Source organism: Rosistilla ulvae, from assembly GCF_007741475.1.
GTDB lineage: Bacteria > Planctomycetota > Planctomycetia > Pirellulales > Pirellulaceae > Rosistilla > Rosistilla ulvae.
The window spans coordinates 5,479,316-6,402,061 of record NZ_CP036261.1 but is presented as its reverse complement, the minus strand read 5'-3'; the positions used below and the strand labels follow the sequence as shown (position 1 = coordinate 6,402,061).

Annotated in this window: 665 protein-coding genes, 12 tRNA genes and 2 pseudogenes (2 of these 679 only partly in view); 366 read left to right on the top strand and 313 right to left on the bottom strand. The window is 58.3% G+C overall.

Going from position 1 to position 922,746, the window contains the following annotated elements:
- Both EC9_RS22725 and EC9_RS22720 read right to left on the bottom strand, forming a co-directional pair.
- Positions 1-2,400: the start of a DUF1549 domain-containing protein gene (locus EC9_RS22725; RefSeq protein ID WP_218934363.1), read on the bottom strand. The gene continues 2,730 nt to the left of window position 1, outside the view; only the first 2,400 of its 5,130 coding nucleotides appear in the window; its start codon is at positions 2,398-2,400; its stop codon lies beyond the left edge, outside the window.
- 294 nt (positions 2,401-2,694) lie between these two features.
- Positions 2,695-4,230 (bottom strand): helix-turn-helix domain-containing protein, encoded by a 1,536-nt coding sequence (locus EC9_RS22720; protein WP_145348341.1) that lies wholly within the window; start codon positions 4,228-4,230, stop codon positions 2,695-2,697.
- Positions 4,231-4,615: 385 nt separating this feature from the next.
- Here EC9_RS22720 and EC9_RS22715 point away from each other — a divergent pair, with 385 nt between their 5' ends.
- Together EC9_RS22715 and EC9_RS22710 are read left to right on the top strand one after the other, a co-directional pair.
- A complete protein-coding gene (locus EC9_RS22715) occupies positions 4,616-5,278 on the top strand; it encodes a hypothetical protein (RefSeq protein WP_145348340.1) in 663 nt (220 codons plus the stop codon).
- A 169-nt stretch (positions 5,279-5,447) separates the two neighbouring features.
- Positions 5,448-6,266: a hypothetical protein gene (locus tag EC9_RS22710; protein ID WP_145348339.1), complete on the top strand. Its 819-nt coding sequence runs from the start codon at positions 5,448-5,450 to the stop codon at positions 6,264-6,266.
- 78 nt (positions 6,267-6,344) lie between these two features.
- Here the strand turns inward: EC9_RS22710 and EC9_RS22705 are convergent, their stop codons facing one another.
- Positions 6,345-9,704 carry a DEAD/DEAH box helicase gene (locus EC9_RS22705; RefSeq protein WP_145348338.1) on the bottom strand — a complete coding sequence of 1,120 codons (3,360 nt, stop codon included), beginning with the start codon at positions 9,702-9,704 and terminating at the stop codon, positions 6,345-6,347.
- Between the two features lie 98 nt (positions 9,705-9,802).
- Here EC9_RS22705 and hrpA point away from each other — a divergent pair, with 98 nt between their 5' ends.
- Positions 9,803-13,897, top strand: a complete 4,095-nt coding sequence (gene hrpA, locus EC9_RS22700; RefSeq protein WP_145348337.1) for an ATP-dependent RNA helicase HrpA — start codon at positions 9,803-9,805, stop codon at positions 13,895-13,897.
- A 115-nt stretch (positions 13,898-14,012) separates the two neighbouring features.
- Here the strand turns inward: hrpA and EC9_RS22695 are convergent, their stop codons facing one another.
- Positions 14,013-15,800 carry an ABC transporter permease gene (locus EC9_RS22695; protein WP_145348336.1) on the bottom strand — a complete coding sequence of 596 codons (1,788 nt, stop codon included), beginning with the start codon at positions 15,798-15,800 and terminating at the stop codon, positions 14,013-14,015.
- A gap of 273 nt (positions 15,801-16,073) precedes the next feature.
- Positions 16,074-16,475 (bottom strand): thioredoxin family protein, encoded by a 402-nt coding sequence (locus EC9_RS22690; RefSeq protein WP_145348335.1) that lies wholly within the window; start codon positions 16,473-16,475, stop codon positions 16,074-16,076.
- A 709-nt stretch (positions 16,476-17,184) separates the two neighbouring features.
- Between EC9_RS22690 and EC9_RS22685 the strand changes: the two genes are divergently transcribed.
- The 3 genes from EC9_RS22685 (at position 17,185) to EC9_RS22675 (ending at position 19,995) form a co-directional block, all read left to right on the top strand.
- Positions 17,185-18,216 carry a Gfo/Idh/MocA family protein gene (locus EC9_RS22685; RefSeq protein WP_145348334.1) on the top strand — a complete coding sequence of 344 codons (1,032 nt, stop codon included), beginning with the start codon at positions 17,185-17,187 and terminating at the stop codon, positions 18,214-18,216.
- A gap of 36 nt (positions 18,217-18,252) precedes the next feature.
- Positions 18,253-19,194, top strand: coding sequence for a sugar phosphate isomerase/epimerase family protein (locus EC9_RS22680; RefSeq protein WP_145348333.1), 942 nt, complete (start codon positions 18,253-18,255; stop codon positions 19,192-19,194).
- Between the two features lie 99 nt (positions 19,195-19,293).
- Positions 19,294-19,995, top strand: a complete 702-nt coding sequence (locus EC9_RS22675; RefSeq protein WP_145348332.1) for an AIM24 family protein — start codon at positions 19,294-19,296, stop codon at positions 19,993-19,995.
- A gap of 63 nt (positions 19,996-20,058) precedes the next feature.
- On the opposite strand, the gene EC9_RS22670 is transcribed toward EC9_RS22675, so the two are convergent.
- The 4 genes from EC9_RS22670 to EC9_RS22655 all read right to left on the bottom strand — a co-directional run bounded on the left by EC9_RS22670 (position 20,059) and on the right by EC9_RS22655 (position 28,607).
- The gene (locus EC9_RS22670) at positions 20,059-23,907 is read right to left on the bottom strand and encodes a hypothetical protein (protein ID WP_218934362.1); all 3,849 of its coding nucleotides are present in this window, start codon (positions 23,905-23,907) and stop codon (positions 20,059-20,061) included.
- Positions 23,908-24,084: 177 nt separating this feature from the next.
- Entirely contained in the window at positions 24,085-25,071 is a 987-nt protein-coding gene (locus EC9_RS22665; protein WP_145348330.1) for a serine/threonine protein kinase, read from the bottom strand.
- Between the two features lie 88 nt (positions 25,072-25,159).
- Positions 25,160-26,185, bottom strand: coding sequence for a glutamine synthetase beta-grasp domain-containing protein (locus tag EC9_RS22660; RefSeq protein ID WP_145348329.1), 1,026 nt, complete (start codon positions 26,183-26,185; stop codon positions 25,160-25,162).
- Positions 26,186-26,576: 391 nt separating this feature from the next.
- The gene (locus tag EC9_RS22655) at positions 26,577-28,607 is read right to left on the bottom strand and encodes a S46 family peptidase (RefSeq protein ID WP_145348328.1); all 2,031 of its coding nucleotides are present in this window, start codon (positions 28,605-28,607) and stop codon (positions 26,577-26,579) included.
- A gap of 242 nt (positions 28,608-28,849) precedes the next feature.
- Here EC9_RS22655 and EC9_RS22650 point away from each other — a divergent pair, with 242 nt between their 5' ends.
- From EC9_RS22650 to EC9_RS22635, 4 genes are all read left to right on the top strand, one after another.
- Positions 28,850-30,913 (top strand): AAA family ATPase, encoded by a 2,064-nt coding sequence (locus EC9_RS22650; protein WP_145348327.1) that lies wholly within the window; start codon positions 28,850-28,852, stop codon positions 30,911-30,913.
- A 268-nt stretch (positions 30,914-31,181) separates the two neighbouring features.
- Positions 31,182-32,159 carry a DoxX family protein gene (locus EC9_RS22645; RefSeq protein ID WP_145348326.1) on the top strand — a complete coding sequence of 326 codons (978 nt, stop codon included), beginning with the start codon at positions 31,182-31,184 and terminating at the stop codon, positions 32,157-32,159.
- Positions 32,160-32,164: 5 nt separating this feature from the next.
- Complete coding sequence (locus tag EC9_RS22640) at positions 32,165-33,991, top strand: Gfo/Idh/MocA family protein (RefSeq protein ID WP_145348325.1); 1,827 nt, start codon at positions 32,165-32,167, stop codon at positions 33,989-33,991.
- 129 nt (positions 33,992-34,120) lie between these two features.
- Positions 34,121-36,406, top strand: coding sequence for a glutamine amidotransferase (locus EC9_RS22635; protein ID WP_145348324.1), 2,286 nt, complete (start codon positions 34,121-34,123; stop codon positions 36,404-36,406).
- A gap of 74 nt (positions 36,407-36,480) precedes the next feature.
- Here EC9_RS22635 and EC9_RS22630 read toward each other — a convergent pair whose 3' ends face one another.
- Entirely contained in the window at positions 36,481-37,146 is a 666-nt protein-coding gene (locus tag EC9_RS22630) for a carbonic anhydrase (protein WP_145286753.1), read from the bottom strand.
- Between the two features lie 1,553 nt (positions 37,147-38,699).
- Between EC9_RS22630 and EC9_RS22625 the strand changes: the two genes are divergently transcribed.
- The 12 genes from EC9_RS22625 to rplL all read left to right on the top strand — a co-directional run bounded on the left by EC9_RS22625 (position 38,700) and on the right by rplL (position 44,947).
- A tRNA-Thr gene (locus EC9_RS22625) sits at positions 38,700-38,772 on the top strand.
- Between the two features lie 85 nt (positions 38,773-38,857).
- A tRNA-Tyr gene (locus EC9_RS22620) sits at positions 38,858-38,939 on the top strand.
- A 121-nt stretch (positions 38,940-39,060) separates the two neighbouring features.
- Positions 39,061-39,131: transfer RNA gene (locus tag EC9_RS22615), tRNA-Gly, on the top strand.
- Between the two features lie 10 nt (positions 39,132-39,141).
- Positions 39,142-39,213, top strand: a tRNA-Thr gene (locus tag EC9_RS22610).
- Between the two features lie 136 nt (positions 39,214-39,349).
- The gene (gene tuf, locus EC9_RS22605) at positions 39,350-40,546 is read left to right on the top strand and encodes an elongation factor Tu (protein WP_145348323.1); all 1,197 of its coding nucleotides are present in this window, start codon (positions 39,350-39,352) and stop codon (positions 40,544-40,546) included.
- Positions 40,547-40,691: 145 nt separating this feature from the next.
- A tRNA-Trp gene (locus EC9_RS22600) sits at positions 40,692-40,765 on the top strand.
- A gap of 187 nt (positions 40,766-40,952) precedes the next feature.
- Positions 40,953-41,399: a preprotein translocase subunit SecE gene (secE, locus tag EC9_RS22595; protein WP_145348322.1), complete on the top strand. Its 447-nt coding sequence runs from the start codon at positions 40,953-40,955 to the stop codon at positions 41,397-41,399.
- A gap of 68 nt (positions 41,400-41,467) precedes the next feature.
- The gene (gene nusG / locus EC9_RS22590) at positions 41,468-42,274 is read left to right on the top strand and encodes a transcription termination/antitermination protein NusG (RefSeq protein ID WP_145348321.1); all 807 of its coding nucleotides are present in this window, start codon (positions 41,468-41,470) and stop codon (positions 42,272-42,274) included.
- Positions 42,275-42,443: 169 nt separating this feature from the next.
- Positions 42,444-42,869: a 50S ribosomal protein L11 gene (gene rplK, locus EC9_RS22585; RefSeq protein WP_145348320.1), complete on the top strand. Its 426-nt coding sequence runs from the start codon at positions 42,444-42,446 to the stop codon at positions 42,867-42,869.
- Positions 42,870-42,987: 118 nt separating this feature from the next.
- On the top strand, positions 42,988-43,665 hold the full coding sequence (rplA, locus tag EC9_RS22580) for a 50S ribosomal protein L1 (protein WP_145348319.1): 678 nt from the start codon (positions 42,988-42,990) through the stop codon (positions 43,663-43,665).
- A 122-nt stretch (positions 43,666-43,787) separates the two neighbouring features.
- Complete coding sequence (rplJ, locus tag EC9_RS22575; RefSeq protein WP_145348318.1) at positions 43,788-44,312, top strand: 50S ribosomal protein L10; 525 nt, start codon at positions 43,788-43,790, stop codon at positions 44,310-44,312.
- Positions 44,313-44,539: 227 nt separating this feature from the next.
- Entirely contained in the window at positions 44,540-44,947 is a 408-nt protein-coding gene (gene rplL / locus EC9_RS22570; protein ID WP_145123157.1) for a 50S ribosomal protein L7/L12, read from the top strand.
- A gap of 439 nt (positions 44,948-45,386) precedes the next feature.
- On the opposite strand, the gene pgsW is transcribed toward rplL, so the two are convergent.
- From pgsW to EC9_RS22535, 7 genes are all read right to left on the bottom strand, one after another.
- Positions 45,387-46,604 (bottom strand): poly-gamma-glutamate system protein, encoded by a 1,218-nt coding sequence (gene pgsW / locus EC9_RS22565; protein WP_145348317.1) that lies wholly within the window; start codon positions 46,602-46,604, stop codon positions 45,387-45,389.
- On the bottom strand, positions 46,601-47,065 hold the full coding sequence (gene pgsC / locus EC9_RS22560) for a poly-gamma-glutamate biosynthesis protein PgsC (protein ID WP_145348316.1): 465 nt from the start codon (positions 47,063-47,065) through the stop codon (positions 46,601-46,603). The genes pgsW and pgsC overlap by 4 nt, the downstream gene beginning before the upstream one ends.
- Positions 47,065-48,297 (bottom strand): poly-gamma-glutamate synthase PgsB, encoded by a 1,233-nt coding sequence (gene pgsB / locus EC9_RS22555; protein WP_145348315.1) that lies wholly within the window; start codon positions 48,295-48,297, stop codon positions 47,065-47,067. The genes pgsC and pgsB overlap by 1 nt, the downstream gene beginning before the upstream one ends.
- 538 nt (positions 48,298-48,835) lie before the next feature.
- Complete coding sequence (locus EC9_RS22550; RefSeq protein WP_145348314.1) at positions 48,836-50,128, bottom strand: DUF1501 domain-containing protein; 1,293 nt, start codon at positions 50,126-50,128, stop codon at positions 48,836-48,838.
- Between the two features lie 13 nt (positions 50,129-50,141).
- Positions 50,142-53,834: a DUF1553 domain-containing protein gene (locus EC9_RS22545; protein ID WP_145348313.1), complete on the bottom strand. Its 3,693-nt coding sequence runs from the start codon at positions 53,832-53,834 to the stop codon at positions 50,142-50,144.
- Between the two features lie 68 nt (positions 53,835-53,902).
- Entirely contained in the window at positions 53,903-55,627 is a 1,725-nt protein-coding gene (locus EC9_RS22540; RefSeq protein ID WP_218934361.1) for a FecR domain-containing protein, read from the bottom strand.
- Positions 55,624-56,220 (bottom strand): sigma-70 family RNA polymerase sigma factor, encoded by a 597-nt coding sequence (locus tag EC9_RS22535; RefSeq protein ID WP_145348311.1) that lies wholly within the window; start codon positions 56,218-56,220, stop codon positions 55,624-55,626. The genes EC9_RS22540 and EC9_RS22535 overlap by 4 nt, the downstream gene beginning before the upstream one ends.
- Positions 56,221-56,398: 178 nt before the next feature.
- Here EC9_RS22535 and EC9_RS22530 point away from each other — a divergent pair, with 178 nt between their 5' ends.
- The 8 genes from EC9_RS22530 (at position 56,399) to EC9_RS22495 (ending at position 65,428) form a co-directional block, all read left to right on the top strand.
- Positions 56,399-57,481 carry a formylglycine-generating enzyme family protein gene (locus EC9_RS22530; protein ID WP_145348310.1) on the top strand — a complete coding sequence of 361 codons (1,083 nt, stop codon included), beginning with the start codon at positions 56,399-56,401 and terminating at the stop codon, positions 57,479-57,481.
- A 173-nt stretch (positions 57,482-57,654) separates the two neighbouring features.
- Positions 57,655-58,326, top strand: a complete 672-nt coding sequence (locus EC9_RS22525) for a hypothetical protein (RefSeq protein ID WP_145348309.1) — start codon at positions 57,655-57,657, stop codon at positions 58,324-58,326.
- Between the two features lie 659 nt (positions 58,327-58,985).
- Positions 58,986-60,536 carry an Hsp70 family protein gene (locus tag EC9_RS22520; RefSeq protein ID WP_218934360.1) on the top strand — a complete coding sequence of 517 codons (1,551 nt, stop codon included), beginning with the start codon at positions 58,986-58,988 and terminating at the stop codon, positions 60,534-60,536.
- Between the two features lie 7 nt (positions 60,537-60,543).
- Positions 60,544-61,320, top strand: a complete 777-nt coding sequence (locus tag EC9_RS22515; protein ID WP_145348307.1) for an FHA domain-containing protein — start codon at positions 60,544-60,546, stop codon at positions 61,318-61,320.
- Between the two features lie 86 nt (positions 61,321-61,406).
- Complete coding sequence (locus tag EC9_RS22510; RefSeq protein WP_246105831.1) at positions 61,407-62,171, top strand: NIPSNAP family protein; 765 nt, start codon at positions 61,407-61,409, stop codon at positions 62,169-62,171.
- 6 nt (positions 62,172-62,177) lie between these two features.
- Positions 62,178-63,530 (top strand): hypothetical protein, encoded by a 1,353-nt coding sequence (locus tag EC9_RS22505; protein WP_145348306.1) that lies wholly within the window; start codon positions 62,178-62,180, stop codon positions 63,528-63,530.
- A gap of 63 nt (positions 63,531-63,593) precedes the next feature.
- A complete protein-coding gene (nadA, locus tag EC9_RS22500) occupies positions 63,594-64,733 on the top strand; it encodes a quinolinate synthase NadA (RefSeq protein WP_218934359.1) in 1,140 nt (379 codons plus the stop codon).
- A gap of 14 nt (positions 64,734-64,747) precedes the next feature.
- Complete coding sequence (locus EC9_RS22495; RefSeq protein ID WP_218934358.1) at positions 64,748-65,428, top strand: NAD(P)H-hydrate epimerase; 681 nt, start codon at positions 64,748-64,750, stop codon at positions 65,426-65,428.
- Here EC9_RS22495 and EC9_RS22490 read toward each other — a convergent pair.
- Positions 65,425-66,360, bottom strand: a complete 936-nt coding sequence (locus tag EC9_RS22490; RefSeq protein ID WP_145348303.1) for a dihydrodipicolinate synthase family protein — start codon at positions 66,358-66,360, stop codon at positions 65,425-65,427. The two genes, EC9_RS22495 and EC9_RS22490, sit on opposite strands and share 4 nt — an antisense overlap.
- A gap of 395 nt (positions 66,361-66,755) precedes the next feature.
- On the opposite strand from EC9_RS22490, the gene EC9_RS22485 reads away from it, so the two are divergent.
- From EC9_RS22485 to EC9_RS22470, 4 genes are all read left to right on the top strand, one after another.
- Positions 66,756-67,409, top strand: a complete 654-nt coding sequence (locus tag EC9_RS22485) for a DUF6677 family protein (protein ID WP_145348302.1) — start codon at positions 66,756-66,758, stop codon at positions 67,407-67,409.
- On the top strand, positions 67,409-67,600 hold the full coding sequence (locus tag EC9_RS22480) for a hypothetical protein (RefSeq protein ID WP_145348301.1): 192 nt from the start codon (positions 67,409-67,411) through the stop codon (positions 67,598-67,600). Before EC9_RS22485 ends, EC9_RS22480 begins: the two co-directional genes overlap by 1 nt.
- Before the next feature lie 394 nt (positions 67,601-67,994).
- Positions 67,995-69,095 carry a DUF1559 family PulG-like putative transporter gene (locus EC9_RS22475; RefSeq protein WP_145348300.1) on the top strand — a complete coding sequence of 367 codons (1,101 nt, stop codon included), beginning with the start codon at positions 67,995-67,997 and terminating at the stop codon, positions 69,093-69,095.
- 129 nt (positions 69,096-69,224) lie between these two features.
- Positions 69,225-70,670 (top strand): sulfatase-like hydrolase/transferase, encoded by a 1,446-nt coding sequence (locus EC9_RS22470; protein ID WP_145348299.1) that lies wholly within the window; start codon positions 69,225-69,227, stop codon positions 70,668-70,670.
- A 30-nt stretch (positions 70,671-70,700) separates the two neighbouring features.
- On the opposite strand, the gene EC9_RS22465 is transcribed toward EC9_RS22470, so the two are convergent.
- A complete protein-coding gene (locus tag EC9_RS22465) occupies positions 70,701-71,924 on the bottom strand; it encodes a DUF4013 domain-containing protein (protein ID WP_145348298.1) in 1,224 nt (407 codons plus the stop codon).
- 376 nt (positions 71,925-72,300) lie between these two features.
- Between EC9_RS22465 and EC9_RS22460 the strand changes: the two genes are divergently transcribed.
- The 13 genes from EC9_RS22460 to EC9_RS22400 all read left to right on the top strand — a co-directional run bounded on the left by EC9_RS22460 (position 72,301) and on the right by EC9_RS22400 (position 86,744).
- Complete coding sequence (locus EC9_RS22460; RefSeq protein WP_145348297.1) at positions 72,301-72,690, top strand: hypothetical protein; 390 nt, start codon at positions 72,301-72,303, stop codon at positions 72,688-72,690.
- 221 nt (positions 72,691-72,911) lie between these two features.
- A complete protein-coding gene (locus tag EC9_RS22455) occupies positions 72,912-74,285 on the top strand; it encodes a trypsin-like peptidase domain-containing protein (RefSeq protein WP_218934357.1) in 1,374 nt (457 codons plus the stop codon).
- Positions 74,286-74,433: 148 nt separating this feature from the next.
- A tRNA-Ile gene (locus tag EC9_RS22450) sits at positions 74,434-74,507 on the top strand.
- A 363-nt stretch (positions 74,508-74,870) separates the two neighbouring features.
- On the top strand, positions 74,871-75,878 hold the full coding sequence (locus EC9_RS22445) for a DUF1559 domain-containing protein (protein ID WP_145348295.1): 1,008 nt from the start codon (positions 74,871-74,873) through the stop codon (positions 75,876-75,878).
- 181 nt (positions 75,879-76,059) lie between these two features.
- Positions 76,060-76,434 (top strand): hypothetical protein, encoded by a 375-nt coding sequence (locus EC9_RS22440; RefSeq protein WP_145348294.1) that lies wholly within the window; start codon positions 76,060-76,062, stop codon positions 76,432-76,434.
- A 606-nt stretch (positions 76,435-77,040) separates the two neighbouring features.
- Entirely contained in the window at positions 77,041-78,045 is a 1,005-nt protein-coding gene (locus tag EC9_RS22435; RefSeq protein ID WP_145348293.1) for a DUF1559 domain-containing protein, read from the top strand.
- Positions 78,046-78,170: 125 nt separating this feature from the next.
- Positions 78,171-78,602: a hypothetical protein gene (locus EC9_RS22430; protein ID WP_145348292.1), complete on the top strand. Its 432-nt coding sequence runs from the start codon at positions 78,171-78,173 to the stop codon at positions 78,600-78,602.
- 313 nt (positions 78,603-78,915) lie between these two features.
- Complete coding sequence (locus EC9_RS22425) at positions 78,916-79,272, top strand: tellurite resistance TerB family protein (RefSeq protein WP_145348291.1); 357 nt, start codon at positions 78,916-78,918, stop codon at positions 79,270-79,272.
- Between the two features lie 18 nt (positions 79,273-79,290).
- Positions 79,291-80,004 carry a YggS family pyridoxal phosphate-dependent enzyme gene (locus EC9_RS22420; RefSeq protein WP_145348290.1) on the top strand — a complete coding sequence of 238 codons (714 nt, stop codon included), beginning with the start codon at positions 79,291-79,293 and terminating at the stop codon, positions 80,002-80,004.
- A gap of 263 nt (positions 80,005-80,267) precedes the next feature.
- Positions 80,268-82,091 (top strand): HlyD family efflux transporter periplasmic adaptor subunit, encoded by a 1,824-nt coding sequence (locus EC9_RS22415; protein ID WP_145348289.1) that lies wholly within the window; start codon positions 80,268-80,270, stop codon positions 82,089-82,091.
- Positions 82,092-82,095: 4 nt separating this feature from the next.
- The gene (locus tag EC9_RS22410) at positions 82,096-82,848 is read left to right on the top strand and encodes an ABC transporter ATP-binding protein (protein WP_145348288.1); all 753 of its coding nucleotides are present in this window, start codon (positions 82,096-82,098) and stop codon (positions 82,846-82,848) included.
- A gap of 74 nt (positions 82,849-82,922) precedes the next feature.
- Positions 82,923-84,266, top strand: a complete 1,344-nt coding sequence (locus tag EC9_RS22405; RefSeq protein WP_145348287.1) for an ABC transporter permease — start codon at positions 82,923-82,925, stop codon at positions 84,264-84,266.
- Between the two features lie 816 nt (positions 84,267-85,082).
- Positions 85,083-86,744 carry a sigma-70 family RNA polymerase sigma factor gene (locus EC9_RS22400; protein ID WP_145348286.1) on the top strand — a complete coding sequence of 554 codons (1,662 nt, stop codon included), beginning with the start codon at positions 85,083-85,085 and terminating at the stop codon, positions 86,742-86,744.
- Positions 86,745-87,039: 295 nt separating this feature from the next.
- Here the strand turns inward: EC9_RS22400 and EC9_RS22395 are convergent, their stop codons facing one another.
- Positions 87,040-87,594 carry a hypothetical protein gene (locus EC9_RS22395; RefSeq protein WP_145348285.1) on the bottom strand — a complete coding sequence of 185 codons (555 nt, stop codon included), beginning with the start codon at positions 87,592-87,594 and terminating at the stop codon, positions 87,040-87,042.
- 578 nt (positions 87,595-88,172) lie between these two features.
- Between EC9_RS22395 and EC9_RS22390 the strand changes: the two genes are divergently transcribed.
- Together EC9_RS22390 and EC9_RS22385 are read left to right on the top strand one after the other, a co-directional pair.
- Positions 88,173-99,413, top strand: coding sequence for a beta strand repeat-containing protein (locus EC9_RS22390; protein WP_218934356.1), 11,241 nt, complete (start codon positions 88,173-88,175; stop codon positions 99,411-99,413).
- An 85-nt stretch (positions 99,414-99,498) separates the two neighbouring features.
- Positions 99,499-105,084 (top strand): protein kinase domain-containing protein, encoded by a 5,586-nt coding sequence (locus tag EC9_RS22385; RefSeq protein ID WP_145348283.1) that lies wholly within the window; start codon positions 99,499-99,501, stop codon positions 105,082-105,084.
- Here EC9_RS22385 and EC9_RS22380 read toward each other — a convergent pair.
- A complete protein-coding gene (locus tag EC9_RS22380; protein ID WP_145348282.1) occupies positions 105,063-105,923 on the bottom strand; it encodes a hypothetical protein in 861 nt (286 codons plus the stop codon). The two genes, EC9_RS22385 and EC9_RS22380, sit on opposite strands and share 22 nt — an antisense overlap.
- A 138-nt stretch (positions 105,924-106,061) precedes the next feature.
- Here EC9_RS22380 and EC9_RS22375 point away from each other — a divergent pair, with 138 nt between their 5' ends.
- The 4 genes from EC9_RS22375 to EC9_RS22360 all read left to right on the top strand — a co-directional run bounded on the left by EC9_RS22375 (position 106,062) and on the right by EC9_RS22360 (position 110,523).
- Positions 106,062-107,546 carry an outer membrane protein assembly factor BamB family protein gene (locus EC9_RS22375; RefSeq protein ID WP_145348281.1) on the top strand — a complete coding sequence of 495 codons (1,485 nt, stop codon included), beginning with the start codon at positions 106,062-106,064 and terminating at the stop codon, positions 107,544-107,546.
- Between the two features lie 308 nt (positions 107,547-107,854).
- Complete coding sequence (locus EC9_RS22370; RefSeq protein WP_145348280.1) at positions 107,855-109,069, top strand: endonuclease/exonuclease/phosphatase family protein; 1,215 nt, start codon at positions 107,855-107,857, stop codon at positions 109,067-109,069.
- Positions 109,070-109,179: 110 nt separating this feature from the next.
- On the top strand, positions 109,180-110,085 hold the full coding sequence (locus EC9_RS22365) for an Rpn family recombination-promoting nuclease/putative transposase (RefSeq protein WP_218934355.1): 906 nt from the start codon (positions 109,180-109,182) through the stop codon (positions 110,083-110,085).
- Positions 110,086-110,223: 138 nt separating this feature from the next.
- A complete protein-coding gene (locus EC9_RS22360; RefSeq protein ID WP_145348278.1) occupies positions 110,224-110,523 on the top strand; it encodes a hypothetical protein in 300 nt (99 codons plus the stop codon).
- A 29-nt stretch (positions 110,524-110,552) separates the two neighbouring features.
- Here the strand turns inward: EC9_RS22360 and EC9_RS22355 are convergent, their stop codons facing one another.
- The 3 genes from EC9_RS22355 to EC9_RS22345 all read right to left on the bottom strand — a co-directional run bounded on the left by EC9_RS22355 (position 110,553) and on the right by EC9_RS22345 (position 115,257).
- Positions 110,553-112,136 (bottom strand): GntP family permease, encoded by a 1,584-nt coding sequence (locus EC9_RS22355; protein WP_145348277.1) that lies wholly within the window; start codon positions 112,134-112,136, stop codon positions 110,553-110,555.
- A gap of 106 nt (positions 112,137-112,242) precedes the next feature.
- On the bottom strand, positions 112,243-113,544 hold the full coding sequence (locus tag EC9_RS22350; protein ID WP_145348276.1) for a prolipoprotein diacylglyceryl transferase: 1,302 nt from the start codon (positions 113,542-113,544) through the stop codon (positions 112,243-112,245).
- Positions 113,545-113,946: 402 nt separating this feature from the next.
- Positions 113,947-115,257, bottom strand: coding sequence for an outer membrane protein assembly factor BamB family protein (locus EC9_RS22345; RefSeq protein ID WP_218934354.1), 1,311 nt, complete (start codon positions 115,255-115,257; stop codon positions 113,947-113,949).
- A 129-nt stretch (positions 115,258-115,386) separates the two neighbouring features.
- Here EC9_RS22345 and EC9_RS22340 point away from each other — a divergent pair, with 129 nt between their 5' ends.
- The 4 genes from EC9_RS22340 (at position 115,387) to EC9_RS22325 (ending at position 118,145) form a co-directional block, all read left to right on the top strand.
- Positions 115,387-116,430 carry a hypothetical protein gene (locus tag EC9_RS22340; protein ID WP_145348274.1) on the top strand — a complete coding sequence of 348 codons (1,044 nt, stop codon included), beginning with the start codon at positions 115,387-115,389 and terminating at the stop codon, positions 116,428-116,430.
- A complete protein-coding gene (locus tag EC9_RS22335; protein ID WP_145123200.1) occupies positions 116,427-116,804 on the top strand; it encodes a hypothetical protein in 378 nt (125 codons plus the stop codon). Before EC9_RS22340 ends, EC9_RS22335 begins: the two co-directional genes overlap by 4 nt.
- Positions 116,743-117,435: a hypothetical protein gene (locus EC9_RS22330; protein WP_218934353.1), complete on the top strand. Its 693-nt coding sequence runs from the start codon at positions 116,743-116,745 to the stop codon at positions 117,433-117,435. The genes EC9_RS22335 and EC9_RS22330 overlap by 62 nt, the downstream gene beginning before the upstream one ends.
- A gap of 83 nt (positions 117,436-117,518) precedes the next feature.
- Positions 117,519-118,145 carry a hypothetical protein gene (locus tag EC9_RS22325; protein ID WP_145348272.1) on the top strand — a complete coding sequence of 209 codons (627 nt, stop codon included), beginning with the start codon at positions 117,519-117,521 and terminating at the stop codon, positions 118,143-118,145.
- Positions 118,146-118,166: 21 nt separating this feature from the next.
- Here the strand turns inward: EC9_RS22325 and EC9_RS22320 are convergent, their stop codons facing one another.
- Together EC9_RS22320 and EC9_RS22315 are read right to left on the bottom strand one after the other, a co-directional pair.
- A complete protein-coding gene (locus tag EC9_RS22320) occupies positions 118,167-119,858 on the bottom strand; it encodes an acetate--CoA ligase family protein (RefSeq protein ID WP_145348271.1) in 1,692 nt (563 codons plus the stop codon).
- A 270-nt stretch (positions 119,859-120,128) separates the two neighbouring features.
- On the bottom strand, positions 120,129-121,499 hold the full coding sequence (locus EC9_RS22315) for a hypothetical protein (protein ID WP_145348270.1): 1,371 nt from the start codon (positions 121,497-121,499) through the stop codon (positions 120,129-120,131).
- Positions 121,500-121,758: 259 nt separating this feature from the next.
- Between EC9_RS22315 and surE the strand changes: the two genes are divergently transcribed.
- The 5 genes from surE to EC9_RS22290 all read left to right on the top strand — a co-directional run bounded on the left by surE (position 121,759) and on the right by EC9_RS22290 (position 126,580).
- Positions 121,759-122,511: a 5'/3'-nucleotidase SurE gene (gene surE, locus EC9_RS22310; protein ID WP_145348269.1), complete on the top strand. Its 753-nt coding sequence runs from the start codon at positions 121,759-121,761 to the stop codon at positions 122,509-122,511.
- Between the two features lie 5 nt (positions 122,512-122,516).
- Positions 122,517-123,122, top strand: coding sequence for a hypothetical protein (locus tag EC9_RS22305; protein ID WP_145348268.1), 606 nt, complete (start codon positions 122,517-122,519; stop codon positions 123,120-123,122).
- Positions 123,122-124,504 carry a vacuolar protein sorting-associated family 26 protein gene (locus EC9_RS22300; protein ID WP_145348267.1) on the top strand — a complete coding sequence of 461 codons (1,383 nt, stop codon included), beginning with the start codon at positions 123,122-123,124 and terminating at the stop codon, positions 124,502-124,504. Before EC9_RS22305 ends, EC9_RS22300 begins: the two co-directional genes overlap by 1 nt.
- A gap of 65 nt (positions 124,505-124,569) precedes the next feature.
- On the top strand, positions 124,570-126,030 hold the full coding sequence (locus EC9_RS22295; protein ID WP_145348266.1) for a TMEM43 family protein: 1,461 nt from the start codon (positions 124,570-124,572) through the stop codon (positions 126,028-126,030).
- Positions 126,031-126,040: 10 nt separating this feature from the next.
- Positions 126,041-126,580, top strand: a complete 540-nt coding sequence (locus EC9_RS22290; protein ID WP_246105830.1) for a shikimate kinase — start codon at positions 126,041-126,043, stop codon at positions 126,578-126,580.
- Between the two features lie 211 nt (positions 126,581-126,791).
- Here the strand turns inward: EC9_RS22290 and EC9_RS22285 are convergent, their stop codons facing one another.
- Complete coding sequence (locus EC9_RS22285; protein WP_218934352.1) at positions 126,792-128,516, bottom strand: FMN-binding protein; 1,725 nt, start codon at positions 128,514-128,516, stop codon at positions 126,792-126,794.
- 249 nt (positions 128,517-128,765) lie between these two features.
- Between EC9_RS22285 and EC9_RS22280 the strand changes: the two genes are divergently transcribed.
- From EC9_RS22280 to hemC, 5 genes are all read left to right on the top strand, one after another.
- Entirely contained in the window at positions 128,766-132,164 is a 3,399-nt protein-coding gene (locus EC9_RS22280; RefSeq protein WP_145348264.1) for an FAD-dependent oxidoreductase, read from the top strand.
- Between the two features lie 36 nt (positions 132,165-132,200).
- Positions 132,201-132,614: a phosphoribosyl-AMP cyclohydrolase gene (gene hisI / locus EC9_RS22275; protein ID WP_145348263.1), complete on the top strand. Its 414-nt coding sequence runs from the start codon at positions 132,201-132,203 to the stop codon at positions 132,612-132,614.
- Positions 132,577-133,053: a hypothetical protein gene (locus EC9_RS22270; RefSeq protein WP_145348262.1), complete on the top strand. Its 477-nt coding sequence runs from the start codon at positions 132,577-132,579 to the stop codon at positions 133,051-133,053. The genes hisI and EC9_RS22270 overlap by 38 nt, the downstream gene beginning before the upstream one ends.
- Before the next feature lie 139 nt (positions 133,054-133,192).
- The gene (locus EC9_RS22265; protein WP_145348261.1) at positions 133,193-133,657 is read left to right on the top strand and encodes a RidA family protein; all 465 of its coding nucleotides are present in this window, start codon (positions 133,193-133,195) and stop codon (positions 133,655-133,657) included.
- A gap of 11 nt (positions 133,658-133,668) precedes the next feature.
- Positions 133,669-134,595 (top strand): hydroxymethylbilane synthase, encoded by a 927-nt coding sequence (gene hemC, locus EC9_RS22260; RefSeq protein ID WP_145348260.1) that lies wholly within the window; start codon positions 133,669-133,671, stop codon positions 134,593-134,595.
- A 57-nt stretch (positions 134,596-134,652) separates the two neighbouring features.
- Here hemC and EC9_RS22255 read toward each other — a convergent pair whose 3' ends face one another.
- The 4 genes from EC9_RS22255 to rpsR all read right to left on the bottom strand — a co-directional run bounded on the left by EC9_RS22255 (position 134,653) and on the right by rpsR (position 138,291).
- Positions 134,653-135,456: an SDR family NAD(P)-dependent oxidoreductase gene (locus EC9_RS22255; RefSeq protein ID WP_145348259.1), complete on the bottom strand. Its 804-nt coding sequence runs from the start codon at positions 135,454-135,456 to the stop codon at positions 134,653-134,655.
- A gap of 104 nt (positions 135,457-135,560) precedes the next feature.
- Complete coding sequence (locus EC9_RS22250) at positions 135,561-137,393, bottom strand: UbiD family decarboxylase (protein WP_145348258.1); 1,833 nt, start codon at positions 137,391-137,393, stop codon at positions 135,561-135,563.
- A 91-nt stretch (positions 137,394-137,484) separates the two neighbouring features.
- A complete protein-coding gene (locus tag EC9_RS22245) occupies positions 137,485-137,904 on the bottom strand; it encodes an acyl-CoA thioesterase (protein WP_145285784.1) in 420 nt (139 codons plus the stop codon).
- 123 nt (positions 137,905-138,027) lie between these two features.
- Positions 138,028-138,291, bottom strand: coding sequence for a 30S ribosomal protein S18 (gene rpsR / locus EC9_RS27075; protein ID WP_145100815.1), 264 nt, complete (start codon positions 138,289-138,291; stop codon positions 138,028-138,030).
- A gap of 288 nt (positions 138,292-138,579) precedes the next feature.
- On the opposite strand from rpsR, the gene EC9_RS22235 reads away from it, so the two are divergent.
- The 3 genes from EC9_RS22235 to EC9_RS22225 all read left to right on the top strand — a co-directional run bounded on the left by EC9_RS22235 (position 138,580) and on the right by EC9_RS22225 (position 144,756).
- Positions 138,580-140,172 carry a sulfatase family protein gene (locus EC9_RS22235; protein ID WP_145348257.1) on the top strand — a complete coding sequence of 531 codons (1,593 nt, stop codon included), beginning with the start codon at positions 138,580-138,582 and terminating at the stop codon, positions 140,170-140,172.
- A gap of 1,058 nt (positions 140,173-141,230) precedes the next feature.
- The gene (locus EC9_RS22230; RefSeq protein ID WP_218934351.1) at positions 141,231-142,277 is read left to right on the top strand and encodes an AAA family ATPase; all 1,047 of its coding nucleotides are present in this window, start codon (positions 141,231-141,233) and stop codon (positions 142,275-142,277) included.
- Positions 142,234-144,756 (top strand): S8 family peptidase, encoded by a 2,523-nt coding sequence (locus EC9_RS22225; protein WP_145348255.1) that lies wholly within the window; start codon positions 142,234-142,236, stop codon positions 144,754-144,756. The genes EC9_RS22230 and EC9_RS22225 overlap by 44 nt, the downstream gene beginning before the upstream one ends.
- A 618-nt stretch (positions 144,757-145,374) precedes the next feature.
- On the opposite strand, the gene EC9_RS22220 is transcribed toward EC9_RS22225, so the two are convergent.
- The 3 genes from EC9_RS22220 to EC9_RS22210 form a co-directional block, all read right to left on the bottom strand.
- Positions 145,375-146,805, bottom strand: a complete 1,431-nt coding sequence (locus tag EC9_RS22220; RefSeq protein WP_145348254.1) for a hypothetical protein — start codon at positions 146,803-146,805, stop codon at positions 145,375-145,377.
- Positions 146,806-146,886: 81 nt separating this feature from the next.
- A complete protein-coding gene (locus EC9_RS22215) occupies positions 146,887-147,912 on the bottom strand; it encodes a uracil-DNA glycosylase (protein WP_145348253.1) in 1,026 nt (341 codons plus the stop codon).
- Positions 147,909-148,835: a dihydroorotate dehydrogenase gene (locus EC9_RS22210; RefSeq protein WP_145348252.1), complete on the bottom strand. Its 927-nt coding sequence runs from the start codon at positions 148,833-148,835 to the stop codon at positions 147,909-147,911. The genes EC9_RS22215 and EC9_RS22210 overlap by 4 nt, the downstream gene beginning before the upstream one ends.
- 766 nt (positions 148,836-149,601) lie before the next feature.
- On the opposite strand from EC9_RS22210, the gene rpe reads away from it, so the two are divergent.
- On the top strand, positions 149,602-150,300 hold the full coding sequence (rpe, locus tag EC9_RS22205; protein ID WP_145348251.1) for a ribulose-phosphate 3-epimerase: 699 nt from the start codon (positions 149,602-149,604) through the stop codon (positions 150,298-150,300).
- Positions 150,301-150,309: 9 nt separating this feature from the next.
- Positions 150,310-150,897: a histidine phosphatase family protein gene (locus tag EC9_RS22200; RefSeq protein WP_145348250.1), complete on the top strand. Its 588-nt coding sequence runs from the start codon at positions 150,310-150,312 to the stop codon at positions 150,895-150,897.
- 32 nt (positions 150,898-150,929) lie between these two features.
- On the opposite strand, the gene EC9_RS22195 is transcribed toward EC9_RS22200, so the two are convergent.
- Positions 150,930-154,187, bottom strand: coding sequence for a response regulator (locus tag EC9_RS22195; protein WP_145348249.1), 3,258 nt, complete (start codon positions 154,185-154,187; stop codon positions 150,930-150,932).
- A gap of 555 nt (positions 154,188-154,742) precedes the next feature.
- Between EC9_RS22195 and EC9_RS22190 the strand changes: the two genes are divergently transcribed.
- Positions 154,743-155,633, top strand: a complete 891-nt coding sequence (locus tag EC9_RS22190) for a GDSL-type esterase/lipase family protein (protein WP_145348248.1) — start codon at positions 154,743-154,745, stop codon at positions 155,631-155,633.
- A 102-nt stretch (positions 155,634-155,735) separates the two neighbouring features.
- A complete protein-coding gene (locus EC9_RS22185; RefSeq protein ID WP_145348247.1) occupies positions 155,736-158,810 on the top strand; it encodes a M28 family peptidase in 3,075 nt (1,024 codons plus the stop codon).
- Positions 158,811-158,881: 71 nt separating this feature from the next.
- On the opposite strand, the gene EC9_RS22180 is transcribed toward EC9_RS22185, so the two are convergent.
- Positions 158,882-159,607 (bottom strand): YceH family protein, encoded by a 726-nt coding sequence (locus EC9_RS22180; protein ID WP_145348246.1) that lies wholly within the window; start codon positions 159,605-159,607, stop codon positions 158,882-158,884.
- 35 nt (positions 159,608-159,642) lie between these two features.
- Entirely contained in the window at positions 159,643-159,780 is a 138-nt protein-coding gene (locus EC9_RS26715) for a hypothetical protein (protein ID WP_218934350.1), read from the bottom strand.
- Positions 159,781-159,962: 182 nt separating this feature from the next.
- On the opposite strand from EC9_RS26715, the gene EC9_RS22175 reads away from it, so the two are divergent.
- The 5 genes from EC9_RS22175 (at position 159,963) to EC9_RS22155 (ending at position 163,362) form a co-directional block, all read left to right on the top strand.
- Entirely contained in the window at positions 159,963-160,472 is a 510-nt protein-coding gene (locus EC9_RS22175) for a hypothetical protein (protein ID WP_218934349.1), read from the top strand.
- A gap of 15 nt (positions 160,473-160,487) precedes the next feature.
- Positions 160,488-160,904, top strand: a complete 417-nt coding sequence (locus EC9_RS22170) for a TadE/TadG family type IV pilus assembly protein (protein WP_145348245.1) — start codon at positions 160,488-160,490, stop codon at positions 160,902-160,904.
- A gap of 44 nt (positions 160,905-160,948) precedes the next feature.
- Entirely contained in the window at positions 160,949-162,001 is a 1,053-nt protein-coding gene (locus EC9_RS22165; protein WP_246105829.1) for a VWA domain-containing protein, read from the top strand.
- A 2-nt stretch (positions 162,002-162,003) separates the two neighbouring features.
- Complete coding sequence (locus EC9_RS22160; protein ID WP_145348244.1) at positions 162,004-162,438, top strand: TadE/TadG family type IV pilus assembly protein; 435 nt, start codon at positions 162,004-162,006, stop codon at positions 162,436-162,438.
- A 396-nt stretch (positions 162,439-162,834) separates the two neighbouring features.
- A complete protein-coding gene (locus EC9_RS22155) occupies positions 162,835-163,362 on the top strand; it encodes a hypothetical protein (RefSeq protein ID WP_145348243.1) in 528 nt (175 codons plus the stop codon).
- Between the two features lie 49 nt (positions 163,363-163,411).
- On the opposite strand, the gene EC9_RS22150 is transcribed toward EC9_RS22155, so the two are convergent.
- The gene (locus tag EC9_RS22150; protein WP_145348242.1) at positions 163,412-163,864 is read right to left on the bottom strand and encodes a hypothetical protein; all 453 of its coding nucleotides are present in this window, start codon (positions 163,862-163,864) and stop codon (positions 163,412-163,414) included.
- A gap of 347 nt (positions 163,865-164,211) precedes the next feature.
- Between EC9_RS22150 and EC9_RS22145 the strand changes: the two genes are divergently transcribed.
- The gene (locus EC9_RS22145) at positions 164,212-164,988 is read left to right on the top strand and encodes a DUF6690 family protein (protein ID WP_145348241.1); all 777 of its coding nucleotides are present in this window, start codon (positions 164,212-164,214) and stop codon (positions 164,986-164,988) included.
- 297 nt (positions 164,989-165,285) lie between these two features.
- Entirely contained in the window at positions 165,286-166,770 is a 1,485-nt protein-coding gene (locus EC9_RS22140; RefSeq protein ID WP_145348240.1) for a hypothetical protein, read from the top strand.
- A gap of 93 nt (positions 166,771-166,863) precedes the next feature.
- On the opposite strand, the gene EC9_RS22135 is transcribed toward EC9_RS22140, so the two are convergent.
- The 3 genes from EC9_RS22135 to EC9_RS22125 form a co-directional block, all read right to left on the bottom strand.
- Positions 166,864-167,862 (bottom strand): ABC transporter permease, encoded by a 999-nt coding sequence (locus EC9_RS22135; protein ID WP_145100890.1) that lies wholly within the window; start codon positions 167,860-167,862, stop codon positions 166,864-166,866.
- 17 nt (positions 167,863-167,879) lie between these two features.
- Positions 167,880-169,409 carry a sugar ABC transporter ATP-binding protein gene (locus tag EC9_RS22130; protein WP_145348239.1) on the bottom strand — a complete coding sequence of 510 codons (1,530 nt, stop codon included), beginning with the start codon at positions 169,407-169,409 and terminating at the stop codon, positions 167,880-167,882.
- Between the two features lie 68 nt (positions 169,410-169,477).
- Positions 169,478-170,527, bottom strand: coding sequence for a sugar-binding protein (locus EC9_RS22125; RefSeq protein WP_145348238.1), 1,050 nt, complete (start codon positions 170,525-170,527; stop codon positions 169,478-169,480).
- Between the two features lie 197 nt (positions 170,528-170,724).
- On the opposite strand from EC9_RS22125, the gene EC9_RS22120 reads away from it, so the two are divergent.
- Complete coding sequence (locus EC9_RS22120; RefSeq protein WP_145348237.1) at positions 170,725-172,632, top strand: hypothetical protein; 1,908 nt, start codon at positions 170,725-170,727, stop codon at positions 172,630-172,632.
- A 41-nt stretch (positions 172,633-172,673) separates the two neighbouring features.
- Here the strand turns inward: EC9_RS22120 and dprA are convergent, their stop codons facing one another.
- The 7 genes from dprA to EC9_RS22085 form a co-directional block, all read right to left on the bottom strand.
- On the bottom strand, positions 172,674-173,810 hold the full coding sequence (dprA, locus tag EC9_RS22115; RefSeq protein ID WP_246105828.1) for a DNA-processing protein DprA: 1,137 nt from the start codon (positions 173,808-173,810) through the stop codon (positions 172,674-172,676).
- A 75-nt stretch (positions 173,811-173,885) separates the two neighbouring features.
- Positions 173,886-174,449, bottom strand: coding sequence for a dual specificity protein phosphatase family protein (locus tag EC9_RS22110; protein ID WP_246105827.1), 564 nt, complete (start codon positions 174,447-174,449; stop codon positions 173,886-173,888).
- 83 nt (positions 174,450-174,532) lie between these two features.
- Positions 174,533-175,414, bottom strand: a complete 882-nt coding sequence (locus tag EC9_RS22105; protein WP_145348236.1) for a hypothetical protein — start codon at positions 175,412-175,414, stop codon at positions 174,533-174,535.
- A gap of 50 nt (positions 175,415-175,464) precedes the next feature.
- Positions 175,465-175,893, bottom strand: coding sequence for a chorismate mutase (gene aroH / locus EC9_RS22100; RefSeq protein WP_145123608.1), 429 nt, complete (start codon positions 175,891-175,893; stop codon positions 175,465-175,467).
- A 248-nt stretch (positions 175,894-176,141) separates the two neighbouring features.
- The gene (locus EC9_RS22095; protein WP_246105826.1) at positions 176,142-176,621 is read right to left on the bottom strand and encodes a response regulator; all 480 of its coding nucleotides are present in this window, start codon (positions 176,619-176,621) and stop codon (positions 176,142-176,144) included.
- A 65-nt stretch (positions 176,622-176,686) separates the two neighbouring features.
- Positions 176,687-177,160: a hypothetical protein gene (locus EC9_RS22090; RefSeq protein WP_145348235.1), complete on the bottom strand. Its 474-nt coding sequence runs from the start codon at positions 177,158-177,160 to the stop codon at positions 176,687-176,689.
- A 193-nt stretch (positions 177,161-177,353) separates the two neighbouring features.
- Positions 177,354-178,256, bottom strand: a complete 903-nt coding sequence (locus EC9_RS22085) for a glycosyltransferase family 2 protein (protein ID WP_145348234.1) — start codon at positions 178,254-178,256, stop codon at positions 177,354-177,356.
- 811 nt (positions 178,257-179,067) lie between these two features.
- Here EC9_RS22085 and folK point away from each other — a divergent pair.
- The 5 genes from folK to EC9_RS22060 all read left to right on the top strand — a co-directional run bounded on the left by folK (position 179,068) and on the right by EC9_RS22060 (position 184,133).
- The gene (folK, locus tag EC9_RS22080; protein WP_145348233.1) at positions 179,068-180,027 is read left to right on the top strand and encodes a 2-amino-4-hydroxy-6-hydroxymethyldihydropteridine diphosphokinase; all 960 of its coding nucleotides are present in this window, start codon (positions 179,068-179,070) and stop codon (positions 180,025-180,027) included.
- A 21-nt stretch (positions 180,028-180,048) separates the two neighbouring features.
- Positions 180,049-180,900, top strand: coding sequence for a pantoate--beta-alanine ligase (gene panC / locus EC9_RS22075; RefSeq protein WP_145348232.1), 852 nt, complete (start codon positions 180,049-180,051; stop codon positions 180,898-180,900).
- 805 nt (positions 180,901-181,705) lie between these two features.
- Entirely contained in the window at positions 181,706-183,136 is a 1,431-nt protein-coding gene (gene leuC, locus EC9_RS22070; protein ID WP_145348231.1) for a 3-isopropylmalate dehydratase large subunit, read from the top strand.
- Between the two features lie 100 nt (positions 183,137-183,236).
- Positions 183,237-183,821 carry a 3-isopropylmalate dehydratase small subunit gene (gene leuD, locus EC9_RS22065; RefSeq protein ID WP_145348230.1) on the top strand — a complete coding sequence of 195 codons (585 nt, stop codon included), beginning with the start codon at positions 183,237-183,239 and terminating at the stop codon, positions 183,819-183,821.
- A gap of 9 nt (positions 183,822-183,830) precedes the next feature.
- Complete coding sequence (locus EC9_RS22060; RefSeq protein ID WP_145348229.1) at positions 183,831-184,133, top strand: DUF167 domain-containing protein; 303 nt, start codon at positions 183,831-183,833, stop codon at positions 184,131-184,133.
- 103 nt (positions 184,134-184,236) lie between these two features.
- On the opposite strand, the gene EC9_RS22055 is transcribed toward EC9_RS22060, so the two are convergent.
- Together EC9_RS22055 and EC9_RS22050 are read right to left on the bottom strand one after the other, a co-directional pair.
- Positions 184,237-185,421, bottom strand: coding sequence for an amino acid aminotransferase (locus EC9_RS22055; RefSeq protein ID WP_145348228.1), 1,185 nt, complete (start codon positions 185,419-185,421; stop codon positions 184,237-184,239).
- Positions 185,422-185,540: 119 nt separating this feature from the next.
- The gene (locus EC9_RS22050; RefSeq protein ID WP_145348227.1) at positions 185,541-186,206 is read right to left on the bottom strand and encodes an NUDIX hydrolase; all 666 of its coding nucleotides are present in this window, start codon (positions 186,204-186,206) and stop codon (positions 185,541-185,543) included.
- A 29-nt stretch (positions 186,207-186,235) separates the two neighbouring features.
- Between EC9_RS22050 and EC9_RS22045 the strand changes: the two genes are divergently transcribed.
- The 7 genes from EC9_RS22045 (at position 186,236) to EC9_RS22015 (ending at position 197,595) form a co-directional block, all read left to right on the top strand.
- Positions 186,236-189,964, top strand: a complete 3,729-nt coding sequence (locus EC9_RS22045) for a proline dehydrogenase family protein (RefSeq protein WP_246105825.1) — start codon at positions 186,236-186,238, stop codon at positions 189,962-189,964.
- A gap of 405 nt (positions 189,965-190,369) precedes the next feature.
- The gene (locus tag EC9_RS22040) at positions 190,370-190,768 is read left to right on the top strand and encodes a nuclear transport factor 2-like protein (protein WP_145348225.1); all 399 of its coding nucleotides are present in this window, start codon (positions 190,370-190,372) and stop codon (positions 190,766-190,768) included.
- 132 nt (positions 190,769-190,900) lie between these two features.
- Positions 190,901-191,371 (top strand): dihydrofolate reductase, encoded by a 471-nt coding sequence (locus EC9_RS22035; protein ID WP_145348224.1) that lies wholly within the window; start codon positions 190,901-190,903, stop codon positions 191,369-191,371.
- A gap of 76 nt (positions 191,372-191,447) precedes the next feature.
- Positions 191,448-191,897 carry a hypothetical protein gene (locus EC9_RS22030; RefSeq protein WP_145348223.1) on the top strand — a complete coding sequence of 150 codons (450 nt, stop codon included), beginning with the start codon at positions 191,448-191,450 and terminating at the stop codon, positions 191,895-191,897.
- A 158-nt stretch (positions 191,898-192,055) separates the two neighbouring features.
- Positions 192,056-193,498 carry an efflux RND transporter periplasmic adaptor subunit gene (locus tag EC9_RS22025; RefSeq protein WP_145348222.1) on the top strand — a complete coding sequence of 481 codons (1,443 nt, stop codon included), beginning with the start codon at positions 192,056-192,058 and terminating at the stop codon, positions 193,496-193,498.
- Between the two features lie 11 nt (positions 193,499-193,509).
- Positions 193,510-196,998: an efflux RND transporter permease subunit gene (locus EC9_RS22020; RefSeq protein WP_145348221.1), complete on the top strand. Its 3,489-nt coding sequence runs from the start codon at positions 193,510-193,512 to the stop codon at positions 196,996-196,998.
- 69 nt (positions 196,999-197,067) lie between these two features.
- Positions 197,068-197,595 (top strand): hypothetical protein, encoded by a 528-nt coding sequence (locus tag EC9_RS22015; RefSeq protein ID WP_246105824.1) that lies wholly within the window; start codon positions 197,068-197,070, stop codon positions 197,593-197,595.
- A 91-nt stretch (positions 197,596-197,686) separates the two neighbouring features.
- Here EC9_RS22015 and EC9_RS22010 read toward each other — a convergent pair whose 3' ends face one another.
- Positions 197,687-199,072, bottom strand: a complete 1,386-nt coding sequence (locus tag EC9_RS22010; RefSeq protein ID WP_145348220.1) for a transposase — start codon at positions 199,070-199,072, stop codon at positions 197,687-197,689.
- Positions 199,073-199,131: 59 nt separating this feature from the next.
- Here EC9_RS22010 and EC9_RS27390 point away from each other — a divergent pair, with 59 nt between their 5' ends.
- Entirely contained in the window at positions 199,132-199,476 is a 345-nt protein-coding gene (locus tag EC9_RS27390) for an integrase core domain-containing protein (protein ID WP_145348219.1), read from the top strand.
- A gap of 1,208 nt (positions 199,477-200,684) precedes the next feature.
- Here the strand turns inward: EC9_RS27390 and EC9_RS22000 are convergent.
- The gene (locus EC9_RS22000) at positions 200,685-201,086 is read right to left on the bottom strand and encodes an anti-sigma factor (protein ID WP_145348218.1); all 402 of its coding nucleotides are present in this window, start codon (positions 201,084-201,086) and stop codon (positions 200,685-200,687) included.
- 302 nt (positions 201,087-201,388) lie between these two features.
- Here EC9_RS22000 and EC9_RS21995 point away from each other — a divergent pair, with 302 nt between their 5' ends.
- Complete coding sequence (locus EC9_RS21995) at positions 201,389-202,813, top strand: class II fumarate hydratase (RefSeq protein ID WP_145285966.1); 1,425 nt, start codon at positions 201,389-201,391, stop codon at positions 202,811-202,813.
- An 81-nt stretch (positions 202,814-202,894) separates the two neighbouring features.
- Here EC9_RS21995 and EC9_RS21990 read toward each other — a convergent pair whose 3' ends face one another.
- The gene (locus tag EC9_RS21990; RefSeq protein ID WP_218934346.1) at positions 202,895-204,424 is read right to left on the bottom strand and encodes an NfeD family protein; all 1,530 of its coding nucleotides are present in this window, start codon (positions 204,422-204,424) and stop codon (positions 202,895-202,897) included.
- Positions 204,425-204,755: 331 nt separating this feature from the next.
- On the opposite strand from EC9_RS21990, the gene EC9_RS21985 reads away from it, so the two are divergent.
- The 3 genes from EC9_RS21985 (at position 204,756) to EC9_RS21975 (ending at position 208,905) form a co-directional block, all read left to right on the top strand.
- The gene (locus EC9_RS21985; RefSeq protein WP_246105823.1) at positions 204,756-205,868 is read left to right on the top strand and encodes an alpha/beta hydrolase; all 1,113 of its coding nucleotides are present in this window, start codon (positions 204,756-204,758) and stop codon (positions 205,866-205,868) included.
- A gap of 327 nt (positions 205,869-206,195) precedes the next feature.
- On the top strand, positions 206,196-207,998 hold the full coding sequence (locus tag EC9_RS21980) for an Hsp70 family protein (protein ID WP_145348216.1): 1,803 nt from the start codon (positions 206,196-206,198) through the stop codon (positions 207,996-207,998).
- Between the two features lie 13 nt (positions 207,999-208,011).
- The gene (locus tag EC9_RS21975; RefSeq protein ID WP_145348215.1) at positions 208,012-208,905 is read left to right on the top strand and encodes an RAD55 family ATPase; all 894 of its coding nucleotides are present in this window, start codon (positions 208,012-208,014) and stop codon (positions 208,903-208,905) included.
- Positions 208,906-209,164: 259 nt separating this feature from the next.
- Here EC9_RS21975 and EC9_RS21970 read toward each other — a convergent pair whose 3' ends face one another.
- The 3 genes from EC9_RS21970 to trkA all read right to left on the bottom strand — a co-directional run bounded on the left by EC9_RS21970 (position 209,165) and on the right by trkA (position 213,146).
- Positions 209,165-209,920, bottom strand: a complete 756-nt coding sequence (locus EC9_RS21970) for a polyprenol monophosphomannose synthase (RefSeq protein ID WP_246105822.1) — start codon at positions 209,918-209,920, stop codon at positions 209,165-209,167.
- An 18-nt stretch (positions 209,921-209,938) separates the two neighbouring features.
- The gene (locus EC9_RS21965; RefSeq protein ID WP_145348214.1) at positions 209,939-211,717 is read right to left on the bottom strand and encodes an SMP-30/gluconolactonase/LRE family protein; all 1,779 of its coding nucleotides are present in this window, start codon (positions 211,715-211,717) and stop codon (positions 209,939-209,941) included.
- A gap of 82 nt (positions 211,718-211,799) precedes the next feature.
- Positions 211,800-213,146, bottom strand: a complete 1,347-nt coding sequence (gene trkA / locus EC9_RS21960) for a Trk system potassium transporter TrkA (protein ID WP_145348213.1) — start codon at positions 213,144-213,146, stop codon at positions 211,800-211,802.
- A gap of 459 nt (positions 213,147-213,605) precedes the next feature.
- Between trkA and EC9_RS21955 the strand changes: the two genes are divergently transcribed.
- Positions 213,606-213,827: a hypothetical protein gene (locus EC9_RS21955; protein WP_145348212.1), complete on the top strand. Its 222-nt coding sequence runs from the start codon at positions 213,606-213,608 to the stop codon at positions 213,825-213,827.
- A gap of 96 nt (positions 213,828-213,923) precedes the next feature.
- The gene (locus EC9_RS21950; protein ID WP_145348211.1) at positions 213,924-215,693 is read left to right on the top strand and encodes a hypothetical protein; all 1,770 of its coding nucleotides are present in this window, start codon (positions 213,924-213,926) and stop codon (positions 215,691-215,693) included.
- A 119-nt stretch (positions 215,694-215,812) separates the two neighbouring features.
- Here the strand turns inward: EC9_RS21950 and EC9_RS21945 are convergent, their stop codons facing one another.
- Positions 215,813-217,552, bottom strand: a complete 1,740-nt coding sequence (locus EC9_RS21945; protein ID WP_145348210.1) for a ferredoxin — start codon at positions 217,550-217,552, stop codon at positions 215,813-215,815.
- A 391-nt stretch (positions 217,553-217,943) separates the two neighbouring features.
- Here EC9_RS21945 and EC9_RS21940 point away from each other — a divergent pair, with 391 nt between their 5' ends.
- Positions 217,944-219,266 (top strand): tetratricopeptide repeat protein, encoded by a 1,323-nt coding sequence (locus EC9_RS21940; protein ID WP_145348209.1) that lies wholly within the window; start codon positions 217,944-217,946, stop codon positions 219,264-219,266.
- A gap of 167 nt (positions 219,267-219,433) precedes the next feature.
- Here the strand turns inward: EC9_RS21940 and EC9_RS21935 are convergent, their stop codons facing one another.
- Together EC9_RS21935 and EC9_RS21930 are read right to left on the bottom strand one after the other, a co-directional pair.
- Positions 219,434-219,808: a hypothetical protein gene (locus EC9_RS21935; RefSeq protein WP_145348208.1), complete on the bottom strand. Its 375-nt coding sequence runs from the start codon at positions 219,806-219,808 to the stop codon at positions 219,434-219,436.
- A 101-nt stretch (positions 219,809-219,909) separates the two neighbouring features.
- Entirely contained in the window at positions 219,910-220,500 is a 591-nt protein-coding gene (locus tag EC9_RS21930) for a hypothetical protein (RefSeq protein WP_145348207.1), read from the bottom strand.
- Between the two features lie 457 nt (positions 220,501-220,957).
- Here EC9_RS21930 and EC9_RS21925 point away from each other — a divergent pair, with 457 nt between their 5' ends.
- Both EC9_RS21925 and EC9_RS21920 read left to right on the top strand, forming a co-directional pair.
- On the top strand, positions 220,958-223,036 hold the full coding sequence (locus EC9_RS21925) for a DNA topoisomerase VI subunit B (RefSeq protein WP_145348206.1): 2,079 nt from the start codon (positions 220,958-220,960) through the stop codon (positions 223,034-223,036).
- Positions 223,037-223,182: 146 nt separating this feature from the next.
- Positions 223,183-224,340, top strand: a complete 1,158-nt coding sequence (locus EC9_RS21920) for a DNA topoisomerase IV subunit A (RefSeq protein WP_145348205.1) — start codon at positions 223,183-223,185, stop codon at positions 224,338-224,340.
- 153 nt (positions 224,341-224,493) lie between these two features.
- Here the strand turns inward: EC9_RS21920 and EC9_RS21915 are convergent, their stop codons facing one another.
- From EC9_RS21915 to EC9_RS21905, 3 genes are all read right to left on the bottom strand, one after another.
- Positions 224,494-224,787 (bottom strand): hypothetical protein, encoded by a 294-nt coding sequence (locus EC9_RS21915; RefSeq protein ID WP_145348204.1) that lies wholly within the window; start codon positions 224,785-224,787, stop codon positions 224,494-224,496.
- Between the two features lie 287 nt (positions 224,788-225,074).
- Positions 225,075-225,575: a chemotaxis protein CheX gene (locus tag EC9_RS21910; RefSeq protein WP_145348203.1), complete on the bottom strand. Its 501-nt coding sequence runs from the start codon at positions 225,573-225,575 to the stop codon at positions 225,075-225,077.
- An 86-nt stretch (positions 225,576-225,661) separates the two neighbouring features.
- On the bottom strand, positions 225,662-226,036 hold the full coding sequence (locus EC9_RS21905; protein ID WP_145348202.1) for a response regulator: 375 nt from the start codon (positions 226,034-226,036) through the stop codon (positions 225,662-225,664).
- A 459-nt stretch (positions 226,037-226,495) separates the two neighbouring features.
- On the opposite strand from EC9_RS21905, the gene EC9_RS21900 reads away from it, so the two are divergent.
- From EC9_RS21900 to EC9_RS21870, 7 genes are all read left to right on the top strand, one after another.
- Positions 226,496-229,297, top strand: a complete 2,802-nt coding sequence (locus EC9_RS21900) for a hybrid sensor histidine kinase/response regulator (protein ID WP_145348201.1) — start codon at positions 226,496-226,498, stop codon at positions 229,295-229,297.
- A complete protein-coding gene (locus tag EC9_RS21895) occupies positions 229,294-229,749 on the top strand; it encodes a chemotaxis protein CheW (RefSeq protein ID WP_145348200.1) in 456 nt (151 codons plus the stop codon). The genes EC9_RS21900 and EC9_RS21895 overlap by 4 nt, the downstream gene beginning before the upstream one ends.
- Positions 229,750-229,964: 215 nt before the next feature.
- On the top strand, positions 229,965-232,274 hold the full coding sequence (locus EC9_RS21890; RefSeq protein WP_218934345.1) for a methyl-accepting chemotaxis protein: 2,310 nt from the start codon (positions 229,965-229,967) through the stop codon (positions 232,272-232,274).
- Between the two features lie 37 nt (positions 232,275-232,311).
- Positions 232,312-233,439: a protein-glutamate methylesterase/protein-glutamine glutaminase gene (locus EC9_RS21885; RefSeq protein WP_218934344.1), complete on the top strand. Its 1,128-nt coding sequence runs from the start codon at positions 232,312-232,314 to the stop codon at positions 233,437-233,439.
- A complete protein-coding gene (locus EC9_RS21880) occupies positions 233,436-234,293 on the top strand; it encodes a CheR family methyltransferase (RefSeq protein ID WP_145348197.1) in 858 nt (285 codons plus the stop codon). The genes EC9_RS21885 and EC9_RS21880 overlap by 4 nt, the downstream gene beginning before the upstream one ends.
- Positions 234,294-234,311: 18 nt before the next feature.
- Complete coding sequence (locus EC9_RS21875) at positions 234,312-235,283, top strand: hypothetical protein (protein WP_145348196.1); 972 nt, start codon at positions 234,312-234,314, stop codon at positions 235,281-235,283.
- 52 nt (positions 235,284-235,335) lie between these two features.
- The gene (locus EC9_RS21870; RefSeq protein ID WP_145348195.1) at positions 235,336-237,285 is read left to right on the top strand and encodes a DUF4838 domain-containing protein; all 1,950 of its coding nucleotides are present in this window, start codon (positions 235,336-235,338) and stop codon (positions 237,283-237,285) included.
- A gap of 534 nt (positions 237,286-237,819) precedes the next feature.
- On the opposite strand, the gene EC9_RS27065 is transcribed toward EC9_RS21870, so the two are convergent.
- From EC9_RS27065 to EC9_RS21850, 3 genes are all read right to left on the bottom strand, one after another.
- Positions 237,820-238,677, bottom strand: coding sequence for a hypothetical protein (locus tag EC9_RS27065; protein WP_246105821.1), 858 nt, complete (start codon positions 238,675-238,677; stop codon positions 237,820-237,822).
- Positions 238,678-239,021: 344 nt separating this feature from the next.
- The gene (locus EC9_RS21855) at positions 239,022-241,484 is read right to left on the bottom strand and encodes a c-type cytochrome (protein WP_218934343.1); all 2,463 of its coding nucleotides are present in this window, start codon (positions 241,482-241,484) and stop codon (positions 239,022-239,024) included.
- 331 nt (positions 241,485-241,815) lie between these two features.
- Positions 241,816-242,853, bottom strand: coding sequence for an NHL repeat-containing protein (locus EC9_RS21850; protein WP_145348192.1), 1,038 nt, complete (start codon positions 242,851-242,853; stop codon positions 241,816-241,818).
- 185 nt (positions 242,854-243,038) lie between these two features.
- Between EC9_RS21850 and EC9_RS21845 the strand changes: the two genes are divergently transcribed.
- Positions 243,039-244,223: a Sua5/YciO/YrdC/YwlC family protein gene (locus tag EC9_RS21845; protein WP_145348191.1), complete on the top strand. Its 1,185-nt coding sequence runs from the start codon at positions 243,039-243,041 to the stop codon at positions 244,221-244,223.
- Complete coding sequence (gene rpiB / locus EC9_RS21840) at positions 244,220-244,669, top strand: ribose 5-phosphate isomerase B (protein WP_145348190.1); 450 nt, start codon at positions 244,220-244,222, stop codon at positions 244,667-244,669. Before EC9_RS21845 ends, rpiB begins: the two co-directional genes overlap by 4 nt.
- Positions 244,670-244,682: 13 nt before the next feature.
- Here the strand turns inward: rpiB and EC9_RS21835 are convergent, their stop codons facing one another.
- Entirely contained in the window at positions 244,683-244,877 is a 195-nt protein-coding gene (locus tag EC9_RS21835; protein ID WP_145348189.1) for a putative motility protein, read from the bottom strand.
- Between the two features lie 392 nt (positions 244,878-245,269).
- Here EC9_RS21835 and EC9_RS21830 point away from each other — a divergent pair, with 392 nt between their 5' ends.
- The 4 genes from EC9_RS21830 to EC9_RS21815 all read left to right on the top strand — a co-directional run bounded on the left by EC9_RS21830 (position 245,270) and on the right by EC9_RS21815 (position 248,779).
- The gene (locus EC9_RS21830) at positions 245,270-245,524 is read left to right on the top strand and encodes a hypothetical protein (protein ID WP_145348188.1); all 255 of its coding nucleotides are present in this window, start codon (positions 245,270-245,272) and stop codon (positions 245,522-245,524) included.
- A 3-nt stretch (positions 245,525-245,527) separates the two neighbouring features.
- Positions 245,528-246,361 carry a TatD family hydrolase gene (locus EC9_RS21825; protein WP_145348187.1) on the top strand — a complete coding sequence of 278 codons (834 nt, stop codon included), beginning with the start codon at positions 245,528-245,530 and terminating at the stop codon, positions 246,359-246,361.
- Positions 246,358-247,356: a 4-hydroxythreonine-4-phosphate dehydrogenase PdxA gene (gene pdxA, locus EC9_RS21820; RefSeq protein WP_145348186.1), complete on the top strand. Its 999-nt coding sequence runs from the start codon at positions 246,358-246,360 to the stop codon at positions 247,354-247,356. The genes EC9_RS21825 and pdxA overlap by 4 nt, the downstream gene beginning before the upstream one ends.
- 214 nt (positions 247,357-247,570) lie before the next feature.
- Positions 247,571-248,779 (top strand): HD-GYP domain-containing protein, encoded by a 1,209-nt coding sequence (locus tag EC9_RS21815; RefSeq protein ID WP_145348185.1) that lies wholly within the window; start codon positions 247,571-247,573, stop codon positions 248,777-248,779.
- Between the two features lie 33 nt (positions 248,780-248,812).
- Here the strand turns inward: EC9_RS21815 and EC9_RS21810 are convergent, their stop codons facing one another.
- Together EC9_RS21810 and EC9_RS21805 are read right to left on the bottom strand one after the other, a co-directional pair.
- Positions 248,813-249,733 carry a WecB/TagA/CpsF family glycosyltransferase gene (locus tag EC9_RS21810; RefSeq protein WP_145348184.1) on the bottom strand — a complete coding sequence of 307 codons (921 nt, stop codon included), beginning with the start codon at positions 249,731-249,733 and terminating at the stop codon, positions 248,813-248,815.
- A gap of 3 nt (positions 249,734-249,736) precedes the next feature.
- The gene (locus tag EC9_RS21805) at positions 249,737-250,291 is read right to left on the bottom strand and encodes a hypothetical protein (protein WP_145348183.1); all 555 of its coding nucleotides are present in this window, start codon (positions 250,289-250,291) and stop codon (positions 249,737-249,739) included.
- Between the two features lie 705 nt (positions 250,292-250,996).
- Between EC9_RS21805 and fusA (EC9_RS21800) the strand changes: the two genes are divergently transcribed.
- Entirely contained in the window at positions 250,997-253,096 is a 2,100-nt protein-coding gene (fusA, locus tag EC9_RS21800; RefSeq protein WP_145348182.1) for an elongation factor G, read from the top strand.
- Between the two features lie 126 nt (positions 253,097-253,222).
- On the opposite strand, the gene EC9_RS21795 is transcribed toward fusA (EC9_RS21800), so the two are convergent.
- Together EC9_RS21795 and EC9_RS21790 are read right to left on the bottom strand one after the other, a co-directional pair.
- Complete coding sequence (locus tag EC9_RS21795) at positions 253,223-254,845, bottom strand: UTP--glucose-1-phosphate uridylyltransferase (RefSeq protein WP_218934342.1); 1,623 nt, start codon at positions 254,843-254,845, stop codon at positions 253,223-253,225.
- 50 nt (positions 254,846-254,895) lie between these two features.
- Positions 254,896-255,621, bottom strand: a complete 726-nt coding sequence (locus tag EC9_RS21790; RefSeq protein WP_145348181.1) for a lipoate--protein ligase family protein — start codon at positions 255,619-255,621, stop codon at positions 254,896-254,898.
- A gap of 424 nt (positions 255,622-256,045) precedes the next feature.
- On the opposite strand from EC9_RS21790, the gene EC9_RS21785 reads away from it, so the two are divergent.
- The 3 genes from EC9_RS21785 to EC9_RS21775 all read left to right on the top strand — a co-directional run bounded on the left by EC9_RS21785 (position 256,046) and on the right by EC9_RS21775 (position 260,922).
- Positions 256,046-257,491, top strand: coding sequence for a hypothetical protein (locus tag EC9_RS21785; RefSeq protein ID WP_145348180.1), 1,446 nt, complete (start codon positions 256,046-256,048; stop codon positions 257,489-257,491).
- 144 nt (positions 257,492-257,635) lie between these two features.
- Positions 257,636-258,325, top strand: coding sequence for a hypothetical protein (locus EC9_RS21780; RefSeq protein ID WP_145348179.1), 690 nt, complete (start codon positions 257,636-257,638; stop codon positions 258,323-258,325).
- A 542-nt stretch (positions 258,326-258,867) separates the two neighbouring features.
- The gene (locus EC9_RS21775) at positions 258,868-260,922 is read left to right on the top strand and encodes a serine/threonine-protein kinase (protein ID WP_218934341.1); all 2,055 of its coding nucleotides are present in this window, start codon (positions 258,868-258,870) and stop codon (positions 260,920-260,922) included.
- A 13-nt stretch (positions 260,923-260,935) separates the two neighbouring features.
- Here the strand turns inward: EC9_RS21775 and EC9_RS21770 are convergent, their stop codons facing one another.
- Entirely contained in the window at positions 260,936-262,114 is a 1,179-nt protein-coding gene (locus EC9_RS21770; RefSeq protein WP_145348177.1) for a hypothetical protein, read from the bottom strand.
- A 233-nt stretch (positions 262,115-262,347) separates the two neighbouring features.
- Here EC9_RS21770 and EC9_RS21765 point away from each other — a divergent pair, with 233 nt between their 5' ends.
- The gene (locus EC9_RS21765; RefSeq protein WP_145348176.1) at positions 262,348-263,595 is read left to right on the top strand and encodes a putative sugar nucleotidyl transferase; all 1,248 of its coding nucleotides are present in this window, start codon (positions 262,348-262,350) and stop codon (positions 263,593-263,595) included.
- 47 nt (positions 263,596-263,642) lie between these two features.
- On the opposite strand, the gene EC9_RS21760 is transcribed toward EC9_RS21765, so the two are convergent.
- The 11 genes from EC9_RS21760 to EC9_RS21705 form a co-directional block, all read right to left on the bottom strand.
- On the bottom strand, positions 263,643-267,068 hold the full coding sequence (locus tag EC9_RS21760) for an efflux RND transporter permease subunit (RefSeq protein WP_145348175.1): 3,426 nt from the start codon (positions 267,066-267,068) through the stop codon (positions 263,643-263,645).
- 138 nt (positions 267,069-267,206) lie between these two features.
- Positions 267,207-268,820, bottom strand: coding sequence for an efflux RND transporter periplasmic adaptor subunit (locus EC9_RS21755; protein ID WP_145348174.1), 1,614 nt, complete (start codon positions 268,818-268,820; stop codon positions 267,207-267,209).
- A gap of 33 nt (positions 268,821-268,853) precedes the next feature.
- Positions 268,854-269,486, bottom strand: a complete 633-nt coding sequence (locus EC9_RS21750) for a CerR family C-terminal domain-containing protein (RefSeq protein WP_145123551.1) — start codon at positions 269,484-269,486, stop codon at positions 268,854-268,856.
- A 244-nt stretch (positions 269,487-269,730) separates the two neighbouring features.
- A complete protein-coding gene (locus tag EC9_RS21745) occupies positions 269,731-270,171 on the bottom strand; it encodes an acetyltransferase (protein WP_145348173.1) in 441 nt (146 codons plus the stop codon).
- Positions 270,172-270,299: 128 nt separating this feature from the next.
- Positions 270,300-271,259, bottom strand: a complete 960-nt coding sequence (locus EC9_RS21740) for a dihydrodipicolinate synthase family protein (RefSeq protein ID WP_145348172.1) — start codon at positions 271,257-271,259, stop codon at positions 270,300-270,302.
- An 819-nt stretch (positions 271,260-272,078) separates the two neighbouring features.
- On the bottom strand, positions 272,079-272,447 hold the full coding sequence (locus EC9_RS21735; protein WP_145348171.1) for a type II toxin-antitoxin system RelE/ParE family toxin: 369 nt from the start codon (positions 272,445-272,447) through the stop codon (positions 272,079-272,081).
- Positions 272,356-272,598, bottom strand: a complete 243-nt coding sequence (locus EC9_RS27385; RefSeq protein ID WP_145348170.1) for an addiction module protein — start codon at positions 272,596-272,598, stop codon at positions 272,356-272,358. Before EC9_RS27385 ends, EC9_RS21735 begins: the two co-directional genes overlap by 92 nt.
- 170 nt (positions 272,599-272,768) lie before the next feature.
- Entirely contained in the window at positions 272,769-273,092 is a 324-nt protein-coding gene (locus tag EC9_RS21725) for a zinc-ribbon domain containing protein (RefSeq protein ID WP_145349289.1), read from the bottom strand.
- A gap of 455 nt (positions 273,093-273,547) precedes the next feature.
- Positions 273,548-274,450, bottom strand: coding sequence for a DMT family transporter (locus tag EC9_RS21720; RefSeq protein WP_261342892.1), 903 nt, complete (start codon positions 274,448-274,450; stop codon positions 273,548-273,550).
- A 260-nt stretch (positions 274,451-274,710) separates the two neighbouring features.
- Positions 274,711-275,016, bottom strand: coding sequence for a hypothetical protein (locus EC9_RS21715; RefSeq protein WP_145348168.1), 306 nt, complete (start codon positions 275,014-275,016; stop codon positions 274,711-274,713).
- Positions 275,017-275,531: 515 nt separating this feature from the next.
- Positions 275,532-275,942, bottom strand: coding sequence for a hypothetical protein (locus tag EC9_RS21705; protein ID WP_145348166.1), 411 nt, complete (start codon positions 275,940-275,942; stop codon positions 275,532-275,534).
- A gap of 289 nt (positions 275,943-276,231) precedes the next feature.
- Between EC9_RS21705 and EC9_RS27195 the strand changes: the two genes are divergently transcribed.
- Entirely contained in the window at positions 276,232-276,363 is a 132-nt protein-coding gene (locus tag EC9_RS27195; RefSeq protein WP_261342891.1) for a hypothetical protein, read from the top strand.
- 7 nt (positions 276,364-276,370) lie between these two features.
- On the opposite strand, the gene EC9_RS21700 is transcribed toward EC9_RS27195, so the two are convergent.
- From EC9_RS21700 to EC9_RS21680, 5 genes are all read right to left on the bottom strand, one after another.
- Positions 276,371-277,654 carry a hypothetical protein gene (locus EC9_RS21700; protein ID WP_145348165.1) on the bottom strand — a complete coding sequence of 428 codons (1,284 nt, stop codon included), beginning with the start codon at positions 277,652-277,654 and terminating at the stop codon, positions 276,371-276,373.
- Entirely contained in the window at positions 277,651-278,760 is a 1,110-nt protein-coding gene (locus tag EC9_RS21695; RefSeq protein WP_145348164.1) for an MlaD family protein, read from the bottom strand. Before EC9_RS21695 ends, EC9_RS21700 begins: the two co-directional genes overlap by 4 nt.
- Positions 278,761-278,770: 10 nt before the next feature.
- Entirely contained in the window at positions 278,771-279,502 is a 732-nt protein-coding gene (locus tag EC9_RS21690; RefSeq protein ID WP_145348163.1) for an ATP-binding cassette domain-containing protein, read from the bottom strand.
- A 9-nt stretch (positions 279,503-279,511) separates the two neighbouring features.
- The gene (locus EC9_RS21685) at positions 279,512-280,417 is read right to left on the bottom strand and encodes an ABC transporter permease (RefSeq protein ID WP_145348162.1); all 906 of its coding nucleotides are present in this window, start codon (positions 280,415-280,417) and stop codon (positions 279,512-279,514) included.
- Between the two features lie 267 nt (positions 280,418-280,684).
- A complete protein-coding gene (locus EC9_RS21680) occupies positions 280,685-281,986 on the bottom strand; it encodes a TMEM143 family protein (RefSeq protein ID WP_145348161.1) in 1,302 nt (433 codons plus the stop codon).
- Between EC9_RS21680 and EC9_RS21675 the strand changes: the two genes are divergently transcribed.
- Positions 281,985-282,674: an HAD family hydrolase gene (locus EC9_RS21675; protein ID WP_145348160.1), complete on the top strand. Its 690-nt coding sequence runs from the start codon at positions 281,985-281,987 to the stop codon at positions 282,672-282,674. The genes EC9_RS21680 and EC9_RS21675 overlap by 2 nt on opposite strands.
- Positions 282,675-282,680: 6 nt before the next feature.
- Here the strand turns inward: EC9_RS21675 and EC9_RS26705 are convergent, their stop codons facing one another.
- From EC9_RS26705 to gcvP, 4 genes are all read right to left on the bottom strand, one after another.
- Positions 282,681-283,199, bottom strand: coding sequence for a response regulator transcription factor (locus tag EC9_RS26705; protein WP_218934338.1), 519 nt, complete (start codon positions 283,197-283,199; stop codon positions 282,681-282,683).
- Positions 283,200-283,579: 380 nt separating this feature from the next.
- Entirely contained in the window at positions 283,580-287,122 is a 3,543-nt protein-coding gene (locus tag EC9_RS21665; RefSeq protein ID WP_145348158.1) for an FtsX-like permease family protein, read from the bottom strand.
- 141 nt (positions 287,123-287,263) lie between these two features.
- The gene (locus EC9_RS21660; protein WP_246105819.1) at positions 287,264-288,667 is read right to left on the bottom strand and encodes a chromosome condensation protein; all 1,404 of its coding nucleotides are present in this window, start codon (positions 288,665-288,667) and stop codon (positions 287,264-287,266) included.
- Between the two features lie 298 nt (positions 288,668-288,965).
- Positions 288,966-291,914, bottom strand: coding sequence for an aminomethyl-transferring glycine dehydrogenase (gene gcvP, locus EC9_RS21655; RefSeq protein ID WP_218934337.1), 2,949 nt, complete (start codon positions 291,912-291,914; stop codon positions 288,966-288,968).
- 232 nt (positions 291,915-292,146) lie between these two features.
- Here gcvP and EC9_RS21650 point away from each other — a divergent pair, with 232 nt between their 5' ends.
- Together EC9_RS21650 and EC9_RS21645 are read left to right on the top strand one after the other, a co-directional pair.
- Positions 292,147-294,534, top strand: a complete 2,388-nt coding sequence (locus EC9_RS21650) for a DUF5682 family protein (RefSeq protein ID WP_145348156.1) — start codon at positions 292,147-292,149, stop codon at positions 294,532-294,534.
- A 137-nt stretch (positions 294,535-294,671) separates the two neighbouring features.
- Positions 294,672-295,670 carry an NADPH:quinone reductase gene (locus EC9_RS21645; protein WP_145348155.1) on the top strand — a complete coding sequence of 333 codons (999 nt, stop codon included), beginning with the start codon at positions 294,672-294,674 and terminating at the stop codon, positions 295,668-295,670.
- A 716-nt stretch (positions 295,671-296,386) separates the two neighbouring features.
- Here EC9_RS21645 and EC9_RS21640 read toward each other — a convergent pair.
- Positions 296,387-296,998 carry a thioredoxin family protein gene (locus tag EC9_RS21640; RefSeq protein ID WP_145348154.1) on the bottom strand — a complete coding sequence of 204 codons (612 nt, stop codon included), beginning with the start codon at positions 296,996-296,998 and terminating at the stop codon, positions 296,387-296,389.
- Positions 296,999-297,290: 292 nt separating this feature from the next.
- On the opposite strand from EC9_RS21640, the gene EC9_RS21635 reads away from it, so the two are divergent.
- The 4 genes from EC9_RS21635 to EC9_RS21620 all read left to right on the top strand — a co-directional run bounded on the left by EC9_RS21635 (position 297,291) and on the right by EC9_RS21620 (position 300,952).
- A complete protein-coding gene (locus tag EC9_RS21635; protein ID WP_246105818.1) occupies positions 297,291-297,755 on the top strand; it encodes a DUF1569 domain-containing protein in 465 nt (154 codons plus the stop codon).
- 288 nt (positions 297,756-298,043) lie between these two features.
- Positions 298,044-298,115: transfer RNA gene (locus tag EC9_RS21630), tRNA-Val, on the top strand.
- Between the two features lie 598 nt (positions 298,116-298,713).
- Positions 298,714-299,775: a hypothetical protein gene (locus EC9_RS21625; RefSeq protein ID WP_145348153.1), complete on the top strand. Its 1,062-nt coding sequence runs from the start codon at positions 298,714-298,716 to the stop codon at positions 299,773-299,775.
- Positions 299,776-299,878: 103 nt separating this feature from the next.
- Entirely contained in the window at positions 299,879-300,952 is a 1,074-nt protein-coding gene (locus EC9_RS21620) for a hypothetical protein (RefSeq protein WP_145348152.1), read from the top strand.
- 566 nt (positions 300,953-301,518) lie between these two features.
- Here EC9_RS21620 and ppk2 read toward each other — a convergent pair.
- The 4 genes from ppk2 to EC9_RS21600 form a co-directional block, all read right to left on the bottom strand.
- Positions 301,519-302,433, bottom strand: coding sequence for a polyphosphate kinase 2 (gene ppk2, locus EC9_RS21615; protein ID WP_145348151.1), 915 nt, complete (start codon positions 302,431-302,433; stop codon positions 301,519-301,521).
- A 101-nt stretch (positions 302,434-302,534) separates the two neighbouring features.
- Positions 302,535-303,677 (bottom strand): 5-(carboxyamino)imidazole ribonucleotide synthase, encoded by a 1,143-nt coding sequence (locus tag EC9_RS21610; protein ID WP_145348150.1) that lies wholly within the window; start codon positions 303,675-303,677, stop codon positions 302,535-302,537.
- Positions 303,674-304,195, bottom strand: a complete 522-nt coding sequence (gene purE, locus EC9_RS21605) for a 5-(carboxyamino)imidazole ribonucleotide mutase (protein WP_145348149.1) — start codon at positions 304,193-304,195, stop codon at positions 303,674-303,676. Before purE ends, EC9_RS21610 begins: the two co-directional genes overlap by 4 nt.
- Positions 304,196-304,397: 202 nt before the next feature.
- A complete protein-coding gene (locus EC9_RS21600) occupies positions 304,398-305,657 on the bottom strand; it encodes an LL-diaminopimelate aminotransferase (RefSeq protein WP_145348148.1) in 1,260 nt (419 codons plus the stop codon).
- Between the two features lie 326 nt (positions 305,658-305,983).
- Between EC9_RS21600 and EC9_RS21595 the strand changes: the two genes are divergently transcribed.
- Complete coding sequence (locus tag EC9_RS21595) at positions 305,984-306,907, top strand: sugar phosphate isomerase/epimerase family protein (RefSeq protein WP_246105817.1); 924 nt, start codon at positions 305,984-305,986, stop codon at positions 306,905-306,907.
- A 163-nt stretch (positions 306,908-307,070) separates the two neighbouring features.
- Here EC9_RS21595 and EC9_RS21590 read toward each other — a convergent pair whose 3' ends face one another.
- Positions 307,071-307,985 carry a sigma-70 family RNA polymerase sigma factor gene (locus tag EC9_RS21590; protein WP_145348147.1) on the bottom strand — a complete coding sequence of 305 codons (915 nt, stop codon included), beginning with the start codon at positions 307,983-307,985 and terminating at the stop codon, positions 307,071-307,073.
- A 278-nt stretch (positions 307,986-308,263) separates the two neighbouring features.
- Complete coding sequence (locus tag EC9_RS21585; RefSeq protein ID WP_145348146.1) at positions 308,264-311,023, bottom strand: hypothetical protein; 2,760 nt, start codon at positions 311,021-311,023, stop codon at positions 308,264-308,266.
- Between the two features lie 270 nt (positions 311,024-311,293).
- Between EC9_RS21585 and EC9_RS21580 the strand changes: the two genes are divergently transcribed.
- Together EC9_RS21580 and EC9_RS21575 are read left to right on the top strand one after the other, a co-directional pair.
- The gene (locus EC9_RS21580; protein WP_145123119.1) at positions 311,294-311,584 is read left to right on the top strand and encodes a transcriptional regulator; all 291 of its coding nucleotides are present in this window, start codon (positions 311,294-311,296) and stop codon (positions 311,582-311,584) included.
- Between the two features lie 104 nt (positions 311,585-311,688).
- On the top strand, positions 311,689-313,179 hold the full coding sequence (locus EC9_RS21575) for a serine/threonine-protein kinase (RefSeq protein WP_145348145.1): 1,491 nt from the start codon (positions 311,689-311,691) through the stop codon (positions 313,177-313,179).
- A gap of 79 nt (positions 313,180-313,258) precedes the next feature.
- Here the strand turns inward: EC9_RS21575 and EC9_RS21570 are convergent, their stop codons facing one another.
- On the bottom strand, positions 313,259-314,458 hold the full coding sequence (locus tag EC9_RS21570) for a hypothetical protein (RefSeq protein WP_145348144.1): 1,200 nt from the start codon (positions 314,456-314,458) through the stop codon (positions 313,259-313,261).
- A 151-nt stretch (positions 314,459-314,609) separates the two neighbouring features.
- Between EC9_RS21570 and EC9_RS21565 the strand changes: the two genes are divergently transcribed.
- From EC9_RS21565 to EC9_RS21550, 4 genes are all read left to right on the top strand, one after another.
- On the top strand, positions 314,610-315,653 hold the full coding sequence (locus EC9_RS21565; protein WP_218934336.1) for a hypothetical protein: 1,044 nt from the start codon (positions 314,610-314,612) through the stop codon (positions 315,651-315,653).
- Between the two features lie 692 nt (positions 315,654-316,345).
- On the top strand, positions 316,346-317,380 hold the full coding sequence (locus EC9_RS21560) for a DUF1559 domain-containing protein (RefSeq protein ID WP_145348142.1): 1,035 nt from the start codon (positions 316,346-316,348) through the stop codon (positions 317,378-317,380).
- A 55-nt stretch (positions 317,381-317,435) separates the two neighbouring features.
- Positions 317,436-317,747, top strand: a complete 312-nt coding sequence (locus EC9_RS21555) for a hypothetical protein (protein ID WP_145348141.1) — start codon at positions 317,436-317,438, stop codon at positions 317,745-317,747.
- Between the two features lie 730 nt (positions 317,748-318,477).
- Positions 318,478-320,556, top strand: a complete 2,079-nt coding sequence (locus EC9_RS21550) for an FAD-dependent oxidoreductase (RefSeq protein WP_145348140.1) — start codon at positions 318,478-318,480, stop codon at positions 320,554-320,556.
- Positions 320,557-320,595: 39 nt separating this feature from the next.
- Here EC9_RS21550 and EC9_RS21545 read toward each other — a convergent pair whose 3' ends face one another.
- Positions 320,596-321,789 (bottom strand): AraC family transcriptional regulator, encoded by a 1,194-nt coding sequence (locus tag EC9_RS21545; protein ID WP_145348139.1) that lies wholly within the window; start codon positions 321,787-321,789, stop codon positions 320,596-320,598.
- A gap of 244 nt (positions 321,790-322,033) precedes the next feature.
- On the opposite strand from EC9_RS21545, the gene EC9_RS21540 reads away from it, so the two are divergent.
- Positions 322,034-323,131 carry a DUF1611 domain-containing protein gene (locus EC9_RS21540; protein ID WP_145348138.1) on the top strand — a complete coding sequence of 366 codons (1,098 nt, stop codon included), beginning with the start codon at positions 322,034-322,036 and terminating at the stop codon, positions 323,129-323,131.
- Positions 323,128-324,159 carry a dipeptide epimerase gene (locus EC9_RS21535; protein WP_145348137.1) on the top strand — a complete coding sequence of 344 codons (1,032 nt, stop codon included), beginning with the start codon at positions 323,128-323,130 and terminating at the stop codon, positions 324,157-324,159. The genes EC9_RS21540 and EC9_RS21535 overlap by 4 nt, the downstream gene beginning before the upstream one ends.
- Before the next feature lie 25 nt (positions 324,160-324,184).
- Here the strand turns inward: EC9_RS21535 and EC9_RS21530 are convergent, their stop codons facing one another.
- A complete protein-coding gene (locus EC9_RS21530) occupies positions 324,185-326,848 on the bottom strand; it encodes a DUF11 domain-containing protein (RefSeq protein ID WP_145348136.1) in 2,664 nt (887 codons plus the stop codon).
- Between the two features lie 262 nt (positions 326,849-327,110).
- The gene (locus EC9_RS21525) at positions 327,111-328,019 is read right to left on the bottom strand and encodes a lipase family protein (RefSeq protein WP_145348135.1); all 909 of its coding nucleotides are present in this window, start codon (positions 328,017-328,019) and stop codon (positions 327,111-327,113) included.
- 299 nt (positions 328,020-328,318) lie between these two features.
- Here EC9_RS21525 and EC9_RS21520 point away from each other — a divergent pair, with 299 nt between their 5' ends.
- Positions 328,319-330,781, top strand: coding sequence for a DUF1592 domain-containing protein (locus EC9_RS21520; RefSeq protein WP_145348134.1), 2,463 nt, complete (start codon positions 328,319-328,321; stop codon positions 330,779-330,781).
- On the top strand, positions 330,771-332,111 hold the full coding sequence (locus EC9_RS21515) for a DUF1552 domain-containing protein (RefSeq protein WP_145348133.1): 1,341 nt from the start codon (positions 330,771-330,773) through the stop codon (positions 332,109-332,111). Before EC9_RS21520 ends, EC9_RS21515 begins: the two co-directional genes overlap by 11 nt.
- 209 nt (positions 332,112-332,320) lie before the next feature.
- Here EC9_RS21515 and EC9_RS21510 read toward each other — a convergent pair whose 3' ends face one another.
- Positions 332,321-334,489 (bottom strand): tetratricopeptide repeat protein, encoded by a 2,169-nt coding sequence (locus EC9_RS21510; protein ID WP_145348132.1) that lies wholly within the window; start codon positions 334,487-334,489, stop codon positions 332,321-332,323.
- Positions 334,486-335,502, bottom strand: a complete 1,017-nt coding sequence (locus EC9_RS21505; RefSeq protein WP_197452688.1) for an AAA family ATPase — start codon at positions 335,500-335,502, stop codon at positions 334,486-334,488. Before EC9_RS21505 ends, EC9_RS21510 begins: the two co-directional genes overlap by 4 nt.
- 283 nt (positions 335,503-335,785) lie before the next feature.
- Between EC9_RS21505 and EC9_RS21500 the strand changes: the two genes are divergently transcribed.
- Together EC9_RS21500 and EC9_RS21495 are read left to right on the top strand one after the other, a co-directional pair.
- On the top strand, positions 335,786-337,039 hold the full coding sequence (locus EC9_RS21500; RefSeq protein WP_218934334.1) for a DUF58 domain-containing protein: 1,254 nt from the start codon (positions 335,786-335,788) through the stop codon (positions 337,037-337,039).
- Positions 337,036-339,375, top strand: coding sequence for a transglutaminase domain-containing protein (locus tag EC9_RS21495; RefSeq protein ID WP_145348130.1), 2,340 nt, complete (start codon positions 337,036-337,038; stop codon positions 339,373-339,375). The genes EC9_RS21500 and EC9_RS21495 overlap by 4 nt, the downstream gene beginning before the upstream one ends.
- 50 nt (positions 339,376-339,425) lie before the next feature.
- On the opposite strand, the gene ribH is transcribed toward EC9_RS21495, so the two are convergent.
- From ribH to coaE, 3 genes are all read right to left on the bottom strand, one after another.
- Positions 339,426-339,929, bottom strand: coding sequence for a 6,7-dimethyl-8-ribityllumazine synthase (gene ribH / locus EC9_RS21490; protein ID WP_145348129.1), 504 nt, complete (start codon positions 339,927-339,929; stop codon positions 339,426-339,428).
- 2 nt (positions 339,930-339,931) lie between these two features.
- Positions 339,932-341,431: a transcription termination factor Rho gene (rho, locus tag EC9_RS21485; protein ID WP_145348128.1), complete on the bottom strand. Its 1,500-nt coding sequence runs from the start codon at positions 341,429-341,431 to the stop codon at positions 339,932-339,934.
- Between the two features lie 214 nt (positions 341,432-341,645).
- Positions 341,646-342,245 (bottom strand): dephospho-CoA kinase, encoded by a 600-nt coding sequence (coaE, locus tag EC9_RS21480; protein WP_218934333.1) that lies wholly within the window; start codon positions 342,243-342,245, stop codon positions 341,646-341,648.
- 256 nt (positions 342,246-342,501) lie between these two features.
- On the opposite strand from coaE, the gene EC9_RS21475 reads away from it, so the two are divergent.
- Together EC9_RS21475 and EC9_RS21470 are read left to right on the top strand one after the other, a co-directional pair.
- The gene (locus EC9_RS21475; RefSeq protein WP_145348126.1) at positions 342,502-343,362 is read left to right on the top strand and encodes an OmpA family protein; all 861 of its coding nucleotides are present in this window, start codon (positions 342,502-342,504) and stop codon (positions 343,360-343,362) included.
- A gap of 120 nt (positions 343,363-343,482) precedes the next feature.
- Positions 343,483-343,944: a YHS domain-containing protein gene (locus tag EC9_RS21470; RefSeq protein WP_145348125.1), complete on the top strand. Its 462-nt coding sequence runs from the start codon at positions 343,483-343,485 to the stop codon at positions 343,942-343,944.
- A gap of 87 nt (positions 343,945-344,031) precedes the next feature.
- On the opposite strand, the gene EC9_RS21465 is transcribed toward EC9_RS21470, so the two are convergent.
- Positions 344,032-345,279 (bottom strand): hypothetical protein, encoded by a 1,248-nt coding sequence (locus EC9_RS21465; protein WP_145348124.1) that lies wholly within the window; start codon positions 345,277-345,279, stop codon positions 344,032-344,034.
- A gap of 361 nt (positions 345,280-345,640) precedes the next feature.
- Positions 345,641-347,377 carry a methionine-R-sulfoxide reductase gene (locus EC9_RS21455; RefSeq protein ID WP_246105816.1) on the bottom strand — a complete coding sequence of 579 codons (1,737 nt, stop codon included), beginning with the start codon at positions 347,375-347,377 and terminating at the stop codon, positions 345,641-345,643.
- 427 nt (positions 347,378-347,804) lie between these two features.
- Here EC9_RS21455 and EC9_RS21450 point away from each other — a divergent pair, with 427 nt between their 5' ends.
- Positions 347,805-348,398 carry a peroxiredoxin gene (locus tag EC9_RS21450; protein WP_145100429.1) on the top strand — a complete coding sequence of 198 codons (594 nt, stop codon included), beginning with the start codon at positions 347,805-347,807 and terminating at the stop codon, positions 348,396-348,398.
- A 103-nt stretch (positions 348,399-348,501) separates the two neighbouring features.
- Here EC9_RS21450 and EC9_RS21445 read toward each other — a convergent pair whose 3' ends face one another.
- Together EC9_RS21445 and EC9_RS21440 are read right to left on the bottom strand one after the other, a co-directional pair.
- Positions 348,502-349,221 carry a hypothetical protein gene (locus tag EC9_RS21445; protein ID WP_145348123.1) on the bottom strand — a complete coding sequence of 240 codons (720 nt, stop codon included), beginning with the start codon at positions 349,219-349,221 and terminating at the stop codon, positions 348,502-348,504.
- 288 nt (positions 349,222-349,509) lie between these two features.
- Positions 349,510-349,926, bottom strand: a complete 417-nt coding sequence (locus EC9_RS21440) for a response regulator (protein ID WP_145123096.1) — start codon at positions 349,924-349,926, stop codon at positions 349,510-349,512.
- Positions 349,927-350,330: 404 nt separating this feature from the next.
- Between EC9_RS21440 and EC9_RS21435 the strand changes: the two genes are divergently transcribed.
- The 4 genes from EC9_RS21435 (at position 350,331) to EC9_RS21420 (ending at position 355,214) form a co-directional block, all read left to right on the top strand.
- Positions 350,331-351,224, top strand: coding sequence for a succinate dehydrogenase cytochrome b558 subunit (locus EC9_RS21435; protein ID WP_145348122.1), 894 nt, complete (start codon positions 350,331-350,333; stop codon positions 351,222-351,224).
- A gap of 69 nt (positions 351,225-351,293) precedes the next feature.
- Positions 351,294-353,267 (top strand): succinate dehydrogenase flavoprotein subunit, encoded by a 1,974-nt coding sequence (gene sdhA / locus EC9_RS21430; protein ID WP_145123095.1) that lies wholly within the window; start codon positions 351,294-351,296, stop codon positions 353,265-353,267.
- Between the two features lie 39 nt (positions 353,268-353,306).
- Complete coding sequence (gene sdhB / locus EC9_RS21425; protein WP_145100442.1) at positions 353,307-354,152, top strand: succinate dehydrogenase iron-sulfur subunit; 846 nt, start codon at positions 353,307-353,309, stop codon at positions 354,150-354,152.
- A gap of 21 nt (positions 354,153-354,173) precedes the next feature.
- Positions 354,174-355,214 carry an aldo/keto reductase gene (locus EC9_RS21420; RefSeq protein WP_145348121.1) on the top strand — a complete coding sequence of 347 codons (1,041 nt, stop codon included), beginning with the start codon at positions 354,174-354,176 and terminating at the stop codon, positions 355,212-355,214.
- Between the two features lie 40 nt (positions 355,215-355,254).
- Here the strand turns inward: EC9_RS21420 and EC9_RS21415 are convergent, their stop codons facing one another.
- Together EC9_RS21415 and EC9_RS21410 are read right to left on the bottom strand one after the other, a co-directional pair.
- Entirely contained in the window at positions 355,255-356,268 is a 1,014-nt protein-coding gene (locus tag EC9_RS21415) for a DUF6807 domain-containing protein (RefSeq protein ID WP_145348120.1), read from the bottom strand.
- A gap of 79 nt (positions 356,269-356,347) precedes the next feature.
- A pseudogene (locus EC9_RS21410) lies at positions 356,348-356,989 on the bottom strand (NADPH-dependent F420 reductase); the annotation flags it as partial.
- Positions 356,990-357,084: 95 nt separating this feature from the next.
- On the opposite strand from EC9_RS21410, the gene EC9_RS21405 reads away from it, so the two are divergent.
- The 7 genes from EC9_RS21405 to EC9_RS21375 all read left to right on the top strand — a co-directional run bounded on the left by EC9_RS21405 (position 357,085) and on the right by EC9_RS21375 (position 364,466).
- Positions 357,085-358,086, top strand: coding sequence for an LOG family protein (locus EC9_RS21405; RefSeq protein ID WP_145348119.1), 1,002 nt, complete (start codon positions 357,085-357,087; stop codon positions 358,084-358,086).
- A 478-nt stretch (positions 358,087-358,564) separates the two neighbouring features.
- Positions 358,565-360,007 carry a PP2C family protein-serine/threonine phosphatase gene (locus EC9_RS21400; protein WP_145348118.1) on the top strand — a complete coding sequence of 481 codons (1,443 nt, stop codon included), beginning with the start codon at positions 358,565-358,567 and terminating at the stop codon, positions 360,005-360,007.
- A 772-nt stretch (positions 360,008-360,779) separates the two neighbouring features.
- The gene (gene rpsM / locus EC9_RS21395) at positions 360,780-361,151 is read left to right on the top strand and encodes a 30S ribosomal protein S13 (protein ID WP_145349285.1); all 372 of its coding nucleotides are present in this window, start codon (positions 360,780-360,782) and stop codon (positions 361,149-361,151) included.
- Positions 361,152-361,340: 189 nt separating this feature from the next.
- Positions 361,341-361,724 (top strand): 30S ribosomal protein S11, encoded by a 384-nt coding sequence (gene rpsK, locus EC9_RS21390; RefSeq protein ID WP_145123089.1) that lies wholly within the window; start codon positions 361,341-361,343, stop codon positions 361,722-361,724.
- Positions 361,725-361,824: 100 nt separating this feature from the next.
- On the top strand, positions 361,825-362,814 hold the full coding sequence (locus tag EC9_RS21385; RefSeq protein ID WP_145348117.1) for a DNA-directed RNA polymerase subunit alpha: 990 nt from the start codon (positions 361,825-361,827) through the stop codon (positions 362,812-362,814).
- A 93-nt stretch (positions 362,815-362,907) separates the two neighbouring features.
- Positions 362,908-363,531, top strand: a complete 624-nt coding sequence (locus tag EC9_RS21380) for a bL17 family ribosomal protein (RefSeq protein ID WP_145348116.1) — start codon at positions 362,908-362,910, stop codon at positions 363,529-363,531.
- A 158-nt stretch (positions 363,532-363,689) separates the two neighbouring features.
- Positions 363,690-364,466, top strand: coding sequence for a class I SAM-dependent methyltransferase (locus EC9_RS21375; protein WP_145348115.1), 777 nt, complete (start codon positions 363,690-363,692; stop codon positions 364,464-364,466).
- 52 nt (positions 364,467-364,518) lie between these two features.
- Here EC9_RS21375 and EC9_RS21370 read toward each other — a convergent pair whose 3' ends face one another.
- From EC9_RS21370 to EC9_RS21330, 8 genes are all read right to left on the bottom strand, one after another.
- Positions 364,519-365,586 (bottom strand): potassium channel family protein, encoded by a 1,068-nt coding sequence (locus EC9_RS21370; RefSeq protein WP_145348114.1) that lies wholly within the window; start codon positions 365,584-365,586, stop codon positions 364,519-364,521.
- A 40-nt stretch (positions 365,587-365,626) separates the two neighbouring features.
- Positions 365,627-367,051 (bottom strand): TonB-dependent receptor, encoded by a 1,425-nt coding sequence (locus tag EC9_RS21365; RefSeq protein WP_145123083.1) that lies wholly within the window; start codon positions 367,049-367,051, stop codon positions 365,627-365,629.
- A 395-nt stretch (positions 367,052-367,446) separates the two neighbouring features.
- Positions 367,447-367,926, bottom strand: coding sequence for a dihydrofolate reductase (locus EC9_RS21360; protein WP_246105815.1), 480 nt, complete (start codon positions 367,924-367,926; stop codon positions 367,447-367,449).
- A gap of 142 nt (positions 367,927-368,068) precedes the next feature.
- On the bottom strand, positions 368,069-371,122 hold the full coding sequence (locus EC9_RS21355; protein WP_145348112.1) for a vitamin B12-dependent ribonucleotide reductase: 3,054 nt from the start codon (positions 371,120-371,122) through the stop codon (positions 368,069-368,071).
- Between the two features lie 824 nt (positions 371,123-371,946).
- Entirely contained in the window at positions 371,947-372,390 is a 444-nt protein-coding gene (locus tag EC9_RS21345) for a zf-HC2 domain-containing protein (protein ID WP_145348111.1), read from the bottom strand.
- Positions 372,391-372,409: 19 nt separating this feature from the next.
- Positions 372,410-372,901, bottom strand: a complete 492-nt coding sequence (locus tag EC9_RS21340; protein WP_218934331.1) for a thioredoxin family protein — start codon at positions 372,899-372,901, stop codon at positions 372,410-372,412.
- A gap of 169 nt (positions 372,902-373,070) precedes the next feature.
- Positions 373,071-373,805, bottom strand: coding sequence for an arginyltransferase (locus tag EC9_RS21335; RefSeq protein ID WP_218934330.1), 735 nt, complete (start codon positions 373,803-373,805; stop codon positions 373,071-373,073).
- A gap of 244 nt (positions 373,806-374,049) precedes the next feature.
- Complete coding sequence (locus EC9_RS21330; RefSeq protein WP_145348108.1) at positions 374,050-375,858, bottom strand: ATP-binding cassette domain-containing protein; 1,809 nt, start codon at positions 375,856-375,858, stop codon at positions 374,050-374,052.
- Positions 375,859-376,096: 238 nt separating this feature from the next.
- On the opposite strand from EC9_RS21330, the gene EC9_RS21325 reads away from it, so the two are divergent.
- Complete coding sequence (locus EC9_RS21325) at positions 376,097-377,233, top strand: hypothetical protein (protein WP_145348107.1); 1,137 nt, start codon at positions 376,097-376,099, stop codon at positions 377,231-377,233.
- A gap of 46 nt (positions 377,234-377,279) precedes the next feature.
- On the opposite strand, the gene ppnP is transcribed toward EC9_RS21325, so the two are convergent.
- Positions 377,280-377,573: a pyrimidine/purine nucleoside phosphorylase gene (gene ppnP, locus EC9_RS21320; protein WP_145348106.1), complete on the bottom strand. Its 294-nt coding sequence runs from the start codon at positions 377,571-377,573 to the stop codon at positions 377,280-377,282.
- 322 nt (positions 377,574-377,895) lie between these two features.
- On the opposite strand from ppnP, the gene EC9_RS21315 reads away from it, so the two are divergent.
- From EC9_RS21315 to EC9_RS26700, 5 genes are all read left to right on the top strand, one after another.
- Positions 377,896-378,687, top strand: coding sequence for a (Fe-S)-binding protein (locus EC9_RS21315; protein ID WP_145348105.1), 792 nt, complete (start codon positions 377,896-377,898; stop codon positions 378,685-378,687).
- Between the two features lie 81 nt (positions 378,688-378,768).
- On the top strand, positions 378,769-380,193 hold the full coding sequence (locus tag EC9_RS21310) for a lactate utilization protein B (protein ID WP_145348104.1): 1,425 nt from the start codon (positions 378,769-378,771) through the stop codon (positions 380,191-380,193).
- Positions 380,183-380,815 (top strand): LutC/YkgG family protein, encoded by a 633-nt coding sequence (locus EC9_RS21305; RefSeq protein ID WP_145348103.1) that lies wholly within the window; start codon positions 380,183-380,185, stop codon positions 380,813-380,815. Before EC9_RS21310 ends, EC9_RS21305 begins: the two co-directional genes overlap by 11 nt.
- Before the next feature lie 445 nt (positions 380,816-381,260).
- Entirely contained in the window at positions 381,261-382,118 is an 858-nt protein-coding gene (locus EC9_RS21300) for an HNH endonuclease (RefSeq protein WP_145348102.1), read from the top strand.
- Between the two features lie 157 nt (positions 382,119-382,275).
- Positions 382,276-382,503, top strand: coding sequence for an addiction module protein (locus tag EC9_RS26700; protein ID WP_218934329.1), 228 nt, complete (start codon positions 382,276-382,278; stop codon positions 382,501-382,503).
- A 385-nt stretch (positions 382,504-382,888) separates the two neighbouring features.
- Here the strand turns inward: EC9_RS26700 and EC9_RS21290 are convergent, their stop codons facing one another.
- The gene (locus EC9_RS21290; protein ID WP_145348100.1) at positions 382,889-383,350 is read right to left on the bottom strand and encodes a carboxypeptidase-like regulatory domain-containing protein; all 462 of its coding nucleotides are present in this window, start codon (positions 383,348-383,350) and stop codon (positions 382,889-382,891) included.
- Positions 383,351-383,519: 169 nt separating this feature from the next.
- On the bottom strand, positions 383,520-384,575 hold the full coding sequence (locus EC9_RS21285; RefSeq protein WP_145349284.1) for a DUF1559 domain-containing protein: 1,056 nt from the start codon (positions 384,573-384,575) through the stop codon (positions 383,520-383,522).
- 367 nt (positions 384,576-384,942) lie between these two features.
- Here EC9_RS21285 and EC9_RS21280 point away from each other — a divergent pair, with 367 nt between their 5' ends.
- A complete protein-coding gene (locus tag EC9_RS21280; protein WP_246105814.1) occupies positions 384,943-386,892 on the top strand; it encodes a redoxin domain-containing protein in 1,950 nt (649 codons plus the stop codon).
- 216 nt (positions 386,893-387,108) lie between these two features.
- Positions 387,109-388,305: an LptF/LptG family permease gene (locus EC9_RS21275; protein WP_145348099.1), complete on the top strand. Its 1,197-nt coding sequence runs from the start codon at positions 387,109-387,111 to the stop codon at positions 388,303-388,305.
- 14 nt (positions 388,306-388,319) lie between these two features.
- Here the strand turns inward: EC9_RS21275 and EC9_RS21270 are convergent, their stop codons facing one another.
- Positions 388,320-389,591 (bottom strand): 3-keto-disaccharide hydrolase, encoded by a 1,272-nt coding sequence (locus EC9_RS21270; RefSeq protein WP_145348098.1) that lies wholly within the window; start codon positions 389,589-389,591, stop codon positions 388,320-388,322.
- A 136-nt stretch (positions 389,592-389,727) separates the two neighbouring features.
- On the opposite strand from EC9_RS21270, the gene EC9_RS21265 reads away from it, so the two are divergent.
- Both EC9_RS21265 and galE read left to right on the top strand, forming a co-directional pair.
- Positions 389,728-391,278, top strand: coding sequence for an adenylate/guanylate cyclase domain-containing protein (locus tag EC9_RS21265; protein WP_145348097.1), 1,551 nt, complete (start codon positions 389,728-389,730; stop codon positions 391,276-391,278).
- A 367-nt stretch (positions 391,279-391,645) separates the two neighbouring features.
- Complete coding sequence (gene galE, locus EC9_RS21260; RefSeq protein ID WP_145348096.1) at positions 391,646-392,668, top strand: UDP-glucose 4-epimerase GalE; 1,023 nt, start codon at positions 391,646-391,648, stop codon at positions 392,666-392,668.
- Between the two features lie 58 nt (positions 392,669-392,726).
- Here galE and EC9_RS21255 read toward each other — a convergent pair whose 3' ends face one another.
- Together EC9_RS21255 and EC9_RS21250 are read right to left on the bottom strand one after the other, a co-directional pair.
- Positions 392,727-393,173, bottom strand: a complete 447-nt coding sequence (locus EC9_RS21255) for a Dabb family protein (RefSeq protein WP_246105812.1) — start codon at positions 393,171-393,173, stop codon at positions 392,727-392,729.
- A gap of 105 nt (positions 393,174-393,278) precedes the next feature.
- Positions 393,279-394,769 carry a sulfatase-like hydrolase/transferase gene (locus EC9_RS21250; RefSeq protein WP_246106156.1) on the bottom strand — a complete coding sequence of 497 codons (1,491 nt, stop codon included), beginning with the start codon at positions 394,767-394,769 and terminating at the stop codon, positions 393,279-393,281.
- 269 nt (positions 394,770-395,038) lie between these two features.
- On the opposite strand from EC9_RS21250, the gene EC9_RS21245 reads away from it, so the two are divergent.
- From EC9_RS21245 to EC9_RS21235, 3 genes are all read left to right on the top strand, one after another.
- Positions 395,039-395,893, top strand: coding sequence for a class I SAM-dependent methyltransferase (locus tag EC9_RS21245; RefSeq protein ID WP_246105811.1), 855 nt, complete (start codon positions 395,039-395,041; stop codon positions 395,891-395,893).
- 191 nt (positions 395,894-396,084) lie between these two features.
- Positions 396,085-397,908: a c-type cytochrome gene (locus EC9_RS21240; RefSeq protein WP_145348094.1), complete on the top strand. Its 1,824-nt coding sequence runs from the start codon at positions 396,085-396,087 to the stop codon at positions 397,906-397,908.
- 20 nt (positions 397,909-397,928) lie between these two features.
- On the top strand, positions 397,929-398,450 hold the full coding sequence (locus tag EC9_RS21235; protein ID WP_246105810.1) for an ATP-dependent metallopeptidase FtsH/Yme1/Tma family protein: 522 nt from the start codon (positions 397,929-397,931) through the stop codon (positions 398,448-398,450).
- A 710-nt stretch (positions 398,451-399,160) separates the two neighbouring features.
- On the opposite strand, the gene EC9_RS21230 is transcribed toward EC9_RS21235, so the two are convergent.
- From EC9_RS21230 to EC9_RS21220, 3 genes are all read right to left on the bottom strand, one after another.
- A complete protein-coding gene (locus tag EC9_RS21230; RefSeq protein ID WP_145123062.1) occupies positions 399,161-399,469 on the bottom strand; it encodes a zinc ribbon domain-containing protein in 309 nt (102 codons plus the stop codon).
- Between the two features lie 93 nt (positions 399,470-399,562).
- On the bottom strand, positions 399,563-400,345 hold the full coding sequence (locus tag EC9_RS21225; protein WP_145348091.1) for a class I SAM-dependent methyltransferase: 783 nt from the start codon (positions 400,343-400,345) through the stop codon (positions 399,563-399,565).
- A 54-nt stretch (positions 400,346-400,399) separates the two neighbouring features.
- Complete coding sequence (locus tag EC9_RS21220; protein WP_145348090.1) at positions 400,400-401,353, bottom strand: GGDEF domain-containing protein; 954 nt, start codon at positions 401,351-401,353, stop codon at positions 400,400-400,402.
- Positions 401,354-401,858: 505 nt separating this feature from the next.
- Here EC9_RS21220 and EC9_RS21215 point away from each other — a divergent pair.
- Positions 401,859-402,209, top strand: a complete 351-nt coding sequence (locus tag EC9_RS21215; protein WP_145348089.1) for a hypothetical protein — start codon at positions 401,859-401,861, stop codon at positions 402,207-402,209.
- Positions 402,210-402,232: 23 nt separating this feature from the next.
- Here the strand turns inward: EC9_RS21215 and cls are convergent, their stop codons facing one another.
- Both cls and EC9_RS21205 read right to left on the bottom strand, forming a co-directional pair.
- Positions 402,233-403,696, bottom strand: coding sequence for a cardiolipin synthase (gene cls / locus EC9_RS21210; protein WP_145348088.1), 1,464 nt, complete (start codon positions 403,694-403,696; stop codon positions 402,233-402,235).
- A gap of 33 nt (positions 403,697-403,729) precedes the next feature.
- A complete protein-coding gene (locus tag EC9_RS21205) occupies positions 403,730-404,329 on the bottom strand; it encodes a hypothetical protein (protein ID WP_246105809.1) in 600 nt (199 codons plus the stop codon).
- A gap of 112 nt (positions 404,330-404,441) precedes the next feature.
- On the opposite strand from EC9_RS21205, the gene EC9_RS21200 reads away from it, so the two are divergent.
- Both EC9_RS21200 and EC9_RS21195 read left to right on the top strand, forming a co-directional pair.
- Positions 404,442-404,822: an amidohydrolase gene (locus EC9_RS21200; protein WP_145348087.1), complete on the top strand. Its 381-nt coding sequence runs from the start codon at positions 404,442-404,444 to the stop codon at positions 404,820-404,822.
- Positions 404,823-404,997: 175 nt separating this feature from the next.
- Positions 404,998-405,522 (top strand): hypothetical protein, encoded by a 525-nt coding sequence (locus tag EC9_RS21195; RefSeq protein WP_145348086.1) that lies wholly within the window; start codon positions 404,998-405,000, stop codon positions 405,520-405,522.
- 22 nt (positions 405,523-405,544) lie between these two features.
- Here the strand turns inward: EC9_RS21195 and EC9_RS21190 are convergent, their stop codons facing one another.
- From EC9_RS21190 to EC9_RS21180, 3 genes are all read right to left on the bottom strand, one after another.
- Positions 405,545-406,663, bottom strand: coding sequence for a carboxylate-amine ligase (locus tag EC9_RS21190; protein WP_145348085.1), 1,119 nt, complete (start codon positions 406,661-406,663; stop codon positions 405,545-405,547).
- Between the two features lie 658 nt (positions 406,664-407,321).
- Positions 407,322-408,560 carry an amidohydrolase gene (locus tag EC9_RS21185; protein WP_145348084.1) on the bottom strand — a complete coding sequence of 413 codons (1,239 nt, stop codon included), beginning with the start codon at positions 408,558-408,560 and terminating at the stop codon, positions 407,322-407,324.
- A gap of 16 nt (positions 408,561-408,576) precedes the next feature.
- Positions 408,577-409,485, bottom strand: coding sequence for a sugar phosphate isomerase/epimerase family protein (locus EC9_RS21180; protein WP_145348083.1), 909 nt, complete (start codon positions 409,483-409,485; stop codon positions 408,577-408,579).
- A 263-nt stretch (positions 409,486-409,748) separates the two neighbouring features.
- Between EC9_RS21180 and EC9_RS21175 the strand changes: the two genes are divergently transcribed.
- Positions 409,749-410,555 (top strand): MBL fold metallo-hydrolase, encoded by an 807-nt coding sequence (locus EC9_RS21175; protein WP_246105808.1) that lies wholly within the window; start codon positions 409,749-409,751, stop codon positions 410,553-410,555.
- 40 nt (positions 410,556-410,595) lie between these two features.
- Here EC9_RS21175 and EC9_RS21170 read toward each other — a convergent pair whose 3' ends face one another.
- Positions 410,596-412,362 (bottom strand): arylsulfatase, encoded by a 1,767-nt coding sequence (locus tag EC9_RS21170; protein ID WP_246105807.1) that lies wholly within the window; start codon positions 412,360-412,362, stop codon positions 410,596-410,598.
- A 593-nt stretch (positions 412,363-412,955) separates the two neighbouring features.
- The gene (locus tag EC9_RS21165; protein ID WP_145348082.1) at positions 412,956-413,513 is read right to left on the bottom strand and encodes a hypothetical protein; all 558 of its coding nucleotides are present in this window, start codon (positions 413,511-413,513) and stop codon (positions 412,956-412,958) included.
- Between the two features lie 604 nt (positions 413,514-414,117).
- Between EC9_RS21165 and EC9_RS21160 the strand changes: the two genes are divergently transcribed.
- Together EC9_RS21160 and EC9_RS21155 are read left to right on the top strand one after the other, a co-directional pair.
- Positions 414,118-414,855 (top strand): hypothetical protein, encoded by a 738-nt coding sequence (locus tag EC9_RS21160; protein WP_145348081.1) that lies wholly within the window; start codon positions 414,118-414,120, stop codon positions 414,853-414,855.
- 976 nt (positions 414,856-415,831) lie between these two features.
- On the top strand, positions 415,832-416,788 hold the full coding sequence (locus tag EC9_RS21155) for a nitrilase family protein (RefSeq protein ID WP_145348080.1): 957 nt from the start codon (positions 415,832-415,834) through the stop codon (positions 416,786-416,788).
- Between the two features lie 29 nt (positions 416,789-416,817).
- Here EC9_RS21155 and EC9_RS21150 read toward each other — a convergent pair whose 3' ends face one another.
- The 3 genes from EC9_RS21150 to EC9_RS21140 form a co-directional block, all read right to left on the bottom strand.
- Positions 416,818-417,357, bottom strand: coding sequence for a DUF2179 domain-containing protein (locus tag EC9_RS21150; RefSeq protein ID WP_145348079.1), 540 nt, complete (start codon positions 417,355-417,357; stop codon positions 416,818-416,820).
- 586 nt (positions 417,358-417,943) lie between these two features.
- The gene (locus tag EC9_RS21145) at positions 417,944-419,197 is read right to left on the bottom strand and encodes an outer membrane protein assembly factor BamB family protein (protein WP_145348078.1); all 1,254 of its coding nucleotides are present in this window, start codon (positions 419,195-419,197) and stop codon (positions 417,944-417,946) included.
- A 301-nt stretch (positions 419,198-419,498) separates the two neighbouring features.
- Positions 419,499-420,074 (bottom strand): helix-turn-helix domain-containing protein, encoded by a 576-nt coding sequence (locus tag EC9_RS21140; RefSeq protein WP_145348077.1) that lies wholly within the window; start codon positions 420,072-420,074, stop codon positions 419,499-419,501.
- Positions 420,075-420,831: 757 nt separating this feature from the next.
- On the opposite strand from EC9_RS21140, the gene EC9_RS21135 reads away from it, so the two are divergent.
- The 4 genes from EC9_RS21135 (at position 420,832) to EC9_RS26695 (ending at position 427,655) form a co-directional block, all read left to right on the top strand.
- Entirely contained in the window at positions 420,832-421,992 is a 1,161-nt protein-coding gene (locus tag EC9_RS21135; RefSeq protein ID WP_145348076.1) for a phosphonoacetaldehyde reductase, read from the top strand.
- A 40-nt stretch (positions 421,993-422,032) separates the two neighbouring features.
- Positions 422,033-422,875, top strand: coding sequence for a phosphonoacetaldehyde hydrolase (gene phnX, locus EC9_RS21130; protein WP_145348075.1), 843 nt, complete (start codon positions 422,033-422,035; stop codon positions 422,873-422,875).
- Positions 422,876-422,927: 52 nt separating this feature from the next.
- A complete protein-coding gene (locus EC9_RS21125; protein WP_145348074.1) occupies positions 422,928-425,069 on the top strand; it encodes a LamG-like jellyroll fold domain-containing protein in 2,142 nt (713 codons plus the stop codon).
- A 471-nt stretch (positions 425,070-425,540) separates the two neighbouring features.
- Positions 425,541-427,655: a 3-keto-disaccharide hydrolase gene (locus EC9_RS26695; protein ID WP_218934327.1), complete on the top strand. Its 2,115-nt coding sequence runs from the start codon at positions 425,541-425,543 to the stop codon at positions 427,653-427,655.
- 405 nt (positions 427,656-428,060) lie between these two features.
- Here the strand turns inward: EC9_RS26695 and EC9_RS21115 are convergent, their stop codons facing one another.
- Positions 428,061-429,503: a DUF1501 domain-containing protein gene (locus tag EC9_RS21115; RefSeq protein ID WP_218934326.1), complete on the bottom strand. Its 1,443-nt coding sequence runs from the start codon at positions 429,501-429,503 to the stop codon at positions 428,061-428,063.
- Positions 429,504-429,516: 13 nt separating this feature from the next.
- Positions 429,517-432,693 carry a PSD1 and planctomycete cytochrome C domain-containing protein gene (locus tag EC9_RS21110; RefSeq protein ID WP_145348073.1) on the bottom strand — a complete coding sequence of 1,059 codons (3,177 nt, stop codon included), beginning with the start codon at positions 432,691-432,693 and terminating at the stop codon, positions 429,517-429,519.
- Positions 432,694-432,929: 236 nt separating this feature from the next.
- Here EC9_RS21110 and EC9_RS21105 point away from each other — a divergent pair, with 236 nt between their 5' ends.
- Together EC9_RS21105 and EC9_RS21100 are read left to right on the top strand one after the other, a co-directional pair.
- On the top strand, positions 432,930-433,181 hold the full coding sequence (locus tag EC9_RS21105) for a hypothetical protein (protein WP_145348072.1): 252 nt from the start codon (positions 432,930-432,932) through the stop codon (positions 433,179-433,181).
- On the top strand, positions 433,178-433,570 hold the full coding sequence (locus tag EC9_RS21100) for a clan AA aspartic protease (protein WP_145348071.1): 393 nt from the start codon (positions 433,178-433,180) through the stop codon (positions 433,568-433,570). Before EC9_RS21105 ends, EC9_RS21100 begins: the two co-directional genes overlap by 4 nt.
- An 81-nt stretch (positions 433,571-433,651) precedes the next feature.
- On the opposite strand, the gene EC9_RS21095 is transcribed toward EC9_RS21100, so the two are convergent.
- The 12 genes from EC9_RS21095 to EC9_RS21045 all read right to left on the bottom strand — a co-directional run bounded on the left by EC9_RS21095 (position 433,652) and on the right by EC9_RS21045 (position 450,398).
- On the bottom strand, positions 433,652-435,523 hold the full coding sequence (locus EC9_RS21095; RefSeq protein WP_145348070.1) for a CocE/NonD family hydrolase: 1,872 nt from the start codon (positions 435,521-435,523) through the stop codon (positions 433,652-433,654).
- Positions 435,524-435,677: 154 nt separating this feature from the next.
- Positions 435,678-436,925, bottom strand: coding sequence for a hypothetical protein (locus EC9_RS21090; protein WP_218934325.1), 1,248 nt, complete (start codon positions 436,923-436,925; stop codon positions 435,678-435,680).
- A gap of 30 nt (positions 436,926-436,955) precedes the next feature.
- Positions 436,956-439,910 carry a PQQ-dependent sugar dehydrogenase gene (locus EC9_RS21085; RefSeq protein WP_145348069.1) on the bottom strand — a complete coding sequence of 985 codons (2,955 nt, stop codon included), beginning with the start codon at positions 439,908-439,910 and terminating at the stop codon, positions 436,956-436,958.
- A 382-nt stretch (positions 439,911-440,292) separates the two neighbouring features.
- Positions 440,293-441,171, bottom strand: coding sequence for a DUF1207 domain-containing protein (locus EC9_RS21080; protein WP_218934324.1), 879 nt, complete (start codon positions 441,169-441,171; stop codon positions 440,293-440,295).
- A gap of 98 nt (positions 441,172-441,269) precedes the next feature.
- Positions 441,270-443,768: a hypothetical protein gene (locus EC9_RS21075; protein WP_145348067.1), complete on the bottom strand. Its 2,499-nt coding sequence runs from the start codon at positions 443,766-443,768 to the stop codon at positions 441,270-441,272.
- Between the two features lie 1,088 nt (positions 443,769-444,856).
- Entirely contained in the window at positions 444,857-446,143 is a 1,287-nt protein-coding gene (gene nhaA / locus EC9_RS21070; protein ID WP_261342964.1) for a Na+/H+ antiporter NhaA, read from the bottom strand.
- A 77-nt stretch (positions 446,144-446,220) separates the two neighbouring features.
- Entirely contained in the window at positions 446,221-446,655 is a 435-nt protein-coding gene (rnk, locus tag EC9_RS21065; protein ID WP_145348066.1) for a nucleoside diphosphate kinase regulator, read from the bottom strand.
- A gap of 233 nt (positions 446,656-446,888) precedes the next feature.
- Positions 446,889-447,224 (bottom strand): hypothetical protein, encoded by a 336-nt coding sequence (locus EC9_RS21060; protein WP_145348065.1) that lies wholly within the window; start codon positions 447,222-447,224, stop codon positions 446,889-446,891.
- Positions 447,225-447,432: 208 nt separating this feature from the next.
- Positions 447,433-447,579, bottom strand: coding sequence for a hypothetical protein (locus EC9_RS26690; RefSeq protein WP_218934323.1), 147 nt, complete (start codon positions 447,577-447,579; stop codon positions 447,433-447,435).
- Positions 447,580-447,998: 419 nt separating this feature from the next.
- Entirely contained in the window at positions 447,999-448,481 is a 483-nt protein-coding gene (locus tag EC9_RS21055; protein WP_145348064.1) for a DUF4198 domain-containing protein, read from the bottom strand.
- A 53-nt stretch (positions 448,482-448,534) separates the two neighbouring features.
- Positions 448,535-449,557 carry a DUF1559 domain-containing protein gene (locus tag EC9_RS21050; protein WP_145348063.1) on the bottom strand — a complete coding sequence of 341 codons (1,023 nt, stop codon included), beginning with the start codon at positions 449,555-449,557 and terminating at the stop codon, positions 448,535-448,537.
- Between the two features lie 502 nt (positions 449,558-450,059).
- Complete coding sequence (locus tag EC9_RS21045; RefSeq protein ID WP_145348062.1) at positions 450,060-450,398, bottom strand: cupin domain-containing protein; 339 nt, start codon at positions 450,396-450,398, stop codon at positions 450,060-450,062.
- Between the two features lie 354 nt (positions 450,399-450,752).
- On the opposite strand from EC9_RS21045, the gene EC9_RS21040 reads away from it, so the two are divergent.
- Both EC9_RS21040 and EC9_RS21035 read left to right on the top strand, forming a co-directional pair.
- Positions 450,753-451,664, top strand: a complete 912-nt coding sequence (locus EC9_RS21040; RefSeq protein WP_145348061.1) for a sugar phosphate isomerase/epimerase family protein — start codon at positions 450,753-450,755, stop codon at positions 451,662-451,664.
- 30 nt (positions 451,665-451,694) lie between these two features.
- Positions 451,695-454,400, top strand: a complete 2,706-nt coding sequence (locus EC9_RS21035; RefSeq protein WP_145348060.1) for a bifunctional acetate--CoA ligase family protein/GNAT family N-acetyltransferase — start codon at positions 451,695-451,697, stop codon at positions 454,398-454,400.
- Between the two features lie 32 nt (positions 454,401-454,432).
- Here the strand turns inward: EC9_RS21035 and EC9_RS21030 are convergent, their stop codons facing one another.
- Positions 454,433-455,365: a histone deacetylase family protein gene (locus tag EC9_RS21030; RefSeq protein WP_145348059.1), complete on the bottom strand. Its 933-nt coding sequence runs from the start codon at positions 455,363-455,365 to the stop codon at positions 454,433-454,435.
- Between the two features lie 140 nt (positions 455,366-455,505).
- Between EC9_RS21030 and EC9_RS27190 the strand changes: the two genes are divergently transcribed.
- The 3 genes from EC9_RS27190 to sugE are packed head-to-tail and all read left to right on the top strand — an operon-like array spanning position 455,506 to position 456,263.
- On the top strand, positions 455,506-455,631 hold the full coding sequence (locus EC9_RS27190; protein WP_261342889.1) for a hypothetical protein: 126 nt from the start codon (positions 455,506-455,508) through the stop codon (positions 455,629-455,631).
- A gap of 35 nt (positions 455,632-455,666) precedes the next feature.
- A complete protein-coding gene (locus EC9_RS21025) occupies positions 455,667-455,903 on the top strand; it encodes a DUF3565 domain-containing protein (protein ID WP_246105806.1) in 237 nt (78 codons plus the stop codon).
- A gap of 45 nt (positions 455,904-455,948) precedes the next feature.
- Positions 455,949-456,263, top strand: a complete 315-nt coding sequence (sugE, locus tag EC9_RS21020) for a quaternary ammonium compound efflux SMR transporter SugE (RefSeq protein ID WP_145123031.1) — start codon at positions 455,949-455,951, stop codon at positions 456,261-456,263.
- A 21-nt stretch (positions 456,264-456,284) separates the two neighbouring features.
- Here the strand turns inward: sugE and EC9_RS21015 are convergent, their stop codons facing one another.
- The 3 genes from EC9_RS21015 to EC9_RS21005 form a co-directional block, all read right to left on the bottom strand.
- Positions 456,285-457,139, bottom strand: coding sequence for a YitT family protein (locus tag EC9_RS21015; RefSeq protein ID WP_145123030.1), 855 nt, complete (start codon positions 457,137-457,139; stop codon positions 456,285-456,287).
- Between the two features lie 171 nt (positions 457,140-457,310).
- Complete coding sequence (locus tag EC9_RS21010) at positions 457,311-457,871, bottom strand: ECF-type sigma factor (RefSeq protein ID WP_145349275.1); 561 nt, start codon at positions 457,869-457,871, stop codon at positions 457,311-457,313.
- Positions 457,872-458,039: 168 nt separating this feature from the next.
- The gene (locus EC9_RS21005; RefSeq protein WP_145348058.1) at positions 458,040-458,630 is read right to left on the bottom strand and encodes a hypothetical protein; all 591 of its coding nucleotides are present in this window, start codon (positions 458,628-458,630) and stop codon (positions 458,040-458,042) included.
- A 257-nt stretch (positions 458,631-458,887) separates the two neighbouring features.
- On the opposite strand from EC9_RS21005, the gene EC9_RS21000 reads away from it, so the two are divergent.
- From EC9_RS21000 to EC9_RS26685, 5 genes are all read left to right on the top strand, one after another.
- Positions 458,888-459,430, top strand: a complete 543-nt coding sequence (locus tag EC9_RS21000; RefSeq protein ID WP_145348057.1) for an EF-hand domain-containing protein — start codon at positions 458,888-458,890, stop codon at positions 459,428-459,430.
- 359 nt (positions 459,431-459,789) lie between these two features.
- Positions 459,790-462,009, top strand: coding sequence for a serine/threonine protein kinase (locus EC9_RS20995; protein WP_145348056.1), 2,220 nt, complete (start codon positions 459,790-459,792; stop codon positions 462,007-462,009).
- 50 nt (positions 462,010-462,059) lie between these two features.
- Positions 462,060-463,319, top strand: a complete 1,260-nt coding sequence (locus EC9_RS20990) for an outer membrane protein assembly factor BamB family protein (RefSeq protein ID WP_145348055.1) — start codon at positions 462,060-462,062, stop codon at positions 463,317-463,319.
- Positions 463,320-463,663: 344 nt separating this feature from the next.
- Complete coding sequence (locus EC9_RS20985; protein WP_145348054.1) at positions 463,664-465,253, top strand: arylsulfatase; 1,590 nt, start codon at positions 463,664-463,666, stop codon at positions 465,251-465,253.
- Between the two features lie 706 nt (positions 465,254-465,959).
- A complete protein-coding gene (locus EC9_RS26685) occupies positions 465,960-466,781 on the top strand; it encodes a hypothetical protein (protein WP_218934322.1) in 822 nt (273 codons plus the stop codon).
- A gap of 479 nt (positions 466,782-467,260) precedes the next feature.
- Here the strand turns inward: EC9_RS26685 and EC9_RS20975 are convergent, their stop codons facing one another.
- The 19 genes from EC9_RS20975 to EC9_RS20885 all read right to left on the bottom strand — a co-directional run bounded on the left by EC9_RS20975 (position 467,261) and on the right by EC9_RS20885 (position 495,085).
- Positions 467,261-467,608, bottom strand: coding sequence for a cytochrome C oxidase subunit IV family protein (locus EC9_RS20975; RefSeq protein ID WP_145123024.1), 348 nt, complete (start codon positions 467,606-467,608; stop codon positions 467,261-467,263).
- 71 nt (positions 467,609-467,679) lie between these two features.
- Positions 467,680-468,837, bottom strand: coding sequence for a cytochrome c oxidase subunit 3 (locus EC9_RS20970; protein WP_145123023.1), 1,158 nt, complete (start codon positions 468,835-468,837; stop codon positions 467,680-467,682).
- A gap of 120 nt (positions 468,838-468,957) precedes the next feature.
- Entirely contained in the window at positions 468,958-470,670 is a 1,713-nt protein-coding gene (locus EC9_RS20965; protein WP_145123022.1) for a cytochrome c oxidase subunit I, read from the bottom strand.
- Positions 470,671-470,775: 105 nt separating this feature from the next.
- Positions 470,776-471,831, bottom strand: coding sequence for a cytochrome c oxidase subunit II (locus EC9_RS20960; protein ID WP_145287055.1), 1,056 nt, complete (start codon positions 471,829-471,831; stop codon positions 470,776-470,778).
- A gap of 12 nt (positions 471,832-471,843) precedes the next feature.
- Positions 471,844-472,755: an SCO family protein gene (locus tag EC9_RS20955; protein ID WP_145348053.1), complete on the bottom strand. Its 912-nt coding sequence runs from the start codon at positions 472,753-472,755 to the stop codon at positions 471,844-471,846.
- Positions 472,730-473,044 (bottom strand): hypothetical protein, encoded by a 315-nt coding sequence (locus tag EC9_RS20950; RefSeq protein WP_145123019.1) that lies wholly within the window; start codon positions 473,042-473,044, stop codon positions 472,730-472,732. The genes EC9_RS20955 and EC9_RS20950 overlap by 26 nt, the downstream gene beginning before the upstream one ends.
- 125 nt (positions 473,045-473,169) lie before the next feature.
- The gene (locus EC9_RS20945) at positions 473,170-474,414 is read right to left on the bottom strand and encodes a hypothetical protein (protein WP_145123018.1); all 1,245 of its coding nucleotides are present in this window, start codon (positions 474,412-474,414) and stop codon (positions 473,170-473,172) included.
- Positions 474,415-474,535: 121 nt separating this feature from the next.
- Positions 474,536-476,236, bottom strand: coding sequence for a quinol:electron acceptor oxidoreductase subunit ActD (locus EC9_RS20940; protein ID WP_218934321.1), 1,701 nt, complete (start codon positions 476,234-476,236; stop codon positions 474,536-474,538).
- 139 nt (positions 476,237-476,375) lie between these two features.
- Positions 476,376-477,794 (bottom strand): NrfD/PsrC family molybdoenzyme membrane anchor subunit, encoded by a 1,419-nt coding sequence (gene nrfD, locus EC9_RS20935; RefSeq protein WP_145123016.1) that lies wholly within the window; start codon positions 477,792-477,794, stop codon positions 476,376-476,378.
- Between the two features lie 110 nt (positions 477,795-477,904).
- Complete coding sequence (locus EC9_RS20930; protein WP_218934320.1) at positions 477,905-481,252, bottom strand: TAT-variant-translocated molybdopterin oxidoreductase; 3,348 nt, start codon at positions 481,250-481,252, stop codon at positions 477,905-477,907.
- On the bottom strand, positions 481,249-481,935 hold the full coding sequence (locus EC9_RS20925; protein WP_145123014.1) for a cytochrome c3 family protein: 687 nt from the start codon (positions 481,933-481,935) through the stop codon (positions 481,249-481,251). The genes EC9_RS20930 and EC9_RS20925 overlap by 4 nt, the downstream gene beginning before the upstream one ends.
- A gap of 149 nt (positions 481,936-482,084) precedes the next feature.
- A complete protein-coding gene (locus EC9_RS20920) occupies positions 482,085-483,368 on the bottom strand; it encodes a prepilin peptidase (RefSeq protein ID WP_145348051.1) in 1,284 nt (427 codons plus the stop codon).
- Between the two features lie 162 nt (positions 483,369-483,530).
- On the bottom strand, positions 483,531-486,749 hold the full coding sequence (locus tag EC9_RS20915) for an efflux RND transporter permease subunit (RefSeq protein WP_145348050.1): 3,219 nt from the start codon (positions 486,747-486,749) through the stop codon (positions 483,531-483,533).
- A 40-nt stretch (positions 486,750-486,789) separates the two neighbouring features.
- Positions 486,790-488,157 (bottom strand): efflux RND transporter periplasmic adaptor subunit, encoded by a 1,368-nt coding sequence (locus tag EC9_RS20910; protein ID WP_145348049.1) that lies wholly within the window; start codon positions 488,155-488,157, stop codon positions 486,790-486,792.
- Positions 488,154-488,891, bottom strand: coding sequence for a TetR/AcrR family transcriptional regulator (locus tag EC9_RS20905; RefSeq protein ID WP_145348048.1), 738 nt, complete (start codon positions 488,889-488,891; stop codon positions 488,154-488,156). Before EC9_RS20905 ends, EC9_RS20910 begins: the two co-directional genes overlap by 4 nt.
- 165 nt (positions 488,892-489,056) lie before the next feature.
- Positions 489,057-491,009, bottom strand: coding sequence for a MutS family DNA mismatch repair protein (locus EC9_RS20900; RefSeq protein WP_145348047.1), 1,953 nt, complete (start codon positions 491,007-491,009; stop codon positions 489,057-489,059).
- A complete protein-coding gene (locus EC9_RS20895) occupies positions 490,954-492,381 on the bottom strand; it encodes a glycosyltransferase family protein (RefSeq protein WP_145348046.1) in 1,428 nt (475 codons plus the stop codon). Before EC9_RS20895 ends, EC9_RS20900 begins: the two co-directional genes overlap by 56 nt.
- Before the next feature lie 387 nt (positions 492,382-492,768).
- Positions 492,769-494,127: a sigma-54-dependent transcriptional regulator gene (locus EC9_RS20890; protein WP_218934319.1), complete on the bottom strand. Its 1,359-nt coding sequence runs from the start codon at positions 494,125-494,127 to the stop codon at positions 492,769-492,771.
- Between the two features lie 367 nt (positions 494,128-494,494).
- Positions 494,495-495,085 carry a pyroglutamyl-peptidase I gene (locus tag EC9_RS20885; protein WP_145348044.1) on the bottom strand — a complete coding sequence of 197 codons (591 nt, stop codon included), beginning with the start codon at positions 495,083-495,085 and terminating at the stop codon, positions 494,495-494,497.
- Between the two features lie 432 nt (positions 495,086-495,517).
- On the opposite strand from EC9_RS20885, the gene csrA reads away from it, so the two are divergent.
- Positions 495,518-495,715 (top strand): carbon storage regulator CsrA, encoded by a 198-nt coding sequence (gene csrA, locus EC9_RS20880; RefSeq protein ID WP_145123005.1) that lies wholly within the window; start codon positions 495,518-495,520, stop codon positions 495,713-495,715.
- A 266-nt stretch (positions 495,716-495,981) separates the two neighbouring features.
- Positions 495,982-496,054: transfer RNA gene (locus EC9_RS20875), tRNA-Glu, on the top strand.
- 483 nt (positions 496,055-496,537) lie between these two features.
- On the opposite strand, the gene EC9_RS20870 is transcribed toward EC9_RS20875, so the two are convergent.
- The 9 genes from EC9_RS20870 to arfB all read right to left on the bottom strand — a co-directional run bounded on the left by EC9_RS20870 (position 496,538) and on the right by arfB (position 506,925).
- A complete protein-coding gene (locus EC9_RS20870) occupies positions 496,538-497,224 on the bottom strand; it encodes a class I SAM-dependent methyltransferase (protein ID WP_218934318.1) in 687 nt (228 codons plus the stop codon).
- Positions 497,221-498,141 carry a hypothetical protein gene (locus tag EC9_RS26680; RefSeq protein WP_218934317.1) on the bottom strand — a complete coding sequence of 307 codons (921 nt, stop codon included), beginning with the start codon at positions 498,139-498,141 and terminating at the stop codon, positions 497,221-497,223. Before EC9_RS26680 ends, EC9_RS20870 begins: the two co-directional genes overlap by 4 nt.
- 87 nt (positions 498,142-498,228) lie before the next feature.
- Positions 498,229-498,786, bottom strand: coding sequence for a molybdopterin adenylyltransferase (gene mog / locus EC9_RS20865; protein WP_145348042.1), 558 nt, complete (start codon positions 498,784-498,786; stop codon positions 498,229-498,231).
- A 52-nt stretch (positions 498,787-498,838) separates the two neighbouring features.
- Positions 498,839-499,255, bottom strand: coding sequence for a secondary thiamine-phosphate synthase enzyme YjbQ (locus EC9_RS20860; RefSeq protein WP_145348041.1), 417 nt, complete (start codon positions 499,253-499,255; stop codon positions 498,839-498,841).
- Positions 499,256-499,409: 154 nt separating this feature from the next.
- Positions 499,410-500,465 carry a Gfo/Idh/MocA family protein gene (locus EC9_RS20855; protein WP_145348040.1) on the bottom strand — a complete coding sequence of 352 codons (1,056 nt, stop codon included), beginning with the start codon at positions 500,463-500,465 and terminating at the stop codon, positions 499,410-499,412.
- A gap of 498 nt (positions 500,466-500,963) precedes the next feature.
- Positions 500,964-502,844: a caspase family protein gene (locus EC9_RS20850; protein ID WP_145348039.1), complete on the bottom strand. Its 1,881-nt coding sequence runs from the start codon at positions 502,842-502,844 to the stop codon at positions 500,964-500,966.
- 115 nt (positions 502,845-502,959) lie between these two features.
- Positions 502,960-504,138, bottom strand: coding sequence for a hypothetical protein (locus EC9_RS20845; protein ID WP_145348038.1), 1,179 nt, complete (start codon positions 504,136-504,138; stop codon positions 502,960-502,962).
- A 344-nt stretch (positions 504,139-504,482) separates the two neighbouring features.
- Entirely contained in the window at positions 504,483-506,249 is a 1,767-nt protein-coding gene (locus EC9_RS20840; RefSeq protein ID WP_218934316.1) for a c-type cytochrome domain-containing protein, read from the bottom strand.
- Between the two features lie 253 nt (positions 506,250-506,502).
- On the bottom strand, positions 506,503-506,925 hold the full coding sequence (arfB, locus tag EC9_RS20835; RefSeq protein ID WP_145287105.1) for an alternative ribosome rescue aminoacyl-tRNA hydrolase ArfB: 423 nt from the start codon (positions 506,923-506,925) through the stop codon (positions 506,503-506,505).
- Between arfB and EC9_RS20830 the strand changes: the two genes are divergently transcribed.
- From EC9_RS20830 to EC9_RS20815, 4 genes are all read left to right on the top strand, one after another.
- The gene (locus EC9_RS20830) at positions 506,912-508,261 is read left to right on the top strand and encodes a PQQ-binding-like beta-propeller repeat protein (RefSeq protein WP_145348036.1); all 1,350 of its coding nucleotides are present in this window, start codon (positions 506,912-506,914) and stop codon (positions 508,259-508,261) included. The two genes, arfB and EC9_RS20830, sit on opposite strands and share 14 nt — an antisense overlap.
- A 191-nt stretch (positions 508,262-508,452) precedes the next feature.
- Positions 508,453-509,376: a hypothetical protein gene (locus tag EC9_RS20825; protein ID WP_145348035.1), complete on the top strand. Its 924-nt coding sequence runs from the start codon at positions 508,453-508,455 to the stop codon at positions 509,374-509,376.
- A 267-nt stretch (positions 509,377-509,643) separates the two neighbouring features.
- Complete coding sequence (locus EC9_RS20820; protein WP_145348034.1) at positions 509,644-512,736, top strand: coiled-coil domain-containing protein; 3,093 nt, start codon at positions 509,644-509,646, stop codon at positions 512,734-512,736.
- A 97-nt stretch (positions 512,737-512,833) separates the two neighbouring features.
- The gene (locus EC9_RS20815) at positions 512,834-513,184 is read left to right on the top strand and encodes a rhodanese-like domain-containing protein (RefSeq protein WP_145348033.1); all 351 of its coding nucleotides are present in this window, start codon (positions 512,834-512,836) and stop codon (positions 513,182-513,184) included.
- 66 nt (positions 513,185-513,250) lie between these two features.
- Here EC9_RS20815 and EC9_RS20810 read toward each other — a convergent pair whose 3' ends face one another.
- The gene (locus EC9_RS20810; protein WP_145348032.1) at positions 513,251-514,942 is read right to left on the bottom strand and encodes a DUF1598 domain-containing protein; all 1,692 of its coding nucleotides are present in this window, start codon (positions 514,940-514,942) and stop codon (positions 513,251-513,253) included.
- 267 nt (positions 514,943-515,209) lie between these two features.
- A complete protein-coding gene (locus EC9_RS20805) occupies positions 515,210-520,171 on the bottom strand; it encodes a PVC-type heme-binding CxxCH protein (protein WP_218934315.1) in 4,962 nt (1,653 codons plus the stop codon).
- 439 nt (positions 520,172-520,610) lie between these two features.
- Between EC9_RS20805 and EC9_RS20800 the strand changes: the two genes are divergently transcribed.
- Positions 520,611-521,273: a polysaccharide lyase gene (locus EC9_RS20800; RefSeq protein WP_218934314.1), complete on the top strand. Its 663-nt coding sequence runs from the start codon at positions 520,611-520,613 to the stop codon at positions 521,271-521,273.
- Between the two features lie 378 nt (positions 521,274-521,651).
- Entirely contained in the window at positions 521,652-522,518 is an 867-nt protein-coding gene (locus EC9_RS20795) for an ATP-grasp domain-containing protein (RefSeq protein ID WP_145348029.1), read from the top strand.
- Between the two features lie 124 nt (positions 522,519-522,642).
- On the opposite strand, the gene pyrH is transcribed toward EC9_RS20795, so the two are convergent.
- The 3 genes from pyrH to rpsB all read right to left on the bottom strand — a co-directional run bounded on the left by pyrH (position 522,643) and on the right by rpsB (position 525,300).
- Positions 522,643-523,392, bottom strand: a complete 750-nt coding sequence (gene pyrH, locus EC9_RS20790; RefSeq protein WP_145348028.1) for a UMP kinase — start codon at positions 523,390-523,392, stop codon at positions 522,643-522,645.
- Positions 523,393-523,522: 130 nt separating this feature from the next.
- Positions 523,523-524,356 carry a translation elongation factor Ts gene (gene tsf / locus EC9_RS20785; RefSeq protein WP_145348027.1) on the bottom strand — a complete coding sequence of 278 codons (834 nt, stop codon included), beginning with the start codon at positions 524,354-524,356 and terminating at the stop codon, positions 523,523-523,525.
- Between the two features lie 188 nt (positions 524,357-524,544).
- Complete coding sequence (gene rpsB / locus EC9_RS20780; RefSeq protein WP_145348026.1) at positions 524,545-525,300, bottom strand: 30S ribosomal protein S2; 756 nt, start codon at positions 525,298-525,300, stop codon at positions 524,545-524,547.
- Positions 525,301-525,662: 362 nt separating this feature from the next.
- Between rpsB and EC9_RS20775 the strand changes: the two genes are divergently transcribed.
- A complete protein-coding gene (locus tag EC9_RS20775) occupies positions 525,663-526,691 on the top strand; it encodes a class I SAM-dependent methyltransferase (RefSeq protein WP_145348025.1) in 1,029 nt (342 codons plus the stop codon).
- Positions 526,692-526,870: 179 nt separating this feature from the next.
- Positions 526,871-527,842 (top strand): ZIP family metal transporter, encoded by a 972-nt coding sequence (locus tag EC9_RS20770; RefSeq protein WP_145348024.1) that lies wholly within the window; start codon positions 526,871-526,873, stop codon positions 527,840-527,842.
- A 50-nt stretch (positions 527,843-527,892) separates the two neighbouring features.
- Here EC9_RS20770 and EC9_RS20765 read toward each other — a convergent pair whose 3' ends face one another.
- Genes EC9_RS20765 through EC9_RS20750 form a run of 4 tightly spaced genes read right to left on the bottom strand, consistent with a single transcriptional unit; the run spans position 527,893 to position 533,313 of the window.
- On the bottom strand, positions 527,893-528,795 hold the full coding sequence (locus EC9_RS20765; protein ID WP_145348023.1) for an efflux RND transporter periplasmic adaptor subunit: 903 nt from the start codon (positions 528,793-528,795) through the stop codon (positions 527,893-527,895).
- Positions 528,796-528,832: 37 nt separating this feature from the next.
- On the bottom strand, positions 528,833-530,974 hold the full coding sequence (locus EC9_RS20760; RefSeq protein WP_145348022.1) for an HlyD family efflux transporter periplasmic adaptor subunit: 2,142 nt from the start codon (positions 530,972-530,974) through the stop codon (positions 528,833-528,835).
- Between the two features lie 2 nt (positions 530,975-530,976).
- Positions 530,977-532,860, bottom strand: a complete 1,884-nt coding sequence (locus EC9_RS20755; protein ID WP_145348021.1) for an HlyD family efflux transporter periplasmic adaptor subunit — start codon at positions 532,858-532,860, stop codon at positions 530,977-530,979.
- Positions 532,861-532,896: 36 nt separating this feature from the next.
- Entirely contained in the window at positions 532,897-533,313 is a 417-nt protein-coding gene (locus EC9_RS20750) for a PilZ domain-containing protein (protein ID WP_145348020.1), read from the bottom strand.
- Between the two features lie 314 nt (positions 533,314-533,627).
- On the opposite strand from EC9_RS20750, the gene EC9_RS20745 reads away from it, so the two are divergent.
- Entirely contained in the window at positions 533,628-534,863 is a 1,236-nt protein-coding gene (locus EC9_RS20745; RefSeq protein WP_145348019.1) for a Glu/Leu/Phe/Val family dehydrogenase, read from the top strand.
- A 244-nt stretch (positions 534,864-535,107) separates the two neighbouring features.
- Here EC9_RS20745 and EC9_RS20740 read toward each other — a convergent pair.
- The 5 genes from EC9_RS20740 to EC9_RS20720 all read right to left on the bottom strand — a co-directional run bounded on the left by EC9_RS20740 (position 535,108) and on the right by EC9_RS20720 (position 538,295).
- Positions 535,108-535,178 (bottom strand) — tRNA-Gln (locus EC9_RS20740).
- A 109-nt stretch (positions 535,179-535,287) separates the two neighbouring features.
- The gene (gene lptE / locus EC9_RS20735; RefSeq protein WP_145348018.1) at positions 535,288-535,839 is read right to left on the bottom strand and encodes an LPS assembly lipoprotein LptE; all 552 of its coding nucleotides are present in this window, start codon (positions 535,837-535,839) and stop codon (positions 535,288-535,290) included.
- Between the two features lie 8 nt (positions 535,840-535,847).
- Positions 535,848-537,050, bottom strand: a complete 1,203-nt coding sequence (locus EC9_RS20730; RefSeq protein ID WP_218934313.1) for a tetratricopeptide repeat protein — start codon at positions 537,048-537,050, stop codon at positions 535,848-535,850.
- An 83-nt stretch (positions 537,051-537,133) separates the two neighbouring features.
- A complete protein-coding gene (gene recO / locus EC9_RS20725) occupies positions 537,134-537,910 on the bottom strand; it encodes a DNA repair protein RecO (RefSeq protein ID WP_145348016.1) in 777 nt (258 codons plus the stop codon).
- Positions 537,911-537,974: 64 nt separating this feature from the next.
- Positions 537,975-538,295, bottom strand: coding sequence for a tetratricopeptide repeat protein (locus EC9_RS20720; protein ID WP_145122930.1), 321 nt, complete (start codon positions 538,293-538,295; stop codon positions 537,975-537,977).
- A gap of 157 nt (positions 538,296-538,452) precedes the next feature.
- Between EC9_RS20720 and EC9_RS20715 the strand changes: the two genes are divergently transcribed.
- Complete coding sequence (locus tag EC9_RS20715) at positions 538,453-541,077, top strand: COG1361 family protein (RefSeq protein WP_145348015.1); 2,625 nt, start codon at positions 538,453-538,455, stop codon at positions 541,075-541,077.
- Positions 541,078-541,345: 268 nt separating this feature from the next.
- A tRNA-Leu gene (locus EC9_RS20710) sits at positions 541,346-541,428 on the top strand.
- Positions 541,429-541,854: 426 nt separating this feature from the next.
- Here the strand turns inward: EC9_RS20710 and EC9_RS20705 are convergent.
- The gene (locus tag EC9_RS20705) at positions 541,855-543,003 is read right to left on the bottom strand and encodes a fatty acid desaturase (RefSeq protein ID WP_218934312.1); all 1,149 of its coding nucleotides are present in this window, start codon (positions 543,001-543,003) and stop codon (positions 541,855-541,857) included.
- A 392-nt stretch (positions 543,004-543,395) separates the two neighbouring features.
- On the opposite strand from EC9_RS20705, the gene EC9_RS20700 reads away from it, so the two are divergent.
- The gene (locus tag EC9_RS20700; protein WP_145348014.1) at positions 543,396-545,255 is read left to right on the top strand and encodes a chloride channel protein; all 1,860 of its coding nucleotides are present in this window, start codon (positions 543,396-543,398) and stop codon (positions 545,253-545,255) included.
- Positions 545,256-545,390: 135 nt separating this feature from the next.
- Positions 545,391-546,254 (top strand): phosphatidate cytidylyltransferase, encoded by an 864-nt coding sequence (locus EC9_RS20695; protein WP_231745798.1) that lies wholly within the window; start codon positions 545,391-545,393, stop codon positions 546,252-546,254.
- A 726-nt stretch (positions 546,255-546,980) separates the two neighbouring features.
- On the opposite strand, the gene EC9_RS20690 is transcribed toward EC9_RS20695, so the two are convergent.
- Positions 546,981-547,949 (bottom strand): deoxyhypusine synthase family protein, encoded by a 969-nt coding sequence (locus tag EC9_RS20690; protein WP_145348013.1) that lies wholly within the window; start codon positions 547,947-547,949, stop codon positions 546,981-546,983.
- A 419-nt stretch (positions 547,950-548,368) separates the two neighbouring features.
- Between EC9_RS20690 and EC9_RS26675 the strand changes: the two genes are divergently transcribed.
- The 4 genes from EC9_RS26675 (at position 548,369) to EC9_RS20670 (ending at position 552,227) form a co-directional block, all read left to right on the top strand.
- A complete protein-coding gene (locus EC9_RS26675) occupies positions 548,369-548,686 on the top strand; it encodes a hypothetical protein (protein WP_218934311.1) in 318 nt (105 codons plus the stop codon).
- Between the two features lie 33 nt (positions 548,687-548,719).
- Positions 548,720-549,448 (top strand): carboxy-S-adenosyl-L-methionine synthase CmoA, encoded by a 729-nt coding sequence (cmoA, locus tag EC9_RS20680; protein ID WP_145348012.1) that lies wholly within the window; start codon positions 548,720-548,722, stop codon positions 549,446-549,448.
- Positions 549,449-549,583: 135 nt separating this feature from the next.
- Positions 549,584-550,549 (top strand): tRNA 5-methoxyuridine(34)/uridine 5-oxyacetic acid(34) synthase CmoB, encoded by a 966-nt coding sequence (gene cmoB / locus EC9_RS20675; protein WP_218934310.1) that lies wholly within the window; start codon positions 549,584-549,586, stop codon positions 550,547-550,549.
- A 454-nt stretch (positions 550,550-551,003) separates the two neighbouring features.
- The gene (locus tag EC9_RS20670; RefSeq protein WP_145348011.1) at positions 551,004-552,227 is read left to right on the top strand and encodes a Tm-1-like ATP-binding domain-containing protein; all 1,224 of its coding nucleotides are present in this window, start codon (positions 551,004-551,006) and stop codon (positions 552,225-552,227) included.
- Positions 552,228-552,231: 4 nt separating this feature from the next.
- On the opposite strand, the gene EC9_RS20665 is transcribed toward EC9_RS20670, so the two are convergent.
- Positions 552,232-553,995 carry a phosphoenolpyruvate hydrolase family protein gene (locus EC9_RS20665; protein ID WP_145348010.1) on the bottom strand — a complete coding sequence of 588 codons (1,764 nt, stop codon included), beginning with the start codon at positions 553,993-553,995 and terminating at the stop codon, positions 552,232-552,234.
- A gap of 375 nt (positions 553,996-554,370) precedes the next feature.
- On the opposite strand from EC9_RS20665, the gene EC9_RS20660 reads away from it, so the two are divergent.
- From EC9_RS20660 to EC9_RS20635, 6 genes are all read left to right on the top strand, one after another.
- A complete protein-coding gene (locus EC9_RS20660; protein ID WP_145348009.1) occupies positions 554,371-555,279 on the top strand; it encodes a phosphoenolpyruvate hydrolase family protein in 909 nt (302 codons plus the stop codon).
- Positions 555,280-555,371: 92 nt separating this feature from the next.
- Positions 555,372-556,373: a DUF1559 domain-containing protein gene (locus tag EC9_RS20655; protein WP_218934309.1), complete on the top strand. Its 1,002-nt coding sequence runs from the start codon at positions 555,372-555,374 to the stop codon at positions 556,371-556,373.
- A complete protein-coding gene (locus EC9_RS20650) occupies positions 556,370-556,777 on the top strand; it encodes a hypothetical protein (protein WP_145348007.1) in 408 nt (135 codons plus the stop codon). Before EC9_RS20655 ends, EC9_RS20650 begins: the two co-directional genes overlap by 4 nt.
- 181 nt (positions 556,778-556,958) lie before the next feature.
- Positions 556,959-560,267, top strand: a complete 3,309-nt coding sequence (locus EC9_RS20645; protein ID WP_145348006.1) for an Ig-like domain-containing protein — start codon at positions 556,959-556,961, stop codon at positions 560,265-560,267.
- Between the two features lie 88 nt (positions 560,268-560,355).
- A complete protein-coding gene (locus EC9_RS20640) occupies positions 560,356-561,291 on the top strand; it encodes a sugar phosphate isomerase/epimerase family protein (RefSeq protein ID WP_145348005.1) in 936 nt (311 codons plus the stop codon).
- A 130-nt stretch (positions 561,292-561,421) separates the two neighbouring features.
- Complete coding sequence (locus EC9_RS20635) at positions 561,422-563,509, top strand: alpha/beta hydrolase family protein (protein ID WP_145348004.1); 2,088 nt, start codon at positions 561,422-561,424, stop codon at positions 563,507-563,509.
- 220 nt (positions 563,510-563,729) lie between these two features.
- Here the strand turns inward: EC9_RS20635 and EC9_RS20630 are convergent, their stop codons facing one another.
- The 3 genes from EC9_RS20630 to EC9_RS20620 are packed head-to-tail and all read right to left on the bottom strand — an operon-like array spanning position 563,730 to position 564,979.
- Positions 563,730-564,332 carry a zeta toxin family protein gene (locus tag EC9_RS20630; protein ID WP_145348003.1) on the bottom strand — a complete coding sequence of 201 codons (603 nt, stop codon included), beginning with the start codon at positions 564,330-564,332 and terminating at the stop codon, positions 563,730-563,732.
- Positions 564,322-564,780, bottom strand: a complete 459-nt coding sequence (locus EC9_RS20625) for a hypothetical protein (protein ID WP_145348002.1) — start codon at positions 564,778-564,780, stop codon at positions 564,322-564,324. The genes EC9_RS20630 and EC9_RS20625 overlap by 11 nt, the downstream gene beginning before the upstream one ends.
- Positions 564,755-564,979 (bottom strand): hypothetical protein, encoded by a 225-nt coding sequence (locus EC9_RS20620; protein ID WP_145348001.1) that lies wholly within the window; start codon positions 564,977-564,979, stop codon positions 564,755-564,757. The genes EC9_RS20625 and EC9_RS20620 overlap by 26 nt, the downstream gene beginning before the upstream one ends.
- A 423-nt stretch (positions 564,980-565,402) precedes the next feature.
- Here EC9_RS20620 and EC9_RS20615 point away from each other — a divergent pair, with 423 nt between their 5' ends.
- Positions 565,403-565,627, top strand: coding sequence for a hypothetical protein (locus EC9_RS20615; RefSeq protein WP_218934308.1), 225 nt, complete (start codon positions 565,403-565,405; stop codon positions 565,625-565,627).
- 58 nt (positions 565,628-565,685) lie between these two features.
- Here the strand turns inward: EC9_RS20615 and EC9_RS20610 are convergent, their stop codons facing one another.
- The 3 genes from EC9_RS20610 to EC9_RS20600 form a co-directional block, all read right to left on the bottom strand.
- Entirely contained in the window at positions 565,686-567,062 is a 1,377-nt protein-coding gene (locus EC9_RS20610) for an META domain-containing protein (protein ID WP_145348000.1), read from the bottom strand.
- A gap of 51 nt (positions 567,063-567,113) precedes the next feature.
- Positions 567,114-568,889: a serine/threonine-protein kinase gene (locus EC9_RS20605; RefSeq protein WP_145347999.1), complete on the bottom strand. Its 1,776-nt coding sequence runs from the start codon at positions 568,887-568,889 to the stop codon at positions 567,114-567,116.
- Positions 568,890-568,983: 94 nt separating this feature from the next.
- Positions 568,984-569,571: a sigma-70 family RNA polymerase sigma factor gene (locus EC9_RS20600; RefSeq protein WP_246105804.1), complete on the bottom strand. Its 588-nt coding sequence runs from the start codon at positions 569,569-569,571 to the stop codon at positions 568,984-568,986.
- Positions 569,572-569,710: 139 nt separating this feature from the next.
- Between EC9_RS20600 and EC9_RS20595 the strand changes: the two genes are divergently transcribed.
- The 5 genes from EC9_RS20595 (at position 569,711) to EC9_RS20575 (ending at position 575,874) form a co-directional block, all read left to right on the top strand.
- Positions 569,711-570,286 (top strand): sigma-70 family RNA polymerase sigma factor, encoded by a 576-nt coding sequence (locus tag EC9_RS20595; RefSeq protein WP_145347998.1) that lies wholly within the window; start codon positions 569,711-569,713, stop codon positions 570,284-570,286.
- Positions 570,287-570,374: 88 nt separating this feature from the next.
- The gene (locus EC9_RS20590) at positions 570,375-571,703 is read left to right on the top strand and encodes an asparagine synthase-related protein (protein WP_145347997.1); all 1,329 of its coding nucleotides are present in this window, start codon (positions 570,375-570,377) and stop codon (positions 571,701-571,703) included.
- Positions 571,700-572,704 (top strand): radical SAM protein, encoded by a 1,005-nt coding sequence (locus EC9_RS20585; RefSeq protein ID WP_145347996.1) that lies wholly within the window; start codon positions 571,700-571,702, stop codon positions 572,702-572,704. Before EC9_RS20590 ends, EC9_RS20585 begins: the two co-directional genes overlap by 4 nt.
- Entirely contained in the window at positions 572,697-574,172 is a 1,476-nt protein-coding gene (locus EC9_RS20580) for an NAD(P)/FAD-dependent oxidoreductase (RefSeq protein ID WP_218934307.1), read from the top strand. The genes EC9_RS20585 and EC9_RS20580 overlap by 8 nt, the downstream gene beginning before the upstream one ends.
- A gap of 142 nt (positions 574,173-574,314) precedes the next feature.
- Complete coding sequence (locus EC9_RS20575; protein ID WP_145347994.1) at positions 574,315-575,874, top strand: carbon-nitrogen hydrolase family protein; 1,560 nt, start codon at positions 574,315-574,317, stop codon at positions 575,872-575,874.
- 78 nt (positions 575,875-575,952) lie between these two features.
- Here EC9_RS20575 and EC9_RS20570 read toward each other — a convergent pair whose 3' ends face one another.
- From EC9_RS20570 to EC9_RS20550, 5 genes are all read right to left on the bottom strand, one after another.
- The gene (locus EC9_RS20570) at positions 575,953-576,972 is read right to left on the bottom strand and encodes a DUF1559 domain-containing protein (protein ID WP_218934306.1); all 1,020 of its coding nucleotides are present in this window, start codon (positions 576,970-576,972) and stop codon (positions 575,953-575,955) included.
- Between the two features lie 502 nt (positions 576,973-577,474).
- On the bottom strand, positions 577,475-580,114 hold the full coding sequence (locus EC9_RS20565) for an SdrD B-like domain-containing protein (protein ID WP_145347992.1): 2,640 nt from the start codon (positions 580,112-580,114) through the stop codon (positions 577,475-577,477).
- A 116-nt stretch (positions 580,115-580,230) separates the two neighbouring features.
- Complete coding sequence (locus EC9_RS20560; protein ID WP_145347991.1) at positions 580,231-582,549, bottom strand: BatA domain-containing protein; 2,319 nt, start codon at positions 582,547-582,549, stop codon at positions 580,231-580,233.
- Positions 582,550-582,659: 110 nt separating this feature from the next.
- On the bottom strand, positions 582,660-586,280 hold the full coding sequence (gene smc, locus EC9_RS20555; protein WP_145347990.1) for a chromosome segregation protein SMC: 3,621 nt from the start codon (positions 586,278-586,280) through the stop codon (positions 582,660-582,662).
- 139 nt (positions 586,281-586,419) lie between these two features.
- A complete protein-coding gene (locus EC9_RS20550) occupies positions 586,420-588,177 on the bottom strand; it encodes a flagellar basal body P-ring protein FlgI (protein WP_218934305.1) in 1,758 nt (585 codons plus the stop codon).
- Between the two features lie 276 nt (positions 588,178-588,453).
- Here EC9_RS20550 and EC9_RS20545 point away from each other — a divergent pair, with 276 nt between their 5' ends.
- Entirely contained in the window at positions 588,454-588,963 is a 510-nt protein-coding gene (locus tag EC9_RS20545) for a DMT family transporter (RefSeq protein ID WP_218934304.1), read from the top strand.
- Between the two features lie 328 nt (positions 588,964-589,291).
- The gene (gene rimI / locus EC9_RS20540; protein WP_218934847.1) at positions 589,292-589,771 is read left to right on the top strand and encodes a ribosomal protein S18-alanine N-acetyltransferase; all 480 of its coding nucleotides are present in this window, start codon (positions 589,292-589,294) and stop codon (positions 589,769-589,771) included.
- Between the two features lie 282 nt (positions 589,772-590,053).
- On the opposite strand, the gene EC9_RS20535 is transcribed toward rimI, so the two are convergent.
- Both EC9_RS20535 and EC9_RS20530 read right to left on the bottom strand, forming a co-directional pair.
- Positions 590,054-591,424 (bottom strand): DUF1501 domain-containing protein, encoded by a 1,371-nt coding sequence (locus tag EC9_RS20535; protein ID WP_246105803.1) that lies wholly within the window; start codon positions 591,422-591,424, stop codon positions 590,054-590,056.
- The gene (locus EC9_RS20530) at positions 591,414-594,413 is read right to left on the bottom strand and encodes a DUF1553 domain-containing protein (RefSeq protein ID WP_246105802.1); all 3,000 of its coding nucleotides are present in this window, start codon (positions 594,411-594,413) and stop codon (positions 591,414-591,416) included. The genes EC9_RS20535 and EC9_RS20530 overlap by 11 nt, the downstream gene beginning before the upstream one ends.
- A 436-nt stretch (positions 594,414-594,849) precedes the next feature.
- Between EC9_RS20530 and EC9_RS26670 the strand changes: the two genes are divergently transcribed.
- Positions 594,850-595,008, top strand: coding sequence for a hypothetical protein (locus EC9_RS26670; RefSeq protein ID WP_218934303.1), 159 nt, complete (start codon positions 594,850-594,852; stop codon positions 595,006-595,008).
- Positions 595,009-595,167: 159 nt separating this feature from the next.
- Here the strand turns inward: EC9_RS26670 and fliW are convergent, their stop codons facing one another.
- Together fliW and EC9_RS20520 are read right to left on the bottom strand one after the other, a co-directional pair.
- Complete coding sequence (gene fliW, locus EC9_RS20525) at positions 595,168-595,605, bottom strand: flagellar assembly protein FliW (RefSeq protein WP_145347985.1); 438 nt, start codon at positions 595,603-595,605, stop codon at positions 595,168-595,170.
- A 209-nt stretch (positions 595,606-595,814) separates the two neighbouring features.
- Positions 595,815-597,767 carry a flagellin N-terminal helical domain-containing protein gene (locus EC9_RS20520; RefSeq protein WP_145347984.1) on the bottom strand — a complete coding sequence of 651 codons (1,953 nt, stop codon included), beginning with the start codon at positions 597,765-597,767 and terminating at the stop codon, positions 595,815-595,817.
- 401 nt (positions 597,768-598,168) lie between these two features.
- Here EC9_RS20520 and EC9_RS20515 point away from each other — a divergent pair, with 401 nt between their 5' ends.
- The 3 genes from EC9_RS20515 to EC9_RS20510 are packed head-to-tail and all read left to right on the top strand — an operon-like array spanning position 598,169 to position 601,537.
- On the top strand, positions 598,169-598,720 hold the full coding sequence (locus tag EC9_RS20515) for a hypothetical protein (protein WP_145347983.1): 552 nt from the start codon (positions 598,169-598,171) through the stop codon (positions 598,718-598,720).
- Positions 598,693-600,411, top strand: coding sequence for an HTTM domain-containing protein (locus tag EC9_RS26665; RefSeq protein WP_218934302.1), 1,719 nt, complete (start codon positions 598,693-598,695; stop codon positions 600,409-600,411). The genes EC9_RS20515 and EC9_RS26665 overlap by 28 nt, the downstream gene beginning before the upstream one ends.
- 7 nt (positions 600,412-600,418) lie before the next feature.
- Complete coding sequence (locus tag EC9_RS20510) at positions 600,419-601,537, top strand: tetratricopeptide repeat protein (RefSeq protein WP_218934301.1); 1,119 nt, start codon at positions 600,419-600,421, stop codon at positions 601,535-601,537.
- A gap of 78 nt (positions 601,538-601,615) precedes the next feature.
- Here the strand turns inward: EC9_RS20510 and EC9_RS20505 are convergent, their stop codons facing one another.
- Positions 601,616-601,957: a translation initiation factor gene (locus EC9_RS20505; RefSeq protein WP_145347981.1), complete on the bottom strand. Its 342-nt coding sequence runs from the start codon at positions 601,955-601,957 to the stop codon at positions 601,616-601,618.
- A gap of 282 nt (positions 601,958-602,239) precedes the next feature.
- On the opposite strand from EC9_RS20505, the gene EC9_RS20500 reads away from it, so the two are divergent.
- The 3 genes from EC9_RS20500 to EC9_RS20490 all read left to right on the top strand — a co-directional run bounded on the left by EC9_RS20500 (position 602,240) and on the right by EC9_RS20490 (position 605,162).
- A complete protein-coding gene (locus EC9_RS20500; RefSeq protein WP_218934300.1) occupies positions 602,240-603,058 on the top strand; it encodes a sugar phosphate isomerase/epimerase family protein in 819 nt (272 codons plus the stop codon).
- 98 nt (positions 603,059-603,156) lie between these two features.
- The gene (locus EC9_RS20495; RefSeq protein ID WP_145347979.1) at positions 603,157-604,860 is read left to right on the top strand and encodes a SpoIIE family protein phosphatase; all 1,704 of its coding nucleotides are present in this window, start codon (positions 603,157-603,159) and stop codon (positions 604,858-604,860) included.
- A 32-nt stretch (positions 604,861-604,892) separates the two neighbouring features.
- A complete protein-coding gene (locus tag EC9_RS20490; RefSeq protein WP_145347978.1) occupies positions 604,893-605,162 on the top strand; it encodes an acylphosphatase in 270 nt (89 codons plus the stop codon).
- 40 nt (positions 605,163-605,202) lie between these two features.
- On the opposite strand, the gene EC9_RS20485 is transcribed toward EC9_RS20490, so the two are convergent.
- The 6 genes from EC9_RS20485 to EC9_RS20460 form a co-directional block, all read right to left on the bottom strand.
- Positions 605,203-605,691 carry a bacterioferritin gene (locus EC9_RS20485; RefSeq protein WP_145347977.1) on the bottom strand — a complete coding sequence of 163 codons (489 nt, stop codon included), beginning with the start codon at positions 605,689-605,691 and terminating at the stop codon, positions 605,203-605,205.
- Between the two features lie 171 nt (positions 605,692-605,862).
- On the bottom strand, positions 605,863-607,014 hold the full coding sequence (locus tag EC9_RS20480) for an FAD-dependent oxidoreductase (RefSeq protein WP_246105801.1): 1,152 nt from the start codon (positions 607,012-607,014) through the stop codon (positions 605,863-605,865).
- Positions 607,011-607,532, bottom strand: coding sequence for a rhodanese-like domain-containing protein (locus EC9_RS20475; protein WP_246105800.1), 522 nt, complete (start codon positions 607,530-607,532; stop codon positions 607,011-607,013). Before EC9_RS20475 ends, EC9_RS20480 begins: the two co-directional genes overlap by 4 nt.
- Positions 607,533-607,603: 71 nt before the next feature.
- Positions 607,604-609,256 (bottom strand): FAD-dependent oxidoreductase, encoded by a 1,653-nt coding sequence (locus tag EC9_RS20470; protein WP_145347975.1) that lies wholly within the window; start codon positions 609,254-609,256, stop codon positions 607,604-607,606.
- A gap of 260 nt (positions 609,257-609,516) precedes the next feature.
- Positions 609,517-610,065: a rhodanese-like domain-containing protein gene (locus EC9_RS20465; protein ID WP_145347974.1), complete on the bottom strand. Its 549-nt coding sequence runs from the start codon at positions 610,063-610,065 to the stop codon at positions 609,517-609,519.
- 110 nt (positions 610,066-610,175) lie between these two features.
- Complete coding sequence (locus EC9_RS20460) at positions 610,176-610,493, bottom strand: ArsR/SmtB family transcription factor (protein ID WP_145122891.1); 318 nt, start codon at positions 610,491-610,493, stop codon at positions 610,176-610,178.
- Positions 610,494-610,546: 53 nt separating this feature from the next.
- On the opposite strand from EC9_RS20460, the gene EC9_RS27185 reads away from it, so the two are divergent.
- The 3 genes from EC9_RS27185 (at position 610,547) to EC9_RS20450 (ending at position 612,369) form a co-directional block, all read left to right on the top strand.
- On the top strand, positions 610,547-610,672 hold the full coding sequence (locus tag EC9_RS27185) for a hypothetical protein (RefSeq protein ID WP_261342885.1): 126 nt from the start codon (positions 610,547-610,549) through the stop codon (positions 610,670-610,672).
- An 89-nt stretch (positions 610,673-610,761) separates the two neighbouring features.
- Complete coding sequence (locus EC9_RS20455; protein ID WP_145122890.1) at positions 610,762-611,382, top strand: TlpA family protein disulfide reductase; 621 nt, start codon at positions 610,762-610,764, stop codon at positions 611,380-611,382.
- Between the two features lie 93 nt (positions 611,383-611,475).
- A complete protein-coding gene (locus EC9_RS20450) occupies positions 611,476-612,369 on the top strand; it encodes an alpha/beta hydrolase (protein ID WP_145347973.1) in 894 nt (297 codons plus the stop codon).
- Positions 612,370-612,613: 244 nt separating this feature from the next.
- Here EC9_RS20450 and EC9_RS20445 read toward each other — a convergent pair whose 3' ends face one another.
- Entirely contained in the window at positions 612,614-613,813 is a 1,200-nt protein-coding gene (locus tag EC9_RS20445) for a HEAT repeat domain-containing protein (protein ID WP_145347972.1), read from the bottom strand.
- Positions 613,814-614,337: 524 nt separating this feature from the next.
- Between EC9_RS20445 and rpsL the strand changes: the two genes are divergently transcribed.
- From rpsL to EC9_RS20415, 6 genes are all read left to right on the top strand, one after another.
- Positions 614,338-614,706 carry a 30S ribosomal protein S12 gene (gene rpsL, locus EC9_RS20440; protein ID WP_145122887.1) on the top strand — a complete coding sequence of 123 codons (369 nt, stop codon included), beginning with the start codon at positions 614,338-614,340 and terminating at the stop codon, positions 614,704-614,706.
- A 108-nt stretch (positions 614,707-614,814) separates the two neighbouring features.
- Positions 614,815-615,285 (top strand): 30S ribosomal protein S7, encoded by a 471-nt coding sequence (gene rpsG, locus EC9_RS20435; RefSeq protein ID WP_145347971.1) that lies wholly within the window; start codon positions 614,815-614,817, stop codon positions 615,283-615,285.
- 108 nt (positions 615,286-615,393) lie between these two features.
- Complete coding sequence (fusA, locus tag EC9_RS20430) at positions 615,394-617,484, top strand: elongation factor G (RefSeq protein WP_145347970.1); 2,091 nt, start codon at positions 615,394-615,396, stop codon at positions 617,482-617,484.
- Positions 617,485-618,152: 668 nt separating this feature from the next.
- Positions 618,153-619,208, top strand: coding sequence for a BPSS1187 family protein (locus EC9_RS20425; protein ID WP_246105799.1), 1,056 nt, complete (start codon positions 618,153-618,155; stop codon positions 619,206-619,208).
- 153 nt (positions 619,209-619,361) lie between these two features.
- Positions 619,362-619,958: a zeta toxin family protein gene (locus EC9_RS20420; protein ID WP_145347969.1), complete on the top strand. Its 597-nt coding sequence runs from the start codon at positions 619,362-619,364 to the stop codon at positions 619,956-619,958.
- Positions 619,955-620,155 carry a hypothetical protein gene (locus EC9_RS20415; RefSeq protein WP_145347968.1) on the top strand — a complete coding sequence of 67 codons (201 nt, stop codon included), beginning with the start codon at positions 619,955-619,957 and terminating at the stop codon, positions 620,153-620,155. The genes EC9_RS20420 and EC9_RS20415 overlap by 4 nt, the downstream gene beginning before the upstream one ends.
- A 141-nt stretch (positions 620,156-620,296) precedes the next feature.
- Here EC9_RS20415 and EC9_RS20410 read toward each other — a convergent pair whose 3' ends face one another.
- From EC9_RS20410 to EC9_RS20390, 5 genes are all read right to left on the bottom strand, one after another.
- On the bottom strand, positions 620,297-626,269 hold the full coding sequence (locus tag EC9_RS20410) for an alpha-2-macroglobulin family protein (protein WP_246105798.1): 5,973 nt from the start codon (positions 626,267-626,269) through the stop codon (positions 620,297-620,299).
- Between the two features lie 927 nt (positions 626,270-627,196).
- Positions 627,197-629,671: a DUF1553 domain-containing protein gene (locus tag EC9_RS20405; protein WP_145347967.1), complete on the bottom strand. Its 2,475-nt coding sequence runs from the start codon at positions 629,669-629,671 to the stop codon at positions 627,197-627,199.
- Between the two features lie 77 nt (positions 629,672-629,748).
- Positions 629,749-631,128, bottom strand: coding sequence for a DUF1501 domain-containing protein (locus EC9_RS20400; RefSeq protein WP_145122711.1), 1,380 nt, complete (start codon positions 631,126-631,128; stop codon positions 629,749-629,751).
- A 163-nt stretch (positions 631,129-631,291) separates the two neighbouring features.
- Complete coding sequence (gene uvrA / locus EC9_RS20395; RefSeq protein WP_145347966.1) at positions 631,292-634,126, bottom strand: excinuclease ABC subunit UvrA; 2,835 nt, start codon at positions 634,124-634,126, stop codon at positions 631,292-631,294.
- Between the two features lie 1,077 nt (positions 634,127-635,203).
- A complete protein-coding gene (locus EC9_RS20390) occupies positions 635,204-636,724 on the bottom strand; it encodes a glutamate ligase domain-containing protein (protein ID WP_145347965.1) in 1,521 nt (506 codons plus the stop codon).
- A 245-nt stretch (positions 636,725-636,969) separates the two neighbouring features.
- On the opposite strand from EC9_RS20390, the gene EC9_RS20385 reads away from it, so the two are divergent.
- Genes EC9_RS20385 through EC9_RS20375 form a run of 3 tightly spaced genes read left to right on the top strand, consistent with a single transcriptional unit; the run spans position 636,970 to position 639,151 of the window.
- Positions 636,970-637,677 carry a PTS sugar transporter subunit IIA gene (locus EC9_RS20385; RefSeq protein WP_145347964.1) on the top strand — a complete coding sequence of 236 codons (708 nt, stop codon included), beginning with the start codon at positions 636,970-636,972 and terminating at the stop codon, positions 637,675-637,677.
- Positions 637,674-638,402, top strand: a complete 729-nt coding sequence (locus EC9_RS20380; protein ID WP_145347963.1) for a hypothetical protein — start codon at positions 637,674-637,676, stop codon at positions 638,400-638,402. Before EC9_RS20385 ends, EC9_RS20380 begins: the two co-directional genes overlap by 4 nt.
- 23 nt (positions 638,403-638,425) lie before the next feature.
- Positions 638,426-639,151: a class I SAM-dependent methyltransferase gene (locus EC9_RS20375; RefSeq protein WP_246105797.1), complete on the top strand. Its 726-nt coding sequence runs from the start codon at positions 638,426-638,428 to the stop codon at positions 639,149-639,151.
- A 148-nt stretch (positions 639,152-639,299) separates the two neighbouring features.
- On the opposite strand, the gene EC9_RS20370 is transcribed toward EC9_RS20375, so the two are convergent.
- The 3 genes and pseudogenes from EC9_RS20370 to EC9_RS27380 all read right to left on the bottom strand — a co-directional run.
- Entirely contained in the window at positions 639,300-639,926 is a 627-nt protein-coding gene (locus tag EC9_RS20370) for a hypothetical protein (protein ID WP_145347962.1), read from the bottom strand.
- On the bottom strand, positions 639,923-640,666 hold the full coding sequence (locus EC9_RS20365; protein WP_246105796.1) for an AAA family ATPase: 744 nt from the start codon (positions 640,664-640,666) through the stop codon (positions 639,923-639,925). The genes EC9_RS20370 and EC9_RS20365 overlap by 4 nt, the downstream gene beginning before the upstream one ends.
- Positions 640,667-640,783: 117 nt before the next feature.
- Positions 640,784-641,056, bottom strand: a pseudogene (locus tag EC9_RS27380) (AAA family ATPase); the annotation flags it as partial.
- Between the two features lie 277 nt (positions 641,057-641,333).
- On the opposite strand from EC9_RS27380, the gene EC9_RS20360 reads away from it, so the two are divergent.
- On the top strand, positions 641,334-642,302 hold the full coding sequence (locus tag EC9_RS20360; RefSeq protein ID WP_145347960.1) for an NAD(P)-dependent alcohol dehydrogenase: 969 nt from the start codon (positions 641,334-641,336) through the stop codon (positions 642,300-642,302).
- A gap of 26 nt (positions 642,303-642,328) precedes the next feature.
- Here the strand turns inward: EC9_RS20360 and EC9_RS20355 are convergent, their stop codons facing one another.
- The 4 genes from EC9_RS20355 to EC9_RS20340 form a co-directional block, all read right to left on the bottom strand.
- Positions 642,329-642,748 carry an HNH endonuclease gene (locus tag EC9_RS20355; protein WP_145347959.1) on the bottom strand — a complete coding sequence of 140 codons (420 nt, stop codon included), beginning with the start codon at positions 642,746-642,748 and terminating at the stop codon, positions 642,329-642,331.
- Positions 642,745-643,008: a hypothetical protein gene (locus tag EC9_RS20350; RefSeq protein ID WP_145347958.1), complete on the bottom strand. Its 264-nt coding sequence runs from the start codon at positions 643,006-643,008 to the stop codon at positions 642,745-642,747. Before EC9_RS20350 ends, EC9_RS20355 begins: the two co-directional genes overlap by 4 nt.
- 151 nt (positions 643,009-643,159) lie before the next feature.
- Positions 643,160-645,847: a PVC-type heme-binding CxxCH protein gene (locus EC9_RS20345; RefSeq protein WP_145347957.1), complete on the bottom strand. Its 2,688-nt coding sequence runs from the start codon at positions 645,845-645,847 to the stop codon at positions 643,160-643,162.
- A gap of 144 nt (positions 645,848-645,991) precedes the next feature.
- The gene (locus tag EC9_RS20340; protein WP_145347956.1) at positions 645,992-646,759 is read right to left on the bottom strand and encodes a leucine-rich repeat domain-containing protein; all 768 of its coding nucleotides are present in this window, start codon (positions 646,757-646,759) and stop codon (positions 645,992-645,994) included.
- A 479-nt stretch (positions 646,760-647,238) separates the two neighbouring features.
- On the opposite strand from EC9_RS20340, the gene EC9_RS20335 reads away from it, so the two are divergent.
- Positions 647,239-648,066 (top strand): DUF4974 domain-containing protein, encoded by an 828-nt coding sequence (locus tag EC9_RS20335; protein ID WP_145347955.1) that lies wholly within the window; start codon positions 647,239-647,241, stop codon positions 648,064-648,066.
- Here the strand turns inward: EC9_RS20335 and fliG are convergent.
- The gene (fliG, locus tag EC9_RS20330) at positions 648,063-649,073 is read right to left on the bottom strand and encodes a flagellar motor switch protein FliG (RefSeq protein ID WP_246105795.1); all 1,011 of its coding nucleotides are present in this window, start codon (positions 649,071-649,073) and stop codon (positions 648,063-648,065) included. The genes EC9_RS20335 and fliG overlap by 4 nt on opposite strands.
- Positions 649,074-649,348: 275 nt before the next feature.
- Between fliG and EC9_RS20325 the strand changes: the two genes are divergently transcribed.
- The 3 genes from EC9_RS20325 (at position 649,349) to EC9_RS20315 (ending at position 652,262) form a co-directional block, all read left to right on the top strand.
- Positions 649,349-650,392: a DMT family transporter gene (locus EC9_RS20325; protein WP_145347954.1), complete on the top strand. Its 1,044-nt coding sequence runs from the start codon at positions 649,349-649,351 to the stop codon at positions 650,390-650,392.
- Positions 650,393-650,699: 307 nt separating this feature from the next.
- Entirely contained in the window at positions 650,700-651,662 is a 963-nt protein-coding gene (gene ispE, locus EC9_RS20320) for a 4-(cytidine 5'-diphospho)-2-C-methyl-D-erythritol kinase (RefSeq protein ID WP_145347953.1), read from the top strand.
- A gap of 33 nt (positions 651,663-651,695) precedes the next feature.
- A complete protein-coding gene (locus tag EC9_RS20315; RefSeq protein WP_145347952.1) occupies positions 651,696-652,262 on the top strand; it encodes a SpoVG family protein in 567 nt (188 codons plus the stop codon).
- A 183-nt stretch (positions 652,263-652,445) separates the two neighbouring features.
- Here EC9_RS20315 and EC9_RS20310 read toward each other — a convergent pair whose 3' ends face one another.
- Together EC9_RS20310 and EC9_RS20305 are read right to left on the bottom strand one after the other, a co-directional pair.
- Positions 652,446-652,670, bottom strand: coding sequence for a hypothetical protein (locus tag EC9_RS20310; protein WP_145347951.1), 225 nt, complete (start codon positions 652,668-652,670; stop codon positions 652,446-652,448).
- 96 nt (positions 652,671-652,766) lie between these two features.
- Positions 652,767-653,918, bottom strand: coding sequence for a Na/Pi symporter (locus EC9_RS20305; protein ID WP_246105794.1), 1,152 nt, complete (start codon positions 653,916-653,918; stop codon positions 652,767-652,769).
- Positions 653,919-654,409: 491 nt separating this feature from the next.
- Here EC9_RS20305 and EC9_RS20300 point away from each other — a divergent pair, with 491 nt between their 5' ends.
- Complete coding sequence (locus EC9_RS20300) at positions 654,410-655,669, top strand: metallophosphoesterase family protein (protein ID WP_145347949.1); 1,260 nt, start codon at positions 654,410-654,412, stop codon at positions 655,667-655,669.
- A gap of 49 nt (positions 655,670-655,718) precedes the next feature.
- Positions 655,719-659,594, top strand: a complete 3,876-nt coding sequence (locus EC9_RS20295) for an AAA family ATPase (protein ID WP_145347948.1) — start codon at positions 655,719-655,721, stop codon at positions 659,592-659,594.
- 203 nt (positions 659,595-659,797) lie between these two features.
- Here EC9_RS20295 and EC9_RS20290 read toward each other — a convergent pair whose 3' ends face one another.
- Entirely contained in the window at positions 659,798-661,321 is a 1,524-nt protein-coding gene (locus EC9_RS20290) for a sialate O-acetylesterase (protein WP_145347947.1), read from the bottom strand.
- Positions 661,322-661,575: 254 nt separating this feature from the next.
- Here EC9_RS20290 and EC9_RS20285 point away from each other — a divergent pair, with 254 nt between their 5' ends.
- The gene (locus EC9_RS20285; protein ID WP_145347946.1) at positions 661,576-664,092 is read left to right on the top strand and encodes a DNA internalization-related competence protein ComEC/Rec2; all 2,517 of its coding nucleotides are present in this window, start codon (positions 661,576-661,578) and stop codon (positions 664,090-664,092) included.
- Positions 664,093-664,154: 62 nt separating this feature from the next.
- Here EC9_RS20285 and EC9_RS20280 read toward each other — a convergent pair whose 3' ends face one another.
- A complete protein-coding gene (locus EC9_RS20280; RefSeq protein ID WP_145347945.1) occupies positions 664,155-664,901 on the bottom strand; it encodes a response regulator transcription factor in 747 nt (248 codons plus the stop codon).
- 77 nt (positions 664,902-664,978) lie between these two features.
- Positions 664,979-665,953 carry a sensor histidine kinase gene (locus EC9_RS20275; protein WP_246105793.1) on the bottom strand — a complete coding sequence of 325 codons (975 nt, stop codon included), beginning with the start codon at positions 665,951-665,953 and terminating at the stop codon, positions 664,979-664,981.
- 157 nt (positions 665,954-666,110) lie between these two features.
- Between EC9_RS20275 and EC9_RS20270 the strand changes: the two genes are divergently transcribed.
- The 4 genes from EC9_RS20270 to EC9_RS20255 all read left to right on the top strand — a co-directional run bounded on the left by EC9_RS20270 (position 666,111) and on the right by EC9_RS20255 (position 672,819).
- Positions 666,111-666,554: a hypothetical protein gene (locus tag EC9_RS20270; protein ID WP_246105792.1), complete on the top strand. Its 444-nt coding sequence runs from the start codon at positions 666,111-666,113 to the stop codon at positions 666,552-666,554.
- 89 nt (positions 666,555-666,643) lie between these two features.
- Entirely contained in the window at positions 666,644-667,612 is a 969-nt protein-coding gene (locus EC9_RS20265; RefSeq protein ID WP_246105791.1) for an ABC transporter ATP-binding protein, read from the top strand.
- The gene (locus EC9_RS20260) at positions 667,609-669,903 is read left to right on the top strand and encodes an ABC transporter permease (protein ID WP_218934299.1); all 2,295 of its coding nucleotides are present in this window, start codon (positions 667,609-667,611) and stop codon (positions 669,901-669,903) included. The genes EC9_RS20265 and EC9_RS20260 overlap by 4 nt, the downstream gene beginning before the upstream one ends.
- Positions 669,904-670,101: 198 nt before the next feature.
- Positions 670,102-672,819 (top strand): tetratricopeptide repeat protein, encoded by a 2,718-nt coding sequence (locus EC9_RS20255; protein WP_145347942.1) that lies wholly within the window; start codon positions 670,102-670,104, stop codon positions 672,817-672,819.
- An 894-nt stretch (positions 672,820-673,713) separates the two neighbouring features.
- Here EC9_RS20255 and hisH read toward each other — a convergent pair.
- Positions 673,714-674,334 (bottom strand): imidazole glycerol phosphate synthase subunit HisH, encoded by a 621-nt coding sequence (hisH, locus tag EC9_RS20250; RefSeq protein WP_145347941.1) that lies wholly within the window; start codon positions 674,332-674,334, stop codon positions 673,714-673,716.
- A 326-nt stretch (positions 674,335-674,660) separates the two neighbouring features.
- Here hisH and EC9_RS20245 point away from each other — a divergent pair, with 326 nt between their 5' ends.
- The 3 genes from EC9_RS20245 (at position 674,661) to EC9_RS20235 (ending at position 677,488) form a co-directional block, all read left to right on the top strand.
- On the top strand, positions 674,661-675,203 hold the full coding sequence (locus EC9_RS20245) for a c-type heme family protein (protein ID WP_145347940.1): 543 nt from the start codon (positions 674,661-674,663) through the stop codon (positions 675,201-675,203).
- A 142-nt stretch (positions 675,204-675,345) separates the two neighbouring features.
- On the top strand, positions 675,346-677,124 hold the full coding sequence (locus tag EC9_RS20240) for an NADPH-dependent assimilatory sulfite reductase hemoprotein subunit (protein WP_145347939.1): 1,779 nt from the start codon (positions 675,346-675,348) through the stop codon (positions 677,122-677,124).
- A 19-nt stretch (positions 677,125-677,143) separates the two neighbouring features.
- Positions 677,144-677,488 (top strand): PAS domain S-box protein, encoded by a 345-nt coding sequence (locus tag EC9_RS20235; RefSeq protein WP_145347938.1) that lies wholly within the window; start codon positions 677,144-677,146, stop codon positions 677,486-677,488.
- 22 nt (positions 677,489-677,510) lie between these two features.
- On the opposite strand, the gene EC9_RS20230 is transcribed toward EC9_RS20235, so the two are convergent.
- Complete coding sequence (locus EC9_RS20230; RefSeq protein ID WP_218934298.1) at positions 677,511-678,119, bottom strand: DUF309 domain-containing protein; 609 nt, start codon at positions 678,117-678,119, stop codon at positions 677,511-677,513.
- 423 nt (positions 678,120-678,542) lie between these two features.
- On the opposite strand from EC9_RS20230, the gene EC9_RS20225 reads away from it, so the two are divergent.
- Positions 678,543-679,595 carry a DUF1559 domain-containing protein gene (locus tag EC9_RS20225; protein ID WP_145347937.1) on the top strand — a complete coding sequence of 351 codons (1,053 nt, stop codon included), beginning with the start codon at positions 678,543-678,545 and terminating at the stop codon, positions 679,593-679,595.
- A gap of 134 nt (positions 679,596-679,729) precedes the next feature.
- The gene (locus tag EC9_RS20220) at positions 679,730-680,194 is read left to right on the top strand and encodes a carboxypeptidase-like regulatory domain-containing protein (protein WP_145347936.1); all 465 of its coding nucleotides are present in this window, start codon (positions 679,730-679,732) and stop codon (positions 680,192-680,194) included.
- Between the two features lie 16 nt (positions 680,195-680,210).
- Here the strand turns inward: EC9_RS20220 and EC9_RS20215 are convergent, their stop codons facing one another.
- The 4 genes from EC9_RS20215 to EC9_RS20205 form a co-directional block, all read right to left on the bottom strand.
- Positions 680,211-681,434 carry a hydrolase gene (locus EC9_RS20215; RefSeq protein WP_246106154.1) on the bottom strand — a complete coding sequence of 408 codons (1,224 nt, stop codon included), beginning with the start codon at positions 681,432-681,434 and terminating at the stop codon, positions 680,211-680,213.
- A 62-nt stretch (positions 681,435-681,496) separates the two neighbouring features.
- Positions 681,497-681,910 (bottom strand): hypothetical protein, encoded by a 414-nt coding sequence (locus EC9_RS26660; protein ID WP_218934296.1) that lies wholly within the window; start codon positions 681,908-681,910, stop codon positions 681,497-681,499.
- A gap of 49 nt (positions 681,911-681,959) precedes the next feature.
- Positions 681,960-683,312, bottom strand: coding sequence for a sigma-54-dependent transcriptional regulator (locus EC9_RS20210; RefSeq protein WP_145349262.1), 1,353 nt, complete (start codon positions 683,310-683,312; stop codon positions 681,960-681,962).
- A gap of 7 nt (positions 683,313-683,319) precedes the next feature.
- The gene (locus EC9_RS20205; RefSeq protein ID WP_145122685.1) at positions 683,320-684,954 is read right to left on the bottom strand and encodes a sensor histidine kinase; all 1,635 of its coding nucleotides are present in this window, start codon (positions 684,952-684,954) and stop codon (positions 683,320-683,322) included.
- A gap of 490 nt (positions 684,955-685,444) precedes the next feature.
- Between EC9_RS20205 and EC9_RS20200 the strand changes: the two genes are divergently transcribed.
- The 3 genes from EC9_RS20200 (at position 685,445) to EC9_RS20190 (ending at position 692,284) form a co-directional block, all read left to right on the top strand.
- Positions 685,445-688,459 carry a response regulator gene (locus EC9_RS20200; RefSeq protein ID WP_145347934.1) on the top strand — a complete coding sequence of 1,005 codons (3,015 nt, stop codon included), beginning with the start codon at positions 685,445-685,447 and terminating at the stop codon, positions 688,457-688,459.
- Between the two features lie 128 nt (positions 688,460-688,587).
- The gene (treZ, locus tag EC9_RS20195) at positions 688,588-691,224 is read left to right on the top strand and encodes a malto-oligosyltrehalose trehalohydrolase (RefSeq protein WP_145347933.1); all 2,637 of its coding nucleotides are present in this window, start codon (positions 688,588-688,590) and stop codon (positions 691,222-691,224) included.
- Between the two features lie 34 nt (positions 691,225-691,258).
- A complete protein-coding gene (locus EC9_RS20190; RefSeq protein WP_218934295.1) occupies positions 691,259-692,284 on the top strand; it encodes an ABC transporter substrate-binding protein in 1,026 nt (341 codons plus the stop codon).
- Positions 692,285-692,901: 617 nt separating this feature from the next.
- Here the strand turns inward: EC9_RS20190 and EC9_RS20185 are convergent.
- On the bottom strand, positions 692,902-693,150 hold the full coding sequence (locus EC9_RS20185; RefSeq protein ID WP_145347931.1) for a hypothetical protein: 249 nt from the start codon (positions 693,148-693,150) through the stop codon (positions 692,902-692,904).
- A 109-nt stretch (positions 693,151-693,259) separates the two neighbouring features.
- Between EC9_RS20185 and EC9_RS20180 the strand changes: the two genes are divergently transcribed.
- The 3 genes from EC9_RS20180 (at position 693,260) to EC9_RS20170 (ending at position 698,627) form a co-directional block, all read left to right on the top strand.
- Positions 693,260-696,073 carry a COG1361 family protein gene (locus EC9_RS20180; RefSeq protein ID WP_145347930.1) on the top strand — a complete coding sequence of 938 codons (2,814 nt, stop codon included), beginning with the start codon at positions 693,260-693,262 and terminating at the stop codon, positions 696,071-696,073.
- Between the two features lie 236 nt (positions 696,074-696,309).
- Positions 696,310-697,611: a Gfo/Idh/MocA family oxidoreductase gene (locus EC9_RS20175; protein WP_145349261.1), complete on the top strand. Its 1,302-nt coding sequence runs from the start codon at positions 696,310-696,312 to the stop codon at positions 697,609-697,611.
- A 167-nt stretch (positions 697,612-697,778) separates the two neighbouring features.
- The gene (locus EC9_RS20170; RefSeq protein ID WP_218934294.1) at positions 697,779-698,627 is read left to right on the top strand and encodes an SGNH/GDSL hydrolase family protein; all 849 of its coding nucleotides are present in this window, start codon (positions 697,779-697,781) and stop codon (positions 698,625-698,627) included.
- Between the two features lie 76 nt (positions 698,628-698,703).
- On the opposite strand, the gene EC9_RS20165 is transcribed toward EC9_RS20170, so the two are convergent.
- The 3 genes from EC9_RS20165 to lysS form a co-directional block, all read right to left on the bottom strand.
- Positions 698,704-699,756 (bottom strand): leucine-rich repeat domain-containing protein, encoded by a 1,053-nt coding sequence (locus EC9_RS20165; RefSeq protein ID WP_145349259.1) that lies wholly within the window; start codon positions 699,754-699,756, stop codon positions 698,704-698,706.
- Positions 699,757-699,996: 240 nt separating this feature from the next.
- Entirely contained in the window at positions 699,997-700,308 is a 312-nt protein-coding gene (locus EC9_RS20160; RefSeq protein ID WP_145347929.1) for a hypothetical protein, read from the bottom strand.
- A 62-nt stretch (positions 700,309-700,370) separates the two neighbouring features.
- Entirely contained in the window at positions 700,371-701,942 is a 1,572-nt protein-coding gene (gene lysS, locus EC9_RS20155) for a lysine--tRNA ligase (RefSeq protein WP_145347928.1), read from the bottom strand.
- Between the two features lie 325 nt (positions 701,943-702,267).
- Here lysS and EC9_RS20150 point away from each other — a divergent pair, with 325 nt between their 5' ends.
- Positions 702,268-702,735, top strand: coding sequence for a response regulator (locus EC9_RS20150; RefSeq protein ID WP_197451302.1), 468 nt, complete (start codon positions 702,268-702,270; stop codon positions 702,733-702,735).
- 10 nt (positions 702,736-702,745) lie between these two features.
- On the opposite strand, the gene EC9_RS20145 is transcribed toward EC9_RS20150, so the two are convergent.
- Together EC9_RS20145 and EC9_RS20140 are read right to left on the bottom strand one after the other, a co-directional pair.
- Positions 702,746-702,973 carry a hypothetical protein gene (locus EC9_RS20145; RefSeq protein ID WP_145347927.1) on the bottom strand — a complete coding sequence of 76 codons (228 nt, stop codon included), beginning with the start codon at positions 702,971-702,973 and terminating at the stop codon, positions 702,746-702,748.
- Positions 702,974-703,262: 289 nt separating this feature from the next.
- Positions 703,263-703,571: a four-helix bundle copper-binding protein gene (locus tag EC9_RS20140; RefSeq protein WP_145347926.1), complete on the bottom strand. Its 309-nt coding sequence runs from the start codon at positions 703,569-703,571 to the stop codon at positions 703,263-703,265.
- Between EC9_RS20140 and EC9_RS26655 the strand changes: the two genes are divergently transcribed.
- Positions 703,571-703,738, top strand: a complete 168-nt coding sequence (locus EC9_RS26655) for a hypothetical protein (RefSeq protein ID WP_218934293.1) — start codon at positions 703,571-703,573, stop codon at positions 703,736-703,738. The two genes, EC9_RS20140 and EC9_RS26655, sit on opposite strands and share 1 nt — an antisense overlap.
- A gap of 36 nt (positions 703,739-703,774) precedes the next feature.
- On the opposite strand, the gene EC9_RS20135 is transcribed toward EC9_RS26655, so the two are convergent.
- From EC9_RS20135 to EC9_RS20110, 5 genes are all read right to left on the bottom strand, one after another.
- On the bottom strand, positions 703,775-705,226 hold the full coding sequence (locus EC9_RS20135; RefSeq protein WP_218934292.1) for a cytochrome B6: 1,452 nt from the start codon (positions 705,224-705,226) through the stop codon (positions 703,775-703,777).
- 404 nt (positions 705,227-705,630) lie between these two features.
- A complete protein-coding gene (locus EC9_RS26650) occupies positions 705,631-706,110 on the bottom strand; it encodes a hypothetical protein (RefSeq protein WP_218934291.1) in 480 nt (159 codons plus the stop codon).
- Positions 706,111-706,143: 33 nt separating this feature from the next.
- A complete protein-coding gene (locus tag EC9_RS20120; RefSeq protein ID WP_145347923.1) occupies positions 706,144-706,497 on the bottom strand; it encodes a CHAD domain-containing protein in 354 nt (117 codons plus the stop codon).
- A gap of 88 nt (positions 706,498-706,585) precedes the next feature.
- Positions 706,586-707,491: a YihY/virulence factor BrkB family protein gene (locus tag EC9_RS20115; RefSeq protein WP_145347922.1), complete on the bottom strand. Its 906-nt coding sequence runs from the start codon at positions 707,489-707,491 to the stop codon at positions 706,586-706,588.
- Positions 707,492-707,764: 273 nt separating this feature from the next.
- Positions 707,765-708,667, bottom strand: a complete 903-nt coding sequence (locus EC9_RS20110; RefSeq protein WP_145347921.1) for an SDR family oxidoreductase — start codon at positions 708,665-708,667, stop codon at positions 707,765-707,767.
- Between the two features lie 779 nt (positions 708,668-709,446).
- On the opposite strand from EC9_RS20110, the gene EC9_RS20105 reads away from it, so the two are divergent.
- The 3 genes from EC9_RS20105 (at position 709,447) to EC9_RS20095 (ending at position 716,385) form a co-directional block, all read left to right on the top strand.
- Positions 709,447-714,840: a PAS domain S-box protein gene (locus EC9_RS20105; protein WP_218934290.1), complete on the top strand. Its 5,394-nt coding sequence runs from the start codon at positions 709,447-709,449 to the stop codon at positions 714,838-714,840.
- Positions 714,841-715,147: 307 nt separating this feature from the next.
- On the top strand, positions 715,148-715,660 hold the full coding sequence (locus tag EC9_RS20100; RefSeq protein WP_145347919.1) for a ferritin-like domain-containing protein: 513 nt from the start codon (positions 715,148-715,150) through the stop codon (positions 715,658-715,660).
- A gap of 161 nt (positions 715,661-715,821) precedes the next feature.
- Positions 715,822-716,385, top strand: coding sequence for a DUF421 domain-containing protein (locus tag EC9_RS20095; protein WP_145347918.1), 564 nt, complete (start codon positions 715,822-715,824; stop codon positions 716,383-716,385).
- A gap of 126 nt (positions 716,386-716,511) precedes the next feature.
- Here the strand turns inward: EC9_RS20095 and EC9_RS20090 are convergent, their stop codons facing one another.
- Positions 716,512-717,261, bottom strand: coding sequence for a 3-keto-disaccharide hydrolase (locus tag EC9_RS20090; RefSeq protein WP_218934289.1), 750 nt, complete (start codon positions 717,259-717,261; stop codon positions 716,512-716,514).
- Positions 717,262-718,351: 1,090 nt separating this feature from the next.
- Complete coding sequence (locus tag EC9_RS20085) at positions 718,352-718,606, bottom strand: hypothetical protein (protein ID WP_145122700.1); 255 nt, start codon at positions 718,604-718,606, stop codon at positions 718,352-718,354.
- Between the two features lie 380 nt (positions 718,607-718,986).
- Between EC9_RS20085 and infA the strand changes: the two genes are divergently transcribed.
- From infA to EC9_RS20070, 3 genes are all read left to right on the top strand, one after another.
- Complete coding sequence (gene infA, locus EC9_RS20080) at positions 718,987-719,208, top strand: translation initiation factor IF-1 (protein WP_145098705.1); 222 nt, start codon at positions 718,987-718,989, stop codon at positions 719,206-719,208.
- 274 nt (positions 719,209-719,482) lie between these two features.
- Positions 719,483-721,180, top strand: a complete 1,698-nt coding sequence (locus EC9_RS20075) for a hypothetical protein (protein ID WP_145347917.1) — start codon at positions 719,483-719,485, stop codon at positions 721,178-721,180.
- Between the two features lie 194 nt (positions 721,181-721,374).
- The gene (locus EC9_RS20070; RefSeq protein WP_145347916.1) at positions 721,375-722,820 is read left to right on the top strand and encodes a redoxin domain-containing protein; all 1,446 of its coding nucleotides are present in this window, start codon (positions 721,375-721,377) and stop codon (positions 722,818-722,820) included.
- Positions 722,821-722,859: 39 nt separating this feature from the next.
- Here EC9_RS20070 and EC9_RS20065 read toward each other — a convergent pair whose 3' ends face one another.
- Positions 722,860-724,212 carry a DUF1501 domain-containing protein gene (locus EC9_RS20065; protein ID WP_145347915.1) on the bottom strand — a complete coding sequence of 451 codons (1,353 nt, stop codon included), beginning with the start codon at positions 724,210-724,212 and terminating at the stop codon, positions 722,860-722,862.
- Between the two features lie 304 nt (positions 724,213-724,516).
- On the opposite strand from EC9_RS20065, the gene leuB reads away from it, so the two are divergent.
- From leuB to EC9_RS20045, 4 genes are all read left to right on the top strand, one after another.
- Positions 724,517-725,587 carry a 3-isopropylmalate dehydrogenase gene (leuB, locus tag EC9_RS20060; protein WP_145347914.1) on the top strand — a complete coding sequence of 357 codons (1,071 nt, stop codon included), beginning with the start codon at positions 724,517-724,519 and terminating at the stop codon, positions 725,585-725,587.
- A 156-nt stretch (positions 725,588-725,743) separates the two neighbouring features.
- Positions 725,744-726,283: an ATP-dependent protease subunit HslV gene (gene hslV / locus EC9_RS20055; protein ID WP_145347913.1), complete on the top strand. Its 540-nt coding sequence runs from the start codon at positions 725,744-725,746 to the stop codon at positions 726,281-726,283.
- Positions 726,283-727,674 (top strand): ATP-dependent protease ATPase subunit HslU, encoded by a 1,392-nt coding sequence (hslU, locus tag EC9_RS20050; RefSeq protein ID WP_246105790.1) that lies wholly within the window; start codon positions 726,283-726,285, stop codon positions 727,672-727,674. Before hslV ends, hslU begins: the two co-directional genes overlap by 1 nt.
- A 150-nt stretch (positions 727,675-727,824) precedes the next feature.
- Positions 727,825-728,595 carry a hypothetical protein gene (locus EC9_RS20045; protein WP_145347912.1) on the top strand — a complete coding sequence of 257 codons (771 nt, stop codon included), beginning with the start codon at positions 727,825-727,827 and terminating at the stop codon, positions 728,593-728,595.
- 18 nt (positions 728,596-728,613) lie between these two features.
- Here the strand turns inward: EC9_RS20045 and EC9_RS20040 are convergent, their stop codons facing one another.
- Positions 728,614-729,393, bottom strand: a complete 780-nt coding sequence (locus tag EC9_RS20040) for a sensor histidine kinase (RefSeq protein ID WP_391556708.1) — start codon at positions 729,391-729,393, stop codon at positions 728,614-728,616.
- Between the two features lie 165 nt (positions 729,394-729,558).
- Here EC9_RS20040 and EC9_RS20035 point away from each other — a divergent pair, with 165 nt between their 5' ends.
- Positions 729,559-729,816: a hypothetical protein gene (locus EC9_RS20035; protein WP_145347911.1), complete on the top strand. Its 258-nt coding sequence runs from the start codon at positions 729,559-729,561 to the stop codon at positions 729,814-729,816.
- 232 nt (positions 729,817-730,048) lie between these two features.
- Here the strand turns inward: EC9_RS20035 and EC9_RS20030 are convergent, their stop codons facing one another.
- From EC9_RS20030 to EC9_RS20015, 4 genes are all read right to left on the bottom strand, one after another.
- Positions 730,049-731,851 carry a sulfurtransferase gene (locus EC9_RS20030; protein WP_145347910.1) on the bottom strand — a complete coding sequence of 601 codons (1,803 nt, stop codon included), beginning with the start codon at positions 731,849-731,851 and terminating at the stop codon, positions 730,049-730,051.
- Between the two features lie 175 nt (positions 731,852-732,026).
- Positions 732,027-736,367, bottom strand: a complete 4,341-nt coding sequence (gene rpoC, locus EC9_RS20025) for a DNA-directed RNA polymerase subunit beta' (RefSeq protein ID WP_145347909.1) — start codon at positions 736,365-736,367, stop codon at positions 732,027-732,029.
- A 177-nt stretch (positions 736,368-736,544) separates the two neighbouring features.
- Positions 736,545-740,267, bottom strand: coding sequence for a DNA-directed RNA polymerase subunit beta (rpoB, locus tag EC9_RS20020; RefSeq protein WP_145347908.1), 3,723 nt, complete (start codon positions 740,265-740,267; stop codon positions 736,545-736,547).
- A gap of 422 nt (positions 740,268-740,689) precedes the next feature.
- Positions 740,690-742,159 carry an aldehyde dehydrogenase family protein gene (locus EC9_RS20015; RefSeq protein WP_145347907.1) on the bottom strand — a complete coding sequence of 490 codons (1,470 nt, stop codon included), beginning with the start codon at positions 742,157-742,159 and terminating at the stop codon, positions 740,690-740,692.
- Between the two features lie 390 nt (positions 742,160-742,549).
- Between EC9_RS20015 and EC9_RS20010 the strand changes: the two genes are divergently transcribed.
- On the top strand, positions 742,550-743,515 hold the full coding sequence (locus tag EC9_RS20010) for a universal stress protein (protein ID WP_145347906.1): 966 nt from the start codon (positions 742,550-742,552) through the stop codon (positions 743,513-743,515).
- A gap of 10 nt (positions 743,516-743,525) precedes the next feature.
- Here EC9_RS20010 and EC9_RS20005 read toward each other — a convergent pair whose 3' ends face one another.
- The gene (locus EC9_RS20005; protein WP_145347905.1) at positions 743,526-745,040 is read right to left on the bottom strand and encodes a M81 family metallopeptidase; all 1,515 of its coding nucleotides are present in this window, start codon (positions 745,038-745,040) and stop codon (positions 743,526-743,528) included.
- A 109-nt stretch (positions 745,041-745,149) separates the two neighbouring features.
- On the opposite strand from EC9_RS20005, the gene EC9_RS20000 reads away from it, so the two are divergent.
- The 11 genes from EC9_RS20000 to EC9_RS19950 all read left to right on the top strand — a co-directional run bounded on the left by EC9_RS20000 (position 745,150) and on the right by EC9_RS19950 (position 763,898).
- Positions 745,150-746,658, top strand: a complete 1,509-nt coding sequence (locus tag EC9_RS20000) for a Gfo/Idh/MocA family oxidoreductase (protein ID WP_145347904.1) — start codon at positions 745,150-745,152, stop codon at positions 746,656-746,658.
- 366 nt (positions 746,659-747,024) lie between these two features.
- Entirely contained in the window at positions 747,025-749,439 is a 2,415-nt protein-coding gene (locus EC9_RS19995) for a YidC/Oxa1 family insertase periplasmic-domain containing protein (RefSeq protein WP_145347903.1), read from the top strand.
- 292 nt (positions 749,440-749,731) lie between these two features.
- Positions 749,732-752,473 carry a pyruvate dehydrogenase (acetyl-transferring), homodimeric type gene (gene aceE, locus EC9_RS19990; RefSeq protein ID WP_145347902.1) on the top strand — a complete coding sequence of 914 codons (2,742 nt, stop codon included), beginning with the start codon at positions 749,732-749,734 and terminating at the stop codon, positions 752,471-752,473.
- Between the two features lie 115 nt (positions 752,474-752,588).
- The gene (locus tag EC9_RS19985; protein ID WP_145347901.1) at positions 752,589-753,986 is read left to right on the top strand and encodes a 2-oxo acid dehydrogenase subunit E2; all 1,398 of its coding nucleotides are present in this window, start codon (positions 752,589-752,591) and stop codon (positions 753,984-753,986) included.
- 54 nt (positions 753,987-754,040) lie between these two features.
- Positions 754,041-755,393, top strand: a complete 1,353-nt coding sequence (locus EC9_RS19980) for a glycosyltransferase family 4 protein (protein ID WP_145347900.1) — start codon at positions 754,041-754,043, stop codon at positions 755,391-755,393.
- 28 nt (positions 755,394-755,421) lie between these two features.
- Positions 755,422-755,495 (top strand) — tRNA-His (locus EC9_RS19975).
- 880 nt (positions 755,496-756,375) lie between these two features.
- Positions 756,376-757,347, top strand: a complete 972-nt coding sequence (locus tag EC9_RS19970; protein ID WP_145347899.1) for a DUF1559 domain-containing protein — start codon at positions 756,376-756,378, stop codon at positions 757,345-757,347.
- A gap of 108 nt (positions 757,348-757,455) precedes the next feature.
- Entirely contained in the window at positions 757,456-757,866 is a 411-nt protein-coding gene (locus tag EC9_RS19965) for a hypothetical protein (RefSeq protein ID WP_145347898.1), read from the top strand.
- 156 nt (positions 757,867-758,022) lie between these two features.
- Positions 758,023-761,160 carry a DUF1553 domain-containing protein gene (locus EC9_RS19960; protein ID WP_145347897.1) on the top strand — a complete coding sequence of 1,046 codons (3,138 nt, stop codon included), beginning with the start codon at positions 758,023-758,025 and terminating at the stop codon, positions 761,158-761,160.
- Positions 761,161-761,217: 57 nt separating this feature from the next.
- Positions 761,218-762,615: a DUF1501 domain-containing protein gene (locus EC9_RS19955; RefSeq protein ID WP_145347896.1), complete on the top strand. Its 1,398-nt coding sequence runs from the start codon at positions 761,218-761,220 to the stop codon at positions 762,613-762,615.
- Between the two features lie 68 nt (positions 762,616-762,683).
- The gene (locus tag EC9_RS19950; protein ID WP_145287494.1) at positions 762,684-763,898 is read left to right on the top strand and encodes a mandelate racemase/muconate lactonizing enzyme family protein; all 1,215 of its coding nucleotides are present in this window, start codon (positions 762,684-762,686) and stop codon (positions 763,896-763,898) included.
- 190 nt (positions 763,899-764,088) lie between these two features.
- Here EC9_RS19950 and EC9_RS19945 read toward each other — a convergent pair whose 3' ends face one another.
- From EC9_RS19945 to EC9_RS19935, 3 genes are all read right to left on the bottom strand, one after another.
- The gene (locus EC9_RS19945; protein WP_246105789.1) at positions 764,089-765,069 is read right to left on the bottom strand and encodes a metallophosphoesterase; all 981 of its coding nucleotides are present in this window, start codon (positions 765,067-765,069) and stop codon (positions 764,089-764,091) included.
- Positions 765,070-765,252: 183 nt separating this feature from the next.
- Positions 765,253-765,696, bottom strand: a complete 444-nt coding sequence (locus EC9_RS19940) for a hypothetical protein (protein ID WP_145347895.1) — start codon at positions 765,694-765,696, stop codon at positions 765,253-765,255.
- Entirely contained in the window at positions 765,693-766,664 is a 972-nt protein-coding gene (locus EC9_RS19935; protein ID WP_246105788.1) for a DUF1559 domain-containing protein, read from the bottom strand. Before EC9_RS19935 ends, EC9_RS19940 begins: the two co-directional genes overlap by 4 nt.
- A 904-nt stretch (positions 766,665-767,568) precedes the next feature.
- On the opposite strand from EC9_RS19935, the gene EC9_RS19930 reads away from it, so the two are divergent.
- Together EC9_RS19930 and EC9_RS19925 are read left to right on the top strand one after the other, a co-directional pair.
- The gene (locus EC9_RS19930; protein WP_145347893.1) at positions 767,569-768,417 is read left to right on the top strand and encodes a bestrophin family protein; all 849 of its coding nucleotides are present in this window, start codon (positions 767,569-767,571) and stop codon (positions 768,415-768,417) included.
- A gap of 120 nt (positions 768,418-768,537) precedes the next feature.
- The gene (locus EC9_RS19925) at positions 768,538-769,653 is read left to right on the top strand and encodes a prenyltransferase/squalene oxidase repeat-containing protein (RefSeq protein WP_246105787.1); all 1,116 of its coding nucleotides are present in this window, start codon (positions 768,538-768,540) and stop codon (positions 769,651-769,653) included.
- A gap of 156 nt (positions 769,654-769,809) precedes the next feature.
- On the opposite strand, the gene EC9_RS19920 is transcribed toward EC9_RS19925, so the two are convergent.
- The 4 genes from EC9_RS19920 to EC9_RS19905 all read right to left on the bottom strand — a co-directional run bounded on the left by EC9_RS19920 (position 769,810) and on the right by EC9_RS19905 (position 774,193).
- A complete protein-coding gene (locus EC9_RS19920) occupies positions 769,810-770,319 on the bottom strand; it encodes a carboxypeptidase-like regulatory domain-containing protein (RefSeq protein WP_145347892.1) in 510 nt (169 codons plus the stop codon).
- Between the two features lie 146 nt (positions 770,320-770,465).
- On the bottom strand, positions 770,466-771,521 hold the full coding sequence (locus tag EC9_RS19915; RefSeq protein ID WP_145347891.1) for a DUF1559 domain-containing protein: 1,056 nt from the start codon (positions 771,519-771,521) through the stop codon (positions 770,466-770,468).
- Positions 771,522-771,980: 459 nt separating this feature from the next.
- Positions 771,981-772,907 (bottom strand): DUF4405 domain-containing protein, encoded by a 927-nt coding sequence (locus EC9_RS19910; RefSeq protein WP_145347890.1) that lies wholly within the window; start codon positions 772,905-772,907, stop codon positions 771,981-771,983.
- Between the two features lie 5 nt (positions 772,908-772,912).
- On the bottom strand, positions 772,913-774,193 hold the full coding sequence (locus tag EC9_RS19905; protein WP_145347889.1) for an FAD-dependent oxidoreductase: 1,281 nt from the start codon (positions 774,191-774,193) through the stop codon (positions 772,913-772,915).
- A 587-nt stretch (positions 774,194-774,780) separates the two neighbouring features.
- Between EC9_RS19905 and EC9_RS19900 the strand changes: the two genes are divergently transcribed.
- Together EC9_RS19900 and EC9_RS19895 are read left to right on the top strand one after the other, a co-directional pair.
- A complete protein-coding gene (locus tag EC9_RS19900; RefSeq protein WP_246105786.1) occupies positions 774,781-775,107 on the top strand; it encodes a hypothetical protein in 327 nt (108 codons plus the stop codon).
- 233 nt (positions 775,108-775,340) lie between these two features.
- Entirely contained in the window at positions 775,341-777,617 is a 2,277-nt protein-coding gene (locus tag EC9_RS19895) for a SulP family inorganic anion transporter (protein ID WP_145347887.1), read from the top strand.
- Positions 777,618-777,785: 168 nt separating this feature from the next.
- On the opposite strand, the gene EC9_RS19890 is transcribed toward EC9_RS19895, so the two are convergent.
- The gene (locus tag EC9_RS19890; protein ID WP_246105784.1) at positions 777,786-778,886 is read right to left on the bottom strand and encodes a DUF1559 domain-containing protein; all 1,101 of its coding nucleotides are present in this window, start codon (positions 778,884-778,886) and stop codon (positions 777,786-777,788) included.
- Positions 778,887-779,508: 622 nt separating this feature from the next.
- Here EC9_RS19890 and EC9_RS19885 point away from each other — a divergent pair.
- A complete protein-coding gene (locus EC9_RS19885; protein ID WP_145347885.1) occupies positions 779,509-780,210 on the top strand; it encodes a methyltransferase in 702 nt (233 codons plus the stop codon).
- A 75-nt stretch (positions 780,211-780,285) separates the two neighbouring features.
- Here EC9_RS19885 and EC9_RS19880 read toward each other — a convergent pair whose 3' ends face one another.
- Positions 780,286-780,534 (bottom strand): LapA family protein, encoded by a 249-nt coding sequence (locus EC9_RS19880; RefSeq protein ID WP_197451316.1) that lies wholly within the window; start codon positions 780,532-780,534, stop codon positions 780,286-780,288.
- A 128-nt stretch (positions 780,535-780,662) separates the two neighbouring features.
- Here EC9_RS19880 and EC9_RS19875 point away from each other — a divergent pair, with 128 nt between their 5' ends.
- Together EC9_RS19875 and EC9_RS19870 are read left to right on the top strand one after the other, a co-directional pair.
- Complete coding sequence (locus tag EC9_RS19875; protein WP_145347884.1) at positions 780,663-781,601, top strand: ion transporter; 939 nt, start codon at positions 780,663-780,665, stop codon at positions 781,599-781,601.
- A gap of 4 nt (positions 781,602-781,605) precedes the next feature.
- On the top strand, positions 781,606-782,067 hold the full coding sequence (locus EC9_RS19870) for an acyl-CoA thioesterase (protein WP_218934288.1): 462 nt from the start codon (positions 781,606-781,608) through the stop codon (positions 782,065-782,067).
- Between the two features lie 21 nt (positions 782,068-782,088).
- Here the strand turns inward: EC9_RS19870 and EC9_RS19865 are convergent, their stop codons facing one another.
- The 4 genes from EC9_RS19865 to EC9_RS26645 all read right to left on the bottom strand — a co-directional run bounded on the left by EC9_RS19865 (position 782,089) and on the right by EC9_RS26645 (position 793,884).
- Positions 782,089-783,558, bottom strand: a complete 1,470-nt coding sequence (locus tag EC9_RS19865) for a DUF1501 domain-containing protein (RefSeq protein ID WP_246105783.1) — start codon at positions 783,556-783,558, stop codon at positions 782,089-782,091.
- Positions 783,559-783,563: 5 nt separating this feature from the next.
- Positions 783,564-786,782, bottom strand: a complete 3,219-nt coding sequence (locus EC9_RS19860) for a PSD1 and planctomycete cytochrome C domain-containing protein (RefSeq protein ID WP_145347882.1) — start codon at positions 786,780-786,782, stop codon at positions 783,564-783,566.
- A 215-nt stretch (positions 786,783-786,997) separates the two neighbouring features.
- Positions 786,998-793,156, bottom strand: coding sequence for an SUMF1/EgtB/PvdO family nonheme iron enzyme (locus EC9_RS19855; RefSeq protein WP_145347881.1), 6,159 nt, complete (start codon positions 793,154-793,156; stop codon positions 786,998-787,000).
- A 131-nt stretch (positions 793,157-793,287) separates the two neighbouring features.
- Complete coding sequence (locus EC9_RS26645) at positions 793,288-793,884, bottom strand: RNA polymerase sigma factor (protein ID WP_218934287.1); 597 nt, start codon at positions 793,882-793,884, stop codon at positions 793,288-793,290.
- Positions 793,885-794,138: 254 nt separating this feature from the next.
- Here EC9_RS26645 and EC9_RS19845 point away from each other — a divergent pair, with 254 nt between their 5' ends.
- The gene (locus EC9_RS19845) at positions 794,139-794,876 is read left to right on the top strand and encodes a tributyrin esterase (protein ID WP_218934286.1); all 738 of its coding nucleotides are present in this window, start codon (positions 794,139-794,141) and stop codon (positions 794,874-794,876) included.
- Between the two features lie 31 nt (positions 794,877-794,907).
- Here EC9_RS19845 and EC9_RS19840 read toward each other — a convergent pair whose 3' ends face one another.
- A complete protein-coding gene (locus EC9_RS19840; protein ID WP_145347878.1) occupies positions 794,908-796,014 on the bottom strand; it encodes a 3-keto-disaccharide hydrolase in 1,107 nt (368 codons plus the stop codon).
- Positions 796,015-796,183: 169 nt separating this feature from the next.
- On the bottom strand, positions 796,184-796,378 hold the full coding sequence (hemP, locus tag EC9_RS19835) for a hemin uptake protein HemP (RefSeq protein ID WP_145122791.1): 195 nt from the start codon (positions 796,376-796,378) through the stop codon (positions 796,184-796,186).
- Between the two features lie 265 nt (positions 796,379-796,643).
- Between hemP and EC9_RS19830 the strand changes: the two genes are divergently transcribed.
- The 7 genes from EC9_RS19830 (at position 796,644) to EC9_RS19800 (ending at position 805,003) form a co-directional block, all read left to right on the top strand.
- Positions 796,644-797,546, top strand: a complete 903-nt coding sequence (locus tag EC9_RS19830; RefSeq protein WP_246105782.1) for a DUF1559 domain-containing protein — start codon at positions 796,644-796,646, stop codon at positions 797,544-797,546.
- Positions 797,543-797,962: a carboxypeptidase regulatory-like domain-containing protein gene (locus EC9_RS19825; protein WP_145347876.1), complete on the top strand. Its 420-nt coding sequence runs from the start codon at positions 797,543-797,545 to the stop codon at positions 797,960-797,962. The genes EC9_RS19830 and EC9_RS19825 overlap by 4 nt, the downstream gene beginning before the upstream one ends.
- A gap of 103 nt (positions 797,963-798,065) precedes the next feature.
- A complete protein-coding gene (locus tag EC9_RS19820; protein WP_218934285.1) occupies positions 798,066-799,718 on the top strand; it encodes a kelch repeat-containing protein in 1,653 nt (550 codons plus the stop codon).
- Between the two features lie 332 nt (positions 799,719-800,050).
- The gene (locus EC9_RS19815) at positions 800,051-800,533 is read left to right on the top strand and encodes a hypothetical protein (RefSeq protein WP_145347874.1); all 483 of its coding nucleotides are present in this window, start codon (positions 800,051-800,053) and stop codon (positions 800,531-800,533) included.
- Between the two features lie 53 nt (positions 800,534-800,586).
- Positions 800,587-801,378 (top strand): TIGR00282 family metallophosphoesterase, encoded by a 792-nt coding sequence (locus tag EC9_RS19810; protein WP_145347873.1) that lies wholly within the window; start codon positions 800,587-800,589, stop codon positions 801,376-801,378.
- A gap of 150 nt (positions 801,379-801,528) precedes the next feature.
- A complete protein-coding gene (locus tag EC9_RS19805; RefSeq protein WP_145347872.1) occupies positions 801,529-803,085 on the top strand; it encodes an IS1182 family transposase in 1,557 nt (518 codons plus the stop codon).
- Positions 803,086-804,421: 1,336 nt separating this feature from the next.
- Positions 804,422-805,003, top strand: coding sequence for a nitroreductase family protein (locus EC9_RS19800; protein WP_145347871.1), 582 nt, complete (start codon positions 804,422-804,424; stop codon positions 805,001-805,003).
- Between the two features lie 10 nt (positions 805,004-805,013).
- Here the strand turns inward: EC9_RS19800 and EC9_RS19795 are convergent, their stop codons facing one another.
- The 4 genes from EC9_RS19795 to EC9_RS19780 form a co-directional block, all read right to left on the bottom strand.
- Positions 805,014-806,537 carry a serine/threonine-protein kinase gene (locus EC9_RS19795; RefSeq protein WP_145347870.1) on the bottom strand — a complete coding sequence of 508 codons (1,524 nt, stop codon included), beginning with the start codon at positions 806,535-806,537 and terminating at the stop codon, positions 805,014-805,016.
- Positions 806,538-806,744: 207 nt separating this feature from the next.
- Positions 806,745-807,503, bottom strand: coding sequence for an isoprenyl transferase (locus EC9_RS19790; protein WP_145347869.1), 759 nt, complete (start codon positions 807,501-807,503; stop codon positions 806,745-806,747).
- A 6-nt stretch (positions 807,504-807,509) separates the two neighbouring features.
- A complete protein-coding gene (locus EC9_RS19785) occupies positions 807,510-808,832 on the bottom strand; it encodes an adenylosuccinate synthase (protein ID WP_218934284.1) in 1,323 nt (440 codons plus the stop codon).
- 1,579 nt (positions 808,833-810,411) lie between these two features.
- Positions 810,412-810,738 carry a hypothetical protein gene (locus EC9_RS19780; RefSeq protein WP_145347868.1) on the bottom strand — a complete coding sequence of 109 codons (327 nt, stop codon included), beginning with the start codon at positions 810,736-810,738 and terminating at the stop codon, positions 810,412-810,414.
- 219 nt (positions 810,739-810,957) lie between these two features.
- Here EC9_RS19780 and EC9_RS19775 point away from each other — a divergent pair, with 219 nt between their 5' ends.
- From EC9_RS19775 to EC9_RS19755, 5 genes are all read left to right on the top strand, one after another.
- Positions 810,958-812,022 (top strand): FAD-dependent oxidoreductase, encoded by a 1,065-nt coding sequence (locus tag EC9_RS19775; RefSeq protein ID WP_246105781.1) that lies wholly within the window; start codon positions 810,958-810,960, stop codon positions 812,020-812,022.
- A gap of 648 nt (positions 812,023-812,670) precedes the next feature.
- Positions 812,671-813,735, top strand: coding sequence for a sialidase family protein (locus EC9_RS19770; RefSeq protein WP_218934283.1), 1,065 nt, complete (start codon positions 812,671-812,673; stop codon positions 813,733-813,735).
- A gap of 718 nt (positions 813,736-814,453) precedes the next feature.
- Positions 814,454-815,695: an ATP-binding protein gene (locus EC9_RS19765; RefSeq protein WP_145347865.1), complete on the top strand. Its 1,242-nt coding sequence runs from the start codon at positions 814,454-814,456 to the stop codon at positions 815,693-815,695.
- Positions 815,696-816,104: 409 nt separating this feature from the next.
- Positions 816,105-816,533 carry a DUF3592 domain-containing protein gene (locus tag EC9_RS19760; RefSeq protein WP_145347864.1) on the top strand — a complete coding sequence of 143 codons (429 nt, stop codon included), beginning with the start codon at positions 816,105-816,107 and terminating at the stop codon, positions 816,531-816,533.
- Between the two features lie 132 nt (positions 816,534-816,665).
- Positions 816,666-817,010, top strand: a complete 345-nt coding sequence (locus tag EC9_RS19755) for a hypothetical protein (protein ID WP_145347863.1) — start codon at positions 816,666-816,668, stop codon at positions 817,008-817,010.
- Between the two features lie 133 nt (positions 817,011-817,143).
- Here the strand turns inward: EC9_RS19755 and EC9_RS19750 are convergent, their stop codons facing one another.
- Entirely contained in the window at positions 817,144-818,784 is a 1,641-nt protein-coding gene (locus tag EC9_RS19750) for a di-heme oxidoredictase family protein (RefSeq protein ID WP_145347862.1), read from the bottom strand.
- Positions 818,785-819,385: 601 nt separating this feature from the next.
- On the opposite strand from EC9_RS19750, the gene EC9_RS19745 reads away from it, so the two are divergent.
- The 11 genes from EC9_RS19745 to EC9_RS19695 all read left to right on the top strand — a co-directional run bounded on the left by EC9_RS19745 (position 819,386) and on the right by EC9_RS19695 (position 834,780).
- Positions 819,386-820,201: a M48 family metallopeptidase gene (locus EC9_RS19745; RefSeq protein ID WP_145347861.1), complete on the top strand. Its 816-nt coding sequence runs from the start codon at positions 819,386-819,388 to the stop codon at positions 820,199-820,201.
- A gap of 8 nt (positions 820,202-820,209) precedes the next feature.
- A complete protein-coding gene (locus EC9_RS19740; protein WP_145347860.1) occupies positions 820,210-820,422 on the top strand; it encodes a hypothetical protein in 213 nt (70 codons plus the stop codon).
- Positions 820,419-820,835 (top strand): hypothetical protein, encoded by a 417-nt coding sequence (locus EC9_RS19735; protein ID WP_145347859.1) that lies wholly within the window; start codon positions 820,419-820,421, stop codon positions 820,833-820,835. The genes EC9_RS19740 and EC9_RS19735 overlap by 4 nt, the downstream gene beginning before the upstream one ends.
- Positions 820,836-821,001: 166 nt before the next feature.
- Positions 821,002-821,802: a TPM domain-containing protein gene (locus tag EC9_RS19730; protein ID WP_145347858.1), complete on the top strand. Its 801-nt coding sequence runs from the start codon at positions 821,002-821,004 to the stop codon at positions 821,800-821,802.
- 12 nt (positions 821,803-821,814) lie between these two features.
- Positions 821,815-822,492 carry a TPM domain-containing protein gene (locus EC9_RS19725; RefSeq protein ID WP_145347857.1) on the top strand — a complete coding sequence of 226 codons (678 nt, stop codon included), beginning with the start codon at positions 821,815-821,817 and terminating at the stop codon, positions 822,490-822,492.
- A gap of 1,502 nt (positions 822,493-823,994) precedes the next feature.
- Positions 823,995-824,522, top strand: coding sequence for a sigma-70 family RNA polymerase sigma factor (locus tag EC9_RS19720; RefSeq protein WP_145347856.1), 528 nt, complete (start codon positions 823,995-823,997; stop codon positions 824,520-824,522).
- Positions 824,519-826,243 (top strand): FecR family protein, encoded by a 1,725-nt coding sequence (locus EC9_RS19715; RefSeq protein ID WP_145347855.1) that lies wholly within the window; start codon positions 824,519-824,521, stop codon positions 826,241-826,243. The genes EC9_RS19720 and EC9_RS19715 overlap by 4 nt, the downstream gene beginning before the upstream one ends.
- 120 nt (positions 826,244-826,363) lie before the next feature.
- The gene (locus EC9_RS19710; RefSeq protein ID WP_145347854.1) at positions 826,364-830,098 is read left to right on the top strand and encodes a DUF1553 domain-containing protein; all 3,735 of its coding nucleotides are present in this window, start codon (positions 826,364-826,366) and stop codon (positions 830,096-830,098) included.
- Between the two features lie 65 nt (positions 830,099-830,163).
- Positions 830,164-831,462 (top strand): DUF1501 domain-containing protein, encoded by a 1,299-nt coding sequence (locus EC9_RS19705; RefSeq protein WP_145347853.1) that lies wholly within the window; start codon positions 830,164-830,166, stop codon positions 831,460-831,462.
- Positions 831,463-831,542: 80 nt separating this feature from the next.
- Complete coding sequence (locus tag EC9_RS19700) at positions 831,543-832,487, top strand: dihydrodipicolinate synthase family protein (protein WP_218934281.1); 945 nt, start codon at positions 831,543-831,545, stop codon at positions 832,485-832,487.
- 811 nt (positions 832,488-833,298) lie between these two features.
- Complete coding sequence (locus EC9_RS19695; protein ID WP_261342963.1) at positions 833,299-834,780, top strand: IS1182 family transposase; 1,482 nt, start codon at positions 833,299-833,301, stop codon at positions 834,778-834,780.
- Positions 834,781-834,973: 193 nt separating this feature from the next.
- Here EC9_RS19695 and EC9_RS19690 read toward each other — a convergent pair whose 3' ends face one another.
- Positions 834,974-835,429: a hypothetical protein gene (locus EC9_RS19690; protein ID WP_218934280.1), complete on the bottom strand. Its 456-nt coding sequence runs from the start codon at positions 835,427-835,429 to the stop codon at positions 834,974-834,976.
- Positions 835,430-835,789: 360 nt separating this feature from the next.
- On the opposite strand from EC9_RS19690, the gene EC9_RS19685 reads away from it, so the two are divergent.
- The 3 genes from EC9_RS19685 (at position 835,790) to EC9_RS19675 (ending at position 840,683) form a co-directional block, all read left to right on the top strand.
- Positions 835,790-836,584 carry a hypothetical protein gene (locus tag EC9_RS19685; RefSeq protein ID WP_145347850.1) on the top strand — a complete coding sequence of 265 codons (795 nt, stop codon included), beginning with the start codon at positions 835,790-835,792 and terminating at the stop codon, positions 836,582-836,584.
- Complete coding sequence (locus tag EC9_RS19680) at positions 836,581-837,651, top strand: SAM-dependent methyltransferase (RefSeq protein ID WP_246105780.1); 1,071 nt, start codon at positions 836,581-836,583, stop codon at positions 837,649-837,651. Before EC9_RS19685 ends, EC9_RS19680 begins: the two co-directional genes overlap by 4 nt.
- A gap of 104 nt (positions 837,652-837,755) precedes the next feature.
- Positions 837,756-840,683: an FAD-binding and (Fe-S)-binding domain-containing protein gene (locus EC9_RS19675; protein WP_246105779.1), complete on the top strand. Its 2,928-nt coding sequence runs from the start codon at positions 837,756-837,758 to the stop codon at positions 840,681-840,683.
- Here the strand turns inward: EC9_RS19675 and EC9_RS19670 are convergent.
- The 3 genes from EC9_RS19670 to EC9_RS19660 all read right to left on the bottom strand — a co-directional run bounded on the left by EC9_RS19670 (position 840,680) and on the right by EC9_RS19660 (position 843,142).
- Positions 840,680-841,237, bottom strand: coding sequence for a hypothetical protein (locus EC9_RS19670; RefSeq protein ID WP_145347848.1), 558 nt, complete (start codon positions 841,235-841,237; stop codon positions 840,680-840,682). The two genes, EC9_RS19675 and EC9_RS19670, sit on opposite strands and share 4 nt — an antisense overlap.
- Positions 841,238-841,264: 27 nt before the next feature.
- Positions 841,265-841,996: a zinc ribbon domain-containing protein gene (locus tag EC9_RS19665; protein ID WP_145347847.1), complete on the bottom strand. Its 732-nt coding sequence runs from the start codon at positions 841,994-841,996 to the stop codon at positions 841,265-841,267.
- Positions 841,997-842,098: 102 nt separating this feature from the next.
- Entirely contained in the window at positions 842,099-843,142 is a 1,044-nt protein-coding gene (locus EC9_RS19660) for an alpha/beta hydrolase (protein WP_218934279.1), read from the bottom strand.
- A gap of 148 nt (positions 843,143-843,290) precedes the next feature.
- Here EC9_RS19660 and EC9_RS19655 point away from each other — a divergent pair, with 148 nt between their 5' ends.
- Together EC9_RS19655 and EC9_RS19650 are read left to right on the top strand one after the other, a co-directional pair.
- A complete protein-coding gene (locus tag EC9_RS19655) occupies positions 843,291-843,671 on the top strand; it encodes a hypothetical protein (protein WP_218934278.1) in 381 nt (126 codons plus the stop codon).
- Positions 843,672-843,894: 223 nt separating this feature from the next.
- Entirely contained in the window at positions 843,895-844,944 is a 1,050-nt protein-coding gene (locus EC9_RS19650; protein WP_145347844.1) for a transglutaminase-like domain-containing protein, read from the top strand.
- A gap of 58 nt (positions 844,945-845,002) precedes the next feature.
- Here the strand turns inward: EC9_RS19650 and ftsH are convergent, their stop codons facing one another.
- Positions 845,003-847,078: an ATP-dependent zinc metalloprotease FtsH gene (gene ftsH, locus EC9_RS19645; RefSeq protein WP_145347843.1), complete on the bottom strand. Its 2,076-nt coding sequence runs from the start codon at positions 847,076-847,078 to the stop codon at positions 845,003-845,005.
- Positions 847,079-847,307: 229 nt separating this feature from the next.
- Between ftsH and dxr the strand changes: the two genes are divergently transcribed.
- The 8 genes from dxr to EC9_RS19605 all read left to right on the top strand — a co-directional run bounded on the left by dxr (position 847,308) and on the right by EC9_RS19605 (position 856,003).
- Positions 847,308-848,486, top strand: coding sequence for a 1-deoxy-D-xylulose-5-phosphate reductoisomerase (dxr, locus tag EC9_RS19640; RefSeq protein WP_145347842.1), 1,179 nt, complete (start codon positions 847,308-847,310; stop codon positions 848,484-848,486).
- 35 nt (positions 848,487-848,521) lie between these two features.
- The gene (locus tag EC9_RS19635) at positions 848,522-850,609 is read left to right on the top strand and encodes a site-2 protease family protein (protein ID WP_145347841.1); all 2,088 of its coding nucleotides are present in this window, start codon (positions 848,522-848,524) and stop codon (positions 850,607-850,609) included.
- A 313-nt stretch (positions 850,610-850,922) separates the two neighbouring features.
- Positions 850,923-851,498, top strand: a complete 576-nt coding sequence (locus EC9_RS19630) for a hypothetical protein (protein ID WP_145347840.1) — start codon at positions 850,923-850,925, stop codon at positions 851,496-851,498.
- A gap of 189 nt (positions 851,499-851,687) precedes the next feature.
- Positions 851,688-851,885: a cold-shock protein gene (locus EC9_RS19625; RefSeq protein ID WP_145347839.1), complete on the top strand. Its 198-nt coding sequence runs from the start codon at positions 851,688-851,690 to the stop codon at positions 851,883-851,885.
- A gap of 745 nt (positions 851,886-852,630) precedes the next feature.
- Complete coding sequence (locus EC9_RS19620; protein WP_145347838.1) at positions 852,631-854,151, top strand: DnaA/Hda family protein; 1,521 nt, start codon at positions 852,631-852,633, stop codon at positions 854,149-854,151.
- Between the two features lie 30 nt (positions 854,152-854,181).
- On the top strand, positions 854,182-854,907 hold the full coding sequence (locus tag EC9_RS19615) for a Crp/Fnr family transcriptional regulator (RefSeq protein WP_145347837.1): 726 nt from the start codon (positions 854,182-854,184) through the stop codon (positions 854,905-854,907).
- Entirely contained in the window at positions 854,904-855,512 is a 609-nt protein-coding gene (locus EC9_RS19610; RefSeq protein WP_145347836.1) for a hypothetical protein, read from the top strand. The genes EC9_RS19615 and EC9_RS19610 overlap by 4 nt, the downstream gene beginning before the upstream one ends.
- A gap of 113 nt (positions 855,513-855,625) precedes the next feature.
- On the top strand, positions 855,626-856,003 hold the full coding sequence (locus EC9_RS19605) for a VOC family protein (RefSeq protein ID WP_145347835.1): 378 nt from the start codon (positions 855,626-855,628) through the stop codon (positions 856,001-856,003).
- 88 nt (positions 856,004-856,091) lie between these two features.
- On the opposite strand, the gene EC9_RS19600 is transcribed toward EC9_RS19605, so the two are convergent.
- Positions 856,092-856,430, bottom strand: a complete 339-nt coding sequence (locus tag EC9_RS19600; RefSeq protein WP_145347834.1) for a hypothetical protein — start codon at positions 856,428-856,430, stop codon at positions 856,092-856,094.
- Positions 856,431-856,804: 374 nt separating this feature from the next.
- On the opposite strand from EC9_RS19600, the gene EC9_RS19595 reads away from it, so the two are divergent.
- Positions 856,805-857,680, top strand: a complete 876-nt coding sequence (locus EC9_RS19595; protein WP_145347833.1) for a DUF1571 domain-containing protein — start codon at positions 856,805-856,807, stop codon at positions 857,678-857,680.
- 226 nt (positions 857,681-857,906) lie between these two features.
- Here EC9_RS19595 and EC9_RS19590 read toward each other — a convergent pair whose 3' ends face one another.
- The 4 genes from EC9_RS19590 to EC9_RS19575 form a co-directional block, all read right to left on the bottom strand.
- Positions 857,907-858,245, bottom strand: coding sequence for a hypothetical protein (locus tag EC9_RS19590; protein WP_145347832.1), 339 nt, complete (start codon positions 858,243-858,245; stop codon positions 857,907-857,909).
- A 232-nt stretch (positions 858,246-858,477) separates the two neighbouring features.
- Positions 858,478-859,434, bottom strand: a complete 957-nt coding sequence (locus EC9_RS19585) for a DUF1559 domain-containing protein (protein WP_145347831.1) — start codon at positions 859,432-859,434, stop codon at positions 858,478-858,480.
- A gap of 79 nt (positions 859,435-859,513) precedes the next feature.
- A complete protein-coding gene (locus EC9_RS19580; protein WP_145347830.1) occupies positions 859,514-860,956 on the bottom strand; it encodes a DUF1501 domain-containing protein in 1,443 nt (480 codons plus the stop codon).
- 7 nt (positions 860,957-860,963) lie between these two features.
- On the bottom strand, positions 860,964-863,933 hold the full coding sequence (locus EC9_RS19575) for a DUF1553 domain-containing protein (RefSeq protein ID WP_246105778.1): 2,970 nt from the start codon (positions 863,931-863,933) through the stop codon (positions 860,964-860,966).
- Positions 863,934-864,169: 236 nt separating this feature from the next.
- Between EC9_RS19575 and EC9_RS19570 the strand changes: the two genes are divergently transcribed.
- Positions 864,170-864,709 carry a sigma-70 family RNA polymerase sigma factor gene (locus tag EC9_RS19570; protein ID WP_145347829.1) on the top strand — a complete coding sequence of 180 codons (540 nt, stop codon included), beginning with the start codon at positions 864,170-864,172 and terminating at the stop codon, positions 864,707-864,709.
- Between the two features lie 30 nt (positions 864,710-864,739).
- Positions 864,740-866,377 carry a LamG domain-containing protein gene (locus EC9_RS19565; RefSeq protein WP_145347828.1) on the top strand — a complete coding sequence of 546 codons (1,638 nt, stop codon included), beginning with the start codon at positions 864,740-864,742 and terminating at the stop codon, positions 866,375-866,377.
- Positions 866,378-866,485: 108 nt separating this feature from the next.
- Here the strand turns inward: EC9_RS19565 and EC9_RS19560 are convergent, their stop codons facing one another.
- A complete protein-coding gene (locus tag EC9_RS19560; protein ID WP_145347827.1) occupies positions 866,486-868,072 on the bottom strand; it encodes an ammonia-forming cytochrome c nitrite reductase subunit c552 in 1,587 nt (528 codons plus the stop codon).
- Between the two features lie 117 nt (positions 868,073-868,189).
- The gene (nrfH, locus tag EC9_RS19555; protein ID WP_145349250.1) at positions 868,190-868,642 is read right to left on the bottom strand and encodes a cytochrome c nitrite reductase small subunit; all 453 of its coding nucleotides are present in this window, start codon (positions 868,640-868,642) and stop codon (positions 868,190-868,192) included.
- 450 nt (positions 868,643-869,092) lie between these two features.
- Between nrfH and EC9_RS19550 the strand changes: the two genes are divergently transcribed.
- Positions 869,093-869,578 carry an anthrone oxygenase family protein gene (locus EC9_RS19550; protein ID WP_145347826.1) on the top strand — a complete coding sequence of 162 codons (486 nt, stop codon included), beginning with the start codon at positions 869,093-869,095 and terminating at the stop codon, positions 869,576-869,578.
- Positions 869,579-871,636: 2,058 nt separating this feature from the next.
- Here EC9_RS19550 and EC9_RS19545 read toward each other — a convergent pair.
- A tRNA-Ala gene (locus EC9_RS19545) sits at positions 871,637-871,709 on the bottom strand.
- Positions 871,710-872,047: 338 nt separating this feature from the next.
- On the opposite strand from EC9_RS19545, the gene gspG reads away from it, so the two are divergent.
- The 10 genes from gspG to EC9_RS19495 all read left to right on the top strand — a co-directional run bounded on the left by gspG (position 872,048) and on the right by EC9_RS19495 (position 882,692).
- Positions 872,048-872,467, top strand: a complete 420-nt coding sequence (gene gspG / locus EC9_RS19540; RefSeq protein ID WP_145347825.1) for a type II secretion system major pseudopilin GspG — start codon at positions 872,048-872,050, stop codon at positions 872,465-872,467.
- A 17-nt stretch (positions 872,468-872,484) separates the two neighbouring features.
- Positions 872,485-873,138, top strand: a complete 654-nt coding sequence (locus EC9_RS19535; protein WP_145347824.1) for a prepilin-type N-terminal cleavage/methylation domain-containing protein — start codon at positions 872,485-872,487, stop codon at positions 873,136-873,138.
- Complete coding sequence (locus EC9_RS19530) at positions 873,128-873,655, top strand: type II secretion system protein (protein ID WP_145347823.1); 528 nt, start codon at positions 873,128-873,130, stop codon at positions 873,653-873,655. The genes EC9_RS19535 and EC9_RS19530 overlap by 11 nt, the downstream gene beginning before the upstream one ends.
- Complete coding sequence (locus EC9_RS19525; RefSeq protein WP_145347822.1) at positions 873,652-874,680, top strand: hypothetical protein; 1,029 nt, start codon at positions 873,652-873,654, stop codon at positions 874,678-874,680. The genes EC9_RS19530 and EC9_RS19525 overlap by 4 nt, the downstream gene beginning before the upstream one ends.
- 3 nt (positions 874,681-874,683) lie before the next feature.
- A complete protein-coding gene (locus EC9_RS19520; RefSeq protein WP_145347821.1) occupies positions 874,684-876,411 on the top strand; it encodes a type II secretion system minor pseudopilin in 1,728 nt (575 codons plus the stop codon).
- A 40-nt stretch (positions 876,412-876,451) separates the two neighbouring features.
- Positions 876,452-878,185, top strand: a complete 1,734-nt coding sequence (locus tag EC9_RS19515) for a hypothetical protein (protein ID WP_145347820.1) — start codon at positions 876,452-876,454, stop codon at positions 878,183-878,185.
- On the top strand, positions 878,182-879,360 hold the full coding sequence (locus EC9_RS19510; protein ID WP_145347819.1) for a hypothetical protein: 1,179 nt from the start codon (positions 878,182-878,184) through the stop codon (positions 879,358-879,360). The genes EC9_RS19515 and EC9_RS19510 overlap by 4 nt, the downstream gene beginning before the upstream one ends.
- 94 nt (positions 879,361-879,454) lie before the next feature.
- A complete protein-coding gene (locus EC9_RS19505) occupies positions 879,455-880,531 on the top strand; it encodes a prenyltransferase/squalene oxidase repeat-containing protein (RefSeq protein WP_145347818.1) in 1,077 nt (358 codons plus the stop codon).
- A gap of 168 nt (positions 880,532-880,699) precedes the next feature.
- Positions 880,700-881,767: an S-methyl-5-thioribose-1-phosphate isomerase gene (gene mtnA / locus EC9_RS19500; protein WP_145347817.1), complete on the top strand. Its 1,068-nt coding sequence runs from the start codon at positions 880,700-880,702 to the stop codon at positions 881,765-881,767.
- Positions 881,757-882,692 (top strand): alpha/beta hydrolase, encoded by a 936-nt coding sequence (locus EC9_RS19495; protein ID WP_218934276.1) that lies wholly within the window; start codon positions 881,757-881,759, stop codon positions 882,690-882,692. Before mtnA ends, EC9_RS19495 begins: the two co-directional genes overlap by 11 nt.
- Positions 882,693-882,734: 42 nt before the next feature.
- On the opposite strand, the gene EC9_RS19490 is transcribed toward EC9_RS19495, so the two are convergent.
- Positions 882,735-883,457, bottom strand: a complete 723-nt coding sequence (locus tag EC9_RS19490) for a sugar phosphate isomerase/epimerase family protein (RefSeq protein WP_315852296.1) — start codon at positions 883,455-883,457, stop codon at positions 882,735-882,737.
- 363 nt (positions 883,458-883,820) lie between these two features.
- Between EC9_RS19490 and EC9_RS19485 the strand changes: the two genes are divergently transcribed.
- The 3 genes from EC9_RS19485 to EC9_RS19475 all read left to right on the top strand — a co-directional run bounded on the left by EC9_RS19485 (position 883,821) and on the right by EC9_RS19475 (position 889,363).
- Positions 883,821-887,567: a DUF4332 domain-containing protein gene (locus tag EC9_RS19485; protein WP_145347814.1), complete on the top strand. Its 3,747-nt coding sequence runs from the start codon at positions 883,821-883,823 to the stop codon at positions 887,565-887,567.
- 171 nt (positions 887,568-887,738) lie between these two features.
- Positions 887,739-888,464 (top strand): platelet-activating factor acetylhydrolase IB subunit, encoded by a 726-nt coding sequence (locus EC9_RS19480; protein ID WP_145347813.1) that lies wholly within the window; start codon positions 887,739-887,741, stop codon positions 888,462-888,464.
- 122 nt (positions 888,465-888,586) lie between these two features.
- Positions 888,587-889,363 carry a sirohydrochlorin chelatase gene (locus tag EC9_RS19475; protein ID WP_145347812.1) on the top strand — a complete coding sequence of 259 codons (777 nt, stop codon included), beginning with the start codon at positions 888,587-888,589 and terminating at the stop codon, positions 889,361-889,363.
- 4 nt (positions 889,364-889,367) lie between these two features.
- Here the strand turns inward: EC9_RS19475 and EC9_RS19470 are convergent, their stop codons facing one another.
- Positions 889,368-890,042: a ceramidase gene (locus EC9_RS19470; RefSeq protein WP_145347811.1), complete on the bottom strand. Its 675-nt coding sequence runs from the start codon at positions 890,040-890,042 to the stop codon at positions 889,368-889,370.
- Positions 890,026-890,886, bottom strand: coding sequence for a PfkB family carbohydrate kinase (locus EC9_RS19465; protein WP_218934275.1), 861 nt, complete (start codon positions 890,884-890,886; stop codon positions 890,026-890,028). Before EC9_RS19465 ends, EC9_RS19470 begins: the two co-directional genes overlap by 17 nt.
- 374 nt (positions 890,887-891,260) lie before the next feature.
- Here EC9_RS19465 and EC9_RS19460 point away from each other — a divergent pair, with 374 nt between their 5' ends.
- Entirely contained in the window at positions 891,261-891,629 is a 369-nt protein-coding gene (locus EC9_RS19460; protein ID WP_145347809.1) for a hypothetical protein, read from the top strand.
- On the opposite strand, the gene EC9_RS19455 is transcribed toward EC9_RS19460, so the two are convergent.
- Entirely contained in the window at positions 891,602-892,606 is a 1,005-nt protein-coding gene (locus EC9_RS19455; RefSeq protein ID WP_145099078.1) for a sugar phosphate isomerase/epimerase family protein, read from the bottom strand. The two genes, EC9_RS19460 and EC9_RS19455, sit on opposite strands and share 28 nt — an antisense overlap.
- 210 nt (positions 892,607-892,816) lie before the next feature.
- On the opposite strand from EC9_RS19455, the gene EC9_RS19450 reads away from it, so the two are divergent.
- Complete coding sequence (locus tag EC9_RS19450; protein WP_218934274.1) at positions 892,817-894,076, top strand: outer membrane protein assembly factor BamB family protein; 1,260 nt, start codon at positions 892,817-892,819, stop codon at positions 894,074-894,076.
- Between the two features lie 330 nt (positions 894,077-894,406).
- Here the strand turns inward: EC9_RS19450 and EC9_RS19445 are convergent, their stop codons facing one another.
- Positions 894,407-895,063, bottom strand: coding sequence for a DNA-3-methyladenine glycosylase (locus EC9_RS19445; RefSeq protein WP_246105777.1), 657 nt, complete (start codon positions 895,061-895,063; stop codon positions 894,407-894,409).
- Between EC9_RS19445 and EC9_RS19440 the strand changes: the two genes are divergently transcribed.
- The 3 genes from EC9_RS19440 (at position 895,057) to EC9_RS19430 (ending at position 897,792) form a co-directional block, all read left to right on the top strand.
- On the top strand, positions 895,057-896,295 hold the full coding sequence (locus EC9_RS19440; RefSeq protein ID WP_218934273.1) for an amidohydrolase family protein: 1,239 nt from the start codon (positions 895,057-895,059) through the stop codon (positions 896,293-896,295). The two genes, EC9_RS19445 and EC9_RS19440, sit on opposite strands and share 7 nt — an antisense overlap.
- Positions 896,296-896,298: 3 nt before the next feature.
- Positions 896,299-896,652 carry a DUF952 domain-containing protein gene (locus tag EC9_RS19435; RefSeq protein WP_145347805.1) on the top strand — a complete coding sequence of 118 codons (354 nt, stop codon included), beginning with the start codon at positions 896,299-896,301 and terminating at the stop codon, positions 896,650-896,652.
- Positions 896,653-896,739: 87 nt separating this feature from the next.
- Positions 896,740-897,792: a GHMP family kinase ATP-binding protein gene (locus tag EC9_RS19430; RefSeq protein WP_145347804.1), complete on the top strand. Its 1,053-nt coding sequence runs from the start codon at positions 896,740-896,742 to the stop codon at positions 897,790-897,792.
- Positions 897,793-897,796: 4 nt separating this feature from the next.
- Here the strand turns inward: EC9_RS19430 and EC9_RS19425 are convergent, their stop codons facing one another.
- From EC9_RS19425 to EC9_RS19410, 4 genes are read right to left on the bottom strand one after another with little or no spacing between them, the layout of a single operon-like run.
- Positions 897,797-899,788 carry a 3-oxoacyl-[acyl-carrier-protein] synthase III C-terminal domain-containing protein gene (locus tag EC9_RS19425; RefSeq protein ID WP_218934272.1) on the bottom strand — a complete coding sequence of 664 codons (1,992 nt, stop codon included), beginning with the start codon at positions 899,786-899,788 and terminating at the stop codon, positions 897,797-897,799.
- A gap of 7 nt (positions 899,789-899,795) precedes the next feature.
- Entirely contained in the window at positions 899,796-903,215 is a 3,420-nt protein-coding gene (locus EC9_RS19420) for a non-ribosomal peptide synthetase (protein WP_145347802.1), read from the bottom strand.
- On the bottom strand, positions 903,212-906,274 hold the full coding sequence (locus EC9_RS19415; RefSeq protein WP_145347801.1) for a beta-ketoacyl synthase N-terminal-like domain-containing protein: 3,063 nt from the start codon (positions 906,272-906,274) through the stop codon (positions 903,212-903,214). Before EC9_RS19415 ends, EC9_RS19420 begins: the two co-directional genes overlap by 4 nt.
- The gene (locus EC9_RS19410; protein WP_145347800.1) at positions 906,271-915,048 is read right to left on the bottom strand and encodes an SDR family NAD(P)-dependent oxidoreductase; all 8,778 of its coding nucleotides are present in this window, start codon (positions 915,046-915,048) and stop codon (positions 906,271-906,273) included. The genes EC9_RS19415 and EC9_RS19410 overlap by 4 nt, the downstream gene beginning before the upstream one ends.
- A 390-nt stretch (positions 915,049-915,438) precedes the next feature.
- Between EC9_RS19410 and EC9_RS19405 the strand changes: the two genes are divergently transcribed.
- From EC9_RS19405 to EC9_RS19395, 3 genes are all read left to right on the top strand, one after another.
- Positions 915,439-916,446, top strand: a complete 1,008-nt coding sequence (locus EC9_RS19405) for an NAD-dependent epimerase/dehydratase family protein (protein WP_218934271.1) — start codon at positions 915,439-915,441, stop codon at positions 916,444-916,446.
- Positions 916,447-916,592: 146 nt separating this feature from the next.
- Complete coding sequence (locus EC9_RS19400; RefSeq protein ID WP_145347798.1) at positions 916,593-917,720, top strand: ABC transporter permease; 1,128 nt, start codon at positions 916,593-916,595, stop codon at positions 917,718-917,720.
- 38 nt (positions 917,721-917,758) lie between these two features.
- A complete protein-coding gene (locus EC9_RS19395; protein ID WP_145122630.1) occupies positions 917,759-918,457 on the top strand; it encodes an ABC transporter ATP-binding protein in 699 nt (232 codons plus the stop codon).
- 226 nt (positions 918,458-918,683) lie between these two features.
- Here EC9_RS19395 and EC9_RS19390 read toward each other — a convergent pair whose 3' ends face one another.
- Positions 918,684-919,940: a DUF4912 domain-containing protein gene (locus tag EC9_RS19390; RefSeq protein ID WP_315852295.1), complete on the bottom strand. Its 1,257-nt coding sequence runs from the start codon at positions 919,938-919,940 to the stop codon at positions 918,684-918,686.
- A gap of 440 nt (positions 919,941-920,380) precedes the next feature.
- On the opposite strand from EC9_RS19390, the gene EC9_RS27375 reads away from it, so the two are divergent.
- The 5 genes from EC9_RS27375 to atpF all read left to right on the top strand — a co-directional run.
- Positions 920,381-920,605 (top strand): AtpZ/AtpI family protein, encoded by a 225-nt coding sequence (locus EC9_RS27375; RefSeq protein ID WP_391556707.1) that lies wholly within the window; start codon positions 920,381-920,383, stop codon positions 920,603-920,605.
- A gap of 63 nt (positions 920,606-920,668) precedes the next feature.
- Positions 920,669-921,091, top strand: a complete 423-nt coding sequence (locus tag EC9_RS19380; RefSeq protein WP_145347797.1) for a hypothetical protein — start codon at positions 920,669-920,671, stop codon at positions 921,089-921,091.
- Positions 921,085-922,107, top strand: a complete 1,023-nt coding sequence (gene atpB / locus EC9_RS19375) for a F0F1 ATP synthase subunit A (RefSeq protein WP_145122627.1) — start codon at positions 921,085-921,087, stop codon at positions 922,105-922,107. The genes EC9_RS19380 and atpB overlap by 7 nt, the downstream gene beginning before the upstream one ends.
- 66 nt (positions 922,108-922,173) lie before the next feature.
- Complete coding sequence (gene atpE / locus EC9_RS19370; RefSeq protein ID WP_145122626.1) at positions 922,174-922,419, top strand: ATP synthase F0 subunit C; 246 nt, start codon at positions 922,174-922,176, stop codon at positions 922,417-922,419.
- An 82-nt stretch (positions 922,420-922,501) separates the two neighbouring features.
- Positions 922,502-922,746, top strand: partial view of a F0F1 ATP synthase subunit B gene (gene atpF, locus EC9_RS19365; protein ID WP_145347796.1) — the 5' end (the start) only. It continues 412 nt past the right edge of the window; 245 of the gene's 657 nt are visible here — the first part of the coding sequence; it begins with the start codon at positions 922,502-922,504; its stop codon lies off the right edge, out of view.

The following is a 922,746-nucleotide window of genomic DNA, read 5'->3' as shown; positions in this document are numbered from 1 at the left end:
CACTGCTGTCATCAGCCCGGTGATGTCGCGCGTGGCGACTTCGGTATTGCTGCTTTCGATAAACGCTTCTTGCGTGACATCGCGAGTCACTCCGTCGGTGTAGGTCGCCACAACGCGAATCTGTTGCCGCGAACCGATCTGTTGCACGACGGGGTTTTGCGGCAGGATATCGATCTTCGCGACGCGCGCCGATTCGAGATTCAACCGCGCTCCTTCAGCGATCCACCGTCGCATGATCTCGTGATACGGTTCCCCTTCGTTGACCAAAACGCCGCCTTCGTGCGGCGCCAAGCCCAGCGTCTTCATCAGCATCAAACTGCTCTCAGGCGAAGCGATGTTCACGCGCCGCGCGGCCAGGTCGTCGGTCAACGCACGGATATCGAACAGCGGATCGTAACCACGCAGCGACAACTTAAAGCCGTTCTTGCCATCTTGGGCTCCGTGACAGGTCCCCTGATTGCAACCGAGACGCGACATCACGGGACCGACATCGCGAACGAAATCGATCGGCGCGGCGGAGTCCAAATCAGCAACCGTTACCGGAATTCTCAGCTCTTGATCCTGCAACCGCACGATCAACTCCGCTTCGCCCGCCGCGTTTCCACGCAGCAGGCCGCCGGGGGAAAGCGTCGCCAAGGGATCGGTCAACGTTAGATCGGCGATCCGCGTGACATCGACACGTTCACCGTTGGCCAGTTCGGCCTGCACCATCAATTGCACGTAGGCGAAAGGGCCGGTCAGTTGGATCTTTTCAGGCGACGCCACCAGCCCCGTTAGCTTGGCGTCGGCGGGGAGTGCTTCCGGCTTTCCGGCAGGCAGTATTTTGCTGCGAGATTCAGCCCAAGCCTTCGGACTGCCCGCGGCGAGCGCTGCGGGCGATGCCGCTTCGGAAAGGGGGACCGCCGCGAAGGTCTTGGCGATCGAGCCATCTTCGGGATTCAGCAACCGGATCAGTCCGTCGGCTCCCGCGACGGCCAATAGCCCCTGCGCGGAGAAGTCGATCGCGTAGACTGCCGTTTCCGGGATCTCGACTTGCGCAACTTGATCGATCGACGACGAAACGTAGTCTTCCAGCTTCTTCTTTTCTTCCGCGGAACGTTGCGTGGTGCGTTTGGCTTGGATCGCTTTGATGTCGGCGGGGAACTTGGCTTCGGGAACGTACTTGAAGATCCGCACCTCGCTGTGCCCATCCAGAGTCGCCGCGGCGGCTAACAAGGTTCCATCGGCACTGATATCGACGCTGAAGATTCGCCCTTTCATCGCGGGTAACTTTTTCAGCAGGTTGGCGTCATCGCCGATCTTCCGCGCGGTCTGCCGGAAGATCCGGTAGACCTTGGCAATTCCATCCGCTCCGCCAACGAAGATCTCATCGCGCGAAGGGTGCATCACCACGCTGTTGACTCCACCGCTGAGCGCTCCCGGCGTGATCGAAGTGATGTTGTCGACAAACCGCTCCGTTTCGACTTCGATCAATTTGCAGGTCATGTCGCGACCGACCGAGACCAGATGTTTGCCGTCGTTGCTGAACGCTGTCGCGCGGACCCAATCGTCGTGCGCCCCTTGAAACAATTGCTGTTCGCCCGTCTGGGCATCGATCGCGCGGACGATCGTATCGGCACCGCCAAACGCGATCAGCTTGCCATCGGGAGACCAACTGACGCCGTAGACCGTGTCGAACGTGGCGGGACGCGACAGCAGAAGCGTCCTTTTTTCGACGTCCCAAACCTGGATCTCTCCCAACCGCGATGGCAGGCCGGCGGCGACAGCCAATCGTGTTCCGTCGGGAGAGAAGCGGACCGATTCGATCCGTTCGCTGAGTCCGATCAGTCGGCCGACTTGGGTGAAGTCAGCGGTTTCCAGAAACAAGACTTCATGAAACCCGGCGATCGCCAACAGGCTGCCATCGGGAGAGAAGTCGATCGATGGGACGACGGGCGGTTTGCTGTAGACGGGGGGATTGTCGGCGGAGTACATGGGGCCGGTGGCGGGAGGCGAATCGTTGACCGCACCTTCGGCGATCCAGTTGCGGATCTTTTCGATCTCGACCTCGTGCAACGGCTTGCCACCACGAGGCATTTCGGCGACACCGTCGACCGGGGTGATCAGTTCGATCAGATAGCTCTCGTCCGATTTGCCGGGAACGATCGCCGCGGAGCCCGACTCGCCGCCAGCGAGCAGCGCCTCGAAAGCTGTCATCTCGTAATCGCCTTGCGGTTTGGCCGGTTGATGGCAGCCTTGGCACTGCGTCCGCAAGATCGGTTCGATATCGCGAACGAAGCTGGGTTGAGCGATCGGCGTTTGCGGCGGTTGTTCCGCCAGCAGAGTACTCAACAAACCAAAGGTTGCCAGCGACAGAACCATGCGTCGAATCATCCGGCGCAGCGGGGGGGCGACGAGCATCAGGCATCTCCTCCAAGAAATTCAGCAACACAATCAACCGGGGCATTTGAAAAAAGACCCGACGAACGATGGCCGATCCATCACCGCGTGAGTTGCCGGTGAGGTAGCGTGGGGCAGGAGCCCATGCAGGCAGGGGCGTCAACCTTGAGCAAACGGCGAGTGAAGCCACTTAACCCCGTGGTTAACGGGGGCTCAAGCAACCGATCCAGCGTATCACCCGGCCGGTTGCAAGTCAAGAAATTGGAGGGCACGCCGGCGATTCCAAGCTGCCAATCGCAGCGCCGCCAGCAATGGCTAAGCGTCCATCCCCATCGCTTTGAGAATCGCCGAGGTCAGCGAACTGACATCGCCGGCCTGTGTGCCGTCGGTCCAAAGATTCCGCATCAGGTCGGCGGAGATGATTCCGCCGGCGGAGAGCATCAGCAAGATGCCAGCCAACGACATCACGTTCCAAATCGAGAAGGGGATTTCATAAGCTGCGGCGCCCGCGCCTGCTTCGACGGGGGCATCGCCGGTGACGATCGCGTTTTCGTCGATCGATACCTCTTCGGCTTCCGCTGCATCGATGTCCTGGACCTCGTCGCCCAGGCTCGCGTCGGCTTGATCCCAGCCGGCTGCTTCACCGTCGCCGGAGAGCATTTCCGCACCGCCAAGCTCCATCGCGTCGCCGAACGACTGGGAGTCTTCGATCTCGATCACCTGCGACGCACTATCGTCATCGGCTTCCAGACCGATCCCGCCTGGGGAGAGTTGGAATTCTTCGTCGGCTTTAAAATCGACAAGCGAGCCGCTGCTGCCAGGGCCACGTCCCGAACCTGAACCAGAACCGAGCGCCGGGTCGGATAGCTCGCTCGACAGATCGATCGCAGAGATGCTGGAACCGCCCAGATCGACCGGTTCGCCTTCCAACGAAAGCCCGCTGTCCGAAGGGCTCATCAAATTTATCCCGCTGCCTCCCGCAACCGATACGTCGCTACCGGCACTATCCAAAACCAGATCATCGTCGTCGCTGATCACCAAATCGTCGTCATCATCGTCGCTGATCACCGATCCCGAGACGGGCGAAGCGGAGTCCGAACCGGCCAATACCGCCGAATCGCCAGCAAGATTTAGATCGCTGCCGAGGTCGCTGATCACATCGCTGCCAAGCGCTAGATCGCTGGCATCAGCCGCTGGTTCGGGCGCCGATAGATCGATGTCGCTGGGATCGCTCAACGCCTTCTCCGAAAGCGACAAATCGATATCGATCGCGTCGGAAGGATCGTCTTCGGCCAGCCCCAAGTCCAAGCTAAGATCGATGTCGCTGTCGCTTTGGCTGGCACCAATCAAATCGCCGCCAGAGTCCGCAATTTTCAGCACATCCAACTCGCTCGCCGAGTCACCGCCGAGCGACAGTTCTTCATCGCTCGGTGCCGCCGAATCGTCGCCAGCAAGAATCGGCTGCGAACCGGGAGCGTTGGTGTCGTTGGAAGGACTGTTAGGAGCGAACAGTTCCTGATCGCTGCCGCCCAGAGAGCCCACAGCTTGTTCTCCGCTGTCCGAATCTCCCAGATTGCTGAGCGCCGATAGATCGCTGCCCAGATCCAAACTGACATCGGACAACGGTTCGATCTCGATATCGCTGCCAAACAATTGTGCGGAGGAATCGTCGGCCGATTCATTCGGCTCGCGCTCGGCAAGCAAGCGATCGATCTCGGCCTGTGGAAACTTCCAGCTCGTCCCGTCCTTAAACGCACGGATCTCGCCGTCGGAACGCATCGTCACAAGCTGTTCGGTGGGAATGCCGAGTAGCTTTGCGGCTTCTTCGAGCGGAACGAATTGGTTCGCCATGGCGTTGGCTGACTCCCGGTCATTAATAAGAGTTGATTTCTAGAGCGTGCCGCCCCGACCGTTCAGCATAATCCGTGGCCACATGCGTTTCAAACAATCGCCCGCCAGGAATTTCAGGTGAATCCAATTTTCATTATTCAGCAACACCCAGCAGGCGACAGTCACCGACGAGCCGAGAACATCGATGTATCGAACGGCACGTGATGAGGTCTGCCAACAAATCGGCACGCGGCACATCGGCGCCCCGATCAATTGTCTTCCGTCGCCCTGGGGGCGTTGCCTATTTGCTCCAGGCCTTCCTGTTTGACATGGCGATGCCGCATTGATATCGTCTGCAACTGACCCGAATCGTCCTATTCTCGCTATCTATTCAGAGGCTTCACCAGTGAACATTCCGCGTCTGCATGCGTTCTTTGCCTTGGTTCTGATCTGTCCAATCTTGGCAGCCCAAGAAGAGTCGGCCCAGCCGATCAAGCGCATCGAAGGGACTCCTACCCGGGATCCTGAAGTTGCCCTGCCAACCGTTCCCGTGCAGCAACCCGAAGCCGACGAAGCAGAGTCGCCGACGGTCCAGCCGATTGCGGAACCGATGGTCGAACCGGTTGCGGAGCCGATCCCGGAACCGATCGCTGCCGATTCGGGCCTTCAGATTGTGATCGAATTGATCGACGACGATCGCGTTCTCAATGGCGAATTGCTCGATATCGGTGACCTGGAGCTGCAGACGGCGTTTGGCCCAGCTTCGATTCCCCTGGCCGAGGTGCTAGGGATTCGGCTAGCTCGCTCGGCGACCGACACCACGACCGTCGTCCTACACAATGGCGACATGGTCAGCGGACAAGTCGACATCCGCAGTCTGTTGATCCAAACCAGCTGGGGGAAATCCGAGGTCAACGGTGCCAACCTCGCTTCAATCTATTTCCGCAAGAACCTCAGCTGGAAATCGCTGGATCTGTTAGCCGGCTCGCGATGGACGTTGGTGGAAACCAAGGACGAAACGAGCAGTCGTGCCAAACCACCGCGCGCCAGTGCGCTCGCCAAACAATAGGTTCAGACGAAGTTCTCTCCCCTACCCAGAGGGGCAACCACCTCTTGGGCTCCAATTTTTCTCATGCCCGTTGCTTGCATCGGGAACAGGCCCCCCTTTACACTCTGGGGGATCCAGGGCTTTTAGAGGGTCATTCGTAGAATTTCCAGGACTTCCGAAGGAGAATCGCATGCCGATTCGATCGCTGCTGATTTTTATTGCTGCGTTAAGTGTCGTCTTTGCATGGGTTGCCGACGACGCTTCGGCTCGCGGTCGGCTGCTCAAGAAACTTATGGCCCGATGCGGTGCAAGCCGATCGGCATCGTGGGGTGGATCGTACGGCAGCTGTGGTACGCCGATCGTCCGCTGTTGCCCGACAACCTCCTGCTCCACCGTTGTCAGCAACGGCGCCTCCTTTGGCAGCACCGGTGGCAGTGGCGGGTCGTACACCAGCGCTGGATCAGCCGGTGGATGGGTGATGCCCGCGACCGAGGTGATCCATCAACCGACTTATGCGACGCCCGAGCCGATCCCCGCACCGAAAGAAGCCTTTCCTCGCGAGGTGATCGTTCCCGAATTCGGCGACGATGGCGAATCAGTTTTGGAGGGGACCCCACAGGAACATCATCACCTCCACACGCCGCCGACAACGACGCAACATTCCCCTTCTACGCCCGTCCAGTCGCGGATCGCCGCTTCGGCCCCCAAGCATGCTTTCCTGGTGCTTCGCGATGTTCCGATCGATGCGGAGATCTATCTGTTGGGGACCAAGATGACCGCTCGTGGTGCCTTGCGTCGTTATCGGATCCCCGTCGATGCGATGGACCAAGAATACGATTACCAGATCGAACTCAAGTTGCCAGGGCAGAAGCACCAGTCCGCAATCGCTGTCACCAAAGTGCGTTCGGGGGAAACGACCGAACTGCGTGTCGCCGAGTCGGGGGACCAGATGGTCTTCATCAACCAACGACACCCAAGCTCCGATTCGATCCCGCTGGCGATCCGATAACGACGGCATCTACCGACCGCATGCTTTCCCTAAGCCCGCTCGCTCGTGCGAGGGCTTCGACCGGCGACTGTGTCGCCGTTATTCGAACAGCATCTTCAGGTCGTCGAGCGACATTTGGCTGATCAGGCTGCCGTTGGCGGTCACGACAGCTTCAGCCAACTCTCGCTTGTGCTCCTGCAAGTGCACGATCTTCTCCTCCACGGTATTGCGACAGATCAACCGATACGCGAGGACCGGTTTGGTCTGTCCCATCCGGTGCGCCCGGTCGATCGCCTGGGCCTCCACCGCCGGATTCCACCACGGGTCGAGGATATAGACGTAGTCAGCGGCTGTCAGATTCAATCCGTGCCCGCCCGCTTTGAGACTGATCAAGAAGACTTGGCAGGCCGGGTCCTCCTGGAACCGCTGCACATGTTCGTTCCGGCGAGTCGTTTTGCCGTCGAGATATTCGTAAACGATCCCGTGCTTATCCAGCTCCTTGCGAACCAAGGCCAGCAGACTTGTGAACTGCGAAAAGACGAGCGCCTTGTGCCCCTCGGCCGTCACCTCATGCAACTGTTCCATCAAGCGACCGATCTTCACGCCGTGAGCCGCTTGATCGCCGTCGACCAAACGCGGATCGCAGGCCGTCTGACGCAGACGCAACAGCGCCTCGAGCACATGCATCTTCGAACGCTTCAGCCCCAACTCTTCCACCACACCCGTCAGATGCTGGCGGTAGTGCGATCGCAATTCGTCGTACAGCTTATGTTGCTTGGGCGTCATGTCGCAGTACAACGTCTGCTCGCTCTTCTCGGGCAACTCCGTCAACACCTGCTCTTTGGTCCGCCGCAAAATGAAAGGCTGCAACGCATTGGTCAGTCCCGCCAACCGCTGGCTGCCCGCTTCTTCGTTGGCGAATTGAGCGACCGACAGCTTGCCAAGCATTCCCGGATTCAGGAACTCCAGTAGCGACCAGAGGTCTCCCAAATGATTCTCCACCGGCGTACCAGTCATCGCCAAACGATGATCGGCGTCGATCAACCGCGCCGCCTTAGCCGATTGACTGTTCGGATTTTTGATCGCTTGAGCTTCGTCGAGGATCGCGTAATCGAACTGAAGCGACGTCAGTTGTTCGACGTCGCGACGCAGCGTTCCATAAGTAGTCAGCACCAGATCAGCCGATCCCAAACGATCGAGCAGCGCGGCGCGTTGGTTTCCGGTGTAGTCGATGATGTTCAGACGCGGGGCAAACTTCTTAGCTTCGGCGATCCAGTTGAAGATCAAACTCTTGGGGACAACCGCCAGCGAAGGCTTTCGCGTCTGGCCAGCTTTGGGCCGCGCCAGCCGCCGCGTCTGCAACAGCGCCAAGACCTGAATCGTTTTGCCCAACCCCATGTCGTCGGCCAAGCAACCGCCAAACTGGAAGTCGCGGAGGAAATTCAACCAACCGAGTCCGTCCTTCTGGTACTCCCGCAGTTCGCCCTGAAAACCGCGAGGTGCATCGGCCGGCTTGACCCCGGAAAACGAACGCATCCGCTTGCACCAAGCGTTGTACGAACGATCGGTCTTCACGTTCTCCTGGTCGGCTAACAACATATCCAACAACAGGGCCTGGTTGCGGCGGTAGCGAACGCTATCCCCTTCCATCCGGCCGGCCTTGGAGAGCTCCACAAATTGGTTCAGCCACTCTTCGGGCAGCACGCCGTGGCTGCCGTCGTCCAGGACGACATACGCTTGCCTCTGCTTCAGCGCCCGCAGCAGCGTTGGCAGCGTGACCGCCATGCCATCGAACTGGACGTGAGCCTTCAGATCGAACCAGTCTTCGCCGCTGGAGACCTCCATATAAAATTCGCCGGGCGATCGCATCCGTTGCCCCTCGGCAACGACCAACCAACCTCGTCCTGTCAACTTGATCACCGCGGGAGGCAGCGACCAGCGCGAAATTCGCAGCTCCGTTCCGCGGTACCGCGGGTAGTGTTCGCGAAAATTGCATTCCCTTAACGTCTGGATCGCTGCGATTTCGAGATCGGCATCGCGGGTCATCAGGACGCGCGACGCTTCATCCCAAACGACCTTCGTGTGATCGTCGACCTGAACCTCCCGATCTCCGTAGAGCATCGAAACCGCAGCCACCAAATGGTAGGTGCGATGTTCGTCGTCGGGCGGCGAAAGCGTCAGCTTCGGTTGCGGCTTCCCCTTCGCGATCGATACGTCCAACGATTCGGCGAGCTCCAACCGCGGCGGTTCGAGAGCCGAAAAGAAGGCTTCTAAAAAGGTCCCGATCTCGTCGTGGGGCAACTGCAGATCGCCGATCCGCTGCCAACCGCGAACCCACGATGCGACCTTGGGATCGATCGCGGCGATGCAATCGTCCATCAACAGGACTCCCGAATCGCAGACCGCCATCACGCGGCCAATCTCGCGATGCTCGGGCCCCTCTTCCGCGGCGCGTTCCAACCGAGGCATCACCGCCAGCATCGCCTTCGTCTTTGCTCGTCCCCGTTTTCCGTTGGGCTTTGCGGTCGCGGAGTCGGTGGGAGCCAGCGAGACGGCAAAATCCCAAGCGGCTCCCGTCCCGTGAACGATCGGCGTCCGTTCGCTTTTCTGCGACGCGACGTCGAGCGTCCAGAACAGCCGCTGCGATCCGCACAGCTCCGCCAACGTCTCTTCGACCAGATGCGGATGGATCCGAAACCGCGTCGCTCCCGCCGTGCGACGATCGGCGGCGGTGGTTTGGAAATCGGACTCCCACTGCAGCATCGCAAAGATCCGCTGCTCGTCCGCATCGCGCAAACGAACCGTCTCGGCGCGCGAGATCCGCGCCGGCTGCGGCTCGCTCCACTGCCCCCGCATGTTCTGCGTCGACCGCATCAACTGCAGATCGATGCTCGACGAATTCGCTTGGTCGGCCAGACTGATTAAAAATTCGTGACGACTCCGCTGCCCAGTCTCCACCGGTCGCGGCGGGGCCACGATCGCAGGGGCTTTGACCGACGCGATCTGCGCCGCGACATGCAATTGCTTCAGCCAAGCCGGTGCCGGTTTCCCCTGCGGCGTCATCAAAGCCGGCTGCGTCGGCTGGTAGTTCGAGACCTCCAACGGCTCCCCGATCTCGAAATCCTCCATGTCGGATTCATCGATCTCAAACGCCCCTCGGCCGCGGAGTCGAGCGTCTTGCACGCGATCGAGTTCTAAGATCGTTGCCCAGATGTGCTTGCACAGGTAACCTGAGGCGAATCTTGGGCAGGTGCATTTGACGAACAGAACGTCGTCGCCAGCCTCTTCGAGATCGATCAGAACGCCATAATCGTGTTCCGGTCCGCTGACGACCGCCCGTACCCCAAGCGTTCCCAGTTCCAGGATGTTCACCGCACCGCCGGCTTGGTATTCCTCGCCACGTTGACGGTCGCCGCGATTAAATTCCGATTGACAGCGTTGAGAAAATATTGCTTCCATGCCTTGGTCTGTATCGCAAGTGAACTTTCGAATACCCCGTCTTCTCCTATCATACCGCAGCCTGTTTCGCGACCGAAGCACACTCCCGCTAACATTCCATGCCAGCACCCGACACCTCCGCCATCGACCAACGGATCGCCCAGGCGATGCGCAGCGACCGTTTCCGCCTGCAACGCCAACTGCGGCAATTGAGCCACGTCAACGACGATCCCCAGCAAATCGAGCGGTTCCGTGAACAACTAGAGGAGTCGGTGGCGCTGGCCGAACTGCGAGCCGCTTCGATCCCTCAGATCACCTACCCCGAGGAATTGCCGGTCTCGTCGCAGCGCGACACGATCGTCGAATTGATCCGCACCCGCCCCGCCGTGATCGTCTGTGGCGAGACCGGCAGCGGCAAGAGCACCCAGTTGCCGAAGATGTGCCTGGACGCCGGACTGGGGCGCAGCGGGATGATCGGGCACACCCAACCGCGGCGGATCGCCGCCCGTTCGATCGCCAGTCGCGTCGCCGAAGAACTGGGGACGTCGGTCGGCCAATTGGTCGGGTATAAGATCCGCTTCGCCGACCAGACAGCTCCGACGTCGTTGATCAAATTGATGACCGACGGAATTCTGTTAGCCGAGACGCAAAGCGATCGCTTCCTGGATCAATACGATGCGATCATCTTGGATGAAGCCCACGAGCGATCGCTGAATATCGATTTCCTGCTGGGGATCTTCAGCCGGCTGCTGCAGAAACGTTCCGACCTGCGGCTGATCATTACAAGTGCAACCATCGACGCGGAGCGGTTCGCCAATCACTTCCGCGACGAACACGGTCCGGCACCGATCGTCAATGTCGAAGGCCGCAGCTATCCCGTCGACATCCAATACCTTCCCTCATTCCAGTCGTCCGAAAACGGCGACGATCGCGGCCAGGGGATCGCTGCGCACGTGGCGGCGGGCGTCGATGAAGCCTGGGCGCATGGCGTCGGCGACACGCTGGTCTTCCTGCCCACCGAACGGGACATCCGCGAAGTCGCTCGCCATCTTGGCGGGCACTTGCGCCGCCAAGGACTCGAAAACCGGACCGACATCCTGCCGCTATACGCTCGGCTGCCCGCCAGCGAACAGCAGAAGATCTTTCACGGTTCGAACAAACCGCGGATCGTGCTGGCGACCAACGTCGCCGAATCCTCGCTGACCGTCCCCGGAATCCGCTACGTCGTCGATACCGGAACGGCTCGGATCAGCCGCTACAGCCCACGCAGCAAGGTCCAACGGCTGCCGGTCGAAGCGGTCAGTCGAGCTAGCGCCGACCAACGCGCCGGTCGCTGTGGACGCGTCGGCCCCGGTATTTGCATCCGTCTATACGATCAATCGGATTACGAATCGCGCGAACACTTTACGACTCCGGAAATTCGCCGTACCAACCTCGCATCGGTGATCTTGCAGACGAAGATGATGCGGTTGGGATCGATCGACGAGTTCCCGTTCCTCGACGCGCCACGCCCCGAATCGATCAGCGAAGGCTTTCGCACGCTGCACGAAATCGGAGCGATCGACGAGCGGAGAGAGCTAACGAAAATGGGCCGCGTGCTGGGCAGTCTGCCGGTCGATCCACGCGTCGGACGGATGATCGTCGAAGCCGACCAAAGGGGCTGCCTGCAGGAGATGCTTGTCATCGCGGCGGCACTGGAGGTGCAAGATCCACGAATTCGGCCGCCGGAGAAGCAGCAAGCAGCCGACGCGGCGCATGCAAAGTTCGTCGATCAACGCAGCGATTTCCTGAGCTATCTGCGGATCTGGCGGTTCTACCGCGGCCTGCAGGAAGATCTCAGCCGGAACCGTTTGGCGCGAGCTTGTCAAACGAACTTCCTGGGGCTCAGCCGGATGCGAGAATGGGTCGATGTCCATCGCCAGTTGAAGGCGATGGTTCCCGATCTTCGCCGCCAGCAAGCCGACAAGCGGGGCAAGCGTCGCCGCGGCGGAAGCGAACGCGGCGATGGCGAACACGGCCTATCGAACGTCCGCGTGACGGATGCCTGCGAACCCGATCAAGCGACTGTCGACGACAACCTGTACGCATCGATCCATCAATCGCTGCTGACCGGTTTGCTGTCGGGCGTGGCGATGGCTGGCGAGAAACATCAATACATCGGGATCGGCAACCAGGAGTTTTTCCTGTGGCCGGGGTCAGGCGTTTTTGAGAGCAAACCGAAATGGATCGTCGCGGGGGAACTTGTCGAAACGTCGAAGCGATTTGTCCGCAACGTGGCTCGCATCGATCCGGGCTGGCTGGAACCGCTGGCCGAACACCTCGTCAAACGCAGCTACGCCGATCCGTTCTGGAGCCGCAAGGACCAGTCGGCGTTTTGTTATGAACGCGTCTCGTTGTTTGGGCTGCCGATCGTCGTCAAACGACGCAAAGCCCTCGCGCCGATCGATCCCGAGACAGCGCAGCGGCTGCTGATCGATGAAGGCTTGGTCGCCGGAGAGTTGGTGACGCGAGCGAAGTTCTACGCCCACAACCAACAATTGCGAGAGGTGATCGCCAAGCTGGCTCATAAAACGCGGCGGCGCGATCTGATCGTCGACGATTACATTGTCGAACACTTCTATCACGCTCAGCTGCCCAGCGACGTGGTCGATCGGTCCAGCCTGCAGAAGTTTGACGAACAGCAGCCGCGCCCCGATTGGGTCGACCTCTGCCAGAGCGAATCGGATCTTGTCGCATGGCTCGACCAACCGTTGGATACGGGCGAATCGCAATCGCTCTACATGCGTCCGGCCGACCTGTTGCCGGGGCTTGTCGAGAAGCTCGATCCGAACGCTTTTCCCGATCACTTGCAGGTCGGTCCGACCTCGCTTCCGCTGCAGTACAACTTCGATCCCTCGGCCGACAACGACGGCGTGACGGTAACGATCCCCAAGGTCCTGTTGGGACAGATCTCCGACGACCGTCTCGGCTGGCTGGTCCCTGGGCTGATCGAAACGAAGCTGATCGCGATGATCAAAGCGCTCCCCAAACGAATCCGCCGCAACCTGGTCCCCGCCGCCGACACCGCCCGACGCGTGATCGAATCGCTCGACGACCAGATGGGTCAGACCGCGTTCATGTCGACCGTTTGCCAGCGGCTGGCCGAGATCGCTGAAGTCCCGATCAGCCCGTCCGATTTCGATCCCGGCAAGCTTCCCGAATCGGTTGGATTTTACATCCGCGTCGTCGACGATGATGGCAAGCCGCTGGGAGAGGGCCGCGACCTGCAGGAGCTGCGGCAGGAGGTGATCGGCGACGACGAAGCCTCTCCCGGTTCGATGGCGAGCGTTGTCGATGTCCCCGACGACGTGTTGCAAGTCGATGGTTTAAAAGACTTTACGATCGACAACCTGCCCGAACGGGTCGAGCGAGAGCGAGGTGGCGTGCGCGTGACGCTGTTCCCGGCTCTTGTCGACCAAGGCGATTCGGTGGCGGTTCGACTTGTCGACAACGCAGCGTCGGCGGAGCACCAGATGCGGCGTGGGCTGGTCCGCCTGTTCACGCTGACCGACCGTAGCGAGATCAACAAACAGGTCCGTTGGTTGCCGGGATTCGATCAGGCCGCGGTCCAGTTGTCGCGCGTGATCCCCGGCGATTCGATCAAGCAAGGGCTGGCGGATCTGATCGCCAACATCGCCTTCGTCGATCGCCTGCCGTTGATTCGATCGCGGTCCGAATTCGAAGCGCGTCGCAAGAACCGCGGCGAGCGGATCGCGATGGCAACGCAAGACATCGCCAAGCTGCTGGGGCCGCTTGCCGAAAGTTATCACGGCGTGCGGTTGTCGATGGAAGCGTGCAAAGCGGGTCACCTGGCGTACGTCCGCGACGACATCAAGCGTCAGTTGAGCGAGCTGTTTCGCGACGACTTCTGGTTGACGACGCGAATGGAAACGCTGAAGCAATACCCACGCTACCTCAAAGCGATCAGCGTCCGGCTGGAGAAGCTCAGTTCGACCGCCAACCGCGATCGCGACGCGCACAACATCGTCGCCGCATTCCAAGACGACTACTTCCGCCGCACCGAATCGTACACGGTAGACCGCGCCGTGTTGGACGAATACCGTTGGATGATCGAAGAACTGCGAGTGAGCCTGTTCGCGCAAACGCTCGGCACCGCCATCAAAGTCTCCCCCCAACGGCTCGGAAAATTGCGAGCCAAGTTAGACAAATCGTAGAGACGGCGGTGCATGCCAACCGGCTGGGATGGCGGCGCGGGGCCGCTGAGATCGCTGCTCCCGTGACGCTGGGCCACGGGAGGCGTTTCTAGAATTGCTGCGTTTCGCTGTCGAACTACGCGAGGTCGCGGTCTTCGAACAACAGCAGCGAGACGACCAGTACGACGACCATGAAACAGGCGAGGTAGGTGAACGCACCGGCGAGATAGATCGGCGGGATCGGATTTCCGGCGTCGACCGCCGCCTGAACATTAAATGTGTTCAGGTTCGGGAAGACGACAGCAATCAACCGGCCGACAAATCTGACCAGCTCGTTATCCTCCGCCGAGGCCCTGACAATGGGCGATGTGATGTTTCCAATCACGTAGATCGTAAAACAGATCACGAAGTTGGCGATCACTGGCAATCGGGTTGCGATCGCCACGCTGATACCGGCGATCAACGTCGTCTCCATGAACAACAGGCATAGCCCCGGTGCGGTGGTCACCATTTCGAGATGGCAGGTTTGCCACGGCGGCTGCTCGGTCGTGTTCTCACGCGAATCGTAGATCGGTTTGTAGGCGGTGACGACCATCAACAGCAGCCCCAAGATCACAAACATCAACAGGATCGTCCACATGATTCCCAGGTACTTGCCGATCATGAACGATTGACGACTGACCGGCTTGCTGAGCACGGTCAACGCGGTGCGGCCTTCGATCTCTTCGGAGACGCTGGTTCCCGACGACCAAACCGCTTGGATGATGCTGAAGATCATGATCAGCGTCATCCCCGAATCTTTGAGGACTTTGATGTCTTCGCCCAAGGTGTGGAACGGAACCCAGATAAAGAGCACGATCGCGGCGAAACCGATCAGCAGCAGCGTCACGTACAGCGGCTGAGCCAATTCGCTTTTCGCCGTCGCCAGCGCGATCGCACTGACTTGCGGTGCCGCTTGGCGGATCGTGATCATCGCCGTCAGCAACAGCACGACAATAAAGGCGGTCACCCAGATCGTCAGCGCTTCGGGAGCCGCTGGTTTGGTCACGATCGCAATCTTGACCGTCGCCGGATCGACTTCGCGGTTTTGGAAGTAGACGCCATTGGTTGGATCCAACGGCAGCGGCAGGACTGAACGGATCAACGGATTCGCTTTGCCACGACGCCAGACAACGGGATCATCCGATTCGAATCGCTGGGGGCTCATCGTAAAGTTGTCGGGCGATTCGGCATCGGCGATCATGATCGTGCGGTCCGAAACGATCACCACTTCGGAAACCGCTTCTGGATTGTACTGAATCAGATCATGGCGTTGAAAAGGAGATTGATCGGCAGGCAGATCGGCGGGAGCAGGGTCGAGCGTAATCGTCGTTTCCCAGCGATCGCTCTCAAGCACCGCAGGTAGCGAACTGATGATTTTATCGCGATCGGTGACCACCATCGTCGAGGCGAGCCCCAGGATGATGAATCCGACCAGAGCCATCAGCAGATAGCCGGTGATCCCTTCGGATACGATTTGGAAAAACTCGCGAATCGTTCGCTGCCAAACGCCGAAGACCAAGCCCCAGCCGACGATCACTCCCAGCCCGACCATCGGTAGAATCAAGTAGGCGCTGTGAGCTGCGGTTGGGTTTTCATCGCCAGCGACCGTGATTTCGGGTGCATCGGCAAAGACGACCGTCTTCAGAATGCCCAGACCGGCGACAACGATCGCGATTCCCAAGGCGACAAAAGTCGCTTTCCGCGTGTCTTCGGCAAGGTTTCCCAACGCCGGGATGCGGGAGAATGCGGCCAACACCACGTAAATCGCGGCGGTCGCAAAAAGGCCTAGCAACATGCCTACGGCGAGGATCCAGATCGGCGTCAGCCACGAGGAGAGCCAGGAAAACTGTTGCAGCGGGATCAAAGCGAAAACCGAAGCCATTGGAGGAGTGGTCCGTTACGGGCAATGAAAACTTGAAAATACCGGGGATCGGTCGGCTTGTTACGCAACAACCGCCGGTTTAGTTCAATGCCGATTCGAGCCAGTTTCGACTGGCATGTCCCTATAAAAGAAAGCCGCCGCAAGTCATCCTGTACTTGCGAGCGGACCATGGGACAGAAAATGCTGCGACCAATGCTGACGATGTCATATCGATCAATAAACGCGAACCGGTTCGCAGCTCAATTCCCCAAGGAAATTATCGCTCGGGAAACCTTAGGTTCCCGAGTTGCGAACCGCTTTACGAATCAGCGACTTCAAGGAGTCTCTGGATTGAAAACCGGTCAATTGAACTCGGGTCCATGATCCTGCATCGCCTTTGGAAAAGACAATGATCTGTGGCATCATTGGGCCACGCATCAATTTGCCTGCCAGGCTGGGCTGCGCGTCACGATTGACGATCGCCATTTCAACACCTTCCAAATCGCCCGCCTGTTTCAACGAAGCAATCGTGTTTTGCTTGAGATTCACACACGCTGGGCACCAATCGGCACCCACGACTACCATCAACGGCTTTCCCGCTTCTTGAGCCGACCGATATGCGGTTGCATAGTCGGGATTGGGCGCTTGCTCGGAAGCAACCACCGAGAGTAAAGCAGTCAGTAGCACTGAAAACATTCGAATTCCCCCATGATCCTGGGTTTAAACAAGGCCGAACGCGAAGGTCGATACGTCTCAACCAGTCCGATTACACGTTCGGTATCTCCTGAAAAATCAAAGAGATCGCAAGTGTCGTCTCCCTACCGGGTGACCTCCGTGGGCCCCGTGACTTCAGTCGGTCGGGGGGGCTCTGGAAAAGAGAGGTCGTTTGGCGAACTCGCGCTGAGGGGGCGATTGTAGGCTTGAGGTCTACCTTGGCAACCACGAAACCAAACCCGTTTCGTAAAAACGAAATGGCAGCAGACGCCGAATTCGCGGTAAACTAGGCAAGCCTGCTCTCCTAATCTTCATAATCCCAAGCCTTTATCGAACCTGCGTTCTGGCCTTGTCGATCGAGAGGGCGATTTGATGTGCGACGCAGAGTCCCACCCGAGCGGTGCTGTGCCGACCAGCCCGTACGGACCAACTTCCAGCCTTTCGGGGCAGGTCACCTAATGGATCCGGAGCCTGCGCCGTGCCAACAAGGTGGACAAAACAACGCCCCGATGCCATAGGGTTCCCCGCTCCAGGCCGCCCCCGATGCCAACCGTGACACCCTCCGGCGCAGACGGTATAACTAGCAAATCGCCGGATCGGAGCTTTCCGGGCAACGTGGGAACTCAGATTCCTGTACATTGAATCGGTTTGATCCGCTTCTCATTTCTCTCCCGCATTACGCGATTGGTCTATGCGACTTCGAGTTGGCGTTATTGGTCTTGGGCCCGCGTGGCAACATCGGCATCGACCCGCATTGATGATGATGCGCGAGCGTTTTCAGGTGCGCGCCATCTATGCGCCGGTCGCCCATCTGGCAGCTCAAGCAGCAAGAGATTTCGAAGCCGAGACGATGGACGGCTACCGCGCGTTGATCCATCGTTCGGACATCGACGCGGTGATCGTATTGGACAGCAGCTGGCAGGGCTGGCTGCCGCTGGTCGCCGCCTGTGAAGCGGGCAAAGCGGTCTACTGGGCGAGCGATCTGAACATCGACGCACAGCGCGCCGTGGAACTGAAGGAACAAGTCGATAAATCGGGGATCGCCTTCATGGCTGAATTCCCCCGTCGATACGCCCCCGCGACGCTGCGATTAAAAGAACTGTTGGCTACCAAGCTCGGCAAACCTCAGCTGCTCTTTTGCCATCGCCGGCTGGGACGCCCCGAACCGACATCGAACAATCTGGTTTCGGATGTTCCGCAGCACCAAGACCGCACGACGCGCGAGCTGGTCGAGATCGTCGATTGGTGTCGGTATGTCGTCGCCGACAATCCGACCGATTTGAATTCGACAGTGTACGGCGAACGGGGCCAAGAAACCTATCGCCAATTGAGCTTGCGCTTTGGCACCGGCCCCACTGCGGTCTGCGCCCAGATTTCGGCTGGCCAATACGTCCCCTCCAGCTGGCAAGAAGCGATCGGATTTCGCCCTAGCGCCGACATGCAGATCTGTTGCGAACACGGCCTCGCCTTCATCGACTTGCCCAGCACTTTGGTCTGGTTCGACGACGCCGGTCGGCACGTTGAATCGCTGGAAACCGAACTGCCCGTTGGTGAACAGCTGTTGATCCAATTCCATCGCAGTGTCACCAGTTTGGTGCGAAAGATGGCAAACCTGCAGGACGCTCATTACGCTTTACAAGTGATTCGACTCGCTCAACAGAGTGCCGAATCAGGACAACGCATCTGTCTGAACGAATTATTCAGCCCTACTCCTCCGATTTAGCCCTCCGCGCCGCTGGCGAAAGGTAGAACTCACACCATGCAAGACTCTCACTCCTCCGCCCAGTCGCCGTTGTCTCGCCGCCAGTTGTTGACAAGCTCGTTCGCCGCCGCCTCCTTGGCCGCAATTTCGCCACAACTTGCTGGCGCTGCCGAGATGATTCCGGGACGTCATGCCCCGAAGTTCAAGTTCTCATTAGCAGCCTACAGCTACCGCTCGCTGCTGCAGGGAAAGGGAGATGTCGCACCCAAAATGGATCTGCTGGGCTTCATCGACGAATGCGCCCGGATGCAGTTGGATGGTGTGGAGCTGACCAGTTATTACATGCCCGAAGAACCGACCGACGCCTATCTGATCGGCCTGCGTTCGCACTGCTTCCGCCAGGGGCTGGCCGTTTCGGGTACCGCGATCCGCAACGATTTTGGTCACAGCGAAACCGTGGCTCGCAACCGCAACCTGGATCACGTGCGACGTTGGATCGATCACGCAGCCACTCTGCACGCGCCGATGATTCGGATCTTTGCCGGCCACGGCCAAAAAGGAAACTCTCCCGAACAGACCCATGATCTGATGGTCGACGGCATCCAGAAGTCGTGTGATTACGCGGCAAAGCACGGGATCTATTTGGCGTTGGAAAATCATGGTGGCGTGACCGCTTCGGCCGATGGGTTGTTGAAACTTGTCCGCGATGTCGATAGTCCTTGGCTGGGCGTAAACCTCGACACCGGCAACTTCCGCTTCGGCGGCGAGCCTTACGAACAGATGGAAGCTGTCGCCAAATACGCCGTCAACGTGCAGGTGAAAGTGGTTGTGAAAGACGCCGATGGTAAGCCGCAACCGATGGACTTCGCTCGGCTGAAAAAAATCCTCACCGACGCCAACTACCGCGGCTTCGTCGTGCTCGAATACGAAGAACCAGGCGATGTGCCAGCGGAGTGCCGCCGCTATGTCCAGCAGATGCGAACCGACCTCGCGCTTTAACGCGACGTTTGCACCGCGGCATCCGATCGCGACTGGTCTGAAAACAAAAGCCACCCTCCTCCACAAACGCGTCCCTAAACCGACACCGAAAGTTTCAACATGTCAGACGGTCGATACACGCTCGATGCCTTTTTGGAAAAGACCCGAGATCGCGATCTGCACCAAGGACTGTTCGAACTCGAATCGGACCGGATGCTCGACATCAACCTCAACGGCGAGGTTTGGATCAAACTGGGGGCGATGGTCGCCTACACCGGGCAGGTGAAGTTCGAGCGGGAGGGAATCCTATCGCGTGGGATCGGCAATTTGTTAAAGAAGGCGGTCTCGGGCGAAGGGACTTCGCTGACCAAAGCGACTGGCAACGGATCGGTCTTCTGCGCCGATTCGGGGAAGAAGATCACGATCCTGCAGCTGGAGAACAACGCGATCTGCGTCAACGGGAACGACCTGCTGGCCTTTGAGATGTCGCTGAAATACGACATCAAGATGATGCGGCGGATGACGTCGATGCTCGCCGGTGGCCTGTTCAACATTCGGCTCGAAGGGACCGGGATGGTGGCGATCACCAGCCACTACGATCCGATGACGCTGCCGGTCACGCCAGCTCAACCTGTCACAACCGACCCTAATGCGACGGTCCTCTGGTCGGGCAATCTCGAACCGGAACTGAAGACCGATGTCCAATTCAAGACCTTCTTCGGACGCGGATCGGGCGAATCGGTCCAGCTGCAGTTCCGCGGCAATGGGTTCGTCGTCGTGCAACCGTACGAAGAGGTCTACTTCCAACACGGCGGCAGCTGAAGCGAAACGCTGCGGCGGGTTCGATGCTGCAACATCACATGTCGCGGCAACGTTTACGACCAGTTACCGCCAGATCGGCGATGGCAGCCATTGCCGCAAGCGGTCGGCGATACTGGGAGCCGATTCGGGGAGCGGTTCGGCCTGATCTTGCGTCTCGGTGGCCACTGCGGGGTCCGCTGGTAACCCCAACACATGGCGTCCCCAATACGAGTCGAGCAAGCGGCCGCAGGCGGAAAGATCGCCATCTCGCATCCGTTCGACAGCGACAAACACTCGGCTTTGCAATTCCTTCCGTTCGTCGCTAGTCAAAAACTGATCGTACAGCATGACATCGTCGATCCAAACGGTTCCGGGACTGGCTAGGTCAAATGCGATCCGCAGTTCTTCGAGTCCTTCGACGGGCAGATCGGTGACCTCCAATCGAAACGGCATGCTCGACCAATCCGAACCGATCGCCGCACCGGGCTGTTCGCCGATCACCGTGCTGCGGCGAATCGACCGATCTCGGTAACGGCCTTCGAGCGACATCCGCAATCGAACCGTTTCGGTTTTTAGATCGCGGCGGACGCGGGCATGCACGGCCAGCCGTCCCGACGCGGGGGCATCAAAGGGATGACTTAACAACCAGGTCTTGGCGTTGGTCTGGCCGCTGTTGGTCAACTGGACCGCTTGGCTGCCCAACACGCCCGCGTCGGTAGCCAATTGGACGCTCCCCGCGGGATGTTGTGCCGAGAGCCAACCGGGAATATCGCTGCTTGCCGATCCGGGCTGTTCAAACGCTTGATTGGCCAAGCCGTCATACGGTTTGGGCTGGCCCAACGTACCAACGGTTTGCATCAGACGCTGCAATTGCAGCCCCAGGTGTTCGCGAAGTGCCGGCAAACCGGGAATCTCCACGCTCCAAACGGCGATGTCCGCTTTAGGTGCATCGATTCGATAGGCGATCAATTGCCCCGGCCGCAAGGTTTCGATCAATGTCCGCGTCGTCTGCGGCGCGCTCGAGACGCGACCGATTGCGTGCACGGTTTCGGAATTGTTCAATTCGATCTTCACTTGAACCATCCAAGGGGCGGGATTCAAAGCGTACAGATAGAAGCCCGTTGGGGTTCGCAAACGTCGGACGATCGCCAACTGAGCTGCTTCAGGATTTTCGGCTGGCACCGATTCAAATCGGCCGGGTGGCAAAGCTCGATAACATTGCAAGAACTCGCGCGACGCCGCCTCGCTGCCTCGCGGCGTTGTCCAACCGCCAACCGCCAGGACATTGGCATCCGCCGGCATCAGAATCTTCGCAATCGCGCGGCTACCATCGTCGTCCGATGGGACGCCGTGGGCAAACAGCCAGGCTTGCGTGTTCTCGGTTCCCCAAGGGCTTTGCGTTTCGAACGCGCCCAGCCGAACATCGGTCGGCGGTCGCATCAACATCGCTCCCGAAGCGGGGAGCGCAGACAAGTGATTGTCCCACAACGTGTCTTGAGCAAGCACTGCGTCGACGCTTTGTCGCGCATGGTCGGCTAGTGGTTGCGAGCGATACAACCGCATCGGGATCACTCCACTGGCACCTCCAATCGATTCCCAATCGATCCCGGCATCCAATGCGCGTCGCTGCGGATCGTGGGCCCCTTGCGTCCCATCGGACAACCAATCCGCGGTCAACAACAGAACGGGGCGATCACCGGCTGCCTTGGAAAGCCCGCCAAACAAGCCCGCCAACCGGCGGCCGCGCCAATCTTGAAACGCACTGTGCCCTTCGCCTTCGATCCAGCGGATCATTTGATTATTGGCCTGCGGCGCGTTCGATAGCGTCACGCGGAACGCGTCGAGCGTATGCTGGTCGACGCCCCAGTCGATGCCGGGCAATTGCATGAATGTCTTGCCCCCCAGGTGCACTCCCACGCCGTGCAGCGACGGGTGCTTGCCGTACCGCGTCCCCAGTTCGGCGATCACGTCCGTAATCGCTTTCTGGACGCGTTGATCCAACGGATTGTAATACGGGGCCATCCCGTGCTCCGACGGAGAGATGTCGACGTGGCGATGACCGGCGGAATTGATCGGTTCAACCCCCAACGACGTATTGGGATCGCGGAGCGAACTTTCCAACGCGGTCAGCGGTGTCGACAACTCCACGGCAGGAACAAGTTTCAGGCCGGCGCGGTCGAACATTCGCAGCAGCAATTCCAAGACATCCTTCTTGCGCGGGTCGATTCCTCGCGACGAGAAGAGGCCCATGTCATAGCGCGCCGTGGCGTTCATCGTTTCGGTCGGATAAAGGGCCGCCCCTTCGCTGTTGACCGTGACGATCGCGCCATTATATCCCGCCCACTTCACATATTGGACCAACCGCTGGCCCGCCTCCAAAAAGGTTTGCCAGTCATCGATCAACGAGACGCCATCGGGATCGAGCGATCTCGAACAGCCAAACGTATCGGCCAACAATGGCTTATCCAAATAGAGCGCCGCCAAACGGTGCGGATCCTCGCCAGCCCCGTTGCTTTCCGCCGGATCGATTTCCGCGGCGAGCGTGTCGGGCCCCGCCTCGAGACTCAAGCTGGCAAACCAGGCAGGCTTGGAGGAATCAAAATTCGTCAGCAAGACCATCGGCTGGCGGGTCTTGGGCCAGAAGACGATCCGATGTTCGTTCAGTTCTACTGGCGCGGCAATCGCTTGCGGCAGCACCGCCACCCCGGTATCGACGCCCAACGGCATTACTTTGCCACTGGCATTGGGTTCCAGCACGCTGACACCCAATCGCATCGGGCGATCGTTGGGATATCGTACAACCAACACATGCGGCTTTCCGGGATCCTTGATCTGCAATGGATACGATTGCCAACCGCCGGGCTGCAGTTCCGAAACCAGGCTATCCTGCCAGGCGATGTGAGTCAGCGGTTCGCTGCTCAACGGCTGATGGCGAACCGGCACGATCGACGGCATCGCATCGGGGACCAATTTCCCAGGCAGCAGCCGTTCAGGCATCCAGACCGGATTCCACCACTGGCGTTTGGTCGGCTCGATCCGCGCAAGCTCGATGAAGGGACGGAGGTCTTCCGCCGGCGGGGCGTCGCTGATAACGACAAACTGCACGCTCCGTTCAATGCTACCGGATCCTTGAGCCCAGGGAACTTCCAGCGACAGATAGCTTCGCTCGGAAGTCAGTCGGACCGTTATGTCATAGGCCGCTTCGGCGTCGGGAATCGTCAGAGGCCCGGCATCGATCGGCGCGACGCGACCATCGGCGTCCGTGGCGACCTGGAACTCGCGCTGCAGGATCGGCTTGTCCGACCGCGCTCGACTGAGTGTCATCATCAGCCGCAGCTTTTGATTCGGGGCCAACCCCGTCGCTTCGGGAACGATCGTCAGCGGCACGCTTTCGCCAGGTGCAAAGATCAGACTTTCGCGATCGAATTCAACGCGCAGACGGTCTCCCGGCGCACGGTCGACCACCAACTGGATTCGGCCACCGGGCAGCTCGATCGATCGAGGTTGGTCGATCAGGTCGGCCAACGCAACTTGGGACGCAGCGGGGGCTGTTCTCTTTTCATCGGCTCCCAGCTCGCTCCATGATAGGATCGCTTCGGCTGGACCGCGGGCGACAAATTCGAGCCCACCACGCAACGATGGCATCCGCGAAACGACCGAGATCTGCTTGCGATCGGTGGCCAGGTGCAGCGCGCCGGTCGAACCGGCGTCTAACGAGAGGTTTCGCAGACGATCAAGGTGGCCGTTGTCGATCTGGATCGTAAAACGGGCTTGCTCAGGCATTGCGGTTTGCCAATGCGCACGCAATCGCAGTTCGATCTCTTGCGAGTAGAGCGTAGCTGGCAGCGCATCGAGCAGCAGGGCGATCACTCCGCAAAATGCGAGCGAGCGAATTATCCAAGCGAATCGAAGCGGACGTCCTTGTCCGTGCATCGTGGGCGTCTACGAGGAGGAATGAATTAGTACGACCAAATCAATCTCCGGGCGGTTGATTTGCTGCCGTGGATAGTACGCATGCGATCGCGGCGAGGTAAATACCAGTCGCCGCTAGCGAAAACCGGTCGAGCACCGAACCGGCATGCCCCGCCATCCTGTACGCCCCGCCAGCAATCAGTCGAACTTACGATTCTCCAGCAGTTCGTGCATGTCGTCGATCATCGCCCGCATCGATTGATAGCGTGCTGACGGCTTCTTCTGAATCGCTTTCATCACGATTTCATCCGCCGCCGGTGGGATCTCTCGATCCGGAGAGCGCTCGCTCGGCTTGGGAGGATCGACGTTCTGGATGTTGTTAAACGTCTCGTTGATGTTGCGGCCGCGGAACGGTTCGCGAATTGCCAGCATTTCGTAAAGCACGATCCCCATGCTGAAGATGTCGCTCCGCTCGTCGAGATATTTGTAGCCGCGGACCTGCTCGGGAGACATATATAAGGGAGTCCCCGGACGCTGTCCCCCGCCCGTAAGGGTGCGCAGCTGCATCTCCTCGTCTTCCACGTCTTCGCGGCGGAACAAAAACGATTCCGATTCGTCGGAGTGTCCCCAGACTTTTGCGACGCCCCAGTCCAACAGGATCACCTCGCCGAAGTTACCGATCCAGATATTTTCGGGCTTCACATCGCGATGGATCACACCACGGACGTGCGCGTAGGCGAGCGCTTGCGCCGCAGAGATCGCGATCTCGATACGTCGCTGCAGCGAATAAGCTTCCGTTGTCGCTTCGTCCCCCATCGCGATCCGCTTGAGCGCCTGGAAGAAGTTTTCCCCCGAGATCCGCTTCATCGTGAAATAGATCCCAACCTCTGGATCGTGCCCGATCTCGTAGACCGGCACGGTATTGGGATGCTGCAGCATCGCGGTGATCCGCGCTTCGCGGAGGAACCGGCGGTTTTCCTTGGGATCGTGAATGAACTTCGGCTGCAAGGTTTTCATCACGACCAATCGGTTGACGACGGTGTCCCAACAGGAGCGCAGCTTACCGCTGCCTCCTTCAGCCATATCTTTGAAGTTCGTGTATTTCGCCAATCCAACAGGCATCGGATCGGGAAGCCGATGATCGGTAGCCGAGAGCACGATACCGGTCGAGGTATGATCAGCCATCTGAAATTCCGTTTCGCCCAAGAACAAAAAAAACCGACCGCCCACACTTGGGCGATCGGTTCAATTTTAACGAGTTTTGCCGGCCGCGTTATGCGTTGACAGGCAGGTTTGCGCTCTTAACGGTTGCGATAATCGCACTGGCAACCATGTAAGGATCCGCGTTCGACGCTGGGCGACGATCTTCCAACCAACCCTTCCAGCCGTGCTCGACGGTGAAGATCGGAATTCGGATCGAAGCACCACGGTCCGAAACGCCGTAGCTGAACTTGTCGATCGACTGCGTTTCGTGCAGACCGGTCAAGCGTTGATCGTTGTCAGCACCGTAGACATCGATGTGTTCTTTGATGCGTGGTTCGAACGCTTGGCAAACCGCTTCGTAAACTTCTTGGCTGCCGCAGGTACGGAGCAAGGAGTTACTGAAGTTGGCGTGCATACCGCTGCCGTTCCAATCGCCCTTGACTGGCTTGCAGTGGTAATTGATCTCAACGCCATGGCTTTCAGCGGTGCGGTCCAAGAGATAACGAGCCAACCAAATTTGGTCGCCTGCGTCCTTGGCACCCTTAGCAAAGATCTGGAATTCCCACTGTCCCAACATCACTTCGGCGTTGATGCCTTCGACGTTCAGACCAGCTTGCAGGCACAATTCCAGGTGCTCTTCGACGATGTCGCGACCAACCGCTCGGCCGCCACCAACGCTGCAGTAATAAGGACCTTGAGGTGCTGGAAAGCCTTGCTCAGGGAAGCCGACGGGCTTTTGAGTTTCCGAATCCCACAGTGTGTATTCCTGCTCGAAACCGAACCAGAAATCGCCATCGTCGTCGACGATCGTCGCGCGACCATTGGTCTTGTGCGGCGTGCCGTCGGAGTTGAGAACTTCGCACATAACCAGGAATCCAGTTCCGATCCGGCCTGGATCGGGGATCACTTTAACGGGCTTGAGCAACAGATCCGACTTGCCGCCGGTCGCTTGCTCGGTAGACGATCCGTCAAATGACCACATCTTGGCGTCTTCAACTTTGCCGCTGAAATCATCTTCGATCTTGGTCTTGCTGCGGAGCAATTGTGTTGGCTGATAACCATCGAGCCAAATGTATTCGAGTTTGCACTTGGTCATGCGGAGCTTCCCCCAAAGGAACCTAAAACAAAAGAATCGTGTAACAATTCGATCGAACCTATTCGACCGATGACAAACTTCCAATGATGAGCCGGCTGTCCGCTAGCGGAGTCCCCTCCCCATCGTTGTTCGTTCTCGCGTCCGCCTTATCAAACCGCTGAGAGTCGCACATCCTTGCGCTGTTACAGATCAATATCGAATCCAAGGGTTGCCTAGACCCAGACCGTTTCTCTGTCGAACCAATTCACCTTAATATCTTTTCGACTCGACTGAAAGTACTTCTGCGCAATATTTTGCCCTTCGCTGCCGTGCAGCTAACGCTAACGCGGCTTGGCGAGACTTCAGCGGCCAACAATACCACCCAAGCGGCAGGCTGTTGCCCGCTAAACGGTCAGCGTCCCAGCTGGTTAGCAAGAAACGGCGCACCATAAATTTTTTCCAACGCTACCCGAATTGCGGCTGCCGAAACCGAAACCGCTCGTGCCTGATCGGAGGTATAGATGTAATCGGCCGTCAAACTTTGGATGTTCCCGTCGAAGATCAGCCCGACCAGTTCGCCGGCGCGATTCACGACCGGGCTGCCGCTGTTGCCGCCGATGATGTCCGCGGTGCAAACAAAATTCATCGGGGTTCCCCGCGGGATCGCGGCGGCCGCACGCTGCCAGCTTTCGGGGAGTTCGTAGTCTTCCTGCCCCGCATGTTTCGCTGCGTAGTCGAAGATCCCTTCCATCTTCGTCCAGGCCGGAACCTCCACCCCGTTCTGCGAATATCCTTTGATCGTGCCGATCGCCAGTCGCAGCGTGAAGGTTGCGTCGGGATACTTCGACGTGCTGCCGGCGGCGAGCGAAGCTTCGGTGATCTGCGTGTAAGCCTGCTTCTCCTGTTCGTCCAGTTCGTCGCGGATCTTCCGCAATCGTTGGTATTCCCCCTGCATCGCTCGGGCCAGCAGGATCATCGGGTCTTCCGATTTGTCGATCAACGGCGCGCCGACTTCGACGAACTGCTTCCGCGTCTCGAGGTCGCCGACCTTGGTGCCGAAGACGAGTTCGGCCGCGCGGACGTCGGGTCGTTTACCGTCGAGAATCTCGACGACCAGCGGATCGTCGCCACCGCGACGCTCCGCCAAACGCATCAGTTCATCGGTCAATTTGACTTGCTCCAGATCGTTGTAGATCGGCGCAGTGCTCAGTAGATCCTGCAGCAGCGAATCGCGATTGGAGACGCGCAGCTCGGGCAATCGCTCGGAATTCGGCTTCTTATCTTCAGCAGCCATCAAGACCAGCGTCTCCGCCAGATCGTACAACCGCGACCGGAAGCCGCTGGTCTGATCGAGGATTTCGACACGTTGTTGTTGCAGTCGAGCGATGGTTTCCCAGGCCGCTGCCGCTTCGGGCTGTTTGGACCGGACCGCTTCGAGCACCCGCTGCTGACGACGGACCTTCTCCTGCATCGTCTTGGGATCTTGCAGTCCCGCCAGCATGCCACCGTACGCTTTCCGCGAGTTCTGGATGCCGAACAGTTCGTCCTGAGCCCGGCGCGATTCCTCTTTGCCACGCAGCCCAAACTGCTGCATCAGCACCTCTTTGCGCCGCAAGTAATCAAGCACATACGGGAGCCGGTGGTCGCGCAGGTACTTCAGCGCCTCGACAGTAAAGATCCGCTGCGTCCGCCCTGGATGTCCGGAGACGAAGACCAGTTCGTGCTCATCGATCTCCGTATCGCTCCACGGCAGGAAGTTCTCGATCTTGGCCGGCTTCCCCTGTTCGTAAACCCGCAGGATCGTGGCGTCCATGCAGTAGCGAGGGTATTCGAAGTTGTCGGCGTCGCCGCCGAAGAAGGCGATCTTGGTCTCGGGAGCCCAAACCAAGCGGACGTCGGTGTATTTTTTGTATCGATACAGATGGTATTGCGCACCGCCGAAGAGCGTTACGACATCCGACCGCAGCCCGGTCCGGTCGAGCGATTCCTTTTCGATCTCTGCGATCACAGCTCGCCGCGCGGTGACGGCGTGTTCGGGAGACATCGCCGGCGTGACCGCGGCGGCCACCTTTTCGCTGACATCGACGATCTCGACCAACTGGTTCAATTCGAGGTCGGGAGCTTTCAGTTCCTGCTCGTGCGATCGCGCAAGAAAGCCCTCTTCGATCAGGTTGCGATCGGCCGTGCTCAGTTTATGCAGCGTGTCCGAGGCGACGTGATGGTTCGTCAACACAAGTCCATCGCTCGACACAAACGACCCCGAGCCGCCGGAGTTCAATCGCACCGACGCCTGCATCAGTCGCTTCACCCAGGCATCATCTGCTTTGAAGCTGTAACGATCTCGCAAGTATTCATTGGGAAGGTCGTTGAACAACCACATCCCTTCGTCGGCAAAGCTGCTGCTGGATAACAAGAAAGCGAGCACTAGAGAAACCTTGTTCATCGAAGTCGTCCATGATCCGCGGGTGGAATTGTTTTTCTGGCGACGAAGATTGGTACAATCGCATCGACAGGGCGACATTCTATCGGGTCGCTGTGCGGCTGTGAATACAATCCGGCAGCGCCCCGCCCGAGGGCGATCGAGCGTTTGCTGGACCGGGCGCCAACACGTGCCACGCTGATAAAACGTCCGCTCGTGTCCCAAGAATAAAAGACTCTTCTCAATCCTCCTTGCTGGCCTGTGCTGTGGCTGTCGATTCAAAATGGTTACCGATTTCGCGAGCGGAGATCCTGCCCAAGGTGCTCGAAGGCCTGCAGCAGCGGTTCATCTACAGCGACGAAATCGGTGACGTCCTCTCGGCGGCACTCTACGAACCTTGCAATCTGCTGCTGTGGGGCCCCGGCGGGCACGGCAAGTCGGACATGGTCCTGGCCGCGCTTCGCGCGATCGGGCTGACCGACGACGAGATCTTCATCCAATCGTTCGGGGAAGGGATGAGCGAAGATCGGCTGTGGGGCGGCCCCGACATGGCGTCGCTGGACACGTGCGTGCGGTACGACACCTCGCGATCGTTCCTCGCACCTCAATACAAAGTCGTGATCTTCGAGGAATTGTTCGACGCCCCGGCGCAGGCGCTACTGCCGCTGAAGGATGTGCTCACGCGGCGGGTCTTTATGAATGGGCCCGATCGTGTCCCGATGCACGCCAAAGTCGTGATCGCTTGCACCAACAAAGATCCCCGCGATTTTGTCGAGGGAAACGACGCGGTCCAAGCTTTGATGGAACGCTTCTTGTTACAGAAGGAGGTCCGCTGGCCGCAGTACGAAGAGAAGAACTATCGCGAACTGTTCGCCAAGGTCCACCCAAACGCATCGGCCGCCGGGTATGAATTCCAGCGTTTGCTCAGCTGCGTGATCGCCGGGCTGAACGAAGAGGCGTTTACGATGTCGCCCCGGATGGCGCTGCAATCGCTGGAAGTCGTCGCCAATTGCGCGCGGATTCGAGGGGACAATCTGATCACCGCCGACGCGTTCCAGAGCATTCGTTTTGTCCAAGGGATGCAGTCGTATACGGCGGACCTGAGTCGCAAGATCGAGAAGCAGTTGCCGAGCGGGGCGATCAAATTGAAGCTGGAAGCGAGCGACCTCCGCGACGCGAGCGAAGATCCGCTGCGGACGTCGCGGGCCGAGATCCCGACCGTGATCTCCAAAAGTCTCAAGTCGCGTTACATCCACTGCGACGAGATCATCCAAGTCCTCACCCACGCCTTCTACCAACCGTGCAACGTCTTGTTGTGGGGGCCCGGCGGGCACGGCAAGTCGGACATGGTGATGACCGCGCTGCGGAAGCTGGGGTATGGCGAAGAGGAGATCTTCCTGCAGTCGTTTGGCGAAGGGATGAGCGAGGATCGGCTGTGGGGCGGCCCCGATATCTCCAAACTGGACGAGTGCCTTGAATACGATACGGATCGATCTTTCCTGCCGTATGAAATGGTGGTGTTGGAGGAGATCCTCGACGCTTCGTCGCAGGCGCTGCTACCGCTGAAAGACGTCCTGACGCGGCGGACATTCATGAACGGCAGCCGCCCGGTGCCGATGAAAAGCAAGGTGATCATCGCCTGCACCAACAAGGATCCCCGCGAATTCGCCAAAGACAGCGACGCGATCAAAGCGTTGCTCGAACGATTCCCCTTGCAACTGGAGGTCCGTTGGCCAACGTACGTGCAATCGGACTACGAAGCGCTGTTCGCCAAATCGCAGCCCGACGCAAGCAGCGACAAACGGAAGCTGCAGCGGATCTATGCGCATGTGATCGCCAGCCTGAACGACGAACGCGAGGCCGGATTTAAGGTATCGCCACGGATCGCGTTGGGCGGTTTGCGACTGGCCGTTAACAGCGTCGGGCGGCATGGGCGGAAGCGGATGATCGTCGAGGACATCCTGACGATCCGCAACGTGCAGGGGATGGAATCGTACAAGCGGGACGTGGAATCGCTGATCCGGTCGGCTCTACTGGAAGGGGGGATCGAGGTCTTGTTGAGCGATATCGACGAGCGGGCGATCAAATTGCGCGGGGAGATGGATGCGATCAACGCAAAATTTGACGCCGCTAGAACATTTGAAGGCGAAGCTCGCAGCGAGATGAACGACCTGGCGATCGAAGCGATGATCGAATTGATCAGCAGCGTCGACCGGCTGCGGATGGAGCTGGTTCAGATCGTCGTCACCGACCCCAAATTGATCCAATGGAAAAAGTTGTCGGAAAAAAATGTCGAGGAATTGGCCGACGAGATCGAAGCGGGGACGTAACACCGCCGAACAAGAGTAGGGACAGTCGCGATAAATCGGCTGGTACCGGTTTGGCGGATTTTGATTTGGATCGCTTTTCCAATTCACAGCCTCGCCGATCTGACAACGTTTAGCTATAATCCCTTGCTTAGCGGCTTTCGATGCGGTCTGGCACCGTCGTGTGGCTGGGACCGATCCGATCGGGCCCAAATCGAACGGAAGAAAGTTCGCTTTTGTGCTCGCGAGATTGCTCGCTCCCCTCCAATTGCCTCTTGCCCCAATTCAACGCATGGTGTCCGAGAAAATCCCATCCGCCGCCCCTTCGCGACTCGCTACCCTCTGCATTCCGTTGCGGCTGGCCACAGGTTGGGGGCCCTATCCCAAGAAACTGAGCCTGCTGGCAGCGTTGATGCTGATCCTGCTGCGACTCTCCATCGGCTGGCAGTTCTACAGCGAAGGGACTGACAAGATCCAAAACGGCTTCGATTCGAGCCGCTTTCTGAGCGCCGCCCGTGGCCCGTTTGCCGAACACTTCCACGCTGTCGTCTGGGACCGCGACGGCGGCCTGCGATTGGACGACGAAGCAACCGAGCGACGTTGGCAATGGTATCGCAACACCGCCGGTTCGCACTTCGGCTTCGACGATGCTCAGCAAAAGCAAGCTGATCAAGTGCTCAAGCGAACCCTGAACCAATATCAATTTGTCCTCGACAACAACGTCGACGAACTGGCCGAAATCGACTTCGGTCGGCAACGCTTGGCCGATCTGGCGGCGCGTCCGGAGCGGAACGACGTGACGAGTCTGGTCGGACAAAAAGAAACAATCGAGCGAGAATGGCGACAAAAACTGGACCCGATCTTGAACGAGGTGGATAATGCATGGGGGAACCTGGAACGCGACATGAACGCCGTTGCCAGCGACGACCAACTGCGCCGTCACGGTCACCTGGAACTGCCGCCACTTCGCAACCAACGAATCGACACCACCGTGATGGACAAGTTTGTTCCATGGTTCGATTGCACGATCGGCGTTTTGCTGATCTTGGGGCTGTTTACTCCAGTGGCTGCACTTGCCGCCGCGGGGTTCCTGTTTTCGGTTTTCCTGAGCCAGTTCCCACCGGCGACGGGACCTACATCCACGTATTATCAATTGATTGAATCGATGGCCTGCCTGGTCATCGCTTCGACCGGAGCCGGACGATTTGCCGGCCTCGATTCCATCATCCATGCTGCCTTCAACCGAGGCGGCTCCCACGAACAAGGGTGATCCCCATGGTCGATAAACTATCCGACGAAGCACGCCAAATCGGTAGTGCCAACTATTACGAAGCCGTTGGCGTCACGCGACGCGATTTCCTGCAGGGCGTTGTCGCTGCGGGAGCTGTCAGCGGTGCTGGCCTCGGCGCGATGTACTTCGGTTACGACAAGGTCACCGACCCGGTCCGCATCGGCGTGATCGGAACCGGCGATGAAGGAAGCGTTCTGATCGGCGGCTGCAACCCCGACTACGTGACCGTCAAAGCGATCTGCGACATCCGCCCCTACAACATCCACCGGGCGTTCCACGGCGATGTCAGCAGCCCCGCCGCGCAAGCCGCTCGGCCAGGCCTGATCAAGCAATACGGCTACAAGAGCGAAGCCGAAGCACGCAAGGAAGTCCAGGTTTACGACAGCAGCAACGGTGGCATCCAGGCGATCCTGGACGATCCCGATATCGAAGCGATCATCATCGCGTTGCCGTTGTTCCTGCACGCTCCAGTCGCCATCCAAGCGATGATGCGTGGCAAGCACGTGCTGACCGAAAAACTGATGGCACACAGCGTCGCGCAGTGCAAAGCGATGGCTCGCGGTGCTCAAGAAATGACCACCAAGGGAGGCGATCCGCTTCACCTGGCGACCGGTCACCAACGTCACTACAGCGTCAAATACGACAACGCGATCAACCTGATGCGTTGGGGTATGTTGGGCCAGATCCACCACATCCGCGCTCAATGGCACCGTGGCAACGTCCCGGGTGCCGACAGTTGGAAGATGCCGCTGCCAGGTGGCGAAGCGATCAACGGAACCAGCAAGCGATACGACAAGATCGCCGACCAGTTGGGCAGCATGAAGCGTAAGCTGGACGCCGAGACCGATCCCGCAACCGCGGAACTGTGGGCCAAGAAGATCGCCCAGTGGGAAGCGTGGGATGCCGACAAGGGTGTCGACGCATCGGGACACGGATACGAAGACGGTTCGATCGGCGATCGCGTTCGCCCCGCTCTGGAAGAACTTTGCCGCTGGCGTTTGTTCGACCGCACCGGTGGCGGACTGATGGCCGAACTGGGCAGCCACCAATTGGACGCTGCCACGATCTTCCTCAGCTCGCTGCGGAACGATGGCAAGAAGGCGCATCCGTTGAGCGTTTCCGCTGTCGGTGGTCGTCACATCTTCCCACACGATCGCGACGTCGACGATCACGTCTACTGCATGTTCGAATTCCCTGGTCCAGAATACGACCCGAAGTTCGGCATCAAGTACTACGATCGCGTCGAAAACTACCCGAACCCGAAGGGCGAGATCGAAGGCTACAACACCGATCCTGCCAAAAAGGTTGTCGTTACCTATTCGACGATCAACGGCAACGGTTTCGGCGGTTACGGCGAAACCGTGATGGGTACCAAGGGAACGTTGGTTCTCGAGAAAGAGAAAGACGTTTACCTGTACAAGGACAGTAACACGTCAGCCAAAGTGGGCGTCAAGAAAGATGGCGACATGGCGGCGATGGACACTCAAGCCAGCGGAAGCATGGCCGCACCGGTGGCTCAAGCTGCCGACAGCGGTCCCGTCAGCCGTGGTTACAACGAAGAGATCGAGCACTGGGCGTATTGCATCCGCAATCCGTCGCCAGAGAATCGTCCGCGTTGCTACCCCGAGGTGGCGATGGGCGATGCTGTGATCGCGTTGTCGACCAACGTTGCGATCAAGAACGCTAACCAAGGCAAGGGTGGTTACCTGCAGTTCGACCCCGAGTGGTTCGAGCGCGACAGCGACAAGACCCCCGATGGCAGCGATGTGGCTGCGGAAATGAAGGCCTTGAAGGACTGGAAGCCCGTCTAGTTCGCGGCTTGCCAGAGAGTTGAATCAACCGGATTTGATCCGGTTGCGAAGCGCCGGGGCAATCGCCCCGGCGACCGCCTGTCGATAGCGGTTTGCGGCTGAGGGATCGGTTTTGCTACGATTGGGCTGATGAGCAGTTGGACGACGCAGCCGATTTTTGATTCGCTCGGGCTGATCGGCCTGGTGGCGATCCTCTTTGTGCTCACGACACTTCTTGTCGTTCCGCAATCGACTCAGCTGACGCAACGTCGGCGACGCACCCTGATCGGGCTGCGACTGGTCGCTGCGACCGTCTTGATTTTGGCGCTACTGCGGCCGACGCACGTCGTCACGCTCCAACAACCCGCCGCCGCCACGCTCGCGATTTTGCTGGACGGTTCGCGCAGCATGACCCTTCCCGCCGGCGGCACTAAGTCGCGCTGGCAATCGCAGAACGAAGTCTGGCAGCGGATCGCGCCGATGCTCGACAGCAGCGACCCGACGCTAAAAACCGCCGTCTACGAATACTCCGGCGACCTTTCACCTCTCGATCCGGCGACCGGCGCGGTCGAGGCGTTTCTGAAATCGCAGCCCGAGGGAAAGCAGACCGATCTGGCGGCAGCCCTTCGCGACACGATCACCCGCGCCGCCGGCAGCCCGCTAGCTGGGATCGTCCTGATCGGCGACGGAACTCAAACGGCGGACATCGACATCGGCCCGCAAGCGGTGGCGCAAACGCTGGCCTCGCTGGAAGTGCCACTGTGGACCGTCCCCATCGGCCCCAGCCAAGACACGTCCGCCGCCCGCGACGTCGCGATCGACGGGATGCCCGACCAGTTCAGCGTCTTCGCCAAGAACCTGTTCCAAGTCACGGCCACGCTCTCCGCCCAGGGACTCGACAACCGCTCGATTCCGCTGCGGTTGATGCTAACCAACGCTCAAGGCGAGACAGAGGAGATCGCCCAGCGGGAGATCGTTGCTCAGGGGGGCGATGACGACCAGCGGATCGCGATCGAACTGCCCGCCCCCGCGCCGGGCAACTACCGGCTGGACCTGATCGCCGAACCGCAAGATGGCGAGATTCTGACCGACAACAATCGGCAAACCGCCTTCCTCGACGTCCGCGATGGCGGTGGCCGGGTCCTCTATCTGGAAGGGCAACCGCGGCCGGAACAGTTGTTCCTGCGACGCAGCATCGCCGCCTCGGCTGATTTCGAACTGACGTTCGAATGGATCGAGCGGATCGGGCAGGGGAAAAACTGGCCCGTCGACCTTGGGACTGCGTTTGATCCCGATCGCTACGACATCTACATCCTGGGCGATCTCGATTCCCAGGCGCTGGGCGAGAAGCAATTGCAATCGCTCCGCCAACGGATCGACGAGGGTGCGGGACTGTTGACTCTGGGCGGCTTCCACAGCTTCGACGCCGGCGGTTACGGCAGCTCTCCCCTGGCCGATGTCCTCCCCGTAAAAACCTCTCCCGATCGCCGCCAAGCGTTTGGCCAACCGCCCGACCGCAAACTGCAGATCGAAGGTTCGGTGCCGATCCAGATTACGCGTCCCCACCCAATTAATCAACTGGTCTCCGGCGGCCCACAACAGGCCGCCTGGGATCGTCTGCGCCCACTCAAGGGAGCCAACCGCTTGCTGGGCCCCAAGCCGATCCCCGGGGTCGAGGTGCTGCTGGAGTCACCCTCCGAGGAGCCTCTGTTGGTGATCGGCGATTTCGGCAACGGCCGCTGCGCCGCCTTTGCTGGCGACAGCACTTGGCAATGGTGGCGACAGGGGCAGCGCGAGGCGCACCAGCGGTTCTGGCGACAGGTCCTGCTGTGGCTGATGCGACGCGAACTCGCCTCCCCCGATCAGATCGTCTTGCAGATGGGTCGCCGTCGCTTCGCCGCCGACATCGAAGTGCAGTTCCAGGCGAGTATCGGTGGCGAGGCGGACGATTCGCCGGAGCGAAAACTGACGGTCCAAGTGATCGATGCCGACGACAAAGCGATCGACGTGCCAGCGACGCGAAGCGACGCGGAACCGGGGGCGGCAACCGTCTGGACGGGCAAGCTGCCCGAACTGGCCGACGGGATGTATCGCTTGCGAGCTGTGGACACGACCGCTGGCAGCAAGATCGAGCCCAAAGAACTCGCCTTTCAAGTCGCGTCGATCGACCGCGAACTCAGCCGCCCGGTGGCCGATATCGCTCAGATGCAGCAGCTCGCTCAGGTCACGTCGGAGATCGGTGGCCGATCGATCCCGCCCGACCAGATCGAATCGCTCCGCGAACTGATCGCCCAAAACCGCCAACGATCAGTCTCCCCCGTCGTCCAACAATGGCGACTGGGAGACGAGCCGATCAGCGGCTGGTTGACGATGCTGGTCTTCGGCGGCCTGCTGACCAGCGACTGGGTGCTTCGGAAGCGTTGGGGCATGGTCTGATCCCGACCAACGACGGCCCGCCGATTCGCCGGCACTGGCGTCACGGGGGGGCTGTTTTGCAAAGAGAGCTCGCGTTAGATCAGGTTGGTTTTGCGATGCTGCACCGCGGGTTCGACTGGCGGGTCGCAATCGGTCAGCTTCAGGAACTGCGATGACTCCACATCGTAGGCAAAAACCTGCCCCGTCTCGATTTTGTAGACCCAACCATGCAGGTGAAGGTCTCCCTTGGCAAGCCGCGCGGCGACCGAGGGAAGAGTGCGAAGGTTTTCCAGCTGGACGAGAACGTTCTCCTCGACGGTCGCGCTCAGCAACCGGTCGCCTTCCAGGTCGCTGTAGTTCTCTTTCATGATCCGCCGCGTTGAGTCAGCGTTCGACAACCAAGCGGCAACGGCAGGCATTTCGACTAGCTGATCCGGGTCGAGTATGCCCTTCATCGCACCGCAATGGGAATGGCCACAGATGATGATGTCTTTCACACCGAGCCCGGCGACCGCAAACTCGATCGTCGCCGCTTCGCCCCCACCGGCACCGTGCGGCGGAACGATATTCCCCGCGTTTCGCAGGATGAACAGATCGCCCGGCGGAGTCCGCGTCAACAGCGTCGGATCGATCCGCGAATCGGAACAGGTGATGAACAGGGTATCGGGGGACTGCCCCTTTGCCAGCTGTTCAAACAACCCCTGCAACGGCACGAAGCTCTCGCGTTGAAATTGATGGATTCCTTTGATTAACTTCTGCACGCTCGACCTCGATTCAAAACTGGCAATTTAACTTGGGGATTAACACGAATCTGATCGTCCGTGAACCTCCAGTTTTTACGCCACAGGACGCCAAGGCAAGAGCCCCAGACGCTGCCAGCACGCATTCCGCCAAATGAATTCGAAATCGGGTCGCCAGCGATCTGCTGACATCAAAAAAAGGGCGCCCAAGCATTCGCCTGGGCGACCAAAACCATGCAAAGATGGCTAGGCGCAGATGCTATTTAGTGCAGCAAGTTGCATTGCACTGATCGCTGCATTGGCAGGGACCGCCGACATCGCACGCGCACTGATTTTCATCGCAAGCACACGACTCGCACGTGCAAGCTTCGCCACAGCAGACGCAAGGCGCTGCCGCTGAGGATTGAGCGAACGGGGCGACGGCGATTCCACCGACCAAAGCGAGACCGATAAACATAAGCTTAAACATAGGTAATACTCCAAACTGAAATGTTGTTATCAAAAACAGACTAACTTCAGCGTGGAGGCCTATTTCCGCCAAACACACAACGTCGCTTGCCGCCGGTTATGACACCAGGGTAGCGGAGCAGAAGAGTGATCGAGTGCAGCGAGAGACGCATGCGGCGGCACAGTCGGAACAAAGACCGCCCAAGCGACAGGCGGAAGTTCAACCGAAGCGTTTGCTTCGCTTGGCACCGCGGGTTCGCTGGCCAATGGGGCAGAGAGATCGCAACATGAATTGCAGCCTTCGCCCATCGTGCTGTCGCAGCAAGTTCGCCCTGCGGTCGCAGGTCGCTCGCAGCAGCAAGAGCCGAGATCGGGTTGAGGTGCACAGCATTCCCCGGGCGACTGCTCAACCGCGCAACGGCAGCTGGAGATCCCAGGAACTGGAATCGCTATCGCGAGGCAAATGATTGCCACGAAGAGAGGGCGAAGTGCGATCATGCTTCAATGGTACGACCGGTCGAGACAGAATTCAACTCTTTCGCATCGCACTCCTGTGCCGATGCGAGCGCCAGTTGGCAGCTGATGCTGAAATACCATCTTCTCCGCAGCCAGTCCACGGATATTTCGGCGAAACGCTCTGCTTCTCAATGAACGCTTCGGCGCGATCCAACTAAGCCTGGATCTGCAGATCTGCACGAAACCACTCGACGGGGCGGCGTGCCAGCAAAACTGCGGCTTCAAATTCTTCGGGCTGCCCTGACAGATGGAGAAAACGCCCCCTAACATCCGCACCCCAAGGATTGATTTTCAGATACTCGCGTCCGTATCGAATCCCGGCACGCTAGGACAGACCGGTTATTTCGCCAGCCGACCGGCTCCAAAGCCCAGGCGAAACCTCTGCGCAAATTGACGCAAAAGGAGCCTAATCCGGGATTTGAAAACGCAAGCAACTAGAGAAAAACGAACTCCAGCCAGCAACACATTCAAGGTTGTGAACCTGAGAAACGATAAGAATGTCAAAGTTCGAGGGAGAAAGGCTGAAATATAGTTCCAAAACAGGGCAAATTCGCCTTGCCCTCGATTGCAAGATCGGTAAACTCTCGTCTTCTTAGCGTGAAGTCTATCCAGCCAGCGTAGCTCAGTTGGCAGAGCAGCGGTTTTGTAAACCGCCGGTCGTGGGTTCGAATCCCTCCGCTGGCTCTTCGACGACCTGGTTGAAGCGACGAATTGCTAAGAAAAGGTTGGATGTCCGAGTGCATTCAGCCGACCCAAACAGAATTGTTTTGGGGGGTTGCCCGAGTGGTTAAAGGGGGCGGACTGTAAATCCGCTAGCTTTGCTTACACAGGTTCGAATCCTGTACCCCCCATAGGCTTGCGTCGCATACATGCGTAATATAAGCGTGGTGTGCGTGCGTAGCCTTCGATGACTGCGCTGCACAAAAGCCGAACGAGGCTTTAGCAGCCGAAAAGTGGTGACGAAAGAGGTTTGCGGGTGTAGCTCAATGGTAGAGCCACAGCCTTCCAAGCTGAAGACGAGGGTTCGATTCCCTTCACCCGCTTTCGCCATCGGCTGCTGTAGCTCAGTGGTAGAGCACTTCCTTGGTAAGGAAGAGGTCATGGGTTCAAGTCCCATCAGCAGCTCTTTGCGAATTTTAACATGTATCGTTTCTGGCGGTTGACCCGAGTGTCGGGTGCAGCCAAGCGGTTGCTGGCGATTCGACGTTGTGTCGGCCATCAACTGGACTAACACATAGAATCTTGTAGGTGAAATAAAGCGATGGCCAAGGAGACTTTTGAGCGCACAAAGCCTCACGTGAACGTGGGTACTATCGGACACATTGACCATGGCAAAACCACAACCACGGGTGCTATCCTTGCAGTTCAAGCTGCAAAGGGCTTGGCGAAAGCCAAAGGCTACTCGGATATCGCCAAGGGCGGTACCGTCCGTGACTCGACCAAAACGGTAACAATCGCCGTTGCTCACGTTGAGTACGAAACTGCGGCTCGTCACTACGCCCACATCGACTGCCCGGGCCACGCTGACTTTGTTAAGAACATGATCACCGGTGCCGCCCAGATGGACGGAGCGATCTTGGTCGTTTCGGCTGCTGACGGCCCGATGCCACAGACCAAAGAGCACGTTCTTTTGGCTCGTCAGGTTGGCGTTCCTTACATCGTGGTCTTCCTGAACAAGGTCGATCTGGTCGACGATCCAGAACTGCTGGAATTGGTCGAGCTGGAAGTTCGCGAATTGCTCAGCAAGTACGACTTCCCTGGCGACGACGTACCAGTTGTCCAAGGTAGCGCTCTGCCTGCATACAACAACCCAGCAGATCCCGATGCCTCGAAGTGCATCAGCGACCTGATGGATGCGTTGGACAAATACGTTCCAGAACCATCGCGTGAAGAAGATCGCCCATTCTTGATGGCGATCGAGGACGTCTTCTCGATCGAAGGTCGTGGTACTGTTGCTACCGGTCGTATCGAACGCGGTGTGATCAACGTTGGCGAAGAAGTCGAAATCGTTGGCTTCCACGAAGACAGCAAGAAGACGATTTGCACCGGTGTGGAAATGTTCCGCAAGCAAATGGAGAAGGGTATCGCTGGCGATAACGTCGGTTGCCTGTTGCGTGGCGTGAAGCGTGAAGAAATCGAGCGTGGCCAAGTTTTGGCTAAGCCCGGCAGTATCACTCCGCACACCAAGTTCGAAGCTGAAGTTTATTGCTTGAGCAAAGATGAAGGTGGACGCCACACTCCATTCTTCAGCGGATACCGCCCTCAGTTCTACTTCCGCACCACCGACGTTACCGGAACTGCAAACCTGGTTGGCGCTGAAATGTGCATGCCTGGCGATAACGTTAAGGTCGAAGTTGAATTGCACAAGCCAATCGCGATGGACGACGGAGTTCGTTTCGCGATTCGCGAAGGTGGACGTACCGTTGGTTCGGGCGTTGTCACCAAGATTCTTGCCTAATTCGGCAAGTCGCAATCACAAAGCCAACTGGTTGACGTGTGAGCGATAAATGAAGATCATGCTAAGTGGCAATGCGATGCCAAACCATCGCCGTTGCCACTTAGTTTTATGTGGACCGCTTTTCGAAGCCCCGGTCTGCATTGCTAGGGGAGTAGCTCAATTGGTTAGAGCACTGGTTTCCAAAACCAGGGGTTGCGAGTTCAAGTCCCGCCTCCCCTGCTAGCACTTGCTTTAAAGGTGAAAGACTGCAACGCGGCCAGCGATTCGGGGCCGCCAGATGTCGCAGCGACCTTGGCTTGCAAGCTTTGCAGCTTGACTTGTCTATTGATTGGTAGCGCGGTGGCAGACGTAGTCACAGCCGAAAAGAAAAAAACATCGATACACGATTCGTCGGGAGTTCGCCCGGATGTCCACGGAAGTAGCCGGAAATTCAACCGCCCCGTTGTTGCCTGAACTGTTCAAAGGCCAGGTTTATAAACGCAATCAGGGCCGATTAGTCCGGCAGATGACCTGCCTGGCGTTCTGGGTAATCGTCGCCCTAGGCTGCAAAAGCCTCTACGATTCCCTGACTGGATTCTTCAACGAAGAGTCTGCGATGCTTGAACTTGCGATTCCAGGAGTCGCTTGCTTGCTTGGATTCTGGATCGCATTCCGCCTGGTCAACTGGCCCCGGTTTGCCGACTTCCTGATCGCTGTCGAAGCGGAAATGAATAAGGTTTCCTGGCCTAGCAAGGCGGAACTGGTTCGCGCGTCGATCGTCGTGATCTTCACGATTTTTTTCCTGGCGATGTCGCTGTTTACCTTCGACATCATCTGGCGGGCAATTTTCGAATTTATCGGCGTTGCCGCTTAACGAAATTGCAAACATAGATAGAGCTCCAGGCGAAATAGCCTGGGGCTAATAAGAAAGGCTGAACTGCGGTGGACGGCGAAGACAAACGCGAACAGGACGAACAACTCGATACCGCTGCGAACCCCGAAAACGCAGAAGGCTCAGCCGATACGCCCCGGAAATCCGAGGTCAGCGTAACGGAAGAACTCGCCTCGGGCGAAGCTGTCGATAAAACGAACGCGGCGACCGAACCGGCAGTCGATCCGATCCTGGAAGATGATTTTGAACCGCCGACGCGGCGGATCAAAAAGCCAGAGGTCGAGGTCGAAGAAGAAATTCTCGACGCTGAAGAAGCCCCCAAAGAATGGTACATCCTGAAGGTCGCCTTCAATCGCGAAGAGACCGTCCGCGACGCGATCATCAAACAGATCAACATGTCGGGCATGGAAGGCTATTTTGGCGAAGTCTTGGTGCCAACCGAAGACATCGTCGAATTCAACCGCAGCGGCAAACGCAAGATTGTCAAACGCAAGCTCTACCCGGGCTACTTGATGATCTACATGCACGTCAATGACGACACCTGGTTCTTGATTCGCGACACCACCGGCGTCAGCGATTTCACGGGAACCGCGGGCAAGCCTGCTCCGATGGACCCCGCCGAAGTCGAGCGAGTGATCACCTCGAATCAAGATGGTGAAGATGGCGAGAAGCAGCTCAAGACGTCGATACCGTTTAAAGTCGGCGAGCGGGTACGGGTCAAGGAAGGAAACTTCCAGAACCAAGAAGGCGAAGTTGAAAAACTGGATGAGGCAAACGGTCGCATCTCAGTTAATATCAATATTTTTGGCCGATCCGTGCCAGTAGAGCTTGACCATTGGCAGGTCGAACCGCTCTAGTATCCGCTCGCAGATTTGTGTACGTCGCCGATGGGAGCGTTCTCGCTCCAACGATGTTCGGTTGGCGTGGTCAGATCCCATAGAAAGACATTCCTGGCGGCAGGTTGAAGTCGGTGACGTAAACCGAGTACAGCCGCGATTGACCGCCTCGAGAAAGTAGACAATAGAAATGGCAAAGCAACTTGTTGGCCAGGCTAAATTCCAAGTGCCTGGTGGACAAGCGACTCCCGCACCTCCCGTGGGTACGTCGCTTGGTAAGTTTGGTGTAAACCTTGGGCAGTTCGTTCAAGCGTTTAATGATCGCACCAAGGAGTACGCAGGTACCCCGATCCCGGTGATCGTTTCTGTATACAACGATCGCAGCTTCGACTTTGTCACAAAGAGCCCACCCGCGGCATCTTTGTTGAAGCAGACTGCTGGAATCGCCAAAGGTTCCGGTGAGCCTCATAAAGACAAGGTCGCAACCGTCTCTCGCGCTCAATGCCAAGAGATCGCCGAAAAGAAGATGGCCGATCTCAACGCACGTGACATCGAACATGCGATCCGCATGATCGAAGGGACCGCGCGAAGCATGGGAATCGACGTCGTAGGTTAAGTCGCACCATTGTGACCCCGGCATTCAGCTTTGCGGTGTTCCGCGAAGTGCCGTCTGCCAGCGGTCGCGAATCAATCACGCGACCATGAACCATGGACACTCAAGGAATAAACCAAATATGCCACAGCAATCAAAGCGTTATCGTGCGATGGCCGCCAAAGCGTCGGCGGAACCAAAGCCACTGAGCGAGGCAGTTGTCTCGCTGAAAGAATTCAACACAACGAAGTTCGATCAGACGGTCGAAATTCACATGCGGCTCGGTATCGATCCGAACCAAGCCGATCAGATCATTCGCGGCAGCCTGGTCCTGCCTCATGGTATCGGCCGTACGCAACGCGTTGTCGTTTTCGCCAAGGGCGAAGCGGCTGAAGCTGCCAAAGCTGCCGGTGCCGATGAAGTCGGACAAGAAGACTTGGCGAAGCGAATTAAGGATGGTTGGACCGATTTCGACGTCTGCATTGCGACTCCCGACATGATGGGTGTTGTGGGACCACTGGGGCGCGTCCTCGGACCTCGCGGTTTGATGCCTGCCCCTCGCGCCGGAACCGTCACCCCCGATGCCGGGAAAGTTGTCGCCGAATACAAAGCGGGTAAGGTCGAATTCCGCAACGACAAGGGCGGCAACGTTCACGCGGTTGTTGGAAAGTTGAGCTTTGAAGCCGACAAGCTGTCCGAAAACATTCAGGCGTTCATCGATCTGGTTGTGGGTATGAAGCCACAATCGGTCAAAGGGACCTATCTGAAAGGGATTGCAATTGCCGCGACGATGAGCCCTAGCGTTCGCGTAGCCGGTTAATTCGCAATCGACACACGATTGGTCTTCCAGAGCGTAGGGCTTTGGATGCGTCAAATATAAAATTCGCAATCCGGTTTGTGATACCGCTTCGGTGGTGCCCAAGCTGCAAGTGAGACAGAAATATGAGTAAGTTCGTCAAAGAATTAGTAACTCGCGACATCAAGAATCGTCTTGATGGTGTCGAGGACGCAGTGATCGTAAGTACGGTTGGGATGGACGCCAACACGACGTGCGAGCTTCGCGCCGAACTGAGGCAGAAAGAGATCTCCATGTTGGTGATCAAAAACTCCTTGGCTCGCAAGGCTACCGAGGGCACCTCCTTGAGCCCGATGTTCGAAGGTGCGGCCGGTTCGTTGGCCGTTTGCTTCGGCGGCAGCGATTTCATCTCGCTCGTCAAAGAAGTCGTTCGGCTAGACAAAGATAGCGAGAAGTTCGGAAAGTTCGTCGCCACCGGCGGCGTGATGGACGGCGAAGCGTTGGACCCCGATGGGCTCAAAGCAGTCAGCAAGTGGCCGAGTCGCGAAGAGCAGATCTCGATGCTTGTCGGCCAAATCCTCGGCCCAGGTGCAAACCTGTCCGCCGCTTTGCTTGGCCCTGGCAAGACGCTCAACGGCCAAATCAAGAAGATTTCCGAAGAGGAAGAGTAGTCGTATTGCGACGGCCTTTGACGAGGCCTTCGCGGTTTGGTCCGGGATGCCATCAACGCGATCCCGCAGGAAAGTAACCCAGCCACCTACCGGGTGTCTGTTTTAAATAACCCTTACGTTGTGTACCTCACCCGTCGCGAGGCGGTGTTGTGGGAGGTTGAAAAGGCGGGCATTTGATGGTGCTCGTCTCACAATTCATCCGCCTTTTTGAATAGGAAAGAATACCCATGTCGGAAGACACCGCAGTAGCTGAAGTCAGCGCCGAAACTAAAGAAATGGGCGATAAGATCGCTCAACTGACCCTCAAGCAAGCCAAAGAATTGAGCGATTACCTGAAGGACGAGCACGGCATCGAGCCAGCTTCCGGTGGTGGCGCTGTCATGATGGCTGCTCCAACCGACGGTCCTGCTGCTGAAGCAGAGAAGACTGAATTCGACGTCGTTCTGACCGGATTCGGCGACAAGAAGTTGAACGTCGTTAAGGTTGTTAAGAACCTGACCGGCGCTTCGCTGATGGACGCCAAGAAGATGGTCGAGAGCTGCCCTGCAACTCTGAAAGAAGCCGTCTCGAAGGAAGATGCCGAGAAGGTCAAGGCAGAAGTCGAAGAAGCTGGCGGTAGCGTCGAATTGAAATAGTTCGCCCAACCAGCGTCGTCACAATCGCGGTTCGCCGCGTTCGTTCGACCGACATCTAATATAGAAGAGGGTGCGTTCCAGCTAATTTGGAACGCATCCTTTTTTCGCTTGATGAGTTTCGCTTCGGCGCTCTCCGCATTGGCACCGATTCGACTCAGTTCCCCGAGTTGAATCCGTCACCTGGCGCGAGCCACCCGCCTCGGTGTATTGATCGATTCTCCTGGCGTCCAACCGGTAGGCTCGCCGCGGAGGCGCCAGCCGCCCGCTTCGGTGTGGGGATTGATACTCCTAGCGCCCGGCTGGCAGTGTAGCCGCAGAGGCGGCGGCCGCATAAAGCCTGCGGCGCCAGCCGCAGGAACTTTCGAAGCGTCATCCGACGGCAGCCCCGGTAGGGGCGACAGATACCTCTACCTATCATGGTTTTCGCGGGCACTCCCCCCTACACCATCCATTCCACCTGTTTTGGCAGAGCGTTAGTCGATGCATTGGGACGGCGGACCAAGCGTCGCAGCTTGAGTACCGTCCGCAGGTACCAGCGTGGAAAGACCGTGACCGACATCCAAACCCAAGTCATGCAGATCAATGCCGCTGCCAACGGGCGGCGGTATGTCATGTGGCTGAAGAGCGAGCCCTGGCCGACGCGCGGCATCTGTGCCGGGGCGATCGCCAATCCGTAGGACTCCGCGATCTGTTTTGCATCGACGACGTTTACAATCGGGATGCCTTGGGTGAGCATTCGCGAAGCGACACAGTCGGGGACCTCTTGATCGCTTGGAGTCGATCGATGCACGCCAGCGCTGAAACAGGCGTTCCCGGCGGTGCCGCCGATCGAAGCTGATCCGCCACCAACATTGATGTAGGCGGCATACGGTTGATCGGAGCTGGCGTTTTGATAGATCTCCATCCGCTGACCAACCGAATCTTCGATGTCGGCGACGTCCAAGACGGGGATGCCGTTGCGGGTCGCAGCCAATTCCAACATCTCACGCGTTGGTTCGGTCATCCCGGCCGCGCGGTCGAACAGCCCTCCCAACGAAGCGCTCTTCGCGGCGAAGGACTCCGGAAAAATCCCGGCATCGCGGAGTTGACGTTCCATATCGATCCACATCATGTCGGGGGAGTTCGCGCCGTATTGGCTCGATGCCACCGACAGTACGATCGTCGGCTTCAGCTGCAGCGTTTCGGCAGCGGCATAAACCGCGATGTTCAGCGCCGGCCAAGATCCGCTGGCCCCGATCGCGATCGAATCCCCTGTCTCGACGCCCGCCTGCTCCAACCAGCGGACGACCACTGCCGCGAGGTTCGGGTTGATCGAAGTCTGCTTCGATTCCAAAGAACCTAGCTTACTGGTGACCATCGACATCGATGGGCCGATCAGATGCGATCCGCTCGGGTCCAGCTTGGGCAACGCCCGATGCCCCTGCGCGATCCGAAGATCCTTGATATGGCGGAGCGCTTCGTCCGCCATTTCCGCAGCGGCTGTTAATTCAGACGACGGCGCGGCGACTTGCTGAGGCCACAACTCGACAGCTAGCAAACCGGCCAGCGACGCGAGCATGCCGGCCCACAGCCACCGCCGCGAGATCTGCTTGGGACGCCAATACATCACCTGGAAGGGTTGCGTTCGATTCATCTTGAGGAACGATTGCCGATTCATGAGAAGTTCTCCACGCCGATGGTGATCAAGGTCAAACGAACCAACACCGCCGCCGACATCATCGGGGACAGCGTTTCAATAAATCCTTGGCGTTCAAACCAAAGCGCGATCAGGCCGGGGATGATGAAACCGATCATCACCACGGGGTTCAACGCCTCTTCGGCCGGCACTCCGGCCAGACTTGTCGCCAGCAAACGGAACATTGTTCCGACGACAAACCCAAACAGCATCGTCAACACGACCCGTCGGCGGCCGTACAAGATCACCCACCGGGAGACCTGGCGAATGATTCCCCAGGTCACAACCGCCGCGGCGATCGTCATCACCACGGCGACCGGATGATGCATCGACATCGCGATGTATCCGGGGACAATCATCCCGCCGACACTCAAACCGAAGACCTCGGTCACCAACAGGCTGACGACCAAACCGATAGCAATTGCAAGCAAAGTGGCATCCATTACGCGGCCTCCTGCAGTTGGGGTTCTTGGGTTTCACAGCGATTCGAATCTTGGGCCTGTTGGAAGTAATTCAACAGATCCATTCCAGGCCCGGCGATGTTCCCCATCCCCATGACCATCGAACTGCGCCCCGATTGGCCCTGCATCAATTCGACGATCCGCGCCGCGGGTTGATGTTCCGCACAGGTCAATCGATCTTTGGAGAGTCCTTTCTGGATCGCGCGGCGAGCAAACGTCTCGGTTCCCGTTCCCGAAAGGATGTAATGGTCGGCGGGTCGCCAGCGAACGCAGGCATCGGCCAACTGAATCGAGCGATCGATCCGATCCTCGCGGCAATTGAACAATGCGATCCGCCGCTCGACCTTTTCGTAGCGGTCGACCAACGTGTTCCAGCTGTGCCCGGTCGATTCGGGATCGTTCGCTGCGAATCCGTTGACAAAGACCATCTCACGCTCCGGATCGGCGATCCGATACAGTCGCATCACGCCCGGATCGGCGTCGGCAGCCCACATCCCTCGCAGCGCCGTCTGGCGGTCGACTCCCAGATCGCTGCAGATCCGCAGCGCGAGAGCCAAGTTGTCGGGGTGTTCGATATGAGAAAACCCGGCTAGTTCATCCCAAGTGACCTCGGCGACGCTGTCGTCCAGAATCGAAACCATCTTCGATCCGCGGTCCTTCGCCGCGTCGGCGATCACGTCGCGCGGCATCTGCCGCTGTTCGGCGGTATACATCGTTCCGCCGACAGGAACCGTCCCCGCCAGGGCGCGAGCGACGCCGCGAACGTCGGGCCCCATCACGTCCAAGTGATCGGCGCGGGCGTTGGTGATCACGCCGTGAGTCGATTGGATCAACTGCAATTCACACAGCGATTGCAGCTGAGGTTGCAGCGCCATGCACTCGACGACCAGCGCTTCGGCTCCCAATCGAGCGGCCGCGCGGACGACCCGTCGCTGTTCGATCACGTTGGCTCGGGAGGGACGAAAGACCGATGCTTCGCTGCCGTCGGGGAAGATCATCCGCGGCACGGTACCGGTTGTCTTGGCACACGTCCGAATTCCGCCAGCTCGCAAACCCGCGGCAATTAAGCGCGTAACACTCGACTTCCCACGCGTCCCATTAACATGAATCCGTACCGGGATCTTATGAAGGTTGTGGTTGTGCCACCAAGATTCGGCGATACCCGCAGCAGACAACGCGAGCGCACCACCAGCCATTACCAGAGTGCCGTCCATGGCCTCTCCTTTGCATCGAAGCAATTGAGTTAGAAAAGATAAGCAGAAAAGTTTTCACATCTCGGGTGGCGAACCGCTTCGTGTCCGCAACGCCGATGTAAAAATGTCGATTCGGGCGGTAAACGTTACAAACCCCGTACAGGCCTGACTACCAACCCGTTTGATTCTCCCGGCCTCTCAGCCCAGAGAATCGTTAGGAAATTAGCACCCATCCGATTTGTAAATTTTTCAAATCGGCTTGGACATTCCCCAACCGCCATCTGGAAAGAGAATAGTTGCAACCTGCGTGCCAAACGCAAAAAGAAACCAGCGACCAGCAAGCGAGCATCCGCTTCTTAGGCCGGAGGCCGACACAGGAACTGCCGGAGGCGTAAGCCTCCGGTCCACAGCAGCCCCCCAAAACAAAGGCCGGAGGCCGGCACACGCGGGCGATGGAGGTGTCGACCCAACCAGAAGTGTTATGTCCGTCTCTGAGAGAGACATCAGCCGCCGACGTTTCGTCGGCGGCAACTGAATCGGGCAGATGCAAATCGAAACGCTAGCTTTGTAGAAGCTTGGCGATCGGTTCCCCGCGATCGGTGATCGGGACCGGGCGGTCGCCGGCGTACAGGTTCTTCGTCCAATCGATCCCGACGGTGGCGCAGATCGTAGCGAAGAAGTCGGGGACGCCGACCGGGTCGGAGACGATCTTCTTAGAGAGTTCGTCGGTTTCGCCCCAGGCGCCTTGATGAGCCAAGCCGCCGCCGGCCAAGACGCACGTAAACGCACGCCCTTGGTGGCCGCGACCGCCACCGCTATCAAACTCCGGCGGCCGGCCGAATTCGCTGGTGATCACGATCAACGTTTTGTCCAACAGCTTCTTTTCTTCCAGGTCCAGGATCAGCGTCGAGACGGCGGTGTCCATCTCCTGAATCAGTTTGTGCTGTTGCAGGATCCCCGCGTTGTGCACATCCCAGCCCGCACCGTTTAAGAAGTTCAGATTGTGAGAGACTTCGATAAACCGGACGCCTCGCTCGACCAGCCGGCGACTCAGCAGACATCGCTGCCCAAACTCCCCTCCGTAACGCTGACGCAGATCGTCCGGTTCGTTATCGAGATCGAAGACGCGCGTGAATTCTGGACCGCTCAGCTTCAAGCTCTGTTGAATCGCTGCGTCGTAGTCGGTCAGTCGCTGTTCCGCCACCGCCGCACCGTTTTGTTGCAGCGTCGCCAAAAAGCGTTCGCGTCGCGATTGCCGATCCGACGTGATGCCGTCGGCACGACTCAGTCCCGCCGGTCCGCGATTGGTGTCGGTCAGATAGAGATAGCTGTCGCGGGCACCAAGAAAACCAGGACCTCGCGTGACGTTGGGATATCCGATCAGAACGTACGGCGGGGCGATGTCATTGGCCGCGCCGCGTTGGTTCGCGATGATCGATCCGATCGACGGATAGGAGATCGTACCGCTGATCGGTCGGCCGGTGTGCATCCGATTGGTCGCAGCGGCATGTTCATCGATCATTTCATGATACACGCTGCGGACCGCCGTCACGCGATCCATCAACGGAGCCATCTGCGACAGATGCTCGCAAACCTGCACGTCGTCGACGGCGGTATCGATCGAGTCGTAATAGGCGCCGGCTTTCCGGTTGGCCGGATCCCCTTTGCGTTTCGGATCGAACGTGTCGATCTGTCCCATTCCGCCACCGAGCCAGATCGAGATCACATGCTCGGCTTGGCCCATCAGCGACGGGTGAGCGGATTCGGCGGAGGCCGATCGTGGCAGGGCGATTCCGCCCGCGGCCAGCGCACCTGCACTCAACAGGTCGCGGCGAGTGATAGATGATTTCATAAGAGTCTCTCCGTTACGGAATCCAAACAAATTCACGGTGGTTTACCAGGCTCCAGACGATGTCTTCGTAGACCTCTCGCCAATCTGCTTGCAGCCGGGGGTCGGGGGTTGGGCCCGCGTTTGCGCGGCGTTCCATTTCAACTTGAATTTCATTTGCCTTTGGACGCAGATGGTTAAACCACGTCACCTGTTGCAGCCGCGGTGGCGGCTCGGGCATCACGACCTTGTCGTCCGGGACGATCCGCGCGTCGAAGCCATCGGCCAACGCCAAGGTGAACGCTTGGCGTTCGGCATCGGTTGGCGTGCGACATAAAAATCGCAGGAACAACGTCTCGACAAGCTGGTCCGGGGAATCGGCTTCGATTGCCAGTTCCGCCAAATCGCTTTGGTAGGCGGCCCGCGTTAGGTTCATCGAAAGTGTACCGTTGGCGAGGATGCCAGGCTGCAAGACGTTGGGATCGGTCTCGCGGTCGACGATCGGCATCTGCCGGGCTCCGGTCCAACCGAAGGCTTCCAGCACGTCGACGACAGCCCGCGCCTTGGGGAGCGACAAACTGGGGCGATCGCGTTCGTTCTTCAGATCGCCAAACATCCACGCACGGCTCGGGCTGCCCAGCGTTTGCCGGCTGCCCAACAGGACGCGGCCGTCGTGCACGAAGGTCAACGGCTCGACATCGATCTTGCGTCCGGTCGCTTGATGCAGCGAATCGACAACTTGCTCCGCAGTCAATCGACGTCGCTCGGTCGCATTAAAAAATCGCAACTCAGCCGACGCGTCGAGATTCTTTCCCGTCGCCGCCCGTTGGTAAGTCTCCGACGTTGCGATCAACCGCACGATGTGCCGGGTGTCGTAACCGCTGGAGACCAGTTCGCGAGCGAGCCACTGCAGCAGGTCGGGATGGCTCGCGATGCTCCCCTCCCAATCGTGGACCGGTTCGACCAAGCCGGCACCGATCAATTGCTTCCAGATCCGATTGACGATCACTTCGGTGAACCGCGTGTTTTGCGGCGTGGTGATCAGAGCGGCCAGACGTTCCCGCGTATCGGACGGCTTCATCATCAACGCATCGATCTCGGGACCATCGACGGCGCCGGTCGCCGCTGCGAAAGGCCACTCGGCAGTGACAGGTTCGTCCGGCTTCAGCGTCACTTGGATCAGCGAAACGCGATCTTTTTGGCTTTCAAAAAACGCATCCGGCACGCGACTGGTCTTCGGCACAGTGACCGATTTCCGCCCCATCATCGCGGCCAGCGAGTAGAGATCGCGTTGCGAAGTGCTGTGGTAGGGAGAATCGTGACAGCGGGCGCATTGCAGTTCGATCCCCAGGAAGGCCGATGCGATGATGTGACCTTTGGCCGCCATCGGAGCATCGTTTTCGGCGGCGATGCCAAACCCGGCACTTCCCCCTTCGGCAGCTCCGCCTCGCAGCATCAACAGCTCGGTCACCATCCGATCCAGCGGCTTGTCGTCTCGCAACGCTTCGTACACGAACCAACGAAACGGTCCGGTGCTGTTGAGCGATGCGTTCAGCAGCGACGGGTTTTCGGCGAGCGCGTCGAGCCAGAAACTCATCCAATGGTCGGCGTATCGCGGATCGTCCAGCAAGCTGTCGATCAGTCGCGTGCGCTTGTCGGGATGCGAATCGGCGAGAAACGCCTGGGCTTCAGCGAACGTCGGCGGAACGCCCACGGTATCGAGATAGATCCGCCGGAGAAACGCTTGGTCGTCGACGACCGCCGCCAACGCGACATCGGCGTCAGCCAGCGGCGGCGCGGGCCAAACCGCTCCGTCGCGAACCCATTGCTCCAGTAGTTCGATCTGTGGTTCGGAGAGTCCATCGTCGGTCGGCGGCATCGCGCCGCTGCGAATTTGCGAAATCAATTCGCTGGCATCGAGATCGCCCGGCACCACCGCGGGGATCTCCGATTCGCCCGCCTTCAACGCCGCTTCGCGCGAGTTCAGCTTCAGATCCCCTTTGCTCTTCTCGCCGTGACATCGGAAGCACTGCTCCCGCAACAGCGGCAAAACTTTGCCATGAAAATGTTCGGCTTGCTTCGGATCGGTGTCCGCCGATGCAGCGACGGCGCCTGCGATCTTTGCGGCGATAAACCTGTCGATCGGATTTTCAGCGTCGGCAGCCTGCACCGCCACATCCACGTCGGCAGGATTTTCAGCCGCCCATTGCCGAGCGATTTCGTGACGCCGATCCCAATACGGATCTTCAGACGCTGCAGCGGCACGCCGCCGCTGGTCGTCCAGTTGGACGAGTTGTTGTTCGATTCGGTCGATCGCTGGCACAACGGCCGCGTCGGTCAGTGGCAATCGTGTGTCGTCGGCACCGAGCAGGTCATACCGCTTGCCGTCGGGAGAGAGCATCGCAACGCAGATCTCTCCCGTTTCGGTCCGGCGGCCGGGACCACCGACGACCAGTTCCAAGACGACGCGGCAGCGACGCGTTTCGCTGTCCCCTTCGGTCGCGATCGTCGCTTCGCCAACAACCTCCTGCTGGCGGTAACCTGGCAGTCGATGTCCGGGCAGCGGCGGCTGAGTCAGCGGCTGCATCGGCTCTTCGCCATCGGGCGGACGCCCCGTCGACGATTTCGTCTTCGCAACCAATTGGCCGTCGACCCACAATCGCGCTTGATCGCGAACCCGCATCAAAAACTGATGCGTTCCCGCTGGCAGATCGACGTCGGCGGCCATCCGCAACAACAGCGGTGCCTTCCAGCTGGACCGGATGCCCCAGCTGTCGTATTCCATCGGAAGCCGCGACAACAGGAATTCGTCCCCGCTCCAACGCATCGATTCGGCCGGCCATTCCTCGCCTTCATACAACCACCGCTCTCGCGACGGCAAGCCGCCGGAAATTTGGAACATCACGCGGCCCTCGGGAAGACCTTGCAACTGCGGCATGACTTCGGGTTGCAGTCGGGCGATGCGAGCTTCACCAACGCGGCGGAAGCGAGCCGCCACGACTTTTTCGTCCAACACTTCGCGATGGACCGCAACCGCATCGATCAGCCCTTTAAAACCGCTGCCGATGCGGATCTCATCGTCGTCGACCACCGGCGCCAACTTGGTCGCTCCGCCCATATCCCAGCTCCCCGTCGTCGGTTCTCCATTGATGTAACCGCGGATCGAACCCGGATCGCCGAAACGATAGGAGATCGCGATGTGATACCAACCGGTGTTCGTCCGGAAACTCTGCTTCGACGTCCAACGATGCCAATGCCGCCCGCTGCCGGTCAACTTCGACGCGAACAGGAAATTGATTTTCGCCTCGTTGGCCTTGCCCGCCAAACGCAACGCCCAGTTCTGGTTGTCGCGAGCGAATTTCGGAGAACCGGTCCGCCCCTTGCCGATCACCACGTGCGGCGAACCAGTAATCCCGCCGATCGGACTGACCCAAGCTTCCAGCGTGATCGCTTCGCCGTTGGTGAAGTCGAACTCGCTGTCGGCTCCCGCGTCGGGAATGCTGAAGTAGCCCCCATCGAAACGGACCGCGGTGTTGCTGGCGTCCAAATCGGGGAACTCCGGCGGCCGCGGGCCGGCCTGGTCGCGTTGGAGATTGCCGCGAGCTTTCATCGGCGTCGCTTCTTCGCTGCCAAAGTCCCAGCGCGCGACCAGCGGAGAATCACCCGGTGAGCGACTGGCCGTTGCGATGACAAATAAGAGAGCGAGTAGGGAGGGGAGGAATCGGTGCATTGGAAAGTGAACTCCGTGCAGGCATGCACTGCGAGCAGGTAGGTTGAGCAAAGGGATAAAAGGGGAAATCATGGAGTCTCTCCTGAGAGTTTCGCCATCGCTGGCAGGCCTCCAATGAAAACGGGATCGACATGGTGGCTGTCGTCCATCGCATCTTGAATGAACAGGCCGTCGACGCGCTGACCATCGGCGTAGCCCAAATCGGACAGATCGATGCCGACGGCCAAGCCGCGGAATTTGAGCACTTTGCCATTGGGGAAGCACTCCTGCGTCTGCAGGTCTGCGATCGAATCGACCGGATTGGCGAACTGATGAATGTAGAAGGCGGTCAGATCGCGCGCGTTGGGCGATTCCATCGTCAGGTCGTAAACGCGGATCGAATGCGATCGCAGTCCCTCGCGAAATCGAAGCGGGCTGACGTGAAAGGCATCGCCGTCGGGCGGGTTGGAAAACGTTTGCAGATCGAAGAGCACGACGTCGGGGCCGGGACCGTTTTCGACCGGGCTGGCGAACTTGATCGCCATTCCAGGCGTGGCGGAGGGGCCGCTCAACACGGGATCGGTCGTCAGCGGTTCGCGGCTTCCGCCGGGATTGATCGCGCCGGTGACCAGGCTGCGATCCGAAGAGGTGACGATCCGTCCGTCGGGAAGCGTCTGGCCGGTGCTAACAAAAAGCGGCCCCGGTTCGGTCGCTTTAAACGACGCAACGCGAATCGGAATCAGATCTTCCACCGGCACGGTCACGACGCGGCCACCGCGCTGCAACGTGACGCCGGTCAGATTTTCAGCCCCTCCATCTTCGTCGGCTGTCGTTGTTTCGTAAGCGATAATGCGATCGGGCAATCGGCTGCGATAGCGACTGGCATCAAACGGAATCGCACCGCCGGCAAAGGCTTGGCCGCGGCTGAATTTTTGAGCGTCGCCGTCGGTCATGCGGATCGTCGGATCGCGATCGGGCATCGGTTCGCCATCGCCACCGATGTCGTAGATGTCCGCCGCTCCTTCGATCACTTGCACCTCGGTCTCGCTCGTCTCCGAAACGTTCACCGAGAACCGCGTCCCACGATCGACCACACGCGTCGCGGGTGTCTCCACGCGAAAGCCTTCGGCGCCGTCGGGGGCGTGGACCGAACAACTCCCCACATCCAAGGCGAGGCATTCGTCGGACATCACTCGAAAGACCGCCGGGCCCTCCAGGATTGCCGACGCGCCGGCCGGGAAGGCAACCTCGATCATTCCGCTCATCAGCACATAATCCCGCTCGCCAGCAAGCACCGCTCCCACGGGAGGCGACAGTTCACCGAAGAACTTTGCATTAGAATTGCTCGCCAAACGAACATCCGCTGCCGCCGTCGCGCTGCCGATGGACTGGCTCTCGGTTTCGTGAGCGATCTGCGGTTGAGTTGGATTTCCGAAGTAAAACGCTGCCACAGCGGCCAACATGATGGCGGCGGCGATTCCAATCGCGGCGGCTTTCGTACGAAACGCGTTTCGCTTCGGCGGCGTCGCAGACGTCGTCGGATCGGGTTCCATGTTGGACATCACGCGACGGACGAAGGCATCCTGATTGTCGGGCAGTCGCGACATCGCTTCGCGGACAAACTGATCTTGTCGCGATTTGGATTCGTCGACCGCCAACGCTAACAAACGATGCGTCTGAAACATGTCAGCCGCCAACGTCACTCGCTGCGGATCTTCCGCCATCAACTGGCGAAGCTCGGCCAGACCTTGCTCGTCGAGTTCGCCTTCGAGATAGTCGGTCCAGAGCTGGGCAAAACGATCGAAAGCGTTCATTGCAGACCTCCATCGGCCCGCGCCAGTCGCGTTTCCACGCATTGTTGGAGCGCCTGGCGAGCCTTCCAAAGTTGTTTTTTGACTGCTGCGACCGAGCGGCCGCAGCGGGCAGCCATCTCCTCGAGCGGGATTTCTTCTTCGTACCGCCAGTCGACGAAACGGCGGAGCGGTTCGCTCAGCGCATCCAGGCAAAGGTGCAAGCTATCCAAACGCGTGTCCCACCGCTGGGGAGCTTCCTCGCTGCGGCGATCCAATTCGCGTTGCAGTAGATCGGGCCCGTAACGCGAATGGTAATCGGCGATCCGCCGCAGCCGAGTGGTTTCGGTGCGAAGCTGGAATCGGGCGATTGTGAACAGCCAAGCGGCGAATTGCGTGCCGGGTTGGTAATCGGACAGCCGGCAATAGGCGGCGACAAACGTTCGCTGGGCCACTTCGTCGACATCGATACCGGGGGGCACGTGGCCAGCCAACCAACTGCGCAGCGGCTTCTCAAACCGGCGAATCACGGTTTCGAAAGCAGCCTTGTCGCCATCGCGGGTGCGGCGAAGCGCGTCTTCAAGGTGGGCGTCGTTGGAGGGGGTGGGATCGGTCATCAGTAGATTATGGCAGCACCGGCGGTGAGGTTACCCGTGACACCCGTTTTTTGGGAAAATTAGTCACCGCGATGTCGGATTGCACGTTTTACACGCCGCGGGCAAGCTCGGGGCGTTGGAATCGGCTAAACTCAGCCCTTTATTTAGATGCGTCCCCACCTCATGCGAGCCGTGAACGATGTCGGATTTCAGAAATGTTTGGGTACCCGTTGCCGCTGTTGCTCTTTTGTTGACCGGGGCGGTCAACCGAGGGCTGGCGGAAGATCCGGTGCAGGGCGCAACACGGATTGTCGATCTTGGCGACGCGGTCGATCTGGAGCTGGTGTTCATTCCCGCGGGCGAATTCAAGATGGGCAGCACGGCGGAGGAGCGAGCGTGGGCGACGGGCATCGAAGGCGGCGCGACGCCGGGAACCGAACGCGAGTCCTATGAAGGGGAGCAACCGCGGGCGATGCGAGTTGCCGACGGGTTCTGGATGGGACGGACCGAGGTCAGCGTGGGGCAGTTCCGCCGCTTCGCCGATGAATCGGGATATGTGACCGATGCGGAAAAGCCGGGAGGCCAGCCGCATTGCTTTGATCCCGAGTGGGAGATCTCCGCGATCGCCCCGCCTCATCCGTGGATCCCCAGCCCGGGGAAGAGTTGGCGCGATCCCGGTTTTGGTTTTCCGCTACGCAGCGTCTATCCCGTCGTCTGCGTCAGCTGGAACGATGGCCGCGCGTTCTGTGCTTGGTTGACCGAACGAGAACGGATGGCCGGCCGCTTGCCGAAGGGGCTCGAATACCGCCTGCCGACCGAAGCGGAATGGGCTTATGCCTGTCGCGGTGGCCGCGAAAGCACTTATTTCTGGTGGGGCAATGATTTGAAAGAAGGCGAAGGGCGGTTGAACATTTCCGCTGTCGATTTCCTGCCGGGGCGAAACAAGATCTGGCCGCTGGCGAACGCACCGTGGAGCGACGGTTTCGCGTTCGTCTCGCCGGTCGACCACTACGGCCCGCAGGGCCGCAATGGTTTCGGGCTGGCCGATATGTGTGGTGGCGTTTGGGAGATCGTCTTGGATCATTTCGATCCCCAGGGCGGGCATGAGCAGCTGTACGTGACCGATTCGAACTACCGTCCGGTCTGTCGCGGTGGCAATTATTTCGATGTCCCCGGCAACGCTCGCTGCGCCGTTCGACTGGGACTGCAAGGTCCCGCCTACGGTGACTCCCGCGACGGGTTTCGGATCTGTCTAGGCGTGCCACGCGACGTTCGCAATTAATCAGGTATGACCGCAGGAAGAGCATCGACAGGCGTTTCAGCGGGAACAACGCCGTCGCAGGCTCGCCGCGAGTCCCCACCCCTTTGACGTCTACACTTGCTGCAGGATAATCCGATTCGAGAATCGCGCATGGGTTGCGTTGGTTCGGTCGGGGGGCACATTTTACGAGAGCCATGTTCGATTCGCTGCAGACTTGGTTTGGCATTCCGCCGCAGGAACAGCCAGCCAATCACTACCGCTTGCTGGGCATCGAGCTGTTCGAATCCAGCGTCGAGACGATCGATGCTGGGTTCGAACAGCGGATGACGTATCTGCATGGCTGTTCGACGGGAGAGCACGCCGAACAAGCCGAAAAGTTGATGAACGAGGTCTCCGCGGCTCGGCTGATCCTGCTGAATCCTGAGAAGAAGGCGAGCTACGACGCTTCGTTGCGGCGATCGTTGGCTGCTCCCGTCGTCGCGGTCGCGGCGGCACCAGTCGTTCCCGCAGCCCCCGCGGCTCCAATCTCTCCTCCAGCCCGACCTGCACCGCCGCGTCAGGCTCGGCCGACGCTGGCTCCACCGGTCCGTCCGTCGGCCCCCACGAACCCGTTCGGCTCGCTGAGCCCACGCGCTGCGACGGACGCCAAGAACTTTGCGATCCAGACGCCCGCAAGCAATTCGCGCGACGCGGAGACGCCGAAGTCGAACCGCAACGCTCAGAACTGGATCATCGTCGGCTTTTCGGTGCTAGTCAGCTGCCTGCTGCTGGGGCTGGTCGCGTTGATTCTCGCCCTGGTCAATCCCTATGTCCCACCCAGCCCGGGGCAAAGCCAACCGAGCGCAGTCCGCAATTCAGCTCCTTGATCGCAGCAGCGCGAGCACGCACGTAGCGACGTATCTGTCGCCTCTGCCGAGGCTTGGAATCCTTTGCGGCAACGCGATCCTGCGGCTGGCGCCGCAGGCTTTATGCGATCGCCCCAAAACGGGGCTGAGCCGATAAATGAAGCGCGTGCGGGACAGGCATGAAGCGCATTTTCGTTTAACCGCGGCGGCAACGCCCCACGCGTTCACCGCCAGGCCTTCCCACGGCGATTGCGTCATCTAAACGCGACGTATCTGTCGCCTCTGCTGAGGCTTGGAATCGTTCGCGGTAACGCGATCCTGCGGCTGGCGCCGCAGGCTCTATGCGATCGCCCCCAACCGGGGCTGAGCCGATAAATGAAGCGCGTTCGGGACAGGCATGAAGCGCATTTTCGATTAACCGCGGCGGCAACGCCCCGCGCGTTCACCGCCAGGCCTTCCCACGGCGATTGCGTCATCTAAACGCTGCGGCAGGGAGGCGGGCAAACGAAATCAAACCGACCGACGCGCCCCGAGAAAGGATCTTCGATCGCTGAGAGCCTCTTGTTACAATAGGGCTCCAGCGGGGATTTTGCGTCGACCAGATTGACGCCTCGGGCAAACTTCAACAACGGAAACGGGCTCTTTCGGCGTTCGTTTCACTTCTTTCGAGCAGCACCTACTTGAACCAAAAAGCAGACAATATCGTCGGCATCGACCTGGGAACCACTTTCAGCGTCGTCGCCCATCTCGACGCTGCGGGGATTCCGCGGACGGTGACCAATGCCGAGGGAGACCTGACAACTCCCAGCGTGGTGCTGTTTGAAGAAAACGAGTTTGTCGTCGGCAAAGAGGCGGCCAAGGCGGCGGCGTTGTTTCCCGACAAGGTGGCGGAGTTTGCCAAGCGGGAGATGGGCAAACCGATGTTCTCCAAATCGTTTGGCGGCCAATCGTTTCCGCCGGAGGTGATCCAGTCGCTGATCCTGGAGAAGTTGAAACGCGACGCGGCCGACAAAATTGGCCCGATCACCAAAGCGGTGATCACGGTGCCGGCCTACTTCAACGAACCCAAACGCCGCGCCACTCAAGACGCCGGTCGACTGGCGGGGCTCGAAGTCTTGGCGGTGATCAACGAACCAACCGCTGCGGCGATCGCCTACGGTGTCTCCGAAGGCTTCTTAAATGCTCAAGGCGAATCGCAGCGAGCTGAAACGATCCTGGTCTACGATCTCGGCGGCGGCACGTTTGACGTGTCGGTGATGCGAATCGATGGTCAACACTACGAAGTGATCGCCACCGATGGCAACGTGATGCTGGGAGGCACCGATTGGGATCGCTGTTTGGCAAAACATCTTGTCGATCGATTCGCCGACGAACATCTTATCGATCCCTGCCAAGATCCAAGTGCGATGTCGCGGTTCATGCGCGAAGCCGAAGAGGCCAAGCGGACGCTGAGCGCTCGGTCGCAGGCCAATGTGCTGATCGAATTCGCCGGCGCGGTGATGCGGACAACTGTCACGCGGGCGGAGTTCGACGAACTGACAGCGCATCTGTTGGAACGGACACGGTTCACTGTCAACAAAGTCATCAAAGAAGCGGGACTCGGGTGGGACGAGATCACGCGGGTACTTCTGGTTGGCGGTTCGACGCGGATGCCGCAAGTTGGCCAGATGTTGAAGCAGCAGAGCGGCCGGGCGGCCGATCGATCGCTTTCGGCCGACGAAGCGGTTGCTCACGGAGCGGCTCTGTACGGCAAGATCTTGAAGTCGCGGGAAGCTGGCCAGCCGGAATCGATTCAAGTGACAAACGTCAATTCGCACGCCCTGGGTGTGCTGGGAGTTGAAACGGCGACCGGGCGACCTCGCAATCGCGTGATGATTCCCCGCAACTCGCCTCTCCCTTCATCGCATACAGCTCAATTTGAGACCCACAAATCCGGGCAGCCCAACGTCGCGGTGCAGGTGGTCGAAGGGGGCGACAGCAGCGGCCAGAATTCCACGATGATCGGCAAGTGTGTAGTTCACGATCTGCCCCCCGGCTTGCCCGCCGGAACGCCGGTCTGGGTGAAGTTCCAATACGACGCCGACGGAATGTTAGGTGTCGCCGCCAGCCTGCCGAGCGTTGGCATCACCGCTCGGTTACAGATTCGACGACAGAACGGCCTCTCCGACAGCGCGTTGACCGACTGGAACGACAAGATGAAAGAGATCTACAGCGCCCTCGATTTGGACTGATTCGATCGTGGCTGTAGAACTCTCACTCGACAATGGCCAGCGCCAAGTCTTCTCGCAAAACGAAATCACGATCGGCTGCGCCAGCCGATGCGACTTTGTCGTTCCACCGCTCGATGGAATCTACGACACGCACGCAGTGATCCGCCGCGTCGCCAACCGCTGGTTGATCGAGAGCAGTGGCCCGTGGCAGCTGTTCCCCGCCGAAGCCCATCCCGACACGCGGCACTGGCTCGTTGCGGAGACCGCGATCGACCTGGCGACGCGCGGTCCAACGCTTCACTTCCGCATCGATCCGACAGCCGTTGTGGCCGCCGATCGGCAACCGATCTCCGCTGCCCAACCTCCCAAACCAACTCCGCTCCAAGCTCCACCACAACCGATCGCAACATCGCAGCCTGTGCCGGTGCGTCCCAGCCAGCGGCCGAAATCACCGGCTGAATTCGACGACCACGCAGCGCCGCATCCCGATCAACATGGTCGCCCCTTCAACGATCCGGCAGAAGGATCACGCTCGGGGCATGCCTCCGCAATTCCGCGGCTCGGCCGCGCCGACACATTGCGTCGCCGGCGATCCCTCGGGTTCATGGGCTTTGTCGCTGAAGCGATCAAGGTCGTCCTGGGCGCCGCCGTTGGGCTCTCTTGCAGCTACTACATTATGTGTCGCTTCCTGCCCGACTCTGCGCTGCTGCAGATAATCGCTGCCGAACTGCCGGCAAACCTGCAGCCGGAGGTGATTCGGGGAGAGCAAATCGGCGGCGAACAAAACAGCGATCCGCCGCAGTGATCTTGTGTTATGATATCGGCTCCCCGGCTGCGATCTGCACGCCTCACCAACCTGATAAAATTCCAGTTATTGGAGAACCCTCCCCGATGGTCCGAACTCTCGTCTCCCTCCTGATCGCCGGTGTCATGATGACGCAATCCTTCGCTGTCGAAGGCAAACAGTATTTCGAAATCCGCCAATACAAGCTGAAAGAGAACGCCGACCCGACGCTCTTGGACGCCTATCTTTCCGACGCGTTGGCCCCCGCCCTGAACCGGATGGGAATCGAGCCCGTCGGTTTGTTCAAGACCGATTCGAGCGAAGAGCAGGAATCGCGGTTCGTCCTGATCCCGCTCGATAACGCCGGTCAAGTTGCCGAAATCCCAGCCAAGCTGGCGGCCGACAAAGCTTATGCAGAAGCGGCGACCGAATATAATCAAATTCCACCGTCGACACCGATCCTCGATCGCGTTCGCAGCGAATTGTTGATCGCATTCGACGTGCTACCCCGTTTGAATCAGCCGGAGCTTAGCAAAAACAAAGATCAACGGATCTTCGAACTGCGGACCTACGAAAGCGCCACCGAACACCGGGGCGATCTGAAAGTGGAGATGTTCAATTCGGGTGAGGTTCCGATCTTCTTGGACTGCGGAATCCAACCGATCTTCTTCGGTCAAGCGATCGTTGGCGACAAGATCCCCAACCTGACTTACATGACTGTCTATCCCAACCAAGAAGCCAAAGACGAAGGTTGGAAGAAGTTCCGCGTCCATCCCGACTGGAAGGTTTTGAGCAAGAAGGAACGTTATGCCAATACGGTTAGCACGATCCACAAATGGAACCTGTTGCCGCTACCCGCAAGCCAGTTGTAACATCCGATGAACGCAGCGGAATCCCAGCCGCTGCAACGTCTCGCCCAGGCCGATGCCCTGCATCTGCCCGGGGGACGGTTTACGCTGGGATTGCCCGACGCGATCCGCCAGACTACGGCAGACGGCACCCGCGATTCCATCTGTTGGATTCCCGACAGCATATGTTGGCGGCGTCCACTCTACGCGGTCGTCAGTTCTCGGATCGGCCGCCATCTACACCGTCGACACGATTGGTTTGCGTTGCTGCGTCAAGCGATCGCGGCGACGCGACAGGATGCGGCGACGCTGTTGATCAGCGACGGAACCGCCGCCGCCCCTTGGATCCAGCGGGCTGCCGATCGCTTTGCCTGCCCCGCGATCACGATCTGCGTGAGCCCCGAAAACGAAGACTTCGACCGCTGGATCGGCCGGATACAAAAGCATCCGCCAACCGACCGGATCGCGATCTCGCCTCCTATCGCTCCATCGACCGCGATCGCCGACGCCCCTCGCCGCGATGCAGTGACGATCTTTCTCGCCGATCGAGTCTATGCTCCGTTGGTCTCCAGCGGCGGCAATATCGATCGACTGCTCGAGCGACGCCTGTCCGATCGACGCTGGAATCCTGCAAGCGTTTGGATCGCGATCGATCCCAAGAACCGGACTGCCCAGTCGCACATCGAGCGCGGTGCCGTCGGCTGGATGCTCGCCCCGCGTCACGCTCGGGTCTCGAGCGATCCGCCCGAGGACGCTCCAACAAACCATGTAACGCTCGACGAACTGTTATCGCAACGTGGGGAATCGGATGATGCCGACCACTGGCCCTATCTGGTCCATTGCACGCGAGAGCGCGACGGGGCATGGCCCGATCAAAGCGAAGCCGACTTTCACGACGACCTGCTCTCGGGCGACTGCACTTGCGAATCGGGACCGCTGGCGACGCTGCGGCGGATCTTGCAGACGGGGCGACTGTTGGCGACCGATCGACTGACGCGCGACGGCCAGCCGGTCGTCTGCCTCTCAGCTCGCCCGCTGTCCGATCTACTGGGCAGCCGCGTTTTCCGGTCCCATCTGGGACGCTGGGACTACGAACCGTATGGGATCGCGATTCACCGCAGCCTGCTGGAAACGCAGGGCAGCCGGCCGGCGATTTACGGCGACGCAGACGATTTTGCCGCGTTGGCACCAGCCGATCAGGCTTTTTTCCAAGACCGCGGCACCACGCACGATTGGCGACTGGAAAAGGAATGGCGAATCGCAGCGGATATCGATCTGACGACGATTGCCAGCCATGAAGCGTTTGTCTTTGTCCGCTCGGTCCGCGATCTACCGCCGATCGCTCGCTACTGCCGATGGCCGATTGTCGTCGTTGGCGTATAATGCCATTTGAATCGCATGCCAACTCGCCGAACGGTTGGCTCAACATAAATAAGGGTGTATCTCGTGTCTGTATCGATCCAACCTTCGGAGGCATTGCCGCTGAAGCCCTACAAATCGCTCTCCAACACCGAACTGTCCCAACGCATCCAAACGGTGCGTCAGCAATTGGGCGATTCGCTGCTGATTCTGGGGCATCACTATCAGCAGGACGAAGTGATCGAGCACAGCGATCTGCGTGGGGACAGTTATCAGTTGAGCCAGATGGCAGCCGAGAGCGCCGCTTGCAAGACGATCGTTTTTTGTGGTGTCCACTTCATGGCGGAAACCGCCGACATCTTGGCAAACCGCCCCGAGAAACTGGAACAGCGCGATGGACAGCGCGTCCGCGTGATCCTGCCCGACATGGCGGCTGGTTGCTCGATGGCCGATATGGCCGCAATCGATCAAGTCGAAAACGCTTGGGCCGACATGGGCGAAGTGATCGACACCAAGACGGTGATCCCGGTCACCTACATCAATAGCGCGGCCAGTTTGAAAGCGTTTTGCGGGAGGAATGGCGGGATTGTCTGCACCAGCAGCAACGCCCGGGCGGTCCTGGAGTGGGCGTTTGAGCGCGGCCAACGCGTCTTCTTCTTCCCCGATCAACATCTCGGCCGCAACACCGCGCTGACGATGGACATCACCAACGACCAGATGCCTGTCTGGGATCCCTACGAAGATGAACTCGGCGGCAACGACGAACAAGCGATCCGCGACAGCCGCGTGATCTTGTGGAAAGGGCACTGCAGCGTGCACCAGATGTTCCGCCCCGAACATGTCGACGCGTTCCGCAAGAATCACCCCGGCATCAAGATCTTGGTCCACCCCGAGTGTCCGCAAGACGTCAACGACCTGGCCGATGTTTCGGGCAGCACCGGCAAGATTATCAACACAGTTAAAGAGAGCCCGGCGGGAACCAAGTGGGCGATCGGAACCGAATTGCATCTTGTGAACCGATTGAAGCAGGAGCACCCCGAACAGGAGATCCATTTCCTGTCGCCGGTGATCTGCATGTGCGCGACGATGTACCGCATCGATCTGGCGCATCTCTGCTGGTGCTTGGAAAACTTGGTCGCCAAGGAAAACGTCAACGTAATCGAAGTCGATGAAGAGACCTCGCGATGGTCGCTGGTCGCACTGGAACGCATGCTTGCGGTGAAATAACGATGACTCAACCGATGAATCCGCCCACGCCCTTGTCGCGGGAACAGGTTCGAGCGATCGACGAGATCGCGATCGGGGAATTTTCGATGCCAGGCATCTGCCTGATGGAGAACGCCGGCCGAGGCGCGGCCGAACAGATCGCTGCTTTCACTGCCGCCACGGAGATTGCGATCCTGTGCGGCGGCGGGAACAACGGCGGCGATGGGTTTGTGATCGCCCGCCATCTGCAGCTGCTGGGACGCCAGCCCCACATCTTTCTGCTGGCCGATCCCGCTCGACTCGCGGGGGACGCGCTGACCAACTGGCAGATCGCGATGGCCAGCAAGTTGCCTTGTGAAGTCGTCGACGAGCATTCGCTGCCGAGCCTACAGCGAAAACTGGGCGATGCATCGTGTATCGTCGACGCGATGTTAGGGACCGGGGCCAGCGGAGATCCTCGCGGCACGATCGCCAACGCGATCCGCGACGCCAACGCGACCAATGCCGTTCGCGTAGCGATCGATCTGCCCAGCGGACTCGATTGCGACACGGGCACCCCCGGCGATCCCTGCTTTCGCGCCGACCTGACATGCACGTTTGTCGCTGAAAAGATTGGCTTTGCCGCCCCCGGCGCGAGCGACTTCACCGGCGCGGTCCGCGTCGTTTCGATCGGCGCACCGGCGGAACTGCTGCGTCGCTACACGGTCGACGATTAGACCGACGCCAAGCCCCAGGTGGCCAATTGCGCCAGGACGCTTTCGGTCGCCTTCCACTGCTCGTTGGTCGGCGGAGCGAAGAGTTCGGTCGTATGATGCTCGCAGATCCCCAGCAAACCGAGAGCCATCTTCAGCCCAAGGATCACCGAACCGATGGTTTCAGGCTGACCGTACAATCGCCCCAACACATCGGCTTGCTTTTGCAGACGGCGCAGCGCGACAGCATCTTCCGCCACAGCGGCTTGATAGATGCGGTGAAACAGCGACGGGCAAACATTCGCGCCGCCGTTGACGCCCCCGGTGCCTCCGGCCGCAATCGCTTCGGCTAGCAGATGTTCGGGGCCGACCAAACGGCACCACTCCGGGCGACGGGCGATCGCGAGGTCGCAGTACTGGCGGAACCGCTGCATATCGCCGCCGCTGTCTTTGAAACCGGCGATGTTCGGCTCGTCGGCCAACCGTTGCAAGGTGCGGATCGAAATCGTTTGATGCACGCAAGCCGGCATGTTGTAGACGACTAAGGGGATCGGGCTGCGGCGGGCTAGCCGGACCAGATGCCCCGCTTGATGCTCTTCTGCCGTCGCGAAGTAATAAGGTAGCGTCGATACGATCGCCGACGCACCGCAATCGGCGGCGTGTTCGGCCAGCCCAACGGAATCTTCCAGCGAGGGACTGCTGACACCCACTAAGACGGGGACGCGGTTGTCGACTTGCGAACAGGCCCGTTCGATCAATTCGCATTGCAATTTGAAGGGCAACGCAGGCCCTTCGCCGCAGGTCCCCAGTAGGAACACGCCCGATACCCCGCCGGAGATCAGATGTTCGAGCAAGCTGTCGAGCCCATGATGGTGCAAGCTGTCGGGAGCCGTCAGCGGGGTCACCAGCGGTGGCACGATGCCGCTCAAAGGGGCAGGGAAACGAGACGTCTTCATGCAATGCACTCCGCTCTAGCAGACAACCTGGGGGCCCGAGGCTCGCTTCGCTTGCAGGGCACGCGAAAAATCGCGGCCCCCAACAACCCGTCGCCACCTCAACGCGTTTTGGATGCCGGAAGTATATTCGTTTGTCGTGTTCAACTGAACATTTGTGTCGCAAAATTCGCGGGCTTTCCCGAGCACTCGGCGGGTCGTTTGCGGTGGGCAAATTTTTTCGAACACGCAACTTCGCATCCCTCCGCTGGTCCGCAAATCGCGGTCGCGCGGCGCTGGGGTCCAAGGGAGCGTCGATTCGCGGGGGATGATCTGGTTCTGGGGAGCAATTTGAGGCACAATAGTCGTTCCGGCCGTTGGACGCAGTGACGTTCAGGGCGTCCCGATCAGGAACCACAATGTCCAGTTCTCGCAGCGAAAACAATCCCTCCGCGATCCATCCAGGCCCCGGCGATCGCGTCGTGGAAGTCGATGGGCAAACGGTCTACTTGCGAAAACCGGCGTTGGCAGCCGTCCTGGCGTGGTTGATCCCCGGTGCGGGGCATCTGTACCAGGGCCGCACGCGGAAGGGCTGGATGTTCATGATCTGCATCCTGGTCACCTACTTCTTCGGCTTCGCGATCGGCGGCGGACACGTCGTCTATGCCTCGTGGATCAATGGCGACAAGCGGTGGCACTACCTGTGTCAGCTGCCGGTTGGCCTTGTCGCATTACCGGCGTTGATCGAAGGGAACAACATGCGGAAGCATACGGTTCGCGGTGTCACGACCGCCGACTGGAAGCCCTATTTTGGCGAACTTATGTCGCCGCCGCGGCGTCCGTTGCAGGAGAACGATGCGGACGACTTGGCGGGCTGGTATGCCGAGCGCGGCGCCGGATACGAGATGGGAACTTGGTACACGATGATCGCCGGGCTGTTAAACGTGCTGGTCATCTTCGACGCTTTCGCCGGCCCGTTGGCGATCCCGATCAGCGGCAAGTCGGAGCGATCGCCCAAAGACGAAAAAGAGGGTGAAGCGAGCGAAGCGAAGAGCCAGGAGGGAGCTGCCTGATGTTGCCGATGACCCCCGTCTATATGCTCTACTTCATCCCGCTGCTGATCTCGATCAGTTTCGTCTACGCGGGCACGCGGCACGAAGATCCCAAACAGATCTTGATCCAAGCTTGGCACACAGCCTATTGGATCCTCGCTTTCATGGGGATGATCTTCGCCCTGCTGTGGGTCGTCGGCTGGTTTCTCTAATCGCCAGCATCTGCAACGTTTTGCGGAGCGTGGAACCTGTGCTAGCAACAGTACCGATGTGGGCAAAACAGGCAGCCTGCGCCGACGCAACATGAAGATCACATGAAGGGACGATGAGTTCTTCGTGAGGATCGCTTGCCCCTCGATTCTCCAGCCCATACCTTTCCAAAGGTGGTGCATTTTGCGTTTGCATCACCGCCAAAATCGGTTGCAGATCGATCGAACCGGGCGGGTGACAAAAGCTTCACACAAGTCGAGCCTTGGATCGCATCGGATCTTCACACGCGTTTGATCCAATAGACGCTCGGATTGGACCTCGCAGCGGCTCTCGCGAGTCGAGGTTTCCGATCGCCACGGGTCTTCGTGGAAATCATCTCTTTCAGGCAAATCTGCAATGAAACGTCGCGGTTTCACGATCATCGAAATGTTGGTGACGATCACCATTATTGGGATCCTGGTCAGTCTGTTGCTGCCAGCGATCAACATGGCTCGCGAAGCAGCTCGCCAAACCCAATGCGCGAACAATCTGCGGCAGATGGGAACGGCGTTGATCGCTCGCGCTGAACAGGACAAGGGGCGGCTGTGCAGCGGTTCGTTCGATTGGGCAAACGACGGTGCGGTGACCGACATCGGCTGGGTTGCCGATCTGGTCCGCGATGGCCTCGCGCCTAGCGAATTCCGTTGTGCTTCGAATCCTTCGCAGATCAGCGCCGCTTACCGCGATCTGATCGAGATGTCGGTTGCCGATGCCGGCAACGAAGCCTGTGCGCCGCGGTTGGGCAAGGCTCCCGTGACGCAGATCGACGGCACGATCGCCAAAAACTATGCGTTGACCATTGTCGACGAAAACCTTGCCGCTTCGGGTACCGATCGGATCGCGATGCTGACGCGCGACGTCTACGATCGCGGCTTCAACACCAACTATGCAGCTTCATGGTTCCTGGTTCGCGGCGGCGTCCGGTTGGACGACAGCGGCAACTTGAATCCCGTCGACGCAGGTTGCAGCACCGACATGAACCATCCCAACGTCACGACGGGACCGCTGACGACGAAACAGATCGACTCCGCTCGCGTCCCCGGCTACACGATCCCGCTGCTGTGCGATGCAAAATCCAACGACACCCTGACAACCGACCTGGGCGACCGGCTGGGTGGCGAACTGATGACTCGTACCGTGGTCGGTGGTGCGATCACGATCTCCGGGCTCGCAACGCCTTCGTTCGCCGCGGGGACAGCTCGCGAAGGGGCTTCGGGTTGGTGGAAGGTTTGGAACAAGGAAACGCTGCAAGATTACCGCGGCATGTTTGCACTGCACCGCGGAATTTGCAACGTCGTGATGGCCGACGGCTCGGTGAAACAATTGTTCGATGAAAACGAAGACGGCTTCATCAACAACGGCTTCCCTCAAAACAGCAACTTCCAAAGCGACGTGATCGAAGCGGGGCCGTTGAAACTGGCCAGCACCTACACGCTGACCGCCAGCGGCAACGATTGAGCCCAAGGCAAAGCTGCGGTTTCGACCGACGGTCAGTTGTCGAACTTTCGACAGCCCCTCGGGATCTGGTGTAGAATCGTCGACCGACGAACGCCTCTACCCACCTAGATCCTGCCGAAAGACTCCGCCATGCTTCGCCTCTTCCATTGGCTGGCAGCGCTGCTGCTGCTCCTTTCTAGCTCTCTCGCTGCCGCCCCGAAACCGAACATTCTGCTGATCGTCTCGGATGACCAGGGCTACAACGATCTGGGCAGCTTGGGGAACGGGATCATCACGCCGGCGCTCGATCGATTGGCTGCCGAAGGGACCCGGCTGACAAACTTCTACGTCTCGTGGCCCGCTTGCACGCCGTCGCGAGCGAGCCTGTTGACTGGCCGCTATCCACAGCGGAACGGGATCTATGACATGATCCGCAACGAGGCTCCCGATTACGGCAAACTGTATACGCCCGAAGAATACGACGTCACGTTTGAACGCGTCGGCGGAATGGACCTCCGCGAAGTCATCCTGCCGACAGCGCTGAAGCCAGCCGGTTACAAGAGCGGGATCTACGGCAAGTGGGACCTTGGGACACTGAAGCGGTTCCTGCCGACCTCCCGCGGCTTCGACGATTTCTACGGCTTCGTCAACACCGGCATCGATTACTTCACCCATCGACGATACGGCGTCCCCAGCATGTACCGCAACCTGGAGCCCACGGTCGAAGACGAGGGGACCTATTGCACGTATCTGTTCGAACGCGAGGCGCTCCGCTTCATCGACCAGCACGCCGGAGAGTCGCCGTTTTTCCTGTACGTACCTTTTAATGCACCGCACAATTCTTCGGCTCTCGAACCGGAGATCCGTTCGACGGTGCAGGCGCCGCAGAAGTACAAGGATCTCTATCCCGCGGTCGATCCGGAAACGCAGATCAATAAAAAGTATCGCTACGGTGCGCCAGCCACCGTGACGACGCGAGCCGCACGGCAGCGGGACTATCGAGCCGCCGTCACATGCATGGACGACGCGATCGGCAAAATGCTCGACCGCCTGGAAGAAAAGCAACAACTCGACAACACGATCGTGATCTTCTTCTCCGACAACGGCGGCGGTGGTGGTGCGGACAACGCACCGCTGCGCGGCCACAAGGGACAGACTTGGGAGGGAGGAATCCGCGTCCCCTGCATCGTCCGCTGGCCCGACGGCGGTGTGAAACCGATGCAGGTCAACGACGCGTTTTTAACCAGCTTGGAACTGCTGCCGAGTCTCGCCGCGGCAGCGGGTATCGCCCCGCCGAAAGATGTCGTTCTGGACGGCTTCGATTGGTGGCCGACGCTGCGTGGCGAACAGCCTTCGCCGCGGAAGGAGATGTTTTGGAAGCGACGCGACCTGATCGGCGCTCGCGTCGGCAAATGGAAATGGGTCGACATGGCCGGCAAAGCTGGAGGACTGTACGATCTCGAAGCCGATCCGGAAGAGCGAAACAACCTCGCCCAATCGCATCCGGAAGTCTTAAAGCATGTCCAGGCACGGTATGCGAACTGGATCGCCGAGATGGAAGCTGCCGAGCCGCGCGGACCGTTCCGCGATTTCTAAACGGCTTGCCTGTCGCCGACCGCGGTGCAACTAGACGCCCGCATCAAACGGAACGGGAACTAACACAGCGTGCTGCTGGACCCACGTCGCCAGCCCGTCCCAGCTGGTGAAGGCCGACAGGAAGACGATCACCAGATAGCCGAAGATGATCGGCAGGCATAACAGACGCAAACTGATCCTCAGCAGTAGGTGCCACCGCGTCGCCCCGGGCTGGCGGCGTTGCCCTCGCCCCACCGCCAACCCGGTCATCAACCGAGCGGGCAACATAAAGGCGACCATTAAAATACACGGCAACCAGACAACCTCTTGTGGTGTCGCTTCGATTTTTAGCAGATACAGCGGCACGGCAAACAGCAGCGTCAGTGTCAGGCCCAGCCAATAGAAGATCGGCGAGGCGGCGAAGCCGGCTCGGATCGGCGCCACTTCAAACATCGCTCGCCAGCGGTTCTCGGCGGCAAAGCGAGCCTGCAGGAAGGGGAGATACAGCAACACGATCGCCATCAAGATCAAACCGACCGCGCCGACGATCGCCGCCACTCCAGTCTGTCCATCGCGAGTGGTCCCGATCAAGATCGCCGCTGGGAGCAACAGCCACAGCACCGTCGCCAGCATGCCGCGCATCCCCAGCCAGAACAATTTGCCAAGCTGCATCGAAGCGACAAACTCCCACAACCGATCGCGCGCTTCGACCCAAGTCGCAGGCCGCCAGACTTGCTTAAGAAAATGAATCGGCCGCGGCCACAGATAGCTCCGCAAACGACCGCCGCGGAACCAAACCCAACCGATATGAGCCGCGATCACAAAGACCAACAAGGTGCCAACAACCCTTAGCACTCCAGCCGCGTTGCCCGCCGGATCGACTAACCGAGCCGCTTCGGCCCACGTGGCGACCGCCCGGATTGGCAGACCCATGACCAAGATCGCAACGATCGCCGCCCCGATCCGGCCGGCTTGATCCAACAGGAACAACCCGTCGCGAAGCCGACCGCTGCGAGCGACTCGGCCGCTGACTTCCAACAAATATCCGAGCGCGACCAATTGGAAAACCGGGATCGCGGCGAGGACCGCCAACAGCACGACCAGGCTGGCCGTCTGAAAAGGACGGACGATGATCCACTTTCGCGCTCCCGCAGCAACCGATCTCCAACGCCCCGCTGGCCGTTGCGACTGAAAATCCGCGCGGATGTCGCCTTCGGGAATGTCGATCACCCCCGGTGGTGCGGCTTCGGACACCAGTTCCGCATCGATCGTCATTGCAAATGATCCTGGTCTCAAGTGATTTGTCGTGTTTGCATCGCTTAGCCGACGCAGCGTGCATTTTCATGCACCGAGTCGAGGAAAGCTACATGTGCGATCGAGGGGAGCCAGCGCGCTACCACTTGTCTGGTTCGTTGGGGGAGCAGAGATCTTGGCCAGCAGGGCTTCAATCGGCACAAAAAAACGAGAAACGACGGTCGGAGAGCGGCCTGATCCGTGCGGAATTGGCCGATCAGAGCCACTCTTCTGGCATAATCCGAAAACTTCGCTCAGTTTACCTAATCCAAACCAGGCTCAAATGACGATCGAATGGGCAGGGGGATTTTTGGTGCAGCATTGCGCTCCGTCCCTCTCGAATTGCTAGCTGGCTGAGATGTTTCCAAAACCACAGCTCTCGGTTTTTCTGATCCTTGCGATACTATCCGTCGCCAGCGGATGTCATTGTTTCCCTAGCATTCGCTACCGCGATCCGCACGCTGCGGATTACGAGACCGCCTGCAGTTGCGGCAGCGGCGATTGCCTGGAGTGCCGTGACCGCGAGGAGAAGACGAAAAAGGTCCCCTGGCCCCTGTTCCACAGCGTTCCGACGCGGCCAGTCTTTGAAGGAAACCCAGCTCAGCAGATGGTTCCGTACTGCGAACCGCAGAACGACGTCCTGCTCCCCCCGCTCCGCCCCGTCCCTCCGCCGGAGACAGCGGAAGCGATCGATCCCCCTCTAGACATGCAGGAGGAAACCCCGCCGGGGATAAACTACTCAGTCTAGCCAAGCGGCCAGGTCCCCCCAGTCGAATACGTAAGCCTGTTAAACCTTGCGGCTCGACTTATGCAGGCGTCAAGCTGCTGCCAACGATGTTCCGATGCTAAGGCTCGTAAGAGTTATAATAGGGAACATGTTGAACCTCACCCCGCAGGTTTCGGTGCGTTCTCACTAGCATGCCCTATCAAGGTATCGCGTAGGGACCTATGAAACTGCGACCCGCTTCTATGACAACACTTCTACGTAGCAGTGTCATCTGCCTGACAACGTTTTGCACGCTGTTGGCGCACACTGCCCAGACGGCTTCGGGCTCAAATCGCGATACGCCGGTCGTCCGGGTCGTTCGCGAAGCGTCCCCATCGGTGGTAAACATCCACGGTCACAAGACTGTGCGTGCCGGTGGCTTGCCTGGCCAAGGCCAATCGTTTCAACAGGTCAACGGCATGGGAACGGGAGTCGTAATCGATTCCCGCGGTTATGTCGTCACCAATTTTCATGTCGTTCAAGACGTCAATGACATCCGCGTCACGTTAGCTGACGGACGCCCAGCAGTCGCCCGCGTGATCGCTCACGATCTTCGCACCGACCTGGCAGTCTTAAAGATCGACGCTCGCGAACCGCTGCCGGTGATTCGCATCGGCACCTCCGAAGACCTCTGGGTCGGCGAGACGGTGATCGCGATCGGCAACGCGTTTGGATATGAACATACAGTGACCCAGGGGATCGTCAGCGCGCTGCATCGCGACGTCCCGGTCAACGAAGAGCAGAGCTATACCGATTTGATTCAGACAAGTGCGGAGATCAACCCGGGCAATTCCGGCGGTCCGCTGCTGAATCTCGACGGCCAGATGATCGGCATCAATGTCGCCGTCCGCGTCGGAGCCCAAGGGATCGCCTTTACGATTCCCGTCGACCAGGTCTTGGACATCGTCTCGACGCTGATTCAACAGAAGACCGTCAATGAGATCGCCCACGGGATCCAGGGCGTCACGCAATGGAACGACGACGAATCGTCCTTTGTCGTTACCAGCGTCTCCAGCGGCAGCTCCGCCGAGAAAGAAGGAGTCGACAAGGGGGATCGGATCCTGCAAATCAACGGCCACAGCATTCGCAACCGCATGGATTTCGAGCTGGCGATGCTGGAGCTGACCTCGCGTGATCCTATCGAGTTCGAAATCGCCAACACCCAAGGGGATGTCTCGCTGGTCTCGCTGCGATCGCAACCCAACCCCCGATCCAATACGCCTCGAACCACTCCGGTGGCCCAGCGTATCTGGACCAGCTTCGGCATCCAGGGCGAACCGGTCGCCGAGGCGACGATGCAAGACCTGAATCGCCGCATGGAAACCGCCTACGGTGCCGGATTGAAGATCACTTCGGTCCGCCCGGGTAGCCAAGCCGATCGCCAAGGAATGCAATCGGGAGACGTTCTTCTGGGAATCCGCAACTGGCAGACTTCCAGCCTCAACGATCTCGATTACATCTTGCGAAGCGACGAGTTTCGCAGCGGCAACCAGTCGCAATTCTTCATCATCCGATCGAACAAAACGATGATCGGGTATCTGCAAGTGGCCCAGGTGAGCCGACGCACCACGCGATAAACAACCGGAGACCGAGCAGATTCCCGGCTTGAACCCATCCGCACTGGCGAAGATACTATGGTTTCGCAAGTGCGGCATCGGTTGTTGCAGCCGATGACTCCGGCCCTGTTGGGGTGGTCTTCGCCGCACTGCAGATTGGCGAACTTAAGGGGCGGTAGCTCAGTCGGTTAGAGCAGGGCACTCATAATGCCTTGGTCGCGGGTTCAAGTCCTGCCCGCCCTACTTTCGCCTTCTCGGCAATAGTGCCCATTTCTAAAGCACCCGGTCGCTGGTCAGCGAACACTTACCGGGCTTTCGCATTTTGCCACTGCACCGCCGCCAAAAAAATTGGCTTCCGGTCGTCGAATCCTTACGGTGGCGAATCGAACAACGATTGGCAGGGTGGATTCAATCCGCCCCAGTGCAACGCCATCCAAGCCGACTCGGCTTGTCTCACGGCAAACTATTTTCTTGATTCCAAGAACGATTGGCACTCAGGTTGCAAGGGGGGAGCCTTGCGAGGTTCTACCAAGCCTACCTACCCGCCTTGGATTTTCTTCCAGGCATCCCCCCCTCCTTCTGCCATCCTTTTTGGACCCTTTCCCTATGAAGTCTAAGTCCCTCCGGTCGGGATTCACCCTGGTCGAATTGTTAGTCGTCATCGCTATCATCGGTATCTTGGTCGGTCTGTTGCTTCCCGCAGTGCAAGCAGCTCGCGAAGCGGCGCGACGGATGTCATGTTCAAACAACATGAAACAGATCGGTCTGGCGCTACACAATTACCATGACGTTCACAGGACGTTTCCTGTCGGCGCGTTTTACAACAAACAAGGCAGCAATTGGCGGGCCTTGATCCTGCCGTTCATCGAAGAAACTGCAGCTCACGATCAGATCAACTTCGAAACCGGAGGCTTCTGGGCCCACGACGTGGCGACGCAATCCAACAACCCCATTTTCAGTTCGTTGCGGATCGCTGGCTATGTCTGTCCATCGAGTCCCCATGGGGTGACGAATGTTGGCGACATCCCGCTTTCCCAACATGCTTCGACGGGAAATACCAGCATGGTCATGGACTACGTTGGCGTCTCGGGAGCGACTCCCGACCTGAACGGTCGGACCTCCGCCTGTACCGCCGACAATATCGTCAGCGGAGGAACGTACTGCAACAACGGAATGATGACGGTCTACTTCAACAAGCGGTTCCGCGATTGCACCGATGGCACATCGAACACGCTGATCATCGGTGAACAATCGGGGAACGTAAATGGTAAAGAGGCCAGTGCGAATCCATTGGGCGGCTGGCACGGATGGGTGAACAACTCCGGCGAACAGATGTTGGAAAACATGAGCCTTTCATCGTTCTCTAGCTTGTCCGCTTATGCCGGCGGAATCACCACAGTTCGTTATTCGCCCAACGCGTTCTGGAAATCGGGGGCGCCGTCGAGTGCCAGCAGTCAGTACGAAGTGAACACGATCCTCAACTCGTTCCACCCGGGCGGGATCCACGGTCTGTTGACCGATGGCGCGGTTCGATTTGTTGCGGAGACGGTCGAGCTCGACACGATGATCAAGCTGAGCATTCGCGACGACGGCCAGGTGATGGGCGAGTTCTAAACCCTCGCTGCTTCGATTGCCTTACCACCGAACCAAAGTGTTCTGCGATGCCGCTCGCATTCCCACAATGCGAGCGGACCTTCCCTCCATTGCCTTCAAAATCCCTTCGCCCCCAATGTATTCAACTTTCACATCTTGCAGGACCGACACGCGTCATTTCACATTCTCCCTTCTCACGACATTGAGCCTTGTCGCTTCGATCGGTTGCGATCACGAACCGGACTACCTGCATCCTGGAGCCCCGGTTTCGATCACGATCCTATCGTCCGGCACTCCGGTCGCTGGTGGACAGCTCAACCTGTCGGGACAAGGAGGTGGCGCGTCGCTGGACGCCCAGGGGCTAGCAAATCTTGAGCATGTTCCGTACGGGACCTACAAGATTATCCTGCTTGCTCCCGAGCCCGATCCCGTTCCGCCGGAACCTGGTACCGCGGCAGCTTCCGCCGCAGCAGAGGTCTCGTTTCCGAAAGAGCTTGGCAGCGAATCGACGACGCCGCTGAGTATCACTGTCGCGGAAGGAACCGAGAACACGTTCACGCTGGACATCGCGAAATAGAACGGCCCAGGGCCAAGCAGTGTTTCAATACGAGGCACCAGTCGGCACACACTGATTCGCCAAAGTGTTAACACTCATTACCCCGCGCCCCACCAAGCTCGGGTAATCTGGACTCGATCGATTGTGATAAACCAGGTTTCCGCAGCCGTTCAGAAACGGATCGATAAAATTGTCGATCCGTTTGCATGACGGTAGCCGTTGCCAGACCGACGTTCGACCGCCAGCCCAACTTCGCCGTTTGCCTCCGCTGCCGCACGTTCTTAACGCACGTGCCTATTCTTCAAGCACGCTATCGCGGCGGGGCGAGAACGTTTCAGCCATATAAGCCTGGTTGCGATTCCGTTTTCGAGAAATTTGCGGAAGCTCGCCAATCCATTACGGCGGCGAATCGGACAGTGGCCCCCAGTTCAGGCACAGCCTACGCCAAAGGAGCTGATTGCAGCGAGCCTACGTTTACCACGCGGGTGAAATCCTAAAACCTTGCCCCCTGATTGGCACCCTGGTTGCTTGAGGTGCTGGTGGCAGTCTGCCCGCCACGTTTCTTACCCATCGCGGATGCTTCGTCCGCGCTACTGTACCTTTCCGAGATTTTCAGGGAATATCTATATGAAGCCCAAGATTCAAAGAACCGGATTCACCTTGGTTGAATTGTTAGTTGTCATTGCCATTATCGGCATTCTTGTTGGCCTGCTGCTCCCCGCAGTGCAAGCAGCTCGCGAAGCCGCACGGCGGATGTCGTGCTCGAACAATATGAAACAGATCGGCCTTGCGCTGCACAACTACCACGACGTTCACAAGACGTTTCCAGTGGGCGCGTTTTACAACAGCCGAGGCACCAATTGGCGGGCTCTGATTCTGCCGTTCATCGAGGAAACCGCAGCGCACGACCTGATCGACTTTGAAACCGGCGGCTTTTGGGCGCACAGCGGACCGTTCTCCAACAATACCATTTTGAGGACGCTACGAATCGCTGGATACGTCTGCCCTTCGAGTCCTCACGGACCGACCAATATCGCCGACCTGCCCTACACCCATTTCACGTCGAACGGCAGTATTAGCATGGTGATGGACTACGTTGGCGTCTCGGGGGCGACCCCCGACCTGAATGGCCGAACGACTTCCTGCACGGCCGACAATATCGTCAGCGGCGGCACCTACTGCAACAACGGAATGATGATGGTCTACTTCAATAAGCGGTTCCGCGATTGCACCGACGGCACATCGAACACGCTGATCATCGCCGAACAATCGGGGAACGTTAACGGCAAAGAAGCCAGTGCGAATCCATTGGGCGGATGGCATGGTTGGGTCAACAACTCGGGCGAACAGATGCTGGAGACGTCCAGCCTATCGTCGTTCACGAAACTGAACGCTTATGCCGGCGGAATCACCACAGTCCGCTATTCCCCAAATGCGTTCTTCAAATCGGGGGCTCCGTCGAGTGCCAGCAGCGCCTACGAAGTAAACACCATTCTCAACTCGTTCCACCCGGGCGGGATCCACGGTCTGTTGACCGATGGTGCGGTTCGATTTGTTGCGGAGACGGTCGAGCTCGACACGATGATCAAGCTGAGCATTCGCGACGACGGCCAGGTGATGGGCGAGTTCTAAACCTTCGCTGCTTCGATTGCCTTATCACCGAACCAAAGTGTTCTGCGATGCCGCTCGCATTCCCACAATGCGAGCGGACCTTTTCTCCATTGCCTTTAACCTCTTCCGCCCCACCAGTGCATTCAATGTCAACACTTCGCAGAACCGACACGCGTCATTTCATACTCTCCCTTCTCACGACATTCAGCCTTGTCGTTTCGATCGGTTGCGATCACGAACCGGACTACCTGCATCCTGGAGCCCCGGTTTCGATCACGATCCTATCGTCCGGCACTCCGGTCGCTGGTGGACAGCTCAACCTGTCGGGACAAGGAGGTGGCGCGTCGCTGGACGCCCAGGGGCTAGCAAATCTTGAGCATGTTCCGTACGGGACCTACAAGATTATCCTGCTTGCTCCCGAGCCCGATCCCGTTCCGCCGGAACTTGGTACCGCGGCAGCTTCCGCCGCGGCAGAGGTCTCGTTCCCAAAAGAGCTTGGCAGCGAATCGACGACGCCGCTGAGCATCACTGTCGCGGAAGGAACCGAGAACACGTTCACGCTGGACATCGCGAAGTAGAGCGGCCCAGGGCCAAACGGTGCTTGAAGTTTTAGGGTTCAGCCGGCACGCATTCGCGCGACGGCTGATATCCTATACAGGAACTCTAGTCAGCCCACGCGAAGCGATTCTGGGCAGGTTGCGAATGCCGAAGATGCCGAAGATAATGGACTGGCAAGTGGCAACCACCTTTCCCCCGGCAATCGTTGCTGCGGCGTGCCTTGTTTTTCGCTCGCGTTTGATAAGGCTCGCTGATTCGCTAGCCCTCCCGGAGCCTGGTGGATGCCAAGTCGGCTTGCGGACATATTTCGCGGATGATTTGGGAACCCTATCGATGGATCGCATCGCTTATTTGAAAAACCTTGTCGTGATGGCGATCGCCGATGGCGCATTGGCTGAACACGAGCTGTCGCTGCTGAGCCAACGCTGTGCGGAACTCGGATTCGAAGAGCAGGAATTGTGCGCTGCGGTTTCGTACGCATTGGGGGATGACGCCCAACTGGAACTGCCGACCGACGCGGCGGAACAGGAAGCTGTCTTGAGCGATTTGATCCGGATGATGGCCGCCGACGGGCAGATGTCCGAATCCGAGAAGCGTTTGTTTGCGTTGGCCGCGGCAAGGATGGACTTTTCTGGTGAGAAGCTCGAACGCCTGATCGACCGTGTCGTCCGCACCAACCACTCCGCCTGAAGCCGGATCCCAATCAACGTGACAGATCAGGTAAGCGATAGCGTTCAAGCGAGAGTCGACGCCAACTGGCGATCGGTTTGCGATCAGGTTGCCAACGCCTGCCGCGCCGCTGGCCGCAGCCCCGACGAAGTGACGATCGTTGGAGTCACGAAATACGTCGACGTGCCGCTGACCCAGGCTCTGCTGCGCGCCGGATGCCGCGACCTGGGAGAAAATCGCCCGCAAGTCCTGTGGCAAAAAGCCGAAGCGATGGCCGATCGTTCGATCCGCTGGCATCTGATCGGACACTTGCAGCGGAACAAATCGCGGCGGACGTTACCGTTGGTCTATCGGCTGCATTCGATCGACACGCTTCGCTTGGCCCAGACGGTCGCACAGCAGAGTGGCGAAGCTGGCCAAACGACATCCTGTCTGCTGGAGGTCAACGTCTCGGGAGATGAGCAAAAGCACGGTTTTCGTCCGGCGGAGATCGAAAAGATCATCGCCGACTTGATCGCTCTCCCGAACCTGAAGATTCTCGGCCTGATGGGCATGGCCTCTTTCGACCAACCCAATCACGATCCCGCCATCGATTTTGCATCGCTCCGTGCGTTGCGAGACCGCCTGACCGTCACAACCGGACTTCCGCTACCAGAACTTTCGATGGGGATGAGCGGCGATTTCCAGGCGGCGATCGCCGAGGGATCGACTTGCGTGCGGATCGGATCGCGGCTGTTCGAAGGGGTTCGCTAGAGTCCGCACCGAGAAAACGCAGCTTTTTGCGGTCTCAATTCAAGCGGCCGGGGTTTCACTGGTAATCTTCGCGGTTTCCCTAAAAGTTGCAGCCTCTTGATGCGTCGCGTGCGGCAATGTTTCAAGTTCGTTGCTACCGCCGGAAACTCAGCGGTTTATACTTACTCTTGAAGGACGCGACAACATTGCAGCTCGCGCCGCCTCTTGAATCGATCCCACCTTTCCGTTTGGCTGGCGACCTTTGTCAGCGGAGACTTTTCCCCATGAAGCCCCTCGTACAACCTGCCAAAAACCGCCGCGGCGGGATCCTCACCTACCTATTGATATTGATCGTGATTTCCGCTGTCGGGGGGGGCGCGTATTGGTACGTCAAAATTCGTCCCGCCAAAACGAAAAACACCGGCGAATTGATCACCGATGTCGTTCGCCGCGGTGCGTTTGACCACATCGTGCTCGAGCAGGGGGAGATCGAGAGCAGCAAAAACATCGAACTCGAATGCGAAGTCGAGAGCCGCGGTAGCGGTGGGACGGCGATCCTGTGGGTGATCGACGAAGGAGCCCGCGTGAAAGCGGGAGACAAGCTGGTCGAACTCGATTCGTCGCAGCTAGAACAGGACCTCAAGACACAGCGGATCGTGCTGCTGGGTGCCGAGGCGAATGTGACCAATGCAGCGGCATTGTTGAAACAGGCAGAGATCTCGCGGCAAGAGTACCTCGAGGGAACCTTCAAGACCGAAGAGAAAGCGATCCTCAGCGAATTGGCGGTCGCCGAGCAGGAGCTTCGCAAAGCGCAACTGGCGCTCGCCAGCACCCAGCGACTGGTTGCCAAAGGGCTGGTCAAATCGCTGCAAATGGAAGCCGATCAGTTTGCCGTCGCCAATACGCAAAACCAACTGGAAGCTGCCCAGGGACGACTGAAAGTTTTGCAGGAACTGACCAAACAGAAGTTCTTGGTTCAATATGACAGCGACATCGAATCGGCTCGCGCGGTCCTCGAAGCCAACAAGAGCACGCTCAGCGAAGAGCAGGACAAATACGCCGAGATGGAAGGCCAGATCAAAGCCTGTGTGATCTATGCCCCCAGCGACGGCGTTGTCGTTCACGCCAACCGCTTCAGCAGTCGCGGTGGGAACGCGGAGTTTGTCGTCGAAGCCGGCGCGACAGTTCGCGAGCGGCAAGCGATCATCCGCTTGCCCGATCCGACGCAAATGCAGGTCAAAGCCAAGATCAATGAATCTCGGATCGCCTTGGTTTCCGAAGGCATGCCGTGCAAGATCAGCGTCTCGTCGCTCAATGGCGTGGAGCTGTTGGGGCAGGTGACCAAGGTCAATCGCTACGCCGAACCGAGCAGCTTCTTCACGTCGTCGATCAAGGAATACGCCTGTTCGATCGCGATCATCGATCCGCCCGAAAGCATTCGCACCGGGATGACCGCCGAGGTGCAGATCTTTGTCCAACAGAAACCCGACGCTTTGCAGATCCCGATCCAAGGCGTTTACGAGCACAGCCAACAAACGTTTGCGTTGGTGCGCACCCCCGAGGGCCAATTCGAAACCCGGAAGATCGATGTCGACGCGACCAACGATAAACTCGCTGCGATCGCATCGGGATTGGAAGAAGGAGATGAGATCGTCCTGAACCTGCGTCAGCATTTGCATTTGTTAGACGATCTGCCATCGGGATCGACCGATACCAACACCGGATTGGCTGGCTTGATCGAAGGTAAGACCGGCGTCTCGGTCACCAATGGCGCTCCGCCCAGCACGCCCCAACCTGTCGATGGTCCCAGCGCCGCGCGAGCCTCGGCTCCGTCAGGCGGCGAGGGTCCTCGTGGTCCCGGCGGCCCTAGGGGGCCGGGTGCGGGAGGCCCACCGTCGCCAGCGGCGATCGTCAAACGAATCTTCGACGAATCGGACACCGACAAAGACGGCTCGCTTTCGGAAGCGGAGATCGGAAAGATGGAAGACCGCCGTCAATCGATGGCCAAAGCGGCCGACGCCGACAGCGACGGCAAAGTCACCCGGGCCGAATTGACCAGCGCGATGGCTGCCCGCTTCGCCGACTCCAACAACGGCGCGGGGCGATAATCCGATGGTCCGACTGGCGACTTCCATTCGCGAGCTGAAAAAGGAATACGTGCTCAAAAGCGAAACCGTCCGCGCGCTCCGCGGCGTTTCGTTCGACGTGCCCGAGGGTGACTACGTCGCCATCATGGGCCCTTCGGGCAGCGGCAAAAGCACGCTCCTGAACATGCTCGGCTGCCTCGACAAACCCTCCAGCGGACAACTGCTGTTGGGCGACGACGACATCTCGCGAATGACCGACGACAAACTTGCCGAGGTTCGCAGCCGACGGATCGGATTTGTCTTCCAATCGTACAACCTGATCCAACAATTAACAGTCGTCGAAAACATCCAAGTGCCGCTCTATTACCAGGGGCGACTGGGGCCCAAGGAGCGTCAACGGTGCGTCGAACTGGCCGGTCTTGTTGGTCTGCACGATCGATTGGACCACCGCCCTACACAGCTGTCCGGCGGTCAACAGCAACGCGTGGCGATCGCTCGCTCGCTTGTCAATGATCCCTATTTCATCCTGGCTGATGAACCGACGGGAAACCTTGATTCGCGAACGACCGCCGAGATCCTGGCGATGTTCGATCAATTGAACAACGAGGGGCGGACGATCATCCTGGTCACGCACGAAGACGAAGTGGCCGAACGAGCTCGCCGCGTCGTCCGCTTGAAGGATGGTCTGCTGTGCAGCGACGTCCAGAACAGCGAAGAGAACCGCGAGAAAGCTCGCCAAGCTTCGCTGGCTGCCGCCGAAGCGGTCCGCGACGAATAAGTGCCCCCGGCGGCGACTGTCCCTGCCGAATCACAACACGAAGCATTGCCAACACCGACGAAACCTGAACATCTATGTTGCTTCTGAGAACCTTCCGATTGGGCGTCAAAAGTTTGATGCTGCATCCGCTCCGCAGCGGTCTAACGATGCTTGGCATCTTGATCGGCGTGGCGGTGGTGATCGCGCTGACGGCGATCAGCAACGGTGCCAGTCGCGTGGTCCAGGAGCAGATCGAGAGCCTTGGTGCCGACACGATCATCGTCCGCACGGTCAAACCACCAAGCGACGTCTTCGCCGGCCGCAGCGCGGTCCCCTACGGTCTGTCGCGCGATGAACTGGATCTGTTGATCGCCACCGTGCCGACGATTCGCAGCGCCCTGCCAATTCGCGAAATCAAACGCCAGTTCATGTATCAGGACCGGTCGATCGATGGCCGCCTGGTCGGCTGCACCCCCGAATATGCCGACGTCACAAAACTGGAACTGCAGCCGGGGCCCGAGGGAGCTTCGGGGCAATTCATCACCGATCTGAACAACCTTAAACGCGATAGCGTCTGTGTGCTGGCGGCCAAGGTGGCGGAAAAGCTGTTCCCGTTTGAAAACCCGATCGGCAAGCGGATCTATCTCCCCGAGCACACCGATTTCTATCGCGTCGTCGGCGTGCTGAAGCATCGCACCGCGTCGGCGGCGATCGGCGGCTCGCTCGATTCGCAAGACTTTTCCAGCGACGTCTACATCCCGCTGAAGACGCTCGAACAACGGATCGGTGATACGATCGTGACCCGCGGCAGCGGCAGCTTCTCGATGGACATCGTCGAACTCAACCAGATCACGCTGAAGATCGACAAGGTTAGCAACGTCCGGACGACCGCCGCATTTATCGAGGATCTGCTGGGGCCGCGCCATACCGCGCTGAACGACATCTCGGTCGTCTTCCCCCTGGAGTTGTTGGAACAAGCCGAGAACATGCGGCTGATGTTTATCGGCATCGGCGTTCTGATCGCTTTCATCTCGCTGTTCGTCGGCGGCATCGGCATCATGAACATCATGTTGGCCAGCGTTACCGAGCGGACTCGAGAGATCGGGATTCGCCGCGCTCTAGGGGCCAAACGGGCCGATATCGTTTGGCAATTTCTCGTCGAAACGATCGTGCTCAGCTTCGTCGGCTCGCTGCTTGGGATCGTCCTGGGGCTGCTGAGTCCGTGGATGTACGACGGCATGCGGCTGTTGGCGACCGAATTTATCCCCGAGAAGCTCGCAGCGCTTCCCGAGGCGATCCGCGAGGCGAGGCCACAAATTGTCGAGCTTTCGATTCCGATCGCCGTCGTGATCGCGATGGGTGTCGGCATCCTCAGCGGCCTCTATCCGGCGATCCGCGCCGCTCGGATGAATCCGATCGAAGCGTTGCGCCACGAATAAACTGCTCCTCCAACCTGCCTACTTAAAGATCCTTACGGCGATCGGCTCGTGAATCACGGCTCATCCGTGTTTGTGTTTAGGCAAATTAGCCGACACGCGCGAGCGCGGCGTGGTCCAAGAGAACCGGACGCTAGGACGTCCCGGCTGATACCTCAATCTGAAACACTCAATGGCCCCGGCGCGTCAATTGCGACGGTTGCCCCTTCGATACAATATTGAGACGAAAGGAAGCGTAGGCGGCCAAACTGGCAGAACGTTGGTGCAAATTGCGACAAACTGGTGTCAAATTGATACCACTGGACAGTTTTTACATAGCTCCCGAGCAGAAAAAGAACAAGTTACAAAGCCCCAAAGGTGGGTAGCCGAAGCGAGCTGAAAAATTTAAGTCCTTTGTTTTCAGACACTTAGTCGAATTTGGACAGTAATTTGTGAACGCTTTTGCACGGTTTGGCCTCTAATTTCCTAGTAAGGACCTTTAACTCGAAGCGTCTTGTAATGTGTGACGAGCTTCACAGCGAAACACGCGTACTAATGATAGGATTCAATCTGTCAGGCGATTGCCCAAGATTGATCGAGTTTGAACGATGTACGTTGACAACGAAGTCGTTGTTTTAAAAGCAGAATCTGAACAGAACTCAGACGCTTTGCTTTTCGTAACACGACTCGACGGAAGGACAAGGAGTCCGGAAGTCGTTGTCCACGTTAACCCGCCTCGGGAAGAGGCGAATCCCGGGCCTAATTTTAGGCAGCAATGACGGAGCGACCCGCCGGGGTCGTAGGGATGCCGTCGCTGTCGGTATACGGGGAATAAGTGTGATGCACGAAGACTATCGCGATCAAGCCGTCAAAGAACTGCGCGACCACCTGCGTTTTGCTCCTCGCAGCAAAAAGCTGGAGCAAGCCGCGCGAGCAGAGAAACTGCTTTCAGAAATCGAGACAACTAAGGATTACCCCTTTGATCTCGTCTGTTTCCGCATCACCGATTATCGCCCCGAGCAACCCTCGCGTCGTTTGGTCCACGGCAAAGATATCCGGCACGACCTGCGTCTGTTCGTCGAAGATGTCTCCGACGCCGCCGATATCAATGCCGATGAAGCAGCCGAACCGGTTCATACCGTCGACGATCTGAGCAAGATGTTTAACGTCTCGACCAAGACGATCAGCCGCTGGCGCGATCAGGGTCTGGTCAGTCGTCGATTTGTCTTCGAGGGTCGCAAACGCGTTGGCTTTCTGCACAGCAGTGTCGAGCACTTCGTGGCTCGCAATAAGGACCGCGTCAAACGCGGCGAGCGGTTCAGCCAGCTGAGCGAAGACGAGAAGGGCGAGATGATCGAACGCGCTCGCCAGATGGCGACTCGCGGCACCAGTCTGTCGGAAGTCACTCGCCGCCTGTCGGCGCGGATGAGCCGCAGTGCTGAAACGATCCGCTACACCCTGAAGAACTACGATGCCGAAAATCCCCAATTGGCGATCTTCCCGAACCATCGCGGTGCATTGACCGAAGATGACAAACGGGCGATCTTCCAATTGGCCCGTCGCGGCACCACGGTCCCTCAGTTGTGCAAACGCTACGGTCGCACGCGCAGCAGCATCCAACGAATCCTTGTCGACATGCGTGCCGCTCGGATCATGGAACTGCCGCTGGACTATATGTTCAACGAGGACTTCGAAAACGCCGCCCTGGAACCGGCGATCTTGGGCGCGATGCCCGAACCGGAGAAGGCGCCGCGCAAGCTACGCGTACCCGCAGGCCTGCCACCTTACTTGGCCAGCCTGTACGACGTGCCGCTACTGGATCGCGAACAGGAATATTACCTGTTCCGCAAGATGAACTACCTCAAGCACAAAGCGAACAAGCTCCGCGAGCAACTGACTCCTGGCAACGCGAAAACGTCGCTGATGGACGAAATCGAAGCCCTTTACGAACAAGCGGTGCAGACGAAAAATAAGATCGTTCAATCGAACTTGCGGTTGGTCGTTTCGATCGCGAAACGACACGTTGGATCGACCGACGACTTCTTTGGTCTGGTCAGCGATGGCAACATGTCATTGATCCGCGCGGTCGAGAAGTTCGATTACGCCCGCGGCAACAAGTTCAGTACTTATGCCAGTTGGTCGATCATGAAGAACTTCGCCCGCACGATTCCGGACGAATTCAAGCACCGCGATCGCTTCCGCACCACCGGTGAGGAACCGTTCCTGGCCGCTCAAGATGAACGCAAAGATCCGATCGCCGAGGAATCGGCGCATCAACGTCGCCAACGTCAGGTCAATCGAATCCTGAATCGCTTGGACGACCGCGAACAACGGATCATCAGCGCTCGCTTCGGTCTGGGACGTCGCAACGAACCGCAGACTTTGAAAGAGGTCGGCGAGGAGTTGGGCGTGACGAAGGAGCGGATTCGTCAAATCGAAGCCCGCGCGTTGTCGAAGCTGCGGGAAGCAGCCAACGCGGAAAAGATCGAGATCGATATCTAAGTCGCAGCCCTTTCTGCGACCGCCGACCTGCAGCTTGCAGGTCGCGATTGGTCCGTCCCCCCAATCCAGCGGCTGTTCTCAGCAGCAGCCGTTGGCCGGCCGATCGCTCTTCAGTTTTTCTACCACGGTTCGGTGCTACGACCGTTGCCCGATGATGTCCTCTAGACGCTCCACTCGGGGCTTGGAATGTCCCGAAACGATCCGAGATCCGTGCCGGTAGATCGATTTCGTCTCATGACGACTGCCGATGGCGCGAACAGCGAATCGGCCCTCGGATAAGTTTTGGTCGCACAGATTAGAGCAGCAGGAAAACAAAACCGGCTGTGGCGAGTCCCTGCAGTGTCGCCGCGTGCAGCTTGCATTCAAACGGACGCATTCGCGACATCTCTTGGCAGCAACGGCAATCGCCGGCGGCACACTCTGTCGTGCAGGGCGGATCGGCTGCGATTTGATATGGCAGCGTCAGCGTGTTGGCCAAGAAATGGACCGCCGAAACGGCGGTGGTCGCGATACCACAACCATTGCCGCAGCGTTCTAGATCGGGTTCTTCAAAGTACAATGGATTGTGGCACGAGCAGATGGGATACCGATTCAGAGGCGAAAATGGATGGAAGTCCGCCTCAATCACTGTCACTTCACCCGACAGCAGTGCGGCCGCTTTGTCTTTGGGGGCCTTTGAACCGTCGCTGACCGGTTCCAACTTGATTCGGTCCAACGGCTTCATCAAGCTCGCTAAACGCTCGGCAATCGGATCTCGCTTGGGCGACTTGGATTTCCCCTTCGCCGACGGCTTCCCCTGATCGGGTGCCGCCGACTCACTGTCGCTTTCCGACGATGGCGGTTGGATCATCTCAACTTGGAAAACGCGGGCGACTCTATCCTCCCTGTCAAGATCGGCCGCAACGGCCTGGTGCTGGCAGAAAAAAGGAGTCACAGACACTGCTAGCAAAGCTGCGATTGTGGGAATCTGCGGTCGCATCATCGTTACTCTAGGCTGGAGAATGCCACGAAAACGGTCCACAAAACGAGGGATCGGTGGACCAGCTTTAGATGATCATCGACATCCCCACGCCTTGCCACCAGCGTTACTGTTACCGTCGACAGGTTTGATACAACCGGCAAAGCCAAGTCGAAACGGATTGCGGGTCTCCTCACACGTGGGGAAAGTTGCCTGTTTGTCTGCGGAAAACGATCTGCGGTTAGCGTGCGGCAACTACGATAAGCGGTTATTCTGAACGGTCCGGATACCCGTGCGTTCGTTAATCCCAATGGCCGCTGACCAGGTAGATCTCGTCGATGCGATTGCTACACGTCCTCCGAAGGTTGTCCCAAGCGAACGCTTGGGCACGCCAGCTGATGCGAGCGCAAAGCCCTCGGGCCGCGCGGCCGCCGCTGCCGGTGCGGTTGCGTCGCGCAGCCCCTTTAACGGTGGGACGCCTCGAAAAACGAATCGTCTTGGACGCCAGCGGCGTGCTGTCGGCGATGGGGGAATTGGTCATCACCAGCGATGCTGCCGCCGCCAACGAAACGGTGACGATCGATACCAACACCGACGGCGAACTGCAGATTACCGAGTTGGGCTCCCCGCTGGAGATTGTCGACGAACTGGGAGCACCGGTTGCGTCGCTCGCGGGTGTCACTTCGATCGATGTCTCCTTGGGGGAGGGACAAGACCTGTTGGTCGTCGATTTCAGCGCCGCCCCGCTCCCCTCATCGATCCCAAACATCAGCTATCACGGCGGGGCGGCGAGCGATCCCAGCGGAGCTCCACTGGATCGCTTGAGCGTGATCGGCAGCGGAACTCAGTCGGCGATCTACGCTCTCGACACCCTGCTGCCAGCCGATGGTTCGCTGCAAGTCGGCGATCCGTCGCTAGCATCGACAACGATCGCTTTCGATGGCCTGCAACCGATCGAAATCACCGGCATGGCTTCGACGCTGCTGCAGACCAACGACGCCTCGGGCGGCTCATCGACAATCGAGATCTCGGGTGAGTTTGACCTTGTTGGCGGCGGAAGCGATGCAGACCTGAACGTTCACGACGGCGCAGTCCTCTCGGGAACCGGAACCGTTCAAGCGGGCGACCTGACCGCCAACGTGAACCTTCAATCGGGCAGCACCCTGTCGCCAGGCAACAGCCCGGGGATCATGGCGGTTGCCGATTTGAACTTCGCCGACAACACAACGTTCGACGTCGAGATCGACGACCACGATTCCGCCGATCCGCTGATCACACCGACCGGCGGCGTCGCGGGGATCGATTACGATCAGATGCAGGTTCAAGGTTCAGTGACGATTGGCACCGGTGTTGTGCTGGATCTCGAAGACCTGGGATCGACCGAAGCGAATCCTCGCGACGTCTATACGATCATCGACAACGATGGCTCCGATGCCATCGTCGGTCGGTTTGTCGACACGTCGAACGTCGTGTTGGAAAACGGCGATACGGTGACCGCTGCGGGAGGCCTTCGGTACCGCATCGACTACAACGGTGGCGACGGCAACGATGTCGTGCTGACCGGAATTCCAGCGTCGCGGTCCGAGGTGTTTGTTTCCAACAGCTTCACTCAGACGCCGGGAACGTTGATCGCCGACGTCGACTTCAATACCGACGGCAACCAACCGGGGCTGTACGGAATCGATGCCTTCGGAACGCTTGCCGAAGCGATCGCAAATGTCGATTCGGGCGGAACGGTTTACGTCGACGCAGGGACGTTTGCCCATTCCGGAACACTGCTGATCGATCGATCGGTGACGATCGAAGGCCAAGGCATGAACCAAACGGAGATCCGCAAAGCGGTTGCTCCGGTCGGCATCGATGACGAAGCGATCCGGCTCACCGCCGATAACGTCACGCTTCGCGGCATGCAGTTGGGATGGGTCGACTTTCTATCCAACGACGGTCAAGGCAACGTGGTTGTGACGCACGCTGACCAGACGACGATCGATCGAGTTCAGTTTGGCGAAACGTTGGGTGGCGATCCTTCAAATGACGAAGGCTACCGCAGCGCGATCGTCTTCGAAAACGCAGACGATCTGGTCGTCTCCGATTCCAACTTTGCAGGGCGTTGGGCATCCGCAGCGATCCGCGACGGAAGTGGCGGCAGCGGCGAACGACTGCTGATCACGGGGAACCAATTCAGCGAAGACCATCTCCACGGCGAAGGCCCGATTTCGATCGGCTCTTCGCCGGGAGCACCCGGCGCGACCGTCAGCGGCACGATCGCGTTCAACTATTTCGCCAACGGCATCGATCCCACCGACACTCCCAGCGCGGGCGACCAGTACATCACCGTCGCGATCGCCGATCGCGTCGTCGGCACCGATGGCTTGACGATCCACAACAACACATTCCACTGGCACGACGCCAGCCTGCCCGCCGAAAGCGTTGGCGTCTCGATCGATCCGGCGATCCCTGGCGCCGACCGGATTTCGATCCAAGACAACATCTTCGACGGCTTTGCATCGGGCGATGCGGCGGCGGTCCAAAGCAGCGGCGTGATCACGCCGGTCAATGCGGTTGTGACCAACAACGTATTCTTCGGCAACGACATCGATTCGAACCAACCGCTGGACGCATCAAATCGGACGGGCGCGGATGCCGATCCGTTCTTCGACGGAGAACAGGTCGGATTTGCCGGATCGACGCTGCCCGACTTCTTCGCCCTGCGGTACGGTTCCGCCGCGGCTTACCAATCGATTTCGTTCCAAGCTGATATCGCAACCGCGACGCCACACATCGGAGCCAATCAAGGCGATCCCACGCCGGTTGGCACCGAAGACATCGTGATCGCGGGGACCGACCTGAACGACTTATTAGTGGTCACGTTCGACGGCGGCGGATCGGGAACGTTTGTCTTGACAACGGGAGTCGGCACGGCCAGCGAAACCACGCTTGGCCCCGTCGTCTTCAGCGACATCACCTCGCTGACCTTCGACAGCTACGGCGGTGACGATGTCATGAAGATCGTCCAGCCCGACGGCGGCAGCATCGACGTCGGCGGTGGGATCTTCTTTAACGCGGGTTCGCAAACGCTCGACGGCGACGCTCTGATTCTCGAATCCGGACTGGCACAGACGACGATCGACAGCGTGCACTACTTCTTCGCAGACGAAGGAATCGCAGGGCATGTCGGTTCGATCGCGATCACCGACGCCAGCCACAACGGCGGACTCGGTGGTACGACCACGATCCACTACGACGGGCTGGAACCGATCTACGACAGTCTGAACGTCGACGATCGCAGCTTCACTTTCAACTCCACTGCAGCCATCGAAACGATCACGTTGTCCAGCCCCGGCGATTCGGCAGATCCGATGCTGCCGCCGCTAGACAATAAGATCGGTTCCGAATTCGGTGGCGTTCCGCTCAGCGAAGTTGTCCATTTCAACAACCCCAACGTCTCGTTGACGATCAACGGTGGCGACGGCGACCAAACAATCAACATTGATTCGCTGGATGCCGATTACCACGCGGCACTCTCGATCAACGGCGACGATGGCGTCGCGGACGTCGTCAATTTCAATAGCTCGCTGGGCGCGTTGTTGCTGGGATCGGGAAGCGTCACCGGCACCCTGACGGTTACCGCCGAAACGATCGCCATCCACGACGGTGTCAGCATCGACACCAGCGGTGGCGACACCGATGGCGATGTCACATTCGACGCTATCGCGGGCATCACGATGCACGATACGTCGACGCTCGCTGCGGGAACTGCTGATGTTCGCATGAGCGCCCAAGGAGACATTGGGATCAGCCGAATCGTGTCGGCGGAAACCGTCGCGATCACCACCACCGACGGGCGGATCGTCGACAATCGCAGCTCCGACGAATCTGCCAACATTACAGCGACATCGGCCGCGCTGCGATCCGCAACGGGAATCGGCTCGGGAACCGCTGCCGACGACGCGGATCTCGATCTCGATGTTTCCAACCTCGCCGCGGTTACCAACGCGGGCGATATTCATCTTCAAAATGCCAAAGAGCTATCCGTCACGACGGTCGACGGATTGTCGGGGATTGCGATTATCGATCCCTTGAACAACAACGCGTTGGGAATCATCACAATCCGCACCGCTGGGGCATTTCAAGTCGCGGTGGGCAATGGGATCCTCAACAGCGATGGCGGCGATATCACTCTGGCCGCCGAAGGAAATACGGTCGACAGCGACCTCTCTATCGCTGCCGCGGTTACCGCGTCGGGCGGTTCGGGAAACATTCACCTGCTGGCTGGCGATTCGATCGCGGTGGCGGCCGTTGCGGTTACAGCGACTCAGGCCGGCGCGATCCTGTTGAGTTCGGGGACCGATTTCAATAACGGCAGCCCGCGGATCGGCAGCGCTGCGGGGCAGATCGCTTTGACCAGCGCCGCTCGCGTTCAGTCCGATGCCGGACACATCTCTCTGCTCTCCGCCGATTCGATCGGTTTGGGAAGCGACGTTCAGGTACAGACATCCGGCTCGGGAACGATCGATCTCTATTCGACCGGCGGCGCGATCGCGATGGATACGACCGCGATTCTGCAATCAACTGATGGCGACATTCGAGTTTCCGCCCACGACGACTTCACGATCGGCGATATCGTTGCCTCGGCTGCCACCGTTTCACTGACAAGCGCCACAGGATCGATCCTCGATGCCGACGCCAACGACTCGGATCTCGATGTCGTCGCGCAACGTCTGCGATTCGATGCCGCTGTCGGCTTTGGGGAACTGGGCGCATCCTCCAATGCCATCGAAACAAGTGTCGACGTCGTCAGCGGCCGATCCGCCAGCGGCGGCATTCATCTGGTTGAGAGCGATGGCGTGACGGTGGGCGATGTCGACGCGACCGTCTACCGCGTTTCGGCAACGACAGTCCCCACCGCAATCGTCGATGGCTCGCAAAGCGACCTGGTGACAATTGGCGGAAACGGCAGCGTCGTCCTGCGGTCGCTCGCCGGCGATATCACGCTGACCGATGGGACCGCAACCGCGGACGGCAATGCTGTCGTTGCCCATGGCAGCGGCAATGTCTTGATTGCAGCTGAAGGCATCGACGCCGATACCGTTGTCGACGCAGACATTCGTTCGACCTCTGGCAACCTCAGTTTAATTGCCGCCGGCGACCTAAAGCTGAACGCAGATGTCGATGTTCAAACAGGAACCGATGGCACCATCGACGTCGAAGCTTCGGCGGGATTGCTGACGATGGACGCAACCGCGACGCTGCAGTCGGTTGCTGGCGATATCCGAGGAGTGGCAAACAACGACCTTACGATCGGCGACATCTTCGCCACCAATGCCAACGTTTCACTGACCGCTCGCACCGGATCGATCCTCGACGCCGATGGCGATGACATCGACGTCACGGCACAAGGGCTTCGCCTAAACGCGGCCGAAGGAATCGGAACCTTGGGCGCCAGCAGCAACGCGATCGAAACAAGCATTGGCGTCGTCACAGCGCGCGCGGCCGTTGGCGGAATCAACCTATTGGAATCCGACGCAGTTACCGTCGGCGATGTCGCGATCACCGTCAACCGCGTTGCCTCCGACGCGTCGGTCGTCGTGGTCGAAGACGCGGCACAAAGCGACTTGGGGACGACAGCCGATAACGGCAGCATCGTCCTGCGGTCGCTCGCTGGCGACGTCACGCTAACCGACGGTCACGCCGCGACAGACGGCAATGCGGTCGTCGCCGATGGCAGCGGCAACGTCTTGATTGCAGCTGAAGGCATCGACGCCGATATCGTTGTCGACGCAGACATTCGTTCGACCTCTGGCAACCTCAGTTTAATTGCCGCCGGCGACCTAAAGCTGAACGCAGATGTCGATGTTCAAACAGGAACCGATGGCACCATCGACGTCGAAGCATCGACCGGATCGCTGGCGATGGACGCAACCGCAACGTTGCAATCGGTCGCTGGCGATATCCGAGGAGTTGCCAACAACGATTTGACGATCGGCGACATCGTCGCCACCGATGCCAACGTTTCGCTGACCGCTCGCACCGGATCGATCCTCGACGCCGATCCCGATGACGCCGACATCGACGTCACGGCACAAGGGCTTCGCCTAAACGCGGCCGAAGGAATCGGAACCTTGGGCGCCAGCAGCAACGCGATCGAAACAAGCGTCGACGTCGTCACGGCTCGCGCGGCCGCTGGCGGTATCAACTTGTTGGAATCCAACGGAATTACCGTCGGCGACGTCGCTATCACAGTCAACCGCGTCACCTCCGACGCGTCGGTTGTCGAAGTTATCGACGGGGCACAAAGCGACTTGGTGACGACATCCGATAACGGCAGCATCGTCCTGCGGTCGCTCGCTGGCGACGTCACGCTAACCGACGGTACCGCCGCGGCAGACGGCAATGCGGTCGTCGCCCATGGCAGCGGCAACGTCTTGCTGCAGACGATTGCAACGACGGCAGACATTATCATCGACGGCGATGTCCGCAGCCAAAGCGGCCACGTGAGCATCAACGCAGCGGACGACATCCATCAGAATGCCGATCTGATGACCGGCGGCGAAGGGACCATCTCCCTAACGGCCTCCAATTCAAACGATGATGGTGTCGGCAACGATGGAATCGTGATGCGTTCGGACGCGCAAACAGTTTCCGGAGGTGGAAACATCCGCTTGCAAGCCGCTGGTGAAAGCGACCTGTTCCTGGGCCTAATCGATGCCGGAACCGGAGACGTTTCGTTGCTCGCCGAACGCGACGTTCTGGATAACAATGGGGCGACGTTAGTCAATGTTCGCGGCGATGCATTGCGAATCGTTGCCGATGCAAACGGGAACCAAACGGGGACGATCGGAACCTCCGATACCGGCAACTCCATTGAAAGCAACGACCACGCGATTCAAACCGCCGTGACTACGCTAGCGGCTGTCGCTGGCGACGGGATCTACATCCTTGAATCCGACGCTATCGCGATCGATCACACGACCGACATTTCGGTCCAACAGGTGGGCGCCGACGCGACGGTGACCACGATCACCGATACCAGCCTTTCGGATCTTGAGACGACCGATGCCGGCCCCATCAAATTGAAGACGTTGGCCGGAACGATCACGATTAACGAAGGGGATGTCGACGACAACGGTGTCCGCGCCGCCGGCTTGGGCGACGTGTTGATCGCCGCCGGTGGAAACGCTTCCGATGTCGTGATCAACGCAGGCGTATCGAGCGATTTGGGCAACGTGAGCATTTCCGCTGGGGACGACATTGCGTTAGCTGCCGATCTTTCCGCGGGTGGCGAGGGGACGGTGTGGATCCAAGCGGGCAATGCGTTCGCCGAAACGCCAGCCGTCGATGGCTTCCACATGCTAGCGGGTTCAACGATAACCAGCGGTGGCGATATCGCCATCGAATCGCTGGGCGAGAGCGATCTTGTCGTCCAAGCGATCGACGCGGGAACCGACGCGGTCCGTTTGTCGGCGGCCGGGAACATCGTCGATGGCAACGGAGCCGCACTCAACATCACCGCGGGCGCGGTCATGTTGATCGCCGACGCGAACTCCGATGGCGAGGGAAGTATCGGATCGCCCGATCCATCGAGCCTGCCAAGCGACAATCTGAAAGCGATCGACATCGCGGCCCAACGCGTTGCCGCACGCAGCGCCGATGGAATCTACCTGCATCAGACCGCGGGCGATCTGATCGTCGACGCGGTCACCGTCGATGTGAATCGCGTGCATTTCAATTCGACCACATCCGAAGATTCGCAAACGCTCGCCGATCTGGAGACAACCGATTCCGGTTCGATCAAAGTTGTCGCGTCCGATGGCGATCTAACACTCGACGATGGTGACGACGACGGGGGCGCAGTGAGTGCAGCGGGGGGCGGCGACGTCCTGTTGGACGCACGCGGGTCGGGCAACCTGAACATCAATGGATCGGTCTTCAGCGGAAGCGGCCAGATCGGCTTGCAAGCTCAAGAGTCCATCGAACTGGCAAACGATGTCACAGTGCAGACCGGCGGCGACGGGACGATTGTGATCGACGCGAGCCTTTCGGCGGGAACCAGCGGCGCCATCGCGATGGCTGCCGAAGCCCGCGTGCAAACGGAAAACGGCGATATCCATATCGCTGCCGACCAAACGATTTCAGTCGGCCGCATCGAGACGCTTGCCAACGTGAGTATCACCAGCATCGCCGGATCGATCGTCGACACCGACATGGATGACGCGGCAATCGACGTCACGGCAGCGGGCTTGCGAATGAACGCCTTCGACGGCGTAGGCGTCCTCGGAGCGACGGCCAACGGACTGGAGACCCAAGTTGCGACGCTGAGTGCGCGTGCGGGAAGCGGTGGCGTCCACGTGATCGAAGCCGATGGCCTGCGTATCGATGATGTCGCGGTCCAGGTGCAGCGTCCCGAGTTCCGGTCGACGCTAACGACGGTCAACGACCTCGCGCAAAGCGACCTCCGCACGACCGATGACGGCAGTATCGTGCTGCGGTCGCTCGCCGGAGAGATCACGCTCAACGAAGGAACGGCATCTGCGGGGGATGGCGCGATCCAAGCCGATGGGATCGGGAACGTTCTGATCGCGGCCGAAGGCCTCGGTTCGCAGATCAACGCCAACGCAAATATTGTCAGCGGCGTTGGCAATATCAGTCTGATCGCCGCCGATTCGATTGCAGTCGCCGCTGGCGTGAACGTTACCACAGCGGCCAACGGCACGATCGATCTCGAAGCGACGACCGGGGCGTTGACGATGGCGGCAACTGCCACACTGCAAACCGATGCAGGCGATATCCGCGCGGCGGCGGGAGCCGATCTGACGATTGGCGATATCGTCGCGACCGACGCCGACGTCTCGCTGATCAGCACCGGCGGCTCGATTCTGGACGCGGATCCCGACGATGCGAATGTCGATGTAACAGCCATCCGCTTGCGTTTGGCTGCGGCCATTGGCGTTGGAACGGCAACCAATGCGATCGAGACCGATGTCGATACGCTCAGCGGCCGCGCGACCTCTGGCGGGAACCAGTTGCTCGAGACCGATAACATCGCGATCGACGATGTCGAGGTGACGGTCCAACGGATCGCCAACGACGCAACCTCGACGAATCTGACCGATGCGTTGCAGAGCGATCTGCGCACGACGGGCGGCAGCGGTTCGATCGCGTTACAAACGCTCGATGGCAGCATCACGCTCAACGAAGGAACCGCAGCGACCGGCGACGGCGCGATCTCGGCCAACGGATCGGGCAACGTTCAAATCAACGCAAGCGGCGTCGACAGCGATCTGATCGCTGGCGCCGACGTCGCCAGTGGCAGCGGAGCCATCGTGCTCGATGCGTCCCGCAACATTCTGCTGAACGCCGGCGTCGACGTGACAACAGCCGGTGCCGGAACGATCGCCCTGACAGCGACCACGGGCAACCTGACGATGGCTCCAACAGCAACGCTGCAATCGGTGGCCGGAAACATCACCGGGACAGCGGCACAAGACGTCACGATCGGCGACATCACATCGACGATGGCCAATGTGATCCTGACTTCACAATCATCGCAAATCATCGACGCCGATCCGGCGGGCGATTCCGACCAAGACATCGCGGCGGTCGAAGCGATCCTAACGGCTCCGCTAGGCATCGGCGTCGGAAACGCGATCGAAACCTCGGTCGACGTCTTGGAGGCCGAAGCGACGACATCCGGGACGATCGCAATCGTGGAATCCGATGCAATTGAATTGCGTCGGGTGATCACAGGAGACGGTCGCATCGCGGTCACCGCGGGTGGAACGATCACAGCGACCGAGGTGCAGTCGACCAACGCAAGCTCCTCCGATGCAGCGATTGGCCAGGCCGACAGTCGCGACATCGCGTTGGTCGCCAATGGTGCGGCGAGCAGCATTTTGGTGACGAAGATTACCGCAGCGGCGGGCGCCGATGTGCACCTGACCGCCGACAATGACATCCTAGATACCGACATCGATGATGACAATTTGATCTTCGCCGACGACCTGCATTTGATCGCGGGGAATCAGAGCGATGATGGCGACAACGCGGTTCAACTGACAACAACGATCAACGACCTGCAAGCCGAAGTCAGTGGCAGCGGCCGCGGCGATCTAGAGATCCTCGAGACCGACGCATTGAACTTGGTCACCAGCGATGAAGCAACCGACGCCGATGTATTGCGAACCAGCAACGGTGAAATTCGCGTGTCCGCTGGCGGATCGATCGTGCTGGCAGATCCCGACCTCAGCAACGACGGCGGCGACCGGACTGCCGATCCCGAAATCGTCGCCGGTGGTGACAATGGACGAATCCTGTTGCAGACCGACGGCGACCTGACGATCGACGAAGGAGTTCAAATCCACGCGGCACAATCGACAGTTGGCGCGGTCAGGATCAGCGCTGTCGGCGAGATCGTTCTAGGCGATCAGATCGAAATCAACACCGGCGCCAGCACCGGCGTCGCCCGCGTCTTTGCACCGCGCCCGGAGGAGGGCGTGACTGACACGGCGTTCTACGATTACGACACTGTCTCGACCACAATTCTCGCATCGGAACCGGGAGGTTTCGGCGGCGACCTGACGATCGACGTGGGAACAACTGGAGAACGTGGGCTGGCGATCGAAATCGACTGGGGTGCCGAAAGTGGGCGGTTTGAGGTCGTCGACGGTATCGATGGCGACTCAATGACAACGGTCCATCACATGTACACCGAAGCGGAAGTCTTAACCTCCACGCTCAACGGTCGCGTTTCCTCTACCAGTCCGATCGAAGTTCGCTTTGCGGTTCGACAACACGAATCGATCGTGATGGAAGGGGCATCGATCCAACAGGGACTCTCGGGAACCCAGATCGTCGATGGCGGATTGATTTCGTCGACCGACAATCCGATCACCACGCCACTGCTGGAGAATGGCGAGACGTCGTTTATGGTTCCCAACCTATCGATTCCGACACGGCTGTTCTTTCCACCACCGGAGTATCCCGAATTGGTGCGTCGCGTCAGCGAATCCTACATCGAGACGTCGACGCTTCTGACAACAACAACGCATTCGACGGAAACCACGACGGTCACGACAACGACGGCCCGCGACGAGTACTTTCAAATCCGTGTGATCTCGCCCGATCCGAACGTTGAATCGGAAGTCCCACCGGAACGCTTGCCCGACGACATCCTCTCGGGCGACAAATTGCAGACGTTATTCGCAAACCTGCCCGATGGCACCTACGAGGTCGAATACGTGTTGGGGGAAGGAAACGCGCGGTCGATTCTGCGAGTAGAGATTCGCCAAGGCAAGCCGATCATTCCGGGTGAGGATCTGGAAGGAGGCCTACTGAAGCTGAAGGAACTCGACTTGGATTCTTTGAAGTCGACGCCCTCGGAGCCAGCGGCAACGCCAAGCGATTTAGAAACGACTCAAGTGACACCAACGGCAGTGGAGTCGGACTTTTCGGCAGGGGAGCTAGCGGGAGCAAGTGTCATCTCTGCAGAACCGACTCCATTGGACGATCGACAAACGCCGCATGCCTGGCAACCGGAACCGCCCACATCCCGCGACGACGGCCTGGCGGATGCAACGACGGAACGCCCCAACGAATTAATTGCGACGGCGGCAGGAACATCGTTGATAGGATGGATGGCCAAGAAGCGGAATCGACATACTGGCGGCGAGTTTTCGCTGACACGTCGGATTGCACGCCGATTTGCGAAATAAAGGATGAACGTCTCTGGGGGCCGCACCGGTTTCCCACCGACAACCACCGCACTCAGAAGTATTGTTTAGTTCGGACAGTTTGACGATGACAAACAACGATCCTAAAGACCCCGGCAAACGCACCGTATCAGATGAATTGGAACAGACGTTCGAATTCTTCGAGGACGATGAGGATAGCCCCCTGCCGCTGTCCGATGCGAAGCAGTCGACCGATCCTGTCGGTGATCAAACCGTGGAGTTCGATGAACCTGTTGTCGACAAAGATGTCGACGATTCCCCACTAAGCAAGGCGTTTGGCCCGACGGGAACGATCATCGAAGGGGAACATTTCCTGGATCCTCAACAAACGTTCCTGGTGGGTGATAAGACGGTTGATCTGAACGATCAGGAATCCGACGACTCTCCGACTCTCGACGCCGACGATCTGCAGGCGTTGCAAGAAGACGACGCGGGGCGGATCGATCCCAGACAGACGGTCGACGAAGGCCTCGGCAAAACGTTTGAAACCCCAACTGTCGATCTGGGCAACCCGCAAGGCTTGGGCGATTTCCCCACGATGGAACTCGAAAGTGGGATGCTATCGGACGTTCCCGATCTAAAGGAGACGATCGATCCGGATTCGGTGCTCAACGGAAACAACATCACCCAGACGATCGATGCGCGGTCGCTTAGCGACGCGGACAAGCAGATTTGGGGGCTGACCAGCGACTTCAGTCTCTCCACCGACAATCAAGCTCCGCCAGCGGTGCCCCACGGAGCGGTCGATCGCGACGACATCACCGAGAGCAAGGTCTTGGTTCCTGGACGTCAGCTGGCTGGTATCGGTACCGATCTGAGCATCGGATCGGACTACGAATTGATCGAGGTCTTGGGCGAAGGGGGAATGGGAACGGTCTATCTGGCCCGTCAGACATCGCTGGACCGGCTGGTCGCTCTCAAGATGGTCCGCCCGTTGGCCGATGCCAAGGCGCAACAGCTCCGCGAGACCGGCCGGCTGGATGCCGCGGAAAACAATCGGCGAAATCAGTTTTTATCCGAAGCGATCGTCACGGGCGACCTCGACCATCCCAACATCGTGCCGATCCACGACCTGGCCTTGGCCGACGACAAGGCTTTGTTCTATGCGATGAAAAAGGTCGACGGGATCCCGTGGTCCAAAGCGATCATGGACAAGTCGCAGGACGAGAATCTCGAGATCTTGCTGAAAGTCTGCGATGCGATCGGATTCGCGCATGCCCGCGGCGTCGTCCATCGCGACATCAAGCCCGAAAACGTGATGCTTGGCGAGTTTGGGGTCGTGATGCTGATGGACTGGGGACTGGCGATCCCGACCTCCAAGTGCAAAAAGAAATCCTCGATTCAAAAAGCCGCCAGCTTGGGCGGATCGCCAGCCTACATGGCTCCCGAAATGGCAGCCGGACCGGTCGAGAGTATCGGACCGGCCAGCGACATCTATTTGTTGGGAGCTGTGCTGTTCGAGATCATCACGGGCCGACCGCCACACATCGGCAACAACTTAACCCAGTGTCTCAAAGCTGCGGTCACCAACCAGATCGTCGATGTCTCCAGCCGGCACGATGGCGAACTGATGCAGATCGCCCGGACCGCAATGGCGACCAAACCGTCGCGGCGCTACGCCAGCGCCGCCGATCTGCAGAAAGCGATTCGCCAGTACCGTTCGCATGCCGAGAGCATCATGATGACGGTGCGAGCGGATACCGATCTGCTGCAGGCGGAAGAATCGAACGAATACACCGATTTCGCGCGGGCCACGTTTGGATTCGAAGAGGCGTTGACGCTTTGGCCAGGCAACGAGATCGCCGAACTGGGGCTCGACAAAGCCCGCGTCGCCTATGCCACCACCGCGTTGGAAAAAGAAGACTTCGAGCTTGGGCTGTCGCTGTTGGACGATCAGCACGAGAACCATCGTCCGCTGATCGAGAAGCTTCAACACGGACAACACGACCGCGATTCGCGCCGCGGTCGACTGCGTCTCGCCAAGCAAGTCGCCGTCGGCCTAGTCGCGTTTATCCTGCTGGGGGGCAGCGGCGCGCTCTACAAGATCAGCACCGAAAAGAACCGCGCGGTCGACGCTGAACGCCAAGCTCGCACCAACGCTCGGCTGGCGGAAGCCAAGCGAGCCGAAGCGCTTGAGAACATGGAACTGGCTCGACGCAGCCAAGTCGAAGCGGAGTACCAGAAGGGGATCGCGCAAGAAGAGGCGGACGAAGCCGATCGACAGCGGGCGATCGCCACGCAAAAAGCGATCGAAGCGGAGAGCAATTTCCAATTGGCCGCGGCCAACGAACGCAAAGCGATCAAAAATGCAGAGGAGGCAGCTCGCCAAGAACAGATCGCGTTGCAGCAACGCTCGATCGCGATGAAAAATGCCGAAGAAGCGATCCGCCAACGCGAGAACGCGGTCTACGAAGCTTACGTTGCGCAGATCGGTTTAGCCAAAGCGAGGATCGATCAAAATGAATTCGATGATGCCCGCCGGATCCTGCTGGAATTGAAGGCGCAAAAGAGCGATGGGGAATCGCCCGGATGGGAATGGCAATGGCTGTGGCAGCAAGCCAACCAAGCACAAGATGACAAACCGTTGGCGGCCGCCGGACGCAATCTGGCGATCAACCGCACCGCGACTCAAGCGATTGTGACGCTCGACGACGGCACGACGCAGCGCATCGAGATCGACGACGCTGGGGAGATCACGACAGCTGAGGTCGGCCAATTGCCCAAACTGGGATCGGTTGAGGTGACGGCGATCTCTCCCGATCAACAGGCGATCGCCACGGCGGGTGCCGATGGAATCGTGCGGTTGTACGATGCCAAGACGCTCGAGTTGCAAAGCGTGTTGCGCGGTCACAGCGACGAGATCACATCGCTTGGCTTTGTCGACGAGCAGCGTTTGATCAGCGGCAGCCGCGATCGGACGCTGCGATTGTGGGATCTGAATCAACAGCGAGAACTGGCCCAGTGTTGGCACATCGCCGCGGTCAACGACCTGTCGCTGTCGCTCGCCAACGGCAGAGTCCGCGTTTTGGCGGCGGTCGCCGATGAACGCTCCGGCCGCGCCGTGGTCTGGGACCTGGTGGCGGGGCAGTTTCAACGCGTCGGCGATTTCCTGGAACACGACGCGCCACTGATGGCCGTCGCTCTCTCCGCCGATGGACTTCGCGCCGCCTCGGGAGACCGCAGCGGTCGCGTGCTCGTCTGGAAAACCAACGCGGTACGCCCTGTCGATTATGCTTCGCGGATCACGATGGCGGTTAAAGCGATCTCGGGAACCGATGCCCCGAATAAACCAGCTGCCGAATCGGAGTTGCGATCGCCGCAAGCGACGCCGTTTAGCGAACTGATCGACTCACAAAACGACAATACGCTCAAGCTGACGCCCGCCGATTCGCAGGCTTCCCCCGCAGTGGCGCACACCGATGCGATCGAATCGATCGAGTTCAACGACGACGGGACGCAATTGTTGACGACCTCCGACGACTACACGATCAAGCTCTGGGATGTCGCATCAACTCGATTGACCAAGACGCTTCGCGGGCACGGCGGCTGGGTTCGCGACGCGGTCTTCTTTCCAGGAAACGATGGCCGGATCTTGTCGACAGGAAACGATGCGGCGGTTCGCGTTTGGCAACCGGCGACTCTGCAAGAGACCGTTGCGTTCCAGTCGACCGAATCGGACGCGCCGTCGCTGCAGACGCGTCCCCATGACGATGAGATCTGGTCGGCGTCGTTTAACGCCGACGGAACGAAGATCGTCACGGCCAGCCGAGATCACACGGCTCGCGTTTTGGAGATCGACCCGAAGACGCTGGGCTTCAAAAATACTGTCGACTTGGTCGACGAGAACGGACGCTTGCAAGAGGGCTCGCCGTTTGTTGCCCTTTCGCTGGCGGTCGATCCCAGCCACAACCGGTTGTTTGTCGGCAGCGCCGATTCCACCGTCCGCGTCTGGGACATGGGAAGCGGCAGCCAGTTGTCGAGCGCCGCGGGAACTGGACTCAACACAACGCTTGCCGTCTCATCCGATGGCAGCTTGTTGGTCACCGGCAGCAGCGACGAAGATGCGAGGTTTCTTGTTTGGGAAATCGACGCGCAGGGTATGATCGCGGAAAAGCCGAAGTTTCGACTAAAACAACATCAAACCACCGTCACCGCGATTGCGATCTCACCCGACAACCGATTGATCTTCACCGGCGATCGCAACGGGTTGGGCCTGCTGTGGGATCGTGCGACGGGCAAAACCGTCGGGGCAGCGTTGAATCAACACCTCGGATTCCGGATCAATGCGGCACAGTTCACGCCCGACAGCCAGCAGTTGTTGATTGCCGCCGACGACCAAAAGGTCTCGCGAGTCGATTTGAAGACGCTGCAATTGTTGGATGTCCTTCCGCACCCAGGTTTTGTCACTCGGTTGAGTATCGCCCCCGATGGTCGCAGCGCCGCGACGTTGGCGGAATCGTCGCTCGAAGGGACGCTCACCAGCACCGTCACGCTGTGGGACCTCAGCAATGGAAAGGACCGCGTGATCGATCGCGCTGTCCGCCGCGGCGAAGCGGCTGAGGGCGACGCTGCTAAAAAACAACGCATCGTGAGCGTTCGATTTGGCGATTCGGAAACGCTTGTCACGTCGCATGATCAAACCTCCGGCGACTTTGTCAAAATCTGGAGACTCGGCGACGCAAAGGCCGCCGTTGACCAAGTCTTGCAAATGCCGAAGAAACTGGCGACGTTAGCCGATGCGGTGCCGATGGGATCCGACCGTCTGCTCTCGCTGGCCGGCGACGCCGCCTTCTTGTGGGACTTAAAAAGCCTGAATCACATCCGCAGCTATCGATCGCATGGAGGCGTGACCGAAGCCGATTTCTCGTTCGACGGAAAGTATGTCGTCACGGGAAGTCGATCGATCCGAATCTGGGACGTCGCCTCGGGGCGGTCGCTGCAGAAGATGGAGGTCCCGCACGATGGAGCAGTCCGCACCGTACAATTTTCGCCCATCGAATCCGACTACACGTTTGCCAGCGGTGGCGAGGACGGTGTCTGCCGTCTGTGGCGTTGGGATCCGCAGCAGCAAGCGATCACGTTGATCAAAGAATTGCAGGTCGCGGGAACCGAGAAAGCGACGATTCATCAAGTCCGGTTTTCCCCCGACGGGAACTATTTGTTGAGCGTTGGGGACGATGCGGTCGCTCGCGTCTGGAGCGTCGACCAAGATCAACCGCCACGCCTGTTCAAAGACAAGGAATCCGATGCACCTTTCTTGTGCGGAGCGTTCTCCGACGATGGGCAATGGATCGCCGTAGGGTCTGAAGACCGGCAGGCGCGCGTCTGGCAATTGACCGACGACGGCGAAGGGGCCGACACACCGCGAAGCGTCTTGCAGGGACACGCCGATCAGATCGAAGCGATCGGATTTCTGGGGAGCGATCCGCGACAGCGTCGCATCATGACCGCCAGCCGCGATAAATCGGCGCGGCTGTGGGACCCACGGCTGTCCGATCGGTCGGGGAAGGGACGCGAGATCCTCGCTCTCCGCAAGCACTCCCTGGGGCTGACTGCCGTCGACGCCACGCGCGATGGCAGCCTGATGATGACCGCCAGCCGCGATGGCACGATCATCTTGTGGCCTGCCGGCTATGCGACGCCAACGATGTAGCTGATCCAACTAGGGTGACTCGGCGCGTTGATGCCGCGACGCCACTCCCCGGCGTCTTTGCCCGCATCCTCTTCCTGTTCCCAATAGACGTGACTCTCGCGGAAGCCCGCCTCGGCTAACAGCTCGCGGACCTCGGGGATCGTCCAGAAACGCCAGTGATACTCAAAGGCGTTTTTCATTTTGCTGCCATCGGCAAACTTGAAATCGATGCGGAAGTGAGCGTCCGCGTTGACCGGGTTGAAGCTGACTTGTTGCCAATGGTATTCGAAGCCGTGCTTCCCCTTTTTGATCGTCCGCTTGTCGACGTTCTGTTCCTCGTAACACGCTCCGCCTCCCATCATATCGATCACCATGATCCCTTCGCTGTTCAAGTTCGCTCGCGCGGCCTTGAAGTATTCGAGCACTTCGGGACGCGTCTTGAAGATCCAGAACGAAAAGTTCTGCGCCGCCAAGACGTCGACCGTGGGAACGCTGGGAATTCGAACGTCTTCCTGCAGCAGCGTCACGCGCGACTGTTGCTTTTCGGTCAGCTTGGACAGGTTGTGATCGCGGCCCCACTGCAGCGTCTGATCGCACAGATCGACACCGATCGCCGTCCGCCGCTTGTTCGAAACGACCCAATCGCAACAGACGGCAAAGGTGCCGCAAAAGTCCTCGCGAAGCGTATAGGGTTTGCGGCGAAAGGCATCGCGAAACGCTTGCTCAAAAAACTCGACCTCATGGCTGGGCGATTGCACCGACTTCTGGTAGCAGAGGAACTTGTCGGCGGTTTCGGCCATCGTCGGCGTCTTGGATTTGCGAGCTGTTTTTGGAGCGGCCTTGGTTTTCGTCTTGGTCATCGTTTTGCTGGGGTGATCGGTAACGCAGTGGCTCGGAAACCGGCGACGGCATCGCGGGTGCCCTATTGAACCGCTTGCGCAATGGGCTGACTAGGTGTTGTCTGCAATCCAACGCGGCAACGCGGTGGATGTTCGCCGATGCAGAAACCGGCTGAGAAGTCGACGCCGTCGCGATCGCGGTGCCGGTTCCCGTTTGCCGAATCGACGTCCGACTTGATTCTCGCGATGGCGGGGGATTATCCTATGATGATCGTTGCCTTCCTAGAGTTTGCTTCCTACCAAAACCGAAAGACGATCCCCATGCGTTCCGCTTCTATCGCTCGATTCCTTGGATGCGCAGGACTGATCCTGTGCGGAAGCTTTGCCACAGCGGAAAACTGGCCTCAGTTCCGTGGTCCGCATTTTAATGGCTCGTCGACCGAGACGAATCTGCCGACCGAGTTTTCGCGCACTGAAAACGTCCGCTGGTCAGCCGATCTGCCTGGGCCAAGCGCTGCGACGCCAGCGATCTGGGGCGATCATATCTTCGTCTCCAGCACCTCGCCCGGAAACGATGAACTGCTGGCACTCTGCTTCGACCGCAAGACGGGCAAGCAGTTGTGGAAACATGAGATCGCCAAGGGAACACGGCAAGACACGCGAAGCACCTTTGCCGCGCCATCGCCTGTGACCGACGGAAAGGTGGCGATCTTCTTCTTCGGCAACGGCGAACTGGTCGCCTACGACTTCGATGGCAAACAACAGTGGAAGCGCAACCTGCAAAGCGAATACGGATCTTTTGCTTTTCAGTGGACCTTCTCGACAAGCCCGCTGATCTATCAGAACCGCTTGATCATGCAAGTCTTGCAGCGCGACACGCCCGTCAACGGACGCGGCTTGGCGGACAAGGTAAACGAATCATATTTGATGGCGATCGATCCTCAGACGGGCGAAAACCTTTGGCGGATCATTCGCCCCAGCAAGGCCCAGGCGGAATCGCGAGAAGCCTTTACAACTCCGATCCCCTACCAGCACGACGGCCGGGAAGAACTGTTAGTGATCGGCGGCGACGCAATCACAGGCCACGATCCAGCGACCGGGAATGAACTGTGGCGTTGGGGGACTTGGAATCCCCAACGGATCGGGCACTGGCGTCACGTTCCCTCTCCCGTTGTTGGCGATGAAACGATCCTGATCTGCGCTCCGAAGAAGGATCCGATCTACGCGGTTGCCGTCGGCGGCAAGGGAGTATTGGACGATTCGTCGATTCGTTGGATCAGCACCGACGATCGCAACCTGACATCGGACGTTCCGACCCCCGCGTTCTACGATGGCGACTTCTTTGTCCTCAGCGATCTACGGAAGATGCTGATGCGAGTCGAACCGAAGACCGGAAAGGTTAAATGGGAAGTCAAAACGCCTGGACTGAAGAAATATGAAGCTTCGCCAACCGTTGCCGATGGCAAGATCTACGTTGTCAACTTTGCTGGCGATGTTGTCATCTTCGATGCCGAGACGGGCGAGATCATCAACAACGTCTCGATGGATGATCCAAGCGAAAATAACGTCCGGTCGAGCGTTGTCGTCTCCGGCGGTAATCTGTTCATCCGCGTGAACCACAAGCTGTATTGCATCGGCAAATAGTCCGAGTATTGGTAAACGCAAAGCACGGCTTGGGCGATGCACTATTCCGCTCAAGCCGTCGCGGGCCCGCAAGGTCCACCAATTTCTGGCCGCATTTGCTGCGGCATCGCTCCTCGCCGTAGCGAACTGAGTCTCTAAACTGGTTCGCGTTTCTTGCGAGTTGGAAATCGCCCCCGCACTGATATTGCCTTGGCAAGCGGTCAGCCACTATAGAGAGTGGTGAATTCGATTGCGCAACGCGAAGTGGGTCCGACGACCGGTTTCGGCTCTCGAAACGTCTCAGCACAACGCAGGCAGGGAGGCCTGACGTGGCACGCAGAAAGTCGCGTAAAAGCCCTCGATTAACAACGGTCATCTGGACGTTGGTCGCCACCGTTTCCAGCGGCGGGATCGGCGGCTATTTGAAGTCGGACCTGCCCGTCCTTGGACCGCTCGTGCAGCGGTTCATCAGTGATGAGGAGGAAAAACTTGCTGGCGCGTTCCCAGCTCCCAGCGCGAACGGCTACCCGGCGGCGACTGCAACAAACAATCCCGGCTACGCCCAGGGATATCCTCCGCCGGGAATCGATCCTCGAGCGATTCCAACCTCCGCAAATCCAGCACGCCGATACCCGCCAGCCAATCCGCAGGCGGGGACGAACTACGTGCAGCCCACATCGGCGGCGATGCGACCTGCCCCGGTGCAGCAGGCTGCCTCGCGGAAGCCGAGCGATCGACTGCTGATCGCAACTTTTAACATCCAGGTTTTCGGAGAGAGCAAGCTTGGCAAACCGGAGGTCGTCGAGGTTTTGGCGGCGGTCGTTCGCCAGTTTGATATCGTCGCGATTCAAGAAGTCCGCGCCAAAGCGGACAACATCCTGCCCGACTTTGTCAGTGCGATCAACGCCGATGGCAGCCGATACAGCTTCTTGATTGGTCCTCGCTTGGGACGTTCCAACAGCAAAGAACAATACGCCTACATCTTTGATACCAACCGCATCGAGCACGACCCTCAAGCCGTCGGCACGATGCAAGATCCCAACGACCTGCTGCACCGAGAACCTTTTGTTGCACGGTTCCGCGCCCGCACGGCGTCGCCGCAGCATGCGTTTACGTTTTGGTTAGTCGATACGCACACCGACCCCGACGAAGTTCCCGAAGAGGTCGCAGCCTTGGCCGACGTGTTTCGCGTGATGCAAACGGCGAGAGCCGATGAAGACGACGTGATCTTGCTGGGAGATCTAAATGCCAGCGAGAAGCAACTCGGTTCACTGGGACAGATTCCGGGAATCACTTGGGTCGTTCGCAATGCGATGACCAACACGCGACAGAACAAAGCTTACGACAACATCCTGTTCCATGCCCAAGCGACGCAGGAGTTTACCGGGCGATGGGGCGTGTTCGATCTCGAACGTGCCTTTGGTTTGTCGCGTGAACAGGCACTGGATGTCTCCGATCATCTGCCAGTGTGGGCGGAGTTTCAAATCTGGGAAGCCCCACACCAAGCTCGCGTCGCCGAAGCGGCTCCGGCGATGCAACGCTAGACTCCGCAAGCTGAGCTAGCAATCGCGTTCTCCATTTCTCGCCAGACACACCGGCCTATGCTATGCTTAAGTAGGTCTCATTGCAGTCTGTCGATTTGATGGAGCTTGCTATGCCGCTGGGCATCCGTCCGCTCGTCGATTTCGCCTTCAAGAAGATTTTCGGGAGTCCCGAGAACACTTCGGCGTTGATCGGTCTGTTGAATGCAGTGTTGAAGCTGCAGTCGCCGATTCGGGAAGTCACGATCCTGAATCCGTTCAGCTACCAAGAGTTTGAAGACGCCAAGCAGATCGTGCTGGACGTCCGCGCCCGCGATCAGAGCGACCGCTGGCTGAACATCGAGATGCAAGTTTCCATCGCAAGCGGTCTGCTGAAACGCTTGACTTATTACGCCTGTTCGATGTACGTCGATCAATTGCAATCCGGCGACAATTATTCAAATCTGAACCCAGCGATCTCCATCTGTTTGCTGAACAAGAACCTGTTTACCGATTCGCCTCAGCCACACCATCGGTTTCAGATGCTCGATCGCTCCAGCGGTCGCCAGCTGACCGATGCGATCGAAGTACACACTGTTGAACTTCTGAAGTACAATTTAGAGGAAGCTTCGATAGCGACGGCGAGCCGCATCGAGCAATGGGTTTTCTTTTTGCTGAGGGCTCACGAGTTCGACGAAAAACGTTTGCGTGAACTGTTACCAGCGATCGAGTTCCAGCAGGCGATCGCAACCGTGGCAACTATCTCTGAAAAGACCGAGGACCGATCGATGTACGATCAACGTGAAAAAGCGCTCCGCGATCACGAATGGCGACTAGCCGCCGCGCGTGAGGAAGGCGAGAAAATCGGCGAAGCGAGAGGAGAGGCCCGCGGCGTGGTTTTGGGCCGGATTCAGATTTTGCAAGGCATCCTGTCGATGACGGTTTCCAGCGAAGCAGCGTTGCGCGACGCGATGACCGAAGAATTGATCGAGATCGAAGCCGACCTGCAGCGAATCGCCCGCGCACGCGGCCAAGCATAAGCCTGCCCGCGACGCGACCTGCCATGACAAGTCTGCAGCGAGCAATGGGTTTTCTTTTTACTGAGGGCTCACGAGTTCGACGAAAAACGTTTGCGCGAACTGTTACTAGCGACCGAGTTCCAGCAAGCGATCGCTACCGTGGCAACTATCTCTGAAAAGACCGAGGACCGATCGATGTACGATCAACGTGAAAAAGCGCTCCGCGATCACGAATGGCGACTAGCCGCCGCGCGTGAGGAAGGCGAGAAAATCGGCGAAGCGAGAGGAGAGGCAAAAGGCGAAGCTCGTGGTGTGGTTTTGGGCCGGATTCAGATTTTGCAGAGCATTCTGTCGATGACGGTTTCCAGCGAAGCAGCGTTGCGCGACGCGACGACCGAACAATTGATCGAGATCGAAGCCGACCTACAGCGAATCGCCCGCGCACGCGGCCAAGCATAAGCCTGCCCGCGACGCGACATCCCACCACGCTACGGCATGATTCGCGAAAGGACCAGCGTCGCAGCCATGCCGACGATTCCCAGCACCGCCAACAACGGAGTCCAGGTTTTCAGGGCTTCCCCTTCGGTCAAGCCGCCCATCTTGGCAAAGATCCAAAAACCGCTGTCGTTCATCCAAGATCCGACCAGCGAACCCGCACCGATCGCGGTTGCGATATAAACGGTACCATAAGGCAGCTCGGTCCCATCGATGATCCCCGCCATCATCCCCGAGACGATGATCATCGCCGCGGTGCTGGAACCTTGAGCGATCTTCAGCAGCGACGCCAAACCGAAGCCCAGGAACAGCATCACCGTGCCGGGGCTCGTGTCGCCAAAGGTGTTTTCGGCGATCTGTCGAATCGAATCGCCAACACCTCCCTGCTTCAACATCGCTCCAAACGCAGAGCCTGCCGCCGTGATCAAGATGATCACCCCGCCGCTCATCAACGACAGCTCCACCATCTTGGCAACATCCTGCCTGCTGGGCGTCCGCTGCCGGATATAAACTCCCATCGCGATGATCGTAGAAATCAGCAGCGCGAAGGCTGGATTACCAACCACGTTGGTCACACGACTTGCGTTGGTGAAGAACCCGGGCGCTCCGTACTCGGCCAAGGTTTCGGCTTTGACCTGCTTCAGAACCTCATCCTTCGATACATTCTTTCCGGCCAGTTCCGCTTCCGCCTGGATCGCTGCGACCTGAGCATCCAAGGTAGTCCCTTGAGCAACAGCTTCGACCTCGGCTTTGGTGAGCAATTCTCGCGATGAAAGGGTGCTGGCAACGGTATGCAGCGCGATCATCACCACCGGCAACAGCACGGGCAACAGCGACGCGAACAAGCTTGGCAATTGGTCGTCGGCCAGCGGCTCGGGCTCTTCATGACCAGCGACCTCCCGCATTGGGATATCGAACATGCGGTCCAACAGCCCCGCGACCAAGATGCCTGCAATCGCTGCGGGCAAGGCAACCATCGCACCGATCAAAATCATCGTCCCCATATCGATGCCCAGATTCGCAGCCATCGTCAACGGACCGGGAGTCGGCGGGACCAACGTATGCGTGATCGCTCCGCCGGCACTGATCGCCAAAATGCACTTCAGATAGGCTCCGCCAGTTCGTCGATAAAACGATCGCGCCAGTGGCACCAGCAGATAGAAAACCGTATCGAAGAAGACCGGTATCGCCAACACATAACCGCTGCCCATCAACGCCCACGGAGCTCGCTTTTCCCCAAGCATCGACATGAACGCGCGAACAATCCTGTCCGCCGCACCGCTGTCCATCATGCAGGTTCCGATCACCGCCGCCAATGCGATCACGATCGCGATGTTGCCACATGTTTCACCAAAGGCAGCTGTCACCCGCGACATCGCATCGCCAGCCAATCGATATCCGACGCTCTGCGATGTCGAATCACCAGCCCCGGTGGGCTGCGGCACCGGTTCCAGCGTCAACAAACTGACACTGATCGCAGCGATCAACAACGCGATAAACGCATTGACGCGCAGCCACATGATCAAACCAATGACCAGCGCAATGCCGATCGCCATCACAATCAACGGATGAATCATATCTCAAAATCTTGCGGATATAGTGCTTATGGAAAAGCAAGAGAATGGCACAAGCCGGCCGCAGATTCAAGCGTTAACGCTACCTTTCGAGGCACAAAGACCAACTTTACGGCGAAGCGGTGACCGTCGCGGGGTCAGCCGTTTTCAGCGGTCGTCGGTATAGATAAATCAACAGCCCGATCGACCCCACGAAAACGAAGATGCTGACCCACTGCGAGATCGTCAGCCCCGTTCCAAACTGGCCCGGTTCATCCGACCGGATCGATTCGAGCCCAAAGCGGACGACGGCATACCCGGCGAAACCGATCCCCATCAACGCCCCTTCGCGCCGAATCCAAGGTGAGATCACCATCAACATCACCGCCATCGCCAGCCCAAGCACACTGCTGTACAGCTGAGCCGGAGCGACGCTGTTCGCACGCTGCGGCAATTGGTCAGCCTTCCATCGATAGGTTTTGCCATCGACAAACATCGCGATCCCAAGGCCGCTTGTATCGTCGATCGGCAGTGTCAGATCGGTATCCTCGGGAGCGGGGCGTTCCAATTGAATCCGCACCTCACCGCCCGGTTCCACTCCCGCTTCCGCAGCCAGCGACGCCGGCACAACTTCGACGATCTTCCCGAGCCGCGCGGAATCCGATTTGTCGCTATCTCCCCAATCGACGACCAGCCCCAACAGATCGCCCGAGCGCGCCTGATCCTCGTAGACAGGACTCCCCTTGGGGAACTGCATCGAATAAGCACTTGGTTCGCAGCGTCCGCCATAACAACACCCATTCATGACACATCCCATGCGGCCGAAGAACAGACCGATAAAGACGCACGGAATGATGATGTCGGCCATCCGAAAGAACGGCAGACTATGGCGACGACAAAACAGGACCAGCCCAACAAACCCGCCGATCAAGGAACCGTAAACCACGATCCCACCGCGCGTGAAATCGACGATCGATCGCAACATCTGCAGCACGCTCTCGTGCTCGAACCGGTCGCGATACTCGATGACATAAAACGCACGTGCTCCCAAGATTCCCAACACAAACAACCACGGCGCGGCCGCCATAATCGTCTCGGATCCTAAACCGTATTTGCGGGCGCGAACGATCGCCAAACCGACCGCCGCACTAACGCCCAACAGCATCATCACCCCATATCCGCGGATCGCCATCCCCATCGGTTCGCCCGCCTGGTTGCGGATCTCGACATTGGGAAAGACCACCGCGACGACAACCGCCGCGATCGCGCACATCCCCAACGTGCTGAACAGTTCCGAACGACGGTTCGGATCGCGGCTGGAAAAGATGGTGATTGCGATCGCATACAACACGATCGCTCCCAACAACCAGCCAAAGCCAAACAGTGGAATGCCAGCAAATTCGTGAGGGATGAAAAAGAGCGTACGATACATAAATGAAAGTAAAAGCTAAGGGAATCGTCCCGCCACAGGACGGTTGCCCGAGAGGCGGCAGGGGGAGTAACACGCCCCTCCAGTGGAGCGGCGGCAGGCGTTCGATCCTGCTGACAATACCATCAAGGGTCGCCGTTGTGCGAGATGCGTTTCCGGGACTTCCTCATAATTATAGATAGCAGAACCGCAAAACGGCCTGTCGATTTAATCAGCCGTTTGGGCGTTAGCCCCGGTTCAAGCACCGCTAAACCGGGGCTAACGCCCAAACGGCTAATTCAAGGAAACTCGTTGTGACTAAACCGACAAGCCGAAAAGAACGTCTGCCGAGGGACCGCCGCAAACGTCTCGAACGCACTCTGTGAGCCCGACGCTTCGCCGACGATAACGACGGCACGCCCGCTTTTATTTCTGATCGGCCCCTGCGGCAGTCAGATCGACAGCAAGTAACTTGCTCTGCTCGCCATCGCTCATCCGGCAGACCAACTTGCCGCCCGACAGTGCCGGCAAGGCACGGTAGGTTCCCGGCGGCAGTTCCATCTTTCCGAGCGATTGGAACTTCGACCGATCCGCGGCAAACAACTCCAGCGTCCCGTCGGTCCGCTGCGCGATCAACCGATCGCCAACGCCGATCAAATGCGCCACGCCATAATCCTCCTCGGACCACTGGACCTTGCCGGTCGCCAGTTCGATGCACCGCAACGTCGCCGCCCCCATATCCTCGCGTCCATGGATTCCGTAGACGTAGCCGTCGCGGACGATTCCCGAATTGTATTGGCTGCTGAGAATATCATCGCCGCTCCACACGATCTCCGGCGGCCGTTTCGACAGATCGACCAATTCCGCTCCGATCCGATAACTGGCACTCAACAGCAACCGCTCCCCCACCCGAGTTGGCGTCGCACCAATCACGTTCAGACCGCGCTGACCAAACGGAATCTCAAAAACGATCTCGCCATCGGCCGCGTTCAGCACCACGGTTTGGAAACGCATCGGCACGATCACTGTCGTTGCGTCGAAAGCGATCGGCGAGGCGTAGTCGGCTGTCAGATCGGTTGCCGCCCAAACGGTTTTGCCCGAATTGCGATTCAAGCCCACAATTCCATGGCCATCATCGCCACCAACCGCCACGACAACCGTATCGCCGCTGACAATCGGCGTGCTGCCGGCGCCAAAGTAGCCGTCTTCGGCGGCATAGTCGTGTCGCAGCGCTCGCGACCAGATCGGCTTGCCATCCGATGCGGCGACGGCGTGCAGATCTCCCGCTGCACCGTAGACATACACAGTTCCGCGATCGACCACCGGCACGCATCGCGGGCCGCGATCGTTGTTAAATCCACCGCCGTAGGTTGCCGGAAACTCCGCCTGCCACAGCTGCTGGCCGTCGCTCAATCGACAACAATCGAGTCGCTCTTGGTCATCGACTCGGTGCCACAAATAAACCTTCCCATCGACAACCGCCACTCCGGAATATCCCGATCCACACGGAATCTGCCAGGCGACCCGAGGCGTCTGTTGCCACAATCCCTCCCCCGCATCGCTGGCGATCCCATTGCGTTCGGGACCAAGAATCTGCGGCCAATCGCCGGCGCGAAGCGACGGTGTGAAGGCGAGGACCAAGACGATAGCCATCCACGCCGAGGCCGGCCAAGTTTTGATACCTCGCGGCGGCCGAGGACTGGCGGCTTCGATCGAAAGGGATTGTTGAATGCACATTTTGTGTCGAGGGGTTCGAGACGGTGGGGAAAGTATTGATATGATACAGCAGACCGAACCATTCGAGGCGGCCAGCGACCGATGTTCCGCCCTGCCGCACTCCCTCTCCATCACCCCGACGACACACCGATGATCCGCAGGCCTCGCCTTCTTAATAAAAAACGTGGCAGCCGACGTTCGGGATGGCAAATCTGGGGAACCGTTGGCGAAACGCTCTTTTTTGCCGCCCTATTCCTGCTGGGATCCTTTGGGTTTGGACTGATCATCGCGATCGTCACCTTCGCCACCGACCAAGCTCCCGTCACGCCCGGCTTCGGATTTTGGACCCTCCTGATCGCCTCGATCTCGCTGATTTTTCTAGGAACCAGCGGCGTGACCTATCGAATTTTGGGCGTGGGAGCCAGCCATGAGCGCCGCAGTGCGCTAGCCAAACGCGCCGCAGAAATCGAACTGGTGCCGCGTGGCAAACTGGGCAAAAACGACCTCCCCAACGTCCCTCAGCTGAAGCGAATTACCGAAAGCCCCGGCACGCAGCTCGCGTTCCGCTTGCCGACGATCGCGTCGCCGATCTGGAATCTCGCCGCGTCCGCCGCGTTAGCCTTCATGTGGACCGGATGTGCGCTGTCGTTGCTGGGCGTATCGATCGTGTCGATCGTCGAAGGCCAGCCGCGGGTGCTGCTGACCATACTGATCGTGCCGATCAGTGCGGCGGGGATCTGGACCTTCCGCCGCTTCATCATCCAACTGAAAAAGTCGGCTGGGATCGGGCTGTCGATCGTCGAGATCAGCAACCATCCGCTACAACCCGGACAGACCTGCGAAGTCTATGTGGCGCAGTACGGTCGTGCTGCCCTCAAATCTTTCCAGGCTAAGCTAGTCTGTGAGGAGCTATCCACATTCCGCCAAGGAACCGACGTCAGGACTGAAAAACATGCTGTTTTTGAAGAAATAGTGCTTGCTATCAGCGGAATAACCATTGACCCCAACCAGCCTTGGGAGCGAAAATTTACGTTAGCAGTTCCACCAAGTGCGATGCATTCGTTTCAAAGCCCGCACAATTCAATTAGTTGGTGGATTGTAATCCACGGAGAGGGTTCCCCTTGGCCATCGTACTTCCGAAGATTCCCGGTCGTAGTGCTACCACACGGCGCAACAACCGCAACCAACCTATGATCAGCATCCAGCTGGATCGCGAGGAAGGTGTTTACTCACCTGGCGATCTGCTCGAATGCAACTGGCGAATCGGTCGGATTGGTCTCGATGGCATTCAGAGCGTCGAAGCGTCCGTGTTATGGTACACCGAAGGCAAGGGTGACGAAGACTTTTCCGTCCACCACTTTGTCCGCGTCTCGGGCGAACAATTGCGTAAATTGGGCGACAGCTACCAACACTCGCTAGTCACCGCTTTGCCGATGAGCCCGCTGACCTACGACGGGCAACTGCTGCGAATCCGTTGGTGCGTCCGACTGCGAATCTTCCTACCCAATGAAAACGATACGGTTTGGCAACAGCCGTTTTTCCTTGGTTATGCCGACAGCGACGCCTAGTCCGCACGATCGGCAAGCCGCTTGGCGTCAACCGACCAATCCGTTTGCCACCCGCTGCGTACGCCCCGCCGCGCTTCGCTTTCGCTTCGATCAAACCAGCGTCGACATCGAATCGCTCGCCGGCAAACTGCGTTCTCAATCAGCCGTCGGATCGGTGATCGTCGGCCCTCACGGCTCGGGCAAATCGACTCTTGTAGCGCATCTGAGCGGCAAACTTCAGGACGACTTCAGCTCGGTCCAAACCAAGACTCTTCGCATCGGTGATCCGACGCGAGGCTTCATCCGCTGGGCGATTCGCCAGCCGGCCGGATCGCTGCTGATCGTCGACGGGCTGGAACAATTGGACAGCTTCCGCCGCCGGGCGTTACTGTTCGTCTGCCGCCTGCGCCGCATCCGTTGCCTGGCGACCGCACACGCCCCGCTTCCCGGGTTTTGCGAATTGCATCGGACCGCCGCAACGATCGACTTGGCCAAACAACTGGCCAGCGAACTACTGAGCCAAGATAAACTCCGAATCGCTGCGGCCCATGATTTCATCGACCAAATCTGGGATGATCTCGACGGCAACCTCCGCGAGCTGTGGTTCGCCATGTATGATTGGTATCAAGCCGAGGCGCTCGCGTCTCGCTAGCCTGCCGCGCAATGCCTACGGTTGCCGCGCGACCTTTCGTGCACAGACCCCTCGAGTTTTCTCGCCCCGCGAATAGTACAGTAATGCCTATTGTTATGCCCGTCGTCGTCAGCCAAGCCGCTGGCGCAAACCAAGCTCATCGCGATTTGGAAGAGAAACTCGTCACGCGGCTAATGCTCGACGAAGCAGCCGACGTGCGGCTGATCGGACCAATGCAGCAGCTGCAAGGCAATTCGACCGACCAAGTCATGCTCGAACGCATAACCAGCGATTTCATCCTGCTCGGCTGGCACGCCCCCGAGGAGAGCTTGCGAAATTTGCAGGCGCTCGGCATCGCCGCTCGTCGCGCCGCCCATGCCGGCGACCGGAACCCGCCTTTGAGATCCTGCCGCGGCGTCTACTTTATCGACCTCACGAAACTGAAATCGATCGACGACGCGATCGCGCAGATCAAAGCCTGCTCGGCGAACCGAGCGAACAAAACGATCCAGATTGGCTTGTCGGCACCCAGTCCCAAAAAGACGGCTTCGCCGGTGACACCCTCTTCGCCACCGCCGACATCCCAGCCCGCTCCGCCTGCTGCGGAGAGTCCATCGACCGCCGAGCGATATGTCGCTCTCGGTTGGAACGATCATCGCGACGAACCGCACGACGCAGTGGACGATGCGATGGAATCGCTGATCGATGAACTGGACCAGATGGATCTTTGATCGTTTGATTTGCGGTGCATCTTAGGCAACGCGGCGGACATGAATCCGCGCGTCCAACGCGACGGCGCCGTGTGGCGAGACGAGCAAAGGGTTCATCGTCAGCTGTCGAATTTCCGGGCAATCGGTGAGCATCTGCGCCGTCCGCAACATCACGTCGACAAGCGAATCGACATCGATCGCCGCGCGATTGCGAACGCCTTGCATCAACGGCCAGATCTTCAACGAGCGAATCATCCCGCGGGCGACCGGAGTGTTCCACGGCGGCAACTCAAAGACCGTATCGTGCAATGCTTCGCCAGCGATCCCGCCGGTCGCCAACATCAACATCGGTCCCATTGCCGGATCGCGGAAGCCGCCCACAATCAATTCAAACGCATCGCGTGAATCGATCATCGGCTGGACCGTCACGCCCGGCACGATCGCATCGGGAGCGTGTTGCCGCGCCGAACGCATTAATCCGCAAAACGCAGCTCGGACTTCCGATGCGTCATGCAGATGCAATGCCACGCCACCGACATCGGTCTTGTGTGCGATCTGCTGCGAGACGATCTTCAACACCACCGGATAACGGAGCACTTCGGCACAAGCGACTGCTTCATCGATACTCCCCGCCCGCAGCGATTCAGCGACCGGAATGCCGTAAGCGCTCAGCACCCGCTTCGATGCATCTTCGGCCATCGTTTCGATCGAATCTCGGACCGCGTCGGATAGCGTTTGTTGCACGATCAACGGACTGCAATCGCTACGCAGCTGATAGCTGCGGGCCGGTTGATCCAAATACTCGCGGTGGCCTCGCTGTTGCAATAGATAATCGAGTGCCATGATCGCTTGTTGCGGCGATCGAAAGCTTGCGATGCCCGCAGCTTGCAACAACGGCTCAACCGCCGTCGCCCCAGCCTCTCCCATCACCACCGCCAACACCAGCTTCGTCGAATCGCGGCAACGATCGATCCAAAGCGTCGCCGCTTCGCGAAGTTCAGTTGACGCCGGCGGACTCCAGAGCACAAGCACCACATCCGCGTTGCCGTCTTCCAAGACGCAACCGACGGCATCGGCAAACCGTTGCGAGGCGGAACAGCCAGTGCCATCGAACGGGCTTGCGATCTCGCCGTGCTCGGGCAGCAAACGTTTTAGCGATTCGATGGTGCACGGCTCCAATTCCGCCAACACGCTGCGGCGATCTTGCATCGCTTCGACAGCAACCCGACCGATCCCGCTGGCATTGGCAATGATCGCAACGCGAGCCCCTGACACGCGTGGCTTTCGCGATAGAAAGGCAGCGGCATCAACAACATCGTCCGGCGCCGCAACTCGTACCATGCCACACTTGCGGAAGAGAGCGTCATCCATGCGGTCGCGATCCAACCAGCCGCCTTCACGCAGAATGTTGCGTGCCGACGATTCAAAGGTTCTCGGCGTGTAGATCACGATCGGCTTGCGACCACAACATTCACCGGCCGCTTCGATCAACGCCTCGACATCGTCGATCGAATCGACGCAGATCCCAATCGCATCGGTCTCTGGATCCGCTGCGATGCGGAGGAGAAAATCGGCAAGCGTCGCCCCCAACACTTTGTCGACCGACACGACGTGCGACAGACCGACCGATCGCTGCCTGGCCCGATCGACCAAGCTATCGCACAAAACAGCGGACTCCGAGATCAACGCGATCTGTTTCGCGACCGGCACTCTCTCTGCACAACGAATACTCATCCGAGCGTCCTCCGTAAAGTTGGGCCGACGGTTGATTCGCGGTTCGCATCGGACAAACGCCAGATGCGACCAAAGCACACATCAGTATAGGCGAATCGGAAACGGAGCGTTCCTGCCCGCCAAATGATTCAGTTAACACGAGTCCCGCGAGGCAGTGTGTCCCAACTTTCGATGGCGTTGGACCGTCGATGAAGATCTAGCGAATCACCGCTCCGGCAGGGACACTTCGCGAGAAGCAACCCCACGTCGAAGACCCACGCGTCCTGTGGATTAGCGACGTTGCCGCGCATGCAACGTGTTTTGCAAGTGTTGCGATAGCAAAACAATGATCGCTCCCGGAACAAAAACCGTCGCTGCGTCGACAAATCGGCCCAACGGAGCGGAGGTGAGGATCACTGGAAGCATTGCCAAAACCGCGTAGAGCAATGCCAGTGATGTCAACAACACGTTTGCCCGCGTGCCATTGGGCAACACGGATTCTCCCGAACTCGATAGCCTGTCACTGATAGGCCACAAGGGCAACAAGATCAATGCCGCCACCGCGCACAACATCAAGAGAAAAAAGGGAGGATGCATGCCGATGTCGGCCAGCGTGATCCGAACTGTCTGCCTGATCGCTTTGGCAATCCAGATCGCATAGGCCAGTGGCTTTCGGAGCATGATCTCGCGATTCAAGCTCGAGATCTCCGCGTGTTGTCGCAGTACGCTGTCACCGAATTCGCGGCTGGCCGTTGGGACGACCACTTCGTAGATCATCGCATTCCAACGATCCTCCATCGTTTGGTACCCCATCCCTTCGGACAACGCGGGATGCTCCGCATACCAATCGATGCGAGAATCGAGCACATGTTGTGCGAACGCCTGCTGATCCGCTGGCAGCTGCTTGACGACCTCTTGATCCAGGAACTGGACCGTGACGCCAGCGAGGTTCTGGCTGCCAAACGCGACAACACCAAACTGCCCCACGACGACTAACCGGATCAACGAATAGAGGACCACTGGGGCCAGACTCGCAACAATCAACACGCCGCACCGACGCATCGTTGGCATCCAAGCGAGCCCCTCGTCCCGCCAGATCAACGCCGCCGCAGCTGGCAAAAAGCCGACCAGGAATAGATACGCCGGACGGCACAGGATGGTTAGGATCGACATCAGGCTGATCGCAAGCAGCAGCCAACGCGATCGCGTGTTGCAGTACATCAGCAGTAGACTGCAGGTGATCAGACTCATCGAAACAGCCAGCGAATCGGTCGAGATCAGGTTGACATTAAACCATAGGGTGATACTCAACAGCGACGCTACGGCCATCAGAAACGTCTGCCAACGAGGGATCCCGATTTTGGAGAACCCAAGGGCCAACATCGCGCAAGCGATCAGATGCACCAGCAACTGAAAGTGAGGAAGCAACGACATCGCCCCCGTCAACTCAAACAGCTCAAGAATCGCGGGGTAGACCGGCGTGCGAATGCTCTTCAATGCAGCCGCAAACGAATCAAAAGGGAACTCGAGATAACTCGGCGAGTCGGGAACCTGCTGCGGGTGCAAGCGACCAGTGACCTGCAACGCCACGACCAAACATCCCGCCAGCGCGATCCAGATCCCTACCAGCCAATTGCGCGACGAAAAATTGGGTGTGCTCACGACGAGAAACCTTGGGGCGATGAAATGTCGGACGCCGCCAACCGACGGGTCGCAAAAGGCCCGGAGCCAAGGTAGTTTTGGATCGGCGAGCGTCGTCGCAGCCAGCAGCCACGAATCGTATTAAAGATTACCGATTGCCCGGGATCATGACAAGCAAAGCGGTAAGGGACCAGGAGACGCAGCTCGCTCGCGGCGCCCTGTTCAAAATCGAGAACATTGATGCTACGTTGCTCTGCATAACACAAGGAGCTGATCAACGATGCGTATTATGTTAACAAACGATGATGGAATCTTCGCGCCGGGGCTGGAGGCGATGGAACGAGAGTTCACGCCGCTGGGCGATGTCCAAACCTGCGCCCCGACAACCGAGCAGAGCGGCGTCGGGCATTCGATCACCTACCTGACTCCGCTGACCTATAAAGAAGTCTTCCGCGAAAACGATCGACTGGCATTTGCTGTCGACGGATCGCCAGCGGATTGCGTCAAACTGGGTATTTCCGAACTCTGCGAACATCGCCCCGACGTGGTGATCAGCGGCATCAACAGCGGGCTGAACGCTGGCATCAACGTCCTCTATTCGGGAACGGTTGCCGCCGCGATCGAAGCTGCTTTTTTTGGCGTCACCAGCTTCGCCGTTTCGCTCGAATACGATCCCCACGCCGATTATCGCCGAGCCGCCGAGATCGCTCGCGAGATCGTGATGAAGATCATCGCCCGCGACGAAGCGAAAGCGGGCCTGTTCAACATCAACATCCCGACCGCCGCGACGCGTCAGCCGGCGGAAGTGCGTGTCGTCCCGATGGGCATCGGACACTACGGCAGCCAGTACATCAAACGCCAGGATCCCAACAACCGAGACTACTACTGGGCGACTGTCGATCCAGCTCCCGCGCCGACCGACCACAACACCGACCTCAACGCGTTGGCGGAAGGTTTTGTTACGGTCTCTCCGCTAAAGTTCGACCTGACGCGTCAGGAACTGCTGTCGCCAATGAAGACATGGGAACTGTAGGGCGGATGGACTGGCAACCCTTTGCGGCGATGAACCTGCTCCGCAATCCGTTTGGCGAACTGACGCGGGACGACCGTGTGCGAGCTGCCGTGGTCGATGTCGCCCACTGCATCGATCGCCTGCAGCAACCGCAAACCGCATTGCAGTTCATCGCCGACTGTGGTCGCGGCAAGACAACGCATCTATTGTCGATCGCGGCTCAGGCCCCCGAGGCAGCATACGTCTATCTGCCCGAAGACGAGCGATGTCCGCCGATTCCGCACGGCCAACCGCTGCTGATCGACGAAGCGCAGCGTTTGCCTTGGCTCGTACGACGGCGAGCGTTCGCCCGCGGCGGCGCTTTGGTGCTGGGGACGCATGTCGATTTAACCGGCCCACTACGGCGTGCAGGCTACCGCGTCTGGACGTATCATGTGGGGCAAGATCTCACGGCAGAACGACTAGCCCAAATGCTCAACCGACGAATTCAGCTGGCCCAACTTCGCAGCGGAACGATTCCGCAAATCAGCGAAGCCGAGGCAGCCGATTGGATGGCACGCCATGGCAGCGATATCCGCGCGATCGAATTCGATTTATACGAACGCTTTCAACAGCAGATTGGAGTCGGCTGATGGCAAAATGCAGCTTGGCAATCGAACTCGACGAACCCGACCGCCTCTACACATCTAACGACCGAATTCGCGGCAGCGTCGTCGTTCGCGCCGATGACGATGTCCAATGCAAAGCGCTCCAGGTTCGCAGCGGCTGGGCGACCCACGGCCGAGGCAACATCGATTCGCACGATCTACACTCCGAGGTGCTGTTCCAAGGGCAATGGCGCAGCGGCGAAGAACATCGCTACCGCTTCGACCTGCCCGTCTCGGCATGGCCACCAACCTATCACGGCAGGTTTCTGAGCGTCGACCACTACGTCCACGCAACCGCCGATATCCCTTGGGCATTCGACCCAAAGGAATCGCGGCCGTATCAAGTCGTCAGCTCCAAAGCCCCCGAGGCGGGAGTTGCGGAAAAGGCGACAGCCAGCCCGCTCGTTGGGGGGGTCGTGAAATTCGTTTTCATCGGCGTCGCGTTGTTCATGCTGCTCAACCCAATGCTCTGGATCTTTGGAATCCCCATTGCAATCGGCTACGGCATCTGGTGGTTCCTTAAAAAGTACCTGCCAAAAAAACTATTGGGACAAGTCGAATACACGCTCAATCAGGAAAGCTTTCAGCCTGGGGAAACGCTTCGAGCGACGCTTCGCGTTCATCCCACGAAAGACATCGCGATCAATTCGGTGATCTGGTCGGTGACCGGTACCGAGGTCTGCGTCTCGGGCTCGGGAAGCAATCGGCGGACGCATCGCCACGAACTATTCCGCGGCGGAAAGTTTGTCGACGAGCTTCGCATCCTGCCCGGGAACAAGGAAACGCTGATCCCGCTGGAGCTTCAACTGCCCGATAAGCCTTGTTTTACGATGAGTCTCGGCTCGAATCAGATTCTTTGGGAAACGAAGATTCGCATCGATATCCCGCGTTGGCCCGACTGGAACCATTCGCTGGCGATGCAACTGGCGCCGTCGAAAGAAATTGTTGAAGCAGCTACCGTCGAAACGATCGCTAGCGGCCGGGGCGTCTCGAAACCGCCGACCCCGGCGGCTGGCGAAGAACCCGACGTGACCTTCGCAGCAACGCTGGAGATGATTCAATCGGTGATCGGCGACGATAGGCAAGTCGACCGAATCGTCGATGCCGTTCGCGAATTGCCGATGCAGTTGAACCTGATTCCGCAACGTCGGGAACTCTACAGCAGTAGCAGCAAAGATCACGCCTACTCCGATGGACACGTTGTGATCGGGCAAACGATCGACCCCGTGATGCCGGTCACGATGTTCATCCCGCGTTCCTTGGCGGATGAATTCGACCAAGCGACCGATCGCCCGTGGAGCGGGGAAGGAAGTATTGTCGGATACGATCATCGGCAAAACCGCTTGCAATTGCGTATTGAACCCTAGTGACGCGTTGCGTCCAATAGCCGCTCGCCGGCGTCAACTTCCCGATTGATTTGACAGGTGCCTCGATGGCTCGAAAAGAAAAAAGCCGCTGGGGCGGGATTGTGATTGGTCCCGTCGTGATGCTCGCTGCAATGGCGGCACTCTGGTGCAACGAGACAAGATACGACTACTACAAAGCAGCCGCGAAGACCACCGAAGTTGCAGTTCCCGACGATGCGAAACCGGGAGCAAACTTCTCGCTGACGGGATCGATGGATGCTGGATTAACGTACCCCGGAAAATACGTCGATTCGTTCACCGGCTACCTGACCGTCGCGCGAAGCGCTGAAATCTATTGCTGGGACCACGACAAAGACGATGATCACGACCGCTGGTCGATGAAATGGAAGAGTAGCGTCGAGAGCAATTCGCGAAACAGCGGCGTTCATCAGCAATGCTCTTCGACTTCACTGCACCCGCCGGAATATCGAGTTGGTGAGTTGCCAGTCGACAGCCAATTGATCGAATTCGTCGACGGCTACGATCCGATTCGCCCCAACGCCCTTACCCTTTCCCCGGCCGGCACCGCTTTGCGTCTGCAGCCACAAGGCGAATACTTCTACCTGTCGAAGAATCGGTCGGGCAACCTCGGCGATGAACGCGTCCGCTACACGGGAATTCCAGTCCCCGCATTGGCGACCTATTTTGGAAAGTCCGCATCGGGGCGGGGCGTCGCCGACCAATCACACCAACGCACGGGATTTATCAATCAAATCATCCAAGATTCGGGCAACCTCCATTACATCGTGGCGGGGGACCGCCCGACGGCCTTGGCGTCGATGAAGTCCCATATCCAACGGTTGAAATGGATCGTCCGCGGGATCGGTACCGCTGCGGTCGTGATCGGGATGATGATCCTCTGCTCGACTTTCGTCGGCTTCCTGTTCCACATTCCGGTGATCGGTTCGATCGCCGAAACGGGAACGTTCCTGATCTCCCTGCTGATCGGCCTTCCGCTGGCACTGCTTACGATCGCCAGCGGTTACCTTGCATCTCATCCTTTCATATTGGCAGCGATCGCGATCGGAATCGTGGCGATCATCTATTGGATTCGCCAACGAGGCCAAGCCTCACAACAAATCCTCAAGCAGGACCTGGACCAACAATACGGCCATCAGCTTGGGTATGAAGAGATGAAAGATCTGGAGTTTTTGGAACTGGCGCAGCTGGCATTTTCGGACGCCAAGCTCGACGCCGGCGAAGCAAAAGTGCTATCGCAGTGGGCTCGCAAACAGGGCTGGGACAAAGCGAAATGCGATGCGATGATTAAGCGTGCCAAGGAGAATCGAGCGACCGAAGCGGCGGCCGAATCGAACGACGATCACTTGCAAAACCTGATTCGCTTGGCAATGGCCGACGGCTCGCTCTCCAACTATGAAATTCGCACGATCCGGAAGGTCAGCAAACAGATCGGTTACGACGATCAGACGATTCGCGAAATGATCGACCGCGTCCGACGCGGGATCGCCACACCAACACCTGCCTGAAAGCACACGCTTGTTGAATTCGAAACATCTCTATTTGATAGGTTATCGCGGGTCGGGAAAGTCGTCGGTCGCACGGGTTCTCGCCGCGCGAATTGGTTGTACTTGGATCGATTCGGACGATGAGATCGAACGCCGCGCGGGAGTCTCGATCGCCAAGATCTTTGCAGCCCACGGCGAGCCGGGATTCCGCGATCTCGAAACCGCAGCGATCGAAGCGCTCAGCAAGACGCCGCGGCAAGTGATCGCGTTAGGCGGCGGAGCGATCCTGCGACCGGAGAACCGCAACATGATCGCCCAGACCGGCCAAGCGATCTGGCTCGACGGGCGACCCGAAGTGCTGGTCGAGCGGATCGAAGCCGATGCAACCAGCGCCAGCCGCCGGCCTAGCTTGACCGAACATCCGATGCTGCAAGAGGTGCGTCAGTTGATGGCGGCGCGCGAACCGCTTTATCGCGAAGTCGGCAATCTACGGATCGATGTCAGCGACCAAACACCCGACCAGATCGTCGAACAAATAACCAAGTTCCTCTCCGACCAAGCCGCCAGCTAATCGCCATCACGATCGTTTAACCGCGTGCCCAACGGGCCGCGCTCAACCGGTTGCAACACAGAGCGCGCGGGGCGTTGCCCGCGCGGTTAAACGAAGAACTTAGCAATCCGCGCGCGTTTAACCGCGTGCCCAGCGGGCCGCGTGTGCCGAGTTGAAGCCCCGACGCGCGGGGCGTTGCCCGCGCGGTTAAACGATCGGCCTCCAACGGCGATCAACTCAGATAGATCCCGATCGCTGCGGCAGCCAGCGCGGTGACAAACAGATCGCCGCGTGTAAAACGTCCGCTGCCGCCGTGCCATCTCAAAAAGCGAAGCATCGCTCCGGTCGGGCAACCGTAATGGCAATAAGCCATAGGAACGAAAGCCGATACGACAAGGCCAACCGCCGCGACACTCAGCGTCGCCCAGCCGGCGATCCGGATTACAAACGCATCAAACGGCTCGATCCCGACCAGGCTAACCGGCAGATGCAACATCGCCACCACCACGACAAAGACCAACAGGATCGCGGGGAGCAGACGCAGCGAGCGGTCGATCCATCGCGGAAACTTCGCTCGCAACGGAACGCGGCGCAGCCAATCTTGGGCCGCTCCGAAGGGACACAGATGCGTGCAATAAACTTGGCGACCGGTGAAGATCGGACAGGCCAATGCCGCTGCGGTCAGCAGAACCAAGCCGGGGGCGACCTGCCAGGCGACGCCGTTCTGTGCCCAGCCGACCAACAAAGCTTGCGAGACCATGTCGGCGTTGATAAATCCCAAATAGACGATCAGCACGATCTGAAATCCTATCCGCAACCAACGCTTGCCTCGCAGATGAGTCAACGCCAACAGCAGAGCCAGCACGACAACGATCGCCGTACCGTAATCGCGCGGCGAAAAATCGTACCAACGCGGCGGTTCAGCCACCACGATCGGATGTTCCGCCTGCACTTCCGACGCCGTGTGGATTAACGCTTCGGCGACTCGAGTGCTCGTTTTGGTAGCTCCCGAAACCCCTTCGATCCCCGCGTCGACAACATCCAGCTCCGCGATATCGGCTAGCGAAAACCCTTTGAAGATGTTGAAGAAGTACTCGTCTTCTTTGACATAACGCACGTACGGTTCGTTGTCGAAACTGTGTCGGATCGCCGCCCCGACGATCCGGTGCTCGGGGTCCAATGCGACCAAGGTATCGGTGGGGCCCTGGTATCCGATCATGTTATCGGCATGGGGTGAAGTCCGCAGCACTTTTCCCAACTCAGCCCCTTCGGCGTCGCACACGATCTGCAAGCTTGGTTTCTGCGGATCGTCGGTCAAACTTGCCGCTTCGGGAAAGAAGGCCTTCGCCTCTTCGAGCGTGATCGCCTCGGGGAACCGCGAGGAAGGATTCGCGCCACCCAGCCGCCGCGCGATCCCGTCGATGATCGCCAGGCTCGTCAACGTCGCTCCGGAAACCGCGTCGATCTGCGGCTGGCTGGCCGCTTGCCAATTCAGTCCATTCAGACTGGTCATAAACGTTTCGTTTTCGATCACGTCGCGCGTGTGCTCGCGCGTGTCGCCGCTGTGCAAAACCGACATCCCCAGAATTCGCTTGTCCGGGCCAAAGCCGAGCAGCGTGTTGGTGGGTCCCGAGAATCCGATCACCCTGTCCGCTTCGGGAAACGTCTGGACCACAAAGCCCAACTCTTTTTCGTCGGCATCCAACACCGTCTGGCCGCCATGATCGGGATCCCACGGCCCCAGCGATTTGGCGTCGGGGAACAATTCCGCCACCTGATCGACGACCAACGCCTGCACTCGATCGCCGCGTTGTTGCGCGACATACCAACGATGCTGATGATGGATCGCCGCGATAATCACCAGGAACAAAATCACGCGGTAGGAATGCAGGGCGAGGGTTTGAAATCGTCCCGGACGCTCTCGCCGCGGGCGTTCAACAATCGGTAGTTCGGTCATGCGTAATCGAAGCTCGTCGCCAGGAATTGCTTGTTTTGAGGAATGCCATACGGCATAATGGCGGGCAATAGAAGGCCAACACGAGGCCGCTGCGGGCCCGCAGTCTACCATAAATCGTCTGGGAGACTTGAGGCGTGATACCGCCACTCTCGCGGCCCGCACCTTCCGTCCCCGCTCCTCGCTCAAAATCTGGCCAGGCACAGCGTCCCTTTGCGGCGCTCCCTTCCCCCAATCGACAGATCTTCCATCATGCTGCACTATCGCACCTCGATCGCCTTGCTTTGTTGGATTGCTTGCGCGCGGTCCGTTTTCGCGGAAACATCGATCATCGAATCGCAGCGTCAATTGCCGATCGCCTACCAGGCGGACGTCGTTGTCGTGGGCGGAACGACCGGAGCCGTCTCGGCTGCGATCGCCGCAGCCGAACAAGGAGCTTCGGTCTTCCTCGCCGCACCGCGACCGTATCTTGGCGAAGACGTCACCGGAACGCTGAGGTTGTGGTTGGAACCGGGCGAAGAGCCCGCGTTGCCGCTGGAACACAAGCTGTTCGATGTGGCACCAAGGCCGAGCCTGTGGGCTGGCCGATTGCCTTTTAAATATGAAGCCGATCGTGAAGCCGATCGCGCGCACGCCGAAACCAAACCCGCATCGCGACTGACCGACGGCCGGATGGGCAACGCCGTCAACGATTCGCTTCAATTCAGCGACACGGTGACGATCGTCGCCGAGCTCGAAGGGCTCAAGCGAGTCAAGGAACTCCATCTGCTGGCCTACCAACGCAGCGGCGTCTTCGAAGTCGCTCAGATGCAGGTTTGGACCTCGCCCAACGGCAAACTGTGGCGAGACCTCGGCGTCGTCCCCAACAATCAACTCGATGGCGGCGTCAACGAAAACAATGGCGTCGACCTCGCGCTGCCGATCAAACAGCCCTGCCGTTTCATCAAGGTGACCATCCAAAAGACGGAGCAGTCCGAACGGATGCTGTTGGGCGAATTGGTGATCCTTGAAGATCAACCCGAGACCAAACAAACGACCAAGCGACAAGCTCCCACGCCGATGCAGGTGAAATATGCGTTGGACCAAGCCTTGATCGATGCCGGCGTCAAATTCCTGTACGGTTCCCCCGTTACCGATGTCTTGCGAGATGAGCAGGGCCAATTGGCCGGGATCGTGATGGCCAATCGCGCTGGCCGCCAAGCTGTCAAAGCCCCAGTGATCATCGACGCCACAATGCGAGGCACAACAGCTCGTATTGCCGGTGCCAAGTGCCTTCCCTATCCCAGTGGTCGGCAAACCTTTCAACGCGTCGTCGTCGGAGGTGAGCTTGAGCCGCGGGCTGGCATGACGCTGACCTCTCCCGGCGTTGAATTTGGCACCCGCGACGGGCTGCATGAACTGCAGGTCTGCACGATGGAAGTCGACATGCCCGATGGCAGCTTCGCCGCGTTCGCCAACGCGGAACAACAGCTCCGCGACGCGACCTTCTCGGCACAGCTGGTCGATGAATCCGACTTCGCCTTCCAAATCCCTCCCGATCCGATCGTCTCCCGCATCGCTGTGGATGATGCTTCGTTCGACCCAGCCACGCTCGATTTGAAAGCGTGTCAGCCCCGCGACTTGAACCGCATCTATGTTCTCGGCGGCGCTGCGGACGTCTCGCGAGCTGCGGCTCACGATCTAATGCGCCCTTTAAATCTGATCCGTCTGGGACAACGCGTCGGTCAAGCTGCCTACTCAGCAGCGAAGGCAAACCCGACGCGCGGCGAGATCGTTGTCGCCAGCAGCATCGACGCGGACGCGATCCGATTGGTCGACGTGCGCGAATTCCTGCAAGGTGCCCGGCCAACCGATGAAGATCTGCCAACGGTCAACTCTCCCGAACGCAGCTTGCCCATCCTGGGAACCTACGACGTCGTGGTCGTTGGCGGCGGCACTGGCGGAGCGCCCGCCGGGATCGGCGCGGGGCGGCGCGGTTCGAAAACGCTTGTCATCGAATATCAAGATCATCTGGGGGGCGTGGGAACGCTGGGCTTGATCAGCAGCTATTACCACGGATATCGCAAGGGATTTACAGCCGAAGTCGATAAGGGAGTCGCCGCATTGGGCGGACCGAAGCGGCATGGCGGCTGGAATCCCGTGACCAAACGGGAGTACTGGCGTCGCGAAGTCCGCGCCGCCGGGTGCGACATCTGGTTCTCGACCCTTGGCGTCGGCACGCTGGTGAGCGGCGAATTCGTCAAAGGCGTTGTAGTCGCAACGCCAACCGGCCGCGGCGTCGTGCTGGCCAAAACGGTCGTCGATTCGACGGGTAACGCCGACGTTGCCGCAGCAGCCGGCGCCGAAACGATCACGACGTCGTCGGATCATGTGGCGATGCAGGGGACCGGACTCTCGCCGCGAGCCCTCGGGACCGGCTACACCAACACCGACTACTCGTTCTCGGACGATTCCGATCCTGTCGATCAATGGCGGATGATCGTCTCGGCGCGACGCAAGTTTAAGAACAGCTACGACATCTCGCCGTTCATCGATTCGCGCGAACGGCGGCGGATCGCGGGCGAAGTCTTCATCACGCCATTGGATCTGATGAACCAGCGAAAGTATTCCGATACGATCGCGATGCACCAGAGCGACTTCGACACCCACGGCTACACCGTCCATCCCGTCTTCTTGATCGACTTCCCCGACAAGAAACAGATGACCGTGCCGGTCCCCTACCGAGCATTGTTGCCGAAAGATCTCGACGGCATCTTGGTCACGGGGCTGGGAATCAGTGCCCATCGCGACGCGATGCCGATCCTGCGGATGCAGCCCTGCGTGCAGAACCAAGGTTACGCGGCCGGAATCGCTGCCTCGATGGCCGCCGAAGCAAACTCATCAACTCGATCGATCGACCTCAGCGCTTTGCAAAAGCACCTGGTCGAAATCGGTTCGCTGGAATCGGAAATCTTGAATCACGAGGACTCGCAACCCGCCGCCGCGGACGTGCTCGCGGCCGCTGTCAAATCGGTCGTGCACGATTACCGTGGCCTCTCGGTGATCCTGGATCAAAACGAAGCTGCCCTGCCGCAACTGCGAACCGCGTTTGCGGCAGCGGACAACGATGAGCACAAAGTGGTTTATGCAAACCTGCTGGGAATGCTCGGCGATTCAACGGGCAGCGGCGTGCTGGCCGATCTGATTCAGAAATCGGAATGGGATGAAGGCTGGAACTTCCGCGGCATGGGCCAATACGGCGGCAGCATCTCGCGACTCGATTCGCACATCATCGCGTTGGGCAAATCGGGAGACGACGCGGCGCTTGCGACGATCCTGAAAAAGGTGAACCAATTGGATGCGTCGAAGGAGTTCTCGCATCACCGCGCCGTCGCGATGGCGTTGGAAACGATGGGCGATCCAAAAGCGGCCGAGTCGCTGGCGCAGCTGTTGCGAAAGCCGGGCATGATGGGGCACGCGATCACCGATATCAACGCAACGGCCAGCAGTTCGGGGAACGAAACGCGCAGCCAACCGCTCCGCGAAATCATCCTCGCGCGAGCTTTGTACCGCTGTGGCGATCACGAAGGGCTTGGCCAACAGATCCTCAACACGTACAAAAAGGATCTGCGGGGCCTGTTCGCCAAGCATGCCAGCGCCGTGCTTCAATAGAATGACTTGCTTGCGATCCCTGTTCGAGGAACTCCAATGACCGACGCCCCTGCCATCCCCGACTTTTCGCGCGGCGTCGATGGTCTGTTGCCAGCGATTGCTCAGGATGCTGGCAGCGGCCGCGTCCTGATGCTCGCCTGGATGAATCCCCAGGCGTGGCAAGAGACGCTGGAAACGGGGCAAGCGACCTACTGGAGTCGCAGCCGCGGCAAGTTGTGGCGCAAAGGAGAGACCAGCGGCCATCGGCAACGCGTGACCGAGATCCGCGTCGACTGCGATGCCGATACGATTCTATTGAGCGTCGAGCAGACGGGAGCCGCCTGCCACGATGGCTATGCCAGCTGTTTCTATCGGACGATCCAGTCCGATGGCTCGGCGACCGTGGCCGATTCCCGATTGGTGGACCCCAACGATGTTTACGGAAAAGGCAGCGACGCACCCTCCGCGTGATCGCACCAGCAACGACAGCCCCGCCGCGCGACGCGTGCGGTTTGTCGTCGCCGTGGCGGCGATCGGCTTGTTAAACCTCAGCTTCACGGCAATGGTCGCGTTCAATGGCGATGCGTCGGCGACAACGGCCTGCCTGCTGTTCCTGGGACATCTCGCCTTACAGGCCATCTTGATAATCCAGCTGGCGAAATTGCTGTACCGCCAACACGGAGTCCGCCAGTTGCGGTTTGGCGTTTCCGCCCTGATGATCCTGACAGCGATCTGCGCCCTGCCGATGGGCGTCGTTCGGATCGCAATGACCGGCGCATCGGCAGCTCGCGCCGATTGGGCGTTCTACTACGGTTTGACCTTGGTTTTCGCTCTGTTACCGCTGCTGGTGGTCTGCGAAGCGGGATGGGTTTGGCGCGCGGCAGTTCGCAAACGACGGCAAAGTCGTTAAGCTGTTCGTCGTTCGAACGGGATTCCCTTCCGCCAGTGAAAGCTCCAACCATGGCCGTCGCTGGACCATGGAATCGTTCCGACGAACATCCCACCTGTTTATCCGACCCAAAAAATTCACGACGATCTAGGAATCACCGATGAGTGCCGAAGCGAATTTGGAAAAACTGAACCTGGAACTTCCCCCAGCCCCTAAACCAGCTGGCGTCTACAAGCCTTGTGTCATCGTTGGCAACTTGGCCTACCTGTCGGGACACGGTCCTTTGAAACCCGATGGCAACCTAATTGTCGGTCGACTGGGCGAAGACATGGATCTCGAAGCGGGGTATGCCGCAGCACGCCAAGTCGGGCTGACTCTGCTCGCATCGATCAAAGCCAATCTGGGCAGCTTGGATCGCGTGAAACGCGTGGTCAAAGCGCTGGCGCTGGTTCGCTGCACCGATGCGTTCGACCAACAACCGGCTGTCGTCAACGGATTCAGCGAACTGTTCCGCGAGGTCTTTGGCGAAGAGTGTGGCGTTGGAGCTCGCAGTGCGATGGGAACCAATGCGTTGCCTGGCGGCATCGCGGTTGAAATCGAAGTGATCCTCGAAATCGAAGCCTAAGGCGATATTTGATGACATCCGAAACTCCGCGCACCATCCGATTAGCAACTCGACAAAGTCCATTGGCTTTGTGGCAGGCGAATTGGGTCTCCGATCGCCTGACCGAAGCCGGACATCAGGTCGAGTTGATTCTATTGACGACGCGGGGTGATGTGGATCAACGCCCGATCGATGGCGCATCGGCTGTCGGAATGTTCACTAAAGGAATCCAACGGTCGGTGTTGGCGGAAGAATCCGATGTGGCGATCCACAGTTTGAAAGACCTTCCAACCGCGCCAACGCCCGGATTGACTCTAATCGCCACACCGCCGCGGGCTCCGGTTCGCGACTGCTTGATCAGCCGTGGCGACAAGAAGCTGGATGAACTTGCAGCGGGAGCGATCGTCGGCACGGGCAGCCGCCGCCGCGAAGCGCAACTGCGCCACCTGCGTCCCGATCTCGAAGTCCGCTCGATCCGCGGCAACGTCGAAACGCGACTGGAAAAGCTTGATTCGGGCGAATACGACGCGATCATCCTGGCCGAAGCTGGCTTGCAGCGACTGGAGATGCACACGCGGATCACCGAAGCGTTGTCGCCGGAAAAGATGCTGCCGGCACCTGGGCAGGGTTCGCTGGGAATCGAAATCCGCACCGACGACGGATTCTGCTGCACCGCTCTGTCGGCTCTGAACGACCCCGACACCCACGCCTCGGTGACCGCCGAACGGACGCTGATGCTGACGCTCGAAGGAGGCTGCCTGGCACCGATCGGCACCTACGGCCGGATCGTCTCGGGGCAACTGCATCTGGACGCCGTCGTCGTCTCGCGCGATGGCAAGCAACGGCTCTACACCCACGGCGTCGCGCCACCCGAAGAAGCGATGACGCTCGCGCGGCAACTGGCCGAGGAACTACTGCAGCAAGGCGCCGCGGCAATCATCCAAGAGCAACGCGATTGATTGCGTTGCGGTATCGCAGCAGCCCACGATGCCGAGGCCAGAGCAAGGGTCGCGGGATCAGTCGGTGCGATGGTCGACCTGCATCGGGTCGCCCGCATAGATCGCGCGGCCGCCGTCGACGTTCAAACAGGTGCCGGTGACGAAGTCGTTTTCGATAAGGAACTCGACGGCATGCGCCACGTGTTCGGCGGTGCCAACACGTTTGAGGAGCGTCGATTCGCGGTTGGCCGCTTCGACTTCGTCCGACACCTCGCTCCCCAACAGGACCGGGCCGGGGAGGATCGCGTTGACGCGGACGAAGCGATTCCGCTGAGCCAGCTCGAGGGCCAAGCTGCGAGTCATCGCGGGGATAGCGCCTTTGCTGGGGAAGTAGGCGGCGTAGTCGACGTAGGGGCGGACAACCGCCCAATCGCCGATGTTGACGATCGCACCGCCCCGACTTTGCTTGACCATCCGCAGCCCAGCGGCCTGCGCGGCGATAAACGTTCCCAGCGTGTTCACTTCCAAATTCTTGCGGACATCGTCGGCGGTGACATCTTCCAACCGCTTCGGGCTCCAGATCGCCGCGCTGTTGACCAGCACATCGATCCGCGCGAACCGGTCATCGATCTCCTGGAACATCCGCGCGACATCATCCGCGTCGTCCATCGCTCCCTGCACGACCAAGACCTCCGTCCCCTCAGCGGTCATCTCCGCCGCGGTCTGCCGCGCGTGATCGATGCTGGTGTTGCAGTGCAAGACGATTCGAAAACCGCGGCGAGCCAGCCGCCAGGCGATCGCATTGCCCACCCGCGGTGAACCGCTGCCGGTCACAAGCGCCACAGGCCGTTGGACATCAAATAGTTCTTGGATCGATTTCATCGCATTGCTCCCCGAGTCGACAAACTTACTTTCCCGTTGTAGACAACGGATCGCAATTGGCAACCCGCGGCAGATCGTGGCGACGCGGGACAGCCCCGGATCTTCTACAGATACTTCGCCAACGCTCCACCGCGTGCGGCGATCGCATCGACTCGTTTGACGATCTCGGGATCTTCGATCAACGGCGGCGCGTGGTGCGGTTTGACGCGTGCGTCGATCACCAGCGATCCCTCGCAGCCCCAGTGCTTGTCGGCCACAAACGCTCCGATTCCGTAGATATCCGCGGCGGGATTACTGCGAGTGAACGTCGTCCAGACAAAGTTGTTGATCGTCCGCGCGCTGAACTCGCTGTCGTCGGCAACGATCACCAATGGGAAGCGATTGATCGGCGAGTGGACGTCCATGCGATCGGTCAACAGCGCATCCAACCGCGGACTCGACGCCGACGCGGCCGGACCTTGGATGATCAGGATTCCTGGAGCCGCAACTTTCGGCTGGCCAAAGCCTTCGGGCAGATGCAGGTCGCCCTCGATCGATGTCGGCAACTGGCGAACGACGGGGCCAACCGCCGCGATCACAACTTTCGATCCGCGATTGAGTCCCGATCCAGAGTAGTCCAACGTGTCGATGGTCGTTTGTGTTTGGAAATGCAGATCGCGACGCCAATCGACGCGCTGCAACATATGCTGCAAGAAACCGGAGACGTCGTGGATGTCGAGTTCCGTGTTGTCGTAGTGGTTTGCGATCCAGAGGTATTTGGCAAGCGACAGCTGACCGTTACCGAGAACAGCGTTGGCCTGCGTCAGCAATTCCTGCGGCTCGTTGGCTCCACTCATCGGCATATACCGCTCGCTACCGATCGCCAGCAGCAGCGGATGGACGCCGGAAGCATCGACCGCGTGAACCGCCTTGATCCCCGGCAAGACCGTCGGGATCACGGGGCCGGTCAGATCGTGGATCAGTTCGCCGAAGGTCGTATCCTCTTGCGGAGGCCGCCCGACGACGGTCAGTGGCCAGACGGCATCGTTGCGGTGGTAGACACGCTCCACATTAAGGACCGGGAAATCGTGCCGCAGGCTGTAATAGCCCAGGTGATCGCCAAACGGACCCTCCGGCTTTTGACGCGTCGGATCGATCGTGCCGACGATGGCAAAGTCGGCGTCGGCGTAGATCGGCGCATGCCCCGGACCGGTGACCATCGGAATCCGGTGCCCCGCCAAAGCGCCGGCAAAGGTTAGTTCGGACAAACCCTCGGGCAACGGCATCACGGCGGAAAGGGTCATCGAAGGAGCACCGCCCACGGTGACGACGACGCGAAACGGGCGACCGTTCTCCAGCGCTGCGCGATGATGGACTCCGATCCCACGATGGATCTGGTAGTGCATTCCGACTTCGGTCTGCGGATCGTAATCGTTCCCCGACAACTGGACCCGGTACATCCCCAGGTTTGTCTCTTGCAGGCTGGCACCTTCGGCCGGTTGGCTGAGCACCTGTGGCAGCGTGACAAACGCACCGCCGTCGTCGGGCCACGATTTCAACTGCGGCAGTTCGGGCAGAGCGATCGAATTCTGCATCACCGCACCGCTTCGGCAACGGCGAGGCAACATCGTCAGCGCGGCCAGCGGGACGCTGGGGTAACGCCAGAACTGCTTCGCCGCCAACGAGGGATCGATCTTCAATTCGATCAATTTGCGAACGCGGTCGATCGTGTGACGAAACAGATAACGAGCCTGGTCCAGCGATCCAAACAGGTTGCTGACCATCGGAAACCGGCAACCGGTCACGTTGGTAAACAGAACCGCCGGCCCGCCGCTGAGGTAGACGCGACGCTGGATCTCCGCCAGTTCGAGGTTGGCGTCGACCGGATGCTCGTAACGGATCAAACGCCCGCCAGCGGCGAGGTCGTCGACGGCGTGTCGGGTGCTGCGATGTTTCATTTGCCTGGAGGGGGAAGGCTGGAGAGAGGGGCAGGCGAGGTTCCAGAGCGTGCCCCGGGACTGGATTCCGCGCAGAGAGCGCGCTGAAAAACTAAACCGCGTGCCGGGTCAATCGTTCACGGATCGGAGCGGGTATTTCGATCGAGGCGAGTTGATGGCGGTCGTCGATTCGGCAGCAGACGGCGACGATTTCGCCAACTGCAACGACGCGATCGGCGATCCGAAACTCATGCCGATAGCGAACGCTTTTGCTGCCCAGATGAACGACAGCGACCGAGATATCGATGATGTCTTCGAACCGCACCGCTCCCTTGTAATCGCAGGTCGCCGAGACGCGCGGCCAGCCGATCGTCGTTTCGCCATCGGGCTGCATCACGCTCAACCCAACGGAACGCAGCATCTCGTGCTCGGCCTGTTCCATGTAGGTGAAAAAGGCTGAGAAGTGCATGATGCCGGCGGCGTCGGTGTCGCGAAACTCGATGCGGCGTCGGGTCTGGTAGGGGCTGCTCATCGTCGATCCTGCCGGTGGGTTGGTTCACGGTCGCGGGTGGTCGGCGCACGAAAAAAGAGCCGTATCGAATGCATACGACTCTTCGTTGTCTTGTCTATTAGCGGGCGCCCAATGATCGGGAGCTTATTCGCCTACGAATGGCAACAGGGCCATGAAGCGAGCGCGTTTGACAGCTTGCGTTACAGCGTGTTGGCTGGTCGCCGAACATCCGCTCTTGCGGCGTCCAACAATCTTTCCGTGACGATTGACCAACCGACGCAGAAGTTCCACATCCTTGTAATCGACGTACATCGGACGTGGCCGAGTGCCATCGACGAACAGTGGATCTTGCTTCTTCTGACGGGAGCGGACACGCGATCGCTTGCGTGCTCGGCTCCGGGTACTCATTGGTCGTGCAGCCATGGAAAATGTTAAATTTTGTTGGATTGTGGAGATTTGAAATTCGGACTGCCGCGCGCAGCAAACCACATACAGACGGACGATTATGACAAGCTGTGTGAATTCTGCAAGTGCAAATCACGTCGGCATGCGGCTCTAATATAGCCACATCACCCCCAAATCGCGCGGGGCAGCGGTGGTTTCCCCCGCCAATCGTCCTGTGACGGCGCAAACCGACAACTATAATTGTCGTCTCCCCCACCCCCAAACCTTACAACTCCCCTGAAAAAAACAGCCATGAAGCGAGTTTTGCCCCCACTGGCCTGCTGCCTGCTGCTGGCCTGCCAATTTGCGTCCGCCGCCGACCGCCCCAACGTCATGGTCTTGATAAGCGATGACATCTCCTGGCCCCATGCGTCGGCTTACGGATCAAAAATGGTCTCCACGCCGACGTTTGACGCGATCGCCAAGCAGGGAGTGCTGTTCAACAACGCGATCTGCCCCAGCCCCGGCTGCAGCCCCTCGCGAGCCGCGTTTTTGACAGGCCGACAGACCTGGATGATCGAACACGCCGGAACCCATGCCAGCTACTTCGCCCCCGAATACGAGACCTTTCCCATCCGACTGGCCGACGCCGGCTACTTCGTCGGGCACACCGGCAAGGGCTGGGCGCCGGGGGACTGGAAAGCCCTCGGCGGCACACGCGACCCGTGTGGCCCCAAATTTAAAGCCAAGCCGACCAAGGGTGAATCTCGCTACGCCGCCGGTTTTCGCACCTTCCTCGAGCAGCGGCCCGATGGCCAACCGTTCTGTTTCTGGTTCGGCAGCACCGACGCTCACCGCCCCTACAAGTTCGGTTCGGGGCTGGAAAAAGGGATGAAGCTGGAACAAGCGGAGGTTCCCGGCTACCTGCCCGACGCTCCCGAGATCCGCAGCGATCTGCTCGACTACGCGTTTGAAGTCGAACGCTTCGACGACGATTGCGCCGCGATGTTGCAGATGATCCGCGACGCGGGCGAGTTTGAGAACACGATCTTCATCGTCACCAGCGACAATGGCATGCCGTTTCCACGCGCCAAGGCGAACTGTTACGAGCACGGCATCCACGTTCCGCTAGCAATCTCATGGCAGGGGCACTTCCCTGGGGGGCGAACGAGCGACGATCTCGTCGGATTCGTCGACATCGCCGCCACGATCTACGAAGCGAGCGGCGTCGCGCCGCCGCCAGCCAAGCCGCTCTCGGGCAAAAGCATGCTAGCGATGCTGAAGTCCGAAAAATCGGGGATCATCGAACCGCAGCGGACCGAGGTCTTCAGCGCTCGCGAGCGCCATTCCTCGTCGCGTTACAATTCGCTCGGCTACCCGCAGCGGGCGATCCGCACGCATCAGTACCTTTACATCCGCAACTTCCGCCCCGAGCGGCTGCCGGCCGGCCCGGCTCAGAAATTTGACAGCGTCACCTACGATGCCGCTGGCAATCCAGTCGATACCCAACTTGGGGACGCCCACGGCGGTTACCACGACATCGATGCCTGTCCCGCTTTGGATTTTTTGATCGAAAAACGGGACGATCCCAAGCTTGGCAAGTTCCTGGGGCTGTCAGTCGACCTGCGGCCGGGGGAGGAGCTGTTCGACATCCAAAGGGATCCCGATTGCTTGAACAACTTGGCGACCGACCCCGAATTTGAGAGCGTCCGCAAGGAGCTTCACCAGCGATTGACGCAGCATCTGGAAACGACAGGCGACGCGCGGCAGATCGACGGCGGCGACATCTGGGAAATGTACCCCCGCGTCAGCCCGCTGCGTTGGTTCCCCAAACCTCAGTGGGCCAAGGAGCATCTGGACCGCGTGCCTATCCAAGGCTGGGTGGAAGAACGCCGCCCGCGCTGATCCCCGCAGGGGGCAGGCAGAGGTAACACGTCGTCTTCTCGTTTAACCGCAATACAGTTCAACGAAGGAGCTGCGGACCGTCGCAAGAATTAGCGGCGGGATGTAGTGGACGGTATTGCGTTTAACCGCGTGGGCAACGCCCCGCGCGTCGATTGGCCAGGTTCGAGGTGGCCTGAGTTTTTGGGGCCCATAAAACGGTTAGAAAAGCCGCGGAGGCGGCGATCGCATAAAGCCTGCAATGCAAGCCGCAGGACAACAAGACAGCGCCAACTTTGAGGAGCATCCGAGTGCGCCATGCGTACCTTGGAAACGCCGTTCCGCCAGGAGCCCCCCAGCGCCAAACGCCTCTGTCGATGCCCGCCACGAAGTGACGCGACACGCTCAAGTCGCCTCGACTGCCTCCAGCCCCATGGTCGAGCAGGCAAAAACGAAGAGCACCGCCGTCGGCCACCGGTACGACTGAAACTCACTTCGGTGTCCGCCAACGGAGCATGCAAGCAGCGCTGGTGAAACGCTTGCGAGCGTGCTCGGATCGCAAGGGATTCACGGAGAACGAATTCGAAACCAACGCCGCACCATCGACGAACTCAACCCATGGAGCAATCCCCGCCGGAAGACACGAGGCCCCAATCGTGACCGCATCGACAACGCCATAGGCCGCATCGCGTGGTGACGAATCGGAAAATGCCTGGCTTCCCAGGAGCCGGATTGGGGGACATTCTGTCCTGCTACAAATCACAATACGAGGCGACCAGCATACGCTCGACCAAAAAGTTCCTGGCGGATGGTCGTCAAACCGTCAGACGCAAACGTCCGAAGCCAATGCGGTAAACAAGGCAACTATGCGAGGTTCCGCATGCGATTCCAACGTCTCAGGCGATTTCGTGCTGTAATGGTCGGTTTTCGCTATGATAGAGCCAGTGTCGCAGCGACGACAGACGCACTATTCTGTGGGGCGGAATATGTTGCGATCTAGACGCTCACTAGAGAAATTTGGTTTAAACGGCCAGGGGGCTCGTTCCGAGCCCCCTTCACTTAACTCTTACACAATTGTTTCATTGGCCACAGCAACGCAAATCAAAGCACTCATCGACAGCTACGGATCGGGTGATGACGCCCGATTTCGGTCGGTGGCGATGCAGATTGCGGCCTCTGCAGCAAAGAAAGGGCAACAGCGTCTGGCAGACCAGCTTCGAGAGATGATCGAGACAATGCCTCGTCAACCCGTGACGTCACCGACGGCGGGCCGAGCCAGAGCGGTCCCTATCTCGAAACCACCCGAGTCGCTTGAAGAGCTGGTCGTCGCCAGCTATCCAAACACGAAACTCGCAGACATGGTGCTCGCGGATCGGCATCGGCAAATGTTGGAAACGTTAGTCAAAGAGTATCGCGACCGAGACGCATTGGAAGCACATGGTTTGACGCCGCGAAGACGCCTGCTATTGGTAGGTCCGCCGGGTTGTGGGAAGACAATGACCGCTGCCGCTCTTGCCGGGCAGTGCAAACTGCCGTTGATCGAAGTGCAATTACATTCGCTCATGAGTCGATACTTGGGTGAAACGGCAACACGATTGTTCCAGATCTTTGAGGTGATGGGACAAAGCCCTGGTGTCTACCTCTTCGACGAGTTTGACGCGATCGGAGCTGTTCGAGACGCGTCCGGCGACGTCGGTGAGGTCAGGCGTGTTCTGAATTCATTCTTGCAATTTCTGGAACGCTACGATGGTCAGGGATTTGTCGTAGCGGCAACAAACCTACTGTCGTTACTAGACCATGCGTTGCATCGGCGTTTTGATGCGATCATGCATTACGCCTTACCGGAACCGGGCGACGCGCGGAACCTCATTGAGAATCGTTTATCGGCTTTCACACTATCAATTGACGACTGGGAAGTCATCGAGCATGCATCGACCGGTTTAAGCCACGCGGACATCGTTGCATCCGCAGAGGCGGCCGCCCGCCAGATCGTGCTAAGTGGTGGAAAATGCATTAAGATTGGCAACCTTCTGGACTGCCTGATGGAGCGGTCTGCCGTCCGATCACCCATGACTAGCACTTGCGATGCCGCCCGCCAACGAACCGCTTCGCCATCTTCGGATTCTTGATAGTACGCTCGAGCTGTCATTTACCGCGTATGGCGGTGGGGGTGGTGGTGAATACAACGTTCCGGGGCGTGAACGAAAGACGCATGCCGCCAAGCTACGCGGCCAGTTAAAGGCAGCCAGTGACGAGATCACAAATCGGGGCGCTATTGATGAAACCGGACGGTGTTTGATCACCTACCAACTGACTGAGGATGCGGATGATGTTCTCGATAGTCTAGACCGCTCATCATCGAAAATTCGCATCCGTAGTGCGCACAAAGACGAATCCGGTTGGCGAGTGGTGGTCTCTCTACCGATCAAGAAATTCAAGGTCGTTGACAACGTCTTGGCTCGTTACGAAACGAAGAACAACGACCCCAATGACCCAGGCTCTCGCCCAAAGGGAGAGCCTCTCGTAGCAAGGATCGACGCCATCTCGGCTACCATTAGAGAAGACCTTTGGACAGACGCTAGACCACTGCCCGTGCCGGGCACCGACATTTGGTGGGAAGTTTGGCTTGAGGAATTGCACGCGGAAAGTACAACGCAACCAACCACTCTGGAAGAATTTACACAGGCAGCCGCTTTAGCCGGATTCACGTTACCAACAAACTTGCGGGTGACTCGATTTCCCGAACGTGTTGTGTTGCTTGTGCGTGGTGCGATCGAGCTTTGGCAGTCGAGCCCATTGTTGTTGTTGCCGGTCGCAGAACTTCGGGCCGGTAAATCTATCGCGGCCGATTTCGACGATTTACAGCCGCGTGAGTCGGCCGAGTTCGCTCACGATTTGGCCGACGTCCTTTCGCCACCATCGGCGGATTCCGCAGCAGTCAGCCTGCTCGACACCGGCATCCGTTCTGGGCACCCGCTGTTAAAACCATTCGTTGATCAAAGGTGTGTCGGCACCATTGATCCCGCTTGGTCGGAGGCAGATAGTGGCGAACAACACGGAACAGCGATGGCGGGAATCGCGGCTTACAGCGACCTAACGCCAGTCATGCTCGGGGAGTCACCTCCACCGGCACCAATTGTCTTGGAAAGCATGCGTTTAGTCGGTCCGTCTGACGAAGATCGAACGGACTTGTTTGGGGAAATGACATCGGAGGCAGTTGGTCGGCTGCAGAGCATTGAACCGTCGCGGAAGAGGGCGATTTGTATCACGTCCACCACGGGTGATCCCCGTGAGGGCGCCTTACCATCTTCATGGTCTGCGAGCCTTGACCAGATTGCAGCCGGGGTCAGGATCAATGCGGATCAAACAATCGACCGGAATCTTGGTCAGCAACTGCTCTTCGTAGCGGGAGGAAATCTCCGAGAGGAAATTGCTGACCCGACAATGAACTACCCGATGATCGAACGGCCCGAATTCGGCATCGAAGATCCAGGGCAAAGCTGGAATGCAATAACAATCGGAGCGGTTACTGATAAAGTCGATTGTGGACCAGGCTTTGATAAGCATATTCCAATCGCACGTCCCGGACAGCTAAGCCCAACCAGCCGAACGTCAAACACTTGGATAGACCAGAAGCAACAGCAATGGCCCCTGAAGCCCGACCTCGTTTTTGAGGGTGGCAATTGGGCAAAAGACGATAGCGGGCGAGCTTGCGACCTAGAGGGTTTGGGACTTCTAACGACATGTCTTGATCCGACAAGCGGTCGGCTTGTCACTGTCACACGAGACACCAGTCCTGCGACAGCAGCGGTTAGCGGTATGGCCGCTAGGCTCTGGAACGAGTACCCGGATCTTTGGCCTGAAACCATCCGAGCCGTTATGGTGCATACGGCGGAATGGGATCGTGGTTCCAAAAAACAAGTTCCAGCCACAACGAAGACCGAATTCCAAACCCGGCTTCGTCATTTTGGCTACGGGCGTCCAGACCTCGATCGAGCGAGATACAGCCTGAAGAATAAACTGAATTTGATTTACGAAGGAGAACTTCAGCCATTTCGTATGGATGCATCGGACAAAAAGGCCAAAGCCAATCAAATGCACCTGCATCGTCTCCCCTGGCCAACCCGCACGCTGAACCAACTTGGATCTGTTGATGTAGAGATGCGGGTGACCCTTTCGTACTTTATTGAACCATCTCCTGGGCGACGCGGTTGGGGCGACTCCTTTAGGTACGCCAGCCACGGCCTACGTTTCGATGTCAAATCCCCGACGGTTACCACCGAACGCTTAGTCGCTCAGTACAACAGTGAGAAGAAAGATTTAAAGTCCGGCGATTTTGCCGGGCTGTCAGATCGGTGGGTGATCGGTAGCCAGGGGCGCACTCGCGGATCTTTGCACAGCGATTGGTGGACAGGAACCGCCGCGGAACTGGCGTCTTCCGGCGAGATCATCGTTTATCCAACCACGGGATGGTGGCGCGAACGAAAGCATCTTGGACAGGTCGAGAGCACAGCCCGCTACAGCCTAGTCGTTTCGTTGTCGGCTCCATCCGTTACCGCGGATCTGTATAGCGAGCTAGTAAACGAAGTCTCCGTCGCGACGTTGTAAAACGCTTAGGCGTTTTCAATACATTGGGGTTTGCCGATGTAAAAAGCTGGCGTTATTCGTCTTGGTCGGCATTGTCTCGGTGTAACGGTGTCGCTTCGATTGGAGGCGATGCGTGCGTTTGGGCATCGTTCGGGCGATGGAGAATCCACTTGTCACACCGCAAATCCCGGCTCGCTCGTTCGTTGACAACACCGGTGACCCAAAAAAAATAGGATGGAGAAAGTAACCCGAAAGCCTACACGGCGTTTTTTTGCTGACAAACCCAACTCGCTCCGGGGGCCGACGCCGGGGCTGGCTGGGATTTGCTGGGTTTGAAAGTTGGCGTTGTCGACTGTTTGTTCTTTGTGGGGGGGCTTACGTGCGTTGCCGAGATTGGCGGCCTGATGATGAGATCTTTGCAATCGAGGGCGGAATTGCAATGGATGTCGGCGGTCGCTTGCTGCTTGCGGGGCCCCCTGCCGGGGCTTTGACATGGATTGCGGGATGCGATCCTGTGGCTCGCGCGACAGGCTTTATGCGATCGCCGCATCCGCGGCTAAGCCTCCTTCGCGCGGTCGACTGAAGCCTTTACTCCAGCGCGGCACGCGCGGTGATGCGGCGAAATACAACACGACCTGCTCAGTACCCGAAACCGGCTCGCAACACGAAGGTATCGTTGTTGTCGATGTCGTCGGGTGAGTAGCGGTAGTCGAGCTCGCGGTCGAAGACAAAACCGGCTTCGAAAAATCCGATCCGGCGGCCCGATTTAATCAGGTCGCTGCGGCCCCATTCGAGCCCTATCATCACGCGGATGTCGTTAATGTCGATCGAATCCTCGGCGCCGTCGGCTCGAGTCACGGTCCAACTGCCGCCGCCATATTCGGCTGACAAGTACCACCAAATGTCCTGCGTCCCCACGGTCGTCAGGTAATGCGACAACTTGGGAAGCGGAAAGAAGATATCCCAGCGGGAATGCGGGGTCGGCTGCCACAGGAAACCGCCGGCTGGAATAATTTTGACCTCGTTTCGATCGATGTAATAAACCCCCAGCTTGAGCGTCGTCGCGGGCGTGATCCTCAGCTTCGCCAGCGCCTGGCCCATGATCCGAAAACTATTGTCGTTAAACGTTTCGAAATCGGTGAAGACCCCGGTGCGAAGCCCTAGCTCGGTTCCAAACATCAAGTTCGGATCGCTCTGCCAGCCGACGTCGATAAACGCACTGTAAGCCTTCGACGGCAGATCGGCACCGGTGGAACTATTGGGTCCCTGCCATTGGTGCAGCGAAAACGAAGGCAAAATGTATAGAGGCTGAAAGCTGCCCAGAAAATTCGGCCAGTTGAGGGCGAGCGAAAAATCGCTGTCCAGAATATCCAACGATTCGGGAGAGTCATTGCCGCTGACCCAGGCTTGCCGAAACCGCGGGCCCTGCAGGAACTGAAACGATCCTTGCCCCGCGTCGAACATCGATCCCGATGGATTCCAGCCCTGCATGTTGGGGGCGGGAACATTCCAATTCAGCCCGCCTGGAAACAGTACCGGCGGAGCGGTGCCAGGATAAACCGACGACGGATAGGCTCCTCCCGCTTGGCCCAGCGGAGCGCTTGCTCCCTGAGTTGGGTAAGGGGATGGATAGGGCGACGGAGCCGGGGCGGCCCCGTAGGGCGAAGCCGGTTGGGCTCCGTAGGGCGTTGGCGTCGTTGGGTACCCGATCGGACCGGCGGTTGGCGCGGGGTTGTACGCGCCGCCAAAAAATCCCGACATCGGGTTGTTGTTCGGTTGAGCTTGATAGGGATCGAACTGAGGCGGCCCTAGCGAAGCGGCTGGCGGTGCGATCGGTTGCGTATTGGGTGGCAGCGTCGGCGCGACGGTTTGCGGATACGGCGGACTCTGCAACGCGTTGGCGGAGGTCGAGGGAACCGGAACAAGATTTGTGCTGGGAACGCCAGCCGAACCACCAAAGCTGGGGTTGGTGCGCAGCAGACTATCTTGGGCGAATCCCCAATTTATTGACAGAATCGCTAAAATCGCGACTCCCAACATCCGATAAGTTCCGATACGGGACAATCCCATCTCCCTCGCTTCACGATCGCGCAGCACACGCTGCAGCCATCGCGGGTGGTAACTTTCGGGAGGACTGCCCGTCAAGGGCAATCAGGCGGGCAGCGTCCCCATCGCGCGCATCATCATCTGCATGTCCTGCCAGACCGCCCCCTTCATCTTTGCATTGCGAAGCAAGTACGATGGGTGGTAGGTGACGACGACCTTGCTGCCGTGGTAGTTGTGGAAACGGCCTCGCATCCTGCCGATCGAGGGAGCCGATTGAAGCAGCGATTGAGCGGCAAACAGCCCCAAACAGACGATATATTCGGGCTGAATAATCTCCAGCTGGGCCTCGAAGAAGGGGCGGCAATTTTTCAGCTCGTCCGGCAACGGATTGCGATTCCCCGGCGGCCGGCATTTGAGCGTGTTCATGATATAGACTTCATCTCGCGATAATTTTGTCGCTTCGATGATCTTCGTCAGCAGTTGCCCCGCTCGGCCGACAAACGGAATCCCCTCGCGATCCTCGTCCGCCCCCGGCGCTTCGCCGAAGAAAACGACGCGAGCCTGAGCGTGCCCGGCTCCAAAGACCGTCTGCTTCCGCGTGCAAGCCAATTCGTGGCACAGCGTGCACTGTGCGACCTGCTGCCGCCAATGGTCCAGCGACGCCTGGCGATCGGCGATCGGCAGCGAAGCGGTCCGATAAATCGTCGGCCCCGGTGCCGCAGCGGCTGGTTGCGGTCGCGACGCAGGCGGCGGTGTCTGAGGGGCCGCAGTGGGAGGTGTCGCCGCAGGCTGCGGAGGCGCAGCCGCTGGCGGGGCGGCAGCCGGTGGAGCGGCAACTGGCGCAGCTGGGGCCGCCACAGGCGGTGCTGTCGCGGGAGGTGCTGCCGCAGCGGGTTGGCCAAGCCCCTCGGGGGTGGCGCTCGCTGCAGTGGAAGCCGCCTCGGCGGCGACGGGTGCTGGCTGCGCAACGCTAGCCAACAGCGTGGTGGTCCATTGTTCGGCGCGCCCCGGATCGGCGGCGGGCAGATACTCCACCCCCACCCGCTGCAAATGCGTCAGCAGCTGCCCGACACCCACGCGAATCTCGTGGGGATCGGGGAGGTTCAAGTTTGCAGAGGGGACTTCGTTCATTCGTCGACTCGTCGCGTGCTATCGAGCGTTCCCACGATCTCGGCAACCGACGCCGCTCCCAGCTCTTGCAGGGCGGCTGGCAATTCGTCGATCAAGCGAGTGGAGACCTGCGGATCGTAGTAGTTGGCGGTTCCGATCTGCACTGCAGTCGCTCCGGTCACCAAAAATTCCATCACGTCATCGATCGTGGCGATCCCACCGATACCGATGATCGGCACGTTGGTCACCGCGCGAACCTGCTGTACGCAGCGGAGCGCGACAGGCTTGATCGCCGGGCCACTCAGCCCCCCCATCACATTCCCCAGCATCGGCCGCCGGCGACGCCAATCGACAGCCATCCCCAACACCGTGTTGATAAGACAAACGCCATCGGCACCCCCTTCTGCAGCGGCACAGGCGACGTCGGCGATCCGCGTCACGTTGGGAGTCAACTTGGCCAAGATCGGCACATCGCACCCGGCTCGCGTCGCGGCGACCAAGCGATGGCAGGCGTCCGGATCGGTCCCAAAATCGACTCCGCCAGAGACGTTGGGGCACGACACGTTTAACTCCACCGCCGCGATCTGCCCGGTCTGTCCGACGCGCTGCGCCAACTGGACAAACTCCTCCTCGGTCCGGCCTGCGATGCTGACGACGATCGACGTCCCGATCGAAGCCAGATAAGGGAGATGATGCTCCATAAAAGCATCGATCCCGTCGTTGTCCAACCCGATCGAATTCAGCAGGCCGGCGGAGGTTTCGACGGTCCGCCAGGGAGCGTTTCCAACCCGCGGCTGGGCGGTGATCGTTTTTGGCAAGATGCCCCCCAACCGTGAGCAATCGACGAGACGCGCCATCTCGCGGGCGTATCCAAACGTTCCCGAGGCGACCATGATCGGATTGGATAGGGCCAATCGGCCTATCTGAACGGAAAGATCAGTCAATGCAGTGAGGTCCCATATTCGAAGGTTGGATTTCAGCAGGGCAAAGCATAACACATTGCCCCCGGGATCGTCGCGGAGGGCAGTCGGTAGGCCAGGGCAAATCACGGCTAGGACTGGGGAATACTGGGTAACCCGACGCGTAAGCGAGGAATTCACACGGCGCCTCGCTTACGCGTCGGGTTACCACCTGCCTGAGACGCTGCAGTTTGAAACAGCGGTTCACCCTGGACTGGCAGGCTGGAAACCGGCGGAGATCGGGCGATTTTTTGGGGGTGTCCCCCGCAGCAGCGATGTGAAGCCTGCAGAGTGCCCAATCGGCGGCTCCGAGGAGCGCATTTCGCTTGCAATTTTGCTTCGCCTGACGACAGTGGTACGGAATTCCATTTCCGCAGCGCCACGGCCTGCAATTTAGCAAACCGAGGGCGCTGAGCAAATCGAAGGGATCGCGGCGAAATTCACCATGTTTTGTCCGCACGAACCGATTGGGCGGCTTGAGGACTAGCAGGGGTTCGCTAGCATCAAGGGTGCTCCTCGATCGGCCGATGAAGGCGTTGTGCATGATCGAACGAAAGCATGCCGGTCGGCTTTTGCCACGCGAAAGTGCGTTCGACCGATGCGACGATCGCAACGCGAAAACCAAACATCGTTGAAATACCCGCGGATATCCGCTGTGCGAAACACTGAAGATCTCTTTGTTTGACCGAAGGTGTCGATCGCGGCACCTATCCTTCGCAAGATCACTCCAACCGAAACGACAGGCGTTTTCATGACCAACCCACGTGTAAAGCAGCTCTTCGAGGCCGCTCCGGCGATCCTGCCGTCGCTGCTGCAATGCGATTTTGGCAACCTGGAACGCGAGGTCCGGCGGCTCGAAGACGACGGTTGCCAAGGACTGCACCTGGATGTCATGGATGGCGTCTTTGTCCCCAATATCTCCTACGGAATGCCGATCGTCGACGCCATTCGCAAGTTGACCGATCTGCCGCTGGATGTCCATTTGATGATCCAGGACCCAGGGGGATATGCACAAGCGTTCAGTGACGCCGGTGCCGACCTACTGACATTCCATGTCGAAGCGGTTGACGAAATCGCGCCGGTGATAGACAACGTGCGTTCCTTGAACATGGGGACTGGTCTGGTTTTGAATCCGGGAACCGCGATCGACGCGGTCACCCCCTTTCTCGATCAGATCGACGTAGTCCTGGTGATGAGCGTGGACGCCGGTTTTGGCGGACAAGCTTTTAACCCCGTTGCAATCGACAAACTGAAAGCGTTGCGAGCCATCAAGCCGGACCTGATCCTCGAGATCGACGGTGGCGTGAATCTCGGAACGATTGGCAGCTGTCGCGAGGCCGGAGCGGATCTGTTTGTAGTTGGTTCGGCGATCTTTCGCAGTTCGGATTACGCGGCCGCGTTGGACCGCCTGAGAGCGGAAGTGCAACGCCATGATCCTCACTCGAGTTAGCAGGATAGTATGTTAAGCATTCTACTGGTTCGTCCTGGTGCTACCGATTTCGACGATCAACGTCGAATCAAAGGTTCGTTGGATATGCCATTAAGCGAGTGTGGACGCCAGCAGGTGCGGCGCACCGCGCAGGACGTTGCGACGTTCCAACTGCAGGCGGTCTATTCGGCGCCCTGTGAATCGGCACTAACCACGTCGGCAGAATTGATTGCTGGACGCGATATCCGCGTCAAAGCGATCCCTAATTTCCGTAACATCGACCACGGTCTATGGCACGGAAAATTGGTCGACGACGTCCGTCGACAACAGCCGCGACTGTACCGCCAGGGGGAGGAATATCCGAACCTGATCTGCCCTCCCGAGGGCGAGACGGTCGAAGAGGCCAAACAACGCGTCTTCAAGGCGCTGCGTAAAGTCATCAAGAAGCATCGCGATGGCGCGATCGCGCTTGTGATCCCCGATCCACTAGCGAGCGTCGTCCACTGCATCCTTAGCGGCGAAGGCCCTAAGAGCTTGTGGTCGTCCGAAGTCGATACAGGCAACTGGGAACTGATCGAACTGGAAAGCCTGGAACTGCGCGAACCTGCGTTAGTGTAAGCTGGCGACGGCAAGCCTTGTCGCGACGCCTCTTATTCGCGGCCATTGGTTCGAGACCGGATCCATTTTTCGACCCGTTCGGTCATCGAACGGGTTCGTTGAGCGAGATCGTCCAAGTGCGAGATCGCTTCAGCGGTCTTTCCTTCGCGGGCCAAGAGTTCGATCTTGGCCGACAGTTCCGCCACGTCCTCGAACTGCACAACCCGCGCGGAGCCTTTTAAGGTGTGCGCGCCGCGCGTCAGCACGCGTTGATCGCCGTCGACCGCCGAACTTTTTAACGTGCGGATCAACTGGGGCGCTTCGACGACCAGCGCCTGGGCAATCACCAAGGCATCCTGTTCGCTGTATTCGGTGCACAGTTGATCCAACCCCAAATGCCCGGCGTCCGATTCGATGACGGTATCGATCTGCGATACCGGCTTGCTGCGATCGACCGACGCCGACGGCTCGCGCGCATTGGATGTGCCCGATGGCGCTGCGGCTGGCTGGGCATGACTCCAGATCCGCGAATCGCTCGTATCCCCCTTGCCACCGTCGCTTCCCAACACGCGGCGAACTTCAAGCACCAGACTTTCCTGCGTCACCGGTTTCGAGATGTAACCATCCATTCCGGCGTCGAAACAACGCTGGCGATCCCCTTTCATCGCCGCAGCCGTCATCGCGATGATTGGCAGATGGCGTTTGGTCCCGACTTCCGATTTGCGAATCGCCAACGTCGCCTTGATACCATCCATGACCGGCATTTGCACGTCCATCAACACGACGTCATAACGGTTCCGCGACACCTGCTGGACCGCCTCGCCGCCATGGGTCGCCACGTCGACGTCACATTTCAATCGGCGCAGCAAGCCCAGCGCCACCTGTCGATTGACCAGGCTGTCTTCCACCAACAGCACGCGCAGCACCTGCCCCGATGCGGTCGTCAGTTTGACTTGCGTTGAATCATCGACCGGTTGTGGGGCAATTCCCAACAGACGATGCAACAGTAGTTCGTGCAGTCTGCGATGCCCGATCGGTTTGCTCAAGTGGTCGATTCCCTCCTGAGCCCACCAATCGATTTGGGTCGGTGTGTAGGCACCATGCATCATCACAACGGGCAACTTTTCACAGCCGGGCAACTGGCGAATCTTGGCCACGCACTGCCGGGCCGGCAAATCCTCCAACGCGTTGTCAAGCAAGACCATCGACACACGCGACTTCGCCAGAATCTCGATCGCCTGCCGGCCATTGCGAGCGGGCAACGTCGCAAGCCCCCACGAATCGATCATCTCGCAAACAACCTCGAGGTTTTTGGGGTGATCATCGACCACCAACAGACGGAAGTCCGTCCCTCTCAAGGGCTCGATGACATCGGTTGGTTGTTGCAGGAACCGCATCGGTATCACGATCCGAAAACGGGAACCAACACCCAATTCACTCTTGAGATGGATCTTCCCGTCCAACGCTTCGACCAATTGCGATGAGATCGACAGTCCCAATCCCGTTCCGCCAAACTCCCGCGTCGTGGAACTGTCTGCCTGCCGAAACGCTTCGAAGATATGCTGTTGGTTGGCCTTCGCGATCCCGACCCCGGTGTCGCTGACATCGATCGTCAATTCGACCTTCGCAAATTCCAGCTGTCGCGACGTGATCTCGACATAGACATGTCCCTGATTGGTGAACTTGATCGCGTTGCCGATCAGATTGAACAGAATCTGCCGCAGCCGTCCGGGATCGCTGACCATCCGCACGGGAACATCCGGAGCGATCCGGCAGATCAGTTCCAGGTCCTTGTCGAATCCGCGGGCTGCCAGCGTGGCGACCGTGGAATCGACGCAGTCGCGGAAATCGAAAGGGACTTTTTCCAGCGACAACATCCCCGCTTCGATCTTCGAAAAATCGAGGATATCGTTCAGCAGTTGCAGCAACCATTGAGCGCACTGCTGCATCGCCATCAATTGACTCTGCTGTTCGGCGTTTAAGTCGCCCGATTCCAACAGCTGGGCCATCCCCAAGATGCCATTCATCGGCGTGCGAATCTCGTGGCTCATGTTCGCCAAAAACTGGCTCTTGGATCGGTTCGCCTTTTCCGCCACGTCGCGGGCATCGACCAACTGACGCTGCACTTCCTTTCGCGTGTCGATCTCCTTTTGCAGTTCGCCGGTCCGCTGTTGCACGCGGTGTTCCAGATCGTGCTCGGTCCTCAGCACAGCATCGGCCATATGGTTGAAGGCGTCCCCCAACGCAGCGATCTCATCGTCCGAATCGAGTTCGGCTCGCAGTTCCCGCTGTCCCGAGGCAAACTGACTGACAACCCCTGTCAACCGATCCAGCGGTGCCGTAAAGCGACGGGTCAGCCACTGGGTCGCCGTCCAGACCACGACCAACAGGATCGCTTGAAAGATGAACAACAACTTGGCCAACCGGTAGACCGGCGCATACGCTTCGGCAACATTGATTTTGACAACCATCCCCCAATCGCGAACGCCAGGCTGCAGATTGATCGGCTGGAACGTCGCCAAGACTTCGTCCTCACCGATCCGAGTTTGAACCGCCTCGGGGCTCGACTCTCCCGCGATCGCCTGGCCTACAACCATCGCTTGATCGACCGTGGTCGGGCGCGGCATCGTGGATGGAAAGAAGTAGTTCAACTTGTCTCCGTCACGCGATGCAATCAGGATGTCCCCCGTCGCCCCCAACCCGTTGTCGTCGCGCACCAATTGCCGCAGCCTCGACATCTCGGTGGTGACGAACAGGACGCCAACAAACTTGCCCGTCTCGTCGGTCACAGGAGCCGTCAGGTAAGAGATCAACGACTCGCCCAGGTCCTGCGGAGCGGCAACGTATGCCGCTTTCATGCCATGCGTGAAACTTTCGTCCTTCGAGAAGTCTTTCCCCAGTTGAGCTGGATCGGTGCTGGCGATCACCTTGCCGCGCGGACTGGCCAGCCAGGCGTCGACGATCCCAATAAACTGCTCCTTCGTTTCGGCCACCATCCGATTCATCGCAGCCGCCTTGTCCTCGGGCCCCTGGACGTCATCGACCGCAGCCGTTTTCACCCGATGGCGATCGGCATAATGCTGGATCCGAACGCGTTGCCCGGCGATGTAATCTGAGAAGATATGGTGCCGTGTCGATGCGACGACTCGCAGACGTTCATGCACCTGCTGGCGAACGATTCCACGACTGACCAAAAATCCGACAAGCGCGATCACTAAGGTCACAACAACCAATAGGACCGTCACGAAGATGCAAACCTTGCGAGCGATCGAACCGGGGTGCTGCTTCGATGCGGTTGCAAGCTTGGTCATAAATTTTCATGAGCCCCTCGATTAATTGCCATCCGGAGCGTGCTGAATCGCAACTCCTCTGGACTCCCCACACGCCCTCGCGAGAATGCACCCCGATCTGCATGCACCCCACGGATTGGGCCACGCCATTGGCGTGGCGACCACAACCGGCGACACAATCGCAAACGGCCCCAGGCAAAACTCTCGGAAAACGTGGCACCAAGGTGCACGGATACCGGCACCTTCCACGACTGATTCTAACAGGCTGGAAGTCGGGCCGTCCAGCGAACCACCCCCACTCCCTGTCGCCAATTCGCATTCGATCGCAGCCGTCTTGTGGGCTGGTACGCTCCCGAAATCGCCAGCCACGCAACAATCGGATACCTATTCAAAACTGGGGTCGCCGATCAGGGAAAATCGATTTTTCAAACTGCGAGGTGAGCGGCAAGACGTTCACAACTTGAACCGCCTAACTTGGCAAAACGAACCTCCCCAGAGCCACCCAAAATATCGAGTGCCACATCGCCGGGGCTCACGTTATACTGTTGCTATTCAACGCCCCTGGAAAATCTCGAGATGCGCTTCAAATACACTTGCCAGTTACTCACCCTTCTCCTTGGCTTTAACTGCCTCTGCGCGAACGAAACGTTTGCCGACGAAGCCGCCAGCGTTCGCTCGGCCGACCGAGTTGCGTTGGTGGGTGGTACGTGGGTCGAACGGATGCAACAGAACGGCTATTTTGAAACCGCCCTGCAAACACTTGCACCCCAGCAAAAGCTGGCGGTCCGCAATCTCGGTTGGTCGGGCGACAACGCTCGCGCCGAAGCCCGCGCCCTGTTCGGTAGTCCGCAGGATGGATACGCCCGCTTGCAGCGAGACCTTGCCGCCGCCAAGCCAACGATCGTCGTCCTGGGCTATGGGTTTGCAGCCGCTCTGAATGGATTGACCGCTGCCGAACAGTTCTCCGCCGATCTGGATCGACTGTTGGACGACCAAGCCGCTGCGGGCGTGCGTGTCGTGTTGCTGCAACCGTTTCACATGCCTGGCGTCCGAACGACCGATTACGACGCAGCCAACCAAAGCGTTCGCCAAACGATCGCTCAAGCGGCTCAAGAGCGCAAGCTGCCGCTGATCGATCTGGCCCCGTTGGTCTCCGACGCCGATTTCGATAACGGCCTGCATCTGACCGAACAAGGATACCAGCAGCTGGGAGATCGACTGGCCCGCGAACTGCTGCACCAAGCCGAAGTCCCCGCGATCGACTACACCGCTGCAAAAACGAAGTCTCTCCGCGACAAAGTGATCGAAAAGAACCAGCTGTTCTTCCATCGCTACCGTCCGCAAAACGAGACCTATCTGTTCCTGTTCCGCAAACACGAACAAGGGAACAACGCCGTCGATATCCCACGTTTCGATCCATTGATCGAAGCCCTCGACGGCGAGATCCAACAAGCCGCCGGGCAATAGCCCTCTCTGCGGCCCACGCCTCCCCGCGCCGCGACTGATCGGCCTACAATGAAGCGTCCGCACGGGGCGGATCCCACCAACGCATTCTTGAAGGACTGAAATATGCACCTCCATCGCTACGCTACCGGTCTGCTTGCGGCCAGCCTGCTGCTGTCGCCAGCAACCCTGTCGATCGCCGATGATCCCGACGCCGCCAAAACAAAACCGGCCGACGGCAAACCAGCTGCCACGGCTGACGTCGCCTCGCCACATCACGCTGCGGCGACGGCGGACCAGGAAAAACTGGATCCCAAGGAAGCGGCCGCCAAAGAGGCAGAGTGGTTGACCGGCACGCGGCAACTGACCTTCAGCGGCCGCCGTTCGGGCGAGGGCTATTACAGCGCCGACGGCTCGCAAATGGTCTTTCAGAGCGAACGCGAACCGGGAAATCCCTTCTACCAAATCTATCTCTTAGACCTCGAGACGGGTGATCTCGATCGCGTCTCCCCCGGCACGGGCAAGACGACTTGCGCCTGGATCCATCCCGACGGGAAACGCGTCCTGTTTTCATCGACTCAAAACGATCCCGCTGCCAAGACGAAACAAGACGAAGAGATCGCGATCCGCGAATCGGGGAAACAGCGACGCTACAGCTGGGATTACGATCCGCAATACGAGCTGATGGCGTGGAATCGCGAAACCGAAGAATACACGCAATTGACCGATGCCGAGGGCTACGACGCCGAAGCCAGTTATTCGCCCGACGGCAAACAGATCGTCTTCGCGTCTAACCGCGTCGCGTACGAGAGGGAACTGACGCCGAAAGAGGCCAAGCTGTTTAAGCTGGACCCGGCTGCGATGATGGACCTCTACATCGCCAATGCCGACGGATCGAACGTGCGTCGCTTAACCGATACGTTGGGATACGACGGCGGCCCCTTCTTCTCGCCCGATGGCAAGCGGATCTGTTTCCGGCGGTTCTCCGAAAACGGAGCCACTGCCGAAGTCATGACGATCGGGATCGATGGATCTGCCCCGCAACAGCTGACCAACATGAAAGCGATGAGCTGGGCCCCGTATTACCATCCCTCGGGCGACTATCTGATCTTCACGACCAACCTGCATGGGTTTGGAAATTTCGAGCTCTATCTGATCGATGCGGCTGGCAAATCCGAACCGGTTCGCGTCACCTACACCGACGGATTTGATGGCCTGCCCGTCTTCTCGCCCGACGGCAAACAGCTCTCCTGGTCGACCAATCGCACCGCCAGCGGCAACACGCAGATCTACACCGCCACCTGGAACGATGCGCGAGCTCGCAAGCTGCTGGGGCTCGACGCATCGCAGACCGTCGACACGCAAGATGCCGAGGAACTTGGCCGCCAAGCTGCCAGCCAATCGCACGCCGACTTCAAACCATCGGACATCATGCGGCACGTCGATTACCTGTGCCGCCGCGAACTGGGCGGTCGTTTGACCGGCACGCCGGGCGAAAAAGCGGCCACCGCTTACGTCGCTGCCTATCTGGAAAACCTGGGCGTCAAACCGGCCGGAGCCGACGGCAGCTTCTTCCAGAACTTTGAATTCACAGCCGGCGTCGAACTGGGCGAAGGCAATTCGCTGACCGTAGGTGACGAGTCGTTTAAAGTCGGAACCGATTGGCAACCGCTGGCGTTTTCGAAAACGGGCGAATTCGAACCGGCCAACATCGTCTTCGCCGGTTACGGCGTCGTCGCTCCCGGCTCGGAGGAGCATCCCGTTCAGGACGCTTACGTCCACCTGGATGTCGAAGACAAATGGGTGATGGTCTTCCGCCATCTGCCCGCCGACATCTCCGCCGAAAAGCGACAGCACTGGTCGGCCTACAGCAGCCTGCGATTCAAGGCGATGGTCGCTCGCGATCGCGGCGCCCGCGGCTTGATCGTCGTCAGCGGTCCGACCAGCAAGGTCCGCGAACAATTGGTGCCATTGCGTTTCGATGGCTCGCTGTCGGGAACCAGCCTGGGCGTGATCAGCGTCACCGATGCGATGGCGGCGAAGATCGTCAAAGCTGCCGGCGAGGAGCTGGCGGAACTTCAAAAGGAACTCGATTCGGGCGAGCCCGCGATGGGATTCGATCTCGGCGAAGCGAAGTTGACAGCCAAGATCGACGTCCAAAAGCAACAGCGAGTCGGCCGCAACGTGATCGGCCGCTTGCAAGTCGGCGACGCCCCGAGCGACCAAGCGATCTTGATCGGTGCCCACATCGATCACCTGGGAACCGGTGCTTCGGGCAGTAGCCTCGCTCGCGACGATGAGCGCAACGGAGTTCATGTTGGTGCCGACGACAATGCCAGCGGCGTCGCGGCGATGCTGGAAGTCGCTCAATACCTGACCGATCTACAACGTCGAGGCAAGCTGCCGGCCAAGCGAGACATCTTGTTAGCCGCGTGGTCGGGGGAAGAGTTGGGGCTGTTGGGTTCCGACGCCTTTGCCGACAAGTTCTACGATCTCTATCCGCAAGTCCCCGCCCCCGAAGGTCATCCGCCGCTGTCGCTGTATCCCGCGATGGCTGCCTGTTTGAACATGGACATGGTCGGGCGGCTGCGTGAAAAATTGGTCCTGCAAGGGATCGGTTCCTCGCCAGTTTGGAACGGCGAAATCGAGCGTCGCAACGCGCCGGTCGGACTCGCGTTGACATTGCAAACGGATACCTATCTGCCAACCGATGCGAGCACCTTCTACATGCGTGGCGTTCCGATTTTGTCGGCGTTCACCGGATCGCACAGCGAATACCACACGCCGCGCGATACGCCCGACACCTTAAATTACGAAGGCGCAGCGCAGACGGCGCGGCTGATGGGGCTGATCGCTCGTTCGCTGGCAACCGCCGACGACGCTCCCGAATACACCAAGCACACCGCGCCGCAGCAACAGGTCCGGGCACAGATGCGTGCCTACCTGGGAACGATCCCCGATTACGCCGCCGGCGATGTCAAAGGGGTGATGCTGAGCGGAGCTTCGGAGAATGGACCGGCAGCCAAGGCGGGAGTCCGCGGCGGCGACCTGATCATCGAATTGGCCGGACGTAAAATCGAGAACATCTACGATTACACGTACGCCATCGAAGCGCTCAAGATTGGCGAAGAGGTGCCGATTACGGTGCGACGCGGCGACAAAGAGTTGAAGCTGAAAGTCACTCCCGGATCGCGCGATTGATCCGCGTCGCCGGCAGTTTCCCGCCGCTGAACGCTCACCGGGCGTCAGCGGCGGATCGATCGCGGCCAGGACTACGATTCGAGGATGTCGAGTCGCTGCTTCAACTGAGCGACCTCTTCGGATAGCCGAGCGATCTCGTCGCGCATCGATTGCAATTCGTCGTTCGCCGGAGCGACGGCAGCCGCAGCAGGAACTGGCGTCGCGGGTTGCGAGGCGACAGCAACCGGCTGGGGCGACGGCGAACTGCTGTCTCCGGTGATCTTCTTTCTCAAATGGGCCAGATCGGCGTCGGGGTAGAGGTTGTGAGTAAACAACTGACCGCGGCCTGGCGGCGTGAGCGCGACGATTAAGTTTTTGTCTAGCAACATCTGCAGAACCGGTTGCAGCGCCGCGAGATCTTGAAACGGTTCCATCCGCGAAGCCCGCGTCCGCAATTCGCCAACGGTCTGTTCGCCGCGGAGCATCAATTCGGTCAGGACCGCGATCTCGGGTCCTTTGACATCGAACCAGTCGTAAGCGGTGTGGCGATACTTGGGGACGCGGCCGCTCCCCTGGACTTCGACCGCGACACCAACGCTTCGCAAACGATCCAGCGACAGATCGACATCGTCGTCGTTCAGCTGCATCTGCGGTGCGCGATTGCTCTTCTGATTGCAACCGGCGGTCAACGAGGCGAGCGTGATCGGATAGTTATCGGGGGTCGTCTTCGCCTTTTCGATCAACACGCCCAAAACACGGCGTTCGGTCGTCCCCAGCGGCTTCCATTTCGGAGCGTCCGATTCTTGATCCACGTCCATTCTGCTGTTCTCGTCGTTTTATAAGGGTGGTTCGTCTAGCCGATGCACAGCCGCCAGAGTATGTCGCCATGGAAGATGACGGCAAGCCCGGATCCGGCCGAAAAACTGCCCTTCTCGACCGGTTCGATACAACCGTTGTGACCCGAATGCATCGCATCATTGGATGATTTCACGAAATGATCAAGGTTGAAGTCTCCGCCATGGCGCCCCCACTTCCAGATGAATGCTAGGCTTCATCCGACCGACACAGGGTTCCACGTCGGAACCGATCCAATACTCCTCGCCCGATGGACCGCCACCACGGCAGCCTGGCACGGCGTTAAACGCTTCGAAGCAATCTCCCGAAGGTCACCTCATGTCCAAGACTACACGTCGAAAATCAAATTTCGTCGACCCAGAAACACAACTCTCACTTCTCAAGCGAATCACGTTTCACTGGGCCTCCTTCATGGTCGCCAACAGCGTTGCGTTGATGATCTGGTTGATGCTGTTTGAACAAGAACCAGGCGCAACGTGGGGCGAAACGGCCAGCTTGTTTCTGCAACGCTACGCACCGTTCCTGATTATTTCAGCAGCGATGCTGCCGATTTTCTTGCGTGACACGATGCGGTTGAGCAACCGGTTTGCAGGGCCAATTCAACGTTTGCGTCGGGCGATGGAAGCGGTTGCCGAGGGCTCTCACGTCAAACCGATCAGTTTCCGCAAAGGAGACTTCCTGCAAGACCTCGCTGCCGACTTCAACCTGGTCTTGGCGCGACACCAGAAACAGCAACTGGCTTCCGCGACACAGCCGACACACCCTGATCAGTCCGAGACACAGGTTTCGGCAACTGAAATTGAATCCGAATCACCCGTAAGTGTTTAACAAGGCACCCCTACGATGATCCAACAGTCCCCCGTCCGCCGACCGCATGCAAAATCACGGCGTGGTACCGCCATTGTCGAATTTGCCGTCTGTCTACCGCTGCTAGCGCTGCTGGTGTTTGGCACAATCGAAGCCGCTAGTCGGATTTTCCTGAAGCAAACACTCAGCATTTCAGCCTATGAAGCGGCCCGTGAAGCGATCCGAGTTGGATCGACCACCGCGGGTTCCAAAGCCAGTGGGAATTCGATTCTGACGGCCCGCAAGGTCAAGCAATCAAATATTGTCTTTTCACCAACAGACATTACCAACGCAAATCGTGGTGAATTGATCACGGTCTCGGTCTCTGCACCTACCCAGCCGAACAGTCAGGTATTGGGGAAGTTCATCGCCGACAAAACGATCACGGCGCAAGTCGTGATGGTGAAAGAGTAGACATCCATTCCGCGGGCCACGCCAACACTGCAAGGATTTAAAGTATGACGCAACAGACTCAACAATCGGTTCGCCGACGCCAGACACCAGCCCAACATCGCCGCGGTGCGATGATGGTATTTGTCGCGGTGCTGATGATTGCATTCCTGGCGACGGTCGTATTTTCGATCGATTTGGCCCACATGCACCTGACCCGCACTCAGCTGCGTTCGGCAACCGATGCCGCCGCAAAAGCTGCGGCCCAGGAACTCTCGGCGACCCAGAGCCGAGCAGATGCGAGACGCCAGGCGAAAGCGATTGCCAGCCAGAACTTGGTTGCTGGAAAACCCTTGCTGCTGAATAACGCGGACATCAAATTCGGTCGCTCCGTCGCCGACCCACAGAGCGGCAAATTCATCTTCCAGACCTCGGGGACTCCGATCAACAGTATTCAGATTCTCGGCGACCGATCCAGCGGATCGGCATCGGGGAGCGTCAAGCTGTTGTTTGGTGGCATCTTCGGCGTCGAAGATTTCCAACCCCAACAGGAAGCCACCGCAACGTTTTTGGAACGGGACGTCGTGCTGGTCGTCGACCGCAGCGGTTCGATGTTTGGCCAAAAAGCAACCGACCTTAAAAACGCAATCAACATCTTCGTCAACACGCTATCGGGAACTCCAGTGGAAGAAGTCGTCGGGCTCGCCTCCTACTCTAGTTCCGCCACCGCCGACGTCGCGCTGACGACCTCCTTGGGACAGATCACCACCGCCATGAATTCGATGCGATTTTCCGGATCGACCAGCATCTCGGCGGGGATGAGTGTCGGGGGAGCAATCCTCAGCGGAGGACGCAACACCGACTTTGTCGAACGAACGATGATCGTGATGACCGACGGTATCCACAACGCCGGACGCGATCCACAGACCGATGCTCAAATCCTTGCGACACAGGGTGTCTTCATCCACACCATTACATTTGGCGCCGGGGCGGACATCACGCGGATGAAACGAATCGCAACCACCGGTCGCGGCAAGCATTTCCATGCCGACAACGGTGCTCAATTAATCGCGATCTATCGCGAAATCGCGCTCACCCTTAGCACCCTGATCACGAAATAGCCATGACAAACAAACACTCCAGCCGACGCCAACCGATCGCTTCCCGCAGCGCACGCTCGCGTCGCGGTGCGGTAGCTGTCGAGTTTGCCCTGACCGCAGGGATCGCGATCGCGTTCTTCTTCGCTTCGTTTGAATTCTGCCGCGTCGCAATGATTCGGCACACGGTCGATAACGCCGTCTACGAAGCCGCTCGCACCGGGATCGTTCCCGGGGCGACGAGCAACGAAGTTCGCGCCAAGGCAACCGAGATTCTGTCGACGATCGGAATCACCAACGCGAACATCAAAGTAAATCCGACCAACATCACCAGCAATTCCGCCAACCTGACAGTCGACATCACCGTGCCGATCGAAAAGAACGCGTTTGGCGCGTCGCTGTTTTTTAAAGGCAAAAACGTCCAACGCGCTTTAAAGATGTCGCGAGAAACAGCCCAGTAGCCAGTCTCCGACTGCGTTCTCTCTCAAACCGCCGCCACGGCGAGTGATCGGTTCGCCGTTCCACTGGCCCTCTCTCTCGGCGCGGTCGTTGGCTGCCTATCGACAGCAACCTCTTCCCTCCAGCAAGCGAATTCGACGCGTCGAACGATCGGTCTCGGGTTCGCTGCCCGCTGCGCCCACCATCCGGCCAATCGGAACAATCGGAAATCTTTGCCCAACGGGCCGCATGATGCTTTTTTGCATCGTATGTTTTACTTAGGCAACGTACTGGCTCGCCGCTTCGCAGCTCCACGCACCGCGGAACGGCTCACCGGTCGAAGCGTTTGCGGTCGCAGCTGGCGTTCCTCGCGTTGCTCCTCGGCTCTCGAAAATCAATCCGTCGCTTCCTTCGTGTTCATGATTCAATTCAACGTTTCCCAATCGCTTCGGCTGTTCGCGTTGCTGTTGGCAACCGCATGCCACCATCTGCCGGCCCTCGGTGAAAACGCAGCGGCCGCCGGAGAGCTGGGCAAAAGCGTCTTGAACCAAGAGGCCTCGGTCGATGATCGGGAAGTCTATATCGTGACCAGCAAGCTACGCGGCACCGTCCCCAAGGTCGGCGCGATCCTACACGCATCGATCGCAATCTGCCCCAAAGGCGTCTCGCCCATAGTCTATGAGAATGGCGTAGCCGTTAGCAATTGTTATGAGTGCAAACTCTACGGCACCCAAGTGATGGAACGCGGATTCCAACTGGAACGAAAACGAATCGGTGTCTCGGCAACGAAAGTCTACGGTATCTCTGCCGCAACCGCCGAGCGACGGATGCGGAATCACAACGCCCTGAACATCCCGATCTTGAACGATTGCCGGCATCACGTGATCCAAGCGCTGGGCATCCGCAATCGCCGCGGTCATCTCAAGCGGCCGATCTCGCTGAAGTAATGGTCGAGCGTCGGCTGATCCAGACTGGTCGGCCGCGTCGTGCAGCGGATCAACTGAACGCGGCTCGCATTTTTCCAGCCAATCCCCAGAACTGATCCATGCTGGGTAAGGGGTTTGCGCGATACTTGCCCGCGGACAATTCGACTTCTTGATCGACGTGTTTTGAGACGATCGCTTCGATCTTCTCTTGTGAGATATCGCTTTTTTCGATCTCCACCGCCAACAGCTCGTCGGTCCGCTGCGATTCGATCTGACTGTAATTGTAGCTGGGCAGGAAGATCGTTCCGTTATAGAAGTCGACAGCAAAAGCGACGATACCGGGGACAACAAACAACAGCAGCCCAACGCCATCCAGAGCGACCACCTTCCAATCGATCGGTCCGCCGCGCGGCTGGCCGACGCGCTCGGGGAAGAAGATCGTTCCGCAACCGGGCAGACTTGTTGCCGCGAGCGATAGGGAGGCTTTGATCAGAAACCGACGTCGATAATCAGTGATTGGCATCGCGGGCGAAGCTCCAAAGTAACTGGAGGGGAATGAATTCGTAGACGGCATCGTCGCGCATCGGGCATATTGGCGCGACGAGACCTCGAATAACCAAAGGGGTGTTCACGGGTCCAGGTCAAAATGCTCAGAAACTTGGTTTTGGAGCTCCGCTTTCCGGTGCCGCCAGATGCAGCGGTTGTGCAGGCCGCGCCGACGATTCGCAAGTTCACGCCCCGATTTCGACGATCTATTAGCGATGGGCCTGGGGCCCGAAAAGAAAAATATCTTCACCACGGATCGGTGCGGACAAACGTTGGGCAGGGACGCCGATCTCACGATCGCTATGTGTGTTGGAGCACCCTGCCATGATTCAACGTCCTCCGATCTTGTTGCTGTTGGCCGGAGGTCTGGTTGGTGGGCCCTACGTCGCCACGGAAACCGAACTCGGCCAATCGTTGCAAGCCAAACTGACTCAGGTCACTGCCAGCGGAAGCGATGCGCAAACCGCCGGTTGGACCTCGCCATCGGCCGATGGCATGGATTCGCACTACAGCACCGAAGCCCTCTGGGCGCGGGGCGACAAGCACCCGCATCGGGATCTGGATTGGTTGAGCCACCCCAGCCAAGCGCTCGCCGGCGGCCCGTTCCAAGACTTTCGCGACATCTTGCGTTTTGATGCCACCCCCGCCTGGGTGACAGCTCAATTTTCGCGAGTCACGACGGTTCTGGCCGATCGCCAACTGGAAGGTCTCCGCGTCCCCGTCGTCACCGGCGCCAAACCGGACGACCTGGCTGGCACGATCACCTACTACTTCACCCCCCAGCATCGGCTACAACGGATCAGCTTCAACGGCTTCACCGGCGATCCGACGCGGTTGGTTTCGCTGATGATGGCCCATTACCATCTCTCCCCCGACCATTCGCTCGGCTCCGGCGGCTATTCCTATGGCTGGAACGGCAGTCCGTCGAGCCTGATGAAGATCACTCCCACCCCGGTGATCTATTCCGAAAGCCCCAACTCGCGATTTACAGTCTTTCTGGAACTGAACCAGCCGAATGGGCCTTACGGACTGAGCCACGCCGCGAGTGATATTCTTTCCGTATCGCGGACCAGCCAGACGCCGCAACGATCTTCTTATTAGAATGTAGATGTCCGGTGATCGGCTCGGCGAGGCAGGCAAATAGCCGCCGCCGAGCCCCCTCGATTGGTGAATCACTCCCAATCGCCCCCTCCACAGCGCTAGCGAATCGAGGCAACGAGCCCTCCCGTCGCGAATAAGCGCTCTAATCGGCAGTGGGGGGGCTAGGTGATTTGGCGACCTTTACAGGGTAAATCTGGTATTCTTGGAATTGTTGAATAAGATGACAGCAGTTCACACCCCTCATTAACTTCCGGCACGCATGCTCTCGTCCCTGGCCGGAGCGTATGGAGTTTCGAAATGGCAGCTCGCGACGATTCCGTGATTCGCGGCAGTTTGATTACCTGCATTATCGTTTTGGTCCTGTCGCTAGTCGGCAATTTCTTCATGTGGCAATGGGGCGATGCGGCTTCGCAGGAGAAGACCAAAGCCAATGCGTCGCTGCAAAATGCGCAGAATCAAGTGCGAACCCAGGACAGCAAGATCCAGGTGATGGAGCGGATGCTGGGAGTCGGTCAGATGACCGATGCCGAATTTGCGCAGATGCTGACCAGTGCCGGCGGCGACGACAAGATGAACTTGATCGAGCAACAGTTCGCCCAAGACATGTCGTTGATGAACGAAGATGGCAAGAAGAATTATCACGAATTGCCTTCGTTCCTGATGCGGACGATTCGCGACAAGTCAGCACTGTTGGCTGCCGCGGAACAGCAGATCGCGCGACTGGGCAAAGAGAAAGATGCGATCCTTGAACGCGAAACCGCTCGCGCCGACAAAGCGGAAAAAGACAAGGATGAACTGAACACCCAACTGCAGAAGACGATGGCCGATCTGGCCAAAGCGCGGGAAGATCACAACCTGAAACAGCAACAAATGCAGGATCTGTTGACCAAATCGCAGCAACAGATCACCGCGATCACGACCTCCGCAGCTCGCGAAAAGACCCAGTTGGTCAAACAGTCGACCCAATTGCAGACCACGATCGACGACCAAAAGAACACCATCGAAACGTTGCGTAACGACGAATTCGAAACACCTCAAGGACGCGTCGTTCACGTGATGCCCGGTGGCAACGTGGTCTTCGTCAATCTGGGAAGTGCTGACGGGCTGATCACCGGCGTCACATTTGGTGTGATCGATCAAGACGAAGTTCGTGTGACCAACGTTGAACCCAAGGCGAACCTGGAAGTCACCGCGATTCTCGGTTCCCATCTGGCCCAGGCACGCGTGGTCCACAACCCCGATCTCCGCAATCCCGTCATCGAAGACGACAAGATCTACACTCCCTTCTGGGCTCCGGGTCGTCGAGTCGAAATCGCATTGGCTGGTTTGATGGATCTCGACGGCGACGGAAACGATGATTCGGACCGTATCAAGGCGATGATCAAATCGGCTGGAGCGATCGTCAGTGCTCAAGTCGACGCTCGTGGCACCGAAACGGGTGAACTGACCTTCGACACGCGATTCTTGGTGTTGGGAACCAACCCTGAATTCAGCGAGGGGGATCCCGACGCTCAAGCGGGCAACGCCTCGGTTTTGGCGGCTGTTGGTAAACTGAAAGCGCGTGCGAAGCAACTTGGTATCACAACGATCTCGCTGAACAAACTGCTCGGTTATCTCCGCAGCTTGGACCAAGATCTCGTGATCCCGCTGGGAACCGCGTCGCGTGCCGAAGACTTCCCTCCCCTCAATTCCGAAGGACTTGGGAAACGCAGCCCCGGCAACGTCTCGGCGCTGTACGATCGCAACGCTCCGAATCGCGAAAATTCCGGCGAAGACAAGTAGCCATCGCGTCGGCTTTCGCTGGCGGGGCAACACTCGCCGGCAGGGCAACGCCCGCCTGGCAAATCCTCTACATCGCGACCGCTTCGGTCGCGATCACTCCGCCTGTTGAGCCAGTTCGGCTTGCAGGCGTGCTCGCCGCGCGGCGGCGAAGCGTTTGACATATTCGTCGGCGATCACTCCGCCGAGAATCACGATCCCAATCACCGCAAATTCGATGTTGGTGGGGATCGCATCGATCAACGTGATCGAATTCTTCAGCACCTGCATCACCGCGGCTCCGATCACAACACCGATGATCGTCCCCTCGCCGCCACGCAAGCTGCAGCCACCCAAGACCGCCGCGGCGATCGCGTAGAGTTCGTAGAAGTTGCCAAAGTCGACTGGCTGGGCGCTGCCGACATCCAGCACAAACAACATCCCGCCCAGCCCGCTCAACAGCGCACAGATCATGTAGGCCAGGATGATCATCCGATCGGTGTTGATCCCGCTGTACCGAGCCGCAGTTTCATTGCGGCCCAACGCCAACATGTAGCGTCCGTAGATCGTGTAGTTCAAAAACAGGATCGCCAGCACCGCCACAACGGCCAGAATCAGACAGGGATAAGGGATCCCAAAGTCGGTCCCCGGCAACGGCATCTGCCCCTGGGCAAGAGCTCGCAGCGATTGGTAGCCGCTCTTGAAACCCTGCGTCTGATCTTGCACGATCCCGCGCGTGATCCCGCGATAGACCAACAGCCCGCACAGCGTGACCACAAACGGTTGCAAGCGGACCTTGGTGATCAGTAGGCCATGGCTGAGTCCGACCGCCAGCGAGATCCCCAACGAGATCAGTAAGGCCAGCGGCACCGAGAACTCTTGCTGGACCAACATCCAGGGCAACAGACAACCGATCATGCAGACGACCGATCCGATCGATAGATCGATCCCACCGGTGATGATCACAAACGCCGCCCCCACCGAAATGATCCCAAACAGCGCGCTGCGGCGGATCAAATTCTCGATGTTAAACTGCGTCAAAAAGCGATCGCTCATCAGCGCCGTGACGACGCAGATGAAGACCAACAGACCCAAGATGCCAAGTATTTTTTTCATGTTATCGAATCGTTCGTTCAGGTCGACGCGGCGGCGACGGGGTTCCCGGTCGCCAATTGCATCACCGCTTCTTCGGACAATTGATCGCGTCGCAATTCACCGCTGATCTTGCCTTCGTGCATCACGATCGTCCGATCGCTCATGCTTAACACTTCTTCCATTTCACTCGAAACAAACAGCACCGCCACGCCGCTGGCCGCCAGTTCTTCCATCAACCGATAGATCTCTTGCTTGGCACCGATGTCGACGCCGCGCGTCGGTTCGTCCAACAACAGCACCTTGGGATGCATCGACAACCATTTGCCGATCACCACCTTCTGCTGATTGCCGCCCGACAGAAATTGAGTCGGAAGCATATCCGAACTCGATTTGATCTTCATCTCCGCGATCATCCGATCCGAATCGGCGCGTTCCTTTTGGCGATTCAAGAAGCCGCCCAGATGCCGATGCCGTTCCAACCCGGGCAGCCCCACGTTCATCCGGATCCCCATCTCCAGGATCAAGCCCTGCTGCTTGCGATCCTCGGGAACCATCGCGATTCCCGCATCGATCGCGTCGCGGCAGTGCCTCAGTCGCAGAGGCTTCCCCGCCACGAGAACCTCTCCCGAGACAGCCCGCTGAGTTCCGAAGATCGTCGACATCAACTCGGTTCGGCCAGCTCCCACCAGTCCCGCGACGCCAACGATCTCTCCGGCGTGAACCTTGAAATTCAAAGCGTGAGCCGGCCACGTCGATGTCCGCAGTTGTTTCAATTCCAGCATCACATCGCCCCGCGGATGCTCCGCTCGCGCGTAATACTTCGAGATATCGCGTCCTACCATCCGTTGGACCATCGCGTCGTGGCTGATCTGATCGCGGCTCAAATGCCCCGCGTTTTCTCCATCGCGGAGGACGGTGACCGTGTCGGCAAGTTCGATGATCTCGCCCAATCGATGCGAGATATAGAGGATCGTCACGCCCTGTTCGCGCAGCCGCCGGATGACGCGGAACAACGCTTCGGTCTCGTGCTGCGAAAGGCTGCTGGTCGGTTCGTCCATGATCAACAACCGCGCATCGACCGACAACGCCTTGGCGATCTCGACCATCTGCTGCATCCCGATCGTCAGATCGCCAGCGATCGTCCCCGGATCGATATCCAGCCCGACCATCTGCAAGTACTGCCGCGATGCTTCGCGGATCTTGCCGAAATCGATCAATCCGAACCGCCGCGGCTCGCGACCCAAAAACAGATTCGCCCCGACGTCCAGATTGTCCGAGAGGTTTAACTCTTGATGGATCAGCGCGATCCCCAGCTCCAACGCCCGCTGCACCGAATCGATTCTAACCGGTTTGCCGTCCAGCAGAATCTGCCCCGAATCGGGCAACTGCACGCCGGCCAAGATCTTCATCAGCGTGCTCTTGCCGGCACCGTTTTCGCCGATCACGGCATGCACTTGCCCCCGCGTCGCCGACAGCGAAACGCCGCTGAGCGCAGCGATTCCCGCAAAACGTTTTGTTACGTCACGAACCTCTAACAGTGGCACTGCCGCCGGGGAATGGGATGTCATGCAAACGAACTTGGCTTACGGTAAAAACGGGCACCTCGGCATCGAGGCTCCCGACGCTCGGCTTGGAATTACTCCGCTGTCTCACCCATGTTCTTCTTCAACTCGGCCCAGAATTCGTCCAGGTTATCCTTGCGAATCTTGCGAGCCGGGATGTCGAGGAATCCGACTTCGGGAATTCCCAACGACTGGAGATTCTCGCCGCGAGCCAACCCCGCCAACACCTTGACCGATTGCCGGCCGTATTCGAACGGATTTTGCACGACGGTTCCGTAGACGTTGCCGTCTTGAATTCCCTGCAGGGTTTCTTGAGCTTCGTCGAATCCGATGACTTTGATTTTTCCAAGATGTCCGCTCTGCGTGAGCGCTTCGAGCATCAGCGGCGGGTTGTAGGCGAACAGCCCCACCATGCCAGCCAGATCGGGATGGCGGCTGATCGCATCCTCGGCGTTCGCTTTCCCTTGAGCGCGATCGAATTGATCGGTGTAGGTGCCGACGATGTGCCAGTCTCCCTCTTTAATCTCCGCGTCGGGCGGGTCGAAACGCGTCGGATCTTCGCTGCGTCCCAAGACCGCGTCGATCACTCCCTGACGTCGGCGGCGAGCGTTGTCCTGTTCCAAGCGGCCGATGAAGATCGCCAACTTGCCCCCCTCGGGCATCGCTTCGCGGACCAGTTCGCCGCACATCCGCCCCGCGACATAGTTGTCCACTCCGATGTAGCACAGCCGATCCGAATCGGGAGCGTCGCTGTCGTGCGTGATCACTTTGGCGTACTTCGCTGCCTTGTTGATCAACTCGGTTTGATTCTCTGGATCGATCGGGCTGATCGCGATCCCATCGGTCCCCTTAGTCAAAAGATCTTCGATCATCCGCTTCTGCGCGGTGATCCCTTCAGCCGGCATCAGCACTTCGACGTCGGCATCAAAATCCTTCCCACCTTGCTTGACGCCCGCTTCGGCGATCACCCAAAACGAGGCGACGCCGTTGGTCACATAAGCGACGCTAGGGCGTTGGCCGGAGTCGCCGCCACCGGCCGAATCGCTGGAACTTTTATTGCATCCGGTACCCAGTACCGAAACGCAGGCGAACAGGGAAAGCAGAAAAAAAGTTGGCTTCGACATGGAGGTCCATTCAACGAGATCAAGTGCAAGGGGGCGGTCGGCAACAGCAAACGCCCGGTTGGGGAGAATCGATCGAATTGGAAAGTATCGTGTCCACTGTCAGGCTGGTCAACCTTTTCCCCAAACCAAGCTATATTGAAGGCTCGCCGCGATCGGATCGATTCCCATCACCCCCAAATTGAAAAGCGTCTGGCTCAATGCCCCAGTTCCCCGAACCTTTGCAGATCAGTCCACGCATCTCGGTGATCCCGATCATCCATGGTAGCGGCGATTTTTCCTGGGAAGTTCGCCGCCGGATGTTGGAGCACGAATTCGATTGCGTCGCGATTCCGCTGCCTCATTCGTTTCAACAGCGAGTCGAAGAGGGAGTGCTGCAGCTGCCCAAGCCCTCGATCGTGATCCAGCCGACGTCGCCGCGGTTTACCGAATCGGAGTGGTCCGAATCGCAAGCGGACGACGACGATGAAGACGATTTCGACGACGAATCCCCGACCAGCTATGTGCCGATCGATCCCTGCCAGCCGGTGATCATGGCGATCCGGATCGCGATGGGCGAACATTTGCCGCGGCATTTCATCGATTTGGAGACCGATCCGTTTGAGCCGATGTCGGCGACGATGCCCGATCCGTTTGCGCTCAAACGCGTGCCGTTGGAGCGTTTTGCGGCGGCGATGTTGCCGGGCGTTCCACATCCGCCCGACCGCCAGATACAGCAGCGGATCTTGCACATGGCCCTGCGGCTCCGCGAACTCGAACAACGCTACGAAAAGCTCCTTTTCGTCTGCAGCGTTCTGCAGTGGCCTTGGGTCCGGCAGGCGTATCGCGAAAGTGATGCCGAGATGCCCGAGCACGATCTTGTCGAACCGCCCGAGATCTACGACGTCAATCCTCGGTCGTTGAACTTCATGTTTGGCGAACTCCCCTACATCACAGGACTCTACGAACGGGCCCGCGCCGAACTGGAGGACGATCGCTTCCTGTCGATCGATGGCGTCAAGCAACTGCTGCTGGCCGCTCGTGATGCCTACCGCGCCGACCTCGGCGTGCGAGCTCGCAAAGTGACGCCGCTGCTGCTGAGTCAGTGCCTGAAATACATTCGCAACCTGTCGCTGATCGGACGCCGGATGACGCCCGATCTGTACACGATCGTCGTCGCGGCAAAGCAGATCCTGGGGCCGCAGTTCGCGCTGCACGTGGTCGAAACCGCACGGTCGTATCCTTATCTAAATTCGGATTCCAACAACGATCGCAATCAGGTCACGTTGGGGATCGACCAGGCGAGGCTCCCCGATGGCCAGATCGTTCCGCTGGTCAACCGCTTGCCCGGTCCCGAGGTCAGCTGGCAGACGCTGCAATTGAATCGCCGCCCGACGCAAGAGGAATCGAAGCGTTGGCAGTACCGCTGGAATCCGTACGGGCAATGCAGTTACCCGCCCGAAGACCAACAGATTGAAAACTTCCGCACCCGCGTCGTCGAACGGGCCCAAGCGATCCTGGGAACCGATCTGGCGCGGACGGAGAAGTTTACCACCAGCGTGAAGGATGGCATCGACATCCGCGATACGCTGCGTCATTGGTACGAGAAACAGATCTACGTCAAAGTCCTTCCGCCCGATCGCGGCAAGCTCGACTGCTGTGTGATGCTGTTCGACAGCCCTTCGGATCCGCGCGACTACCCGTGGCGTACGACGTGGTTCGCCGAACACGAAGAGGAATCGACGCTCGCCTTCTACGCAACCGACTTCTCCAAAGAGATGGTCGGGCCGGGGATCGGGATGTCGGTCTATGGCGGCGCGATGTTCCTGTTCCCGCCAGTCGTGATCCCCGACATCTGGAACGATCCACGATTGGACTTCGTCGATTCGTTGGAAGAGCGTTTGATCGCCGCGGCGTGCACCTACTCGCGTTCCCGGCAGATCGCGATCATGTCCAGCCTGCCGCCGGGAGCGGGCTGGCGTCGGCTGGCCAAGCGATTCCATAAACACTTGGTCCATGTGCCGATCGGATCGTTCAGCGACAGCCACATCCAGCAACTGCGAATGGTCCACGTCCTCAACGGCCAACACATCCGCAGCTACGCCGCCGATTTCATCCGCAAAGCGTAGAGTGGTCCCGCAATCAGTGTTCCCGCTGATTGCAGACCACCTTAAATCCGCACCAGGTGCTGGCCGCCGGTCCGTCGAACCAGGCGTCGCATCTCCAACACGCTGACGGTCGACAGCACTCGGTGCGCTGGCAATTTCGTGTTGGCGATGATCTCGTCGATCGATGTTGCCATGGCGCCGATCGCGTCGAGAACTTGGCACTCCTGTTCGTTCAACAGCAACTCGGCAGGCTGATGCAATTGTCGGGGCGCGTCGTCGGCATCGCGAACCTGAACCGGTTGAGACAGCGGCCCCAGGCTTTCCAAGATGTCGTCGACCGATTGGATCAACGTGACGCCATCGCGGATCAATTGATTCGTGCCGCGCGACATCCGCGAATTGACGGGACCGGGCAGGGCGAAACAGTCGCGTCCCTGCTCGCTCGCCAACCGCGCTGTGATCAGCGCACCGCTACGGTCGGCCGCTTCGATCACGCAGACGCCAAGCGACAGCCCGCTGATCAAACGGTTGCGTTGCGGGAACATTCCCGCGCGAGGTTTAGCCCACGGTGGATTCTCGCTGATCAAACACCCGTTGGCCGTCACGTCATCCGCCAAACCACCATGCTCTGCCGGATAGATCGCCCCCATTCCGCCGCCGAGCACCGCGATCGTGCGGCCTCCCGCATCGAGCGCCGCTTGATGAGCGATGCCATCGATTCCTCGCGCCAGCCCACTAACAATGGTCACTCCCGCGCGAGCCAGTCCCGCCGCCAAGACCTGTGTCTGCCGTCGTCCATAAGGCGTCGGATGCCGAGTGCCGACGATGGCGACCGCCAGTTCATCCTCTTTGAGAAACGTCCCCCGCATGAATAACACCGGCGGCGCGTCGCACAGTTCCAGCAAACGTTTGGGATAGCCGTCGGCAGCCTGCGGCACGATTTGGATCTGCAACCGCTGGCACTCCGCGATCAAATCCTCGACGTCGACTTGGGCGTTGGGACTGCGGATCGCATCGACCAACTTCGGCCCCACGCCGGCGACTCGCATCAACGCATCGGACGATGCGGCAAGAACATCGCTGGGCGAATCAAAGCACTCCAGCAAAGCGGTCAGCGTCCGTGGACCGATGCCGGGCAACATTGCTAAGCGAAGCAATGGGATCAGTGGATCGTCGACGTTACCCGAAAATTCAGACAAGGCATTCTTCCGCACGTGGCATCGAATGACCAATTATCAAGTTTACCTTGGCAAGCGTCAATAAGATGGCGCGACCTAGCCGATTCGCTTCACAAATTCCGCGACGACTGGACGCAGATAGACATGCGGATTCACATGCGGTCGACGCTCAAGCAGAATCTTCTGGGCCTGTTCGGGAGTTTGTCCGCGATACTTGATCAACCAACAAAGAGCGACCGTTGCGCTGCGGGCGCGGCCCGCTTTGCAGTGGATGTAAACCGTGTGCTCTTGAGCGACGTGCGACTGCACAAATTCGACAGCCCGCTCGATATCCTCCAACTTCGGATGCGTGAAGTCGGTCGTCGGCATCCGGAACTGCTCGATTCCCATCGCGTCGTAGACAGCTTGCGGGCCAGCATATTCTTCACACGTATTGACGACCGCGCGAACTCCCTGCTCGTACATCAGCGAGACATCGCGAGCGAACGGATACGCGCCGACGATCACATGCGGATCGATCGGATCCCACCAGCGGCGAACTTTCAACGCTCGCCCCAACAACATGTTCCACGTCAACGTCGGATAGAAGACGCCCCGTGCGTACATGCGCTGCCACAGCGGAACGTTCTTGGGAAGCGGCGTTTCTGGCTTAGGATCCATGGCTTATTTCAAAGAGACAGAAGAGAGTTGGTTGGATCGATCCCAACAGGGACCGACGATGGCATCGCACAGGCGCCGTCGACCTACGCGGTCAGAATGCGGTCGAGCGCCTTGAGCCCCACCGGAAACGGAGTCGTCCCTTCGCGCATCTGCGACCACCATGGGTTCAAACTTTCGGCGGTGCAATTGCTGTTGATCCGCCGGGTGTTCCAAGCATCCATCAACCGCGACAGCTCGACGTCGCCCAACAGCTCGACGTCGCGAGCGGCTTCGAGAACGATCGGCAACAGCGCCAATGCGGCCAGATCGGGAAGGTGTTTCGCGTCGACTAATTTACTGGCCGCCTTGCGTCCCAGCCCCAGTCGCGCCAACAACCAGCCCAAGCGAACGACTTCGGGAATATCGGGAAACGGATTGGCAAGCACCGCCTCGATCCAAACCAGGCCGGTCTCGGGGCTCGCGTCGCCGCCGCCGCCCAAAGCGGGCTGGACGAACGCGACCGTTCCTTTTTTGGGAATCAGGTCGCGATGGGTCAACTTGCCGATCACGGCGATCAAACCGGGGCCTCGCGCCTCCCATTGCTCCTGCAGCACGCGAGCCCGCAGCGGCAACTGTTCGCTGAGTTTTGGAAACGCTTCGGCGTAAGCGATTTTCAGATCCGCCAACTGACCCGAGATCGTCGGAGCGATCGAATCGGCAGCCAGCTCGCCACAGCCGGCTTGCAGCAACGCCGCTTCAACCCGCGCTCGGTGGTCGCGGGGACGATCGCCCGCGGCGATCAAACAGTTCCAAAACCGGTCGACGTCCAAGTCGGCAACGGCCAATCGATCGCTGATCGATTGAACGCAGTGACCGATCAATCCGGGCAACTGAGCATCTGCGACCGGCAAACCGCTGGCGACCGCTGCGGCAGCGCACAGCGGACTGATTTCGGGAGTCGTTTTCCAGGTGATTTTGACAGCCATCGTTTCCACAGAATCGGCGAAGCAGTCCGCAACGTCACGCCATCGGGGCGCTACGACTGCAAATTTTCCGCGATCCAGGCCTCCAGTTCCGCGTCGTCCAACGGCGGCAACTTGCACAGATCGGGACGCAGCGCGGCCGCGTCGCGGAGATAGACATGGTGAATCTTGTCTTGCGGGACGTCGGTGTTCCAGTGCAGCAGCACGCGGATACAGAGCGGCAGCGAACCCTCGACGGATATCTCATAACCGCACATCAACGGAACGTCGATCCAGCCCAATTGCCGAGCCGCCACGGCCGGAAACTCGGCATCCAAGTCCTTGGTGACGGTGAAGATGGCACTGGCCAAGTCGATCGCTTGGATGCTGTTTTGACGCATCATCAGCGCCAACATCTGGCGGGTCGCCAGCAGTATTTGCGATTTTGAATTCTCTTCGACCGTTATCGCCCCGCGCACGCCGCGGCAAACCAGATTGGGCATTTTTGCTCCCACAGCAGCTATCGTTTTGTTGGAGCCTCAATATAGTCGAAACCTGCTCGCAACCGAAGCGGCTATGAAACCGACTTTTGCGGCGACTTAGGACGCAATGAATGCACTCCTAGAGTCAGGGAAAGCCAGCGGCGGCAGAAGAGCGACTGCTGCTGCAATCGCAAGCCGCCGCAGCCACTGGCGACGACGGAGAGTTCGCGGCGGTCGGCAGCATGAGACGCTCCGACCAATTGCAACGGCTAGGGGGACGTCGCCAGAGTGTGCTCGGGAAAGACCGATCGCAAGGCGCGGGCACCAAAGACCAACAACCGTTTGTGCTCGCGGACAACTCGCAGGAACTTGTCTTCATCGACAGGTTTTTCGATGTAATCGTCGACCTTCAACGTCGAACAGATCGTCCGATTTTCGGGATCGCCCGAAGCGGTCAGGACCACGACGGGGACTTCCGAAAGGTTGGGCATCTGCCGCAAATCGCGGAGCAGATCGGTCCCCTTGCCATCGGGCAACAACAGATCCAAGAGAACCAGATCGGGCTGCGGCGCGCGGCGGAAAACACCTTCCTGACGGACAAATGCCAACGCCTCGGAAATGCTCCGCACCAAGGTCACACGATGGTGAATGCTGCAGCGTCCCAGCGCCAAGATCGTTACCCGCGCGTCGAGCAAACCATCCTCGACCAGCAAGATCTCCATCGGACGACAAACCGTTTGTGAGAACATCAGCTCAATTCCTCTTCTACAGAGACCTGGACGCAGAACATCGCGTACCTGAGACAATATCTATTCTATCGCTTCATATCAAAATATGCGACTTCAATAAGCTCATCTTCGCATCGTTCATGTTGCTGCAAAGCGACATCAAACGCTTCGGTCTCGCCGATCAAACGCTCCACCTCGCTCGCCGCAAATCCCCGATACTGCAACTCTTCGGCCAATTCACACAGATCGGTCAACTGCAAAAACAACCGACAGTGCTGACCTTGAGCCCGTTCGGCAGCTTCGCTGATCCGCCTTTCGATCACTCCGGGACACTCGATGTAACCATACGATTCTTCCAACGCGAACTGCAACGAGAGATGGTCGCGCAACTGATCCAACAATCGAACCAATCGCTTGGCGATCTCCGCACGTGAACCCCCTTCGTCGCAGGTCTGCCGAACCTCGTGCAACGTGCTCCACAGATCGTGGTTACTCTCCTTGATCTCCTGCAGAAAAGCCGGGTTGACCGTGAGCGTCATCACATTTGTTCGCATCAGCATAATCGGTGCCTCCAGGAAAAGTGTCAGACGTAGGCGAGATCAGGGGGGCGGCGGTCAACCCCCTCCCCAAATCAGAGAAGATATGCTTTAGGCTACGGCTAGGCTGACACCTTCGTCAAGCAAATTTTCGCGTGCCTGCGACTCCCCGCGAACAGGCCGCCGCAGGGAAAAGACGCAAGCCATTGCAGACAAACTACTTGCGCCCCGAGAATAGGCCGTAGCGGACGATGCACCACAACGCGCTCACCCCGTCTTTCCAGCCGATTTTCTTCCCTTCGTCATACCACCGATGTTGGTACCGGATCGGGCGTTCGGTGAACCGTAACTTACGCTTGGCAAGCTTCGCAGTCAGTTCGATTTCGATACCAAACCGGTTCTCTTTCAAGTCGGGCACCAGATCTTGAATGATGTCTCGACGCACCATCTTGTAACACGTCTCGACGTCGCTCAATCGCAACCCAATGGCAAGGTTGCACAGCCCTGTGATCAGACCGTTCACCGCCTGGTGCCACCATGGCGAGACCTGGCGATCGCAGTGACCATAACGCGTGCCGTACACCACATCGGCTTCGTCGGCGACCAGCGGTTGCAGCAGCCAGCGAAAATCGTTTGGGTCGTATTCAAGATCGGCATCTTGCACGACCACACAATCCCCTTTGGCCGCCACAAAGCCGGTCCGCACAGCGGCCCCCTTGCCCGCGTTGGCCGGGTGATGAATGACGGTCAAGTCGGCCGATGCCGGTAGCGCATCGAGCACCTCGTGACTGCCGTCGGTGCTGCCGTCGTTGACCAAGATGATTTGCAGCGGCAAACCGGTACTGCGCAGTCGCGCGATCGCCCGCTCGACCGTGGTCGCTTCGTTGTAGACCGGGACGACAACCGACAGCACAAACCCTTCGGGCAATGGAAAGATCCCCAATCGCCGACAGACCGCGGGCCCCAGAAATCGACAACACTCTTCGTAGTGCTCAAGAGTCCAGTACTTTGGGTCGCCTGGCATCGCATCGGCGCCGCCCAGAGACGCAACATCGGCGACAATACTCGCCTGCGGTGTCGGTGTTATGTCCTGTTTGAACGAGGGGTCGTGTTCCGGCATGGCTATCGAGACCGCTAGTACATCTTGTTGTGATTCATCGTTACGAGTTACATAAATCATTCTGCCAGACTTGCCACCGATCTACAAACCGAGCAACGGTTCAAAATCAGACGAACCGCCCATTGCCCAAATACCCCAATGCAAGCAACAACGATCAATCATGAAAAAATTTGCATTCCGCACGGGCTGATTGCTTGACAACCCAAACGCATCCGGCACAATGATGCGAAATCATATCGCTTGCCTTTCCCGCCGAATCGTCCAGCGGAATTAAGACCCAGCGGTATGAGATTTTATCGCCTCAGCCTTATGCAAAGTTTGGAATCGCAGCGATGATAACCCCTGGAAAACGAAGTCGTTTGATTAGTTCTCCACCACAGCACTGCGATCTCCTCGACTCTTCCAGCTAGCCACCATTGGTGCTTACCGCGACCTGAAGGCACGCGTTTCCAACCGCCTTCGATCCGCTTGGCGGATGCACGACGAAACAATGACACCCCGTCTGTCCGATGCTGCGCACCGACCGACAGGACCAAAACAATCAACGACCGGCAGAAACAGAGACCGAACTTTTGAACTCGGGGGGTGGTGATGCAGGGAGTCACAGCCAACGACACGAATGTCGAGAACCGGACTTCCCCTCCTTGTTTGAGATTGTTGACCCACGCGTCGCCATGGAAGGCGAATGCGTGGGTCCTTTTAGCTCCGCCGCGACGCAGTCACACCGCGACATCTTTCATGGACACCGCAAGGGGCTACAATCAGCAGGACACTTGCCCGCTGACACCCCCAACTGCTGAATGATCCGCCCGTGCCCCACTGCCTGATTAGCCTGGGATCCAACCTCGGCGATCGCGATGAATTAATGCGATCGGCCGCGCTGGCGATCGCCCGCCACCCCGACGTTCTGACGATGCGATGCAGTCGGATCTTTACGACTCCGCCGGTCGGCGGCCCCAGCGGCCAATCGATCTTCTTTAACGCAGCGGCAGTCATCGAAACGACCCTCTCGACCGCTGGCGTGCTGAACCTGCTGCAGCAGACCGAACAAGACCTCGGCCGCGTTCGCAAACAGCGATGGGACCAACGCAGCATCGACCTGGACGTTGTCTTGTACGGCGATTTTGTCGGCGCATCGCTGCAATTAAAGCTCCCCCACCCTCGCTACACCGCCCGCGGATTTGTCCTGGCTCCCGCCCAAGATGTCGCCAGCGACTGGCGCGACCCACGGTTCGAATGGACCCTGCGACAACTCTACGAACACCTGCAAGCCGCCGCTCCGTCGGTCGCCCTGGTCGGAGGCGGTAGCGAAATGAGAGCCGAAATCTGCAACCAACTTTCCACACAGGGGATCGCGATCCGCCGTCGCAGCACATCCAGCCCGGCGATGTCGATCATCGGCCACGCGCCGGGAACCGTGGCGGCAGAAACCCAACCACGACCCGACGACCAGGCCGCCACCAACACGCCCCCCGACAAAACACCCTGGGTCGCCGATTTTGTTCCCGAAGCGATCGCGACGACCTCCCCCGAGATCGCCTCGCGCGATCCCAACATGCCCCGATTGATCGCGCGACTGCACCGCACGACGCCCGAAACCCGCTGGCCCTCGCCGCAGATCATCTACCGCAACGGCTGGAACTGGCCCGAATACCGCCTGGAAGTCGACGACCTCCCGTGGGCGGTAAGCGAAGTCGCTGCGGCGATCGATTCGATGCAGTGCGAAGTGCATCCGATCACCGCCGACGGCAACTGGGCCTCCCCCTCCTGACATCGCCGCAAAGAAATCGCCATGAAAATCGTAAAACTTGTCTCCGAAGCACAGCGATGGACGCTCGACCAACGCGCCGTCGGCAATCGCGTCGGACTCGTCCCCACGATGGGCGCACTACACGCCGGACACATAAGCCTCGCCCAGCGGAGCCACACGATCTGCGACCGCACCGCGGCGACGATCTTCGTGAATCCAACGCAATTTGCTCCCAGCGAAGACCTCGATAAATACCCGCGCACGCTCGACGCGGACCTTGAAAAACTGGAAGCCGCCGGCGTCGACCTCGTCTTCACCCCCGAACCAAACGAAGTCTACCCACCAGGCTTCTCGACCTACGTCAGCCCTCCCGCTGTCGGCGGCACGCTGGAAGGGGCCAGCCGCCCCGACCACTTTCGCGGCGTCACAACGGTCGTAATGAAGCTGTTTAATATAGTTCCAGCCACCCACGCCTTCTTCGGCCAAAAAGACTATCAACAAGCAGCCGTGATCTCGGCGATGTGCCGCGATATGAACGTCCCGATCCAACTGGAGATCTGCCCGATCGTCCGCGAGCCCGACGGATTGGCGATGAGTTCGCGGAATCGCTACCTCTCGGACGACCAACGCCAGCGAGCCCTGGGACTGAGCCGAGCACTAAAGGCTGCCGAGCAACAGTTCCGCAGCGGCGAAACCGATGGCCCACAACTGGAGCAAACCATGCTCGACGCATTGGCCGAAGCCAAGGTCGACACGATCGAATACGCGGTAATCGCCGACGCGATCACGCTCGAGCCGCTGCCAACGATCGATCGCCCCGCCGTCGCACTGATCGCCGCTCGCGTCGGCGCGACCCGGCTGATCGACAACACGCTGCTGACGCCAGGCAATTAACAGAGCTCGCAGCGACAGATTTCACCCTCCCAACGCAGCAAGGAGGGTCGAAAAACAAGCGTTTAGCCAGTTTTTCGGGGAGGGCCGACCGCCGTGATCGAGCACTGCGGACGTACCTCGCAACCCCTCCCCGAACCTCGCTCCGCGGGTTCGACCCTCCCCCTCAAACTTCGTTTGGGGAGGGTGAAGCGATGCCAACACTTCACCCTCCCAGCGAAGCAGGGAGGGTCGGGAAACAAGCGTTTAGCGAGTTTTTCGGGGAGGGCCGACCGCTGTGATCGAGCACTGGGGACGCACCTCGCACCCCTCCCCGAACCTCGCTCCGCGGGTTCGACCCTCCCCTACCAAACTTCGTTTGGGGGAGGGTGAAGCGATGCCGCATTTCACCCGCTCGGCGACGCAGGGAGGGTCGAAAAACAAGCGTTTAGCGAGTTTTTCGGCGAGGGCCGACCGCCGGTGAGCGAACACTGTGGACATACCTCGCACCCCCTCCCCGAACCGCGCTCCGCGGGTTCGACCCTCCCCTACCAAACTTCGTCTGGGGGGAGGGTGAAGCGATGCCGCACTTCACCCTCCCAGCGAAGCAGGAAGGCTCGAAAAACAAGCGTTTAGCGAGTTTTTCGGGGAGGGCAGGCCGCCGCAAATCCTCGATGCGCCAGACCGGGCGACGAATGGCCGCTGGGATGCACCCCGAGCATCCCAGCGGCCAAAATCTGTCCCCCATACCGAGAAACTCCCCCGGCAAATACAATAGTGTTTTAGAAAATCCCGAACCTCAGCGGCGCTCCTGGCGTCTCGGCAACTGATGACAACAGCACAAAGCAGCGGGGGACAGCCCCGCACGATGTTTGAAAAGATCTGGGACAACCATGTTGTTCACAGCGAACCTGGCAAACAGACGATCCTTTATATCGACCTGCACCTGGTCCACGAAGTGACCAGCCCACAGGCGTTTGAAGGTTTGCGGATCGCCGGTCGAAAGGTGCGCCAGCCCAGCCGCACGATCGCGACTCCCGATCACAACGTCCCAACCAGCGACCGCAGCCTGCCGATCGCCGACCCGATCGCTCGCAAGCAGATTGACACCCTGCGCAACAACTGCAAAGAATTTGGCGTCCAGTTGTTCGATATCGACGACGTTCGCCAAGGGATCGTACACGTCATCGGCCCCGAAAACGGCTTCACTCAGCCCGGCATGACGATCGTCTGCGGCGACAGCCACACCGCGACGCACGGTGCGTTTGGATCGTTGGCTTTCGGTATCGGCACCAGCGAAGTCGAGCACGTCCTGGCGACGCAGACCCTGCTGCAATACAAGCCCAAGACTTTTGAACTGCGTGTCGAAGGGGACCTTCCCCGCGGCGTGACAGCAAAGGACACGATCCTGTATCTGATCGGCAAGATCGGCACCGCCGGGGGAACCGGGTACGTGCTGGAATTCACAGGCGATCCGATCCGCAAATTCTCGATGGAAGAGCGGATGACGGTCTGCAATATGTCGATCGAAGCGGGTGCTCGCGCCGGCCTGATCGCTCCCGACGAGCTCACCTTTGAGTATCTCCGCGGCAAGCCCGAAGCCCCCAAGGACTTCGACGCCGCTGTCGAGAAGTGGAAGCAACTGCCAAGCGACCCCGGGGCCACCTACGACCGCAGCGAGGTCTTCCAAGGTTCCGACATCCAACCGCAAATCACCTGGGGAACCAACCCCGGCCAAGTGATCAGCGTGATGGACCGGATCCCGTCGCCAGGCGATTCGACCGACCCGACCGAACAAAAATCGACAGCTCAAGCGCTCGAGTACATGGGCCTGACCGCCGGCAAATCGCTGACCGACGTCCATATCGACCGCGTCTTCATCGGCTCGTGCACCAATGCACGGATCGAAGACTTGCGAGCCGCCGCGGCAGTCGCCAAGGGGCACAAGGTCAGCGGTAGTGTCAACGCGATGGTTGTTCCAGGCAGCGGCAAAGTCAAACGACAAGCCGAAGAAGAAGGCCTGGATGTGATCTTCAAAGAAGCTGGCTTCGATTGGCGTGAAGCGGGCTGCAGCATGTGCTTGGCGATGAACCCCGACAAACTTGCTCCGGGCGAACGCTGTGCCAGCACCAGCAACCGCAACTTTGAAGGACGCCAGGGCAAGGGAGGCCGCACGCACTTGGTCAGCCCAGAGATGGCAACCGCTGCCGCCGTCGCCGGTCACTTCACCGACGTCCGCCAGTGGGACTTCAAGAGCTAGCCGACGACATCCGCCGATTCGCCCGATCGCCACGCGGTCGGGCGTCGCGAATTACTCCCGACCATCAAAACTCACCGATTAAAAAGCTGCATTCAATTCCATGCAAAAGTTCACAAAGCACACCGGCCTCGTCGCGACGATGGATCGCGCCAACGTCGACACCGACCAAATCATCCCCAAACAATTCCTGAAGCGGATCGAACGAACCGGCTTCGGCCAGTTTCTGTTCTTCGATTGGCGGTTCAACGAAGACGGTTCGGACAACCCCGACTTCGAACTGAATCAACCCGCGGCCAAAGGCGCGTCGGTCCTGATCACCCGCCGCAACTTCGGAAACGGATCGAGCCGCGAGCATGCCGTTTGGGCCCTGGACGATTACGGTTTCCGCGCCGTCCTCGCCCCCTCGTTCGCCGACATCTTCTTCAACAACTGCTTCAAGAACGGCGTCCTGCCGATCGTGCTCAGCGAAGAAGACATCGAAGAATTGTTCCGTCGCACCGAACAAATCGAAGGCTACCAACTGACCGTCGACCTGGAAAACAACACCATCAGCGACGGCCAGGGATTCGATCGCACGTTTGAAGTTGAACCGTCGCGGCGGCACAACATGCTAAACGGCCTCGACGATATCGCGATGACTCTGGAACACGAAGCGAAGATCTCGGCCTACGAAGCCGCGCTCTAGTCCCAGGCGATGATCGAAACAACGCCCCGCGAAAACCAATTGATATTCGCGATCCACGTTTCCGCTGGCAGCCGACGCAATGAAGTCGGCGGCCAGCACGATGGAGCCCTTCGCGTCGCCGTAACACAAGCTCCCGAGAAGGGCAAAGCCAACGCGGCGATCATCAAACTGCTGGCCAAAACTCTGGGCATCAGCAAGAGTCAACTCGAGATCATCTCGGGCGACACGCACCGCCGCAAAACCATCGCGGCCACTCAGATCGATCCACAGCAAATCGATCAACAATTGCAAACGCTGGCAACAAGCAAATAGCGTCAGCTCGCGATCGGCGCGATGTGCCAGCCCGCCAGCGAAGGATCGATCCGATCCCTCGCTTCTTGAATTCGACCGCCAGAGCGTTGCAGGCGATTCGCGATTAGAGAACCGCAGCGACAGCGTCGCACAGACGCGGCAGATTTTCGTCGGTCATACCGGCGACGTTGATCCGCCCGCTGCCAACGATATAGATCGCGTATTCGTTCCGCAGCTGATCGACTTGCATCGGGTTCAGCCCGCTGAACGAAAACATTCCGCTCTGCGACAGCAAAAACGAAAAGTCTCGCTTGCTTTGCCGCTGGTGCATCTGCGCCACAAACTGGCTCCGCATCGCAGCGATCCGGTTCCGCATCTCGGCGACCTCTTCGTGCCACAGCGTCGTCAATTCGGGACTGCTCAGCACGGTGGCAACGATCGCTCCACCATGCCGCGGCGGATTGCTGTAATTCGTTCGGACGACACGCTTCAACTGGCTCAGCGCCGCCGTCGCCTCTGCCGGATTCTTTGCGACAAGCGACAAACCGCCGACGCGCTCGCTGTAGAGTCCAAAGTTTTTCGAGAAGGAACTCGCGACCAGCATCTCGTCGCAAGTCTGCAGCAGCGTGCGAATCCCAACGGCGTCTTCGGTGATCCCTTGGCCAAAGCCTTGGTAGGCGAAATCGACAAGCGGCAGCAGCCCGCGCTCGCGAACGACCTCGGCGATCTGAGCCCATTGCTCCGCTGTCGGATCGACGCCCGTCGGGTTGTGGCAGCAAGCGTGCAACAGAACGACGTCGCCCGTCCGCGGCTTGGTCTTCAAATCCTCGAGCATTGCGTCGAAATCGAGCCCGGTCTTCTCAGCGTTGAGGTAGGCGTAAGACTGCACGCCAACGCCCGCAGCGGTGAAGATCGCGTTGTGGTTGGCCCAAGTTGGATTCGACAGCCAGATTTGAGCCGGCTTCAACTGGCCCGCGATCAGATCGGCCGCGACACGAAGGGCTCCGGTTCCGCCTGGGGTCTGCACGATGGCGACTCGCGACGCGGGCACCTGTTCGCCAAAGACCAGCCCATGCAGGTGCTGGCGATACTCTGGCAAGCCATCGATCCCCAGATAGCCCTTGGTCGTTTCGGTCTTCAACAGCGTTTCTTCAGCCTGTTTCACGCAACGCAAGACGGGCGTCTGCCCCGACGGATCCTTATAAACACCAACGCTGAGATTGATCTTGGCGGGATTGGCATCTTTTTGGAACGCTTCGGTCAGACCGAGGATCGAGTCGGGGGGAGCGGTTTGGATCGTTTCGAACATGGCTGGTTAACCGTAGTGAAATCGGGCAAAAAATCGATTACGGCACGTTATCCTAATCGCCAAAGTGCGACTCGGGGAGGGCCACAATCGAGCAAAGTCTGCGTTGCCGCGGACCCGCGTTACCGGTAACCGACCTGGCACAGTTCCGCCAGCATCATCGCGGTCGCTCCCCAAATCAGATGCTCGCCAAATTGCAGCGCCCGATATCGGAACGTGAACGAATCAACCACCTGGCGATTGCGGGAGATCGGCCGCTGCATGCTCCGCATCGTCCACCGCGATTGATCGGTCAACGCGTCCCAGGGGAGCATGATCGCCTGGTCGACCTCCACCGGATCCAGACGGAACTGCATCGACTGGCGCGTCGCCGCAACGATCGGCGTGACGACGTTGTGGCTGGCGTAGACATGCATCGTCGACAACCGCCCCAAGACCTGCAGATCGTCCGGAACCATCCCCAGTTCCTCGTCGAACTCGCGAACCGCCGCCTCAACGGCCGATTCGCCCGCCTCTAAACGGCCGCCGGGGAAACAGATCTGCCCGCCGTGATGTCGCAGACTGGTCGGGCGTTTGGTCAGCGGCAGGTTCCATTGCGCCCCGTCCCATGCCAACATGATAAGAACTGCCGCTTGACGCGCGTCTCCCGGAACCGGTCCGGCGTGACGCCCGTAAGCGAGCCCGACCGATGCCTGGTTGTAAGCGTTCCGCGTTTGCGACCGCTGTTCACCCAGTCGGGTCATCGGTTGCACGGGCAGCGGCAGTTCGACGGGTTGGTTTGTTGGCATCTAACAATTCTAAACGGAGAATCGACACCGTGTCATCCTCAGCTTCGGACCGAACCGCGGAAGAGTCCCCTTTTCTCAACCTTCCCGAGGCAGTTGCCGCCACCGAATCGGCGGCCTCCGGCTTGACCGGGTGGCAGCGCGACGCGGCCCGCGCGATCGCCCTGGCACAGCAGTTGCTGAAGCGGTCCCACCAACTACTGACGCCGGCCGAACACCGCCAACAATCCGAACTCGACCGCATGATCGGACACCAAGAGGACAAAGCGACACTTGTCGAGATGACCGACCAAGCGTTCCGAACCGACGTTCCGCAACGCGTCGCCGACCAACTGACTCACATCCTCGACGTCCAAGGCGTGCCGCGATTCTTCAGCCCACTGGACCGCACGCTGCTGCGTGGGTTCCAAACCTTCGGCGGCTACCTGCCCGGCGTCGCCGTGCCGATGGTCAAAGACAAGATGCGGCACGAGACGGCCAACGTGATCCTGCCGGCGGAGAAGGAGGTCCTGGAAAAGCATCTCCGCGAGCGGCAACGCGAAGGGATCCGGATGAACGTCTCGCTGCTGGGCGAGGCGTTGCTGGGCGAGAACGAAACGCGGACGCGGCTGAAAAAGTATCTCGCGGCGCTGCAGATGCCCGAGATCGAATGCATCTCGGTCAAGGTTTCGACGATCTATTCGCAGATCTCGACGCTGGCTAGGACGCATACCGAAAGCGTGATCGTCGACCGGCTGGAACTACTCTATCGCGCCGCGATGCGACAGACCTTCCAACGACGCGACGGCTCGCAGACCAGCAAGTTCGTCTATCTGGACATGGAGGAATATCGCGACCTGCATCTGACAGTCGATGTGCTGAAGCGGACGCTCGATCGCCCCGAACTGTCGCAGGTCCGCGCCGGGATCGCGTTGCAATCGTACATCCCCGATTCGTTTGAGGTCTTGCAAGATCTGGCTCAATGGGCGCAGCGGCGGACCGCCGCCGGCGGATTGCCGTTGACGATCCGCGTGGTCAAAGGAGCGAACATGGAGATGGAACGCGTCGAAGCGTCGACCGAAGGCTGGCCACAAGCTCCCTACACAACAAAACACGAAACCGACGCAAACTACAAGCGGATGATCCGCACGATCTTGGCTCCAGAGAATTCGGCCGCGTTGCGATTGGGTGTCGCATCGCACAACCTGTTCGACATCGCCTTGGCAGCGATTTGGGCGACCGAAGCCGATGCGCTGCAGCGCGTGCAGTTTGAGATGCTCGAGGGGATGGCGAATCAGCAGCGTCGCGCGCTACTGGAACTGACCGGCAGCATGCTGTTGTACGCGCCGGCTTGCGAGCAAACCGACTTCCTATACGCGATCGGTTATCTGATCCGCCGACTGGACGAAAACACGGGGCCGGAAAACTTTCTCCGCTACGCGTTTCAATTGCAACCGGGCACCGAGACCTGGCAAACGCTGGCCGACGGTTTTCGCGCGTCGCTGGTGGCGATCGATTCGGTCACGACCAAACCGCGGCGCCAGCAGGATCGCAGCCAAGTTCCCGCGAGGCCAGAGGTGGGCGATACGTGGCAGCAGTTTATCAACGAACCGAACACCGATTGGTCGCTGCCACAGAACAGCCGCTGGGCTCAGGAATTGCTGGCGTCATGGCGCGATCGCTGCGACGATTCGGCAACGCAGATCCCGCTGTCGATCGCCGGACGCGAAGTGACCGACGCGCGGGAGATCGTCGAAAGTCGCGATCCTTCGCGGCCCAGCAAGATCGCCTGCCGGTATGCGATGGCGACAAGCGACGATCTCGACGCGGCAATCGCCTGCGCTCGGCAAGACCCTCGCAATTGGCGATCGATGCCATCGGAAGCTCGCTCCGCCACCTTGCGCGATGCGGCTCAACTGCTTCGCCAACAGCGTGGCGACCTGCTGGCCGCAGCGCTCATCGACGGCGGCAAGACGCTCGCCGAAAGCGATCCCGAGGTCAGCGAGGCTATCGACTTCATCGAGTTCTACAGCCTGTGCGCCGACCAAGCGTATCAATCGCCACAGGTCGAAGCGTCGGGCGCCGGAGTGGTCGCGGTGATCAGCCCCTGGAACTTCCCGATCGCGATCCCCTGCGGAGGCGTCGCGGCGGCGCTGGCCGCCGGCAACACGGTGCTGTTGAAACCGGCATCGGAAACGGTGCTGCCAGCCTATCTGATGTGCCAAGCGTTCTGGGACGCCGGCGTGCCGCGCGAAGTGCTGCAATTGGTTCCCTGCCGTGGCAGCGACGCAGGCCGCCGACTTGTCGAGAACCCCGAGGTCGACATCGTGATCTTGACCGGCGGAACCGAGACGGCTGAGTCGATGCTGCGGATCCGGCCCGACCTCGCTTTAGCCGCCGAGACCGGAGGCAAAAACGCGACGATCGTGACCGGTTTGTCCGACCGGGACCTGGCGATCAAACACGTTTTGCAATCGGCCTTTGGCCACAGCGGCCAGAAGTGCAGTGCAACTTCGCTGCTGCTGCTCGAAGAGGAGGTCTTTGAAGACGAGTCGTTTCGCGAGATGCTGGCCGACGCTTGCAAGAGCATGATCGTTGGTTCGGCGTGGGAACTGCAAACGCGCGTTGGTCCGCTGATCCGACCTCCCAGCGGCGAACTGGCTCGCGGGCTCAAAGAACTCGAACCGGGAGAGTCTTGGTTGGTGATGCCCGAACCGTGCGACGACAATCCGCAACTCTATCGCCCCGGGATCAAGTGGAATGTTCAACCGGGTAGCTTCACACACATGACCGAACTGTTTGGCCCGGTGTTAGGCGTGATGCCGTTTCGCAAGTTAGAGCAAGCGATTCGACTTGTTAATGCGACAGGCTTCGGTTTGACAAGCGGGCTGGAGAGCCTGGACGATCGCGAACAAGAACTGTGGCGGGAACAGATCCAAGCCGGCAACCTCTACATCAACCGTTCGACAACCGGCGCGATCGTGTTGCGGCAACCCTTTGGCGGGCTTGGCAAAAGCGCCTTTGGTCCGGGAATCAAAGCGGGCGGCCCACATTACGTCGCGTCGCTGATGAAGCTCCGCGACCAGGTCGACCATCCGCAGATGTTCAATGCACATCGCTTCGGGCTGCCGGCATTGCAGTCGATGCGCGAGAGCCTGCAGGCTGCCGATACATCCGCGTTGATCGAGCGCTGCGGCGGCACAGAGACCACCAAATCGGTGATCGATCGGTTGCAGACGGCGCTAGCCAGTTACGACCACTGGGCGACCGAAGAGTATCGCCAACAACACGACAGCGTGCGGCTAGTCGGTCAAGACAACCTACGCCGCTATCGCCCGATTCCCGCGCTGCGGATCGGCATTGGACCGACCGATCGTCCGCTGGACATCGTCCGCTGCATCGCCGCGGCGCATGCTGCGGGGTGTCGGATCACGCTCAGCCATCGACCGGGCGAAGCAGCGGCGCTGGTCGAACTGGTTGAATTTTTGACGGCCGACTGGGCGGCGCGGATCGAGATGATCGAAGAGTCGACGCAACAATGGATCGACGCGATCCAAGAGGGAGAGGTCCTGCGGATACGGATGACACCCGACGTGACGGTCGACCCTGCGATTCGCGAAGCGGCAAACCAACACAACGTCTACATCTGCCAGACACCCGTCCTCAGCGACGGCCGTTACGAACTGCTGCACTATGTTCGCGAGCAAAGTGTCTGCGTCGACTACCATCGCTATGGCAACCTCGGCCGCCGATCCGAGGAACCACGGCGACACGTATTATGACAGACATCTATCCACCAAAAGAACCTCCGTCATCAAAACTCGATTTCCGACAAATTACAAGCGGGCGCGGCGCGAATTTGATTGACTGGACTCAAGCGGGTTTCGAGAATGGAAGTTCGGCATGTACGTTCCAGCCCGAACGCAGCATCGATCGATAAAGGACCGCTCGCATTTTTTGTGTTGTTCGCTCCATTTAAATACGCACTTTTCTTTCTTTTCGACTTCTGGCCAAAAACTCTTTTCGCGTTATGGCTGCGGGGTGAATAACACCTCGATCCGCCGGCGATCTATTCCGCTTAACGCTGCCAAGCGAATGCGAGCAGCGATCCAGAAGTCACCCGATGATTTCGACCTGCAGCATGTCTGCAAGGCCGACGCGTAGAACTCAAACGATGAGGGTTCAAGATGACCGATGCCGCAACGCCCAAGAGCGAACTGTTAGAAATGCAGCGAACGTTTGTAAAACGTTGTGCCAAGGGAGAGTTCCTCGAAGTCATGGAGGACTACTACGCCGACGACGCTTACCAAATTGAAGGCGATGGTTCGCGGCGTGAGGGGAAGTCGAACATGATTGCTTTCGAGAAGCAGTTCCTAACGCAGGTGAAGCAGTTCCATGGTGTCGACATCGGGTCGATCGCTGTCGCGTCGGACGATGGCGACGGCAACGGCGTCACGATGGCCGAGTATACGATCAAGGCGGACATGATCGACGGATCGAAGTTCTGGCCCGAACAAGTTCAAGTTTCGACTTGGAAAAACCGTAAAATTGTCGCCCTCAGGTTTTATTACGACCCGAATTTCTAAACGCCCTCCGCCAGCGATGCGGTTGCCGATCGAGTTCGTTGCGATCCAAACTCGCTTGCCCGCTTGCCGAGAATCTGCAGCCAAGGCAAAGTGTGGTTTTGCAGATCCCTTAAGCAAGGAACTTCTTCAGGCATGATTATCATCTCCGCGATGAGCGAAGAACGCGTGATCGGCAGCGAAAATGGAATGCCCTGGAACGTACCCGCTGAATACCAGCAATACCTCGACTTTGTCGCCGGCCAAACGGTGATCATGGGGCGGAAAACCTATGAGATCTTTGGCAAAGATGTGGCTCCGGAAACCTCGTTGATCGTCGTTTCACGGACTGCGAAACTCGATGAGATTCCGGTGGCGACGTCGTTCGACAAAGCGATCGCGATAGCCAAAGCCCTGGGCAAACAAATCTTCATCGCCGGTGGCAGTTCGATCTACGAACAAGCGCTCGACGTCGCCGACCAGATGTACCTGAGTACGATACACGGACAGTACCGTGGCGATGCGTACTTCCCCGCTTTTGATACCGACCAGTGGCAGGTCGTCGAGACTCGCGAGCAGCCGCAGTTCACGTTCCGGCGATGGAAAAGAAAGATGGCTTTTCAATAAACTCGCTAGACCACGGACCGATTCGACGCTAACATTCGATAAGGGCTCACCCCGATCCAAACATCAAGAAATACCGATGCGTTCACTTCTCTCTTTGCTGCTAATTGCGACCTTCATGCTGGGGCATATCGTGCCTCATTCGCATGCGGCATCGGGCGGTGCGGAGCCAGGCGACCATGCTCACCGGCCTCACGTTCATCTCGGGCACGGCCATGATCACGATCACGGGCATCACCATGGACAAGTGGACCGACGCGTTGCCGGCGCGGAATCCCCTGCGGATGCGTTAGCGGAACCATCGCTTGCATGCGACCACGATGGCGACGCGATCTACTTTGCCGACTCCGACTGGACCGTCGCTCGCAGCGCAATTGCTAACAATCTCGATTCGTCGTCGCTGCCATTCTTCTCGCTCGTTGGAAACATCCCACAACGGGAACGCCTGTATCGGCGTGACAGCGTCCTGTCCGAGCATCGGCGACCGAAGCTGCCGATCTACCTTCTGACAGCCTCTCTACGGCTATAGCGACCACGATTGCGCACCATCGGACCTACGTCGCATCAACGGCGGCAGGCTGATTGGTTTCCGGCGTATCGTCACTCCATTTGCACGCGCGAACTCGCGCCCCCTTCACGCGATCTAACAAGACGCCGATGGGTCTCCGTGGAAAGATGCAGGTCATCATGCAACACGCTCCTTCGTTTACAAAACTTCTACTCGGACTTGCGATCGCCGCCGGTGTCGCTTTTGCGACCTGGTACTTTCGCGAGGCACTGCCGTTTCCCGGCAGAGTTCCCGTTGCCGCCAAGGAGAGTCCGCCGCAACCGACGTTGGAAAAACAGACGATCCTCGAAATCAGCGCTCAAGCGAGAAAGAACCTTGGGCTGCAATCGATGCCGGCGCGGCCGCAAACCTATTGGCGCAGCCTGCAGATCCCTGGCAAGCTGGCCGATCGCCCAGGCGTCTCCGATCGCGGTGTCACCTCGCCAGCGGTCAGCGTAGTAACCGAGATCCACATCTCGCCCGGTGATGCTATTCGCCCCGGCGAACTGCTGTTCACATTGCGATTGTTCAGCGAATACCTGCAAGCGGCGCAGACTCAGCTGTTCAAGGCGAAACAGGAGACCTCGATCATCCAAGCCGATATCGATCGCGTGTCGGATGCAGTGACTTCCGGCGCGGTGGTCCGAAGCAAGATGATCGAATTGCAAGGCAATCTTCGTCGGCAACAGATCTTGATCGAAGCCGCCCGCCAGGATTTGCGTTCGCGCGGCCTCGATTCGGCGCAAATCGAACAGATCGAATCGGGCAGCTTTTTATCCACGGTCGAGGTGCGGGCACCCGAGGCTCTGCCGAGCGTACCACTTACCGAAACCAATGCCGATCGGGCGGCGCGATCGATTCAGCCGGTCCAGCAGGCTCGCTTCGATTCGTCCAGTTCCCGGGCGCCCGAGTTTGCGTTTGAAGTCCAGGAACTGTTGGTAGAACTTGGCCAACAGGTGCAAGCCGGGCAACCGTTGGCGACGCTCGCCAATCACCAGGCGTTGTATGTCGTGGGGCATGCCTTCAAGCGAGAGGCACCGTTCCTGGAACAAGCCGCTCAAGAAGGGCGAGCGATCGACCTCGAATTCGCCGACGACGCAACCGACCAATGGCCCGAACTCGAGCAGCGGTTTGAGATCCGCCACCTCAGCAATGCCATCGACACGAACAGCCGCACGTTCGACTTCTTCATTCCACTGCGAAACCAATCGCGTGCCTACCAGAAGGCGGAACAAACCTTCCTGGTCTGGCGATTCCGACCGGGGCAACGCGTTCGACTGCACGTTCCCGTCGAGAAACTGGAGAACGTGTTGGTGCTGCCCGCGGCGGCGGTCGTCCGCGACGGCCCCGAAGCCTATGTCTTCATGCAAAACGGCGACCTCTTCAAACGTCTGCCCGTGCATGTGCTGCACGAAGATCGTCAATCGATCGTGCTGGCCAACGATGGCAGCGTGACACCGGGAACCTACCTGGCTCAGAACGCTGCCGCCTCGCTGAACCGCGTCCTCCGGTCGCAAGCGGCCAGCGGCCAACAAGTCGGCGTTCACGTTCATCCCGATGGCACCGTCCACGCCGCCCACTGAAAGTTGCCATCATGTTAGACGCTGTCATTCATTTCTCGTTGCGTTACCGGATGCTGGTCGTGGTGATCAGCCTGGCGCTGCTTGTGTACGGTTCGTACCAAGCGGCCCAGATGCCGATCGATGTCTTTCCTGACCTCGATCGGCCGCGGGTGGTAATCATCACCGAAGCTCCTGGCCTGGCGACCGAAGAAGTCGAGACGCTGGTCACCCAGCCGATCGAAATCGCGTTGATCGGAGCCAATGGCGTGCAAGCCGTGCGCAGCCAGACAACGGCCGGGCTGAACGTGATCTACATCGAATTCGATTGGTCGACGCAGATCCGCGCGGCGCGACAGACTGTCCAGGAACGGCTGACCACCCTGCAAGGCATCCTGCCCGCAGGGATTCGTCCTCAGATGACGCCTCCTTCATCGATCATGGGGCAGATCGTCATCGCGGGGATCTACCGGCAACCGGGGCCGCGCGGCGGCAAATTGGCCGTTGTGGGGAAGACCGGGTTGATGGCCGAACGAATCGATGCCGCCGACCCGGCCGAAGCGATTCGCGTTTGGCAGCCGGTCGAGCGCAAGGACTTAAAAACCTGGACGCCTGTGGAAACGCAGTCGATCACATGGACTGCCGCTGCGGCCGACGATCCTCAATTGGCCGGGGAATCGCCCGACGGCGTTGGCATCGCGACGATTCAAATCGATGGGCAGGAACACGACGTCAACTTCTACAGCGACGCCAAACAGCAATTGGATCTCCGCACCGTCGCCGACTGGATCATCCGCCCAAGGCTGCTGAAGACGACCGGGGTGGCAGAGGTCTTCATGCAGGGAGGCGATCGCAAGCAGTACCAGATCCTGATCGATCCGACAGCCCTATTGGAATACGACGTCACGGTGCAGGACGTCGCGCAAGCACTGCGAGAAAGTAACATCAACACCAGCGGCGGTTTTGCCGTGACCGGCGAGACCGAGCGGTCGATCCGGATCCTCGGACGGCTGGGGCCCGAGTCGCGGGTGGTGATCGAAGACTTGAAGAAGATCCCCGTCGGATATCATCCCAAACGCTCGGTGCTGTTGGAACAAGTGGCCCGCGTCAGCGAAGGGCCTCAACTGAAGCGAGGCGATGGCAGCGTCGATGGCCGACCGGGGATCGTCTTCACGACCGTCAAACAACCGCACGTCGACACGCGTCAATTGACTAACGATATCGCAGCGGCGTTTGCCGAAGTCGAAGCGTCGCTGCCGGCGGACATCATCATCAACAGCGAACTGTTTCGGCTGAAGAACTTCATCGACCGCGGGATCTTTAATGTTGCCGAAGCGTTGGTGATCGGTGCCTTCCTGGTGATGGTCGTGCTGTTTCTATTCCTGCTGAACTTTCGCACGACCTTCATCACCCTGACCGCGATCCCGCTGTCGTTGGTGATCACGACGTTGGTCTTCCGTTGGATCGGATGGTTCAGCGGCAGCGAGCTTTCGATCAACGTGATGACGCTGGGAGGGATCGCCGTCGCGATGGGGGAACTTGTCGACGACGCGATCGTCGACGTCGAAAACATCTTCCGACGACTGAAAGAAAACAACGCAGCCCCGACGCGGCGGGCTGCGATTCAAGTCGTCTTTGAAGCGAGCAAAGAGATCCGCAGCGCGATCATGTTTGGCACCGCGGTCGTGATCCTGGTCTTCCTGCCGCTGTTCGCGCTGTCGGGCGTCGAGGGACGGTTGTTCGCGCCGCTGGGACTCGCCTACATCATTTCGATCCTGGCGTCCTTTCTCGTTTCGTTGACTGTCACGCCGGCGCTGTCGTATTACTTGTTGCCCAAGTCGTCGGCAACGCACCGCGATCACGACGGGCTGCTGTTGCGCGGCTTGAAGAGAGCTGTCACGCCTTGGATTCAATTGAGCATGGCCTGGCCGCGGATGCTGCTGTGCGCGACGTGGTTGGGAGTGCTGGTGGCAGCTTGGCAGATGTCGCAACTGGGGCGTAATTTCCTGCCGCCGTTCGACGAGGGGAGCGTGCAAGTCAACGTCACGTTGCCGCCGGGCTCCTCGCTGGAAACTTCAAATCGAGTCTCGCAAACGATCGATGCCGTCTTCCAATCGATGCAGAAAAACGAAGATCGTCCCGAGGGCGAGATCTTGCATTTTGTCCGCCGCACGGGGCGAGCGGAACTGGACGAGCACGCCTCGCCGGTAAACGTCGGCGAATACATTTTGAGTATGAATCCGGAAGTCGATCAGGATCGCGAGGAGATCTTGGCCGGGTTGCTCGATAAGTTGAAAAACGAAGCACCGGGCGTGGACATCGAAGTCGAACAACCGCTTGCGCATCTGATCAGCCACATGGTCTCGGGCGTCTACGCGCAGATCGCGATCAAAATTCATGGCGACGATCTCGACACGCTGCAGCGGCTTGGCGAACAGGTGAAGTCGACGCTGCAGACGGTCCCTGGGATTACGCCGCCGGTCGTCGAACCGATCCAGCAAGTTGCCGAACTGCATATCCAATTGCGATCGGACGATCTGGCCTTGTACGGTCTGACGCGGCAATACGTCGCCGATGTCTTGCAGATCGCGTTGCAGGGGGAAGTCGTGTCGCAGGTGCTCGAGGGGCAGCGGCGATTCGACCTGATGGTTCGACTGGAAGAAGCCTACCGGACCGATTACGCTAACCTCGGTCGGTTGCGAATCGATCTGCCCGATCACCCTGGATACGCCGATCGCGGACAGATCGAACTGCAAGAGATCGCGAATATCGGCGAAGGCTCCGGACCCAACTCGGTCAATCGCGAAGACGCGCGGCGGCGGATCGCGGTGCGATGCAACACGCAGGGCCGCGATTTGGCCAGCGCGGTCGGCGAGATCAAGCAACGCATCGACGGGCAGATTCAACTGCCGATCGGGTACTATATCGAATATGGTGGGCAGTTTGAGAGCCAGCAGCGAGCGACGCAGTGGATCATCGCGTTGGCCGGGGTTTCGGTGGTGGGGATGTTTGTCGTGCTGATGTTGTTGTTCCCGTCGGTGCGGATCGTGTTGCAGATCCTCAACGCCCTGCCGACAGCTTTTATCGGCGGCGTGTTGGCGTTGGTGATCACCGACCAGAGTCTGACCGTTGCCAGTTTGGTCGGCTTCATTTCGCTGGGCGGAATCGCGGTTCGCAATGGGATCCTGCTAGTCACCCACTATTTCCACTTGATGAAAGAGGAAGGCGAATCGTTTACGCAGGCGATGGTGCTGCGGGGCAGCCTGGAACGCCTGGCTCCCGTTTTGATGACGGCGTTGACTGCTGGGATCGGACTGATTCCGCTGGTCCTTGGCGGCCAAGAACCGGGGCGAGAGATCCTGTATCCCGTCGCTACGGTGATCCTCGGTGGACTGACCACGTCGACCTTTTGTGAGTTTTTGATTCACCCCGGCCTGTTCTGGGCGTTCAGCGGTAAAGACGCAGCAGCTTTGGCGAGCGGCACGGCAGAGGATGACGATTCGCAGTTCGAGACTTTGACTTAAACAATTAAATCACTTTCGCGCGGTCCGCTGTGGACCGGGATTTCTGTTGGTTCCCATAGGATTAGTACGATGAAGTTTTCAAACTGGTTTCTCTCTGCCCTGCTCGCAACCGGTGCTCTTGGTTTGACCGGATGTAAACCGGCCGACACGGCGACCGAAGACGCAACCCCAGCCGCCGAGAGCGCGACCGACGACCATGGTCACGATCATCCCGAGACCGACCACAGCGAGGCAGGGCACGGACACGACGTCGGCCCGCACGACGGAACGATCGCCGATTGGGGCGGAGGGAAGTTTCATGTCGAATTCACAGTCGACCACGACAAAACCGAAGCGACTGTTTACGTTTTAGGTGGCGACGAGAAGACAGCTGCGCCGATCGCTTCCGAAGCGATCGAACTGACGATCGTCGATCCCGAGATGCAAGTCACCTTGAAGCCATCGCCGCAGGAAGGCGACCCCGACGGAACGGCTTCACGCTTTGTCGGCACGCACGAGAAACTGGGCGTCGTACAGGAGTATGCCGGCACGATGACCGGCGTGATCGACGGCACTCCCTACACCGGAGAATTTAAGGAAGAAGCACACACGCATTAAGCGGGCCTCCGTTCCAACGTGAGAACGACAATGAAGAGCCGCGGAGTAGGCGACAGCAAAAAGCCTGTGGCGCGAGCCGAGCCCTTTCAAGCTAGCATTCCGTGGCTCTTTGGTCGGGGATTCTAGCTGTCGATTCATGGTTACCACGATTTCCGCTTTTCCTTTTTGGTGGTGGCTTCTTTGGTCCTCGGTGACTCTTTCGGTATTGACTGAAATCGAGTTTCCGAGCGACGTCGACCAACTCCTTGGCGAGCTGTCTGAGGGTTAGTTTTCCATAGACTGAATCAAACTCCTTTTCAGTCACAGCCGTCATGAACCCCTTCCACGATTCAGAGACGTCGTTGGCTGCATAGTAACTGGAAACCTCGTCGGCTAAATCCGCGTCACCTGCTGCACAGCCAATCGATGTTTTCATCACGCTTATTAGGTTGTACATCATCATCGACATGCAAAAACTGAACAGGGCCGCTTGAGGATATCCAAGCGTATTTATCTCACTGTTCAGTGTCGTGGCAAGATGCTGGAATGCGGTTTCGATATTCCATCGCTTGCGATAAGCATTCGCCACGTTTTTCGCACTAACCCGTTGGGGAAGATTGGTCAAGACGTGAACGGCGGTGTCGCCCTTGCGAGTTGGTGTGTCGAGTTCGATCGTGACCCGACGCGGGCAAATCGTAAGCCCTTGATAGGTAAACGCAATCGTCTGTTCGTACAGTGTTCCGCCGTCACAACGCCCGATTTTCCGGCGTTCTCCTAGCGATTCCCAATTTGGTAACAAGCCCTTTGAATGACGAAAAACAAAGAAGGCTTTCTTGTCCAAGGCAATCGTGGTCATCATCTTCTGTGAAGCAAAATGACGGTCGCCGATCCAGACATCCCCTTTTTCAACAAGCTCAAGAATCTCCGGATGTAACGTGGCTTCGTTGGCATGCCCATCGCGACTAAGAATCACATCGACAAGTAATTTCTTGTCGGGATCTAAGATAGGGATAGTGGTGCCAGGCAAGGCCGCTGCGCCGAGGGTCCGAAGCTCTTTGATTCGATGCTCGGTCCCAGCCAGATGGTTGCCGTCGATGATCCGTGTCTTGTAACCGCTCAACACAGGCGGTGGTTTGGGACCTTCGAGATGGTCCCACAACTGCGAAAGCTCGGCCGCCGTTTCACTTACCAAGGCGCGGCTCACTTGGGTCTCGATACCTTGCAGCTTGTTGTAAACGGATGTGACAGAGACTTTCAGTTTTTCTTTGTGCTTTTTGTAAGCAGCATTGACCGAAGGTTTGATGTTCAAGGCAACACAGGCCATGATGTCAGCGACCGATGAGAACAGGAGTTCACCGCATCTTTGAGAGCCTGCGTGAGTGGCAAATAGAGTGTCGATTCGCTCGTCGCTGAGCAGATGATTGAGCACCAGTCGAGTGCCCATCGCCACAGGGCACTCATTTTTGAAGCGATCAAGCAGTTCATCAACAGTCATCATTCCACCTCGTTTCGCGTAACTTCCGATAAATAAGCTACTTAGATATCAGTGCAAAATAGATGCCGAGGCACGCCCATGCTAGCTTGAAAGGGCTCGGCGCCAGCCGCAGGACAGCTCTTGATCCATCACAGCGATCGTGGTGGCCAGTACCCAGGCAGATCCTCAAGCGGTCGTCAATTCGACAGAGCATGAGTCGTGCTGGCGACGGCTACGACAACGCATTTATGGAAAGTTGCTTTGGAACAATCAAGACTGAGCTGGAGATGATCGCATACGAAACAGTGACTGAAGGAGAACGTGAACTCGGAAGTTACTTCAGATGCTACAACCAAGACCGAAAGCACTCGAGTCTTGGCTATCAGAAACCCACTCAGTTTGAATCCCCTCACCCAGGTCAAGAATAATCCCAGGGCGCGCCCGGGATCAGGTCACCACCTCAGGCAATATCATCGGTTGTGCCAACCCTGAGCCTTCGATTGGGAAGCACTGGCAAGAGCCAGTGGCACCCGGAGCGGTCGTTTTACAGCCACAGAGGACAGGAGTTCACTGAGACTTGAGCTTGAAGGTGATTTCCTCTGTGTGCTCGGTGGACTCAGTGGCTATTGAAGAATGCACCCCCGTGGGTGCCACTGGCTCTGCCAGTGCTTTTATGCCGAAGTCCCAAGACAGAACAGATCGAACCGTTACCCAACGCTGGAAACGTTTGCCGCTCACGGAGGCTTCGCTCGCGTATTGTTGTATGGCACTGGCAATACCTTCGGTCGTGCCAACCCTGGGACTTCGACCAGGAAGCACTGGCAAGAGCCAGTGGCACCCGGAGCGGTCGTACTACAGCCACAGAGGACAGGAGTTCACAGAGACTTGAGCTTGACTGTGATTTTTCACAGTGTGTTCGGTGGACTCAGTGGCTATTGAAGAAATGCACCCCCGTGGGTGCCACTGGCTCTGCCAGTGCTTTTATGCCGAAGTCCCAAGACAGAACAGATCGAACCGTTGTCCAAGGCTGGAAACGTTTGCCGCTCACGGAGGCTTAGCTCGAGTATGGTTGCATGGCACTGGCAATACCTTCGGTCGTGCCAACCCTGGGACTTCGACCAGGAAGCACTGGCAAGAGCCAGTGGCACCCGGAGCGGTCGTACTACAGCCACAGAGAGCAGGAGTTTACAGAGGCTTGAGCTTGACTGTGATTTTTCACAGTGTGTTCGGTGGACTCAGTGGCTATTGAAGAAATGCACCCCCGTGGGTGCCACTGGCTCTTGCCAGTGCTTTTATGCCGAAGTCCCAAGACAGAACAGATCGAACCGTTACCCAACGCTGGAAACGTTTGCCGCTCACGGAGGCGTAGCTCGAGTATGGTTGCATGGCACTGGCAATACCTTCGGTCGTGCCAACCCTGGGACTTCGATTGGGAAGCACTGGCAAGAGCCAGTGGCACCCGGAGATGGTCACATATCCAATTCGTTAAGCCACAGAGAGCAGGAGTTCACAGAGACTTGAGCTTGCCAGTGATTTCCTCTGTGTGCTCGGAGAACTCGGTGGCTACTGGACGATCTTACGGGGAGAGCCTGAAGCATGAACGCAAGCTACCGACGCCGCTGGCTTTAACATTCCGCTACTTTTTCAGATGGCCGACGCTGGTCTGAAAGTATTTGCGACGGCGGGTGGCGGTTTGCGTGGCGGCTTCGCGCTGTTGCCCCTGCAGGTCTTCGAGATTCGCTTCGCAATACCGGCAACCGATCCGTTGGACGTGGAAGCGGACATATTCCGCCGCTTGTTCGTCCATCACTCCCAGCAGGAACTGCCCCAGTTCTTCGCGACTGAGGCAAGAGACGCGGTGCCGCCGCCAGATCGCTCCCAAACCGTGCATCCCCGCGTCCTGTTGGCCGCGGAGTGTGGCGAGGCGTTGGTGCAAATCGGTGTCGTCTCGCAGTTCGGCTTCGATTTCCGCCATCTGCGCCGCGGGGAGCGATTCATCGAGAAAGGCCTGCAAATCGGCATCGGTTCGTTCGGACATACGTATTCTGCGTGAGAGCGTTCAGACAAAGTGGGATCGATCGGTTGAATGGATAGGCTCGGTTTGAGATCGATCGGGGGCGCAAAAAATTGCCGTTTGGGCGTTCTTTATCGTACATCCCCCGCCGGGCTGCCGCTGGTCGGTTTGAATCGATCTCGGTAAAATCGCGTATCTTGGCCAGCTGGCAGCTCTTACAACCGTGGCGCATCGCATGCGATCTGGCTGGAGCATTGACGGCGGCAGTAGGTCAGTGAACATTCCTCCCCCAATCAAGTCATTCCACACCAGGCAGCGGATAAATTATGAGTGAATATCGAGTCGAACGCGATTCCATGGGCGAAGTTCAGGTTCCTGCAGAGGCCTACTACGGCGCTCAAACCCAACGCGCCGTGGAAAACTTTCCGATCAGCGGCTGGCGTTTGCCTGGTCCGATGATTCAAGCGATGGGCTTGGTTAAATTCGCGGCCGCCCGCGCCAACTACGACCTCGGCAAACTGACTGGTTCGGGAATGAATCCGTTGACCGAACACGATGTCGAGTGTCTGTCGAAGGCTTGCCGCGAAGTCGCCGATGGCGGGTTGGCCGATCAGTTTCCGATCGATGTCTTCCAGACCGGGTCGGGAACCAGCAGCAATATGAACGTCAACGAAGTCATCTCCAACCGAGCGATTGAATTGGCCGGTGGCGATCGGTTTGCCGAAAAGAAGACGATCCATCCGAACGATCACGTCAACATGGGGCAGAGCACCAACGACACCTTCCCGACCGCGATCCACGTCGCCGTGGGGATCGAAATCAAAGAGCGTTTGATTCCGGCGTTGCAGCGGCTGCGCGACAGCTTGCAAGAAAAGGCGACAGCTTGGGACCAGTTGATCAAGATCGGACGCACCCACTTGATGGACGCCACGCCACTGCGACTGGGACAAGAGATCGGTGGCTTTGTCCGCCAGATCGACCTCTCGATCGGCCGCGCCCAATCCGCGATCGCTGCGGTTTGCGAACTGCCAGTCGGCGGGACGGCTGTCGGCACCGGGATCAACACCCATCCCGAATTTGGCCGCCGCGTGTCGGAGATCCTGGCCAGCGAAACGAACATCGATTTCGTAGAAGCCGAAAACCACTTCGAAGCCAACGCCCAACGCGATGGTTTGGTCGAATGCCACGGGCAACTGAAGTGCATCGCCCAGACGCTGTTCAACGTTTCGAACAACATCCGATGGTTGGGCAGCGGCCCTCGCTGCGGCTTCTTTGAATTGAAGCTGCCCAGCCGCCAGCCGGGCAGCTCGATCATGCCAGGCAAAGTCAATCCCGTGATGTGCGAAAGCATGATGCAGTTGAACGCCCGCGTCGTCGGCAACGACGCCTGCATCACGATGTCGGGAGCGACCGGCGGCAACTTCCAGCTGAACATTATGATGCCCGTAATGGCTCAAACGACTCTTGAGTCGATCCACCTGCTGTCCGCGGGAACCGAAGCGTTTGTCGATTTCTGCGTCGCGGAATTGGAAGCCAATCCCGAAGCGTGCGAAGCTGCCGTCGAACAGAGCCTTTCGATGTGCACCAGCCTGAACCCATTGATCGGTTACGACATGGCGGCCAAGTTGGCCAAAGAGGCGTTTGCGACCGGCAAGACGATTCGCGAACTGTGCCGCGAAAAGGGTATCCTTCCCGAAGAGACGCTGACCGAAGCGTTGGATCCGATGAGCATGACCGAACCGCACGAATAATCGTTGCGGGACGCGTCGCTGGGACAGTCGGCTTCGCTTCGATCGAAGCGAAGCCCGACAACGCCCCCCAGCGTTTTCGAATCAAGTGGTCGAACGGACGACCACGCGGGTGCCGTGCTTCTGAACGATCTTCACCCCTTTGCCCGCTTCGACAAATTCTCCTTCGGTGATCACGTCGACCAGTTCGTCGCCAAAGGCGGCTTTCCCTGCCGGACGCAGTGGTGAGGTGGCGATTCCCGCATCGCCGACGTCGACCTGTTCCCAAGCTGCCGGCCGATTCGAAGCGGAATAGGCAGTCCCCACGGCGACGGCAGCCGCTTGGTCGTCGACCTCTGGCGGCAACAGGGCGATCCGGCGGAAGAGCGGAAAGTCCAGCAGATAGCGGCTGCCGACCATCGCCAACACAACAAAGGCGATCATCGACGCACCGACGGTCGCCAGCGTCTTGTTCAGCTGCATCAGATCGCGTGTGCTCTCGGGCCAGACGACGTTTCGGGACGCCATCACCAGCGATCCCAGAACCAGCAGGAAGCCGGAGATCCCGGGAACACCAAAGCCTGGAATCACGAAAATCTCACACGCGATGAAGATCAGCCCAACGGCAAACAGCGTCACCTCTAACCAGCCCGATGTGCCTCCCAGAAAGCGACTCCAGAAGAAGAGTCCAAAACAGAGCGTCGAGACGAGGCCCCCCATTCCCAAACCAGGGGCACTGAATTCGATGAAGATCGCCAACAGACCGATCACGAATAACAGGAACGTAATCAGCGGCAGGTTCAACACCCAGACCAAGGTATCGATGCCGGTTTGGGCGAGCACCTTGGGCTCTTTGGCGATTCCCAGTTGTTCGTAGAGTTCGGTTTTGGAATCGGCCAGGCCGTTGGCGATCTGCAGTTCGACGGCTCGCTTACCGGTGACGGTTAAGAACGTATTTTCGCGAGCCTCCATCACCGGCTTGCCCTGTTCCCAATCCTCCGCGTCGGGCAACGAATCCCATTCGGCTTTGGTGTAATACCAAACGCGCCCGTCCTGTTTGTGTGTCGCTTGGAAGACCTGGACATCTTTATGCATCATCGCTTCGGCAAGCGCTGGCGGTCGGCCACCGGCATCGGCGACTTCGCGAATGTCCGCCACCATCTTGCTGAGGATTTTTTCGGGAGCGTATTTGAACGGGCCGCCCAAGATCTCTTGAGCGATCACACCGGCGTCTCCCAACATCGCGCCGGGACGCATGATGATCTCGTCGCATCCGAGCGCTGCGATCGCCGCTCCGCTGATCGCTTGGTCCTCGACATAGGCCACCGTCTTGGCCCACTTCAGATCGCGCAGCCGCCGGGCGATATCGAAGCTGACGTCGGCAAACCCGCCGGGGCTGTCGATGTCGATGATCACCACATCGACTCCCATTTCGCGAGCCTCTTCCAGCTTGCGATCCAGGAACGCACCGGTCAGCGGCGTGATCTCACCATGCAACGGAATCACGACAGCGGTCGCCGCCGCCGGCTTTTCGGCTGCTGGCGGTTTCGCTTCCGGTTCCTGAGCCCAGCCGCTCAGCGGCGAAGCTCCAAACAGTAAGATCAGCCCGAGGCTGCGAACGATATTCCCGAACATCAGAGTCTCGCTTCCATTAATCCGCCAGTGGCAACGCATCGTGTTTCCATTATAGGAAATCCGCCCACCCGCGTTAAAGGCTTCTAACCGCGAGATCCGAGGCGCATTTTTTGCTAAGAACCCTCGCTGTCGCTGGAAGAATTTAATATCGGTGGTAAGAAACGGGGCAGACGGATCGGTTTCTGTCGGTTGGTATAATCGGGCTAGATTCCAAGAGGAGCGGCAGATGGCGCGGAACCGAGAGGGGCGACGTGGGTTCAAGCGATGCAGGGAGCAGTCGTTTTAAGGTTTGAATGTCGGCTGATGCTTAACTTTTTGAGGTTCCGATCCAATGCAACACGTAAAATCGATGGCGCTGACCGCAAGTTTGATCGTCTGTTGGGCGACGACCTCGCTTGGACAATCCGATGGACCGGCGAACCACGCTCCAGCTCTAGGGATCTATGAACGCGTGCAGCGCGACGATCAGAACCAAGATGGAATGGTCAGCCGCGATGAGTTTCGCGGACCGTTGCGATTGTTTGATCGATTGGATCGCGATGGGGATGACATGCTCACTCGCAAGGACTTTTCAATGCAGCCGCGCCGAGAACGCTCTGGCATGAAGACCCTCGATGACGTCCAAGTGATGCGCGATGTGGTGTATGGACAAGGTGGCGGACGCGACCTGACGATGCATCTGGTGCTGCCCAAAGAACCAGCGGATCAACCGCTGCCGGTCTACGTCTGGCTCCACGGAGGTGGTTGGATGGCAGGCAACAAGGATGGCGGCGTTCAGCAGGTGATTCCGGCGGTGCGCAGCGGGTTTGTGGGGGCGACGATCGAGTATCGGTTGTCGGGGGAAGCGATCTTTCCGGCGCAGATCGAAGACTGCAAGTGTGCGATCCGCTACCTGCGAGCGAATGCAAAAAAATACAATATCGATGTCAAGCGAATCGCGGTGGGGGGCAGTTCCGCAGGTGGTCATTTGGCGGCGTTGATCGGGACTTCGGCGGGCGCTGCGGATTTGGAAGGGATCGGCGGTTGGGCGGATCAGCGAAGCGATGTGCAAGCGGTTGTCGATCTCTATGGCCCGACCGACCTGGTGCAGTTCGTCCAAACACCCGGCTACGAATCGCATGCGCGATCGAACTCGCCCGAAACGAGACTGCTGGGGGGCGAAGTCCTCAAGCGACTCGATGCCGCTGAAAAAGCGAATCCGATCCACTACGTCGACGAAAGCGATCCTCCCTTTCTGATCATTCACGGCAGCAACGATCGAACGGTTCCAGCGAATCAAAGCGAAGCGATCTACAAGGCGTTGCAGGGGGCGGGAGTCGACAGCAAACTGCATCTGATCGAAGGGGCGGGGCACGGCGGTCGCGAATTTGCCGAACCGGAGATCCGCGAGATGCAGTTGGAGTTTCTGTTGCGGACGGTGGGATCCCAATCGTCGCAAGAATAGAGCGAAGTCATTCGGAAGTAAGGCTAGCGAGTCCAATCGCAGTGAAAGCCTTCGCCTTGGGGACCTGCTGCGACGAGCCTTGCGATTTTTCTGGGGGGGCGGGCCCCTGACGCATCGATTCGATCTCGCCGTCAGAGCATCGCACTGTTTCAATCGGTTGTCTGGATCAGTTCTCTTGTTCCCTGACCGTCCTGAGTGTGCTGCACTTGGAGGTGAGTGCCGTGCGATTTTGATCGGACACAACAAAACGTTTGATCGTCCTCGAGGCTCGCGATAGGATACGGTTCGCGTCGACGTCAGCTCTTCCGCGTCCAAAGGCGAACTATTATGACGACTCCAAAACATCTTGCGGTTGGGATCGATCTGGGGACTACGTTTTCATCACTCGCCTACTTGGACAGCGACGGGCGACCGCAGACCGTTCCCAATGCCGAGGGTGATCTGACAACCCCCAGTGCCGTCTTCTTCGACCGATCGCGACCGGTGGTTGGGTGCGAGGCGATCGAGGCGGGGACGATCGAACCGGAGCGGTTGGCCTTGTTTGCCAAGCGGGATGTTGGAGAGCAGGCTTATGAAAAACAGATTCGCGGTGAATCGCTTCCGCCCGAAGTCGTTCAAGCGTTGGTCTTGAAGAAGTTGATCGACGACGCACAGCCGCGACTGGGGCAGATTACCAAAGCGGTGGTGACAGTTCCCGCCTTCTTCAACGAACCGTGCCGCAAGGCGACGCAGGATGCCGGCCGTTTGATCGGTTTGGAAATTCTGGACATCATCAACGAACCGACCGCCGCGGCGATCGCGTATGGCGTGCAGTCGGGATTCCTGGCCAGCGATGGGACCAGCGAACATCGCCGCCGCGTGCTGGTCTACGATCTTGGCGGCGGGACGTTTGACGTGACGGTGATGGAAATCGATGGGATGCAGTACCGGGCGTTGGCAACCGCCGGGGATGTCTATCTCGGTGGCATCGACTGGGACGCACGGATCGTCGACTACGCCTGTGAACAGTTCATGCTGCAGCACGATTGCGATCCGCGTGACGATCCCGCGTTGGCTCAAGAGTTGACCAAGAAGGCGACGTTGGCAAAACACGCGTTGTGTCAGCGCGATGAGTTCCCGATCGTGTTCACTCACGAAGGGCATCGGTTCAAGCTGCCGCTGTCGCGAGAGAAGTTTGAGTTTTTGACATCGGACCTTGTCGACCGCACGATCCTGACGATGCAGATGGCGGTCCGCGATGCTCGGCTGTCGATGGGGGAACTGTCGCGGATCATCCTTGTCGGCGGATCGACTCGGATGCCGATGATCCAGGCGGCTGTCGAAGCGGCGACGGGGCAGCAGGTCGACCGCACGTTGTCTCCCGACGAAGCGATTGGGCAGGGAGCGGCATTGTACGCGGGTTTGTTGCTGCGCAGCGGAGGGAGCAAGATCGCGGGGATGTCGGTCAGTAACGTCAACTCCCACGACCTGGGCGTCTTGGCGATCGAAAACGCGACCGGACGGCCGCGGCGGCAGATCATGATCCCTCGCAACAACGCACTGCCGGCTAAACGAACGGTTCGCTTTCGCACCCACCAGCCCGACCAAAGCAGCGTCAAAATCCAGGTCGTCGAAGGGGGAGACGATAGCGGCAACGACGCCACGCAGATCGGAAACTGCGTGATCGACGAACTGCCCGATTCGCTGCCGCAGGGAACTTCGGTCGATGTTCAGTTTCGCTACAGCGGCGATGGACGCTTGCGGGTGACGGCGACGATGCCCGATATCGATCGCCAGGTTCGCTTGACTCTGAATCGCGATGCTGGCCTGACGCCCGACACCTTCGATTATTGGCGGCAGCGAATCGCCGACGGGATGCCCGACAGTTCGGTCGATTCCCTCTCGCCGTCGCAAAAGAGTGAACCTTCGAGGGGCCTGGACAGTCCAGAAGATTCGAGCGACGATCAAGCAACGGAGTTTGCCTTGCGAACCGATGCCAAGCATGTTGGCAAGAAGCACAAGGTGGCCCCGCCCCAAGAAGCTGCGATCGTTGCCCAGGAAGCTGTAAATTCGACTCCCGAATCAGCCTCTCCAGCTCCCCCGATGCCCGATTTTTCGTCGCTGAAAAGCATGGCGAAGAAGAAAAAATAGCCAGAGCCCACCTATGCCCGAACGCCTCTCCACCGGAAATCCAACACTCGATCAAATGCTCGGCGGCGGTTTGCTGCCAGGAACGCTAACGGTTGTCGCGGGGGCGACCGGGATCGGCAAGACGCAGCTTGGAATCAGTTATCTGTTTGCCGGCAGCTCGCAAAACGAACCGCAAGGCGCGATGTTGGATCTGAGTGCGCGAGGCGATTCGCAAAACCACGCCGGTTATGCCCAGCGACTGTTCGATGCCGATTGGCGCAGCGTCGCCCCCGATACGATGCCGTCGGGATCGGGCAATGAATGGGTGTTTGATTCGGAAGTGCGGATGCCCAACTCGCTGAACATGTTGGGGTATTCCGGACGCCGCGTGGTCCGCGATCAAATGGATCCCGATCAATGGAACGAGTGGCAGCGGCAATTGAACCGCAGCCTGAACAAGATGATTGGATTTCTGTACGGTCACCTGGTTCGCGGCACGCGGCGGTTTGTGATCGATGGGATCGAACCGTCGGATCGTCCCGAGGATTCGCTGCAGATGGAGTTGTTCGAATACGCTTACCATCGCGTGATGCGACAGGAACACGACTGGGTCGCTCGCGATCTGCTGCGTCAAGACTTCCGGCACTTTGCCGATCAAGTGACCGCCCACGCCTACAGCAACTCCGAAGCCGCCTGCCTGCTGTTGTGTACAACTCCCGAATCGATGCTCGATCAATTGATCGATCGCCCGCTAGCCAACGGCGATCTGGGAGCATTGGCCAACACGTTGATCTACATGGGCAAGATTCGCGACGGGCTGCAGATGCGGCGAGGTCTCTACATCGCCAAACATCGCGGCAGCCAGTGCGATGACAACGTGCGGTTGTTCGAGATCGATGAGGCCGGCCTGCAGCTATCGGCCGGCTAAGCAGGTCGTATTGTATTTTTCGTTTAACCGCGGGCATCGGGCCGCGCGGCCTTGAAAAACGCGGGGCGATGCCCGCGCGGTTAAACTCAATACCGTTCAACGATGCGTAGTGGACGAGGTTACGAGTCCTTTTGCGTCAGACCAAATCGCTGGGACTCGTAACCTCGTCCACTACATCCCGCCGCTAATTCTTTCGAAGGTCCGAGGCTCCTTCGTTGAACGGCATTGTGGTTAAACGAGAAAACTCCCTGCTTGCTGCTTAGCGTCGCGGCGAACAGGCGATGCGAGCCAGCATGGCGATCGATTTCACCGCCTCGCCGAGACTCAGCTTCGACGAACCCTGAACGCGGTTGACGAAGCGAATCGGAATTTCGACGATCTTTGCATCGCGATGGGTCAGCAGCCACAAGATCTCTTCGAGCATCGCGTACCCGCTGGCGCGGATCCGGTTGAGATCGACTTTATCGAGCGTGTCGACGCGGTAACATCGATACGCTCCGCTGCAGTCGCGGGCTTGCAGCCCCAAGGCGATCCGAGCGACACGATTCAGCAGACCGCTGATCACCAATCGCGACATCGGCCAGCCTTCGATCGCTCCGCCGGGAACGTAGCGCGAACCGATCACGACGTCGGCCTGTTCGCGATGGGCGACGTCGACAAGCTTCGGAATTTCGACCGGGTCGTGACTCATGTCGCCATCGAGATTGACCAGGAAGTCGTAACCCGCGTCGCTGGCGTGCCGCATCGCAGCGACGATCGCGCTGCCGAGGCCAAGCTTGCGACCGCGTTGGATCACTGTGAACCAAGGATCGCGCCCCGCCTTATCGGCAGCCCATTCGCCGGTCCCATCGGGCGACCCATCGTCGACGACCAGCACGTCGGCTGACGGCAGGGCGGCGCGGATGCCAGCGACCAATTCGGGCAAGCTGTCCAGTTCGTTATATGTGCAGACAGCCACTAACACGCGCGCCACCGGCGCGCCGCCATGCTCGTCCTTGTCGGGCGAATCAATCACCGAATCTTTGCTCTCCGCCTACAGTCGTGGCTTGGGTGGTTTGACGGGTTGTTTCCAGTTGTCGGCACCGACTAACTGCGTTTTGCGACGATAGATCTTGTCCACATTGGCCACGTACAGCGTCTTGCGATCGGGACCGCCAAACGTCGCGTAGCTAGGACGTCGCGAACCTGGAGGCATTGGCAAAATCAGATGCGAGCGTCCCGGTTGGTCGCAGATCTGAACGCCCATCGCCGTTGTGGAAATCAGCCAACCATCTTGGGAGACACACATCCCATCCAACAACCCGCGAGGATCGGCGGCGGGGATCTCCAAGTGGAAATAGGGCTGCTTGTATTTCAGCGATCCATCGTCGGCGATCTGAAATGCGTTGATGAACCGCCCGGGGAAGTGGCCGACAAACAACTGAGTCTGATCGGCGCTGAGTCCAATCCCGTTGCAGTCTTTGAAATTGTCGACAGCCTTCCGCTCGCGCGTCTTCGCGTCGAGCGACCAGATCTTGCCGGCTGGCGGATCGGTGTAATAGATCGTGCCGTCGTGGCGGACGACGATGTCGTTGCTGGTCGTCCCCTCGGCGATGACTTCCATCTCAAGGGTCTTCAAATCCCAGGCGCGGATCTGGCGGGCACCGCTGGCGGCACCATACAGTCGGCCGTCGGGGCCCAGGGAGATCCCGTTGGTTTTTCCGGTATCGGAGACGATCAGGCTGACCTCGCCGTCGGGCGTGACCTTATAAAGTTCGCTCGCCGGGACGTCGGTAAAGTAGAGCGTACCGTCGTCGGTCACCGCCAAGCCCTCGGCCCACTTGTGCCCTTCGCTAACCAGTTCCCAGCCTTCGCCATCGACAAGGAATTTGTTGGCTTCGCTGTTGGATCGGTCCAGATGCGTGCTAACCGGTTGGGTATCAAAGTCTTTCCACAACCAACGCATCACGTCGGGCATGATCGCTGTGCCATGCTTGCTACTGTGAAATCCTTCGCCCCAGGTGTGCTCGACTTCATATCCAGCCCACTGCAACGCTCGCAACAGAGTCTGGTTGGCCATCCACCAATCGCCGGCGTAGATGTTCAGATCGTTCGATCCGTCCTGCAGGTAAATCCGCAGCGGCTTCGGTTCGGTCTTGCGGACCAGCGTCGCCAGTTCGTGTCCGCCGCGGAGTCCGACATAGGTTCCGACAGTGGTGAAGACGCGGCGGAAATGATCGGGGCGCTGCCAAGCGACGTTGTAGGCGCAGATGCCGCCGGAGCTGCTGCCGCAGATCGCGCGGAGATTGGGATCGTCGGTCAGTTGAACGTTGTGTTCCTTCTCGACAAACGGCAGCATCTCGTCGATCAGAAAGTTGGCGTAGCTATCGTCGACGCTGTCGTATTCATACGACCGATTGAATCGCGATTGTGCGTTGTCGTTGGGGGCGGGAACGACACCGGGATTGATGAAGACGGCGATCGTAACTGGCATCTCGCCGGCGGCGATCAGATTGTCGAAGATGTTCGGAATCCGGTAGCCTCCCTCGCGGCGAGCGTATCCACCGCCGTCTTGGAAGACCATCAATGCTGCCGGTTTGGATCCGTCGTATTGCTTGGGGACATAGACCCAATAATCGCGGACCGTTCCAGGATAGATCTGCGAAGCATTGAACACGCCCTTGGTGATCGTGCCGACAGGAACCCCTTCTTTGAGCAAAGCGTCGGGATGCTGCGGATAGCTTTCCGCCTGGCGGGTCTTCGGTTGCGCGGCGGCGAAGCTGGCGAGCAACAGCAGCGCGATGGCGGTCGTTAACGGGCGTGCTATGTTCATTGGAGGTGCCTGGAAGGAAGTGCGGCGCGAGTGGAATGTTTGAGCAGCGAACTCTGATCCGTCGCGCGGAGCCAATAACGAATCATCCCACTTTAAACAGCGAGATCGTGGAATCGAGCGTATTCTGGTCGATCAGGGCAACGATTACATCACCGAGGCGCAGCTGGTCTTTCGCCGTCGGAACACGGACAAAGCCGTCGCGCATGATCGCGGCGATCAGGCAGCGGCCCGACAGCGGCAATTGCATCAGCGGAGCCTTGGTGACCGGAACGTCTTCGTCGATTTCGATCTCGTAGACGCCGATCGATCCCTCGGGCAATTGACTCTGCGAAATGATCGGGCCATCGTTCATGAAGCCCATCACCTGACGAGCGACCGCATCGCGTTCGCTGACCGCCACATCGATGCCCAGCTTGGCGACGACGTTGGCATAGTCGGGACGGCCAACGACCGCCATCACCTTGTGCGCCCCGAGTTCTCGCGCTTCGACGCCCGCCATGATGTTGTTCTCATCGTTGCCGGTGCAGGCGACAAAATAGTCCGCCTTGCCGACTCCTTCGTCTTCCAAAACCGAGCGGCGATTGGCGTTGGCGGTGACCACGGTCGCCGATGGCAGCAGCGTGGCGAGGTGCTCGCAGCGTTGCGGATCTTCATCCAAGATCAAGATCCGGTACTCTGACTTGTTAAGCGATTGAGCCAGATGGTATCCAGTCTCGCCACCGCCGGCGATGATCACGTTGCGACGGGGGATGCGAGTCGATTCGGGAGCGAACTGAGCCCTGGCTTCGGCGACGTCTTTGGGGAATCCGATCAGGCTGATCGAATCGCCGGCGTGGATCTCGTCTTCACCACCGGCGATCCAACGTCGACCTTGACGCGAGATCGAACCGATCCGCACGCCGTGGCTGAGCTTCAATTCGCGAAGCGGTTTGCCGACGGCGGGAGCTTTGATCGCCACCGTCAATTCGTAGACTTCCAATTGCCCGCGAGCAAAGTGCTCCAACGGGATCGACCCCGGGTTGCGAATACTGCGAGCCAATTCGGTCGCCGAGAGCTGCTCGAGACTCAACAGCCGATCGATGTTGAAGTGCTGTTGGTAATCGAAAGTGCTCATGTCGCGGAACGCGGGAGCGTAGACTCGAGCGATCGCCCGCCGCGCGCCAAGCGCCTTGGCCATGCTGGCCGCCACGATATTGACTTCATCGTCGCCGGTCACCGCCAGACAGATATCGGCTCCGCAAATGTCGGCTTGGAACAAGACCGTGCTCTGCGATCCGCTGCCGTGGATCGCCCGGACATCCAGTTCGGCATTGATCCGCCGGACCTCTTCGGGGTTACTGTCGATCACCGTGACGCTGTGTCGGGCGCGACATAATAGATCGGCAATCCAAGTTCCCACCGTTCCGGCACCGAGGATGATCGCTTGCATAGGTCGCTATCGAGCTCTTGAACTGAAGGGGATAGTTAAACCGCGGACCGACGGCTGCCTGGCACCGCCGGGGGGATCGGGCATTGTAGTCGATTCGATGTGATAACCGAAGCGGGACCGACCGGCAATGCAAGCCAAGAGAGCCTAATTATTGGTAGTTAAGGGAAGGTGGTTGACCCGTAGGTCGATTGTCTCCGCCGCGGACGGTCTCCCCACCCACAGCGGTATTCCCGGGCGAGCGGAGGGCGATGCTAGCAAGCCTGGCGTTGGATGTTGTCCGATTCGTTGGGGGGGCCAAGCCGTTTGTTGAGTGTTTTTTCGATTTATCGAGCAAACTTCTTGATCGAAACTGTTATCAGCGGTGTTTGGATTCCGATTGAGTGGATTAGGGCGGGCGTTGGTCTTTTGTTCAAGCTGACGGCCGTGCGTTGTTATCCATGATTCGGAAAGGCTGGCGCGATGGATCCTATCTACTACTTCAGCAAGAACCCCGACTTGGCGGCGTTGCATGTGGCCGCCTTCTTTTTCGTGCTGGGACTCGCTGTCGGGTGGGTGTTGTGGTCGGGCAACCGCCGGCAGGTTCGCAATCTGGATCGCGAGAACGATGCGATCGCCAAACAGCTTGAAACCGATTGCTATCAGCAAACCCAATTGGAACGCGAATCGTCGCTGCTGAGTTGATCTGGCGGGCGAAATTTTCAAGGCCCGCTTGGATCGATCTGTTCGCTGTTTTGAAAGTGCCATTTGTTTCCGTTATTCCCCAACGATTGAATTCCCATGTTTATTGCGCGTCTTGATTATGCGATGACTCACCTGGGGTGGCTCGGTTTCCTAACCGCGGTCTATTTCGCAGGGATCGGGATCTGGCTGGCTCAATTGTTGTGGCGGCGCAACAAGGCGGCTGTCTGGCAGGATCGCAGCGAGATCTACGCAGAATATCGCGACCTGCATCAACGATCGCTCGAAAACCAAACGGAGTTGTTGGAAGCTTGCGAGATTCATGAGACCAGCCTGCTGCAGCGAGAAGCTCAGCTGGACGAGACGAAAAAGCAGCTGGGCAATGCAAACGGGGAGCTGGTCGACGCAAAACGCCAGTTGGACGAAACGAAGCACCGGCTGGTCGAGACAGAGAGCCAGCTGGCCGAAGCGAAAAGCCAACTGGGCGACACACAGAAACGGTTGGCGGATGCCGAAGCCAAGAATGTCGAACAACAGATCGCTGCGGACAAGCAGGAGGCGGGGCACCAGTGCATGGTGACCTCTTGGAGTCAGCAAGTTGCGAAGCTGGATGCCGCCCTGGCGCTGACTGCCAATGATGCCAAAGCAGCTCAAGAACGGTACACGCAGAGCACTCAAGAGCTCAGCGCGCTGCGAACTCAATATGCTGAGTTGACCCAGCAGTTGGCCGACGCCGAAAACGAGCAAGTCTCGATGGACCAAGTCGATCGGGAATACGATCGCTTGCGTGGGCATCTGGCCACGCTGCGGCAGCAGCTTGAATCGACGCAGGCGAATCTCGTTGAACGCGAGCAACGCTGCGAACGGTTGTCCGAACAGTTGCAAGAAGCTCAAGATGATCTGAAGCTGCGGGGCACGTTGTTGGAGGATTTACGCGAATTGCAGACGGCGACGGTTGCGAAATTGAATGCCGTTCGCCAGACCGATGAGACGCTGGCCCAGTTGCAGGCCGAACGCGACCAGCTCCAAGAGAAGTTTCACGCCGTCGAATTCGAGCTCGAAGCAGCGTTGCGAAACGGGCATGCTGCCGAACAGGAAGTGGGCCAAGTCGCGGATCAATTGGCAATTGCCGCCGCCGCATCGGAGGCTGACCGCGCCGAGGACCAGTCGCAAATCGCGGCCTTGCGTCGCCAGTTGGCCGATGTCGAGTCGCGGCTGGACGCGGTGGTTCATCGCCCCGACGATGCGGACGATCTGACTGAGATCTTTGGCGTCAGCCGTCGCTTGGAAGACCAGCTGAACGAAGCGGGCGTGTTCCGTTTCGAACAGATGGCCGAATGGACCAATCGGGAGAAGTGTCAGTTCGAGCGGCTGTTGGGACGACTGGGATGCGTCCGCGATGGGAAGTGGTGCGAGCAGGCCAAGGAGTTGCTGACATTGGCCGACGAATCGGGTGAGCGAACGCCTGAGCCGGTGAAACCGAAGGCAACTTCCTACCTGCGGGCACTGAGAACTTATGGGAACGTTTCGGTCACCGTGGACGAGACGTTAGGTGTCGTCTTCACACGGCGACCCAGCTACGTCGACGATCTGACGGTGGTTCGCGGGATCGGGCACGTCAACCAACGCTGTCTGCGGAAGGCGGGCGTCTACCGTCTGCAGCAGATCGCCGACTGGAACGAGTACAACGTCTGGGCGTTCAACGAATTGTTGAGCTTCAAGGGGCGGATCGAACGGGAAAATTGGGTCGGCCAAGCGCAAGATGTGCTGGCGTTTCGCGGCAAGCAAGACGCAGACGAGACGATGTCGATCAGCATCGATTCGTCGAGCGATTCGAGCGACGGCGAATCGAGCCGCGCCGCGGCTTAAAAGCAACTCCGTCGTCTTTTCGCAGGCGTTTTCCGTCGACGGCGTCCACTCCAACAAAAACGGGAATGCGTCCGAAGAGCGCATTCCCGTCAGGAGTTATCAAACTTGAAGGGCGTTGCTTAGTTGCAACCGGCGGATCCGCAACCGCCGCTGCAGCCTGCCGCTCCGCAACCGCTGTCGCAGTTGCCTGCTGGAGCACATCCGCCACCAACGCCATTGCCTTGGCAGCCGTAGCTGGCAGCGCCGGCTTGGGAAACCTGACCGCAAGGATAGACGGTCTCTTCGACGACCTTCGGTACCATTTTGCAGACCTGTACGGTCACTTCACGCATGCTGGTGAAAGGAACTCGGACGGTGTACTGTTCGACCGATTCTTCGGCAACGCGATCGTAACGCGTGGTCTCATACGCTTCGGTCAGGACCTCGGGAACGTTCACCGTGTACGAGATTTCTTTGGTCTTCTGCACGGGGTGATACGAAACGACGGGATAGTTTTCGGTTCGCACCTCTTCTTTGAACGACAGTTCGCGGCGGGTTCGTTGGCGGGTCTCTTCCGTGTATTCGACAACCTTGCGAGGGCGAGTTCGCGTTTCGTCAACGTATTGAACGACCTTGCGAATCCCAGTGCGTTGTTCGGGTTGGTAGACCAGATACGTGCACTCGTAAGGGATCTGTTGATGTTGTTCTTCGTAAACCGTGTAGCTGACTTCGTGTTGTTGCGATTGCATTTCAACCACAGGGACTTCTTCGGTTTGGATATTCGGAACCCAAACGCGGCGGGTGACGGTTTGTGTCGCCGCAACGCTTTGCCCACCGATTACTTGTCCGCCGCAACCATTGCCACAGTTTCCCGAAGCCTGGTGGGAGCTGGCGGTCGATTGGCAACCACCGCAGCTGCGGGCTTGGCACGCACTGCAGTTGCCGCACTGACGCGAGCCACATGAACTGGCGTAACCGCCCGATCCACAGCCACCGTATGAACCGCAGCCGCCCAGGTTGGAGACCGAACCGTTCGAGCTGTAACAGCCTGGGGCGGAGCTTTGGACAGCCACTGGCGCTGGAGCCGCGATCACTTCGTCGACTTGGGTTTCCCAATGACCGTAGTCTTTGGTGACGGTTTGCGTGCGGGTGACGGGAACATCGATGTTGATCACGCGTCGTTTGACGACGGGGACGGCGTTGGTCACCGTTTGCATTTTGGTTTCGGTTTGCGGAACGGGAACGTTCACGGTGTAGGTGAACTCTTCGTCGGTCAGTTGAGGAACGCTGACGGTGTAGCTCTCTTCACGCTCGACGATCTGAGGGACGCGGACGGTGTAGGTTTCGGGAACTTCGTTCCAAACCGGCACGGTGTGCGTTTGCTCCATCGTCTTCATGTCGGTTTGAGCGACAAGTTCGGTGTAGTTGACCGTTTTGCTTTCGGTCTTGGTCTGCATCACGGTTCGCGTGCGGTACTTGGTTTCGGTAACCGGTACGGTGCGATAGGTCGTTTTCGTGCGATGCCGAACTTCGTCGCGATATTCGGTTGTCGGTTGGGCACGCGTTTCGGTGACGTAGGTCGGCACCATGATGACTTTGGCGATGGTCATCGGTCCGCACAGCGGTTGTGTCGCAGGAACGGCAGCGGGGGCGTAGCTGTTGATCGCGCAACCGGCGTCCTGTTGGGGAGCCGCGTATCCGATGCTGGGCTGAGTCGCGTAGCCGACGTTTGTGCCGCAGCCAGGGGCGACGGCAAAGCCACCGCCGGCGCAAGGGTCGGTGCATCCGCCACACGGAATACACGGGCGTCCGGCGGTTGCCGACGATACGAAGCTCAACAGCATGAGCATCGCGGCTGCCAACGATAATCGAGAGTTCATTCTTTTTGTCTCCAAGCGACGTGTGAACGTGTGTGCGTTCGGCTTCGTTTTCTGCGAACGGATCTAGCGCGGAGGGGGAGCCGCGCTGGGAAATCCTGAAATATGACCGCGTGTCAGTATATTTAACCCGAATGTTCGGCAGAACAGGAAAGATAGGAATAAGTGGCGAAGTTTCCATTCTTTACCCCTCGGTCGTCTTTTCTTGGTGTGTGAATGCGACAACACCTGGTTTTCGTTGACTTTAGCAACACGATGTCGTGGCGGCGGGGCGACTTGGTTTGCGGAAAGGAGAGCGTTTTTGTGACCTAATCTTTCCCTAGATGCACGCGCCGGCGGTGCGTCTGGATTGAAAAACGCAAGATCGCAGAGTTTCCTGGAGCTACCCACACCGATGTCGAACCCAAAGTTCCGCTTGATCCGAACCCTAGCCCTGCTGGCCAGCAGTTTTATCCTGGGCAGTTTGTTCGCAAGCATCGTGTTTGCGCAAGAGCATTCTGAGCCAGTCGTTGCTCGGGCGCAGATGCAGTTGCAGGTGGGCGACAAATTGGTCGACACGATCGAGAAGGGAGACCTGTTGACCGTTCTCGAGGATCGTGGCGAGAACTATTTAATCGTGACTTACAACGGCCACCGGGGCGTGGTGGAGAAAGTCAACGCGGTCAAGATCATCGAATCGGCTGACATCTATACCGAACTGATCCAAGAGAACCCGACCGACGGGCGGCTGTTCACTCTACGAGCTTCCGCTTGGTGGGCGTTGAAACAGAACCAAAAGGCGCTGGATGATTTTGATCGGGCGATCAAGTTGGGGTACGACGCGCCACATGCTTATTCGAGCCGCGGGATGTTTCATGCGGCGATGGGCGACTTTGAAGACGCGATCAAAGACTACACGACCGCGTTGGAACGGGACACCGAAAATAAAGATTTCTCGCCGCTGCTGAATCGCGCGGCGGTCTATATGACGCTGCAGAAATTTGCCGACGCAATCGCCGATTACGACCAAGTGATCCAGCGGAAACCGGAACTGGCCAGCGCGTATCAACAGCGAGCGGTGGCGCACAAATTGAGCGGGAACCTGGAACAAGCGGTGGCTGACTTTGACAAAGCGATCGAGCTGAGCCCTGAAAATGTTTCTGCATTGATGAGTCGCGGGTTTGTCCACTTTCAACAAGCCGACCACGAGCGGGCTGTGGAAGATTTTGCCGCGGTGATCGAGATCGAACCTCGGGCCGCAGCCGCCTACAACAACCGCGGCTTCAATCTTCAACAGCTTGGGAAGATGGCCGAAGCATTGGCCGATTACAACAAAGCGATCGAGCTTGCGCCCGATTACGCGTTGGCCTATCAGAATAAAGCTTGGTTGTTAGTCATCGCCAACGATCCAAAATTGGGCAACGCAAGCGTCGCGATTAAAGCAGCGACCAAGGCGGGAGAACTGAACAACTTTGCCATCATCAGCGACTTGGCAGCCATGGCAGCGGCGCTTGCGGCCGACGAACAGTTCGAGGAAGCGATCGGATGGCAGGAGAAGGTGCTCGAGATGGCTCCGGAAGATCGCAAGCCGTATGCCGAAAAGGTGCTCGCGTTGTATCAACAACACGAGCCTTTTGATCCCAAGTTGGCGGAAGAGGCGGCGACCGACAAAGCGGAAGCGGGTGCCACCTCCAAGTCGCCGACCGCGGAAAAGCCTAGCGAATCAGAAGACGAATAGTTGCCGAGCGAACGGAGAAAGCCAACGCGAGGCGGCGTGGCAGTTTATCGAGATTCGAAGATTACCCAACGAAAAACGGCTCGAGGATGGAAACATCTCTCGAGCCGTTTTTTAGTTTTGTCAAGCATTGGCAACCGCAAGCACGCTCGCCGATTTCGCTTCATCCGTTACCAAGGGCCACGAATGTAGTGGACCCCAAATTGATCGGTGTGGCTTGGCCAGTGCGGCGTCGGGCGGAACTGACCGTAAGGGACACCCATCGGTTGCGGCATGTTGCGGTTGAATTGGTGATGGATCGGGTACGACAGATTCTGGCTGACGCCCCATGAATAATTTGTCTGCATGTGCGCCGTCGGTGGCACAATCATCGCAACCGGAGTGCCCCAGTTGGAGTACTGGTAATGGCTGTGCCACGGACGCGTTGCGGCAAAGTTCATCGCTTGCACATTGGTGCGGCCGTAGATGTCGACCGCTTCGGCGCTGGACGATGCCAACGCGACGCCGGCCAGCATCGTCAGGGCGATGGTGATTTTTTTGTTCATGGCGAATGATGCTCCAGTGTTCAAAGCCAGTCGCGGCCTTGCATGGGGTGGCGAGTTTCAGATCACAGACAAAACGACCTGTTGTACCACGATACGTTCAATTAGCGTGGGATTCGCAAAAAGTTGTACAACGTTTGGGCATATTGCTTGGGGGCAACCCTATAAGTCGCCTTGGTTCGATTAGTGCCCCGGCCATAGTCGTAATGATTATGGTAGCGGTCTTTATGTTGATACAAATAGTTGTGGGGCATCAGCGGCTGGTAGGGGACCCAGGTGTGGCCGACAAAGGCGGGAACCGGGCCGGGGGCCAGGTACATCTCTGCGTTGACCTGGTTTTGACCGTTGGAGTAATAGTTGTAGAACAGGTCGGGCTGGGCGTATTGCTTAGGAATGTAAGGCCCTTGTTGGCCGCCGTGGGCCATCGCGGCCATTCGCCCCGAACCCTGGACCGCGCGTCGGCCCGTGCTGGCTTGGACATATTCCGCGCCGCCGTCCGCGACCGGGTAGCCTTGGTCGGAATAGCTGTCCGAAGGGGACGCTTGGTGACCTTCGCCCCCCGCGTCACCGACTGCTACGTCGGAGATGATTTGAGAATCCACGATATATTCGCCAACGACTTGTTGGGCATTTGCCGTTGCGGTCGCCGAAGCTGCAATGGTGATCGCTGCGATGAATCGCGCCGTAAAACGCATGGTTCTTCCTCCCTGGAAGACGGATCTCCGAAGTGGTGCCCGAACTATTCGGGCGATCGCACCGGACGTTGGATCGTCGTTCGTGTTTGTGCTTTTGCCAGCATTGTGTCTCTTTTCCGGATGAATTGCGTTCGTCCGGCTATTGGGGTCTTTTCGGTTCTATCTACATCTCCAAACCAACGTTTTCTCTCCGGGACTGCGTGTCGCCCGCAACCGGCGCAGATTGCCCTGTCTGTGGCTAGGACCAAGTTTGCGGAATCGTTACAATCGGCCACGATTTGGTGGTGGCGTCCGGTAGCCGATCCGCACCGATTGCCCTGGCTCGGGACCCCCGCAAGGGCGAAAGATGGGAATTGATTGCCCCGGCTGCAGGCAAATTGGCTGAAGAACAGCTTGCCGTTGCCGATAACCGAAGTAACGATGATACGGATTCTGACAGTCGACCGAGAAGGAAAAGATGGCGGCCGCAGCAAGCACCCCCAAGACACGTCGAAGTACAGCCGAAGCGATGGCCAAGGGCCAACGCGACATTTCGGTCAGCGAGTTCTTTGCAAAAAACAAGCATCTGTTGGGTTTCGACAATCCGCGAAAGTCGCTGTTGACGACGGTCAAAGAGGCTGTCGACAACTCGCTCGATGCGTGCGAGGAAGCTGGCATTCTGCCGGTGATCTGGGTCCAGTTGGAAGCAACGCAATCGGGCCGCTACCGGGTTTCGATCCAAGACAACGGTCCCGGGATCGTCAAGAAACAGATCCCGTTGATCTTCGGCAAACTGTTGTACGGCAGCAAGTTTCATCGTTTGCGGATGAGCCGCGGTCAGCAGGGGATCGGGATCAGTGCCGCGGGAATGAACGGGATGTTGACCAGTGGGCAACCGGTCAAAATCGTCAGCAAGGTCTCGGTCCGCAAGCCGGCTCACTATTTTGAGCTGCAGATCGACACCAAGAAGAATCAGCCGGAGATCGTCAACGGCAAGGGGGATGGGATCGATATTCCCGCTGGGGAAAAGGGACGCCAGTACATCGAAAAAGCGGGGATCGCGTGGGAGACGGTGATCCCGTATGAAGACGGTACCAGCGAAGACGTAACGCACGGCACGCGGGTCACAATCGAACTGGCTGCGATTTACAAAAAGGGTCGGGGAAGCGTCGATGAATACATCGAACAAACCGCCATCGCCAACCCGCACATCACTGTTCACTACATGGACCCCGATGGAACGGCGCGGTCCTATTGGCGAAGCACGACCGAATTGCCGGCCGAGGCAAAAGAGATCAAGCCGCATCCGTATGGTGTCGAGCTGGGACATCTGATGGCGATGATGTCGGCCGACAACGTCAATACGATCAGCCAGTTTCTGCAGAGTTCGTTCTCCTGTGTGACTCCCGCGGTCGCTCGCCGGATCTGCGAAGCGGCGGGGATCGGCAGCCGGGTGACGACAAAAAAAATCGGCCGTGACGAAGCGGATAAAGTCTTCCATGCGATGCAAGAGGCGAAGATTCGCCCCCCGTCCACCGATTGTGTCGTACCGATCGGCCAGGGGTTGCTGTTGAAGGGAATTAGCACCGTGGTGCCGGGCGAGTTCTACGCAGCATCCAGCCGACCACCGGCGGTCTATCGCGGAAATCCGTTTATCATCGAAGTCGCACTCGCGTACGGTGGCGGTCCACAAACGCATGCGATCTCACGCGATGATTTGAATGAACTGATCGGCCAGACCGACGCGCGAACGTTGCGAAAGTTCTTGATGGATACGTTCAGCGGCGTCGGTTCCGACGGTGCCGACAAGATCATGAAACAGGCGGCATTAAAGACCCGCAAGAGCCCCGCGAATCTGACGCCCAAGGAGCGGTTGGCGTTGCATGATGCGTTGCAAAACGTCAGCATCAGCGAAGGGCAATCGATGCAAGTGATGCGGTTTGCCAATCGTGTGCCGCTGCAATTTCAAGCCGGTGCGTGTGCGATCACGCAAGCGGTGATGGGGATGAATTGGCGCAGTTATGGCCTGACCCAATCCCGCGGCAACTTGCCCAACGGTCCCGTTTCGGTGATGGTCCACGTCGCCAGCGTTTGGGTGCCGTTTACCAGCGAATCGAAAGAGGCGGTCGCCAATTATCCGGAGATCGAAAAGGAGCTGCGATTGGCGCTGCAGTTTGTCGGTCGCAAGCTGGGAATGTTCCTGCGACGCCGGCAAAAAGTGAAGCAGGAAGGAGAGCGGCGAAGCGTCTTTCTGCGGTATCTGGGCGAGGTCGCGCAAGCCTTGCACGGCATGAACGGCTGCGATACCCAAGAGGTCTACGACCACTTGTTAGAGGTCGCCAAAAAGAAGACAGCCGATGCGGATGTGGTTCTCGATGAACGGGGTAAAGTGATTCAAGATGAATCGGAACTCGATCTTGGAGACGGCGTGTTGATCGTCGACAACGCGGCCAAGACGGTCCCCGCGGCCAGCGCAGCGGTCCAACCGGCCGCCGCCGCGGAAGAGGCTCCGGCGGAGGACGATTCGGTCGAACAGGGTGAACTGTTCGACGCGTAAGCAATTGGCAAACTCTGGACAACGTTTGAGCGTTGTCTCCGGCACAGGATGCGAACCGATCGCAGGCCGGAACGCTCGATAACAAGTTTGGCCTTCGCCACCGCGGATCGGGGTGGAGGTTGCGACAACGATGGATCTCAAGAATCATGGCTAAGAAAAAACAAGCTCCTAAAAAGTTCGTTCCCGAAAAACCGAAGCCAGTGAAGTTGACGCCGATCGATAAATCGACGCTCAGCAAACTCGAGGGGCTCGCGGACAAGGTCGTCAGTTCGGCGACACGGGGCCGCGATCCGTTTCTGGATATCCCGACGCGGGCGCTTTCGAACGTGCGTTTCAATAAAACGAAACGCTATATCGAGATGGGGAAAAACACAAACCGTCGCGAGCTGTTCAACCTGAACCAAGCGCGATCCTACATGCAAACCCTGCTGGCCGGCAGCGGTTGCAAGGGGCTGATCGACGAAGGCAAGACAACCAGCATTCGTGGTCTTTACTATCGGATGAAGCACACGATCAAAGGTGCCAAAGAGGAGACGTTCAACAATCAGGGCGAATCCGATGCGGTGATCGAAGATCTGGAAGTCCTGGCGAATTCGCTGCGTGAAGAACTGCACCTGTACGCCGACAAGCGGGGCGAGATGGTCGGCCCGATCGTGTTGGAAGATATGGGGGACGAGATCGATTGCGCGCGGATGGGGAGCGGCGGTTATGGGATTCCGTCGATCGTGGAACCCGATCGGATCAAATTCAAACGCTGCACCGCCGACTTTATCCTGCATGTCGAAAAAGGAACGGTCTGGCAGCGTTTCAACGAAGACAAGTTTTGGAAAAAGCACAACTGTTTATTGACCCATGGTGCCGGTCAACCGCCGCGCGGCGTGCGGCGATTGCTGCATCGGATGCACAACGAATTGGAACTGCCCGTCTACTGCGTGCTCGATAACGACCCCTGGGGATATTACATCTACAGCGTGATCAAGCAGGGGTCGATCAACCTGGCGTTTGAATCGCAGCGGATGACGATCCCCGACGCGAAGTTCTTGGGGCTTCGCAGCATCGACTTGGAACGCTGCGGGTTGGACATGAACGTCACGATCAAGATGAACGATACCGATCGCAAACGGGCCAACCAAATCAAGAAGTATCCATGGTTCGAGGGCAAGAAACGTTGGCAGAAAGAGATCGATAAGATGCTGCAGAACGATTTTAAGCTGGAGGTCGAGTCGCTGATCAACCTGGGGATCAGTTATGTGACGGAGACCTATGTTCCCGAACGCCTTGCCGATGGCGATTGGTTGGATTGATCGGAAGCGGGGGATCGCAGCAGCGATTGCGATCTGGACTTGGCACCGGGCGACGCGCAATCTCGCTCGGCCGCGGCGATATTGTGGGGCGTGATGTCGGACTGCCGGGCGATTCGACCTGTTCTTGCGATGGCGAAACGGCAGAATCGCAGTTTAGAGTTCGATGTTTCTAAAGCGGCTGCGATACAGCAAACGCTCCCACCAGGAAGCGCGTCGCAGACGCGGATCGTCCGCCGTGATCGTGTTCTGTTTTCCTCGTCGAGTCCGCAAACGGACCTGTTGGCCATCGAGGACCTCGTCGACGACCCAGAATTTGTCGACCAGGTAGTGATAGGTGTCTCCCCCCGCGGTGGGATGGACATCGGTCGCACGCGCCCCGGGCGACGTGCTGCTCTTCTGTTTGCGATAGATGACCCAGTCGCCGCGTTTTAATTTCGAAACGTCCATTGTTCTCTGCAATCACTCCGTTGGATGAATCATTCGGTACTGGTAATGAACATACATTCGTGGGGCAACCCGGCAGATTCAAGCTCGCCGTAAACTTGCAATCACCGCCGGCCAGCCGTTGCGGCACATCGTCGAGAGACCTCAGGCACGAACGAAGCGATTCTTATGCGTCGATCGCGCGTCCGCGATGGAGCCCACGGTGGGATGGCAGGTGCAAACGTTTGGCCGGGTAGGAGCAAGCGGCATGGGTGATGCCGCTGCCTCAAAATCTATGATGGATCGGCATGCTAGGCAAGTATGGCGACCGGCGTTACGTTGGGGATTGGAGAATTCGATTGTTGTTTCAGGACCAATTCCATCGAAACAGGCCCCCAGGGGGTTTCGAATCGCAAACAGGTGCCGTGGTTCTCTGAACCGAAGGCGATCTCGCACTGCCCTAGGATGACCGACGGCAAAGACATGTTGGTCGCTTCATTTCCCAATAGGACACGAGCCCGACCAGCGATCATGTTGACGATCTCGCCGACAGCATCGACGACGTCGGAGTTGAGTTCCGTCGGGGTTTCGCCTAGCAGCGCGCCGGTCGCCTTGTAAGCAAAGTCGCGGGTGATGCTGAGCGCGGCGGTCCCGCAGATCGCCCCCGAGATGCCGATGATCCCCTTGATTTCGTGAATGCGGTCGGCCGGTGTCGTCTCGCCGATTTCTTTTAAAGTGGCGTCGCAGCTAAGACAGCTGGCAAGAATCTCTTCGACGGCTTTTTGGAAAGCTTGATTTTCGGAAGTCAGCATCGGATGTGCCCCTAGAAGTTTTTGTTGGAATGGGGTCGAGGATCGATGTCTATCGATCGATGACACGGTGTCTTGACGTGGCTCGCCTATGAGGCGATCGCACTGAGATGCTTGATGAGCTTCTCTTGCAGCAGTTCGTTTTCAAACGGCTTGGGCAGAAAGTCCGATACGCCTGCTTGGATCGCTTCGATCACCCGGCCCCGTTCGGATTCGGTCGTGATCATGATCACCGGAATCGTCGAGCCCGCTTGGCGAATGTTCTTCAACAGCTCCAAACCGGTCATCATCGGCATGTTCCAATCGGTCAGAACCATGTCGAATTGGGTCGATTGAAAGGAGGCCCACGCTTGGGACCCATCGGCCGCTTCGATAACATCGGTAACGCCGGCAGCATTCAACGCTCGCAATATGATCTTGCGCATGACGCCCGAGTCATCCGCTAATAGAACCTTTTGGTCCATCGAATTGTTCCTTTTCACGTATGTGTTTCGATATTGGATCGGCGCAAACCGGTAGCGTGACCTATTATTTAGGTAGCAGTCCAATTCAATTTGGGGACCGCGTCTGTCAGATCACGCGTTACCCAAGAATAACTTAGCATGGGAATGGTGGCACTAGAGGAAAATCAGTAGAAAATCGCACGCGCCCATGGTTCAACTTGGTTTTGAATCGCCGCGACTATGTCCGACAACGTTTCTGTATTAAGAAGCGTTGGGGCGTCGCTGGCTGGCCGTACCCACCCTAATCGCTACATCCGGCAATTCACACTTGTTGGACTCTTTCGCGCGTGGAATCTTTGCCGGTTCTTCGGTCATGCGCGCCTCCGACGTCAAATTCACGGCTTATGTTTCGAGAGCCATGAATCAGGTTAGCCCGCTGCGCTCGCGGGGAACTTATTTAATCTCCTCGGAGGCAACGTCGTGTCAAACGAAGACCAAGAAATACTTGATGAGTTTGTTGTTGAATCACTCGAACATCTGTCCGATATCGAAAGCCAGTTACTGACGATCGAAGCCGCGGGGGCGGATGTCGACGTCGATTTGGTGAATACCGTTTTCCGCGGCGTCCATTCGATCAAAGGAGCCGCCGGGTTCTTGGGGCTGCCGCGGATCAACGAACTGGCGCACTCTCTGGAAAACGTCCTCAATCTGATGCGTGAGGAAAAACTGGTCCCCACATCGACCATTGTCGATGGCTTGCTTTCCGCATCCGATACGCTGCAGGCGATGGTCGCCGACGTCGGGGCATCCAATGAGGTCGACATCTCCAATCACTTGGTTGAATTGGAAAAGTGTATCGCCTCGGGGGTGGCTGGCGATGCTCCCGAACCTGCCGTCGTACCGGTGCAGGCCGCTGTTGAGGCGACACCACCAGCGGCAGTCCCCGCCGCCACCGCGGTCCCGATCGATGTCGAGATTCGCGAAGATCTTCCGCTTGCCGAAGCCTTGGATCTCGCGGTTGCGGAAGCCAAACGAGCACGCGAGCTCGCCGAGTCGGCGGAGGTGACGTCAACCGCGTCGAGCCCATTGGTTGGCGACCAGGTTGCCGCACGACAACCGTCCGTCGAAACGCAGGAGAGCCGGAAACCGTCTGGTCCCAAGTCGTCCAGCGGCGAATCGAGCATTCGTGTTTCGGTGGATACCGTCGACCATTTGATGAATTTGGCGGGTGAATTGGTGCTCAGCCGCAACCAGTTGCTGCAGGCGTTGGCGGCGCGAGAGAAAAACGGCTTCGAATCGGTCGCCGCACGGATCAATCAAGTGACCACGGAAATGCAAGACGCGATTATGAAGACGCGGATGCAACCGATTGGGAATGTCTTTAATAAGTTCTCGCGGGTCGTTCGGGATCTGGCGGCGAAGCTGGAGAAGCGAATCAATCTATCGATCGAAGGAAGCGAAGTCGAAGTCGATAAGACGATTATCGAAGCGATCAGCGATCCGTTGACCCATCTGATTCGCAACTCGGTCGATCACGGCATGGAGACCCCCGCGCAGCGCGTCGCTGCGGGGAAGCCCGAATATGGGAACGTCTACCTGCGGGCTCAGCCACAATCGGGCAAGGTGGTGATCGAGATCCAAGATGACGGTCGCGGGATCGATGCCGACGTGGTTCGCAATAAAGCGTTGGAGAAGGGGTTGATCACGCCCGATCAAGCGCAACAGATGAGCGACCGCGAAGCGGCTCGGTTGATCTTTCTGCCCGGGTTTTCGACCGCTGAACAGATCAGCGATGTCAGCGGACGGGGCGTAGGGATGGACGTCGTCCGTACCAATATCGAAAAGCTTGGTGGAAGTGTCGAGATCTTTACGACTCTCGGGACGGGAACCTGTATCCAGATCACGTTGCCGCTGACGTTGGCGATCATCCCATCGTTGATCGTTCGATCGGGGCCCGATCGGTTAGCGATTCCTCAAGTGAATATCAATGAACTGGTGCGGGTTCGCCCCGAGGATGCACAGCAAAGATTTGCCCGTGTGAAGGGGGCCGATGTATTGCGACTCCGCGATGCCTTGTTACCCGTCGTTCGATTGAATGAAGTTTTTGGCGGTGTTTCTAGCGGTCGCACGATCGTGCAAGAACTCTCCGAACCGGGAGCGGCGGCACAGAATGTGATCGTCGTCGAAACCGGGCAGCAATGCTACGGAATTCTTGTCGACGGTTTGTGCGATTCCGAAGAGATCGTCGTCAAACCGGTCGGGGCTCAATTAAACGATTGTCCCTGTCTCTCGGGAGCGACGATTCTCGGCGATGGCCGCGTCGCGTTAATCGTCGATGTTTCGGGGATCGCCAACTACACCAATCTCCGCGCGGTGACCGAGCGGGCCAATGCCGAAAGCGAGAAGAACGACGCGCCGCGAGGCAGCGATGAGGTCCAGTCGGTGCTGTTGTTCAACAATCGGGATCACGAGAGTTTCGCGATTCCGATGGGAATGATCTCGCGAATCGAAGCGATCGCCGCCAGCGAAATCGAATGTGTAGGACATCGGGAGATGTTGCACACCCGGGGGGTGGCGATGCCGTTGATTCAATTGGACATGTGCGTCACGGCGGCACCGGCGGATCGTTCGGGGCCGTTGTTTGTGATTGTCTACAGTGTCTCGGGACGCGAGGTCGGAATGTTGGCATCGCACATCGAAGACATCCGGGCCATTCCATTGGACGTCGATACCGATGTCCACAGCGAACGCGGAATCGCCGGATCGTTGGCGATGGAAGGCCGCACCATCCGAGTGTTGAATCTGCATGACATCACTCACACCGCGCTACCCGATTTGAAGGGTGAGCCGAAGAAGCATGTGAAACCCGACTTGCACCTGTGTTTGGCTGAAGATTCGGCCTTCTTCCGCAAACAGGTTTCGAACTTCTTGCGCGACGCAGGCTTCAACGTCTCGGACTTTGAAGACGGCCAAGAGGCCTGGGAGACCTTGATTCAAGACAAGACCGCGTTTGATCTCGTGGTCACCGATATCGAGATGCCGCGTATGAACGGATTGGAATTCTGTCGCCGGATTAAAGCAGATCCGGAGCTGCAACGCTTGCCGGTGATCGCGTTGACGTCGTTGGCTTCGGACACGGATATCAGCAACGGGCGACGCGCGGGCATCGACGATTATCAAGTGAAGCTCGACCGAGAAAACCTGATCCGTGCGATCCGTACGTTGAGTGAAAAGGCAATGTCCAGTAGTAACGAAGAACACAATCAAGAGGTGTTGGTATGAACAAGACGATAGAAAAACAGTGTGTGCAAGATCAGCAGTTCGCAACCTTTTACGTCAGTGATGTCCTGTTGGGGATCGCAATCGATCGGGTACGCGAAATCAATCGCTTATCGGAAATTACTCACGTGCCACACGCCCCCGGGCATGTGCTGGGGGTTGTGAATCTGCGTGGCGAAGTCGTCCCGCTATTGGATCTGGGAATCTTGCTGGGCTTGCCGAACACACAGGTCAGCGCCGATTCCAAGAATATGATCGTTCAATCCGGCGGCCAGTTGCTGGGACTTGTCGTCGATCGGGTATCGGACATTCTAGCTGTATCACAAGAAGAGATGTCGGTACCGCCAGCCAACGTGAATTCCGTCGACGGGCGCATGATCCATGGGATCCATACGCTAACCGACGACGTGGTGATTTTGCTAGATATCGATCAAGCGTTGGCAAATTCACAGTAAAAAAAGCGGCATCTGCAGTGCGGTTGCCGTTACGTAACTAATACTTAGGTGGGCTAGGTGTTCCTGGGGTGAAGGAAAGCGATTGAGTCGCTTGACGGTGTAACCAGCTATTACAAATCGGGGCTATGAGAATGCGTATTCGAACTCGTCTGACTGCTAGCATCTTGTGTTGTGGAATGGTGCCGATGTTGGCAGCTTGCGGCATGATCTATTCAATGTCGAGCAGCAACTTAGCAAAAATGGAAGAGATTGCGATTGCTGACTTGAAGCAGAAATCGTCGGAGAAAGTGATCTCGTTGCGTGAGATCAAGAAGCAGCAAATCGTTGATTACTTCGATTCGATCCGCGATCAAGTGCTGAAGTTTTCCGAAGATCAGATCGTTGTCGATGCGATGCGTGACTTCCGTGAGCCCTTTCGACGCTACGCGGCCGATTGCGGATATGACATGCAACAGATAGAAGATCTTCGCCGCGAATTGGCAGAGTATTACAAGCGTCAATTTGACGCCGAGTACCGAAAACAGAACGATGGTACAGATCCTCATGCAGATCGGATCTTAGCTCAATTGAAGCCGGCGTCGGTGGCGTTGCAATACGCTTACATCCAAGCCAACGAACACCCGCTGGGATCCAAACATCAGCTGAATTCAGCCTCCGACGGGACTTTCTATTCCGAGCAGCACGCCAAGCTTCATCCGATCGTTCGCGGGTATCTGGAGAAATTTGGATACTACGATGTGTTTCTATGTGATTCCCAAACGGGCGATATCGTCTATTCGGCCTATAAAGAACTCGACTTCTCGACCTCGTTGATCGACGGCCCTTTTGCCAAATCCAACATCGGCAAGGTCTTTCAACAAGCCAACGCGCTGCCAAGTGCGGATGAGTTTGTCGTCGTCGACTTTAAACAGTACACGCCCTCATACGAGGCCCCAGCCAGTTTCATCGCGTCGCCGATTTTTGATGGTGACACCAAGATTGGAGTGGCCATTTTCCAGATGCCAATCGATCGGATCAACAATGTGATGACGATGGGGACGGGGATGGAAAAGACATGCGAAACGTATCTTGTTGGCCCCGAGCACGTCCTGCGAAGCGATACGCGTCGCGACCCGCAAAATCACAATATTGTGTCGAGCTTTCGATATCCCGCCAAAGGAGCTGTGAAGACCGAGGCGGTCCGCGCGGCGCTTGCTGGCGAAACGGGGGCGCGGGAGATCACCGGATATCTTGGTGATGGGGTGCTGTCGGCATACGCTCCCGTCGATGTTTTGGGAATGCGATGGGCAGTCGTTGCGGAGGTGAGTCGGGACGAAGCCTTTGCAGCAGCCGATGGGATGACGCTGTTGTCGGCCAACGCGAAACGGCAGATGTTCTCCTGGAGTTTTGGCCTGGCGGGACTGGCTGCGGCTTGCATAACGGCATTTGCGTTTGTGCTTTCCTATCGGCTGGTCGCTCCGATCAACCGTTCGGTTGCAATGTTGCGTGACATCGCCGAAGGGGAGGGCGATTTGACCAAACGGCTCGACGCTAGCCGCCGCGACGAATTGGGAGAATTGGCGCACTGGTTCAACGTCTTTGCGGCCAAATTGCAATCGATCATCCGCAGCGTCACGATCAATGCAACGACGCTCAACGAAGCCTCGGTCGGACTCTCGGCGACGTCGAGTCAATTGTCCGAAGGGGCATGCAAGGCAACATCTCAATCGAGCACTGTGGCCGCCGCGGCAGAAGAGTTGTCGGTGAACATGGGGAACATGGCGAGATCGACCGAGGAGGTGTCGGGGAATGTTAAAACGGTGTCGGTAGCGGTCAATGAGATGAACCAATCGATCGTGGAAGTCGCGCAGAGCGCCGAGCGGTCGGCAACGGTCGCTGGACAAGCGGCGCATTTGGTGGAACTCTCCAACGACAAGATTTCCGAATTGGGGCTTGCCGCCGATGAGATTGGCAAAGTGATCGAGGTGATCCAAGACATTGCCGAACAGACCAACCTGTTGGCTCTAAACGCCACGATCGAAGCGGCTCGGGCGGGCGAAGCGGGCAAGGGATTTGCTGTGGTTGCCACCGAGGTCAAAGAGCTTGCCAAACAAACCGCATCGGCGACCGATGACATTCGCCATCGGATCGAAGGGATTCAGGGTTCGACAGGGGATGCGGTCAAGGCGATTCGCGAAATCAGCGAAGTCATCAATAACGTCAATCAAGCGTCGTTGACGATCGCGTCGGCGGTCGAACAGCAGAGCATGGCGACCAAGCAGATCTCCGACAACGTGTCGCAGACCGCACAGTCGGCCGCCGCGGTTGCACGAAGCGTACAGGAATCGGCGACGGCAAGTCAGGAGATTACTCACAACATCACCAGCGTCGACAGCGTGTTGCGGCAAACGTCCGACAGCGCCGTCAACACGCGTCGGGCGGGGGAGGAATTCAGCGACTTGGCGAACCAGCTTTCCAAATTGGTTGGACAGTTTAAGACAGGAGAAGCTTCGGACTCTCAAAACCACTCCACGTTGGCGTGTTAGTCACCCCCATTTATTTCCTAGCTATAAAGGTGTTTTGGTGTCCGCAGCACTACGAAAAATATTGATCGTCGACGATTCGCCAGTCTACCGTCGGTTTGTTGTCGGTACGCTTCAAGGGCTCCCAGGCTATATGGTTGTGGGGCAAGCGGACGACGGCGTTGCCGCTTTGCAAGCGATTTCCAGCATGCGTCCCGACGTCGTTACGTTGGACGTGGAGATGCCCGGCATGAACGGTCTTGAGGTGCTCAAGCAGATCAAGCAACGATCGCCCCATACCGAAGTCATCATGCTCAGCTCGCTGACGCTGCAGTCGGCGAGCCTTACGATTCAAGCGATCGAATCGGGGGCGTTTGACTTTGTCTTGAAGCCGCAAGGCATGGATCTGGATTCCAACCGCAAAAAGCTTCGCGAGCATTTGTCGGAACGTTTTCATGCGATTGCACAAAACGCAAAACGGCATTCGATTCCCCGTCCGGCGGCCAATGCCAGACGCCCCGCGTGGTCGCCCGGCCTGCCGCCGACCTCGACCCCCACACGCAACGCGTCGGTCGGTCAACGCCGGTCGGCAGCAGCACCGCAGATCGTCGTGATTGGAATATCGACTGGCGGACCGCAAGCTTTGCGGACGGTCGTCTCGCGATTGCCCAGCGACTTCTCGGTGCCGATCGCAATCGTGCAACATATGCCACCATTGTTTACTCGTTCGTTGGCCGAAGAGCTCGATCGAATTTCACCGTTGCACGTTTTCGAAGCGGCATCGGGGGACAGCTTGCGAGCTGGTCAGATCGCGATTGCCCCAGGCGGATTTCAAATGACACTACAACGGATGGCGGCCGGTATCACATTGCGGGTCAACGATGACCCGCCAGAACGCAGTTGTCGGCCATCGGTCAATGTCTTGTTCCGTTCCGCCGCCGCCCAGTTTGGCAACCGGGCGATGGGGCTTGTGATGACAGGCATGGGAGACGATGGGACCGAGGGAGCGCGGGCGATGCGAGAACAAGGCGCCCAGATCCTGGCTCAAGATGCAGCCTCCTGCGTTGTCTACGGAATGCCTTGTGCCGTTGCGGAAGCCGGGTTGGTCGACGAGGTCGTTGGATTAAAAGATGTCGCATCCAAGCTGACTGCAATTACACGACGTCCCGTATTGGCAGGTCGATCATGAAGACGTTGGAACCGACAACCGACATCGTCGACATCATGGATGTGATCGAACAATTATGTGGCATTCAGGTCGATAATCGTAAGCTATATTTGCTGGAACATCGATTCGGAGAATTGATGCGAGAGGCATCGTATTCCAGTTATGCGGAACTTGCCCGTTGTGCACGCGATGATCGCGGCTTGCAACAACAGATTGTCGAACGGATCACGACACGTGAAACACTGTTTTTTCGCGACGGGAGCCCGTTTCAGGCATTGCAACACAAATTGTTGCCCGAGATTATCGATGCTCGCTCGACGACTCGGTTTCCCCGGCGGTTGCGGTTGTGGTCTGCGGCTTGCAGCAGTGGACAAGAACCTTACAGCTTGGCGATCATGATTCGCGAACTGCTGCCCGACGTCGATCGCTGGGATATCCAAATTCTGGCCAGCGATATTTCGTCGACAGCGATCGCGCAGGCAAAACAAGGCGTATATTCCGAACACGAGATCTCTCGCGGGCTCTCGCCAGCGCAACTGCACCGTTATTTCCGCAAAGAAGGAAGCCAGTGGCGCGTGCAGGATAAACTGCGGTCGATGATTCGATTTGAAGAACGTAATTTTTTGCAACCATTTAACACCGTCGGCCTGTTCGATATCGTGTTCTGCCGAAACTTGGCAATCTATTTTTCCGATTGCAACCGAAGAGATCTGTTCAGTCGAATTGCGGATCAATTGGTCGACGATGGCCTGCTGTTTATTGGCGCACAAGAATATCACGCCGATATGAGCGAACGGTTTTCGATGGAACAACATTGCAGAGCGACAGTTTACCGCCCCAAAAAACGCATCCCCCAGAACCGTGGTTTGGGGTAGTAAGGATATTCGATATTCATGAATGCTGAAGAGATTCAAGCGTTGCTCGACGCCGGTACCAAAGAACCCAGCGCGGTTTCAAGCGTCGCCGTCCTCGATGAGACCGAGGGTATCGAATCACCGTCGGACGCCGTTGCCGAAGAGGAGAAGCCCTGGACTCCCGAATTCGCCTTCGGTAGTGACGAACCGACGATCCAGGCAGAGCCGGCATCGCCCGAACATGGTGATGTGCCTGCCGGCGTCGTTCCCGATTCGCCCCCCGACCATATCGCCCCAGCCAATGCGACGCCCGAACCGGTTGCGTCGGAAGCGGTTGTGCCGACCCCGATCGCTGCGGTGGGATCTGTCGCGGTTCCCCTCTGGATCCAAGCGACGGCCGTCGGAGCGTTGGGGATGTCGATCATCGCTGCCAGTTTGGGATTCATCAACCGCAGCGTGTTGGAATCACAGGTTTCACAACTGGCTGCACAAAATGCAAAGCTTCAAGAACGCTGCGATTTTCAACAGTCGCTCTGCCAGCGGTTGATGGGAAATCCAGGTGATCCCGATCGCCCTTTCTGGGACCTTCGCACCCACGTGCTGGATCTCGATCGCGAATTCCTTGGCCAAGTGCCGACACAGGTGGGCGCCGTGAACGTGATCCGTTCGCGACCGAAATCGTTGAACGACCGGGCGCAGTTGCACTTTGAAATCACCAATCCCAACGCCCTGACGTTGCATCGTGGGCAATTGATCGTGCGTACGTCGGACCAACCACACGATCCAAATGAAGCGTACGATTACGATGCCCTGCGAGCTTGGCAGAAGACGATCCACAGGAAGGTCTACGAATTCGGTGAGCTGACCGCTGGGCAGACCCGGGCGATCGATGTTTCGGTTGCCAGCAAGGACGATTCTGAAGAACCACCTCAATATGTCGACTTTGAGATCTCGTTCGGCTACTATTCAGCCTCGGAGAAACCTGCGGCGTCGGTTTCGCCAGCGGAGTGATACGTCCGTTCATCCGCTCGCTCTCCCGCGCTGACACCACGAGAGGCTTGCGATGGCTGGGCGGGATGTTATCGGTTTGGTTCTGCTGTTTTCGGTTGGTTTGTTCACCAACCTGTCGACGGCTGCGGAGTCGTTGATTCTCGTCCGCGATGGACGTCCGGCCAGTTTGATCGTGACCAACGGTCGCCCCTCTTTAGGGCAGCAGATCGCGGCGGCGGAATTGCAAGAGCATCTCCGCATCATGTCGGGAGCGACGCTGCCGATCGTCAAAGAAAGTGATCTGCCAGCGGATAGCTCGCAGACTTTGATCCTGATCGGACAAGGCAACCTCACGTCAAAAGTTCACGGGGTCGTGACCAAGCATTTGGAACCCGAGACGTTTATCGTGCGGACATCGGCCAACGCGTTGATCTTGGCCGGCGAAGATGGCGGCAATTCTCGCGATCAGCGAACGGGAACTCTCTGGGCGGTCTATGATTTTCTGCAAGACCAACTCGGTTGTCGTTGGATTTGGCCAGGTGAAACGGGGCGATACGTTCCCCGTCGGGAAACGATTCGAGTCTCTGATTTGAATGTCGTTGAAACGCCGCAGATCAAAGTCCGATCGATCCGTCTGTTGGCGCAAGACAAACATCGCGTTGGCTACGAAAAGGAGGGCCTCGGTCGTTGGTTGGATCTGGGCAAGACATACGATCAAATCTCCGAAGACGAACGCGTCTGGACCCGTCGGATGCGAATGGGCCGATCTTTCAGATTGTCTTACGGACACGCATTCACCGATTGGTGGGAGACGTATCATCGATCGGATCCCGATGTTTTTGCGATGCAACCCGATGGCAAACGCCGCCCGCGGAAAACAAAGCAGCCCGATTTCGTCAAAATGTGCGTCTCGAATCCGCGGCTGTGGGAACTGCAGTTGGACCCTTTGGAAAAAGCGGCCGCCAAGGGATCTCGCGGGCTGTGGCTCAACGCCTGTGAAAACGACGGCAGCGGTGGATTTTGCGTCTGCAGCCGATGCCGGGCGTGGGACGCCACCCCCAACGCGCGACTCGACGCGCTGCCCCAAGTCGAAGACGGCTCGGAGATCGATGGCCCCGAAATCGATCGCGTCCTGCCCGAGAGTCTTTCGGATCGGTATGGGCGTTGGTTCAACGAACTAGCCGTCCGCGCCAAAGCGGCCGATCCCGAAGCCCGACTCGTGGCGTACGCCTACGGCCGCTATCGCGCTCCGCCGACAAAACTGCAACACATCGAACCGAACGTTTGGATTGGATACATTGGATTCAACGCCTACCCGCGACCGGAAGCCTACCGCAAGATGTCGACCGAGGAGTGGTTCGGGTGGTCGCGACTGGGATCAACGGTTTTTCTACGCTCGAATTCGTTGTTCTATCTGGGCGAAGGGGCGCCCTATGTCGCCAGCCAGCAAGTGGCCGAAGACCTTCGGTTCCAGATCGACAATGGTTTGCGAGCGACCGACTACGATGCGCTGCAAGGCTACTGGGCAGCGACCGGACCGACCTATTACGTGTTGGCCCGGATGCTTTGGGATACGCAAGCCGACGTCGATCGCCTGTTGGACGAATTCTATGAGTCCTTCGGTCCGATGAAACAAGTCGTGAAGGAGTACTACGACGGCTGGGAAACGCGGACGGTCGCGTTGGGGAATAATGAGAAGTTCTTTCAGCTGAAACGCGCCGAACGAATTCGAGCCTATCCGTTGATCTACAGCCAGTCGTTGCTGGATGGAGCCGCGGCGGTGCTGGCCCGTGGGACGCCGCTGTTGGCATCGGCGACCGAGGCGCAGCGAGAGCGTTTCGAAAACGTAAGGCTGGGGCTGGAGCACGCCCGGTTGATGGTGGCGGCTCTGGAAGATGGCAAAACGTCGACGGGACCCGCGGGGGAAAAGCTGATGCAGTTCCGACGTCGCATTGCCGATCGAAACGTCTTAAACGTCTATTGGACGATTTCAAAAGAGATGCGTTACCGAGTCTTCGATTGACCGAAATGCGGTTGTTGGGATCGCCGACGCGTTTTTACATCGGGGGCCTTAATCGCCGGGACAGTAGAAAAAAACGGCCCAGGTTTCGTGCCCCGGTCGAATGCGCTGCCCCGAGAGATTGCGCGAAGACCTTTATGAAACCTGAGCCGCTCTGGTGGGAAGAACGATCGTATTGAGCGCTTCTGCAAGTTCCACAAATGAATGTGGTGCCCCACCTACAAAAACATACGAACCATTCAACGCCTGTCCGATCCAAAGGATGTTATTGGGTCGCAGGGCAAACCAAGCTTCCGCATCGCTACGGATTGGTTGCTTACCGACAATGGTAGATGTGCCCCATCTCGTGTCGGATAAAGATTTGCCCCAGCGTTATCTCAACAGCGGTGAAATGCAACAGGAAATGAATTGATCCCGCCACGTTGTGATAACATTAAAAATCTACAACGCGAAACGGGATCATGGGGGCAAATCGCTGGGGAATTTGCACAATCGTGACGTGGAGGGCTCGTTTTCCACCCTTGTTGTCAGTTTCGATCAATCGGCCGAGGTGTAGTCGTCGGCAAGCGAAACTTGAGCGATTGGAGCGTCCTTGGAGACGTAGTTGACCAAAGCCATGGCCGCACGCAATTCGCCGATGTTGAAGAAGGGCGTGTTGCCGGTGTAAGCCGATTCGCTGCGATTCTTGAGCGCCAGTTCTTGCCAGGAGAGCTTGTCCATCATGTGCCACGCCGCAGCTTGAGCTGTGTTTTGTGGAACGCGTCCGTAGCCCAAGTGGGTGCACAGTTCGATGACGTGAGGATCTTTGGTGAATTGTTCGATAGGAATGATCGTGTAAGGGATCTTGGGATTGGGATCGGGCTTGCCGTGTTCCAAGCAGACGGTGGTCAAGGCAACTTTGTGTCGCTTTTCCGCAGCGATCCGCATGAATCCACCGCCGCCACCCATGCCGCCGCCACCCATGCCGCCCATGCCACCCATGCCGCCGCCGCCCATGCCACCCATGCCGCCGCCCATGCCTTGAGCCATTCCGCCGCCGCCCATGCCGCCCATTCCGCCGCCGCCCATGCCACCCATTCCGCCACCGCCCATTCCGCCCATTCCGCCGCCAAATTGAGCTTGGATCGGCACGGCAGCAAATGCATCGGGCATTTGGATGTGCAACGGTTGTTTCGTCTTATTTTCAACCATCAAATTTGCACGCGCTGCATCGCGAGGCACGAATTTGACTTCAATGTCGCCGTTTTTCATCGCTTCAAACAATTCGACCTGACGAACGTTGTCGTCGCCAGCATCGCGTCGCTCGACGCCCATCACTGGTTGCAGGCCACAGATCAGCAAACCAAATACTGCAGTGGAAGAGATCGTTGAATGAAAGGCTGTTCGTACGCTCATTGAATTTCCTTGTTGTCTCATGTTCCTCACCCAGCGGAATCGCGGTGGGACAAGAAGCCCTCTAAGTCACACACGCGTTCGCGGCTCGGCCACTTCGGCGGGGAGCCGGCACGATGTGCCCTCGTCTCCCAGAATAGTCGCATCACTGGCTCCGATAAAGCAGAATCTGTGCCAATCTCTCAAGGAACGCGATCCGATCGCCCATTCTCGACCTACGGGCATGCTCAGCTTGCCCATGCTGGCCAGATTTCCAGCATTGGGGAATCGCAGCACTTTGCAGCCGCGTTGCAGAATTGAACAGCTGGGGTCGAATGGTACAGATTCTCCGGCTCGGCGGATGGCCGTTACCATCGATACCACAGTTCCAATTCCTGAGTCTCCGCGGCGATTGGTACCAGGTATTCCTGCTGCTCCTTCCAGGATCGCAGTTGAGTCCCGGAGCGGAGGGGTTCGCTGGTTTGGACCTCCAGTCCCCGATCGTTCAAGAAACCGCCCTGCTTCGTTTTGGTCAACGTTTTTCCTAGGTTGACTCGCGCCCAGAGCGTGTCGGCAGCGGCGGGCTCGGCCGCTTTACGCGTCAAGCGAATCGTCCGTTTAAGCTGTCCTGGGCCCTCTGGGGCGATGCGATCCTCCACCGCGATCGAATTCCACTCGTACAGCATGCTAGGCACGCCCTGCGAATCCAACCGGTACCCGCCGAACCGGATGTTTGTCGCGTCGTCGTCGAGCGTCGGCCAGGACTGCTTCAGATCTTGGAGTTCTGCCAACAGCGGCCCGTCGGGCAGTTCGACGACCGCATCGCCCAAGGGGGCTGCGGGAGGAGCCGAGCGGACGAACCAGGTTCCCTGGGCGTCCAGGAATCGGCCTCGCCAGAGGAGAGCGGGCCTGATTTTTTCAGCGTCAAACGCATAATTTAGACCTCCGGGGAAACCGACAGCGATCGCGTGTTGCCCCGCTTTGGGCATGAACGTTCGCAGCACAATCGGTCGCTCGACCGGAGACAGTTCATAATCCTGGGCTCGAGCTTCTTTGATCTTTTCGGGGAGACCATGCTTGGGAATATTGGACAGATAGGTCCAGATCGCTGCGATCTGACGTTCGGGATCTCCGTCAAGAATCTCTGGATTGGTGCTGACTCCGTCGGGAAAGAACGTCGGCATCCGCGTCTGTTTTTTCAAACTGCCTGGATTTAGCAGGAAATCGTGAAACCACTGAGGCCGAATGCGCCCGGTAATCCCGTTGAGATCGATGCCCACGATTCCCGGCAGGGTGTCGCTCGCAAATTGATGGCACTGCACGCAGCCGACGTCCATCAATTGCCGCCCCGCCTCGGCTAGATCTTTTTCAGATACTTTTGTTTTTCCAAATACCTGATCGGCCGAACGAGTGGTGAGTTCCGACGACGCGCTGTCGACATTTTTCAACAACGGAACTAGCGATTTCGCCACACCGCTAGGAAACGTTGGCATCCGGATTTGCATGTGCGGACGAAGGTCGGCGCCGTTCCCCTGCAGAACTTTCGTCATCCAGGTCGTATGCAGTTTGCGGCCGACGTTGGAAAGTTGTGGCGGCAGACGCCCCTCGTCGCCAAGATCGACATGCCCCACCGTCTCGAAATAGGCTTTGCGATAACGGCCGACGCCCCCCAGGTCATCGCGTTGGTGGCAGGCGTAACAGTTCATTTGCAGCATCGTCGTCATCAGCTGAGATTCCGCGGTGGCCGGTTGGGCGTCGGAGAGGGCCGAGATCGCCGTTGTGATGGCGTCGATTTGAGTTGTGTCGATTCCGAACCGGGGCGACTGTCGGTCGGTTTTCGAGAGGCATCCCTCGGCGGTCCGGCTGACAAGATTGGCCATTGGGGTGGCCGCAACGGATGGCTTGACGCCGCCGACGCTGTGGCAGTTCGCACAGCCCAGCGAGACGAATAACTGGCGTCCTTGATCGATCAACGGCTGATCCGCATTGGCAGTACTCGATTCCGCCGACGGCTGTAGCGCTTGGTCGGCCAACAGATAGGCTGCGATGTCGGCCGCTTCAACGACCAACAGTTTCATCTTCGGCATCCGCCCCGCGGGACGGGCGGCTTCGGGATTTAAGAGAAAGTGAGTCAGCGAGATCGGGGTGTACTTCCCCGCCAGGTCGCCATGCGGGACCGAGGGGACGCGTCGGGCGGCTGCCGACAAACCGAGATCCTCCAGTTCCTCGGGGGCCAGTTGTTCCAGCATCGCATCGAGCGGCGACGGTTTGGTCTCGGTCGTTTCGAAATCGGGATCCGCTTCGTGGCAGGCGACGCAGCCGACTTTGTGGTACAGCTGCTTACCATTCTCCGCGTCACCATGTTCCCAGAAACGGTAGGGGACCGGATTCGCCCCCGTCCCTTTGATCTCCGGAAACGCCTGTTGCAGCGAACTTAAATAGGCGACCAATGCGTCGACCGCCATGGGACGCTGAGCTTCGGGGAGGGTTGCCAGAACATCGGGCATCGTTGTGCCCGGCTTGGTCCCATTCGGATTGCTCAAGTAACGGGATAGATAGTCTCGTTGCAATCGCGAACCGGCAGCGTCCAATCGCGGACCTCCTTTGGGGGACCACAGAGGATTGTCGGTCGCGTGACAGGCAGCACAGCTCAACTCGCTGATCAACAGGCCGCCGGCCAATTCTTCATCGATTTCTTCGTGAAGACCGAAGCGTTCGAAGCCAGCGATAAATGGCCGAGCCAGAGTTTCGGCGGCCAACGCTTGAGGCATCCGAAGCGTGGTGGAGCAGAGAATCAACAGCAGCGGCAGGTACAAACTACTATGGCGCATGGGATACGTTCGCGTTGCGTGGTTGTCGGGGGGCGAGCTCTTTAGGTGTCGTTTAGGCCGCCATTGTAGCGACTTCATCGCGTCGTGGTTTGCCATCGCACACCGAGAACCGGGGCAACTTGCTTTTTCAAACTGGAGCGCCAGAGGAAATGGTAACCCGACGCGTAAGCAAGGAATTCACGCGGTGCCCCGCTTGCGCGTCGGGTTGCCAATAACGCCTAAGCTCAAACAGTGATTTGCCCTGACGCCGAGAACCGGGAGCGTTCTGATTTTGGATTCGCTGGAATCATCGAGAATGGAAGCGCTGTTTATCCTGCACTTCGCCCCAACGCTACAGCCACACGCGTTGCACGCGATGGTTGTTGGAATCGAGCACATGCAACCGGCCTCGTGAATCGCGGACGACGCCCCAGGGCTGAAATAATTCACCCGCGGCGTGCCCCGAACGCCCCCAAACCGCTAGCGATCGTCCCTCGCGATCGAATTTTTGGATTCGATCGTTGCCGTATTCGCAGACGTAGATGCAATCCTCTTCGGCGGATAGTGTTATTCCATAGGGGTAGTAGAGTTGTCCCGGCTGATGCCCAAATTCGCCCCAGGTCCGGACCAGCTTCGCCTGGGGACCGTTGGCATCAAAAACCTGGATCCGATGGTTGCATGAATCGGCGACCCAGATGTGGTCATGGCGATCGATCGCCAAGCTTTGCGGCCGGACGAATTGCCCCGGTTCTGTCCCGGTGGAGCCCCACTGCATCAGAAACTCCCCCGTCGGCGAGAACTTTTGAATTCGATCGATGTCGCTGTATTCACCGGTGTAATAATTGCCCGCCGAATCGCGGACCGCGTCGGTGATAAACGAAAACTCGCCTCCGCCGGTCCCTTGCGTTCCGCCGAGGGTTTCCGATTCCATCAGGCGGCCGTCGAGGGAATACGAGAGCAGTTGGAAGTAATGCGTATCGGCGACCAATAACCGCTGCGACGCGTTGTCGATCTCCAGTCCCGTCGGACGACCGTTGGCGGCGTCGGGAGTTTTCCAGCCGCGGAGGTATTCGCCGTCGGCAGAGAAGATCTGGATGCGCCCCGTGGTATCGACGATATACAGCTGATCATCGGCATCGATCGCGATCGCACGCGGTTTTTGAAAGCGACCCTCGGAAAGCCCGCGACGGCCCCAGACCAGGTCGACCGTCCCGGTGGTCCCTTGAGGGGCGATGCACCCGGGCGAGGCAACCGCGACCGCCGCTGCCGACAATCCCGCCAGATGTCGGATGAATTTCCGTCGGTCCAGGGGGGCGGGCGTTTGTCGACTGTTAAGCCCAGGCAGGGGCAGGGAGGTTCGCTTTGACAGGGGGCGAGGTCGGTTTTGCATAGTTTTCCGATGGCGGTGCCCCACCCCAGGCAGATGGAATGTGCAAGGATTTGCCGCGAAAAGCACCCCCGCGTTGGGATATCGCGCCGGACACCCCATTGCTGCGGTTGTAGCGACTTTAGGCTTCAACATATAATACGCTATTCCATTTCTCCATCGCCCAATCACAGGATCGCCGCGAATTCATGCCAACGGTTATTGATTTGCAGCGTGCGGAAGATCCACGTGACATCGTTTACCTTGGTGTGCAGTCGCTTGCCGAGGGAAAAGTGATCGCGTTGCCCACCGAAACTGTTTACGGTTTGGCGGCGAGCGTATTGTGTGCCGATGCGGTGCAGCGGATGAGCCAGCTGAAAGGCAAGCGAGACGATGCGGCAACGGCGACTGGGACACAATGTTCGCTGGCGATCGCCGTGAAAAGCGCTGATGAGGCCTTGGATTACATGTGCCACGATTCGCCGCTGGCGATTCGCTTTGCTCGTCGCTGCTGGCCAGGACCTGTTACATTGGTCGTGCCATGCGATTTGAAACGGTCCGCTGTTTCCTGTTTTCCCAAAACGGTCCGCGAACTTGTCGTCAGCCAATCGGGACATATTGGAGTGCGCGTCGTCGCGCATCGGTTGTTTGAACAACTGCAAAAGTACTGCGCCGGGCCGATTGTGATCTGCAGTGCAAACCGCAGCGGTGTTCGGGCGGCGAGTACAGGCGTTGATGTGGTGGAACAATTCGGCGACGATGTGCCGCTAGTTGTCGATGATGGACCCACCCGATATGGTGGTCCGTCGACCGTTGTTCGGGCCGTTGGAAACCAATTCAAAATCATACGAGAGGGCGTCGTGGAAACCGCAGCGATTCGTCAATATGCACGACCGTCGATCGTGTTAGTCTGCACGGGGAATACCTGTCGCAGCCCGATGGCCGAAGCCTTATTGAAAAAACGGATCGACGAACGTTTTGGCAACAGCCCCAGCGGAGCGATCATTCCGAGTGTCAGTTCGGTCGGGTTGGCGGCGATGCCCGGCGATCAGGCAGCCACCCAAGCGATCGACGTGATGCGCGAACGGGGGCTCGATATCTCTGGCCACGAGAGCCAACCGTTTGGCGAACAGACGATTCGATCGGCTGATTTGATCCTGACGATGACCCGCTCGCATCGCAACGCGATCTTGCAGCGGTGGCCAAATGCCCAAGACCGCGTCTTTACTGTCCGCCGAGATGGTGGCGATATTTCAGATCCCGTCGGTTCGCCTGTGCAAATCTACCAGGCTTGCGCCGACCAAATAGACCGCGAATTAGCACAGTGGGTCGAGAGCATGGGGCCCGAGTGGCTTGCGATCCCAGAATCGGGCGAAGAGGGAGACAAAGCATGAAAGTAAGCATCGCGAGCGACCACCGAGGCGTTCACATCAAGGCTCGAATTATCCAGGCACTCGAATCCAACGGCCACATCGTCTTCGATGAAGGGGCCGACTGCGACGACGCCAGCGACTACCCCGACTTTGCCAGCGTGGTTGCTCAAAAGGTCAGCCAGGGGGATGTTGATCGTGGGATCCTGATCTGCGGTACGGGGATCGGGATGGCGATCACTGCGAATAAGTTCTCCGGTGTCCGCGCAGCACCGTGTTATGACGAGGTGATGGTGGAGCTGTCGCGACGACACAACGACCTGAACGTGTTGTGTCTGGGAGGGGATCTGATCGGTGATCGGAACATCGACGATCTGATCCTGTTATGGATGCGAACCGAATTCGAAGGGGGCCGCCACGCCCGCCGCGTCGACAAGATCGTCTCGATCGAAACCAAGAACGCCGTTTAGGCTCGGGGTGCGATCAGCCGTCGGATAGTTCCAGGCTGTCGATCTGCTTGCCTGCCGCTGCGGCCGCTTCGATCAATTGCACTGCCGCGTCGCCGGCCTGTTGCGATGCTTCCTGTTGTTTCTTTAGAACCGCGATATCCACCTTGTTGTGCAGTTGCGCGTTGGAGATCGCGGTGGCGGTTTGTATAATTCCGTTGACGCTCGACATCGATCTGAATCCCTCGTTTCCAAGTCAAAACTTTAGACATGGCAAGTATCGAGCGAAAACGTGGCGTGGGCCGGGGGAAATTCTCTAACTGTCGAAACCCTACCTGCCGCTAGCGTTCAGCTTTACCGGTTGTGCCGATTGGGTATCACCCCCCGAAGGTTGCCGCCACATCTGCCGCAGCTCCTGGCGAACCCCCGGGGACGCTCTTTCGATTTCTCGTTATAATTGCGGAGAGCTTTAATGAGCAGGTTCGGCCGGTAGCATCCGCATCGTTTCGTGTCGCCCCGAGGTTGGGAATCGCGAGGCGTTCTCCTTGCGGTTAAGCTGGAAGACTTGTTTACCTGCCTGCTCAACGTGCCTTTCGAATCCTCACCAGCGACTGTGCCGCGAACATGAACTCACCACAAACTGCCTCGCAAGTGCTCGACCGCCACTATCTGGAGGCCCGCGCGCGGATCTTGGAAATCGCAGCCATCTTCGACCGCATCGATCGCGCTCAAGGGAGCACTGGCGACGATTCGCGCGACGCGCTGCTGCGTCAAGGAATTGAAATATTGTCCGGCAGCGCGGCGAACCGTGCTGAACAGGTTCAGAAGTTATTCTCGCGCGATTACAACGCCGACTGGCGAGACGAGATGGGGGTTTAAGTTATGGATTACATCGATCCACACATTCACATGGTGTCGCGAATCACCGACGACTACGCAACGCTTGCCCGTATGGGCTGCGTCGCGGTCAGCGAGCCCGCGTTTTGGGCTGGCTTTGATCGTGGTTCGGTCGACGGTTTCCGCGACTACTTTTGCCAATTGACCGAAGTCGAACCACGGCGGGCCGCTCAGTACGGCATCCAGCATTTCACTTGGTTGTGCATCAACGCCAAAGAAGCTGAAAACGTCGAACTGTCGCGCGAAGTGATTGCGATGATTCCCGAGTTTCTCGACCGTCCGGGCGTGCTTGGAATCGGCGAGATCGGGCTGAACAAAAACACCCCCAACGAAGCGACTATTTTTATCGAGCATATGGAGTTGGCGATCGCTCACGAGCAATCGATCCTGATCCACACGCCTCACTTGGAAGACAAGTACCAAGGGACGCGGATGATCTTGGATATGTTGTGTGGCGATTCGCGAGTCAATCGCGACCGCGTGTTGGTCGACCACGTCGAAGAGCATACGGTCGCCGAGGTTTTGGATCGCGGATTCTGGGCCGGCATGACCCTCTACCCAATCTCCAAGTGCACGCCCGATCGCGCTGTCGACATGATCGAGATGTACGGTGCCGAGCGGTTGTTGGTCAACTCCGCAGGCGATTGGGGCCCCAGCAAGCCGACCGCGGTTCCCGATTTGATCTTCGAATGCCGCCAGCGTGGTATCCCTGAAGCAACGATCCGCAAGGTCGTCTACGAAAACCCCATCGCTTTCTTTTCGCAAAGCAAAAACTTCAACTTCCAACCGCGCGACGGCCAACAGGCACCCGCGGTATGAAGCCACGTCTGGCGATCACAACGGGCGACCCGGCGGGGATCGGTCCCGAGTTGGCGTTGAAGGTTCTTGGCGATCGCGAAGTGACCGATCGCTGCGTCCCGGTTCTGATGGGCGATCTTGCCGTCCTGCAATCCGTCGGCAAACGATTGTCGCTGCCGCTGCCACAACAAGTGGTTCCGCGGACAGCGGGGCTGGCGGCAATCGCCAGTTTAGATCGACCGGCGATCTTTGATTTTGCATCGCCGCTAGAAACGTTTCGCCCTGGCGTTGTCGATCGCGCGACCGGAGCGGCTTCGTATGCGTATGTTGTCGACGCGATCGATGCGGCGATGGCTGGGCAGGTTGGCGGGATCGTTACCGGGCCGATTCAGAAAGAGGCTTGGCACGCGGCGGGGATCGAGTTTCCAGGGCATACCGAATTGTTGGCCCAGCGGACGCAGGCCGATCGGTGTTGCATGATGTTGACCAGCCATGACATCTCGTGCGCTCTGGTCACCGTGCATGTCGGGCTGTGCGAAGTGGCTGGTTTGCTGTCGACCGAAAGGGTATTGGAAACGATCCAATTGGCCCACGCCGCGGTCTCTCGACAACTGGGCCGACCGGCGCGCGTTGCCGTCTGTGGTCTCAACCCACACGCCGGCGAAGGTGGGATGTTTGGCCAACGCGAAGAGGAGCGGTGGATCGTTCCGGCCATCGAAGCGGCCCGCAGCGAGGGGCTTGCGATCACCGGCCCGCTGCCGGCCGATACTGCGTTTGTTCCTGCGATGCGGGGGCAGACGGATGTCTATGTCTGCATGTATCACGACCAAGGTTTGATTCCGCTGAAGACGCTTGCGTTCGATGAAGCGGTCAACGTGACTCTGGGGCTGCCGATCGTTCGGACCAGCGTCGATCATGGGACCGCGTTAGACATCGCGTGGCAGGGAATCGCAAGCGACACCAGCATGAAACAAGCCATCCAGATGGCGATCCGTTTGGCGTCATCGAGCGGTTGAATCGGGCGTGTGGTTAGGCATGCCTAGCCAGACTGAATGTGCGGGTTGGGGCAGCTGCGCCGGTGGGGGTGCATTCCCTACAATCGCTTGAACATCCTGCGGCGTTCCGTAGGGTTGGTTGGATTGGTCCTTTTTGCGAAAGCTTACGGCCTGTCGAGTTCGATCAGCCGCAGTGGGCAACACACTGCGTCTTTAAAAATTTCAGGGGCGATCGATGGGGACACTGCCGGACAGCAGTCCGCAATTAAGCGTTGGGCAACCGCTGCGCGAAGACATTCTTTCCAGCAACGGCGACGTGCTGTATCGGTCTGGAGAAATCGTGACCGCCGAAATCGCGGAACGAATCCAGCGCCATGGGCTGCGCAGGGTGCTGCAGGATTCCACGGATGTCGATCCGTCGTTGCGGACGGCGGGCGTTCATCGAAAGCAACGTTTAAAAATGGCGAACCTGCCGTATTCGCAGGAGCGTGCCGAGATGTTGCATCGTTTGATCGACGAATCGATGTCGAAGCTCCGCGAGTTGACAGCTTCGTTGCACGGGCGAGGTCGCGTCGATTGGCAATCGCTGGCCGATATCCCCATGTCGTTTGCCAAGCAGAGCGAACAGGACATCGATCAGACGCTCTCGTCGGCGCTGCATCGATCCGAATACCATGAACTCAGTTCGCATTGTCTCACGCTGGGAACCTTGGGGATGATGATCGCCCAAGAGATTCCCGGTTGCAGTGAAGATGAAATTCTGGACGTTGGGATCGCCGGGTCGTTGCACGAGATGGGAGTTGGTGAATTGGAGCTGGGGCCTGAGGCGAGGAGCCGTCGCAGCGAGCTTTCGGCGTCCGACTTTGCGACCTACGCGCAGCATCCGATCGTTGCGTATGAGTTGTGTGAATCGATCGCTGGGCTCAGTTCACGCGCTAAGCAAGGTCTGTTGCACGTCCATGAACAGCTCGACGGTTCCGGGTTTCCGCACAGCGTTGGCGGTCAGCAATTGAACCGGATCGCTCGGGTTCTGAATGTGGCCGATGCCTATCTGACGCTGCAAAATCCGTTGGATGGTCGGCCTGCGATCAAACCGTACGATGCCTTGGTCTGTCTGCTGTATCAGGTTCGCGCCGGGCGGTGCGATTCCGAAGCGGTGCGAGGGCTTTTGAATCTCGTCTCGCTGTTCCCCTTGGGCAGCTTTGTGCGGTTGGACGATTCGCGGATCGCCCAAGTGATTCGCAGCAATTCGCCGTCGTACACCAAGCCGACGGTTGTGGTGGTGGATTCCGATGAAGTGATCAATCTTCGCGAGTCGGAAAACTGCATCGTTGCGATCGCGGAGAATCCGTCGTCGGCAGAGATCCGGTTACAGCAGGATGAGCTGCAACGGCCCTGTTGGATTCCCAGCGTTCATCAGCCGCATTCGATGTCCCTCGCCTGATCCCAAGCTTGCCGCTTGGGTTTGGGGGGGCGGTTATCGCACGGCGTCAAGCGATTCTTGTCGCAGAGACCGCAGCAGAAACGCTGCGTTATGCCAATATCGGCGGGCCAATCGACGCGGTTCTTGCAGCATTCGATAGCACCACTCCAACCCTGCCCGTTGAATCCAACGCGGAGCTCGGGCGACGCCGCCGGCAACGAAGTCGAACGAAGCGCCAATCTGCACGCAGACCGGAGCGCCGATCTGTTGGTAGTTCTCCGCGATCCAGAGCTCACCTTTCGGTTGGCCCATCGCGACGTAAACGATATCGGGTTGGGAGCCGCGAATCTCTTCGATCAGCTCGGCATGCTCTCGATCGCTGAGCGGTCGAAACGGGGGAGAGTGCACGCCGGCAACGGTCAGGCCGGGGTATCTGTCCGACAACTTATCGGCAGCGGCTTGAGCTACGCCCGGCGCGCCGCCAAGGAAGTAGATCCGGTGCCCCTTGTGAGCAGACCATTGGGTGAGCGCGTAGATTAACTCGGAACCGGCGACGCGTTCGGGCAGCGGTCGGTCGGTCCATTGCGAGCGCCAGACCATCGGCATCCCATCGCAAACGATAAACGAAGCGTTGTCGTTTACCTGTCGTAACTGCGGATGCTGCGACGTCAGCATGTTGTAGTTCAGGTTCGCCGTGATGAAATATCCCGGGCGCCCTGCGGCGATCAAGCCGTCGACATGTTGAAGCGTCTGGCCGAGGGTCAGTCGCGAAAAGGGGACGCCCCAGATCTCGACCGCCTCGGGTTTTGCTGGCGGTCCGTTGGGGATCGTCTCTGTGTCAGCCAGCGCGGCTTCGACGCGAGCTTCGAGTTCGACGATCTGCGTTTCCAGTTTGGACAGCGCCCGGTCGGCGCAAGCCGGCTTGCGGTTTAAGAACACGTCGGCCGAGGCGCCCGATTCGATGGCCTTGGACATGGGTTAGATCTCGTAGGAGTGGACGACCAGGTCGCCGGTGTGTCGTTGGACGATTTTGATTTTCGTTCCACAGGGCCAGCAGTACTTGAAGACGCATCGGCCCAGGAGATCGCGCGACTTATCGACTTCCGGAGCGCAGGTGGTGCAGCACAAAGGAACGCACAACGCCACTTCGGTCGGGCAGCACCCGGTCGGCACCTGGACGACAACCTGTCCGGCCTGGCCGGTTTTGCACTTGTGCATCAACAGTGCCAAGATCGGATGGTTGCGATAGAGCACCCGCGGTTGCTCGCAGCAATGACCGCTATGGGAATACGGCGCGGGGGCGGGTGAATAGATCGGTGCGTACGCTTCGTAGGACGACTCCATCGCGGGAGGAGCCGTTTCGATCATCACCGAATGATCCTCTTGGACCGGAGGATTGATAGCTTCGGGAACGGCGATCTCTTCGTAAGCGACGGGGCTGACCAAGACGTCTAGCCAGCCGGCCGATGCGGGGACCGCGATCGCCGCGACAGCGGCAAACAGCGTGGTTCGGATGAATAATTTTGCGTTCATGGTCACGGAGATCTCGTTTGCGGTTGGGTTGGACACGAAGTAGCGCACCCCCCTGGGTGTGCCGCTCTACTGAACCCTAGTGCGCACAGCGGGCGCTCCAAGCAAAGGGCCTCAAGGAAGCCTTGGGCTGCGACCAGGAACCATCCCACCTTGAATGACTGTTCCGAAGATCCGGATTACAACGCCCGTTGCTCGACCGAACAGAATCTCCTCCATCCTGGGAAATGCTGTGAAAAAGGCCCCGTTTCGGTCCTGGGGTGCCTTCGAACCAGCGGTGGCTAGGCTTTGGCAAGCTGCGAATTCGGCAATCATTTCCAGGGCAAATGAGGAAAAGTAGTTTTAGATAATGAGGAGGAAACGAACAGATTTGCCCTTTTGCATTCGCAAACGCTTTGTCATATTGACCGAATAGATGGATTGGAACGGGCTAGAAGTCCGTAAAAATGGCCAATGGCGATTGATTAGACGTTAAGTTCCGCTCTGAACGGCTTGATCGTTGAATCGCTTCCCTTGCCGCAAATGCGGTCCGAGGTCGAAGAATCGAAAAAATCGTTACAGATTGCCTCGGTTCCCTGCCAGGTCAAGGGCCAACCAAGCCGAAGTAAAGACTTGTAAAGATTTGTGTTTTCTATCGCTCGTGTTAGAGCGTCGCCCACTTGTATCAAGCGACTGCCGCGACCAGCACAAGATGTTCAGGTGACATCAATGAATTTGGAAAAAGTACGTAATATCGGCATCAGTGCCCACATCGATTCGGGCAAAACAACCCTCAGCGAACGCATCCTGTTCTACGCTGGTCGAATCCACAAGATCGAAGACGTTCGTGGCGGCGGTGACGGCGCGACGATGGATCACATGGAACTGGAAAAAGAGCGTGGTATCACGATCACCAGTGCCGCGACCTCGCTGAAGTGGAACCACTTGGGTGAAGAGTACAACGTTAACTTGATCGACACCCCCGGCCACGTCGACTTCACCGTCGAGGTAGAGCGCTCGTTGCGCGTGCTCGATGGTGCGGTTCTGGTTCTCTGCAGCGTCGGTGGTGTTCAAAGCCAGTCGATCACTGTCGATCGCCAGATGAAGCGTTACAAGATTCCTCGCTTGGCGTTCATCAACAAGATGGACCGCACCGGCGCCGATCCTTTCCGCGGTTTGCGCGAATTGAAGGAGAAGCTGCAAGCCGACGCGTTCCTGATGCAGTTGCCGATCGGTCGCGAAGACAACTTCAAGGGGGTCGTCGATCTGATCGAACGCAAGGCGTATTACTTCGATGGCGACAACGGAGAAGTTCTGCGCATCGAAGAGCCACCAGCGGAGATGGCCGACGAAGTCGAAGAGTCTCGTTTGGCGATGCTCGAAGCGCTGTCGATGTACAGCGACGAGATGATGGAAAAGATGCTCAGCGAAGAAGAGATCAGTGTCGAATTGATCTACGAAGTCGCTCGCAAGGCAGTCCACGCCGGTGCAACACCTGTCTACATGGGCAGTGCCTACAAGAACAAGGGTGTGCAACCGTTGTTGGACGCCGTGGCTCGTTACCTGACCAGCCCGCTGGACCGCGAAATCCACGGTATCGATCCGAAGGACGAAACCAAGCAGATTCCGTTGACCCCAGATCCAAACGAACCGTTTGTCGGCATGGCGTTTAAGATCGTCGACGATGAATACGGCCAGCTGACCTACATGCGTATCTACCAAGGTACGTGCGAGAAGGGCGGATCGTATGTCAACCAACGTACCGGCAAGAAGGAACGCTTCAGCCGTCTGGTCCGGATGCACAGCAACAAGCGTGAAGAAATCGATTCGGCCAGCGCCGGCGACATCATCGCGGTAATGGGCATCGACTGCGCTAGCGGTGACGCTTACGGCCCCGAACGCAACTTCTGCACGCTCGAATCGATGTTTGTTCCCGAACCTGTCATCAAGGTTTCGGTCACGCCGACAAGTCGTGCCGAAGCGGACAAGATGGGCAAGGCGCTGCAACGCTTCCGCAAGGAAGACCCGACCTTCCGCGTCGAGACCGACGAAGAGAGCGGCGAGGTTCTGATCAGCGGCATGGGTGAATTGCACCTGGACGTCTACGTAGAACGGATGCGTCGCGAATACGGCGTCAGCGTCGAGGTCGGTGCACCAAAGGTTAGCTACCGCGAAGCCCCAACCAAGCACGTCGACTTCGACCACAAGTTCAAGAAACAGACGGGTGGTTCGGGTCAGTTCGCGCATATCAAGGGATCGATCGAACCGATCGAAAGCGACAGCGAAGACAGCTTCGAATTCGAAGACAAGGTCGTTCAGGGACGTATTCCTAAGCAATACATCCCGGCCGTCGAAAAGGGTTTCCGCGATTCGTTGATCAAGGGCCCAGTTGCTGAATTCCCCGTTGTGGGAACTCGCGTGACCTTGAACGACGGTGCCTACCACGATGTCGACTCGTCGGAAAAATCGTTCCACACATGTGCTCGCGAATGCTTCCGTGAATACTTCAAGAAAGCATCGCCCGTCTTGCTGGAACCGATCATGCAAGTCGAACTCGAATGCCCCGAATCGTTCCAAGGTGCGGTTGTGGGCGACGTGACCGGCCGTCGTGGAATGATCACCAACACCGACATTCGCGAAGGCGTCAGCTACATCAGCGCTGAAGTGCCACTTGCGGAAACCTTCGGTTACGCGACCGACTTGCGTAGTATGACGCAGGGCCAGGGAACGTTCACGATGGAACTTTGCAAGTACGCCAAGGTCCCAGGCAATATCCAAGAAAATATTGTCAACGAGAAGAAGAACGCAGATCTGGTCGCGTCGAAGTAAACCGCTTCGCAATACCAGCTGTCTGAACAACGCAAAGGCCACGTCGATTCGATCGACGTGGCCTTTGTTTTTTGATGCTGACCGGCGATCAGCCGATCGCCGGAACCGAACCGCAGAATGCCGCGGCTACGAGTCGTTTTCCGATTGCAGGATCTTCCGGGCTCGATCGACGTCGCGGTTGGCGACAAAGACCGGGATTCCTTTGCTGGGGTTTCCGATTCCCGACAGCATGATGCTGGCGTTGGTCCCTTGGGTGAAACTTTGGATCCCGGCGCCTCCCAATTGCGATTGGATGATGCTGGCTTCGGTTGCTGTATCGCAGCGGGCTACGACCACCTGTCGAAGATCGCCGGGCTGCGGTTCAAAATATCGATCCTCCGCGACCGACAACCCCGATTCGATTCGGTCGGCCACCTCTTCCGCGTCTTGCGCCCATTCGGGATTGATTTCGACCGACACACCTGCAGCAACCTTCGCTCCCGCTGCCGTCAGCCAGCCGCGATGCAAGTCGCTGATCGCTCGCCTTGCCGCTGCCGGTGTATCGCTGGGAGCACCGTCGGCGTTCTTTACCGGTGCGAAGATCTCCGCGGCAACGCCTTCGACGACAAACGCGTTTTTCGCCATCGGCAGTAAGTCGAAGATGAATCGTTCAAACTTGATCGCGTTGGGATCGGCGGGAGAGACGACGTTGCCGCTGCCATCGACGTAGGGGACCTTCTTGTAGGCGCGATTGAACGCCAAATTGTCGTCGTGGTCGGTCGCCTGTTTCAGGAACGATGTCTTGAAAACGTGGATCGCAATGTTGCCAGCCCATAACCGCAGCGAGCCATCGGCCTCCGTCTGGCGAGCTGCTGATTCGGGCAGGTGAATGTATTCGATAATCTGCACCTTGCCATCGACCAACACGACGTTGCCGACGCGTTCCAGAGGGGCTCGTTTGCGAACGACTTGAGTCGTCATGTCGCTGTCGGCAAGGATGTGATGCCCGATCAAGGCAGCGTCGCAGGGATTGGCTAGCGGGTTGTCGACTTGGGCATAGGCGAGGTGTTCGATGCCGCGCGAGATCGCGTCCTGCAGGCATCCGCTGGCGGCGAGCGCCGACACGGTCCCTCCGTGTCCATCGGGGCTGAGCGCCAGTTGGTGCTTGGATTCCAACAGCACACGCCCTGTTGCCCGATCGACCGCCGGCATTGTTCCCTGGCAAAAGACGTGCAGTTGGTCGTCGTGAAGCCCCAGGTTGTCGGTCTCCGCAAAGTATTCGATCGTCTCGGCATGGGTTGCGGGACTGGTCATCACATACAGCGGGATCATCACCTGATAACGCTCGCAGATCGCTTTTAATAGATCGGCGTGCATCTGGAACAATGTTCGCTGAGAGACCGGTCCGATCGGAAACAGGCCTTTGGGCTTCTCGAACCCCAGCCGAGAACCTTGCCCTCCGGCGACCAAGATCATCCCGACCTTGCCGGCGGCCAGCGCTTCGCTTCCCGCTTGGACCGCTTGATCGATATTCCAATCGGCTCCGGTTCCATCGGCGCGGACGGCGCGTGGCGGTTCGGCGCGACTGGCGACCGCGTCGAGATCAACCTCCGCGTCGGCGGCATCGATCAACCGCTGCAGCCGCGCGAAATCGATCTGTTCGATTTGTTCGGCCAGTTCCCGCTGCTGGGGGGAATCGAGTTGATCCCAGAACTGCAGCAGGTGTTCTTGGCCGCAACTAGCGAGTTTTGATTGCAATGATGTATTCATAGTTCCTGGGTCGGTAGGGAGGTCTTTGCTCGAATGCAGGCTATGCAAATCTAATGCCGGAAATTCCACTCGGGCTTTCCGTAACGCGATTCCACTAATTGATGGACACGTTCTACGGGCCATTGTTGCATGTTCGTATGGGCTGCAAAGGCTTTCGCCAGGGCGTTTCGCAGTTGCTGTTCGCCCAGCGGCAGGTTGATAACGAACTGGTCGTGCGATCGCCCTTCGCGATAGTCGGGTTGGCGAGGGGGGACGCGGAGGGTGTTTTGCACCAATTCGATCGGGAAATCGTACAGCAGTGTGCCGTGATAGAGCACATGTCGGCGAGCGACTCGCAAGCTGTTGCCGGAGAACTTGCGATTTTGCCATGTCAGGTCGCACGTTCCTTGGAATTTCACCCGGCCCAGCAGGCTGCCGACCGCCTCGCAGATCGTTTGCATCACAAACTGGTGGACTCGATCGAGGTCCTTTAATTCGGGGCGGAGGTCGGTGTTGAGGATCAACGAATAGAGTAGGCATCCGGGGCCCACGGTGACCGAGGTGCCGCCGCTGCACCGTCGCAGGATTGGGATCGAGACCTGGTCGCAAAACTCGCGGTTGACTTCGTCGGCGATCTTCGACGCACGTCCGACGACAACGACGGGGCTGTCGAATTTCCAGAGCCGTAGGATTTCGCTGTCGCGTTGGCTGTCGGCCGCTTCGGCCATTTCGAGCAAAGCTTCGTCGAGCGCCAGGTTTTCGGCACTGTCGGTCAATGATCGATCGAGTAACTGCATGGGGGTAGGTCGCTAGAGGTGGTGTATTGCGTGGGAACTGCTGTCCGAATCCTGCCATTCAACCGGCGATTGGAGTTAGTTTCTATCCCCCCGCGGTTGGCGAACGGGATCCGGGGGCCGATGTCCGTGAAATGATGCGAAAATGCAACGGTTGTATCGTCGGTGAAACAAGCTGGTGGAGATAGCGAAACATTGACGAAAAGGCTGTCGACAGGGGGCGGCTTGGACTTTAATTTTTTTTGAAAATCGTAACTACTTATGCATTGCGGATTTGCCTCTGCAGTTCAGCAAGTAATGATTTGCATATTGAATACCTGTTGGACACACTAAAGAGGTCTCTCGCACGCAATGTGCATATTGACCTTGGTCCACTTGAAATCGCTATCAATCTTTTAAGTCACGAATCGCCGCGGTCGGATTTGTTATGTCGCACAAAAAAAACATCATCGCCCTTGTATCGCTCTGCACCGCAGTCTCTGTGCCAGTGGCGGTCGAAGCTCAAGATGAGTGCTGTTTCCGTCCTGCCTACCGGATGCAATGCGAAACCGTCTACGAAGAGCAGAAGGTGACGAACTACCGCTTGGTTTATGAGACCAATTACGTCGAGCGGGAGATCACCGAAGAGAAACCGGTCGTCGAAACGAAGATGGAACAGCGGACCTACCGGGTCGCCAAGCCGATCGTGGAGACGACCTATCGCGAGGATCGCTACACGGTCATGAAACCCGTGCTCGAAACTAGCTATCGCGAAGAGATGCGGGCCCAGACACGGTACGTCACCGAAACCGCAGAGCGTGAAGAACAAGTGACAACCTATCGTCCTGTTGTGACGACACAGTACCAGCAGCAACAGCAGATTGTTCAACGCCCGGTTGTCGAAACGCAATATCAGACCGAAAACGTCACGACTTTCCGTCCCGTGACGACGGTTCAACAGCAGGTTGTCGACCAAGGGGGCTACGTCGCCCAGCAATACGTCCAACCTGGCACGGTTGGATATGCCGCACAATGGAATCCCGCTGCCTACTATCAACCCGGACCCTTCGGCGTCTTTGCGACTCGCCGCGGTGCCTACCAAGCGGTTCCCTACGCGACGCCAGCGACAGTTCAAACTCAAATGACCTATCGTCCGAATTACGTCACACAGCAATACCAACAAACGACGATGGTCCCGCAGGTTGTCCAACAGCAACGCCCGATCCAAGTCACGCGGATGCAAAGCGAAGTTGTCACGCAAAACGTGCCGATTCAAGTGACGACGATGCAACCGACGACCGAGGTCCGCAAGATTCCGTATCAAGTGAGCCGTCCAGTCACCGAGTACACCAAGCACCAGGTTCCGGTTCAAAGCTACAAGATGGTTCCTGAGGAACACGTTCGCCGCGTTCCCGTTCAGACTCAACGGATGACTTACGAGACCCGCGTGGAACAAGTGCCGGTCAAGGTTTACAAGACACAAACGGTTGTCAAGAAAATCCGCGTCCCACAAACCACGGCCCGCTATGTCCCTTATACAACAACGCGGATGGTGCCACGTCAGGTGATGCAACGCGTGCCGTTGACCTACTACGATCCTTACAGTGCCGCAATCGTATCGAGTCCAACAACTGAAACGTCGATGTCGATCCTGACTGAAGAGGTGACAGTCAACAGCGTCGAGGAGAAGGCTGGAGTCAAATCGCACAAAGTAGAAACCGATCTGGAAGCGATCGAAGAGGTGGACAGCCCCGAACCGACGGTGGATCCTGCAACGGATGCCCCGGCGGAAGGTTCGAAAATCGATAGCCCCAGCGACCGCGACCTGATGGACGCTCCGTCGCTGAACGGTCCCGGCAATGTTTCGCCGGGCAATCCACCGACCGATGCATAACACGATTGGATCGGTCGTTCGGTCGAAGCGAAGCAGGCTATAAAAAGAACTCCTTTTGTAGCGGTTTCGCGTGCCAATTAGACGTGGTTGATTAATCTAGAGTTCTACTAAATCGAACTCAAAAGCCCTTGCTGGGAGATAATCATGCGTCGACGTCGTTGCACCTTTGCCTTCATCTTACCTCTGTTCCTGGTGTCGTTAGCTTCTGCTCAGGACGACGTTCCAGCGGGTGAAAGCGTTCCGGCGGCGTCCGTCGTGGTCACCGAAGACCTGCCGGTAGCCAAACCGACCACCGATGGCGACGATCCCGTCGCCACCGCCACCAAGCCGTCGGGCAGCATGGCGTCGCGACCGTTGAGCGTTACGATCACGCTGGCCAATCAAAGCGTGATCCGCGGCACGCTGACCGATACAACCGAAATCCAGATGAAGACGGGCTTTGGCGAATTGATGATCCCGCTGTCGGAAGTTGCTGGGATTCGTTTCGCGTCGCAAGAGGATACTTCGACCACGATCGTGATGCTTAATGGCGATTCGGTGACCGGCGCAACCGACGTCAAACGATTGACGATCGATACCGAATGGGGAGCGGCTCAGGTCAACGGCCCCAGCATCGCTTCGATCCTGCTGGTTCCCAACCTGCAATGGAGTTCGATCGCAGGGCTCAATGGCAAACGCTGGTACCTGACCGAGTCGAACAACGTCCAAACCAATTCAAGCACCAGTAGCACCGGTGGAAACAACCGTTCGAATCCATCTTCGCTGCCACCGAACAGCAGCTTCCCTGGCAACAGCGGTGTGCTTTCCTCGCCGCCTCAATTTCGACCGCGCTAAAAGCATCTCCGGATCCGGCGCGTAGCGAACGGTTTTGCTCCTGCGAAAGCGCGTTTTCATCGCGATGGTTAACACGTTTGCAGTGAGTACGATTGCCGCGCGGTGTTCGTTCAACGAAACCGCGTGCTAGGAGTCTTTGGGGGCTGTCGATGCGGGGCATGCTTGCAAGCATGACGGTCTTGCGAGCACGCAGCGGAATTGTGGAAGCGTCTGGTCTCAAGTGGGGCACCCGAGCCAAGTGACGTTCGCCAATCGCCCCCGTTAAATTATCCGGCGTTTGGGCGTTTCAGTGCCCCAGGACGCGGTTCCTTTCTTGAAGCGTGCCATTTTTGCTAGGGGCCACCCGCCTGAATACCACGGCTGGGGCTGTGTGGTAGGTGTTATTCATTGGGGGGCGGCAAGGCGCGATCGCATCGATTGAAGGCGACGTGAGGCTAGGGAGGGCATCGGCCGCGGTTTAACTTCCCGATAAAGGCGTGCCGCTGTGATTGTCATCCCTGCCATTTGGATATAGTGGAGGGTGGGGCATGATTAGGAGTTCCATGAGTACGCGCGAGATTGCCAAAGGCCGATTCCTCGATACGTTGCGACGCAGCCAGTTGCTCGCAGACGAGGAGATCGATCCGTTTGTGCAGCGGCGTGGCTTGGGCGATGCGGAGGATTCCACGATCGCTCGCGAGTTCTTGAATGCTCAACTGCTGACACCCTTCCAGGCCAAGTATCTGTTGCATGGCCGCTGGCGTGGGTTGGTGATCGGCAACTATCGAATCTTCGAACCCGTTAGCGCCGGTGGGATGGGGGAGATCTACCTGGCTCGTCAGGCGGGATCTGACACTCCGGTAGCGATCAAGATCCTCCGCAGTGAGCTGCGTGAATCGGTGCGGATGATCGAACGCTTTCGCTTGGAAGCTTTTGCAGTGATGACGCTCAAGCATCCCAATCTGATGCGCGGGATCGAATACGATACGATCCAACAGATGCGGAACAAGACGTCTTATCTGGTGACCGAATTTGTTCCCGGTCCGAACCTCTACGAACTCACCGTGATCCGTCGCCAGTTGCCCTGGCAACAAGCTTGTGATCTCGTCCAACAAGCGGCTTTGGGATTGCATCACGCTCATGAGCGGGGATTTGTGCATCGCGATGTGAAGCCGGGCAACCTGATCGTGTCATCGTCGGGGATTGTCAAAGTCGTCGATTTTGGCCTCGCCCAATACAAAGGCGAAGACGAGTCGTTTGGGTTTTCGATGCGAAAACGACGTGGGACCGAGCGGTTTGCGGCGCCCGAACAATCGGTCAGCGACTATCCGATCGATCCGCGAACCGACATCTATTCGTTGGGTTGTACCTTCTTCTTGGCCTTGTGCGGTCGTCCCCCCAGCGATGAATCGCCCGATCTTTATCCGAGTTCCAAGACTGCCATCGCGCGACTGTTAGATCGCCGCGATGACCTGCCCGTCGAATTGCTGCCGATCATCAAGCGGATGTTGCGTCGCAAGCCAGAGCAGCGGTATGCAACGGCTGCGGAAGTTGCTCGAGTTCTCGAACCGTTCAGTAAACGCTTGGCGGTCGATATCAATTATCCTGCGCTGCTGCGGGCTCGCGAGAAATCCCGACGTTCTGAAGCGTCTTGGAATACCGACGCCAAAGTCGCCGCGACGACCGAAGAAACGGAACCACAGCAATCGGTGGAAGCGAAACGCGATGCGGTCCTAAACGCGTTTGTCGGTGACGCGTCGGAGCCGCGTCAAGGGAATGAAGTTGCGGGTGACGGGATCGACCGCTTTGCCGAGATCTATCGCCGCCATCGCCAACATGTCGACAGGCTCAGCGAACGGATCGATGCTTTGGAGCAATCGCTTCGTGAAAGTCGTGCGACCGAAAGCGAACTGCGGACGCAACTGGGGGCCAAGGAGATTGAAAAGCAGCAAGTGATTGCCGAAAACCGTGAAATCGTTGATTTGATGCGGCATGAAACACTTGCCGCCAACGATGCCCAACATGCTCAACAGACCCAATGGCAACAACAGCGGATCGAACAGCTGGAACAGACGTTGCAAACGACGTCCCAACAGCTGCAAGATTTGCAGGTTCGCTTTGAACAGGAGAGTGCACGGCGCGATCGCGAACATGCGCGTGCCATGGATGATCTCAACGGCCAGCTTGCCTCGACCCGAGAACTGTTCCAGCGCGAACGCGCCAAACGACAACGAACCGCAAGTTTTCTACAGCAGCTGCGATCGCAAACCAAGCAGTTGCGCGAAGAACTGCAGCAGACACAGCAGCAACGCTCTCAAACCCAAGCCGCGGCGGAAACCGAGCGTCAGATACGCAAGCGTGCCGAAACACTGTTGGGAAACTGTACCGAACGCTTGAATGAAGTCGTCCGCCGGGCGAACGCGCTGTCGACGCAAGTGACATCGATGTTCAGCCAATTGTCGAGCCATCAGGCCGAAGAAAACTTCTTCGAAAGCTATGAAAAAGCGTGCGAATCGGAAACGGAATCGCCGCATCGAGCCCACGAATTGTTAGACGAATTGCTGTCCGATGCCGCAGCGTTCCAAGGGCTACCGAATCATTATTCCGACGAGGAATGATAGCCCCGTCAGATTATCTGCCTGCCAGCAGACGCTGTCCCAAGTCGTGAGCAGCATCCCGCTCTTGTTCGTTTTCAAAGCCGAGCGTCTGTTCGCCGTAGATCGTGATCGGGTCGGCTTGCAGGTCGCGAAAGCCGACCGTTCGCGGGTCGACGCCTCGCAAATGCAACAGCAGTGCCAACGCCGTGTCGCGGACTTGCGTTTGGATTGCGCGACGGCGTCGCGATGCGATCTGCCATACCTGACAGACGCGTTGATCCTGCAGGGCGTCGGTCAACCGAGATCCAGCCGCTTGCGGATGGTGGGCGACAAGAAAGAATAACGCCGTCTGTACCGATGCGGGCGAGGCGTGGTTTTCGTCGAGTGTCTTGTTGGCCAATCGTTCTGCGATTTGGTCGCAATCGTAGAGCATTGCGATTCGCAACGTCGACCGCGTCGCCGCCGTGCTCGCCTGACGCTGCAGCCAGCTGCGCACCAATCGCATCGTCGCGGTGCTGTTGTTGCCATGCTTCAAACTGTGAATCGTGGGGCCGCACTGCAACCCGCAACGGATATGGCTGCCCAGCACTGGAACTTGGCAGATCTTTGCATTGGTTCCCGCCAGCAATAACATGCTCCAGGTCAACAGGTCTCCCGAATTCAACCGTTGGGCGTCGGGGGAGAGGTAACGCTGTTGGTCTTCCAGTTGGTTTTCGATGTCATAGCTTGGATCGTCGTAAACGCGTTGCAGCCACGCCATGAACGAACCGTCGCGTTGCAACAGGCGGTTGAACAACCCGCGAGCCGAAGCGTCGTCGCCACAGGCGGCGGCGAACGGTTGCCAGCCGGGCAATTGGTAGTCGTGGTGGGGATCGTATTCGAAGAGTAGATGTTGCAACTCGCGCGCGGTCCGGCGTTCCCGAATCTCGATCAGCAACCGCTGACACTGCAAGCGAATCTCCGCGTCGTCGCTGTCCAGCCCCAAGCGGAGCGGTTCGATCGCCGTATCCCCGGCGGCGACAAAGGCTCGCGACGTTCGTTCGCGCATCCGATAGCTGGACGCTCCCAGACGATCGATCTGCAGATCCAGTCGCTGCTCCACCGGTTCGACCAAATCTTCCGCCGAGAGAGCGCGAGACGGATCGCACGTCAGCGATGCGATCACGAACAGCCAGGCGCTCAGCGAGGTGGGAGAAGCGAATGTGTGCGTCATATGAAAAGAAGAGAGTTCGCGTTGAGTCGCTGTTTCTAACGAATTATGGTCCGCGATGTCGGGCCGGGTTGGGTTGACCAAAGCAATCTTGCTGCACGATACTTGCACTCCGGTCGCACAACCGTTGCAACCGGTACGTTTTGACGGCCGACACCACCGGTCGCTCTCCCCACGCTAGCGTTCGCCAGCCTGGGGTAACTCCATTCGTCGCGCTCTCAATTGGATTGAATTTGATGCGGATCTTGCTCTTCGAAGACAGTTCGACCGACCAACTGGCTCCAATCACCGTCAGCCGCCCGGCGTATGCGATTACCTGCGCCAGCTATCGCTTGATCGATTGGGTCCGCCGCATGAACGCCTCGATCGCCGGCGAGGTTCGAGCGTATCTGCAACCGATCCAACAAGCCGACTTTGCCGACCTCCAGAGCCCCGCGGATTGGCAACAGGGAAGCGAACCGGTCCTGGCGATCAACGCGCGGTGTGTCCCTAGCATCGAGAACTTCCAAGCATTCCAGCGGATTGCCGCCCGCCAAAACTCAGGGATCGTGAAATCGGGACACGACGTCGCGGCGATCCTGTTGATGCCGCAAGATCTGATCCGATCGAAATCGTTGCCCGGGACAAGCGTCAGCCAGCAGATGATGGCGGTCGACGGGATCGCACCGATCGACGAATCGGTGGCGATGTTCGACTGGCCTCACGAAGTCGTCCGCTGGCACATGCAATTGATGAATGCGTCGCTGGAAGACCGGATCGCCCAGGGCAATTACGAACAGCGCGAAGATGGCGTGTTCCTCGCCCCCGGTGCCAAGATCGGCGACTACGCGGTGATCGACACTTCCGAAGGCCCAATCCTGTTAGACGAAAACGTTACGGTCGGACCGTTTTGTTATCTCAGCGGCCCCGTCTACGCGGGACCGGGAACTCGCGTGATCGAACACGCGGCCCTTAAGGATGGCGTGTCGCTAGGGCATACGGTGAAGATCGGCGGCGAGGTCGAAGCGTCGGTGATCGAACCCTACACCAACAAGCAGCATCACGGATTTCTGGGGCACAGCTACCTAGGCAGCTGGATCAACCTCGGTGCTGGAACCTGTAACAGCGATCTGAAGAACACCTACGGCCGGATCAACATCGAATACGACGACCGCAAGATGGCGACGGAGATGCAGTTCCTGGGTTGCATCGTCGGCGACTACTCCAAGTCGGCGATCAATACAGGCATCTTCACCGGCAAGGTGATCGGCGTCTGCAGCATGCTGTATGGGTTCGTCACGCAAAACGTCCCCAGCTTTATGAACTACGCCCAGATCTTTGGGCAAGTCGCCGAGATCCCAGCCGACGTGATGGTCGCAACCCAGGCGCGGATGTTCGCCCGCCGAAAGGTTCAACAGCGGCAGTGCGACATCGACCTGATTCGCGCGATGTATGACCAGACCAGCAGCCAACGCGAACAGGTCGATCACTCCGAGATCTTTTAGTTTCCTGGCGGGCGAACTCAGCAGGCAACCCGCCTTGCGGTCGCACATCAGTCGGTCGACGGATGCGTTTGGATCTCGAGGTTCGTCGCTGTGTGATCGGTATAGGGAATGCCAAACCGATCCAGCATCTTCAAGTACAGCATGTACAGGATCGGGACCATAAACAGCACCAGCGCGGTGGCGGTCAACAATCCAAACGCCAAACTTGTCGCCATCGGAATCAGCAACTGAGCTTGGAAAGAGCGTTCCATCAACAGCGGCAACAATCCCGCGATCGTGGTGAAACTGGTTAAGATCACCGGCCGGAAGCGGCGTTGCCCCGATTCCATCAATGCCATCACCGGCGGTTCGCCGGCGCGGATCCGGGAATTGATGAAGTCGACAAGGACGATCGAATCGTTGACCACCACGCCCGCCAACGCGACCAGCCCAAACATGCTGAACAGCGACAGCGGCAAGCCCATTAACGCGTGCCCCCAGACAGCTCCGATCATCCCGAACGGAATGATCGCCAAGATCAGCAGCGGTTGGAAATAGCTGCGGAACTGAAGCACCAGCAGGATGAACATGCAGAACATCGCCACGCCAAATCCGATCATCAAACTGCCGACCGACTCGCGACTCTGTTCCTGCTGCCCCTCCCAACGAATACTTACGCCGGGGAAACTTTCCTGCAGCGTCGGTTCGAACTCTCGCTGCAAGTAGGTCACGATATCGGAACCGTTTGCCTTGGTTTCGTCGATGTCGGCGGTAATCGTGATCGAGCGGCGTTGATCGACGCGATTGATCTCGGAAAATCCGCGACGGATATCGAGCTCGGCCAATTCGGTGATCGGCCGCTCCACCGACTCCATCTGGTTCGGTGCGTCGGTGCGGACAAAGATCTCGTTGAAGTTTCCCAGCGTGCTCCGCTGTTCCTTGGGATACCGGACCATCAATTTAACTTCATTGCGGCCCCGCTGCAGACGCATCACTTCCGCACCGTAATAGGCATTCCGAACCGTTTCGCCCAAATCGGTTGGCGTCACGCCGGTCGCCAACGCATCCTCTTTCACCTTGAACTGAAATTCCCACTTGCCCGGCGTGTTGTCGTCGCGGATATCAAACACACCCTCTTTGCTGGCCAATTGCGCCTTCGCCGCTTCGGTCGCCAATTCCAACGCGTCCATCTTGTCAGCCGGAGCCAACAGCTTGAATTCGATAGCCGCTCCGCCGGGGCCCATGTCCTCGGTTCCAAAGACGACGCTCTCGGCACCTGGCAGTTCGCCGACCGCATCGCGCCAGCGATTCAACAGATCGCTCGACTTAGTCGTTCGGACGTTGGTGTCGTACAATTCGACCAACACCTGCCCGGCGTGGCTGCCACTGGTCGTCTGCTCCGCCGCGCCGCCTCCGGTTGTCATCGATCCAACTTGGCGAAACGTCAGCTTCACCGGGCCGGTCATATTCAGTGGGCTGTCGGGATACAACTCCAGCGGTGTCTTGTTCTCCGCTGCCGATCGCTCCGCCGCGATCTCGGCACTCACTTGCCGAATCGCTTGCTCCATCTTTTGCGTCGCCGCGTCGGTGATCGCGACCGGCGTCCCGTCGGGAAAGACAACCGTCGCTTTGACGTTGTTGCTATCGAGCTTGGGGAACAGATTTTTCTGCACGATCCCGCCGCGGACCATTCCCACCGTGACGATCAACATTCCGATCGCGATGCTGATCGGGATCGTCGGGAACTGCAACGCGTATTTGAAGACGGGCAGATAGACATGCTCAGCAAACCACTCCAAACCGCGACTGCTACGGCTTCCGACCGCCGACAACAACATTCCGACCGGACGCAGCGGATACAACAGCACGTTCAGGAAACGGAAGAAGCCCGAGTGTTCGTGAGCCAGGTGAGCCGGCAGGACAAACAAACTTTCCAACAGCGAAATCACTAGCATCGCGATCACAGCAAACGGGATCACAGCCATGAACTTCCCCATCACGCCGGAGACAAAAAACATCGGCGAAAATGCGATCACAGTCGTCGAGACCGAAGCGGTGACGCTAGGCAAAACCTCCGCCGCACCATCGATTGCCGCTCGCAATCGCTTCTTCCCCTGCTGGCGATGAGCGAAGATGTTCTCCCCCACGATGATCGCATCGTCGACCACGATCCCCAGCGCGACCAGGAACGAAAACAGACTCAACATGTTCAGCGTCTTGTCGCCGTACCACAGAATACATCCGGCCCCGAGGATCGAGATCGGAATCCCCAGCGCCACCCAAAATGCGAGTCGCAGTTCCAGGAACAGGGCCAACACCAAAAAGACCAACGCCAACCCCGACGCACCGTTGCGGATCAATAGACTCAAACGATCCTGCACGTCTTGGCTGGTGTCGCCCCAAACGACCAACTTGTATCCCGGTGGCAACCGCGGTGCCAATCCGCCAGCTTTTGGTTCGGCATCGGCCGCCTCCGCTTCCGGATCCTGATCGGCGTCGGAACTGCGGGTGAGCCACTTTTTCAGTCGCTGGAAACGGCTGACGCCTTGCGGTTCGGGAGGCAACGCGCGATCGACATACTCGCGGACCTCGCGGACCATCGCCAGCAGATCTTCGCTTTTGGTCCGCTCGACGTTGACGACCATCGCCGGTTCGCCATTGATTTCGCTGATGCTGGTCAGATCTTCAAAGGCATCGCGAACGGTGCCGATATCGTTGACGGTCAGCACCGAACCGTTGGATTGCGTGATGATCGGCAGCCGCCCGATCTCATCGCCAAAGCGACCTTTGTTCTTCGCTCGCAGCAATACCTCCTGACCGTCGGACTTCAATTGCCCGCCGGGTAATTCGATGTTCCGCGCCCGCAGGATCGCAGCGATCTGTTTTAGCGACAGCCCATATTTGCGCAACATCTCCTCGGAGACTTCGACATCGATCTGGAACGGTTTGGCCCCCATGATGCTGGTTGCCGAAACGGTTTTCAATTGCAACAGATCGTCGCGCAGATCTTCGACCACGCTACGCAGGCGCAGTTCGGAATCGGGGTCGTCGGTTCGCGGACCGACCACGGCAACGCGGATCGCGGGCGTCCGGAAGGTGATCTGTTGGACCGTCGGTTCTTCGGTCAGATCGGGAAAGCTGGGAATCCGAGCGACTTCGCGATCGATCTCGTTCAGCACCTTTTGCACATCGGCCACGTCGGCCTGCAATTCCATGATCACGCTGCCGCTGCCTTCTTGAGCGATCGAGGTGACCTTCTTGATCCCTTCGATCGACCGCACCGCTTCTTCGATCTTCTGGCAGATCCCGTCTTCGACATCCTCGGGCGTGGCACCGGGATAGGGAACCGTCACCACGACGATCTCCAATTCGAACTCCGGAAACACCTCGCGACGCATGCCGTAGAAACAGGCAGCGCCCAACAGCATCGTAGCCAGCATGATCACGTTCATGCCTGGCGAATTGGTGATCGCCCAACGAATGACACTTTTCATAGGACTCTTTAACGCTTTTCGTTTTTCGTTGTTTGTGTTTCGCGATTCGCTGCATCATCACAACTTGCGATGGCTGCGCCTTAGATGCGGCGGGAGCGACGCGGATCGTCGCACCGTCGCGGCAAGCCCCATGGGGATCTATTGAGCGACCGACCGCTCGCCCAACTTGGTGTCGACAACGCGAGCGACGCTGCCACCAGTCGACTTCGGCGCGGGAACTCGAATCAAATCGGTGCCGTCTCCCGCAACGCCTCCCAGCGGCGAAACGACGACAAAATTGCCCGGCTCCAGATCGCCGTTGCGCGATTCACAAATCCAATACTTTTCGTCCTCGGCCCCCTTCGTCGGAAGCGTTACCGAAACGATCGGCGTGATTCGGTCCAACACCACCAAACGCCCCGCGGTCCACGCCTGGAGTTCGAACGGCGAAGCAGCCACTTCCGGCCCGGACGCCTGCGCCGACGTCGATTCGCCCGGCGATTCCACCGCCAATACGCTTGCGTCGGGCTGGAACTTCCAGATCCGATTGCCAGGCTGCAGCGCCAAGTTGGGAACCAACGAAAGCGACGACTGCGGTTTCACGTGCAAGATGACTCGCACAAACATCCCCCGCACAAGCGCCTTGGGACCCTGCATCCGCTGACTCAACGCTTCCCCTTCACCAGCCCTGTCGCCGGTCACATCAGCTGGCCGATCGACGACCAATCGAACCGGCACCATCCGGCTCTGCGCGTCGACTCCAATCCCATCGTATCGCTCCAACGTTCCCTCCCACGAATAGACCGAATCGCGTTGGTTGATGCGATATTCGATCGTCGCAGGGGTCGGCGGCAGGCTGTAACTGCGGCTGTCGAGCGACGAATCGGCAGCATGCTGGTGAGCCTGATCCAACACCCAGTACAACTGGTCCATCCGCAGATTTGCAGCGACCTCAGCCTTGGATGTATCCTCCATCGTGACCATCACCGCACCGCGTTGGATGAACGAATTGACCTCGACATCTTCGCGAAAGATCACGCCATCGATCGGTGCTTCGATGCTGGTTCGCTCCAGGTTCTTGCGAGCCAGTTCCAGCTGAGTCTCCACGCGCTGCTCCGCTGTCTCTTGGCGGATGCGACGCTTCCGCAGCAGCGCCAATTGGTTTTCAAATCCGATCCGAGTGTTCAACGCCTGCAGACGCGACTGCTGTGCTTGATCCAACTCGGTTTCACTAGCAAATCCCTTGGGCAACCGCGCCAACCGCGCGATCTCTTGGTCCCGCAACAGCTCATCGTCTTTGGCAACTTCGATCAACTTCTCGACGTTGGTAATCTCTTGATCGATCTCACGCAGCGATTCGTATTCCGATTTCTTCTCTTGTTCCAAGCGTTTCAATTCCAGTTCGTAATCGGTGGGATCGATCCGAAATAGAACGTCCCCCTTTTGAACATAATTGCCCGCTTCGACCGTCGGCGATTTGTAGATGATCGTCCCCGCCACCTCGGTCGCGACTTGAATCTCGCGATAGGGAACCACCTCTCCCTCCAACGCGATATCGATAACGCCATCCACCTTGTCCAACGACAGCACCGGCATCACCTCGGCGGGAGCCAGTCGCTGCATCTGAGCGGCGATCGAATTGCTAGGGTCGGGGCGTTCGGGGGGCGTCGTCACGCCGAGTTCGCGGAAGATGAGAATACAGGCGACCAGAGTTGCCGTCGGCAACACGACACCCGAGATCAATTTGTGGAACTTTGAATAGAGACGTTTCATAGTCGTTTTTCGATTAGTTTTGATAAGAACGCGCTAGCGAATCAATTCGCGAAGTCTTGCTTGATGCTTGACGAATCCTGCGTTGGCTGCCGCCGCCATCGCGACGCTGGTGATGTGGACCGCCAATTCATCGATATCCAGCTCCGCCGCCAATCCTCGCTGGATCAGCAACGCGTTGACCGCGTTTTCGCAAACGCCATAGTGGAAACACTGGCCGATCACCGTAAAACTAAGATGCATCAATGAACTTGGATCGATCGGTTCCCCCACCAGTTCCGCGAGGTTTTGATACAACTGATCCTGGATCGGCGCAAAGTGATCTTTGACGATATCTTCCATCGCTTCGGTAGGCTGCTGCAGTTCGCGTATCAACAACCGCACCTGCCATCCATCGTCTTCGTTGGTGTCGAACATCCGCTGCAACAGCGTCCGGACAAATGCAAACAATCGCTCCGTCGGATCCGTTTGCACAGCCGGGTCGGGGATCGGAAACCGACGCGACTCCTCATCGCGAATCAGCCGCACGACGGCCCGGTACAACCCCATCTTATCGCCAAAATAATACGCGACGCTGGCGATGTTCACTCCCGCCGCGGCACAGATCTCGCGGACGGTTGCGTTTTGATAACCGCGAGCAGCAAATACCCGCCCCGCTGCGTTGAGCAAACGATTGCGAGTGTCCTCGTCGGGAACAGTCGTCGAACGAATGGCTTCACCTCGTTAATCTGCGATTTAAACACCTGTTTAAAACAATTGTTTAAGTTGCTCAAAAAGTCAAGCCGAATCGGTTCAAAGCCGGAAAAATTAACAGCCTCCCGCAAACCGCAGCGTCGGTTCTCGGCGGTCCGCGAAGCGAGGTGGCAAACGAGCTCAAAACCGCAGCTTTCGCTAGCTTTTACGAGAGAAAAGCCTACTCGGCCGGGTCCCGCAGATGCAGGATCGGGAAGGGCATCCCGGCGCTATCGAGCTCCGAACGCCCCTCCACGACAAACCCCAGCGACCGATAAAACGCTAGCGCCGCGGGGTTCTGTTCGTTGACATCGACTCGCAATCGCCCCTTCAGATCTCGAGCGTGATCGACCATCCGCCGCCCCCCGCCGCGGCGACGATGTTCGGGGGCCAGAAACAGAGCTTCGAGCTTATCATCCGCTAGCCCCATGAAACCGATCGGCTCATCCGCAGCGTCGGCCAACACCCAAATCTCTAGATCGACCAACGCGTGATCGCGAACCAGCGGCAGGATCCGCTCGATGTCGGCTTCACTCAGGAAGTCGTGTGTCGCCCGAACCGAACGCAACCAGATATCGACAAGCGAATCACGCTCGGTTTCGGCTGCTTTCCGTATCTCCATGGATGTTCCTTTCCCTCGTTTTGGGTGACAAGCAATAGGTCGATGCGCGAGACATCGGCCTCGTTCCAAGTATCCCTTGGAGGCGATTCCGGCTGCAAGATATGGTGACGCGACCGCCTTTGCGACGCTCAGGAACCATTCTCGTAAACCGTGGAAGGGGTAATTCGAGCTTCCGATAGCAGTGAGCCGATGCGTTCAATCTCAGGGCGTTCGAGCTTCACTAGCGGCGGGCGCACATGCGCAGCGTCGAGTCTGTCGAGCAGCACGAGCGCTTCCTTCATGCGGTTGTGCATGTCGAGAAGAGGGTCGCAGTAAAACGCCCGGACGGTCGGGTAGATGCGGTCGTTGATGGATCGGGCCGTTTCCAAGTCGTTCATCTGGACTGCTTGATACAGAGCAACTTGAAGGTCGGCGATCACGCTGCCGGCGCCAGAAAGCAAACCGTCGCAACCGAGTACCAGCGAACTCAGCAACCACATGCTGTGAGTCGTCAGAACCTTAACTGGCCGTTCGAGTCCGTGAAGTTCGCGGATGTGGCGTTCGTGAAGGTGAGGGTCGTTGCACCAGTCCTTGATCGCTCGGATCGATGGAAACTCGGTGCAGAGCTGCAGCAAAGTGTCCAGTGGGTAACCAAGTCCGCTGCTCATCGGGTACTGAAACAGGATTAACGGCAGGTCGGTAGATTTAGCGATCGCGCCGATGTGGGCGAGGGCACACTCAGGGCGTTGCTGGCCACCCAATGTCAGCACGTCGGAGGGAAATACCAGCAGGCCATCAGCTCCGGCCGTCGCCGCCATGGTGGCGATACGGCACGCTTCACTAGTGTCTCCGGCGTGGACACCCGCCACCAACGGCACTCGTCCAGCGACTTCGTCGCGGGCGATTTCAATGCTCCGCCGCTGTTCATCGAAGGTGAGCGAATGAACCTCGGCGGCATGTCCGTTGGTGGTGATCGCGGTGACGTCCGCGACGCCTGCGAGATCGCTCAGATGACGCCGGTAAGCAGTCTCGTCGATCTTCAGGCGGGCGTCGAACGGCATCAGGCAGGCGGGGATAACGCCTTTGGGATCGAACTGTTCGTTACTCATTGAGCGGGGCTGTCCACGAGGTTGGGAGGGGGAGTGAATTAAATTTTGCCTCTGGCGCCAAACGGTCTTTCGTCTGTCGGTGTTCCCAAGGGACACACCGACCGTGAACGTAATTTTCTAGCGTCCCATTCGATCCGACGTCGTGTGTCCGAGTGGAGTTTGTTGCCAGTCAAATGTGGGCGAAGCGAACGGCGTCAATCAATTGTATCTGTCTACCAACGCCAGCGAGCGTGACCGATCAAAGAAGGTTCCCGACGTCCAGGAAATGTTGTCCGGCGTTTGAAGCTGCGAAAAAGATAGAGCCCAATTCGTCCAGCTGTCAAATGTAGTCCACCAAGAGTCGACACCGCTAAAACCACGCGAAGTCTTGGGCGACGGAATGCTGCGTTAGACAGGTGTGCCACTAACGAAACAAATGAGCGAAACGTAATGACAGTGAATGTGGAGACCTACACAATTTGAAATAGTCTGTCGGCATATAGAAATCGTTTTGCGGTAAGTTGACGCCGGCCCGCGTTGGCCGAATTGGGGACGCTCGTTCTCGCTCATCGACGCAAATGATCCAGCTGCCCAGTCAGCGTTCCGATTTCTCTCAGATCGACAAACGGGAGGGTTTTACGTCGCCGTTCGCCGCCGCAGAGAACGACATTGAACTACGAAAGATCCTGTCAAGACCAACGCCCATCGCCAAACAGCGAAGGCGGTCGCGGGCTGGCACCAGATGGAACGTGACCGAAGCGATCGACGTTGCCCACCAAAAAACTCTTAAGCGACGACAGACGCGACCTTGCGTAAAAGCTCTGTTAGGCGATCGGAACGCTATCGGCCACGCCAATATCCAGGGCGGCGTTTTGCGTGGGCAACGGCAATGATGACGATACGATCGTCGTCGACCCGAAAAACTATTTGAAACGGAAACTTGATGACGCTGCAGGATTGGTGCCGATCGTCGATGTTGATGAACCGTTTGGGGGCGTCCATGATTGACGTAATAGCTATGTCAACAGCGACCAGGAAATTGCGTGCAGCTCTCGAACTTCGTTCGGTGTACCATTCGGCGGATTCGGAAAGTTCAATTGTCGCAGCAGGGTGGAAGTCAACCTGCATCACCGACACCGTGTTTGCCGAACAATCGAGCGCGAATCGTTGACCAGTTCTCGGTTTCGGCAGTGCCAGCGTCAATCTCATTGCTACGACGGTCGATCTCTGCGAGCCACTCGGGTGAAAGCCGCGGTGGATGGTCGTCGGGAACGGACGAGGCTAAGTCGTCGATCAGTCGAAGGCGGTCGTTAATCGGCAATTGCGTCGCGTTTGCGAGAATGTCTTGGTATTGGGACATGGCTAGGTCGCCTAACGGGAGGTGTTCGCGGCACCGCCGTGAACGAAGCGGTTGACGCTGTGTAAGTGGAATTGTACCAGCGTCATCGTCCGTTGCCAAAGAGCGAAGGTGAACACGCAGCGACTTGCCGTAAAAAAACGATGTTATAAGCCCTGACCCCGCCAAGAGAGTCAGCCATTATCTGTGGCGTCATCTGCTGACTGCATCTGTTTGCGTTGCAGTTCCTTAGCGTCCTTTAGGCGGTTGCGACATTCGCGACAACGAACAGCGGTCGCATGCAACGATCCCTTTGCAGTCTCATAGAACCACTTCTGTTGTTTCGCGGTCCACACCTCATCGCTTCCGCAATCGCAACACTTGAACGCGACGTCAACGTAGAAGGTTTTCGGTGAACCGTAGGAGGAGATTGGCACCTGCCGTGTCGTGTCCGCAGCAACCGCGCCGGGTGGCAAGCCACCTTCAGCGATACGGCGTTTTTGACGGCGACGATTCATCGAAACTGAGGGCGGATTACGGAATGGTGGCAAGACACCGCCCTGGACGAAACGAGCGACGCCTGAGCTGCGATAGATTGTACCAAGGCCAACTGACGTTGCCGAAAACGAAGGCCTGGCGTAGCAGGGGCAAATGACTGTTGGGGGGCCATCTTGATAACCCAACGCGTAAACAAGACGCCGGGTGAATCTCTCGCTTACGCGTCGGGTTACCATTTCCAAAGACGCTCCTGTTTGGAGGAGTGAATAGCCCTGGCGATCGCAGGTTTGAAGCGGATGGAGCGCGACCGAAGCGATTGGTCGTTGCCAGCGGACAGGCTCGCAAAAGACGACAGCCGCGAACATGCGTAGAAAAGCATGTTGGACGCCTCGTCGAATTTAAAGTTTGTGTGCGACGACTGAGAGCAGAACGAGCCCATCACTGAAGCGAACATCTTAGATGGAATGCTCGGCGATTAGCACTGACTTGCCGCTACCGCAGGTTTCTTCTTCCATAAGATGCACAAGCCCGACACGATAACCAGTCCCGATCCAATCAGCATTTGAACACTCAATCGTTCGCCAAATAGCAAGACGCCAAGGCCGACTCCGAAGAGCAGACGCGTGTATCTAAACGGAGTTACCGCGGAGACCTCGCCGGTTCGCATCGCTTTCATTAACGAGGCGTAGGCGGCCACTCCTACCAGAACCGAACCAGCCAAGTAGAGGGAAGCGTCGACATTGGGCCAGACGAAGCTAGCTCGCCCCCATGCGGAGATCAGAAAGCCGGCCACCAAGACTGATAGGAAACCGTACAGTCCGAGAATCGCTGTACTTACCGTGATCGGTGCAGCTCGGCTGGCCAAGTCCCGCCCTGCAAAGCCAAGCAGCCCAATGACCGCCAAAACGGAGAGCATCGAAAAGCTATCGCTTCCGGGACCAACCACGATCACAACGCCGATCAAACCCACGAAAACAGCGATCCATCTGCGGACCCCCACCTTCTCGTTAAAGACGATCGCGGCACCCAGAATCACGACTAGCGGAGTTGCTTGCAGGATCACCGTAGTCGCCGACAGGGGAGTCAGTGAGATCGCGAGCACGTAAAACAGACGCCCAGCAGTCTCGAACAGCATCCGGAAACGCATCGCTGGAGAGAATGCATCCGAAGTGAACAGTTGGTCTCTGTTTAGCTTGGCGATAGACGCAAACAACAACGCTCCGCCGAAGCCGAAGATAATCAGTATTTGGCCGACCGGAAGCACCGCTGCGGCAGCTTTGACAAGCGTGTCCTCGACAGCGAATGCGGCCATGGAGATGACCATCCAGATTGATCCGATCAAGTTGCTTCGATCGTCGTTACCAAATTTAGTGAACACGAATTTCCATTGCGATCTCTGGATTGGGGGGATTATTCGAGACGTCCAACGGGAGGGTTTTACGTCGCCGATCATTATCGAAGCGGGTGACATTAAGCAGCGGGTGATCTTATCAAGGCTTGCGAGTGTTGCCAAACGGTGACGGTGATCGCGGGTCTGCAGCAGAGGGGACGTGACCGAAGCGGTTGGCGATTGCGCATCGAAAGACGCTCCAACAACAACGGTCGCGACTTTGCGTAGGAAAGATGTTGTGCGACTGATTACTCGCCAACAAAGCGGCCATCGGGCGAAAGGATGAAGTCGTGGCCATACGGCATCAGCGCATCGCGCCCACCATCGTCGATCGACAGGATCACGCGGATGTCACCATTTGGCTTGTCGTCCCAGAATGCATTGATTTCAACGCAACAAGGGGTGCCGTCCGGCGCGACAATCTCGCGGACGATCGGTTCGCCAGACAGGAATGGCAGCCAAAACGAGTAAGGCTTCGCGCGATGCTCTTCGGTGATCGGGGCAAGCAACTTAGAGTAGGCAGCATTGTCCATTTGGTTGCGGCTGATTCGCATAACGGTAGGGTGTTGCGACACTGCCCTGGACGAATGCGAAAAACGTCACGCAACCATGTTGTTCTACTAAAGCCAGCCCGCGTGCCCCATAATGAAGGGCCTTTGCGGCCAAACCATGATGGCCGAACGGTTGTGTATGTATTTCGACGAGAACAGCAGTTGGATTAGTGCTTGATTAGCGAAGATTAGTGTTCGGCGCAGCCAAGTTTTGGGGAACACAGATCCGCACTATTTGCACACTAATCGAATCCCCAAAGCCAACCCGGCGAACTCTACAACCCCTAGCTCGTCCAACGGAAGGGTTTTGCGACACCGATCTCCACCGAAGAGAATGACATTGAACTACGAAAGATTCTACCAAGGTCAACGCCCGTGGCCCAACAGCGAAGGCGATCGCGGGCTTGCAGCAGATGGAGTGTGACTAAAGCGATTGACCATTGCCTACCAAAAGACTCTCTAACGACGACAGCCGCGACCTTGCGTAAAAAACATGTTAGCCGCCGACCGCGCACCGGCTAGAGTCGAAGCCAAAGCGTGCATTGAGAGGCATTCTCGCGAATGTTGTAGCTCAGCGATTTGTGTGGCAACCGGTCGATCAGAGTACCCGAAAGAGTATCGATCTTCTTCGCGATTTCACTGTGCATGTACGGCGTAACTCTTGTGGCGGCAGTGATCGTGCGCGCGTACAGCAGGTATGTGTCACTGTGGTCGCGAATCAGAGTGTCGATGACGTAATGCGCGTCGAACGCAACGCCTGATGGGACGGCTGATACGATAGAGTTGATGGTTGCGTCCATATGATTATCGAGCGGCCAACGGGTGCATATGCAGGATGTCTTCTGTGTTGATTGTCGCTCGTCGGGGGGGGCGGTGGCAAGGCTTTTATTGTGCGGGTGGCTGTTCCGTTGCACGTTGACGCGGTTCATGCGTTTAGCTTGCCATTTCGGTAAAACGCTGGTCGCGTGCAACTGTGATCTTCGAACGCAGACTGGAATGAGGTGATGTGATGAGTGGAAGCTCGGAACCTATGCCGATCCATCGCTATCCCAACGGCGACAGCTATCGCCCGGCGGCGGGAGGCTGCCGCGATCTTGATCCTCGATTCCAGAGTGATCTCCGATACGCGGAATTGGCGCCGCACGATGGGGGCGAGTTCGCGAAAACCGAAACGACTGCCGATCGCATTGCGCCAAGTCGCGGCCGGGATATTGGACCTTGAAGCTGCCGCCGTTGGAAGCCTTGGGGGAGGCGATGCGGCGGTTGCCCGAAACGGAGCGGAGTCGGTTGCGGGAGCCGGAATTTTACGAGCAGTTGCAGGCTGCGATCCTGCAACGCTTGGCGGCTTGATCCCGTTCTAAATGTCGCTGTGAAGTAGGCGTTGGTTGGCCAGACGCTCGATCACCGCGGAGGCTTGTGTTTTGGGACCTTCCAGCATCAGCAATTCCGCTTCCTGAATTGGATCGGCGGGGTGGACCGCCGCGTCGGCGGAATCGGTTGCCTGTGTCGAGTCGTGTGCTGCCAGTTCGGGCGTGGGATCCGAATCGCTGCGTGGTGCAGCGTCGTTGTCTGATTTGTCATCGATCTCTTGCCGCAGTTCATGCACCAGCAGAGCCAGTCGGATCTGAGTGCTTGCCGATCCGGACATCTCCGCCATCGGGATTGCGTCTTTTACATACTTCCACGATCGGTTGATGTTTCCACGGCCGTACCAGATCCGAGCGACACGGCACAATCGATCGGCGGCCAACGCTGGCCGAGCGGCTTGCGCATACGCGGCCGATGCCAATTCCAAGGCTCGCGGGATCTCGCGATAATTGCCGGCCAGCCGTAGGTTTTTCGCCTCGAGATCCAGATGCCAACCCGCTTGCAAGAATTGCCCGCAGGCCAGATGGATCATCGCCGCAACGCTTTGCAGTTCCGCCTGCAGTTCAAAGTCGCAGATCTCGGCAGCCAGTTCGCAGGCGGTCTGATAATGGCATCGCGCATTGGGCAGGTCGTATTGTTCGGCGTACCAGCGAGCTTGGGCTAGGTGGATTTGGATTTGAAACGTCTGTTCGCAATCGGCCAGTTGTTTCCGCTGTTCCAGCTTCTCGCCGATGCAAGGGATTTTTGCAGCACAGCTTCCTTCGCACGGATCGTGTGGTCCACACAAACAATCGCCCGAATCGCCTTCGCAGGGAGGTTCGGAACAGGAGGCGCGTTGGATCAAGCGAGCGGCTTCGTCGAACCGGCATTGGTTCTGCGCGAGCTTGGCTTCCAACAGCCAGGTGTTGCCATCGGGTTTGCCTGCCCGATACAGTTCCACGCGGGCATCGACCAACCAGTCGCGAGCTTCCGCCACGCGCGACATGCTGGTCATCGCCGCGGCCATGTTGTACGCGTTGTTGCCCGATTCCAGCGGATCGTCCATCGCCCAGGCGCGGCGGATCACTTTGCGGTACTGTTTGACCGCATCCTCCAACTGCCCCTCGGCAAAAGCTTCGGTCGCCGCTTCGGCGTGGTTTTTCAATTGAGGATCGATCTTCCGCTGCGGCGCACCGCCACTGCGGCATCCGGAGAGGAAGCCGAGCCCACAGATCAGGATTCCGACGACCGCGGCGTTAGGCCGTCTGGATGTTTGCGGTTGCGCTGCAATCACGGTGCACCTCCCGCTCGAATTCCCGACGGCGAGAGCTGCCGAGTGGTTGGCGATTGATCGGTGTAGCGGCGGAGCAGCCAGTGGCTGCGGATCTCGCCCACCATGTCATCTGCGTTGCCGACCGTCGAATTAAATTGTTCGACCGTTCCGGGCAGCTCTTCGCTCTCCTTGCGAACAACGCGGACCACATCGCGAGCTTCGTCGGCCAAGCGAGTCATCTGGTCGGCGGCTTCGCGGATCTCGACCAACGTCTTGGCGACGTCAGCGTTGACGTCGGTGGCCGTCGTTTTTACGCTTCCGGCGGCATCGCTTACATCGTCGCTGGTGTCGCGGACGCCTCGCAGCGTATCCCGCATATCGGCCTCGACCAGCAGTTCGATCTTCTCGGTGAGCTGCGTGATCCGTTGATCCAAATTTTGTGTCGCCTGGCGGATTTCCAGCATTGTTTGCGACGCTTCGGGACGCAATTGTTCGTTGGTCTGTTGGAAGGCCGCTGACGCTTCACCCATGCTACGGAACGCCGGCCGCGCGTCCTCCTCGGTTCCCGTATCGATGGTCTCCGCCGCTTTGCCGATCTTGTCCATCGTCGGATCCATTTTTAATTGGATCTTGTTGATCGATTCGCTGACCGATTGGACTTCTTTGGTCAATTGATCCAATCGCTCTTCTTCGGCTTCAAAGTTGACGATCTCGCTGTTCGGCGACAACTGTTTCAATACGCCATCGGCGGGCATTCCGCGGCGGATTACCAACAGCGGCGCACCGACACCACCGTAGCGTCGTTCGAGTGCGACGGTCGACGATGTGTAGACCTTTTTGCTGAACTCGCGGCGAATCGCCAGGCTAACCCGCACATTGCTGGTCTGGTCGATGTACCGGATGCCTTCGACTTCGCCGGCCCGTTCGCCCAAGATCATCACATCGGATCCCTTTTGCAATCCTTCGACGGCCTGTTGCGGCACGTCGATCCAGAAGTGATCTTTCTCTGCGAAGTAATCTTTTTTCCGAATCATCAAGAACAAAACGACTAACGAAAACAGCAGTACCACCAATAGAAAGGTGCCAACCACTTGGTTCGTGTAGCGCAACCGATAGGGATCGTTCATGGTGTTGTCCTTATCCTACCGGGGTCAAATGGAATTCGTGGATTTGATAGTGGCGTGCCGATGTTGGGAATTTATCGCGTGGCAGATCGCTGCTCGGCGCGATCCACAGCGCCGCGGCGCCGGCCTCGGTCGCCGATGCGACTGCTTGCAACAGGACTGGGAACCGCGCCCTGGGAACCGAACGCATCGGATGTTCCAACAACAACAGACGCGGCGATCCGATCAGTGCGCGGATCCATTCGCAGATTCGTAGGAACGTCTTGCCAACAAAGGCGGGACGTTGGTTCTGCATCGATTCGATATCAAAGCGTCGCGACCAATATTGGATCTCGCGATCGAGTTCTTTGACCGTTCGGTGGTGGTGATGCTGATGCGGCAAGACGACGTTTTCATAGATGTTCATGTTTTCAACCCACGCCTTCCCATCGAAGACACGCCCGATCTGGCTTCGCATTCGATCGTGTAACGCATAGTCTTCGCCGGTCCATTCGTTTCCATCAAACAATACGCGGCCCTGCTGTGGCATCCGCAGGCCTAACAGCATCGATGTAAAAGCTCGCGATTCCATCGATGGCGGCAAGGTTAAGGTGACGAGGTCGTTTTCGAAGATTGTCAAATTGGCATCGCGGAGCGTCACCGACTGGCGTGTCAGATCGCGAAACGAAAGATCCTCCAAGACCAAGATCTCGCGGCGAGGATCAGCTTCCGCCGATGCGGAATCGTTATTTTCGAGACTGCTCATCGACACAAACTAGAGGATTGGGAAGACCAGGATGCGATTGTAAATCAGGATCGACAAGATCGCAGAGATGCCAAACACCGCCGTCATCGCATGGATCCCGCTGCGACTGGCGACTCGCGACACATCGGACATCGTGCCGCGGACCGTCAGCCCATCGGCACAACAAACTGCGCCGGCAAAAGCACCTGCGATGATTGTTTTGGGGACGAAAAATACAAAGTCCAGGATGTTCGATTCACGCAACAACGACTCCAGAAACATCGACCATGGGATGTGGATCACTCCCATCAACCAACCAACCATATAACCCATCACCAGCATTGTCGTCGCGACCACGATCGCCAAGCAAAATACACTCAGCGTCATGCTTAACACGCGCGGCATAATCATGGTTGTCATCGGATCGACGCCCTGAGATTCAAGCACTTCCAGTTCGCCGCTGACCAGCATCGTCGCCAGTTCGGTCGAGATCGCGATTCCGCTGCGACCCACCACAACCAGGCTGGCGATCAGCGGCGCGATCTCATGAATCACCGCCTTCCACAGCACCGGTGAGATTCCTTCGGTCGTTGCTCCTACTTCGTTCAGCCACATCGCGGATTGTACGATCACCAGCACGCCGACCGCCGCGGAGATGCGAATCGCAACCAACAGTCCGTCGACCGCTGTGAACAGCAACTGGCGAGCAAAGACCATCCGCGTCAACGGGGTCCACGACCGCGGGCTTGCGGCGATGAACGCCACCGCCCAAACAAGCGCTAGCAGGTTCACGACGACCTTCAGCACTTCAATAAACCGTTTGCCGATCAACTCCGTCGTCAGCGCAAAACGACGGCCCAATTGCCATGGTTTTGAATGCGTTAAGTTGGGGCTCGATGGCACGCGAAAAGTCTCGTCGGGTTGGGCCAACATCATGTGTCGGCCAATCGATCATCGCAAATGAAAATCGCACTTTGGGCGGTTTGACAACAACCGGTTCCGCCAACATCGGTCCGTTGCTTGTCCATCCCATCGGCATACGCTCTGCGACCGACCACGAAAAAGTGGCCAAGCGGAACCGCCACAACGGTGCCCCGGCAGCACATGTCTCCACACCCGCACGGCTTCAATTTGCTGGCATTTGACTAGGCAAACTGTAACGCGGCGGCGAAATCGAGGACCGGTTTGCTAGCACCGCCGCGGCTATTGCCCCGATTCGCTGGGCGTGGCGCGATCGATGCTCATCAGGTTGTCCCAGTAATGGTCCAGCTGGCGGACCGAGGTCTCCGGGCTCAGCACGCTGACCGTGTCGCCGCCGCCATCGAGAACGATCCCCAGTCGATGCAGTCGCTTCATCGCCGAATAGGGATCGAAGCGGATCTCGATCGCCAATAGATCCTTTAACAGTAGTTCGACCCGTTTGCACATCGCCGCTTCGGACATCGGTTCGTCGCTGGTCGCGAGGATGAAATAGACGACGATCGATTCCAGCAGGTCCTGTTGGCGAGCTTCCTGCAGCAGGCGATAGATGACCCCGGCGTTGCTGTCGAGCTTCTGGTAATAGAGGCTGCGGGTCATGTTCAACAGGTATTTATCTTTGGTGTGAAAGTAGGAGACGATGCTGCGGACGGCGTATCCGATGATTCCAATCGCCAGCACCGCCACTCCCATCACCGCCGCCAATCCGGTCGCCGCGATCACCACCGCACCGCGGAGGATTTTGAACACCGTGACTCCGATTCCGCCCAACGTTGGCGCGAAGATCTTGGTGCGATCCAACCAACTGAATCGGATGCTCGAACCGGGCAGCAACATGTCGACGTCGGCTTGAGGGATGTTCTTGAACATCGACAGATGCAAGCGATCGCGATGGTATTGGCCACCGGCATGGGCGCCGACCAGTTTGGCGTCGGGTTTGAGTTTGAAAACCGCGACCAACCGCTGGTAGATCGGCACCTCCATTTCGGACATCTTCCAATACGATTTCCACAGCCGCCGCGTCCGCATCCCCACGATGTCGCCTCGCGCATAGACATCGATCGATTCGAAGATGTCGAAATTGATCTGCAACCGCACGCCCCAGTCGCTGGAGGTTTGGATCGCCCCGCGGATTTGTTGCTGATCCAGTTGCGTGAAATTGGCGGCTCGCAAGAGATCGTGCAAGTAACCTCGCATGTGCCGCAGCGATGCGTCACACTGGGCGTCGGTCGGTTCGGTTAACAGTTTCAGATCGCGATCGGGATCGAGAACCGAATAGTGCGTTTCGAGCTGCTGGTGTAGATTGCGGTAATCGTGGTTCAGGATCGATGTCAGCGATTCGAAAACGCGATGCAAATGATCGGCTTGAGCCGCCGCAAGCGGATGCGCCAGCAGCACGCTTTTGAGCTCCGCGGCGGTGATCGGGATGAAGGGTTCGGCCTTCCAATGCGGCGCATCTTCGGCAATATATTCACCCGATAAAGATTCCTGAGCTAAACGAACTCCTTTGCGAGACCCCAAAGACATGTCAAATCGATCCACTTCTGCCGGTTCCAGTTGGCCGCATCCGATCCAAGCTGTTGCGTTGGATATGGATGGGCTGATGTTTGATACCGAACCATTGTACTACCAAGTGGGGACCGAACTGCTGGGCCGTCGCGGATTTGAATTCAACATGCAAATCCAGCAGAAAATGATGGGCCGTCCCGCTCCCGAAGCGATTGGCGTGCTGATCGCCGAGTTCCAGTTGACCGATCTGCCGGCTGATTTGATGCAGGAGAGCGACGACCTGTACGCCGCTCTGTTAGCCGATGGGTTGGTCGCGCTGCCGGGGCTGTTCGAACTGCTGGATCATCTGGAGAGCCGGTCGATCCCGTTTGCCGTGGCGACCAGCAGCAAGCGCCGATTTGCCCAGCAGATGCTTTCGTCGTTCGACCTGATCCCGCGGTTGCAGTTCCTGCTGACCGGCGACGACGTCTCGCAGGGCAAGCCGCATCCGGAGATGTATCTCTCCGCGGCCGACCGCTTTCAGATCCAGCCGGAAAATATGCTGGTCTTGGAGGATAGCGAAAACGGCTGTATCTCGGCGGCCCAATCGGGGGCGTGTGCCGTCGCCGTTCCGGGGGAACACACTGCGGGGCATCGCTACGATCAAGCGTTCTTGAGCATCGATTCTTTAGCCGACCGGCGGTTGTTCGAGCTCTTGCAGTCCTAGCCCGGATCAGCCGCCCAGCTGGACGACCATCCGCACTAGTTCGGCGATCGATGTCGTGCCGGTCTTTAAGAACAGCTTGTGGCGGCGGGCTTCGACAGTCCGTTGGCTGACGTCCAAGCGGGCGGCGATGACTTTGTTCGGCAGGCCATCCAGCACCAATCGCAACACATCGCGTTCGCCTTCGGACAGCGATTCCAATCGCTCCCGCTGCTGCAGCGATTCGATCGCTCGCGGCCGTTCGGCGCGATCGATTTCAATCGCGTTGGCGATCGCATCCCGCAGCTCCGCCGTCGGTTGATTGGCTTGCAGAACCTCGGTCACTCCGCCGTGAGCTGCGCGAGCGATGATCGGCGCGACAGCTTCGACGACGACCAACACGATCTGTGTGGGAACTTTTGATGCCCGCAGACGATGGATCAACTCCAGCGATTCGCGACCGTCGGACCAGTTGTAGATCACCGCGCATCCGTACCGCTGTTCCGATGGCTGCGACAGCAACGTCTCGGGCGATTGGTGGCTGGCCATTTCCCAATTCTGATGCTGTAGTTCTATTCGCAGCCGGTCTGCGAGCTCGAGAGGCATGCACAGGCAATCGACGATCGGTCTTGTGGAACTTGATTCTTGAAGCACTATGGGGCCTTGAGGGAGGCGACTTAGCGGGGGGCGAACTATAAAACTTTTCTTCGGCCCAAGCACTGCGTCTAGTGTTGCAGAAATTTTAGGTTTGCTTAATGCCGAAGCGTCGATTATCGCGCGCTGTACAATAAGGAAATCGAACCGCCATTGTTTGTGGTGATCGTCGTAGCCATTGTAGTAGGGCTGGCAAGCCCCCCCTGGAGCTGTGTTGCTGGAGAGCGGCATCGATCGCGGTTTAGAAGGGGGAATCGTAGCAGGTGTGAGGTGTCTTACGAAGCACCACGTAACGATTCCAACAACGGCATCCGCAGCACTTGTTTCACCGCAACCGATGCGGCCATTAGGCCTACGGCAAAGACGATCCCCAGCATCGCGATCGGCTCCACAATTCCGAGCTTCGCTTGCCCGATCAACATGTACGGAATCACCGCTGCGAAACTGGCCAACAGACCGCATCCAATCCCGGCGATCAACAGCGCGCTGTTCTCCAAAACGACCATCCCGGCCAGTCGCTTCCGGCTGAAACCTGTCGCCCGCATCACGGCCAGTTCCCCACGCCGTTCCAGCACGCTGCGCAACTGCACCGTTGCTAAACCGAAGGTTCCCAACAACAGCCCCAATGCGCCGAGCCCTTGGAAAGTGCGAAGATAGGTGTTTTGCACAGCCAACAGTCGAGCCAACACGTCGCGGCTGTCAGCGACGTCCATCCCCGAATCGCTCAGCCGATTCTCCAAGATTTCGGCCAGCCGATCGGCGTCGATTCCCTCGGCCTTCATCAAGTAATATTGATACCCCGAGATCTCCGGAAACGCGTCCTCAAAATTCGCTTCGCCGATCATTAGCGAGCCCTGCAAAACCGAACCGGTGATCAGGCCGACAACCTGGAAATATTGCGGCTTTCCGACGACGTATTCGAACGATTTCACCTCCCCCACACCGCCATACATTTGTAACGCCCACATCGCTGTATTTTGATCCAGAATCATCGGGATTGGATCCTCCGCGGTGCCGCTGGCTTTCGCTTCTAAAAGCTCCCAAGGATTGTCGCTGTCGGTTCCCACCAATCCGAATCTTGGCATCACTTTGGGGTCGCTGAAGCGACTTGTAAAGTTGTCAGGCACCCCCAACACTTGAGGCTGCGATGCTTGGTATAGATTGTTGCAACTGGCATCCTGTCCCGGCTTCAACCGGAAACCAAAGATCTTGGCGTCGGAGATCGCTTCGGCATCGCGCCCCATCTGATCCGCTCGGATCGCCGGGTCGCTGAGATCGCGATACAACGGCATCGCCGTCTGCCCGATTAGATCGAAACCGCCGACTCCTTCGTCGGTCGGCGACAACTGAAACGCACTCATCGATACGATCAAGAAACAAGCGACCGCCAACAGGCCGATCGACAGCGTGCTGCGCAGCGGATTGCGTCGAGCGCTCTGCATCGCCATCCGGAACAGACTGTAGCTGTGGTTTACCACATGTCGCGGCTTGGTGTTGGTCAATCGATGAAAGACGCCCAGCACGATCGCCGCTAACAGCAACATCCCGCCGCCGACAAACGCTCCCGCCTGAGCTTGCCCGCCCAGCCAGACGGCGCTGAGGCTGGTCAGCATCGCCACGACAAAACATCCGATCGCCACGGGCCCTGCCCAGCTTCGCCGCCGCTGGCCGCTTTCGGTCCGCAGTTCGTCGATATGCCCGCCGACAAGGCTCGATACCTTGCTGGAGCGCAGCCGGCGGCTGGTCCACCAAATCGTGACCGCCGCCATTGCCGTTCCCGCCACGATTCCAACGATCAGGCTGACCGGCGACCAGTGGAATCGCAGAAACGGAACCGTCACCGCCCCGACCCACCAGTTCCGCAGCGCGTACAGCACCAGCCACGCGTAACCGATCCCGCCGACAACCCCCAGCACCGAACCGATCAATGAGACGAGGATCCCTTCGCGCAGCGCCATTCCGGCGACCAAGCGGCCCGATAGCCCAACGGCCATCAGCGTTCCGTATTCGCTGGCCCGTTGTTCCATCCCCAACCGAAACAGCAGCGCGACCAACATCAACGCCGCGACGATCACGAAGAAGCTGAGCGATACGAACAGTGCGTCGAATGGCGTCGTCCCCTTGGACGCCGCCAACTGCAGCGCCCGCGTCGGCATCACGGCGAACCCGATCTGGTTGCGATCTTGGTCGGCCACTTTGGTGACTAAGGTTTGCAACGCGTCGCCATCGGCGACCGCCGACTTGCGAATCTTCAGACTGGTCAGATCGCCGAACCGGCTGCCGAACAATCGCTGCCCGGCGGCGAGCGGAATGAAGGCCTTGGGGGTCAAGCGGTAGTAGTCCCAATACAGATCGTCCTCCTTCGATCGCGGCCGTTCTAGTTTGAACGGCAGGTCCCAATCGTCGATCGAATCTTGATCGGTCACTCCCGGTACGGTCGGTGTCAGCCCGGGATCGTTATAGACCGTGGGGGCTTCGTCGAACTTCGGTGGCCGTCCGCGGCGGTATTTCGTCTGCGGCTCGGTGATCGGCACGATCCCGCTGACGACCGCGTCGAACGACCGCTCGACCTCTTTGCCCGACGAGGTCTCGGGTTCGAAGTAGAAGATCCGAATCTTGTCTCCCACCGCGGCCTTCAGTTGTTCCGCGGTCCAGTCGTTGATCACGACCGGCACCGGCAAACTGAGATCGTTGGGATCGTAGTCGCCAAATTCCAGCGGCATCGCGTCGCTCGAATCGATCGCCGTGATGATCGAATAGGGAACCGACGCGGCGGTCTGCTCTTCATCGTCGATCCGATCGATCGCGTTGGCCAGGTAAGTCATCACCGGCTCGGTCGCTCCCGGCAACTCCTCGCGGACACTTTCGGCGATCGCGGTCGGCAGCAGCAATCGGTCGCTGGTCAGACTGTAATAATCGAAGACCTCTTTTTCGTTGCCGTCGGCGTCGGTGAAGATCTGCCGAATCTCTTCGATCTTCAATCCATAGTCGCTCAGTTCCAACGCCATCGCCGCGGCGATCTGGTCGGCTTGCGCGTGAGCCGACTCCAGTTGCAACGCCTGCGTCCCGGCGGCATCGATGAAGACCACGTTTGCTTCTCCCTCGCGATCCAACGAATCTTGCACCAATTCCAACGGCAGGAACGCCGCCAGCGGTTGCTGTTGGCTGGGCTGCAGGCTGAAGCGTCCCAGCCCGCGATCGGGAACGATCGAGACAACTTCCAATCGCGGCAAGCCTTCGCTTTCACTCTCGCGGCGTCCCAGTGGACTGTCCGCCGGGACCGCCTGTTCCACGGGCAGACGCACCGTCACCAGGTCGCCGACGTCGACTTGCAACTCCGCCGCGGCCGATGCGTTCAGAACCACTTGGTCTCCCTCGGGGATCACGTCGGGGTGGACTCCTTCGACATCGAGATCCCAGAACTCCGCATCGGCTGCGATCACTTGGATCGATCCGGCGCGGCGAACGACGTCGCTGGCAGCCCGATCGGTCTCCACGACAGCTTGAGAAAACAAGATCGCCGGAACTGCGCGGTCGACCAGCGTTTGATCGCTGTCGCTGCGGAGCGGATCGACGGCGGCGGCTCGGAAAAATTGGCCCGGATAGAGGACGTAGTCGATCGAACCGAGGCGTTCGATCGTCAGTTCGCGCAAGCTGCCCCGCATCGAATCGCCGACCAATAGAGCTCCCGTGACCACCGCGGTGGCAGCGGCAACGCCTAGCGCGACCGCGGCGCTGATACGCCAATGGTGTCGAAAACTTTTGCCGACAAATCGGCCTGGGGTCAGCGAAACCGTAGCCGTTGTCGGCGAGGGCATCGAATCCATATCCTTACATCCCGTATTGGAAAGATCGCTTGGCACCCGATGGAGCTCAAGCGGTCGCGTGGCGGAGAATTGCTACCGCTGCATTTTAGCAACTAAATCGCAATTGCCGACGCGTGGGATGTTTGGCGGCGGCTAAGCTTCCACCGGTGCGTCCAGCAGTCGTTGGATCGACGCTCGATATTCGTTCGCCAAGGCTTCGGTTTGCGCCGTCGAATAGTAGTGCGGATCGCAACGCATGCAGATCTTCAGCACGCGTCGGTAGGTGAAGATCGAGATCGTCAGCCGCGTTCCCGATCGCATCGGCGGCACCCCGACGATGTCGGTCATCGACAGGTTGCCCGCTTGCAGCAAACCTTTGACGCGCGGAAACGCGACGCTGAAGCGTTTGGTCGGGTCGCCGGTGTTCGATAGGATCGCCGTCGCCATGCACCGCCGCGATCCGAGCCAACGCTTCAGCCAGGTCGGATAACGCTGCAAGTGGGCGATCATGCTCATGAACGGTGTCCGTAGCCGGTTCCGCTTCAGCATCACCATCTCTTGGCGAATCGAATCGATCAACGCTTCGGATTCGGTGCACTCGGATTGTTTGCGTCGGATCAGAGCGTAGGTCACCAGATTCGCAGCCGTCGCCATCCGGCTCTCGATCTCGCGCAGATCCATCGGCATCATGATGCACAGATCGCGGCGGCCTCGATCCCCTTGCATTTGGTTCCACTGGCGCAGCGTCACCAACAACCGTTCGATCAACAATTCGTTAGTCGATTGGCCGCGTCGCTCGGCCACGTGACGGAGATTCTTGTAGACGTTTTTGTCGAACTCAAAACCACACAGTCCGGGGAACAGGGCTCGTGGATTTGCTTCGGGCTGCATCGACCGCGGTATGGCCAGGGCTTGCACGCCGGTTAAGCAATGCCAGCCGAGAGCTTTCGTTTCAGCGGTATCCAGTTTGCCATCGGGCAGACGATAGTTTTCGACATCAAAACTGTTCCGGTTCCGCTGACGCAGCGCTTTGACATCCAGTGGCGGCAGCGGTTCGTCGATCGGTTGGCCGACGTGCGACGCATAAAACCACAGCCAGTCGCCGAGGAACTGATACGCACCGATGCCATCGCACGTCGCATGATGGAACTGAGTCGTGATGGTGGCTTGGTTCTCGTCGCTGCGAATCCAGATCCGCAGTCCCACATCCTGCCGCACGTCGATCGCTTCTCCAGCGGGCAGATCGATCGGTTTGGCCAGGTCGCCCCAATCGATCGCGATCTCCGGCTGCGGCGCGTTGACCCAGCAGTCGCGATTTCCTTTGGCCGGTTGCACGATGGCTTGCAGCAGCGGATGGCGTTCCAGAGCGTCGGGCAATGCCGCTTCGATCGCCTCGCGGTCGATCGTTCCAGCGAATTCCATCTGAACCACGAAGGTCATCGGATATTCGGGCCGATCGTCCCAGATCATGTAGTCTTCGAACGGAGTCAGATTCAGCGGCAGGGTTCGCGGCGGACGGACTTTGACCGGCGGCGGCGATTGTTCAACGGTAGCCATAAAGATGAAAACTCCTTGCCGGCTGGTAACGCAAGTCCGACAGAGATCCTTGAGGTGAGCGTGGGTGCGCAAGTCAGTCGCCTAACCGAAGTTAGCGGCTTGCCGCAACCAACCGCGTCGTGCGGTCGCTGTGGCTTGTAATTCTTGCACACAAGAACCCCTACCGACCAATAAAATCGGCTGGGGTTCGTCAAGGATAATCAAGAAATTGTCATTCAGAATGACTTGTCCCCCTCACAATCCAACTTTTTGCTGCACAAATGTTCGGTGCAGCCGATGTGGAGGGGGGCGGCAACCGCTATTGGTACTCTTCCATCGGCGGGCAGGAGCAGATCAGATTGCGGTCGCCGTAGGCGTGATCGATCCGCCCGACGGTCGGCCAGAACTTCGCATCTCGCAGCCACGCCTTGGGCCATGCGGCCTGTTCGCGGCCGTACGGATGTGGCCACTGGTCGCCGCCGATCATCTGCATCGTGTGCGGTGCGTTCTTCAGCGGATTGTTCTCCGCATCGATCTCGCCGCGCTCGATGGCTGCGATCTCTTCACGGATCGCCAGCATCGCCTCGCAGAACCGATCCAGTTCCGCCTTCGGTTCGCTTTCGGTCGGTTCGATCATCAACGTTCCCGGAACGGGAAATGACATCGTCGGGCTATGGAATCCGTAGTCCATCAGACGCTTGGCGATATCGTCGATGCTGATGTGCACCGATTTGTCGAACTCGCGACAATCGACGATGAACTCGTGGGCGACGTTTCCGTTTTTGTCGGTGTAGAGGATGTCGAATTTATCGGACAGTCGACGAGCCATGTAGTTGGCGTTCAGCAGCGCGACCTGCGTCGCTCGCTTCAGTCCCTCTGCTCCCATCAACGCGATGTAGACGTAGCTGATCGTCAGGATGCTGGGGCTGCCGTAAGGAGCCGCAGAGACGGCACCGATCGCAAACTCACCCGCCGTGTCGGGGCGAGCGACACTGTGGCCGGGCAGGAACGGCACCAATTGCTCTGCCACGCCGATCGGTCCCATTCCGGGGCCGCCACCGCCGTGCGGGATGCAGAACGTCTTGTGTAGGTTCAGGTGGCAGACGTCGGCGCCACACGTTGCCGGGCTGGTCAGTCCGACTTGTGCGTTCATGTTCGCACCATCCATGTAGACCTGTCCACCGTGACGGTGGATCACGTCGCAAACTTCGCGGATCGTCGACTCGAAAACACCGTGCGTCGATGGGTAGGTGACCATCAGTGCCGACAGCGTCTCGGCATGATCGGCAGCTTTCGCTTTCAGGTCGTTCATGTCGATGTTGCCGTTGGCGTCGCAAGCGACCGGCACAACATGCATTCCCGCCATCACCGCCGACGCCGGGTTGGTGCCGTGCGCCGAGGTGGGGATCAGGCAGACGTTCCGCTTGTTCTCGCCAACGGCGTTGTGTTCGTGGTACGCCCGGATCACCAACAGCCCGGCGTATTCGCCTTGAGCACCGGCGTTCGGTTGCAGACTGACCGCCGAAAATCCTGTCACTTCGCACAACCAGCTTTCCAGTTCGCGGAACATCTGTGTGTAGCCGCGCCACTGCGTGTCGGGAGCAAACGGATGCAGGTGCCCAAATTCGGCCCAGGTCACCGGCAGCATCTCGCTTGTCGCGTTCAACTTCATCGTGCACGAACCGAGCGGGATCATGCTGTGTGCCAACGAGAGGTCGCGTTGCATCAGCTTAAAGATGTACCGCAGCATTTGCGTTTCGCTGTGGTGTTCGTTGAAGATCGGGTGCGTCATGTATTCGCTGGTCCGCGCCAGTGCACCATGCGACAGCATGCCGTCGGCTTCCGCTTCGGCCAACAGGTCGTCGATATCGAACCCGGTGTAGTGGCCAAAGTTGAAAGCGGCCAACAGGTCGGCGACCAACGCCGCGTCGGCGGTTTCGTCCAACGTCACGCCCAACGTGCCGTCGGAGTATTCGCGAAGATTGATCTGACGTTCCAGCGCCGCATCGACAACCTGACGCGTCGCGCTCGCACGCCCTTTGCCCAACCGGATCCGGATCGTATCGAAGAAGGGTGTGTCGCTGGTTCGCGAGTGCCCCAGTCGCTCGAGTCCCTTCAACAACGCACACGTGAAGGCATGCGTTCGGTCGGCGATCTGTTTTAAGCCGCGCGGCCCGTGATAGACTCCGTAAAACGAACTGATGATCGCCAGCAAGGCTTGCGCCGTGCAGATGTTGCTGGTCGCCTTGTCGCGGCGGATGTGTTGTTCTCGCGTTTGGATCGCCATCCGCAACGCGCGGTTGCCTTGGCGATCCTTCGAGACGCCGATGATCCGCCCGGGAAGCTTGCGGACATGGGCTTCGTGAGTCGAAATGAAGGCGGCGTGTGGTCCGCCCAAGCCCATCGGAACGCCAAATCGCTGGGCGCTGCCGACGCAGATATCCGCTCCCCATTCACCAGGCGGCGTCAGCACGGTCAAGGCCAACAGATCGGCGGACGCGACGACCAAGCAACCGTTTTCGGCCGCTCGCGCTGTCAACGCGGCATAGTCTTCGATCCGGCCGTCGGTGGTCGGATATTGAACCAACAACCCGCCGAGTCCTCCTTGGCCGTGGTTGAAGTCGATCTCGTCGATCGGGCCGACCTTCAGGTCGATCCCCAATCCGTCGGCGCGGGTCTGCAGCAGTTCCAGCGTCTGCGGATGGCAATCGTCCGACGCCCAGAAGCCGCGTTTCTTATCTCGGGCGATCGCTACGCACATGCACATCGCTTCGGCTGCCGCGGTCGCTTCGTCCAACAAGCTTGCTCCCGCCAAAGGCAAGCCGGTGAGGTCGGCGATCATCGTTTGAAAGTTCAGCAACGCTTCCAGCCGTCCCTGCGAGATCTCCGCTTGGTAGGGAGTGTACTGCGTGTACCAACCCGGATTTTCGAGCACGTTCCGTAGGATCACCGGCGGCGTAACGGTCCCCGTGTAACCCATACCGATGCACGAACGGTAGACCTTGTTCTTTTCGGCGATCACCCGCAACGCACCCAAGAACTCGTGCTCGCCGCGAGCCGACGGAATGTCCAGAGGTTGGGTCAACCGAATGTCCTCGGGAACCAACGCGTCGGAGAACTGATCCAGCGAATCGAAGCCTAGCAGTTCCAGCATCTGTTGGATGTGAGTGTCCGACGGGCCGATGTGGCGTCGCACAAATCCGTCGGCGAAGTCCAACAGGTTGCCGGTGGAATCATTTACGGGTGACTTAACAGTGGTTTGCATCATGTTTCCTGGCGGACGTGGGGCCGGTGCGTTGGGTGAATCGCGAACTCGATGGGCGAGGCATTTTAACATCGCACAATTTAATTGACTATGACGGCAGCCCGGCCACGCGCCGGCCGCAGGGGTCGCGACGACGTTCGGTCGCTGTGAATGTGCCAATGTTGGCCGCCCGTGGTATAACAATCGCGGCGGGCAGGACCGCGTTTTCATCCCCCTTTCGAAGGCACCAGACAAAATGTCTGCGATCGATACGGCTTCCCTTTGCCACGTTTTTGGCGTGCGGCATCTGTCGCCGATGGGGGCGTGGCAGCTGCGGCAATTCCTCGATCAAATGCAGCCGCAGGTCGTGCTGATCGAAGGCCCCTGCGACGCGGAGGGTCTGTTGGACGACGTCGTTCGCAAGGGAACGGTTCCGCCGATTGGGATCCTCGCCTTCTCCAACTCGGTCCCCGTGCGAACGTTTGTCTACCCGCTGGCCCGCTACAGCCCCGAGTATCAGGCGATCCTGTGGGCCAAGGAAAATAAAGCCGATTGCGAGTTCATCGACTTGCCCAGCGATATCTTCCTGGGATTGCAAGAGCGCGAACATCGACGGATCGCCGAAGCGATTATCGCTTCGAAAAAGGATGCTCAGCCCGCTGCCGCCTCGCCAGAGCCAGCGGCATCCGACGCGAGCGACGATCCGGCGGTCGGCGAACCGGCGATCGAGCCGATCGTTTCGCGAGGCTCGTTGTATCAACAGCTGGCAGCCCTTGCGGGCGAAGAGCATTACGAGAGTTATTGGGAGCGGAACTTCGAGCACAACACATGTCTCGATTCGTATCGCAAGACATCGATGGAGTTCGGTCGCAATCTGCGTGAGATCGAATCGGACACCGCGGCCGATGCGGCGGAGAATCTGGTTCGCGAAGCGTTCATGCGGCGGCAGATCCGAGCCGCGATCGATCGTGGCGTCGCGCCCGACAAGATCGTTGCGATCGTCGGTGCCTATCACGCACCGGTGCTGTCGGCAGAGTTTCCGCCGATGAGCGATCAGGAATTGGAACAGCTGCCGCGGCTGGAGAGCAATCTGACGCTGATGCCCTATTCGTACTTCCGACTGTCGAGCCAATCGGGCTACGGCGCCGGGAACGAAGCTCCCGCGTATTTTGAGTTGTTGTGGGACGCGTTGTCGGCGCGAGAACTTTCCCACCTGCCCGCTCGCTATCTGTCGATGGTCGTCCGGCATCAACGCGATGCTGGCACGCACCGCTCCACGGCTGAGGTGATCGAAGCGGTCCGGTTGGCCAATTCGCTATCGGCTCTGAAAGCGGGGATGGCACCGACGCTCAACGATCTCCGCGACGCAGCGGTCACGCTGATCGGACACGGCCAGCGGTCGACCGTCGCCGAATCGCTGGCTCAAGTCGACGTTGGGACGGCGATCGGCAGCCTGCCCGAAGGCGTCTCGCAGACATCGATCCAAGCCGACTTCAATCAGCAGTTGACCGCACTGAAGTTAGTCAAATACCGGACGGCGGTTCGACAGGTGTTGTCGATCGATCTGCGAGAGAACCGTCGCGCGAAGACCGCCGCGGCAGCTTTCTTGGACCTGCATCGATCCAGCTTCCTGCATCGGCTGCATCTGTTGGAGATCAATTTTGCGTCCCCCGTCGCCTCGCGACAGCAGGCGTCGACGTGGAGCGAGAAGTGGGAGTTGCAGTGGACTCCCGAATCGGAGATCACGCTTGTCGAATCGGTGCTGTTGGGCGAGACGATCGAACTGGCCGCCGGTTTCAAATTCAAGACGCTGTTGGACGAAGCAACAACGGTCGCGCAAGCCGCTTCGGCGGTGGCGATCGCGTGCCGCTGCGGCATGATGGAGGCGATGGACCAGGCTCGCGGGCGGTTGCAGGCGTTGGCGGCCGAATCGAGCGACTTCACCGCCGTCGCCGGTGCGGCTGCTGAATTGGCCAGCCTGGTAAAGTATGGCGACGTCCGCCAGTTCGACGCGGCGCCGCTGCGTCCATTGATCGAAACGTTGTTTGTGCAAGGAGCGTTGGCGCTGATGTCGGTCGCCAATTGTGATAACGACGCCGCTCGCGATCTGATAGCGTCGATCGACGCCCTCAACCGCGTCGCGCTCGAATTTCACGATCTGGTCGACGAACCGCTGTGGATCGTCGAACTGCATGGTTTGAGCGATAGCGACGATCGCAATCCGTTGCTCAGCGGGTACGCATGTGCAATGCTGTTGGAGCGCGATCAGATCGACAACGCGCGGCTGGCTCGCGAGGTCTCGCGGCGACTGTCCCCCGGCGCGCCGGCTGATCTCGGCGCCGGTTGGTTCGAAGGCCTCTCGCGTCGGAATCGATACGCGCTGCTGGCTCGGCAACCGCTGTGGCAGCAATTGGCCGATTATGTGGAGTCGTTGGACGACGAACAGTTCCGTCGGGCGTTGGTTTTCCTGCGGCGTGCGTTTGGTGAATTCAGCCCGCAAGAAAAACAATCGATCGCCGAAAACCTGGGCCAGCACTGGGGCGTCGATCAGGACCTGGCAAGCGAAGTGTTAAAACAACCGCTCTCGGAATCGGAGTCCGAAGCGCTCGACGAACTCAACGATTTTGACTTTGGCGAGTTTTAAATATCTCGAAAGATGTTCGGCTTCGCTGCGGCGAAACGAATCGATCCCATCGATTGTGGAATGGGCGAGTCTTCATCTTGCGTGCAGACAATCAAATCAAACTTCATTTAATAAACAGAAACCTTTAGGCGATACCGATGAAAGCAGCATTTATTAAGACGACGGGCGACGCAGACGTCATTCAATACGGCGACCTTCCCGATCCGCAGCCCGGCCAAGGCCAGGTTTTGGTTCGCACCGAAGCGGTGTCGGTCAACCCGATCGATACCTATGTCCGCAGCGGGATGATCGCGATGGACCTGCCCGATCCCTTCATCATCGGATGCGACATCGCAGGCACGATCGCGGCGGTTGGTGAAGGTGTCACCGGATTCCGGATCGGCGATCGCGTTTGGGGAAGCAGTCAAGGTTTGCTGGGCCGGCAGGGGACGTTTGCTGAGCTGTGCGCGATCGATCAGGATTGGCTGTACGAACTGCCTGACGGCGTCGCTGCGGAAGATGCCGCGGCCTGTGCGTTGGTTGGGATCACTGCCCACTTGGGTTTGTTTGGCCGGTCGCGACTGTTAGCCGATGAGACGATCTTTGTTCGCGGAGGGACCGGCGGCGTTGGATCGATGGTGGTGCAGATGGCCAAAGCGGCTGGTGCGAATGTGATCACGACCGGCGGCAGCGATGAGAAGGTCGAGCGTTGCCGCGAGCTAGGGGCCGACTTTGCCATCAATTATAAGACCGAAAATTTGCAGGAGCGTTTGGCCGAACTGGCTCCCGACGGCGTCGACGTCTTCTGGGAAACGATCCGCGAACCCGATTTCGACTTCGCCGTCGAAGCCCTTGCGCCGCGAGGCCGGATGGTTTTGATGGCCGGTCGCGACGCGCGTCCCGAGTTTCCCGTGGGCCCTTTTTACGTCAAAGAGTGCACGGTGCATGGATTTGTAATGTTCAAGGCGACAGCGGACGAGATGAAGCTGGCGGCCGAGGACATCAACCAATGGCTCGCCTCGGGGCAATTGAAGAGCCAGATCTCGCAGCGCCTGCCGCTGTCGCAAGCTGCCCAATCGCATCGCCTTCAAGAAGCGGGAACGCTCGCCGGCGACGGCTCGCTGGCCGGCAAGGTTGTGTTGACCGTGGGCGATTGATGCGCGTCCTCGGCTGAACGCTCGTCAGGTTGTCGTAGTGGACGAGGCCACGAGTCCCTCGGTGCTCAAGGAAATTCGTGGTGGATGGACTCGTAGCCTCGTCCACTACGGAAACAAGTCGTTTAACCGCGGTGGCAACGCCCCGCGCGTTTTTGCGTATGACGCGCCGGTCAAGGCGCGCGGCCCGTTGGGCACGCGGTTAAACGAGCGCGGTGGCAACGCCCCACGCGTTTTTACGTATGACGCGCCGGTCGCGACGCGCGGCCCGTTGGGCACGCGGTTAAACGAGTGCGGTGGCAACGCCCCGCGCGTTTTTGAGTATGACGCGCCGGTCGCGACGCGCGGCCCGTTGGGCACGCGGTTATACGAGTGCGGTGGCAGCGCCCCACGCGTTTTTGAGTATGACGTGCCGGTCGCGACGCGCGGCCCGTTGGGCACGCGGTTAAACGAGCGCGGTGGCAACGCCCCGCGCGTTTTTGCGTATGACGCGCCGGTCAAGGCGCGCGGCCCGTTGGGCACGCGGTTAAACGAGCGCGGTGGCAACGCCCCACGCGTTTTTACGTATGACGCGCCGGTCGCGACGCGCGGCCCGTTGGGCACGCGGTTAAACGAGTGCGGTGGCAACGCCCCACGCGTTTTTGCGTATGACGCGCCGGTCGCGACGCGCGGCCCGTTGGGCACGCGGTTAAACGAGTGCGGCATCAACGCCCCGCGCGTTAGCGTTTGCGGCGGACGCGTGGAAAGCGGATTCGGCAGCCGATCGGAACGGTCTCCGCGACGGCGGGTTTGCCTCCGGTCAACGCGGCGTCGATCGCTTGGCGAACGTAGGGATGTTCGATCTGTTTGCCATCGGGGCTGTCGTCCATCGCTCCCATGTAGACGATGCGTCGCTCTTTATCGAGCACATAAAACTCGGGCGTCGTGATCGCCCCATACGCCTTGGCTGTCTGCTGGGTCGGATCGGAGAGATACGGGAAATTGAACTTCGCCATCGCCGCACGTTCTTTCATCGCGGGCAGTTCGTCGTCGGGAACCTTGTTGGAATTGATCGCTACCACGGCGACGCCATGGTCTTCGTAGTCCTTCGTCAACGCGATCAAACGCTGTTCGACGTCGGTTGCGTAGGGGCAGGAATTGCAGGTGAAGGCGACGACAACCACCTCCGCTTGTTTCCAGTCGTCCAGCCCATGCGCGCTGCCATCGATTCCGGGCAGATCGTTCCACGTCGGTGCCGCGTCGCCGACGCTTAGCACTTGATTGAACTCACCCGCCGATGTGGAGCCAACGAGAGCGAGGAGACACATCGGGAACAATAAGAATCGGAGCATAGGATCAAAAGCTCGGTAGCGAAGGGAACCTCTGCTCGGCTAGGGCGATCGGTCGCAGAGGCGTATCGGAGGCCAAGGGGGAAGCATGGCATGTTACCAAGAACCCAATGCGCAATCCAGTTCGTCGACCAACGGTTCGTTTATCCACTGGATGCCCCGTGACGACGTGCGAATTTGCCGCATGCATTGGCGGTTGTGTGGAGGGTTTCGAGGCGCGATATTGGGCAAGCGGTTCGAGAGCGAGCTGTCGCCACCATTTCACCCCGATCGCTCCTAAGGTGTTTGCCGTTCTATGGCCCGACGAAAATTGAAATTTGAAAACCTGGCAGAGGTTGCGTCCGAATGCGAGCGGCTGTTGCAGGCGGGCTATCAACGAAACGGCAATTGGTCGCTGGCGCAGATCTGCAATCACATGCGGATGACGATCGATTCGAGCATCGACGGCTATCCCAAATGGATGGCGATTGGAAAACCGTTGAGGCCGCTGCTGCGCTGGCTGATGCTGCCCAAGCTGCTGCGCGGCGATTCGCCCGCGGGGATCAAGACCGCTTCGACTTTTGTGCCCGCGGAGGATTTGAGCGACGCCGAAGAGGTATCGCTGTTTACCGAAAGCGTACGGCGGTTCCAGTCGCATACCGGATACCTGCATCCCCATCCAGGATTCGGGAAATTCGATCACGCATCGCTGGAACAATTTCATACCAGCCATGCAGCACATCACCTGGGCTTCCTCGCAGCCAGCGAGTCCGATAACTGAAGGTTGGTTAGACACGTGGCTGCTGCCGACTAATAAAACGCCGGGACGATCATGTCCGATGGGATCGGGTTGCGTTCGTAGTCGGGCATGCCTTGCACCCGTAGTACTAATTCGTTGCCAGTCGAGTGAGTGTCCCGAAATGCTTAAACCTTGGCTCGAACGGCTATAGGCTCTCACACTCTAAGTATGTTAAGTGACCACGCAGGGTGCCACCCTATTGACTTGTGGCGTTGCACCACTTAGGCTTCTGGTGTGTTGGGCAGTACTGCTTGCTCATCGCGTGATTCGGGAGGTTATCTCAGCTGGGAGAGCGCCTGCATCACATGCAGGAGATCATCGGTTCAAGTCCGTTATCCTCCACTCGACATCCGCACCGTCCTGTAACCGCGAGGGCAGGGAGTTTTCCAAGCAATTTTAAGCCTTTTGTGGTGCTTGGATCACTTTTGCTCCGGTGCGGCTGTCGATTGACAATCGGTTACTACCGTTCCTGACGGTAGCCTGGTGGCTATTCGCCGTCTAGTTTTGTTTTTCTATTAAAGCAACACTCGTTGCGATCGTTTGAGGTGAATCAGATGGTTACAAAGGCGAAAAAAACAGTCGACGAATGTGTCTATACCCTCACCGAATTGGCGAAAGATTTCGGCGTGAACCGAACCACGGTTTGGCGGTGGTGCGATCGCGAGGGGATTGGTCGTCAAATCTTTCCGTCGAACGTAACGGTTCTGACGAAAGAAGAGGCCGAAAGGGTTCGTGCTCTGATCTATAGCGGCCCCGGCAATCCATCGCGTGAGCGCGGAAATGTCGGGAAAGTCAAAGCACGCTCGGGGCGTCGCATCATCGCCGATGCGAAGCCAACCGGGGGACGTCCCAGGAAAGCAAAATAGAGATACATCACGGAAGAACTAGACCGCTACTATGCAATTGCAACGTAAGTGCAATTTGCAAAACGAGAGGAACGATGCGGTATACGGCAGCGGAAGTTGGAAAGATGATGGGGCGGCTCGCTGAGACAATCAATCAGTGGGCGAAGGATCACGAAATCGGTACGTGGGCGGACGGGGAACAGCATATCACCCTGATCCGAGGAGACGACGTTCCGAAGGTGGCCAAGCGGCTTGGCGTTTCGATGCCAGCCGAGATACCACCGATCGAAGGCCGAAGTTTCATCGAATACGAAATCCCTGATGGCTACGTGACGGTTTCGCAGATCCGCAAAGCACTTGGTAGTCGAATGCCGATTCGGCAAGCAATTCGCGATCTCGACTTGGCAAGCCGACACAAGGCCAAAACGAAAAAGCTCTTCATGTCCAAGGGCAACGTGAAGGCACTGGCGAAGGCTTGTCGACTTCCCGACCCGTTCGTCGAGCCGCATGAGCCCGGAACGAATTCGCCGCCACCGGCCGGGATGATGACGGCTTTGGATATCGCCGCGACGGCTGGCATTACCAACCGCCGCGTGGTCGCCATGCTCCGCCGCCACAATCGCGGTATCGTCGACCCAACCAAAAAGAATCGCCACGTCACGACGCAAAAAGATTTTGAAGTAATCGCCGAACTCGAAAAGATGCCCAACCCATTCAATGGCGACGCAATCAAGTCGCTGGATTCTTCTGGGAAGCCGTGGACGCGGTACGAAGATGGCAGCCGCCGAATATTCGTCGCATTGGTCCACGACGGTCGAGGCAATCAAGGCGACGAGGTGCCGCAAGGATGGTGGTGTTGGGAAATCACTCCTACGGATGAATTCATTATCCATGCCCGTGAATACCGGTCGCGACAGTTGTGCCTATCTGACGCACTTCGCCGGATGAAGATGGATATCAAAGATCTGAAACTCGCGAGCGATCCGCTTGACAGTATTCGGCTTAAGGCATGGAACTTCCGCATCAGCCACGACGGCGTCGCGGAACAGCTCGGGATCAGCGCACGCGTTGCACGCCGATTCCTCTATGGTTGGCCGGTACGACGACCCGCGGAAGAATCGATTGTTGAGTCGATGAGGGCGTCTAGGGGCGTTTAGGACAGACATCTTCCGGGCATTTAGGACAGGCATCTTTCATTGCCTCCGAAACCCGGCCTCTTACAATTGCTTCAATAGGGGCAACTTGTGGAGGGTTTTTCCGATGACGATGGCTCGGAAGTATCTCGTTGATCCAGCGGTGACGCGTTGGTATCACTGTATTTCACGTTGTGTCCGCCAAGCATTTCTCTTGCACGACAAAGACAAAGCTGACCGCCGCGACTGGCGGCAGTGGATCGAAGACCGACTGCAGTTGCTCGATGCTAACTTCGCCATTTCTGTGGGCGGATTTTCCGTGATGGATAGCCACCTGCATGTGCTCTGCAGGCTCGATCCCGAGGACGCTGATCGATGGAGTCCCCACGAAGTCATGCGGCGATGGGTTGCCGTCTATCCTCCGAAAACGCTCAAGTCGAACGACGAAAAAGTTGTTCGGCAATGGATTGAAACGCATGCGAAGGACGAGCGACGTGTCGCCCTGTTGCGTGATCGGCTCAGGAACCTCGGCTGGTTCATGAAATCGCTCAAGGAGCCTCTGGCCAGGCTTGCCAACAAGGAGGATGGCTGCCACGGGACGTTCTGGGAATCCCGCTATAAGAGCATCGCGATTCTCGACGACGACGCCTTGCTGGCGACGAGCACCTACATCGACCTCAACCCGCTGGCTGCCGGAATTGCCTCGACTCCGGACGAAGGTTTGCACACGTCGATACGCCAACGTGTCGAACATGTTTGTCAGAGAGGCGAAAAAGAAATCGAGCGGTTGAAGGCGGCCCGCCGGGGGAGTGTCGCCGCGAGCGTTGCTGCTGGCGCGATGGAACAAGATCATTGGCTGGTCCCAATCGAAGATCGCAGAGGCGCGCAGCGTGATGAAGGCGGTGAAACGGACTGCCGCGAAGGGATGTTGCAATCGTTCCCGTTGGGCAGCTATTTACTGCTTCTTGATTGCACCGGCCGCATGTTTCGCGATGGCAAAGCGAATATGGAAGCGGGGGTGAAAGAAGTTTTTGAGCGACTGTCGCCAACGCCGCAGACCTGGCAAACTCGCACGGACAAGCTGCTCCACGCAAAGAGCCTTCGCGGCAGTTTCTTCGCCACTAGCGACGAAGCCGTCGCCGCGGTCGCCACCGCTCCAAATCATCACTTCCGCAACCTCTCGCCGCAACCGCCCGACTAGTGCCCTCCATCGCGCCGTACCCGCCGTAACTTTTCACGTCAATGCGCTACCGTTGCGTCATTCCCCTAGTAAATCTGTCCTCCAACCGGCATAGACACCTCGTCATACGCACCGAGGTGGTCTCGCAATCACTATCTCACCCCATCCCGCACTCTCCGGCGGGCAAGCCTTACACCCGTCAGAACTATCCCGCACCGACGGTAACGTGCGTGTCCTTTTGGCTTTTCTAGGACAGGCATCTTTCGACGGTACTATGCGTGTCCTTTTGGCGAGTTTTGGCGCTTTTGGCGACATGCCTCGCACTGGTCGCGACCGTCTCGGGAACTTGTCGTCTCGCTGGTCTGCTTCCTCGCCTTTCTCACCTGCTCCGGCAGGTTCGTCGGGCAATTGCGCCGCCGCCCGGCGAAGCCGATTGCGTGCAGCGACGATCGGGTCGGCAAGAACTTGGGTGAGCGGAGACGCTGTCGGTCTTTGATGCTGGCGTCGAGCTTCAGACCGATCCCGCGGTCCCGCACGAAGGAACATCGGGGCGGCGGAAGCTCTCGTCGTCTTCACCGTCGCAGCGATTAATAGAACGCCGGGACGATCATGTCCGATGGGATCGGGTTGCGTTCGTAGTCGGGTTCGCGCTGTCGGCTCGGCAGTTCAACTGTCGACTGTTCGACTTCGGCATAGTCGATCTGATCCAGGAAGTGGCGGATGCAGTTCAACCGGGCTCGCTTCTTGTCGTCCGCTTCGATGATCCACCAAGGGGATTCTGGGCGATGCGTCGCTTGCAGCATCCTCTCTTTCGCCACTGTGTATTGCTCCCATCGCCGTCGTGATTCAAGGTCCATCGGGCTCAATTTCCACTGCTTCAACGGATCGTGGATCCGGCAATTGAAACGGAACTCTTGTTGTTCGTCGGTGATCGAGAACCAGTATTTGATCAGATGGATTCCCGAATCGACAAGCATCTTTTCGAAGACGGGGGCCGTTTGCAGGAAGTCTTCGTATTCTTTATCGGTGCAGAAGCCCATCACTCGTTCGACGCCGGCGCGGTTGTACCAGCTGCGGTCGAACAGCAGGATCTCGCCGCCGGCGGGAAGGTGAGAGATGAAGCGTTGGAAGTACCACTGCGTCTTCTCGCGTTCGCTGGGAGCCGGCAGGGCGGCGACCTTGCAGACCCGTGGGTTCAGTCGTTGCGTGATCCGTTTGATCGCGCCCCCTTTCCCCGCTGCGTCGCGTCCTTCGAAGATCACGACGATCTTGGCGTTTGTTTTGACGACCCAATCCTGCAGTTTGACCAGCTCGCGTTGCAGCCGCAGCAGTTCGCGGAAGTAGGTCGTGCGGGCCAGCCGCTTCGCATCGTACTCACCCTCGCCACGCGCACTCAGCTGCTCAAATCGCGAATCTTCCAGCTCCAATTCAATCTCTTCATCGATCGAATCGAGGAACTCTTCTTGCAGTCGATTCAGCTGTTCGGTGTATTGGTCACTCAATGGTCGTCTCCTTCACAACGTCTTGGGATGGTCAGATGCCATCCTAAAACGTGGGGGGAAAAGATTTGTGAAGTTATGGGCAGCTGTCGGTGAAGATTGCGTTAGCGTTTCAGCTGGTCGCGTGCCGCAAGCACATTCGCGAGGGCGGCTTCGATCGAATCGGCCGTCGCGGTCAGGTGGCCCATCTTGCGACCTGGAGCAGCGGTTTGCTTGCCGTACAGATGCAGCTGGACCGCTTCGACCGCCAAGGCGTTCTCGAACGCGGGAGCTCCGCCGTCCCAGACGTCTCCCAGTAGGTTTGCCATCGCGGCGGGACGCGTTTGCGGTTCGGTTCCCAATGGCAATCCGCAGATCGCTCGCAGCAGTTGTTGGTACTGACAGCAGGGGAACGCTTCGATCGTGAGGTGGCCGGAGTTGTGAGGCCGCGGCGCGAGTTCGTTGATCAGCAAGCGGTCATCCGATTGGACGAACAGTTCGATGCACAACAGGCCGACGAGATCCAACGACTTGGCGGTCGTCAGGGCGATCTGTCGCGCGGCGTCGCGGAGCGTGTCGCTGCCGGCGGCGGGGCAGATCGAATAATCGAGGATGTGGTTGGCGTGGTGGTTTTCGATCAGCGGGTACGTCCCGACGCTGCCGTTGCGGCTGCGGTAGACGAGGATCGAGACTTCGCGCTGAAAGTCGATCATCTTTTCGGCGACCAGGCGGTCCGACCCGAGTTCGGCTAGCGCCGGTTCGATCGATTCGGGATCGCGAAGGATCCGCTGTCCCTTGCCGTCGTAACCGCTGCGGGCGGTTTTTAGAACGATCGGGTAGCCCAGTTCATCAGCCGCGCGGCGGACATCGTCGGCATTAAAGACGGGGCGGAAGGGAGTGACCGGCAGTCCGGCGTCGGCCAGCGTTTGCTTCTCGATGATCCGGTCTTGAGCCACGTGCAGGACGCGGGCATCGGGATGGACCGGCGTGATCGCTCCGGCCCAGCCGACGGTTTCGACGGGGATGTTTTCGAATTCCAGCGTGATCACATCGCACTGGCGAGCAAAGTCTTCGACAGCCGATTGGTCGTCGTATTGGGCGACGATCTCGCGGTCGGCAACTTGTCCGGCGGGCGAATCGGCGTCGGGCGAATAGATCACCACGCGATAGCCCATCTGTTTAGCGACCATCGTAAACATGCGGCCCAATTGTCCGCTGCCAAAGACGCCGATGGTCGATCCCGGTGGGACGATCGCTGTTGGGTTCATCGTTGGAGATCCTCGAGATCTGCGTTTTCGATCTCCGCGTCCTCAAGGACGTCTGCGGTTTGTTGCGCGACGAAATCGGCGAGCCGTTGTTGCAGTGCGGGATCGGTCAGCGACAAGATCCGGGCCGCCATCAAGGCTGCGTTTTTCGCTCCCGAAGTCCCGATCGAAAGCGTCCCGACGGGAACGCCGCCGGGCATCTGAACGATCGAAAGCAGCGAATCGAGTCCCTGCAACGCGCGGCTCTGAACCGGCACGCCCAGCACGGGCAGCAGCGTTTCGGAAGCGACCATGCCGGGCAGATGCGCCGCCCCGCCGGCACCGGCGATGATCACTTGGATCCCGCGATCGGCTGCCGTTTGGGCGTATTCGAACATCCGTTGCGGAGTCCGGTGGGCCGAAACGACTTTGCATTCGTGTGGGATCAGCAGCGCGGACAACATCGCGTCGGCGTGCCGCATCGTTTCCCAATCGGACTTGCTGCCCATGATCACGCCGACGGTTGGCGAAGGATCTGCCATCGTAGCTCTCTTCAAGTTTTTAAGTTTTGGGCGTAGCGGAGGTGAAAGTCGCGTCGACTTCCGCTACGGGATGCTTGGCGGCTGAACCTAAGCAGATCGCATTGTATTTTTTTCGTTTAACCGCGAGCCCATCGGGCTGCGCGGCCCTCAAAACGCGGGGCGATGCCCGCGCGGTTAAACTAGAAAACTCCTTGCTTGCTGCTTAGAAGGTCAGGCCGGCCGACATCAGACGCTTCTTCGATTCAGCCATCAACGCATCTTCGGCCGCTTCGTCAGCCGCTTCGTAGGTGACGCTGAAACGGATGTAAGGTCCGGCGTCGTCCCAGGGAACGGTGACCATCGAGTGCTGCGTGATCAGATATTGGCTGGCCGCTTCGCCCGAATCGAAGCTGCCGCCGTCGGCCGATGCCACGGGGGCTTTCGTATACAGGAAGTAGCTGCCGCCGGGCATCTGGCAATCGAATCCGCATTCGTTCAGCATCGTGACCAACTTTTCCAGGCGACGACGATACTTGGCGTTCACGCGTTGCGGGATCGATTCGTCGTCGAGCGCTGTCACCGCTGCCTTTTGGATCGCGATGAATTGTCCGCTGTCGCAGTTGTCTTTGACGTCGGAGAAGGCGCGGACCAGAGTTGGGTTGCCGCAGACCCAGCCCAAACGCCAGCCGATCATGTCGAAGCCTTTGCTGAGCGAATGGACTTCGACGCCGACATCCTTCGCGCCGGGAGTCTCCAGGAAACTTGTCGGCCGTCCATCGAAGGTCAACATGATGTGCGCCGCGTCTTGCACGACGATGAACTTCTTCTCCTTGGCCAGCTTGACGACCTTCTCGAAGAACTCCGGCGGGCACAAGCGGCCGGTCGGGCTGTTCGGGTAGTTCAGGACCAGGATCTTGACGCGTTCCCAGATCTCGTCGGTGATCGAATCGAGATCGGGCAGGAAGTTGTTTTCGGCCAACAGCGGAAGCTTATGGACGGTGCCGCCATAATAGGTCGTGTGAGTTCCCGCGACGGGATATCCCGGTGCGGTCATCAGCGTGATGTCGCCGGGGTTGATGAAGCAGGCGGGCAACATCGACAGCGCGGTCTTGCTGCCGATGCAGTGGTTGATTTCGGTCGCGGGGTCGAGCGTGACGTTGAAGTTCCGCTGCATGAACCGAGCGACAGCCTGCTGGAAATCGCCGATGCCGTTGTCGGCGTAGCCGCGATTTTCGGGCTGGTTGATCTCGACCGCCATCCGCTCGCGGACCTTCGCGTCGGCGACGCCATCGTTTTCACCGATGCCGAAATCGATCAGCTGGCGATCGGGGAAATCGGCCAACGCTTTCCGCTTGGCGCGCTTGATCTTTTCGAATTTGTAGATCGCCGTCCCTTTGCCGTAGCCGCTGCCACCAATCCGTTCGGCAAACAGCGACTGAAAGTAAGGATCCGCGGAGTTTGTTTCGGAGTTGGTCGTAGACATCAGCGTATGGAATGTTTTTTATATGGGGGAAGGAGACTTAACCTGGCGATCTCAATTTAAGTAAATGCTTTAATTGAAGATATGCAGCGAATCTACCGGGCGAGGCTGTATTGGGCAATGGTGCGGGCCCCGATCCGATGCCCCGTCGATGGTTCCGACAGCGCGAATCAGCCCGTATAATCCAGCGTTTTCGCTGCGTCCCGCTCGGGGATCCGCAGATGCCTCGGGAACCTGTGTCTTCCGGCTGGCAGCCGACGCGGTCGCCGCAGCCGCATCGCCGCGGGCATCTGTCACCGCTAGAACCGATTTGAAGGAGTTTGACCGCTGTGTTGCAATTAGGTTTTGTGAGTGCGATTTTGCCCGAGTTGTCCTTGGACGAAGTGTTGGCCGTTGCCGCGGAGATCGGTTACGACTGTGTCGAGGTGATGTGTTGGCCGCAGGGGAAGGCGGAGCGGCGGTATGCCGGGATCACGCATATCGATACCGCGGCGCTGGGGCCGGCGGAGGTCGACGCGATCGGGGCCCTCACGCAAAAGCATGGCGTAGCGATCTCGGGACTCGGTTATTATCCGAATCCGTTGGCTGGCGATCTGGACGAAGCGGCGGCAGCGGTCGAACATCTGCACGCGCTCATCAAAGCTTGCCAGCAGTTGAGCATCCCGCAATTGAACACCTTCGTCGGCCGCGACTGGACCAAATCGGTCGACGCCAACTGGCCGCGGTTCTTGGAAACCTGGCGACCGATCATCGCGGCGGCTGAACAGCACGGGGTGCGGATCGGGATCGAAAACTGTCCGATGTTCTTCACCGACGACGAATGGCCGGGCGGCAAGAACCTAGCGACGACGCCGGCGATCTGGCGACGGATGTTCGATGCGATCCCGAGCGATCACTTCGGTTTGAACTTCGATCCCTCGCACTTGGTCTGGCAACAGATCGATCACATCCAACCGGTGTGGGACTTTGCCGATCGGATCTTCCACGCGCACGCCAAGGATGTCCGCGTCGATCGGCATCGCTTGAACCAAGTTGGCATCATGGCCAATCCGCTGGAATACCACTGTCCCAAACTGCCGGGGCTTGGCGAGATCGATTGGGGGCGTTTTCTGTCGGTCTTGGGGGACAGTGGTTATGCCGGCCCGGTCTGCGTGGAGGTCGAAGATCGAGCGTACGAAGGGACGTTGGAATCGCGGAAAGCTGCCCTGCGGCAGAGCCATGATTTCCTGCGGAACTTTATCGTGAAGGCGTAAGTATCGATCGCGCTCGGATTGTGCCAACTCGATGCGCTCTATCGGAGCCTTTTCTCGCTTGGTCCAAACGGGGCATCGAGCGCGTGCGTCGTTATGCCAGTCCGATGCGTTCTTTCGGATCCTTTACGCGCTTGATCCAAGTGGGGCTTCGGGCGCGTTCTACTTATGCCAGGCCGATACGTTCTTTGGGGTCTTTGAGGGCATCGGCCATGCGGTTGAGCGCTTCGGTTTCGATTTGACGGACGCGTTCGCGGGTCAGTCCCAGTTCGGCACCGATTTCTTTCAGCGTGTGGGGTTCGCTGCCGTCGAGTCCAAATCGCATCTTGATCACGGTCGCTTCACGCGATTCCAGGCGGCCGAGCATCTGCATCGCATGGTGCATGATGTCGTCATCTTGCATCGCGTCGTCGGGGCTCTTCTGCTTCTCATCCATCACCATCTCGCCCAGCGACCATCCCGATTCGGATTGATCGCTCTGCGGCGTGCTGTTGTTGATGCGGATCGCTTTTTTGATGATCGGCAGCTTCTTCTTCGGAAGGCCCAGCACGCGAGCGACCTCTTCGTTGGTCGGGGTGCGGCCGAGTTCTTCGGTCAGCCGCGCCGTTGCCCGACGCCATTTGCTGAGCAATTCAACCATGTAGGCGGGGATCCGAATCGTCTTGGCGCTGTTGATCAGAGCGCGTTTGATCGATTGTTTGATCCAATAGCTGGCGTAGGTGCTGAACCGCGTTCCGACGGCGGGGTCGAAACCTTCGACAGCTCGCAACAGCCCCAGGTTTCCCTCTTCGATCAGATCTTGCAATCCGAGGCCTTTGCCGGTGTAGCCGCGAGCGATGTTGACGACCAATCGCAGGTTGGCACGGACCATTCGGTCGCGGGCCATCACGTCGCCTTGAGCGATCCCGCCGGCGAGTTGCTGTTCTTCTTCAGCCGACAGCAGTGCGGTCTCATTGATCTCGCGAAGATAGGTTTCCAGGGGCGATTGAACGGCGGGATCTTTGACCCGTGTCGTCGTTCGTGAACGCGCCGCTTTGATATCTTCAAGACCTGGATCAACAGCCACTAGTTCTTCGACCATGGGATTGCCTTCTGCACAATTGGGAGGAAACAAAGGCCGTTCCGTCGCGGATTGGGAGGTCGCGTGATGGAAAGCCGTAGAGCAAAAGCATTGTTTGAATTCGCCTTACACATGGGTTATCGGCGTGCGCTGCAGACGTTCTGAAAAGATGCCGGAATTAGGTTGTCCGTGACGCTTGAACCGAGTTGCGCGATCGCAACGGTTCTGCTTTGTCTAGCGGATGTGCCGACACCGGTGCTGGGGGCAGAGAGCGTACCGACGATGTAAAGGCGAGCCGGTTAGCGAACCGGTTCATTGATGATCGCGTCGGGGCGGGTGCCGATCAACGGACGAATCGGCAGGGGGGCCGATTTGGGTACCCACTTGGAGACGGAGAACTGTTCCAACTGCAGTTCGCCTTCGCCGATCAATTCGAAAGTTGTTTGCAGCGGTTGGTTGTTCGTCGCGACCCGGTAGAGTCGAATGTTGTGCCATTTGTTGTCGGGGCGGACGAATAGGCCGAGTTCCGAACCGGCATACGAATCGTAGATCAGGGCGCCGCGGTGCGGCCGCATCGGCCCCGCGCTGCGGATTCGAATCCGGGCGTCGATTCGCAGGCAATCGCCTTGCTGGCAGCGAATCGATTGGCTGCGGCCGCGCAACATCGTGCCGGCATACCCGCCCGGCAGCGGTTGGCCGCTGAGACTTTGCGTCGACAGCGAGAGCGCTGTCAATGCGTTGCCTGCCTGTTCCACGATTTGGACGTCCGATCGAGCCAGATCTTCGCGGCGACGATCGTGAGTCCAGCCCGAGCGTTCCCAGAGCTGTGGATTTTCGAACGGGTTCAAAACTGTTGGGTCCTGTTTCCAGTTCCCCTTATCGAATCGCGGTAACATGCCGACATATAGGCCTGCCGAATTTGGGGCGTGTAGTGCGGGGTGGCTGACGATCCGGTCTTGATCAAAAGCCAACGCGTCGATCAATTGGCTGGTCGCTTGGACGTCCCAGGCGTCGGCGCGACGGAGCAGGCGGTAGGCCGATGCAACGTCGCCCGATTGGTGGACCCGCGCCGATTCATCGAGGGCTCGATTGGCTTGCTGCAAAATGGTGTAGGCCGAATCGGTGGGCGTCGAGAGCCCGAGTTGCCGCATCGAATCCCAGTCGCGGGTGGTTCGTTTCAGCGATTCGCGAACCAATTGCCAGCGATCGAAGCCGATTTGGCTGGACGTTTGATGCAGCCCGCGATCGAAGCGGGCGGTCGCTGCCGGGTCGTTCGAGACGATAAACAGCTCTACAAAATCGGGAGCGACGACGTCGACGGTCGATCCGCCGGGCGTCGCGTCGAGCTTCATCCGTTCCAACTGCATCCCGCTGAACCGAAAGATCTGTTGGCCGCGGAGCGCTGGAGGGATTGCGATTCGCAAGACCTTACCGTTGCCGGCGTGAGGCATGGTGCCGACGCTGCTGGTCGACGTGGCGATGATCAAGCCGAGATTGCCGTTGCGGATATGACGCGCCCGATAGTCGGCGTCGTAACATTTCAGTTCGGTGGTCGCTGCTCCGGTCGATACGATCGTCTGGGTCAGGGTGATGAATCGATTGATCAACCGCAGCACGCTGGCGCGTTGGAAATCTTCGGCGCGGCCGCTGTCCAATGCACCGCTGGATCGAAAGACGATTCCACATGGCGACGTTTCCAACGCACGCATCGTCTGCAGCCAAGTCGCGTGCCAGCCGTAATCGTCGATCGGCGTGGTGTCGGTGCAACGGGCCAGGCCGTCGATCTGTTCGCGCAACGCTCGACTGGGCCCACTGGCGATTGCGGTCAAGAATCGTGGGGCGTGTCCGGTGCTGCGGATCGCTTCGGCTTGCCACGCCGATTCCTCCGCTGGCTTCAGCCCACGGACCGGCGGCGGCAGATCGATTGCCAAACAATCGCTGACCGAACGATATTGGCGATGCGATTCGATCGGGAACGCGACCAATTCGCGACGCAACACGCCGGGCAGACGTCGCAAACGACCTGCGATATCGACACTTCGCGGGACATCTTTTTCCAAAAGCGCGTCCCCCAGATTCCAAGCGATCACGGGGGCCAACAGATTCGTGAGGTCCTTGCGTTCCACGGTGGCGTAGGGGGCGATGATCTCGATCCCCGCTTGATTCGCTTCGCGCAAGATCGCCGCATCGGGAACGTGTTGCATCAAGATGCCGGTAAATCCGTTGGCCTTCAGCCAGGGGAGCGCTTCCCCGTTGTATTCGAGGAACCGTTTGACGACGCCAACGGGGAACGCGGCTCGCGTTGCGACGTCGGTCGCGTCGGTTGGAGAGCTGCGGTTTTCCAGACGGTTCAATTGGACGGGCAACGCGCGATCGATGCGGAGATCGTCGATGCGGATGTTTTCGGTGCCGGGGCCGGCGTACGCGTTGATCGTGACCGCGTCGATGTAGGGCTGTCGCAGATCGACTTCGCGGCCCAACGCGTTGCGTAGCACCGCCTGTTGAACGACCAGTTGTTGTTGGGCGTTGGTCAGCGAGAGCTGTTGCCATTGTCCCGGTTGGGAGTAGGTCGCGTTTCCGATTCGCGCGATCGCCGGTTGGCCGGTTCGCGGGTCGAGGGCAAAGGGAAAGCGGACGCGCAGCGACATCCGAGCTCCCGGTCGTTGAGCCCAGAACCAGAGCGATCCCACCAGTTCGTCGATGACCTCGGTCGGCACGATCCGGTAGATGAATTCCGCTCGCGTGCCGGGGCCGGTTTGCAACGAGATCGATTCGCACGGTCCGGCATCGCGGCCTCCCGAAGAGATCCGTTGATGGGTGATGATCTGTGCCCCACAGTCCTCGCGGTCGAGCTGCCAAACCGGCGCTCCGCCATCGAATGAGTCCTGGATCTGGGCGCGAGAATATTTTGGGAAAAACAGCGGAGAAATTACCGCAATCGCTAAGGTTACCCAGACTAAATGTTGACCACCCTGCTCCCGTTGCGGAAGATGGTTATCAGCGGAAGTGCGGGAAGCACTTGGCCTGCGGATGCCAATCGGGTGGGGCTGTCGCTTCATCTGTTGATTTAAGGCATCGCCATGGGGACGCGTGGGTTCAATGTCGTAAGTCGTTTGAAAACAACGGCTTGCGTTAAAAAAGGCAGTCTGGCGTGTTGCGTTTTTGCAACCCAGGCAGCGCCCCCTCTCGGAAGCTGATTCGCTGTAAAGAGTTGTCTGCAAAGGAGTTGCGGATCGAAACACGGTGCTGGCCAAAGTTTGGCACTGAGACTGCTCTACCACAATTTGCACTCACACGACAACCTTTTCTTTTTACTGGAGTTCTAGCCGATGGCATTTACCGCACCACAGACCAGCGAAGACACCCCGATCGAGATTCAAGAGCTGATCCAAGCGTTCGATACTCTGCCCCAAGAGCATCGTGAAACGCTTGCTCCATCGCTGCTTCGCGTCGTCGAGTGCAGTTCGCGTCGTCGTCGGATCTTGAACTTGGTCCAAGAAGCGTTGGCTCAATTGCGGTTGGATATGAAATATTTGGTCTTCGATTTGGAAGCGACTCGTCGCGAACGCGACACGCTGCGAGACCAGATCGAAGGGACAAACAACGGCGACCACGAATAGGTCGTACCGACAACGTTCGAGAACCCAACGCCGCACGCGTTCGGTCGGCTCCCTGGCAGGATTGATGAGATTCCCAAATCGCAGGAATGCGACGCGACACGAAAATGATTGAATTCACCCCGGAACAACTCGCATCACGAATCGTCGACCTCGGGCTGGCGCCGATGGCCGAAGTAGAGGCGGCGCGTTCGGAGGTCGGGACCGGTGAATCGACGATCCATGACTTCATCAAGATCTTGCACGGCAAGGGGTTGCTGACCAACTTGCAACTCGACAAGCTCCGCAAAGGGGAGCGGTCGGGCTACTTCTACGGCAAATATAAGGTGCTGTATCTGATCGGTGCGGGAACGTTTGCCCGCGTCTATCGCGCCACCCATTGCGAGACGAATCAGGTTGTGGCCTTGAAGGTGCTGCGGAAGCGGTACCGCGACGAAGTGGCTCAGATGGAGCAGTTTCTTCGCGAGGGAAGGATGGGGCTGCGTTTGCGTCACCCCAACATCGTTTCGATCTACGAAGTCGATCCCAACGTGAAGAACCCCTTCATGGTGATGGAGTTTGTCGAGGGGGAGACGCTTCGCGATCTGGTCCGGATCCGCGGCAAGCTGCAGCCCGAGATCGCGATGAAGTTGTTGGTCGATATCGCATCGGGGCTGTCGTATGCGGCTTCGCTGGGGATTTCGCATCGCGACTTGAAATTGTCGAACGTTCTCGTCTCTTCGGAGGGTAGAGCCAAGCTTGTCGATTTTGGGTTGGCGGCGTTGGCCGACCGCGAGAACCCGGAAAAGGTCGCCGATTGTCCCAACGCGCGGGCGATCGATTATGCCGCTCTGGAACGCGGCACCAACGTCCGCAAGGACGATCCTCGCAGCGACGTCTTTTTCGCCGGGGCGATGTTGTACACGATGCTCTGTGGCGAACCGCCGTTGACCGAGACTCGGGAGCGGATGAAACGCCTAAATGTCGGGCGGTTCCAAGATATTAAACCGATCGGACAGATCGATCCCACGCTTCCGGTGCCAGCGATCCAAGTCGTCGCCAAGGCGTTGGAGTTCGATCCTGAAAAACGACTGCAAAGCGCAGCGGCGCTGCAGTTGGAAGGGAAGCAGGCGTTGGTGCGGATGAAGCAGATCCGCGAGGGAGGTCCCGCCGTCGCGGCGAAGGTTGCGTCGGGCGAAATGCCAACCAACGAAGGCGAAGGTCGGTTTGTGATGCTGGTCGAATCGAAGGCGTCGCTTCAAGATGTCGTCCGCGATCGGTTGAAAAAACGTGGCTACCGCGTGCTTGTGATCTCCGATCCCGTTCGCGCTTTGGGGCGGTTTGTTCCCGGCGATGATCCGCCCGCGGATTGCGTGATCTTCTCCGCTTCGGAATTGGGATCGTTGGCGTTGGAAGCGTTTAATCGGTTCGCAAGCGAGGAACATACCGCGGATATCCCTGCGGTTCTGTTAGCCGATCAATCGCAACAGAACTTGATTCGCCAGGCCAAGATGGGGCCGCATCGCGTCTTGTTGTCGATGCCGTTGAAGGTTTTGGAGCTGCGGACCGCGCTGCGTCGGCTGCTCGCTGGCCGTCCCAAACGCGAAGACTTTATCTAGCCCTTTGCTTCGCTTGGCGGCCTTCATCGCGAAGACGACTGTTCCCGAACCGCTGCGTGGAACATAGCCCGACGAAGCGTTAGTATCGCATCGTCAGTTCGGTTCGCATCAGGTGTTCGGCGAAGTGTTGTTCCGACAGCGCGTAAAGTCCGCCGATGCCGAATTCAAACTTCCCGCAGAACAGGAACCGTGTGCCGGGGCCAACGTAGAGGTAGGTTTCATTGCTCGACGATTGGGTGCCGAGGATCGGATCGGTGTAGGCACCGTCTTGGAACGACCAGCCGACGAAGTCGAAGTTGGCGGTCATCATGTTTTTTGCGTCGCGCTGCCAGACGATCCGGTTCCACGCGACGCCCCACCGCAGCAGAGCCCCGGCGTACTGGGAGTCGCCGCCCAGTGGGATCCATTCGGCGGCCTGCGCCTGCAGGAAGTCGCGATCGGTTAACGCCAGGCCCATCAGCAGCGCCGGTTCCAGCGATACGTGCCCCGTGCCGACTCCATTTCTTGCTCGCCCGGTAGGGATCGACGTCGTCGTTTGTAGCGTCACTTGCAGCATCCGCGTGTCGTGCAGCATGCTTTTGGTGCCGATTTGGATGTCGCCAAATCCCGCGCCGTGCCCGGCCTGTTCCATGTACAGCGATCGATAGGGCGTGACCGTGAACATCGAAAACTTTCCCCGCGCGGTCTCGGCATATAGACTCATCTCGTGGTAGTCGAGTCGGTTGATGCCCGCCGATCCGGTTTGCGGCGCGGGGCCTTTGCCACCGATCTTGGCCATGAAATATTCGCTGCGATCGGGCAGGATCGTGTCGATGCCATAATCCCAGCGGACGCGTGTACGGTTCTGCGTACGAGCCGAATCGACCCAGAACGAAGCGGATTCCAACAGGTGCCATTCGGGCATGTAACACGGATCGCCATCGCACAGTGCCGCCGAGAAGGCGGAGTACAGTCGTCCGCTGAATGTGTCGTTGTGTGAGTTGTTGGTGCCGCAGGAGACGCACGAGCCGTCGTCGCTGCAGGAACCGCAGTATCCCGAGTCACAGTATCCGATGTCGGTCAGGGGTTGGTCGGACAACACGATCGGTTCGCCGACCGTGCCGGCGGGGTATTCGGGCTGTTGCAGCGTAGTGCTTGGCGAGGGGAGCAATTGCGGAGTCCCCGCCGCGCCGGCGCCGCTAGGTTGCTGTAGGATCAGCGGTTCTTGTCCGACTGCAACGATCCCCAACAACCACATCAGCGGCAGGATCGTGGATCGGCAGAGTGACGATGACGGCATCCGGTTTATATGTCTTCGGTTAGCAACCCACGAGCGTTTCATTGACCTCGACGGTCAGCGACCAGTGTGCTCGATCGCTCGATCTGGCGGGGGGGTTGTAGGTTAGATCGGGGCAGCAACTCAAGGCCGATCGGCCTCTATTTTCCAGTTTGTGAGCGACCTTGACGCGTCGTCGTCGGAATCGTTAACAGTGCTTCCATCGGGTGCGATCGGCGGTGTTTGCCGCTATCAATGCACCTCCTGCTTTGAACTTGTTTCCGTTTTGGGGATTGGGATGCGACTGGCCCTTCGAACCGCCGCCACGCTGATGCTTTCCTTCGCATTGGGGTTGCCTGAGGCATCGGTCTCCGCCCAGCAAACTTTGCCAGCTTCAGCCGAACCGGAGCCGATCAGCCTTTCCGGCTTGGTGGTCCAGTCCTATCCGCCGAAGCCGACGATGATCGAGTCGATGGCGTCGGCTCGCCGCGGCGTCTGCGCCCATCTGCGAGCTTCACCTGTCTGCCAGTTGTTGGACGGATTGCTGAGGCCGCTGAGTGCGCTCACCGGTGGGATGATTCCCGGCGAAAAGATGCCGCTGCCCGGTGAACAGGAACAGCCCGGTCCCGAGGGAACCGCCGCGCAGGTCAAGGCGGTTGAAATGCAAGCTCCGCAGCGGCAGGCTGCCGTCGCTCAACTGCAGGGACTCGATGTCCGTTATTATCCGGAAGCCGAAGCGACGCTGATCTCCGCGCTCCGCGCCGACTCTTCGGTCTGCGTTCGATTGGAAGCGGCCAAGACGATCGCAACGCTACCGGTCTGCACGCCGCCACTGATCAAAGCGCTGCAGGTCTGTATCGCGGGGACCGACGTCGACGGAAACCCGGGAGAGCTGGTACCTGCGGTTCGCGAGCAGGCGACCGTCGCGTTGAACCATTGTGAGTGCTGTTCTCCAAATCTCGCGGCGCCCGCCAATCAACGGCCTGAATATCCCGAGAGCCGCGTCGTGCCGGCAACAGCTTTTGCGTCGACGGCAACCACGATTCCACCTGGGGCACCGTATTCGATGGCTCCACCGATCGCCCCCGGCGGGCCCGCTCACGCTGTCTTCACCCAGCCGGTACCGAGTGCACCCGCCACCAGCAAGCCGGTCGCGCTTCCAGCGGTAAAATCGAAGCCGGGCAACTTGATGGATGTCTTTCGCGCCGCGACCCAATAGCATTTGACGTGGCTGACACGAGAAGAAATCGGCGTGGCCCCGAGCCGTTTCGTGAGGTTCAGTTGGACGTATCAGGCGGCACGCGTTAGCGGTTTGTCTGTCTTGTGTATCCGCACGCTGGGGCCAATCTCTGGTCCACTGTTATGAGGCTAGGGGGTAGGTAATAGGATTCGCAGCGGCAGCTTTGGCCTTGCTGGCGATGCTCACCGACCACACTACGTGAATTGGGACCGCGGTTTGGTCTGCCAAGCGTCGACAGTGTTTAGAACCTCATCCGGCAAGCGGAACGTCGGTACAGGGAGTCGACGCAATGGCGTCAAGACGCTGCAAAGATTGAGCAGCCTCACCTCAACGCCCACCCATCACAATGTCTGCCCTCGACGTAGCCCTGAGGCAAGGTTGCTATGGCAGCCGTACACCCCCTCCCAAAGGAAGAAAGATGTCGGTAGGCAGTCGTTCTTCGTAGAAAGCCTTTTTTGCTGCCATAAGAGTGGTTTTGTCGGTTCTCCTGGGCGTATTATCCACCCTAAATGGTTGACAATCCCTGCGAAATGCACTACGGTAAGATGTCGGACAATTAGATGTAAGGACGGCAGAGTCTTTTGAAGACTCGATAGAAGTAATAACTAAATAGTTAGCAGCTGAGCCTGTCCCAGCTGCTATCAGTACATTTTCTGGGAAAGTAAATCGGTATGAAATGTTCTAAAAGGTTTCCAGGTTCTTCTCGAAAGGGCTTTACGCTTGTCGAGTTGCTCGTCGTTATCGCGATCATTGGTATTCTGGTTGGATTATTGCTGCCGGCGGTTCAAGCGGCGCGCGAGGCAGCTCGCCGTATGCAATGCACGAACAACTTGAAACAGCTTGCATTGGCCTTGCATAATTACCACGATACCTATCTGACCTTCCCTCGCTACGCTCAAATCCCAGGTTCGCGTACCACCAATAGCGATTACAATTATTCCGTACAAATCAAGCTCCTTCCTTTCATCGAGCAAACAGCGCTTTACGACACGATTAAGGAGAATTCGAACGATTTCTATGCTTCACCTGGTGGGGATAACGAGGTTAGAGTCTTTCGCAACACCGCCTTTGTCTGCCCCTCGGATATGCCTTTCCCGAGTGATAGTTATAAAGGCAACTGTAACTATCCGGTCTCGGCGGGTTCCAACCTTGGGTGGGACGTTTCTACGTCTCGGCACAATGGCGTCTTCCAGGCATCTGCGGCAACGAATATGGCGCACATTATCGATGGCACCTCGAATACGATCATGCTCGGAGAGCATTTGACCGGCGACTATGACGATGGGACCTATCGCGCCGAGACGGATACCGTAGCTGGCCTGGCGTGGAGCGGGATTAACGACTCGACACAGCAAGGACCGATTACGCAGTCCCAGGTTGAAACCGCCGGGGCGGCCTGCGATGCCGGTGGCAGTTCTGGTTCTCTCTCGCACCGCAGCATCTCGGGCATGCGCTACAACCGGGGCATTTTCACGTACACCGTCTTTAACACCCTTGCGCCGCCAAACTGGAAGTACCCCGCTTGCACGGTGAATTCTGCGGTCGGCAGTAGCCAAGGCGTTTATCCAGCCCGCAGTCGTCACCCCGGCGGCGTTAACTTCGCCTTGGCGGATGCATCGGTGCGTATGATCGCCGAAACCACTGATCTGCAAGTCTACCACGGCTTGGGTAGCAGGAACGGCGGGGAAGTCGTCTCGGTTCCGTGAGCATCGTAGTTCACCAATTCAAGCTTAACGGGTTTTCTTTCCAGAGGGATAAAGTATGACGTCGGTAGTGCGGTTCGTATGTGTGATGCTGTTCTTGACTGCGGTCATTGGCTGTGGCGAGGTTCGCGAAACGGGACAGGCGGTCCAGCAGCCCCCGCTCGACGCGAAGGTTACTTTGGAAAAAATTGCGGCCACGGGCAAGCTCTCCGATCAGAAGGCCCAGCTCCTAGGGGAGCTGGAGGGACTTGGCGAGAACTATCCACCAGAGAAGACTCAAGAGCTGTTGGCCGATTTTGAGCAGTTAAGCGCCCTCTCGGACGCGGCAGCCATTAAGGCAAAAGCTCAGGAAATGGCCGAAAAACTCTAGGCTCTGTTTTCTTCTAAAGCAGTTTGAGCACTCGCCGCCTGGCGGCGAGTTGAACGAAAACGAAGGTAGGGACAGGCAAGTTTGTCTTATCGCGTGGCCACTCGGCGAGATGTTTTGAGCCAGCCGATCGGTCGTTCGTAACTCTTGCGTCGGCGGTAAGTATTGCGATCAAAGTTCGCATCGCGTGATTCTTAAGTCTTTGATCCGATGACCGGATCGATCTGACGGTCGCCGAATAGCTGGCGGATCGCGTTACTGCCGTATCGCTTGTCTCCTGTTATCACCTCAGGCGACTGTCGTCGCGATGAAGCCTCGGTTCACAGTTTGCGATGAGATTCTCAAGGTCCGTCGACTGATGACGTTAACCGTCAGTCGCCGCGATTCCGAGCAACGTTTCGTCGCCATCGCAAGGCACGTGGATTTTGGTCGAGTATCGAGTTCGGGCCCATCCCGCAGCCACTGATTCATCGTTCTTTTCGCTCTGCGGAATCATTCTCGAAGCGGTGTGGCGACCCCGATTGATGCTACGATCATTGCACCAAAGCGACCGGTCGAACTTCTCCGATGCATCCAGCCGCTTCAGAGGTGTTTGGTAAATTCTGTCCTATGGACCGTTTCGCTGCAAAGCTTGCTTGTTGGCAGCGGAGCGACCAGAATGTCTCTCGTCCGTGCGTTTCATTGCCCGCCGTTGCATCCGCTTTCTTAACGCCTTTTGCAGATCCTCCCCCTCATGCAAATCAAGTCCCTATTCTGCACAACCGCTGCGCTGCTAAGCCTCTCATTTTCCCACGCCTTTGCCAAAGAATACCATCACGACATCGTGATCTATGGCGGCACCAGCGCCGCGGTGACCACGGCGGTTCAAGCCAAACAGATGGGGCGTTCGGTGGTGATCGTCAGTCCCGACAAGCACCTCGGCGGGCTGACCGCAGGCGGGCTGGGGTGGACCGATTCGGGAAACAAAGCCGCGATCGGTGGATTGAGCGGCGAGTTTTATCATCGCGTTTGGAAGCACTACCAAAATCCTGAGGCTTGGAATTGGGAAGAGCAGTCGAAGTTTGGCAATCGCAATCAGAGCGGGCTTGGCGGCGATGGGGATGAGGCGCGGATGTGGGTCTTCGAGCCGCATGTGGCGGAACAGATCTACGACAACTGGGTCGCGGAAGAGAAGATTCCCGTCTACCGCGATCAATGGCTCGATCGCGATGGCGGTGTGGTCAAAAAAGAGGGGCGGATCAAATCGATTCGGACCCTCGCTGGCGATGTTTTTCACGGCAAGATGTTTGTCGACGTGACTTACGAAGGCGATTTGATGGCCGCCGCCGGCGTCGACTACCACGTCGGCCGCGAAGCGAATTCGGTGTACGACGAGACTTGGAACGGCAATCAGGTCGGCGTGTTGCATCATGCGCATTGGTTCAAGGAACCTATCGATCCCTATATCAAAGCGGGCGATACCGGGGGCAAATTGTTGCCGGGGATCAGCGACGAACCGCCAGGCACTCGCGGCGAAGGGGATCATCGCGTGCAGGCGTATTGTTTCCGCATGTGTTTGACCGACGTGCCCGAGAATCGGATTCCGTTTCCGAAGCCCGAGGGTTACGACCGGGCGAGGTATCAGTTGTTGGTCCGCGTCTTCGATTCCGGCTGGCGGGAGATGTTTCGCAAGTTCGATCCGATGCCGAATCATAAGACCGACACCAACAACCACGGTCCCTTCAGCACCGATAACATCGGCATGAACTACGATTATCCCGATGCCGATTACGAACGTCGTCAAGAGATCATCGATGAGCATAGGGTCTATCAACAGGGGCTGATGTATTTCATGGCCAACGACCCTAAGGTCCCTGCGGATGTTCGCGAGGCGATGTCCAAGTGGGGACTGCCGAAGGATGAATTCCTGGACAATGGCGGGTGGCCACATCAGTTGTATATTCGTGAAGCGCGTCGGATGATCGGCGAATACGTGATGACCGAACACGATTGTTTGGATCGCAAGGAGACCCCCGATTCGGTCGGGATGGGGTCGTACACGCTCGATTCGCACAACGTCCGCCGGTACGTTACGGCCGACGGTCAGGTGCAAAACGAAGGGGACATCGGCGTCCATTTGCCGCGTCCTTATGAGATCGCTTATGGCGCGATCGTTCCCAAGAAATCGCAGTGCGAAAACCTGTTGGTCCCGGTCTGTGTCTCGTCCAGCCACATCGCGTTTGGTTCGATTCGCATGGAACCTGTCTTCATGATCTTGGGCCAATCGGCGGCGACGGCGGCATCGATCGCGTTGGAACGCAACGAAGCAGTCCAAGATGTTCCGTATCAATTGCTGCAACAGCGTTTGGTCGACGATGGGCAAGTCCTTTTGATGGACGATCCCCATCGGGTTTCGTCGCGTAAGTTGCCAGGCGTCGTGGTTGACGATAACGCGGCCAAGTTGGTCGGCAGTTGGAGCCATTCGGCGACGAACCAGAAGTTTGTCGACAGCGGATACGTTCACAACCAGAACGAGCAACAGGGAGAGCGGTTGGCCCGTTTTGAAACCGAACTAAAACCGGGCCGCTACGAGGTGCGTGTTTCTTATCCGGCAAACAACAATCGCTCGACGATGGTTCCCGTGAAGGTCGTCCACGCCGAAGGTGAATCGACGCACTCGATCAACCAACGCAAGACTCCTGAGATCGACGGACTGTTCACGAAGATCGGTGCCTTTGACTTCGGTAGCTCTGCGACCGTCGAGATCGGCACCCAGGGATCCAACGGTTATGTGATCGCTGATTCGGTGCAGTTTGTGCCGGTGACGAAGTAGATCGACTCGCCCGTCGCAGGGCCGCGCGGGTGACTTCCGTCAGGGAGCGATCCCGCGCCGACTGCTCAAACGAAACGCGATCGGCGTCAGCCCCACGTGTCGCTTGAACGTGAAGCAGAGCTGTGCGGGGCCACAGAATCCGGAGCCCTCAGCGATCTGTTCGACGGTGTTTTCGGTGGAGATCAGCAACTGTTTGACGCGTTCCAACTTGATCCGGCGGAGCTCGTCGGCTGGGGTGCAGTTGAGCAGTTGCTTGAACCGCTGTTCCAACGAGCGGCGCGAGATCGGGACGACGCGCAACACGTCGCCAACTTGGATCCCGGTGTGCGCTTGTTCTCGGATGAAGCGGAGGGCGTCGACAAACAACGGGTCCTCGACCGCTAACATCTCCGACGACTGCCGCTCGATCACGCGCTGCGGAGGAATAAACTGAGCCTTCGCCGAGACCGGCTTTCCCTCCAGCAGCTTTTCCAGGACGCCGACGCTTGTCATTCCGATCTGCTCGCTAGCCAGCACGATGCTCGAAAGGGGCGGGTCGGAGATCTCGCACAACAGGTCGTCGGTATCGCCGACGAGGATTGCGATCTCTTCGGGGACGCGAAATCCGACGGCGTTGCAAACTTCCGAGAGGACGATTCCCGAATGGGGATCGGCAGCAAAAACGGCCAGCGGACGCGCCGCTTGGTGCAGCCAATGCAGCGTTCGCTCTTGCAGCGATTGCTTGTCCCGCCGCCGCGATGGGCTGCGGTACGTATCGCACGAAAATCCCGCCTGCTCGACGACCTCTTGGAACCGCTCGCCACGACTGGGCGAATACCTTTGGCTGGGAGGACCGTAGTAGGCAAAGTGACTCAGCCCACGCTGGCGAAAGTGGGCCAACGCCATCTCGGCTCGCTTCCGATCGTCGGTGTTCACGCGATGCCAATCCACCGGGCCCTTCTCCCACGAAGAGACAATCACGGTGGGTAGCTTTAGCGAGTCGACGTGTTCGGCGGTTTTGTCGTCGCGGATCGCGGCGATGATGCCATCGCCGCGCCAGTTGCGCGGTACGCGCAACCGCCCTTGATCGTCGCGCGGGGCGATCCACAGATTCCAAGGGAGCACGTTGCGCGCGGCCGAGGCGATTCCCTGGATTACGCTGCGTCCCCAGGTGTCATCGGGATCGATCAACAACGCGATCTGTTTGTTGTGCGGGATCGTTGGCGGTGGCGTGGGAGCGTGGCGGGAGGGCATCGATAGGTCCCGGAAGGAGAGAGAATCGCCGTGCGCATTTTCGATATCAGTTTGCGCTTTCTCGGATTGTGGTGCAAGTCGCCGCGGGTAGGATGGACGCCGTCAGACCGCAAGACTGTTGCCGTTCGTCACGGTTCCAAAGGCGGCGATGCTGTGGAGATCACGGCCGCGGTCAGGCGTGTGATCAGTGATCGGCAAGGTCTGCCGTGACGTCAGAACAAATTGAAAACGACAGGATGACATCATGAATACGACTGTTCTTGAAACCTCCAGGTCCGCGGTGGCTGGGCTGGATTCGATCCTCCAATATCGACGGATCGCGATCGCCGTGGGGACCGACGCGCCGCTGTCGAACTGCAAGACAACGATCAGTTTGTTGCGGTACCGCGGAGAGCATTGTGTTGCGGTGATCGATCCCGCTCATCGCGGCAAGACAACGCAGGAGGTGTACGGTGTCGGCGGAGAGACGCCGATCGTCGCATCGATCGCCGACGTCGAATCGCCCGACGCGATGTTCATCGGGATTTCTCCCGCCGGAGGAGCGATGCCACAGTCGCTGCGGACGACGATCGGCGAAGGAGTGGATCGCGGTCTGGATGTGATCTCGGGGCTGCATGAATTTTTGGTAGAGGACGACGACCTCTGGCAGGCGGCGCAGCAGAGCGGCAGCCGGTTGATCGATGTTCGTCGGAACCTGCATCGCAAGACCGCCAGCGGGATCTCGTTTCGCGACGGATGCCTGCGAATCCACGCCGTCGGGCACGACTGCAGCGTCGGCAAGATGGTGACGATGCTGGAACTGGAACGCGGGCTGAAGGAGCGTCAGCGGAATGCAAAGTTCCTCGCAACCGGTCAGACCGGGATCATGGTCGTCGGCAATGGCGTACCGGTCGATTGTGTCGTCTCCGATTTTGTCAACGGTGCCGTCGAAAACCTGGTCCAACAGAACGAAGAACACGACATCCTTTTGATCGAAGGACAGGGAAGCATTACGCATCCTGCCTTCTCCGCGGTCACTCTCGGCCTGCTGCACGGATGCGCCCCGCAGGGTCTGATTCTTTGTTATGAAGCGGGCCGACCGCATGTCAAAGGGATGCCTCATGTTGCATTGAAATCGCTGCAACACTATCGCGAATTATACGAAGCGTTAGCCTCCGCACGTTCGCCGGCGCAGGTGATCGGCGTTGCAATGAACGGGCGGAATCTGACGGCAGAGCAGGCGGAGATCGAGAAACGCGAGGTCCAGGAGCAATTGGGCTTGCCGGTCTGCGACGTCTACCGCGACGGCCCTGGCCTGCTGGTCGATGCTGTTTTGCGACTACAAGAAAGGAGCGGAGCGTGAAACTGCAATCGCACAGGATCGAACTCCCCTTAAAGGATCCGTTTACGATCGCTCGCGGGACAATGCGTCATCAACAGTCTTTGATCGTTGCCCTATCGCGCGGAGAGGTCACCGGTTACGGCGAGGTCACCTGCAATGAATATTACGGGCATACGTATGAGTCATTGGAGGCGTCGCTGCAGCGGATCGAGGGTCTGCTGGCCGGTTGCGACGCGGTCCATCCGAGCGATCTGTTTGGGCGTTGCCAAGTTGTGATTCCCGACGACACGTTTGCGCTCTCGGCGGTCGATGCCGCTGCCTACGATCTCTACGGCAAGCTGAATGGCGTTCGGACGACGGAAACGTTGGGATTGTCAGAGCCCGCCGAAATTTATTCCAGCTATACGTTGGGAATCGATTCGATCGATCAGATGGTGCGGAAATATCGTGACCAACCGGACTGGCCGATCTACAAGATTAAGCTTGGCACACCACATGATCTGGAGATCGTTCGCGCTTTGCGTCGGGAGACCGAAGCGGTGATTCGCGTCGATGCAAATTGCGCGTGGACGCCCGAACAGACGATCGCAAATTCTCTGGCGCTGGCGGAATTGGGAGTTGAGTTTATCGAGCAACCGTTACCAGCCGAAGCGCCGCGGGCCGCACAGTTGGAGGTCTTCGAGCACAGCCGGCTGCCGATCATTGCCGACGAGAGCTGTCGAACGGAGGAGGATGTTCAGAAGTGCCAAGGATTGTTTCATGGCATCAACATCAAGCTGTGCAAGTGCGGCGGGCTGACACCTGGCAGTCGAATGTTGCGACAAGCCCGCCAGCTCGGGATGAAGACGATGGTCGGCTGTATGATCGAATCGACAGTCGGGATCTCGGCCGCCGCTCAGCTGCTGCCGTTGTTGGATTATGCCGATCTCGACGGAGCGACGCTGCTGGCCGAAGACGCCGCCGACGGCGTCCGGATCGAAAACGGACGCGTCATCTTCAGTTCCGTTCCCGGCAGTGGGGTCGAGTTGCTCGTTCGATCCCCACGTTAGCTGAATCCGGTCGCTTCCGAACCGACTATTGCCCGTTGACGAACGAGGCGAGGAAGCGGCGTTTGGACATTTCCAGCTGTTCGCCAAAGTTGAAGTTTACCGCGGCGTCGCCGGTTCCCAAGACGATTCCGTCGATCGTGTCGTTGCCCGCGGTGCCGTTGTTGTCCGCACCGGTGCCGGCGGTATCGATGCCGTCGCGGGTGCCCGCAGGTTGGGTTTCGACGACGCGGTAGGTACCTGGATTCAAGTTGTCGAACGTGTAGGCGCCGGTGGCATCGGTGACCGTTGTCAGGCTGACCGCGGCTCCCAACAGATCGGTGCCGATCAATTGAACCGTGGTTCCTTCGAGCGGCGTTTCGCCAGCGTCGAAAACCCCGTCGTTGTCGGCATCGAGATAGGTGAAGCCACTGAGGCTGGCCAGTTGAACCGTCGTGGTGGTCGACGAACTGTTGTTGGTGGTGACCGGATCGGGTTCGTTGCCCGTCACGGTCGCCTGGTTGGAGATCGTTCCGGTCGTGCCCGATGCCACGCTGACGCGAATCGTTACCGTGGCGGTGCTGCCCGACGCGAGATTCCCCACGTTTGCCGTGATCACACCGTTGTTGTTCGTGACGGTTCCCTGCGATCCGGTACCGCTGACGAAGGTTACGCCGGTCGGCAGGTTGTCGGTCACGACGACGCCGGTTGCGTTGGAGGGCCCGTTGTTGGTGACCGTCAAATTGTAATCGATCGTGTTACCGGGCGATGTCGGGTCGCCGACGTCGGTCTTGGTGATCGACAGGTCGGTCTCCTGCGTGATGGTATTCACGACCGTCGATTGGTTGTTGGTGGGATCCGAATCGGTCTCGTTCGATGTCACGTTGGCGGTGTTGGAAACCGTTCCGGCCGCCGAGGCAGCCAACGTGGTCACGACCGTGATCGTCGCCGTCGCTCCGCTGGCCAAATTTCCCAAGTCGGCGGTGAGGGCATTGCCGTTGGACGTGACCGATCCTTGGCTCGAAGTCATGCTGACGATCGATAGCGACGCCGGCAAGGTGTCGGTGACGGTCACGCCGGTACCGTCGATCGGGCCGTTGTTGAGGATCGTTAAAACGTAGGTCAATTGATCGCCGGCAATGGCCGTTGGCGTTGTGGTGCTGAGCGATTTGACGACCTGAATGTCGAGTGTCGAGACGACCCCGAAGTCGAGCGACAGGTTGGTGTCGCTGTTGGTATCGCCGTCGTTGGTCGGTTCGGAATTGGCCAACAGCGTGATCGCGGCCGATACAATTCCCTGCCCGGCCAGCATCACACCATTGTCGTCGTTGTCGATGTCGTTGTTCGGATCGGCGACGCCTGTGCTGGAGACAAAATTGTTCAGCACTCCACCGGTGTCGAAGTTCGATTCGGGGAGCTGGACGATGTAGTCGCCCGGCAACAAGTTGGTGAACGTATAGATTCCCGAAGCGTCGGTGGTTGTCGAATCGATGAAAGTATCGGTCCCCGCGGTGAATTGGCCATTCCCATCGGTATCTTCGTAGAGATTCACGGCAACATTTTCGATGCCCGATTCGGTGGTCGAGTCGAAGAGGCCGTTGTTGTTCAGATCCTCCCAGACCTGATTGCCGAGGGTGATTGGATCGAACAAGGCAAAGTTGACAGTCTTGTTGGTTTGGCCAAGGGTTCCCACAACGGAGACCTGGCTGTCGAAGGCCGCCGCTCCGCTGATCTCGACGCGGATAGCACCGACGTTGTTGAAATCGGCTCCCGTTCCGGTCTGATTGGCATCGAAATCGGTCATCGGAATCAGCAGTTCATCCGATGCGATGCCACCGGCGGTGACCGGAACCATCGTCGAAAACGTGGAATAGTTTCCTGCGTCGGTAAAGACCGTGATGGTGATTGGGACTCCAGCGATATCGGCTCCCATCATCAACATCAATTGATCGGCGCTGCCGTTGTTTGTCAGATCGACTCCACCGAGCCCGGTTGCGTCGAGAGTTGCAGAGCCATCGATGCCGTCGTAATCGACCGTGTAGCCACCGACCGCACCCGAAGCGGAACTGTAGGTTAGGACGCCAGTGGTGGTGTCGACATCCAAGTTCACTCGCAGTCCCGACGTGTAGTTCAACATCAGGTCGCGTTCGCGTCCAAGGATCGATTGGCTGCCGGCGGGCGATGAAAAGAAGCTTTCCACGCTGGTTGTTACCGCGTCGGCTTGCAAGCTTTGGCTGCCTTCAGAAAAGTCGTCGACCTGCACGCCCGCGTCGACGCCCGATGCTTCCGCCGTATTGATCGATGTCATTGCGGAAACGTCCGAGCCCGGCTGAGCGATCAAACCAGCGGGTAAAATCTGTTCGACGAAATAGTCGCCTTCGACCAGACGATTGAAGGCATATTCGCCATTGGCATCGGTCGTTTGCGTTGCCACTAACACATCGTCGCCACCGGCCACGCCGGCGGCCGAATCGAATGTGCCGTTGCCGCCATCGCGAAACAAGTGCAATGTGACGGTGGGGGGCGCGACATCGTCGGCGGTCAATCCATCGTTGGTCTGGTCGTTGTAGACGGTGCCGGTGATACCGCCGAAATCGGCAGCCATCAATTGGCGACCTTCCAGCGATTCGAGTCGTAGTCCACGACGGACTCGCTTTTTGTTTGGCTTTGATTTTTTCGACTTGCCAAGCAGTAGATCTCGCAATGGACGCATTCGATTTTGTCCCGATGGATTGCCAACAGAGTTGTGGAGCGTGTATCGCAAGCCATCGCCACCACGACGCGAAAAGAACGCTTGCGGTGACTCGATCGACTTGCGTCAGTCCACGTTATCGGCCGCCACAAGCCGAACGGTTGGAATCATCGCGATCGTCGGCAACACTTGGCTGTTCGCGCGGCGCGACCTAGATTGCCCGCTTTAAATTTGCAGGCATTGGTCGGGAGGAATCGAAGAATCGTTGCACCACAGGGGCTGGCTACTGCTGCGTCGCCCTGTTCGATTGCCCTTCGGCTAGGTGAGGGGTTGGTGGAGAGAGCTTTGCCGGTTCGGGTGGCTCGCTGATCCCCTCCTCTTCGTACATCGCGTGCAAGATCGCTTCGATGTAGCGGTGGATGCTGTGGTCGCTGAAATGGTCGATGTTAAATTTTCGCAGGCCTCGCAGGAAACCATGCAGACGATCTTGGGTTCGCCACCAACCTTCAAGCTTGCGGATGCGACCTTGGTAATCGAGATAGATCTCGTTTCCCCGGTGGCGATACCCCAACCACGTCGGAGGGACGCGGGTGACGATATCATTGTTATTGACCCAGCGGTAATGCGTTAGTTTGACGTAGTTCACGTACCGGCGGTCCCCCACGCGCGGGCTGCCGAAGGTATAGAGTTCTTCGGGATTACTAGCGATGTAGGAGAGGAAGCAGCGACCTGCACAGATCGTCGCCATGGCCCCCCCCAGCGAATGCCCACAGAACCACAGGGGGCGATCGTTCGACTTGAGCACCGTTTCAAGCATCGGCCACAGGTCATCGACCTCTTTTTTAAAGCCTCGGTGGACGCGGCCGGCAGTCTCGGCCAAGACCGTCGCGGCGTTGGCATCGGCCTGGATGTCGTTCCATTCGTGTGGTTCGGTTCCCCGCGAAGCGATGACGCAGTCGTAATCGTTGGCAAATTGGTAGGCTTGAGACCCATCGTTGTCAAAAAACTTGACGATCGAAAAACCGATAGCGTTGGCGGCTTGCCGCGCCTCGCGCTCGTCGTTGTAGCTGAGCATTGATAGCTCGGCAAACAACAACGATCGTCGCAAAAAACTCAACTGGCGAATGGGGCCGCGAAGTTCCGAATGAACGACTAGAGGGCGTTCACCCTGATCATGAATGACTACCGGCATACCATCTGTCTCCTGTACCGCTTCTGCGCCAACTGCAATTTTCGGCAATCCGAGTTCGCCTGCTAGATAGGTTACCGCAACCCCCTTCGGCCGCAAATCCCAACCCCTGCGAAGTTCGGCCGACAAATTTCGGATTGGAATTCGCCAGTCGCTCGGGTACAATAAGAGACTAGACTGCTAGCCCACCCATTTAGTGTGCCTGCTCCCTGCAGGTGCATATCCCGCCTACCCTTCCCCCCGCTTGCACCGTGCGCATCCCACAGTTCCGTTTTCTGCTTGGCATTTTGCTCCTTCATGGTATGGCCACCGCTGCGCTCCGCGGCGATGACCTCTGGCCCGCCCAAGCGGTTCCGTTGCTGGAGAAGTACTGTTTCGACTGCCACAGCAACGACACGCAGGAGGCGGAAGTCAATCTGGAGGGCTTCGCGGCTGCCGAGAGTTTGATCGCTGCGGAGAGCATGTGGAAAGAGACGATCAAGCAGGTCGAATTTGGATCGATGCCTCCGGGGGATGTCGACCAGCCCACCGACGAAGAGCGAAAGACTTTGCTGGCGCTGATCGAGGGGACGCTTTATGGCGACGATTGCGATCTCGATGCCAAGCCGGGGAAGGTGACCGTTCGGCGGCTGAATCGAAACGAATACAACAACACGATCCGCGATCTGTTTGGCGTGACGATCCGTCCCGCCGACGCGTTTCCATCGGACGAGGTGGGTGCTGGCTTCGACAACAACGGCGACGTGCTGACCCTGCCGCCGATGCTGTTGGAGAAATATGTCGAAGCGGCGGAGACGGTCGCTGCCGTCGCTGTGACCGATCCGAGGACTCTGACCAAGATCGACGCCCGCTGGCAATCCGACAAGGTCCAGATCAAAGGCAACTACACGACGAACAACTTTGAAATCCATACGATCGATGGCGATGGCGAGATTCATGGCGAGTTCGAATCGCCCTACGACGGCGATTATGGATTGATCGTCGAAGCCGCTGCGGTTGAAAAAGATTCGACGGTCACGCTCGAAGCCTTCCTCGATGGCGAGACATCGCTCGGCAAGACGACCTTCAAATTCCGCGATAGCACCGGTGGCGTCCATCGCCAAACGCTCAAAGTGAAGCTGACCAAGGGGAAGCACACGATCGACATTCGCGCCGTCAAGAGCGACGAAAAGAAGAGCGACGAGAAGAAGGGCGACGAGAAGAAGGGCGACGAGAAGAAGGGCGACGAGAAGAAGGGCGACGAGAAGAAGGGTGACGAGAAGAAGGGCGACGAGAAGAAGGGCGACGAGAAGAAGGGCGACGAGAAGAAGGACGACGAGAAGAAGGACGACGAGAAGAAGGACGACGAGAAGAAGGACGACGACAAGCTGCCGAAGTTCCGGATGCGGGGGATGTACTTCGAAGGTCCTTACGGGATTCCCAAAGAGCGACTCTCGGGAACGCACTGGCAACTGCTTCGCCATCGCCCCCAACGAAACAAACGTTCGACACTCGATGCAGCCAAAGAGAATCTGAAAGAGTATCTGCCGCTGGCGTTCCGTTCGCCCGTCGACGACGAAACCGTCGCCCGTTATGCGGCGCTGGTCGATGTCGCTGTCCAACGCGAAGAGACCTTCGAACGGGGCATGCAGGTCGCGATCACCGCGTCGCTCCTTTCGCCTCGCTTCCTGTTCCGCAGCGAATTGCCAAGCGAAGGTGCGAAGCCGGGCGAGCTGGTCGCATTGGATCCGTATCAATTGGCCAGTCGGTTGTCCTATATGTTCTGGGCTTCGATGCCCGACAATCGGCTCCGCGATCTTGCCAAGCAGGGAAAATTGACCGACGAAGCGGTGCTGCGAAGCGAAGTCAACCGGATGCTCGCAGAGCCCAAGGGGGAAGCGTTGGTGGAGAACTTCGCCGACCAATGGCTCGGCTTGCGAAACCTCAGCGGTTTGGCCCCCGATCCAAAGCAGTTCCCCAAATTCGACGAAAAGCTGCGCGAGGCGATGATCCAGGAAACGCGTCTGACGTTTACGGATTGCATGCGAGGCGATGGCAGCGTGCTGAGCCTGCTAGATTCGCAAGACACGTTCCTGAACCAACGCTTGGCCGATCACTACGGCATCGAAGGCGTTGAGGGGGATGAGTTCCGCCGCGTCTCGCTGAAGGGAACCGGTCGCAAGGGGATCCTGACTCAAGCCAGCATCCTGATGCTAACCAGCAATCCCACTCGCACCTCGCCGGTAAAGCGGGGTAAGTGGGTGATGGAGAACATCCTTGGTACCCCGCCGCCGGATCCACCCGCGGGCGTCCCCGAACTAGAGGCGACCAACGAATCGAATCCCGACGCTCCGCTCCGCGAGCAATTGGCGATCCATCGCGACAATGCGATGTGCGCCTCGTGCCACCGCGTGATGGATCAGATCGGATTCAGCTTCGAACATTTTGATGTCACCGGGCAGTGGCGAGATCGCGATGGAAAACATCCGATCGACGCCTCCGGAACGCTCCCTAGCGGAGAATCGTTCGACGATGCACAGCAGATGATTGCGATGCTGCGAGAGACTCGCGGCACGATGTTTGTAACCGAACTCACCCGGCGATTGATGACCTACGCACTGGGCCGCGAATTGACGCGGCAGGATGAGTGTGTGGTGGAAGATATCGTCGCGGCGACCGAAGCGGATGGCTGGAAATTCCGGGACATCGCAACGGCGATCGTGTTGAGTAGACCTTTCCGATACCAAACGGCCCCTGTTCTCGAGGATGAAAACGATGGTACATAATCAACAAATCAATCGACGGATCATGTTGCGTGGCTTGGGAGTCGCGATGGGGTTGCCGCTGCTTGAAGCGATGACGCCGATGGCCCGTTCGGTGATGGCCGCTCCATCGTCGAAAACGCTACCGACTCGAATGGCCTGCGTCTTCTTTCCCAACGGTGTGATCGTTCCGAAATGGCAGCCTGCCAAGGGACCGGAGTTGGTACTCGGGGAATCGTTGCAGGCGCTGCAGCCGCTGAAGCACAAGCTGACGATGGTCTCGGGTTTGGCGTTGGACAATGGTCGCGCGAAGAAGGACGGTGCTGGGGATCACGCTCGCGCCGGTTCTACCTTCCTGACAGCCGCTCGCCCTGTGAAGACATCGACCGATATCAAGGTTGGCGTCTCGGTCGATCAATTGGCGGCACAACAGATTGGTCAAGAGACACGCTTGGCTTCGATCGAGCTGGGTGTTCTGGGCAGCCGCAACGCCGGCAGTTGTGACTCCGGTTACAGTTGTGCCTATTCGTCCAACGTCAGCTGGCGCAGCGAGCATCAACCTTCTGCCAAGGAGACCGTGCCGCGGTTGGCTTTCGAGCGACTGTTTGGAACCGGCGACAACGCAGCAACGCGAGAGCGAGACTTCTATCGCAAAAGTATCTTGGACGTCGTTGCTCAGGATGCCCGCAAGCTGGACAAGAAGCTGGGGACGACCGACCGCCGCAAGATCGACGAGTACTTTACCGGAGTTCGCGAGTTGGAGCGCCGGATCGAAATGACCGAAGCGGAAGACCGCAAGGGCGTTCCCGAACTGGAACTACCGCACGGGCGGCCGAAGCAATTTGTCGAGCACGCCGACCTGATGTCCGACCTGATGGTCGTCGCGTTCCAGACCGATGCGACGCGCGTGGCGACGTTCATGTTGGACAATGCCGGCGGCAACCGCAGCTATCCCGACATCGGCGTTAACGATGGCCATCATCAGATCAGCCATCACAGCAACCACGAAGGAAAGGTTGCCAACCTGCAGAAGATCGACGCTCACTTGGCCGAACGATTGGCCTACTTCCTGCAAAAACTCGACTCGGTTCAAGAGGCGGGCGGAACGCTGTTGGACCATTCGATGGTCCTGTACGGCAGCGGATTGAGCGATGGAAATCGTCACCGCCACGAAGATTTGCCGATCGTGATTGCCGGCGGTGCCCGCGGTCGCATCAAGACGAATCGCCATATCGAACTGGGCGAAGAGACGCCGATGGCAAATCTGTTCATGTCGATGCTCGATATCGTCGGAGCTCCCGTCGAATCGATCGGCGACAGCACCGGACGTCTCGATCAATTGACGACGTCGTAACCCACCGAGGTTAATTTCGACCGGACGTGATGGCTTCGTAATCGATGAAGCCACCGCGTCGTGGGATCTCGCGGAGGAAGCGCGTCTCGATCGCGCTCTCCGCTGTGGTGTCACATTTGGATCGCTGAGCCGTCACTAGTTCATTCTGCAAACGGCCAGCGCTGCGATCCTGCTTCTGTATGCCAGCGAAGACGCGGCATCCGATAAGATCACATCGGGTCGCTTTGCGGCTCCGAATCGCTGCTCGGTTGTTCCGCCTGGATGAAGTCGGAGAGCAGTTGATCGACTTCTCTTCGCATCCGAGCTGCGACAGGCGATCCGTCCAGCGAGCCCAGATCGGCCTGTGTTAATTCGACAAGCGGCTGGAAGAACCGCTGATGAAACAGCTCGACCGTCGTTTCGACGAATCCTTCTTCGCTGCTGATCGGAACCAATATTTCCAAATGCCTCGAGCGGTCGTTGCGAAACATTTCGATCAACAACTGTTGATCCTGAAACGGGCGAACAATGATTTCGCAACCGCGAGGGTCTTCAAAAAAGCGACTCGATGACGCCAACGTCGCGACGACTTTTTGTTCCAGGTCGGAACCCTGGTGGCTCAGCCGAATCGGGATCTGGATATCTAACAATCGGAACGCTTGCGGGAAGTCGCGCATCGCGGTGCTCCAGTGTCCGATCGCTTCGTCGGGTTGATCCAGCCGCCATGCGGCTTGTCCCGCGATCGCAGCGACGAAGCCACGGAAGACCTTTTCGGCGCGCGGCGGTAATTTTTCGAGCGCAGCGGTTGCCAGTCGCAGCGCCTCGGCGTCGTCGTGCTTCCGCATCCGGATGCCCGCTCGGATCGCTTGCTGATAGGGCGATACCCAATCCGGTGTCTCTCCCTTTTCGGCGGCGGAGAGGGCGACTTCCAAAACGCCCAGCGGAATCAGATCCAACAGCATGAATTGGTGCCACGACAGGATCTGCGATTCGATACCGATACCGCCCGCCCGGTGCGGACGGACCAGATCGACGGTCAGCGAGTGGATCAGTTCGCTTGTAAACTTCTGCTTTGTCTGCCACAGCGCGGTTTGCAAGCTGGCTAGCTGAGCGAGTGCGGCGCCCGACGGCACAGCGCCGATCGACAACTGCTCCTGCAATTCCTCGCGTGCATATTTTTGGATCGTCCAGAGGACCAAGCCGTCCGAAATCCGTAGCTCCCGTTCGTTGATGGAGGTCGAACCGGCGCGATCGGGCGATTCGGTGGCGCGACGCGCGAACCGCAACGCCAGGTCCGCTTCGTTGTACGCGAGCAGGACCGACGCGATCGCCAAGTTGGTATTCGCCTCGTCGTTATGAAGCGTATAGGGCTCGCGCTGGCCGCGATCGATCTGGGCTTGCTTGAGTGCGTCGAGCGCTTCGGGAAAACGTCCCTGTTGAACCAGCAATGCCGCCAAAGGAACGTAGGGTGTCGTGCTGGCTGAGTCATCGGTCGCCGCGGCCGCGGCCAAAAACGCTTGCTCCGCTTCAGCAAAACTGGCGTTGGAGATGGCGGCCAAACCTAGGTTGTATTGCAGCACGCGGCGTTCGGGGAACCGTTGGCACATCGCTCGCGCCGCCTCCAGGCTCGACTCGCGTCGCTTCAGTTTGTCTTCGATGACCATCACGGAATTGTCGGCATCGAGGTCGAACGTCCCCAATCCTCGATACTTGGCGATCTCCGCGCGGGCCTCGTCGAAGCGTTCCAGCTTGATCAACGAAAAGTCTTTCATCCAAGGGACCGGCGCATAGATTTGTTCGATCCGCTCCGCCGCCGCGATGACTTCTTCGGACCGGTCCAACGAAAACAGGATGTGCCACTCGGTCGCGAGAATCCAGATGTACCACTCCTGCCCGATTGGATCGCGTGGGTTGCGTCGCCCCATCGCCTCGGCTTGAGCTCGCGCTCGGCGGATCGAATTGAGCGCGTAGGCGAAGTCGTTTTCGGCGTAGGCTTCCACGTGAGCCATCGCGTACAGACCGACAAGCGAATCGGGATTCTCTTGTAGAACCTGATCGGCCAGCTTACGAGCCAACGCGAAGTTCTCATCGTGCGCTGCGTCGAAGAGATCCTTTTCGATTTCTGGTGCCCCCGCCAGGATCGTCTCGTCTCGTGCCTTTTCGAAAACCGCAGACCTTCGCTCCCAGTACTCGTCGAATGCCGGTTGGTCGTCCACCAACGGTTCGCTAGTCAGCGCAATGATCTCCGGGAATCCTTCTCCGACGTGTTCAAAGGGGGCGGGCGGATAGATGTCGGTTTCGCTGTCGCAACCGACAACGAAACATGCGATCAAAAGAAGCACCCCGTCCAAAATCAGACGCGGCGCGAACGTCGTGATGGTCTTGTGGGTGCAGTTCATCGGATCGACTTGCGGCATAACGATTCGATCACCGGCAACATCACCTGTTCGACAACCAGGTCGCCGCTGGAGATGCCCGGTTGCAGTTCCAAGCGATGGCTGAAGATCGGAAACGCGAGCGATTTGATGTCGTCGGGGGAAACGAAGTCGCGCCCTTGCATCATCGCCCGCGCCTGGAGTGCCGGGATCGTGACGACCAGAGCGCGAGTCGAGATCCCTTGCGCGACTCGTGGTTCGTCGCGCAAACGCCCGGCGATCTCGACCAACGCTTCGGTGATCGAGCGATCGATTTTGACCTCCCGTTGGATCACCTGCCGCGCCTGGGCGATCGTTTCGGGACGGATCTCTCGCATCGGCGCATCGATCAATTCCGCCGCAACAAACGAATCGAAGCGACACTGCGGGTACTTCATCGCCAGCACTTCCAATTCGTGCTCCCGCGACAGGAACGTCATCCGAACCTTGAATAAGAAGCGATCGAGCTGGGCTTTGGGAAGCGGATAGGTGCCAGCTTGGTCCAGTGGATTTTGCGTCGCGATCACCAGGAACGTCTCTTCCAACGGATGCGTCACGTTGTCGACCGTCACCTGTTTTTCAGCCATCGCTTCCAGCATCGACGACTGTACCTTGGGGCTGGTGCGGTTGATTTCATCGGCCAAGACGACGTTGGCAAAAACGGGGCCGGGGTGATAGGTCAGTTGATTTTGATTGGGATCGAAGACCGTCGTGCCGGTCACATCCGATGGCAGCAGGTCGGGGGTGAATTGAATCCGGCGGAACGCCGCGAAGCGTGGATCGGCATCGGAAGGACGATGGATGCAATTGCCAAGCGCTTTGGCCAGCGTCGTCTTTCCCGATCCGGGATGGTCTTCCAGCAGCACGTGTCCGTCGGCGAACAATGCGATCAGAATCAGATCGATCACATCGGAACGCCCTTGCACCTCCGCTTCGCAGGATGCCTTGAGCGATCGATAAACTTGGGAGACATCCGAAAGGGTCGTAACCGTTTGCACTGTGCCTGGCTCGCGTTGGAACTGGATGACTGGTTGCTACTCGCCGACTGCTATTGCGATGCCTCGGAACCGCAGGGAAGGCAAGCGAGACAAGGCGGTGTAGTCATTGCAGGAATCTAAAAAATAGCTGAAGGAAGTAGTGAAAGCATCCCTGCAGTCGACCATTATTTCGGTATCTTAATCGAATCGTTCTAAAAATATTGGGTCCGCCGCGGTTCACCATGCGGTCGATCCAACGCCATTTATCTCCAAGTCCGCTGCGAGGATACGTATGTTCAATACGGTGAAACGCTCTCTTCGGGCGTGCTTCGACTGGATCCCACTGACCGCGCGCGGTGCAGTCTCGATTGTCGTGGCCGGAGTCGCGCTGCGGTATCTGGCGCTGCAAGAGCATGATCGTTTGCTGTTGGCGGCTTGTGTGGGCGGGTTGTTTGTGATCGCGGTGATGGCGTTAGCTGTATTGGCGACCGGGCTGTGGTTGCGATTTCGTAATCTGCCGGTTCCCGATCGGATCGACGCGATGGAGTCGGTCCAGTGCGAGACCGGATTGACGCTGCCGTTGCTCGCGTCGATTCCTTGTGTCGTCGTTAATATTCGTTGGCTGAATTGCGACGGCGTGCAGGTCGATTTGTCGCGCGGTCGCGACGGTTGTCACGAAACCATCCGTGCCAGCCAACGGATGCAGCGCAGCGAGATCGTGCGGCAGTTCGAAGTCGGCGACGTGTTTGGATTGAGCAGCGTGAAGTTTTGCAGAACCTTTGCGCAAGCCGTCCGCGTCGAACCGATGCCTGCCGCCGGATGCAGCATCGCGCAGGTTCGTCGCGACCAACAGGGCGATGACTTGGTTCATCCCAATGGCAAACCGCATGGCGACCTGGTTGAAATGCGACATTATCGGCCGGGGGATCCGTTGAAATTGGTGCTTTGGAAACACTATGCGCGGACGCGGCAATTGTTGGTCCGGCAACCGGAGAATTCGATCGCCAGCATGTCGCAAACCATCGCGTGTTTTGTTGCGGGGCCTGGCGACCAGGCATCGGCTGGCGTCGCCCGAACGATCGTGACCGAATTGAAGCAGGCGGGCGAAGAGATCTTGTTCCAAGCCGATGGATCGGCGGCGGCAACCGATAGTTCAGCCGAAGCGATCGAGCAGATCATTCTGTCGGCCGACGCGCGGCAGAGCGGTGGTGGGATCGTCGCGGGGATCGGATCGACGATCCAAGACCATGTGATCAAACATTGCGTCGCGTTTGTTCCGAGCCAACCGGGAGCTTGGATCGATCGGGTCGTCGCCGGCCAGACTGCGTCGCAGTTGCAGATCGATGCGATCATCGGCGTCGATGAACCGGCGCCGCCGCGACGCCATCGCTTCTTTCCCTCGTGGGCGTTTCATCGCGATCCGGGCGACATGATTCAATTGCAGCAAGTGCAGGCCGTGGTCGACCGGTTGTCGGCCGCTGGGATCTCGACACGGATCATCCATCGACGCTCGGGGCACGCGTGGTCGACCGCCGGATATCGAGGAGAGGTCGCATGAGTCACGCAAGCGCCCCGCCGAACCAAGTTGCCGCTGGCGTCGAAGCACGGCAGCCTGAAACTCGCATGCAGGCGATCCTGCTGACCGTCGGGTACGGCTTGTCGGCGATGCTGCTCAGTTCCGCAGTCGCCAGTCCCGCCGCGGTGCTCGCCGCTGGGATCGGTACCGTCGCGGGAGTCTGGCTGTACCGCTGGCACGTTGGCCAATCGCTGCGGAATGTCGTGCCGGCGTCGATCGGCATGGCGTTGATCGTGGTCGGGTTGGTGGGGCCGGCACTGCTGGGGCGTTGGTGGTTGGTGCCGTCTCTGATTGGCATTCCGGCGACGTTGATCGCGATACAAGGGATGACGCTGGCGATGTTGGCGATCGGCGTCGTGCTGTTGGTTCGATCGATCAGCCGGAGCAGCCGCGCGTTTTCGATGCTCGACCCAGTGGTCATGATCGCGGCGATCTGTCTGCGGTTCGCCGCTCACCGAAACTATCACTGGGGGAACCCGCGTTTCCTCGCCGACTGGGCCGGGATCCAGGGCTACGAGCTTCCGACGCTGTTCGCCTTGCTTGGACTCGCCGCGTTGACGACTGGGCTGATCGCCAACATGCGACGGACGACGGGGCGGCATGCCGCGACGTCGGTGCTGACACTGTTGGCACTGTTCGTTCTGCTGCTGTGGATCGGCGGTCGATTCTTGCGAAACCCAACGCCCGAGTTCATCGAGCCTCCAGGCGGCTTGCGTGCCATCGGATCATCCGATGGCGGTGGAGAGGCGAACGAATCCGGCGACTCGGGAGCTGAAGGGGGCGGTGGATCGAGAGCGGCTGGCGGGGCAAGTTCCGGCGGTTCGGGTTCCCAGGGTGGCGGAGCCTCTTCCGCGTCGCGAGGATCATCGGTCGATGACGATCCGCTTCCCTCGGCCTCTTCCCAGCAGAAGACTCCGCAACCGATCGCCTTGGTCTTGCTGGAAGAAGACATTCAGCCCTACGAGAAGATCTGGTATTTTCGTCAGACGTCCGTCAGTCTCTTCAACGGCAAGCGATTGGTGGTGGCGGCCGACGATCGGTTCGACACCGATATTCCCAGCAGCTTTTCCAACGAGGAGGTTTTCATCGGCGGGATTCCGCTGCCCGAAGACATGCACCGGATCGTCCCGACGGTTGTCAATCTGGTCGCCGAGCAACCGCGGCCGTTTGGGTTGCCGAGCATGATTTCGTTTGCCCCGCTTCCGAATCCCGACCCGCAGTACTTTCGGCAGTCCTATCGCGCGACAAGTTGCGTGTTGATCGATCCGGTTGTCGACGAGGAGGTCTTCGACTTATACGCGAACTTGTTTTATTGCGCTCCCGGCGACTCCGACTGGGACGATCCCGTGTGGGCTCACTACACCAAAGCTCCCGACGATCCCCGCTACAAAGCGTTGGCCGACGAGATCGTTGAAAAGCAGACGACCGCCGACTTGGAAGACGATCTGGAAAACTCCCCCATGATCAAGGCGTTGTCGATCCAACGTTGGCTGGAGAAGAACACGACGTATTCGGAAGACCCGAAATTCGAAGACCCACACAACAATCCGGCTGAACAGTTTCTGTTTGGCGCTCGCCATGGCTATTGCGTTCACATCGCCCACGCGAGTGTCTACCTGATGCGTTCGCTGGGCATTCCGGCTCGGATCGGCACCGGGTACATGGTCCCCACCGAACGCAGTGGCAAGTCGTCGGCGATCTTGATTCAATCGACCGATGCGCACGCCTGGGCGGAGATTTATCTGGAGGCCGCGGGTTGGGTGATCATCGATGCGATGCCCGAGAAGATCGACGAATCGACGCAGGTACCCCCAGAACCAGATAAAACGGTCAGCCAATTCCTGGCCGACAAGGCGAGGAAGAAGGACCAGCGTAAGAAGCAGGTCCAAGAAGCGGTCCAGCCGCCGCGTGGCTTTCCGTTGCGGATGGTCCATCTGCCCTGGGCGTTGTTAGCTGCGATCGTGTTGTTGTATGCCGCCAAGGCTTGGATCCTGCTGTCGCCTCGCTTCGCCGCCGATCAGGAACTGATCCGCGTCACCCAGCGGGCGACGATCTTGCAGTTGGCTGAAACGGGAGTGCAGCGAGAGTATGGCGAAACGCAAACGGAGTTTGCCGCACGGGTGACGTCAATCTATCCGGAGTTTGCCAAGCTGACCGAGTTTCATCTTCGACAACGCTACGGCCACGGCAGTCGACTAGCCCGACAAACCTGTTTGGAAGTGCAGCGACGAACCAAACGCCGCATCCGCCAGGTCAGCGGATTGCCGCGATGGATCATCGGTCGCCTGGATCCACGCTTCTGGACGCTGTTGCGCTAGACGGCACGACGCCCCGGGAACCGGCACTCTGAAGCAGGAAACCAAACGGTCTAACGATGGAAGCCGACTTTGGGAGTCCCTTGGTCTTGCATCTGGTCGACGACGCGGATCATTTCGAGCGCCGCTTCGGCACATTCGGATCCCTTGTTCCCCATGTTGCCACCGGCGCGTTGGATCGCTTGATCGACGGTGTTACAGGTCAGCAGCCCTAACAGGACCGGTTTGCCCGTCGCTAGGCCGATGTCCATCAATGCGTTGCAGACGCTGCGGTTGATGTGTTCGTCGTGCGTTGTTTCCCCTTTGATCACCGCCCCCAGAGTGATCACCGCCAGCGTTTCTTTGCGACGCGCGGCGTAAGAGGTCGGCAGCGGCAGTTCCCACGCTCCCGAGACCCAGATCACTTGGATGTCTTCTTCGGCGAGCCCGGCTGCCTGCAGCGTCTCGCGGGCTCCTTGCAGCAATTGACCGGTGATCGATTCGTTGTACCGCGATACCACGATGGCGACCTTGCCTTCGGGCAGAGGGCCTTGAGTTCCGTTAATCTCTGTCTTCATGATCAATCGACTTCCTTGAGGCTGAGCAAAAACTCAGCGTTGTTTTGGGTCTTCTTGAGTTGTTTGATCAGCATGTCCATCGCTTCGGGCGGATTCAATTCCGCCATCACGCGCCGCAAGATGCTGATCCGACGATGCTCTTCGTCATCCATCAACATCTCCTCGCGTCGCGTGCCGCTGCGGCCTGGGTCGATCGAAGGCCAGATCCGTCGATCGACCAGATTGCGATCCAGCACGATTTCCATGTTGCCGGTCCCTTTGAATTCTTCAAAGATCACGTCGTCCATGCGGCTGCCGGTGTCGACAAGTGCGGTTGCGAGGATCGTCAGCGATCCACCCTCTTCCAGTTTGCGAGCCGATCCGAAGAAGGCTTTGGGTTTCTGCAACGCGCCGGCGTCCAAACCGCCGGAAAGGAGTTTGCCGGTGCCGCCACCCTCGGAATTGTAAGCGCGGCCCAGGCGTGTGATCGAATCGAGGAAGATCACGACGTCGATGCCGTATTCGACCATTCGCTTAGCCTTCTCGATCACCATCTGAGCGACTTGGATGTGTCGCGCTGGTGGTTCGTCGAACGTGCTGCTGATCACTTCGCAATGCGGGCCTTTGACCTCCCGCTCCATGTCGGTGACCTCTTCGGGCCGCTCGTCGACAAGGAGTACGATCACGTAGGCGTCGGGATAGTTTTCCAGAACCGAACGGGCCATCTTTTGCATCAAGACGGTCTTACCGGCTCGCGGCGGACTGACGATCAAACCGCGTTGGCCAAATCCGATTGGCGCCAACAGATCGATGACCCGCGAGGACATCTCATGGGCATCGGTCTCCATGATGATCCGGGAATTGGGATGCAGTGGAGTCAGGTCTTCAAAGCGAATGTTCCGCTGGCGGTCCATCGGATCGCGGCGGTTGATCGCTTCGACGCGGAGCAGGGCGAAATAGCGTTCGTTCTCCTTCGGAGGCCGAATCTGTCCGGCGACCGAGCTGCCGGTCTGCAAACCAAAACGGCGGATCTGGCTTGGGGAGACGTAGATGTCGTCCGGGCAGGAGATATAGTGAGCGTCGGGGCTGCGCAAGAACCCAAATCCGTCGGGCAGAATCTCCAGCGTCCCTTCCCCGTACATCAAACCGTTATTGGCCATGCGGCGCTTGAGCACGCTGAAGCTGAGATCCAAACGGCTGCACTTTTCGATGTCGGTCACCCCTTCGGCCTCCGCCAAAGCGACAAGTTCCTCTCGCGACAGCAGCTGCAGCTGCGCCAGGTTCATCGGTGCGTTGTCGCTGCGTTGTTGCGGCACGCCGACCGAACCGCCGGCGCGGGTTGCTTCGACGACGATCTCTTCGGGCAGCGACAGCGGGTCGCGCTCGGCGTCGAGTTCTCGGATGCGTTGATCGACCTCGGCGTCGGGATGACGTGGTCGCGCACCACCACCACCAAAGCTCTGATTGCGGCCGCGTTGCAGTGGGCGAGACGAATTTTGGCGATTGGGTTTGCGAGGTTCCATGATTAGGGTCAATCGAATAGGAGAGCTAACCTAGCTTGCGAGCAAGCGGGCGATCAGGAAGGAGATGGGTAATCGTTGTCGGCAGGATTGTTGGGTTGTGTGAGGATGCATCCTGCATCGACAAACGCATTTGGGATAAGAGCTTTGCTGTCACTATCTTACACGGCAAAGCAATAACGCGGACAGTCAGCCATCGCTGCGGTGGATTTTGTTGTTAATTGGTTAGCTGACTCCAGAGAGCAAGTATCTGCCGCCTGGTGTGAGGAGGCCCCTGGGAGTTATCGAGGATCCGCGTTGCGTACCTTCGTTTCTCCGCTAGCGATAGCTGACGCGCTTCGCGTTGGCGAAGTTGTTCAGGCGTCCAAGATCGCTTAGCAATCCATTGGATCCGCAATTCCCACGGAGAATCGACATACCAAATTTCATCGCATTGGAAATGCCAATTCGCTTCGATCAACAGCGGTGCATCGATTACGACCACGGACTGCTGTTGAGCAGCTAGACGTTGCAATTTCCGGGTCGCCAACTGCCCAACGACCGGATGTAGCACGCCTTCAATATATTCTAACTGCCGTCTACTGGTAGGGTCATCCCCAAAAACTTTCGCTGCCAATGCGGATCGCTGGACCGCGCCGGCGGCATTAAAAATAGAATCGCCAAAGTGTTCGCGAAGCTTATTCTTTACCCGACCCATCCGCAGCGCAGCGTGAGCCAAGCGGTCGGCATTGATCCATGCTGCCCCCTGTTCCGCAAGGGTCCCCGCAATGGTGGATTTTCCGCCCGCAGGCGGGCCGATGATTCCAATCACAATCATGATGTCAGATGTCTGTCCTGGGGGAGCCTTGTGTGAGGGGGCGCAGTCTACCGCTACGCCAGCTCGGAGGTGCATATATTTTTGATTCCCGCTGCGAACGGGCCGGACACTTAACATTGCAACGCGACCCGCGCTAGCGTTTGTTGGCGGTGCGATCTCCGCCGCCCGCCATTAATGCTCTTGCTGTGGTTTTGCCAGCCTTGCTACGCTTGGCCCCAAGGATGTTTCTGCGAAGGTCACTTCAACATCAACCGGCATGCGTACAACCAATCAAACGATCGCCTTGCTTTGGGTCTGTTGTCTTACAGCAGGTTTGGCTGGCTGTACGCAGAACCCTCGCTTAGCCAGCAACCCCGGCGCGGCATGGCCCGGCGGGCAGCCTGGAGTTGCGATGGCCGCCGATCCGAATTCGCTGCAAGCGGCGCAAGCCCAGTTGGCCGATCTCGAACGCCGCGTCCGGCACTTGGACGATAACAACCGCCAACTGCATACACAACTCGCCCAAGCCGAACAGCAGTCGCAGGTCTACAAAGACGAAGTCAATCTGATGCGGACTCAGTTGGCCGAAGTCACCGGTCGGATGCAGGAGGCGCACCTCGCCGCCGCCGATGCTCAACAGCAGTTCCAGGGCCTGCAGGCTTCCAGCCGCTTCCGTGGCGGCGCGACGATCACGCCCAACACCAATCTCCGCCAAGCGGCCAGCCAATTGAGCCTGGGCGGGTTGCCTGTCTCGTTCGAAAACGAAGCGATCCGGATTCGCATTCCTTCGGACCAATTGTTCCAACGCAATTCAGCTCAGATCGCCGGCAACGCCGCCGCGATGCTCGATCCCATTGCAGCCGCAATTCAGCAGAACTTTCCCCGCCAAAAGATTGGCATCGAAGGTTACACCGACGACCAGCAGTTGTACGGCGGAATGTATGGCAGCAACCATCAACTCTCCGCCGCCCAAGCTTCAGCGGTCTTCGAGCATCTAACGCGACGTAACAATCTGCCACCGCAGCAATTGTTCACGCTCGCGCAAGGATCCAATTACCCCCGTGGCGACAATACAACCGCCGTCGGCCGCGCCGCCAACCGCCGTGTCGAAATCGTGATATATCCCGAGACGTTTTAATTCAGTCGGCTTGGGTAAGGTTTGCGATCTTCGTCGGGCTTGGTTACCATCCCTGTTGGGAGCCGCGATTTTTCGATTCCGGATTCCCATCCTTCCGTTCCACGCACTAAGAGGAAATTCATGCGCTCTTCCAATCCTGTCATTTGCGTTCTGTTGGCTGTTGCCACACTCACCAGCTTTGCCAGCGCGGCTGACGACACGCTTGCGACCAAGAAGTGCAAGTGCCCCGTTGCCGGGACCGAATTCACCGTCGTCGATGCCGCCGCATCGACGCAGTACAAGGATGCGAAGGTCTACTTCTGCTGCCCTGGCTGCATGAAGCGATTTGTCGCCGATCAAAAGAAATACGCAGCCAAAGCGAACTTGCAGTTGTTCGTCACCGGCCAGGCCAAACAGGTCCATTGCCCATTCGCTGGCCGCGATGCGAACTCCGATCAATCGGTCACCGTCGACAACCACAAAGTTGCGTTCTGCTGTGGCGGCTGCAAAGGCAAAGCAGCGGCAGCCGAAGGAGACGCTCAGCTGGAAATGCTGTTCGGTGAAAAAGCGTTCAAGACCGGCTTCGAAGTCGTCAAGAAGTAACGCCAGCTGACGTTGCCATTGGCGTCGATCGTTCCGCGACGACGCCCTGATTTGCAGACACGCGGTCCCAAAACGGGCCGCGTTTTTTTATGGCCGGACCGCCAGAATCGCTCCGCAATACGAACCGATTCGGCTGGCCAGCAGCGTCAGTTTTCTCCCCTCTCGCCGACCCAGCTTCTTGATGATCGTCGGCGGCTTCCAATCGAGCCCGCGGATTTTCACTTCGCTCACGCAACCGTCGAGCGCAGCGACGGCTTGGCGGAGCTTTTTCATATCGGCAACGCCGTGCCAGAGGACTTCGAACGGTTGAGCCAACGCGTCGATAGCGTTTTGTTGGGCGGTGAAAAAGCCAGCCGGTCCACCGAGCGCCCGCAAGCCTTTGGCCGCCGCATACGATTCGCTCAATCCCGCCGCGCGAACCGCCGGATCGAGGTCGAAGGCAAACGCTTCGCAGGTGTCGGTTTCCTCGCACTGCTGCAGCTGATCGACAGCGAAACTAGTCGCCGAATCGTCTCCGGTGACAACGGTCGCTCGGATCGTTCCAGGCGGACTCGCCTCACCGAGCCACAGCACTTGCTGGCGACAGCTGCCGCGATGGCTGATCCATTCGCGCTCTCCCAGCTCGTGGCACTCCTCGGGCAACTGGGTCGCTGGAGCCAGTTTGATCGACGCGCCGGCGACTTGTTTTGCGACCGGCAACCAATCGCTCAGCGGCGGCTGCAGGTAATCGCAATGCGTTGCTCGGCTGGTCCCGGCAGTGTTGGATTCACTGCGGCGATCGGGATCGAGGTTCAACCAGGCAGCGGCTGGTGGATGGTGAGCAAAGACGTCGTCGCAGATCACCGTCGACCGAAACTCCCAGCCAGCGACTTCGCTGGCCGCTTGCTGCTCGCGATGCACGCCCAGATTGTGTCTTGCCATTTCAGCGATCTTGGGATCGCGGTCGATCGCCGTCAGCGGGCCGCGGTCGCTCAATTGCATCGCTTCGCCGCCGACGCCACAGCACCAGTCGAAGATCTCCAACCCGGCGGGAACGCGCCGCGACTTGTAGCTGGCGATCGCCCGATCGGTCGCTTGTTGGATCCCGCGATCGGTGACCAGCCATGGCCCGGTGCCCCATTTGTCGATCGCCTTGCCTCGCGCTGCTGCTGCGGAGAGAACTGCTGCGGCGCGGTCGGGGCCGATCTTTCTTCGCAGCGCTGCGGTCCGGGCGACGGTCGCTTGCCCGGCTGCCTCGGCGCGGTCGATTGCTTCGAGCGCCTCGGGGGAAGAAAGCCACGGGATGACCTGCGGATTGGGATCCGCGGACGCGGGGAGGTCGTGGCTGGAGGGCATATATTTCTGTTGGGATCCGCGTCGCGGGGTGGTTGGTAAACGGGGCCGATTGCGTAAACCGTGCCGGCAGTCAAAAAAAGGGTGAAGGTTTTTCGGTGGAGTTCCGATCTAGGTCACTGATGCCATGAGAGGGATCTCAATTTGGACAGGCTATGGATTTTAGCCGAGCTGGCAATCGAACTGTCCGCGCTACGCATTAGGATCCCCACAATCATGACACCCGACTTCTTTCATGCATGCCTTGGCATTGTTTTCACCGGTATTTGGGTCCTCATCGGCCAGATTCTCGTCGGTGACGCCTGATCGCTGCGTCCGGCCCCAAGGGCGACAGACGGCAGCGATATCGTGGCAACGATCGAGACTAGGGCTTGGCGTCGGCCGGTGGCTTGACCACTGGCGGCAGTTCTTCATCCTCTTCGACAAACGCCATCGACAGCGAATTGACGCAGTGTCGTGTGTTCTTCTTGGTAAAGCCTTCGCCTAAGAAGACGTGTCCCAAGTGGCCGTCGCAGTTCTTGCAGAGGATCTCGGTGCGGCGTCCGTCGGCATCGACGCTGCGACGGACAGCCCCTTCGATTTCATCGTCGAAGCTAGGCCAGCCACAGTGACTCTCGAACTTGCTGTCGCTCTTGTACAACGCAGCGTTGCAGCGACGGCAGATGTAGGTCCCTTTCTTCTTGTTGTTTAACAGCGCCCCGGTCCCTGGACGCTCGGTCCCCTTGCGAACGATCACATATTCTTCTTCGGGGGTCAGTTTGTTAAAGCTCATCAACGTGGCTCCTTTGAATTGGTTGGCTTTGGGATCGCTGATTCGGATGCGACGATATTCCATCTGACCGCGGTCTCCCTCGAGCCCGATCGGCCCCGAGTCGGGAACCTTCATTTCGGCTTCGAGGACTTCGCCATTACAGGTGCAGTGGGCCACGTTGCCGCGAACCGTCACGACAAGATCGTTCCATTGTTGTGGCTTGTAGTTTTTCAGGTTCTTATAAGGACCGGCCAGCGGATAATCGCGGCATTGCAATTGTGGCCCCCGAATGAAGACGCCCGAATCGGCGTTGGGCGTCGCTCGGAATTGCAGCTTCAACGTGAAGTTGTTGCCGAACTCTTGGGTGGTCCACAGTTGTTGTCCCTTGCGGCCTTCGGCGGGTGTCGTCACGACCAAGCGTCCGTTGATCGCAACGTAACGTCCGTCCGTGCTGGCGGGGCCTTCGAAGCTAGCCAACGGCTTGAGTGTTTTCCGCTGGCGATATCCCCAGCCCGAGAGGTCTTTGCCGTTGAACAAGCTGACAAATCCGGGTTCGACCTTGAAGTCGTCCGCTTCCGTTTCCAGGAAGCCCAGCGTTGCGAAGATCGGCCGGATCGCGTCGGCCCATTTCTGGTATCCCTTGGAATTGGGATGCAGCAGATCGGGGAATTCCGATTTGGGAGCGTCCCCGTTTTCGTCGGCGAACAATGTCCAGGTGTCGACGACTGTGATTTGTTTGTCCCCTTTGACGGCCGCCTTGTAGAGGTCGTTTACCTTGCTGATCTTGTCGGCTGGCCGCGACTTGGTAGCCGAGCTCGGGAAGGTTTCGCACAGCACGATCGGCATCTTCGGATTGTGCTGCTTCAACGCCGCGATGATCAGTTCCAGATTGCTGGCGATCACCTCGGGGGCCGCTTGATCTTCGAGATCGTTTGTCCCGATCAGGATCACCACCGCCGCCGGATTGAGCGACAGCACATCTTCCTCCAGACGGATCAGAACGCCGCGAGTCGTGTCGCCGCTGATGCCGCGGTTGGCAACTTTCATTCCGGCGAAATATTCGTTCAGCTTTGAGCCCCAGCCCTGAGTGATCGAATCGCCCAAGAAGACGACGGCGCCTTGATCCTGTTGAACCTGAGTCGCCCACAGGCTGCGGCGGGATTCCCACAGCTTCTTAAACCAGTCTGCGCGTCGCAGCGGTCCGTCGCCGGGCAGTCCCTCATCGGTCGCCGGGATCGCAAATTCAGCTGTCGCCGCCGGCTGGGCGCTGCTGTTCGAACCCGCGACCGAAAGCAATGCAAATACAAACAGGCAGTTCACGGGGAACATGCAACGGATCAAAGCTCTCATGGGATTCGGGATCTCCATTTATATTGACAGGTGGGGCATAGGGGGATGTTGCCGTACTTCGGACGCTCGGTTGGGGGAGGCCCAGGAGCGGGCGGTGCCGAGGAAGCGTCGGAGTGTCCTCATCGAAGCCACTCACGGTCTCACTAGATTAGCACAAACCGGCGGTCATTCCCACAGAACGCTTTCCGCGAAAACCGGCCGGGTGGGGGGGGCGATTTGATGCGATGGCCTAGTTTCGGATACTTGCCATCGGACCTACAATGCCGCTCGCGGCTCGATGCCATTTGTGGCTTGGATTGACACCATTGCGTCCTCTCACGAGGGCATTTATGTCATCCCTGGCTACACAAGGTGTCGTCGCGACGGGCCCCGCAGCAGGCGGTGCTTTGACAATTCATGGGCATCCCAATCTGGAGACCGACCGAATATGACACAGCTCGTAACCCACGAAGCGCCAAATTTCACCGCGCAGGCCGTGATGGCCGACGGATCGTTCAAATCGATCAGCCTGACCGATTATCGCGGCAAATATGTCGTGCTTTTCTTCTACCCATTGGACTTCACCTTTGTCTGCCCGACTGAAATTATCGCGATGAGCGAAGCGGCCAAAGAATTCGAAGCTCTCAACGTGCAACTGTTGGGCGTTTCGGTCGACAGCCACTTCTCGCACTTGGCGTGGCGTAACACCCCCCGCGCTCAAGGCGGTTTGGGCGACATCCAATACCCATTGGTTGCCGATCTGAACAAGCAGATCGCTCGCGATTACGACGTCTTGTTGGACGGCGGCATCGCTTTGCGTGGTCTGTTCTTGATCGACAAGGACGGCGTTGTCCGTCACCAAGTCGTCAACGATCTGCCACTGGGACGTAGCGTTGACGAAGCGTTGCGAATGTGCAAAGCACTGCAATACTTCGAAGCTAACGGCGAAGTTTGCCCAGCGAACTGGACCGAAGGCGCTCGCACCATCAAGCCAGATGTCGACGCGAGCAAAGAGTTCTTCGGAGCGGAATACTCGGCGTAACGCCGGCGGAACGAAAGCCTTTCGTTCAGCCAATCCAATAAAAAACCGCGGGTCGAATCCGACTCGCGGTTTTTTTATTGGGTGTTGAGGCGTCCGTCGCGGTTCAGTTGGACAGCGACGTCAGCAGGCGGCTAACCGCTTCGTTGGTGACATCCGAACGGAGCGAGGTTGAGGGGCGTTGGTTCAGTTTGCGGGGATTGCTTTCTTTACGTTCGATTCGTTGGCGGTCCAGGTTGTAGCGAGATTGGTCCGCATCGAATCGGTCGCGGTTGTTGGAGGGGCCTCGCGAATCAAATCGGTCGCGGTTGTTGGGCTTACCTTGGCTACGTGGCACTTCCACGCGGATCTCCACCCGTTTTTGAGGGTAGGGGACCGTTGTTGGCGGCAGGATCACGCGTCCGACCCGGTGGGGGTGGTGGTGGTGACCATGATGGTTGTCGGAGAAGGCGTGCGACAGTCGCGAATACAGGCGATCGGCGTCGTGCCAGACTGCGGCAGCGCCGGGCAACGCTCGGCAGCCGTGACCCAGCAGGCTGCGAACGCGGTAGTGCAGCGAACGCACGTCGTCGAACAGGCCGCGGGTTCGCGAGCGATACGGATCGTGAACGAGGGCTTCATAGAAGTCGTGCGAAACGTCGTCCAGTCGGCTGACATAGCGGCTCAGATAATGCGAACTGTGGCGATCGTGAGCGATGTAATCGGCCAGGATATGGACCGATTCGTGGTAATCGTGGGCGATCGCTTCCAACCGGTGGTCGGCTCGTGCGGTGGTGGTGGCGGTGGACAGCAGGGCGATAGCGAGGGTTGCAGTTAGGTAACGCATCTTCGTGTTCCTTGGGAGGGGGGGAGCCGTTCTAGCTCCCAGGGTCGTCGATCGATTGGCTGTCGCCGCAATCGTTGCGGTGCCTGTGCTTGGCGACAGCGGGTCGCCATCAAAGCGACCTGGTCTATCGATATCGCATGCAGTGTGCCAAACCGCGGGAAGAGATCGCTCGGGTGTTGCTAAGTCGCTGTGCAACAATAGGTTGCGATCGATGGCAGGCAGCGAAACGAAGAGCTGGCCAGGACGACAGAATGTCGTCGATTTGATATCGCTGTCGTCAGAGTGACGTCATTCGGGGCGATCGACGGCGGGCGATTCGGCTTGCCAGCCGTAGCGTTTGGCGAGCAGGTGGGTGACGACGCTGGAGATCTCACGGATTTTCAGCGGTTTGGGGATCACCGAGACATCTTCCAGCTTGCTGGCTGCGTCGCAGATCGCTTCGTCCAGAGCAGCCGACATCAGAATGCAGGGGAGAGAGAGCCCCGAGGCGCGCATTCGCGTGAGGGCTTCGAGACCACTCAAGCGGGGCATGTGGACGTCGAAGAGCGCTAGATGGACCTGGTGCCGGCTGATGATCTCCAGTGCCTCTTCGCCATCTTCGGCCAGATACATCTCAAAGTCGAACCGATCCAACACGCTTCGCAGCGTCTCTCGAAACGCGCGATCGTCGTCGGTGATCAATAGGTTGGGCTTCGTCAGCTTCATCAGAGGCCTCTAGGGCATATTGCCACATGCAGCGGAAATGATTCTGCCAATTTGTCAGGTGGCGCGATGGCATCCAAGGTGTCGAGCAAATTCGAGGCCAAGGAGGACGAAGCGCTCGCAACTCGAGTCGTCTTGGTTATTATGACTGATAAATTGCTACCGTGCCTTTGGTAACTTACACAGTTTGCCAATTCGTCGCAGCCACAATCTTGTGGTTTCCTGCAAACCGAGAATATGCGAAAATAGGGCTTTCGATCCAGGTCGGAATCGCTCAACTATGCTTGCGGCCCGCCGTAGCAACCTTAAACTAACGCAAAAGTTACGCATCACCGCGACTTTTCGGTTAGACCCACCGAGACTTTACCTCACCATCAGCACCCTCAGACGAGGGGTAGGTATGTTCTGTGTCAACGCAAACTGAACCTTCATTTTTTCTGAAGCACGAATTTGCCATTCGCCGCATCCATTCTTTGTTGGGTGTCGTGCCGATCGGGCTCTACATGTGCGTTCACCTGACAACCAATGCTAGCCTGATGGCGGGGCCTGGGGCCTTCCAGCGGATGGTGAATCAGATCCACAGTCTGGGGCCGGCGCTGCCTGTCGTCGAATGGGGCTTCATCTTTTTGCCGCTGTTGTTCCACGCCTTCATTGGCATTTGGATCGCAATGACCGGCGAATCGAACACCGATCGCTACAAATACACTGCGAATCGCCGCTACCGGTTCCAGCGCATCACCGGCTACATCGCGTTCATCTACATCACGATGCACGTCTTCCATCTGCATGGTTGGTTCCACTTCGGTCCTTGGTTGGACTACATCGCCACACCTCTGGGGATGGCTCAGTTCAAGCCTTACAACGCGGCATCCAGCTTGGCTCACGCGATGGACGGCGTTTTCTGGCCCGCCTTTTACCTGGTCGGTGTCCTTTCGTGCGTCTACCACTTTGCTAACGGTCTGTGGACCGCCGGGATCACCTGGGGATTGTGGGTTTCGCCTGCAGCTCAGAAACGTGCATCGATGTTGTGTGGCGGGATCGGCCTGTTGGTCGGCATCATCTCGATCACCGCTTGGGTTGGCGCGTTGACTGTCGATCCTGAGGAAGCTCGGATCGTCGAGGATCGGATGTACGAAGCTGGCTTGGAATCGGGCGCCGTCTTCGACGACCCGCACAAACGCTCGGCTCCCGAAGCGGTTGAGTCCGAGGAAGCGGAAACCGACGCCGACGCGAGCACGGCTGACGAAGCCGCCGCTGGTGACGAAAAGACTGCCGAGTCCGAGACCTCCGCGGCAGAGTAGTCTCGCCGCGTTGCATCCTACCTAACGAATCATCAAACACACACCGATTTATATCATTTGGAGTCATCAATGTCCCAGCAACGGGTCGTAGTTATCGGCGGTGGCCTGGCCGGTCTGTCTGCCACGATGAAGCTGGCAGAGCTGGGCATTCCGGTCGATCTGATCAGTCTGACGCCGGTCAAGCGTTCGCACAGCGTGTGTGCCCAGGGTGGCATCAACGCTTGTAACGACCAGACGCGTCAGTTGGGCGACAGCGAATGGAAGCACTTCGACGATACCGTCTACGGTGGTGACTTCCTGCAGCACCAACCGCCTGTCAAAGAGATGACGTTGTGGGCGCCAAAGGTGATCGAGTTGATGGATCGCTTGGGCGTTCCGTTCAATCGCACCGGCGAAGGCTTTATCGACCGCCGCCGCTTCGGCGGAACGCTTTACAAGCGAACGGCCTTCTCGGGCGCAACCACCGGCCAACAGTTGCTGTATGCGTTGGACGAACAAGTGCGTCGCCGTGAGAGCGAAGGACTGGTTCGCAAGTTCGAATTCTGGGACTTCTTGGGGCCGATCCAAGACAGCAATGGCGAATGCCGTGGCGTCGTCGCTCAAGACATGGTCTCGATGGAAATTCGCGGCTTCCCCGCGTCGGCAGTTGTCGTCGCTAGTGGTGGTTGCGGTTTGTTGTACGGCCGCAGCACGATGAGCGTCTTCTGCAACGGCAGTGCGGCCAGTCGCTGTTTCCAAGCCGGTGCCAAGTACGGCAACGCGGAGTTCATTCAGGTTCACCCGACCGCGATTCCAGGCGCCGACAAGTTGCGACTGATGAGCGAATCGGCGCGTGGCGAAGGTGGACGCGTGTGGGTTCCGAAGAAGCCGCAAGATCCTCGCTCGCCTCGTCAGATCCCCGAGAACGAACGCTACTACTTCTTGGAAGAACGCTATCCCGAATACGGCAACTTGGTGCCACGCGATATCGCGACCCGCGAGATCTTCGACGTCTGCGTCAACGACGGATTGAGCGTCGAAGCGGGGCGGATGTGCGTCTACTTGGATCTGACTCATATCGAGCGATCCGAACTGGACCGCAAGCTAGGCGGCATCTTGGAGATCTACGAGAAGTTCCAAGGCGTCGATCCACGCGACGAACCGATGAAGATCTTCCCTGCGGTTCACTACAGCATGGGCGGCTTGTGGGCCGATTACGTCCGTTCGGCCGACGGCGGCATGGAAGCGGGCAACCCTCGCAACCAGATGACGACCATCAACGGTTTGTACGCGATGGGCGAATGCGATTACCACTACCACGGTGCGAACCGTTTGGGTGCCAACTCGCTGCTCAGTTGCATCTTCACGGGCCTCTTCAGCGGTCCTGGCATCGCCAACTTCATCCAAGGTCGCAGCGAAGCAACGACCAGCGATGTGGAAGCTGCGGTCCGCAAGCAACAGGAACGTCACGATGCTCTGTTGAACCAGAGTGCCGGCGGCGAAAACCCTTACTTGATCCATCAAGAACTGGGCGACGTGTTGACTCGCGCGGCGACCGTGGTTCGCAAGAACGAACAGCTCGAAGAAGCGATCAAGACGGTCGACGATCTGCATCAACGCGTGCAGAAGGTTTCGCTGTCGGATACCGGCACCTGGACCAACCAAAACGTGATCTTTGCCAAAGCGGTTCAGGACATGTTCCCGTTGGCCAAGGCGTTGTTGAAGGGTGCGTTGCAGCGGGATGAGTGCCGCGGTGCTCACTTCAAGCCAGCCTTCTCGATGCCCGAATTGACAAGCGACAACGATGCCGATCGTCGCCGCGAAGCCGAAGCGTGGTGCGATCGCTTCGAAGAGAACAACAAGAAATTCTTGAAGAGTTCCGTTGCCACTTGGGAAGGGAACGATGTGTCGATCGCATACGAAGATGTCGACACGTCGCTGATTCCTCCGCGTCCGCGGCTGTATGGCCTCAAGGGTGCTGAAGTGATCAGCGAGGTCTGGAACGAACGGGCTGCCAAGGCGAAAGCCGCCGCCGCGACAGCCTCTCAAGACGCAGCCAACTAACAACAATCAAATCGATCCACGCCTACCGGTTTCATACCAATGATTGCACCTGAAAAATCTATGCCCGATACGATCGATGTCCGGATCTTGCGCCAAGAGGGACCCGGTAAAAAGCCTTACTGGGAACGTCATCGTATCCAGTACGAGCGCGAGATGAACGTGATCAGCGTGCTGCAGAAGGTCGCCGCCCAGGCGAAGACCGTCGAAGGCAAAGACGTTGCTCCCGTCGCTTGGGATTGCGGCTGCTTGGAAGAGGTGTGCGGATCGTGCACGATGGTCATCAACGGCCGCGTGCGACAGAGTTGTTCGGCGTTGGTCGACAAGTTGTTGGCTGACCAACCGTCGCACATCGAACTGGCTCCGATGACCAAGTTCCCCGTGCTTCGCGATCTGTTGGTCGATCGATCACGTCTGTTCCGTGGGCTGAAGAAGATCAAAGCCTGGGTGCCCGTCGATGGGTATTACGACATGGGACCGGGCGAACGGCAGAGTCGCGAACAGCAAGAGCAGGCTTATCCGTTGAGCCAGTGTATGAGCTGTGGTTGCTGCTTGGACGCTTGCCCTCAGTACAAGAAGATCGAAGTCGATCGGATCACTGGCGAGTCGGAAGAAGATTACCAAGCCCGCTGCAACGCCGAATACGACAACGCGTTTATCGGTGCCAATGCGATCAGCCAAGTGATGCTGTTCAACGATCATCCGGTCGGCAAGATGATGGCCGATGAACGGATGGAAGCGCTGACCGAGCCAGGTGGAATCCAGGTTTGCGGTAACGCTCAGAACTGCGTCGCGGTCTGCCCGAAAGAGATTCCGTTGACGACCTCGATCGCTCGCGCCGGTCGCGCAGCGACGGTTCACGCGATCAAGCAGTTCTTCGACCGGTAATTTCTGAATCGGTAAAGCTCGATGCAACGACAGCTGTTTGGCAAAACCGGTTTACGAATTCCGCCGGTCGTATTCGGTTCGACCAGCTTGGGGAACCTGTTTGCCGAGGTCCCCGACGAGGCGAAGCAGCAGGTCGTTGCTGAGTGGTTTCGCCGCGTCGAAGCCCCTGTCTTTATCGACTCCGCCGGCAAGTACGGCGCTGGGATGTCGTTGGAGATCATCGGTCGCGAGCTGTCGCGGCTGAACATCGATCCCGCCGACGTGGTGATCAGCAACAAGCTTGCTTGGACTCGCCAGCCGCTGGTTGGCGATGAGCCTACGTTTGAACCGGGTGCTTGGTTTGGGCTGACGCACGACGCGCGGCAGGAGATCAGTTACGAAGGGATCCTCCGCTGCTATCACCAAGGGAACGAACTGCTTGGTGATTACCAAGCCGGTCTGGTTTCGGTCCACGATCCCGATGAGTATCTCGCTGCGGCGACTGATCCCGCCGATCGCAAGCAGCGTTGGCACGACATCGAAGAAGCCTATCGTGCGCTAGGTGAGCTGCGCAGCGACGGGAAGGTCTTGGGCGTTGGCGTGGGAGCCAAGGATTGGACTTCGATCCGCGACGTCTGCGATCGCGTCGATCTCGACTGGGTGATGCTGGCCAACTCGCTGACGATCATGAAACATCCGCCGGAGTTGCTGGCGTTTATCGAACAGTTGGATGAAGCCGGAGTCGGGATCTTAAACGCCGCGGTCTTTAACGCCGGCTTCGCGCTCGGCGGCAAGTTCTACGACTACCGTGTCGTCACCGGCGAATCGGCCGAAGATCGCGAGCTGCTCGATTGGCGGCAGCGTTTTCAAACCGCGTGTCAGCGGTTCGACGTCGCGCCGGCAGCCGCCTGCCTGGAGTTTGCTCGCAGCGTCCCAGGAATCCAAGCTGTCGCGATCAGCAGTTCCAGTCCGCACAACATCGCACGAACCGTAGCGGCGGTCGACGGCGCGGCGCCACCAAGCTTCTGGTCGCATCTAAAGGAGATGCACGTGATCGATCCGTCGTTCCCGTTCTTGGGATAGCGGCCGCACGAGCGGCGATCGACCTCGTTGCTCTTGCGAACTATTCGGCTTTGTCGCCGCACCATGCTTGCCATTGCTGTTCAATCCACGCCGGATCGGGCTTTCCATCGGTGACCAGGAATCGAAAGCTCGCTTCGTAGGGCTGGTCTTTGGTGATCTGAAACTCCCCCGTCACGCAAGGTGCAAAGCAGAAGTAGGGCATGCTGGGATGGAGTCGCGCCGGTTGCGGGGCTCGGAAGTTATCGGCGTGTCCAAGCATCGTGATGCAGACCACCTCGCCCTCTTCGGTTCCCGACAGCGTCACCCATCGCGTCGGATGATGGTTCCCGGCGATCCGGTCGTGGCCGTGCTCGTCGACGATCTCGCTGATCGGTTCGCTCGGCTTTTCGTTATCGGCGTCGCTCGTTTTTGCCGCAGCTTTCTTTCCCGACGGCAGGCTCCAGCGAGCGGGGCCGCGCGTCGCAACGCCGCCGTAATGATACTTTTTAACTGTCAACGGCTTGTCGGTCAGTGCTTGCTGAGTCGTTTGTAGATCGAAGCAGCGGTAGGATCCGTCGGTCGGTTGGACCGTGATTCGCCAACGCTCACGCAGTATATCGACCTTCGGTTCGGCGACCGTATGGTGAATCAGGTCGACCTCGAACCCTGCCGATTCATTTTCGGTAAACGTCTTGACGACGCGTTCATGCGACACGCGTCCGACGCCTCCGGCAAGATTCCAGAAGTCGATCTCGCGTCCGTCGTAGTTGGTCCTCACCCACGCGCTGAAGATTCCCTGTTGGTGCGGATGGTCCGCTGGAAACGCTGCGGTGACGACGTTTCCGGCCGGCGAAGCGACAGGATGCAGGAATCCGCTGCGGTGATAGATCGGATCGATTCCGTCGGGGACCGGCGGCGATTGCTTGTTATAGACCAACACCGACTTGCCGTCGCTGGCGATCTCGATCGCCGCGTCGGTCTCCTTCACTTGCAGGTCGGCGGCGGCGATTGGGGATGCCAGTAAACACCAGGCCGCAAGCAGGCTTGAAAGTAGCGATCGTGTCGTCAATGTCATCGGTTCGTCCTTTATGCGGTGCCCAGGGAAGGTTCGGTTGTGGACGGTGCGGCGGCCTCGCGGTTGGCGGCGCCGCGGTTTAGCGACGGAGCATTTTCAGGGCGAACTGGCTGCCCATCTTCTGATGGATGGCGAGTTGGATGTAGAGCATCGCCATCGGTTCCAAGTAGCGTGCCGATTGCAGGTCGCCCGCATCGATCGCCTCAAAACCAAGCTCGTCGATCAGCGTTCCTGCGGTCGCTTTGGCTGTGATGTCGTCGCCACAGTAGAACATCGTGGCGCGTTGGCCATCGAAATCGGGGTTTTCCATCGTCGCCAAGCTGGCGGTGTTGAAGGCTTTGACGACGTGTGCTCCGGCGGCCCAGTGCGCGATCTTTTCGGCTGCCGATTCGGTGTGGCCGAGCGTGATCCCGTCGAAGGTTTCGTTTAGCGGGTTGGTGCAATCGATCAAGGTCTTGCCGGTCAAATCGCCTGCGTTGGTCAGCGTTTCGCGGGCGGCGGTCCATGGTGCGGCGAACAGGATCGTGTCGCATTGCCGCGCCGCTTCGGCGATCGTTTCGGCTGCATGGGCATGTGGATTCTCTTCGATCAACTGTTGCACACGCTCACTTTGTGGCAGTCGCGAGCCAAAGACGATGTTGTGACCGAGTCCGGCCAGACGGCGGCCCAGGGTTGCACCGACGTTGCCCGTACCTAAAACTGCGATATCCAATGCTTCAAACCTTTGACTATAACGGGGATGTGAATGACTGGTTGCATTGTATTGTCAACCCGCATGGCTTGATATCCTGCTACACGCCCCTGAAGAGAACGAGAATGACCGAGAAACCGGACGATTCGGGAAGCAACAAAGAGACACGGTTGCGCAGCCCCGACTTGATCGAAGTGATGCGGAAGACGATCGATCGGCTGGTCCGCGACCGGACCGCTCGCGGCGATCTGAAGATCCTCAGCCGCACGTTGATCGAATTGCGATATGCGTTCAGTGTTTTTCGCCCCTACCGGCGACATCGCAAAGTGACCGTCTTCGGGTCGGCTCGGACCGCTCCGTCGCATCCAACGTTTAAAGCGGCCGAGGAGTTTGGTCGGCGGATGGCGGCCGAGGACTGGATGGTCGTGACCGGTGCGGGTAGCGGGATCATGGAGGCGGGGCACCGCGGCGCGGGACGCGAGCATTCGATGGGGCTGAACATCATGTTGCCCTTCGAACAGGGTGCCAACCCGGTGATCGAAGGCGATCGCAAGCTGGTCACGATGAAGTACTTTTTCACTCGCAAGTTGATGTTTGTGAAAGAGTGTCACGCGGTGGTCAGCCTGCCCGGCGGCTTTGGTACGCTCGACGAAACCGCGGAAGTGATGACCCTGCTGCAAACGGGGAAGCACCCAATGATTCCAGTCGTGCTGTTGGATGCGCCCGGTGGAACGTATTGGAAGGAGTTTGGCAAGTTCGTCGATTCGCAACTGCTCAACGGCGGGATGATTTCGCCCGAGGATCTGCGGTTGTACAAGATCACCGAATCGGTCGACGAAGCGGTCGCCGAACTCGATCGCTTCTATCGTGTCTATCACAGCATGCGGTATGTCAACGGCAAGCTGGTGCTGCGGTTGCAGCGACCGTTGGGAGCGGCGAAGCTGGCGGCGGTCAACGATCGGTTCTCCGATATCGTCGTCAAAGGCGGTTTCGAGCAGATGGCTGCGCTGCCCGAGGAACACTCCGAAGCGGAGATCGCCGAATTGCCGCGGTTGGTCTTTCTGTTCAATCGCCGCGCGATGGGGCGATTGCGAATGCTGATCGACTTTATCAACGAAGACGAGTGATCTCGCGGTCGAGGTGATCTCGCAGGGCATTTTTCTCGGGGCGTTCGCGACGCCCGTCGGGACAGGTTGAAGCGGATGTGGGGATGGCCGCATCCGCGGTGGTCCGGTCGTGTCGCTTGTGACGGCGGCGCGATCGAGTTCGTGAACTTTATCGGCTGCGTCGACTTCTGCGGTCACGAAAGCTTCTCCGGTCTGCCGATGCTAGCAGTGTGACCCATGAAGGGAATCAAAACTGTTAAGTCTTCATGCGACCGGATCGATCCAATGCACTGCTGTTTGCGGTGCGATCGCTTCAGAGTCGCGTGAGGGATAGCTTCCGGCAAGGACTCGCTGGTGCCCAATGTCAAGCCGCCGTCAATGATGACAGAGCGGCGTCACCTGAGCCTGGATCGACGACGTGACCTTGCAAATACCTGACTACCTTCGAATTCACGCAGACGACAACACCTCCCCACGGAAGTTTGCTGCAAGCGACGAGATGTCCGCTTTTTGGCAAGCTTATGTTGATGCGACGGGTTGGCGAATCGAACGTTCCACTGGCACCGCGGCGCACCGGCCGATGTTGTTGCCCGCCTGCACCGAGGCGATGATGGATGTTGATTCTGCCGACGCGCAGCCGGCGGTTTCAAAAAGTGCAGCGGAAACGCTTGCACAGGCCGCGTCGCGAATCGCCGACCGTTTGCGTGAATTCGAAGGTTTGCTAAGGAACCAGGAAGCGACCCACGCCGTTGAAGATGCCAACGCCGGTTGTGTCCCCGCGGCCGGGCATATCGCCGATCGTTTGGAAGCTGTTTTGAAAGAGGCGAGTGCCGCCACCGGTTGTGACGCCGCGGGCCTCTATTTGTTGGATGCCGATACCAGTCATTTGAAACTGCGTTCCTGCTTTGGGCTGCCCAAGTCGCGGTTGGCTCAACCGCCGCGGGCGCTGCGTGGCGCGTTGGGCGATCTCGAGGCGTTGGTCTCGCCGGTTGTTACGATCGAAGATATCCCGCGGATGCCGCACTGGGAGAGTCCCGAGGATCGGGGGGCTGCAATCGTCGTAGCGATTCGCGGCGGCGATCTGCCGTTGGGAACGCTGTGGCTGTGGGACGATCAGCCTCGCGACATCACCCCAGCGCAACAGGCCTCGGCAACTCTCGCTGCCGGCCGGATCGCGGCGGAGTTGGAACGCGAAGTCATTGGGGCGGCGGTAGCGGCACAGACTGATTTGCGCGAAGAAATGCGCTCCGCCAGCGCTTGGCAGAACCGGCAATTGCCTCCTGCGGTTCCCTTGGACAAAGATTGGGATGTGGCCGGTTGGAACGAAGCGGCCGAAGCGGTCGGGGGCGATTGGTTCGCCTGGGATATTTTGCCCGACGGCAAGATCGCCATCGCCATCGCTTCGGTGGGAACCAGCGGCATCGAATCGGCGTTAACCGCCGCGACCGCCCGTTCGGCTTGGCAATCGCACACCGGATACCGGCACAAGACGAATCAGGTGCTCAGCCGAGTCAACGACACGCTGTGGCAAACATCGACTGGTGACCAATCGACAAGCCTGCTGTATGCGACCGTCGATCCGGAGACGGGGGAAGGGCAGTTTTCTTCGGCTGGCAAATGTCAGGGACTGATCGTCAACCAATATGGTTACCGAATGCTCGCCTCACCGACCGAACTGCTCGGCTGTGACCCCGATGTCCGACCGTTGGTTCACACGATGCGACTGCTGCCCGGTGAGGCATTGGTCTTGGTCAGCCAAGGGGCGATCGCCAGCAACGGTTCGCCCGAATCGGGGCGGCTGACGCAGCAAGCGTTAACCGACTCGATCCGCCAGGAATTGGTCAACGGCCCCGAGCCGGCGCTATCGTGCCTACGTCGCCTGTTCGCCAAGTCGGGCCCCGCCAACGCCGATCGGTCGATCGCGATCCTGCAACGCCAGTAGACGACAGCCCGCTGTTGGAATCTGCCAGTCCCAGTTCCGTCCGAGTCAGGGCCGAAGGCACGACCATTTGCCTAGCCCAGGCCATCGGCCTGGGTTTTCGGCATCAAAAATGTTGAGACGGCTGGGCTGAAGGCCCCGCGAATTGCCCTACCCTTGCCGGGGCGTTGCCCCTTGCCCCGAAGGAAACGTGGTGATGAGGTCGGCTGATACCCAGCCCTGCGGACTGGGCTATGCAAATTGCTGGACCTTCGGTCCGCGTTTGGTCTTCCGGGAATGTGCCTGGCGCCGTTTTGTTGGAACGTGCCCGTCCCCCGTGTCCGTATCGTGTCCCTGCGTCCATTCGCACCAGGAGCAAAGGCTCAACCATCTGCAAAGTCCAGGCCAACGGCCTGGGGTTGCCAGGCACCAATTCCTCGCGGCTGGGCTGAAGGGTCGGCAATTTTCCAAACCCAGCCCGGCGTCCTGGTCCTGTGGCTAGGTTGCGTTTCATCGTTGGGGAAATTGTGGTACGCTAGCGACACCCCAAAAAGTTCTAATGCGCTGGCCGTTGCCGGTGCTTTCTTAATAATTGCTCTGATTTTTCGCTGTCTCGCGGTTTCTACCGGTCGATATATAATTCTTTGTGGAAAATCGAGCGTTTAACCCATTGAGCAATTTGGGGGCCAGACGCTATATTTCGTGGTTCTTAGCCAGCTCGATGGTTCGCTGTGGGCGAACGTCTGCATTGATAGCACGGCGATTGTGACAGGAGAATGCCGTTATGCCCCGTATTTTGGGCGTTGATGTCCCTAACGACAAACAAACTCTATATTCGTTGACATACCTTTATGGCGTCGGATTGCATACCGCACGTGAAGCATGTGAGCGTCTGCAGATCGATCCGAAGCGCAAAGCGTTCGAGTTGACCGAAGAAGAAGTCAGTAAATTGGCCGCTTTCTTGGAAAGCGAATACACCGTCGAAGGTCCTTTGCGGCGTCAGCTGAGTTCGAATATCAGCCGATTGCGTGAAGTGAAGTCCTATCGCGGTATTCGGCACCGCTTGGGGTTGCCCGTTCGCGGTCAACGCACCAAGACCAACGCACGAACACGCAAGGGTCCCAAGAAGACTGTTGCCGGTAAGAAGGGCGTTAAGGACTTGCGGTAATCCGCTCTGCGATCCGCAGTGGTGGGGGCTTTGCTCCCGCCCTGGCCTGTGTTGAGCAGGCAACACGCCTGCTCCCGCCAAAACGCTCCGAATTCCAAGTTGTCCTTTTCACCACATGGGGTATGCCCTTCGCTAGTGCAATAAAGTGCCAGGGAAGCCCAGCAAACCAGACTGAGAAGATTAAAAAACGTGTCAAAAGTTAAAACCAAGAAAAAGCAACGACGCAACGTGGTTTCGGGCGTTGCCCACATCCACGCGACCTTCAACAACACGACGGTCACGATCACAGATCCTAAGGGTGAAACCTTGTGCTGGGCCAGCGCTGGCACGTGTGGCTTCAAGGGCAGTCGCAAGAGCACTCCTTTCGCCGGTCAAATGGCAGCTCAACAATGTGCTGAGAAGGCACAGAAGTTTGGCGTTCGCGAAGTCGAAGTCCGCGTCAAAGGCCCGGGCAGTGGCCGTGAAAACGCGATCACTTCGCTGCAATCGGCTGGTTTGAAGGTCAAGTTGATCGAAGACGTGACACCGATTCCACACAACGGTTGCCGACCTCGCAAGAAGCGACGCGTCTAGCATCTGCTGGTTCGCTAGGTCACCGTATTGCTAGCACTGAGCCGATGGCCCAGTGAAGCCTCCCACTAAAATTAGTTTTCCGTAACAAGGAACATCAGCCATGCACATTCGTTGGCGTGGAATGGAATTGCCCAGCACGGTCGAAGTCGATCGTGAAACATTGTCTCCCACCTACGGCAAATTTGTGGCCGAACCGTTCGAGCGTGGATTTGGCAACAGCGTTGGCAACAGCCTGCGTCGCGTGCTGCTGTCGAGCCTCGAAGGTAGCGCCGTCACTCAGATCAAAGTGCATGGGGCACAGCACGAGTTCAGCTCGATCGCCGGCGTGATGGAAGACGTCACCGAGATCGTTCTGAACGTGAAGAGCTTGATCGTTCGCAACCACAGCGAATCGACTCGCGTGATCACCGTACAGCGCAACACCGCTGGCGATGTCACCGGAAACGATGTGCAAACCGACCAAGATGTCGAAATCATCAACAACAACCACGTCTTGGCCACCTTGACCGAAGACGTGCCATTCATGATGGAAATGGTTGTTGAGAACGGCCGCGGCTATGTACCGTCGACCGAACACAGCACCGGCGAACACGAGATCGGCATCATTCCGATCGACGCCGTTTTCAGCCCCGTGACTCGCGTTCGTTACGAAGTCGAAGAGACTCGCGTTGGTCAAAAGACCAACTACGATCGTTTGATCATGGAAATCTGGACCGACGGAACCGTTGGCCCCGAATTGGCGCTGACCGAATCGGCCAAGATCATGCGAAAGCACCTTAACCCATTCGTTCAATACACCGAATTGGGACCAGGAATCCACACCGTCGCTCGCGGCGGAGCGAATTCGGCCGAAGCTCAATTGGAAGCCAAGCTGAACATGCCGATCAGCGACCTGCGTCTTTCGGTCCGTGCAGGCAACTGCTTGGAATCCGAACAGATCCGCACAGTTCGCGATTTGGTCGTTCGCACCGAAGATCAACTGATCGAAGTCCGCAACTTTGGCGATACTACATTGAACGAAGTTCGCGACAAGCTCAATGCGTTGGGATTGCATCTGGGGATGCGGGTTCCAACTGGCGGGTTGATGTAATCGTTGCTGATATCAGCATCGCGTTGTAATCCAGCACTAACACATTTTGTTTATCGACGGGCCTAGCGCCTGTCTCATCCAAGCAGTTCAATCATGCGACATCGACGAAAAGGGCGTGTTCTCGGCCGCAGTCCGAGCCACCGCAAGGCAATGTACAAGAACCTGGCTAGCAGCTTGTTCCTCACCGAACGAGATGCAGAGTTTGATGATAACGCGCCAAAGGTTAAAGGCCGCGTTGTCACTACTTTGGAAAAGGCCAAGGAAATTCGCCCGCTAGTGGAACGCTGCATCACGATCGCTAAACGATCGTTGGCAGCTGAGGAAGAGTCGCAGAAGTACGCGACCGACGCCGAACGCGGATCCGAAGCTTGGAAGACTTGGCGTAAGAGCGAAAACTGGCGGAAGTGGAGCGACGCTCGTGCTCCAGCCATTGCCGCTCGACGTCGTGTTTTGCAATTGCTCGGCGACAAGCAAGCGATGCGGATCGTATTCGACGAAATGGCAGACCGCTTCCGCGATCGTCCAGGCGGATACACTCGTATCATGCGTTTGGCGACTCCGCGTCTAGGCGATGCCGGTACCCGAGCGATCCTCGAATTTGTTGGCGTTAACGACCGCGTGAGCCTGAAGGCAGAACGACCATCGTTCGACGACGACAGCGATTCGGCAGCTGACGATGAAGTCGCAACCGAAGAAGAGACCGCAGCGAAAGAGTAAACGATCGCGAGTCTCTTCCCCATCACGCGGATCGAAAGGTCTGCGTTGGGGAAAGTAAAACAACGAAAAGAACAGGCTGTTGCGGCCTGTTCTTTTTTTGTGCGCCGATTGAAGCGGAAAGAGATCATTGATCGGGATTGTGAACATTGGAGAACAGGATGGACGTTCGATCGTACAACCGAGATGCGTGGAACCGGAAAGTCGAACAGGCGGATCGTTGGACGCAGCCAGCCGGTTCGGAAGTCATCGACGCCGCGCGTGCCGGTGAGATTCGCATCGTTTTGACGCCGACAAAGCCTGTTCCGATGGCGTGGTTCCCGCCGCTTCATGGCACGCAGACGCTGTGCCTTGCTTCGGCCGGCGGTCGGCAGGCTCCGGTGCTCGCGGCGGCGGGGGCCCGGGTAACGGTGTTCGATAATTCACCGCGGCAACTCGATCAAGATCGTTTTGTTGCCCAGCGTGATGACCTCGATATGAGCTTCGAAGAAGGCGATATGGCTGACCTCTCTCGCTTCTCCGATGAATCGTTCGACTTGATCTTTCATCCCTGTTCGAACGGCTTCATTCCAAATGTGCTGCCCGTGTGGCGGGAGTGCTTTCGCGTGTTGCGGCCCGGTGGAGTGTTGCTGGCTGGATTCACCAATGCCGTAAGGTACATCTTCGATGATGAACGCAAATTGAATGGCAATTTGGAGGTCCGGTATTCGCTTCCGTATTCCGATCTGGACCATCGCAATGAACCGCACATCCGCAAGGAGATCGAGCTAGGGAATCCGCTCGAATTTGGGCATACCCTTGAGGATCAGATTGGTGGTCAGTTGAATGCCGGATTCATGTTAACGGGCTTTTACGAAGATCGTTTTGGTGAAAGCGACGACGACCCGCTATCGAGCTTCCTCGATACCTTCATTGCCACCCGAGCTGTTAAGCCTTGAACGTTGGGTCGACACCCGCGCGGCTCGCCGCTAACGTAGCTTGGCCAGCAGCTTAGGATTGAACGCGCGAGCCACGATAGGTGAGTTCGGCGCGTTGCGCCTGGACTTGACGAATCACGGCCAGCGTCTTCTCTTGGCTCGACATGACATACAGGATGTCGCCCGGGAGTATCGGTTCGTTCGTATCGGGGTTGCGGCGGATCCGACCATCGGTTGATAGGATCGCCACGATCAGGGTCATCCCATCGTGAAGATTCAGATCAGCGATCTTGCCACCGGCGACCGCCGAAGCCCCCTCGACGCGGACCTCGCGAATCGCAAGCCCTAGCGCCTTCAGGTCGTTGTTCAAGCGATTCCTTTGGCTCGCGTCGGAGATCAGTGAATCGGCGGTCGGGCATGAGATCATGTTAGCTATCCGTGCGGCGCCAATCGCTTCGGGCATCACCACATGGTTGGCCCCGCTGCGGACAAGCTTCCGCTGAGTCGATTCTGATTCGCCACGGGCAATGATCTGCAATTCTTGCGTCAGCTCTCGAGCCGTCAGCGTGATGAAGACATTGGCGGCATCCTCGGGCAAGACCGTGGCCAGGTACGCGGCACGATGGATGCCAGCCTTGATCAACGTCTCCTCTTCGCCTGCGTTGCCGGTCACTACGAGATAGCCCAACTCCTCGGCTTGCACGATACGGTCGGGCTTTTCATCGATGCAGACGAACGGTTGGTCGAGCGATCTGAGCTCCTCGGCCAAATTGCGTCCGACTCGCCCAAAGCCGCAGATGATCACATGGTTGGATGTTTGTTCGATCCCTTTGCTCATCCGCCTTGCTCCCAACGCTCGATAGAATTCGCCCTCGGCAACCATTTGTACAAATCCGCCGACGACATAGATCCCCGACGAACAACCGGCGATGATGATGAAAGCCGTAAAGACTTTCATCCCGGTGCTGTCGATCGGGTGGACTTCGCCGTATCCAACACCAAAAATTGTGATCACGACCATGTAGATCGAATCGACGACCGACCATCCCGCCGCGATGAAACCAAGTACCGCCGCGACGCAAGTGATCGACAGGAACGTCAACCCGACCAGCATCTTCCGCATCGAAGTGCTGTCGCTCATAGCCAGCGTTTCCGCGGGCGAAGCTTCGGTCGACGACTGCTCATGTCGCCTGGTATTCGAAATAACTGCGAGATTTGATGACGTCGGCGACGGGTGGGGGAACCATCGATTCCCAACTCATGTCTCCCTGCTTGATCTTGCACAGCACGTCGCGCGAGAAGATGTTCAGGCAGTCGGAATTGAAGTTGTCCAAGTCGTTGATCCCGCCGCGGTCTTTCAGGTAGCCGTACAGTTTCTGCAGTTCGGGTTTGATCTCCAGATTCTCACACGTCGTCATCTCGCCCGTCGTCTGGTCGCGCAGCGGATAGCAATAGATTTTCAGATCGTTCTTGAACAATCGGCCAAACGATTCGAGGATTCCGCCTTCCAGTCCGGCGTAATATTTCTCGTCGAATAGATCCAACAGGCTGGCCGCTCCCATCGTGATCGCGATGCTCTCTTTGGTGTATCGCGACAGGTACGACGCCAGGCGATAGTACTGAAAGTAGTCGGAGATCAGCACGGTCATGCCGCAGGCGGACATCACGTCGGCGCGAGCCAGGAAGTCGCGGAGATCGATCTCCCCTTCGGCTTTTAAGTTCCGCATCGTGATCTCCATCACCTGGGCAACTTCTTTTCCTTGGACGCTTGGCAGTTGCGTGAACTTTTCGTGGGCGCAGTGCAGCATGTCCAAGTTGACATTGCAGACGGGACGGAAGCTGCCGCGTTCGACCAGGATCGGTTTGCGGTGAAAGAATTCCGATGGCTGCAAAACGTCGCCGTTGGCGGCGAACATGGCGGCGCCGGTGAGTCCCAGTTCGACCAGTTTCAGACTCATCAACCGATTGTCGACGTGGCGAAACGCGATCCCCGAAAACTCGATCATGTCGATCTCGATCCGCGACGTCGAAAGTCCGTCCAGCAGCGAATCGACTAAAAGTTCGGGTTCATGATTGAGAGCGAACGCGCCGTGAACAAGATTCACGCCGACGATGCCCAACGCTTCTTGTTGCAGCGCCGCTTCGTTGTCCAACATCCGCACGTGGATGATGATCTGGCTGTCGTCATCGCGCGGATGCGCCTGGAATTTGACTCCGATCCAACCGTGGCAGTCGTTGGTCCCTTGGAAGTTTCGCGCCGAAACGGTGTCGGCGAATGCAAAAAATGCAGTCGTGTCGCCGCGAACATCCTTCAAGCGGTCGAGGTTCAGTTTGTGTTCGTAATCGAGCATCGCCTGCAAACGCTCGCGGCAGACGTATCGGCTGGCTCGACCGTAAATCGCGTCGCTGACTTTCATGTCATAAGCCGACATGCTCTTGGCGATCGTCCCCGCACCGCCTCCGACACGAAAGAACCACCGTACCACTTCTTGGCCGGCACCGATCTCTGCAAACGTGCCGTAGCGTCGTGGATCGAGATTAACCTGCAGCGCCTTTTGGTGCGTGTCGATTGGTTCGGATGTGGGAATTCGTGGTGACAAATGCATTTTGAAAAAGCCCGCCGTGTTCAAGCGCGAATGAAGTGAAAATAGTTAAGCACACCTTAGGAGCACGAAGTGTACCAATCACGCAATTCATGGAGGTTAAGAAATGAATTTTCCGCTTCGCACGGGGCTGTGAAGTGGCCGCCGATGCGAACCCGCCCCGCTCCGGTGCCTCGATCGGTTCGCATCGACTTGCAATTCGATGGATCAACACCTTGTCTTACAAATCGATCGCAAGTCGGATACGGCGCGGAAGAGGCGCGCAGAGTCTACTGGCCGTGGCCATCGGTCGATCGCCGGGGCCCACGTATCGTGCCTAGAATGGGTGCACCAAGGCAATGAAAGCAAGCAGCGTTGCGGATGCCGATCTCAATGGCGAGGCCCTGTCGGCCTTCGAATTAGGCTCGGTCCCAGACGCTGAATTCGCTGGGAATGCTGTCGCGCGAACCGGCGGGGATGCGTTCCACAAAACGGCATCGCCAATCGTGAAGATCGATCTCGATATTCGTGTCTCCGACGACCTGGCTCCAGACGCGCGTCAGGTACAGATGGTCGCAGGCCGGCATCATCGCCGTGTAGATTTGAGCACCGCCGACAACGTAGGCCGAGCGATCGCCAGCCGCCGCAAGCATCGCGTCGGGATCGGTGAAAGCTTCGACGCCGGGATGCGACCACGACTGGTCGCGGGTCAAGACAAACGTCGTTCGCCCGGGCAGCGGGCGTCCGATCGAATCAAACGTCTTCCGCCCCATGATCAGAATGCTGCCCATCGTCAAACGCTTGAAACGCCGCAGATCGTGACTCAGTTGCCACGGCATATCGTTATCCAGACCGATCGTCCCGGTGGGAGTGGCAGCAACAACAGCAGTCAATGACACGCGATCGGTCTCGAGCAAAAGGGGCAAGCGGTGGTCAAAAAAAAGGCCACCGCGAGGGTGGCCGTTTCATTATCAGCACCTTGCGTGAGCGGCGAAGCCCACGCAGGGTGTTTCTTCTTTCAGGCAGGGAGCCGCCGAAGCGTTAGCTGCAGCCCATGCTGGCACCACAGTTGTGGCACAGGTAACAGTTACCGTTGCGAACGGTGATGCTGCCGCAGTTATCGCAGGCCGGTGCATCGCTTTGGAAGCGAGCGAATTGATCGCTTCGCGAACCAGGCTTGCCGTTTTCCCCCGTCCCGTCTGCCGAGATCTGCATCGAAACACCAGCCCGTTCCAGGGCGTCGATGTTCACGGTGGGCAGGTTCCCAACGGTGAATTTCGCCGCGGTGTCGTGGGTTTCGGTCGTTGGTCCGTTGCCGCCGAGCTTCATCTCTTCGCCGTTGCCGGATTCTTTCGAAGCAGCTTCGCTGGTGGGCGACTTCGTTTCGATCGAAGCTCCACTGTCGCTCTTCTCCGCCGCACCCGGTACTGTCGCTTCACGATATCCGGCCAGGAAGGTGATTCCCATCCAACGGAAGATGTAATCGACGATACTCTTGGCGATTCGAATGTCAGGGTTGCTGGTATGCCCCATCGGTTCGAAGCGGGTGTGAGTGAACTTGTTGACCAAGACCTCGATCGGAACGCCGTATTGCAGCGCGATCGAAGTCGAGGTGCCGAAGCTGTCCATCAGACCGCCGATCGTCGATCCCTCTTTCGCCATCGTGATGAAGACTTCGCCAGGGCGACCGTCGGGGTATAGGCCGACGTTGATATAGCCTTCGTGTCCCGCGATGTTGAACTTGTGGGTCAAGCTGTGGCGGGTATCTTCCAAGCGTTCGCGGCGTGGGCGATAGACTACCTTCTCGACAACCTTGACTTCCGCATCCGCCGCGGTCTTCTCACCGCTCTTGGTGTTCAGCGGCTGGCTCTGCTTCGAACCATCGCGATAGATCGCGATCGCTTTAAGTCCCAGTTCCCAGCCCCAGAAGTACGCGTCGGCGATATCTTGAGGAGTCGAATCGGTCGGCATGTTGACCGTCTTGCTGATCGCACCCGACAGGAACGGTTGAGCCGCAGCCATCATCGTCACGTGGGCTTGCCAAGCGATACTGCGCGTTCCACCGGCGGGCGTAAACGCACAATCGAAGACGGGCAGATGCTCGTCGGAAAGATGCGGGGCACCTTCGATCGTGTCGTGTTCGTCGATGTAGGCGACGATTTCTTTGGCTTGCGTCGTGTCGTAACCGAGCGATTCCAAAGCTCCTTCGACGCCGCGGTTGACGATCTTCAGCATCCCGCCGCCAGCCAGTTGCTTGTATTTGACAAGCGCGATATCTGGCTCGACGCCCGTGGTGTCGCAGTCCATCAAGAAACTGATCGTTCCGGTTGGTGCCAGCACGGTCGCTTGAGCGTTGCGGAATCCGTAGCGGTTGCCCAGTTCGATGACCTTGTCCCACAGGTTGCGAGCTGCATCCTTGAGGTATTCAGGCCCTTCGTCGTTAATATCTTCGACGGCATCGCGGTGCATCCCCATGACGTTCAGCATCGGTTCGCGATTGTTGGCAAAGCCTTCAAACGGTCCGACAACACCCGCCATCTCGGCGCTTGTCAGGTTAGCCGATCCGTGCATTAGTGCGGTCAGGCTGCCGCACAATCCGCGAGCTCCGTCGGAATCGTAAGGCAGGCCGCTGGTCATTACCAACGAACCGAGGTTCGAATATCCCAGACCCAACGGGCGATAGTTGTGGCTGTTCAGCGCGATGTCGGCGGTTGGATAGCTGGCGTGATCGACAAGGATCTCTTGAGCGATGAAGAAGACGCGGCAGGCGGCGTGGAAGCGATCGACGTCGAAGCTGCCGTCGGCGCGGCGGAACTTCATCAGGTTGATCGACGCCAGGTTGCAAGCCGTGTCGTCCAGGAACATGTATTCCGAACAAGGGTTGCTGGCGTTGATCCGGCCGCTGTTGGGGCAGGTGTGCCAGGTGTTGATCGTGGTGTCGTATTGAACGCCAGGATCGCCGCAGTGCCATGCGCATTCGGCCATCTTGTTCAACAGTTCGCGAGCGTCGTATTCCGGCGGCGTGCCGGTCGCTTTTTCGCTGATCCACTGCGTTTGCCAACGCTTGCCGTCGCGAACCGCTTTCATGTAATCATCGGTCACGCGGACCGAAAGGTTCGCGTTTTGGAACATCACCGACGAATAGGCTTCGCCGTTGAAGTTGCTGTCGTAACCTTGTTGGATCAGCGCGTGAGCCTTCCGCTCTTCGCTCCACTTGCACTCGATGAATTCCAAGATATCGGGATGCCATACCTTTAAGGACTGCATCTTCGCGGCGCGACGCGTCTTGCCACCGCTCTTAACAACCGCCGCGATCTGATCGTAGACACGCATGAACGACAGCGGGCCCGATGGGTTGCCGCCGCCCGACAGGTTCTCTCGCTCGCTGCGGATGCTCGATAGGTCGGTGCCGGTGCCGCTGCCAAACTTGAACAACATCGCCTCGCTTGTCGCCAGACGCATGATGTCTTCCATGTTGTCTTCAACCTTCTGGATGAAGCATGCCGAGCCCTGAGGAAATTCGTAGGGGTTCTCGGGTTGGTCGACGCGGCCTTGTGTCTTGTCGTAGTGCCAGTTGCACTTCGCGCCGGTCACGCCGTATTGGTCGTACAGACCGACGTTAAACCAAACCGGGCTGTTGAAAGCACCGTGTTGGTGCAGGCACAACCAGGTCAGATCGCGATAGAAATTTTCACCATCTTCGGCGGTGTCGAAGTAGCCATCGGCCAATCCCCAGTCGGAGATCGTGCGGGTGACGCGGTGGATCAATTGGCGAACGCTGGTTTCGCGTTCGGCCTTCTTCGGGTCGCCATAAAAATACTTGCTGACGACGACGTTGGTCGCCAGTTGGCTCCATTTAGCGGGAACTTCGCAGTCGTGTTGTTCGAACAGCGCAGTGCCCGTTTCATCTTTGATCGCCGCGCTACGGAGCACCCATTCGCTGGTGTCGAACGGACTGTCGACATCGGTTGGGCAGAACTCCGAATCGATTTTCAACCCCACGACGCTACTGCGTCCAGCGGAGGAAAACTTAGCGCGGGCGTGATCGATGCCATGTTGCGTGGCATTGGTTGGACAGGTGGGCGCAATTGCCATAGGTCAGAAACTCCCTCGTTTTCATCCGTGGGACTCACTCCTAGCATCTTGCGATACACGCTTCCCAGCGTCAGGGGTGAGTCCGTAATCTAGAAATAGTCGTAAAGCTGTCGATCAATTACCGGTCTGCGAGCGTGTTGTTGGCTGCGTTATGATCTCATATCCACGTCAGCCGTTAGAAAAACACAAGAATCGCTAGCAATCGCCGGGTACTACCCGTAGTGCTCGCCGGTTGCGACGGGCACTACATGTTGATCTCCACTTATCCTACCGTTCGGCCCATCGATGTCAACGAACAACCTGAAGTGCGGAAAAAGCAGGAAACTGCATTGCTATCAGCGATAGCAAACCGCGACCAACGGGACGATTGAGCTCCCATCGATCAACGTAAATTCAGGCTGGTTTAAGATTTAGCGAATTCCAACGAATTCGATATTAGACACGTAAAAATTCTGATTAGATTTTATGAAAAATTGAACAGGGGATGAACACTATTGGGGTCTAGGGAAGATGTGACGCCCCCCTTGGTGGATGCTCTGGAACGCCAGGCTGCTTGGATAAGGCTGGTGAAGTGAGGGGCTTTGTCTGGGCGACACCGCTTCGAAGCATCTGTCGCGAGGGACATATTAGAGGGACGCAAGCAACTCTGGCTGACGCAGGAGATCGGCGCAGCGGTTGCCGCGACCGGTGCGGCGGGGATGCGGCGGGGATGCGGCGGGGATGCGGCGGGGATGCGGCGGGGATGCGGCGGGGATGCGGCGGGGATGCGGCGGGGATGCGGCCGCTGGTGCTCGAATGCCGACCCAGCAAATCGTGTTTGATGATTATCTACGGTCCGCCAGCGCCAGCAGGTCGCGAGGGCTTTCGCCCATGGGGGCCTGCCGAGTGGGGGAAAGCCTGTTGCCAGCGGGCGTTCGCGCGGCGGTCCCCGTTTGCAGTTCCTGCAATTTGTGGCGGCAGCGAGGGCAATCGAGCATGTGATCGCTGATCTTCTGGGCCATCGCCGCGTCGACTTGGTTCGCGGCGAAGGCGTGAAGTTGTTGAGCTACCTCGGCACAGCTGAGCCCGCCGTGCGGCAACCGCTGCGGTTCCCTCGGCCGCATCGCACTAATCCCCGCGAAAATCAGCAGCATGACCGCTGCGGCTGGCAGAGCGATTCGCTTGACGGTTCCAACCCGCCGCGTTCGGCGCTGTTGGTCGGCCAAGCGTTGCAGCGTGCCCGGTTGGCAAGGCTGCCAATCGTCCGAAGGGGTTTGCGGTCGGTTCATGGCCACGTTTCCTGCGCATTCAATTTGCGAAATCGTCGCCACCGTGACTGCGAGCGGTGGCGAGCGGTAAATAATCTTCCGATCGGGCCTTCGATTGCGTGACCGTCTGCAGGAATGCCGACATCGCTGTCGGTCCGACAAAACCATCGCGGCGGCCGAGCACGCGACCGTCGGCCGACAGCACGATCACCGCGGGGAAAGCCTTCACGCTCAACTGCTGGGCGATTGCCTGATTGCGTTGGCCATCGACCTTCAGTTTCACGAATTGCTGGTTTACCAAGTTGCCTACCGCGGGGTCCATCCAAGTTGCGTGATCTAGTTTTTGACAGAAGATGCAGGCCTCGGAGGTCACATAGACCAACAGCGGTTTACCGGCGTTGTTCCATTTCTGTTGTGCTTGGCCGACCGATTGGATCCAGCGGATCTCAGCCATCGCTTGGCTTTGCCACAACATAACGCCCAAACAAATCACGACCCCTGGGAGCCAACGCCCCATTTGCGGCTTGCGCATAGTCAAAACTCCTCGATTCTTTCGATGTGTTTTTTGCGATGATCGATTCGCTGCGATCGCAATCAATGCCGATCGATAGATTAGAACATCGTCGGTTTGCCGAATCATTTCGGTGAACTACGACACACTGTGCGTAAGAATCTTGCCAATAGCAAGCAATTGTCGGAAGTTATTTGAATGTTACCCACTCCCCCTCACGCCGCCGCTGCTGTGGCGTGAAGCGGGCTTTGTAGTTCAGGTGGGGATTGCTGGCGACATACATCCCCAGGTAAACCCAGCGACGATTCGATTCCATCGCCAGTTCAAAGTTCTTCAAGATCGAATAGGTTCCCGGGCTGTAGCGGCTGAACTGCGGATCGAAGAAGCAGTAGACCAATGACAGGCTGTCGCGGCCGAAATCGGTGGTCGCGATGGCGACCAATTGATCCTCTTTCCAGAAGCTGATTTCCTGCGTATCGCAGATCGTTTCGACCAGGAAACCGGCGTATTCTTGCGTTTCGAGTTCGCGTTCGGACAAGCTCAACTGGCGGGTGCTGCGATGTTGGTTGAAGAGTGCGACGCGGGCTGGATCGACGGTGGGGATGGCGACGCGAACCCGCAGATCGCGATTCCCGCGGTTCAAGATCCGCCGAAACGATTGCGACCAGCGGAAGTCTTGCATGTCGACCCGCGTCGATTCGCAAGCCTGACATCGCTCGCATTGGGTGCGATACAAAAACGGCCCGCTGCGGCGATACCCTTCGGCCAAGCAGCGGTCCAACATCTCGGGCGTCATCGTTCCCATCGGCCACTGCAGCGGCATCCGCGCTTCGCGGCCGGCGATATAAGGGCATGGCTGAGGTTCGTCGTGAACGACGACCAATGGATTGCTTGATTCGCCTTGAGCTCGTGCGGGCTGGAACATCGCGGACGCCATGCGGGCAGTGAAAAGAGACCAGTTCCAGTGTACTGGATTCTGCGTTTGGGCTCACGCGGTTTGTCGCTTTTGCACGCGGCAAATCGCGGTCTGAGTCGGGGGATTAGCGGTAATCCGGCGCGTCAGCGAGACGCCGAGTGAATCCCTCGCTGACGCGTCGGGTTGCCAATGCCTCTGACACGCCGGTTTGAAACCGTGACTTGCCCTCCGCTATTGCGGACGCCCGCCGCGATCAAGTCCCCTCCAGCTCTTCCCACCGCGCGTAGGTGTCGGCCAGCTTCTGTTCCAAGTCTTTCAGCTTCCGTTGCTCCTGGGCGATCCGCTCTCCCGGCCCCTGATAAAAGCTGGGGTCGGCGATCGTCTGATGGACCTCGGCGATTTGACCTTCCAAGGTCTCGATCTTTGCTGGCAGGCCGTCGAGTTCGCGCTGTTGCTTGTAGCTCAGCCGCTTCTTGGCCGGTTCGGGATCGGCTTTCGCCTTCCCCTTCGATTTCGATTTGCTGCCGCCAGCTGAACTGCTCTCGGTCGTCGCCGTTGGCAGCGGACCGCGTTGAGCCAGCCAATCGTCGTATCCGCCGACGTATTCCTTCACGCCATCGGGTTCGTAAACGATCGTGCTGGTGACGACATTGTTCAAGAACGCCCGGTCGTGGCTGACCAACAGCAGCGTGCCGTCGTAACCGACCAACTTGTCTTCGAGCATCTCCAGCGTCTCTGCATCGAGATCGTTTGTCGGTTCATCCAACACGATCACGTTGGCCGGGTTGGCGAACAGCCGCGCCAGCAGGACGCGATTGCGTTCGCCGCCGGACAGGAATTTCACCTGGGTGCGGGCCCGTTCGGGGCTGAACAAAAAGTCCTGCAGGTAGCCGATGATATGTTTCTCGCGACCGTTGATCACGATCTGCGTGTGCCCCAGACCGACGTTCTCCTGGATCGTTTCCTCTTCGTCCAATTGATCCCGCAGTTGGTCGAAGTAGGCGATCTGTAGATTGGTTCCCGTGCGAACGGTTCCCGATTGCGGTTCCAGTTGTCCCAGCAGGATCTTCAGCATCGTCGTCTTGCCGACGCCGTTGGGGCCGATGATCCCGATCTTGTCGCCACGCATGATGCTTGTCGAGAAGTTCTTCAAGATCGGGCGATCGGGATATTCGAAGCTTACATCTTTGACTTCGGTCACCAGGTTGCCGCTCCGCTCGGCCGCTTGCACCTGCATCTGTACGGTGCCGGTCGCGCCACGGCGCTGCGATCGCGTTTCGCGCAGCTTTTCCAAGGCTCTCACGCGGCCTTCGTTCCGGGTCCGCCGGGCCTTGATTCCCTGGCGAATCCAGACTTCCTCTTGAGCCAGTTTTTTGTCGAACAGCGCGTCCTGTTTCTCTTGCGCCGCCAAGGCCTCTTCTTTACGCCGCAGGAAGGTGTCGTAATCGCACGACCAATCGAAAAGCTGGCCGCGGTCGATCTCCAGGATCCGCGTCGCCACTTTCCGCAAGAACATCCGATCGTGCGTTACGAAGATCAGCGTCCCGGGCCATTTGGCGAGAAAGCCTTCCAACCAACCGATTGCTTCGATGTCCAAATGGTTTGTCGGTTCGTCCAACAGCAGCAACTGAGGCTTCGAAACGATAGCTTGAGCCAACAGGACGCGGCGCTTCATGCCCGACGACAGCGTTTCGAACAACGACTCCCCGTCCAACTCCATCCGCGACAGAGTCTGTTCGACCAGATGCTCCGCCTCCCACGCGTTCTCCTGTAGATGGAACTCCTCGCCGAGCCCCTTGGCGGTCACTTCGGCAACCGTTTCGCTGGTTCCCGAGGGGACATCTTGCTGCAGGTAAGCGACCCGCGTGCCCGGCGAAAGGATGATCGATCCGTGGTCGGGGAGGACTCCGCCGCGGAGCATCTTCAGCAGCGTCGACTTCCCCGCGCCGTTGCGTCCTAGCAGGCCGATCCGCCCGCCGGCTTCGATCTGGCAATTGACGTCGTCCAGCAGACTGGGGCCGCGAAATCCGATGGTGATGTTTTGCAGTGAAATAAGAGCCATGAAGAACCTAGTGAATAACGGACGTTTGCGTCGACGTGACGCCCTCAAGATTAGCCGATGGAACGTTTTTCGCCGACCCGCCCTCCTGCCCCCTGTGCCGCGGCGGCAGATCGGCCGCTGAACTTGAACGAATTTGTCAACTTTCCCAGGGTTGGCTTGACCGTGATGACGCTTCTCTGGTAATCGACAATCTATTGCTGAGTAAATCTCTGCGCCAACAGCTAGCAAACGCCCGCCGATGAAACCGATTTCCATCTCCTTGCGACTCTCAACGACCAGCGTGCCGATGGCATGTTGCGTGGCGTTGCTGCTGTTTCTCGGTGGATGTCGCAGCGCCGCTCACAACGACGTTTACGTCGATAAGCTGGCGGCCGAGGTCCGTTTTCTCGAGGACCAGCTGTACCAGATCGATTACGAAAACAAAGTCCTGCGAGAAAAGTTGCAGCGTGCCAAGCGAGCCGAAGCGCGTTCGAAGCCGACGCCGCCGAAGAGTTTGATTCGTCGGCCCAAGCCATCGGATCGCACGACCCGCGACGCAGTTGACGCCGACCGAGCTGGCGACCGCGACGACGCAGCGTCGAAAAATCGGGCCGACGACGCCCAAGATTCGCTTGGTCCGATCAAGACGCCGCGCGTCGACTTGGGCGAGCCCAACGTGACGCCGCCGAAAATGCAGTTGCCCGGCAACGACAACGTCCCCGACATCCAATTGCCCGATATTATTCCGGGCGATCTCAGGCCACCGTCCGATTCGATGCTGATTCCACCAGAGGTCGATCCGGGGAAGATTTTGCCTCCGGGCGATGCCAGCAACCCCGCGCCGCCGCGCCCCGGTCAGGTGATCCTGCCCGCGTCGTTGACCGAAGCTTTGGAACCAGGATCGCAGGTCGAATTGGCTGTGGCGGAGAGTCCTGTCGACGAGACGCCTCGAGAGCTTGCCTCGTTGGTGATCGATCCGGTCTACTCGCGCGGTCACGATTTCAGCGCCGATGGCGAACAGACGGGAGTCTACTTGGTCGTCAAAGGCTTGGATGCCGAGGGGCGCGAGCTGAAAGTCGACGCTCCGCTGCAGGTGGCGATCATGGATCCCAAACGCAGCGGTTCTCAGGCTCGACTCGGTCGCTGGGACTTCGATTTGGAAAAGGTCCGCGAGGCCTGGCGTACGACAGCTGCCACCGATGGCGTGCACCTGCCGATCAAATGGGATGTGAAGTATCCCTTGGGCGATACCGTCGACGTCTACTGCCGCGTCGAAACAGAATCTGGCGATCTGATCACCGCCGAATGGACGATCGATCTCACACGGCATCGCTCTCGCGCCGAACTCTGGACGCCGCGCGGCGACGAAGCGTCGCCGCAAGAAGAGAATCGCTAGCAGCGGAAGCGTTTTCTATCGCCCGCAGCCAGCGGCCGCTGCGGAGCTATTCTGCCGCCGATTCGCCGTAGAAGCAGAGGTAGACTGTTGGTTCGGGGACGATCAACTGGAACTTGACGTTTGCTGCGACGCGGAAATCGCTTCCCGCCGGGAACGACTTGTAGCTTTCGGCACCGGGCAGTTTGACTTGCAATTCGCCCGAGACAACTTTCATCCATTCGTTCTCGGAAGTGCCGAACTCGTATTTTCCCGCCGCCATCACGCCCGCGGTCGCGCGACCTTCGCTGTTTTCAAAAGCGATCGACGTGACGTTCCCGTCAAAATATTCATTTACCTTCATCGCAAGCTACCTACCTATATAAGACGTAAAACGAAAACGGTTGAAGACGAACGGGGGCAGCCCCGAGCCGACGGCGATTTTGCGTTTCGGCAAATCTGCCGCCGAGCGATAGTTCCACCACCCGCCAAGTTGCCCGTTTTAGCAAAACATCGACCTTTCAGCAGCGGGGCGATTGGCGGTCTCCGATCCGATCCCGACGGAACGGAGAAGTTGCGGTATGCCCCCCTGGATTGCTTCCACGGGTGCTACAAGCTTGCACTGGCAAGTATACTTCGACCAGACGTATCGCCCTTTTCGTTCAATCGCTGTGATGGAAAACTCCATGAGAGTCGGCCTGTTTGTTCCCTGCTACATCGACCAAATGTATCCCGATGTTGCAGTCGCGACCCTGGAATTGCTCGAAGGGGCTGGTTTGAAGGTCGAGTTCCCCGCCGCCCAAACCTGCTGTGGCCAACCGATGGCCAACACCGGATGCAACGATGCGGCGCGGCCGCTGGCGGCGAGGTTCTTGGATCTGTTCGATCCCTTCGATTACATCGTCTGTCCCTCGGGCAGCTGCACGTCGATGGTTCGCAATCACTTCAGCGACCTCGTCGGCAACGATCCGCGGCTGAAATCGATCCAGTCGCGAACCTTCGAGCTGTGCGAATTCTTGCACGATGTCCATCCGATCGATTTCAGCGGCAACCGGTTTCCGTTCCGCGTTGGACTGCACCAATCGTGTCACGGTCTGCGCGAACTGCGACTCGGCGGCGACAGCGAGCAGATGATCGAGCGCCCCGACAAAGTCCGTTCGTTGTTGGCTCAGGTTCAGGGATTGAGCTTCGTCGAATTGCAACGCGTCGACGAATGTTGTGGCTTCGGCGGAACGTTTGCGGTTAATGAACGAGCCGTCTCGGTGGCGATGGGCGAAGACCGCGTGCAGGATCATCTCGACGCGGGAGCTGAGGTGATGGTCGCGTCGGACATGTCCTGTCTGATGCATCTGTGGGGCTTGATAAGTCGCCAAGGTTCACCGCTGGCGGTGATGCACGTCGCGCAAGTGCTCGCCGGACGATCGCCGACGGTGTCGGTAAAAAATTCGATCAAACCGAAAACTGGCAACGCGGTGTAGCTCGATTCGCGACGAGCGCTCCAATCCACCGACGACAGCGTCCCGATCCAACTTCAATTTTTAAAAAACCTGGAATCCATCATGGCTACGGTTTCCGAGCATCCTGAAAAAGCAGCGGCCTACATCGCCGATCGCTCGCGTTCGCGCTGGCACGACGGGGCGCTGTGGTTTGTCCGCAGCAAGCGTGATCGCATGGCCCATTCGCTGCCCGAATGGGAGCAGCTGCGAAGTACGGCTTCGCAGATCAAAGCTCACACGATCGCCAATCTCCCCGAGATCTTGCAGCAGTTCGAAGCGAACGCCAAGGCGCGCGGCGTGCATGTCCACTGGGCCGCCGACGCGCAAGAGCACAACGAGATCGTGCTGGAGATCGTTCGCAAACAGAACGCGACGCGCGTCGTCAAAAGCAAATCGATGCTGACCGAAGAGTGCCATTTGAATCCGCACTTGGAGGCAGGCGGGATCGAGGTGATCGATACCGATCTGGGCGAACGGATCGTGCAGATGCGCGGCGAACGCCCCAGCCACATCGTGCTGCCGGCGATCCATATTAAGAAGGAAGAGGTTGGCGAGACGTTCGCCAAGTACTTGGGGACCGAACCGGGGGCGAGCGATCCGCAGTACCTGACCGAAGCGGCCCGCCAGCATCTGCGCAGCAAGTTCTTGGAAGCCGAAGTTGGCATCACCGGCGTCAACTTTGCGATCGCCGAAACCGGCGGCTTTGTCGTCTGCACCAACGAAGGGAACGCCGATCTGGGAGCGTCGCTGCCGCGCGTGCACATCGCCTGCATGGGGATCGAAAAACTGATCCCGCGGCTGGTCGACCTGAGCGTCTTCGTGCGGCTGTTGGCCCGTTCGGCGACCGGACAACCGATCACAACTTACACCTCTCACTTCCATGGCCCGCGGCCGGGCTGCGAACTGCATATCGTGCTGGTCGACAACGGTCGCAGCCGGATCCGCGACAGCGATGAATTCCGATCGGCGCTCGGATGCATCCGCTGCGGCGCTTGCATGAACACCTGCCCCGTCTTTCGTCGCAGCGGTGGGCACAGCTACGACGCGGTCGTTCCGGGCCCGATCGGATCGGTCCTGTCGCCGGCAGCCGATACGAAACAGCATCGCAGCCTTCCGTATGCGTGCAGTTTGTGTGGGTCCTGCACCGATGTTTGTCCCGTCAAAATTCCGCTGCACCATCAACTGCTCACTTGGCGTCAACAGATCGCCGCCCAGGGACTGTTGCCGGTCAGCAAGACCGCGGCGATGCGAGCGGGCAGTATGTTGTTCCAGCATCCACGAATCTACGCTTTGGCCGGAGCGCTCGGCCGCCGCGCGTTGCGTTGGTTGCCGAAGAGTTGGGTCTACAATCGTGCCAACCCGTGGGGGCTGGACCGCGATCTCCCCGAGCCGCCGGCGGAGAGTTTCCGTTCGTGGTGGCAGACCAATCGCCAAGGGACTTCGGTCGACGAGGGGATGAAATCAAAGGAAGCGAAAAATGGGAAGTAGAGCACGCGACAGCCGACAAGCGATCCTCGATCGATTGCGTAGCCGCGAGGTGACGCCGGTCGAATTGCCTGCGATCTTCGGCGACGATTCGATCAGCCAAGTTGCGATCGGGTTCGATGATCCGGCCACGCAGTTCGCCGGAACGGTCGAAGCCGTCGGTGGATTGTGTCTGCAGGTTGGTTCGATGCAGGAGGTGCTGAACAAGCTGGAACAGGACGAGGTCTACCGCGACGCGGCGCGTCGATGTTCGCTGGTCGGCGACGAGATCCCCGGCAACGTCAACCTGCAAGAAATAGAAGACCCGCACGAGTTGAGCAGTCTCGATTTTCTAATCGCTCGCGCCGAGTTTGGCGTGGCCGAAAACGGGGCGATGTGGATCACCGACCGCGACATTCGACATCGCGCTTCGCTGTTCATCACCCAGCACTTGGCGCTGGTCGTCTCGCGGCAATCGATCCTCTGCAACATGCACCAAGCCTACGAACGAATCGGCCAACCCGAAACACCCTTCGGCGTCTTCATCGCCGGCCCATCGAAGACCGCCGACATTGAACAGTCGCTGGTCCTAGGCGCCCACGGCTGTCGAACGCTCACAGTCTTCCTAGTCGACGAGCCAGCCTAATCCGCGCTGGAGTGAAGGCTTCAGCCGACCGCGCACATCCAACCGCCCGGTTCGCCGCGTCGTTTGAAGCCACAGAGGGCACCGAGTTCACAGAGTCACGCTTTCGTCGCGACTTCTTTAGCAACAGCATTTGGGTACAGCACAACGGTTTGCAATGCGGCAAGTCAGCGGCCGAAGCATGCCCAGTCGTCGGCTCAAGTCATGCACTGTCCGGCAGGGCACCAAAGTTGACACCGATCCCCAATATGGCTAAAAAGTTTGCTACTCTTAGAAAGCGTCGAGTTGCGAATGAGGAGAGGCTACTCGTAAAACTAATAGTTACTTGGGAATAAGCGATACGTCGGCTCGTAAGTTCGTTCAGCTGGAAAACATACCTAAACGGCAAAGTGAACCAACAACACTTGTGGCGTGTAAGTATTGGCTTCGACTCGAACGGAATCCCGAAATGACACGCGATGACAAACGGTTTAAGTTCTATCATCTCCGCGAAAGCCTCGAAGCTGCCGGACTCGCGACCAATAACAGTGACGCGCTGATTTGCCCGTTGTGCTGGCGAGAAACGTCGTACGATGACCTCTCGTTGGAACACATGGTTCCCGGCACGGTTGGCGGTACGCAGCGAACCCTGACATGTCGAACTTGCAACAACGACGGCGGCAGCAATTTGGACGCACATCTTTCGCGGTATCAAGTCATTGCCGACGTGTTCAAAGGTCACGGAACTCTGCCCGCAAAAATTAGCGTGAAAGGCAAAGAAGTTGCCGCCAACCTTGAATGGGGCGAAGACGCAAAGAACTTTACTGTCGTCGGCAAGGCATCGAATCCTGTGTCGGCGGCCGAAATCCAGCAAGCATTCGCTGATGGTAAAGTCAAGCAAATGAATGTCACTCTGCCTTATAAGTACTCCAAAAACAACTTTCAGACCGCAGTCCTTAGGGCCGCATACCTAATTGTTTTTCAATATTTTGGTTACGAATGGGCAAGCCACGACGTTGTTCAAACGATCCGACGCCGCATTGATGACCCATCGTTGGAATTACCGCGGCTCGCGTCACTTGTCGTGGAATTGCGCAACTTCAATCCGCCGCACGACGCTCAACACTATGTTGTTTCTCGCAACGTCAACGATGTAAAATTCTTGCTGGCTATTGTTCGTGTCCGGAAGAAGACAACCAGCTATTTGGGGGCTTATCTTCCTGTGCCGTTAGACGGTTCGGAGCGGTTTTTCGATCTGATGGAGCAAGCAGCAAAAGAGCATCCTGGTCAGAGCTTCAAAATCCCCATGACTCAAATCTTCACGTAACGACATGCGTGAAATACCACTTGGGCTTAAACTAAGCATGGGCATTGTTGCGATGCACCCGTCGCACTGCACTGAGAGCACTCGAAAACGTGCTTTGTCCCCAAAGTACTCGAAGCCCAAGCCTGAACGCTATTCTGGGCTAGGGAGGACCTTGCAGATGACAGTACGAACACTGATTGACGGGCTTTCGCGGGAGGAGCGTCGAGAGGCATTCGAAGTGCTGTGGCAGGCTTTGCTCGGCGAAGATTCACTAGAAGTACCAGCCTGGCACGGCGAGGTTCTGTCGCAGCGACTAACGAATCCGTCGGCGGGGCCTTCACTGCCGCTCGACGACGCCATCGAAGAAGTCAGGCGGAGGCTCGATGGACGTCCACTTTCGGCCTGAAGCTAAAAAGGTGCCATCCCATTAATACATCGACGCGCCGCGCTGGAGTGAAGGCTTCAGCCGACCGAGCGCACCCAACCGCCCGGTTCGCCGCGTCGTTTGAAGCCACAGAGGGCACCGAGTTCACAGAGTCGTGGGTTCGTTGAATCATCGTTGACATCGTCATCGGATGTGCCCGATGGTCGCAGCCCGAGACGATCTATCTGTCGGCGGTGCGAGTCGCCCGTGTAGGGACAGGCAGGTTCATTGAGTAGGAGATGGCATCATTCTGCCAATCAATCAGGCCTGGGGCTCGCGCCACCAGGCTTTATGCGACCGCCGCGCCGTGGCTTGTGAGAGAGTTGCCTAGACTTGGACCTTCGGAGTCCTTGTCGCGGAAGTGAACCTATTCCAGATCGAACGTAAACTCGTTCCGCTCGGTTTCGCTGATCGTGGCTGTCAGCCCCGACTTCGCGGAGTTCGAATACTTCTCGGGGATGATCCAAGTGATCGTCGGCGGGACCGCTTCGCCGCCGGCCGATAGATCGACGTCGGCGGGCGTGTTGTCGACAACATCGACGCGGCGGATCGCAACGATATGCTCGCCCGCGACGACGCCATCGTTTTCAACATAAGTCGTCAATTGGAATTTACCATCGGCGTCGGTTTTTCCGGTACCGGTCGAGCCTGCCGTTGTATTGGTGAACGTCACGTCGGCCCCTTCGATCGGCTTGCCTTGATAACTGACCGTGCCCGCAGCGGGATAGCGTTGGGGCCAATTGGGGTTTTCAAGCGGTCCTCTCTCGCAGCCGCTGAAAGTCGCCAACCCAAGTGTGACAAGGAGGCAGTAAAATGTATGACGAAACATGCGCACAATCACTTTCTAAAATCGGAACGCGAGCGATCGACAGCGCGACCGGGCGTTATGGAAACGCCCGATTCAGGCGCCGCTCGCTTGGGAATGAATGGAACAAGTCGTTCCCCCCTCTGCTAAAAAAGAGAGGGGCGAAGTAGAAAAATGGGGAGGGCGTTGCAGGCTACTCCCGTGCGACTTCCCCACCATTGATCGTGGCCAGTGCACCCCAGACGCCGTAGGGGCTGGCTCCAGAGAACTTCTCCGCAGCTCCAGGGTTGCCGGTATCGATCGTTTCGGTGATGAACCGGACCGAACCGTCGGCAAAGACACAGTTGACGCCGCCGGGATGCCAGCTCTGCGCCGACATGACGCCGTGGGTGTTGACGTTGCCAACCAAGCAGGAAGGGCTGTTGGGAGGCAGGATGGCATTGAATCCGGTATAGATCGGCATCCCGTCATAGGCCCGCGTTCCCCCAATTCGATAGCCTCCGACATTGGCGGACGGCAAATATTCGCGGGCGTTGCGATCGGCTTGAGCCAAGCAGAGGGCTGGATTGGTTTCTAGCCCGGTCAGGTTCTCGACTGTGTTACCAAAAACACTGCGGGGGCCGCGTGGGAAGCAGCGTTCGGAGATCGCCATCGTGTTGCTGGTCCCGTCTGTAATCGCCGCAAATGTCGCGTAGCTGCGTGTACCGAACAGTCCGCGGCGTCTGTAGGTGGCTTGGTTGCGAACGTCGGTCACATGGTCGCCGTGGCAAAACGAATAACTGGACGTCGCCGCGACGCCATCTTTCCAGCGTCCGTTGCGTTTGTCGCCGACGGGGGAATCCGAGGGACAGTTCATCCCTTTGACTTGGAATTGCGAGCCCCACAATTCGTAATTCGAATCCCAAGGGCTCGATCCCCCGGCACCATAGGTCGTCCCGCCAAAAGTCTGTTGCGAATTGACCATGTCCGCCAAGGCCGTTTCCTCAAAGAAGGGCAACATCGAAACCATCGCGTTTAGACGATTGTAGGTGTGAGCACCTCCGCCCGATCCGTGTGGGAACTTGCCATACGTGTCGGCGTAGTTGTGAAGCGCCAAACCAAATTGTTTCAGGTGATTATTGCACTGCAGTCGTCGAGCCGCTTCACGCGCTGCCTGGACCGCTGGCAATAGAAGGCCCACCAATATTCCAATGATGGCAATGACGACCAACAGTTCAACAAGCGTGAATCCTTGTTTTTTTGGTTCCATGTCAACCACTTTCTTATGAGAGGGAAGGAGACGCAGGTAGCCCTGCGGAACAGAAAATCGAGTGCTTTCGACTTCGACCTTTCGGATTGTAAAGCATCACTATGGCGTAATCCATGCTATTGTTGTAGGGGCATGGGTGGGTAGGTGTGCCGTGGCGTTCCTTGGGGGGGCTGCAGTGAGACTGTGGGGTGGTAGCCGGTGAATCGTGCGACCTGCAAGGAAGCATGCAACTCTGGTTAAGCCTGCGTTTCTTGACGGTGCGGTCTCTGGCGGGATTGCGTATCATTTGAGAGGGGAGACGTCGGTGGTCGGCTGGCGTGTCGGTTGCCTCGGATTCCGTATCTTCGTTTGGAAAAAGGTGTACCTCGTGCTTCGCTCGCTCGTTGCTGCTTTATTGGTCGTTGCTTCAATCGCCTCTCCACTCTCCGCTGCCGATTCGTTGGCTGGCCATCTAGGGACCCAGTTGTCCCAGATCGATGCCGACGACTTTCGCGGACGGCGCTGGCAACTCGAAGACGTTGCCGAACCGCAACTCTTGGTCGTCGCGTTTTTTGGGACTCAGTGTCCGCTGGCAAAACTGTATGCGACGCGGTTGGTCGAGCTCGAAAAAGAATACGCTTCCCGCGGCGTCGGCTTTGTCGCCGTGATGAGTAACACGCAGGATTCGATCGCTGAGATCGCCGCTTTTGCTCGCGACCACAAGTTGACGTTTCCTGTGCTCAAAGACGCCGGGAATCGGATCGCCGATCGACTGGCTGCCGAGCGGACGCCCGAGGTCTTTCTGCTGGACCGCGAGCGAAAGGTCATCTATTGGGGACGCGTCGACGACCAATACGGGATCGGATTCGCCCGCGATTTCCCTCGCAGCTTCGATCTGAAAAATGCGCTCGACGATCGACTGGCCGATCGTCCGATCAAGACGCCGGTAACGCGATCGATTGGATGTATCATCGGCCGTCAAAAGAAAGCTGACAGCGATGCGAAGATCACTTTTGGCAATCAGGTTTCGCGGATCTTGCAGAAGCACTGCGTCGAGTGCCATCGCGAGGGAGAGATCGCGCCGTTTGCATTGACCGATTACGATGAGGTCTCCGGATGGGCCGACATGATCGCCGAAACCGTTCGCGGCGGACGTATGCCTCCATGGCACGCCGATCCCGCGCACGGATCGTTTGCCAACGATCGCTCGATGTCCGACGAGGACAAACAGACGCTATACGATTGGGCTGACGCCGGCGCTCCGGCGGGCAATCTGGCCAATCTTCCCGAGCCGATCCAATACACTCCCGGTTGGCTGCTGCCCGAAGCGCCCGACATGATCGTCAACGTCAGCCCCGAGCCTTTTGAGGTTCCAGCCGATGGAGCGGTCAAGTACCAATACTTCCGTGTCGATCCAGGTTTCACCGAAGACAAATGGCTGCGTTATGCCGAACTGCAGCCTGGCAATCGCGAGGTGGTCCATCACATCTTGGCCTTCGCCCGTCCCAAGGATGGATCGAAGCGGCTCAATGCAGAGCGAGGGTATTTGGTGGGATATGTCCCTGGCACGCGGATTGAACCGATCCCCAAGGGCTGGGCCAAAAAGATTCCCGCTGGCAGCGAGCTGATCTTCCAAGTCCACTACACTCCGATCGGGACGCCGCAAATCGACCACAGTCGACTGGGGATGATCTTTGCCGACGATGCGGAGATCACTCACGAGATCGTCACCACCAGCGCGGTACAGCCTCGATTAAACATCCCTCCCGGCGACGACAACTACACTGTCACTGCGGTGCAGCGAGATTTGCCCAACAGTCAACTGCTGGGCTTCAGTCCGCACATGCATCTCCGCGGCAAGGCGTTCCGGTACGAATTGGTCGACCCTAACGGCCAGCGAAGCACGTTGTTGGACATCCCCGCTTACGACTTTAATTGGCAGACGTTTTATCTGTTCGACAATCCGATGTCGGTCGACGCCGGTTCGCAGATGCTGTGCACCGCCGCGTTTGATAACAGTTCCAAGAACCTGAACAATCCCGATCCCAAAGCGACGGTTCGCTGGGGCGATCAGACTTGGGACGAGATGATGATCGGGTACTTTCATTACGCGGTGCCGCGTGGGGAAGCGAAGGCTGCCGCGCCGACGATGCGCCAGCGGGCAGCTGAAGCGATTCGGCGAAACGGTCGCTTGCGAGTCTTCGAGCGGATCGATACCGATGGCGATGGCAAGATCACGCGCCAGCAAACGCCCTCAGAATTGCATGCAACCTTCGATCGCTTGGACCGCAATGGTGATAGCATTCTGACGCGCGCCGAGGTCGAAACGGGCGACTGAACTCGCTAGCATTCGCCCTCCTATTTTGACTGACTGGCGCCAATTCGGGTTCGGCACCGGATTGGCAACGTCGCCGCTGCGATTGGGACTCATCGACTGCAGCAGTTGGGCCGATTATCTATCGAAGTAAAGGCGTATCGGCGTTTCCGATTCTCGCGGAATTCGCTATTCTTCGCCCAATATTTAGATTCTCAAGGCCTCAAGTGTGATTGCCGGATGCCGACAAGGCTGACCCGATATATCCTCTGGGAAATCACGAAGGTGTTCCTGGTTGCGATTGTTTCGCTCACGGTGCTGATCTTATTGATCGTCGTCGCCCGCGAATTATTGCGCCAAGGGCTCGGTCCGGCCGCCTTGTTGCAGCTGTTGCCGTTGTTCCTGCCGTTGAGTTTGCAGTTTGCGTTGCCGACGACGGCGCTGTTTGCTGTGAGCGCTGTCTATGGCCGGATCGCTGCCGACGGAGAGATCGCGACGATCAAAGCGGCTGGAATTTCACCACTGACGATTTTGAAGCCCGCCTTTATTTTCGGACTGATCCTCAGTCCGATCGCAGTGGGGTTGAACGATCTGGCTGTCTCCTGGGGCAAGCCGGGAGTCAAACATGTGCTGCTGCATTCACTCGAAGAGATTGTTTATCGACGACTTCAAGCCCAGCGTTCCTACAGTTCGGACAAAGGGTTTTCGATCCACGTTCAAGATGTCAAGGATCGCCGGCTGTTATGGCCCACGGTCACTTTGCACAATTCGGGCAGCGAGTTGCCGATCACCGTTACGGCCAGCGAAGGAAGCTTGCATCTGAATCCCGAGCGGGAGACGTTGATGCTGCGGTTAGTCGACAGCCGAATCGAGGGGGGCGGAGCCTTCCGCAGCCACTTCCCCGGCGAGATCGTGCCGGAGATTCCACTGAACAAAGCCTTCGCCAAAGGTGACCCCAGCAGTTCGCGACCGGCGGATCTGCCGTTGTATTTGATTGGTCCCGAAGCGATCCGCAGCGAGAAAGCGATGTCGATCGACCGGCAACGTTTGGCGGCGCAGACAGGTTTCGCGTTAGCCAACGGTCGCTGGAGCGATATCGTCGGCTCGCCCGGGGCACAGCTGCGTGGAGCGATCGGTGGCGGCGCCCATCGATTGACTCGATTGCACGTCGAACCCTGGCGACGTTGGTCGTTTGGATTCTCTTGTTTCTTCTTTGTGCTGGTCGGTGCACCGTTGGCGATCATGGCTAAGACCGCCGATTATTGGACAAGCTTTGGAATGGTCTTCCTGCCGATCCTGCTGTTCTATTTTCCGATCTTCATCGTCGGCCAGGACTATGCCAAAAACGGAGAATTGCCACCCTACAGTGTGTGGATGGCAAACTCCGTCGTGGCGATTGTCGCTGTCTTTATGATCAAACGCGTTTGGCGTTATTGATCTGAGAACAAACCTTACAGTGGCAAGATGCTGATCTCTTTGAATTCAACCGGATCGTTGTGTCCGGCAAATCCGAAGTGACCTTTGCTGAGTTCGCGACCTGGGTGTGGCGAATCGGCCATGAATTCAGTCACCTTGCTGACGTCGGTCTCCAAGATCTTGTTGCCGTTGAGTTCGACGGTGATCGTCGGTCCTTTGACTGTCACCTCTTGGAAGTTCCATTGGCCAACAGGGCGAAGGAAGCCGCGAGCCGCCGCTGCCATGCCGTAAGCTGAACCGTGATATTGCCGCGCGTCGAGCTTGGCATACTTTTCAGCTGTGTTGTCCAGAACCTGCAGTTCGGTCATTCCCGCATAAGCTGGGTTGCCTTCGCCAGGGTAACGAATCGCCAAGCCGTTGTTGCCGCCTGGAGGCAGACGGAACATCACGCGGACCTTGAAGTCGCCGTAGGTCTTGTCGGTGAACAGGGTTCCGCCGTGCTTTGGCTTGCAGCGGATCATCCCGTCGACGACTTCGTAGTTGTCGACAGCACCCTTCCAACCGTTCAGCGTTTTGCCATCGAATACCGATTCGAAGCCTTCGTTCCCATGAGACGCCAGGATCTGATTCGCTTCGTCGGCACCGATCTCGCGGATCGCAACGTCGCGCCACAGGATCTCGCCGCCGTGGGTTTGCAATTGGATCGGGCCGCTGCGGAATAGCGGTTGGCTGCGGTCCCAGTAGTTTTCCATTAGGGCATTGTCAACGACCAATTGATCGTTCAAGTAGACGGTCGTGCGTTGACCGACTTGGATCACGCGAACCGAGTTCCATTCGCCAAACGGCTTGTCGGCTTTGACCAATGGGTCTTTGCCGGGAGCGCCGGCGGAGTTGTTCCAGAGGGCGCCGGAGCCGAGTTGGGCACCGTGCTTAAACTTGGCTTCGTCGGTTGTGTCCCAGATCTGAACCTGTGGTGTGCCACGCAGATAGATCCCGCTGTCCGCTTTGGCAACGGTGCGGTATTCCAGCTTCAGTTCGAAATCGGTGTATTCTTTGTCGGTCGTCAGGTACGGGCCGTGGCCGTCGTTGATCAGCACGCCGTCTTTGTTCGACCAGTGGGCTTCGGTCTCTTGCTTCCATTGAGCAAGCTTTTCAGCGTCGACGTCGGCATACTTGCGTGGGTCCAAATGGGGACGTCCGTGCCAGCCTTCGAGTCCCGATTCGGGGACCAAAGAGGTGAACTCTTGAGCATTGGCGAAGGTGCAAACCAAAGCCAAAAGGGGAACGATTAAAGCAGAACGCAGCATGCGCGAGGCACTCCAGTTTCGAATAGAGGTGGGTAAGATATACGGGGATCGCCATTGTAACCTGAGCATCGCAGGTAAGCTACGGTTTCTGGCGCCCCGCATTCCCGAAACCCCCGCCGTTGGGTTCAATGATTAGATGCAGCGTCCGATTACCTACCGCCAAGCCTTAATTTTTGTCGCGATCATTCCCATCGCGGCTCAATTGGTCGGTAGCGCTTTCAATATTTTTTACAACGTCGCCCACGTCCGCCCGCTGATCTCCGACGCTCAGCAGGCGGTGCTGCTGCGTTCGATCATGTGGGTCAATTGCCTTGTCTATCCGGCGGCGACGATTGCTTGGGGGAGCGTCGTCTGGCGTTTTCAATCGATACTGAGTCAGCGGGAGCGTGCCCTACCGATCCCCCCGGATCGACTGGAATCGATTCAACGCCTGGCGATCAATCTTCCCTGGTGGATGATCTTGATCGGCGGCCTGGCCTGGCTGACGTGTATTCCGATGATCGTTATCCCATTGAACCTGGCCGACAGTGGGCTCGATTCCCGGGTCCCAATCCTGCTGACGGTTTCGATCATCGTGTCGGCGATGATCGCATTGACGCACGCCTTCTTTGCATTGGAACTTGCGTTACATAAGTGTCTGTTTCCGTTGTTGTTCGAAGACGTCCAGCCGTCGTCGATTCGAGGTGCGTATCCATTGACGCTCCGCGGTCGCGGGATCGCTTGGAGTCTGTCGGCGGTCTTTTGTCCAATCGTTTCGATCCTGCTGTTGTTCTACGTCCCGCAGCCCGAGGCGCAGCGGGGGCTTGCCTTTCCGATCGCCGTCGGCTGTATCGCGATGCTCTTCGGGCTCGTATCGGCGTGGCTGGTCGGTCGCTTGTACGGAACGCCGATCCGCGAGCTGAAGAAAGCGGCTCAAGCGGTCGGTCGCGGCCAGTTGGATACCGACATCCGGCTGTTGCGAGCCGACGAGTTTGGGCCGTTGATCGAAGAGTTCAATCAGATGACGCGGGGGCTGAAAGAGAAGGAGTCGCTGCGGCGGATGTTTGGTCTGCACGTCGGCCGCCAAGCGGCCGAACAGATCCTGGCCAGCGTGCCGGGACTCGGTGGTGTGGAGCGGGAGATCACTGTGATGTTTGTCGATATCCGAGGCTTCACCGCCAGCAGCGAAGGACGCGACGCCACCGAAGTCGTTGCGGTGCTGAACGAGTTTCTGACGGCGATGGTCGATGTCGTCGAGACGCAACATCACGGGATGGTCAACAAATATCTGGGCGATGGTTTTATGGCCCTGTTTGGTGTTGGCGACGATCGCCCTCAGCACGCCGACGATGCGGTCGATGCCGGGGTGAGCATGATCGATCGCTTGGCGGAACTGAACACGGCGTTTGATTCGCGGCAGATGCCGCCGCTGCGGATCGGTATCGGGATCCATACGGGAACCGCGCTGGTCGGAAGTATCGGGTCGAATCAACGGCTCGAATTCACAGCGATCGGCGATGCTGTGAACATCGCGTCGCGAATCGAATCGCTGACCAAAACCGTCGGCGCCACGATGCTGTTGACCGCGGCAACGCACAGGCAACTGAAACGCCCTCACGATCTGCAGCCTCACGCCCCGCAACCGGTCAAGGGAATCCGAGATCCGATCGTCACCTACGGTCTCCGCGAATCAGCCGCCACGCATTAGCGGCTTGTCGGTTTACTCACAACGGAGCTTCCTTGCATTAGCCGTTTGGGCGTTAGCCCCGGTTTAGTGGCAGCGGAACCGGGGCTAACGTTTAAACTGACGAGCCGTTAGCGTCCGGTTCTCCCGACAACGGGCCGCTGACGCGTGGCGGCTGATAGCTCAAATGAAACAGTGATTTGCCCCCGGGGCGGCGCGGCGACTACTGGTTGGACAGCGTGGGATTGTGACCTAAGCTTTAGCGTCCAGCGATTTGTCTCGAGTGCGGCGACGTCTGTTTTTCGGACCACGATGGGGCCGGATGATCGCTGCGATCGCAAATCGCGACACAACACCAACTTCCTATTTAACTTGGGCAGGATCGATACGGATGCGAATTCTAGTGACCGGCGGTGCAGGCTATATCGGCAGCCACACCTGCGTGGAATTACTGCAGGCGGGGCACGAATTGGTCGTCGTCGACGACTTGAGCAACAGCAAGCGCGAGTCGCTGCGCCGCGTCCAACAACTGGCTGGCAAGACGCTGGAATTCCACGAATTGAGCCTGTTGGATCGCGATGCGTTGACCCGCGTCTTGGCCGCCGCCGATTTTGATGCCGTGATCCACTTTGCAGCCTTTAAGGCGGTTGGCGAATCGGTCGCCAAACCGTTGGAGTATTACCAGAACAACGTCACCGGCACGATCAACCTGATGGATGCGATGCGCTCCTGCGGTTGCAAGAACCTCGTCTACAGTTCGTCCTGCACCGTCTATGGCGAACCGCAGCAACGCCCTGTGACCGAGGACCATCCGGTCGCTCAAGCGGAGAGCCCGTACGGTTGGACCAAGCTGATGACCGAGCAGATCATGCGCGACGTCTACGTCAGCGACCCCAGTTGGAACTTCGCCCTGCTGCGATACTTCAATCCCGTCGGTGCCCATCCCAGCGGCGACATCGGCGAAGATCCCAATGGCATTCCTAACAATCTGCTGCCATTCATCACGCAAGTTGCGTTGGGCAAACACGAGAAATTAAATGTCTTCGGCGGCGATTACGACACGCCCGACGGAACCTGCATCCGCGATTACATCCATGTCGTCGACCTCGCACTGGCGCACGTCAAAGCTGTCGAAAAGGTCGGCACCGACGAGGGGATCTTCACGTACAACCTGGGAACGGGAACCGGGTCGAGCGTGTTGCAGGTGATCGCTGCGTTCCGCGAAGCGACGGGGATCGATCTGCCTTATGAAATCGTCGACCGTCGCGCCGGCGACGTGATCGTCGCGTATGCCGATCCGTCGCGTGCCGAGCGAGAACTGGGCTGGAAGGCGACGCGGAATCTATTGGACATGTGTCGCGATGGATGGAACTGGCAACACAAAAATCCCGAGGGGATGGTCGAAGCTGTCTAATGCTTCGGCCGGCCGCGCTGGTCGGCGAGACCAGCGACGGCAAGCGATCGGGCGACGCTTATTCGTTGGTCCAGTAATCGACGACTAACACTTTGTCCAAGTGGGGCTTCAGCACGTCGACAAAGGCGAGGTGATCGGCGTGGGGAAGGTAGGCCGCGCGATCGGCTTCGCTTTTGAAGGTCACTAGAAAGCAATGAGTGAACCCGTCGGCGAGCCCTTCGGGGCTGTTCTCGGTGCCATGCTCATAGGCATGGATCTGCGGGATCTTGCTCTTCAGTTTGCCGAACTCGTCGACGACCTTCTGAACGTCCGCCTCGGATGAACTCTCTTTGAACTTAAACAGCACCACGTGCCGCAACAGCTGTGTCTTGGCTGCTGGCTTTTCGTCGGCGATCGCCATCGATCGGTCTCCCAGTTGTCCGCTCATGATCGCACCGCCCAGTAGAACGCTGGCCAGAGATGCTGCGACGAACCATTTGTGTGAAGCAAGAGTTTGAAATCTCATGATGTGGAACCTGTCGGGGTGAAAGGTGAGTGATTTTTGAAGGTCGAATTATAACACCACCGCCCCGGCGGTGATGCCTTGGCGGTGGGATGCTGGCAATCTGGATCAGTCGTTCTGCGGCTGGTCCCACAATCGGTAGGGATCGTCGAACTTCACCTGCTGCGACAACAGCAACGCTTCCAGTTCTTTCCGCTTCTCCGCAAATCGCGGGTCGTCGGCCAGGTTCACTTGGTCCTCGGTGGGGGCAGTTCCCGTCAACGTGCTGACCGCCGCTGCGTGATGCTGCGTCAGGAATTCATGCGGATTGGTGGCCAGGTTGAAAAGTTGCGTCTCGCGGACCTTGCCATCGAGGACATCGTATTTGATAAGTTTCCAGTCCCCTTGTTTGACGCATCGCATGCCCGGCTTGGTGCCGCCGCAATAGACGCCGTAGAGAACGTCGCGGATCTTGTCCTGTTCTCCCTCGAGGACCGGAGCAAAACTGGTTCCTTCATTGGTCTCGGGCGGTTGAACGCCCGCCAGATCGCAAAGCGTCGCCAAGACGTCCAACAGATAGACGTTCCCCTCGGCGCGGCTGGCCGCTTTGATCCCCGGGCCTTTGACGATCAGCGGCACGCGCCAAGTGTGTTGATAAAGATTCTGTTTGCCCTGCAATCCGTGTCGGCCAATCGCCATGCCATGGTCGGCGGTGTAGACGATGTAGGTGTTGTCCAGTTCTCCCATCGCGTCTAGTTTTTCCAACACGCGGCCGATCTGGATGTCGATGTTCTCGCTGCAGGCGAATTCGCGTCCGATCTCGTTGCGGATCGTCGTCGGGTCGCGGCGTTTCCAGACGCCACTGACGCTGACCTCATCGCGAAGGTTCGGGTGCCCGTGATGGAACGGATGTTCGGGAAGGTAGTTGACCGGCAGTTGCGGTGCATCTTCGTTGGCTGGCGGTAACGTTTCGGGATCGGCATGGTTGACCGCTCCATATTTAGACAACAGTTCGGGAGTACCGTCGCGCGTGTCGTGAGGGTGCGAAAAACCAAAGTAGATCAGAAACGGATCGGTCTGTTTTTCCGATTCGCGATCGTTCAGATAGTCCAGGACTTGTTCGGCATGCCACGCGCTGCCGGATTCCGCCGTCCCGCCACGTTTCGTCGCGTCGTGCCGCCGCGTGAACTGGCGATTGGCCGCTTCGTAACTGTTCCCCCGTTTGCAGGTTCGCATCGTCGCGTACCCGGCGCGGTTGAAGACCGCTGCCATCGTATGCTCCGCCAGATCGGCGGGGGCATGATCGAATCCGACAGGCTTGTTGTTTCCCGCTTTGGCTTTTTGCTTCTTGTTCGGTTTGGGGCCGGGCAGATGCCACAGCGTTCGCCCCGCCATCACCATGTGCCGCGACGGGGTGCAGACTGCGCCCGACCACGATCCCATGTGATACGCTCCGTCGATCGTCATCCCCTCGGCGGCTAAGCGATCCAGGACGGGAGTCTCCAGCGCCGAATCGGGATTGTACGACTTCAAGTCGAACGGAGATTGATCGTCGGCGATGATGAATAAGATATTCGGACGGTCGGCGGCTTGCAGCATCGCCGAGGATGCGAGGATCATCAGCAGGCAGCAGCTGATTATCGCAGAGCGGCCGACGCGCGGTCGGATCGTCGAAAGTGGAGCGTACGTCATGTTGGGATTCCGTTGGAATTTGAGGGCAAACGGATTTGAAGTTGCGTTTTTGGGAATCGATCCGACAATGATCGGTTCCGCAAGAACGGGGCCTCCCTATCATACCGAGATGTGATCGCTCGAATCGAGCAGTTTGTCAGCGAATCAGGGCAAAACTGACCGCAGCGTCGCATCACGCACCAGAAAAGTTGATTGAATTGAGCAATTCCGACCCGCAGTCCCGGCTGACGCAAAACGATCACGATGCCGCGATCGATCACAACCGCCGCGCGTACGATCAGATGGCGTTGGCGGGCGAGCCGTTGTGTCGCCCGGCGACCAAAGCGGAATTGAGCGATCCGCTGGGGACTGTCGATCGAATCGGCTGGCTGGGCAAAAGCATCGCCGGTTGGCGAGTGTTGTGCTTGGCGGCTGGCGGCGGTCGGCAGAGTGCGTTGTACGCCAAAGCGGGAGCCGACGTGACGGTTGTCGATATCAGCGGCGAGATGCTGGAACTCGATCGCCGCGCGGCTCAGGAACATCAGTTGCCGATCCGCACGATCCAGGCGAACATGCAGCATCTGCCGATGTTGGATTCGGCCAGTTTCGATCTGATCATCCATCCCGTCAGCACATGTTACGTCCCCGACGTGGCTCCTGTTTTTCAAGAGATCGCGCGGTTGCTGCTGCCCGGCGCGCTCTACATCAGCCAACACAAACAACCGACAAGTTTGCAGTCGACGCTGTCCCCATCGGCTAGCGGACATTATGCGGTTCAGCACACCTATTACCGGCAGCAAGCGATCCCTGCGGCGACGGAGAAGACGCATGCCGCCAAGCGGTTGCGGGAGGATCGCGCGATCGAATACCTGCATCGCTGGGAACAGATCGTTGGCGGAATCTGCCGCGCGGGGATGGTGATCGAAGATCTTGTCGAACCGATGCACACCAAGGCCGATGCGGAACCGGGGGCGTTCGCTCACCGAGCCACCTATATCGCACCCTATGTGCGGATCAAGGCGCGGCGCAAGCAAACCGCCGAGCCCCGCAGCGGTTTGCTACTGCCCAGTTGATTCGTTGCGAGGATCGGCGCGGACAGTGGGAACCTTGGTTGATACAATGCACTGCGTCGAGGTGGTTTCCATTGGGGCGAATCGGACGCTAGCGTGTGCCGGTTGATCTCCGCAATGGAAACGCGAAACGGATTGGAGCCGTGCCCCGATCCTTTACTCCTTCCTTCCCGAAATCCCACCGGAACCGCTTTATGCAATCTCGATCGCGAGCCTTGTTGCTGACGTTGGTTTACCTGAGTTTGGCTGTCGGTTGTGGAGCTGCGGTTGCGGTTGCGGCTCGAGCGGACGTGATCGATCCATCGATCGATCGTTCGCCCGTCGACTTGGCCCTCTCGCCCGATGGAAAGTGGCTGGTCACCGCCAACGAAACCTCCGGCAGCGTGTCGTTGATCGACGCCGCAGCAGGACGTGTGGTCGACGAGCTTCGGATTGGAAGCCATCCGGCGCACATCGACTTCACGCCCGATGGGGCGACGATTTTGGCGACCAATCAGTGGTCGGGCGAACTGAGTCTGCTAGCGATTCGCGAAGGCAAACTTGCCGCCATCGGAACCGTCCACCTCGGCGGGCATCCGCAAGGTTTTGCGATCGCTCCGGACAACCGAACCGTGTACGTGGGGCTGACCGCTGCGGCTCAGGTCGCTCAAGTCGATCTTCGCAGTCTGGCGGTGGTTCGCCGAATCGACGTTGGGAATTGGCCGCGGTATCTGACCCTCTCGCCCGATGGGACGCGATTGGCTGTTGGTTCCAGCGGCGATGCCGAGATCGAAGTCATCGACACAGCAACGGCGGAACCGTTATACGAGGAGCCATTGGCTAACGGTGTGAACATTGGACACGTGACGCCATCGGCCGACGGACAATACGCCTACTTCACATGGATGATCTATCGCACCAATCCAATCACTCGCGACAACATTCAACGGGGCTGGATTTTGGCCAGCCGAATCGGCCGCGTGCGACTGGATGGAGCTTCGTATCGCGAGGCGATCTCGTTGGATGTACCTGAGATGGCGGTGGCCGATCCACACGGCTTGGCGATCAGCGGCGACGGCCAGCGTTTGGTTGCGTCCTCTTCGGGGACTCACGAACTGCTCGTCTATCGTTTGCCCGATCTGCCGTTTGTTTCGACCGGTGGCCCCGGCGATCTGATCGATCGCCGGTTGCAGCGCGATCGCGACCGCTTCAGTCGGATCGATGTTGGCGGCCGGCCGATGGGACTGGAGATCGCCGCGGACAACCAAACGGTTTATGTCGCCAACTATCTGAAGAATTCGCTGCAGTCGGTCGACTTGAAAACGAAACAAGTTGTCCGCGAGATCGATCTCGGTGGACCTGCGACTCCATCGCCCGCGCGGCAGGGGATGGCGATCTTCTACGACGCACAGCACAGCCTCGATCAATGGTACAGCTGTCACTCGTGCCATCAAAACGGCGGGATCAATTCGCGACCGATGGATACCTGGAACGATGGCACCGAGATGACGTTGAAGACGGTCCTGCCGTTGTATGAACTGACGCAGACCGGCCCTTGGACGTGGCACGGTTGGCAGGAGGATCTGGACGATGCGATGAAGAAGTCGTTTACGGTGACGATGCAGGGGAAGCAGCCGACGCAGACGCAAACCGATGCGTTGATCGAGTTTCTGAGCACGATGCCGAGCCCGCCGAATCCGTTTATCGGACCCGATGGTACGCTTTCGGCCGCGGCGCAGCGGGGCAAGGAGCTGTTTCACAGCAGCCGCGCCGCGTGTGCCGATTGCCACAGCGGGCCGCAGTTTACCGACGGCGAGATCCACGATGTGGGAACCGGTTCGAAGTCGGATCATTACGACGGCTACAACACGCCGACGCTGCGTGGCACCTATCGCAAGGTGCGTTGGATGCACAGCGGCCGAGCGAAATCGCTGGAGCGTGTGCTGACCGACTTGCACAGTCCCGAGAAGGTTTCGGGGCTGCCGAAGTTGAGCGACGATGAAGTCGACGATTTGATCGCCTATCTGCGTTCGCTGTAGAGCCTGTCTGGGAAACGATGATGAACGAACCGCCTGCCGACCCGGCCGCTCGCCAAGCGGCGATCGAATTGACAGCGACCGCCTATCACGAAGCGGGGCATGCGGTGATGGCGATCTCGTTGGGCCGACCGATTCAAAAGGTAACGATCGCTCCGGGGCCGCTGCAAACTGGCGGCTATCGGTTGGGCGTCTGCGAGTTGCGGAAGGGACGCGGCCGGTCGTCGCAAGATGTGGTCGAAGACGAGGCGCTGATCCTGCTGGCTGGAATGGTCGCCGAGGCGCGATTCACTGGTCGGTATTGCCCACGCGGTGCCGCCCAGGATCTGCGAACGGTCGAACGTGTTCTAGAAGGCCGCGCGAAGACCCAGCGTCAACTGGAACGCTTGCAGCGGCGACTGTTGGACAAGACGGAACATCTGTTAAGCGATGAAGCGCATGCGGTGGCGATCGAGCGGATCGCAAAGGAGTTGATCGAAAAGACAACGATCAGCGGCCGAGCGGTCCGGCATCTGTTCGAGCAAGCTAAACAACAGTTCGATTAACGGGCCACGCCCCATCGTTTAACCGCGTGCCCAACGGGCCGCGCTGGAGTCGAGGCTTTCAGCCGACCGAGCGCACCTCTCGACGTTACGCACCGACGCGCGGGGCGTTGCCCACGCGGTTAAACGAATTGAGTTGGCCGCCCCATCGTTTTACAGCGTGCCCATCGGGCCGCGCGCTGGAGTGAAGGCTTCAGCCGACCGAGCGCATCTCTCGACGTTACGCATCGACGCGCGGGGCGTTGCCCACGCGGTTAAACGAATTGAGTTGGCCGCCCCATCGTTTAACCGCGTGCCCAACGGGCCGTGCGCTGGAGTAGAGGATTTCAGCCGACCGAGCGCACCTTCTGTACGTTGCGCACCGACGCGCGGGGCGTTGCCCACGCGGTTAAACGAATTGATTTGGCCGTCCTCGCGTTTAACCGCGTGCCCAACGGGCCGCGCGCTGGAGTGAAGGCTTTCAGCCGACCGAGCGCATCTTCTGTACGTCGCTAACCGACGCGCGGGGCGTTGCCCACGCGGTTAAACGAGTTGAGTCGGATGCCCTCTCGTTTAACCGCGTGCCCATCGGGCCGCGCGCTGGAGTGAAGGCTTTCAGCCGACCGAGCGCATCTTCTGTACGTTGCGCACCGACGCGCGGGGCGTTGCCCACGCGGTTAAACGAAAACGACTGGCCGCGCTGGAGTCGAGGCTTCAGCCGACGGAGCGCATCCTCACATCCCCAGCGACAGCAGCAATCCGCCGACAAAACAGATCAGCAGCACGATGATCACAAACGATTTGAAATCGCGGCGGGGCGGGGCTTCGTCGGGGAACTCGCGCTGCAAAAACTCGTCGTAGTCGAAATCATCGTCCGCCATGTCGTCGGCGTAGCCTTCGGTCTCGTCCTGCCAACCCGAAGCATCCGATGCGCCGCAGTGCCGGCAAAACGTCGCCGTTTCCAGAATCATCGCACCACAATGTGGACAGGGGGTGCGATCGACCACCGGACGGCGGCTGCGTCGGAACCATTTGGCAAACATGATTGATCCTTGATGCGTTGAAGAGCCCCAGTCGCTGCGCGAACGAAACCGATGGTTCATCGAAAGGGTTCGCGAGCTGGGGGCGTTCCGATCTTAAGCGTTTGAATCGCGGCGGCGGAAGACGAAGACGGCGTCGGCTAATTCGTTGTCCAAACGCTGTGGTTCATCGATGTCGTAATCGAAATCAAAAACTTCCAACAGCTCCAGATCGGGGACTTTGGCGATCAGCGTCTTGAATTGAGCGGCTTTGTAGAGTCGCAATTGGAATTCGGAGCGGCCGCGGATCTCGCCACGCGGCGTCTTGGCTAGCATCGAGATGCGGAGCGATTCGAGCCGGGTGCGGCGGCAGAAATCGAGCACGCGCAAGGTGAAGCAGACCGACGTCTTGCCGCTGCTGCCACGCCAGCGTTCGATACACTCTTCGTCGGCGTCGGGGGGCAGCAAATGGAATCCCAACAGATACAGACCACCGGGACGCAGATGATCGGCGACCATTTGCAAGTGGGATTGGGCATCGTTTTCGGTCAACAGATGCCGGAAGGTGTTCATCGTGCAGTAGGCCATGTCGAATTTCCGCGGCAGCGAGAAGTCGATCATGTCGGCGTTGAGCACCTCGGCGGTGCGATCGATACGGCGGAGTCGCGAGCGGGTGTAGCGGAGGGCGGGTTCGCTGAGATCAAATCCGGTCACGTCGTACCCACGGCGTGCGAGTTCGACGACTAAGCGTCCGCTGCCGCAACCAGGTTCCAGCAGATGTTTCAGCGGACCGTCGCCAAACTTAGCCCACGCCGCCTCGATGAAGTCGGCTTCGTCATCGGTTTCATCGCGGAAGGCGAGGTCGTAATACTGCGGGTAATCGTAGAGACTTTTTTGCATGCGAAGACAAACTTGGCGTAAGGCGTTGCGATTGGGCAGCTGCTCGCGAGCCGCTTAAACATTGCTGCCAACGACTGCCTCGTTGGGCAACGGGATCGCCGTGGCCGCTTTTAGATTCAGCTCGCCGCGGTTGCGGCCATTGGACTTCGCCTGATACAACGCGATATCGGCGCGCTCGATTATGTTGCCAACGGTATCATTTGGGTGCGAGATCGTCAAACCAGCGCTGGAAGTGACGCGGTACCGCGTTCCTTCGAACTCAATTTGGAGCGTGGCAATGGATTCCAGCAGGTCCTGCATTTTTGCGACCGCCTGCTGGTGCGACGTCGCTGGCAACAAGACTCCAAATTCCTCGCCACCGTAGCGCGAGCCGATGTTGTCGTCGGCCAAGGAATCGCGGAGCAGATGTCCTAATTCGCTCAGCACATAGTCCCCCGCGCGGTGCCCGTGCTGGTCGTTGAACTGTTTGAAATTGTCGACATCGAGGATCAAGAACCCAAAGGGCTGTTGATCGCGAGCAAACTTGCCGACCGCTTGGTTGAGCGCTTGATCCAGAGCGCGGCGATTTCCCAGGCCGGTCAGCGCGTCGGTGTGGGCGGCGGTCTTAAGAAAGCTGATCTGACTCTGGCGTGCGATCGCATACCGCATCGCTCGATACAGCAGTTGTCCGTTGATCAAATCTTTGGCGAGGACATCTTGCGCGCCACATTCGACAACCCGCAATCCAAATGCTTCGTCGGTGCGGTCGGTGAGTCCGAGGATTGCGAGTTGCGAATCGAGATTGCGAACCTGCAGCAGCACTTCAAAAGGATCTTGGTCCTGGCGATCCAGGTTGATGATCAATCCATCGAATCGCTGTCGCGCCAGCAGCAGGATCGCTTCGGCGGCCGATTCGCAAACCCGAATCTCGAAGCAGTGTTGGGGAGCGTGCCGCAACATGCGATGCAGCAGCAGCGCATCGGCATCGCGATGTTCGACGAGCAGGATCTGCAATCGAGATGTATTCAATAGTCGAGCCAGTTTCTAGCGTTGCACCGCGAGGGACTCTGCCGCAGCAAACCGTTGGCAGGCGGGCGATTGAGACCCGCGAAGGGGCTCGTGCGGTGCTCGCAACAAAACTATAGAACACCGCTGCCCCACAGGATGCTTGCTGCAATCGGCGGCTGAGAAATCCTTGGGGGGGCCGGCAACGCGTTTTAGGGGTCGCGGCGATTTTGCCAATGCTGCCTGCTGTACCTCGTATTGCTTTGCAAAAATCACTGCAAGCAAACGTTTCTGTTTCTATTGGTTAGCTATGTTTCAGGTACGGCTTCAGAAACCGCGTGGTTGATGTCGACGAATTACAGATAAGTTGCACGACGGGGTCACGCTTATTGTTGGTTCAATGAAGCTTTGCCCGCCTTTCGGGTCCGTTGAGGGAACCTGATTCGGCGTTGCAGGGAAGGTGAGCCATCGGCTATTGGGTTGGCTGTGCAACAAATGCACGATTACTTTCAACGTCGAGGTAGGATAGATGAGTGGATGGTTGGTAGTCAATCAGAACATTGAATTGACAGATCGGACGCGTCAACAGGTCAACTCGCGTGGCTTAGCTTGTGAGACTGCTCACAACTGGCAAACCGCCGAACAGCGGTTGCTTGGCAATCGCTATGATGTGATCGTCGTCGACCAAGCAGTCGAAACTGGGGACAATCGCGATGTCTATCAGCACATCGCCGATTCGACCGGTCGACTGACAAGCAAGTTTGTCGTCACCGGCGACCAACCGGCTCTGGTGGGTGAAGGCACCGATTCGGGCGTGCTGCGTTGTGAGTCGAAGATGCTCTCCGATATCGATCGATTGATCCGGCAGGTCAGCGCATAGCCATCGCGATTGTCGCGTCGACGCTAAAGCACCGGACCAATCAGTCGCAGGACGTTCTCTAAAAAGCGTTCACGCAGCGACCGATTGGTCCATTCCGCCGGATCCAATCGCTTGCTGGCTTCGATATAGGTTCCTTGAAGGTCGCGAACCGGACCGGTCAAATCCTGGCCGTACAGGAACAACGAGACTTCATAGTTCAGCCACAAGCTGCGCATGTCCAGGTTCACCGTTCCGAACATCGCCATGTCACCATCGGCCGTCACCGACTTGGTGTGCAACAGGCCCTGGTCGTACAGATAGATCTGCACGCCCACCTCTAACAGTTCATCGTAGTAGGACCGGCTGGCGAAGTGCGTCAGCATCGAATCGACGCGGTTCGGCACTACCAGATGCACCTTCACGCCTCGTCCGGCGGCGCCGCGAATCGCCCGGACCATCGAATCGTCGGGAACAAAATAAGGGGTCGTTAAGACCAGTTCATCGTGAGCTGAATTGATCAACGCCAGCAGCATCTGCAGCAGTCCGTCATCGGTCTCCGACGGTCCCGAAGGAATCACTTGGATATCGCCAGTTCCTTCGCGTTCAACCATCCGCAGTTCGGCACAGCGGATGATTTCATCGACCGATTCATCGGTCTCCAGCATCCAGTCGCCGATCATCGTCATCGCCAACGGCGAGACCGCGGCACCTTGCAGTCGCAGCATCGCGTCGACCCATTGGCCAACGTCGGCATCCTGTTTGAAGAACTTGGGATCGACCAAGTTCATACTGCCCGTCCAAGCCACCTCGCCATCGACGACCACGATCTTGCGATGCAGGCGAAGGTCGTTGCGAGCAAAGATCGTTCGCCACAGTCCTGCCTTCAGCGCCGGCCGACAGAGGACTCCCGCTTCGCGCAGCTCCGCCGGTTGAGGCCCCTTCCACCACGGCCGTCCGCCGACGCTGTCGACAAGCAGCCGGCAAGAGACGCCGCGCTGGGCGGCACGCTTCAGAGCCTCAAAAACCAGTTCCGCCGCGCCACCTTGGTTCCAGATGTAGAACTCCATCAGGACGCTGTTGCGAGCTTGATCGATGTCGGCGGCAATCCCTCGAAGAATCGAATCGGCATCCTTGAGCAGCTCGACTCGGCTGCCCGAGACCGTCGGCACTCCGACTTGGCTCAGCCCCAGCCGATTCATGGCGGCGGACTCGCGGCGATGCGTTGTCCAATCGACATCGGTTAAGCCTTCGGTGATCGCCAGTTCCGCCAAGCGTTCGTAATCGATCCGCAAGCGGGCAATCTTTCGGGCCCGGCGTTGGCCGACACGACGTTCGCCGACTAACAGATAAAAACCGACACCTGCCAGCGGCACCGCGGCGACCAAAAATAACCACGCCAGAGCGACTCCGACCGGCGGCTTCCGCATGATCACACGAAAGGAGATCGCGATTGCCACCGTGAGGTGTAGAATCGATGCGGCGATCGACAGCGTTGCTGGTTGAAACAAAACGGACTCCGCGACGCAAAACGTTGAATAGGGCTAAGATTTCGAATCGGGCGCGATCGGTTCGGGATCCGCGTCATCCGATCCACCGATTGCAGGCGCTGCTGGCTCGGGGGCTGCCGAATCGCCAGCGGTTGCTGCTGCGGCGGCGGGTTTGGCGGCGGCATGACCGTGAGGGGTGTTGGTCGCCACAAGAATGACGCCGACCGCAACCATCGCGATCCCTACCCACAGCACGGGGCTGATCTGAACGTGCCCCCACAACCGCCATGTCGAATAAAGTGCGGTGACCGAGACGGCTCCACCGAAGACGATCGGCATCACCAACAACGCATTCCCTTTGCTGGTCATCATCGCGGAGGTCAGGAACAAAGCTCCCAAAGCACCCAAGCAACCGGCCAAGAATCCCCACTTCGCCGGCGCAAAGTGTTCGCCGGTATAGGAGAACGTATCCCCTTTCAACCGCATCGCGATCAGACCGCCGATGATCGCCAGGACCAGGTAAGCGATGCCGATAAATACATAGGGTTTGAACGGCGACCACGATTTGCTTTGCGCGTTACCGATCGTTGGGCCATACATTCCCCAACACATCGCGGTGCACAAAGCAAACAGAACGGGTAGAAATATCTTCATACGGTTGACCTCAAGTCTCTTTAATGGCGGTATGTCTGCGGACTGACGCCGTTGAAGTATAGTGATTTGAGGCAAATCTGACAGCGACCCCAGTCCACATATCCCACGATCCATGAACGATTCATCCGTCCCTTCGGTTCCCGATGACTCCCTTTCCCCAGCCGGTCGCGTCGCGGCGATCGATCGTTTGGTCAGTCATGTTTGGATGGTTCGCGCTTTCCTGAAACACTGCGACGAAGCGATCGACGACGACGAACTGCAGGAGATCCATCGCGACCTGTACGACTTTATGCTCGCCTTGGGGCCAGCGTTGGCCAGCGGAGACGACGCCGTCTATCTAAAGCAAGCAAAAAAGAAGCTCAGCAAGCTGCGAAAGGCGACGGAGTTGTTCGTCGCGATCCAGCCGGAGGTCAGCGGACACACGAACTTTCAAATGGCGGCTCGTTCGCTGCAGACCGCCGTCGACCAGATCGTGCCGTTGGTGAAGTCGTAACCGCATTGTGGTCGGTGCCTCGGTTGGCGGTCGGTTCCGACCCAGTCAGGTTTTCCGGGGAATTGATCTGTACGTCACACCGAACGGATTGGTACGGTGGATCGCAAGTTCCCCTGGATCCTCGGGAACACTGCGGTGTCCGAGAGATGTTCAATCCATACATGACTTGATTGCAATGCGTCATCAAACCACCTCCCTTGTCGCCTTGATTGCATTTGTGGCCTTGGCCAGCGGGTGCCGTCAAGGAGCGACCGTCCCCAATCCGTTGACCGCGCTGACGCCCAGCCGAGTGCCGCCGCCAGCAACGGGCAGCTATCCGATTCCCGACCGCTATTACAAAGGTCAGCCGGCAGCAGGGCAAGCAAGCACGGCGGCTGGTCAGTCGGCAGTCAATTTAGCTAGCAATGACGCTGCGGTTGGCAGTGGTGCCATTGGCAGCGGTGTCGTGCAGTCATCGTTTGTCGATCGAAATAGCACTCCCCAACCAGCTGCCAGTGTCACGCAGACCGGCGGCGACCTGAGCGGCTTCCGCGGATTTGCCGAAGCAAGGCAGCCAGTTCCATTGTCCACGCCCGCATCCAATTTTGCTCCGACTCCGCAACCAGCCACCAGTACTGCTCAGTATGCGGGGATGCAAGATGAGCCGCCGGCGCCCAAGCCGTCGACATCGCCGCTGAATTGGCAACAACCGGTTCAATAAACCGGTCGACGCGGCGGCGATTTTAACCGAGCCGCGATTGATCGGTCAGCACGCGGACGACGTCTCGCTTGTCGCCGCTGAGTTCAAACAGGTCTCGCTGCCGCTGTGCCCAACTGGGACCTCGGGCGATCCTGGAAATCTCTGCCAGTTCGTCCTCGCATCGCAATTCTTGTGCGATCGGCTTGAGCCACGTCGCCAAGCTGTCGGCGACTTCCACCACCGGTTGGACCTCGTAACTGTAGGTGTTGACTAGTCCCGCATCGATCCCGTAACGGGCCGCTCGCCACTTGTTCTGTTGGACCATCATCGGATGGCAATCGAATTGGTAGGTCCCCTCGTCGATCTCATCGGACAACTGCTTCACAAGACACTGGATCAGCGCCGACAGCGCGCAAACATCATCCATGCTGCCGGGCATGTCGCAGACGCGAACCTCGACGGTGCCAAAGTTGTGGTGCGGGCGGACATCCCACCAGATCTCGCGGATCGAATTGATGAACCCGGTCTCGATCATGTGATTGACAAGCCAGACGTATTCGCTCCAGTTCCGCATCAGCGTCGGCAGGCCGGCTGTCGGTAGCCCCTCCATGATCTTGGAGCGATGGGAATGCAGACCGGTATCGCGGTCCTCCCAGTAGGGACTGCTGCAGCTGAGCGCCAGCAGGGTTGGCAGATGCTGCATGATCCGGTCGCAGATCATCACCGCCTTGTCGCCTGAATCGACGCCGATGTGAACATGTAGTCCGAAGGTCGCCATCCGCCGTGCCATTTCTTGCAGCAGCACGACCAGATTCTGATACCGATCGCTCGGTGTGATCACCTGATCGCGCCAATGGCTGAACGGATGCGTCGATCCCCACCACAGCCGCATCCCCAACGCATCGGCGGTCGCTTCGAGGATCTTTGTTTTGGCGGTGAGATCCTGCCGCACTTGGGCCACGGTGTCGCAGACCCCGGTGTTGATCTCGACGCAGTTTTGCATCAGTTCGGGCTTGTATTGGCCCGCGTATTCCGGCGGCAAGCGGCTGATTAAATCATCCGACCGGTTGGCCAACGCAAACGTATTGGCGTCGACCAGAGCGAGTTCGATTTCGACGCCGATCGTCTTGGAATCGTTGCCGTTGAAATGCAATTTACCCATGGGCCAGCGTTCCTCTGCCGAGCGGAGTAGTTATCGATTCAGCTCCGCCGGCGCGAGGCCGACGTTTTGGCGACGTCGGACCGGTTGCCTGCGGAGGCCTGAACAGCAAGCATCGAATATCTAGTTTAACCGCGTGCGCATCGCCCCGCGTTTTTACTGGCGGCACGGCCCGATGAACTCGCCGGTCAATGTTTTTAGTTTAACCGCGTGGGCAACGCCCCGCGTTTTTACTGGCGGCACGGCCCGATGAACTCACCGGTCAATGTTATTAGTTTAACCGCGTGGGCATCGCCCCGCGTTTTTACTGACGGCACGCGGCCCAATGAACTCGCCGGTCAACGTTATTAGTTTAACCGCGTGGGCATCGCCCCGCGTTTTTTCTGGCGGCACGGCCCAATGAACTTGCCGGTCAACGTTATTCGTTTAACCGCGTGGGCATCGCCCCGCGTTTTTACTGGCGGCACGGCCCGATGAACTCACCGGTCAATGTTTTTAGTTTAACCGCGTGGGCAACGCCCCGCGGTTTTGCTGGCGGCACGGCCCGACGAACTCGCCAATCAATGTTCTTAGTTTAACCGCGCGGGCAACGCCCCGCGGTTTTCAGGGCCGCGCGGCCCGATGGGCTCGCGGTTAAACGAGGAAATACAATACGGTCTTATTAGTCGTTGCGGCGGGGATCAAAATATTCGATCACCGTCGCTGCTAATAATCGTACACCACCGGCGATCGCCCGTTGGTCGATATCGAAATGGGGCGAATGCAGCGGCTCTTGGCCAATCTGTTCGCTGCACGTTCCCAGGCGGAACATCGCGCCGGGAAGATGTTCCAGATAATAAGAAAAGTCTTCGCTCCCCATGCTGGGACGCGGGATCGGTTCAACCGCGTGCTTGCCCAGCGTTTGACGAGCCGCGTGGGAGATGACTTCAACCAATGCGGGATCGTTGTCGACAGCCGGAGCGGAGAAGCCGAGTTCAAAGTCGATGTCGCAACCTGTCGCCAGCGTCACCGCTTCGCTGATCTTACCGATCGTTTCCAGGGCCGATGCTCGCGCGCCGGAATGGAATGTCCGCAACGTTCCTTCGAGGATCGCGTTATCGGGAATCACGTTGGCCTTGTTTCCCGCATCGAAGCGGCCGATCGAGATCACCGTCGCTTCGTGTGGGTCTAACGATCGAGAGACCGATCGGTAGACCGATTGCACCCACTGCGTCGCCGCATCGATCGGGTCGATCGTCTGGTGAGGCCGAGCGCCGTGACCGCCACGGCCGCGGAACTTCGCTTTGAACATATCGCAATTGGCCGTCAGGACGCCCGGGCTGATCCCGATCCGGCCGACGCTGCGACTGGGGTCGCAATGGATCCCGATGATCGCCGCGACATCGCGCAGCGCCTGGTTGAGGATCATGTAGCGAGCGCCCAGAGCCGTCTCTTCGGCGGGCTGAAAGATGCCGCGAACAGCGATCGGCCAAGGCAGATGGTCGTCATCGGCCAATTGTTTCAGAACCCGCAGGGCTCCATAAAGCATCGTCGTGTGGACGTCGTGACCACAGGCATGCATGACACCTTCGCGACAGCTGTGGTAATCGACCTGCTTTGCGTCCTGGATCGGCAACGCGTCGATATCGGCTCGTAGCGCGAGCCGGGGAAGATCGCTCGCCGAATCGGGAGCCAATAATTCACAGGTCAGCCCGCGCTGTTGGTCCGCAATTTTCAGCGGCAGCGCCAGGCCTTCGATCAGTCGAGCAACGTGAGTGGTCGTTTCCAGCTCTTCGCCCGAAAGCTCTGGGTGCTGGTGCAGGTGACGCCGCAACAGGAACAGCCCTTCAAGCGACTCTTCGACGGCGGCTTCAAGCGGCCCGATCCAGGCCGCATGTTCTTGCGGTGCCTTCGATTCCACGTTGCCTCTGCTCGGTTTATTCCATCATGTCGACGACGATGTCGGAGATGGTGTCCATGGGGCGCGGTGCCACGGTCAAACCAGCGCCGGTGAAGATCGCGTCCAAAGCTTCTTGAGCCTTGTTGCTGACAGTCTCTCGCGTTCCGCCACGGACGTTGCCCGGAGCCGAATAAGCGGAAACAGGTCCGTCGAAGTTGATCGAGATCAAGTGCTGTGCGAGTGCCACGAAATCGATCTTTTCGTTGATCTCTGGCAACGTGCGGTCAGCGCGAGTGATCGCTGCGGCGTCGGCTTCTTCGCTGATGCCCGACAAACGAACGGCGAAGATCTTGTCGGCATCCAACGCGGTCAATTGTTCCAGCGTGCCGGCACCAGCGAACCAGTTGAAGGTGTCGACCAAGAAGCCGATGTTGTCGCCAGCCCCTTTAACCAATGGCAGGAAGCCTTCGACATTGCGGATGAATTCGAACTGCTTTCCTTCGCCCAATTCCGACGCGGCTTGGAATCCAACGGCCAATTGGATGTTTTGACCACCGAGGCATTCGGCGATTTGGTTCAATCGCTTGGTGATCGCTTCGAAGTATTCGTGATAGGGCAAGCGATCGGTTGCCGCCGGGACGACGATGCTGGCGACTTTGGCGTCCAGTTTGCCCGCGACTTCCGCTGCTGGATGCAGTTGAGCGACTTGAGCGGCAAACGAATCGTCGTCGGCGTCCAGGTCGACGGGGACATCAAAACCGCTGACGACAACTTCTGCGGCGTGCAGGAAACGGGCCGCGCGATCGAAGTCGCTGCGTTGAACGCGGCGGTACATGTCGCTGAGATCGATGTCCAGTCCGCGGAAGCCGTAGGTGAGTGCCAACTCGATCAATTCGCTCTGGCGACCCGAAATCCCTAAACCCTGTGCTGCGAAATTCTTGTACACAGATCTACTCCGTACCAATTCTTATCTATTAACGTTTGTTCGTGTCGCCCACCGCGGGCAGTTGTTTTTGTCGATTCAGAACGCAGAAGTATGGCAAAAAGCACGCAAAACGTATAGTGGGTTTTGGCAAATCGTTGCGGTTCGGCGTGGAGAAAGCCGGTCCGATCCCGGTTGGAGCCGAGAGCAAACCCGGTTAGGCTTGCGAATTGCAACGATTCAGCGTGTTTCGTCCTCCTCGGTCGCTCAAATTTTTGGCCACAATCGTGAAAAAGAAACTGGTCTCCACCGACTTTTCGGGCCAGATGATCATGCTGGGAACGGGAACCAGCGTCGGAGTTCCCGCCATTGGCTGTGGATGCGACGTCTGCCAAAGCTCCAATCCGAAGAATAATCGGACCCGTTGTTCGGTCATTCTAGGGCTGCCCGAGGGGAATCTGTTGATCGATACCCCCCCCGATCTTCGCGAACAATTGCTCCGCGAACGGATCGGACTGGTTCACGCGGTCGCCTACACCCACGAACACGCCGACCATTTATATGGACTCGACGATCTGCGGCTGTTCCCCTTTTATGTCGGCCATCCGATCCCGATCTACAGCGAACCGCTGGTTCAAAAGCGGATCTACTCTGCCTTCGACTACGCCTTCGCCGACCGCGACGACACGCATCCCGGAGCTCGCCCGGCGCTGACGATGCTGCAGATCGGGCTGGAACCGTTTGACGTTTTGGGTTCGACAGTGACGCCGATCCGCTTGCGTCACGGACCGCACTTCGATGTTTTGGGTTTTCGCGTCGGGAGCATCGCCTATTGCACCGACACCAACGAGATCCCCGACGAGAGCTGGCCGCTGTTGGAAGGGCTCGATGTGTTGATCATCGACGCCCTCCGCCACACGCCTCACGCGACGCACTTCAGCGTCGACCAAGCGATCGAAGTCGCCCGCAAAACGGGAGCCAAGCAGACCTACCTAACCCACATCTGCCACGAATTGGATCACGACATCGACGACGCAAAACTGCCGCCGGGAATCAACCTCGCTTACGACGGGATGCGAATTCCACTGACGTAGCGTCGGCCCGCTCTTAACTAATGTCCCAGTGGCCGTGGCTTCAGCGGAAACACGTTGGCCCGCTCGGCGTACGCCTCCATAGCGCCGCCAGTTCTTTGACGATCTGCGGCTGCTGAGTCACCAGGTCGTTCTGTTCGCTGCGATCGGCGGCGATGTTGTACAGTTCCCATTGCCCCTCAGCCCCCTTGGCGACCAGCTTGTAATCGCCGCGGCGAACCGCTCGGTTCCCTTCGTGCTCCCAGTAGATCGCTTCGCGCTGCAGTGGTCGGCCGGCAAAGGCGGGCAGCAAGCTTTTTCCCTCCATCGGTTTGATCGACTGGCCGTCGTGAAAGGTCTCGGGATAGTCCGCCTCGGCGACATCGACAGCTGTCGCCATCAGATCGATCAGGTGGCCCGGCGTCTTTTCCAGCTCTCCCCGTCGGTCGATCCTGGCGGGCCAATGGACGATCATCGGCGTCGAAACACCTCCCTCGTGCGTCCAGTGTTTATATTCGCGAAACGGCGTGTTGGAGACAGTCGCCCAGCCGCGACCGTATCCGATATAGGTGTCCGCCGGTCCCGCCATGACCCCCTTGCCGACGCGGACCGGATATCCGTCGCGCGTCTGTTTGGGCTGCATGTCGGGTTGCAGATAAACGTCAGCCAACGGCGTCAGTGTCGGTTTATCTTCTCGCTGTGGGCCGATCTTGCCACGGCCGTAGTTCTCCGCGCAACCACCGTTGTCTTGCAGATAACAGATCAGCGTATTGTCGAGCTGCCCGGTCGCTTTCAGCGAAGCGATGATCCGCCCGATCCCTTGATCCATGTTGTCGATCATCGCCGCATAGACTTCCATGTTGCGAATATCCCAGTCGAGAAACTTGGTCAGCTTCCAGGCGTCGGGGATCGGCCAATTGATCGTGCTCTCCGCATCGATCACTCCCAAATCGATCATCCGCTGGTACCGAGCGTCGCGGATCGCCTGGTACCCCGCGTCGTATTTGCCTCGATATTTGGCGATGTCCTTTTCCAACGCGTGCATCGGCCAATGCGCCGCGGTGTAAGAAACGTACATAAAAAACGGCTGCCCGTCGGCTTCTTCGCGATGCTCCTCGATAAACCGCACCGCGTGGTCGCTAATCGCGTCGGTGTAATAATAGGTCTCGGGCTGGTACTGCGGGTCGGCATAAGGGGAGATCAATTGGTTGTCGCGAGTCAACGAATTGGGATCGTAGAAGCTGCCCGCGCCGTGGATCGTGCCATAGAAGCGATCGAATCCGCGCTGCCGTGGCCAGTTCTGTTTGCCCGATTCATCTTTGGGCTGAACCGTCTTGGTGACATGCCACTTGCCCGACATGTAAGTCCGGTAGCCCGCCTGCCCCAACACCTCGGCGATCGTCACACAGTTCCGGTTCAAGTCGCCGCGATATCCGTCGTGCCCGCGGTCGTCCATCATGTGCCCGATGCCCGCTTGATGAGGATAGAGACCCGTCAGCAAGCTCGCTCGCGTCGGGCAGCACCGTGCCGTGTTATAGAACTGAGTGAACCGAATCCCGTTGTCGGCCAACGCATCCAAATTTGGCGTCGCGATCTCGCTGCCATAACAACCGATGTCGGAGAACCCCATATCATCGGCCAGGATATAGATGATGTTCGGCCGATTGTTGGCCTTGGTCTGCTCAGCCACCACGTCGCGCTGCGGCCCGGCCAGCAGGATGCCAACGATCCCAGCAAACGCCGCCATCGGCAAGCGACTCCGCCAACAAGTCGTCCGACGGTGCGCAAACACTCCGCGAATTCGCATCGACGTGGCAACAAACAAACGCATACCGAACCCCTTAGAGTTTTGGATCGATCGGGAGCAAGCGACGACTCGATTCCGCAATTCACTCTCGCGCGGCAGATCGATGAGGCATGCCACCCCCATCGCGCCGCCAACTCGCCACATCCCCGAGCCTCAAATGAACAGATCTCGCGATCCAATAGTGTCGTTGGTCGCAAATCACAAATCAATTCCCGCGTGGTCCTCGAACCAAAACACGCCGGGTGCTTGCAATTCGGTCGGGCGATAGACCGCGGTTGTTGACGGTGAATCGAACCAGCAGCACGAGTTGGTCGGCTAGCCATAACGCCAGCGGATCAGCCCATCGGAAAAGAGGAGCGAAACGAGTCGAATGCTGCGCCACCGATGAGAGCAAAGGCGAGGACCGCCAAGAGCGTCAGGATCAGAAGAGTTAACGCGATCAGATTCAACGAGCCCCAAACGATCCAGGAACTTTGCAAACTCGTCACTGCCTTGGACAGCGCAGCTTGCACAAAAAAAGAGTCCTGCCCACCTTTTTTTGCTCGTTGGGAAGGCGATCATTTTGTGGATGTCCCCTTCTGCCCCAACTTACTCGATTCGCGGGCGTTGGTAACGGTTTAGATTTGGGGAGTGGGATTGGGACGCAACTGCCGTCCTTCCATAGCGGCTCGCAGCAACAAAGCATCAAATTCTGGGACTGAGTGAAACGACTTGCCGAATCGACCGCTGGGTTCATCCACGGCCAGTTCGACTTCGGCGTTGAGTACTCGCGAACGACGAAAGAATTTCTGCTGCTGTAATTGGTTCCGCAGTGCTACGGCTTGCCAAGCAGGAATGTCGAGCGTTACGACATCCACGACTCGACGATCGGATCGAGGTGAATCGGGGTGTTGCGACGCAAAACTTGCGAGCATCGTTGGCACGCTGGCGGTTTCATCATCGTCGAGATGTGTAATTAATGTAACTTGAGCCGACTCGGCATTCCCTGACGGATGGGGGTACTGAATTTGCATTGTGCTGCGTGTCATATTCGGCAGCACCATCTGTGGCACGTGGCCGTGAGCTGCCAGCAGCGTTGTTGCCGCGCCGCCTGCGAGATTCAGACGATCCGACGCCGTGCTGTAAGTTATCCGAGTCGTGGCGGTCGGCGCGACTTCCGACTCGGGTGATGCCACCGTCTTTACCGCGGGTAAGCGGCATCCTGCCGCACTACATGTCAGGCCCACGAATGCGATCCATAGTAGTCGCTGAGAAACAATCATCGTGACATCGCCTGTGTTAGATGGAAAACTGCATGTGGGCGTATCAGAATCGTCGCGTCGTAGAGATTTCCGGAGTTAGAGGGATGATCGTCACCGCAAGTTCGGCTGCGCAACGATAGTGCGATTGTTTCGGGTCGTACCGTTTGTGTGAGATATTTGGGCAGGCATGTGCGCCGGCTAACAGCTGACCGAGGGCGTCTGTAAGTCTTTGCCTGTGGGCAAAACAAAATCAGAGGTCAACATAGATAAACAGAGTGGCTCCAGTAGGTTGCATGGTTGTAGTCACACGGGTCTTGCGACGTCTTACAACTACGTCCTGCTTGCCCCCCCGATCTGCAATTGGCATTGGTAGATCGAGTGCCGAGACGATGCAGCTTGGTAGCGATGTATACGCCGCCAATGAAGACATTGGCTCCCGTGTTAGGTGGCAGGATTTAGGCGGCGACGTCGTACGCTCAACCTCGCCGAAGTATCTGTACGGTCGTGTACGTAAATCATTCTTTAAGGGACTAAGGCGATGAGATTGTTATTTTTGTTTTCCACGCTTGCGATTTACTCGGTAATCGGGGGACTTGGTAACGTGGATGCCGCTGACGGACAGAACAGTCATTACTTCAATGGAAATAGCAGCGGCTTTAACTCGGGTGGTGCCTTCATCATGCCCGAACTGTTGTTGCTGCGTCCTTACAATACGGATCCCGATGGTGACTCGGATTCCGACACGCACGATTTTAAGGAGGCGCTCCGCCTGACAATCGGCTACGTTAGTCCTACCGGATTTGGATTCCGCGGCCGATGGTTGGACTACGACGTTAACACCCCGGACGCAGACTTCACGATGCAAACCGTCGACGGTGAGTTGTTTAGTACGATCGAAATGGGTAGCCGTTGGTTGGGAACTTTCTCTGGTGGTGCCCGCTGGGCTGAAATGACCGAGACAGAAGGCGATACGCTGGAGGACGGTTATGGATTAATCGTCGGGGCCGAACTTCAGTACATGTGGAGCGATTCGATTGCTCTTTACAGTATCGCTCGCCACAGCGTGTTATTTGGTGACAGCGGTAACGACGATGACCTAGCAGTTAGCGCTACCGAATTGCAAGTCGGTATTCAAGGTCAACTCGCCTTGAACTGTGGCGGCATGGTATTCGGTCGCGCCGGTGTTGAAGCCCAGAACTGGAACGGCTATACAACCGATGATGGCGAGACGTTCGGCTTGTTCGGTACCGTGTTCGCTGTTGGCTACCAGCGATAGTTAAATCCACACGCGAGCAGGCTCAGCAGGCGAATTCAACGATCGAATTCGTCTGCTACTTGAGAATGGCTGGACGAAAAATGCCCTAACAACTTTTTTCGTCCTTCCCCGCATCCTGCGACACAAAATGAGTCCTTAAACCAACCTCCACCGCGCGGCCCGTTGGGCACGCGGTTAAACGAATTGTGGTATGACGCTGGATCGTTCCATCGCGGTGGCAATACTAGCACGAAGCGCAAGCGAGTGATTTGCATCGACGCTCATGATTTCACTCGCTCGCGCTTCGTGCTAGTAAAAGCGAACAGTTTCGGTCCCGACGCAGTTTTACCTTCGCGGCTGTTCACATACCATCAATGCTCTGTGCCTTAGTGTCTCCGTGAGAGTTCTCCGGACCCCAGCACAAGGGCTCTCACTGAGGTACTAAGGTACAGAGTGGCAGACAAGGTACTTGGTGCGAAAAAAGAGGGGCGAAACTCTTTCCGGCTCAATTTGCCCTGGTATTCCTAAAAAATCACATGCCCCAAACGAGCTGACGAGGCAAACGCGATCTACCACGCACCGAACCGGGGCAATGCGTGGGCCGATATTTTTCACTGGGACGCCGGGTACGAAGCGTTTGAACGGATATTGGCCGTGGGATTGGAGCGGTCGCCGGTTCAGATGCGCATCGATCGGCTGAAGCCTCGACTCTAGCGCTTATACTCTCGCCATTCAGCCATGGCCCGTATTATCTCGGGAGATCGATCTCGTGCGTTGGTCGCAATTCGCAAATCAATTCCCTGGCGTTCACAGTCGCAACCATAAGAGCGTTTGTTGTTGCTGGCCTTCCAGCTCTTTATGATGGTGCGGTAATTCAGGCGGCCTATGTCAATTTGCTTCGCTGAATCGGCGGGTTTGATGGAGTGTGTGCCGCGGCCGGTTCGACGATTCGTTTGGGCGGCGAACCTATCATTTCACCAGAGAGGCCAAGGAGCTGATGAAAAACTTTCGCGTTGCTTCGGTGCAGTTCAACCATCTGCCTGGCGACAAGGCGGGGAATTTGGCGATCATGCGTCCGTTTGTCGAATCGGCGGCGGGGCGAGGGGCGGAGCTTGTCTGTTTTCCCGAGTGCTGCGTGACCGGGTATTGGCATTTGCGCAAACTGTCGTCGCAGCAGTTGGCCGAACTGGCCGAACCGATTCCCGACGGGCCGACCACGCAAACGTTGATCGCTTGGGCGCGCGAGTTCAACATCACCATCGGGGCGGGGCTGATCGAGGTCGACGCGGCGGGAGTGCTCTACAATTCTTATGTCGTTGCGACGCCCACCGGCCAAGTTTACTGTCACCGCAAATTGCATTGCTTTATCAGCGAGTTCATGGAGTCGGGGGATACCTACACTCTCTTCGATCTTCCCAACGGTTGGCGAGTTGCCGTGCTGATCTGCTACGACAACAACATCCTCGAAAACGCGAGGGCTTGCGCGCTGGCGGGAGCGGAGGTGATCTTGGCACCTCACCAAACCGGCGGTTGCAATTCGGGAAGCCCGCAGGCGATGAGCGTGATCGATTGCGCGGTCTGGGATGCGCGGCAGACCGATCCCGAGGCGATCGCGGCCGAGATCACGGGCGACAAGGGACGCGGGTGGCTGATGCGTTGGCTCCCGTCGCGAGCCCACGACAACGGCGTTTTTTATGTCTTCAGCAACGGTGTCGGCCCGGACGACGACGAGGTCCGCACCGGCAATGCGATGATCCTGGATCCCTACGGCCGCGTGATTGTCGAAACGTGCAAAGCCGGCGACGACATGGTTGTCGCCGACCTCGATCCCACGCTTCGGGAGCGCTGCACCGGCGTGCGTTGGATGCGCGCCCGCCGGCCCGATCTCTACCGGTCGTTGGCTCGCCGCCGAGGCGACGAACAGGATACCCGCGCCGTCCGCTTCGACAAATGATCGTAAGCCGCTGGCGCGTCGGACGCTTCCTATTTCCGAACGCATAAGGCGGCGGTGGTCGCTAGCCGCAGCGGCGTCGTTTCTTCGTAGGTGATAAACGCTTGCGGATTGATCCCGTGGATCATCGACATCAGGGCGGGGACCATCCGCCGCGGAATGACACTCAGATTGACTTGCACGTCCCCATCGCGTCCGCGAGCGTCGACTGTCGTCACGTAATATCCGGCATCGCGCATCAGTTGCGACAGTTCGGGAGTCCCCGACGGGGTCACGATCCGGACCAGTGCATCCCCGATCGCCAGCCAACTCTCCACGGTGCTGCCAAGCATCGTCCCGGCAGCATATCCGCTGGCAAAGGCGATGAATTTGATCGGGCTGTCGAGATTCCCCAACACCAACGAAGCGGCGATCAGCCAGGTGAGTGCTTCAAAAAAGCCAAATATCCCCGCCAGGGTGCGGCGACCGCGAAACAGCATCGAGATCCGCAAGGCTCCCAGGGAAACATCGACCAGGCGCAGAACAAAGATCAGTGCGGCACTGGCTAGCGGCACGCTGAAACTTTCGATCACTTCTTCTCCAATCTCGGATAGTCAAAAGGGTGGCGCAACTTCCCCACAGGAATGTGCAGGGGATTTGCAAACGGAAACGCAACAACAGGCGAAACGCAACAACAGACAGCAAACGGAAAACGGAAAGCCAACCGGCGCGAATCCTTCGACGGACTAGCGACGACCTCACGTCGATCGACGTGTGTTAGAGAGCATTCAAACGCGGAAGTTCAACAATCGGGGCGGACCGCAACGCAGCCAGGTCAAAGGCTGAGTTCGATTCGCGAGAACAATCACAGTGGAAGCGTGTGAGCGGCGAAAGGTTCACGGCCGTTTAAGAGCCCGCAAACCTCTTTATGAAAAAGAGTGTTTTTAATTTTGATTTGATGTTGTATCGACAGCCCCCGCCGGTCAGCAATGCCTAATCGTTGGGGAACGATCCGATTGCCGACAATTTTTGTTTGCTGGCGGTCCCACCGGAGCTCGAGCCCCATTTTTGGCGGCTGCCGCTCGGCAAAACGCCTGCAACTTCGACCTGTTGGGAAGGCATCGGTCTCTCGCCGGTGGCTCCCGCCGAGCGGGGGCATTTGCTGTCGCCGAGCGTTGCTCAGTTGGCGATGCAGAACAGATGCCGCTCGCCGCGGATGAACAGTTCGTTGTCGATCGGCGCGGGAGTCGCGTCGACGGTTTCGTTCATCGCATTGGTCGCTACGATCTCCAATTCCGGCGAATCCTTAATCACCACAATCCTGCCGCTGCGGCCGCTCAAGAAGACGTATCCGCCGGCAGCCACGGGAGAGGCGTAGGTGCTGTTGATCCCGGCGATCCGCGAAGCTGCGTAGTGCGGCTCGCCCGTCTTCGCGTCCAGACAACTCAACAACCCCGACCTGCCTTTGTAGAAGTACAGCCGCCCCGCGGAGAGCAGCGGCGAGGCGATGTCGGGCGTGTCGCGGCCGAGCGACCAGACAACCTTCCTTGTCCCTTCGATATCTCCTTTGCCATCGGGGGTGAACGCGCCGAGAAACGATCCGCGAAAGCCGCTGGCAACGTAGATCATCCCGTCACCGGCGACCGCCGATGCGCCGGGACGCATCGTTTGCCCGCCGCAACGCCACAACTCTTCCCCCGTCTCAAGCTCGTAGCTGCGGGCATTGCCGTCTCCGTTCATGACCACTTGCTTTTGACCGTCATGGCTGACGATCAGCGGAGTCGCCCAACCGGATGGCTCCTCGCGTGCAACGTTCCAGATCGTCGTCCCGGTCAACTTATCCAACGCCATCAACGCCGAAGGTCCTTCATGATCCCAGGGGACGATGATCTTGTTACCGGCCAGGACGGGGGAACTCCCTTCGCCAAAACCAAGTCGGGTGTTCATCTTGCCAAGGTCGTCCCGTTTCCAGACCAGTTGGCCGTCCATCGTGTAGCAATAGAGCCCGCGCGATCCAAAGTGGGCGTAGACATGCTGGCCGTCGGTGCAGGGAGATGCCGACGCAAAGCCGTTGGTCGCGTGAGTCCCTTGGTGCGGACGGGCGGTTGTCGCAGTCTGCTGCCACAACAGTTTGCCGTTGGCCCGATCAAAGCACATCAGCAGAAAGTCGAGCGTCTCGGCGGGAGCGTTCGCCGCGGGAACCGCCGTGACGACAAAGACTTGGTTCTCCCAAGCGACAGGCGATCCCGAGCCTTTGCCTGGAATCGCGACTTTCCATTTCACGTTCTCCGTGTCGCTCCACTGCGTCGGCGGCGATGCGTTGGCCGCGGCACCATTCCCATCGGGACCGCGCCAGTGTCCCCAATTGTCAGCCCGAGACGTGGAGACGACAAAAGAGAAGCTGATTGCCGTTGCGAGGAGCATCAAACGCATGAACGTATCCTGAAAGGGAGAATCGAAAGATTGATTTGCGAATTGGATTATAACCCCAACAATCAAGAAAAGGGTCGCTCCAATTTGCCTACCGCAAGGCTAATCACTTTTTCAAATTGGAACGTCTCAGGAACTGGTAACCCGAAGTGTAAGCGAGAAATTCACACGGCGCCTCGCTTACGCGTTGAGTTACCAAATGTGCCTACTCCCAAACGCAGGACGCCCCTGTTGCTTGTTGCCGCGAGCGGCCTGAGCCGGCGGGACGACTTCTCATTTTGAAAGCCTTGCTCGCTGGGAACTATCAGTTTGCCGCGGTGCCCGATGGGCCGTGGAAGACGCACAACACGACAGCCGGTCGCTTGTAGGAGTTGATGATCCGATGCGGAACGCTGCTGTCGAAATAGACCGCGTCCCCCTGTCGAAGCAATTCGCTCTGGTCGCCGAACTCGAATTCGATCGTCCCTTGCTGCACCATTAAGAACTCTTCCCCTTCATGGGCGAGCGATTTTTCGCGGGCCACGCCCGGCGGGATCGTCAGCAGGAAAGGATCCATCGCCCGGTTGGGACGCTTGTGAGCCAACGCTTCGTAGACCGTGGTGTTCTCGCGACTGCGGTCGCGCTCGACCACCTTGCGTTCGTTGACGCGAACCAAAACCAACGCCGGTTTATTGTCCAGACCAGCGACCAGGTCCGCCGTCGAAACACCGAGCGCTTCGGCGATCTTCGCCAGGGCGGGAAGCGACGGCGTGATCCGAAAGTTTTCGACTTTGGAAAGCCAGCCCGGCGTCAGGCCAGCGCGCGATGCGACTTCATCGAGCGTCAAGCGACGCTCTAATCGAAAGGCGCGGATTCGTTGGGCGAGTTCGACAAGATTCATGGCGGGATGATACGCGAATCCCACCGCAATGACTACTCTTGGAAACCACCACGCGGACACGCGATTCTCCGCGATATATCGACACCAACACCGCAGGTAGGATGTCTTACCGACGCGAGCAGATCGCGCGTGGTCGGGGCGAATGACGCGAGTTCCCTGCCAAATCGCTGCGATTTGGTCCACGGACGATCGCATTCTCCACCCCGATCTCTAAACGCCCCGTCCGCGCCGATCGTTCATCGCCCGCGTCGCCGCCCTCGGGCGCATCCCGGAATTCTTGCAATCTTCATCAACCAGAAGAGCGGGCCGCTGGATGGCACGCTACAACCTAACGACACGCTCCGGAGCGACGTTCGCAGCCGGCCCATCGGCGAAGCAAGAGATCGCATTGAGGTAGGGATTTCTGCTGGTTGGGGCACGGAACTTGCGACTATTGTCGCGGCGACTGCGGAGCTCGGTCGCTCTGGATCGCCGGGCCGGAAACTTGCCTACGGACCGATGCCATATCCATCGCGGGGCGCTCAGTGCGGCGGGAGCTCACGAACCGGATCCCGGAGAGTTGACTCAGAGTCACATTTTGTGCATCGTGGCGAAATGGAAGAGCGTTAGCTTGCCACATGGTGCAGCGCAGCGAACCCCTTGATTGCGTCGAGTGGGGTGACGGTTCATTAACCTGTGTATACCGGCGAAGCAGATCGAACTATCGCTTTTCCGCGACGCTCCATCCGTGAACGACTCACAGCCCGCTGGAAGACCGATGACTGTTCAGGACGATTCTGTTTTGTTGAAACCAGGCGATCTCGCCAAAGTGGCTCGGGTCGTCCAAGACCTGGCTGCCAAGCGGATCATGATGGTCGTCGATCGGGCGGCCTATGAAGCGAGTGGCGCCGCCGCGGTGATTCAGCCGAGTCTAGAAGCTCTCGAAGTTTCTTGGTTCTCCGATTTTGAGTTGAATCCGAAACTTGCCGACGTTCAACGCGGCGTCGATCAAGCGCGAGCGTTTACTCCCGATCTGGTGATCGCGTTGGGAGGGGGAACGGCGATCGATCTGGGGAAATTGATCAGTTCGCTTTCCCATCAGGACGCATCTCCTCGCGAGATCGTGACCGGGCAAGCGTCGATCGAACGTGCCGGGACGCCGCTGCTGGCCATTCCGACCACCTCGGGGACCGGCAGCGAAGCGACTCATTTTGCTGTCGCCTACGTCGGGCACGATAAATATTCGATCGCGGATCGGTCGCTGCTGCCGCGCTACACGATCGTCGATCCTCAACTGACCTACAGCCTGCCGGCGACAATCACCGCAGCGACGGGGCTGGATGCGTTTTGCCAAGCGATCGAATCGATCTGGGCCGTGGGATCGACCGATGAATCGATTGGTTATGCCGTCGCCGCGGGCCGATTTGCGTTGCAACACCTTGTCGCCGCGACTCACGATCCGACGCCGGCAGATCGGTTGGGAATGTGTCGCGCCGCGCATCTGGCGGGCCGCGCGATCAACATCAGCAAGACGACTGCTTCGCACGCCCTTTCGTATCCGTTGACCTCGCTGCACGAAATTCCGCATGGGATCGCCGTCGCGATGACGCTCAGCCCAATGCTGGCCTACAACGCTCAAGTCTCCGATTTGGATTGCACCGACCCGCGTGGTGCCGAAGCGGTCCGACGACGAATCGCGATCATCGTCGAACTGCTGGAAGCTGCCGATGTCGCCGACGCTTGCCAGCGAATCGAAGCCTTTTTTGCGGAACTCGGCTGCCCTTCGTCCCTTGCCGAAGCTGGCATTTGCGACGAGCAAGCGCTGCGACAGATCGTCGACAGCGTCAACACGCAACGGCTGTCCAATAATCCGCGCAGCGCAAGCCCCGAAATTTTGCTTCAGTTGCTCAAAGGCAACCTCGCGGAAAACGAAATCTAAACCTCTGCAACCTCCAACTCTCAACCGCTACGGATCTAATATGAACAACGAAACGGCGAATCCGATCCGCTTGGTCGTCTTCGACTGGGCCGGCACCACCATCGACTTCGGCTCCCAAGCCCCCGCGGCCGCCTTCACCAGCGTCTTCGCCGCCCGCGGAATCGAAGTCAGCGGCGATGAATCGCGCGCTCCGATGGGGCTGAATAAGCGGGAGCATCTGATCGCGATGCTGCGTCAGCCGGAGATCGCGAAGCGGTGGCGGGAAGTCTATCAAAAGGATTGGACCGACGACGATATCGATGCGATGTATCACGAGTTTGTGCCGTTGCAATTGAAGGCGATCGAGCAGTTTGCCCAGTTGGTGCCACGGCTGACCGAGATAGTGCAACAATTGCGCGACCGCAACCTGCAGATTGCCGGCACGACCGGATACTTCCGCGCGGCTGCCGAAGCGGTTGCCGAACGCGCCGCCGCGGCTGGTTTTGCCCCCGACACCAACATTTGCGCCGATGACGTTCCGCAGGGCCGCCCCGCCCCGTGGATGATCTATCGCGCTATGGAACGCTTGGGCGTCTATCCGCCATCCGCTGTCGTCAAAGTCGGCGATACGGTCGCCGACATCCAGTCCGGCCTGTCCGCTGGTTGCTGGTCGATCGGAGTCTGCGACAGCAGCAGCCTGACCGGACTTTCGGTCGAGCAATTCGCAGCCCTGACCGAAGATCAACGCCGCGATCAGCTGGCCCAAACCGCCGCGGCGTTTCGCGCCGCCGGAAGCCATGCGGCGGTCGATTCGATCGCCGATCTCCCCGCGTTGATCGATACGATCAACGAACGCTCGCTGGAGTATCCGCAAGTCATCGATCCCGTCTCTGCCACGCTCTGATCGTCACACGCCGGTCCCATCCAACTCCTTCAACCACCCGAGAGCCCGCCCGATGTCTGCTCCAAATCGTCCCGCACCTGTTGAAACGCTCGCCGACCGCATCGCACTTTTCGCGTCTACCAGAGCATGGCGCGTCGGGCTGTTGGTCGTTCTGATCGCCGCGATCCAACTGCCAGCTTGTGCCAACGATGTCGTGGGGCCTGTCGTTGGTGCGGTCGAATCGACGACGGCGCATCTTTTGTATCGTCCCGCGGCAGCGGAAAAGCGGATGCGGCTGACGCTCCTTTCCGAAACGGGCGACGTGATCAAGACGGTCGATGCGAGCAGCGAACAGGCGAACGACTACGTCGCCAAGTTTGCCGTGGCGGGACTGCAGCCCGGCACAACGTATCGCTATAAGATTGAAGAGCTGACGGGAAAAGCAAATCGCCAATCGAAATCAATCGCGTTAGTGGAGGCCGATGAAAAACATGCGTTCACGACCGCCACGCCGGCACGCGACGACAACCGTGTGAGTGTCGGATTCGTCTCGTGCGTCGATATCGAACCCAACGGGATGTGGGCCGATATGCAAGAACTGGAGATCGATACACTCTGTCTGATGGGAGACACTCCCTACATCGACACCGCCGATCTCAAGGTCGTCCGCGACCGGCATCGCAAGTTCATGCAGATGGATGAACTGGCCGCGCTTGCCCGATCGACTCCGGTCGTCGGCACCTGGGACGATCACGACTTTGGCTTGAACAACGGCAACGGCTTGAACATGCAAAAAGGGAAGCCGGCCACGCGCCGCGGCTTTGTCGAATACCGCGCCCACTCGAAATACGGCAACGGTAGCGAAGGGGTGTATCACAAGGTCGACCTCGGAATGATCGAGGTCTTCCTGCTGGATCCGCGTTACTTTTCGCAGACCGAACCGTCGCCGGTCGATCCGAGCCAACCGACTTGTTTTGGCAAGCAGCAGTGGGAATGGCTGTTGGATGGCCTGCAGCAATCGAAGGCACCGTTTAAGGTGTTGGCGATGGGAGCGATCTGGGAGGACAAGAAGAATAGTGAAACCGACGACATGTTCACCTATTGGTACGAGCGCGACGCGCTGTTGGATTTTGTCAAGCAGCAAAAGATCGGCGGCGTCGTTTTGTTGGGAGGCGACATTCACGTCGCGCGGCATCTACGGCATCCGCAACGCGTCGGTTACGATCTGCACGACTTTGTGATCTCGCCCGGGCACACTCGCGTGATCACGGAACTGGACGTCTATCACCCGTCGCTGGAATGGTCGCTTGTCGAAGGCTGGCAGTTCCTGACACTGACTGCTTCGGGAAAGGGAGCCGATCGCAAACTGGTAGCTCAGTTTCGTCAGCCCGAAGGAATCGTGAACCGCGAGGTCGTCATCGATCTCGCATCGGCAACGCCAATCCCAACCGAAGATAATAAAGACACCACGTCTCTGTCGCGTGAACTGCGAGCGTATTGGAGCTTCGACGGCGACCTCTCCAACGCGTCGGTCTTGGGGGATCGAATCGATGCGTCGGCGAAAAATGGAGCTGCCGTCGTCGCGGATGCTGGAATCCGTGGCGGTGCGGTTCAACTGAAGCGTTCGCAGCAACAGTTCCTCAACGTCCCTCGCAGCTTCCTCGACGAGAACTCCACCGCCCACACCGTCTCGGCTTGGTTCCGATCCGACAGCCTGCCGGCTCACGGTTCTTCAGAGCGTCAGTTTCTCTTTGAGAGCACCGCCGAAGGGTCTCCCGACGGCCAGCGCGCCTGGCACTTGTCGCTCGGTTTGCGAACGGGCGAAAATCCAGATCAGGTCAACGTACAAGTCCATACCGTGACGTTGCAACCAGCGGCCAAGCCCGAAGCCGCTCCGCAAGCGATCGCGCAAACGCCGTTTGGCGCGATGCTCGATCGCGACCAACTGAAAGGCCAGTGGAATCATGTCGCTTTGACGTTTGATGGCCAACGGATGCAGATGTTCGTCAACGGGCAAATGGTGATCGATCAACCGCTCCCCATCCCCGGACCGGCTGCCGAATTCGGCGGCTTGATCCTCGGCGGACACCGCGCCGGCGTGGGCCGCAATTTTGATGGTGCGATCGATGAGGTGGCGATCTGGCAACGGGTCCTCTCAGCAGCTGAACTGCAATCGCTGTACGGGAACGGCAAACCGGCCAAGATCGGCCAATAGCAGGCGTTGCGGAAAACGCAGCAGGTTGCCGCGCCGCGGCACAGATTTCCCTGGGCGGAAAGATAGGCCATTTGGGTGGAATCCGAACGCGGCGCTTGCCAGGATGTCAGACAGCAAATAGCATGTGGTTTGAAGGAATGGAACCGCCAGGGTCTCTTGGTCCGATCCGACGACGCAGACGTTCAGCGAATGGCATGTGGTTTGACCCAATGGAAAACGCCCTCGCAGGGCTTCAGATTTCGATCGAGATCGCCCATGAAAAACCGCTTGCCTTCCACTTCTTTGCCTACCCCTCGTGATGGTTCTGCGGCTTTCGCCCAGGATCGAATTCCCGCCTCTCGCTTAGCCTCTCGCCCGTTCGCGTTTTCTAACAGCGACCGCCCCGCATCCGCCTTTGCGTGCGGCCATCGGTTGCCTTGAATAATCGAGGCGAGCCAGCGCCGGCTTGCACATCCTTTGGAGAAAAAAACGATGAGACGAATAGGTCCGATGGCCTTCGCAACCCTTGTCATGCTGTCGCTGACAATTGGAATCCAGTCAGCCCAATCGACCGCCAACGCGGCGGCTCCCGAAGGCTTTACGCCTCTGTTCAACGGCACCGATCTGTCGGGCTGGAAGGGACTGGTCGGGAATCCCAAGACGCGAGCGGCGATGAGCGCCGACGAACTGGCCGCTGCCCAAAAGGAAGCTGACCAACTGATGCGCGACCACTGGTCGGTCGAAGATGGCGTGCTGAAGTTCGACGGCAAGGGGAAGAGCCTTTGCACTGACAAGGACTACGGCGATTTCGAAATGTACGTCGACTGGAAGATTTTGGAGGGAGGCGACAGCGGGATCTATCTGCGTGGCAGCCCCCAGATCCAGATCTGGGACACCGAGTTTGAGAACTATTTCCGCCACGGTGCCGAAAACGGTTCGGGTGCGTTGTGGAACAACCAAAAGAACCCACGTTTCCCGCTAGCCAAAGCGGACAAGCCAGTTGGCCAATGGAACAGGTTCTACATCCGCATGGTCGGCGAGCGCGTGACCGTCAAGCTGAACGACACGCTGGTCTTCGACGACGTCGTGATGGAAAACATCTGGGACCGCGGCCTGCCGATCTACCCTCGCGGCCAGATCGAATTGCAGAACCATGGCAACACGCTCTACTTCCGCGACATCTCGATCCGCGAGATCCCGACCGAAGAAGCTAACGAGATCCTGGCTGCTCGCGAGCCAGCCGACTTGTTCACGCCGATCTTCAATGGCAAAGACCTGACCGGATGGAAAGGTAAGTTGGACGAGCACGAAGTCATCGACGGCGCGATTGTTTGCAAGCCAGGCAAAGCGGGAACGATCTTCACCGAAAAAGAGTACTCCGACTTCGTCGCTCTATTCGAATTCAAACTGCCACCGGGCGGAAACCATGGCCTGACCTTGCGTTATCCCGGCACCGGAGCACCGCACTTGGACGGCTTGGAACTGCAGATCCTCGACGACGAAGATCCTAAATACGCCAAGCTCGACCCACGCCAATACCACGGTTCGGTCTACGGCCTGGCCGCCCCTCACCGCGGTTACCTGCGTCCGACCGGCGAATGGAACTTCCAAAAGGTGACGATGGTTGGTTCGAATGTCAAAGTCGAACTCAACGGAACCACGATCCTGGAAACCGACCTGTCGACGATCAAAGAATCGAAGGATGGCGCGGTGCCTCCGGGAGCCAAGCGTAAGAGCGGCCACTTCGGTCTGTGTGGCCACAACGATCAGGTTGCGATTCGCAACTTGCAGATCCGCGAACTGCCAGGCGAACCAGCGACGCCGCCTAGCCGCGACATCGCGATCAGCCCAACCGATGGCCCGATCAAGCTGTTCAACGGTCGCAACCTGGAAGGTTTTTACACCTGGATCCGCGACACCGCCTACGCCGATCCTCGCAAGATCTTCACCGTCAAGGATGGCATGATCCACATCACCGGCGATGGCTGGGGTGGACTGATCACCAACGATTATTACCGCGATTACCACTTGATCGTCGAATTCAAATGGGGCGAGCGAACCTGGAGCACCCGTAAGGATCGTGCTCGCGACAGCGGCGTTCTGCTGCACTGCTGGGGTCCCGATGGCGGCTATGCCAAGACCTGGATGGCATCGATCGAAGCCCAGATCATCGAAGGAGGCGTCGGCGATATCTTGGTTCTCACGGGAACCGATCCCGAGACCGGGCAGGTCCTGCCGACTTCGTTGAGTGCTGAGATCACCAAGGATCGCGACGGCGAGAAGATCTGGAAGAAGGGTGGCGAGATGACCTCGCTTTCCCGCGGCCGCGTCAACTGGCTGAAACGCGATGTCGATTGGGCCGACAAGGTCGACTTCCGCGGCAAAGACGATGTCGAAAGTCCCTTCGGTGAATGGACTCGGATGGAAGTCATCGCCGATGGAGATCACTTGATCTACAAAGTCAACGGCGTTGTCATCAACGAAGCCTTCGACGCTTCGCCAAGCTTCGGCAAGCTGCTGTTGCAAACCGAGTTGGCCGAGATGTTTGTCCGCCGCTACGAACTGTGGCCACTGGGCAAAGCTCCCAACGACGAGCTGAAGCAATAATCGAAACGTTGGTCGTTCATTCCGCAAACCGGTCGCAGCTTAAGCGGCGGCTGGCCGAGCGGTAGACGTCAACGGACGAGAATTCGAAACGACGCGCTGCGATCCGCAACGCGTCGTATTTTTGTGCGCACACCCTCGATCCGTTTCACCAAATGGGCAACCGGGCGCGCATCGTTTGGGCGATCACGGTCAAGGTTCAATACGCCGACGGCGTTGCAGCAATTAGCCGGTGGTCGAGCGAAGCGACACCACCGGTACGAGAATCCCGGGCGATGTTGACCCCGAAGGTGGTCACACCATCGACGGCTCTGTGACCGCATTCGCGGTCCATGATTTGAATGGCGTCAAATTACCCATGGCTCACGCCATGGGCTACCTGCTGTCGTCCCTACCGGGACTATTGGCTCATGCGATCACTTCTTTGACCACGCGGGCTGGCCGATGAGCGGTGACGATCTGTTGTTGATTGCGATGGGGGAAGACGACTTGTTCGTGATCGAGCCCAAACAGATGCATCACGGTCGCTTGGAAGTCGTTTGGAGTGACGATGTTCTCGACAGCGTGGTGCCCAAACTCATCCGTCTTGCCAAACGTCATCCCGCTGCGGACACCGCCGCCAGCCATCCAGATGCTGAAGCCCTGGCCGTTGTGATCGCGGCCCGCTTTGTCCGCGGCTCCTTGCCCCTGCGTCACGGGCAGCCGGCCGATCTCGCCGCCCCAGTGGACCAGGGTGCTGTCGAGCATCCCGCGTTGGCGAAGATCGGCGACCAGCGCGGCGGTCGGTTGATCGGTCTTCTCGCAAACCGATGTCAGGCCGCCTTTGAGGTTGCTGTGATTGTCCCAAGGCTGGCCGCTGTGGAACAGCTGCACAAACCGGACGCCTCGTTCGACAAGCCGCCGAGCCAACAAACACCGCGTGCCGTATTCGCGCGACTTGGGATTATCCAAGCCGTATATCTTGTGCGTCGCGGCGGTCTCTTGCGAGATGTCCAACGCTTCGGTCGCGGCGGTTTGCATCCGCGCAGCGAGTTCGTAGCTGGCGATCCGGGCCTCGAGATCCGATTCGCCCGGATGCGCGTCCAGATGCTGGCGATTCAGTTCCTGCAAGAAGTCGAGGTTCTGACGCTGGTAGTCTCCAGCCAGGTGCGATGGCGGCTGCAGGTTCAAGATCCGTGGCTCCTTCGGCCGCAGAACCGTTCCCTGGAACATCGACGGCATAAATCCGTTGCTCCAGTTCGTCGCCCCATCGACGGGATGGCCGCCTGGATCGGCAAGGACCATGAACGCGGGAAGGTCTTGCGTTTCGGAGCCCAGGGCGTAGGTCAGCCACGAACCAAACGTCGGCCGCCCCAAAACCGCGGGGATGCCGCCGTGGAAATAGCGGATCGAAACCTCGTGCCCATTGGCACCGGTATGCATGCTGCGAATCAAGCACAGTTCATCGGCCACGCCCGCGGTATGCGGCAGCAGTTCGGACAGCTCCATCCCGCATTGGCCGTGAGCCTTAAACTTGAACGGGCTGCCGAGCAGTTTTTTGCTGGCGTCGTTGACGAACGAAAAATGGATATCGCCCGAGTATTCGGTGCCGTCGTATTTCGTCAACTCCGGCTTGGGATCGGTCAGATCCATGTGCGACGGGCCGCCGTGTTGGAACAGCGAGATCATCGCTTTTGCCCGCGGCTGGAAGTGCGTTTGCCGCGGCAGTAGATCGTTGTGCGGCGTCGCCTTCAGCACCGGCGGCTTGGCCGTTGCGGTCTCCTGAGCCAGCATCCACTGCAGCGCCAGCGAACCGACACCCATGCCGGTGCTCTGCAAAAATTGCCGTCGTGTTTTGGGAAGCATATTCATGCGAAGCTCGCGGTTATTCGATGTACAGGAATTCGTTGGAATTGATCAGCATCTGGCAGATGTTGATTAACACCTGGCGTCCCGGTGTTTTGTCTTGCGGTGTGCCCTGAGGGTCGGCAAACAGCTGAGTCAGTTGGCGGTTGGCAAACTGCAACGCGGTTTGCTTTTCGCTATCCGTTGGCGAACGCGACAACACGATTTGCCAAGCTGCTGCGATCTGAGCGGGCAGCGGCGCGATGTCCTCCGATTTGGCGGGGCCGCCAAAATCTGCGACCGAATCGTAGACGTGAGGTTTGCCGTCGGTGGGTGTGAAGTCGAGCTTTATTTGCCAGCTGAAGGAGTCGGACGTTTCGCTGGTCAAACAATCGGTAACGAGGTCGATCGTTTCGCCGCTGGCGACAGCAAAGGTCGCGACGTCGGTAGCCGTTGAATTGTGGAACGCGTTCCAGCTGCCTCGCAGTCCGCCGGCCGAAAGGATCCGCCCGCGAACGCCATCGCCGTTTTCGCTGCTGTGTTGCAGCGATCCGGAAATACTCAACTGGCCGTCGGTCGGAGCGGTCCAACGTCGGATGGCGGGATTCTTCGGATTGCCCGGATGGCCGCCGGTTTTGGTCAGAAAGACCCAGCCGAAACCAGGAGCTGGCACTTTCGGGCCTCCCTGATACTGCGTCCCTGTAAAGTTCGGCAACGCTTCGAAACGAGCCAGCGTGCCGGTCGCTTCGTCGACTTCTCCGGTGCCGTAAGTCCAGATCGGTTTAGGGATCGCGGGCATCCACGAACTGTCGACCGCTTCGCTGGCCGCAGCGCCGGATTCCGCTGCCGCGGCCTGGCTAGCTTGTTCGGCGGCGACGGCGCGCTCGGCGACCAAGGCGGCTTGTTCGAGGATGAAGTCGCCGTTGAGCATCATCAGCGACTGGGGAGCGACGGTCGAGACCGAGCGGACATCGCAGTTGACACTCATCACCGGGGCGTCGAATGTCTGCAGCATCCCGACCGGTTGGCTGCGTCGCGCCCGGACGTAGATGCTGCGCCGCGGCCGCTTGGCATCGACGCGGACCTGTCCGGTTTCATCTTCGGCGATATCGACGGGAGGCCCAAAACGATCGACGTCCAGATTGCCGGAAACCGACAGGATCGAATCGCGAAGGATTTCCGCGTCGACTCGCTGCAGCGACTTTCGCCAATAGTAATGGTTATCGGCATCGATCGCCTCGCGCGTCGGTTCGCGATACGACGACTGACGCCACGCTGTCGATTTCAGGATCTGGCGATGCAGGTGCTTCAGACTCCAACCGTGCTGGACAAAATCGTTCGCCAACCAATCGAGCAACTCCGGATGCGTTGGTTCTCCGCCCAGGCGACCGAAGTCGCCCGGCGTCGACACGATCCCGCGACCGAAGTGATGCATCCAAATCCGATTCACGATCGCTCGGGGCGTCAGCGGATTGCTTTTGGCATCGGTCAACCAGCGAGCAAAGGCCAGTCGGCGGCCGGTCGTTGGCAATTCCGGATCGTTGCTGGGGAATTGGGCCACGGCGCCTTCGGGAGCGACGACGGTCAGCCCCGCCGGCAACACTTCCTGCTTGGGTTGGTTGAAGTCGCCGCGGTGAAACAGATGCGTGACCGGGGCGTGATTGGGAGCTTCGACCAACGCGTGTATAAACTCTTCGGCTGGCTTCTTGGCTCGCATCTCGGCCATCCGCTTGTCGAATTCCTTCAGCTCCTTAGCCGCATCGGGCCGGTATTGGTACAGCACGCCAGCGGTGATGTTGACGGCGGGGTTGGCCGCCAGCAGCTTCTTCTGCTCTTCGGTCCGTTTGTCCTTGGCGGTGTTGTAGGCCTCGCGGAGCTGCGAGCGCTGTGGATCTTCAAATTTCAGCAGCTCTTCTTCGAAGACCTCTTGGATAAACGCAGCCTGTTTCTCCGCTCGCTCCTTCGCGACCAGTTTGACTTCCTCTTCGATCGCCGCTGCGGCAGCCCGATCCGCTGCGGTGTACAACGAGACCAAACGGCTCCTGGGTGCCTTCCAAGATTTCCAGTCCAGGGCGGGTTCAAAGACCGATCGGATTGCAAAATAATCGACGTGCGAAATCGGATCGTAACGGTGGTCGTGGCACTGAGCGCAATGAACGCTGGAACCCAACAGCGTGCTGCAAACGATCTGCATCGTGTCGGCGATCGTTTTGTTGCGAGCTTCGGGGCTGTTGTCGCCGCTGCCGGTTCCGTCGGCTGCCATCCGCAGGAAACCGGTCGCGGTCAGCAGTTCGATCTGCTCCGCAGTCCAATCGCCGTTGGCGGGGCCGGCCAATTCATCGCCAGCGATCTGTTCGGTGATAAAGCGGTCCAGCGGTTTGTCGGCGCTGAACGACCGGATCACGTAGTCGCGGTACCGCCACGCCCAATCGCGGCTGCTGTCGGCGACCGTGTAGCCGTCGCTGTCGGCATAGCCCGCTGCGTCCAACCAATGTCGGGCCCAGCGTTCGCCATAATGCGGCGAACGGAGCAGCTCTTCGACAAGCTGTTCGTACCAATCGGGATCGGAATGCTGCATCCATTGGTCGACTTGTTCCGCAGTCGGCGGGAGGCCAATCAAGTCGTTGGACAGACGCTGGATCGTGGTGAAGCGATCGGCGTCGGGCGAAAAGCTTAGGCCTTCGGGCATCGCGGCGGCCAGCAACGCATCGATCGGCGTGCGGATCGTTCCTCGCGCTTCGGGAAGCGGCGTTTGCGGTGGCGCGATCGGTTGGTAGGCCCAGTAATTGCGTTCCTCTTCGGTGATCGGAATCCCCGGCCCGATCTGTTCGGGCTCGGGACGCAGCGTCGCGGCGCCGCTGGCGATCCATTTTTCAAGGATCGCAATTTTTTCGTCCGAGACGCGAGCTTCTCCCGGCGGCATGTCGCCGTCGCGAACGCGCGTCAGCAGCAAGCTCTCCTCAGGATCGCCCGGCACGAGCGCCGTCCCCGAATCACCTCCCGATTGGATGAAGCGAACCAGTCGCAGATCGAGCCCACCCTCCAACTCTTCGGTCGCGCCGTGGCAATCGAAACAATACTCCCGCAGGATCGGCCGGATCTGCGTTTCAAAAAACGCCGGCTCTTCGCCAACCGCCACGCCGGAACTCAGCAGCGTCAGGATCAGGAAAGGGGCGGTAACACGATCACTGCGAAACGGAACCCAACATGCAAACATGTTTTTTGTGCCGAAGGGGAATGGGAGGGGGATCTTTTCTGGGGGGCTGGCTCACGAGCGAACCAGATTGTTTTGTATCACCGGTTGGTGATGAATCATTTGCAAGCAATGCAACGGGAGGACCAACACGGCTCCGATGGATTTACGTTACCAAATGCCCTGCGAAGACGGGACGGTTTATTGGACGGTCCCACGTCGTCTGCATACAATGGAAAACGAAATATGGAGGTCGGATGATGATGCAAAACACAGACCCTAGTGTTGCAGATCGCGCGAAGAAAATCTACGAAGATCGCCTGAAATCGGTGCTCGAAAAGATAGCGTTGGACCAGTTCGTGGCAATCGAACCCGACTCCGGCGAACATTTCTTGGGTGCGACGTTGAGCGAAGCGATCGGAAAAGCGCGGAAGCAGTTTCCCGATCGCCTCAGCCATGCGATCCGAGTCGGGCACAAGGCAGCCGTACATTTTGGTCTGCACGTCCGATGAAAGGGATCGTAGACAGCGGTGGCCGAGCACTTATACCGGTTGAATTGCGTAGGTCAGCCGACACGGACGCGACAACTTTTCAGGTTTGGATCGACACGGGGTTCACCGGCGACCTCGTCCTTCCGACAGCGGCAATCGAGGATTTGCAGCTCGAACCATCGGGAAGCGTTGATGCGATCCTAGCCGATGGTTCACAGATTGGCTTGAGCACTTACAGCTGCACGATCGAGTGGTTTGGAACCTCCAAGCCGCTCGAAATCATTGCCAATCAAGGCGAGTCTCCACTGCTTGGGGTCGGGTTGCTCCTCGGACTCGAACTACGAGTCGACTACCGCAATCTCCGCGTCGACCTGACGCCATCGCAAAAGGATGACGTCGGCGTCCGATAACGCGCCGCGATCCATCTTTCGACGAACCGCATGACGCCCCCACTCGGCTGGAAACCGAGTTCGACAATTTCACCGAAACGTCTATTCCGCTGGAATCACCGGCAAAATGATCCGGCTAGGACGTGTTGCGTCGTGGTGGATCGTTTGCGTCGCCACGACGGTTCGGCGATGACGGTTCAACGGCTCGCCCGTGTTGGGGTTCACGTCGAAGCGAGGGAAGTTCGAACTGGAGATGTCGACGCGAATCCGATGTCCCTTTTTGAAGACGTTCGACGTCGGATACATCTTGATCGTGAATTCGTACGTCTCGCCCGGTGTCATCAGGACTTCCTTCTTCAGCGACTCGCGGAACCTTGCTCGCACGATCCCGTCGGCGATGTTCATATCAAATCCGCCCGGCCAATCGGACGAAGGAGGATAGACATCGATCAGCTTGGCGGTGAAGTCGGTGTCGACCGCCGAACTGGACGCGAACAAGCGAACTTCCAACTCGCCGGTGACTTCCAAGTCTTCGGTCAGCGGTTCGGTTTGGAAGACCAGGACATCCTTGCGAGCCGACAGCGGAATCGGATTCTTGAAGTTCCAAATGTGGCTGCCTCCCTTTTGATCAAAAGCCCCTTGGAGCATGATGTCGTTGGCCGACGAGATGTTCCCGCCGATGTTGGGGACTGGATCCTTGGGATCGAAATCGTATTGGGTGACAGCTTCTTCGACCGCTGGCTTCTCCGTCGCGAGCCCGCCATCGGGTTGCAGATAAAAGTCGGTGTACTGAGTCCGTTCCAGCGGCCAATCCAGTTCGCTTCGCCAGTAGCCGCCGTGCTGCAGACGTCCCTTTTCATCTTTGCCGCCATCGCCGGTTCCCATCACGAAGATCCGCACCGGGGTCTTGAAGGGATCCGCTTTGCCGACGGAGTTGTCGATTCCTTTGAGCCAGTGGTCGTACCACTCGCGTCGCCACGCCCATTGGTCAGCGATCGCGGCCTGCTTGCCAAACGAAACCTGCCCGTGGGCGTAACCGGCTTGTTGGCCGTGAATCCACGGACCCATGATCATATAGACTGGGCCCTTGATCTCCGGTCGCAGCGCCTTAAATGTGGCGGTGTTGTTGCCGCCCCAAGAGTCGTACCAACCCGAGACCAGGTAGACGGGGATGTCTTTGTATTTGTGCGGCGCATCGACGATGTTGTTTTGCTCCCAAAATTCGTCGTTCGCGCCATTCTCCATCGCCGAGATCAACCAGTCTTCGTATTCGGGTGCCAGACGCAGCGGAGTCATCCCGCGACGTGTCGGCAAATTCTGCAGATAGGTGTGGCGTTGATCGGCCATCTCTTTCAACACCTTTTTGGTGCCGGGATCTTGTCCGGCGCGGCTGCCGTTGCTCGCGTTCAAGAAGATCCAGTTCCAGAAACGCAACTCAAACGCACCCGCATTGCGAATACTCTGCCTTCCCATGTTCGCCATCGCATCGACAGGAATTACCGTTTTCAGCTCCGGCGCGCCAGCCATCGCCATCGCGTGCTGGGTGCCGCCGAAATAAGACGTTCCGATCATTCCGATCTGGCCGTCGCTCCAAGGTTGCTTGCCGATCCAGGCGGCGCAGTCGACGCCGTCGGGGCCATCATCGGTCAACATGTGCCAGACTCCTTCGGATGCGTAGCGTCCGCGAGTGTCTTGCGCGACGTAAACGTAACCGTGCTTTGCGTAATAAGCACCGCGCGACTTGGCTCCGTTTTTGTTGTACGGCAGACGCGACAGGATCACCGGCAGCCGCTCCTCCGACGGTTTGCCATCGACCATCGGTCGATAGATGTCGGTCGCCAGCCGAACGCCATCGCGCATCGGGACCATCACGTTCTTTTCCAGGTGATAATCTTCGGCTGCAGCGACGAGACCGCTGGTAACCAACAGCGCGATGATGGGGATTTGAAATACGAAACGAGTGCATGCGAGCATGAGGGATCTCCTGAGAAGTAGCTCTTGGTGAGACTGTTCGAGTTGGGAGGGGGGGCGGGCGGTGAAAGGGAACGTGTTGTAAGTTGGTCGCCTTTCGCTCCGCGAAAGTGCGAGTCCTGCAAACGCCCTTTCGCGGAGCGAAAGGCGACCTATTCTAACCGCCGAGTCGCGGGAGGGGAGCGTGGCCGTAATTTGCCGGTTGGTAAGCGATCTCCAGTTCGGGAGTCATCCGTTTGGTTTGCCCTGCGGCCAGCGAGGTGAGGGCGCGATCCAAGATCCCGCTGGTCAGCAGCGTCCGCTCGACGGGATAGGTCGGCCGGCCGGTGTGGATCATCGTTTCGATCCCTTTGAGCAGCCAGGCGAAGTGCGGATAACGCGGTTCCGTTCGCTCGTCGAACCGCGTCGCAAGCGGCTCCGTTTTGCCAGCGACTTGCAGCGCAACCGACGTCCCGCGGGCGTAGGTCGGCAGCATAAAGAGAGCTCCCAACAGGCCGTCGGCATATTGGAACAGGAACAACGTGGCGTCGTCGCTCTGCCGCACATCGCCGTCGCGATGATCGATCGCGGCCAACGCGGCATCAAAAAGATCTTGGCTGATCAAGCCATCGTCCAGCGTCTGCCAGACCGCATCGCCTTGCAGGCACTGCACCCAGCGAACGCCCTGCTCGGCGCCGGGTCGCTGTTCGACATGGCACTGGAAAAATTCCAACGCGTGACTGCCGTAGATGTCCAGACCGGAGTACCCGATGCCCACTGCGGCTTCGATGGGGCAGCCCGGCGGGACGGAGATCTCGGGCGTGCGGTAGCCGACCGCCATCGAAGAACCCGCCATAAAAGGAATGTTCAGTTCGACGGCGCGGTCGTACATCCATTTCGCATCTTTCCAGACCGGACCGAGATGCTTGTCGTTGAAGACCGGGACGACACGATCGTATTTCACAAACGTATCGGTGATCTCTTTGAAAAAGCGACGGCGTGGATAAAGATGCTGCTTTTTGTCGTTCCACGGATAATCGCCGTGCTCCCCAATGCTGATCACGCCATCGACGGGGATCGTGTTGCCGCCGACGGTGACAGCTTCTTCGATCGTTTCAAAAATCGGAAAGCCATATTTTTGAGAGAGCCCGCGAGCCATGTCCCTATCGGTGAACTGGTCGACGTACATCGAGGCGAGCGTCAAACGCGGCCCCGGTCCGCCGTCCTGTTTCCAACCTTCTAGGATCTTGCCGATCAGAACGTCGGCGTGCAAACCGTGTTCGTATGCGGTGAGGACCGCCGCGACCGATTTTGTTTTTACCGTGGGCGTTTCGGCGGTGGCGACGTTCAACCACGGGCTGCTGGCGGCTGCGATCGCCGTGCTGGCTAAGAAGGCTCGACGCGTGGGCTTCGATGGAGATGGCATGATTCCACTCGTTGATTTCTGAGGCGGGGATTACTTTAACGAAATCAGGTAGGACAACAGGTCGGCGACCTGTTGAGAGGTGAGGTCGCGGACCAACAGTTCGGGCATTAGCGACTTCCGCTGCGGGACCAGTTGTTCGATATCGTCGGCAGCGACGACAACAACGGTACCGGTCGCTTCGCGAAGCGTCACCTGGTTGTCATCCCTATCGACCAGCAGGCCACTTAAGACGCGGCCATCGATTGTTTCCAACAGGTAGGTCAGGTAGGGGGCGTCGATTCGCTTAGAGGGTTCGAGGATGCTTTCGAGCAATTCGGCGGCGGAGAGTTTTTTGCCGATCGTTGTCAGGTCGGGACCGACCACCGTTCCGGTGTCACCGATCCGATGGCAGTTCTTGCACGATACACCTGCGGTTTCGAAGAAGACCAATCGGCCGCGATCTGCATCGCCCGAGAACGCCAGGATTTGATCGGTCGCAACGACATTGCCCAATCGCTCCACGCGTTGGTCCGCTGGCAGAAAGCGTTCAAAGAGATCGCGGATACCGGCGTCAGGATGCTTCGCAGCGCGAGCGATCGCCAGCGAAGCGGCCGCCTCGGGAAGCGACTTCTGCTGCAACGACCTCATCAACAGCAGGCCCCCTTCGGTTGTCGACAACAGTTTTTCGAGCGACGCTTCGGCGTCAGCTTCCGTTTCAGCCGACCGTTCCAATTCCGCAAGTGCCGCCAACGCATCGGCTTGGCGCCGGAGCGCTGCCGGATCGGAAGACGACTCACTTGGCGGCAGTTGCCCGATCCAATCTTCGATCAATGCCAGCCCCGCCACGTCGACTTCGCTGCTGCCGATATGAGGCATCCGGCCGCTGCCGAGCTTCGCCATCCGGTACCAAAGTACCGAACGCAGCGGATCGCCGGGCGTGATCACATGCGCCGAATGGATGCCAAACGTTCCCTGCGATGGGCGGGCGTCGAGCATATTCGTTTCGGCAAGGGGAATGTCGGAATGCATCTTCGACAACACAGCGCCCCCCGCATGCTGGCGATGGCAATGGGCGCAATTCGCTTGAAGATAAGCTCGGGCTCGGGGATCGGTCTCCGCCGACGTATCGCTTGGGTCGACTAAGCCTTCGCGATCTTTAGGATCGATCGGTTTGTCGATCAATCCGATCTCGGCCAGTCGATCCAGCTGCGAAACAGGGGCGTCGCCGTCATCGAGATCGCAGTTCAATTGCAGAGTGTTAAAGCCCAACGGCGGACCCGACCACGAGTTGTGGCATCGCTGGCATTCGGCTCGCCCGGCAAATCGCCATGTCTGGTTCCGCAGACCGCCGGGCGATGCCGCGTTGACGATTTCGAACGCGCGTTGATCGCCATCGCTGGGGACCAACGTGGCGTCGGTCTGCTGCTGGTTCCAGGCGTAGGTATACGGCAACCAATCGATGCCATCGTAGTGCAAGATCTGCGTTTCGACGTGTTGCCGCGTCGCGGGGTTGCCTTGTTCCAAGTCGAGCGACAGCGTTTTAACGAGGACTGTCCCGGTCGGAAATGCCCAAGTTTTTGGCTTGGTTTCGATCACCCCGTTGCCGGGAACTGCGACAAACCGCTGGGCGACTGCATGATCGGCCCACGGTTGGGCGGCGATCGAATAGGGGATTACGCCCGGCATCGGGGTTTGATCGACAACGGAATCGAAGAGCCCGGTTTCGCTGAGCTTTCGCGGAAAGCGGCTCGGTTGCTCGGTGGGCTGATTGGCGACCAGCCGCTGGATCGTCCCGGCAGTGTGGTCCAGCAGGTACATCGCGTTGTTGTTATCTTCGCCAAACGAAACGATCCGATGCGTGGTGTCGGCTAGTTCTCGGTGCTCGACAACCTGGCCCGCTTCATAGCGGAAGCCCCAGATTTTTCCGGTGTCGTAGTCGCCGTAGATGTGCGTGCCGCGGAGCTCGGGCAGCCGAGATCCGACGTAGGTCAGGCCGTCGGTGATCGAAGAGGATTCGGTGTGCGAATGTTCGATCGTCGGTGGCAGGATCGGTGTCGGACCGCGTTTCCGTTCGGGATTCGACGGGTGCGAACCCTCTAGAACCGACCAACCATAGTTTCCGCCGCGCTCGATGCGATTGAGCATCTCCCAAAGTTCCCAGCCGACATCGCCAACCCACAGGTCGCCCGTGTCGGAATCGAAACTCATCCGCCACGGATTTCGCAAACCGTACGCCCAGACTTCGCCTCGCGCGCCGGCGAGATCGACAAACGGATTGTCGGGCGGGATCTGATAGTTCCGGTCTGCGGTCGTTTGGTCGACGTCGATCCGCAAAATTGAGGACAGCAAATTGCTGACATCCTGCCCGGCGTGTTCCGGATCGGGCGGGTTGGCTGGACCGCCATCGCCGGTGGAAATGTAGAGACAGCCGTCGGGGCCAAACTTCAAACAGCAGCCGTTGTGGCCGCCGGAGAGCCAGGTGAGCAGAGTCGTTTCGCTGGCCGCATCGATCGTCGGCGGGTCGGCGTCGGTCATTTTAAACCGAGCCACGTGCGTGCCATCGGGCTCACCAGCCTTTTTGATGTAACAGACGTAGCAGTAGCGATTGGTTTCAAAATCGGGATGGAAGGTCAGCGAATAGACGCGGCTAACTCCGGGGATCGCTTTCGCCAAATCGATCACGAGATCAGCCGATTCCACATCCGACCGATTCGGAAACGAAAAGACTTTACCCCGTTCCTCGACGACAAACAGTCGGTCGCTGCCGGGGGCGGCGGTGATATCCAAACAGCGATTGAAGGAGAGCGACGGGAAGGCGCGCTCGGTCGTATAGGGAAGTGGCGGTTCAGGCGATCCGGAGATTTGCGAAGTGGTCCAAGCGGGGCGAGGATCGGTCTTCGCCAGCGGTTGATCCGCGGATAAACTCAGCTGCAGCGTGCAAGCCAGCCAAACAAAAAGCCCCCATCTGACGACAGTGGCCGCGGAGTCGCGGGTCGTTCGATCCATACAAACATTCCTTGGGGAATGAGGCGGCGGGAAGGAGAGAGGGGGGCGAGGGAGAACTGGCACCAAGATAGCGGGCCAAGCGGCGGGAGTCCAGAAAATCGTGCCACCGCGGTCTTGCAACCGTAGTCCCGCCACTCCGCTGGCGGGACGTGAGGTATTTGAACTGCAGATCCAAGACTCTCGGTGCTAAATAGAGTTCTCCCCGAACCGCAACAGAACCCGCTAACAGCAGATTCTTCGAGTCGCATCTACCAGCTGGCCAGCCCATCACGATCCCCAACCATCCCCACCCGTTCCAAACATGCGATCGGAATCGCAAGAGACAAGTCAGCTGGGTCAATTCACAAGCTCGCCTGAAGGCTAATGGTCGAGTTGCAGAACCCTAGAAATCGTGCCATATGCCAATTCCAAGCTGTTGCTCGTACCGGTCGTGGAGCGCGAATTGATTGCTCATTCCGTTCGCATACTGAGCGCCGATTCGAAACAGTCGTCCATTTTTTTTACGCCATGCCCAACCGGCTTGCAATGTGAATGTCCCACCGAAATCGACCTCTTCCCTGAGGTAAGCGTTGGCGGCGATGAAAGGTGCACCGAAACAATTGGTTGGCATCACCGGAGCGTATTCAGCACCAAACTGGAGTTCCCATTTTTTGCTGATCGTCGACTTAAAGGCATAACCAGCCTCGCCGTACAACCGAAATCGCTCAGCAAAGTACCGAGAATGTCCGAGCACGAGCGATTGACGTTGGAAAAAATCTTCATTGCGGAGCGTGGGAATTCTATCGATCAAACTGTCGGTGGGATGTGAACGCAAAAAGTAGACACCGAGCTTGGTTTGATGGTTATTACGCCCAAACGAAACAGGAAACCCTACACGAATATCACTGGTGAGGAGATCGAGGGAGGCAAGGTTGGTTTGACGCATTTGTGCGGACGCTTCAAGATCGAACTGCACACCGGTAGGAGAGTAAGGATCGTCCGAACCGACGCGTAAGAATCCCCATTGGCCTCCGATCGAAGAATCGTAGATCCAGCCAAAATCATCGTTCTTCAGCAGTTCGATACTCGTTCGCGATTCTTTCGGTCCAGCGAGGTAGGGATGATAGATCAATCCCTCGGGAAGAAAGTGCCATCCCCATTGCGGCATGACAACGAGCGGCTCAGCCACCGGCGTCGCAAAAGGGTCAAATTCATCGGCACGCGCAAGTGGAATTGAATCGAGCAAGCATCCCCACGCAAGCGTGAGAATCAATAGCTTCACCCCCGTTGTCGGCAAGAATCCTATTGCATGCGTTTGCTCTGACCGTTGGGTTCGAATACTGCGCCGTAACTGTTGAATCCGTGTGTACCAAGTCTTCATCAACGTCGGAAACCATTGCTTGCGGAAGGCGGTGCGTAGCTCGAGGGTGGCGATGCAAGCAATGTCGGCGACGTTTCGGTGGGGACCAAGAGCGTGGTTTCCGCATGCTGTTTCAAAGTCCGTTCAACCCAGTGCACCAGATTCACGTCTTGCGAGCCGGGCACACCTGCAGGATGTTCGTTGCGTTGGTTGATTGGGCCGCTGTCTTTGAATGCGAGCCAACTGTCACCTAATGATCGAGATGTGGGATAGATGACGACATCGGCAAAAATGATGTTCTCCTGACTCGTTGTCACCAGACTCTCGCGTGGACGGAACAGTCCGCCCACAAGAGGAATGTTCTCCATCAGCGCAACTCCGTTGCCCTGTTGCTTAGAGCGAATTGCGACACGAAATCGACTGACTTCGCTGAAGTCGTGGCTTTGTGCATGGACCTGAGACTCGACGAAGTGGCGTCGAATGCCTGAAGTGCTGGAGGCGTCTTCGTCGGACGATTCGACACGAGGCGAATGCGTATAGAGCAGATGAAAAGCAACACTTGTGCCGTCTGGTTGGATGACCGGGGTCAAATCAATCTCATCCCCAACGGTTACTGTCCGACGCGAGGTTTTTGTTGTCAATGCTTCAAGGTGTTTACCTGGCGCCTGCGTAACGCCTGCGGCTGACAGCAGACCGCTGCTTCCCGGGACCATCGTTTCACTTGCCGTCTGCGCTGCAATGGACAGGCCGAGGCCACGCGCTTCCTGGGCCAGACCGTTGGCGACCTCCAACCCCTCTTGCAACAAAATTGCTCGCTTAGGTTGATCCAATACCGCAACTTGTTCGGGGCTAACGCGTGCTCGCTGCCGGTCGTTGGTAACGATCGTCGTCGTTTGGAGTTGCCCCATCTGCACCTTCCAACCGTGCGATGCACCACGTAGATCCCCGAGGACAGGCTCATAAAACTGTCGTCGAACATCCTCTTCGAACGCCTCGGCAAGACTTCGCAAGTGCCCGTCAAGCATTGCCACTTCGCCTCGGAGGCTTTCTTGATGATCCAAGTATTTCTTTTCTCGCTCGTGAATGACTCGATCCGTCAGTTGGCAAAAGGCCGCGATGCTCATCACTTCTCCCGAAATCGGATGAGCTGTGGTGGTGGAACCATCGCGCGTTTGTGAGGCTTGAAAAAGCACTCGATGGTCACGCATTTTCGCAATCGCCGCACCGGTGGTTTGGAGCGCTATACTCGCTCGTTGAAAACGTACCAACGCAACCTGAACGCTATTTGCCGCTGCATCGTCCTGTCCCAGTGATTGAAGGTAAGACGTGATTCGTGAGAAAGAAAAATCGGGCTCGTGAACTTCGATCGTCGGGGTGTCGGGTTCGCTGGAAGTGAAGCCCGGTATGCGAAAACCGCTAGCGTCTGGATTCTTTGGCACCGACGCTAACATCGCCATCCGGTACCGTTCGTGAAAACGGGGGAATTCGTTGGCAACCAGTCGATGGAATTCGGCAAGAACCTTTTGTCGTACGTGAGACTTAGCGATTGCCACGAAAAAAAGTGTGCTAACGATGTCCCGCGAGTCAAATGCCTCGACTGAGATTTCGCCTTTGTTGGCGTTGTGTAGTTCGCGAAAGTTGCTGATGCACGAATCAAAAAAGAACGCTTCGGCGAAGCTGTTTGGATTTTCGGCATGTACCTGGCTGACAACGGTCCGAAACGCAAAATGAAACAGTTGCTGAGACTCCCGGGCCATGAACCGCGCGTGATAGAGAACTTCATTGATAGCAATGTGCATGTCTTCGATGTCTTCATCGTTGGAGCCATCCAGTTGCAGAACGTGGATGCCAATCTTGACCTGCCCGACGGGTTGATCAAGCTTGTGCAGCATTCGAGTGATTGCATTGACGCCCTCCAACGGGCCTCGAAGATGCAATCGGCCCTGCCCTGCGACACCAATTTGCACATGTTGGGTGATGTCGGAGGAATTCGCGCTCGGTTCCCACATCTGGTTGTTTGTAGTCACTGGCGATTCGTTGCCCCGCCTAAATGCTTCGGCGCGAATCGCTTGCTCGTTGGCGCTGATCTGTGCGAGCGACCGATCAATCCGTTGCAACTCAGAATCCTTGGGATCAGCAGCGCTTCCGATTCCGAGCGCCGATGCCAAGGGTTCCTGAATGTTGCTGCCGGATGTCGCATCGTCGGAAAGCATTTTCCGACGATCGAGCAATTTCTGACGCTCAGCGCTCAGCTGCTGCAATGCGGCGATTGAGGAATCGACTGGTGGCACGACCTTTTCCGGCAAGTGCCCTCGCACCAATGACATGACTTCCGCGACGTCTTGGGAATAGTAGAGAGGTACGATGCGAGTGGTGACGACGGACGAATTCGCGTCCCCAACAGACAATGCCTGCCCAAACGCAATTGCCGATGGCAAGTATGTGCCAATGAGAACCCATTGAAGTATGCGCATCGTTTGCCCAATTTCGGCAGGGCAGCGCCAACGTACGGAATTCATGTTATTGCGTTGGGTGTTGCATGGAAAACGGTTCTCGTGCGTGATTCCATCTATAGCAAATTTAAGCGTCACAATGCCTCGAAAGCTCCAAGGCTTGAATCCTTTCCACTGCAACGCACTTTGCTTATAGAGGAAGCGTTTAGCGTGGCATAGGGAGATCTGCCCCAAGACTGGTCGCTATGCAGCGTAATATCTGTTTGTCTCCTAAGCGGTGTGGTGTTTAGTGATGGATACGCGACCCTAGGATACGTTCGGTGAGTATTCCTTCGTGTACAGAATGGCAGTATCCGGGCACTCACAGGGCTATTTAATGTTTGGGGTTAGGCACTCTTGATAACCCGACGCGCATAAGAGACGCCTAGTGAATTCTTCGCTTACGCGTTGGGTTACCGTTCCCTGAGCCGCTGCAGTTAGAAAAAGTCATTAGCCCTGGGGACGCCCACAAAATGATCGCCACTCTGGTGTCGGCTGTACTTAATGTTTGCGGTTCGGGCGCTGCGGGAAGAGCAGGCGGCACGGTATTTCACGGGGGTGACCGCTGGAGGACTTGGAGATGTCTCGGCAAACGTGAGATGAGTTGATCGATACTGGGCAGGTGCAGATCGTGTTTTGCATCGAGCGTTGTGCCGGATTTATCCAGCACTCGCAGACTGGAATGGGCGTCCGATGCGCGACGATATGCGAGACTTGCCCCCGCATATTTTGCATGGATTCTGGCTCGACGCACCCGCCTGGTGCGATCTGGTCGAAATCGCTGGCACAGCGCTGAGTGTCTGTTAAGAAGCCGCTCAGCGCGGGCAATTATTGCTTGACGCGTCAAGAACCGTTCATGCCCTTGATGGCCCGTTCGCCTAGGCCATCAAGAACACGCATCATACGATATCACTTAGAGGTGGACTTGGGATGCCGCGGTGAGTGCGGCGTGGCGTTTGGGACGGTCGCGGAGCCCGGGTTGGATGAAAACTTTCGTGACGGGCGGCTTCAACAGGACTTTTGAGCGTGTGGGGATCCAGGGGACGCGGTAGAGATTTTTGCTCGCTTTGGTTCTTGAAGTGGTGTCCGTCGGCTGTGGTGCGTGCCGGGGCACTCTAAGACGATTGAGCTGCGGGTTTGGGGAGTGTCCACAAGAGGAACGTCATCCCCAGCACGGCGCTGATTCCCGAGCCGACGAGGATTCCGGTCTTGGCGTTGTTGAAACTATCGCCGCCAAAGGCGAGTCCCTCGATGAACAGAGCCATCGTGAAACCGATCCCCGCCAGGAAGCTGCCGGCAGCCAAGACGGACCAATTGAGTCCCTCGGGCAACCGCGCCAGGCCGCTTTTGACCGCCAGCAAACTGAACGCAAGCACGCCCAGCGGCTTGCCAACAATCAAGCCCAAGATGACGGCGAGCGCCACCGGGTCGTTGACGTTGCTCAACTGAAACGCGACGCCAGCGTTAGCCAACGCAAAGATTGGGATCACCAGATAGCTACTCCACTGGTGCAGCGCCGTTTCCAAATACTCCAACGGCGAGATCGTCTCGCGCGATATCCGCTGCAGCATCCGAACCTGTTCGCCGCGTCGCACTCGCACTTCCGATTCGTCCGCTTCATACGACTTGCTGGTTTGATTGAGGTAGACGCGAAAGCGCTCGGGAACGATCGACGCTTTGGCTGGCGTCATCAGTCCCAGGATCACGCCGGCAAGCGTGGCGTGGACTCCCGATTCGTGGAATGCAAACCAAGCGATCAGACCGGCGACGATATATGGGGGGAAACGCCGGACGCCGAGATACGAAAACAACTGCACGACACCGATGACCACCGCAGCCATGCCCAGGAAGCGAACGTCCAAGTGGTCGGTGTAACCGATTGCGATCACGATGATCGCACCGATGTCGTCGACGATCGCCAACGATAGCAGCAGCACGCGGAGACTGTTGGGAACGCGCGACCCCAACAGCGCCAGACAGCCGACGACAAACGCGATGTCGGTCGCCATCGGAATTCCCCAGCCGCGAACCGCAGGCTGGCCGTACTGCATCGAAAGGTAGATGCCGGCCGGAACGATCATCCCCCCCAGCGCAGCCGCTATCGGCAGCGTGGCTCGGCGGATGTCCGAGAGCGAGCCGTGAACGAGTTCGCGTTTGACCTCCAGCCCGATCACAAAAAAGAACAACGCCATCAGGCCATCGTTGATGATGTGCTGAAGCGAATGCTCAAATTGAAACGAACCAAACTGCAGATTGACTTTGGTCTTCCAAAACCCCAGATAGGTTTCGGCCCAGGGAGAATTTGCCAGCCCGATCGCCACGGCGGTGCAGATCATCAGCACGATGCCGCTAGTCGCTTCGATATGTAAGAAGCGGGCCAGCGGACGGGCGAGACGATCGATTGGTCGCCGCGGCAACAGCGGCCCGGATTGGTTTTCAGAATCGGAACCGCTTTGGTCTACTGGCAATGGTACGTGCATCAAGTCGTTAGGCTTGTCGGATTTTCGGCTGGCTGATCTCGTTCGGGCTGGAACAAGACCTCTTCGATACGTGTTCGGCTTTCGCCGCTAGGGACTTTCCAACATACCATATCTCCCACCCGGTAGCCGAGGATGGCGGTCCCGATCGGCGCTAGGACCGAAAGTTTTCCTTCGGCGATGTTCGCTTCGTCGGGATAGACCAACGTAAACGTTTCCAGTTCGTCGCAGTCGAGATCCAGCAGGCGGACTGTCGATCCCATCGTGACGACATCCGGGGGAACCTTATCGGGCTCGACGATCCGAGCGAGCGCAAGTTCGCCGCGCAAGTTCTTCAAATTGCCTTTGTTGCAAAGCGCTTGCGTGAAATCGCTAGCAAGCATGCTTTCAAGGCGTTGACAGTCCTGACGGGTGACGACAATTTTTCGAACAGCCATAGCCGAGGTCCATGTTGTTAGTTGGTGATATCAATCGAAGCACGCAGTGGCAAGCGTGTTCTTGGGGCGATGTAAGAGTTGCCTACCGAGTCGGCTGCTAATGCAAGCGGCGGACCAAATGATCGGTTCGACGCCGTGAGTCGCAAAATATAAGGGCCGCGGCAAAACGATTTTTTGCCAGCTGCTGCAACGATGCACAGGTCAAGCGATTTGCTTTGGATGTGTCGCCGCGGTTACGAAATCAGCGTTAACTCGCGTTGACAACTGTCCGCTGGCGTTGGCACCCGCCGTGTTGCACCGAGATGGGGGACGGTCAAATCGAGCGTTCGACCGCACACTCGAAAGGAGAGCCTAGTCCTCGCAAAGATCGTCTGCTCACGACCAAAAGACTGGGTCGCGTGGATGGCCCGCTGCACGTCGTGGTATGACGACACTGTGCCGTAAACAATGGCGGAGTCACGATCCGAATCGATCGATAAGTCTTCGATCAGACCATGGGTTTCGCGGACTAGATTTGTTGCCAAGGCATTCAGGAATTCATTCTCCTGGCTCCATCGATCAAATGACATCGGCACCATCCATGTTGGTGAAGCGGTTGGAATCAAGTCGCACCCGTTTCCAAGGGCAATCGCAGTGCCATTGGACGGTGTTTGGTGATGTAAAGGTGTCGGTGCGATGTTTTGCCACGCTGTTTCGGAAGCGGTCTCCGTGCTTCGCGAACGGAAACCGAAAGTTCGGCGACATGTTTGTCTTGCCAACTTGGCTCGCACGAGATTGTCACAGTGCTCGCAGCAGGATCGCGATCATCAGTAAGAGCATCACGATCACTTGCCCGAGCAAATTTTCGCGGGAAGTGGAAGCAGCAGTGTTTTGAGTCCGATCGTTTGAATCGTGCAGCATCATCTCAGGATTGCGCATCAACATGTTGGGGCTCCTTCTAAGAAGTGGACCAGAATCGGCACCCCCGTGGTGTCACAAGAAGAACTACGCAATCAACATGCCAGATGGTTAAAATTGCGTAAATTCAGCTGTGGAGTCGCGCAAACCGTTCAATCGGCATAAATTGCGTCAACCTCCGCTGACACTGTCTGACCGCGTTGACATCCGCGGTGTCGCTGCAGGTTCATGGTGTCGCCAACGCAAAATCCTGCGAACCACTCTGTGGAATTGCCGCTTAATTCGACGGCAGAACGCTACGGTAAGCAATCACGGTCGTGGTCGGTGGTCGGCGTGAGGTATAGGACGCACGCAGCACCCCGGCCCCGGAACACGGGGCCCGAGAAATGGCCGGTTGGTGCCGGGGAAATGGCATCAACCGGCGGTCGACCGTCACAGAGGGGAGGCTACGGTGTCTGAGTTTCCAACGCGATCGAAATTTCGGTCGCCTGTTGGTCGGAGACGTCGAATGTCAGGCCTGAAGTCTCAAACGCGTTGTAGATTTCCGGCAACTGATTCTCTTCGGTTACTGACGGAACGAAGATCTCTAAATCGACGTCCGCGTCGGTGTTTACACCCGTTACGACCCTTTTGGAAACGCTCACGTTGTGAGTGCCGGCCACGGCGCCTTCGCCAGCTTGGACGGTCACCAACGAAAAGCGTCCCGACGCATCGGTCTCGCCAGTGCCAAGCAGGTTTTGTTGAGATTCGCCGGCCGGTTGAAAGATCACTTGCGCACCCTCGACCGGTTGCCCATCAAGCGTAACGATTCCCGAAACGGGATACAGCATCACTTGCCGGCTGTCGCTCCAGGTGCCGATGTCGCCGCAACCGGCGACGAGTAAAAGACCTGTTAACCAGGTCAGTTTAAAGTGGGAGATGAATTGCATTTTCAGTGAAGGTTGAATTGGAGGACTTGAAACAAAAGTGGACGACGCGACAACTATTGATGCGTTTCGCCCCCCGACTTCGATCCGAGGCTTCCCCAAACCCCAAACGGGCTCGACGCCCCGCTGGAGACGCTTGGAACGGCGGCGGCCAAGTTACCGGTGTCGATCGTCTCGGCCACAAAATGCACGCTGCCATCGACATATACCGCGTTAACTCCGCCCGGATGTCGGCTGCTGGCCGTGTATAGTCCGCCGGAGGCTTGTGAACTGCACGTGGCACTATTGGGGGGCAGGATCGTCGTCAACGCACAATAGCCCGGCCGGCCATCGGCCCAGCGGTAGCCCAAACAACGATCTGGAGTGATCAGAGAACTCGAAGCGGTGTAGACACCATTTACCAGCCGTGCTTTGCAATTGATTGGGTTGGTGGAGTCGTTCGAAACGGCCGCTCCAATACGGTTGGTCGTGGTCGGTTTAAGGAATTCGGACATCGCGACGGTGTTCGACAACCCATCGGTAACGTCGCGAAATCGGGTGTGCGTTTCCATCCCGAAGATTCCGCGAACACCAAGGGAGTTTAAATTGGTACCAGAAATCGAGTAATCGCTCCCAACACTGTCGCCCATGCTCAATGAATAATTGATCTCAGCATAGGGGCTGCCGACAAGCGAGTCCGACGGGCACAAAAATTCCGCAACTTGTGACTTCGCCTGCCACGGCGCGAACCCTGTGTTCCAAACGTATTGCGTGTTGGTCAAAGCTGCTTCATACAGATTCTCTTGTTCGATAAACGGCAATAGCGAAACGAAGCCAGAAAACCGACGCGGTGGATTGGCGGCGGCGACCGTCGATTGGTCGGGCCCTCCCTGGCGATACGGCAGGGCGTTGAAGGTGTCGTGGTAATTGTGCAATGCCAATCCAAATTGCTTCAGATGATTGGTGCACTGCATGCGGCGAGCTGCTTCGCGGGCCTGTTGCACCGCTGGCAATAATAACCCGACTAAGATCCCAATAATTGCGATGACGACCAATAATTCGACCAGCGTAAAGCCGCGTCGGAATGAAGTTCGAGCCATTCTATTTCACACCGTAATTTGAAGTAAAAAGCGATAATGTCCGCTGAAATGCCCAAGAACGGCATTCCATGGGCAAATACTAGTCAAGGTAGATGATTGGTTCAATGGCTCCGGGGGGGGGCGGTGGGGCCTCCCAACGTTTTCCTGAATTTTCCAGGGGCTACTTTGGATGCGAAGTTGGCGGCAAGATGCTTCGATGGGAAATCATTGTTGGGCTGACCACTCGGTCGGTTTCCGCGGCGCTCAACGCGGATGGTGGGGGGCTTGAGCGACCGAGAGTGCCGTTGGTTAATTGACATGGGCTTCGGAGTAGTGATGTCCGAATTTCAAAATTCGCGTTCGTCTAAGTCTTAAGATCGTCGGCTTTTGAAGGAGTCGTTCCTGGGAAACTCGCAGCAGTTGGAACGGCTGATGTTCACGATAAGAAGACGGGAACAGGATCTGGGACCGCTGCGACGGACTCGTGGTCATCATGGGGCGGTCTTTGCCGTCGCGGCGTCGGTTACGTTTTCGATGGACGACGCACGATCGTCACCAGCAGCGACGAATCTTCGATGGCGTGGAGCGCGTGAGGTTCGCCAGCGGGAAGGTGCAACAGTCGGCCGGTGGTCAGTTCCTGGGTCGCGCCGAGAGCTGTGAATTGAATTCGGCCTTCGAGGCAATGCACTGTGATTTCGCCTGGCGCCTTGTGCTCGGCGATCGTCTTGCCAGCGGGCAGTACCAGCCGCAGCAGTTCCATTTCATCCGACTTCAGAAGCGCAGAAGTCTTCGTTGAGGAGAGCGCGTCGCCCAAGGGACCGACGTCGATGATCTCGCCAGATTTTGCGTGAGAGATTGCCATCCGATGCTGCTCCAAAAAATTGAGGTGAGTTGCCGGCGCGTGTGTTCGTGCCGAGCCGTCATTTAATGTATACGTTCGTGTGCACTATTGGCAAGCGGAGTCGGAGTTAGCCGCAGGCGAAATCACTTTTCGAAACGGAAGCGTCGCAGGAATTGGTAGCCCGACGTGTAAGCGCGGAATTCACGTGGTGCCCCGTTTACGCGTTGGGTTGTCAAAAATCTGCCGAGCTCAAGCTCTGAATTGCGCGCGATGCGTGCCCGGAAATTTGAACGCTCCGGCTCTGCAACGGTTACACTATTCAAAGCTTTTCTTGAACTACAACGACACCGCGATTCACACTCTCTTTGCAATAACATGAAATACAACCGACGCGTCGCCATGGGCGCACTCGCTGCGGGGCTGACCGCTCGCTGGACTCAGGCCGATGAAAACAAGGCGTCTGCGGATTCGCCGTCTCCGTGGGGGCCGCTGTGTGTGTTCGCCAAGCCGCTGCAGATGTTGAGTTTCTCAGAGCTGGCCGATCTGTTGGTCAAGCAGCAGTGGGATGGGATCGAAGCGACGGTGCGCAAGGGTGGCCAGGTGGAGCCGGCGAAAGTTGCCGACCAGTTGCCCAAGCTGGTCGATGCGTTGGCGGCTAAAGAAAAGCAAGTCGTGCTGTTTGCTAGCGATGTCAACAGCGTCGATCAACGGTTGACTGAACCAACATTGCGAGCGGCGGCCAAGGCGGGAATCCGCTACTACCGCATGGCTTATTATCGGTACGATCTCGACCGGCCGATTCTGCCACAATTGGAAAAATTCACCCGCCAGGTCGAGCAGTTGGTGCAGCTGAATCGCGAGCTGGGGATCACGGCGCTCTACCAGAATCACGCCGGCACGCGGTATTGCGGCGCAGGACTGTGGGATCTCTACCGGATTGCCGCCGATCAGCCGAAAGAACAATTGGCCGTCGCGTTCGACATCCGCCATGCTACCGTTGAAGCCGGCATGTCATGGCCGATACATTGGAGCATGTTGCGCGAGCATGTCGGCGCGTTGTATTGCAAAGATTTTCGGTGGAACGAGGCGAAGGTCGAGAACGTTCCGTTGGGATCGGGGCTGGTCGCCAGCAGCTTTTATGATTCGCTGCGGAAAGATCCGATCGCGGGGATCCCCGTTTCGGTGCACATGGAATACATCGATCATCGCGATCCGCAAAAGGCTGCCCAACGCATCGCAGCCGTTGCCGATGACCGTCGGGCAATCCGGCGCCTACTGGGAATTTGACCCCGCAGTGATTGGAAAAGAACTCCACCGATGACCTCAAAGCACCTCAAGAAGATCTTTTCACCCAAGAGCATTGCGGTGATCGGTGCCAGTGAGCGACCGGAGAGTGTCGGCAGGTTGTCGCTGAAAAACCTTGTCGATGGCGGGTTTCGCGGTCGGATCTATCCCGTCAATCGGAACTACGAAACGATCCTGCAGTTGCCCAGTTTCGCGTCGGTCGCCGCGTTGCCCGAGACGGTGGACCTGGCCATCATCTGTACGCCCGCGGCGACGGTTCCCGATGTTGTCAAACGGTGCGGGGAAGCGGGCATTCGCGGGATCATCATCCAGTCGGCTGGATTTCGCGAAGTCGGAGCCGAAGGGGCTCGCTTGCAAGACGAAATCGTTGCGGTCGCCAAGACGTTCCCCGGGACAAAAATCATCGGTCCCAATTGTGTTGGGATCATCTCGCCGCATCGACATCTCAACGCAAGTCTGGCCAGCGAGATGCCACCGGCGGGCAACGTGGCTTTCATCTCGCAATCCGGTGCACTCTGCACCCCGATCCTCGAATGGGCGATCAACCAGAACGTAGGTTTCTCTCAGTTTGTGTCGATCGGGAACATGGCCGATGTGACCATCGCCGAACTGATCGATTATTTCGCCGAGGACCCGTGGACCGAGTCGATCGTTCTGTATGTCGAATCGTTGACCGAAGCTCGCGCATTCCTTTCGGCGGCTCGCGCGTTCACGCAATCCAAACCGATCATTGCGTTTAAGTCGGGGCGGTTCGACGCTTCCGCGGCGGCGGCGGCATCGCATACCGGCGCGATGGTCGGTGTCGACAGCGCGTATGAAGCTGCGTTCGCGCGGGCGGGAATCGTTCGCGCCAACGAACTCGACGACCTCTTCGACAGCGCCGAATTCTTGGCTCGACACCCCAAGCCATGCGGCGACCGGTTGGCGATTGTCACCAACGCTGGCGGCCCTGGCGTGATGGCAACCGATGCCTTGTTGCAGCGGAACGGCAAGCTTGCACAATTCTCAGATTCGACGATCGCAGCATTGGACGCCCAATTGCCAGCCGCTTGGTCTCGCTGCAACCCCGTCGATGTGATTGGCGACGCGAGCGAACAGCGGTACGCATCGGCGCTGCAAACCGTGATCCGCGATCGCAACGTCGATGCCGTTTTGGTGCTGCTGGCACCGCAAGCGACGACTGACCCCAGTGGGGTCGCCGACGCCGTGATCGCCGCCGCCAAGTCGACGACAAAACCTGTCTTGGCGTCGTGGATGGGCTGCACTCGGGTGGCCGAAGGGATCCGGCGGTTGACGCAGGGGGGCGTCCCGGTCTACGCGACGCCGGAAAAATGCGTGCGGGTGTTCATGCAGTTGGTGCGTTATGGCCGCAACCGCGAGATGTTGTGCGAAACACCGTTGGAGGTCCCGCTGACCTTTCCTGTCGACGAAGCCGAGCGGCGAAGATGTGTCGTCGACGCTGTCAACGAGAGGCCAGGCGAACGGACTCCGCTCAGCGAATACGAATCGAAGTTGGTGCTCAAGAATTACGGCTTTCGAGTCGCGGAGACCGAGATCGCTCGATCGCAGGAGGAAGCGGTTGCGATCGCCGATCGGCTGGGATACCCCGTCGTCTTAAAGGTCTATTCACCGCAGATCATGCACAAGACCGACGTCGATGGTGTGGAGCTGAACTTGACAAGCGGCGACCGAGTTCGCGAAGCGTATCAGGAGATCGGCCGCCGCGTCGCGCAACATCGATTCGGTTTTGAGTTTGGTGGAGTGACGGTGCAACCGATGGTTGTTGCATCGCTCAGCCGCGAATTGATCCTGGGGGCGAAGCGCGATCCCGTCTTTGGACCGGTGCTGTTGGTTGGTGCGGGAGGGATCACGGCGGAGTTGGTTCAAGATTACGCCATGGAACTGCCGCCGCTGAACGAGCGACTGGCGCGGCGGATGTTGGAGTCGCTGCAATCGTGGCCTCTGTTGAAAGGTTACCGCGGTCGTCGCGGAGTGAACGTCGATCTGTTGGTCGAATGCTTGTTGCGGATGTCGAAGTTGATCGTCGAGTGCCCTGAGATCGCCGAAATCGACATCAACCCGTTGTTGGCAAGCGACCGCGATGTGATCGCGCTCGATTCGCGAATCATCCTCGATGGGAAGATGCGTCGGAAATCGAGTTCTCGTTTCGCGCATCTGGCGATCCGCCCCTATCCGGAAGAGTTCATTCGCAACATCGAATTGCGAGACGGCACTCCCGTCGTGCTGCGACCGATCAAACCCGAAGACGAACCGATGTGGCATCGGTTGATCGAAAGCTGTTCCGCCGAAACGATCCAGCAGCGGTTCCGCTACATGTTTCGCACCGCCACGCATACGATGGCGTCTCGATTTTGCTTCATCGATTACGACCGCGAACTGGCGATCGTGGTCGAAGTGATCGAAGACGGCGTCAAACAGATCGCGGGCGTTGCTCGGTTTGTCGCCGACGCCGATCATTACGAAGCGGAATTTGCGATCCTGGTTGCCGATCGCTGGCAGGGACGCGGACTCGGGTCGTTGATGACCGATAAGTGCCTGACGATTTGCAAACGTTGGAATATCCAATCGGTCGTCGCCGAGACCGCCGCGTCGAACCATCGGATGATCCAGATGTTCCAGCGACGCGGTTTCGAAATCGATCGATCCAAATCGTTTGATACCGTGATGGTCAAGAAGAGCTTGCTGGACGCAGACTGAACGTCGTCTGAAAGTGATTTGCTGCCGAGAGCTTACGCTTCGAGCAGTTGTTCCAGGTGGATCGGCACACACTCGGCCATCGCTTCGGCGTTGTAGCCGCCTTCTAAAACGCTGACCAATCGGCCGTCGGAATGCTTGTTGGCGACGTCCAACAGCACGTGTGTCAACGTTCGAAAGTCTTCGCTCTCGAGCCCCAGCGATCCGATCGGATCCTCTTTATGAGCGTCGAAGCCGGCGCTGACCATCACCAGTTGTGGCTTGATCTTGTCGGCAAATGCGTGCACGCTGGCGGTGAACGTCTCCAGTTGTTCTTCGCGCGGCGTTCCCAAGGCGACGGGCAGATTCATCGTCGTTCCCTCGCCGGGGCCGACGCCGATTTCGTCTGCCGCGCCGGTGTGCGGATATAGGGGAGATCGATGCATCGAATAATAGCCAACGTCGGCGGCTTCCCAGAACATCGCTTGGGTTCCGTTGCCGTGATGGACGTCGAAGTCGACGATCAGCACCCGCTCGATTCCAAGTTCATTGGTCGCAACGCGGGCGCCGACGGCAATGTTGTTGAACAGGCAAAACCCCATCCCGTGGTCGGGCATGGCGTGATGTCCTGGCGGCCGGATCAGACAAAACGCCGTCTTGTCTTCGCCGGCGACAACACGACAGACCGCGTCGCAAACCGCTCCGGTCGCCTTTAATGCGACTTCATAAGACTTCGGGCTGACGACGGTATCGGTATCGATCAACCCGCCACCGGTCTCGGCCATCTGTTGCAGCGCTTCGATGTATTTGTGTTGATGGACGTAGAACAACCGGTCTTTCGAAACCGATTCCCAAGCCGGACGCTTGCAAGCCGAATCCAAAGCCAGAAAGTTCAAGTTGCGCACCGCGGGCAAAATCCGCCCGCCCCGTTCGGGATGGTCGCCCGTCAGGTGTTCCATGAAAATCGGATCGTAATACAAAATTGTCATGCCCGATATTCTAACCAGACTCGGCCGTAACTGCACTTCGCGCAAAGAAGCACGTGACGTTTTTTGGAAACAGCCTTGCCGAGCGATCGCTTGGAACTTTTGTTCCGCGATCTGAACCGTGTTCGCTGTCGAAGTCCTCGATGGATTTTGTCGTTGTTGCCGGTTTCCGTCAGCCGCCGCGGGCATCGTCGTCGCTGCAACCGCTGTCGGTTGGATCGATCCCCGAAGTCCTCGGGTTGTCCAGCGAACGATTCAAAGCTAAATAGATGCGTTTGCCGCCGGCTTTCCCATCATTCTCACGATGCTTCTGCGACGATCGATGCAGCAACCGATCATTGGATACCACACCGATGAAGAGGGCGATTGGGTCGCTCAGCTAGGCTGTGGTCACAACCAACACGTTCGCCATACGCCGCCGTGGATGAATCGCCCTTGGGTGACAACCGCCGCGGGCCGCGCGGGGATGATCGGTCATCTGCTGCAATGCAAGAAGTGCGACGAAGGGGCTGCAGCCGATGCGCGGCCCGAAGCAAAATAGAAACTGTAAAAACGGCTGACTCTTAAACGGAAATGGACCCAGTCAATGGCGTGGTTGTATTTAGTGATCGCTGGCTTGTTGGAGGTCGCGTGGGCGATCGGATTGAAGCAGACCGAAGGTTGGACGCGGCTTGTGCCCAGCATGATCACTGTCGTGCTGATGATCGCCAGCTTCTATTTTCTGTCGCATGCGATTAAAGAGATTCCGCTGGGAACCGGTTACGCGATCTGGACAGGGATCGGCGCCGTTGGGACGGCATCGCTGGGGATCTTGCTGTTTGGCGAGCCGGCGACGGCGGTCCGAATCGCCTGCATCGGGCTGATCATCGGTGGAATCGTTGGACTTAAATTGGCAGCGTAATGCGTCGCATCGCTCACGCAGCTAACTGATCGGCGTGATGTAGTAACGACGCGAGATTCCTTCGATATCGTAATTGTAGTGAAAGCTGCTTGGGTCGGATTCCTCGACAGCGTCGACCAGGTGCGGAAGTTCCTCTTGCGTGATGATCGTCCGTACCATCCAAAACGATTCGCCGCTGTGGCCACCGATACCTGGCTGCACGGTGTAGGTGCGATGTGCCGATGTGGCGGTGATCGCTTCGCCGATCGCCTCTTGATTGCGGGTGATGATTACCAGCATCGTGATCTTGAACTTGTGGTACAGATTGTTCAACGTCTCGGCGGACGCGAAGATGTAGATGCAGGTGTACATCAGCGTGTTGACGACCGATTCGATGTGCCCGTGTTTCAGCAGCTCCATCCCGAGGCCAAAGGCTGTCGAACCGACGGCGGCAAAGATCGCGATCGATCCGACCGGCTTCAGATACTTCATCGCAAAGTAGGCCCCCAGGATATCTTCGTCGCCGGTGGAGCCGCGATTTTTGAACGCCAGCGCTTTGGCGAAGCCGGCTAACAGGCCGCCGAAGATGACCAGGATGATCCGCTCGTTTTGAGGTTCGGGGGAGGCAAATTGTAATTCGGGCAATCCGGCGAGCGCCAGCACAACCGTGCCGACAACGATCAGCGAGCGAAGCGCAAAGGTGCGACCGACGCGAGCGAATGCAAACGCCAACAGCGCCGCCTGGAACACCAGATACAAGACGATGAACAGCGAGTAGTTTTCGAAGTAATAAGAGAGAGCCGCCGCGATCCCTTCGCTGCCCGTCAGGATTACTTTTGATGGCAGAACAAAATACTTCAGCGCGATCGCGTACAGCAGACCGGCTGACACAATCATCGCGTAATCAATAATTCCTCGAGACACTAAACCCTCGTCCTGGCAAATCGGAAACCTAAAGAACGGCGGTCGCCAGCGGCAACTTTCCAATTATGCAGTTTTGAGAAATCGCAACTACGGGGCAGCAGGGAGTTGGCAGGCGGGAGCTGGGAGAAATTGCGATCTCGGCGGCTACGCATTGATCTCGCGTTGCAGCCAGGCGCGGGCGAAGGCCCAGTGGCGTTTGACGGTTCGCGTGGACTGCCCCAGGACTTGCGCCGTCTCTTCGATCGTCAGCCCCGTGAAATAACGCAGCTCGACCAGTTTGGCCAGTTCGGTGTCTTCGAGGGCCAGTTTATTGAGCGCATCGTCGAGGGCCAACAAGTCGTCGAAATCTTCGGCATCGACAAAAGCACTCTCTTCGTGCAGTTCGTGGCGGACGTAGTCACCGCCCCGTTTATCGCGGCCCCGTCGCCGCGCGTTATCGATCAAAATCCGACGCATCGCTTCGGCGGCCGCTGCAAAGAAGTGACCTCGCGAATCCCATTCTCGTGGCGTCTCGCCACCGACAAGCCGCAAAAACGCTTCGTGAACAAGAGCCGTCGGCTGCAGCGTTTGCCCCGACTTCTCCTGATTCATCTTGCTAGCCGCCAGCTTGCGAAGCTCTTCATAAACCAAGGGCAACAGCTCGCTGGCCGCTTGCCGATCTCCATCGTGGATGGCCGACAAGATTCTTGTGACGTCGCGCTTCACAATATTCATGATGCCATGGTTTCCGGCGAGGATTGGTTAAGCGCTGCCGATTGAAAGTCCCGCTGGCTCGCTTGGAGAACTTCGGAGAGTTCATGGAACGCTTCGGCGCTACAGTTCCTTCTTACTGTTGCTGGTCATTCAACCATTGTAGGAAATCGTCGTCGACTGTCACGCGAGTCGGTTCAAAATGCTTCCGTTGGATCCAATCGGCTGCCCCAGAGATTGTTCCAGCAGATCGATGTCGACGCCACTCTCTTCAAACGCTTCGGTCAACGCCGACCGGATCGACTCGTCGGATACTTCGGTCGACGAGTCGCTGGTCAGTTCTTGAATCGTATCGATGATCGACGTTAGCAACGAATCCAAAGTGCCTGTGTCGAGATTGGACGATAGCAGGGCCGACTCCAGATCCGTCGACTCCTCGTCGCTTGGCTTGGGGCCGCGGGGGGGCGGGCCCGGCGGTCGGTTCCCTTTGATCGCCGCATCGACTTCAGCTGAGTCGATGCCGTTGGCTTCGAGAACTTCTTCGACGGCGCTGCGGATCGAAGACTCACTGGTTGTCGATCCGTTTGCTGTCAGCGAATCGACCGTCTCTTCGACCTGGCTCAACACATCCGATGCCGTCGACGAATCGACTCCGATCGACTCCAGTGCCGCCGCAAGATGCTCTTGCTTCTCTTCTGCGGAAGGTCCTCGCGTGGATGAAGTGCCGAAGCTTGTAGGGGAAGAGAAATTGGCCCCCGAGGCAGAAATACTCATTGTTCGCTCCTGAATTGCATGGATGGAAGGCGAGCCAAACGGTTGCAGGAATTGCACGTTGGCAGAAAGCACCTTCGTGATTTCGGGAGGCTCAACATCGGCGAAAATGGCGGAAAACGTTGGAATTCCGGTTGAAAGAAAGGCTATCAGACAAACCTTTGAAAAGCTGCGAGATTCGTGTCCCCCTCCCCCTTTCGATGACGCATTGAGTCTTGCGACTCCCCCCTCTTCTTCGTTCTCCGCAAGGACCCCCCATCGTGAATTCAACGCTTCGCCTGATCGCTATCAGCGGCATACTTACATTTGCAAGCACCGTCTCCGCACAGCCACCGGGCCGCGGTGGGCCCCCCGGTGGATCACCCGTCGAAATGATTGGCCAGTTGTTTGATCGCGCCGACACGAATCGAGACGGCAGCGTGACCAAGCAGGAACTTTCCGTCGCCATGCAAGCGATGCAGTCGATGCGTGGGGGACAACGGCGAGGCAATCCGCAAGGCGGTCCCGGCGGACCGCCTCCGCAAGCTGGTTTTGGTGGTGGAGAGATGACGCAGCAACCGCCGGGGCAAGAGGGGCACCACGGACCGCCGTCGCGTCCCGGCCAAGTGATCCCCGATTTTGTCATTCAATCGTTGGGCTTGAGCGATCGGCAGACGAAGCAGCTGACGGCGTTGCAGTCGACTGTCGACAAACGGCTCGCAGCGATCTTGAGCGACGAGCAGATGGCCGCGTTGCAGCAGCCGCCTCACGGCCACGGCGCTCCGGGCGAAGAAGCCGACGGGCGCCCACAACGGCCTCAATAACTCTTCGGCGCGAAGGTCCTTCTAACGCCGATTTCGTTTAACCGCGTGCCCAACGGGCCGCGCGTCTCCGAAACGCTACACTCGGTAACGTGCGGGGGTGATTCCCGCGCGGTTAGACGACCCGTACCGTTAAGTTTTGTAGGGCCGCTTGGCCGTGTGGTGGATACAGGAGATAGGATGAAACGCGGGGCGATGCCCACGCGGTTAAACGATTTACTGCGGTGCCGATCGGGGCACACGTTGGAGTCGGTATATTAAATGGCTGTAACTTCCCGACAGCGGAACAGCTCGGCACTTCCCGAGGTGAAGGGATCCAGGGAGGCAGAGTTACCGACGACGTTTAAGTAAGACAAAATGCGATGACCAATCCGGCTGAACGAGCGATCTTCCTGCAAGCGATCGATGAGGAGAGCATCGAGGATCGCGCCGCCTATTTGCAATCTGCTTGCGGCGGCGATTTGCAGCTGCTCGCGTCGGTCGAAGCGTTGCTGGCCGCTCACGATCAACCAGCCAAACTGCTCGATCAACCGATCGGCGGTGGGCAAGGGATCGCCGCCACGATGACGCCTCCGATTGCCGAACCGATCGAGCACATCGGGTTGCAGATCGATGCCTATCGGTTGATGGAACAGATCGGCGAAGGTGGGTTTGGACTGGTCTTCGTCGCTCAGCAGGACGAACCGGTCGCGCGGAAAGTGGCGTTGAAGATCGTCAAACCGGGATCGGGTTCGAAAGAGGTGATCGCTCGATTCGAGGCCGAACGGCAAGCGGTTGCGATGATGAATCATCCCAACATCGCACAAGTCTTCGACGCCGGCGTGACCGCTGATCATCGCCCCTACTTCGTGATGGAACTGGTTCGCGGGCTTCCGATCACTGAGTTCTGCGACAACCATCAATTGACAGTTCGGGAGCGATTGACGCTGCTGGTCGACGTCTGCTCCGCCGTCCACCACGCCCATCAAAAAGGTGTCATCCATCGCGACATCAAACCATCCAACGTGATGGTCACGCTGCACGATGCCAAGCCGGTGGCGAAGGTGATCGATTTTGGTGTCGCCAAAGCGATCGGGCAGACGTTGACCGACAAGACGATCTATACGCGGTTCTTTTCGATGATTGGAACGCCGCTGTACATGAGTCCCGAGCAGGCGGAGATGAGTGGGCTGGACATCGACACGCGCAGCGACATCTATTCGTTGGGAGTCTTGATGTACGAGATGCTTGTCGGTGCGACGCCCTTCGATCGCGAGCGGATGGATTCGGCTGGCTACGACGAACTGCGGCGGATCATTCGCGAAGAGGATCCTCCCAAACCAAGCAAGCGTCTGTCGACGCTCAACGACGCCCTTTCGACTGTCGCTACCACTCGCCGTCTGCAACCGATTCGCTTGGCCGCAACGATCCGCGGCGATCTCGACTGGATCGTGATGAAAGCGTTGGAAAAGGATCGCACGCGACGCTACGAATCGGCGGCCGCGTTGGCTGCCGATATCAAACGCTATCTGAATTCCGAGCCGATCGAAGCGCGGCCGCCGTCGCGAACGTATCAGTTTCGCAAATTCGCCCGCCGCCATCGCGCGGCGTTGGTCACTGTTCTGTTGGTCGGCGTAACGATGCTGATCGGTTCGGCGGTCAGTCTGTGGCAGATGACTGCGGCGATCGACCAACGGAATCAGAAGGAGGCAGCGCTTCGCGAAGCGACTGCGGCCAAGGCGGAGATCGAGCAGTTCGCCGAGAACATCACGCGAGCGAATTCGTTGATCGCTAGCGCTCAATCGCACGTCAACGCCGGCCGAACCGAAGCGGCGCAGATCGATTTCGACACGGCGGTCTCGCTGCAACCGGGCTACTACCAACCGTGGGTTGCGCGGGCTCAATTCCATACCGGACGAAGCGACTGGGAAGCGGCAGCGGAGGATTACGCCAAGGCGCTGACACTGGGAGCGCCGACCAATACGTCGTCCTGGTGGGGAACGCCGGCATTGTTTTTGTTGACGGATCGACCGAACGACTATCGAAGAATCTGCGAACGGCTGGACGAAAGACTCGGCACGCTCGACGAGCGACCGAACTGGGAATTGTTGCGCGACTGCGCCGCATCGGCCGATTACACATTTTCGGTCTCGCGCGATGAACTCGCACGAATCGGAGAAGCTTGGCATCTTGAATCCGACACGCGGCGATGGAGGCCACCACCACCGCCGGATCGCCGCCACGATGTAGGGCGACCGACGGTTCCTCGCGAGATTTGCTTATACCTCCTCGGATTGTCGTACCTGCGAGCTGGCGACAACGAAGCGGCGATCCAGTCTTGGACGGAAGTCCTCGAGGAAAATCGGTGGCGTTCGCAATCGATCATCCATGCCAGCTTGGCGATCGCTTACGACAACGTGGGCAAGCGCGATCAGGCCGAAGCTGAACTAGCCAAGGCGCGGGAAGCTGCCGTCGAAATCGCATTGCCAACGGATCAAATGGAGGCTGGTCCCCAGTCGGCGCCATGGTTTGAAACCGTGGAATTTTTGTTGACTTACCAAGACGCACGCCGCCAGTTGGGGTTTAAGTCAAAGTCAAAATGAAAGCCGACAATTTCAAGCGCCACCTGATTCCACCAATGAATGGACCGACGATGCTTCGACAAACACTACTGACCGCAACGCTGCTTCTTTTCCCCCTAGTCACATCCGCCGACGATTGGCCTCAATTTTTGGGACCTCAAGGGGCTGCGAGGTCGAGCGATACGGTCGCTACATCGTGGAACGAAACGGAGAACATGGCGTGGCGAGTCGAGCTGCCGGGATCGGGTTCCTCTAGTCCGATCATCACCGGCAATCGCGTGATTGTGACCTGTTACGTCAACGGCGACGGCAATGCGAAGCGGCAGGTTCTCTGCTTCGACAAGAACTCCGGCGAACAATTGTGGTCGGTCGATTTCCCGATCGATTACCGCGAAGACGGCTACCAGGGTTACATCACCGAACATGGTTACGCCAGCAACACGCCGGCGACCGATGGCGAAAACGTTTATGTGTTCCTCGGAAAAGGGGGCGTCCATAGCATCGGACTCGACGGCCAGCGGAACTGGAGCGTCGATGTCGGCAAGGAATCGAGCAACCGACGCTGGGGATCGGCCGCTAGTCTGCTGCTGTTTGAAAACAGTGTGATCGTCAACGCCGCAGAGGAGAGCAAAGCGATCATCGCGTTGGACAAAGCGACGGGCAAAGAGCTGTGGCGACAGGAGGCGGGGATGCTCGAACTGACCTACGGCACGCCGCGGATCGTTCAGTTGGCCGATGGCGAATCCGAACTGGTGATCAGCGTTCCCGAAGAGATGTGGTCGATGAATCCACGGACCGGGAAATTGAAATGGTACGCTCAGACGCCGATGACCGGAAACGTCACGCCGTCGGTGATCGTTGCTGGCGAAACGGTTTACAGTTTCGGCGGATATCGCGCGTCGGGATGCATCGCCGTGAAAGCGGGAGGCAAAGACGACGTTTCCGATTCCCAAGTCCTGTGGACCAACCAATCGAGTTCGTACGTGGCGACGCCGCTGCTGCACGACGGACGATTCTATTGGATCGACGACCGCGGGATCGCCTATTGCACATCAGCCGAAGACGGCGCGGTGATCTATCGCAAACGCGTTGGCAATTTGCAGAGCGGCCGGCCGGTCTATGCATCGCCTGTTTTGATCGGCGACCATATCTATGTCGTCACGCGTCGCAGCGGCACGCTGGTCTTCGATCCCGGCGATGAATTCGAACCGATTGCACAGAACAAGATCGCCGACGACGAAAGCGATTTCAACGCCTCACCAGCGGTTTCCGACGGCAAGCTCTATCTCCGCAGCGACCAGGCCCTCTATTGCATTGGGGCGAAGTCGTAACGCGATGCCTCGCGAATGTGCGATCCGGGGTCTAATGCTGGCGGACCGCGGAGCGGTTTCAGAGGGTAGCCGGTGGTTTGAGCGTAGCGAATACCACCGGGCCCAAGGCAAGGATGATCGCCGACCCCGGCGGGGTCGCAGATTGCAAACGTCTGCGATCCCTTCGGGAGCGTTGTCCGTTATGGCCGTTGGAATCCGGAGGTGCGCCGCTGCGCGACGACCTCCGGCTACCATCTACGATCCCTTCGGGAACGGGGCGAACAGCATCGGGGCGCGACTCCTGACGTTGAGGTACACTAATCCTGGATCGGTCTCTTGTTCCGCTTGCTGTCAGGTGTTGTGTGATGTCGCTGCTCCTTCGTTGGACCTTTTGTCTGCTGGTCTGTTTGGTTGCTCAAGTTGCGTTTGCCGCTCGGCCTAACATCTTGTTGGTAATGGCTGATGATTTGGGCTATTCCGATCTGGGCTGTTGCGGCAGCGAGATCGCGACGCCGCATCTGGACGCTTTGGCCGCCGGTGGGCTGCGGTTTACACAGTTCTATAACACGGGAAGATGCTGGCCGACTCGCGGTTCGCTGTTGACCGGCTACTACGCTCAACAAATCCGCCGCGATCAGGTGCCGGGAGTACCGAGCGGGAGCCGCGGCACGCGACCCGCCTGGGCTCCGCTGTTGCCCGCGTTGCTGCAACCGGCCGGATATCGATCGTATCATTCGGGTAAGTGGCATATCGATTCGATGCCGCTCGCTTGTGGGTTCGACCGTTCGTATTACCTGAAGGATCAGGGGCGTTTTTTCAATCCGCTGGTCCATTACGAAGACGATGTCAAACTGCCGGCGGTTCCCAAGGGGACATCGTTTTATGGAACGACGGCGATCGCCGATCACGCGATCGCGTCATTGAAACAGCACGCAAAAGAACATCCCGACGCGCCCTTTTTCCAGTATCTCGCTTTCACCGCGCCTCACTTCCCGCTGCACGCGCTGCCCGAGGACATCGCCAAATATCGCGACCGCTACCGATCGGGATGGGAACAGATACGCGCCGAACGGTTTGCCAAGCAACAGCAACTGGGCTTTCCCGCGGTCGCGCTGTCGGATGTCGAGCGGACGCTGGGGCCTCCCTATCCGTTTCCCAAAGCGATGGAAACGTTGGGCGATGGCGAGGTTAACCTGCCGCTGGCGTGGGAGGCGTTGACCGATGAACAACGCGCGTTTCAGGCGAACAAGATGGCGGTGCACGCGGCGATGATCGATCGGATCGATCAGGAACTGGGACGCGTGTTGGATCAGATTCGATCGATGGACGCGTTCGAAGCGACGTTGATTCTGTTCCTGTCGGACAACGGTGCAAGCGCCGAGATCATGGTCCGGGCCGACGGGCACGATCCGCAAGCGGATCCCGGTTCGGCCGACTCCTATCTCTGCTTAGGCCCCGGTTGGTCGACTGTCTCCAATACACCTTTCCGCCGTCACAAAACCTGGGTCCATGAAGGCGGGATCGCCACGCCGTTGATCGTCCATTGGCCAGAAGGGATCGCCGACCGCGGAGCGCTGCGGCATACGCCGGGGCATGTGATCGACATCGCCGCAACGTTGTTGGAATTGGCTGAGATCGAGCCATCGCCGACGAGTCGAGCTGCGTCCGCGCCAACGCCTCCCGGCAATAGCTTGCTGCCGCTCTTCAGCCAAGACCAGTCTTTGGACCGCGAGTGTTTGTGGTGGTCTCACGAAGGGAATCGCGGTTTGCGGCAAGGGGATCTAAAAATTGTCGCGGCTGGAAAAGCAGGGGCGTGGGAGTTGTACAACCTCGCGGACGATCGCAGCGAACAGCACGATCTGGCGGATCGGCAGCCCGCGGATTTGAAGCGCTTGGTCGCGCTGTGGGAATCCAAAAATCGGGAGTTCAGCGATCAGGCTCGCCAGCCGCAATGATGCCCTAAGGCAGCCGAAGCAACGCGGTTTTTAGTCTGGAGGCTGTTGAGAGCCAAGGCGGCGAATGTCCAATCGTCCTGTAACAATCGGGGCGAGATCGGGGCGAGATCTGGGCGAGATCTGGGCGTTCAATATTATGCGGAGCGGGATGCCAACGGGCCCCAATATGGGCGGTGCGACGTCTTGAGGGACCACCCGATGGACCGGCTGAATGGCTGTAATATCGGCAGGATCGGGGCAGCCGGCAAAGCTTGCAGAATCCGATTTGACGCCCCAGTCTTTCCAAGATAAAGGCTGTCTAAGGGTTTGCAATGATTCTGCCCTCGGATCATAGTGGATGCGAATCTCCCACCTGAAGAATTCAGTCGTCGGAGAAAGCCGTAGGAATAGGCTTTCTCATTCTTCCAGTCGGACCGTTAGCGGTTCGTGCAGAACAGCCCAAATGATGTTGCGTGGGAGCACTTACACACAATGAACAACGATTCAGCGTTGGCAAAGCGGAGTATCGAGAATGATTAAAAAAGCAATGTACACCGTCGCTCTTGCGACCATGACGATTCAAACGAGCAGTGCCCAGGGCCCTTGCGCGACGCGCGTTGGATGCGGTTGTTCGCAACCCGTATCCGTTGTGTCGGGCTGCAATTCGTCCTCTTCGAACATCGCTCATGACAATCCAAGCGAATTGAACATCCTGTTGACGACCGAATTGGTCGCGTTGCGGGAAGAGGTGGCGGCGCTGAAAACCGCTGCTGCGGAAACCAGTCAAGCATTGGAGCAAGCCGAAACTTTGGTCGGCACCCAGAAGTCGCGAATGGAACAACTGATCGCCGATTCCTTGAAAGAGACCAAACGTGCCGAAGCGGCCGAAAAGGCACTGAAAGAGACCAAAGCCGCGATGGCTGCCGCGACAAAAGCAAACGAACAAGCTCTTGCCAAAGTGAAGCAACAGCTGGCCGATACCAGCAAGAAAGTGGAACAGCTGACCAGCAAAAACGCCGACCTGAGCAAGCAGATCGCTGAAGAGAACAAACGCAAGGAAGAAGAGAAGAAGCGACGCGAACAAGCCAAGGCGAAACGCGACGAAGAAGCCATGAAGGCCAAGAAGGCCGCTGAAGAGCAGGCTAAAAAAGAAGCCGAAGCCAAAAAGGCAGCGGAAGCGAAGGCCAAGATGGACGCCGAAGTAAAGGCGAAGCAAGAAGCCGAAGCTAAAGCCAAAAAAGAAGCTGAAGCGAAAGAAGCAGCCGAAGCGAAGACCAAGATGGAAGCCGAAGTAAAGGCAAAGCAGGAAGCCGAAGCTAAAAAGGCTGCCGAAGCTAAAAAGGCTGCCGAAGCTAAAAAGGCTGCCGAAGCTAAAAAGGCTGCCGAAGCTAAAAAGGCTGCCGAAGCTAAAAAGGCTGCCGAAGCAAAGAAGGCTGCTGAAGCGAAGAAGGCTGCTGAAGCGAAAGCAAAACAAGAAGCGGAAGCTGCCGCTGCCAAGGCAAAAGAAGCCGCGGAAGCCAAGCCTGCCGACGAGAAGAGCGACAAGTAAGAGTTCTGAAGAACAGGTTCTGAAGCGAGGAGAATTGTCATCTCCTCTCACAGCAACAGAAGCGAACGGTTGGTCTTATGACCAACCGTTTTTTTATGTCTGTACCTTCTGACCATAGGCTGCGATTCCTTCGCCGAAGTCGCTCAAGCAAAGCAGGCTCTTCCCGGTTGCACGCTCTTCAATATTAAACACTCTTCAACGTAAGACGTGATTGCCCGGTTTCGCGTCGGCTAGTGCGGATGATCTTCGAGCCGTGCTCGCTTGCTTGCTGTTAAGACAGCGGGGATGACCTCAGGCCGCCGGGCTACTTTGATGGGAGCGAAGCCAATAGGCGGCAATGGAGGAGCTTAGGCGGTGAATTCCGGCGGTCTGATTGGGGAAAAAGATCGAACCTGAGATCGAACGAAAAAACCGCGTCTCTTGGAGAGACGCGGTTGAGCGTATCGCGTGGTCACAGGCGAGCGTCGTCGATTCGACGGCTACTGTACCACTTCGCCAACTGGCTTGACGATCACGTTGTGGTTGTAAGCGTGCGTGTCCATCAGCAGGAAGCTGACGAACAGGGTCACGAACAGGAACGAGCTGAGGAACATCAGGATGTTAAACGGCTTGTCCCACAACATGTGCATGAAGAACGCCATCACTAGAGTCGCTTTGACCGAAGCGATCGTCATCGCGATCCAGATCTCCCAGTTGCCGAGATGGAGACTCGCCTGAAAGACGGTAATGAACGTCAGCGCGGTGAGCGCGAAAAATACGGCCAACAACATCCAGATCGGCATTGGATGTGCAAATTCGCCGTCATCGTGTTCGCTGTGTGAACTCATTTTTAAAACGCCTATCTTTTAAACGAAACGGAATATCAAGTGATTGGATGTGTCGGATTTCGGTTCGTCGCTTAGCCGATCAGATACAGCAGCGGGAACAGGTAGATCCAGATAAGGTCGACGATGTGCCAATACAGGCCAACGTAATCGACTGGGCCAAAGTACTGACTGCAGAAGTCTTGTCGAACCGCACGGACCAACAACCAGACCAAGACGCCGATACCGATGATAATGTGAATCGCGTGCAAGCCGGTCATGCAGTAGTAGATGCTGAAAAACACACCGGCCAACGAGTTCGAATTCACATCTAATTCGGGGCGATCGTAGAACGGATCCTCACCGCTGAAGTCTTCGATGAATTCGCCAGTTGCCATCAAGTCTTGAGCTTGCAGAGCTTCCAGTTCCGCTCGGACGCCGGTGTTCGTTGCGTCGGTGGCCAGCATTCCAAGTACCGAAGATTCGGCAGTTGTCGTGATCTCTTTGGCAGCGGCGACGTCGGCTTCTAGCGAAGTTTCCTCATGCGTCGCATCCGAATGGGAATCTGCAGCGTGAGCTACAGCGGCTTTGGCGGCAGCGCGGTTCTCGAGGACCGTACCAAGACCAACACCAACGAAGAAACATGCAGCTGCAACAACCAGTGGCATCGCACATTTGGTTAGGAAGACGTTGCCAACGATCTTGGAGTATGCCAACAGGCAGATCATGCCAGCCAACACGATTGCTGGTACGACACATAAGGCGACCAGATAATGCGATAGGCCTTCATGGTGTGGAGCCGCGGGATCGTAGTGATAGAAGCCGGCAGGCAGCAGGCCGAGATCAAACTTATGCGAGTACTCGACAGCTTTGACACCCAAGAAGATCATCGCACAGCTGATCGTTGCGGCCAGCATGCCGACTGTCGTTTTGTGTTGTTCCAGTTGAGCTGCACGAACGGCCCACGCCATGGTCAAACTGCTGAACAGCAGCACCCCGGTGTTGATCGCTCCCAGTTCCGTGTTGAGGAACTGGCTGCAGTAGGTGTAGACCTCTGGACGCAGCGAGCGATAGATCGCATAGGCGCAGAACAGTCCACTGAAAAATAGAATTTCAGTGACCAGGAACAACCACATTCCAAGCTTGCCCGAATCGTATTGTTGTTCGGGAGTTTCGAAGTGGTGCGCCAGGAACGACGGGTGTTCATGCTCGTCATGAGCGTGGCCGTGTTGATCGATTTCAGCGGTTGCCATTGGCTGGCCGTTCTTTTTCTAGTGTTAGGTGGAAACTGATTTGGTGAGTCGAGCTGGAGGGGCTGTCGAATATGGTTCCAAGCTCGACTCGCTGATCTTCAATTCAAAACGATCGCTTCGTTAAGCGTCTTTCTTCGACTCGGCATGCTGTGGAGCAGGATCGGGAGTCTGCGGAACCACTTCACGCTCTGGTTCGGTAAACACATAGTCATCGGACTTCGCGTCATATTCAATGTCGCCGAAGTAATATGGGTTTCCAACGACCGGTGGACGTTCGAAGTTGTAATAAGGAGGCGGGCTCGAGCATCGCCATTCCAACGTTGCACCACCCCAAGGATTGCGTGGTGCCTTCTTGCCGCGATACAGCGAGTGCAGCAGCACGATCAAAGCGACCAACAGGCCAAGTCCCAAGGTGAACGCACCCACGGTCGACATGCGGTGCAAACCAGTGAACTCGGGATCGTACGTGGCGTAACGGCGAGGCATGCCGCGGCTGCCCAGAACAAACTGAGGCAGGAAGGTCAGGTTGAATCCGATGAATACGATCGCTGCGGAGATACGACCCCAGGTCTCGTTGAACATCTTGCCGGTCATCTTCGGCCACCAGTGGAACAGTCCGCCCAAGAACGCGACCAAGGTTCCGCCCATCATCACATAGTGGAAGTGGGAGACAACAAAGTAGGTGTCGTGTAGGTGCAGGTCGGTGGTCAGGGTTCCCAAGAACAGTCCGGTCAGACCGCCGATAGTGAACAAGAACATGAAGGCCAATGCGTAACACATCGGAGTCGTCAGACTGATCGAGCCCTTGTACATCGTGGCCAACCAGTTGAAGACCTTAATCGCCGACGGTACCGAAACGGTAAACGTCAACGCACTAAAGATAATCGTGGTGATCTCGGACATGCCGCTGGTGAACATGTGGTGTCCCCAGACCAAGAAGCTCAACAGTGCGATCGCGATCGAACTCAACGCGATAAAGCGGTAACCGAAGATGCTCTTGTGGCAGTGAACGCTCATCAATTCGCTGATCACGCCAAAGGCGGGCAGAATCATGATGTATACAGCGGGATGGCTGTAGAACCAGAAGAAGTGCTGGAACGCAACGGGATCGCCGTTAAACGCGGGATCAAAAATACCGATGTGCATCAAGCGTTCGCAGATCAACAGCAACAGCGTGATTCCAAGAACGGGAGTCGCCAGGACTTGGATGACAGCGGTCGAGTAGATAGCCCACAAGAACAACGGCATCTTGAACCAAGTCATTCCCGGCGGACGCATCGTGTTAACGGTGACGATGAAGTTCAAACCTGTGAAGATCGAACTGAACCCGAGGATAAACGCACCCATCGTGGCCGCGATCACCGAGGTCGATGTCGTGGTGCTGTAAGGTGTGTAAAAAGTCCACCCGGTGTCGAGGCCCGTGGTGCAAAGTGCAAACAGGAAGAACAACGCACCCGCGGCCCACAAGTAGAAACTACTGAGGTTCAATCGCGGGAAGGCAACGTCTTTTGCACCCAGCATGACGGGGACCAGGAAGTTCCCCAACGCCGCCGGAATACTTGGGATGATGAACAGGAAGATCATCACCGCACCGTGCAACGTGAACACCTGGTTGTAGGCGTCGTTAGACAGGAAGCTGCCCTGCGGATTGTACAGGTGAGCACGCAGGACCAACGCCAGCGTTCCCCCGAGGGCAAAGCTGACCATCACACCAATCAAATACATCAACCCGATGCGTTTGTGGTCGAGTGTGACGATCCAAGACATGATGCCTTTGGTATTGGTCAGATAATTGTCGTCGGACGCATGGTCTGCAGTAGCTGCGCTTGACATGCTCATGTCCTCATTTTTCAAACGTGGTGTATGTGATTGTTAATCGGAACCGAAGAAACCCGCACGCCGCATTGCTTGTTGGCGTCTGCTGGTCGTTTCTCCAACTTACTTTTTCAGTGACTTGATATAAGCGACCAAGGAGTCGATCTGGTCGTCGTTCAACTGGCCTTGGAACGACGGCATTACCGGCGGATAACCTTTGACCACCTTGGCCTTCGGGTTCAGGATCGATTCGCGAATGTAGTTTTCGTCGACCGAAACCTTGCTGCCGTCAACCATCTCGTGCTCTGCGCCGAAGCTGTTCAAGAACGTTGGGCATTGACCGGCGGTACCGTCGGCCGAATGGCAACCTTTGCAGCCACGGGTCGCATACAGGAACTCGCCGTATTGTTCGGGGGTCTGATCGTCCGGACGGCGGTTTGCCGATTCCAACCAAGCGTCGTATTCGTCTTGGGTCTCGTGGACGACGATCTTGCCCTGCATCATCGAGTGATCTTTGCCGCAATACTCCGCACAGTAGAAGTCGAAGTATTTGCCTTGGTTCAAGATGTTCCCAGCTTCTTCTGGATCATCGCTCTTCCACTGCATCTCATCGTCGGTCAACGATTCGGTACCGATCGTTGGCGTGAACCAAAGCGTGTTGTACCGGCCTGGAACGATGTCGCGTTTGACGCGAAACGCAGGGATGTACATCGCGTGCAAGACATCCTTGGATCGCATGATCAATTTGGTCGGTTGATCTTTGACGACGTGCAGTTCGGGATTCATGATTCCGCTGCCGTAATCGAACAACCACGACCATTTTTGCGCGGTGACTTGGACTTCACGGGCATCGCTTGGCGGTTGCCGCATGTCCAGATATCCGACGCTACCGCGATAGAACATCCAGATCAGCAGGAAGCAGGGGCCAACCGACCAAGCCAATTCCAACGCGGTGTTGTGCGTTGCTTTGCCTTCGGCTTTTTCACCCTTGGGCTTTTGGAACTTGAACGCCGCCCAACCCATGTAGATCATCATCGGCACGAAAAACGCGACGCTGATCCACAGGATCGCCTTGTACATGAAGTCGACTTCCGTGGCGAAGTTCGACGCGGTTTTGGGGAACCAAAAACCGTCGGAGACGTCGGCGAGGACGAACGAGAGGTTCTGTAATGTTTGCATCAGTTTGAAACTCTATTGAGAATGGTGTGCAGCGTTCTGCTGGACGTTCATTCGCGATTGGTTAGGTAATTCGTGATTGCTGAGGTCTGCCGACGTCTTGCGTCGTCCGAGCCAATAGGGAACTAATCCGATCAACAGCAGCAGGACCGTGGCCGCTGCGCTCAACCGCATGATCTTCCAGGCGCTGGCGGTATAGCTGCCTTCCAAAGGATTGTAGACAGAACAATACAAAACGAAGTTATCGACTAACGAGCCGATGTTTCCGCCTCCAGCAGCCAGCAGGCCCAGTTTGACCTGGTCCGCCGGGTAATCGATCAGTAATAGGTAGCTGCTGATCATGCCTTCGGGAGTGCAGAAGGCAAGCATTGCAGCGTGGCTGTATTGCCCGGTCTCGGGGATGAACTTGTATCGAAACCCGATCGCGTCGGCAACTTTTGTAATGGAATCTTGTTTGCCAGTTAAGAAGTGCCAGCCGTCAGCAACTCCTTCACGAGGCAATATGTTTACGTACTTCGACTTTGTTTCTCGCGCCTTAAAAGGCGTCTCTTTGGGATCGATGCTGATCGTGACGATCTGAAAGTCTTTGCCGACTTCCAAATCCAGTTCGTCCAAGGCGGTGACAAGTTTGTTCAATTGCAAGCTGCACAACATCGGGCAGTCGCTGTAATTGAGCGTCACCAACACCGGTCGTTGGCCGTCAAAAAACTGGTTCAAGCGAACCTTTTGTCCGCGTTCGTCAAAGAACACGGTGTTAAGCGGCAGTGTCTCGCCAAGTCTTTGCTCGACACCGACCTCTTGGACGCTTGCTGGAAGGTCCTTAATCAATTGTCCAACCGCAGTCTGATCTGTGAATAAACAACAGATCGCGGCGAGACAGTAGATTGCCAACGGCAGTCTTTTAGGCTTCGTCACGGGTTCCTTCATCGGATTTCTTCTCTTGCTTGAGCGCCGAATCGATGGCGTTTTCGATCGGGATACCGAACCGTCCGGTAACAGGATCGACAACCACAAATTCGTTCAAGCTTTCGGTTTGTTCAGCCAGGATCTGATTGAACTGGTTGTATTCGGTTTCTAGCATCTTTCGCGTCTGCTCACCGTTATCCATCCAATGGAAGATGATCGACACGAAGAAGATCGTGATCACGGTGCCAACGACAAAAATCGCGCTGTAAGCGTAGATCTGCTTGTTGTCCAAGTCGTCGTAATGAGCCATAGCCAGTGCCGCTTATTCAATAAAAGGTTATGTGTTCAGTGCGGGGCGATTGTCGTCTCGCCTCGACCTGTCCTCCACGGGCGGGCCGTCATCTCGAGGGCCAGCCCGGCAAAGGGGGTCACTAATTAAATGTTCTCAAACTGCAGAGCTTGTGGCAAACGTGGGTCCTTGGCGGCAACCAATGGAATCCCCGATCCGATTCGCAACATGACTCCGATGAACAAGGCAAACATGCCCGCCACGCACAACAGCGAACTAATCAGTCCCATCGCACCACCAAAGACTAGGTGGTTCTCGTGGCCAGCTTCGGGCATGATCACCCAGTACATGTCGACGTAATGCATCGCCAAGATGTAAACACCCCAACATGCCATCCACTTCGGCCAGCGACGCATGTGTCGCGACATGACAGCGAAGAATGGGATCAACCAGTGCATTAGGACAAGCGACAGCGAAACGAGCGACCATCCTTCGAGGCCATCGCCCTGTCGGTGCAAGAACCAGATCGTTTCCTCTGGAATGTTTGCGTACCAGATCAACATGTATTGGCTAAATGCAATGTAAGCCCAAAACACGATAAAACCAAACGTGTACTTTCCAAGGTCGTGGAAGTGTTCTTCGTTGATCTCGTCGACCAGCACGCCGCGTTGTTGCAAAAAGTAGATCGAACTGCACATCAGTGCGAAGAACGAAACCATCGATCCGGCGAACAGGTAGACGCCAAACATGGTGCTGAACCACAGCGGATCCAACGACATGATCCAGACGAACGCCGCAGCCGATACGCTTAACGCAAACCCAAACGTTGCCGGGCCGCTCCAGCGTTGCATCTTGGCGGTGAGGGCGATGTCACCGGTTTCGTCCTGCTTGCAGCTGTTGGTCCAGAAGTAGCGAACGATGACCGTCCAAACTGCCAGGACAACAACGGATGTGATCAGGTAGGCGACCGGGTTAAGGATCTTCGCCTTTTCGTGGTTGGCAGGCGTCAGTTCACCCCATCCCTCGGCGTTCCAAGGGTAGAGCGCGCCATGATCGAAAAACAATACATAGACCACGATCGGTAGGAACAGAATCGCCATCAATGGAATGACCGCCATGATGATCTCCGCGACCCGTCGCACCGAAGCGCTCCATCCGGCGCGGCTTAAGTGTTGGATGATGACGAAAAACATTGCCCCTAGGCTGATCGTCAGGCAAAACGTGAACGCCGTCAGATACGCGTGCAGCGAATGCGAGACACCATTGGGTGACATCAAGCCGGCGATCACGCCAACCAGCACCGCGATTCCGCCACCTGCCAGCAAAGGCAGTTGGATGCCGCTGAGCGATTCGGGCAATTGCAACGTGCGATCGTTTGGTTCTTTTGTCATCGTTGTTTTGGGTAAGGCCGAGTTACTTTCGGCGTCGTCTTAAGTGATGGATTGCAGATCGTTTCGCTTGCCGCAATCAGCAGCCCGATTGCAGCGTCTGGTTCGTCCCCTGGGGAACTCTCTAATTCTTGTCGTCAGCTGGTGCCGCCTGGTCGGCCGCAGGTTCTTCAGCAGCCTCCGGCTTCGCTTCCGCTGCTGGCTCTTCCTTCGCCGCTGGTGCGTCCTCAGCTGCTGGCTTTTCTTCAGCCGCTGGCTTGGCTTCTTCTGCGGCTGGTTTCTCTTCCGCTGCTGGCTTAGCTTCTTCAGTCGCTGGTTTTTCTTCAGCAGCTGGCTTTTCCTCGGCAGCTGGTTTGGCTTCTTCAGTCGCTGGCTTTGCTTCAGCGGCAGGTGCCTCTTCCGAAGCAGCTTCTTCTGTTGCAGGTTCAGCCGATTTCTTCGCTTGTGCCTGCTTCTCGTTCGCTTGTGCCTGCTTCTCGCGTTCAGCTTCGGCGGCTTCGATCTGCTTTTTCAACTGTTCCGCTTCACGAGCCAATTTCGCTCGCTTGTTGGCGGGGATTTCGTTGATCGTCGCATCGCGGCTGGCTTGCAGAACCCGCAGGTAGGCGATAATGGCCCAGCGGTCTTCGACGGCGATCTGCCCCGCGTAACCTGGCATCTTGCGAATACCGTTGCTGATCGTGTTGAAGATCTGACCATCGGGCATTTTGTCGGCGGCGAGTCGTTCGTCGTGCAGCGACGTCGGTTGTGTCCAGGTGGTGGCCAGGATCTTCTTAGCGCGTTGATTGACAAGGCCGTCACCGAAGCCATCGCGGCCGTGGCAGACTGCACAATAAATATCAAAGCGTTCACGGCCACGATCGAGCGTTGCGCGGTCGATCGTCAGCGGATTCTCTTTCACCCAAGGAGTCTGGGCTGCGGCGTCGCCGTCGGCTTGTTGAGCAAAGGCGACAAGCTGCGTCGAACCGTCTGGGCCACCGCCGGCCATCGCTTCCAATTGGATGCCGGTTTGATCGTCAATGTCGAATTCGCCGTTGCCGCGCGACACGGTACCGGGAACGTTGGGACGCATCGTCCGGCCGTCGGCAAACAGGATCGTTTTCTGTTGCGGCTTCTTCGAAGGCATGAAGTCCATGTCCCAGAAGATATGGAAGCGTGGCTTCGAGCTCTTCGTGACTCGCATGTCGGCGATCACCAGCAATGGGAAGATGCTCAAGACAGCCAAGACCAAGACGGCGAGATAGATGAACCGCGGCACATTGGGCGACGATTTATCATCGTAGACGTCTTCGACAACATTTGGTTTGGTATCGTCAAGCAGTGCTCGAGCACCAGCGTCGTCAAAGCGAGCGTCGGCCGAATCGATGTACAAGAAAAACTTGTCATCGGTCGCCGCGTCGAAGCGTGGGCTGGTGAACATCGCGTTGCTGAACTTCGGCAAGCCGTTGAGGGCCCATTGTCCGAAGAAGGCGGCAAACGCGGAGAACAGAATCGTCAACTCGAACGCGACGGGAATGAACGCGGGGAGACTGATGTACGGCTTACCCGAGATGATGTACGGATAATCGATCGCGTTCATCCAGGTTTCCATCGACAACCCGGTCAAACATCCGGTGGTGCCAGCGGCCAACACGATCCATGGCAGGATCGTGGGCTTGATGCCGATCGCTTCGTCGATGCCATGCACCGGGAAGGGGCTGAACGCATCGGTCTTGGTGTAGCCCGCTTCGCGAACGCGATTCGCCGCAGCGATCAGCGCATCGGGGGTGTCGTATTCGGCAACTACACCACGGGATTTCGATTGATTGCCAGAGGAGTCAGCCATCGTCGGCAAACCGTCCGTTCTGTTGAGGTGCGATAAATATGTGTGGCGGTTGATCGCCACGGCCAAAATTATGTACGGGGTTTAACCCGTTGTTCTTATTCAAAGCCAAAGTGTCGGTGACACCTAGGCGGGTGTTTTCTTAGTGCTTGTCGTCGTGGTGTGCATGTTTGACGTGCAACTGGTGAGCCAGGACTGCTTTGACTTCGCTCATCGCGATGATTGGCAGGAACCGGCAGAACAACAGGAACAGAGTGAAGAACAGCCCGAAGCTGCCGATCAGCATTCCGATGTCGACCCACGTCGGCGAGAAATATCCCCAGGCACTGGGCAGATAATCTCGTGACAGCGAACTGACCACGATCACAAAACGTTCGAACCACATCCCGATGTTAACGAAGATGCAAACGATCACCATCGCGACGAGGTTGGTTCGGAAGAAACGGAACCAGAACAGTTGGGGGCTGATCACGTTACACGTAACCATGATCCAATATGCCCACCAGTACGGTCCGAAAGCACGGTTGATAAAGGCGAACTTCTCGGCCGGAACCTGACCATACCAAGCGATGAAGAACTCGGTACCGTAGGCCAAACCAACGATCGATCCGGTCGCCAGGATGATCTTGTTCATGTTTTCAAGGTGGCGGATCGTGATCAAGTTTTCCAACTTGAACATGCTGCGGCAGGGGACCAGCAGCGTGACCACCATCGCAAATCCGCTGAAGACAGCACCGGCAACAAAGTACGGTGGGAAGATCGTCGTGTGCCAGCCAGGAACTTGGCTGACCGCAAAGTCAAACGAAACGATCGTGTGTACCGAAAGGACCAGCGGAGCAGCCAGTGCGGCCAGCAACGCGTACGCCTTTTCATAACGGTGCCAGTGGCGAGCCGAACCGCTCCATCCCAGCGACAGGACGCCGTAGACAAAGCGACGGAATTTGTTTTTCGATCGATCGCGGAAGGTCGCTAGATCGGGAACCATGCCCATGTACCAGAACAACAGCGAAACCGTCGCGTAGGTACTGACCGCAAAAACGTCCCACAACAGCGGGCTGCGGAATTGTGGCCACATCCAGAGGTTCAAACTCGGGTACGGGAACAACCAGTAGGCCAACCAGGCACGACCAACGTGGATACCCGGGAAGGTACCGGCACAAACGACGGCGAAAATCGTCATCGCCTCGGCCGCGCGGTTGATACTCGTTCGCCAATCCTGGCGGAACAGGAACAGAATCGCGCTGATCAAAGTACCGGCGTGACCGATACCGACCCAGAACACGAAGTTCACAATCGGCCAGCCCCAGAAAACTGGAGAGCGGTTACCCCAAACACCCACACCGGTGTACAGCAGGTAGGCGATCAACAGCCCAAAAAATGCTGCGACGTGCGAGGAGATCAAGAACGCCACGATCCAGGCTTTACTTGGCATCCGCTCGGCGATCGTCGATACCGATTCGGTAATCGTGTGATACGTCGTCGAATCCCCCAGCACCAACGGAGCGCGTTGGTCGGGTTGTTCCAAGGTATTGTCGAGTTTGTTGGGAACGGCAATCGCCATTGTTTTGTCTACTGCTGTGTCGTGGGCCCAAGCGGATGCCGGGGCGCGATTCAGTTTGGGTAATTCCCAGGCCGTGACCTGGGGACATTATTTCTTCAACTCACAAAACTCTAAACGCGAGCGACATCGCCCAATACGGGTAGCATCGCCGACTTCTTTGCTTCGGCCTTCTCTTCGTGTCCGTGGCCGTGACCAGCTTCTTCGCCGTGTCCCGCATCATCATGGCCGTGGGCGTCGTGATCGCCATGGCCGTGCGATTCAGCCGCCAAGTGATCCAGTTGGTCCTGGGTCATCAACAGGTGATGCGTGTTACGGATGCGAGCCAGGTAGGCGGTTCGCGGTTTGACGTTCAAGTGGTCCAGCATGTAGTAGGCTCGGTTGTCCTTATGAGCCAGCGAGACCGCCGATTCTTGGTCGACCAAGTTACCAAATTCGATCGCCTTGCTTGGGCAAGCTTGTTGGCACGCAGTAACCACGTCGCCGTCTTGGATCGGTCGTCCGCCGTCTTTGCGAGCTTCGATCTTGCCGCGTTCGACGCGTTGGATGCAGTAGGTGCACTTCTCCATCACACCACGACCGCGAACGCTGACGTCGGGGTTGAGGACCAGTTGCTGCAGCTTGCGATTGGCGTTCTCGATCTTGTCGGGGAACGCATCGATGCCGTAGCCGGTGCCGACGTCTTCGTTGAAGTTGAAGTAGTTGAAGCGGCGTACTTTGTAGGGACAGTTGTTCGCACAGTAACGCGTTCCGATACACCGGTTGTAAGCCATCGCATTGATGCCTTCTTCGGTGTGCACGGTCGCAGCAACGGGACAAACCTGTTCGCACGGTGCGGTTTCGCAGTGTTGGCAAGTGACAGGTTGTTGAACGATCTGCGGCGATTCGTCGACGTCTTCGGGATCGCCACTGAAGTAGCGGTCGACGCGAATCCAATGCATTTCGCGGCCCATCGCGACCTGTTCCTTGCCGACGATCGGAATGTTGTTTTCCGATTGGCAAGCGACAACGCAGGCGTTACAGCCGACGCAGCGATTCAGGTCGATCGACATGCCCCACTGAGGACGTTGGATTCCGTCGTTTTCGATCGTCTCCAACGGTTCGGTCCACAGCGACTTGAGCGCCGGGCTGTGAACACCCATGTGTTTGACGAACTCGGGATCCTTTTCGAGCTTTTCGATCGTTCCTTCGCGGACCAGACGGTGGCTGCGGTCAACGGTTTCGTTGAAGCCGAGTTCGTCGATCGCAAAGTGATCTTGAGTCGTCGACAGTTCGTAGGTCGTCGAGCGTGGGCGGGCGGTAACGCCAGCTGCCATCAACGGATTGCTGCTGGTTCGCAGCGATGCAACGTCGAATCCAACAGGAGCGGTACCAAGGTCATCGTTGCCACCGACGGCACCGGCGCGACGGCGGCCGTAGCCCATCGCAACGGTAACGACACCGGCTGCGGCACCAGGCAGTTCGTAAACAGGCAACTCGATCGCCGAGTCCCCTTCGCCCAACGCGACCATCTTGTTTTGGCTGACGCCGATTTTCTTGGCGGTTGCTGGCGACATCAACGCGGCGTTATCCCAAGTCAACTTGGTCACCGATTGAGGCATCTCTTGCAGCCAAGCGTTGTTGGCGAAGCGGCCATCGTAGATGCCGTCGGCGACCGAGATCACCACGTCGACACCTTCGGCTTCGTATTCGCTGGTCGGCACAACGGCAGCGTCGGTCAACGGTTCGTCACCGCCGCTATAAGATGCCGCTGGCAACTCCGCTTTGATCGATGCTTCGAATCCATCGTGCAACAATTTGCGCCATTGGCGGTTGCTGAGCGATTCACCCGCGGCGGCATCAGCCGTCTTGCGAACGATCGCTTCGGCATCGGGGTTGTCTTCGCCGAGGAACCAAGACAGGTATTCCACGATCGTTTTGCCGTTCAACAGCGGCAGGATCTGCGGTTGAGTGACACCGTAGAAACCGTCGTCGGTTTGGCAATCGCCCCAGCTTTCGAACGGATGAGCTTGTGGCAGCACCCATTGGCAAGCGACAGCGGTTTCGTCGTCGTATTCACCGACGTAAACGCTCGCCGACGCCTTGGCAAGTGCCGCGGCAACGTCGATGTCGCCGGTGGAGGTGAAGACGGGGTTGCCGCCCAAAACGACGACCGATGCGATATCGCCCGAGTTCAGCTTGGCGACAAAGTCAGCCAGGCCAACGGTCTTCAGTTTGCTGTCGATCGGTTCGGCAAAGCGGATCGTCTTGCCGAGGCTTCCGAGTTTATTGTTCAAGCGGATGCTGGCGGCAAGGGTTTCAGGCCCCAGGTGATCGCCGACGACGACCAAAGCCTTACCCTTGCTGGCGACCAGATCGTTGGCCATGACTTGGATCAAACGCGTCAGCTTTTCAGCTGGCGGCAGTTTGTCGAAACCGACTTCCGATTCGGCGACCTGTTCGCTTGCCTCACCACCAAGTGCCACGTCGATCTGTTTTTCCAGAGCGGCGATGAAGGCGGGCATCTGCGAAGGTTGCAGCGAATAACGCGTGTCGGCTGCCATGCCGGTGTTGGAGAAGCTCGATTCAATCGAATACAAGCGGTTCATCTTGCCAACTTCGGGCGATCGGCCATCGGCAAATCCGGCGGCGTTGGCGATGAAGCCGTGATCGGTTCCGAGGATGTCGGCATCGATGCTGCAGATGACTTTTGCAGCGGTGAGGTCGAGGATCGGTTTGCCGACGCGACCGATTGCTTTTTCGGTAGCTTGCGACATCGCGTCGCCACGCACTGCGTCGTAGCGACCGATCGTGATCGCGGGGAACTTGGTCTGCAGTTCGGTCAGCAAACGGACGACCGAAGGGGATTGCGTCGGCGGCATCAGGATGCCGAAGCCCTTGCCGTCGTTGCGAGCCAGTCCGTCGCGGACGGCGCCAAAACCCTTCACGCCGATCGCGTTATCGACAGCCGCAGTGAACGTGTCCCAGTCGTCGACGCCAGGATTTCGCATCCCCTTGGCTCGCGAGATAACGCCGTCCATGCGGTCGGGATCGTACAACTGCAGGATCGACGCTTGGATGAACGGGTCGGTACCGACGCCTGGCGATGGGTGCTGCGCGTTGGCTTCCACCTTGATCGGACGTCCATCGACGCCGGTGATCAAAAGGTTATAGACGCGGCCAGCCCATTCGATGTTTGTTGCCGTGAAGTGCGGTTCGCCGGGGACACGTCCATCGGGACGGATCACAAAGGGTGCGATCGTCTCTTCAGCGTAACGGCATCCACTTGCGCTGAGCGTGCCCAGGGCGATCGACGCACCCATCAGCTTCATCCAGCGACGGCGCGAAACACCCTCGGGAAACTCGGAAGCGCCCACGGGGAACTCGCGGTGCATAAACTGCTCGAAATCGGGCGTCTGCTTGATTTCGTTCAAGCTACGCCAATAGCGACTACGAGGTTTTGGTTCGGTTGTCTCGCTCATCGATGACATACAGCGCAATTGGTCTGAGGGTGAATGTTCTTTTCTTTAATCAGCTTTTCGCCCAAGGCGATCGGATCCTCATCCGATTTCCAATCCAACTTGGTGACGAATTCGACGGGACGGATGTCCGCCGGATCGACACCGCGATGGCAGTCCAAGCACCATGCCATCGAAAGTTCTTTTGCCTGATAGACAACATCCATTTTGTCGACGCGGCCGTGACATCGAACGCAACTGACGCCGGAGTTCACGTGGGCAGCGTGATTGAAATACACGAAGTCGGGCAGGTTGTGGACGCGTTTCCAGCCGACGCTTTTGCCCGTCTCCCAACTCTGGTGCAACGGTTTCAGCTTGGGGCTGTCGGCGTGAACTGCCGACAACGCCGTCTGTCCCGCTTCGTCAGCTGGGCTGTGGCAGTTGATGCAAGTCGCTGTCGGCGGTACCGCTGCGAGAGCCGCATCGAAGACCGTGTTGTGACAGTACCGGCAATCCATTCGCAATTGCCCTGCGTGTATCGCATGGCTAAATGGAATGGGTTGATCGGGTTGGTATCCGGTATTCAACGTTCCGGGATCGGTAGCGCCAATGAACACCACGCCAGCGTAGGCACCACCGCCTGCGACCAACGCGCCCATTAGCATCAGGAACCGATTCACCCAGCGGGGAAATAGAAAACGATCCATAATTTTGTTCAAAGAACCAGTGCTAAAGGCTCTGTTAGAGACAATTTGATTAGGTACTGAACGCTTTCGTGCGCCCACGTGGAGGGCAGTATCGCTGTTTACCACCCACTTCGACAAGGGCTACCTGAGGTTCGCGACATTTGACCGCACTACTGTGCGAAGATCTTCTGCTCCACGACCCGAAATAGGAACAGCAACGCGCACATCGCAACCAACGCAAGCAGCAGAACCGCACCGATTAGCGGCCCCAAAATGAAGACGCCCGAACCCCATTGATTCCAGATCGCGTCCCAGAAAACCACGGTTAATACAGCCCCAGCGGCCAGGTAGGGCCCGAAGGGAAGCATCCGATTGCCGGTCAATAACCAACTGGCCAAGACGATCGCGATCGCGGTGAAGGGAGCCAGGAAAAAGACAAACAGCGCAGCTTGCCAACCAAGAAAACCTCCTACCATCGCCATTAACGTAACGTCGCCAAACCCCATCGCTTCTTTGCCTAGCCCAAGTTTTGCAAACACGCGAACCGCCCAGATCTGCCCACCTCCAAGCCCGACGCCGACCAAAGCGCTCAGTAGAGCCAGCCAAGCCGAGCCGCCCAGCCCAAAATAAACAGCCGCGATCGCGACGCTGCCAGTCAACCAGATCGCGACCAGCAGTTTCCAGACCTTGGTGCGGAACCGACCCAGCAGCATCGTTTCGTATTTCACTAGCCCGGCGGCGAAAAATTGAATCGCTTTGACGAAGCCTTTCCGCATGATCCAGCGGCGGTTGGCAAGCGCGAAGCACCACGCCGCGAAGATCGCTTCACCCACGATCAGCCCCATTGGGGTCAACCATTTCGTTTCGATGGGGGCCGGCGCTGTGAACATCACCGCCGCCAAGCCGCCCTCGGTTGCCCAGGGTAAGCAGAGTGGCGATCCGATCTGCGGCATCATCATCGCCGCGATCACGTGCAGCGTCAGAGCCAGCAGCGTGCCGGTGACCGTGACAGCGTCGGGGATCGTTTGTTCGTCGAAGTCGATGAAGGTCGCGATCATCAGCAACGTCATCAGCAGCGCGTGGCCGAGATACATGATCAGCATCCACTGCTGTGTGACCACCAACATTCCCGGCGGCATCCCCGCAGCGGCTCCCGATGGCAATAACCCTAGTTCGATAACTTCCCACCAAAATAGGCCCGCCAGCATCGGTCCGAAGAGGAGTTCGATCAGCATCGGCCGCAACCAGAAGATTCGGCCGTGGATCTCGGTCTCCCGCCGCAAGCCGAACCATCCGAAGACTGGGATCCGATCGGTCCAGGTTCGCGGCAGCGCCCGGTCGTCGGCTTTGCTCCACGGGCTGATCGCTCGCGGAAACCAGGCCCAAGAATAGATCGCCCAGTTAATGAACGCTCCCAATACGACACCGACCAGAACGATCAAGAGATAAGTCACGCGGGATGATTCTGATTGTGTGTGGCCAAGAGCGCTGGCGACGCTCCCTGCGAGCGGCGCGAGCCACAATGGTTCCACAAACCGCAACACGAAGCAAGCACACACACTATGTTTGCCAGTGGCACCGCCGCGCGACGGTGCCGCGAATCGCTTGCCGCTGGGCTAATGAATGCCGGCGAGTTCGATAGCTTCCGCCTCGCCGTCGGTCGCCGCTGCGGGCAACTGCGCCGCGCGGGAGGCCGCACTGCAGGTGACGCAGTAGACAATCCGGTACGCCGACGGGACAAAGACCAACGCCAGCAGCGTCGCGCCGATCACGCCGCCGGCGATGGCAACCGCCAGCGGTGGCCAGAACCCGCCGCCAGCCCAGATCAGCGGCATGAAACCGGCGACGGTCGTCAGCGTCGTCGCGATAACGTGCCGGCTGCAGCTGACAATCGTCTCCACGATCGGCTCGGTTCCTACCGGCTCTTTGCCATGTTCTTCTTGCAACGCCGCCAGGACCACAATCGAATCGTTGATCGCGATTCCGATCAGCCCCATCGTGCCGATGATCGCCATGAAGCCAAACGGGAACCCGAACAGCCACAGCGATCCCAGGCCCAGCCCGATCGATAGGAATCCGACGCAGCCGATGATCGCCGCCAGGCGGAACGATCCAAACGAAAGGACAAGCGTGGCGACCATCATCACCATCAACAAGCCGACGCTGGCCATCAGGTTGCCGACCGCATCGTCGCGTTTCGAAGCTTCGCCGCCATACGCCAGCTCGTATCCGTGAGGCAGAACAAATCCGCTCGCCTCAAATCGTTTTTGGAACTCCGCCAGCGCGCTGGCCGGTAGCGTTCCTGCGGTCAGGAACGCGCTGACCTCGTTCATTCGCCGGCGATCCAATCGCACGATCACTCCCGTCTCCGGTTCCAGCGACCAATCGGCGACAGCTCGCAGCGGCAGCATCCGCGCCCCCTCCTCACCGACTGCGGCCAGTTCCATCGATCGAACGCCCGACATCTCGGTCCGCGACCGATCTTCGACGCGCACGCGAACCGGCAGTTCTTCGGTCTCTTGGATCACCGAACCGGCAAGTTGTCCGTCGAAGTTGGTTTGCACTTGAGCCGAGATCTGCGACGGCGACAGTCCGGCGATCGCTGCCGATTGCGGATCGACTTGCAACCGCACCTTGGGCAGCGTCTCGCTCAACAGGCTCATCGTATGCGTCACTTCGGGCACGCCCGCCAGGACCGCGCGGACCTGTTCTCCCAGTTCGCGCAGCTTCAGCAGATCGGGGCCGAAAATCCGCACCTCCACCGGTGCGTTAAAGGGCGGTCCCTGTTCCAGCTGCCGAACCAAGACCCGCGCCTCGGGAACCTTTTCGTCGAGCGAGGTCTGCAGTCGGCGGATCATCGCGTTGACCGAAACCCCTTCGGAGACGCGAATGATCGCTTGACCAAAGTTCGGCGTCCCGCGGCGATTCGCCAGCACGTTGTAATAAAACGTCGGCGCGCTCTCGCCGAAGTACCAATCGATCTGTTGGATCGCTTCGTCCGCGAGCGTCTCATCGATTAACTTAGCTACCCGCTGGGTGTCGTCGATCGAAACGCCAGTTGCCAGTTCAACTTCGATATGAAATTGGTCGCGGTCGGCCGGCGGGAAAAACTGTTCAGCCAGCGTCGGTGCGACGCTGAAACCGGCAACCGGCAAGACCACCGCGATTCCGATCGCCAGCCGCGGATGGGAGATCAAGTGCGTCAGCAGGCGTCGGTATCCGCCGATCAACCACGTTGGCGAGATGCCCGATTGCAAGAAGCTAGCCACGCCGTGCGGCTTCGATTTTGGATCGACAGCGCGGATGAATAGGGCCGCAAATGCAGAGATCACTGTTAGCGAATAGAACAGCGAAGCGAAGATCGCCATGATCACGCTGATGGCGATCGAACCGACAAATTCTCCCGCTGGTCCCGGCATCAATACGATCGGTGCAAACGCAAAGGCTGTCGTCAACGTGCTCCCGAGTAACGGAATCGCCAGCTTGCGGACCGTCTTGGCGACCGCATCGCTGGGGCTTAGCCCGTGCATCATTTCGACTTGAATCTCGTCGGCGACGACGATCGCGTTGTCGATCAACAGCCCCAGTGCGATGATCAAGCCCGTGACCGACATCTGGTGGACGGGGATCTTCAAAATGTGCATTCCAAACAGCACGGTCAACATCGTCAGCGGCAGCGCCGAGGCAACGACGATCGCGCTTCGCCAGCCCATCAGGCACAGGATCACCGCGCAGACCGCGATGCCTCCCATCGCCAGGTTGCTCAGCAGGCTCTCGAGCCGCGCCGAAACATACCCGCTCTGGTCCATCACTCGGCAGATCGATAGCCCCGTCGGAAGTTCGCTGCCAAAATCATCGACCACTCGATCGGCCGCAAGCGACCACAAATCGATCCGCGTCTCTGGGCGAATTAGCACGCCCAGCGTGATCGCCGGTCGCTCGCGGTGCCAGCCGATGCGAGGCATCGGTTGCGGCGTGGCGAGCGAAACGTCGGCGATCTGATCCAGTCGAACGAACCGTCCGTCAGCCGCCCGCACATCGGCCCGACCGACATCCGATAGATCATCAAATTGGTTGCCGACCTCCAGCGAAAGGTCTAGCCCGGCGCCACGCATCTGTCCGGCTGCGTCTTTCGCATCAAAGCGTTGCAGCTGCGCCGCGATGTCGGCGGCGGAGAGGTTCAGTGCGGCAGCTCGCTGCGGATCGACTTGCACAAGGATCTCTTCGCCGGGATCGCCAAATCGGTCGACCGATTCGGTTCCCGGCATCCCCTGTAAAGCGTCCTGCAAGCGTTTGGCAGTCCGCCTCAAGACGGCATAGTCGACGGGCGTGTCGAGGTCCCAGACGACCGACAGGATCCGCGCGTACGCGCGGACTTCCAGATCGTCGAATTCGGGCCGCGACGCTTGGGCCGGCAGTTCGGGCAAACTGTCTTCGATTTTGCTGCGAATCTTCGACCACACGATCTCCGATTCGGTCACCTGGTCCAACAGCTCGATCGAGATCGACGAGACTCCCGAACGACTCTGCGATCGCATCTCTTTGATCTCTTCGATTTCTCGCAGCCGGTCTTCCAGCTTTTCGGTCACCAGCGCCTCGACCCGCGACGCGTCGGCTCCGGGCAGTCGCGTGACGACAAGGGCGGCACGCTTGACCAGCACCGGATCTTCCATCCGCGGCAAAATCGATACGCTCGACAAACCTGCAACCGCTACCAACGCAACGATCAAGATCAACGAACGTTTGTCGTGGACCAAGCGATTGGACCAACCTTGGCGATTGGTTTCGCTGGCACCTTGTGGCTGCGCGGCGTTGGGAGCTGGCGTTTGCTTCATGGGTTTTGTTCGGTGCAGGAGCGGTCCTTGCGAATGTGGACTAGTTCAACGACAACGACTCGGCGGTGTGAGCGTTCTTGCTGTCGACGGGAGCGACCGCCATGCCGGGCGTCAAGCGATGCAGTCCCGCCGCGACAACATGATCTCCCGCAGCGATCATGCCACCGCTGATGCGCGCCAGTCGTGTATCGGTTTCCAATACCTGAACATCGCGACGTTGCACCGTGAAATGGTCGGGACCGTCTTCGACGACCAGCATCAGCGACCACAGGCCGCGAGTCGACCGCGCCAGCGAAGTGATCGGTACCCAATAAGAATCGGTGTCGCTGGTCCGCGCAACGCCCAACGAAAGGCTGGCCGTCCGGCCCGGTACGATCCCGTCGGCATAACTGCCATCGGGACGTTGTCGGTCGCGCTCGATCGTTACCAACACGGCTTGGGTTCGCGTGCTGCGATCGAGTTCCGGTTCGATCCGGCCGATGGTCGCCTGGATCGTCGTCGGTCCGACCGTGACCGCTACTTCTTGCCCCGGTGAAAGCGTTCGCGTGTCCTCGGGAGAGACTCCAAATCTAGCTTCCAGCGGATCGGTCTGAATCACGCGCAGGACGACACGATCGGGACTGGCGATCGTGCCTTCGTCGAGGAACCGCCGGCCGACGACGCCATCAAATGGAGCGACGATGCGGCCGTCGCGGAGGTCGACTTGATAGCCTTTGAGTTCGGCATGCAGCATCGCCACGCGGGCGCGTTGAGCGGCCAGCTGTTCCGGTCGCGTGCCCGCTTGCAGCTCTTTCAATTGTTGATCCGCCGCTTCCAACGCCGACTCCTGCTGCGCCGCCTGGAATCTTGCGTTGTCATAGGACTGGATGCTGGACGAGTTCGAACGCTGCAGTTCCAGTTCGCGAGCGGTTGTGATCTGCGCCAGCTCGACCGCCGCGGTCAATCGGCTCACCTCCGCCGCCGCTGCCGCGATCGTCTGCTTTCGCGGACCCGCTGCCAATTCGACCAACATCGCTTCGGCCTCGGCGATCCGCGCCTCGGTCGCTTCGACGCTCGCGTCGAGGTCGTCGACTTCCAATTGAGCCAATGTCTGGCCGCGGCGGACGATGTCCCCCTCTTCCACTGCTATCGACAGGACGCGGCCGCTGCGCCGAAACGCGAGGTCGGCTTCTTTGCTCGCTTGGATCGTGCCGCGGTAATCGTCGATCCGCGGCGGGGCGGCGAGTTGTCCCAATTGAAGCGTGGTCACCGGCAGCGGCCGCGATCCGGCGGCGGAGGCGATGGTTGCCGCTGCGTCGGGGCGAGCTTGCGACGCGCCGGTCCAGTTGTTGGCGGCGAAGAAAATCGCCGGGCCGACGACTGCAGCGGCCGCCAGCATCGTCATCGACCTGGTTCGTGCGGAGGTCATGATTCACCCAGTTTGTGTTCATTGTCTAACCACTGGTTTAAATCCGTTCGCACCTTCTCGATCCATCGCTCGTAAGATTTCGGATCGTGTAGCGGCTGCCACTGCAGGCCGTCCAACAGTCCGTTGCAGTTGCGGCGGATCGCCCGGCGAGCGTTTTCGATTCCCAGATCGGCAAGCGATGGGCTTGTCAGTTCCAGCATCAGGCCGCCGTAGACAAGCGACCACAAACCAAACACTATGTCTTCGACGGCGTGTGTTGTCTGGTTCTCGAGGTCGCCGCAGGCCATCGCATCGCGAACGACTGTGGCGACTGTGTGCATGCACCGCGATTCGCAATCCCGCAGCAGCGCCTGCCGCTTCGGCGATGTCTTATCCCAGACCGCATCGTGGCGGATGATCTGTTCGATCCGGAACAGTTCGTGGAAGCGATCGACGAACAGTTCACATGCAATCCCGATCGCCGCGACGCGTTGGCGAGGGGAGCCGTCGAGGCTTGCGGCGTGACTGAACAGGCTCAACCGGCACTCGACCGCTTGGATCGCCAGTGCCAGGACGATCTCTTCCTTGTTCGGAAAGTGGTTGTAGACGGTCCCTTTGGCGGTCTTCAGCTCCGCCGCGATGGCATCCATGCTGAGGACCGAGATGCCGCCGTTGGCGATCATCGGGCGAGCGAGATCGAGAATTCGCGTCTCTCGCTGTCGAATCTGTTGCTGCTTGGGGGTCAGTGTTTGCATCTCTCAAAAATATGACGCGACGTCAAAAATGACAAGGCGTCAATTTTTTGAGAGCGGTTTTTGCAGGGAAACACCAGCTGCGACTGACTCTTGGTTCAATCGGGACGATTGAATTGCCCAAATGTCCAGTTTAACGGCGCCGCAATGGAGCGACCGCAGGAGGGGTTACCGCTTCCCCAGCCCGACCATTTCCAGCAGCCGGATCGCGTTTGTCGTCGGGGTGACGCCGCTGCGCATCTTGTAATCGAACGTCATCGTTTCCTGACCCGACTTGTCGGTTTCGATGTGCTCGCGGAAATGGACGATCGTGGCGACCGATTGCATTGCCGGATCGTCGGCCAATTCGAGATCGTGCGTGCTGATCGCTCCGATCGCTTGCATGTGGACCAAGTGATCCAGCACGGTCGAGACGGCGATCTGCCGCTCGCGGCTGTTGGTCCCCTGCAAGATTTCGTCCAACAGATAGACCAACATCCGATCTTTCGACGCGTGCAATCGCTCCGCATGATCGACGACTTCGCGCAGCCGTTTCAGTTCGGCCATGTAAAACGAAACGCCTTCGCGGAGCGAATCGTCGACGCGGATGCTGGTTGCGACTTCGCAGGCTGGCAGTTCGAATTGCTCGGCGCAGACGACCGATCCCGCACCGGCCAGTTTGATGTTCAGCCCCAACGATCGCAGCAGCGTGCTTTTGCCCGACATGTTCGATCCGGTCACCAGCAGCAGTGTGCCGGCAGGGCCAAGCTCCGCATCGTTGACCACGCGGTCGGCGTCTTTCAGCAGCGGATGCCCAAGGCTGCGTGCGGCTACCTTCCCCTCGGGCCCTGCCTGGTTCCAAGTTGGCGCGGCCCACTGCGGATATTCGTCGGCCAACGCCGCCAGTGAGAGAATCGCTTCGATTTGTCCCAAGGCGTCGAACCAGCCCGGAACGTCGCTGCCGTAGCGAGCTTTCCAGCGCTCCATCAACGCCAGCACGTGGACGTCCCACAGCCCGATCAATTGCAGCAGAACGTAGGGCAGGAACAGCATCGGAGCGTGTCGCAATCCGGTCATCATCGACAAACCGCCCATCGCGCGAAGCCCCGCGATCGCTCCCGATTGAGGATCGAGAATCCGCTGGCGGACCGGGCCAAGCATCTCGATCTCTTCGGGAATCCAGTCGGCAGCTTCGAACAGATTGATGTAGTTTTCGACTTCGGCGCGTCGCGTCGCCACCGACTTGAAGATCTCGTGGACCGGTCCCAGGAAGCCGACGGTCACGACGATCGCGATCGCAATCGCCACCAGTTGGATCGCTGCGGCGACGGAGATCGAGATCAATCCGATCGCGCACAACGGCCAGACGATAAATGGAGTGATCGCGATCGCTCGCGCTAGTGGCAACATCCAGCCTCGCGGTCCGGCCAACCAAGCGGGTGCGACGGCCCAGCTTTCAAAGTTCTCCGGCGATGCGGTCTGGCCGGCGACGTCGCGGGCGCGGGCATAAAAGGTTTCCCGCTGATTGTGAAAGCTGGCGAGTTTGCGAGCGGCGAGGTTTCGCGCGGCAGCTTGTTCGGGAATCGCCGGGCCGCACAGCCACTGGGCGAGAGTCAGTTTGCCCGGCTGGGTTCCGGCCAGCGAAACAAGCTGGTACAGCGAGCCGACGCCAAACAGATCGAGGTCTTTCGCGACCGCGCGGCCATTGCGGTCGATCCACGGCACGTCGTCGGGTAGCTCGAATACGGGAAGTTCCGACCAGCGGCGGTCGAGCCGGGCGAGCAGTTGGCGGTACAGCGAGCGACGGCGGCGGATCGCGGTCATCGAATCGCGAACGTATTCGTGCCACGTGATCACTGCCATGAAACTTGCCATCAGGATCCAGCCGGGGACGACCAGCAGCAAGGCTCCCTGAGCGGCGGCATAGCCGACGATCAACAAGATCAAGCCGCCAAAGAACAGCAGCCCGCGGATGATATTCAGTTGGCGATTCCGCGACTCAAATCCGGTCACCTCACCAGCCAGCTCTTCCAATCGCTGGACATAACGCTGCCGAGCGCTGCCAGGTTCGCTGGTGGTCGGTGGGTCAAGCGGCTTCGCTGTCGGCGGCGAGTTCGTTGTTTCCGATACGTTTACGTCCATTGCCAATCACTTTCAGCGCGATGCGATCTTCCAAGTTGGGGCGAAAAACAGTCAACAACATTAGTGGAAGATACCAAGCAACGTACAGCCCACCCCCGTATCCGTGCCAGAACTGAGCGGCTGCCATCACCGCTGCAGAACAGCTCATCAACGTCCCGAGGTTCTTTTGCCCTGGCCAGAAAGCAAAGAATCCGCTCAGCACGCCAAAGGCGACAAGGATCGGCAGCCGCCAGATTGGATTCCAGCCCAAGCCCCAGATCCCCGCCAACCCTTCGGTCACCGGAAGCCACAAGCCAAACATCTGTTGCACGCGGTCGAAGATCAGATCGCGTTCACCCAGGAACAGCAACGCTGCCAGGACGGCGACGGTCAGCCCCACGCCGTAGATAAATCGTCGCAGCCCGCGCTGCCAGTAAAAACTGACCCACAACGGCAACAGGAACAATGGATAATAGACCAGTCCAGCGGCCAGTCCGATGAAAATTCCCGAAAGGATCGGTCGCCGATAGCAGAAGACGGCCCAGATCAATAACGCTGCGGGAAGCACATGGTCGACCCGTCCGGTGGTTTGCGCGGTGTAGGGCAGCAGAAGATACAGCGCTGCGGCGCCAACCCCGGCGCGGATGTTCTTGAAGTGAAATTGGCCGATGAAGACCAGCCCCAGCACGATCGCCAATTGCGACGCGATCGCCAACGCGCGAGCCAGTCCCGCGTAACGAACCGGTTGCACCACGCCGGCGACTTCCGCGTCGGGCGTTGTCGGAATCGCGGGCAAGCGATTGACTAACGGGTATCCCGGGCCTGGCTTGGGACCCTGCGCCGCCTGGATTTCTGCAGTGCTGGTGATCACGTTGGCCATCAAAAAGATGAACATCGCGATCCCGATAAAGGAGAGCCCGCCGGTCGACAGGTTGGGATCCAGCAACGGGCGCCGGACCAAGATCGGGTCGAGGATCATCCGGATGCAGATCAGCCCGGCGACTCCCAGTAGCCACATGAACCCCCATCGTTCCACGTCGGCGACGTCGACCCCCGCGACAAGCACCTTGGGGGGGGCTGCACGTGTGGTGGCGTCGGCCATGCCCAGCAATTCATCGGGGGTTGCTGCTTCGATACGGTCGGCGATCTCCGGCGGCATCGTAGGCTGCGACGGATGGGCGGCTTCGACAATCGTTTCTCCCGCCATCCGCAGCTGACGCCCTTCGTGAACCATCAGCAAGCCGGGGGATAACAACAGCAGCAGCAGGATGTCGACGTTTCGCAAGCTCCACACACGATAGAAGACAAAAAACAACCCAATGATCAGCAGCGACGACAGATAGACCCAGGTGACTGGGTCGGGGCGCTGATAATGGAATAGAATTTGGCTCATGGATCGTCCGTACCCGCGTCAATCGACAGGCTCGAAGTGAAACTAAATCGAAGCTTTCACTGTAAAGGATAAACAGCTGTGGAAAACCAGCAACCGTCTTGAGGGGTTCGCCAGCGGAATGGAAGAGGTTATCTCTAGGGGGGATGGTGGGGTTATGCAGGCTTTGCCGATTCGAATTGATATGCACCGCTTGGGAGACGCAGCGAAGGGGACGCGATTGTTGGTGCTGCTGTAACGAATGGCCGATCCGATATACGCTCTCGACCGTCGCCACCGGCCGCGTGTGCCGGTTCGTGTTTCGGTAACTGGGGCGCTGTTTGCCCCCGCCATCTCGTGGCGTTCCACACCGCTGGGCTTTTTGGTGTCTTGGTGGAAGGTTGTTGGTTGTTAGCGTTGGTTGGCTCCGTATTTGTCTAGCAGTCGGTACAACGAACGCCGGTTGATGCCCAGCACACGCGCTGTTTTGGCTTTGTTGCCGCGGTGCTGTTGGAGGACTTTTAATACATGCGATCGGTTGATTGTTTCGAGGTCGATGTCGCCACCGATTTCTACCCGTTGGTCGCCGCTTGCGGCGACGATCTCGGGGGGCAGATCATCGACCGAAACGATTCCCGGTTCGGCCGACAAGACCTTTGATCGTTCGATCGCGTTGCTCAGTTGCCGCACGTTTCCAGGCCAAGTGTAGCGTTCCAGTACCGGCAGGACGCCAACCCCAAGCGTCCATCCGGGCCCTAGGAAATGCGCAACTAACAAACCGATGTCGTCGGACCGTTCGCGGAGTGCTGGCAGCCGGGTTCCGAGCACGTTGATGCGGTAGAAAAGGTCTTCGCGAAACCGTCCGGCGCGGACTTCGTCGGCCAACCTTTTGTTCGTCGCTGCCAGCAAGCGGACATGGACTTGGCGTTCACAAGTCGATCCGACGCGCCGGATTCGACCATCCTCAAGCACTCGCAGCAGTTTGGCTTGCAAGTCACCGGCAAGTTCGCCCAGTTCATCGACAAATAAAGTGCCGCCATCGGCCATTTCAAACAGTCCGCGTTTGGTAGCGATCGCACCGGTGAAGCTTCCCTTTTCGTGACCGAACAATTCGCTTTCCAGTAGCGTTGCTGGGACCGCGGCGCAATTGATCGTGATCATCGGTCGGTCGGCCACGCGGCTGGCCGCATGGATTTCGCTCGCCACCAACTCTTTGCCCGTCCCGCTTTCCCCTTCGATCAATACCGGCATCTCGCAGGGGGCGACGCGATCGATCCATTGATGTACCACTTCGATCGCCACCGATTTGCCGATGATCGGCGACACACTGCGGCGGATTCGCGGTTTGGGCGTTTGGCGTTTGTTGCCGTTGGGGACCGCGTCGGTTCGGCTGATCTTGCGAATTGCCGATTCCAAATCATCCAAGGCAATCGGTTTAACGAGAAAGTCGCACTTGTCGGTATGTATTGCATCGCTGGCTGCGGCGATCGACGCGTCACGGCAAATTGCAAGAATCGGAAGTGACGCGTTTTGGGACCGCAGTTGGGTAATCAGTGTCAACGCTTCGGGAGCGGGATCTTCGAGTGCGAGGACTACGATGTCAAACCGCTGGGCCGCAGTCATTCGGTTCGCTTCGGCTGTTGTCGCGACGGTCGAAACGCAGTCCCCTCGCTGCGTTAGCCAGTGCGATGTTGCGTCGCGTTCTTTGCCAGCAGCATCGACCAACAGCACCCTGCGCGGCTCGTGGGGATCGAGTGTCCTATTCGTCATGGATTGCAGCACCTGAATTCGATGAGAACGGCCGCGATGTCTGCCAGGACATCCGCGTGTGATTCCCCGGTGCGCAGCGTGTCGGCGGAAGCCGGTGTGATCGAAATTGCATCGACAATCGAGCTGCGAGAAGAACCCCGGTGGGATCATGCAGCAACTGTGGTGCCGAACGCGCCAACGAAGAGCCGATTTCGAGTTATCGCAAGCTCGGACCGGAAGCCAGCTTGTCTACGTCGGGGGACCGAAGTGACAGCGGAAGCGGGGGGAGGTTCCTGCCCCCGGCGTGACTGTGCAGACTGGCACGGTGCACGGTGCGTATTGTCGCGCCCTGTTGGGGGTGGTGGGCAGGTTGCGATCGACCTAACGGCTAAGCGGTTTGGCTTCGTTGCAGGTACTGCTCCAAGATCAACGCAATCCCGGCAGCCATCAACGGCACGCTCATCGAAGGCATCGGTTTTTGCCGCGCCGCGACTTGATGCGGGGAGACGGGCAGGTGGATGAAGGTCGAATCGGTCCGCAGTCCTTCGTGGGCGGCATAGTGCTGGCTCATATAGAGCGTTGCGTTGCAGAGATAGGTCCCCGCGTGGTAGGAGACCTGGGCGGGGATTCCGCGTTCCTGCAGTTTGTTTGACCATGCGGTCAGCGGCAGTCGCGATCTATGAGCCGCCGGGCCATCGTCGACCAACGCGCAGTGGTTGCTGCCCATGTTGATCGCAAATCCCTCCAGCCGCATCACGCTCGCGCCAGGTGCCTGCCCCAGGTGCAGGATTAGATCGAAATCCTGCTGCATATCGATCGCCAACCGATGTTTAACCGCCTGGAAATCGACAGGATAGCGGCGAGTTACCAGGTTTTCCCCAGCGTCAAACCAGCGTGTTAACTCGACCAGGGTCAACCAACTGCTATTGTCCTGCCACTCTTCGTAGGGTTCAAAGGCTGTTAAAAGGACTCGTGGCATCGCGATGGCGCTTCGTTTCTGGGGGGAATCTGTGAGCTGACCCACACCGGGCCTCGTCGCCGCGTTCGGATCGCTCACCGCTCAAATCATAGTCCACCCCTGTCGCCCGATCGGTTTTTATATGAACCAAGCTGCGAAATTTGGTCGGTCGCTAAAACGCTTCCGGTGTGGTATTACTGAACAAATAGGTCCCCCAGGACGGTTGTCGTGCCAATTCTTAAGTTAAAATAAAATAAAAGCCCGGTTGACAAGCAAAGTTTCTTGACTTTCCCTAAAGTGGACGTAGAGTACATTGAGTCACAATAGCGGTTTTACGCTCAGAGCCTACCTCGGTGGGTCCTACATTTGAGCAGCAGCATCAAGCCTGCACCTGTCGGGGTAGGGATTTTTGATTAATTGAGGAGAGTGACGCCGGTCACAAAGGAATGCACCATGTTAGTGCTATCACGTAAGAAAAACGAAAGCATCGTAATCAACAATGATATTCGTATCGTTGTCGTCGAGATCCGTGGCGATAAGGTACGGCTTGGGGTGGAAGCGCCTCGCGAAGTGCCGGTTCATCGCCGCGAAGTCTACGATGCGATTCAACGAAGCCAGCAAGACGATTCCGCTGAATCGGTCGATGGCTAATTCGCTCTGCTTCCATGCGGTCCGATGAAACATCATTCCCACCTAAACCTGGGGGCTGTTGACTCGTTGCCACCGCAGCAGTCGCTGCGTCATAACCCACTCGGTGGGGCTGACGATCTATTTTCGTTTTTTGATAGAATCTGACAAACATTGGTTTAAGTTTCCGCTTGAGCCGACCCGATATCGAATTTCAGGAACCAACTGCGAATTTTGTGCCGAGCCCCTTGACGGTCTGGCCCTCGCTTTGGTAAACCTTGTCTTGTCGCGGCCCCATCGTCTAGCGGCCTAGGACTCCGCCCTTTCACGGCGGCAACATGGGTTCGAACCCCATTGGGGTCATTAATTGACTTAAGCCCAGCGTTTCTTTGGCTTCCACAGCCGGAAACGCTGGGTTTTTTTGTGCCTATTCCGCAGCCGCGTTCCTTCTGGCCACGGGATATCTTCTCGCTCGCCGGCAACAGCCTCCGTTCCTCTCCGTCGTGCCGCCGTTTGAACATTGCCAATCCCTTTTCGTGAAATTTGTGTGCGGGGAGACTTATAGCAAAGGCTGTGCCATCTTTGGGGGGGCGGTGAAAAGTGCGTCATTTGCCAACAGTTCTTCAGAGCCGGTTCGCCATTTGGGGGCGATAGTGCTCTGCTTCCGTAGAATGGTCTTCCGGCTTCTTCCTTCGCTTCAGCGGAGCCGGGGGGATAGCAATCGCTCTGCGAGCGCTCGATCAAGTCTTGTCGCGCGCCAGTTCGTCACGAACGCACATCTGGGGGCACACTTTGTCTCGACCGTCTTCGGGGGATTGGGATCCTGGTCCTCCGTGTCGCGCTCGCTTACGTCGACTCTGCGTCGCGGCAGAAAAGCGTCGATCGGATCATTTCAGCGTGAGCCTGTTGGTCGTGCTTGGGGGAAAAGCCGCACGTCTGCAGGATGGGGACCGGATCGACCACCTGACGCGATCGGAGACCGGTTTGCCAGCGAAAGAAGGTGTGCATGGTTGCAAGCCAGAATCGGCCCCACAGCCGCCGTAGACCGGATGGTGGGATTTGGAAGTCGACGACGTACCAAGCGGCAGCGGGATTCAGCCAGCCCGCGATACGGGGGATCAGACGGCCGAGCTCCGCTGCGTCGAAGCAGTCGAGGAAAAACGGAGTCACGACGAGGTCAAAACGTCCCGCCGGGAATTCGATGGCTTCGATGTCGGCAACTTTCCACTGCACCGACCTGCCCCGCTGGCCGACTCGAGATTTCTGCATCGCTACCATCCGTGGGCTGATGTCGACGCTTGTCACTCGAGCCGTCGGGCAGCTGGCTAAAAAAGCGTCCAGCAACCGCCCGTCGCCATCGCCCAGGAACAGGACTTCCGGGGCGTCGCCGCTCGATCGGGACTGAAGGTGTTCGAGAACCGCCGGCAGCAGGCTGACTCTTCCCTTTTGCAGCGCCTTGCCAAACCGCAGCTGTTCCAGCGTTTGATACCACGGCGCCAATCTGTCGTACCCCGATCGCCGCTTATCGCTCACAGCCAGTTCGCCAGCAGGAGCACCGGCAGCGGCGCAAGGAGCACGTAATCGGCGAGCGGGCCGCAGCTTGCTGCATCGATCCAGCTTCGCTCGCGGTCGATAATCCACGCGATTCCCAGCAGCCCGGCGGCGCTGAGCGCCGTCGCCGCAGCAATCGCCGCGGGGATCAGGCCCCAGCAGCCCAGGGCGATCGCCAGGATCGAAAGCAGGCCGGAGATCAACGGCAACCTCGATGCGAGTCGAGGGAACATCAAGATCGCCGATCCGATCTTCTGCTGGCGGTCGCTGCCCCTTTGGACTTTGGCGACACACAAGCAGTTCAGGCTAAACAACGCCGCCATCATGCAGGTTGTCAGGGCCAGCGGCAGCGAGAACTCTGCCACCGCGATCGGCAAGCTGACTCCGGCGGCAAAGACGGTTCCGACGACAAATTCCTTGGGAACGCCGCCTTGCAGCCAGCGGGAACCGTGCACGGCCAAGCAGTAGAGGAGGACGATTCCCATCAGCCCCGCTCCGGCAAACAACAGCTGTCGATCCAGCATCCGCAGCGCGAGGCTGCTGTCGATGGCGAGCATACCGAACCAGATCGGCCACAGGATTCGCGAGTAGCGGTTGGCGAAACGATGTCGACCGGGAACGTCGCGGCTGAAATCCAGACGCCGGCAATCCAACAGCCGATCCGCCATGTAGATCAACCAGACCGTGATGAACAAGACCGCCATCGCGGCTGCTTGAGATCGATCGATCGCCCGCGAAGGGCCGTCGGTCGATGGGGGATTTGAGTAGACGGTGGCCAGCAGCCATTGCCACGTTACCGCCACCGACGGAGCGTCCAGGGAGAGGCGATTGGGGAGTTCCAGCGAACCGATCAGCCGGCTGTCGGTCGTTTGCGATCCGTCAGCCAGAGCAGTCGCCATCGGTGTTCCTTTTTCGTTCGGGCGGACCTCAATCGGAAACTAAATTAGCAGGCAGCTGTGGCGACGTAAATCCAGCCGCTTCGGCAGCTACTGAGGATCCGGCGCCGGTTTGCTCTTGGGGCGAAACGCTTGGCAGCGGGCGGGATCGGTCTCCAGGCGAGGTCCTTCCAGCAGATCGATGCAGTAGGGGATCGCTGGAAAAACCGCATCGAGACACTCGGCGATCGCTTTCGGCTGGCCCGGAAGGTTGACGATCAAGCTGCTGCCGCAGATCCCGGCGGTCTGCCGCGAGAGGATTGCCGTCGGGACAAACTGCAGCGAAACCTGCCGCATCTGTTCGCCAAAGCCGGGCATCATCTTGTCGCATACCCGCTCGGTCGCTTCCGGGGTGACATCCCGCAGCGCCGGACCGGTGCCACCCGTTGTGATGATCAAGCAGCATCCCAGTTCGGATAATTCTTGCAGCGCGTCGGCGATCGCATCGATGTCGTCGGGAACCAGTCTGGGAACCGCCCGCCATGGGCTTTGCAGGACCTCCTGCAGATAGGCTTCGATCGCCGGGCCGCCGCGATCTTGGTATTCGCCGCGGCTGGCGCGATCCGATACCGTCACGATACCGATCGACGCGGGAGTGGGCTGAGTCATCTTTTCCTTTCCCTTTCTCTGGACCACGAAGATCCTTGCGTTTTTGGGCCGCTTATTCGCCGTGAATCGTCAGCACCAGTCGGCGGCGACCGCCCTGGTTGCGGTGCTCGCAGAGATAGATCCCCTGCCACGTCCCGAGAGCCAGTTGTCCTGATGCGATGGGGATCGAGAGGCTGAATCCCAGCAGTGCCCCTTTGACGTGGGCCGGCATGTCGTCGCTTCCCTCGAGGGTATGGACGTAGGGCAACGATTCGGGGACCAGGTGATTGGCGACCATTTCGAAATCGGTCCGCACGTCGGGATCGGCGTTTTCGTTGATCGTCAGGCTAGCGCTGGTGTGCTGGATAAAGACATGCAGCAGGCCCACTTGAACCTCGGCCAGCTCGGGCAGCGCGGACAAGATTTCACGCGTCACGAGATGAAATCCTCGCGGTTTTGCAGCGAGGGCGATCTGTTTTTGGAACCACACGACAGCGACTTTCTGAATCGATGGGATCGAAGCGACAGGCAGCCCAGTGCCGGGTGACTGGACTGGCCGCAAACCCGTTGCGGCCAGCTCAGTCTACGAACTTCGATTCGGTTCCGCACCACGGCTTGATGCCAGCCGTGGTCGCAGCGGCGATTTATTTGGCCGCGATTTTCTTTTCGACTTCCGCGATCCGGTCGGCGACTTGCGCTTCGGCGGCTTTCATCACGTCGGCGATCGAAACCGCTGCGCCATCCTTCTTCTTCGATTCGTCGGCGGCTGTCATGAAGGCGAACATCTCGATCGTTTCATTCGGGTCGACGGCAACTTCACCGGTCAAGAAGAAAGATGCAACGCGTTGAACCAGCGGTTGGTAGCCAGCATAAGTGCCAGCATCGGCGATCGATTTTTCGCCGAACACGATCCCGCCGTAACCTCGTTTGCCTGCTCGCAGTCCGCGGAAGGTACCGACGCGGCCGTCTTCCCAAACGCCAGTCGCTTCGTCGGTATCAGCTGTCGAAACGCGAGAGACTTGCGTGCATCCGGTTCCCATGATCGTGTACAAGGTTTCGACGCCGTGGACGCCGTACCAGAACAGATCGGGGTGAGTTGGTTCCAGCGAGCAGGGGCTCCAGACGGTAGCGCCCAACACAGCGCCGACCTTCGGATCACCGGTGCGGAAGCGGTAGATATCGGGGCTGAATCGCAGCGACGAACTGCTGAACCACGGCACGTTGTACTTCTTCGACAGTTGTTGGATCGCCAGGCAATCGACAAGCGAAGCGGCCAGTGGTTTGTCGATGAAGACGCGTTTGCCAGCTTGGAAGACGGGCAATACTTGTTCCAGGTGGGGACGGGCGTCGACGCTTTCCAGCATCACAACGTCCACTTTTTCCAGCAGGGCTGGGATCGAATCGACGATCTCGACACCCATATCACGCAATTGGTTGGTGAAGCCTTCGACGCGGTCGCGGCTCGACGCGATGTCGGGGCTGCCACCGGGGAACGCGGCGACGACGCTCATCTTCGCCAAATCGCCGGTCGCTTTGGGATCGTTCATGACTTTGCTGAACGCTGTCACGTGCGACGTGTCCAGTCCGATGATGCCAACTTTCAGTGGTTCGTCGGCCGACGCGCCGGTTGCGGCGCCGAGAGATACGGCGATTGCCAGAGCGGGAATGAGTACAAGTTGAGCCAGAGTAGGGATCTGCATGGTGGGATACCTTTGAAGGAGAGAGGCGGGCAACGACTGCTGTTGGGGACCATGAGTATAGTCGCTGCGGTCGGTTTGCGTTATCAGAGAACACGCGAAAATTGGGAAGGGGGCAAACGCCTACTCTACGCCCCCCATCAACGCTGCTTCTGGAAAGGCCTTTGTTGCTCCAAGAAGGGGCCTCGCGTAGGCCGTGTCCCCGGCGTTTTTGTCAGTCTTTGGAATGAATATCGCCCTGGTCGGAGCTTGCAATCTGTCGTGTTGCTCTTCCTGGGATTCGTCACGCTTGTGGGGGCGGAGTTGCGGTCGGGGGACGCAGGGCCAATCGGTATTACAATTTAAGGTATCAGCCGGCATTCGCTATCGACCGGTTCTCCAAGGGAACTGGACGCTAGCGCATGCCGGCTAATTTTTCTAAGCACAAACACTCATTAGTCCTGAGGTGGGGCGCACCTTCAGGGATTGTTCAGGCCGCTGAGTTGCGAAATCGCCTGTTTGTTACCAGCTAAGGGTGCCGTTGGCGATGGCGCGTCGGAGTGTTCCTGCCGCTCCCCATTTCAAAGTTGCCGAGTTGTTTTGGACTCGTGTTTGGTTGTTTCCGCCCCAATGATTTTGGCCGCCCCACTGGTTTTGCCGTTGGTGCTGCTGATGGTGTTTGATTTGACCATGGTGGCCATGGTTGTTCTGCTGCCAGTGGTGCTTTTTCTGCGTGTGGTTGTTGGTTTTCCAGTTGTTGTGATGCGTATTGTTGTGGGACCGCCAGTTCTGCTGCTGTTGCGGTACGACTTGCATCGTCTGCCGTTGGGTGTTGCGGTTGTGCGTTCCAAAGTTGTTGTGCGACGGCGTGACCGAACGTTGCGACTGAGAGAACGACTGTGGCTGCACTGTCGTGCGATGGTTGCTGCTGAACGACTGGGGTTGTGGTGTCTGGATGATTTGATGTTGTGGTTGCGGGCTCGGGAGAGAGACGGAGGTTGGCGTGCCGACAACGATATTGCTCGAGGCTGAGTGGCTGGGCGTAGCGGAGGCGGCCAGCGAGGCAGGTTTGGTGGTGTTGTCGGACTTGACCACTGTCGCAGCGGTCACCCAGCCTGTGAGCGTTTCGTCGCCGTTGACGGCCGCGACCCAGAACCAATCCTTGTCGTTATGCTGCATCGATTTGGTGATTCGTAACACCTGTCCTCGCGAGACTCGACCGCTCTTCTTGGTGCCGACTTTAAGCTCCGACGAATCGTTTCGCACCGTGACGCGGATCCCGTCCAAACCGGCTGCCAATTGGTCGACGATGGCAAAGTGAAGATCCTGTTGTGTGCCGCGTCCCAAGTAGGCTGCCCCACGGCTCTTGCGTGCCTTCTGTCTCGCCGCTGTTGGCAGCGATGGGCTTTCCAAAACCGCGGTGTAGGCCACGATCGCGTTGGCGTATTGCCCCTGACGCAGGTAGACTTCGGCCTGATCAATCAACGATTTGTCTTCGAGGCTGATGGTGGGTTCCACGAGGACCGATTCCATTGCCATCGATTCGGGCTTGGCAATTCCTGTGGGGATCACCTCGGGCTCCAATTCGGGTTGAGGGCGTGGCACCGAAACGCTGTCATCGATTTCACTGGGGCGTAGGTAGAAGTTGTCCAACGACGCTTCCATGTTTACCCATGGAGATTGACCGGTTTTTTCTTTTACGGCGCGACTGGCGGTAAAGAAGACGTCGCGGAGCAGCAATCCCTTCTGCGGCCGCTGCTTAAGCGCTGCGGCCAGTTCGGTGGTGTAGGGGGAATTGCCGGTGTCGCCATCGGACGCCGTTTTTCCTGGTGAAGTGGCATAGGCGATGATCGTGCCTTCGGGAACTTCGGTTTGAGCGGCGAGTCCACGTTGTCCCAACGAACGGGTCGTCCAGGTGCGCTCGAAGGGATTGTTGCGACAGCAATCCAGGACGACCACGTTCATGTTGCTGCGCGATTTGCCCAACGAATCGAGGATCAAACTGAGCGAAACCGCTTTGTACTTCACAAAGGACTGGTCCGGGATATCGGCGTCGACCGGGATCAGATAGTTTTCCCCGTCGACTTGGATTCCGTGTCCGGCGAAGAAGAAGAAGGCTAGTCCTCCTTCGTCGACTTGTTGACAGAACTTGTTGATCGCGCGATCCATGTTCTGGTGCGTCAGATCGATTTCGGTCGTCACATCAAAGCCCAGGTCGGTTAATGCGTCGGAGATCGCTTTGGCATCGTTGGCCGGATTGGCGAGGCTGCCAACGCTGTAGGCACCATTGCCAATCACCATCGCATGCAGTTTTTGAGTGTTCTTGGCCAAGGCGTTGTTGCCGCAAACCAACGCGGCGAGCAGCAGGCTGGGGAGCACGATTCGTATACGCGGCGTCTTCATCGGAATTCTCCTAGCGGTAACGGGAAGATGTTCTTCAGCAACGGGTGTTTGCGGTTGCGAGTCTTATGGTCCAAGAATCGGCACAGGGTGCCGTTCTCTTGAGGGTATGGGTTTGTCACTTGGGTGGCAAGTCGGTTGGGGGGGCCGGACGGACGTAGCGAACGCTGACCGCGGCGATCGGTTTGCCGAACTTCGATTGCCCGTCTCGGTATCGCATCGCGACTTCGTCGCCGATGCCGGTGGCGAACTCCCGCGTCGCGGCGTAGCCCTGGGGAGCTGTCGCTTCAAAAAACGTGGCGGTCAGCATGCCGACGCCATCGAAGACGCCGAACTTGGATGCTGGCGTATCGCCATAATCGCTGATGCGAAATTCATGGCTGAGGTTGCCGGTGTGGTGCCAGCCTTTGATCAGGAACTTGGCGTGCGGTTGCAGCTCCATGATCGTTTCCTTGCCGCGGTAATTCGCGTCCAAGCTCAAGGCAAAGGTGTTGATTCCATCGATCGTCAAACGGCATCCAACCGGGCGGGCCGAATCGTTGAACAAACGGACCGCATAGATCTGGTCTGCTTTCAGATCGACGGTGGCAATGCCGTCGGACTTGGTGATCGGAAGGCTGCGGTATTTACCGTCGGCCTGTTTCAGTGCGATCTCCAAGCCGTAGGGACTGCCGTCGGCAGGGTTCATCCGTGTCTTGCGGTTGGCGTCCAGATGGGTCTCTGGTTTGACGATGCTGCTGACCAAAATCTCCGCCGTCGTCGAATCGGTTTTGGACTGTTCGGAGTCTGGTTTGTCCGACTTGGCAGCTTGGGATTGCGCCGACAGATCGACGCTGCTGGGACCGAAGAAGGCCAATCCCTCTTCGATCGCGGTGACCACTTTGCGTCGCAGTTTCTGGACTGTGTTGCCCAACGCGTCGCCGATCTCCGCTTCGATGATCGTGACAAATTGGCCATCGAGTTTCTGTCCCATGAATCGACCGCTGATCGTATAGGCAGCTCCGACGTCGACGATCTCACACTTCGACTTCAGGTTCTCTCGCAGCGATTGAACGATCCTCGCTCCGGCGCCGCTGCTGGAAGGGCCTTGGAAGGCACCGATCGCGACTTGCCCTTTGGTGTCGGGATCGGCGGCGATGTAGCGAGCGATCTCATCGCTCATCTTGACCATCGCCTCGCGAACCGTTGGGGTGACGTCGTCGCTGGCCGCCGAAGCGACGCTTGAGATCGCGATCGATAACAAGCCAACCAACGCCAGGATCCTGTATGCTTGGCTGCGGTAGAGCGTGTTTTTCATGATCGATGTCTCCCTGCGATTCGGATCGTCGTCCGGTTTTGGTTCTGGTCTCGTTTTCGCTTGTGTTGGTGTTCAGGCGTGGAGAGCACAAGTGTCGCTCCCCAAAGGATGGATGCAGGTTCGGCCGCCCAGGCGGACACCGGTTGCAATAAAAAATTTGCGAAGAGCACTCACGCGGTGACATAAAACACGCAAAGCCCCCGGTTTGACATCCGGGAGCTTGGGAGAGTGGTTTCGGGGACGAATCGCGAGCCGATTCGAGCGCGTTGGAACCATCGATGAAGAAGAGGAGCTGTCGGATTGGAACCGACAAACTGCGAAGTGGCCCCGGGGGGGAGGCTGCGTTAGTTGGGGTTCATCCCGCTGCCAACTCCCAGCGCCACCGCCGTCCGTTGGAAGATCGACGATGGACTCTCCTGTTGCGTGTCCCACATCCGCCGTGGGATCGTGGAATCCGAAGCGAGCGGAGCGAGTCCCAGGTCCTTCAGTTTCTGGTTGTATTGGATCGTGGGAGCCAGCGCATCGGCATTTTCAAATCCTAGTTCCGCCGCGACATCGGCCAGCGACATATCTTGGTCGTACCATTTGGCCACCGTGCTGATCGGCTCGGGAAACTCGGTGATCGCTGTGTCGGTCGCCTCGCGAATTTGCAGATAGGGGCCGATCGCAAGCTTCAGGGCTGCCAGGTAGCGGTTGCGGTCGGACGTCAAGATTTCCTGCAACCGATCGGGGCGAGTGTAGAGGGCGTCGACCTTGGTTCTGTCGTCGGAGGTCAACGATTGCGAGCCCGAAACCATGTCGCGATAGTCCAGCAGGCCGTGGCGATGGCAGCCGATACAGCTGACCGCGTTGACGATCTCTGGCGAACCTGCGATTTCGCGCATGTCCCGAACGATTTCGATCGGCCCTTTGTCGATTCGCTTTCCTTCGGCGTCGACCAACATATAACCCTGCAGTCCGTTGGGCAGATCCCAGATGATTTCGCCGCCAGCGTGTTCGAAGGCGAACTGATCGTGTGGGTTCCCATCGAAGCGAGGCCCCAGCGGGAAGCGGTATAAGACGCCGCGGCCAAACGCTTTATCGAAGTCGTAGCTGCGATAGTAATACGACGCGACCGATCCCTCGTGTCGATCGACCAAGCGATTCTGATGACTCACGCCGCTGCCAGCGAAACCGGCGCGGTTCAGCCGATCTTGCAGGAAGTCCTGTTTCGTATCGACGCCCAGTCGCGTTTCCAATTCGCCAGCGGTCTCCGGTATGTTCAGTAGCGCGTGATAGGTCGCCGGCCGCGAGGCTTTGGTGACGAACCAATCGGCACGGACATAGGCGATGCCGTCGAACGAAAGCGAACCGACAAGTTGTTCGATGTCCCTGGCAAACGCTTGCAATTTGTTGTCGTTCCAGGAGAGTCCAAATGGATAGCCTTGTAGAGCCAACTGCCAGTCGGCGGCGGACCAGCCGAAGTCGCGGAGATCGACCCGAAAGACGTTCCCTTCGCTGGAGCGTTCGGCCGGAACATCGACCATCGGTGGATTGACGATCCGGCTGCGGCGGCTGACGCTGTTCAGCAGTTTGACGACGGCGGCGCGATACAGCCGCAGGTCGGCATCGGTGTACCGCGGGTTATTGCTGATCGCATGCAGCGAAAGATAACGCTGATGCGATCGGCTCTCGGGCTGCATCTCTTGCAGATCGTCGCGAATCGATCGCAACACATGCTCTTCAGTGATGAACTCGCGGTTCGTATAAGTCGGCGCCGCCGCTCCGTCGACGATCCAACGCCGCAAGACCTCCAAATCTTGATCGCTGATTCGATCATCGATCTTTTGTGGCGGCATGTCCTTGTCGACGGCGATGCGTTGCCAAATCAACGACGCGTCCAGCTTGCCCGCGGTCACGTAAGGCGTCGCATCGGCGGGCTGTGCGACCAGAACTGCGTGATCTAAAACGTTGAACCCGGGGACTTCAAACTTCACGCCGTGGCAGGAATAGCAGTGTTTTTTCAAGATCTTTGCCGCTCGCGAGGGAAGATCGGGATCGTCCGCGCGGACCGGGATCGGTGAACTCAAACTGTACAGCAGGCAGATCGCCATCAGCAAATATCGGATCATCGCACTAGTTCTCCAGGCACGGGCGGACACGTTTGGGGCGGCGGAAGATTGACGCTGTCCGACGAAACGCATCGACTGAAATGGTCGATGTATCGATCGGAAACGCACGGCTCGGCTGCCATTGGGCCAATCCTGAAAACGCCGAGATTGCGGACATTCATTCGGGCGGTGGCGAGAAAAGTTTGCGATGGGCGGCAGCCTTGGAGCGATCGATTGGGAAGCCGATCTTGCCGCGATACGTCTTCGGGAGAGATCAGTCCCAGCGTCCACCGCGCGATTGCTTTTTGGAACTCTGTTGGCGTTTGGATTCCAAGCGTCGCTTCTTCGATCCCAGCGTTGGCCGCGTTTCACGCCGTCGTTTCGGCGGATGTTGGCACTCTAAAAGCAGCGTCCGCAGCTTGGTCAGGCAATCCTCGAGGTTCCGCGGCTGTTGGCGATACTGTTGGCTGGTCAGGGAGAGCTGTCCCAGCTGGTTGATTCGATTTTGATGTCGCACTTTGACGCGGCGGGTCCATTCGGGATCGAGGATGTTGTTGTCGTCGACCAGCCAAGATACAGTAACTTTCGAATTCACCTTGTTGACATTTTGCCCACCTGGCCCGCTGCTGCGGGCATGCGTCACCGTCAGCTGATCCGCTGGAATCGTCACCCGAGAGTTGATTATGAGATCTTTCATTGCCTGGACAATCTGTTGGCTCGTCGTGCTCGTGTCAACCGGCGGCCCGCTCGCCGCCGCCGACTGGCTTAGTTTTCTAGGCCCCACGGCCAACGGGAAATCGACCGAGACCGGCATCTTAACCGATTGGAGCGACGGCAAACTGAAGCTGCTGTGGACCCTCGACCTCGATACCAGTTACGGCATCGGAGCTGTTGATCAGGGACGTTATTTCCAATTCGATCGCGTCGGCGACGTCGAGCGTTTGATCTGTCTCGATGCCGCCAGCGGCCGCGAGATTTGGCACGCCGACCAACCAGTCGCATACCGCGACATGTATGGATACAACAACGGGCCGCGAAGTTCGCCAGTAATCGCAGGAAATCGAGTTTTTACCTACGGCGTCGCCGGCCGGCTCAGCTGCTTCGACAAGACCGACGGCAAACTGTTGTGGACGCATTCGTTGAACGAAGAGTTTGGCGTGATCCAAAACTTCTTCGGCGTCTCATGTTGCCCGGTGATCTACAAAGACATGGTGATCGTGATGGTTGGCGGCAGCCCGGCGGCCGACCAACGCTTACCGTTGGGAGCGTTGGATCGCGTCATCGGCAACAATTCGGGAATCGTCGCGTTCCGCCAATCCGATGGAAAGCTTGCTTATCAGCTGTCCGACGAACTGGCCAGCTACAGCACGCCGGTGATCGCCAAGATCGATGGCCAAGACGTTGGACTGGCCTTCATGCGCGGCGGCTTGTTGGCTTTTGATCCGAACAAGGGCAAGGAACTGTGGCACTTCCCGTGGCGTTCGCCGCGGCTGGAGAGCGTCAATGCGGCGCTACCGATCGTCCGCGGCGATCAGGTGCTGATCTCGGAATGTTACGACGTCGGAAGTGCTTTGCTGAAAGTCACTCCACGCGATTACGAACTGCTGTGGAAAGATCCTCGGTCGCGTCGGGCGCAAGCGATGCGAGCCCACTGGGCGACGCCGATCCAGCACGGCGACTATCTGTTCGGTTGCAGCGGCCGCAATGAACCCGACAGCGATCTGCGTTGCATCCGTTGGTCCGATGGGGAAGTGATGTGGACCAAACCGAATCGAATCCGGACCAGTCTGCTTTGGATCGACGGTCATTTTGTGGTTCTCGATGAACGCGGCCACATGGAATTGATCAAGGACAGCAGCGATTCGTATCAACCGGTCACCGAGATCGATCTCTCCGAAGCGTTGGGAGATATCGAGGCCCCGTTTCTGCGATCGCCTTGTTGGGCCGCTCCGGTTGTCGCCAACGGCCGGCTGTACGTTCGCGGTGCAAATCGCGTCGCCTGTTTCCAATTGATCCCATCGGCGGCGAAGTAGTCCACGCTTGCTAGCATTCCCGCGGCGGTAACGATTCCGTCTTGCTTGTTCTCCGCCCGATAGCGTACCCTGCGAAACGGACAGTATCGGGGGGAGCGAATTTTGCGGAAAGGCATGGGAGCGTGCAACGGTATTTATTACTGATAGCAGCCTGCATTTGCAGTTCTGTTGCGCGCGCTCAGCAGTACGAGATGCCGCCGGCATTGTTCGATCCATCGCCAGCGTTTCAGTTTGAACCGATCTCGGAAGCTCATTCTTCTCCGAAGCCGCAACGTCTGGATCTGGCCGGGGCGATGTCGATCGCCGCATCGGAACCGGCGACGCAAAATATCCTTTCGGGCGTCCAACGGATCCCGACCTTTCTCAGTTCATCGCCGTCGGGAGTCGATCATCGGATCGTTCGCTACGACGTGCCACTTACGGAAGTCACTGCGCACAATCTGTTTCGCGCCAGCGGAGTCCAGGGCAAATTGATGGACGTTCCGTCGGACGATCCGGAGCAAGAGACGATACGCGTCGTCCGCTACGAAGTTCCCGACGACGAGATCTTGTTGCACAGCACGATCTCGCAAAACGGGCTGCAGGGTGACCTTGTCGAGGTTCACGACGACCAATCGTGGCGACCGCAGGTCCGTTTTTTGCAGCCCAAGGCCCGCGTCTTCTTCGATCTGAAACGGGACAACGATTCGGAATTCGATCTGTTTCGCAACGGTTCGATCCTGGCGTCGTTGGACGTTCTGGAGATCTATAAGCCGCTGAAACTGGTGACCGACTTCTTCGCCGATGAGAACAGCAAGAAGGTTTCGCTGCACGATCTCGGCTGGCGATTTGGCGCCACGCTGGGGCTTGGGATCACCACCGCGCTATCAAATGGTGGCACCGACGGCGGGGGCGCTCCCATCGGCGTCGGTTCGATCGGCTTCCGGTACGAGTTCCCGATCGGCCCCGAACCTCCCGCGGTCCTCGACCAGAACGGCCGTCCGATCCGCTTGGACCAACGCACCCGTGTCGGTTTCGAAGCGGGGCTGCAGGCGGGGACATCGACCGATGAAACGATCGCCGACCGCTTCGACGTCGGGTTTTACCTGGGGATGATGGTCAACACGCCGTGGTAGTCGTTGGGGCGAGCGTCGCTTCGGTGTCGCTTTCTAACTCGGGATGATGGTAAACAACTCTTGGCAGGCACCATCGCTCAGCGGGCTGAACCCCCGGCAGGCTGACAGCATAACTAGGTTCGATCGATTTTATCGTTTCAGTCAAGAGGATTGAGGCAACCCGCCGAATCCAGACATGTATGCATTGGTTCTTGCCCCTGCTAGCAATGCACTTCACTGGGCGACGCCATTTGCTGCGCCCACTGCCCTCGGTTCGGAGTCGGTTTCATGATCACTGCCTTTTTCGCAGTCCTGTTTGTTGGTGTCATCGTTGGATATCTGCTGTCGAACCGAAATGGATCGGATGACTCCGAGGAACTGACCGCGCTGGATCGTGAATTCCGCTCGCTGCAAGCCGTTTCGCGACAGCACCAAGACCAGAACGAACTGCTCACGTCTCAGCTGAAAGCGGCCGAGGCGGAGTTGGAAGCTGCCAAGGGAGTCACCGAAAATCTGGTCAGCGCGAACCAGGAGTTCGACCAAGAGCACGATCGGCTCAACAATCATCTCCGCGAACTGCAGACCAAGCTCAGTCAAAGTTCGGCGCACAACGCCAAACAGAATCGTGAAATCCAAGAACTGCGCGTCTTGTTGGATCAGAACGCCGCGGCGCAAAAGCAGGCCAAGCAGCTCAAGTTGCAGTTGGATGGCGTGACCCGCGAACTGGAGGCGCGTTCGTGCAACGCCGACGATGCAATCGGCAAACTGGTCTCCCAGTGCGAATCGTTGGATCGTGAGAAACAGACGAAGTCCGATCTGATCGCCAAACTGGAAGCCGATCTGGACGAGGTCGAAAAGCATGTCGAGGAGCTGCAGAGCGATTACGATCAGACCAGCGCGCAGTTGGGGGAACAACAGAGCCGCAACGAATCGTTGGTGATCGCCAACCGGCAGATCCCGCGTCTGAGCGATGCTCGCGATCAAGCGGTCAGCAAGATCTCGCAGCTGGAAAAGGTCGTTCAATCGCTCCAGCAACAGCTGGCCGAAGCCAACAACGCGTGCGACCAAATGCAGAAGCAACTGCGGACACGAGCCGAGGAAAAGCAAGCGTTGAGCTTCGAGATCGATCAACGTGGGCAACGGATCACCGAACTGGAAGCGTTGGCGACTCAGCTGCATCCGCTGCAGGAGAAGCACGATGCCGTAGCCGCCGATTTGGCGTCGGCTAATAACGATTTAGACAAGTTGCGCGGCGAATTCGATGCGCAAGCCGAACAGGTTGCCAGCGTTCGCAAGCAGTTGGAACAGGCGGATGCGAGCCTGCAAGCCGAACGCGCCGAGAAGGCTCAATTAAACAAAGCGATCCAAGGACTGCGCGAGGAACTCAAATCGGGCAGCCTGGTTGCTCAGGATCGCGATCGCGTGAAGGCAGAGCTGGCCCAGACGCTAGGAAAGATGGAGTCGTTGGAGGAGCAGAAGGCGGCGATCGCCGATCAATTGGCTCGTAACGAATCGCAATTGCAAGTCGCTCACAAACAGCTGGCCGACTTCGACCGCGACCGCCAACATCTGCAAGCCAATATCTCCGAGCGTGGTAAGATCGCTCAAGAGCTGCGAGATCGGATCGCGGAATTGACGAAAGAAGCTTCCGATCGAGACCGTGTCAAAACGGAGCTGGCCGACACCCAATCGAAGTTGCAAGTCGAACAAAAGCAGAAGGCCGAACTGCAGCAGACGGTCGCGCAACGCGAATCCGAGAACGCTCAGTTGCGCGACAAGCTTGAATCGACGACGACTTCGCTTACTCAGACTCAACAGCAAACTGCGGCTGTCTCCGCTTCGCTGGCTAGTGTTCAAGCCGACAAGGAATCGTTGCAACAACAACTTGCCGAACTGAAACCGGCCAACGCTCAACTGCAACAGTCGCTTGCCGATATGCAGGCCCAGATGGCCAAGGCGGACCAAGCGTCGCAGCAGCAGCTGTCGCAAAGCGGCGACCAGTTGAAGGCCCAGGTTCAAAAGAATCAGGAATTGTCCAGCACGTTGAAGCAAAAGCAACAACAGATCGCGGAACTGACCAGCCGGTTGGACGGTTTGGCCGACGCGCAGCGCGAGCTGGAAAGCTTGCACAAGACACGCGTCGAACTGGAGACCGCCACTCGCGAACTTGGTATCGAGCGTTTGGAAAACCGCAAGCTGTCCGATTCGTTGGGACAGTTGGAAACGCAAAATGCCAACATGAACGAAGAACTCGAATCGCTGCGTCAGCTGAAACAGGAACTGCAACAGACGGCTGTCGAATTGCAGAAGCAAACTCAGACCTGTGCCGAATTGCGGCGTTCGCTCGACGCACGTCAACAAAAGAACGACGCGTTGACTAGCGAGTTGGAAGTTCTGGGGCAGATGAAGCAAGATCTGGATAAATCGCAAGACGAGATTCGATCGCAGCGAGCGACGATCGATCGGTTGACCGATTCGGTCACCCAGCATCAATCGCACAACGAATCGCTTCGCGAGGGATTGAAGCAGATCAAACCGCTGCAAAAGGACTTGGCCAAGACGCAGGCCCAGTTGGCCACCGCGCAGGCCGAGTTGATGGAGGAACGCGACGATAACGAAACGCTCGAGCAATTGGTCGCGAAACAAAAACAAGAGCAGAGCGAATTGGTCGCCGAACTCGATGTCTTGCAGCGGTTGAAGCAGAAATTGGAAGACGTCTCGAGCAAGCTAGAAAGCGAGTTGACGCAGAACGATAAGTTGCGGAAGGCGAGTACCGCGCTGCTGGCGGAAAACGAAACGTTGCACGAACGTTGCGAAGACATGGATCTGCTGCAAAACCGGCTCTCCGCAATTCAAGCGGAATTCAGTGTCAAGTCGGACCAATTGGAAGAGGCTGAGGCGCAGCGCGATCGAGCGGTCGATGCCAGCCACTCGCTGCGAGATCAATATGCCGCGCTGCAACGCGAGGTCACGCATCAATCCGAAACGATCGAAGAACTGCAACGGGAGCAGGCTCGTACGCAGAAGGAATTGACCAAAGCGACACAAGAACAGGCCAAGACGATCGAGCAGTTAGAGGATCAATTGGAAGTCGCCAACCGCATGAAAGCCGATGTCAAGTTGCGCGAGCAGTTGGAATTGCAGATGCAGGATCTGCGGGCCCAATTGCACGAGGCGAAGGAGCATCTGAAACGGATCAGCGGCGAATACGATGCCAGCTTGGATGCCAACGCAAAGGCTCAGGAACAGGTTCGCGAATTGGAGAACCGTTTGCACGCGAGCACTGCCCAGATCCGCGAGATGCGTCGGGAGATCGGGCAGATGTCCGATATCGCCAACAAACCCGATGTCGTTCCGTTCAAGAAAGAAGACGCCGCTTGATCTGCTCGGGGCAGGTGTGCGATCATGATCGCCGCAGCGAACCGGCGCCGTCCGGTTCGCGATCAATGATCCCTCAGCCAATCAACCGGTTTTTAAAATGCAGTCTCCCGAACACGAAGCCCTGCCAATCGAAGTCGACGTCGCGACAGTGAAGTCGATGCTCGATCAGAACGCCGATTTTGTTTTGATCGATTGCCGCGAAGCGGATGAGTATCAGGTCGCCAAGATCGACGGTTCGATCTTAATACCGCTCAGCGAGTTGCAGGAAAAGGGAGCGGAGCTGGAAACGCATCGCGACCGCCATATCGTCGTCCACTGCCACCACGGCGGACGCAGCATGCGGTTGACGCAAATCCTGTTGGCGAACGGTTTCCCACGCGTGCAAAACATGGCTGGAGGAATCGACGTTTGGTCGCAACAGATCGACGGATCGGTGCCGCGATACTAAGCCGATCCGGCGACTGTGGTATCGGGAGAGCATCCGGGCGTTAGCGGAAATGGCAGCGGCCTCGGTTTAGTCCCACCACCAGTGGTCTTGGCGGGCGGGCAGTTTCGCTTGCCGGGACGATACGCTCGCAAGCGCCGTATAGACGACCGGTTCGTTGGTCAGCGACTTGCTCGGTTCCAACAGGACTCCGCCGCTGGCAACAACCACTGAATGGATCGTCTTCCCTTTTCGGAAGCGTCGATGCACGACAAGGGATTCGGTCTGCCGCGCCGGTTGGACGTTCGGCTCCATCCATTGATCGGGGCGAGCCAGTAGGCCGGTCGCCGCGATTCGTTCTTCGGCTGGCATCTGTTGATGAAGCAACTGTGCGATTGCGGTCAGATCGTACAAGCCACGCAGACGATCGTGCAGCGGATACTGCCGCGCGATATCGACGAAGTGACGATTGAAGGTCTCGGCAAACTGCTGGGCTCGCGGGTCGGCTGCAACGGCAAACCGTTCCCCTTGAGCGTTGGCCGCCTGTTGTTCGGTGATCAATTGCAGCGGCAGTCCCGACAGTTCAAAAGCCTGCTTTTGCGAATCGCAGCGGACGTCCAGCGGTTGCGGAGCGAACCACATCCGCAAGAAGCTTCCCGTCAGCGGACCTTGGTCGAGCGTCGCTTCGACGATCTCCATGTAGTTAGCAACGCCGCGCGGCATCGGTTGGGTCCCCAACGCAAGCATCTTCATGTGCCGGTCGGCTTGGATCATCAGCATCGCCATCGGCGTGTCGTCAGCGGTTCCGAAGACGCGGATGTTTTGTAGTCCCAGGGCTTCCTTCAGCTTCGGGCTTGCCGCTGCGGCGGCAAGGTTCCCCGATTGAATCTCAGCGGTCACTTGTTGCGAGCGGGCGATTCCTTCGGGCGTTGGTTCGATCGTGCATCCAAACGGCTGGCGCTGCTCGACTGCGGCCAATGCCATCCCCAGCAGATCGATCCGCATCGGGGCTCGTCCCGTTTCGATGTCGATAGGTTGTTGGTCGGCATCCAGGCGAATCCCGCCGACCGGCCCGGCCAGGATCACGTCGTCTCCCGCTTCGCTGAGGAAGACGTACTGAATCGTGCTAAGACCCGCCAAGTTGCGGACCGCCGAATCGAGCGATCGGCCGCTTATCAGTTGTCGAGCTAGTTCGTGTTGCAGCCGATTCAGCGAGACTTTGCGGAGCGGTGATTTTGTCAGCCAGTCGCGTTGGGGCGACGCGGTTTGTTGCAAGCTCTGCGATCGCAGCAGCCTCAATTGATCGGCGTCCGCGCTCGCCGCGACGTCCCGAATCAAGCCGTTGGGATCTACCAACACGCCCGCCGGGTAGGGGCTCATCGTGCTCGGGCCGCCCAACGCTTCCCAGGTGTCGGGGACGACGGTTGTTTGGATCAGCTCCATCAACGAATCGAAGTCGGCGATCGCGCCACCACCAGCCATTCCCGCGGCGGGTATTCCCATCGGAGCTGTCGAACCGCTGAGACCGTTGGTCGCCAGCAGACTGCCGGCCGCCGCGGTCGGACTGCCGGTCGCCGCTTGTCCATGGGCGACTTGCGCCAATACGTTGCCTCGATTCTCCACCGGCAACGACATCGCGACCTGCTTCGCCGCAGCAAACTCCCCGGCGGCGAGATGCCGCCGGGCGCGATCGATCGGCGACTGAGCGGATCCTTGATTGGCCAGCGGAAAGAGGCAAGCGATTGCTGCCAGCAGCAATGCTGCGTATCGACGTCGTGACATGACCAGACCTAGCGAGCGAGAAGAGAAGCGATCCACAACGCGGCCGATCGCTGAAGACGCCAGCCGATCAAACCGCGTTCTATCGTGACGCTATTAACGCGACAGGTCAAGTAATTTCAAGATCTCCGCAAAGCCCCCCAACACCACCGCCCTGTCGCTCCAGCAACCTGACCGGCCGGAGCGCCTCGTGCCATTGGAGTCGTTTTCGTTTCTTTGAGGCTCGGATGGCACTTGGATTGTTCCAGGGGCTGGCGATCGAGTTTGACGTTATTTGCTGGCTTCCGGTTTCGCGGTTAGCAAGGCGAGCAGGTCGGCGACCGCTTGCGGCGAGAGGTCTTTTTCTAGCCCCTCGGGCATCAAGGATTTGTTTGATGCTCGCAATTCCTCAATCTCCGTTCGCAGAATCGTTTGGCTTTTGCCTTCGTTGGATAGCAGGGTGATACTGCTGCCGGTTTCGGTGGCCAACAATCCGTTGTGCACGCGACCATCGACCGTGAGGACGGTATAGGTCAAGTAGCGGGCCTCGACTTCGGCGCTGGGGTCGATGATGTTGGCCAGCAAGGTGGCCGGCCTTTTGTCGGTAATCGATGCCAAGTCGGGGCCCACGCTGTGTCCGACATTGTCAAACTTGTGGCAGGCAGCACAGCTGGTCGCAAACACTTTTCGTCCTCGCTCAATATCACCGGTCAATGTCAACGCCGCTTGGTATTGCTCGATAACCTGTTTGCGATCGGGGCTGGTCGACGCCGTGAAGGCTTTGGTCCAAGCGGTACGCAGCGATTTGTCCTTGGTGGCCAGAAGACGCTCTCGCATCGAGGGGCTGATTTCGCCACTGGAAACCTGTTCCGCGGCGACGCTTGTTAGCAGCACTTTGCTCCACAGCGTGCGACTCGCCAGAACATCCAGCACGCGCGCTCGCATCGACGGACCATACGATTGCCAACCCGCTAACATCACGTTGGCGACTTGCTGATCGTTCCGAATCGCCAAACGATCGACGACCGCTAATTGCAGCTCGACCGCCGACTGGGGTACCAACAGATTGGACAACAGCTTCATATCGTCTGCGTACACATCGGGCTGTCGCAACAACAGTCGCAGCGAAGCCGCGGTCAGCGGCGTCAATTGTTCGGAGGTCGCGGAAACGGAGTCTCGGGCCTGTGCGATCGATTGGTCGATCAACTGTTGCTGATCCGCGGTCAGCTGAGTGAGCGGAAATTTGCGCTTCGCAAGCCCGTCCAGCAGATCTGCCAGTCCGGAAAGTTGCCACGGCTTGGGCGGGCCGTCCGCACGATCGCAGATCTGGCTAACGACCTGACCGACGGCTGCCGCATCGCCGAGCGCCGCAACCTGACCGAACAACTGTTGCTGCAAGCGGCGCTGAGGTTCTGTCGAGGTCGCCACGTCGGACGAACTCGCAATCGTAGCCGTCAGCACCTCGGCGATGTTGCGTTGGTTCAACGAGCTCATCACGTTAGCCAGAATGTATGTGTCATCCGCTGAATCAACAGCCAATTGAGCCAGCAATCGCGCGGCCATCGGATCATCGTAGGCACCCAGCGTCGCGGCCAATTGCAGTCGCACCTTGGCGCTGGGGTCATTCACAAGTGGCTTCAACCGCTTGATGTCGACCGTGTGCTCAGCCGCCAGCCGTACCGCCTGCCGACGAACTCCGGCATGCGGGTCTCCCAATGCGGCTTGCAAAATCTCGGTATCGAGTGCTTGCATGCCGTCGAGCGTGCAGAGTGCTTGCAACCGCTGCATCGGCGTATCGCCCGACGTTGCCAGCGACTGGATCTGTGGAACGGCGGCAGCATCTTTGCTGCGAACCAAATTTTGCTGTGCCGCATCGCGTTGCCAACCGTTGGAACTTTTCAGAGCGCTGATCAATCCGGCTGTCGAAGTGGCGATCCGGGGTGCCGTGAGCGGCTTGCCCACAGGGACGACGCGATAGATCCGGCCTTGGTTTTCGCCAAGCCGATAATACGGTCGCAGCTCGTCCTTTCCGTTTTGGGGCAGCCAATGTGGATGTTCGATCATGTAACGATACATGTCCACGATCCAAAGAGCTCCGTCGGGGCCGGTGCGAGCCATCACGGGGCGGCACCAACGGTCTTGGCTGGCAAAGAAATCGAATTCCGATTCTGCCGGATCGCGGCGAAAGTCAAAACTGACTCCGTCGTCGCTGATGATATTGTGCTGGACAAGGTTATGGAACGGTTCACATGTGAACGCATGTTGTTGGTTGTCGACACGCGGAAATAAGACGTCGTCGCGATAGATGATCGCTGAACATGCCGATGTAAAGCGGCCCGATTGGTCGAAGCTGTGGAATCTTTTTTGCAGCTGCGCGGCAGGGTAAACGGGCGGATTGCTGGGCGTCACCACCTGCCGCTTGGGATTGGGCGGTGCGAAGTATGGGTTGCGGCGAATGTCTTGATCGGCCAAGACGTAGTGCCACAGCGGAAGACTATTCTGTACGCCAAACCAGTTGCCCCAGTCGTCGCGATTGCGGCCGTATTGCGACGGGCCACTCTGCGGGTCGATGTCGCCGTTATCGGGGCGGATGCGAAAATCGCGACTGCCGATTTGGTGCGGCTGGCCCGTCAGTACGGAGGTAATCTGATTGCCTTTCCCGTATCCCGAGTGGTGGCTGCCGCTGGCACAGTGAATCCAGTTGTCGAGCCCCCAACGCAGACCGTTGACGCGCAACTGTTGGTTACCCTCTAGGAACCCGCTGTACAGACTGCGGCGGATGTCGGCTTTGCCATCGCCGGTACTGTCTTCCAAATACAAGATCTCGGGCGCGGCGGTTACCAGAACACCATCTCCCCAGACGAGAAGCCCATTGGGGAAACGAAGCCCTTCGGCAAACAGCGTCGACGAATCATAGTGGCCATCACCGTCTTGGTCTTCGAGCACTCGGATGCGGCCTCCCGGTGCGCCGGCCCCGTCCATCCCCAGCGGATAGTCGGCCATTTCAACGACCCATAATTTGCCGTCGAGTCCCCAGTCGATGGCGACAGGGTCTTTCACTAGCGGTTCACTAGCGACCAACTGGACTTCGAACCCCTCGCGAACGTGAATCTTTTCCAGAGAGGCTTCGGCCGGTGTCGGCTTGCGTTCTTGCGATGATTCCGTTTTCGTTTCGGCAACGGGTTGCGTGCCAGTGGCGACAAAGTGAGCTTGAGCTTCGTCGGCAGTCAGAACACGATCGAACAAGGCGATTTCGTCCAGCTTGCCATCGAAGTTGCCAAACGAAAACCCTGCTGCCGCTGGGCCGGCCGAACGGAGCGAAGCCTGCAGTTCCGGTTTAGCGTTGCCGTCTAAATAGATTTTCACATCCTCCCCATCGCGGATCACAGTCACGTGGTGCCACGCCTTCGTAGCCAGGGGCGTCGATCCCAAGTGTTGTTCGAATCCTTTCTGTTCGGCAACTCCGCGGCGAACCGCCAACACGGGCAGACCGTCTTGCGTGCTGACAATCGACAACGACTCTTGTGCTTCACCAGTTCCACGGGCGAACAAAGTTGCCAACGGATGTTCACTGCCAGCGGGCAACCCGTTCCAGAACCACATCGACAGGCTGTAGTTGGCCGGCAGATTTGCAACGCTTGCCTGCATCGAACCGCCAGCAAAATAGACGCAGCGGTTGGTCGATTCCTGCGACGTTGTTGCAGGGGTCTCCTGCAGGTCGGGACCTTCTAGATAAAGGGCCACGCCACCGTCGAACTGCGCCGGGTGGTTTCCGGTCGCGTCGACAGCCTGGTCAACGACCATGTCGCCAAGTCGCCAGTACGCCGTCGGATGGGCTTTCAACATCGCTTGGGAAAACGCATTGGGCGGATCGACCAGTGTTCGACGCGGTTTTCCCGCCACGGATTCCAACAACGATAAAACACGTTCGACGATCTTCGGTTCCGCTTCGACTTCCAGCCCCGCTGTCCGCGCCGGCCAAGTGGTGTAGCCGCCCAGACGATGCTGTTCGGGGGGCGGAATGTAACCTTCGGCCCCATTGGCTAGCTCCAGATTAAAGGTGCTCGCCAGCGGGCTCTGTTGTTTCAGTTTCAAGCCGGTGATTCCATAGACCTCGTTGGGCAGCGCGGTGATCCCCAAGTCGCCGATCCGCACGGCTTGCAGAACGACTTCGGTTTCCTGGTTTTCGTGAATCCACGTCGCTTGCTGAGCGTAAACCTCCGTCCGGTTTTTGGGAGACGCATCGCCGCGTTGCTCGTTGATCGGTTTGGCCCAGGCGAGTCGCTGGGCGTCGGGAACGCGTCTTCCCAGCTTCATGCGGGATTCGGCCATGGCGATCGTCAGATCGGATCGATGTTGGATCTGTTTCCAAGCCTTCAGGGCTGTATCAGCTAGCGACTTCGCATAGTCGGTTCGATCCACACCTCGCTGTGGCATGCCATAGTCCATCCAGTGGAGATCGCCGCTGGTCCCTTGCGACATAATGCCCACGAAGTTGCGAGGCGCGTGGTCCGCGTTCGCCGCGATCCCCGATTCCAGCAAGCCCGCGACTTCGCCAAAGTAGTCGGCGGAAAAGCCGGCACCTTGTCCGAAGTAGTGCATCGAATAATTCGCCAGCAAGCACAGCGGAGCGTCATCCGCGGCAGCCACCACACTGAGCAATGACAGTTGCGGATCGATCGGACCGGCGGGACAAACATAATCGCGGCTCATATAGCCGGGGTGCATCATGGCCCGAACCGTTTGTTGGCCAAAGGGATCCGTCCTCATGCGGTCGCTGCGGGTGATCCAACGCCGGCAATTGGTTTGCTCGTTGGCCTCCACAGCGGTCCAACCAATCTTTGCCGGCTGCAACTTTCCATGCGCCGAAACGATGGCTTCCGCGACGCGCGGCACGACGAATTCGGCGTAGGCTTCATCGCGACCGGCGCCCAGGCAATACGCCATTACCGAGGGAGCGGAATGCGTGTGGGTGGCACTGATAAGGATCCGATTGGAGGGCAGGTCAATTTGTTTCGCCACGCTCGATTTGATCGCATCGCAGATGTCGGTGGGAAACATGCACGAATCAACAATGGTGATCGCGATCGTTTCGCTGCCATCGGACAATACTAAACACCGCGCGTGCAATGGATCGGCGACTCGCGTGTCGGAGGCCGACAGGAACCCTCCATTGCGGATGGCGGGAAACGCGCGAGGCGAAATGTCTACGGACGCAGCCCCGGCTCGCAGGACGGTGTCAGCAGAAGCCAAGCTGATTGGGCATACCAGACATATCAACAACGTGGAAAACAGAATTTTCATGGGCGTTGAGGAATTTTAAGAGGGTTAAGATTGGGCCGGCGGTCGGACAGCCGCACAGCGGGCTGGATTAGTAGTTTAACCTATGACGCGGCCGATTGTTCCCCATACGTACGGGAGAACCGATGGCGGTTTCGTTCGCCTTTAACAAGCCGATGGTTGCGCACAGGTGATTGAGGTTCTGGGAATGGAAACGATGCCGTTCTGTTTTTACACTAAGAGCTTTTCAGGTTTGAGAACGCGACCGGTTGTCGTAATGCCATCGAGGTGCCGATGGATGCGAACGTGTTTATTGCTCATCGGGCTTCCGCTGTTGTGCGGCTGTAGCGAACAAGGCGACAGAAACCAACGAGGCGACCGCTTCGAAGAAGCGAAGTTTCTGAGCGCGATCATGTCCGATTCACTGATCGAAATCGCCAGCGTTGATGTTTCGAGCCGAGACTGCCTGCAGCGGATCGATGACGCAGACACCCAGTATCTAGGACTGCGACTCTTCCCCGGCCAACCCAAGTTGCACGGCGGCATCCGATCGGAAGTCAGCGTCGACTATCCCTTCCGCCCCGGCGACCGCATTCGTTATCGTTGGCGTTTTAAGATCCCCCACGATTTCCAAACCGATGCGCCCGAAAACCGATGGTGGGTCATCGGCCAATGGCACGATCAACCGAACCCTGCAGAAGGCCAAACGTGGGCCAATTTCCCCACGCACAGTCCTCCGGTTTCGCTGACTCTTGGTGAATTGGACGGCCAAATAATGATCGGCCTCAGCTATGGTTGCACCGATGACAGCGGCGAGCAGCAAGTGATCGGCCCCGCCCCCATCACGCGTGGCCAATGGCATACGATCGAATCGCAAATCGATTGGTCGCAAGATTCGACGGGAAGGATTCAGGTGTATCTTGATGGGGTGGTCGAGCCCATTTTTTCCGCCGCGGGGCCGAACATGAACAACGGCTACCAACACTATTTAAAGTTCGGCATGTATCGTCATCCAGAGATTGCCAGCGACAATTGGATCTACGTCGACGATCTAGAAATCCAAAAGCTGAATTGACGAACCGCACTCTCTACAAGCTGTCGTTGACGATCTGCCGTCGGGATGCCGACGAATCCAGCAAACGTTACAAGAATCGTCGGGATGAAGATCCTGATTTTGCGGCGTAGAATCGCGGGACAGTCGATGGCCATTTCATTGGCGAACCGAGGGCTGGATGTTTCAACCGCTGAACGCCGCCGAGAAATCAAGCAACAGGATGTGGGCATCGCTTGTTGGCCTGACGATGGTTTTGTATTGTTTCGACGCGACATTCGGGAAGAACGTTGCGGCCGAAAACAATGAGGTCGGTCGGATGCCACCGAACTTCGCCAACAGCACAAATCACGGACGGCCGAAAAGCCCCCTCCAACTCCTTCTCACCAACCGAACAGCAAAATGCCGAGATGTGCCTTTCTTACGATTGCTAACCAAGACGGCTGGCTGATCGACGACCATTTGGTCCATGAGCCTTTACGACAACTGGGATGGGAGGTTGTCGATTTGGCCTGGGATGCGTTTGATGTCGTGGTGATCCGCAGCACCTGGGATTATCAATACGCGCTGGATCGGTTCCTGGCCGTTCTCGAGCAAATCGATGAATCCAAGGCGACGCTCTGTAATTCACTCGCAACCGTTCGTTGGAATGCGGATAAGTGCTATCTGTTCGACCTGCAACGCCGCGGAATCGAAACCGTTCCGACCCAGCATGTCCTGTCTCCGACACCGGCTGACATCCAGAACTCGCTGGTTCGATTTGGCGCTCCGCAGGTCGTGATCAAGCCGACCGTTGGCGCGGGTTCGGTCGACACCTTCCGCATCACGCCCGCGACTTCGCGGGAGGATCTTGCGAGCCACTGCGAGACGCTTGCCGGCAGGTCTTGTTTTATCCAGCCGTTTATGGATGGGATCACTGCGGAAGGGGAGTTCTCGCTGATCTACATCGATGGGCTATTGAGCCACACGGTTTTGAAGACAGTTCGCGACGGCGACTTCCGGGTTCAGTCCCAGCACGGCGGGGGAGTGGTGCCTATACCAGAACCGGAAGCGGCACTGGTGGCGGCCGCCGATCGAGTGATCGCGGCTCTGGGTGAGGTTCCGCTGTACGCCCGCGTCGATCTCGTTCGAACGCAAACAGAATCGTTTGCGTTGATGGAACTCGAGCTGATCGAGCCGCGACTCTATTTTGAGTTCGCCGAACATTCGCCGCAAATGTTTGCCAACGCAATCGCGCGCCGAAGCACACAAAATTCAGGCGGTTGTTAGGGGGCGCAACCTTCCCGCGACGGTCGTCCTTCGTCGCTTGCGGCAACTCGCGAGCAGCACTGCAGCGCGGCGAGGGAGTTCGTTTCGCGATTAGTCGATGGAACGCAGGCCACACCTGCTTCGATCAGCCCGCCGATTCTTCGATCCGCGTGCCGATGTTTTCGCCGGAGACGGCGCGGACGATGTTGCCATCTTTCTTGAAATTGAAGACCAGGATCGGCAGCGAATGTTCGCGGCACATCGCGATCGCAGTGGCGTCCATCACGCGTAGATTGCGTTCGATGACGTCTTTGAAGCTCAACCGATCATAGAGCAGCGCGTGCGGGTTTTTCTCTGGGTCTTCGCTGTAGACGCCGTCGACGCGAGTCGCTTTCAAGACCACGTCGGCTTCCAGTTCCAGCGCTCGCTGCGCCGCGGCGGTGTCGGTGGTGACAAACGGTCGCCCGATGCCAGCGGCTAGGATGATCACGCGTCCCTTTTCCATGTGACGGATCGCGCGGCGGCGGACGAAGGTTTCGCAAACGCCGTCCATGCGGATCGAAGACATCACGCGAGTTGGGCAACCGATCTGTTCCAGCGCGTCTTGCAGCGACAGCGAATTCATCACCGTGGCCAGCATCCCCATGTAGTGCGCGGTCGATTCGTTGATCAGGCTGCTGCGTCCGGAAAATTGAGCGCCACGCAAGATGTTGCCGCCACCGATCACCACGGCGACTTGGCATCCACTCTGCGTCGCCTGTTTGATCTGCGCCGAGATGTCGCCGACTTCTTCCATGCTGATTCCGCGTTCGCCCGAATGAGCAAGGCTCTCGCCGCTGAGCTTAAGGACGACGCGTTTGTATCGGAGTTCGGAATGGGCAGCTTTGGTGGTCATGGTGTTTCCGGATGGTTTCGCAGCAGGCGTATCTGCGTGGCAGGGGGGATGGTGGAGTCCAAAAAAATCCCGGTCTGACAACGGAGTCAAACCGGGATCTCGATTTCAAATGCTTGGCACGGACCGGCGATTAAGCGTCGCCAAGGATCCAGTGGGTGTAGCCCTTGACGGTCAGGCCGTTTGCTTTTGCGTATTCGCCAACGGTTTGCGATTCTTCTTTGACGAACGATTGTTCCAGCAGAACGCGTTCGGCGTAGTAGTTTCGCATCCGACCTTCGACCATCTTGTCGACGATCGCTTCGGGCTTGCCTTCGGCAATCGCAGCGGCACGCAGAACTTCGCGTTCCTTGCTGACCTCTTCGGCGTCCAATTCTTCGACGCTGAGCGCCGAAGGACGCATCGCGGCGATGTGCATCGCGACATCTTTGGCGATGTCATCGTTGCTGCCTTCAGCGGCAACCAGGACGCCTGCGACGGTACCGGCGTTGTGTTGGTATCCACCGCAAGAGCCATCGATGCGGACCATACGGCCGACGTTGAAGACTTCGCGGATGCGGTTGAACAGTTCGTCCTTTTGGTCGCCCAGAGTCTTGCTGGGGTCCGAGGGCGAAGGTTGGGCGAGCAGTTCTTCGGGAGTGCTGGCACCGGGGCCGGCCGCCAATTGTTGTGCCAGATCGTTGGCCAATTGAACGAAGCCTTCGTTGGTGGTAACCGGTGCGCTTTCGCACAGCAGTTCGACCATCGCTCCGGTCGATTTATCCAAGCCCAGGTACATTCCGAAACGACCAAACGCGGTCTCGCGGTCGGCGCGTTTGTCGAGCATGTCCTTGCCCTTTTTGCGGAGCAGTTCGAATGCTTTTTCTTCGTCGCCACCCGCTTCTTGCAACGCGTTCTTGCAGTCCATCAATGGAAGGCCGGTTCGAACGCGGAATGCCTTAACCGCTGCTGCGGAAACCTGCGTCATGTCTATGATTCTCCCTGTCTGGTTTCGTCGCGGCGCTCGGGACGCCGCCGGTTGAGTTATGTGATCGTTTTGCCGAAATTCGTCAGACGGCTGGCCCGATGGACCAGCCGCCGTCGAATTTTTACGTATTAAGAAAGCCGCTCAGCATGCGATGGTCGCATGCGACGTTTGAGTCCCAATCATGGGGACTAAGTTGTCGATGGAGCTGGTGCCATTGTTTCTACAGCCGGTGCCGGAGCGCTGTCCTTCTCTTCGCTAGCGCTTTCGCCCTTGCCTTCGCGGACGGCGTCGGCCAATTGGCGAACGATCAATTCGATCGAACGGATACCGTCGTCGTTGCCTGGGATTGGCAGATCGACCAAATCGGGATCGCTGTCCGAATCGATCAATGCGATCGTGGTGATACCCAATCGCTTCGCTTCGCGGATCGCGTTGCGTTCCTTGCCTGGATCGATGATTACCAAGCATTCGGGAATGCGGTTCATCGTGCGCAAACCGTTCAGGTTGCGGTACATCTTGCGATGCTCGCGGTTGAGCGATGATTGCATCTTCTTGCTGTACATGTCCATTTGGTCGTTGTCGCGCAGCTTCTCGAGTTCTTCGAGACGAGTCAGGCGGCTACGAATGGTACGGAAGTTGGTCAACGTTCCGCCCAACCAACGCTCCGAAACGAAAGGCATGCCGCAACGCAGCGATTCCTTTTCGATCGCTTCGCCCGCTTGGCGCTTGGTTCCAACAAACAGGATCAAGCTGCCGCCAGCGGCGACTTGCGAAAGGTACTTCTTGGCACGCAACATGCCACGCAATGTTTCGCGGATGTCGAGGATGTGAACCTGGTTTTTACGTCCAAAGATGTACGGAGCCATCTTGGGATTCCACAGGCTGGTACGGTGTCCAAAGTGAACGCCCGCTTCGATCATGTCCTTGACGATTGAATTCGACATCGAGTTCTTCTTCTCCAGAGTGAGCACGGGAGTTCGAGACGCAAGCGATGCCGGCATTTGCCGGATGCAAGTCGTCCAGGGCAACATGCCCTTCGCCTTCCCCAAGCTATTTAAAAAGTGGTTTTGAACACCCTGGCCCACGTTTGTCGCGGTGGCCGGGTGGATGCGCAAAATCTCGTGCCGCTAAGTCTATCGCAGCCTGAAATTTACGTCAATTGCTGATCGTTCGACGAACCCACCCCATCGGCGGCAGATCTGTCATTTACTTGCGATCGCTGCATCTGTTATTGATCGGTTTTTCAAGCTCCCAATCCACCCTAAAGGTGCCGCAGGAGCCCGATTGTTAATTTTTGGAAGCCGCCATGGTTCTTGGGAAAACAGCAGGCCAAGCCGCTTGCCGCGTCTGTAGTTCCGCTGGGCTGGAGCTGATTTCGACCCGCGATCGCCGTCGCCAGGCGTTGGAAACCGTCGTCTGCACCAGTTGCGGGCTCGTTCAGCACGCGCAAATCCCTACCAGCGAAGAGCTTGCGGAATTTTATAGCTCCCAGTACCGAATCGACTACAACGGCGAAGCGACTCCCAGCAACCGCCGCGTCTATCGCGAATGGCGTCGCGGACGCGAGCGTTTCGACGCTCTGAGACCCTTTATCGAACCGGGAGACCAAGTTTTTGAGGTCGGTTCGGGAATCGGTTGCAATTTACGGCAGTTTGAAAATTTTGGCTGTTCGGTCAGCGGAATCGAGCCGGGCGAAGGGTTCTGCCAATATTCTCGGCAGCAACTGGGCGTGAACGTTCGCTGTGCCTTCCTCGAAGATTTGGCGGACGAAGCGCGGCAGGATCAATCGCTGGTCCTGTTAGTGCATGTCCTGGAACATCTGCCCGACCCAATCGACGCGCTACGGCAGATCCGGCAACTGATGCGTCCCGATGGCCATCTGTTTGTGGAAGTCCCCGATTTCGGCCGACCGCACGCCGCCCCGAATCGTCTCTTTCACTACGGACATATCTATAACTTCACCGAGATCTCGCTCCGCAACGTGGCGCACAAAGCGGGCTTTCGGACCCAGCCGGTTTCGCTGAAGAGCAGGCATTTGCCGAATCTGGCGATGGTTTTGACTCCCGAACCCGATGCGGAGAAGGTTCCGGTAGTCAACGGCTATCGGCTGGCTGTCGACGCGTATCGTCGCTATTCGCCGCTGGAGTACCACTTGAGGCCAGCCAAATTGCGGACGGCGATCGGCAAAGCGATCGGTCACTTCGACGAATTTTTGTTTGCATCGAGCCAGGTGGCCCGGCTGCGCGCCGACCGGCCTGCATTGGGTACCGCTAGCCCGGGCAACAACCCGTCGCCGCAATCCGCCATGCCGAGTGCTGTTTGCACCTCGGGCTAGGTGATTCGGAGCGGTATCCGTTCGTCGTTCGCGGATGGCGAATTGTCTAAAAGCCGCATCCGGCGTAAAGTGGCAGCCCCAACGGATTGCGAGACGGGAGCGTCTTGCGGTCTGGCGGGCAGGTCTCTCTCGGGGGCTTGAGTCTCTTTCACCTATGCTGCCGGTCACCTTCCAAGTCTATGCTGCCACCGACGATTCTGATCATTCTGTACTGCGTAATGATCGTGGCTGCATCGTTGTTGGGCGGTCTGTTGCCATCGATTTTGCGGCTGACCCATCTGCGGATGCAGGTCATTATGAGTCTCGTATCGGGGCTGATGCTGGGGGTCGCGATCGTTCACATGTTGCCGCACGCGGCGATGCGAGTCGATTCGTTTTTGCCAGTCGCCTATTCGATGCTCGGCGGTGTCGTGGTGATGTTCTTCCTGTTGCGGGTGTTCCACGTTCACCATCACACCGATCCGGATCACAGTCGTTGCGACCACGATCACGCCGACCAGTCCGTCGTTGAATCGGTCGGCGGCGATCCGCATCTGGTCACGGTTTCGGAAAACGACCACGCGCATGATCATGTTCACGGTCACGGTCATTCACACGACCACGCTCACGGTCACAGTCACAGTCACAGTCACTCGCACGACGATTCGGTCGTCAATTTGAAGCTTCCCAGCCGGTTCAGTTGGCAGGGATTGTTTGTTGGTTTGGCGATCCACACGCTGATCGATGGCGTGGCGTTGGCAGCGAGTGTGCGGAGCGAATCGGGGGGCGGGATGACGTTCCTAGGACTGGGGACGTTTCTGGCGGTGATGTTGCACAAACCGCTCGACGCGATGTCGATCACGTCGCTGATGCGAGCTCGCGGGACATCGATGGAGAACCAGATGTTGGTCAATTGCGGCTTTGCGATGGCCTGCCCGTTGGGGGCGATTTTGGCGTGGAGCAGTCTGGCATCGCTGGGCGGTTCGCCGACGATGGATCTCATCTTAAGCTGCAGTCTCGGATTTTCGGCTGGATTTTTCTTGTGCATCGCACTCGGCGATCTGCTGCCCGAAGTCCAATTCCACTCGCACGATCGCGGCAAGTTGACCGTCGCGCTGCTGTTGGGCCTGTTCATCGCGATCGCGATCGAAGCCCTGCACACGCATCCCTAACCGATTCGGCAAATGCGATCGGCAAGATCCTCGCGGTTGTCGCTGCGATTTTATTTGCCGGTCGACGCGAGCTTTCTCGGCAAACTCAACCTGACAGCAAACCCGGCCGGCAGTTTTAAGTCGGTGTTGTCGATTTCGAACAGACAACGAAACGTTCCACTGGTCGCGTCGACGATCGGTGCGACATAGATCGCGGTGGCCTGCAGCGATCGACCGACCGGCGCATCGGCTCGCATTGCGTATTGGCGGCCGACAACGATCTCGCCAAACAGAGCGATCGGCAGAAACACCTCGATCTCCAACTGTCGGGCGTCGACGATCATCAACGCTGTTTCGTTGGGATCGATCGGTTGGCCTTGCTTCTTGTCGATCCGGACGACTTGCCCGGCGAAGGGGGCCACGAGATGAAACTTCTGCAGTTCGGCCGCCTTCAATTCCAGATTCGCCCCGGCCGCGTTGGCTTCTTCCTGTTGCACTGTCAGGGCGGCCTGAGCCTGCGCGAACTGACTTCGCTTCTCTTCCAGTTCGAATTCGGAACTCGCCTGTTCGAGGAACGCTTGCTGCAAACGATTCAATTGACGGCCGATCAATTCAGCTTCCAATCGCGCCGCTTCGACAGTCCCGTTCTGCGACGCCTGGGCTTGTGCGACTTTCCAGGCGGCTCGCGCCACCGCATCTTGCAGCGACAACAACGGTTCTCCTTTTTCGACCCATTCCCCGTCGCGGACGTGGACTTTGGCGACGACCCCAGGAATTTCGAACCGCATTTCGCTGTCCAGTTTGCCCCGCGCGATGCCGTGCAATTGGCTGCGTGTTTCGAGGATCGACGGATCGTATTGCAACGCATCCCATTTCGCACCACCGGTCGGTTCGACGGCGTCGACCGTCGATTGGCAAACCGCTGGAATCCAGATCGCTGCGAAAAGGAAGGTCAGTAGAAGGGAAGGTTTCATCTTTGAAGTCTCAATAATAGGGAGCGCGCGATCGCGTTCAGCTCATCGACAATTTTTCGACAAACACAATCAATCGCCTGGCCATCCAGAACGCAAACGGTTCATATCGACGACCGAAATTTAGACTGGCTTGACTCTTGTGGCGGACCAATTTCTGGATCGCATCGGGCAGTTCCACTTTCACTTGCACCAACGGTTCGATCGATCTGCCGGAGGCGGGATCGACGGGGATGTCGCCGCCAGCGAGATGGGTTGCGGCGATCTCGTCCATTTCGACCTGGGCCGCGGGGGCGATGTGTTGGATTTTTGCGGTGTACGATCCGAGCCGTGCGCCGGGAAATCGAACGTTAACGCGGTCGCCGATCTCGGGTGAGATCATCCGCATCTGTTCGCCGGTCAGCCAGACGTTGACGATCGTGGTGCCGTCGACGACGGTTGCCAACGGATCGCCGACTTGAATGAATCGCCCTTGATCGCGCGGTGTCAGGCCATCGACGAGCGATCCGGCGGCGGAGGCGCGGACGACCAGATTGGTCATGTTCTGTTGGGCGTGCAGCAGCGAATGTTTTAAGCTGTGGACCTGGTGTCGCATTTGAGCCATCTGCGAAAGGTCGACTTGTCCGGCCGCTTGTAACTCCAATTCGGCGCGGTGCAGCAGCGCCTTGTCGGTTGCAAATTGCAGTTCGAGATTTGGGTTTCGCAAGCGGACCAATGGTTCTCCATCGGCAACGGTTTGCCCGACTTGGGCATCCACTTGTTCGACGAACCCCGGGGATGCGGCGTGGATCACAAACTCCTGCTGGCCTCCCACGACGCCGGTTGCGCGAATGCCTCCGGGCGTCGGCAGAATCATCAGCCCCAACGGCAACACAACCAATGGGATCGCGCTGATCGCATAGGCTCGCGGCCGGACCGACGCGGTTTGATCGCTGTACCACAAATATTTGACGAACTTCTTCAGGCTGCCGCCGATCGAATAGACGAGGAACAGGGCACCCAAGAACATGCCGAGCAAAAACGCATGGGATGCCAAAATCGCAGCGAGTCCCAGGAAGACAAAGCAGCGATAGATCGACGCCGCGATACCGTAGGAAAACAGCACGATTCGGATCGCCGGTTGGGCTGTGCTTTGCGGAACCGTTCGCAAACCAAGCACTTGGCGTTGGAAGGTCGCATTGATTTCGTTGGTCGCCCGTTGGCGGAGGTTGGGAATTCCCAACAGGTCGCTGAGGATGAAGTAACCGTCGTATTTCATCAACGGGTTGGCGTTGAATAAGACGGTGATCGCCGTCGCCATGAAGACCAATTGATACGCGATCGAACCGATCATCGTTGAAGGGCCCCAGAAGGCCCAAACGAAGACGGCGGGGATTGCGACCAGCGATTCAAAATACATCCCACCGAGCATTACGATCAAGCGATGCATGCGACGTGGAAAGGTCCACGCGGCGCTGGCATCGACGTACGCAAGCGGGGCTCCCATCATCAGGATCATCCCCATCTCGGGGACTCGGCCACCGAAGATTTTGCAGGCGTATCCGTGCCCCAGTTCGTGCCAGACCTTCAGCAGTGCCAGCACGATTCCAAGCGTGACGACGTTGGATGTGGTTAGAGTTGCGTTGAGCGGTTGGAAAAAGTCGTCGCGGCGAAGCACGATGATCGTCGCGGCAATCGCCAGCCCAAACAGCCAGACCGGGACGAACCAGGCGGAGAATAGCCAACGGAACACCGGGGCGGTGCGATCGAGGAATGCGTCGGGGCGAGCCAAAGGAATCCGCAGCGACATCAGCTGCATCGGCAGCGATTTTATCTTGGCTTTTTGAGTCTGTTTATAGCGTTCGTACAACTGAGGGCCATTGTTAGCCGGCAGCGACAGAACGCCCAGCGTCTGCAAACGAAGGACGAAGCGGTAGAAGCTCTCCTGTTCGGCCGCGGTTAGATCGCCGCATGCGACCATCGCGTCAAAGCACTGCTGCAATGTCAGCGCATCGTCCAATTTGGCGACGATCGAATAGTCTTGCAGGCTCAGTCGATGGTTCTGGAAGCTGACCGGATCGTGCAACATGTACGATGGTTCGCCCTGGAACAGATGTCGGCTGACCGTGACATCGCTGCGCAGCATCGCGCGGGCTTCGGCTAGACGCTCGGCGAGGGTCGGTTGTGGAGGTTGGTTGGTCATCGCTACAGCCAAAATTTCATGTGCAAGTAATCGACCAGCCCGTGCATGGTGACCCACCAAACCGCTTTGCGCTGGGCGGCGATCCGGCCGACACCCTTCATTCCCGATTTCATCCAATCGGTTTGCGATTCCAGTTCCGCTTCGGCGATGAAGACGTTTTTACCTTCGACCACTTGAGCCGCTCCGCCGACCCAATCGATCTTGAAGGGGATCGATTGATCGGGGTGCGAGTAGGCGCGGAACACGCCCGATTGGTCTTGAGCCACGTAGGGAGCGACGTGGTCGGGAACCATGATCTCGACGACCCAGCGTTCTCCGGGGGCAAATGTCACCAACGGCTCGCCTTGCGGCAGCACTTGGCCGATCCGTTTCTTCAGGTCCGCCGCGACCACGATCCCATCGGTTGGGGCCCGCAAGGTCGATTGTTCAATCTGGTTTTCAATGCTGTCCAATTGGCTGTGCAGGACGCGGACCTCGGCTTTTGCGAGCGCCGCTTCGCTGACCTTGCGGTCGGCGATCGCTTGCCCAACGACGACTTCGGTGCTGGCGATTTGAGCCAGCAATTGATTGCGCTGCAGTTGCAATTCGCGGCTGTCCAGCACGACCAACACTTGGTCTTTAACAACATGGTCTCCCGAGCTGACCAGTACGCTTTCGATTCGCGAATCCAACGGCGCAGCCATATGCAGCACGCTGGCTGGCGAGAGGACGCTTTCGCACATCGGCCGGTAGGTTAGGCTGCCAAACAGGAACCACGCGAAGAAGAGCCCCGCGGTGATCAACGCCGCTTTACGGGCGTGGGATTGAGGATTCAGCCACGGCATGACCGCGCCGCGCCCCTCTTCGCGGACGTGTTCGGAAATCGATCGGCTCGATTTCTCGATCAACTGCAGCGATGGACCAAACGGTTCCAGCAGTTTAGTGATCGATTCGAGCTCTTCGGTCGAGAACGGTTTGTCGGCGGCTCGCGCCAACGTGACGACGGCCAGGATCTCGGTCTCGAGCATGATCGGCACGCTGAGGATGGCCGTGTTGGTCCGTTCGCTCCAACCCCTATGGATCGGCATCGATCGCTGTTCGTATTCGTTTTGTCGGCTGGCGAAGACCGGCGACTTCTGGTCGTAACACTCTTCCATCACCTGCCGCATATCGGCGACGCCGGGGCTGTTCGGTTTAATCGTCGAGAGTCCCGAGATCGCTCGCACCTCGACACGCTTGTTGCGGATCAGCCCAAGTCCCGCTTTGCCACAGACAAACCGGTCGGCCAAGGTGTTGACTAACGTGATCGCAAATTCGTGTCGGTCGCCCATCTTGGCAACTCGCGACAAGACGCGAGCCCAGTCGGCGTTGCTTTGTGTCTTTTGTTCGGTTGGTTGTGAGTCGATGCAGCCAGCCGCGGCGAGCGTCAACGAATTCAGTTCGGCCACCAACGCGTTGATGTCAGATTGATTGCGAGGGACCAACGCGACGGCGAGACCGCCGGTCGTCTCTCGCTGCATCGAATCGCGGATCGGAACGCCGATCGTGACATACTTCTTTGTGGCGTCGAGCGAATTGATCCGAAAGACGGGCGCCTCTTCGCAAATCGCATCGGTCAGCGTTTCGGAAACCGCGATCGATCCAACTTCGATCAACAGGGTGCCCGAAAGGCGTTGGCTTTGATGCGCGTCGTTGTACCGTGCGGCGCGATCGCGGACGTCGATCTTGGCGACCAATGGTTGGTAGTGGTCGACGATCGTCGTGAACAACTGGCGATAGACGGCCGATCCGGTCGTCCCTTTGACGCTCAGGTTGCTGACCAGCCGCGCCAGATGTCCCAACACAAACGTGTCGGTCGTTGGGGTGTTGGTCGCGGTGGAGTGATCGATATTGGCGGGGGCTGACATGCGGCGAATCCTTGATGTGAAAAACCGGCGTAGCGACTAAAACGCTGGTTGCGACGGATTGCTGCGATCCTGTCGTGGATTGCTGAAAAATGTAAACCCTTGTTCAAAGCTTCCCTCGCGGATCATCCGGCAGCGGACGCAGCGGGCGAAGAAGCTGCCCAACTGGATCGATTGGTCGGTGGTCGAGAGCCAGAAGACATCGCCGACCATCAGCGGTTTTTCGGTCAGGATCCCACATCCGGTATCCGATAGATCGCGAAGCTTTCCAGCCAGTTTCCAGGCGTTGCGGTCGCGGGAATTGGCCGGTTGGATTTGAACCGGCATGTCGAGCATGCGACGTTCGGCGACGCGTTGGGATTCGTTGCTGGTGGTGCGGCAAAGCTCTTCGAGCGCGCGGAGATCGTTGTCTGCGCCAAGCAGTTGTTCGCCTGCAACTAGATGTTCGCCGAGCATGAGGGTCCCTTCGTCGGAAATTCGCGGAGTCTACGGGTTGAGAAAATCTAGGTCAGTCCGGGGCGCAGGCTGGCAAAGTCGGGGCGGTTCGGCGACCGGTTGTCGGGGGCGAGGACGGATATTCCGAATTATCCGCGCGACACGCTCGGGATCGCCGCGACGCCGCTGGAAAACGGCGATGCCGCGCACGATGGGGCCAGCGGGGCGGCGGACCGCTGTTTCAATCAGCTATAGTGAATGTTGCTGGGGAGATTATGGTCGCGAGCCCGCACACTATCGGTCCCCGGAAATCAAGCATCACGAAGGAAGAAGCAATGCATGCATTTGAGGCGACGCAAACCTATTTCAACCGCGCGACTCGTCATTTGGATATGAGCGACAGCATGCGGGAGAGCTTGCAGATGTCGAAACGGGAACTGCAGGTGCAAGTTTCCTTCCACAAGGACGATGGCAGCGTGATGAATTGCATCGGCTATCGCGTGCAGCACAACAACAGTCGTGGTCCGATGAAAGGTGGCCTCCGATTTCACCACGAAGTCAATCTCGACGAGGTCCGCGCGTTGGCTAGTCTGATGACCTGGAAGACCGCCGTCGTCGACCTTCCCTACGGCGGAGCCAAAGGGGGAATCGGCATCAATCCGAAGACGCTCAGCGTATCGGAGATGGAACGGATGACGCGGGCGTTCGTCGATCAGATCCACGATGTGATCGGCCCCGACACCGATATTCCCGCTCCCGACATGGGAACCGATCACCGCACGATGGCTTGGATCCGCAACCAATGGGAAAAGTATCACGGCTTTAATCCCGCCGTGATCACCGGCAAGCCGGTCGAAGAGTACGGAGCCAAGGGGCGCGAGGAAGCGACAGGTCGCGGGGTGGGGTTGCTGACCTTCAAGCTGATCAAGCGGAAAGGGCGTCGCCCAGCGGAATCACCTGTCGCGATCCAGGGCTTTGGAAACGTTGGTACTCATGCAGCCAAATTCCTGCACGAAGCGGAGTTTCCGATCGTTGCCGTCAGCGATGTCAGCGGTACGTATTACAATCCGCGCGGGCTGGACGTGCCGCATCTGCTGCGGCATGCGCTGTTGCACAAGGGATCGTTGGAAGGGTTCAAGGAATGCGAACGGCTGCCCGGCGAGGCGCTGTTGGAAACCGAATGCGAAGTGCTGATTCCGGCGGCCCTTGGGGGGGTGATCACCGGCGAAAATGTCGACCAGGTGAAAGCCAAGATCATCGTCGAAGCTGCCAATGGCCCAATCTGGCCCGACGCCGACGAACAACTGAACGATCGCGATGTGATCGTTCTGCCCGACATCCTGGCCAATGCCGGGGGCGTGACGGTCAGTTATTTCGAATGGGTGCAGAACCGCCAGCACTACCGTTGGAGCCTGGACCGAGTACGGCAAGAACTCGACCGCACGCTCAGCGAAGCCTTTGAGAACGTTTGGCACACCTCGCAGGAGAAAAACATCTCGCTGCGGGAGGCGGCGTTTGGCGTCGGCATTCAACGAGTCAAGCGAGCCACCGAACTCTCGGGTTCGTTCTGACCGCGCCAGTCGCGAAGCAGGCGATCGCAGACGGATGCGTGCCCCCCCCGCCGGGGGCATCGATCGATTGCGCAAACGTTTCCGGTGGTATTCGCTCCGCTCCGGCTACCGTCTGTTTATACCTAAGGGATCGTTATCTTGGGGAGGGTGCCTCGGCAATTGCCTTGAGGAGCCAGATCGGTCTGTGGGGCGAGCGATGGAAAGCGATTCCATCTGCCTCAGCTGGCTGAGAAGAAAGCAAACATTGCCCGACTAGGACTCGAACCTAGAATGACGGTACCAAAAACCGTAGTGTTGCCATTACACCATCGGGCAGTTGTTGCTGTGCAAAGTCTACCCGAAAAGATCGGTTTGGGGTAACAGGGGTTCGCAGGATTTTTGCCAATTTTCTTGAGGCAATTTTTCCCCGCAGGCGATTCAATCGTTACCAGCGGATCTGCATCTGGGTGACGATCTGATTGGCTAGATCGTCGATCGTCTCTTGGAACGCCGTGGCACCGGTTTGGCCCGCTTCGGGAACCATCCGGCTGCTCTGCCGAAAATAGAATGCCAGTTGCCCCGCCGGGAGGATCCGGTTTTCCATCAACACGCTCCCCTGCCGGTTGACCCAGCTGGCTTGCACGGCGACGGCGTTGTCGAGAGCTCGCGGTTCGTCGGTATTGGTTTCGGTCAAAACTTGTTTGCTGTCGGCGATTACGCGGCAGGTGAGCACGCTGTCGGCGCTCGGATCGCCGGTGACCTTAAATGGCGTTCGCTGTTCGATCGCCTTCTGGACCGCTTCGGTCAGCCGGACGCCCAGGTCGTCGCGGAACGAATCGTTGCGAATTACCGGGACGTAGACCGTGCGGACGTCGTTGCGGTACAGCGACTGATTTCCCAACTGATAGCCCGCGCAGCCGCCAGCGGTTACCAGTACGCAGACGCAGCCAAGCCACAGGGCGCGGGAGTTATCAAACAAAGCGTTTATCAATCTCACGGGAATGATTACCTAAGCATGTTGCTTGGACTGCCGACCATGATCGGTTTCGCCGGCTCGCTGTCGGGGAACATTTTGTGCAACCAAGCCAGACGTTGCGGCGGCGTGTCGGGTTTCCCTTCGATTGCCGCCAAACGTTCGCGAGCCGTTTCGGCATAGCTGGTCTTGGGATGATCTTCGATCAGCTGGCGATAATAAAACTTGGCCGCACCGTGTTCGGAACGCAGTTCGCGGAATTGAGCTCGCGAGTAGAGTCGTTCGGCTAGCAGGTGATCGATCTCGGCGGCCGCTTTGGCGACCAGTTCGCGGTTTTCCGGCTTTTGCAATTCGCTGGCAAAGTGCCGCTGCATCCGTTTGACAAGGTCGTCCGCTTCGTTGAGAACGGTGCCGCTGTATTTTGGTCCTTGGTAGATCTTCAGTTTGCACTTCAGGCCAAACAGGTGCGCGTTGAATTGATGGTCGCTGTCGGGGAACGATTCCCGCAGATCGGAAAAGAAGCCGTCGGCGGTGGTCCACTTTTGGCGTTCGAAGTACTCCAAACCGGCAGCCATGGTGGCATCATCGGCCAGTTTTCCGGTCGGGGCGTCGTAGCGAATCTGATCCAACAGTTTGATCCCCGATCCGTCGATGTCCAACGCAGGCAGGCGGTGGTCGGTCAGGTTCACGGGCAGGATCTGAGGGCTTTGTTTGTCGACGGCCAGCCAATATTTGGCGATCTCAAACCGGCGAGCAACGACGCGATCGATGTGACGGCTGCGCGGATGACTCTCCAACAGTTCGCCATACATCTTGTCGGCTTCGGGGAAATCGTCGGCAAAGAAGTAGCTTTCGCCGGCCATCATCAACGCATCCTCTTGCAGCGCCGAATCCTTCCATTCCTTGGAGGCCTTGATGAACGAAGCGGCAGCTTTGCGGAACTGCTTCATCCGCGGTTTGCCCTCGGCCGCGGCGGCTTGTTCGAACAACGCTTCCGCCTCGCGATACAGTTCGCGCGCCTTGGTGCGATCCGCGGGTCCCTTGCCGGTCACGTAATCGGTCAACGCGACAGCGGGGTTGCGTTTATCTTCGATCTCCGCGATCTGGTCGGCTTCGGTGGGCGGGGCAATCTCTTGTGCCACCAAGCCATCGCTCCACGGAGTATTTTGAAACGATTGGCAGCCGGGGACGGCAATCAATCCGATCGCGAGCAGCGTGTAGATATTAATTCGCATGATCGACTTCCATGTCGCTGAGCTGAAAAAAGTGTTCTTTGGCAAATCGGTCGCTGACAACATTTGATTTGCAACGGCGCTCTCTAATCCCGGCCGCCGATGCCGTCGATCAATCGAGGCATCTTTAATTCATGTCCGACGTGATGCGACATATATCGACGCAGCACACCGCGTAGTTCGCCGTTTCGTTGGTTTTTCTGAGTTTGGTTTGGATGTTCATGTCCGCTCGGTTCGTCGATTCGCTGTCGCATCGCATCGCGCGCCTGCTTTGAAAGCATCACGACCTGTCGCGATCGGGGGCGGCAAGCATCACATAACACACCGCCGCTGATCATTCCAAAGGCAACTCGCGCAGCGTCGGCGACTGTCTTGCCACAGGTGGCGCAGCCGTCCATCGACGGGGCGTGTCCAAGTGTTTTTAAAGCTTGCAATTCAAAGGTCGCCACGAGGTCCGATAGTTCGCCGGGGATCAGGTCGGCGCTATCTATTTTTTTTAACGTCCACAACGACAGGTCGAACAGATCGGGATGGGGTTCATCCGATTCGGTCAATTCCCGCAGAAGTTCGAGGATGTAGTAGCCAACGTACAGTTGAGGCAAGGATTTATTGGCCGCGCGAAACCGGCGTTCTAGCTTGGCTTCGGTCAACAGATCCAAGGCATCCGAGGACTTCTTGATGAACACTACGCGACAATGGCAACCCAGGTCAATCGCGCCTTCGAAAGCACTCTTGGGGCGGTAGGCTCCTTTGGCGAGAGCTGAAATCTTTCCGAAATCCCGTGTCAGCATCGTTAACACGACGCTCGATTCGCTGAACGGGACGATGCGGAGAATGATCGCCTCCGATTTTTCGCTGGACATCGTTTCTCAAATCCATCCGCTGCGCGAACCGAAGTCTCCCCCAGCGTCGCTGTCTGCCCGAAAGCTATTCGCCCAGGTCGCCGATCATCGCCAAGAAATCAGCCATCTCGGCCGCCGCGTGGGCATCGTCTTGAGCCCGAGCCTGTTCGATGCCGTCGCGCAACATCGATCGCGCTTCGTCGGTCCGGTCGAGATCGACCAACTGTTGAGCGGCCATAAAGAAGGCGGGGACATAGGGAGGCGTATCGCCAGTCATTTCGACCAATTGGCGAATGCTTGCTTCGTTATCCCCTTCGCTGCGCAGCTCCATCGCCAGGCTGTAACGCAAGAAAGTGTCTTGCGGTTCATCCTTCAACATCGCCTCGATCTGTTCGCGTCGACTCATCGTTCCATTACCAAAAAAAGGGGGGAGGTGCGGATTGCAAGCATTCCAACGGCCGCGTTATCTGAACAATCCGTAGATTTGATTCAATTTAACAGGTCGGGGCTCCGATAATCAGAGACCATAGGTTTTGAATTTTACTCGTCGGAGAGTCGTGCGCATGTCACGTTTCGCGAAACTGTCACTCGTTTTGTTTGCCTGTTTGCTGAGCACCGCTCCGGCAATCGGCCAGACTGCCCAGCCCTATACCAACGGATCGGCGCAGGGTGAAAACAATACGATCAGGCAGGTCGTTGGAAAACAGCCAAGCAGTCGTTCGAACTCCAGCCGCAGTTCGCGCAGTTCCGGTTCGAGCGTTGGGATTCTGAGCCGCTTGTTTGGTGGGGGATCGAACAATTCCCAGCCGGCGAATCAGAACCAGTATCAGCCCCCCTCGCCACAATTGCGAACGGCCTCGCGACCAACGAATAACTCGTCGCAGCCCTTGCCATCGCCGTTCATTCCAACGCCGTCGAGTTCTTATAACGGAAGCGGAGCGGGGACTGCTAGCAGCCCAGCGCCGGTTCCTTATGTTGCACCCGGGCAACCGCAACCCCTGCTCGATCCCGAAGATCGTGAAGCGATGTTGGCTCAGCAGCGCGAAGCGACCGCAGCGATCCCGCAGGCCGACAACTACGACGAAGTGGAAGTCGAATCGGTGGAGACCTACAGCGCCGGATCGTCGTCGCAGGGGCAATCGATTTCGATCGATGATAGCTTTTCGACCTCTTCCAGCAGCCGCCGCGCCGATCGACGCACGACCTTCTCGACCGAAGAAGCAGTAACAATCGACAGCAGTAGCAGCAGTAGCACTCGCCGCTCGACAACCGTCGGCCAAACTCCTTCGGTGCCTCGCAAACCGCTTCCGGGATCGGTATCGGTCGAAACGACGACGCAACAGACCGAGGAATCGGTCGAAACCGAAGTCATCGAACTCGCGACGCCCGAACCGGCGGCGCAGTTGGAGATTGTCGAAACGGCGCCTCGCGCGGCTGCCGCTCCTGCACCTAGCGTGCAATCGCCATCGGATGCCGGCCAGTCGCAGTTCCAGCACGATGCCCACCTGAACCTGGAATCGCAAACCCAAACGCAATCGGAAAGTCAGTTTACAACTCGCGGTTCGACCGTGCGGTCGTCCAATACGCGTTCATCGACCGCGCGTGGGGTGATCGGTGGTGTGCCAGCATCGCGCAGCTACCAGGTTCCCGCGCGGACAGCGAGTGCCCCGGCGGCCGTCGAACCAAAGGAAACACCTGCGCCAGCAGTCGAACAACCCGCGGTGCAGGCCGAGCCTACCGCGAAGGAAATCGCGATCGATCCGCGCGACAACAACGGCCAGATGATGATGTCCGAGATCCCGACGATCCGCGTCTTGACGCATGGTCCCGATGAGATCCAGATCAACCAAGTCGCCGAATACTCGATCATCGTCGAGAACAACGGGACGATCGACGCACCGGGCGTGATGATTCGCGCTTCGTTGCCGTCATGGACTGCCGTTCGCAGCCATCAAACGACGGCTGGCGACGTCGAACCCGAACCTCATCAAGGCCAACGGCGAATGCTGTGGCAGATCAATACATTGCCAGCGGGCAAGAGCGAGACGTTGACGCTGCGAATCGCCGCGGAACGGGCCGAGACGTTCGACGTCGGCGTCGAATGGACTGTCCTGCCTCAACAACGCACCGCGCAGGTCCGCGTTCAAGAACCACGCGTCAAATTGGTGATCGAAGGTCCCGATGAGGTCGTCTTCGGCGAATCGCGAGTCTATAAGGTCCGCGTCATGAATCCCGGCAACGGGATCGCCAACGACGTTTCCTTCACGCTGTCGCCCAATTCGGCGACACCGCAGAACCAACGGATCGGTACGATTCCTCCGGGCAAAGAAGCTCAGTTCGAGATCGAATTGACAGCTCAAGATCGCGGCGGGTTGGAGATCCACGGCCTTGCCGTCGGAGCGAACGATCTGCGCAACGAAGAGATTAAAAAGATTCGCGTCCTGACCGCCGACCTGGTTGCGACTTTGACCGGGCCTCCCGTGAAATATCACAACACGCTGGCGAATTACCATTTGAAGATTAACAACGCCGGCACCGCCGCCAGCAACGACGTGGTCGCCGTACTCCGTCTGCCTGAAGGTGTTGTCTACAAGTCGGGTATTCCTGGTGCTGAATTGGTTGGTGAGTTCCTGCGGTGGAAAGTCGACGAGATGGCACCTGGTGCGACCGCCGATTACGATCTCCAGTGCGAACTGGCCGGCGTCGGAGCACATCTGTTGGCCTTCGAATGCCGCGGTTCGGCCGCGGGGCGTGCAACCGTTTCGCTGACAACCGAAGTCGAAGCGATCGCCGACCTCGTGCTGACGATCAACGACCCCGTCGCTCCGGCACCTGTCGGTGAAGAGGTGAACTACGAGATCGTGATCCGCAACCGCGGTACACTCGCCGCCGAAGGGGTCAAGGTGATCGCCCAGTTCAGCAACGGCATCGAACCGATCAAGGTTGCCGGACACGCTGGCGAACTTGTCCCCGGCCAAGTGTTGTTCGATGCGATCCCACGGATCGATGCGGGAGAGCAGGTGAAATTGAGCGTTCGCGCCAAGGCGATGAATGCTGCTCACCACCGCTTCCGCGCCGAAGTGACCGCTGGCGAGACGATCTTGGTCGCCGAGGAAGCGACCCGGTACATGGAAGTCTCCAAGGATCGGATCAGCCGCCAAAGCAACAGTTCGGCCAACCAACGCTAAGCGGCAGGCCGTCGCCGGGCTTGCCAGCTCGAACGAATCTCTCGAGGTCAGGCTGATTGCAGCCTGACCTTTTTTTTGCTCGACAGTCGATCGGCCGGTTGTCGATGCAAGTCCTTGCGGCGGCGGCGTTTATGCCACGGGGATCTGTCGTGAGAGCGGCAAAAGTCGAGCCGAAAAATCGGGGGCGATACCGACCTTACCAAAGTCGCCGCGCTTTGGTAAACTCTCGACCTCCGCTGCGGAAACGCGGTGGATTAGCCAATCACCTGGGGGTGTGGCGGAACTGGCAGACGCGCTGGATTTAGGATCCAGTGCCTTTATGGCGTGCAGGTTCGATTCCTGTCACCCCCATCGTTTTCTTGAAGTCGCAGTTGCGGCGTCGCTCGCCGACGCAAGCTTCTTTCCGACGAATAGGCCCCGGCGTTCTAGAGTGCCCATTGCCAAAGTCGCAGTGGTTGCGTCGCTCCGCCGCCGCAAGCTTCTCTTCAATTAAAAGACGTCACCAACTGCCGTGCCCATTGCTGAAACGCATTTGCGTTGCGGCTATTCAGTCGACGAGTGATCCCCAGATTGCAGAACCGGACGCTAACGCGTGGCGGCTGATTGAACCGTTGAACCGGACGCTAACGCGTGGCGGTTGATGCCTTTGGTCGGAGCGTGGTTTTGATCGTGCAGCGTTTAGAAACGCCGCGACCTATCGCTCGGCATGTTTTCCAGAAAGGCCACGCCACCGATTGGGCGCGACCAGGGAGAATTGGGCTTTGACTCGCTATCGAGTTAGCCCCGTGTCTTGCCGTTGAATTTCCAGCCGACATCGGCTTTGGTGACCACATTGCAGTGGGTCGCCACTTTCCACAAGGCTTTGTGGATCGGAGTGGGATCGTAGAGGTAGAGATCGGGGAAGGCGTTTTTGAGCGCCTCGGTCGCACGGACCGCGTTGTAGTGTGGGATCCGGGCGTCGATGTGATGGGCGACGTGGGTGCTGCCGATCCGATGGTGCAAGAAATCGAAGACCGGTCCGTAGGGACGATCGATCGTCATGAAAGCCCCTTTAACCCAGGTCCATTCGTCTTCATCGAAGTGCGGGACGTCGACATCGGTGTGTTGCAGCCAGGTGTAAAGGACCAACCAAGCATTCGTGAACAGGTAGGGGCCGACATAAACGGCTAGCACGGGCAGGAATGAACCTTCCGCGTACGCCCACCAACCCAATAGGGCTAGCGTTGCGAGCACTCCCAAATCGGACAGCCAAACCTTAGTTCGCCACTTGCCGGGGAACATCGCCGCCGAAAACGGCTTCGCTGGCCAGAAGTGATTGGTCACGCCGCGAGCCGGTCCGCCGCTGGCACCCGTCAAAAGATAGACGGGCCAGCCGACCAAGAGCCGTGCGGCCATGATCACGACGGCAAACGCTTCGTCTCCCATGATCTCTTGCCAACGGATCCAAGCCTTCCCCGCCGCAGTCGTGTCGCGGGTCGGCACAAACGTCTCGCCCAGATCCATATGATTGGTGCGGGCGTGGTGCAGAGCATGGCTGCGCTGCCAGGAGAAGTAGGGAACCAGAAGAGCCGAGTGCAAGGTGAAGCCGACGGCGTCTTGATACCAGTTGTGTTTGCTGAACGCGCGGTGGCCGCATTCATGGGCGATCACCCAGCACCCGGTGGCGATCGTGCCGGTCACGGCGGCGTACGCAATCCAGGCTGGCAGCCACGCCCAAGTCATCGGCAGGAACAGGTAGGCCAATAGGCCGCTGCCGACGGTTAACACGATCGAGATGACCATGTAGACCGACGACTTGAAGGTGTTTCGATCGAAACAGTCCTCGGGGATCGCCGCCAGAACTTGTTTGCGGGTGGGAAGCGGCGCGCTCTCTTGCGAGCTGTTCAGCCCTGGTGACGCGTCTTCGGGTTCCATCACAATCGACACGGGGCAGTTTCCTGTTGTGGGAGTGATGCGGTTTGCAACCGCCGGAACGGACTGAAAAGGAGAAATGGGCAATGCGAGCGGGGGGTGAAGATGATCTTCGCGAGACCCCCATTGCATCGAGACCGGGCTACGTTAGCAGAATCGAAATGGGGCAAAAAGTGGTTCGCTGCGGATCGTTCAAACGGTTACTTTTTCGTTACACTTCTGATACCTAAGCGGGGTTAAGGGGACCGATTTCAGCGACCAGGTAACCCTTGCGGCCACGATTTCTGCAGCCTTTGGCAGGCTGAATCCTTGCCGCCGCCGACGTCCGACTTCACCATCGTCGGCGGACCCTTTAGACTGCCAGTGCGTCCCCCTTTGTTTGCACCGCTTCCGCGTCTCAGGTCTCAATGCCCGCTCCGCCGCATCTAGCCCAAACGCTCCGCTCGCGCACGAAACACTTCCGATCGTCCAGTCGATCGCTGTTTCTGGCGGTGCTGGTCGGGGTTACCGTCGGTTTGGGAGCTGTCGTTTTTCAGTTCTTGGGCCACCTGGTCGTCAGGTTTTCGTTGGTCCAATACGCCGGCTACGCCCCTCCCGAAGCGACTGGCGAAGGCACTCCCTTCACCCACCCGCCGACGACGCTTGTGCCGTGGATGATCGTGGTCGTGATGGTCTGTGGCGCTCTGGTCGCCGGTTGGATGGTCTACCAATTTGCGCCCGAAGCGGCGGGGCCGGGGACCGATGCGGCGATCGATGCGTTCCACAATCAGCACGGCAAGATCGCCGCCCGAGTTCCGTTTGTCAAAACTATCGCCAGCGCGATCGCATTGGGGACGGGAACCAGCGGCGGCCGCGAGGGACCGATCTGCCAGATCGGGGCGGGGATCGGATCGATGGTCGCCCAACGCTTGCAATTGTCGCCGCGCGACCGGCGGATCTTGTTGGCTGCGGGGATGGGAGCCGGCGTGGGAGCGCTCTTCCGAGCCCCGCTGGCCGGAGCCGTCTTCGCCGCCGAGATCCTCTACAGCGATGCCGAACTGGAAGCCGATGTGATCGTCCCGGCGGCAACTTCGTCGGTGATCGCCTACAGCATTTACACCCAATCGCTCCCGCCGGAAGTCCGTTTTCAGCCGCTGTTTGGGATCAAGGTGGAGCACGCGATCAGTGGTCCGTTGGAGTTGATTCCCTACCTGATGTTGGCCTGTGCTTTGATCCCCGTCGGGATCGCGTATGTGCAGATGTTTTATGGTTCGCAGTGGGCGTTTGAACGCTTGCCCGTGCGGCCTCACGTGCGGCCGGCGATCGGTGCGTTGTTCGCCGGGATCGTCGGAGTCGGCTTCTATTATTTAGCCGGCCAGCAGATGAGTGCGTTGGCGGTGTTGGGGAGCGGTTCGGGGACGCTTCAAGAGGCGGTGCATCATTCGCTGCGATTGGGCCCCCCCCTGTTGATCGCGATCGCGCTGGTCAAGATTGTGACGACTTCGCTTTCGATCGGCAGCGGCAGCCCGGGCGGAGTCTTTGGCCCGTCGATGGTGATCGGCGGTTGCTTCAGCGCCGGGCTGGGACTGTATCTGCACGATTGGATGCCCAACTTGGCTCCTCATCCCGAGGCGTTTGCGATCGTTGGAATGGCTGGCTTTTTTGCGGGCGTTTCCAACGCACCGATCTCGACGATCATCATGGTTCGCGCCCTGACAGGCGACTTTGGACTGCTGGTTCCAACGATGTTGGTCACCACGATCACCTTCGGGTTTGGCCGCCGATCGCGGTTGTATCGCAAACAGGTCCCGACGCGGATGGATTCTCCCGCCCACCGCGGCGACTTTATCGTCGATGTCTTGGACGGCGTGCAGGTCCGCGGAACCTATCGCCCGATCGACAGTTATTCTCTGATTCACGAATCGATGTCGTTGGACGAGATCGTCCATCGTCTGGCCGACAACCACCAACACTACTTCCCCGTCGTCGATGCCGATCGCAACATGGTTGGGATCTTCACCGACGACGACGTCCGGTCGTATCTGTTTCACGATGCGATCTGGAAACTGGCCAACGCCAGCGACGTGATGACAACCAACGTCGTCGCGGTCACTCCCGACGACGACCTGAATACTGCGTTGGGGCATTTCACGGCGCTGAACCTGGAAGAGTTGCCGGTGGTCGAGGATCATCAGTCGCAGCGGCTGCTGGGAATGTTGCGCCGCCGCGAAACGATCGCCACCTACAATCGCCGGATCCGCGAGCACAAAGAGGGCACTCGCGAATAAACGCCCTGCCGTCTATCGTATCGATCCCACGCTCGATGCCAATTTGAACCACTCCCACCTTGCGATGGATCGTCGCCGAGAAACCTTATGCTCTATCAACGCCTTGCTACTTCGGCAGTCTTGATTTCCATTGTCGTGGCCCTGATTTACCTCGACCATCGCTTCCCTACCGGCGGGCTTTGGTTGCTTCCGCTGCTATTGTTCTTTTCCGTCGGGACCGCGATCGATGTGACGCGATTGTGGCGGAGTGCCAATTATCCAGTTCGTCCCTTGCCGACGAAAATCGGAGTTGCGATCGTCGTCTTGATCGCAAGCGTTCCCATGTTGTGGCCGCTGTCGGGCGAGCTCTATCCCGCCGATTGTCCAGTTGGACGACTGGGCTGGATCTCGGTCGGAGCGATTGTTGCGCTGGGGCTCGCGATCGGGAATGAGATGTTTCGCTATCGCCCGGGCGAGACGGGAGCTGCCGGTTGCGTGATGACAGCTTCGTTTACGATCCTCTACATCGGAGTGCCGATGGCATTCCTGGTGGCGATTCGATGCTTGGGATCTTCCCACTGGGGACTGGCCGCATTGATCAGTCTGGTCGCGGCGACGAAAGCTGCCGATGCGGGAGCCTATTTCACCGGCCGTGCGATCGGACGACATAAGCTGATCCCGCGGCTGAGTCCCGGCAAGACGATCGAAGGTGCGCTCGGCGGCGTCGCGGCTTCGATCGGCGTCAGCTTTGCGATGTTCCACTGGCTGATCCCAGCACTCACCGGCACTCCGATCGATTACCCGATCTGGGGCCCGATCGCCTTTGGGCTGGTCTGCAGCAATTGCGGGATGTTTGGCGACCTAGCCGAATCGTTGATGAAACGCGACTCGGGAGCCAAAGACAGCGGCAATCTGCTACCCGGCCTCGGCGGCGTCTGGGACGTCACCGATTCGTTGATCGCCACCGCCCTGCCCGGCTTCCTCTGCTTCGCGATCGGAGTCGCCGGCGCCCCGGTCTAAAGACGCGACACCGCAACTCATGCACCGCTTCACCGTCGCCACTCTCGTTTAACCGCGTGGGCAACGCCCCTCGCGTTCTCACGTGGTAATGAAGCGTCTCGGATTTTACGGATCGCCAACGCGATGCGCATTGGTGGACTCGTGCGACGCGCGGCCCGCTGGGCACGCGGTTAAACGATTCACCGTCGCTGCCTTCGTTTAACCGCGCGGGCATCGCCCCGCGCGTTTTCGCGTGGTAATGAAGCGTCTCGGATCTTACGGATCGCTAACGCGATGCGCATTGGTGGACTCGTGCGACGCGCGGCCCGTTGGGCACGCGGTTAAACGATCGGGGCCGCATTCAGCGTCGCTGCTCTCGTTTAACCGCGTGGGCAACGCCCCGCGCGTTTTCGCGTGGTAATGAAGCGTCTCGGATCTTACGGATCGCTAACGCGATGCGCATTGGTGGACTCGTGCGACGCGCGGCCCGCTGGGCACGCGGTTAAACGATCGGGGCCGCATTCACCGTCGCTGCCTTCGTTTAACCGCGCGGGCAACGCCCCACGCGTTTTCCCGTGGTAATGAAGCGTCTCGGATTTTACGGATCGCCAACGCGATGCGCATTGGTGGACTCGTGCGACGCGCGGCCCGCTGGGCACGCGGTTAAACGATTCACCGTCGCTGCCTTCGTTTAACCGCGTGGGCAACGCCCCGCGCGTTTACGATGCTGCAACGATTCCTCTTCAACTACCAGCCCAAGATGTAGGCGAACATCAGTGGGGCGACGATCGATGCGTCGCTCTGGATCATGAACTTCGGCGCTTCGCCCGACAGTTTGCACCAGGTGATCTTTTCGTTAGGGACGGCGCCGCTGTAGCCGCCGTAGCTGGTCACGGCGTCGCTGATCTGGCAGAAGTAGCTCCACAGTGGAATGTCCAGCTTCAGATCTTGGATCATTGTCGGCACGACGCAGATCGCGAAATCGCCAGCGATCCCGCCGCCGACTTGGAAGAAACCAATCTCCGCACCGCTGTTGGTCTGTTCCTGATACCAACCGATCAGTTTCGACATCTGTTCGGTTCCGCTGCGCATCGCGCGGTGCGAACTGACGACGCCCTGCGTCACGCGTGCTGCAAAGATGTTGCCCAGAGTCGAATCTTCGATGCCGGGGACAAAGATCGGCAAGCCCTTCTCTTTGGCGGCCAGCATCCAGCTGTTCTCTTTCGGAATCTGGAACAGTGGTTCCAGCGTCGGATCGTCCAACAGTTCGTACATGAATTCGTACGGGAATCGCGGCCGATCGTTGTCGGCGGCGTCTTTCCAAAGCGTCAGCAGGCGGCCTTCGATGTTCCGCATCACGGTTTCGGGGATGCAGGTGTCGGTGACGCGATTAAAACCCTGGTTGAGCAATTCGACTTCGTCTTCAGTCGACAGGGCACGCCAGTTGGGGACGATCTTGTATTCGTCGTGAGCCATCAGGTTGAAGATGTCTTCTTCCAGGTTGGCCGCGGTGCAGCTGATCGCGTGGACCTTGTCTTGGCGAATCATTTCAGCCAACGAACGGCCGATCTCGCCGGTGCTCATCGCTCCAGCCAGCGAAACCATCATCTTGTTGCCCGAGGCCAACTGATCTTTATAAGCCTGCGCCGCCGCGACGGTCTCCCGAGCGTTGAAGTGGCGAAAATGGTCGTCCATGAATTTGGAAATGTTTGACATTGCAGAACTCCGCCAAGGGTTGAATCGTGTAAATCGCTTGCCACACCGGCCAGAATGGCCCTGTCTACCGAAAGATGCTTGGCGCTCAAATGCCAAGAGCTATTTAGCGAACAATTAGACGGCTTTGTATGACTCCGCTCAAGGGGACGCTGGCAGAGCGATTAAGTGTTTGAGCTGAGGCAAATCAGCCGCCACGCGTTAGCATCCGGTTCCTTATGAGCAACCGGACGCTAACGCGTGGCGGCTGATACCTACGATTGAAACTGTGATTTGCCCTGAGGGGAGGCCGGACTCCGTCTCGTACCGGCGGCAAAAGCTTGTAAACTGTGAGCATGTCCACCGCTGCGGCGATCGCGCGGCGGATGCCCGCTGAAATCGAACGTTTCCCCACCCAACGATCAGAATTCAAGAGAAGTCTCATGTCACGTGCCCTCAGCCTCACGCTCAGCTTTGTGTTTGTCGCGATCTCCATCGGTTGTGGCGGCGGAGACCAACCGGCCGCTACCGAACCTGCGGCAACCGATTCGCAACCCGCAGCCGCACCAGCCCCTGCGGCGACCGAGGCTCCCGCCGAAACCACGCCGGCTCCCGCAGCCGCCGCGACCAGCAGTGCTGAAGGCCCCGGCAGCGGTTCGGAATTTAACGTGCCGCCAAATCTCGGTACCGAACCTGTCGAAAACACGACTCCCGAAAACGTGGAACCCGAATTTAAGTTGCCTCCCGCTACGGACAACTAAACCGCGGCTCCCTTCGGATCTGTTAAACAAACCGTGTCCCAAGACGATATCTACGCGCTCCCCCTCGAAAACGTTGGCGACTTTCAGTTCGACCGACGCGTTGTCGATGTCTTCCCCGACATGATCTCGCGGAGCGTTCCCGGGTACGGTTCGATCCTTTCGATGATCGGCGAACTGGCCCAGCAATACGCCGTCGCCGACACGAACATCTACGACCTGGGATGTTCGCTGGGGGCGGCGACGCGGATCATCAGCCGACGCGTCCCCAGCAGTTGCACGATCCAGGCGGTCGATTCCTCCTCCGCGATGATCGCCCGGTTGCGAGAACTGTTGGCCGCCGAAGCGATCCAAGGATGTGAGGTCGCGTTGCACGAAGCCGATCTGGCCGCGGTGCCGATCGATCGAGCCAGCTTTGTCGTGCTCAACTTCACTTTGCAATTTGTCCCCGCGGCGGAGCGGCGATCGGTTCTGCAAACGATCTTCGACGGAATGTTGCCCGGCGGCGCGTTGATCCTTTCGGAGAAGATCAGCTTCGACGATCCGCAGGAACAATTGCGGCTGACCGAACTGCATCATGCTTTCAAACGAGCCAACGGCTACAGCGAACTCGAGATCGCTCAAAAACGGACGGCGCTCGAAAAGATGATGGTCCCCGAGACGCTTGCGACGCATCGCACCCGGCTTGCCGACGTCGGCTTCGCGACCGTCGTTCCTTGGTTCCAGTGCTTTAATTTCACATCGATCCTGGCGGTCAAAGGATGATCGATTCCAAGAGCTCCCGCGGTGCCGTTGTGTTTCTATTTGCTTGCGGTTTCGGCGGTAAAAAATGATGATTGGATCCAAGAGCTACTGCGGTGTCATCGTGTTCCTACTTGTTTTCGGTTTCGGCTATAAGAAATGATGTTGGGTATCGAAGGACTGTTGGCCGAATTGGAATCCGAGGGACACGCTGGCTGGGCGGAAACGCTGCGTCAGCGGGCTCGCGAATTCGAGCACGATGCGGCGCATGGGCTGTGGCCGCAGTGGACTCAGGCGATTCGTGATCTTCCCGCGGTCGAAGCGGTTACGGCCGACTTCTCGCTGCCGGCGGTAACGCTTTCCGGCGAGATCAGCCCGGAGGATCAGCAGCGATTGCGTGAACAACTGCGACTGTTTCATCCCTGGCGAAAGGGCCCGTTCGATCTGTTCGGGATCGCCATCGATACCGAATGGCGCAGCGATTGGAAGTGGGCTCGCGTTGCGCCACATCTCGATTTACGGGATGCCAGCGTCTTGGATGTCGGTTGTGGCAACGGGTATTACGGTTGGCGAATGCTCGCCGCCGGGGCGCGTCGCGTGATCGGCTTGGATCCCTTTCCGCTCTACATCGCGCAGCATCGAGTGGTCGAACACTACGTGGGCGGTTCGGCGTCCCACGTTCTTCCCGGCACCGACGCCGATCTTCCGAAGCGGTTGGAGGCGTTTGACGTCGCCTTTTCGATGGGCGTTTTGTATCACCGCACCAGCCCGATCGATCACCTGAAATCGATGCTCCAGTCGCTGCGACCGGGAGGGAAATTGGTGCTGGAAACGTTGATCATCGACCATCCCGATTCGCAGGTTCTGATCCCCGAAGGGCGTTACGCCAAGATGCGGAACGTCTGGTTTATCCCATCGCTGACGATGCTCGAGCGTTTTCTTTCCCGTTGTGGATTCCGCGATATCGAAGTCGTCGACGTCTGTGTCACGACGACCGAAGAACAGCGGCGGACTGAGTGGATGGAGTTCGAATCGCTGTCCGATTTCCTCTCTCCGGATCAAACGACCACGATCGAAGGACACCCGCTGCCAACCCGCGCAACCGTCGTCGCCTCACGCGGTTAAGGCGAATGGCAGGCCGCTAGCCGGACCAGCTGAGCTGCGTTGCGATACCTTTTCTTTGTGTCGCTTTGTCTGTCTGTTGTTGCGTCGTGCTGTCGACATCAAAATTTCGCGATTGCATCGGTCTCCTGCGATGCGACACGGCGCGGGCATCCCCAGTGATCCGGTGGGCCGCCGGACGAAGCGAAGACAAAAAGCTTGAAAGTGGTTTCAGAAACGCTAGGCTGTCCTTCACCCATCGCGTGATCGATGTCGACCCAAAGGAGTGTTTGGGCGGCGGGCTCTATTTTAAAGATGCACGCGGTGGGTTCCTGCCTTCCAGCGATTCCGGTGAAACGTTTGGGGGTGCGTGGGAGTGGTCGTCGATAGCGCCGCGTGGCGTCCGACGGTCGACTCATGCACTGCCAAATGCCTCTTCGCCGCAATCGATTAACTCACGCTTATCGAGGAACCGGTCATGGCTTCTGCTGTCTATGCTGTTGGTACAATGGACACCAAGGGGGAGGAGTTGGCTTATGTCAAAGAGTGTTTGCGATCGGCAGGGATCCGCGTCAAGATGGTCGACGTGGGGACTCAATTGCCGCCAACGGTGACTCCTGATGTGACCCGCGCTCAGGTCGCTGAGAATTCAGACTTTGGTTCCGATCACGACGATCGGGGGCGAGCGGTCGCGGCGATGGGACGGGCGTTGGAGGTCTTCTTGACGGCGGAATTTGCTGCCGGTCGAGTCAGCGGCGTGATCGGCATTGGCGGCAGTGGTGGGACCTCGCTTGTGACCGCCGCGATGCGTGCGCTGCCGATCGGGTTGCCTAAGGTGATGGTTTCGACGGTTGCCAGCGGGAACACCGCTCCCTACGTCGATTGCAGCGACATTACGATGATGTATTCCGTCGTCGATGTGGCGGGATTAAACGTGGTTTCGCGGCGAATCCTCGCCAACGCGGCCCATGCGGTTGCGGGGATGGTCCAATATCCGGCTCCCGCATCGGCTCAACGGCCAACGGTTGGTATGACGATGTTCGGCGTGACAACGCCCTGCGTGACCGATGTGCGGCAACGGATGGAGCAGCGTGGCTTTGATTGTCACGTGTTTCATGCGACCGGGACCGGTGGCCGCGCGATGGAGCGATTGGTCGACAACGGGATGATTCGCGGCGTCTTGGACGTGACGACAACCGAGGTCGCCGACGAAGTGGTCGGCGGCGTCTTTGCTGCCGGACCGAAGCGGTTCGATACTCTGATCGGCAAGGGGATTCCGTACGTTGTCAGTCTAGGAGCCGTCGACATGGTGAACTTCGGGGCCAAGGAGACGGTCCCGGCGGAATTTCGCCACCGGCGGTTGCACGTTCACAACGACCAAGTGACGCTGATGCGGACGACGGCCGAAGAGAATCGGGAGATCGCGCGATGGATGGGGGCGAAGTTTCGCCGCGCCACCGCGCCTCTGGTCCTGGTAATTCCCGAAGGCGGTCTGTCGATGTTGGATGCTCCGGGAATGCCGTTTCACGACCCCGAAGCCAACGCAGCGCTGTTCGATGAACTGCAGAAGCAACTGCAATCCAACGAGAACTGTCGCATCGTCCGCCTGCCGCATCACATCAACGACGTCGATTTCAGCGCGAAACTAGTCGAGCACTACGACTGTCTCGACGCGATGCCGAAATGCCACGCCGCGGGATGATCGGTTATGAGCTGGATGGAGGCTCCGCTTTGCCGCGGTCCAACCATCGGTAGAAGGTTTTTCGCGTCACGTTAAGCGCCGCGGCGGCTCGCGTGACGTTGCCGTCGGCATCTTGCAGAGCCCGTTCGGCCTGCTCCTGTTTCGACGGCAGCGGCAGATCGGATGCATCGGCCGACGATCGAAGATGCGGCTGGGGTTCAAACGACCATCCTTCCAGGTGCGTTCCATCCTCGAGAATCGCACAGCGGTTCAGCACATGTTCCAGTTCGCGAACGTTCCCCGGCCAGGCGTGCTGACGCAGCTTCTTTTCGAATCGCGACGAGATTCCGGCGATCGGCCGATTCAGTTGCATCCGCAGATTGGCCAGAAACGCCTCGACCAGCAGCGGAATATCTTCCAACCGCTCGCGTAGCGCCGGCAACCGGATCGTGATCGTGCTCAATCGATAGTACAAGTCGGCGCGAAAATCGCCAGCGTCGACCATCGCCGACAGCGGGCGGTTCGACGCGGTGACGATCCGCACGTCGACGGGAATCGTCGTGTCGCCGCCGACGCGGACGACTTCGTTCTGCTGTAACACGCGCAGCAGTGCGACCTGCCCGTGCGGGCTGAGGTCAGCGATCTCGTCGAGGAACAGGACTCCGCCGTGAGCCAATTCGAACTTCCCCGGTCGCTGCCGCTCCGCTCCGGTAAACGCTCCGCGTTCGTGACCGAACAGTTCGCTTTCCAACAGCGACGACGGGATGGCACCACAATTCAGAGTGACCAGCGGATGGTTCGCTCGTGAGCTCAAGCGATGCAGCATTGCCGCGACTAGTTCTTTGCCGGTTCCCGTTTCTCCCTCGACACAGACGGTGACGTCTTGATGCCCGACGCGATTGATGATGTCGAAGACCTGCCGCATCGCGGGGCTGTGTCCGACCATGCCGCCAAACGTTTTCGCGCCCCCGGCGCGAGCACTCGACGCGACTCCTTTGAACCGCCGCAGCGTTGTGTTGACGATGTCTTGAACCGGCAGGCGTTCGAAGACCGATCCGCCGGCGAAGCCATGGATCGAGCTGTGGCGAAAGACTTCGCTTAATTCAGTCGGGGCAGTGATCGGTCCACCAAAGGCAACGCGAACACACTCGGGCCGCGTATCGGCGGCGGCCGACAGTTTGTTCAGCTGAGAGATGGCGCGGTGGACGTCGTCCCGCTTGGCCCGGAAATCGTCGCTCGATCGCGTCAGACCGACGTCCAGGATCAGGCCGTCGACGCCTGTCGCGACGAAGCGTTGAACCTCTTCAACCGACAGAGAAAAGCCGAAGGTGACGAAACCCAGCTCGCGGGCGACGGCAAGCATCTCCGATTCGACCTCGGTTCCGAGCCCTTCTTTTTCCAGATGCTTGCGAAACTTGCCGTCGATGAAACCGATCGCCGGCCAATTGACGACACCGATCACGCCGAGATCCTGCAGTTCGCGCAGGCGGTCGCGAATCGGACGCGTCGGATCGACACCGAAGACGCCGGCGATGATCGGCAGATCGCCGGACCGCGGCAGCATCTGCTCCTTCAGCAACTCCAGCGTCTGATCGTTGGCATTGCCATAGGGCATGAAGGCGGCGAGCGTTCCCGATCCCATCGACCGGTAGATGCCCGCATTGAGAACCATCAACGCATCAGCCTCCGATTCGACGGCGCACTTTGCGATCAGCCCCGATCCAGGGACCACCATCAGCAGCGGCGTCCCGGTTCTCGATTCTTCCAGACGGTTGCGAAAATCGATCATCGAACCCTCTACTTTCTGGTTAAAACCAGCTTCGGCGAGCCCCCGAATTGTGTACTTCTGTGGATACACTACACACCCGGGTATCCATGCGACAGCCTGTCGAAGAGGGAATTGTCGCTGATTTTCGCGGAAACCTTTCGTTTTGTTGACGTTTCATCAACCTTGCGACTTCGAATCGCAAATGGCACAGCTGTTGCATTCCCCCCAATGGACCGCGATCTCAAAAATCGCTGTTTACCAACATCACGGATGTCCGCGGCGAGGCAACGTCGCAGGTCCCCTTGTCGGGGATCGCTCCGACCGGATTGAGGGCGGATCACCCAACTCATTCGACTTTCTTTTACTCCACTCGCTTCTCTAGGAATTCCAAACACGATGTTGAAACACAATCGAACGAGCGTCTTGACGCGGTTGAAAAACAAAATTGCCGCTGGCAAGGCGATCATTGGCAGCGGTGCGGGCACCGGCATCTCGGCCAAGTGCGCCGAAGCCGGTGGCGCCGACCTGATCGTGATCTACAACTCCGGGCGATTCCGGATGGCCGGTCGCGGTTCGTTGGCGGGCCTGCTTCCATTTGGCAACGCCAACCAGATCGTCAAAGAGATGGCCTGTGAGGTTCTAACAATCGTAGAACGGACACCTGTCTTGGCTGGTGTCTGCGGCACCGACCCCTTCCTATTGCGAGATCCGTTTTTGAGAGAGCTTCGCGAAATGGGTTTCGCGGGGATTCAGAACTTTCCTACCGTCGGCCTGATCGATGGGGTGTTCCGCGAAAATCTTGAAGAGACGGGGATGAGTTTCAATCTGGAGGTCGACCTGGTCGCCGCAGCGAACGACCAGGACATGCTGACGACTCCCTACGCGTTTGATCCCGACCAAGGGCGGAAATTGACCGTTGCAGGAGCCGACGTCGTGGTGGCCCACATGGGACTGACAACCAATGGAACCATCGGGGCAAAGACGGCGAAGACGCTCGATTCGTGTGTTCCCTTGGTCCGTGAAATCGCGGATGCGTGCCGTTCGGTCCGCGACGACGTCATCGTATTGTGCCACGGTGGCCCGATCGCGGCTCCGGAAGATGCGCAATACATGCTCGACCGAATCCCCGAGATCCACGGATTCTATGGTGCCAGTTCGATGGAACGTCTGCCGTCGGAAATTGCGATCACACAAATGATCGAACAGTTCGCCCAGCTGAACCTGAATCAAACAGGGGGCACAATCAAGGATCGACATCCCCACCGTAGCGCTGCCAACGGCAAGCATGCTGCAGAATTGAGCTGACCGGCTCGCCTCTCCCGACGTCAATATGCGATCGCCGCTCGTACGATCGCACGCTTTTTTAATTGGACTTTTTAAGTTGAGGGACTTCAATGATGAGTCGTTTACTACGCCCGAAAAGAAGTGCGTTCACTCTTGTCGAACTGTTGGTGGTGATCGCGGTGATCGGTATCCTCGTGGGGTTGTTGCTGCCCGCCGTGCAAGCCGCTCGCGAGGCTGCCCGACGAATGCAGTGCTCCAACAACATGAAGCAGATTGGATTGGCGATGCATAATTATGAGAACACCCATCGGGTATTCCCCATGGGCTGGGCTCACCACATTGAAGACCGGCTGACCGGAACCGGTCGCGGGAACTGTTTTAAGACCAATCATGGCGCGGGGGATCGGATTGGCCGCAGCCCATGGACCGCGATGATCCTGCCCTTCATCGAACAAAACGCGATCTATGAGCAGTTCGATTCCAACTATGCGATCAATTGGGCCTTGAACTCCAGTTGGGCAGGAGGCCGTGAGAACGAATCGGTCTGGTTGATGTCGATCGATGCCTACAAATGCCCTAGTGATCCACGCAACTCGGGGCAAGACAACCTGCTGAACTACCTCGGTGTTTCCGGTGGCGTTGAATACACCTGTTGGAACCTCGGCGATCTCGACAGCGTTGGCGTACGTGGTTTGGACAACGATGGCATGTTGTATCTGGGATCCAAAACCAAATTCGCCCACGTTCTCGACGGCACGTCCAACACGTTCCTGTTCGGAGAGACCAAATATCCGCGTGCTCGCGGCGACGATCCAACGCAAGACAACTACCTTGCTTGGGGATCGGCCGGGATGGCTTGGAACTCCGTTCCACAGACCGCGATCTGTGCCACCGCTCGCGACCAAATCAACACCTTCTATCCTTCGATGGCTCCGGGACAAACCCCATCGCACGCTCACATGCAGCGAGTCTTTGGCAGTTACCATCCCGGCGGATGCATGTTCACCATGGTCGATGGATCGGTCAGCTTCCGATCGGAAAACATCGACATCAATCTGTATCAAACGATGGGGACCCGAGCTGACGGTTTGCCAATTGGAGGAGCGCCTCAATGAGATTCTCTGTAGCTGAATTTTCGGTTCTTGCTGTGCTGGTCGCTCTGTTGGGATCGACCGTTGGATGTGGTGGCAGCAACGGCCCACCCCGAGCCGAAGTTTCGGGATATGTAACCTTCGAAGGGCAACCCGTTCCCGTCGGCACGATCGAATACCGTCCCAACGCGGAGAAAGGAACCAGCGGTCCGCAGGTGACTCTTGTGATTCAAGACGGATATTACGATTCCGATGGTAAAGGCCCTGTCTTCGGTCATCATACAGTGAAAGTGTCGGGATATACGGGAGTCGAGGTTCCCTTTATTCCCGAAGGGGAACGGTTGTTCCCGGTCCACAAAGATGATGTTGAGATCGTCGAAGAGAGCTATACGATCAACTACGATTTCCCTCTCTCTAACGATGGGTAGTGAAATCGGTGTTTAATACAGCGACCAGTGTGGTGTTCCACCCGCTGCACTGGTCGCCCCCGCGACTTCGATGATTTGATAAACGCATTCAGCTGGAGCGATAGGTTCTGCTGATCTCTTCGACCCTTCCTCGCCCTCCACGAACGATCAACTCAATATGCCACGGTGTGAAATGACTTCAATGCTTCTCGATCGCTCTCGACAGTTCCTCGCTATCGGAATCGTTGCGGTGGGCGTCGCGTCTCTGCTGGAACCGGCTGGCGCAAACGAGTTCTTTCCTCGGTTCTCCGTCGAAAATCTCGTGCAACGCGATAGCCACAGCACGGTGACGATCGGTCCCGATGGCCATCTCTATGCCACCACGACCAACTCCGGCGGTCGCGAACTGCGCGACAATGGCGAGGGGAAGATGGTCAAGGAACACTTGGGCGAGGTCTGGCGTTACCAATTGGATTCGGCCACGGGACATGTCGTTGGTGAAGAGCGTCTGCTGATGCTGCCGGGACCGGTCAACGGTTTCGTTTTTGATCCCTCGGCGACGGCGGAGAATCTTATCTTCTACATCACCGTTCTCAACGATCGCGGCCACATGAATCGGATTCGCGTCAAGCCGGTGGGAGCGGCAGATCCAGTGATCGAGAATACGATCGTGTTGGATTTCTTAGGCCGCGGTGGCAACCATGGAATGAACAATCTCGTCTTCACCCCGTCGGGAAAAATGTACGCCAACCAAGGCGGACGGACTTTCTGGGGAACGACCGAAGACAATCAGAGCGCAGCCGTTTTGGAGATCGATTTCCAACATCCCGACTTCGCCAAGGGAGCTGTCTCGCCGCGCGACTACACATTGGAACAAATGCAGGGAGGGGACGCGCCGATTCAATTGGTCGCCACCGGACTTCGCAACCCGCACGGGATCGTCCAACATTCCAACGGGGAATATTATGTCACCATCCACGATCCACCTCGAGGGCCGTTGTTGGTCGGCGGTCCGATCAAAGAAGAGGTTGTCTCCGATGGGCCGCCCGATTTGGTCGCCCGTCTAAAACGAGGAGCCTATTACGGTCACGCGAATCCGCTTCGCAAGGAATGGGTTTCTTACGGCGGCAACCCGACGGCGGAGGTCGATCCGTTCGAGATCCCCGAATATCCCGTCGGGACGATGCCGCTGCCGAACTTCGATCTCAGCTTGATGATTGGGACGCGGCGGAATCATTGCATCAGCGGAATCGATGAATACCTCAACGGCGACCTCGTTGCCGGATACCTGTACGCTCAAGGAGCCGAGGGAGTCAACCTGGCGGGGATCGAACGTTTTGTGTTGGATGAGAATGGGAACTTCACCGGTTTCCACGAGTTTCTGAAAGGTGAGGACAACCAGCCGATCGTCTTCCAAGGGGTGATGGATCTGTTTGTCACCGAACAGGGATGGATCTACGTCGCCAACTTTGGCCGCCGCCGCGGCGATGGTGGTATCAAGGGAGGCATCGAATTGCTCAAGCCGCTGGGGGGAAACATTCCTCCTTCGGTTGTGATCAAGTCGCCTGAAAATCGGTCGGTCTACGCCGCCGATGCAACGATCGACTTTCATATCGAAGCCCGCGACTACGACGGGCAGGTTTCGGAAGTTGTTCTCTTGGTCAATGGAAAGTCACAAAAATGTGTCCACTCCAAAACGGATGATTCGCTGTGGGGCGTCCGCTGGAAACAGCCACCACGCGGCCGATACGAGGTACAAGCGCGTGTCACCGACAACGACGGCAAATCGGTAACGACCCAGCCGCTGTTTCTTCAGGTCGACGCGGACGCGCATCCACCGGTGATCACCGAGATGCCGGCCACCGTTGCCTTTGTTGGGGCCGACTATCGAGCGACAGTTCGGGCGGACAGTCAATCGAATGTTCGCTTCGCCTTGCGAGACGCTCCCGAAGGAATGAAGATCGATCCTGAATCGGGAGAGATCGTGTGGCGGGCCAATCGGCCGGGCAACTACGCCGCCCGCGTGATCGCCGACAATGGCACTCATCCGGCCGCCGAACGCAAACTTCAGATCGAAGCGCTCACCGCGCGCCCCGCCGATTATCCACCCGGTCCGATGAAGGGTTTGGTTGCCGGAGTCGAATACGCCGCCGCATCGGAAGATCGATCGGCGCAATCGGGGACCGTGTCGAGCTTTGAATTAGTTCCGCCATCAAACGCTGGGATGGTCGTTTCAGGTTTTATACAAGTCGACGAGCCGGGCGTCTATGAATTCGCCGCGACCAAACCGGACTCAGCGACATTCACGATCGGAACATCGCAGGTGTTCAGCGGTCCGAGTTCGCCAGCCGGTTTGATTCCGCTGGAAGCGGGAAAACATGCCTTTACGCTGCGGATCGATCGCAGTGCCGGATCGGTCCCCTGCGCCCTTGAGATGCGAAGCCCGCACGCGTCGTCTCGATCACCGTTGCCGAAGTCAGCTTTGTTCCGCCACGCGAAGGCATACGGAATCGATCGCTATCACGGTTCGGAACCCTATCTGCAGATGCCGCGCAGCGAACGCGATTTCCTGCCGCAGAAGCTTTCTGAAACGGGAGCCTTTGCCGACGTCCGCTCGATGACCTTGGCTGACGGAGCGATTCCATACGACGTGAATTCGCCGCTCTGGTCCGACGGAGCGTTTAAGCAACGCTGGGTCTTTGTTCCCGCGGGGATGACGATCGATTTCGATCCTAGCGAACCGTGGACCTTCCCCGCTGGGACGGTCTTCGTAAAGCACTTTGCCCTGGGCGAAGAGCAGAAGCGGATCGAGACGCGACTGACCGTCGTCAAAGAAGATCAAACGATCTACGGTGCGACCTACCGTTGGAACGATTCGAACGACGATGCCAACCTGGTAACGACCGGTGTTGAGGAAGAGGTACAGCTAGCCGATGGCAGCCGACAGCCTTGGTTCTATCCCGGCCCCGAGGATTGTATGACGTGCCATACGCATGCATCGGGTTATGTGCTTGGACCTAACACGCGCCAGCTCAATCGCGATTTCCATTACGCCACGACGGGTAAATCGGATAACCAGTTGCGTTCGCTAGCCCATGTCGGCCTGTTCACCGCGCCGCCAAAGGAGGATGCGATCGACGACCTCGATCGACTGTACCCGTTGGATGATGAAACGGTCCCCTTGGACCGGCGGGTTCGTTCTTATCTGGCCAGCAATTGCAGCCAGTGCCACACGACCGGTGGCGTCAACGCAAACTGGTTCGCCGACTACGCTGCCGAACTCTCCGATCTGGGCGTGTTGGATGCCAAGCCGCTCAATCATATGGGCCTCTCCAACGTGAAGCTGATTGCCCCGGGGAAACCGGAACGATCGGTGATGCTATTGCGAGTGACGTCGGACAAACGCGGTTATCGGATGCCGCCGGTGGGTCGCTTGAAAACCGATGACCAGGCTGTCGAAGCACTCACGCAGTGGATCGCCCAACTGCAAGCCGAAAAAGAGGAGAAGTGACGGGGAGGAAACCCCAAACCTTTCCGATACGATGAAATCGATTTGCCAGACCACCCTTTGACTCCCCCCTGCCCAGGACGCAACAACGATGATCGCCTCCGCTCGGTTCGCGGCAACGCTGACCCTTTGTCTATTCTCTCTTCCCGCAACCGCGTGGGCTCAGCCTCAAACCACGGCGGCTGGTGACGCGGTTGCCTTGTACGCCCCTGATAACTTGACAGCTTGGTTGGTGATGTTCACCGATTCGGTCAAGCGGACGCCGGCGGAACGGGCGGAGATGGTGGCGAACTTTGGTTTTACGAAAGTCGGTTTTGAAGCGTTCAAGAAATACCTTCCGATCTTGGAAGAGCAGATGGACGAATATGCCAAACGCGATATCGAAGTGACGTCGGTTTATCTTGTTGTCGAAACCGACAAGCCGTCCGAAGAGGAGCAGGTGAAGCAGATCCTCGACGTTTTGAAACGGCGAGGAGAAACGCCGCAGATCTGGGCGATGTTCTCTCGCAACTCGTTCAAGGATGTCTCGGGGGAAGAGCGTAACAAACGCTTGATCGCTGCCTTTTCCGACCTCGCCCAATGCGTCGACCAATCGGGCTGCCAATTGGCCCTGTACAACTATGGCTCGTGGTTCGGCAAGCTCGACGTCCAACTGGCGATCATCGATGGCGTACGCGAACAAACCGGGATCAAGATCGGCACCATCTTCAACTTCCATCGCGGTCACCAGCACATGCGCGACTTTCCGCAAGCGCTGCAGCGGATGATGCCTCATCTGTTTGCGGTCAATCTGAACGGCATGAACTGGAAGGATGCCGATTACAACGGCGGCGGCGCCCGGATCATGCCGCTGGGCAGCGGCGACCATGAACTGACGATGATGCGTCAGCTTGCCGATTCGGGCTATCGCGGCCCGATCGGGATCATCGATCACCGAAGCGGTGTCGATGCCGAGGTCGCCCTTCAGGAAAACCTCACCGGCTTGGAAAAGCTGCGCGAAGAACTGAAGTCTCCTGCTGCGGAATAGATCGTTCTTCGTCCGTTGCCGCACCTGCGATTCGAGCTCCTTAAAAGTCGATGCCGCCGTCGGTTTGGGTTACCATGTTGGCTAACTTTCCCTCCCGCGATACTCTCCCTACCCTCCTCTGGAGACCTGCATGTCCTCCCCGAATCCACGTCGTCAATTTTTGCAATCATCGGCTGCCGGAGCGCTGGGAGCGTTGATCGCCCAGCAGTGGTGGGCCAGCGGAGCGATGGGGCAATCCGAACCGGCGGCGATGACGCCGCTGAATCGTTTCCCGCGGATGATACAAGAATATTACGTCGACCGGATGCGGAAATTTCATGACAAGCGAGTTGCCCGGCTCGATGCCATCGAAACGCAGGCCGATGCGGAAGCGTACGTGAAGTCGTGCCAAACGCGGGTGCGAGAATGCTTCGGACCGCGGCCCGAGAAGACGCCGCTGAATCCACAAATCACAGGAGTCGTCCAACGCGAAGGGTATCGGATCGAGAATCTGATCTTCGAGAGTCGCCCCGGTTTTTTGGTGACTGCCAATCTCTATATCCCAACCCATGTCGAAGGCCCACGTCCGGCGGTCGTCGGCACCTGCGGTCACTCTCACAATGGGAAAGCCGAAGAAGCCTACCAGTCGTTCTCGCAGGGCCTCGCTAAAAAGGGTTATGTCTGCCTGATCTACGATCCCATCGGACAAGGCGAACGGTTGCAGTATGTCGACGAACATCTGAAGTCGCACGTCGGCGTCGGCGTTCGCGAGCATCTGTTGGCTGGGAATCAGCAGTTCCTGACGGGCGAGTCGTTCAGTATGTGGAGAGCCTGGGATGGCATTCGAGCCTTCGATTATCTACTCACCCGCCCCGAGGTCGATCCTGCACAGATCGGCGTGACAGGCAATTCGGGCGGCGGAACGATGACCACGCTGTTGGCCGGAGTCGACCAGCGGTGGGCGATGGCCGCTCCATCCTGTTACGTGACGTCGTTCGTTCGGAACCTGGAGAACGAGTTGCCGACGGACACCGAACAATGTCCTCCCAATGCACTCGCTCTGGGCCTAGATCACGAAGACTTTCTGGCCGCGCTGGCTCCCAAACCGGTCATCATCCTGGCCAAGGAGCAGGACTTCTTCGATGTCCGCGGTGCCGAACAAGCTTACGAGCGACTGAAGCGGCTGTATAGCAAGCTTGGGAAAGAGGAGAACATCGGTCTGTTCGTGGGGCCAACGCGTCACGGTTTCACTCTAGAGAATCGCGAGGCGATGTACGGTTGGTTCAATCGCGCCACCGGCAGCGATGGCGATCCGGCAGAGCCCGAGATGACGATCGAAGACGATAAGACCTTGTGGTGCACTCCTGATGGCCAGGTCAGCGAGTTGGGTTCGAAGACGGTCCAACAGTTCACCCGCGAAGCGGCTGCTAAGCTGGCGGAGAGCCGAGGTGAGATCGGCGCAAAGCCGCTGAAGAAGATGGTCCACGATTGGTTGGGGGATCGAAAACCGCTGGACGATTCGCACTATCGGATCTTGCGAAACCGCCGCGATCGTAAATATCCTCGCAAGTACGTCGCCGCATATGTGATCGAGACCGAACCACGCGTGCAAGCGTTGGTCTATCGAATCGACAACGACTGGCACTTCTCGCGACCGCCCAAGGATAAGCGTCAGGCGATCCTGTATGTGTCGCATCACTCGTCCGATGCGGAGCTACGCGAAAACGAACTGCTTGGTAAAGCGATCGCCGAAAATCCTGACACGCCCGTCTTCACGGTCGACCTGCGCGGCATGGGGGAATCGCAACCCGATACCGCCGACGTCAATTCCTATCTGTCCGCGTACGGTTCCGATTACATGTACGCGATTCACGGAGTGATGTTCCGCGACGAATACCCGCGGCAACGGACGTTCGATCTTCTGACGGTCCTCAACTGGCTGCAGTCCTTCGGTCACGACGGAGTCCATTTGATCGGAAACGGTTGGGGAGCGATCCCGGCGACGTTTGCGGCGGTGTTGTCGCCGGTCGTGAAACAGGTCACGCTGCAACACGCCCTCACGTCGTATACCGATCTCGCCTCGGCGGAGACCTACAAGTGGCCGCTCTCGTCGATGGTCCCCGGAATCTTGCAGCGGTTCGATCTGCCCGACTGCTACCGCTACCTGGAATCGAAACAGTTGAAGCAGATCGATCCCTGGGGGCCAAACTTCGACGATCCGCACGACGAACCAAGCTGATCCGCTGGTGAAGCTCGCTTCCACGTGCAGGAGCTTCGATGAAAGGTTTAAAGCCGCAGAGCCGGCGATCGCACAAAGCCTGCGGCGCGAGCCGCAGCGCGACCATTTTGGAGCCAGCCAAACTTCGAGCTCGCTCAAGCATTTTTGGGGACTCGAGACACTGTAGGCGTCCCCTTTTGGCTTCCTCTGAACTCTTGGTGAACGTTGCGTTGCAAGTGATTTACGCACCGGGATAGAACTCAGACGCAAGACGCTTTATCAGCCACGCGCTGAGCATGCCGAATCCTGTCTGCGGCTCTCCGTTCACGAACGTAGCAACATGCTCGTAGGGTTTGCTGAGATCTGAGTTGTCGAAGATGCGGACCTGTGGAAGACACCGAATCGCCAGCTTCAGATTCTCCAGAGTTCTGGCGTGGCGTGAGCGAAGCTTCTCTATCGGGACCGAGTGCCCACCCTGACTCACTCGCATCCCGACTCTTTGAATCGACATTTCGGGATCACGGATTGCCACAAAGCTGAGGATGACGTGGTAGCCAGACTTTGCGGCCTCTTCTAGAAAACCAACCTTCTCGCCTACTGGATCTGAAAATACCGTTTCAAAGATGAAGCTAGCCTTCTGCTCAAAGAGTTCCTCGCGTTGCTGTTTTGCGAGCTCTGCTGCGGGATACGGATCGAGGCTCAGTTCCTTCGCAAGCAGATCCGCATTGACAAATGGCCAACTGAGACTGGCAAGATGCGTTTCGTAGAAGGTGGATTTGCCAGCTCCGTTTGATCCTGCCAACGCGATGATCGTCGGACGGTCATTCGGGCTGTCACCGCTCATTGTTCACGGCAACAAAGTGCTCGTTGACGAAGTGCCCCAACACGCGGGAGCCGTTCTCTTCGATCCGGATGACCAAGTCGCGATTGTTCGGATCGGTTTCGTAGTGCGGATACGGTTGAGAGTTAAGGTAGCGTGCTAGTCGGTCACGGCCCGCTTCTGAATCGACCGCGTCCAAGGCGAGTTCCGCCATTTTCGCGTCGCTCAGTGCTAGTAACTGCGCCGCGAGATCATCCGTGAGGTGATCAACATCAAAGTGCTTTGTCAAGAAAGTGACGCGACGAGAGAATTCGGCGACCACTTCGGAGATGTTATTCAATCCGGGCTTCGCAAGTTCCGCGTCCACGAAATCACGGAACGCTTGAACCAAGGTGTCTCGCTCTTCAAGGGCCGAGAACGAAAGTTCAGAATCGTTCACCGACCGATCAGGCTGCTCGTCGCTCGGAGTCATCGGAGTCGTCTTCCTGGAATTTTGTGAGCCACGGCGACTGCTGCAAGGCTTCCGCGACGCGCAGGACATCGTCAGGGGCCACCGGAGAGTTACTACCGCATTTTAACAAGCCGGCTTTGAGTTGTCGTCGAAACTCATCACAGACGGAATTCAACGTTTGCACACCGTCAGCGGTAAAGGATGCTTCCGAGCTTTTCATAACGTTTCCCTTCCGTGGGCTAAGCGAAATCGACTTTGACGGAGAGTCCCAGAAATCACCAACCTTAGTCAAGGCAAATTGAAGCGTGAAAAAACGCGGCTGGCGGCGTTTTCGGCAGTTTTAAACGTCTGTGGCTCTTCAAAATTCCCAACACGGATCATCATCGGGTTGGCGGCACATCCAAACTCGGTTTGAACGTCTTGAGTAAATGGTCAGCTAGTTCGGCTTGCCACAACCGGCGTGGCACTCGCAGACTTGAGAGTCGACAGATGGTTTGTCAGAGTCGCAGAGATATTTTTGGGACAGCCAAACTTCGAGCAAGCGCAAGCATTTTTTGGGGAGTCGAGAGACTGTGGATGGCAGGCATTTTATGGGTGTCCTCTTTCGGCCGGTTGGGGAGCGATCCCGGCGACGTTTGCGGCGGTGTTGTCGCCGGTCGTGAAGCAGGTCACGCTGCAACACGCTCTCACGTCGTATACCGATCTTGCATCGGCGGAGACCTACAAGTGGCCGCTCTCGTCGATGGTCCCCGGGATCTTGCAGCGGTTCGACCTGCCCGACTGCTATCGCTTCCTGGAATCGAAACAGCTGAAGCAGATCGATCCCTGGGGCCCCAATTTCAACGAACCGCACGATGAACCAAGCTGATCCGCGATCCAAGATCCTCTCGCAGGAAGGATCTCGAATCGGATCACTCAACGTGCGGTTAGTTTTCGATTTTTGAAAACCGCACGATCTCGTTTCCTTCGGCGTCGATCAGGTACAGCAGGCCGTCGTCGCCGATTCGGTAGCGGGTCACTTTAGCCAGTGCCGCCATGAACCGCGTCTCTTGATCCATCAGCGATTGCGGACCGGCGCGGCGCGTCATGACCAACCGTCCCAGTTCGATCTTATCTCCGCTGATCTTCGCTTTGCCCGAGTAGCGGTTGACCGAAGTGTTGCCCGCTGCGGCGCCGTCGTCGGCGATCTCCAGCGTCGTTTGCGCCCGGTCGACGACGCCTCGGTTCTCGATATCCTCGGCCAACCAGTTGCCGACCAATGCTTTTGAAAAGGTCTGCGCTGATTCCAATGCGTCGGTTCTCCAAATCTGATTCCAGTCGGTCTTCATATCAACCACGTTCCAACCGTTAGCCGGTGCCGCTGCGAGCGCGGTAACCAGCGTGCCGCTGGCGGGCGGATGAGCGTCGTAAGCGTACTCGCGTTCGGCATCGGTGTGATGAACCAGCATCCCGAAACTTGGCAACGGGTTGCCGATCGTCGTGTATTCGAGCATCGCTTGATCTCCATCGCTGTTGCCAAAACAGGCGATCGGCCGCCGACCGATGAACTGATGAATCCCGACCGGTTTGCCATCCTTGTCGTCGACAAACGCCTGGTCCATCGTCTTGATCAAGACAGGTTTGCCGTCGCGAAATTCGAACTTCGTTAACGCTGTCGATCCAACGACATTCTGCGGCGGAATCCCGTAGACAGCTTCGGACCAGACCCGCATGAAATCGGCTCCACCACCGGAGACGATGAACGTCTCGAAACCATTGTCGCGGAGATACGTCAGCAGCTCCTGCATCGGTTGATAAGTGAGATCGGTGTACGCTTTCTGAAAGCGTGGATGTCGTGCGATCTTCCGCCAAGATTCGACGCGCGCATCAAAATCGACGGTCGTCATGCCGGTATGCGTCAGCGCCAGGATTCGCATCAAGCCATCGTAGTGCTTGCCCGCCAGCAGCTTCTTCACATCGCCCGCCAACGCGGCTTGCACCATCGGATCTGCTGCCAATTTGGGTTCTTGCGGCGCGCGGCGTTTGAGTTCTTCGAACACAAATTCAACTTGAAAGGGAAGCGGCGCTTCGGGCCACAGCGTGCCATCGTTATCGAAGACAGCGATCCGCTGAGCCGGCGGGACAAAGTCGTCGCCATCGCGATCGGTGACGCGGTTTACAAAATCGATCACCGCTTGTTTGCGTGCGGTTTCATTCCACGAAGGCAATGGATCGACGTGAGGACTGGAGCCCGGTTGTGCTTTTGCCGTCGCGGCCGAAAACGAAGCGAGCAGCGCGACAAAAACGAGTGACGAGATTCTCATTAAATATTCCATGAGGTGATAGGTTGAGTGCTGATTCTAATCGGCTGCGGTTCAATCGGTTTGCGTTATCCACCAGGCCGACGCATTTTCTTCGCTCCAGCGGCCCGCCGATTCGCAGTCCCGCAGTTCGTGTAACAGTTCTGCGGCACTCCCCGGACGACCCGCGGGGTTGGTGCACAGACAACGCATCACGATCGCTTCGAGGTCGGCGGGAACATCGGCTGTGTGAGTCGAAGGAGGTTCCGGCGTTTGCGTCAACTTGGCCCGCATCACCTCTTGCGGCGAACCGCCCGTCAATGGAGGCCGACCGGTCAGCAGGTAATATCCGACGGCGCCAACACTGTACAGGTCGCTGGGAGGTCCGACGAGACTGGGAGTCGCCACCTGTTCAGGCGACATGTAATCGGGAGTTCCCGCGATCCGTTGCGCCTCGACCGCCGCCGTGTGGGGATCGAGATCGAGCGTCGCGTCGCGGACGACGCCAAAGTCCAGCAGTTTCGTGTAGTCTTCGATTCCTCCACGCTGCGACGCGAAGACGTTCGCCGGCTTGATGTCCCGGTGGATCAGGCCGGCCTTGTGAGCTTCCTGCAAGGCTTCGCAAATCTCGATTAAAAAGTGAATCGCCCGGGGCGCGGGCATGGGGCCGGTCCGTTTGACCATTTCACGCAGGTTCATCCCCGGCAACAACTCCATCGCGAAAAAGAAGACTCCCTCGTTCGTCTGGCCATAATCGTAGACTTCGATCGTGTGCGGATGCGTCAACTTGGCTGTCGCTCGCACCTCGCGTTCGAACCTCTGCAAAGCTTCCCCCTCGACGCTGCGTTCGGGTTGGATCAGCTTGATCGCACAGGAGCGTTTCAGCAGCAGATGTTCCGCTTCGTAGACTCGCCCCATTCCTCCTTCGCCGATCAAACGCTTGATCTTATATTGAGCCAAGCGGCGGGCTTGGAACGCCGACAACCGAGCTCCATGGATCAGATGCGCCGTGTAAGTCGCGATGCATGCGGCGACACAGACTTCGGGAATCGGTTTGCCAAACGTATCTTGAGCCAACAGCAACGGGATTTGTGGATCGATCCAAGCGGCCAGACGGATGGTCAAATTTGGGACCAGGACCATCGGGAAGACGACCGCGGCGGCTCGCTGCCAGTTGTTGGGCATGAAGATCCCGTAGATCAAGATCAGCAACGCCCAAGCGAAGAAGTGCCAGTTGTTGATGCTGACAAACATCACCACGTCTTGGCGAGCCGCGGCATCCAACAGCATCCTTAAATAGATTACCGATGCCAGTAGCCCAGCGTTGGCCATCACGACCAGTTCGATGATTCGCAGCCGCCGCAGACTCAGCTTGTGATCGCTATGCAGAACCCAGGCGGCACCGAGGCTGATCAGCAGCGCGGCGACGCGGACTCCATAGCCGACGGCGGCGTAGTGATAGGTCATCAACCGGATCATCGAAACCGCGATGAACAACGACATCACGATGGCGATCACGATCAACCGCCGCCGCAAGATCTGCCGGTTCTCTTCCCAGATCTCTCGCTGCACGAGGAATGTATCGACTGGGACCTCGGGATCGACGAAATCTATAGCTTGCCGGACCGCACCGCCCGGCATAATCGCCGTCGGCTCGGTTGATTCCTGGGGTTGCGAGTCGAGCAGCGTCACGTCGCGATGATGCCTCAGCAGCGAACGGACCTCGTCGGCGACAACTGGATCCTCAGCAGCCAGCGCAGCGACGATTCCCGACCATTGCAACTCGGGGGCAGCAATCGCTTGAGAAAAAATATCCTTGACCTTTGCGTATTGCTGTTCGTTCAACGCCATCTCGCTGCTCAAGTTCCGTGGACTTCCGGTGCCATGCAAGTCCTTACTCTAAGAGTGTACGTCTTGCCTGTTTCGACGTGTGACACAGCGGCTGCTAATTAATCGATTGCTCGTAAGCGGAAAGTTCCCGCCGCAGCTGTGACCGGGCGCGCGACAATCGGCTGCGGACGGTACCGACGCAGATTTTCAAGATCTCCGCGATCTTTTGATAGTCGTGCCCCTCGAATTCTCGCAGCACTAGCACCTCTTGAAAACTATCGTCCAGGCGTTTCATCGCTTGACGCACCTGTTCGCAACTTTCGCTGCGTTCGATCGCCGCCGACGGCGATTCCTCGATTTGCCGGCCGTGCCGTCGATCGCTTTCGGTGGCCGATTCGATCGGTACCCAGCGGCGCTGCTTTTCGGTGTAGGATCGACGGGCGTTTAACGCGATGCGGTACAACCAAGTGTAAAACTCACTCTCCTGGCGAAACGACCCTAGATGGATATAGGCCCGCACAAACGCATCTTGCACGATATCTTCGGCAAGGATCGGACAACCGACATGATGCCGCATGGCGCCATATAAACGGTCTTGGTATCGCACAACAACTTCCGCATAGGCATTGGTATCACCCAGCTTTGCCGCGGTGATCAATTCAGGGACAGACATCAATTGGATTTCTAGGATTGTCGAACTCATGGTGGACTGCATCGATGGACTTTCGTACATTGTTTTTTGCCGGAACAACCTCTCTCGCACCGGTACGCGACGGTTGGTCATGAGCCCCGCAGTTCCATTTGTGAATTGAGCCCCGATCCTCCAACAAACCTCTCCAAAAATGAACGACGATTCCATCGATGTCGCCAGCTCGCTGCAACAGATCGTCGACGGGGATCCCGCCGCGGCGGATCGTTTGATGCCGGAGGTCTACGACCAATTGCGACGCCTGGCTCAATCGATGCTCAATCAGGAATCTCCGTCCCATACGCTGCAACCGACGGCGCTGGTGAACGAGACCTATTTGCGGATGGCCGACCAGACGCGCGTCGATTGGCAGGGGAAGACGCATTTTTTTGCGATCGGTGCCAAAATGATGCGACGGATTTTGGTCGATCACGCCCGCGGCAAAAATCGCCATAAACGGGGCGGCCAAAGTCAACGCATTCCGCTTTCCGATGACATGCGTGTCACCAATCAAGAGGACGAAGATGTGTTGGCCATCGAAGACGCCTTGGCCAAACTGGCAACGCTCGATCCACGGCAGGCTCAAATTGTCGAGCTGAGGTTTTATGGCGGCCTGACGGTCGAAGAGGTCGCTAACGTGTTGTGCGTTTCCAAACGGACCGTCGAAGCGGAATGGACGATGTTGCGCGCCTGGTTGCGCCGCGAACTCGGGGGCGAATTGGCCGATTAGTCCGCCGGAAACCGCGTCTCTGCAATGCGCTTCGTATTGCGTATACTGCGAACCTCTCAGGCATTCATCTTTGGAAGGGCGGTTACCGGTGCACAATCATCAATATGTGGAACGATTTGTTAGTCTTCTCGATCCCGATGCCAACATATTATTGAATGCCACGGTCGACGAGGCGGTTGAGTTGCTGGGGAGCGGGGATGCTGAGGCGCTCAAAAATATCGAGGGACAGTTCGCGCTAGTCCATCGCAACGGCCACATCGTGCGGTTGGCCCGATCGATCGGGCGTCCGATGCGATATTTCTTAGCCAAGCAGGTCGATGGGCCTTGTCTGGTTGTGGCCGAGCGGATGGATGAGATTCGCGATTGGTTGATCGCCGGGGGACTCGATGGTCAATTCCATCCGTCGTATACGCGGATGGTGCCTGCTCATCACATCGTCGAGATCGCTTTGTTAGGCTGTCCCGATCCGAACCCACAATACACGCGGTTCTTCACGCCCCAGCGGAATCGCTTACCGGCAAATCTGGATGAGATCGGCGGTCAATATATCGGGGCACTGCAAGCGTCGATCGCCCAGTGGATCGATCAGATCAATCCGGCCGAACCGATCGGCGTGTTATTCAGTGGCGGGATCGACAGTGGAGCTGTCTTCTGCACCACGTACGATTGTCTGTTAAAGCGGGGCGATTCGCCGGCGCGGTTGAAGGCGTTTACGCTCTCGATCGACGGCCAGGGACGCGACGCCGATCAGGCTCATCGCTTTTTGAGCGACCTCGATTTGGGAATGTTTCTCGAAGTCATCGATTGTCCGGTCGGGGAAGTCGACTACCGCAAAGCGATTCGCGTGATCGAAGACTACAAACCGCTGGACGTCCAAGCAGCGACGATGGGCCTGGCACTGTGCCGCGGAATTCGCCGCCGCTATCCCGACTGGAAGTATCTGTTGGATGGCGACGGCGGGGACGAGAACCTGAAAGACTATCCGATCGAAGAGAATCGCGAGCTGACGATCCGCAGCGTGCTGAATAATCTGATGCTCTATCAGGAAGGCTGGGGCGTCGACGCGATCAAACATTCGCTGACCTACAGCGGCGGGCAGAGTCGAGGGCATGTGCGATCGTTTGCTCCGGTTCGCCAGACCGGGTTCCAAGGTTTCAGCCCGTTTGCCGTGCCGAGCGTGATCGAAGTCGCCGAGGGGATCCCGTTCATCGAACTGACCGATTGGCAGCACGACAAACTGTACGCTCTGAAAGGCGAAATCGTCCGCCGCGGTGTGGAACAGGTGACGGGGCTGACGATGCCGACGTTTGAAAAATGCCGCTTCCAACATGGGGCTTCGACCGAAGAGGTCTTTGCAAATTTGTTCCCCGCCGATGAGCAGAGCTATCGCAATGCGTTTCGCCAGGTGCTGGAATGATCGATGGCGATCGGCCAATCGAAGATCCGGCGCCGCGCGAGTTGGCGGAAACGATCACCGATCGGCAGATTCTGGCCGCGCGTGGTCCCAAAAATAGAGTCGATCTGCGGCGGGCGTATCAAGCGTTTGTCGAGCCCGAATTTTCGGTCGACCGGATTGTCGAAGATGTCGCCACGATCTTCCTGACCAATCGCGAGTGTCCGTTCCGCTGTTTGATGTGCGATCTGTGGAAGAACACGACCGACGATCGTGTTCCGCCGGGATCGATCGTCCAGCAGATTGAGCACGCGCTGGCGTCGCTGCCCGCCGCGCCGCGGATCAAGCTCTACAACAGCGGCAATTTTTTTGACGCCGCCGCGGTCCCGCGCGAAGACCTGCCGCGGATCGCAAAAATCGTTGGCGGCCATCGATCGGTGATCACCGAAAATCATCCCAAGCTGTGCGACGATCGGGCGTTGCGTTTTCGAGATCAGTGTGGCACCGATCTGGAAGTCGCGATCGGGCTGGAAACTTCGCATCCGCCGACGCTGCAGCGATTGAACAAACAGATCACCCGCGACGACTTTGCCCGCGCGGCGGAGTTCCTGACCTCCAACGGAATCCGCGTCCGCGCGTTTATCCTGCTGCGTCCGCCGTGGACGACCGAGCGGGAAGGCATCGAGCGAGCGATCGAATCGGTCCGGTTCGCCTTTAATTCGGGAGTCGATTGTTGCGCGGTCATTCCGACTCGCGGGGGCAATGGGATCATGGAACGGTTGCAGCGCGAAGGCCTCTTCTCGCCGCCGCGGTTAACCTCGTTGGAAACCGTCCTCGACGAGACGTTGCGTTGGAAATCGGGCATCGTCCTGGCTGATCTCTGGGACGCGGAACAGTTTGCTTCGTGCACTGGCTGCGCCCGGCAGCGGATCGATCGCTTGCAGAGGATGAATAGGACGCAAACGGTTCCGCCGCCGGTGATCTGCCAAGTCTGCGATTCGGATGGAGGCGGCCGCCTTGAATAAAGAAGTCGATCTGTTGATCCTCGGTTCCGGTTTTGGTGGCAGTCTGTTGAGTCTGCTGCTGGCCCGCCAGGGACTGCGCGTCGCTGTGATCGATCGCGCGGTCCATCCCCGGTTTACGATCGGAGAGTCATCGACGCCCCTGGCCGATGCGACGCTGAAAGAACTCGCCCAGCGGTACGACTTGCCCGAGCTGATGCCTCTGACCGCGTTTGGCCCCTGGCGACGAAGGCATCCGGAACTTATGTGTGGTTTGAAGCGAGGCTTCAGCTATTTCGGGCACTCGCCCAACGCGGAGTTTTCGCCAGCCGATCAATTGCTTGTCGCGGCCAGCAGTGACGACGAACACTCCGACACGCACTGGCTGCGGAGCGACGTCGATGCTTGGTTGTTCGAGCGAGCTGCCGATCGAGGCGCTATGCAATTCGAAGGGGCAAGCTATCGGCTGAGCCGCGAGGATTCGCAGTGGTTGGTTGCTGGCGAGGCTTCCGGTGTTAAGTTCTCGCTTCGTGCGCCGATGATTGTCGACGCAACGGGAGCGGCGGGGGAGGTGTTGCGTTACCTGAAGATCGCCTCGCAGACTCACCGATTGAAAACGAACAGCTGGGCCGTTTACGGACACTTCGAAAACGTCACGTCGGTCGCTGAGATGCTGGACCGCCGGCAGATCGATCGACGCCGTCATCCCTTCGGCTGCGATGATGCTGCGGTTCATCATGTGTTGGACGACGGGTGGATGTGGCAGCTGCGTTTCTGCGACGACAGCGTGAGCGCAGGGTTTGCGATCGGTCAGCCGGCGGATACGCCTAAGCCGAATGCGGATGGAATCTGGCGGCAGCGTTTGGATCGTTTTCCGTTCCTGCGACAGCAATTTGCCGCGGCAAGGATCGTTGCGCCAGCCGGCGGTTTGCAGATGACATCGCGGATGCAGCGGCTGACCTCGCTGGCGGCTGGTCCGGGCTGGGCGGCGCTGCCCAACACCGCGGGCTTCATCGATCCGCTGCACAGCACCGGCCTTGCGCATACGATGTTTGGCGTTCGGCGGTTGGCGGAGATTCTACTGCAGACAGGCACATCGAATCAGCTCCTTGCTGAACTGGGAAACTACTCGTCGACCTTGATCGATGAATTGCGTCTTGTCGATCAACTGGTCGAAGGTTGTTATGCGGGGCTGCCCAGCTTTCGCTTGTGGTCGGCTTGGTGCATGCTCTATTTCGCTGCGGTGACGTCGATGGAACAGTCGCCGGGGGGAGGCGTTGCGGCATTTCTGCACGCTGACGAACTGCGGTTTCTAACGGTTGTGGGCGAAGCGCGTGGAGAGCTGCAGCGGGCGAGCGACGCCGGTCGCGGACCGGCAGCTTGCGATCGATTCGAAGACAGGTTGCGGCAGGTGATCGCTCCCTGGAATCGGGGCGGATTGTTAGACAGAGAATGCAACGGGATGTATGCCCGAACGGCCAAGCCGGTTTAAGCTCAATTGCGTGCAGAATTGCCCGGCGCCCACTTCCCGGCTGAGCGGTCGGCACGCGAGAATACAGGTGATCGTCTGCCGAGATCGCGGCCCGCGAAACAGCAGCGGAAAACGCTAACAATGGATAATAGGGTACTCTCTGATGGATCCACTCGATCTCAAAGAATTTGAATGGAAAGTCAAAGTTCGTCAGCTGTCGATCGACGACTACGATGCGTTGGTGAAAATGCAACAGCGCTGTTTTCCGGGGATGTCGCCGTGGACCCGCGACCAGATCGAAAGCCAAATCAAGGTCTTTCCCGAGGGGCAGTTGGTGGTCGAGATCGATGGCGAGGTCGCGGCGTCGTCGTCGAGTTTGGTTTTGCGTTACGATCGCACGACCGCTTGGCACGATTGGACCCAGGTTGCCGACAACGGTTACATTCGCAATCACTCTCCCGAAGGGGATACGCTGTATGGGATCGAGATCATGGTCGATCCCAAATATCGCGGGATGAAGTTGTCGCGGCGATTGTACGACGCGCGGAAACAACTGTGCCGCGAACGCAATATCGAACGGATCATCATCGGTGGTCGGATTCCAGGGTACGGCGATCGAGCGGATGAGATGTCGGCCAGCGAATATGTCGAACGAGTGGTTGCCAAGGCGATCCACGATCCCGTGTTGACCGCGCAAATTGCCAACGGCTTCGCGCTGCAAGGTTTGATCCCCAATTACTTCCCTAGCGATCAGGCATCGCGCGGCTACGCGACCTTTCTGGAATGGAGGAATTTGGAATATCAAGCCTCTCGGACACGGCGGTATCACGCCGCTTTTGAACCGGTCCGCCTGGCGGTCGTGCAATATGAACTGCGACGGATTAACAACTTCGGTGAGTTCACGCAGCAGAGTGAGTTCTTCGTCGACGTCGCTGCCGATTATAAGTGCGACTTCATCATGTTTCCCGAACTGTTTACGACGCAGTTGTTGTCGTGCGTCGAATCGGCTCGTCCCGGCCTCGCCGCACGCCGACTGGCCGAGTTCACGCCGCAGTACCTCGAGTTTTTTACCGAGTGCGCCGTCAAATACAATGTGAACGTGATCGGTGGATCTCAGTTTGTCGTCGAAAACGAAAAGCTCTACAACGTCGCCTACTGCTTTGGTCGCGATGGTACGATCCACAAGCAATATAAGATTCACATCACTCCCAGCGAACGGAAGTGGTGGGGCGTCAGTCCTGGAGATTTTGTCAACGTCTTCGATACCGATTCAGGTCGCGTCGCGATGTTGATCTGTTATGACATCGAATTCCCCGAATTGGTCCGGATCGCCGCGGCGAAAGGTGCGCAGATCATCTTCGTGCCGTTTAACACCGACACCGTCGAAGGCTATCTGCGGATTCGACACTGCGCTCAAGCGAGGTGTGTGGAGAACCACGTCTACGTTGCGATCGCGGGATGTACCGGCAACCTGCCGTTTGTCGAAAACGCCGACATTCACTATGCCCAATCGGCGATTCTGACCCCCGCCGACGTCGGCTTCTCTCGCGACTCGGTGGGTGCGGAATGCAATCCGAACATCGAAACCGTTGTCATGGATGACGTCGATCTGGAAATTCTGCGGAAGCATCGCGAATCGGGGAGCGTGCAAAACTGGAACGACCGCCGCAAGGATATCTACCGAGTGACTTATGAAGAGAACGGCAAGACGTTTGAAGTCTAAGCCGCCAGCAAACAGAAACGGCAACCGGGGAACCCGGTTGCCGTTTGTTTGCGTCTGGTCGTTCGAGTCACTGGGCGATTAGAACTCTCCGACCGGTTGCCCGTCGGAGATGTACGAGAGCAGATTGAGCACGGTTTGGTCGGTGGTGTCGCTGAGGAAGTGGACCGAACCATCGCCGAAGGTCATCTGGGCTCCACCGGGATGCGTGCTGCCAACCGTCGACCATTCGCCCAGCTGGCTTGGACGCGAAGCACGTGCATAGGGAGTCGAGTCCCAGCCGCAGCATTCGTTGTCGTTGATGCCGCGGGAGTAGGCTAGGTCGACGCCGTGGCCAACCCATTTGACGTAACCCCAAGTTTGCGAGACACCGTCGATCGTAGCTCGCAAGGTTTCGCAGACGGCTGCGGTGTTACTGGTTCCATCGGTTAGGTCACGCATCCGCGACGATTCATCGTTGCCAAACATCCGCTTAGTAGCAAACGAATCTCGGCTCCATTTCTCCACTGTCGACGAGCTGCGTCGAACGCTGAAGTCGTAATTGGTGAAGGCTCCCAACAAATCGGTGGTGCCAGGGGAGATCGAATAGGAAGTGCTGGTAGCCGTCGAGTAGTTGGTCGGATTTGGATCCGATGGACACAGGAATGCCTCGATCGCTGTGCTGACAACGACATCGTTTGCATTGCCTGCGGCACCCGGTGCGGGGCCTGCGAGCCCGACGCCATTGCGGTCATAGGAACTGGTGGGCAAGTTCATGTCGATCTGATCTTGCAGGTTCTGCAGTTCGATGAACGGCAACAACAGCATCCAACCGCGGTGGTTCAACACTCCGTTGGCCGCTGGGATCGCGGAACCGGTTGTCACCGCACCACTTGCCGACACTGAATAAGGGAAGACGCGGTGCGTGTCGTGGTAATTGTGCAACGCCAAACCGATCTGTTTCATGTTGTTGGAACACGACATCCGTCGGGCCGCTTCCCGAGCGGCTTGAACTGCGGGCAGCAACAGCCCCACCAAAATTCCGATGATCGCAATCACGACCAACAATTCAACCAATGTAAAGCCAGAGCGTCCACGCTTCTTTTGACCCAAGAGATTCATAGCAGAAAGCTTCCTTTGAAGAGATGCAGAATTGCATGTCACATGAGTGACGAAAAAAGGGCCTCCGTCCAAGATGTAGCTCGGATTGGAGGATTGCATGACGCTAGAAGCAATGGAGATGCCAAAACAAGAAGGTCGCAGAGCGGAGCATGGCATCCTTCTTGTGTGTGATGTCGATTCTGACAAGGTGGGCGAGTGTCCTTAATGGTCGCGGGGCGGCTCTTGGTGGGGTGGTAATGGTGGCCGTGGTTCTTGTGTGGGTTGTGGAGCGATGGTGGCAAATTATGGAAAAAAGGCAGCTGCGCAGCGAGTGCCCGCCTGTGTCGACACGAGAAGTCCGTGTTGTGCCTGAAGCTTAGGCACACACTGCGGAAAACGGAGGCGATAGAGAGGAAGCCTTGAGCCGTGGCATTGGCCAGATCGAAGAGGGAGGCAATCGAGTCGACTTGAGACTCGTGCGCGACTCAAGGAAGTCACCTGGTAGGTTGCGACCACGCGGTCGCTAGGTGTTCCACTGGCCTACCAATTCCAACACGTAATCGATCACCGCGGTGGTCGATTGGTTGGTGGACGCATCGGTCGGATTGATTGCGCGGACGCGGTCGAAGCTCAGTCCGCGGACGGTCGTCGATCCCACGCCATAAGTGAGCGAGACCTCGTCGCCGCTGCCGGAGAGTTGATCCGCGGCGGTCGATCCCTCGACGACCAGCAAGTCGTCGCCAAGTCGCCCGTCGACGGTGAGTTCTTCGGCGCCAAGGACCAGCAGGCCATCGCCGTTGCTTGGATCGGTGACCATCGCCAATTGGTTTTGCTCGACATGTGCCTCTTCGTCGTTGCTGGTGCCGATCACTTCGACGCGATCGTTTCCGCCCAACGCATCGACGATCAACATCTCCGCAAGCGGGACAAATGTCGTTTGCCCGTTGATCGTGATCCGCCACTGAGTGTTGGTCTGTTCGATCCTGACGACGTCGTCTCCCGCGGTTCCCGAAACAGTGGTCGCATCGACGCCCAGGTTGGAGAACAGTTCCTCGCGAACGCTCGATCGGGCCAACAGCATCCGTTTGGAGAAGACTTTGAGACTCTCACCAAAGTTGTAGTTGATGGCGTTTTGTCCGTTGTCAACCGTCACGCCGTCGAAGCGATTGAATCCCGATGTCGTACCGACCGCGACGGTCCCAGGCAAAACCTGGCCCAGAGAAATCGAAGCATCTCCGAAACGAGCCGGTTGGATCTCGTCGATGCTGTAGGTGCCGGGCCGTACGTTTTCAAAGTTGTACCATCCATCGGGACCTGTCACTGTCGATACCGTCGGCACGCCGGGAGTGTTGCTGATCAGACGAACCGTGACGCCCGGCAGACCGATCTCATCGGCATCCAGCAGCCCGTCGCGATCGCTATCGGTGTAGACGTATCCGGCGATGCTGGAGAGTCCTGCGATTTCAGCGTTCAAGAAATCGAGGCCCGTTGGCGACGTGACGCTGCCGTCCGCATTGACCGTGACCACATGCGATGTGGCGGGCAGAACCTGTTCGAAACCGATAGGAACGCTCTCATAAATCGCGTGGGTTCCGACCGGCACGTCATCGAACTGATATTCCCCGGCGGCATCGGTAACCGCATCGTCGATCGTGTCGTTAGCTGTCGAGCCGTCGTTGCCGATGTCCAAATGGATCGTCACTCCCGCTTGCGGCGTGTCGACACCGGGATCGATTGCGCCGTTCTGGTTGGTGTCGATACGCTTGATCCCCGTGATCTGTACACGTGGTGGCTCGACGGGGCCTCGGTTTCCAAAATCGAGTTCATTTAAGGGAACGCTGGGAGCGACGACAACGCTTGTCTCATCGATCGTGACCAGATAGCTGCCAGCGGCGGGAAAGGTTTGGTCGGTATCGTTGGGTTCATACACGCGGTGCGTTCCGGTCGGGACCTCGACAAATTGGTAGCTGCCGTCGGCGGCGGTGACGGCCGATTGGTCGGGCGTCGTGGGGCCGTCGTTATTGATGTCCAGTGTGATCGTCACGCCCGCGAACGGTGGATCGGTGGCATCGCGGACGCCGATCGTTCCGCTGTCGTTGCGATCTTGGAACTTGGTGCCGCCGATCGCGACCACTTGGTTCACAAAGTCGAACGGTGGCAGTGGAGGGTCAGTCGAATCGGTGGGGGTGATCGCTCCACCGGCATCGACGGAAAAGTTAAACGCGCCGTTGGCAGGTGCCAACTGGATCCTGCCGTCTTGCAACACCTCTTGGATCGAATAGGTGCCGACCGCGGTTTCGGGGGGAAGCACAAACTGATAGCTGCCGTCGGCCTCGGTCGTGACGGTTTGGTCGCTAGGGCCATCGAAGATTCCGTCGTTGCCAAAGTCGAGCAACATCGTTACCGGCGACGCGGGAGGACCGCTGGCATTGTTCGCATCGATCTCCTGCTTGTTGCCACCGATCGCAATCGGAAGCGTCGCCTGAACGATTTGATTTTGGGTGGCGGAAGGAAGATCGAGACCGACGGCCCCCGAAATCCCTGTCACCGCATCTAGCGCCTCGCCATTTTCGAACGCCATCGATCCATCCAGCGCGATCGTGAAGGTTGTCGACGCGAAGGCGTTCAGATCGGAGAGGACGCGAAATCGCAGGTCACCGGAAAATGTTCCCGTTTCGGTTCCCGATGCGATCGCCGATCCGTTGGTTGCGGCGGGCAAGGCACCGCCGCGAACTCCTTCGATATTATAAAACGAATCAAAGTTGGCAGGATCGCCGCTGGCATCAAATTTCGGAGCTTCCGCGGTATAGTTACCGACGGCCCGTTGGAGCGTGAAGTTTGGCGTCACCAAACTGCCCGGAACGTCGGTGTTGATCAACGGGAATGTCTCACCCGCAAGCGCGGGATCTTCCAGTTCCAAAACCTTGGGATCCCACGAGTAGTTGAGTGGCAACGAGATCACGCCGGAGGTCGAATCGGGAACATCGACCACCACGCGGGCATCATAGAGTTCCCCCGCCTTCAACGAGCTGACTGGTCCGCTGCCGCCGACTTCGTAGAACTCCACTCCCAATCCCAATGTTGCCAGCAGAGCTCGCGATTCGAGCGATTCGGCCACTAGACGACGACGGCGTTTGAACTTGTTTTGTTGTGGATACTTCATTGCTGCCCCTGCCTGAACGGATGGATTCGATTCATGCTAAACACGAACCTCGCATCGACCAAGCAAAAAGTTGGCAGAACCCCCCCCGGCGTGGTGTGAGGGGGCGGTTTTTCTAGCTATTTGGCCGCGTAGAAGCGATTGGCCAGGATTTGTTCCAGGACAAACACGCCGCAGACCAACAGCATCATCTGGGCGTAGAAGGGTTGGGCGTTGGAACCCGTTGTCGCCGACCAATCGATCTGTTCTCGCTCGGTGACCAATTTGTAGCGGTCGGCGCCGAGGATCGCGGTCAGGTCGTCGGTCGAGATTCGCTGCAGGTCGGTTTCGGCGGGAGCCAGGTTGACGCTGTAACCGAGGGTTTCGCCGCTGCTGCGCAACCAGTAGTTTCCTGCGACGGCGGCCGGCCCGGGGGCAACTTGGCTGCCGCTTGATTCGACGACGACGGGGGCTGCGGAACCAGCGAACAACTGATACCGATGCGGCGCTCCATCGGCTGTCTTCAGTCCTACCGGCTGGCCGACGCGAACGTTGAGTGTTCCCGGGTCGCGATCGGCCAAATAGTCAAACGCGCCACGAACCAACAGAAACGCCGGCCAATACTCTTCGCTGGTGCTGAACAGTTCGTTCCAACGCCGCCCCGGGCCGTCGATTCCGGGCAGCGGAGTCGTGAACATCAACAACCGCCCCGCCCCGATGGCTCGATCGATCATCGCGGGGTGCTGAGTATCGGTGTATCGAGCGATCACGACGTCACTCTCTTGGCGATCGATCTGCCAGTAGCGATAGATCGGGTACAGTTGCCAGGGAACGTTGCCCGCGACGGCGGCAAACGGTCGTAGCGCCGGATGGCCGCTCCCCTGCGTATCGATCCAGTGTCCCGGTTCGGGGACTCGCCACTGCCGGACCACGCGACCGATCAACGGATCGTCATCGGTTTGTTCTTCTTGCTCTTCCCAAGCAGGGCCCAAGCTGACCCACAGCTTGCCACCTTGCTGAGTCCACGCCGTCAGCAGGTCTTGTTGCGCTGTCGACAGTCGCGGAGGATCCAGCAGACCGATCACGCGGTAATCGGAAAGTGTCGTTTGCAGCAGGTCGGACATCGCGATTCCATCGACGTCGTAGTCGACGCTGCCGCTGCCACTGACACCCGGCAACGCCAACGCCTGTTCGATGACACGTCGCTCATTGGCGTTGTTGGAAACCAGCAGGGCACGCGGCGGTTGATTCACGGCGATCGTCAGATAACGCGTGTTGTCGATCGGCAATGCATCGGTTTCGCTGAGCGCGATCTCGGCATGATGGACTCCCGGTTCCAGCGGCGGCAGCGACAGCGTGATGTCGCTGCGAGCCGGATCGGCGATCGTGGCTCGCTGGCGATCGATCACCCGCGCCTCGGGAAAGACTGTTTTTCCATCGCGCAGGACGGGGAGCGTCGGATCGCGATCGTACAACCGCAGTTCGACCGAGACCTGCCCCGACGGGAAATCTCCGACGCTGGCGACTTGGGTTTGCACCGGCACCGGGATCCCGCGAGCTACCGATTCCGAAGCGACCTGCACGTCGCCGAGGGTACGATTTTGGGCGACGTCCGAACCGACATCGATGACTTGTAGGTCGACGCCTTCAGGCAGGGAGAGCGTTGCCGATCGGTTCCAGCTGGCGGCGGTTCGGTCGGTGATCACATAGACGACGCGCTGCTCGAAGGGGCTGTTGGCGACAATCGCCGCGGCGGCTTCGATCTGCTGTTCCAAAGGCTGCGGGACTTGTAACGGTTCCAGCCGCCGGATCGCCCGCCGCGCCGCCGCGAGATCGATCGCGGCGACCCTCGGTTTGACGCTGCGGTCGAGAATCGCCAGAGTGCTCGTGTCGGTGTAGTGATCGACGATCCACCCGGCCCATTGGCGAGCGATTTCCAGCCGAGATCCGTCATCGGTTTGATAGGTCATCCGCACCGAATTGTCGACCACGATCGCAACCGCCGAGGGACGCTGTGTGTTGACGACCGGTCCCTTTTCGGTCGCCGCGACGGCGGCGCCCCAGATGGTCGCTCCGAGTAATAACAGGCCGCCAGCGATCGCCATCGGGAGCACAAATCGCAGCGATTTCTGCTGAGCAAATGCCCAAGCTGCCATCGCGGCGGTGGCCATTCCCAAAACGGCGATGATGCCGACCGAAAGCCATGTGCCGCCGCGAGCACTCGGGACGTGCGGTTGGGCGAGGGCCAACGCGAGCCCGGCCAGAGCCAGCACGCGGAGCAGCAGCAGCGACCAGTGCCGGACACGCATCCGGCGGCGATTGGTTTCGATCCGCTGGGTGAGAAATCGCAGGGCGGGAAATTCCAGCCGCTGCGGTTCGCGTCGTCCCAGCAGGTGCAGGGCGATCGGAATCGCGGCTGCGGCGAGTCCGAACAACAGCGTGACGTTAAGGAATCCCATAAAGACGATGTTCGGCCGAACTGGTGAATCGGTGTAGCCTGGAGTGCTGGTTGCGATGCCGTGCCAGCTTAGCGGATCGGGGGGGAGTTGGACCTGGATTGCGAACTCGTTTAAGCAGCTTCGTCGTTTTTCGATCGTTTGACAGCATCTTCGCTGATGTGTCCGTCCTCGCTGACATCTTCGAAGCGAACCGAGACGCGTGTCGAAACGCCCGATTCCTGCATCGTGACGCCGTACAACGTGTGCGCGGCGGTCATCGTCTTTTTGGAGTGGGTGACGACGACAAACTTGCTGTGCTCGAGAAACTCCTGCAACACGCTGACAAAACGGCCGATATTCGCTTCGTCGAACGGTGCGTCGACCTCGTCCAACACGCAGAACGGGCTGGGGCGGTATTTGAAGATCGACATCAGCAGCGCAACGGCTGTGAGCGCCTTTTCACCACCCGAGAGCAGCGTGTTGCTGAACGTTGGCTTGCCTGGCGGAGTTGCGATGATCTCGACACCGGCTTCCAACGGATCGGCCCCTTCTTCGAGGATCAGGTCGGCGCTACCGCCGCCAAACGAGCGACGATACAGTGTTTGGAAGTTGGTCCGAATCGCTTCCAGCGTGTCGAGGAACAGTCGCCGCGAATCGGCGTTGATCTTGTTAACGATCCGTTCCAGCGACGCCTTGGCCGCGGTCAAGTCTTGATACTGACCGTGCAGCATGTCGTAACGCTCTTGCAACTCTTCCAGTTCTTCGAGCGCTTCCATGTTGACCGATCCCGATTTCTGCACCTGTTGGCGCAGCGTGGTGATCTCCTGTTCCACCGCTTTGCGATCTTCGGGTGGTTCGAAGTCTTCGGGGATCGGCACTTCGGCGAGATTGATCTCGTAGTCGTCCAGCAACCGCTGGGCTAGGTTTGCTCGCTGGACGTCGGCGGTGTCGCGTCGGCGTTGGATCGCGTGGACCTGTTCGGCCGCTTTGTTGACCCGCTTTTGAACCGCATCGATCTCTTTTTGCTTGGCTGCGATGTTGACCCGCACGCCACTGACTTCCGCCGCAAGCTGCTTGAGCGCCGCGCCATCGGTCTGTTCCAGCAGATACAGTTCGTTCAATTCCGAAGACGCGTCGAGCATTCGGCGATCGAGATCTTTCTGGCGTTGCAGTTCCGCATCCAACCGTTGTCGAACTTCATCGACAGCCTCGCGGCGTTCGCCTTGGTCGCGGCGGACTTGGCCGATCGCCGTTTCCAACGCCTCGCTGCGCTGTTCGCTGCGGGCCAGTTCGACGTTCGCTTTCATCAACGCATCGGAAGCTTGACGCTCTTCTTCTTGAGCCGCCTGCAAGGTCTGCTTGTACTCTTCCTGCTGGCTCTCGTACCGCTGGGCCCGTTGCCGACAACCGGCCAACGCCTGCCGCACTTCCACCAATTCGACCTGACTTTCGTTGTGGGTCCGGTGGATCGATTCGGCTTCTTCGGTCAACGATCGCAACGCATGGACTTGCGCGTCCAAGGCATCGGTCGCCGCGGTCAGCGTGGCACCCGAGGCGGCTCGCTGGGTGACTGCGTCGCGGTGCTTGGTGATGATCTGGTGCAGTTCGGCGTCACGTTGTTCGACGTTGGCCGCCAATCGCGACGCTTCCTTGTCCGATTCTTCCAGCTGGTAGCGATAGGTTTGTTGTTCTTTGCGAGCCGAGGCGAGTTCGCTGCGGCGGCTGACCAAACCGGCGGCCGCTCGAGCCGGGCCGATCACGACGCTGCCGTCGCGTTCCAGCAGTTCGCAGTTGCGGGTGACAAAACGTAGTCCCGCTCCGCTCAGTCGGCTCAGGCCCAAGGCGATCTCAAGCGATTCGACCAACCACGTGGTGCATAACAGATGCCTGACCAACGGCTCCAGCACTTCGTTCGCTTTGACCATTCGGTCGGCGCGGCCGATGATACCGCTGAGCCCGTCCAGGCGGATTCGTTCGCCTGGCCGCACGCTAGGCAATTCGTCCATCCGGATCAGCCCCACGCGACCGCTCAGTTTGACTTCGCCCGAGGCGACCGCGTGTTGAAGCTCGTCGCCGCTGACGACTAGAAACTGCGACTTGCTACCGAGGGCAACATCGATCAACGGAGCGACATGAACATCGGCTTCGAACAGATCGGCGACGATTCCACGACAGCTGGCCAGGGGGGCGGAGTCGTCGCGAGCGGCGGCGTCTAAGACATCTCGGACACCGTTTTCGACTCCTTCGTGGCGTTGCTGCAAATCTTCCAGCACGTTCAATCGTTCGCTGACCCCGTGCAACCGGCTCTGCAACGCCGCGATCTCTTCGCGGCGGCGATTGAGGACGCGGCGGCGGTCGGCCAATTCGTTTTCCATCGTATCGATCTGGACCGCATACGCTTCGATCTGCGTATCGAGATCGGCCACGACTTTCTGGCATCGCTGGGCATCATCGGTCAACCGCTTAACAACCGCTTGTTGCGCAGAGATCCGTTGTTCGAGCACCTTTTCGCTGCGTTGAGCTTCGGCGATCTGTTGGTTCAACCGCTGCATCTGGCCATCGAATTCGCTCGCTTGGCGGAGCGCTGTCAAATGCTGTTGTTCGGCTTCCAGGCTGCTGCGGCGGACGGAATCGACATGTTGGCCTACGCGAGCGTTTTCGGCTTCGGCAGCTTCGGCAGTCGCCTTCGCGGCAGCTCCCATTTCCAACGCGTCTTGCAGCCGAATCTCCAAGCGTTTCAGTTCCGCCGTAGCGGTCCCGGCTTGAGCTTGCAGAACTTGTAGCCGTCGTCGCTGGGCGGCGCAGGAATGTTCGATGTCTTTACGAGCGGTGGTGTCGGCGTCGCGACGACCGGCCAGCGATGCGATCCGCCGCGACGATTCGGTTCGGCTGGCTTCGACCGCTTGCGCTTTCATCGCAACCGACTGGACACTCATCTCCAATTCTTGACGCGACTCGGTCACGCTGGCCAGTTCCGCTTGCACCGCCTCGCGTGCCGCTTCGGCTTCGGCCAGTTCGGTGTCGGTTTGTTCCAAGCATTGCGAGAACTCTTGCCAATCGGTCCACGCAACCTGCATCCGCAGTTCTTTCAGACGCGTGCTTTGGATCCGATAGCGTTCCGCTTTGGTCGCCTGGCTTTTGATGCTTTTGAGTCGCGCGGCGACTTCGTCGACGATGTCGCCCAATCGAACCAAGTTCTGATCGACGCGAGCCAACCGCCGGGCCGCTTCGACTTTCTTCGCTTTGAAACGGCTGATACCGGCAGCCTCTTCAAAGATCGCGCGACGATCCTTGGCGCTGGCGTTGAGCATCCGATCGACTTTGCCCTGTTCGATCAGGCTGTAGGCATCGATTCCGATCCCGGTACCGCGGACCAGATTTTTGACATCCTTTAAGCGGCACGGTTCGCCATTGATCAGATACTCGCCCTCGCCGCTGCGGAAGACGCGGCGTGTGACGTGAACCTCGGGAGCGTCGACTGGCAGCGTGCCGGCGGCATTGTCGAAGACGATTGTCGCTTCGGCCGATGCAGCCGCTTTGCGACTTTGCGATCCCTTGAAGATCACATCGGACATGTCCTTGCCGCGGAGACTTTTGGCCGATTGCGAACCGAGCACCCATTTGATGCCGTCGACAATATTCGACTTGCCAGAACCGTTCGGACCCACGACGACGGTAATGCCGTCGGGGAAATCGAATCGGGTTCGGTCGGCAAAGCTTTTGAAGCCTGCCAGTTCAAGGGCTTTGAGCATGCGAAGGGGTTCGTTCTTGCGACGGGCAGAAAGGGGTAAGGCACCTCTCAGTCTATTATTATGTTAGAGCAGCGGAGTCTGTCGGCCTCAATTGGTCCATTTTCGAAGGATTTATCGCGGTTTTCGACACTCTATGGCGTTAAAACTTCCACCAAGCTTCTTTTTTGCCGCTGCCGACCGGGGGGTCGATATTGCTCGGGGCTAGCTCTGCGTAGCTCGATTCTTCGCTGGCTTCATCCGTATCGCGATGGTAGGTGCGGAGCGTTTTGGGAAGCGGGTCGATCGCAAAGCGAGCTTCCAGATCTCCCTGCTCTTTGGCGATCCGAAGGACTTCGACAACGTCGCTGTAGTTGCCCCCGACGTCGGCGATTCCTTTGATCAACCCGCCAACGGTCGCCGAGCCAGTGCTGCGAGCATCTGGTTTCCCCGGTTGAAAACGGCTGATTCGCAGTTTGCCTTGGTCGTCGCCGCGAACCATGATCCCCGATCCGGCCATCAGATATTTTGGGGGACGAATCGCCACCGGGCCGCCAAAGACGACGACTTCGGCGTAACGCAGCGTGCTGACGACCACCAGTGGTTCGGCTTTCGATGCGACGTGGAAAAACGAAAAGCCATCTCCCAGCTCGGTCCCTGGGACCAACAGTTCGCGATCGGGACGTTCACGCAAATTGCGGAACGCGCCGTAGCGAGTTTCAACGCTCGTCTCATCCATCAATTCTCGCAGCCCCTCGGCGGCTAATCGATGTTCTAAGATGCTCAGGGCTAACAGAGATCGGTACCGGAACGCAGGTTCGGTTCTGGCGAGTTCGACCAACGGGTCGATGGCGTCGACGTCGTCCATGTAGGCAAGCGCTTCGGCGGCATAAAACCGGATCTCGGGATTGGCAACGGTCGCGGCCACTCGCAACGGCACCGCCCCTTCGTCGCCGATCGCTTCCAGTTGTAGGGCCGCGGCGGCGGCGGTCGATGGTTCGGTCAACCGAGCCGTGAGGTCTTTGATTCGGACATGCCGTTCGTCGATGGAATCTTTGATCGCAACCGACTGCACGACCGACATCATCCGTGGAATGTTGCGGTGGTAGGTTGGATGGATCGACAGTTCGATGAAGTCGTCCTCTTTGGCGTTGGCGATCCCGCGGCGGTTGGTTCCATCGAAGAAGAAGAACCGGCGATTGATGTCGTTGGCAATTTGTGCGGAGATGAAAGCGTGTTGGAACGCGGGACGGATGATCAGTCCCACGGTGCGCGATTTGGTGCTGCGGCCTCCCGACGGGATCACTCCCTCGCGAATCAACGCCTTCTCGTCTCCCGCTTCGTAGGCGCTGCGGATCAGCACCGGCCCGGTCCCCACGGCCAGCATATCGCTGGTCCGCAATTGATTGTTCAACAACCGAACCTCTTGTAGACGGGCGGGCATCAACCAACCACCACGCAAACTGGTTGCGGTCGATCGCGTGCTGATCCGAACAAACAGATCGATCGGATCGTCTTTCTGGATTCCTGGGGGCAGGAAGGCTTCGACCGAAACCATCGCCGATTGATTGGAGTCCAGAAATTGATTGGGGTCGTTGATGTTGAGCGTCTTGAGCTCCGACAGGATCGTATCGCGTTGAGGGGATGGTTCAGGGATTCCCCCGGTGCCTGCCAGGCCATTGACGATTGCGATCGATTCCAATTTGACGGGGTTCATACCCATCGAAACGGTTGCATCGCGAACCAGTTTAGGCCGGTTTTCACTCTCGAAAAGTTCTTCGACAACCGCGACCTCGTTTTCACTCGCGTCGTCTTTCTTCCCCATCCAAGGGCTCAGACAGCCACAGCTGGCGACGATCAGCAATCCCCACAAAGCGGATTGCCCCAGTCGAACGAAACGGGCCGAATTGGCATTTATCATGGCGGGCATCCTTACCCAGGAAATCTATCGCAGCGAAGATGGCAAGACAAACATTATGCTATTTACCAGCGGCACATTACCCCCGTCGCGTCGGCAAGGTCAAGCCGGATCGGGGCGAGGGATTGGGTAAACCGCCGCCACGTTGACCGTTTCTGACAGCTGATCGATGATGGGGGCCAGCGGAATCGGGGCGTGGTCGCATGAATCGGTCGATCGGTCAGCCGCAAGTCCTCATACTTTAGATGGAGCCTTCCTTTGTCGCGTTGGATGTATTTGATGATCGTATGCACGGCGTTGATTGGCGGCGCGGGACTGGCGGCACAGCCGGGTGTCAACGCGACGCTATCGCGGAAGATGGGGCATCCGTTGCACGCAGCGATCATCTCGTTTGGTTCGGGGCTGTTGGTGCTGGTGGCGATCGCGATTTTCAGCGGCCGCTTTCCGCCGCGGTTCACCGATTCGTTGTCATCGCTCCCTTGGTGGGCATGGCTGGGCGGATCGATCGGCGCCTTTCTGGTCACGATGTCGATGATCTTCGCTCCCCGCGTCGGCGCCTTGCAGTGGATCGCATTGATCGTGACCGGGCAAGCGATCGCGTCGTTGGCGTTGGATCACTTCGGGTTGGCCGGCTTCACCCAACGCTCGGCCAGCGGTGTGCGGGTGATGGGAGCGATCCTATTAGTCGCCGGATTAATTCTGTCGAGCATGGAGAGTGGACCGCGCAGCACGCCGGCCGTCAGCGACGAAACTCGTTCCAGCGATGCGCGGCCGTCGGCCGAACGTTGAGCGGCGGTTGTTTGAAGGACGGGGGCGACGGAGGCGTTGCAAGCTTGCTGGGGACGCCGAAAGTGAGTTTTAACGCAACAGCAGTTTTGTTGAATTTCTAAGTGAAAATGAACAAATTGCATCGAAAACTGGAATTAAAATCTGGCCTGATTTCTCTTGGCGTTCTGGCGGCCTTCTGATAACCTCCCTCGGTCAACGAATGGGACTTGAGACGTCGAAGGATCGCGTCTTACGTTGATGTATACTAAGGCGTCACAGCCTCCGCCCGAGGAAGGAGTCGGTAATGGAACAATCTCAAAGTTCAGCCACAACGGTGCATATTCGTTGGATGATTCGTCGCGATATGCCGTCGGTTCTCGACATCGAAGCGGCAAGCTTCGAATTCCCATGGTCGGAAGATGAGTTTATTCGCTGCTTGCGTCAGCGGAACTGCATCGGCATGGTTGCCGAAGAAGATGACCGTGTTGTCGGCTTTATGATTTATGAGCTGCACAAGAACCGTTTGCACATCCTCAACTTTGCCGTCAATCCCGAAGTCCGTCATCGTGGCGTCGGCCAAGCGATGATTGGTAAGTTGGTTGGCAAGCTGTCGCACGATCGCCGCAATCGGATCATGTTGGAAGTTCGTGAAACCAATCTCGATGCTCAACTGTTCTTCCGCAACAGTGGCTTCAAAGCGGTTTCGGTGCTTCGCGATTTCTACGACGATACCAGCGAAGATGCATACGTCATGCAGTACCGGTACCAACCTAGCCAACAGGAAATGTCGGTTCCCAAGGGAAATCGAATCGGCCGCATGGCAGGTTAATCCCACGCTTGCCTGGTTTAGACACCAAGTGGTGAAGAGGCGGCTGATATCTCAGCGCCTTCGGGGGCAACCTCATTCCGCAGCCAGCAGACCCAAGCTGTATTGGGCGGTTGGCGGAAGCCCCAAGAAAGGCTTGCGCAAACCTTGAGACTCCCGATGTCCTCTGAGAGTCTGCGTTTGGACTCTTGTGTGGCTTGCGTATTCGGCTGTATGCATCGGACAACCGGTCAAAGTGCCCGGAACGAAACCAACAAGGTTTGGCGTTCACAACACCATCGCATCTCAATTGAACAGGTCGTGGATGACTTGGCCACCTTCGGGACCGGTCAGTCGGTGGGCGCGGCCGGCGTGTTGATAGGTCATGTTGTTCGCATCGAGCCCCAACGCATGCAGGACCGTCGCGTGCAGGTCGCGGAAGTGAACCTTCCCTTCCACAGCTCGAGAACCGGTGTCGTCGGTCCGCCCGTGAACGTAGCCAGCCTTGACGCCACCGCCAGCCAGCCAAAACGTGAACCCACGATGATTGTGACCGGTTTCGTCTTTGCCGTTGTCGGGAACCAGTCCAGGCCGGCCGAATTCGCCTCCCCAAACCAACAACGTGTCTTCCAACATTCCCCGCGCGGCGAGATCTTCCAATAACGCAGCGATCGGCGCGTCGATGGTTTCGCAATTGGCTTTGAGGTCGCGTCGATGATTCTTATGTTGATCCCAGCCGCCGTGATTCACCTCGATGAATCGCACTCCCGCTTCGGCAAATCGGCGCGCCAACAGGCACTGACGGCCGAAGTCGGTGGGACGGCAGGTGCCGACCGACAACTTTTTTCCAACGCGGTATCGCTGTAGCGTCGCTTCGGTTTCGTTGGACAGGTCCAACAGATCCGGGGCGCTGCTTTGCATCCGGAACGCGAGTTCCATCGATTCGATGATGCCGTTTAGATGGGACTGATCGGCGCGTCCGGTGGCATGTTGTCGGTTCATCGACTGGACAAAATCGATCTGTTGACGCCGTGCCGAGTGGGGCAGATGCTGGCTGGCGATATCGCGGATCGTCGCTTGGGACATATCTTCGCCATTGGTGCCGATCGGCGTCCCTTCGAACTGCGTGGGCAGGAAGCTGCTGGAATAGACCGAGGGCTTCGATGCGTTGAGGCTGATAAAGCCCGGTAGATTTTCGTTTTCGGTTCCCAAGCCGTAAGAGATCCAAGATCCCATGCTGGGACGTTTGCGGAGCCGTTCGCCGGTGTGCATTTGCAGAAACGACTGGGCGTGATTCCCCGTATCGGCATGCATCCCGTTGATGATACACATCCGGTCGATATGCCGGGCCGTTTCGGGCAACAGCTCCGAGACCCAGATTCCATTTTCGCCATGTTGGCTGAAATCGAAGACCGACCCGGCGTGTTTCTTCTTTCCCGTTTGCGGTTTGTAGTCGAATGTATCCATCTGCGCCGGCCCGCCGCTCATGCACAAAAAGATTACGCGACGCGCCCGCGGGAAGCTGGGGGTGATGCCGGCTGTGGCGGATGCTGAAGGAGCTGCAGCGACGGCTTGCTGGCACAGCGATTGCATCGCCAGATACCCAAAACCGAAGGATGTGGTTTGAAGCATCTGCCGCCGCGTAGCGATGGCAACGGAGTTTGTGTTAGTCGACATAGCGAAACTCGTTGGAGGTGAACAAAGCTTGGCAGAGACTGGCCCACGCCTTCTGCTGTCGCTGCGGTAAATCGATTTCCGATGGGAACGAGGTCTCGGTTTGCAGCACCAATGCCACCGCTTGTTTCAACTCAAGCGGGGAAGGTGGGCGTTGGAGGGTGGTCTGGAATAGCAGCCGGATTTTGGAGTCGTCGTCTCCGCCACTGGCCATCAATCGTTCGGCAAGTCGTTCGGACTGAGCCACGACAAGTGGACTGTTCATGAAGAACAACGACTGTGTCGGTAACGTCGTCACGTTCCGCTGGCCCAGCACTTCTATTCCATCGGGCAGATCGAAGGCGGACAGTTCCGCAGGTGGCGCGTGCCGCAGCATGCACAGATACACGCTGCGATGATTGCTGGGGCGGTGAAGGTTGGCGGCGGCGCCCAGTGGCCGATTAATCAGCGCGACCAGTTCCTGGATCGCGGAACCTTGTCCTGGAGCAAAATCGAGTTCTCCGCTGGCCAATAACATGCTGTCTCGGATCGATTCGGCATCCAGTCGCCGCGACAGGTGTCGCCCGTACAGAAGGTTTTCGGGATCCGCGGCGGCTAGCGATGGATCGCATTGGCTGTCCAATTGGTAGGTCCGGCTGAGAACGATTGCTCGGATCAGTTGCTTGATCGACCAGCCGGACTGGACGAACCGGTTCGCCAGGTGGTCGAGTAATTCGGGGTGCGATGGTCGGCCGCCATAAACACCAAAATCGTCGGGCGTCGACACAATCCCGCGCCCCATCAAATGAAGCCAGATCCGATTTACCATCACGCGAGCGGTTTGGGGATGGGAGGGATCGGTCAGCCATCGCGCCAGCTCAAGTCGTCCGCTGCGCTCCGGAGCGATCTGCAATTCCTCTGCGATGGTCGGACTGAATCCATTGGTCGATTCAGCCGCGTCGACGAATTGGCGATAAGCGGTCAGAGTGCCCCGAGGAACCTGTGGACCATATTTGCCCGTCAGCCCATCGATATGGACTTTGCTGTCGACTATTTTTTCCGGGTTGCGTTCGCGCACGCCCATCGCCCAACCTAAGGTTCTTGGTGGTTCGGGTTGGTCCGCTGTGCGGTACAACTCCTTCGCTTCTACGGTCGAGAGTGCTCTTGGAAACAGTGCCACATGCGCCAGGTTACCGTGCAGCGGAAATGCTTTTTCGCTGCGAGCTCCGAAGCAGAAATCAAGCGAATCGCCAAACGTTGCCGGCATCGTTGTCTCGATTTCTAATCCTCCATTGAGGAAGACTTGGACCTTCTTGTCTTGGCGGACCATCGCAATATGGTTCCATGTTTGCGGCTGAATCACCGTCGATCCGGCAACACTTTTCTTCCCAGCATTCCCATTGAAAACGAACAATTTGCCCGTTCGCGACTTGTTGTGGGTGCCACCAATTCCCAGATGATCCCCGGGGACGTTTTTGTCGTTCAGCATGCCACGGGAAAACAGATACGCCGTGATCGGGCGACTTCCGTTGGGTGATTCGTTTTTGAACCAAAACGCGACGCTGTAGGAGACGTCCGCGGTGGGCAGTTTCCCAATCAAGCGACTCCCTTTGAGTGCGGCAAAGTTCTTCGGTGAAAAACCTCCGACATCTACGGCTTTCAATTTCTCCGGAACCGATTCCAAAGAGCTGTAGAGCAACGGATCGAGGCTCTCGATCGCTTGAGGATAGCTGGCGGGAAAAATCGGCGAAGTGCTGCGGGCGTCCCGATCTTCGCTCTCCGTCACCCATTGGTCACGGAGCGGATGGAGCGGAGTTGGCGGAGCGGTCAGCGATTCCTTCCCCGCCAAGCCGTAGAGTGTTTCGGTGCTGGAGAAGATTCCCGCCAACGCATAGTAGTCGCGGGTGGGGATGGGATCGTGTTTGTGATCGTGGCAACGCGCACATGCGACACTCAATCCAATCGCCGTCGTGCAGACCGCGTTGATCTGATCGTCGACGATATCCATCGCAAAATTTTTGTTCATCGCGACCGCTGGCTTCGAACCGATCGCGAGGAATCCGGTCGCGATGAGATTCCGATTTCGTTGGTCGGCTGTCTCGGCAGGCAACAAATCACCTGCGATCTGTTCGGTCAAGAAGCGGTCGTAGGGCGTATCGCGGTTCATTGCGTCGATGACATAGTCGCGGTAACGCCACGCATTGGGCATGCTCGCGTTGCGTCCCAGTCCATCGTTGCCGTTGGATTCTCCATACCGCGCGACGTCCAACCAATGGCGTCCCCAACGAATCCCGAACTGTGGCGAGGAGAGCAGGTGATTGACCAGACGACGAATCGCACCGCTGCGATCGTGCTCGCAATCGGCGATAAAGGCAGCGGTCTGATCGTTGGTTGGTGGCAATCCAATCAAGTCGACATACAGACGCCGAACGAGAGTTTCGGGGGGAGCATCTGTCGTCGGTTGCAGCCCTTCGGATTCCTGCCGCGCACCGACAAAATGGTCCAATGGATCGAGAGCCCACGAGGCGTCGGCAATCTGCGGCGGCAGAGGCGAACGGCGTGGTTGAAACGACCAGAGCGATTCGCGATCCAAATCGTCATCGGAAGGATGTGTCGTCGTTTCGGTCCGCGGATCGGCTGCGCCACGAGAAACCCAACGAACGAAATCGCCGACGACCGTTTCGGGCAGAGGCTCATCGGGAGGCATCGCCGATGCGCCCTCGTCGTATCGCAGGGCTTGAATGATCAGACTGTTCTCGGGATCGTTGGCCATCAAAGCTGGTCCCGACTCTCCCCCCTTCATCATCGCTGCCTGGCTATCGAGCAACAGCTTGCCGCCAATTTCGTCGGCGTCGACGCTGTGGCAACCGTAACAATGTTCGACCAAAACAGGCCGGATCTTGTTCTCGAAAAACATTCGCTCTTGCGCCGAGATCTCCGGCTGTGCTAACGCGAACTGCAAGTCGATGACTGCGGATAGACAGAGGCAGAGCAAGGGAAGGATTCGAAACAATTTGACAGCCTCGATTGGAGCGGTGGGGGGCGCCGGCCGGGTGGGGGTGCAATTATCACAGAATGCGGGGCGTATTGCAACATTCTTTAGCCCTTGCTCTCAGGGCAAAGCATTTTTCAAGCTGGAGCGCCAGTGGAAATTGTAGCCCGCCGCGTAGGGGAGGAAGTCACGCGGTTCCTCGTTTACGCGTCCGGTTACCAATAGTGCCTAAACGCAAACAGTGATTGATCCGTTCCCTTGCTTTGGGCTGCTGTCATTCTTATGCGAAGTCGTGGCGGGCGGTGGGAAGCTGTCCTGTTCGCGCGCGAAGTGCAGGCTAGCCTGGGGGAGTATCGACTCGCGATTAACAATCCCGCAAATGCTTGCTGCAACCTACGGCCGTTGGTGCGGTCCTCGTTGAGAGCTCAACCGAGTGCAGTACTAGAAGAGAGCTGCTTTGCGGATTGGCAATGCAACTCGCGCCACCGAAGAGTCTGGCGGAGGGTTCTCGGGATTCTGGTTCGATCGACTGTCGACAGCCGATGGAAGCATCCATTCCGCCGCAGTCCACGACGCCGCTGGCTGTTGTTTGCCCGGGCTGGGAATGCTTACCTGACGGCACGGTCGGGGGACCGAATCGGTCCGATGTCTGGAGTGCGAGACTTGCTGGTGAGCCAGCGGAGCGTTGGAACGCAAGACGACAGCAGATCGATGCCTTGCTGTCGCCGTCAGAGTGCGACCTTGGCGGATCGCATCCTTATCCTTAATAGACGCGTTACGCTGCGGCGCGGTGTTCGAAAGCGATGTGCAATGCAAAACGAAGCGGTTGATCGTCCGTTGCGACCACTTGGCAACCGAGTTGGCGATCGAGGTTGATCACGATCGGAGCTTGCAAGTTGGTGGTCAGCCGGCCGACGTGACCGGCGACGGTGGTCACGATATAGGTTCGATCTTGAGGTCGAATCTGCAGCGTTCCCAGGTCGCGTGACGAGACACAGGCTCGATAGTCTTCGACAAACGCTCGGGGGCTGATCACCGCCACCGCTTGCGTCGCTCGCGAGACCGATTGCAGCCAAGCCACCGCGGGGCTGGTCGGATCGGGGACCAAGCACCATACCTTTAGCGATTCGAGACCGATCAATCCCTGAGGAAAGTTGAACAGTTCGTTTTCTGCCAGGTCGAGCGTTCCGAAGCGGCTGGTGTTGATACGCATGACTGCGATTCCCAAAACGTGAGGTTTGTGGTGTGCGGGAAGCGACTCGCGAAATTGCCTGGAGAGGAATCGTCCCCGGAGACCGTTCCATCGCTTGTCGGCCAATTGTGGCAGGTGCGATAGGGGCTTGCGGTCCCGTTTGCGGCCGATTCCCAAAGGTCGCTGTTCCTAGTTTTCGGCAATTTCAATCGCCAACATTGGAAAATCTGTTAAAGGAAGTTCAGGACGGTTAACTGCGATATCTGTGCAGTGACTTGCAGACTGGCCTGCATCGCTTGCTGCCGGGCCGTCATCTCGCTGATCACCGAGGCAAAGTCGGCGTCGATTTGGTTCGACAGCTGAGCGCTCAATTCGATCGATAACTCTTCGGTCTGTTGGCGCACGTTGTCCAGATTCTGGACCCGCGAACCGACATCCGCTCGCATCTGCACTGACTGCTGCAGATGCTGATCCATTCGCGGTGCCAGACGCGTGATCTCGGGAATGTCCCCTTCCTGAATCGCGGTCCGCATACGCAACAGGGTGTCGATCGTGCTGCCCGTCTCGACCGGGCGGTAATCGGTGCCACGGATCACTGCGTTCCCCGCTTCGTCGACAGCTTCGGTCTCCTCCGTCCCGGCGGCAATCAGGCCCAACGCCTCGCCGACGCTGCTGCCGGTCGGTTGCCCGATCGTCAGCGTCGATGTCCCGGCGATGCTTTGCAGTTGAATCCCATTGCCATCGGTTCGCAGCGAGGCCGTGACCGCGTTGGGGCCGATGTTATCGACGTGATTGTTGATCCGATCGATGACATCGCCAACGGTCTCCGCACCGTCGACATCGATCTCCAACAGACTGCCGTCGGTTCGCGAAATTGTGAGATCGGTGCCGTTGGTCGTTTCGTAGCCCAGCCCGCGGTTGAGTTCGGTTAGCTTGGTCGCGGCTGTCGAAGTTCGCAGGCCAAGCTGCTCGGCCGCCGTGCCGCCGTTTTCCGTAATCGAATAATCGACCCCATCGGCCAAGCCTGCGATTTGGATCTTGCCGGTGGTTTGATTGATCGTCGCTCGGACATCGGCACCGGAAAGATTGATGGCCACGGCGACGTCTTCGATCGTCTCGGCTTGGCTCAGATCGACAGTAAACGAGCGACTTCCTTGTTCGATCCGGATTCCCGCGCTGACGTCGATCCCCGCCCCGCCAGCCACATCGGTCAGCTGGACCGAACCGGTTAAGACGGGATCGAGATTGTGAGAGACCAACGGCAAGCCGGAATAACCTTGCGGATTGCGGATGCCTAGCAGTTCGGCCGTCTTCCCCTCCCCGACATCGTCGATCGATAGCGTGCCGCCAAGTCCATCGGCATAATCGATCGAGATCCCCGTCGACGACAACGACACGCTCAACGGCCGCTCTTCCAACGAAATGTTGTTCAACGCGTCTTGCAGGTCGCCCACCGTTTTGGCCGCGCGGAGATCGATATCGGTCCAGCTCTCTCCGCCGCTAGCTCGAATCACGCCCGGCGGAACACCGCTTCCGCCATAGAGATCTTTCAGCTGGGTCTCGCGCGTGACGGCCGCGTCGAGATCGGAACTCGATGCGATCGATGCTCCCACCCCAAGCGATTCTTGAGCGTTGACGCCGGTGTTGAGCAACCAATCCTTGCTGATCTGCGTCGATTGCAGCGCTGGTTGGCCCGACCAAACGACAAAGTCTTCCTCGCGGGCCAGCGGCGGCGATTGATCGATCGCACCTCCCAAGACGTAATGCCCGCGGTAGCTTTGGTTCGACGCGGTGATCAAGCGGTCGATGGTCAGCGCCAGACTCTGCGCATACGCATCCCGCTCCTCGTCCCCCAGCGGTTCCTGAGCACCGGCAATGATCGTGCCCTGCGCTTCGATCAACGCATTGTCGATCGTCGCCGAAACCGTGTCGGTGACGTTCAGATACCCTTCGGCCGATTGCGCGTTCCGCAGCATCGTTGCCGAATATTCCTGCGATGCTTGCAAAGAGATCGCCGTGATCGCGGCGGCGGGATCGTCGCTGAGCGTATTGACTCGCTGCCCGGTGCTCAGCTGGGTGTACAGATTTTCGAGCGCCAGGCTGTCCGTGTTCAGCTGACGAATCAACCGCTGCTGCGTTAGCGCATCGGAGGTTCGTGGCGTAGAGACCGGCAGCAAGCTCATTTCAGATCCCGAACGTGGATGGATTACGGCGGCGACCAACTCTCCCGGTCCGCGGCTCAACAGTCATTAATCGGACTTGCAATTCGAAAGAATTCAACGAAAGCGGCGATTACAACATTTACGCCCCGCCCGCTGGCTGGGTGTTTCCCCTGCTTGGGGTGCTTCGGGGGGATTGCCTTCCCGATCCGCTCGGTCCCGACTAGGATAGCTGGCGAAGCAATGCGGTCGGGGCGACCGCGGGGGACCAACCGGTTGTCGGCGTTTGCTGGACGATCGAGCCACCGCCGCGCGGAGGCATGCGGCGGTAGACGCGGGCGGAAACCGACAGAACAACTTTTCTGTAATTTGTAATTAGGGATGGCCAAACTGGAGTCGCAAGGTCGCGTCAAATCGGAGTGACTGTGCGATCGATCTTAAAACGAACCGGCCTCGTCCTGCTTAACGTTTGGATCGTCTTCCACTTTTTTGCCATCTGCACCGCGCCAGCTTCGATTCCTCCGTCGACCCAAATCGCCCGCAGCGCCTGGCGGATGTGCAGCGGATACCTGCAGGCGTTGTATCTGAATCACGGCTACCACTTCTTCGCTCCCGAACCGGGGGGAGCGACGTTGGTCACTTATGAAGCGACCCGCGGCGACGGTTCGATCGATTGGAACCGCTTGCCCGATCGGCAGCTTTCCCCTCGGCTACGCTATCACCGGCACTTCCTGTTGACCGAACAGATGGCTGCGTTGTTTCGAGCCCGTCCGGATCTAAAGCCGTTGATCGTGCAGACCTTTGCCGCGCAGATCGCCCGTCAGCAACAGGCCGCATCGGTCACTCTGTCGCAAGTGCAGCACGAATTATCGACCCCCGATCAGGTTCGGGCTGGCCGCGCGATCGACGATCCGATCACTTACAACGAACTTTGGCTTGGCGAATTCAAATGGCACAGCGCACCGCGCCCCGATTGATCGCCAACGTTCGCGATCGCTGGTTTGCGATTCGCGACGCCTGGCAACAATTCTGGTATCAACCCGAAGATCCGATCGGCGTCGCATGGCTGCGGATCGCGACGGGGTTGGTCTTGCTGTATACGCTGGCGATTTGGTCGTTCGATCTGTCGGCATTTTTCGGCAGCGAAATCGGCTGGCAATCGGCGGAATTGGTCAGCCATATCCAGCACGGTCAGTGGACGTTTTCGTTTTGGTGGTGGGTTCCCGACGATTGGTTATGGCTGGCGCACGGCGCGGCGATGCTGGTCGTCGCCGCGTTTACGATCGGTCTGTTCACGCGGATCACAAAATTCGCGGCGCTACTGATCTGCATCTCCTACGCCAACCGCGTACCGATGGTCCAATTTGGCTTGGATCAAGTCACCGCCGCTTGGTTGTTGTATCTCTGCTTGGGGCCGTGCGGCGCGCGGTTGTCGATCGATCGCTGGTGGAGTCAGCGGAACCGGCGGCGTCGAGGACTACCAACCGCCCCGGTCGCGTTGTCATCGGCAGCGCGATTGACGACGCGGATGGTCCAGGTGCATCTGTGTGTGATCTATCTGTGGGCAGGACTCTCGAAACTGCAAGGCGGTTCGTGGTTGTCGGGGGAGGCGATCTGGTGGATCGCGTCGAATTACGAACACCAGCAGGTCAGCATGACCTGGCTCGCTTATGTCCCCTGGTTGTATCAGTTGCTCACGATTGGCACTTGGGCCTGGGAGATCTCGTTCTCGTTCCTCGTCTGGAACCGGTCCCTGCGTTGGTGGGTGTTGACCGTTGGGATGGGCATGCACGCTGGAATCGGGCTGTTCTTGGGGCTGTGGCCCTTCGCTTTGATTATGGTTGTCGGTTATGTGAGCTTTGTCCCCACGGCGATGTTGGTTCACTGCAGCCAAGCGTTGCGTCGAGCGAGCGGATTGTCGCGCGGTGACCGAAAAGACTTACAAGTCGAGCGGAGCCGTATCGAGCTAGCGTTCGCGGATGACGAGCGCGTCGCGCCGGAGAAGTCTGCTCGGGCTGCCATTCCAAGCGCGGCGAACGAGAAAACCGACCAGCCATCGACGGTGAAGCTTGCAAGCGTTTGCGGCTCCGATCAGGATGCGAAGGACTCTGCGGCGGCAGCGGTCTGCGAACCGATGGCTGCGGGGGACGCACGTCGTCCGGCAGTGAAACCGATCAAGAAAGTAAAGATGATGCTTGGCGAAAACGATCGCGACAACATGGTTCTGTTTGTGGAACGGTCTGCCAAACGGCGCTGTAGTTTGATTCGAGCTTTGGAAGCGAATGGATACCGTTGTATCGGGTTGGACGCCTGGCCCGAAACGATCGAGGTCTACAACGTGCTGAAGCCGCGCTATGTCATGTGCAACGGATACAAGCTGCCGACTAGCGAGCTTCGGTTTTGGCGAGCCCAGTTGGACGAACGCCCCGATTCGGTCTTCGTCGTGTTGGTCGAACCGCATCAGGTCTCGCAGACGACCTCCGCCGATGGACGGACGATCGGTTTGGCGATCCCCGCATCGTTCGAACAGATTCGTGCCGCCTTGGAAGGCGTTCGCCCGCCGGCCGATGATGGCGGTTCGCTGCCGCAGGCCGGACCGACGTCCGAGTCGGACGAGGAACCGGGGGACAATATCTTTTCGCTTACTTCTCACAACCGACCAAATTAACGACACTATGATTGGATCTCGCCCGCGTCCCCCTCGTCCACGGCATCGTTTTGGTGCTTGGTTCGCCGCCGTTTTGGCTGCGACATCGATCCTTGTCACGCTGGGGTGTGATGGCGGGAGACTCTCACCAGCCGAGCTGTTGCAGCGCGGCCAATACCTGTCCGATGCGCAGCGGCCGGCCGAAGCGATTAGCGTCTTTGATCAGTTGATCGAATCGCAGCCGGCAAATGCTCAAGCCCTTTATCTGCGCGGTTTGGCGCACGAGCGAACCGGTGACGGCGAGCGAGCGTTAAGCGATTATGATGCCGCGATCGCTGCCAACCCGGGCTACGTCGAAGCGTACAACAATCGCGCCGTGTTGCACGCGCAGAACGGCCGCTTCGAAGCCGCGATCGCCGACTTTACGCACGTCTTGAAGCAATCGCCAAAGTTTGTTTTAGGGTTCAAAAACCGCGGCCTCGCCTATCACGATACCGGTGATTTTGCAGCGGCGATGGACGATTTCGACCGCGCGATTCAATTGAGCCCCGACGCGCAAGGCTACTTCATGCGTGGCAATCTACACTTGGAACAGAAGCAATATGCGGTGGCGATCGCCGATTACGACAAATCGCTGGGATTGGACGATTCGAATTCCCGCGGCTGGCTCAATCGCGGTATGGCGTTGGCTCGATTGGGCAAGACGAATGAGGCTCGCGAGAGCCTGCAGCAGGCATCGCAGATGGATCATGAGATCGTATCCCAAGAGATCGTTTTGGCGATGCGATCGTTGGCGTTGGATCCTTCGGTTGGGTTGGATGTCGAATTGGTCGACGTGCAGCAAGCGATCGATGCGCAAGGATGGAAGGCGACTCGCGGGGAAGAGCCTCATTTTCCGTTCACGATCGAAAAGCAGGGCCAGCAGCGGAAGCTGTTCGTCGCGCTCTTGGATGTGGATCAGGAGAGTATCGCGATCGCCGCCGCAGCGCAGCCGGCGGTGCTGGATGAATCGATTCCCAAGAGCTTGTTGATCGCGACCGATTCGGGATTGCAAGGTGGTCAGTGGCGGTTCATCGAAGATTGGCAGCCAACGTCGGAACAGGTCAGCGTTGCGACGTTGAAGGTCGTCGTCGATCCGACGCCATGAGTCGATCGGGCTTTCGCAAAACCAGACTCGCGACGACGAAGTGGTCTCGCGATGGAAACGCTTGATCCGCAGCGTCGATCATCCCTTGGTGCGGTAGCCGATTTCACTCAGCACGCTGCGGACGGTTTCCAGGTGATCGCCTTGGATCTCCAAGTGATCCTCTTTGATCGTGCCCCCTGCGCCGCATCGCGACTTGAGCTGCGTTAGCAGTGCGGGCAGATCGTTCCCTTCGGCGGGCAAGCCTTTAACCAGCGTGACCACTTTGCCGCGTTTGCGTTTTTCGGTCATCAGCCGCGCGGTCTGTTTTTGTGGATCGAGTTTGGGTGGTGGCAACGGTGGGCATTTGCAATCTTGTTCGAGTGCACCGCAGCGATCGCATGTCGGTGGGATGTCGAAGGGTGTGCCTGCGAAGAGTCTCATCGGCGCGGTAACTTTCGGTTCGTGATTGGGTGGGAAGCTTGCGATTGCATCCCCGATATTGGGAAAACAAACTCGAAGAATTTCGAGCGATAGCAATTTCAAGGGGTCCTGCAAATTGCAATATCATCGAAACAACGAAGTCGTTATTTTTCGTCGTTGCCCGATTCAATGCCAGATGTTTCTTTACAAGATATTCATTCCCCGGCATACTGTCCGCCGCACGAATGTAAAGATCTTCGGAACTTCACAACACATACGCCGCCTCAGCGACACGACGAAATTATGCCTAAACTTTCCGTCAATGAGTTGTCGACCTACCGCTGGTCGTTTGAAGAAGATGTCTTCGCATATGCGAAGCACGGATTCGATTCGATCGGCATCTGGCGGGCCAAGTTGGCTGAATACGGCACCGAAAAAGGGGCCGAGCTGATTCAAGAAAACGGGCTCCGCGTCTCGTCGGTCGGTTGGGCCGGCGGCTTCACCGGCGGCGACGGGCGAAGTTTCAACGACAGCATCCACGACGCGTTGGATGCCGTCGATCTCGCGGCTCAATTGGGTGCCGAATGTTTGATCGTCGTCTCGGGCGATCGCAACAACCACACCGGATCACATTCGCGACGCCTGCTGCGTCAAGCGCTCACCGAAGTCTGTGAAGCGGCCGCGGCGTTGCACTTGGACGTGGCTCTCGAACCGATGCATCTCGGTGCTGGAACCCAGGGCTGTTTCCTGAACAACATCCAAAACACGATCGATGCGATCGGCGAGATCAGTTGGCCCGGTTTGGGATTGGTCTTCGATTCGTATCATCTGGGGCACGACCCCAACCTGTTCCAATGGTTGCCCGATGTCGCTCCTTTGGTGCGTTTGGTTCAGCTGGGCGATGCCGCTCACGTACCGATGGGCGAACAGGACCGATTGTTGTTGGGCCAGGGGAAACAAAACCTCGCCGCGATCGTCGAATGCTTCGAAGACGCCGGCTACGACGGCAGCTTTGAGCTGGAATTGATTGGCGAGTCGATCGAGCACCTCGATTACGACCAGATGTTGGAGCATTCGTTCCAAGCGATGAGTGCCCTGGTTCGCACGCCAGCGGAATCTTGAGCCGCAGAGACTCGATTCCCAATTGCCCAGGTGCGTCGCCGATCGCCAACGACTAAAATGCGGTCGTTTTATGTTCGCATTTCAGCGTCGGAGCATTCATGGCGTTCTTAAGTACAATTTCGGGGCCCTCCAAAGGGGCACGACACGAGATTCCGCCAGGCGAAATCATCATCGGTCGCCATCCCGAATGCAAAGTGGTTGTCGAAGTTGGGGCGGTCAGCCGCCATCACGCGAAGATCGTGCGGTCGGACGATGCGATCCAGTTGGAAGATCTCAAGAGCCGCAACGGCACGTTTGTGAATGGACAACTGATCAGCGGGCTGCATACGCTCCGCGAGGGAGATCAGATCCGGATCTGCGAGGTCGAGTTCAGTTTTCACACCGGCGAGCAGCCCGGCTTCATGGGGCCCGAATCGTCGACCGGCCTGTTGAACGATTCCGGTGGCAGCGGTTTTGGCGTGGTCCTTGTCGACGACGACGGGTCCGACGCTGATCTCGAATCTTCCAGCGGCCAGGTCGAAGTCCAGAAGGACAGCAGCGGCGTCGTCCGGCTCGATGCGGGGACTGATGCCAAGCTGCGCGCGTTGCTCGACATCTCGCGCTCCTTGGGCGGGCAATTGGTGTTGGACGAGGTCCTGCCGGCGACGTTGGAGAGTCTGTTCCGGATCTTCCCCCAAGCCGACCGCGGCTTCATCGTGCTCGAAACACCCGATGGCAAATTGGTGCCCCGGTGGGCCCAAAATCGCAGCAAGTCGGAAGAGGGAACCGTGCGGATCAGTCGCACGATCATCCGCCAGGTGATGAACGAGGGGACACCGATGATCTCCTTGGACGCCGCCAGCGATGAACGCTTTGAGATGAGCGAATCGATCGCCGACTTCCGCATCCGCTCGATGATCTGCGCTCCGTTGATCGACAGCAATGGCAAGGCTTTTGGCGCTTTGCAGATCGACACGATGGATCAGAAGAATCGCTTCAACGCGATCGATATCGATCTGCTCTCGTCGGTCGCAACCCAAGCCGGCGTGGCGATTCACAATGCCAAGATGCATGAAAACGCGCTCCAACAGCAGGCTGTCGAACAGGATCTGCGGTTGGCCAACGATGTTCAACACGCCTTCCTGCCGATGTCTCCGCCGGATGTCGAGGGCTACGAATTTCACAGCTTCTATCGCGCCGCGCATCACATCGGCGGCGACTACTTCGATTACGTCGACCTCGGTGAAGGACGCGTTGGGATCATCGTTGCCGATGTCGTCGGCCACGGCGTCGCTGCGGCGATGTACATGGCGAAACTGTCGGCCGAAACGCGGTTCTGTCTGGCCAGCGAACCCGATCCTGCGAAAGCCATCGATAAACTGAACGAGCGAATGTGCTCGCTGCCGGTCGAGCAGTTTGTCACTTTCCTGTTGCTTGTGCTGGATCCCAAGGAGCACACGATGACGATCGTCAACGCGGGGCACATGCCGCCGATCGTTCTCTCCCCCGATGGTAAGTTGAGCGAACCGGGGGAAGAGGAATCGGGCGTTCCGATCGCCGTCATGGACGGCTTCGAATACGAACGGATCACGGTTCCGATCAAGCCAGGGGATTTGGCGGTGCTGTACACCGATGGCATCAACGAAGCGATGGATATCAACGACGAAGAATTTGGCATGGAACGCGTTCGCGCGGCAGTCCTTGCTGGTGGCAAGCCCGAGGTGATCGGCGAGCGGATTCTTGCCGAGATCTCGGATTTCGCGGGCAACGCGCCCCAGTTCGACGACATGTGTATCGTGATCTTAGGACGCAACAAAACGTAGAGCCCAGCCAGTCTTCCTGGCCCAGTCGCACGATGGAACGAATCGAAGTCTTTTACCGCGGTCACGTCCAAGGCGTCGGCTTTCGCTACAACGCCTGCGAGCAAGCCGATGGTCTGGTCGTGACCGGTTGGGTGCAAAACTTGCCCGACCGCCGGGTGCAGATGGTCGCCGAAGGAAGCGTTGGCGACTTAAAAGAACTGCTTCGCCGGATCGATTTTTCGATGTCGGGGAACATCCGCGACAAGAGCGTCGCTTGGCAAGCTGCCACGGGGCAGTTGGCCCCGTTTCAAATCAAGCACTGATGGCAAGCGGCATCGCTTGCCGCCGAATCGGCGTGCGGCATCAGTGGTTTTCGTCTTCGCCTTCGACCGACATGTGCTTCGCGATGTAAGCCGGTTCGCCCATTCGGTCCAGCAGGCTCAATTGCAGTTCGAGCCAGCCGATGTGCCCCTCTTCGTCCAACGCGATTCGCTCGAACAGCATCCGCGAACCGAGGTCCCCTTCTTCGGCAGCCTTCTGGGCCGCGGCCGAATAAAAAGCGATCGCCTCGCGTTCATCGGCCAGGTCCAATTCGAACATCTCGTTGAGCGAATGGGCAACAACCGGAGTCTTCTGCAAGGCCAGTTCGGGTTCGCCGTTCAAAAACAGGATGCGGGCCAAGTATTCGTCCGAGTGCCCGATCTCCTCTTGCATCTCTTGACGCATCTTTGTCGCCAAGCGGTCCATGCCCCAATCGTCCAGGACGCCCGCGTGCAATTGGTACTGATGCGTCGCTGTCAGTTCCATCGAAAGAGCTGTCTGTAGATTCTTCAACGTTTCGACTCGAGTCATTTTGGGTAACCTTCGTTGCGATAGATTAAGGGGAAAAGTCTGTGGATTGCCAATAGGTTTAGCATATGCGATCGCCGGGGCGGGCCCAAGGCTTTGCAACTGGCGAATTCGTCGCGTGTGAAGTTGGTAACGCCACGCCGCCAAGCGTTTGCAAACCAACACGCGTAAACGTTATTTGGGGCGTTGGAATTTTTGCACGAACCGCCGATCGATCCATGTTTTCAACCACCAACACCAACGGCTGTGGGCGGTCCAGCGACCGAACTCCAACAGCGCCTTGCCGTCGCCGGTATTGAGGATCTTCAGGAAATCGGATTGTGGATCGAATTTATGCAGCGGCTGGCCAGCGATCGTCGCATTTAAGTTGTCCCATAACACGGGGCACTGCCGAACCGCATAGACTCCCGCTTTGGGAGCCGGCGAAGCGACGATCGTCCCCGCGTCGCCGACGGCAAAGATTCGCGGATCGGTCAACGATTGGAGCGTCGCCGCGGTGGCGATGAATCCGCGGTCGTCGGTCTGCAAGCCGAGCTGCTGCAACACCGGCGGAGCTGCAGCGCCGGTCGCCCAGATCACGCAATCGGCAGCGTGGCGTTGGCCGTCGTCGGTCGCTAGATCGGTCTCGCCGACCTCAACGACGCGGCGTGACCGTTGAACGGTAATCCCGCGTCGTTCCAACAGGCGCTCGATGCGGCGGATGCTGCGCGACGTCATCCCATCGGCGACGTGCTCGCTGCTGGTGAATATCTCGATCGCCAAGGTGTGCTTTGCGTCGCTCTTGGCAGCCCGCGCTTGCAAGCAGCATGCGATCTCGACGCTGGCGACGCCCCCGCCAACGATGGCAACGCGCATCGGTCCGCCGGCGGTTCGCGAGGCGGTCTGCAGTCGCGTGTCCAGACGCTGGAGAAACGTCTGCATCGGTTTGATCGGGACCATCAGGGGCGAAGCCGAATATTCAGCCCAGCCGGCCGGCATCGAACCGACGCCGATCGAGAGCAGGTCGAAGGGAATCGATGGGTGATCGTGAAAGTGGATCATGCCGGCAGCGAGATCGAGCCCGCTGGTATCGGCCAGGATAAAGTCGGCCCCGGCGCGATCGGCCAGGCTGGCAAGGTCGATCCGCATCTCATCGTCGCCGAATTGTCGGCCTAGCGTTCCCGGCAGCATTCCCGAGTAGGTCGCCGTCGGAAATTTGCTGATGCAGATCAAACGGCAGCCCGGAATCGGATCCTCCTGCCAGCGATGGGCGATATCGGCATTCGTATGCCCCATCCCCAGCAGCACGATGTTCTTAGTTGCCGCTTCGTCGAGCTTCGGGCTCACTTGGTCACCTGTTCGTATTCCGCGGGAACACTATATCGGTCGCTGTAGGTGTGGACGCGGTTGGTCGGTTGACCTTCCAACGTGACCAGCGGCAGCTTGGCGTCGACCCACTTCAGGATGCTGCCCTTGTAGTTCTTCACGTCGACGCCGTCCTTCGCCAGTTGTGCCGCGTATTTGCCGCTGCGGCCGCCGACGGTGCAGTAGGCGATCACGGTGCGGCCTTGATATTGTTGCTGGTTCTTTTCGAATTCCGCCTTGGTGATCGCGCCGGGGATCACCGAGACGTTGACCTCCGCGTCGCTGCGGACGTCGACAACAACAAAGTCGGGGACCGGGGCGGTGGTCCCGGCGGCTTGGGCTTTCGCTTCCGCATCGCGTTGCGCCGCGAGTTGTTTGTTGAGATCGGCGGTGCTGATCGTCGGCACTTTGGGGCCGAACCCAAACAGGCTGCCCAATTGAGCTGGTGCCGGTTGCGCGACGAACGCAAGCAACATCAGCGAGGCAATCAGAAGAGGCATGAAGTTTCGATACATGAGAATCTTACGGCGTGATGGGGTTGCAGAATTGAATGTCACGGTCGCGTGCATGGTCAGGTCGTTGGCGACGGATTCGCGGCCAACCATGAAGTATACCCGCCGCTTAAGTTGGCGACGTCGAATCCATGTTGCATCAAGATCCGCGTCGCCAAGTAGCCTCGTTGGCCAACTTTGCAATAAGCGATGATTCGGCGATCTCGCGGCAGTTCGGCGATTCGCTCGCGCAGCGATTCCAGCGGGACGTTGGTCGCTGCGGGGATGTGGCCCGACGCAAACTCGGCTTCGCTGCGAACATCCAGCAGGAAATGATTCGCCTGCGATTCGGCAAGCGACGCGTCGGCGTGGACGATCGGTTGGTCGCCGCGGACGACTCCAGAGGCGACAAAGCCGGCCATGTTGATCGGATCTTTGGCGTGTCCGTACTGCGGCGCGTAACAGAGTTCGACCTCTTCCAGATCGTCGACGGTCATCCCGGCTTGAATCGCCATCGCGACGATATCGATCCGTTTGTCGACCCCTTTGCTGCCAACGCCTTGGGCTCCCAAGACCTTTCCCGTGCTAGGATCGAAGATCAGTTTCAACGTCATCCCTTCGGCACCGGGATAATAGCCCGCGTGATCGGCGGGGTGAATGTAGACTTTTTCGTAGGGCGTCCCGATCCGCTGCAGAATCTTTTCGCTCAGTCCCGTCATCGCCGCTGTCTTTTCAAAGACCCCAACGATCGCTGTCCCTTGCGTTCCGCGGTACTTCGAGTTGCGCCCGTAGATGTGATCCGCAGCGATCCGTCCCTGCCGGTTTGCCGGGCCGGCAAGCGGTATCTGCACCGGCGTCTTGGAAACGAAACACTCGACTTCGACAACGTCTCCCACGGCGTAGATGTCCGGATCGTTGGTCTGCATGTTCGCTGTCGTTTGGATTCCACCGCGAGCTCCGCAGACGATGCCCGCTTCGGCAGCCAGTTTGCTCTCGGGACGAACGCCGATGCAAACGGCGGCAAAGTCGGCGTCCAAGGTTTCGCCCGAGGTCAGTTGCACTCGCAGGCCGGTCGGCGTCTCTTCAAAGCTCTCCACCGAAAGGCCCAATCGGATGTCGACACCTTGCTGTCGCATGTGGGCGTCGATCGGCCCGATCATCTCGCGATCCCAAGGAGGCAGGATCTGGTCGGCCAGTTCGAGGATCGTAACGGCGATCCCGCGACGGACCAAATTCTCTGCGATCTCGATGCCAATAAATCCCGCGCCTAGGATCACCGCTCGCTTCGATCCCGACGTCGCCATCGCGTGCATCCGATCGGCATCTTTCAAGTCGCGCAATGCGAGGACTCGCGAACCATCAACGCCCGGGATCGGCGGCCGGAACGGAGAAGCTCCCGTGGCGATGATCAGTTTATCGTAAGACTCGCTGGTTTCCTGCCCGGTGTCGAGATTGCGAACCTGAACTTGGTGCGCTTCGCGATCGATGCGGATCGCTTCGCTGCGAGTGCGAACGTCCAGACGCAGCCGATCGCGGAGCATCTTCACCGGCGCGACTAGCAGTTTGTCGCGCGACTGAATCTTGCCGCCGACGTAATAGGGAAGGCCGCAGTTTGCAAACGACGGATGCTCCCCGCGCTCCAGCACGACGATCTCCGCTTTTTCATCCAGTCGGCGGGCGCGGGCCGCAGCCGATGCGCCACCGGCGACACCACCAATGATCACGATCTTCATCAACTTCTCCAATGCTTCGACAGCCTTAACGATTCGATGCTCTACCCTCAAGCACCTGCCCAAAGCAGATGCCTATCCATTTAAACCCAAACCGTTCAACGAAGGAGCCTCGGACCGTCGCAAGAATTAGCGGCGGGATGTAGCGGACGAGGTTACGAGTCCCAGCGATTTGGTCTGATGCATGCAAATGGACTCGTAGCCTCGTCCACTACGCTTCGTTGAACGGTATTGCATTTAAACCACTCGCAGGGCGCCGATGATCATACCGAACACGATCCACCACCACCGGCGCACTGATTCCAAGGCATCTTGCCGAGCATCGACGCCATGCCACAGGTGCCTGTCGCGCCGGCGAACATCAGCCCGGCGCCGACGAAGGCGGAAAGCCCGATGAAGTAAGGATGCACAAAGTAGCCAAGCACAGCCCCGAGAAGCACCAGCGAACCGGCGGTCAGTTGCACCTGCTGCATCAACGGCATCGTCTGCTTGCCGCGGACGACGGGCAGTCCCGCCTTGTCCCAAGCCGTGGTGCCTCCTTCGACATTGACGATGTTTTCGAAACCGGCGTCGACGAACTTCTGGCAGGCTTTCGTCGAACGATTGCCTCCTTGGCAGATCACATACAGCGGCTGGTCTATTGATCCGTTGCGGTCGGCGAAAACCGAGCGCGGATCCAATGAATCCAGTGGCACGTTGCGAGCTCCCGCCGCGTGCACGCTGCGGAATTCGCTGGGCATCCGGACGTCGATCAATTCGACGTCGCCGTTCTTTTGCAGTTCGGACAGTTGAGTGACTTCGATCGATTTCATTTCAAGATCTCCCGAGAGGTGGACAGTTGGACTATTGTTCGTGATGTCGCAAGTTGACGATGTTTTTAGCTAAATAAGAGACGTGTATCGATTCTCGTTTCTTCCGTTGGCTATTCGCTCAGGAAACGCCCTTCGATACAGGCCATCAATTGTGACAGGTGCGGTTCGGCGACGCTGTAGTAGACGCGACGTCCTTCGCGTTGGCTGTCTAGGAAGCCGCACCGCTGCAGCAGTCGCAGGTGTTCCGAACCGACGTTGTCGGGGATTTCGCAATCCGCAGCCAATTCGCCCACGGTATAACGGCCATGCAATAACATCTGCACAATCCGCAGGCGAACCGGATGGGCGAGGGTCTTCAAGCATTCCGCTGCCGCAGAAAAATCTTGCACGCTGCCGCGCGGCTTCGTTTGTTTTTTGGCTGCTGTCATTTCATCTCCTCGGTGGCTACTACTAATATATGTCGTAATGTTGCGACATGTCAATGAATCATTCTGGTGATTATTCGTTTGCAGTCGCGGGGCTTGAGCCGCTGGGCAAGGCTCACGAGGATGGAGAGGCCGGTTGGCTTGCCGCTCTGCGTTGTTGCAGCCGGATGCGGAAAGGATGACAATCGATGAACCTCTAGCGGGTGGTGACGGACGCCACCTGCAGAGTTCACGCCTTCCGTTTGGCCCCTCCTTCAGGAACTATCGATCGATGAATTTGCGAATGTTGTTGTGTGCTGTTAGCTGTAGTCTCTTGATCCTGTCGGGATGCGATTCGAAGATCGCGGGAAAGTCGGATGGGACCGATTCCGCGGCGACTTCGCAGGACCAGGCGTCGCAAGCCGCCGGCGATGAAGCGGCTGCGGCTGGCGAAGCTGCCGTCGAGTTGACGCTTGCCGATTGGCCGGCGATCGAAAAAGAGATCGCTGCGGCGGGCAAGCCGGTCGTGGTCGACATCTGGAGCACCGCCTGTGCGCCCTGCATGCAGGAGTTCCACGGTTTGGTCGAACTGCACGATGCACATGGCGAGAAGATTCGCTGCATCTCGGTCTGCATCGATTACATCGGGATCAAATCGAAGCCGCCGGAAACCTATAGCGACGCGGTCGCTGCGTTTTTGAAATCGCAGAAGGCGACGACGACAAATTTCCTGTCGACGACAGCTGACAGCGATATCTACGAAACGCTGGAACTCGATTCGATCCCGGCGGTCTTTATCTACGCTGCCGATGGGACGCTGACGAAGCGGTTTGTCGACGCGGGGGACGACGCCGGGTTCACGTATGCCAAAGATGTTCGCCCATTTGTCGAGCAAATGTTGGCATCGGAGTAGCTATAATTTGCCATCCGCCCACCGGGCGTTTCGATTCGCGGGGCCGATTTGCGTCGGCCCATTCCCGATCTCCCTTGTACAGGTTTCACCATCATGAAGTACCGCAGCTTTGCTCTCCTGTTGTTCAGCCTTTGCATTGTGGGGGCCGCCCGCGGCGACGATTCGCAATACAAGCACGGCCCCGATTCGAAGCCTCGCGAGGGCGTACCGCAGGGCAAGGTAACTCAACACGTCTGGGATAAGAGCAAGGTTTTTGAAGGGACGAAGCGTCGCTACAGCGTTTACGTGCCGGCGCAATACGACGGCAGCCAGCCGGCGGCGTTGATGGTCTTTCAAGACGGTCACGCCTACGAATCATTGAAGGGCGATTTCCGAGTGCCGACGGTTTTCGACAACTTGATCCACGACGGATCGATGCCGATCACGATCGCCGTGATGATCGATCCGGGGACGAAGAAGGAACTGCCCGAGAAGCGTGGTTGGAAACCAACTCCTTCGAATCGCAGCTTTGAATACGACACGCTGTCGGCCGATTATTCGCGGCTGCTGTTGGAAGAGATCCTGCCGGAAGTGGGCAAGCAATACAAAATCACCGACAACCCTAAACTGCGAGCGATCGGCGGGATCAGCTCCGGCGGGATCTGCGCCTTCACCGCGGCGTGGGAGCGGCCCGATGCGTTTGGCAAGGTGCTGAGCCACGTCGGCAGCTTTGTCAACATTCGCGGCGGTCACAACTGTGAAGCGTTGATTCGCAAGACGCCCGTGAAACCGATTCGTGTCTTCCTGCAAGATGGTTCGGGCGATCTCGATAACGATCACGGCAACTGGCCGCTGGCGAATCAGGAGATGGCGAAATCGCTGGCCTACAAAAACTACGACTACAAATTTGAATACGGCACCGGCGGACACAACGGAAAACATGGCGGAGCGATCCTGCCCGAATCGCTCCGTTGGCTGTGGCGCGACTGGAAGCAAGAGACTCCCTAGTCCCAGTCGCAACGGCGCGAAGCAGGTTTGGCTTCGTCGGATCTTTAGGAGCTAAGCAGCAAGCAGGGAATTTTCTAGTTTAACCGCAATACCGTCCACTACATCCCGCCGCTAATTCTTGTGACGGTCCGACGCGCCTTCGTTGAACGGTATTGAGTTTAACCGCGTGGGCATCGCCCCGCGTTTTTCAGGCCGCGCGGCCCGATGGGCACGCGGTTAAACGAAAAAATACAATACGACCTGCTTAGGGATCGCGGCGGAGGTCGTACGAGACCTCGGCCATATGCCGCGAAAAGTGCTGACGCCAACGCTCTGCGTCGTATTGGTAATCGGCGTCGGGGGCGAGCGTCATCAGCGCCGACAGCACCGGCGGGTTGCGAACCTTCTGTTCGATTATCTTCTCTTTCCCGCCGCCAAACGAAAAACCGCCTCCGCCGCCACCATTGCGGTCGAAGCTGGAACTCATGCTCGGCCCGCCGCCGGTTTTTGATTTATGCGTCGTCACCAAGGCGTCGGTCAGGGGGAGGATCGATCGCGGGTCTTTCATCGCCATCAAGGCATTGGCGGCGATGCGGACCTTCTTGTTGTCGTTGTCGCGGAGCATCGCGATGTAAGTGTTGACGGCCCGCGGTTTGGCGAATTGTTCCAATCGATCCATGCAGGCTTCGCGGATCGCCGGTTCAGGATCGAACAGGCTGGCCATGATCAGGGCGTCGGCCGCTTCGGCTGTTTCCCATTTGGATAGCAGTTGGACCCACAGCATCCGAACTTGGTCGGGATCCTCGCGTTGGACCAACAGTTTGCCGATCGCTGCCGACGCGATGGGGTCATCGATTGCGGTCAGCTCCGCCAGCGATTCATCTCCCGACTTTCCGCCTTTCAGGACGCGGCTCCGCAGTCGTTTGATGGTTTGAATCCATTGCTTCTGTTGGATCTCTAGTTCGCCATCGGCCTCGAGCATCGCCACATCGGCGGGCACCTTCCATTTGCCTTGGTGGTAAACCAAACCTCGCGAACGTTGCAGTTCGTCGATCAGAATCCACTTGCCGTTAAACGACGTGTAGCCCAAGGAGGCGCGGGCGGTTGCGTGTTGAGGATCCAAACGAATCACATGTCGAACCTGGCGATCGTATTGGGGCAGCAGAAGATTGGCTTTGCACCAACGGGCCAATTCCCAGTGGGCCTCGGCTTGATCGGCCGCGTCGATTCGGCGGGTCTGGTACTGTTTGATCAGATCATCTTCTTTGTCGACCCGTGCGACTTCGCCTTGCGTCAGCGAAATTTGGATCCCGTTGCCGATATCGACGAGGATCAGCTTCTGTTTTCCCATCGCCAGCGGTTTGACGCTCCCCGATACGCTGCCGCCACCGCGAAGATAGACGACCTCGGCATGGCAAGCATTGGCGGTTGCGGCAACCATTAATAGGATGACCCATCGACGCATGGCGTACTCCTGGTGGCAAAACCGCGCGAACGGCAAATCCGTCTCCGCGCGCTTCGAAACTGGCGATCGGCTCCTTATCGTTAAGGCTCCCACGACCAACCGACGATATAGTTTAAGCCTAACGCACTGGCTGGCTCGATAAAACGGAAAACCGTTGCTTTCTGCCAGTGGCCGGCGGATTGCAGATTTGCGTGGCGCAACACGCACGATCGCATCGACAATTCCGGTCGCGAGAGTCACCGATTTCGGCTTGCTCGCCGAAAAAAGGACTCCAGTTTGTGGAGTTTTTTTGCGAGCGACGCTCTCAGGCCTCGAGCCGCTGAGAGCGGTAAACTAGCCCGCTGACGGTTCGCGGCGACGTGGCAGCGGGGGCGTGCGACGAGGAAATCGCATCGGAATCATCGATTTCGACAGTGATTTGCCATCGAAAGCCCTTGACGAACCGACCCGAAGATGGATACTTAGCGATCAAAACCAACCATTTAACTCATTGCTATTGCGCTCGGCTCGCGGAAATATAACGAATGCCAACGATCAACCAATTAGTACGAAAGCGTCGCAAGCTGGCCAAGAAAGTCAGCAAGGCTCCCGTTTTGGAAAAATGTCCACAACGCCAGGGTGTTTGCTTGCAAGTGCGTACGATGACGCCAAAGAAGCCAAACTCGGCTCTTCGCAAGATCACTCGTGTTCGCTTGAGCAATGGCAAAGAAGTCACTGTTTACATTCCGGGCGAAGGTCACAACCTGCAAGAGCACTCGATCGTGCTGGTTCGCGGCGGTCGTGTACGCGATTTGCCGGGTGTTCGTTACCAAGTCGTTCGCGGTGCTCGCGATACTTTGGGTGTCGACGGACGAAAGCAAGCTCGCAGCCGTTACGGTGCGAAGAAGAGCTAGTTTTGCAAAGACGAACCCGTTGCCCGATGCCAGTCGGATCGTTCGGGCGGCGAGTCGTTTGTACTATATTTTTTACCGCAGTTCACCGAATTCAGTTTAGAGACCTCCATGGGACGTATTACCGCCAGCCGTTCGCAGTTAAAGCCTGACCCCCGGTTCAACTCGGTGCTTGTCAGCAAGTTTGTCAACAATCTGATGGTTGATGGCAAGAAGACGATTGCTTTGAATGTGTTCTACAACGCGCTTGAGGAAATCAAGCGGCGGAAGGCTGATCTGGAACCATTTGAGGTCTTCGAACAAGCGATCGAAAACGTCAAGCCACACATCGAAGTCCGCAGCAAGCGGGTTGGTGGTGCTTCGTATCAGGTTCCAATGCAGGTCAATCGTTCGCGTCAGCAAGCGTTGGCGTTCCGTTGGATCTTGGGCGCGATTCGCGACAAGAAGGGGCGTCCGACTCACATGAAGTTGGCCGACGAATTCTTGGCAGCGTACAACAAAGAGGGTACCGCCTACACCAAGCGTGAAAACACGCACCGTATGGCCGACGCCAATAAGGCGTTCGCTCACTTTGCTTGGTAGTCTCGCTACAGCAAAACTCATCTACAAAGCCGCACGCCTTCGTTGGTCTGCGGCTTTTTTCGTGTGACGCACACCCCCCCCTTTCCAACAACCCGATCAGATCACGTCATGGCAAAGCTGACACAAATTCGCAACATCGGCATCATCGCTCACATCGATGCTGGCAAGACGACCGTGACCGAGCGGATGCTGTACGTCAGCGGGATGAAGCACCGAGTGGGGCGTGTCGATTCGGGGACCACCGATACCGATGACGATGCGGAAGAGCAGGAGCGTGGGATTACGATCTACTCCGCCTGCGTCAAACTGAAGTGGGGCGATTACGACATCAACCTGTTGGATACTCCCGGCCACGTCGACTTCACGGCCGAAGTCGAACGCTGCTTGCGAGTCCTCGATGGTGCGGTGGTTGTCTTCAGTGCTCGCGAAGGGGTCGAGGCGCAAAGCGAAACCGTATGGCGTCAGGCGAACAAATACGGCGTGCCGCGGATCGTCTTTATCAACAAGCTCGATCGCGAGGGGGCGGATTTTTACGCGGTTCTCGATGACATCGGTCCGCGTCTGGATGCCACACCGGTCGCAATTCAGATCCCCGTTGGAATCGGGCCGGCGCACACCAGTAATCCATTCCGCGGCACGATCGATCTGATCGAACGTAAGTTCCTGCAATTTGATCCACAATCCGAAGGCAAGCAGGTTCAGATCCAAGATGTTCCCGAGGAGATGGTCGACGATGTCGAGGTCTATCGTGAACAACTGCTCGAGACGTTGTATGGCTTCAGCAACGACCTGATGGAGCGCGCGATGAACGAGCAGGAGATCACGCCCGACATGATCCGGGCGGCGATCCGGGAATCGTGTATCCGTGGCGAGATCCAGCCCGTGATGTGCGGTTCGGCGCTGCATGGGATCGGTGTTCAACCAGTCTTGGATGCTGTGGGGCACTTCTTGCCGAGCCCCTTGGATCGTCCGCCGGTCACCGGCATCGATCCCAAGAAGCCGGACGTGATCATTTCTCGAAAGCCCGATCTGTCCGAGCCAATGTGTGGTCTGGTGTTCAAGATTCTGCCGGCCAAGACGGGCGATAACTACTGGATCCGCCTGTACAGTGGGTCGCTCAAACAGAACTCCCGCGGCTACGTTCCCAACCGCGATAAGAAAGAAAACGTCGCCCAGTTGTGGCAGCTGCACGCTTCGAAAAAGGAACGCGATGGGCAGATCGAATCGGTCGGCGCCGGCGACATCGTCTGCGTGATCGGGCCTCGATTTGCGATCACCGGCGACACGATCTGCGACACGCGTGAGATCATCGAATTGCCGAGCATCACGTTTGCCGACACCGTGATTTCGATGGCGATCGAGCCGGAGAACACTGCGGAAAAGAAGAAGTTGAGCGAGACGTTGGAGATGTTCAAACGTCAGGATCCAACCTTCGACGCCAAGGAAAATGAAGAGACGGGGCAGACGTTGATCAGCGGAATGGGCGAGCTGCACCTGGAAGTGATTCAGCATCGCTTGACCCGCGACTTTGGATTGAAGGTCAAGTTTTATAAGCCGCGCGTCAACTATCGCGAGACGATTGGCGGCAAAGCCGAAGTGGTCGGCGTTTGCAATCGTCAGCTGGGTGCGACGCAGATGTTTGCTCGGGTGAAGATCAGCATCGAACCGCTGGAAGATCCCTCGGCGACCGCGATCGTGTTGGACAATTGTCCGCCCGATGGCGGGTTGCCCGATCAGTTCCGCCCGATCGTGATCGACGAACTGAAGAACCGTCTGGAAGGGGGCGGGCATATCGCCGGCTTCCCGTTGAGCGGCTTGCGAGTTCGCGTCTTGGGAGCGGAAGCTGCGGAGGAGGGAAGCGACGACGTCGCCTTCCGCATCGCCGCGAGCGATGCCTTTGAGCAGGGGCTGAAGCAGGCCGGTCCGGTGCTGTTGGAGCCGTTGATGCGATTGGAGATCACCACCCCCGACGACTACATGGGCGACATCGTTGGCGATTTGCAACAACGTCGCGCGATCATCGCCAAGACCGAATCGCGAGGGATGATGACCACGATCATCGCCCACGCGCCGCTGAAGGAACTGTTTGGGTACTCGTCGGCGATCCGCAGCCTCAGCCAAGGCCGCGCCGGCGCCAGCATGGAGCCTCACGGCTACCACGCTGCCCCCGCCGAAGACGCTGCCAACTTCAGCTTCTAATTTCCAATCGTCGTTTAACCGCAACGAAGGGGCCTCGGACCGTGGAAAGAATTAGCGGCGGGACGTAGTGGACGAGGCTACGAGCTGTTGATTACCCACAAGTCGCAACTACGCCGACGGCGTGGCAGCCATTAGCCGGTGGTTGAGCGAACGCGATACCACCGGAATGACACGAGACGCGAACGGCCGACCGCGAAGGCGGTCGCAGCGCAACTGCATGGGATTCTGCGACCGCCTTCGCGGTCAACTTAGCGAGTTACGTTCGATACCGTAGGTGGCGCTGCGCTTACCTACGGCTAATTGCTTGATTCCCTTCGGGAAATTTGTGGGTAACCGACAGGAGGTTACGAGTCCCAGCGATTTGGTCTGATGCAAAAGGACTCGTAGCCTCGTCCACTACGCTTCGTTGAACGGTATTGTGTTTAGCCGCATGCCCATCGGGCCACGCGTTGGAAGACGCTATCTGCGCCGTCGCAAGGGACGCTGGGGCTGATCCCGCCGTGCGCCAGACCATCTTGGGCGACGCATTTTTCCGGGACAGTTGCCCGCTTGATCCACGTTCTCGATTACGATGGTTGCGCACCGGACTGTCCGCTGATTGGGACCGCGGTGGCAACATCGATGTTCTCTTCGTCCTCTCCCCTCCTGTTTCACTTGGAAACCCGCCCATGAAAAAGTTGCTGTTTGTTGTCTTGGGGCTACTGGCCACTGTCGCTGGCGTCGCCCACGCTCAACCCTCCTCTGCGTTGACCTTTAACGATCCCAACCCGCAGCGGTACCAATTGAAGGCGCGGGCCAGCGAGTTGGATCCGCGAGTGAAGGCGCATCCAGAGATCGATTTCTTGATCGAGACAAAGGATGGCAAACCGGCTGATTTCCAACAAGCGGCAGTCGACACCCGCGTCGCGCCGAAGGGGAAGTTGGTGATCTGGTTGATGGGACACAACCAAGGTCTGTTCGATCGCTGGAACAGCTATGGCTTGCACGCGATCCGTGTCCACTACGCCAACAAATGGTTTTCGATCTGCTGCCGCGAAAATCCGGTCGGCGAAGAATGCCGGGGTAACATCCGCTTGGAAGCGGCCACCGGCGAAGACTTCAGCAGCGATGTCGACATTCCCAAACCGGACGGCATGATGGCGCGGGCACTCAAATTTGTGCAGTGGCTGGCGAAAGAGAATCCTCAAGGCGGCTGGGATTACTTCTTAACCGAAGATGGCGACGGCCTCCGCTGGGAGGATGTGATCATGTCGGGCAGCTCGCACGGTTCGACGACGGCGGCGCGGTTTGCGAAGCATCAGAAGGTCAGTCGAGTCGTTGCGTTGTGTGGACCTCGCGACAATTACCAAACCTGGCAATCGCTCCCTTCCGCCACTCCCGAGAACCGATACTTTGGCTTCTCTCACGTGCTCGACGGTGGTTGGACGGCGGACCACTATTGCCGCAGCTGGGAGATGTTGGGCATGAACAAATTTGGCCCGATCGTAAACGTCGACAAGATCGGTCCCCCCTACCAAAACACCCGTCGCTTGATCACCGATTTCGACGTCGACGGCAATACGCGACGAGCACACAGCAGCGTGCAACCAGGCGGCAGCGCCGGCAAAGACGCCGATGGCAAATACATCCACGAAGCGGTCTGGAAATATTTGTATACCCATCCGGTCGATGTGGTTGGTGAACCCACGCCGCCGGATGCAAGCTGTATCAAGAACCAACGCTAAACCATCTTGTCCGCCGACAAATCGGGTGCATGCACCCGATGGTGCTGAACATGAAACGCTTATCTGCCTGTACGATTGCGGGGACATAGAACATGCTGAATTGGTTTTATCCATTCGGCACCGTAGAATATGGTGAAACGGAACCAAACTGGCATGAGTTCACCACTGCAATCGACCGTGTACGTTATCGCTGGACCTAACGGAGCCGGCAAGACGACATTCGCCCGTCGCTATTTGCCGTATTTCGCGGGTTGCCAGGAATTTGTAAACGCTGATTTGATTGCCGCTGGACTTTCACCGTTCAACCCCGAGTCGCAGTCGGTTGCTGCCGGTCGTTTGATGTTAAACCGTATTGAAACTTTGATCAGAACAAGAACATCGTTCGGATTTGAAACAACGCTTGCTGGTCGTGGGCATGCTAACCGGTTGCGTACGATGAAAAAACTTGGATACCGAGTATCCTTGTTTTTCATCTGGCTTCCATCCGTCGAGCTAGCCGTGGCTCGAGTTGCAACGCGGGTCAGAGAAGGCGGGCACAATATTCCAGAACCACACATCCGTCGTCGTTACCAACTTGGCATCAACAACTTTGCGTCGCTATACAAGCCCGTTCTCGACGAATGGATTATCTATGACGGATCGAGCCGACCTGGTGAGATCATTGTCGGAGAGCAGGACAATGTTCGCCGAGTCTATGACGATGCGCGGTTTGCTGAACTCAAACAATTGTCCCCGGAACTAATGCGATGATTCGAGACAACACACCTGAGCTAGTCCGTAAGGCGAACGCGGCAATGCAGCAAGCGGCAGCCGATGTCCTGGTTCGCGCCCGCCAGTACAACACCCCGATCGTTCTCTGGCGTGACGGCAAGGTCGTCGAAGTCGATCCGTTCTCTGAGGAATTTGACCCACCGCCGAAAACGCCACCCGCCGCAGGAATGGAATAGACGACGCGTTCATTTACACGTCTATGGATTCGTTTCTGAACCGATCGGCCACCATCCGGTCGACGTGGTTGGTGAAGCCACGCCGCCGGATGCAAGTTGTATCAATGATCAGCGATAAGAATCATCGCGTTGCTGCGGCGGTTATTTAACCTCCAACAGCAGACTCTCCGAATGACTGTTGAACTCCGGTGCGTACATGCACTGGATGTTGGCGTATCCCGATTGATAACTGCCTCGCAATTGAACGCGCGTCGAATATTCGAAGACGTATGTTCCCTTGGGCAGGTAGTCGATGAAGAAGTGGCTGGCGGTATCGCGCGTCGATTCGTAATAGGCCAGTCCATCCTGGTACTTGTACTGCGACAGCACGTTGACCGGTTCGGTGCCGCTGCCACGCTGATCCTTCAGATGCACATACTCCATGTCGCGATCGGTCTTCAAAACGATCCGGACTACCAATTCATCGCCGACTGCGATCGGCCCGTCGACAGGTTTTAGAACCGGTCCGTCTTTGGTCGTCTGTTTGACGTACAGCTGCTTGGTTAGCGTCAGCGGCGTACCGGCATGAGGCGTGATCTTGGCGATGTCTTCCATGTATTGCCATGACACGCTTCCCCAAGCGACACCTTTGTCGACCTTCGTAACCTTGATCTTTCCTTGCTGCGGCGTCACCTCCGCTCCAGCGAACCGCTCCTCATAAAAGCCGGTTCCGGCTTCGACATCTTTCGGTTCCACCCTCTCTCCGCCCAGCTCTACGCGGACCAATTCGCTGGACGCCAACAGATCGGTGCCTCGCAGCAATAGCGCGTAGACCGCATCAGCAGTCGCTTTGGTCGTCTTCCAGTCCTGCGTCTGCTTTTGCTTGAGCAACCAGACCTTGCAGTCTTCGACCGCGGCGGCATCGTCCATCACTTCGTCGAACGCTTCGATCATCATCGCCTGCGTTTCGATCGGAGCCCGATACCACCACCACGACTGCTCGGTGTCGCGCCAGAACATTCCCATTTCCTGATCGCTCACCGATCGCTCTTTGATCGACGCCATGATATCGATCGGCGTCTTCAGATCGCCAAAGCGCTTTAGGGCCACGGCCAGATGCGCTTGCGATTGGCGGTTGTTCATTTTCAGCCAATGTTGCTTCGCTTGTTTCAACCAAAACAGGACAGCGGTCCGATGTTCCGCGGCGACAGGTTGATCTTCCAAGAAGAAGCTGCGGCCATACAGATACAACGCGATCGTCGCTGTCAGATGATTGTCATCGCGTTTGCTTTCCGCGATGTCGGCATATTGCTTGGCAACCCACGCATCCAAGCGGGGCAGCGATTTCACGGCCGCCGCGGTATCGACATCAACGCCCAAGTGACGCATCCGTCCAAAGCCCGTGGTGATGTAAAGCGTGATGTAGTCGTTGGCCGGGCCGCCAGGGAACCAAGGCCACGCGCCGTCGTCGCGCTGTTGATCGGCCAGCTTCTTCAGCAGCCGAGCGGTCTCGTCGTTCAAGCGGTTATCGTCGAACAAGATCCCCACGTTACGGCGAGCTTGCGATTCGGATTCCGCTTGTCGCAGCCAAGGCGTCTCTTCGATCATTACCGCTTTGAGGTCCTGGTTCTTCATCAACGGACTCTCCAGCGCCGGCGTCCCACGCCATTGTTCGAAGACGCGATGGATCTTCGGATCGCTGCCGGCGATGTGCCTTGCCAAAGCGTTGGCATACAACCGGCTGAACGTCTGCTCGCTGCACTGGTGTGGGAATTCCATCAGGTAGGGCAGCGCCATCACGGCGTACCACGACGGGTTGGAAACCATTTGAACGTCCAACGATTGATGACGCAGCGAATCGGAGTCGCCCGATTTCAGCAGCTTTTCAAAATCGAACTCCACTGTTTGTGGACCGCGAATCGGCAGCGTTTGCGATTCGGTCACCAGCACGCGTTGCGACAAGACGGGCAGATACCCTTCTTCTCCGTCGGACAATCGTCCCGTCGAACCAACCGCTTTGTAGGTCAGGAATCCAATCCCGTCGGGAATCTGAATTCGCCAAGCCGACGACTTCGATTGCCCCGCGGCGATCTCAAACGCTTGGTCGCGTTGATCGTTGCCGATCGCAGCATCGACGCTGTCGCCGGTTCGCGCTTCGGCAAAGCTCAGCCGCACCGTACCGGTCTGCCGCGTAGGCGATTGGTTGCTGACCTTCACTGTGAATTCCAAGACGTCCCCCTCGCGAACGAATCGCGGCGGATTGGGTTGAACCATCAAGTCTTTTGCCGTCACCACGGTATCGGTCAACAGCCCGGATCGCAGTTCGTTGTCGTGAGCGAATCCCATGAACCGCCACTTCGTCAATGCCTCGGGCATCGTGAACTCCATCCGCACCGTGCCGTCGTCGCCAGCGATCAAATGCGGAAAGAAGAAGGCGGTTTCGTTGAGGTTCTTTCGCGCCGAAACGTTTTCCAGATCGAGATCGGCCGCTGGCGGCTGCTCGTCGGCGGGTGCCCCTTCGGCAACGGGAGCACTCGCGACCTGCGCGTTGGAATCCTTTGCCATTCCCTTTGCCATCGCCATCGGCGCTGGAGCGGCAGCGGCAAACGAATCGGCTTCCATCATCCCGAGGCCACCAGCAATGCCTCCGCCTCTTCGACTACGGAACTGAACATTGCCCCGCATGCCGTAGATTGCGTTGATGATCTCGCCGGGGAACGAGCGGTAGATGAGCGACGCATCGCGGGCATCGACGTTCCAATTGAAGAGCAGACCTTGCAGCTGCTTTTGTTGGTTTTCAAATTGCGAATAAACGTTGCTGCGGTTATGCCGGAAGACATGGAATCCATCGGCCCAATGGTGCGGCAGATAAGCATCCAACGACGCGTCGTACATCCCCGCGACCATCTCGGCGGCGGCTCGCTTTGCATCGGGAGCGTCGATCACCGCGGTCCAGGTTTGCTTTTGCGCGGGTTCAAGCTTGGAGACAAAGTGCTCCCAGCGAACCGTCAGTTGCTTGTTGGTCCAAGGGACTTCGATCTGCCGCGATTCCAGGTAGGCTCGGTTTTCGCGAACCATCGTTGTTCGCAGCGACAGCCCGCCGCGCATCGCTTCTTCGATCGGTTGTTTGATCTGAACCTGAGTCACCCCGGGGGCGGTCCAGAAGCTTTGTAGCAGTTCGCCTCGATGTTCGATCTCGACGAACGCGCGAGCGGTGTCGTATCCGCTTCCCCAGACGCCCACAAATTCCTCGCCCGGTTGGACCGACCATGCAGCGGAAGCCAACAGGTTGGGGATCTTGATCGACAATTGCTTTGCATCGGGATCGACCACCTGGATCGGCAGCAACGCGGTGACCGCCTTGCCGAATCGATCCTTCGTTTCGAAGACCGCTCGATAGATGCCTGCTTTCAACTGGACCGAAGCTTCCGCTTGCCCGCTGGCGTCGATCTGAATCGCTTGTTCAAACGCGACCTCCCCTAGCGCCCACGAATTGGGATTGGCGGGATCGGGTTTCGGAGCGTCTGCCAAATCGATTGGCCTTCCCGCTCGGCGGTACATCGGCCGCGGTTGGTTCGACAATCTACCGCGAGCTGGCCGTTCGGGCTGCTGTAATGCATAAACCTTCAGCACGCCGTCGGCCGCGATCGCTTCGCCATCCAACGTGGTAGTGCTGAGTTGGATTTGTGTCGGTGCGTCAGTCGTCTGCCAATCGTCGCTGGAAACCGTCGCTCGCAAAGCGACAAAGCCGACGTTCACTTGGCGGCTGCCCGAACGCGTTTCGCCCGTCGTGTCGACGACATCGGCGTAGATCGTGAACTGGAATGAGGCTTCGCTTTCGGGCGATACCGACGGATCGGGACGGGCGTCGAAGCGGATGTCGAAGCTGCCGTCGGCGGCGGTTGTCGTCGTGCCATGAGCGATCTCCTGCCCGGCATCGGGAACTTGCGGGATCCACCAACAACGCCACGACCACCAGATCGGATAGCGGACTTCACGGACGACGCGCCAGCGAACCTCGGCAGTATCGATCGTCGCGCCGGTATACGCCTTGGCCGATCCCTGCAGATTGACTTCACCGCCAAGCCGGGCGGCTTCCTTAGGTGCGTCCAGCGAAACCAAGAACTTTGGCCGCTTGTACTCTTCGACCGTGACTTGCGTTGCCCCGTTCGGTTCGCCCACCACTTGGATCGACATCCGCCCCATCAAACGATCGCGTGGCGTGTTGAAGCTGCCGCTGAAACTTCCGTAATCGTTGGTGCGATGTTTCTGCCGCTGGATCTCTTTTCCATTGACGTCGTTGAAGACCACTGTCAATTCGCGACCGGCAATCGTCGCGTAATCGTCCTTCTGCTGGTCGACTCGCAAACAGATCCCCTTGTATTGGATCGTCTGCCCCGGGCGGTAGATCGATCGGTCGGTGAAGAACCGTGTCTGTTCATCGGGTCGATGTTGTCGGTTGTTCTGGTAGCTGTCGACGTTGTGTATCGAAGAGAGTGCGTTGTCGCCATCGACGACGTGAAAGACCATTCCTCGCAATCGCTGGCCACGGAATTCGAACCGCCCGTTTTCATCGGTCTTCGTCGACGGGAGCGGTTGGCGGCGGTTGCCGTTGTTCGTTCGCTGCCATGCTCGCACGTTGGCATTGGCCAACGGATCGCCGCTGCGGGCGTCCAAGACAAAGCCGTCGACGAATCCATCGCCGTTGTGATTTCGCAATACGAGAGCCAGATCGCTAACCCAAATCTCCGTGAACGACACTTGGTTGTCGGCGCGGACAAATTCGGGATGGTGGCTGGCGATCAGATAATAAGCTCCCGGCTTCAAATCGTCGGGCGTCGGCAATTCTTCGACGCGTTCTTGGTAATCGGTTGTCGCTGGCAGATCGGCATCCCAAGCCGCGACCGGCGTGCGAGCCAGTAGTTCCTGTTGCTGACGCTGATCCAATTGCTCTGAATTCCAGCGATCGGATTGGACAAAGGCTTCGAAATCAAACGGGACCAAGCGGAAGTAGATCTTGGTGACGTTGCGGTATTGAACGTCGATCGTCGGTAGTGGTTCGTTCCAGACGCGTTCGGTCGAAACCTGCGCCGAACGGGCTTCGATCTGCTGGATCAAGTTGAAACAGAGAGCTCCGCCAACGCTCTTGGGAAAATTCTCAAGCCCTTCGCTGGCGATCTTATGCGCCTCGACCAAGTCCCCTTCGTCGCGAATCGTTTGCGCCAGTTGCGCGTTGCCTCGAGCAGAGATCTCGTGTCCGGCGGTCGCTTCGATGAAACGTTTCAGCGACGCCTTAAATCGCGAACTCTTCTCTTCGCCAAACGCCTTGTTATTGCCAAACACCAAACGGGACAGATCGGCATCGTAGAACGCCGACTTGTCATCATCGTTTTGATGGAAGACCAACAGATCTTGATACAGCTGGATCGCCCTCAACGTGGGCGATTCCGCGTCGTCGGTCGGCGGTTCCCAAGCGATGAAGTCGGCGGCGGATGCGAAGATCGGGCTGTCGGCTTGCAGATCAAAAGCGTCCTGCGAACGGGCACCGGCTTGTTCGCCCGCGGCATAAAAATCGATCGCGTCGAATACCAGGAAATCGTAAAGCGTCGGGCGGTAGGCGTCCGGCGCGTTCCCCTTGTTCAATAACGCATCGTATTGATCGATCGGCGTCTTTTGCAGCGTTTCGGGAGCGGCGAGGGCCAGCTGGAAATGCTTGTCGATTTCAGCCAGGATCTGCGGCAATGCCCAGGTGGTAAAGTCGTCGCTGGGGGAGGTGGCGGTTTCGGTGCGCTGCATGAAACGCCAGCGATTCTGCTGGAAATATTGCCAGTACCAATTCGCTAGGATCGCCTGCATCACAGGCCGCATCGGCTCGGGAGCCTTCTCGATCTCGGCGGTCATCCGAGTGACTTTTTCCTCGGGCTTATCCCCTTGGATCGCACCTTCCAGAGCGATCCGTTGGCTGATCGCTTTCACAGCTTCGGCGTACGCCTTGTCTTGCAACGCGCCATCGATAATCGGCTGCAACGCCTCGATCGCGGTCTTGGGCAAACCTTTGTTCATCGCGTCTTCGACAGCCTTCCATTGAGTGTCTCGAGGCCCCGCCGCCGAGGTGACCGCAAATGCGATCAGCATGGAAAGGCAGGGGGCGAATAGCCGTAAATGAGTCAAGAGTCTGATCCTTCCTACGTGTTGAATAGCTTCGGTGCAGCGCACGGAACGTGAAATCATAGGCATGGACGCCAAATCCGACCAATGCGCACCCGAGAAAGTCGACGAATTTTGAAATCTATTCGGCCCTCCAAAAAACAGAGCCGTCCCCGATGAGTTCCGCTACGGCCTCGTTTAACCGCAATACCGTTCAACGAAGCGTAGTGGACGAGGCTACGAGTCCTTTTGCATGCATCAGACCAAATCGCTGGGCCTCGTAACCTCGTCCACTACATCACCGCCGCTAACTCTTGCGACGGTCCGAGGCCCCCTTCTTTGAAGGGTATTGCGTTTAACCGCGGCGGCAACGCCCCGCGCGTCCATGAGGTTCGAAATGCGGCCCGTTGGGCATGCGGTTGAACGATTTGCGGTTGCAGCGGATTCGACGTATCCCACAGGGATTCTAGACGGTATGCGAGCGCCATCGCGCAGCACAATCCCAGCGGGATTGCAGACCGGTCTGCGCCCCCGCGCGGGGGCGCGATCGCATGCGCATTCGTTTCCGGTGGTGTTCGCTACGATCCGGGCCAACGCTTCGTTTAACCGCGGCGGAAACGGCCGCGTGTTGGTGGCCATTCGAAGCGCGGCCCGTTGGGCACGCGGTTAAACGATTTGCGGCCAATGGGGTGAAACGCGGTAGCGGAAGTCGCCAAGACTTTCGATCTACAAACCGGGTACCTCCCGAAACTCTTGTCGGCCTGTTGATTTAATCGCATGCGAACGTTTTGAATTAGCCGTTTGGGCGTTAGCCCCGGTTTAGCGGTGCTTGAACCGGGGCTAACGCCCAAACGGCTGATTAAATCAACAGGCCGTTGTCGAGTTCCGCTACGACACTTTCGGTCGGTGCACCGACTAATGCGCCAACAGAAATTCGCTGCTGCTGAGCACACCCCAGACGAGATCTTCCAACGCTTGGCGGCGGTCCTCTTCTCGTTGCAGCGACGCGAGCAGCGCTTCGCGCTCTTGGGCGTTCGGTTGCCGCGACAAGGCGGCTAGAAAGACCTGATCGATGATCGTCCCATCGTCCAATCCGTCGGCGATCCAACGCGTCAATCGATTCTCTTTGGCGGCCAACTTCTGATTGATCGTGTCTCCGTTGCTCAGATGCAACACCTGGACCACGCTCGGTTCGTCGCTGCGCTCGCATTCACACGTGATGTCGCGGGTGTTGCGACCAAACGTTTGCAGAAAATAGCTGGCGACTGCGGAATCATATAACTGCAACGCCCGCGTCCCCTTGGGATACAGATCGGTCTTCTGCATGTCGGCACCGGGGAACGAGATCTGCGTGAACTCCGTCGGCGCATCGGTCACGTCGGAGATCGCATCCAACAACACCTCCGCCATCAAACGACGCGGGTAATAGTGCGAGTAGAACCGCTTTTCCGCAGCGTTTTCCGGCAGCGATTGACTGCTCCGTTGATAGGTCTCCGATTGCAGAATCGTTCGCATCAGCGATTTCAAATCGAATCCGCTGTCGATCAAATGTTGCGACGCCGCAGCCAACAAAGCTTCGTTCGATGCGGGGTTGCTGACACGCATGTCGTCGACCGATTCCACCAGTCCGACACCGAAGAAGTTGGCCCAGACGCGGTTGGTGATCGAACGGGCGAAGTAGGGATTTTCGGGCGCCGTCAGCCAAGCGGCTAGGTATTCGCGGCGGTCGGCCGGATCATCGATCTCCATCGGCGGCGCGTCCAGCGGCGCCGGCGGTTGAGGTTTGCCGGTCAATGGTTGGATCAGATCGCCCCGATCCAGCACGACCAGCGTCCGATTGCCGTCGCCGTTGCGGCTGTCTCCGCCCCAGCCCTTGGCGCGCACGCGAGCGAACAGGTTCGCCATCGCATAATATTGATCGTTGGTCCACTTTTCCAACGGGTGATTGTGGCACTTGGCGCACGCGATCGACAAACCGAGGAACGCCTGACTGGCGTTTTCGGTCATCTCTTCGGGCGTCTGGTGATTCGCAAAAAAGTTGGTCGCTCCGTTTTCGAACGACGACCCGCGGGAGGTCAAGATCTCGCGGACAAACACATCCCAAGGCGTTCCCGCTTCGACATGGCTGCGGATCCATTTGTAAAACGATTCGACAGCCTTGGGCCGCAATTTCGATCCGTTGACCAACAGGATGTCCGACCAACGGTAGCTCCAGTAATCGACGAATTCGGGCTGCACCAACAACTGCTCGATCAATTGATCTCGCTTGTCGGGCGAATCATCCGCCAGATACGACTGGGTCTCGTCGATCGACGGCAGTCGTCCGATCGTGTCTAAATAAGCGCGGCGCAGAAATTCGCTCTCACCGGCCCGATCGCTGGGCGGAATGTTCAACTGTTTCAGTTGTTTCAGCACCTCGCGATCGATGAAGTTCCGCGGCTGCAGCTTTGCAAACTGCGCCTCGCTCACCTCTTGAGCATACGGAACGGTCACGTTGGCGATCACGATCTGACTGGCAAACCAAGCGGTGATCGCACCCACGCCCGGCCCCGTCACCGTTACCAATCCTTGGTCGTCGACGCGTGCTGCCGCGTCGTTGGTGCTCGACCAACGAACCCACTGCGTGACGTCTTTGATTCGGCCGTTGCTGTAGTGCGCACGGACAACCAATTGCTGTGTGTCTCCCTTTGCCAACCGAACCGCTTTAGGCAGGACTTCGATCTTCGCGAGCGAGGGATCTTCGTCGGATGGCCCCGGCGCCCCGGCAGAGATCCAATCCAGCAGCAGCTTGTAATCGGCGGACTCCTTCGGCAACCGGACGCCTCCCTTATGCGGAATCATCACGCTCGGTTTGGCAACGATCAGGCTGCGCGCGGGATCGGCTAGCTCGATCCGGCGACCGCGCAACTGCTGCGAGATATTGAAGTAGTCGCCATGGCTGTCATACCCCAACAACGACAACCGAAAGCCACCTTTGCCCGCCAATGCGCCATGGCACGCGCCGCTGTTGCAAGACGCTTTGGCCAACACGGCTTGCACATCGCTGGCGAACCGAATCGTTTGCGGAACGTCGGCCAAGCGAACGATCACCATCGCCGTTGCCGTGTTGCCCGCCGCATCGGTCGCGATCAATTCGGTCTGCCCTTCCCCCACCGCGACGACTCGCCCATCGGCGACACGAACGATCCCATCGGTCTTCGGTTTCAGGTCGACTCCGCCGGTGCTCTGCCCCGCAACACGGCCGTCGACGATCTGTTGGACCAGGAAACGCTGCGATGCCTCCTGGCCGGTCAGTTCGATTTTTTCAGGCAGGATGCGCAGCGTCGTTTGGGCGAAAGCAGCCGGCGCGAACGCAAGAGCGGCGGTCAGCAGAAGAGCGATACGTTGCATGATGGTGAAGCGGAGCCGAAGGTGGGAAACGGAGAGGCGCTGGGGGCGTGAGGACGCAACGTACGAAGGACGACGGATCATGAAAACAGTTCGTGAATTTCTCGCGCACCAAAATTCACCAGCGGGAAAGGCCGTCCCGCCGGACCGGGCAACTCGGTATCCAAATCCAACCCGAGGCTGTGGAAAATCGTCGCCACCACTTCGTCAGCCCCCGCGGGACGCTCCGCCGGCACCGCCCCATTGGGATCGCTGGCCCCGATCGCGCGGCCGCCTTGCACGCCGCCGCCAGCGAAATAGGTGGTGAAGCACTGCGGCCAGTGATCGCGACCGCCGGCCGGATTCACTTTCGGTGTCCGTCCAAATTCAGCAAGGCACGCGACAAGGGTCGAATCGATCATCCCGCGGTCGGCCAGATCTTCGATCAACGCCGAATAACCTTGATCGTACATCGGGGCGACGATGTCCCGCATCCCTTCGATGCTCGTGAACGGCTTGCTGCCGTGGGTATCCCAAGTGATCTCGTTGAAGACGGTCAGGAAGGTGTTGATCGTAACAAACCGCACGCCCCCTTCGATCAATCGCCGCGCCAGCAGACAGCACTGGCCAAAGCGATTCATGCCGTACCGCTCGCGAACCTTCATCGGCTCTTTCGCCAGATCGAATGCGTTGCGAGCTTCGGGACTGGTCATCATCCGGTACGCCGATTCAAAGCTGCCGTCCAACAGTTGAGCCGTCTCGCTCGATTCGAAATTCGTCATCGTCTGTTCGACGATCTCGCGCATCTTGCGACGGCGATCGATCCGAGCTTGGCCGATCGAATCGGGAGGCAACAAATCGGGAACCTGGAAGTTTGGCTGAGACGGATCGGCCATCAACGCAAACGGATCGTAGCGTTTGCCGAGAAAGCCGCCCGCTTGGCCGTTGGGCAGATTCCCACCGCCGCGGCCCATCGTTTCGGGCAGCACGACGTGAGCCGGCAGATCGCTGCGGCGGCCGCGTAGATAATCGACGACGGCGCCGGCGTGCGGGTAGTTCACGCCGCCGGTGAACAATCGCCCGGTCTGCATCATCTGCCAACCGGCATCGTGCACCGCCGCGCCGCGATGGAAACAGGAACGCACCAGGGAAAACTTGTCGGCGATCTTGGCGTGCTGCGGAAGGATCTCGGAGATCTGAAACTCGCCGCTCGCCGTCGAGATCGGCTTAAACGGACCGCGAACCTCCGCCGGCGCATCGGGCTTCATATCGAAGGTGTCCAATTGGCTGGGCGCTCCGAGGTTGAAGATCATGATGCAACTGTGATCATCTTTGGCGGGGTCGACTTTTCCCGCCTCGCGTGCCGCGACGTAGCTCGGCAAGCCCAAGCCCAACATCCCCAGGGTGCCGACCTGCAGAAAATCTCGCCGAGTTGTTCCGTTGCATGTCTGGGCTTTGCCGCGTCCAATCAGATCTAACATCGTCGATGATTCCTCATTCGCTCGCTGCCTGCGGTCGGCTGCTGATAAAACTAGCCAAAGGCAGGCAGGCGCCCACCAGTCTTGCTGGACTGGCAAATCAGCCCCCCAATATTTCGCTGCATCCATGTTAGCCGATCCGGTAGAGCCCGCAAAGTTTATTGGCTCATTCCGGCTCACTCGCGGCGAGATCCGCTTCGATCGCTCGCTTCAAAATCTGGCCGGTCGCCGATTCCGCAACCTCTTTGACCACCTCGGGTTCGCCCGCCGCGACCACGCGACCGCCATTGCCCGCCGCTCCGGGGCCCATATCGATGATATAGTCCGACGCCTTGATCAGCCGCAGATTGTGTTCGACGACGATCAACGAATGCCCGTCGGCAAGCAGCGCGTCGAAGCAGCCCAACAGCTTGACGATGTCGGCCACATGCAGCCCCGTGGTCGGTTCGTCCATCAGGAACAGCGTCCGGCGTCGCTGAGCGGCACTTAAGAAGGCTGCCAGTTTTAGCCGCTGCGCTTCGCCGCTGCTGAGCGTATTGGCCGGCTGGCCCAACTGAAGGTAATCGAGCCCCACGTCGGTCAACCGCTTCAACTTCTCTTGCACCTTGTCGTAGCCGCGGAAGAACGAGACCGCTTGGCGAACTGTCATCTTCAACACGTCGGCGATGTTTCGATCGCGGTAGCGGATCTTCAAGATCTCGTCGCGATAACGCGTCCCTTTGCACTCGGGACATTGCATGTAGATGTCGGCCAGGAACTGCATGTCGATCTGCAGCATCCCATCCCCTTCGCACGCCTCGCAGCGGCCGGCGGCGGAATTAAAACTGAAGTGGCCGGCGCCAAAATTGCGAGTCCGCGCCTCCAACGTATCGGCGAACACCTTGCGAATCGAATCGAACGCTTTGACATACGTCACCGGATTGCTGCGCGGGCTGCGGCTGATCGGCGACTGATCGACTAACAACACGTCTTCCAGTTGCCCATCGCCCACCAGATCCGTGTAAGGCAGACTGGTTGCGCCCGACTTTTTCTTGCGCCGGCAGATCGCTCCGTACAACGTATCGTGAACCAGACTACTCTTGCCGCTCCCCGAAACGCCCGTCACCACGCACAGCACGCCCAACGGGAAATCGACGTCGATCGATTGCAGATTGTTTCCGCTGGCCCCCGTCAGTTTCAGCCACCCTCGCGGCTGCAGCCGATCGCGTTGCAACGACAACATCCCTCGGCGGCCCGACAGGTAATCGCCCGTCAGGCTTCCCTGCGTCTCGACCATCTCGTCGGCGGTCCCCTCGAAGACGATCTCGCCACCGGAAGCTCCCGCCCCTGGGCCGACTTCGATCAACCGATCCGCCGCCGCAATGACCGCTTCATTATGTTCGACGACCGCCACGGTGTTGCCTCGATCGCGCAGCCGCACGATCGATTCAATCAAGCTGGGAACGTCGGCCGGATGCAGTCCCGCCGTCGGTTCATCCAGAACGTAAAGCATGTTGACCAAGCTGGATCCAAGAGCGCTGGTCAACGCGACGCGTTGGGCTTCGCCGCCGGAGAGCGTTCGCAGCGTGCGATCCAGCTGCAGATAGCCCAGCCCGACCGATTGCAGATAGCCCAGCCGATTGCGGACCTGGTGCAAGACATCGTCCGCGATCTCCGCCTCCCGATCGGCAAGCTTCACGTCGGCGAAGAACTGCGCGATCGCATCGACTTCCATCGCGCAGACCTGGGCGATGTTCTTGCCGCCGACGCGATAGGCAAGCACTTCATCCTTCAGTCGCTGTCCGTTGCAAGTCGTGCACCGGCGATAGCTTCGCCAACGGCTCAAGAAGACGCGGATATGCATCTTGTACTTTTTGCGTTCCAACCAGGCGAAGAAGCCATTCAGCCCACCGAACTCCCGCTCGGGAACTCCTTCGTCGATCAGCCGCCGCTGTTTTTTGGTCAGCCGCGAAAAGGGAACGTCGACCGGCAGATCGTAATCATCGGCCAACGCCAACAACTCTTCCAATTCATGCTGATACGAAGGCGTGTTCCACGGTTGGATCGCCCCTTCGCGGAGCGTCTTCGACCGATCGGGAACGACCAAATCCATATCGACATCGACGATATCGCCGAACCCTTCGCACGCCGGACACGCTCCCAAAGGGTTATTGAAATTGAACAACCGCGGCTCGGGATCGGGATAGGTGATCTGGCACGTTTCACACTTCCGCTGGCGACTCCACTTCATCACCGTCCACGACTTGCCGTCGACAACTGTCTCGCCCTCAGCGGATTCGATCAGCGCCACCGCTTGGCCGGCCCCTTCGGCAAACGCCGTCTCCATCGATTCGGTCAAACGTCCGGCTGCGTCCGACGTTTTCAAGCGATCGACGATCACGATCGCTTCGGCTCCATCGCCGATCGCCTCGGCCAATTCGCCGCGCGATTCATCGCCGAGATTGAACGTCCGATCGCCGACGATCAGTCGCAGGAAGCCCTGCTGCTGCAGATAGGAGAGCTCATCGACCGCATGCAGCTTCGATTCCAACAGCAATGGAAAACCGAGCATCGCGCGGGCCGCCGGCTCGGTCGCCGCCAACTGGTTCGCCGCCGATTGGGGATCGTCGCTGCGAACCGGTTGGCCACAGTTCAGACAAGTCAGATCGGCTACCTTAGCGAACAGCAACCGCAGGTAGTCGGCAGTTTCAGTAGCCGTTCCGATCGTGCTGCGGTTGGAACGCGAAGCCCCACCGCGAGTGACGGCGATCGCCGGAGGAATGCCTTCGATCGATTCGCAATCGGGTCGATCCAACCGCTGCAGGAACTGACGCGTATACGCCGAGAAGCTCTCGATGTAGCGTCGCTGCCCCTCGGCATAAAGCGTATCGAGGGCCAAGCTAGTCTTGCCGCTGCCGCTGACGCCACAAAACACGACCAGCTGATGATGAGGGACGTCGACGTCGACATCGCGCAAGTTGTGAACGCGGACTCCGCGCAGCCGAATACTCCGTTGATTCAATTCCGCGTCCAGTGGTTCAAGATTCGAAGAGGCTTGTCAATTAAAGAGAGATGAACCTTCCACTGTAGCGTTCAACGAGCGGGATGAAAATCGCGGGGGTCGTGCAATTCCATCGCTGAATCGTTGGTTTCTAGCCGCGGTTACCGAGCAAAACACGATGCATGCGTGGAAACCGACTTACGCCCGCGCCCGTCGACACACGCCCCAAAGCCACCCGCGTCAACGGAGCCAATGATTCCAACTTCACCCGCCCGGCAACGCCGGGAGGGGCGAAAAACGAGCGCCGAGCGAGTTTTTCGGAGAGGGCCGTTCGCGAGTCGAGAACTAGTAAAACCTACCTCACGCAAAGCCTCCCCGAACGTAGCTGCGCTCGTTCGACCCTCCACTTCAAACTGCGTATGGTGGAGGGTGAAGGACGCGCTACTTCACCCGCCCGGCAACGCCGGGAGGGTCGGAAAACGAGCGCCGAGCGATGTTTTTCGGGGAGGGCTGTCCGTGAGTCAAACTCGTAAAAACAACCTCACGCAAAGCCTCCCCGAACGTAGCTACGCTCGTTCGACCCTCCACCTCAAACTGCGTTTGGTGGAGGGTGAAGGACGTGCAACTTCACCCGCCCGGCGACGCTGGGAGGGTCGAAAAACGAGCGTTTAGCGATGTTTTTCGGGGAGGGCCATCCGTGAGTCAAACTAGTAAAACCTACCTCACGCAAAGCCTCCCCGAACGTAGCTGCGCTCGTTCGACCCTCCACCTCAAACTGCGTTTGGTGGAGGGTGAAGGACGTGCAACTTCACCCGCCCGGCGACGCTGGGAGGGTCGAAAAACGAGCGTTTAGCGATGTTTTTCGGGGAGGGCCATCCGTGAGTCAAACTAGTAAAACCTACCTCACGCAAAGCCTCCCCGAACGTAGCTGCGCTCGTTCGACCCTCCACCTCAAACTGCGTTTGGTGGAGGGTGAAGGACGCGCTACTTCACCCGCCCGGCAACGCAGGGAGGGTCGAAAACCGAGCGCCGAGCGATTTTTTCGGAGAGGGCCGTCCGCGAGACGATGCTACGCGGACCAAATGAAAGACTGCCGATTTACATCGATGCCAAGAGGGCAGGGTGCGGCAGGATGACTGGCTCCGAATCGTCGATCGCTTCGACGCGTTCCAGCGCCTGCTCAGCCAGTTTCGTGTCGGCGTCAATCGCAACTCGGATCGTTCGCGGCGAATCGGGACACCATCCGCCAAGGATCACGACCAGATCGTTTGGAGTCGCCTTGTTGATCGTCCACTGAATGGCAGCTTCACGATTGGCGATCAACTGAGGCTTCGCGGGGTCGACGACGCCGTCGAGCATCTCGTGAACAAGCGACAGGAATTCGTCGGTGCCCGACACGCCGGATGTCAGCACCAAATGATCGCTGCATCGTTCGGTGATGTAACCCAAGTTGGCCGCGTGGGTTGCGGTCCGACGATGATCGCAAGCGGCGATGCACCAGATCTTACCGCGACGCGGCAGCTCTTTGCGAAGTGTGTTGATCGTCGCCATCACGCGTTCGGGACAGTCCGCATCGTCCAACACGATCTGCGGACCGGTGTACGAAGCAACGCGTTGCATCCGGCCAGGAATTTTTTCCATCGCCGATAGCCCAGCGGCAACGGTCTCCAACGGGAAATCCATCACCAGTGCCGTTGCGGCGGCAGCCAATTGGTGATGGAACATCCAATCGCCCGTCATCCGCGATCGAACCGCAGCGGTGGTATCGCCGGCGGTGATCAGAAACGTCGTTTCGCCAGCGTGCCGTTCCATGATCCGTCCAACCACATCGGCTTCCTGCGACGTGCCGTAGGTCAGGATCGAAAGGTCGGAAGATTCAGCAGCCTGAGCCGCGACGGCGTTGCTTTCATTAAGGATCACCAGTCCCTTGGAGCGGACGTGGCTGATCGCTTCGTTGAACAGCGAACCGCCTTGAGCGCTCTTCAGGTAGGCGTGATCCGAATCGCCCGACAAGATCATGATGTCGAACGAAGTGCCATCGGCAGCGTGGCTGCGAAGCATCGCTTCGGACAATTCGACGACGGCAACTTGGCATCCCGAGTCGGACGCGTCGGCGTACCAATCGGTCAGGTCTTGCGCGTCGGACAGTCGACGGCGAGGAACATCTTGGATGATCCCATCGCTGCGTCCCAAGTCGCAATTGTAAGCAACTCGCAGCCCCGACTTCCGCAGCGCCGCGGCAACCATCAAGGTCGTGCTGGTCTTGCCATCGATTCCGGCGACGCCGATCGAGAGCATTTGTTGAGAGGGCTTGCCCGCCAGTTCAGAAACCAAATGAGCGTAAGCCTGGCGTGCGTCGGCGACGATGCACTGCGGGACCGACACGGGCAACAATTGTTCGGTGATGATTCCGATCGCACCGCCGGCAACCGCTTCAGCCGCAGCTTCGTCGGCGGGGGTATCGTCGATGCCGGCGACAAACACGTCGCCGGGAGAGCAATCCGATGCGTCGGCCGAACACCGTCGCACGGTCATGTCGGGGGTCGAGATCATGCGTGCTGCGGGGAACAGCTGACGCAAACTGACATCTTGGGAACCGATTCGCTTCGCCACATCCATCGTCGGCCTCCTTGCCTAGATAAGTTGGACGTTTTGTGAAGATCGCGCTACCGGAAGTCAAACGATCCGTCGTTTGCGGGGCTTCCGATGTCCCGATCCAAAGTCCTGGGTCGAATTGATTCTTTACATCCGCACCGGTTCGTCAACCCGAATCGAGACGGTTCACTGGACAATAATTGTCGATCACACGACAATGCAACCCCAATCCCTCGACCGCGTAACGACTTACAGCGAAATGCTAGCAGATGTCTGAAGAAAATTTTGATGTAGCTGGACTGGCCGCTTACCTGCACCTGACGCCCGATCAAGTTAACAAGATGGCACAACGAGGCCGTCTGCCGGGACGCCGTGTGAGCGGAGGGTGGATCTTCTCCGAAGCCGAGGTCCACCATTGGCTCGAACAACAGATCGGGGCCAGCGATCTGGAACAATTGGACAAGGTCGACGCGGTTTTATCGCGGGCCGACAATATCGATAACGACATCGCGATCGCGAGCTTCTGTTCGCTGGATGTGATCGAAGTTCCCTTGCAGGCTCGCACCAAAGGCTCGGTGATTCGTTCGATGTCCGCCCTCGCAGCCCGCGGCGGAATGCTTTGGGATCCCGCCGCGATGGCCGAAGCTGTCAAAGCGCGTGAAGAGTTGCATCCGACGGCGCTCGACTGCGGCGTCGCGTTGTTGCACCCGCGGCGTCCGCAAACCTCGATCCTGGCCGATTCAGTCGTCGCCTTGGGCCGCACTTCGCAACCGCTTCCCTTCTCCGATACAGGCCAATTGACCGACGTCTTCTTCCTGCTGGCCTCTTACGACGATCGCGTTCACCTGCGAATTCTGTCTCGGATCAGCCGAATGCTCACCGACGAGATCTTCCTCGGGCAATTGCGAGAAGCTCCCGATGCCGCTTCGGCGCGGCAAGCGATCCTCGACGTCGAAGAACGGATCGACGAAGTATGATGCTGTGGATCGGCGACAACCAACATCCCGAATTTCGAGATGCGTGGACCTGGGCCAGCCAGTCGGGCCAATGCGAACATCGCGATTCAATCGATGCCGCAATTGAGCACCCCGTCGCGAGATCGATCCCGCGGATCGTGATCGCGCGAGCCGACCGACAACCGCTGCCCGCCGCAACGTTTAGCGCACTGCAACAACAATATCCGCTGGCCAGTTACGCCACGCTGTTGGGCAGTTTGTGCGAAGGGGAGCAACGGACCGGAACTCCCTGGCCCCATTGCCAACGCATCTACTGGCACCGCTGGAGTTTCCAATTGGTCGCGTGGAGCGGCCTTGATTCCCAAGCACTCCCATCGGCACCGGCAACATCGGGTTACATCGGGATCGTCAGCCGCAGCCGTTGGATCGGGGCGGGAGTTGTCGATTCGCTGCGTCATGCCAACATCCCCTGTGTCGCCGTCGCGCCGCAGCAATTAGCGGTCGCCGGTCCGTACAGCGATCTGTTGTGGGACGATTCGGTGATCGCGACGCTCGACGACTGGCAAGCTCAAGCCGCCGCCGTTGCCGCTCACGCCGGAACCGCTCGACATCACTGGCTGGTCAGCAGCCCGCGGGTCGAGACGTGGCATGCCCTGCAAGCGTCCGGCTTTGAATCGCTGCACAGCAAGCCGCTGGATCTCGATGGCATCCTCGACAGCTTGAATCGCCGCGCCGCAACCGCGTAAACACATTGGTGCCGCGAAGCGTTATGGTTTTGCCAGGAACCGGCAGGAACGCGGCCGCGGCCAGTGCGGTCGCCGAGGAGGCGATGGGGAGTTATCATTTCGGCAGCAGCTGCGAAGCGCGGCCGCTCGACGCCCCACCTCCTTTCTTCAAGCAACGGACCGATCTGTTGGGAAACAATTCGCTGCAATTCGTAAAATCGTTCCTGCGTCAGCCGGGAGCGGTTGGCGCGATCGCCCCCAGTTCCGAACAACTCGCCCAAACGATGGTCGACTGGTTCGATTGGGAATCGGCTCGCGGCGTCGTCGAATATGGACCGGGGACCGGCGTCTTCACAAAACATGTCGTCCAGAAACTGCATCCCGACGCCAAGTTCTTCGCGATCGAACGCGATCCCGAATTGGTCGCAATCGTCCAGCAGAAGTTGCCCGACGTGGACGTTGTCGAAGAGAGCGTCGCCAACGTTGTCGCGCTGTGCCAAGCTCGCGGCATCGAACAAGTCGATGCGATCGTCTGCGGACTGCCTTGGGCTTCGTTCCCCGATACGCTGCAGCGGGAGTGCATCGACGCGATGATGCAGGTACTGCGGCCGGGGGGCCAATTCGCCACGTTCGCCTACTGGCAAGGCTTGCTGTTGCCCGCCGGCCAACGCTTCAAGCGACGCCTGGGCGATTACTTCTCGACCGTCGAATACAGCCCAACCGTCTGGCGCAACCTGCCTCCTGCATTTGTCTATCGCTGCACGCGGTAGCAGATGGAAATGTCCGGTCATCGCCTCTGGAGCTGACTAACTTAGCGCGTACGATTTTCGCGTTTGAAGCGGAGCGTCAGGACGCTCATCCTACTGTGGGGAAGAGATAAATGAACGGTGTAGCGCGGCGCAGAGATCGCAGATTTGATCAGAGCTGCTCGACTCGCTTTCTCCAAACCGCAAATCCTTTGGGACATCGCTGAGCCATAATTGACAAATCGGCGACCTCTGCCAGGTTGGCATAACATTCGGCAAGCCCTAAATCGATACCGCTCGCATCCCGAAGATCTCTTACCGTTTGCTTTGCATCGCGATTGGATTCAGGGTCCTTCTGCATGTCGACGTTGCATCGCAAGGTCGATGATAGAGATTTTTCATCCGCCAAAAAACATGCATCGAAAGTTTCAATCGCGACACCAAAGGCACGCGCCATAGCAAATGTTTCGTCGTATTGAGCACGATCCACCGACTGAACTCTGCCAGGGTCGCGGTCACAATCAATCACACAAACGACGCCATCGTATTGAAGCTCACTCGCATCGATCAACGCCGCAATCAACTTTTTGAAAACGCCATCACCTTTTGGCGACGCCCGAAACCTTCGCTTCACTCCTCGCGGATTTTTCCAAGACTCAAAAACAAATTCACACGCAGTCGCCGCAGGCATGATTCGTCGAATCAAGCACTCCAGTGCGCCGCTTTGTTCATGTTTGCCTTCACAGATCACCCAGATCCTTCGTTGGACCGCAGCATCCAATGAACGTGTTGAAATCACTGGGGTGCCAACTCCGATGATGTGTCCAAATAGTTCGACCAAATTTCACCAAGCTCGAACAAATCCTTTTGCTGTTGCACCAGTTCATTTGCGTCCAACCGCTGTGTCGTAACGCGACCATTCTCGCGGCGACACCAGGTGACCTCATGTGGTTGCATCTCGTCGACGAGATACGGCGAGTGGCTGGTCATGATTACTTGGATCTTTGGATCGTTTTCGGTCATTTGTCGAAGCAGGCGTACGATTTCCCGAACCCGTCCGGGATGGATTCCGTTTTCGGGTTCTTCGACTAACAAAATCTTGGGAGGTTTGGGCAGGTACGCAATCGCCAAATAAGCCAAAGTATAAAGCATCCCTTCTGCAGCTTGAGGAGCTGGGATTTCCGATCCATTTTCAAGCAAAAAATAGAGTTGCTTGCCGTTGCCCGGCTTGAGCGTCAACGTTTGCTCGGGATCATCGACCGGACTGTCGAATGCCTGCTCCTGTTTGAGCTGCAGGCCCTTCACACCGGAAAACTGAGCACAGAACTTTCGTTCCAACTCACCAAATCGCTCACGGCTTTCGCCCAGCAAATCATCCAGCATCGTTGGTAAACCAAATCCATTGCCCGCCAACCGCAGGTGTCGCTTTGGAGAAAGCGTTGCAGGCAACGACAGGTTCCTCGCCGACCAACGAAGATACCAACAGGGACTAATCGCGTCGGCGAGTCGTTCACAAAGCGGAAAATTTTCCTTTTTCATGGCGAGACCACGATCGTGAAAACCAGTCAACGTTTCATCGCCCAGCACTACTGACTGCCCTCCCAAGTTCGCCTCCGCCAAAGTCACTCTGCGGTTCTGATCTGGGAAATCGCAAACGATTCTATATGTCCCATCGACGCTGCCATCAACATCGGCCTCGAAGGCCACCTTCCTCTCTGCCGAGTCCGAGTGGACAAGTTGGCGCGATGTCCAGCGACCAAGAAAGGTGGTCGCGAGCGTATGATCAAGACTTCGCGAAATGGCAGCGATTGCTTCCAGAAAACTGGTTTTGCCCGAATCGTTGGGGCCTATCAGCAAATGCAGCGGCGACAACGAGAGTTCCGCGTCGGCGATCGCTTTAAAATTTTGAACGCGAATTCGAGTAAGCATTAAAACGACTTTTTAGGTTTGTAGCGTTGACTTCAACTGGAAGCACTTCACAACGTGATTGTACACCGCCGTGAAAGCATCTTCGACGCTGGTTTGTATCGAACAAGTGCTTAAAAGCACGCGACCGACGAGCATCTTATCACTGTGCATGCAGGGCCGCACCTGGAAACGGAGGGCCGCTGCACGCATAATGTCGCCCGAAAACGCTTCCGCGAGAAAATAATATGATGCGACACAGGACTGAACCATCTCTCTGTTAAGAACCATGCCAGAACCGATGAGAGCGGCAGTACGCCACAGTTATGGACCGCCGGAGGTCTTGGAGATTCGTGCGATTGATCGTCCCAATTGCGGGCCCGATCAAGTGCTGGTTCGCGTCCACGCGACAACGGTTAATCGCACCGACTGCGCCGTCTTGATGGCGAAGCCGTTCATCATGCGACCGATGACCGGTTGGATCCATCCAAAGCGAGCGACAACCGGAACCGACTTTGCCGGCGAAGTCGTTGCCGTTGGAGCGGAGGTCGATGAATTTGAGATCGGAGACCGCGTCTGGGGTTTTCACGACGAAGGGCTCAGTTCGCACGCGGAGTATCTGGTCGCCGGCCGACGCGAGAACGTCGCGAAGATGCCAGCTGGAGTTTCGTTCGACGATGCGGCAGCGAGTCTCGAAGCGGCTCACTACGCAGCCAACTTCGTCAAACGCTTGCAGGTACACCAAGGGGACCGCGTGCTGGTCAACGGCGCCTCGGGAGCGATCGGATCGGCGGTCGTCCAACTGCTAAAGAACAAAGGCGTGATCGTCACTGCGGTCTGCGGCACTCCCAATATCCCGCGAGTCGAGACGCTCAATCCCGACGAGATCATCGATTATGAGCGCGAAGACTTCCGTGAAACCAGCACCCGATTTCACGCGGTGCTCGATGCGGTTGGCAAGAGTAGCTTTGGTCGTTGCCGACACCTACTGCTACCCCGCGGCGTCTACATCTCTTCGGAACTCGGCTGGGGCTGCCAGAACCCGCTGCTCGCCTTGATGACTCCGTGCCTGCGGGGCAAAGTCGTTCGCTTCCCATTGCCAACCAACATCGCTGCCAGCATGCAGCAGATAAGCGCATTGCTGACCGAGGGAAAGTTTGCCCCACTGATCGACCGCCAATATCCGCTGGAAGAAATCCGCGACGCCTTCGGTTACGTCCTGACCGGCGAAAAGTGCGGCAACGTCATGCTGACGTTTGATGCCAATTGAATCGCTCGCTTCGATGGGAATCGAAGTTACGATTTCTTGCTCAATGGAAAAACGCCTTCGGTGATCAGTTGGCGACGATGCGAAACGCGGTGACCAACATTTATTTGCAGCAGGGCAACCGTTGTCCTCCCCTTTGAGGTCAGGCCAAGGAGGAGCGGTCCATCCCAAATAAAGTGTTGACTCCAGTTGTCATTTCGCGGGTCGAACAAGAACGCTTTTGAGCCATCCACCGGATCAATACCCGCGATGTTGGGACCCTTGTGGTTGTTGCACTTAAAACAAGCCAGGGCAAGGTTCTCTTCGACCGATTCGCCCCCCATCTTCCCCGGAACAATATGGTCGACTTCAAATGTCGCCGGATCGTAGTCCTGCGGCATTTGGCAGTACTCGCAACAGTTACCCGCACGCTCCCAGATCGTCTGCCGCAAAGCGACCGAGAGACTCATGTCCCGGCGTTCCGCAAAGCGACACGTGCACGCGACTGAAGAATTCCAAGCAGACTGCTGATCCGCTCAAAACTTGTCGCCTGCTCGCGTTCCTCTTCGGTGAGCTCACCCGCACGAGCTTTCTCCGCCAGCAGCCTCATCACCCGACGCTGATCCTCGGAGAAGCCGAGGGACAAAATACCTTCGGCCGCCTGAGGCGACAGGGTTCCGCTGAGATTCGAGAGAATGGCGTCGTCATAGGTTTCGATTGATTGAGACATGCACCCATTCTATCACGAACTAGAGCGTTCAAGGGAAATGCAGTTGCGACAAATTGCAGAGAGCACGGCCGCTATTTGCCGGTGGCTGTGGGCATAAAAAAACGCGTGGCCCTTCGGGTCACGCGTTTTCTGCATGCAACGGCTGCGTCGGTTATTGTTCCAACTGACGCAGCGTTTCTTCCAACGTGTACTGCAACGCATCGTCGACGTCGTGGTTCAGTACTTCCAATGCCAGTTCGGCAGCTTCATCGCCACTGAGGAAACTGAGCGCTCGGACCGCTTCCAAGCGGACGCGTGGATGTTCGTCGTTGATCCGTGGGGTCAACAATTCGATCGGGCTGTCGAGATCATCGGCCCAGAACGAAACGACGCGTGTCGCAGCGGCTCTCGCACGGTGGTCCTTGGCGTTCAAGACTTGGCCCAACAGTTCGGTCTGGATCGCATGATGCGTTTGGCAAACCCACAACGCTTCGGTCAGATGGTGATCGTAGTCGGCGTCCGATGGGTCCAAGTTTTTGGTCCACTCGTTTACCGCCGCAACGACCTCGGCTGGATCCTGCTCGGCTAGTTCACGTCGCACGCGATAGCGAGTGCGATCTTCGGGCAGCTTCAGCAGATCCAACAGCGCCGCAATCGGCTGGCCCGCGATATTCGCCGGTTCGACCAACGGACGCGTCTTGTGCGTGATCCGCCAGATTCGGCCATGGCTGTGGTCGCGGCTTGGATCACGCAGGTTGTGCTGCAGGTGTCCGATCAACGCATTGTGCCAATCGACGATGTACAGCGAGCCATCGGGGGCGATCTGCAAGTCGACGGGGCGGAAGTTGCCATCTTTGCCTTCGACGATTTTTTCGACTTCAACGCCGACAAAACCCGAACCGTCTTCGGTGATCTTGTGATTCAAAACCGCTCGATCGCCGATGCAGTTGGTGACAAGGAAGTTGCCCTGCCATTCATCGGGAAAGTGACGGCTGGAGATCATCGCACATCCGCCCAGCGGACGCGTTCGCTTTGGATACAGCGTCGGCAGCGCGAACTTGGGATCGCCACCGGCGATTCCGTCGCTGGTTTCCAGTTTCGCCACGCGGCGATGCTGCGATCCGCCAGGGTGTTTCATCGGGTATTGAATCTTGCCCGAAATCGGTGCAGCCCAGTAGCTGAAGCCGGGGGACGCATCGCCGATGAAGTTCTGGCCCCAGCGGTCGAAGACGTGTCCCCAAGGGTTCGAGAAGGCGACGCTAACGTGCACACCAAACCGCTCGGTCACGGGGTGATATTGCCAAATGCCCCCTTCGTGCAAACGATTCAGGCCATAAGGACTTTCGACCTGCGAGTATTTAAAGGTTCCCTCTTCGAAGTAGAGGTTCCCACCGGGGCCCCATTCGAATGCGGAGATGCCGTGGTGCGAGTCGGCCGAACAGAAGCCCGCCAGTTTGCGAATCACGGTGTCGGCGGCATCATCACCATCGAGATCTTGAGCGAACAAAATGTCAGGCTGTTGGGCGATAAAAGCGCCTCCCTTGCCCAGCTCGAATCCAGTCGGCTGGTGCAAGCCGCCGGCAAAGACCTTGCACTCGTCCGCCTTGCCGTCGTTATCGACATCTTCCAAGATCAGCAGCTTGTCGTCCAGTTTGCTCTTGGGTTGCCAGTGCGGATACGAGGCCATCGTCGAGACCCACAGTCGCCCCTTGTTGTCGAACTGCAACGAGACCGGATTGGCAAGTTCGGGGAACTGTTCTTCGGAGGCGAACAGTTCGATCTGCAGCCCATCAGCCAATTCGAACATCTTCTGCTGTTCGGCGGCGGTGTGGTAATCCAACGATCCCAACTTGCCCCGCTTCTTGTTTACATCGTCGGCGCCACCAACATTAGTCGTCACGTTGATAAACGGCAGCGTGTTGCTGTCGTCGACTTCCGCAGGGACGCTGCCGCCCTGAGCGATCGCCCAGATCCGAGCATCTCGGTTGGCGGTCATCTGATCCAGGATTGCCCGCTCGCGTTCCATGACGTCGCGATTGTTGTAGGTTCGCGTGCCGTCTTGGCCCGCCAAACCGCGGTCGCCGTAGATCGAAAATCCGTTGACGGCGCGATAGCGGTGCCACCAATGAAAGTTCTTGTCGTCGACTTCCGCCTTCAGTTCGGGTTTGATCTCGGCGGCATCGCTGCCTCCCATCGCGCTGACAAACGCGGGAGCCAACGCTTGGTAGCCCTTTTCGTTTAGATGCGAACCGTTGAGCGTGAGCCTTTCGTCGTGCGATTCGAACAGTTTTTGCGACGGATGAAACAGATCGACAAATCCCACCTCGGTCTGCTTCGCAACATCGGCTAAGGCCGCGGTGTACATCTCCAACCGCGGATTGTGCTGGCTGCCGTCGGGAAGGTTCTTGTCGCCGGTCTTCTCGAACGCGATCGGCGAAACGAGGATGATCTTTGGCGCCCCGTTGCCGCTGTAGTCCTTCGCCTTGGTCTCGTTGACCAATTGAGTCATCTGGTCGGTGAACTCCGCCAGTCCCTCTTCACCGGCAAACGATTCGTTGAAACCGAAGAACATCATCACGACCGACGCTTTGCTGTGGGTCAGATGCGAATCGGGATCGCCAAAGTTCTTCGAACGGATCCGATCCATCGGCTCATCGCCGGGGAAGCAGAGGTTGCGAACGGTCAGTTCGTGCTGGGGGAAGCTTTGGTGCAGCAGCGATTCCCAATAATTATGGTGCTGCATCCGCTCGCCCAACTCGTTGCCGATCAGGCAGATGTGATCCCCCTTCTCCAGCTTGACCTCCGCCGCAGAGGCGGAGAGTGCGGACACCAAGACGATTATTAACAACGACAATCTCATGCGGGGGATCCTCTCGATGGATAGTACAGACAGGTGGGGTAAGTCTCGCAGTGGCGAGGATTCCGGCGGAATCCTCGTGTTTGTGTGCGGCTTATTATCCACAAACTTGTCGGCGACGTCTACGATCTGCCCGCCGGCTGTCGGCTAATTCATATAGGCTTTGACCAACTCCAGTTGACCTAACTGAGTCTTTTCAGACTGCGTCAGTTGTATGTCATCATACAGATGCACCTTCTGCAGCTTGTCCATCTCGGTCAACGCTTTAACGAGCGTCTTTCGCAGCTCGGCGCTGCGGTACATGCTGTCGGGGCTAATCGTTCGATCGGGCCAACCAATCCACAACTCGACAACCGAATCCAACAAGTTCAACGACTCGACACCATTTTTCGTCAGTGGGTTGTTGGCCAGCCGCAATCGCTTCAGGTTGACCATCGGTTGGATCACCGAAGCGTCCTCGATACGGCAGTTGGAAAGGTCGAGGTATTCGACATTTTTGAAGTTCCGGTTGGCAAAACGCAAGACGTCGCCATCGGTAACCCCGGCGCCGACGCGGTTCACACCAAACGGTGCAAAGTGCAACTGTGTAATTCCCGGCAGCGTTCCGCCATACAAAATCGCCTGGCGGACATCGTTGGCCGAGCGAATCGTGTAGAACCCGAGCCCTTGCAGTACTGGCATCCCCACGGAGCTCAATTTGTCGCCGTCGCGCAGTACTTCGCCCCCTAAAGAGACAAAACGATCGATCGATCGCATCTCCATCTGCTGGCGAATCGATTCATCGCTCCGCGAAACAGCAACCTTTGCGGCCATATATCCCCCCGCCAGCGATCCGGCAAAACAGGCGACAATCATCTGCACCCAGGCAGGCCAAGAAGGAATCGAAAAACGAGTGGGACTGTAAGCTTGAACCATTGAATACCCTCACATTCGGGGGAGCGGAGACATCGCAAAATCATCTTCCGTTCGCGGGCCGCCCAGATAGGTTTAAAGAAGCAGAAAAAACAGGGATGAACGAGGGTGATACAGGTTTCCCCCATTCGAAGTATCTAAATTAAGTTGACAAAAGATCGATGTTCGGGAATACATAGCATTCCTTGACAAAAGGAGGGGGGCAACCAAATGTTGTTCCAACGATCACGATTGTATTACCTGTACCAAGAAGATCCCTTGGACTCCTAAACGCGTAACGCATGGCGAATCCCAGTGTTTCCACATTCCGTAAAATTTTCAGAATTTTGCGTGTACCGGGAGTGGCGAACATGTGCTGATGTACATGCCTAGCGGAGCCTCTAGCATATCGCGTTAGGGGGAAGCGATACCCCACCCCGTAGCTAAACGCAAACCTGCTCCGGCGGTGCCCCCTCTTCCTTGTCACGTAGGAGTTCCTGGCTATGAAATCAGTATCAATCGTCCGACTGGCTGTCGCCGGCTTTATGATCGCCGCCTTGGCAGACGTCGGCCTGGCTCAATCGAAACCAGCGATCCGCCCAAGCACCAGCCCATCTGAGGTACCGCCTTCGAGGAATGCCCCCGATCCGTTTCAGAAACAAGTCCCCTTCACAACCGTTGCTCAACCGCCTGCCGGGTCGCAAAATGCGTCGAAGCCGATGCGGGCCGATAACTCGGAGACCAGGAGCAGATCTGCGGCGGTCGAGAGAATCGAAGAAGCGTTGGCCCGCCCCGTCCCTGCCAAATTCCACGACGAACCGTTTGGAAATGTTGTCAAGATCCTCGCCGACAAGGCGGGGATCCCGATTCGCATCGATCGTCGCGCGCTGGAAGATCTAGGGCTAACAGCAGACATTGCGGTAACCACGGCGATCGATCAGGCCAGCCTTGAAGGGGCCCTGTCGATCATTTTACGTGACCTCGACCTGACGCATACGATTACAAACGAGCACCTTGTCATCACCAGCGTGGAGGCCGCCGAATCGCAGCTGATCACGCGGATCTATTGGGCGGGGGAGACCGGGCTGCAGGCAGATCGCAATTCGGTCGAGATGATTGTCGCGATCGTCACCCCCGGGACATGGGAGGAACTTGGCGGCCCCAGCGTAATTCGGCTGATCGAAACCGAAACGGGTTCGGCGAATGCATTTGTTGTCACGACGACGTACGTCACTCATCGAAAGCTGCAGCAACTGTTGGACATGATCGCCGCAAGCTCCGAGGAAAAAGTGATCGCGATGGAGATGAAATCTCCTGCACCGACACCCTAGCTGACAAACTCCTCCTCTTCTTCGCCGGTCGGTCGCGAGATCTCGCCGGCGTCTTCGAGCGTGCGGACCATATCGACGATCCCTTGCTGCGCCGCTTCGACATCGGACAAGCGGACGGCGCCCAGGAAGCCCATCTCTTCGCGGAGGTTGTCTGCCGCGCGGGAACTCATGTTCTTCATCACCTTGTTGACCAACGGCTCGCTGCAACCCTTCAACGCGCAAGCCCACTTGCTCGCTTCGACATTCTTTAACAGCGACTGGATGTCCTTGTCGCCCATCTTGGCGATATCTTCGAAGACGAACATCAGGTGCCGGATCTCGTCGACAAGTTCCGGCTCATCTTCGGCCAGCGCTTCCATGATCGTCCGTTCGACCGAGCGTTCGGAGACGTTCAAGATTCCTGCCACGTGTTCGACGCCGCCGACATGTAGATTGGTTCCGTTGACCAAACTAGCCAATCGCATCTCCAGGCCGCGTTCCAGATCGGCCATCGCCAACGTGTCGGCGCTTCCCACGACAGCGATCCGTTGGATCACCTCCAACTGCTTTTCGGGATCCAGCCCCGACAAGACTTCGGCGCAATAGCCTTCGGGCAGATGGCTCAGGATCAGCGCGATCGTCTGCGGATGTTCGTCTTGAACAAACTGGATCAGATTTCGCGGTTCGATCCGGCGGACAAAGGCGAACGGTTTCTGTTCGATCGATTGTTCGATCCGTTGGATTACCGGATCGGCGTCGTTCCCCATCGATTGGCGAATTAGTTCCTTGGCGAGATTCAAGCCGCCGCAGCTGACATTCAGCGCGCTGGTCTTGGTTCCCATAAACTCATGCATCACCTCCTCTTGCTCGGTCCCGCCGACCGATTCCATCCGCGCGATCTCTAGACTGATCGCTTCGACCTGTGCTGTCGTCAGACGCGACATCACGATCGTGGCCGCCTTGGTCGACAGGCTCATCAATAAGACAGCACAGCGTCGCAAACTGGTTTCGAACTTCGATTTTTCCAACGTCTTCCCCTTCGAAACAATCCGTTGCCCACGGGCGGTGAACCGATGCGTCTGGACGGCGATGAGCCTGGTCGACTGACCTCTCCGCTGCGCCTCAAAGTTCGTGCAGCCACCGTACGCTCTATTATCGGATTGTTTTGTCGGAACAATTCAGAGAGGCCCGCAAGGTGAGGAACCTGTCGGTTCTGCAGGCAAGTCGGCTGGGAAACAATTCGGCAATCGTTAAGATCGGAACTTTTGCCATCCCCTGCCTACCGGCCTCTTGGGTCCCCGCGATGCTAGCCCCCGTCCAACCGAGCGATCGTCGACGTGCCATCGTCGCACTGGTGCTGGTCAACAGCATGTGGGGACTTTCGTTTCCGATGATGAAGTGCTTGAACATGCAGGTCGATGAGCACTTCTCGGTAACACAGCTGACCGCATCGCCGATGCTGCGATCCTCTGCGGCAGCCTGGATGATCGGAATCCGGTTTACCGCCGCGATGCTTCTCTATTTGCTCTTCTTCCACCGCACGCTTCGCCAGGTGCAGATGCCGCATCTCCTGGCCGGCGCCGCGATCGGGGCGATGTTTGTGATGGGGCTGATCTTGCAAGTCATCGGCCTGGGGACGATCCCCGCCTCGCGCAGCGGTTTCCTTACCAGCCTGGTGGTCGTGGTGACCCCGATCATTTCGGCGATCGCCCAGCGGCGGATGCCGCGGCCGACGGTGATCGCCGGAGCGATGTTGGCCCTGTTCGGGGTAGCCGTCCTGGCGGAAGTGATCCAATTGCGCGACGGGCGAATCGGTTTCGCCGCCGACATGCGGCAGACCTGGACCACCGGCGACTGGTTGACCCTGCTTTCAGTCTTCTTTTTCAGCGGCCAGATCCTGCTGTTGGATCAACTGGGCAAACGCTACCACTCGATCGCCTTTACCCCCAGTATGTTTGCCACCACGGCACTGCTCGCCTTTTGCACATTCGCTTGGCTGCAATTCCACGTCCCCGAATCAGCCGTTGGCGGTTGGACGTCGCTGGCCGTCAAACCCTCCTTCTATTTAATGTTGATCCTGCTCTGCTCGATCCCGTCGCTGATCGCTTTCGCTTGGATGAACAAGTACCAACCGATGATTTCGGCGGGGCAGGCGGCCGTGATCTACACCCTTGAGCCCGTCTTTGCATCGTTGTGGGCGATGACGCTTCCCGCAACGCTCAGCCTCTGCTGCACCGTCGCCTACGCTAACGAAACGTTCAGCACGCCCCTGGTAATCGGGGGGGCCTTGGTCCTAGCCGCCAACGCGTTGGCGCTGTGGCCACAACGCAGGGGCGGCCCCCATTGAACGCCGCAGCAGGCAAGCGGGAGTTCCCACAACAAACCTGGCAACTTAGGGGCACTGGGCAGTGCTGCCCCCCGATAAAGTGCGATTAACTCACTTTAAGCTGCCATTTGTTTTCTTGACCCCCCCTTGGATCGGCGTACAATCCGTTCTTAGGTTTGCTGGCAACGCGCGGATAACTCCAGCTTGTATTCTCCTTATTTGGTCGCGCGTTGGTAACAGATCTCGGGCTTGCAACCGAACACCTTGTCCGCAGCCCCATCGTTATGTCGGTGGCATGAACATCATTGACGCTAGGTAGCAACTTGACATGCATGCGAACCAACCCCCAGCGGTTGAGATCAATACCCCCGCCAAGCTGAACCTGTTTCTTGAGCTGCTGGACCGTCGCGCCGACGGTTTTCATGAACTCGAAACGGTGATGGTCGCGATCAATCGCTTCGATCGCATTCGTGTAGCCCTTTCCGATACCGATGATGTACGCGTCGAATGCGGTTGGCTGCCACATCAAGCGGCCGTCGTCGAGCGCTATCGAGGTTCACAGGCCGTCGCCACGCTCCCTCGCTCGCAAGACAATCTCGTGACCCGAGCTCTGGAACAATTCCGCCAACGGTTTTCCATCGCCGACGGTTTTCGCGCGACGATCGCCAAGACGATCCCGGCGGGAGCGGGGATGGGCGGCGCCAGCAGCGATGCAGCCGGCGCCTTGCGAGCCGCCGCTCAGTTGTGCCAGATCGACCAGCATGACCAACGCCTGTTGCAGCTTGCGGGAGAACTAGGGAGCGACATTCCGTTCTTCTTTGGTTCGCCGCAGGGGTCGATGTCCGCGGCGATCGCGACAGGACGTGGCGAACAGATCGATCCGGTTTCGATCGGCGGCAAGCTGCACTTTGTCGTCGTCCATCCGCCGGAAAGCGTTTCGACGGCGGAGGTCTATCGCCGCTGCCAAGTTCCCTCGCGCCCCAGCTCCGCTGCAGCGATGCTCGCCGCGCTCGTCGGGGGACGTGGCACTCAGATCGCATCCCAGTTATTGAATCGGTTGTCGGAGCCCGCTCGCGCGACCAGCGAGTGGATCGACCGCGTTCTTTCGGCGATCGCTCGAACGCCCGTCTTGGGATATCAGGTGACCGGCAGCGGATCAGCATGTTTTGGCGTCTGCCCCAACGCGGCGGTCGCATCGAGAATCGCTCACAACCTACAAGCCGCCGGCATCGGCAGCGCTTTTGCAGCGCATTCGGTTTGCATTGCCAGCCCCACGCGGGATTTGGGATAATTTTAACAGCACTCGGTTAGGGAGGGTCGGACAGTGGATATCACCGAAGTACGCGTCAAGCTGATGGAAAACTCAGAGGATCGATTGCGGGCGTTTTGCTCGATCACCTTCGATTCCTGTTTTGTCATCCGCGATTTGAAAATCATCGACGGCACCAACGGGCCATTTGTCGCGATGCCCAGCCGTAAACTGACAGGTCACTGCAACCGATGTGGCCACAAGAATTACCTGCGAGCCCCGTTCTGCAATCAATGCGGAACCAAACAGCGTGGTGGCAATGGCGACAACGACGGGCCTCAGAAACTGTACGCCGACGTCGCCCATCCGATCAATTCGGAATGCCGCGAACAGATCCAACGGCACGTGATCGAAGAGTTCGAATTGGAACTGCAACGCGCCCAACAGCCCGGTTACCGATCTCGTTACGACGACGATTTTGACAACGAAGATGTCGCCGCGGCCGCTGCCCCCCAAGCCTCCGAAGTGCCAGCCAAGCTTCCGCCTCCGGCGCCTCATTTCCACCAACGTCCCAGCGGGGAAGCCAGCTCACCGCGAGGCGGGAAAGACAACGACGACAGCTTTGGCGCCGGCGTTTTCTAAAGCACGGCGTCCTACACCACAGGGACGCTTCGGGACGCTCAGGGACGCTCAACCACTAGTGCTTCGTCCACTTTTGACTTTAGCGTGGTGGACGAGGGCACGAGTCCTTTCGCGCCAAAGATTATTGGGACCTAGTAACCTCGTCCACTACCAACAGTCCTAAAATCAAAGTTTGACAAACCGCTAGTGTCGCGAGCGGTACTCATTGATCAAGATCACAAAGAAGTCGCGAATCGACTGCAGCGAAAGCTCCGCATGTTTCATGTGGTCTTCGAGATGTTCGATCTCCGAATCCTGAGCGGCTTCCTCGCGACGCTGCAGCTCGGTGTTTAATTCATGTAGCGTTGTTTCGGTTTCCGCGATCAGGTTGCGAAGACTCTTGATCGACATCCGAGGCAGGTCCGACATTTATAAACTCCCTTCAGAAATGTGGGTTGGTGAAATCGATCGCGGCGCATCGGCGACCGCGGATTAAGGCAGGCCACTCCCGGCCATTGCCACGCGCTACAACATGCTGGTGACACCCAAGCACATGCCGGGGATGACAAAGAAAACGCTCAAGATGTAGGCCAACGCGACCAACTTGTTCTCCGACGCCGTTTCGCCAAGCCACTCTGCCGCCTTGACCGGTAGATACCGCAGCATCGGCACCCCATAGATGAACAGCACGCCCAGGACGTTGTAGGTCAAGTGGATGAAGGCGATCTGAAGCGCCGCCGCCGCATTCCCATCGACCGCCGTCGCGGCCAACAGCGCAGTGATGCACGTTCCAATGTTTGCCCCCAGCGTAAACGGATAGATCTGTTTCAGCCCAAAGGCGCCCGACCCTGCTAGGGGCACCATCAACGAAGTCGTCGTCGAGGAGGACTGCACAAGAACGGTCACCAGCGTGCCGGAGAAGATTCCCGAAACGGGCCCCTTGCCGATCGCCGCATGCATCAATTCCTTGGCTTTGCCAACCATCAACGTCTTCAACAGCTTGCCGACGTAATGAATCGAAAGAAAGATCAGCACGATCCCGGCCAGAATCAGGGCGATCCCGCCGCCGGTCGTCCCCATCCCTTCCACGCTCTGTTTGAAGAAGTTAACGACCGGCGCCGTCGCAGCTTTGACGAAATTCAGGCCTCCCATCGAGGCATCGCCAACGACAAAGATGCCCGCCAATGCGCTGCCGATCTTTTCCAGGAACCCGGTAGCCATCTCCAACGGCAGGAAGATCACCACCGACAATAGATTGAAGAAATCATGCACCGTCGCCGCCGAAAACGCGCGGGCAAATTCCTTCTTCTCGCGGACATGCCCAAGCGAAACGATCGTGTTGGTGATCGATGTTCCAATGTTCGCTCCCATCACCATCGGCACGGCGACCGACACGGGCAGGCCACCGGCAACCAAGCCTACGATGATCGAGGTCACCGTCGAGGAGGATTGGATCAACGCGGTGGCGACGGTTCCGACCACAAGGCCTGCAAACGGATTGGTGGCGAATTCGAACATCTCTTTCGCTTGGCTGCCCGTCGCGGTCTTGAACCCCGACCCGATCAAACCAACAGCGCAGATCAGCACATAGACAAGTCCGGCGACCATCAGCCACTGACGCCAAGCGCTCTGATTCGACGCCGCTTCGGAAGCTTCTTCCGGTACTGCAATGTCCATGCGATCTCGCATCTATAAATAGAAGGTGTAGTGTTGCCAGGGGAGCGAGGCAGATAGCATTCGACCTCCCGCGGGGTGGCCGAGTTTAGTTCTTTTAAAAAAGCCAGCAACAACCCTAGACGGGGCACCAGACCACCTGAGCGTGTCCGTTTGGACAGGCCAGCACCAACGATTCGCGGGCTTTCGCAACAATCGGCCTCTCGGCCAGCCCCACCCGCAGAGGGGAACGGTTCGCCGTTTATTCGCCAAATACTTATCCACTTGTCATCGTCGGGGCGGCCGGCCATGCCCCCTTAAGCGGGGAGATCGCCGCAAAAGCTAGCAATCAACGCACGATTTTTCTTCCCTCGATTTCCGTTATGTCCCCAAACAGATCTTGGTAAAGAATCCAAATTTTCGTTAAACTCTGCGACTGATAATACCGACAGAGCGCGCCGCACGGCTGTGGCAGACGTGGTAGATTTGAAAACCGATCGGGCCAGGAGGGAACGATGACTGGCGAATCCTTTCGATTTATACATGCCAGCGACTTTCATCTGGAACGTCCTTTGGGCGACCTAGACGAAGTCCCACAGCACTTGCGCGAAGCGATGGCGGGTGCGGCATGGAAGGCGGCCGCGACGGTCTTCGAAACCGCGGTTCTCGAAAACGTCGACTTTGTGTTGCTCTCGGGCGACCTGTTCCATCCGATTACCGCCGGTCCCCGTGGGATGGCGATGCTGGTCGAACAGTTTGAACAGCTGCATCAACAGAACATTCAGGTCTTCTGGACGACAGGGCAAGTCGACGATCTCGCCAAGCTAGGCGACGGATTGGCTCTGCCCCCAAACGTGACTGTCTTCCCCAGGGATCGATCCGAACAAGCGTACGTGCGTCGCGCCGGCGATACGATTGCCGTCGTCGTCGGTCGCAGCAACGACGGACGCAGTGGTCTGCACGTCCCTAGTTTCCGGCACGATCCGGTCGAAGAGTTCACGATCGCGTTGGGCTACGGCACCAGCGACGCAACCGCATTGGCCGAAGGCCGCTTCGATTACTGGGCTCTCGGTGGCGAACATCAACGCCGCACTTTGGACGGTGCCGCGGGCGTCGGTGCAAGCTATTGTGGTTCGCCGCAAGGACGCAGCCTCAGCGAAACCGGAGCCCACGGGTTCCACTTGGTCGACATCGATGCCGATGGCAGCAGCCGCGTTCACTTCATCGAATCGGACAGCTTCCGTTACGTGAACGTCGAACTCGGCGGGGCGGACCTAGGGACCGCTAGCGATTTGCGAAGCCTGCTGTCGCAACGGATCGCTCGCTTGCAGCACGAACATGGCGACCGGCATTTGTTGGTCGGCTGGGAAATTCACTTGGGAGCCGATTCGCCGATGGGCGCCGGCGACCCGACAGAACTGCTGTCGTGGTTGCGTCGCGAATTCGGACACGGCAGCCCGGCAGCTTGGTCGGTGAAACTGGACGTGATAGCTCCGCCACAGTTTCCCCAATCGTGGCTCGAAGAGGATACGATCTTAGGTGACTTCCTGCGAGCTGCAGGAACTCACCGTAAAACAGGCGGGCGCGACCTACAATTGGCGTCATTGACCGAAGAACATCCGGGATTGGCACCCGCTATGGAAGCCGCGTTGGTCGAGGCAGATCCTGCCAGCCGCGCAGCGACTTTGGACCACGCGACGCTGTTGGGGGTGGAATTGCTGCGTGGCGGCAAACCGCGGCTCGCGACGGTTGGTGACGGCAAAGAGTATCGATAGTTTCATCATGGCGAAATGATCGCGCCACCGGTCACAGGGAGGTCTACCGGTGAAAATTAAAGATTTACAAATAGATGGTTTTGGCGTCTGGACGGGTTTAAGCGTCGACAGTCTGCCCGATGGCATGACGTTGTTCTACGGTCCCAACGAGGCTGGCAAGACAACGCTGATGCAGTTCCTGCGCGCGATGCTGTACGGCTTTACTACCGAACGCCGCGAGCGTTACCTGCCACCGGTCTACGGTGGTTCGCCCGGTGGGGCGCTGCGCGTCACCGGTCCTGGCGGTGGGTACGAATTGCGACGGCGGGCCCAATTGACCGACGCCGATGGCAACGGCAGTCTGACCGTGACCGGAACCGACGGGCTGGTCCAGGGAGAGCATCGATTGAAGATGCTGCTGGGACAGATCGACGAACCGATCTTCAAAAACGTCTTTGCGATCGGGCTCCGCGAATTGCAGGAACTCGGCACGCTCGACGACACATCCGCTGCCGACGAACTCTATAAACTGTCCAGCGGTCTGGACCGCGTTTCGTTGGTCGACGTCACGCGTCAATTGCGCGATGCCCGTTCGCAGGTCCTCGGCAGCGAATCGTCCAATCGCAACGGACACCAATTGGCCGAACTGATCAGCCGACGCGACCGACTTCGCGACGAGGTCGATCAACTCACCCGCCGCGGTCGACGCTGGGCGGAACTGGCCACCCAACGCCGCACGCAGATCCAAGAGATCGAACATCTGCGGGTCAAGCTTGGACAATGGGAACACGACGCTCGGGTTACCGAAGTCGGTTCGACAGCGCGGGAAACCTGGGTCAAACGCCAGGAACTGCGCGATCAGATCGAACGGACCGAACGCGGACTCGATCTCCCCGAAGACGCTCCGATGCAGTTGGTGCATATCGAAGCACAGGTCGAAGAGCGAAAAGGGAAGCTCGAAGAGGTGAAACGCCAGCGTCGCGAACTGCGCGACAAAGCTGCCGCACTGCCGCTGAGCCAACGCTTGCTGGCCCTTCAATCGCGGATCGAAGCCGCATCGCAGCAGGCGACTTGGATCGAAGCCCTTCGCGATCAGATCGCGAAGCTCGACAAGCAGGTGGAAAAAGCAGAGCAACAACTCGATGCCGACGCACACCGCTTGGGGCTGACCGACGAGGAACGCAAGTCGCTGATCGAAGGCTCCAAATCGGAGATGCCCGATCTATCGCGAGCCACCTTGGCGACGCTGGGCGGGCCGGCGCGAACCGTCAAAGAATTCCTCTTCCAGGCCAAACAAGCGCGCGACGAGAGCCTGAAGGATCGCCAAGAGATCCAGGTCCAGGAGAAACAACTGCGCGAGAAGATCGGACACTTGCAGAGCGACGATCTGCACGAATCGATCAAGCTGCAAGGCGCCGTGATCGCGAGGTTCCGCAAAGCGATCCAGACCGAGGAACACCTCGACAAGCTGCGTCGACACTACAAGGAACTCGAAAACGAAGCGATTAATCTAACCACCGCCGAAGCGTTGCCTGTCGATCGATCGATCTTCATGGCGGCACCGTTCCTGTTTGGTGGCGTCGGATTGATCTACGGCCTTGTCAAGACGACGGGCATCTGGAATGTCGCCGAACGCGATCCAACCTTCGGCATGTTCTCGATGCTGATCGGCATGGCCTGCTTGGCGATGTGGTATATGGGTCGGCAACTGTTCGACCGCGGTACCAGCAGCGATTTACACGACACCGAACGGCAGATCGAAGTCGTTCGCAAACAGATCCGCGAAACCGAACGCGAACACGAAGAGATCCAAAAGGATCTGCCCGCTGGGGCCGGTCCGCTGGAATCGCGATTGCGTGAAGCGCTCGCGGAACTGCAAGCTCAAGAGGACGCGCTGCCGCTGTATCACGCCAACCAGGCGTTGGTGCAACGTTACAAGGCGGCGCGGAAACGTGCCGAAGAAGCTGTCGAAGGCCTCAAACGGGCGCGTGCCGATTGGAAACGCACGCTCCTGAAACTGGGGCTGTCCGAATCGCTCTCGCCCAAGAGCATTCGGGAGATGAGTGACGGTTACGAAACGCTGCAAGCGTCGCGTCGCCGTGTCGACGAATTGCGCGACGAGAAGGCGGAGCGGAAGCGGGAACTCGCAGCCCTTGGCAAACGCGTCGAATCGCTGTATCGCGAAGCATTGGGAGAGGAAGAGCCCGAAAGTGCGTTGGCCTCTGCGACGCAACAGGACCTCAAAGATCCGATCCAAGCCGTCAAAGACTTCATCAACGATGAAGACGAGGCCGAGGATTACCGTCCCTCGCGGCGCGGCAACGATTCGCGTCGCCAAACCGATTCGGGACGATCCAACGAACCGCGGGTCTCGCGACGCATTCCTACCGATCCGTTGGAGCAATTGAATCAGATGATTCAAGAACTCGAACGCCAACAGCACTGGATCAAGAAGCGCCGCGAGCTCAAGGAGCACGACGCACAGTTCCGCAAGGCGAGCGCAAGCCACGCCCGAGCGATCGAACGCTACGAACAGAACCGCCGCTCGCTGTGGGCGCAATGTGGTGTCGCAACGCAGGAACAGTTCTACGCGCTTGTCGATCGAAAGACTTCGCTGCTGGAGATGCGGCAGAACTTGGAAGCGACGCAGACCAAGCTCGATTCGTTGATCGGCAAAAAGATTGATTCCGGCGAAGTGATTCGCGTATTGGAAGAGACCAAGGCCGAAGATCTCGATCGACGCTGGGAATCGTTGAATCAAAAGATCGAACAGACCAAGGAACGGATCGGCGGGTTGCAAACCCGGCAGGGCGAATTGACCGCCGAGATGAAGCAATTGACCGAAGACCGCCGACTGACCGAAGCACAACTGGAACTCGGCTGCATCGAGCTCCAGATCCGCAAGTGCATCGAACAGTGGCAAACGCTTGGCATGACCAGCAAGCTGTTGGACGAAGTCTGTGCGACGTTTGAAAAGGAACGCCAACCCGAAACGCTTCGCGAGGCGTCGTCGTTCTTGAAGCAGCTGACCGATGGCAAATACCTACGGATCTGGACGCCGCTGGGAACCAATCGCTTGAACGTCGATAACCGCGATGGCAAAGCGTTGCCGATCGAAGTCCTCAGCCGCGGTACTCGCGAAGCTGTCTTCATCGCGCTGCGATTGGCTCTGGCCGCCGCCTACGCTCGCCGTGGTGTGATGCTGCCGCTGGTCCTGGACGACGTGCTTGTCAACTTCGACCGTCGCCGCGCCGTGCACGCAGTCCGCACCCTGCAGCACTTCGCTGAACTCGGGCACCAAGTGATGATGTTCACCTGCCACGAACACATCGTCGAGATCTTCCACGAGGTAGCCGCCGAAGTCCGTCTGCTGCCGCCACAAGGCACGCCGGGAGTCGCCACAGTGCTGTTGCCCGAACCGCCAGAAGAGATCGTCGAAGAAGTGGTAGAGGAGATCGTCGAAGAGGAACCCGAAGAGGAACCTGTCGCCGAAGTCGCTGAGGTGGTCGAAGAGACTGTCGAAGAGGAGACTTGGGAGGAACCCGAGGTCGAAGAGGTGGCTGAAGAAGAGGTTGCCGAGGAAGAACCGATCGAAGAGGAGATCGTGGAAGAAGTGATCGAAGAGATCGTTTCGGAAACGCCCGAGCCCGAGCCGGAAATCATCGACGAAATCGAGGAAGAGGTCGAAGAGTTCTACGAAGAACCCGAGCCCGTGATCGTGACCAAGGTGGAGCGTCATCGACGGCGTCCTACTCCCGTCATCGAAGACGATCTCGAACCAGTCGATCTCAATTGGGTCTGGTTCGACACCGATCCGCTTCCGCAGGACGATGACGAATCGGACGAAGAGCATTCCGGTCCGCGGAACGCCTGGGAACACGAAGACGCATGGTGGGCCGGCAAACCGGCGGGCGTCGGGCAAGCCGACGACGAGGACCTGCGATAATCGATTTCCTTCGACCAGCGAACGCTCGCTAGAAACACGAAGTCCTAAACGCGAACAACCCGCGGCATCCTCGATGGTGCCGCGGGTTGTTGCGTTGATTCAAACATCGGCTGCTTCGAACATGCAACTTCGACGGATAATCGGATCCGTCCGGCAACGCTTCACACGCGAAGCATGAAGCGTTGACCAGTCGCTGTTGCTGCCTACTTCGCGTCGGCGGTAACACCCTTCCAATCGTCGGTGCGGAACGGAGTCAGCGGCAGGCCGTTGCGAGCTGTTACGTTGGCGATCGGGTTGGTGGCCCAGGCGTAACGCACGGCAACCGGTTCGGAAACCTCATCGCTCCAGACAACAACCTTGTCCTTGCCAACCAGCTTCGCTTGGGCATCGACAAACTTCTGATCCTCGCCCGCGATCGTGAACCCAATCGGGTGCTTGACGTCGAAGGTATAGAGCCCTTTGGCACCGACGTGATCAAACGTCAGCGTCATCTTGTTCCCTTCGGTTTCTACCGACTTGTAACGTGGACTTTGGTGTTCGATCTCCAGTCCGTAATCCTTCGCCAAAGCCCAGCGAGCCAACCGTTTGGCAACATCTTGTTTGTTGCGAGGATGGATGTCGCGGCCTTCGCCGATGTCGATGATCACCGCTTCGCCCGTGTTGGGCAAACGATCCATCGTCATCGTCTGCGCCTCACGCAACTCAGCCCAATCGCTATCTCCAGGTTCGCTGACTTCGTTGCGGTAGTCGGCCAATTGAACCCAATAGAATGGAAAGTCTCCCTGGTTCCATTCCTCGCGCCAAGATTTGATCATCAACGGGAAGAGATCGCGATATTGGTACGCGCGGCTGGCGTTGGATTCACCTTGGTACCAGATCGTACCGCGAATCCCGTAGCCCAAGATCGGATTCAGCACGCCACAATACAGATTGCCGGGACGATGCTGCCCTGTCATGCGTTGCTTTAGTTTTGCCAGCTGCTTCGCCTGCTTGTCATCCTCCGCCTCCGCGGCGCTCAATTTTTCATACTGTGCTTCCTCTTTGCCCCATCGCTCCAACAGGGGCCCGTAAGCTTCGTCGGCCTCCAACAGATCGCGGTTGACCCAAGCTTCGCACGCCGAACCGCCCCACGAATTGTCGATCAAACCGATCGGCACGCCGAGGGATTGGTGCAATTGACGGCCGAAGAAATAGCCGACCGCGGAGAACGAACCGACAGTACTGGAAGTGCACTGTAACCACTCCCCTTGAAAATCGTCTTTTGGCTCTTGCACGCCAACAAGAGGTACCGAGATCAAGCGAATGTGAGGGTAATTGGCCGTCATCTTTTCCAGATCGGCATCGTTGGCTTGATTGACCGAATACTGCATGTTCGATTGGCCGCTGCACAACCAAACCTCTCCGATCAAGACATCGGTGAACTCCAGTCGGTTCTTGCCTTCGATCACCATTGTCTTGGCGTCGCCCAAAGTCAGCGGGTCCAACGTCACGCGCCATTTGCCTTGATCGTCGGCCTTCGTCTTTTTGGTTTGACCGGCAATCGTCACGACGACCTCTTCCCCCGGTTCAGCCCAGCCCCAGACGGGATTGGCTTGGTCGCGTTGCAGCACCATGTTGCTGCCGAAAATCGCCGGGACGCGAACGTCGGCCATCGCGGAGGTTGCGACGGTTGCGGAAACGAGCAATCCGAAAATTGCCCGTCGAATACTCGGAAAGTCACTTGTCATTGTGGGTCCGTAGCTCTCTGAAGGTTGTTGAGGTGGGAAAAAATCTGTCGTTGAAACGATAACGAATTCAAAACCGAAAAGAAACGGTCTCCCTGTTTTCGCGAGGCGTTTTTGGCAGTTCCCCCCCGTCGCGCCGGAACCTTGAAAACTGCCGTCCGGGCATCCGCAGATGTTATACTTACCCTAGCGTGCGCATCCGGCACGCCGACCTCGGCACAGGCTTTGTTTTTTCGGGCCGCGCGGGATATAGCACCATGAGTTCGCAACACAGCCCCAGTTGCCCATCGCGACTGGGGCGAGAGACGCGCTTGCTCAACGCTCCACGGCAACCGATGCTGATGATCGCCGTGGCCGGTTTGATCGGGATCTTGTGCGATCATCGCTTGGACATTTCGTCGGACCATTGGCCGCTGTTGGTCGCCGTCGCAATCGCGGTGGTAACGATTGCGTGGGTCTGCCAGCCGCTCCGCATCGCAGCGATCCTGCTGGCAACCGCAGGCAGCTTCGGTTTCTATCACCATCAACAACTGTACCAATACGAACGCCAAACGTTGGCTGGGTTCTTGAGCGACGCTTGGCAACCGATCTGGGTCGAAGCGATCGTCCGCTCCCCGATCCAACGGCGGCCCGATGTGCTCGCCGAACAGCGATCCGAACATCCGGCGGAGGCTTGGCAATCATTGATGACCATCGAAGCGGTGGCCATTCGCGATGGGGCCAGCTACCGCGCGGCCAGCGGCACAGCGCGAGTGATCGTTGAAGGCGAAGTGACTGGCCTGCTGTACGGCGATCGAATTCGTTTCGCAGGCCACGCCCAACGCATTCCCGCCGCGTCGAATCCGGGCGAGGTCGACTTGCAACAGGCCTATCGTGCCCGTCGCCAACTGGTCCGCATGCACGTCGATACGCCCGCGCAAATCGACGTCGTTGCCGCGGGCAACTGGTCGCTGCGCCGCGCGATCGATGCGATTGGAAATCGCGGTCAGCAGGCGCTTGTGGCGAACCTGAAACCGGAACAAGCTCCGCTCGCCGAGGCGTTGGTTTTAGGCCGCCGCGAAGCTGTCGACCGATCGATGCGAGATCGGTTGTTGGAAACCGGCACGATCCATCTGCTGGCTGTCAGCGGTTTGCATGTCGGCATCGTGGCGATTGCAGCTTCCTGGCTGGCGATCTTTCTGGGCGGTTCGCGAACCACGAACCTTCTATTTGTGATCGGCGTCTGTTTGGCCTACATGCTCGTCACCGGAGCGCGACCGCCAGTCGTTCGAGCGGCGACGTTGATCAGCATCTTTCTGATCGGTCGCTTGATCGGGAAACGCTCCGATCCATTGAACGCGCTGGCCAGCGCCGCGGTCTTGCTGATGTTGATCGATCCATTGTCGATCGGCCAGATCGGCACACACCTCTCGTTTCTCGCGGTCGCGACGATCGTGTTGTGCAGCGATCTGCCCGATCCACGGCCTCAACTGGACCCGCTGGATGAACTGCTGCAGAGCCGCTGGGCGATGCTGCTGGCCTTAGGGCAAACCGCGTGGCAGAGCGTCCGCCAGCTGATCTCGATAAGTTTCTGGATCTGGATCATCGGATTGCCTATCGTCTGGCACCACTTCCACGTCATCACGCCGATCTCGGTCATCGCCAACGTTCTGTTGTGGATCCCTTTGACGGTGGCCCTCGTCTCGGGATTGGTGACCGCGGTGCTGGGCGGAATCTGGCTTCCCCTCGGTTCGATATCGGGAGAGATCTGCAGTCGGTCGCTGCAAATCATAGTTCGCCTGGTCGACGGACTGGCAAACGTCGACGGCGCGTTCTTCTGGCTCCCCTCGCCACCGCACTGGATGCTGCCAGTCTTTTATCTTGGGATCGCCGCCGCAGCTTTTCTGATGCCCCATCGATATAAGAGACCTGCAGTCCTGGCCTGCGCCGCCCTCTGGCTCGCCGTCGCGATGGGGCTAGCGACGCGGCGGGCCGATCCCGATCGCATGGTCGCGACCTTCATCGACGTGGGGCACGGAACAAGCGTCCTTCTGGAGTTTCCCAACGGCGAAAATTGGCTGTACGACGCGGGACGCTTGGGCGATCCCGCATTCGCTCGCTGGCCGATCGAAGCTGTCCTTTGGAGCGAGGGGATTCGGCATCTCGACGGCCTGATCGTCTCGCATGCCGATTCGGACCACTACAACGCGATCGCCGGATTAGCCGAACGATTTTCGATCGCTCGCGTCGTGGGATCACGCGAATTGTTCGAGGACAAACAGCAAGGGATCATCGAAGTCGAGCGTGTTTTAAACGCAAAGGGGATTCCGATCGAAAGCCTTGCGGCCGGAGACCTGTTGTTGCAGCAACCTCATTGCCGCGTCACGGCGCTCCATCCGCCAGCCAAACACGTGCCGGGGAAGGACAACGCCAACAGCATCGTGCTGCGGATCGATTGCTTCGATCGCACGATCCTGCTGCCGGGCGATCTGGAACAACCGGGGACCGCGTTACTGTTGAGCCAATCGAGACCGCGACCTGGCGGCGTGTTGATGGCGCCGCATCACGGCAGCCTGTCGCAGGATATCTTTCCGATCCTGCAGTGGGCCGATCCATCGATCGTTATCGCCAGCGGCGGCAAGCGCGCCGCGGGACCGCGGGTGCGGAAGATGCTGACCGAAACGGGAGCCCAAGGATTTGTGACTCACCGCGACGGAGCGATCCGCGTGAGCATCACCCGAGATGGAATCGTGGTCCGCACGTGGCGGCAGAGCCCCTGGCCCAAAGGCGGATAAATCGAAGCGCCCGCCGCCGCCAGTCGCGGCTTGCCATTAGCTTGCCGCTGACCTGCGAGAATTTACTCCTCGCCGTCATCCGCATCGGCAGGCTCTTTGACAAACCGATAACCGGCATCGCGGATCGTCAGCAGATGCCTCGGGTTCGACGGATCGACTTCAAACACTTTCCTCAACCGCACGATAAACTGATCGACGGCGCGGGTTTGCAATTGGCCGGGCAGCTCCCAAACCTCGGTCAACAATTCCTGGCGGCTGATCACGCGGCCTTCGTTTTCGACGAAGTACTTCAGCAAGCGAAGCTCCTTGGGAGTCATCCGCGCCGGTTTGTCGTCGACTTCGACCTCGAAGGTTTCGAAGTTCACGAACGTCGTCGCAAAACGGACCTCTTTGACCGGCTCGGGTTTCGGTTTTCGCGGCGTTCGATTCGGCCGCGACAGCTGCAACAGGTTCTTCACGCGGCTTAACAGTTCGTCCAGATCAAACGGCTTGGCCAAATACTGATTCGCCCCAACGTCGAAACCTCGGGTGCGATCTTCGGCCAAGGTGCGAGCCGACAGCATCAGGATCGGCAGAGTCAGCCCCCAGTCGCGGACGGTTTCGCAAACCGTATAGCCACTCATTCCGGGCAGCATCAGATCCAGAACCATCAGGTCGATCGATTCGGGCATCTGTTCGATCAGCTTCAGCGCCGTCGGCCCATCGGCGCACAGCGTCACACGATAACCTTCCTGTTCCAGGTTGTACTTGATGCCAACCCCCAGGTGTTCTTCGTCTTCGACGATCAATATATGAGTGGAACCTTTCATTGCCTTCTTCGTCTGCGCGGTTTCGGAGTCGACATTGTGTTGGATTAAGTGCCGGGTCGATAGGGACCGTCGATGCGTTACAGCAGCGGCGTCGGTGCGACATGCGATTGTTCCGGTGGGTCGTTCTCGGGAGGTTCGATCCGCAGCCCCGGCAGGATCACTTCGAATTCGGTCCCCGTCGTCCCGCGACGATCTTCGACACGGATCGTGCCGCGCAGCGACTTCACCAACGTCCGGACCAGATACAGTCCCAGCCCTGTCCCTGGCTTGGCTCGCTCCAGTTCATTACCGACGCGAATGAAGCGACCAAATATTCTCCGCCGCAGCTCCTTCGGAATCCCCGGCCCGTTGTCGGTGATCCGAATGCACAACTTGCCCGCGGACATCGGCCGCAAGCGAACGATCACCTCCGGCGGGGAACCGCTGTATTTGACAGCGTTGTCGATCAGATTACGGAACAGAATTCCCAGATCGACCGGCGGCGCGGTGATCATCGCCGGTTCGGCATGCACCGTCACCGTCTCCAATGGTTGGCGGTATCGCAGACAAACCGCGTGTGCACATTGGTTCAGGATCTGATCGACGCGGCAATCTTCTGCCGGATTTGGTTCCGCTTCGCGATCCAATCTTGCCGCATCCAACAGGTGGTTGATCAGATTATCTAAACGCTCGACATCCTCCATCATGAAGCGATGGAAATCCTGACGCTGCTGCTCGCTCACCTGCCGACGACTGAGTGTTTGTAGGTACAGCTTCAGGCTTGCAATCGGACTCTTCAGCTCGTGCGTCACGCTATCAATGAAGTTCGATTGCCGTTGATTCAGCTTGATCGCTTTGACGGTCACCGTCAGGTAGACGATTACGCCGGCCAACATACAAATCAGCAGCACCGCCCCGATACTCAGGCTGACCCAATAGATCGGCGCACTCTCAGGGTCTTTGAGTCCGCCGATAACGGTCAAAATCACCCAGCCAATGGTCAACGTGACCACCAACAGGATCATGACGACGCCCAGAATTACGGGCCATTTAATACTGCGACGTTCGAACATGCAGGAATTCGCGAGTGGGAAAGAGGCGGAAAACGGGACGATTTTTCAAAACCGAGCGTGACGTGAAAGAATCGCCTTCTCTATAATAACCAGTTGGGTGTTAGGTCTGGATCAACTCACAGCATATTTCGTTGGCGGATCCTTGGAGGGACAGCCGATGCCATCTCATGCCAGCAAACAACAGTATTCTGAACAAACGCTTCGGCAGGTAGCTGCCGATTGTCGTCGTTCGCTGCAGCGCGGCCAATTCGATGTGGAGCAATCGCGGGTCGAGCGTTTGCGTTGTGTCGACGACCAAGATGAAACGGAAGATCAGTTTGGGCGTCAATTGTGGTACTTCGAAGGACGTGCCCTTTCGACCGATGATCGTCGCGTGCGCGTCTACGGCGTGATCGAATATTCGGTCCAGTATGGGTTGCAGGAATTGATCGAGGATGGCGTCTTTGATGCTCCCGATCAACGCGACAGGTTTCGCGAGATCTACCATCACGTTCCCTCCCGATTTTCGTGGCGGCACCCGTCGGTTCGGTTATTGATCGCGGGGACCTTTGGCGTCGCCGCCGCTTATCTGGCCTACGTCGCTTCCCGTTTGGCAGGCTAGATTTTTTCGCTCCCGCGGTGGATTCTGGTGTCTGTGACACGTCCGGTGCATTTTCAAGAGCTTCGCAACACGCAGAAATTCGGACGCCCGTGGATTCGCCTCTCGCCATCGACATTCAGGATCTTCGCAAAACCTATCGCGAAGGGATCTTCCGCAAACGCCGTCAACAAGCCCTGCGTGGAGTCTCGTTGGATGTGCGACCGGGGGAGGTCTTCGGGTTGCTGGGCCCCAACGGCGCGGGCAAGACGACGATGATCAAGATCCTGCTGGGGATCGTGCACAAGTCGAGCGGCACGGCTTCGTTGCTGGGACACGCTGCGGGCAGCCAGATCAGCCGCAGTCGTGTTGGCTACCTGCCAGAGAACCTACGCGTCGCCAGGCATCACACGGCGCGAACGGCACTCAATTTTTACGGTCGCTTGAGCCGAATGTCGACGCAGCAGATCGCCCGCCGCAGCGATGAACTTTTGGAATTGGTCGGCCTTCGACATCGCGACCGCGAATCGGTTCGCGGCTTCAGCAAAGGGATGGGCCAACGCCTGGGACTGGCTCAAGCGTTGTTGCACGATCCCGATCTCTTGATCCTCGATGAACCAACCGATGGCCTCGATCCGTTGGGACGTTCGCAAGTTCGCGACATCATCAACCAACTGAAGGGACAAGGGAAGACGATCTTCTTGAACAGCCACATTCTGCAAGAGGTCGAAACGATCTGCGACCGGTTTGCGATTCTGGCTCAGGGCGAAGTGCGAGCGATCGGTTCGATCGATGACCTGCGAGGCACAAACGCAGAGACCGCGGCAACGTTGATCGTCAGTCATCTGCCCAGCGACGCGATCGAAAAATTGGCACAAGCAGACGTGACCGCAACGACCGAGACGATCAATCCCGACTTGCAGCGTGTGCTGATCGATCGATGTCCGCAAGCCGATCTCGATCGCGCCGTCGACGCGTTGCGGGCGGCGGGTGCCAGTATCCATCAGATTCAACGCGGCACGTCGACGTTGGAACAGATCTTTCTCTCCCTGGTCCAGCCTCAACCGCCCGAGTCATTGTGAAACCGTACATCGCCGTTATCACCGATGCATTTCGCGAAGCGCTCGCCTCACGCGTCTTGTGGCTTGTCTTGTTAGGCGTTCTGTTGTTCTTGGCCGTCCTTGCGCCATTGGGAGTGCGAGACGAAGTCACCACGCAATTTAAGCGGTTTGATGTTACCAGCAGCCAACGCTTGAAATCGTTGCTGGAATCGTCGGCCAAGTCGACTCGCGATTCGGCCGCCTCGCGAGTCGTGCAGGCGTTGGATCCCACGATCCAAACCCGGCTGCGCGACGCGGGGAAAGCCAACGTCGATCGCTTGCGAACGCACGAAGTACTCGACGGCCTAAACGGTTTGTTGGACAAACAAGACTGGCACGACGCCGAGTTGTGGAAATCGACGACGCGATTGAGCGAACTGCGGGAACTGGACCAAGCCGACGCGGAGACCTTGAGCGAAGAGCAATTGCGCCGTCGCAACCGCTTGCGTTTGGAAGCCGCCCTGCCCGGTGCGTTCCATCCAAGATCGGGCGATTCGGTCCGATTGCGGTACGCTGCGTTCGACTTCCCCGACGCGTTTGTCGTCACCCGAACGCAATTCCTGGAGATCTTAAACAAGATCGCGCTGCCATTAATCGTCAATTTGCTGCTGGGCGTGTTAGGGGTGTTCATCGCGATCTTGGTCACCGGATCGATCATCCCAGAAATGTTTCAAAGTGGATCGCTGCAACTGCTGCTCAGCAAACCGATCTCCCGATCGCTGCTGTTTCTTGCCAAATTTATCGGCGGCTGCTCGTTCGTCTTCGTCAACATCACGTTGATGATCGTTGGCCTTTGGCTGATCGTCGGCTTTCGCTTACAGATCTGGAACCACAACCTGTTGCTGTGCATTCCGTTGTTTGTCTTTCTGTTCGTCGTCTACTACAGCGTTTCCGCCGTGGCGGGACTGATCTGGCGAAACGCAATCGTATCGATCGCCGTGACAGTGATCTTTTGGATGGCTTGTTTCCTGGTCGACGTAACCCACGAATTGTTTGATCAATTGGTCGCTCAACCAGCGACGATCACACAACTTGCCCAGCTGGATGGCGAATTGTTCGCTGCGACGCGGAAGGGGGAGGTGTTGCGGTATGACGAAGAAGAATCCAAATGGCAAACCTTGCTGGAGACGGAGTTTGGCAGCGGAACGCGCGCCCTCGGCCCGCTGGCTCTCCCCGAATCCGATCAGGTTCTGGTCGCCCAAATTTCGAGTGGACGTTTCCGACAGTTCTCCGGCAGCAACGACAATCTGTTGCTGTTGTCGAGTCGAGAAGAATGGAAACCGATCGATGGTATCAAGCTTCCGCCGGGCAGTCGCGAGATGCTTGCGGGTTCCGATGGAGCGTTGATCGTCTACGGTACGCGAGGCATCTCGCGAGCTGCCGCCGGTGGTCTGGAATCGGAACCGTCGGAGAAGAAGGACAGCGGTATGTTCGGCGGGCTAATGTCGATGCTGCAATCCGAAACCGATGGATTCACCGTGATCAGTCCTCCCGACTTGAATCTCGATACGCCGATGAGTGTCGACGCCGTACCGCGGTCGTCATCGGTGGTCGCTTACACGCGTGGTCGCTTGATTCGTTTGACCGCCGGCGAAGACCGACGACTGAAGATCGATCGAGAGATCAGCCTGCCGGGGGCGGCGAACCAACGGGGCGCCATCGCTGCGACATCCCAACACCTGATGATCGCGCGGGAGGATTCGGGAATCGAAATCTACGACCTGCAAACGCTGGAGAAGCTGTACGACGTCGACCTCGATGCGGCTAGCACCCCGACCGAACTGCGGGCGGCCCGCGATGGCGGTGATCGCGTCGCGATCCTGTTTGCCGACAAAACGGTCCAGGTGATCGATACGTCGATGGGAACCTCCATCCCCGTCTCGATCCCGCACCAAGGTTCGATTGCCCAACTGAACTGGAGCGATTCAAACACATTGTTGATCGCTTACGAATTGGACCATGTTCTGGCGCTCGACCTGACCGACGGTTCGGTCCAGGCAACATGGCAACCCGAGCGTGGTATTTGGCGCTGGCTGCAGGATTGGATCGTCCAACCGATCCATACGGTTTTCCCCAAGCCGGGCGAATTGGGAGAAACTGTCGAAGGGATCGTGATCGGCGAGCGAGAAATCGCCGCCGGGCCACCATCGGAAGTCGATTTGGCCTACGATCGACGCGTCTTGAAGATCTGGCAGCCGTTGGTGAACTGTGGGATTTTCACGCTTTTGATGCTCGGCTGCGGCTGCTACTACGTTTCGCGACAAGACTTTTAACACCCCAAACGTTTCCGGCGGCTGCCAGCTGTCCCGACACCGCCGCGTTGGGGACAGATTCGATTTGACTTTTGTTTCCGCCGCGATGCGTTAGGATAGAAAGACGCAAATTCCGCATCCCGATTCCCTGAATCGAAACGCTTGGTGATGTCTCCGATGATTCTGCGATTGCTGCAACGTAAACGATGCTGGTTCTCGGTGGCTGTTCTTGTGAGCGGTTGCCTGATGCGGTCGCCCGCCTTGGCGCAATCGCCTCAGCCGTCGCCCCATGACGATCGCTTGCAGCAGAGGCTCTCCAGCCGCGAATTCTCCGACCGTCAGAACGCCATGCAGGAGATGTGGGAACTGGGCAGTGAGGCGGAGGTGCTGGCGGCGGAACAGAGCGACGACCCCGAAGTGCGCATGCGGGCCCGTTGGATTCAGGAGCAATGGAAACTGGGGATTCGCCAACAGACCCCTGCAAACGTTGCCCGATTGTTGCGCGGTGCCGACGACGAAAATCAGCCCAGCCTTGCCGACCTGATCGCGTTGGAACAATTGAGCGGGTTAAACGTGGCGCTGCGACAATCGAAGTCCCAGGCGTTTCGTCAGCGTGTGCAAATTGATCTGTTGCGTCATTTCCCTTACCTCGCCTACCTCGCTCTGGAAAGAGGCCAGTCCGAACCGTTTATCGAACTGTTAGGCGAGATGTCGCACATGCCGATCGTCGCGCTCCGACGCAGCCAGATGATGTTTCAAATGGGCAGCAGCCACGACGATTGCCTCACGCTCGCGCAAGCCGCCGATGAGATGCAGCCTGCCAGCCGCCGGAAGGTCGAAGTTTTCATCCGTTGGACGATGGGCATGCAGGACGAAGCGATCCAATGGGCCGGCCAGGACGATCCGGAATTGATGTCGCGTCTGCAGTTTGCCGCTTTGGATTGGAAGGGGTTGGTCGAATCATCGCGACAACAAACCGATGCGGTGGAATTGCTCGAGCCCATCGAACTCGATGACGCTCAAAACGCTGCCTCCTATTTGATGCGATGTCGTGAAAAAGCGAAACCGATGTTGTTGTGGATCATTGGACTGTATCGCAGCCAACAAACCGAACAATGCGACGAGATCGTGAATCGGTTGGTCGAACTGGTTACGTCCGACGACTTCCTAACGGCGATCGATACGCTTCAGTCGCAATCCCGACGGTATCGCAGCGATCTCACAACCACAGTCTTCGAAGCAGCGGAGACGTTGATCGCGGTCGACCGAACCGATCGGGCCATCGAGGTATTATCGGATCGAATGCCGCTTCAAGCGGCCGAACTGTTGGTCCAGCAAACCGATTACCAGCGCGCATTGGAAATCCTTGGGGGCGATACCGCCTCGCTGGAATCGAGCCTGTTGGCAATGGCGGATGAAACGCGACAGCAGGCGGAAAACCTGGAGGATGACGACCTTCCAACGCAGCGGCCACAAGCCTTCGAACGTTGCCTCGCCGCCTGTTCGCTGGCCTACCAGTTAGGCTATGCTCCGGCGGCGCGGCAAGCGCTGCGACGCGTCTCGTCGCTGACGCGTGGCGAAGGGATTATGCACCGTTTGGAAGTTATCCAAACGGTGCTGCAACGCAACGACTCAACCTTTGCGATCGAACTTGCCGAACCGTTGCTGAGGATGCCTTCGAGCGATGGGAAAGCGACCGAAGCGTTGTTTGGAACATCGATCGGCAATGAACTTTGGCATGCTTTAGACCAACTGGAACCTGGCTGGACGGTCACACAGCGGGCTCGCGTGTTGGTCGATCTGTCGCACGGCAAATTGCCCGCGGGCTGGAATCGTAGTATCGACCTGAATCGTTTGGCAACCTGGTTGTACGATCAATTGGACAGCGACGATGGGCAGTTCAACGTCGTGTTGTGCCGAGAAATTGCCGAGTTCTTCCAAACTTATGCTCGCGACGACTGGGCCAATACGTTTTATCGAAGGGCCGCTCAAAACAACGACTATGAAGCGACGACCGCACTCGCACGCCGGCAGTTCCAATTGGGGAACATGCGGGCCGCGGCGGACTCTTATCAAAATCTCTGGGAACGCTTTCCGAACCATCCCGAAACCCTTGTCGGTTTGTCCAAATCGCGACGGCTAGCCGGACAAGAGGACGAAGCGAAAGCGATCGTCGATCGGTTGGACCTGTTAGCTTTGGATGCCGCCCAGTACTTCGACGTCGCGGTCGCGTTCGGTCAGTTCGACGATCTGCCAGGCGCCATCCGATACGCCAACAAAGTCATTCACGATACTCCCGAGAACTCCTCCGGTTCGTATCACTACCGCGCGATCCGATTGCTGTTGGGACTAGAGGACAACAAGTCGCCACAGGAGATCGCTCGGCTGAACCAACGCTTGCTGGACCGGACGCTGAGTCCCACGATGTTGCGAGACATGGGGTCTTACCAAAACATCGTCTTCGATTCTTACGAAGCGTCCGCGCGGCAGGCACTCAACCGCGGAGACGTCGCGACGGCGACACAGCAAATGAAAATGGCGCTCCGCTCCAGCCCAGCCAACATTGATTTTGCCGAGCAGCAATTGCTGGAAATCCGCGCACAAGGACACACCCAATTCGCCGACCAAACCTTGGACAAGATCTTTGCTGCGGCAACCAAACACCTGACTCGCTTTCCGTTGAACGCCAACATGGCCAACAACATCGCTTGGGTTGCCGCGATCCACAATCGCCACTTGGATCGCGCATTGGAGCTGTCGATGTCGGCGGTGGCGGAATTTCCCGAGTCGTATTCCTACCGCGATACGTTGGCCGAGGTCCTGTTTCGGATGGGCGAGACCGATCAAGCGATCCAAGTCGAAATGAACTGTTTGTTAGACGTTCCCGACGACTACCACCTGCACGAACAACTGAAACGTTTTCGCGGTGGCAATTAAGACAGCCCACCTTTATTCGCCCAGCAAAGCCAACGAGTTTCCCGACGAGGGCACAGCACGAGGTCGCACCGACACATCTTTGCACAGCGAACTCACCTCCCCGAACAACGCTGCGCTCGTTCGACCCTCCGCTTCAAACTACGTCTGGCGGAGGGTGAAGAACGCGCAACTTCACCCGCCCGGCAACGCCGGGAGGGTCAAAAAACGAGCGTTTAGCAAGTTTTTCGGGGAGGGCTGTCCGTGAGTCAAAGACGCCGGAGTCGATCTCACGCAAAGCCTCCCCGAACAACGCTGCGCTCGTTCGACCCTCCCCTTCAAACTACGTTTGGGGAGGGTGAAGAACGCGCAACTTCACCCGTCCGGCAACGCCGGGAGGGTCGCAAAACGAGCGTTTAGCAAGTTTTTCGGGGAGGGCTGTCCGTGAGTCAAAGACGCCGAAGTCGATCTCACGCAAAGCCTCCCCGAACAACGCTGCGCTCGTTCGACCCTCCCCTTCAAACTACGTTTGGCGGAGGGTGAAGAACGCGCAACTTCACCCGCCCGGCAACGCCGGGAGGGTCGAAAAACGAGCGTTTAGCGAGTTTTTCGGGGAGGGCTGTCCGTGAGTCAAAGACGCCGAAGTCGATCTCACGCAAAGCCTCCCCGAACAACGCTGCGCTCGTTCGACCCTCCCCTTCAAACTACGTTTGGCGGAGGGTGAAGAACGCGCAACTTCACCCGCCCGGCAACGCCGGGAGGGTCGAAAAACGAGCGTTTAGCGAGTTTTTCGGGGAGGGCTGTCCGTGAGTCAAAGACGCCGAAGTCGATCTCACGCAAAGCCTCCCCGATCAACGCTGCGCTCGTTCGACCCTCCCCTTCAAACTGCGTCTGGCGGAGGGTGAAGAACGACAAACTTCACTCGCCGGGCGCATCCAGCGAGACGAAGTTCTTCAGCAACTTCATTCCGTTGCCTTGGCTCTTTTCGGGATGGAACTGAGTCGCGTGCAGATTGTCGCGCCAGATCGCGGCACAGAAAGGAGCCCCGTAGTCGGCTTCGATCGCGACGACGCTGCGATCGCTCGGCTTGACGTAATAGGAGTGAACGAAGTAGAAGTGCGTCCCCGGCTCGATCCCCTGCATCAGCGGCGTCGGTTGCGTGATCTGGACCTGGTTCCAGCCCATGTGCGGCACCTTCAACGCGGGGTCTGCGGGAAAGCGAACGACTTCTCCGGGAATGATTCCCAGTCCCTCGTGCTGCCCCCCCTCTTCGCTGCTGTCGAATAGCATCTGCAGCCCCAGGCAGATCCCCAGAAAGGGGAGTCCCGAATCGATGAAATCACGGATTGGGTTGGCTAGGTCGCGGCGATTCAGTTCGGCGATGGCATCTTTGAAACCGCCGACGCCCGGCAAAATCAACTTCTCCGCCGACGCGATCTCGCCCGGGTCCGACGTGATCAGCGTCTCTTCCCCCACGCGTTGGATCGCCTTACTGACGCTGCGGAGGTTGCCCATTTGGTAATCGACAATCGTGATCATGATGACTTGGCCGGTGGAGTTTCGTTTGACGGATGCGTTGATTTCGGGCCTGTGCCGCGTTGCTCGGCGATTTTAACCCGATAGACGGTATTCGCGAAGGGTTGGTTCGCGGTGGCCCAACGCTGCAAGCTCTCTCACCAACGCAACTGGTCACTTTGCGATGGCGGCTGCGCTGTGGCGGACATCCGATCCAACCGCGTCCAACAACGGACGATCTGTCACAGTTGACACCGTTCCCCAGAAGATCTACAAAAGCTGTGCCAAATATGCATCTTTAGCGATCGACGCGAATCTTGCTCCCCTTTCTGCGAACAGGAGACTCTGGAATGAAGCGAATCTCTCTTAAAGTCCGTCTGGCGACACTGGCCGTCGCTGCGATTGGTGGTTTTCAGGTGATCACCTCCCCCAACGCACCGGCTCAGGACCCGGCCCCCAACGCGAAAGCGGTCCAGCGATCGCGGCAGACCGTGCAAACGCTCGACAACATCTTTAAGCAAACGATCGTTTTGGTGACCGACAAATACGTCAACGACGATGACGACTTTGCCGCCGGAAGCGCCGCGGTCCTGTTGTTCAAAAACATCTCCGAGGGGAGCGACAATACGATTCGCTTGATCGACGCCACCGGCGATCCCTACGAATCGGACAACGTCGCCAAAGACGACTTTGAAAAATCGGGTATCAAGAAATTGAAAGCGGGTGCAAAGACTGTCGATCAAGTGGTCGTCCGCGACGGCAAACATTATCTGCGCGCGTTGACTCCCGTACCCGTGGTGATGCAAAAATGTGTAATGTGCCACGCGCACTACGCTGACGCCAAACCAGGCGAACCGATCGGAGCGATCAGTTACACCGTGCCGATCCAATAGGTTGGCAACCACTCAGGCAATGCCGTTTGCGATACCACGACGCGGCAACAACCAGACGCTTCGTTTTTCACGGAGCGTCTTTCTATCAACTCGACAATAACGAGATATTCAACCGCCACACCCACAACGAGGAACACGACGCATGTCGGATCCGGAGCCAAAAAAAACGAAAGTTGAAGTGATCAAAGAAGCCAGCTGTGGGTTGCGTGGTTCGATCGCCGACGAATTGGCCGATGCCGCTACCGACCACGTCGCCGATGCCACAACCAAGCTGCTGAAATTTCACGGCACCTACCAACAGGACGACCGCGACCTGCGGACGCCTCGCCGAAAAGAAGGGCTTGGCAAAGCCTATTCCTTCATGGTTCGCAATCGCATCCCCGGCGGCAAGATCACCGCCACACAGTTTCTCGGGGAACTGGACATCGCCGACGAACTGGGCAATGGGACGATTCGGATCACGACGCGACAGAGCATCCAGTTGCACGGGGTGGTGAAAGCCAATCTCTGGAGCACGATTCATCGCATCAATGAGATCAAGCTTTCCACGCAATCGGCTTGCGGCGACGTGACGCGCAACGTCTGCTGTTGCCCGGCACCGCTGCGCCAGAACGGGCTCCGCGATCGCTTGCAGGAAATTGCCGACGAGATCGCTGTCCACGTGCGGCCAAAGACGCAAGCCTATCATGAAATCTGGATCAAGGATCCGCAGTCGGGTGAACGCCAGCAGGTCGTCGGACCGCCGGATGAACCCGAACCCGATCCGATCTATGGCAAAGCCTATCTGCCGCGGAAATTTAAAATCGGCCTCGCGCTCAGCGATGACAATTGCATCGACGTCTACGACAACGACCTCGGCCTGCTGGGCGTCACCAGCGGGGACGAACTGGTTGGATTCAACGTTTTGGTTGGCGGCGGCATGGGGACGACTCCCAGCAAGAAGAACTGTTTCCCAGCACTAGCGCATCGATTGACGTTTGTCACGCCCGATCAATTGCTGCCGATCATCACCGCGATCATCCTGGTGCAACGCGACTTCGGCAACCGCGCCGACCGCAGCCAAGCCCGGATGAAATATCTGATCCACAACCTGGGTCTCGCGGCGTTTAAAGCGAAAGTCGAATCGTATCTGTCCGAAGCCGAATCGATCTGCGGCGTTGCCGATGGCAGCTTGCCACGTCCGTTGCCCGCTCCCAATCCGGTCGACGTGACACGACACGATGATCACATGGGATGGCACGCGCAAGGAGACGGCAAGTTCTTCTTGGGGCTGCCGATCGAAAACGGTCGAGTCAAAGACGATGGCCCGCTGCGACTGAAGACAGCTCTTCGCAAGCTGTTCACCGACCATGTCAGCAACGCTCGACTGACCGCTCAGCAAAACATCTTGTTGTGCGATCTCGAAGAAGATCAACGCGACACTATCCAACAACTGCTGGCCGAACACGGCGTTGTCACTGTCGATCAGATCAGCAACGCCCGGCGGTTTGCGTTCGCATGTCCGGCGCTGCCAACCTGCGGCTTGGCGATTACCGAAAGCGAACGCGTGTTGCCGACTGTGATCGGCGCGGTCGAAGCCGAACTCAGCTTACTTGGTTTGGCGGACGAACAGTTCACGATCCGGATGACCGGATGTCCCAACGGCTGTGCCCGACCCTATAACGCCGACATCGGTCTGGTTGGCCGTAGTGCCGACGGCAAGACGGGCGAAGGCCGCTACACGCTGTTCATCGGTGGCAACCTGCTGGGTACGCGAATGAACAAAGTCTTCAAGGATCAGGTTCCGATGAGCCGGATCGTCGACGAACTGCGTCCCGTGTTGGTTCATTTCAAACAGCATCGAACCGCGGGGGAGAGTCTTGGCGATTACTGCAATCGCGTCGGCGTCGAAGCGTTGTTGCAGTTAGATCAAGAAACGTGAGTCCTCGAGAACTGAGTTAATGAAAACCGATTTGGACCTCGACCAATTCGTTCAATGTGTCGGCGATGCCATCATCGCCGTCGATCGCCGCGGCGAGATCATCTTGTGGAATCCGGGAGCCGTTCGCTTGCTGGGGTACAGCGCCGACGAAGTCCTGGGCAAATCGATGGACTTCTTTATTCCCCACGCTTCGCGAAAACCACACTGGGACGGTTTTCATAGTGCGATCGCGTCGGGGCAGACGCATCTGGGGACCAACCTGATCCGCGTTCCAGCACTCCACAAGAACGGCCAGACGATCCGGATCGCTCTGACCGTTGCGATCATCCGCGAAGACCTGCAAGCACCGAAACAAACGGATTAGTCCTGCCGGCTTTGGTCCCTCGCTACGATGGCTCATCCGCTGCGGGCGGAGGGGATTCGGCATCATCGCTGGGAAAGATCGGCTGCAACACGACCGGCAACACCCGCACGACAGGTTGCGGCGCGCGATCGACGATGCTTGCCGCGGCATCCAACACATTCATGCTGTTCTGTCGCATCAACTGACATGAAAGCCCAAACTGCAGCTCGCAGGAAAAGCCTCGATCGTCGGCAGCTTCCAAAAACAGCTCCGCCGCTCGCCGCGCGTGGCGCCGAACGCCAACCAGTTTCCCCTGCCGCGCTTTGACACCGGCCGCGGCGAGTTTGATCAGCCCCTTCAGAAACGTCGCCGCAGGGCCGACGCGTCCAGCAGCGATCCACAGCGACTCCCACGCTTCATGCGCTTCCCAGACGTAGCCGTGGTTAAACAGATCGACCGCCCAAAGGTGACGATTGCGGATCGACACCCGGTCGGCGGGATCAACCGCCCTGGCCACCGCGTCCCAGCTGTGCCCGCGAGGATCCGAGAACGGATGGGGATGCATCCCCGGAACGTAGGCGTAGACAGGAAACCGGCGCGTTGAAAAACGCGGCGGCGGCATCGGCGGGTCGGTCGATTCCGGTTTCTTCACGATCGATTCCAGTCAAAAGAAGAGTCCAGGTCATTGCGGAATAACGCCACCACAGCAACCACTCGCTCGGTCCAACACACACACGCCATTCCTACCAAACCTCATGCCCTAGTTTTAAGCAGCGTAGCTCAACGACAAGGCATTCGTTGCGAAACACAAATAACTCAAAAAAAAAACGGCGCCGCAAAGGCATCGTGCCCAACTTCCGTTACGGAATCCAACATGCCGTAAGCGAGGCATCAGCGAAGTAATCCTCGCCACCCACCATGCGTTCTAGCCATTGTGGTGCAGAGCCCGTGTGGCACAACCGCGATACACCAGAAGCGTTGCAGCGACATTTCTTGGCACTCCGTGTGCATCTATCAGCCGGGGCCCCAATCCCAATATTAAATTCTCACCCCTCTAAATTCAGGACCCGCCCGCATGAAATCACGGCACGTTTCCCCGTCCCAGCACCGCTCACTTCGCCCCAACACGCAACCACACCGCTCGGGGTTCACACTTGTCGAATTGTTAGTCGTAATTGCGATCATTGGTATTCTGGTTGGGCTGCTTTTGCCTGCCGTTCAAGCCGCTCGCGAAGCCGCTCGTCGGATGTCATGTTCCAATAACATGAAGCAGATCGGTCTGGCGCTGCACAACTATCACGACACGCATCGAGTCTTTCCCTACTCCACTTCGGGTGACGGTTCGGTCACCGCCGAAAGTGCCGCTCCCGCAGCAAACGGCGTTTTGAACCATCGCGGTTGGATGCTGTTGCTACCCTTTATCGAACTGCAAAACCTGCAGGATCAAATCGACATGAACCTCCCCACCGGCGGCTACGATCGCGGTGGCGTTGGATTCGCCGGCCCGAAACCAGGTGAAGCGGGCAACGCCAACGATGTCGTCGTCAGCACATCGGTCGAAGCCTTCTTGTGCCCATCGGATCCCAACCCAACCCACTACCCCACCGACTCGGCGAGCTATTCGATTTCGGCCGGTACGACCAGCTTGTTGGGTGCCTACACGAATTACGACTTCAGCATGCGTCGGTTGTCCAGCACCGCCGAGAAGTGGAGCCGTGACACCGGGTTCACCAGCAAACGTCTGTTTGGACACGACGAATCGTCGCGGTTTCGCGATATCACCGATGGAACCAGCAACACCGTTGCCGTAGCCGAAACGCTGCGTGCGGTCGTCGATGGATCGGTTCCCACTTGGGGCTATGCCAAATGGGCCGGTCAAGGCGTCGATCTGGGATGGTCTCGCGGTATCAACGACAACGAGTGCTGCAACTGGGATTCGCCTCCCAATTCGCGAACGCCCCGCGCTAGCCAATTGGGCGAATGGGGAACCGCCGGAAGCACCCATCCCGGCGGAGCCCAAGCGGTATTCGCCGATGGATCGGTCCATTTCATGACCGAAACCACCGACCAAGTGGTCCTCAACAACATCACCGCGATCTCCGACGGAAACGTCGTTGGTGAATTTTAATCTCGAACCATGCCTTGCGGCGCACAATTCCAGGACGGGCCGATTCGCCGGTCCTGGAAGCGTCGCCGCGGTTAAAACACTACCCAATACTCATCTCGCAAGTCAATTCCCTCTCGTTCTGGAGCCCCCTTCTGATGACTCTCGTTTATGATCGTCGCTTGTTCTGTGCCGCTTCTTTGTTGGTTCTGCTGGCCGTTGGCTGTGACGGCGGTCCTCCGTTGGCCGACGTCTATCCGGCATCGGGCCGCGTGCTAATGGATGGCAAGCCAATCGAAGGTGTCTCGGTATCGTTGTTGCCCGAAGCGGGCGTCGCTGGACGCGGCGGTTTTGGTGTCACCGATGCGAACGGCGCGTTCAGCGTCACGTCGGTCGAGGGGCAAGATGGCGTTCGGGAAGGCAAATACAAAGTCATCTTCCAAAAGCTGGCTCAACCCGATGGCTCGCCGATCCCTCCTGGAGCTACCGCCGCAGATGTGGGGGCCGAAAACATCTTGCCTCCCGCATACAACAACCCGGAGATGTGCACGATGTTTGCCGACATCAAAGCCGGAACCAATCCGGAAATGGAATTCGATCTGAACTCGAAACGCAAACGTTAGGTCGACCGCACCAGTCCTAACACATCCATTTATCGCCACGCGCATAGGCTGTCAACAGACGGACGATCGACGTGGCTTTGGGAACGATCGACGCGGTGTCGACCCATTCATCGGGGCTGTGTAGATTGCCGCCGCGAGGGCCCAACGTGTCGACGTTGGGCAGTCCATAAAATGCGAGCTTGCTGCCGTCGCAAGCTCCGCCGGTCGGTTGCCATCGGATCGCCGGTTCCGAAGCATCTAAAGAAGCTTCGACAGCGCGTTGAATTTCCCGTGTGCGATCGTCGACACTCTTTGGCGGCGCATGGAAACCGCCATGCAAGCGAACCTCAAAGCCTTCGCGTTCATTGGCTTGGTCGACAATCTGGCTCAGCCGATTCTCAAAGTCCGCTAGCGCCGACGCATCGTTGACGCGAACGTTCAAGCGGCCGATCGCCAGATCGGGAACGCGGTTCAGCGGCCCGCCTCCTTCGATGCGGCCAACGTTGACCGTCGTGCCAGCATGCGGATCGTTCAACCGATCGACCTCACCGACCACCTGCGACAACAACACGATCGCGTTGCGACCGTCTTCGGGATCGCGGCCGGAGTGCGCCGAGCGGCCGCGAACGACGATCGTAAAGTTCCCCGAACCCTTTCGCTGTGAGACCATCGCGCCATCGGGGAGACAGGGTTCGAACAGCAGACCAAAATCGTGCAGCCCCGCCTGTTGTTGGAACAGCGCCGCGCTGGCTGGCGAACCGATCTCTTCATCGGGATTCAGGATCGCGGTCCATCCGATCTCTCCCGCGAGATCAAACTTCTCGATCGCTGCCAAGGCCCACATCATCACCAACAGCCCTCCCTTGGCATCAACGACGCCGGGGCCGCGCAAGCGATCGGCATCGAGCCACTGGCACTGCTTGAAATCGCTCTCTTGTTCGTAAACGGTGTCGAAGTGAATCGCCAATAACACCCGCCGGGCGGCCCCGGGACGTTGGCGGGCGACCAAGGCATCGACACTCTTCCATTCCACAATCTCCCCCTGGGAAGCGACCTCTTGGATCGCCGACAACGGCGTCGGTTGCAATGTGAAACCATGATGCTGCCAGTCTGCCCGCAGCCGATTAGACATCCGTTGCAAGCCCACGGTGTCGTGCGATCCCGAAGCGATTTCAGCCCACTGCACCAGTTGTTCTTTGATCGCCGGCTCTTGAGACCGCAGCCAATCGCTGGCATCGCGTAAACCATCGGTTGGACTCATCACTGTCGCACTCCAATTTGGTTCGCCTGGGAATCGTTTGGCTGGATTGTCGGCGGATGAAGCTAGCTGAACGACCGAAAGAAACCAATCGCCAGTACGACCAGATTCCCCAAGGTCGCCGCCAACGCTAACGTGGGACGTCGCGTGACCAATGCCATCGCCCCCAACAAACAGCCCCCCGCACCGATCAATACCGCACCGATCGGGAAAATGGCAACCGCACCAAGACCAAACAGAATCATGATCAACGACGCCAAGAGCCCGCCTAACATCGTCTCGCGCCATACGCCCGCTTCGAAGCTGATCGGTTGTCCAACCAGATCCAACGGCAACGCGGTCCCGGGGGCAAAGGGAGATCCCGTCGGAATCTCCGCAGCCAGTTCCGCAGCTTCGCTATCGGAAACGATCCGCAATTGCGGCGTCGGTTCCACCAGTTCGATGTCGCTGGATCGAAGCGATGCGGAATCGGTGTTCATAAAAGAAGATCTGCACAAGCGAAAACCGGCGCAGTGGCGACGGTGAGGATTACGCCGATTGCTTTTCGGCAGCAACCGTGTTCAGCTTGTTATACAGGGTTTTCAGGCTAATGCCCAGTTCCGCCGCGACAGCCGATTTGTTGCCGTCGTGCCGTTCCAACGCCTGTTCGATCGCCACGTGCTCCATCTCTCGCAGGCTCATCGGGCCGCTGCTGCGTAACTCTTTTCGTAGCTGACGATCGCCAAAGTGCCGCGGCAGATGTTCGGGGCGGATCGGCAGCGCGTCGCACAAAATGACTGCGTGTTCGATCACGTTAGCCAGTTCGCGAACATTGCCCGGCCAGACGTGGGCCGTCAGAGCGCTCATCGTTTCGGGCGTGAACAGCTCCGCATCGCTCAGTTGTTCGTTGTTGAAGCGACGCAGCAGATGCGCGGCCAGTTCCGGAATGTCGCTCGCCCGCTCGCGGAGCGACGGAACGTCGATCTCAAAGGTGTTGATGCGGAACATCAAGTCCTCGCGGAATTCGCCCTGTTCGACCATCTGTTCGAGATTTCGGTGCGTCGCACAGACGACGCGAACATCGATCTTTTCGACTTGGTTGTCGCCGACGCGGCGGATCTCACGCGATTCGAGCACGCGCAACAACTTGGCTTGCATCGACAGCGGCAGCTCGCCGATCTCGTCCAGGAAAATCGTTCCGCCATCGGCGACTTGGAACATGCCGGTGCGAGCCGCATCGGCGCCGGTGAAGGCACCGCGGCAATGACCGAACAGTTCGCTTTCGATCAGGTTTTCGGGAAGTGCGCCACAGTTGATCGCGACAAACGATTCTGCCGCTCGTCGGCTCTGGTCGTGGACCGCGCGAGCGACTAGCTCTTTACCGCATCCGGTTTCGCCACGGATCAAGACGGTGCTTTCGGTTGGCGCGACTTTGGCGATCAATTTCGCAACACGCTCCATCGACGGATGCTTACCGATCAATTGAGGATCTCCCTCGGCGCGGCGCAGCCGCAACTGAAGCGCCGACATCTGCTTGCTGATCTGGCGGCGTTCGGCAACGCGTCCCAAGAGCGTGGCGAGATCGGCCAGCCGCGACGGTTTAGTCAGATAGTCGAAGGCGCCGCACTTCACAGCGATGATCGCCGATTCGGTCGTCGATTTACCGGTCAGCACGATCGCTTCGCACAGCGGTTGCAGTTCTTTGGTTCGCTGCAAGACTTCGATCCCGTTCATGCCAGGCATGTCGAGATCGACGATGATGCAATCGTAAGCCTGCTTTTCGACAGCCGCCAACGCGGTCAGCCCATCGGGGCAGACGGTGACGGTGTGTCCCAAGCGGGGCAATTCGGCTGCCATCAACTCCTGCAGGCCGGGCTCATCGTCGGCGAACATGATCGACAAACCGGCGTTAGGCTGCGTTTTTTTGGACATCGGCTTCCATGGTGTGTTCAAGAGGTAGTGTGACATCTAAACGGGCGCCCCGGCCCCGTCCTTCGCTCTGCGCCGACATCCGGCCGCCATGCTGTTGGACGATACGATAGGAAATGCTCAGCCCCAAACCGGTTCCCTGCCCTTCTTTACCGCTGGTGAAAAAGGGTTCGAACAGATGGTTCTGAACGTGTTCATCCATCCCGCAGCCGTCGTCTTCGACAGTCAGCACGGCGACATCGCCGCGTTGCCGCAGCCGGACGTCGATCGCTCCGTCGGTGTCGACGCTCTCCAACGCGTTGGTCAGCAGGTTCAGGACAACTTGTTTGATCTCCTGGCCGTTGATCGCCGCATTGACTTCATCGGGACAGTCCAAACGGATCGTCTTGCAGCGGTATTGGCCTAGCGTGCCAACCATCGCAACAACGTCTTCGACCAAGTGCTTCAGGTCGGTCGGTTCGCGTTTGACGTTCCCCAAGCGGCTGAAGTCCAGCAGGTGTTCGGTGATCCCTTTGCAACGGAACGCCTCGTCTTGAATTCGACGCAGGTTGGTTCGCAGCGTCGACAATTGGTCGTTGTTCAGCGGTTGCGATGGTCCGTCGGAATCGGTGTCGTAGAGTTGATCGTGCAGCCGCGATTCGAGCGCTTCGGCACTCCACGCGATCGACGCCAACGGATTGTTGATCTCGTGAGCGACCCCGGCGGCGAGGAACCCGACGCTGGCCAGTTGTTCGTTGCGGATCGCTTCGTTGGTTCGATTGCGGATCTCTTCCTCTTTGCCCGCGATCACATCCTTCAATTCCGATTCGGTGCTCAAGAACCGAGCGGTCATGTCGTTCATCGAATTTGCCAGTTCCGCCAGTTCGTCGCCGGTCCCCAGTTCGATCCGATGGGCGAAGACTCCTTCGCTGATCGTGCGGCTGCCCTGCAGCAGCGACCCAAACGGTTTAACGACGACGAGATGGAACAGGAAGATCAAGGCGGCGAACATTCCTAACGCCAGCAGCGAACTGCCCCACATCACGGCGATCGCCGTGCGGTAAAAACCGCGAACGTCGTCGCGTAGGCTGAGCATGTGTTGCTGCAGAAAGGTTGGCAGCTGTTGCGCCGAATCGGCCAAGCTATCCAGCTCGATCTCCAAGCGGGCGTAATCGATCTCTTTGAGCGCCCAGTTTTCGGCGCGGACGATGTCGTCGATGCGTTCGAGCCCACGCAACATCGCATCGATGGTATGTCGTTCGCGCGACCGATCCGAAAGGACTGTCGCTTCATCATCTCCAGCGTCCAGTTCGCCACGGTAGGCGTTGGCTGAAGAGCGAACGTCGGCAACGCAGGTCCGAAATTGATCGCGTTCGTTGGTCAACGAGATTCGAGCCAGCGGATTTTCGCTGCTCGAATGGTCGTGGATGCGGTGGTAGGTGTTCCGCAGCAGCTCGACGTCGCGAGTCAGCGAACTGGTCAGCGGCAGCTCCGCCGCCCGATCGCTAATGCTGCTGGCGAGTTGCCGATAGGCATAGATCGACTGAAAACCGCCGAGCGAAATTGTCAACACAATCGCGCATAGCAATCCGAGGGCGATCAGTAGTTTGGTTCGGATTTTGTAGTTTCGGAGCACGCGCGACCCTCCGTATAGACGAGACAATTGGGGGGCGGAGTGTAGCAGGAACGGGAATCGCGAGGCAATAACAATCAGGCCCCCTCGGCGATGGGGGCTGGTATGGTAAGTAGAGCGAGCAGCCTTTTTGAGTGAACGATTTGCCCGAAGCGGAGTCAAATAGAAGGGCACCTGAGCTGGGCGACTTCCGCGGGCGAGAGATCGCGGCGGCGCAAACCGATCGCCGATGGTTTTGCTGTCACCTGCAAGACTCTGTCCTATATTTGAAATGCAGGGCAATTTAGTGTTTCAGCTCGGGCGAATTCGCCAGCCCGCGGCAGCGCGGTGTTGGCCAGAGAACCGGACGCTAGCGCGTGCCAGCTGATAGCTCAAATAGAAACACTGCTCCGCCCCGATTTGTAATACAGATGATGAGTACAAGCGGCACCGCAGATGGTACACTGCGGCAAAGATTCCAAGCGAAGTATCCTGCCAGCGCGATAGATCTTCCATGACCGATCCCACCGGCCCTTTCGATCTGCAATCCGCACTGCAAAAGGTGCGGTCTCGACTCGTCGCGCAAACCGACGGTTCTGCCGATGAAGAAGAATTGCTGGCAGCCTGGGATCAGATTGCTCGCCGCGCCGAAGCGGCTGAATCGACGTTTTCTCAGCTGCCGCCGCAGCAACCGAGCGAAATTTTTATCGACTCCCAAGATCCGAGTTCGGCGCTGGGAGAGACGCGGATTCTGTACCACACGCTGGTCGATAACCTTCCGATCAATTTGGTCTTAAAGGATTTGCACGGCCGCCGAGTGTTCGCCAATGAACGCTACCTTCAACTGCATCAGATGACGTTGCAGGAACTCCGCGGCAAGACCGACTTTGATATCTTCCCGGAACATCTCGCCAAGGCGTACCAGCTGGACGATCAACAGGTGATCCGCGAGGGGATCGTTCTGCACGACACCGAACCCTATCTGGCGAAAGATGGGAACGAGTGTTGGATCGAACGGGTCAAAGCTCCCGTCCGCGACGCCCAGGGAAAAATCACCGGCGTGCAGTTGCTGTTCTGGGACGTCACCGAGCGGAAGCATTTGGACCAAGACCTGGAGAAAGCCCGCTATCTGCTGAACACGCTGCTGAACAATATCCCCGACAGCATCTATTTCAAAGATCGCGACAGTCGGTTCATCCGGATCAGCCGCAGCATGGCGAAGAAGTTCCATTGGAAAAACGCCGAGATCGCAGTCGGCAAGACCGATGCCGATATCTTCACCAGCGAACACGCGGCCAACGCCCGAGCTAGCGAGCTGGAGATCATGGATACCGGCGTGCCGATGGTCGCCGAGATCGAACGCGAAACCTGGGCCGATCGCCCCGACAGCTGGTGTTCGTCGACCAAGATGCCGCTCCGCGATGATGCCGGCCGAATTGTCGGGACCTTCGGGATCACTCGCGATGTCACCGATCTGAAGCGGACCGAACAGGAGTTGAAAACAGCCAAGGAGGCGGCTGACGCGGCGAACCAGGCGAAGAGTGATTTCCTGGCGAACATGAGTCACGAAATTCGCACGCCGATGAATGGGATCATCGGGATGGCCGACCTGATGGCTCACACCAATCTTTCGATCGAGCAGCGCGATTACCTGCGGACGATCAAGGATTCCGCCGATTCGCTGCTGCGGATCATCAACGACATCCTCGACTTCTCTAAAATCGAAGCGGGCAAACTCGAACTCGAAGAGACCTCGTTCAACCTTCGCGATTGCGTCGGCCGCACCGTGCAAACGCTTGCCGTCAAAGCTGCCGAAAAAGGCTTGGAACTCGCCTGCCGGATCGATCCCCATCTCCCCAACCAAGTCGCTGGCGATCCGGTCCGCTTGCGACAGATCGTCGTGAATTTGGTCGGCAACGCGATCAAATTTACGCAGCAGGGCGAGGTGGTTGTCGAAGTCACCAACGCCGACGATCCCAAAGTGATCGCGATCACCAATCCGCTGGCAAACGGTCAATCGCATCTGCCGCTCGAAGCTCTCGACGCCGGTGCGATTCGGTTGCAGTTTGCCGTTCGCGATACGGGGATCGGGATTCCCGGCGAAAAGGTGCAGACAGTTTTCGAAGAGTTTGCCCAGGCCGACGTCTCGACCACGCGGCAGTTCGGCGGCACCGGTTTGGGATTGGCGATCTCCGCTCGCCTTGTCGATCTGATGCACGGCAACATCTGGCTCGACAGTCAGGTGGGCGTCGGCACGACCTTCTATTTTACGGCGGAGTTCCTGTTGGCCGATGCGGCCGTGGCTCCGACCGAAAATCTCGACAGCCTACGTGGCCTCCCGACGATCGTCGTCGACGACAACAACACCAATCGTCAGATCTTCGGCGAGATGCTGGACGCTTGGCAGTTGAACCCAACGTTGGTCGCTAGCGCTCCGGCGGCATTGGCCGAACTGCAACGGGCCGCGTCGACCGAGGATCCCTATCGATTGGTGCTGCTGGATTGCATGATGCCGCACATGGATGGATTTGCGTTAGCCGAGTGTATTCGTCAGTCGCCGCTGTTGAAGGGGCTGCCGATCATCATGATCTCCTCGGCCGCGCGAGCCGACGATTCGCAGCGGTGCCGCGAAATGGGGATTCAGCGTTATCTCACCAAGCCGGTGCTGCAGTCGGATCTGTTCGATTCAATTCTCGACGCGATGGACATTCGCAGCCACCACGCCACGTCGACACCTTTGCTAGAACCCGGCGGCAATCAGCGTCCATTGAACATTCTGTTGGCGGAAGATGGATTGGTGAACCAACGCGTCGCGATCGGATTCTTGAGCCGCGAGGGGCACAATGTCACGTTGGCCCGGAACGGGATCGAAGCCGTCATGGAGGTCGCTCGCCAACCCTTTGACCTTGTCCTGATGGACCTGCAGATGCCGGAGATGGACGGCGTCGAAGCGACGCTGGAAATCCGAGTCCGCGATCGCCATCTGGGAATTCATACTCCGATCATCGCCATGACCGCCGCGGCGATGGATGGCGATCGCGAACGCTGTCTTAGCGCGGGCATGGACGATTACATTTCCAAACCGATCAACCCGTCGCAATTGCAAGCTGTGATCGCCGGGGTTTTCGACCGCGAACCTCCGACTGCCGCCGCGGCTCCCGAACGATATCTGCCGCCATTGGAGCTGGCAAATCCGACTCAGATCGTCGACCTGCGGCATGCGATCGAACGAATCGACGGCGGCTGGGAACTGTTGGAACCGCTGACCAGCGCGATGCGTCAGGAAGGCCCGATCCTGATCGATCAGATCCATCACGCCCTGCAGATGGGAGATTGCAAATCGTTGGCGCGTGCAGCCCATACCTTAAAAGGATCCGCCGACGTCTTTGCCGCCAGTCGCGTGGTGGCGGTTTCGATTCGACTCGAAGAACTCGCGCGTGCCAACAAATTGGCCGAGTGCCGTGCGCTGTTGGACGAATTGCAGGACGAGGTCGAAGCGATGTTGGAGCATCTCAACCGCGAAGCCTAAGTCGCTGCCAACCGCTGCGATGATCCGACGCTCCCCTGCGCTACTCGCCGCGAGAGGAATATGCTACGGTCAGGTAGACCGCTTCGCAAACCATGCTCCTCACTACTCGCATTTGATTTTTCCCACCTATGCCCATTCGCCCCCGCTCGATCCTTGCGACCGATCTGGACGGTACGCTGCTGCCGCTGCAAGACGATCCGACTCACATCGCCGACCTGCAAACCTTGCTTGGAAATTTGCAAGCCAACCAGGTGCAGCTGCTTCCCATCACGGGACGCGATCGCGCAGCGATGATCGAAGCGTTGCAGACGTTTCAGATTCCGGCACCCGAAGTCGCGATCTGCGATGGCGGCACGACGATCGTTGTCCGCAACGACGACGGTGGCTTCGACTACCTGCCCGACTTCCAAACGCATCTGGAAGCGAACTTCGCCAGCTTTGCGACCGACGACGTCTCCTACCTGTTGCGAGATCTAGTCGACCTGCGGTTCCGCGCCACCGAAAAACAAAACCAGTTCAAGATCAGCTACTTCGCCGAAGCAAAGACGTTGCAAGCGACGGTTGCCACGATTCAAAGCCGTCTGCGCGACTCGGGGATCGATTGCGATGTGATCTCGGGTTTCAATCTCCATTGGGGTGAAGGGCTGGTCGACATCCTGCCGGCGGGACTTTCCAAAGCCTACGCCTTGCAGTGGTGGTTGGACCGCAGCGGAAATGATCGCGAACAAGTTGTCTTTGCCGGTGATGGTGGCAACGACTTGGAGGTCTTCCTCGCGGGATATCGCACGATCGTCGTTGGCAATGCCGAACCGGAGATCGCGTCGACAGTTTATGCATCGCACCGCACCGGCAATACGTTGGATCGATTCTATCTGTCGGAGGCTCGAGCGACGTCGGGTGTCTTGGAAGGATGTTGTTGGTTCGAGCTCGTGCCGCCCGAAAAACGAGAGTCTCGTTCCAGCGATCCACTGGGCGCTGTCCCGGTCTCCTGCAACGCGACCCACTTCAATATCTGGGCTCCCTACGCCGGCCGACTGGCGATCGAAAAGCAGAACGGCGACGAGATCCAACGCTTCCGCATCCAGCCCGACGAGGATGGATACTTCCATCGCACGGTCCGCGGAATCGGTGGCGGCGATCGGTATCAGATCTCGTTGGACGATCGCGTCAGTCGGCCCGATCCCGCTTCGCGATTTCAACCACAAGGCGTTCACGGCCCTTCGATGGTCGTCGATCATCGCAAATATCCGTGGCACGATGCGGACTATCGCGGCGTCGCAAAAAGCGACCTGGTGATCTACGAAATGCACTTCGGAACCTTTACAAGCGAGGGATCTTATCTGGCAGCGATCGATCGGATCGAAGAACTTGTCTCGCTAGGCATTACCGCTGTCGAAGTGTTACCGTTGGCCCAGTGTGCGGGCTCGCGCAACTGGGGCTATGACGGAGTCCAACTGTACGCAGCCACTGAAAATTACGGGACTCCCGACGATTTCAAACGCTTCGTCGACGCCTGTCACGCCGCCGGAATCGCGGTGATCTTAGACGTCGTCTACAACCATCTGGGGCCCGAGGGGAACTACCTTCACGACTTCGGTCCCTATTTCTCCAAGCGACACCACACGCCTTGGGGCGACGCGTTCAACTACGACGGCGAGAACAGCGAAGCGGCGCGGCGGTTTGTGATCGAGAACGCCATCTATTGGCTGCGCGAATACCATCTGGACGGTTTGCGTTTGGATGCGGTCCATTTCATGTTCGACGACAGCGACCAGCCGATCCTCCGCAGCATCCGTCACGCGGTCACCGATTTTACCGGCACCGTCGATCGCCCGATTCATTTGATCGGCGAAGCGAATATCTACGATCACGCCCTCGTCTCGCCGACCGATGGGACTGCGTACGATGCGATCTGGGCCGACGATATCATGCACGCGATCTATTCCCACACCGTTCCGGAGATCAATCTCGCGCATCGCCATTACGCGGGGGCGAGCGACATCGAAGAAGCGTTGCAGCACGGCTACCTGCACACCGGGCCCAAGGTCACGCGGATCGATAGCGAAGTCCGCCGCCAGATGCACGCCGAGGGAGACTTCTCGTTTTTGCCATCGCTGATCTGCGGTTTGCAGACGCACGATTGTGTCGGCAACCATCCGCATGGCTCCCGCTTCCATCAACTCACCTCGACCGAAACCCAACGCGCTGCGATCCCGCTGCTGATGCTCTATCCATCGATCCCGATGATCTTCATGGGGGAAGAGTACGCCTGCGACGCACCCTTCATGTTTTTTGTCGACTTTGGCGATCTACGATTGCGTCGCGCTGTCGACCGCGGTCGCCGCAACGAATACCCGCATCACCAATGGAAAGGTGCGATCGCGCCGAGCCACGATGATGCGTTTGCGAATTCCAAGTCGATCCAGATCAAAGACCCCGCGATCTGGCAATGGTATCGCGACTTGATCGCGCTGCGGAAAACATGGCAGAAGGAGTCGTTGTTGGATTGGAAAAATCTGTCGGTCGTCTGCGATCCCGCGCGGTCGTTGTTCGCGCTACAATATCAAGCTCCCACCGGCCGACCGAAGTTTGTCGTTTCGCGATTTTCCGCTCCCGCGCATGATTTGCCTCCGCTGTCGCTGCAAATCGACGGCGAGGTGTTGATGCAGTCGTCGACTCATCGCGATTCGCCGACACAGTTGACCCTACAAAATCAAGCGGTTCTGATCGGTGAGGGGACATGGAATCTCGCCGCGGGCCAATAGTGCACATCCTGGAAACTTGAATATGAATCGAACGTTGTCGCCAATAACCGCTGCGCGATCGAAATCCGTTTCGCTGGTGATCTGTATCGCGTTGCTGCTGTCGGGCTGTTCGTCCAGCAGCGACTCTTCGGCCGGCGGATCGACCTCCGAAGCGTCCGGATTGCAGCAGGTGTCGCTGCAATTGAACTGGTTCCCCGAAGCCGAACATGGCGGCTATTACGCGGCCGACGTGCATGGCTACTTCGCCGACGAAGGGCTCGAAGTGACGTTGTTGCCCGGCGGGCCAAACGTCCCGGTCGTCCAGTCGGTTGCGGCCGGGCGAGTTGCATTTGCCGTGACCAATGCCGATCGGGTTTTGTTTGGCCATCAAGCCGGCGCGGAAGTTGTCGCTCTTTTTGCACCGATCCAGAACACGCCGCGATGCATCATGGTCCATCGCGAATCGGGGATTTCGAAGCTGGCCGATCTTCGCGACGTCACGCTGGCGATCGGCACCGGCCCGGCGTTCTTTCAATATATGCAGAAGCATCTGCCGCTGACCGGTGTCGAAACGATCGCCTATCCCGGCAGCATCGGCCCGTTCCTGGCGAACAAGCGGTTCGCGCAACAGGCTTACATCTTCAGCGAGCCCTACGTCGCCAAGCAACAGGGAGCCGATCCGGTCGCGCTGATGGTCTCCGAGATCGGATATAACCCGTACGCCAGCGTGCTGGTTGCGAGCCGCAAGACGTTGGATACGCAGAGCGACCTGGCCCAGCGAATCGTGCGAGCGAGCGCTCGCGGTTGGCAGAAGTACCTCGACGATCCGGTCGAAACCAACGCCCTGATCGATTCGATCAATCCCGACATGGACGCCGGCGCGCTCGCGTTTGGGGCAGAGCAGATTCGCCCGTTATGCGATCGCGAAGATCCCGCCGCGCCGCTGGGCCAGATGACCGCCGCGCGATGGAAGACGTTGATCGATCAAATGGTCGAAATCGAACTTGTCGATGCCGACAAGGTCCCAGCCGCCCGCGTCTTCGACGCCCGCTTCATCACTCCAACTGCACCGCAGGAATGATCTTGTTAGCCGAAGAATCTTGGGCGGCAGACGGCAGCGAGACGTGGCTGCGTGCGAACGGATTCGTGTTCCCCGAATGGAAAGTGGCAGAATGATTTTGGTGTGATGTGCCGGTGTAAGATGAGGTTTGTTGTTCGCTATTCCCTCTTGTCATTCTGACCCGGTTATTCTGCCAAACGAGTCGCCTCGATCGATCCGTAGTCCAGCATGGGAAGTGGCAGAATGATTCAAGGTGTCGTGCGAGGCGGGCAATAGCAGCGGCTTCGGTTTTGCGGGTACGACTTCCGCTACTGCTCGCATGATCGTACAGCCGGCCCGTTGGGCCTGAAACGGTTTTGTGGGCATCGGTTTCCCAGGGCGTTGCCCTGGGCTGGCATACGGCCGGCCCCGTTGGGCCTAAGGAACGTTGCTCGCATGTCCGCTCGGTTGGGCCCGTGGAAGGTTGCCTGAATGTCCGCGTCGATGAACCGGTGCATACGCCAAACGCATTGCCATCCGATTCGGTGCGTTGTAACCGTTCGTGCACCGCCCCAACGGGGTAGCTCTATGCCAGCCCAGGGCGACGCCCTGGGTTTGGGGAGCGGCACAAACGACGGCGGCCCTGAGCCACGGTCCCGTTACGTCACGCCAGCGCGTTGGTGCGTGTGGACGCGGTGCGTTGCCGCCGCGGTCAAACGATAGCGCTCAACATGTTCCTGTTCGACAGGCCCAACGGGGCCGGTGCTACGCCAGCCCAGGGCATCGCCCAGGGTTTTGGGGGCGATGAAAACGGCGGCGGAGCCCCAACGGGGCCACTGCTGGGGCCCCGAGAATCGTTGCAGTCGATAGGGTCGTGCGCAGGATGCCCAAACGTGGCGAATTCTCAACGCCAAATGTTGCATCCAGGCATCATTGCGCCATGGGAATGCTAGGTTTCTGCGGGCAAGGTCTGCCTGAACGGATTCGTTTGTGGAACCCGCAAAAACTGCAAGAGCGATGTTTGCTACAAGGACCCACCACCACTTCACCGCGGCGCTTTTGGCGTGCTTTCTGTTGATGCCATGCGTCACCGGTTGCACTCATTTGCAGCTGCCGGCTATCGATCCGACGGGCGACTGCTTTTTCCTGCCTTGCCCGAATACTACGACACTGACGCTGCCTTGCACCGATAAATTGCAAAATGGCTGCGGTCCGTTTGGGTGTCTGCCCGAGCCGGCGTTCACCGATCCTGCGCCGCCGCCGCCGTGCCTGCAGGGAGCAGGTGTGCCGCGAACCGCCCCCGCTCCGCCACCAGCCAAGGTGGTCGATGAGTGCGCCGACGGTCCCAAAGCGGTTCTGTTCGACAAACATTGCGATCTGCATAAGTTGTTGCATCTGCCCGATCGCGGCAAACGCGGCCGAATCCTATTGAACCATCGCAAGATCATCGCGCCGGTCGGCGGCGAAGTCGTCCTGCTGTCGGGTGTATGTGGAACCGATGGTTATCTGATGACCGGCGAACCGTTGGAATGGATGTTGACGCCCGATAGCGTCGGCACCTTCATCGACGTCGGCGACGATAAACAAGGAGCGCTGCATCGCTTGGTCGCTCGTAACCCGGTCGAAAAGAAAACCGGCAGCTATGCGCTTGGGCGGACCAGCACCGTCGCATCGTTGATCACGCGTGGGAACCTCCGCCGCGGCGACGATGTGCCTGTCAAAAAGGGAGAGACTTGGTTGTCGATCAGCTCGCCCAGCGAAGGGATCAGCCGCGTCACGGTGATGGCTCCCGAAAGCGATTGCTGGGATCAACGCAAAGCGACCGCCACGATCTACTGGGTCGATGCGCATTGGCAATTCCCTGCGCCGCTGAATCTGCGGGCTGGCGAACAAGCTCAACTGACCACACATGTGACTCGCAAAGAGGGCGAACTGCCGGCATCGGGCTGGAAGGTCCGTTATCAGGTGATGAATCCTGAAGTCGCACTGTTCGACAATGGCCAATCGCAACCGCAAGCGGTGATCGAAGCGGTCGTCAACGAAAATGGTGATGCCACCGCGATTCTGCGTCCGATCGCACCGGTTGCCGGAACCGCGTTCATTCAAACCACAGTGATCCGTCCCGCGGGACTCGACGAAGCGTTGCCGCGGATGACGTTGGGAGCCGGTCAGACGATGGTCACTTGGTCGGCACCACGGTTGGTCGTTCGGACCGGTGCCCCGCCGTTTGTCGCTCGCGACGAAGAGTTTGCGATCGGCATCAACGTCTCCAACTCGGGCGATTTGACTGCGGAAAACGTTCGCGTTTTGACCGAACTGCCGCCTGGCGTCGAACTGGTCAGCACCTCGTTGATCCAAGCTGATGGCAGCCGAGTGCCCGCGCAACATACGCTGGTCGGAGCTCAGATTTTGTGGGACATCGACAACCTGCCCGCTCAGACGCAACTGGACATTGAATTGAACGTTCGCGCCAAAGCGAGCTTCCAGATTCCGGTGCAGGCTCGTGGAGCGGAGAACACGTTTGCCGAGGACACCGTCAACGTGACCGTTGTCCAACGGAACCTGGTCGTGACGATCACGCCAGCCGATCCGAACGCTCGTGCCGAGGTAGGGCAAGAGACGACGTTCAATATTGAAGTACGCAACAACGGCGATCAACCGATCTCGGGCGTCCAAGTGCACGCTCAAGGGGATCAAGGTCTGTTGGCCTTTGCCGCCGACACCGGGCAGTGGCAACAGCATGTCGTGAAGGTCTTGGAAGAGCCTCTACTGCCTGGCAAGCCTTGGACAATTCAAGCGACCTACCAGGTTCGTGAACCGGGGCAACGCTGTGTTCAAGCGACAGCGACCGGCGGCAATGCTCAACGAGCGACGGAATCGGCGTGCGTCAACGCGGTCAATCCGCCACCCGCGAACCCGATGGTTTCGGCTCGCATCGTGACCGGGAGTCAGTCGGTGCAACAGGGGGAGGAAGTGCTGGTGAAGTACTTCGTCTACAACAACGGGACCGTGCCGCTGACCGACGTCCGCGTCGTGGCCACCTACGACCCCGCGTTGACTGCGTTGCAATTCACCCAAGGTTACGACTCGTCGCAGCTAGGGATCTTCACAGTCAGCTGGGTTTTACCAAGCATCCAACCAGGTGAGGAATTGCCGGTCGAAGGGGAGTTCCGCGTCGACGGCCGCCCTGGCGTGGCTCGACTGGATGTGGCGATCTCGACGGAACAGGGTGCCAACGCATCGGCTGATACCACGCTGGAGGTGTTGCCGCCAGCGGTGGCTCCTCCTCCCGCGACGGGGCCAACTCCCACGCCGCAGCCAACACAGCCGCGGCAGCAACCGACGCCTCAGCCGCCCCCGATCGGTGCTCCGCCAATCAATGGCAGCACGACTCCGATCCCCGGCCCGACGACTCCACCGGCTCAAACGCCAGGTGCGGTTGGCAGCGGAATCGGCGGCCTGCAGGTCGACATCGAATCTCGCGACAACCCGGTCGTCGTCGGCGATCGCATCTCGCTGGACTTGGTCGTGACGAACAATCGCAACGTTCCCGAGGACGACGTCATACTGAACATCCTGTTGCCAGCCGGAACGCGGCTGGAGGCGGTGCAATCGACGATGTTCCAAGGGGATCCCGTCGAAAACATCTCCGCCGATGGGATTGTTCGGTTGCAGCCGATCAGCCAGTTGAGGGCGGGTGAGGCGATCCGCTACACGGTGTTAATCACGGGAAATCAGCCGCAATTGATGACCGTGCGGGCCGAAGCGACCAGCCGCCAGTCGCCCGATGGCGTCGGTGACGAGACGCGGTTGCAGGTTCAGGCCCGCTAAAAAGGGGCTGTGCGAACGATTCCGACGGTCGAGTCGATCGTTGGGCGATTCGCGGCCCTTGGGCGGCGAAAAAGGGAGTAATCGCCGTCCCCTCGCGGAAATCATTCGTATATAATGCGAAGACGACACTGATCGCTGTGAGTTGGTCGCCGTCCCCTCTTTTGCCAGAATAGGGTCGGGATCGGGCAACGCGTGCAGCTTTAACTTCGCAATTAAATGAACCAAGGATCCCAATGATGCAGAACGACTCTACACGTCGAGGCTTTTTAAAGACATCTACGATTGCCGCCACGGGAGCGGCGTTGTCCAGTTCGGTGGCTCGCACCGCGCATGCTGCTGGCAGCGACGAAATCCGCTTTGTAGTAGTCGGTTGTGGTGGTCGTGGTACCGGTGCCGCGATGCAGATCATGAACACCAAAGGGAACACCAAGCTGGTTGCCGTCGCTGACGCTTTTGGCGACAAAGCCGAACGCTCGATCAAGAGCTTGGCCAACAAGCACAAAGACAAAGTCGACGTTCCTAAGGAGCGGATCTTCACCGGTTTGGACGCTTACAAGCAAGCGATCGACGTCGATTGCGATCTGGTTGTGATCGCGACTCCTCCGGGCTTCAAGCCGCAACAGTTCGAATATGCGGTTAACAAGGGACGCCACATCTTCATGGAGAAGCCGGTTGCCGTCGACGCACCAGGCGTTCGCCGCGTGTTGAAGTCGGTGGAAGAATCGAAGAAGAAGAACCTGATGGTCGGTATCGGACTGCAACGCCGCCACGAACCCCAATACATCGAAACCATCGACCGCATCCACAACGGTGCGATCGGCGACGTGATCGCTCAGCGCGTCTATTGGAACGGCAACGGCATCTGGTATCGTCCCAAGACCGAAGGCCAGTCGGAAATGGCGTTCCAGTGCAACAACTGGTACCACTTCAATTGGATCTGCGGCGACCAGATCTGCGAGCAACACATCCACAACCTCGACGTCGGTTGTTGGGTCAAGGGATCGTATCCTGTCGAATGCAACGGCATGGGCGGTCGCGAGATGCGAATGGGAGGCGATGCCACCAAGAGCCAGATCTTCGACCACACGTTCTGCGAATACACCTTCTCCGACGGCACGAAGATGTTCAGCCAAGGACGCCACTTGGGCGGATCGTGGACTCACGTCGGCGAAGCGGTTCACGGTTCCAAGGGTACCGCCGATCCATCGGGATCGATCACCGGCCCCAACGCGTGGAAGTTCTCTGGTCAACGACTCAACGGTCACCAGCAAGAACAACACGACCTGATCGAAGCCCTGATGGCGGGCGAGATCTACAACGAAGGTGAATACGGTGCGAAGAGTACCTTCACCGCGATCCTGGGCCGCGAAGCCTGCTACTCGGGCAAGGTGATCAAATGGGATCAATTGTTGGCCGAAGGAAAGGATCTGTGCCCGGGCATCGATGAATACACAATCGATTCGGATCCACCAACCATGCCTGGTGAAGATGGCAAGTACCCGCATCCGGTTCCCGGCAAGTACAACCCATTCGCCTAATCGCCATCCGGTTGAAAACTGTTAAATCTCAAACGCCCTGTCATCGCGACAGGGCGTTTTTTTGTTTGCCCTGCGAGCACTCACCGCAAGCTTGCAATCATGCTGCGGTTGGGCCACCATAAAGCCTTCCCATCCCGCCTGAAATCCCACCAAAAAGGATCCTCTGAATGATGTTGCCCACCGATCGTCGTGGTTTGAACGGTTCGTTCGCCACAGTTGCCCTGTTGGCCGCGTTTCTGATCAACTCGCTGGCATCCAACCACGCCGCCGCCGAACACGAGGGACGCGTGCAAATCCTGCTGCTCGGCGATAGCACAGCCGAAGGGAGCGTGCCGCGGCGGATCCGTCCCGAAGGACCGCATCTGGAGACGGTGCTGGAACAGTTGCTGGCGGCGGAAGAGGATCTGCCCGCTTGCGACGTGATCAATTCGAGTCTCAGTGGCGAATATATCCGCCGGTTGTTCGATTCAAATCGCTACGATCGCGACGTCGCCAAGCTGCCGGGGCTCGATTACATCTTCATCCGCTATGGCTTAAACGATCGAGCGCGGCTGGATGATTTCGCCAGCGGCTTTCCCGCCGACTTCAAGAAACTGATAGCTCGACTTCGCGCCGACCATCCCGGTGCGATACTGATCCCGATGACAGTCATCCCGTTTTCGGGAGAGGAGGCGAGCAAGCAGATCAACGATCTGGTTCGCGGCGTAGCGAAGGAAGAGAAACTGGAACTCTTCGATATTTATCCGCGTTATTCAGCGGAGTTGGAGAAGGGATACAACATGCTCAACTACCGACGCTACCCGTTGGCGAAGATCCCAGCCAAGTACCATGAACTCGTCAAGCCGTTTGTGTATGGCCCCAGTGTCGAAGTGATGGGGAACGAGCTCGATGCGATCTTGGGACATCTGCCGGGTTGGACCGGAGATCGGCACCCGAACCTCGCCGGGTACAACGTGATCGCCGATGAGACGGCCAAATATCTGGCCCCGCTGTTGCGGAAGCGAGCGGGAAAATAGAGGCCAGCGGCCTGCAGAGAACTGTTCGAGCAGGCGGGCACAATCGGCCCGCACGCTCGAATTTGTACAGCCGCGATTATTCGGCGTGGACGCGTGTTCCAAACTCTTTCAGCTTGGCCAGCTGTTGCTTCTTCGCGTCGTCCGAAAGCGGATTCCCTTTCACGTACAGCTTCAGGAAGGGAGCGAATCGCTTCGACCCTTCGAAGTCTTTTTTGCACATCTCGACCAACACGCTGAGGTCGGCAATCTTGTTGTCCTGCAGCAGCATGAAGTCGAGATCGCTCAACGACTTCAGCGGGCTGAGATCGGAAACTCCGTTGCGTTGGATGTCCAGCGTCGTCAGCCAACCGAGGTTCGCCAGCGGGCTGAGGTCGCTGATCTGATTCCCCGCGGCGTCGAGCGACCAAATTTTGGTCAGTTCGGCGATCGGTGCCAGCGTGGCTAGCTTGTTATCGGCCACGTACAAGGTCCGCAGATTCGACATCGCCTTCAGTGGTGCTAGGTCGCTGACCTGGTTCCGCGACAGATCCAACAGTTGCATTTTGGTAAGTCCGGCCAGCGGTTTGATATCGCTGATCTTGTTCCCTGCCAGCGTGACCGATTGCAGGCGGGTGAGGTCTTTGATCGGCCCGAGGTCGGTGATCTCGTTGTCCTCCAAATCGATCAGCATGATCGCTTTGCAGTGTTGAAGGCCTTCGAGGCTCTTGATTCCTTTTCCCTTGCCGACAACGCGCGAGATGTTTTTCACGTCCTCAGCGGTGATCGGTTCGTTGTTGTATCGCTTGGCAAACACCTCGGCTCGCACCGCCGCTTCGAGCGCCTTGTCGGGGAAGGTCGGCGCTGGCTTGGCTTCCGGTTTCTTCTCTTCCGGCTTCGCTTCAGCCTTCATTTCCTTGGGCTTTGCCGCTGGCTTGGCTTCTTTTTTCGGCTCGGGCTTTGCTTCCTTCTTGGGTGCCGGTTTATCTTCCTTCTTGGGCTCGGGCTTCGCCTCTTTCTTCGCCTCAGGCTTCGCCTCGGGCTTTGCGTCTTTCTTTTCTTCCGGCTTTTTCGCCTCAGGTTTTGCTTCTGCCGCCGGTGCGGGCTTCGCCGGATCGGCGGTCTTGTCGTCGGCGAATGTTGTACCAAGCATCAAGCAAGTGATCGCAAGCCAGCCAGAGATTCGAGTGTTAACCATCAGATATTGTCGTGGGTTTTGAGGAAGGCAGAGATGTCGGTTTCCGTAGACGATCATTGATACAACCGAAGCATGGTTGTACGGGGTGGGCGATCGCCCGTAGCGGTGTGACCACGGGCGTTCGGGTAAGCTGTAGGTTAATCGCTAGCGGGGGCGATTTCCAGTCGTCCGACGGAGTCGCCGTTGTCGAAGCCCCTAGACCATCGAAGCGGTCCAGGCGGGGGGATCGCTTGCTGGAAACGACTCGTCCAACGCCTCATCGATCGAGTTTTCGCTCAATCGCCCACATGATGGCAGCGGCGCCTGCCAGGTCTTGGCGAGCTCGGCCGCTTCCCGAACCCGAACGAGCAGTTCCGGGTAGCTCTCTGGCGGGGCAAGGGCACTGAAATCCCGAGCTTCTTGACCAAAATGGTCGCTTCGATCGAACCGCCGTCCCAGTCGACTCGCAGACCGGGCTACGCGTTGGCAGAGATCGTTCCACTCTCGAGTTACAAATACGTCGTTCATCAAACACCTCCTGACACAAAAAAGAATCAGGAGTTTAAGCGTGCAAACGACATGCCGAGCGATCAGTCGATGTGCCGCAACAGTGGGAATAAGATCACGTCGCGGATGCTCTTCGAATTCGTCAGCAGCATCACCAGGCGATCGATCCCGACGCCCAGGCCCCCCGCAGGAGGCATTCCATGCCGAAGAGCCTTGATGAAATCGTTGTCCATCTTGGCCATCGAATCCTCTTCCTCTTGACCGTCCAACTGGGTTTTGAACAGTTCTTCCTGAAGGTCGGGATCGTTCAGTTCGGTATAGGCGTTTGCTAGTTCCATCCCGCAGATGAACATTTCAAAGCGTTCGGCGATCGCGGGATTGTCGGTTTTGCGTTTGGTCAGCGGGCAGATGCTCGCCGGGTAATCGATCACAAAAACGGGACCGACAAGCGTGTCTTCGACCTTCTCTTCGAAGATCTCGTTTTTGATCACGTCGGGATGTTTGCCGGTTGGATCGAGGCCGACGCTTTTCGCATAAGCCGTCAATTGATCGGCGTCGTGAGGATCGATCCCCGTATGCTGGGCGACCAGGTCGTCGTATTTATGGCGTGCAAACGGCGGAGTGAAATCGATTTCGACGTCGCCGAATTTGCGTTTGTAACCGCCGCCGATCGCGTCGATCGCGTTGACGACTAGCTTTTCGGTCAGGTCCATCATCGATTCGTAATCGCCGTACGCTTGGTAGCACTCGAGCATCGTGAACTCGGGATTGTGCCGTGGGCTGATTCCTTCGTTCCGGTAGACACGGCCCAGTTCGTAGACGCGTTCGATGCCGCCGACAAGCAGACGCTTCAGATGCAATTCCAACGCGATCCGCATCGTCAGGTCCATGTCCAACGCATTGTGGTGCGTCGTGAAGGGGCGAGCCGCGGCGCCACCGGCGATCGTGTGCAGCGTCGGCCCTTCGACTTCCCAGAAGCTCTCTTGGTCCAACGTCTCGCGAATGCTTTTGACGATTCGCGTGCGGTTCAAGAACGTGTCGCGGACTCCATCGGTGTAAACCAAATCGAGGTAACGCATCCGCTGACGCAGTTCCACGTCGGCCAGACCGGCATGTTTCTCGGGTGGTGGCTCGAGCATCTTGCAATGGAAGTGCAAGCGTTCGGCAAAGACAGTCAGTTCGCCGGTGTTGGTTCGTCCTAACCGTCCGTCGACGCCAACCAGATCGCCGAGATCGAACAGTTTGGAGAGCGCAAAGTTCTCTTCGCCGACCTGGTTCTTTCCGATGAAGATCTGGATATCGCCGGTCATGTCGCGGAGGTTCAAGAAGACCAGCTTACCGGTCGGTCGCATCAGGATGATCCGTCCGGCGACGCGAACCTTGGGGCCGATCTCCGCACCCGGTCCCTGGTCCGATTTCCATTGACGGTATTCAAGGTCGGGTTGATCGAAATCGGGCAGTTCGACCAGCGTCCCATCTTCCAGCTTGAATTTGACCTCTTCGGCCCGTTGCCGCACCTCTTGGATCATCGACCGGTCGTCGAATCGCTGGCCCCACGGATCGACTCCGGCGGCGTTCAGTTTCGCCAGTTTTTCGCGTCGCGCGCGTTGGTGATCGCCATCGTCGTTCAGAGCGTCGTCGGGAGAATTATTCATCGTGGAATCAAGCGTTAACGGAAAGAGGGAAGAAAACGAGGGCGGCTGCAGACTTTTGACACCGGTGGGGGGCGGAATCCGCAGCCCCAGGTCGTCCGCAGTCGATCGGCTCGCTGGGGCGATTGTAGACTTGCGGTTATTTGCTGCAACCGCACCAAACGGCGCGATCACCTGACAAATCGTCAAGAATTACCCAATCGGATTACAAGCGGATCGATTTTAGTGCCGATTTTGTTCCAGATGGGCCCGCGAAGGCAAGCGTCGGGATGCCCCTGCCGTTGCCAACGTGGTTCGCCCGGTCTTTGAAATGACGAGGAACGAAGCCATGTCTCACATTACCCACCGGCACCGCAGCGGCGCGACCCTGTTGGTCGTCGACCCCCGCCCCGTAAGCCTGACGGCGCTTGCGGCGGTGATCGATTCGCAAGGTTACGAATGTTATTGCGCTCGCAACGCCAAAGCGGCTTGCAAGGCGGTCGAGCAACGGCCGATCGATATGATCGTGTGGGATGTCGCCGATGATGCAGCCGCAGCGATCGATCAAATTCACGCGCTTCGTGAGCTGCACCCCGAATCGTTGGCCGACGTGCCAGTGATCCTGATCGCCGAAAGCTGTTGGGCCGGGCTGGAGACGCGGCTCGACCCGATCTCGCCGGCTCGCTGCCTGTTCAAGCCGCTGGACCCCAACACGCTGATCGATCTGATTCAGCAATCGCTGTGGGTGCCGCACGTGATCCGCGGCCATCACTTGAATGTGCAAAAGCCCCAGCGGCCGGGTTGGGTTCAGTTGTAGCCGCGCCGCCCTATTGCTTGGCTGCGTTGGCGCCGACGGGAGCTTGCGGCCAGGGCGTTTCTCCCGGAGCCCATTGCTGCGGCTGTTTGGCGCGGACCGCATCGACAGCTTGTTTGAGCCACGCCGGCGGCGCGAGACTCTCTTTCTGACCGTAGATATAGGGCAGCGGCGGATCCATCAGTAGCGGCTTGTCCCCAAGCGGCGACCGCTGGCGGCCAACCATCCTAAACAATGCCACCGCAGATCCGATGGGCACGGCGGTTTGGTTCGATGGAGTCAAGCTGTGCCAGAGCAAGCTGTCTGCGCTCGCCAATCGGGTCGAGACGCGGCGTAATCGAGCCTGACGCCTCGGCAAGCCAACGGTCCATGTGTTCGGGCGTGTGCCGAGCGGTTTGGAGGATCGAACCACAATCAGCGCGTGGAAGATTGTGGATCGATTCGTCGGAGAACCGCTGTCGTTGGATACATCCGACTTGGCACTCGCCGGAGTCGGGCCACGCGACCGGAGAAGCTGCTGCCACTACGTTTCAGGCTGCCATCGCGCGGCAAGATTCCACGCACTTGCGACAAGACTCGGCACAGCGTTGGCAGTGATCGTGCTGGTGGGCTCCGCATTGCTCGGCGCACCACTGGCACACATCCGCACACAGTCGGCAGATTGCGTCGGCAAAACGGCTGTCGCGTGCCATCGCCTGAGCGCACAACAGACAGACGTCGATGCACTCTCGGCAGCAACGCGGGCAATCGTTATTGCTGTCGATGTCGATCATCGCGTCGAGACATTGTTCGCATTCGGTCGCACACTTTTGGCATGCTTCAATACATTCTCGATTCATTGCTATTACTTCCTTCGGGAGTCTACCGACTTCTCCGCCAGTCGGTGGAAATCATTAAACGCGTGTGCGGAGTCACGCTGGAGGCGGTGAAGATCACAACCGAAGTCGGATGCGATCGACGATCTGAATCGCTTGTTGGCCTGTACGGGATCGCGCTGCGGAATTGAGTGCGTTGCCGCATGGATCGCCTGAGCTTCACAGACTCACAAGCACAACATGAACGCTGTCAGCGCATGTTTCTCTTCGGTCGTTAAATCCAACTGCAGCACGAGATTGAAGAACTCGACCGTGTCAGCCAGTGTCAAAAGTCGGCCGTCGTGGTGATAGGGTGGAGAGTCCTTGATGCCGCGCAGTGTGAACGTTTTGATAGGACCGTCGGCGATGTTGAACTGATCACTGATCTTCTCGGGGGCGTAGAATCGTTCTAAATGCAGATCATGCATTTGGTGGTCCAGGTAAAAGGGTGGTTTATGACACTCGTCGCACCGCCCCTTGCCGAAGAAGATTTCTTGACCTTTCATCTCCAGCCGCGTGGCTTTCTCGGGAATCAGCTTGCCAAATTCATCGAGCTTCGGAGCTGGGGGAAAGTCGAACATGTTTTGCATCTGAGACATCATTGCGACGGCGTCGGAACGGTCGGGCAGATGGAGTCCTTTCTTCGCCGCGATCACGTGATCGCCGTCAAAATACGCGGTCCGTTGTTCGAATTGAGTAAAATCTTCAACGCTGCGGAGCGAACGTTTCGAGCCGTGAATCTGTTGGTTGAACATGCCCCGCAAGCTGACCGTATCGAGCCGAAACCGGGCAGCTTGCGGTCGCGTATCGGGATTGAGATGAAACGCAGCGTTGGTGTGACCGTTGGTGTGACAGTCGAGGCAGCTGACGCCCAAGCTTGGTTCGTCCGCCTTGCGGTCCTCGGTCTGGTTGAACTGCTGCTGGGGGAACGGCGTTAGCAGCAACCGCATACCTTCCATTTGGACCGGCGTGACCTTGCCCTTGAGCAGCATGTAGTAGTTCTTGATCGTCAGCACCTTTCCCTGCGATACGTCGCCAAGGTCGGGGCGCGTTGAAAGAAATATCGGTGCTGGGAACTCGGGCGTCAGATGTGTCGGCAGGTCGAATTCGACGTCAAAGCGTTCCAGGTTACGGCTTTCGGCGTCGAGAATCGTTTTGATTTGGTCGTCCGGAAAGACCTGCCCGCCAGTGACGTGATGCGCATGCGGCAGCGGCCGAAAGCCCATTGGGAAGAGGTTCCGACGTTTGATTTCGGCGGGAGACATGTCGGCGAGCTGTTGCCACGAGACGCCGTCACCGAGTTTCACTCGCACACCCTGTTGAACCTTTTTCCTTCCTCCCGACATCGAGACATTCGATGGCGCGTCGCCGAGATCGTACCGCGACTGCAGCAAGTTGGCTTGGCGCTGCATGAATGCAGGCTTTTTTTGTTGGTCGGATTCCCGTGTCGAAGCAAAATCCTTGTCGATCACAACGGGCATATAGGTTTGGTCGGGAAGCGACTGGGATTTCTGATCTTCAGCGTTCGCGCGGGGTTGAGCGGGGGAGGTTTGTCCGTGAGCTAACGGACAGGCCGCGGGAAGAAATGCGATGATGCAACTCAGTAGTCCGGTCCGGCAATTTTCGTTTTGTCGTTTCATTGTTGGTTATCCAAGGTTTGATCACATGTCTGAATTTCGATGGCGGAAGTTCCCTGGTTCGATGCTGGAAGATGAGAACGTGCCTGTTTGCAATGAGCTCCCGCTACGCACTGTGCGTTGGGATCTTTCGTTCTCAGTACGAAAGCTCCGCCAAAGATTTGTCCTGATTCCCCGTCGTAGGAAAGGGGCGGCGCAGCAGGACCCGTTCCCACCAGCGGGCTGGCCGTAAATTGCAATCATCGCCATCGAGTACGTGCCGTTTGCCGCGTCGCGTTCGCACGCAGACAGCCCCACCAGGCAGGATCTTCTCGACACGCCAGAATTTGTCGACACAATAGCTGTAGTGGTCACCACGTGGTGAGGGCCGAACTTGGATCGCGCGTGTGCCCGGTTTTGTGCTTTGTTTACTTATCCGATAGACGACCGGTTGTCCAACTTGGTACATAGATTCGCCTGCTCCAAAAGAGAATGTTTTGCGGGTTCACGAGGAGAAAAGACGGAGCAAAATCTGTGCCGGATCTAAGGAGAGAGGTGAGCTGTTTATACAACTCCGCCGGCCTGTCGCTCAGAACGCAAGATGAAACACTGGCATGCGAATCGCCAAGCCGCGACACCTCCTTGATTCGAGCATTCATCACGACGGGCCGGACGTTCACCAGCAAACGGCAGTGATACCCGTGGTACTTCACCCGATTGCGCCACTCATGAAATCGCACGCCGTCGGACCCGCCAGCCGCCTGCTCCATCGCATGGTATCCGCGTTTGTAGGTCTTCTTGACGCCAGCGATGAGTGGTTCGATCCCTTCCTCTTCGATCGACCAGCGATCGACATGTTCTCTCGCTTCCCGCAACCGCTCCAAGACGGTCTCGCAGGCGTCGTCCATATCGATCGCGTCGGCTAGGTAATGCTTGCGGTTTCACGTAAGCCGCCGACGGATCGAACCAAACGCGTGGCGATCGACCGGATCGTTATAGTGTTCCATCAAATCGTCATAGGTATCGAGAAGAACCTTTGCATCGCGGGCTCCCGACAGCAAACGCGCGGTATCGCGGCACCACCGGTTTCGCTTGTCATAGGTTGCTTCAAAACCGGGGCGAAGCAATCGCAGCAATCCACGCAATTTCTTGCATCGCTTCCGCACTTGATGGACTTGGGTGGGAGGATCGAGACGATTGTCACCCAGTTCGCCGATCGCTTTTTCGATCTGTTCGGTGGCGATTCGCCGGACGCCGTCGTTGATCGTTTCGTTGCGTTCGATTCGATATCCCATCGGCTTGTCTCTTTGCTACCGCTCCACTTCGCCGCTCTACAAAACGCAAGCGGTCGGTATGACGGAGCGATGATCGCCGCGGTCGATGTTAATACGCATTGCGCCGCTGAACCGTTTCGACGACACGAACCGCATCCTTTTCTGGCTTGATACCACTGCCGTACAGTGATGCGTAAGTCTGCGTCGCTTCGGCTCCCAACAGCACGATCATCGCGGTGTAATAGACCCATACAAGGATGACGGCGAACGAGGCGGCAGCGGCACCCAACTGGGCTCCCGGTTCGCTGTAGCTGAAATAGACCTGCATCGCAAACCGTCCCAGTAAAAAGAGGATGGTGGTGATCGCAGCGCCGACAGCAACATCTTTCCAGCGGACGACCGCATCGGGCATGTACTTGAAAATCGCTGCGAACATGACCCAAACCACCATCGCTTGAACGGCAAAATTCGTCGCTTCGCCAAGCATTCCCGACACGCCAACGAGGTCGCTGAATCCTTGCAGCAACGACGAAACGACAAGCGAAACGAGCAACAGAAATCCAAGTCCCAGAATCATCCCGAAGGAGAGCACCCGCTTTCGAATCAAGTCGGTCCAATTCGCCTGGTCTGGATCGGGTTTCACCTGCCAGACTTGGTTCAACGCAGCTTGCAACGATGCCACGACCCCAGTCGCACCGATGACGATCCCGGCGAAGCTGAGCAACGTCTTCCACCATGTGCCGCCAGCGTCTTGATTCCGTTCCAGAATGGTACCGATCTCTTCGGACGCCGCTTGATTGCCGATCATCTGAGCGGCCTGACTCTCCAAAAGCCCCTGAGCTTTCTGCTCGGCGGCTTCGCTGTCGTACATCACCGACAGGCTGAACGTTAGGATCGTGAGCAGCAGGTACAACAGCGGAGGAAGCGCAAATGCGGTGTAGTAGGCGAGCGACGCGGCGAGCGTTGTGCAGCGGTCTTTGGAGAAGTCGGCGAAGGTCTGTTTTAGAAAGTTCATGATCCCGTGTTGTTCCGGTCGGAGGTAGCATCGGCGAAGACTATCGGCAACACGCGTGCCAAATGGTACTTGCGGTTTTTCGCGGCAGCTGCCCCGTCCTAGGCACCGCAGAGTTGGTTGTCGCCACGACTTTTGCAGCGAACGTGGATTTCTCCCGATTTGACGGCAGCCGTGCCTCGGTGCGGCCGAGACTGTTGCGGTACCGACCACAGGCTGGTCGGAAACCGCTCAGACCATCGGGTTGCACGGCGGCATTGCTTTCGCACGAGACGATCAGACAGGTGTCTTGCCGCCGGTACATCCGAAGACTTCCGCGGTGACATAGCTGGCATCGGGGCTCGCTAGCCAAACATAAAGCGGCGCAAGTTCGATCGGCTGAGCTGGTCGTTGGAACAACGTGTCGGCACCGAAGTTCTGCAGGTGGTCCTGCGGCATGGTGCCGGGGATCAGCGGGGTCCAGACCGGTCCAGGAGCGACCGCATTGACGCGGACCCCATGCTTGCTTCCCAACTTTGCCAGGCCCTTGGTCATCCCCAACAACGCTGATTTTGTCGCCGAATAGGGCAGCAAGTAGGCTGAGGGATCATAGCCCTGGATCGAGGCGGTGTTGATGATGCTTCCTCCGGGCGGGAGCCGTTTCATTGCGGCGCGACACAGCCAAAAGGTTGCATAGACATTCGTTTTGAAAATCCGATCGAACGTTTCGGTCGACCAGTCGTCAATTTCTTCTCGCGTTTGTTGGTAGGCGGCGTTGTTGACCAGGATGTCAATCGCACCGAGTTGGTCGAACGCATCATCGACCAACCGCTCGCAGAACGACTCGTCGCGCAAGTCGCCCGGGAGGACCACGGCGTTCGCACCGGCTTCCTTCACCAACTCAGCGGTTTGCTGGGCGTCGTCGCTTTCGGACAAATAGTTGATCGCCACATTCGCCCCTTCGCGAGCATAACAAAGTGCGATCGCACGGCCGATTCCACTGTCGCCACCGGTCACCAGAGCGGACAGGCCGTTGAGCTTTCCAGATCCCCGATACGACTGCTCGCCGTGATCGGGAACCGGATCCATCTGGGCTGTATGCCCGGGCATCTCGATCGGCGACTGATTTTTAAATGGGGGCTTCGCATGAGCATCGCGAGGATCGACCAGCTTAACGCGTTCAGTGGTTTGTACGGACATAGATAGGAACTCCTGTAACGGTACCTTGGGGTGGGATAGCTGACTTGTTTGCGATCCTGTGTTGGTTGCAAACCGCGCGCCAGAAATCATGAGTATCCGGCGGTTGAACTGGCTCTTGTTCAAAAGTTGCAACAGGCAATCGTCGCCAAGGTCGAGTCTGCGATCCAAACGCCAGAACATCTGGAAGTGAAGCGATTGGCTTAGCGATCGATTCTGCATCGGCCAACGTGTCGTTGAAGGGGACGGCCACCCCGCATCATATGTGTGTTCCAACGGCGCCGGGGTCGCTTCCTCGGAGTATCCGCATCTGGGCCGGCAGATGAAGATTGCATTAGCCAAGTCGATGATCTTCTCTCTCGATGATTTCGGCGCAAGGACTGGATGGCCCAGCAACGTTCGGAACGATCTTCGATCAAACAAAAACAACTCGGCAACCGAATTGCCTGGGCGGATGAATCTCATTCAGCTTGGTTGCTTGTTCGGCGAGCTGCTCAGCCGAATCCGGCCTGCCGTTGTTGCACGTCTGGCTGGGGATCGCTGTGCAATTCTGCGGGGAGCTGTATATTGTTTCTGCGAAGCTCAGACATGCGGCTCAGTGGGCAGATGTTTGATCACACGAGGGTCAGTGGGCTTGTCTAAAAAAGCAGCCGACCTCGCTCAGGGCAACTGAATGCTTGGGAAATCACTGGAACTCTTTACCCTTAACGCGACACTTTATGGGCGAGCATAAAACATCAACAACTAGCCAATCGACACACTTTCCTTTCAGCGATTGTGAGATGGCTAGGCGGACGCGGGACTTCGATTGGTCACAGACCCCAGTCGGGCCGATCGAACGTTGGCCTGCTGCCCTCAAGACCGCCGTCCAGATCATGCTTGGTTCGCGTTACGCAATGTGGCTTGGCTGGGGCCCCGATTTCACTTTTTTCTATAACGACGCCTATGCGCAAATGACTTTGGGGCCGAAACATCCCGCGGCGTTTGGGAAGCCGGCACGCGATGTTTGGTCGGAGATTTGGGACGACGTTGGGCCGCGGGCTGAGAAAGTGTTGCGCACGGGGGAAGCGACCTGGGACGAAGGCTTGTTGTTGTTCCTTCAACGGAGCGGTTTTCCCGAAGAGACCTACCATACGTTTTCCTACAGCCCCTTGCCGGGCGATGATGGCACGGTCGACGGAATGTTATGCGTTGTGACCGAGGACACTCAGCGCACGATTGGCGAGCGGCGGTTGAAGACGCTCCGGGAATTGGCTGCCGGTACGACGGACACCCTGCGCAACGCCGCGGACGCCTGCGAGCGGGCTGCTGAAATCCTCGGCAACAATCTTCGCGACTTGCCCTTCTCGTTGATCTATCTGCTCGATAGCGACCAGAGATTTGCGCACCTACACGGGACGGCGGGCTTGCCGCCCGATGAGATCATTGCGCCTGCGTCGATTGATTTGACGAACAATCCGACGCCATGGCCGTTGGCAAACGTGAGCGACAGCGGGACGCCGGTGCATGTCGACGCGCTACCGGATCGATTGCATGAACTGAATGTGGGAATCTGGCCCGAGCCGCCGACGGGTGCCGTCGTGTTGCCCTTGGCTCGCCCCGGGCAGCATCAAATGGACGGTTTCTTGGTGGCGGGAATCAGTCCGCGTCTACCGTTCGAGGACCGCTATCGCGGCTTCTTCGATCTGTTGGCCGGGCAATTGGTCACCGTGGTCGCCAATGCAAAAGCGTATGAAGAGGAGCGGCGGCGGTCCGACGCATTGGCTGAGCTGGATCGCGCCAAGACTGCCTTTTTCTCGAACGTTAGCCATGAGTTTCGTACGCCGCTGACGTTGATTCTCGGTCCGGTCGGCGACATGTTGAACCGGAGCGGTCCGGAGGAAATCTCGCCGCAGATTAAGCGCGATTTGGAAATCGTCAATCGGAACGGAATGCGACTGCTGCGGTTGGTCAACTCGCTGTTGGATTTCTCTCGCTTAGAAGCGGGCCGCGCCGAAGCCCACTTTCGGCCGCTGGACCTTGCCAAACTGACGTCCGAACTGGCCAGCGTGTTCCGTTCAGCCATGGAAAACGCAGGCTTGGAATACCATGTCGATTGCCGCCGGATCCGCCAAGCCGTATTTGTCGATTTCGATCTGTGGGAGAAGATCGTTTTGAATCTCCTGTCCAACGCGCACAAGTACACGCTCAAAGGCAAGGTTTCGATTCTGTTAGACGAAACAGACGATGGGGTTCGCCTGCGGGTGAGCGATACCGGAAGCGGAATTCCGGCCGAACATCTCGCCAAAATCTTCGACCGCTTTCATCGGATAGAGGGGACCGTGGGAAGGTCGCACGAGGGAAGTGGGATTGGATTGGCGTTGGTCCATGATTTGGTCCAAATGCATGGCGGAACCATCGAGGTCGAAAGCCAGTTGGGAGTCGGCAGCGTTTTTACGATCCGTCTGCCTCGGGGAAAAGCTCATCTGCCCAGCGATCAAGTTGTCGATTCTCCCGCCGATTCGCCGGGCGACATGCCGGCAACGAGACTGGCGGTCTCGATCGTGGACGAGGCGTTGCGTTGGTTGCCGCATCAAGCAACGCACGCAAGTGCCGCGAGCCACGACGGGAACAACCAGAACGAATTTGCGGAAACCAGTCCGTCTTCGCGGTCGGACAAGCCTGTGATTCTGGTTGCCGACGACAATGCCGATATGCTCAGCTACGTTTCTCGGCTGTTGGCTTCGCACTATCGAGTCGTCTCGGTTTCCGATGGCCAGCAGGCGCTCGAACGGATCAAAGTCCAACCCCCGGACTTGATTCTCAGCGATGTGATGATGCCGCGGTTGGGAGGGGGCGAATTGCTTGAGCAGGTCCGCGAGGATCGCGAGTTGGCTGACATCCCATTCATCCTGTTGTCGGCCCGCGCCGGCGAAGAGAGTTGTGTGGAGGGGCTCAGGTCGGGAGCGGACGACTACCTGATCAAACCATTCACTGCCCGCGAATTGTTAGCTCGCGTCGAAGCCCATTTGAAAATTGCCAAACTGCGTGGCGAAGCGACACGTTTGGCGAAGGAAAGCGAGGCGCGGTTAACGATCGCCCTTGCCGCGGCGCGGATGTTCGTGTGGGATTGGAATTTGGAATCGGGTGAGGTGACGTTGTCTGAAAATTGCACCGAGGTGCTGCCGAAATTTTTACAGCAGACGCGGTTTGCCTCGGTCTCCGACGTGTTTGAATTGGTGCATCCCGAGGATGTCGACCGTGTCCGCGCGACGATCGATCAAGCTGTCGAATCTGGTTCCGAATTTGAGATTCAATTCCGTTGTCTCAACGAAGAAGGCGAGATTGCGTGGCTGGAAGACCGTGGCCAAGTTATCTCGGATGAGCACGGCAACCCGGTCCGAATGCTGGGAGTCGTGGTCGATGTGACCGAGCAAAAGCATTCGCAGGAATCATTGCATCAGCGAGAGCGGTTTCTACAGGCGATTTTTGATGCAACGCCCGAGTGCATCAAATTGGTCGCGGCCGACGGCACCTTGGTGCAAATGAACACTGCGGGGCTGCAGATGGTTGAGGCGGACAAGGAATCCGATGTCGTGGGGCAGTCGGTGTGGGGGATCATTGCGGCCGAACACCGAGACGCTTTTCGCAACTTCAACGAAGATATCTGCCGAGGGCGAAGAGGCATCTTGGAATTTGATATCGTCGGGAAATCGGGCACGCGGCGGCAGATGGAAACGCATGCGGTCCCCTTGCCATTGGATGACGGTCGGACGGTCCAGTTGGCAGTAACTCGGGACGTCACCGAACGCAAACAGGCGGAGGCTGCGATGCGCGAGCGTGAAGCCGCGTTTCGAGGCATGGCTGACAATGCTCCGGCAATGCTATGGGTCACCGATCCAAAAGGGCATTGCACGTTTATTTCCCGGGGATGGTGTGAGTTTACTGGCCAGACAGCCGACGAGGGCCTCGGCACCGGATGGCTTCGTGCGGTACATCCAGATGACCGCGAGTCGTCGGGCAAAATATTTCAACACGCCAATGAAAATCGGCAGCCATTCACGATCGATTATCGCGTCCTCACCGCTGATGGAGAGTACCGCTGGGCGATCGATATGGGGCGACCTCACTTCGATTCGAATCATAACTTTCTCGGTTTTATTGGCTCGGTCACCGATAATCATCAGCGCAAGACAGCTCAGGACTTTAGGCTCAGCCAAGCGCGCGTGTTGGAGATGATCAACAATCATCGTCCGCTTCGCGAGGTTTTGACCGAGGTCGTCTACTTTTTAGAACGTCAAATCGATGGCGGGCTCGGTTCTATCTTGCTGCTCGATGAGAATTGCGAACGCATGCGTCTTGGGGCCGCTCCGCACCTGGCTGATGCTTACAATCAGGCAATCGACGGCATCCGCATCGGAGAAGGGCAGGGATCGTGCGGCACCGCTGCCCATCGTCGTGCGACGGTTCTGGTGGAAGATATCCAGTCGGATCCGCTGTGGACCAATTTCCGCGATTTAGCTGCCGTGCATGGTATCGCCGGTGCCTGTTGGTCGGAGCCGATCCTTTTGGGGGACGGGACTTTGCTCGGAACCTTGGCGGTTTATTTCCCCGTTCCGCGAACTGCCCGTGAGGAGGAATTCGCGGCGATGCAGCAGCTGGCTGGATTTGCTGCGATTGCGATCGAACGCTACCGGGCGCACAAGGCGATTCACGAGAGCGAACAACGGTTCCGGATCCTTGCCGACAACATGAGCCAACTGGCCTGGACCTGCGATGCATTTGGTGAAGTCAATTGGTTCAACCAACGATGGTATGACTACACAGGTCGCTCATTTGAGGAGATGCGGGGTTGGGGGTGGACAAAGGTGCTCCAAGCCGAACACCGCGCCCGGGTCGTCGATGGAGTCGAACGGGCCCGCAATCGAGAAGACGTTTGGGAAGATACATTTCCGATGCTCGGTGCCAATGGCGAATACCGTTGGTTCCTATCCCGCGCCGTTCCGATCCGCGGCGAACAAGGAAAGGTGTTGCGTTGGTTCGGAACGAATACCGATGTCACCGAACTGCGCGATGTTCAGCAGTTATTGCGAGACGCCGATCAACGCAAAGATGAATTCTTGGCAATGCTGGCTCACGAGCTGCGGAATCCGCTCGCTCCGATCCGCAGTGGGCTCGACCTGCTAGCGATGGAACCCGAGCATCCGCAAAACGATATGATCAAGATGATGCAGGACCAAGTCGATCATGTCGTTCGGCTTGTCGACGACCTGTTGGATGTAGCGCGGATCATGCGTGGCAAAGTCGAATTGCGCAGGGAGCCGGTGGAGCTGGCCCCGTTGGTAAGACAATCTGTCGACGCGGTCCGACCGGCGATCGACAGCCACCAGCACGAGCTGACAGTGTCGTTGCCTAATCGTTCAGTCTGGCTGGACGCGGACCCCGTGCGGATTGTCCAGGTGATCGAAAACCTGCTCGGTAACGCGGCCAAATACATGGAAGCGGGGGGCAATATCCAATTGTCCGTCGATCCGCATGACGATCGCGTATCGATCTGTGTTCGAGACGAAGGCATTGGCATCGATGCGGAATTGTTGCCCAGGGTGTTCCAGTTGTTTACGCAATCGTCGCGCTCCCTCGACCGTTCCCAGGGGGGACTGGGGATTGGGCTGACGTTGGTCAAGCAATTGGTCGAACTGCATGGCGGAACCGTCATGGTTGAAAGCGAAGGGATCGGCCATGGCAGCCAATTTACGGTTACATTGCCAACCGGAAAGGTGTCCGCTCAACAATCCGAGGAATCCCCCGATCAACACCAGCTCAGCAAGGTGCGTCGGATTGTGCTTGTCGACGACAATCGCAGCGCAGTCTTTTTGCTCGATCGTCTGTTGAAGAAATTCGGCAAACATGAAATCCATCATGCCTCCGACGGCCCATCGGCGCTGGAACTGATTCGCAAAGAACATCCCGAGATCGTGTTGCTGGATATTGGGCTGCCGGGACTCGATGGATTTCAAGTGGCTGAGGCGATCCGGCAAGAGGGCAAATTTGACGATATCCTAATGATCGCGTTGACCGGGTACGGACACGAAGAGGCACGCCAGCGATGCGAGCGTGTTGGTTTTGATGAGCACCTTGTCAAACCTCCGTCTGTCGACCAGATCAAGAAGATCCTCAGCCATTGCAAACTTCGCTGACAGCCGGCGTTACAACCTTCTCTGGCTGCATTCTATTTTGGGACTTGCAGCGTTCGACGCAGCAACACGCGGTTTGTCGTCCTTGCTCTCTCTGAGCGATCGTCCCTAGCATCGTTTCGACTGGGAATCGTGCGCCGGAGGATCGGCGTCGGTTGTGCAATGTCCTGGTTGGCGCAAGACGTGTTGGGACCTGGGGATCACCCATCCGATCGGCAGGTTTGGAACGTGAGTTGCAGATGGTTGCTGGGAGTTGGTGCAATGCGTTGCACCTTTTTTCCGACCTCCAACGCTATCAAGGAGAACCACAATGGGACTGTTTTCAACGACTGAATTTCAATCGCTTGAATGCCTGCTCGTCGAACAGCTTCAGGACCTCTACGACGCGGAGCATCGATTGGTCGATGCGTTGCCAAAGATGGCCGACGCAGCGTCATCGCCGCAATTGAAGCAAGCTTTTGAGAGCCATCTGGAAGAGACCAAGGGGCAGGTGAATCGGCTGGAGCAAGCGTTTGCACTTCTCGACAATTCCGCGAAGCGAGAATCGTGTGAGGCGATGAAGGGCTTGGTCAAAGAGGGCGAAGCGATGATCCAAGCCAAGGGGGACCCTGCGATCAAAGACGCGGCGTTGATCGCCGCGGCGCAGCGAGTTGAGCACTACGAGATGGCCGGTTACGGATCAGCGCGGAACTTCGCCCAGCGGTGTGGTCGACAAGACGTCGCCGATCTCCTGCAGCAAACGTTGCAAGAGGAAGGTGATGCGGATAAGAAGCTGACGCATATCGCCGAATCGTCGGTCAATGCGGCGGCCTCGCACGCCTAACGCTTGCCTCGGACTCGTCGATCCAACGCACAGCGTCGCGCGGCGATACAGCCGCGCGACGTGGCGTCGATCGTTTCTCAAGCGATCTCGGTTGCCGCGACGCTTCACGCCATTGGACGCCCGCGCTCGTGGACATCACGCTCTTTATGATCGGATTCGAAATGAACATGTTTTTCGACGGCTGGACTCCGGTCGTGCGAACTCTAGTTATCGGGACGCTCTCTTACGTCGCGCTCATCCTGCTGCTACGCGCCAGCGGCAAGCGAACGCTTTCCAAGATGAATGCGTTCGACTTTGTGGTCACGATCGCCTTGGGATCGACTTTGGCCTCCACCCTCACCTCGCAAAGCGTTTCGCTGGTGCAAGGGGCGACGGCGCTGACGTTGCTGATTCTGCTGCAACTCGTTTCCACCTGGCTCGCCGTCCGCTACGACTGGTATTCACAGCTCATCAAATCGGAACCGACGCTCCTCTTCTTTCAGGGCCGCTACTTGCACGATGCGATGAAGAAGCAGCGGGTCACGCAGGCGGAGATACTTGCCGCGATGCGACAGCACGGTGCCGCAGCACCGGAAGACGTGGATGCGGTGATCATCGAAACCGAAGGGTCGCTGTCGATCATCCGGGATGGCATTGGGTCGGTCGAAGAAATGCGACGCCTTGGGGTGGAGGAGTCTGGAGGCGCGCGGTCGGAGAAGGGGAGTCAGAGAACGCGAAGGACTTAATTAAAGCGTTGTTTTGCAAGAGGTACCACTGACACCGAATTGAGGCCACTGAAGTTCAAAGGTGATCAGAAACGGGGCCAGCCGATCGTGGTGGCTTCGCGAATCACTGAGACTCCGCGAGGTGGGTTAGTGGGCTTTCGGAGAGGCTGTCGACAGCTTGGTGATCGGAGTCAGCTCCAGTTTGCGGAACTCGACTTCCGCCCCCTCCGCCTGCAATGAAATTTGTCCCTGCTGCGCTGTGCACTCGTAGCCGTCGTTGACTCGGTCGCCGTTGACCCGGACGCGAATCTTGTCGCCCAGACACTCGATGACCATCGTGTTCCATTGGCCCAGTGGCTTTTCGCTGCCGTCTGTCAGGTTGAGGATGTGGCGGGATTGTCCCTGTTTACCACCCCAATTCTCTTTCGGACCCTTGCGGCGATCCTCCATCTCTGGACCCTTGATGTCCTCGTGGATGCACCAGAAGTCGCCCGCCGCCTGGTGCTGCATCTGGACTTCCAGCGATGCCGGAAACATTTCGTAAAGGACTCGGGGACGCTTGCCATCGGTGTGCACCAGGACGCCACAATTCCCCGGCACTCCCGCAAAGCGGTACTCGACTTCGAGACGATAGTCCTTAAACGACTTCTTTGTGATCAGGTGTCCGCGCGGCACGCCCATGCTCACCAGCTTCCCCTCGCGGACGATGAAGCTCGGTTCGATGGATGGATTGTTGTCGGCGTCGGGAACGTCGGCGTACCAGCCCGCGAGATCCTTGCCATTGAACAGTTGGATGGGATCGCTCGCATCGTCTTGGGCGGCGACGCTTGAGACCAGCTGGAGTTGTATCAACAGGGCGACAATCAGAGTCGACTTCATGAATTGTTTTCCGGTCATTTCTGTTATTCCTCGACTTCATTGCATTCGCCGGAGTCGGCAACGGGCTCTTTGTGTTGCCCATTTTACAACATGACAGCACCGATGCGACAATACGGTGGGGATTCACTTTAGGGCGAGAGTATGCCTCGCGATCATGGTCCGTTAAGCCCCAGCCCGAAATCGGGGCCTTGTCGCTAGTGCTTCATCCACATTTGAATTCAGGGTAGTGGACGAGGGCACGAGTCCTTTCGCGCCAGAGATTATGGGCTCGTGACCTCCTGTCGGTTACCCACAAATTTCCCGAAGGGAATCAAGCAATTAGCCGTAGGTAAGCGCAGCGCCACCTACGGTATCGAACGTAACTCGCTAAGTTGACCGCGAAGGCGGTCGCAGAATCCCATGCAGTTGCGCTGCGACCGCCTTCGCGGTCGGCCGTTCGCGTCTCGTGTCATTCCGGTGGTATCGCGTTCGCTCAACCACCGGCTAATGGCTGCCACGCCGTCGGCGTAGTTGCGACTTGTGGGTAATCAACAGCTCGTGACCTCGTCCACTACCATCAGTCCTAAAATCCAAGTTTGACAAACCACTAGCCCCGGCATCGGTGCCTGAATCGAACTCCTCGTCGGCAAGAAGGCATTGGTCGAGCTTCGTTCGGAAACTAGCTTCCTTCCAATCTGGGCCGAGGCTGACGAGTTCCTGCCGCCGGTCCCCAAACGGTTCTCTCGACATCGAGGCGATAAACGCATGCCTTCCGGGGACCCCTGGCGGTTCCTCTATATAAAACGCAACGCCACCACTGGCCCTGGCGCTCCAGAATTCCGGTGACTCCTGCTTATTGCAGAAGTCTCGCCAGCTAGAGATGTATCTCCAGCAAACGTGTCCCATGGAACGGACGGCGTCCGGGAATCTGCTCTCGGCCGTAAGCGAGCCAAATTTCTTGCAGCAACTTTTCGCGCGGCATACAGCAGATAAATCCGCTAGAGAGTTCGATGAATTTCTCTTCCGAGTGGTTCCGTGTTGCATCCCGCCTTTGTTGAGCTGGGTGGCAATGTTGATCTCGCTCACGTCGCGATCGCGATTCCGTCCAGGTGTTGCGTGGCGGTTCGCGTTAGGCGTACTTTTGGATCACTTCGGCGATCACCGCGGGATCGTCTTGTTCCTGCAGGTGCGTGATCTGGGCGGCGGGTAGACCGAGCTTCTCTAAGTGTCCCGCCAGGTTCTTCCAAACCTGTTCGCGTTTCTTGCCGGTCGTCAGATAGAGTTCGGTGACAAGTTCTTGAGACCGCTGCAGCGCGATTTGGTCGCGATTGCGGTAATAATTTTTGATGATCTTTTCTTGATGTCTGCTGTGTTGTTCAGCCATGCGAAGCACTCGTTTGTGGGGCGTCGAGGGTGATTTCGAAACGGCCTTGGGAATGTCCCAGCGGCGATTAAGTTAGTTGTCGTCCATTCGATCGGATGAATGTAGCCAAGGGGAATGCTAGCCCCGCGATTTTGGCTGCAGCGGTGTCGAGGGGGGCCGCTGGACCGATTCAATATCCAACAAAACGGCGGCTTCGGTAGACCGGAACCGGGTTGATGGTATATAAATGCTGAACAAACCAAAAATTGGCGTCGGGCTTATCATCGGCTCGCCGCAGTAACCCCATCCAATACCGCGGCGTCCGCCGCATTGTGAATCATCGAAATAGTACGAGCGAGCGGCTTGCAAAGCAAACGTTCCGCTTGGTTGTTGAGAGGTCTATGGCAAAGAACGAAGAAGCATTTGAAGTGGAAGGTACTGTAACTCAGGCCCTGGCGAATACGCGATTTCGCGTTCAGCTGGAAACTGGCAGCGAGGTTCTTGCGCATGTCGCTGGACGGATGCGGAAGCACTTTATCCGTATCGTGCCAGGCGACAAGGTCCGTGTGGAGCTGTCTCCATATGATTTGACCAAGGGCAGAATCGTCTATCGCGAGCGTTAATCGCTGGCCCCCCCCCCCGCGGCGGCGCAGGATGCTACGCCCGAACCCTTCCCACCGCCCGCCGCTTGGAAAATCCGCATCCGTCGTTTGTGATTGCGCCCACTTCCCCCAAACGCCAAACGGCAATCCGTCAAGGTTTGCCCGTATGCATGGCGTTTGGGGGTGGTGTGACGATTTGCGTTGCTGGGGATATCACCCTAAGCGGCCACGGTTGGCCTGCGCAGGTTCCCCGAAGTCTTGCTTCGAAGTCTAATTTGTGAAGGACATAAGATTGATGTTCAGCCTCTTTAATCATGGGATCGGGTGCGCCCGCCGGACGATCCTGGTCGGTCTGTTGTCGGTAGTCGCCGTGGCGTCGGCTGATGCCGTTGCTCCGCAAACCGATCCGGGACAAGGCGGAGTCAGCGAGGAACCGGTTGTCGTCGTCTCGTTGGCCAGTCTCGATGGCTTGTTGCGCGACGTGAACCATCTCTCGACGATCTCGGGGATGCCGCAAGCTGGCGCGATGCTGAACATCTACGTCGGCGCTTACAGCCAGGGAATCGATCGGGCCGAACCGTTGGGCGTGATCGTGCGAATGATCGATGGCGTTCCTGCACCGATGTTGTTCCTCGCGATCTCCGACGTCAAAGCGGTTCTGAAGCGGTTGGAGCCTCAGTTTGGCCCCGCCGATTCGTTGGACGATGGCACGCTGGTCATGCAAGCGGGGCCGAATTTGATCTACATCCGCGACCAGGGGGAATGGGCGTATGTCGCCAACGATCGGGCCGCGCTGACCGATTTGCCCGCCGATCCCAAATCGCTGCTGCAGGACATGCATCTGGATCACGACATCGGGATCCGTGCCAATCTGCAACAAATTCCCGAACCGATGCGGATGGGTTTGGTCGCTCAAATGCGTCAGGCGTTCGATGATGCTGTCAAACGGATGCAGGAGCGTGGCGAGGGAAATGTCCAACCCGCACCACCCAACGAAGCAGTCATCAAGCAGATGGAACTGCTGATGCGCGATTCGGAATACGTCACGATCGGGATTTCGATCGATGCGGAAAGCAATGAAATCTCCGTCGATGCCTCCGGAACCGCAATCGAAGGTTCTTCGCTGGCCCAGATGTACAACGATCGCAAGTCGGTTCCGACAGAGTTCGCCGGTTTGATTCGACCGACCGCAACCGCTTACACGCACGCCGCGGCCACGATGGGGGCTCAGGAACAAGAGGTCTCGCTGCAGTCGATCGATCAATCGCTGAAGCAGTTGCGAACTGTGATCGGCCAATACGTCGAGTTGTCCGACAGTGACAATGCCAAGATCGACGCCTATCTGCCTCGCGCCAAGGAACTGCTGACCGCCAATGTCGAGATGGGCAAACTGAACGGCGGTGCGGTTGTGATGACCGATCAAAACGAACTGCGCGTGCTCGTCGGCGGTGCGGTTACCGAAGGCAAGAAGATCGAACAGTTGGCCAAGGACATCCTGGGCGAATTCGACGGGAATCCCGACGCGCCGCAGTTTAAGTTCAACGACGGCAGCTATGCCGGCCTGACTTTGCATCACGGCAGCGTCGACCTGCCCGCGGGGAACAAAGAGCTGAACAAGATGTTCGGATCTTCGATTCCGTTGCTGATCGCAACCAGCGATGACCGAATCTACATCGGTGCTGGAAAAGATATCGATGCGTTGTTGAAAGAGACAGTCGATGGATCGTCCAATGCGGAGGTGAACCAATCGCAGGCGCTTTCGCAAGGAACGGTTTCGTTGCTGCCGGCACTGCAATACGCTTATTGGGTGAGCGAAAACTCGATCACCGATCTGCTGCTCAAGACGATGCAAAACAACCCCGAGCACGACAAGGTGCGGATCGTTCAGCCGATCGAACCCAACGGGCAGCGCGTGCGATTTTCGATCGACGATGGCGTTTTGCAAGTCATCGGCGCCGCCGCTCAAGCGGGCAAAGGGCGTCCAGAATTCTAGGCCGATAGCAATCGAGTTGTTAGTCTAGGGCGACTTTGATCTTTTCAGGTCGCCGGATTGTTGAAATTGCCGCAGTCGATGCGGCATCGGATAACCATGCCAGATGCGATTGCCGATGACACATCGGTAATATTCGTTCTGATTGTTGCAATCCAGAATCTTTCAGACACTCGTCGATTCGAGAGCTACAGACAATGTTGACTCTTCGTTCCAGCTACTGCTGGCTGTTGTTGATGGCCCCGATTGCTATCGTCGGGTGCGGTGGTCCAAGTCAGTCGGCGTTGGACAAGGCGAGCTCTGAAACCGCTGGCCTGGCCTCGTCTCGCAAGCTGGCAGAGATCAGCGTTCCGGAGGTCGATGTCGATGCGAACGATGAGGGCCACGTCGATTCCTACGACGTGCAACTCGCCCCATCCGAGTCGAAGCGTCCGACTTCGGCGCCCCAAGCCGAAGCTCCTGCCGCGGCGAAGGTGCCCCCCGCTGCATCGGTCGCGCTGAAGCCCGTCGCTCAGAAAACACCCGCCCCGGAGATCAAGGTTCCGCCAACGCTGTCACCTCCGACCGCGATCGAGCCTCCTGCGGCAATCCAAGCTCCGGCTGCGCTCCAGGCACCTGCCAAGAAGTCCGCGCCAACTCTTAAGCCGGCATCGCAAAGCGGCTTGCTGACGATTGGCGACCGCGCGCCCGAATTGGAAATCGACACCTGGTTCAAGGGACCTGAGGTCGGCAGTTTTGAGGACACCAAGGTCTATGTCGTCGAGTTTTGGGCGAGCTGGTGCGGCCCCTGCAAGATGAATATGCCTCACTTGAGCAAACTACAGCAGCAGTTGGGCGACAAGGTGCAGTTCATTGGGGTCAGCGACGAACCGGCACAGAAGATCACCAGTTTTTTCGAGACCGAAGCGGCGCCAGGCAAGACATGGGACGATGTCTTGCAGTACACGATCGCGGCGGACAGTAACAAATCGACCAAGCTGCGCTACATGCAAGCCGCGGGTGAACGGGGCATACCGTGTGCGTTTATCGTTGGCCGCGACGGGATGATCCAATGGATCGGCCATCCCGCTCAGATCGATCGCCCGTTGTCGGCGATCCTGGAGGGGGACTGGGACGTTGCGGCGGCGCGAACATCGCGTGAGAAAGCGAAACGCTACGAAATAGCGTTCACCGCGCTGCGAACACGAATGGGCGGTTGGATCAAAGACGAGGACTACGCGTCGGCGATCGGTGCTCTCGATGCGATGGCGGTAGAGTTTCCCGACCGGAATGAACCGTTGATGATCAAGCTGGAAGTGCTCCGCAAGGCGGGACAGTTTGCAGACACCTATCCGGTGATCGACCAATTGGTCCAACGCCAATGGGGCGATCCCAACATGCTGAGCCAGTTGGCGTGGTTGATCGCTGCGGAAACAAAAGGAGACGATCGCGATCTCGATCTGGCACTCAAGGCGGCGATGCGTTCGGTCGAACTGACCAATCAAAAAGCTCCGATCGCGTTGGATACCGTCGCTCGCGTTTACTTCGAGCAGGGGAACACCACCGAGGCTATCGCTTGGCAAACCAAGGCGACGGAATTGCCGGGCAAGTTCCAGGAAGAGATGGTCAAGACGCTCGAGATGTACCAGCAGGCGGCAAAGTAAGCCGTCGCGGAACGCGAAACGCGAGCGTCAGCGAGACGGTTAACCGATCAATTCGGGCATCGCCAGATGGTTGTCGACCAGGAAGTGCGGACGGCCCGCGAAATCGCGAACCATCGTGCTATGTGGGTTGATCCCCATGTTCTGATACAGCGTCGCGTGAACCTCGCCAAAGTGGATCGGCCGCGAATCGATCTCGCCTCCCAGGCGGTCGGTCGATCCGATCACTTGTCCGGTCTTCATGCCGCCGCCAGCTAACAATCCGCCGCCGACGCGCGGCCAGTGATCGCGGCCGCCATCTTTGTTGATCTTCGGTGTCCGGCCGAACTCGCCCCAAGCGACGACCGAGACATCGTCGGCCATGCCGCGATCGTGCAGGTCTTGGATCAGAGCGGAAAGTCCTTGGTCGAACCAAGGCAGATGGGTATCGCGCAGCTCGCTGAAGTTGCGGCTGTGAAAATCCCAGCGGCCGAAGTTCAGCGTGACCACGCGGGCTCCCGCTTCAACCAAGCGGCGAGCCATCAAGAAATGTTCGAGGTTCCGCGGCGCACCGTCGCCATATTTGGCAGGGCTCCCCTTGCCATACCGCTCGCGCGTCGCGGGATCTTCTTTCGATAGATCCAACGCATCGGCTAATCGTCCCGAGGACAAGATGTCCATCGCTTGGCCGTACATTTGATCGATCCCTTCCATCGTCCGCGACGCATCGGCATCGCGGCGGAAGCGATCGAACGACTGCAGCAATTGCTTGCGGTCGTTCATTCGGTCCAGCGTGATATCCGAAAGGACCATCGATTTCTCAGCTGGTCCGGAGGGGCGGAAGGCCGCGTTGCCGACGCCTAGGAAACCGGGCAGGCCGGGCGATCCGTAGGGAGGGTGACCCGCGTCGGGGGAGAGACCGACAAACGGCGGGACCGACGGATCCGCAGGGCCTTGCAGTTGAGAGATCGTCGATCCGATCGAGGGCCAGCCGCCGGGAGGTTGATTCTGAGTCGGTCGGCCGGTGTAGCAGATGAACGAATCGTGAGCCCCGTTGGGCGAACCGTAAACGCTCCGCAGCGGAACGCACTTGTCCATGATCTTGGCGATCCCCGGCATCAGTTCGCTGATCTGGATCCCCGGCACGTTGGTCGCCATCGGCCGCGATTCGCCTCGGATTTCCGACGGCGCATCCATCTTCAGGTCGTACATATCTTGGTGCGGGGGCGCGCCGACCATGTAGATCATGATGATCGATTTTTGCGATCCGCGAATTCCCGCGGCAGCTTCGGCTTGCAGCAGTTGGGGCAATGTCAGGCCGCCCATCCCGAGGGCTCCAATTTTCAAGACCTCTCGCCGCGAGATGCCGTCGCACAATTGAGTCGCTTTCTTGGCCGCAGAGTGGATCGACAACATAGCTATTCGTTCCGTGGGGCAGGTAGGTGGTTGGCAGTGCCAAAACAACCCGGATGGGGTGGCTGATGTTACCAAATTCGAGCTGCTCGTTCCAACAAACGGATCTTTATTTAAAAGGTTTCCACTTTTTGCGACGCCAGCGGCTCGAGGGTCTCGGATTGTAGGGAGGAATCGCTACCTCTATGACCCGACTTTCCCTTGAACAGATGGCTGCGGGGCTTCGGAATTCCAGCGATAGACGCTAAGATTGCTAGCCCAACCGAATCAAAACTCCCCGCCCCCTTCAAACCGAAAGCGAATTGTCTTGAAAGCCAACATTGTTCTGCTGCCAGGTGACGGCATTGGTCCCGAAATCGTTCTGCAAGGCCAACGCGTTCTCGATGCGATCGCAACAAAGTTCAATCACCAATTCACCTATCAATCCTGCCTGATCGGCGGAATCGCTATCGATCAGACCGGCGACCCGCTGCCCCAGCCGACGATCGATGCCTGCCTCGCGTCGGACGCGGTTTTGTTGGGAGCTGTCGGTGGCCCGAAGTGGGACGATCCATCGGCCAAGACGCGGCCCGAGGTTGGGTTGTTGAAGATCCGCAAAGAATTGGGTTTGTTCGCGAACCTGCGTCCGATCCAAACGTTTCCCGAATTGGTTGGCGCTTCGCCGCTGCGTCGCGAGATCATCGAAGGGACCGACATCCTGTTCTTCCGCGAACTGACCGGCGGAATTTACTTTGGCCCCTCCGGCCGCGAAACGATCGATGGCGTCGAGCATGCGATGGCGACGATGGTCTACAGCGTCCCTGAAGTCGAACGCGTCGTCCGCCTCGCTGCGGAAGCCGCTCGCGGTCGCGATGGTCGTTTGACAAGCGTCGACAAAGCCAACGTGTTGGAGCCGAGTCGTCTGTGGCGTCAAGTTGCCGAGCGCGTTGTCCGCGAAGAGTTCCCCGACGTGAAGTACGATGTCGTTTTGGTCGATGCGATGGCGATGCATTTGATCAGCCGTCCGAAGGACTTCGACGTTGTCGTCACCAGCAATATGTTTGGTGATATCTTGACCGACGAAGCTTCGATGCTGCCAGGATCGCTTGGCATGTTGCCATCGGCATCGATCGGTGCCGATGGACCTGGCCTGTACGAACCGATCCACGGATCGGCTCCCGACATCGCCGGCAAGGGTATCGCAAATCCATTGGCCACGATCCTCGCCTGTGCGATGTTGCTGCGTCACTCGCTGAAACTGGAAGACGAAGCTGCGGCGATCGAAGCTGCGGTTCGCAAGGTTTTGGCTGCCGGGCATCGGACTCCTGATATCGCCGCGGGCGAAGCTTCGATCGGCACCGAAGCGATGGGCGACGAAGTCCTCAAAGTCCTGGCGTAAGCCGCCGGATCGGCGCGATTTTCATGGTGTCAGCACGGAGAGTGCTGGCACCGAGGATGCGGTGCACAGTGCGCCTGGCCAGCCATGGCATCGACTGCGACAATGGATACGTGTCGCAAGCAAATCACAACACCCTCGGATAGCGAATCGTCACTCATGGAACTCCACGCAACCACGATCCTATCGGTCCGTCGAGGCAACAAAGTCGCGATGGGGGGCGATGGGCAAGTAACTTTAGGCACGACGGTGATGAAGTCGGATGCCTGCAAGGTGCGGCGGTTGAACGAAGGCCGCGTCTTATGTGGCTTCGCCGGCGGCGCAGCGGATGCCTTTGCTCTGCTGGAACGCTTTGAAGAGAAGATGCGGGACTATCCCGCCAACGTGCCTCACGCGGCGACCGAACTGGCCAAGGACTGGCGGATGGACCGGGCGCTGCGTCGGTTAGAGGCTTTGTTGGCGGTCGCCGACGGAAAACATTCGCTGTTGATCAGCGGCACCGGCGACGTGATCCAACCGACCGACGGCGTGATCGGGATCGGCTCGGGAGGGCACTACGCAATCGCAGCCGCTCGCGCATTGTTGGCTCATTCGGATCTGTCGGCGGCAGAGATCGTTCGCCGATCGATGGAGATCGCCGCGGATATCGATATCTACACCAATCGCAACATCGTTGTCGAAGAACTGGAGGCCGTATAGTGAGTGATTCGCACAACGTCGTCGATGCTTTGGGCAAGCTGACGCCAGCGGAGACCGTCAAGCAATTGGATCGCTATATCGTCGGCCAGCGGCAGGCCAAGCGAGCTGTCGCGGTGGCGCTGCGGAATCGCTGGCGACGACAGCAATTGAGCGAGGAGATGCAGGGCGAGATCGCTCCGAAGAACATCTTGATGATCGGGCCGACCGGAGTCGGGAAGACCGAGATCGCTCGCCGCTTGGCGCGGATGACCGGCGCTCCGTTTATCAAAGTCGAAGCGACGAAATATACCGAGGTCGGATATTACGGTCGCGATGTCGAGAGTATGGTTCGCGAGCTTGTCGAAAACGGTCTCGGCTTGGTCCGCGAAAAGTTCCAGGATCAGGTTCGCGAAGAGGCTGAGCAGCGGGTCGAGAACCGGTTGGTCGATCTGTTGGTGCCGGGATCGACTGAATTACCAAGCCTGTCGCAGGCGTTGGAGGAGTCCGCAACCGAAACCGCCGACGATGCCGAGCAACGGCTGCAGCGAACTCGCGACAAGATGCGGAAGATGCTGCAAGCGGGAACGCTGGAAGAACGCTTGGTCGAAGTAACGACTCAGTCCAAGTCGGCGCCGATGGTTGTCGGTGGGATGGGCATGGAGAACATGGACATCGACCTGCAGGGGATGTTCGAAAAGATCATGCCGCGTGGCTCGCAGAGCCGCGAGATGAAGGTCAACGAAGCCCGCCAGGTGTTGATGGAGCAAGAGACCGAAGCGCTGTTGGATCCCGAGGCGATGAATGCCGAAGCGATTCGGTTGGCTGAAGAACTGGGGATCATCTTTGTCGACGAGATCGACAAAGTGATCGCGACCGACGGCAAAAACGCTGATGTCTCGCGGCAGGGTGTGCAGCGCGATCTGTTGCCGATCGTCGAAGGGACCAGCGTGCAGACCCGGTACGGTTACGTTCGCACCGATCACATCCTGTTCATCGCCGCCGGAGCGTTCCATCGCGGCAAGCCGAGCGAATTGATGCCCGAACTGCAGGGCCGGTTTCCGATCCGCGTCGAACTGGATGAATTGACCGAACACGACTTCCTGCAGATCTTAACCGAGCCGAAGAATTCGCTGACGCGGCAATACGAAGCGCTCCTGGCGACCGAACAGGTAACGATCGAATTCCAGCAGGACGCTCTGGCTCAACTGGCTCGTTACGCGTTTAAGGTCAACCAATCGACGCAGAACATCGGTGCTCGCCGGCTGTACACGATCATGGAACGCTTGCTGGAAGAACTCAGCTTCGAAGCGCCCGAGTTGGGGAAGAGCTCCGTCAAGATCGACGCTGCTTATGTTGAACAGCGACTCAACGAAATCGCCGAAGACGAAGACCTCAGTAAATTCATCCTCTAGCCTTTCCTGCGCTCAGCATTCCTCTTGGCAGCCGCGATTTATAGGGCGCGCTGCCGCTTGAGATCGGGTTTGCTTTGGACGCCCGGTTTTGACAGAATCCTCCGACTGTGGGATGAGATCGATCCGTGGGGAAGGAATTGGGTGGCGAGGATGAAGAAGGGACATTGGCGCAGTTTGAGCAAAAACCGTCGGTTGGTTCTCGATGTCTGCGCGATTTCGCGGCGGATGCCATTGTTTCCGGCGGAACGGAATGTCGATCTTTCCCAAGTCGCCCAGGCTCGCAGCGAATCGCCATCGCGGGTCTCTTGGGCTGCGATCTTCACCAAAGCATTTGCTCTGGCCGCTGCCGATCAGCCTCAGCTGCGGCAGACCTATTATCGGCTCCCCTGGCCGCATCTATACGAACACAACCATTCGGTCGCTTCGATCGCGATGCACCGCTTCGACGGCGAAGAGGATCGGCTGTGCTGGGCTCGGATTCGCCGGGTCGAAGAGCTGACGCTGGCCGAGATCCAGAGACAGTTGGACGATTTTAAGAGCCAGCCGATCGAGGTCGCCTTCCGATCCCAACACCGTTTGTCGCGGATGCCGATGCCGATTCGACGGTTGGTGTGGGGGCTGGCTCTGAATTTCAGCGGCCGTTCGCGAGCCAAAGAGGTTGGCACGTTTTCGATGTCGTCGGTGGCTGGGCTGGGCACCTACAACCGGTTCCACCCCACGGTCCTCTCCAGCAGCCTCAGCTACGGCCCGATCGACGACGACGGCAACTGCCTTGTCACGCTGATCTGCGACCATCGCGTGATCGATGGCTATCGGGCCGGGATCTGCTTGCAACAGATCGAAGCGATGTTGGCCGGACCGATCGCCGAGGAGCTGCGGCAGATGGCCGAATCGGCTCCCTCCGCCGCACGGGCTGCATGATTTAGGAATTCGCCGCGGTTAAGCCGCCGCGCTTTCGCTTTTGCTAGCGACTGGCAAGCGGATGATAAACGCGGTGCCGCGGCCGACGGTACTCTCGACGCGAATCCGGCCACCATGCTCTTGAATGATATCGCGGCAGGCGGACAGCCCCAGCCCGGTTCCTCCCTTGCCCGACGCATCGGGCCCCGACTTGGTCGAGAAGAAGGGCTCAAAGATATTCGGCAGCTGGTCCTGTGGGATGCCTGAACCGCTGTCGCGAACCGTCAGCAGGACCTCGTTGGCTTCGGCGTTGGTCTTCAGCCCGATGCTGATCGTGCCCCCTTCGGGCATCGCTTGGCGGGCGTTGATGACCAGGTTCAACAGGACGCGTTGGATCTGGTTGCCGTTGGCTCGAGCGGCTGGCACGTCCTGCAGATCGGTTTCGACCGAGACGCGGTATTGTCGCAGTTCGCGTTCCAGCAGCATCAGCGAATCTTCGATGATGCTGGCCAGATCGGTCGGTTCAAAATCGTCGCTGCGGTTGCGAGCGGTCGCCAGGATGGTCTGTGAGATTTTTGCAGCCCGTTCGGCGGCGGCCAAGATCTTGGTGAGCGCCTTGTCACGAGTCGCTTCGTCTTTGTGACGGATCCCCAACTTGGCATAGTTCAGGATCGTCATCAGCACGTTGTTGAATTCGTGGGTGGCGGTGCCCGTCAATTCACCCAGCGACGCAAGTGCTTGCGACTGTTGCAACTGGTGCGTTAGATAAGCGATTTTTTCTTGGTCGGAGAGTGCGTGGTCCGTTTGAGTCGAAGTCACATCAACGTCCTTGTGGGTCAAATTTTGGGCAGGCGCGACTGGCTTAAAAGCGGGTACTGGCGACGGCATGTTTGAATTTATCGTCAAACTCTCTTGGAAAACTGTACGACCGACGTCTACAATCCCTACATCTTCCAAGGACGGGATAGCTTAACGAGAGCACGGATGACAAACGCAACGAACCAGTCGCCCCAATCGACGACACAATTCGCCCTGGATCGGTTAGGCAAAGCCATCGCAACGGCCAAGCGACTGGGCTTCGTCGTCCGCAGCGAATGGCTAGGCGGATCGGCCACCGGATGGTGCGAACTGGGAGGCAAACGGATCCTGTTCGTCGATCTTTCGCTGTCGGTTCACGAACAGTTGGAACAGGTCGAAGCAGCGATCGAAGCGTTGCAAGCCGAGCGGAATAAGACAGCTTAGCCCCGTCGAGCTGTCGCGTTTGCCGCACCGGTGGTTTACACCACCGGCAGCTCGTGTGCCGGCCTCCGGCCTGAGGAGGAGGTTGTTTGGGCTGTGTTCCGGTGGCTTACACCACCGGCAGTTCGTGTGCCGGCCTCCGGCCTTGGGAGGTTGTATGGGCTGTGTTCTGGTGGCTTGTACCGCTGGCGTTTCGTGTGTCGGCCTCCGGCCTTGAAGAGTGGCGCGGTTCGGATTAGTTTGCCCAGGCTGGTTGGGGTGCTGACATTTCGACGGTTTCGTCGTTCCCGGCTGGCGAGAACTGCAGCTTCCAGGCGTGCAGGCACATCGTGGGAGCGTCGACGGCGAGCGTTTGCGTTTCGCCTAGTTTGCCGTCGGTGAGATAGGCCGGGTCGCCGACGATCGGGAATCCGAGGTGCCACAGGTGAACGCGGATCTGGTTGGTGCGGCCTGTCAGCGGAGTGACTTGCAGCAGCGTTGTGCCGTCGTCCAATCGCTTCAGCACTTCAAACCGCGTCGCCGAGGCTTGGCCGGCTTCATCGATCGTTCGCAGGCCAGCTTGCGTTGGAACTGCAGAGATCGCTGCGTTGCACTCGAAGGAATCCCCGGTTGGATGCCCGTGCACGCGAGCCAGGTAGGTCTTCTTGACTTTCCCCGATTCGAACTGAGGTTGAATCTGCCGGGCGGCAGCTTTGGATCGCGAGAGGACGACAACGCCGCTGGTGTTGGCGTCCAAGCGGTGTGCGATCCGCAGTTGCTCCGGATGGTAGACCGTCTTCAAGATCGATGTCAGCGTGTTGCGATTGAATCGTCCCGAGGGATGCATCGGCAGCGGAGCCGGTTTGTTGGCGACGACGATCGCTGCGTCTTCGTACAAGATCTCGATCGCTGGATTCACGTCGGGTTCGATCTCCGCCGGGATCACGTGTTGGTACCGCTGACCGACGGCGACGGTCTGTTGTCCGTCGACAGGTTCGCCTTCCAAACGCAGCAGTCCCGCGTCGCAGCGCGCTTGCCAGACATCGCGTCCCACGTGCGGATGGGCTCGATCCAACAGGTCGATCAACGCCAGACCGTCACACTTTTCGGAAACGCAGATCGGGCGGATGTTATCTTGCGGCGTGCTGCCTGGAAGCGGATCGGTCGCGGCCAAGATCGCTTGATTGCGTTTCTGGCACTGGTCGATAATCTGTTGATCTTCGGGCTTGTAACAATGCGGACACGAGACACTGGGGACGTAGTGCGGCGATTGCTGTTCTTCGAGAGTCAGCGTGGCTTGGCAGGCGTAACAGAGTTCGGTGTCGGTCTCTTCCAAGTTAGGGGCGACGGCGACGCGTTGGTCGAAGACGAAACAGTCGCCTTGGTAATGAGCTCCACCAACCTCTTCGAAGTATTTGAGAATTCCACCTTCCAATTGGTAGACCTCTTTGAAACCCTCGCGTTGCATCAGCGGACCCGCTTTTTCGCAGCGAATTCCGCCGGTGCAGAACATCACCAACGGACGGTCCTTGGCCTCTTCGGGCAGCTTGGCGACCGCGTCGGGGAAATCGCGAAAGTGATCGACACCGATCGGCGTAGCGTTCTCGAACGTTCCCAGGGCGACTTCGTAGTCGTTGCGAACATCCAGCAGAGTCACCTCGCGTCCCTGGTCCAACCACTCTCGCAATTGCTTCGCCGGCAGCTTGGGACTGGTCCGATGGGCTGGGTCGATCCCATCGACACCAAACGCGATGATCTCGCGTTTCAGGCGGACGAGCGCTCGGTTGAACGGCTGGTGGTCGCTGAGGCTCTCTTTGAATTCCAGATCGGCGAATTCGGGGAAGCTGTGCAGCCGATCGATCATCGCGCGGACCGCGTCGGGTTCGCCCGCCAGGAATAGATTGATCCCTTCGGGGCTCAGCAGAATCGTCCCTTTGAGGCCCAGCGATTTCAGAGCGGCCAGCAACGTGGCTCGCAAATCGGGGAGATCCGAAAGCGCGACAAACTTATAAGCCGCGACGTTTAAGATCGATTGAGCGGGAACAGATGTGGTACTCATGGGCGTAACGCGTGTTGGTGACGCGACCCAGAGCGGCCGCGCCGGTTTTCAGGATGGGGATAGATTCCAACCGGCAACCGCCACGACCATGATGTCGAGGCCTTCCGGCAATTCGACATTAACCTTGTCGACAGTCGGCTCGGCGAGATTGCCGAGCCAACCACGAACTCGCGGACTATTCGTCCGTTTTGCCGCCGCCCAACAGGCTGTCCAAGGTTTGGACGCTCGCTGGCGGAGTCGCTTGGGATCCGCTGTCGTCGGCGGGCGGAGCTCCATCGGCCAACAATGGGAAGCTCTCTTCCAATTGTTGCGGTGCGGTTCCGGCCAGTTCTTCCATCGCTTCGCGGCGGTAACTGACCTCCGAATCTTGGAAGATGCGGAAACCGGTACCAGCGGGGATCAAGTGACCCAGGATCACGTTTTCCTTCAAACCAACCAAGCGGTCGACCTTGCCGGCCAAAGCCGCTTCGGTCAGAACCTTGGTCGTTTCTTGGAACGACGCCGCCGAGATAAAGCTACTCGATTGGACCGATGCCTTCGTGATACCCAACAACTGAGTACTCGCGGTTGCACCACGCGGCTTCTTGCCTCGGGCCGGCGAACCGCCCAGAGCTTCGATTTCCGCGTTGGTCTGTTCGAACGTTTCCTTCGGAATGATCGACGATTCGGCGAAATCGCTGTCGCCCTTATCGCTGATCTTGACGCACTTGGCCATCGATTGGTTAGCGCGACGGAATTCGAAGCGGTCCATTACCAAGCCAGGCAGGATGCTGGTGTTACCGGACGATTCGATTTTCACCTTACGCAACATCCGTGCGATGATGATCTCGACGTGCTTATCGTTGATCTCCACACGCTGCGAACGATAGACCTGTTGGACTTCGTGCAGCAGGTACTGTTGAACCGCTTCTTCACCCGAGACGCGAAGGATATCGTGCGGAACCAACGGACCGTCGATCAGGGCCTGACCAGCGCGGACGATGTCGCCGGTGTGGACCAAGAATCGCTTACCGTGAGGCACCAAGTGCTCGCGTTCGATACCGCTTTCGCTGCGGACAACGATCGTTCGCTTACCGCGTTTCTTCTCAGCCAGGATTTCGACGGTACCGTCGACCTCGGCGATAACCGCGGGTTCCTTCGGTTTACGAGCTTCGAAGATCTCGGTAATACGAGGCAGACCACCGGTGATGTCCGATACACCGCCCGACTCACGTGGCATTTCCGCCAGAGCCGAACCGGTTTTGATCTGAGTGCCTTCCTTAATCTTGATCACAGCACGTTCGGGCAGATATTGAACGTTCAGCGTCGCGCCGGTGGCGTCTTCGATCACGATCTGCGGGTGAAGTTCACCCTTGTGTTCCATGATCGTCATACGCATGTTACCGCTGGCTTCACGTTCCAGCTTCATCGTTTCGCCCTCGACGATATCGTCGAAGCGAACCTTACCGTCGACCTCGGCGAGAATCGGCACGCTGTGCGGGTTCCATTCGCAAAGGATCGCACCGGCTTTGACCTCTTCGCCATCCTTTACAGGCAGCGTTGCACCGGTTGGTACTTCGTGCTTTTCGATCTCGCGACCGCGATCATCGACAACCGCGATTTCACCGTTACGGGTCAACGCGACCAACTGGCCCTCTTCGTTGATAACCGCACGCAAGCGAGTCAAGCGAACGAATCCACCCTTCTGAGCGCGGATGTCGCTATCTTCCATCGCGACGTCGACCGAACCACCGATGTGGAACGTACGCATCGTCAGCTGTGTACCAGGTTCACCAATCGATTGAGCAGCGATGATACCGACGGCCATGCCTTCTTCGACCAACGATCCGGTCGCCATATCCATGCCGTAACAACGGCGACAGATACCCAACGGTGCATCGCAGGTCATCGGGCTGCGAACTTGGATCTTTTCCAAGCCCATCTCTTCGACCTTGCGAGCGATCTCTGGCGTGATCATTTCGCTTTCACGGACGATTACTTCGTCGGTGATCGGATCGACGATGTTTTGGCGACTGACGCGACCGTTGATGCTGTCGGCCAAGCGTACCTCGACCTTTTCACCACGGTAAATCACGTTTTTGGTGATACCTTGGGTCGTGCCGCAGTCTTCCATCGTGATGACCACGTTTTGGGCGACGTCGGCCAGCTTACGTGTCAGGTAACCCGAGTCAGCTGTCTTCAACGCCGTATCGGCCAGACCCTTACGAGCACCGTGCGTCGAACTGAAGTATTCCAGTACCGTCAGACCTTCACGGAAGTTCGCCTTAATCGGCGTTTCGATGATCTCACCCGACGGCTTCGCCATCAGACCACGCATACCGCCCAGCTGACGAATCTGTTCAATACCACCACGAGCACCGGAGTGGGCCATCAGATATACAGGGTTCACATACCAACCGCCGGGACGGAAATCGTGTTCCATCGCGTGCATCATGTCGGTCGTGATCTTTTCACGAGCACCGGTCCAGGTATCAAGTACCTTCTTGTACCGCTCGTCGCCGGTGATCAAACCGCGATCGTAGTTCTTGCGTTGCTTCATCACCTCTTTTTCAGCTTCGGCGATGAACTTGACCTTTGAATCGGGAGTTACCAGATCATCGGTCGCAAACGACAAACCGCTGCGAGTCGATTCGCGGAAGCCCAACTGCATCATGTCGTCCAACACTTGGATCGTCGCTTTACGACCCAGACGTTGGTAGGTATCGCTAATCGCCGAGGCGAGATCGCCCGAACGCATCGCTTGGTTGTAATAATCCATACCCAGCGGCAGCATCTCATTGAACATGATGCGTCCGTAGGTTGTGTCGATGATCTGACCGCCCTTGGCCGAATCGTCGGGCGTCTTGATCTTGCGGTACTTCGGCAACCGGACGCGAATCTTCGCGTGCAGCGCGATGACGCCTTCGCGATAAGCCATCTCGGCTTCTTCAGCACAGCTGAAGGTCATGCCTTCGCCCTTTTGATCGGGCAGCTCGACCGTGATGAAGTAGCAACCCATGACCATGTCCTGCGACGGACTCATGATCGGCTTACCATTGGACGGCGCGAAAATGTTGTTTGTGCTCAACATCAACGTGTGCGCTTCGACTTGTGCCTCGATCGAAAGCGGCAAGTGGACCGCCATCTGATCGCCGTCGAAGTCGGCGTTGAAGCCTTTGCAAACCAGCGGGTGCAGGTTGATCGCGTTACCTTCGACCAAGGTTGGTTCGAACGCCTGGATACCCATCCGGTGCAACGTAGGAGCCCGGTTCAACATCACCGGGTGGTTGCGGATGACGGTTTCCAGGATATCCCAAACCTCTTCGTCTTTTCGCTCGAGCATCTTCTTCGCCGATTTGATCGTGTCGGCGTGACCCAGCTCTTTCAGCTTGCGAATGATGAACGGTTGGTACAGTTCCAACGCGATCTTCTTGGGAAGTCCGCATTGGTGCAGCTTCAGACGAGGACCGACGACGATTACCGAACGAGCGGAATAATCGACACGTTTACCCAGCAGGTTTTCACGGAAACGCCCCTGTTTACCCTTGATCATGTCGGTCAAGGATTTCAGCGGACGATTGCTGCTGCCCAGTACCGGACGCTTGCAACGGTTGTTGTCGAACAGTGCGTCGACCGATTGTTGCAACATCCGCTTTTCGTTGCGAATGATCACTTCAGGCGCGTTCAGATCGACCAACTTACGCAACCGGTTGTTGCGGTTGATGATCCGGCGATAGAGGTCGTTCAGGTCGCTGGTCGCGAAGTTGCCGCTGTCCAGCAGAACCAGAGGACGCAGGTCGGGCGGGATCACGGGGATCACGTCCAGGACCATCCATTCGGGACGGTTGTCGCTGTCGCGGATCGATTCGACGATCTTCAAGCGGTTGATCAGGTCTTTGGCTTTCTGCTTGCTGCCGGTCTCTTCCAGATCGACGCGCAGTTTTTCCGACAGCGCGACCAGGTCGAGTTTGCCCAACAGCTTGCGGACAGCTTCGGCGCCCATGTCGGCTTCGAAGGCGTTGTCGCCCCACTGAGCCTTGGCGGCGCGGTACTCTTCTTCGGTCAGCATCTGTTGCAGTTCGAGGTCGGTTTGACCTGGATCGACAACGACGTAGTCCTGGAAGTAGATCACCTTTTCCAGGCTGGTCGTCTTCATGCTCAAGAGGTTGCCCAAGCGGCTAGGCATCGCTTTGAAGAACCAGATGTGAACGATCGGCGCAGCCAATTCGATGTGGCCCATCCGCTTACGACGAACGCGGCTGTGCGTGACTTTCACACCGCAGCGATCGCAGATCATTCCCTTGTATTTCATGCCGCGGTATTTACCGCATGCGCACTCCCAGTCCTTTTCAGGGCCAAAGATCCGCTCGCAAAACAGACCATCCTTCTCGGGACGGTAGGTACGGTAGTTGATCGTCTCTGGCTTCTTGACCTCACCAAACGACCAGCCGCGGATGTCTTGCGGGCGGGCCAGGTTGATCTTGACCGAGGCGTAATCATTGATGCGGTCGTAAGTGGTGCTTTCGCCGTTGGACATGGACGATGCTCCTAGTGGTAGCACGCTCGCAGCGGCGTCGGCATGGCGGCCGACGCGACTGACGAGCTGGTGATTGGCTGAGGTGTTATTTGAATCGCTGTGGCTTCCCAGCCGCAGCGATAGATTTGCAGGTAGACCGGCGACGGGGGAATCCCATGTCGCGTTACGAACAAGTGATTAGACCGGACGTTTCTCAAGCTGCATGTTGAGGGCCAAGCCGCGAATCTCGTTGGTCAAAACGTCGAAGCTGGCTGGCGTGCCCGCTTCCAAGGTGTTTTCACCCTTGACCATCGATTCGTAGATCTTGGTTCGACCTTCGACATCGTCGCTCTTAACCGTCAGCAATTCCTGCAGGATGTAAGCGGCGCCATAAGCTTCCAACGCCCAAACTTCCATCTCTCCGAAACGCTGGCCACCGAACCGTGCTTTACCACCCAACGGTTGCTGTGTGATCAACGAATAAGGACCGGTGCTGCGAGCGTGGACCTTGTCGTCGACCAAGTGGTGCAGTTTCAGCATGTAGATGTAACCGACAGTCGTTTCCTGCGACAGCAGATCGCCGGTACGTCCATCGCGAAGCCGAATCTTACCGTGCCGTGGCAATCCCGCTTCTTCCAAGCAGTCGTTGATGTCCTCTTCGCTCGCACCGTCGAAGACGGGCGTGATCGCTTGGAAGCCGAGCTTCGCACCCGCCCAACCGAGGTGGGTTTCCAGAATCTGTCCCACGTTCATACGGCTAGGTACACCCAGCGGATTGAGCATGATCTGGATCGGAGTTCCATCGGGCAGGAACGGCATATCCTCTTGAGGCAAGATCTTGGAGATCACACCCTTGTTACCGTGGCGACCAGCCATCTTATCGCCGACGCTGATCACACGCTTGGTGGCGACGTAGACCTTGACCATCTGCAACACGCCGCTGCGAAGTTCATCGCCACGCTTCATGCTGTTCAGCTTGCGGTCGCGGTCGTCGATCGCGGCTTCCACGTTGGACCATTGCGATTTGTAGATCGTGCGGATTTCGTTTTGCTGTTCCGGGTCTTTGACCTGTTCCAGCAAGCGAATCACGCTGAACGAACTGGCGCGTTCGGCGATGTACTTCGGATCCTGATCGCCCACCAAAGGTGAACCGTCGGTATCCTTGAACTTCGTCTTGATCGCGGCCTGCATCTCTTCGATCATCTGCGTAAAGGTGTGCGAAATCTCCGCATTGCCTTCGCTTTCGACCTGCTTGAGTTCTTGTTCGAAAAGCTTTCGCTCGTCTTCGGACAGACTCATCCGGCGGCTGAACTTCTGGGTATCGATCACGATACCTTCGACGCCCGAGGAGACTTCCAGCGAATCGTTCTTCACGTCTTCACCGGCACGACCGAAGATCGCGTGCAACAGTTTTTCTTCCGGTGTCAGTTCGGTTTTGCTCTTGGGCGAGACTTTACCGACCAGGATGTCGCCCGGTTTGACATACGTTCCGACTTGTACGATCCCGTTTTCGTCCAAGTTGCGCAACGCCTTTTCGGAGACGTTGGGAATGTCGCGAGTGAATTCTTCGCGTCCCAGTTTGGTCTCGCGAATCTCGACATCGAAGTCTTCGATGTGGATCGAAGTGTACGTGTCGGCTTTGACCAAGTTCTCGGAGATGATGATCGCATCTTCGTAATTGAACCCGTCGAACGACATAAAGCCAACCAGCACGTTGCGTCCCAGAGCCAGTTGACCCTTATGGGTCGCAGCACCATCGGCGATGATCTGGTCCTTCTCGACCCGTTCGCCCAGTTTGACGACCGGACGCTGGTTCAGGCAGGTTCGTTCGTTCAGACCTTGGTACTTCTTCAAGACGTAGTGGTCCGAACCGATCTCGATTCGCATCGAATCGACGTAGGTGACCTTGCCCGAGCGGCGGGCGCGAACCAACATCGCACTGTTCTGTGCAACTTCGCGTTCCATCCCGGTGCCGACGATCGGCGGTTCGGCGACCAGCAGCGGCACAGCTTGCCGCTGCATATTCGAACCCATCAACGCGCGGTTCGCATCATCGTGCTCGAGGAACGGAATCAAACCGGCCGAAACACCGACCATCTGGCTCGGTGCAACGTCCATGTAGTGGACCTGCTCGGGTTGGACGATTTCAAAGTCGCTGCGGAAACGCGCGATCAAGTTGGGACCGGGAACCAGTGCCGAGTCTTTGACCTCGGTATCGGCGGGAGCGACAAAGGATTCGTTCTCCTCGTCGGCTCGCAACCAGACAAAATCTTCGGTCAGCTTGCCGTCTTGTACTTTGCGGTACGGCGTCACCAAAAATCCGTAGTCGTCCACACCGGCGTAGATCGCCAACGAGCTGATCAGACCAATGTTTGTACCTTCAGGAGTCTCGATCGGGCAGATCCGGCCGTAGTGAGAAATGTGAACATCGCGGACTTCAAAGCCCGCACGTTTACGATTCAAACCACCGGGGCCCAGAGCGGACAGACGACGTTCGTGCGTCAATTGGCTCAACGGGTTCGTTTGATCGACCACCTGCGAAAGTTCACCGCGACCGAAGAAGTAATCGATCGCCGCGCTGACGCTCTTTGGGTTGACCAACGAGCGAGGCGTCATGTCTTCGGCGTCCTTCAAGCTCATTCGCTCTTGAACCGTACGACGCAGCTTCAGGAAGCCCTTGCGGAGTTCTTCCGACGCCAATTCGTCGATCGTTCGCAGACGTCGGTTGCCCAAGTGATCGATATCGTCGATCTCGGCTCCGCTGTCTGGATCGAACAACGCGATCAGGTACGAGATCGATGCGATCACGTCGTCCGAACGGAGAGTCATCTCGTCTTCGGAAACGTTCAGATTCAATTTCCGGTTGATGCGGAAACGTCCGACGCGCCCCAAACGGTAGCGGTTGGAGTCGTAGAATTTCTCGGCGAACAGCGTGCGCGCTTTCTCCAGTTGCGGCGGATTGCCCGGACGCAGACGCTGGTAGATTCGCAGCAATGCTTCTTCGTGGCTGCTGGTGTTGTCTTCGCTGAGCGAGTTGACGATCAATGGGACCTTGGGCGCGTCCATCAATTCGACCGACTTACAGCCGCTGGCGCTGATCATCTCCGCAGCTTCTTTGCTGATCTTATGACCGGCTTCGACGATGATCTCGCCGGCTCGGGCATTGCCGCTTGGGTAGATGATATCATCGACGGCGATCTTGTCGACAAGTTTGGCGGCCGATCGACCGTCGGCGGTCTTGAGTGTTTCGGTTTTGTAGAACGCTCGCAAAAGGTCCGAATCCGACGAGAGTTCGGGCGACATCGCGCGGAGCAGCGTCAGGGCGCTGAACTTACCGCTTTGATCGATCCGGACGCTCAGCGTCTCTTTCTTCGTGATGTTGACTTCGACCCAACTTCCGCGTTCGGGGATCACGCGGCAGCTTGGCAGCTTGCGGTCGCTGGTCCCTTCGGCTTCCATCACAAAGTCGATACCGGGCGAGCGGTGCATCTGGCTGACGACGACACGCTCGGCACCATTGATGATGAATTCACCACCACCCATCATGATCGGCAGATCGCCCAGGAACACCTCTTCTTCGATCGGTTCGTCGCGGTTCAAACGCAACCAAACACGCAATGGGCGACCGTAAGAGAGTCGCAATTGACGGCATTCCGCGGAGGTGTAGCGAGGCTTGCCAAGCTCGTATCGCAGGTATTCCAACGAGATGTTTCCGTCGTAGCTTTCGACGGGAAAAACTTCCTTAAGAACCGACTCAAGGCCTTGTACCTTGCGTTTATCGGAATCCGCGTCGGCTTGTAAGAACGCCGCATAACTGGCGGTTTGCAAGGCTGTTAGATCGGGAGTCGCGAAAGCTTCGCGTCCGGATCCAAAGTAACGGACATTCTCAGGTTCCAATCGGCGCTCGGTGGTGGTAGCCATACGCGAGATCGCTCCTTCAAGCAAATATCGAAAGGGATTGAACGGATTGCACTGGGGTCGCTATCTCGGCGCGCAACGCCTTCGCGGCGGAGGAGGCGCGAGTCTGGAACGCTGGCACATGGAAATGCACGGCAGAGGGCGCAGCGGGTGTTGGGGGAGATAACGGCAGCGAAACGGGAATTCCACAATGTCAAGTTTTAGCAAAATCCCAGCTGTCGTGTAACCCCATACGAAGATTTGGCGCAGCGATTGCTATGCCATTTCGTATTTCGGCGGAATTACCGTGAAATTCAGCATTTCTGTCCGGCCGAGCGCCTGGTGGGAAGTTCGATCTTGCCGGCCCAAGTAGGGATTGTGGAAGTCCCGTTCGCTGCTTGGGAGGGCGGGTGGCTCGCTGCCGGCAGGCCCGTTTCGGTGCGCTTTTAAAGTGCGATCGTGACCGTCTTGTTTTCGAGATAAGCTCGCAAGCCCTCCTCCCCTAGTTCGCGACCGTGGCCGCTCATCTTGAATCCTCCGAACGGAGCCGCTGCGTCGAAGACGTCGTAACAGTTGACCCAGATCGTTCCCGCGCGGACACGTGCTGCGTAATCGTGCGCCTTTTTGATATCGCTGGTCCAGACCGCTGCCGCAAGCCCAAAATAGGTGTTGTTGGCACGCTGGATCATCTCCTCGCGATCCTTGAACTTCAACACGCTCAAGACCGGACCGAAGATCTCGTGTTGCGCGATCGTCATGTCGTCTGTCACGCCGTCAAAGACTGTCGGTTCGATGAAGTAGCCTTTGTCGCCGACCCGTTTGCCGCCGGAGATGCATCGCGCCCCCTCTTCCTGTCCCTTGTCGATGAAGCCCATGATCTTGTCGAATTGAGCCCGGTCGACTTGGGGGCCCTGTTCGGTCTGCGGATCCAGTGGATTGCCGACGCGGCGATTGGAGGTCAGTGCGGTCAGCTTCTCCAGGAACTCGTCGTGCGCCCGTTCTTCGACGAACAGCCGACTGCCGGCGCAACAGCATTGTCCTTGGTTCAGGTACAGCCCGACATAAGCTCCGCGTACTGCGGCGTCCATGTCCGCATCGGCAAAGACGACATTGGGGCTCTTGCCACCGAGTTCGAAGGTCAGCCGCTTCAGCGATTCGGCCGCCTCTCGCATGATGATCTGCGCTGTGCGGTGCTCGCCGGTGAACGCGACCTTGTCGATATTGGGGTTCTTGGTGACGGCGGAACCGGCGGTAGGGCCAAATCCCGGGACCACATTGATCACGCCCTTGGGGAAGCCCGCTTCGGCAGCCAGTTGTGCCATTCGCAGGCAGGTTAGCGGCGTCTGTTCGGCGGGCTTCATCACGATCGTGCAGCCGGCGGCCAGTGCGGGGCCCCATTTCCATGCGGTCATCAGCATCGGAAAGTTCCAGGGGATGATCTGCCCCGCAACGCCAACCGGTTCGCGGCGCGTGTAACACAGATAGTTACCCCGGATCGGAATCGTTTGGCCGTGGATTTTATCGGCGAACCCGGCGTAGTATCGCAGGCAATCGATCACCAGCGGCAAATCGGCGTGCCGCGATTCGGAGATCGGTTTTCCGTTGTCCAGTGACTCGAGCGCCGCCAGCGAATCGATCTCCTCTTCGATCAGGTCGGCCAGACGCATCATCAGCTTGCCGCGATCGCGCGCGTCCATCTTGGGCCAGTCGCCCCCCTCGAACGCGCGTCGCGCCGCCAGAGCCGCTTTGTCGATGTCCGCCGCGTCCCCTTCGGCTACTTGAGCGATCACTTCTTCGGTTGCCGGGTTCACCGTCGCGAAGGTCTTTCCGCTCTCGGCCGGCACCCACTGGCCATCGATAAAACACTTGGTGTGCTTTACTTTCGCGGCAACTGACGATTCGGTGAGAACGGACATTGGAGGGTCTCCCTCGTAATGGAACGGTTTGGCGTGTGCGGAACGTTTCGCTGGAAATCATCATACCCCATCAGTCGCCAGTGGCAACGGACATTTAGCCGCCGCAGTCGCCCTGCAGTGGGGGCTGTGGTGCGATTCGCCCCTCCGGTGCGATCTTTCGTTGCACGCCTGGCTCCTGTTTTCCGCTCGCAAAAGTTCAGTTCATCGGCAGCGGTAATCGCGAGTCGGGCGTCGCCTGGAATGCCACGGAATTGGCCGCATTTTCAGCTGCGTGCAGCGACACTTTGCGTCGCAGGGCATAACCGATAGGGCCGCGATTGCAGTACAATGCGGGTTGAGCAAGGCATTGGAGCTTTGGGATGCTAGGAACCGCAGAAGTGAGGTAGGGTCATGAAAATATTGTTTGCGACCGACGGGTCGTGTTACGCCGCCGGTGCCGCTCGATTTGTGTGTCACTTGCAGGCGAAAGACCCGATCGAATTGACCGTCCTGACTGTCAGCTACACTCCCGAAAATACATCGAGCCCGTCGGTTCAGCCGTGGTTGCCCGAGTGGCGTCGTCGCGAACATGAGCGAATCGACCAGCATCACGCCGAGTTGCGGGAGACGCTGAGATCGATCAAGGGGAAGGTGACGATGGAACTTGCCGAGGGGAGTGCGGCGCGATGCATCTTGGAGCGGGCTCGCGAGCTCGATGCCGACTTGATCGTGATGGGCGCGCGAGGGCACTCGACGCTGGAGCGGTTGCTGTTGGGCAGTCTGTCGGATTCGGTGGCCACACACGCCGAGTGTTCGGTGTTGATCGTGCGGCCGCCGGAATTGCACGCTCCGGTCGCAAAAGACGCTCCCTGTCCGGAGCCCGCCGCCGACGAGGATCTCATTCGCAAGATCGAACTGGCCTACGACGGTTCTTCCAGTTCGAAAGAGGCTGTCAATGAATTGATGCGTTTCCAGTGGCCGGCAACGACCGAGGTGAGCGTCTTGAGCGTGATTCCAACGTTCGACTTCTATGGGCAAGAGTACGGTTTGATGGTCGAGCAGCATGGCAAGTCCGAGCATCAGCGGGTGCAGGCGTTGTGTGAGCAGGTGATCAGTTCGCTTTCGCGGAGCATCCAAAGTGTCGATTCGCAAACCGTCATGGGGGATCATATCGGCGACGCAATCGTGCGATCTGCTGACGAAAACCAAAGCCAGTTGATCGTCCTGGGCGACAACGGGCATGGTCTGATCGGCGAACTGCTGTTGGGCAGCACGACTAAATACGTGCTGCGTCACGCTCATTGCAGCGTTTGGATCTCGCGACACCACCGCACCCAAGCGGAGAAGGTCGCCGAGGTGGCAGTGCAGCCTGCGTAGTGGTCCGGGCCTAACGCTCAAATGGGAACATCGGCTGGCGCCGATGATGGTAGGTCATTTGCAGCATGTCGGCGCAGGTGGAACCTTGTGTGTTGACGTGGATGAACCGGTCAGCGACCGGTTGGTAGGCGGCCATCGGAGCGATCACGCCTTTGGCCACGATTGCGCGGTACTCTTTCGGCTCGATTCCGAACGTCGTCAATTGGCTCAGGCTGAACGGGGGCACGCGTTGCGAGGTGAGCATCAGCGTCAGGTCCGAATCGAGCGTCCGGACGATCGCCGTGGCACCTTGGTCGAATTCGGAAAACCCGCCGTGTCGAGCTTCGGATTCGCGGAACTTTCCATCCCCTGTGCTCAGCAGTTCGACGGCGACTTGCAGCGGTTCGCCATGCAACGAATCGGTTTTTCCGCCGATCGAAACCTCGTTGCCGTTTTGGAAGTCGGCCGCAGTGACTTGAGCAACCGCTTCGGGGTCGAAGATGACAGCCAGCGACGGGCCGATCTTCTGGCGGTGCAGTTCATGCGCCAGGATAGTGCTGTCGGCGGGGGAGCCTCCGCCGGCGTTGTCTCCCATGTCCAGCATGCAGGTCAGTCCCGGCTGCTGTCCCGCTTGTTGGACCGCTTCGGCGGGGGAGGTGAACTCTGGCTCGAAGCAATCGGGGTTCTCGGTCAGGATCGTCGTCAGCTGGTCCAACAATTCCTGACGCCGCGCCGCGGGAACATCTTCGTAAGAGACGAGGATCGCCGAGCAGCCCATCTCGGCAACGTCGGAGTAGGGGAAACCGAGGACCAAGCTCAGGCTGGCGACTTCGGGTAGTTCGCGCAGCGCGTCGGCGGCTTCCCACCGCGGACGCAGCGGCATCGCCGAGGTGTTCTGGTTTTGGATGTTGATCGCCACCGGTGGGAAGGCGGCCAATTGATGCAGTCGTCGACCGCTGGTCAGAGTTTTGACCATCAGTTCAGCCGCTTCGACGCCGCGTTGGCGTTGATCCAAGTGGGGATTGGTGCGGTAGGAGACCAACGCGTCGGTCGCATCGGCCATCGCCGGGGAGACGTTTGCGTGGGCATCGATCGTCGCGATCAGCGGTCGCTCGTGCCCCAGCAGTTCGCGCAATCGGGACAACATGTAACCGTCGGCGTCTGGCTTCCCTTCGGCCACGGTTGCGCCATGCGGTGCGGCGAGGATCCCGTCGAGCGGGCCAGCGGCCTCGCACTGCTGCACCATCGTTTCGATTAACTGGTCAAATGTACTGGCTTCAATGGGGCCGTAGGGGATCGCGCGGGCGGCGAAGATCGGCACGATCTCGACATTATCCGCTGCGCCGAGGCCGGCGAAGAACCCACCCACTTCGTGAGGCGCGTCGGCGAATCGCTCGCGAATCGCTTCGCCACTTAAGAGCGTATCCTGCTGGAAATGCGCAAGAGTCGTATTTTGCGATATGAATGTATTCGATTCATGAAGGAGGGCAACAATTCCGATTCGGTAATTCATGTTGGCTTTGCCGATGGTTGAAAGAATTCGCATTTGTGGGGTAGATCAGGTAGACTTTAAAATCTCCGTGATTCCCACCAACCGCATCTGCACTTGGCCCCACTTGCATTTGCATCTAGTACATTTAAACAAGGATTGAAATATGTCGAAACTCTCCCGACGTCAATTTGTTCACACCTCCGCCGCCGCGGGCGCTGGGTTGGCTGTTTCTGGACGAATGGCGCACGCCGTGCAATCGAACGAAAAAATCGGCGTTGCCCTGATCGGTGCCGGTGGACGTGGTGGATCTCACCTCAGCGCATGGCTTGGCGACAAGCGAACCGATCTGCTGACGATCGTCGACGTCGACGAGAAAGCTGCAGCATCTCGCGCCGACGCTGCAGAGAAGTCTCAAGGCTTCCGCCCCAAGATCGTTACCGACATGCGGGAAGTCTTCGACGACAAATCGATCGACGTGATCAGCACCGCAACGCCTAACCACTGGCATGCCTTGTGCGGCATCTGGGCGATGCAAGCGGGCAAAGACGCGTATATCGAAAAGCCCGTCTCGCACAACATCCACGAAGGAACCGCGCTGATCGCAGCGGCTCGCAAGTACGATCGCATCTGCCAAGTCGGAACGCAGTGCCGTTCGGCAACCGCTCAACAAGAGATGGTCGATTTCATCCAAGCCGGCGGAATCGGCGAAGTCAACTTCGCTCGCGGTTTGTGCTACAAGCGACGTAAATCGATCGGCGCGTTGGGCGATTACGCCGTTCCCGGCAACGTCGACTTCAACCTCTGGAGCGGTCCAGCCGCCTACACCGATCCGAAGGTCACGCGTCCGCGTTTCCATTACGATTGGCACTGGCAACGTCTGTACGGTAACGGCGATTCGGGCAACCAGGGGCCTCACCAAACCGATGTCGCGCGATGGGGCTTGGGAATCGATACCCATCCGATCAGCGTGATCTCGTACGGCGGACGATTGGGTTATCAAGCCGAACGCAAAGACGACAACTACGTCGATGCGGGCGACACGCCGAACACGCAGGTTTCGATCTACGATTACGGCGACAAGTGCATGGTCTTCGAGACCCGCGGTCTGGGCGTCGACAATTCCGATGATGCCGAATTGAACAAGCTGTTCAAGAGCACCAAGGGGAACAAGATCGGCGTCGTCTTCTACGGCAGCAACGGTTATTGCGTGCAAGTCAGCTACGGCCATTCGATCGCCTACGATGCTGACATGAACGTGATCAAAGAGTTCAAGGGAGCGAAGGATCACTTTGCCAACTTCTTGGACGCTGTCGAAAGCCGCAACTACAAGGATCTGACCGCCGACGTTCGCGAAGGCCACTTGTCGGCGTCGCTGAGCCACTTGGGCAACATCTCGCTGGCGATCGGCGAACAAAAGAAGATGTCGGTCAAAGAAGCGACCGAACATCTGAGCAAGATCAAGAGCTTGGACGACAACGATGCGACGCTGCAACGAACGATCAAGCACTTGGAGAAAAACGGCGTCGATCTGGAGAAGTACCCGATCGCGATGGGCCCGTTGTTGAAGTTCGATCCCGAGAAGGAAATCTTCCCCGAGAACGAAGTCGCCACGGCGATGTGTACTCGCGAGTATCGGGCTCCCTTCGTTTGCCCAACCGCCGACAAGGTTTAATCCTTGCCGCTGGCCAGGCTCATTCGCCTGGCGATCTCAACGTGTGTCGGGCTCACGGGCCCGACACGACTGCATCGAGACATGCCGGGCATTCCCGCTCGGCTGCTCGGCTATCCGCCTCTGGCGGACTGCAATCGCTGTCGTGTTTTCCGGCCTTCGCCCCGCAAAACGCTTGTTTTTTAAGGCAAAAGCGTTACGGGTTTCCAATCTCGGCTCGGTGCGACAGAATAAGGCGGTATTGCAGCGGGTTCGTGTCGCAACAACCTGTGTGTCTCCTCGCAGACGCGTTCTGCATTGCACGAACCGATTATGGGGCGAATTGAATCACCCCGCTCCATCTTTCATTCGCAACGGATACCGCCACTCGTGGAACGACGCGTTCTCGCTTATCTATTCGTCTCCGCCTTTTTCATGTTCGTCATGTTGACGATGCGGCCTAAGCAACCGCCAGTTGAGGATCCCAATGCGCCCGATGCGGTCGCGCAACAGGATGCCGAAGCTGACGAGTCGGCCGACGTGGACAATGTGGTGGAGGATGCCGATCCGGCGGCCGATGGCGACGCGAAAACCGCCGACGACGCGGCGCCAGCCGATCGGCCTCGCGAGGCGAAATGGTTCACGATCGGATCGCTGGCTGTCGATCCCGAAGATCCCACGCTGGGCGATAAGGCCCTGATCACGCTGAGCAATCGCGGGGCGGGGATCGAGCGGATCGAATTGATCGAACGCAATCCCAATGGCCACTTTCGCTATCGCCGCGTCGATACGCGCAGCGGTTACCTGGGCTATCTCGCTCCGTCGGCTCCCAGCGAAATCGACGGCTGCAAAATCAACGTGGTCGGCCCGGGAACGCCCGCCGATCTGGCTGGGCTGAAAGTCGGCGACATCATCGTCGCCAATGGCACCGGCGTGATCGTCTCTCCAAGCGATTTTCAACGTTGGCTCGAAGAGACCACTCCAGGGCAAACGATCACGCTGGAAGTGCTGCGTGGAACAGGAGAGAATCGCGAGACGGTAACTGTCGAAGCGAAGCTGACGCAGCATCCGTTGGACTTGATCCGGTTGGCCAAGTCGGGCGGTCCGGACCAGGTGCCGGGGAACATCTCTCGCCTGTCCTGCTTGTTGACTTTGGCGAAACTGAACACCACCAATCTTCGCGTCGGGCAGAAAGAGCTGACTAAGTTGCCTAGTCTCTTCGACGGGCTTTGGAACGTCACGCCGATCGAAGATTCCGAAAACCCAGGTTTTGAGTTCCGGTTCCCGATCTCCGCCAGCGAAGCCGAACAGGTCGCCAAGGGATCGGGCGGCTTGGAAATCGTCCGCCGCTACACCGTGCCGGCCGCCGGTTCGGGATACGACATCGACCTGCAGACCGAAATCATCAACAAATCCGATGTCGAGCAAGAGATCGCCTACCGCTTGGAAGGCCCCAACGGCTTAACTCTTGAAGGTTGGTGGTACAGCGCCAAGATCAGTCCTAACTGGACCGGCGGTGCGGGTGCTCGCGACGTCGTCTACAACACCGCCTCCGAATTTCATCGCTTGATGGGGCTGCCGAAGATCGTCAAACAGGTTCGGCAGCGGACCGAGGATGGCGTCGACAAAGACGAGGATGTCAACGAGACGTTGTTTGCTTCGTCGGGCGATCCGAAAACGAATCAATTGCGTTACATCGGCATCGACGGGCAATATTTCACCGCCAGCTACATTCCGCTCGAAGGCGAATCGCAAACCGATGTGTTCAGCCGCGGCAGTTCGATGTTGTTGGCCGATCTGAAGGTGCTCAACCCGCACCAAACGCAAGCTGCCAACGTCAGCTTTTACGTCGACAGCACGCCCCGCAAGATCGCTCCCGGCGAAAGCCTGACCGATACGCTGCGACTGTTTGCTGGTCCCAAGCGTCCCGAAATGCTGGAAGAACGTGGGCTCAGCCGCTTGATCGAATACGGTCTGTTTGGCGCAGTCTCCAAGCTGTTGTCGGGCTTTTTGCACTTCATCTATATGATCTTGGGCAACTATGGCCTGGCGATCATCCTGCTGACGGTCTGCGTTCGCGGTGCGATGTTCCCGCTGTCGCGGAAAGCGGCTCAGAATGCCCAGAAGATGCAAGAACTGGCCCCCGAGTTCAAGAAGATCGCTGAGAAGTACAAGGACGACATGGAGAAGCGGCTCAAGGCCCAACAAGATCTCCAGAAGAAACACGGCTTCAATCCGCTCAGCGGTTGCCTGCCGATGTTTGTCCAGTTGCCGATCTTTATCGGACTGTATCGCAGCCTGTCGTGCGATATCGAACTGCGACAAGCCGCCTTCATTCCGGGGATCCAGTGGTGCTCCAACCTGGCAGCACCGGACATGTTTTATAACTGGTCGCCGTGGATGATCGAATATTTCGCCGGCCGCGGCACCGGATGGTTTGGGCCCTACTTCAACATCCTACCGTTGGTCGTGATGGTTCTGTTCATGGCGCAGCAGAAGATGTTCATGCCGCCGCCAACCGACGAACAGCAAGAGATCACTCAGAAGGTGATGTTCTTCATGACCTTCATCATGGGCATCTTCTTCTTCAAGGTCGCTGCCGGTCTGTGCATCTACTTTATCACCAGTAGCTTGTGGGGCATGGCGGAACGGATTTTGGTTAAGAAGACGATCAAGCCCGCTTCGGGGGGCGGATCCTTGGCGCTCGAAGGTGTGGGCGGCGACGACGGATTGGAGACATCTGGGCCGCTGAAGTCGGCTCCGAAACAGAAGAATCGTCCTCGCAACCCGCCGAAAAAGAAGTAGTCGGCGGCGTTACGTTGCGGTTAAGGGGCGGGATCTTCGCTCTCCCGCAGATGTGGGGGCTGCAAGGGGCAGATGTCCATTGCAGTCGCTAGAAAAAAAGCCCCAGGTTGCCTAAACTGACACGAGGCTCGTTTTGAACTGCGGCTGACCAGGCAAACGTTACACCATCTTGCCCAGCAGTGGGGTTTGCCATTAAGGTCGATAGAAACGATAACCTGCAACAAACACGACAACGGTCCACGAGACCGCCTGCGATAACAACATATTTTCTCTTATATAGGATGCGTCCGGCATGGATAATTCTGAGACCGTGGCCATTCGGCAAGCGATGGAAGAATCGATGAACGACGGCGAATTGCGTAACGAAGTCTTGGCGGATGTCGACGCTGCGGAAACTGCGGAGTGGTTGGGGTCGCTGGATTACGTGCTGCAGAGCAAGGGACCTGAACGAGCTCGGTTCCTGTTGGAAAAGCTGCGCGAACGGGCGGCCCAAGAGGGCGTCGCGTTGGATTCGCAAACGATCACTCCTTACATCAATACGATCCCTGCCAAGGACCAGCCTCCGTTTCCGGGCAACCGCGAACTGGAACGCCGGATCAAATCGATCGTTCGCTGGAACGCGATGGCGATGGTTGTGCGTGCCAACCGCCGCCCCGGTGGTGTCGGTGGTCATATCAGTACATTCGCATCGAGCGCGACGCTGTACGAAATCGCTTTCAACCACTTCTTCCACGGCCGCGGCGAAGATGGCTACGGTGGCGACTCGGTCTACTTCCAAGGCCATGCGTCGCCTGGTATGTACAGTCGCGCGTTCCTGGAAGGCCGACTGACCGAAGAGAATCTCGAGAACTTCCGCCACGAACTCTCCCCCGGCGGCGGTCTGTCCAGCTATCCGCACCCTTGGTTGATGCCAAGCTTCTGGGAATACCCAACCGTCTCGATGGGGCTCGGCCCGATCATGGCGATCTACCAAGCACGGTTCAATGAATATCTCCGCGATCGCGGGATCAAAGACACCTCGGGTCAACGCGTTTGGGCTTTCTTGGGTGACGGTGAATGCGATGAACCCGAGACTCTCGGCGCTATCGGGCTGGCCGGTCGCGAGAAACTGGACAACCTGATCTTCGTCGTCAACTGCAACCTGCAGCGACTCGACGGTCCTGTCCGCGGCAACGGCAAGATCATCCAAGAACTGGAAAGCATCTTCCACGGTGCCGGCTGGAACGTGATCAAGGTCGTCTGGGGCGGCGAGTGGGATGAACTGCTGGCCAAAGATACCTCCGGCATGCTGGCTCAACGAATGAACGAGGTCGTCGACGGTCAGTACCAGAAGTACACCACGATGCCCGGCAGCTACATTCGCGAACACTTCTTCGGCAAGTACCCCGAGACGCGGAAGCTTGTCGAGAACATGAGCGACGAGAAGCTGGAGAAGATCCGTCGCGGCGGGCACGATCCCGAAAAGGTCTACGCTGCGTACGCGCAAGCGACTTCGTCGACGAACGGCAAACCGACTGTCATCCTGGCGAAAACCGTCAAGGGTTACGGACTGGGCGAAGCTGGCGAAGGCCGCAACATCGCGCACAACCAGAAGAAGATGAACGAAGAGGAGCTGCTGGAGTTCCGTACGCGGTTCGGGATTCCGATCAGCGACGCCGAAGTCGGTAGCGCTCCGTTCTACAAGCCGTCGGAAAACAGCGTCGAAATCAAGTACATGAAAGAGCGTCGGGCTGCTCTGGGAGGATCGCTGCCAAGCCGTCCGACCGAACATCCGACGATGGAAGTTCCCACGCTGGAAGACTTCTCCAAGCTGATCAAACGGCTCGGCGATGGCAAAAACTGCAGCACCACGTTTGCCGTCGTGCAGACCTTGATCGCGCTCTGCCGCGACAAGAAGATCGGCAAATACATGGTCCCGATCGTTCCCGATGAATCGCGAACGTTTGGCATGGAAGGGATGTTCAAGCAGTTCGGCATCTACGCCCACGCGGGCCAGTTGTACGAACCGATGGATTCGGAGATCGTCGCTTCGTACAAAGAAGCTCAAGACGGCCAGATCCTTGAAGAAGGGATCACCGAGTGCGGTTCGATGAGCAGCTTTAACGCGGCCGGTACCGCGTACAGCTGTCACGGCGTCAATATGATTCCGTTCTACATCTACTACAGCATGTTCGGTTTCCAACGGGTCGGCGATTCGATCTGGGCCGCGGCCGACATGCGAGCCAAGGGCTTCTTGGTCGGTGGTACCGCGGGCCGAACTTCGCTCAACGGCGAAGGCCTGCAGCACCAGGACGGTCACAGCCTGCTCAACGCGATCGCCTTCCCGACCGTGCGGTCTTATGACCCCGCGTTCGCCTACGAAGTGATCGTGATCATCCAGGAAGGTCTGAAGCGGATGTTCCAGGATGGCGAAGAATGCATCTACTACATCACCGCCGAAAACGATGCCTACGATCACCCTTCGATGCCCGAAGGTTGTGCCGAGGGAATCATCAAGGGGATGTACAAGTTCCGCAGCAACGAAGTCGAAGGCGCAAAGGCTCGCGTCCAGTTGTTCGGCAGCGGTGCCATCCTGAACTGTGCTCTCGACGCTCAAAAACTGTTGGCCGAGAAGTTCAACATCGCCAGCGACGTGTGGAGCGTTACCAGTTACACGCAACTCCGCCGCGACGCCGACGCGTGTCAGCGTTGGAACATGTTGCACCCAACCGAGACGCCGCGGAAGAGCTACGTCGAAGAAGTGCTCGAAGGCGTCGAGGGGCCGTTCATCTCGTCCAGCGACTACGTTAAAGCACTCGGCGAGCAACTGACACCATGGATTCCAGGCGACTACTATGTCCTGGGAACCGACGGCATGGGACGCAGCGAGACGCGTCCAGCGCTTCGTCGACATTTCGAAGTCGATGCCGAATCGATCGCGATCGCCGCGCTCAGCCGACTGTCGAAAGCGGGAGTTGTTAAGCCGCAAGACGTCGCCGACGCGATCAAAGCCCTCGATTACGACGCCGACAAAGTGAACCCTTATTTCGCTTAGTTTTCGCGAGGACCGCCCGCCGCAGATGGCGGGCGGATCCGACCGAAGCATGTCGCGCGTGAACTTCTGACAATCACAAAACAACCACATCCTCATCGAACCTCCGATACACTCTATGGCTACCGAAGTAAAACTTCCTGAACTCGGCGATGGCATCGAATCAGGCGACGTACTGGAGATCTTTGTATCCGTCGGCGACGTCATCACGGCTGGACAAGACGTCGTTGAAATGGAAACCGACAAGGCGACAGTTCCTGTCTCCAGCAACGCGGCCGGAAAGGTCACTAAGATCCTTGTCGCCGAAGGTGATACAGTCGCCGTCGGCGGAGTGATCCTGGAAATCGAAGCCGCCGCGGCTGCGGAAGCACCCGCCGCGAGTGCGCCCGCGGAACCCGCAGCCGAAGCGCCCGCAAAGGCTCCCGAACCCGAGGCGAAAGCGCCTGAAAAGCCTGCTCCTGCAGCGGCTCCCGAGAAACCAGCACCTGCCGCAACAGCACCCGCTGCTGTGGAAACTCCCAAGCCTGCACCGGCGGCTCCCGCTCCTGAAGCCCCCGCCGCACCAGCGCCTGCCAGCAGCGACGCGGTCGTCGCCGCAGGGCCTGCTGTCCGCCGCTTCGCTCGCGAAGTGGGTGTCGATCTGCAGGGCGTTCAAGGTACGGGCGAAGGCGGCCGGATCACGCGTGAAGACGTTTTGGCGATCGTCCGCTCGGCGAACCAATCCCGCGGTGGCGCGGCGACTGGAACCGCGGCCGCACCCAGCAAAACCGCTGCGGCACCTGTCGACGCTTCGGCTGAGCAGGATGAATACGGCCCGATTCGCGTCGAGCGAATGAGCAAGATCCGCAAGACGATCGCGTCGCAGATGCACGAGAGTTGGTCGACGGTTCCTCGCGTGACCAACTTCGACGACGCCGACATCAGCGATCTGGAACACCTGCGCCAATCGAGCAAAGACGACTATGCCGCGCAAGGGTTGAAGCTGACGACGATGCCGTTCTTGATCAAAGCGATCGCGACGGCGCTCAAGCACAATCCGGAAGTCAACGCGGTCATCGATGAAGCCAACGGCCAACTGATCTACAAGGATTACGTCAACATCGGAATCGCTGTCGACACCGAGCGTGGTTTGGTTGTCCCCGTGATGAAAAACGCCGACCGGATGGGAATCCCCGATATCGCCCGCTCGCTTGCCGAGATGGCGGCCAAGGTGCGTAGCGGGCAGTTTGCCGTTAGCGATCTTCGCGGCGGCACCTTCACGATCAGCAACCTCGGTGCGATCGGCGGTCAATACAGCACGCCGATCGTCAACATTCCCGAAGTTGCGATTCTGTTGGTTGGACGCAGCCGCAAATTGCCATGCGTGATGCCCGATGATTCGATCAAGCCGCGGCTGATGATGCCGTTGAGCCTCAGTTACGATCACCGTTTGGTCGATGGTGGCACCGCAGCGCGTTTCCTGAACGACGTGATCGGTTACCTCGAAGCGCCAAGCCGCCTGCTGTTGGCGCTGTAGCCAGCCGGTTTTCCGCGGCGTTGATTCACCGTTCTTTGGGACGCAACAGACGCCATGCGAATCGCATATTTGACGGCCGGTGCCGCAGGCATGTACTGCGGCAGCTGCATGCACGACAACACTCTCGCCCGGGCGATGATCGCTCGCGGCGCGGACTGTCTTTTGGTGCCGACCTACACGCCGATCCGTACCGATGAAAAAGACATCAGCGACGATGTCGTCTTCTTTGGCGGAATCAATATCTTCCTGGAGCAGAAGCTTCCACTCTGGGGCCGCTTGCCCCATCGGCTGACTGCCTGGTTGGACCGCCCCGGACTGCTGCGGTTGGCAACTCGAAAGACCGGATCGACGAGTCCTCATCTGTTGGGTGCGCTGACGGTTTCGATGCTGCAGGGGATGCAGGGACGGCAGCGAACCGAGGTCGATCGGTTGTGTCGTTGGTTGCAAACGCATGCTGCGCCCGATGCGATCGTGCTCAGTAATTTCTTGATCGGCGGCTGTGTGACCGAACTCAAACGGCGGCTCGGCGTGCCGATTGTTGTCACGTTGCAGGGGGACGATATCTTCCTCGACTTCCTGCCAGCCAAGTATCGCGCGATGGCGATCGATCGGATGCGAGCCCTGGCCGCGGACGTCGATGGCTTTATCGTCAACAGCCGCTTTTATGGCGAGAAGATGGCGGCGATGCTGGGGCTTCCCGCAGAGAAGATGCATGTGATTCCGCTGGGTATCGATACGACCGGCTTCTTGTCTGATGCAGCCGAATCGCCACAGGACTCGATCGCGGATCCGGCGTCTCCGTTGCGGATCGGATACCTGGCCCGGATCGATCCGGCCAAGGGGCTGCATCGCCTTGTCGACGCGATGATCGAACTGGAGAGGACGCGTCAGCCGTCGGACCGGGCGATCCATCTGGATGTCGCCGGCTGGCTGGGCGAACAGCATCACGCATTTGCGGCGGATCAGTGGGCGCGTTTGGAGGCGGCCGGGATGGCGGGGCGGTACACCTATCACGGAAGCCCCGATCACGATGGCAAGTTGGACTTTTTGCGTCGCTTGGATCTGTTCTGCGTTCCGACGCAATACGAAGAGCCCAAGGGGCTGTATGCTCTCGAAGCGATGGCGACGCGGCTGCCGGTGATCCTTCCGGCGCATGGCGTTTTTCCCGAGTTGGCGGGAGAAAATTCAGCGGTCCATTTGGTTCCTCCCGGCGACGCGGCGGCCCTTGCCGAGGCGATCCGCACGCTGGCAAGCGACGCGGCGAGCCGGGAAAAACTGGCCGATCGTGGCTATCGCGCGGTAGTTGGTGAGCGTACTGTCGATCGTATGGCCGATCAGGTCCTACAATTGCTTAACGATCTCGCCGATGGCGGAAAACCCGTTGACCACTCTGCAGCCCGTCGCTAAATTATTGAGATCGCCAAGCGATATGATGGTGGGTATAGCTTAGTTGGTTAAAGCGCCGGATTGTGATTCCGGAGATCGCGGGTTCAAGTCCCGTTACCCACCCCTTCGTTTTTTCTTGGTTCGCTCGCTCGGAGCGGAACCTTATCGTGCCGATCGTTGTTCCGTACCAGCCGGAACTCCCGTCTCATCGGCTCGCCAGATTCCCAAGTTCCCGCGTCCGTAAAGCATTGCGCTCTACCGCCAACCTCCGTAGTGGAACACGTCAAGAGTTTCAACGTGAGGTATCTATTGCGTCGTTTAACCGCGTGCCCAACGGGCCGCGCGTCTCGCGACCCAAACTCTCGTCTCAAACGCGCGGGGCGATGCCATCGCGGTTAAACGAATTGCTTTCGTCTATCGCCACAGAGATTTCGGCGAGAGGTATTTACTGCGTCGTTTAACCGCGTGCCCAACGGGCCGCGCGTTCACTCGCCCCAAACGCCCGCCTCAAACGCGCGGGGCGATGCCGCCGCGGTTAAACGATTTGCTTCGGTTTTAGTCGTTGTTCGAACGTCTCGATGGCCTCTGCTACGGTACGGGGAATCTGTTTGGGGGGGCGCTCTCGTGTTTTGGGAACTCTCGGCACAACCCTCAGGGGTTCATCAATTCTTAACAATTCCTGGCGAGTGGCCCTCGATGTTTCTTGACATGTCTTACGTCTTGGAATACTGTACCTGGTCCTGCCAAATTCCCCTACCCACCCCAAGTTGCACGTGCTCTGCCGTCCAAACGGTCTGACGAGATGATGATTGCCAGACTGGGCATTTAGAGCCGCTACGTCGCCCCCGCAATGAAGTCTTTGATGAAATTTGTTGTATTGCCCGATGCGGGGCGCGATCTCTCTACTTGGCATGGGCCGTTGGGATTTTGAAGCAACTGTCGAATTGGACGTTGCCTCTATCGTTCGTCTTTGTCCTACCTCTTGCCTCGTATAGGTGTCGTTATGTTTTGTTGTAAAGGTTCGGTTCGCTCGCAACGCTTGCGTGCCGGGTTTACGCTTGTTGAGTTGTTAGTCGTGATCGCGATCATTGGGATTTTGGTCGGCTTGCTTTTGCCCGCTGTCCAGGCAGCTCGCGAAGCGGCGCGTCGAATGAGTTGCTCGAACAATCTGAAGCAAATCGGATTGGCGATGCACAATTATCACGACACGCACCAACGCTTTCCGTATGCCTATCGGACGTTCGACAATCCACCAGGCCCAACGGGGGTTCCCGCCGGAAGTACTCATGCCCGTGACACTTGGTTTCATCGCTTGCTGCCAATGGTCGAACAACGTGCGCTCTACGATTCCTACGAGGCGGATCATTCGCAGTTTATCAATCAAGCGAATCTCAAATTGCTGATCGAAACGGAAGTCCCCGCATTTGTGTGCCCAACAAACCCCGGATACGGGGGCGGTGCCGCCAATCAAGCCAACGGTTTCCAAGGAACCTACGGTGTCTGCATGAGCGGTTCGGAGACGCTAGGCATTACGATCACAACCAACGGCAAGGGGATGTTCTACAACGCGTCGAAGACACAGTTCCGCGACATCCTCGACGGCACGACGAATACGATCATGGTGGGCGAAGGGATCGCACGGCCGATGGACAACGTCGGCGCACACGGCGACTTAGGACAGTACTGGGGTGGTGCAACGTGGGGAGCCGCTGGATTTACGACTGCGGAACCGCCGAACACCTCGCTTCCCGACCGACCGCTCAGCTGTAAATCGACGACGGTCCTGGAAGCGCCTTGTTTGGGCACGACGTCGACACGAGGCGAGCAGTTCAACTTCTCGCGCAGCTATCATCCCGGTGGTGTCCAGGTCACGTTGGCCGATGCTTCGGTGCGGTTTGCAGCCGAGACGATCGACCAACAGATCTATCAGAACCTCGGCGATAAAGCCGACTCCCAAATCATTGGCGAGTGGTGATGAAACCGGACAATCGATGTGTCGCTTCCTCTCGTTCGATGAAGCGGCACCGGTCCGAATGTGAATTGTACCTGTCTGTTTTTTGTCATTTTCTTCATGAGTAAAACGTTGAATAGTAAGTTGGCTGCTGGAACTGTGGTTTTGATGATGTTGCTTTCGGGCTGCGGTGGTGGAACGGATCCCGAAGGATTTGTCCAATTGCCAGGCGAAGTGACGTGGAATGGCGAACCGATTCAGGACGGTATGATCATCTTCCGCGGTTCGGATTCAAGTGAGCGGAACGTCGCCGCGCCGATCACAGATGGGAAGTTTATCGTCAAGATTCAGCCCGGCAAAAAGACAGTCGAGGTGACTGCGATGCGCGAAGTCCCGGGCAAGTTTGGCGTCGGGCCTTCGGGAGAACAGGTGCCGTTGACCGAGGCGTATATTCCGGCGAAATACAACACGGCGTCGGAACTGACAACCGAAATCGTCGTTCCCGGAACGGAAACGCTCCAATTCGCGTTACAAGAGAATTAGACTTTTCAGGGATGATATCAAAGGCCGCTATCGATGTTTCGATCGCGGCCAGCTTCCCCTATCGTCCAATCGACATCCCGCCTTCTGCTTTGACAAGCAAGCGATCCGACGCGTCCAACCACCACGTCGATCCGTCTCCTACCGAATACGTATTGAATGAGAAAAGCAAGCACCTGTTGTTTCTTCTGGTCGACCGTCTGGGCTGCTGTTCTGTTGACTGGTTCGTCCTCGATTCAAGAACTTTCAGCCGAGGAGAATGAGGAGGCGGGGATTCGATTCTTCGAACAGAAGATCCGTCCCGTGCTTGTCGAACACTGCTATTCCTGCCATGCCTCCGACTCCAATCCGCTGCAAGCGGGGCTGCAAGTCGACTCCAAGGCAGGTTTGCTGCTGGGCGGTGATTCCGGCGAAGCGATCGTGCCGGGGAAACCGGATGAGAGTCTGTTGATCGAGACGTTGCGATACGATGATTCCACTTATCAGATGCCCCCTAAGGGGAAGCTCGCCGATTCGGTGATTGCTGATTTCGAGAAATGGGTCGCGATGGGCGCACCCGACCCACGCACCGAAGAGATGGGGCAGCTGCGGAAAGAATTTGATATCGATTCGCGCCGCGACTTCTGGTCTTTTGTCGTGCCCCAACGGGCAACGCTCCCCGAAATTAAAGATTCGGATTGGCCACAGCAGACACTGGATCACTTTATCTTGGCGAAGATCGAAGCGGCGGGGCTCACGCCCGCTCCGCCAGCGGATCGTCGCACGCTGATTCGGCGCGTCAGTCTCGACCTGACTGGCATCCCACCGACTTATGAACAGACCGAACGCTTCGTTGCCGATCCCGATCCGCAAGCGTACAAAAATCTGGTCGACGACCTGCTGGCATCACAGCACTACGGCGAACGCTGGGGCCGGCATTGGTTAGATGTCGTGCGATACGCCGAAGACAACGTGAACATGGGCGAACACAACGGCCCCTATCCAAACGCTTACCGCTATCGGGATTGGGTCGTTGCGGCGCTCAACGACGACGTCCCCTACGACGAATTCATTCGTCGTCAATTGGCGACCGATTTCTTGGAGCAGACAGGTCGCGAAGATCTGCCAGCCCTGGGGCTGCTGGGAATGTCGCCTCAATATCACAAAGAGTTGAAGCTGTCCCAGCTGACGTTGGAATCACAATATGCCGACGAATGGGAAGATCGTGTCGATGTGATCAGCCGCGGTCTGCTCGGCTTGACGGTTGCATGCGCCCGTTGCCACGACCACAAATACGATCCAATCTCGGCAAAAGACTACTACGCTTTGGCTGGCGTCTTTGCTTCGATTCGGCAAACGACACGGCCTCTGATTTCCGATGAAGCGATCGCTGCTTCTCAACCAGCCCGCGACCAAGTTGCGGCGCTGCAAGCGGAAACCAAAGAGATTCAAAAGCAGTTGAAGACGCTCGAGGCGAAGGTCAAGAAAGGTACTCAGACCGAGCGAGCTGCCCTCGACGCGGAAGCTAAAAAGCTTCGCGAGCAAATCACACAGAAGCGATTGACGATCGATCGGATTCAATCGACGACGCCCAACTTTGAAATTCCTGTCGCCGATGCCGTGACCGAGGAACAGGTGCGAATCGAACCGTTAAGCGAATCGCATCAGAAGATCGTCTTCTATCCCGAGAAGCCACGCGACTTGCCGGTATTTATCCGTGGCAATGTTTCAACTCCCGGAGATCCTGCGCCGCGAGGGTTTTTGGAAGTCCTTTCGCCCGACGCTTCGCAAGCGTTCCAACAAGGGAGTGGACGTTTGGAACTGGCCGACGCGATCGTGTCGCGCGATAATCCTCTGGCCGCTCGCGTGATTGTGAACCGCGTTTGGTTGTGGCATTTTGGCGAAGGACTTGTCGATTCGCCAAGCAATTTTGGATTGATGGGTTCGCTGCCGAGTCATCCAGAGCTGTTGGACGATCTGGCGGTCCGCTTTATGGACGCGGGCTGGTCGCTGAAGTGGCTGCATCGAGAGATCGTTCTTTCGGCGACTTACCAACAGGCCTCCATCGTCAGTTCCATAGCGGAAGCCGACAAGGTCGATCCCGAGAATCGATTGCTCAGTCGGTTCAATCGTCTCCGGATCGATGCCGAGGCGTTCCATGATACGCTGTTGTTCGCAGGCGATTCGTACGACCTCACGCTGGGCGGTCCGTCCGCTGAGATCGATAGCGCCAAGTTTCTTCGGCGTGCGATCTACGCCAAGATATCTCGCCAGAGTCCCAGCCAGTATCTGCAGGTTTTTGACTTCCCCGACCCGACGATCCACGCCGAACGACGCGGCGAAACAACGACTGCCTTGCAACAGTTGTTTGTGATGAATTCCGAGTTTGCCAAAGCTCAAGCGGTTCGGCTTGCGCAGCGGATCGATTCGGAAGATCCCGAAACGCGGGTTCGTGAGGTTCATCGGTTGCTGTTTGCTCGCGATCCAACAGCCGAGGAATTGCGACTGGGGAAAGCTTATCTTGCCGCTGGCACCGACCACTCTACGCCACAGTTACATCATCCACCTCGCTTCGCCGGCCGTCGGATTTCGGCGAAGATGCCGCAGTTGGGTGAGAGCTATTCGGTGGAGATGTGGATCAAAAACGAATTGCCGAACGATAAACGCCCCGTGACAGGCTATTTCTTCTCGCGTGGCAATGCCGACTCGCCGTATGTCGACGGGGACCATTTGGGAATCGGAGGCTCGAACACGCCCAACAGCCCAGGTCGGTTGCTGTTCTTTAATGGCAACGGAGCTCGAGTTTCGATCCTGGGACGGAGTGTCCTGGCACCGCACCAGTGGCATCATGTTGTGATGGTTCGCGAGGGAGCCAACGTGCGTGTCTATTTGAATGGGAACGCTAAACCCGAACTCGTCGGAAACGCTAGCCCCGTGTTCGATGCTGCGGTGGGACAGATGTTCATCGCAGGTCGATCCGATAATTTCGCAAATTTCGAAGGCCAAATTGCCAGCGTTGCTGTCTACAACCGCGTGCTTTCGGAAGCGGAGATCGGACACCATTTTCAAGCGGCAGAGTTTGAAAACGAAGACGTCCGGTTTGCGGATTACTCCCATGCCATCCTCGATGGCCAGCCCGCCGCCTATTGGCCGCTGTACGAATCAAAGCGACTGCCGCAAGTGATTCGCGATGTTGCGACCGGAATGCATGATGCAACCTATGAAGCAGCGACGAAAAACGCTTACGCGGTTCCCAATCGCTGGATCTATTACTGCCATGCGTTGTTGTGTAGTAACGAATTGCTGTACGTGGACTAATCGGGGGCCTGCCACGATTATCGAGTTCCGATTTTTGAACGCCAAGTTGAGCATATTATGAATTCCCCGTTCGATCCAACAACTTCGTTGCTCTCACGACGCTCCATTTTACGCTCCGCCGGCGGCGGGTTTGGAATGTTGGGACTAACCGATTTATTGTCCCAAGATGCGAGTGCCAGCAGCAATGCGGAGAAGCTTGGGCTGCCGCACTTTCCTGCGAAAGCCAAACGCGTGATCTTTTTGTTCATGAGCGGTGGACCATCGCAGTTGGACACCTTCGATCCCAAACCGGATCTACACAAATATGAAGGGCAGCGCCCGGCAGCTGTCGACATCCGGACAGAGCGACCGACATCGGGACTGTCGGCGTCGCCCGTTAAGTTCACATCGGCGGGTGAGTCGGGGATCCCGTTCCCCGAGTACTTTCCTCGGTTGGCCAAGCATGCCGATGAGATGGCAATTATCCGGTCGATGTACACCGATAATCCAAACCACGCTCCCGCCCTTTGTCTGATGAATCTGGGGGCGATGACGCCGACGCGTCCAAGCGTTGGATCGTGGTTGACGTATGGATTGGGAAGCGAAAACCAAGACTTGCCAGGGTATCTTGCGCTTTGTCCTGGCTTGCCCGTTGTCGGTCCCAAGCTGTGGGGAAATGCGTTTCTGCCCGGTGAGTTTCAGGGCACCTACATCCATACAAAAAAGACGTCGCCCGAAGCGATGATCCCGCATCTGCGGAACACCGAACTGTCGCCGAAGTTGCAGAAGGAACAGTTGGACTTGGTGGCGGCGATCAATCGTCAACACATGGAACAGCGAACCGATGCGGTCGATCTGGAGACGCGGATCTCTTCGATGGAGCTGGCCTATCGGATGCAGTTCGAAGCGATGGAAGCCTTCGATATCTCGCGGGAAACTCAGGCGACGCGGGATGCCTATGGAAGCAGTGAATTTGCCGAATCGTGCCTGCTCGCCCGACGGCTCAGCGAACATGGCGTTCGGATGGTGCAGGTTTATTATGGCAACCGTCAGCCTTGGGATACGCATTCCAACCACCAGAAACTCAACGGCAAACTGTGCAAAGATATCGATGGACCGATCGCACAACTGCTGACCGATCTCAAGGAACGCGACTTGTTAGACGAAACGCTGGTCGTATGGGGTGGCGAATTTGGCCGCACGCCGACTGTCGAGGGTGGCAGCGGGCGCGATCACAATCCGTATGGATTTTCGATGTGGATGGCGGGAGGCGGAATCAAGGGTGGGACGATACATGGAGCCACCGATGATTTTGGTTTCCGTGCGGTCCAAGATAAGGTGCATGTGCATGATCTGCACGCAACCATTATGCATCTGATGGGCATTGACCATCAGAAGCTAACCTATCACTATTCCGGGCGAGACTTCCGGTTGACCGATGTGCATGGTGAAGTGGTTCATAACATCATCGCATAGTCTTCGGGATCGCCGCTGGCGCTCTCAATATCCAATTCAACGACGCGATCCAAATCGATGGAAACGACATGCAGATAACAAAAATCGAAACCGCAATTCCCGACCAGATCATGCCGGGCTTGCTGTTGTTGCGAATCCATACCAGCGATGGGATCGTCGGTTGCGGCGAGACCTATTACGCTCCCGAATCGGTCGCCAGCATGTTGCACGATTGGATGCACCATCATCTGCTGGGCGAGAACCCGTTGGATATCGAACGGCACTGGCGGTTTCTGTACGAACGGACGACTAACTTTGGATCGCGCGGTGCCGAACTGCGAGCCATCTCGGCGATCGATCTCGCCCTCTGGGACATCCTTGGGCAAGTCACCAAGATGCCGGTCTGGCAACTGTTGGGCGGCCGTGTCCAGGATTCGATTCCGACTTACAACAGCTGTGGCGGTCCTTCGTATGGTGGCAAAACAGAGGATAGCTCCGGCCATATTTGGCCCGGCCATGGTCCGATGGGGAACCAGGGGCCGCTGAACGATTATTGGTCGATCGTTCATGAACCGGTTCAATTGGCGGAGGAGTTGATCAGCGAAGGTTACACGGCGCTGAAGACCTGGTCGACCGACTTCGCTGCTCACAAAACCAACGGCCCGCTGCACGTTTCGCTGATGGATGTGGAGAAGGCTGTCGAGCCGTTCCGCAAGATTCGCGAAGCGTTGGGAAACAAGATCGAGCTGATCCTCGATGGGCATGGTTTCTTCCAGCTGCCGATGGCGATTCGACTCGCCCAACACCTGCGCGAATTCGACCTGCTGTGGGCCGAGGATTTGTTGCGTGTCGATTCGATCGATACCTTAGCCGACTTCCGCGACAAAGCCGGAATCCCGTTGGCCGTGAGCGAGATGTTCAGCGGCCCCGATGATTTCCGATTGACGCTGGAAAAGCGTGCCGCGGATTATGTGATGATCGATCCGACTTGGGTTGGTGGGATCTCGCAAACGCGCAACATCACTCGCCTGGCCCAGTTCTACAACGTGCCGGTTGTGATGCACGATTGCACCGGGCCGCTGACGTTGTTGTCGGGCGTGCAAGTTGCCGCGACATCGAACAACGTGGCTTGGCAGGAAAGCGTTCGAGCCCACGTGCGAATGCTGTATCCGAAGTTGATCGATACGGAAGTCACGATCGAAAAGGGAAGGATCACCGTTCCCGAGCGAGCTGGAATCGGAGCCGCTTGGCAACCCGAACTGTTCCAAAGCGGCCAGGGTCAACATCGCATCACCAGTCTTTGATGCATCGGTTTTGGGGTTCGCTGTTTAGGGCAAAGCCACCGAGAACTTCGAAGACCACCGAGGCGTAGGCTCGCTGCAGTATATCTGCATGGTCGCTGGCCTTGGTGGCAAGAAAACGTTCTTTGGGGAACGCACCGCAGCGACACGGAAGTTTCGGCTGCTGTTTTAGGCGAACTCGATCGCGGCGTGCCTACGGCAGCTTGTTCTCGGTTAGCGGGAATTCAAACTCGAATTGGTGGCCTTCGGCACCCGGAACAAATTTGGTTCCCTCGCACAACACTTCGTTGGTAGGGTGAAAAGTCCACGCTTCAACGCGATTCTGGGCTGGGTGGAAACGGTACAGTCGGAGCCAACCGGTGCTGTAGTCCGAAAGAACTTGGTGGACCTGGTTGCCATGGTCACCAATCGCAACTTCGTGAAGCGAGTGGCTTCGGCTTTGATCACCGCAGCAAATCATGGAGAGGTTTGCATGCTTGCGAAAAGACTTGTTCCACATCTCATCAGGAGTATTGCCAAGTTCGCCATGAACCTTTTTCCATTGCATTCGTCCCTTGGGGGCATCCATGTAGTCGTTTGGTGCCTGAGGATGTTGCAGTGGTCCCAGGCACATGTGCGTCGTAATGATCGCTCGTCGGTCGCTGTGCTGGGTTAAGACTTCATCGGCCCACGCCAAGACATCGTCGGGTGCATTGCACTCCAGATGCAGAAAGACAAAGTCGATGCCGGCGGTTGAAAACAGTTGGAAGCTGTTTGCGTTGTTGCCCGAAACCTCGACGCCGTGCGTCTTGGGCGTGAAACATCCGCCGTACCATTCGCAATTGGCAAATCGTTCCGTCGGGAAGTATTTCTGGAACAGGGACGAATCGCCCGCTCGGGTCATGTCGTGATTGCCGACCGAGATGCCGTAGGGAACTTTGTCGTGAAGACGGTTCATGCACTGTTGAGCGACGATCCATTGTTCGTCGATGTTCTTATCGATAATGTCGCCAACATGACTGACGAAGACAATGTTCTGCTTCTCCAGATTGGCGAGCGTCCAGTCGATGTGTCGTGTGAATATCGCGTTAGATAGTTCACCCTCTTTGGGGCGATACGATTGTGTGTCGGGAATGACGGCAATCGAAAACGAATCCGCGCTGGCGGCGGGGAGGGTTCGTTTTTGAGCATTCACTGCTGAAGAGAGGATTCCTAGGTGAAATGTCAAGGCAAAGAACAGCAAAGGGAAGGGAAGCTTTTTGCGAGGGAAAATTGACACCGGTTGGTTACTCTTGAAATGTGGTTGGCTATATATATGAAAATACGGCAGGCAACTTGATCGTTCTCAAGTAGCGCTGCCGTTTGATTTTGCGATTGACTATCGCTTCTTCTTGTTCTCCGAGGGTTCCACAGCGAAATCATAGGTGGAATCCTGGTGTTCAAATTTGTGACTGGTGACGAAAGTGTCAAACAGTGGTTCGACGATGGGTTCGCCATCTTGGTCCATCTCGGATTTGGTTTGATATCCGGTGACTTCGAGGGTGTAGGCACCTCCGACCAAGCCCATGCCCGGCTGCGTCGAAAATTTGCCATCTTTCACATAGGCGACACTCGCCGGCCCTTGGTTGCCAGATGATGTGTCGGGAGCAAAAAGAATTTCACCTTCGGGCAATGGTTGTCCCTGAAACGTCACGTTGCCTGTCACACTGTATTTACCAGGCCCCGCGTCACTCGCCCCACAACCAACCAGTGCGGTCAGCGAAGGGACGAACAACAGTATAGCGACGGAGCAGGTGGAGATTCGAGTTGGAAATTGGATCACTGTGGCAGTCCTCCAATTGGCAGGGAATCGTTACGGATACCGAGTTGGCGATAGATGTTGAGGTCCATCGTTTCGCTAACGAAATTTACCGATCCGTCAGCCAGCAGCATATTGCAGCCACCGGGATGAAAACTGCCGAACAGTCGCGAGTATCCGGTTCGTGAATCGGTGCTGCCCATCGGGACACTACCGGTGGGAATGCGTGAATTGATTGGTTCGTACGTTCCAGCCATGGTGACCGGATGTGGCATCGTTCCACCGGTGCCGAGGCGAATCGATGAGGCCCAGCTGAGGTAAAAGGTCGAAACCGTGCCGGCTTCGGTCAGGTGGTACTTCGACTCGCCAACCAAAAATGTATTGGTCGTTCCGTCGGTGACATCGCGAAACTTGCTGTTCGAGTTCGCATACAGGATGCCGTTGACGAAGAAGACGTTGGAGTTTCCGCCCCAGCAGTTGACGGTGGTTGAGTCACCGCCCCCTTGGACGCCGAAGTAGCTAAGGTTATTCACGCCGCCACCCGAGGAAGGATCCGATGGGCATTGGTAGCTCGGGTTCTGTTCGAACCACAGTGGGCGGTTTGGTGAAGAACTGGAGACCTGGCTCGTGAACGAGGCGGACAATGGAAGGTTGAAGTCGTATTGGTCGTAACGCGCCCCCTCTTCCATGAAAGGCAGAATCAATACTGTCCATGGTGCGCCTTGCGTGGCGGCACCGGCGTTGCACCATGTGTCTCCCACGCCCTTAGTGACCTTTTCAGCCACGATCCCGCCAGCCGGAAAACTGCGGTGCGTATCGTGATAGTTATGAAGCGCCAAACCAATCTGCTTCATTTGGTTGGTGCATTGCATTCGGCGGGCAGCTTCACGTGCTGCTTGAACTGCAGGCAACAGCAAGCCGACCAAAATACCAATGATCGCAATCACCACCAACAATTCGACTAGCGTGAAACCTTCTGTTCGCTTTCTCATCATCTGAATCTTCATGTTTGTTTCTGTTGGGTTGTACCTAAATTGCTTCTTCGAATGACTTGAGTTTTGCCATGCATGGAGACTGTCGTCTTTGCGTTAGCACTAGGTGGGAGAGCCTAATCAGTGGATGGTTAAGCGAGTGTTAAGGCTGCGTGTAGATTGCGTTTCACTGTTGTTTTTTAAGCGGGGGTGCCTCCGGTTGGTGTTGGTGGTGCACCTGAGGTGGGGTGAGTTGGGGGTGCCGAAGGCCTGCGTTAGAAGCGCGTTCTGTGATGAACCAAATGGAAAATATTTGTTGTTGAACTCGTTGTTTGAAATGGGTTTCGAGTTGTTCTGGTCGTCATTGAGAGGGTGGGTGTATCTCTCTCTACAAAAAGCACTGTGCGGTCTCCCTGGACGCAACAGGTGGGGTAAGGTGGCTTAGCGCCCGGTTGGGCTGTTCTCATCTTGGCACCCCAGAAGCAAGAAGCGAATGATGATGGAGATGACATGGAAGAGTCCTGGTCCCTCTTGCGTCCATGGCGGGATGATCGTGGCAGGATGGTTTGGCCTGTTCGCTTCCTTCAGGCCCTGCTCCCCCTTGGCTTGTAAAAGGTTTCCAAAAAAACTTTCAGGTTGCACCAGCGAAAACTCGCGAATCGCTTGCTTCTTGCCAGACCCGTTGATTGGGGGGGCGTTCGGCTCTCCGTCGTTCGGATCGAATACTGACGGTTCGCCGGGGGGGGCTGGTGGTGAAGTGGGCGTCAGGAATCGTCGCCTTCGGCGGGGCTTTCGATTAAACGCGTGCGCCGACGGTGGTTGCTTATCTCGCCGGTGTTTTCTGGTTCAGTTGCCTACAACTGCGGTAGATGCTGCTCTAACATGGCGTTGAAACGTTTGCACCGCCTCTTTACCAAGCCGTTCTATGTTTACTGGACTGATTCGACCGCTGGCGACTAGTAAAACACTCGCTTATGTAGGCGGGCTCGCGTTGCTCGTGGGGGCCTACTCGCTGTTGCCGATCTGGTTGGAGTACTCTCGCTACCACGACGCGATCAACACGCCTTCCCAGTTTCATGGCGTGCTCTCGTTCGTGCTCGGATTGTTGTTGGTCTTCCGTACCAACACCGCCTACAGCCGCTGGTGGGAAGCTCGTATTTTGTGGGGCGGATTAGTCAACGCATGTCGCAATCTTGGGATCAAGTTGACAAGCAGCGACGGGCTGACCGACGAGACGCGTTCGCGGGCCTTGCAGTTGATCGTCGCGTTCCCGGTCGCGCTGCGGTGCCATCTGCGCGAAGAGATCGACGACGAGACGCGGGAATCGCTGGAGTTGTTGGTGGGCCGCGCGAAGCATATTCCTCAGGCGATCGCGGCTCAGTTGTACCAGATCGTGTGGGATGCCAAGCGGAGCGGGCGAATCGATGGGGACGAACTGCGGGTGCTCGATGCGGAACTGCTGCGATTGATGGATATCTGCGGCGGATGCGAACGGATTCTGAAAACCAGGATCGTCAAATCCTACCGTGTTTTCGCGCGACAGTGCGTCGGCATCTTTCTCGTTTCGTTGCCTTGGGCGATCGTGCACGACTTCCGAATTTGGACGATGTTTATCACGATCATCACGGCCTACTTCATGCTGGGGCTGGAGACCGTCGCCGAACATGTGGAGACGCCGTTTGGGTACGACGAGGACGATCTGGATCTCGAGTCGCTGTGCGCCACGATCGATACGACGGTTCACGAGACCTTTAGCCACCACGTGCCAGCTTAAGTCTGCGCAGCTGTCAGCCAACCGCAGCCCGCTCTCCGCGGCAATTGCTGACAAGCCCTGTCGGCGCGACTAGAATCGAACCAACATCCCGCCTCCCTAACCATCCACAGGGAATTTGAAATGCGTGTTCGCGAAGCTGTTCGGCCCTTGGGCAACGTTGTTCTCTGGATCTTGGTCTGCTGTTGGTTCGATGGAGCGACGGCTCAGGAGGTGGTCACGTTCGAATCGGTTCCCGAGGAACGCGAACCGATCACGGCGGACGAGCCGATGGCTGCTGAGTTCTCTGCAAAACAAGCGGCGATCTATATGGACCGCGCCGCGTTGACTTGGCAGAAGGAAAAGAACTGCGTGACCTGCCACACCAACATGCCGTACATGTTCGCTCGCCCGGCCCTTGCTTCGGTGCAAAAGGATTCGGGCGAAGTGCGTCAGTTCTTTGAGGAGTACCGCACGGTTCGCTGGAAAGAGAAGGGGCCGAACGTGAACAACGGCTTCTGGCCGATCGTCGTCGCGGCGGGGCTAACGTTTAACGATCTGCAGACGACGGGGCATTTGAGTCCGGTCGCGCGCGACGTGCTGGATATCTTGTGGACCGTGCAGCGAGAAGACGGCGGCTGGGCTTGGCCCGATTGCGATTACGCTCCGATGGAGATCGACGACCACTACGGCGCGACGGTCGCCGCGCTGGCGATCGGGATCGCTCCCGACGGATACTCACAGACAGAACTGGCGGTGGCGGGGCTGGAAAAGCTACGCGGTTATTTCGAAAACAGCCCGCCGAAATCGTTGCATCACCGCGCCATGTTGGCTTGGTGTTCGGTACGGATCGACGGCATCGTCAGCGACGAGGAGCGAGCGACTACGCTGGAGCAATTGTTAGGAAATCAATTGCCCGACGGAGGTTGGTCGACCTCCGGTTTCCTGACCGATTGGAAGGATCTGCTGCACCCCGACGCTCCGCCGTTGGATACCGACACGAGCGATTCGTACGGCACGGGCTTGGTGATCGTGATCAGCCGCGAGTTGGGCGTTCCCGCCGACGATCCGCGATTGCAGCGAGGAATCGAGTGGTTGTTGACGAACCAACGCGAGAGCGGCAAGTGGTTCACGCGTTCGCCGGTCAACGACGCGGGAAACCTGATCTCCAACACCGGAACCGCGTTGGCGGTGCTGGCGCTTCAGTCGTGCGGCAAGTTGCCCGGTTGGCCGCTCGAATCTCAGAAGCCATCTCGGTAGAAGACAAGCTCGTCGATCTCACGACACACGTCGATCGGTCGTTGGCGGAAGGTTGCCGTTCCGTTTCGAGATGCCGAGAGGTTGCCGGCCAGAGAACGGCCGGCAACGATGTTTAGCTATACTCGACTGGATCGATACCCATGGCGGTTGCCGCGACTACTGGAGATCGAACTCAATCTCACCGGGGCCGTCTTGCGTGACCGTTGCGGTGAGCGTTGTTTCGGTGCTGCTGGAGTACTTTGGCGGAAACAGGTCGACGCGCTGTGGAATCGGTGCCTGTTCCGATAAGGGAACGCTCACTTCGGCCGTTTGGCCACCGAGCAACGCGGTTTGATACTCCGCCTCACTCATCCCCTTGGGCGGCATCGATTTCGAGATCATGACCTTATATTCGCCCGGTACCGCACCTTGTTGTGTTTCTCTGGGTGAGACCGTTGTCCTGAGTTCCGCGTTCCCTTGTGCATCGGTTGTTCCCGTAGCGATCGCACCGGATTGCATCGATCCGCCAGAGCGGGAGAAAATCACGGTCGCACCTTCGATCGGTTCCCCATGGAGTTTGACATTCGCGGTGACTTCCACAACCGGCAGCCCCGAGCCGCCGCATCCACAAAGCAGCATCGTCAGGAAAATGGAGCCAACGGCCTGCGCCGAGTATCGATTTCGCATCAACAAGACCTCAAGTGTTATTCGTAAATCAGAACAAAAGTAGACGACCCTGTCGCAGATCTACCGTTGGCCGGGCAAGAAATAGGACCGGCCAACGAGCGAGGTTCGCCTGGGAGTGAAAATAGAAAAGCCGGATCGGGAATCGGTCAGAAAACGCCAATCGTTTCGCGACCATGGCGAGTCCCCAGTGCTCCCCAAACTCCATAGGGGCTGGGGCCAGAGGTGGCTTCGGGAAGCGTGGTGTCACCGGTATCGATCGTTTCGGCGATGAACCGCACGGATCCGTCGACCAGCGCGGCACTGATTCCACCGGGATGATAACTGCTGGCCGCCGTTAGGCCCCAAGAATCACCCCAGTTATCATTAAGGCAGCTCGGGCTGTTCGGGGGCAGGACGGTTTGGAAGCCGCAGAACGTCGAGAAGCCGTGGTGCCACAGTCCTCCCATTGGCCGCGACGACTGGACCGAGACTCCCGACAGGTAGAGGCCGCCGGCTGCCTTCGCAAGGCACAGGCTGGGATTTGTGTTCAAGCTACCCACGTTGTTTGCCGCCAACCCGCGGACTTCGATAGCGTCGACGGCGTTTGCGCGATCGGCAATCAATAGCGTGTTGCTGGTCCCGTCGACGACGTCGCGGAATTTGGTGTTCGTTCGGCGACCAAACATGCCGCGCGTATTTGTGTTTGCGTGGGAGTTGGCAATCATATCACCCAAATTGATGGCATAATTCAATCGCCCCTCTGCCGATCCGTAGGCAAGGCCCTCAGGAGCCGACGGGCAGCGCAGGGCGGGAATATTCATCGTCCATGGCGTGTAGTAGAAGAAGTCGCGTGGCGGGCCAAACGGTTGTGTAGCAGCACCGGTTGTCCAGTTGCTGGAAATGATGTCGTACAACGCCGATTGTTCGAGATACGGCAGCAAACCAACCGTACCACCAATCGTTTCTTCGTTGCCGATCGGGCTGTCGTTGCGTCCCCCGGTGTTCGACAATCCGCGCATCCATGGGAGTGCGTTGTAGGTGTCGTGGTAATTGTGATAGGCCAGGCCGAGCTGTTTCAGATTGTTGCCGCATTGCATTCGTCTCGCCGCTTCACGCGCTGCTTGCACCGCTGGCAACAGTAGCCCTACCAGAATGCCGATAATGGCAATCACGACTAGCAACTCGACCAATGTAAATCCACGACGTTTTCTTAGTGGGTACATACTGCGCACTCCTGTCTTCTGATGGATGATAGAACGGGATAACGGTCAATTGTCAATCTGCTGCATGTGGTGGTTGCGGGCCAGCTGTTTTGGTGGGTTTGTTCGCTTTTTTGCGAGTCGACTACGTTCTGCTCGTACCAGAAGTGCCCTATCCCGTTCTGTTCGTACGGTCCTACTACGATCGATCGGAGCTGGGGATGTCGAGCATAAACCCAATGCCTAGTTATACTTGCGCCGGCATCCTGCGACTGGAAGCTCGCGAGCGAACGGCAATTTCAGCGAATGAGGCTGTAGGGTGATCGGTGCTGCCACGATCTTGGGCTTAACGACGAAACGCTGCCAGCGCATCGATATGGCTCGCAGCGCTCCACGGCCCCCCCCCGAAGCGTCACGAAAAACGGGACGCAAAGGATTCACAGCACGAAGAGCGAGGAAATGGCAGGTCTGGAGTCCGGGGGATCAATCCGAGGGCTTGTCGCGATCGATCGTCAGCAGAGCGCTGTCGATCAGTTCCAGGGCGGAATCGAACCGCTGGTCGACATAATAGATCGCCCACTGCGGCGGTTGTTCGTCCTCTTCAAGCTGTGGGTAGCCGATCAGGTCGAGCAGTTGGAAGGCGTGCGGATCGGAGTTGTCGACTTCGACGCTGTAGATCAGCGAAGGCTGGTCGTCGACCGCTTCGTTGGCATCGCCCCGTTGGTTGATCTCGACAAGGATCCGATACGGCATCGGTTCTTCCGGATCGACCGGCAACATGTAATCGGCTGGATCAAAGGAACTGTTTTTTGTAGCGCCAGAGATCGCGTCGACGTCGACTCCTGCGGCGGCGGCAAGCTTCGCTTTTTCATACTCCTTCACTTTGAAGGACCAGTACGGCAGCGATGCTTCGTTGTCGGCAGACTCGGGTCGGTGGAGCGTTCTGATGTGGTAGAACGAAGAGTTTTCGATCCAGATCGCAAACTCCGGCGGATCGGCTGGATCAAACGCGTCGCCCATTCGGACCGACAGCGTCAGCTTGTAGTGCGGCGCGGGAGTGTATTGGTAGGTCAGTCCGTCGTCGTGAAGCTCGAATCGGTCCAGTGCAGGTCCCAGATTTCCGCTCAGCCCAAGGAGCGCCTTCACCGGTTGCGGTTGCATCGCGATCGCGGTGGTGAGCGCAGCGGTGACGGCCAGGTTGATCCACATCCACTTGCTGCGCAGGTAGCGTTTCAGCGGCCGCAGGTTGTTCGCCAGATGGAAGCCGACAACGCCGATGAACAGGAAACCCATCAGCGCATGCAGCCCGACGATCGTCATCGAGAAGGGACGCACAAACGCTAGCACACCGGTCACCGCGATCACCAGGAAGGTCATCGCGGTCAGCAACGATACAAAGCTGCGTCGCATCGCGTTTAGGCCTTGCCGGGGATGATGGCGCCATGCTCGCGCAGTACTTTGTGGATTTCGGCCAACGGAACTTCCATCGGCGTCGTTCCGGTTTGAGCGGCCAGCGATGCGGCGACACCCGCGGCTTGCCCCATCCCCATGCAGGAGGCTTGGACGCGCAGGCCAGAGTTGGCCAATTGGTCGCTGCACAGACAGCGGCCAGCAACGATCAGATCGCGACTTCCCTTCGGAATCAGAGCACCCAGCGGGATCGTTGGCACCGTCCCCGGCTTCAGCGGTTTCGGTCGGACGCCCGTCTTGGTGTGCAGATCGACTGGATAAAAGGCGTTCGAAATCGCGTCGTCGAACTGGCGGCCGGAGGTGTAGTCGTTGACGGTGACCATCGTCTCGCCAACGATCCGGTAGCTCTCGCGGAACCCGGTCTCGGGCTGCAGATGCATCAGCCGTTTCTTCTCGGCACGGACCTTGGCGAGGACCGATCGCCGGCCCGTTAGGTTCGCTTGAGTGACGGTCCGCGAGTTGCTCGAATCGGCTCCGTGGACGTACAGGCGATGGACTTGTTCGCGTCCGGGTTGATGTTCTTCGCCGATTTTGAAGAGCATCGAACCGGGCTGCCGCACCTCTTCCCGCAGTCGGTCGAAACCGAGCAGGCCGACAACTTCTGCGCCGCCGGTGCAATCGATGATCTGTTTACAGAGGATCCGGCGTTGGGTGCCGAAGCCGACACAATCGACTTGCCAGCCATCGGCGACGCGTTTGGCAGCTTGTGGGAATTCGTAATACGCCAGTTCCACGCCCGCCTTGTGGCACTTCTCTTCGGCCAGAATCGCGTACAGGAATTGATTCGTGTAGACCTGGTTCTGCCAATGACGCTGCGGGACTTTGGCAAAATTAGGCAGCTCGCCGCCGTCGAGCTCGACGCTCTCGCGGACCAATTCCCAACCGATCCCCGCGATCACCTGTTTGCCCCAGGCGTCGAACAGTCCCGGAAACGCGACGCCGCCGGTTGTCATCGTTCCGCCCAATTGGCTGCCCCGTTCGACGAGCATTGTCTTCGCGCCGGTTCGGCCGGCTTGGATCGCTGCGATCGTTCCAGCGGTTCCGCCTCCAACAACAAGCACATCGACATGGTTGGAGATCGTGGCTTCGTGTGTCGGTTGATTGTCCGGTTCGGCGGCGACGGTAACGTGCGAGGTCGATGCCAGCGCCATGCTGGCTCCCGCAGTGCCTAACAGTGAATGCTGGAGGAAATTACGTCGATCGGGTTGTGCGTCGTGTGGTTTCATGCGTGTTGGCAATCTGTAGCTGGAGACGGTCTTCGGCGGTGTCGCAATCAGGTCGCTTGCGGCGGACGGTACCGGGTGGGGTTGGGGCCAATGGGTAGGCGAGCTAGCAAATTCGAACTGCGCGTCGTCGGCCCGTGTGGAACCAGGAAATGCGCTTCCTAATTCTAGATGGGGGCCGGGTTGACTGTAACCCTGATTTAATGGGAGCTTCGTGACCGCTAGGTTCGCATCGGTCCGATGCGTTGCAGTGCAGCGATGACAACGACAGTCGATGGGAGTGGCGCAATGGGAACGTCTGGCGTGCCGGATCGATGCAAGCCAATCGATGATTGGTTTTTGCGATGAAGTCTCGATGAAATCTCGCGGGAATCCAGCGAATCTCCGAGGCATTGATGGCGGGTTGAAATCGAGCGAAAGCGTAGGAAAAGTTGGCGAAATGGAGTGTCATGGTCGACGAAATACCAATCCCGTGGCTTGCCGTGATGCCGGAAGAGAACTTGTCAACACCTGACGGTCCGCTAAAATACTCGGGGAGCACGAGGTTCCTCCTCGTGTCACATATCTGCTGCACCTGCATTTTGATTCCCATGCCAAACCGTTTCCGACTCGGACGACTTGACGGAATGATGCCGTGCATCATGTTGGTCCTGCTTGCGCTGCCAAGCTTGGGACTGACCATGTCGACGTCGCGTTCGCTGTTTGGCAAAGAGCGGCCTGTCGAAACCGAAGAAGTCGAAGAGCGAGTCGCTTGTTCTTCGCAGCGTCGCGAGCGAGCATCGCGTCCGCTCCAACGCGTGTTGGCGGCGGTTTTGTCGACTCCCGCACGCTGGTCAACGCTCCGTGCAATCGCTCGTCCTATGCCGATTGACGGACATCGAATCGCCAATGGCCTCTTAGCGCCGATGCGGTGTTAGCTCCGCTTTCTGTTTGTTTCCACGTCGTCTGAACCCCTTCGTGCAATCGCGATCATCGATTCACGCTACCGGTCCGTTGATAGGTATCCGGTGATGGTTGAGATGTCTTTGTCCAAAGAATTGCTGCGCTTGTCGATAGCGTGGGCGCACTTTTAGTTCAACGGTGCGCTCGGCTTTTGCTCGGGCTCCGCAACGATTGTTGCTATAGAATTCATCACAGAAACGGTACGTCGATGCCTCAAAATACTAACTTGTTTTCACCTTCTACAGTTGCCCGTGACCTCGTCGCCGGGCTGGTCGTCTTTTTGGTTGCCTTGCCATTGTGTCTGGGCATCGCGTTGGCTTCGGGAGCCGATCTGTTTTCAGGTCTGTTATCGGGAATCGTGGGTGGAATTGTGGTCGCTGTGATCAGCGGTTCTCACACCAGCGTCAGCGGCCCAGCAGCCGGTTTGACCGCGATTGTTGCCGCTCAGATCGCGGTCCTCGGTTCGTTCGAAGCTTTCCTGTTGGCCGTTGCGATCGCCGGTTTGATCCAAATCGGATTTGGGATCGCCAAAGGGGGAGCGCTGTCGGCGTTTTTCCCCTCCAGCGTTATTAAGGGTCTGTTGGTTGCGATCGGTATCATCCTGATCCTGAAACAGATTCCTCACGTCTTTGGTCACGACACCGATCCCGAAGGAGAGATGTCGTTTCAGCAGCCCGATCACGAGAACACGTTCTCCGAATTGTTGACGATTGTCGCTGGCGAGATACACGTCGGCGCGATGGTTGTCGGTCTGCTGTCGGTTGCGTTGTTGGTCGTCTGGGACCGGATCCCCAAGCTGAAAAAATCGCTTGTTCCCGCCCCGCTGATCGTCGTCTTTCTGGGCGTTGGTTTGAGCATGTGGTTCCAGGGGATGGGAGAGCAGTGGTCGATCACTGCGAGCCATCTGGTGCAGATTCCGATCGCCGGTAGTTTTTCGGAGTTTGTTGGGTTCTTGCGGTTGCCCGACTTCACCCAGGTTGTGAACCCGGCGGTTTATATTGCCGCGATCACGATCGCCGTGGTGGCTTCGTTGGAAACGCTTTTGAATCTGGAAGCCGTCGACAAACTGGATCCCGAAAAACGCAATTCGCCCTCCAGTCGCGAGTTGATCGCGCAAGGTTGCGGTAACTTGACCTGTGGATTGATCGGTGGTCTGCCGGTCACGTCGGTTGTCGTTCGCGGTTCGGTCAATGTCGGTGCGGGGTCGAAGACAAAACTCTCCGCTATTTTCCATGGCGTGTTGCTGCTGTTGAGCGTTGCACTGTTGCCGCGTTACATGAACATGATTCCGCTGTCGGCATTGGCTGCGATTCTGTTGGTGACCGGTTTCAAATTGGCTAGCCCCAAACTGTTCAAGCAGATGTGGGACGAGGGACGCTACCAATTCTTGCCGTTTATCATCACCGTCGTTGCGATTGTCTTTACCGATCTTCTGATTGGAATTTTGATCGGCTTGGCGGTCAGCGTGCTGTTTATTTTGAACAGCAATCTCCGTAGACCGATTCGCCGGATTGTTGAAACGCATCTGGCCGGCGATGTAACGCATATCGAATTGGCAAACCAAGTCAGCTTCTTGAACCGAGCGGCGATCGAACGGGTCTTGAACGAATCAAAGCGTGGAAGCGACTTGTTGATCGACGCATCGGATTCGGATTACATCGATCCGGATGTTTTGAGTTTGATCCGCGACTTCAAAGAGAACGTGGGGCCGGCTCGAGGTATCACGGTCAGCTTGAAGGGGTTTCGAGCGAAGTATCAATTGCAGGACGAGGTCCAGTTTGCTGATTATTCCAGTCGCGAATTGCAGGACCGGGTCGCTTCGGATCAAGTGGTCGAAATTCTCCGCGAGGGGAATCGGCGATTTGTCGATGGCACTCGGTTGAATCGCGACTTGGGCCGACAGGTCAATGCGACGGCGATGGGACAAAATCCGCTGGCTGCCGTCCTCTCCTGTATCGATTCGCGGGTTCCCGCCGAATTGGTTTTCGATCTCGGCGTGGGGGATATCTTCAGCGTCCGCGTGGCGGGAAATATCGTCGGTACAAAATCGCTAGGCAGCCTTGAATATGCCGTTGGCGTAGCGGGAGTCAAGTTGGTTGTGGTCCTTGGCCACACCCGCTGTGGTGCCGTGACCGCCGCGGTCAATCTGGTCGCCAATGGCCAGGATGCAATGTCGGCGACCGGATGCCAGCACCTGCAGGCGATCGTCGATGAGATCGCACCAAGCGTCAGTGGAATCGATTCCAACGCGTTGGATGGAATGAGTGAGGAAGCGTTGGAGACGTACGTCGATGAGGTTGCCAAGCAGAACGTCTGCCGGACGGGTGAAGAGATCTTGCGGCGCAGCGACGTGATCGGCAACGCTGTCAAAGCGGGGACGGTGAAGTTGGTTGGCGCCGTGTACGACGTCAAATCGGGAAGGATCGAATTCCTTGATATCGAGGGTTCGCCGAACGAATCCGAACCGCTGAAGGCTTGCCAGTAGCCGAGCCCATGGTTTGAGAAAGCCTGATCGCGCCGAGCCTGCGGCGCGAGTGGATCCGTGGAAGCAGCGGATTTGTTTAGGATCGAAACGAGAAACGAAAAAAGCTCGCCTCTCCTTGAATGGGAAAGGCGAGCTTATTTTATAGGTTTATCGTTTTCGGTCGAGTTTCTATTCGCTGATCACTTCGCCATTCTGAGCTGTGTTCAACGGACGCCAGACGGCGACGTTGTCGACCGTTTCGGAGAAGAAGCGAACCGATCCATCGGCCATCGCCGTGTTGACGCCGCCTGCGTGGTAGCTTCTTGCCGCGGCGTAAACGTTTTCGGTATCGCGTTCTTCGGTGCAAGCCAACAACGGGAACTTGGTATCGGGAATCGCTTCGTCGCACGCTGCGATCACATCCCGCTCACGCGAGTTGGGATTCAGGAAGGCGGAGAAGACCGTCGCTCCCATCGCTGGGGACATCCAGACGCCGCGGATGTCGGGGCTGGACGTTCCGGTTAGCCCGTCGCTGCCGATGATCTCGCTGAGCGCCACGGTGTTGCTCATCCCGTCGGTAAAGTCGCGGCTGCGCATTCCCTTGTTGTGCTGGAATTTGTTGGACGTGCCGCTGGCTGAATAGACCTTGGTAGGCGACAGATAGACGGTCCCAAACGCACCGCGGGTGCTGGAGGATTCCCAGGAGAGCATGTTTCCCGAACCCCAACTGGCTGCGTAGTTGCTCCCTTTGCCGAGCGCTTCGAGCCCGTAACCGCCATCGCTGAATTGCTTCGAGAGCTTGACCGCCGAAGGGCATCGCGAGAACGCAGGCAGTTGCTCGCGTCCAAAGTTGGAGTTGGTGCTCATGGCTTCGCAGTGATCGCAAGGGTTGGACGTGCTCACCATCGCTTTGTCACATACCTTCACTTGTTCCCAAAGACCGGGTTGTTCGACGTAGGGTAGAACGAGCGCTAGCCAGTGCCAGCCCAGTTGCTCTTGTCCGTGCTGCCAACCGCCGGTCTTAAAACGATTGTCGGTTGTGTCGAAGTTGACGTGCCCCGGTGGCAGCGACCCGTAGGTGTCCATGTGATTGTGCAACGCCAGCCCGAGTTGTTTCATGTTGTTTTGGCACTGCATTCGTCTTGCCGCTTCGCGCGCCGCTTGAACCGCTGGCAGCAGCAAGCCGACAAGAATTCCGATGATCGCGATCACGACCAACAGTTCGACCAGCGTGAAGCCACGGCGGTTCGAACGATCTGAGAGGGGGGAAGTCTGTTGTAAACAGCACACAGGGAGTTGCTCCGGTTTTGTATCAAATGAATCGAAGTCTGCGTGGCGACAGCGGCCGACGCGAGTATGCCTCATCTCGATGGGCACGACTTCAAAAAGCAACCGCAAGCTACATGGCGACTGTGATGAAAAAGCTTCTGTTTGGTGAAGAACCGGTTAACCGTTTCGGTGTGACACCTGCGATTTTTCTGTGGGAGTTTCCACCACGTACACGTCCTCTCTGCGTCTTCGGGAGCAACGTTATTAAGAAGGGTGGTCGGGGAAATTTGAAAAATTGTTGACTGGCAATCAATCCGAAACAGCTCGGCTCGGTTCTTGTGAGGGGCGGTGGTGTCCAGTAGTGACTGGTTGTTAGGGTGTTTCTTAACATGATTTGATTTTCTGCCTCACGCAACGCGGTGCGATGTCTGTTTGATACCTCGCTGCCGATCGATGTCGTCTTCTTACTCCAGGGGGGGATGGGAAACGATGGAGGCCTAGAAACTCGCTATATCGTGAGGTTTATGATGGGGTGGTGAGTGTGTCGACATCTGTCCCGTGCTGTTCAGTTGGCGTGAACCGACTATTATCAGCTGTTTTTAGTCCCCACTTGGGGATGTTTCGTCTGCGGAAAGGGTGATCGATGGATTTGAAGTCAATGGTTTACGAAGTCACCCATCCGATCTTGGCGATGGTTCGTTCGAACCACTGGCTGATCAAGCAGTTGTTTGGCGTGAAGGTTCCCGCCGAGGTGGATGTCAGTTTCGATCCGACGACCGTGGCGCTGCGGCAAGCGGTTTGCGACACGCTCACTCCCGATGACACCGCCGTTTTTGAGATGGGGATCGGGCAAGCGGCATTGGTCGGACTGTCGGTCGCCAAACAATGCCACGTCGAATTGCACGGCGCTGATTGCTCGACAGCGCGAGTGGAATCATCGCAGCGGGTGGCTGAAGCAAATGATGTGTCGACGCGGTTTGTCGTCAGCGACCTCTTCTCGGGTGTCGATGCCGAGAGTCGGTACGATGTGATCTTCTTCAACGTCCCCTATGTTCCGTCGCAGCAGGGGCAAGACCTGCAATTGACCAAGCGTCTGGGAGTCGACGGCGATCAGGTTTGGGACGGCGGCCACGACGGGACCCAGGTGCTTCGCGAGTTCTTGAGCCAGGCACCCACGTTTCTGTCGCCTCACGGCCGCGTCGTGTTTGGCGTGCAGAATCTGTTTGTCCCCGACGACGTCGTTTTGCAAGTCATCGACGATTGCAAATACCAGTTGGTCCAACGATCGACGCGGCGCTGGGTGCCAAGCTGCTGCTATGTCGTCTGCCCCGCCGATGCCCGATAAATCGCCGGCGGATCGATCTCTGGGGAAACGCGATTGTTCGTGAATCGAGGCTCTGCTGGCCGGACCGGAGAGCTGCTACTTCGCTTTGGCCGAGTTTTTGGAATCGGCTGGCACGCCGGTGACTTTCAACTTTCGCGGGATTCTCGCCCCAAACACGACTCCGACTGCAAATCCGATCAGCGCCGTGACGCAGATCAGGATCGTGACGGGGACTTCAAACTCGGAAAACAGCAGATTCAGGGCAACTTTGCCGCGGTTCAGGTAGGCGATAATCACCAGCAGAAGCAGGAACGAAACAACAAGAATCAGCTTTAATCGGGCCATTCGCGCAATCACGTGGTTTGAGGCGACATCGGGAGTTTGTAAAGTGGTCGTTCCGCGATTCGATGATACCGGAAACCGTTGCATCGAAAAACCAACATAGGCGCCGAACCGAAGAAGCTTTGGCCTGCATGAACGTTCACGATCATTTCACTCGCCAAGAACGCCGTTTGCAATGCCCGGCGTCGGGCTGGCGACGCGAACTCTACATCATCATCTTCGAATCGGACACGCCGACGGGCAAGCTGTTCGATATCGGGCTGTTGATCGCGATTCTGGTCAGCGTGGCCGTTGTCAGCATGGAAACGGTCAGCAGCGTGGCCGATCGGTACTCGTGGTACTTCCAGGCGTTGGAGTGGTCGTTCACGATCCTGTTCACCGCCGAGTATCTGGTCCGGCTGAGCTGCGTTCGGAAACCGCAACGCTACATGTTCAGTTTTTGGGGGCTGATCGATCTCTGTTCGATCCTGCCGACCTACATCTTCTATCTGGCGGGCAGCCATTTCGCTTCGGTTGCGATGGTCCGATCGATCCGATTGCTGCGGGTGTTTCGGGTTCTGAAGCTGCTGCGTTTGATGAGCGAAGCGGACGTCTTGTACCGCAGCATCTGGGACTCGCGCGGCAAGATCGTCGTCTTTCTGTTCACCGTCGTGATCGCCGTCACGCTCAGCGGAACGTTGATGTACCAAGTCGAAAACTTCGACGACCACTTGAACAATCGCGCCCCCAGTTCCAGTTTCGATTCGATCCCACAATCGATGTATTGGGCGATCGTGACGATGACCACGGTCGGTTACGGCGACGTTGTTCCCAAGACGACCGCGGGCAAGATTATCAGTGCCGTCTTGATTTTGTTGGGCTACAGTTTGATCATCGTGCCGACAGGTTTCGTCACTGCTCGACTCAGCGAGACCGCGCATGCTCGCGACCGATTGGGGAATCGAGCCCTCGCCGATGAAAATGACGATGACGAACTGAAAACATGCCAACGCTGCGGTCGCGATGATCAACCATCCGACGCGCGATACTGCAACCAATGTGGCGAACCGATGCCGCGGGAAGAAGAGTAGACGATTGAGCTCCACCGAATTTCAACGACCGACCGCGCTACAAGACTTTCCCATCGTCGTCCGGATTCCGATCCAATGGGGCGATCTGGATGCGTATGGGCATGTCAACAACGTGGTCTACATGAAGTGGTTCGAACACGTTCGCTGCCTCTACGGCGAGCGTGTTGGCGTGGAGGTCGTCTCGCGCGATAGCGGCACCGGAGCGATCGTCGCTTCGGTCCAGTGCAAGTACCTTCGGCAGTTGAACTTTCCCGGCGACGTGGCTGTTGGCGTCCGTGTCAGTCGCGTTTCGATCGGCAGCGTTTCGCTGGAATGTTTGATCGTCGACGAAGCGACCGGCGTCCCGGCGGCTCAGGCGTCTTGCGACGTCGTGCTCTACAACTTCGCTCAACAGAAACCGGTTCCCGTTCCCGACGCGATTCGCGAAGCGGTTGAAAAGCTCGAAGGCAAATCGTTTCCGGTTTAGGCCCGCCAAGCGTGGCACGCGTTACGCCAAGATGTCGTGGATCACGTGGCCAAAGTCTTGCTCCAGCCGCTTGTGCCCGGCGACTTCCATGCGGTGCGAATCCAAGCCCAGTTGGTGCATGATCGTGGCGTGGATGTCGGTCACGTAGTGCGGGTTTTCGGTCGCATGGAATCCGATCTCATCTGTCGCCCCGTGGGCAACGCCTCCCTTGATTCCGCCCCCTGCCAGCCAAACGCTGAAGCCGTAGGGATGGTGATCGCGTCCGTCGCTCCCTTGCGAACCGGGAGTGCGACCGAATTCGGTGGCAAACACAACAAGCGTTTCATCCAGCATTCCGCGTTGCTTCAGATCCTTCAACAGTCCCGCGATCGGCCGATCGACCTGCATCGACAGCTGGCTGTGCTTTGCCTTCAGATTCGAATGCTGATCCCACGCGCCGGCCGCTCCGCCGCCGTGCATGATCTGAATAAATCGGACGCCCTGTTCGCTGAACCGCCGGGCGGCAAGCAGTTGCTCGCCAAAGGCCCGCGTCTCGGGTTGGTCTAGGCCGTACAGGTTCTTGGTCGCCTGCGTCTCATGGTCGAACCGAATCACATCGGGAACCGCGGTCTGCATCCGGAACGCCAGTTCATACGACTTGGTTCGCGCTTCCATCGCCCCGTCGCGTGGGTATCGAGAATCGCTCAGCCGATTTAGCTGACTGACGAGATCAAAACCCATCTGCTGCTCCGTTGGCGTCACCGCTCGTTGCGGCGAGGCGTAGTCGAGCGGATTGCTCGGGTCGACCTTCAGCTCGACTGCATCGTAGGCCGGCCCCAGGTAATGCCCATCGCGACGGTCGAAGAACCGCGGCCCCATGCTGATGAATTGCGGCAGGTTCTGGTTCAACGTTCCCAAGCCGTAATTGATCCAGGCCCCAATCGTCGGCACGCGCGGGTCGAGCATGTGGCGTCCGGAATGGAATTGAACCTGAGCACCATGATTATCGTCGGTCGTCCACATCGAACGGACGACGGCGATATCGTCGATGCACGAACCGATGTGCGGAAACCAATCGCTGACCTCGATCCCGCTCTGCCCGTACGCCTTGTAACCGACCTGCAACGGATAGAGTTGCTTGCGTTGCTGGCCGTTGGCATCGTTGACGACGACGACCCGCACCCGTTTCAGCAATTCGGGATCGCTAACGTTGGCGTACGGCGTTTCATCGATCGACTTGCCGGCGAACTTGTTCAACATCGGCTTGGGATCGAAGCTCTCCATGTGGCTGACACCGCCACGCATGAACAACCAGATCACGTTTTTGGCTTTGGGAGCGAAATGCGGACGGTCGTCGGGCAGATGCAGCCCCGCCGCGTTGGCTCGCTGTTCGTCGGCCAACATCGATGAGAGGGCGATCGACCCGAGTCCCAAGCCGGCTCCGGACAGGAAGCGGCGACGGTTGTGTGGATCGTTCATTTGTGAATCGAATTGCGATTTGTTGGCAGCCATTTTTCTCACCGAATCGAAATGTAATCGTTGTGGTTCAGCAGCGCGTGGATCAATCGCTGTCGCGCACGGACATCGCGTTCCGCCGCAGATTCGAGCGTCGATCGATCGACCAATTGGCGACAGAAATCGGCGCACGCTTGTCGCTCCGGATCGGCCGGCAACCGCGCCAGCAGCGTCAGGAACGCTTGATCGATGAAGCTGGCGAGCGAAGGATCGGAGGTCGCATCACCAATCCGTTGAGCGATCTTTTCGGACATCGTCAGCGACAATTCGCTGTTCGCCATCGCCAACGCCTGCTGCGGCACGATGCTCTCGTTGCGGAGATAACATTGCAGCAGATCGGCATCGTCGAACATCGACAGGAATTTGTCTTGCTGGTCGCGCGAGTGTTTGAAATACAGGCTGCGACGTCGACTCTTCGGACCCGGATCGACCGACGGCCCGCCCGCGGTCAGGTCCAATTCGCCCGCCAGATGCAGCAAGCTGTCGCGAACGGTTTGCGATTGCATCCGCCGCGTGTTCATCCGCCAATAGAAGGCGTTGGTCGGATCGGCCGCCAGCGTCGTCGCATCGGCATCGACTGTCGACGCCGACAATTGGTAAGTCTGCGACGTCACCATCATGCGATGCAGATGCCGCATGCTCCAGCCTGATTCCATCAGTTCAGCCGCCAGGTAATCGAGCAGCGCGAGATGCTCCGGCGGTTTCGCACGCAGACCAAAATCGAAGACCGATTCGACCAGCGGCGTCCCGAAATGCCGAGCCCACAGATGATTGACCGCCACCCGCGCGGTCAACGGATTCTTGCGATCGGTGATCCAGCGAGCAAGCGCCAGCCGCCGGCCGGTGCTTTGCGATGGGTAGGTTGCCCCGTAATACGAATCGTTGTGCTCGGGAGTCTCTAACGCTTTCTTGGAGGCCCGGACCGATTTGTATTTTGCCTTGCCAGCTTCGGCCGCCAGTCGCTGTTTCTCCGCCTTCGCTCGCTTCGCTTCCGCGGCTTTGCGCTTATTCGCGTCCTCGCCGGCGAGCAGCAGTTCGTATTCCGCAGCGGCTTGCAAGCTCTCCGCCTGACGCAGCGCGGCGATCGATGCAGCAGCGGTCGTGGCGGCTTCGTCGGCATCCGCGGCGAATCGCAGTCGATCGGCGGCGATCGTTGCGGTCAGCGAAGATTCGGCAGCGCGAGCGGCCTGCAATTTCGCGGCGGCGATTTCGACAGCCTGCTTGATCGTGGCAGGCGTTGCGGGGGCCTTCCCCTTCGCTGCTTGAAGCTTTGCATCGGCCGCCAACGGTGCCAGGGTCAGGTGATTCAGCGCCAGCGTGGCATCAAATCCCGAGATCGAAAACCGGCCGGACTCTCGCCGCTCGGGCAGGTGAGTCGCCAACAAGAATTTATCGTCCAGCCATACGTTGATCAGCGTATCGCGAACGGCGATTCGCAGCTTGTATTCTTTGCCGACAGCGATCTGCCGCGACACTCGCCCCGCGCCGGGATAGTTGCTCTTACCCTGCCGTGCGTAAGCGACTTGGATTTTCGGAGCCGGTTCGTGAGCGCTGCTGTAGACATAATTATTGAACTGGCCGTCCGCTGAATCATCGAATCGGAACATCACCGATTTGTAGGTGTCGCCGCCGGTGGTTGTGTATTGGCAAGTCAGATCAAAGTCGCGCGGGTGCGGCGTCTGCAAATGCAGGAAGTGGCTGTCGCGGCCGCTGATCGTCTGCAACAGCTTCCCCTCTTCAAATCGCCAGCCTTCGCCGACAAGTTCCCATCGCTTGGGATCGAGCGCATCGAACGACTCTTCGATCGCCGCGAATTCGGCTTCGTCGTCCGCCGCGCTCGTCGTTCCGGGAGCCTTGGGCAATTGAGCCGCTTTCTGTTCAGCGGCCTGCAGTTCGGATTCGGCGGCGACAACCCGTTGCTTCGCTTCCGCGAGTTGATCGCGAGCTACATAGTCGCGGGATCCGGGCGCGTAAGCCCAGGCTGGCAGTTCGACGGGCGTGACCGGTGGCGCAAAACTGGCCAACAACGCGGGCACGCCCGGCGTGATCTCGGTCTCGGGATCGGGCTTGGTCGGGTCGCCTCGCAAGTGCAAGAACGTTTCGGCTTGCAGGTGATCGTCGAAGACGCGCGGCAGGCCGTCCTTTTCAAAGTTGGTTTCGCCGGGGACGGGATCCAGCCGCACTTGATGTGGTTCGAAGATCGCTCGCATCCGGTAATAATCGACATGCGTGATCGGATCGTATTTGTGGTCGTGGCACTTGGCACAATTGAGCGTCAGCCCCAAGAAGGCTTTGCCGGTGTGTTCGATCGTGCTGTCGAGCCAGGTCGTGCGATTGAACAGATAATAATTCCGCGCCAGGAATCCTGTGGCCCGAAGGACGTCGGGATCGCTGGGGGCCAGTTCGTCCCCGGCCAACATCTCCATCACCATCTGGTCGTAGCCCTTGTCGGCTTGCAGCGATTCAACGATCCAGTCGCGCCAGTGCCAGATATGCTTTTGGCTGTTACGCAGCTGAGCTCCCAGCCCGTACCAATCGCTGTAACGCCAGATATCCATCCAGTGCCGAGCCCAACGTTGTGCGTGTTCGGGGCTAGCCAACAATTCGTCGACGATCTGATCCCAGGGACGCTCGTCGGCCAGCTGTTCGCTCGTCGGCGGCAAACCGATCAGGTCCAGATACAATCGCCGCAGCGCCAGCGGACGGTCAGCCGGCGGTTGAACCTTCAACTGCAACGCCTCGCGACGGACTTGCAGGAAACTGTCGATTGGATTCGCGATTGCGCTGTCCGATGCGGAATCGGAGAGTTTGGGAATCGGCGGCTTCTCGACGGTCAGGAACGACCAATGTTGATCGGGCGCGACCGGCGTCGGTTCGTCCGGTGCGACCGCCCCGGCATCGATCCAAGCTTTCAGCAACGCAAGCTCTGCCGGCTTCAAAGCCGCTCCATCTTCGGGAGGCGGCATGCGGTCGTCGTCGGTCGAACAGACGCGTTCCAAAAGCAGGCTTTCCGCCGCATTGCCGGGAACGATCGAATCGCTTTCCAGCATCAACGCCCGCGTCTCCAGCCGCAGATCGGCTTCCTGTTTCAGCGCTCCGTGGCAGGAGTAGCATTTGGTTTCCAATATCGGTTTGATGTCGGTCAGATAATCGACGGCAGCCGCAGGTTGGCCGCAGAGTGCGGCAAACGTCAGCGCCAGCAAGAGCTTGGAAGCTTGCATCTCGATACCAGTGCGGAGAGGGAGGCAGGCGAAAACCGGCAGTCGGGTGAACCCCGATCGAGCGGCTGGCTTTCGTAAAGGTGGGAAGGAGCTTTATTGTAACCGTTTTGCAGCGGCCGGGCGAATTCGGTTGTCGGTTTGGCCAGGGCTATTCAGTGTTTGAACTTGCGGGAACTGCTGCGTCGTATTCTCCATCGAGGTTGATGGAATTGGATTCAACGTACGGAGAGATGGCTGCGAAAGTTCCCGCTGCTGGGAGATTTCGCCACGTTTGCGAGTCCCTGGTCCGTCATTTGTATCCCGGTCAGTCGAACGGCATACAAATTCTTTAGTCCGGAGAGTCTGGCAAGGTCGCTGTCGTTAACACCTGGTCGGCCCGCCAGGTCGACGATCGTCAGTTGAAACGGCTCGGTGGGCAAGTCCTCGATTGACTTGACTAACTGATTCTTTAAACCGGCGTTAGAAATCTTGACCGTGCCACCAAGCTGAAGTACCCAAGTCGCCGCAGCCCGATCCGGTTCAGGAGAGGGTTGGGGGGCCGCTGGAGCCGACTTCGCAGACGAGGTCGTTAGGTCAACTTTGGCCGCAGCAGGGAACTCCGAGGGACTCTGGATTTCGAAACTGCCATCTTCGTGCTCCACCATATAGATCAGTTCGCGATCGAGGTCCGCCGGGTCACCCGAAATTAAACGGCCGAATTGGTTGAACTCGGCCGTTTGGTTGTTCGCGAACTTGAGTTGAATCCCGCCGTCGGCAAGGTCGGTCTTTTCGACTTGGTTGTGGACGAGGGTATCAACGACTTTGCTGTTCTGGACGTCATAGAGCAACATGCCGTTCGATGTCGTGCCGGCGAGAATCCAACGGCCATCGTGCGTCCACAGCACCGATGCGAAAGGGGCCATATTGCCGTTCGGAAAAGCGATCTGTCCGACAGATTCCGTCGTTTCAAGATCATAGATCCGGCAATGCTTATCATGGCTGGCGGTGACTAAGCGTTTTGAATCGGGGCTCCAACTGATCCCATTGACGTGGCTGAGGTTACCCAACAGACGCGGACCGTCTTTCCAAGTCTCGGTTTGCCAAAGATGGAGCAAGTCGCGCTTGGATTCTTCGTGACAACCGGCCGCCAACCACTGGCTATTGGGACTCCAGGCCAGCGAGATCACCTTCCCAAGATCGACTTGAAATGCTTGCTTCCAATCGGTGACATTCCAAACGGTCACAAAGGGCGTCGTCGCAGCGGCGAACCATTTTCCATTGGGGCTGAACGCGATGTCGTCGTTAGCACTCGGGTGTGTGAGATGCTGAATTAGCTTTCCCTGTCGATCCCAGATCGCAATTGAATTGTCCGTCTTGAATGTCCGCGCAGTTGCGAGCATTTGGCTATCGGCACTCCACGCCAATGTCCGCACGAAGAGGTGTTTCTGTTTGTCGGTGAACGCCTCCCACTGGGCGAGCGACTTGCCACTTGCGGCATCGCGAATCTCGACGGTTGATCCCGCGCCCGAGGCGATGCGTGATCCATCGGGACTGAGACGAACGCTCGTGCGGGGGTGGTCCGACGCAGGAATCAGTTTTTCCAGCTTCAGCGATGATGCGTCATAGATTCGCGTCCACGGCCGATCGCAATAAGCGAACGATGACCCGTCCGACGGAGCTGAGATTTGATCGATACCGGGAGTCGTATTGGGAAGCCGTGGCAGAATTTGCCAGCGACGGATGCCCGACACGTTTCCTGGGGTGCTGATCAATCCGGGCAGCGGGTCGCCCGCGGGGGCCACCTCTTCAATCACGGGTGCGGTTGGTTCTGAGTCGGTTTTGGGCGTGAGAGGAACGACGAGAATGGTATTACCTTGCTCGGCAACCGCAACGTAGCGTTCCAACGGATCCAAGACGGTGATCGATTGGTATCTCCCAGACTCACTGGCCCAAATGCTCTGCGGCGTCTTGTCCACAAAATCCCACAACCGAACATCGTGATAGTCCGATGAGAACAGTGTCTGTCCATCGGAATGAAACGCGACAAGCGACACGCCACCTTTGTGACCGGAAAGCCTACCGAGATCCTTTCCGGTTGCGAGGTCCCACAACTGGATTCGGCGCCCCTCGCCACCGCTCGCGAGCATCGTTCCATCGGGGCTAATCGCCACAGACAAAACTCCTGCCAAGTGCCCCCCCTCGAAGGTTTGCTGAATTTTTCCACTGGCCAGGTCCCATGATTTAACCGAGCCGTCTTGACTAGCGGCAGCAAGCGATTTTCCATCCGGGCTAAAAGCGAGTGATCTTATCGCCTTCGTGTGTCCTTTCAGATCCCCGATCATTCCTTTGGTTCCAGCCACATCCCACAACATTAATGGCGCGCTACCACCACCTCCTGATGCAAGAATCGAGGAATCGGGACTAAACGCAAGACTCAGGACTTGCGACTTGCTCGGAAGCGAGCCAACCCTGCTAATGTAGTCCCACGTTTTCGCGTCGTACAAGTTGATCGTGTTATCGGTGCATCCGCTGGCAAATAGCTTCCCATCGGGGCTGAACGCAAGCGAGGTAACATCGTAATTGTGGGCATTCTTGGTTTGGATCTTTTTCCACGTCTTGGTATCGAACAGGCTGACGTCCTTATTTAGTCCCACGGCAAGCGTCTGACCATCCGCACTGAAAGCGAGAGAATGAATTTTCCCTTCGACGTCAGGCAAGCGAAACGGCTCGGCCTTTGGTGTCGCCGGAGTGGCGGCATCGAACGGAGCAACGGCGGGAGCAGTGCCACTGGCGGAGCCACTGGCGGAGCCACTGGCACCCGGCATCGAAGACTGCTTCAGCTCCGAAGTGTCGATCGTCATCGCCAGGCGGAAGCCAATAAAATCCCATGCGGTCGATGGGGGCTTCTTGCCGCGATACGCAGATCGGGCGGCGACTTCGGGAGAAAACCAGGCTCCTCCACGGCAGACCCGTTCCAGGCCTGTTTCGGCACCTGTCGGATCTTCGACAGGTGCGTCTGTGAAGGAATTCTCTGCGTGCCAGTCGGAACACCACTCAAAGACGTTGCCGTGCATGTCGTAAAGTCCGAAGCGATTGGACGCGAGTTGTCCCGCTGGATGAGTCTCAGACTGGATGTTTGTCTTGATCCAACCATATCGCTGCAACTCATGCTCACTCGTACCGCTGTGCCAAGGCGTTGTCGTCCCGGCACGACAGGCAAATTCCCATTGGGCCTCAGTCGGCAGGATGAACTGGTGTATTGCGGTTGAAGTTCCCTCATTTAACTTCGCCAGAAATGTCTGCACGTCATCCCAACTCACCTGTTCCACGGGACTTGCAGGTTCATCCTGGTGTTTCGAGGGGTTGTTCCCCATGACGGCCTGCCACTGAGTCTGTGTGACTTCATATTTGGCGAGGTAAAACGCACGCGTTATCCGCGTGGAATGCTGCGGATCTTCAGCAAGAATACGTTGATAATATGCTTGAATCGGATTCGTTTCGTTTTCAACGAGAAATTTGGCCTGTTCGTCCTCACTCGACCCCATCATGAAATCGCCGGGCGGAATCAGCATGAAAGCCATCTTCGCGCCGCCGGGCAGTTCGACTTCTTTCTCCACCGGAACACCGAGATGTTTCGCCCAGGCCTGCTGATAGGCCTTCGCCTGCGCTTCATCAAACGGGGCGATGGCCAGCGGAGGTGTGCCATTTGTTGGGACCACGGCCGGTTTCAACGTCGCCGTGTCGATCGTCAGTGCGACTCGAAATCCGGAGCCCTGGAACTGCGTCCTTGCCGTGTTGTGGTTGCGGGTTGCGGAGCGGGCCTGGGTGGCAACGTGATTCCAGATTCCTCCGCGGACGACGTATGGATCACCGGAGTCTGGACCACGTGGATCGACAGTGGGCGAGTGGGCATACCAGTCTTCGCCGTAGGGGTCCTCGCACCACTCCTGCAAATTGCCATGGATGTCGAACAAGCCAAATGGGTTCGGCAAAAGCGTGCCCACTGGATGTGCTTTCTCTTGGGAGTTGTTCTTGTACCAGCCGAACCGGCCAAGGTCTTCGTGGTTGTTGCCGAACGAGTACTGGGACGTTGTACCGGCCCGGCAGGCGTATTCCCACTCCGCTTCGGTCGGGAGGCGATAGGTCGCCTTTTCGCGTTTCGAGAGCCACTGACAAAACGCCACGGCGTCGTTCCAGGTGATCACTGCCGCCGGTGACTCATCCGTCACTTGAAATCCGGGATTGAGGTATGTAGTCGGCTGCGAAGCTTTTTCAGCCTCGGTTCGATACCCTGTGGCAGCGGCGAATTGTTTGAATTGGCCGACGGTGACTTCCGTCGACCCGAGTTGGAACGGCTGACTTATGAGGACGCGGTGCCGTGGTTGTTCCGCGACTTCGATACGGCTACGTTGCAGCTTTTCCGAGGTGAGGCCGGTGTGCAGTTTCAACGCGGCGTCAACCTGTTCGCCAGTGCTTCCCATGTCGAACTCGCCGGGTGGGATCAACATGAAAGCCATCGTCGCACCGCCGGGCAGTTCGACTTTTTTCTCCACCGGAACACCTAGGTGCTTCGCCCACGCCTGCTGATGCTGCTTTGCCGTGGCCGCGTCGAACGGCGCGATAGCGACCGGAGGAAGACCAGTCGAGCCAGTGGCACCCGGGGGGCGACCAATGCCTGGTGATTCAGTGCCCGGCTTTGTGGTGCTCGTTACTGAGCTGGAAAGTAGGGCTGGCTTGCCGCCAGGAACGATCTTCAGCTTTCCATCAAGCCTGGCGACATGGACGGCGTTCTTGCCGTCCTTCTTGACGGTGAAACTGTCGGTGTCGGACTCGAACCCGTTCAATTCGACATGCAGTGTGTGTACTCCGGAAGACAATCGAATCGGCTCGCCATTGCCTTCGATGACCACCGCTTCGCTGTCGACTTTCAGTGACATCGATGGGTCATCCAGCGTGATCTGCACGTCGTATTTGCCGCCCAGATTCAGATAGAACACAATCCCGGCAAACAACGCGGCGATCCCGCCAAAGAATCCAGCCGCAATCTTGATTCGGTTTCTCGGGATGCGGCCGCTGCTCGACGGGAACGCGAGTGTCGGTTCCAGTCCGGTTATGGATCCGGCCGTCGGATCGGCACTGCTAATGACTGCCGCCGTGGCAGCTTCCATATTCACGCTGGCGGGCGGCGCGATCGGCGCTTCGGCCAATAGCGCTGGCAAGTCATGTCCTGTGGTGAACGGCGCAAGTGCTTCGGCCAGTTCCATCGGCGTTTGAAAACGGTCGGCTGGTTTTTTGGCCAACGTCTTGTCAACGATTGCGAGCAACTCCGCAGGCAAGTCGGCTCGCCGCTCGCCCAGCGGTGGCGGCGGTGTATCGACGTGAGCCATCGCCTTGAAGATAACGTTGTCGTACTTCCCATCCTGGAACGGCGCTACGCCGCTGAGCAACCGATAGATCGTACAGCCCAACGCGTAGATGTCGCCACGGATGTCGACGTTGTGGCTGTTGGTGACTTGCTCGGGTGCCATGTAGTCGACGGTGCCCATGATCTGCCCGGTCGAGGTCAATCCGTCGTCGTCACCGAAAGGAGTTTCGAGCAATGCCAACCCCATGTCCAGAATTTTGACCTGTCCTTTTTCGCTGAGCATCAAGTTGGCTGGCTTGATATCGCGATGGACCAGACCATTTTCCATTGCATGCTGCAGTCCAACAGCGGCTTGCCGGATCACTTCGCAAGCGTCCGCGACCGGCAATGGACCGCGACGGTGCGCGACGACCGCAAGATCGTCTCCCTTGACCAGCTCCATCACCAGGTAATGGGTGCCGTCGATCTCGCCGGCGTCGCTGGCGCGGATGATGTTGGGGTGGTCCAGTGCTCCGACTGCCTGCATCTCGCGGTCAAAGCGGGCGATGGCGCCTTCATCCTGCAACAGATTCGCGGGCAGCACCTTCAAGGCGACGATGCGCCGCAGCCGCGTGTGTTTGGCTTTGTAAACCGCCCCCATGCCCCCCTGCCCCAACTTCTTGATCAATTCATATTGTCCAAGCATCCCTACGATTTCTGGCGGCTGAGCCTTCTTCCCATTCGATGCGTCGCCCGGATCGGCCCCGTCGACCGTGGCATCTTCGCCAATAAATGTCGGCTCCAGTCCAATCTCTTTGACTAATTCGATCGCGCGATCACAGCCCTCCTCTTCCGCGAAGGGATCCTGCGGAAGGGGAAGCCGTAGTTTCTCCAGGAGCCTGTCGGAGCTGGATTCAAGGTTGCATACAGCTTCTTCGCAGGACGGGCAGACTTCGACGTGTTCGGAAACCGACTGGACGGATTCTTCTTCGAGCGCACCGGAAACGTAGGCAGCCAACGCTTCGTTTGGCGGGCAGTCTGTTAAACGCATCCGATACCCCAAAAGTTTGTAGAGAAATCTACGAGGCCAAAAAATTAACCTCTACAAGCTGTTCGCCAAAGCGCCACGCGATTCCGAAAGAAACAAGCTTCCGCGCGAACGGAGGGCGCAACGGCAGGATTCTACCAGTCGACTTGGTCTTGAAGTTCCGATCGGAGTCGATGCAACACGCGATACTTGGCCTGACGAACGGCTCTCGAACTCATGTCTAATTCTTCGCCTGCCTCTGCGGCTGAACAATTGTCGATTGCAGTCCTCCAGAACGCGCGCCAAGTTCGTTCCTCGAAATCGGATTCAAGCAATCCAAGAGCTCGACGCAAGATCCATGCCTCCGCATCGTAGGAACCCTCATCGCGGATCTCCTCAGGCGGTTTATTAGGCAACTCTTGAAGCCGCTGATTCGCATCGGACCCTCCCACTGCTGGCGGATGCGCGGCAGCGGCGTGAAAATGATCGGCGAGCTTATGTCGCGTGATCCCCCACAGCCATCGTCGAAAACTCCCCGAAACGCTTTGATTTCGATAGCTGTCGATCGTGGACGTCACGCCGCGGAAGACTTCCTGGACGACATCATCGGTGTCGGACGATTGCAACCCAGCCTGCCGAGCCCAACGATAGACCAGTGGGCAATAGATCACCGAAAACCGCGACCAAGCATCGGAGTCGCGAGCACGCAATCGCCCGACGAGACTCGCAGTGGTTGCGATCGATTCTGGCATGGGATCTTTGGCAGGAAAGTTTGGACGGACCGATCCACATCGGCCTTTGGAGTGCTCCAATCTACTTAACTTATTCGGTGATGGCCAGCTTGCACTCCGGTAGTGCAGCTTTAAACGCGGCGAGTTCGTCCCAACACAAAAAGCGGATTTTTCCTTGTCGATTGGATTCGGCGGGGCTTTGCAGTTGGGATACCCTTGTGGTTGCCGATCAGCAACAATAGGTGAGCAATCAAACTCTTCAAAGGAATTCAGTCGTGTCGGATGAGGCAAAGAGCGAATCGTTGGCGACGATTGACATTTCTGAATTGGACGCCGGCGAGGTTCTCGAGCGGTTGCGAGCTGTCGAAATGCCTGAAACGATCGATCATGAAACGCCATCGATCGAACTCCGCCGCGCCCATGGTGGCGACAATCTATTGATGGGGTTGGACAAACCGTGGCGGATCAACGTCCGCGGAACGCTGGGCGATTATGCGTTGGCCTTCAATCGCTTGGCCCATGTCCGCGTGACCGGTTCGGTGGGCGACGGTTTGGGCGAGAGCATGGTCTCTGGGGCGGTCCGAGTTCATGGCAATGCGGGCGTTGGCGTCGGCGTGGCGATGACCGGCGGCACGCTAGCTGTTTACGGGAACGCGGGGGACGGATGCGCTGCGGCACTGCGTGGCGGCGAAGTTTTTGTACGCGGCGACGTCGGGCACAACGCGGCTCACGGAGCCCTGCATGGGACGTTGGTGATCGGCGGTGATGCGGGTATGAATCTTGGCGAAGCGATGATGGACGCGATGATCTTCATTCGCGGCCGGATCGGTTCGCTGGGCCAGGGCGTTGCCGAGCTGCCGTTGATCCCCAAGGACAGCGTCCGCCTGGGCCTGCTGTTGATCAACGCCGGGATCCGCGGCGATGCCAAAGATTTCCGCCGGATCGTGCCGCAACGCGTCTTCGACGAGGAGCAGCGGCGGAAGGGAGTGATCGGTCATCCATCGTGGCGATGACCGCACGGGTTCTTCGCGGCGTCGACGCCGATCAGTTCAGCGGACGAATCCAGATGTTGCGATAGCGGACGGGAGTGCCGTGGTTCTGCAACACGATCGGCCCGGCCGGTTGATCTTCGCTGTAAGGCTGCAGCTCTTTATCTTTCACGCTTCCGACAAGTTCGCGGCGGTGGTGCAGCAGGATGCCGTTATGGATCACCGTCATATACGCGGGTGATTCGAGTTTGCCGTCCTTAAAGGTCGGTGCTTCGAAGACGATGTCGTAGACCTGCCATTGGCCGCTGGGACGCGAGGCGTTGACCATCGGCGGATGCTGGCCAAAGATCGCGCCCGCTTGTCCGTCGGCAAAGGTGCGATTGTTGAACGAATCGAGGATCTGTACTTCGTATTTGCCCATCAACAATACGCCGCTGTCGCCGCGTTCTTGGCTGGCGCCTTGAACGTCTTCGGGCGACGCCCATTCGATGTGCAGCTGGCAATCGGCAAACGTATCGAGCGTACGCAGGTGGCCGGTTTCGGGAACCACGGTCATCGCGCCGTCAGCGACCGACCACAGCGGTTGATAGATCGAGCCGGGATCTTCGGGCAACAGTTGGCCCCAGTTGTCGAGATTGTTGCCATCGAACAGCACGATCGCGTCGCTTGGCGCGGTACCTGGCTTTTCGTAAGTCGAAGCGTTCCCAGGCACGATCGCTCGCGGACGGGGACGGTTCATGTCGTGAACCTTCCAGCGTTGGCCGCGAATAAAGGGTGTGTTGCTGTAGCCCAACGATGTGATCTTTTTCGGTTCGGGCTTCGCTTCGGCTTTCGGTTCCTCCGCTGCAGGCTTGGCCGGTTCAGCTTCCTTTTTCGGATTGGCTGGCTTTTCGTCAGCCTTCTTCTCCTGCTTCGCCTCGGGCTTTAATTCCGGATTGGCTTCCGGTTTCGCTTCGGCTGGCTTCGAATCCGCCGGTTTGGCTGCCTTTTCCGCAGCTTCGGCCGGCGGTTTGGACGCTTCCGCTTTTTCCTTCGCTTCGGTGGCCGCTGCCGCTGGTTTGTCGGCGGCATCTTGAGCTGTGGTGGTCGCAATCAGCGACAGGCTCAAACCGAGGGAAAGGAGCAGACGGGGAAGTGCGATTGAGAGGTGGATCGAAGGCATTGGGGGCAGTCTCGAGGAAGCAGAATTTCAGTTCCGGAAGGATCGCGCGATCCGGCTGCGAATCAAGCGCGCATGGGGACTGATATAAGCTAATCGCCCGATCGTTCGACTGCTACCACGAACGGGAAAATCCAGGCCGCACAGGGCCGGTTGGTGCGGGAGGAACGGATCATTTCGTCAGGATCAGTTTACCTTGGCGGGTTTTTCGCAGCCGATAGAGTTGCCCGTCGCTGGTGATCCAAACTTCGTCGCCACAGCGGGGAAGATCGTTGAACTGAATCACTTTGGGGAGATTCAATGCCGCCGCCGCCAGTTCTTGTTCTTTGGCGGCGGCATCATCTTGCGGGGCAGAATCGTTTGTCATCGTCGTAACCACTGTACGGTGCTTATGTTGCGCTAGTTGGAAAAAATTGGTCGGCAATCCTTGCCCGCCAATCCGATGCTCAGTATATTCAATTGAAACTGATTCTCAATAGCGTTTAGCTATCCGACGACGCAGCAAGCAATTAGTACGAACCCCATCGCCGTGGGTTCTGCTCCCTAGCCAGCCACGCTCGGTCCGATTCCGGTCTTCATTGGAGAAGCCGGAACAGATCCCTTTGGTGTGCAAAAGCAATGGAGCTATGGCAATGCCTGTACGTACCTTCTCAATTTCCCGCCGCCGTGTCGCGGCTGAGCGTCGATCCGCGTTTACTTTGGTTGAGCTGTTGGTCGTGATCGCGATCATCGGCATCTTGGTCAGTCTGCTGCTGCCCGCCGTACAAGCGGCTCGCGAGGCGGCTCGTCGGATGCAGTGCAGCAACAACATGAAGCAGATCGGGCTGGCGCTGCACAACTACCACGACACCTATCGGATGTTTCCCGAAGGCTCGCGGTTGAGCAATTTCATGGGACCGTTGACCGCCGTGCTGCCCTACCTGGAAGCGGCCAACACGTATCAACAATTCGATTTCAGCCTCTCGTATTCGGATCCGTACAACCAAGCGGTCGCATCGCAAGAGATTGCGACTTATCTGTGCCCTTCGATGACGATGCCTCGCCAAGTGCCCGATGACAGCAATGGCGAGACCGGTGGTCCCACCAGTTATCTCGCCTGCGAAGGAACCGGCGCATACATGGTCAAAGCCGATGGGATGTTCGGCCTGAACTGGACCTCGTACGGATACAACAATCCGGCGACGCGCTTCCGCGACATCACCGATGGCACCAGTTCGACGATCGCCTATGGCGAGACAACCTATGACATGCCCGACTACTTGTGGACTGCCCCCGCTGCCGACGCGGGGAAGGTGAAATGGGGCACCGCGCGTTGGGTGCTTGGTTATCCGGCCGTCTCCCTCGGCACGACGCTGAAGGAATTGAACGTTCATAACGCTGCCAACAATGGCGGCTTCCAGAGCATGCATCCCGGTGGCGTTCAGTTTCTTTACGGCGATGGCAGCGTTCGGTTTGGTGCCGAGACGGCCGACCGCGATCTGTTGAACGCTTTGGCGACCCGCAACGGCGGCGAAGTGGTGGGAGAAGGACTATGAGAACCGCCAGCCTATGCATGTTGATGGCTGGTGGACTGTTGTTCGCCGGCTGCACCCAAGCCGATGGGCCGCCCCGCGTGGCGGTGAACGGACAAGTGACCCTCGATGGTAAACCGCTGGACGATGCGTTGTTGCGGTTTGTACCCAAGGCGGACGCTCGTGGCAGCTGCGTTCTTTTGCAAGCTGGCCAGTTTGCTATCGAACCGACCGATGGCCCTTCGCCAGGCGATTTTGATGTCGTTGTGACTCCCAACGCACCCGACGCGGAACAGGCTTTTGAACGGATCCGTTCGGGACAGCGAGATCCCTTGAAGGCCAGAAGCGTTCCGGCCTCCTACCAGAAACCGGGGCGATTGACCGCCACGGTGACAGCGGACGGGAGCAACGAATTTCGCTTCGAGCTGACATCGCGATAACATGAGACAGGGCGGGCCGCGTGCCTGCCGCAATGACGCCGTGGCCGACCGACCGTCGGCCGTGGCGGATCAACCGATAACCAATACCCGTGGAACCGATAGTATGAAATCTCACCCCTTCCGTTTGCTTCAACTGTGCGCGGCGCTTTTTGTGTTGATCGGCACAACCGCCAGTGCCCACTTTCCTTGGCTTGCGATCGACGACGATCGACATCCGATCCTCTACTTCGGTGAAGATGTCACCGACCGCCAGTACCATCTGCCCGAATCGCTCGCCGAATATCCGCTGGCGCATCTGGACGCCGACGGCAAGCGAACCGCCCTGTCGATGCAGCCGATCGACAACGACGATCTGATCGGTCTGCGAGCCGAAGCGGCAGTACCGGCCAGCGGCAGCATCGTCGGTTCCCAAACTTACGGTCTGATGCGTGGCAGCAAGCTGGTCTACTACACACAACAATTGCTCGACACCGATCCTGCGAAGTGGGCAACAACTGCTCCCGCCGGAATCGATCTCGCCGCCAGCCTGATTCCCCACGAAGACGGGATCCGCGTCGTGGTCACTTTTAAAGGCAAGCCGTTGCCTGAGGTCGACGTAAAACTTTATTGCGACGACGGAGATGAAGAGGGTTCGGCGACGACCGACGAACAAGGAGCTGTCGTCTTTACCGGTGAACAGCTGGAGTCGGGGTACAACGCCTTGCGCGTTGGCTTCACCGACAAGCAGGAGACGGGCAAATGGAAGGACGAAGCCTTCGAAGGGGCCGCACATTATCTGACCGTCGCCTTTCCATGGCAGCTGGCCAGCGAAGCGACTCCGGTGGCGAAGGATCAGGTTTCAGTAAGCCCAACCAAGATGGCCGACCTGCCTGAGGAGCTGACCAGTTTTGGCGGAGCGATCGCTGGCGGCAAGCTGTACGTCTACGGCGGCCACACCGGCACGGCGCACTCGTATTCGACAGCTGAGCAATCGAACCGGTTGTGGGCGTTGGATCTACAACAACCGAGCGAGTGGAAAAAATTGCCCGCCGGACCGCGGATGCAAGGCTTGGCGATGGTCGCTCACGGCGACAAACTGATCCGCGTCGGCGGCTTCACCGCGATGAATGCGGAAGGCGAGGACCACGACCTGCACTCGCAATCGACTGTCAGCCAGTTCGATCCGGCGACCAACCAGTGGACCGACTTGGCGCCGTTGCCCGAGCCGCGGTCGTCGCTCGGCGCAGCGATCTTGGGAGACGTCGTCTACGTCGCCGGCGGTTGGGCGATGGGAGATGCCGAAGAAAACGTATGGCATCAAACCGCCTGGAAAATGGATCTCAGCAAGACGCCCGCGACCTGGGAACCGATTGCGGCCCCGGCGTTTCAGCGTCGGGCTGTCAGCGTCAGTGCGCACGACGGAAAGATCTACGTGATCGGCGGAATGGGGCACGAGGGGAAACCGAGCACGCGAACCGACATCTACGATCCCAAGACCGACACCTGGACCGAGGGGGCAAGTCTGATCGGCAAACCGATGACCGGATTCGGCAACGCCGCCTATTCGTTGGCCGGACAACTGTATGTCACCGCGATCGACGGCACGATCCAACGACTCCGCAGCGACGGCAAGCAGTGGGAAATCGTGGGCCAATGCGATCCGGGCCGCTTCTTCCACGTCATGCTTCCGCTGGACAAACGCTCGTTAATCCTTATTGGCGGAGCGAACATGTCGATTGGAAAATTCACCGACATCGAGCGGATTGATATCAAATAGCGGCGGGCGATGGCCCCTTCAGCTGTTCCGTGGAACAAGCTTTTCGAAACCATTAATCGCTGCCCGCACGGTCGATCTGACCGATGCGGGCTCTTTCTTTGCCATTAAATTTCGTTTGCAACGGTTTGAGCAATTGTGCGGTAAGCCGGTTAAGCCGCTTGGGACGAACGTTTTACCTCGCTTCGCGTGCGGATTTGCTTCGCATCGCGGTCGAAAATTCGCTAGACTTCAGATGGAAAGCGACTGGTTGTTCGGTCGCGATATTCAGTGGACGCAGGACCTTCGAAGTGTAGCCCGACACCATTCTTTTCTCGATCGCAGGAGCTTCTAGTATGAGCGTTTCTAACAAAGCAAAGACTGTCACCGTCAATCCGGCATTTTTAGCCGACGTGAAGGATTTGCATCAAGAACTCTGGGACGGGCTGCATGCGTTGCAGGAGATGTGTTCCCTGCCGATCTCGCTGGAAGGAAAGTGTTTCGAGTTTATTGGCCGATTGTCCGACCTCCGCGACAAGCTGGCGTTCCAGTTTTCGGTCGAAGAGGCTTACGGTTATTTCGATGACCCCGCCTTCTGCTGCCCAACGTTTGCACGTCGGTCAGGCGAATTGCTGCAACAGCATCGCGACCTGTACATGGAGATCGATTCGATCGCCGAAAGAGCGGAACAATTGTTGAGTGTTCGCGATTTGGCCGCTTTGACGACCATTATTCCTGTCGCGTTCGATCGGTTTGCCGATAAGTTACAGAAGCACGAATCGGCCGAAACGCAATTGATGCACGACGGTCTGATGCAAGATATCGGCGGCGGCGACTAAAACGCCACTCCGCGGACCACGACCGGCATTTTTGAATTGAGAAGGATCTTTCCTTGCGTTTATTGTTTTTAGGAGACATCGTCGGCAAGCCTGGCGTGCAGGCTTGCGTTGCGATGGTGCCCGGTCTACGCGACGAATTGCAGACCGATTTGGTGATCGTCAACGCGGAGAATTCCGCTGACGGTTCGGGGTTGACCGTCAAGCAATTTCAAAAATTGGCGGCCCACGGAATCGATGCGTTTACGATGGGAGATCATATCTATCGCAAACGCGAGATCACCCCGGTGCTAGAAAGCGATCCGCGGATCGTCAAACCGGCCAACTATCCCCCCTCCGCTCCAGGCAAGACCTTTGCCGTTCTGGAGACGCAATCGGGAGTCAAAGTGGCAATCGTCTCGTTGATGGGACGCGTCTACATGCGGCCTGTCGATTGCCCCTTCGCCGCCGCGGATCGCGTGTTGGCGGAGATTCCCGGCGACGTGAAAGTTCGTTTTGTCGATCTGCACGCCGAAGCGACAAGCGACAAACAGTTGTTGGGGCGGTATCTGGACGGCCGCGTCAGCGCAGCGCTTGGAACGCACACGCATGTTCCCACCGCGGACGCTCGCATCCTGCCTGGCGGCACCGCGTTTATGTGCGATGTGGGAATGAGTGGCGCGTACGACAGTATCATCGGCCGCGAGATCGACCCCGTGATGCAGACGACGCTAACGTTTACGCCGACCTACTTTCATGTCGCCAGTAAAGACGTCCGATTATGCGGCGCGGTGATCGACATCGATCCCAAGACCGGCAAAGCGACGGCGATCGAGAGATTTGAACGATCGTGGAACGGCAGCGCGTAAGCGTGCCGTCGCGACGAGTCGGTCGATGGGGAAGGACTGCGTAGCGGAACTCGTCAACGGCCTGTCGATTTAGTCATTCGCTGTCGACATGGAACTGGATAGCGCTAAACTCTTTACGGGGCAATCGTACGGTCAGTTTGGAGAAGAGCGATGGGCTGGGCACAACCGAAAGAAAATCGCGAACAGCTCGTTCTTTTCGCTGAAAAACTTGATGACGCCGTCCCTATCGAGCATCCGGTTCGCACCATCGATGCGATGCTCGGCAAGATCGATTGGTCGAACTGGGAGGCTAGCTACGACCTCACCAAAGGACAGCCGCCAATTCATCCTCGCGTCATCGCCGGGGTCATTCTCTACGGGCTACTCAAACGCGTGCGAACCTCCCGGGCACTGGAGGAAGCTTTGCAATTTCGCTTGGACTTTCGCTGGCTGGCCGAAGGACGCTCGATCGACCACAGCACCATCGCCCGCTTTCGCACCTCCAACGCCGGGGCTATCGGCGACCTGTTTGTTCAAATCGGCCTGATTGCTCAACAGATGGGGCATCTCACATTGCGGTCACTCGGCTATGACGGCACGCGCCTGCGAGCAAGCAACCGCCGCAGCGGCACGCGGACGCCGGACGAACTTCGCCAGGCCAAGAAGCAACTCACCGCCGAGTTTGAAGAACATCGCCAAGCCGTTGAGCAGGCTCAGGACAGCGAAGACGAAATCTTCGACGCTGCGGCGGCAGCCGACAAAGAAGAGCAACTCTCTCGCCAGAGCCAGCAGATTGACTCGGCCCTTGCCGAGCTCGAGCGGATTCAAAGCGAAGGCAAGAAGGTTCCCGATCGCTTGCCGATCACCGACCCGCAAAGCCGGATCGCCAAAAACAAGGAAGGCGGCTTCGCACCGAACTACACCCCAACGGCCACGGTCGATGCCGATAGCGGGCTGATCGCCGCAGCCGATGTGATCAGCGGCATTGATGAACAGAGCCACATGCACGGGGCGATCGATCAGGTTCGCGAGAGCTTCATGGAAGGCGATCGCGAGGGTGAGGTCCAGGTGCTGGCCGACGGATTGATGGCAACCGGTGAGAACATTGCTGCCTGCAAGGACAAGCACGTCGACTTCTACACGCCAGCGGGACCGGAGAACCCGGCGTACCGCAAAGATCCAAGTCAACCGATCGCAGCCGAAAAGATTGACCGACTTCCTGTTCGCGGCAAGAAGCCGAAGAAGGGTGAGCAGGACGAGCGGACGTTTGACAAGTCAGCATTCCTGTACGATGCCGAGGCGGACGTTTACTACTGCCCGATGGGCAAGACACTCGAGCGCAAGAGCCGGCGCAAAGATCACACCGGTGCCGAGCGTTTCCTTTACCGAGCCGACAAGCGAGACTGTTCGGGTTGTTCACTTCGGACGAAGTGTTTCAAGAACAGTCGCAATCAATATGGTGGCCGGATCGAGTGCGGTGTCCACGAACAAGCCAAGACTTCGCACACGCGTCGGATGCAGAGGGACTGCTCACGCACAAAATACGCTCTTCGAGCGGCGGTAACCGAACGTCCTTTCGCGTTGATCAAGCATCACTTTGGTGTTCGTGAGTTCCTTGTGCGCGGCCTAGAGAAGGTTCGTTGCGAGTGGCAATGGTTGTGCATCGCTCACAATGTTCATCGCTTGCTGTGTCTGGCTCCCCATCTTGCACGAGCGTGCGTTCCATAACGTTCGACTTCACCGGCATCGTGCCTTTCCCTGTCCGACTCTCCTCCTACCTGCTCTCGATGACTTGTAGCTACCGCTACGCCGTCATCGCCAGCGGAGGTAAGGAGGAAACCAAGAAAAAAACGAACCTAGACCACTTATATCGACAGGCCGTCAAGACTTTCGATCCCCGCAGAAAAGGCGCATCGTTTAACCGCGGTGGCAACGCCCCGCGCGTCCATATCGATCGACGCGCGGCCCGTTGGGCACGCGGTTAAACGCAATACCATTCAACGAAGGAGCCTCGGACCGTGGAAAAATTAGCGGCGGGACGTAGTGGACGAGGTTACGAGTCCTACCGATTTGGTCTGATGCAAAAGGACTCGTAGCCTCGTCCACTACGCTTCGTTGAACGGTATTGCGGTTAAACGATTGAGTGGCGTTTGGCTCGGGGCATTGCCCCTCAAGTCGGTTCACATCTGCCACAGAGGACAGTCGAGAGCACAGAGATTCGCATCGTTGGCACGATATCTCTGTGGCCTCGGTGATCTCTGCGGCAAAACCAATCGCTCACTTCGTTTAACCGCGGCGGCAACGCCCCGCGCTTTCGGCCCGCTCGACGCGCGGCCCGTTGGGCCTTTCGGATGGGATGGCGGAAGATGGCGGGCACGTTCCCCAGGCCGGCACTTCGCTCGCAAAGCTCGCTCCGTTTGGCCTGGGCTATGCAAAGGATCGGAGCTTCGCCCCTCACGTCTACATGCATCTGCCGCATAGAACACCGAGAGCACAGAGATTCGCATCGCTGGCACGATCTCTCGGTAATCTCTGCGGCAAGCCCAATCGCTCACTTCGTTTAACCGCGGTGGCAACGCCCCGCGCGTCCGTATCGCATCGACGCGCGGCCCGATGGGCACGCGGTTAAACGATTTGCGGATTTGACACATCCCGAAGGGATGCAAGATGGTAGCCGGAGGTCGTCGCGCAGCGGCGCACCTCCGGTATGCGATCCCACATCGATCCGCACAATCCCAACGGGATTGCAGACCGTGCGCCCCCGCCGGGGGCGGCAAGCGTAGGCGTTATCGTTTCCGGTGGCATTCGCTACGCTCCGGCCACCGGCTACCTTCTGCGATCCCTGCGGGGTCGGGCCCAGCGGTGCGAGGGACCGATTTCCAGGTTGCTTTCGCTCCGCGGGGCAAATACCTCGCACGAAACTTCTGACGAGTTCCGCTACGGGGCTTCGTTTCCCGCGGCGGCGGCGCCCCGCGCCTGTTGCTGGCGACGCGACGGGTCGGTTAGGATCTCGGCATACCATTTGCCCCGAAGCTGTCTCCCCCTCGCAACAGACACACCTCCCATGCAGCAAGCATCGATACACCAACTGATTCGCTCGCGACGCACGATCAAGCCAGCCCAGATGGATCCGCGTCCGATCGCTCGCGAAGTGATCGAGACGCTGCTCGAAGATGCCAACTGGGCCCCAACCCATGGGCTAACCGAACCGTGGCGATTTACGATCTTTGCCGGCGACGCGCGCACGCGGTTGGCTCAACTCCTCTCGCAAACCTATCGCGAAATCACACCACCGGCCGAATTCAAGCAGAACAAATTCGACAGCTTTGCCGTCAACCCAACGCTCGCGCCACTGGTGATCGCGATCGGCATGAAGCGACAGCCCAGCAAGAAGATCTCCGAGATCGATGAGATCGCCGCCGTCGCTTGTGCGGTGCAAAACATCCACCTCTCGGCAACCGCCTTTGGACTGGGCGGTTTCTGGTCGTCCAACGCCGCCGCCTGCAGCGATGCGATCCGCGACCTGATGGGACTCGACACCGACGACCGCGTCCTGGGGCTGTTCTATCTCGGCTATCCCGCCAGCGATTGGCCCGCGGGCTCGCGCCAACCGATCGCCGATAAAGTCCGTTGGGAATCGGAGTGATCGCCGATGATCAATTGCCGATGATCACGACGTTCCCCGACTTGCCCCCCTCGGATCGCTTGATCATCCCGCGGCCTTTGTCCTCGGGGGAAAAGACGAACACGATCGACATGATCACGCTAAAGACCACCGCAAACGCGGCCATCCCGATTCCGGCGTAGATGATCGTTTTGTTTTGTCCCACATCGACCGACGCTGTCGTCGGTTTTCCTATCGGCGCCGGTGCGGAAAACGTGGAGGCCGGAACGGGGGCCAGCGGCTGGAACGTGGCCGTGCTCGCCGGCGTCGCCGCGGGCAAATCGATCCCCGCCAACAGATCATCGAGGCTTGCGTCACTGCCATCGTCGGACGTATTGGACAGCGAAAAATCGTCCAGGGGCGCATCGGAGATCGAGACCGCATTGCCAGCGCTCGATCCGTTGCCCGAATCGCTCCCCATCGACAGCGAATCACTCGACGCATGATCCGGTATCGAAATCGGCACTCCCGAGGGACTAAAGCTCCACTGCACCCGATCGATCGCTTGCAACAACAACGTCGCCGTGGGGTAACGGTCCTCCGGACTTTTGGCCATCAAACGCTTGCAGATTTCAGCCAGTTCCGTCGGGCAATCGGGGCGCAGCTTGCGAACATCCGGTGGCGGCATCGTTTGGTGATTTGCAATCCGCTGCTGCACCGTCCCTTGTGCGAACGGCGCCCGACCGGTGAGCATAAAATAGAGCGTGCAGCCGAGGCTGTAGAGATCGGATCGACCGTCAGCCAAATGACTGGCGCGGATCTGCTCCGGCGCGACGTAGTCGGCGGTCCCCAAAACCCCTGCGGTCTCTCCCGATAGCGACGGATCTTCGTCGTACCGCAACCGCGCCAAACCGAGATCGGAGATCTTCAGCACGCCGTCGCGATGGATCAGAATATTCAACGGCTTGATGTCGCGATGGATGATCCCCCGTTCATGAGCGTGCTGCAAGCCCGACGCGCTGCACCGCAGGTATTCGACCACGCGATGCAATCGCAGCGGCCCCTGTTGTTGCACCAATCGTTGCAGATCCATCCCATCGACAAATTCCATCACCATGAAATGCTGGTCGTCGACGCGATCGAAATCGATCACCTGCACGACGTTGGGATGATTTAACATCGCGCACGTCCGGGCCTCCTGCTGGAAACGCGAAAGATTTAACGGATTGCTCAACCGGCGTCGCGGCAGCACCTTGATCGCGACGCGTCGTCGCATCACCGCGTGCTCAGCCAGAAAGACCGCGCTCATCCCGCCAACGCCCAACTGACGCAGCAGTTTGTATTTGCCTAAGAAGAAGCCTTTCCAGCGACCCGAGAGCAGATTTTTTGCTTGCCACTGAGTGATCGCCCCTCCGCCGATCAGATCCTCGGCCAGCACCTTGGCATCGTCGGGCAGATGGCCACCATGTTTCGTCTGGATCGCCGCCAGCGACTTCCGCAACGAATCAACCTCGATCAGTTCGCTGCGGCGCAGACGTCGAACAAAATCGCGAGTTGTTGTGGTGGTGGTGGTCATCTTGATCGCACTGCGGCAGCCCGTCGCGAAGAACGTGAATGGAATCGATCCGTCTCGCAAGGACGTCGGCACTCTTGCCACGTCGCGACGAACCCACCAATGTTGTAGGGCTCCAAGGTATTCGCGTCGATGCGCAAACAGATGAAGACTGCGTTAACGTTTCGTGAAGCTGGACCTTCTGCGGTTGGATCGGGGGAACGTCCCCGTTCAACCAGGCACAAGACCGCCAAAACGTCGCTGTCGACCGGAGAAGTCCTGGATCGCTTGCATCAGATCTTCCTCGCGGAAGTCGGGCCAGGAACGGTCGGTCACCCAGAGCTCGGCGTAACTGATCTGCCACAACAGATAATTGCTGACCCGCATGTCCCCTCCGGTCCGGATCAACAGGTCGGGGTCGGGCAGCCCAGCGGTGTAGAGATGCTCGGAGAACATCGCCTCATCGATTGCATCGGGCTGCAATTCGCCCCGCTGCGCCTTGGCGGCCAACTGCCGAACCGCATCGACGATCTCCGCCCGGCCGCCGTAATCGACAGCCAACACCAATTGCATCCCCGTGTGATCGGCACACAACTGTTGCGTGATCTCCAGCTCGCGAAGCACCCCAGCGGGCAATCGATCTCGGCGACCGATCATGTTCAATCGCAAACCGTTATCGATCAACGTGCGACGCTCTTCGACAAGATACTGCTCCAACAGATGCATTAGAAAATCGAGTTCGACCGGCGGCCGCTTCCAATTTTCACTGCTGAAACAATACAGCGTCAGTGCTTCGATCCCAAGCGCCGCACACTTTTCCGTCGTCCGGCGAACCGTATCGACCCCGTGCCGATGCCCTTCGATGCGCGGCAACCCACGCCGCTGCGCCCAGCGACCGTTGCCATCCATAATGATGGCGACGTGCCGGGGAAGCGAGTTGCCGGGGTCGGCATCGGCGCGGGGCGATGAGGAGGGTTCGGCCTGAGTCATCACGGTTTAAGCGATCGCCAAGTCCAGCTTTGTTTGCTCTGTGAAAATCGTTTGCGCACGATCCGGACCAACCGAAATGATTCCCACTGGGAAACCGATCAATTCCTCGACACGGCGAATATATCGATGCGCCCCTTCGGGCAAATCTTCCAAGCGACGCGCGTCGTCGACTGGAATCTTCCAACCGGGAATCGTTTCGTAAACCGGCTTGCAACTTCGCACTTCTTCGGCGTGGCACGGGAAATGTTTGGTCTGTTTGCCGTCGATCTCATACGCGACACAGATCTTGATCTCATCCAGATGGCTCAACACGTCCATCATCATCAACGACAATCGCGAGACGCCACTCAACCGAGCCGTATATCGCAGCGCGACCGCGTCGAGCCAACCGCAACGCCGCGGACGACCGGTCGTCGTACCATATTCGTTCCCCAGTTTGCGAATCTGTTCGCCGACATCGTCGTGCAATTCGGTCGGGAACGGACCGCCACCGACGCGCGTGCTGTACGCTTTGCAGACGCCAACCACTTCGTTGATCCAACGTGGCGGAACCCCCGCACCGGCACAAACACCAACGCCCGATGCGTTGCTGCTGGTCACAAACGGATACGTGCCGTGATCGATGTCCAACAGAGCCCCTTGGGCACCTTCGAACAAGACCTTGCGATTCGCTTCACAGGCGGCCAAAACAGGCTCCGTCGTGTCGCCGGTTAGTTCGCGCAACCGATCGGCCCAGCCAGCGGCGACCGCAGCAACTTTGCTCGGCTCGATGCTGGCCAATTCGTCAGCCGACGCGCCCAGGCCTTCCAAAATGCGATATTTTTGTTGGGCGACCGCTGCGATTCGTTCATCGCGATCGGCTTGCATCAGGTCGGTCATGCGGATCGCATGGGTGCGTCCCACCTTATCGCGATAACAGGGACCGATGCCACGATTTGTCGTGCCGATCGACTCGTTCCCGACGCCGCGGTGCTCGTTGATGATCCGATCTTCGATCATGTGCCATGGCATGACCAAGTGGGCCCGTTCGCTGATCCGCATATTGTCGGCACAACGAACCCCGCGCCCAGCCAGACCGTCGATCTCTTCCAACAGCGTCGTCGGATTGATCACCACGCCCGGCGTGATCATGTTCTGGACCGCAGGATGCAGGATGCCGCTGGGAATATGATGCAGTTTGTACGTCTCGTCGCCGCAGACGACCGTGTGCCCCGCGTTGGCACCGCCAGCGTAACGCACGACCATTTCGTAGTCTTTGGCCAGCAAATCGACGAGCTTTCCCTTCGCTTCATCGCCCCACTGCAGCCCTATCACACAAGTTCCTGGCACCGAATCGGTCCTTTCCAAAATACAAGTCACCCGCCGGGCGACGTCAAAATTGCCAAAGCCCACTAGTGTATTGCCAGACCATCGCGTTCACAACGGGCTTCGCTGCAGCAACCAGGGCGATTCATTGTTTCCACCGGAACTATCAGCCGCCCCCCCAAAGCGTCCGGCTACCTAAGAGAACCAGACGCTATCGCGTGGCGGCCGATCTGCGTCGCCCCCAAACACAGCCCCCCATTCGAGCCGCACCACCGAACACGACAGGTATTTCCGTTTAACCGCGTGCCCAACGGGCCGCGCGTCGAACCTAATGGACGCGCGGGGCGTTGCCGCCGCGGTTAAACGATATGGTTCGACGCGTTAGCCACCAAACCGCCCCCGAAGGGATCGCAGAAGGTAGCCGGTGGTTTGAGCGTAGCGAACACCACCGGAAACGAGAGCACAATGGATCGCCGCCCCCGGCGGGGGCGCAGAACCGTCTGCAATCCCGTTGGGATTGTGCTGCGTGATGAGGATCGCATACCGGAGGTGCGCCGCTTCGCGACGACCTCCGGCTACCATCTTGCATCCCTGCGGGAAGCGTCGAGTCCGCAGCAACCACCAATCGTTTAACCGCGTGCCCAACGGGCCGCGCGTCGAGCGCCACCAACGCGCGGGGCGTTGCCGCCGCGGTTAAACTAAGCCGCTGATTGATTTCGCCACAAAAGAAATCGCCCCACCGCTAAACCTCTGTGCTCTCGGTGGCCTCTGTGGCAGAAATGCCCCGGCCGTGGGGCGAAGCTCCGATCCTTTGCATAGCCCAGGCCAAACGGAGCGAGCCCCGCGAGCGAAGTGCCGGCCTGGGAAACGGCCCCTCCATTCCTTACGAAAGGCCCAAGGGGGCGCGAGTCGAATCCCACGAACGCGCGGGGCGTTGCCACCGCGGTTAAACGAAGCCGTCGATTGATTTCGCCACAAAACCGGTTCCCGAAGGGATCGCAGAAGGTAGCCGGTGGTTTGAGCGTAGCGAACACCACCGGAAACGAGAGCACAATGGATCGCCGCCCCCGGCGGGGGCGCACGGTCTGCAATCCCGTTGGGATTGCACGGCGCGATGGAGCTCGCATACCGGAGGTGCGCCGCTTCGCGACGACCTCCGGCTACCGTCTTGAATCCCTGCGGGAAGCGTCGAATCCGCAGCCCCCCCCCAATCGTTTAACCGCGTGCCCAACGGGCCGCGCGTCGAGCGACACCAACGCGCGGGGCGTTGCCACCGCGATTAAACTAAGCCGCTGATTGATTTCGCCACAAAAGAAATCGCCCCACCGCTAAACCTCTGTGCTCTCGGTGGCCTCTGTGGCAGAAATGCCCCGGCCGTGGGGCGAAGCTCCGATCCTTTGCATAGCCCAGGCCAAACGGAGCGAGCCCCGCGAGCGAAGTGCCGGCCTGGGAAACGGCCCCTCCATTCCTTACGAAAGGCCCAACGGGGCGCGAGTCGAATCCCACGAACGCGCAGGGCGTTGCCACCGCGGTTAAACGAAGCCGCTGATTGCGGAAAGTCTCGACGACCTCCTCCGCTACCTCCGAGCGAAAATGCCCCGAATCAGGCACCCTGGCCGGGCTCGACCGACATCGCCCGCTCGACTTCGATCGGGAACTTCAGCGGCGTTCCCTCCTCCTGCTGGTTCAGCGAATTCCATAATTGACGCAAATTGGCGTCGACTGGCGCCTGGTCGATCGTCTCGTCGTAACTGCCCGCAGGAGGCAACGGGCGCTGCCGCGGTGCCGTCGGCTCTTCGGCGACCGCCGGCCAACCGGGGCGGAGCCCCACGGTCCGATCGATCGCCAAGGAAATCAGGATCGTGGCGGTCGCGAGCAGAATCGAAGCCAGGGCGAGCGAGAGGATGCTGCGGGTGAGATCGCGGTTCATGGAATGTTCTGTGCCGCCAAACGCGGCAGATTCGAGGTTCGATTGAGATTCGTCGGCCAACGAGGCTGCCGTTCGCTCAACCACAGCATACCTCATCGATGCTGATCTTGCCCTGGCTCCAGGTGGTGGAAACCGCGCAGCGATCTATAATATGTCCGCCTTCTTTGATATGAGATGATTAGGACAAATACATTTCCCACTGCACGGAGTACCCCCTTGGTGTCGGACACGATTGAAAAAACCGTTATTATCGGCAGCGGACCGGCTGGATGGTCGGCTGCAATTTACGCAGCCCGCGCCAATTTGAATCCTGTCGTTTACGAAGGAACCGTCCGTCCGGAAATGATTCCGCTGGGACAACTGGCCTTTACCACCGAAGTCGAAAATTTTGCAGGCTTCCCGGCCGGTAACATCCGCGCGTTCGTCGAATCAGCTGTCGACAAGTCGCGGCACTGGAACCTGCCCCCCGCTCCCGCTGGCCACGAGAAAGATGGCCAACCGCACTACGCGGTTCAAGGCGTCGAACTGATGGAGCTGATGAAGCAGCAGGCCCTCAACTTCGGCACCCGCGTCGTCAGCGACGATATCGCCAGCGTCGACTTCTCCGGCGACGTCCACACCCTGACCGCTGGCAATGGCGACACCGTCAAAGCTCATACAGTGATCATCGCAACCGGAGCCCGAGCTAACTACATGGGGCTCGAATCCGAAGACGCTTACAAGAACAAAGGTGTCAGCGCGTGTGCGGTCTGCGACGGCGCATTGCCAATCTACCGCAGCAAACCCCTGGCCGTTGTTGGCGGTGGCGATTCGGCGGTCGAAGAAGCGACCTACCTGGCCAATCTCAAAGGAGCCGACACGATCTATCTGATCGTCCGTCGCGATGAGATGCGGGCGTCGAAGGTGATGCAAGAGCGAGCTCTGAACCACCCCAACATCGAGATGTGCTGGAACACAGTTGTCGACGAAGTCCTCGGCGATGGCAAGCTCGTCAACGGCCTGCGATTGCGCAGCACCGCTGACGATTCGACGCGAGAGCTGAAGGTTGGCGGGATGTTTGTCGCGATCGGGCACACCCCCAATACCGCCTTCCTCGACGGCGCGGTGACGATGAACGACAAGGGCTACATCCAGTGGACCAAGCCGTTCCGAACAAACACCAACGTCGAAGGTGTCTTTGCCGCCGGCGACGTCGCCGACGACTACTATCGCCAAGCGATCACGTCGGCCGGCACCGGCTGCATGGCCGCTCTGGACGCCGAGCGTTACCTGGCTGAAAAGTAGCCGACGCCGCCAGTCCGTCGTCTCCCATAAAAAATGCTCAACCGGTCCGCGCAAGCGACCGGTTTTTTTTGTGCCTCAGTGGAAGGTCCAGCCGCCACGCGCCAGCAGTTAATCTTTTGAATGAACCGCTTCGGCGATAGCTCCGGCTCCAACGTAGAAACTACGGCGTCACGACTCTTTTAGGCTAGCCGTTTTATAAGTCCTGAAATCACTGAATCCGCCCAAGGACTCGTAACCTCGTCCTCTACGGAGCGCAGAGGCATCAATCGGTTACGGTGCTTCTCTGTGTTCTCAGTGGCCTCGGTGGCTAAAGAAAAGCTGTCACCATTCCTCTAACCAACGCCCCGCAGGTACAGCTGCCAGCCGCAAGCGAGTGCACCTGCATTGCCGAAACGCATAGCTCCCGAGCCGCCAACGCTGCGGGGATCTCACCGACGCACTTTTTCGCATGAAAGTTGGCCTCCCAGCGACTATGCTTTCCTGTCGCCGAAGGATGAGTAAAATCCCTTTCCGGAGCCAGGAAGGGGCCGCTGGCGACGACAATAACAATCGATAAACGCAAATCCTCGAATGGCTGTCGAGCGATGGTGGCTCAACAGCTCGGACCGCGCGATCGTAGACGATGATGCTAACCAAAGAGACCTTCTTATGAAGCTTGAAATTTTAACGGGGTGGATGCTATTCGCAGTCGCGTTGCTGGGCATCGGATCAGCGGTCGGAGATGAAAATGAATCGTTTCGGATCATCGTGCCGGCCCCCGAAGGCGACCGCTTTTGTCACCTGTCCTGGCCGAAAGTTGTCAAAGCCGATGATGGCAGCATTGTTGTCGCCTACATCGCGGGAAGGAAACACGTCAATGGCGACGGATGCCCGGCGGTGTCGGTCTCCCAAGACGGCGGTCAAAGTTTCACATCGCCTGAGGTGCTGAAGACTTTCGATAGCACGATGCCGTATCAGCACGCTGCCAACCTGGCGATTGGAAAAGCCAAGGATGGTGCCATTGTTTTAATGGTGATGGCGTTTACCGATGACCTCCGCAACAACATCTACGGATGGAGATCCGAGGATCACGGCAAGACTTGGAAAAGCACGGACACTTCCGCGATCGGAGAGAGCAAAACCGGATCGGTCTTCGGCCACGTGTTCCAGGTTCCGAACGAGGGTTTGGCGGTGTGTGGCCACTACCGCAAGCCGCACGGTGACGGCCTTTGGATCGCCTACTCCAAAGACGATGGCAGAACGTGGAACCCGCCAAAAACAATCACGACAAACAAATACTACGAACCAACTTTCATCTCCACGGGCGGACGTCTGATCGGATTGGTTCGCGAAAATTCAGCACACGCCTACCATCAGTACACCAGCGATGACCGGGGCGTCAGTTGGCAATTCCAACCGAGCGTAATCCAGGGGAACAAAGATGCGAACCACCCCAGCCCATTCATCGTTTCGGATCCGACTCAGCCCGATAGACTCTATGCGCTCCAGACGGAGCGAACGGACAAAAATCAGATCAGCCTTTGGCAAGCTGAGAGCGACACGCTGCAATGGAAGCGGAACCGTCTCCTGACATCCTCTCCCGGCGTAGAGGATTTCGGCTACCCTTGGATGACGCACCTCACCGGCAATGAGTGGTTTATGGTCTATTACGCGGGTGAAAGTGATGGCCCCAACGCAATCTATGGACGGACCATCACCATTTCGCCACGGTAAGCGAAAAAGGAGCTCAACGCGCCGGCGCCACCGACGCGATCTTGATGCCGATCGACGAATCCACCCCTTGCGCCAGCGCCTGCCGTCCGCTGCTCCACCCCACCGCTCCAACTTTGGCGCACCCGCGACTGCGAGCTCGAACTCTCCCAACGGAAAAACATCCGTGTCATCGCGGCCGGCACGCCGTATAATTTGGCGTAAGGGAGGACCATAGCGATGAATTCCAACAACGATCCTGGCCGTTCATTTTTTCGTCACGAAAACATCTTCTGGATAGTCACGATAGCCGTCGCGATAGCGATCGCCCTACTAATCGTCCGCCGCGTGCTGTAGTAACCGCCCGCGGTCGTTTTCCCCGCGCACTGGCGTCCCAAATCGTTGCAGCCCAAGCTACGCGCTCTGCCGCGATCTCTCGGTGCAATCACTGCGAACAAACCTCGCCCCCTGCCTTCATGCTTGCATTACGCCGAACGACGGGTAAAATCCCATCCAGCCGTCCATGAGAGGGGCACGAGCGATGGCGTCTGAACAAGCCTCCCCCTAAGCAACGAAGCCCATCGCAATCGACGACATTGACCAAAGTGAGTCGTACCACGCGAGGTCGTCGATGGGTTGCTAACACAACACGCAACCTCCCGAGAACAATCCTAAATCCCCGATTCTCACTAACAACACCGGTGAGAACCATAGTTCGTCGATAAATGATTTAGCTCTATATATGTCTCTAAGACCAACACCTGATACCGTTTTCACACCACGTGCAGCTTCTATCAATCCAGATATGTATGTGGCACGAGAAGAGCTTGAAAGAGCGCTCCGCAATGGTCTGAATAGCCAACAGCACCTGCTCATCCATGGTGACAGCGGAACTGGTAAATCCTGGCTGTACAAGAAGGTGCTGTCCGACTTAGATGTCCACTTTGAGGTTGCAAATCTCGCTAACGCTTCTAGGCTCGGTTCAATCACCAATGAATTGGCAAACCTCGTCTCGCGTCACGAGATCGCTGAGAAGACGGGATACTCTGAAAGCAAATCTGCTGAACTAAACACGATCGTAGCAAAAGGCAGACTGGACCATACGGGACAATACGAACTGGGGCAGAAGGAACCCTTCGAGTCTTGTCTTGCAGCTATTCGGCAACGCGCCGGTTCGCGATCTGGCATATTGGTTCTAGACAATCTTGAAGCAGCTTTCACGGACCAATTTCTCAAAGAGCTTGCTGATCTTCTGATCCTCTGTGACGACGAACGTTACGCGTACTACGACGTCAAACTACTGATTGTGGGAGTTCCAAGCGGAGTACGGGAGTACTACTACAAGACGCCCCACCACGCGACAGTCGCCAATCGCCTGAGAGAGCTTCCCGAGGTGTCGCGTCTATCACTTACGCAATGCAGGTCGCTTGTGGAGAAGGGATTTGAGAAACGACTACGGTATACAGTCGAAGACCCCAGTTCGGTATACAAACATGTTGCTTGGGTTACGGATCGCATTCCGCAGATGATCCATGAGTACTGTCTCGAAGTTGCCAACCTGATACATCACTCAGGGTGCACGGTCGACTCAGACACGCTCGAAAGGGCAGACGAGCTTTGGCTCTCGCAATCTATGTACCACGGCTACGCCGTGGTTGAACAACATATGAACGAACGAGACACCAAGGCCGGTCGGCGAAATCAAACGCTGTTCGCTTTGGGTTGCACGGAAAATGAACATGTCAAGGCATCCGACGTTGAAGAATTGATTCGACGAGAGTTTCCCAATTCAACAAGCGGAACCACGCTCAATGTCACCCAGATTCTTGCGCAGCTCGGTAAAGGAGACCAACCTGTTCTCAAGCGAACGCCAAAAGGAGATGCGTATGCCTTCGCTGACCCAAGGTATAGGATGGCGTTGCGTGCAATGATGATGAAAACGGCAGATGAGCGTGTCGAGAAGGTCCCATTGACAAACAAGTAAACGACGAACCATTGGATGCAACGGAGCGGCAGTGGTCCGGTTTCTCGTGACATCAATATCAGCTCCCGCCGCCCGCTGATCCCGGTCGTTACATGCCAGTAGAAGACATGCGATTCATCCGCGATTCATAAAACGAACAACGTCGGTTCGACACCATGCCGGTGTGCAATAGTGGCCGCATGATCACTGCGACGATGCAGAAAAGGTTCCAGGACTCAAAGTCTGTTTTGAGTCCTGGAACCTTTTCCTATCCCAAAATGAGATCGTAGCCGGCGATTCTAAGCGGCGACCGAACCATGCGATGATACGGAGCGACGGTCGTTGCCCTTTACGCAATGTTGCAGCTCACGGCCGCCGCCCGCATAACGCTGGCCATAGTCGGCGGACTCAAATCTCTCGTTATGAATTCATGACCAAACCTATTAAAGCACACAAAAGAGGTCACATACTTGCCATCGTCATGATTGGCATCGTCGTATGGAGATGTCACCGATGCATATTCCTTGAATTCACAGGTGAACGTGCTAGGGCAACAATTGAAGAGATACATGAATCGTCTTCGCGTAAATACGGAGGATGGTCGGACTGGTACCTCTTGCTCTACACTGGAAAAAACGGAATCGAACACGAAGCCAAGTTGAAAGCGGGGCCATTTTGGCTTCGCCCGGGTTACGGAGAGTCGCTTGCAATCTTGTATGCCCCAGACAACCCATCAGTTGTCGCTCACGATTCGCGAGTGTTCAACTGGTCGCTTCCTCTGATCGCCTCTTGCGTTGTTTTCTGGGCAATGCTCGATCCGCAACTCAAGCTCTTGAAGAGATTTGAGACCAGCAAATAGTAAGGGAACAGAATTCGGTAAAAGTCCGACAAGAAAAGGTTCCGGGACTCAAATACCTGATTCCCGGAACCTTCTCTGCTTAAAATCCGTTCCCGTTCCCGATATCAAACGACAACTTAAACCTGGACGAAGATGATGGAACGTAAAAACATTCCTTCGCCGCAGCTTCGGTTGCGCGACATCCCGGCGGATGAGGCGGAGATGGTTGCTATCGAAGAGTTTGCGCTGACGTTCGACGGCTACGCGTTCTGGGATGAGCAGGGAGAATCGTGCAGCGACGAAGCCAAATCGGATTGCCAGTGCCTCGACCACCTCCGCACCCGATTGTTCTTCGCTCAACGCGCCGGCCGCCACAGCGACGGCCTGCATCGCGCAGAAGCGATCCCGATCCTGCACGCTCTGCGGACCGAACTCTCGGCACCAACGCGAACCGCCTGCCAGTATCAGGAACGAGCGTCGGGGCCATCGAAGGAGTAGGTGGCTGGCGGCGACGGGATGCAGGTTGATGGATGGCGATGCGGCGCGTGGGATCGTGTTGGGACTCGGGGGACGCGCGGCCCTTTGGGCGTGCGGTTAAACGAGAGAGGGGACGGTGGGGCGATTTCTTCGTTCAATCCACCGGGCCCTTCATGCTCTCTAAAAACGCGAGCAGCAGTTGCTGTTGGTCTTCGTTCAGCCTGTCAAACTTGCGTTTCGATTGATCCGCTTCGCCGCCGTGCCATTGGATCGCATCGGTCAGGGTTGCCGCTCGACCATCGTGAAGGTAGGGAGCTGAATCGGCGACGCCCCACAGCGGCGGTGTCTTCCATTCCCGCTGCAACGCATCCCACGAGAACCGGTGCCGCCCCTTCAGATCCGCCTCTTTGACTTCGCCGCGGGGAAATTGCGGTTGCTCCGGATAGTCAAGCGCGATCGGTTCAGGCGTTCCCGTTGCAAGCGAGGTTCTGCCATCATTCGCGACAGCGCGGCGGCGATCCGATGGGGCATCGCTGCGATATGTCCACGCCTCTCCACGGCCATATCGACTCGGGTAGCGACTCGCCGGCGCCGCCGAACGAGTGCTCGCCAACTGGTACGCCGGGGCGGGGAACGGATCTTGCAGATCGGGCCCCATGTCGTGCAGCAATAGATCGCTAAAAATTCCTCGCGCCGGCGGGAGATCTGCGATGTGGCAGGCTGCACATCCAATGGAGTGAAAAATCTGTTCACCGCGGTGAACCCGTTTGCGTTCCTCCAGAGAGAGCAACGGTTTGGCGGGGGCTGGCAAGTCGGCGACGTAACGGGTGAGATCGGCGACCTGGGTCGTCGATACATCGGCTGCCAAGCTGAGGTAGCGGGGATCGGCGGGATCACCCGCTTGTCGCGCGGTGTTGGCCACGTTCAGCCCCAACTCCGACGCGCACGCTCCGGCGACAAAATCGGACAACGTGTCGACTTGGCCACGCCAACCATACTTCCCCGCCACTCGCCCGGAGATCGTTCCGCCGGACGATCGGGTCCGAGAGAGCGCTATGGCTTTCAATCGATTCGTGGAGATCCTCTCGATATCCCCCATGCCATGCAGCGGCGGCGAATTGCGTTGACTTAGGTAGTAGTCGAGCGTTCCATAACGGCCGGCAACGACCGGTTGGCTGGCGATCGCATCGACGGTCCGCGAGAGAGGATCAAACCACACATCGGGTAGACCGTTGGGGACGCCGACGGCCAAGCGTTGGCGGATCGCTCGATAGCCGCGGCGTGTCGAGAGGTCGTGAACGACGGTGTTGAAGGAGAGCGTGTTGCCGGAGACCAGCCCGGGAAAGAAGTCCATGTCGGAACCTCCGGCACGTCCGCGACCACCACGCCCCGCCGACCGTTCAAAAATGGGTGATCGAGGGTCGACGGTGATCAGCGTCACGTTGTGCTCCACTCCCGATGCTCCACCGCCAGGGTGACACGCCGCACAAGAGACGGCGTTGTGCAGCGGCCCCAGCCCATCGGCCATGCCCTCCATCCCCTCGGCGGGCAGCATGGACGTCAACTCGCGGCCGCTGTCGCGGTGTTGCGGTCGTGGACCTCGCCCCCGACCTCGCCGCTGCGGCATCCGAGTTGTTGTACTCCATGCGGTGAATGTTGTTCCCCGATCGACATACTGCCACTCCCGCTCGAACAACTCCCGCCCGGCAACTGGATCCTGAGCGATTGTTTGGGGGGCGATGATCAGTGCCAGGATCAGAACCCCAGCCGATCCGTACCGATGCGTGACAGCCATGAGTCGTTCCCTCGGCAGTTTTCGAACAGAGAAGCAGAATAGCGGTAGTCCATCCCCATACTTCCTAAGGACTAAACGCTTTCACAAATGCCACACTCTCAGCGAAGAATTTGGCAATAAAAGTTCCGCGAACGTCGTTTCGCCACAAGGATTCCTGGAGCCGATCGCTCAGGCGTTTGCGCCTGGGCGAACCTTCCGACGAACACCGCGGCAAGCGGATCGAGCGTCGGCGCGGTGGCCAATCTTCTCGGTTGGCGCGGTGATCAACACGCTTTGCCATGTCGTTGCGGAGCGTTAGTTTTTTTCAGGTGTGGAGTGTTGTTTGCATCCGTTGCCGATGGCGGATCGACGCGATGTGAAAAATCGATGAAGCCGTTAGCGCCACGGGTCGTGGCGACGCGACAGTTCCGATATTTTGCAGCCCCCGTATCCCAAGTTGTTGAATCACGGCAGCTCTCTCTGATTGGTGAAAGACCACAAAATGGTGGTGCGTCGCTTCGGCAGACGCTAAATTTTTCAAAACCCCCCTTCACGACAGTCCGTCAAGAAAGTTGAAGTGGGAGTCAGATGACAGCGCCGAAACCCCGCCCGGAGTCCCCCAATGGCAAGCACGTTCGATGATCCGATCAGCTCTTCCCCACCTTCGCAGAGTGCGTTGAACGCGCCGCGGGTGAAACCGAAAGAGCACGTCGCGCGAGGGACCGGTTTGCATGCGATGATCGGCTGGCTGCTGTTCGGCATCGTGGGGCCGATCCTTATCTTGCTGTCCATCGTCGGCACCTATGGCATCGCATTGATCGCGTGGTTGATCGCGCTTGTGAAATACAACCAGCGCGCCAAGAAAGCCGAAGCGGTGTTAATGGGGAACGGCGTCAAAGTCGCTCCCGATCAATTCCCCGCGATCTACGCTTCGGTTGCGCGAATGGCCGGCCAGCTGGAACTCAAATCGCTGCCCGATGTCTATATCATCGAATCGAATGAACAGAACGCATTTGCGCTGAAGATCGGATCGAAACACAACATCGTGTTGATCGACGACATCGTCTACGGCGCGTTGGATAACGACAAACCGGAAATCCTCGACTTCATCATCGGCCACGAACTCGCGCACCACGCCCTCGGGCATACCGGACTGATTCGGGGCACGATCTCCAACCACTACAAACCGCTGTCGCGTCTAGACGAATTCTCCTGCGACGCGGTCGCCGTGGCGATGCTGCAGGACGCCACACCGGGACTCGATGCGATGACGCTGTTAGCCGTCGGCCCGCGGCTGTTCCCTCGCGTCGACAAGGGGAGTTTCGCCAAGCAAGCCGAACAGGTGATGCAAAACAAATACAGCAAGAAGGCGGAGTCGGCGATGTCCCACCCGCTGCTGTTACGCCGCTATGGTGCGTTGCAAGGGATGAAGATCTAGAGCGAGGGTTGCTGGTGTTGAAAGGCGAATATCGTCAACCGTTGGCCGTCGCATCACTCGGTGGCATCGCGGGGTTGGGCTACTGTCTCTATTCCCATCGCAGCATCCCAAATGCACTCGTCACAGCGGGTACTATCTGGCTGGTGCTGTTCTGGGTTGTGCTGCGCGGACGCAAGCTGGCTGCACAACGTGACACCAATCCGCAAGATCCCATGCCATGAATAACTCTCGGTCCTCCCGTAGCTCGAAAGCATCGCGAACCGTCGCACTGGCTGGTTTGGTCGTGCTGGTCGGTTTCCTCATCGCAAGGTTCTCCATCGGGCCGACACCCAGTCGTTCGAATCCGAATCGTCCGGATCCAACGACCGCACAGAACGATGACGCCGAGCGACGCATTCGAAAGGTGTCGTTCAATTTTTGGAAGGAGCTGTCGAGCGAGCCGCATCCATCTTTCGCGGGCGAGGTCGACAAGTCGATCGATTCGCTTGAATTTCCGATCCATGCTGTCGAGAAGAATTGGCCTGCGGGGCCGATGGTGATAACGTATGAAGGAACCGCAAAAGACGCATTTGCGATTCACCAAGCTTTGCGATCGGCTGGCGTGCCGACGAGCAGCTACCAGATGATCGATTGAGTGCGGATAGAAAGCTGGTACGGTTATCGGAGAACCGGACCGGGAGAGCGGATCCGCCGAGGGCGTCTCGTTAGCTCAACGACCGGCCACATCGCGTGGTCTCTCCCTGACCTTTGGCCACCGCCAGCAAGTTGCCGCCGCAGATTGGAAGGATGAAAGAAGACCCATGATTAGTCGACGCAGAAGTCTGGCGTTTGTTTATTGCGCCGCGATCATCGCCTTGGGTTGGATGGGCCCTCCATCGGCGACCGCGATCGAAATCGATCTTCAACCGCCGGGGGAGCGTGAATTTGTCCGCGACCTCGCGGGAATGCTCAATCCTGGCGCAAAGGAAAAGATCCAAGAACTGTGCGACAGCCTGCTGACCGACAAAGCGACGCCGATCATCGTGATCACGATCGAATCGATGGCACAATACGGCGGCGAAAGGCTGCGGATCGAGACGTTTGCAACACTGTTGTTCGATCAATGGGGAATCGGTCAGGCGACGTTGGGAGACCAGGAGTGGAATACGGGGATCCTGTTGCTGGTTTCCCGCGACGATCGGAAAGCGAGGATCGAGCTAGGAGGCGGATGGGGTCGACGCGAAGATGCGCTCTGCCGACAGATCATGGACGACTACATCGTGGCGGAGTTTAAACAGGGGCGGTTTTCCGAAGGGATCGTGGCCGGCGTCGAAGCACTCGACACGATGGCTCGCAAGCTGCAACTGCCGACGCGACCGCGTCCCTGGTGGCATTACGCGTTGGTTGTCGGTGCGATCGGGCTGGGCATCTTCACGGTCGTCTCTCTGGTCCGCAACGGTTCCAGCGGATGGGCTTGGCTTTTTTGGGGGGCTGTATTCACAGTCCTGGGTGTGATCCTCTACCAGCTGTTGACCAGTCGCGGTGGCAGCAGTGGTGGCTTTGGCGGAGGGTCGTTCGGCGGTGGCTCTTCCGGTGGCGGCGGTGCAACGGGTTCTTGGTAAGGAGTGGCGACTATGAAGAGTGCATCGGAGTTGATCAACGAAGAGCAACGCAAACGGGTCGAAGCGGCGGTCGTGGCAGCTGAGGCCAAGACGTCGTGCGAGATCGTGCCGGTCGTGGCCACATCCTCCGGTCGCTACGATCGCCCGGAGGATATGATCGGCCTGTGGTTGGCGACGATTGCAGCGATCACCGTCTGGTGGACGCTCCCACGCCAACCCGACGAATTGGGAAACTGGGGCGGCGTTCCGATCTACGTCGGGCTGTTGACAATGGTTGCCGCCATCGCGATCGCATTTATAGCGGGTGCCTGGATGGGAAGCCGGATCGGATGGCTCCGACGCCTGTTCACTCCTCCGAAACAGATGCAAGAGGAAGTCGAGGCGCGAGCTCGCCAGACCTTCTTCGACAAACGCATCCATCATACAAGTGGTTCCACCGGCCTACTGATCTATGTCTCGCTGTTCGAACACACGGCCGTTGTCCTCGGCGACCAAGAGATCGTGGACAAGTTGGGACAGTCTTTCATCGATGGACTCTGTGAACAACTGACCCAGGGCCTGCATCGAGGCGACGCGAGCGAGGCGATTTGCAGCGTGATTGCCGAGGCGGGAGAAAAGCTCGCCGGCCCGCTGCCACGGGCCACCGACGACGTCAACGAACTGCACGACGCGTTGGTGTTGATCGATTAAACCGGACCGGAACTGTGTTCCTCGGGGATGCAACGATTAGCCACAGAGGACGCCGAGATCACAGAGTCACTTCTGCATTTCTCTGCGCCCTCGGTGGCAAACGCGTCCAACCGTATCGTTTAACCGCGGCGGCAACGCCCCGCGCGGCCATGAGGCTTGGTCGCGCGGCCCGTTGGGCACGCGGTTAAACGAGGCAGCCGACCGGAGGCTTCCCGAAGGGATACAAGACGGTAGCCGGAGGTTGTCGCGCAGCGGCGTCGCCTCTCGGGATGTAACGATTAGCCACAGAGGACGCCGAGATCACAGAGTCTCGTCTGCATTTCTCGGTGATCTCGGTAATCTCGGTGGCAAACACGTCGAATCGTATCGTTTAACCGCGGCGGCAACGCCCCGCGCGGCCATGAGGCTTGGTCGCGCGGCCCGTTGGGCACGCGGTTAAACGAGGCAGCCGACCGGAGGCTTCCCGAAGGGATTCAAGACGGTAGCCGGAGGTTGTCGCGCAGCGGCGTCGCCTCTCGGGATGTAACGATTAGCCACAGAGGACGCCGAGATCACAGAGTCTCGTCTGCATTTCTCGGTAATCTCGGTGGCAAACACGTCGAATCGCTTCGTTTAACCGCGGTGGCAACGCCCCGCGCGTTCATGAGGCTTGGACGCGCGGCCCGTTGGGCACGCGGTTAAACGAGGCAGCCGACCGGAGGCTTCCCGAAGGGATACAAGACGGTAGCCGGAGGTTGTCGCGCAGCGGCGTCGCCTCTCGGGATGTAACGATTAGCCACAGAGGACGCCGAGATCACAGAGTCTCGTCTGCATTTCTCGGTGATCTCGGTAATCTCGGTGGCTAACACGTCGAATCGCTTCGTTTAACCGCGGTGGCAACGCCCCGCGCGTTCATGAGGCTTGGACGCGCGGCCCGCTGGGCAAGCGGTTAAACGATTTGCAGCCGACTCGAGGCTTCCCGAAGGGATGCAAGACGGTAGCCGGAGGTTGTCGCGCAGCGGCGTCGCCTCTCGGGATGTAACGATTAGCCACAGAGGACGCCGAGATCACAGAGTCTCGTCTGCATTTCTCGGTGATCTCGGTAATCTCGGTGGCTAACACGTCGAATCATTTCGTTTAACCGCGGTGGCAACGCCCCGCGCGTCCATGAGGCTCGACGCGCGGCCCGTTGGGCACGCGGTTAAACGATTCGGCGGCATTTTCGCCCGAGCCGGCAATGCGAAGGGATGTACCAATCTGCACCAGAGACCACAGAGGTTTGCAGCGCTGGCAAAATTGCTCTGTGAACTTGGTGACCTCTGTGGCAAAAACAACCGATCCGCCCAGTGCGTCCGTCCTGATCGACGCGCGGCCCGTTGGGCACGCGGTTAAACGATTGGGATTCGACACGATCCCGAACGGATACGGGACTACCATGGGAAAACTTTCAGCTAAATTTCCATTTCCTCGCGCGAATTGGTAGGTTTCGGAAGAACTACTGATGAGGACCTAGAGGATCGCCAGTGACGAGTTGCCATGAGAAAGAAGAGTTTGCTCGCGTGTTTGCGCGCATCGAGGGCAGGTTGCGGCGATACGTGCAGTCGATGGTCCCAACCGCCAGCGATGCCGACGACGTGATGCAAGAGACAGCGATTTCATTGATGCGCAAGTTCGACCAATACGATCCAGAACTTCCGTTTTTCAATTGGGCGTGCCGGTTCGCACAGTTTGCAGCGAAAAAGCATCACAGTCGCACGCTGGCCAACCGCCGCCAATTTTCCGACGCCGCGATCGATGCGATCGCGGACGATTACCCAGGCCACCAGCAGCTAGCTGTCGAACGCCGGAAAGCACTCAGCGATTGCATAAAGCACCTGAGCGCCGAGGACCGCCGACTTGTCGAACTGCGTTACTTCAGCGACGAAACCGTGGACAACTTATCTCAGCGGATCGATGAACCTGTCGCTCGACTCTATCGTTCGCTCTCGCGAATCCGAAAAGCGTTAGCAAATTGTGTTCTCAAGAAAATGGGGACGGAGGAAATTATATGAGTTCCGACCGACCTCCGATCGACAACGATGAGATCCGCCAGCTGATCAACGCACTGCTGGACGATTCGATCGATGACAAGTCTTTTGAACGGTTGGATCATTGCATCGCGACGAACCCCGATGCGCGTCAGCTGTATCTGGACTATTTGCAAATTCATCAAGAGCTGCCCGATCTGTTGGAGCACGCCGACACAGATCAGCTCGCTAGCGGCCAATGCGTTTTGAATCCTGCTTGCGATGATCTGGTTTTCTCTCCACAAACTGCTGCCGCAACAACACGGATGCCAGCGATGCTCGCGGCCGCGATCCTCGTGCCGATTTCGCTTGTGGTTGGAATCTACGTCGGCACGTTTACATCGATGCCGGTAGCAACAAATGAAGTCGCCTCGGACCAGGTTGCAGTCGCCAGCGAAGCCCATTTTGTCAGCCTCGCTCACGCCAGATTCTTCGGTGAACTACCGCCTCAGATCGGTGCATCTCCCACGCTCAGCCGCGACTACTTGCTGCTTCAAGGGATGGTCGAGTTAGGCTTTCCCAACGGTGCGACCGCGGTCATCCAAGGGCCCGCTTCCTTCCGCGTCGAGGGAAACGAACTGTTGGCGCTCGACATCGGACAATGCAGCGTTCATGCCCCGCCGGGGGCTGAAGGTTTTAAGGTGGAGACTCCTAGCTTAAGCATCGTCGATCGCGGAACTCGGTTTTCGGTCAATGTTTCCCAAGCTAGCGAAACCGATGTGCAGGTTCTGGAAGGAGCCGCGGACGTCTACCAAAAAGCCGACTCGAAACACTCACAAGACGCAGCCCCAACGTCGCCGCTTCGTTTGCGAGAGAATCAGGCGATGCGATTTGCTTCCTCGAAGCTCGAGGATTCCGCGACGGTCCCCTTCGATCGAAATCGCTATCAGTACGGTCTTCCCGATCGCGTGGTCTCCTATCAGGCAACGACTTCGGACACCGGACACGCGCGTGCTTTGAAAAGCATTACGGTTCAGCGTGGGGATCAGATCGAAACGATTCCGATCGAACAATTGATCCCCGCGCAGATGACCTGGTTTCACGCCCTTCCCAACCACGGCTATCTGGCGGGCGGCCCCAAGTTGCCCGATCAACGCGCGTCCTACGCTTCGGATCGATTCCTTCATACGGGAGTCATCAATATCGGAGGCAGCGAGGAACCGCTGACCACCGATCCGGTGATGGCGATCGATGAAGCTGCGGAGTCGTTCGGGACTCCTGGGATGGCGATTCGGTTCGACCGCCCGGTGCACAACGGTCCCGGCCCCGACGTCGTCTTGTTCGAGCTGCAATTGCTGATGAATCCGTTGGAAGGCGACGCGTTCCACGTTAGTCCGCTGAAGTTCGAACAAGGATTGCATTCCCACACCATCACCTCATTCGATCTAACGATGGAGTCTCCCGAAGCGCTTGTGTTGGACAAAATTCACTTATACAAGTTCAAGCAGGTCCCACGTTCTTTGGAACAATTGGAAACGCTTCCATGCACGTCGCTCTACCAGGGATTCAGAACGCAGGCGATCGCTGTGGGGATCGATCTTTCCGACTTGGGTTATCCCGAGGGAGCGACTGTCGAAGGCCTGTTCTTTCAAGATAATCTCGCGGACGAATATTACCTGGACCCTGTCTTTATCGCCGGACTTCCCGAGAAGATCCCACGGCAAACGAGCCCAAAAAGTTCTCCTCCCGTGCAAATCGACAACTGATGCGGATCGTGTCACCGATCGCGATCACCTCTTCAATTGGAAAGGCGATCGGGTCGGTGCTGAATCGATCGCAACGGTTTCCCGCCAACGATTACCATTCCATCCCCAAGACTTTCATTTATGAACTCCATCCATCATTGCTTGTGTGTTATTGCGATATCGGTAGCGAGTAGTATCGTCGCTCCCGCGATCGTTCGCGCGGACGAAGAGCCGGCTGCGTTTTGGGAATTTGGGCCCGAAGAAGCGACACCAATTCGTCCCGTCGGCGGAATCCACCGCGACGTCCCAGGGCCTCGGCCGCCGATGTTCCCCGACTTTTCTGTCAACAATTCGGCAGTCAACTTCGACGGCAAAGGGTCTCGATTCGTCTTCGACGATCCCGGCGACGACAGTCCGTTCGACTTCGACAACGGGGATGAGATCACGCTCGAAGCATGGATTAACATTCGCGATCTCAACGAAGGGGACCACTCCTACATCATCGGGAAAGGGCGGACCGGCAACCCCGGATTCTCGCGAGACAACCAAAACTGGGCGCTGCGAATTCGTGGGCTGCAGGGGGAGGCGCGGGTAAGTTTTTTGTTTGCCACCGTCCCCGTCCAACCACAACAAAGGAACTGGCATCGCTACACAAGCCTGCAAGGTTTTCGGCCGCGAACCGGTTGGCATCACATTGCCGTCGCGTATCGCTTTGGTGAACCGAAGACAATGCAAACGTGGATCGATGGCAAAAAGGTTCCCGGGACGTGGGATGCTGGCGGTCCGACTAGCAATACGCCAGCGATCGATAACGATCAAATCTGGATCGGTTCAGCGCTGTCAGGCGCTGCGGGAAACAGCTTTCGCGGAGGCCTCGATTCGATCGGCGTCCACCGTGTGATGCTCGACGAAAAGACGCTGCAATCGCGCTTCCGTCGCGTTGGCAAAGCGCCCGACATGGAATCGATCTCGACGGAGATGCCCAAGCTTGGCGACTTGGAATCGGGCAAAGTGACAGTCACCTTTCACGAAGGGCTCCCCAACCACGATCGCTGGCTGTATCCCGAAGAAACGCTACCGCCGAGTGCCACGGCTTGGTCAGGGCGGTCGTTTTTGCTGGACCAGATTCCACTGAAATACGACGACTGGGGCATTCGCGCCAGCTGGAAAGCTCCCGTTCTTGTGCGGATGGCAGCCGACGTCTCGCTTCCCCCGGGACAACACACAATCCTAATGCGTGCTCGAGGCATGGCGCGTGCGTGGGTCGACGGACAACTTGTCACGATGTCGAAACCGCTGGTCGGCGCGCCGCACGGCGAAGAACCGATCACTCCCGTCTCGCCACCACCGGCACCGGGACATCGCCCGGCATGGCATCGTTGCCAGGAGGCGACGGGACAGGTGGAGATCACCGCTTCGAAACCGGTCCGCGTCGTGCTCGACGCCATCGCTGGCGGCAAGCGTTTTCGACCGGAACCGGGAGAACTGACGCTGGCGGTTCGGCTGGAAGGGGAAGAAGCATTTTCCGTTTTGCGTCCCGCAGGCCTCTCCGAATCTCCATTCCCATTGACCGACACGGCGGTTGAAAACGAATTACGTCGGATCGAATCGACGATGACCGCGCTGAACGATACGACGCGGCGGCAAGCTGCCAGCAACCAGGACGCTTATTGGAACAAGCGGCATCAGGCAGCCCACGACTGGCTCGCGGCGAATCCATCCCCCGCTGTTCCTTCGACGGATCAACCGACGACCAATCCAATCGACGCATTTCTGCAAGCGTCGACGCAGCCGGTCGATTCGACGCAGGAGAGTCCAACAGCCCCCAAGCAGCACCAATTCTTCACGACAGTACTGCCGATCCTGAAGAGCGAATGCATTCGCTGCCATGGCGAGAAAGATAAGGGAGGCCTATCGCTGGGTTCGCGGGATCTGGCCGTCCTGGGTGGCGACTCGGGAGAACCGGCGATCAAACCAGGAGATCCGCACGCGAGCGAGTTGATAATTCGGCTGCGCAGCGAAGATGATGACATGCGGATGCCGCCAACGGGAAAACCACTCTCCGAAGAAAAGATCATGGTTCTGGAAAAATGGATCACCGACGGAGCCAAGTGGCCCGAAATGGAATCCCAGATGGTCGCCACAGAATCAGCCGCTTTGATCGGCGACACAGCGTTCATCCGCCGCGCGTTCCTCGATACCGTGGGCGTTGTTCCCAGCGAAAACGACGTGACGGAATTCTTGTCCGATACGTCCGCCGACAAACGGGAACGGCTGATCGATCAACTGCTGGACGATCCGCGTTGGGCCGACAACTGGATGGGATATTGGTTGGATATGTTGGCGGAGAATCCAACGCTGATCAACGCCAGCCTCAACAGCACGGGCCCCTTTCGATGGTATCTGTACGACTCGCTACGCGACAACAAACCGATCGATCGGATGGTCTCGGAATTGTTGATGATGCGTGGCAGCGCCCACGACGGAGGAAGTGCCGGCTTCGCTCTGGCCGCTCAAAACGACTCCCCTTTCGCGGCGAAAAGTCACATCGTTGGGAACGCGTTTCTGGGGATCGAGATGCAATGTGCCCGATGTCACGATTCTCCCTACCACTCGACATCGCAACGCGACCTCTATTCGCTAGCCGCGATGTTTGCTCGCAAGCCATTGAGCGTGCCCAAGTCGAGCACCGTTCCCGCTGGCTTCTTTAAGAAGTCGGACCGCAACTCCTTGATCAAAGTCACGCTCAAGCCAGGCGAAAAAGTAACGCCGACATGGCCGTTCGCCGAAGTCACGGGAGCGAAAGACGACAAGTCGCTGCGAGCGTTGATGCAGCGAGCCGATGATCCTCGCGAAAAATTGGCGACGCTGATTACCGCTCCACAAAACCAACGCTTCGCTCAGGTCATCGCCAATCGCATTTGGCGTCGCTACATCGGGGCTGGCATCGTGGAGCCGCCGCAAGATTGGGAAGGCAATCCCGCCAGCCACCCCGAGATGCTGGAATGGCTCGGTAAGGAACTTGTCGCGAAGGATTACGACATCAAACAACTGGCGCGTGTGATCATGACATCTCAGTTGTATCAACGCGAAGCGATCGGGCAAAACCGAGATGCAACGCCGGAGCAACGCAAATTCAATGCACCCGATCGACGACGTTTGACCGCCGAACAAATTGCCGATTCATTTTTCCAGGCGACTGGTCGCGAGATGGATGTCGAACCGATGACGCTCGATCCCGATGGCCGCGCCGCGACGAGTACTCGCAATTCTTATGGCAAGCCGAACCGCTGTTGGATGTTCGTCAGCAATTCCAACGAACGAGATCGCCCCAGCCTCACGCTGCCCCGCGCCGAGGCGGTGATCGAAATGTTGACAGCCTTCGGTTGGACGGCGGATCGCCAAGCGCCAAAGACCGACCGCGAAACCGAGCCAAACGTTTTGCAACCCGCGGTGATGGCCAACAGCACCCTGACGATCTCGTTGACCAAAGCTGCGGATGCAAGTCCGTTGGCCGATCTCGCTGTCGAAGCGCAGTCGCCGCAACAGTTGCTCGATTCGCTGTTCTTGCGATTCGTCAGCCGCCGGCCGACCGCAGCGGAGTCAGAGATCTTCCTGGCTCCGCTGAGCGAAGGCTTCGCCGATCGCATGGTGCCCGAGGATCAGATCGTTCTTCCCCAAGCGCCTCCGCGACTGCCGCAGGTCACGTGGTGGAATCACGTTCGAAACGATGCCAACACCATCCAGCAAGAAATCGCCAGCCGAGTCCTGCAAGGCCCGCCAGCCGATCCGCGGCTGAAGACTGCCTGGCGGCAGCGGTATGAGGATGTCGTCTGGAGCATCGTGAATCTGCGTGAATTTGTCTGGATGCCTTAACCCACGTCCGCCAACCGATCCCCTCAATCTCAATCCATTGCTAACGAGTGAACGGAAACAACAACATGGCCCAATCACCTATTTCCCCGCTGGGACGTCGACAGTTCCTCGCGACCGGAGCCACAGTCGCGGGACTCTCTGCAGCCCCCACACTCGCCGCATCGGGCCAGCAAGCTCGCTTGCAAGGCCAAGCCGAACATGTGATCTCGATTTGGCTCGGCGGCGGCATGAGTCAGATCGACACGTTTGATCCGAAGAAGAAGGGAGATCCCAAAAAGCAGACGCCGGGATCCTACTACGACGCGATCCCGACAGCGGTTGACGACGTCAGTGTTTGCGAACATCTGCCCAAAGTCGCCGCGATCATGGATCGTGTTACGGCCGTGCGCACGGTGAATCATTCCGTCATCGATGAACATGCCGCCGCGACCAATTGGATGCACGTGGGACGGCCGGTCAGCGGAACCGTTGTCTATCCCTCGCTGGGATCGATCGTCTCGCACGAGCGTGGCGCCATCTCCGAATCCGCACCTCCCTACGTCCTGATCGGTTATCCCAACAGCTCACGAGGGCCGGGATTTCTCGGCGCACAGCACAGCTACTTATACCTGACCGACACCGGCCGCGGGCCAACCGGTTTGGCCCGGCACATGACCGTTTCCCGCGAACGTCAACAGCGCAGAGAACAGCTGCTCGTTCAAGCCCGTCGCGCTCAACCGGAACTAGCAGACAGAGCGTTGCGAGACTATGACGCGGCGGCCGAACTGGGACTGCGGCTCAGCGGCCCCGATTTCATGCGCAGCTTTCAATTGGATAGCGAACCGGCGGCGCTTAGGGAAAATTATGGAGGCGAGTTTGGGCAACGCTGTCTGTTAGCGCGGCGGCTGGTCGAACGAGGAGTTCGATTTATCGAAGTCTCTCACAATTTGAACTTCCTCAACGGCGCCGGTTGGGATGTTCACAACCGTGGCATTCTCGACCAGCACAAATTGATCCATGAACTCGACGACGCGCTCGCGACGCTGGTTCTCGATCTGGAAAACCAAGGTCTCCTGGACAAGACGCTTGTCATGGTGAGCACCGAATTCGGGCGGCCACCTCAATTCGATGGCGGTGGCGGGCGGGGACACCAAGGCACTGCCTTCTCATGTGTGCTTGCCGGCGGTGGTTTGAACCACTGTGGCGCGTATGGCCAAACGAACGAACTGTCGCAAACAATTACCGCCGACCCGGTCTCAGTCCCCGACCTATTCGCGACGGTCCATGCCGCGCTCGGGATCGATTATGCAAAGTATCTCTACAATGGCGATCGCCCGGTCCCAATCACGGATCAAGGAACCCCAATCGCCAAGTTGTTTGGTTGAAACAGGGCTTCGTTGAAACAGGGCCACAGCCTCAAACCGTCCGTGCAACGCTGACCACCATCCCAGATAGGAATTCGACAGTGCCTTCCTCGCTCCCCACACAGCAGTCCTCCCGTTTTCAGGGGACGATCCCACCGATTGTCACCCCCTTGGCAGACGACGATCGCCTGGACGACGCCGGTTGTGAACGGCTGCTCGAACACTTGATTGAGGGAGGTGTCGATGGCATCTTTCTACTCGGTTCTTCAGGTGAAATCGTCAGCCTAAGTCAGCAGCTTCGCGCGGACTTTGTTCGCAAGGCATGTCGCATCATCAACCAACGCGTTCCAGTATTCGTTGGGATCACCGACAACTCGGTAGTGGAGACGAAACGCTTCGCTCAAGTGGCATCCGACGCGGGAGCCGATGCCGTCGTCCTCACAACTCCGTTCTACTATCCGATCGATCAATCGGAACTCAAGACCTTCGTCCAATCGGTCCTGCAAGGGACCGATCTGCCGCTGTTGCTTTACAACATGCCAGCCATGACCAAGCTCTGGTTTGAAGCGGAGACCGTGGCCGAACTCGCACAGATGGACCAGATCGTTGGCATCAAGGATAGCAGTCAGGACCTCGATTATTTTCGCCAGCTGACAAGCTTGAAGTCCGTTCGCCCCGATTGGACATTTTTGATTGGTCACGAAACTCTGTTGGCAGAATCGCTGCGGGTGGGTGGAACCGGCGGTGTGAACTTGGGAACCAATCTATTCCCCAGCCTGTTCTCAAGCCTGATGCAGGCGCATCGGGCGAACGACGATGCCGCGGTGCAAGGTCTCCAGACCAAAATCGACTCGCTGGCCCCAATCTACAAAATCGCAAACAGCTCCTCGCCGCTGCTGCCACTGATCGGAATCACCAAGACAGCGCTGTCGATTATGGGGATTTGCAACGATCGCCTGGCACCGCCGCATCACCCCTGCACGCCCGAACAACGGCAGCAGCTGACCGCGGTGATCGAGCGACTGAAGACAACACTTGGCGCGTAGCATGCGAGTTCATTTGCCGCGACTCAATCCAGGGAACGCTCAAACATCAAGATAGGCCGACATATCACGAAGGGATTTTGGATGGTTGCGGGAGGTTGTCGCGAAGCGTGCCTCTCGGGATGCAACAATTAGCCACAGAGGGCTCAGAGATCACAGAGTCTCTTCTGCATTTCTCCGTGGCCTCGGTGATCTCTGTGGCTAACACGTCGAATCATTTCGTTTAACCGCGGCGGCAACGCCCCACGCGTCCATGAGGTTCGAAGCGCGGCCCGTTGGGCACGCGGTTAAACGATTTGCAGCCGACTCGAGGCTTCCCGAAGGGATACAAGACGGTAGCCGGTGGTCGTCGCGAAGCGGCGCACCTCCGGTTCGCGAGCCCCGATCGCGCGACACAATCCCAACGGGATTGCAGACAGCTGTGCGCCCCCGTCGTGGGCGGCGATCGATTGCATTACCGTTTCCGGTGGCATGCGCTACGCTCCGGCCACCGGCTACCTTCTGCGAGCCCTTGGGGATCGGTTTTGTGGCAAACGCGTCGAATCACTTCGTTTAACCGCGGCGGCAACGCCCCACGCGTCCATGAGGCTCGAAGCGCGGCCCGATGGGCACGGCGGTTAAACGAAACTCGTAGCGGAAGTCGTCAACGGCCTGTCGATTTAGGCATTCGCTGTCGACATGGAACTGGATAGCGCTAAACTCTTTACGGGGCAATCGTACGGTCAGTTTGGAGAAGAGCGATGGGCTGGGCACAACCGAAAGAAAATCGCGAACAGCTCGTTCTTTTCGCTGAAAAACTTGATGACGCCGCCCCATCGAGCATCCGGTTCGCACCATCGATGCGATGCTCGGCAAGATCGATTGGTCGAACTGGGAGGCTAGCTACGACCTCACCAAAGGACAGCCGCCAATTCATCCTCGCGTCATCGCCGGAGTCATTCTCTGCGGGCTACTCAAACGCGTGCGAACCTCCCGGGCACTGGAGGAAGCTTTGCAATTTCGCTTGGACTTTCGCTGGCTGGCCGAAGGACGCTCGATCGACCACAGCACCATCGCCCGCTTTCGCACCTCCAACGCCGGGGCTATCGGCGACCTGTTTGTTCAAATCGGCCTGATTGCTCAACAGATGGGGCATCTCACATTGCGGTCACTCGGCTATGACGGCACACGCCTGCGAGCAAGCAACCGCCGCAGCGGCACGCGGACGCCGGACGAACTTCGACAGGCCAAGAAGCAACTCACCGCCGAGTTTGAAGAACATCGCCAAGCCGTTGAGCAGGCTCAGGACAGCGAAGACGAAATCTTCGACGCTGCGGCGGCAGCCGACAAAGAAGAGCAACTCTCTCGCCAGAGCCAGCAGATTGACTCGGCCCTTGCCGAGCTCGAGCGGATTCAAAGCGAAGGCAAGAAGGTTCCCGATCGCTTGCCGATCACCGACCCGCAAAGCCGGATCGCCAAAAACAAGGAAGGCGGCTTCGCACCGAACTACAACCCAACGGCCACGGTCGATGCCGATAGCGGGCTGATCGCCGCAGCCGATGTGATCAGCGGCATTGATGAACAGAGCCACATGCACGGGGCGATCGATCAGGTTCGCGAGAGCTTCATGGAAGGCGATCGCGAGCGTGAGGTCCAGGTGCTGGCCGACGGATTGATGGCAACCGGTGAGAACATTGCTGCCTGCAAGGACAAGCACGTCGACTTCTACACGCCAGCGGGACCGGAGAACCCGGCGTACCGCAAAGATCCAAGTCAACCGATCGCAGCCGAAAAGATTGACCGACTTCCTGTTCGCGGCAAGAAGCCGAAGAAGGGTGAGCAGGACGAGCGGACGTTTGACAAGTCAGCATTCCTGTACGATGCCGAGGCGGACGTTTACTACTGCCCGATGGGCAAGACACTCGAGCGCAAGAGCCGGCGCAAAGATCACACCGGTGCCGAGCGTTTCCTTTACCGAGCCGACAAGCGAGACTGTTCGGGTTGTTCACTTCGGACGAAGTGTTTCAAGAACAGTCGCAATCAATATGGTGGCCGGATCGAGTGCGGTGTCCACGAACAAGCCAAGACTTCGCACACGCGTCGGATGCAGAGGGACTGCTCACGCACAAAATACGCTCTTCGAGCGGCGGTAACCGAACGTCCTTTCGCGTTGATCAAGCATCACTTTGGTGTTCGTGAGTTCCTTGTGCGCGGCCTAGAGAAGGTTCGTTGCGAGTGGCAATGGTTGTGCATCGCTCACAATGTTCATCGCTTGCTGTGTCTGGCTCCCCATCTTGCACGAGCGTGCGTTCCATAACGTTCGACTTCACCGGCATCGTGCCTTTCCCTGTCCGACTCTCCTCCTACCTGCTCTCGATGACTTGTAGCTACCGCTACGCCGTCATCGCCAGCGGAGGTAAGGAGGAAACCAAGAAAAAAACGAACCTAGACCACTTATATCGACAGGCCGTTGACGACTTCCGCTACGGTTTGCACTGGCGGCGTCAGGGCTAGCGCGGCGCTTCGCTGGCGCTGGCAATCTCGGCTGGCTCCGGGCGTTTGTACGGTTCCCGCACGACTGGCTTGAGCAGACCGGTTCGTTGATCCTGAGGGAGCAATTGGCGGTTGGTTCGCTCGGGGTCGACCTGGGTCCACGTCTCCCGATAAGCCGGTGCGCGAACGCTTCGCAACACGCCATCGTCGTGCCAAACGCATCGGTATCCGACCGGCTTCCACGATTTTTGCGGCAGCTGTTCGGGATCTTTGACCAATCGCCATGCCTTCACATGAAAGCGATTGTGGGTCTGGGACCAGTGATAGAAGATCACTTGGTCGAACACGTGCCGGCCGTGTTCGTCGAAGAAATGATTCAATTCGATCAGATCGACCTGTTCGTCAGCCGACCTCGCGTTGGGGATGCCAGCGGCTACTACACCAGCCAACAACCATAGAGCCATGCCACTCATGCTTATCCTCCGTGAGCAAGTTGCGTTTGCAACAAACCTTCGTGGGTGCTCAGACATAAAGTGGCAGGGCGGTTTCTCAATGTTGTAATAACATCTGAGCAATTCAACCTCTATCGTTCATTTATCGGACGGTCAAGGGCATCTTGAATACGAAAGCCGGGCGTTTTCTCTTGCGGGGCCTGCTGTGGAGGTCTTTTTTTATGCCTCGGCAGCGTGGGATCAGCGCGACTTCGATCTGGAACCACACGCTCGATCCTGCTAGCCTCCGCCTGCCTGCGGGGCCCTGCTGCGCGCGAATCGATTCGTCCGGAGCGTGGGGCCAAGCTGGCAAAACTGGGACTTCATTGGAAAGGGACTCGAATGTTCGCCACAAACTCCATTCAACCAAAGGCTGCGATCTTGTTGACGCTCGCAGGGCTTGGCTGTGTTCTTTCGGTCAGTCCGCTGGCAGCGCAGACGAGCGAGCATCCCACCCTTCGGGCGGAAACGAAAATCTATTTCGAAGGCCGCAAACCGCTGCTTGTCGGTGAAACGTTGACGCTGTTCGACGCCGGCGTAGCGTATGACGTTCAATTGCCGGGAAAGTCACAGATCACGGTCTTCGATGTCTCGCGATCGACCATCATCCTGCTCGATTCGACGACCCAGAAACGGACCACGCTCCGCTGCGATGACCTGGTTCGGTACATGGCCGCGCTGCGTCAGCAGGCCCAACAGACGGGCAAAGCCGACGCGATTGGTGTCAGCACCCAACCGAGTGCCGATCTGGAAACTGGCATTTTTCAGGCTGGATTTCCTGGGTATCTGTACACCGCCGAAACCCAAGTGGCTTCCCAACCAGGTCTCGCCAAGGTCTATAACGAATTCACCGCATGGGCGACGCGGTTGAATATGTATCAAAATCCACGTGGGGCTCCCTTCGCTCGACTAGCATTAAACGAACAGATGTCCGCCAGCGACGTTCTGCCTAAGAACATCACGCTGCGGGCGACCGTTGGGGAGCAAACCGAGACGCTGCGCTCGGAGCATCAATTTAGTCCGATGTTGTCGGTGCAAGACCGGGCGCTGATTTCGCAAATCGGTGGTATGCTAGTAAGTTTCCAAGATGTACCCGCCGACCAATTCCGCACCCCTCGGGTTGCGCAAAATGAATGACTAACCAGCCGCCCTCCCCAAATTCGTTCTGTTTTTTGTGCTGCCAGCAGGGTTCCGAGCCAGCGCTCAAGGCGGAACTCGATGATCAAAAATGGCGGCTCGCGTTCTCGCGTCCCGGTTTTATCACGCTGAAAAACGCATCCCCCGCCGATGGTGGCGACGATGCTCTCCCCGCGGGAATCTTCATCCGCAACGCGGCCTGGTCGATCGGAAAGGTTGCCGGTGAGGAGTCGGACGTCTTGGCCAACCAATTGGTCGAACTTTTGCGAGTGGCAAATCTGCCCAAGCCCGATCTGATGCATCTGTGGGGCCGCGATCGTTTGCCCGTCGGCGAGCGAGGCTTTATGCCGGGCAACGAACCGTTGACCGAAGCGGTGGCTGATTTCTTGGCGGCGAAACTGCATCAAGAGGAATTGGTCGCGTCGCCGATGGCCAACCAGATCGCCCGCCCCGGGGACAGGATCTTGGATATCGTGATGGTCGAATCGAACCAGTGGTGGGTCGGTTGGCACAACGTCGAAACGGCGGTGAATCGTTGGCCTGGCGGAACGTTTCCTCTGAATCGCGATCGCGAAGTGATCTCGCGGGCGTATTACAAGACCTCCGAAGCGATTGCCTGGAGTGGTTTCCAATTGCACGAAGGGGACCAAGTCGTCGAAATCGGCAGTGCGCCGGGCGGGTCGGTTCAACGACTGCTGGAACTGGGGCTGCATGTGATCGGAATCGATCCGGCCGAGATGGACGAATCGATTATGGAGCACAGCCATTATCGCCATTTCCGCGCTCGCGGTGGCGACATCAAACGGCATCACTATGCCAAGGCCAAATGGTTGTTGGTCGATTCCAATGTGAAGCCCGAAAAGACGCTGACCACGGTGGAAAACATCGTCCAACATCGCGACACCTCGATCGCGGGGATGCTGTTGACGCTGAAGCTGAGTTCCTACGAACGGGCGGCCGATATTCCGATCTGGTTGGATCAGATTCGGTCGTGGGGATATCCCAACATCCGGGCTCGTCAATTGGCGACGGGCCGAACCGAGATCTGTGTGGCCGCGTCGGTTTGATCGCTGAACGAGACGAACCCCTGTGAATTATGCGGGACGATCGAGGTCCTGCGAGAGTCGACCGAGAATCTATGCAAGACAGTCTTCAATCATCGTTAGTGGAGTTGCAGTCACAGTTTGAGGGAGAGTTGCGGATCGATGCGGTCGCGCGAACGCTCTATTCGACCGATGCTTCGCTCTATCAAGAAACGCCGCTCGCCGTCGCGATCCCGCGAACCGAAGCCGATATCCGCCGTTTGATCCTGTTTGCGGGCAAGCACAAGATCGGGCTGATCCCACGCGCCGCCGGCACCTCGCTGGCCGGGCAGGTTGTCGGCGCGGGAATCGTGGTCGACATCTCTCGCCATTTCACGAAGGTCTTGGAGATCGATGCCGAAGCGGGTTGGGTGCGGGTGCAGCCGGGCGTGATTCGCAATGAATTGAACATGGCGTTGCAACCGCATGGCGTGTTGTTTGGTCCCGAGACGTCGACGCAGAATCGGGCGATGTTGGGGGGCATGTTTGGCAATAATTCGTGCGGTTCCAATTCGATCGTTTACGGCAGCACGCGGGACCATGTTCTGGAAGTCCGCGGCTTCTTGAGCGATGGCAGCGAAGCGACTTTCACCGCGCTAAGCGACGAAGAGTTCGAAGCCAAATGCGACCCCAAAAACGATTCGTTGGAATCGCAGATCTATCGCGGCATCCGCGATCTGTTGAGCCAGCCGGAGGTCCGCGACGAGATCGCTCGCGAATTTCCCAAGCCACAGATCCCACGACGCAACACCGGATACGCTGTCGATCTGTTGATGGACGCGTCGCCGTTGGCACCGGCCGACGCGGCAACCGATAAACCGTTGGACTGCTGCAAGTTGCTGGCCGGGTCCGAGGGGACGCTCTTCTTCGCCACCGAGATCAAGGTTCGTTGTCTGCCGTTGCCGCCACCGGCGTCGGCGCTGTTGTGCCCTCATTTTGAAACTGTTGACGAATCGCTGCGGGCGACGCTGCTGGCCGTCAAGCATTCGATCTTCGCATGTGAGTTGGTCGATCACTTTGTGCTCAGCGGTGCGGCTCGGAATCTGGAGCAACGCGCCAACATGAGTTTCGTCGACGGCCAGCCGGGGGCGATTCTGGCGATCGAATTCCGCGCCGAAACGGACGACCAAGCGGTTGCGGCGGCCGAGAAATTGGTGGCGGAAATGAAAGCTGCCGGCCTCGGTTACCACTTTCCCATCCTAACCGGCGACGACACGAACAAGGTTTGGGATCTACGCAAAGCGGGGTTGGGGATTCTCAGCAACGTTGTCGGCGATGCGAAACCGTTGGCGGTGATCGAAGATACGGCGGTTGCGATCGAAGATCTGCCGGAGTTTATCGCCGAATTCAATCGCCGACTGAAATCGAAATATGGGTTGGAGTGTGTGCACTATGCGCACGCGGGATCGGGCGAGATCCATCTGCGACCGATCATCAACTTGAAGACCTCTGCGGGGAATCAACAGTTCCGCGACGTGGCCCAAGAGATTGCCGATCTGGTGAAGGAGTATCGCGGTTCGCTTAGTGGTGAGCATGGCGATGGCCGGTTGCGCGGCGAGTTTCTGCAGCAGATGATCGGACCGAAGAACTACGATGTGATCCGGCAGATCAAAACGTTGTGGGATCCGGAGAATATCTTCAATCCGAACAAGATCGTCGACACGCCGCCGATGAATTCCAGCTTGCGGTACATGCCTGGACAAAGCACCCCCGAGATTCCAACCATCTTGGATTTCAGCGGGACCGAGGGGGTGTTGCGAGCGGCGGAGTTGTGCAACGGGGCGGGAGACTGTCGCAAGACGCAGCTGTCCGGCGGAACGATGTGTCCCAGTTTCATGGCGACGCGCGACGAACAAGATACGACGCGGGCTCGTGCGAACATGCTGCGGCATGTGTTGACGGCATCCGATGGCCAACGGTTTCCGTTCGACAGCGAAGAGGTCCGCCAAGTGATGGATCTGTGTCTGTCATGCAAAGGCTGCAAACGCGAATGTCCATCGAACGTCGATGTGGCCAAGCTGAAGGCGGAGTTTCAGCAGGGCTACTATGATGCGCATGGCGTACCGCGACGGGCCAAATTGATCGCCAACTTTGCCCGCAACAGCCGACTGGCCGCCTACGCGCCGTGGATGTTTAACTTCATCGTTCGCAACGCGGTGACCTCGCGATTGTTCAAACGCTTCGCTGGGTTCGCTCCCAAGCGTTCGCTCCCCACGATGCATCGCACCACGTTGCAGCGTTGGTTTGCCACGCACACGCCGCATCCGAACGCCGGGCAAAACGGCCGCGTGTTGTTGTTCTGTGATGAATTCACCAACTACAACGATACACCTGTCGGGATCGCGGCGGTCGAGTTGTTGGAACGACTCGGCTTTGCTGTCGAAATCCCCGAGCATCGGGAGAGCGGACGGGCGGCGTTGTCCAAGGGGCTGCTTCGCCAGGCTCGCGATGTGGCCGAAGAGAACGTTCGGTTGCTGAAAGATCGCGTCTCGGAAGACCTGCCGTTGGTTGGCGTCGAACCGTCGGCGCTGCTCAGCTTTCGCGACGAGTATCCCGAGTTGGTTCGCGGCGAATTGCGCGACGCGGCTCGGCAGATGAGCGAACACTGTCTGATGATCGATGAGTTTTTAGCAAAGCAGATGGATGCGGGGCGGATCAAGGCGGATGTCTTCACCGAGGACAAGCGAACGATTCGACTGCATGGTCACTGTCACCAGAAGGCTTTGGCATCGTTGGCACCGACGGTGCGGATGTTGCAGTTGCCGCAAAACTACACCGTCCGGCTGATCCCTTCGGGGTGCTGCGGGATGGCGGGATCCTTTGGATACGAGTCGGAGCATTACGATCTGTCGATGCAGATCGGCGAATTGGTGCTGTTTCCAACGGTTCGCAAGGAGCCCGAGGAGAACCTGATCGCCGCTCCGGGAACCAGTTGCCGACATCAGATCGCCGACGGCACGGGACGCACGGCCGAGCATCCGGTGCAGATTTTACGAGCGGCGCTGCGATCGAATTAAGCGGCGTGGCGAATCGCTTGTTCCATCCACGTGCTGACCTTGCTTTGCGTGGCGACACGCATCGCTAGGAACAGAATCATCAGCACGGCGATCGCCAGGAAGAACGCGTTGGATGTGATGAAGAACGCGACCGCTGCCAACAGAGCTGGACCTTCCATCAACGCCGCACCCACGATATGCGACGTTTGGTAGCGGGCCAGCATCAGGGCTTCGGGTTCGGTCAGCGGTGCTTCGGGATCGATCGTCGGATGGTTGGCGTCGTCGCGCAACTTGGCTGCCGCCGCTGCGTGCTGATCGGCCGATCGCAGCAACAGCGAAGGGAGCACGATCGATACCGCCGCGGCGAGGATCGCAAAACCAAAGACGATGATCACCAGTGGTTCGAGATCGGTTTTGATAGCCGCATTCTCGCGCGTCATCGCCATCGCGACCAGGATCATGGTGATGTTGACCGCACCGAACAGCAGTGCGATCGAGATGATCTGCATCATCAGCACCGACTTGCCGAGTGTCGATGGAAGCGAATTGTGGCGGTTGCCAGAGTTTGGGTTCATGAAGTCAGCCGTCTGGCGAAGGGGGATTTATTCGATCGATGAATCGGCGGTCATGTAGAGAATCGCACCGCAGGTGGGACAGCAGATGAAGTGGGACAGCATCAAACGATTGAGGGTCTGTGGGGCGAATGTGGCTCCACAATTGCCGCACGATTGACCTTCGACGGGGGCCAATCCATCCTCACCCTGGCTGCGAATCAAGCGTTGATAGATGTCGACAGCATCGTCAGGCAATTGCTGTTCCGCTTCGGTCAGTTCCGCCATAACGCTTTGAAGTTCGACGTTGGCTTCGGCCATTCGCGCATCGACTTCGCTTTGCAGCGAGGCTTGATCGTCTTCGCGTTGTTTCAGTTCGGCGGAGCGATGTTGAAGTTCTTGGGTCAGTCGTTCGATTTGATCGAACGCTTCGAGGATCTCATCGGACAACACGCCATTGGCTTGTTCGTCGGCAGCGATCTGTTCCTTGAAGGTCTGGAACTCACGATTGCTGGCGGCCGTGTTGAGTTTGCCTTTTAGATCGATGACGCGTTGTTCGCGTTCTTTCAATTGCAGTTGCTTCTTGTCGCAAGCCATTTTCGCTTGCTTGAGCGTCGCTTGCGCCTCTGCTTCGGCAGCCTTGCAGGCTTCGATCGCTGCGATGCTGGCCTTCATCTGTCGCGGTCCGCGATTGATTCGATTGTTGAGTTCGGTCAACTGTTTGTGGATCCGATGCAACGAGCTGATCGTCGAGTGCGAGATTTTGTGCGGAGCATCAGACATTACAATTTAACCATCGATCGGAGGAGGAAGGGCTTTGTAAACAGGATCGGTTGCCCGCGAGCGTTCGTCAAGACGGCTGGCCCGGCCCGCCCGACTGCACTCTTATTGTGCGAGCGCAACTGGAACGATAGGCGAATAACTCGCTTGAATCGACGTTGCAATCATCTCTACTGCGTTGCAGCACGGCTCGTAATACTTCAGTTCGTCGTGCAGCAAGCCGACCGAATTGCGACAGTCTTTGCTGCGAATCTGGATCGGCAGCTGATCCGATCGGGGGGCCAGCGGTCCGAGTCCGGCGAACCCAAGTGCGACCGGATTATAGTACTTGCTGACCATGGAATACAGTTTTAGGACCCGATCGTTACTGTTGTAGAACAGATTCATCGAACCGATGTTTTCGGTCGCGAGGCCATGCTGGGAACCGCGGGCCAGCCAGTGTCGGTCGAGGGCGGGGGCGACCAGGTTGATGGCGATCCGCGCGCCACGCAGCGGCGGGCCGCTGAGGCTGCGTCCGTGGATCGATCCGCCGGCGGCGGTGTGCAACGCCCCGGTTACGATTCGCCCACCAAAACTGTAGCCGACCATTTCCAATCGATCCGTGGCCGGGAAATGTTGCAGCAACCAGCCGGCATACAGCGCTTGGGTATCGGCGCGGGTCGCTTTGGTGCGGACATCGGTCAACGGATTGAAGATGGGGTCGCTCGGCCAACTCCACAGAATCCAACGGATCTTTGTTTCGTCGTGACAGCGTCGCTTGACCTTACGGTAGATGTTCAACGATCGATCGATCGCTTCCTGCGACGTGAACCGGTTGCCATGGACATAGATCACGTTGAGGTACGATCGGTCTTCATCGACCCGCGCAAGCAGACCATCGAGCCGGTCGTGCTGCAACCCACTGCCCTGTTGATATCGGTAGATCTTTAGGGTGGGGCTTTCCAGATTCGCACAGCGACTGTTGCTGCTGATGCAGCGTGTATTGACGACCCAATATTCGTCCCCTTCGTGCAGCATCGCTGCATGGCCGCGGGTCGAATTGTAGATACTCAAGATCAGCGCGACCGTCAGAAAGACGATCGCGCGAGAGCGTATCGATGCGCGGCCACCGACGGGGATCGATGGTCGCGGAATGTTTACAAAACGCACCGCACCTTTCTCCATTCCAACAAACATATAAACCGATGTTGCAAAAAAACCTCATTCTTGCTTGCACGCATCATCCCACAACCTAGAGTTGTGCGGCTTAAAGAAGCTGCACGGTTTTTAACTCAAGATTTGGGATTAGGTGAGAACAATGAATGCACGTTTTGTAATGCTCGTAGCAGCTGTGTCGATGACCGCCTTAACGGGTTGCGCCGGCATGGGACCTGGACTCTGTGGCAATCTTGGCGCGCCTTGTGGTGCTGCTTGTGGTGCGGCAACCAGTCCGGCTTACGATTACGCTCCCGCCGCAACCGGAGGGTGCGGATGCGGTACCGATGCATATTCTGGGTATAGCACTGGTGTCGTGACCGACGGGATGGGACCTTACTCCGACTCCGGCTACCAAGGTGGTTGGCAGTCGTCGCAGGGTGTTCCACAACCCGGTCAATACTCCGACGGTGGTTATGTCGTTCCTAACGGAACGGGAAACAATATGGCTCCCGTGCCTCAGTTGCCACAACCAGCTAACTAAGCTCGTCCGGATTGCAATTGCCATCCGTGCGAAATAGTCGCAGTGCGATACGGTTGTCATCGGACTCGACAACCGCGGCACTTCAAATCACTATAAAGAAAGCCGGTCAGCTTGACCGTGCCTTGAAAACGGGTTGTACAGCGTGTTCGGAGCGTAGCGGTCGTCGACAAATTGCCGCCGCCGCAACCCGCTGATCCCCCCACCGCGAACATGGGCGTCTCCGATGAATTCATCCCTCTATCCCGGTCCCTTTTCATCCAACAACAACTCATACGATGCCGCAGCCAAGTCGCTGAAGTCATCCGCGATTGGGCAACCGATCACGCGCCGATCGGCGCTTGCTCTGGGGACCGCCATGCTTTGTGGAAGTGTTGCGGCGCAGGAAACCTCCGCAACCGCGGTTGAAGATCGGCTGGAATTTCTGTCGCCGGAAAAACAGCTGTGGCAAGTGGGCGTCAAAGTGATGAGTGCCGGATCGATCTGCGAAGAGATCTACGCAACGTTCCCGGTTCCAACCAATTGGCCCGAGCAATCGGTCCAGGTTGTCGATCAGAATCTCAGCCGGTATGTCGATCGATGGGACACCCGCGATCTGCTGGGTGGCGCCAAGCAGGTTATGGTACGGATGGTCAACGTTCCTCCCAATACCGCCTCCGATGCGCTGTTCACTTTTGAAGTGACCAAGTCGCGAATTAAGGGCGTCGGAGAGACAAACGATTTAGTGGTTCCCGAAAAGCTGGAACGCGAGGAACGGATCTTTCTAGGGAGCAGTCCTTATATCGATCCACGCCATGGCAAGATCCGCAAGATCGCTAACGAGTTGCAGGCGACGCCCGAACAAACACCTTGGCAACAGGTCGAACAAATCTACGACTGGGTTCGCGACCATGTCGAATATCGCGAAGGGGATATCAAGTCGGCTGTCGAAGCGCTCGATGACGGCCACGGCGATTGCGAAGAATTGACCAGCCTGTTTGTCGCGTTGTGCCGAGCCAAACGGATTCCCGCGCGAATGGTCTGGATCCCCGGGCATTGTTACCCCGAGTTTATGTTGCACGATGCGGCCGGCGCTCCGCATTGGTTTCCGTGTCAGGCGGCCGGGACACGGCAGTTTGGCGAGATGGACGAATACAAGCCGATCCTTCAGAAAGGGGATCGATTTAAAGTCCCCGAACAGAAAACGGTGCAGCGCTACGTCGCTGAATTCTGCAAAGTCAAAGCGCGCTTCAAGCCGGACGTGACGTTTGTCCGCGAATTGACCGACAGCGAATAACGGCATCCGCTGGGCAACTCGCGGTCAGCGAATTGCCCTAACGAATCACCCTGACGATTCAACCGCTTTGCGAATCGCCCTTGGGGGTGATCTCCGACGCTCCGCCGGTTCCGGGGCGATCGCGACGCGGCGCCGATGTACCTGGGACGACGCGTGGGCTGGGCGAATGCGCTTCGATGATGCTCAGCAATTCATCGCCGTCCATCGATTCGATTTCCAGCAACCGATGGGTGATCGCTTCGAGCGCATCGCGGCGAATGGCCAAGATCTCGTTCGTCGCACGCAACGCTTCGTTGATGATCCGCTTGACCTCTTCATCGATCTCGCGAGCCGTCTGCTCGCTGTGCATTCGAGCGTAATTTCCTTCGCCCCCAGTGGCCAGAAACGCCGACTGATTGGTTTGCCGGAAATTGATCCGCCCCAACCGACTCATGCCATAATCCATGACCATCGACCGAGCCGTTTGCGTGGCCCGTTCCAGGTCGTTTTGGGCACCGGTGCTGATGTCGGAGAAAACCATCTCTTCGGTCAACGTGCCGCCTAACAAGACCTTGATCTGACTCTCCAGTTCCCCTTGAGTCATCAGATATCGATCCCCTTCGGGCCGCTGCATCGTATATCCGAGTGCGGCGAGGCCACGCGGGATGATCGAAACCTTGTGAACGCGATGCGTGTCGGGCAGGCTGCAGGCCACCAACGCGTGTCCCGCTTCGTGATACGCGACCCGGATCTTTTCGTCCTGATCCATCACACGGTTCTTCTTTTCCAAACCGGCGGTGACCCGTTCGACACCTTCGTTGAATTCAAACATCCCCACCGATGTCTTCCCTGCGCGGGCGGCCAACAATGCCGCTTCATTGACCAGGTTGGCGAGATCGGCACCGACGAAACCGCTGGTGATCGATGCGATCCCCTTGAGATCGACGTCTTCATCCAGTTTGACGTTCTTGACGTGAACCTTGAGGATCTTTTCGCGGCCGCCGATGTCGGGGCGGTCGACCAATACATGCCGATCGAATCGGCCCGGTCGCATCAATGCGGGGTCGAGCGTTTCGGGACGGTTGGTTGCCGCGATCACGATCACGCTGGTGTTGCTGTCGAAACCATCCATCTCGACCAGCAGCGCGTTCAGCGTTTGTTCGCGTTCGTCGTGGCCTCCCATCATGTTGTTGCCACGGCTCTTGCCCAAGGCGTCCATTTCATCGATGAAGATGATGCACGGGGCGCGGCTGGCGGCTTGTTGGAACATATCGCGAACGCGAGCCGCACCAACGCCGACGAACATCTCGACAAAATCGCTGCCCGAGAGGCCGAAGAACGGAACCCCCGCTTCGCCGGCGATCGCCTTGGCCAGCATCGTCTTGCCTGTCCCGGGAGGTCCGACCAACAGGACTCCCTTGGGAATCCGGCCTCCCAATTTTTGATACTTGTCGCTGTGTTTAAGGAAATCGACAACCTCGCTGACTTCTTCGACAGCTTCATCGATTCCGGCGACATCCTTAAACGTGATCGCCAGATCTTCTTGAGCGTACAATTTGCCTTTGCTGCGGCCGAAGGACATCGGCGAACCGACGCCGCCAATCTTGCGGAACATAAAGACTGTCAACGCGATGATCACGCCAATCATCAGCAGCGGAGGCCCCCAATCGGAGACGAGGTCCGACCGTTCGCTGTGTCCCCAAGAGATGTTGGCGTCGTTGAGCATCGCCGTCAGACGCTGCTCTTCGTCGGTGTTCAGGGCCGATCGGATCGTCTTGAAACTGACCTCTTTCGGCTCGCCAACCGGTTCGCCATCTTTGTACGGGCGATAGAAGACCTCGCCCGTGATCACGTTTTGGGCCAGGCTGATGTTATGCGGCTTGCTGTACTCGCCACGCTGTTTGGGATCGCGGACTAGTGCGACGACCAAGCGGCTCTGTTTGTCGGGGGCATCGACGAGGGCGAGCGAATTTTTTTCCGCGTACTGCGTCGATTGGACCAATTCGACCAGGTCGGAATAACGGATCGCGTACTGCGTGCTGTTGACGAGATAGGCACAGGCCACAACCGTTGCCGTTACCGCAAGCAGCAACCACAGGACTGCTCCGCCACCGCGGTTTTCTTCGTCTTTGTTCTCTTTACGATTGTCACTCATCGAAGTTTTGATGCACCTTTGCGTGTGGTGGACGTATCTCGTTTGAAGGGCTTGGGTTGCGGCAGAACCGGCACGATCCTAGAATCCCTTCATTGCGGGCGTGTCTCGAATCAACGTTTGATTGTTTGGCCCCAGGTGGCAATCGACAACCCCCGTAATCGTTCATACTACATAGGCGGGGAAGTTTCCTGCCCACCAGCGACGTTTCTTTTCCCTATTGAACGCATTGATGGCCGTATCAACTCGGAATGTCGCTATCCTTGGCGCAACCGGCAGCATCGGGCGAGCGACCTTGGATGTGGTTCGCTCGCTAGGAGACCCCTGGGCAGTTTGGGGAGTCTCGGGGCACTCGCGCGTCGATGAACTCGGCCAGATCGCTCGCCAAGACACTCCCGCCGTTGCGGCGCTGACCAGCGACGCCGATCCCAAATCGCTCGATCTCCCCCGCGGGACGCGTCTGCTGACCGGACCCGATGCCTTGGTCGAAATGGCTGTTGCACCGGAAGTCGATGTCGTGATGGCGGCAATCGTTGGTCGAGCCGGACTCGAAAGCACCCTGGCGGCTTTGGAAGCTGGCAAACGGGTGGCGCTAGCAAATAAGGAAGCCTTGGTTGTCGGCGGGCCTCTGGTCCACGCGATGCGGAAAAACGGTGGCGAATTGTTGCCGGTCGACAGCGAACATTCGGCGATCTTTCAATGCATGACGACGGGGGGCGGAACGCTCGCTGAAGGGAAGAAGAGCGTTCGGAAATTGATCCTGACCAGCAGCGGTGGCCCGTTTCGGACCTGGACGACGGCTCAGATGCGCAACGCATCGATCGATGATGCGCTGAAGCATCCCACATGGAACATGGGGCGAAAGATCTCCATCGATTCGGCGACGATGATGAATAAGGGGCTGGAAGTCATCGAAGCCCGTTGGCTGTTCGATATCCCGGCAGAGAAGATCGAGGTCGTCGTGCATCCGCAATCGATCATCCATTCGATGGTCGAATTCGAGGACGGGTCGATTCTGGCTCAATTGAGTCCCCCCGATATGCGTTTGCCAATTCAATATGCGTTGACGTATCCTGAACGGATGCCCTGCATCGCCCCCCCGTTGGATCGGTCGCGGGCCTGGGATCTGACGCTGGAACCTGTCGATCACGATCGGTTCCCCGCCTTAAAACTGGCCTTTGAAGTCGCCCGCGTTGGCGGAACGGCTGGGTCGGTCGTTAACGCAGCAAATGAACAAGCGGTTGCCCTGTTTCTCGACGGGCAGATCCGGTTTACTGATATTGTGCCAGCATGTCGTATGGCACTCGAAAATCATCAACATGAAAGTGATCCCACGTTACAGCGGCTTTTGCAGCTGGATCGTTGGGCGCGCGCGGAGGTGCAGCGGTGGAGCTGTGGAATGCAGGCATAATCGAACTTCTGGCGGATACCGACCCGTCTTTGCTGATGGTCCTCCTGACAAAGGTGGGGCTGTGGGCAAAGGTCGCTATCGGCATCGGCTTGGTCATCTTTGTCCACGAACTTGGGCACTTCGTCGCCGCCAAAAGCTGTGGCGTGAAGTGTGAAAAGTTTTACGTGGGCTTCGATGTGCCGATCAACATCGGGCCGATCAAACTGCCGCGAACGCTGGGGAAATTTACCTGGGGCGAAACCGAATATGGTCTCGGCATCATCCCGCTGGGTGGTTACGTCAAGATGCTCGGCCAGGATGACGATCCGCGAAAAGCGGCTGAAGAGAACGAGAGGATTCGCGTCAGCAATGAAGACGCGACCCCTGGGGATGAGACGGTGCCGCAGTACACGTTGGATCCACGCAGTTTTCAAGCCAAAAGCGTTCTGCAGCGGATGTTCATCATCAGCGCCGGGGTGATCGTTAACGTGATCACCGCGGTGATGTTCGCCGCCGCCGCGTTCTGGTACGGCGTTCCTTATACGCCTGCGATCGTCGGCTCGACGCAACCGGGCGATCCCGCTTGGTTGGCGGGCATCCAGCCAGGCTCGCAGGTCGTTTCGGTCGGTACGATCGAAAATAACGATCAATTGCAGTTCCGCGACATGCGGTCGGAGATCCTCGAACAGGGGCTGAACGACAAAACCAAACCGGTCGCCTTTACCGTCCGCAAAGATGGCGAAGATACGTCGTATCAATTGATTCCGACGCTGCGGTACGATCCCAAAAAGACGGCTGTCGCGATTGGTGTCGTCCCTCAGATGTCGACCACATTGGCCCCCGATATCGTCAGCTATCCCAATAGCGCTGCGGCGGAAGTGGTCGATGGCAGCCTGAAGTCGGCGCAAGTGATCGAGATGAACGGCAAGGCGTTGCCCAAAAACGGCGACGAGATCTACCTGACACCGATCGTCGAAGAGATGCGATTGAAGGAGTCCGAACCGATCGAGTTGACGTTCCTGTTGGCCGATGATTCGCAGAAAAAGATCACGCTGCCGCCGCAAAACCTGAAATCTTTGGGAGGCACGTTTGCTGTCGGGCCGATCACGGGAGTGGTTCAAGGTGGTAACGCCGAGAAGGCGGGGCTGAAAGTTGGCGACCAGATCGTCAAATTTGATGGCAAAGATCAACTCTCTGCCTTCGCGCTTCGCGAGCTGGCGTATCAAACCGATTCGGCCGTCGAGATCGTGGTTCAACGAACCAACGACGATGGCGAATCGGAGGAGCTGACGTTTACCGTCGCGCCGGACGCTGTCAGTTCGTTGCCCGAAGCGAGCGGTATCGATTTGGCATTGGATCGCTACGGCATCGCCTACAGCGCTTCGAACCATCTGGCGAGCGTCGATGCGGCGGGCCCGTTGGCCGCTGCCTTTGAACCGGGCGACCAGATCACACGAGTCACCGTTTCGTGGGCCGACGACGAACAAAAGAAAGAACTCAGCGGATTTATCCCGCAGAAATTGCTCAGCGATTCCTGGGACGTCGACGATTTTTACACGATCCCGATGTTGGTCGCCAATCTGCAGATGTTGCCCGTCGGCACCGAGATTCGCGTCTTGGGAGCCAAGGGGGATGCGGCCGATGGGAAAGTCATCGACACGGTTGTCAAATTGAAAGTGGAATCGGATCAGTTTTGGGCCGAACGGGGCCTACGGTTTGAAACCGTTAAACGGATCCATCGCGCCGATTCGTTGGCCGCCGCCGTCAGCCTGGGCTACAACGAAGCGGTCCATCGCGGAAAAGGTGTGCTCCGGTTTTTGAAGATGTTGGTGACGGGGCGTTTGAAAGCGGATCTGTTGGGCGGCCCGGTAGCGATCTTCACGATCGCCGGTTCGCATGCAGCCGAAGGGATTCCTCGTTTGCTGATGTTCTTGACCTTCTTGAGCATCAATCTGGCGATCCTCAACTTCTTGCCGATCCCCGCGTTGGATGGTGGACACATGGTCTTTTTGATCGCCGAAGCGGTCCTCGGCCGTCCGGTCGACGAAGAGTGGCAAGCTCGCCTGACGATGGTGGGTGTGCTGATGTTGTTGGGGCTGATGGCCTTTGCGTTCTACAACGACATCGCTCGACTGGTCGGCTGATTCCCGGTCGCTGAAATCTCGGCTGCGATGCAGCAGCAACGTTTGATTGCGTTGCTGTTGCGAGGATAGGGTGTCAGACTTTTACGCCTCGATTTTTCGAGGCGTTCGGGGACGACGGCGCGATTGGGCCTCGAGCTAGAATTGGGGCGTGACGGCCGAACGTCCTTCGCTATCTTTTCTGTTTTGCCTGATTGCTCCAGCTGTCTCAGACTGTTATTCTGCGACTCTCTTCGTCGCATCTGTCGAACAACTGGCAATTCTTGCGGCTGCTATTCCCATTTCATACTGACGGACCCCAGAGAGGCTTTGCCCGATGATCCATCGCGTTTTGATTGGCTGTGCGCTAGCGTTGTTTTCAACCTCGATCTTGAGCGCCCAGGGGATCGTTCCTGTCGCGGAACCCGAATCGCGGTTGCGTGTTGCCGATGCAAAGCCTCAGGTGCAACCGCTCCCTGTGGTGATAGAGCTGCGCGATGATGTTCGCGATTTCAACGGCTCGCTGTTGGACACTGACGATTTGGAGGTGATCACCGCGTTTGGAATCGCCAAGATGCCGCTGACCGAAGTGCTCGGCATTCGCATGGCGCGGGATGAATCGGAGACGACCACCGTCGTGCTGCACAACGGCGACATCATCACCGGTCGGGTCGACATCACCAATTTGTTGGTTCAGACGTCGTGGGGCAAATCGGAAGTCAACGGCGACAACCTGGCGTCGATCTTTTTCGACGAGGGGCTCAGTTGGAAGGGGCTGGAGTTGTTGGCGGGGGAGAAATGGACGTTGGAGAAAGCCGAAGAGCTCGCTCCGTCCCCGACGGCGCAAACCCAGGCAGCTCCAGCGGCGGAAACGGGCGCGCGTCCCAACCAATCGGTTTTGGTCAGTCCTTAAATTGGAGAATCTAGGGCGAGTCCGAGTCATCGGCGCTATCGGAATTATTCGTTCCGATTGGATTCCTGCGGACATACCATCGCATCGGGCATGATCGTCCGATATGATGGCCAGCTGGTGGCAATTTACCGAATCCGCTTTTGTTTTCGGGATGTGCTGCGAATTTAAACTTGGTACAGGAATCGACTGATGGCTGAAGGCACAATCAAACGTGTAACCGACAAAGGGTTCGGATTTATCGACACTGGAGGCGCGAAGGACTTGTTTTTCCATTCCTCCGCATTGGATGGAGTACGGTTTGACGACCTGCGTGAAGGACAACGCGTTTCGTTCGAAGAAGGCAACGGCCCTAAGGGTCCTTGCGCTGAAAACGTCAAGGTTATCTGATCTGACGGACCTTTAAGGTCCGCAGAGCGAAGGTTTCCCGGTTCGATAAATATTGCCGCTGGCCTGCTGATCGCCCCGATCTGCGGAATGGCCGCAGATCGCATGGATGCCGCGTCAGCGGAACGGGATGCCATCTCCAAACATCGGTTCGCGCGACATCAATCATGACGGAAGGTTGATGTCCGTGACATCGCTCTCGGGCGACTCGGCGAAGCGTTTTGCGACGCGCCGGGATCCCGCTTGAACCGCCCGCGCGGTACAATCTTCTCTGCCCGCAAATCACTGAATTGCGGCCCATACCCCGCACGTGCACCGGCGCTATCTGGTCTATCTTGCCCAGGTTCGAAAGGCCGTTCATGTGGTGCCTTCAGGCTATCTTTCGGTCGCTTTCTAGCCACTCGAAGACAGATTCATTGTTGACATTTTATCCACATCGCGATGATAGGGGTTCGGCGTCGAAAACAAGTTTTGGAAACGGTGAAATGTCCGTTTCCGACTGGTTTTTGGGGGGCAGGTAGGGAACGTTTGGAAAAGCTGTGCGGAAGACTTGAAGAGAATGCTAGCTAACCTACAATCGCCCCATCAAAGCGAAACCGATGGAAATCGCGTAAGCTCGCGTCTGGAGGACGGATGTCATCAAGGATGGCTATCTGCCTGGGTCACTCGACCTGCTAGGCTTGCGCAAGGTGAAGCATCGGACAGGGTTGTTTATTTGGCTATCCATGATGGAGAGTAAGTCCTCGGAATGTCGGTAACGGAAACGGCAGGTGCGAAGGATCTCACCGGTGAATTACAGGATGCACTGATAAATCGTTTGGGGCGTGATTGTTTCCGAATGTGGTTCGGCCAGATCACCCAATGTCGTCGCGCTGGTCGCGATGTAATCGTGGATGTCGCGGCTCAATTTGCGTTGGATCGGATCGGTTCGCGTTATATGGGCGACCTGCGGCAAGCGGTTGCGGATATCTGTGGCGAAGGCGTTGGCGTTTCGCTGCAGCTGGCTGCTAGCAAGCCCGAACCTGCGGCGGCGGAAACCGCTGTCCAGGCGGACCCTGCCGAAACAACATCCACCGACAGCGCGGCTGTCGATGATGCCGACGATCCTCCCAAGCGTGCTGCCGCACCGCGTCGACGCGCTCGCAGCGAACCGCCGGTCGATAACGTTCAACCGTTGTTGCAAGTCTCGTCGTTTCAAACCACGGGCAGCGATGATCCGTTGCCCGCTCGCCGACGTCGCGTCGCGTCATGGGATCAGATCGTCGTTGGCAAATCGAACAAACTGGCTGCCACCGCGGCGCGGATGATCTGCGATACGCCCGGCTCCGCTTCGCCGCTGTTCCTGTGGGGCACTCACGGCACGGGCAAGACGCAATTGATGGATGTCGTCGCCACCGAACTGCGTCGCCGCCATCGCTTGCGACGCGTGATCTCGATGACCGCCGAAGAATTCACCAACGACTTTATCGGTTCGGTTACCGGCAGCGGTCTGCCCGGCTTCCGTCGACGTTATCGCGACGTCGATGCGTTGCTGATCGATGAGGTTCAATTCCTGCCGGGCAAGCGGGCGACATCGCGTGAAATGTTGTACACGATCGATTCGATCGTACGAGCAGGGAAGCAGTTGGTCTTCGCGGCCGACCGGCCCCCGATGGAGATTCCCGGTTTGGGGCAGGACCTCGCTGGCCGAATGGCTGGGGGAATGGTCTGCTCGATGACCCCGTTGGATCACGAGATGCGAACGCAGATGCTTCAGCAATTGTGCGAAGCCGAAGATCTGGGAATCGATCATCAGATGCTCGCGGATATCGCTGGCAACGTTTGTGGCGATGGCCGAGTCGTCTCGGGAATCGCGTGTCGCCTAAAAGCGCTCGTCAGCATGCACGACGAACCGGTTACCTATGATCAGATCACCGAGATCCTGAGCGATCTGATTTCGATCGGCAGTTCGTCGTATGGGTTTGCCGATATCCAAACCGCGGTCTGCAACACGATGGGATTGCCCAAGGACGCGTTGCAGTCGAAAGGACAAAGCCGCAATGTCAGCCAGGCTCGGATGCTAGCGATGTATTTGGCTCGCGAACATACCGGGGCAACCTACGGCGATATCGGCAAATATTTTGGCCAACGCAGTCACAGCGCGGTGATCGCGGCAACGCGTCGGATCGCTGGCGATGTCGAAAAGGGCAAAGCGTTTTCGATTGGGAATCGCAATATTCCGGCCAAGCAGGTCTTAGAGTCGGTGCAGAATATGTTACGCTCGGGTTGAGTTTGACGACAAAACCAAAGGGCTCTCGGCGTGGCTGAAAAAGTTTGGCATCTGAAATCGTGCGAGCTATTTGCCGACTTGCAGCCAGAGCAGATCCGGCGACTGGAAGCGTGCAGCCGTATCCGTTCGTTTGCCGTTCGCAGCCTTGTCTATCTACCCTACGACGCGGCCGACAGCGTCTTCTTCTTGACCGGTGGGTTGGTCAAAGTCTGCCACGCGACTCCCGATGGCAAACAATCGACGCTCGCTTTTATCGAACCCGGTGAGTTGTTCGGTGAACTGGCCCTGTTCGATCCATCGCAACGCGATGAATTTGTCGAAGTCGTCAGCGCTGCGACGGTCGTGAAGATGCCCGCCGACGAGCTGCTAAACTTGATGTCCCACGCCAACGGCTTTGCCGTCGGGATTACGAAATTGGTGGGGCTGCGGCGCCAGCGGATTCAGCGCCGGTTGCGAAACCTGTTGTTCCAATCGAATCGCGAGCGTTTGGTGCATCTGCTGTTGGACTTGGCCGATCAGTTTGGTGTTCCCGCGGAGGTGGGAGTTCGATTGCGGATCAAATTGTCCCATCAAGAACTCGCCAATTTGATCGGTAGCACGCGAGAATCGGTTACGATTGTATTGGGGCAATTGAAGGCGGCGGGCTTCATCGCGGCAGCCCGTCGACAAATCGTCCTGCTCCGTCCCCGCGAACTGTCCGATAGCGTGGGGCAAACGTATAGCGAAAAATCACCACCAGGAATCCCGTCCATATGAAGTCGAACACGTCTGGGGCTTTGCTGCTGTTGTTGTTTTTAAGTCTCCTTGCGACTCCTGCCGTTGCTCAGCGGGAGACTCCGACGCGTGGTGGCGGTGGGATGCTCCGTTTTTTTAACAGTGGCATGATGTCATTGTTTCGAATTCCCGAAGTGCAAGCGGAATTGAATCTGTCGCGGGAAACTGCCGAACTGGTCTTTGCGTTGCAAGCCGACCTGTTTTCCGAATATCGCAACGCCCGCCGCGACAAGTCGCCAAGCGATGATCTGCCTTCGCCCGAACAGGTCTCGGCCCAGTCCCAAGTCGTTGCCGAGCGATTGCTTTCGGCGATCCTGGCTCCCAAGCAATACAAGCGGTTGCAAGAACTGTGGTTGCAGCGACGCGGTCTCCGCGCGATCGCGATGGACGATTTTGCCCAGGCGTTGGAATTGGATTCAACCCAACGCGAAGCGACTGCAAAGTTGGTCGAAGGACTCAGCCGCAGTTATGGCCGCGGCAAGATCAGCGACGAAGATGCCGAGATCGCTCGACAGATCACCGAGATCTTAACTCCCGATCAGCGACAGCAGTGGGAAGCGATGCTTGGCAAGCCGTTCGATTTTTAGAACGCTTCGTTATGTAGGCATCCGCTGGCGTGGAGGTTGTGCGACCGGGCGAGTTCTGCAAAATGAGCTTCCGCCGATCGAATCTTTCCGCCCGCCGAACAAACTGCTGAAGCATGAAAGTCCTGCAACTTAATCATATCGCCCTGCACGTCGCCGACGTTTCCATCAGTGTTGCGTTCTACCGAGACGTCTTGCAATTGGAGCCTCTGCCGAGGCCGGCGTTCGATTTTCCAGGGGCTTGGTTCCGCCTGGGCGATGACCAGGAATTGCATCTGATCGGCGATCGCGACAGCGCTGTCCATTCGGCCAGTCGTGGGAATCATTTGGCCCTGAAGGTCGATGATCTCGACGCCTGGGAAGCTCATTTGCAGCGGATCGGGGCCGATCACAAGCCTCGCCAGATTCGTCCCGACGGTGGAATGCAGGTCTTCCTACCCGATCCCGATGGCCACTGGATCGAACTGCTTGGATTCCGCGACGCTCAACAATGATCGATCGATGATCGGCGCCAAGAACGCGGGGGGGGGGGAAGCTCGTTCCAACAGCGGAAGTGCTGCGGACCGGCGGGATGATGGCGGCTTATCGCCAACGCCATTCGGTAAATGCCTGCTGATGTCCGAAGCTGCGGTAGGGATGGCGGCGCGGTTCGGCTCCGAAATATCCGTAGGCGTAGGGCTGTTTCCAGACCGGGACGGCAACCGCCTGAGGGATCGTCGCCGACTTGGCGTGCAAGCCCGAAGACTTCTGGGGCGAGCGGATGACCAGGTGCGGCGTGGGGCTAGCATTCCAGATTCCCAGCCCGGCAGGATCGATGGAATATTCGGAGCCTTGGCGATCGAAGGGGGATTGGGCAGCGACGACGCCGGCGGTGCTGCAAACGAAGATGCTAGCAAGCGAAAGAATTTTTAGCCATTTCACTGCCCCGTTCATCTCCGCTCCACGTTTGATTCGATCTGCGATTCTTCCGCGGAGGCATATCGCCCTCACGTCTGTTTAGCCAATTCAGGTATCGACAGGGCAAGTCGATTAATCCAGGCCAAATGTAACGGTTGTAGGAATCGGGATAGGCGGACGTCGACGTGAACGTTACGATCGGTATGGTTTCGCGCTCCACCGGCTGCTGACGCCGCCGTGTGGGAGGTCTGAGAGATTTGCGGGGCTGCCCTAATCTAACGTCTATAGTGGCTGTGCTTTGCCAATCGAAGAGTTTGGATCGTTGAGCGTTTCAGGGCGATATTGATAGCACCTACGCTTATCAATGGACGTCGGCCTAACACGGAGGATGGCCTGCTATGAATCATTCACGACGACAAGTCTTATCGATGCTCGCCGCAGCTTCTGCTGGCGCCACCAGTTCTGCGTTCGCTCAAGCTCCGCAGGGCAAGTTTCAAGAGCCGGTCTTTCGGATCGCGGCGAACAACAGCATCACTCCCGCGGTGCATCCGTTGGATGAAGCGTTGCGAATCGCTCACGAAGGTCTTCATGAGATCCGCACCAACATCAGCGATTACACCGCGACGTTGGTCAAACGCGAACTGGTCGGCAATACGGTCAGCGACTACGAATACATGTTCATTAAGGTCCGCAACCGCCGGGTCGAAGATGGACGCGTTGTCGTTCCCTTTAGCGTCTACTTGGCCTTCCTGAAACCAGCGACCGTCAAGGGACGCGAAGTCATCTATGTCGAACAACAGAACGACAACAAGATGGTCGCTCACGAAGGAGGCTTCAAAGGACGCTTCTTGCCGACGGTCTGGCTGAAGCCCGAAGGTGCGTTTGCGATGCGTGGGCAGAAGTATCCGCTGACCGAGATCGGGATCGAGAACTTGGTCTTAAAGTTGATCGAGCGCGGCGAGCAGGATCGGCAGCACAAAGACGTCAAAGTGGAGTTCCGCAAGAACGCCAAGATCAACGGTCGCGATTGCAGCGTGATCCAAGTCACGCATCCCGAGTACCGGCCCGAGTTCGATTTCAGTCTGGGGCAGATCTTCATCGACGACCAGATGAATATTCCGGTTCGCTATGTTGCCTATGGCTGGCCCAAGACGCCGGGACAAAAGCCACAGATCAACGAAGAATACACCTACCTTAACGTCAAGTTAAACGTGGGCCTAACGGACGCCGACTTCGATCCCAACAACCCGAACTACGCGTTCTATTCCAAGTAGTCGTTAAAACGTTTTCACCCGACGCCCTTCTTTTGCAGCACCCCGTGGGCGTCGGGGCAATGGCAATTGCACGGTCAAGTCATGGGGGAACCGGCACCAATGGCGTCTAGAACGGCTTCCTTCCAGCTAGCACGGAGTCGCATGCCGCGAAGCGAGTCTTTCCCGGTTCTAGCACATGTTTGGAAACGTTAGGTGTTTCTATTGAGATCGTGCTTTGCGCAGATCTCTATTCCTTTCCTGACGTCAGGGCAAATTGGAGATCGGTTTTGTCTTCTCCTAAGACCGCATCCACTGTCAACGTGCTGTTGGTGTTGTAACGCGTCGGGATCTGTTCTTCCGTGACATCTTCGGTGGGGCTGTCGGGCGTGTCGTAGACCTTCCGCGTGCCTGTCACTTGGGGCGAGATGATTTCCACTCGCATCTCGCCTGGAAAGACTTCGGCATCAAAGCTGCCGGCGGAGACCGTGGCACCCGAAGAATTGCCTTTCCCGTCGCTGGGGATAAACGAAATTTGCCCCGACTCCAGGGGCTGTCCATCGAGTGTGACTGTTCCTCCCAGGCGCACACTTGGAGTACTTGTCGAAGGCCCGCAGCCCAATACGAACAGTGCGAGCAAATAAAGCGAGACAGAAGCGTAGCGAGAGAACATTGAAGTTGCATTCCTGTATTCTTGTAGAGATCGCACCGAACCGACGCGAACACCGATTCGGTATCAAGATTTTGGCGAGCGAGCTTTAGGGGCTGATGAGCGAGCGATACACCGCCGCCAGCTCGAAAAGCTTTCCGACGATGAATTGCTAAAAATCACCCAGCACTTCGCCGCCACTGGATGTTCCCAACGCCTGCCATATGGCGAGATCGATCGTCTGTCCAACAAACCGGACCGAGCCGTCGGCAAGAGTTACCGTGACCCCACCGGGATGTTGGCTGCGAGCCGAGATGCTGGCACCCGCCGTTTGCGTGACACATGGGGCGTTTCGGATCGTCGATCCGCCAGACGGGCAATTCGCAATCGCATCGGCAAGTGAGCTGTTGGGTGTGCTGCGCGTCGTAAATGCAAACGAGCCGTAGCTTAGGTCGTCGTTGAATCCATCTCCTCGCGAGTCGTTGCTCGCATCCGAAACGGGAACCAACAGCTCCGACAAAAGAAGCGTGTTCGATGTTCCATCGATAAATGTGCTCATCTTAGGGGTGAACGGGCGTGCTGCATTGCCACCCTTGAATCCAAAGGGAGCTTGGGTCGTTTCGACAGGCGTTCTCACGGTACCGTTGCCAAAGTTCAAAGCGTAGTGAACGCGGGCGCGCCAATAAGCATCCCCTTGCCACTGTTTCGCTCCGGGATTGCTGGGGCAATAGTAGGCGGGGACCTCCGCGGTGATCACGCCGGTCAACGAATTCTGAACGCAATTCGGGGCAACATGAAATGCCAACGCCCAATCGTATTGATCGAACAACGCAGTCTGTTCGATGAATGGCCACATCGTTCCTACCCATGTGTGTCGCTTGGATTGGCTTGCGCCATCCGTGTTGACAGCGGCAAAAGGAAATGCCAGCACCGTGTCGTGGTAGTTGTGCATCGCCAACCCCCACTGTTTCAGGTTGTTCTGGCACTGCATTCGACGAGCTGCCTCGCGAGCTGCTTGGACCGCTGGCAGCAACAACCCCACTAAAATTCCGATGATCGCGATCACAACCAACAATTCAACAAGGGTAAACCCTCGTTGTTCACGCAAGGAAATACGTTGCCTTGACATTGCCGCCTCCTAAAGATTCCGAACTGATTAAAACGTAACACGTACACAAAATTGGATTGATAAATGAAAATTTGCGATCTTAGATCAGGTCACCAATGACGTGCCCGTGGACGTCGGTCAGGCGGCGATCGACGCCGTCGTGGCGGACGGTTAGTCGTTTGTGATCGATTCCCAATTGGTGCAAGATCGTGGCATGAATGTCGTAGACTTGTGTTGGGTGCATCCGGTCTAGTGGCTTGTATCCCCATTGATCCGATTCGCCGTAGGTGACGCCGCCGCGGATCCCGCCGCCAGCCATCCAGTTGGTGAAGACATAGGGATTGTGGTCGCGTCCCTTGCTCCCTTGCGTGCTTGGCATCCGCCCAAACTCCGTGGTCCACAAGACGATCGTGTCTTCTAACATGCCGGTTCGCTTGAGGTCTTTCAGCAGCGCCGCCGTCCCCACGGCCATGCCACGTGCCAGCGGACCGTGATCGCGCTCGATATCTTCGTGGGAGTCCCAGTTGCGGCGAGGGAAGCCGTTGTCGTTCCCCGACCAGATCTGCACGAAGCGAACTCCCCGTTCCAGCAGTCGCCGGGCGATCAGGCACTTGCGGCCAAAGTACTCCGCCTCTTCCGCTGGATTGATCGCGTCGGGATACGTCGCCCCGATCCGATCCAATCCGTACATCTTCATCGTCTCTGCGGTCTCGCCCGAGATGTCCAACGCTTCGGGAGCGCTCAACTGCATCGCCGCCGCCAGTTCGTAGGAACGAATCCGAGCCTCCAGTCGCGAATCGCCGGCGTGTTGCTGTAGATGGCGTCGGTTCATGCGATCGAGTACCGCTAGTCCGTCGCGGTCTCCTGCTGCGGTCACAAAATCGGCTTGAGCGGTAAGGTCGTCGATCGGATTTTCGCGTTGTGGAAAGATCGTGGTCCCCTGAGCGCTTGCGGGCAGGAACGCGGAGCCCCAGTTTTTTGGTCCGTTACTGGCAAATCCACGGTGGTCGGGAAGAACAACAAAAGTCGGCAGGTTCTCGTTGATCGCCCCCAAGCCATAACTGACCCAAGCTCCCATTCCCGGGAACCCGGGGCGTTGGAAACCTGTCGCCTGCAGATACGTCGCCTGTGAATGGACTCCCGTTTTGCCAACCATGTTGTGGACGAAGGCGATGTCATCGACGCATTCTCCAAGCGGCGCAACAACTTCGCTCAACTGCTTTCCCGATTTGCCATAGCGGGCAAACTTGAAAGGGGATTTCATCCACGGCCCCAAGCCGTTTTGAAACGCTTCGACCGGTTCGCCGAAGTCCGATTCCTGACCGTGAAACTTTTCGAGCAGTGGCTTGTGATCAAACAGGTCGATGTGGCTGGCCGCTCCGGCCATGAACAACTGCACCACGCGTTTGGCTTTGGGAGGATTGTGCAGCACTTCAACATCGCCGCCGCTGGCCGATTGCACATCGCGTTGCAACATCGCCGCCATCGCTAACGCACCAAAATTTGTACCTGCTTGGCGGACGAATTCTCTTCGGTTTTGCATTCTCACTTCAGTCCACAAACACGAATTCACTTAGGTTAAACAAAAAACGACACAAGTTTTCCAAGCCGTATGCATTGGCGTAGGCAATCAGATCGTCTCGTTCCTCCGCAGTCGCAGGCCGCTGGACCAGCAACTGGATCGCCCGGTCGACCTGTTCTGGCAGCCCATCCCGTTCGTTTTGAAGCCGCCGCGCAAATGCTTCCGCCATCACGAGATTGAACTTATTGTTCATCAAGGACAACGCTTGCAACGAGGTCAGCGTTTCGTTCCGCCGTGGAGTGCTCTGCGATGAATCGGCGCAATCGAGTGTCGTCAGGAAGGGATTTGGCTGCGACCGAGCGATGAAACGGTAGATGCTGCGGCGATGCGATCGCTTGTCGGCCGGATCGAATTTATGATATTGAAAGTGAGGCGAATGAGCTGTCTTTTCCAATTCGAACAGATAGTACCCCGGACCGCCCATCGTCGGATCCAACGTGCCGCTTACCGACAGGATCGAATCCCGCACCTCTTCGGCCGACAGACGCCGCCGATTGGATCGCCACAGAAATTGGTTGCTGCCATCGATCGCAGCGTTCGCCGCGTTTTCGGCCGAGGACTGTATGTAGACGTTGCTGTTGACGATCATTCGGTGCAGCGACTTCATCGATTGCCCGCCGTCGCGAAATTCGACGGCCAACCAATCGAGCAGTTCGGGATGCGTCGGTTCGGCTCCCATCCGACCGAAGTCGTTGGGCGTGGCGACGATCCCTTGGCCGAAGTGGTACTGCCAGATGCGATTGACGATCGACCGCCAGACCAAAGGATGTTCGCGGTCGGTCAACCATTGGGCCAATTGAGCTCGTCGCTCCGATTCGTTTAAAGTCGCGTCGAACTGCCACTGCGCATCACCGCTCAACGGGATCACGCCTGGTATGGCGGGATCGCCCGGCAGCGAGACCTCCCCGCGATGCAACACAAAAACCTCTCGTGGCTTGCCGCCGGTCGGCTTGAAATTTCCTTGGCGGGTGAAGTTGGTCGCCGCTGCGTAAACGGTTTGCTGCGGTGGCAAGGCAGCGATCGCTGCCTCGGTCTCGGCGATCTTCCGTTTCGCTTCATCGCGACGCTGCGCCATATCGGGCGTGGTCACTGTCGCGAGGATCGCGTCTCGCTGATTGGTCGCTTCCGTGATCCGACGCTTCGTGTCGGGCTCTCCAACTTGGGGCCACTTATCATCGGTCAGATTTTGGCGACGCCAGCGAGGTGGCGCTTCGATGGAATCGAGTGAATGAACGGTCGCGCCGAGTGCCACATTTTGCTCGGCCGCGAAGACTTGCAATTCAGCCAACGCAAAGATGAAGTCGTCCTTGCGCTCCGCCAATCGCGTTGCGGTCACGCGAACACGGCGAACCAATTGATCGTCCAACAAAATTTCGACAGGCATCAAGCCTGGGTTGGCAAAGTCGTCTGCGGTTGCATCGCTAACCGTCGTCCAGTTCCCTCCGTCGCCGGCGACTTCGACTTTGAATCGCAGCGGGAATCCGAAGCCGGCGCCGATGTTGTTGTAGTTGTCTTTGCAGGCATGCAACACGATTCGCGATGCCGCTACTTCCCCCTTCAATTCGACCTCGACCCATTTATTGGAGTCCTGGGCTGCGACGATCGCACTGTGGTATCCATACTCGGGAAACTCGACAGCTTTTAAGCTTTTGTTCAGCTTGGCGAGCCGCGTCGTGAGGTCGGCCAGTTGCTTTCCGCCAGCGGTGGCGATTTGGTCGTCGATCGTTTTCAGGATCGCGTCCGATGCTTCCAACTGAGCATTTAATTGCTCGCGTTTTTCAGCAACCTGCGGATCGAGGTCGAACTTTCGATCGGCCCGATCGACCGCCGCGAAGATCGCTTGCAAGCCGTAGTACTGCTGTTGGGTGATCGGATCAAACTTGTGGTTGTGGCATCGCGCGCACTGTACCGTCACACTGCAGAATGTATTTAGTGCGCCTGAAACCATGTCGTCGCGATCGAGATTACGAGCGACTTTGCCATCCAGCTTCGCTTCAGAAACCTCGACGTGACCGATGAAGTCCCAGGGACCGGCGGCGATAAAACCTAAACCGAGTGTGCCGTCAGCCGTTCCGGGAAACAACACGTCTCCCGCGATCTGCTCCTGAACAAAGCGGGCGTACGGTTTGTCTTCATTGAACGATCGAATCACATAGTCGCGGTAGGGCCATGCGTTGGGACGCAATTTGTCTTTGTCGTAGCCGTTCGAATCGGCATACTTGGCGACGTCCAACCAGTGCCGCGCCCATCGCTCGCCGTAATGCTTCGATTCCAGCAAACGATCGACAAGTTTTTCGTAAGCCTTGGGATCGGGATCGGCGACAAAATCAGCGACCTCTGCTGGCGTTGGCGGCAGCCCGGTCAGATCGTAGGTGAGACGGCGGATCAGCGTCCGCCGGTCGGCTGGCGGCGAATAGGTCAGCCCTTTCTGGTTCAACTTTTCCAAAACAAATCGGTCGATGGGATCCTTCGCCCACGGATCGTTCAGCTCGGGAACCGGCGGTCGCGACAGCGGTTGGAACGACCACCAATCGAAATCATCGACCAACGCTTCCTCAACAACAAACCCTTCGGGCCACCGGGCTCCGGCGTCGATCCAGCTTGCGATCGTTGCGATCTCCGCGGCCGAAAGCGGATCGGCATCCTTGGGCATCGCAGCCTTGCCGTCGACCGGAGTGATCAATTCGATCAAATGGCTCGCCGCCGAATCGCCCGGTTCGATGTATCCGTCGGCAAAAAAGGCGGCGGAGTCTTCAATCGAAAAGCCACCTTCGGGCGAATCTCCAGCATGGCAGGAAAAGCAACGTTGCGCGAGCAGCGGCGCCACGTGCTTTTCAAACATTTCGTCGGCGGCGACAGTTTGAGCTCCGGCAAACGCTAGTCCCACCGCAGCCCATAAGATCAGCCGAGTCGTGTTTCGTCCTGATTCTGTCAACAACAATCGTGGGACCCTAATGCGAGGTAAAAGGAGGATTCTTCCGCTTTAAAGGGAGTGACCCAGCGGGGGCGAGATTGGTACCCAGAATAGAGAAAATTGTTTTTGGGAGGTATCAAATCTTGTCGCAGCGCGCCATTCTCTATTGGCTGGCAACGCGAAAGCTGGCTCGTGAGCGACCGATAATTGTGGTTGCACGCTTTTAAATTTCCCCTTTGGTCCAGTCGAGATTTCGCGGGATGGATACCGAACCATCGACCAAGCCCGACGATTACGAATTGTTTTTGCGGTTGTTTGCGCGAGACCAGCTACGGGTCCTCGCCTATATACGGTCGTTGATCTATCAACCATGCGCGGTCGACGATGTGTATCAGGAGACGTGTTTGGAGTTATGGCGCAGCTTTTCGACGTTCCGCCGCGATCAAGATTTTGCCGCATGGGCGTTGGGGGTGACTCGGCATCAAGTGCTCAAACATTGGCGAACCCGCGACCGCGACCGACATGTTTTTAGTGAAGCGTTGATCGACGAACTCTCTACGACGGCACTAAAGCTTGGCCCGGAGATCAACGTCCGCCAGGAAGCGATCGACCAATGCGTGCAGTTGCTGAGCGAACGGCAACGGGAATTGGTGCAACTGTTTTACGGCGAGAACCATTCGGCGGCGGCGATCGCCCAACGATGGCAGCGGTCGGTGCACGCGGTCTACAAATCGCTGAAGGTGATGCGTCGCTCGCTAGCCGATTGTGTCGAATCGAAACTGCAGAACGAACCAGTCTAAAATCGCTTGCTCCAGAGAAACTACAAGCCCATGCAACCTCATGACGAAGCACCCGATCGGCAAGCTCTTTTGGACCTGGCCGACTTGCAGATCCAAGGGACGGCGACTGCCGACCAGACGGCTCAATTGGAAGCGATGCTGATCCACGATCCCGAAGCCCAGCGGGAGTATCTGCGGTACGCGTTGGTTCACGGTCAGTTGGGGCTGACGGTCCCGGCGATGCCCAACATCTCGGGGTGTCTGCCATCGACAACGCAAAGTGGTGAAGCCGATTCCCCCAAGTTGAACGACGCGCGTCGATCGACTTGGCCCGCGTTGGTTGCCTTTGCGGTGGCGGCTTCGGTTCTGGGAATCGTTGTGGTGCGGTTGGCTCGCGAGCCGATCGAACCACGACAACCGATCGCGGCGACGGCGCCAAAGCTGGAGACACAGGCGATGGCTTTCAGCTACGACCACCGCAAACCACCGCTGGGAATGGTGGGCACGATTGGAAATCGACGGGACGCGACCGGGCCGCTGACATTGACCGTCGAACAAGGAGCGACCGATTTTCAAACCAAAAGTGGTGCGAGTTTACGTGTCCAGGGGCCGGCGTTGTTTGGGATCAACACGGAGGAGAGCGGCGTGCTGTACCGAGGTTCGGTGCATGCCAAGCTGAGCGACCCGGCGTCCCGATTTTCGGTGACGACAGCTAACTTGAGGATTCTCGATTTGGGAACCGAATTCGAAGTCGACGTGATCGATGACCAACACATCGCCGTCCGGGTGCTCGACGGCCAGGTCGATGTTCAGTCGCGAATTCGATTGCCGTTGTACTATTGGAACTTCGATTCTTCCGCGACGACGGACGGACTTGCAGCCGCGGGGGTTCCATTGACGTTTGGCAGTCGGGCGAAGCGGACCGGCGGGATTGTGGGCACTGGCGCGGTCCAATTCGACAATTCTCACGACGCCTTCATTGAGATCAACGAAGGTCTGGGAAGCACGGTTGGGACCGGAGCGATGGCGTGCAGTAGCGGGATTTCAATCGAAGCGATGTTTATCTCCGATTGGAGTGGGAACTTCAAAGACTACGATGAGATCTTTCGCAAAGAAGATGGCGATTATCGCTTCCTGTTGTCCTTTCAGAACGATGAGAATGTCGGCCAATATGCCGAGCCGTTGGTTGCCAACGGACCTTGCCTGTCGTTTGGATTGCACTTAGAGGAATTGGGCTACAGCGAACTCGATATGCCCTTGGATGGCCGAGAAGGTCGCCCCACGGTGGCCGAATTGACCGATGGGCGGCCACATCATGTCGTTGCCACGTACGACAGTTTTACTGGCAAGAAGAGTCTCTACATCGATGGTCGCCTGCGATTCGAGCACACGTTCTCTGTCGGAATCTTGGCGATCAGCGGCGGTTCAGTCAAAGCATGTATCGGCAATAACAAGTGGAATAATAATGAAGCTTTCAACGGAATCATCGATGAAGTGGCGTTGTACGATTTTGGCTTGACGGCAATCGAAATCGAAGCCCACTACCAAAACGCGGTTCGTGGCAAACCCTATTTCGATGGCGAATCTCAACCGCTGGCGGGCGAACGCTGGCACTCGATCGCCCCCGTCAACGCGGGCTCGCGGCAGGTGTTTAACCACCGAACCGGATTGCCCACGACAGAGCTCTAACCATACGCGTCGTTCTCTAGCGGGTCGACGCGTCCCGGGCTGCTGGGCTTGATCCGGTGCGATACGGAATCGCTTGCTCGCCATACGGGCTGCAACCACTGGCGTTTTCTATTGAGACGCTTTTTCTTCAGCCTCCGCCTTCGGCGAATTTGCCGCCGGATCGCCAGCCAATTGGTAGCATCCAGCAATCGCTTGGCGGCTGTAATCGATCGATTCGGCAAGGATCCGCGCCGACTCTTGGCTGGCGTGGAAACCCTTGCTGTTTTCACTGGCGATGAAGTCGAGTCGCCACATCGCTTTGCGTTGCAGGTCGCGGATCGGTTTCAGTTGTTCGTCGCTGGCTCCCGCCTCGCGGGCTGCGATGATCGCGTCGAACATCTCCGTCACCGCGGCGGCCGCTCGGTCGATCAGATCGCTCGTGCGATGTTGGATCAGGTCGACACGGTCTTTGATCTCCTGTTCGGAAACCTTGTGGCACGTCTGGCAGGCCTTGTTGATGTTCGCCATCGGGCTGCGAACCCAGTGGCTGCTGACCTTCGTCGCTCCTACTTTTTCGTAAGGCATGTGGCAATCGGCGCAGCTGACGCCGGCACGAGCGTGAATCCCTTGGCTCCACAATTCGAACTCCGGATGTTGGGCCTTGTAGACCTTGGTCCCCGTCTCTTTATGGACGTAGTCATAGAACGGCTCGCCTGCCTCATCCGCTTCCTCGCTCGGGAAGGTCGTGCTGTCCCATTCGGCTTCCAGGTCTTCGACTTTCAGCCCGTTGCTCCATGGGAAGGTCAACGTCATCTTGTTGGCACAGTAGTATTCGACGTGGCACTGGCCGCAGACAAACGAACGAAGTTCCTGCCGCGTCGCGTCGGTGTTCGGATCGTAAGTCCCTTTGGAGCCCGCTTTGCGCCACTTGGCGATGCTGGGCAGATGCGGCACCGGATCGTCGCTTTTGGCGAGTTTGTCGATGCCGATCAAGAAGCCGGGACGTGTGACGCGGAGCGCCATCGTTTTGGGATCGTGGCAGTCGATGCAGGATACGGGATGCGCGTTGCCGAGATGCGGATCGCCCGCGGCCGCTTCGACCACGCCGTCGGGAGTCTTTTCCAGTTCCGCGTGCACCTCTTCATACGTCCGCTGGCTGACCGCTTTAAAGCCGGCCATCACCGCCTCTTGGTTGAACGACTCGGCCAGCTTCGCCGCGGTGACTTCCTGCCCCAGTTGTTCCATGCCGATGCGGCGGTAGGTCGGGATGATCGATGCATGGCAGTGCAAACAGGCTCCCGCTTGCTGGACCTCGGTCACGCGCCGGGTCACCTCTTGGTCGGCCAGCATGTGCGCGTGCCCGCGAGCTTCGCGGTACTCGATGCTGAACGCGTACCCCGCGAACAATCGCTTCAGCCACGGATACTCTTCCAGTTTGCTGGGGGGGAGCGCGTGGTTGCCGCCGTAGTCGGTGTATTCGTCGTCGACTGTCTTCAGATAGTCTTCGTATTGCTGCGGGAAATTCAGTCCCCACGGTTTGGGATCGGTGCTGACCTCATCGACCTCCACGACGCGGACAAACGGCGTCCGCGCTTCCTGCTTGCGTTCGAAGATGTTCACCAGAATCGCGACGACACCAAAAGTGGTTGCGGCGACGGTGCCGGTTAGCAATGCCAACCAGCCAAGGCTGCGTGATCGGTTGTCTGAAGTTGTCATGAGTGGCGATCGGTTGAAGGCGAATCGAAGTGGAAGTTTGTGTGGCGAGTAAAGCCGACGTGTCGGATCGGGCGTCGCGGGATCGAGAGTCAATCGGCTCGGTGCCAGCCGATCGATCTAACGACCGGCATGGCCGACATCGGCGTGGCAATGGGCGCACGATAACATGTCGTGCCCGGCGGTCGCTGGCAGCAGAGGATGAACAAAATCCTTGTGACACGATATGCAAGTGCTCTGCGTGACGCGTTTGTTTCGCGGCTTGATCTGGATCGGATCTTTGTAGCCTCCCATCGTGAAGGCGAGCGAATGGAAGAAGCCATTGTCGGCTTTGGTGACCCATTTGCCAACGAAGTCGTGGGGCAAGTGACAGTCGTTGCAAACGGCGACGTGATGATGGCTGCTCTGTTGCCAGGAATCCATGTGGTCCTGCATCACGTGACAATTGATGCAGGTTTCCGGATTGTTGCTCAGATAGCTGGCCCCTTTGCCGTATCCAAACGTAAACGTCCCGACACCCGCTAGCAGACCCAGGCAGACAAAAAACGTCATCGCTACCTTGCCGAAACGCATCGGCCGCTTGGCTTCATCGGGCGGCTGGCCTTCGTCGAGCGGTGCGTCGGTTTGCGAACTATCCGCGGACATCGCGACTTCCTTCCGTCTTGGAGAGCACTTTGCGTTGGAGCCATCGGTTGCATCGCATGGGAGTTGTCCGTGGAAGTGTAGAGCGTCAGGTCTGGGATTGTAGATGAACTTGCCGCCGGACAGCAGAGGTTGATTCGATTCTCTCGGCGGCGCCGGTTGCAGCGTTCAAATCGAGTGGAGGCTTCAGTTCTCCGCCGAGATGAAGGACATGAACTGTCCGCAACACAATCATCCAAGGTTTCCTCAACGCGACGTGTCTCCGGTGATCGAGCGATTGCAAAACCGCATCACCGACCTGGAAACTAAACTATCCCCGTACGAGAGTCGCGACGGATAATCGCGATATTGTTTTTTGAGACTCGAACCCCAGGCTCCCGCATGTCGACATTTTCGTTTCTTGAACCGATCATGGTCATTGCCATCGCGGGCTGCGGCCTGATGTCGGGATTGTTTTTTGTCTTTTCGGTTTCAGTGATGCGTGCCTTGGCGTTGCTGTCTGCGGCAGAAGGGATCCGAGCCATGCAATCGATCAATCGAACGATCTTGAATTGGGTCTTCCTGAGCGCGTTCTTCGGGACTGCGCTTGTCTGTCTGGCCACGATCGCTATCTCTGCAATGCAGCGTCAGCCGGGATGGGCATGGGCGACCGCCGGATCCGCTTGCTATCTACTGGGCAGCTTCCTCGTCACGGCAGCCTGCAACGTCCCGTTAAACAACCAACTCGATCAGCTCTCCGCAACCGCCCCCGAGAGCGAACAACAATGGAAACGCTACCTTCATCGTTGGACGCGTTGGAACCATCTACGCACGCTAGCTTCAACCACCGCTGTCATTCTGCTGACGATCAGTTTGCTGTCGCGCTGAGCCTCAAATTCCCAGGCGGATCGTCTCGAGTAGGGGATGCGCTGGCGAAGAGGGCGCTTCGCTGATTTGCAATAATGGTAGGGTGACTCGCAAATCGTTGATTGTTGCTTTTGCGTTGCGACTGCAGGGGAGGGGGAGTGGAGGAATCGAAAGAACTCAGGCTGCGTGCGAAGGTTGGCACTTGTGGCTCTCGATTAGCGAAGATGAGTGCCGATCAGTGTTCCCTTTTTTCTAGAAACGCTGCGTGCCGTGCTGTCTGACGGAACGCTAATTTTCACTGATTTGCACTAATGGGATTGCAACTTAAAATTCGTTGATTGTTTTTCTGTTGTTGTGATTGAAGTGGAGGCGTGAGCGGAGGAACCAAAAGAACTCAGGCTGCGTACGAAGACTGGCATTTGTGGCTCTTGATTAGCGAAGATGAGTGCCGATCAATGTTCCCTTTTTCCTTGAAACGCTGCGTGCAGTGCTGGCGGAAGGGACGCTAATCTTCACTGATTTGCACTGATCGGAATGTAACTTGAAATTCGTTGATTGTTTTTCTGTTGTTGTGATTGAAGAGGAGGCGTGAGCGGAGGAACCAAAAGAACTCAGGCTGCGTACGAAGACTGGCATTTGTGGCTCTTGATTAGCGAAGATGAGTGCCGATCAGTGTTCCCTTTTTCCTTGAAACGCTGCGTGCAGTGCTGGCGGAAGGGACGCTAATCTTCACTGATTTGCACTGATCGGAATGTAACTTGAAATTCGTTGATTGTTTTTCTGTTGTTGTGATTGAAGAGGAGGCGTGAGCGGAGGAACCAAAAGAACTCAGGCTGCGTACGAAGACTGGCATTTGTGGCTCTTGATTAGCGAAGATGAGTGCCGATCAGTGTTCCCTTTTTCCTTGAAACGCTGCGTGCAGTGCTGGCGGAAGGGACGCTAATCTTCACTGATTTGCACTGATCGGAATGTAACTTGAAATTCGTTGATTGTTTTTCTGTTGTTGTGATTGAAGAGGAGTCGTGAGCGGAGGAATCGAAAGAACTCAGGCTGCGTGCGAATGTTGACACTTGTGGCTTTTGATTAGCGAAGATGAGTGCCGATCCGTGTTCCCTTTAACCTGGAAACGTTGTGTGCCGTGTTGGCTGACGGAACGCTAATCTTCGCTGATATGCACTAATGGGAATGTAGCTCGAAGTTCGTTGATCGTTTTGCTGTCTTTGTGAGTGAAGAGGAGGGTGAGTGGAGGAATCGAAAGAACTCAGGCTGCGTACGAAGACTGGCATTTTGTGCTCTTGATTAGCGAAGATAAGTGCCGGTCAGTGTTCCCTTTTTCTGGAGACGTTGCGTGCCGTGCTGTCTGACGGGACGCTAATCTTCGCTGATATGCACTAGTGGGAATGCAACTTTAACTTCGTTGATTGTTTGCTGGAGGTTGCTACTGCTCCGGAGTCGTGAGTGGTGGAATCGAAAGAACTCAGGCCGCGTACTAAGACTGGGAGTTGTGGCTCTCGATTAGTGAAGATGAGTGCCGGTCAGTGTTCCCTTTTTCCTGGAAACGCTGCGTGCCGTGCTGGCTGAAGGAACGCTAATCTTCGCTGATTTGCACTAATGGGGATGTAGCTCGAAGTTCGTTGATCGTTTTGCTGTCTTTGTGAGTGTAGAGGATGCGTGAGCGGAGGAACTAAAAGAACTCAGGCTGCGTACGAAGACTGGCAGTTGTGGCTTTTGATTAGCGAAGATGAGTGCCGATCAGTGTTCCCGTTTTTCTAGAAACGCTGAGTGCCGTGCTGTCGGAAGGGACGCTAATCTTCACTGATTTGCACTAATGGGAATCCAAATTGAAATTCGTTGCTTGTTTTGCTGGCGGTGCGATTGTTGGTCAGGCGGGGCCATCGGTCTGTCGGCACGCTGGCACGAGGGGATTGGCTGTGGGCAAAGATGCTTGAGCTGCGGTCGACGAAGTGCGGATTTGTGTTCCGGCTTGTTGAGGCTCTCGAGGGCGAGATGCGAGCTGGAGCGAGCGCACGAAAAAAGCCCGCTTTGACGCTTGGTCAAAACGGGCTTTTTGATTCCGAGTGGAGGATAACGGACTTGAACCGATGACCTCCTGCATGCCATGCAGGCGCTCTCCCAACTGAGCTAATCCCCCGGATTTGGGTTCGAGACCGATGGGCCTCGTTTGGTTGGCGAAAATTAACACGGAATCGATCGGGCGTCAAGCGTCACTGGGACTGCGATTTGCTGGGCAATCGCGAAAAATCCCGGTGAATGCTGGTTTTTCCAGATCTTCCGCAAGTTCCGTGCCTCGATTTCTAGGCGACTGTTTCTGACGGTTGCACCCCTCGGGAAATTCGCCGGAACTATGTTTGCCCGCCAGGGTTGAATACAATGTCAAAAATTGTGCAACGCGTCGGGCGATGCAACAAATCGCTTGAATGTGAATGAATCCACGCGATTCGATCCGTTTTGTCCAAGGGAGTATGAAGAATGCGTAAGCAGCGATCGCGCCGTCGCGCGGCGTTTACGTTGTTGGAAGTTCTGCTGGTTTTGATCATCCTGGTGATCATCGGTGGAATTGTGACCGTGAATTTCGTCGGCATCCAAAAGGGGGCCCAAGATGACACCGCTCGGACCCAGCTGAACAATATTAAGAGCGGCATCAAGTTGTATCAGTTGCAAGTCGGCACCCTGCCGAGCAGCTTGGAAGGCCTTCGTGAGAAGCCAAACGACATCGCCGACCCCACCCGCTGGAAGGGGCCGTACTTCGACGAAGAGATCCCTGCGGATCCTTGGGGCAACAACTACAAATACGCTCCCAGCGGCACCGGCTTCGAATTGCGAAGCGCAGGGGCCGATGGTCAGGAAGGATCCGAAGATGATGTCGTTGTGACCAGCGGTACCGTTTAGGTCTGACGGACAACATCATGCAGCCAACCTCGCTTCCAACCCTATCTCGTCGCTGCCCGCGGGCAGCTGGCCGAGGGTTCACGCTGTTGGAACTACTGTTGGTCTTGGTTTTGATCGCCGCGTTGTCGGCGATGGCCGTGCCGGCGATCAGCGTGCTGATGGCCGATGGGCGGATCAAACGGGCGGGCGATGAAATTCGCATCGTCTTGGCCCAATCGCGGCTCAAAGCGATGCGAACCGGACGGACGCATATGTTCCGCTGCGAGATCGGCACCAGCCGGTACAGTGTCCAGCCGTGGAACGATGCCAGCGACATGACCGAAGCTGCCGACATGTCGGGGCAGACCTTGCCGGGGACCGCGGGAACTCAAGCCGCTGTCGCCAGCTACACTCCGCCCGAACCAACGGCTGCGGATATCTTGGAACTGCCCGAGAACATCGTCTTTGCCGACGAACAAGTCGAATCGTCGCAGCGCAGCATGTTCATTCTGCAACAAGCCGCGATGGCTGCCGAAGCGGGATGGTCCCAACCGATTCTGCTGTACGCCGATGGGACGACCAGCACGGCCGTGCTGCGAGTGAAATCCGAAGATGGCAGCGTCGTCAAAGTCCAGTTGCGCGGACTCACAGGCGAAGCGATGGTTTCGGAGGTGACGAGCGATGAAAGCTAAAGCCGCCCGATCACGCAAAACTCAAATCGATCGATCCGCGACGCCCCGGAAACCGTTGCGCCGGGCGGGGTTCTCGTTGTTTGAGATCATCCTGGCGTTGGCGATTTTTGGCGTCGCGATGGCGATGTTGGGGAACATCGTTTCCAACGGAGCAAAAGCGGCGATCGAAGCTCGCGACCTGGCTCGCGCTCAGATCATGTGCGAATCGAAGATGGCCGAAGTCATGTTGAACACCGCCGGACCGCAACCGATCTCCAACGTGTCGTTGCAATCCAGCGACACGCTGCGGCAGTGGGAGTATTCGGTGCTGACCGAACCGGCGCCGATGTCGGGGATGGTTGCCGTTCAAGTCAACGTCCAGTCGGTGTCGCAGGATGCATCGGTGTTGCCGGTCGAGTTCACGTTAACGCGTTGGATCATCGATCCGGCGATGGATCTGCAAGGGCTAGAGGACGAAGCGGCGGCGTTGGCGGCGGAAGCAGATGCGATGGCGACAAGCGATGGAACTGGAGCATGATCCGCGGAAACTTCCACCACCGATCGACGACAACGGCTTGCCGCCGCCAAGCGACTCGCCGCGGCTTCACGCTGTTTGAAGTTGTCGTCGCGTTGGGCTTGAGCGTCGTGTTGATGGGGATGATCGGGTTTGCGATGCAGTTTTATGCGGCGCAGTTGAACGTCCGCGATTCCGAAGCCCGCCGAACTCAACTGGCTCGAGCGATCCTGCGAATGATCGCCGAAGATCTGCAGGCCTGTATCTATCCGCAAGAGTTTGATGCCGGGGCGCTCGCCGAAGTCCTGGCGTCGTCGGCGACGGGAGCTGCCGCGGGCGGTTCGAGTGGTTCGTCGTCGAGTTCCGAATCCGATGCGGTGACCGTGGAGGAGGGGGAAGAAATGGAAGCGACAGCGATCTCCGATTCGTTGGCTTCGACGGTTCGCCCCGGTCTGATCGGCAATCAGTATCAGATCCAGTTCGACGTCAGTCGGCTGCCGCGGATGGAAGAGTATCTGCCGATGCTGACCAATCCGACCGACGTCGGAATTCAGGACATGCCCAGCGACGTGAAGACGGTCGCCTATTTTGTCCAGCAAGCGAATCTGTCGGGCGTTGGCGACAGCATCGGACAATTGAGCAGCGGCGGAGCGACGAACCTAGAATCGAGCAGCGGTCTGGTGCGACGAGCGCTCTCCCGCGAACTGACAACTTACGCGTCCGAATCGGGCGATGTGATGCGGTTGAATCAGACCGGCGACGTGTTGGCGCCCGAGGTGCTGCAGATCGAGTTCGCCTATTTTGATGGCACGCAGTGGATCTACGAATGGAACTCCGACGAATCGCAAGGACTGCCGATCGCCGTTCAGATTCGGCTGACTCTCGGCAAGCCGCCCGGTTCGGCCGAGGATCCGATGAATGCAGGACTCGCGACCGCCGGCGATGCGACGACCGGGGACGTCTATGATTTGATGGTCCGATTGCCGATGGCACAGCTGGTGTCCGAAGAGGAAGCGACCGCGACCGACCTTTCCGCAGCGGGGCTCTAAACGATGGCACAAGCTAATAACGTGCGATGCCCGGTCGACCGCGATGAAACAACGACGACAAAGCAGTGCGTCCCGCGTCGCGCCCGTCGCGGAATCTTTCTGCTGATCGCACTTGTTGTGATCGCGGTGAGCACGATGGCTGCTTATTCGTTTACCGACCTGATGTTGGCGTACGACGAATCGACGATCTTGAGCGGGCGCAAAACGCAAGCCGACATGCTCGTCGAATCGGGGACGGAGTTGGCGCGGTTGATGCTCGCTCAATCGCCGACCGGCCGCGAGGAGATGGGAGGCGTCGACAACAATCCGGCGATGTTCCAGGCGATCAACGTCGTACCCGATCTCGATCCGCAGCGTCGCGGCAACGTCACGGTGATCGCGCCGTCGATCGACGCGATGGGAGAGTTTTCGGGAATCCGTTACGGATTGCAGAACGAATCGGCGCGGCTGAATCTGAACGTGTTAACGGTGATCGAAGAGAACTACACCGTCGGCGACGAAGCGTTGCAGGCGGCGGCCGATCTGGGGTTGGCGGATACCGATCAGGCGGTGGTCAGCGACAACATCGCTCGCGAACTGCTGATGTCGCTGCCCAACATGACCGAAGACGTTGCCGATTCGATCTTGGATTGGTTGGATGAAGACGACGAGCAGCGCGACTTCGGCGCCGAATACGATTATTACAACGCCCTGCCGACGCCGTACGGTCCCAAGAACGGGCCGTTAGATAGCGTGGAGGAGTTGTTGTTGGTGCGCGGCGTGACGCCGGAACTGTTGTTTGGCGCCGACACAAATCGCAACGGCATCATCGATCCGATCGAACAGACCTACATTACGACGGGCGATCAATCGACGGCCTCGCTCGGCTGGTCCGCGTTTCTGACGGTCTACAGCCGCGAAGGGAACAAGACCGCCGACGGAGCGGACCGGGTGGATGTCAACGCCGAAGATCTGGAACAATTGCAAGCCGATCTGACCGACGTGTTGGGCAATGAGGATTGGGCCAGTTTTATCGTCGCCTACCGCGTCGCCGGGCAATCGGGTGCTACGGCGTCGACAGGTGGCGATTCGGATGCCGCCGAGGCGGTGTCGCAAGCGAGCAGTGGGCAAGCGTGGTCTTCGTCGGTCTTGAGCACTCTGGATCTTTCCGAAGGGAAAGTCGAGGTCTCGCAGCTGTTGGACTTGGTCGGAGCGACCGTGGTCGTCGGCGAGGGGAACGACCAAGCGGTCTACCAGTCGCCGTTTGCTAACGAACCGTTGTCGATGGCGACTTACATGCCTTATTTAATGGGCTTGTTGACATCGAAAGACTACGATTCGATGCCGGGACGGATTAATCTGAATGAGTGTCCGGCGGAACTGATCTACGGTCTGCCCATCTTGGAGGAAGAGACGGCGCTGGCGTTGGTCGAAGCCCGCGGCGAACAGTCCGAGAGCGAAAACCGACGCTTTGAGACCTGGCCGTTGGTCGAAGGGATCCTGACGTTGGAACAGATGCGCCAACTGCTGCCGTTGGTCACCGCCGGGGGCGATGTCTTTCGGGCTCAAGTTGTCGGCTATTTCGAAGGAGCCAATCAATCGGCTCGGGTGGAAGTCGTGATCGACGCGACGACGATCAATCCCGACATCGTTTATTGGCGAAGCCTGAGTCACTTGGGACGCGGCTTTGACGTCGGCACGTTGGGCGTGCGAGGCGAGGACGGGATGCAAACATTAAGCATCGCAGAGTAGTGCAGCGAGAGAATTCCGCGGAAGCATACGGCAAAGAAATATGGCAAAGCAGTTAGCAATCGAATGGGACGACAACGAGATCCGCGTGGTCGCGGCGCGGCCGCGTGGCAACCGGTTTGTCGTGACCGATGTCTTCACCGTCGATATCAGCGGAGCGAAGTCCGATGCGATTGGCAAGCAGTTGGCCGACGCATTGGCCGAGCGTGGGCTGCAGAAATTGCCGACGCTGGTTGCGATCGGACGAGGCCGGGCGGAGCTGCGTCAGTTGAGTCTGCCGGCGATTCCCGACGAAGAGCTTCCCGATGTGGTGCGGTTCCAAGCGGTCCGGCAGTTCGCCGCCGCGGGCGAACGGGCGGCGATCGATTACCTGCCGATCGCTCGCAGCGAAACCGCAGTCGAAGTGGCCGCTGCCGCTTTGGCTCCCGAACATATCGACGAGATTCGCCGGGTCTGTGCGCCATCGGAATTGCAGTTGCAGCGGATCGTGCTGCGTCCGACCGCAGCGGCGGCGCTGTTCCAATTGCTGAAGCAGCCCGATTCGGGCGAGACGATTCTGATCGATACGTTGGCCGACGAGGTCGACCTGATCGTGATGCGCGGCAAGACGCCCGCCTTCTTGCGTTCGGTTCGCGTTCCGACGGACGAGCAAGCTCGGCTGCGGACGATCGTCAACGAAACACGTCGCAGTTTGATGGCGGTTCGCCGCGACGGCAGCAATTCCAGCCAGCGACAGATCATCGTTTGGGGCAACCCCGCGTTTCATACGGAATTGCGTCAGCAGTTGACTGAACAGCTGGGGATCGAAGCGAAATCGGTCGATCCGTTCAGTCTGGTCGAAACGCCGGCGGAGCTTCCCAACGGGATGCCGCAACATGTCGGCCGGTTTGCACCGCTGTTGGGATTGTTGGAAGGGGATGTGCTGAAAGGCCAAGGGCTGATCGACTTCCTGAATCCACGTCGCCCTCCCGAACCGAAATCGAATCGCGATCGCTACGCGTTGTATGGCGGTCTGGCCGCTGCGTTGGTTTTGTTGATCGGTTGGTTGGCGTGGAGTCAGTTGAGCCGCTTGGATGCCAAGTACCAACAGACATTGGTTGCCAGCAACGATTTGAACGATGCTGTTGCCGCGGCGCAAATCAGCAAAGCGAACCTGGCTCGCATCGACCAGTTCCTCGACGGCGATGTCTTTATGCTGGGCGAGCTGGCTTATTTGAGTGAAAACCTTGGGCCGGCTGAACAGATGCGAATCGAGCAGTTGACGGTTGCTGCCGATCCTCGCGGCGGTGCGACGATGGCGATCAAGGGCGTCGCTCGCGAACCGGCAGCGGTGATCGCGATGGAGAGCCAATTGCGAGACGCCGACCACGCGGTGACTGGCGACGGAGTGAAGAGCGATCCGCGGAACGAGACTTTTAAGTTTCAGTTCAACGATACGATCCGCATCCCCGCGGCAAGCGTTCGTGAGCAACGACTCGCCGCGCCGGTCGCGACGGATACGAGTGAACCGAAGGCCGCGGCGGCGGATGTGAAAGCATCGCCTGCGAAAACCGAAGAGCCTTCGGCAGCCGAAGCGGATACAACGCCGGAGGGTTCCGGCGAAGAAGAGTCGACCACGACCGAAGCCGCGACGCCGGCAAACGATTCCGAGCAAGCAGATCCCGCCGCGGGCGAATCGAATGCCGACGAATCGGAGACGGAAGAAACCAAAGCCGACGCAAGCGATAGCGACGCATCAGAGAGCGACGAAAGCAAGAGCGACGAGGTGTCCGCATGAACCAACGCGAAAAATTACTTGTTTATTTGGTCGGCGGTTTGGTCGTCGCCGTGGGGCTGCAGTTCAGTCTCAGCGGGTATCGATCGGGGCTGCAGACGCGGGCGAACAAGCTGCGGAATTTGGAAGACAAGCTGATCGATCAGCAGGAGCAGGAGTTTGCCGGTCTGCAGGCGGAAACTCAGATCGCCGAATACCGCCGGCGTTCGCTCCCCAGCGATCCTCAACGGGCTCAGGCCGAATACAAGGAATGGCTGGAGAAATTGGTCAGCCAATCGGGACTGCAGAATCGTGCTGTCGATTACGTGGGCGAACAGGGCTCGAACAAACTGTATCGCGTCTACACGTTCCGAATCGGCGGCGTGGGGAACATTCAAAAGGTCAGCGAATTCCTGACCGCTTTCCACGAGAAGAACTATCTGCAACGCGCCAAGAAGTTGGTCCTGCGGCCCTCTAGCGAAGAGGGCAAGTTGCTGATGAACATCGATGTTGAAGCGATCGCGCTTGCCGATGCGGCGCGAGATCAGCCCGCCCCTAGCACGACCGATCCGCGAGTCGACGGGGTCGCGCCGCTGTTGGTCGAAGCGATCGTCAACCGCAACATGTTCAGTCCTGCCAACCAGCCACCGCGTTACAGTGGCGAGAAGACGTTGACGGCATCGATCGATACCGATTTCTCGAAGCGGTTGAAGTTCGATGATCCGGACAAGGATCACCGCGTCGAATACGAAGTCGTCGGCGATCTTCCAGCGGGAATGCAGTTCAGTCGTGGCGAATTGATCGGCCGCCCGAAGGAGAAGGGCGAATTCGACATCAAGGTGCGGGCTTGGGACAACGGTTTGCCAAGTCGCGAGATCGAAACGATGCTGGTATTTAAGGTCGGCGATCCGCCGCCGGAGCCTGTCGTCGCCGAAGGCCCGCCGCCGTTCGACGAATCGCAGCAAGCGGTTCTGACCGGGCTGGTGCAAAGCCGCGGTCAATGGAGTGCGTGGATTCGTGTTCGGACGCAGAACAAGCTGCTGAAACTGAAAGTCGGCGATACGTTCAAAGTCGGTTCGATCGAGGGTACAATCGTGGAAGTGACCGATCGCTTTGCGGTTTTCGAAAGCGATGATCAACGCTTCATTCTGCGACACGACCGCAGCCTGGCCGACGCCAAGGCGGACGATTTGAATTAGCGGATCGTCCGACGGAAACGAAGTCAAAACGCGAATCGGTTGCGGATGATTGGTCCAGTCTCCCGTCCACTCCCTCACAACTCGGTTCCGTTGCATGTGTTGTCGTTCGTCACTTGCCCTGTTGGCGTTGCTGTTTGCAATCGCAACTCCATCGCTGGCGGAAGAGTCCCGTTTTGAGCGAGACGAAATCGACCGCGCTGTCGACAAGGCGGTTCTGTTTCTAGTCGGCAAGCAGCGAGCCGATGGAGCGATCGTCGATCGCAGCCACGACACCACGATGACATCTTTGGCGATCATGGCGTTGGCTTCGGTCGGGCATCTGCCGGGCGATCCAACTCCCGCTGGCGAAGCGGCAGCCAAGGGGCTGGCTTATGTTCTTGCCGACGGTCGCCAAGACGATGAAGGTTATTACGGGCGGCACGATGGATCGCGGATGTACGGCCACGGGATCACGACGCTGATGCTGACCGAGATGCTGGGGATGGGGATCGACCCGGCGCAAGACCAATTGATTCACGACCGCTGTCAGGCGGCGATCGACCTGATTTTGAAGTCGCAGAGGCATCAGAAGAGCCAAGAGAATCAAGGCGGTTGGCGCTACACCCCGACCTCCAACGATGCCGATCTTTCGGTTTCGGTTTGGCAATTGATGGCCCTGCGATCGGCGAAGAACGACGGCTTGAAGGTCCCGGGTAGCGCGATCGACGATGCTGTCGACTATCTGAAGCGATCGTATACGGCCAAGCTGGATCGCAATGGCCTGCCCGACGCTGAGAAGCCGGCGGGCTTCAGCTACACTCCCGGGCAACGCCACGCCAGCTTCACGATGACCGCCGCCGGATTGTTGGCGATGCAGGTCTGCGGTCAATACGATTCGCCGCTGGTCGCGGGAGCTTCCGATTGGTTGATGCAGCATCCGCCCAAGCACAACGACCGCTTCTTCCACTACGGCACCTATTATTACGCCCAAGGGATGTATCAACGCGGCGGCGAGCATGCGAAAGAGGCGGAGCAGCAGGTGGCCAAAGTCTTGTTGCCACGACAGCAGGGAGACGGATCGTGGTTGGCCGAAGGGGGCGATGAGAAGCGGATCGGCCACGTCTATTCGACATCGCTGGCGATGCTGACGCTGTCGGTGAAGTACCATTATCTGCCGATCTATCAGAAGTAAAACGACGGGGGGCAGGCTTGAATCGCGGCCCCAATGCGGCGATCATGCCACGATCGAAGACCGCATCAGGGAAGGCTTTCCAATTGCGAAGCCTTTCGGAATCGTCGGAGCATAAAACGTTTCGGCAGGTCGTCCCCTCTTGTCACTCGAAATTCGAAGACCAGCACGATGAGCACCCCCGCCAAGATCGAACCACTTTCCTGGCAGCAGGAGACCAGCGGCTATCTGCGGTTGATCGACCAAACGCGTTTGCCGACCGAGCTTGTCGAAATCGATTGTCGGTCGGTCGAGCAGGTTTGGACGGCGATCAAGCGGTTGTCGGTCCGTGGAGCACCCGCGATCGGAGTCGCGGCGGCGTATGGCGTTTGCATTGGGGCTGCGGAAACGACGCGGCAGAGCGTTGAGCAGGCGAAGCAGCAGGCTCACGCTGCGGCCGATTATTTGGCGACCAGCCGGCCGACAGCTGTCAATTTGTTCTGGGCCTTGGACCGCATGCGGAAAGTGATCGACCGCGACGGCTTCGGGAAGACCGATGCGTTCTTGGAAGCTCTGTTGGCCGAAGCCCGCGCGATCCATCAACAGGATCGCGAGACCTGTCACGCAATCGGCCGGCACGGTGCTCCGTTGATCGCCGCGGCAAAAAATGTGCTGACGCATTGCAACGCCGGTGCGCTTGCGACCGCTGAATACGGCACGGCCTTGGCGGTGATCTATTCCGCTCACGATTCGGGGCAGACGCTACACGTCTTCGCCGATGAAACGCGGCCTCTGTTGCAGGGAGCGCGTTTGACGGCGTGGGAGCTGCAGCAGCATGGCGTTCCGGTGACGGTGATCTGCGATTCGATGGCAGCTTGTGTGATGAAGGAAGGCCGTGTCGACGCGGTGATCGTCGGTGCCGACCGGATCGCTGCCAATGGTGATGCGTGCAACAAGATCGGAACGTATGGATTGTCGGTGCTCGCCAAACATCACAACATTCCGTTTTACGTTGCCGCACCGTGCAGCACATTTGATCTCTCGCTGGCTAGCGGCGATTTGATTCCGATCGAACAACGTGCCGCTTACGAGATCGCCGAAGCGTTTGGCAAGCGAACGGTGCCCGAAGGCGTCGAGGTCTACAATCCGGCGTTTGATGTCGCGCCGGCGGAACTGATCACCGCGATCATCACCGATCGCGGCGTGATCGATCCGGTCGATGAAGCAAACGTTCGCCGAGTGGTGCAAGATGCCAACTGAAGAAATCGCAAACCCGTCGCAACTTGAATCCGAATCGCAACACGAAACCGCTCCCGCCCGGCGGCCGTATTGGAATCTGGCACGTCGCTGTGTCCGGATGTCACTTGCGGTCGTCGTGGGACTCTACCTGGCGATGCTGCTGATGTTGACCTGGCTGGAAACCTCGTTGGTCTACCCCGCTCCCTCCGTTGCGGCGGCTAATTGGAATCGTCCCGACCTGCAATTCGAAGACGTGAACTTTAGGTCGGCCGATGGAACGGCATTACATGGTTGGTATTTTCCGCATCCGCAGCCGAGGGCTCAGCTGCTGTTTTGCCACGGTAATGCTCAACAGGTGGCCGATCTGGGGGACTGGATTTCCGAGCTCCGCGATCTCTACCAGGTTTCGATCTTCGTGTTCGATTACCGAGGCTATGGCAAAAGTGAAGGGAAGCCTACGGAAACGGGAGTGCTGCAAGATGGCGAGGCGGCGCAGCGGTGGCTGGCGCAGCGGTCAGGGATCGCCGACGACGAAGTGATCGTTTGGGGGCTGAGCCTCGGCGGCGGGATCGCCACACACTTGGCGTCGGAACTGGGGGTGAAGGCGTTGATCCTCGACCGCACCTTCCATTCGATCGTCGAATTGGCGCAGTCGATCTACCCTTGGGCGCCGATCCGTTGGCTGATGCGAAACCGCTATCCATCGGTTGAGCGGATCCAGAAATACGATGGTCCCCTGCTGCAGATCCACGGTCCGATCGATGAGATCGTGCCGTTCACCTCGGGCAAGCAGTTGTTCGAAGCTTGTCCTTCAGAGAACAAGCAATTTCTGGAACTGGAGAACTTTGGGCATCTCGATTCTCCCACGGCCGAGTTTTATGCGGCCGTGGGGGAATTGATCGATTCGGTTGCCGATCCGCAAGCGAGTTCATCGGCCGCCGAGTGATTCGCGGCCGGTGCGTGATCGGGTGTCGCAAGACAGGAAGTATTACAGCAGCGATTCGGTCAAGCGGCGCAGCTTTCGCAACTCCACGCGGTGGTCCAGGCCATCGATCGGAGACATGTGGATGCTGAACGCGCGGTCGTATTTTTCGTGCGAGAGTTGGCCGATCAACTTGGCGTAATCGAGGTCTCCCTGGCCGACGCTAACTTGAAACGCATCGGGCTTCGAATCTCGCAGGTGGACGTGGAAGACGTATTTCATGATCCGGTCGAGGCTCTTGTTACTGCAAGGGCCGCACATGAAGACGCTTGGGTCGAGCGTGATTCCCAGGCCGTGAACGTTATCGCACAGCACCATCAACGTGTCGGGATCTTCGCTCAATCGGCCGATCTGCGTTCGCACGGCGACGCGGCAACCTTCGGTTTCGGCGATGTCGACCAACCGTTGCAGGTGTTCGACTTCTTCGTTAAACGGTGTTCCCAGTTCGGCCGATGGGACCGTCAACGTGACGACTTTGCAGAGCTTGGCAAACTTGCACAGTTCGGCAAAATCTTCGTAGTGTTGGTCGCCGGTCGATTGCAATTGAATGCTGAAGCTGGCGATATCCATCCGATGCGAAAGACGGATGCGGTGGTAGGCGGTGTCGACATTGCTGAGGATCTCGCTGGGACGAATGTGGCCACCATCCTCGTGAATATCGATTTCAACGGCCGCAAATTCCAAATCGTCCGCGATCTCCACCGCGTCTTCAATTGACAAATCGGGCATGCTTTCCAATGAGACGGCCACAAACACTATAACGTTCCTTCATCGAGTCGAACAAAACAATACAACCTTAAAGCTTAGCGATCGCGCAAGGTCTGTCCAATGGCGATTCAAGGCAAATTGGACTGCAAACGAAATCATGACTCACGAGTGGTCTTCGGGGCCCCCACGATGGTCGTTGGTATTGATAGCATTTTGTGTTTTCGATATGCGTGGCGTTTACAGGACGAAACTTGAGTCAAATCTGCAAGGAAAGCCGATTTTGTGGCAAACCGCTCTTTGTCCCTTGTCGACCGCTCGTTATTCTGATCGTTCCCGTAAATCGATGGAATCGGTTTGTATAGTGGCCAAGGAGGAGCCAGACCCATGTTGTTGGAACGCTTAGACATCGACGTCTACGGCCCGTTCGGTAAGAAAAATATCGGGCCATTTTCAAACGGAATCAACGCGATCTGGGGCCCCGAGGGCTCGGGCAAGACTGCGATCGTCGATTTCATCCGCGGCGTGATGCTGGGCAACCAATACGACCGCCACGGTGCAACCGTTGGCCGCGTCACCTGGGCCGACCATCGCGGGCTGTATCATTGCCAACGCGAATCCGACGGCACCCATGACGGCCGTTTGCTGATCGATTTCTCGCCTCGCGATGCAGCTTACGCCGACGAACGCTACCGACATTACGGCTACCACTCGCGGCGTCCCGATGCGATTCCACCGGCGCTTGTCGACATGGTTGTCGCTCCCGACACCAACGAGACATCGATCGCTCGCGTCTTCGAAGCTGCGGCTTCGGTCGGCTTTGAGCTGGCTTGCGCGGTCAATCGTCCATCCGAAGAGATCGAACGCATCAAGTTGCGGTTGGTCGACATCGACGCTCAGATCGGACGCGATTATCGGGGCACCGAAAATCGCGATGAGCTGGAGATGCGTCGTCGCCGCTTGACCACGGAACTGGAAACGCTTGAACGCGGAAGCGTCGTCAGCGAAAAGTCGCTCGATCGCCCCGACCGTACCTTCGCCGAACAGCGTTTGCGAACCGCTCAGCTGGAAGCGACGCGTCTGCGTCATTTCCAAGGTGAACTGCGAGAATCGATCACCGACATCCAAGACGAGATGGATCGGTTGAGTCAAGCGCCGCAACACGAACCGCAACGCTGGACGATCGCCGAAGACTATCGTCTGCAGTTGGAAGAACTCGACGCGCAATTGGTTCGCTGGCGTCGCACGATGCAAGAGGTCCGGTCGCTGCGCGAGCGGTTGCAGGATTCTAGCGACAAACCGTACTACAGCGACGCGGCCACGCGGCCTGCCTATCGTAGCGGTGCCGATGCGGCGAGCGATCCTTATGAGTATCTGAGCAGCCTGGAAGGACGCATCGATCACGCCCAACGCCAACTCGATGCATTGGCCGGTTGTTATACCGACGGCTACTACCGCTACGGCAACGACGCTTCGACGCAGGCTCGCAACCTGCACGCGATGCGCGACGAATTGCATACGATTCGCGAAGGATTGGGACGCCGCGACGCGCACCAACCGCACGCTCGTTTCGATGACGAACTGGCGCAACTGCGCCGCTGCGAACAGGAGCTGATGTCGGCGATCGAGCGTTTGATCGCCGATCGCAGCGACTTGATGCGACTGGCATCTCGCGAACATGGCATCCCGATGGATCAGTTGTCGTCGGCTTACGGCGACTGGAATCCGTACACCGATACGCCTCACCTGCGCGATTGGTTGGTCAGCGAACATTGCCCGCCAAGCGTTGGATCGAGCGATGCCGCCAGCGCCCGCCGCCAACGGTTGCAAGATGAATTGACCGGTTTGCGAAGCGAACTGCAACGCGCCGACGACCAATTGGCGACAGTTGTTCGCGACATCGACAACCTGCAACGCGACATGTTGTCCCAACCGATCGAACGACGACCGTTTGTTGATTCCGATCGCATGGCTCACTTGCGAAATGAATTGGCCGACGTGCGACGTCGTTTGGAATGGCTCGATTCGTTGGACGGATTGCGTCGCGAACGAGCCCGTTTGGATGACGAACTGCGACGTATGGAAGCCGCCGGTCATGCGACGCAGTCGCCGTTGATCGCTTGTGCAAACCATTGGTTGACGCGTTTGACAGCGGGCCGATTGCGGACGATCGAATTGGTCGGCCCCGATCAAGTTCGTGTCGATGGTCGCCGTGAATCGGATATCTCGTCGGACGATCGCCGAACCGCAGCGCTTGCCGTGCGGATGGCGGTTTGTTGCCTGATGAACGAAAATCGGACTGGGATGCCGTTGATCATCGACGATCCCGTTGTGCATCACCACGATCACCGCAGCGTCGCTCGCACGTTGGTTGAATTCGCCGCCGGCGGCAACCAAGTGCTTGTGCTGACACGTTCGCAAGCGTTGGTCGACGACCTCTCGGAACAGGGCGCATGGACCGATGCACTGCCTGCCCGTAACAACTTGAACAACGGAGCGGCCGGCAGCGATCTGTACGACGTCAACCGCTTCCTTGACATGGCTTGGCGGGAATCGAACGGTTTGTACGACAATCCGTCGCACACTCCCGGCCGCAGCTGGAGTCCTGCGAACAACTATCCGCGACGCCGCACGATGCGTGGTTTGTACGAACCGAACCATCGCAAGGAATCGCGAACTGGAACAACGATCGACGGCGAAACGCTGATCGGTCGCCACTTTTTGACCCCGGAAAGTCACATCGACTTGGCTCCGTCGGTCGATTCGGTCGCCGCAGCCCGCTTGCGTGGCATCGGTGTCGAATCGGTGGGCGATCTGTTGACCAGCAACGCCGCCAACATCGCTTCGCGAATTGGATTGGCGGGAGTCAGCGATCGCACGATCCGCCGTTGGCAGATCGAATCCGATCTGGTCTGCCGCGTTCCCGGCCTGCGTCCCTTCGACGCTCGGATTTTGGTCGGCTGTGGCGTCACGACGCCTAAGGAATTGGCTCAACTGCATCCAACCGAACTGTTGGTCAAAGTCGAACGCTTCCTGGCGACCGACTTGGGACGTGAGACGCTTCGCAGCGGAACCAGTTACGAATTGTCGCGGATCACGACTTGGATCGCTTCGGCCAGCCGAGCTGTTCTGCGAGGTCATCGCGATGGCGAACGTCAATCGACACGCACGACACGGACATCGACACGCAGCCGCAGCGGTGAACGATCCGATGAGTCGCGCGGTGGTCGCACGACTCGCGTCACTCGCCGTCGTCGCACCTCGTCGCGAGATGGGCAATCCGGCGAAAGCACCAGCCGTCCACTGTCGAGCGATCACTCTTCGTTCCCCAATCCGTACGACCACGAATCGGTTCGTCAGCGTACCGGTTCGGTAAACAGCTATCGCGAGACCTACGACTACGATGGCGATGGAATCGCTGATCTTGAAGTCGAATACGAATACGACCACGACGGCAATCGCGTTGTTCGCAGCACCAAGCGTTCGAGTTCGCGAAACGGATCGGGAAGCAGCAATTCGTCTTCCCGTTCGAGCAGCCGTTTGTCATCCCGATCCAGCAACGGATCCAGCGACCGCGATGGTTCGTCCAACGGGCGAAGCCAACGGTCGACGCGGACACGCGTCACACGTACCAGTCGCGGCGAGCGATCGGAGCGTTCGACAGTGCCGATCGATGGCGATAGCAAGTCGCGCACGCTGCGGTATTACTTGAGCAAGGAGAGCGACGTCGTCGACGCTCCTTCGATCGGGCCTTCGATGGCGAAGCGATTGGAGAAAGCGGGAGTCTATACGGTTGCCGATCTGTTGGATGCCGATCCCGCGTTTGTTGCCGACAAATTGAACCACCGCCGGATCACGACCGAAACGGTTCGCGATTGGCAGATGCAATCCAAGCTGATGTGCACCTCGCCGATGCTGCGTGGCCACGACGCCCAGTTGTTGGTCGCTGCGGAGATCACCAGCGTCAAGCAATTGAGCGAGTGCAATCCGCAGTGGCTGTTGGACGAAGTCACGCCGATCGCGCACAGCAGCGAAGGAAAACGAATCCTCCGCGGAGCTCCCGCGCCTGATCTCGCCGAAGTCACCGACTGGATCACCTGGGCCGGCCAACGCGACCAAGTGGTTGCCGCGTAGGTTTTCCGGCTATCTCAGCCGCTTCGAATGGAACAACGCCTCAGCTCGCCAACGCATTCTGCGTCGGCGAGCTGTTGTTTTTTGGGGCTCGATTCCATGGCTCGTTTCCAGCGACTAAGATGGGCGTTTCTACACCCCCCTACCCACTACACAACCTGGGATCCAACCAACATGACCTTGCGAAGAATGACCTCCGTTTCCTGTTTCCTGATCGCTGCGATGCTGACCTCGGTCGCAAGCGCTCAAGCCACCGCAACGAAGCACGATGCGATCACCCCCGTGCCGCGCGAGGGTGGTTGGATGAAGCGTCACGAATCGATGAACGCTCGCGTTGCCAAGGGGAACGTCGACCTCGTCTTCATCGGCGACTCGATCACTCAGGGCTGGGAAGGCCGCGGCAAAAAGGTGTGGGCCGATTTCTACGGCGATCGCAACGCTGTCAATCTGGGCATCGGTGGCGATCGCACGCAACACGTCATGTGGCGGTTGGATAATGGCAACTTGGAAGGGATCTCGCCCAAGTTGGCTGTCGTCATGATCGGCACCAACAACTCCGGCCGGAACAAGCCCGAAGAGATCGCCGAAGGCGTCACCGCAATCATTCACCAATTGCGTGAAAAAGCTCCCGAAATGAAGATCTTGTTGCTGGCTACCTTTCCTCGCGGTGCGACTCCCGCCGACCCGAAGCGTCAAGCCAACGAAACCAGCAACGCCATCGTTGCCAAGCTGGCCGACAACGAGAACATTTTCTACTTGGATATTGGCGACAAATTCCTCGCCGACGACGGCTCGTTGTCCAAGGAAATCATGCCCGACCTGCTACACTTGAGCGAACAGGGCTACACGATTTGGGCCGAATCGATCGAGCCGAGCGTCACTAAGTTGATGGGCAAATAGACGGTTCGCTCTCTGCCCTTTCGCTCTTCATCTCCGCTTTGCCGCGAAAGGGAAGGACATTGAACACGTCGGAATCCTCGGACCCGGCTCTACCGGTTCCTCATGATGCTTCACCCGCCGCGATGCAAGCTTGCACGCGGCCGGGTTATCTGTTGATAGGTCATGGAACGCGTGACCTCGACGGAACGAAGGAGTTCTTGCAGCTGGGAAAGGTGCTCGGCGAGATGCTCGCTCCGGCACCTGTCGAAGCCTGTTTCTTGGAGCTGCAGCAGCCGACGATCGGCGACGCATGGCAGCGGATGGTTGCGGAGGGTGTCGACGGCATTTGCGCGATGCCGCTGCTGTTGTTCGCTGCGGGGCACGCCAAGCGGGACATACCCGAGGAGTTGCAGGCGGCTTGCGATGCGGGGGCGACCAAAAATCGCAGCCTGCCGTTTGCGCAGACGCCGCCGCTGCAGTGCCATCCCAAACTCTTGGAGCTTTCGGCGATCCGAGCCCAACAGGCGATCGATGCCGCGGGCGGAGTCGATCTGGCGCGGACGGCGCTGGTGATGGTGGGCCGCGGCAGTCTGGATGATGGTGCGACGGCGGAGATGTATCGCTTCAGTGAATTGCGTGGCCAGTCGCTGCGGCCAGCGGTTGTACGCACTGGTTTTGTGGCGATGGCGCGGCCCGATCTCGCTTCGGTGTTGGATGAAGTCGCTCAACTGCCCGAGATCGATACGATCGTGGTCCAACCGCACCTGCTGTTTCAGGGCGATCTGAACCAACGCGTAATGCAGATGATCGATGCGGCAGCGGATCGGCATCGGAATCGCCGCTGGATTGCGGTCGATCGACTAGGGCCCGACCCGCGGTTGGCTCAGGCCCTGATCGAATTGGCTGCAGAAATCGACTGATGAGCTAATCGCCTGGCTGCTGATCTTCCGCTAATTCGGTCGCTGGATCTGGCATCGTGCTTTGGTAGTGTCGGAAGGCACACCAGAAGACGACGCCGTTGAGCAGGTGCCAGAGTCCATGCCCGGTCAGGATGTGGTTGTCGGGGTGGCAGACGATGTGCATGTAGTCCAACCACCAGAAGCCCCAGGCGATCAGAAACGTGATCACCATCGCGTAGGCCCAGCGGGTGAGCATGCTGTCGTACAGGCCGCGAGCGACCACGATCACTACGATCACGGCAAACATCGGGCTGGCAAAGGCTGTCGAAAACGAAGAGAGAACGGTCAGGATAAGCGAGCCGACCAGAACGATCGCGATCAGCATCCGTTGCCCCGGCCGATTGGGATCGCTGCGGTGTTGCTGCAACGCCGCGATGCTCAAGATGAACATGAACATCCCGCTGAGATCCAAGGTCTCGCCGAGGATCGTGTTGGATGCGTGGAAGTAGCCCGACGCGAGGCCGGTCCACATCGCGGCAACTCCCAGCAGCCGTTCCAGCGGGCGGTTGGCGTAGATCAGAATAAAGATGCCGGCGACCAGCGGACCGATGTTGGTCCAAGTGTCAGCCGGATGTTTGATCAGTCCGTCGAGCGTCCGTTCACAAAACTGCATCCGGGCGGGTTCAAGTAGCCAGTCCATCGTTCACCGATTGGTACAGAGCCGCATCGTCAGAGGTTGCCCCAGTGAGCCCACAGACACGCGATGCGAAACGCGTTGCGGTGCGGATTGTGCGTTGCAAATCCCATCCGCTCAGTAGACCGTAAATGGTCGTCGCGGCAAAGGCGTCTCCCGCACCAACGGTGTCTCGCATCGGATTGGGAGTGGGGGCGTCGGCGACGATCAATTCACCGCCGGTGACGGCGTAGGCGCCGCGCGAGCCGCAGGTGACAAAAAATTGTTCCCCGCCAAACTCGGCGCTCAAACGCTGGACGCCGGCACGGATTTCATCGGCAGTCTTGCAGGGCGTATCGGTCAACTGCGAAAGCTCTTCATCGCTCAACTTGACCCAATGCGCTCCATGTAGCAGCGTGTGCAGCCACTTTTTGTCGAACCATGGCAGTCGGATGTTGATGTCGACAAAGCGAGGTAGGTCGCTGTCGGCGATGATTTGTCGGATCGTGTCGCGGCTGACAGCATTCCGGCTGGCCAAACTGCCGACATACAACAACGCAAACCCGGACGAGGTGACTGGGAAATCGGGCATCTTCAGGAAATCGAACGCCCGGTCGGGAACGATCTCATACGACGGTTGCCCATCTTGAAACTCGACCTGTACTTCGCCGGTCGGATGCTCGTTGGTTTGCAAACCCGCGGTCGACATCTGCCACGATTGCATCCGCTCGGTGATCCGCCGTCCCGCATCGTCGTCGCCGATCGCCGAGACAAACTCCGGCTCCATTCCAAAGCCTTGCAGATTCCAAGCCACGTTGAACGGAGCCCCGCCCAAGATCGACTGGCCATCGGGAAAGTTATCAAACAGCACTTCGCCAACGATCAGAGGTCGGCGTTCGGGATGAGAGGTCTTAATCGTTCATTCCTCGTTGAAGTTGTCAGCAATGCGATCGTCAAGCCTACCAGAATTTGCCCCCCGCACCAATCAATGGAACCGCGATTGCCGGGCGAGCTTTGCGGTGTTGATCCAACGCATCATCGTTGCTTTTTCGGCACCAAGGTGGACCGCAGAGTGTTGCCAGAATGCAACAACCGCGATGGCCGGGCGAGCTGATCGGTTGCGGTAAGTCGTTGCGCCGCAGAGAGTTGCAGTCCGAAGGGGATTGGGTTGAGGCGGCGTTGGCACGCTGGCTGCTTCTTCAGCCATGCGTCATTCCTCTCCCCTTCCAACCCTCGCATCCCGAAATGACTTTCCTCATCTTCTTGCTCTTAGCGATCGGCCATCCGACCGAAGCGTCGGGACCTCAGTTGCCGATGGCGCGAGAAGATTCGTATCGTGTGGTCGCCGACGGTTGGCGTCGCACGAATCGGGGCTGGGAGAACACCGCTTATTGGAATCGATCTCTGCTTGCCGAGACCGCTGCGGTGACGCCGGACAACCGTTCGCTGCCGGCGCTGACCGCCTGCGTCGACTTTGTCGCCAGCCTGCACCCCGCGTTGATCGCGGGGGTTCAGTTGTTATCGGTCAGCTATCTGATGCGCTGCCCCGGTGGGCAGCGCTGTGAAGAGGGCGTGCTACCCGAGGGCTACGCGTTGCCGTCTTCAAACGCCTGATCGAACGCGCGTCCGCTGGGGGCAAAGTCCAACTCTTTGGTGAACTTGCACGCTTCGGTCGCTCCGAAGCAGCGTTCCATGCCGCTGTCTTCCCATTCGATCGACAGCGGTCCTTGGTAATCGATATCGTTCAACGCGCGGATGATCTCTTCGAAGTTGACGCCGCCGCGACCTGGCGATCGGAAATCCCAACCGCGACGATGATCGCCAAAGTTGATGTGGCTCGACAGAATGCCCGACGTGCCGTCCAACTTGACGATCGCGTCTTTGACGTGAACGTGGTAGATCCGATCGGGGAACGCGCGGATGAACTTTTCAGGATCCATGCCCTGCCAGATCAAGTGGCTCGGATCGAAATTGAATCCGAATTCGGGACGGTGATCGAGCGCTTCGAGGGCTCGCTGCGCGGTGTGGATGTCGAATGCGATCTCGGTCGGATGAACCTCCAAAGCAAACTTAACGCCACACTCGGCAAAGACGTCCAGGATCGGATTGAAGCGATCGGCGAACAGCTTAAATCCGTCGTCGATCATTTGAGCGGAGACGGGAGGGAACGAATACAGCAGATGCCAGATGCTCGATCCGGTGAAGCCGTTGACGACGCTGACGCCCATCTTTTGTGCGGCCCGCGCGGTCTGCTTCAGTTCTTCGATCGCTCGCTCGTTGACGCCCGCCGGATCGCCATCGCCCCAGACGTAGCTGGGCAGGATCAATTGGTGCCGTTGATCGATGATGTCGCAAACGGCTTGGCCGACCAAGTGAGCGCTGATTGCCAAGCACTGCAGACCGTGGCTGTCCAGCAGTTCGCGTTTCTTGGCACAGTAGTCGTCCTCGGCGTTGGCGCGGTCGACTTCGAAGTGGTCGCCCCAGCAGGCAAGTTCGATGCCGTCGTATCCGAACTCGCTGCACATGCGAGCCAGGTCTTGAATGCCAAGGTCGGCCCATTGGCCTGTGAAAAGAGTGACTGGTCGGGCCATGCATCTGCTCCTGAAAGAAATCTTGTTAACTAATAAGTCGGGGGGCCAAACGATTTGAACCGTCGGTTTGCAGGTATTGTGATGGATCGACCGACGCGGATCAACGGGCGAGGCCGGCCATGGGGGGCGGGCGTCCCTTTCGTTCGCCCTGAAATTTGTATACTGGAAGCCCTTTGCTACGCCTGCCCGCGATCCATTCAGGAGTCATCGATGAAAAATATCCGCTGTCTTGCATTGCTGGTTCTCAGCAGTTGCCTGTTCCTGAGCTCCCTTGGATCGGCTGCCGATCGGTCTTCGGATCGCCAATGGAGCGAATTCCGTGGCCCCACCGGCGACGGGCACAGTCCCGATGCCAACGTTCCGGTCCAGTGGGATGCGAGTTCGATCCTGTGGCAGACCGACTTGCCGGTTCTCGGCCATTCGTCTCCCGTGATGTGGGACGACAAGATTTTCTTGACCGGTGCGGTCCAGAAAGGCAGCGCGGTCGAGCGACATGTGATGTGTGTCGATCGCCGTTCGGGGAAGCTGTTGTGGGATACGCCCGTCGCGCTAGGTGCTGGGGAACAGATTCACAAAATGAATAACTGGGGCTCTCCCAGTTGTGCCACCGACGGCACCTGCGTCGCCGCCTTCTTTGGTCCGGGCGGTCTGCATTGCTTGGACATGAACGGCAAACCGCTCTGGTCGCGCGAACTGGGCAGCTTTCCGGGCGTTTGGGGAATTGGTGCTTCGCCGATCTTTGTCGGCGATACCATCGTTCAGAATTGCGATGCGCAGGGAGCTTCTTATCTGTTGGCCGTCGACAAACAGACGGGCCAGGATCGCTGGCGGCAACCGCGAGCCGATACGCCTCGAGGTGGTTGGAGTACGCCGCTGCTGTCGGTCACGCCCGAGGGGGCCGAACTGCTGCTGAACGGTGAATTTGGAATCAATGCCTACAATCCCCAAACCGGCCAACCACTGTGGAACTGTCGCGGCTTTAACGGTCGCGGCACGCCGATGCCTGTCGTCGGCAACGGGCTTGTTTACGTGGTCAATGGAAAAGCGGGAGACGTTTACGCAGTCCGCTCGGGCGGCAGAGGGGATGTCACCGAAACGCATATGGCGTGGCATACGCCTCGCCGCGGCGGACGCGATCTCCCATCGCCGATCCTGGTCGGCGATACGCTGGTCGCAGTTGGAATGGCGGGCGTCGTCACCGGATACGACGCACACGATGGGACCGTATTGTTCAAGCAACGGTTGGGAGGAAATTATTCGGGTTCCCCGATTCTCGCCGGCGGATTGGTCTACATGCTCAGCGATACGGGCGAGGTGAACGTCTTGAAGATCGGCCGCAAAATGGAAATTGTCAGTCGCAATCGAGTCGGTTCGGGCAGCGACGAGATCTTCCGCTCCTCGCCGACCACCGCCCCCGGGATGCTGCTGATCCGCAGCGACCGCCGCCTCTACTGCATCGGCAGCAAATAGAAGCAGCGGTCTCCGCGCCACAGGCCGGAGGCCGACAAATTTAGTGCCGGCGGTGTAAGCCGCCGGTGGCTTGTGCGCGAACAAACCTAGAGGCCGGAGGCCGATACATCCATCGCCCGCATGTGTCGGCCTCCGGCCTTTTAGGAGGGCTGCTGTGGACCGGAGGCTTACGCCTCCGGCAGTTCATGTGTCGGCCTCCGGCCTAGAACGGACAGAGAACCTTCTGGCTGGATCGGCACCGTATTGTGAAAACTCGGTTTTCTGTCCAGGGCAAAGCACAAGCACTGAATCGCCCTAGGGCTGAGGTCGGCGCTACCACACGAGTTTCGCTTACGATCGAGCGCCGGTGCGGTGCCAGTATTTGGGGCCGCTGACAAACGGGCTGTCTTGCAATAGGAAACGCAGCGGCAGGTCCTTCGCTTGTGAAATTCCGATCCGCGGGACGGCGATGATTCTCTCGGTTGCGATCCGCTCCACGGCGCGGCCGATCCAGATCGAAGAGTCTTCGGTCAGGCAGACGCCATCGTGTTGCAAGTCGATCGCCAACGCTTGGCACAACATCGACGGGCCGCGACACAGTCGATCGGTCGCTTGCTGGCCGCGCCGCTGTTGCATCTGCGTCACGCCCCAACGCGGTTGGATCGCTCGAATTAGAACAGCGCTGCCGACGCCCGCTCGCTGTGTCACTGCATTCAGGCAATACTTGGCGTGGATCGTGTAGACGTACAGTCGCCCTGGCGGCCCAAACATCGTCGCGTTGCGTGGCGTCATCCCGCGAGCTGCGTGGCAGGCGGGATCGCCATCGGCCAGATAAGCTTCGGTTTCCACGATCACACCGCCAACGATTCGATCGTCGCTGCGATGCAGTAGCGTCTTTCCGATCAACGATCTCGCGACGCTTGCCGTCGGGCGGCGGTAGAATGATTCGGCCAGCGGTCGGGGCCACTTTGTCGTTTGTTTTTCAAATCCCATTTCTTGCCATGACATCAAGCCACACGACCTCAAAAAAATATCGCGCTCGCTGGATCGTACCTCTCTGCTCTCCCGTCGTCCACGATGGCGTGATCTCGATCGTCGAGGGGCGCGTCGCGGCGGTTGAACCCTATCAAGGACAAACCGATCTGATCGACCTCGGTGACGCCGCGATCCTGCCGGGACTTGTCAACGCGCACACGCACCTGGAGTTCTCCGACTTGGCAGCGCCGATCGGTACCGCGGGGATGTCGATCGCCGATTGGTTGCCCGAAGTCGTCCGCGCGCGTCGGCTACAGCAACTGACGCAGGACCAGCGGATGGCGGCGATACTCAAAGGGATCGACGAAGTCGTCCGTGACGGCACGGCGCTATTGGGAGAGATCGCAACGAAGCCGTGGCCTTATGAAGCCGTCGCTGCGCAGCAAAGTCTCGCAAGCGGCAGCGACCTGCGGATCGTCGGCTTCTGCGAAGTGCTGGGGCTTTCGCCCGGCCGGTCCCAGGAAATGCTCGACTGGGCCGACACTCAAATCGCTGATGGTGGGAACGACCGGATCGAGTTTGGCATCAGCCCGCACGCTCCTTATTCTGTCCCGCCGGCACTGCTGGAAGCGTGTATCGATAGAGCCCGAAACCACTCGATTCCGCTGGCGATTCATCTGGCCGAATCGCTCGAAGAGCGAAGGTTTATCGAAAGCGGAGACGGTCCGCTGCGAGAGACCTTCGAATCGCTGGGGCTGCCCGGACTGGAACAGTATCCGCTGGCGATCTCAATCGACCAGATGATCCAACGCGTCGCAACGACTCCGCGTGGGCTGCTGGTCCACGGGAACTACCTCTCGGCCGACGAGATCCAATCGATCGCCAGCCATCGCCAGCGGTTGTCGGTCGTCTATTGCCCGCGCACTCACGCCTTCTTCGATCACGCACCACATCCCGTAGCCGACTTGATGGCCGCCGGAGTGCGAGTCGCTTTGGGAACCGATTCGCGAGCGTCGAATCCCGATCTCGATCTGTGGAACGAGGTCCGTCATCTCCTGCTGAATCGGCAGGATCTCGATCCGCGTGACGTCGTTGCGATGGCGACGCTGCAGGGAGCTGACGCCTTGGGCCAGCCGAACTATGGTCGTTTGCAGCCCGGATCCGATGGCCAATTATTCGTATTAAGAACTGCCGCGCGGACAGAGGCTTCGCTGTGGGAGACGCTGCTGGACGCACAGCCAACTAATCTTCTTGGAGAACTTTAAGCGATGAACGATCCACATCCATTGATCTACAAAATTCTGACGCCGGCGCAGTGGCAAGCCTTCCAAAACGACGGCCAGTTTCTTGGGGCACCGATCGATCTTGCCGATGGATTTATCCACTTCTCCGCCGAGCATCAGGTGGAAGAGACGGTCGCCAAGCATTTTGCCGGGCAGGGAGACTTGATCCTGGCCGAGGTGGCCACCGATTCGCTCGGCGAAGCGTTGCGGTGGGAGGTCTCGCGCGGCGGCGATCTATTCCCGCATCTGTACGCTCCGCTGGCGTTGAAGGCTGTCGTCCGGCATACGGTATTGCCGCAGCTGGAAACGGGATCGCATCGCTTTCCTGTGCAGTGGTGAGATCGGTCGCCCGAGCTCTGGCGGAATCGTTCCTATCGCCATTGGCTAGGGTAGCTTTGGGACATGCGGAGACTTTAAACTGTGGGCATGTCAGCCAATGATCCCAGCTCCGAAGCGACTTGCGCGTCGCACCTGCCCACCCATCCGGTCGCTTGCCAACGGGTGGATGTTGTCACGGGCAGCCGGTTGCATTTCGGGTTGTTATCGACCCAGCCTGTCGATCGCGTTTGTTACGGCGGTTGCGGGCTGATGATTCGCCGACCGAGCGTTCACGTCCGCGCTGTCCGTTCGGATCGGTTTCGCTTTGCCGGTGAATTCGAATCGCGGTGTCGAGAAGTCGCCCAGCGGTTTGTCGATCACTTTGGCTTGCCCTCGCTGCCCCCCTGTGATCTGCAATTACTGCAGTCGTCCGACGCGCACGCCGGTTTGGGCTCGGGAACTCAGATCAATCTAGCGGTCGCCACCGCGTTGACGACGCTGTTTCAGATGCCGATCTCGTTGGAACAACTGGCGGCGGAGATCGCAGCTCGCGGTAGACGCTCGGCGATCGGAGTGCATGGTTTTGCGCACGGCGGGTTAGTCGTTGAATCGGGAATCCCCGAGGGACAGACGCTGGGAAGGCTCTCGGCGACGCAGCCGTTTCCGAGCCACTGGCGGATCTTGTTGGTTCGGCCTCGCCAGTTCAAGGCGCACGTTCATGGCGGCGTGGAACAGGCGCACTTCGCTCAATTAGCTGCTGCCGCGCCAGCCGAGCGCGATGCGCTGTTGGCGATCATGAACGACGAGATCCTGCCGGCGATCATCGCTCACGATTTCGATGCGTTTTGCGAATCGGTCTCCCGATACAACCACACCTCGGGAATGTTGTTCGCCCCGGTGCAAGGCGGTGCCTACAACGGTCCGCAATTGGAAGCTCTGGTCGCAACGCTTCGCGATGCGGGCTGCCAAGGCATCGGCCAGAGTTCGTGGGGGCCAACGATTTTTGCGTTTTGCCCCGACCAAGATTCCGCCGAAGCGATGCGGCAGCGACTGTTGTCGGCCGGCGACGGGAATCGTTTACAGATCGAAATCACTCAGGCGAGAAACAAGCCGGCGTCGGTCTGCGCCAAACGCGGATCAAATGAGTGCGAAGTCGAATAGCCCGCTAGGCGATGTAGAGAGCACATCCAATCTGGATGCCGGGGCTGACGCTAATGAAGAGGACCATGTCGCCGGGGGCGGCATCGAGGTTCTTCACCCCGACCGGGATCGCTGAAGACATCAGCGAACCGTTGGCGTCGGAGATGTCGAGCGTTTTATCGGCGGGGAATTGCAACCGCGACGCAACGTCGGCGACAAACGCGCTGGAGATCGGGGAGGGAACGATGCGGGCGATGTCATCGAGCGAAAGCTCGTTGTTTTTTAAGAAATTCGCGACCGTTGTCTCGATGCATTCCAGATACGCCGCATGCAACGCATCGGGTTGGTCGGTGCAGTGCAAACAAGCTTGCCCTCGTTCGTTCCAGTTGACTTCTGTTTTTCGGAGGTCCTTGAACTGCGTGAAGTCTTGGAAATGGAACGACAGGAATCCGTTAGTCGCATCGACCGATTCTTGCACGATCATCGCCGATGCCATCGGCGAAACGTCCAGCGATTGCTCGGGGCGATCCGCTGCATTGTTGTCGACTTCCGAACCGACCACCATCACCTTCTGACCACGTCCGGCGCGAATAAACTCCGAAGCCAGGAATAGCGACTTCATCATCCCCACTTCACCGTTGATCACATCGAAGGCAAACGTCTTGTCGGCGGCATCGGGTTCGCGATCGAAGTTGATCTCCATCCGCCCAGCCAGCAGCGCCGCGATCGCCGGTTCCATGACAAATTCGGTTCGGTAGGTGCAGGCGGCGATCAGGATATCGATGTCCTGTTTTTCACAACTGGATTGTTCCAGGCACTGCTCGCCGGCCTGTTGCAGCATGGTCAGCGTATCGGCCGACTCACGCGTTGGCGGATACGCGAGGCCGATCGATTCGACTTGCAATTGGATCGGCATCAAGGCTGATTCGTTCGACGCGATCTCGCGCCGTGGCTTGCCGCTTTTGGCGTCTTCGGCGTTGATCCGTTCGGGCAAATCATCGCACACATAAAGTGCGGTCCCCGTCGTTTGTCCCGATCCCGAAATGCAGAAGATGATCGAATCGCCCCCTTTCACCTCGCGCCGCCGCATCGCGTCGTGCAAAGCCAGGAAGTGGGCGTTGCTGGACGTGTTGCCACGTTGTTCCAAGTTGTTGATTAGGCGTTGCGAAAGATCGTAGTCAAACAGACGCTTGATTTCCCGCATCCCTTCTTGCATCGTGAGCTTACTGGTTTGATGTGGGATCACATGGCCAACGGCATCAAACCCCCACTGGTTCCGATCCAGGATGTCTTTGGCGTGCCGCGCTGCGTGAGGCACCACCGATTCGGTAACTTTGATCGCGTCGGTGTACATCGCCGCGCCGCCGTGAGGCTTATCGGTTGGCTTGGCGACACAAAACTGGCTGTATTTGCTGAGCGTGTACATGTCGAGATCGTGGAATCCGCTGCCCGCCGAACCAGCGGCGGTCAAGGTCAACGCGACGCCGGCGTCCCCCAACGTCAACGACGCCAATTGGGGATCCATGAAGTCGACGATTTCCTTCTGCGCGGTATCGATCAGGTGCGTGATGTATTCACCACTGACCACCATTCCGCTGCGGATCGCACCGCTGCGAATCAGTGCGTCGACCATATAGACGCCGGTCCACATCCCCGCGCAAGCATTGGAGATGTCGATTGCGATGGCGTTTTCCAGCCCGAGCATCGACTTCAGTCGGACGCTGGTTGCCGGTTCAAAGGTGACCGAATTTTTGTCGTCCCAACGCGAGATGTTGGTGCAGACGATCGCGTCGACTTGGTCGGCCGCCAGCGACGAATGGTCCAAACAATCGCTGACAGCTTTCTCTGCCAGATCGATCGAAAATTCATCGACTCCAGCGCGGCGGCGCGAGCGAATGCCGGTCAATTTCGCTAACGGCACGCGAACCTTCCGCTCGCAGCCCTTCACAATCTCGTCGGTCGTGACTTCGTTTGAAGGCAGGTAAACACCAATGCTCTCAATGACGGAACGCAGCATGGTATCGTTATTCTTCATTAACATCAGTCTCTTTACTCGCTAACCCCAGGTGGGGTGAAAGTTCTGAAATCGTCGTGTACTGAAACAGCATCTGTGGGCTTAACGGAGCGCTGTCGTCGTCGCTGTGCGAAACAAGGTCTTGAGCTGCCAATTCCGATACGATGCGAAGCGCTTGCAGCGATCCGCCGCCGAGGTCGTAGAAGTCGTCGTCGATTCCAACCCGTTCCAAATTCAAGACGCTCGCCCAAACATTGGCCATGATAGTTTCGACCTCGGTTCGCGGCGCGACATATTCTCGCTGCATCGCAGCGGCCGACGGAGGATCGGCGTGCAGTCGGTTCACATCGATCTTGCCACTGGCCAACAGGGGCAATTGATCCAGGATCACGACCCGCTGCGGAACCATGTAAATCGGCAGACGCCCCTTAAGATGTGACGTAATCGATTCGACGCTCACATCGTCGGTGGGTTCGGTTGTCAGGAACGCCGCCAGATACGTATCGCCAGCATCTTCAAACGCCTTCACGATCCCAGCGCTGACGCCAGGATGGGATCCCAACGCCGCTTCGATATCCCCCAGCTCGATCCGGAAACCGCGGATCTTCACTTGGCGATCGATGCGGCCCAAAAACTCCAACTGACCCTCGGCGTTCCAACGCGTCAGATCGCCCGATCGATACAGCCGCCGAGACACCCCCGCGACTTCGATTTCGACAAACCGCTGGGCCGTCTCTTCGGGCAGATTGACGTATCCGTCGGCCAGCATTGGCCCGCCCAAAAAGAGTTCACCCGCGACGCCGATCGGCATTGGTCTATGCTGCCGATCCAATACGAAAGCTGTCGAGCCGGGCTTCGGTTTGCCAATCGGTAATCTCTGGCGGGCCCAGTCGGCTGTCACATCGCAGGTCGTCGCGGTGATCACGGTCTCGGTGGGACCGTAGGCGTTGAGCAGTCGGACGCCGCGATCGATCCAGTCGCTAGCCACATCGCGTGGGAAGACGTCGCCGCCAACGATCATCAACCGCAGGCTTCGCGGCCAGGCATCGCCAAACGGGATCGCTCGGCTGCACTCTTCGAAATACTTGGGAGGCAGGTTGGCGATCGTGATCTTTTGATCCAGCATCGTCTGCCAAAACGCTTCGACCGACGGCAAGTTGTCGTCGCGAAAAACAACGGTTCCGCCAACCGACCATGGGACAACCATCTGTTCGATCGACGGATCAAAGGTCAGGTCGCTGAACTGGTACATGCGATCGTCGGCCGTCGTGTCAAAGACCTCACGCATGCTGGCGGTGTGACGACAGAGAGCGGCATGTGAGACGGCGATCCCTTTGGGCGTTCCGGTCGATCCCGAGGTGCAGATCATGTAAGCCGTTGTCGCTTCGGCAAACGATACGTCGATCGGTGTAGCGTCCAAATTTTTGGCTGATTCCAACAGCGTCGACGCATCGAGCACGCACCGCTGCGGCAAGGCTTCGGCAAGCGATGCGGCTAACTTGGCTTCGGCGACGACGATCGCTGGGTTGCAGTCGCTGACGATTTGGCAAGCGCGGACCTCGGGTGTCGCTGGCGCCATCGGCACATAGGCGGCGCCGATTTTGAAACAGGCCAACATCATGATCGGGGCTTCGATCGTGCGATTGCCAGCGACGATCACGTGGCTGTCGACCGTTGCGCCGTGTTGCTGCAGCAGCCGAGCGACGCGATTCGCCTGGGCGTCTAGTTCGGCATAGGTCAGCTGGGTCGAGCCGAAGACCGCGGCCAGCTTGTCGGGCGTCGCGGCAGCTTGTTCTTCAAACCAGCGGTCGTAGCGAAGGTGTTGTGGATCGTCGATCGCGGGTGCGACCGACAACTGAAGCAATTCCGATTGTTCGTCGTTGGGAACGATCGAATAATCATCGATCGCTCGATTGGGATCCGCGACAACCTGACGCAACAGATGGACGTAGCGGTTGGCGAATCGCTGCGCCGATGCCGGCTGCAGCAGGTTTTCATCGTACTTCAACACACCGGTGTAGCCGTCGGGTGTCTGGTAGAGTTCCAGCACCAGATCGAACTGACCTTCCTGTTGATCCATCGGATAGCAGGCGACGCGGGTGTCACCCCACTCGACGGCCTGGTCGCTACCAGCCAACAAGCCCGCCACGTCATCGCCGGCCATCGGCTTCTGTAGCCCAAACACGACGCGGCACAGTGGCGGTGCCGACAAATCGCGGATCGGTTGCAGACGCTGGACAAGGAGTGCAAAGGGAAAGTCTTGCGATTGCCGCGCTTCGACAGTCGTTTGCATCGCCGACGCCAGAACTTCCGCGAACTTCAGCTGTCCCTGAATTCGTCCGCGGATCGGCAGCGTGTTGACGAAATAGCCGATCGCGTTGCCGTATTGACGTGTGGAACGCCCGGCGGTTGTCATCCCCACGACCGCGTCCTCGACGTGAGTCAGCCGAAACAGCAGCGTTTGAAAAACCGCCAATCCCGTGGCCAGTGGAGTCGCGTTGTTCTCTCGCCCCAACTGTCGCAGGCGATCCGATAATTGATTGTCGATCGGGAAATGCAACGTCGCTCCCTGCGCTGCACTGCGACGCGGGCGTGGTCGGTCCCACAACAGTTCCGCAGGCACCGGATCGCCCGCCAATTGCTGTTTCCAGTAATCCCATTGTTTGTTGCCCGCAGCGGTCTCGGGAAACTCGCGTTGCCAGCGGACAAAGTCGCTGTATTTGGCCGGCAACGTAGGCAACAAACAATCTGTGCCAGCGACTTCACTGGCATACAACTGCTTCAGTTCATCTTGCATCACCCACAACGACCAGGCGTCGAAAACGATGTGGTGGACGACGATTAAAAGGATCTGATCGTTGGCCGATCGCGTAAACAATCGGACTCGCATCAGCGGACTTTGGTCGAGGCGAAACGGATGCAAGTATTCGGATCGTACGTATTGATGCAGTGCCGCGTCGTCCGCGATATTCGCGACGCCCGCCTGCTGAAAATCAAGCGTCGCGCTCGAATGCACGATGGCCTGAACATCCTGCTCTGCGGCGGCAAAGGTGGTTCGCAGCGGTTCGTGACGTGCGATCAGTTTCTGAAACGCGGCGCGGAGCGCGCCGACATCGACGGGGGCTAAAAATCGCAGCGTAGCCGCCGTGTTATAGGCGGGACTGTCGGGGAATTGCTTGTGCAGCAACCACAGCGATTCCTGCCCGAGGGAAACCGGACCGGTTTGCTGGTCGTCGGCTTCGACGGGAGATTCTTGCTGCAGCAAATCCAAAATTGCGGCTTTATGCTTTCGCATCTGCAGCATCAGCGCTGGCGAGAGCGCACTTTTTGAGGCGCTGAAACGAAGCAAGCCTCCGTCATTCCACAGCTTTACGCCACGCTGGCGCAGGTCTGCGACCAGGTTGCCGACAACGGGATCAACCGAAATCATAACGCCCCCTCAACCCATGCGTCGTCGGAGGACGAGCTCGCGTGGTGTGCGTCGCCTGATTGGCTTGTGGAAAGCACTTCGTGCAGCAGGGCTCGCAGGCTCAGATCCTTCAAGAACAGATCCATCGAGACGTGGATGTCTAATTCTTTTTCAAGCACGTCCTGCAATTCGATCGCCATGATGGAATCGAGTCCCAGCGACGTCAGCGGGGAATCTAGGAGAACTTCATGCAATTCAATCTCTGCGATTTCGGCGACCTTTTGTTGCGCGAAATCCAACAACTTGGCTTCGTAAGCGGCACCGTCGGCGTAATCCGACGGCTTGCCGATCGATGCCACCGAGGCTGAATTGCTCGACGGGGTTCGACTCGATTGGGGCTGCGGAGCGGCCAACCGCTGCAGTCGCAAGCCGCGGATATTTCCGATGACGGTTTGCGTTTGATCGCAGATCTGGATATCGCCGATCCATTGATCGGTCGTTTGGTCGCGCAGCAATCGCCCACCGACGTGCACGTTATCGGGCGAGACGTCGAGATTGGCAAAATCAACGCGATCGATCGACACCGGCAACCACATCGCCCGCTGAACTGTTGGGACCAAGGTTGCCAGGATCTGCAATGCAGAGTCCAACAGCGCCGGGTGGACGCAATAGTTAGTCGGATCGCCCGCGGAGGCGGGCAGTTGAACCAGGCCATAGGCAGCCGCGCCGCGGGTGCTCAGACAACGCAGCCCACGAAACGCCGAACCGTATTGGATGCCCATCGCATCCATCGCTGCATAGTGTTCGTCGACGGCGATATGATCTTCGCAGTTCTCCTTCGGACCGATCTCGTTCCAGCTGGCGACCTGCAATTCGTTTTGATCGGATTCGCGCAAGTGCATCGAGGCGTGTTCAAGCCACTGGCTGGCACCGCGATGTTGAATGCTGCAGCGGTATCCGCCGTTGAAGTCGGGCTCCATCACGATCTGCACTCGGCAGGCGTCCTTGCCGATCACGAGCGGGCGGTGCAATTGCAGCTCGCGAACGCTAAGCGTTCGCCCCGCCAAACGCTTTGCTGCGGCGAGCCCTTGTTCGATGTAACCTGTCGCCGGGAAGATCGCTTCGCCCCGCAAGCGGTGATCGTCCAGGTAATCGACCTTAGCGAGATCGCTCTCAAAAATTATCGACTTGCCCGCCAGATCCAATTGGCTGCCCAGCAACGGGTGCTCGGCGCGGGGGCGGCTGGCGAGCGACGCGCTGGCGATGGGGCTGACCGCAGCGACTGCCTTGTTTTGCGGCAGCCAGCAGCGTTGACGATTGAAGGGATGTCCTGGCAGCGCGACCATTTGATCGCGTCGGCCCGGGGTGATCGCTGACCAATCGATCGCTTCGCCCGCGACGTATCGCTTTCCGATCTGCATCAGGTCGGCGAAAGACGGATCGTTGGGATCCGCGATCGATCCGTGGCCGCGAAGGCCCGCGAGCAGTTCTTCACGGTTGCGAGCGACCACGAAGCGGCGGAACGGAAAGTCGTCGCGTCCCAAGTTGGCGGTCGCCGCGATCTGCGAGAGGGCTGCATCGGGAAGCCCGCTCGCATAGAGATCGATCAAACGTTCCAAAGCGGTTTCGGTTTTCGCCGACAGTTTGATGATCGTCGGACCTTGCTGTGAAGCGGCGGGGATCATCGATTCGGTCGCGAGATACTCTTCGACGATCACATGCGCGTTGGTACCGCCAAACCCAAAGCTGCTGATCCCAGCCCGCCGCAGGGGACTGTCGTCATTCGACGTCGCTGCCGGCTGCCAGGGGCGGCGTTGATCGGTGACTTGGATCGGCAACGACCAATCGATGTGCTCGCTCGTCTGAGCAAAGTGCAGGTGTCGTGGCAACGTTTGGTGCTGCAGCGACAGACAGGTCTTGATCAATCCGGCGACGCCAGCGGCTCCTTCCAAGTGACCGATGTTCGTCTTCACCGATCCGACCAGCAAGGGGCGCGTTCGTTGGCCGAATACCTTGCCCAACGCCCGCATTTCGATGGGGTCTCCCAACGGCGTGCCGGTTCCATGGGCTTCGATGTAGTCGATCGCATCGGGATTCAGACGACTGCGTTGCAACGCGGCGCGGATCACGTCCTGCTGGGCGATTCCGTTGGGAGCGGTCAGTCCGTTGCTGCGTCCATCTTGATTGACGGCCGATCCGCTGACGCAACAAACGATGCGATCGCCATCGCGGATCGCGTCGCCGAGTCGTTTCAGCAGCACCGCGCCACAGCCTTCGCCACGGACAAAGCCGTCGGCCGATGCGGCGAACGCCTGGCAAAGTCCTTGCGGCGACAGCATGCCCGCTTGCGACAGATTGATACTCAAGTCCGGCGTCAGGATCAGATTCACCCCCGCAACCAACGCCATCTCACACTCCTCGCCACGGAGGCTGCCGATGGCGTGGTGCAACGCGACAAGCGATGATGAACAGGCGGTATCGATCGCGACGCTGGGCCCCTGCCACTTCATAAAGTAGCTCAAGCGGCCCGCGGCGGTTCCGTGGGCGTTGCCCGTTCCGCGATAGGCGTCGATCGCCGACTGGTGAGTCTTATTCAGCAAAGCCAAATAGTCGCTGCTGCAGATCCCGACAAAGACCCCATGTCGGCCGCCGGCGGTACTTTCGACGGGAACACCGGCATGTTCCAGCGTTCGCCAGGCGGTCTCTAACAGCAGTCGCTGTTGCGGGTCCAGCGAACTCGCTTCGCGGCGGGTGATCTCGAAAAAACGCGAATCGAATTGATCGACCTCGTCAATGAAACCGGCCCGATCGGTGATCATCTTGCCAGGCACCTTGGGCTGTGGCGACGTGAACGCCGCGGCATCCCAACGATCGCTAGGCACACGACCGATCGCGCACTCCCCGTCGTGTAACAATTTCCAGAACGCGTCCAGATCGACCGCTCCGGGGAACCGGCATCCCATTCCGATCACCGCAATCGGTTCGTCCCGCTTGCGACGCGCATCGGCCAACAATTGGGACGCCTTGGTCAAGGCGTCGACAACTTGTTGTTCGGTCGAAAAGCGGAGCGAGTCGGTCATGATTCCCAGTGATTCAGTTCTGCGTTCAATTGTTCTAATGAAGCTTCGATGGAGTTGGAGACGCTGCCCACCGACGCGGAACGTTGTGTCTCAGCGGCTTCTTCGGCTTGCGTATCGCGGCCCGACGCAAGGTTTGCCCGATCATTAACGGCACCCATAGCTTCCTGTTTGCTATCATCGGCACATTTTCCCGACGTCGTTATGGCCGACAGCAAGAAATTGGACAACTCCCGCACCGATGGATAGTCATAGACCAATGATGCAGGTAGCGCGGCTGCCAAGTCGGTTTGTAGGGAATCTCGCAATTCGAGCGCCGTTAACGAATCGAGCCCAATATCTGTCATCACTGTCGATGCGGAAATTCGCGACGAATCGGACATTCCCAGGATTTCTGCCAGCGTTTTCCGGACATGATCCAACATCAACGCCGGCCGCTGGGATTCCTCGGTCCTGTGGAATTCGTCGACGATCCGACCTTCCGTCTCGGCAACCGCCACGGATTCGTTCAGCAATTGTTCCAACAGAGGATGCGATTTCAAACGATCCGGCAACGCGTCGCCACTGATTTGCGCGATCGCAGCGATCGCTGATTTACGTTGCAACATCCGCTGCATCGTCAGCGCTCCGGCAGCCGGTTGGATCACGCCCACGCCTTGCATGTCGGTGCGGGCGTCGGCACCGCGGCGCGCCGCTTCGCCGATCGTGCCCCACGGTCCCCAGTTCAAGTCGGTCGCGGGCAATCCGGCAGCCATCCGCTGCCGAACTAGGCCATCCAAAAAGGCGTTGGCCGCCGCGTGGTTGGATTGCCCGGGGGCGCCGATCACCGACGCCAGCGATGAATAGACAACAAACAGATCTATTGGATCGTCGAGTGTCAGTTGGTGCAGGTGCCACGCGCCCGCCGCTTTCACATCGAATACCTGAGCAAACGATTCAATGCTTTGATTTTCCACAAATGCATCGCGCAACATACCCGCCGAATGGATGACCCCGGCGATCGGGAACCCTTCGCTGCGAACGCGCCGCAGGGACGACGCCACTTGATCGCCGTCGGCGACATCCGCCTCACATACTAAGACTTGAGATCCCGCATTTTCGATCCGCCCGATCACCGCCTGCTGCGCTTCGGTCGGCCGACTGCGTTGGACCAAGGCAATCAAGCCCGCCCCACGCTGCGACAAATATTCGGCAGTCATCAGGCCCAAGTCGCCCAGGCCACCGGCGATCACGTACGCGGCGTCTTTGCGAATCGTGAGTTCTTGAAAATCGAGTGCCCCGCGCGACGCCATTCGCGGCGCATCGTCGGCGACGACGACCAGCTTGCCGATCTGACGGGCCAGCTGCATCTGCCGCATCGCATCCACGGCATGCGACAATCGGAACGTTTCCATCGGCAGCGGCTGGTAACTGCCATCGGCAAACCGAGCCAGGACGGCGCGAAGCCGCCGGATCGCCGTGCTTGGTTCTTGCTGCAAGATTTGCACCAGGTCCAGCAAGTGATAGGTCGTTGTCGATTCCCGAGCGCCAAAACGCGAGTTGCTGCCGCGGTCGGTGGTCGGTTTGGTGATGTCGATGTAGACGCCCCCATCGGCCAGCGAATCGAGATTCTCTTGGAACATCGATTCGGGCAGCGTATCGAGGATCAGATCGACACCGTGCCCCTGAGTCGCAGCGGCGATCGCGGTGGCAAAGCCGGGCGATCGCGAATCGAAGACACGTGAGATCCCCAGCTCACGCAAGACCGCGTGTTTGCTGGTGCTTGCGGTCGCAAAGATCTCCGCTCCCACAGCCTTCGCGATTTGGATCGCCGCCAAACCGACGCCGCCCGTGGCCGAATGGATCAGCATGCGTTGGCCAGGCTGCAAATTGCCGAGCGTCTCCAAGGCGAACGACGCAGTCAAGAAAGCGACCGGAATCGTCGCGGCCTCTGCATACTCGAGCCCCTTGGGCAATTCGGTGATCCGCGCCGCCGAAACGGTGACATAGTCGGCGAACGTCTCTTCGCCCAAGGCGATCACCAGATCGCCCACTTGATGCGATTGCACGTCGCGGCCCAGGCGCGTAATGCGTCCGACGCATTCGGCTCCCAACGGCGCTTCGCCAGGGTACATTCCCATCGCCAACAAAACGTCCCGATAGTTCAATCCGCTGGCCAGCACGGCGATTTCGACTTCGCGGCGTCCCGGTTCGCGCCGCTTGACCGATTCCAAACGAACACCTTCCAGCGTGCCTCGCGTGGCGACTCGCAACACGCGTCCGCTGTCGGCGACTAGGTCGGCTTGGGCCAGCAACAGTCGGCGGACACGGCGATCGGTCGCCAGCGAGACCTCAGGCTCGGCATCGCCGCTCAACATTTCAGCGGCTACCTGTCGCGCGAATTTATCCTTTTTGCCGGCCGCATCGATCGAACGAACGCGCCAATCGGGCTGTTCCAAGGCGATCGAGCGAAGCATTCCTTTCAGCGCCGACGCGGTCGGATCGGTTGCGGCATCGGACGTGATCAACGCCAATTCGATGGGCACCGCTGCCTTGGACAAAATTTCTTGCACCGTTTGCAGAAACCGCAAACAGGCGGTTCGTGCATGTTCGCTGGTGTCACCATGGGACCGACCTGCGACAAACGCGATGTGCTGAGTGCCGGGATAATGGGTCATCGCACTGCGGACGTCAGCGGCGAAACCGTCGGCGGTCGCATCGACCAATTCAAACGTACAGCCTTCATTGACCAAACGCTTGCCGAGGCGTTGGCCACGCGAGATCCGGTCGGTAACGATCGTCCAATGGTCACGAGTCGGATTCGATTTCACGCGATCGGCGGTCGCCACGATCAGGACGTTTTCGGCGGTGTTGACCGCGCGGGAATCATCGTCCGGCAGCGGACTGACGATCGTCGTGCTGTCGAATTGGTTTTCCGTCAACACGGTTTGCCAAGCCGATTCGCTGGCCATTGGATAGTCGCAGCGGATCGTGTCGTCGAACCGCCACCAGCCATCGGTTAATCCGAACGTCAGATCCATCCAGCGGCAGCGACGAGTCCCTTCCAGCATCAGCAATTGGCCGCCGGCGGATAATAACGAACGGGCGTTGGCGACGGTCTGGTTCAAATCTCGCGTGGCGTGCAAAACATTGGCGGCGATCACCAAATCAAAGCTGCCCGGATCGAAACCCTGCGATTCGGGAGCCTGTTCGATATCGAGCGTTCTGAAATCGATCGCGTCACAACTGGCAAAGGTCTGCCGCGCCGCGGCCAGGAAACTGGCGCCGATATCGGTAAACGTGTAGTGGAAACGACCCGCCGGCAGACTGCGGAGCACATTGTGGGTGGTGCCGCCGGTTCCCCCGCCGATTTCCAACACGCGGAGCCCACGTCCGTCGGGCAATTCGGCGACGATGGCTTCGATCGCTTGTCCCAGCATCGCGTTGATCGTTCGCGCCCCTGGCGACGTCTTGTAGACATCCGCCGCCGTCACGCCTTGCTTGGGGAACAACAGATCCAACGGGTCGACCTCGCCGACAAGCACTTCCGCCAACTGGCTACCGCAACGCTGCAACAGGGCCCATTCCGACGCCACTGCCGCAGTCAACGGTGTCGCTTGAACCTCGAGAGTGGAAATGCCCTCGGCCGGTTCCAAGGCAACGCGTGTTTGCCAGCCGCTTTCGACGCGGGCCAACAGACCGTCTTCGACTAACATCTCCAGCATGCGTTCAAACGATCGATGCTTCTCGGGCAGCAAACCCAATTGCACTAGGAGGTCATCGCGCACCAGCGTCTTGCCCGCGGGAAGCGGTCCCATCAGGCTGACCAGACATTGGATCACCCAGCGTTGGCAGGACGCATCCAACATTTGCCGGGCCTCTATCGAATCGACAAATCCGGTTTTGGCAAGCAGTTCGCCGCGGTTGGCCAAGACCTCCGCAGTGATCTCCACGGCGGTGACCTCGGGCGGCGCCGTCGCTTCGTGCTGGCGAATCTTTGGCAGCCAAGCTTCTTCGTATCGCGAGACCGGTGCGACGGGCTGGCCGTTTTCCAATCGCAAGCCTTCGACAACTGCAACCACATGATCGTCGGAATCCAACAGACAAACATCGCCCATCAGCGACGCGGTCGCTTGGTCGAAACGGAGTGTGCTGCGGACCGAGATCTCGCCCCCGCAAGGCGTTGCCGATAGGAACCGAAAACGCTGCAAACCCACGGGAAGCCACAATCCCTCCAGTTCTTCGGGGATCAGCACCGCCAAGGTTTGAAGGCAGGCGTCCAGCAAGGCGGGATGGATCACCGCGGAGGATAAAGCGTCGGTGCCAAGGGGCAATGCAACGCGCCCAACCGCCACCTCGGCATCGGACTGAATTTCGATCAGTCCACGAAACGCTGGGCCGTATTGCAAACCTAACGCTTCACAGCGGGCGTAGTGATCCGCACTGGAACGCTGTACTGGCGAAGCGAGTTCGCATGCCGGTGGCGTTGTCAGCAGCGGCGTGCTGGTGACGATCTGACACGACGCCACCTGCTGCCAACCGCTGTCGCTGCGATGTTGCACGCGGCAATGGTACCCGTCGTCTTGCGGATCCAACAGGATCTGAACTCGGCAGCGACGCGCGTCTGAAATCACCAGCGGTCGCGCGATTTGCAACGCTTCGATTTCCCAAGCCGCGCTGCCGCTAGCGATTCGGGCCGCCGAGAGCGCTTGTTCAACGTAACCGGTCGTGGGGAAGATGATCTCGCCACGCAGCCGATGATCGCGCAACAGATCGACCGTGGAAAGATCGGCCTCGAAAACGATCGCCTCTCCCGCCAAATCGAAACGGTTCCCCAGCAACGGAAGCTCGCAGGATAGGTCGGCGGAAAGCGGATGCCCCGCGTCAGCAGCCGGCTGCGTTCGGAACCAGCAGCGATGGCGTAGCATCGGATGGCCGGGAAGGTCGATCCGTCGGGAGGCGTTCGGGTGGACCTGACGCCAATCGATCGCGGCGCCGTCGACGTAGTGTTGCCCCAGTTGCCGCAGGTCGTCGAGCGTGGCCGTGCTGGCAATCGCTTGCTGCAACGATTGACGCACCTGTTCGGCCGAAGGACGCTGTGAATCGCTGCGGCTTCGCAAAACCCGCGATGTGTTGTCGGGATTGCCAAGGCACTGGCAGAGGTCGTCGGTCGACGAAGCAATCACGACCAAGCGATATGGGAAATCGGTCCGGCCCAAGTTAGCCGATGCCGCGATGGCGGAGAGCTCTGCGGTTGGGGCGCTCTCCATAAACGTGGCGACCAACGCGTCGAGTGCTTCGTCGCTCTTGGCGGAAAATTTAACCAGATGGAATTTCGATCGTTCCGCATTTGAGTCGTCGGCCTCGGATCCAGCGGGCGACGATGATGCGGGTGCCTCGAGGATCAGATGAGCGTTGGTGCCACCGAACCCAAAACTGCTGACTCCCGCACGGTGCAACTGGTCTTCGTCACAATTCCAGATCGCTCCGGAGGGGGCAACTTCGATCGGCCGAGTCCAATCGATATGAGGACTTGGGGCATCGAAGCCAAGGTGCGGTGGGATGATTTGGTGCCGGATCGCCAATGCGGTTTTGATCACGCCCGCGATTCCCGCGGCAGCTTCCAGGTGACCGATGTTGGTCTTGACCGACCCGACCAACAATGGCTTTGGGCGGTCGCCAAAGACAGCGGTCAGAGCACCGATCTCGATCGGATCGCCTAGCTCGGTGCCGGTGCCATGCGCTTCGACGTATTGAACCTCCGCAGGCTCTACGTTGCCGCTAGCCAATGCGCTGCGGACCACCTGCTGTTGCGCAAGGCCGTTGGGAGCGGTCAGGCCGTTGCTGCGGCCGTCTTGGTTGATCGCCGATCCCCGCAGGACACACAGCACGTTGTCGCGGTCGGCCATCGCTTGGGAGAGTCGTTTTAATACGACGACTCCGCAGCCTTCACCGCGGACAAAACCATTGGCTCCGGCGGCAAAAGTCTTGCATTGACCGGTCGGCGACAGCATCCCCGCTTCGTGGAACGCGTTGGTGACCGACGGATCGAGAATCAGATTAACTCCGCCGGCGATCGCCGTGTCGCACTGCCCGCCGCGGATCGCTTCAGCCGCTTGATGCACCGCGACTAACGACGACGAACAGGCGGTGTCGACCGAGAAACTGGGCCCTTGGAGATCCAAAAAGTAACTAATTCGGTTCGCGATGATCGCGTGGGAGACTCCGGTCGCCGAATGCCCACCGGTCGGATGCCCCGCCGCGCTGCACAGGCGTTCGTAATCGTTCCCGCTGGCCCCGAAGAAGACGCCGGTCTTGGAACCAGCCAGACGGCGTGGATCGATGTTGGCGTGTTCGATCGCTCGCCAACTGACCTCCATCGCAAGTCGTTGCCGCGGGTCCATCTCATCCGCTTCACGCGGACTGATCGAAAAGAAGGCGGGATCAAATTGGTCGACCGCATCGATGTAACCTGCCGCTGTCGGCACCGATGGGTTGACCGAACCACTGGGGGACGTCGGTTGCCCGTCACGCGACGACTGGATCGCGCAGCCACCGGAGGTCAACAGGTCCCAGAATTCGTCGATCGATGCCGCTCCGGGAAAACGGCATGCCATGCCGATGATCGCAATGGGGTCGTCATTCGAAACCGAAGGATCGGACGAAACATCGCGGCTTGGCAAACTGCGGGCTGATTCGCCGAGCACCAGGTGCCGACAGATCGAATCGATCGTTGGGAAATTGTAAGCCAACGTAGGGTCGATCGGTTGCCCGACATGTTGCGACAGCATTCCGGCCAGGCGAACGGCTGCGACGGAAGTGAGTCCATATAATGCCAGCGGTTCGTTGGCGGAGATCGATCCAGGGGCGATCTGCAACAGCGTCGCCAGTTGCGACGTCATCCAGGCTTGCAGTTCGGCAAGTTGGTCTTGTCGTTCGCTCGATTCGGACGAAGGGTTTTCGGCGGATGAAACTTCGTTCGCCGAAGTCGCTTCGGCGTGTGCTGGTTCCGATTCGTTGGCATGCGCATGCGTCATCGCATCGTCGCGCGACCAATCGACCAACGACTTCAGTTCGCCGTCGACAAACATCTTGGCAGTTAGGCGACGCTGTAGTTTTCCGCTGGTCGTCTTGGGAATCGACCCCGGACGCAACAGCACGATGCCAGCGAGCGCGAGCCCATGGTCTTGGAAGACGCGACCGTAGACCGCAGAGATGACTTCGTCTTTATCGTAGGAACGCCATTGGGAACGCTTCAGTTCCTGCGCGACAAAGACCTGTTCGCGGTCGTCGCGGTCGATCGAGAAGGCTACGCCGCCACCGATCGCCAAAGCCGAATGGCTGGCGACGACGGTTTCTTCGATATCGCTAGGGTAATGGTTGGCACCGGCAACGATGATCGTGTCTTTCAGTCGTCCGGTGACGTACAGTTCGCCATCGCTTAGGAAGCCGAGGTCGCCGGTGCGAAGGAACTGTTTCGCTGGCGCGGCGTCTGCGGCGATGATCCCCTGGAACGTCTGTTGGGTTTCGGTGGGCTTGTTCCAGTAACCATCGGTGACGCTGGGGCCGTGAACCCAGACCTCGCCCGTTTGTTTTTCAGGCAATTCAACGCGCGTTTCGGGATCGACGATGCGGACGTCAAAATCGCTGCCGGGACGCCCCGACGAAACGATCGTCAACGGTGGTGCCGAGGGGTTTTCGGACGGAGGTTCCACGGTTCCTTGATGCAAAGATTCTGCATCGACAACGATCGATTGGGCCTCATCGGGACGCCGCGTCCCGCTGACAATCAGCGTCGTTTCCGCCATCCCAAAACAGGGCGAGAAGGCGGCGGGGGAGAAACCGTGCGGTTGGAAGGTTTTGATAAACCGTTGCAGCGTCGCGTGGCGGACCGGTTCGGCGCCATTAAATGCCAGGTTCCAACTGCTGAGGTCGAGGCTGTCGCGTTCTTGTTGGCTGAGTGCTTCGACGCACATGTCGTAGCCAAAGTTCGGACTGCCGCTGATCGTGGCGCGATGATTGGAGATCGCTTGCAGCCAACAGAGCGGTTTTTGGAAGAAGGTGAAGGGCGACATTAATACCAGATGTCCGCCGAGGTAGAGCGGATGCAGGAGATTGCCGATCAGGCCCATGTCGTGATACATCGGCAGCCAGCCGCACATGATCACTTCGTCTTCGCGTTGCCCGAAGATCTCGGTGATCATGATTTGGTTTTCGATCAGATTCCGGTTGGTGACGATCACGCCCTTGGGGGCACCGGTCGATCCCGATGTGTATTGCAGGAAGGCAACCGCTTGCGGATCGGCGCCGAAGGCCGGATTGAACTGAGGGTCGTCGGCCAGGGTATCGATCGATTGCAGAGAACGCTGGCCAAGGGGATTGTCTTCATCGACCCAGGCGCTCAAGGATTCCAATAGTTCATTGTTGGTCAGGATTACATCGGCGCCGCTGTCGCTGGCCATGCTTTGCAGCCGATCGAGATTGCGATTGCGTCTCGGGGGATAGGCGGGAACGGCAATTGCGCCGGCATACAGGCAACCGAAGAAGGCCGCGGCGTAGTCGATGCTTTGTGGAAAGACCAACAGCACCGGGCGGCCACGTAAACCGCGATCCGACAGCCACGATCCAATCGCCGCAGCACGGGCATGCAGTTGTTGATAAGAGACCTGGTGCGTTACCTCGGTCCCCTCGGCAAGAAACTTGATTGCTGGGCGCTCGGGATGTCGCGCGGCTCGTTCGGACAACAGCTCCGCAAACGTGCGTGCTTGGCGTGCTTGGCTTTGGTGGGAAGCATTCATCAATGGGGAACCAACTTTTGCTCAGTCTCCGGTTTCCGCTGGGGACAGCTCGAAGGAAGCCAACTTACTTCAGCAGGCACGGAAACTGTGTCAGGTTAATGTTGATGGAAATCGAAGCCGATCAGACTTGCTCATCTGGTGAGGATAGCGAAGCCGTTGCGGCTGGGCAATTCGCTCCCCACGCTCGGATGGTGGTTATAGGGGCTAGGGGCTGGGGGAGGTCCGGTGAAGCATGACCGCTAATTCCCGTAGTGACGTCGATTTTTCCTACCAAAAAGGTGGAAAAGGGACGCGGGTTGCGGCGTAACCACAAATCCGATGCCATCGTTGGTTGCCGCTGAAGTTCTTCGGTTTATGGTTGATATTGTTAAAGTGCTAGGAGGGGGGACGATGACCCTTGCTTTGGTTACGGGAGCCGGTGGTTTTGTGGGACGCAATCTTGTTGCGGCCCTGCGAGCCACGGGACGCGAGGTGGTTGCGATGGTCCATTCGCCGCGCAGCCAAAGCGATCTGCAGGATGCGGACGTCCAGGTATTGGTCTCCGATATATTGGATACCGACAGCTACGCCGCGGTTGCGCAGCGGGCCGACGAGGTCTATCACTTGGCTTCGGTGGTGGCACCACGGGACGCGTCGCGAGCCTACCGGGTGAACGTAGGCGGCACGCGAAAACTCGCCGAGTCGATTGCCGCGGCGGAATCGCCGGGGCGGCTAATCTATGTCTCGTCGCTGTCGGCGTCGGGGCCGTGTCAAAACGATCAACCGCGACGCGAGACCGATGCGGACGATCCGGTTTCGATCTACGGCAAGAGCAAGTTGGCGGCGGAAGCGGAGTTGTTGAAGTTGGCCGATCGGTTGCCGATCTCCATCGTTCGCCCGCCAGGAATCTTCGGTCCCTGGGATCGGAACCTACTGGCGATGTACGAATCGATTCGTTGGGGGATCAACGCGATTGGGATCTCCCGCGACTATCGGTATTCGTTCGTGCATGTCGACGATCTTGTCGAGGGATTGGTGCGAGTTAGCGAACAGGGAAAGCGGGTGAGATCCGCAGAGGATCGCGATCGCGACGGGTTCTATTTCATCTCGGATCCCGATCCGGTTTCGTTCGAGAATTTAGGCAATCTGATTGCGGATTCGTTGGAGCGGCGCAAACCTTTTCATTTTACGGTGCCTAGCACGATCTGTTCGGGTGTGGCATTCTGTTCCGATGTGGCAAGCCGCGTGACGGGCAAACGGGTCTATTTGAACATCGACAAGATGCGAGAAGCACGGGCCGGTTCCTGGTTTTGTGATGTCAGCCGAGCTGAGAACGAACTCGACTTTCGCGTCGCGTTCGATCTGTCGCAACGGATCGCTCAGACTCGCCAGTGGTATGCCGAACAGGGGTGGCTGTAGCGAGCTCTTCGGCTTGCCGTTGGTAACCATCTGTTCGGTTGTTGCTGGTCGGCGCTGCTTGTCGTAGAACAAGTGCGACGCGTTCGGCAGGCGGATGCGGTACGGCAGGGGTTCAGGATGGATTACACGACGCTCTGGAGATTCGGATGCGATTTGGTTCTTTGATCTTCAGGAATGTCTTGCGGCGGAAATTGCGTAGCAGTCTGACGATCTTTGCGGTCGCCATCGCCGTCGGTTCGGTCGTCTCGTTGGTTGGTATCGCCAACGGATTCAAAGAGACGTTCATGGAGTTTTATCAGGGCGTCGATATCGATATGGTCGTCGTCCGCAGCGGCAGCCAACGACGCTTAACAAGCACCTTGGATGAATCGCTTTCACAGCGGATCGCCGCCTTGCAAGGCGTCAAAGAAGCTGTCGGCGGACTGGCCGACGTCGTCTCGTTCCCCGATGTGAATCTTTACGTCGTCCCTGTCTCGGGGCTGCCGACCGATACAACGGTCTTCGATCATTTCCACGTGCTCGATGGCCAGCGGATCGAAAACGGCGAAAAGCCGCAGGTCATGTTAGGGACCACGCTGGCAGATACGCTTGAGAAAAAGGTCGGCGAGTCGCTCGAGGTGGTCGAGGAGGAACCGTTTGAGATTGTTGCGATCTTTGAATCGGACAACGTCCTGGAGAACGGTTCGATGATCATTTCGCTGCCTCAATTGCAGCGAATTATGGGGCGCGAGGGCCAGATCTCTGGGGTCAGCATCGTGCTGGAGGATGGCGTGACCGATCAGCAGAAGGAATCGATCACCGAAGCGATTCACAAGATGGATACGGGGCTCAGTGTTCGCACGACGCGCGATCATGTCGAGAGTCTCTCGGAGATCCAAGTCGCTGTGGCGATGGCCTGGCTGACGTCGACCGTGGCGATCTTGATCGGATCGCTGGGGACGCTGAACACGATGTTCATGTCAATCCAAGAAAGGACGCCCGAGATCGGGATCTTAAAAGCTATCGGTTGGGAACGGCACCGAATCATTTCGATGATCCTAGGCGAATCGATCCTGTTGAGTTTGATGGGCGGTGTGGTCGGCACGATCGCAGCGACGCTGTTGGTCAAACTGCTGACTCAAATGCCAGCGGTCAACGGTTTGATCCAAGGGAAGATCAGCCCGGCGATCCTGATGCAGGCGTTTGCCGTTGCCGCCGTCGTCGGTTTGTTGGGGGGGCTGTTGCCCGCGATCAGCGCTTCGCGTTTGGCGCCGACGGTCGCACTTCGGCAGTAACAAATCAATCCAGTAGAGACCAAGAGTGGCGGTTTAGCATGAACCAGCAAGCAGCATCCGACGGCGGGATTCTGATCCGAGCCGAAGACGTTACGAAGAACTATCCCGATGGCGACGTCCCGGCGCTGCGGGGCGTTTCGTTGGATATCCGTCGCGGCGAATATGTCGTGATCATGGGGCCCAGTGGCAGCGGCAAGAGCACGCTGTTGAACTTGTTAGGTGCGTTGGATACGCCGACGACCGGCGAGATCTACTTCGATGGCCAGCCGATCACTTCGATCCATCCGTTGCACAAATTGCGATCCGACAAGATCGGGTTTGTCTTTCAATCGTTCCATCTGATTCCGACGCTGACCGCGGTGGAAAACGTGCAGATTCCGATGTTCGTCAAAGGTTGGTCGCCCAGTCATCGGGCGTCGCTGGCGACCGAGCTGTTGGAATCCGTTGGCATGTCGCATCGGCTGAACCATTTTCCTCAGAAGCTCTCCGTTGGCGAGCGGCAGCGCGTCGCTCTGGCTCGCGCGCTGGCAAACGATCCGGTGGCGCTGTTGGGGGATGAACCGACGGGGAATCTCGATTCGAAGACGGGGAACGACGTCTTGGATCTGTTCGATCGCTTGCATCAGCAGCAGAACAAGACGCTGGTGATCATCACGCACAGTCCCGAGGTGGCCGAGCGAGCCGATCGCGTGGTTCATATCCGCGATGGATTGATAGAACGCGAAGATGCTCGCTAGGTTTTGGTGAGCTCGTGATCGCCGCGGCTGTGCAGTCGCCGGTCTCATCGCGGCAGCTGTTCTTGCCAGCGATCTGGTGGTCAGTGAAGCGATCGCCCCTCTAGCAAAAACGGTCCCGCGATTTGGCAGGACCGTTGTGCAGATGAGAGTTCGTCAGGATCGTTCTCGCGAATCGACGCGTTTGCGATGCCGCGTTCCGCTTTCGGTTAGGACACCGGAAGACGGATCAGTCTTCGCATTCGGAATCGCGCGAGATCGGTTCCATCACCTTGGTGTTGCGTTCGACGGCGACAACGGTTGTCCGTTGTTGCATTCCGTCAGGCGAACTGGCAACGACAGGGAGGACTTGCCGGCGATCGGGAAGTTCCATTCGGACGGTAAAGGTTCCGTCGGGTTGCAGGCGAACGGGTTCGCCAGCGATCGTGACCGAAGAGCCGGGAGAGGTCGATCCAAAAACAATCAGTTCGGCGTCGACTTTAAAGGGGAACCGACGCTCACGGCGGAGCGAAAGGTCAGCCCCGTTGGTCAGTCCTCCGCTGTTGGAGACGCGGATTCGGCGACGCAGCCGATCTTCGAAGAGCTCTTTGAGCTCCGAGTTCTCGCCGTCTTCTTTGCCGCCGCTGAGCGAATAGATCCGCTCGTAATCTTCGGCAATGTCTTGCCAATGCGCATCGATTGGGTCGCTAACGCCCGGTTCGGGCGGCTCGACAATGTTGCTCTTGCAGAGCGCGAAGAAGCGGTCGGTCGATTCGACCAGGTAGCCCAACAAGACTTGATAGCGGCTCGGTGGATCGAGGATATCGATGTACCAGTTGTTAACGCCGCCGTGGACAGGGATGTCGCGATCGGTTTGTTCCGAAGCGTTTGTCTTGGACGTATCGGCAACGCGAATCAAACGCAGGACGGGGATCGCCGCATGCCATTGTTCGGCGAGCGCCGCGCGGGCTCGTTCGACGCTCGAGCGCTGGACATCCCAAGTCGCTTGCAGCCAGAAGGAATCGCGGACCAAAAGGGCCACGCGATCTTTGGTGTCGGTTGCTGGTTGCCCGTTGCTGCTCTTGGCGTTGGAGCCTTTGACCAGCATGGTCGCCGAGAGGTCTTTGCGTTTCTCGAGTTCGGCGCGGTGTTTCTGGATCATGCGGCCGACGCGGGTCACGCGAGGGGCCGCGGGTGTCGGTGCCGACTTCTGCTGACGCCGCTTGCTGGTGCTAGCAGTTTTGGAAGTCGCCGACTTCTTGGCAGAGGTTTGTTTGCTAGCAACCTTGGTGTCGCTCTTCCCTTTCGCTTTGTCCCGCGCAGCCTTTTGTTGGGTGCGGCGACGGACCTTGCGCAGTTCTTCGATCAGTTGGTCTTTACGCATCCCATGCCAACCCTGAACTCCTAATTCACGAGCCATATTTGCCAGGTCTGAACGCGTCTGGGATTTCAAATCGGCGGTTGTGATCAATTTAAGAGCTCCGTGTTGGTCGCTGCAACGGTTCATCGCATTGCATCTGAATGGGCATGGACATGGCGGGCAGCACACAAGTGAATCCAACTCAAGGCGGCGCGCGGCGAACCTCGCTGCCATCGAGTGCGATCTGGAGTCACAGGGTGAAGGGGACGTTGGGGCCCGCTACCATTATTGCAAGGGAATCGAGCCTGTTCTAGGGGCTAGCTTTTTGAGATTCCGCAGAACATTGTCAATGTGGTCGTGCTTGCCATTATTGTGTCGTTTTGGCTTCGAAAGGGTGAATAGCGTGCCGAAAAAAGTCATTCCCTTTTTTCGCTCCAATTGGGCAATCTGGCGCAACCGTTAGACTCGTCCTCGCGGTAGGCTTGGTGCGGCGTTTGGTCGCTTGCTGTTGAGCGATATCATTTTCAGGCTAAACTCGCCCCACATTGATCAATAATGGATCACATCGTGCCGCTGGACACTCCGAGGTGCAAACATTGGCAGGCTCCGACGATGACAAGCCGAGCTACTTGAGATTTGCAGGAGCGGGGCTCGAATTGGCCGGTGCGATGTTCGTTCCAGCGACAATTGGTTACCTCATTGATAGCCATTTTATGTGGCAAACTCCTTGGGGTTTTTTGATAGGGGGCATTCTCGGGTTTTCCGCGGGGATGTACAACTTCATCCGATTGGCGAACAAGCTGAATCAATAGAAATGCGTTTGAAAAGATTTGGAAATCAGCCCTGTCGGCTAACGTAAGAATCACGACCCGTACATGACGTACTCATCACGCCAACCGATCGCCGCGAGGACTGGGATTCCAGTCATGGTTGGTGCTGGCATGATCGCGTTTGCCGCGTCGATGATTTTGGCTCGCTTGACCGAACAGCCGCTGGCGCTAGTCGTCGCGTGCGGATTGGTCTGCTTCACCGGCGCGATCGCCTCGCTGTTTGTCACGCTGACGATGTCGCGGGCGAGCGTTGATGGAATCGTTGCGGGGGCCATCGCCGGAATGTTGGTTCGCGTTGCGATGGCGATGGCCGGAGCGATTGTTTTTGTTTCCGCGGGGCTTGGCCAACGGCAAGTTGTCGGCGGATGGATCCTTTACTGGTACTTGACCTTCTTGGTCGTAGAGGTCGTTTGGCTGGTACGTCAGATGTCCCCGACCTCGTCGACACAGGAGGCACAATCATGCTAAATATTTCAATGCTCGCAGCGGGGCACGGCCCTGTTGATCATGTCGTCCCTCACACGCTGCACTCCGAGCCGCTGTTTACGTGGCAGGTTGGTGGGCCCGATTACGACAATCGCTGGTTGAATATCCAGAACGGCGTCTACGAGTTCTACATCACCAATCATATGGTGATGACGCTCGTCGCGGCTGTGCTGGTGATCTTGGTGTTCGCATGGGTGTCGCGACGCGTTCGCCCCGTCGGACCAGGATTGACGAAATATCAGACCCGCGGTCGCGGTGCTCAGCTGTTTGAATTGCTGTGCACGTTCATCCGCGATGAGGTCGCCCGTCCCAACCTGAAGGGACTGACCGACAAATACATCTACTATGTCTGGACGATCTTCTTCTTCATTCTGTTTGCCAACATCCTTGGGCTGATCCCGTTTGGGCCGATCCTGCGATTGTTGACCAATGATCCCGGATGGGAACATTGGGGCGGCACGGCGACCAGTAACTTGGGGTTGAACCTGGTGCTCGCGATGGCATCGTTTATCGCGATCATCGTGATCGGTATCCGCGAGCAGGGCGTCGTCCACTTTCTGGCTCACTTCAACCCCGTCGGTTGGGACTGGAAGAGTCCGATGATCGGCATGGGCTTGATGATGTTCGTGCTCGAATGGATGGGGCTGATGATCAAGTGCACCGTCCTTGCCATGCGTCTTTTCGGGACGATGATGGCAGGTCACTTGGTGATCGCCGCGTTTATTGCTTTGATCTTTGACGCCGCTGCAAACGGAGCGGTGATGGGATATGGCGTTGGCTTGGCCGTCTTGTTTGGCGGTGTGGTGCTGACGTTGCTGGAATTGTTCATCTGTGCGTTGCAGGCGTTTATCTTCACGTTCTTGACCGTCTTGTTCATCTCCGCTGGTGCGGTCGGCGAACACGACGAGGAGCACGAAGAGAATCCGCTGAGCGACGAATCGCAGATGGATGTAGATAAGATGATTCGACCTCAAGACCTTCGGCCAGTGACGGCTTAGGGCATCCATTGCATTTCGCATTACGAAACTGTTTCCACTTAACGAATTGTTAGGAGTAATCCAAAGATGTTGGACTTCATGATGTTGCTGGCACAATCGTCAGAATTGGGCAAGATGGGCGCTGGATTGGGCATGGGCCTTGTGATCCTGGGCGCTAGCCTTGGCATCGGACGCATCGGCGGCAACGCTGTCGACGCGATCGCACGTCAACCCGAAGCGGGCGGACGGATCGGTACAAACATGCTGATCGCTTGTGCTCTGATCGAAGGTGTGACCGTGATCGCGTTGATTCTTGAGTACATTCTCAATTAGTTCGGCGAACTTTTTTGTGCGTGCGATCGTGATTCCTCGCGGCGCGCGCTTGAACTAGGGTTCCCCACCAAGGTGAATGTTCATGAAGTTAATTCGCTCGAGTTGCCTGACGGCACTATGGCTAACGTTGGCGATGGCAATCGTCGCGCCCGCTGCCTGCCAGGCGGCGGACGACCATGCGGCAAAGGCTGAAGCAGCGTCGGATCACGAAACGGACGGTCACGAACAAGGACACGCGGAAACGCCGTTTTTGTTGAAAGCCGATCCGGGTGCCGCGCTCTGGAACTTGGCGATCTTTGCTGTTGTGTTTTTGGTGTTGGCGAAGTT

Excerpts from the sequence above, each read along its gene's own strand:
- EC9_RS22720 (WP_145348341.1), bottom strand. The coding sequence starts at position 4,230 with ATGGCGAACCAATTCGTTCCGCTCGAAGAAGCCGCAAAGCTACTCGGC.
- EC9_RS22710 (WP_145348339.1), top strand. The coding sequence starts at position 5,448 with ATGCCGATTCGATCGCTGCTGATTTTTATTGCTGCGTTAAGTGTCGTC.
- EC9_RS22705 (WP_145348338.1), bottom strand. The coding sequence starts at position 9,704 with ATGGAAGCAATATTTTCTCAACGCTGTCAATCGGAATTTAATCGCGGC.
- hrpA (WP_145348337.1), top strand. The coding sequence starts at position 9,803 with ATGCCAGCACCCGACACCTCCGCCATCGACCAACGGATCGCCCAGGCG.
- EC9_RS22695 (WP_145348336.1), bottom strand. The coding sequence starts at position 15,800 with ATGGCTTCGGTTTTCGCTTTGATCCCGCTGCAACAGTTTTCCTGGCTC.
- EC9_RS22690 (WP_145348335.1), bottom strand. The coding sequence starts at position 16,475 with ATGTTTTCAGTGCTACTGACTGCTTTACTCTCGGTGGTTGCTTCCGAG.
- EC9_RS22685 (WP_145348334.1), top strand. The coding sequence starts at position 17,185 with ATGCGACTTCGAGTTGGCGTTATTGGTCTTGGGCCCGCGTGGCAACAT.
- EC9_RS22680 (WP_145348333.1), top strand. The coding sequence starts at position 18,253 with ATGCAAGACTCTCACTCCTCCGCCCAGTCGCCGTTGTCTCGCCGCCAG.
- EC9_RS22675 (WP_145348332.1), top strand. The coding sequence starts at position 19,294 with ATGTCAGACGGTCGATACACGCTCGATGCCTTTTTGGAAAAGACCCGA.
- EC9_RS22670 (WP_218934362.1), bottom strand. The coding sequence starts at position 23,907 with ATGCACGGACAAGGACGTCCGCTTCGATTCGCTTGGATAATTCGCTCG.
- EC9_RS22665 (WP_145348330.1), bottom strand. The coding sequence starts at position 25,071 with ATGGCTGATCATACCTCGACCGGTATCGTGCTCTCGGCTACCGATCAT.
- EC9_RS22660 (WP_145348329.1), bottom strand. The coding sequence starts at position 26,185 with ATGACCAAGTGCAAACTCGAATACATTTGGCTCGATGGTTATCAGCCA.
- EC9_RS22655 (WP_145348328.1), bottom strand. The coding sequence starts at position 28,607 with ATGAACAAGGTTTCTCTAGTGCTCGCTTTCTTGTTATCCAGCAGCAGC.
- EC9_RS22645 (WP_145348326.1), top strand. The coding sequence starts at position 31,182 with ATGGTGTCCGAGAAAATCCCATCCGCCGCCCCTTCGCGACTCGCTACC.
- EC9_RS22640 (WP_145348325.1), top strand. The coding sequence starts at position 32,165 with ATGGTCGATAAACTATCCGACGAAGCACGCCAAATCGGTAGTGCCAAC.
- EC9_RS22635 (WP_145348324.1), top strand. The coding sequence starts at position 34,121 with ATGAGCAGTTGGACGACGCAGCCGATTTTTGATTCGCTCGGGCTGATC.
- tuf (WP_145348323.1), top strand. The coding sequence starts at position 39,350 with ATGGCCAAGGAGACTTTTGAGCGCACAAAGCCTCACGTGAACGTGGGT.
- secE (WP_145348322.1), top strand. The coding sequence starts at position 40,953 with ATGTCCACGGAAGTAGCCGGAAATTCAACCGCCCCGTTGTTGCCTGAA.
- rplK (WP_145348320.1), top strand. The coding sequence starts at position 42,444 with ATGGCAAAGCAACTTGTTGGCCAGGCTAAATTCCAAGTGCCTGGTGGA.
- rplA (WP_145348319.1), top strand. The coding sequence starts at position 42,988 with ATGCCACAGCAATCAAAGCGTTATCGTGCGATGGCCGCCAAAGCGTCG.
- rplJ (WP_145348318.1), top strand. The coding sequence starts at position 43,788 with ATGAGTAAGTTCGTCAAAGAATTAGTAACTCGCGACATCAAGAATCGT.
- rplL (WP_145123157.1), top strand. The coding sequence starts at position 44,540 with ATGTCGGAAGACACCGCAGTAGCTGAAGTCAGCGCCGAAACTAAAGAA.
- pgsW (WP_145348317.1), bottom strand. The coding sequence starts at position 46,604 with ATGAATCGGCAATCGTTCCTCAAGATGAATCGAACGCAACCCTTCCAG.
- pgsC (WP_145348316.1), bottom strand. The coding sequence starts at position 47,065 with ATGGATGCCACTTTGCTTGCAATTGCTATCGGTTTGGTCGTCAGCCTG.
- pgsB (WP_145348315.1), bottom strand. The coding sequence starts at position 48,297 with ATGGACGGCACTCTGGTAATGGCTGGTGGTGCGCTCGCGTTGTCTGCT.
- EC9_RS22550 (WP_145348314.1), bottom strand. The coding sequence starts at position 50,128 with ATGAAATCATCTATCACTCGCCGCGACCTGTTGAGTGCAGGTGCGCTG.
- EC9_RS22545 (WP_145348313.1), bottom strand. The coding sequence starts at position 53,834 with ATGCACCGATTCCTCCCCTCCCTACTCGCTCTCTTATTTGTCATCGCA.
- EC9_RS22540 (WP_218934361.1), bottom strand. The coding sequence starts at position 55,627 with ATGAACGCTTTCGATCGTTTTGCCCAGCTCTGGACCGACTATCTCGAA.
- EC9_RS22535 (WP_145348311.1), bottom strand. The coding sequence starts at position 56,220 with ATGACCGATCCCACCCCCTCCAACGACGCCCACCTTGAAGACGCGCTT.
- EC9_RS22530 (WP_145348310.1), top strand. The coding sequence starts at position 56,399 with ATGTCGGATTTCAGAAATGTTTGGGTACCCGTTGCCGCTGTTGCTCTT.
- EC9_RS22525 (WP_145348309.1), top strand. The coding sequence starts at position 57,655 with ATGTTCGATTCGCTGCAGACTTGGTTTGGCATTCCGCCGCAGGAACAG.
- EC9_RS22510 (WP_246105831.1), top strand. The coding sequence starts at position 61,407 with ATGGTCCGAACTCTCGTCTCCCTCCTGATCGCCGGTGTCATGATGACG.
- EC9_RS22505 (WP_145348306.1), top strand. The coding sequence starts at position 62,178 with ATGAACGCAGCGGAATCCCAGCCGCTGCAACGTCTCGCCCAGGCCGAT.
- EC9_RS22495 (WP_218934358.1), top strand. The coding sequence starts at position 64,748 with ATGAATCCGCCCACGCCCTTGTCGCGGGAACAGGTTCGAGCGATCGAC.
- EC9_RS22490 (WP_145348303.1), bottom strand. The coding sequence starts at position 66,360 with ATGAAGACGTCTCGTTTCCCTGCCCCTTTGAGCGGCATCGTGCCACCG.
- EC9_RS22485 (WP_145348302.1), top strand. The coding sequence starts at position 66,756 with ATGTCCAGTTCTCGCAGCGAAAACAATCCCTCCGCGATCCATCCAGGC.
- EC9_RS22480 (WP_145348301.1), top strand. The coding sequence starts at position 67,409 with ATGTTGCCGATGACCCCCGTCTATATGCTCTACTTCATCCCGCTGCTG.
- EC9_RS22475 (WP_145348300.1), top strand. The coding sequence starts at position 67,995 with ATGAAACGTCGCGGTTTCACGATCATCGAAATGTTGGTGACGATCACC.
- EC9_RS22470 (WP_145348299.1), top strand. The coding sequence starts at position 69,225 with ATGCTTCGCCTCTTCCATTGGCTGGCAGCGCTGCTGCTGCTCCTTTCT.
- EC9_RS22465 (WP_145348298.1), bottom strand. The coding sequence starts at position 71,924 with ATGACGATCGATGCGGAACTGGTGTCCGAAGCCGCACCACCGGGGGTG.
- EC9_RS22460 (WP_145348297.1), top strand. The coding sequence starts at position 72,301 with ATGTTTCCAAAACCACAGCTCTCGGTTTTTCTGATCCTTGCGATACTA.
- EC9_RS22455 (WP_218934357.1), top strand. The coding sequence starts at position 72,912 with ATGACAACACTTCTACGTAGCAGTGTCATCTGCCTGACAACGTTTTGC.
- EC9_RS22445 (WP_145348295.1), top strand. The coding sequence starts at position 74,871 with ATGAAGTCTAAGTCCCTCCGGTCGGGATTCACCCTGGTCGAATTGTTA.
- EC9_RS22435 (WP_145348293.1), top strand. The coding sequence starts at position 77,041 with ATGAAGCCCAAGATTCAAAGAACCGGATTCACCTTGGTTGAATTGTTA.
- EC9_RS22430 (WP_145348292.1), top strand. The coding sequence starts at position 78,171 with ATGTCAACACTTCGCAGAACCGACACGCGTCATTTCATACTCTCCCTT.
- EC9_RS22425 (WP_145348291.1), top strand. The coding sequence starts at position 78,916 with ATGGATCGCATCGCTTATTTGAAAAACCTTGTCGTGATGGCGATCGCC.
- EC9_RS22415 (WP_145348289.1), top strand. The coding sequence starts at position 80,268 with ATGAAGCCCCTCGTACAACCTGCCAAAAACCGCCGCGGCGGGATCCTC.
- EC9_RS22410 (WP_145348288.1), top strand. The coding sequence starts at position 82,096 with ATGGTCCGACTGGCGACTTCCATTCGCGAGCTGAAAAAGGAATACGTG.
- EC9_RS22405 (WP_145348287.1), top strand. The coding sequence starts at position 82,923 with ATGTTGCTTCTGAGAACCTTCCGATTGGGCGTCAAAAGTTTGATGCTG.
- EC9_RS22400 (WP_145348286.1), top strand. The coding sequence starts at position 85,083 with ATGCACGAAGACTATCGCGATCAAGCCGTCAAAGAACTGCGCGACCAC.
- EC9_RS22395 (WP_145348285.1), bottom strand. The coding sequence starts at position 87,594 with ATGATCCAACCGCCATCGTCGGAAAGCGACAGTGAGTCGGCGGCACCC.
- EC9_RS22385 (WP_145348283.1), top strand. The coding sequence starts at position 99,499 with ATGACAAACAACGATCCTAAAGACCCCGGCAAACGCACCGTATCAGAT.
- EC9_RS22380 (WP_145348282.1), bottom strand. The coding sequence starts at position 105,923 with ATGACCAAGACGAAAACCAAGGCCGCTCCAAAAACAGCTCGCAAATCC.
- EC9_RS22375 (WP_145348281.1), top strand. The coding sequence starts at position 106,062 with ATGCAGAAACCGGCTGAGAAGTCGACGCCGTCGCGATCGCGGTGCCGG.
- EC9_RS22365 (WP_218934355.1), top strand. The coding sequence starts at position 109,180 with ATGCCGCTGGGCATCCGTCCGCTCGTCGATTTCGCCTTCAAGAAGATT.
- EC9_RS22355 (WP_145348277.1), bottom strand. The coding sequence starts at position 112,136 with ATGATTCATCCGTTGATTGTGATGGCGATCGGCATTGCGCTGGTCATT.
- EC9_RS22350 (WP_145348276.1), bottom strand. The coding sequence starts at position 113,544 with ATGTATCGTACGCTCTTTTTCATCCCTCACGAATTTGCTGGCATTCCA.
- EC9_RS22345 (WP_218934354.1), bottom strand. The coding sequence starts at position 115,257 with ATGTGCATTCAACAATCCCTTTCGATCGAAGCCGCCAGTCCTCGGCCG.
- EC9_RS22340 (WP_145348274.1), top strand. The coding sequence starts at position 115,387 with ATGATCCGCAGGCCTCGCCTTCTTAATAAAAAACGTGGCAGCCGACGT.
- EC9_RS22335 (WP_145123200.1), top strand. The coding sequence starts at position 116,427 with ATGATCAGCATCCAGCTGGATCGCGAGGAAGGTGTTTACTCACCTGGC.
- EC9_RS22330 (WP_218934353.1), top strand. The coding sequence starts at position 116,743 with ATGAAAACGATACGGTTTGGCAACAGCCGTTTTTCCTTGGTTATGCCG.
- EC9_RS22325 (WP_145348272.1), top strand. The coding sequence starts at position 117,519 with ATGCCTATTGTTATGCCCGTCGTCGTCAGCCAAGCCGCTGGCGCAAAC.
- EC9_RS22320 (WP_145348271.1), bottom strand. The coding sequence starts at position 119,858 with ATGAGTATTCGTTGTGCAGAGAGAGTGCCGGTCGCGAAACAGATCGCG.
- surE (WP_145348269.1), top strand. The coding sequence starts at position 121,759 with ATGCGTATTATGTTAACAAACGATGATGGAATCTTCGCGCCGGGGCTG.
- EC9_RS22305 (WP_145348268.1), top strand. The coding sequence starts at position 122,517 with ATGGACTGGCAACCCTTTGCGGCGATGAACCTGCTCCGCAATCCGTTT.
- EC9_RS22300 (WP_145348267.1), top strand. The coding sequence starts at position 123,122 with ATGGCAAAATGCAGCTTGGCAATCGAACTCGACGAACCCGACCGCCTC.
- EC9_RS22295 (WP_145348266.1), top strand. The coding sequence starts at position 124,570 with ATGGCTCGAAAAGAAAAAAGCCGCTGGGGCGGGATTGTGATTGGTCCC.
- EC9_RS22285 (WP_218934352.1), bottom strand. The coding sequence starts at position 128,516 with ATGACCGAACTACCGATTGTTGAACGCCCGCGGCGAGAGCGTCCGGGA.
- EC9_RS22280 (WP_145348264.1), top strand. The coding sequence starts at position 128,766 with ATGCTGCACTATCGCACCTCGATCGCCTTGCTTTGTTGGATTGCTTGC.
- hisI (WP_145348263.1), top strand. The coding sequence starts at position 132,201 with ATGACCGACGCCCCTGCCATCCCCGACTTTTCGCGCGGCGTCGATGGT.
- EC9_RS22270 (WP_145348262.1), top strand. The coding sequence starts at position 132,577 with ATGTTTACGGAAAAGGCAGCGACGCACCCTCCGCGTGATCGCACCAGC.
- EC9_RS22265 (WP_145348261.1), top strand. The coding sequence starts at position 133,193 with ATGAGTGCCGAAGCGAATTTGGAAAAACTGAACCTGGAACTTCCCCCA.
- hemC (WP_145348260.1), top strand. The coding sequence starts at position 133,669 with ATGACATCCGAAACTCCGCGCACCATCCGATTAGCAACTCGACAAAGT.
- EC9_RS22255 (WP_145348259.1), bottom strand. The coding sequence starts at position 135,456 with ATGAAATCGATCCAAGAACTATTTGATGTCCAACGGCCTGTGGCGCTT.
- EC9_RS22250 (WP_145348258.1), bottom strand. The coding sequence starts at position 137,393 with ATGAAACATCGCAGCACCCGACACGCCGTCGACGACCTCGCCGCTGGC.
- EC9_RS22245 (WP_145285784.1), bottom strand. The coding sequence starts at position 137,904 with ATGAGCAGCCCCTACCAGACCCGACGCCGCATCGAGTTTCGCGACACC.
- rpsR (WP_145100815.1), bottom strand. The coding sequence starts at position 138,291 with ATGAGTACCCGGAGCCGAGCACGCAAGCGATCGCGTGTCCGCTCCCGT.
- EC9_RS22235 (WP_145348257.1), top strand. The coding sequence starts at position 138,580 with ATGAAGCGAGTTTTGCCCCCACTGGCCTGCTGCCTGCTGCTGGCCTGC.
- EC9_RS22225 (WP_145348255.1), top strand. The coding sequence starts at position 142,234 with ATGCCGCCCGCCAACGAACCGCTTCGCCATCTTCGGATTCTTGATAGT.
- EC9_RS22220 (WP_145348254.1), bottom strand. The coding sequence starts at position 146,805 with ATGGGATTGTCCCGTATCGGAACTTATCGGATGTTGGGAGTCGCGATT.
- EC9_RS22215 (WP_145348253.1), bottom strand. The coding sequence starts at position 147,912 with ATGAACGAAGTCCCCTCTGCAAACTTGAACCTCCCCGATCCCCACGAG.
- rpe (WP_145348251.1), top strand. The coding sequence starts at position 149,602 with ATGACCAACCCACGTGTAAAGCAGCTCTTCGAGGCCGCTCCGGCGATC.
- EC9_RS22200 (WP_145348250.1), top strand. The coding sequence starts at position 150,310 with ATGTTAAGCATTCTACTGGTTCGTCCTGGTGCTACCGATTTCGACGAT.
- EC9_RS22195 (WP_145348249.1), bottom strand. The coding sequence starts at position 154,187 with ATGACCAAGCTTGCAACCGCATCGAAGCAGCACCCCGGTTCGATCGCT.
- EC9_RS22190 (WP_145348248.1), top strand. The coding sequence starts at position 154,743 with ATGCGCTTCAAATACACTTGCCAGTTACTCACCCTTCTCCTTGGCTTT.
- EC9_RS22185 (WP_145348247.1), top strand. The coding sequence starts at position 155,736 with ATGCACCTCCATCGCTACGCTACCGGTCTGCTTGCGGCCAGCCTGCTG.
- EC9_RS22180 (WP_145348246.1), bottom strand. The coding sequence starts at position 159,607 with ATGGACGTGGATCAAGAATCGGACGCTCCGAAATGGAAGCCGCTGGGG.
- EC9_RS22175 (WP_218934349.1), top strand. The coding sequence starts at position 159,963 with ATGTCCAAGACTACACGTCGAAAATCAAATTTCGTCGACCCAGAAACA.
- EC9_RS22170 (WP_145348245.1), top strand. The coding sequence starts at position 160,488 with ATGATCCAACAGTCCCCCGTCCGCCGACCGCATGCAAAATCACGGCGT.
- EC9_RS22165 (WP_246105829.1), top strand. The coding sequence starts at position 160,949 with ATGACGCAACAGACTCAACAATCGGTTCGCCGACGCCAGACACCAGCC.
- EC9_RS22160 (WP_145348244.1), top strand. The coding sequence starts at position 162,004 with ATGACAAACAAACACTCCAGCCGACGCCAACCGATCGCTTCCCGCAGC.
- EC9_RS22155 (WP_145348243.1), top strand. The coding sequence starts at position 162,835 with ATGATTCAATTCAACGTTTCCCAATCGCTTCGGCTGTTCGCGTTGCTG.
- EC9_RS22150 (WP_145348242.1), bottom strand. The coding sequence starts at position 163,864 with ATGCCAATCACTGATTATCGACGTCGGTTTCTGATCAAAGCCTCCCTA.
- EC9_RS22145 (WP_145348241.1), top strand. The coding sequence starts at position 164,212 with ATGATTCAACGTCCTCCGATCTTGTTGCTGTTGGCCGGAGGTCTGGTT.
- EC9_RS22140 (WP_145348240.1), top strand. The coding sequence starts at position 165,286 with ATGGCAGCTCGCGACGATTCCGTGATTCGCGGCAGTTTGATTACCTGC.
- EC9_RS22135 (WP_145100890.1), bottom strand. The coding sequence starts at position 167,862 with ATGAAAAAAATACTTGGCATCTTGGGTCTGTTGGTCTTCATCTGCGTC.
- EC9_RS22130 (WP_145348239.1), bottom strand. The coding sequence starts at position 169,409 with ATGACATCCCATTCCCCGGCGGCAGTGCCACTGTTAGAGGTTCGTGAC.
- EC9_RS22125 (WP_145348238.1), bottom strand. The coding sequence starts at position 170,527 with ATGTCGAAGCCAACTTTTTTTCTGCTTTCCCTGTTCGCCTGCGTTTCG.
- EC9_RS22120 (WP_145348237.1), top strand. The coding sequence starts at position 170,725 with ATGCCCCAGTTCCCCGAACCTTTGCAGATCAGTCCACGCATCTCGGTG.
- EC9_RS22110 (WP_246105827.1), bottom strand. The coding sequence starts at position 174,449 with ATGGATCCTAAGCCAGAAACGCCGCTTCCCAAGAACGTTCCGCTGTGG.
- EC9_RS22105 (WP_145348236.1), bottom strand. The coding sequence starts at position 175,414 with ATGGCTGTCAAAATCACCTGGAAAACGACTCCCGAAATCAGTCCGCTG.
- aroH (WP_145123608.1), bottom strand. The coding sequence starts at position 175,893 with ATGCCCAATCTGGTTTGCCGCGGCGTGCGCGGGGCGATAACGGTCGAA.
- EC9_RS22095 (WP_246105826.1), bottom strand. The coding sequence starts at position 176,621 with ATGTTCTCACAAACGGTTTGTCGTCCGATGGAGATCTTGCTGGTCGAG.
- EC9_RS22090 (WP_145348235.1), bottom strand. The coding sequence starts at position 177,160 with ATGCTGATGCGAACAAATGTGATGACGCTCACGGTCAACCCGGCTTTT.
- EC9_RS22085 (WP_145348234.1), bottom strand. The coding sequence starts at position 178,256 with ATGCCGGAACACGACCCCTCGTTCAAACAGGACATAACACCGACACCG.
- panC (WP_145348232.1), top strand. The coding sequence starts at position 180,049 with ATGAAAATCGTAAAACTTGTCTCCGAAGCACAGCGATGGACGCTCGAC.
- leuC (WP_145348231.1), top strand. The coding sequence starts at position 181,706 with ATGACAACAGCACAAAGCAGCGGGGGACAGCCCCGCACGATGTTTGAA.
- leuD (WP_145348230.1), top strand. The coding sequence starts at position 183,237 with ATGCAAAAGTTCACAAAGCACACCGGCCTCGTCGCGACGATGGATCGC.
- EC9_RS22060 (WP_145348229.1), top strand. The coding sequence starts at position 183,831 with ATGATCGAAACAACGCCCCGCGAAAACCAATTGATATTCGCGATCCAC.
- EC9_RS22055 (WP_145348228.1), bottom strand. The coding sequence starts at position 185,421 with ATGTTCGAAACGATCCAAACCGCTCCCCCCGACTCGATCCTCGGTCTG.
- EC9_RS22050 (WP_145348227.1), bottom strand. The coding sequence starts at position 186,206 with ATGCCAACAAACCAACCCGTCGAACTGCCGCTGCCCGTGCAACCGATG.
- EC9_RS22040 (WP_145348225.1), top strand. The coding sequence starts at position 190,370 with ATGACCGATGCCGCAACGCCCAAGAGCGAACTGTTAGAAATGCAGCGA.
- EC9_RS22035 (WP_145348224.1), top strand. The coding sequence starts at position 190,901 with ATGATTATCATCTCCGCGATGAGCGAAGAACGCGTGATCGGCAGCGAA.
- EC9_RS22030 (WP_145348223.1), top strand. The coding sequence starts at position 191,448 with ATGCGTTCACTTCTCTCTTTGCTGCTAATTGCGACCTTCATGCTGGGG.
- EC9_RS22025 (WP_145348222.1), top strand. The coding sequence starts at position 192,056 with ATGCAACACGCTCCTTCGTTTACAAAACTTCTACTCGGACTTGCGATC.
- EC9_RS22020 (WP_145348221.1), top strand. The coding sequence starts at position 193,510 with ATGTTAGACGCTGTCATTCATTTCTCGTTGCGTTACCGGATGCTGGTC.
- EC9_RS22015 (WP_246105824.1), top strand. The coding sequence starts at position 197,068 with ATGAAGTTTTCAAACTGGTTTCTCTCTGCCCTGCTCGCAACCGGTGCT.
- EC9_RS22010 (WP_145348220.1), bottom strand. The coding sequence starts at position 199,072 with ATGATGACTGTTGATGAACTGCTTGATCGCTTCAAAAATGAGTGCCCT.
- EC9_RS27390 (WP_145348219.1), top strand. The coding sequence starts at position 199,132 with ATGCCGAGGCACGCCCATGCTAGCTTGAAAGGGCTCGGCGCCAGCCGC.
- EC9_RS22000 (WP_145348218.1), bottom strand. The coding sequence starts at position 201,086 with ATGTCCGAACGAACCGATGCCGATTTGCAGGCCTTTCTCGATGAATCG.
- EC9_RS21995 (WP_145285966.1), top strand. The coding sequence starts at position 201,389 with ATGAGTGAATATCGAGTCGAACGCGATTCCATGGGCGAAGTTCAGGTT.
- EC9_RS21990 (WP_218934346.1), bottom strand. The coding sequence starts at position 204,424 with ATGTTCGGGAATATCGTTCGCAGCCTCGGGCTGATCTTACTGTTTGGA.
- EC9_RS21985 (WP_246105823.1), top strand. The coding sequence starts at position 204,756 with ATGCAACACGTAAAATCGATGGCGCTGACCGCAAGTTTGATCGTCTGT.
- EC9_RS21980 (WP_145348216.1), top strand. The coding sequence starts at position 206,196 with ATGACGACTCCAAAACATCTTGCGGTTGGGATCGATCTGGGGACTACG.
- EC9_RS21975 (WP_145348215.1), top strand. The coding sequence starts at position 208,012 with ATGCCCGAACGCCTCTCCACCGGAAATCCAACACTCGATCAAATGCTC.
- EC9_RS21965 (WP_145348214.1), bottom strand. The coding sequence starts at position 211,717 with ATGAACATAGCACGCCCGTTAACGACCGCCATCGCGCTGCTGTTGCTC.
- trkA (WP_145348213.1), bottom strand. The coding sequence starts at position 213,146 with ATGCAAGCGATCATCCTCGGTGCCGGAACGGTGGGAACTTGGATTGCC.
- EC9_RS21955 (WP_145348212.1), top strand. The coding sequence starts at position 213,606 with ATGGATCCTATCTACTACTTCAGCAAGAACCCCGACTTGGCGGCGTTG.
- EC9_RS21950 (WP_145348211.1), top strand. The coding sequence starts at position 213,924 with ATGTTTATTGCGCGTCTTGATTATGCGATGACTCACCTGGGGTGGCTC.
- EC9_RS21945 (WP_145348210.1), bottom strand. The coding sequence starts at position 217,552 with ATGAACTCTCGATTATCGTTGGCAGCCGCGATGCTCATGCTGTTGAGC.
- EC9_RS21940 (WP_145348209.1), top strand. The coding sequence starts at position 217,944 with ATGTCGAACCCAAAGTTCCGCTTGATCCGAACCCTAGCCCTGCTGGCC.
- EC9_RS21935 (WP_145348208.1), bottom strand. The coding sequence starts at position 219,808 with ATGAACAAAAAAATCACCATCGCCCTGACGATGCTGGCCGGCGTCGCG.
- EC9_RS21930 (WP_145348207.1), bottom strand. The coding sequence starts at position 220,500 with ATGCGTTTTACGGCGCGATTCATCGCAGCGATCACCATTGCAGCTTCG.
- EC9_RS21925 (WP_145348206.1), top strand. The coding sequence starts at position 220,958 with ATGGCGGCCGCAGCAAGCACCCCCAAGACACGTCGAAGTACAGCCGAA.
- EC9_RS21920 (WP_145348205.1), top strand. The coding sequence starts at position 223,183 with ATGGCTAAGAAAAAACAAGCTCCTAAAAAGTTCGTTCCCGAAAAACCG.
- EC9_RS21915 (WP_145348204.1), bottom strand. The coding sequence starts at position 224,787 with ATGGACGTTTCGAAATTAAAACGCGGCGACTGGGTCATCTATCGCAAA.
- EC9_RS21910 (WP_145348203.1), bottom strand. The coding sequence starts at position 225,575 with ATGCTGACTTCCGAAAATCAAGCTTTCCAAAAAGCCGTCGAAGAGATT.
- EC9_RS21905 (WP_145348202.1), bottom strand. The coding sequence starts at position 226,036 with ATGGACCAAAAGGTTCTATTAGCGGATGACTCGGGCGTCATGCGCAAG.
- EC9_RS21895 (WP_145348200.1), top strand. The coding sequence starts at position 229,294 with ATGAACAAGACGATAGAAAAACAGTGTGTGCAAGATCAGCAGTTCGCA.
- EC9_RS21890 (WP_218934345.1), top strand. The coding sequence starts at position 229,965 with ATGTCGAGCAGCAACTTAGCAAAAATGGAAGAGATTGCGATTGCTGAC.
- EC9_RS21880 (WP_145348197.1), top strand. The coding sequence starts at position 233,436 with ATGAAGACGTTGGAACCGACAACCGACATCGTCGACATCATGGATGTG.
- EC9_RS21875 (WP_145348196.1), top strand. The coding sequence starts at position 234,312 with ATGAATGCTGAAGAGATTCAAGCGTTGCTCGACGCCGGTACCAAAGAA.
- EC9_RS21870 (WP_145348195.1), top strand. The coding sequence starts at position 235,336 with ATGGCTGGGCGGGATGTTATCGGTTTGGTTCTGCTGTTTTCGGTTGGT.
- EC9_RS27065 (WP_246105821.1), bottom strand. The coding sequence starts at position 238,677 with ATGAGCGTACGAACAGCCTTTCATTCAACGATCTCTTCCACTGCAGTA.
- EC9_RS21855 (WP_218934343.1), bottom strand. The coding sequence starts at position 241,484 with ATGCGCCATAGTAGTTTGTACCTGCCGCTGCTGTTGATTCTCTGCTCC.
- EC9_RS21850 (WP_145348192.1), bottom strand. The coding sequence starts at position 242,853 with ATGCAAAACCGACCTCGCCCCCTGTCAAAGCGAACCTCCCTGCCCCTG.
- EC9_RS21845 (WP_145348191.1), top strand. The coding sequence starts at position 243,039 with ATGCCAACGGTTATTGATTTGCAGCGTGCGGAAGATCCACGTGACATC.
- rpiB (WP_145348190.1), top strand. The coding sequence starts at position 244,220 with ATGAAAGTAAGCATCGCGAGCGACCACCGAGGCGTTCACATCAAGGCT.
- EC9_RS21835 (WP_145348189.1), bottom strand. The coding sequence starts at position 244,877 with ATGTCGAGCGTCAACGGAATTATACAAACCGCCACCGCGATCTCCAAC.
- EC9_RS21830 (WP_145348188.1), top strand. The coding sequence starts at position 245,270 with ATGAACTCACCACAAACTGCCTCGCAAGTGCTCGACCGCCACTATCTG.
- EC9_RS21825 (WP_145348187.1), top strand. The coding sequence starts at position 245,528 with ATGGATTACATCGATCCACACATTCACATGGTGTCGCGAATCACCGAC.
- pdxA (WP_145348186.1), top strand. The coding sequence starts at position 246,358 with ATGAAGCCACGTCTGGCGATCACAACGGGCGACCCGGCGGGGATCGGT.
- EC9_RS21815 (WP_145348185.1), top strand. The coding sequence starts at position 247,571 with ATGGGGACACTGCCGGACAGCAGTCCGCAATTAAGCGTTGGGCAACCG.
- EC9_RS21810 (WP_145348184.1), bottom strand. The coding sequence starts at position 249,733 with ATGTCCAAGGCCATCGAATCGGGCGCCTCGGCCGACGTGTTCTTAAAC.
- EC9_RS21805 (WP_145348183.1), bottom strand. The coding sequence starts at position 250,291 with ATGAACGCAAAATTATTCATCCGAACCACGCTGTTTGCCGCTGTCGCG.
- fusA (WP_145348182.1), top strand. The coding sequence starts at position 250,997 with ATGAATTTGGAAAAAGTACGTAATATCGGCATCAGTGCCCACATCGAT.
- EC9_RS21795 (WP_218934342.1), bottom strand. The coding sequence starts at position 254,845 with ATGAATACATCATTGCAATCAAAACTCGCTAGTTGCGGCCAAGAACAC.
- EC9_RS21790 (WP_145348181.1), bottom strand. The coding sequence starts at position 255,621 with ATGCAGTTACTCGATCGATCATTGACCGACAGTGCCGAAAACCTGGCG.
- EC9_RS21785 (WP_145348180.1), top strand. The coding sequence starts at position 256,046 with ATGTCGCACAAAAAAAACATCATCGCCCTTGTATCGCTCTGCACCGCA.
- EC9_RS21780 (WP_145348179.1), top strand. The coding sequence starts at position 257,636 with ATGCGTCGACGTCGTTGCACCTTTGCCTTCATCTTACCTCTGTTCCTG.
- EC9_RS21775 (WP_218934341.1), top strand. The coding sequence starts at position 258,868 with ATGAGTACGCGCGAGATTGCCAAAGGCCGATTCCTCGATACGTTGCGA.
- EC9_RS21770 (WP_145348177.1), bottom strand. The coding sequence starts at position 262,114 with ATGACGCACACATTCGCTTCTCCCACCTCGCTGAGCGCCTGGCTGTTC.
- EC9_RS21765 (WP_145348176.1), top strand. The coding sequence starts at position 262,348 with ATGCGGATCTTGCTCTTCGAAGACAGTTCGACCGACCAACTGGCTCCA.
- EC9_RS21760 (WP_145348175.1), bottom strand. The coding sequence starts at position 267,068 with ATGAAAAGTGTCATTCGTTGGGCGATCACCAATTCGCCAGGCATGAAC.
- EC9_RS21755 (WP_145348174.1), bottom strand. The coding sequence starts at position 268,820 with ATGAAACGTCTCTATTCAAAGTTCCACAAATTGATCTCGGGTGTCGTG.
- EC9_RS21745 (WP_145348173.1), bottom strand. The coding sequence starts at position 270,171 with ATGGAGATACGGAAAGCAGCCGAAACCGAGCGTGATTCGCTTGTCGAT.
- EC9_RS21740 (WP_145348172.1), bottom strand. The coding sequence starts at position 271,259 with ATGAGTAACGAACAGTTCGATCCCAAAGGCGTTATCCCCGCCTGCCTG.
- EC9_RS21735 (WP_145348171.1), bottom strand. The coding sequence starts at position 272,447 with ATGAGATTGACGCTGGCACTGCCGAAACCGAGAACTGGTCAACGATTC.
- EC9_RS27385 (WP_145348170.1), bottom strand. The coding sequence starts at position 272,598 with ATGTCCCAATACCAAGACATTCTCGCAAACGCGACGCAATTGCCGATT.
- EC9_RS21725 (WP_145349289.1), bottom strand. The coding sequence starts at position 273,092 with ATGAATCGTCGCCGTCAAAAACGCCGTATCGCTGAAGGTGGCTTGCCA.
- EC9_RS21715 (WP_145348168.1), bottom strand. The coding sequence starts at position 275,016 with ATGCGAATCAGCCGCAACCAAATGGACAATGCTGCCTACTCTAAGTTG.
- EC9_RS21705 (WP_145348166.1), bottom strand. The coding sequence starts at position 275,942 with ATGAACCGCGTCAACGTGCAACGGAACAGCCACCCGCACAATAAAAGC.
- EC9_RS21695 (WP_145348164.1), bottom strand. The coding sequence starts at position 278,760 with ATGAACGATCCCTATCGGTTGCGCTACACGAACCAAGTGGTTGGCACC.
- EC9_RS21690 (WP_145348163.1), bottom strand. The coding sequence starts at position 279,502 with ATGAGCAGTCTCGAAAATAACGATTCCGCATCGGCGGAAGCTGATCCT.
- EC9_RS21685 (WP_145348162.1), bottom strand. The coding sequence starts at position 280,417 with ATGATGTTGGCCCAACCCGACGAGACTTTTCGCGTGCCATCGAGCCCC.
- EC9_RS21675 (WP_145348160.1), top strand. The coding sequence starts at position 281,985 with ATGTCAAATCGATCCACTTCTGCCGGTTCCAGTTGGCCGCATCCGATC.
- EC9_RS21680 (WP_145348161.1), bottom strand. The coding sequence starts at position 281,986 with ATGTCTTTGGGGTCTCGCAAAGGAGTTCGTTTAGCTCAGGAATCTTTA.
- EC9_RS26705 (WP_218934338.1), bottom strand. The coding sequence starts at position 283,199 with ATGGCCAGCCACCAATCGCCCGAGACGTTGCTGTCGCAGCCATCGGAA.
- EC9_RS21665 (WP_145348158.1), bottom strand. The coding sequence starts at position 287,122 with ATGCCCTCGCCGACAACGGCTACGGTTTCGCTGACCCCAGGCCGATTT.
- EC9_RS21660 (WP_246105819.1), bottom strand. The coding sequence starts at position 288,667 with ATGGCTACCGTTGAACAATCGCCGCCGCCGGTCAAAGTCCGTCCGCCG.
- gcvP (WP_218934337.1), bottom strand. The coding sequence starts at position 291,914 with ATGATGCAAACCACTGTTAAGTCACCCGTAAATGATTCCACCGGCAAC.
- EC9_RS21650 (WP_145348156.1), top strand. The coding sequence starts at position 292,147 with ATGTCTGCGATCGATACGGCTTCCCTTTGCCACGTTTTTGGCGTGCGG.
- EC9_RS21645 (WP_145348155.1), top strand. The coding sequence starts at position 294,672 with ATGAAAGCAGCATTTATTAAGACGACGGGCGACGCAGACGTCATTCAA.
- EC9_RS21640 (WP_145348154.1), bottom strand. The coding sequence starts at position 296,998 with ATGCTCCGATTCTTATTGTTCCCGATGTGTCTCCTCGCTCTCGTTGGC.
- EC9_RS21635 (WP_246105818.1), top strand. The coding sequence starts at position 297,291 with ATGGCCCGACGAAAATTGAAATTTGAAAACCTGGCAGAGGTTGCGTCC.
- EC9_RS21625 (WP_145348153.1), top strand. The coding sequence starts at position 298,714 with ATGCGGTATACGGCAGCGGAAGTTGGAAAGATGATGGGGCGGCTCGCT.
- EC9_RS21620 (WP_145348152.1), top strand. The coding sequence starts at position 299,879 with ATGACGATGGCTCGGAAGTATCTCGTTGATCCAGCGGTGACGCGTTGG.
- EC9_RS21610 (WP_145348150.1), bottom strand. The coding sequence starts at position 303,677 with ATGAACCCAACAGCGATCGTCCCACCGGGATCGACCATCGGCGTCTTT.
- purE (WP_145348149.1), bottom strand. The coding sequence starts at position 304,195 with ATGGCAGATCCTTCGCCAACCGTCGGCGTGATCATGGGCAGCAAGTCC.
- EC9_RS21600 (WP_145348148.1), bottom strand. The coding sequence starts at position 305,657 with ATGTCTACGACCAACTCCGAAACAAACTCCGCGGATCCTTACTTTCAG.
- EC9_RS21590 (WP_145348147.1), bottom strand. The coding sequence starts at position 307,985 with ATGGTCGAAGAACTAGTGGCTGTTGATCCAGGTCTTGAAGATATCAAA.
- EC9_RS21585 (WP_145348146.1), bottom strand. The coding sequence starts at position 311,023 with ATGAAGCGACAGCCCCACCCGATTGGCATCCGCAGGCCAAGTGCTTCC.
- EC9_RS21580 (WP_145123119.1), top strand. The coding sequence starts at position 311,294 with ATGGCATTTACCGCACCACAGACCAGCGAAGACACCCCGATCGAGATT.
- EC9_RS21575 (WP_145348145.1), top strand. The coding sequence starts at position 311,689 with ATGATTGAATTCACCCCGGAACAACTCGCATCACGAATCGTCGACCTC.
- EC9_RS21570 (WP_145348144.1), bottom strand. The coding sequence starts at position 314,458 with ATGCCGTCATCGTCACTCTGCCGATCCACGATCCTGCCGCTGATGTGG.
- EC9_RS21560 (WP_145348142.1), top strand. The coding sequence starts at position 316,346 with ATGAAATGTTCTAAAAGGTTTCCAGGTTCTTCTCGAAAGGGCTTTACG.
- EC9_RS21555 (WP_145348141.1), top strand. The coding sequence starts at position 317,436 with ATGACGTCGGTAGTGCGGTTCGTATGTGTGATGCTGTTCTTGACTGCG.
- EC9_RS21550 (WP_145348140.1), top strand. The coding sequence starts at position 318,478 with ATGCAAATCAAGTCCCTATTCTGCACAACCGCTGCGCTGCTAAGCCTC.
- EC9_RS21545 (WP_145348139.1), bottom strand. The coding sequence starts at position 321,789 with ATGCCCTCCCGCCACGCTCCCACGCCACCGCCAACGATCCCGCACAAC.
- EC9_RS21540 (WP_145348138.1), top strand. The coding sequence starts at position 322,034 with ATGAATACGACTGTTCTTGAAACCTCCAGGTCCGCGGTGGCTGGGCTG.
- EC9_RS21530 (WP_145348136.1), bottom strand. The coding sequence starts at position 326,848 with ATGCGTCCATTGCGAGATCTACTGCTTGGCAAGTCGAAAAAATCAAAG.
- EC9_RS21525 (WP_145348135.1), bottom strand. The coding sequence starts at position 328,019 with ATGCCGGTAGTCATTCATGATCAGGGTGAACGCCCTCTAGTCGTTCAT.
- EC9_RS21520 (WP_145348134.1), top strand. The coding sequence starts at position 328,319 with ATGGCCACCGCTGCGCTCCGCGGCGATGACCTCTGGCCCGCCCAAGCG.
- EC9_RS21515 (WP_145348133.1), top strand. The coding sequence starts at position 330,771 with ATGGTACATAATCAACAAATCAATCGACGGATCATGTTGCGTGGCTTG.
- EC9_RS21510 (WP_145348132.1), bottom strand. The coding sequence starts at position 334,489 with ATGAACTGCACCCACAAGACCATCACGACGTTCGCGCCGCGTCTGATT.
- EC9_RS21495 (WP_145348130.1), top strand. The coding sequence starts at position 337,036 with ATGAGTCACGCAAGCGCCCCGCCGAACCAAGTTGCCGCTGGCGTCGAA.
- ribH (WP_145348129.1), bottom strand. The coding sequence starts at position 339,929 with ATGAAGACAGAGATTAACGGAACTCAAGGCCCTCTGCCCGAAGGCAAG.
- rho (WP_145348128.1), bottom strand. The coding sequence starts at position 341,431 with ATGGAACCTCGCAAACCCAATCGCCAAAATTCGTCTCGCCCACTGCAA.
- coaE (WP_218934333.1), bottom strand. The coding sequence starts at position 342,245 with ATGATTGTGATTGGAATCATCGGCCCGCCTGCGGGCGGAAAATCCACC.
- EC9_RS21475 (WP_145348126.1), top strand. The coding sequence starts at position 342,502 with ATGCGTACAACCAATCAAACGATCGCCTTGCTTTGGGTCTGTTGTCTT.
- EC9_RS21470 (WP_145348125.1), top strand. The coding sequence starts at position 343,483 with ATGCGCTCTTCCAATCCTGTCATTTGCGTTCTGTTGGCTGTTGCCACA.
- EC9_RS21465 (WP_145348124.1), bottom strand. The coding sequence starts at position 345,279 with ATGCCCTCCAGCCACGACCTCCCCGCGTCCGCGGATCCCAATCCGCAG.
- EC9_RS21455 (WP_246105816.1), bottom strand. The coding sequence starts at position 347,377 with ATGAGAGCTTTGATCCGTTGCATGTTCCCCGTGAACTGCCTGTTTGTA.
- EC9_RS21450 (WP_145100429.1), top strand. The coding sequence starts at position 347,805 with ATGACACAGCTCGTAACCCACGAAGCGCCAAATTTCACCGCGCAGGCC.
- EC9_RS21445 (WP_145348123.1), bottom strand. The coding sequence starts at position 349,221 with ATGCGTTACCTAACTGCAACCCTCGCTATCGCCCTGCTGTCCACCGCC.
- EC9_RS21440 (WP_145123096.1), bottom strand. The coding sequence starts at position 349,926 with ATGAAGCTGACGAAGCCCAACCTATTGATCACCGACGACGATCGCGCG.
- sdhA (WP_145123095.1), top strand. The coding sequence starts at position 351,294 with ATGTCCCAGCAACGGGTCGTAGTTATCGGCGGTGGCCTGGCCGGTCTG.
- sdhB (WP_145100442.1), top strand. The coding sequence starts at position 353,307 with ATGATTGCACCTGAAAAATCTATGCCCGATACGATCGATGTCCGGATC.
- EC9_RS21420 (WP_145348121.1), top strand. The coding sequence starts at position 354,174 with ATGCAACGACAGCTGTTTGGCAAAACCGGTTTACGAATTCCGCCGGTC.
- EC9_RS21415 (WP_145348120.1), bottom strand. The coding sequence starts at position 356,268 with ATGACATTGACGACACGATCGCTACTTTCAAGCCTGCTTGCGGCCTGG.
- EC9_RS21405 (WP_145348119.1), top strand. The coding sequence starts at position 357,085 with ATGACCGAGAAACCGGACGATTCGGGAAGCAACAAAGAGACACGGTTG.
- EC9_RS21400 (WP_145348118.1), top strand. The coding sequence starts at position 358,565 with ATGTCCGCTTTTTGGCAAGCTTATGTTGATGCGACGGGTTGGCGAATC.
- EC9_RS21385 (WP_145348117.1), top strand. The coding sequence starts at position 361,825 with ATGCACATTCGTTGGCGTGGAATGGAATTGCCCAGCACGGTCGAAGTC.
- EC9_RS21380 (WP_145348116.1), top strand. The coding sequence starts at position 362,908 with ATGCGACATCGACGAAAAGGGCGTGTTCTCGGCCGCAGTCCGAGCCAC.
- EC9_RS21375 (WP_145348115.1), top strand. The coding sequence starts at position 363,690 with ATGGACGTTCGATCGTACAACCGAGATGCGTGGAACCGGAAAGTCGAA.
- EC9_RS21370 (WP_145348114.1), bottom strand. The coding sequence starts at position 365,586 with ATGAGCGACAGCACTTCGATGCGGAAGATGCTGGTCGGGTTGACGTTC.
- EC9_RS21365 (WP_145123083.1), bottom strand. The coding sequence starts at position 367,051 with ATGCATTTGTCACCACGAATTCCCACATCCGAACCAATCGACACGCAC.
- EC9_RS21355 (WP_145348112.1), bottom strand. The coding sequence starts at position 371,122 with ATGGCAATTGCGCCCACCTGTCCAACCAATGCCACGCAACATGGCATC.
- EC9_RS21345 (WP_145348111.1), bottom strand. The coding sequence starts at position 372,390 with ATGAACCGACCGCAAACCCCTTCGGACGATTGGCAGCCTTGCCAACCG.
- EC9_RS21340 (WP_218934331.1), bottom strand. The coding sequence starts at position 372,901 with ATGCGCAAGCCGCAAATGGGGCGTTGGCTCCCAGGGGTCGTGATTTGT.
- EC9_RS21335 (WP_218934330.1), bottom strand. The coding sequence starts at position 373,805 with ATGTTCCAGCCCGCACGAGCTCAAGGCGAATCAAGCAATCCATTGGTC.
- EC9_RS21330 (WP_145348108.1), bottom strand. The coding sequence starts at position 375,858 with ATGGCTCTTATTTCACTGCAAAACATCACCATCGGATTTCGCGGCCCC.
- EC9_RS21325 (WP_145348107.1), top strand. The coding sequence starts at position 376,097 with ATGAAACCGATTTCCATCTCCTTGCGACTCTCAACGACCAGCGTGCCG.
- ppnP (WP_145348106.1), bottom strand. The coding sequence starts at position 377,573 with ATGAAGGTAAATGAATATTTTGACGGGAACGTCACGTCGATCGCTTTT.
- EC9_RS21315 (WP_145348105.1), top strand. The coding sequence starts at position 377,896 with ATGAGAGTCGGCCTGTTTGTTCCCTGCTACATCGACCAAATGTATCCC.
- EC9_RS21310 (WP_145348104.1), top strand. The coding sequence starts at position 378,769 with ATGGCTACGGTTTCCGAGCATCCTGAAAAAGCAGCGGCCTACATCGCC.
- EC9_RS21305 (WP_145348103.1), top strand. The coding sequence starts at position 380,183 with ATGGGAAGTAGAGCACGCGACAGCCGACAAGCGATCCTCGATCGATTG.
- EC9_RS21300 (WP_145348102.1), top strand. The coding sequence starts at position 381,261 with ATGACACGCGATGACAAACGGTTTAAGTTCTATCATCTCCGCGAAAGC.
- EC9_RS26700 (WP_218934329.1), top strand. The coding sequence starts at position 382,276 with ATGACAGTACGAACACTGATTGACGGGCTTTCGCGGGAGGAGCGTCGA.
- EC9_RS21290 (WP_145348100.1), bottom strand. The coding sequence starts at position 383,350 with ATGTTTCGTCATACATTTTACTGCCTCCTTGTCACACTTGGGTTGGCG.
- EC9_RS21285 (WP_145349284.1), bottom strand. The coding sequence starts at position 384,575 with ATGGAACCAAAAAAACAAGGATTCACGCTTGTTGAACTGTTGGTCGTC.
- EC9_RS21275 (WP_145348099.1), top strand. The coding sequence starts at position 387,109 with ATGCCGACAAGGCTGACCCGATATATCCTCTGGGAAATCACGAAGGTG.
- EC9_RS21270 (WP_145348098.1), bottom strand. The coding sequence starts at position 389,591 with ATGCTGCGTTCTGCTTTAATCGTTCCCCTTTTGGCTTTGGTTTGCACC.
- EC9_RS21265 (WP_145348097.1), top strand. The coding sequence starts at position 389,728 with ATGCAGCGTCCGATTACCTACCGCCAAGCCTTAATTTTTGTCGCGATC.
- galE (WP_145348096.1), top strand. The coding sequence starts at position 391,646 with ATGCGAATTCTAGTGACCGGCGGTGCAGGCTATATCGGCAGCCACACC.
- EC9_RS21255 (WP_246105812.1), bottom strand. The coding sequence starts at position 393,173 with ATGAGATTTCAAACTCTTGCTTCACACAAATGGTTCGTCGCAGCATCT.
- EC9_RS21250 (WP_246106156.1), bottom strand. The coding sequence starts at position 394,769 with ATGATCCTCGCATCCTCGGCGATGCTGCAAGCCGCCGACCGTCCGAAT.
- EC9_RS21240 (WP_145348094.1), top strand. The coding sequence starts at position 396,085 with ATGCAATCTCGATCGCGAGCCTTGTTGCTGACGTTGGTTTACCTGAGT.
- EC9_RS21235 (WP_246105810.1), top strand. The coding sequence starts at position 397,929 with ATGAACGAACCGCCTGCCGACCCGGCCGCTCGCCAAGCGGCGATCGAA.
- EC9_RS21230 (WP_145123062.1), bottom strand. The coding sequence starts at position 399,469 with ATGTTTGCCAAATGGTTCCGACGCAGCCGCCGTCCGGTGGTCGATCGC.
- EC9_RS21225 (WP_145348091.1), bottom strand. The coding sequence starts at position 400,345 with ATGCAAAAAAGTCTCTACGATTACCCGCAGTATTACGACCTCGCCTTC.
- EC9_RS21215 (WP_145348089.1), top strand. The coding sequence starts at position 401,859 with ATGAGTGGATGGTTGGTAGTCAATCAGAACATTGAATTGACAGATCGG.
- EC9_RS21205 (WP_246105809.1), bottom strand. The coding sequence starts at position 404,329 with ATGAAGATATTTCTACCCGTTCTGTTTGCTTTGTGCACCGCGATGTGT.
- EC9_RS21200 (WP_145348087.1), top strand. The coding sequence starts at position 404,442 with ATGAACGATTCATCCGTCCCTTCGGTTCCCGATGACTCCCTTTCCCCA.
- EC9_RS21195 (WP_145348086.1), top strand. The coding sequence starts at position 404,998 with ATGCGTCATCAAACCACCTCCCTTGTCGCCTTGATTGCATTTGTGGCC.
- EC9_RS21190 (WP_145348085.1), bottom strand. The coding sequence starts at position 406,663 with ATGGGTAAATTGCATTTCAACGGCAACGATTCCAAGACGATCGGCGTC.
- EC9_RS21170 (WP_246105807.1), bottom strand. The coding sequence starts at position 412,362 with ATGCGTTTGTTTGTTGCCACGTCGATGCGAATTCGCGGAGTGTTTGCG.
- EC9_RS21160 (WP_145348081.1), top strand. The coding sequence starts at position 414,118 with ATGAGATTGTTATTTTTGTTTTCCACGCTTGCGATTTACTCGGTAATC.
- EC9_RS21155 (WP_145348080.1), top strand. The coding sequence starts at position 415,832 with ATGAAAAACTTTCGCGTTGCTTCGGTGCAGTTCAACCATCTGCCTGGC.
- EC9_RS21145 (WP_145348078.1), bottom strand. The coding sequence starts at position 419,197 with ATGCGTTTGATGCTCCTCGCAACGGCAATCAGCTTCTCTTTTGTCGTC.
- EC9_RS21140 (WP_145348077.1), bottom strand. The coding sequence starts at position 420,074 with ATGAATCTTGTCGAACTCGCCCAACGAATCCGCGCCTTTCGATTAGAG.
- EC9_RS21135 (WP_145348076.1), top strand. The coding sequence starts at position 420,832 with ATGACTGTTCAGGACGATTCTGTTTTGTTGAAACCAGGCGATCTCGCC.
- phnX (WP_145348075.1), top strand. The coding sequence starts at position 422,033 with ATGAACAACGAAACGGCGAATCCGATCCGCTTGGTCGTCTTCGACTGG.
- EC9_RS21125 (WP_145348074.1), top strand. The coding sequence starts at position 422,928 with ATGTCTGCTCCAAATCGTCCCGCACCTGTTGAAACGCTCGCCGACCGC.
- EC9_RS26695 (WP_218934327.1), top strand. The coding sequence starts at position 425,541 with ATGAGACGAATAGGTCCGATGGCCTTCGCAACCCTTGTCATGCTGTCG.
- EC9_RS21115 (WP_218934326.1), bottom strand. The coding sequence starts at position 429,503 with ATGAATATGCTTCCCAAAACACGACGGCAATTTTTGCAGAGCACCGGC.
- EC9_RS21110 (WP_145348073.1), bottom strand. The coding sequence starts at position 432,693 with ATGTTTGCATGTTGGGTTCCGTTTCGCAGTGATCGTGTTACCGCCCCT.
- EC9_RS21105 (WP_145348072.1), top strand. The coding sequence starts at position 432,930 with ATGATGCAAAACACAGACCCTAGTGTTGCAGATCGCGCGAAGAAAATC.
- EC9_RS21100 (WP_145348071.1), top strand. The coding sequence starts at position 433,178 with ATGAAAGGGATCGTAGACAGCGGTGGCCGAGCACTTATACCGGTTGAA.
- EC9_RS21095 (WP_145348070.1), bottom strand. The coding sequence starts at position 435,523 with ATGCTCGCATGCACTCGTTTCGTATTTCAAATCCCCATCATCGCGCTG.
- EC9_RS21090 (WP_218934325.1), bottom strand. The coding sequence starts at position 436,925 with ATGCCATCTCCATCGAAGCCCACGCGTCGAGCCTTCTTAGCCAGCACG.
- EC9_RS21085 (WP_145348069.1), bottom strand. The coding sequence starts at position 439,910 with ATGGATCGAACGACCCGCGACTCCGCGGCCACTGTCGTCAGATGGGGG.
- EC9_RS21075 (WP_145348067.1), bottom strand. The coding sequence starts at position 443,768 with ATGAATTCCGTACGTTGGCGCTGCCCTGCCGAAATTGGGCAAACGATG.
- rnk (WP_145348066.1), bottom strand. The coding sequence starts at position 446,655 with ATGGCTGTTCGAAAAATTGTCGTCACCCGTCAGGACTGTCAACGCCTT.
- EC9_RS21060 (WP_145348065.1), bottom strand. The coding sequence starts at position 447,224 with ATGTCATTTGATCGATGGAGCCAGGAGAATGAATTCCTGAATGCCTTG.
- EC9_RS26690 (WP_218934323.1), bottom strand. The coding sequence starts at position 447,579 with ATGTTGATGCGCAATCCTGAGATGATGCTGCACGATTCAAACGATCGG.
- EC9_RS21055 (WP_145348064.1), bottom strand. The coding sequence starts at position 448,481 with ATGCAATTCATCTCCCACTTTAAACTGACCTGGTTAACAGGTCTTTTA.
- EC9_RS21050 (WP_145348063.1), bottom strand. The coding sequence starts at position 449,557 with ATGGCTCGAACTTCATTCCGACGCGGCTTTACGCTGGTCGAATTATTG.
- EC9_RS21045 (WP_145348062.1), bottom strand. The coding sequence starts at position 450,398 with ATGGCAATCTCTCACGCAAAATCTGGCGAGATCATCGACGTCGGTCCC.
- EC9_RS21040 (WP_145348061.1), top strand. The coding sequence starts at position 450,753 with ATGAAATACAACCGACGCGTCGCCATGGGCGCACTCGCTGCGGGGCTG.
- EC9_RS21035 (WP_145348060.1), top strand. The coding sequence starts at position 451,695 with ATGACCTCAAAGCACCTCAAGAAGATCTTTTCACCCAAGAGCATTGCG.
- EC9_RS21030 (WP_145348059.1), bottom strand. The coding sequence starts at position 455,365 with ATGACAATTTTGTATTACGATCCGATTTTCATGGAACACCTGACGGGC.
- EC9_RS27190 (WP_261342889.1), top strand. The coding sequence starts at position 455,506 with ATGGATTTTGTCGTTGTTGCCGGTTTCCGTCAGCCGCCGCGGGCATCG.
- EC9_RS21025 (WP_246105806.1), top strand. The coding sequence starts at position 455,667 with ATGCTTCTGCGACGATCGATGCAGCAACCGATCATTGGATACCACACC.
- sugE (WP_145123031.1), top strand. The coding sequence starts at position 455,949 with ATGGCGTGGTTGTATTTAGTGATCGCTGGCTTGTTGGAGGTCGCGTGG.
- EC9_RS21015 (WP_145123030.1), bottom strand. The coding sequence starts at position 457,139 with ATGATTGTGTCAGCCGGTCTGCTGTACGCGATCGCGCTGAAGTATTTT.
- EC9_RS21005 (WP_145348058.1), bottom strand. The coding sequence starts at position 458,630 with ATGAGTATTTCTGCCTCGGGGGCCAATTTCTCTTCCCCTACAAGCTTC.
- EC9_RS20995 (WP_145348056.1), top strand. The coding sequence starts at position 459,790 with ATGACCAATCCGGCTGAACGAGCGATCTTCCTGCAAGCGATCGATGAG.
- EC9_RS20990 (WP_145348055.1), top strand. The coding sequence starts at position 462,060 with ATGCTTCGACAAACACTACTGACCGCAACGCTGCTTCTTTTCCCCCTA.
- EC9_RS20985 (WP_145348054.1), top strand. The coding sequence starts at position 463,664 with ATGTCGCTGCTCCTTCGTTGGACCTTTTGTCTGCTGGTCTGTTTGGTT.
- EC9_RS20975 (WP_145123024.1), bottom strand. The coding sequence starts at position 467,608 with ATGAGTTCACACAGCGAACACGATGACGGCGAATTTGCACATCCAATG.
- EC9_RS20970 (WP_145123023.1), bottom strand. The coding sequence starts at position 468,837 with ATGGCAACCGCTGAAATCGATCAACACGGCCACGCTCATGACGAGCAT.
- EC9_RS20965 (WP_145123022.1), bottom strand. The coding sequence starts at position 470,670 with ATGTCAAGCGCAGCTACTGCAGACCATGCGTCCGACGACAATTATCTG.
- EC9_RS20960 (WP_145287055.1), bottom strand. The coding sequence starts at position 471,831 with ATGCAAACATTACAGAACCTCTCGTTCGTCCTCGCCGACGTCTCCGAC.
- EC9_RS20955 (WP_145348053.1), bottom strand. The coding sequence starts at position 472,755 with ATGAAGGAACCCGTGACGAAGCCTAAAAGACTGCCGTTGGCAATCTAC.
- EC9_RS20950 (WP_145123019.1), bottom strand. The coding sequence starts at position 473,044 with ATGGCTCATTACGACGACTTGGACAACAAGCAGATCTACGCTTACAGC.
- EC9_RS20945 (WP_145123018.1), bottom strand. The coding sequence starts at position 474,414 with ATGACAAAAGAACCAAACGATCGCACGTTGCAATTGCCCGAATCGCTC.
- EC9_RS20940 (WP_218934321.1), bottom strand. The coding sequence starts at position 476,236 with ATGGCTGACTCCTCTGGCAATCAATCGAAATCCCGTGGTGTAGTTGCC.
- nrfD (WP_145123016.1), bottom strand. The coding sequence starts at position 477,794 with ATGGCGATTGCCGTTCCCAACAAACTCGACAATACCTTGGAACAACCC.
- EC9_RS20930 (WP_218934320.1), bottom strand. The coding sequence starts at position 481,252 with ATGAGCGAGACAACCGAACCAAAACCTCGTAGTCGCTATTGGCGTAGC.
- EC9_RS20925 (WP_145123014.1), bottom strand. The coding sequence starts at position 481,935 with ATGGATCGTTTTCTATTTCCCCGCTGGGTGAATCGGTTCCTGATGCTA.
- EC9_RS20915 (WP_145348050.1), bottom strand. The coding sequence starts at position 486,749 with ATGAAGCAAACGCCAGCTCCCAACGCCGCGCAGCCACAAGGTGCCAGC.
- EC9_RS20910 (WP_145348049.1), bottom strand. The coding sequence starts at position 488,157 with ATGACCTCCGCACGAACCAGGTCGATGACGATGCTGGCGGCCGCTGCA.
- EC9_RS20905 (WP_145348048.1), bottom strand. The coding sequence starts at position 488,891 with ATGCAAACACTGACCCCCAAGCAGCAACAGATTCGACAGCGAGAGACG.
- EC9_RS20900 (WP_145348047.1), bottom strand. The coding sequence starts at position 491,009 with ATGGACGTAAACGTATCGGAAACAACGAACTCGCCGCCGACAGCGAAG.
- EC9_RS20895 (WP_145348046.1), bottom strand. The coding sequence starts at position 492,381 with ATGAGCCAAATTCTATTCCATTATCAGCGCCCCGACCCAGTCACCTGG.
- EC9_RS20890 (WP_218934319.1), bottom strand. The coding sequence starts at position 494,127 with ATGACGAATAGGACACTCGATCCCCACGAGCCGCGCAGGGTGCTGTTG.
- EC9_RS20885 (WP_145348044.1), bottom strand. The coding sequence starts at position 495,085 with ATGCCACGAGTCCTTTTAACAGCCTTTGAACCCTACGAAGAGTGGCAG.
- csrA (WP_145123005.1), top strand. The coding sequence starts at position 495,518 with ATGTTAGTGCTATCACGTAAGAAAAACGAAAGCATCGTAATCAACAAT.
- EC9_RS26680 (WP_218934317.1), bottom strand. The coding sequence starts at position 498,141 with ATGGCGACTGCTCTGGCTGACGGATCGCAAACGACCGACAGCCGGCTG.
- mog (WP_145348042.1), bottom strand. The coding sequence starts at position 498,786 with ATGACTCAGCCCACTCCCGCGTCGATCGGTATCGTGACGGTATCGGAT.
- EC9_RS20855 (WP_145348040.1), bottom strand. The coding sequence starts at position 500,465 with ATGCAGATCCCTACTCTGGCTCAACTTGTACTCATTCCCGCTCTGGCA.
- EC9_RS20850 (WP_145348039.1), bottom strand. The coding sequence starts at position 502,844 with ATGAAGACGCCGCGTATACGAATCGTGCTCCCCAGCCTGCTGCTCGCC.
- EC9_RS20845 (WP_145348038.1), bottom strand. The coding sequence starts at position 504,138 with ATGAAAAACACGCTCTACCGCAGCCAAGCATACAGGATCCTGGCGTTG.
- EC9_RS20840 (WP_218934316.1), bottom strand. The coding sequence starts at position 506,249 with ATGATCCGATATTTGCTGATGGCGATCTGCCTGCTGTACAGTTTGAGT.
- EC9_RS20830 (WP_145348036.1), top strand. The coding sequence starts at position 506,912 with ATGAGATCTTTCATTGCCTGGACAATCTGTTGGCTCGTCGTGCTCGTG.
- arfB (WP_145287105.1), bottom strand. The coding sequence starts at position 506,925 with ATGAAAGATCTCATAATCAACTCTCGGGTGACGATTCCAGCGGATCAG.
- EC9_RS20825 (WP_145348035.1), top strand. The coding sequence starts at position 508,453 with ATGCCGCCGGCATTGTTCGATCCATCGCCAGCGTTTCAGTTTGAACCG.
- EC9_RS20820 (WP_145348034.1), top strand. The coding sequence starts at position 509,644 with ATGATCACTGCCTTTTTCGCAGTCCTGTTTGTTGGTGTCATCGTTGGA.
- EC9_RS20815 (WP_145348033.1), top strand. The coding sequence starts at position 512,834 with ATGCAGTCTCCCGAACACGAAGCCCTGCCAATCGAAGTCGACGTCGCG.
- EC9_RS20810 (WP_145348032.1), bottom strand. The coding sequence starts at position 514,942 with ATGTCACGACGTCGATACGCAGCATTGCTGCTGGCAGCAATCGCTTGC.
- EC9_RS20800 (WP_218934314.1), top strand. The coding sequence starts at position 520,611 with ATGTCCGATTCACTGATCGAAATCGCCAGCGTTGATGTTTCGAGCCGA.
- EC9_RS20795 (WP_145348029.1), top strand. The coding sequence starts at position 521,652 with ATGCCGAGATGTGCCTTTCTTACGATTGCTAACCAAGACGGCTGGCTG.
- pyrH (WP_145348028.1), bottom strand. The coding sequence starts at position 523,392 with ATGACCACCAAAGCTGCCCATTCCGAACTCCGATACAAACGCGTCGTC.
- tsf (WP_145348027.1), bottom strand. The coding sequence starts at position 524,356 with ATGACGCAGGTTTCCGCAGCAGCGGTTAAGGCATTCCGCGTTCGAACC.
- rpsB (WP_145348026.1), bottom strand. The coding sequence starts at position 525,300 with ATGTCGAATTCAATCGTCAAGGACATGATCGAAGCGGGCGTTCACTTT.
- EC9_RS20775 (WP_145348025.1), top strand. The coding sequence starts at position 525,663 with ATGGTTCTTGGGAAAACAGCAGGCCAAGCCGCTTGCCGCGTCTGTAGT.
- EC9_RS20770 (WP_145348024.1), top strand. The coding sequence starts at position 526,871 with ATGCTGCCACCGACGATTCTGATCATTCTGTACTGCGTAATGATCGTG.
- EC9_RS20765 (WP_145348023.1), bottom strand. The coding sequence starts at position 528,795 with ATGAAACCTTCCCTTCTACTGACCTTCCTTTTCGCAGCGATCTGGATT.
- EC9_RS20760 (WP_145348022.1), bottom strand. The coding sequence starts at position 530,974 with ATGACCAACCAACCTCCACAACCGACCCTCGCCGAGCGTCTAGCCGAA.
- EC9_RS20755 (WP_145348021.1), bottom strand. The coding sequence starts at position 532,860 with ATGTCAGCCCCCGCCAATATCGATCACTCCACCGCGACCAACACCCCA.
- EC9_RS20750 (WP_145348020.1), bottom strand. The coding sequence starts at position 533,313 with ATGCTCGGCGAACATCTAGTTGCAGGCGAACAACTGCTTGGCGCAGAC.
- EC9_RS20745 (WP_145348019.1), top strand. The coding sequence starts at position 533,628 with ATGCATGCATTTGAGGCGACGCAAACCTATTTCAACCGCGCGACTCGT.
- EC9_RS20730 (WP_218934313.1), bottom strand. The coding sequence starts at position 537,050 with ATGCGAATTAATATCTACACGCTGCTCGCGATCGGATTGATTGCCGTC.
- recO (WP_145348016.1), bottom strand. The coding sequence starts at position 537,910 with ATGTCCAGCGAAAAATCGGAGGCGATCATTCTCCGCATCGTCCCGTTC.
- EC9_RS20720 (WP_145122930.1), bottom strand. The coding sequence starts at position 538,295 with ATGAGTCGACGCGAACAGATCGAGGCGATGTTGAAGGATGAACCGCAA.
- EC9_RS20715 (WP_145348015.1), top strand. The coding sequence starts at position 538,453 with ATGTCACGTTTCGCGAAACTGTCACTCGTTTTGTTTGCCTGTTTGCTG.
- EC9_RS20700 (WP_145348014.1), top strand. The coding sequence starts at position 543,396 with ATGCCCGCTCCGCCGCATCTAGCCCAAACGCTCCGCTCGCGCACGAAA.
- EC9_RS20690 (WP_145348013.1), bottom strand. The coding sequence starts at position 547,949 with ATGTCAAACATTTCCAAATTCATGGACGACCATTTTCGCCACTTCAAC.
- EC9_RS26675 (WP_218934311.1), top strand. The coding sequence starts at position 548,369 with ATGTCACGTGCCCTCAGCCTCACGCTCAGCTTTGTGTTTGTCGCGATC.
- cmoB (WP_218934310.1), top strand. The coding sequence starts at position 549,584 with ATGATGTTGGGTATCGAAGGACTGTTGGCCGAATTGGAATCCGAGGGA.
- EC9_RS20670 (WP_145348011.1), top strand. The coding sequence starts at position 551,004 with ATGGCTTCTGCTGTCTATGCTGTTGGTACAATGGACACCAAGGGGGAG.
- EC9_RS20665 (WP_145348010.1), bottom strand. The coding sequence starts at position 553,995 with ATGATCGATTTTCGCAACCGTCTGGAAGAATCGAGAACCGGGACGCCG.
- EC9_RS20660 (WP_145348009.1), top strand. The coding sequence starts at position 554,371 with ATGTTGAAACACAATCGAACGAGCGTCTTGACGCGGTTGAAAAACAAA.
- EC9_RS20655 (WP_218934309.1), top strand. The coding sequence starts at position 555,372 with ATGAGTCGTTTACTACGCCCGAAAAGAAGTGCGTTCACTCTTGTCGAA.
- EC9_RS20650 (WP_145348007.1), top strand. The coding sequence starts at position 556,370 with ATGAGATTCTCTGTAGCTGAATTTTCGGTTCTTGCTGTGCTGGTCGCT.
- EC9_RS20645 (WP_145348006.1), top strand. The coding sequence starts at position 556,959 with ATGCTTCTCGATCGCTCTCGACAGTTCCTCGCTATCGGAATCGTTGCG.
- EC9_RS20640 (WP_145348005.1), top strand. The coding sequence starts at position 560,356 with ATGATCGCCTCCGCTCGGTTCGCGGCAACGCTGACCCTTTGTCTATTC.
- EC9_RS20635 (WP_145348004.1), top strand. The coding sequence starts at position 561,422 with ATGTCCTCCCCGAATCCACGTCGTCAATTTTTGCAATCATCGGCTGCC.
- EC9_RS20630 (WP_145348003.1), bottom strand. The coding sequence starts at position 564,332 with ATGAGCGGTGACAGCCCGAATGACCGTCCGACGATCATCGCGTTGGCA.
- EC9_RS20625 (WP_145348002.1), bottom strand. The coding sequence starts at position 564,780 with ATGACTCCGAGCGACGAGCAGCCTGATCGGTCGGTGAACGATTCTGAA.
- EC9_RS20620 (WP_145348001.1), bottom strand. The coding sequence starts at position 564,979 with ATGAAAAGCTCGGAAGCATCCTTTACCGCTGACGGTGTGCAAACGTTG.
- EC9_RS20610 (WP_145348000.1), bottom strand. The coding sequence starts at position 567,062 with ATGAGAATCTCGTCACTCGTTTTTGTCGCGCTGCTCGCTTCGTTTTCG.
- EC9_RS20605 (WP_145347999.1), bottom strand. The coding sequence starts at position 568,889 with ATGGCGTTGAACGAACAGCAATACGCAAAGGTCAAGGATATTTTTTCT.
- EC9_RS20600 (WP_246105804.1), bottom strand. The coding sequence starts at position 569,571 with ATGAGTTCGACAATCCTAGAAATCCAATTGATGTCTGTCCCTGAATTG.
- EC9_RS20595 (WP_145347998.1), top strand. The coding sequence starts at position 569,711 with ATGAACGACGATTCCATCGATGTCGCCAGCTCGCTGCAACAGATCGTC.
- EC9_RS20585 (WP_145347996.1), top strand. The coding sequence starts at position 571,700 with ATGATCGATGGCGATCGGCCAATCGAAGATCCGGCGCCGCGCGAGTTG.
- EC9_RS20575 (WP_145347994.1), top strand. The coding sequence starts at position 574,315 with ATGGATCCACTCGATCTCAAAGAATTTGAATGGAAAGTCAAAGTTCGT.
- EC9_RS20570 (WP_218934306.1), bottom strand. The coding sequence starts at position 576,972 with ATGAATCTCTTGGGTCAAAAGAAGCGTGGACGCTCTGGCTTTACATTG.
- EC9_RS20565 (WP_145347992.1), bottom strand. The coding sequence starts at position 580,114 with ATGAAGTATCCACAACAAAACAAGTTCAAACGCCGTCGTCGTCTAGTG.
- EC9_RS20560 (WP_145347991.1), bottom strand. The coding sequence starts at position 582,549 with ATGGGATTCCTTAACGTCACGCTGTTGTTCGGACTCGCCGCAGCCGCG.
- smc (WP_145347990.1), bottom strand. The coding sequence starts at position 586,280 with ATGCTCAAAGCCCTTGAACTGGCAGGCTTCAAAAGCTTTGCCGACCGA.
- EC9_RS20550 (WP_218934305.1), bottom strand. The coding sequence starts at position 588,177 with ATGATAAATGCCAATTCGGCCCGTTTCGTTCGACTGGGGCAATCCGCT.
- EC9_RS20545 (WP_218934304.1), top strand. The coding sequence starts at position 588,454 with ATGATCGTATGCACGGCGTTGATTGGCGGCGCGGGACTGGCGGCACAG.
- rimI (WP_218934847.1), top strand. The coding sequence starts at position 589,292 with ATGATTCGTCGCGATATGCCGTCGGTTCTCGACATCGAAGCGGCAAGC.
- EC9_RS20535 (WP_246105803.1), bottom strand. The coding sequence starts at position 591,424 with ATGTCGACTAACACAAACTCCGTTGCCATCGCTACGCGGCGGCAGATG.
- fliW (WP_145347985.1), bottom strand. The coding sequence starts at position 595,605 with ATGCGTATCAACACCAGCCGCTTCGGAACGCTCGACCTGGCAGAAAAC.
- EC9_RS20520 (WP_145347984.1), bottom strand. The coding sequence starts at position 597,767 with ATGAGCTTGCTGCCGGTCTCTACGCCACGAACCTCCGATGCGCTAACG.
- EC9_RS26665 (WP_218934302.1), top strand. The coding sequence starts at position 598,693 with ATGGCACAGCGCACCGCGCCCCGATTGATCGCCAACGTTCGCGATCGC.
- EC9_RS20510 (WP_218934301.1), top strand. The coding sequence starts at position 600,419 with ATGATTGGATCTCGCCCGCGTCCCCCTCGTCCACGGCATCGTTTTGGT.
- EC9_RS20505 (WP_145347981.1), bottom strand. The coding sequence starts at position 601,957 with ATGAGACTCTTCGCAGGCACACCCTTCGACATCCCACCGACATGCGAT.
- EC9_RS20500 (WP_218934300.1), top strand. The coding sequence starts at position 602,240 with ATGCCTAAACTTTCCGTCAATGAGTTGTCGACCTACCGCTGGTCGTTT.
- EC9_RS20495 (WP_145347979.1), top strand. The coding sequence starts at position 603,157 with ATGGCGTTCTTAAGTACAATTTCGGGGCCCTCCAAAGGGGCACGACAC.
- EC9_RS20490 (WP_145347978.1), top strand. The coding sequence starts at position 604,893 with ATGGAACGAATCGAAGTCTTTTACCGCGGTCACGTCCAAGGCGTCGGC.
- EC9_RS20485 (WP_145347977.1), bottom strand. The coding sequence starts at position 605,691 with ATGACTCGAGTCGAAACGTTGAAGAATCTACAGACAGCTCTTTCGATG.
- EC9_RS20475 (WP_246105800.1), bottom strand. The coding sequence starts at position 607,532 with ATGCCTCTTCTGATTGCCTCGCTGATGTTGCTTGCGTTCGTCGCGCAA.
- EC9_RS20470 (WP_145347975.1), bottom strand. The coding sequence starts at position 609,256 with ATGAAGATCGTGATCATTGGTGGTGTCGCCGGTGGCGCATCGGCTGCG.
- EC9_RS20465 (WP_145347974.1), bottom strand. The coding sequence starts at position 610,065 with ATGAAATCGATCGAAGTCACTCAACTGTCCGAACTGCAAAAGAACGGC.
- EC9_RS20460 (WP_145122891.1), bottom strand. The coding sequence starts at position 610,493 with ATGACAGCAGCCAAAAAACAAACGAAGCCGCGCGGCAGCGTGCAAGAT.
- EC9_RS27185 (WP_261342885.1), top strand. The coding sequence starts at position 610,547 with ATGAATCATTCTGGTGATTATTCGTTTGCAGTCGCGGGGCTTGAGCCG.
- EC9_RS20455 (WP_145122890.1), top strand. The coding sequence starts at position 610,762 with ATGAATTTGCGAATGTTGTTGTGTGCTGTTAGCTGTAGTCTCTTGATC.
- EC9_RS20450 (WP_145347973.1), top strand. The coding sequence starts at position 611,476 with ATGAAGTACCGCAGCTTTGCTCTCCTGTTGTTCAGCCTTTGCATTGTG.
- EC9_RS20445 (WP_145347972.1), bottom strand. The coding sequence starts at position 613,813 with ATGCGTCGATGGGTCATCCTATTAATGGTTGCCGCAACCGCCAATGCT.
- rpsL (WP_145122887.1), top strand. The coding sequence starts at position 614,338 with ATGCCAACGATCAACCAATTAGTACGAAAGCGTCGCAAGCTGGCCAAG.
- rpsG (WP_145347971.1), top strand. The coding sequence starts at position 614,815 with ATGGGACGTATTACCGCCAGCCGTTCGCAGTTAAAGCCTGACCCCCGG.
- fusA (WP_145347970.1), top strand. The coding sequence starts at position 615,394 with ATGGCAAAGCTGACACAAATTCGCAACATCGGCATCATCGCTCACATC.
- EC9_RS20425 (WP_246105799.1), top strand. The coding sequence starts at position 618,153 with ATGAAAAAGTTGCTGTTTGTTGTCTTGGGGCTACTGGCCACTGTCGCT.
- EC9_RS20420 (WP_145347969.1), top strand. The coding sequence starts at position 619,362 with ATGAGTTCACCACTGCAATCGACCGTGTACGTTATCGCTGGACCTAAC.
- EC9_RS20415 (WP_145347968.1), top strand. The coding sequence starts at position 619,955 with ATGATTCGAGACAACACACCTGAGCTAGTCCGTAAGGCGAACGCGGCA.
- EC9_RS20410 (WP_246105798.1), bottom strand. The coding sequence starts at position 626,269 with ATGCTGATCGCATTTGCGGTCACCTCGGCGGCGGGGCCTCGAGACACT.
- EC9_RS20405 (WP_145347967.1), bottom strand. The coding sequence starts at position 629,671 with ATGCAACGTATCGCTCTTCTGCTGACCGCCGCTCTTGCGTTCGCGCCG.
- EC9_RS20400 (WP_145122711.1), bottom strand. The coding sequence starts at position 631,128 with ATGTTAGATCTGATTGGACGCGGCAAAGCCCAGACATGCAACGGAACA.
- EC9_RS20390 (WP_145347965.1), bottom strand. The coding sequence starts at position 636,724 with ATGGATGTGGCGAAGCGAATCGGTTCCCAAGATGTCAGTTTGCGTCAG.
- EC9_RS20385 (WP_145347964.1), top strand. The coding sequence starts at position 636,970 with ATGTCTGAAGAAAATTTTGATGTAGCTGGACTGGCCGCTTACCTGCAC.
- EC9_RS20380 (WP_145347963.1), top strand. The coding sequence starts at position 637,674 with ATGATGCTGTGGATCGGCGACAACCAACATCCCGAATTTCGAGATGCG.
- EC9_RS20375 (WP_246105797.1), top strand. The coding sequence starts at position 638,426 with ATGGTTTTGCCAGGAACCGGCAGGAACGCGGCCGCGGCCAGTGCGGTC.
- EC9_RS20365 (WP_246105796.1), bottom strand. The coding sequence starts at position 640,666 with ATGAAAAAGGAAAATTTTCCGCTTTGTGAACGACTCGCCGACGCGATT.
- EC9_RS20360 (WP_145347960.1), top strand. The coding sequence starts at position 641,334 with ATGAGAGCGGCAGTACGCCACAGTTATGGACCGCCGGAGGTCTTGGAG.
- EC9_RS20355 (WP_145347959.1), bottom strand. The coding sequence starts at position 642,748 with ATGAGTCTCTCGGTCGCTTTGCGGCAGACGATCTGGGAGCGTGCGGGT.
- EC9_RS20350 (WP_145347958.1), bottom strand. The coding sequence starts at position 643,008 with ATGTCTCAATCAATCGAAACCTATGACGACGCCATTCTCTCGAATCTC.
- EC9_RS20345 (WP_145347957.1), bottom strand. The coding sequence starts at position 645,847 with ATGAGATTGTCGTTGTTAATAATCGTCTTGGTGTCCGCACTCTCCGCC.
- EC9_RS20340 (WP_145347956.1), bottom strand. The coding sequence starts at position 646,759 with ATGGTTCAAGCTTACAGTCCCACTCGTTTTTCGATTCCTTCTTGGCCT.
- EC9_RS20335 (WP_145347955.1), top strand. The coding sequence starts at position 647,239 with ATGAAATCAGTATCAATCGTCCGACTGGCTGTCGCCGGCTTTATGATC.
- EC9_RS20325 (WP_145347954.1), top strand. The coding sequence starts at position 649,349 with ATGCTAGCCCCCGTCCAACCGAGCGATCGTCGACGTGCCATCGTCGCA.
- ispE (WP_145347953.1), top strand. The coding sequence starts at position 650,700 with ATGCATGCGAACCAACCCCCAGCGGTTGAGATCAATACCCCCGCCAAG.
- EC9_RS20310 (WP_145347951.1), bottom strand. The coding sequence starts at position 652,670 with ATGTCGGACCTGCCTCGGATGTCGATCAAGAGTCTTCGCAACCTGATC.
- EC9_RS20305 (WP_246105794.1), bottom strand. The coding sequence starts at position 653,918 with ATGGACATTGCAGTACCGGAAGAAGCTTCCGAAGCGGCGTCGAATCAG.
- EC9_RS20300 (WP_145347949.1), top strand. The coding sequence starts at position 654,410 with ATGACTGGCGAATCCTTTCGATTTATACATGCCAGCGACTTTCATCTG.
- EC9_RS20290 (WP_145347947.1), bottom strand. The coding sequence starts at position 661,321 with ATGACAAGTGACTTTCCGAGTATTCGACGGGCAATTTTCGGATTGCTC.
- EC9_RS20285 (WP_145347946.1), top strand. The coding sequence starts at position 661,576 with ATGAGTTCGCAACACAGCCCCAGTTGCCCATCGCGACTGGGGCGAGAG.
- EC9_RS20280 (WP_145347945.1), bottom strand. The coding sequence starts at position 664,901 with ATGAAAGGTTCCACTCATATATTGATCGTCGAAGACGAAGAACACCTG.
- EC9_RS20275 (WP_246105793.1), bottom strand. The coding sequence starts at position 665,953 with ATGTTCGAACGTCGCAGTATTAAATGGCCCGTAATTCTGGGCGTCGTC.
- EC9_RS20270 (WP_246105792.1), top strand. The coding sequence starts at position 666,111 with ATGCCATCTCATGCCAGCAAACAACAGTATTCTGAACAAACGCTTCGG.
- hisH (WP_145347941.1), bottom strand. The coding sequence starts at position 674,334 with ATGATCACGATTGTCGATTACCAAATGGGCAACCTCCGCAGCGTCAGT.
- EC9_RS20245 (WP_145347940.1), top strand. The coding sequence starts at position 674,661 with ATGAAGCGAATCTCTCTTAAAGTCCGTCTGGCGACACTGGCCGTCGCT.
- EC9_RS20240 (WP_145347939.1), top strand. The coding sequence starts at position 675,346 with ATGTCGGATCCGGAGCCAAAAAAAACGAAAGTTGAAGTGATCAAAGAA.
- EC9_RS20235 (WP_145347938.1), top strand. The coding sequence starts at position 677,144 with ATGAAAACCGATTTGGACCTCGACCAATTCGTTCAATGTGTCGGCGAT.
- EC9_RS20225 (WP_145347937.1), top strand. The coding sequence starts at position 678,543 with ATGAAATCACGGCACGTTTCCCCGTCCCAGCACCGCTCACTTCGCCCC.
- EC9_RS20220 (WP_145347936.1), top strand. The coding sequence starts at position 679,730 with ATGACTCTCGTTTATGATCGTCGCTTGTTCTGTGCCGCTTCTTTGTTG.
- EC9_RS20215 (WP_246106154.1), bottom strand. The coding sequence starts at position 681,434 with ATGAGTCCAACCGATGGTTTACGCGATGCCAGCGATTGGCTGCGGTCT.
- EC9_RS26660 (WP_218934296.1), bottom strand. The coding sequence starts at position 681,910 with ATGAACACCGATTCCGCATCGCTTCGATCCAGCGACATCGAACTGGTG.
- EC9_RS20200 (WP_145347934.1), top strand. The coding sequence starts at position 685,445 with ATGACCGATCCCACCGGCCCTTTCGATCTGCAATCCGCACTGCAAAAG.
- treZ (WP_145347933.1), top strand. The coding sequence starts at position 688,588 with ATGCCCATTCGCCCCCGCTCGATCCTTGCGACCGATCTGGACGGTACG.
- EC9_RS20180 (WP_145347930.1), top strand. The coding sequence starts at position 693,260 with ATGTTTGCTACAAGGACCCACCACCACTTCACCGCGGCGCTTTTGGCG.
- EC9_RS20175 (WP_145349261.1), top strand. The coding sequence starts at position 696,310 with ATGCAGAACGACTCTACACGTCGAGGCTTTTTAAAGACATCTACGATT.
- EC9_RS20170 (WP_218934294.1), top strand. The coding sequence starts at position 697,779 with ATGATGTTGCCCACCGATCGTCGTGGTTTGAACGGTTCGTTCGCCACA.
- EC9_RS20165 (WP_145349259.1), bottom strand. The coding sequence starts at position 699,756 with ATGCTTGGTACAACATTCGCCGACGACAAGACCGCCGATCCGGCGAAG.
- EC9_RS20160 (WP_145347929.1), bottom strand. The coding sequence starts at position 700,308 with ATGAACGACGTATTTGTAACTCGAGAGTGGAACGATCTCTGCCAACGC.
- lysS (WP_145347928.1), bottom strand. The coding sequence starts at position 701,942 with ATGAATAATTCTCCCGACGACGCTCTGAACGACGATGGCGATCACCAA.
- EC9_RS20150 (WP_197451302.1), top strand. The coding sequence starts at position 702,268 with ATGTCTCACATTACCCACCGGCACCGCAGCGGCGCGACCCTGTTGGTC.
- EC9_RS20140 (WP_145347926.1), bottom strand. The coding sequence starts at position 703,571 with ATGAATCGAGAATGTATTGAAGCATGCCAAAAGTGTGCGACCGAATGC.
- EC9_RS20135 (WP_218934292.1), bottom strand. The coding sequence starts at position 705,226 with ATGAAACGACAAAACGAAAATTGCCGGACCGGACTACTGAGTTGCATC.
- EC9_RS26650 (WP_218934291.1), bottom strand. The coding sequence starts at position 706,110 with ATGGACGACGCCTGCGAGACCGTCTTGGAGCGGTTGCGGGAAGCGAGA.
- EC9_RS20120 (WP_145347923.1), bottom strand. The coding sequence starts at position 706,497 with ATGGGATATCGAATCGAACGCAACGAAACGATCAACGACGGCGTCCGG.
- EC9_RS20115 (WP_145347922.1), bottom strand. The coding sequence starts at position 707,491 with ATGAACTTTCTAAAACAGACCTTCGCCGACTTCTCCAAAGACCGCTGC.
- EC9_RS20110 (WP_145347921.1), bottom strand. The coding sequence starts at position 708,667 with ATGTCCGTACAAACCACTGAACGCGTTAAGCTGGTCGATCCTCGCGAT.
- EC9_RS20105 (WP_218934290.1), top strand. The coding sequence starts at position 709,447 with ATGGCTAGGCGGACGCGGGACTTCGATTGGTCACAGACCCCAGTCGGG.
- EC9_RS20100 (WP_145347919.1), top strand. The coding sequence starts at position 715,148 with ATGGGACTGTTTTCAACGACTGAATTTCAATCGCTTGAATGCCTGCTC.
- EC9_RS20095 (WP_145347918.1), top strand. The coding sequence starts at position 715,822 with ATGAACATGTTTTTCGACGGCTGGACTCCGGTCGTGCGAACTCTAGTT.
- EC9_RS20090 (WP_218934289.1), bottom strand. The coding sequence starts at position 717,261 with ATGACCGGAAAACAATTCATGAAGTCGACTCTGATTGTCGCCCTGTTG.
- EC9_RS20085 (WP_145122700.1), bottom strand. The coding sequence starts at position 718,606 with ATGGCTGAACAACACAGCAGACATCAAGAAAAGATCATCAAAAATTAT.
- infA (WP_145098705.1), top strand. The coding sequence starts at position 718,987 with ATGGCAAAGAACGAAGAAGCATTTGAAGTGGAAGGTACTGTAACTCAG.
- EC9_RS20075 (WP_145347917.1), top strand. The coding sequence starts at position 719,483 with ATGTTCAGCCTCTTTAATCATGGGATCGGGTGCGCCCGCCGGACGATC.
- EC9_RS20070 (WP_145347916.1), top strand. The coding sequence starts at position 721,375 with ATGTTGACTCTTCGTTCCAGCTACTGCTGGCTGTTGTTGATGGCCCCG.
- EC9_RS20065 (WP_145347915.1), bottom strand. The coding sequence starts at position 724,212 with ATGTTGTCGATCCACTCTGCGGCCAAGAAAGCGACTCAATTGTGCGAC.
- hslV (WP_145347913.1), top strand. The coding sequence starts at position 725,744 with ATGGAACTCCACGCAACCACGATCCTATCGGTCCGTCGAGGCAACAAA.
- EC9_RS20045 (WP_145347912.1), top strand. The coding sequence starts at position 727,825 with ATGAAGAAGGGACATTGGCGCAGTTTGAGCAAAAACCGTCGGTTGGTT.
- EC9_RS20035 (WP_145347911.1), top strand. The coding sequence starts at position 729,559 with ATGACAAACGCAACGAACCAGTCGCCCCAATCGACGACACAATTCGCC.
- EC9_RS20030 (WP_145347910.1), bottom strand. The coding sequence starts at position 731,851 with ATGAGTACCACATCTGTTCCCGCTCAATCGATCTTAAACGTCGCGGCT.
- rpoC (WP_145347909.1), bottom strand. The coding sequence starts at position 736,367 with ATGTCCAACGGCGAAAGCACCACTTACGACCGCATCAATGATTACGCC.
- rpoB (WP_145347908.1), bottom strand. The coding sequence starts at position 740,267 with ATGGCTACCACCACCGAGCGCCGATTGGAACCTGAGAATGTCCGTTAC.
- EC9_RS20015 (WP_145347907.1), bottom strand. The coding sequence starts at position 742,159 with ATGTCCGTTCTCACCGAATCGTCAGTTGCCGCGAAAGTAAAGCACACC.
- EC9_RS20010 (WP_145347906.1), top strand. The coding sequence starts at position 742,550 with ATGAAAATATTGTTTGCGACCGACGGGTCGTGTTACGCCGCCGGTGCC.
- EC9_RS20005 (WP_145347905.1), bottom strand. The coding sequence starts at position 745,040 with ATGCGAATTCTTTCAACCATCGGCAAAGCCAACATGAATTACCGAATC.
- EC9_RS20000 (WP_145347904.1), top strand. The coding sequence starts at position 745,150 with ATGTCGAAACTCTCCCGACGTCAATTTGTTCACACCTCCGCCGCCGCG.
- aceE (WP_145347902.1), top strand. The coding sequence starts at position 749,732 with ATGGATAATTCTGAGACCGTGGCCATTCGGCAAGCGATGGAAGAATCG.
- EC9_RS19985 (WP_145347901.1), top strand. The coding sequence starts at position 752,589 with ATGGCTACCGAAGTAAAACTTCCTGAACTCGGCGATGGCATCGAATCA.
- EC9_RS19980 (WP_145347900.1), top strand. The coding sequence starts at position 754,041 with ATGCGAATCGCATATTTGACGGCCGGTGCCGCAGGCATGTACTGCGGC.
- EC9_RS19970 (WP_145347899.1), top strand. The coding sequence starts at position 756,376 with ATGTTTTGTTGTAAAGGTTCGGTTCGCTCGCAACGCTTGCGTGCCGGG.
- EC9_RS19960 (WP_145347897.1), top strand. The coding sequence starts at position 758,023 with ATGAGAAAAGCAAGCACCTGTTGTTTCTTCTGGTCGACCGTCTGGGCT.
- EC9_RS19955 (WP_145347896.1), top strand. The coding sequence starts at position 761,218 with ATGAATTCCCCGTTCGATCCAACAACTTCGTTGCTCTCACGACGCTCC.
- EC9_RS19950 (WP_145287494.1), top strand. The coding sequence starts at position 762,684 with ATGCAGATAACAAAAATCGAAACCGCAATTCCCGACCAGATCATGCCG.
- EC9_RS19935 (WP_246105788.1), bottom strand. The coding sequence starts at position 766,664 with ATGAGAAAGCGAACAGAAGGTTTCACGCTAGTCGAATTGTTGGTGGTG.
- EC9_RS19930 (WP_145347893.1), top strand. The coding sequence starts at position 767,569 with ATGTTTACTGGACTGATTCGACCGCTGGCGACTAGTAAAACACTCGCT.
- EC9_RS19925 (WP_246105787.1), top strand. The coding sequence starts at position 768,538 with ATGCGTGTTCGCGAAGCTGTTCGGCCCTTGGGCAACGTTGTTCTCTGG.
- EC9_RS19920 (WP_145347892.1), bottom strand. The coding sequence starts at position 770,319 with ATGCGAAATCGATACTCGGCGCAGGCCGTTGGCTCCATTTTCCTGACG.
- EC9_RS19915 (WP_145347891.1), bottom strand. The coding sequence starts at position 771,521 with ATGTACCCACTAAGAAAACGTCGTGGATTTACATTGGTCGAGTTGCTA.
- EC9_RS19910 (WP_145347890.1), bottom strand. The coding sequence starts at position 772,907 with ATGCGACGCAGCTTTGTATCGTTGCTGACCGCGATGACCTTCCTGGTG.
- EC9_RS19905 (WP_145347889.1), bottom strand. The coding sequence starts at position 774,193 with ATGAAACCACACGACGCACAACCCGATCGACGTAATTTCCTCCAGCAT.
- EC9_RS19900 (WP_246105786.1), top strand. The coding sequence starts at position 774,781 with ATGCCAAACCGTTTCCGACTCGGACGACTTGACGGAATGATGCCGTGC.
- EC9_RS19895 (WP_145347887.1), top strand. The coding sequence starts at position 775,341 with ATGCCTCAAAATACTAACTTGTTTTCACCTTCTACAGTTGCCCGTGAC.
- EC9_RS19885 (WP_145347885.1), top strand. The coding sequence starts at position 779,509 with ATGGATTTGAAGTCAATGGTTTACGAAGTCACCCATCCGATCTTGGCG.
- EC9_RS19880 (WP_197451316.1), bottom strand. The coding sequence starts at position 780,534 with ATGGCCCGATTAAAGCTGATTCTTGTTGTTTCGTTCCTGCTTCTGCTG.
- EC9_RS19875 (WP_145347884.1), top strand. The coding sequence starts at position 780,663 with ATGAACGTTCACGATCATTTCACTCGCCAAGAACGCCGTTTGCAATGC.
- EC9_RS19865 (WP_246105783.1), bottom strand. The coding sequence starts at position 783,558 with ATGGCTGCCAACAAATCGCAATTCGATTCACAAATGAACGATCCACAC.
- EC9_RS19860 (WP_145347882.1), bottom strand. The coding sequence starts at position 786,782 with ATGCAAGCTTCCAAGCTCTTGCTGGCGCTGACGTTTGCCGCACTCTGC.
- EC9_RS19855 (WP_145347881.1), bottom strand. The coding sequence starts at position 793,156 with ATGCGTTTAACAGACTGCCCGCCAAACGAAGCGTTGGCTGCCTACGTT.
- EC9_RS26645 (WP_218934287.1), bottom strand. The coding sequence starts at position 793,884 with ATGCCAGAATCGATCGCAACCACTGCGAGTCTCGTCGGGCGATTGCGT.
- EC9_RS19840 (WP_145347878.1), bottom strand. The coding sequence starts at position 796,014 with ATGCCTTCGATCCACCTCTCAATCGCACTTCCCCGTCTGCTCCTTTCC.
- hemP (WP_145122791.1), bottom strand. The coding sequence starts at position 796,378 with ATGACAAACGATTCTGCCCCGCAAGATGATGCCGCCGCCAAAGAACAA.
- EC9_RS19830 (WP_246105782.1), top strand. The coding sequence starts at position 796,644 with ATGCCTGTACGTACCTTCTCAATTTCCCGCCGCCGTGTCGCGGCTGAG.
- EC9_RS19825 (WP_145347876.1), top strand. The coding sequence starts at position 797,543 with ATGAGAACCGCCAGCCTATGCATGTTGATGGCTGGTGGACTGTTGTTC.
- EC9_RS19820 (WP_218934285.1), top strand. The coding sequence starts at position 798,066 with ATGAAATCTCACCCCTTCCGTTTGCTTCAACTGTGCGCGGCGCTTTTT.
- EC9_RS19815 (WP_145347874.1), top strand. The coding sequence starts at position 800,051 with ATGAGCGTTTCTAACAAAGCAAAGACTGTCACCGTCAATCCGGCATTT.
- EC9_RS19805 (WP_145347872.1), top strand. The coding sequence starts at position 801,529 with ATGGGCTGGGCACAACCGAAAGAAAATCGCGAACAGCTCGTTCTTTTC.
- EC9_RS19800 (WP_145347871.1), top strand. The coding sequence starts at position 804,422 with ATGCAGCAAGCATCGATACACCAACTGATTCGCTCGCGACGCACGATC.
- EC9_RS19795 (WP_145347870.1), bottom strand. The coding sequence starts at position 806,537 with ATGACCACCACCACCACAACAACTCGCGATTTTGTTCGACGTCTGCGC.
- EC9_RS19790 (WP_145347869.1), bottom strand. The coding sequence starts at position 807,503 with ATGACTCAGGCCGAACCCTCCTCATCGCCCCGCGCCGATGCCGACCCC.
- EC9_RS19780 (WP_145347868.1), bottom strand. The coding sequence starts at position 810,738 with ATGAACCGCGATCTCACCCGCAGCATCCTCTCGCTCGCCCTGGCTTCG.
- EC9_RS19770 (WP_218934283.1), top strand. The coding sequence starts at position 812,671 with ATGAAGCTTGAAATTTTAACGGGGTGGATGCTATTCGCAGTCGCGTTG.
- EC9_RS19765 (WP_145347865.1), top strand. The coding sequence starts at position 814,454 with ATGTCTCTAAGACCAACACCTGATACCGTTTTCACACCACGTGCAGCT.
- EC9_RS19760 (WP_145347864.1), top strand. The coding sequence starts at position 816,105 with ATGACCAAACCTATTAAAGCACACAAAAGAGGTCACATACTTGCCATC.
- EC9_RS19755 (WP_145347863.1), top strand. The coding sequence starts at position 816,666 with ATGATGGAACGTAAAAACATTCCTTCGCCGCAGCTTCGGTTGCGCGAC.
- EC9_RS19750 (WP_145347862.1), bottom strand. The coding sequence starts at position 818,784 with ATGGCTGTCACGCATCGGTACGGATCGGCTGGGGTTCTGATCCTGGCA.
- EC9_RS19745 (WP_145347861.1), top strand. The coding sequence starts at position 819,386 with ATGGCAAGCACGTTCGATGATCCGATCAGCTCTTCCCCACCTTCGCAG.
- EC9_RS19735 (WP_145347859.1), top strand. The coding sequence starts at position 820,419 with ATGAATAACTCTCGGTCCTCCCGTAGCTCGAAAGCATCGCGAACCGTC.
- EC9_RS19730 (WP_145347858.1), top strand. The coding sequence starts at position 821,002 with ATGATTAGTCGACGCAGAAGTCTGGCGTTTGTTTATTGCGCCGCGATC.
- EC9_RS19725 (WP_145347857.1), top strand. The coding sequence starts at position 821,815 with ATGAAGAGTGCATCGGAGTTGATCAACGAAGAGCAACGCAAACGGGTC.
- EC9_RS19715 (WP_145347855.1), top strand. The coding sequence starts at position 824,519 with ATGAGTTCCGACCGACCTCCGATCGACAACGATGAGATCCGCCAGCTG.
- EC9_RS19710 (WP_145347854.1), top strand. The coding sequence starts at position 826,364 with ATGAACTCCATCCATCATTGCTTGTGTGTTATTGCGATATCGGTAGCG.
- EC9_RS19705 (WP_145347853.1), top strand. The coding sequence starts at position 830,164 with ATGGCCCAATCACCTATTTCCCCGCTGGGACGTCGACAGTTCCTCGCG.
- EC9_RS19690 (WP_218934280.1), bottom strand. The coding sequence starts at position 835,429 with ATGAGTGGCATGGCTCTATGGTTGTTGGCTGGTGTAGTAGCCGCTGGC.
- EC9_RS19685 (WP_145347850.1), top strand. The coding sequence starts at position 835,790 with ATGTTCGCCACAAACTCCATTCAACCAAAGGCTGCGATCTTGTTGACG.
- EC9_RS19680 (WP_246105780.1), top strand. The coding sequence starts at position 836,581 with ATGACTAACCAGCCGCCCTCCCCAAATTCGTTCTGTTTTTTGTGCTGC.
- EC9_RS19670 (WP_145347848.1), bottom strand. The coding sequence starts at position 841,237 with ATGAACCCAAACTCTGGCAACCGCCACAATTCGCTTCCATCGACACTC.
- EC9_RS19665 (WP_145347847.1), bottom strand. The coding sequence starts at position 841,996 with ATGTCTGATGCTCCGCACAAAATCTCGCACTCGACGATCAGCTCGTTG.
- EC9_RS19655 (WP_218934278.1), top strand. The coding sequence starts at position 843,291 with ATGAATGCACGTTTTGTAATGCTCGTAGCAGCTGTGTCGATGACCGCC.
- EC9_RS19650 (WP_145347844.1), top strand. The coding sequence starts at position 843,895 with ATGAATTCATCCCTCTATCCCGGTCCCTTTTCATCCAACAACAACTCA.
- ftsH (WP_145347843.1), bottom strand. The coding sequence starts at position 847,078 with ATGAGTGACAATCGTAAAGAGAACAAAGACGAAGAAAACCGCGGTGGC.
- dxr (WP_145347842.1), top strand. The coding sequence starts at position 847,308 with ATGGCCGTATCAACTCGGAATGTCGCTATCCTTGGCGCAACCGGCAGC.
- EC9_RS19635 (WP_145347841.1), top strand. The coding sequence starts at position 848,522 with ATGGTCCTCCTGACAAAGGTGGGGCTGTGGGCAAAGGTCGCTATCGGC.
- EC9_RS19630 (WP_145347840.1), top strand. The coding sequence starts at position 850,923 with ATGATCCATCGCGTTTTGATTGGCTGTGCGCTAGCGTTGTTTTCAACC.
- EC9_RS19625 (WP_145347839.1), top strand. The coding sequence starts at position 851,688 with ATGGCTGAAGGCACAATCAAACGTGTAACCGACAAAGGGTTCGGATTT.
- EC9_RS19620 (WP_145347838.1), top strand. The coding sequence starts at position 852,631 with ATGTCGGTAACGGAAACGGCAGGTGCGAAGGATCTCACCGGTGAATTA.
- EC9_RS19610 (WP_145347836.1), top strand. The coding sequence starts at position 854,904 with ATGAAGTCGAACACGTCTGGGGCTTTGCTGCTGTTGTTGTTTTTAAGT.
- EC9_RS19605 (WP_145347835.1), top strand. The coding sequence starts at position 855,626 with ATGAAAGTCCTGCAACTTAATCATATCGCCCTGCACGTCGCCGACGTT.
- EC9_RS19595 (WP_145347833.1), top strand. The coding sequence starts at position 856,805 with ATGAATCATTCACGACGACAAGTCTTATCGATGCTCGCCGCAGCTTCT.
- EC9_RS19585 (WP_145347831.1), bottom strand. The coding sequence starts at position 859,434 with ATGTCAAGGCAACGTATTTCCTTGCGTGAACAACGAGGGTTTACCCTT.
- EC9_RS19580 (WP_145347830.1), bottom strand. The coding sequence starts at position 860,956 with ATGCAAAACCGAAGAGAATTCGTCCGCCAAGCAGGTACAAATTTTGGT.
- EC9_RS19570 (WP_145347829.1), top strand. The coding sequence starts at position 864,170 with ATGGATACCGAACCATCGACCAAGCCCGACGATTACGAATTGTTTTTG.
- EC9_RS19565 (WP_145347828.1), top strand. The coding sequence starts at position 864,740 with ATGCAACCTCATGACGAAGCACCCGATCGGCAAGCTCTTTTGGACCTG.
- EC9_RS19560 (WP_145347827.1), bottom strand. The coding sequence starts at position 868,072 with ATGACAACTTCAGACAACCGATCACGCAGCCTTGGCTGGTTGGCATTG.
- nrfH (WP_145349250.1), bottom strand. The coding sequence starts at position 868,642 with ATGCGTTTCGGCAAGGTAGCGATGACGTTTTTTGTCTGCCTGGGTCTG.
- EC9_RS19550 (WP_145347826.1), top strand. The coding sequence starts at position 869,093 with ATGTCGACATTTTCGTTTCTTGAACCGATCATGGTCATTGCCATCGCG.
- gspG (WP_145347825.1), top strand. The coding sequence starts at position 872,048 with ATGCGTAAGCAGCGATCGCGCCGTCGCGCGGCGTTTACGTTGTTGGAA.
- EC9_RS19535 (WP_145347824.1), top strand. The coding sequence starts at position 872,485 with ATGCAGCCAACCTCGCTTCCAACCCTATCTCGTCGCTGCCCGCGGGCA.
- EC9_RS19530 (WP_145347823.1), top strand. The coding sequence starts at position 873,128 with ATGAAAGCTAAAGCCGCCCGATCACGCAAAACTCAAATCGATCGATCC.
- EC9_RS19525 (WP_145347822.1), top strand. The coding sequence starts at position 873,652 with ATGATCCGCGGAAACTTCCACCACCGATCGACGACAACGGCTTGCCGC.
- EC9_RS19520 (WP_145347821.1), top strand. The coding sequence starts at position 874,684 with ATGGCACAAGCTAATAACGTGCGATGCCCGGTCGACCGCGATGAAACA.
- EC9_RS19515 (WP_145347820.1), top strand. The coding sequence starts at position 876,452 with ATGGCAAAGCAGTTAGCAATCGAATGGGACGACAACGAGATCCGCGTG.
- EC9_RS19510 (WP_145347819.1), top strand. The coding sequence starts at position 878,182 with ATGAACCAACGCGAAAAATTACTTGTTTATTTGGTCGGCGGTTTGGTC.
- EC9_RS19505 (WP_145347818.1), top strand. The coding sequence starts at position 879,455 with ATGTGTTGTCGTTCGTCACTTGCCCTGTTGGCGTTGCTGTTTGCAATC.
- mtnA (WP_145347817.1), top strand. The coding sequence starts at position 880,700 with ATGAGCACCCCCGCCAAGATCGAACCACTTTCCTGGCAGCAGGAGACC.
- EC9_RS19495 (WP_218934276.1), top strand. The coding sequence starts at position 881,757 with ATGCCAACTGAAGAAATCGCAAACCCGTCGCAACTTGAATCCGAATCG.
- EC9_RS19490 (WP_315852296.1), bottom strand. The coding sequence starts at position 883,457 with ATGCCCGATTTGTCAATTGAAGACGCGGTGGAGATCGCGGACGATTTG.
- EC9_RS19485 (WP_145347814.1), top strand. The coding sequence starts at position 883,821 with ATGTTGTTGGAACGCTTAGACATCGACGTCTACGGCCCGTTCGGTAAG.
- EC9_RS19480 (WP_145347813.1), top strand. The coding sequence starts at position 887,739 with ATGACCTTGCGAAGAATGACCTCCGTTTCCTGTTTCCTGATCGCTGCG.
- EC9_RS19475 (WP_145347812.1), top strand. The coding sequence starts at position 888,587 with ATGCAAGCTTGCACGCGGCCGGGTTATCTGTTGATAGGTCATGGAACG.
- EC9_RS19470 (WP_145347811.1), bottom strand. The coding sequence starts at position 890,042 with ATGGACTGGCTACTTGAACCCGCCCGGATGCAGTTTTGTGAACGGACG.
- EC9_RS19460 (WP_145347809.1), top strand. The coding sequence starts at position 891,261 with ATGACTTTCCTCATCTTCTTGCTCTTAGCGATCGGCCATCCGACCGAA.
- EC9_RS19455 (WP_145099078.1), bottom strand. The coding sequence starts at position 892,606 with ATGGCCCGACCAGTCACTCTTTTCACAGGCCAATGGGCCGACCTTGGC.
- EC9_RS19450 (WP_218934274.1), top strand. The coding sequence starts at position 892,817 with ATGAAAAATATCCGCTGTCTTGCATTGCTGGTTCTCAGCAGTTGCCTG.
- EC9_RS19440 (WP_218934273.1), top strand. The coding sequence starts at position 895,057 with ATGACATCAAGCCACACGACCTCAAAAAAATATCGCGCTCGCTGGATC.
- EC9_RS19445 (WP_246105777.1), bottom strand. The coding sequence starts at position 895,063 with ATGTCATGGCAAGAAATGGGATTTGAAAAACAAACGACAAAGTGGCCC.
- EC9_RS19435 (WP_145347805.1), top strand. The coding sequence starts at position 896,299 with ATGAACGATCCACATCCATTGATCTACAAAATTCTGACGCCGGCGCAG.
- EC9_RS19430 (WP_145347804.1), top strand. The coding sequence starts at position 896,740 with ATGTCAGCCAATGATCCCAGCTCCGAAGCGACTTGCGCGTCGCACCTG.
- EC9_RS19425 (WP_218934272.1), bottom strand. The coding sequence starts at position 899,788 with ATGCTGCGTTCCGTCATTGAGAGCATTGGTGTTTACCTGCCTTCAAAC.
- EC9_RS19420 (WP_145347802.1), bottom strand. The coding sequence starts at position 903,215 with ATGATTTCGGTTGATCCCGTTGTCGGCAACCTGGTCGCAGACCTGCGC.
- EC9_RS19415 (WP_145347801.1), bottom strand. The coding sequence starts at position 906,274 with ATGACCGACTCGCTCCGCTTTTCGACCGAACAACAAGTTGTCGACGCC.
- EC9_RS19410 (WP_145347800.1), bottom strand. The coding sequence starts at position 915,048 with ATGAATGCTTCCCACCAAAGCCAAGCACGCCAAGCACGCACGTTTGCG.
- EC9_RS19405 (WP_218934271.1), top strand. The coding sequence starts at position 915,439 with ATGACCCTTGCTTTGGTTACGGGAGCCGGTGGTTTTGTGGGACGCAAT.
- EC9_RS19400 (WP_145347798.1), top strand. The coding sequence starts at position 916,593 with ATGCGATTTGGTTCTTTGATCTTCAGGAATGTCTTGCGGCGGAAATTG.
- EC9_RS19395 (WP_145122630.1), top strand. The coding sequence starts at position 917,759 with ATGAACCAGCAAGCAGCATCCGACGGCGGGATTCTGATCCGAGCCGAA.
- EC9_RS19390 (WP_315852295.1), bottom strand. The coding sequence starts at position 919,940 with ATGAACCGTTGCAGCGACCAACACGGAGCTCTTAAATTGATCACAACC.
- EC9_RS19380 (WP_145347797.1), top strand. The coding sequence starts at position 920,669 with ATGACGTACTCATCACGCCAACCGATCGCCGCGAGGACTGGGATTCCA.
- atpB (WP_145122627.1), top strand. The coding sequence starts at position 921,085 with ATGCTAAATATTTCAATGCTCGCAGCGGGGCACGGCCCTGTTGATCAT.
- atpE (WP_145122626.1), top strand. The coding sequence starts at position 922,174 with ATGTTGGACTTCATGATGTTGCTGGCACAATCGTCAGAATTGGGCAAG.